This is a genomic window from Kutzneria chonburiensis, assembly GCF_028622115.1.
GTDB lineage: Bacteria > Actinomycetota > Actinomycetes > Mycobacteriales > Pseudonocardiaceae > Kutzneria > Kutzneria chonburiensis.
Map to the genome: position 1 here is coordinate 7,797,480 of NZ_CP097263.1, position 767,521 is coordinate 8,565,000.

Here is a 767,521-nt window from a genome sequence, read left to right on the forward strand (position 1 = left end):
GGACGGGGGATGGCCTCGGCCCACCTGGCGGTTGGCAGCTCCTGATTCCCGGGAGAAGACCGGCGGATTCGTACTAGCGTTGAGCCATGACTGACCCGGGCAGCCTGAGAGTGTCCAACGTCGAGCGGGAGCGGGCCGGCGTGCTGCTGCAGGACGCGCTGGACCAGGGGATGATCACGATCGACGAGTACGGCGAGCGCAGCGCGATCGCCGCGTCGGCCAAGATCCGCGACGACCTGACCGCGGTGCTGGCCGACCTGCCGACCGCCGTGCAGAACGGCGTCGTGGCCCTGACCTCGCCGGCCCCGGTCGACGCCGAGCGGCCGCTCGAGCTCAACGCCGGCATGGGCAACGTGAACCAGGTCGGCGAGTGGGTCGTGCCGAGCCGGATCAACGCCCGCTGCTCGATGGGCAACGTGAAGATCGACTTCAGCGCCGCCGTCTGCCGGCACCGGGATGTGTGGCTGCACGCCGAGTGCGGCTGGGGCCATATCAAGGTGCTGGTGCCGCGCGGCTGGACCGTGGTGGTCGAGTCGGTGTCGGTCGGCAGCGGCCGGCTCGTCAACAAGGTCAACGAGCCGGGTCTGCCCCATCTGCCCGTGCTGCACGTCGAGGGCAGTGTGAGCGCCGGCGACATCAAAATCCGTTACGCCCACTGATACTTGTCGAGTCCACTGTGGTCAGTGGTCGCCATCGCCCTTGGGGTGCAAGGGTCAGGCGTTCTGGCAGGCCCGGGCGTAGGCGCTGGTCAGCTTGAGCGTTGCCGGCATCGACGGGCGAGCCGGCCATACCTGCACCAGGTATTCGTCGACGATCTCGTCCTCGTGCTCGTCGGCCGTGTCCAGGTCGTGGCCCGCGTCCATTCCCCTTGCGTGGTAACGCAATCGGTGATTGCCCGGGCCCTTGGGCAGCGCGCCCAGCGGGTGGCTGTCCTCGCCCGCCCACTCGACGAGGTGCAGTTCGTCCTCGGTCGGCACGAAGTCGATCTCCACCACGTCCTCGTAGCGCTCCAGCTGCGCGCCCGGGTCGGCCGCCGCCACGTCGACCCGGATGCCGACGTGGCCGGTGTGCAGGCCGGTGAGCAGGATCGCCTCGCCGCCGTAGACCCCGACGATGCCGACCGGGTTCGCGGTGAAGCAGCGGTCCCAGTCCGGGCTGCCGTGGGGGTTTCCGCTGAGGTAGAGCTGGCCGTCGTGGATCCAGACGTGACCGTCGAACGCCATCACCGCATGATCCTAATGGGTGACGCCGTATGGTGGGCCTATGACCGAGCATGAAGATCGACAGGCCCGGTACGACCGGGGGATGGCAGTGTTCAACGAGGTCAGCGGGGGACAGGGCCAGGCCGTCATCGACTCGCTCGCCGACGTGTCGCCCGAGCTGGCGCACCAGACCATCGCCTGGGGCTTCGGCGAGATCTACCGCCGGCCGCAGCTCGTGCCGCGGGATCGGCAGCTTGTCACCATCGGCATGCTCACCGCGCTTGGTGGCTGCGAGGCCCAGCTGCGGGTGCACGTCAACACCTCGCTCAACGTCGGGCTCACCCCGGCCGAGATCGTCGAGGCCATGCTCCAGGCCGCCGGCTACTGCGGTTTTCCCCGTGCCCTCAACGCCACCGCCGTCGCCAAGGAGGTCTTCGCCGCCCGCGGACTGCTTCCCGTCGACACCGGCGAGTGACTACCGTTGGCCGGTGCTGGAATTCCTGCAACCGCTGGTCGACCTGATCGCCAAGGCGTTGCCGGCCCTGGCCAAGCGCCGGGAGCGTGACGAGGCCGCCAAGCTCGGCGCCGAGCTCTTCCTGCTCTACGTGCAGTGCAACGAGGCCCTCATCCAGGGCGAACGCATCGTGCTCGCCCTGGAGAGCTATCTCGTGCGGCGGGACGGCCGCCGCAACTTCCAGACCGGCCTGCTGTCCATGGTCCAGGAGCAGTCGCGCAACCTCGGCGGCGTCGCCGGACGGCTGCGTGACTTCCAGTTCGAGTTCCACGTGCTCGGCGGCGACTCGTACCGCGAGCTGCTGCTCCTGACCGACCAGAAGGCCAACGTCCTCCAGGCTTTGACCGGCGTGATCGAGCAGCAACAGTTACCGCTGCGGTCCACCGGCCTGTTCATCGACGGCGGCGTCCTGACACCGGGCGTCGAGCGGTCAATCGCGCAGCGCGTGAACCTGCGACACCAGCTCGCGGCCGAACTGGCGGCGAGCGCCTTGCCCCTGGACCGGCCGTGGGACCAGGACACGCCGGCCGTGATCGAGCACTACCTCGCCATCCGCAAGCCTCGCGAGGAGCTCGAACGGATCCGGGTCTCGCTGGAGAAGATCCGAACGGCGTTGCTGGCCAACTTCACCCTCGGCGACATCCTGCTCCGCGCCGGTGACCCTCGCGCCCACCGCAGCCGCCGATGATGTTCACCGAGAGCCATGTGCCGGTCGGCCCCGACGTCACCCTTTTCGTCGCGCGGACCGCGTCCGCCGCCGGCACGCCCCTGCTCGTCGTGCACGGTGGTCCCGACTGGGACCACACCTATCTACGCGATCCCTTGTACCGCTTGGCCAACGTCGTGCTGCCCGACCTTCGCGGCTGCGGCCGCTCCACCCGTGACCTGCCGCCTCACCGCTACACCTGGGACGCCGTCGTCGCCGACCTGCTCGCTCTGCTCGACGCCCTCGGCATCGTGCGGACCGATGTCCTCGGCTTCTCCACCGGCGGCTTGATCGCCCAGCGCCTCGTCCTCACCGCCCCACACCGCTTCCGCCGCTTGGTCGTCGCCTCTTCCAGCGTGCTCCCCGTGCCGCCGGGGCCGCCTCGGGACGTCGTCCCGCACGGACTCGAAGGCGCCGAGGCCAACCGTGCCGACGCCGTCGCCGCGGCACCCGTCGAGGTCTGGCGGGACGAAGCCCGTGCCGACTACCTAGCCCGCGTCGCCGCCGTCCGCTTCTCCGGCGACTGGTGGTATCCGTGGACCGCCGGCACCCTCCCACCCGTCCGCGTTCCCGACGCCGCCGCGCGCCTCGCCGACCTCGGGCTCCCCATCCTCTTGCTGCACGGCCGCCAGGACATGACCTTCCCCGCCTTCCTCGCCACCGAAGCCGCCGCCCTCAACCCCGCCGCTCGCGCCGTGATCCTCGACGACGCCGCCCACGCCGCCCACATCGACCAGCCCGACGCCTGGATCGCCGCCCTCACCGAGTTCCTGGACTGACCGAACAGCGTCCCGCCGGCCGACGGACTGGCCACACTGGGGCGATGTACCAGGATCTGATCACTCGGCTGGAGCGGATCGAGGCCGAGCTGGCGCTGCATCGGCTGGCCCAGCAGTACTGCGTCGCGGCCGATCACCGTGACCTCGCGCTCTGGCGTGAGGTGTGGACGCCGGAGGCGGTGTGGGAGACCAGCGCCGAGCCCGACTACATCTTCACCAGCATCGACGCCATCTGTTCCGCGGTGCAGCGGCAGTGGGAGACCTTCCCGGTGATGCAGCACGGCACCGTGAACCACATCGTCGACATCGGCTCGGGTGTGGCGACCGGCCGCTGCGATGTGATCGTCCACGTACAGCTGCCGGACTGCAGCTGGATCACGGGCGGCGGCTCCTACACGGACGAGTATCGGTGGCACGACGGCCGGTGGCGGATCGCCCGGCGCGCGGTGACAGGGGCCTTCGACATCGGGCCTCTGCCGCCGATGCCCGCCCCGCCTGATGCCTGACGCCAGAAGTGGCGACGACCTACAGAACCACGCTCGCGCGGGCCAGGTCGGTCAGATCAGGGTTCTGCTGCACGAACAGGTCTTCCAACGCCGGCCAGCCGTGCTCGGTGGCGAACCGGGCCTCCGCGTCGGTGAGGGGGATCAGCCACGTCAGCACGACCGGGGCCGCGGGCGTGTCGCACACGGCGAAGTCATCCGGCAGATAGACCGGCGCGGCGGCGACCAACGCGGTCATCCCGGTGTCCGGGAACAGGACTCCGCGCGGGCCAAGCACTTCGCCGCGTCCCAGCCCTCGCCCTCGTCCCAGCAGCTCCGCCGCGACCTGGAACAACACGCCGGCGAGATTGCCCGGCTGGCGCGTCGTCGGAACGTGCATCAGCAGCTCCTGATGGAGGCCGCCCTGCCCCAGGTGGTGGTTCGACAGGCCAAGCGTTGCCGACGTCGTCACCCCGGCAAAGGGCGCGCCGTCGCCGAAGTGGACGACTTGCACCCCGTTCGGAGTCGAGTCGTCGCCCCGAACCCCGGCCTCGATCGGCCCGAGAAAACGCTCCAGATGATCTGGCAGGTCGGTCACGGCCCCATCCTCGCAAGTCAGAACTGGTAGTAGAGGAAAGGGCTGAAGGTGCCGGAGGCCAGGAGGATGGCGGCGTAGGGGAGACCGAGGATCATCACGGCGGCGCGCAGGGCTACGGCGGGGCGGGTGCGGGCGGACTCGAGGAAGCGGCCGGTGGCGGGGCGGGCGGGCATGAGGATGATGAGCAGCGCGAGGAGCAGGACCAAGGTGCGCTGGTGGTTGAGGGTGGGGCCGACGACGTCGCCGAGGCCGGCGAAGTCGGGGATGAGCATGTGGCCCATCATGACCATGGCCTGACCGAGGTCGGGGGCCCGGAAGAGGACCCAACCGAAGACGACCAGGATGAGGGTGCTGGCGCGGCGAAGTAGGCGCTGCCAACGGATGTCGGGAGCCTTGCCGGTTTCGAGGCCACGCTCGATGACGAGCAGAGCACCGTGATAGAGGCCCCAGATCAGGAAAGTCCAGTTGGCGCCGTGCCAGAAACCGGTGAGCACGAAGACGATCCCGAGATTCCGGTACGTCTTGGCCACGCCATGGCGGTTGCCGCCCAACGGAATGTAGACGTAGTCACGGAACCAACGGGACAAGGACATGTGCCACCGTCGCCAGAACTCGGTGACGGTGACCGAAGAATAGGGGCGGGCGAAGTTCTCGGGCAGGCGGAAACCGAGCATTCGTCCGAGACCGATGGCCATGTCGGAATAGCCGGAGAAGTCGAAGTACAGCTGGAGGGTGTACGCGATCGCACCGAGCCAGGCGATGGCGAAGGTCATGTCGTGCGGCGAGGTGTCGAAACACGTGGCGACGACCGGACCGAGCTGGTCGGCGACGATGACCTTCTTGGTCAGGCCCAGGGCGAACCGCGGGAAGCCGGCGGCGAAGTCGTCGAGCCGGTGAAAACGTTGCTGCGGCAACTGATCGGCGATCTCCCGGTACCGCACGATCGGCCCGGCGACCAACTGCGGGAACATCGCGATGTAGGCGATGAACGCCACCGGATTGCGCGACGCGGCCCGCTCGCCGCGGTGGATGTCGACCAGGTACGAGATGTGGTGGAACGTGTAGAAGGAGATGCCGATGGGCAGCGCGACCTGCGCCACCTGCACGCCGCCGCCGAACAGCCGAGCCAGGTTGTCGGCCTGCTCGGTGAGGAACCCGGCGTACTTCCACACGACCAGCGCGGCCAGGTTGATCGCGATCACACCGGCCAGCACGACCTTGCGGTCGTTCTCACCCAGCTTGCTCCGCGCCGGCTCCAACACCATGCCGGCCAGGTAGTTCACGGTCATGCTGCACAGCAACAGCAACGTGGTCGGCCCGGCGCCGGCGGCGTAGAAGAAAAGGCTGGCCACGGCGACCACACCGTTGCGCCAACCGCGTGGCGTCACGAGCACGGCCAGCAGCACGACCGGCACGAAGTACCACAGGAAAAGCGGGCTGACGAAGTTCATCCTCGGCCTCGGGTGAGGGACGCTGGCGGTCGACCCTAACCCAAGACCGAGCGGCCGATCGGCCGAACGTCAGATCCGGCCGGCCGCCCGCCGACGCCGGGCCACCTCGGCCAGCACGACGCCGGCCGCCACGGACGCGTTGAGCGACTCGACACCAGCGGCCATCGGGATGGACACCGTCTGGTCGCACGTCTCCTTCACCAGCCGGGAGAGCCCGCGCCCCTCCGAGCCGACGACGACAACGAGCGGACCGGTGGCCAGCTCGAGTTCGTCGGAGGAGATCGTCGCGTCGGCGTCGAGGCCGATGATCATGAGCCCCTCGGACGCCCAGTCCTTCAGCGTCCGCGTGAGGTTGGTGGCCACGGCGATCGGCATCCGGGCGGCGGTGCCGGCGCTGGTCCGCCAAGCCACGGCGGTCATGCCGGCGCTGCGCCGCTGCGGCAGCAGCACGCCCTGCGCGCCGAACGCGGCGGCGGAGCGCACGACGGCACCGAGGTTGCGCGGGTCGGTGACGCCGTCCAACGCGACCAGCAGCGGCGGCTCGCCGCTGTCCTGGGCCTGCTTGAGCAGCTCGTCGGGGTGCCGGTACTCGTACGGCGGCACCTGGAGGCCGAGGCCCTGGTGCATGGCGCCGGCGGTGATCCGGTCCAGCTCGCCGCGGGCCACCTCCAGCACGGAGATGCCCCGGTTGCCGGCCAGCTTGATCGACTCGGACACGCGCTCGTCGGCGTCGATGCCGATGGCCACGTACAGCGCGGTGGCCGGCACGCCGGCCCGCAGACACTCGACGACCGGGTTGCGGCCGGCGACCGTCTCGGCCGAGCTGCCAGCGCGCTTGGCCCGCTTCTGCTGGTCTTCCTTGCGCGCGGCAGCGGCGTTGGCCTTGCGCTGCGCCGGATGCCCGGTGCGCTCGGACGCCTTGGGCGTCGGGCCCTTGCCCTCGAGGCCCTTGGAACGCTGGCCACCCGAGCCGACGACGGCGCCCTTCTTCGTGCCAGTCTTGCGCATGGCGCCGCGCCGCTGGGAGTTACCGGCCATCAGTCAAATCCTCACAAGCTCCACTTAGGACCGCCGGGGGTGTCCTCGACGGTGACGCCGGCCTTGGACAGCCGGTCGCGCAACAGGTCCGCGGTCGCGAAGTCGCGCTCCGCCCGGGCCCGCTGCCGTTCTTCCAGCAGGTGGCCGACGAGCACGTCGAGCGCCTGCTGCATCGAATTGTCCGCTGTGGACGATCGGGACCACTGCTCGGACAACGGATCCATGCCCAGCACGCCCATCATCGCGCGCACGGAGCCGGCCGCGCCGCGGGCCGCCTCCTGGTCACCGGCGTCCAGCGCCACGTTGCCCTCGCGCACGGTGCTGTGCACCGCCGCCAGCGCGGCCGGGGTGGCCAGGTCGTCGTCCATCGCGGTGGTGAAATCGGCGCACAGCACGCCCGGCTCAACGTTGCCGGTCTGCTGCACCACGCGCTGCACGAAGTTCTCGATCCGCCCGTACGCCGACACGGCCTCGTCCAGCGCCGGGTCCGAGTACTCGATGGTCGACCGGTAGTGCGGGCCGACCAGGTAGTACCGCAGCTCGACCGCCCTGGCCTTGGTCAGCATGGCCGGGATGGACATGACGTTGCCGAGCGACTTGGACATCTTCTCGCCGCTCATGGTCACCCACGACCAGTGCATCCAGTACCGGGAGAACGGGTCGCCGGCCGCACGGGACTGGGCCTGCTCGTTCTCGTGGTGCGGGAACACCAGGTCGAGCCCGCCGCCGTGGATGTCGAACTCCGGGCCCAGGTAGTACGTGGACATGGCCGAGCACTCCAGGTGCCAGCCGGGCCGTCCCGGGCCCCACGGCGTCGGCCAGGACGGCTCGCCCGGCTTGGCGCTCTTCCACAACGTGAAGTCGCGGTGGTCGCGCTTGCCGGTGGCGGCCGACTCGCCTTGGGCGACCTCGTCCATCTTCTGCCCCGACAACGCGCCGTACTCCGGGAACGAGGCGACCGAGAAGTACACGTCACCGTCGGCGGCGTAGGCGTGCCCGCGGTCGATCAGCCGCTGCATCAGCTCGATCATCTGCGTGATGTGCCCGGTGGCCCGCGGCGAGATGGACGCCGGCAGGCAGCCCAGCACGTCGTAGGCATCCAGGAACTCGCGCTCGTGCGTGGCCGCCCACTCCCACCAGGGGCGACCGGCCTCGGCGCTCTTGGTCAGCACCTTGTCGTCGATGTCGGTGACGTTGCGCACGTGCAGCACATCAGTGCCGTCGTGTTCGAGCCAGCGCCGCAGCACGTCGAAGTTGACCGCGCCCCGGATGTGTCCCAGATGCGGCGCGCCCTGCACGGTGGCCCCACACTCGTAGATCGACACGGTTCCACTGCGCGCAGGCTGGAACGCCCGCAGACTGCGGGTCGCGGTGTCGTAGAGGTGAAGGCTCACACGCAAATGGTACGCACGACCGCGCGCCCATTACATTCGCCCAGGTCAAAGCCGAGAAGGAACGAAGAGCCCCGGTCAGATGCCGTAAGCGGACAGCGCCGCGAGCAGCGCGTCCGGCCGCTCGGCCGTGGGCAGCGGGTCGACGATGGCCACCGAGCAGCCCAGCGCCGCCGCGCCGCCGTCGGCCTCCTCGCTGTCGCCGACCATCAGCGTCCGGGCCGGCTCGAGGCCCAGCCGCGCGCAGGCGCCGGCGAAGATCTCCGGCTCCGGCTTGACGTGACCCTCCACATAGGACATCACGATCTCGTCGACCAGCTCGGCGATGCCGTGCTTGGACAGCACCGGACGGATGTCCCAGCCGATGTTGCTGACCACGGCGCTGCGCAGTCCGGCGTTGCGCACGGCCCGCAGCGCCGGCAGCACGTCCGGGTACGGCACCCAGTTCTCGGCGTCCAGCATCCGCCGGTAGACGATCTCCGCGGCGCCGGAGGGCAGGCCGGCGGCCCGCAGCGCGGCGGTGTAGACGGTGTGGTGCACATCGGTGTCGAGGTCGCGGCGGTGCCACGCCTCGTGCAGCTCCGGCGGCAGGCCCTCGGAGACGCCGACCGGCGCGGTGAGCCGGCGCATCAGCTCGACCTGGTCGGTGATCTCCAGCGGCGCGCCCGCGTCGTCCATCAGGCCGTCCAGCACACCGGAGCCGAACTCGAGGCGGCACAGCGTGCCGGAGAAGTCGAACAGGACACCTTGGATGTCAGCCACGACACCAACGTAGTTGTCCGGACCACCTTGACCCAAGCGAAAGTGACGCGGCCATCGTCGTCCACAGTGGACAGTGACGGTGTGTTTCGCGGCGGTGTCAGCCCGCGGTCGCAACGACCAACGCGGTAGCCACCGCGGCGATGCCCTCGCCGCGTCCGGTGAGCCCGAGGCCGTCGGTCGTCGTGCCGGACACCGAGACCGGACCGCCGACCACGTCCGAGAGCACCTGCTGCGCCTCGTCCCGACGCTTGCCGATCTTGGGACGGTTGCCGATCACCTGCACCGCGGCGTTGCCCACGGTGAAGCCGGCCTCGTCCAGGCGTCGGCGGACCTCGGTGAGCAGTGTCACGCCGCTGGCCCCGGCCCACTTCGGATCACCGGTGCCGAACACCGCGCCGAGGTCGCCCAAGCCGGCTGCGGACAGCAGCGCGTCACACAGCGCGTGCGCGGCGACGTCGCCGTCGGAGTGGCCCTCACAGCCGTCGACGTCCGGCCAGTGCAGCCCGGCCAGCCAGCAGTCGCGGCCGGCCTCGATGGGGTGCACGTCGGTGCCGATGCCGACGCGGGGGAGGAAACTCACAGCTGGGCTCCTGAGAACAGCGCCTCGGCAACCACCAGGTCGAACGGTGTGGTGATCTTCAGCGCGTGCGGGTGGCCGGCGACCGTGGCGACGGGCTCGCCCAGCCGCTCGACCAGACCGGCGTCGTCGGTCACCGGGGCATCCTGCTGATCATGGGCTCTTCGGAGCAAATCGACGTCGAAGCCCTGCGGGGTCTGCACAATTCGCAGTCGCGACCGATCCGGGGTGGCGACCACATGTCCGTCGACGTCGACCTGTTTGACCGTGTCCGTGACCGGCAGCACGGGAATCACCGCCGGCGCACCGGCCTTCACGGCGTCGACGACCGCTCGGACGACCTCCGGGGGCGTGAAACAGCGGGCCGCGTCGTGCACGAGGACGACGCGAGTGTCGGGATGAATGGCAACGGCCTCGTCGAGGGCGAGCCGGACCGAATCGGAGCGCTCTTCACCGCCGGGCACGACACGGACGGTGGGACCGAACTCACTGAGCGCGTCCAGGACCACGTCCACCATGTCCGGTGGCGCAGCGACGATCACCTGGTCGACACAGCCGGCGGCCAGCAGGCCGCGCACGGCGTGTACCAGAAGGGGAGCCCCGCACACGGGGACCAGCGCCTTCGGGATGGGGGCGCCGAGACGTACTCCCCGGCCGGCCGCGGGCACGAGCGCCACCACGCGCGCGTCCGCGGCCACCGGAGTGTTCAACGAATTCAGGATGCGGTAGCGAGGACCTCGTCCAGCAGGACCTCGGCCTTGTCTTCGTCAGTTCCTTCAGCCAGTGCGAGCTCACTGACCAGTATCTGCCGTGCCTTGGCCAACATGCGCTTCTCGCCGGCGGACAGCCCGCGGTCCTTCTCGCGTCGCCACAGATCACGCACCACTTCGGCCACCTTGTTCACGTCGCCGGACGCGAGCTTCTCCAGGTTGGCCTTGTACCGCCGGGACCAGTTGGTCGGCTCCTCGGTGTGGGGAGCACGCAGGACCTCGAAGACCCGGTTGAGCCCGTCCTGGCCCACGACGTCCCGCACACCCACGATCTCGGCGTTGTCTGCGGGCACGCGGACCGTCAGGTCGCCCTGGGCGACCTTGAGGACGAGGTACTTCTTCTCCTCGCCCTTGATAAGACGGGTCTCGATCGCTTCGATGAGAGCGGCACCGTGGTGCGGGTAGACGACGGTCTCTCCGACCTTGAAAACCATGTGTCCTCTGCCCCTTTCGCTGACCCCAGCTTAACACGTCCGGCAACTCGCGCGCCTCGGGCCGAAGATCCGTTACCGCAGGTCAGCGGCCGCACGGGGGTTGACAAACCCCGATTAGGCGTGCTGCCACCCCGTGGTCGATCCACTGTGGACAACACGAACGGGCACCGTGTGCGCGGGCCGTTCCGGGCTGTGGTTAGGCTTCGGGCCACGTGTCGGAGTTTCAGGTGCGCCAAGGAAGGATCCCGCCACAGTGAGCAGCGCTGAGCAGAACCTGATCACGCGACTGCGCCTGCTTCCCGTAGTGCTGGGGATCGGCGCCGCCATCGTGGTGTCGGGATGCAGTGCGGGCCAGATCACCCAGACCGACACCCAGGTGCCGGCCGTCAACGGGTCGATGGGCACGGTCAAGCAGATCGCGGTGCGTGACGTCCGGCTGGCGTTCCCCGCCGGCAAGACCTACTTCAGCAAGGGCGAGAACGCGTCCCTGCTGGTCACCATCGCCAACTCCGGCCAGGCCGACGACAAGCTGGTCAGCGTCAGCAGCCCCGATTTCGGCTCCGGCGCCCAGATCGTCGGCGACGCCACTATCCCGGGCTTCCACGCCATCTCGGCCACCGAGACCGCCGTCGCGCCGGTGACCACCACCACCACCACGACCGCCACGTCGACGACCGGCACGTCCACCACGGGCACCTCGACCACCGGCACCTCCACGACCGGCACGTCGACCACGGGCACGTCCACCACCGGCACGTCGACCTCGACGTCGGCCACCGCGACCACCACCAGCGCGCCCGCGCTGCCCATCGGCAGCATCCGGATCCAGCTCGTCGGCCTCACCGCCGACAAGCTCGTGCCCGGTCAGACCGTGCGGGTCACCTTCACCTTCGCCAACTCCGGCGACCTCACCCTGAACGTCCCGATCGCGGCCAGCCCGCACCCGCGCGACGACAAGTGAGCTGTGACATGGCGCCGCCTCCGGCGGCGCGGCGAGGCCGCTCGTGACCGGTGCCTTCGCTTGCCGGATTTAGCCCGCCGCATCCACTCGGATGGGTGGGCGCGTCGAGTGGCGGCGGGCGAAATCCGCCAACCGCTCCAGGCACCGGCGCGGCCTCGCGTCCACATGACGACAAGGCCCCGGCAGCCCCGCTGCCGGGGCCTTGCTCATGGAACTGTCAGACCTCGCCGCTAGCGTTGGCGCGTGGTCAAGAACGCGAAGCCGGCGAAGGCCAGTTATCGGTGCGCGGAGTGCGGCTTCGAGGTCGCCAAGTGGGTGGGACGCTGCCCGGAGTGCCAGGCCTGGGGCACGGTGGAGGAGCGCGCGCCGGCGAGGGCGGGACTGGCGCGGATCGCGGCGGGGGCGCCGACTTCGCCGGCCAGACGCATCTCCGAGGTCGACGTCGAGGAGAGCAAGGCGCGGCCGACCGGCGTGGATGAGCTGGACCGCGTGCTGGGTGGCGGCATCGTGCCGGGGGCGGTGGTGCTGCTGGCGGGCGAACCCGGCGTGGGCAAGTCGACCCTGCTGCTGGAGGTGGCCCACCGCTGGGCGGAGAAGGGCGACAGCGGCCCGGTCCTCTACGTCACGGGCGAGGAGTCGGCCGGCCAGGTTCGGCTGCGCGCGGAACGCACGGGCAACCTGCACCCGGAGATCTTCCTGGCGGCGGAGAGCGACCTGTCGGCGGTGCTGGGCCACGTCGACGAGGTGAAGCCGGGCCTGATGATCGTGGACTCGGTACAGACGGTCCAGTCGACCGAGGACACTGGTGTGGTCGGCGGCGTGACCCAGGTCCGGGCGGTGGCCTCGGCGGTGATCGCGCTGGCCAAGGAGAACGCGCTGCCGGTCGTCCTGGTGGGCCACGTGACCAAGGACGGCTCGATCGCGGGCCCGCGCGTCCTTGAGCACCTGGTGGACGTGGTGCTTCAGTTCGAGGGCGACCGGCACAGCACATTGCGGCTGGTCCGAGGGGTGAAGAACCGGTACGGCCCGGCCGACGAGGTGGGCTGCTTCGAGCTGCGTGACGACGGCATCGTGGGGGTGCCGGACCCGTCGGGCCTGTTCATGAACCGCAAGGACGTGGGCGTGGCCGGCACGGCGGTGACGGTGGTGATGGAGGGCAAGCGCCCGCTGCTGGCGGAGGTGCAGGCCCTGGTGTCGAAGACGGGCCTGCCGGCCCCGCGCCGCGCGGTGAGCGACCTGGACTCGGCCCGGCTGGCGATGATCCTCGCGGTGCTGGAACGACGCGGCCGGGTGCGGCTGACCGACCAGGACGTGTTCTCCGCCGCGGTCGGCGGCATGCGCATCACCGAGCCCGCGGCCGACCTCGCCATCGCGTTGGCGGTCGCCTCGGCCACGGTCGACGCGGCGCTGCCGGCGGACGTGGTCGCGGTGGGCGAGGTCGGCCTGGCCGGAGAGATCCGGCGGGTCACCGGCGTCGGGCGGCGCCTGGCCGAGGCGGCTCGGCTGGGCTTCACCCGGGCGCTGGTCCCGCCGGACTCCGGCCCCCTGCCCCCGGAGATCCGGGCCCTGGTCGTCACCGACCTGGCGGCGGCCCTGCAGGTGCTCTACGACGTGGCGAAGAAGTGAGCGGCGGGGTCGTCTTTCCCGGCTGAGTGTCGCCATCGGCGGCTGCCAGCGGAAACGGCTGGGAGACTGAGCCCATGTCGCATTCCCCGTTGGTGCACGCACTCGGCTCGGCCACGCACGCCTACGAGCAGCCGACCGGTGGCTGGTTCCTGAACAACGCCGGCTGGGTGACCGGCAGCGAGTCCACGCTCGTGGTCGACACGCTGGCCACCGAGGCCCGCACGGCCGCGTTGCTGGCGGCTGTCCGTGCGGAGAGCGGGCACGACGGCGCTCAGCTGATGGCCGCGATCACTCACTGGCACGGCGACCATGCCCATGGGGCCAACCAGATCCACGACGCCGGCGGCACGACCGTCACCACGGGGCACTCGGCCGCGATGATCGCGGCCGGACCGCACCTGTTCGAGCAGGTCTTCGCGTTCGACGGCTGGGGCGACGTGACGCCGCCGAAGATCGACTTCGTGGTGTCCGAGCCGACGACCTACGACCTCGGCGGGGTCACCGTCGACCTGCTGCCGGTGCCGTGGGTCGCGCACACCGAGGGCGATCTCGTGGTGCACGTGCCCTCTGACGGCGTGCTGTTCACGGGCGACCTCGTGTTCGTCGGCGTCGTGCCGCTCGTGATGGCCGGCACCGCCGCGGGCTGGATCCAGGCCCTCGATTGGCTGCCCACACTGGAGCACCGGCACCTCGTGCCCGGCCACGGCCCGATGCAGGGCGCCGACTCCACGGCCATCGCCGACCTGCGCGAGTACCTGAGCTGGCTGCTCGACGTGACGGCGGTGGACTCGCCGGACTTCGCCGCCCTCGACGCGCAGGCCCGTGAGCGCTGGGCGGCCTGGTCGGAGCACGAGCGGCACGCCGTCAACCTGATCAAGACGCACGCCGACCAGCACGGCCGGGTGGCCGACGTCCCGACCATGGCGATGGCCATGCTCAAGCCCTTCGGCGGCCCGATCAAGCTCGACATCTGAGTTGTGCACAGTGATCCACAGTTGTGCACAACCTCTGTGCACAACCCTGTGGACAACTCCAGAAACCGGCCGCGGCGGCCACCGCGGAGTCGATCACGGAACGTAGTTTCGGCCGCGAAAGACCCGCTCCGAAATGCGGTGAAGGGGTCCTTCCTGACGTTCAACGTCAGGAAGGACCCCTTCCAAGCATCACTGCGTGTTACGAGTGCTTGGCCAGTAGCTGGGCACAGCGGATCAGGCCGAGGTGTGAATAAGCCTGGGGATGGTTGCCCAGCGAGCGCTCCGCGATGGGGTCGTACTCCTCGGGCAGCAGCCCGGTCGGACCGGCGCAGTCGACGAGCTGCGCGAACAGCTCCTCGGCCTCGGTGCGCCGGCCGGACATGAGGTACGCCTCGATCATCCACGCCGCGCAGAGATGGAAACCGCCCTCGTCGCCCGGCAGGCCGTCGTCGCGGTGGTAGCGGTAGACGGTCGACCCGGAGCGCAGCTCGGCCTCGATCGCGGTGACCGTGGACTGGAAGCGCTCGTCGGTCGGGTCGATCAGGCCGGTCAGGCCGACGTGCAGCGAAGCGGCGTCGAGGTCGGTGCCGTCGTAGGCGGTGGTGAAGGAGCCGACCTCCTCGTTCCAGCCGTTCTTCAGCACGTCGGTGGCGATGGCCTCACGCAGCGCCGGCCAGGACGGGTCGAGCTCACGCCCGTAGCCCTCGGCCAGCCGGATCGCCCGGTCGATGGTCATCCAGCACATGACCTTCGAGTAGACGTTGTGCCGCGGTGCGTGCCGCTCTTCCCAGATGCCGTGGTCGGGCTCGTGCCACCGGCGCGACACGGCCTCGGCCATGGCCTGCACCATGCGCCAGTCGTCGTCGGTGAGCTTGCCCCGCGCCTCGGTCAGCTGGGCGACGAGGTCGACCACCGGGCCGAACACGTCCAGCTGCACCTGCTGGTTGGCCAGGTTGCCGACGCGCACCGGCCGCGAGCCGGCATAGCCGGGCAGCGTGTCGATGACGGCCTCGGGACCGAGCGTGGTGCCGTGCAGCGTGTACAGCGGGTGCAGCCGCTCCGGACCGGGCAGCGTGTCCAGCACGCGGTGCACCCAGCCGAGGTAGGCCTCGGCCTCGCTGGTGGAACCCAGCGACACCAGGGCCTGCGCGGTCAGCGCCGCGTCACGCAGCCAGCAGTAGCGGTAGTCCCAGTTGCGGACGCCGCCGATCTCCTCGGGCAGCGACGTGGTGGCCGCGGCCATGATCGAGCCGGTCTCGGAGTGCACGAGCCCGCGCAGCGTGAGCGCCGAGCGGACCACGAGCTCCTTCTCCACCGGCGGCACGGTGAGCGTCTCCACCCACTCCGACCAGTACCGGCCGCTGCGGGCCCGCCGCTCCGACTCGCTGACCGGGTTGGGCGACAGGTCGTCGGTGCCGCAGCGCAGCTCCAGCACGACCGGGGCGTCGGGGCCGGGCGAGACGATGGCGGTCGCCGTCTCGTGCTGGCCGTCCGAGCTGATCTCCCAGGTCACGCCGGGGGAGCGCAGCACGATCGGGTCGCTGGTGCCGACCACGCGCAGGCCGTCCTCCTCGGCGACCAGGGCCACCGGCACCTGCCCGAACTCGGGTCGCGGCGCGAACTCGATCTTCGCGGTGGTCGCGCCGGAGATGACCCGGGTCAGGTCGGTGCGGTGCGGCGCGCTGTAGTGGTCCAGGTAGTCCGTGACCAGCAGCCGCGACCAGCGCGTCTCCACGGTCATCGTGTTCGGCAGGTAGCGCTGACCCAGCGGCAGGCCGTTGCGCTCCGGCTTGATCGAGAACACGCCCGCGCCGGGACCGCCGAGCAGGTCGGCGAACACCGCGGCCGAGTCCGGCTCCGGGTGGCACAGCCAGGTGATCTTGGCGTCCGGCGTCACCAGGGCCACCGAACGCTCGTTGGCCAGCATCGACAGCCGCTCGATCGGCGGCGCCTGCTCGCCGTAGAGCCAGGTCCGGCGCTCTTCCAGCAGGAAGGCCAGCACGGTGGCCACGGCGACCGTGTCGGTGATCTTGTAGCCGGCCAGGGTCTCGCCGTCGCCGACGTGGATGCCCAGGTCGGGGCCGGTGAGCCGGGCGAACGCCTTCTCGTCGGTGACGTCGTCGCCGATGAACACGGCGGCGGTCGCGCCGACCTGGTGGCGCAGCACGTCCAGGGCGTGGCCCTTGTCGGTCTGCACCACGGCCAGCTCGATCACCGCTTTGCCTTCGGTGACCTGCACGCCGTCCCAGGTCGCCGGGCCGGAGCGGACCTCGGCCAGCACCCGCTCGCCGATGTCGGCGGCGGCGCGGCGCACGTGCACCGCGATGCTGGCCGGCTTGGACTCGAGGTGCACGCCCTCGGCGTCCGCGACCAGTTCCTCCAGGGTCTGCTCGATGCGGCGGTGCAGCGCCTTGGCCTCGGCGTCCAGCGCGTGCACGAAGCCCACGTCGAACTCGGAGCCGTGGCTGCCGACCAGGTGCACTTCACCGGGCAGGCGCGACAGTGTCGCAAGGTCGCGCAACGCGCGACCACTGATCACCGCCGCGGTGGTCTCGTGGAGTCCGGCCAGCGAACGCAGCGCACCGACCGACTCGGTGGACGGTCGGGCTTGCTCGGGGTCGGAAACGATCGGGGCGAGCGTTCCGTCGTAGTCACACGCGACGAGCAGCCGCGGCGTTCGTGCGAGCTGCACGATGGCGCGACGGAGCTCCGCGGGGAGGGCCTCGGCGGTCAACGCGCCTCCTCCTCAGGCTTTCGGGGGATTCGGGGTATTCAAGTGTGGGCCACACCGGTCGTGAATTGGGTCAGTTCGGCGACGCGGATCCGAGAGCCTCGAGGAACGACCGCGCCCAGCGGTCGACGTCATGGGTCAGGACCTGACGGCGCAGAGCGCGCATCCTACGGCGACCCTCGGCCGGATCCACGGTGAGGGCGGCGTACAACGAGTTCTTCACACCGTCCAGGTCGTGCGGGTTGACGAGGAACGCGCTGGTGAGCTCCGACGCCGCGCCGGCGAACTCGCTGAGGACCAGTGCCCCGCCGAGGTCGTATCGGCAGGCCACGTACTCCTTGCAGACCAAATTCATACCATCTCGGACAGGCGTCACGACCATCACGTCCGCCGCGCTCATGAACGCGCACAGTTCCCGCCGGTCCACCGATTGGTGCAAATAGTGCACGGCAGGGTGACCGACCCGGGCGAACTCGCCATTGATTCGGCCAACCACCTGTTCGATCTCGCCGCGCATCTGTTTGTAGTGCTCGACGCGTTCCCGGCTCGGCGTGGCCAGCTGCACCATCACCGTGTCCTCCGCAGTGATGCGCTCCTCGGCCAGCAGCTCGTGCAGGGCGTGCAGCCGCACGTCGATGCCCTTGGTGTAGTCGAGCCGGTCGACCCCGAGCATGATCCGTTTGGGGTTGCCCAGCTCCTCGCGGATCTGCTTGGCCCGGGCCTGGGTCTCCCGGCTGCGGGCGATCGCGTCCAGGCCGGCGGCGTCGATGGAGATCGGGAAGGCGCCGACCCGGACCGTGCGGTCACCCACCTGAACGACACCCGGACGGGTACGCACGCCGACCGCGCCGCGGCTGGGCTCCAGCCCGACCAGCCGGCGGGCCAGCCACAGGAAGTTCTGCGCGCCGCCCGGCCGATGGAAGCCGACCAGGTCGGCGCCGAGCAGGCCGCGGATGATCTCGGTCCGCCACGGCAGCTGCATGAACAGCTCGACCGGCGGGAACGGGATGTGCAGGAAGAAGCCGATCCGCAGGTCGGGACGCTGTTCACGGAGCAGCTGCGGCACCAGTTGGAGCTGGTAGTCCTGCACCCACACGGTCGCGCCCTTGGCCGCGATGGACGCGCAGGCGTCGGCGAACCGCCGGTTGACCTTGACGTAGCTCTCCCACCAGGACCGGTCGAACACCGGCGGGGCCACCACGTCGTGGTAGAGCGGCCACAACGTGCCGTTGGAGAAGCCTTCGTAGTAGTCGCGGACCTCGGCGGCCGACAGGCCGACCGGGTGCAGCCGCAGGCCCTCCTCCTCGAACGCCTCCACCTCGGCGTCGGCGATGCCGGGCCAGCCGACCCAGGCGCCGCTGCGCGACCGCAGGAACGGTTCGAGCGCGGTGACCAGGCCGCCGGGGCTGTGTTTCCAGCGCTGGGTGCCGTCCTCCATGCGTTCCAGGTCGACCGGAAGCCGGTTGGCGACGACGATGAAATCCGAGCCACTGGTGCTCAACGGGGTGACGCCTCCTCGACAGGTGCTCGCGGTGCGGCCTTCCGAGGCTAACCAGCTTCGGCCGAAGGCGCGTCCTGCCGACGGGGCTACCCGCAGTGGCGACCGTCACCCGGGCCTGGAGGTGTACGGGCCAAGGGACCTGGGAAACCGGCTCAGGAATCGGCGGAACGCAGGCGTCGTTCCAGCCGGCCGAGGCGGGTTCGGACCGGGTGGGCCAGGAATTCGCCGAGCACCATGCCGGCGGCCAGCGCCAGCCCGATGCCCATGGCCAGCACGAGCGTGGACAGGCCGGCCACGTCGCCTTGCACCGTCAACTGGTACAGCCCGCGATACGTGGTGAGACCGGGCAGCAGCGGCGTGAGACCGGAGATCCCCACCACCAGCGGCGGCACCCTCAGCCGTCGCGCCAGCAGCTGGCCGCAGAAGCCGATCAGCACGGCGGCCAGCGCGGAACCGGTCAGCACGTCGGCGCCGGCGGCCTGGAGCGTGCTGTACGCGCCGACGCCCATCGCGCTGGCGATGCCGGCGACGAGCAGCGCCCGGGGCTGGCCGTAGCTGGCCAACGCGAAGAACACCGCGGCGGCCGCACCGGTGACGATCTGGATCGGCACCGTGCCGAAGCTCAGCGGGGACACCGGGGCCAGCGTGGAGCCGATGCCGAAGTGCACGCCGATGCGTAGCGCGAAGGCGACGCCGGTGATCAGGCCGACCGACATCAGCAGCGTCTCCATGGTGCGGCCCGACGCCGTGACGTTGTAGCCGTTGATCGCGTCCTGCACCGAGCTGACCACCGACAGCCCGGACAGCAGCACCACGATCCCGGCCGCGACCACCAGGGACAGCTGGTTGGGCGGCACCAGGCCGGTGGCCGTGGCGATCAGCGCCCCGGCCGCGCCGAGCGCGCCGCCGACCACCTGCTGGAAGAAGAACGGCAGGTTGAACCGGTTGAGGATGCGGCCGACGCGGTCCACCGCCGCCGTCACCACCGCCGCGACCAGCGCCATCATCGGGCCGCCGCCGAGCAGCAGGGCCACCGAAGCCGCCATCGCCGCCCACGCCATCGTGGCCAGCCAGCGCGGGTACGGGTGCTGGGCGGCACTGATCGCGTCCAGTTCGGTCGACGCCTCCTCGGCCGTCACGCGGCCGGCGATCACCCGGCGGACCAGGGCTTCCAGGCCGGCCAGGCGGGTGTAGTCGAGGCCGCGGGAACGGACCACGCGCATGGACATCACCGGCGACGCGGCGGTGCCGCGATGGCAGCAGACGGAGATCGAGATGAACGTCACATCGACCTCGCAGCGGGGCAAACCGTAGGCCGAAGTCACCTGCACGAGCGTCGACGCCACGTCCGCGGCGGCCGCGCCGCTGGCCAACTGGACCTCGCCGATGCGCAGCGCGAGATCCAGCACGAGGTTCACCGTCGCGTCCGACGGCAGCTCGGGGCCTACTTCCACGCCCGTCGCCGCCGTCGCCGGCACCGCCAGCCGCCGCCGTCGCCAGAAGTTCGCCCGCGTCCCCCGGGTCTGCCGCACTGCTCGTTCCTCCTCGATCGTCCGTACGCAGGATCGGTCCCGTTCACCCAACCGTTGCAAGGGCGTGGACGTGGTCTCCGACACGCTCCGCCGGGTTACCCCGATCGGCGGACCGCGACCACCCATGGTGCCCGTCGCTTCCGCCCTGGTCAGCGGCGGTACGCGCCACCCGAGCGGCTGAGGCGACGTCCAGAAGGAGGAACGCGGTTCTACCCTGAGCAGACCAGAACACACAGGTGATGCCAGCGTGAGGTGTTTACGATGAGCGCGGCCGTGCCGGCGTAGCTCAATTGGCAGAGCACTCGCCTTGTAAGCGAGGGGTTGCGGGTTCAAGTCCCGCCGCCGGCTCCACCCCACTCCATCTGATCTCCTTCCCCGCGCGCGGTCGTCCGACCTCGGCCGCGGGTTGCGCCGAAAATTCCGTTCTGCACCTAGGGGTGCTGCTGGCCGACAAGTCTGGTGTGGGCGATTTGGGCCGTGCCAAGGTCTCCGGCGAGTCGGGACAGTGCCCAGTGCAGGGGAAAGCACATGCCGCTCGCCAGGATTGGCATGCTCGTGGCCGCGGTCGCCGCGGCGTCTTCGTTAGCGGTTCCGGCGGCGCAGGCGGCGCCGCAACGGACATCGGGACTCGGGTTCACGGTGGTGAGCCCCAGTCGAGTGCAAGACACCAGGATCCCGGCGAATGGTCGCAGCACCTTCGCGGTGCCGCAGGTGCCGGACGACGCGGTGGCGGTGCTGGTCAACGTGACCGGGGCGAACCCGGACGGGCCGACGACGCTCAGCCTGCCGGCGCTCGGCGAGCCGACGGTGAACCTCCGGGCCGGCGAGACCAGGGCGAACCTGGCGGTGGTGCCGATCGGCAACCACAGCCTCACCGTGGCGGCCGGCCCGAACGCGGTGGAGGCGGTGATCGACCTCGCCGGCTACTACTCGGCCAACGGCACGGCGAAGTACACGCCGCTCAACCCGCAGCGAGTCATGGACGCCACCCCGGTCGGGCCGGACGGGACGATCACGCTCGACCTGTCGGCGCAGGTCCCGGCGGGTGCGACGGCGGTGACCTTCAACCTGACGGCCGCGAATGCGACGGCGTCGAGCGCTGTCACGGCATACGCCGCCGGCCAGCCGAAGCCGTCGACGGCCAACCTCACCGCGACGCCGGGGGAGGACACGCCGAACCTGGTGACCGTGGGCCTGAGCGCCGACCGCAAGGTGACGCTGGCCAACGCGGCCGGCACGGTGGACCTGAGCGCGGACCTGGCCGGCTACTACTCGCCGCAATCCACGCAGGCCTTCTACCCGGTGTCCCAACTGCGGGTGCTCGACACTCGCAGCTGGGACGGCAAACCGCGTGATCCGATCACCGAAGGCGCGGAACACCGCCTCGATCTGAGCGGCTGGCTACCCGCTGGCGCGACGGCGGCGGTAGTCAACCTGACCGCCACCAACGTTTCCGTCGCGACGTACGTCAGCGCGCACCCGGCCGATCAGCAGCGGCCGTCGGCCCGCACGATCAGCGCGACTCCCGGCCGGACCGTGGAGAACCTGGCCGTCATAGCGGTGAGCGCGGACCGTGCGCTCGACCTCTACAACTTCCACGGCCAGGTCGACGTGCTCGCCGAGATCGCCGGCTACTTCGCGCCCGCGCGGACGGCCTGCCAGCGCGGCTGTGTGTACGGCTTCGGCACCAACTCCGACGGCCAGGCCGGCAACGGCACCGTCGGCGGCATCACCGCGGCCGCCGCGGTGTACGGCCTCGACTCCGTCGTCGCGGTGAGCGACTACGGCCCCACCCGCTATGCCGTGCGCTCCGACGGCTCGGTGTGGGCCTGGGGCTGGAGCGCGAAGGGCGCGCTGGGCGCCGGGCCGGTGGGGTCGGGCGACGTACAGGGCTCGCCCACGTACCGCAGCTACGCGCCGTTCCCGGTGAAGATTCCCGGGCTGTCGAACATCGTCGCGGTGTCGGCGCAGGTGGCGCTGCGCGCCGACGGCACGGTGTGGGTGTGGGGCCAGAACGCCTACAAGCACCTGGGCCCGGGCTTCCCGCACGGCCAGTACGACACGCCGGTCCAGGTCACCGAGCTGAACCACGTCGTGGCGATCGCCGGCGACCTCGACCACACGTACGCGGTCAAGGCCGATGGCACGGTGTGGAGCTGGGGCTGGAACAAGGCGGGCGAGCTCGGTAACGGCACCATCGGCACGGACTGTGAGAGCAAGGCCGGCGACGGCGACCAGCAGCCGAACTGCGCGGCCGGGATTCCGGTGCGGGTCAAGGGACTCGGCAACGTCACGAAGATCGCGCCAGGTCTCGCCGTGAGGTCCGACGGCAGCTTGTGGCAGTGGGGTCCGCGCGACACCGACCGTCAGGACAACGCGCCGGTGCGGGTGCCGGGCGTGAGCAACGCCCGGGCGGTGGCGGCAGGGGGCTCCAACTACGTGCTGCGCGCCGACGGCACAGTGTGGGCCTGGGGCTTCGGCTGGAACGGCAGTCTTGGCGACGGCACCGAACATACGTCCTATGTGGACAGTCCGGTCAAGGTGAAGAACCTGGCTGGCGTGCGGGCGATCGGGGCCGGCGTCCTCAGCGGCTACGCCGTGACCTCGGACGGCAAGGAATACGCCTGGGGCGGCGGCCAGGACGGCCTGCTCGGCGACGGCAATGAGCGCGCCAAGAGCCTTGTGCCGGTACCGGTTCCCGGCGTGAGCGGCGCTACGGGCCTGGGCAGCAACGGTTACGCGATCGCCTGACCGCGCACCAGGGCGGCGAGGACCAGCCGGATCAGCGGATGGTCCTCGCTTCCCTTGCGCACAGCGGCGAACACCCGGCGCAGCGACTGATTCCCCTTGACGGGAACGGCCACCGCGCCGGGCTTTTCGGTGAAGGCGTTACGTGGCACCAAAGCCACGCCGGCACCAGCGGCGACCAGGGCCACGATGGCGCTGAAGTCGTCGGAGGTGTGTCGGATCCGCGCGTCCGGACAGGCCAGTAAAAGCACGTCACGGCAAGGGTTTCCGGGTAGCGGGGCGATCCAGTCCTCGTCGGCGAGTGTGCTGACATCCACTTCGGACCGATCGGCCAGCTCGTGGTCTTCGGGCAGCACGACGTCAAAAGGCTCCACGTACAACGGAAAACGCGTCAGCCGGCGGTCGTCGGTCCGCGGCGCGGTCCGGTACTCCTCGGTGATGGCGACGTCGATCTCGCCGTCCAGCAGCAATGGCACGCTGGCGTGGCCCTCGGCATCCTGCACGAGCAGCGTCACGTCCGGGGCGCCGGCCCGCAGTGCGGCCACGGCCGGCGCGACCACCTGCGTGATGGCCGAGGCGAAGCTGGCCAGCCGGACCGGGCCGCGCACGCCGGCGGTGAACGCCGCCAGCGTGGCCTCGGCCCGTTCCAACTCGGCCGCCACGGCGTTGGCGTGCACGACCAGCAGTTCGCCGGCCGGCGTCAGCCACACCCGCCGGCCCTTGCGGCGCAGCAGCTGCTGCCCGGTCTCCGTCTCCAACGCGGCCAACTGCTGCGACACGGCGGACGCCGTCAGATGCAGCGCCAGCCCCGCCGCGGTCACCGTGCCGTGATCGGCCAGTGCCCGCAGCACCCGCAGCCGTCGAGGATCGATCATCCGTCCATCTTGGACCGTGCCGCGACGAAGGCGTCGACCGCACGGTTCACGTCGTCAAGGGAATGCGCGGCCGACATCTGCGTGCGGATGCGGGCCTTGCCGTGCGGCACCACCGGGTACGAGAAGCCGATCACGTAAATGCCCTGCTCCAGCAGCAGATCGGCCATCCGGCCGGCCTTGGCCGCGTCACCGATCATCACCGGGATGATCGGGTGCTCGCCGGGCAGCAGGTCGAAGCCCTCCTCGGTCATCCGGCGACGGAACAGCTCGGTGTTGGCCCGCAGCCGGTCCAGCAGCTCGCCGGACGAGCTGAGCAGGTCGAGCGCGGCCAGCGCGGCGCCGGTGATGGACGGGGCCAGCGAGTTGGAGAACAGGTACGGCCGCGAGCGCTGTCGCAGCATCTCCACGATCTCCGCGCGCGCCGACACGTAGCCGCCGCTCGCGCCGCCCAGCGCCTTGCCCAGCGTGCCGGTGACGATGTCCACCTTGTTGGTCACGCCGAACAGCTCCGGCGTGCCGCGGCCGGTCGGGCCGGTGAAGCCCACCGCGTGCGAGTCGTCGACCATGACCAGGGCGTCATAGCGTTCGGCCAGCTCACAGATCTGGTCCAGCGGCGCCAGGTAGCCGTCCATGGAGAACACGCCGTCGGTGGCGATCAGCCGGTACCGGGCGTCCTTGGACTCCTGCAGGATCCGCTCGAGGTCGGCCATGTCGCGGTTGCGGTAGCGCTGGCGCTTGGCCTTGCACAGCCGGACACCGTCGATGATCGAGGCGTGGTTGAGCTCGTCGGAGATGACCACGTCCTGGTCGGTCAGCAGCGTCTCGAACAGGCCGCCGTTGGCGTCGAAGCAGGAGCTGTAGAGGATCGTGTCCTCGGTGCCGAGGAACTCCGACAGCTTGGCCTCGAGCTGCTTGTGCAGCTCCTGCGTGCCGCAGATGAAGCGCACCGAGGCCATGCCGAAGCCCCAGCGGTCCAGCGCCTCGTGCGCCGCCTTGACCAGCACCGGGTGGTCGGCCAGGCCGAGGTAGTTGTTGGCACAGAAGTTGAGCACGTGCTCGCCGGTGACGCTGACCTGCGCCGCCTGCGGCGAGCCGAGGACCCGCTCGGCCTTGTACAGCCCGGCCTCGCGGATCTCGGCCAGCCCGGCCCGCAGGTCGTCCCGCATCGCGCCGTACATCACTTCTCCGTCCAGTCGAGTAGCACCTTGCCGCAGCGGCCGGCCCGTGTCGTGTCGAAGGCCGTCTTGTGCTCGGTGTAGTGGAACTTGTGGGTGATCACCGGGGCCACGTCGAGGCCGGCCTGGAGCAGCACCGACATCGAGTACCAGGTCTCGAACATCTCCCGGCCGTAGATGCCCTTCAGGTGCAGCATCTTCAGCACGACCGAGCCCCAGTCCACCGGGAACTCCTTGGCCGGCAGGCCCAGCATGGCGATACGGCCGCCGTGCGACATGTTGGCGATCATTTCCTGCAACGCGCTGGGCTGGCCGGACATCTCCATGCCGACGTCGAAGCCCTCGGTCATGTTCAGCTGCTTGAAGGCGTCGGCCAGCGTCGACTCGGCCACGTTCAGGGCCAGGCTCACGCCGACCTTGCGGGCCAGCTCCAGCCGGTGCTCGCTGACGTCGGTGATGACCACGTGGCGGGCGCCGGCGTGCCGGGCGATGGCCGCGGCCATGATGCCGATCGGGCCGGCGCCGGTGATCAGCACGTCCTCGCCGATGACCGGGAAGGACAGCGCCGTGTGCACCGCGTTGCCCAGCGGGTCGAAGATCGCCGCCACGTCCAGGTCCACCTCGGTGCGGTGCACCCAGGCGTTCGTCTCGGGCAGCACCGCGTACTGCGCGAACGCCCCGTTGCTGTGCACGCCGAGGCCGCGGGTGTTGGCGCACAGGTGGCGGCGGCCGGCCTTGCAGTTGCGGCAGGTGCCGCAGACCAGGTGGCCCTCGCCGCTGATCAGGTCGCCGACCTTGACGCCCGTGACGTTGCGGCCGGTCTCCACCACCTCGCCGACGAACTCGTGGCCGAGAACCAGCGGCGGCTTCACGTTGCGGGCCGCCCAGTCGTCCCAGGAGTCGATGTGCAGGTCGGTGCCGCAGATGCCGGTGCGCAGCACCTTCACCGCCACGTCCGCCGGCCCCACCTGCGGGTCCGGCACGTCCGTGAGCTCGAGACCCGGCGCCGCGTCGACCTTGACCAGTGCCTTCATGGCCGAAGTCTGACCCCGTGTCGCTGTGCAGTCCATCGCGACTTTCTGAATTCGCTTGTTAGTGGTATTTAACAGCTCAGGTATCGGCGGCGAGGCCTTGATCCTCGCTGTCCGTTAAGGGGAGAAACGGTGGTTTGTCGAGATGTCATTTGATCCTGAGCAGAACCAGCCGGACATGCCGTACGGCATGCAGGGCGAGTCGTTCGGCACCGAGCCCGTCGGCATGCGGGGCGAGTCCTTCGGGCCGCCCTACCAGCCGTACGGCATGCAGGGCCAGTCGTTCGACCCGTACGGAATGCCGCCCGGCCGGCGCGGCATCAGCGGCTTCGCCGTCGCGTCGCTGATCTTCGGCCTCATCGGCGGCATCCCGCTCGGGCTGATCTTCGGCATCGTCGCGCTCGGCAAGATCAGGCGGACCGGCCAGCGCGGCAAGGGGTTGGCCATCGCCGGGCTCGTGCTGACCGGGGCGTGGGTCGCGCTGTGGATGGTGATCTTCTACGGCGGCGTGCTGCACGCGATGCGCGAGACGCCGGCCGCCGCGGTCAGCTACAACTTCAAGGCCGGCCAGTGCTTCCAACGGGCCCCGATCAACCAGGCCGGCGCCTCAACTCCGGTCGACTGCGCCCAGCCGCACTACGGCGAGGTGTTCGCGGTGGAGCCGGCGCCGTGGCCGACCTACCCCGGCAAGACCGCCGTCGAGGAGTTCGCCAAGGGCAAGTGCCCGGTCGATGTCATCAAGGCCCTTCCGCCCGGCATGAACCACCCCGACATCGGGGTCGCCTTCCTCTTTCCGGAGGACACGGCGTGGGCGCGGGGCGACCGGACCATCAAGTGCTTCTTCCACCGGCACGACGACCAGCCGATGACCGGTCTGGTCAAGGACACCGGCGTGCCTTACACCGACGAGCAGAACCGCTACCTGAGGGTGTCCCAGCCGTACGACGCGGCCGTGCGGGCGCAGGACGCGGCGGTGACCTGGCCCGATCAGCACGACGCCGCCGTGCGGGCGGTTCCGGTGCTGCAAAAGGAAATCGACGTGCTGAAGGCTGGTCCGTGGCCGGCCGACGCCAAGGCCGCCGTCGACGCGCTCATCGCCGCCAAGCAGGTGGAGCTGGCCGACCGGCAACAGGCCGCGGCCGCCCCCGACCGGGGCTCTCTGACCAATGCCCTGGACGCCGCCGGCCGCCACAGCGGCGCCGACCAAACCGATGCCGTCCGGGCGGCCCTGCACCTCCAGCCGCTGCACTAAAGCCGCTTCGTCGGGGCGGTAACCTTGGGGCTGTCCGCCAAGGGGGTAATCCGGACATGTCGACCGAGCCCGAGCAGCCCGCGTACCAGAACTATCCGGCCATGCCGCCCGCACAGGCGGCGCCGTGGATTCCGGGCGGCATGCCCTACGGCGTGCCGCCCGGCTGGCGGCCGAGCGTCAACGGCTTCGCCGTCACGTCGCTGGTGCTGGGCATCCTCGGGCCGGTCGGCGGGCTGGTGCTGGGGCTGGTGTTCGGCATCATCGCGCTGTCCGACATCAAGCGGACCGGGCAGCGCGGTCGGGGGCTGGCCATCGCCGGCATCGCCGTGTCCAGCGTCTGGATCTTCCTCGTGATCGCCTTCATCTGCCTGGCCATTGTCGGCGCGGCCCTCGGACCGACCACGCAGTCCAGCGGCGCTTCGTCCACCGGCTTCTCGCTCAAGCCCGGTCAGTGCTTCGACCGGGACCCGAACAGCAAGTCCTCCGCCGTCAGCGTGATCGACTGCGCCCAGCCGCACGACGCCGAGGCGTTCGCCAGCGAACCCCTCACATCGGTGTCCTATCCCGGGCTGACCGCCGTGCAGGCCATCGGCGAGCATCGGTGCCCCGACGACGCCGACCACTGGCTCACCGCCGGGCTGAACTACCCCGACTTCGCCGTGCACTACCTGTTCCCGCAGGAGTCGTCGTGGACACGCGGGGACCGGACCGTGATCTGCTTCTTCCGGCGGATCGACAACTTCAAGATCACCGGGCACGTCAAGGACGCCGGGCTGCCCTACACCGACGACCAGAAGCGCTACCTGGACGCCGTCGGTCCGTACGACAAGATCGTGGACGAGGAGTACGACGCCCCGACCTGGACGTCGGAGCGGGACGTCGTCGTGCGGTCCCTTCCCGTGTTGCAGAAGGAGATCGACGTCCTGAAGGCCGGTCCTTGGCCGACCAACGCCCAGGCTTCCGTCGACGCGCTCGTCGCCGCCAAGCAGCTCGAGCTGGCCGACCGTCAGCGGGCGGCCGCCGCCACCGACTCCGACAGCCTCGACGACGCCCTGGCCGATGCCGACGGCCATGACGGCTCCGACGAGGACGCCGCCATCAGGACCGCCTTGCACCTGGCCCCGCGCTGATCACTGCTCGCCGCGCCACTCCACCGTCTCGTCGTACGGGCCGATGTGGCGCTGCGGGGCTCGATCCGCACCGTGCCCGGTGCGAAGCTGGTCAGGATGCCCGTCACCGCCAGGCCGATGGCCAGGTTGATCAGGCCCGTAGTCACCCGGCTGGCCAGGTCCACCGGCAGGCTCAGCGGGAGAACCACCGCGATCAGCGTCAGCAGGACCATGATCCACGTGAAGAACACCGTCGCCCTCGGCGTGGTGACCAGCAGTAGATGCAGCAGCCCCGTCGCCGCCAGCGCGATCGCCGCCGACACCAGCGCGTACGTCACCGTGTTGGCGTTGCCCCACACCCCCTCGCCCTTCGGGGCCAGCACCTCCACCTGGACCAGCCCTCGGGCGATGAGGATGCCCACCACCGCGATCAGCCCCGCGACCAGCGCCGTTGCCGCCGCCCCCGCCCACAACCTGCCCGCGTCGACCCTGATCTGGGTGCTGTTGTCGGTCATCACGCGTCCTTCCGCACGCCGGCCCTCAGGTCGATTGTCCCGCCCATGAGCCCCGCGCGCCCGCCAGCGATCGGGCGGTTGGTCACGATCGAGTCGACTTGACGGCACAATGAGATGAAAATGCAGGTAGATGGATTGTCGGCAGTTCATGGGAGGGTGGTCGTGAGTCGAGCCGAGGAGGAGATTCCGGTGAGCGCAGCGCTCGCGCACCCGATCGGCCAGCACACGATCGAAGACTGGCTGGCGGCCGATCAACCCGAGGACGGGTCCCGCCTTGAACTGATCCTGGGGTACTTTCACGTGAGTCCGGCGCCCTCCATACAGCACCAGTTCGCCGGCGACGAGCTCCGATTGCTGTTCAGGCGCGCCCTCCGCGAGGCCGGCCGCGACGACCTGAACGTGGTGACCGCTGTTGCTGCGGAGATCAGCTCGCTGCTGCGCACGGGACTCGTTCCGGACGTTGTGGTGATCGACATCAGGCCGTTCGGAACGAGCGTCAAGGCGAAGAATCTGGTGCTGGCCGCGGAGGTCTGGTCGCCGGGCAACACGCGCGACGAGCGTGAAAGCAAGATCATCGCCTATGCGAACGCCGGAGTGCCCTACTTCTGGGCTCTCCACCAGGACCGGTTCGGCGATGTCTCGGTCACCGCCTACCGCCTCGAAAACGGCCAGTACGTGGAGGAGCTGACCGCTGTGCCTGGGGAGACCGTCACCATCAAAGCGGCTCCCGTGCCGGTCACGTTCGACCCCGCTGTGCTGAGCCCGTGACCTGAAACGCACCTAGACTCGCGTCCGTTCGGGTGGCGCGGGCGAGGAGGCGGGACGGTGCCGTACGAGGCGGCGGGTGGGCGTTACGAGGACATGAGCTACCGGCGGTGTGGGCGCAGTGGCCTGCGGCTGCCGGGGATCTCGCTGGGGCTGTGGCACAACTTCGGCGACGACCGGCCGTACGAGCTGGGCCGGGGGATCGTGCGCCGGGCGTTCGACCTGGGGATCACGCACTTCGACCTGGCCAACAACTACGGCCCGCCGTACGGGAGCGCGGAGGCCAACTTCGGCAAGATGCTGCGCGACGACCTCAAGCCGTACCGGGACGAGCTGGTGATCTCCACGAAGGCGGGCTACGACATGTGGCCGGGCCCGTACGGGGAATGGGGTAGCAGGAAGTACCTCACGGCCTCCCTGGACCAGTCGCTGAAGCGGATGGGCCTGGACTACGTGGACATCTTCTACTCGCACCGTTTCGACCCGGACACGCCGCTGGAAGAGACGATGGGCGCGCTGGTGAGCGCCTACCAGCAAGGCAAAGCGCTGTACGTGGGAGTGAGCAGCTACTCGGCGACGAAGACCCGCGAAGCGGCGGAGATCCTGCGCACGGCGGGAGTGCCGCTGCTGATCCACCAACCGTCCTACTCGATGCTGAACCGCTGGATCGAGGCGGAGCTGCTGGACGCGCTGGACGAAGTGGGCGCGGGCTGCATCGCCTTCTCGCCGCTGGGCCAAGGCATGCTGACGGACAAGTACCTGAACGGCGTCCCGGAGGGATCCCGTGCCTCGCAGGACAAGTCGCTGTCGACGAACCTGCTGTCGGACGAGAACCTGGCTCGGATCAGGGCCCTGAACGACATCGCCCAGCAGCGCGGCCAGTCGCTGGCGCAGCTGGCGCTGACGTGGTCGCTGAGGGACCCGAGGGTGACGTCGGCGCTGATCGGGGCGAGCTCGATCCGTCAGCTGGAGGACAACGTGGCGGCGCTGGATGCCCCGCCGCTGACCGACGACGAGCTGGCGGCGATCGACAAGCACGCGGTGGAGTCGGGCATCGACCTCTGGGCGACGTCACACCTGGCCGGCTGACAGCGGCAACCGCACGGTGAACACGGTGGCGCCGGGCTGGCTCTGCAAGGAGACGGCGCCACCGTGCGCGGTGACGAGCGAGTGCACGACGGACAACCCGAGCCCGGTCCCGCCGCTGCCCCGCGTGCGGGAGTCGTCGACGCGGTAGAAGCGGTCGAACACCTTGGCCTGGTTCTCGGGACTGATGCCGGGCCCGCCATCGGCGATCTCGGCGACGGCCCAGCCGGGCTCGGCCCGCAGCCGCAGTGTCACGGGAGTGCCGGGATCGGTGTGCACGGCGGCGTTGGTGAGCAGGTTGTCGAGCACCTGCCGAAGCCGCATGGGATCGCCGACCAGGGGTAGCGACGACGGCTCGACCTCCAAGGTGAACGGATGGTCGGACCGGGCGGCCTGGAAGCCGTCGGCGGCGGCCACGGCGATCTCGACCAGGTCGACGGGCTCAGGCCGCAGCGGCGCTTCGGCGCCGTCGAGGCGGGCCAGCAGCAACAGGTCGTCGAGCAGCAGGCTCATCCGCCCGGCTTCCTCCCGCATCCGCCCGAGGTGCCGCTCGCGCTCGGCGGGCTCGTTGGCCGCGGCGTACGCGAACAGGTCGGCGTAGCCCCGGATCGACGTGAGCGGGGTGCGCAGCTCGTGCGAGGCGTCGGCGACGAACTGCCGCAGCCGCTGCTCGGCGGCCGACCGGGCGACCAGCGACTGCTCGATGTGATCGATCATCACGTTGAACGCGGACCGCAGCTCCTCGACCTCGATGCCACCGCCCTCGCCCTTGGCCCGTACCGAAAGGTCGACGGCGTTGGCGGTCAGGTCGGTGGAGGCGACGGTGTGCGCGGTGGCGGCCATGCCGGCCAGCGGCCGCAGCCCGCGCCGCAGAACCTGTTGTCCGACAAGGACAAGCACGATCAGTGCGAGGCCGAAGCAGACCAGGTTGACCATGATCATCCGGCGGATCGTGGCCTCGCTGTCCTCTTCGGACAGTCCGACCACGGCGACCTGCTTGGCCACACCGGGAATCGTCACCGACATGAACCGGTACCTGCTGCCGCCGGCCACGATGTAGGTCTCGGGGTGCAGCGGGCCGGGACCGGCGACCAGCGCCCGCTCGGCCAGCGCGATCACCTGTTTGTCGTCCACCGGTGCATGAGCGGGGTTGCTGTCGCTGAGGAAGACGTTGCTGCCGGGCCCGAACGTCACGCGGATGCCGATCGGCGGGTCGTGCTCGGAGGTGTGGCCGATCTTGCCCGGCTGCGGCAGCCCGATCGAGCCTTTGGACGCCTTGAACTGGGCCAGCGTGGTGGACAACTGGTCGCTGAGCCGGTTGTCCAGGTATTGATGCAGCAGCGAGGTCGTCACGATGCCGACCAGGCCGAACACCACCAACGCCAGTGCGCCGAGGGCCAGCGCCAGCTGGGTGCCCAGCCGCAGCCGCCGCCACGCGGCCGTCAATCGCTTCATCACGTGGCCCGGCGGACCACATAGCCGACGCCGCGGATCGTGTGGATCAGCGGCTCGTTGCCGTTGTCGATCTTGCTGCGCAGGTGCGAGATGACCAGCTCGACCACGTTGGACCGGCCGCCGAAGTCGTAGTCCCAGACGTGGTCGAGGATCTGTGCCTTGGTCAGCACGGCCGGCGACCGCCGCATCAGGTAGCGCAGCAGCTCGAACTCGGTCGGCGTGAGCGACACCTGCTGCTCGCCGCGGCGTACCTCGCGGGTGTCCTCGTCCAGCTCGAGATCCTCGACGGCCAGCACCGAGCGCTTCCAGCCGGGACCGGTGGTGCGGCGCAGCACGGCCCGCAGCCGGGCCATCAGCTCCTCCACCGCGAACGGCTTGACCAGGTAGTCGTCGCCGCCGCGGGTCAGGCCGGCGACCCGGTCGGCGGTGGCGTCCTTGGCGGTCAGGAACACCACCGGCACCATCGCGCCGCTGGACCGCAGCCGGTCGAGCACGGTGAAGCCGTCCAGGTCGGGCAGCATGAGGTCGAGCACGACGATGTCCGGGTTGAACGCCGCCGCCTCGGTCAGCGCCGCCGAGCCGTTGTTGGCGACGCGGGCCTGCCAGCCCTCGTACTTCGCCACCGTGGCCACCAGGTCGGCGATGTGGGGCTCGTCGTCGACGACCAGCAGTCGGACCGGGGCTTCCGCCTTGTCAGCTCGCACGTGACCATGGTGGCTCAGCTGTGGGTTTCATGACGACTCGACGCCCCGTTCGACAGCTGGCCGACAGAACTCCCACAGCCGGGCCACAGGCTGGCCGCCCATTGTTGACGTCATGCGGCACGTCGAACAGGTGATGGGGATGCCGGTCTCGGTGGACGTCCGTGACCCGGTCGACGTCGCGCCGCTGTACGCCGACCTGCGGCGGGTGGATGCCCGGTTCAGCCCGTTCCGGCCGGACAGCGAGGTCAGCCGCTACGGCCGGGGCGAGGTTGCCGAGGTGTCGGCCGAACTGGCCGAGGTGATCGACATCTGCCGGCACTACGAGCGCATCAGCGACGGTGCGTTCACTGCCACCCCGCCCGGCCGTTCCTTCGACCCGTGCGGCGTGGTGAAGGGCTGGGCCGTGCAGCGTGCCGCCGACGCGCTCCGCCGCAACGGCGCCCAACGGTTCTGCCTCAACGCCGGCGGCGACGTCGTGGCCGCCGGGGAGCCGGAGCCGGGACGGCCCTGGCTGGTCGGCATCCGTCATCCCGAGCAGGCCGACCGCATGTGTGCCGTGCTCGGCGTTCGCGACCTGGCCGTGGCCACCTCGGCGACGTACGAACGGGGCGAGCACATTCTCGACGGCCGCACCGGCCGGCCGGCCCGCGGCCTGCTCAGCGTCACGGTCGTGGCCGGCGACCTGACCACCGCCGACTGTGTTGCCACGGCCGCGTTTGCCATGGGTCGCGCCGGCGCCGCCTGGGCCGACACCCAACCGGGCTGCCTCGTCTTCGCCGTCGACGACGATCTCGCCGTCCACCGATCCGCCGCCCTCGACCCCTACCTCGTTGCCGACGTGGTCTGACGTCGGTGAACGAGGTTACATACTTTCCGGCTGTAAGTCGGCAATCCACGTCAGTAACGCCAGACAATGCACTGCAGTGTCAACTGTGGGACAGGTCGCCCGCCGAAGGATGAAGAAGCCTACATAACCATGTGAATAAACTTCATATCACGGCCTTGACCTCGCATGATCGTGGCGACATTGGTAGGCGACTCGCTTACAGAAAACGAGCTCGACGCACCGTCGACGGAGCCCTGCTGTACGGGCTTCAGTCGGCCGACGGGCCGTGCTGTGTACACGCTGGGGTGAAGTTCTTCGAGGGAGGCCGCATGTGGTCACTGGCGGCGTTCGGCGCTGCTAGCGTTAGCTCGCTGATGATCATCTTCGACGGTGCTGTCATCAGATTTGGATGCGAGCGAAGGAAGGGTCTGTGACTCGGTATAGCAGCAAGGGGGCTCTCTTGCCCGACTTGCCGTGCGCCCCTGAGGGATTTGTGTCGGAAGTGGAAGAGTTGGACGCTGACAGTGCGGCTGCCCTTCTTCGGCAGAACGTAAATAATCGGCTCCTGGACTCTGCGACGGTGGACCGTTATGCGGCGGCGATGCGTCGTGGAGAATGGCGACTCAGCCATCAGGGTATAGCCGTTGATTCCGGCGGAAATTTGCTTGACGGGCAGCATCGATTGGCTGCCATAGTTAAGTCGAAGATGTCGGTGAAGATGCTTGTGGTTCGCGGCGTCGAGAGATCCACCTTTAGCGTCGTGGACACCGGGAAGAAGCGCTCTGCGACCGACAGCCTTCGATTGAGCGGAGTGGCAGATGCAAATCATACTGCCGCTGCATTGCGATACATAGGTCTGTACGACGAGCTTCCGGCGAATGCGGCTTGGAGTGGCGCAAGGGCGCGTATGACTAATGATCAGGTGCTGGCCCTGCATAAGTTGCACCCCGGCGTTGGCGACTGTGTCCGGCGGGCTCGATCGGTTGCGGCGGCCATTGGGATCATCTCGTCGGCCTGTGCTGCCGCGATCTATATCACTGAGCGCGGCAGTGGGGAATCGGCCGACTCCGAAGAGTGGTTTCGTGGCATTGTTACTGGCGCTCGTTTGGAGGTGGGAGATTCTCGCCTGGCGCTTCGGGCGTTCTTTATGAATTCGCGCGCGCAGGGGCACCGTCGCCCGCGTTCGGAGGCTCGTGACCATATCGCCCTGTACATCAAAGCATGGAACAATTGGCTGCGTGGAGAAAAGCGGCAGATGTTGGCATTTCGGCGAGGGGAGGTGATGCCGAAGCCGATCGTATTGTAATTGCGTTCAGTTTTGATGGTTGGTGACGTTCGAGGGATGTGACCCCGCCGAACGTCACCAACCACGAAGCATTGACCGCCGAGGGCGCAGGTGATCGCCTGCTCGGAGGGTGTTGGCTTCGCGTGGCACTATACACCTTGCGTCCTCGGCACTCAATTCATTGGTGTGCTTTTGTGGATCGTTCGCGCCTTGGCGGTGTCGTCCAAGTCGTGGCGGGAAGCATTGAGAGGAGATGTGCGTGGAACGTGGGCCGGGTTGTCGCCACAGTTTTTCCGGTGCTTGTGAAAGTGTTAACCGTGGTGTGGACTGCGATGCAACGTTCATGAACTGGGCGGCGTGGCGTAGCGAGAGTGCTGTCGTGAGGTTGTTGAGCGAAGGTGACACGACCCCTGGTGCGCACTACAGGGGCGCTCTTCACGTGCGGGCCCATTACAAGGTAAGGATCGCGGACCACGCGTTCGAGGTCAGCGTCGAGAAGAAGGTCTCTTCGCTCCCGGTCAAGTAGGATTCATGTGGTTGACAGCCGGGTCAGGGGTGACGCCTTGTTGTCTCTGACCCGGCTAACTGCCTGAAGGACTGGACGGCTCAGACCGAGAGGCGGGCCAGGCGGAGGCCGCTGAGCAGGAGTTCGAGGCCGTATTTGAAGCTCTCGGGCGTGTGGTTTCCAGTGCCGGCTGCGGTGAGCAGGGGGAACAACACCGGGTCCGGCTCCTCGTAGCGAGGCCGGGAGGACTGCTCGTCGGCCACGAAGCCGGAGACGTAGCTGATCAGGGCGACGAGGGCGCGCATGGCGTCCTGGGTGGTGAAACCGGCGGAGGTCAGCATGCGCAGGGCGAGCTCGCCGAGCCGGTTGACGGCGGGGTCGGCGGTGCACGACTCGGCCAGCACCCGGGCACCGTCCCGATGGGACAGCAGGGTCTGCCGGTAGGCCCGGGCGATGTCGCCGAGCTGGTCCATCCACGCGCCGTCGGGCGCGAGGCCGCCGATGCCGTCCCGGATCATCGCGGCGGCCATCTGATCGATCAGGTCCTGACGGTTGCGGACATGCCAGTAGAGCGCGGGCGCCTGCACGTCCAGCCGCTCGGCCACGCCGCGCAGCGTGAGATCGTCCAGCCCGACCTCGTCGAGCAGCTCCAGTGCGGCCCGCACGACGGCATCCCGGCTGAGTTTCACGATTGACACCTTAATGCCGTTCTGAGCACGCTTAACGCCATTAAGGACGCAGCCCGGTGACAAGACCTCGGGCCGGTCGAGTGGACGTGGTCACAGGCCGAACCGATCAAGTGCGGAGATCGGGTTTACTGCTGCGACCGGACGGGCATGTCGTCTGGGTTGGAGAGGAGGCCGCCGGTGCCGTTGTCGCGCTGCGCGCCTGGTTCGGCTCTTCTGCACACGGGTGATGCTCCGATAGGGTGGGGTGGCTGTGACCGGTCACACGCGCTCTGTTACGGTTGCCGCGCAAACCGGGGAGCGGCCGGGTTTGCCAATTCCGTTGGCGCAAGGCCACTTCCGCTTCGCCAGACCTTGATCACCGGCAGGTCGGGACCCCCGCTCGGGGTGGGTTCCGAGCTGTTGGCGGCCAAACTGGCGCAGCGCGGTCCCGCCGTCCGCAATCGGGAGCGGACGGCGGGACCGCTTCGCCTGGTCACCTCGGCCGTACGGCCACGAATCGGGCAAAGATGTCCGGGTTTTTCGACCTGTGGCCCGGCAACTCCAGGACCGGCCACCCTTGGTGGCGGTAGCTTGCCCGTCAGAACCACCTGATGGGGCGGGGGCAGCGAGTGCACAGCGCGCATCCGGCAGTCCGTCGCGGCGGTGTTCTGATCCGCCTGCTCGGCCGGCCTGAGATCCTCGGGGTCGACGGTCCACTACCCGTCGACTCGGCCGAGGCCTGCACTCTTCTCACGAGAATCGCCTTGCACCCCAACGAGATCGTGCTGACCGAGCACACCGAGGCGGCCGACGAGCTGCGCGTGCTGCTGGACAAGGCCGATCCGGGCGGCGACACCGAGCTGATCACCGAGCGCTTCGGCTACCGGCTGCGCATCGACCCCGAGCGCATCGACGTGCACGACCCGACGGCCATCTCGGCCGCCGATCTCGCGCTGCTGCCGGACGGGCTGCGCCGCGACCTGGTCGGCCGGCAGATGACCGAGCTGCACCGGCAGGGCCGCCGCGCCGAGGCGCTGGCGGTCTACGAGCGCATCCAGGCCGGCCGCCGCGACCAGCCGCTGGACCCGGTGCTGCGGGCCCTCTACGACCGCATCCTGTACGACGACCCGTCGCTGCTGCCGCCGGAGCCGTCCAGTGTGGAGATCGCCGGTGTGGTCGCGCCGGCGCAGTTGCCGCCGGCGCCGACCGGTTTCACCGGTCGTCACGAGGAACTGTCCAGCCTGGACCGTTTGCTCCAGGAGGACACGTCCACGCTCGGCGTTGTCGTCGGCGCGGCCGGCACGGGCAAGACGGCGCTGGCGGTGACCTGGGCCGGCCAGGTGGCCCGGGAGTTCCCGGACGGCCAGTTGTTCGTGTGCCTGCGCGGTTACGACCAGAACCGTCCGCCGGCCGAGCCGGCGGACGTGCTGCGACGGTTCCTGATCGCGCTGGGCGTCGCCCCTCAGGCGGTGCCGGTCGATCTTGCTGAAAGGGCCGCGCTGTATCGGTCGCTGCTGGCCGGCCGGCGCGTGTTGGTGATGCTGGACGACGCCCGCGACTCGGAGCAGGTGCGTCCGTTGCTGCCCGGCGGGCGGGGTCCGCTGACGATCGTGACGAGCCGTCGCCGGCTGGACGGTCTGGTCGCGCGGGACGGCGCCGCCTACGTGCCGGTGGGCACTTTGCCGGGCCCGCAGGCGGTGCGGCTGCTCGACGAGGTGTCGGACATCAGCTGGTCGCAGCGCGATCCCGTGAATGCGTCACGAATTGCAAACCTTTGTGGTCACCTTCCGCTGGCGCTGCGCATCGTGGGCGCACGGCTGGCCATGGCCCCCAACGGGACGCTGGCCCGGCTGGCCGACGAGCTGGCCGACGAACGGCACCGGCTCCAGGTGCTGGACATCGAGGATGACGACGACGACATGCAGGTGAGCGTGCGGCGGGCGTTCGACGTCTCCTACCGCACGCTGCCGCCGGAGTACGCGTCCGTGTTCCGGCTGCTGGGTTTCTTCCCCGGCCCCAACTTCGGCCCGCACCTGGTCGCCGCCATGAGCAACGGCTCGGTCAGCGCCGCCCGCACGGCACTGCGCGCGCTCAGCGCCGCGCACCTCATCACCGAGACCAGCCAAGACTGGTTCACCATGCACGACCTCGTGCGATTGCACGCCCGTGAAGTCGCGTTCTCCGAGCTCACGCAGGCCGAGGCGTTCGCCGTGGGCACGCGCGTGCTCGAGTTCTACTGCGTGGTCTCGGACCGGGCCCGGCGGCTGATCCGCCCGCCGGCCGACTCGCTGGCCCCGTCGCTGTGCTCGCTCGTGGCCACGCCGCGGCTGGAGACCCGGGCCCACGCGCTGGCGTGGTTTGAGCGGGAGCGCGGCAACCTGCTGTCCGTGCTGCGTGGCGCGCACCAGGGCTCCTTCCACACGCGCGTGTGGCAGCTGGCCCGCCTACAGCTGGACTTCCTGGCCACGCACTGCCCGTGGGAGGACTGGCGCACCAGCCACGAGCTGGGGTTGGCCGCCGCCAAGGCGGCCGGCGACCGCAACGGCGAGGCGCTCATGCACCACGGCCTTGGCCTGCTCTACGGGCGGTTGGGCGAGCACGAGCGCGCACTGGCCGAGCACGAGGCGTGCCGACGACTGGCCGAGGGCGACGGCGACCTGCCGGTGGTGGCGCTCGGGTCGGCCCACGCGGCGTCGTCGCTGTTCCACTTGAGCCGGCACGACGAGGCGATGGCGCTGTCGCGGCAGTCGCTCGCGCTGTACCGACTGCTCGGCGACCGCTACCGGCAGGCGCAGCCGCTCAGCACGCTCGGCGAGCTGGCCCGGTTGAGCGGGGACTACGAGGCATCACTGGCCTACAACCAGCAGGCGCTGCGCATCTACCAGCAGTACGACGACTCCGAGCGGCAGGCGTGGGTGCGCGTGCACCTGGGCGAGACCAACCGGGCGGCGGGCTGGCTGGACCACGCGGAGGCGAGCTTCACCGAGGCTGTGCGCCTGTCACGGGTCAGCGGCACCGCGCTGCGTGAGGGTTACGCCGTGCGCGGTCTGGGCGATGTCCATCTGGACCGCGGCGACAAGCTCGCGGCCCGTGCGGTGTGGGAAGAGGCACTGCGCACGTTCGGCCACATCGGCGCGCCGTGGGTGGCCAGCGTGCGGGCGCGACTGGCGAAATTGCTCGGCTGAGGGAACGCCGGGCCCCGGTCACGCGTCCCATGCTGCATGCCATCCGGGTGACCACGTTCGGCCTAGTAGCGTGACGGTTGACTACCTAGAGTAGTCTTTTGTTAGCCTGTTCCGGGGAGACGCCTCACGAACGGTTAACGGCTTCCCGTAAGTTGGACGCATCGCTCGCCTCAGGGAGCTGCCCCGAATGATGCTGCCGTCCACGACCGTCGAGCGAGCAGGTGCCATGCTCGAGTTCGGCGTGCTCGGTCCGGTACAGCTGCTGGTCGACGGGCGCCCGGCCGCGCTCGGGGGATCCGGTGTGCGCAGCCTGCTCGCGTTGCTGGTGCTCGACGCCAACCAGGTGGTGTCCTTCGACCGTATCGTCGATGCGCTCTGGGGTGACGAGCCGCCGGAGACAGCTCGCACGATCGTGCACGGTTATGTCTCGAAGCTCCGGCGCGTCCTGGCCAAGGCCGGCGGCGCCGCGTCCATTCGCACCCAGCCGCCCGGTTACGTGCTCCAGGTGCAGCCCGAGCTGGTCGACCTGCACCGGGCCAAGCGGCTGATCGGCGACGCCGGTGGCCGGCCGGCGGCCGAGCGGTCCGAGCTGCTCGGGCAGGCGCTCGACCTGTGGCGGGGTCCGGTGCTGGCCGGCGCGCAGCTGCAGAAGATCGGCCAGCCCGACATCGACGAGCTGCGGCTGGTCGCCGTGGAAGAGCGGGTCGCGGCCGACCTCGAGCTGGGCCGGCACGCCGAGGTGATCGGCGAGCTGCGCCGGCTGGTCGACGATCATCCGTTCCGGGAACGGCTGCTCAGCCTGCTGATGCTGGCCCAGTACCGGTCGGCGCGGCGGATCGACGCGCTGGTCTCGTACCGGCGGTTCCACCGCTACGCCACCGAGGAGCTGGGCATCGATCCCGGCCCCGAGCTGCGCCAGCTGCACGAGCAGGTGCTGCGGGACGATCCGGCGCTGCGGCTGCCGACGCCGACACGGCCCGGCCGGCAGGTCTACGGCCCGGTCATCCCGGCCCAGTTGCCCGCCGCGACCAGCGCGTTCGCCGGCCGTGACGTGGAGCTGGCCTGGCTCGACGGCATCCAGCACGGTGGCGGTATCGAAGGTGCCATCACCGTGGCCGGTGTGGTCGGCCCGGCCGGTATCGGCAAGACCGCGCTGGCCCTGACCTGGGCTCACCGCAACGCCGATGCCTTCCCCGACGGCCAGTTGTTCGCCGCGCTGAGGGGTTTCGACCCCGGCCATGAACCCACCTCGCCGGCCGAGGTGCTGACCCAGTTCCTGCTGGCCCTCGGCGTGCCGTCGGAGGCGATTCCGCTCGACCTCAACGAGCGTGCCGGCCTGTACAGATCACTGTTGGCCGAGCGTCGCGTGCTGGTGCTGCTGGACGACGCCCGTGACTCTGAGCAGGTGCGGCCGCTGCTGCCGGCCGGCTCCGGTTCGCTGGTCGTGGTCACCAGCCGTCGCCGTCTGGACGGCCTTGTGGCCCGGGGCGGCGCACGTCTGTTGGCGTTGACAACGCTGTCCAGCGAGGCATCGGTGCGGCTGCTGGACTTCTCCACGGGGCATCAGCGGCGTAGCGCCGAGATCGACTCGCTGCGGCGGCTGGCCGCGCTGTGCGGGCATCTGCCGCTGGCCCTGCGCATCGCCGCCGCCCGACTGGCCGCGAGTCCACAGTGGACGGTTGACGACCTGGTCAGCGAGCTGGCCGATGAGCACCACCGGCTGCGCGCCCTCGACCTGGAGGACGCCGACACCAGCGTGCGCGGGGCGTTCGACGTGTCGTACCGGACGCTGCATCCCGACCTGGCTGAGACGTTCCGGGCGATCGGCGTGCACGAGGGCAGTTCGGTGTCGCCGCACGTGGTCGCCGCGCTGACCGGGGTGGACCTGGTGACCGCGCGGCGCCGGCTGCGTGAGCTGGCCAGCGCGCACCTGCTGGCCGAGACCCGGGCCGACCGCTACACACTGCACGACCTGATCCGGCTGCACGCCCGTGAGGTCGCGGCGGCCGAGCTCGACGACCGGCAGCGCGCGCAGGCGGCTGAGAAACTGGTGAACTTCTACCTGCTCGTGGCCGACCGGGCGCACCGTCTGGTCCGCCCGCCGCGCGACGCCCACGTGCCGACCGTGACCGGTGAGATCGTCGAGATCCCCATGCTGGCTTCGGCCGAGCAGGCGCTGCGCTGGTTCGACGCGGAGTGGCCCAACCTGGTCGCCGCCGTGCGACTGGGCGCGACCGCCGGCCTGCATTCACACACATGGCAGCTCGCGCTGTGCCTGCGCACGTACATGTACCTGCGCGGGCTGACGTCTGACTGGGCCGCGGTGTTCGAGCTGGGGCTGCGCGCCGCGCGGGCGGCCGGCGACCGTGACGGCGAGTCCCGCATGCTGCGCGGCCTGGGCAACGCCGCAGAGCTCGTCGGTGAATACGACCTCGCGCTGGAGCGCTACCAGGAGGCGCACGCCATCGCCGTGCAGCTGGACGACCCGGCGCTGATCGCGCTGGCCGGCGACAACCTGGGCGGCATCCTCACCGAGCGCGGCCGCTACGACGAGGCCGAGACGTACCTGCGCGCGGCGCTGGACCTGTACCGCCGCAACGGCGACTGCCAAGGCGAGGCGATCGCCGTGAACAACCTCGGTGTGCTGGCCCAGGACCGTGGCGAGGACGAGACGGCGTTCGACCACTACGTGCGCGCGTTCCAGCTGCACCGGGACGGCGGCAACCACGAGGACGGCGCCCGCACGCTGGCCAACCTGTGCTGGGTCAGCCGGCAGCTGGGCCGCTACGGCGAGGCCGAGGGCTACGCCCGTGACGGCCTGCGAGTGGCCCAGACCTATGGCATGGCCTACGTCGAGGCGATGCTGCACCACCAGCTCGGCGTGCTGCATCTGGAGCAGGGTCGCGGGCAGGCCGCGCGCCTCGAACTCAACCTCGCACTGGCCGTCTACCGGCGCATGCGCTCCCCGTACGCGGAGGCCGTCGAGACCGCACTGGCTGGTTTAGCCGACGTTTAGCCCGCCCGTCAGCGGATGTGAAAACGTGGAAGGCGGACACCGCCGACGCTGTCCGCGGGCTTGGCTGCCGTGCGGGTGATGCTGGGGGACCCAGAGGGGGTCTGTCACCCGGTCGGATCAGCCGGCGCTCGGGGAGAGCGCCGGCTGAGCCGCGCTGTGTGGTTCCTACTTGCACCTGGGGGTCAGGTAGGAACCATGCAGCGCCGGATTCTTGGGCCGGACCTCTAGACGAATGGCCCCAGCTCCGGCCGCTTGGCCGTCAGACCGTCGCCGGAGTGCACGCGACGCAGCCGCCGTCCGATCCACGGCATGAAGAAATCCTTGGCCCAGCGCAGATCTTCCTGCCGCCGGGCGAAACCCTTGACCGGCGTGACCGGCGGCCACGGGTCGTTCCACGACTCGGCCTCGATGCCCAGCCGGTCCGCGACCAGCAGCGCCAGCCGGCGGTGACCCTCGGGCGACGGGTGCAGCCGGTCGGCCGCCCAGGCCCGCGAATCGCGCAGCATCTCCAGCGGCCACAGGTCGACCACGGTCGCGTTGTGCTTGTCGGCGATCGCCCGCAGGTGCCCGTTGTAGGTGGCGATCTTGCCGCGTAACCGGCCCAGCACCGGGGTGCCCTTGGTGTCCATCCCCGTGAAGATCACCACGTGGCTGCCGGCCGCGGCCAGCTGGCTGGTCGCGTCGTCGAACAGCTCCGCGATCCGGTCCGGGTCGCTGCCCGGGCGGAGGATGTCGTTGGTGCCGGCGCACAGCGTCACCAGGTCGGCCTTCATCGCCGCGGCCAACGGGATCTGGTCGGTCAGGATCTCCAGCATCTTGCGGCTGCGCACGGCCAGGTTGGCATACCGGAACTCCGGCGTGCCCGCCGCGAGCAGCTCGGCCAGCCGGTCGGCCCAACCCCGGTAGACCTGACCGTCCGGGCCCAGGTCCTCCAGCCCCTCGGTGAAGCTGTCGCCCACGGCCACGAATGTGGTGAAGCGGTGCTGCACTGCCGTTCCTCCCTCGAGTCCCCCACGAATTGGTTGGACAGGCCAACCAACCAGTCAGGATGCACCGCGCGGTTCGACCTACGCCACCGTCGGTTACGCCGCCGTAGGTGATCGGCAGCCGTTAGGGTCTGCGCCATGTCCGCACGCGTGCTCCCGCTGGTCGCCGGCCTGTTCCTGCTCACGGCCTGCACGTCAGGAGGCAACGCGCCGACCGTGACCGGCAGTCCCGGCGTGTCCGGGATCTCAGCCGAGCGTCCGGCCTCGCTGGACGGCATCGACCCGTGCTCGCTGATCGACGACCGCGGGCGCGGGGCGCTCGGCATCACCACCACGCCACACAATGGGGTGAATGTGTCGGCCTCCAGCTCGTGCGGCTGGCTGCTGCCCGACGGCTACTACGCCACGATCGGCCTGTTCACCCAGGTCGGCCTGGATGACCTGGCCCTTCCCGCCGGCGCCACGGCCACCTCGATCGGCGGACGGTCCGGCAGGAAGGTCGTGAAGACCGCCGATCCGGGCTGCTCGATCTACCTGGCGGCGACCGCGCATTCCAGCGTCCAGATCGACGTCGACCAGGGCAAAGACCCGGAGACCTCCTGCTACGACGCGCTCAAGGTGGCCTTCGTGGCCGACCCTCGGCTGCCGGCCGCGCCGTGAGCGCTCAGGGGCTACTGTCTGCGCCGACCCTGTCGCTCTCAGTGCCCCCTGGAGTCGGCGATGCAGCGCTACGGGTGGCTGGCCGCCGCCGCGGCCACCGGTGTGGTCATGGTTCTCGTCTCCGTGGTCGCCGGTGGCAGCAACGCCGCGCCGCAGACCCAACCCGGTGACCTGCCGCCGCTCGGGCAGCCCGTGGTCGTGCAGGAACCCGGCGGCGGGGAGCCGCTGAGCTACGGCGACACCGCCGCGTACGACGCGTGCGCGCTGCTGTCCACGCGGACCCTGGGCGATCAGGGCGTGCGCATCGATCCCGGCTCGTCGTTCATCGACAGCCACCTCGACGGCACCGTCTCGCCCGACGCCGCCGTGCCGCAGGGCGGTCTGGACTCCATCAGCAACTGCCGGTACACGCTGCTCGGCGGCGACGAGTTGAGCGTCACCGTGCAGCAGACCCCGTTCACCACATCGGACAAAGTGGACCAAACCCGGGCGTGGCCGCAGCAGAACAACGCCGTGGTGCGGCATGACCGTGGCCTGGACGTGTCGTCCTATCGGGACGGTGCCGGCTGGACCACCGTGATCGGCCGGCCCAAGCTGGCCGTGTCGATCAACTTCGACCTGCGGCGGCCGGTGTACGGCGACCGGGACCAGCACCAGTTCGTGCTCGACGTGACCAGGACCGTGGTCGACGCCGTGGTCGCCGGGCCGGCCGGGCCCGCGGTCTACCGGCACACCGGGCCGTTCACCGGCGTGAAGAGCCCGTGTCAGCTGCTCACCGCCGACGCCTTCCAGCAGGCTTATCCGGACGGGCCGTCCTCGCTCGTGCTGGAGTACGCCGACGCCGGTTTCGCCGCCGTGCCGCAGGACGACGGGGAGACCGCGCTGCGCACCTCGGCCAGCTGCCGGCGGTCCAATGTGGTGCCCGACGGGGCGCTCGGGCCGCTGTACCGGGAGATCCGGCTGGACATGGTCGTGTGGGACAAGCCGCAGTGGACCGTGCCGCGGGATCGGACCGACTGCGGCGGGTCGGCCGTGACTCTTGGCGTGACTCTTGGTGACGGCGCGAGCTGCCTGACCGATTCAGGGCCGTCGACCTGGAATCTGTCCTTCCGAACGGGACGATCCGTGATCACGCTTTCCACCGGCGGAGTCGCCGCCGGCGACCGGGAGACGGTGAAACGCCTGCTCACGCCGGTCGCGCGGACGATCGTCGCCCGACTGCGGTGAATATCTCGTTTGAGCGGGAACCTTGGTGAAGTTTTCTCCGTCCGAGAGGGCAGTTCGCTAGCATCAGGAGCCGTCAGCACTCAGGGTGGGGAGAGGCATGTCGACACCAGGGGACCAGTCGTCGATGGACCCGGCGGCGCAGGCTACCTATGACTATGCGCAGCGGGTGAACCAGCAGACCGGCGGTGGGGGCGGTCTGTTCGGCGGTCTCTTCTCGATGGTCGAAGGCTTGTCCGGCGCGGCGCAGACCGGCCAGTTCGCGGTCGACGAGAACACCGCCAAGGTCATCAACGACAAGCTGGCGGAGATCAAGAGCATCGCGGGGCAGGCGCGCCTCAAGCTCCTGAACCTCGACCAGATGCCGATCGGCCAGGGTTATGCGCAACAGATCTCGCAGCGGAACGTGATGATCCAGGCGGGCGGCCCTGATTCGGCCAACGGCCAGTTGATGGCGTTCGCCGAGAACCTGGACAAGCTCATTTCTGTGATCAATTCCAGTGTCGCCGGCTACCAGAGCAGTGATCAGGATGCGCACGGCGGCGTGAAGCGGGCGGGTAACTACTAGTGCGTCGTTCCTTGCTACTGACCGTGGTCACGGCCGGTGTCGCGTTGGTGGCTGCCGGCTGTGGCGGAGCCGCGGGCGGCACTGCCGCGCCGGCGACCGACACCGGCTCGGCCACCACGACCACATCAGCCGCGCCGACCAAGCCGAACTTCGATCCGTGCGCGGTGCTGCCGGCCGACGGTCTGGCCAAGCTGGGCATCACTGGGCAAGCAAAGATCGACCCGGACTCCGGCGCCTGCGAGTGGATTGGGCCCTTCGACGTCAGCACGCATGTCCTGCCGTATCCGCTCGGGCAGCGACCGAAGAAGGACAATCCGGTCATCACGCAGCTCACTGTCGGCAGCCGCAAGGCGGAGCTCAGGCGGTCGAACAGCGCAGGCTGGTGCAGCGTGGACTTGGCGCTGGGAGCGGCGCAGAGCTTCGACATCGCAGTGGTTGCGCTCGACTCGAAGGGGATGGAGACCGCGTGCTCGTCCGTCCAGGACATGGCCACCGCGGCCGAACCCAAGCTGCCGACATCATGAGTTTTCTCGAAACAGGGGGTATGGAGCGATGACGGGACAGCACCCTGCGGTTCCCCATCCGAACGCCAACTACCCGGGCTTGCCGCACGATGAACTGAAGAAGCTCGTGACGGTCAATGTCGACCCGGGGACCGCGTACAAGGCCGGCGACGAGTGGAAGCAGCTCGCGGGGCAGCTTCGTGAAGCGGCCATCACGCTGGACGCGGCGATCAACGGGTCGCAGTCGCACTGGGAGGGTGCGGCGGCCGACCTGGCTCGCGCGCATCTGTCCAAGGTCCGGGACTGGAGTGCCGACACCGCGGAGTTCTTCAACGCGACCGGCACGGCCATGCACGACCAGGTCGACGCGGCGGCCAAGGCCAAGACCGACATGCCGGACCCGATCAACTTCGACCCGGTGAAGATGTTCGAGCAGGCGGCAGGCAACCCGATCTCGATGATCACGCTGCCGGCCGAGATGTACATGACCTACAACGCGTCCAACTCGGCCAAGGACAAGGCCGTCAGGGTGGTGCAGACGCGCGACGCCTCGATGCAGCAGGCCTCGGCGTCCATCCCGGCCTTCACGCCGCCGCCGGACATCAACGACGGCAGCACCACCAACACCAGCGTGGCCAGCGCCGGTCCGGTCGGCTCGGGTGGCGGAGTCGCGGCGTACCAAGGGCATTCGGGCGGCGGCAGCTACGGCGGCGGTGGCTCGTACAACGCGGGCAACAGCGGCTACCAGCCGGTGCACCAGGGTCCGGGCGGCGGTAGCTACACGCCCAATCCGGTCGGCGGCACCACCAGCGGCACGCAGATCGCCGGCTACGACCAGGGTCCCGGCGGTCAGGGCTACAACAACCAGAACCTGAGCAGCAACCCCGGCGGCAACAACCCGTACGGGCCTGGCGGCAGCGGCCCCGGCGGTGCCGGCGGCTTCGGCCCGGCCGGTTCTGGTGGCGGCGCAGGCGGCGGCTCCGGTTACCGCGGCGGCGCTTCGTCTTCGGCTTCGGCGGCTCGGCCCGGTGCCGGCCCGTCGGCCGGTGGCGCCGGCGGCGCGGCCGAGGGTGCCGGCGCGCGTGGCGGCATGGGTTCTGCGGGCGCGGCCGGTCAGTCCGGCATGGGCGGCGCGGGTGGCCGTGGCGGCAAGAAGGAAGAGGACAAGGAGCACAAGCGGCCGACCTTCCTGGTCGAGACCGACGACGTGTTCGGCGACGGCCAGATGGTCGCCCCGACCGTCATCGGTGAGAATCCGGCCGGCGGGTACTGATGCCGCCGATCGCGATCCTCCCGCTGGCCGCGTTCGACATCGTGTGGGAGGACTCGCGACTCGGGTCCGTGCCCTATCCGTTCGACGTGCCCAGCCATGGGGCGACCCTGGACGAGCGCGCGCGGTTGCGCACGGCCGTGTACGAGGATCTGGAGCGGGGTGGGCTGGCGCGCGGTCGTCAGCTCGACCCCAACCTCTACGACGCGTTGCGGTTGTTGGCCCGGCCGCACGTCCAGTTGGACACCATCGCCACGCTGGACCGGCAGCGGGGGCTGATGCTGCACGCCGCCGCCGTGGCTGCCGGGCAGCGGGCGTTATTGGCCGTGCAGCAGGGCGGAACCATGCGGCTGGAGTACATCCGCGACACCGCCCTCGCGGCGTCGCTGGTGGCTTTGCTGCCGCCGCACCAGCCCGGTCCCGGTCAGCAGGTGTCCGTGCCGGCACGGGAGTTGGCGCAGCCCAACCGGCACAGTCCCGAGGCGCAGACGTTGACCACCATGCTCGGCGAGCCCGTGCTGCGGTTGGGACAGTTCGCCGGGGCCATGTTCGACGAGCACGGCGTCGCGCGGCGGATGCCCGGACTCAGCTGGTTCGACACCGAGGCTGGACGGTACCTCGGAGTGGCCGGCCGGGGCCGCGACGGCGAGGATTGGGCGACGCTGTCGCCGGCCGATGCCAGTGGTCTCATCCACCGGCTCGGCGACATGATCAGGATGGCCAACCGGCGCTGAGGGTTACTCCTCGGTCGGCTGACATATCTGACACGAACGGGTGAGTAACTGCTCCATCCGGTAGCGCGCATGGTGTGCTGCCCGATGGTCCGGCCAAGCGGTCGATTTGAGCAGGAGTCATCCCGTGCGTTTGTCGTTGCGATCGGCGGTGTCCGCGAGTGCGGCCATCGCCGCCGTCATCGGTGTCGTTGTCGGCGTGCTGCTCGTGTCCACTTCGGACGGTCAGGCGCCGGCCCGCACCATCGACCGCGGCGGGCAGCCGCTGCCGACCAGCATGCAGGAGGGACCGGACGGCATGCCCATGGACGGCGACGGCTTCCCGGTCACCGTGATCGCCTCCACGGTGACGGTCAACGGCACCCCGACCGTGAAAACGGTGACGGTGAGCAAGTCCCCCGGGCCCAGCACCCAGGCCGACCCGGTCGGCGCCACCCTCACCACCACGGTCGCCCCCACCACGACCACCACCGCGCCGCCGCCCACCACCACGACCACGCCGCCGGTCACCACGACCACCACGACCACCACGGTCAGCCCGTCCCCCCGCTGACGACCTCCCAATGCAGGGAAGGACGCCTTACCTGCATTGAACGCAGGTAAGGCGTCCTTCCCTGCATGCTGGGTGTCCAGCATGCAACGTTGGAACCGCGGGCGGAGAGCGCCGCCACCGTCAACTCTCCACTCACGGGGTCAGCCGGCGACGAGGCGCTCCTGGGCGGTGTCGGGGGCGTAGTGGGACCGCAGCCGCTCCTCCACCTCGGCGCTGGCGCCGATGGCGTCGAGCCCGAGTAACGCGGCCCCGGCAACCGGGGGAAGGTCGACGAGGTGCACGTCGGCCAAGGGCGCTACCTCGTGGCAGCGCCGGGTGATCTCGTCGAGCATGGTGTGGCCGGAGTTGGCCAGAACGCCGCCGCCGAGGACGACGTCGACCTGTGAGCCGACGAGGTCGAGCCGGCGCAGGGACACCGTGGCCAACACGACGATCTCCTCGATCAGCCGCTCGACCACGGCCGCGGCCACCGCGTCGCCCTCCGCGGCGACGCGGAACAGCAGCGGGCAGAGCTCGTGCACGACCTCGCCGGAGATCTCCTCGAAGTGCAAGCCGGCGACGACCTCGCTGATGTTGGTCACGCCGAAGTGCGCGAGGATCGCGGGCAGCAGAGCGGTCTGCGGGCCGCGGCCGTCGTCGGCCCGCACGGCATGCCACAAGGCATCCCCGCCGATCTGGGAACCGCCGCCCCAGTCGCCGGAGATCCGGCCCAGCGCGGGAAACCGGTGCACCCGGCCGTCCCGCGCCACGCCGACGCAGTTGATGCCGGCGCCGCACACCACGGCGACGCCGACGCCGTCGGAAGTGCCGGAGCGCAGCAGCGCGAACGTGTCGTTGCCGACCACGGTGCTGTCCGACCACCCCAGCTTGCCGAACTCCCGCTGGAGGATCTCCTCCTCGCGCGGCAGGTCGGCGCCGGCCAGGTAGGCGGCGGTGTGCCGGGCGAACGGCCTGCTGGTCGCCAACCCGGCCTTGGCCGCCGCCTCGTGCACCATCCGGTTGAACGCCTCGAGGCTGGGGTGCAGACCGATGTTCTGCGGCGACGCGCCGGGACCGCGCACATGCGCGAGCACGGTCCCGGCGTCGTCGATCAAGGTCACATCGGTCTTGCTGTTCCCGCCGTCGATGGCGAGCACGGCCGCCTTCACGCCTTGGCCCATGGCAACAGGTCCTTGTTCTCCGCGACCAGCTCGTCGGCGAGCTTCTCGGCGATCGAGTACTGGCCGATCAACGGGTGGGCGAGCAGTGCGTCGGCGACCCGGTCCCGACCGCCGTGGACGGCCGCCTCCAGCGCCAGGTACTCGTACCCGGTCACGTGCGAGATCAGCCCGGCGAACCCGGGCTCGACCGGCTTGACCGGCAGCGGGGTCGCCCCCTTGCTGTCCACAATGGACGGAACCTCGATCACGGCGTCGTCCGGCAGGAACGGCAGCGTGCCGTTGTTGCGCACGTTGACGACGTGCTCCTCGCCGGGCCCGCCGCTGGTCAGCGAGTGGACCAGCTGGATCGCGGCCTCCGAGTAGTACGCCCCGCCGCGCTGGGACAGCGACTCGGGCTTGGTGACCACGGCCGGATCCTGGTAGATCTTGAGCAGCTCGTTCTCGACCTCGGTGACCACGTCGGCCCGCGGCCGCTCGTGCTTCTGCTTCTCGACGACCTCGTCGTGCTCGTAGAAGTACTTGAGGTAGTACGAGGGCACGACGCCGAGCCGCCGGATCAACGCCGCCGGGATGCCGATGTGCTCGGACAGCTCCTCGGAGTGGTCGGCGATCAGCTGCGGCAACACGTTCTCGCCGTTGACGATCAGGCCCCGCTCCCACGTGAGGTGGTTGAGGCCGACGTGCTCCAGCTTCACGTCATCCGGCTGCAACCCGAGCAGCTGGGACGTCCAGCGCTGAAACGTGATCGCCACGTTGCACAGGCCGACCGCCTTGTGACCGGCCTGAAGCAGCGCGCGGGTCACGATCCCCACCGGGTTGGTGAAGTTGACGATCCACGTGTCCTCGCCGGCGATCTCGCGCACCCGGTCGGCGATGTCCAGCACCACCGGCACCGTGCGCAGCGCCTTGGCCAGGCCACCGGCGCCGGTGGTCTCCTGGCCGACGCAGTCGCAGATGTGCGGGAAGGTCTCGTCGGAGCGGCGCGCGGCCTGCCCCCCGACCCTCAGTTGGAACAGTACGGCGGACGCACCTTCGACACCCTCCTCGAGAACGCTGGTGGTGCGAACCTTGGCCGGGTGACCGGCATGGTCGAGCAGGCGCTGGCTGAACGGGCCGACGACGGCCAGTCGCTCCGCGTCCGGATCGACGAGCACGATCTCGTCCACGTCCAGACTGGTGCGCCGGCCGGCGATGCCGTCGATCAGCTCCGGGGTGTAGGTGGAACCGCCCCCTACGACAGTGAGTTTCACCCTTTGACTCCCGTGAAAGTGATCCCCTTGACGAACGACTTCTGGGCGAACAGGAACAGGACGATCACCGGCACGAGCACCAGCACGGTCGCGGCCATCGTCAGGTTCCACTGCACCTGGTGCATGCCCCGGAAGGACGCCAGCGCCACCGAGAGCGTCCAGCTGTCCTGCTTCTCGCCCACGTACAGCAGCGGTCCGAAGTAGTCGTTCCAGGTGTAGAGAAAAGTGAAAAGGCCGGCGGCGGCCAGGCCCGGCTTGGTCATCGGCACCAGCACCCGGTACAGCATCTGGAACTCGTTGCAGCCGTCCATCCTGGCCGCGTCGAAGTAGTCCTGCGGCACCGTCACGAAGAACTGGCGCAGCAGGAAGATGCTGAAGGCGTCGCCGAGGAAGTACGGCACCACCAGCGGCCACAGCGTGCCGGTCAGGTGGAGGTTGGCCCACATGCTGTAGATCGGCACGGCCACCACCTGCGGCGGCAGCATCATCGCGGCGATCACCAGCATGAAGATGAGGTTGCTGCCCCGGAAACGCAGGCGGGCCAAGGCATACGCGGCCGGGATGCTGGAAATCAGCATGCCGGCGGTGGCCAGGATCGAGTACAGCAGGCTGTTGCCGAAGTACTCCAGCATCGGCGCCTTCTCGAACACCGTGAGGAAGTTCTCCGGGTGCCACGAGCGCGGCCACAGGTCGGACGTGAGCGCCTGCTGGTCGGACATGAACGCGGTCAGCACCACGAACACGATGGGCAGCGCGAAACCGACGCCCAGTGCCAACGCGACCGCGTGCACGGCGATCCAGTTGAGGATGTCCCTGGGATGCCGCTTCTTCGGCTTCGGCGCGGGACGGGCGGCCACGGCGGTGGCGGTCAGGGTAGCCATCAGTGAGCCTCCGCCTTCCCCGCGCGCAGCTGCCGGATGAGGATCGCGGTGAACGCGAACGAGACGATGAACAGCAGCACGGCCATGGCCGAGGCGTAACCCATGTGGTACGAGCGGAATCCCTCGTTGTACATCCACACCGGGAAGGTCAGCGTGCTGTTGTCCGGGAAGCCGATCAGCTTGGAGTTGCCGACGGCGTCAGCGGATCCGGACGCGACCGAGCCGGCCACCACCGCCTGGGTGAAGTACTGCAACGCGAAGATGATCGAGTTGACCACGCCGTAGAGCAGCACCGGCGCGATGGACGGCAGCGTGATCTTGCGGAACTTCATCCACGGGCCGGCGCCGTCGAGGTCGGCGGCCTCGTAGAGATCACCGGGCACGTCCAGCATGGCGGCCAGGATGATGATCATCAGCTCGCCGGAGCCCCACAGCGTGAGCAGGGTCAGCGACGGCTTGGACAGGTTGGGGTCGTTGAACCACAGCGGCCCGTTGATGCCGAGCCAGCCCAGGATGGTGTTCACCGGGCCGGTGCCCGGGTTGAACAGGAACACGAAGGTCAGCGTGGCCGCCACCGGCGGGGCCAGCGACGGCAGGTAGCACAGCGCCCGCAGGAAGCCGGAACCGTTGCGCACCTTGGTCAGGATCTGGGCCACGCCCATGGCGAAGGCCAGCCGGCCGACCGTCAGCACGACGACCAGCCACAGCGTGTTGTACGCGGCCGCCTTGACCAGCGGGTCGCTGGTGAACATGAACACGTAGTTGCGGAGGCCGACGAAGTCGGCGGTGTTGAGCCCGTCGTAGTTGGTGAACGAGAAGTACACCGTCGCCAGCAGCGGGTACACGAAGAACAGCACCATGCCGGCGGCCCAGGGCGCCAGGAACAGCAGCACCCATTTGCGATGGCGGCCGCGCCGCCGCGCCCGTCCCGTTGAGGGGACGGACGCGGCGGGTGCGTCGGCCGAACCGAGCAGAGTTGCGGTCATCAGTTCCCGCCGAGCGCCTTGGCGTCGTCGATCGTCTTGTCGGCCTGGGCGAACGAGGCGTGCAGGTCCTTGACCTGACCGCTCTGCCAGGACGAGCCCAGGTCCTCGGCGGTCTTCAGGTACGCGCCGCCGTTGGGGCTGGCCGGGTTGTTGGCCAGGTTGGGGTTGTCGAAGATCTTGAGGAACGTGTTGAACTGGGCCGGCATCTTCAGGTCGGCGCTGTGCAGGGCCGCCTTGGTGCTCGGCACGTTGCCGAGGCCGTTGGCCAGCTGCACCAACGCGTTCGTGTCCATGGACAGGTACTTGATCAGCTCCCAGGCGGCGCCGGCGTTCTTGACGCCCTTGGGGATGCCGATGATCGTGCCGGTGGTGTAGCCGCCGCCGTAGGTGTCGGCCTTGTCGTCGGCCACCGGGGACGGCGCGGTGTCGTAGTTCAGGTTGGGCACGTCCGACTTGAGGAACGCGGTCCGGTACTCACCGTCGAACATCATCGCGACCTGGCCCTTGTTGAAGGCGTGGTCGGGCGAGTACTCCTGGCCGAGGCCCGCGGTGAACTTCTGCAGCTTCTCCCAGCCGTAGAAGTCGACCAGCTGCTTCTGGAAGGTGAACATCTCGGTCCAGGCCGGATCGCTGGCCAGGTCCGACTTACCGTTGCCGTCCAGCCACTTGGCGCCGAACTGCGGGGCCCAGATCTGCGGGTGGTTGGCGTAGAAGCCGAACTGCGGGATGAAGCCGGCCACCTTGATCGAGCCGTCCGGGTTGAACTCGGTCAGCTTCTTGGTGTCCTCGAGCAGCTCGCTCATGGTCTTGGGCGGCGCGGAGATGCCCTTGGCCGCGAACAGGTCCTTGTTGAAGTACAGGCCGTACACGTCGGCCAGCATCGGCATGGCGCAGCGCTTGCCGTTGAACTGGGTGTAGTCCTGGACCGCCTTGGGGATCTGGGTCAGGTCGGTCTTGTCCCGGTCGATGTAGGGCTTGAGGTCCTGCCACGCCCCAGACGAGCAGAACTGCCCGATGTTGTCGGTGGAGAACGAGATCGCCACGTCCGGCGGGTTGCCGCCGCGGATCGACTGGGTGATCTTGTCGTCGTCCTGGCTGCCCTGGCTGTTGATCGTGATGTTGGGGTGGGCGGCGTGGAAGCCGTCCAGCACCTTGTTCAGGATGCCCAACTCACGGTCGGCGAAGGCGCTGTAGACGGTCAGCGTGACCTTCTGGTCAGCGCTCGGCGCGTCCTGCGCGCCGGTCGTGCCGCCGCCGGCGGTGCACGCGGACAACAGCAGGACTAATGCTCCCGCCGAGCAGGTGGCTGCTCGGGCCAGGGCGGCGCGTCTGGGGGTACGCATGGGCCCTCCAAGGACAGGGGGTTTCGGCGGATTCATCGAGCGGTATGCAGCGGCGGCAGCATGTCGTTGGCCGGCAGGCCGAAGACCTCTTCCCTGACCACGGCCAGGGCGGAGTGCATGGCCCCGGCGCGGACCGCGTGGCCGGCGACCAACGCGAGTTCGACCGGGGTTCGGGGAATGACGAGGCGACGGAGCTCGGTGGCGACCAGCTCGCACAGCACGGTGCCCCCGGCGTGCGCGACCTCGCCGGACAGCAGCACCAGCTCCGGGTCCACGACGCTGACCACGTTGGCGATGCCGACGGCGATGCGCCGGGCCAGGTCGGTCAGGAACTCGCGGCCGGCGGTGCCGTGGGACAGCGCCTTGGTGACCGCGCCCAGCGCGTGGCGGGCCGAGATCCCGTGCGAGCGGGCCAGCTTGGTCACCGAGGAGTTGGACAGCAGGTCGCCGTAGCGGGTGCCGGCGCGGTCGATCCCGGTGTCCTGCCGGGACAGATCCGGCACGCGCATCCAGTCGACCTCACCGGCGCCGCCGGTGGCGCCGCGCAGCAGCACCCGGTTGATCACGACCGCCGAGCCGACCGCGTCGACCGGCCAGACGAGCACGAAGTCGCGCACGTCGACGGCCCGACCGATGATCATCTCTTCCAGCGCGACCAGGTTGACGTCGTTCTCGACGGTGACCGACGTGCCCAGCAGCTCGTGCAGGCGGCCGACCACGTCGAAGCCTTCCCAGCCGGGCAGGTGCGGCGCGAAGCCGAGCTGACCGGTGGCCGGGTCGACCGCGCCCGGGCTGCCGACGACCACGTGGTGCAGGTCGCTGACCTGGAGGTTGGCGTCGCTGGCCGCCTTGGCCATGGCCTCGGAGAAGACGGTCAGCACGTCGCTGCCCTTGGGCATCAGGGCATGGTGCTCGGTCAGCGTGGCGCCGGAGATGTCGGCGATGGCCACGTCGACCGAGTCGGGGGTGAGGTCGACCGCGGCCACGTGGGCCAGGCCGCCGTTGACCGCCCACAGCTGGGCGCGCGGACCCCGGCCACCACCGCGCAGGCCGTCCCGGCGGACGATGTCCTGCGCTTCGAGGCGGGTCAGCAGCTGGGCCGTCGCGGGCTTGGACAGCCCGATGATGCCCTCCAGCTCGGACCGGGTCAGCGGCCCGTTGCGCAGCAGCGCGTCGATCGCGGCGCGGTCGTTGATCTCGCGCAGCAGTCTCGGGCTTCCGGCACGCACTGGGTAACTCCTGTCTGTTAACTTTCCAGACGATTTCGTGCCACCGTAGTGACCGCGCTCACCCAGGTCAATGGGTCGTTCACCCCGTATTCAGGTCGTAACAGTGAGTGCAAGTTACCCATTAGGGTCCCCTAACCTGGCAGGCTAGGAGGGTGATCGAGCGGGAAGAGACCTTCGCGCAGCTCCTCGGCGGGCGTGGCGCGGCCCTGGACGCCACCCTGCCGTCCGTCGCGTTCGTGGCCGGCTGGCTGCTCACGAATCACTCGGTCGGGTGGGCGGCGCTGATCGCCGTGGCCGCCGCGGTGGTGGTCGGCGCGATCCGGCTGATCCGTGGCGACAAGATCCGGGCCGTGCTGATCGGCGCGTTCGTGGTGTCCGTGGCCGCGCTGGTCGCCATGTACACCGGTCGAGCCATCGACTTCTTCCTCGTGCAGCTGCTCAGCAACGCGGCCAGCGGGCTGGCCTTCGTGGTCAGCTGGGCGGTTCGGTGGCCGCTGCTGGGCGTGATCATCGGGGCCCTGCTGGGCCAGCGGACCCGATGGCGGCAGGACCCGGACCTGCTGCGCGCCTACGGCCGGGCCACCCTCGTCTACTCGATCCAGTACGGCATCCGGGTGATCGTGTTCGGCTACCTGTGGTGGCAGGGCGACGTGGTCGCCTCCGGCATCGCCCGGGTCGCCCTCTCCTGGCCGCTCTACGTGGTCATGCTGGCCCCGACCTGGTGGGTGTTCCGGGCAAGCCTGCCCTCGGACCACCCGGGTCTACGGCATCCGCGCCGTAGGATCGGGTCCGATACCGACCCGGGGTAGGCAGATGGGGCGAGGCGGCAGGAGCGAGGGCGCTGCGGCGCTGTTCGGGCCGGAGCTGCGGCGGCTGCGGCAGCAGTGCGGCCTGTCCCTGCGCGACCTGTCCAAGGTCATCGGCTTCACCCCGGGCTACCTGAGCAAGGTCGAGAACGGCCGGCCGCCGTCGCCGGAACTGGCGCGGGCGTGCGACGAAACCCTGAGTGCCGGCGGCGCGTTGGCCGCGCTGGCCAATGCCGAGGCGTCCGTACGGCCGGCGCAGCTGCCGGCCGGCATTCGGCGCTTCGTCGGCCGGTGCGATCAGCTGCGGTCGCTGGACAGCGCCGGCGCGCGAACCGTGATCATCGACGGGCCGCCCGGGACCGGCAAGACGATGCTGGCCCTGCGCTGGGCCCACCACGTCGTGGACCGCTTTCCCGACGGCCAGTTGTACGTCGACCTGCGCGGATACTCGGCGCACGGTCGGCCAATGGAGCCCGGCGTCGCGCTGGAGGAGTTCCTCGGCGCGTTGGGTGTGCCGGCCAACGGGATCCCCGCCGGCTCGGAGCGTTCCTCGGCGTTGTTCCGGTCGTTGGTGGCCGACCGAAAGCTGTTGGTGGTTCTGGACAACGCGGCGTCGGCCGAGCAGGTACGCCCGCTGCTGCCGGCCGCACCGGGCTGCGTGGTGGTGATCACCAGTCGTGAGCGCCTGTCAGGCATCGCCGCGCCGCGGGTGACCCTCGGCGCGATGACTCCGATCGACTCCGTCGCCTTGATTCGCAGCGTGATCGGCGACGAGCGGGCCGACGCCGAGCCCGATGCCGTGACCGATCTGGCCGTGCGCTGCGGTTTTCTCCCGTTGGCCCTGCGGATCGCCGCCGAACGTGTCGTGGCGCAGCCGCACTACCTGGTGCGGGACCTGGTCGAGGAGCTCGACGCCGACGGCCGGCTGGACGTGCTGTCCACCTTCGATTCCATTGCCGTGCGGACCGTTTTCGACTGGTCGTACCGGCGGCTGGACGCCGACTGCGCTCGGATGTTTCGGCTGCTGGGGCTGCACCGCGGGCCGCACATCGACACCGGCGCGGCTGCGGCGTTGGCCGGGCTGCCCGTGCCCGCCGTACGGGTGTTGTTGGACCGGCTGGCCGCCGTGCATCTCGTGCAGAGCCTTGGGCGTGACCGGTACGAGCTGCACGACCTGCTGCGCGAATACGCCGCTGAGCTGGTGTCCGGCGACGTGCCCACTTTTGCCACATGCGCTTCCTATGTGGCATCTGGCGCCACATAGGAAGCGCATGTGGCGAAAAAGTGGCTAGCTCAGGAGCTGGGGTCGTAGGCTCAAGGCCGCCGGGCCGAGCAGCTCCAACGACGCCAGCCAGGCCGCGCCGGCGGCGCCGTCGCTGGCGATGGACACCTCGCCGCCGCAGGCCTCCTCCAAACCCGTGAGCAGGCGCTGCCCGAGCACCCCGCCGCCAGCGGCGACAGAGCCGATCACCACCACCGGCGTCCGCTCGCCGCCGGACCGGGCGTCGCGGGCGGTCCGCACCAGCCAGTCCACCGCCTCGGCGACGATCTCCCCGGCCAGCGGGTCCTTGGCCTCGGCCGCCGCGGCGACCAGCGGGGCCAGCCGGGCCAGGTGGATCGGCGGCTCGGCGTTGACCGCGGTGATCAGCCGGGACACCACCGATCGCCGCAGAATCGGATCACCGCTCACATCCTGGATGGCCAGCACGGTGGCCAGCACGCTGCGGGCCAGCGCCCCCAGCGCCGAGCCGGTGGCCAGGGTCCGCAGCGTGGCCCGCACGGCCTGCCGCCCGAGCCAGAAAGCCGAGCCCTCGTCGCCGAGCAGCCAGCCGAAGCCGCCGGAGATCGCGACCTGACGTCTGTTCACGATCCGGGCTGCGGCCGAGCCGGTGCCGGCGACCAGCACGGTGCCGTCGGCCGACGCGGTGCCGGCGGCGAAGGCCGCCTCGGCGTCGGTGACGACCCGCAGGCCGCACTTGAGGCCGGCCCCGTGCCACGCCGCGTCGAACAGCGCGGCCACCCGGTCGTCGGCCAGCTTGCTCGCGCCGGCCAGCCCCAGCACGCCGGCCCGCACCCGGTCGGCCGGCACGCCGGCCGAGGCCAGCGCGGCCGCGATGGACGCCGCGACCTGCTCGGCGGCCACCTCCGGCGGGTGCGAGTTCGGGTTCGCGCCGCCGGCCCGGCCGGTGCCCACGCGGGCCCCCGCCAGATCGGCCACGAGGGCCCGCGTCGTGGTCCCCCCGGCGTCCACGCCGACCAGGTAACCCTCGGTATTCGCCACAGCCACCCCATGGAGTCATCGGATCAGTTCGGTCAAAGTTCGGGCTGCTGGTCTGGACTTCGCCGGACTCAGCGGATATACATCGGAGGTCTTTCGGTTCGAGCGAGGAGGAACCCTCCGTGCAGCTGCTGCGCCTCGGCGCTCCCGGTAGCGAGCGCCCTGCCGTCCGCACCGAGGAGGGCGTCGTCCACGACCTCACCCCGGTGACGGCGGACATCGACGGAGCTTTCCTCGGAAACGACGGAGTGGCCAGAGCCCGAACGGCCCTGAACGCCGGCGAACTGCCGGTGATCGACGACAGTGGCCTGCGCGTCGGGCCGCCGCTGGCCGGCATCGGCAAGATCATCTGCATCGGGCTGAACTACTCCGACCACGCCGCCGAGACCGGCGCGACGGTGCCCGACGAGCCGGTGCTGTTCCTCAAGACGCCGGACACCGTGGTCGGCCCGTACGACGAGGTCCTGGTGCCGCGCAAGTCCGTGAAGACGGACTGGGAGGTCGAGCTCGGCGTCGTGATCGGCCGGACCGCGCGCTACCTCGACAGCCACGAGGAGGCGCTGGCCTGCGTGGCCGGCTACGTGCTCTCGCACGACGTCTCCGAGCGCGAGTTCCAGATCGAGCGCGGCGGCACCTGGGACAAGGGCAAGAACTGCGAGACCTTCAACCCGCTCGGACCGTGGCTGGTGCCCGCCGAGGACATCGGCGACCCGCAGCAGCTCGGGCTGCGGCTGTGGGTGAACGGCGAGCTGAAGCAGGACTCCTCCACCAAGAACATGATCTTCCACGTGGCCGAGGTGATCCGCTACCTCAGCCAGTTCATGGTCCTGCGCCCCGGCGACCTGATCAATACCGGCACTCCGGCCGGCGTCGCGCTGGGCCAGCCGGACCCCAAGCCGTACCTGCGCGCGGGCGATGTCGTCGAACTCGAGATCGACGGCCTCGGCAAGCAGCGGCAGACCTTCGGGGCGGCCTGAGATGGCCCGTGTCGTCGCGCTCGACGTGCTGGACATCCGGTTCCCCACGTCGCGGGAGCTGGACGGCTCCGACGCGATGAACCCCGACCCGGACTACTCGGCCGCCTATGTGACCCTGCGTACCGACGAGGGCCCCGACGGCTACGGCCTGGCCTTCACCATCGGCCGTGGCAACGACGTGCAGGCCGCAGCCATCCGCGCGCTGGCCCCGCACGTGGTCGGCCGGCCGGTGCCCGAGGACGCGGCCGCGCTGGCCGCGCTGTCGTCCGAGCTGATCGGCGACTCGCAGCTGCGCTGGCTCGGCCCCGAGAAGGGCGTCGTGCACATGGCCATCGGCGCGGTGGTCAACGCGGCCTGGGACCTCGCGTCCCGCCGCGCCGGCCTGCCGCTGTGGCGCTTCCTGGCCGGCATGACGCCGGAGGAGATCGTCGGGCTGGTCGACTTCCGCTACCTGTCCGACGCGCTCACCCCGGACGAGGCGCTGTCCATCCTGCGCAAGGCCGAGCCGACCAGGGCCGGCCGCATCGCCCAGCTGACCGCCGACGGCTTCCCGGCCTACACCACCTCGCCGGGCTGGCTCGGCTACTCCGACGAGAAGCTGACCCGGCTGGCCAAGCAGGCGCTGGCCGAGGGCTTCGACATGATCAAGCTCAAGGTCGGCGGCGACCTCGACGACGACGTGCGGCGGATGAAGCTGGCCCGCGAGGTCGTCGGCCCCGGCGTGCGGGTGGCGGTGGACGCCAACCAGCGCTGGGACACCGACGTGGCCATCCGCTGGATGCGCGAGCTGGCCCCGTACTCGCCGTACTGGATCGAGGAGCCGACCTCGCCAGACGACGTGCTGGCCCACCGGGCCATCGGCGACGCGCTGGCCCCGATCAAGGTGGCCACCGGCGAGCACGTGCAGAACCGCGTGGTGTTCAAGCAGCTGCTGCAAGCCGGCGCGGTCGACGTGGTGCAGATCGACGCCTGCCGGGTCGCCGGCGTGAACGAGAACATCGCGATCCTGTTGCTGGCGGCCAAGTTCGGCGTGCCGGTGTGCCCGCACGCCGGCGGTGTCGGGCTGTGCGAGCTGGTGCGGCACCTGTCCTTCTTCGACTACGCGGCGGTGTCGGCCTCGATGGACGGCCGGGTCATCGAGTGGGTCGACCACCTGCACGAGCACTTCACCGACCCGGCCGCGGTGGTCGGCGGCCGCTACCTCGCGCCGACCGAGCCGGGCTTTTCCGCCCGGTTGCGGGAAGAGACGCTGAGCCGGTACGTCTATCCGGACGGTCCAGTGTGGACGGAGGCTGTGGTATGACCGACTTCGACGGTCTGGCCGCGATAGTGACCGGCGGCGCGTCCGGCATCGGCCGCGCCACTGCGGAACTGCTGGCCGCCCGCGGCGCCCGCGTCGCGGCGCTTGACCTCAACCCCGACCAGGTGTCCGAGCCGCTGGTCGGAATCCGTTGCGACGTAACGGATGACGCCTCGGTGCGGGCGGCGGTGGCCGAGGCCGCCGAGCGCTTCGGCCGGCTCGACATCGTGATCAACAACGCCGGCATCGGGGCCCAGGGCGACGTCGCCGCCAACGACGACGCGCAGTGGCACCAGGTGCTGGACGTGAACGTGATCGGCATGGCCCGGGTCAGCCGGGCCGCGCTGCCGTGGCTGCGGCAGTCGCCGTCGGCCGCCATCGTCAACACCTGCTCCATCGCCGCGTGGGCCGGGCTGCCGCAGCGCGCCCTGTACTCGGCGAGCAAGGGCGCGGTGTACGGGCTGACGCTCGCGATGGCCGCCGACCACGTGCGGGAGGGCATCCGGGTCAACGCCGTCGCGCCCGGCACCGTGGACACACCCTGGGTCGGCCGGCTGCTCGACGCGGCGCCCGACCCCGCCGCCGAACGGGCCGCGCTCCAGGCGCGCCAGCCGTCCGGGCGGCTCGTTTCCGCCGACGAGGTCGCGCATGCCGTGTGCTACCTCGCCAGCCCCCTGTCGGGATCGACCGCCGGCACCGTGCTCGCGGTGGACGGCGGCATGTACGGCCTGCGCCTTCGGCCGCCGAGTTAGAACGAAACGAGGAACGATGGACAAGCGCAGCATCCTCACCGTGGCGGTGTGCGTAGCGCTCGCCGGCACGCTGGCCGCCTGCAACAGAGGCGACGCCACCAGCTCCGGCGACAGCTCCGGCGTCGGGCCGATCGGCATCGACTTCCCGCGCGCGGACTCGGACTTCTGGAACTCGTACAACAAGTACGTGCCCACGACGGCCAAGGACCTCGGCATCAACCTGATGGCCCCGACCAACTCGCAGAACGACGTCACCAAGCTGGTGGCCAACGTGCAGGCGCTGACCGCGCAGGGCGCCAAGGCGATCGTGATGGCCCCGCAGGACACCGGTGCCATCGCCAGCACCATCGCCCAGCTCAACACCCAGAAGATCCCGGTCGTCACGGTCGACACCCGCCCCGACAAGGGCGGCGCCTACATGGTTGTCCGCGCGGACAACAAGGCGTACGGCGAGAAGGCCTGCAAGTTCCTCGGTGACAAGCTCCAGGGCAAGGGCAAGATCGTCGAGTTCGAGGGCGACCTGTCCTCGATCAACGGCCGGGACCGCTCGCAGGCCTTCGGCGACTGCATGAAGCAGAACTACCCGGGCATCACGGTGTTCGCCGAGCCGACGAACTGGGAGGGCGCCAAGGCGTCCGCCGCGCTGCAGACCGACCTGACCGCCAACCCGGACATCAACGGCATCTACATGCAGGCCGGCGGCGTGTTCCTGGCCCCGACGCTGCAACTGCTCAAGTCCACCGGGCACCTGATCCCGGCCGGCCAGCCCGGGCACATCTCGATCATCTCCAACGACGGCATCCCGCAGGAGTTCGACGCGATCCGGCAGGGGCAGATCGACGCCACCGTGTCGCAGCCGGCCGACCTGTACGCCAAGTGGGCGCTGTTCTACGCCAAGGCCGCGGTCGAGGGCAAGACGTTCAAGCCCGGCGCGACCGACCACAACAGCACGATCCTCGACGTCGGCAACGGCCAGCTGGAGGACCAGCTGCCGGCCCCGCTGGTGACCAAGGACAACGTGGACGACAAGAGCCTCTGGGGCAACCAGGTAGCGAAGTGATGAACGCAGTCGAGGCCAGCAACATCACCAAACGGTTCGGGCAGACCGTCGCGCTCAACGATGTGCACATCACCGTCGCCGACGGTGAGACGCACGCGCTGGTCGGACGCAACGGCGCCGGCAAGTCCACCCTGGTCTCCATGCTGACCGGCCTGAACCGGCCGGACAGCGGGGAGATCACGTTCCGCGGCGAGCCGGCGCCGGCCCTGTCCGACCGTCAGGCGTGGCGGACCAAGGTGGCCTGCGTCTACCAGAAGTCCACCATCATCCCGACCCTGACCGTCGCCGAGAACCTGTTCATCAACCGGCAGAACCTCGACGGCGGACCGGTGATCAGCTGGTCCCGGCTGCGTCGCACCGCGGGCGATCTGTTGTCCGAGTACGGCGTGGACGTCGATCCGAACACCGATGCCGTCGACCTCACGGTCGAGCAGCGGCAGCTGGTGGAGATCGCGCGGGCGCTGTCCTTCGGGGCCAAGTTCATCATTCTCGACGAGCCGACCGCGCAGCTGGACGCGCCGGCCATCGAGCGGCTGTTCGAGCGGATGCGCTCGCTGCGGGCGGCCGGCGTGACCTTCCTGTTCATCTCCCACCACCTCCAGGAGATCTTCGAGATCTGCCAGACGGTGACGGTGTTCCGGGACGCCCGGCACATCGTCACCAGTCCGGTGGCCGACCTGTCCAAGGACCAGTTGGTGGAGGCCATGACCGGTGAGGCGGTCGGCCTCGGCGCCGGCTCCAACCGGCCGGCGATCGCCGACGATTCCGTGCTGGACGTTCAGGGTTTGGCTCTGGGCAAGCATTTCCGCGGCATCGACCTCTCGGTGCGCAAGGGCGAGGTTGTCGGCATCGCCGGCTCCGGCAGCAGCGGCAAGGTCGAGCTGGGCGAGGCTATTGTCGGGCTGCGCAAGGCCGACGCCGGAACCGTTGCCGTGCAAGGAAGGACGCTGAAGCCGGGCAGCGTGCCGGCGGCGCTGGCCGGCGGCGTCGGCTTCGTGCCGGAGGACCGGCACAAGGAGGGCTTCGTGCCCGGCATGAGCATCGGGGAGAACTCGACCTTCCCGATCACCAAGCGGCTGGGCCGGTTCGGCTTCATCTCCGGCCGGAAGCGGGCCGAGGTGGCCGAGAAGATGATCGCCGACCTTGACATCAAGACGTCCGGGCCGGACCAGGACGTGGCCGACCTGTCCGGCGGCAACCAGCAGAAGGTCGTGATGGCGCGGGCGCTGTCCAGTGATCCGGCGCTGCTGGTGCTGATGGACCCCACGGCCGGCGTGGACGTGAAGTCCAAGGAGAACCTGCTGGACGCCGTCGACCGGGCGGCCGCCGGCGGCGCCGCGGTGCTGGTGATCTCGGACGAGCTGGACGACCTGCGGCCGTGCGACCGGGTGCTGGTGATGTTCCACGGCTCGGTGGCCGGCGAGTTCCCCGCCGGCTGGACCGACAACGAGCTGGTGAGTGTGATCGAAGGGATCGGGGAGAGCAGTGGTGAGTGACGTGTCGACCCCGGTGGCGGCCGCCGCCCGGCCGCGATTGCAGGTGGCCCGGCTGCGCGATCTGGCGCTGCTGCCGGCGATCGTGGTGCTGCTGATCGTCGGCTTCATCGCCAGCCCGATCTTCCTGACCACCGGCAACCTGCTCGACGTCGTGCAGCAGCAGTCGGAACTGGGCCTGGTCGTGCTCGGCGAGGCGCTGGTGCTGATCATCGGCAAGATGGACCTGTCGCTGGAGTCGACGCTGGGCTTCGCGCCCGCGCTGGCCATGGTGCTGGTGCTGCCGACGGCCGACCACGGGCTCGGCCTCGGGCTGCCGGAGTGGACCGCGCTGCCGGTCTGCCTGCTGGCCGGCGTGCTGGTCGGCGCCATCAACGCGTTCCTGGTGCTGCGGCTCCAGCTGTCCGGCTTCATCATCACGCTGGGCATGCTGATCACCGTTCGTGGTGTCCAGCAGGGCTTGACCGTCGGCCAGTCGCTGTCCGCCTCGGTGCCGTCGCTGGCCTATCTCGGCAACGCGACCTGGTTCGGCCTGCACGCGTCGATCTGGATCTTCCTGGTGGTGTTCGCGGTGGCCATCGTTTTTGTCGGCTACTTCCGGCACGGCCGTTCGCTCTACGCCATCGGTGGCAACGAGGCCGCGGCCAAGGCGGCCGGCATCCGTACCACCCGGGTGGCGGTGGTCGTGATCATCCTGGCCAGCGTCCTTGCCGCGCTGGCCGGCGCGATGATGTACGGCCGACTCGGCTCGGTCAGCGCCAGCCAGGGCAACGGCTGGATCTTCGACGCGTTCGCCGCGGCCGTGCTCGGCGGTGTCAGCCTCAACGGCGGCAAGGGCACCCTGTTCGGTGCGCTGTGCGGTGTGCTGTGCCTTGGGCTGGTGTTGAACATCCTCACGCTGGCGCACGCCAATCCGTACTGGTTCCTCGCGATCCGGGGTGCGATCATCCTCGGTGCGCTCGTCCTCGCGCGGCTGACGACCGGAAAGGCCCAGGACTAGTGGAGACCGTCGCCCTGCACACCCGGCTCAAGCCGGGGCGGGAGGCCGATTACGAGGCCGTGCATGCCGTGATCCCGACCGAGTTGGACGCCGCGCTACGCGAGGCCGGTGTCCACTCGTGGCGGATCTGGCGGTCCGGCCGGGACCTGTTCCACCTCGTCGAGGTCGATGACTACGCGCACATGCGGTCTTTCCTCGAGGAGCACCCGGCCAACGTGCCGTGGCAGGCCCGGATGGCCGAGCTGCTCGAGGTACAGGACGACTATTCCGGTGCCGAGCCGTCGGTGAACCTGGTCTGGGCTCTGCCGTGATCTCCGGACTCGGCTTCGGCGGCGCGCCGATCGCGAACCTGTACACCGAGGTGTCCGACGAAGACGCCCGGGCCACCGTCGATGCCGCTTGGGACGCCGGTGTCCGCTACTTCGACACCGCTCCCCACTACGGCCTCGGTCTGTCGGAACGTCGTCTCGGCGCCGCGTTGGCCGATCGGCCCCGGTCCGAGTTCGTCATCTCCACCAAGGTCGGCCGCGTCCTCGAGCCCTTCGGCGGCGGAGGGCTCGATGACGCAGGCTTTCTCGTCCCCGCAACCCATCGCCGGGTGTGGGACTTCTCCGCCGACGGTGTCCGCCGGTCGCTCGACTCCTCGCTGGAGCGGCTCGGCGTCGACCATGTGGACATCGTCTACCTGCACGACCCCGACAACCATTGGGAGCAGGCTCTCACCGAGGGGCTGCCGGCGTTGCAGTCGTTGAAGGAGCAGGGTGTCATCCGCGCCATCGGCGTCGGCATGAACCAGTGGCAGATGCCCGAGCGCTTCATCCGTGAGTCCTCTTTGGACTACGTCATGCTCGCCGGCCGCTACACCTTGCTGGAGCAGGATTCCCTGGCCTCTTTCCTCCCGTTGTGCTTGGAGCGCAACGTTTCCGTAGTCGCGGTGGCCATCTTCAACTCGGGTCTGTTGGCCCGCCCCGAGGTCCCGACCGACGCCACCTACAACTACGCCGCCGCCCCGGCCGAGGTGATCGACCGCGCCCGGCGCATCGCCGACGTCTGCAAGCGGCACTCGGCCGTCCTTCCCCAGGCCGCCTTGCAGTTCCCCTTCGGCCACCCGGCGGTGAAAGCCATCGCCGTCGGTGCCCGCACCCCGTCGGAAATCACCGAGAACGCCCAGCTGCTGGCCGACACCGTGCCGGGAGAACTGTGGGCGGATCTCAAGGCCGAGGGTTTGCTGGGTGCCGACGTGCCGACGCCGGGAGTGGCTTCATGAGGGTTGATTCGCACCACCACATGTGGGACCTGGCGGTCCGGGACCAGCCGTGGACGGCTGCGCCGGAGGTCGCCGACGTGCTGCACCGGACGTTCACTTTGGACGACCTCACGCCGCTGAGCAGTGCGGCGGGGATCGACGCGAGCGTGCTGGTGCAGACGATCACGGTGCCGGAGGAGACGCCGGAATTCCTGGCGCTGGCGGAGGAGTCACCGCTGGTGCGGGCGGTGACGGGCTGGACGGACCTGACGGCCCCGGACGTGGCGGAAACGCTGACAATCCTGAAGGAAGGCCACGGCGGACGTTGGCTGAAGGGGATCCGCCACCAGGTGCAAGGGGAGCCGGACCCGAACTGGCTGACCCGAACCGACGTCCTCAACGGACTGAAAGCGGTGGGGGAGGCGGGCCTGGTCTACGAACTGCTGACCTACCCGCACCAACTGCCGGCGGCCATCGAGGCGGCCAAGCAGCTCGACGGCACGAGCTTCGTGCTTGATCACTGCTCGAAGCCTCCGATCACTACGGGTGAGCTGGAGCCCTGGGCGACGCGCGTCAAGGAGCTGGCTCAGCTGCCCAACGTGACGTGCAAGCTGTCGGGCCTGGTCACCGAGGCCAGCAAGGACTGGACGATCGCGGACCTGCGGCCGTACGTGGAGACGGTCATCGACGCGTTCGGACCTGAACGGCTGATGTTCGGCTCGGACTGGCCGGTGTGCCTGCTGCACGCCTCGTACGCGCAGGTCGTAGAGGCCACCGAGGAGCTACTCGGCGGCCTCTCGGAGACGGAGCAGGACGCGGTCTGGGGCGACACCGCGGCCCGCGTCTACGGGATCAAGCCAGGTCTTTGAGCCACTGCTCGACCCCGGCCACATGCACGGTCGACCACGACCGGGCCAGGTCGGGCTGCCGCGCGGCCAGCGCGTCGACGATCGCCCGGTGCTCGGCCACGGTCCGGTCCACGGCGCTGGCCTGCGTGATGCCCCGCCAGATTCGGACCCGAACGGTCGGCCCGGCCAGCGTGTCGAGCAGCTGGGCCAGATAGGCGTTGCCGCCGGCCTGCACGACGCGCCGGTGGAACTCCAGGTCGTGCTCGACCAGTTCCTCGACGGACTCGGCGGCGGCCGCGGCGTCGCACAGCTCACGCAGGGCGGCGACCTCGGCATCGTCGATGCGCTGCGCGGCCATGGCCGCGGCGGCGGGCTCCAGGATGCGCCGCACCTCCAGGACCTCCAGCAAGGAGTCCTCGCCGCGGTGCAGGTCCAGCACGAACGACAGCGCGCCGAGCAGGTCGTCGGCCCGCAGGCTGGACACGTACGTGCCATCGCCCTGACGCACGTCCAACACCCTGACCAGCGACAACGCCTTCACGGCCTCGCGTAGCGAGTTCCGCGACAGGCCTAGGCGCTCGGCCAGGTCCGCCTCCCGGGGCAGCCGGTCGCCCGGCTTGAGCTCCCCGGAGACGATCATCTCCTTCACGCGCAGGATCGCGTCGTCGGTGACTGCCACGACCGCCTCGAATCGATTCGCCAGACCTCGGATGTTTCCGCCTCCCAGTATGCGTCATGAGGGCCGAAACCGTGATCGTCGGGACGCCGTCGAGGTGCGCGCATCCGCCGAACGGAGTATCGTGTCAGAAACCGACCAGATTTATCTTCATATGGTGGATAATTGACTGGACGTTGGCCGCCACTGCCCGTACCGTCTAATGGTCTGGACCAATGGAGGGCAATTTGGACGCCGTAGTCGCAGCGCCACGAGCACTCGTCGGCGGGGCCGTCACCGGCCCGGTCGCGGTGCGGATCCGGGGCGGCCGTTTTGTCGACGTCACCGAGGACCACGCCGGCGCGACCGAGGTGCTGACCAGCGGCATCCTGACCCCGGGCCTGGTCGACGTCCAGATCAACGGGGCCTTCGGCGTCGACTTCGCCGACGTGGACCCGGCCGCCATGCGCACGGTCGCCCAGTCCCTGCCCTCCACCGGCGTCACCCGCTTCCTCCCCACGCTGATCACCGCCCCGGTGCCGACCGTGCTGCGCCAGGCCCACGCGGTCGTCGCCGCCTCGGCCGCGCTGCCGACGACCGGCGTGGCCCGGCCGCTCGGCCTGCACCTGGAAGGCCCGTTCCTGTCCCCGGTGCGGCACGGCGTGCACGACGCCAGCGTGATGGTCCCGCCCGCGCCGGCCAATCTCGACCTCCTGCTGGCCGACGAGATCGTCGCCGCGGCCCTGAAGATCGTCACCATGGCCCCGGAGCTGCCCGGCGGCCTGGAGGCCGTACGCCGGCTCGTGGACGCCGGCGTGGTGGTGTCGGTCGGCCACAGCAACGCGACCGCCGCCCAGACCACCGAGGCCGCCGATGCCGGCGCGAGCATGGTCACCCACCTGTTCAACGCCCAGAGCCCGCTGACCCACCGCGAGCCCGGCGTGCCCGGTATCGCGCTGACCGACCCGCGCTTCACTCTTGGCCTGATCGCCGACCTCGCCCACGTCGCCGGCCCGATCTGCCGACTGGTCTTCGCCGCCGCCGGCCCGCGCGTCGCCCTCGTGACCGACGCCGTTGCCGCCGCCGGCATGCCGCCCGGCCGCTACCGCCTCGGCGGCGCCGACGTGCTGCTCACCGAGGCCGGCGTGCCCCGCTCGCCCGACGGCACCATCGCCGGCAGCGCCCTCACGCTGGACCGCGCCGTCCGCAACATCGTCTCGCTCGGCGTGTCCGAACAGGACGCTCTCATCGCCGCCACCCGCACCCCGGCCGACGTCATCGGCGAGAAGTGGCTCGGCCGCATCGCCCCGGGCGCCGTCGCCGATCTCGTCTGGTGGGACGACGACCTGCGTCCGCGCAAGGTCTGGGTCGACGGTGAGGTCGCCTTCGACGCCGAGGTGGACGACTACGCGGAACTGGCCACTGCCGGCAACTAACCCCGCGAGTCCCGCTTAGCGTCACACCGAAAAGACGAATTGGTTTCGTCGTTTCGGTGTGACTGTGAGCGGGACTCGCGGGGGTTGTGGTTAGCGGGTCTTGGTGACCTTGTTCAAGCCGCGCGGGCTGTCGGGGTCGCCGCCGCGGGCCAACGACAGCCCGAGGGCCAGCCGCTGGATGGGCAGCACCTCGAGGATCGGCGCGACCTCCTCGGCGGTCTCGGCGACCGGGATCCGCAGCGCTGCGGACACGCGCGAGGCGGCGGAGCCGACGGCGAAGACATCGGCGCCACGGGAGTGGATGACGTCGAGCACCTCGGACATCGCCGTGCCGCCCTTGCCGGCGCTGGTGATGGCCAGCACGCCGGTCTCCGCGTCGACGGCGGCGACGGGACCGTGCAACAGGTCGGCGCCGCTGTACGAGCGGGCGGACAGGTAGCTGGTCTCGGCGAGCTTGAGGGCGGCCTCGGCGGCCGTGGCGGACGAGTAGCCACGGCCGGTGGTGAGCACCCGGTCGACGAAGCGGAAGCGCTGCACGGCCTCCTGGACGGCCGAGGCGGACTCGTCCAGGGTCTGCTGGGCCAGCTCGCCCAGGGACGCCGCATGCTCGGCGGTGCCGCCGCGCACGGCGTCGATGAGCAGGTAGAGGGCCAACAACGTGGCCGAGTACGTCTTGGTGGCGGCGACGGCCAGCTCGGGGCCGGCGCCGACGTCCACCGAGAGCTCGGCGGCGTTGTTCAACGGCGAGTCGGGCGTGTTGGTGACGGCGACCGTCAAGGCGCCGCGGGCCCGCGCCGACTCGGTGACCTCCAGCAGGTCGGGCGACCCGCCGCTCTGGCTGACCGAGATCATCAGCACGTCGGTGAGGTCGGGCTGGGCACCGTACAACGTCGTCGTGGACGGCGACACCAGCCCGGCCGGCAGCTGGAGCAGCACCTCGATGAGGTACTTGGCGTACAGGGCGGCGTGGTCGCTGGACCCACGGGCCGCCAGCAGGGCGAAGCGGGGCCGCCGGGCCGACACCTGCGCCGCGATCTCGGCGATCTCGCCGCGCCGCGCGACGAGGTCGGCGAAGATCTTCGGCTGGGACGCGACCTCGGCACTCATGTGCTGCCCGGCCGAAGGTTCGGTCTGGCGGGTCATGATCGTGCTCCTTGAGTTCTGGGAACTGTGGCGGCGGCCCAGGTCCGACGTGCCCTTGACGGTAGTCCATCGGCGCGCTCCGGGCTCAGCCCTTCACCGCGCCCGCGGTCACCCCCGAGACCAGGTTGCGCTGCACGAACAGGAAGAACACCAGCACCGGGATGGTGAACACGGTCGAGGCGGCCATCGCGCCGCCCCAGTCCGTCCCGAACACCGAGACGAAGCTGGACAGCCACACCGGCAGCGTCACGTTGCCGTTCTGGAGGAACGTCAGCGCGTACAGGAACTCGTTCCAGGCCGTGACGAAGCTGAACACCGAGGTGGCCACCAGGCCGGGGCCCAGCAGCGGCAGGGTGACCCGGCGGAACGCCGCCCACCGGCCGCAGCCGTCGACCATGGCTGCCTCTTCCAGGTCCACCGGGATGCCCTTGACGAAGCCGCGCAGCGTCCACGCGGTGAACGGCAGGGCGGCCGCGAAGTAGACCAGGATCAGCCCGGGCAGGGCGTGCAGCAGGTCGAACGAGCGGATCATCAGGAACATCGGGATGAGCAGCGCCTCGAACGGGGCCATCTGCGCCACCAGCACCAGCAGCAGGAAACCCTTGCGCCCACGGAACCGCAGCCGGGCCAGCGGCACCGCCGCCAGCAGGCCGGCGACCAGGGCGAAGATCACCGCGGACAGCGCCACGATGACGCTGTTCTCCAGCGAGCTGACGAAGCCGTCCTTGCTGATGCCGTCGATGAAGTGCTGGAACGTCAGGCCCAGCGGCACCAGGTCGTAGCTGTCGGACAGCAGCTGGTTGGCCGGCTTGAGCGCGGTGGCGATCATCCAGTAGATCGGGAACGCGAACAGCACCGCGACCAGCAGGCCGACCACCGAGACCAGCCGCTTCTTGGTCCGCCCCATGTCAGTCCACCTCCTCGGTGCGCAGCATCAGCCGCAGGTTCTGGGCGGTGAGCACGACGAGGCAGAGGATCATGATCACGCTGACCGCCGCCGCCGCGCCGAAGTGGCTGGTGGCGATGCCCTTGAGGTACTGCAACGTCGGCAGCGTCTGGCTGCCGCCGTCCGGTCCGCCCTGGCGGATGGCCCAGACCTGGGTGAACACCTTGAAGTCCCACAGCAGCGACAGGAAGATCACCACGTTGACCAGCGGCCGCAGCGCGGTCCAGGTGACCGAGCGGAAGGTCTGCCAGCTGGACGCGCCGTCGAGGCCCGCCGCCTCGTACAGGTCCGCCGGCACTCCCAGCACGCCGGCGTACAGGGTGAAGGCCACGAACGGGATGCCCTGCCAGGTGATCAGGATGACGATCACCGTCATCGTGCTCAGCCCGGTCTGGAACCACGAGTAGTGGTGGAAGCCGGAGAAACCCAGCTCGACCAGCGTCTTGTTCAGGATCCCGTAGTTCTGGTCGAACATCCACTGGAACACCGTGGTGGCGGCCAGGATGGGCATCGCCCAGGCCAGCACCAGGGCCAGCTGGAGCACCACCCGCACCCAGCCGAGCACGTGCTTCATCAGCAGCGCGACCAGCAGGCCGCCGCCGACGGTGGCGATCACGCAGGCCGCGGTGAACAGCACGGTCCGCAGCGTGTCCGCCCAGAACACGTCGTCGGTCAGGATGGTCTTGAAGTTGTCCAGACCGTTCCAGACGACCTTGCCCGAGACGAGTTCGCCCAGGTCCAGCTTCTGGAAGCTGGTCAGGAAGACGGAAAGCACCGGCCAGCCGAGCATCACCAGGATGGTCGCCGTGGCCGGTAGCAGGAGCAGGTAAGGCAGCGTGCGCTGGCTGAACAGCCGGCGCACGAACGTGCTGATCCCCGACCCACCGCCCGAGACAGTGGAACGCGGTGCCGGCGGGGTGGTCCCCGCCGGCACCGCGGCCTTCGTCGTCACCGACACCAGGTCAGCTCGCGCTCAACGACTTGTTGATCGCGGCGTCCGCATCGGCGACGGCCTGGTCCAGGCTCTTCTGACCGGTCAGGTACGCGGTCAGCGCGGCCTTGATCGGGTTGTCCGCCTCGACCGCGGCCCACTTCGGCGTGGTCGGCGTGCCCTTGCCGTTCTTGGCCCCCGCGGCCATCGCCTTGCCGGTCGCGGTGCTGTCCAGCGCGCTGCTGTCGGTCGAGGTGCCCGGCACGACGCCGTTGGCCGCCAGCTGGCCCTGGTACTTGGCGCTGGTCTCGATCTTCAGCCAGTCCTTGGCCAGGTCGGCGTTCTTGGTGTTGGCCGGGATGGCCAGGTCCGAGCCGCCGAGGAACACCGGCGCGGTCTTGCCGGCGGTCTTGGACGGGATCGGGAACGCGCCGAACTTGCCCTTCAGGGCCGGGTTGGCCTTCTCCACCGCGGCCAGCTCGTAGCCGAAGCCGATGAAGCTGGCGGTGTTGCCCTTGGCGACCACGTCGGACTGCTGCGGGGTGGCCTCGTCGGCGTCCTTGGGCGCGGGCGAGCCGGAGGTGTCGCCGAGCTTCTTGTAGAACTCGAACGCCGCCTTGCCGGCCGGCGAGTTGATCGCCGACTTGAAGGTGTCGCCGCTGCTGGTGGCCAGGTCACCGCCCTGGTCCCAGAGGAACGACAGCCAGACGTACCAGTCCTGGCCGGGCAGGTAGAGCGGGTCGACGCCCTGGATGCCCTTGAGCTTGGTCAGGTCGCTGAGCCACTCGTCGTTCGAGGTGGGCGGCGCGGTGATGCCGGCCTGCTGGAACAGGTCCGTGCGGTAGATGACCACGCGGTTGGCCGCGTAGAACGGGACGCCGTACTGCTTGCCCTGCCAGGCGCCCTCCTCCTTCAGCGCGGACAGCCACTGGCTGCCGTTCAGGTCGCCGGCCGCGTCGGTCACGTCGAGCAGCGTGCCCGTCGAGCTGTACTGCGCGACCTGGGTGTTGCCCAGCTCGATGACGTCCGGCCCGCCGCTGGTCAGGGCGGTGGTCAGCTTCTGACCGATGCCGTTCCACTGCTGGACCTCGTACTTGACCTTGACGCCCGGGTGCGCGGCCTCGAAGTCCTTGTCGATCGCCGCGACCGTGGCGTCCGGAGCGGAGCCGCTCATCAGCCAGACCGTGAGGGTCTTGTCGCCACCACTGCCGCTGCTGGCTCCGCCGCCGCAGCCGGCCGCGACCATCGACACCGCCGCGGCGCCAACCGCCGCCACGATCCACTTTCTACGCAGCACTTTCTCCGCCCTCCAACCCGGCTCACCTGCCGGACAACCTCGTCTGGTGCAGACCAATTTGGTGTAGACCAATGAGGAAAAAGAGTGTGCCGTGCCACACTCGATGTCAAGGTCGTTGCGAGACCGTTGCAAAGTCATCCGACGAATGACCGGGGGTGTGATCGCGCAGCCAGCGGTTGACAAGGCATCCTGTTCGCTGGGGAGTGGGCGGAGCTTTAGGAGGAGGCCATGCTCGAAACCTCGCCGGCCGGTGGCAACGACGCCGGACTGCGATCGCGTGCGCAGCGTGAGCCCAAGTACTGGGGGCTCAAGCGGCACCTGCTCGACCTGCTGCGGTCCATGCCGCCGGGGTCGCCGATACCGACGGAACGCTCGTTGGCCGCGGACTTCGACGTGTCACGCACCACCGTTCGGCAAGCGCTTGCCGAACTGACCGTCGAGGGTCGGTTGCTGCGCGTGCAGGGCAAGGGCACGTTCGCCGCCGAGCCCAAGGTGGCGCAGCGGCTTCAGCTGTCTTCGTACACACAGGACATGCTGGCCCAGGGCCGGCAGCCGTCCTCGCGGCTGCTGGAGGCCTCTGAGGACGCCGCCGACGCCGAGCTGGCCCGCTACCTGGGCGTGCGGGCCGGGGCCAAGGTGCTGCGCCTGCACCGGCTGCGGCTGGCCGACGGCGAGCCGATGGCCCTGGAGACCACGCACCTGGCGCTGGGCCGGTTCCGTGGGCTGCGGCGCTACGTCAGCTCCGGCGGCTCGCTCTACCAGGTGCTGCGCGAGCGGTTCGGGGTGGAGATGGGGCACGCCGAGGAGACCATCGAGACGGCGCTGGCCACGCCCGAGGAGGCGGAGCTGCTCGGCGCCGACATCGGTCTGCCCATGCTGCTGCTGTCCCGGCACTCCTTCGACACCGAGGGCAACCCGGTGGAGTGGGTGCGCTCGGTCTACCGCGGCGACCGCTACAAGTTCGTGGCCACGCTGAACCGGCCGAGCGACTGAGCCCGGCTCGTCAGTGGTTCCCCGGAGGTACCGGCGCCCCCGAGCCACCGACGAGGAAGTCCAGGTCGGCACCACGGTCGGCCTGGCTGACGTGATCGACGTAGAGCCGGACCCAGCCGCGCTCGGCGGCGCGGGGCGGCGGCGTCCAGGCCGCCTTCCGGGCGGCCAGCTCGGCGTCGTCCACGGCCAGGTGCAGCCGTCGTGCGTCGACATCGAGTTCGATGACGTCGCCGTCGCGGACCAGGGCCAACGGGCCGCCCACCGCCGACTCCGGGGCCACGTGCAACACCACCGTGCCGAAGGCGGTGCCGCTCATCCGGCCGTCGGAGATGCGGACGGCATCGTCCACACCGGACTCGAGGAGCTTGCGCGGCAGGCCGAAGTTGCCGACCTCCGGCATGCCGGGGAAGCCGCGGGGGCCGACGCCGGTCAGCACGAACACGCTGTCCCGATCGCATTCGACAGTATCGATGCGTGCGTGCAGATCCTCGACGCCGTGGAACACCACCGCACGGCCGATGTGTTGCAGCAGCGAAGGTGACGCGGCGGCAGGCTTGATGATCGCCCCGTCCGGCGCGAGATTGCCGCGCAGCACAGCCAGTCCGGCGTCCGTCCGCAGTGGATCGGCGGCGGTCCTGATCACCTCTCGGTCGAAAACCTCGGCGTCGGCGACGTTCTCCGCGACCGTGCCGCCGGTCACGGTGATCGCGTCCGGATGCGGCAGCCGGTCGCCCAGTTCGCGCAAAACGGCCGGCAGGCCGCCGGCGTAACAGAAGTCCTCCATCAGGAACCGGCCCGCCGGCATCAGATCGACCAGCAGCGGCACCGATCGGCCCAGCCGGTCCAGATCGTTCAGGTCGAAAGGAATGCCGAGACGTCCGGCCAGCGCCAGCAGATGCACGGCGAAGTTGCTGGAGCCGCCGATCGCCGCGTTCACCACGACCGCGTTCTCCAGCGCCTGCCGCGTGAGGATGGACGACATCCGCACGTCCTCGCGCACCAGCTGCACGATCCGGTTGCCGGCCACGTGAGCCATCGCCTTGCGGCGCGAGTCCACCGCCGGCAGGGCGGCCATGCCGGGCAGCGACAGGCCCATCGACTCGGCCCAGCAGCCCATCGTGGACGCGGTGCCCATGGTGTTGCAGTGGCCGGCCGAACGGGACATGCACGCCTCGGCCGCGTTCATGTCGGCCTGGGACATCGCGCCGGTGCGACGGGCGTCCGCGAACCGCCAGACATCGGTGCCGGAGCCCAGCTGCTTGCCGCGGAACCGTCCGTTGAGCATCGGGCCGCCGCCGACCACCATCGTCGGCAGGTCCACGCTGGCCCCGCCCATCAGCAGGGCCGGCGTGGTCTTGTCGCAGCCGGTCAGCAGCACCACGCCGTCCAGCGGATTGGCCCGCAGCGTCTCCTCGACGTCCATCGAGACCAGGTTCCGGAACAGCATCGTGGTCGGGCGCATCAGGATCTCGCCCAGTGAGGTGACCGGGAACTCCATCGGCAGGCCACCGGCCTCGTACACGCCCCGCTTGACGTGCTCGGCGATCTCCCGCAGGTGCGCGTTGCACGGCGTGAGATCGCTGGCCGTCTGGCAGATGCCGATCACCGGCCGGCCGTCGAAGGCATGATCGGGATGACCAAGGTTCCGCAGCCAGGACCGGTGGGTGAAGCCCAGCACGCCCTGGTCGGCGAACCAGCCGTGACTGCGCAGTGCTCGCGTTTCGGCCATGGGCCGGACGCTAGCCAGGCCGGGGCCCGGGTGGAAGGGCGAATTTGCCGACAGAAGTGACACGAAGTCGTGCACACGTCGACCTTGGCTTGCATTGCCCGGTAGGGCGGGAGCACCGTGCTGCCATGACCACCATGGGGTATCCGGCGACCGGTGTGCGCTGGGGCAGCGCGCAGGCACGGGGCGTGCTTGCCGCCACCGTCTGCGGCTCCGGCATGGCGATGCTGGACGGCACCATCGTCAACGTCGCGCTGCCCAAGATCGGCGCGGAGTTCGGCGCGTCGGTCACCGGGTTGCAGTGGGTGCTCGACGGCTACCTGCTGTCGCTGGCCTCGCTGATCCTGGTCGCCGGCTCGCTCGGCGACCGCTACGGCCGGCGGCGCATGTTCGAGGTGGGCGTGGTCTGGTTCGGCCTGGCTTCGGTGCTGTGCGGCCTCGCGCCGACCACCGGGGTGCTGGTGGCCGCGCGGGTGCTCCAGGGCATCGGCGGGGCGCTGCTGACCCCGGGTTCGCTGGCCATCCTCCAGTCGGCCTTCGCCCACGACGACCGGGCCCGGGCCATCGGCGCGTGGTCCGGCCTGGGCGGCGTGGCCACCGCGGTCGGGCCGCTGGTCGGCGGCCTGCTCATCCAGGCCTGGAGCTGGCGGCTGGCCTTCCTGGTCAACGTGCCCGTCGCCGTGCTGTGCATCTACCTGTGCCGTCGGTACGTGCCGGAGTCCAAGGACGCCGAGATGACCGGCCGTCCGGAGATCCTCGGCACGGTGCTGTGTGCGCTGGGGCTGGCCGGCGTGACCGGGGCGCTGGTCGAGGGGCCGGCCCGCGGCATGGGCGATCCGATCGTGCTGGTGGCGTTGGTCGTCGGCGTGGCGTCGCTGGCCGGGTTCTGCGTGCTCCAGCTCCGTGAGCGCAATCCGCTGGTGCCGCCCGACCTGTTCGCCAACCGCACGTTCACCGTGGCCAACCTGCTGACGTTCCTGCTGTACGCGGCGCTCGGCGGCGTGATGATGTTGATGGTCATGCAGTTGCAGGTGTCGCTGCACTACCCGCCGGTGTTCGCCGGACTGGCCGGGCTGCCGATCACCGTGATCATGCTTCTGCTGTCGGCCCAGTCCGGCAAGCTGGCCCAGCGCATCGGGCCGCGGGTGCAGCTCATCGTCGGGCCGATCCTGGTCGGCGTGGGCATGGTGATGTTGCGTTGGGCCGTGCCCGGTGCGTCGTACCTGACCGGGGTGCTGCCCGGTGTCGTGGTGTTCGGCCTGGGCCTGCTGCTGGCCGTCGCCCCCGTCACGGCCACAGTGTTGGCCGCCGCGCCGGACCGACACGCCGGCGTGGCCTCCGGCGTGAACAACGCCGTGGCCCGGACCGGCTCCCTGCTCGCGGTGGCCGTGCTGCCCGCCGCCGCCGGCATCACCGGCGAGCGGTACAGCGATCCGGCCGCGCTCACCGCCGGCTGGCAGATGGCTTTGCTGATTTGCGCAATCGCCGCCGTGCTGGGCGGTCTGACCGCGTTTTTCATCGACAACAAGGTTCTGGGCCAGCCGACTACGCCGTCCGTTGTCGAGGATTCCCCGCATCCGGGGGATTGCCTGCACTGTGGCGTGGAAGGGCCGCCGACCCACGTGGTGCCGATTCGATCGTCCATAGTGGACTGAACAGCGTGTTCGTGCTCACGATCCTCCAACCCCGGGAGTGCCCGCCGCGTCTTGTGCGTTGGTAGATGCGGTAGGGGATTGGGAGAGATGAGCAAGGAGCAGGGCACGAAGTCGCTGGACATCAAGCCGACCCAGGTCGCGGCGGGCGCGTTGGCGTCGGTCACCGCGGCCGTGTTGGGCTCTCAGCTGGGGGTCGCCGGCACGGTTGCCGGCGCCGGGCTGGCCAGCATCGTCGGCACCGTGGGCACGGCCATGTACGAGCGTTCCATCCACGCCGCTCGTACCCGGGTCACCGCCCGGATCAAGACCGAGGAGCCTCCCGTCGGCGCGTCCCACGACGCCGAGACGGTTCGGCTCACCGTCGCGCCGCCGCCCGAGGAGCCGGTCAAGCGCCGCTGGCCCATGTTGGCCGGCGCCGTCGCCGCTGCCTTCCTGCTCGGCATGGGCGTGTTGACCGGCGTCGAGCTGCTCGACGGCCACGCCACCTCCGGCAACGGCCAGCGCACCACCGTCGGCGCCTTGTTCGGGCAGCCGGGGCAGGGCAGCACTCCGCCTCCGTCCAGCACCACGCCGACCAGCACGTCACAGACGCCCACGTCGACCACCACCCCGACGACCACCTCCAGCACGCCGCCGTCGTCGACCTCGACCAGCACGTCCACCTCGACGAGCACGTCGACCACCACCACGACGACGACCGGGCAGCAGCCGACGGGCACCAGCGGCAACCCGCCGCCCGGGGCGAACTGACTAGCTCCTCGGAGCCCGGCTCGCCAGGGGCCAAGCGGGCTGCCGCCTTTTCGGGTAGTTCGACCGCCGCCGATAAGCCGAACGGTCAGGAGGGCGTCCGGACGGGCAACGGAACGCGCCCGGCGGTATGGAACAGCATTTATGCGCGACGTTACTTAAACGTCAAGTGTTAACCGCTACGCGTCGTACCCACGCGGTCGGATCATGTGACACGCTTTGCGCCCGATCGGACTCTCCGCCGAAGGACATTCGGCGGCGTGCCCAACGGATCGGATGTCTTCTGGGGGAGGCGAATTTGGCGGCTGTGGCAGCGACGACCCATGCGACTCGAAGAGTCAGAGATGGGGGAAGGTGGGGCGACCCCTGCCGCCGCCCCACCGCCCGTCCCCCTGAAAGGCTCGGGAAGGGGTCCCTGCAACCGCCACTCCCGAGTCCCCGCATCCGAAGATGAGGGAGACGTCTGATGAACCGCACTGCTGCGGCTCGGCTCACCGGCGCTGCCCTGTTGTTCATTGGCCTCGCCGCTACTGTCAGCGTACCGGCAGCGGCAGCCTCTGCGCCCGTCTCTGTCGATACGTCCACGAATGGTGTGGTCATATCACCCGATGTAGCGACCGCGCTGAGCCGCGATCTGGGGTTGTCACCCGCCCGGGCGATGGCCAGGTTCGCCCGGCAGGATCGCGCCGATGCCCAGGTCGCAACCCTGCGCACAGTCCTCGGGCCGATCTTCGGCGGCTCCTGGTTCGACGCGGCGTCCGGCCAGGCCGTGGTGGCAGTGACTGACGTCACATTTGTGACGCGCGTGCGCGCGGCGGGTGTTGAGGCAAGGGTCGTCACCCGAACGGACGCACAGCTGGCGGCCGTCGCGGACGGACTTCGTCAGGTGCCGGTGCCGACGGGAGTCGTCGGCTGGTACGTCGACCTGCCGACCGACCAGGTCGTGGTCCAGGTTCTCGACCATTCGCCGGCCACCGAGGCGTTCGTCCGGACTGCGGGAACGGCCGCGCGGACGGAGATCGTGGCGGAGCGGCCGAGGCCGCTGTACGCCGTTCGCGGCGGCGACGCGTGGTACGGCTCGAACTTCCGGTGCTCGGTCGGATTCAGCGCGACCGACGCCGCCGGCGGCAAGCACTTCGTCACCGCCGGGCACTGCACGGCCGGCGGCGGTAGTGCATTCGGGTACAACCAGGTTTCACTCGGTCGGATCAACGGCTCGCACTTCGGCTCCGGCGGCGACTACGGCAAGGTCGACGTGACCAGCGGGCAGTGGACGCTGGCCGGCACGGTGGCCGGCGCCAGCGGTTCCGTCGCGGTCAAAGGCGCGGCCGAAGCGGCCGTCGGCGCGACGGTCTGCCGCTCCGGCTCCACCACCGGCTGGCACTGCGGCACCATCCAGGCCAAGAACCAGACCGTCGTCTACCAGCAGGGCACGGTCACCGGCCTGACCAAGACCAACGTCTGCGCCGAGCCCGGCGACTCCGGCGGCGCGTGGATCAGCGGCGGCCAGGCCCAGGGCGTCACCTCCGGCGGCTCCGGCGACTGCACCCACGGCGGCACCACGTACTTCAGCCCGGTGGCCCCGGCGCTGAACACCTATGGACTACGGCTCGTGACGAGCTGATTCCCCGGTGGGCTCCCCTGCAAGCCCACCTCCGCCCCGGCGGCCGGCACCCCTCCCTGCACGCCGGCCGCCGGGGCGTCTTTTGCTCTACCTGAGTGGCTCATTTGGCTCCAGAGGCCAAATGAGCCACTCAGGTGGGGGTCCTCAAATGAGCCACTCAGGTGGGGGTCTCACACCAGGCGAGCCTTCAATGCCTCGGCGGCGGCGCGGGGGTCCTCGGCGGCGGTGATGGCCCGGACGACCACGACGCGGCGGGCGCCGGCGGCCAGGACGTCGTCCAGGCGGGCCAGGTCGATGCCGCCGATGGCGAACCAGGGCCGCGAAGACGTCACGTGGCGCACGAGATCCAGACCAGGGGCCGGGCGGCCGGGCTTGGTCGGGGTGGGCCAACACGGCCCGGTGCAGAAGTAGTCCACGGCCGGCTCCGCGGCGGCGGCGTCGGCCTGGGCGAAGTCGTGGGTGGACCGGCCGATGACGATGTCGTCGCCGGCGATGCGGCGGGCCAGCGGCACGGGCAGGTCGTCCTGTCCCAGATGCAGCACATCGGCCCCGGCGGCGACGGCGATGTCGGCCCGGTCGTTGACCGACAGCAGCGCCCCGTGGCGGGCGCAGGCCTCGGCGATGACCTCGAGGGCGGCGAGCTCGTGCCGCGCCTCCATGCCCTTGTCCCGCAACTGCACGATGTCCACGCCGCCGGCAAGTGCGGCGTCGACGAACTCGGCGAGGTCGTTGGTACCGGTGCGGGCGTCGGTGCACAGGTAGAGCCGTGCGTCGGCGAGCCGCTTCCTGATCTGATCTCCATCCAGTGCTGGCACGGGTGCTACGGTAGAGCCCATTGGTCCGCACGGGAGCCTGGAAGTACCGGGCTGAGAGGGAGCTTGCCAGCTCCGACCGTCGAACCTGATCCGGGTCATGCCGGCGCAGGGAGCGTGATGTGTCATGAAGGTCGCCGTTGTCGGTGGTGGAGTCGTCGGATTGTCGGTCGCCTGGGCCGCTTCCGAGGCGGGCCACCAGGTGCAGCTCATCGATGCCGCGCCGGGGTCGGGCGCGTCCTGGGTGGCGGGCGGCATGCTCGCGCCGGTCACCGAGGCGTGGCCGGGCGAGGAACACGTGCTGGCCCTGGGCAGCGCGTCGCTGGACCGCTGGCCGGAATTCGCTGCCAGGCTGGAAAAGATGGTGGACTACGCCGAGAGGGGACCCTGGTCGTCGCGGTGGACGCGGCCGATCGGGCGGAACTTGACGGCGTGGCGGATTTTCTCGCCAGACTGGGCCGTGCGGTGGAAAGAGTGACCGCGCGGGAAGCAAGGCGACTGGAGCCGTCGCTGGGCACGTCCGTCCGAAATGGACTGTTGGTGCCCGGGGACCTGGCCGTGGACAACAGGGTGCTGCTGTCCTCGCTGCGCAAGGCGGCGGTGGACGCCGGCATGCGGCCGGTCGCCGTCGCCGCGACCAAGGTCAGCGCCGGCGAAGTGCTGCTGGCCAACGGATCCACGGTGGAATGCGACGCCGTGGTGTTGGCCGCCGGCGCCTGGAGCGGCGGCCTGTACGAAGGCCTGGCCAAGGTCATCAGGCCGGTCAAGGGCGAGGTCCTGCGGCTGAAAGCCCGTGACGGGGCCCTGGATCCGCCGAAACGAACCGTCCGCGCGCTGGTCGAGGGCCGGCAGGTCTACCTCGTGCCGAGGGACGGCCGCGGCCTGGTGTTGGGGGCCACCCAGTACGAGGCGGGCTTCGACACCGAGGTGACGGTCGGCGGCGTGCGGGACCTGCTGCGCGACGCCGAACGGGTGCTGCCGGGCATCGGCGAGTACGCGGTGCTGGAATGCGCGGCCGGGCTGCGGCCGGGCAGCCCGGACAACCTGCCGCTGCTGGGGTGGCTGGAGCCGGGCGTGCTGGCCGCGACCGGCCACCACCGCAACGGCATCCTGCTCGCCCCGATCACCGCCGAGGCGGTGGTCGACCTGCTGGCCGGCCGTGAACCACCGGAGCCGGCGCGCGCCGCCGATCCGGGCCGGCTGCTGGCCGTCACCAACGGGGAGGCTGAAGTGCTGGTCGTGGTCAACGGAACCGAGCGCGAGCTGGCCGACGGGTCGACCGTGGCCGACGCGCTCGCCGCCATCGACGCCCCGCCAAGGGGCATCGCGGTGGCGGTGGACGGCGAGGTCGTGCGACGGGCCGACTGGGCCAGCACGGCACTGGCGCAAGGCGGCTCGGTCGAAGTGCTCACCGCGGTGCAGGAGGCTGAAGTGGACGATCCGTTGGTCATCGCCGACCGCGAGTTCGGCTCGCGGCTGATCATGGGCACCGGCGGCGCGGCCAATCTGGCCGTGCTGGAGCGGTCGCTGCTGGCCGCCGGCACCGAGCTGACCACGGTGGCCATGCGCCGGATGGACGCCACCGGCGGCACCGGCGTGCTGGACCTGTTGCGCCGCTTGGGCATCGAGCCGCTGCCCAACACCGCGGGCTGCCGCACGGCGGCCGAGGCCGTGCTCACGGCCCGACTGGCCCGGGAGGCCCTGGAGACCAACTGGGTGAAATTGGAGGTCGTCGCCGACGACCGGACCCTGCTGCCGGATTCCGTCGAGCTGCTCGACGCCGCCCAGCAGTTGGTCGACGACGGCTTCGTCGTGATGCCGTACACCAACGACGACCCCGTGCTGGCACTGCGGCTGGAGGAGGTCGGCTGCGCCGCGGTGATGCCCCTGGGCTCGCCCATCGGCACGGGTCTCGGCATCCGCAACCCGCACAACATCGAGCTGATCGTGTCCCGGGCCGGCGTGCCGGTGATCCTGGACGCCGGCATCGGCACCGCCTCGGACGCCGCGCAGGCCATGGAGCTGGGCTGTTCGGCGGTCCTGCTGGCCACGGCCGTCACCCGGGCGCAGGATCCGGAGCGGATGGCGGCGGCGATGCGTGGGGCAGTGGAAGCGGGCCGTTCGGCCCTACTTGCGGGGAGAATTCCGCAACGGTTCTGGGCTCAGGCGTCCTCACCGGCGCGCTGAGTCATCATGAACGGTAGGTGACCACCTACCCGAGGAGTGAGTGTCGTGGCGATGTCGACGACGACGGCTACGGTCGACGAGACCACGCGGCTGTACCTGGCGGTCGGCCGGCTGTCCCGGATCCTGCGCCGCAGCGGGTCGCCCGGCCTCGGCCAGGGCTCGATCTCGGCCCTGGCCACGCTGGCCTACAAGGGTCCGATGCGGCTGGGCGACCTGGCCGCCCGCGAGGGGGTGGCCCCGCCGACGCTGTCGCGGATCATCGCCGCGCTGGTCGAGTCCGGCTACGTGATGCGGGAGGCCGACCCGCAGGACGGCCGGGCCTCGCTGGTGCGGGCGACGGCGGCCGGCGAGCAGATCATCGCCGGGGTCCGCTCCGAGCGGCTGCACGAGCTGCACAACCGCCTGGAGCGGCTGACCGAGGAGCAGCGGACCGCGCTGGCCGCCGCCGTGCCGGCGCTGGAGGCGCTAGTGGCCGAGGACGTCTAGCACCAGCTTGCCGGTGAGCTGGTTGGCCGCGCCGAGCTCGTGCGCCTTGCCGGCCTCGGCCAGCGGCAGCACCTGGTCGACGCGGACGGTCAGCTTGCCCGCGGTGATCAGGTCGACCAGGCCTTCGAGCCCACGCTGGTCGGGCTCGACGAGGATGCCGGTGGCGCGCACGCCGTGCTGCGCGGCCTTGGCCGCCAGCTCCTCGCTGACGCCGCCGGGCACCGCGAACACCGTGCCGCCGGGCTTGAGCACGTCCACCGAGCGCAGCGCGTTGTCGCCGCCGATCAGGTCGAAAACGACGTCGACATCCCGCGCGACCTGCGTGAAGTCGGTGGTGGTGTAGTCGATCGGCTCGTCGACGCCGATGCCGCGCAGGAACTCGTGCTTGACCGCGCGGCCGGTGCCGTAGACGTAGGCGCCGCGGGCCTTGGCGATCTGCACGGCCAGGTGTCCGACACCGCCGGCCGCGGCATGCACGAGGACCCGCTGCCCGGCCTGCACCTGGACGTCGTCGACCAGCGCCTGCCACGCGGTCAGGCCGGCCAGCGGCAGCGCCGCGGCCTCGAAGTGGCTGAGCCCGGCCGGCTTGCGTACGAACTGCCGCGACGGGGCGACCACGTACTCGCCGTAGCCGCCGGCCTCCTTCGGGAACAGCGGCATGCCCAGCACCTCGTCACCCGGCTTGAGCCAGCTGACGCCGAAGCCGACCTGCTCCACCGTGCCGGACACGTCCCAGCCCAGCACGAACGGCGGCGTGCCCAGGAACACGCCGTGCTCCCGGGTCTTCCAGTCCACCGGGTTCACGCCGGCCGCGTTGACCCGCACGAGGATCTCCGTCGGCCCCGGCTCGGGTCGCTCGACCTCGACCACCTTGAGCACGTCGGTCCCGCCGAGCTCGGTCTGGCGCACGACTCGCATCTCGATCTGTCCCTTCCCATCGGTTGACTGCTCAGTCATCCTGGGGGAGCTGGTACACAACCGCTAGTACGCACTAATTTGTAAAGTAGGTACCTGATGGATACCGCTTGGGACCCGTATCTTCTCGCCTGCCCGTGCCGAGACGTGCTGGACCTCGTGGCCAACAAATGGACCGCGCTGATGATCGGCAAGCTGGCCCAGCGGCCGCACCGGTTCGGCGAGCTGCGCCGCGAGGTGGCCGGTATCACGCCCAAGGTGCTCACCCAGAACCTGCGCAGCCTGGAGCGGGACGGCCTGATCAGCCGCAAGGTCTACCCGACGACGCCGCCGAGCGTCGAGTACGCGCTGACCCCGCTGGGCGAGAGCATCAGCGGCTACCTCATCGCCCTGAACAACTGGACCGCCGCCAACTTCAACGAGATCAAACGCTCCCGCGCCGCCTACGACGCCGCCCAGCAGACCGCGCCCCAGCCCGTCGGCTAACGGCAGCCTTTGACGCTTGGAAGGGGGCCTTCCTGCACTCGGAGTGTAGGAAGGCCCCCTTCCAACACTCAGAACTGCGCCTCGGAGAGGCGCCAGAAGTTGGAGACGGGGCCGGTGCCGTGGCCGAGGGGGTAGGCGTTGCGCACCGCCTGCACGATGAAGCGCTTGCCGAACTCGACCGCCGCCGGCATGGTCGCGCCCTTGGCCAGCGCCGAGGTGATCGACGAGGCCAGCGTGTCGCCGCTGCCGTGCGTGTGCTGGACGTCGAAACGCGGCCCCGGCAGCTCGATCACCGCCACGCCGTCGTACAGGATGTCCACGCACTCCGGGTCTTCACGCAGGTGCCCGGCCTTGATCAGCACCCACTGCGGTCCGAAGTCGAACATGGCCTTGGCCGCGTCGAGCATCTGGTCCCGGCGCCGGACGTCGATGCCGGTCAGCAGCCGCACCTCGTCCAGGTTGGGCGTGACCAGCGACGCCCGCCGGAACAGCAGACTCTTCAAGCCGGCCAACGCGTTGTCGGCCAGCAGCTGGTCGCCGTGCATGGACGCGGACACCGGGTCGACGACGAACGGGATCTTGTGGTCCCGGCCGATGCCGACCTTGTCGATCGTCGCCGCGATGGCCTCGATGATCGGCGCCGACGCCAGCATGCCGGTTTTCGCCGCCGTCACGCCGATGTCGGTCACCACCGCCTCGATCTGCGCGGCCACCACCTCGGGCGGGATCTCGTGGAAACCCGAGACCCCGACCGAGTTCTGCACGGTGACCGCGGTGACCGCGGTGGTGGCGTGCACGCCGCAGGCGAAGAACGTCCGGCAGTCGGCATGCACGCCCGCGCCACCGCCGGAATCCGTGCCGGCGATGGTCAATGCCCGAGGGGAGTAGCCCCCATTTACCCCTCCACTACAGGTAGGTACACCTGCTTGCCGTGCGCCTGGAACTCCGCGGACATCTCGGCCATGCCGGCCTCGATGGCGTCCACTGAGGACAGGTTGTGCTCCTCAGCGTACTTGCGGACGTCCTGGGTGATGCGCATCGAGCAGAACTTCGGCCCGCACATGGAGCAGAAGTGCGCGGTCTTGGCCGGCTCGGCCGGCAGCGTCTCGTCGTGGAAGGACCGCGCGGTGTCGGGGTCGAGCGACAGGTTGAACTGGTCGGTCCAGCGGAACTCGAAGCGGGCCTTGGACAGCGCGTCGTCCCGCTCCTGCGCCTTGGGGTGTCCCTTGGCCAGGTCGGCCGAGTGGGCGGCGATCTTGTACGTGATCACGCCGACCTTGACGTCGTCCCGGTTGGGCAGGCCGAGGTGCTCCTTGGGCGTGACGTAGCAGAGCATCGCGGTCCCGGCCCAGGCGATCTGCGCGGCGCCGATGGCCGAGGTGATGTGGTCGTAGGCCGGCGCGATGTCGGTGGCCAGCGGGCCGAGCGTGTAGAACGGCGCCTCGCCGCACAGCTCTTCCTCCAGCCGCACGTTCTCCACGATCTTGTGCATCGGCACGTGGCCGGGGCCCTCGATCATGACCTGCACGTCCTTGGCCCGCGCGATGTGCGTGAGCTCGCCGAGGGTGCGCAGCTCGGCGAACTGGGCGGCGTCGTTGGCGTCGGCGATGGACCCGGGCCGCAGCCCGTCGCCGAGCGAGAAGGTGACGTCGTACTCCCGCAGGATGTCGCAGAGTTCCTCGAAATGCGTGTACAGGAAGGATTCCGTGTGGTGCGCCAGGCACCAGGCGGCCATGATCGAGCCGCCGCGGGACACGATGCCGGTGACGCGCTTGGCCGTCAGCGGCACGTAGCGCAGCAGCACGCCGGCGTGCACGGTCATGTAGTCGACGCCCTGCTCGCACTGCTCGATCACGGTGTCCCGGTAGATCTCCCAGTTCAGCTTGGTCGGGTCACCGCCGACCTTCTCCAGCGCCTGGTACATCGGCACGGTGCCGATCGGGACCGGCGAGTTGCGCAGGATCCACTCCCGCGTCTCGTGGATCCGCTTGCCGGTGGACAGATCCATGATGGTGTCGGCGCCCCAGCGGGCGGCCCACACCATCTTGTCCACCTCCTCCTCGATGGACGAGGAGACGGCCGAGTTGCCCATATTGGCGTTGATCTTGACGAGGAACTTCTTGCCGATGATGGCCGGCTCGGACTCGGGATGCTTGCGGTTGACCGGAATCACCGCCCGGCCGATGGCCACCTCGCTGCGCACGAACTCGGGGTCGACCCCCTCGCGGGCCGCGCAGAAGGCCATCTCCTTGGTGATGATGCCGGCCTTGGCGTAGGCCAGCTGCGTCACCGCGCCGTTGACGGGCTGCCGTTCGGCCACCCAGGATTCGCGCAACTTCGACAGTCCACTTTGGACGTCGACCACCGCCGTGTCGTCGGTGTAGGGGCCGGAGGTGTCGTACAGGTCAAGGTGTTCGCCATTGGTGAGTTCGACCCTACGCATCGGGATCCGGACACCGTCCGGACCGTCGACGTAGACCTTGTGTGAACCCTGGATCGGACCCGTGGTCACGGTGGGCCGGACCCGGTCGTCAAGAGACGTCATGGCGATTCCTCCCTACGCTGGCATTACCCAGTCAGGTTCAGGCGGTCGGCGGCGCCGGATCTGGAGATGACCCAGCCGCCCTCTCAGCCCGCTGTGGTGCGAGCTCCCGCGGTGTTCAGTTGTCGGCTCCCCGACGCTAGCGAATGCCGGCGGTTCCTGCCAGCCTCGGTCGCGTACCTTGTGCCGGTGGCAGACGATCAACCGTTTCCACCCGGCGCTCGACGGGCGGTCCGACCGACGGCGGTCATCGACTGCCCGGCCTGCGGCGAACTGGCCGGCCGCGGCTATCCGACGTGCCTGGTGTGCGCGGAGCTGGTCGACCAGTTCTGGACCCTGGACTGGCGGCCGCTGGTCGAGGTGTCCGGCATCCCGGAGCTGGAGCTGGCCGAGCTGGTGCTGCTGGAGGACGTCGGCAAGCTGCCGTGGACCTGCACCGACGTGGCCATGACGCTGCTGCGCTGCCAGACCTGCGGGGCCGAGCTGGGCACCGGCGACCTGCCTTGTATGCGCTGCCGGGTGGCCGACGAGAACCGTTGGGCCTGGGACCACATGGGCTACCCGGAGCGGATGACCGGCAACGAGCACGCCATGCGGGTGGCCCGGATGGTGCTGCGGGCCCCGCACCGCCAGCGGGAGACGATCGTCCAGGGCTGGCGGCTGACCATGCCGTTCCTGCTGCTCGGTGAGCTGCCGACGACCTCGCAGGCGCAGCGGATCCGGGCCCACGTGCTGGCCGAGCGCTACGACGAGCTGGTGCGGGCCCGCTCGCTGACCGACCTGGCCGGGCTGCCCAGCGTGCCGTGGCGGCGCGAGGCCTGAGTTCTGTACTTGCGGGTCCATTTTTGTCTTCCTAAGTTCGATGACATGCGAACAATCCACATCGAACGGCACGGCGGCCCGGAGGTCATGGCCTGGACCGAGCTCCCGGATCCGACGCCCGGACCAGGGCAAACGGTGGTGCGGCCGACGGCGATCGGCGTGAACTACATGGACATCGGCGCCCGGGAAACCGGCATGGGCGGCTGGGGCGCGCCGGTCACGTTGGGCGTGGAGGGCGCGGGCCGGGTGGTGGCCGTCGGCGACGGTGTCGAGCTGGCCGTCGGTGACCGGGTGGCCTGGTTCTACGTGCCGGGCAGCTACGCGGAGCTGGTCCTCGCGCCGGCATCGTCGCTGGTCAAGCTGCCCGACGACATCGAGGACGAGACCGCGGCGGCGGTGATGATGCAGGGGCTGACCGCCAACCACTTCACCACCGAGACGTACGCGATCAAGCCGGGCGACACGGCGGTCGTGCACGCGGCGGCCGGCGGTGTCGGATCGATGCTGACCCAGATGATCAGGGCCCGTGGCGGTACCTCGATCGGCCTGGTGTCCCGGCCGGAAAAGATCTCCGCGGCCCGTACGGACCACGTGTTGGTGTCCAGCGGTGGCGGCTTCGAGGACCGGATCCGTGAGCTGACCGGAGGCGAAGGGGCGCACGTGGTCTACGACGGCGGTGGCGCGCCGACGTTCCGCTCCTCGCAGCTGTCGCTGCGCCGCCACGGCGTGCACGTCTACTACGGGCCGTTCATGGGCGTGCCGACGCTGACGCCGATGGACCTGCCCAACAGCATCCTGCTGTCGTACGCCGCGGTGGCCGACCACGTGCCGACGCGGGAGGCGCTGATCCGGCGCAGCAACGAGGTGTTCGACCTGGTCCGCAACGGGCAGGTCAGCGTGCACATCGGCGGCCGCTACGCGCTCAGGGACGCCGCCAAGGCCCACGCCGACCTGGAATCCCGTGCCACCACGGGAAAACTGCTGCTAGTGCCGTAGGTACGACTCCACGGCGTCGGTGATGCTGGCCAGGGCGTCGAGCCGCGCGTACTCGGCGGCCAGCCGCTCGGCGTTGCCCCGATAGGTCGGGTCGGACAGCACGATCCGCACGGCCTGCTTGATGTCGTCCTCGGACGGCTTGTCCGTGGCCAGGTACAGCGCCGCGCCGGTGGCGGCGGCCCGGGTGTTGCTCTCCAGCTGGTCGGCCGACCGGCCGGTCAGCACCAGCGGCTTGGCCTGCCGCAAAGCCCGCTGCACGGTGTCGAAGGTGCCGTCGCTGATCACCACGTCGCCGTCGATCCGGGTCGACGGCAGCGCACCGACGAAACGCACGTGCGAGGGCGTGTCGCTGCGCCGGTAGCTCAGTTCCTCCACGGACAGCTGGAGAAACCGGTCGGCCGCGAGAATCGGCGCGTCCAGCACGAACGGCAGCGGATCGTGCGTGACACCGACCGACCGCATGGCCTCGACGAACTCCTCCTGCACGCCGCCGAGCGCATCCCGCACGTACTCGTAGGCGCGGCGGTTGCGCTCCCGTCCGGCGGCCGTGCGGTCCGGCGGCAGGCCGAGGCCGGCCGGCGCGGTGTCGATGCTGCTCAGCGAGAACGGCTCGGTGCCGACCAGGATCAGCGCCGACGGCTTCGGGCCGGGCGCGCCGTAGCTCAGCGGCAGCGTCCCCTGGAACGCCACGTCCCCGACCACCACCGTCGGCTCGCCCGATTCGGCCAGCAGCCGGCACAGCCGCCGGTGCTGGTCGACCAGGGCGCGGCCGGTCGGCGGCTCGAGCCCGGTGATCAGCTCGACCTCGTGGCCGCGCTGCACCAGCGCGTCGACGATGGTGCGCATGGCGCGCCGGTGCGAGGTGGTGGCCGTGACGACGACCCTGCCCATGACTGTGCCTCCCAGATGTGGCGCCCTACGAGAGGGAGACGTCCGGTCACGCGCCGTGGATCAATGGTCGACCGAACGGGCACGCAGACCGGCCCGGTTGTTCACATACGTGAGAACTCAGTCCTCGTCGTCCTCGTCGGCGAACGGGTCGGGCTCGACCGCCGGGTCCCAGGACAGGCCGGGCACGCCCCAGCCGTTGCGCTTGAGCATCTTCTTGGCCGCACGGGCGTTCCGGCCGACCAGCCGGTCCAGGTAGAGCAGGCCGTCGAGGTGGTCGGTCTCGTGCTGAAGGCAGCGGGCGAAGAAGCCGGTGCCCTCGACCTCGACCGGCTCGCCGTTGTCGTCGAAGCCGGTGACCTTGGCCCAGTCGGCCCGGCCGGTCGGGTACGTCTCGCCCGGCACCGACAGGCAGCCCTCGAAGTCGTCGTCCGGATCGGGCATGCCCTCCGGGCGGGCCGAGGTCTCCAGCGTCGGGTTGACCACGACACCCTTGTGCCGGTTGCCCTCGTCGTCCGGGCAGTCGTAGACGAACACCCGCCGGTCGACGCCGATCTGGTTGGCCGCGAGACCGACGCCGTTGGCCGCGGCCATCGTCTCGTACATGTCCGCGACCAGGGTGCGCAGCCCGTCGTCGAAGTCCGTGACCGGCCGTGTCGGGGTGCTCAGCACCGGGTCGCCAACCACACGGATCGGGTGAATCGCCATGTGCCGACCCTAGGGGCCGGCAGCGCAAGATCATTGTCAGGGGTGGTCGGTAGGCTTCGCTCCTTCGGGACGCGCCGGGGTACGCCGACGGCCCGAATCAAGATCACGTGATTGAATGGTCGCCTGGGAATCACACGGCTGTGATTCCTGCGACCGCAGGGATCCGCGACCGTGAGGGGCGAGGAGCCAGATGGACGCCGTGAAGGCCATCACGCAGGTGGACGAGCCTGCCGAGGGCCTGACCCGACGAGAGCACGCCATCCTGGCGTTCGAACGTCAATGGTGGAAGTACGCCGGGGCCAAGGAGCAGGCCATCCGCGAGCTGTTCGACATGTCCTCGACCCGTTACTACCAGGTGCTCAACGGTCTGATCGAGAAGCAGGAAGCCATGGCCGCCGACCCGATGCTGATCAAGCGGCTACGCCGGCTGCGCGCCGGTAGGCAGCGCGCCCGCGCGGCCCGCCGACTGGGGTTCGAGCCCCGATGAGCACGCCGGAGCCCACCGGCGGCCCTGCCCGCCCCGCCCGCATCGCCGGCATCGTCCTGCTGGCCGTCGCGGCCATCGCGCTCGTGATGGGCGTCATCAGCCTGCTCCCCTCCTCCGGTGGCGGCAACAACGCCGGCGGCACCAGCACCACGCCGCCCCCGGCCACCACGACCACGTCCGGCCCGGCCAAGCCGACCACCACCACGCCGGCCCCGACGACGACCACGTCCAAGCCGGCTGCCACCACGACCACCACTTCGGCGACCCAGCCGCCGGCCGGCGGTGGCGGCAACCCGCAGTCCGAGCCGGTGCGTGTGTACAACAACGGCACCATCCCGCACCTGGCCGAGCAGGCCGCCAACGACTTCCGCAGCGCCGGCTACACCGTTCCCACGGTCGGCAACTACTCGCAGGGCATCATCGGCACGTCCACCGTGTACTTCCGGCCGGGCACCGCCGAGGAGGCCGAGGCCAACGCCCTGGCGGCGGCCTTCCACATGCGGTCCATGCCCCGCTTCGACGGCATCCAGCAGGCCGACCCCGGCGTCATCGTCATCGTCACCAACGACTACAGCCCACCCAAAAAGGGCTGACCCCCAAGATCAAGGGACCGATCCTCGCGTTGAACGTCAGGAAGGGCCCCTTACTGACGTTCAACGTCAGTAAGGGGCCCTTCCTGACATCAAAGCTTGCGGGAGTCGGCGTAGGCGGCTAGCTGGGCCAGCTGGGCGGGGTCGAGGGAGGGGCGTACGGCGGTGCGGGCCTTGGCCAGGTGGGCGGCGGTGACCTCGGCGGCCGACAGCGACTCCCGCATGGCGGTCAGGGCCGCCTCCCGGACCAGGCCGGCGCAGTCGGCGGCGGAGTAGCCGTCGAGCTCGGCGGCCAGCGCGGCCAGGTCGACGTCGGAGGCCAGGGGCATGTTCTTCGAGGCCGAGCGCAGAATCTCGGCCCGGGCCTCGCCGTCCGGCGGCGGCACGTAGATCACGCGCTCCAGCCGGCCGGGCCGCAGCAGCGCCGGGTCGAGCAGCTCGGGCCGGTTGGTCGCGCCGACCACGATGACGTCCCGCAGCGGCTCGACGCCGTCCAGCTCGGTCAGCAGCGCGGCCACCACCCGGTCGGCCACGCCGGAGTCGGAGGACTGGCCGCGGCGTGGGGCCAGCGCGTCGACCTCGTCCAGGAAGACCAGGGTGGGCGCGGCCTCGGCGGCCCGCCGGAACAGCTCGCGTACGGCCCGCTCGGACTCGCCGACGAACTTGTCCATCAGCTCGGCGCCCTTGACCGACAACACGTTCAGCCGCCCGCTGCCGGCCAGCGCCCGTACCAGGAACGTCTTGCCGCAGCCGGGCGGCCCGTACATCAGCACCCCGCGCGGCGGTGCAACCCCAAGGCGGGCAAAGGAATCCGGATATTGCAACGGCCACAGCACGGCCTCGGTCAGCGCCTGCTTGACCTCGCTCATGTCGCCGACGTCGTCGAGCGTGAGGCCGCCGGTCTGCAAAGTGTCCGAAGTGGACATCGAGATCGGGCGTACCGTCTCCAGCGCGCCGAGCAGGTCCTGCTGGCTGACCTGGAGCACGCCGTCGGAATGCCGCATGGCTGCCCGCAGCGCGGCTTCCCGGCGCAGCGCGGCCAGGTCGGCGGCGACGAATCCGGGCGTGCGGTCGGCAACCTCGCCGAGGTCCACATCGGACTCGACGGGTACCTCGCGCAGCAGAACCCGCAGCAATTCCACGCGAACCTTGGCGTCTGGCAAGGGAAGCGACAGCGTCCGGTCGACCAACTCCGGGGCCCGCAGGCGCGGATCGACGGCCTCGGGATGCGCGCTGGTGACGACGAGGGCCAAGCCCTCGGTCCGGATGGCGGCCCGCAGCGTGTCGAGCACGATCGTCGCGACCGGCGGGGAGTGGTCGGCAGCAGCGCGTCGATGTCGGAGATCAACAGCACCGAATGCTCGGCGGTCTTACCGATCGCCGCCAACAGCTGCTTGGCCGCGGCGTTGGCTTCCAGGGCGGCGATGCTCGGGGCCGACAGCTCGACGACCGATGCACCAACGCTCTGCGCCACAGCCCGTACGAGCGTGGCCTTGCCGACGCCCTCCGGACCGCTGATCAGGACCCCGAGCTGGGCCGACGCGCCGAGCTGGGCCAACAGCTCCGGCCGGTGGAAGGTCAGGTTGAGCCACTCCGTGAGCAGCTTGGCCTGGTCCTGCTGGCCGACCAGGTCGGCGACGGGCACCGGCGGCACCTGGGGCACCTGGGGCACCTCAACCGGCACGACGACCGGTTCCGGCTCCGGCTCCTCGACCACGATTTCCGTGCCCCGCCAGGTCAGCACGCTGCTCGGGCCGATCGTCACCGGCCCGACCGGCTGCGTCGCGGTCACGGTGATCAGCTCGTTGGTCCACGTGGTGCCGATGGCCAGCGACAGCTGCCGCCGCGCCTGCGACACGTCGGCGCCGGGCGGCGGGGCCAGGTCCTGGGGCAGCAGCGACACGGCGTCGCCGGTGGTCAGGACCTTGCCGGTCAGGGCCAGCCGCAGCGTGTCCGGGTGCACCGAGGCTGAGGCCAGCCGCGAACCGGTGACCACGATGGACCGCGCCGCCGACACCTCGACCGGAGCCACCACGATCTCCGAGCCCTCGACGATGCCCAGGTTGGACAGCGTCACGTCGTCCACGTAGACGATGCCGTGCGGGCTCTCGCCGTCGTTGGCCGCGGCCAGCGCCGCGCTGACCCGGGACCCGGTCAGCTTGACCGCGTCCCACTGCCGCAGGCCGAGCGCGTCGAGCACCTCGGGATGCAGGCGGACGACACCTCGCCGGGTGTCCAACGCGGACGGGGACAGCCGGGCGGTCAGCGAGATCACGCGGCCAGCTTAGCCACGCCCGGCGTGACTCAGCGGCGTTCCTGGCGGCGCAGCCCCAGCTGTCGCCAGCCCCGGCGACGGCCGTCGCCGTTGGTGCCGTTGGTGCTCGACTCGCTGCGTCGCGGCAGCCGCACCTGGCTGATCCGGCTGGCCGCACCGGCCACCCGGCGGCGCAGCGGCGGCCGCAGCCCGAACCTCCGCGCGGCGCTGCCGGCACGGCGGATGGCCCGCCGCTCCCGGGACGGCACCGACCAGGCCTCGGGGTGCCGGGCCAGCCAGTAGTAGCGGTACACCGAGTACGGGATGTGGGCCAGGTAGATCAGCATCGCGGCGACCAGCGCCCACAGCGGGTACAGCAGCACCGTCGCGGCCACCAGCACCACGCCGACCAGCAGCGGGGCCACGATGCGCGGCGGCACCTTGATCGTCTTCAGCGACAGCGTCGGGACCCGGCTGATCATCAGCGCCGCCACGATCACCGTCCAGATGGCCACCGTGATCGGCGAGGTCCAGAAGCCGTTGCCGGCGGCCAGCCACAGCACGATCGGCAGCAGCGCCAGCAGCGCGCCCGGCGGGGCCGGCACGCCGACGAAGAACTCCTTGGTGAACGGTGGCTTCTCGGTGTCCTCGAGCAGCGTGTTGAACCGCGCCAGGCGCAGCACCATGCACGCCGCGAAGATCAGCGAGACGATCCATAGCCCGTTGTCCGAGCCGTGGGCCCAGATGTAGAGCATCAGCGCCGGCGACACACCGAAGGAGATGGCGTCGGCCAGCGAGTCCAGCTCGGCGCCCATCTTGCTGGTGGCGTCCAGCAGCCGGGCGATCCGCCCGTCAAGGCTGTCCAGGATCGCGGCCGCGCCGATCGCGCCGATCGCCACCGCGTAGTTGTTGGTGAGGGCGAACTGCACGCCGGACAGGCCGGCGCACATGGCCAGCACCGTGATGGCGTTGGGCAGCAGCCGCACACCGGGACCCGAAGGCATTGGGTCAGCCCCGAGTTCGGCGAGCACGGTCTCGCCGCCGATCGTGCGCTGACCCGGCTCGACCAGCACCTTGCTGCCCAGCGGCACGTACAGGTCGACCCGGGAGCCGAACCGGATCAGGCCGTAGGTGCGGCCGGCCACCGCCTGGTCGCCGGTCTTGACCTCGCACACGATGCGCCGCGCGACCAGGCCGGCGATCTGCACCACGACCAGGTCCTTGCCGTCCTCGGTGCGGATGGCCAGCGAGTTGCGCTCGTTGTCCTCGGACGCCTTGTCCAGGTCGGCCGAGAGGAACTTGCCCGGCCGGTAGTGCGCGGCGGTGATCTCGCCGGAGGCCGGCAGCCGCTGCACGTGCACGTCGAAGATGTTGAGGAAGGTGCTGATCCGCAGCATCCGCCCGAACGGAAGGCCCAGCTCGGCCGGCGGCTCGGCCTCGACGACGTCGGCCACCGTGCCGTCGGCCGCGGCCACCGCGACGTTCGGACGGGTCGGCGTGACGCGGGCCGGCTCGCGGAAGAACCAGGCGGCCCAGGCCGTGGCCACGAAGCCGAGGAAGCCCAGGCGGCGGTTGAGCAGCCGCAGCACGAGCGCGCCCACGGCGAAGCCGGCCACGATCGGCCGGCCGCCCGGGTGCATCGGCGGCACGGTCTTGCGGGCCAGGTCCAGGAAGTGGCTGACGGAGAACCCGGCTGGTTCGGGCGAGTTGGCGTTCATCGCGGGACACGATAGGGCAAGGGCGGCGAGCCCCTGCTTTCGCTACTGGCGGCCGCCCCGCCCGGCGCCGCGGAACAGGCTCAGCACGGCCAGCAGGATCACCGCCCCGACCAGGGCGATGCCGAAGCTGGTGAAGTTCCAGCCGAAGTCGTTGGGGTGCCCGGTGGCCAGCTGGTACAGCCAGCCGCCGAGGAACGCGCCGGCGATGCCGACCAGAACGCTGACGATGCAACCCTGCGGCCGGCGGTCGCGGCCGCCGACGACCAGGTTGGCCGCCCAGCCCACGATCGCGCCCAGCACGATCCACCCGATGATGCCCACGACACGACTCTACGCATCAAGACCGACAACCGTGACCGAATCGCCGGCCGCCACCTCGCCGACCCCCTCCGGCACCACGACCAGGCAGTTGGCCACGGCCAGGGCGCTGAGCAGGTGCGAGCCCGGGCCGCCGACCAGGTCGACCGTGCCGGCGGCGTGGTCGAGCCGGCCGCGGCGGAACTGCCGGCGGCCGGGCGGCGAGTGCAGCGCCTGGGTGATCACGGCCGACCGGGTCGGCCGCTGGATCACCGCGTGCCCCATGGCCGAGCGCAGCGCCGGCCGTAGGAACACCTCGAACGACACCTGGGCGCTGACCGGGTTGCCGGGCAGCGTCACCACCGGCACGCCCCGGTAGTTGCCGGCGCCCTGTGGCATGCCGGGCTGCATGGCCACCTTGCGGAACTCCACGCCGTTGCCGGTGAACGCGTCCTTGACCACTTCATAGGCGCCGGCGCTGACGCCACCGGACGTGACGATCAGGTCGGCCGAGTCCAGGCGGTCGGCCAGGGCCGCGTGGAAGGCATCGACGTCGTCCGGCACGAAGCTCAGCACCTCGGCCAGCGCACCGGTCGCACGAATGGCCGCGGCCAGCATCACGCCGTTGGACTCGTAGATCTGCCCGGGCAGCAACGGATTCCCGGCCGCGACGAGCTCGGATCCGGTCGACAGCACCAGAACCCGGGGCCGCCGCCGTACGGGCAGCTCGCCCGCGCCGACCGCGGCGGCCAGACCCAGCTGCGCCGGTCCGAGTTCCGCGCCCGCGTGCAGCACGATGTCGCCGACCTGGACGTCCTCGCCGGCCCGCCGGATGTGCATGCCCGGCTCGACCTCGCCGTTGATCAGCACCCGGTCCACGCCGCCGTCGGTCAGCTCGACCTGGACGACCGCGTCCGCCCCCGGCGGCACCGGCGCGCCGGTCATGATCCGCTGCGTCGTGCCCGGCGCGAGTTCCGACAGTTCGGTCTTTCCGGCCGGGATGTCATCGGTTACCGGGAGTTCGACCGGGGCGTCCCTGATGTCTCGCGCCCGAACGGCGTAACCGTCCATCGCCGAATTGTCGAACGGGGGCAGCGCGATCGGCGAACGAAGGTCTTCCGCGATCGCCAACCCGAGACAGTCCGCCACCGGAATGCGTTCTACCGGCGTATTGCCGACCAGCCCCAACACCGTCGAAAGGTGTTCGTCGACGCTCGCCAGCCGGCTCGGTGAAGTGGTCACGACCCCCATCCTCCCGCATAGCGGCCGGTGCCGGCGGTACCGCCGTTCGAGTCATCGGAAATTGCTGTGCGGCAACGATCCTGGCGCATGAAGAGCACCCAACAAGCAGATGGCGTGACGCCCCGTCGCCGCTAACGTTGACGTGAGATCCATTCGGCGCCCCCAGCGCCGTGCGCCACATCTCAAGGAGGACGCCGTGGCAGTCGGCACGGTCAAGTGGTTCAACTCGGAAAAGGGCTACGGCTTCATCGCTCAGGACAGTGGTCAGGACGTGTTCGTCCACTACTCGGCGATTCAGATGGACGGATTCAGGGCACTGGCTGAGGGCGACCGGGTTGAGTTCGAGGTCCAGGCCGGCCGTGACGGCCGCAGCCAGGCCGCGGACGTCCGCAAGGTCTGATCACAAGAGAAGCAGCATCGCTGAACGGCGGCGGCCCGCGCGGCCGCCGCCGTTTTCCCACCAACCGGCCGCGAGGCGAAACTCGCGGACGTTAGGCTGACCTCGTGTCGGACGACTTGACCGGTAAGCGCCTTGGCCACTACCGCATCGACGCGGTCCTTGGCCGCGGCGGCATGAGCGTCATGTACCGGGCCACGGACAACCGGCTCGGTCGCAAGGTCGCGCTGAAGGTCATCTCCGAACACCTCACCGAGGACCCCGAGTTCCGGGAGCGCTTCGTCGACGAGGCCCGCAACACCGCGGCCATCGACCACTCCAACGTGGTGCCGCTCTACGACTTCGGCGAGCTGGACGGCCTGCTCTACATCGCCATGCGGCTGGTCGACGGCTCCGACCTGGCCAGTCTGATCAAGGACGGCCCGCTGCCGCCCTCCCGTGCGCTGATCCTGGTCAGCCAGGCCGGCGAGGCGCTGGACATGCTGGCCGGCCGCGGCCTGGTGCACCTCGACGTCAAGCCGGCCAACATGCTGGTGACCAGCCGGGAGTCCGCCGGCGAGCACGTCTACCTGGCCGACTTCGGCCTGACCCGCCGCGGCGCCACCGGCCACCGCACCCGTGGCGGCGACTTCCTCGGCTCGCCGACCTACGCGGCCCCCGAGCACCTGCGGGGCGAGCCGGTCGACGGCCGTACCGACCTGTACTCGCTGGCCTGCGTGCTGTTCGCCTGCCTGACCGGCCGGCCGCCCTATCAGGGCAGCGTGTCCGAGGTGATCCAGGGCCACCTGGGCAGCCAGCCGCCGTCGGTGACCAAGCTGGTCAACCTGCCGGCCGGCATCGACGACGTGATCCGCAAGGGCATGGCCAAGGACCCCAAGCAGCGCTACGCCAACTGCCGCGAGCTGGTGGCCGCCGCGCGCTCGGCGCTGGTGACCGTGGCCCAGCCCGGCGTGACCGTGCCGCCGGCCCAGCAGCCGACCGTGCGGACCGAGCCGGCCAGCGGGCCGGTGCCGGTGCAGGTGGCCCAGATCCCGGTCGGGCCGTCCTCGCAGCCGTTCCCCAGCCAGCCCCAGCAGCAGCCCCTCCAGCAGCCACGGCCGTACCAGCCCCAGGGGCAGCCCCAGTACGGCGGCTATCCGCAGGCCGGTGACCAGCCGGTTCGGCTGCGCCCGCCGACGCCCGTGAACAACAACACCTTCCGTGAGGACGGCGGCGCGGCCCGCTGGGCCGTGCCCGTGCTGGCCGGCACCGCGCTGCTGGTGATCCTGGTTGTGTTGATCGTCTGGCTGACCGCCTGACCGACCGCGTTGCTTGCACTCGACCGCCCCGAGTGCTAAACACGAACTAGCACTCGCACCCTACGAGTGCCAACACGTTAGGTCGGGACGGTGAGGCCCACCCCGGTGGGTCGTCCGTCGCGGGCACCGAGCCTGGCCGAGCACCGTGTCATCCATAATCCGGAGGACCACACCGCAATGGCCAAGATGATCGCGTTCGACGAGGACGCCCGCCGCGGTCTCGAGCGCGGGATGAACACCCTCGCTGACGCCGTCAAGGTGACGCTCGGCCCCAAGGGTCGCAACGTCGTGCTGGAGAAGAAGTGGGGCGCCCCCACCATCACCAACGATGGTGTCTCCATCGCCAAGGAGATCGAGCTCGAGGACCCGTGGGAGAAGATCGGGGCCGAGCTCGTCAAGGAGGTCGCCAAGAAGACCGACGACGTCGCGGGTGACGGCACCACCACCGCCACCGTGCTGGCCCAGGCGCTGGTGCGCGAGGGTCTGCGCAACGTCGCCGCCGGCGCGAACCCGCTCGGTCTCAAGCGCGGCATCGAGAAGGCCGTCGAGGCCGTCGCCGAGCAGCTGCTGAAGACCGCCAAGGAGATCGAGACGAAGGAGCAGATCGCTGCTACCGCGTCCATCTCCGCCGCCGACTCCACCATCGGCGAGCTCATCGCCGAGGCGATGGACAAGGTCGGCAAGGAAGGCGTCATCACCGTCGAGGAGAGCAACACCCTCGGGCTCGAGCTGGAGCTCACCGAGGGCATGCGCTTCGACAAGGGCTACATCTCCGGTTACTTCGTGACCGACGCCGAGCGTCAGGAAGCGGTCCTCGAGGACCCGTACATCCTGCTGTTCGGCTCCAAGATCGCGTCCGTCAAGGACCTGCTGCCGCTGCTGGAGAAGGTCATCCAGGCCGGCAAGCCGCTGCTGATCATCTCCGAGGACGTCGAGGGCGAGGCCCTGGCGACCCTGGTGGTCAACAAGATCCGCGGCACCTTCAAGTCCGTCGCCGTCAAGGCCCCGGGCTTCGGCGACCGCCGCAAGGCCATCCTCCAGGACATCGCCACCCTCACCGGTGGCCAGGTCATCTCCGAGGACGTGGGCCTGAAGCTGGAGAACGCCGACCTGACCCTGCTGGGCAAGGCGCGCAAGGTCGTGGTGACCAAGGACGAGACCACGATCGTCGAGGGCGCCGGCGACGCCGAGCAGATCCAGGGCCGCGTCAAGCAGATCCGCGCGGAGATCGAGAAGTCCGACTCGGACTACGACCGCGAGAAGCTCCAGGAGCGCCTGGCCAAGCTGGCCGGCGGCGTTGCCGTCATCAAGGCCGGCGCCGCCACCGAGGTGGAGCTCAAGGAGCGCAAGCACCGCATCGAGGACGCGGTGCGCAACGCCAAGGCCGCCGTCGAGGAGGGCATCGTCGCCGGTGGTGGCGTCGCCCTGCTGCAGGCCGCCGAGGCCGCGTTCGCCGGTCTCACCCTCTCGGGTGACGAGGCCACTGGCGCGAACATCGTCAAGGTCGCCGTCGAGGCGCCCCTGAAGCAGATCGCCGTCAACGCCGGCCTCGAGGGTGGCGTCGTGGTGGAGAAGGTCAAGGGCCTCAAGGCCGGCGAGGGCCTCGACGCCGCGACCGGCGAGTACAAGGACCTGGTCGCCGCGGGCATCATCGACCCGGCCAAGGTGACCCGTTCCGCGCTCCAGAACGCCGCGTCGATCGCCGCGCTGTTCCTCACCACCGAGGCTGTCGTCGCCGACAAGCCGGAGAAGAACCCGGCCCCGGCCGGCGCCCCGGACGCCGGCGGCATGGACTTCTGAGTTAGAGGTCAGTCGCTAGCAAGGCCAAGGGCCGGCTCCGCACCGCGGAGCCGGCCCTTTCCGCGAGTCCCGCTTAGCGTCACACCGAACTGCATGAACAAGTTTCATGCAGTTCGGTGTGACTGTGGGCGGGACTCGCGGGGGCTAGTTGCTGGCGCCGAGGCAGATGAAGGGGCGGCGCAAGGGATCTACGGCGGTGGCGTCGGCCAAGGCGACGGCGGGGCGGGCGCCCTCGGCGACGCGGCGGTGGTAGAAGGCCATGCTCTCGGCGGCGGTCTGGTCGCCGACGCGGGAGACGGCGGCGGTGACGGTGCGGACGCCGGTGGCCAACAAAGCGCCGGCGAAGCCGAGGGCCTCGTCGCCGGGGCGGATGCGGGTCATGGCGAGCTCGCAGGCGGCGAGGACGACCTGCTCGGGTGGGCGCTGGAGACGAGCGGTCTCGTGGGCGAAAAGGCCGCCGTCGACCAGGTCCAGACGGGAGAAGAGGGCGTTGCCGGGCTCATGCATGCCATGGGCGGCGATGTGCGCCAGCTGGGCGCCGTCGAGGGCCTCCAACACGGTCTCGACGGTGGCACGAGGACCCTCGAGCACCTGGGCACCGGGCAGATAACGGGTGAGCTGGGCGACCTCACCGACGGCGGCGGGGAGGTCGGGGCCGCCGACCAGAACGGAACGGCCGGTGCCGGGGAGTTGCTGGTCGGCGGAAGCGGCGAGCCAAGCGGTGGCGGACGGGGCGACGACGACGGGCCGACCACGCAAGGAAGGCAAAGCGCCCCAAGCGATGGGGTAGAGGGGACCGGTCGGCACGACGACGAGCTCCCGGTCACCGATGATCGAGGACAACGGCCGCAACAGCTGGTCGTCGAGGAACTGGGCCCGGCGCCGGGCGGAGGCGGAGACGACCTCGACCAAAGCGGACGGCAGGTGGTCGGGGGCCAGAGCGTCGAGGTCGGCGTGCAGCATCTTGGCGGCCTGCCGGGCATCGGCGACGCTGCCGAGACGGACCAGGCGCGGCCGGCCGTCGACGATGACGACGGCGACCAAGGTGTCGTCGACGGCGGCGAAGCTGATCATGGCACGGTCTTCGAGGCGCTTGCCGACCTCGGCCAGGTCGGCGACGGGGCGCGGCCGGCCCCACACGGTGGTCTGCCAGCCGAGCCGGGTGACCTCCTGCTGCAAAGCGGCGTGCCGGGCGGCCATTTCCCGCACCCGCCGTCCCTCGGCCTTGGCCAGCTGCATGGCCCGGGTCAGACCCCGGATCTCGGTGATCCGGTCGGCCAGCTCGGGATCGTCGATCGAGGGCTGCGGCTCGTAGCGGTACACCTGGGCCCGGGTCCGCTCCAACCAGTCGAACAGCCGGCGCGCGTCGGCGGTGGATCGGTTGCCGTCCAAGACGAGCCGAACGGCCAGCACGCCGAGCTCCCGCCCGTGCACGGCGGTGCCGCTCACCAGCTCCAACCCACCCATCCGGTCACGGGTCCGCCCGAGCTCGGTGAAACCGGCCCGGGCCTGGCTGAACGCGGTCCGACGGTCCCCGGTGGCCACGGCGACCTCGGCCCGGGCCAACCGGCGCAGCATCCGGTGGTCGATGGACGTGAAGCGGCGCGGCGCGGGCACCTCGGACAGCAGCCGGGCGGCGTCGGACACCTCGCCACGGCGCAGCTGGAGACGCACGGCGAGCAGCTTGGCCACCGCGGACTCGTCGGTCTGGGCCACCCCGCTGAGACCCTCGGACAGCTCCAAAGCCTGACGTACCAACGCCTTTGACGGCTTGCGAGGAGCCCTCATGGCCGCGCCGGCGGCGGCGTGCAGCCCGGTCAACGACGCCAGCCAGGCCATGGCCGGCCGTTCCTGACGCAGGTAGCGCCGCCGGGCCAACTGGGCGAAGGACCGCGCGGTGGCGAAGTCGCCCTCCATCACGGCCGCGGCGGCCCGCAACGTCTCGGCTTCGGCAAGGTCGCGGTTGCCGCCCTGCTCACGCAGGCTGCCGAAGGACTCGTCCAGCGCGTTGGCGGCCTCCTCGGCCAGCCCGGCATACAGCAGCACCTGTGCCCGATCGGACCGCACCTTCGGCACGGCGGTCGGCGCGACGCGCGACATCAGCCGTTCGGCTTCCTCGTAGTACCGCAGTGCCGTCGGGGCGTCGCCCATGCGGTAGTGCATCTCGCCGAGGTTGTTGGTGGTGATGGCCAACGTCAGCGGCGAGTGATAGGTGTGCCCGAGCCAGAGGCAGCGGCGCAGGTCGACCCCGGCCGAGAGCGGGTTGCCCATGGCGCTGTTGACCAGGGCACGGGCGGTCAGCGCGCTGATCAATCCGTTCTCAACGGGCGCGCCGGAGGCCAACGCCTTGTCCGTGGCGACGACGGCCTTGTCCAGCACGACAAGGGCTTCGGGCAGCCGACCGGCGCGCCACAGCAGGTTGCCGCGCTGCCGCTCGATCAGGCCCTCCAGCGTCATCCGCTGGGTCCCGGCCGGCATCGACGACACCAGCCGGCCGGCCTGTTGCAGCGACGGCATGCCCTCGCGCAGCCCGTACGCCTCGGCGTCGGTGTGCGCGAGCGAGCTGAGCACCCGGACCCGCAGCCGCTGTTGTTCCTGGTCGGCGGCCGGCACCCGGTCCAGCAGCTTCAGCGCCCGGCGGAGCAGCCGGGACGCCTCGGCGTACTGCTGGGACAGCGCGGTGCGGTGCGCGCCGGCATGCAGTTTGGCCGCCCGGTCCAACACGGCCGCCGCGGCGCGTGGGCGCGCGGCAGCGGCAGTGGACGACGGAGGCACTTGTACATACCAGCACACCCCGCCGAAGGTGTGGTGTCCACCGTCCGGGGAAAGATCGAGTCGCCTACAGCATCAGTGTCGGCGTCACGATCGTCCGCGGCCTGGAACCGGTCCCGTTGTTCAGGTGCACCACCAGCTGCGTGGTGCCCTTGGGCACGTCGTCCACCGCGAACCGGCCGCCCTCGTCGGCCTCGGCGGTGGTGGACGAATGCCCGGCCACCCGGACCTCGACGGTGTGCGGCCCCCCGGGTACCAGCCAGCCGTCGAACCGGTACCCGGCACCGGCCGGAGCGAAGCTGACCATGATGGTCAGGTCTTCCACGGTGAAGGTCACGGTGTTCGGGCCGGCGCCCCGGACGCCGGCCAGCTCCTCGGCGCGCTCCCAGCGCGCGACCTCGACGTCGAGGTCCTCCAACGCGATCGCGAACTGCACGCGTTCGACCAGGTCGGCCGGCACCGGGTCGACCTTGTCGAACAGCACGTCGAGCTCGGCCAGCAGGAGCAGGTCCTGCTCGGTGAGGTTGTCCATGTCCACGCCGTCGAACTCGTTCCGGTCGTTGCTCATCGCGGGCCCCCTTCCGCGTCGAGGAGCTCGCGCAGCGACGTCAGACAGCGGCCGCGGGTCGGGCCGATGCTGCCGCGGGGCATCTCCAGCGCCTCCGCGACCGCGTCGTACTGGGCCCGGCCGGACAGCACGGTCAGCGTCAGCAGTTTCTGGCAGCGGTCGGTGAGCTGCTTGAACGCGGCCCACAGCCGTCGGTCCCGGTCGTCCCGCAGCGCGTGCTGCTCGGGCCCGTCCACCTGGGCCGGAATGTCGACCAGGTCCTCGGCCGCCACCGGCGTCTCCCGGTCGAAGCCGGTCGTCTTGGCCCGCTGCGCCTCGCGCCGGGCCGTCACGATCAGCCACGCGGCCAGCGCCTTGGGCTGTTGCAGCCGGTCGAGGTGGCGCAGCAGGGCCAGCCAGACGGTCTGCACGACGTCCTCCGCGTGCACCTTGTCCAGCCCCTGGCTGCGGGTGACGTGCCAGACCAGCGGCGTGAGGTCGGCGACCAGCACGTCGAGCGCCTTGCGGTTGCCGCCTCTGGCCGCCACCAGACACGCCGCGTGTCGGTCGTGACCGGTCAGCCCCTCCCACGGGTCGTGGCCGGTCAGCCCGTCCCACGTGTCAACGGCCATTCGATGCACCTCCGGGTCTGAGGTACGTCGGCGCGCCCCGGTCCCCCCACCACGGGGACGCACCCCGTGCCTGCATCCTGCCCTACCCGGTGTAGTTCTCCACACCCAGATGGGCCAATCGTGCTCGATGACGGCCACGCCCCCCGGCGTGTTTCCGTGTGCTGCCACCGCCGCCCCATTCACTCGAGCGGGAACCCCCGGACGGGTCCCGACACAAGGAGGAGCAGCGAACTCGCAGTCAGATACTCACGAATTGGTAACGACGTATTCGCGCTGGTGGCGAGGGCTGCCCGCCACCAGCGCCGGCCCTCACGGGCGGACGACCTCGGCGTGCGGGATGCCGCCGTTGGGGTGCGCGACGCCGCCGCCCGCCTTGGTGGTCTCGGCGTGCGGAATGCCGCCGTTGGGGTGCGCGACGCCGCCCTGCGGCTTGGTCTCCGCGTGCGGGATGCCGCCGTCCGGGTCGCCGCCGTCGGCCAGCGCGACCGCCCCGGCCGGCTTGGTCTCGGCGTGCGGGATGCCGCCGTCGTCGGTGGTCTCGCCGCCGTTCCGCCCGGCGGTCAGGGCCTGCTCGACCTCGTCGACCGTGATGGGGTCGAGAGCGTCCGGAGTGCTGGTCGACTTGTCGTCCAAGGTGCTCATGGATCGTCCCCTCTGGTGTTCCCCGGTGACGCCGCCGCGCCGTGTCCCCCGTGCGACCGCGTCCTGTCGTGGAGCAACACGGTGGCCCGGCCCCTCCCGGTTCACCATGCGTGCTCATTGTGCCGCCGAGTCGCCTCGAACAGCGCAACGATTTAACAAGGGATCGCACGAACGGACTAGATACACACCACGGTGTGATCAACAAGGCAGACGAGCGTCGCCCGATGGGCGCGCGAAAGGGCCGGAAGCGACTTGGCGGCCCGGCGTCGGGTCTCCCCGTCCGACGCCGGCGTAGTCGCCTCCGGCCCGTGAACCCTTCACACCCCCGCTGACGTGAAGGGTCCTTCACGCTGACCGCCGCCCGCCCGCCGACGACCGAACCGATGCCCCCTCGACACCGGGTCGGTCGGCACCCCGTGGGCCGACGCCTGTCGCGCGTGTACCGACCTGGCGGAACCGCCACCCCCATGGCGGTCCTGCCACCCCCGACCGGCGCCTGTGGGACGCCTGGTCCATCCGTCCCGTTCCCCATGGCGTGGGTGAACCGGCCGGACATGAGGACAGGAGTGGGTCTTGAGCCGGGAGATACACCGGTTGAGAAAATTTTCTCGAGCGTCGCGATCTTGCCTGATCGGTGGTGGTGATCACGGCCCCATTGGCCCTATGGTCTAGACCATGTCGGAGCTGTTGCTTGAAGTCATCGCGCTCGACGCCCGGGACGCGCACGCCGCCCAGGAGGGCGGGGCGCACCGGCTCGAGCTGGTCAGCGACATGGCCGCGGACGGGCTGACCCCGGCGGTGGCCACCGCCCGCCGGGTGCTCGCCGCCACCGACCTGCCGGTGCGGGCCATGCTGCGTGACGACGCCGGCTTCGCGCCGTGGTCGCTCGACCAGCTCCGGGCCGAGGCCATCGCGCTGCGGGACGTCGGCGTCACCGAGTTCGTGCTCGGCTGGCTCACCGAGGCCGGTTCGATCGACATCGACACCTGCCGGGCCGTGATCGACGAGCTCGACGGCTGCAAGTTCACGTTCCACCGTGCGCTGGACAACTCGGCCGAACCGCTCGCCGCGTGGTCGGACGTGGTGGCGCTCGGCGCCGACACGGTGCTCGCCGCGGGCAGCGGCAAGGGCGTGGCCGACGGCCTGCCGGTGCTGCGCGAGCTGGCCGCTCGGCAGGAGACCGACGGCGTGACCGTGATGGCCGGCGGTGGTTTGCAGGCCGAGCACGTGCCCGGGCTGCGGGCCGACGGTGTTCGGTGGTTCCACGTCGGCAGCGCGGTGCGGCCCGGTGGCTGGGATTACCCGGTCGAAGCCGATGCCGTGGCCAAGTGGATCGAGTTGATTTCGGAATCACTGGTCTAGACATAGGACGTTGCCTAGGATCCGGTCCGTGCGCGGATTCGAAACCCTGCTGCCCCGACCGTCGCGAGTGGACGCCACCGGCGGCAGGCTGCCGCTGGACGTGAACACCACACTGGACGGTGATCCGGCCGCGGTGACCTGGCTGCGCGAGGTGCTGGTGGCGGCGACGGGCCTGCCGCTGCGGCCGGCGGCGGACCCGACGATCCGGTTCCGTATCGTGCCGTGGCTCAACGGCCACCTGATCCGCGTGTTCCCGGACGGCGTGCTGGTCGAGGCCCAGGATGAGGAAGCGGCCTTCCACGCGGCGCAGACCTTGCGGCAGCTGCTGGGGCCGGAGGCGTTTCGCCGTGCGCCCATCGGCAACACGCAGTGGTCGCTGCCGTGCGGCGTGGTCGAGGACCGGCCCCGCTTCGCCTGGCGGGGCGCTTTGCTCGACGTGGCAAGGCACTTCATGCCCAAGGACGGCGTGCTGCGGTTCATCGACCTGCTGGCCGCGCACAAGATGAACCGCCTGCACCTGCACCTGACCGACGACCAGGGCTGGCGGTTCGAGGTCAAGCGCTACCCGAAGCTGACCGAGATCGGAGGCTGGCGTGAGGGATCGCGGGTCGGCGTCCGCACCGACGACACGACCGACGGCCGGCCGCACGGCGGCTTCTACACCCAGGACGACCTGCGCGAGATCGTCGCCTACGCGGCCCGCCGGCACGTGGTCGTGGTGCCGGAGATCGACATTCCCGGCCACAGCCAGTCGGCGATTGCCGCCTATCCGGAGCTGGGCAACCTGGACTACCCGCTGCCGGTGTGGCCGCTGTGGGGCGTCAACGAGAACGTGCTCAACACCGATGACTCCACTGTGGACTTCTACCGGCACGTGTTCGACGAGCTGGTCGAGGTGTTCCCGTCGGAGATCATCTGCGTCGGCGGCGACGAGGTGCCGACCGTGCAGTGGACCCAGGAGCAGGCCGACCGGCGTGGCCTCAAGACGATCCCCGAGCTGCACGGCTGGTTCATCCGCCAGATCGCGGAACACCTTGGCACGCATGGCCGTCGAGCCATGGGCTGGGACGAGATCGCCGAGGTCGGCCCGCTGCCGGGCGGTGCGGTGATCGCGTCGTGGCGGGGTGAGCGGGCCGGTGTCGACGCCGCCCATGCCGGCTTCGACGTGGTGATGTGCCCGGAGCAGAAGGTGTACCTGGACCACCGCGAGTCCGACCGCCGCGACGAGCCGATCCCGGTCGGCATGGTCCACACGGTGTCCGATGTGTACGAGTACGACCCGATCCCGGCCGATCTGACCGGCGACGCGGTCAAGCGGGTGCTGGGCGGGCAGGCCAACGTGTGGACCGAGCACCTGGACTCGCCGCGCCGGGTCGACTACGCGGCCTTCCCGCGGCTGTCGGCGTTCGCCGAGGTGGTCTGGACCGAACGGAGCAGGCGCGACCTGGCCGACTTCACCCGCCGGCTGACCGAGGAGCATCTGCCCAGGCTGGACGCGATCGGCGTGGAGTACCGGCCATTGGCCGGCCCGCACCCGTGGCAGACCCGGCCGGGGGTGCCGGGCCGCCCGCGTTAGGCGACGCGGGTGAAAAGCCCGCGACCACCACCCGTTCCGCTCACTACTCGCTACCGTGCCAGCACGGACGGTGGGGGCGGTGCGTATGGCGGGACGGTTCGGGGCGGCCTTCGCGGTCGCCGAGTTCAGGGCGATCTGGGCCGCCGGCGGGCTGTCCATGGTCGGCGACCAGCTGGCCCGGGTGGCCCTGGTCGTGCTGGTCTACGGCAACACGCACTCGGCCGCGCTGACCGGGTTGACCTTCGCGCTGACCCTGGTGCCGTCCTTCGTCGGCGGCGTCTTCCTGTCCGGACTGGCCGACCGGCTGCCCCGCCGCCGCGTGCTGTTGACCGCGGATCTGTTGCGGGCGGCCATGATCGCGCCGGTCGCGGTGCCCGGCATGCCGTTCCCGGTGCTGTGCGTGCTGGTCGCCGGGGTGTCCCTGCTGAACGCCCCGTTCCGTGCGGCCGAAGCCGCCTTGTACGCGGATGTGTTGCCGCAGCAGGACTTTCTCGCCGGCATGGCGATACGCAACATCACCAACCAGTCGGCCCAGGTGCTCGGGTTCGCCGGCGGCGGTCTGCTGCTGGCCGTCATCGGCCCGTACTGGGCGCTGTCGCTGGATGCCTTGTCGTTCCTGGTCTCGGCGCTGCTGCTGCGGGCCGGCGTGCGGGCCCGGCCGGCCGCGGTCAACCTGGCGCACCGATCAATGCCCGGCGGATTCTCGTTGCTACGCAACGATTCCGGCCTGCGTTCGCTGCTGCTGATCGGTTGGCTGACCGGCGTGTTCATCGTGTACGAGGGCCTGGCCGGCCCGTACAACGACCAGCTCGGCGGCACCACCGCCACGCTCGGCCTGCTGCTGGCGGCCGACCCGGTGGGCAGCGTGATCGGCGCGTTCGTGTTCGGGCGGTTCGTGCCGGGCTCCGCGCAGGCCCGCGGGCTGGCCCTGATGTGCGTGGCCGCGGGCGTGCCGCTGCTGCTGTGCCTGCTCCATCCCGGACTGGTCGTCTCGGCCGCGCTATTCGTCGTCGCCGGCGCATTCGGCACGGCGACATACATGCAGACGACCGCATCGATTGTACGGGGAGTACACGATTCGGTACGCGGTCAGGTGTTGGGTCTGGCCTATGCGGGAATGATGGCCGCACAGGGGTTGAGCCCATTCGTGGCCGGACTGGTCGCTGACCGTGTCGGCGCGGCGAATGCGGTGGGCTGGTTTGGGCTGATCGGGCTGCTCATTGCGGCACCGGTGGCGGTGGCCTGGCGACGTGCCACCACCAGCCGGCCGGATATCTGGCTGCCCGCACCGGAATCCGGCGCGGACACCCGGAGGAGCTAGTCGCGCGTCTTTCGTGTTGCGGTCATGGCGAACCTCCTGATCGCGGTTGTGAACCACCCGGATGAACCTAGCGAATCTGCCGTGGCCGGTTGAACACTGGACGAGGCGGTCGAAATAAGGGGGCGACGTGTCGAGTATGAGCCAGTCCAGATCCTCTCCGAAAGGGGTCGATCGCTACGGGCTCATAGACCGCATGGCCGGATTCGCGCTGTGGGCGCTGCCGGCCCGCTGGATCGCCTACGCCGTTCTGGTCGAGGCGATCGCCCTCGTCGCGGCGCTGGCCTCGTTCACCCGCGGCGCGATCACCGATGTCGCCCTGCTGCGGTTCGGGGTCCTGCTGGCGCTGGGCATGGTGCAGGCCGAGCTGTCCCGCCGGATCGAACGCGACCGCCGCCGGATGAGCGGCTCCACGCACATCAACATGACGTCGATCTGGCTGATCCCGGCGGTGCTGATGCTGCCGCCGCAGCTGGTCGCGCTGCTCTGCGTCGCGCTGTACACGCACATGTGGCTGCGGATCTGGCAGCACCTGCGCAACGTCTCCTTGCACCGCACGGTGTTCGGCGCGAGCGCGGCGATCGTCGCCTGCCTGGCCGCGAGCACCGTCGCCGGGGTGCCGCTGGCCGAGTCGCAGCCCACGTGGAGCTGGAGCGTCACGCTGGCCTGCATGCTCGGCGGCCTGACCTTCGAGCTGGTCGACGCGCTGCTGCTGGCCGTGTCGATCAACCTGCGGCAGCGGGGCAACGCCCCGCTGACCGAGCTGTTCGGCACCTGGGACGACAACGCGCTGGAGCTGACCACGCTCTGCCTCGGCGGGCTGACCGCGCTGACCCTGGTCTACCAGCCGCTGTTCACGGTGCTGCTGTTCTGCCCGATCGTCGTGCTGCACCGCAGCGTGCTGGTCAAGGAGCTGGAGGCGGCGGCGACCATCGACGTGAAGACCGGTCTGCTCAACGCCGTCACCTGGCACCACCTGGCATCGCAGGAATTGGCTCGTAGCAAGCAAGATAGGCGTGCGAAGGTCGGCGTGCTGATGGTCGACCTCGATCACTTCAAGCGGGTCAACGACACCTACGGGCACCTGGCCGGCGATGCGGTGCTGAAGTCGGTCGCCACGGCGGTGAAGAACCAGGTGCGCGCGGACGACGCCGTCGGCCGGTTCGGCGGCGAGGAGTTCGTGGTGCTGCTACCCGGGGTCGACGAGGCCGGTGCACTCGTTGTGGCCGAACGGATCCGCAAGACGGTCGGCGCGCTGTACGTGATGGCGCCTCAGGACGGGGTGCCGATCGCCGGACTGTCCTGTTCGATCGGTGTCGCCGTGCACTACAGCAGCGGCACGACGATGGAACGGTTGTTGTTGGCCGCGGACACGGCCGTGTACCGGGCCAAGCGCACCGGACGGAACCGGGTCGTGGCCACAGTGGACAAGCGGGACGCGGCGTAGTTCCGAGTACCGCTCATGAGTGACCCGGGATCTACCCCTCGACGGTCCCGGGTCACTCACCACCACTCACTCGCTGTCCGCCTCGGGCACGAGCAGCCAGCACGCCGCGTAGAGGACAACGCCCGCGCCGGCGAAGAACACCGTGCCGACGACCATGGCGACCCGCAGGATCGCGGCGTCGATGCCGAGCAGCTCGGCGGCCCCGCCGCACACGCCGGCCAGCATGCGGTTCTCCCGGCTGCGGCGGAACGTCTTCATCTTGTCGCCGGCCTCGTTGAGGATGTTGTTCGTCGTCATGACACAAAGTCTGGCCGCGCGGCCGCCCCGTGCCATCGGGGTTCGTCCCTGGTTCGACCCCGATATGGGCCTACCCTGCACACCATGGAGACCCCGGGTGAGCTGGCCGCGGCGCTGGACCGGACGGGTTACCTGGCCGACGAGGGCCTGGCCACCGCGGCCTTCCTGGCGCTGCGCATGCGCCGCCCGCTGTTCTGCGAGGGCGAGCCCGGCACCGGCAAGACCGCGCTGGCCAAGGCGCTGGCCGACGCCCTGGGCACGCCCCTGATCCGGCTCCAGTGCCACGAGGGCATCGACGCCGCCCGCGCGCTGTACGACTGGGATTTCCCGCGCCAGCTGCTGCACCTGCGGGCGTTGGAGGCCCAGGGGCGTACGGCCGGTGCTGAGGCCGAGCTCTACACGCGACGGTTCCTGCTGGCCCGGCCGCTGTTGCAGGCCCTGGAGACGCCGGGCTGCGTGCTGCTGGTCGACGAGATCGACCGGGCCGACGACGAGTTCGAGGCGTTCCTGTTGGAGGTGCTCAGCGAGCACGCCGTCAGCATCCCGGAGCTGGGGGAGATCCGTGCCGCCGAGCCGCCGGTGGTGGTGCTGACCTCGAACCGCACCCGCGAGGTGCACGACGCCGTGAAGCGCCGCTGTCTGTACCACTGGCTCGAGCACCCGGGCCTGGTCCGCGAGGTGGCGATCCTGCGCCGGCGGCTGCCCGAGCTGACCGAGACGCTGGCCACTCAGGTGGCTACGGCGGTGTCCCGGATGCGCGCGGCGGAACTGCTCAAGCCGCCGGGCGTGGCCGAGTCGCTGGACTGGGCGTCCGCGCTGCTGGCGTTGGACCGGCCGATTCTCGACGTGGAGTCGGCGGCCATCACGCTTGGCGCGGTGCTGAAGTACCGGGAGGACGCCGACCGCATGGTGGCCAAGGGGTTGGACGCGCTGCTGGCCTGAGTCGCATTATTCGAAGATGAACGACCCGCTGCCCGGACTGGCGGGGTTCGCCGCGGTGCTGCGGGCGGACCCGGTGCGGGTGCAGGCATACCTGGCCGCGCTCAGCCACGTCGATCTGGCTCGGCCGAGCCAGGTTTACTGGGCTGGTCGGGTGAGCCTGTGCGCGGAGCCGGACGACATCCCCTCGTACGACGCGGCCTTCGCCGCCTGGTTCGGCAACGTCCCGACGAGTGCTTCGGGCAATGGCCGCGCCCGTCGCCGGACGACGGTCAGCGCCCCGCTGGTGGCCCCGGTTTCGGGCGAGGGCGAGGCCGACGTGCCGGAGCTGAAGGTCGCCGCCAGCGACACCGAGGTGCTGCGCCGACGAGACGTCACGGCGTTGGACGGGGCCGCATTGCGTGAGTTGCTGGCCACGCTGCGGACCGATCCGCCGCTGCGGCGCAGCGTTCGGACCCGAAAGGCCCGCAGCGGCCGGCTCGATCCCGACGAGACCCTGCGTGAGCTGCTGCGATACGGCGGCGAGCCGGTACGGCTGCGCTATCGCCGCAAGCGCTTGCGGCCACGGCGGCTGGTGCTGCTGATCGACATCTCCGGCTCGATGACCCCGTACGCCGACGCGCTGCTGCGGTTCGCCCACGCCGTCGTCCGACGCTCCCCGCCGAGCACGGAAGCCTTCACGCTCGGCACTCGCCTGACCCGCGTGAGTCGACAGCTGCGCATGCGTGATCCGGACCAGGCGCTCAAGGCGGCGGCCCGCGCCGTGCCCGATTTCGCCGGTGGTACCCGACTCGGCGAGACCCTACGGGTATTTCTTGATCGCTGGGGGCAGCGCGGGCTGGCGCGGCAGGCCGTCACGGTGGTCTTCTCGGACGGGTGGGAACGCGGCGACGCGGCGCTGCTCGGCGAGCAACTGGCTCGGCTGCGCCGCCTCGCCCATGCCGTCCTGTGGGTGAACCCGCATGTCGGCCGTCCGGGCTATGCCCCGGTACAGTCCGGTATCCGCGCGGCATTGCCGCACGTCGACCGGCTGCTCGCCGGGCACAGCCTGGCCACGCTGGACGAACTGCTGACGGAGGTGCGGCGTGCGTGACGTGCTCGACAAGGTCGACGAGAACTGGCAGGAAGGTCGGCCGACCGCGCTGGGCACGGTCGTGGCCACCTTCCGCTCGGCGCCGCGCCAGCCCGGGGCGGCCATGCTCGTCGCCGACGACGGCCAGGTCTCCGGCAGCGTGTCCGGCGGCTGCGTCGAGGGCGCGGTGTACGAGCTGGCGCAGCAGGTCATCGCCGACGGACGGCCGGTGTTGCAGCGCTACGGCGTCAGCGACGACGACGCCTTCGCGGTCGGGCTGACCTGCGGCGGCATTCTCGACGTCTTCGTGGAACGCGTGGACGGCAAGCGTTTCCCCGAGCTGGCCGACGTGGTGGCGTCGGTGCGGGCCGAGGAGCCGGTGGCCGTCACGACCGTGGTCGAGCATCCGGACGAGGCGCTGGTCGGCCGGCACCTGGTGGTGTGGGCCGATCGTCGCGCCGGCGATCTCGGCTCCGCCCGGATCGACGACGCCGTCACCGATGACGCCCGCGGCATGCTGGCCAGTGGCCGCAGCGGACTGCTCCACTACGGCCCCGACGGCCAGCGCCGGGGTGAGGGCATGGCCGTGTTCGTCAACTCCTTCGAGCCGCCGCCGCGGATGCTGGTCTTCGGTGCCATCGACTTCGCCGCCGCCATGGTCCGGCTCGGGGCCTACCTGGGCTATCGCGTCACGGTCTGCGACGCGCGGGCGGTGTTCGCCACCAAGGGCCGTTTCCCCGACGCCGACGAGGTCGTCGTGGACTGGCCGCACCGCTACCTGGTGCAGCAGGCCGAGGACGGCAAGATCGATCACCGTACGGTGATCGCGGTGCTCACCCACGACCCGAAGTTCGACGTGCCGGTGCTGGAAGTGGCGCTGCGCCTTGACGTTGCCTACGTCGGCGCGATGGGCTCCCGTCGCACGCACGATGACCGGCTGGCCCGGCTGCGCGAGGCCGGGCTGACCGACGACGAGCTCAAGCGCCTGTCCTCGCCCATCGGTCTCGACCTCGGCGCGCGGACCCCGGAGGAGACCGCGGTGTCCATCGCCGCGGAGATCATCGCCTTGCGTTGGGGCGGCCGCGGCGACCGCCTCGCCCACTCCGCCGGCCCCATCCACCGCCCCACCTGAGTTCGGAACGGACCATTCCTCTACTCCGAGTTTTGGAACGGTCCGTTCACAGCTTCGGGGGTGGCGAGGTGCGCAGGTGCGGTGATAATGCGGCGGTGCTGCCGCATCTGCGCGAAGGGTTGTCTCGGCTGGTCGACCGGAGCAGGCTCGGGCTGTGAGCCCGGTCACGACGCGGTGGTGGGCCGCCCGCCGGGTTCGGTGCTGCCTGGAGGCGACATGCGAATCACCATGGTCGTGGACGGGGTGAGCTACACCGACGAGGTCGAGCCACGCACCCTGCTGGTGCACCACCTGCGGGAGACGCTGGGCAAGACCGGCACCGTGGTCGGCTGCGACACCAGCAACTGCGGGGCCTGCACGGTGCACGTGGACGGGCACAGCGTGAAGTCGTGCTCGATGCTGGCGGTGCAGGCCGACGGCTGCGAGGTCACCACCATCGAGGGACTGGCCCGGGACGGCCAGCTGCATCCCGTGCAGCAGGCGTTCCACGACAACCACGCCCTGCAGTGCGGTTTCTGCACGCCGGGCATGATCATGCAGGCCATCGACCTGCTGGCCGACGATCCCGATCCGGACGAGCGGACCGTGCGGCAGGGCCTGGAGGGCAACCTCTGCCGCTGCACCGGGTACCAGAACATCGTGCGCGCGGTCCAGGACGCCGCGCACCGGCTCAAGCCGACCGCGGCAGCGGACCGCGAACCCGAGACCGTGGCAGGTGGCGAATGACCGCCACCGCCGAGCCCGAGGTCGGCAAGTCCAGGCGGCGCAAGGAAGACGCCCGTCTGATCACCGGCCGCACCCGCTGGACGGACAACATCACGTTGCCCGGCCTGCTGCACATGGCCATCCTGCGCAGCCCGGTGGCGCACGCGCGGATCACGTCCATCGACACCGAAACCGCTCGCGGGATGTCCGGCGTCCTGACGGTCGTGACGGGCGCGGATCTGGCCTCCGAGCAGGGCAGTCTGCCGTGCGCGTGGGCCATCACGCCCGACATGAAAACCCCGGCGCACCCGTCGATCGCCGTCGACACCGTGAACTATGCCGGCGAGGCAGTGGCGATCGTCGTCGCGCGGTCGTCGGCCGAGGCGCACGACGCCCTGGAGGCCATCGACGTCGACTACGACGAGTTGCCGGTGGTGCTGGACATGGAAGCGGCGGTCGCCGACGGCGCGCCGCTCGTGCACGAATCCTTGGGCACCAACAAGAACGCGCTCTGGGTGTTCGACTCGGCCGAGGCCGGCACCGGCGGCAGCGTGGACGAGGCCATCGCCGCGGGCGAGATCGTCATCGAGCGCAAGTACCGGCAGCAGCGGCTGATCCCGGCGTTCATGGAGCCGCGGTCGGTGCTGTGCGACCCGACCGGCGAGCAGACGACGCTGTGGTCGGCCACCCAGGTCCCCCACATCCTGCGGCTGATGCTGGCCCTGACGCTGGGCGTGCCCGAGCACAAGGTCCGGGTGATCGCGCCGGACGTCGGCGGCGGCTTCGGCGGCAAGCTCCAGGTCACGCCGGAGGAGGTGCTGGTCTTCCTGCTGGCCCGGCGGCTGGGCAGGCCGGTGAAGTACACCGAGAGCCGTTCCGAGGCGATGGCGGCCGCCCACCACGGTCGTGACCAGATCCAGCGGCTGACCATGTCGGCCACCCGCGACGGCCTGATCACCGGCCTCAAGGTCGACCTGCTGGCCGACATGGGCGCGTACCTGAGCCTGGTGACGCCGGGCATCCCCATTCTCGGCGCGTTCATGTACAACGCCATCTACAAGATCCCGGCCTATCGGTTCAGCTGCACCAACGTGTTCACCAACAAGGTGATGACCGACGCCTACCGCGGCGCCGGCCGGCCCGAGGCCACCTTCGCCATCGAGCGCATGATGGACGAGCTGGCGGCCGAGTTGGGCGTGGATCCCATGGTGGTGCGGGAAAAGAACTGGATCCGGCACGAGGAATTCCCGTTCACCACGGTCTGTGGTTTGACCTACGACTCGGGGAACTACGAAGCCGCAACGGAAAAAGCCAAGGAGCTGTTCGACTACGACGGTCTGCGTCGGGAACAACTCGAACGCCGGGAACGCGGCGACACCGTGCAATTGGGGCTCGGTATCTCCACTTTCACCGAGATGTGCGGCCTGGCCCCGTCCCGGGTTTTGGGCTCATTGTCCTACGGCGCAGGTGGTTGGGAACACGCGGCGATTCGTATGCTGCCCAGCGGCAAGGTCGAGGTGGTCACCGGATCCTCGCCGCACGGGCAGGGGCACGAGACGGCGTGGAGCCAGATCGTGGCCGACCAGCTCGGCGTGCCGTTCGAGGACGTCGAAGTGCTGCACGGCGACACCCAGTCCTCGCACAAAGGTATGGACACCTACGGTTCCCGCTCGCTGACGGTCGGCGCGATCGCCGTCGTGAAGGCAGCGGACAAGGTGATTGCCAAGGCGCGCAAGATAGCCGCGCACATGCTGGAGTGCAGTGAGGACGACCTGGACTTCGCCCAGGGCAGGTTCTCCGTGCGTGGCACCGACAAGGGCACCGCCATCACCGACATCGCACTGGCCGTGTTCGCCGCGCACGACCTGCCCGACGGCGTCGAGCCCAGCCTGGACTCGGAGGCCACCTTCGACCCGGAGAACTTCTCGTTCCCGCACGGAACCCACCTCTGCGCGGCCGAAGTGGACACCGAGACCGGCCGGGTCACCATCCGCAAGTACGTCTGCGTCGACGATGTCGGCAAGGTGGTGAATCCGCTGATCGTCGAGGGGCAGGTGCACGGCGGTCTGGCCCAGGGCATCGCCCAGGCGCTGTTCGAGGAGGCCGTGCACGACGAGAACGGCACCCTCACCACCGGCACCTTCGCCGACTACCTGCTGCCGTCGGCGGCCGACCTGCCGTCCTTCGTGACCGATCGCACCGAGACGCCGTCGACGACGAATCCGTTGGGAGTCAAGGGAGTCGGCGAGGCCGGCACCATCGCCTCCACGCCGGCCGTTGTCAACGCCGTGGTGGATGCCGTGCGGCACATGGGCGTCAACGACATCGAGATGCCGTGCACGCCGTACCGGGTGTGGGGCGCGATTCAGGGAGCTTCCCGATGATTCCCTCCTCGTTCGAGTACGCCCGTCCCTCCACTGTGGAGGAAGCCGTGCGGGCCCTTGCCGAGGCCGGCGAGGACGCGAAGGTCTTGGCCGGCGGGCAAAGCCTGCTGCCGGTGCTACGGATGCGGCTGGCCGCGCCGACGATGGTGGTCGACCTCGGTCGGGTGCCGGAGCTGCGCGGCGTGACCGAGGACGGCGACGACCTGGTCATCGGGGCCATGACCACGCACTACGACGTGCACCGTGATCACCTGGTCCAGGACCACGCCTCGCTGCTCGCCCGGGCCACGGAAACCGTTGCCGATCCCCAGGTTCGGCACCGCGGCACGTTCGGCGGCTCACTGGCCCACGCCGACCCGGCCGGCGACCTGCCGGCGGTGGCGCTGGCCCTGGAGGCCGTCATGGTGGTCGAGGGCCCGGCCGGCCGGCGGGAGATTCCGGCCGGCGAGTTCTTCGTCGACTACTTCACCACCTCGCTGGCCCCGGACGAGCTGCTGGTGGCCGTGCGGATCCCCAAGCGCACCGGTTGGCTGTCGCACTACGAGAAGTTCAACCGGGTCGCGCAGGCGTGGTCGATCGTCGCGGTCGGCGTCTCGCTCCAGCTGAGCGGCGGCACGATCACCGACGCCCGGATCGGCTTGACCAACATGGCCTCCGTACCGGTACGGGCGGTCGGCGTCGAGCAGGCCCTCATCGGACAGTCGGCCGGCGCGGACGTGTTGCAGGCCGCGGCCGCGCACGCCGCCGAGGGGACCAGTCCCGGTAGCGACGGCAACGGCAGCGCCGAGTACCGGAGCCAGCTGGCCCGCGTCCTCACCGGACGGGCCTTGGCGATTGCGGTCGGGGGCTGACGCGTGCAGTTGGAGCATCAGTTCCGGGTGGCAGCGCCGATCGACGAGGTCTGGTCGGCGCTGCTCGACCCGCAGCACGTGGCCCCGTGCATGCCCGGGGCCACGCTGACCTCGGTGGACGGCGAGTCCTTCGCCGGCACCGTCAAGGTCAAACTCGGGCCGGTGGCGTTGCTGTACAAGGGGACCGGCGCTTTCGACACCATCGACACGGGCGCCCGGCGTGTGGTGATCAAGGCATCCGGAAAGGACAGCCGCGGCAATGGCACCGCCTCGGCGACCGTCGAGGTCACCCTGTCGCCGGACGGCGACGGCACGGTGGCCGCGGTGGTCACCGAGCTCACCGTGACCGGCCGGCCGGCCCAGTTCGGCCGGGGCATGATCACGGAGGTCGGCGGCAAGATCCTGGACCGGTTCGCCGAATGCCTGGCCGACAAGCTGGCCCCGGAACCCGTCGCCGAGGCCGAACCCACGTCCGCCGCCGAACCGGCCGGATCCGAACGACCGGCCGCGGCGCCGGCGTCGTCCGAACCCCTCGACCTGCTCGACGTGGCCGGGGCGCCGGTGGCCAAGCGGGCGGCGGTGCTGATCGGGGCGGCGCTGCTGCTCATCGTGATCGTGGCCTGGCTGCGACGGCGCTGAACGGCTACATCCGACCGCCCATTGGTATGGCGTGCACCCGGCGTTCGCCTTGGGCCGCCATACTGTTCGGCGTGCCGAGCAAGCGAGTGACGATCACGCTGCCCGAGGACCTGGCACCCCGGGTCCAGGAGCTGGCCGACGACGCGCGGCTGGCGTTGGCCAGCTACGTCACCCGAATCGTTGAGCACCATGTGCTCAACCAGGAGGGGCTGACGGCGATGGAGTACTGGGAAAGCCGGCACAGCCCGCTGACCAGACCGGAGATGGCCGGCGCGGACGAGGCCATCGAGGCCGCCCGCGCCCGGCTGCGGCCGCCCCAAGAAGATTCGACGCAGCAGTGACCGGCAAATTCCGGCCGCCGGTGGTCTACGCGGTCGGCGCGTTGCAGGCGGCGCTGAACAACGACCGCAAGTTCATGGCCCTGCACAAGTGCTTCCTGCTCGACGAGTGCCGGCTGATCGTGCCGTCGGCGGTCCGCACCGAGCTGCGCACCCGGCTCGGCGGCAAGGAACCGACCACAGTGCTCACAGCGTGCAAGACGGACTGGCACGACGATGCCGGCGTGATCAACGAGTACATGATCGACTTCGCCCTCAACGGCAAGGCCAGCCGGCTCGACGCGGTGGTGGCGGCGACCGCCGTGGCCTACCGGGCCATCGTGGTGACCACCGAGGTCAACGCCCTGGAGCTGATGTGGGCGGTCGACGACGTCGACCGCCCGATGTCCATCATCACCATTTGACCGCCACCCCAAGATCAAGGGACCGATCCTGGCGTTCAACGTCAGGAAGGGCCCCTTACTGGCGTTGTCTTGCCAATCATCTAGGCCCCCAGTCTCGGGGGCATGACCACACACAACGCCTCTGACGAGGCAAAACAGGCCGTCGGCGTCCACGTCTTCTTCAGCAGCGAGGAGGCGTACGGGGCCAGCCAGTGCCTCGACGAGATCCAGGACGGCGACGTCCTGTACGTGCCGACCGAGGGAATCGTCGGGATCCTCGTCGGGGCCTGGCCGGTGGCCGTGACCGACCAGGCCGGCGAGTTCCACCCGCTCCACGAATCGATCACCGACCAGGCCGCCTACTGGGCGTCACAGTCGGGTGGGCAGTACGAGGAGAGCTTCCGGGTTGCCTTGGCGGTGATTCCGCCGGTGATGGACGCACCGGCGGAATCAGCCGCCGTCCTGTACTACCAGTCGCCCGGTACCCGGGTCCCGCTGAGCGTCCAGCGCCAGACCGCCGACGCCCGCCAGTACTGCGCGGCCTACGGCTGGTCGCTGATCGGCGAGTTCCACGACCACGGCCAGCTGCCGAAGGCTGACGTCCGGCCGTCCTGGGCTGACTTCGTGTTCACCGTGGCGGCCGGCGCCGTCGGTCTCGCCGTCCTGGACCGCAAGCCGGTCGACATCAACGAGTGGATCGGCCTCACCAAGGCGTGCGCCCTACACGACGTCGCGCTGTACGTCGCCGACGGCGACCGCAACTACCAGCTCACGGGCAACTTCGGCCGCTACCTGGAGATCACCACCGAGCGCGCTGTGGGCGACGTCACGGCCGCCGAGCCGCCCGGCGACGGCGGCAAGAACCGGGCAAGTTCCAACGGCCCGCTGACCGCCTGCCCATACGCCTGCGGCTTCGACGGCACGCCGAGCGATGTAGACGACCACGTGACCTACCTGGTGTCCATGGGCGACGCCGACCACCAGACCCTGCCGGGCTCGGCGCGCGGGGGCGGGCATGACCACGACGACCGCCACCACCGCCCAGTACAGCAGCGCTCGCAGCAGTGCCTACCTGCCGGAGGGGCTGCGCCGGTACTGCGACGTCAACGGCCTGACCAACGTCGTCGAGTACCACGACGGCGACGGCTTCAGCAGGAACCGCGGGCCGCGCTGGGCCGACATGCTGTGCGAGGTCGCCGCCGGGAACGTGGCCGCCGTGGTGCTGTCCGACCTGCCCCGGCTGGGCGAGGACTGCGCCGCGCTGGTGACCGCCTGCCTGACGCACGGCACGCCGGTGCACATCGTGTCGCACGGGCGCGTCTACCAGCCCGAGGAGTTCACGGGTCCAGCCAGGTTCGAGGTCGCCGGCACCTACACGCTGTCGGCCGAGCCGTCGGCGCTGAGGATTCGGGCAATGGCGGGTCGGGCAGCTGGCCGGCGCGCGGCGACCGCCAAGCGGGTGCGCGCCGAGTTGGAGCGGCTGGAGGAGAACCTGGCCGGCATCGGGCAGGCGGTCCGCGCGCACGCCGATGGCGTGCTGGACGCCAAGCCGATGCCCGTCGACCACGTGCGGCACCTGGAGCAGATGCTGGAATTGGTCAACGGCGAGGTCGCCAAGCTCCTGGACGTGGTCGGGGGTGCGCAGTGACGCAGCTGATCACCGACGCCGCCAACCCGATGCTGACCCGCACCGCGGCGGACGTCATCTGGGTGGCCATCTACGACCGGGTGAGCGACGACCGCCGCCAGGACGAGCGGTCGGTCAAGCGGCAGAACGTCGCGAACCGCAAGGCCGTCGACAGCCACGGGTGGCAGGTGTTCGACACCTACACCGACAACTCGATCAGCGCGTCGAGGTTCGCCAAGAAGGAGCGCAAGGACTGGGGGCGGCTGCTGGCCGACCTGGAGGCCGGCCGTGTCCAGGTGCTGATGTTGTGGGAGTCCAGCCGCGGCGGCCGTGAGCTGGAGCGCTGGGCGCGGTTGCTCAACACCTGCCGGGACCTCGGCGTGTTGATCCACATCACCAGCCGGAACAAGACCTACGACGTCCGCAACGCCGACGACTGGCGCACGCTGGCGGACGACGGGGTCAACAGCACGTCCGAAAGCGACATGATCAGCACCCGCGTGCGGTCGGGGATGCTGACGGCCGCCGAGATGGGCCTGCCGGCCGGCAAGGCGGCGTACGGGCTGTACCGGGAGTACCACCCGCGTACGAAGGCGTTGCTGGGCCAGTACGCCAGCCCCGACGAGGCACCCATCGTGCACGGCATCTTCGTGCGGTTCGCCAAGCACATCAGCGCAACCATGATCACCAAGGAGCTGAACGAGGCGGGCGTGCCGGCGCCGCAGGGCGGGACGTGGACCCCGGCGTCCGTCGTGCAGATGGCCAAGCGCCGGATCTACATCGCCGAGCGCGTCTACAACGGCCTGGTGTACGAGGTGGACAGTCCCACGCTGGTGTCCCCGGAACTGTTCTGGGCCGTGCAGCGGGTGCTGTCGGACCCCAAGCGCCAGCCGCACCGCAAGGACAAGTACATCCCGGGGTCGGCCGTGCACGTCATGGGCAACCTGGCCGTGTGCGACGTGTGCGACGGCCGGGTGAGGGTCAACACGATGAAGCGCAAGCGGGGGCCGGTCCGGGTCTACAAGTGCCGGAAGAACCACGTGTCCATCGATGCCGACGGGTTGGACGAGTTCGCGTTGGCCATCGTCACCGACCGGTTGTCCCGGCCGGACCTGTTCGAGGCCATCGCGACCAATCCCACCGACAACAAGGCGATTGGCCAGCTCCGCGCGAAGATCAGGCAGTTGGGGCAGGAGATCACCGAGGCCAAGCAGTTGGCCAAGGACTCCAAGTTGTCCCTGGCCGACTACGCCGAGATCAGCCAGGCCAAGCGCGAGGAGGTGGAGAGGCTGGAGGCCGAGGCCCGCATGGCGTCGGTGCCGGCGACCTTGCGGGGGCTGCTCACCCCGGACGACCGCCTGGGCGACATCGCCGAGCGGCTGGAGGAGCTGTCCCTGGCCGGCCTGCGTGAGGTGATCCGGACCGTGGCGGAGATCCGCGTCGGGCAGGTGGGGCGCGGGCGTAAGGTGCCCCTGACCGACCCAAGCCGGGTGATTGTGCGCTGGCGCAACGCCGAACCCGCTGCGGCTTAGGCGGCCACGCACCACCTACCGCCCCGGCGGTCAGCACACGCTGGCCGCCGGGGCGGTGTCATGTCCGGGGTGCCGGGATGTCCAGGTCCAGCTCGGCTTCGACGTCGTCGAGGCGGGCCGTCAGGCCGTCGACCCGGCGGGCCATCGCGTCGTGCCAATCGATCGCCTTGCCCACGGCACGGCGGCCGGCGCACACCGCGGCCACGGTGCCCACCAGGACGCCCAGCGTCGCCTTGTCGGTCATCACTGCCCTCCCCGTAGGTCTCCGCTCACCGTCAACACCCACTGCATGAACGCGCCGACGGTGTCGAATTGGGCGCGGGCATCCCGTATCCACTGCTCGTGCGCGCTGGTCACGGCGGGCGCGTCGCGGGCGTCCAGCGTCTGCTCCAGGTACCGGGCGGCGGCCAGGTGCACGCCGCTGTTCCACTCGGGTGCAACGTCCAGGGCGCGCAGCTGGTCCGGCTTCAGGCCGGCCACTTCCGCCATCGCCGCAATGGTCTTGCCGCGCCCCTCGACCCGCGTAGGCCGGCCTTCCACGGTGCGCCAACCGTCTTCGGTGTGCCGCCATGCCTTGCCAGTGATTTTGTAGCCGTACTCGACCGCGGCTAAAGCGGCCTGTTCGGGGCTGGATATGCCTCTGGCCAGGCGGGCTTCCCTGATCAGAGCGCCCCACGGCGATGGATTCCGCACCGCGTCACGGTAGTAGGCAACTTCGGTCCAAGTCGACTACTCGACCGAGTGAAGTTCCAATCAAGTGCCGCCAACGTTCTAGCGGACCGATCAAAGTTCCATCTAAGTTCTAGCGCCATGGCCGAGATGCCAACCACGAAGAAGTCCCCGGTACGCCTTCACCACGACCCCGAGGCGCTGCGTTGGGCGCGGCTGGCGAAGGGATGGAAGCAGCAGGAATTGGCGCGAGAACTGGGAATCCTGCCCACCACGCTGTGCCAGATGGAGGCCGGCACCCGATCGGCCGGGCCGCGGCTGCTGCCGAAGGTGGCCGCCATCCTGGGCTGTCCCATCAGCATCCTGGAAGCCAAACGCAACCCGTCCAAGCACGCCGCCGCGCTGCGCGCGCTGGCCGACCTGGTCGAGCTGTACCCGGACCTGGTCACGTGCGGCACCTACCTGCGGGCGGTCGCTGACCCGCCCGAGCTGGAGAACCCCGAGTTTCCCTTGCCGGGCAACGAGGCGGCGTGATGGTCAACCCCGAGACGCTGGCCGCCGCGCGGCGGCTGGTGGACCACGCGCCCCCGTTGGTGCCGGCCGCCCGCGACGCCCTGGCGAGCATTCTCCGCCCCAGTGCGCCGCTGGGCGGGGTCGTCGTCCCGACGCGGCGACCCCGCCCGGACTGCCCCGAACAGCCCGCGCCCCACCAGCCTGACACAGCCGAAGGGGGCGACGGTGAACACCCCCGGCCGTAGCCCTGAGCTGTCGTCGGCTATGCGCGACCTGGTCGCGCACGTGCTGGACATGGTGCGCGTGGACGCCGTCGTCTGGTGGCCCGGCTGCTGGGGCCGCATCGAAGGGTGGGGCCACGCCAACGGTTCCCGCCTCGACGCCGCCGAACGTGCCGCCCTCGATCACGCCGCTGGCGACGAGCTGGTGTCGCTTGGCCCCGTGCTGACCCCGTACTACCGCCGCCGACATGTCCGCCTGACCGCCGCCGGACAGCAGTTCCTGGCCGCGGCCCGCGACACGGCCACGTCGTCGGCGTCCTGACCACACACCTTTTCCTGGAGTTCCCGTGTCTCTCAAGGAGAACGCCGCCGCGCAGGTCGCCGGCCTGCGCGCGTTGGCCGACCTGATCGAGTCCAACCCGGACCTGTTGGGCACCTCGACCTACATGCGCGCCCTGAACATCTGGTGGGCGCTGGACGCCAAGCAACTGGCCGACATCGCCCGCGCCGGCCTAGCGCACGGCGCGACCGTGTCCAAGACCGCCTATGGCGACACCTACAGCATCGGCCTGGACTTCGGCGCGGTCACCGCGCACGCCCTGGCCATCCGCACCCGTGTGTGCGAACGGGTCGTGTTGGGCGTGGACACCGTCACCCGCCACGTGCCCGACCCCGACGCGCTGGCCAACGTCCCGACGGTCGAGGTGACCGAGACCGTGGAGCGGGTGGAGTGGAAGTGCGTCCCGCTGCTGGCGGAGGCCACTGTGGACGGCGCGGCGTGAACATGTACCCGGACTCGATCGAGCAGGCCATGGAAGCCGCCGAGGTGTTCACGCGGGTGGCCGATGCCCGGCTGGCCGGCCACCACGACGCCGCCGCCGACACGCTCAACGCGTTCATGCGCCACGACTGCGACACCGACAAGCACGAGTGCGAGGCCGCCGCGTGGCGGCTGTGCTACCTGGTCACCAGCGGGGCCATGGTCACCGCGGACGCCCTGCGCTGCCAGAACCACCCCCAGCCCGGCGGGTTCTGGGGCCTGGTCCCGCTGATGGGCACCGTGGACGACGCCCCGCCGTGCGACCTGGCCGCCATGCGGGTGCTGACCGCGGAGCTGAACCACGACCACGCCGCGGTGGTCGACGTCATGAACGCGTTCTGCGCCGAGCACGGCATCGTGGGCGTGGTCGGGTTGCTGGCGGCCATGTTCGGCATCTACTCGGCAACGGTGATCGCACCGTGAGCGTGACAGCCGTTGTCCTGATTGGGTTTCTGGTCCTCACCGTGGCCGGTCTGTCCCTGGCCCTGTTCTTCCTCATGCGGCACGCGTCCCGGCGTGTGGACCGGATCTTGTCCGAGGAGCTGGGCCACCGCGGCGCACACGAGCGCTACGACGAGGAGCTACGCGCGTGGCGGGAGGCACCCCGTGACTGATGACCCGAAGTCCTTGGCGTTGGCCATGGTGGTGCTGAAGTTCGTGGCCGACAAGATCAATCCGGCGGTGCGGGAGCTGCGCGCCAAGGCCGGCGCCGCGCTGGACGCCCGCGACCGGGTGACCGCGCTCGGCCCCGGCGGCGAAGTGTTGGGCACCATCACCAAGTCCGCGCCGAAGCCGGTGGCCGAGGTGACCGACGTCGAGGCGTTCACAGCGTGGATGGACGCCCACTGGCCCGACCGCGTCGAGCACGGCGCAACCATCGTGCCGTCCATGATGGACACCGCCATTGCCGCGCTGCGCACCTACGCCCCGCACGTGCTGCGCCACCACCAGGCGGTGCTGCCGTGGGCGCTGGCCGAGGTGCTGCGCACGTCGGAGGCGGCCAAACAGCCGGTGGGACCGGGCGGAGAGCTGGACGTCCCCGGCGTCACCGTCACGACCGCCACTGGCACCGTGTCGACCCGCATCGACGCCGAGGCGCTGCCGGTGCTGGCCGAGCTGCTCGCCTCGGGCAAGGTCCGGCTGGACGGCACGCTGCGCCCCGAGCTGCCCGGGGTGCGGCATGACCCCGGAACAGGCCAAGGAACTGCGTAAGCCGTTCCCTGCCAACGTGATCGGCAAGTTGCCGCGGGTGACGTGCCGGGCGTGCGCGCACGCGCAAGGCCGGGTCTGTGGCAACCACCGCAAGGCCCGGTGCGGGGTCTGCGCGTCGTTCATCACCTCCGCTCACATCCACCTGGATTACGTCGGCCACGCTGAGGTGACCGATCGGCTGCTGGCGGTGGATCCGGAGTGGACGTGGGAGCCGCTGGCGCTCGACGCGCACGGGCTGCCGCTGTTCGACGGCAACGGCGGGCTGTGGATCAGGTTGACCATCGCCGGGGTGACCCGCATCGGCTACGGCGCGGCCGACGGCAAGTCCGGCCCCGACGCGGTCAAGGAGGCCATCGGCGACGGCATCCGCAACTCGGGCATGAGGTTCGGGGTCGCCCTGGACCTGTGGGGCGCGTCCGGCGCCGGCGCCGGCGAGCCCGCCGACGAGGCGGCCGACCCGCTGGCCGACACCGACGAGGCGGCCACCCTGCGCGCCAGCATCGCCACCGAGGCCACGGCCAAGGGCTACGCCCTCGACGACGTCGAAGCGGTGTTCGCGCGCAGCATGAACACCGACATCCGGGCCGCCAGCCCCGCGGTGCTGGCGGAGTTCCTGGCCGCGGTGCGCGGCTGGAAGCCGGCCGAGGGGGCGGCGTGATCGACTGCGCCTTCTGCGACACCGGCGAATGCATCATGTGCGGCACCGGCATTGACCACCTGTACGACCCGGACCTGTACGACGCCGACCTCTACACACCCGAGCCGTCGCCCTGGGCCAACCACATCTTCGAGTTGAAGGTGGACGGCGAGGACTGCGCCGACGACGCGTGCGTGTGCCTGGTGCAGCTGCTGTCGGATGCCAAGCGGGAGACCGTGGCCTACGGGTCCGGCGACGCGATGCGCTGGAACCCGTCCATGCCCATAGCCCGGTTCGGTCCGTCATGACCCGCTGCGTGCACGACATGGTGCCGGAGTGGTGCGCGTTCTGCCTGCGGCTGCCTGACCTTCCCGACGACAACGACCACCGGCTCGCCACAGCGAGGCCGGACCCGACCGAATGCGCGCGGTGCGGCGGCAAGATCCAGGAGGACGACGAGTTCGGCCGCGATCCCATGGGCGACTACGTGTGCTGGCGGTGCGTCTGGTGACCCCGCTCAACCCCGTCCAGATCGAGCAGGCCATCCGCACCTGCGCCGACCGCATCCACCGCGGCGTCGTCATCGTGTCCAACGCCGAGGCCGCCGCCCGCAAGGCACGCCGGGACTACGACCTGGCCTACGCCTTGGCCTACAAGCACAGCGACGGCCCGGCGCACGAACGCCGCTACGCCGCGGAGATCGACACGGCCGGCGAACGCGCTGCCGCCGATGACGCGGAGCTGGCGTTCCGCCACGCGGAGCGCACCGCCAAGGCGGTCGAGGCGGAACTGCGGGCGTGGCAGTCGGTCGGGGCGTCGGTGCGGATGATGTACGGCGTGGAGACCGGGGGCACCCGGTGACCCGCAACCCGTTGCCGCGCCGGCCTGTTCCCCGCCGACTCAAGCGCCCCCGCATGGACCCGATCCTGCGCGCCTCGATCATCGATCGGTCCGCCTACGGGTGCGACCTGTGCCGCCGCCCGCTGAGCGAGGACCGGTGGGAATGCCACCACCGGCAGCTGCGGGCCCAGGGCGGCAAGGACAGCCTGGCCAACCTGTTGGCCCTGCACGACCGGTGCCACCAGTGGATCCACCACCACCCCGCATGGTCCTACGGCCAAGGCTTCCTCGTCCCGTCCTACCACGACCCGCTGCTGTGGCGGGTGTGGCGCTGGCGCGCGGTGTGGATGGCCCCGGGCGCGGAGTGGGTGCTGGCCGACCCGCACCCCGAGCAGCGGGGCGGCGCAGCGTGACCCTGTTCGACAAGCCGAAGCCCGAGCCCACCGAGCTGAGCACCACGTTGGCCACCGCCGCCAACCGGCTGGCGGCCGGCCAGGTCGCCAAGTGGACACCGGTCCGGGTGCAGAAGCCGCGCCCGTGCCAGGAGTGCGCGCAGGTTCAGCACGAGAAGCACGGCCAGTGCCCGCCCCGCCGCCAGGCCCGACACCGACGCCGCCACCCCCACGGCCCGGTGCTGGAGCTGTGCGACCAGCACGCGCTGATGTGGCGCGAACGCGACGAAGCCGACGCCACCCGGCGGCCGTCGTGACCGCCGCCTACGAGTTCGACGACGTCCACCAGCAAAGGGGGCAACAGACAGTGTGGTTTCGGGTGGACGACGCGTTCCCGGACAGCCGCAAGGTTCGCCAGCTCGGCGAGCACAAGGTCGGCGCGGTCGGCGTGTGGACGCTGTGCGGCATCTGGTCGGCCCGCACGCTGTCCGATGGGTTCGTGCCGGCCGAGATCGTCCGGGGCTACGACGAGGGCGAGTTCTACGCCGCGAAGCTGGTCAAGGTGCGGCTGTGGAAGCGCGCGCGACACGATGGTGAGCAAGGCTATGTATTCCATGACTGGGGCGACTGGAACCCCACGAAGTCCGACGTGATGGCGGAGCGGGAACGGTGGCGGCGCACCAAGGCCCAGCAGCGTAAGGCCCACAAAGTCCCGGATGTGTCCACCGTGGACTCCTCGGTGGACTCCACCGTGGACTCCACCGAGGAGTCCAGGGTGGTGTCCAAGCGCCCCGTCCCGTCCCGTCCCGTTAAAGAGAAAACCCCCAGAACACTTCGTGTTCTGGACCCCCAAGCGCGGCACCCGCATCCCCGACGACTTCGCCGCCACCGACGCCATGATCAGCTGGGCGCGGGAGAACACGCCGCTGGTCGGCTCGGCCGAGACGGCAACCTTCGTCGACTACTGGCGGGCGGCTTCCGGTGCCAGGGCGGTGAAAGCGGACTGGACGGCGGCCTGGCGGTACTGGATGCGCAAGGCCAACGCCGAGGCCGCACGCCGCACCAACGGCCGCGGCTACACCAGCGCGACCGATGCCAACATCGCCCAGTTCCTCGGCCGCGGCGGGCCGAACCTGCGCGCCCTACCGGGTGGTGAGTCGTGAGGGAACTGGAGGTCCGGGCGCTGCTGGCCACCTGCATGGCCTACGACCACCGCCGCCCCGGGGACGCCGACCTGGCCGCCTGGACCGACGCCGCGACCCGCGGGCGCTGGACATTCGCCGAGGCCAACGAGGCGATTCGCCAGCACTACGCGACCACCGCGGCGTGGATCATGCCCGGCCACGTGGACGCCCGCATCCGCGCCGGCCGCCAGCAGCCGCCCCGCGTGCCGGAGCTGCCGCCCGCGGCGCCGGCCGCCCCCAGCCACGTCCGGGCCATCGTCGACCAGCTGGCCGCCCGGCTCGGCTGGCGCCGGCCGCCGCCGGTCGACGGCGTCGAGGCGCTGGCCGTGCAGTGCCCGAGCTGCCTGGCCGCGGTCGGCCGGCCGTGCACCCGGCAGGTCACCCGCGGCCACCGGCGCGGCCAGCTGGTCGCGATGAACCCGCACCCGTCCCGCCGGGAGCTGGCCGCCCGCGCCGGCCCAGCACCGCCGTAGCGCCCGCCCACGTGCCCGTACAGCCATCGAAGGGAGCCACCCGCATGGACACCAGCCGCTCGTCCAGCAGCAGCCCACCCAGCGCCGATCCGGCGACCTGGTCGGCGGCCGAGCTGGTCGCCGAGGCCGGCGCGTGTCTGGCCCGCCGGGTCCGGCACACCGCGGCCGAGACGCTGCTGCGCGGCATCGGCCTGGCCATCCTCGCCCGCTACCGCCAGCACGAGGCCACGGCCGCCGCCGTACGCGACGCCCTGGCCGACGCCAAGGCGGCCAAGTGACCACCCGGCGGCCGACCACCGGCCTGGTCTGGCTGGCCGTCACGGCGCTGGTCAGCCTCGCCTGGACGGTCAACTTCCTGGCCCCGTTCATCTGGCCGGCCTACCGGCCCGACCCCTCGATCACCAGCCTGTTCACCGTCGTGGTCGGCGGCGTCGTGGCCGTGCAGGTCGAGCGGGCCGACCGGCACCGGGCCGACGCCGGGCCGGACCACGACACCGAAGGAGATCCCCAGTGACCACATCGGACCGTCCCCGCTCCTGGCTGCTGGTCTACCCGCGGGTGGCCGCCGCCGTGCTGATCATCCTGGGCGCGCTGTCGGTGGTGTCGGTGGCCGTGGTCGCCGTCCGGGAACGGCAAACCGTCCAGTGCCAGACCGGGATCAACAACGCGTTCCGCGACGCGCTGACCGAGCGCGCCGACGCCGCCGACACCGAACGCAACGCGCAACGTGCACTGTTCAAAGTGCTGTTGAACCCGTCGGCCACGCCCGCCGACCGCGCGGCGGCGTTGCACACCTACGCCAAGGGGCTGGCCGAAGCCGACGACGTGCGCGCCCGCCACCCGCTGCCCACCAACACCTGCAACTGACCGGGGGTGCCGATGTCCGCAGTACCCCACGTGCTCGACGCGCTGGCCGTCGTCGCCCTCGTCAGCGGTGCGCTGACCTGGGTGTGGATCGGGGATGCACGCTGGGCGGCCACCGGGCTGGGCGTGTCCGTGGTCCTGGTGGTCCTCGCCGCCACCCTGACCGCGCGGGCAGCTGCCCGCCGCCGTGACCGGGGTGAGCGCCCGTGAGGTGCGCGGTGCCCGAGTGCGGCCTGCCGTGCACCGACGCCCGGCTGTGCCGGACCTGCACGACCCGACTGGTGGCCGAGCTGCGCGCGGTGCCCGGCCTGGCCGACGACCTGGACGTGACGCTGTCGCGGCGGGACCGGCGCGGCGACCCGGTCGGCTACGTCCGCAGGAGCACGACCGGCGCGTTGCTGCCGTACAACCCGCGCGCGGCCCACGTCGCCGAAACGCTGGTCAACACCCTGTCGTCCTGGGCGCACCTGGTCGCCGAACGGCGCGGGCTGGACGTGGACGCCGACCGCACGGCCGCCGGGATGGCGCGCTGGCTGGCGGCGCACCGCGACGACGTGCGGCAGTGCGAGGACGCCGCGGCGATGTTCGACGAGATCACCTACGCCACCGGCATAGCCCGCCGGTGCGTGGACGCGCCGGCCGAACGCGCCTACGCCGGACCCTGCGATGAGTGCGGCGCTGACCTGTACGCGCGGCTGGAGAGCCTCGATGTCCGATGTGTACGGTGCGCGACCGTCTACAACGTGAATGACCGTCGCAAATGGTTGCTGGACGCCGCCATGGACATGTGGCTGACCCCGGCACAAATGGCCCGCGCGCTGCCGGGGTTGATCTCCAGGCCGTTGACGACGGCGATGATTCAGGGATACGTCCGTAGGGGGCGGGTTGAGTCCCGAGTGGACACAGACGGTCACCGACGCGTCTCTGTTCGGGCCATCGTAGAACTGCTGCAAATCGTTACGCCCGAACACCATTTTTGACACCACCTTGACCCGATCGAAGGAACGGGGCGCAAGCAACGTTTACTCCAAGCGAGTTAACTCCTTGGTGTGATGGGAGGTCTGTCTTGGTTGACCGAGAAAACACAGAGTGGTTGTGTCCGTCGGCATGTCTCCACAAGTCGGCAACTTTCGGACAAGTCCGGGTGTCGGGTTGCCCTACGGAAGGGAGCCCTGTCCGTGAGCGTTGCCATGGCGCGTGAGGAGTTGCCGCCGCTGGGACGGAAGATCCGGCGGGCGGTGCTGTACTACCGCGGCGCCGAGCGCGCAGAACGGTCAGCGCAACCGTTGGGACTGCACATGCTGCGGAACCACTGCGCAGACCATCGCTACGCCGTAGAGAAAACGTTCATCGACTACGACGAGGGCTACACGCTCGACCGGCCCGGCCTGGCCTCCATGCAGAGCTACGCCCTGCGGACGCGGCCGGACCTCGTGCTGGTGAAGGACTGGAACCACCTGGGGAAAAGGGAGGTTGACCGTGCGCGGATCGTGCAGACGCTGGCCGCCGTCGGCGTGCAGGTGGAATCCGTTAACGCCGTTGGTGATCCCCGACTCACCTGGCCCAGCGACGCACCACGTGGGCCGATGCGCGCATCCCGCCCCGCACAACCCGTGAATGGAGGCCCTGTGCCTACCGCAACCGCCATCCCGGCGCAGAAGACCGGCACGAAGCCGACCCTGGACTACGTGCCGCTGACCGGCCCCGTGCCGGCAGGCCACCAGCGCGGCGAGACGTTCATCCATGAAGACGTCCGCATCACCCCGGAGCTGGCCCAGCAGTTCCTGGCCGTCAACGCCGAGTTCAACCGGCAGTCCAGCCCCGACCTGGAACGCCAGATGGCCGGCGAGATGGAAGCCGGCGAGTGGGACGGAAAGTCCCCGGAGGGCATGGTCTTCGACAACCAGGGCCGCCTCATCGATGGTCAGACACGTTGCCGCGCAATCATTCTGTCCGGCCACGACGGGCTGATTGTCGACGTCCACCACAACTACGACCCCGAGGTGTTCGCGAAGCTCAACCGGGGCCGCAAGCGCACCACCGCCCACACCCTGCATAGCGCCGGCTTCGGCAGCGCCAACCACGTGGCGGCGTGCGTGAACCTCCTGGAGCGCTACCGGGCGTGCTTCGCCACGCCGCCCGTGCCGTACACGGAGTGGCGCAAGATGAAGCTGAGCTCGCAGCGCGTCGTGGACATCGCCAAGGCCACACCCGACATCGTCACCTGCCTCCAGCTGACCGGTCCACTGGCCAACCTGGTGAAGATGACCAAGACCGTCGGCGCGGTCGGCTACTACCTGATCCGCGAGGCGGCCGGCAGAGATCAGAAGCTGTTGGACAAGGCCGAGGAGTTCCTGGCGGGGGTGCTTGACCCGGTCGACGCGGGCGCCGGCCGCACCGACCCACGCACCGCCCTACACCGCAACATCACCCGCGCCAAGCTGAACGGCGTGAAGAAGTCGCACTCCGAACAGCTCGGGCTGTGGCTGCGCGCGTGGGAGATGTTCGTCAAGGGCGAGCAGACCAACGCGCTGAGTTGGCAAGACGGCCGTTCGGACATGCCCAGGGTCTACATGCCGGGGCGGGTGAGGCGCGGTAAGTGACATCCGACGGGGGGACAGATGCACTACGCGCACAGCTGGAGGACCAGGAAGCAACCGTCGTCGCCATCATCGGATGCGACGACGTCAGTCAGGGCGCTTACCAAGCGCTGAAACGGATCCTCGACCTCTGCGACCGCGAGACGTGGGACGCGGGCGGGCTGGGCGTGATCCTCGTCCGTGAGGTCCGCGACACCATCGCCGAGGCCCTTGACGAACACGACTTCGGGGGCACATGCGAATGAGCGAACAGCCGCCGCCCGCCGACACCTTCCCGTGCAACGTCGTGCTGGTGTACCCGAACGGCAACGAGCTACGCGTGGTGATCACCAGCGTGGACGAGCTGGGGTACGCCGTGACGGCGGCACTCAACCGATGGCAACGTGAGGAAAATTCATGAACAGGGTGTCCCTGGCGCTCGCGGCGATCGCCGCTGGCGTCGCGCTACTGGCCCTCGGGCTGGACGCGCTGATGAACAAGCTCGACGCCGCGCGCACCGCGGCCGGCGCCGTAGACGACCCCGGCGAACCCGTCGCGGGCAACTTCGAGAGGGGGTGATCATGGCCTTACCCGGCTAGCTGTCGCCGGCAGGTGTACCCCACGTTGCGCCCGAGCTGGGCGACGCGTACGTTGGTGGAAGCTGGCGACAGGTGACAAACCTGTTGCAACGCAACACTTTCCCCGAAATTACCACCGCTGGCCCGTTCCCCCAGTACGGGTTCAGCCCCCGGCGTAACTCAACTGGCAGAGTCGCGACGCGCAGCACGCTGCCGCCGCTGTTGCGGGTTCAAGTCCCGCCGCCGGGCCGAGGCTGGCACATCTGACACGCCGCGCCCATGCCCCCATGCTGGGCGGAAGTCCTCCGAGGCGACATCGGCCACCGCCGCGGATCGTGCCGGCCCATCTAGCGCTCGGTCAGCCGGAGAATCCATTCCGCCTTCTCGTTTAGTTCCAGCTGGGCCTCCAGAACAGCCCCAGTCACCGCGAAGACCAGCTTGTCCAATGCTTCGGGATCATGCTCAAGGTGGTATGCCGTCATCGCCATGAAGACGCGCCACTCGGCCTGGAACTTCTGGTCTGAGTCGAGGTCGCCGACAAGTTCCCAAGCGGGGCGATGCATGGCCTCGTCGGTCCGTACCAGTTGAGCTAGAACGACGATGCCCGCGCGCTGCCGTAGCAGCACTGCGGAGCTGAGTGCCTCGGCGGCCTGGAGGTAGACGGCCCAGCGGGACGCGCACTCGTGCCCGATGTTCACGGGGCCGTTGATCGTGCCGGCCTGCACGACGTTGTGCGCGCTACCGTTCAGCTCGTTGGACATGCCGGCCAACCTAGCGCGCAGGGCCGCGGACGTTAGCACAAAATACTCGGGCGGTACTCCAGAATTTTCGTGGTATGGGCGGGAGGAGTTGTTGCCTCGTAGCCCCTTGTCGGCCTGCACGACGCCGGGCTGCCCGAACACGTCCACCGGTGGCAAGTGCACCCGGTGCCGCGCCGAGCAGCGCCGGGCCAGCGACCAGCAGCGCGGCAGCCCGGCGAGCCGTGGCTACGGCCGGCAGCACCGGGAGCGGTTCCGTGCCGGGGTGCTGGAGCGCGACCCGGTGTGTGTGCTGTGCAACAGCGCGCCGGCCACGGTCGCCGACCACCACCCGCTGAGCAGGCGGCAGCTGGTCGACTACGGGGCCGACCCCGACGACCCGGCCTACGGCCGCGGGCTGTGCAGCACGTGCGACAAGCGGCAGACAGCACAGCGCCAGCCCGGCGGCTGGAACCGGCCCGCTGAGACATGACGGCCTACTCGATCTCCTCGTGCAGGTCTTCGGTCAGCCCCTCCGCCTCGGCTTGATCAACGACTAGGCCGTCCATCGCGTGAGGCGTGTCGCCAGCCGCGGCCGGTGCCGGGTACCACACTTGGAAGTGGAAACCTAGCCTGTCGGGACTAGCCTCCGGGTCGTCGACGCCAACGAGGCGATACCGGCTCGACCACCGGGCGTTCTTCCTGCCTTCAAAGGACAGGATGGCTATGAGCAGGTGGCCCATAAGCTGTCGACGCCGTGGATCAGGTTCGGCCAGGGAGTACCTGATTCCTGCCTGCATGAGGTTCTCGGCAGCGTGAATCCTTTCCATCGTGGGCTCGACACTGGCGAACCATGCCCGTACGAGCTCGATGATGGCACCAAACATCTCGTTGTTCGCACTAAGCAAGATCACCAGTGTCGCCATCGCAGAGGCTTCCTGACCGGCGACCTGGAATCCAAGGCTGCGCCGGCTTCCAGGTAGACCAGCAGCGGCGAGGCGCTCTCCTGGCGCATGACCACGCCGCCGTGGATAACCCCGGCCTGGACGGTGTTGCCGCTGTGGCCGGAGACCACGTTGGTGGTGTTCGTGCCGGGCGTCTCGTTGGTCATGCCGGCAGTGTGCACGATGGCAGCGGGTCTGAATTAACTGTGAGTTAAGCGGGGTGACCTGGCCGAGCCTCCACCAGGCCACCCCTGTGCCCACCGGGGAAGTGAGGCGGTTGATTCGCCTGCGTATACCGGTTGCTTGGAGGTATCCCCGCTGTAGGCGTGGTCAGGACCCTAGCCCTGCACCTTGTCAAGAGGTGAGGGGGTCGAAATCGCTGGCTTCAAGATCACTTGACCGCCGGGGTAGTCACGCGCACAGCGTGACAAGTCTGACGAACTGGGTAGTTGATCATGCCGCTGCAGAAGGCATTTCCGCTGGTCAAGCAGTCTTACGAGCTGGTCGGTGTTGATCGACTGACCCCGCACCCGGACAACCCCCGCCGCGGGGACGTCGGCGTCCTGGTCGACAGCATCGAGGCCAACGGCTTCTACGGCGCCGTGGTGGCCCAGCTGTCCACCGGCTACGTCCTGGCCGGCAACCACCGGCTGATGGCCGCCCGTGAACACGGGCTGACCGTGCTGCCGGTGGTGTGGGTCGACGTGGACGACGAGGCGGCGCTGCGCATCCTGTTGGTGGACAACCGCTCCAACGACCTGGCCGACTACGACCAGGACGCGCTGGCGGTGCTGCTGGCCGGGTTGGAGGACTTGGCCGGCACCGGCTACGCCGAGCACGAGCTGGCCGCGCTGCTGGAGCCGTCTGAACCGCCTGACAGCGCGCCGGACGACGTCCCGCGGCAGTCGCTGGCCGAGCGCTTCGGCGTGCCGCCCTTCACGCTGCTGGACGCCCGCCGGGGCTACTGGCGCGACCGTAAAGCGGCCTGGCTGTCGCTGGGCCTGCGGTCGGAGCTGGGCCGGTCCGGCGGGCTGACGGGATCGTTCGACGACGCCGCGCGGGCCAAGGCCGCCTACAACGGGCAGGCCCCGACCGGCGCGAGCTGGGAGGCCGGGACGTCCATCTTCGACCCGGTGCTGGCCGAGCTGCTGCTGCGCTGGTACACCGCGCCGGGCACGGCCGTGCTGGACCCGTTCGCCGGGGGCGCGGTCCGCGGCTTGGTCGCCGCCCGGCTGGGCCGCCGGTACACCGGCGTGGAGCTGCGCGCCGAACAGGTCGAGGCCAACGGGCAGGCCGCGGTGGACTGGATGGGCCGCGGGCTGCTGACCGCTGCGGCACCACAGTGGATCGTCGGCGACGCCCGCGACATCCGGGCGTTGGTGCCGAACACCGCATCCGGGACGTACGGGATGTTGTTCACGTGCCCGCCGTACTTCGACCTGGAGCGCTACAGCGACGACCCGGCCGACCTGTCGACCGCCGCCAGCTATGAGCAGTTCCTGGACGGCTACACCGACGCCCTGGCCGCCGCCACCGACCGGATGACGGACAACGCCTTCGCCGCCATCGTCACCGGCGCGGTCCGCGACCGCCACGGCTACGTCCTGGACCTGCCGGCCGACACGAGCCGCATCATGGCCGGCCTGGGCTGGCGGCTCTACCAGGACGCCGTCCTGGCCACCCCGACCGGCAGCGCCGGCCTGCGCGCGGCCAGCGCGTTCCTGAAGTCGCGGAAGCTGGCGCGGGTTCACCAGATGGTCGCCGTGTACCACCGGGGCGACATCGGCGCGGTGCGCAGCTGGCCGGCGCCGGAGGTCGGCGAGGTGCTGGAGCTGGACGGGGAGGACTAGGCGATGTACCGGGGTGGACCCGCGCCGAAGCCCACGGCGCTGCGGCTGATCGAGGGCGACCGGGCCGACCGGATCAACCCGGCCGAGCCGATCCCGCGCGGGCTGCCGCCGGTGTGCCCGGACGGGGTGTCGGACGACGTGCGGGCCATCTGGGACTACACGGTGGCCGAGCTGGACGCGATGGGCACCGCCGCCGCGGCCGACCGCGACGCCCTGTTGTGCTACTGCGAAGCCGTGGTCAGCCATCGGCGGGCTTCGGCGGTGCTGGCCAACAGCGCGGTGTTGGTCAAGGGCATCCACGGCGGCATGGTCCGCAATCCCGCGTTGCAGATTCAGCGCGACAGCGCGGGCATCATCCGTGCGTTCGCGCAGGAGTTCGGCCTGACACCGAGTGCGCGCACGCGCATCGAGGTCAAGGGCGCAAGCGATGACGGAAACCCCTTCGCAGGCACGGGCACCTGACCTCCAGCTGGCCCCGGAAGTCTTGTGGTACCTGGAATCGCGCGGCATCCCGCTGCCCGAGTGCCCGCCGAAGCTGGCGACGCCGTCGCCGGGCGAGGTCGACGGGGCGCGGTTCGACGCGTCCCGTGTGGACAAGGTGCTGAAGGTCTTCTCGCTGCTGCGCCACACACAAGGCAAGTGGGCGGGCCGGCCGCTGAAGCCCGACCCGTGGCAAGTCGCCTACATCTTGTGCCCGGTGTTCGGGTGGGTCCGGCGCAACGATGACGGCGACTGGGTGCGGGTGGTCCGCAGGCTCTACGTGGACATCCCGCGCAAGAACGGGAAGACCACGACGGCGGGCGGCATCGCCACCTACCTGACCGCGGCCGATGACGAGGCCGGCGCGCAGGTCTACGCGGTGGCCGCCGGGCGCGACCAGGCCCGGTTCTGCTTCGACCCGGTCAAGGCGATGGCGGAGAAGAGCCCCGCGTTGTCCCGGTTCGTCAAGACGCGCCAGTCCCGCATCGTCCACGAGCCGTCCGGCAGCTACTTCGCCGTGGTGTCCCGCGTCGCCGAGCTGTTGCACGGCGCGAACATCCACGGCGCAGTGGTCGACGAGCTTCACGTGCACGCGACGCCGGACCTGGTGGAGACGGTGGAGACCGGCACCGGGTCGCGCACGCAGCCGCTGGTCCTGATCATCACCACCGCCGACGACGGCCGGCAGCACACCATCTACGCCCGGCGCCGGGACTACGTCGAACAGGTCGCCCGCCGCGCGCTGACCGACGACAGCCTGTACGGCGTCGTGTGGGCGGCCGACGAGCAAGACGACCCGTTCGACGAGGCGACGTGGCGCAAGGCAAACCCGGGCTACGGGGTCAGCCCGTCGCGGGAGTACCTGCGGCAGGCCGCCAACGAGGCGAAGCAGTCCCCGGCGGACCTCGCGAAGTTCCTGCGCCTGCACTTGGGTTTGCGCACGAAGCAGGAGACGCGGTTCATTGACATGGCCGCCTGGGACGCCAACGCGTCCCTGGTGGACACCGCGGCGCTGGTCGGCAAGACCTGTTACGGCGGCCTGGACCTGGCCGCCACGTCGGACCTGACGGCGCTGTGCTGGGTGTTCCCCGACGGCACCGGCGGCCATGACGCGCTGTGGCGGCTGTGGGTGCCCGAGGCGGCGCTGCCGGCGCTGAGCCGCCGCACCCACGGCCAGGCCGACGTGTGGGCCCGCCAGGGGCTGCTGACGGTCACGCCGGGCGACGTCGCCGACTACGACTACATCCGGGCCGCGATCAACGCCGACCGGGAGCGCTACGTGGTCGAGGCCATCGCCTACGACCCGTGGAACGCCACGCAGCTGGTCACCGACCTGGTCGGCGACGACGCGCCGATGGTCAAGATGCGGCAGGGCTTCGCCTCGATGTCCGCCCCGTGCAAGGAGTTCCAGCGGGTCGTGTTGGACGGGTCGGCCGACCGGCCGCGGTTCCGGCACGGCGGCAACGGCGCGATCCGCTGGCAGGTGGACAACCTGGGCGTGGAGATGGACGCGGCCGGCAACGTCAAGCCCAGCAAGAAAACCTCAGGCGACAAGATCGACGGCGTGGTTGCCGCGATCATGGCGTTGGACCAGGCCACCCGTGCCGCTGGTGACGCGCACAGCATGTACGACAGCGCAGATTTGCTTGTCCTGTAAGGAAAACAGAACAGGGGTTGTGCCGTGTGGTCACAGCGGGATCGGCTCATGCGGGCCGCCCTGCGCGCGCGGTTCCTGGTCTTCCTGCGCGACGGCGGCAGCTTCAGCGGCCTGTTGGTCGACGTGGACGACCGCACGGCGATGTTCACCGACGTGAAGTTGGTGCAGGCACACGGAACCCTGCCGGCCGACGGCACGGTGTTCGTGGACCGCGCCCGCATCGCCTACCTCCAGGACGGTGGCTGATGCGACTGTCCAACGGCGACGTCGTCCAGTTCGCGCCGCAAGCGCTGGCCGAAACGACGCCGATCATGTCGACCGGCTATTGGTACGCCACCGACGGGTTGACGCTGGAGCGCCTGCACGCCACCTACAGCGCGCTGTACCGGGCGCAGCCGTGGGTGGCCGCGGTGGTCGACAAGGTCGGCAAGCTGACCGCCCGGCTGACCCTGCGCACCTGGGACACCACCCCGGCCACCGGCAAGGTCCCGGACACCACGTCCGACTTCGCGCGGCTGATCGCCAGCCCGTGCCCGACCATGGCCCCGTTCGCGTTCTGGCGGTGGATCGCCTGCACCTACGAGCTGTACGGGGAGACCTACCTACTGAAGGTCCGCGACCGCAACGGCATCGTGCGCGGGCTGCTGCCGATGCACCCGACCCGCACGGCCATCGAGCGCGACCAGGCCGGCGACGAGTGGTACGTGTTCACCCTCGGCATTGCCTCCACAGGGATTCTGCGCGCGCCGGCCGCCGACGTGGTGCCGTTCCGCCGGTGGAACCCAGACAACGTCATGCGCGGGCTGTCGTGCCTGGAGCCGTTGCGGTCCACGCTGCTCAACGAAGACGCCGCCCGGCGGGCAACCGCGGCCTGGTGGCGTCGCTCGGGGCGGCCGTCGGTGATCCTGTCCACCGACCGCAAGCTGTCGCCGGACGGGCGGACCAACCTGAAAGCCGCGTGGGACGCGGCGCAGGGAGGGGTGGACAACGCGGGCGGCACGGCCGTGCTGGAGGAGGGCGTCACGCCCACCATCGTTCAGCTTTCGGCCGAGGAGATGCAGTACATCGAATCCCGGCGGTTGAACCGGGAGGAAGTGTGCGGCGTCTTCGACTTCCCCGCCCGCGTTGCACATCCTGGACCACGCCACGTTCTCCAACATCTCCGAGCAGATGCGCAGCGTGTACCGGGACAGCATGGCCCCCAGGTTGGAGGACCTGGAATCCGTTGTGGACTTCTACGTCCGCGCGGAGTTCGGCCCCGGCAAGGCGGCCAGCTTCAGCTTGGACGAGGTGCTGCGCGGGGACTTCGAGACCCGCGCGACCGCCGTGCAGCAGCTGGTCACCAGCGGCGTCATGATGCCGTCGGAGGCGCGGCCGATGTTCGACCTGGCCGACGCCGGGCCGGTCGCCGACCGGCTGTACGCCAACGCCGCGCTGGTGGAACTGGGCAGCAACAAGCCCACCCCGCCAACCATCGACGCCGGGAAGCCGGCGCCGGAGCTGCCGGCCGCCGCACCGAAGCCGGCCGGCGGCAACCGCGCCTACCGGGCGCTGATGGGTCGGCTGGGCCGCGTCAAGGCGGCCGGCGCCGGCCCCGCCCGGCAGGCCCTGGTGGACGAACACCGCCGCCAGCTCGGCGCGTACATCGCCGCCCAGGCTGTCCTCGCGCACACCGCCGTGTCGTCCGGGTCCGCCGACTTCGGCGGCCTGGCCGACGACGACACCAACGCGGAGCTGGCCGAGGTGCTGTTGGCGCTGTCGCTGGCCACCAGCAAGACGTTGGGCGACCAGGTCGCCGACACCCTGGGCGGGTCCTACGACGACGGCGTGATCCGGGACTGGGTGAGCGCGAACGCGACGGAATCCGCGGGGCGGATCAACGCCGCCACGGTGGACGAGCTGGTGGCGCTGGTCGACGACGCCGACGACCCGGCCGCCGCCGTCGCCCGCTACTTCGACGAGGGCATGGGCGGTCGCCTGGACCAGATCTCGCAGTCCCGCGTGGGCGTCGTCGGTGGCCTGGCCGAACAGGTCGCCGCCCGCCAGGCCGGCGCGATCACGAAGACCTGGACGGTCACCAGCGCCCGGCCGCGCCCGTCGCACGCCGCCATGCACGGCCAGACCGTGCCGCTGGGCAAGCCGTTCAGCAACGGCATGGACGGCCCCGGCGACCCCGCGGGCGGCGCTGACGAGGTCGCCGGGTGCACCTGCACACTCAGTTTCAGGGGATGAACCATGGGCGTACTGGTCAAGGCCATTGCCACCATCACGCCGGGCGACGACGACGCCGAACAGCCCTCCGGGTCGTTCCACGTCGTGCTGTCCGCGCCGACCAAGGACCGTGACGGGGAGACGCTGCTGCCGGAGGACTGGAAGCAGCCGTTGCCCGACCACGTCACGTTCGACACCGACCACGGCATGAGCGTGGCCACCACCGTCGGGTCCGGCGTGCCGTCGCTGGAGGATGACGGAACCCTGCACGTGCGCGGCACCTACAGCAGCCTCAAGCGGGCGCAGGAGGTGCGCACGCTGGTCAACGAGGGCCACATCCGCACCACGTCGGTTGCCTACATGACCGACAAGGTGCCGCAGGACGACGGCAGCACCCGCGAGGTCCGGGAGCTGCTCAACGGCGCGTTCGTCGCCGTGCCGTCCAACCGGGACGCGCTGGTGTTGGCGTCCAAGGCCCTCAAGGAAGGCCGGCGCAACAACACCGCCGACGCCGAGACGATCCAGGCGATTCACGACCACGCCGCAAACTTGGGTGCCTCGTGCGCACCCTCGGGCAAGTCCTTGCACGGCAAGGAGACTGCCACCACGCACGACGAAGACCCGGACGAGGACACGTCCGCCGCCACGGAGTCCGCCGCCGCTACGGCCGCCGCCGCTGACACCGCCGCCGCCGACGAGGTCGAGGTTCGGGCGCTTTCCCTGCGGTTGCAGGGAATGGCCACCTGATCAACCCCCTCATGCACCTGGAGGGACCATGTCTCCTGTTCTGGAGGCACGTACGGCCATGCGCGCACTGGCGCTCAAGGCCAAGCATGTCGTGGATGACAAGGACATGGCGATGGCGGACAAGAAGTCCGCCCTGGTCACCCTGTCCGAAGAGATGCAGAAGCACAGCGACACCATCGAGGTCTACGAAAAGGCCGCGCTGCTGTGCAAGGGCGGGGACTCCGCCGAGGACAAGGACCACCCGCTGATTCCGGCGCAGCGCCGGTCGCTGGGCGAACAGCTGGTGGCGTCCAAGGGCTACGCCGAGCTGGCCGCCGCGGTCAGCCCGGACGGCGGCCGCAAGCGGTTCGGCACCACCGTGGAGGTCAAGTCCACGCCGACCCCGCCGCCGGTGATCAACGAGGGCACGACCGTGGGAGCGGGCGGGTTCCTCGACGGGGTCGCCGCGCCGCTGATCCTGCCGAACTACCAGCAGCAGATGGTGGAGCTGCTGTTCCCCGAACTGAACATCGCCGACCTGTTCGCGCAGGGCAGCACGTCCAGCCCGATCATCACCTGGGTTGAGGAGACCGAGTTCGTCAACGCCGCGGCACCGGTCGCCGAAGGCGAGCTGAAGCCGACCTCGTCCGACGCCGTGGAGCGGCTGTTCGAGCAGGTGGGCAAGATCGCCCATTTGCTGCGGATGACCGACGAGATGGTGATGGACGCCGAGCAGTTCAAGTCCTTCCTGGACTCCCGGATGAACCTGGGGATCCGGCTCAAGGAGCAGGACGGGCTGATCAACGGCACCGGCTACCCGGGTATCCGCGGCCTGCTCCAGCACGCGGCCGGCTTCCAGACCGCCATGTCCGCCAACGGTTCCACCAACGTGGCCGTCACCGCGGACACCATCTTCAGCCAGATCACGGCGGTGCGGTGGAAGGCGTTCATGGAGCCCGACACTGTCTTGATCAACCCGTTCGATTGGGAACACATCAAGCTGGGCAAGGACGCCAACGGCCAGTACTACGCCGGTGGTCCCTTCCAGGGCGCGTACGGCGTCGGATCGTTCACGAACGTGGATTCCCTGTGGGGTAAGCGAGTTGTCCTGACCCCCACCCTGGCGCAGGGCACCTGTGTGGTCGGCGCGTTCAAGGCCGGCGGCCAGATCTTCCGCCGCCAGGGGATCGTGTCGGAGATGTCGAACAGCAACAACGACGACTTCGAACACAACAGGGTGACCATCCGCGCTGAGGAGCGGCTGGCGCTGGTCATCTACCGCCCCGCGGTGTTCGGCATCGTCAACCTGGCGTGGTCGTGATGGGCGAGCGGATCGCCACCGAGCCGGCGAAGCCGTCCGACGAGCACCCGCCCACGGTCTACCAGTCCACCCGCTACGCCGCCAGCACGTCGGCGCAGGACAAGGCAGAGACCAAGGTCGTGTCCGCATCGGACAGTGAGCCGAAGGCGTCGCCGGTGACGGTGGAGACCAAGAGCGAGGACTGATGGAGACGCCGTTCGCGGAGCCGTCGGCGCTGGTGGCCTACTTGGGCTCCACCCTCAGCCTGGACCGCGCGGCCATGCTGCTGGCGCACGCCTCCGACATCATCCGAGGCGTTGCCCGCCAACAGCTCCACCTGGTCGAGGACGACACCGTCACGCTGGACCCGCTGGGCCAGGTGGTGCTGTTGCCGGAGCTGCCGGTGCTGGCGGTGTCGTCCGTGGACGTGCTCGTGAACGGCATGTGGTCACCGTTCGCGGGCCGGTGGGTGTGGTCGGCCACGGGGACCGTGCGCGCTGTGCCGTCGCACTGGTGGCCGACCACACCCCGCTCTGTCCGGGTCACCTACGACCACGGCTACGACCCCATCCCGTCCGACCTGGCCACGGTGTGCGTGTCCCTGGCCGCGCGCCTGGCGGTCAACCCTGTCCACTTGCAACAGCAGACCGTCGGCGGCGTACAGGTCCGGTTCGCCCCGTCGGCGGCCGGCGAAGGCGGCGTCCTGGACGACGTCGAGCAGGCCATCGTGGACCGCTACTCGGTCGCCGGGGTGGCGTGATGCCCCTGCCGCTGGGCAACCAGACCGTCACCCTGGTCCGCCGCGTGCGCGCCGGCACCGACGACTACGGCGAAGACGTGTTCACCACCGAGCGCGTCATGGTGGAGGGCTGTTCGTTCCAGCCGGTGTCCAGCGCCGAGCAGCTGGGCACCGCCGACCGCGTCGTGACCCGGTATCGGCTGTTCGCCCCGCCGGGCACCGACCTGGACGCCGTGGACGCGGTCGAGGTCGCCGGGCAGTCCTGGGAAGTCGACGGCGACGCGGAGAACTGGCCGGACCTGGCCGGCGCCGCGCATCACGTGGAGTGCTACCTACGCAAGGTGGAGGGCTGAGCGGTGGCGTTCGAGTTCAAGCCCGACAGCGCCGGCCTGCGCGAGTACCTCAAGACCAACCCGGAGCTACGGGCCGTGCTGGAACGGGTCGCCCGCACCGGGCTGGCTTACGCGCGCAGCATCGCCCCCGTGGGCGACCCGGCCACCGATCCGGACTCCGGCGCGTACCGCGACAGCCTGTACGCCGAGATCCACGTCAGCCCGTCGCGCATGTCCGTGCGGGTCGGCAGCACCGACTACAAGCGGTACTGGGTGGAAAACGGCGCAGCGCACATGCCCAAACTCCGTGTGCTGGGCCGGACGCTGGACCACATGGCGAAAGACATCTGATGTTCGCCGATGTCGAAGCCGTGGTGGTGCGGTACCTGTCCGCGTTGGACATCGGCCGGGTCACCACCCGCACCCCCGCGAACCTCGCCGACGTGCTGCCGCTGGTGATGGTCAACCGCGTCCCGGGCGGTGGCGGGGACGACGGGATCACCGACGTGGCGCAGCTGGACGTGGACACGTTCACCGCCCGCGACCCGTCGGCCCCCGGCCGCGGCGCCGCACACGACCTCGCCGAACAGGTCCGCGCGGCGATGCTCGCGTTGCGACACAAGGCGGTCGGCGGCGTGCTGGTGGACACCGTGGAGACGCTGACCGCGCCGTGTTGGGTCGACTACGCCGACGACCGCCTGAACCGGTTCGTAGCCACCTACGAGCTGTCGCTGCGCGCCCCACTGTTCTGATGTCCCAAGGAGATCCTCGTCATGCCTACTGCAACGTGGGACTCGCTGTTCGACGGCCGTCCCGAGCTGATCCGGAAGATGCTGTTTGGCAGCGTCTTCGTCAAGGACTACGACCCGGCCACCAGCCTGGCCACCTTTTCCCCTTCGACGCCACCACCGGCGGCCTGGACGCCACCGCGCTGGGCACCGGCTGGACCGACCTGGGCTACCTCGATGAGTCGGGCGTGGAGTTCACGCCGACGTTCACCACCGCCGACACGATGGCCTGGCAACTGCGGCTGCCCGGCCGCACCGACGTCACGGCGGACAACGAGTCCGCCAAGATCGTGTGCCTCCAGTCGGACCCGGCCGTGGAAGCCCTGTACTACAACAAGCCGCTGGCCACCGCGCCGACGCTGGGCACTTCCGGATACAAGATCACCAAGGACAAGACGCCCAACCTGATCTACCGGAGCGCGCTGTTCATCGGCGTGGACGGCTCCGGGGGTTCCGTGCAGTACGCGGCAAAGCTGTACCCGATGTGCCTGATGACCAAGCCAGACAAGCAAAGCTGGCAGGCCAAGACCGAGAACCAGTTCACGATGACGCTCACCCCGTACTGGGACTCGGTCGCCGGCTTCGCCATCGCCACCTGGCACGACGGCCCCGGATGGCGCGCATACGCCACCCCGTGATCTTCCCTACCTGGGTGGGGCGCGCATCCCTGGCGGGTCGGTGCGCGCCCTGCCCGGCTGACCCGCCGAGAGGAAAACCGTTGTGAGCAAGCCGAACCGGCGCAGGATGCGCCGCGAGGAACTACACCAGCAGGTGTCCGAGGCCACCGGGATGGAACCCGGCCTGGACCTGGAATGCGACGACGGGACGGTTGTCACCGTGCCGCACCCGTTGTTCCTGGGCGACGACCACCAGGCCGTGCTGGACGAGCTGCGGCAGGCCGGCGCGGGCACCATCGCCATGGCCAAGGCCATCGTGGGCGAGGCCGACCACGCCCGGCTGCTGGAATCCGGCTACGCGTCCACGGATGTCATGCTGGCCTGGTTGCTCATGCAGCGTGACATGTCCGGGGTGCTACCGGACGGCCGCCCTACACAGTCGCCGATGTCCTCGGCGACCATCCCGAGCGCGTAGAAGCCGACCTCGCCCGGTTCTACCCGCGCGACGCCGACCAGCTGGACGCGTTCTGGCGCGGGGAGATGTCGTTGCGGCGCTTGCGGGTGTTGGTGCAGAACCTGCCCGCCGAGTCGGCGACGGCCCGCGCGGTCATCGGGCACGACTGGACGCCCGAGGCGCTGCTGCTGGCCGACCTGGTCGACGTCGTGCGGTTCCTGCGCGCCGAGTGGCTGATGGCGCACGAGGCGAACCCGGACCGGCCCGAGCCGATCCTGCGGCCCGGCGTCACCACCGCGCAGGACCGCCGCGACGCGCAGCGCGCGGCACATGATCACGTGATGTCCCAACTACATAGCAGGGGCGTAAGCGATGTCGTCGAAGGCCGGCAGCCTCTACGTTGAGGTCGTCCCGGTCGTCGTCGGCGTCGCCGAGTCCATCGTCCGCGACGCCGCCCAGCAGATCACGCAGGCCGGCAGCGCCCTGGGCGAGGCGCTGGGCGGACGCATCGTCAGCGCCACCACGGAATCGTCCAAGAACCTCGGCGAAGTCGTTGCCAAGCAAGTGATCTCGGTCGCCGAGGCCACGGGCGTCAAGGCCGGCGACGAGCTGGCGGACGGCATCGTGGCCGGCGCGACCAAGGCCGGCGACACCGCGGGCAAGAAAATCGCCGAGGGCATCGGCGACGGCGCGACCCGTGCTACCGCGTTGCTCAAGCAGGTCAACAAGAGCTTCGACGACGTCGGCGTGACCTCGGCGGCGTTCAGCGAACGCCTGTTGCGCCAGGCCGGCCAGACCACGTCCGCCATCGGCAGCGCCAGCAGCTCGGTGGACAAGCTGGGCGTGGAGATGACCGGCGCGGCGTCGACCACCGAGAGCGTGTTCGCGCGCATCGGCAGCGCCATCCGCACCGGCGCGCTGGCCCCGCTGACCTCGGCGCGGGACACGTTGCAGCAGTACGGGTTGACCGCGGGCACCGCGTTCACGCTGGCCGGGGTCGCGGCCGCCAAGATGGGCATTGCCTTCGACGCCGCCGAGGAACAGTCCCTGGTGGCGTTCACCACGATGTTGCACGGCAGCCAGGCCGCCGCGCAGATGGTGGACCAGCTCAACACCTTCGCCGCCCAGACGCCGTTCGAGCTGGGCCAGGTCACCACCGCCGCCCAGCAGCTGCTGGCCTTCGGCTTTCAGGCCAAGGATGTGCTGCCCACCCTGACCGCCATCGGCGACGCCGTCAGCGGTCTGGGTGGCGACGCCGGGATGATCGACCGCGTCACGCTGGCCATCGGACAGATGGCCGCCAAGGGCAAGATCCAGTCCGACGAGATCTTGCAGTTGACCGAGGCAGGTATCCCGGCGCTGCGGATCCTGGCCAACCAGATGGGCATCACCACCGGCGCCCTCCAGGACATGATCAGCAAGCCCGGCGGCCTGGTCGACGCCGGCAAGGCGATTCCCCTTCTGCTGCAAGGCATCGAGAAGGGCACGACCGGGGCGGCAGGGTCCACGCAGGCGTTCGCCGGCATGATGTCGGCGCAGGCCCAGACCCTGACCGGCATCTGGTCCAACTTCACCGACAACGCCAACCGGGCGCTGGGCCAGCTGTTCGAGCCGGCCATGCCCGCCATTAAGGCCGGGCTGGGACTGCTCACCGACGGCCTGGGCCAGGTGCCCGCGGTCATCACCGCCGTGCGCACGGCCGCGGCGCCGGTGTTCGCCTACCTGTCGCCGGCCTTCGCCGACCTCGGCCGCTTCGGCGGGCAGCTCGTCGTGGTGTTCGGCAACATCTGGTCGGCCGCCCGGCCGTTCGCCGAGCTGCTGGGCGGGCTGCTGCTGTCCTCGCTGCGCCAGGCCGGCGCGCTGCTGGCCGACGTCGTCGGCCCCGCGCTGGAGCGGGTGTCCGGTTGGCTGCGCCCGCTGATGCCGCTGGTGGTCGCCGTGGCCGCCGCGTTCGCCACCTGGGCGGTCTTCGACACCACGTTGACGTTGCTGGCCAAGGGCTTCCTGCTCGTGCGCTCCGCCGTGACCGGGGTGACCATCGCGTGGCGGGCGCTGGCCATCGCCTTCGACGCCAACCCCATCGGCATCATCATCCTGGCCGTGGCCGCCCTGGTGGCCGGCCTGATCTACGCCTACAACAACAGCGAGACGTTCCGCGCTGGCGTCCAGGCGGTGTTCGGGGCGCTGGTCACCGCGGCCGTGGCGGTCAAGGACGGCGTGGTGGTCGCCCTGCACGCGGTCGGCGACGCCGCCGTGTGGGTCTGGCGGACCATCCTGGTGCCGTTCTGGGACTTCGTGCAGTTCGGCGGCCAGCTGGTCGTTGCGGGCGTGCGCGCCTACCTCGGGCTGTGGGTCGCCGGCTTCCAGCTGGTCGCCGCCGCCGCGGTGTGGCTGTGGCGCACCGTCCTGGTCCCGGTGTTCGACGCCATCGGCCTGGTGTTCCGCGTTATCGGGGCCATTCTGTTCACCATTCTCGTGGCCCCGTACGTCATTGCGTTCCACCTTCTGCAGGACGCCACGATGGCGTTGTGGACGCACGCCGTCAAACCGGCGTTCGACGCCATCGGCGCATTGTTCGGCTGGATTCACGATCACGTCATCGCGCCCATCGTCGCCAAGATCCGAATGCAGCTGGAAATCTGGCAGATCGCCATTCAGCTACTGTGGACGCAATACGTGAAGCCGGCGCTAGACGCCATTTCCGACGCCTTTCACGTGGTGGCCGATTGGGTCGGCCGGCGGGTGGACGACGTCGTGGCCGGCTACCGCATGTGGCAGGCCGCCAACCGCGAATTGTGGGAGCGCTACCTCAAGCCCGTCCTGGACGCCATCGGCGACGGCTTCCGCGTGGTCGCAGGCTGGATCTCCGATCGGGTCAACGACGTGGTCGCCGGATACAACCAGTGGCGCGACGCCATGGGCGACCTGTGGACAAATCACGTCCGCCCGATCCTCCAGGCCATCGGGGACGGTTTCAACTGGCTAGTTGATCACACGATTAAATTCGTGGTGGACGGCGTCAAGTCGTACCTGGCCGATTGGGGCCTGGCCGCCCGGCTGCTGTGGGAGGACTGGCTCCAGCCCGCGTTCGCCAAGATCGGCGACGCGGTCGGCGTCGTGGGCCGCGCTTTCGATTCCGCCGTCAGCTTCATCAAGACGTGCTGGGACAAGCTGGTGGATATCTGCCGGACGCCGATCAAATTTGTGATCGACACCGTCTATAACCACGGCATCGTGCCCACCTGGAATTACATTGCCGGCATTTTCGGGCTGGGCAAGCTGGACACGTACCAATTCGCCGGGGGCGGTGTCGTGCCCGGCTACGCGCCCGGCGTGGACAGCGTGCCGGCCTGGCTGTCGCCCGGTGAGTCCGTGCTGACCCCGGAGGCCACGCGGCTGCTGGGCGTGGACTTCATTCTGGCGCTCAACGCGATGTCCGGCCGCCCGCCCGGCGGCCTGGTCGGCGGCGAAGTCCATGCCGCGGGCGGCATCGGCGACTTCCTGGGCGGCGTCTGGCACGACGTGACCGGCGCGGTGTCCTCGGCGTTCGGGTGGCTGGCCTCGATCGCTGGCGACGTCACCGGCGGCGTGCGGCAGCTGTTCGCCAGCGTGCTGGGCGACGCCGACCGCACCCCGGGCACGGACAGCCCGTGGCGGGACGCGGCGAAGTCCCCGCCCGGCAAGGTGGTCAGCGCCGTCATCGACAAGGTCAAGTCCTGGTTTGCCAGCTCCGATTCGGGCGGCACCCCGTATGCGGGGCCGATCGGGTCGGGCGTGCAGCAGTGGGCGCCGCTGGTGTTGCAGGCCCTGGCGATGCTCGGGCAGCCCGCCACCTGGCTGGACACCGTGCTGCGCCGGATGAACCAGGAATCCGGCGGAAACCCCAACGCCATCAACAACTACGACATCAACGCGCAGCGTGGCGACCCGTCGCGGGGCCTCATGCAGGTCATCGGCTCCACCTTCGCCGCCTACCGCTCCCCGGCGCTGCCCAACAACCTCTACGACCCGCTGGCCAACATCTACGCGGGCATGAACTACGCCATCCACGCCTACGGGTCGCTGGCCGGGATGAACCGGGCGGGCGGCTACGACAACGGCGGGATGCTCCAGCCCGGATTCACCTTGGCATACAACGGAACCGGCCAGCCCGAACCCGTGCTGACCGCGTCCCAATGGGACAGCGTCCGCACCGCGGCCAACTCCTCGGGCACCACCAGCCTGACCGGCCGCCTGTACCTGGACTCCGGGCAGTTCCTCGGCGTCGTGCGCGGCGAAGTCGGTGCCGCACAAGACGCGCTGGGCACCGGAATCGCTCACCGCACCCGCTAGCAAGGGGTATCAGCCATGACGTACGAACAGCGGGCGCCGCGCGACTACACGTTTGGCACGCTGGGAACCGCGGTCGCCGTGTCCGACACGACGGTGTCCAGCACCGCCTTGGCCACCCTGGGCACCGGCTACTCGGCGACCCAGTACCTGCCGCTGGTCATCCATGACCCGTCGCGTGGCGCGTACGAGATGGTCTGGGTGACCGGCCACGCCGCGGCCAGCCAACAGGTCACGGTCGTGCGGGGTCGCGAGGGCACGACAGCGCAGGCGTGGGCCTCCGGAACGCAGCTGGTTGCCGGACCGTCCACACGCGACGGTCTCCAGGCGCTGACCCGCGCCACCTTGCCGGCCGATCCGCACCTGGGGATGCGGGCGCTGGTGGGGGACGAAAGCGTGGTTGTCGAGCGCACCGTCGGCGGCTGGCAGCCGTCGGTGGGCATCGCCAACCCGGCCGACGTCGGGCCGATCATCAATGGTGGCAGCGCCTACCCGCCCGCGAACGCCGTGATTCTGGTCCGGGGCGGCTACTGGAACGGCCCGTCCGACGCCAACGGCAACAGCACGGTCAACTACCGGACCCCGTTTCCCAACGCGACGATTGCGGTCACGATCCTGTCTAACGCCTACGTCTCCGAAGGCCCGTTCGTGACGTGGGCGTCGAACGCGGCGGGGTTCAGCATCACGTCGTTTCAGGCGTCCACCGTGCGTCTGGCCAACGCCACCGTGTCCATCAGCTACATCGCCATTGGCTACTGATCATGGCCTGGGACGACTCGGCCTACGGCGTCGGGACCGTCGCCGGCACCATCGCCAACCTGGCCGTGCCTGGGCAGCAGCCCGCCCCGCCGATCCCCGGCGGCACCACGCTGTTCACCTACACCGCGCAGACCCCCGTAGCCCCCTGGTCCTACTGGGGATGGTCGGCCGGCGGCGTCGTGGGGCTCTACCCGGGCGGGGGCGTGGTCGTCGCGCCGGCGCCGGCCAGCGGCACCGTGTCGGTCACCGCCTGGTGGCCCGACGCGCCCAACGTGCTGCTGGTCCGGATCACCCCCGACGGCACCCGCACGCCGGTGCGCGGCGCATACCCGCTCACCGCTGGAGCGAGTCGCCGAAACTACAGCCCCAACCCCTCGTTCGAAGCCGGACTCAACGGCTGCGCCGCGGGCACCGGAAACCCGACGCTGACTCAGATCAGCCGTACCGGTGACCCGACCGCTGGGGCCTACGCCCTGCGCGCCACCGTCGCCGCGGCCGGCACCGACGAGGTGACGCTGCCCAGCGCGCTGTCCGGCGGCGTCGTCGTCACCGTCGGCGTGGACCTGCGGCTGTCGGCCCGGCCGACCGCGCTCACCATCACCGTGCAGTGGACGAGCGCGACCGGCACCGGCCTGCCGTCCACGTCGGTCACGCTGACCGCCGACGCCGTCAACCCGTCGGTCGCCCAGTGGGCGCGGCAAGTCGTCACCGTCACCCCGCCCGCCACCGCCGCAACCTCCGCCCTCAAGATCACGGCCACCGGGATGCCGGCCGGCGGCACGCTGGACGTGGACCGGGTCACGCTGGAGCAGGCGGCCACCGACGGGTCCTACGTGGCCGGCGACTCCACCGGCGGCGTGTGGACCGGCACCACGGCACTGTCCACGAGCGTCATCGCCCCCGTGCTGACCGTCGCCGACGGCGAGGCCCCGCTGGACATCGCGCTCACCTACGAGGTGTACAACCCGGCGATCACCGGCGGCCGGGTCAAGGCCACCCCGGTCGTACTGGCCTCGACGGACACCGCATGGTTGACGCACCCCGCCACCCCGGCCGCCCCGCTGGCCTGCCAGCCCACCGTCACCCCGGCGCTGGTCCGCGGCCTGGACCAGGCCGTGTTCCGCGTGCTGGGCCGCGCCAACCCGGTGGTCGTGTCGGCCGCCAAGCGCGTGGCCCCGTCGGGCACCTTGTCGTTGTCGGTGACCAGCTTCGCCGCCCGGGACGCACTGCTGGCGCTACTGGCCGACGGGTCGCCGCTGCTGCTGCGCACGCCCAGCGCCTACGGCTACGGCGCCGGCCTGTGGCTGGCGTTCGCCGACGTCACCGAGGACCCCGGCCCGCTGGCCACCTGGCAGCAGACGCGCACGATCACGGCCCCGTTCCAAGTCGTCGACCGCCCCGCCGCGGCCAACTCGGTCATCGTCTGATGTGGCCACTGACCGCGCTTGCGGCGCAAACCCTGACCAGCAGCCACCAAATCGCCGTCCGCGGCACCGCCTATACCGCGGCGCTCGGGGTGCTGACCGACCTGCCGATCAGCGGCGGGTCGGTCACCGTCGCGTCCACCTCGCAGGTCCGCCGCACGGCGTCGGTCGACATCGCCGACCCCGCGCTGTGGCCCGCCAACCCCCTGGACATCTTGAGCCCGTTGGGGTCTGAGCTGGCCATTGAGTACGGCGTGGTGTTGCCCGGCGTCGGCATCGAGTGGGTGCCGCTGATCCGCGGCGTCATCAACTCCGCCTCCCGCACCCGCCCGGTGGCCTCCGGCCAGGGCGCGGTGACGCTGGTCCTCAACGACCGCTCCAGCCGGGTGGCGGACGACCGCCTGGACTCGCCCGCGCAGACCATCGCCAACGCCACGGCGGTCTCCGAGATCACCCGTTTGATTCAGCTGACGTTGCCGTCAGTGACCGTCACCGACCGGACCGGGTCCAGCCAGGTGGCGGTCACGCTGGACATCGCGCGGGACAAGTGGGCCGACGGCGTGGAGAAGCTGGCCGACTCGATCGGCGCGGAGGTCTTCGCCGACCCCCTGGGCAACTTCGTCATCCGCAACCAACCCCAGCTCACCGACCCGTCGGTGTGGACGGTGGCCACCGGCCGCGGCGGCGTGCTGGTGCAGAAGGACGAGACGCTGACCCGCGACCTGGTCTACAACCGGGTGGTCGCCAGCGGGGCCACCACCGACGGCACCGCGCCGGTGTGGGTCGGCGTCTCGGACCTGGACCCGAACTCGCCGACCATGTACGGCGGGCCGTTCGGCCGCAAACCGCGCTTCTACACCAGCCCGTTGTTGACGACCACGGCGCAGTGCCAGACCACCGCGGCGGCGCTTCTGGCCCGCACCAAGGGAATCCAGGCCACCGTCACGCTGGCCACGATCACCAACCCCGGCCTGGACGCCGGGGACGTGCTGCTGGTCCGCGACGGCATCACGGTAGAGGCGCACATCATCGACCAGGTCACCATCCCGTTGCGGCACACCGACATGCAGCAGATCACCACCCGGGTGATGACCCTGCCCGCGGAGTCATGACATGGATCCGATCAAGGCGTTGGACGACCGGTTGAACGCGCTGCGCGACAACCTGGTGACCACCGCGACCGTGTCCGGCACGTCCGGCACGAAGGTCATCGTCACCATGCAGGGCGCGTCGCTGACCCTGCCGCGGCTGACGTCCTACACCCCGACCGTCGGGGACGTCGTGATTGTCCTGACGGCCTTCCCCGGTGCGTGGCTCGTGCTCGGCAAGCCCGCCTAGCCACACCGCATCCGGCGTCCGCCGGTGCTTCACCCTGACCACCCCAAGGAGCTTCACCATGGCATCGTCCCTTGCCCAGGTTGCCTACCTGGCTGGGTTTCCCGACTTCCTGAACCGCATCGAGGCCGCCATGGTCACGGCCGCGGTCGCCATCGGCAACGAGGGCACCAACGCCGGCACCGAGTACGAGCGGCTACGGCAGGCCCTGGCGACCAACGTTCTCCAGAACCGCGTCCACTACGCCGACGCGTTCGCCTGGCCCGTCGCGGCCAACCCGGTGATCACCGCCGACTCCTCCGACAACGACCTCCAGTACACGGTCAACAGCGTCTGGGACGCGGTGGCCGGCGCGGGCATTCCGCCCGCAACCCAGTCTGCGTAAGGAAAAACGCATGGACTACGGCATTGACGTCAGCATGTATAACGCCATCGCTGACGCAAACGCGGTGCGCGCCAACAACATCACCTATGCCTGGTGCAAGGCGACCGAGGGCGTGGGATGGGTGGACCCGTCCTTCGCCGCCAAGGTCGCCCAGCTGCGCGCGGCCGGGATCGTGGTCGGGGCCTACCACTTCATGCGCGCCGGGGACCCGGTCGCGCAGGCCCAGGCGTTCCGGCAGGTCGCCGGGGACGCCGGCTGCCTCAACGTCGGGGCGCTCATGCCGATGGCGGACATGGAGGCCGCCGACGTGCAGGGCAACGCCAACGACATGGTGACCCGCTTCTACGACGCGCTGGGCGTGCAGCCGGTCGACTGCTACGGCAACGTCAACTGGTGGACCAACTACCTGGCCCCCGGGGCGTGGGGTAACCGCAACATCCTGGGGCACATCGCCCAGTACAACGGCGACCCCGGCAACACCTCGTGGAGCTACGACCACGCCGCGGTCCACCAGCACACCTCGGCCGGGGTCGTGTCCGGGATCCCCGGCAACGTCGACCGGGACGCGACGCTGGGCGCGTACTCGTTGCAGGCCATCACCATCGGCAACACCAGCCCGCCTCAAGGGCCGGTCGACGCGCCGACGCAGAACCGCTCCGACGCCGACACCTGGACCGTGGCGGCCGGGGACACCTTGTCCCGCATCGCCTCGGCGTGGGGCGTCACGGTGTCCGCGGTGGCCACCGCGAACGCCATCCCCAACGCCGACCTGATCTACGTCGGGCAGGTCATCCACCGGCCCGGCACGGCCGGCGCCGCACCCGCACCGGCAGCCAGCGCCGACACCTACACCGTCGTGTCCGGGGACACGCTGTCGGGCATCGCCGCGGCGCACGGCACATCGGTGGCCACCCTCGTGCAGCTCAACGGGATCTCCAACCCCGACCGGATCTACCCCGGCCAGGTGATCCAGCTCCCCACAGCGACGGTTTCTGCTGCGCCGCAACAGGTCTACGTCGTGCAGTCCGGCGACACGCTGGGCGCAATCGCCGCGCGGCTGGGCTACCCCGGCGGCTACCCGGCGCTGGCCGCCCGCAACGGCATCTCCAACCCCGACCGGATCTACCCCGGCCAGCCCATCTACTACTGAACGGGGGTCCACGATGGACAGCGCTACCCGCCCGCGTCCGATCCTGGCCGCCATCACCTCCGGCGGAACCCTGATCACCGCCGTGGGCACGCTGCTGGCCGGCCTGGTGGCCTTCGGCGTGCTCAACAGCGAACAGGCCAGCGCGATCAACAACCTGGTCGCCGCGGTGCTCACCGTCATCCCGCCCGCCACGGCCGTACTCGTGCAGCTCCACATCCTGCGCACCGCCGAACCGCAGGTGACGCCCGTGGCCGATCCGCAGGACACCGACGGCACCGCCCTGGTCCGGCCGCTCGCGGCCCCGCCGAAGTAAGGCCGGCGCCGATGACCAACCCTGATGTCACCGTGCTGTCGCTGGGCGCGGGCGTGCAGTCGTCCGCCCTGGCGCTGCTGGCGTGCGAGGGGCAGCTGCCCAAGCCCGACGCCGCCATCTTCGCGGACACCCGCTGGGAACCCCGCGCGGTGTACGAGCACCTCGACCGCCTGGCCGTCGCGCTGGACCGCGCCGGCATCCCGCTGTACCGGGTGTCGTGGGGCGACCTGCGCGCCGACACGATGGACGAGACCAAGTACCTGCGGCTGCCGGCCTTCGTCAAAGGCCGCGACGGGCGCGCGGCGATGCTGCGCCGGCAGTGCACCGAGCGGTACAAGGTCGAGCCGGTCAAGCGCCAGATACGGCTGTTGCTGGGCGCGAAGCGCTCCCGCACCGGGGCCATCCTGTCCCCGCCCGCTGGGCGCACCGCCGTGCAGTGGATCGGCTTCAGCACCGACGAGATCGGCCGGGTCAGCAACCACCACGGCACGCCCTACCTGACGTCCCGGTACCCGCTGCTGGACCTGGGCTGGTCCCGGCAGGACTGCGAACGCTGGCTGACCAGCAAGGGCTGGACGGTGGCGAAGTCGGCGTGCATCGGCTGCCCGTTCCACGGCAACCGGACGTGGCGCGAGCTGCGCGACCAGCACCCCGCCGAGTGGGCCGACGCCGTCGCTTTCGACCACGCCCTACGGGCACGCACGTTCGTCGGACCCATCCAGCAGCCGTACCTCCACCGGTCGCTGCTGCCGCTGGACGAGGCCCCTATCGACAAGGTCACGGCCGCCGAGTTGCAAGAGCGGCAGCTGAGCCTGGCCGATGTCGAGCTGGAGGAGAACGGCCCGGCCGACGGCTGCTCGCCCTACGGCTGCCGCTCTGGCGACTCCGTCGATTGAATCTCTTCAGCTACCTCCTTACTACGAACAAATCGAATAATTCGCTTTTCTTCACCTTCCACGGATGTTGTCGCCGCCTCCAGCGCCCACCCGCCGGGCAAATATATTTCACCCGGAAAGAGCATGCTAATTCTGGCGTCACTAAAGTCTGGCATGTCACGAAACTTTGCGGCATAAAATTTTGGGGGACCCTCAAACGTGGCGTTGCGAAACAGGCTCGCTCCGGCAAATATGGCACCTTCGAAGCCGGCGACCAAGGTAACCGTTATTTCAGCAAAAGAAACATCCTTCTCGAAAGTCGCCATATCAAATCTGGCGTTCAAGCCAAAGGTGGCACCTTCGAATATCGCCACGTCCGCAAATCTGGCTCCGCCAAACGTTGTGTAGCCACGAAACTGAACACCGTACAGGTAGACTGGGGCTAGAAATTGCGCCTTCTCAAAGGTTGCCTCATTTGCAATCCAAGCCCCGCGCAGCTCTGTCGACCGCCCTTTAAATACTGCGCGGTCGAAGTTGACGGTCTTTAGTCGGGCATTATGCAGGTTGAAGTCAATCAGTGTCGCTCCAGACAGGTCCAACTCAAGCCAATCCCAGTACTTGGGGTTCGGTTCACGGTCAAGATTAAGGATGTGCATACTTGCCCGTACATGGTCGTATAGTATTCGCTGGGCGGCCTGCCGCACGTGATGTTCTTGATCGAAATTATCCTGAATTGCCCGCCATTCGGACTTGGAAAACCCCTCTGCCTCCGGCAGCTCGTAACGCATTCGAAGGTATGCGCATATAACGTTTACCACCGTCTGTCGTAGATGCCGGTGGTCTGCACCGAGACGCTCAAGCGCGTATAGCCCGCCCAGTCGCACCGCGGCCTTGTCTGAGCCTAGTTGCTCGACCGCGCGGCCGTACAATTCGGTAATTCGTCGTTCTGTCGCATCTCGCTCGGTGGCCACCTGGGCGGCATAGCGATCCTCAGAGTCACGCTCCGCTGCGCGTTGGCGACGTACACCGAGCCACAATGCGAACATTGCGCCGAGTCCGCCAGCTACGGTGAGACCGATCTTTACCGCATCGAAACGCTCAGAAGCGTGCTCTGCGTCCGTAAGGTGCTCAAAGTTGTCTAGCTCCAACCACAGTCCACCGGTAATCGCAATAGCGATGAGCAGTGCGACGCCGATCGAGACCGGAACGAGGTCCCGCCGCATCGGCGCTAGATGACTTCGACTCTGCGTCGCCGGCGCCGCTGACGAGTCCTTGGTGGAGTCGGATGCTGCCATGCCCACATGGTCGCAGGAGACGCTCCGCGTGCTACGTCATCTGACACACACGGTCTTGGCCGAGCTGTGTCAGTCGGTGATCAGATGGAAGCCGGCGAACTCCGGCATGTCCGGCGTCAACCAGTCCGGCAGCTGCCGCACCTCGAAGCCCCACGGCTGCCACTGCACGCTGGTGGGCTGAGCGCCCGTCACAATGTGTTCGGCCATCGCGCGCTTGGCCTCGGCCGGCGGCAGGTAGGACGACCGCGGCCAGTACATCGGCGGGTCGTTGTCCCCGTTGTCCACCAGCAGCGGCGCATCCTCGAACGGCTGGGGGTTCAGGCTGCGTTCGGCCGTGCCGGTCCACGACAAGGCCACGTAGCCGGTCGCCGGAGCCACCATGAACTCCACCCCGTCCGGGGCGTCGGGCCGTCCAAGGACACCGTGGTTCCACCGCTCCGGGTCCTCGTCGGGCGTGCACAGCACGGTCAGCAAGTCCGCGACCTCGGCCGGGCTGGGATCATGGAGCACCCAATCGCCGCTGCGGTAGTAACGCCGCCCGACGTTTCGCAATACCTCAATGTCCGCCATCCTCAGCCCTTCTTCCCGCGGCCCCTGATCACGAGCGGTTTCGCCACGCCACGCCGCCACACCCGCATCCGGTACCCGGCGGGCAGGATAGCCGCGGCGGCCTGTGCGCACCCGGGCGGCTTCCGTCGGTTGCCCGGCGCGTAGTCGTCGCCGCAGACGAAGTCCCTGTTGGTCACCACGTCCACGTCCTTCTTGCCGTTGGCCGCCGCCCACACCGCCGCCTTCGTCTCCGCGTGGCTGGCAGCGTCCCGCATCGCCGTACGCTCCGCGCTGTCGGTGACGGCGTTCCCGGACGTGCCGACCTCGCCGTTGGCAATCATGCGTTCGATCACCTGCCTGGCGGCGGCAGTTAGCGCCGGGTCGACGCCGCTGTTGACCTGCCAGTCCGCCCCAGCCGCGTCGAACACCAGCGCCTCGGTGGGGCGGCCGTCTTTCCATTCCGTGAGCTGCGCGCCAACCCGGGCAGCCCATCCATGATCACGCTGTTCCGGGGCGGCGCCGGGGAGTTGGCCGGGTGTGCCCTGCCCTCGATCGGGGCGCGTGCGGCCCGCGCGCCCGGCGGCACGGTGGTGCCGTCCGGGTTGATCAGCGACCCCACGATGGTGCTCACCTTGCCGAGGATGGCGTGCAGCGCGTCGTCCACCTCGCCGGCCTTGCTGATGGCCATGGCCATGTACTCGGTGGCTTCTCGGGCGTCCTGGTCGTGGCTGCCGGCCGTCGCTTCGGTCAGTCCCGTGTAGGCGTTTCTGAACGCCGTCTCCGCCTCGCCGGTGGCGCGGCCGGCGCGCTCGACAGCACCGGCCACTTCGCCCAGCGCGAACAGCACCTCGCCCACGTTCGCCACAGCTGCCCCCAGTCACCGACGCACGGGCATCGTAAGCGGTCCGAACAGCGTGCACACGACGCCGCCCCCACGTCCACAAGGAACGTGGGGGCGGCGGCATCGTCCTACTCGTAGATCGGTCGGAGGTCGTGGTCGCACTTGTCGCAGTGAATCCACTTCCGGTCCATCGGGTCGTAGGCGGTGGTTAGCCAGTCCTCCGGGTGGTCACAGTCGGGTCCGTCCTTGGCCACTGCTCACCGCTCGTGAAAGATGACGGTCTCCGGATGCTTCCCGGTCCCGTCGCAAATCTGGCAGACCCCGCCACTGCACGCTCCGCACGCCTTCGGGTCGTGGGGTGTGCCGTTGCCGCAACATGAGCACGTGTCCCCCTTGTTGGCGACGACGTCGCCCTCTCTCCACCAGGTCACAGTCTTGTCTTTCGGTCTGGGTGGCTTGTCTGGCCTACGTGGATAGTCCGCCTAGCTTGCGGTGTGGATGCTTCTCCGCGAGCTCCTCACATTGGGCGTAGTAGACGTCCATGATCTTGGCGATTGCTTCCGGCGGCAGTGATGTGCGCGAGTCGCACACCGGAGCACCATCCCCAAATTCCCCGTATGCATCGCCCGGCTCCCACACCAGGATGCTGATGGGAACGAGCCCGTCACCGCCTTCGGCGGCGAGCCGTTGAACCAGCTCGTTGTGATGGTTGCGCATGTTTTCGGCCTGCCGCCCCTCAAGCTCTTGGATGTACGCGGGGTACTCGGGCGAATCCCACTCGCGTGGGGTTGGCATGGCGGTGGCCCTTTCGCTGGTTGGGTTGGTGTTGCGCGTAACCGGCAGCGCGGGGGCGCTGCTCACTTCGCGCGCCTCTGGCTATCGGGGATCGTCCGCTTCTCGCCGCCCTCAAGGACGGTCCACCGATCGCTGTTGCCGTCCCTCGTCCGGCGCAGGAAACCGCCACGCTCCAAGGCGTTCGCGCACGCCAGCACGTGAGTTACCGTGTTCAGCCCCGGCGGCGGGCCGGATAGGTGGTCTGGCCGCGTCCACAGGTTGACCATCTGGACAAGGTCAACCCTGCCGACTGCGCCGTCGGCCACCTTGCACAAGATCGTGTAGAGATCGTAAGTCCCTTCCGGGTATGACGAATCGCTTAGCTCGCTTGATATCCACGCTGGGATCGAACACAAGAGGCTGTGCTGCATCGCTGCACCCTCGGTCGGTTCGACATACGGTGTCCAGTCGATGATCATGCGGGTCCCTGCGGTCGACGTGACTGGTTGTGGGGCCGGTGCGGCGTTCACACGCTGGGCAGCACGCCCACCGGCCTGCCTCGTCGCCGCCGGTTGCTGAGGTTTCCCTTGACCTCCACCGGATCCCTGGTCGACATGCTGCGCCTCAGGTACTCCCCGACGCCCTCACGGTCAGAGCGCAGCTTGGTCAGCGCCTCGTTCACCATGGCCTCCAGCTCCTCCGGGCTACGCCGCTCCAGCACGGTGTCCAAGTGGGATGGTCGGCGCTTCTCCTTTGTGTCGTGTACGTCGTCGACCATGACGGCGGCCAGGTGCGCGGTGATGGCGGTGACGCTGTGCTGGGCGCACTGCCACTCCAGCGGCACCTCCACTTCGACGTTGTCGTGCAGACGAATGGTGAACTCGTGCGCTTTGCCGCTGCGACCGCCCTCGCACATGTAGGTCACGACCTGCGACGGCTGGCGGTCCATGTATCTGCTGATGTCGTACTCGCGCAGGTGTGGGACGTTGTCCTGCACCTGTGTGGCTGTTGCCATGCGCGCCAAAGGATTCCTCCCCAGTCATGTGGATTGTGCTAGTTCCCGGGCCAGGATGTTCATGGTCCAGCACTCGCTACAAGGTGCACCGTCCATAGTGGTAACTCGTTCGATTTCGCCTGGTGCAAAAGGAATCCCGCACAGCGACACCATGCGCGACGGCGAGGCCGACTCCAGCGTCAATGGGACGGTGTGGATGGTCCGCAGGCTCTCGTCCTCGCCGTCCAGCTGATCGGCCTTGAGGCGGACGTAGATCAGGGGCCGCAGGTCGTCCTTGGCCGGCACAGGAAGGGCTTGCGGCAACGCGCCGTTCATTCGCGCGTACTCGGCGGGATCTGCCTCCGCACGTTCGCAGTCAGGGCACCGCTCGGCTTGCGGCCCAACGTCGCCGTCGGTCATGACGTAGACAATCCGGCCGCACAGGCAGTCGTAGAAGTCGGCCGATAGTTCGCCGTCGCCTGCGATGCGTACGGCGTGCGACTTCGCGGCCTCGTTCGCCGGGGCCAAGACCACTGACGTGGCCCATCGATACTCGGGCAGCACAGTCAGTCCTTAATCGTTGGTACGCCGGGGGCGCACGGGTCCGCCGTCATCACGTGCGCCCCCGGCGTGGTCTGGGTGCCGCCCCGGCCGTGAGCTGCGCGCGCACAGGTACGCGGCTTCATACGCGCCGAGCGACGCGCCGGGGCGGCGTCCACGATGGCGTCCGTCCTAGGTTTCGGAACTGCCACAGCGGACTGACCGGACGTCGACCCCTCGGGGGGCTTGGGAGCCACAACGACGTCCGGGGTTTGCGCCTGGTCGCCCTGTACGGGAGAGCACGCCGCCGCCACGCCGTGCGGCGGCTGGGCGACCAGGCCGGAACGGACGCACGCGCGACCGAGACGCGCAGCGTGCGGCCGGAGGTATTGGCGGGCGCGGCGGAGCTGCTGGCGCAGGACGCGCCAGCAATGCGCCACATATGCCCGCTTGTCGCCGGGCCGGTGCGCGGCCGGGCAGTGCACCCGGACCCACACGAAGCCGGCCAGGCCGATGCAGAGCGCGCCCGCGGCACCGACGGCCAGGACGGTGATGAACGGGGACACGGCCTCATCGGGCATGGCGTGCCCCAGGCCGCTCGGGCGCAGGCTGTTGCCCTGGCTGCTCGGCGGACTCGTCCAGCAGTTCGTCCACGCGCGGGCTGACTGCGCGGAGCTTCTTGATCACCGCGACGATGCCCAGGCCGGCGACATAGACGACGGGCGCGGCGAGGCCAACCCCTATAACGAGGGAGACAGCGTCCCGGCCCGCATTGGAGTATTGATCAACCGCAGCCGACAGGACGCCGGTGAGGTTGATCAAGCCGGCCATCGTCGCCCCTTGCATCGTCGCTGGTCAGTGGTACTGCTGCGACGAAGCTAGGGTCGTTACTAGCGAGTAACCCGGACTGTCAGTCTGGGTAGACGGCCAGTACGGTTTACACAGCGATGCCAAACTTCGTAGCGAAGGCGACACCTTGTTGAGCGACCGTGGAACGCCCGCGGTGGACGATGGTGCTCAAGACGCGCTGCGCTGCCGGGCGGTACGACACGTCCTCGGGGGCTTCATCGCCAGCGGTCTGAAGCGTCACCAGTGCGCTGCCGTAGTCACGGCGTAGTTCGTATCCCCTGGCCTGCTCTAGCAGGAACGCAACGCGGCGTTCGATCGACAGGCTTGCAGGCGGCACGATCCGTTCGGCCAGACGAAGGGCTTCTGCCACTTCTCCTGTTTCGTTCTCCACACTTACCGCACCTATCGCAACGCTGGTTGGCCCGAACGCGGTCCATGCCGTGTTGCGCTCCCCGGTTACCTTCGCCAACTTGTCGGCATCACGTAGACGGTCTCGGGCGGTCCAGCCTTGGCCGAGTCGAGCGCCGGCCACCGCCGCCACGGACAGCAACGCGCCCTGAAGAGCCAGTCCGTCCAACGTTGCTCCGGCGTCGTCAGCCTGAAGTTTGGAAAGTGCTTGAATCGCAACAGTTTCAGACCCCTCCGCATCGTTCTCGGCGAGGAGCACGTGTGCCATATTCCAAGCGGAAGCAGCACGTGGCAACGGTCGTCCGAGCTTCGAGGCCGCCTGTTTCGCGCGGTCGGCGGCGAGGAGCGCTGAGTCTGTTCGCCCGAGCCGCTTGCTAACCGTCCGCACCAGGCTGTACAGCTCGATTGCGGCGAGCGTCGCCATGTCTTGGTCTTCATCATCGCGAAGTAGCAACTCGGCGTTCGTGATGAGTTGTGGCAGCGCACCACTCACCTTGCTGTACCGCTGGTGTGAGTGCTGCCAACTGTCCCAAGCGGCGTGAACCTCGCTCCGAAGTTCCGCCGACGTGTCGAAGCGGCGCGTCTCGGGCAACGGCAGGGTCAGGGCTCGATGGATGTTCCTGGCAGCTTCGACCGGACGGACCGGCGGCAACGAACGCGACTCCTGTTCGTTGAGCAGCGCACCCGCTGGCTTGCCGAGCGCCTTTGCGATGGCCAGCAACACCTGCAAGGTCGGGAGCTTCTTGCCCCGCTCAATTTGGTACAGGTAGTCAGGAGTGATGCCACTGAGTCCCGCAACGACGACCTGCGTCTGGTGGTTCGCCTCCCGCTCGAAGCGGATCCGCTCACCGATCAGCCTAGCCAGTTCGTTGTCCATGTTCTTGATCCCTCGTCACCCCAGTTGACCAGGGAATACCGTACGCCCACGGCTGGGCTGAGGGAACGATGGCACACTGATCGACATGTCCCTTCCCGGAGAGATGCCCAGTCCACTCCGTCAGCTGGTGCTTTGGGACATCGACCACACCTTGATCGAGACGCGGGGCGTCGGAGGCGACATCTTCAAGCGCGCGTTTCAAGAGGTCACGGGCAAGGGCCTTACCAGGCGGGCCGACATCTCCGGGCGCACGGAACTCGACATCATGCGAGAGAGCCTGGCCGTCAACGGTATGGAGCCGACCAATGAACTCGTCGCGCGTCTCGCAGACGCGTTAGTCGACGGCTACGAGGCACGTCGAGACGAGCTTGGGCAGGTCGGCCGCGTGCTTCCAGGGGCCAGGGAAACCCTCGCAGAACTTGCCGACGAGGAGACGGTGCTCCAGACCGTGCTCACCGGCAACTTGCGCAGCGTGGCCCGCATCAAGTTGGAGGTCTTCGGGCTGGACGGTTTTCTCGACCTGGCCGCTGGGGCCTACGGCGATGACGCTTCAGACCGCGCGCAGTTGGTCTCAATCGCCCAAGAGCGGGCTTCCGACCGGTTCGGGTCGACGTTCACCAACGACCAGACCCTCCTCGTCGGCGATACCCCGAACGACATCCGCGCCGGGGTCGCTGCTGGCGTGCGCGTCCTGGGCGTGGGCACCGGGAAGACGCCGTCCGCTGACCTGCTCAACGCCGGAGCGTCGGCGGTTGTCGACTCCTTGGTTGGGGTGAGCGCCAGGGTTCGGCGCCGGCCAACTGGCGGTACCGGCTGGCTGGCGTGATGACGCCGATAGTTGCGATCTTGACCGCCAGAGACGGAGACTCGCACACATGTTCGATGATCCGTCCGGCGAGTGGCCATCCTTCGCGACCAAGTACGAACAGCCAAGGGCGGCCTGGCTGAAGACCGGGCAGTTCCTGCCGGAGGATCCTGACGCCAGCTATCGCCCCGACCCCGACGGACTGACTGCCCAGTACGACGTACCCGCCCTGGTCCACGGACTCCTGCCGTCGCACTACGGCAGCAAGATCGCCATCGTCTCGTTCCAGTTGATCACCGAGTCGAAACAATGGGGCTGGACGGCCACGGAACAGCTTGTGCCAACCCGGTACCTCCAGCGGCGGATCAGTGGCAGGCAGCGCCGCTAGCGACCCCGCCGGGCCGAGCACCACCCCGCGTTAGGCCAACGGGGTGATACTCGGCCCGAGAAGGGCACAAGATGATTACGAGGATGAACGTCAGTAAGGGGCCCTTCCTGACAGCTGGCTAGCCGACCTCGGGGACGGCGGGGCCGAGGAGGTCGTCGGCGTCGACGATCTTGTAGGCGTAGCCCTGCTCGGCCAGGAAGCGCTGCCGGTGCGCCGCGTAGTCGGCGTCCAACGTGTCCCGGGAGACGATCGAGTAGAAGTGCGCCTGCCGGCCGTCACCCTTGGGCCGCAGCAGCCGGCCCAACCGCTGCGCCTCCTCCTGCCGTGAGCCGAAAGTGCCCGACACCTGCACGGCGATCGACGCCTCGGGCAGGTCGATGGAGAAGTTGGCCACCTTGGACACGACCAGCGTCTTCAGCTCGCCCCGCCGGAACGCGTCGAACAGCTCCTCGCGCTCCTTGTTCTTGGTCGAGCCCTGGATCACCGGGGCGTTCAGGCCGGCGCCGAGCTCGTCCAGCTGGTCGAGGTAGGCCCCGATGACCAGCGTCGGCTCACCCTTGTGCTTGTCCAGGATCGCCTGCACCACCGGGAGTTTCGTACGCGCGGTGGAGCAGAGCTTGTACCGCTCCTCCGGCTCGGCCGTCGCGTACTGGAGGCGCTCGTTGTCGGTCAGCGTCACCCGCACCTCGACACAGTCGGCCGGCGCGATCCAGCCCTGGGCCTCGATGTCCCGCCACGGCACGTCATAACGCTTGGGGCCGATCAGCGAGAAGACGTCGCCCTCGCGGCCGTCCTCGCGGACCAGGGTGGCGGTCAGCCCGAGACGGCGACGGGACTGGAGGTCGGCCGTCATCCGGAACACCGGCGCCGGCAGCAGGTGCACCTCGTCGTAGATGACCAGGCCCCAGTCGCGGGAGTCGAACAGCTCGAGGTGCTTGTACTCGCCCTTGGTCTTGCGGGTGATCACCTGGTACGTGGCGATGGTGACCGGGCGGATCTCCTTGCGCTCGCCCGAGTACTCGCCGATCTCGTCCTCGGTCAGCGAGGTGCGGGCGATCAGCTCACGCTTCCACTGCCGGCCGGCCACGGTGTTCGTCACGAGGATCAGCGTCGTCGCCTGGGCCTCGGCCATCGCCGCCGCGCCGACCAGTGTCTTGCCTGCGCCACAGGGCAGCACGACGACGCCCGAGCCGCCGGCCCAGAACGACTGCGCCGCCAGGCGTTGGTAGTCGCGCAGCTGCCAGCCGTCCTCGGCCAGCGCGATCGGGTGCGCCTCGCCGTCGACGTAGCCGGCGTGGTCCTCGGCCGGCCAGCCCACCTTGAGCAGCGCCTGCTTGAGCCGACCGCGCTCGCTCGGGTGCACGACCACCGTGTCGTCCCCGACCCGCGCCCCCAGCATCGGGTTGATCTTCTTGTTGCGCAGCACCTCTTCCAGCACCGCGCGGTCCAGCGAGACCATGGTCAGGCCGTGCGCCGGGTGGTTCACCAGTTGCAGCCGGCCGAACCGGGCCATCGTGTCCACCACGTCGACCAGCAGCGGCTGCGGCACCGGGTAACGGCTGTACCGGACCAGCGCGTCCACCACCTGCTCCGCGTCGTGACCCGCCGCACGGGCGTTCCACAGCGCCAACGGCGTCACCCGATACGTGTGCACGTGCTCCGGCGCCCGTTCCAACTCCGCGAACGGCGCGATCGCCGTCCGCGTCTCGTCGGCGAGCGGGTGGTCGACCTCCAGCAGCAGCGTCTTGTCGGACTGGACGATCAGTGGTCCGTCGGTCACCGGCCGTGCTCCTCACATCGTGGTCAGACCCAGTGTCGCAACCGGGGGAACCCGATTGCCAATTCCGCCCCGGCCGGTCGGCCGCCGGGCGGTTTTGTGATGTGCGTCACGGCAAACGGGGGCAGGGCGGTTGCCGGTGCGCCCGCCGTCACATAACCAACCGATAAATACGCCGCCGCCCAACCTTTGCCCTGGTTACAGTCCGCGCATCGGGGGTTGGTCAACGCCTGGGGCCAGGCGTTTCGTCACGAGAAAGACCCAGAGGGGAACCATGAGCACTCCACCCATGCCTCCTGCCGGACCGGGCGGTCCGCAGCAGCCCCAGGGACAGCCCTACCCGCAGCAGCCCCAAGGCCAGCCGTACCCGCCGCAGGGGCAGCCCTACCCGCAGGCCCCGCAGGGCCAGTTCGCCGGCGGTCCCGTCCCGGGCACCGGCCCGATGCCGGGTGCGACGCCCGGCGGCCCGCAGCCGTTCCCGCAGGCCCCGGTGGGCACCCCGCCGAAGAAGGGCCGCCGGATCCTGGCCAGTGTCTTCAGCGTGGTCGGCGTGATCGTCGTCTACATCATCATCCGGGTAGTCATCAGCCTGGGTGTCGGCACCGCGGTGAGCAGCGCCGACGACGCGCACAACACGGCGGTCGGCGACTGCGCCAGCGTCACCGGCACCACGACCAAGCCGAGCTACGACAAGGTCGACTGTGGCTCCGGCAAGGAGAACTACATCGTCGGCATGGTGATCAAGGCCAGCGAGAAGTGCCCGGACGGCGGCGGCTACGACGAGTACTACGAGGAGGGCACGCTCAACAACGTGCGGCTGTGCCTGGCCCCGGTGCTCGCCGACGGCAAGTGCTACAACCTCACCTCCTCCGTCCCCAGCACCGAGATGGGCTACCCGGCCGTTGCCTGCACCGGCCCGTCGGCAATTCAGATCAAGGTCGTGAAGGGCAAGGCGGATCACGGAGCTTGTGAAGATCCGGATCCGCAGCATTCTCTTGTGTACGACCCGCTGAAGCTCACCTACTGCTTGAGCCAGCCCAGCGGAAGCTGACGCTCACCCAGCGTCAACACGACGACGGCCGGGTCGGGAGAAATCCCGACCCGGCCGTCGTCGTTTTCGTCAGAATTTGGCGATCATCAACTGTTCTGCTGTGTCGGCGGCAGCATCGACTGCGCGTCCAGGCGGTTCCCCAGCATTCCGGACGTCTCCATCATGTCGGCGACACGCTGGAGGCGGACGGCGTTGAGCGTGGTCGGGAAGTTGCCGACCGAGATCAGGTCGGCGGTGCCGGCGTCGACACCGGCGTAGTCCTTCAGCACGCTCTGCACCTTGAGCCGGTCCGAGGCCTGCTCCTGGGCCTGCTGCAACGCCTTGCGGAACGCGGCCATGGTGTTCGGGTTGGCGTCGGCGAACTTCTTCGACGACGCGTAGCCGGTCATCGGGAACTCCTGGGTGGCGCCGCGGGCGGCGTCGGTCAGGATGGTCGCGCCCAGCTGCTGCTCGGCCCGGGTGATGAACGGCTCGACCATGAAGGCCGCGTCCACGGTTCGGTTCTGCAGCGCGGTGATCATGTCGTTGAAGCCGATCGTCTTGAAGGCGATCTTGTTCTGCGGCACGCCCGCGGTGTCCAGCACCGACTTCGTGGTCAGCACGCCGAGGTCGTTGTCGGCGTTGACGGCGATGGTCGGGTTCTGCTTGGTCGACGGGTTGTTGTAGCCCAGCGACGGCAGTGTGACCAGGGCCATCGTGTTGGTGCCGGCCTGGTAGGCCTCACCCTGCAGCTCAAGCTGCGCGCCGTTGGCCTCGGCCTTGAAGAAGCTCACGTGGGTGGCGAAGGCGATGTCGAGCTGGCCGCTCTGCACCTGCTTGATCGCCTCGTCGTCGCTGTTCTCCTGCACCAGCTCGATCTTCAGGCCGGCGTTGTCGAACAGGCTGTTCTTCACCGCCATGTACAGCGGCGCCACGTCGACCTGGGCCTCGTAGCCCACCCGTAGCGACGGATGCTCCAGCGTCGGCGAGTTGGAAGATCCGGATCCGGGCAGCATGCTGCAGCCGGCCGCGGAAGCGACCAGACCCAGCGCTCCCGCGAGCGCCGCAGCGGTCCGTCGTACCGCTCCGATGGCCATGCGCACCTCATTAATTTGATCTACGGGCCCCCCAACCGGGCCGCTGGCATCAAACCACGATCGATACCAACATGCGGGGATGGTAGCCACCCGGACGTATGAAGGCATCCCCCACGGCGGATACCGTGAGTGCATCTGGAGTCTTCCCGTCCGACGTATCCGCCACTACGCTTCTTGGGCTAGTGGATGTGGTCGGCGCGGACCACAGAGAAGGAAGGCGGCGGGGCCGTCTGGCATTACGCCCCGTGGTTGTGCTGCAATTCGGCCCACTTCGGAACCGTCTTGGTCCGGGGAGGGACTACAGACACTGCTGCTGGAATGAGGAAGCCCAGGGTGGCCCGTCGAGACAAAGGCCCCGGCCGACCAGGCCTTGCTGGTCCGGCGCGTTCGGGTGGCCCCGAAAAGGGTGAAGGACCGGCTGCGCAGCGTGATGCGGACTTGAGCGGCGAAATCACACACAACGGACAGAACGTCGCCTCCGGCGATGTCGACCGGGACGCCGACGGCACCGGCTCGCGCTGGCGCCTGCAGAACTGGCGACTGCGCACCAAGCTGCTGGTCGTCCTGCTGATCCCGACGATCCTCGCGCTGATCCTCGGTGGCATCCGCGTCCGCGCCGACGTGGCCAACCTCACCGACGCCCAGCGCCTGGCCAAGCAGGTGCAGCTGCAGACCTCGGTCGCCGAACTGGTGCAGCAGCTCCAGCGTGAGCGCGACCTGACCGCGCAGTTCGTCGCGGCCAACCGCACCGGCGACCAGGTCAGCCTTGACCGTGAGCGTGAGCGCGTCGTCCAGGACATCACCGCGTTCCGCAACCTGGTGACCACGCTCGGTCCCGGTCTGTCGCCCGACGTCGAGTCGCGGTTCAGCACCGCGGCCGAACAGCTCTCCCGCCTGACCAACCTGCGCAAGGCGGTCGGCGAGTCCAAGTACCCCGCGAGCGCGACGTTCAACGCCTACAGCGACTCGATCCAGAACCTGCTCGACCTCGGTGAGCAGGCCATCTCCACGATCTCCGACCCGAGCCTGGTCCGGCTCCAGCTGGCCACCAACGCGGTGGCCCGGGCCAAGGAGCAGGACTCCCGCAAGCGCGGCATCCTGCTCCAGGTCTTCCAGAACAAGAACTTCCCGTTCGACCAGTACCGCGCCCTGCTGGCCGCGGACGCCGAGCTGGAAGCGGCCAAGAACGACTTCGCCAAGTCGGCCACCCCCCAGCAGCAGCGCATCTTCGACGACACGGTCACCGGCCTGATCGTCGACGACGCCAACAAGCTGGAGGAGTCCGCGCTCATCCGCGGCACCAACAACCAGGACCTCACCGGGCTGACCACCACGCAGTGGGACATCGACTCCACGCTGACGGTCAACCTGACCAACCAGGTCCAGCAGGCGCTGCTGCAGCAGCTCCAGACCCAGACGAACGACCTGGCCAACACCTCGCAGGACTCCGCGATCCGCAACTCCGCGCTGGTTCTCGGCGCCCTGTTGCTCGCGCTGGTGACAGCTTTGTTCGTGGCCCGCTCGCTGCTGCGCCCGCTGCGCGTGCTGCGGCGCACCGCGCTGGACATCGCCGACCACCGCCTGCCCGAGGAAGTGCAGCGCATCCTCACCGACCCGAACCCGGCCGAGGCGGCCAGGGAAGTGGTCGACCCGGTCCCGATCCACACCAAGGAAGAGGTCGGCCAGCTGGCCCGGGCCTTCGACGCGGTGCACGGCGAGGCGGTCCGGATGGCGGCCCAGCAGGCCCTCCTGCGGGACAACGTCAACGCCATGTTCGTCAACCTGTCCCGCCGCTCGCAGGCCCTGGTCGAACGCCAGCTGGGCCTGATCGACCGGCTCGAGCAGGACGAGCAGGACCCGGACCAGCTGGCCAACCTGTTCGAGCTGGACCACCTGGCCACCCGTATGCGGCGCAACTCGGAGAACCTGCTGGTTCTCTCCGGCACCGACCTCGGCCGCCGGCTGACCCGGCCGGTGCCGGCCGGCGACGTCGTCGGCGCCGCGGTGTCCGAGGTCGAGCAGTACGCCCGCATCCAGGTCGCGCCGACCCCGGAGCTCACGGTGCAGGGCCGCGCGGTCAACGACCTCGTGCACCTCATCGCCGAGCTGCTGGACAACGCGACCGCGTTCTCCGACCCGAACACCAAGGTCACCGTGCGCACCGCCAAGACGCGGCGCGGCGAGCTGGCCATCGAGATCCACGACCGCGGCGTCGGCATGTCGGCCGCGGACGTCAACGAGACCAACGAGCGCCTGGCCGACCCGCCCGAGGTCGACGTGGCCGTGTCCCGCCGGATGGGCCTGTACGTGGTCGCCCGGCTGGCCAAGCGGCACGACATCAAGGTGCGGCTGCGCGGCAACGAGGACATCGAGGGCGGCATGACCGCGCTCGTCGTGGTGCCGGGCTCGCTGGTGCTGGCCCCCGGGGCCGACGTCAGCACGCCGCCGTCCGGCGGCGAGCGTCCGGCCACCCAGGCCGGCGGCGGCATCGCCAACGCGTTCGGCATGTCCCGCCGCCCGGCCACGCCGCCGTCGGAGCCGATCCCGGTGCAGGAACCGGCTGGCGACCCCGGCGTGCCGGTGCAGTTCGTGTCCAGCGCCGGCAGCCCCGAGCTGGGTGTCACCGGCGTGCCGCGCTGGTCGCCGAACGCCCCCGCGGCGCCGGCCCAGCAGCCCCAGGAGAGCACCGCGACCTGGTTCCCGTCGCTGGAGGACTCGGCCGCCGGCCAGCCGGTGGACATGTTCGCCGGCTTCCAGGAAGCGCCCGAGGAGCCGAAGGTCGCGCCCCCAGCGGTCAACGGCAGCCTGAACGGCAGCGGCAGCCTCAACGGGCACGCCGCGCCGCCGGCCGCCGTGCCGGCCCCGGCCCAGCCGGAGGCCAGCGCCTTCCCGTCACGTGATCTAGATCACGAACTGGACGCGCCGACCGAGCGGCTGCCGATCTACGAGGCCGTCCTGTCGCAGTGGTTCCAGGCCGTCGAGGACGAGACCCCGGATCTGGTCGAGGGCCCGTTCGGCGTGCCGACCCAGGGCGGCGGCGCCGACGACGCGGTCGCCGGACCGGCCACCGCGACCATGTCGATGCAGCTGCCCGAGGTGCCGGAGCAGGCTCCGGAGCTCGCTCCCGAGCAGCCGACCCAGGCCCTTGAACAGCCCAAACCGGCAGCCGAGGCGCCGGCGGCCGCCGTGTCGCCGACCGAGGAGAAGGCCGCCGCCCCGGCGCCGGGCACCTCCTCGCTGCCCAAGCGCACGCCGCGGGCGACGTCCGGCCAGCGGCCGGGCGCCACCTCGGCGCCAGAGTCCGAACCCGCCCGCCAGCAGCAGCCGGAGACCCCGGCGGCCCGCAACGGTTCGGCCCCGCTGCCCACCAGGCCGGCCCGGCCGGCAGCGGCCAGGAGTAACGATTGGTCTTCCCCTGGCGACGAAGGATGGCAGGCTGCTGAGTCCTTGTTGAGCCAGGCGCCCGATGCGCAGACCCAGGCGGGCCTGCCGAAACGGGTTCCGAAGGCGCACCTGATCCCCGGGTCCGCCGCACCGAAGAGCTCGACCGCAGCGTCCACCAGGGCACCGGCCGCACCGCGGTCGGCTGACTCGGTGCGGGGTCGCATGTCAAGCTACCAACAGGGCGTGCGCCGTGGCCGGCACGCTTTGATAGACGCCTACTCTGGTGATGCGTCCACATCGCCGCAGAGCAGTGAAGACGAGGAGCAGGAGTGACTACCGCGTCTGTACAGCAGCCCGGCAGTTTCAGCTGGCTGATCACCGACTTCGTCCGCCGGGTCCCCGGCGTGGCGCACGCCGTCGTCGTCTCCGCCGACGGTCTGCTGCTGGCCGGTTCCCACGGCCTGCCGCGGGACCGCGCCGAGCAGCTGTCGGCGGTGTCGTCCGGGCTGATCAGCCTGACGCAGGGCGCCGCGCGCTGCTTCGAAGGCGGCTCGGTCAACCAGACCGTGGTGGAGATGGAGCGGGGGTACCTGTTCCTGATGTCCATCAGCGACGGCTCGTGCCTGTCCGTCCTCGCCGCGCCGAACTGCGACATCGGTCTCGTCGCCTACGAGATGACCCTGCTTGTCGAACGGGTCGGCCAGCAGTTGACGCCGGAACTACGGGCGCAGCTGCAAGGCGTGGTCCGCAGATAGGTCCGGGCGGGGGTGAGAAGTGATGGCCAAGGGTTCTGGCGTACCCGGCGGCCGGTTCGGTAAGAAGTTCGACTACCAGGCCTGGGCCGCCGAGGGCTTCAGTTTCTCCGACCCCGATTCGGAGAGCGCCCCGGAAGCCGAGGACGACGCGCACTACGAGCTGGATGAGGTGCTGGATGACCCGCCACGACACCAGCTGCACGACGCACCCCGACAACCCGGCGCCGGTCGGGCCTTCGGCACCGCGGGACGAGGTCTAGGCGACATGGCAGCTCACGGTCTTGACGACCCACCCCAGCACGGGCTGGACGAGGTGCCCAACCGGTTCGACATCGACGGGTACGGCAACGGCCTGTTCGGTGGACCGGGCGCCGACCTGTTCGGCGAGCACGGGTTCGTCGACGGGCCGCCGCAGCGCAGCCGGGGGCCTACGGCCTGCCGGAGGAGATGCCGGGTGGCGGTGCGTTCGGCTTCGCCGAGGAGCGGCCGGGCGAGCGCAGCCACCCCGGTTACCGGGGCGGCCCGCCGTCGGGACCCATTTCCGACCCGATGTCCGGCCCGCTCTACGATGCCGACGGCTACGAGGTGCACTTCGTTCAACCGCCGGACCCGGAACCCGAACCGGATCCGGCACTGCACGAGCCCGTGGTCGAGACGGGTTCGCTGGTTCGTCCCTACACCAGGACCGGCGGCCGGACCCGACCCGATTACGACCTGGCGATCGAGGCGTTGGTGTCCACCAGCGACCACGGCCGTGACAGGGATGCCGCAGTGACCGCCGAGCACCGGTCGATCTGCGGTCTGTGTGTGGAGACCCGCTCGGTCGCGGAGATCGCGGCGCACCTGCGGCTGCCCCTCGGGGTGGTCCGGGTGCTCATCGGTGACATGGCCAGCATGGGTCTAGTCCTGATTCACCAAAGCGGCCTGGTCGTGGGGGACAGGCCGTCCATTGAATTCCTGGAGAGGGTGCTCAGTGGGCTCCGCAGGCTCTAGTCCCCAGATCGCCCGGCAGGCGACGACATCGGCGAAGATCGTGGTCGCCGGTGGGTTCGGTGTCGGCAAGACGACGTTCGTGGGGTCGGTGTCCGAGATCGTGCCGTTGACAACGGAGGCGGTGATGACCGAGGCCAGCCTCGGCGTCGACGACCTCTCGGCAACGCCGAACAAGGTCACCACGACGGTGGCGATGGACTTCGGTCGTGTGTCGCTGGACAGCGATCTGATCCTGTATCTGTTCGGCACGCCCGGCCAGCACCGGTTCTGGTTCATGTGGGACGACCTGGTCCGCGGCGCCATCGGCGCGGTGGTCCTGGTCGACACCCGGCGGTTGGCCGACGCGTTCGCGTCGATCGACTTCTTCGACGACCGGCAGCTGCCGTACGTCGTGGCGGTGAACTGCTTCGACGGCATGCTGCACCACCGGATCGACGACGTGCGGGACGCGTTGACCATCGACCAGTCGGTGCCCATCGTGACGTGTGACGCCCGTAACCGGGAGTCGACCAAGCAGACGCTGATCACGCTGGTCGAACACGCCATGCGCCAGTGGATGTCGGTCCGCGCGGGCTGATCTACAACGTTGCAGACGGGGCTCGCCACCAGGCGGGTCCCGCTGTCATGCTTTGTCACATGCGGTCCGGATGTGCCTGTTGAAGGCAAGTCCGCGCCGCATGTGACATTTCAGGGGTGCTCGACGAGGGCCGCTGAGGTGATCAGGTGCACGGGGTAGCGGCGGATCTCGCTGCCGTCCACGCCTTCCAGGATGCCGCCGGCGACGCTCACCGGCGTGACAACCCGCTGCGTGGCGACCCCGCGTGAGTCGACAAAGCCCAGCCACACGCTGCGCCCCTCGCTGGCCGCTGCCCGCAGCAGTTCCAGCGTCGCGGCCACGGCCGTGCCGCGGGGCGACGCCGCCGCCCGGTCGCCGGCCCTGAGCTGGTCGACCAACGTCCCGAGCTGCTCGTCGGCCACCGCCGTCGGGGCCGGCCCCCGACGGGACGGCCGGGTCTTGGCCGGGATGCGGCGGCCCGGCGGCCGCAGGTCCAGCACGGTGCCGTCGGCGCCCTCTGCCGCCGGGGCGAAGCCGGCGGCTCGCAGCTCGTCAAGCACTTCGATCAGCGGCAGCGGGCTGACCAGCACGGTTGGCGCGATGCGCCGCAGCTCCAGGTGGGCCGCCGCCGGATTGGCCAGCACCTCGGTGATCAACACCGGGTCGTCGCAGCGCAGGAACGAGCCGGCGGCCCCGCCGCGCAGCCGTCCGTGCCGGCGAGCCACGTCGTCGATCAGGTACGTCAGGCCCTGCGGGACCGGCGTGCGTGATCGAGTGCGGAACAGTTCGTGCAGCTCATCGGCGGTACGGCCGGCGTCGAGGGCCCGCCGCACGGACGCGTCCCCGACCCGGTAGACGGTCGCCCCGCCGGCCGATTCCACGTCGGCGACCAGCGCCATGTCGGCCGCCAGCATCGGCTCCAGCGGTCCGGGGGCGACGACGGTCAGGTCGGCCTGCACGAGCACGTGGTCCAGCGGCTCCGGCATCGCGTCGGCCATCCGCTTGGCCGCCATCGCCGGCCCCTCGGCCAGCAGCGCCCGCGTCGCCGAGCTGACCGCGCCGAAGGCCATCACGCCCAGCGCCGCCGCCTCGGTGTACGTCCAGCGCACGACGTCGTCGCGAAGCCGCCCGCCGCGGCGCGGCGCGCGCCAGGCCAGCAGCGCGGCCACCTCGTCGGCGCTCGGCACGGACGAGCCGGCCGGCAGCTCGGCCAGCGTCTCCAGCACCCGACGGCGTTCGCGCGGGGCCAGCGGCCGGCGCAGCTCGTCGGTCAGCGGCCCGATGGCCTTGTCCTTCTCGTCACGGGTGCCGATCAGCGCCGGCAGCCGCGGCAGCTCCAGCCAGCCGGTGGCCAGCGTGGCCCAGCGCTGCTCCGGACTGGCCACCAGCCAGCCGTCGGCCAGCGTCGTCGGCACCCACTCCGGGTCGACGCCCTCGCTGTCGGCGACCAGCCCCGCGCCGACCACCAGCTCGGCCAGCAGCCCGGCCCGGGCGTCATCGACGTCCAGCGCCTTGGCGATGCGGCGCACCTCGCGCACGCCCAGCCCGCCGGAGCGGAGTACCGGCGCAGGCTCGTCCGACCACAGTCGCAGCAGGCCCTCGACGTGGCGCACCAGCTCCAGCGCCTCGCCGGCCGCTGTGGTGTCCACAACGGACGGATCGCGCAGGATCGTTGTGAGAGAAGGCTCCTTGGCCTGGACCATCCCGAGTGGACGGCGGCCGCGGACCGCCATGCCGACCTCGCGCGGCAGCTCGACGGTCTCGTTGTCGCGGCGGGCCAGCAGGCCCATGGCCAGCAGCCGCTGGGTCGGGGTCTTGGCCCGCTCCAGCGGCACGACCACGCCGGCGTCCTTGGTCAGCCCGATCGGCGAGTCGCCGGCCAGCGCCGACAGCAGCCGCCGCTCCGGCTCGTCCAGACCGGCGATGGTCTCGGCCAGGTCCTTGCCGACGAGATGCGGTAACGACCGGCCGAGGCCGGCCGGGTACTGCGGGGCCACCTCCCGCGCGGCCGGCACCGCCGACACCGCGTCGTCCGCACCCCACACGATCGCCCTGGCCCGCAGGGCCCGCACGGCCGCGGTCACGCGGGTCAGCGTCGCGTCGGCGGCCAGCAGTTTCGCCACGTCGCGGACCGAGACCGGCGAGCTGTCGGCATCCAGCACCAGCAGCGCTTCCAGCACGGTCAGCGTGAAGGTGTCCAGTTCTTCGCAGGCCCGGGCCACGGACGCGCGGATACCCGCCCGCGTGGCCAGCACAGTGCTGTCCGCGGGCGGCGGTGTCGCCAGGTCGGAACGGGCGCGCAGCAGCGCGACGAGCGCGTCGTCGTCGAGCGCCCGCAACCAGTCCGCGAGTGAGAGGCCGGCCATCATGCACCACGTTAGCCGTGCGGCAGGCTGGATGTGCAGGTCGGGCGGTGTCGGGCCCGCGGCACCGGGTCATACTGTGCGGGTAGGACCCGCACTGAGGAGGAACTGTGGCGAAGGACCGCTCCGCGCGCATCGATCCCGCGTGGCCGCACATCGAGGGTGAGAAGCACCCGGTCAGCGAGTTGGCCACCGACGTGCAGGGCGCGCTGTCGCCGTTCGGTGACGTGGCGTTCCCGGTCGACCCGGAGTCGCTGCCGTACACGCACCCGAAGACCGAGATCAACCGCTGAGGGTTTCCGAGTCGCTCTCGTTCCGGAATTCGACGCGGTTTAGGCTCGTTTCATCGGCCGTCGGCCGCGTCGAATCTGGAGGAAAGCCATGCCGGTTCCCGGACCCGGATATTCGATCACCATTCGGGTCGAGGCGCCGCCGTCGGCGAGCGCTGCCGGCGACCTGACCAGCGCAGTCGGCCGGGTCGGCGGGGTGATCACCGCGTTCGACGTGGTCGAGTCACACGCCGATCGGGTCGTGTTCGACATCACCTGCAACGCGATGTCGGCCAATCACGCCAAGGACATCACCGACGGACTCGACGCACTTCCGGGCGTGCGTGTCCGAAAGGTGTCCGACCGCACATTCCTGGTCCATCTCGGTGGCAAGATCGAAGTCACCTCCAAGGTCGCGCTGCGCAACCGTGACGATCTCTCCCGGGCCTACACGCCCGGCGTGGCCCGCATCTGCCAGGCCATCGCGGCCAACCCCGAGGACGCCCGCCGCCTGACCATCAAGCGCAACACGGTGGCCGTGGTCACCGACGGCACCGCCGTGCTCGGCCTCGGCAACATCGGCCCGGCCGCCGCGCTGCCGGTGATGGAGGGCAAGGCCGCCCTGTTCAAGAAGTTCGCCGGCGTCGACGCGTGGCCGGTGTGCCTGGACACGCAGGACACCGAGGAGATCATCCGCGCGGTGGAGCTGATCGCCCCGGTCTACGGCGGCATCAACCTCGAGGACATCGCCGCCCCGCGCTGCTTCGAGATCGAGGCCCGGCTGCGGGAGAAGCTCGACATCCCGGTCTTCCACGACGACCAGCACGGCACGGCCATCGTCGTCGTCGGCGCGCTGCGCAACGCGCTGCGGGTGGTCGGCAAGGACATCACGAAGTGCAAGGTCGTCGTGTGCGGCGTCGGCGCCGCCGGCTCGGCCATCATCCGGCTGCTCCAGCACCAGAAGCCGGGCGACATCCTGGCCGTGGACGTGAACGGCATCGTGCACCCGGACCGGGGCGACCTCGACTCCAACCTGGAGCAGATCGCCGCCTCCACCAACGTGGAGCGCAAGGCCGGCACCCTGCACGACGCGCTGGTCGACGCGGACGTGTTCATCGGCGTCTCGGCGCCGAACCTGTTCGGCGCGGCCCAGGTGGCCACCATGAACGCCGACGCCATCGTGTTCGCGCTGGCCAACCCGGACCCGGAGATCGACCCGGTCGAGGCCCAGCAGCACGCCGCCATCGTGGCCACCGGCCGCAGCGACTACCCGAACCAGATCAACAACGTGCTGGCCTTCCCTGGTGTGTTCCGCGGCCTGCTGGACGCGCACGCCACCTCCATCACCGACGCGATGCTGGTGGCCGCGGCCAACGCCATCGCCGACGTGGTCGAGCCGGCGCAGCTCAACGCGTCGTTCATCGTGCCGAGCGTGTTCGACAACGCGGTCGCGCCGGCGGTGGCCGAGGCGGTCAAGAACGCGGCCCAGGCGAATTGAGCATTGCGGCGAACTAATATTCGACCGTGAGCGAGCTGAGTCACGTCGACAGTGCCGGCGCCGCCAGGATGGTCGACGTCTCGGCCAAGGACGCCAGCGCCCGGGTCGCTGTCGCGACCGGGGTGCTGCGCACCACCGCCGAGGTCGTCGGCCTGCTGCGGCGGGACGGCCTGCCCAAGGGCGACGCGCTGGCCACCGCGCGGATCGCCGGCATCATGGGGGCCAAGCGCACCCTGACCTCGTGCCGCTGTGCCATCCGATCGCCATCACCGGCGTGAAGCTGGACCTCCAGCTGGAGGACGAGGCGGTGCGCATCACCGCCACCGTGAAGACGACCGACCGCACCGGGGTCGAGATGGAGGCGCTGACCGCCGTCGCGGTGGCCGGCCTGACCCTGCACGACATGGTCAAGGCGGTCGACCCGGCCGCCGTGCTGGACGCGGTGCGGGTGGAGCGCAAGGACGGCGGCAAGACCGGCAGTTGGACCCGACCGGAGGATCGATGAGCAGGCGGGCGCGAGTCGTCGTGGCATCCAACCGGGCCGCGGCCGGGGTCTACCCCGACCGGACCGGCCCCGTGATCGTCGACTGGCTGCGCGATCGCGGCTACGACGTGCCGGATCCGGTGGTCGTGCCCGACGGCGATCCGGTGGCCGCCGCGTTGCGCACGGCCGTCGCCGACGGCGTGGCTGTGGTGTTGACGACCGGTGGCACCGGCGTGACGCCGACCGACCGCACGCCCGAGGCCACCCGTTCGGTGTTGGACTACGAGATTCCCGGCATCGCCGACGCCGTGCGGGCCGCCGGGCTGCCCAAGGTGCCGACCGCCGTGCTGTCCCGGGGTCTGTCCGGGGTGGCCGGCACGACGTTGATCGTGAACCTGCCCGGCTCGACCGGCGGCGTGAAGGACGGCCTGTCGGTGTTGGCCGGTGTGCTGGACCACGCCGTGGAGCAGTTGGCCGGCGGCGACCACGTGCCGGCTGCGGCTCCGGTCACCGAGACCCGGCTGCCGGCCACGGTGGTGCGGGCCGAGATCAGCGAGACGCCGGTCTCCGCCGAGGAGCACGCCGCGTTGGTCAACGACCGCGCCGCCGGCGCCGTCGTCACGTTCGAGGGCGTGGTCCGTGACCACGATCACGGCCGGGGCGTGACCGAGCTCGAGTACTCGGGCCATCCCAGCGCCAAGGACGTCATCGCGGAGGTGGCGGCCGAGGTCGCTGCCCGGCACCCGGAGGTCCGGGCGCTGGCCGTCAGCCACCGGCTCGGTCACCTGGCCATCGGCGATGTCGCCCTGGCCTGCGCCGTCGCCGCCGGCCACCGCCGCGAGGCGTTCGTGGTCTGCGCCGAACTCGTCGACGAGGTGAAGGCCAAGCTGCCCATCTGGAAGCGCCAGGTCTTCACCGACGGCAGTGACGAATGGGTCAACTGCCCGTAGATACGCCTAACGGGCAGGGCCGAAGTCGGCCCTGCCCGTCGAGCTTTAAGCGAACGTCACACTCACTTCGTGGTCAGCTTCTGACCGACGAGGATCAGGTTCGGGTCCGAACCCACGACGTCCTTGTTCTTGTTGTACAGGTCCTGCCAGGTGCCGCTCAGGTGCAGCTTCTCCACCAGGCCGGACAGGGTGTCGCCCGCCACGACGGTGTAGTCGCCGTTGCCGTCCAGCTTCGGAGCCTGGTACGGGGCCTGGGCCTGCGGGGCCGGGGTGGCCTTGCGCTGCGGGGCCGGAGCCGCCTTGCGCTGCGGGGCCGGGGCGGCGTTGCCGCCGGCGGTGACGCCACCGGCGCCACGGGCGTAGCAGACCGGCCACGCGTGGGGGCCCTGGCCGGCGAGCACGCGCTCGGCGACGGCGATCTGGGCCTCACGGCTGGCCTGCCAGGCCTGCGGGGCGTACGCCGTGCCGCCGTAGGCGGCCCAGGTGCTGTTGGTGAACTGCAGACCACCGGAGAAGCCGTTGCCGGTGTGGATGGCCCAGTTGCCGCTGCTCTCACACTGCGCGACCGCGTCCCAGTTGGTGGTGGACGCGTTGGCGGTGCCCGCCGCGATCGCCATCGGGGCGGCGACAATCGCACCGGCCAGGGCAACCTGGGTCACGGTACGAGCGACGGTGGACTGCTCACGGTGCTTGCCGCGGTAAGAACTCATTGACCTCTCGCCTACAGCGCCTGCGTCACGAGCTCACCGGCCGTACGAGGCACAGGCGTGCCCCACACGATGGCCGGCATGGGTACCGGGTGATGCTCACTCCCGCTGGGCGGTTCTCGGGCGCCCAGGGGTTGGTTCCCCCGCCCCTGTTCGGTAGTTGTCTCTCGCTCGGGGTTGGTGCCGGGGGACCGCCGAACAGGGTTTGGCGCTTCGGTCCCTCGGGTACTGCCAGCCGTTTCGGGTTCGGCCGAGAAGCGACACTAGGTAACGAATCCGCGAACGCCAAATGCTGATGGATGTGACCGTCATCACAGTAACGCGACGCAACCTGGCCCGATCGCCCCTGTTTGCGCAGGTCAGGCCGTCGTTATCTGGCCGTTTCCAAGTCGAGATCGATCACCCAACGTGAGGTGTGGGTCACGTGGTTTAGGCCAAATTCCCCGCCCTTCGCGCAACCGAAAAGTTGCCCGGAAAACCCTTGCGCGGCACGATCTGTATCGATACAGCACCAAGTCACGGCCCGCTAGGCTCTCTGGCGATACCGACGGTCGAGGGGAGGGGCGCCGATGGCGGGCGAGATCGAGTTCCGCGTGCTCGGCCCGCTCGAGGTCCTCGTCGACGGAGTGGCCCGGCCGCTGCCGGCGGCCAAGCAGCGGCTGTTGCTCGGCTCACTGCTGCTGCGGGCCAACCGTGCGGTCTCCGCGGCCGAGTTGGTGGACGTGGTCTGGGGCGAGCGGCCGCCGGCCGGCGCGCGCAACACGCTCCGGACCTATGTCATGCGGCTGCGCCAGCAGCTCGGCCCGGCCTGCGCGCTGCGCACCGCCCAGGACGGTTACGCGCTCGACGTGCCGGCCGGCGCGCTGGACGCCACCCGGTTCCGGGAACAGCTCGTTCGGGCCCGTGAGATCGAGGATCCGGCGACCGTGTGGACCCTGCTGACCGAGGCGGTCCGGCTCTGGCGCGGGCCGGTGCTGGTCGACGTTCCGCTGGATCCGTTGCGGCACAACGAGATTAACCGTCTTGAGGCCGAGTGGATGGATGCTCGCGAGCGCCGCATCGACGCCGGCCTCACCCTCGGCCGGCACGAGGAGCTGGTGCCGGAACTGCGCGAGCTGGCCGATGCCAACCCGGCCCGTGAGCGGATCTGGGCCCAGCTGATGATCGCCCTCTACCGCTCTGGCCGACGCGCCGAAGCACTGCATGTATATAGAGAGGTGTACGAGTACCTCTCCGACGAGCTCGGGGTGGACCCCGGCGCCGAGCTGCTGCGCGTGCACCAGGCCGTGCTGTCCGATCATCCGAGCCTGCGAAGCCCGTTGGGGGCCAAGGCTTCCGTGCCGGCTCAGCTGCCGCCGGAAGTGATCAACTTCGTCGGCCGGTCGGCGGTCGCGGCGTTGGTCGCCGAGCGGCTGGCGCCGGCCGAGCCGACCGCGACCCCGGTGGTGGTGCTGACCGGCCCGCCCGGCACCGGCAAGACCGCGCTGGCCGTGCACGTCGCCCACCGGCTGCGCTCCCGTTTCCCCGACGGCCAGCTGTTCGTCGACCTCCGCGGCCACGCCCGCGGCCCGGCGCTCGGCCCGGACCAGGTGCTGGCCCGGTTCCTGCGGGCGCTGGGCGTGGCCGCCGACGACGTGCCGACCGATCTCGACGAGCAGTCGGCCGCGCTGAGATCCCTGTTGACCGGCAAGCGGATGCTCATCGTGTTGGACAACGCCGCCCGTCCCGGCCAGATCCGCCCGGTGCTGCCCGGGGACCCCGGCAGCGCGGTGTTGATCACCAGCCGGGACGCGCTGCGCGGGCTGGTCGCCGAGCAGGGCGCGAGCCGGGTGCACGTCGGCGGCCTGACCCCGGCCGAGTCGCACACCCTGCTGGCCCGCATCCTCGGCGACGAGGTCGTCCGGGTCGAGCCGGCGGCCGCCGCCGAGCTGGCCGAGCTGTGCACGCATCTGCCGCTGGCGCTGCGGATCGCCGCCGCCAACATGATCGGCGACGACCAGCCGCGGCTGGCCGAGCAGCTGGTCCGGCTGCGCGAGGGCAGTCGGCTGGCTGCGCTGGCCGCCGACGGGGACGAGACGGTGACCGTCCGAGCCGCCTTCGACCTTTCCTATGAGGCGCTGGCCGAACCGGCCAAGCGGGCCTTCCGGCTGGTCGGCCTGGCGCCGGGCCAGGACCTCACGCCGGCGGCGATGGCCGCGCTGGCCGACTGCCCGCCGGAGCAGGCTCGCCGGCTGCTCGACCAGCTCGCCGCGGCCAACCTGGTGCAGCAGCTGGCCCCCGGCCGCTACCAGGCGTACGACCTGCTCCGCGTGTACGCCCACGAGCGGGCGCTGGCCGAGCCGGAGGACCGGGCGCTGTCCCGGCTTCACACCTATTACTTGCACGCCGTTGCCGAGGCCGCCGGTCTGCTCGGCCCGGAAGTGCCGAGCCTGGTGCCGCTGCCGCCGCGCCAGGGCCCCGACCGCTTCGGCGACCGTGACGAGGCACTGGACTGGATGACCGCCGAGCTGCCCAATCTGGTGCCGTTGATCCAGCAGGGCCGCGGCGAGATCGTCTGGCAGCTGGTGGACTCGCTGCGCGGCTTCTTCTACGCACAGCGGCTGGCCACCGAGTGGCAGCTGGTCACGCAGGCCGGTCTGGCCGCCGCGGCCGAGGCCGAGGACGGGCTGGCCGAGGCGGCGATGCGCTACAACCTGGCCGCGCTCGACTGGAGCCGAGGCCGGGCCAACGAGGCCGCCGACGGCTTCGCCCGCGCGTTGGAAGTCTTCCGCCGCACGGGATTGCGGGTCGGCGAGTACTCGGCGCTGACCAACCTCGCCATCGCACTGTCCGAAATGGGCGATCTCGACGGCGCCGCCACCCGCTTCGCCGACGCCATGGCGCTGGCCGAGGGTGAGCCGACCCGGCTGGCCCCGGTCCTGTTCAACCTGGGTCTGGTGCAGGTCAGCCTGGGCGAGACCGAGGAGGGCTTCGGCTACCTGGCCCGGGCCCGAGCCATCTGCGCAGAACTGGGCATCGAGCACGGCGAGGTGAACTGCCTCAACAACCTGCTCAACTTCAGCCGGCACATGGGCCGGTTCGAGGCCGTCGAGGAGTACTTCGAGCACGGCGTGGCGATGAGCCGGCGGCTGGGCAACCAGGAGAGCGAGTCCGGGCTGTTCAACGCGATGGCCTTGGTGCGGCTGGACTTCGGCCGCCAGGACGAGGCCGAGCGGATGGCCGCGACGGCGCTGGAGCTGGCCGACTCGCCCAGCATGTTCCGCTCGCGGATCGACGCACTCAACACGCTCGGCGACGTCGCCCTGGTCGGCGGCCGCCCGGCCGAGGCGATCGAGCACTACCGGCAGGCGCTGGACCTGAGTCGCCAGCGCGACCTGCGGTTCGGCGAGGTCGAGGCGCTGATCGGGTTGACCTACGCGATGCGCGACGACATCCAGGCGCTGGCCCACGCCGAGGAGGCGGTCGAGCTGACCGCCCGGCACGAGCTCCGGCTGTGCCAGGGCCGTGCGCTCCTCGCACAGGCGCACGTGCATCTGCGGAGCGCGGAAGCCGACGCCGCCATCGACTTCAGCGAACGGGCGTTGGCGCTGCTGCGCAAGACCGGCCTGCGCCTGTGGGAGCCCCGCGCTTTGACGCTGCTCGCTGCGGCTTACCGGGTCGCGGGCGATGTCGTGGCGTCCGAGCGGCACGACGCGGAGGCCGCGACGCTGCTGTCCGCGATGGGACTCACGCCGCCGTCGAACTAGACTCCGACGTTCACCGGCGGGAAGTTCCATTTTCGCTAGTGGACACCGCGGCACGCTCCTAGGCTGAACGACAACTGCACGGCCGAGAGGAGGCTGGCATGTCCACCGACATGCGCTTCCGCATCCTCGGCCCGCTCGAGGTGTCGCTGGCCGGCCGGCCGGTGCCGATCCGCGCGGCCAAGCACCGCACCCTGCTGGCCAGCCTGCTGCTGCGGGCCAACCGGGTGGTTCCGGTGGACGCGCTGGTCGAGCGGCTGTGGGCCGGCAATCCGCCGGCCCGGGCCAAGGGCACGCTCCAGACTTACGTGCTGCGGCTGCGGCAGACCCTCGGCGACCCGGCCCTGGTCCGGACCGCGCCCGAGGGCTACTACATCGACGTGCCGCCGGGATCCGTTGACCTGGAGCGGTTCCGCGAGCTGTCCGACGAGGGCACGCGGGCCGGCGACGCCGGCGACCTGGCCGCCGCGGCCGCCGCCCTCGACGAGGCCCTCCAGCTGTGGCGCGGGGCCCCGCTGGCCGACGTGCCGTCGGAGGAGTTGCAGCGCAACGTCGTGCCGCAGCTGGTCGAGCAGCACCTCCAGGTGCTGGAACGACGTATCGACATCGATCTCCAGCGCGGCCGGCACCAGGCGCTGATCGCCGAGCTCCAGTCGCTCACGGCCAAGCACCCGACGCGGGAGCCGTTCTGGGGCCAGCTGATGCTGGCCCTGCACCGCAGCGGCCGGCAGGCCGACGCGCTCGCGGCGTACCGGGGCGTGGCCGGCTATCTGGCCGACGAGCTGGGCATCGACCCCGGCGAGCCGCTGCGCCGGCTGCACCAGGCCATGCTGCGAAACGACCCCGAGCTGATCGCGCCGCTGGCCGCCGACGCGGCGCGGCCGGTGGTCGTGCCCTCGCAGCTGCCGGCCGACATCGCCGACTTCGTCGGCCGCGAGAAGCTGATCGACGAACTGGTGGCCCGGTTCGAGCTCGGCACGCCCGACGGCCCGGTGGCCGTGATGGGGCCGCCCGGCGTCGGCAAAACGGCCTTCGTCGTCCACCTCGCGCACCGGCTGCGGCCGCGTTTTCCCGATGGCCAGCTCTACGCCAACCTGCGCGGCTACGCCCTCGGCCCGGCGTTGAGCACCGCGCAGGTGCTGTCTCGGTTCCTGCGGGCGATGGGTGTGCCGCCGGAACAGATCCCGATCGACGTCGACCACCAGGCGGCGGCCTTCCGTGGACTCGTCGCGGGTAAGCGCATTCTGATCGTGCTGGACAACGCCGCCGCGGCCGATCAGATTCGGTCGCTGTTGCCGCCGCCGGAAGGCTGCGCGGTGCTCGTGACCAGCCGCAACGACCTGCGCAACCGTTTGCCCCATGTGGAGACGGTGCTGCTGGAGCCGCTCACGCCGGACGAGTCCAGACAGCTGCTCAGCGCCGTGCTCGGGCCGGAGCTCAAGGACGTGCCAGCTTCGACGGAGCTGGCTCGGCTGTGCGCGTACCTGCCGCTGGCCCTGCGTATCGCCGCCGCCAACCTGGCCAAGTCGCCGCCGTCCGGGCTGGCCGACTACGTGGCCGAGCTTCGCAACGGTAACCGGCTCTCGGCGCTGAGCATTGCCGGCGACGAGGGCACGGCCGTGCGGGCGGCCTTCGACCTTTCCTATACGACGCTGCAACCGCGGGCCCGTGAGCTGTTCCGGCTGCTGGGTCTCGTGCCCGGGCCGGACTTCACGCCGCAGGCCGCCGCCGCGCTGCTGGCCACCGATGCCGACGACGCCGCCGAGCTGCTCGACCAGCTCGCCGCCGTGCATCTCGTGCAGCCTGGGCAGCCGGGTCGATTCCAGTTCCACGACCTGATCCGCCTCTACGCCGCGCAGCGTGAGCACGAGGAGAACACCCGTACCGAGCGGGACATCGTGGTGCGGCGGCTGCTCGACCACTACCTGGCCGGCGCGATCGGTGCGGCTCACGTGGCCTATCGGGACCTGGTGCGGCTGGTCGTCGGCAAGCAGCAGGGCCTGGTGTTCACCATCGAGGCCGACGCGTTGGCCTGGCTGGATGCCGAGCGGCTCAACCTCATCGCGGCTTTCGGCTACGCCGCCCGGCACCACCTGGCCGACCACGCCGTCCGCCTCGCCGACGCGCTGCGCGGGTATTTCCTTGCGCACCAATACAACGTGGACTGGTTCGCCACCGCCTCGACCGCCGTCACCGTGGCCCGGCGGGCCGGCGACCGGCGCGGCGAGGCGGCGATGCTGTTCAACCTCGGCACCGCGCAGTGGAACATGGACCGGCAGGAGGACGCGATCGACAGCTTCCTCGCCGCGGCCGACATCTTCCGTGAGCTCGGGGCCGACGACGGGGCCGCCGCGTCGCTCAACAACGCCGGCAACTCGCACCTGGAACTGGGCCAGTTCGACGAGGCCGCCGGCTACTTCGACGAGGCGCTGGCGTTGGCCCAGCGATCCGGCCTGCGGGACGTCGAGGTCATCGGGCGGGCCAACATCGGCTTCGTGCTGCTGGAACTGGGCCGGCTCGGGGAGGCCGTCGAGCACTGCCGGCGGTCCATCGAGCTGTGCCGGGAAGCCGGTCTGCGGCACTGCGAGGCGCACAGCGTGGCCAACCTCGGGGCCGCGTTGCTCGAACGTGGGCATCCCGTCGAGGCCATCGAGCAGCTGACCACCGCGTTGGCCATGTTCCGGGGCTTCGGCGAGGTCACCGCCGGGCTGGAAGTGTTGCACCGCTTGGCAACCGCGTACCAGATGACGTCACGGGTCGAGCCGGCGCTGGAGCTGGCCCGCGAGGCGCTGGACAGCGCTCGTCGCACCGGCAGCCACCGGGCGCAGGCCATGAGCCTGTCCGCGCTGGGCCTCACCCTGCACATGGCCGGCAAGTTCCCCGACGCCATGCGGTGCTTCGACGAGGCACTGGGCATGCTGGACGAGGTCAGCCACATGCGCACCCGGCTGTGGGTGCTGATCGGCGCCTCGATGGCGATGATGCCCGTCGGCCGGCTGGAGGAGGCGCTGACCACCGGCCGCCGCGCCCTCGACCTCGCCGCCCCGCTGCCGCTCTACCGGGCTCGCGCGCAGTTGTTGTTGGCGCACCTGCTGATCGCCCGTGGCGGGGAGCAGGACATGGCCGATGCCTACGCGTACGCCGTGCAGGCGCGGGCGATCTTCGAGAAGGCCGGCAATCCCAGCGGTTCCGCGTGGTCCCTGCACGTGATGGCCCAGGTGCGGAAACACCGCGGCGACACGGCCGCGGCCGACCGGCTCAACCGTGAGGCCCTGCGCAGCATCGACGGCCGCGCCTGGGCCGAACGCATCCGCGCCGCGATCACCGCTTAGCCGTGATGCAGGGAAGGCGTCCTTCCCTGCATTGGCGGCGGCGCTGCGGCGGGGTGGGTCAGCCGCCGGCGAAAGGCGGCAGCACGTCCAGCTCTCGGCCGCCTGCGACCGAGATCTTGGTGTCCCGCACGGCGATTCCGTCCAGCAGCAGGCTGGAGGCGGTCAGCACCCGGGTCAGCGGCTCGCCGTGCTTGTCCCGCACCAGCTTCAGCACGTCGTCCACAGTGGACTCCGGCGGCAGGCTCAGCTGCTCGTCGTCCACTCCGGCGGCGGCCTTGGCGCCGGCGAAGTAGCGGATGGTCAACAGCACCCGGTCAGCCTCCGATCGCGCTCATCGGACGGTCCGGCTGGGCGAATCCGTCGTCGTTGATGCCGTGTCCCTTGGCCTTGCCCCACATCGCCGCCCGCCACAGCTGCGCGAGCTCCTCGTCGGAGGCGCCGGCGCGCAGCGGGCCGCGCAGGTCGGTCTCGGTGGTGGCGAACAGGCACGTGCGCAGCGCGCCGTCGGCGGTCAGCCGGGTACGGTCGCAGGCCGCGCAGAACGGCCGGGTCACCGACGCGATCACGCCGACCGTGGCCGGGCCGCCGTCGACCAGCCAGCGCTCGGCCGGCGCGGCACCGCGGGCGGAGCTGGCTTCCGGGGTGAGCGTGAAGCGAGCGCTCAGCCGGTCGAGGATCTCCTCGGCGGTGATCATCGTCGTGCGGTCCCACTCGTGCTGCGCGTCCAGCGGCATCTGCTCGATGAAGCGCAGCTGGTAGCCATGGTCCAGGCAGAACTGGAGCAGGTCCGGGGCCTCGTCCTCGTTCACGCCGCGCATCAGCACCGTGTTGACCTTCACCGGCCGCAGGCCGGCGTCGTGCGCGGCGCCGAGGCCCGCGAGCACGTCGTCCAGCCGGTCGCGCCGGGTGATCGTGGCGAAGCGGTCCGGCCGAAGTGTGTCGAGGGACACATTGATGCGGTCCAGTCCGGACAGCTTGAGCTGACCGGCCTTGCGGGCCAGTGAGACCGCGTTGGTCGTCAGGGACATGCGGGGCCGTGGCCGCAGTTCCGCCGCGGCCGCGAGGATTTGCGGCAAATCCTTGCGCAGCAGCGGTTCCCCGCCGGTGAAGCGGAGCTCGCGGATGCCGAGTCGGTCGACCGCGATGCGGATCAGCCGGATCAACTCGGTCCCGGTCAGCAGATCGCCGCTCGGCAGCCATTCGAGGCCCTCGGCCGGCATGCAGTACGTGCAGCGCAGATTGCACCGGTCGGTGAGGGAAACGCGCAGGTCAGTGGCGACGCGCCCATAGGTGTCGATCAAGCCCGGCAGATCGGGACGCGTCGAGACGTCAGGGGTGCTCCGCACGCCCGGAAGGCCTAGCTCGACGGGTGCCATCACGATCAGGGTAGTCGCTGGTAGCCCTAGGCTGGATCACCGCGGAACGGACATGCGGTAACTCAGACGCTTCGCGGTTATGATGTCTTGTGGGCCGAGTGTCTTAGCAAGTAAGCAGGTGATGGGGTCGTGTCGGAGACGGCAGAGGCCAGGACGGTCTATCCGGTCAGCGACGAGGAGCTGGAGCGGTTCTCCTGGCTGGGTCGGGACAGCAGCCTGGTGACGGTCATGTTCCACGCGCGCATCGCCGAGCAGCTGGGCCTGTCCGCCACCGACCACAAGTGCCTCGACCTGGCCGCCCGCGGGGTCAGCCGATGACCGCCGGCCGCATCGCCGAGCTTTCCGGCCTGTCCACCGGGGCGGTCACCGGCGTGATCGACCGGCTGGAGCGCGCCGGCTACGTCCGCCGCGTCCGCGACCCGCACGACCGGCGCAAGGTGCTGGTCGAGGTCACGCTGGGCGCGCAGGACCCCGAGCGGTTCAGCCTGCTGTTCAAGGGACTCACCGAGGCGACTGCGCGGGTACTCGCGCACTACACGCCCGAGCAGCGGGAACTGCTGTACTCCTACGGCGCCGAGATGCTGGACGAGATGCGCAAGGAAGTCCACCGGATCGGCGAGAAGGGGTAGCGATTCCGCATCTGCGGAGTCTTTCCTCTTCTTGTTCCGCACGAGCGGAGTTAGTCTCGGCGCGTGACTCGACCTGACTCACCCACCTACCGGGTGTCCGAGGCCGCCGTGCTGCTCGGCGTGAGCGACGACACCGTGCGTCGCTGGCTGGACTCCGGCCAGCTCACCGCCGGTGTCGACACTGCCGGCCGCAAGGTCGTCGACGGCGCCGAGCTCGCCGCCTTCGCCCGGTCCCAGGCCAACGCCGTGCCCGACCCGTCCGGGGTGGGCCGCTCGGCCCGCAACCGGTTCGTCGGCCTGGTCACCGAGATCGTCGAGGACAAGGTGATGGCCCAGGTCGAGATCCAGTCCGGGCCGCACCGCGTGGTGTCGCTGATGAGCACCGAGGCGGTCCACGAACTCGGGCTGACCCCCGGCATGCTGGCGGTGGCCGTGGTCAAGTCCACCCAGGTGATCATCGAAACGCCGGGAGGCATGTCGTGAGGAAACTCGTCGTCGCCATCGGGTCGGCCGCACTGCTGCTGACCGCGTGCGGTGGCACGCAGCCGTCCTCGGCCGGTACGTCCACGACCAGCTCGGCGCCCAAGGAGTCCGGCACGCTGACCGTGCTCGCCGCGGCTTCGCTGACCACCTCGTTCAACAAGATCAAGGTCGACTTCGAGTCGGCCCATCCCGGCGTGACGGTGAGGATCACCTACGACGGCTCGTCCACGCTGGTGCAGCAGATCACCAACGGCGCCGCGGCCGACGTGTTCGCCTCGGCCGACCAGAACAACATGGACAAGGTCACCAAGGCTTCATTGAACGACGGCACGCCGCAGCTGTTCGCGCGGAACAAGCTGGAGATCGCCGTTCCGCCCAGCAACCCCAAGAACATCGCCTCGTTCGCCGACCTGGCCAAGCCCGGCGTCGTCGTGGTGGTGTGCGCCGACGCGGTGCCGTGCGGGGCGGCGGCGTTGAAGGTCGAGGCGGCCACCGGCGTGCACATCTCGCCGGCCAGCAAGGAAACCGCCGTCACCGGCGTGCTGTCCAAGGTCGAGTCCGGTGACGCCGACGCCGGCCTGGTGTACCTCACCGACGTCAACTCGGCCGGCAGCAAGGTCAAGGGCGTGCCCTTCCCCGAGGCCGACAAGGCGATCAACGACTATCCGATCACCGTGCTGAAGAACGCGCCGCAATCCGCGCTGGCCAAGGAGTTCGTCGCGTTCGTGCGGGGCGAACAGGGCCGCAAGGAGCTCGGCGCGGTGGGCTTCCAGCTGCCGTGAGACGGTCCGTCCCGGTCCTGCTCTGGGCGCCGGCGGCGATAGCGCTGGCCCTGGTCGTGCTGCCGGTCATCGGTCTGGTGGCCCGCAGCGACCTCGGCCGGCTGCCGCAGCTGGTGACCAGCCCGACCGCGCTGGAGGCCCTGTGGCTTTCGGTGCGGACGGGTGCGACCGCCACTGTGTTGTCGGTGCTGCTCGGCGGTCCGCTCGCGGTCGTACTGGCCCGTGGGCGGCTGCCTGGGTTGCGGGTGCTGCGGGCCGTTGTGTTGTTGCCGCTCGTTCTGCCGCCGGTGGTTGGTGGTCTGGCTTTGCTGTACCTGTTGGGGCGTAATGGCTTCGGTGGTCAGGTTCTGGCGGTGTTCGGGTTGCGGCTGCCGTTCACCACGGCTGCCGTGATCATCGCGCAGACGTTCGTGGCGATGCCGTTCCTGGTCATCGGCCTTGAGGGCGCCTTGCGGACCGCCGGCGAGCGCTACGAGGCTGTGGCCGCCACTTTGGGGGCCGCGCCGTGGACCGTGTTCCGGCGCGTGACTGTGCCGTTGTTGTTGCCCGCCTTGGGTTCCTCTTTGGTGCTGGCTTTTGCCCGGTCGTTGGGGGAGTTCGGGGCCACGATCACCTTCGCCGGCAACCTGGAGGGCACCACCCAGACCCTGCCGCTGCTGGTCTACGTGCAGTCCGAGTCCGATGTGGACGCTGCCGTCGCGGTGTCATTGTTGTTGGTGGTGTTGGCGATCGTGGTCATCGCTGTCGCTCGGCCGCGTTCGATCGAGGGACGGCTGTGACTCTCGACCTCGACATCGCTGTTCGTCGCGACTCCTTCGCCCTGTCCGTGCAGCTTTCCGTTGGGGCGGGCGAGATTGTTGCCGTGCTTGGCCGTAACGGCGCCGGCAAGTCGACCTTGCTCGGGGCGTTGGCCGGATTGCTGCGTCCTTCCACGGGGCGGATCTCGTTGAGCGGCCGGGTGTTGACCGATGTCGCCGCCGGCGTTCATGTGCCGCCTCACCTGCGGGGCATCGGTTTGCTGGCCCAGGATCCGTTGCTGTTCCCGCATCTGACGGTTGCCGCCAACGTCGCCTTCGGTCCTCGTTCGCGGGGCATTTCTCGTTCGGCGGCCGACGAACTTGCGTCGCGCTTGTTGTCCGATGTGGACGCTGCGGAGTTCGCTTCTCGCCGTCCCGGACAGCTTTCCGGCGGCCAGGCCCAGCGTGTCGCCGTCGCCCGTGCGCTGGCCGCCGCCCCTGACCTCCTGCTGCTCGATGAACCCCTTGCCGCGCTTGACGTCGACGCCGCCCCCGCGCTGCGCACCATGCTCCGGCGCGTGCTACGCGACTCCGGTCGTACCGCGTTGCTCGTCACCCATGATCCGTTGGACGCCCTCGTGCTGGCCGATCGTGTTGTCGTGCTCTCCGACGGTGAGATCGTCGAGCAGGGCGAGACCCGGGCCGTCTTGTCCCGGCCCCGCACCGCTTTCACCGCCCGTATCGCCGGCTTGGACCTCGTTTCCGGCCATTTCGGGCCGTCCGGGCTGGTCGTCGACGACTTCGTGATCAGCGGGCACGTGCCCGCACCCATCGCCGACGGCGCCCCGGCCGTCGCCGTTTTCGCCCCTGCCGCCGTCGCCGTGCACGTCGAGCCGCCCGGCGGTAGCCCTCGCAACGTGTTCGGCGCCGTTGTCGGCGGGCTCGAACCGCACGGCGACCTCATTCGACTGCGGGTGAGCCGGGCCGTCGACGGTCCGTCCTGGGTGGACGGCCTCGCCGCCGACCTCACCGCCGCCGCCGTCGCCGACCTCGGTCTCGAGCCCGGTGTTCGGGTCTGGTTGGCCGTGAAGGCCGCTGAGGTGGCTTTGCACCCGGTTGCCGGGGGATCATGAGGGCATGGTCTGGAACTACCTGATGGACATGGACGGCGTGCTCGTCCACGAGGAGCACATCATTTCCGGTGCCGACCAGTTCCTCGCGGAGCTGCGGGACCAGGGTGTGCCGTTCATGTTGTTGACCAACAACTCCATCTACACCCCTCGCGACCTGCGGGCGCGGCTGCTGCGGACCGGTCTGGACGTGCCCGAGTCGTCCATCTGGACCTCGGCGTTGGCCACCGCGAAGTTCCTCGACACCCAGCGGCCCGGTGGCTCCGCGTACGTCATCGGCGAGGCCGGTCTGACCACTGCGCTGCACTCCATCGGCTACGTGTTGACCGACAGCGACCCCGACTATGTGGTGCTCGGCGAGACCCGGACCTACAGCTTCGAGGCCATCACCAAGGCCATTCGCCTGGTCGACGCCGGGGCCCGGTTCATCGCCACCAATCCCGACGAGACCGGCCCCAGCCGTGAGGGTCTGCTGCCCGCGACCGGCTCCGTCGCCGCGCTCATCGCCCGGGCGACCGGCCGTGAGCCGTACTACGTCGGCAAGCCCAACCCGTTGATGATGCGTTCGGCCCTTCGGGCCATCGGGGCCCATTCCGAGAACACCCTCATGATCGGCGACCGGATGGACACCGATGTCCGTTCCGGTCTGGAAGCCGGACTCCAGACAATCCTGGTCCTTTCCGGCATTTCCGGCGCCGACACCGCCGAGCGTTTCCCGTACCGGCCGACCCTGGTGATCGACTCCATTGCCGACCTCATCGGTCGGGCGACGGACCCGTTCAAACGTGACTGAGTGACTGTCCGTGACCGCCCGTTCGCGGACCGCTCGAAACCGTGAATCCGCAGCTCACGGAGATCATTTCGATACGCTCCGGTGACCGGTCCGGTCGGCGCGCCGGGTGGTCGACCGCCTATCGTCTCTCACCGTGGGCGACGACGAACGAGATGAGTCGGTGTTCGTGGTCGGTGATGTCCATGGCCACCTCTCCGAGCTCATCACCGCATTGCACGATGCCGGGCTGACCACCGCCGAGGGGCAGTGGTCCGGTGGGCGGCACCGCCTGTGGTTCCTCGGCGACTTCGTCGACCGCGGGCCCGAGGGCATCGGCGTCATCGACCTCGTCATGCGCCTGGCCGACCAGGCCGACCGCGCCGGCGGCTTCGTCGGTTCCCTCCTGGGCAACCACGAGGTCCTGCTGCTCGGAATGCACCTTTTCGGCGATACTCCCGTTCCGTCCGACTACGGCTTCCGCAGCTTCGCCCGATCGTGGCATCTCAACGGCGGGCAGCTCTCCGACCAGACCCGCCTCACCGACCGCCACGTCCGCTGGCTCACCGACCGCCCCGTCGCCGTCGTCGTCGACGAACACCTGCTGCTGCACTCCGACACCACCGCCTACCTCTCGTGGGGCGATTCCGTCGAGGAGGTCAACTCCGCGGTTCGGGCCATCCTCCACGGCCAGGACCTCGTCTCGTGGTGGGACTGCTGGCACAAGATGACCACCCGCTTCGCCTTCCGCGGAGCCACCGGCGCCCAGACCGCCGACGAGATCATGGGCAAGTTCGGCGGCAAACGCATCGTGCACGGCCACAGCATCATCGCCGACCAGCTCGGCATCGAGCCCGACCAGGTCGACGGCCCCCTGTCCTACGCCGACGGCAAGGTCTTGGCCGTGGACGGCGGCCTGTTCGACGGCGGGCCGTGTCTGGTGGTCGAGCTCTGATCGACCGCCGGCTTTGACTCGGAGGGCCGGTACAGCCTTGCGTGGGCGGGAACGCCGTGGCTCAGTCGACGGCTCCTTGGCAGAAGACGGCGTGGCCGTGCTTGGTTCTTGTGCCCCACCCACCCGCCCTTTTGGGCCTGGCGGACCCGGTGCTGCCCACATCCGCCGTGAGCACTTAAAGTGACTATTGATAGACGATAAGTGACCCTGGTCGGTGTGGTGACATAAGGGTATCATTATAGTTGCTGGGTGTGGGATGTAGAGCTCGTCGACGAGGTCGATGCGTGGCTGCTGGCGCTTGCTCGCAGTGACCCGAACACTGCCAACCAGGTGGAAGCGGCGATCGACATGTTGGCGGAGGGAGGGCCGGGGCTTGGGCGACCGCTGGTGGACCGGATCAAAGGGTCGACGGTGCATAACCTGAAGGAGCTGCGGCCGGGTTCCCGAGGGGCTAGCGAGATCAGGATCTTGTTCGTCTTCGACCCGGGGCGCCGGGCTATCTTGTTGGTGGCCGGGGACAAGGCGGGCGACTGGAGTGGTTGGTACAGAAAGGCTGTCCCGCTGGCCGAACGACGTTACGCGGTGCACCTGGCGATGGCGAAGGGCGAGGAGGGTTGAGACATGGCTCGTTCCTGGAGGAAGTCAAGGCGGACAAGGCGGCCATCGACCGTGCCAACGGCCGTGACGTCGAGGCTGAGCGTGCCGTCGCGCGAAACAAGGTCGAGGCGTATGTGCTCGGGTTCAGGCTGGCGCAGCTCCGTGAGCAGGCGCGCGTGACCCAGAGCGAGCTGGCTCGCCGGATGGGAGTCAGCCAACCGCGGATCAGTCAGCTTGAGCAGGGAGATCCGAATCAGCTGACCGTCGACACGGTCCGCCGGTACGTGGAGGCTCTTGGCGGTCAGCTGAAGATTGTCGTCGACTTCGAGGGCCATGACGTCACCGTCTCCACCAGTGAGGCCGACCGCGACCAAGTTTCCGCGTGACGTAGACGGCACGACTGTACGGAAATAGCCCCGCGCCAGGTGGGCGCATAGCTGGACGGCGTGCGCGGTTCTTGTGCCCCACCCGCGCGCGAGTTCTGTGCCCCACCCACCCACCCTGCCTCGGTCTACCGACTCCGCCCACCCCCGCTCGGGGGTGGCAGTGGCCCGCGTCACAGGCGAGGATGGGCCGCATGGTCGCGCTGCCTGCTTACGCCTCGGGAACCTCGGATGTGCCGCTGCTCGGCGACACCATCGGCGACAACCTTGACCGGACGGTGGAGAGGTTCGGGGACAGGGATGCGCTGGTGGAGTGCGCCACCGGCAGGCGGTGGACGTACGGGGAGCTGGCGAAGGATGTCGACGCGGTGGCGTTGGGGTTGCGAGAAAACGGGGTGGGGAAAGGCGACCGGGTGGGAATCTGGGCGCCGAACTGTGCGGAGTGGGTGCTGACGCAGTACGCGACGGCCAAGCTGGGGGCGATCCTGGTCAACATCAACCCGGCCTACCGCGTGCACGAACTGGAGTTCGTGCTGAACCAGGCGGAAGTGGGGACGCTGGTCGCCACGCCGACGTTCAAGACGTCGGACTACGAGGCGATGATCAACGAGGTGCGGCCGAACTGCCCGGGGCTGGAGACGGTGCTGCTGATCGGGCGTCCGGAGTGGACGGACCTGGTCGAACACGGCCGGACGAAGGACCGGGAGCTGCTCAAAGAGATCAAGCTCTCGCCGGACGATCCGATCAACATCCAGTACACGTCGGGCACGACGGGGTTTCCGAAGGGTGCGACGCTGTCGCACCACAACATCCTGAACAACGGGTACTTCGTGGGCGAGCTGTGCGGCTACACGGAAGCGGACCGGGTCTGCATCCCGGTGCCGTTCTACCACTGCTTCGGCATGGTGATGGGCAACCTGGGTGCGACGACGCACGGGGCCTGCATGGTGGTGCCGGCGCAGGCCTTCGACGCGAAGTCCACATTGGACGCGGTGCAGAACGAGAAATGCACCTCCCTGTACGGGGTGCCGACGATGTTCATCGCGGAGCTGGCCCTGCCGGACTTCGACGACCACGACCTGACCAGCCTGCGCACGGGCATCATGGCCGGCTCGCCCTGCCCGGTCGAGGTGATGAAGCAGGTGATCGACCGCATGGGCATGACCGAGGTGACCATCTGCTACGGCATGACGGAAACCTCGCCGGTGTCCACGCAGACCAGGGCGGACGACTCGCTGGACCGCCGGGTGTCGACGGTCGGCCGGGTGCATCCGCACCTGGAGGTCAAGATCGTCGATCCGGCAACGGGTCTGACGGCGGCCCGGGGCGAGCAGGGCGAGCTCTGCACCCGCGGCTACTCGGTGATGCTGGGCTACTGGGCCCAGTCGGACAAGACGGCCGAGGTGATCGACGCGGCCCGCTGGATGCACACGGGCGACCTCGCGGTGATGGACGACGACGGCTACGTGGCGATCACCGGCCGGATCAAGGACATGGTGATCCGCGGCGGCGAGAACGTCTACCCGCGCGAGGTGGAGGAATTCCTCTACACCCACCCGGACGTCCTGGACGCGCAGGTGATCGGGGTGCCGGACGAACGCTACGGCGAGGAGCTGATGGCGTGGATCCGAATGCGCCCGGGTGCTGAGCCGATCACCGCCGAACGCATCCGCGAGTACTGCACGGGCAAGCTGGCGCACTACAAGATCCCCCGCTACGTGCACGTGGTCGACGAGTTCCCGATGACGGTGACGGGCAAGATCCGCAAGGTCGAGATGCGGGAACGGGCGGTCGAGATCCTCCGGGCGAACCAGACGAACGGCGGGTAGTCAGGCGCACATACCGTGTCGGTATGGTTACGCGGCGCCATCCGACGTGAGGAGCCGCCATGAGGCCACGCGCCCTGATCCGCATAGCCGCCGGTGTTTCCGCCGTACTGCTGCTCGTCGGGACGGCCTCAGCGGCCGCCGGCGACGACACGCCCGTGATGTGGCAGGTGCCCATCAGCGGCAACCAGGCCGGCCAGCTGGTCGCCGCCGGATTCGACGTCGCCGAGACGGGAGCCGAGGGCGTCGCCTACGTCACCGGCACCGGCCAGACCGCACAAGCGTTGCGGGACCTGGGATACCGGCCGACCAAGTACGACACGATCTACAAGGAGCTGCCGGCCGGGCAGCAGTCGCGGGCGGTGGCCACCACCTTCTACGGCGGCTACCGGGCGGTGCCGGACCAGGAGCAGCACCTCAGCCAGGTCGCGAGCGCCCACCCCGAGCTGGCCACGCTGTACGACATCGGCGACTCGTGGCTGAAGACGAAGGGCAAGGGCGGCCACGACATCGAGGCCATCTGCCTGACCAAGAAGAAGTCGGGCGACTGCACGCTCAGCACCACCTCGGCCAAGCCCAAGTTCACGCTGATGGCCCAGATCCACGCCCGCGAGATCGCCACCGGCGAGCTGGCCCAGCGCTGGATCGACTACCTGGTCAACGGTTACGGCTCCGACGCGACGGCAACGTCCATTCTGGACACCACCGAGATCTGGGTGATCCCGATCGCCAACCCGGACGGTGTCGACGTGGTGTCCTCCGGCGGCAACTCGCCGAAGATGCAGCGCAAGAACGTGGACAACACCCGCGGCGGCTGCACCGGCACCAACATCGGCATCGACCTGAACCGCAACTCCACCTACAAGTGGGGCGGCGACTCGAACCAGGCCTGCTCGGAGACGTACCAGGGTCCGAGCAAGGGCAGCGAGCCCGAGGTGACCTCGCTGGAGAAGTTCTTCCGGTCCATCTATCCGGTGCAGCGCGGCACGGGCGACAACGACCCGGCGCCGGTCACCGCGCGCGGCACGATGATCACGCTGCACAGCTACGGCAACGACATCATCGTGCCGTGGGGCTACACCGAGAAGACCTCGCCCAACGACGCTCAGTTGCGCGCCCTTGGCAAGAAGATGGCTGCCTCCAACGGATACGTCGTCGACACCAACGGCGGCACGGTGGGCTACGAGACGTCGGGCACCACCGACGACTTCACCTACGGCGTGCTCGGCGTGGCCAGCTTCACCATCGAGGTCGGCCCGGACAGCGGCACCTGCGGCGGCTTCTTCCCGAAGTACTCCTGCCTGGACAGCAAGTTCTGGCCGGAGATGAAGGGCGCCTTCACCGCAGCGGCGCAGGCGGCCGCGGCCCCGTACAAGCAGTAGCAGTTCACGGCCGGCGGGCGGCCACGGTCCACAACGCGGGACCGTGCCAGCGAACGGCCGGATCCACCAAGCGGGTCAGCACCCGTGCCAGATCGGCCTCGGCCGCGCCGAACGTCAGTAGGCGCGGCCGAAGTCGTTGGTAGGTCATGGCGAGGATGGCCGGGGCGGCCTCGCCACCTTTCTGCACGTGCTGGTGGCAGGTCGCCCGGACGTCGTCAAGGCCGGCATCGTCGATCATGGACAGCAGATGGGCACCCAGATCCGGCTGCCACCCGGCATCCCGCACCGCGGCGTCGAAGGCGGCCTGGATCCGATCGAACGCGGGATCGGGCTCGGACGGTCGCACGACCGTGAAGTCGATGTCACCGATGACAATGTGCCCGTTGGGGCGGACAGTGGTGACGAGTCGAGCGAGCACGGCCGCCCGTTCGGGCAGGTGTTGCAGCACGAGCCGGGTGTGCACCAGGTCGAATTCGGCTTCAGGCAAGGGATCCGTGCGTACGTCGTGCCGCCGCACCGACAGGTTCGGGCCCGGCGCCAGCCGCGTGACGTCAAGGTCGGTGGCCAGGGTCGGCCCCACCTCAGCGGCCAGCCACCGCGCGATCGACCCGCCGCCGGCGCCGACGTCCAGGCAGCGCCAGCCGGCGGTGACCGGCAGCGCCCGCAGGACCTCGACGGTGAGCGGGTCCTGGTAGTCCTGGATCAGCATCAGCCGAGCGGCCTCGTCGTCCGGCGCGACCGACGCACGCAGCACGTACTCGTTCACGCAGCACCCCCTCTGTTGCCGAGTATCCGGCATGGTGAGCCGCGGTGGACGAGCTGTCAACCAGGGTTCGCCCTCACTGTCCGAAGTGGATGATCACCCTATCTAGCGATACAGACAAAGCTGACGACGCGGGCGGACTACACGATGATCACGGTGTGACTCATCGGGACCTACCGGCCAGCGGTCGAGGATGCTTCGCCGCGGTGATGATCGCGCCCATCGCCGCCTTCGCCGGCCTGATCGCGCTCACCACGCTGCTCAACGGCCAGGACGACCCGAACGCCGGCCCGGCGTTCGGGTTGCCCCATCCGACCAGGGCCAGCCAGACCACGCCGTTGGAGACCGACGAGCAGGAGGCGCCCGGCACGACCACGATCGCCGAGCAGCCGCTGGCCCTGCGCAAGCCGGTGACCAGCGCCAAACCGCCGGCTCAGACCACGAGTGTCACCGTGCCCACGACGGTTGTGGTGCCCTCGCTGACCACGTCCAGCGCGTCGAAGACGCCGTGCACCGGACGGACGTCGCCGAGCGCCACGACCTCGTCGCCCGTCACCACGACAACAACGTCGTCGACGCCACCGCCGCCGGCGAAGACGCCGCCGACCAGTACGGCATCGACCGCCACAACCACTGTGGCACCAACGACATCGCGCGTCACGCCGACGACGTCACCGCGTGATGCCGGTGTGCCCAAGCGAGTACCGCCCCGGCTGCGGCCACACGCATAGGCCGTGCGGCTGGTTGCCGACCGGGATCTTCTTCAGCAGCGAACCGTCCTTTGTGGACAGCACGTAGATCACCTTGTCGTACCGGCCGGACAGCCACAGCTGCGAGCCGTCGGCGGTCACGTTGCCCATGTCCGGGCTGCCGCCGCCGGGCAGCCGCCACTTGGCCAGCTCGACGCCGGTGTACGAGTCGAGCACGCTGACCGAGCCCTCGTGCCGGTTGGTGACGTACAACTGCTTGGCGTCACGGGAAAGATAGAGCCCGTGCGCGCCGCCGCCGGTCGGGATGAAGCGCAGCACCCTGGTCGCCGCGCCGTCGAGCACCCACAGGCCGTTGGCGTCCGAGTCGGCGATGTAGTAGACGGAGCCGTCCGGCGCCAGCTTGATGTCCTGCGGCCCCATCACGGTGTGCCGCTGCGGCATGTCGATCATGCGCAGCAGGTGGTGCGTCGCGATGTCGATGACCGCGACCCGGCCGGCGAACTCGCAGGTGAACACCGCGATCTTGCCGTCGGGGCTGAAGTCGGCGTGGTCGACGCCGGCGCAGTCCGGCACGGCGGTCTCGCCCTGCTGCTTCCACGTGTGCGGGTCGTACCAGACCAGTTTGCGTAGCCGCTCGGCCACCGAGATGGCGGAGCGGCCGTCCGGCGTGAAGTACATGTTGTACGGGTCGGTGACCGGGATCTTCTGCCCCGGCTGGCCGGTTTTCGGGTCGAACGGCAGCAGGTGGTCGCCCTGGTCGTCGGTGGCGTAGAGGGTGCGCATGTCGTACGAGGGCACCACGTGCTGGAGTTCGATGCCGGCCGGGTACTTGGCCACGACCTGGAAGGTCGCCGGGTCGATCACCCACACGTCGCCGGAACCGCTGTGCGGCACGTAGACCAGCGGCTTGTCCTGCTTGAGGGCGTCCTGCACCATGTTCGCGCCGGCGTCGGCGTACACATTGTGCTTGTCGGTCACCGGTGGCATGCCCGACAGACCGTCCACAAGGGACTTGGTCGTGGTCGGCGGCGGCGTGGTGGTTGTGGTCGTGGTCGTGGCCGCCGTGGTGAGCGGCGGTTCCTCGGCGGCCGGGGCCGATGAGCACGCGGTCAGCGCGGCGACGCATGCGAGCGCGAGCAGCGCCCGTCCGTGGAAGGGCAACTTCTCACCTCAGCAGTTCGGTCGCGGTCACCGGGGTCAGCCCCCGGCCGGCGAGATCGGTCAGGATGCCGGGCAGCGCCTGCACGGTGCCGGGATGGCCCAGGTGCATGCTCACCACGCTGCCCGCGGTGGCCTTGGCCACCTCGCGCCGGATCACGGCCGCGCCGGGATCCGTCCAGTCCAGCGAATCCACGTCGTAGGACAGGGTTCGGGCGTAGCCGGCGGTGCCGGCCGCGGCGAGCTCGCGCGCGGTGGCGTGTTGGCCCTGCGACTGACGGAAGAACGTGCCCGGTGTACCGGCCACTGTGGACAGTGCGTCCCGGCAGCGTTCGATCTCGGTCAGCATCGGGCCGGGCTGGTAGCGCTCAAGGTCCGGATGGCTCCACGTGTGGTTGCCCAGCTCGTGGCCGCCGTCGCGGACCATGCGCGCGCCGTCCGGGGTCGAGGTCAGCCCAGGTGCCGACGGCAAACACCGTGATCTTGGCGTTACTTTTGGCCAGCAGCGCCAAAACCTGGCGGGTGATGGCCAGTGGGCCGTCGCCGTGGAAGGTCAGCGCGACCTCGGGACGGCCGCTCGATGCCCGCACCACCTCGACCGCCGGACCGCCCGGTGCGACGGTTGTGGTTGTCGTGGTTGTCATCGTGACCGGCGGCGTTGTGGTGGTGGAACGCGTGGTCGCGCTGGGGGTGGGAGCGGCGGTCGGCGGTCCGGCGCACCCGGCCAGGGCGGTGGTCGCGGCGATTCCGAGCGCGGCTCGACGAGAAATACGCCGGGTCACGCCGTAAGTATGGCTAGTGCCACGTTGAGCGCGATCACGACCCCGGCGATCAGCGCAGCTAGGACGGTCGCCGCCGGGCCGTGATCACCCGCTCGAACGGTCGTTGGCCCGCGCGGTTCTGCACGGCCAGCAGCGCTGTGGACACCGCGCCGGTGACGATGCCGCCGAGCAGTAGCGGCAGTCCGAACAGGATGCGCAGGGCGATCGCGCCGCCGAGCGCCTCGGCCAGGTCCGTGGCGATCGCGACGATTTCCGCCTGGGCCCAATAGAGCAGTCGGGTGCCGCGCGGCAGGCGGTCGCGCGGCAGTTCCGGCAGCGAGCGTCCGGTAACCAGGCCCAGCTTGGCCGACAGGTACTGGACCAGGCCGGGTCCACGTAGGCGATCGCCGCCACGAAGGCCGGGCCGATCAGCACCGCCCGGCCGCGCAGCCGGGACGCCATCGAGACCATTGTTGCAACCTACTTGCAACAGCTAGACCTGAGCCAGTGCCGCCGCATCCTCGTCGCCGAACTGGTCCTCCAGCCGCTCCGGCGTGTAGTCCAGGTCGATCCGGGCCACGTCCGCGCCGCGGGCCGACTCGATCGCGCCGAGCCGGCGCTGGGCGCGATCGCCGGCGTAGCCGACGAACTCGGTCACCTCCAGGTCGAAGGCGGTCTGGTCGACGTGATCGAGAACCCACTGGATGGCGCCCAAGGCATGCGGGACCAGCTCGCCCATGCGCTGCGTGACGATGTCCCAGTTGGCGTCGTCGGCTGCCACGTGCCGGCGGCAGGTGAAGGTGCCCCAGGCCATGTGCCGGCGCTCGTCGTCGCCGATGCGGCGGACCAGCTCCTGCATGCCCGGCAGGATGCCGCGGCTCTTGCAGACCTTGTTCCAGGCGTAGTAGCCGGTCAGCGCCAGCATTCCCTCGACGACGTGGTTGTAGGTGACGCTGGCCCGGATCTGCGCCGCCGGGCTGTGGTCGACCTCCAGCTTGCGCAGCGACTCCGGCAGCTCGTCGTAGAAGATCGTGCGGTAGCCGGGATTGTCGGCCACGTAGGCGTGTAGGTCCTCGGTCAGGCCGACGGCGTCCATCCAGCGGCGGAAGACCTCGGTGTGCCGGGCCTCCTCGAAGGCGAACTGGGTGAGATACATCTCGTCGCCGATGCGGCCCTCGGCGGCCATCGCCCGCAGGAACGGCTGGATGTCCTCGGTGACCGCCTCCTCGCCGGCGACGAACATCGCCACCAGGTAGGTGGCGTTCTCCCGCTGCGCGTCGGTGAGCCCGGCCCAGTCCTCGGCGTCCTGGCTGAAGTCGATGTCGGCCGGATTCCAGAACTTGGCGTTGCCCTTGGCGAACAGCCGCAGCGGCAGGTGGTCCCAGTCGAAACGGCCTTTGAGGGAGTGGAATCCGGTGCGCTGGTCAGTCATCGGGAGCCTCCGGGATCAGTCGGCGCATCAGGGCGGTGATCGTGGCGACGGCCTGGTCGACCGGGCCGGTCGGTGTCAGCAGGTGGCTGACCGTCAGCCGCATGCCGGTCTCGGCCAGCAGGCGGATCTCGTCGTCCGGCAGCCACGGAAGGCGTGGCCGCCACAGCTCCGTGAGCAGATCGACGGCCGGCAGCAGCACCGGCTGGCCTTTCGTGGTCAGCAGCGGCAGCAGATCCTCGGCGTCCGCGCCGGTGAGGATGGCGTTGACCAGGCGGTTCTCTTCCGCGTGGACGAGCGTGTGCCGGACCGCCGCCGCTATACCGGTGTAGATGTCCGGCGCCTGCTCGATGCGCTGTGCGATGCCGTCCAGGAAGTCTTTGACGGTGTCCGCCGCGACCGCGTCGACCAGGGCTTCCTTCGTGCCGAACTCGTTGTGCACGGTCTGCCGGCTGACCCCGGTCGCCGCCGCCACGTCGGCCATGCGCAGTCCGCGAAACCCTCGCTCGGCCAGCAGGTCCGCCGCCGCCGCCAGCAGCTGCGCCCGCAGCGATTCGCGCACCCGCTCCGTGAACGGTGTGATCTGCTTCACTTCTCTAGCTTGACATTTGTTAGCTTTGTGTCAAGTGGCTGGACGTGAAAAGGGCTCGTGTCAACAGCTAGGGTGCGAAGCGTGGCACTGACCGTCGGATTCGACCTGGACATGACCCTCATCGACGCCCGGCCCGGTGTGGCCGCCGCCATCGACCAGGTCGGCGCCGAGTTCGGCGTCGACCTCAGCGGCTCCGACTTCGCTTCCCACCTCGGGCCGCCGTTGCAGGACATGTTCCGCGACGCCGGCATGGACGAGGCGTTGATCCCCGCCTTGATGGACCGCTACCGGGCGCTGTATCCCGCCGTCGTCATCGCCACCACCGTCGCCATGCCCGGCGCCGACGAGGCCATGGCCGCCGTCCGCGAGCTCGGCGGGCGGGTGCTCGTCATCACCGGTAAGTACGAGCCCAACGCTCGGCTGCACGTCGAGGCCCTCGGTTGGTCCATCGACCACCTACGCGGCGAGCTCTGGTCCGCCGGCAAGGGCGTTGTCCTGCGGGAACAGGGCGCTGCCGTCTACGTCGGCGACCATGTCGGCGACGTGGCGGGCGCTCTGGCCGCCGACGCCGTTCCCGTCGCCGTCACCACCGGGCCTTGTGACCGGCAGGAGCTTGTGGATGCCGGCGCCGAGGTGGTCCTGACCAGCCTTGAGCAGTTCCCCACCTGGCTCTCCGACAACGCCTCCCGCTTCGCCGAACCGATGGCCGGCTGAGTCAGGCCTCCGGGGAGCGGCGGCGGACCTGGAAGTAGACCGCGACCAGGCCCAGGGCCAGGCCGACGGGCGTGAGGATCACGCCGGCGAGGTTGAGCCACAGGGGCAGGTCGCCGGCGCCGCTGGCGTAGAGGGAGAAGATCACGGCCAGCGCCACAAGGCCCAGCGCGAAGATGACCATGGACAGCGGCATCAGCTTGCCGCCCGGCGCAGACCTCGTCATGCCGTCAGCGTAACTCGACCGGGCACTGCGGCCGCCGCCGATGCCCTACCCTTGAAGTTCGCGCCCAGGGCACGGTCCCCGGGCGCGTTCGTTGTGTGCAGCGGAGGTGAGTGCAGTGCCGACCGGCAGGGTCAAGTGGTACGACACGGAAAAGGGATTCGGCTTCGTCACCCAGGACGGTGGCGAAGACGTCTACGTGCGTGCTTCCGCGCTGCCGCCCGGGATCGAGGGGCTGAAGACGGGTCAGCGCATCGAGTTCGGCATGGCTGAAGGCCGTCGTGGCCCGCAGGCGCTGTCGGTGCGGCTGGTCGACGCCCCGCCGTCGGTCGCGGAGGCCAAGCGCCGCCCGGCCGAGGAGCTGCACGGCCTGATCGAAGACATGATCAAGGTGCTCGAGGCGAAGATCCAGCCGGACCTGCGCCGCGGCCGCTACCCGGACCGCAAGACGGCGAAGCTGATCGCCGAGCTGGTCCGCGGCGTGGCCAGGGACCTCGACCCGTAACCACGATGTCGGAGCGCGTGCTCGCGGTCGCCCGGCAGGAGGCCCACGCTCAGGTGAGCAGCGGGCATCTCCTGCTGGGCCTGCTCCATCCGGACGGCGGCAACCTGTTGCGCCGCATCGGACTGACCGTCGGCCTGGACGGGTTGCGGGAGCACGTGCGCGTATTGACGGCCGGGCCGTCGGATCCGCACTCCCGGCTGAGCGACCGCGTCAAACGCGTGCTCACGGATCACCTGTCCCCACGGGACATGCTGACCGCGCTGCTGGACGACCCGGAGTCCACGGCGGCGCGGGCGCTGGTCCGTGCCGGCCAGGACCTGGCCGGCCTGCGCCGCCGCGTGCGGGAGATGCCGAACACCGGAAGGGCGAGCCGGCACATGAGCCAGGCGTACCACCCGCCGCCGCCGGAGATCCGGCGTCAGCCCTGACCGGGGACCGTCAGCACCCAGTTGGCCCCGATCACGAACTCCGGCTCGCCGGTGTCCGGGTTCAACGTGAGCACGCCGGCGTAGCGCTGCACCGCGGCGGTCTCCAACTGCGCCCCGGCGGGCAACTGGAGGGTGTATGCCAGCCGCTCGCCCCGGCCGAACACGGAGGTGCGGCCCTGCTCCTTCTGACCGTTCAGCGTGTACGTGAACTCGACCTGCCAGGCAGCGTCGCCGACTTCGGTGGGCACGGAGATCTGCAACGGCTTGTTCGGCGGCACGGCCAGCGTGGCCGCCGCGGCCGGGTCGGAGGCGCACTTGGTGACCTTGAGGTCGCAGTACTTGGTGGGACCGGTCACGGCCGTCTGGTTGACCGAGAAGAAGGTCACCTGGGGCAGCGGCGGCGCCGAACACGCCGAGGCCAGCACACCGGCGCCGGCCAACACCAGCGGGACAAGGCGTTTCACGCTCACGTCCGACGAGCCTACGGGCCCGGTGGCGCGGCCCCGGGGCTGGGGCGCTGGTAGCTGGGCCGGGTGACCGGATCGGACTTGAGCGGCCGCCGACGGCCGAGCCACGGCAGCAGCGTGCTGTCCCGGTTGACCATGACGGTCTGCGCCAGCCCGGCGGCCAGCAGCAGTCCGACAACGGCGAAGCCGATCCAGTACTGGGCCGGCAGCAGCACGCCCAGCGCGCCGCCGAACACCCAGCCGAACTGGAGGATGGTCTCGGACCGTCCGAACGCCGACGCCCGCGACTCCTCGGGCAGATCGTCCTGGATGGTGGCGTCAAGGCTGATCTTGGCCAGGGCGCTGCCGACCGCACCGACCAACGCCAACGCGACCACGGTGGGCACGCCGGGGATCAGCGCGGCGACGACGGTCATGCCGAGAATGGCGCTCAACGCACCGATGATCACTTGGTCGGGGCGGCCGAACTGTAGGCGCGCGCCGATACCGTTGCCGAGGAAGTTGCCCAGCCCGGCGGCCGCGCCGATCATGCCGAGCAGCAGGATCTGTTCGAACGGGGCGTGGTCGCGCTCGGTCTGCGCCTTGATCACGAACGCTGCGAACAGCGTGAGGAAGCCGGTCAGCACGCGAATGGTGCCGTTGCCCCACAACGCCATCACGACCTGACGGCCCAGCGGCTGCCGGGTCTGCTGCTTCGGCTGGGCCCGCAGCGAGGTCGGCACCTCGCCCTCGGTCACCTCGACCCAGGCCGGAATTCGCAGGCACAGCACGGCATTGGCGACACACAGAATGGCTGTGAACCACAACGCGCCGGGGGAGTTGAACAGCTTGGCGAAGCCGACCGCGACCGCGCCGAACACACCGGCCGCGGCGAGGCCGAACACGGTGAGCCGGGCGTTGGTCTTGACCAGGGTGATGTCCGGCGGCAGCACGCGCGGCGTGACGGCGGCCTTGAGCACGTTGAACGACTTCGACAGCACCATGGTGCCCAGCGCCGCCGGGTACAGGCCCCAGTCGTCGAAGTGCAGCGCCATCACCACGGCCAGCAGCGCCTGCCCGAAGCACGAGATGGCCAACGCCAGCCGCCGTCCGTGCTGGATGCGGTCCAGCATGGGGCCGATGACCGGCGCGATCACGGCGAACGGCGCGACAGTGATCAACAGGTACAGCGCGACCTTGCCCTGGCTCTCGCCGGTCGCGGCCGAGAAGAACAGGGTGTTGGCCAGCGCGACCGCCAGCGTGGCGTCGGTCGCGTAGTTCATCATCACGGCCCACGTGAGCGCCGCGAGCCCGGACTGGTCGGCGCCGTCGGCGTGCAGGGCCCGCCGGAACGCGTCGACGCCGCGCTGCCCGAGCTGCCGGCTGCGGAACATCGCGACCCGGGTCACGGTCAGCTTCTTCGGCGTGCGGGGCCCGCTCGTCGGCTGCTCAGGCGGCACGAACCGGTGCTCCTGCTGCGGAGGCGGGGGCGGCGGGCTCTGCCGGCGCGTCTGCTCCTCGTAGCGTGGACGCTCCTCATAGCGCGGGGCCGTGCGATAGGTCGGCGGCTCCTGCCCCTCCTCCTGCCACGGGTACCGCGGCATCGGCCGCGTCGGCGGCTTGGGCGCGCGCGACCACTCGGCCACCAGGTCCGGGTCGTTCTGCACGGACTCCTGGCGCCGTCTGCTGCCCCCGCTCCAGCCGCGACGGGCCCGGCCGGGGTCGGAGTGATCGGCGGTCACCCCTCAATCCTGCCGCACTCTCAGTCCTCGCGTACGAACCTCACCCGGTAAACAAGGGGCCAGCGTTTGCCGGTGACCAGGAACTCGCCGGCCGCCGGGGCCACCGAGATGCCGTTGAGCACGTCGTCAGGGGTGGTGTCGTCCTTCGGACCGAGCGCCGACAGGTCGGCCACGCCCTGCACGGCGCCGCTGCCCGGATCCACCCGAATGATCGTCTTGGTCGGGTACACGTTGGCCCACACCGAGCCGTCCGCGCACTCCAACTCGTTCAGCTGGCCCTGGTAGTCGACCTGCACGTGCCCGGTCACGGCGAACGTCTTCGGGTCGCGGAAGGTCAGCAGCGAGGTCCCGTCGCTCATGATCAGCCGCTTGCCGTCGTAGCAGAGGCCCCAGCCCTCGTCCTGGTAGGACGCGGTGCTCAGCTGCTGGAGCGTGCTCCGGTCGCGCAGCATGGCCACGTTCTGCTGCCAGGTCAGCTGCCAGATCCTGTCCCCGACCACGGCGATGCCCTCGCCGAAGTACTCGGCCGGCAGATCGACGCTCTTGAGCACCTTTCCGGTGCCCGGGTCGACCGCGCGCAGGGTGGACGAGCCCTGTAGGCCGGTGCTCTCGTACAGCACACCGTCGGCCAGCTCGTAACCTTCCGTGAAGGCCGAGGTGTCGTGCGTGACCGTGCCGAGCACCTCGACCCGCAGTTTTTCCGGCCCGCCGGGCGCGGCGCAGCCCGTGAGCAACACCACGGCAAGTAACAGCGGGGCTGCGCGCATCTCAAGAGCGTGACACGTGTGCATCGGTGTTCCACGCGTGCGGCACAATCGACGGGTGACCGCACCGACCACCAGTGAGCAGCACCCGAATCCGGTCCTCGCATCGGTTGTCGAGCTGGCCAGGGCCGCCGCCCAGCAGGAGGCCGGCGACGAGCCGATCGGCCCGCACTCCGGCGTCCTCGCCGAGGACGAGGCGTCGGTCACACACCTGTTCGAGGCGTCGCACCCCGGCTACGACGGCTGGCGCTGGGCCGTGACCATCGCGACCACCGGTGGCGACGAGGACCCGGTGACGATCAGCGAGGTCGTGCTGCTGCCCGGGCCCGACTCGCTGGTGGCTCCGGACTGGGTGCCGTGGGGCGAGCGCGTGCGCGCCGGCGACCTCGGCGTCGGCGACCTCATGCCGACCACCCCGGACGACCCGCGGCTGGCGGCCGGCTACCTGGAGTCCGACGACCCGGCGGTGGAAGAGGTGGCCCGCGAGGTCGGCCTCGGCCGCGTGCGGGTGCTGTCCCGGTTCGGCCGGCTGGACTCGGCCCGCCGCTGGGAGGGCAGCGACTTCGGCCCGCGCAGCGACATGGCCCGCAGCGCGCCCGGCCGCTGCGGCACGTGCGGCTTCTACCAGCAGATCGCCGGCAGCCTCGGCGCCGCGTTCGGCGTCTGCTCCAACGAGATCACGCCGGCCGACGGCCACGTCGTGCACGTGGAGTACGGCTGCGGCGCGCACTCCGAGGCCGAGGTGGACACCGGCTCGCCGGTGCCCGTGGCCGAGCTGGTGTACGACGACGCGGAACTCGAAGTCGAGCAGTGAGCGATTTCGGCGTCACCGACCTGCGTACTTCCGTCCTCCAGGCCTGGCGCGGCTCGCCGACCCGGTTCCGTGAGGACGCGAATGCCGAAGAGGACCTGCGCCTCGGCGGCTACCGCGACCGGCTCCTGGTCGAGCTGGCCCAGAACGCCGCGGACGCGGCCGAGACCGGCGGCGTGCTGCGACTGTCCGTTGTGGACGGTGAGCTGCGCGCGGCCAACACCGGCGCGCCGCTGACCGAGGCCGGGGTGGCCGCGCTCGCTTCGTTACGGGCGAGCGCCAAGCGGGGCGCCCGTACCGTCGGTCAGTTCGGCGTCGGCTTCGCCGCCGTGCTGGCCGTTTCCGACGAGCCGCGCGTGGTGTCGACGACCGGTGGCGTGGCGTTTTCCGCGGCCCGGACCCGAGAACTCGTCGGCGATCTGCCCGAGGTGGCCGAGCGTGACGGCGCGGTCCCGGTGCTGCGCTTGGCTTGGCCGCTCGCCGACGACGAGCCGTCGGTGCCCGAGGGCTTCGACACCGAGGTGCGGCTGCCGCTGCGCCCGGAGGTCGACGCGGCCGAGCTGCTGGCCGAATGTGCCGCGGAGGCCCCGGATCTGCTGATCGCCCTGCCCGGGCTGAGCCGGATCGAGGTCGGCGAGCAGGCGTGGTGGCGTGAGGACAACGAGGACGGCACGGTCGTGCTGCACGGCCCGACCGGGCGCGTGCGCTGGCTGCTGCGTCGCTCGTCCGGCGAGCTCGACGCTTCCGTGGTCGAGGGCCTTGGCGTCGAGGCGCGGCAGCGGCCCGAATGGGTCGTGTGCTGGGCCGTGCCGCTCGACAGCGAGGGTGTGCCGCGTCCGCTCGACGAGGATGTGCTGCATGCGCCGACGCCGACCGACGAGCGACTTTCCTTGCCTGCCAGGCTGTTGGCCACGATTCCGGTCGAGGCGTCCCGTCGGCGGCTGATGCCCGGTGCCGCGGCCGACGCCGTGTTGGCCGCCGCCGCGCGGGCGTACACCGACCTGGTGTTGGCCGTGCAGCCGGAGCATCGGACGCTGCTGGTGCCGTTGCCGGACTTTCCCAAGTCCGAAGTGGATGGTCAGCTGCGAGCGCTGCTGATCTCCGAGTTGCGCACCTCGGTGTGGCTTCCGTTGCAGGAAGGCGGTTTCGGCACCCCGGCCCGGTCACGGGTGTTGGACGTGCTCGCCCCGTCGCTGGCCGACATGCTCGCGGACATCGTGGACGGCTTGGCCAGGGCCGAGCTCTCCGGCGTGCAGCACGCACGACAGCTTGCGGCGCTTGAGGTTCCGCGGCTGCGGCTGGCCGAGGTCTCGGCGATCGTCTCCGGTCAGGACCGCGATCCGGCGTGGTGGGCTCGGTTCTACGCGGCGCTCGATCCCGTGGCGGAGCTGGATTCCACCGCCCGCGAGGAGCTCGGCAACCTGCCCGTGCCGTTGATCGACGGCCGTACCGTCACCGGTCCGCGGGACGTGCTGCTGCCCGACTTCGACCAGGAGACTCTGGCCGAACTCTCCACAATGGACGTTACTGGGCTGCGGGTCGCGCATCCCGATGCCGTGCACCGGTTGTTGGAACGCCTCGGCGCGCGGCCGGCCGGCCCGGCCGACCTGTTGGACGCCATGCGGACCGCCGTCGAGCGGAGCATGGACGACGCCGAGTCCGGTGTGGACACCACGTCGCTGGTCGACACCGTGCTGTGGCTCACCGAGTCCACCGGCGCGCGGCGGGGCGAGCGGCCGTGGTTGGGCACCCTGGCGTTGCCCGATTCCGACGGCGAGTTCCGGCACGCCGACGAACTGATCCTGCCGTCCAGTCCGCTGCGTTCCGTCTTCGACGAGGACGTGATCGGCAAGGACTCGCCGCTCGGTGTCCTGGCCGACGAGCTCGCCTCGCGGTGGACGCCCGACGTGCTCGCCGCTGTCGGCGTGATCGACTCGTTCGTGGTCGTCTTCGACGACTCGCCCGGCGGCCCCGATCACGAGCTGGCCGACGAGGAGACGTGGTGGGCCGCCATCGACGGCGACCTCAACCCGCCGTCCACCTTCTCCGGCGTCCGCGATCTCGATCTTGTCGCCGACGACAGGTGGCCCGACGCCCTGCGCCTGTTGGCGGCGGAACCCGAGACGTGGCAGGCCATTCTGCTGCCCGGCGGCTACACCTCGTGGTGGCTGGCCCGCAACGCCCGTCTCGCCGGCGCTTCGCCGCGCTCTTGGCGTCTGCCCGACGCCGACGCCCTCGTCGGCCTCTACGACCCCATTCCCGAGGTCGGCGTTCGCACCGATCTGTTGGCCGCCATCGGCGTTCGCGACTCCTTGGTCGTCACCGATGTCGCCGACGTCACCGATGTCTTGCAGCGCTTGGGTGATCCCGCCCGCGCCGTCCCTTCCGGCGTCGCCATGCGGGCCCATGGCGTCTTGGCCGAGGCCGTCCGCTCCGGCGCCATCGACGCCGGCGACGTCGAACTCGACGAGCGCGTCCGGGCCCTCTCCGGCGCTTCCGTCTCCGGTGAGCAGACCGTCGTGCTCGATTCCCCTTGGCTGCTCGCCGCTTTCACCCCCGACCAGGTCGTCGCCGCCGACCCCGACGACGCCGAGCCCCTCGCCGAGCTCCTCGACCTCCCCCTGGCCGCCGACGAGGTCGATGCCGACGCCCTCATCGGCAACGGCCAGCCCGTCAGCTGGTCCGACCTCGGCGCCGTGGTCGCCGCCTCCGAGCTCCTCGACCGCCCCGTCCCCGACGGCCTCGTTGTCGTCTACGACGAGCTCGCCGTTCGTCGGGGCGACACCCGCTACCACGTGGCGTGGTGGGTCACCGAGGACGGCGTCATCCACGCCGAGGACACCCCCGCCGGCCTCTCCCGGGCGCTGGCGTGGGCCGTCGACCGTTGGCACGACCGCCACCTGTTGGCCGCCTTGTTGGACGACCCCACCGCGGCCACCTACCTGTCGTGAGCGTCCGGGCCGTCATCCGGCATCTGTCCACCCCGGACATCGACCCGGACACCTAAAGTGGCGGAGAAGCTCAGCCGCTACGGCCTCTGGGAGTTCGAGGACTACACGGCGTAGGTGCCACGGCTGTCCTCTTGCCGACCTTCGTGTGGATCAGCGGCTTCGCCCGCCCGTTGCCGGTTTCGGTGTGGCGGTGTCGCCCGCCCCACTTCGGTGTGTCGGTATCGATCGGCTGCCGGCAGGCCGAGGTGGGGTGGGCAACGCCGCCGCCCCACGGCCGGCAACGGGCGGGCGAATCCGCTTTCACGTTCTACGCATCGCAGCCCCCACGATCGGGTGGTCTGTCTTCTCGCGGCCCATGCCTCAGCAGGGCACCGCTACGTCGTAAAGGCCCGCCAAGTGCGTCCGACCAGGCATTTTTCGACACAGCGACCCATTTCGTGGTCGATCTGCCTTGAAGTCAAGGGGGCTGAGCTTTGCGACGTCGGACGTCACACAGTGTGGGGTTGTCCCTGTGGTCACCACGAGGCCCCGCTGCCACGCCACAGGGAGATCACCGCAGGCGTTGTCAATTCCATCGACGATCAGATGACCTGCCCAGGGAAGGGGTGGCTCCAGTGAAGACGTTCGACGCGGTTGCGACACGCGAAGGCAAGTGGTGGGTCGTCCAGGTCGAGGGCGTGGGGGCCACGCAAGGCCGGACCGCCGACGAGGCCGAGCAGATGGCTGTCGATCTTGTGGTCGCCATGCTTGGGCTTGAGGCCCATGAGGTGGACGTGACCATCGACTTCCACCTTCCTGGCGATGGCGGCAAGCAGGTGGCCGAAGCGTGTGAAGCGCACTGCAAGGCGTCAGTGGCCATGGAGGCCGCAGCGGTCAAGCCGGCCCTGATCAACGGCAAGACGGGCGCGGTGGTCGCGCCGAACGGTCGGCGCTGATCATCACATGCGACGACGACCGGCCCGTTGCCGACAAGCCGATCGCCGACCCCGAACGGCTGAACTCCACCGAAATCGGACCGCTCTAAAGCAGCCCCTCCTGGGCGGTGCGGGAGCCGCGGCGGGCGGCGGAACGCTGCCAGCGGAAGACGCCGTAGCCGACGAAGCCCAGGCCGAAGCCGGCCAGGCAGGACCAGGTCCACATGGCCGGGGCGCCGACGATGAGCATGACGACGAAGGCCACCAGGAAGGCCAGGGTGCCGACGATGACCACCGGCACCGGGTCGGTGAGGGCGCGCGGCAGCGGCGGCGGGGTGGGAGCGGCAACCAACTCGTTACCGGGCTCCTCTTTGGACTTGTCGGCCACGTCAGGCAGGCTACCGCCACATGAGGGCGAACGCGCTTGACCAGTTCTTCAAGATCAGCGAACGCGGCTCGTCGGTGGGCCGGGAGGTCCGCGGCGGCCTGGTGACCTTCGTCGCGATGGCCTACATCGTCGTGCTGAACCCGCTGATCATCGGCAGCTTCTCGGCCAGCGATCCGGGCGCGCACAAGGACGTGCTGGGCGGCATCCTGCCGGTCCCGCAGGTGGCGGCGGTCACGGCCCTGGTCGCGGGCCTGATGACGATCCTGATGGGCCTGCTGGCCAACTACCCGTTCGCCCTGGCCACCGGCCTCGGCCTGAACAGCCTGGTCGCGGTGACGATCGCGCCGCAGGTGACCTGGCCGGAGGCGATGGGCCTGGTCCTGGTCGAGGGCCTGATCATCGTGCTGCTGGTCTTCACCGGTTTCCGGACCGCCGTGTTCAACGCGGTGCCGGCGGCGCTGAAGTCGGCCATCGCGGTCGGCATCGGCCTGTTCATCGCGCTGATCGGCCTGGTCGACGCCGGTTTCGTGCGCCGGCTGCCGGACGCCGACCACACCACGGTGCCGGTGGGTCTCGGCATCAACGGCTCGATCGCGTCCTGGCCGACGTTCGTCTTCGTGATCGGCCTGGTGCTGACCGGGATCCTGGTCGCACGCAAGGTCAAGGGCGCGATCCTGATCGGCGTGCTGGGCACGACGATCCTGGCCATCGTCATCGAGGCGATCTTCCACGCCGGCCCGTCCAACGGCACCAACCCGCTGGGCTGGGACCTGGGCTACCCGGCGCTGCCGCAGCAGGTGCTGGGCCTGCCGGACCTGTCGCTGGTCGGTCACGTCTCGTTCGGCGCATGGACCCGGCTGCCGGCGATCACCGTGCTGCTGCTGGTCTTCACGCTGGTGCTGGCCGACTTCTTCGACGCCATGGGCACGATGACCGGCCTCGGCAAGGAGGCCGGCCTGCTGCGCGAGGACGGCCAGCTGCCCAAGGTCGGCCGGGCGCTGTTCGTGGAGGGCCTGGCCGGCGCGGCCGGCGGCCTGGGCTCGGCCAGCTCGAACACGGTGTTCGTGGAGTCGGCCTCGGGCATCGCCGAGGGCGCGCGGACCGGCCTGGCCAACGTCGTCACGGGCGTGCTGTTCCTGCTGGCGATGTTCCTCACGCCGCTGTACCAGGTGGTCCCGGTCGAGGCGGCGGCCCCGGCCCTGGTGATCGTCGGCGCACTGATGATCCGGCAGGCCAGCGGCATCGACTTCACCGACTTCCGGATCGCCCTGCCGGCCTTCCTGACCATCGTGGTGATGCCGTTCACGTACTCCATCGCCAACGGCATCGGCGCCGGCTTCATCAGCTACGTGCTGCTGGCGGTGGCCACCGGCGGGGCCCGCAAGGTGCATCCGCTGATGTGGGTGGTGGCTGTGGCCTTCGTCGCGTACTTCGCGGTGGGCCCGATCGAGTCGGCCCTGGCCGGTAGTTAGTGAGGTATGCTAACTACATGGCGGAACCCGAGTCGACCGAGCCGTCGCTGGCCAGCCGCTTGCGGCTGGCCGTGGTGCGGCTCAACCGTCGGCTACGGGCCCAGCGCACCAACTCGTCGGTCACGCTGACCCAGGTCTCGGCCCTGTCCGCGCTGCGCAAGTGCGGACCGCTGACCCCGGGCGAGCTGGCCGCGAAGGAAGGTGTCCAGCCCCCGTCGATGACCAGGGTGATCGCGGCGCTCGAGGACTACGGCTTCGTGTCCCGGCGCCCGCACCCCACCGACGGCCGGCAGGCCATCGTCGAGCTGACCGAACAGGGCACCGCCTATCTGCGGGCCGAGGTGTCGGCCAGGGAAGCCTGGCTGGACTCGCGGCTCGCGGAATTGGACGACGAGGATCGGGAGCTGCTCGCCAGGGCGGCCGAGATCATCGACCGGATGGCGGGCCAGTAAGGGGGCGGCGGACGAAGTGCCGGCATACGCGGGGAGCACCGGAACAGACCACAAGCACACCTCGGAAACCCCGCGCACGACCGGAATGTTCGGTTCGCTGCGTGAACGCAACTACCGGCTCTTCGCCAGTGGGCAGATCGTCTCGCTGATCGGCACGTGGATGCAGCGCGTGGCCCAGGACTGGCTGGTCCTGGAGCTGTCGGGCAAGGACCCGGTCGCACTGGGCATCGCCGCCGCGCTCCAGTTCTTACCCACGCTCTTCCTGTCCTTATGGGCCGGCGTGCTGGCCGACCGGCTGGACAAGCGCAAGCTCCTGATGCTGCTCCAGGCCTCGATGGGCGTCTGTGCCCTCGGCCTCGGCCTGCTGGACGTGACCGGCGTGGCGCAGCTGTGGCAGGTGTACATCTTCTGCCTGGTGCTCGGCTGCTTCTCCGCGGTGGAGACCCCGGTCCGCCAGTCGTTCGTGATCGAGATGGTGGGCAAGTCGCAGGTCACCAATGCCGTGGCGCTGAACTCGATGACCTTCAACCTGGCCCGGATCGTCGGACCGGCCATCGCCGGCGTGCTGATCACGCTGATCGGCACCGGCTGGGTGTTCGTGCTCAACTTCGCCAGCTTCGTCGGCGTGCTGACCGGCCTGGCCCTGATGGACGCCACCCGGCTGCACCGCGGCACGCCCGCGCCGCGCGAGCGGGGCCAGCTGCTGGCCGGCCTTCGGTACGTGCGCGGACGCCCCGACCTGGTGATGCTGATGGTCCTCGTGTTCCTGGTCAGCACGTTCGGCATGACCTTCTTCACCACGCTGGCCGTCGCCGCGGCCAACGTCTTCCACCAGGACGCCTCCGGCTACGGCCTGCTGTCGACCATGCTCGCGGTCGGCACGCTGGCCGGCGCGACCATGGCCGCCCGCCGCAGCACCCGCGGCCGGCCCCGGCTGCGCATGCTGTTCATCGGCGGGCTGGTGTTCGGGGCGCTGGAGATCATCCTCGGCGTGATGCCGACGTACCTGGCCTTCGGGCTGATGCTGATCCCCATCGGCGTCGCGCTGATGACCTTCACCACGACGGCCAACAGCACCGTGCAGCTGTCGGTGTCGCCGCAGATGCGGGGCCGCGTGATGGGCCTCTACATGCTGGTCTTCCTGGGCGGCAACCCCATCGGCGGTCCACTGACCGGCTGGCTGGCCGACGCCTTCGGCGGCCGGGCCCCGTTCATCGCCGGCGGCATCGTGTCCGTGCTGGCCACGACCGTGTGTGCGCTGATCCTGATGCGCCGCGCCAACATCCCCCTCCGCTCCCTGCTCCACCGCCGCCCCACCCCCGACCCCGCCTAACAACACCCCCGACGCTTGGAAGGGGGCCTTCCTCCACTCCGAGTGCAGGAAGGCCCCCTTCCAAGCGCAATGATGAAGGCGTGATCTCGGGGTCGGTGGGGTGGGTGCCGCTGGCGGTCGTCTGCCTGGTGTTTACGGCAGCGGCAGCCGGAGTGGTGTGGGCCGGGCGGCTGATGCCGCCGTGGCCGGTGGTCTTCGCGGCGCTCAGGGCCGTGCTCCAGCTGGCCGTCGTCTCGGCGGTGATCACGGGAGTGCTGGCCTCGCTCGGCCTGACCGGGGCGTTTCTGCTGCTCATGGCCACCGTCGCGACGGCGACGTCGGCCGCGAGAACCGGCGTGGGCTGGCGGGGCGCCTGGGTGGGGCTGGCGATCGTGGCCGGGGTGATCCCGGCGCTGGCGCTGCTGCTCGGCACCGGCCTGCTGCCGGCGACGGGCATCGCGCTGGTGCCGATGGGCGGCATCCTGATCGGCGGCGGCATGACGGCGACGACCCTGTCCGTACGCCGCGTGCTGGACACCCTCAAGCAGCGGCACGGGGAGTACGAGGCGGCGCTGGCCTTGGGGTTCACCGAGCCGGTGGCGATCAGGGAGCTGGTGCGCAAGCCGGCGGCCGACGCCCTGCTGCCGGCCCTGGATCAGACCCGGACGGTCGGCCTGGTCACTCTTCCGGGGGCATTTGTCGGCATGCTGCTCGGCGGCTCGCCAGTATGGCTGGCGGGGGCGTTGCAGCTGGTCGTGCTGCTCGGCCTGCTGGCGGTGGAGTCGCTGGCCATCGTGATCGTGGTCGAGCTGGTGGCGCTGGGCAGAGTGCGCCGGGCTTGACCGATAGCCAAGGTAAGGCTAACCTAAGCTCAACCGCTTCGTGGTGGGAGCGGCAGTCAGTTCGGGAACAGAAGAGGCCCCGGGTCCGGCAGACCCGGGGCCTCTTCGCGTCTCACGCAAGGGCGCGCGCCAGGAACGCGGCGGCCTGGTTGATCGCGGCCTCGGCGGCGTGGGTCTCCCGCAGCGCGTTGACCATCACGAAGTCGTGGATCACGCCGGCGTAGCGCACCGCGGTCACCGGCACGCCGGCCTCGCGCAGCTTGGCCGCGTAGGCCTCGCCCTCGTCCCGCAGCACGTCGGCCTCGCCGGTGATCACGAGCGCCGGCGGCAGGTCGCGCAGCTGTTCCACGGTGGCCCGCAGCGGGGAGGCGGTGATCTCCGCCCGCTGCGCCGGATCGGTCGTGTACTGGTCCCAGAACCACTGCATGGCGTCACGGCGCAGGAAGTAGCCCTCGGCGAACTGGTGGTACGACTCGGTGTCGAACGCGGCGTCGGTGACCGGGTAGAAGAGCACCTGCTGCTTGAACGAGAACTCGCCGGTCTCCTTGGCCATCAACGTGAGCGCGGCGGTCATGTTGCCGCCGACGGAGTCGCCGGCCACGGCGACCCGGCCCGGGTCGAGGTCGCGCTCGGCGCCGTGCTCGAAGACCCACTTGGCCACGACGTAGTTCTGGTTGATGGCCACGGGATAGCGGGCCTCGGGGGACAGGCTGTACTCCGGGAACACCACGGCCGCCCCGGTCTTCACGGTCAGCTCGCGCACCAACCGGTCGTGGGTGTGGGCGTTGCCGAACACCCAGCCGGCGCCGTGGATGTAGATGATCACCGGCAGCAGGCCGGTGGCGCCGACGGGTCGGGTGATCCGCACCGGCACGCCGTCGACGGTCAGCTCCTCCACGTCGACCTCGGGCTTGTCGATCGGCCCGGACTGCACCTCGTCGACGGCCTTGCGACCCTCGACCGGGCCGAGGTCGAACAGGTACGGCGGGTTGGCGGTGGCCTCGGCGAATCCCTTGGCGGCCGGCTCCAGTACGACGCTCATGGCTTCCTCCTACTGCTCGGTCCCTGATGTCGAGAACACTAGTGCCCACTTAGATCGTGCACAACTTAGTTTGACAAGTTATGATTGTGGCATGGAAGACACGGACAACCCCTTGCTGCTGAAGGATCAGCTGTGCTTCTCGCTGTACGCGGCCAGCAGATCGGTGACCGCCCTCTATCGGCCGATGCTGGACGAGCTGGGGCTGACCTATCCGCAGTACCTGGTGCTGCTGGTGCTCTGGGAGCACGGCACCAGCCCGGTCAAGGACCTCGGCAACGCGCTGCAGCTGGACTACGGCACGCTGTCGCCGCTGCTCAAGCGCCTGGAGGCGAACGGGCTGGTGCGCAGGACCAGGCGGGCCGACGACGAGCGGTCGGTCGCCGTCGCGCTGACCGACGAGGGCGTGGCGCTGCGCGACCGGGCGTTGTCCGTGCCGCCGGTGATCGGCACTGCGATGGGCCTCAAGGAAGAGGAGTTCGGCGTGCTGCGGGACCTGCTGACCAGGCTCACGACCTCGGTGCAGGCCTACACCGCCTGAACGCGCCGAGGCCCCGTCGCTGATACGACGGGGCCTCGGGCTTTCCGGGCAGCTCGGCTTGTCGGAGCATCCACTGCCGGGTTCAGGGGGCCAGCCGCAGGCCGTTCTGGCCGGCGCGGGCCGCCTCGAAACGCGCGTTGACGTCGGTCCAGTTCACGACGTTCCACAGCGCGGAGATGTAGTCCGCCTTCAGGTTGCGGTACTGGAGGTAGTACGCGTGCTCCCAGATGTCGAAGGCCAGCAGCGGCGTGGTGGCGATCGACAGGTTGCTGTGGTGGTCCTTGAGCTGCTGGGTGATCAGCCGACGGCCGACCGGTTCCCAGGCCAGGATGCCCCAGCCGGAGCCCTGGATGCTGCCCGCGGCCGCGTTGAGCTGGGCCCGCAGGCCGTCGAACGAGCCGAAGAACTCGTCGACCGCCGCCGCCAGCTCGCCGGTCGGCTTGTCGCCGCCCTCGGGGCTCAGGTTCTTCCACCACACCTGGTGCAGGGCGTGGCCGGCCAGGTGGAACGCGAGCGTGGTCTCCAGTCCGACGATCGAGCCGAACGCGCCCTTGTCCCTGGCCTCGTCGATCTGCTCGATGGTGTCGTTGGCGCCCTTGACGTACGCCAGGTGGTGCTTGCCGTGGTGCAGCTCGTTGATCTCGCCGATGATCGCCGGCTCGAGCGCGCCGTAGTCGTAGTCGAGGTCGGGCAGTACGTACTGGGCCATAGTTGCCACTATCTAGCAATTGCCAGATAGTGGCAACTAGGACTTTGGGCTACCAGACCGGCCAGGTGTGCACCGGGTTGCCGGCGTGCATCAGGTCGATGTACCGGCGCAGCATCCCGATCAGTGCCGACTCGCGGTCGGCGCCGCGCTGCTCGAGCTGGGCGACGGTCTCCCGCTGCCAGGACGAGCCGGTGCGGCGGGCCACGCAGCGCTGCTCGATGATGCCGAGGTAGCGCTCCCGCGCCGCGTCGGCGACGCCCAGCTCGCGCAGGCCCTCGTGGGCCATCGGCAGCAGCCGTCGCAACACGAGCTCGTCCGGCGGCACCCAGCCGATGCCGGGCCAGTACAGCTGGGCGCCCATGCCGTGCCGCGCGCCCGAGTACAGGTTCTCCTCGGCCGCCTGGAACGACATCTGCGTCCACAATGGACGTTCTTGGGTGGCCAGTGCCCGCTGGGCGCCGTAGAAGAACGCGGCGTTGGCGAGAACGTCCACAATGGTCGGTCCGGCCGGCAGCACCCTGTTCTCCACCCGCAGGTGTGGCACGCCGTCGACCAGGTCGTACACCGGGCGGTTCCACCGCCACACGGTTCCGTTGTGCAGCCGCAGTTCCGACAGCTGCGGCGCCCGCCCCGCGGCCAGCTCGGCGATCGGGTCCTCGTCGTCGATCACCGGCAGCAGGCCCTGGAAGTAGCGCACGTTCTCCTCGAACAGATCGAAGATCGAGGTGATCCAGCGCTCGCCGAACCAGACCCGCGGCCGCACGCCCTGGTTCTGCAGCTCCTGCGGCCGGGTGTCGGTGGCCTGCTGGAACAGCGGTATCCGGGTCTCGTGCCACAACGCCTTGCCCAGCAGGAAAGGCGAGTTCGCGGCCAGCGCCACCTGCACGCCGGCCAGGCACTGCGCCGCGTTCCAGTGCGCGGCGAAATCGTCCGGCTGCACCTGCAGATGCAGCTGCACGGAGGTGCACGCGGCTTCCGGCAGAATGGATTCCGCGTAGCTGCGCAGCCGTTCCGGTTCGCCGCCCGGCATCGGCGAACCCTCCATGTGCAGCACCATTTCCTCGCCCCGCGCGGCGAAGATCTCGTCGTTGAGCACCGTGTAGCGCCGGTTGCTGGTCAGCCAGCGCGGGTCGAAGTGCTCGCGCCGCAACGTCGGCAGCACCCCGATCAGCACGATCGCCGCGCCCGCGTCCTTCGCCTTGGTGTCGGCGTTGTCGAACGTGGTGCGCAGCTCCCGTTCCAGGTCAACCGCCTCGTTCCCGGCCAGCGGCCGGGGCGGCACGTTGATCTCCAGGTTGTGCTGGCTGAGTTCGGTGGTGAAGGAGGGATCGTCGATCTTCTCCAGCACCTCGGAGTTCGCCATCGCCGGCCGCAGCTTCTCGTCGACCAGGTTCAGCTCGATCTCCAGCCCCATCTGCTGTTGGGGGAACGAGAACACGTCATCCGTGAGCATCCTGGCCAACGCGTCCAGACAGCGCTGCACCTTCTCGCGGTAACGCTGGCGGTCCTCCCGGCTGAATGTTCGGTCGGACACGTCCTTGCCCATGCCGCCTCCCACTTCGGTCTGCCCGGGTTCCCCGAGCGCCTGAAGCGAATGCCCACGGTGACACAGCGGGTTTGACCCTGCCCATCGGCCAAATCGGTGCTCTCTGTCACATTGGCATAACTTCCGGTGAGAATGCGCTGGTAGGAGGCCTGGGATTACCACTCCTGGCGAACGGAAAACATGGTATGGCCGAACAGTGAGACACTGCACGACGTGCCGCAGGTGATCGAGATCGACGACCCGTCGGACACCAGGCTGGACGACTTCCGCGACCTGTCCACCGCCGATCGGCGGCCGGACCGGCCGGGCGGGCGCGGCCTGGTGATCGCCGAGGGGGTCATCGTCGTGCGCAGGCTGCTGGATTCCCCGTACCCGCTGCGCGGCCTGCTCGGTGTCCGCCGTCGGATCGAGGAGCTGGTCCCCGATCTGGGCGATTTCGACGGCCCGGCCTATGTGACCTCCGCTGACGTGATGGCTCAGGCGGTCGGTTTCCATCTCAACCGGGGAGTGCTGGCGGCGGCCGACCGCGCGCCGCAGCCCGATCCGGCGGTTTTGGTTGAAAACGCACGGATGTTGGCCGTGTTGGAAGGCGTCGGCGACCACGAGAATCTGGGCTCGCTGTTCCGCAACGCCGCCGCGTTGAGTGTGGACGGCCTGCTGCTGGGCGCGGGCTGCTCGGATCCGCTGTACCGGCGCAGCGTGCGGGTGTCGATGGGACACGTGCTGCGCGTGCCGTTCGCCGACCTGCGGCCGTGGCCGTCCGGGCTGGACCTGTTGCGGGCCAACGGTTTCACCGTCGCCGCGTTGACACCGCGGGCTGACGCCGTCGACCTGCGCGAGTGCAAGCTCGCCGGCGAGAAGGTCGCTTTGCTGCTGGGGTCCGAAGGGCCCGGTCTGACCGATGAGGCCATCGACGCGGCCGACATCGCCGTCCGGATCCCGATGGCCTCGGGTGTGGATTCGCTGAACGTCGCCACCGCGGCCGCCGTGGCGTTTCACGCGCTGGGGGTGTCGTGAGTACCGTCGACCAGGCAGGCGCCGACGGGTCGGAGGAGACGATCGTGCAGCTTCACGCGCGAGCGGGCAAGGCCGTGCTCGTCGGCCACGACGGCACGCAGCTGCGTGAGGTCGACCCCCGCTCGCTGGCGCTGCCGTCCGACCTGGCCGCCGCGCTGCACGAGTGGGCCGAGGTGGCGCGGGCGCTGGTCCCCAACGACCACCAGCCGGTCGGCGGCACGGCCGGCGACCTGGTCACCCGGCGGGGTCGGCAGCTGGCCGGCCGCCTGGCCACCGAGCTCGGGCTGCCCATCGACTACGCGGACCCGGTGTCCGGTCGCATGTACGAGGTGGAGCCGGCGGTCGTCGCCGAGCCGCCGGCCGAGGGGCCCGCTGAGGACGTCGTCGAGGACTTCCCGCCGCGGGAGCCGACGCCATGGGCCACCGGCCTGACGGTGACGATCGTGGTCGCCGGCATGATCACCGTGGCCGTCACGACCCTGTCGTTCGCGCTGGCCCAGGCCAGCCTGTGGCTGGCGGTGATCGCCAACGTGGTCATCATCGGCGGCCTGTCGCCGTCGGTCTGGCTGGCCCGCGACGTGCCGGTCTGGCGCTGGGTCGCCCTCGGCGTCACCACCGGCCTCGGCCTGGCCTGGTGCGTCCTGCTCCTCAGCCTCCTCGGCCCCCAACCACCTGAACCCCCGCGAGTCCCGCTTAGCGTCACACCGAACTGCATGAAACGGATTCATGCAGTTCGGTGTGACTGTGGGCGGGACTCGCGGGGGTTCAGGCGAGGGAGTCGAGCCAGGCCTTGTGCAGGCGGGCGAAACGGCCGGACTGGCCGATGAGGTCGGCGGGGGAGCCGTCCTCGACGATGCGGCCGTTGTCCACGACCAGCACCCGGTCGGCGATCAGCACGGTGGACAGCCGGTGGGCGATGATGATCGCCGTCCGGTCGGCCAGCACGGTCTCCAGCGCCGCCTGCACCGCGCGCTCGGTCGGCACGTCCAGGCTGGACGTGGCCTCGTCGAGCACCAGCACCGACGGATCGGCCAGCAGCGCCCGGGCGAACGCCACCAGCTGCCGCTGGCCGGCCGACAGCCGGCCGCCGCGCTTGCGCACGTCGGTGTCGTAGCCCTCGGGCAGGGCGCTGATGAACTCGTGCGCCCCGACCTCGGCCGCCGCCCGCCGCACGTCGTCGGCGGTGGCGTCCGGCCGGCCCATCGCGATGTTGTCGGCCACCGACCCGGCGAACAGGAAGTTCTCCTGCGTCACCATGGTCACCGCCGACCGCAGGTCGACATCGGCCACATCCCGCAGGTTCACGCCGTCCAGCGACACCGTGCCCTTGGCCGGGTCGTAGAACCGGGCCACCAGCTTGGCCAGAGTGGACTTGCCGGCGCCGGTCGCGCCGACCACCGCGATGGTCTGCCCGGCCGGCACGTGCAGGTCGAACTCCGGCAGCACCACCGGGGTGTCCGGGCCGTAGCGGAACTCCACGCCGTCGAAGCGCAGATCGCCGCGCCGTCCCTGCCGGGGCAGTGACGTCGGCTCGGCCGGCTCGGCCACCGACGGCTCCTCCTCCAGCACGCCGGAGATCTTCTCCAGCGCGGCCACCGCGGCCGAGTAGGAGTTGGCGAACATGGCCAGGTCGTCCAGCGGGTCGTAGAGCCGGCGCAGGTACAGCGTGAACGCCGCCAGCACACCCAGTTGCAGCGTGCCGTCGACGACCCGCAGCGCACCCCACGCCAGCACCACGGCCATGGTCACGTTGCCGACCAGCCGCACGGTCGCGGTGAACCGGGACATCACCTTGAACGCCTGGTTGTTGGCGTCCCGGTACTCCACGTTGACCTCGTGCAAAATCTCCTCGTTGCGGCCGTGCCGGCGGTAGGCCTGCACCGCGCGGATCCCGTTCATGGTCTCCACGAACTGCACGATCACCTTGGCCACGGCCGTGGTCGTGGCCCGGTAGGCCTTGTGCGAGCTGCGCCGGAACCAGCGCGCCACCAGGTACACCGGGATGAAGCCGAGCAGCACCACCAGGGCCATCCGCAGATCGAGGATCAGCAGCGTGACGGCGACGCCGACCACCGTGAACAGCGAGCTGAGCAGGCCGTCGAGACCCATGTCGAGCAGGTCGTCGATGGACTCCACATCGGAGGACAACCGCGAAATGATCTTGCCTGAGGTGTAGGACTCGTGGAACGACAGGGAAAGCCGCTGCACGTGGCGGAACACCCGGTGCCGCAGGTCCAGCAGCAGGTCCTGGCCGATCCGGCCGGACAGCCGCACGAACGAGAACTTGGCGCCGGCGCTGGCCAGCCCACACACGGCATAGCCGAGCACGCACCAGACCAGCGTTGCCGGATGCCCGGCGAGCACGCCGGACACGCCGTTGTCGATCGCCGCCGCGACCAGCAGCGGCCCGGCCAGCTGAGCCCCGTTTTCCAGCAGCACGAACACAAGCGCGAGGCCGACGGCCCAGCGGTGCGGCCGCAGCAGCGACGTCAACAGCCGGCGCGACCGGGCCTGCAAGCGGGCCGTCACGACCTTGTCGACGTTCTCGATGTCCTCGGCGGCGACGCCGCGCCAGTCGGTGGCGGTCGGTTTCGCCGTGGTCGGCGCGCTCATCAGACCGCCACCTCCTCGTCCTCGTCTTCGTCCAATGTGGACAGCAGTCGCCGGTACTCGGCGTTGCCGGCGATCAGCTCGGAATGCGTTCCCACGGCGGCGATCCGGCCGTCCACCAGCATCGCCACCCGGTCGGCCAGCTGCACCGTGCTCGACCGGTGCGCGACGACCAGCGCCGTCACGTCGTGCAGCACGCGCCGCAGCGCCCGCTCCACCTCGCCCTCGGTGTGAACGTCCAAAGCGGACAGTGGATCGTCCAGCACCAGCACCGCCGGCTTGCCGACCACGGCACGGGCCAGGGCCAGCCGCTGCCGCTGGCCGCCGGACAGGGACAGGCCCTGCTCGCCGACCCGGGTCGCGATGCCCCACGGCAGCTTCTCGACGAACTCCTCAGCCTGGGCCACCCGCAGCGCCTCGTGCACGTCGTCGTCGGTCGCGTCCGGCGCACCGAGCGCCACGTTCTCCCGCACGCTGGCCGAGAACAGCACCGGCTCCTCGAACGCCGTGGCCACGACCCGCCGCAGGTCGTCCATCCGCAGCTCGCGGACGTCGATGCCGTCGACCGTGACGCGGCCGCCGGTGACATCGGCCAGCCGGGCCACCAGCGCGGTCAGCGCCGTCTTGCCCGAGCCGGTGCCGCCGACCAGCGCCACCGTCTCACCGGGACGGACGTCGAGGTCGATGCCCTTGAGCACCTCGCGCGTGCCGCCGTCGTAGGCGAAGTGCACGTCCTCGAACACCAGGTGCCCGTGGACGTTCGCCGGCAGCTCCCGGGGACGCGCCGGCTCGACGATCGGGTTGATCTCGTCGCGGACCTCCCAGTACCGGTCGCACGCCGACGCCGCCATGTTGGTCTCGGCCAGCAGCCAGCCGATCGAGTCGAACGGCCAGCGCAGGTACGTGCTCACGGTGATCGCCGCGACCAGCGTGCCGGCGGTCAGGCTGCCGTTGGCGATGCCAATGCCGCCGATGGCCAGCTGCCCGGCGATGGCCAGCTCGGGCAGGCTCACCAGCACCGCCCACAGCGCCGCCATCACGCGGACCTTGTTCAGCTCGGCGCCGCGCAGCGAACGCGCCTGCGCCATGAACGACCTGGTCATGTCGCGGCCGCGGCCGAAGGCCTTGAGCACACGAATGCCCAGCACCGATTCCTCGACGGTGCTGGCCAGATCGCCCTGGAGGTCCTGGGCCCGGCGGGCGTAGACCTTGTACTTGGTTTCGAACAGGTACGACAACACCATCAGCGGCGCGCCGCAGGCGATCACCACCACGCCCAGCAGCGGCGACAGCGTGAGCAGCACGCCGACGCCGACCACCAGGATGGTCGCGTTGACCACCAGGAAGATCGACGCGAACGCGATGAACCGGCGCAGCGTGCTCAGGTCGTTGACCGCGCGGGACAGCAGCTGCCCCGACTGCCACTTGTCGTGGAACGCCACCGGCAGCCGTTGCAGCTGGTGGTAGAGGTCTTCGCGCAGCCGCATCTCGACCGTGGTGCTCGGCCGCACGTTGAGCCGGCGTCGCGCGTAGAACAGCAGGGCCTCGATCACGCCGAGGACCAGCACCAGGCCCACCAGCCAGGGCAGCTCCGAGAGCTCGCCGCGGGCCACCGGGCCGTCGATGATCTGCTGGATGACCAGCGGAATGGACAGTCCGGCCAACATCGCGCCGAGCGCCGCCGCCAACGAGGCGAACAGCTCCAGCCGCACCGGACGCACATAGGGCCACAGCCTGCGCAGCGTGGCGAAGGATGAGCGGTGGGTGACGGACTGGCCTCCGTCGTCACTCATTCGACAATCCCCCTTCGAGTTTCACCTCGACCATACGTAGGACCCCTGACAACCGACGACTGGTTTTCTGTGCTTGTTGGCGCCGCCTTCGGCGTCGCGGCTCGGCCCCTCGTGACCCCTGCCTCGCCCTTGCCGGGCGAAACAGGGGCGGGGCCTCGCACTTCGGTTTGCCAGCGCCAGCCTGCTAGCTCCAGCGCGCTGGAGGTCAAGACCGTTGTGGCTGGTCACACGGCTCGACGGCGCGCGGGAATCCGGCGCATGATGCAGACATGACGCGACCCGAGTCCGTGCACTACCTGCGCACGGAGCCGACGATGGCGTTTCCCGACGGGCGACTGCTGGCCCGCAAGCAGCGCGAGCTCTACCTGCTGGCGCCGGACGGCTGGACGCGGCTCGGCGTCGACCGACCGGTCGACGCCAAGCCGCTGACCCGCCAGGAGGCGGAGGACTGGTGCGAGCGCGAAGGCATCGACTGGCAGGCCTTCGAAGGGCTATGACCTAACGCTGCGAGCGGACCCCGAGCAGGACGTCCTCCCAGGACGGCACGATCGGGTGGTTCTTCTTGCCGCGCCGCGGCGGGGCCTCCGCCTTGCGGGCGGCGGGCTGCGCATCGGGCTGGGACTGCGCCGCTGGCTGCTGCGGCACCGGCTGCTGCTTCGGCGCCTGCGCGGCGGGCGGCTGCTCGACCGGCTCCGGATCGGTGATCTCCGGCGCCGGTGCGGGCGCAGGCAGCGGCGGCTCGACGCGCGCGGCCTCCGGCTCCGGCGCTGCGGCCGGTGCGGGCTGGGGCTCGGGCGTGCGGGCGACCACGGGCTCCGGCGCCGGCTCGGGCACGACCGGCGCCGGCGGCGCCGGGGTGGCCGCGGCCTGGTGCTCCAGCTCAAGGGCCTGCCGGGCCAGCTCGGTGACCGGCCGCACGGTGCGCAGCGGCCGGTTCGGCGACGGGTCCAGCAGGTCGATGGCGTGGTCGTCGATCGGCGACACGGTGCCGCCGTGCGCGCCGGGGTGGAACGTCCAGTGCGCCCGGTTCTCCGACCTACCGGCCTGCCAGTGCGCCTGGATGATCCACTTGCCGTCCTCGCCGCGCCACGAGTCCCAGTTGACCGCGGCGTAGTCCTGGCCGCGCAGGCCGAAGGAGTGCGCGATCACCTCGCCGAGGGTCTGCACGTCCGGCCCGTCCTCGCGGATCGGGTGGGCGCGTTGGGCCAGCTCGGCGGTGCGGGACCGCTCCAGCAGCACGGGGTAGGCGAAGCGCTCGATACGGTGCGTCGGCATGTTGGCCGCCGCAGCGACCTGGTCGACCGACTCGCCGGCGCGGATGCGGGCCTGGATCTCGCGAGGACGCATCTGGACGTCGTTCTCCGCGGCGATCTGGCCGAGGCGGGCCACGTCACCCCGCGCGGCGGCACGCAGCCGCTCGTCGCAGGGAATGGTGTAGCGCTCGCCGCGAACGGGGTCTTCGCAGATGACAGATGTGCCGTCGTCGTCGAGTCCGACGACTCGCAGCGCTCGCATCACGGCCTCCCCGATCTGTCACCTCACCACATACCGACGATAGATCGGCGCGCCTACTTGACGCCGTAGGCGCGCCGAGTCTAACGACATCCGACCATGATCCTGCCGGATTTACTAGGTAAGACGCATGATCGGGCCGTGAGGTTCACCGTTACGGACCGTGATTTGGATCTGTGACGGGCTTCACAGTTGGCCGACGACCCACTCCACGCACTTGGTCAGCGCCGTCACGTCGTCCGGGTCGATGGCCGGGAACATGGCCACCCGAAGCTGGTTCTTACCCAGCTTGCGGTACGGCTCCACGTCGACGACGCCGTTGGCCCGCAGCACCTTGGCCACCACCGCGGCGTCGACCTCGTCGGAGAAGTTGATCGTGCCGACGACCTGCGAGCGATTGGCCGGGTTGGCCACGTACGGGGTGGTGTAGTCGGTGGCCTCGGCCCAGGAGTACAGCCGCGATGACGAGTCGGCCGTGCGGGCCGTCGTCCACTCGAGGCCGCCGTTGGCCAGCATCCACTCGATCTGGTCGGCCAGCAGGAACAGCGTGGCCACCGACGGCGTGTTGTAGGTCTGGTCCTTGGTCGAGTTGTCCAGCGCCGTGGTCAGCGACAGGAACTCCGGCACCCAGCGGTCCGACCCGCCGATCTCGGCCACCCGCTCCAGCGCGGCCGGGCTCATCAGGGAGATCCACAGGCCGCCGTCCGAGGCGAACGACTTCTGCGGGGCGAAGTAGTAGACGTCGAAGTCCTCGGCCTTGACCGGCAGGCCGCCGGCGCCCGAGGTGGCGTCGATGGCCACCAGCGCGCCCTCGGAGCCGGCCGGCCGGCTCACCGGCACCGCGACACCGGTCGAGGTCTCGTTGTGGGCCCAGCCGACCAGGTCGATGCCCTCGCCGGCGGCGAAGGCGATCTCCGGGGCGTCGCCCGGGTCGGCCTTGACCACCAGCGGGTCCTTGAGGAAGGGCGCGCCCTTGGTCACGGTGGCGAACTTCGAGGAGAACTCGCCGTAGGTGAAGTGCTGCGCGCGCTCACGGACCAGGCCGAACGCCGCGGCGTCCCAGAAGGCCGTGGTGCCGCCGTTGCCCAGCACCACCTCGTAGCCCTCGGGCAGCGAGAAGAGCTCGCGCAGGCCCGCGCGGACCCGGCCGACCAGGGACTTCACCGGCTTCTGCCGGTGCGAGGTGCCCAGGTAGGTGGCACCGGACTCGGCCAGCCGGGCCAGCTGCTCGGGGCGGACCTTGGACGGGCCGCAGCCGAAGCGACCGTCGGACGGGCGCAGCTCGGCGGGCAGGATGAGGGTGGCGGGATCTGCGGTCTGCGTCATGCCGGCGCCTCCGGGACGTGTCAGCAAGTGCAAGGAATGCCGGCGCCGTTGCCGGGAGGGGCCCAGTGTTGCAAACCGGTGTCCGCCAGGTGACGCCCGGGTGTTCCGCGCCACACTTTGCGTCTCACGGATCGGTCAGATCGGCCAGCAGGACGGCCTGGGCGCTGCTGGCGATGTCGTCCCAGCTGTCCGGCGGCAGTTCCAGCAGGCGGCGCACCCGCTGCCGGTTGGTCAGCAGCTGCATCAGCGTCGGGTCGTCCACCGCGTCCGCCGGTCCGAAGGCCCGGTAGAAGCGCCGCAGGCCGTCGGTGAACCAGCTCAGCGCCCCGTCCAGGTCCGCCGCTTCCTCCATCACCTCGCCCGCGCTCACGAAGGCGAAGGGGTCGTCCGAGTGGCGTACCTCGGCCAGGGTTCGCAGGGCCCGCTCCGGGCAGCCCGTGTCGAACAGGAAGCCCGCGTAGTACGTCCTCGCGTCGCCCACCACCGGGCCGCCGTCGTAGAGCGCCGCTTCGAACAGCGCGCCCGCCTTCTCCGGGCAGCCCGCCGCCGCCCAGCTCTCCGCGGCCTCCACCAGATACTGCGCCCGTTCCTCCGGGATCAGCGCCGCCAGCCGCTCGGCCTCCACCGCCTCCGCTGCCCTGGCGGCGGCCCTCCCCTCCCGCATTCACGGAGGCTAGCGGGTGAGAGCGCGTCCAAACTCCACCTCAGAGAGTGGTTCCGCCCCACCCGTTCACTCGAACGGCGCACCCCTTTTCGCTACCTGAGTGGCTCATTTGGCTTCTGGGACCAAGTGAGCCACTCAGGTAGAGCAAAAAGGGGTGCGCTCGAGGGGTGTCAGGCGTGGGTGAGGGTGTTCCAGCCCTCGACGTCCTCGGGGCGGCGTGGGGCGGGGCCGATGTAGTGGGCGGAGGGGCGGACGAGGCGGCCGGTGCGTTTCTGCTCGAGGATGTGGGCGCACCAGCCGGCGGTGCGGGCGCAGGTGAACATGGCCGGCATCATGTGCGGCGGGACCTCGGCGAAGTCGAGGATCACGGCGGCCCAGAACTCGACGTTGGTCTCGATGGCGCGGTCGGGGCGGCGGGCGCGGAGCTCGGCCAACGCCGCCTGCTCCAAGGCGTTCGCGACCTCGTAGCGGGCGGCGCCGAGTTCACGGCAGGTACGGCGGAGAACGCGGGCACGAGGGTCCTCGGCGCGGTAGACGCGGTGGCCGAAGCCCATGAGACGGTCCCCGCGGTCGAGGATGCCGGCGACGACGGTCTTGGCGTCGCCGATGCGTTCGACCTCCTCGATCATGGGCAGCACGCGGGCGGGGGCGCCGCCGTGCAGGGGCCCGGACATGGCGCCGATGGCCCCGGACATGGACGCGGCGACGTCGGCGCCGGTGGAGGCGATGACCCGGGCGGTGAAGGTGGAGGCGTTCATGCCGTGCTCGGCGGCGGACACGAAGTAGGCGTCGATGGCCTTGACGTGCGCGGGATCGGGGTCGCCGCGCCACCGGGTCATGAACCGCTCGGTGACGGTGGCGGACTCGTCGATCCGCCGCTGCGACACGGCCGGACGGCCGATGCCGCGGGCCGACTGGGCCACGTAGGACAGCGCCATCACGGAGGCACGGGCGAGCTGCTCGCGGGCCTGCTCGTCGGTGATGTCCAACAGCGGCTGGTAGCCCCAGATCGGCGCGAGCATGGCCAGCGCGGCCTGCACGTCGACCCGGACGTCACCGGTGTGCACGGGAATCGGGAACGGCTCGGCCGGCGGCAAGCCCGGTCCGAACCGGCCGTCCACGAGCAGCGCCCACACATTGCCGAACGTCACCCGTCCGGCGAGATCCTCGATGTCCACGCCGCGGTAGCGCAGTGCGCCGCCGTCGCGGTCGGGTTCGGCGATCTCGGTACGAAAAGCGACAACACCTTCGAGCCCTGGCCGGAATCCGTCCTCCATGCCGGCAACCCTGCACCTCGCGCGGCCGATCGGCAATCGCAGGTAAACATCATGTTGCGGTCGGCGCGCAGCGGTCACCGCGTGTTAGACCTTCTGCCATGCACCTGACGCCGCACGAGCGGGACAAGCTGCTGGTCCACGTGGCCGCGGACGTGGCTCGCCGCCGGTTGGACCGCGGCGTGCGGCTGAACTACCCGGAGGCGGTCGCGCTGATCACCGATCACGTGTTGGAGGGGGCGCGTGACGGAGAGACGGTGTCGGCGCTGATGGCCAGCGGACGGCAGGTGCTGCGCCGCGACCAGGTGCAGCCGGGCATTCCGGAGATGCTGGATTCCGTGCAGGTGGAGGCCACTTTTCCGGACGGCACCAAGCTGGTCACCGTGCATGATCCGATCGCGTGAGGACCCGATGATTCCAGGCGAGATCGTTCCCGGCGACGAGCCGGTCGAGCTGAATCCCGGTCGTGAGCGGACCGTGCTGACCGTGGTCAACGCGGCCGACCGGCCGGTGCAGGTCGGTTCGCACTACCACTTCGCGGCGGCCAACCCGGGGCTGGAGTTCGACCGGAAAGCGGCCTGGGGCAAGCGGTTGGACGTGCCGGCCGGCACGTCCGTCCGGTTCGAGCCGGGCGTCGAGCGCGAGGTGACACTGGTGCCGATCGCCGGCCGGCGGGTGGTTCCGGGGCTGCGCAAGGAATGGTCGGGGGAACTATGACGAGCATCGACCGGCACCGCTACGCCGAGCTGTTCGGCCCGACCACGGGCGACAAGATCCGGCTGGCCGACACGAACCTGTTCATCGAGGTCACCGAGGACCGCAGCCGGGGCGCGGGCTCCGGCGACGAGGTGGTTTTCGGCGGTGGCAAGGTGATCCGCGAGTCCATGGGCCAGGGTATGGCCACGCGCGCCGACGGCGCGCCGGACGTGGTGATCACCGGCGCGGTGATCCTCGATCACTGGGGCGTGGTCAAGGCGGACGTCGGCATCCGCGACGGGCGGATCGTCGGTATCGGCAAGGCCGGCAACCCGGACACCATGGACGGCGTCGACCCGGCGCTGGTCATCGGCCCGTCCACGGAGATCGTGGCCGGCAACGGCAAGATCCTCACCGCCGGCGGCATCGACTGCCACGTGCACTTCATCTGCCCGCAGCTGGTCGACCAGGCGCTGGCCGCCGGCCTGACCACGCTGATCGGCGGCGGCACCGGCCCGGCCGAGGGTACGAAGGCGACGACCGTGACGCCGGGTTCGTGGAACCTGGCCAGGATGTTGGCCTCGATGGACTACCAGCCGGTCAACGTGTTGTTGCTGGGCAAGGGAAACACCGTCAGCGAGGAAGGGCTCTGGGAGCAGCTGCGCGGCGGGGCCGGCGGATTCAAGCTGCACGAGGACTGGGGCACAACGCCCGCGGTGATCGACGCGGCGCTGCGGGTGGCCGACCGGTCCGGCGTGCAGGTGGCCATTCACACCGACACGTTGAACGAAGCCGGTTTCGTCGAGTCCACTGTGGACGCCATCGGCGGGCGGTCGATCAACGCCTATCACACCGAGGGGGCCGGCGGCGGGCACGCGCCGGACATCATCAAGGTGGTCGGCGAGCCCAACGTGCTGCCGTCGTCGACCAATCCGACCCGGCCGCACACCGTGAACACCCTCGACGAGCACCTGGACATGCTGGTGGTCTGCCACCACCTGAACCCGTCGGTGCCGGAGGACCTGGCCTTCGCGGAGAGCCGGATCCGGCCGACCACCATCGCCGCCGAGGACCTGCTGCACGACATCGGGGCCATCTCGATGATCAGCTCGGACTCGCAGGCCATGGGCCGGATCGGCGAGGTGATCATCCGGACCTGGCAGACCGCGCACGTGATGAAGGAGCGCCGGGGGGTCCTTGGCGACAACGAGCGCGCGCAGCGCTACGTCGCCAAGTACACGATCAACCCGGCCATCGCGCACGGCATCGACCACGAGGTCGGGTCGGTGGAGGTGGGCAAGCTGGCCGATCTGGTGTTGTGGGAGCCCAAGTTCTTCGGCGTGCGGCCGCACATGGTGCTCAAGGGCGGGTTCGCGGCGTGGGCGGCGATGGGCGACGCCAACGCCTCGATCCCGACGCCGCAGCCGGTGCTGGCCCGGCCGATGTTCGGTGCGGCGCCTCGGGTTGCGGCAGCCAGCAGCGTGCATTTCGTGTCGCAGGCGGCGATCGATGACGGTCTGGCCGAGAGGCTGGGGCTGTCACGGCCTTTGCTGCCGGTCGCCGACACGCGGCGGCGCGGCAAGGCGGACATGATTCGCAACGACACCCTGCCCCGTGTGACGGTCGATCCGGACAGCTTCGCCGTGCACGTGGACGGTGAGCTGGTCGAGCCGCATCCCGTGACGGAACTGCCCATGTCCCAACGTTATTTCCTGTTCTGATGTCGGCCGTGCTGCTCGTGCTGGCCGACTCCCGGTTCCCCGGCGGTGGGCACGCGCATTCCGGCGGCGTCGAGGAGGCCGCCGCGCGCGGGCTGATCACCGACGAAGCCAGCCTGGAGTCTTTCCTCATAGGTCGGCTGCGGACGAATGGCCTTGTGTCGGCGGCCTTTGCCGCCGCGGCGGTCGACAGCGACTGGTCCACTTTGGACGCTGAGCTGGACGCGAGGACGCCGTCACCGGCGCAGCGTGCGGCCTCGCGGGCTCAAGGCAAGAGCACGCTCCGGGCCGGCCGCGCGGCCTGGCCGTCGCCGAGACTGAAGGAGCTTTCCCAGCCTCACCAAGCCATTGCCATCGGCGCACTGGTCCAGGTCGCCGGTGGAACGGCCCGTGAAGCGGCGGAGTGCGCCGCCTACCTGTCGGTCAGCGGACCGGCCAGTGCGGCGGTGCGGTTGCTCGGGCTCGATCCGTTCCAGGTCAACGCGATCGTGGCCCGGATGAACCTCGAAGCCGTCGTCGGCGAGGCACTCAAGGGGCTGCCCATGCTGGGCGCGCCCGCGCTGGACCTGTTCGCCGACAACCACGCCAGGATCCACCAGCAGGAGGTGCGTCTCTTTGTCAGCTGACCACGAGCACCCGGTGTCGTTCGACCCCACGTTCACCGTGCACGACCACCACGCCCAGGCCTCGATGGAGGGCCGCGCCGTCCGCATCGGCATCGGCGGGCCGGTCGGCAGCGGCAAGACCGCGCTGGTCGCGGCGCTGTGCCGGGCGCTGGGCGAGGAGATCGAACTCGCCGTGGTGACCAACGACATCTACACCACCGAGGACGCGGACTTCCTGCGGCGGGCCGGCGTGCTCGACCCGGCGCGGATCGAGGCCGTGCAGACCGGCTGCTGCCCGCACACCGCGATCCGCGACGACATCAGCGCCAACCTGGACGCCGTCGAAGCGCTGGAAGAGCGATTCCCCGGGCTCGATCTCGTGATCATCGAGAGCGGCGGGGACAACCTGACCGCCACTTTCAGCCGCGGTCTGGTCGACCGGCAGGTGTTCGTGGTGGACGTGGCCGGCGGCGACAAGGTGCCGCGCAAGGGCGGCCCCGGCGTCACCACCGCCGACCTGCTGGTGATCAACAAGATCGACCTGGCCGAGCTGGTCGGCGCCGACCTGGCCGTGATGACCGGCGACGCGCACCGGATGCGCAACCACCGGCTGCCGGTGATCACGCAGTCGCTGACCCGCACTCCGGACGCGCCCGAGGTGGCCGACTGGGTGCGCAAGCAGCTGGCCTGATGCGCGCCCGGGCCTGGCTCACGGTCGAGTTCCGCGGCGGCCGCACCGTCCTGTCGGAACTGCGCTCGGCCGCGCCGCTGACCATGCTGCCGCAACGAAGTCTCCTGCGCCGCGGCGCCGACACCGCCGTCGTGCACCTCGTGAGCTCGGCCACCGCACCCTCGGCGGCGACGACCTCTCGCTGGAGGTGCGCGTCGGCCCGGGCGCACACCTCCAACTGCGCGGCATCGCCGCCACGCTCGCGCTGCCTGGTCATGGCGGCGAGCGAAGCCACGCTTCGATCACGTTCGACATCGATGTCAACGCCACGGTCGAGTTCCTGCCCGAACCGACGGTCGTCACCGCGCGGGCGTCACACAGTTCGGTGATTTCCGCACGACTGGCCGACACGGCCCGGTTGCGCCTGCGCGAGGTGCTGGTGCTCGGTCGCGTCGGCGAACAGCCCGGGAGCCTGGACAGCACGGTCGAGGTCGTTCGCGGTGAAACGCCGCTGCTGCGGCAGCGGATCGACATCGGCGACCCGGCCCTGACGGCCAGCGCCGCCTATCTGGCCGGGCATCGGGTGCTGGCCACCGAGCTGCTGGTGTGGGGCGAGGACCCGGCCGTTGCGCACAGTGACGACTGGTGGTCGCTGGCCCCGTTGGCCCGGGGCGGTTCACTGGCGACCGCGTTGGCCGGCGATGCCGTCACGGCACAGCGGCGACTGGCCGCGGCGGTGGTCGCTCATCCCGGCCTTGCTGCCCCCACGACCGCCAGGTCAGCGCCGTCTTTCCACAGTGGACGGCGCTTCTGAATTGATCACTTTTACGATGCAGAACCGCTGCGTGGCCAATTCCCGTTCGTGATCACTTCGCCGGGTGTTCACCGTCACCTCGCGAGCGGTTCCGGTTTGCCGACAAACCCCGTACCTTCCGACGAACACGGTTGGTACCACGAGTGCTCTTCCGCGCGGAGGCCGCTATGCCGGAAACCCAGTCCGAGACCAACATCGCGCTTCCCGCGATGCGCGTGTCCTACGAGCAGGGCTCGCTGAGTCAGAGCGACCTAGCCGGCACCTGGCACGAGCAGCTGGGGCTGTGGCTGGACGAGGCCACGCGGGCCGGTCTGGCCGAGCCCAACGCGATGGTGCTGGCCACCGCCGACCCCGAGGGCCGGCCGTCGTCACGCACCGTGTTGGCCAAGGGACTGGACGCGCGCGGACTGGTCTTCTACACCAACTACACCTCCAACAAGAGCCACGACCTGCGGGCCACCCGCTACGCGTCGGCCACCTTCCCGTGGCTGGCCATGCAGCGGCAGGCGACCGTGCGCGGCACCGTGGAGAAGGTGGACCCGGCCGAGACCGCCGAGTACTGGCGCAGCCGCCCGCGCGGGTCGCAGCTGGGCTCGTGGGCCTCGCCGCAGTCCCGGGTGGTGCGCGACCGGACCGTACTGGACAGTGCGCTGGCCAACATCAACCGGCAGTTCGCCGAGGCCGAGCGAGTACCGGTGCCGCCGCACTGGGGCGGCTGGCGGATCCGGCCGGAGATGGTCGAGTTCTGGCAGGGCCGGCAGGACCGCATGCACGACCGGCTGCGGTTCCACCTGGTCGGCGACAAGTGGCAGATCGAGCGTCTGGCTCCGTAGAACATCACACTCGTCCGGGTCGTTAGTTATCCTAAACTAACGACCTGTGACGGCTGCTGACACGACCCCTACGCGCTCCAAACGGGCCCTGCTGTCCAAGCTGGTGCTGGACACGCGGCCGCTCAAGGTCGTGGCCTACCGCCGGCTGTGGCTGTCCACGGTCATCACCGCCATCGGCAGCCAGCTGACGGCCGTCGCCGTGCCCAAGCAGGTCTACGACCTCACCGGCTCGTCCGCGTACGTCGGCGTGGCCGGTGCGGTGGCGCTCGTGCCGCTGCTGGTGTTCGGCCTGTGGGGCGGGGCCATCGCCGACGTGATGGACCGGCGCAAGCTGCTGCTGATCACCAACGCCGGCATCTCCGTGGTCTCGATCCTGCTGTGGCTGCAAGCGCTTTCCGGCATGGGCTCGGTGACCGTCGTGCTCGTGCTGCTCGGCCTCCAGCAGGCGTTCTTCGCCGTGAACATGCCGGCCCGCAGTGCGTCCATCGCTCGGTTGGTGCCGATCGAGCTGCTGCCGTCGGCCAATGCGCTGGGCTCCACCGTGCAGTCCTTCGGTGCGGTGCTCGGCCCGATGCTGGCCGGCTCGCTGATTCCCGTGTTGGGGCTGTCCACCCTGTACCTGATCGACGCCATCGGCCTCACCGCCACGCTGTGGGCCGTGTTCCGGCTGCCCGCCCTGCCGCCGCTGGACGGCGTCCGCCGCCGTGCCGGCCTGCGCTCGGTGATCGACGGATTCCGTTACCTGGCAACGAAGAGCGTGCTGCTGGCCTCGTTCATGGCCGACATCATCGCCATGGTGTTCGGCATGCCACGGGCGCTGTTCCCGGAGTTGGCCGAGCGGACGTTCCAGGATCCGCCCGGCGGCGGGCCCGCGCTGGGCTGGCTGTTCGCCGCCATCCCACTCGGGGCGCTGCTGTTCGGGCTCGTCTCCGGCTGGCTGTCCCGGATCACCCGGCACGGCGTCGCCGTGTGGGTGGCCGTCGCGGTCTGGGGCGTGGCGATCATCGGGCTCGGCCTGTCGTCCTCGCTGTGGGTGGCCGTGGCGTTCCTGGCCCTGGCCGGGGCGGCCGACATGGTCAGCATGGTGTTCCGCGGGGCCATCCTGCAGTCCGCCGCCACCGACGAAATGCGCGGCCGGATGCAGGGCGTCTTCACAGTTGTCGTGGCCGGCGGCCCCCGCCTGGCCGACGTGCTGCACGGCACCGTCGGCGCGGCGGTCGGTACTACAGTGGCCATCTCCGGCGGCGGTGTCGCGGTGCTGATCGCCATCGCCATCGCGGCCTTCCTGCTGCCGGCGATGTGGCGCTACCGGGCCCGAACAGCGGGCTGATCTCGGATTCAACGTTTTCTCAATGTCCTGAGTTAACACCTACCTTACCTTCCCTTTGTCGTACGCCTGTGCGACGAGAATGAGGGGGTTCGGTGAAACCTGATCGTTCCGGCGCGCCAAGACGCGTCTGGACCCGCGCGCGGGTCGGCGGCGTGGTTGTCGCCACCGTCGCCGCACTCGGCATCACGTCGGCGGAGGCGGTGTTCCCGCCGGTGGTCGCCGCGGCCGCGCCGTCGTCGGCCATCGACCCGAGGTCGGTACCGGTGCTGCCGGCCGTCCCGGCGACGGCGCCGGCGGCCAAGCCCGCGCCGAAGGCGGACTTCACGCCGATGGCCAAGGCCGTCGAGAGCCACTTCGACCCGAAGCGGTCGAAGATCATCTCGCGCACGATGTACACCGAGGAGTACCTCAACCCGGACGGCACGCACAGCGTGCGGCAGTCGACCAAGCCGCTGAACATCAAGCTGGCCGACGGCACCTGGACGCCGGTGAACACCGCGCTGACCGTCGACAACGCCAGCAAGCGGGCCACCGCCGCCCGCAACCCGCTGACCCCGTCGATGGCCGGCAACGCGACCGACCCGGCCGTGCTGCGGGTGGCGGCCGACGGCCACCAGGTGTCCCTCGGCCTCGACAAGGCGGCGCCGGCCGCGGCCAAGGTCGCCGGCGACGGCGTCAGCTACGCCGACGTGGCCCCGAGCACCGACCTCGGCTACGAGGTGACGGCCGGCCAGGTCAAGGAGACCATCAAGCTGAAGAAGCCGCCGGCCACCTCGTCGTGGCGGTTCCGGCTCGACACCGGCGACCTCACCCCGGCCGTGGACACCAAGTCCGGCGAGGTGCGGCTGACCGACGGGCACGGCGACGTCAAGCTGGTCATCCCGCCGGTGGAGACCTGGGACTCGTCGGGCGGCGGCGACAAGGCGCCCGCGATCACCGGCGGCACCTACGGCCTCGAGCGCGACGGCAATGCCTGGTGGCTCACCGTTTCCGTCGATGCGAAGTGGCTGCACGACGCCAAGCGCGTCTACCCGGTGACCGTCGACCCCACGTTCACCTTCGGCGTCGGGGAGTCGCACGCGTACCGCAGTGACGGCTACACCTGCGACAACTGCGGCCTGCGCATCGGCAACAGCCTCAACGGCGGCGACAGCTACAACCGGAGCTGGTTCTACATCGACTACTCGTCGCTGTGGGGCAAGACCGTGGTCGGCGCGAAGCTGGACGTGGACCGGCAGAGCGACACCACCGGCTCCATCAAGACGTGGAGCAGCGGCCTGTACCACGCGACCGACCGCAACTTCAATGCACTCGGCGAGTACCTGGGCAGCGCGCTGGTCGGCGACGTCGGCTCCTTCAGCCACCCGTACCTGACCAACTTCCTGCGCGGCCGCGTCGACGCCCGTGACAACAACGTGGCGTTCATCCTCACCGGCGGCGAGGACCCGGGAGTCTGGAGCTACAAGCACCTCAACGCCACGCTCACCGTGGACACCGGCACCGCGCCGCCCGCGCCGACGCTCGCCGCGCCCGCGGATGGCAGCGTGCTCACCTCGCTGACGCCCACGCTGGCGGTGAACCCGGTCAGCGACTCCGACGGCGACAAGGTGACGTACTGCTTCCGGGTCGCCACCGGCGCGGACGCCGAGTCGGGCGTCGTGGTGGACTCCGGCTGCCTCGACACGCCGACCTGGACGGTGCCGTCCGGCGTGCTTCAGGACGGCGTGGCCTACACCTGGCACGCCGCCGCCTATTCCGGCATCACCAAGGTGACGCCGTCGTGGATCGGGCATCTCAAGGTCGACCAGCGCATCGGCGAACACGGACCGTCCCCTGTGGACAACTACGGCGGCGCGACGGTGAACCTGGCCAACGGCAACCTGTCCGTCGCCGAGGCCACCCCGTCGTTCGCCACCGTCGGCGGCAGCGCCGGGCTCACCTTCACGTACAACTCGCAGCAGGTCGACCCCAAGGGGCTGCGGGCTTCCTACTTCAACGACCTCAGCCACAACGGCATCATCAACCCGAGCCAGCAGCCGGTGCTCGTGCGCACCGAGCCGCAGGTGAACGTGGACTGGGGCACCAGCTCGCCGTTCCCGCCCGCGCTCGCGGCGGACTACTTCGTGGTCCGCTGGGAGGGCTACTTCCAGGCGCCGACCACCGGCACCTACCAGTTCGCCGGCGTGCACGACGACGCGGCGCAGATCTGGGTCAACAACAACCAGGTCTACACCACGACCGGCGTCAGCGACCTGAACTGGGCGGCGGCGACCGGGGTGTCCCTCACCGCCGGCCAGCGCGTGCCGATCAAGGTGGAACTCCAGGAGATCACCAGCAACGCGATGATGCGGCTGTTCGCCCGCACCACCGACGGCACCACCGTGCCGGCGCAGATCGTGCCGGCGGATTGGCTGTACTCCAACGACGTGCCGGCCCTGCCGCCGGGCTGGACGCTGTCCGCCGACCTGGACGGCTCCGGCGCCACCTACAGCACGGCGCAGGTGACCGACCAGAACGTCGTGCTGACCGACGCGACCGGCGCCAAGCACACGTGGACCAAGAAGAGCACCGGCGGCTACACCGCGCCGGCCGGTGAGGACGGCCTGCTCACTTTGGACGCCAACGGTTTGGTCGTGCTGACCGAGGGCGCGACGGTGTTCTCCTTCCGTCCGGACGGCAAGCTCGGCTCGCAGACCGCGAGCGCCGACTCCCGCAAGCCGGCCGCCCTACAGAGCGTCTACGACGGCGGCACGCCGCCCCGACTCGTGCAGATCAAGGACCCGGTCAGCGGCCGTGCCCATGTGCTGCACTACAACCGGGCCGGCGACGACTGCTACGGCGGCGCCACGCCGCCGCAGGGCGCGGACGCGACGCCGCCCGCGCAGATGCTGTGCCGAGTGTCCTATTGGGACGGTACGGAAACCCGCCTGTGGTACACGGGCGGGCGGCTCTCCCGGATCGAGGACCCGGGCGCCGAGGTCAGCGACTACGGCTACAACGCGACGGGTCAGCTGTCCATGATGCGGCAGCCGCTGGTCAACGACTGGATCGCCCAGGACCCGACGCACCGCCGGTGGCCGGACTACCTGACCGACATCGCGTACGACACCCCGACCGGCAAGGCGAAGGCCACGTCCATCACCGGTCCGTCGCCGAAGCCGGGCGCGACCCGGGGAGCGCACGGCTACCGCTATGACCCGGCCAACCGGCAGACCTTCACCGACGTCACCGGCCTGTCGCCGGCGACCGGGTTCGCCGGCAAGGTCACGTATGACGACGCCGACCGGGCACTGACCTCGACCGATGCCACCGGCAAGGTCACCGCGCAGACGTGGAGCCCCAAGGACCAGGTGCTCACCAGCACCGACGCCGCGGGTCGCGTGTCGACCACGGTGTACGACCGCGCCGACCGCGAGACCGACACCTACGGTCCCGCGCCGGGCACCTGCTTCAACGGGCAGCTGCCGACGACGTGCCAGTGGGGGATTCCGCACAAGCACACCGACTACGACCAGGGCCTCAACGGCCTGGCGGTGGCCTGGTACGACAACGACAGCCTGACCGGTGCGCCGAAGGTGTTCACCACCGGCCTCGGCACCAGCGACGGCAGTCTGGTCCGCAACTGGGGCACGGCCGCGCCGACCGCCGGCATTCCCGCCGACCACTACTCGTTGCGGGCCACCGGTGAGATCACCTTCCCGCAGGCCGGCGACTACACGCTCCGGCTGCAGGCGGATGACGGTATCCGGGTGTGGGTGGACGACCAGATCGTCATCGACGACTGGCGCAACACCTCGGCCTTGCGCACCGCCACGGTGCACAGCGACGCGGCCAACTCGGTGAAGAAGATCCGGGTCGAGTACTACGAGTTCGACCAGGGGGCGCAGCTGGAGCTGGACTGGACGACGCCGTCCGGGGTGCAGCAGGCGGTGCCGGGCGCGCAGCTCAGCCCGCGCTACGACCTGCCGACCGGCAGCGTCGAGTCGGACGACCGCGGCGTGCCGGAGCACCGCACCGCTACCAGCTACGGCGACGGCAACGTGGATGCCATGTACGGGCTGGCCACGAAGACGGCGGTCGACCCGAGCGGGCTCAACCTGGGCGGCGTCGATGGCTACGAGCCGCTCGGCAGCGGTTATCTGCGGCGTACCAGCAAGACCATGCCGACCGGGGCCAAGACCACCTACGCGTATTACGGCGACACCGAGACCAGGGCGAACCCCTGCGTCGCCGGCAGCGCCGCGGTGAACCAGGGCGGCATGGCCAAGCTCAGCACGTCGGCGACCCCGGCGACCGGCGGCACCCGCACCGACGAGCAGGTGTACGACGCATCCGGGCGTGTCGTGGCCAAGGCAACCAGCGGCGACTGGATCTGCACGAGCTTCGACGCCCGTGGGCGCACCACGCAGCAGACGTTCCCGGCCAACCCGACCGTCGGCGCGCGGACCGTCACGTACAACTACGCGGTCAACGGCGATCCGCTGACGTCGTCGGTGTCGGACTACACCGGCACCGTCACGACGACCGTGGACCTGTTGGGGCGCACGGTGTCCTACACGGACGCGAACGGCGTGAAGACCGACACGGTCTACGACACGGCCGGTCGTCCGTCGACCAGCACCGTCACGCCGCCCAACGCCGCGGACCAGCCGCAGGTCACCACCCTGACCTACGACGATGCCGGCCGGGTGCTCACCACCCAGCTGGGGTCGACGGTCCTGGCCACTCCCCACTACGACAACGCCGGCGAACTGTCCTCAGTGGACTATGCCAACGGCGCGAAGCTGGCCGCCATCAACAAGAACGGCGCCGGCGAGACGAACTCGCTCGAGTGGCACACCGCCGACGGCAAGGTCATCTTCTCCGCGGTGACCAGGTCGACCGCCGGCACCATCGTCGACGAGGCGCTCAACTACGTGGATCCCCGGCCGGACGGCGCGAACTACAGCTACGACGCGGCGAACCGGCTCACCGAGGCGTACGTGAACGGGCACCACTACACGTACGACTTCACCTCGGCGGCATCGTCGGCGTGCCCCACCGGCACGCAGGCCAACGCCGGTCTCAACACCAACCGCATGCGGCTGCTCGACCAGACCGCCGGCGGCACCGCGGAGACCGACTACTGCTACGACGCCGCCGACCGGCTGCTGGCCACCGTCGGCGCCAACGCGATGACCGGCTTCCAGTACGACAGCCACGGCAACACCACGCAGTTCGTGTCCGGCGGTGCCACCACGTACCTCGGCTACGACGCCGCGGACCGGCACCTGACGGCCAGCACGAAGAGCAGCGACCCCAACCAGGTCGCGGACGTGAGCTACGTGCGGGACGCCACCAACCGGATCGTGCGCCGGGACGCCAAGTCCGGTGACACCAACGGTGTCGCGCTGTATGGCTACACCGGTGACGGGGACAGCGCCGACCTGACCATGGACGGCACGAAGAAGGTGCTCAGCACCTCGATCGGCCTGCCCGGTGGCGTGCTGTACACCGTGCAGGGCGGTTCGAACACCTGGGACGCCCCGTCGGTTCGTGGCGACCTGGTGTTGACGCTGGACTCGGCCGGCAAGCAGAGCGGTGATCTGCGGTACTACACCCCGTTCGGCGAGGCACTGAACGCGTCCGGAGCCGTTGATACGCAAGCGGTGCCGGACAACCAGCCGGGCAAGATGGATTACGGGTGGTTGGGCCAGAACCAGCGTCCGTACGAGCATGCCGGCGCGTTGGCGTTGGTGGAGATGGGCGCTCGGCCCTATCTGCCGGGCGTGGGCCGATTCCTGTCGGTCGACCCGGTCGAGGGCGGTTCGGCCAACGACTACGACTACGTGAACGCCAATCCGATCAACGCAACGGACCTGGACGGCACGCGGTACCGGCGGAGCCACCACTGGTACCACAAGCACCGCTGGCAGCCCACCTCCCGCCAGATCCGGAAGCAGATGGCCCAGCGGGCGGTGGCGGCGCAGCGGCGAGCCCAGCGCATCATGCTGCAACGCGCCGCGGATGTTCGCAATCGCGCCGCGCGGGAACGGTTCAAGGGCAGCCTGCGGCTCGACATCTGGGCGGACTGGATTTCGAACCTGGTGGGGCCGTCCGGCGGCCTGTCCCTGGCGTGTGCCGCACTACAGGGCAGTTCGAGCCTCGACGAGAAGTGCCTTTCGGTCGAGCACGCCATCACGCGCGGCTACCAGTGGACATTCGAGCGTGCGGTCGATGTCGGCTGGGCGATCGGCACGGGAATCGGGCGTGGCCTGAACCGGATCGGGCATTTCTTCTTCGGGTGATGCCGTGAATGACAGGCGGGGTGGCTGCTTCGGCGGCCACCCCGCTTTGCCGTGGTCAGGAAACCCTGGGCGCCAGGCCCCTCGCGAGGGTGTCCACCAATGCCTTGGCATACGCGCCGGCCGGATCCAGGTCCGGGTCGAACACCGTCACCTCAACGCCGAGACAGCCCGGCGCAACGGTCAGCCCGGCCAGCAACTCCGCCAACTCCGCGTGTTCCAGACCATCCGGATCGGGCGAATCCACGCAGGGCATCACGGCCGGGTCCAACACATCCACGTCCAGGTGAACCCAGAAACCGTCCAGCTCGTCCAACCGCCGCCGCGCCCACTCGGCCGACTCCGCCGCGCCGGCCTTGCGGATCTCCAGGGCCGTCCGGTGGCCGATGCCGGCGGCGGTGAGCTCGGCCCGGTCTTCGTCGTCCTCACGGATGCCGAGCACCACGACGTCGGCGTCCTCGAACAGGCGGGCGGCGACGTCGGCCTGGCCGCGGCCGGTGGCCAACGCCAGGTCCTCGCCGGCCGCGGCGCCGATTGACGTGGAGTTGCCGGGGTGCCGGAAGTCGCTGTGCCCGTCGATGAAGGCCAGGCCGTAGCGACGGCCCTCGGCCATGGCCCGTTCCCGCAGCGCGAGGCCGGTGCCGAGCAGCACGGAGCAGTCCCCGCCGAGCACCAGCGGAAACGTGTGGCCGCCGATCAGGCCGGCGACCCGGTCGGCGATGCGGCGGGAGTACAAGGCGATCTGAGACGCGTGGAACACACCGTCACCGGGCTGCCATCCGCCCAGGTCGTAGCGAGGGGCGACGATCCCGCCGGCGTCGGCGGCGGCCAGCCGGTTCACCAGCCCGGCCTCGCGCAGCGCCGCGGGCGCCTTCGCGCAGCCGGGCACGACTCCGGGCGCAGGTGGGCGCAGGCCCAGGTTCGTCGGTGCGTCCACAATGCTGATCGCCACGAGCACAACCCTAGATACGCCGGTCGGGTGAAGCCGAACCGTGTTGAGTTCGGCCCCGATCGGTGAGCCGATCGTTACGACATCCCGCGTCGGACCTCTAAGCTCGCACGGGTGAGCGGTCCCACAGGCGCGCAGTTCGAGATCACCTACGGCCAGGCCCGAGCGGTCGTCACCGAGATTGGCGCGAGCCTGCGGGCCTATGCCGTCGACGGTGTCGACTACGTCGAGAGCTACCCCGACGACACACACCCGCCGATGGGCTCGGGCGCGGTGCTCGTGCCCTGGCCGAACCGGGTGCGCGGCGGCCGCTGGCCGTTCGAGGGCGGCGTCGAGCAGCTGGAGCTGACCGAGCACGAGCGCGGCAACGCCATCCACGGCTTCGTGCGCAAACTGCCGTGGCAGGTGATCAGCCACACCGGCTCGCTGATCTCGCTCGGTGTCGACGTGCCGGCCCAGCAGGGCTGGCCGGTGCCGCTTCGCGTGACGATCAGCTACGCGCTGGACGCGCACGGCCTGACCGTCACGCACGGCGTCACCAACGTGGGCGACCGCCCGGTGCCGTTCGGCGTCGGCATGCACCCGTATCCGCGCGCCGGCCGGTCCGCGACCGACGACTGCACGCTCCAGCTGGCCGCGACGACCAGCCTGCCGCTGAGTGCCGAGACCATGACCCCGGACGGCCCGCAGACCCCGCTGGCCGGCTCCGTGCTGGACCTGTCCAAGCCCACCTTGCTGCGTGGCGTCAACCTGGACGACGCGTTCGGCGGCTGCGAGCCGGACGCGGACGGCCTGATCCGGCACCGGCTGCTCGGTCCGGACGGCGGCGTCGAGGTGTGGGCCGACCCGGCGTTCCGCTGGGTGCAGGTCTACACGCCGAACGACTTCCTCGGCCGGGGCCGGGCCGTCGCGATCGAGCCGATGACCTGCCCGCCGGACGCGCTCAACTCCGGCGTCGACCTGATCACGATCGCCCCAGGTGAGGCTTGGTCGGCCCGATGGGGACTGCTACCCAGGTAACCCTGGTTTCGCCGCCGGAGACCGTTAGCATTGCGAACCATGAACGTGGCGATCACAGGCGGATACGTGGTGCCGGTCGACGGCGAACCCATCGACGGCGGAACAGTCCTGATCATCGACGGGCGGATCGCCGCCGTCGGCCCCGATGCCGACGTCGACGTGCCCGACGAGGTCGAGGTGGTCGACGCGGCCGGCGCCTGGGTGCTGCCCGGCTTCGTCGAGGCGCACGGCCACCTCGGCGTGTCCGAGGAGGCCGAGGGCTGGGCCGGCGAGGACACCAACGAGATGACCGACCCGGTCGGCGCCCGGTTCCGCGCGCTGGACGGCATCAACCCGGGCGACCTGGCCTTCGCCGACGCGCTGTCCGGCGGCGTCACCACCGCGGTGATCAAGCCCGGCTCCGGCAACCCGATCGGCGGCCAGACCGTGGCCGTGAAGTGCTGGGGCCGCACCGTGGACGAGATGGTGCTGCGCGAGCCGGTCAGCGTGAAGAGCGCGCTGGGCGAGAACCCCAAGCGGGTGTACGGCGACAAGAAGGTCACCCCGAGCACCCGGCTCGGCGTGGCCGCGGTGATCCGCCAGGCGCTGACCAAGGCCCAGGACTACAAGGCCAAGCGGGACGCGGCGGCGGCCGACGGCAAGCCGTTCGAGCGGGACGCCGACAACGAGATCCTGGTCAAGGTGCTGGACCGCGAGCTGCCGTGGTGCCAGCACACGCACCGGGCCGACGACGTGGCCACGGCGATCCGGCTGGCCGAGGAGTTCGGCTACCGGCTGGTCATCAACCACGGCACCGAGGCCCACCTGATCGCCGACCTGGTGGCCGAGAAGAACATCCCGGTGATCATCGGCCCGCTGTTCACCAGCCGCTCCAAGGTCGAGCTGCGCAACCGCTCGCTGCGCAACCCCGGCATCCTGGCCAGGGCCGGCGTGGAACTGGCGATCATGACCGACCACCCGGTGGTGCCCATCCACTTCCTGGTGCACCAGGCGACGTTGGCCGTGAAGGAGGGCCTGGACAGCGACACCGCGCTGCGCGCGATCACCGCCAACCCGGCCCGAATCCTCGGCCTTGACGACCGTGTCGGCTCTTTGAAGCCCGGCCTGGACGGCGATGTCGTCATCTGGTCCGGTGACCCGTTGGTGATAGATTCACAACATGCAAGAACGACAGCCTGGACCCCTAAACCGACAGCTCAGGGCCATCGTAGGTGCCCGAGTCAGCGTGCTGCGTGGCGACGAGAAGGTTTCGCACATCGCTCAGCACGAGACGGGTACCCGCAAGGCCGAGGAGATGGGGGCACGGATCGTCGGCACGTTCGAGGACTTGGACGTCTCGGCAACCGTTAGCCCCTTCCAGCGTCCCGACCTTGGGCCGTGGCTTGACGACAAGCAACGGGGCTCGGAGTGGGACGTGATCATCTGGTCGAAGATTGACCGTGGGTTTCGAGACCCCGGTGATGCTGTCGATGTCGCTCGGTGGTGCGAAAAGCGGCAGCGGGTAATGGTCCTTGTTGACGATGGCATCACCCTTGACTTCCGTCCGGAAGCCGATCCCATGCTTCGCATGATGGCCGAGATGTTCCTACTCATGGGCAGCATGTTCGCCAAGTGGGAATTGCGCCGATTTCAGAGCCGGACGCGGGACGCGCACTCAGTGCTGCGGCACACCGATCGAATAGCTACTGCGACGCCAGATGGGTTTATGTCAATCCCGCATCCCAGTGGCAAAGGTAGGGGACTGGCGCAGGATCCCGCGCGTCAGGCTGTGCTACATCAGATTGCAAAGTTCCTCGTTGACGAGGGGAAGAGTTTCAACTGGATCACAAACTGGCTTAATGCTGAAGGGGTGGAGACGCATCGGGACTACCGGCGTGCACCTGATAAGAAGCGTGGGGACAAGTGGATAATTAACCAGACGATCCGTCTTATGGAAACACCTGCTACGCAAGGGTGGAAGACCGGACCTCGGCAGGATAAAAACCGCGATGTTCCGACGCTGCGACTGGATGAAATGGGCAACCCGATTAAGATGGCGGAGCCCACGTTCACTCCCGAGCGCTGGCAAGAGATCCAGACGGCAGTAGCAATGCGGCGTCTGGGAACTAACGTTCGAACCTACGGGACGTCTCCTCTCCTGGGTGTTGCCGTGTGTGGATTGTGTGACTCTAACGCGAGTCGAAAGAGCTACACGCGTACAAAGCCGGATGGTGAAGAGGTTACCTACGCGTATTATGCGTGCGCTGCTCGTCCGGGCCCTCCCTGTGCTGGAGTTTCTATGAAGGACGCGAAAGCAGAGGCGCTTCTACAGCAGACTTTCCTTGAGAAACGTGGAGAGCGGCGTGTTAAGGTCAGGATCTTCGTCCCTGGCGCGGACCACACCGAGGAACTGGATCGAACGATTCGGATTATTGACCAGCTCCGGGGAGACCGGGAGATGGGCCTCATTGTCGGCGAACAGGACGAGCGTCGATATCGGGATCAGATGAGAGCACTGCTTGCTAGGCGAACTGAACTGGAGAAGGAGCCGTACCGCGCGGCGGGCTATCGACTTGAGGAGACTGATCAGACGTACGCCGATGTGTGGGCAAAGTCTGACACCGAGGGGCGGCGTAAGCTTCTGATTGATGCAGGTGTGACCTTCAAAATTTACTCCACCGATGTGTGGGAGATCCTCATCGATGAGAAGAAGGCCCAGGAAGGGCTTGGCAATTTCGCCGAGCCGGAAGAGTTGGGCGCAGCTGAGCAAGTTGTTGAATCTGATACTACTTCGTAGTAGGTAAGTTTGTATGCTACTATCGCCGCAACAAAGAAATGCACTTCCCGTGTGAGTTGTGGTCACTGTCATGTTCGATGAAAAACAAGCGAGAGGCTGTGGCAATGCAGGCGGTTGAACAGCCCGAAGGGCGTCCCTATCCAGAAAAGGAGGTGTTCCACGGGATCGTCGGCAAGATCGTGAAGCACGTCGCGCCGACCACTGAAGCCGACATCATGGGAATGGTCGGAAGCCTGCTCACGGGGTTCAGTGCGGTCGTGGGCTCCGGGCCGCACTTGATGATCGGTCGGGAGCGACACCGGGTCAACGTCTGGACGCTGCTCATGGGCGGTACAGGCAACGGAAAGAAGGGCACGGCGACCACCGCCGTGAGCGACTTCCTCAAGGCCCTAGATGAGGGGTTCTGGCAGGACCGCAGGGTGACCAGCCTGTCTACGGGCGAAGGTCTGATCTACGCTGTGCGTGATGCCAGCGGGTTTGAGGCGGACTTTCAACTTGACGACGGTATGCAGATCATCATGGGCAAGGAGCCCGACCCGGGCGTGGTTGACAAGAGGCTTCTTGTCATCTCCTCCGAATTCGGCTCCATCATGGCCAAGGGCGGAACTCTGGGGAACGTGCTCCGGGACGCTTGGGACGGCTCGGACCTCGCACTGATCACCAAGGAGAAGGCAAAGCGGGCGACCGCTCCGCACATCTCGGTTCTTGGCCACATCACGCCGGAGGAGTTCGGCGACCGGCTCAAGAACAGGGACATGGCCGGCGGTACCTACAACCGGTTTCTTCCTCTTTTCGTGCATCGCTCGCAAGAGGTGCCGTGGCCGGAGTACTCGGCAGCGTGGGAGGTGGAGGCCCAGAACCTCGCCGCCGAGCTGGCCGACGCCGCGCGGGCCGCCCGTAAGGTCGAGCGCATCGAACTCGGCGACGCCGCGAAGCGGACGTGGGGCGGCGGCATGTACCAAGAGATGTCCGCCGTGGATGAGAACGATCCGGAGATGCTACAACAGTTCACCAGTCGGCGGGCCGCTCATACGCTGCGGGTCGCCGCCGCGTACGCCTTGATGAACAAGCGGAAGTCCATCACTAAGGCCGATCTCCTCGCCGCCCGGGCAGTCGTGATGTACGCCTTCGACTCTGCTCGGTACATTACGAAGAAGCTCGCTCCGGCCAAGGACCGCAGTTGGGAGAGCGCCAAGGAGACCCTGACCGCACATCTGCGCTCCGTCGCGCCGAACGGGATGAACAGGACCACCTGTATGCGGGTGCTCAAGAACAACTTCTCAACCGATGCGGTGTCCGACCTTATCGCCCAGATCGGCGCGGTGGAGAAGCGGGAACTGTCCGACGTGACCAAGCGTGTGACGACCATGGTCTACCTTGACGAAGCGCCGGAGAACGAAGAGAAGGGGCCTGACATGGCTGACTACGGCTACACCCGCAGAACACCGAACCAAGTGGACAAGTTGGAGGCTGCTGGGTGTGTGAAGGTGTTCGCGGACTACGCCGCGACATCGCCGGACATGAGGCTGAACCTCATGTCCTGCCTCGTGGAAATGGAGGCGGGTGACCGTCTGGTTATCTGCGAATTCACCGAGGTCAGTCGCCATGTTGGCACGGCGCGGGAAGTGCTGGAATGGCTGGACGTCCACGGGCAAGAGTTCGGTGTTTTGGACGAGCCGAAGTGGACGCTCGCCGAGGTGTTGGCATGGGTCCGGAGCTTCCCGTGACCGAATGACTCTTGACGAAGATGCGGAACTCTGCGATAAATGAGTTCCGCACGGCGAAGCCGGCGACCACAACCGAATAAAGCCGCTACGGGGTAGCGGAGCAGACCAATATGAAGGCTGCGACGGGTCATGGTGACCGGTCGTGGCCTTTCGTGTTTTTCAGGGAGGAACAGAAGTGGACGAGACCGAGGACGGCTCGATGACCGTGGGCGGGATCCACGTCGTGCGGATCCAGCCCCGGGAGCACCTGACCCAGTGGACGTTCAACGTGGGCGGGCCGGCGCGATTCCTCGTTCAGCTGAGGGCGGGGGCGAACAACCTCGTCGGTCACCTCGGCCGGCGGGGCAAGTGGGAGTACTCGCCGTTGAAGAACCTGCTTCCGGACGACGCCGACCGGCCCGCGCTGACGGTGGACGCCCCGGAGGTCAAGCAGGCCATCACGGAGTGGGTGCGGGAGCGGAAGGCGTGGTGGGCGGCCCACGAACATGGGCTCATCATCACGGGCGGCAATGGGGCCTGGTCGGCGATCTGCAAGGACCCGGAGTGCCTTCAGCGGTGGACCAGTGGCGACCAGCCGTGGGAGGACGTCCCGGAGGCGGTCCGGGAGCAGGTGCAGGCAGCACGCGCCATCATCAACTACCGGTCCGAATAGCCCAAGGAAACAGCGAGTGGTCCCCGGCCGATAGTCGGTCGGGAACCCTCCCCGCAGGAAGGTAGCTTGGCGACATGACGACCTACACGGCGACGGATGTCCAGACCGGCGAGGAGCACGCCTTCGTGACGCTGGATGGGCTGGCGGAGAGCTTGGGGGTGGTGCCTATCAGTTGGTCGGCGCTACCACGTCGCTGCCGGAATACCGCGACATTCAGGTGTTCAAGGACTTCACCGACGCTGAGACGTTGTGCGTGGTGCGGGTGAGCATCGAGACGTTGGGGGCGGTGTTGCCTCTTGGTGTCACCATCTTGGGCGAGTCGAAGCGTCAGCTGGGCCGGCACCTGAGCGATGTGCAGGCCCCGGCAGGTTCGGCGGGTGCGCGGCACTTGCTCTTTGCGTGGATGGATGCTGAATAGCCAGTTGGCGGCCGAGTCGTCCACCTGGGCCGGCCCCAATCGGTCCGGAACGACAGAAAGCCCCCGTCCGGCGGGATGCCAGACGGGGGCTTTGTTCAGCGAGCTAGCTCGTTGCGTTGCGCGTTTCCGTTATCTGCCAACGGAAAACGGCCGCCAGGTTAGTCCTTTGGGGCGGGAGCCTTCAGGAGATCTGGGGTGCCGGGGGTGCCCGCGTTGGACGCGGCGACCGACGTCAGCACCGACAGAACAGCGGCCATGCCAGCCGCTGACAGCGCCGCAGGCCACGGCGCGTCCAGCAGGCCGACGCCGTTGGCACCGAGGACGGCCACAAGGGTCTGAGCGAAGGTGCGAACTGCACGATCGAGCGACTGAAGCCAAAAAGCTTAGACAGCAACGGAATTCCTCTCATGTAAGGGTACGGTGTGGGTATGACTGAAGGTGGGGAGCAGGAGACGGCCACGCCCGCGATGCGCCTTGGCTACGAACTGAACGTGGCACTGGTCGGTCACGAGATTGCGTCAATCGCTCGTCGGATGGACGCGGCGGCGGTGCGAAACGATGTCCGGCCGCTGCGTGAATTCAAGGAGCAGTTGGACGACGCCATCGAGGGAGTAGGCCACCTGGTCACGCCAGGTGCATGGCTGGCGGCGAAGGGTGCCGCTGCACCGGATGACGGTGACCCCGCACCGTCGCTTGATTCGTTGGCCCGGGAGATGTTCGCGTTGGCCAACCGTTGGCACGACGCCACGCAGGAGAAAGCCTTCGATGCGTTTGCCGTGCTTGGCCACGACCTCAACACGCTGGCGAAGCGCGTGGATCGTGCGGACCGGTCGGTCTGGGGAGACCCAGCCGAGTAACGCGTTTTGACCTTCTGTGCCCCGCTGCGCCCCGGACGCCATCGGCTCCGGGGCGCGCGTTGTCTCAGCCCGAGATGGTGGACCGGCGGGACCGCTCCAGGGCCAGCAGACGCCGATGCGTCCGCCGGAACTCTGCCGCCAGCGAGGGCGGCAGAATCGACAACGGCAGCGATGATGGGGACATCGAGAGCTTGATGACCTCTTGGCCGGGCTCGGTCAACTCCACGTCGATCTGGACGACCTTGAACGCGTCGGACAGCGCCAACGCTCCCGATGCTGCTTCCACGACGACCACGCGGCCGACCTGGATCTGATCGAATGAGGGGAAGCTGTCCGGATGCAGGGTGACCTCGGGCAGGACCACCGGCGTCACGCCCATGGATGTGATCAAATTTGCCTTGTCCTGCAACGTATTCAGATCACTGACGTCCGAATAGGACTCGGCATGGGCGAAGGGCGGGAACGTCTTCTCCATCACGCTGTTGGTGCTGCGGGCGATGAGCATGTCATCGCCTTCGCCGTCGCCCGTAGCGATCCCCCGAGTGGCCATTCCGGTTCCATCACCGCGAACCTGGCCGACCTCGCAGTTGTCGCCGTGCCGGAGGACGATGTCCGAGACCCAGCCCGTGTTCGGGTAGATCAACTGCACGTGGTTCTTCACGAACCACTCACCGAAGACAGCCGGTCGGCTCGGGTCGTTGTGCTGGCACCACTCGAAATCCACCCGGAAGTCAAAGCCATCGATTACGGCGGACAACTCGCTGACGATGTTGTCCAGATCCTTTGTCTCGTAACCGTTGTAGGTTCGGTCCCGGAGCCGGCCAGTGGCCGGGATGCGGTGCTGGGAGTTGAGGATCTGTGCGCCATGGATCACTGTGGACCCGCTCACGCGGTCCGGGGCCATGCCGTAGAAGCTCTGGACGTCGCCGAGCAGGCCGGCGAGGATCGACGCCTGGTCAACCTGCTGGTAGTCCTTGGTCTCCTGAAGGACCAAGCCTTTGACATACTCCCACAATCCTTGGCAGTCCAGGGAAAGCGTCTCCGCTGACAGGTCAGCGGTCCAGGTCGTCAGGATGCCGCCCCACACGGGAAAGCCGTTTCGCAGCACGTACACGCCGGCCCGCAAGGGCATCAGGAGCTCTTGCAGGTCGATCGCCGGATCCCAGCCGTGCAAGGGCGTGGTGAACGAGGCGGAGCCGGGAGCGGTGATCGTGACGGAGAACTTCAAGTCACTGCACGGAAGTTCCGCCACGGGCACGCCGGTTTTGAGGGCGGTGAACAGGACTCGGTACTGGACGTCCAACCCGCCCCCTTCTAGGCGTCGATGGCTGAGATCTGCTCCGCCAGGCCGGGCAGCAACAACCAGTTCGAATGGGAATCGATCGCGAAATCGCTTGTGGTGCCCCAGTTGGAGTTCTGAAGCTCCGCCTCGATGAGCGGTGCCTTGCCGGCGGGGATGGTGAGCACCGCGCCCATGGCCAAGGTGACTCCGGCGTCGTTGCCGTACCAGGTCGCCGTCAGGAACTGGCGCGGTGCGCCGGATTCCATCCTGGCGTACAGCGCGTATGTGGCGGCGTGCTCTTGGGCGTGCCAACCACTCCAGTGGAACACCAGGTGCCCTGTGCGGTCGAACGAGGCGGCCGGGATCCGGTAGCGGGAGAAGATGACGACAGCGGAGGGCGTGAGGTGGACCTGGCGCTCCTCGTCTCGGCTGAGGATCTGGGCACCCGCCGCGACCGGAGCCCAGGCGGAGGTGCCGCTGCTCCAGCGCCGGAAGAAGTGGCCGGTGGTGTCGTAGAGCAGCTCGTCCTCGTAGTGGCCCCGGCTGGCGGTCGCCGCCGTGGTGTTGAGCATGTTGGTCGTCTGCTGCCGGGCAAGCGGGCCGGTTCGCGACACCTGGCCCCAGTGGAGCCGGCCGCCGTTGTCGATTTGCGGTGTGGAGCTGCTGGACGACACAGTCACCTCCGCCAGGGCGACCTCCAGCGCCCCAGGGCGGGGCGGGACCGGATTGGCCGCCGGGACGCCTTTGAGGACGGCCACGAAGCAGCGGTGAGCGCCAGCGGCGTCAACTGAGTCCTCAGCCCGCAGGACGATGGTGTCGACACGGGCAAGCGCCGCGTCCGGGGCGTCCAAGGTCACCGACGCGCCCGCGCTCATGTCGGCCAGATACAAGTCCTCCACGTGCCCCTGAGCGGGGTCGCTGACGGGCAGCCAGGCTCGGCCCGGAGAGACCGACAGCGTGAAGCCGGCCGTGCCGGTGACCCACAGCTCCGAGCCGGCCGCGTTGATCACGCCGGGCCGATAGATCCCGGTCTCCAGCGCGTTGTAGACGCGGAACTGTTGGGCGGGGTAGTGACCAGACTGGCTGAAGTACAGAGTTCCGTCTGTGGCCAAGGAAAATCCCTTCTCTAGACCCAGGCGTCATGCCAACGGACCGTCATCCGGACGTCGGGGGTGTCCACGCCCGGCGGGCACACCGCCGCGAGGACGACCGTGTTCGGGCCGGGTTGCAAGTCAAAAAACAGCGACCCGGGGGAGAGCAGGTGAAACAGCGACTGGCCGGGATCGTCAGGACTGGTGGCCCAGGCCACCGAGCGTTGCCGGGTGTCGATCCGCAGGAACGTGCCGGCGGGCAACTGGTAGGAGTCCCGGATCTCCAGTCGTGCGTTCTGCCCTGGAGCAGACACGACGATTCCCGAGGCGGGGCCGTAGACCTCGATCACCGGGGCCGTGGAGGTCGATCCCGTTGTGTTGGCGATGATCGCCCGATTGACCACCGTTCCCGGCGGTGCGGCCGAGGCGAACGAGCGGACCGGCGTCGCGCCTTGGCTGAACGCCAGATCGAACCCGAGATCGAACGCCATGCCAGCGCCCGGAGGCAGTGGCGCCGCAGTGTCTACAGTGGACTCAGCGACGGAGTACAGCCGGGGATCTGTGGCGTACCACTCCACATCGACGGTGCCCAAGCCCCCGTAATAATCCTGATCGAGCTTGAGGGCGCGTTTGCGGACCCGCGCCGAGCACCACACCCACCCGTTGCCCACGCCGGGAATCTCAACCCGCAAGGGCTCCTCCCGGCCGCCGGAGGTCAGCGCGCCGACCAGGCGGGCGACGTCGGCCGCGAACGCCGCCCGGTCCTCGTTGAACACGAGCGCTGTCGCGTGGATCGTGCGCCCGCCAAGGTAGTCACGGCCGGGGACCTGGCCGTCCCGCTGAAGAAGCGTCAGGTCCCCGGACCGAACGTCAGGGGAATCCAGTAGACCGGTGATCTCCTGGAGGATGTACGGGGCTTCAGTGCCGATCCGGACCGAACGCCAGTACAGTCCCCAGTCCGGATCGGACACGGCCAGGCCGTGAGTCATGGGTCTACCTCCCTGAAACCTTGAGCTGCCAAGCGACCTCCCGGCCGATCTCGTACGGGTCGGCGTCCGTCTTGGCGTTGACGGTGATCTGCGGCGCGGGCCTGGCCGGCGTGGCGTCGGAGCGCTGCCGGTCCGGCGGAGCGACACGGCCGGCGGCACCGAGCTGCGTGCCGAAGTCGGTCAACGCCTGGTGCAGGTCGGTCGCCGTGTCGGTGAAGCTGGCGCTGCCGACCGAGCCGGAGAACGGAATCGCGCGGAACGTGCCGGGAGACACGTCCATCCGTGCCTGCAATTTCGGGCCGAATTGCGCCGAGTTCAGCATCGGTGTAACCTCTGCGGAAAGACCACGAAACGACGCGAACGGGTTGATCTTGCTCAGGAACCCGCCAATCGCACTCGCACCTTCAGAGATTTTCCCGACGAGCCAGCCAATTCCATCAATGACTTTCTGAACGACCGTCACAATGCCTTGCAGTGCTACGACCACCAGGCGAATTACCGGCTCCAGCAAGCGGAAGCCGAATGCGAGCGCTCCAGCCAAAATGCCGGCCAAAGTCGTGATCAACGGCATCAGTGGCTGAAGAACTGACGAGATCAGATCGAGCAAAATTTTCAGAATCGGCGTCACGGCGGGGAGCAGCGCGCCAAGGAACATTGCCGCCAAATTCGCCACAAGCCCGATGATCTGACCCACGGGGCCGAGAATCGGGGCCACGGCCAGAAGGAGCTGACCTAAAACGCCGACGATCAAAATCGCGGGCGGAAGCAGGGTCTGAAGCAAATTTGACGCGAATTTTACGACCAATTCGACGAGCGGGCTTAGTGCGCCGACAATGCTCCCGAAAAGATTTGCGATCGTCGGCAGAATGTTACCGAGTCCGCTGCCGCCGAGTATTCCGCCGAGCTTGGTCAGCGCCGGAAGCAAAGCAGACAGAATGCTTTCTCCGAAGCGCAGCGCCACGGGCACGATCGGTTCGAGGCTGTGAAACAGCGAAATCGCCAGCTGGACGATCTTCGGCAGGATCAGTCCGATTCCTTGAGCCAAGATCGAACCGAGCTGAGCCAGAATCGGAACGAGAATCGGACCCGCCTGATTCGCCACCTGAGCGAACACGCCGCCGACCTTTTCTAGAAGCGACGTGATCACCGGCAGAACAGGCTGTAGCGCCGAGGTCAGGGTATTCACCATCGACGACAGCGGCCCAGCCAAAGCGCCACCAATGGCGTTCGCCAACTGCTCGATCGAATTCCGGAACTGTTCATTGCTGAGCAGCGCAGTTCCGAGAAAGCCGATCAGCCCGAGCAGGCCCACCTTTCCGATTTGGAGCAACCGGCCGCCCATGTTCTCGGCGGCCGAGCCAAGCCGCTTCATCCCGCTCGCCGCGAGATCACAAGCGGAGGACAATCCGCGCGCTAGTGTCAGCTGCGCCGATTGCGCCGCTGACTTCAGTCGGTCCAGTCCGGAGATCGCCGCAAGCTTGATCGCCGTTCCGAAATTGGTGATCGTGTCGCCGGCTCGGGCCAGGCCGGCCCGGAACTGGACCGCCGACCGCAGGCCCACCAGCTCGACCTGACGCGCGAAACTGCTGACGCCCTCCGAGGCCACGCGGGAGGCCACCCGGACGGCCTGAAAGGCGTCGGAGGCCAGCACATACGCACCGGTCCGCGCTGTGTCGAACCCCGACTTGAGGTTGATCAAACCCAGCCGGACCGCCGTGATCGGGGCCAGCACCGCCTGACCGGCGGAATTCACCGCCCGAAACGCGGTGTCAATTCCTCGGGCCAACGCGACCGAGCTGGACGCGCCATCACGATTGATCGACACCCATTTCAGCAACGCGTTGCCGCCGCGCCCGAGAGAGCCGACCAGGTTTCCCAGGCTGCCGAAAAGCTTGCCGAACACGAGCAGAACTGGGCCGATCACTGCGGCAATCAGGCCGAGTGTCACCACCCACTTCTGAGTGGATGGGGTCAGGCGGGAGAACCAGTTCAACAGTGCGGTGAAACCATTCACCAGTGGTGTCATGAAGCGTTCGATGACGCCGGAATCGGCTACCCTCTTGATAGCCTCGTTGAGGCCCTGGAACGCCTTCACCAGCGCAGCGTTGTTCTGAATGATCGGCCCGGCGAACAACAGTTGGAGCTGGTTCTTCATAATGGCCAACTGGCCATTAAGGGTTTTTGAGTTGGCGACCGCGAAACCCGCCCACTGTGGATTAGTCGTCAGATACGCCATGAGCTTAGGCATGACGTCCGACGACAACAGCTTTCCCTGCTGCGACAGCTGCCGAAGCTGCGCCACCGATTTTCCGGTGGCATCCGCCATCAGTGTCCAACCATCAATTCCAGCTTCAGAAAGCTGAAGAAGCTCCTCCGCCTGGATTGAGGGTTTGGTGTACATCTGAACGATTGCCGTGGTCACTCGGTCGGCTGTCTCGCCGGCAATATGCAACTTTCCGACCAGGTTGCCGATCGCTTCTTGGACCTTGTCAACGGTGGCGATGTTTCCGTTGAAAATGCCCATCAAACGCATGGTTTGCTGAAGCATTGAGGTGAACGACTGACCCCAGGCGTTTGATCGGTTATAGACGTCTTGAATTAACCCGGACGCCGTCGCGGCCGTTAAACCGAACTGCTCGAACATGTTTCGGGCTTGGTCGATCGACTTCGCCGTCTCGATGCCCTCGCGGACCATTCCGCCGAGAGCGAGCGTCAACGGTGCGAACACCAACGACGCCTTAGCGCCGAACTCCGTGAACTTTTCGCCCACAGTGTTCAATGCGGCGGACACGCGCTGCGTCAGGGTCTGTTCGATCTGACCCGCTACCTGTTTGACGAGTTGGGCGCTGGCCCGCAAGAAGACAGATTCGTCACCCAGTTTGATTTCGACGAAGCCGGTCGCAATCTTATAGCCGTGACCGGCCACTATCGAATCCTTCCGCTGCCGCCGAGTCGTTCAATGAGGGACGCCAAACCGCGCCCGGCTCCCGGCGGCTTGGACACGCCAGGGCGGGGAATCGGCTGGGGCTGGGGAACCGGGTTGGAATCCGCGCCGTGCGCCTGGAGCAGCGCGCCGAGCAGGTAGTTGGTCGCCTGCTGGCTCTCCAGCAGCGACGCGGCCAGGTGCATCTCCGGCGACCACGGAAGCTGATCGGACTCGCCCCGCAAGGCGGTCATGGTGTGGGAATGGACCGGGAGCCGCTGCACGAGCGCGATGAACCGCCCCCACGGGAGCGCGGCCGAACCGACCCGCCGAACATCGATCCCGTAGTGGGACAGGAAATCAGCGTCGACTTCGGCCGCGTGCTCCCGGAGCAGACTCGCGGCCCCGATCATTCCCCCGGCGTCACGCCCTGGTCCTCGGCCACCGCGCCGATCACCAGGAACAGATCCATCGCCCGGCCGCCGGCCCGCTTGAACCGCTCGTAGTCCGCGCCCAGGACGATGCGGGCGATGGCCACGATCGAACGGACGTCAGGCTGGCCTTCCCCGGAGGGCATCAGCTCCAGCGCCTCGTCCGGCCACAGCTCCACAGACGGGAGCGAGAAGTCTTCCCCGCCAACCGAAAACTCGATTTCCGGGCTGGCCTCGATGAGGGTCTTACGCAGGGTCTCAATGCGAAGCCTGGACTTGTTCGGCTTGCTCACAGGTGGTGCCTCTCTGGGTCGTGCGGAAGGAAGATCAGGACGTCTTCGGGGCCAGCAGCTCGTCATTGCTGATGAGCGTCACCAGGTCGTTCGCGGTGCCCAGGGCCTTGATGGTGATGCCCCACTCGACCGCGTCCGAGGACTTGAACTTGGGGGACTCCAGGTCGGTCACCTGGGAGGCGGGCAGGATGATGCGATAGACCCTTTCCGTTGTGCCATCGGAAAGAACTCCGTCGCGGAACTCGAAGACGGTGATCATCCTGCGGCGCGCGACCCGCGCGCCCACGCTGAGCTTGTAGACCGCACTGGACGCGACCTTGACGACCGGTGCGCCGTAGAACAGCTCCAGCGTGGGGCGGTTGGTCTCTAGCGACGACAGCTTGAACGAGGCGTCACGCGCCTTGATCACGGTGCGGACCACACCGCCCTGCCACGAGCTGATGTCCTCGGTGCTGTCCTTGAACTCGTGCTCCACCGCGTCATCGGTGAGGAACCCGAGGTGGGCGAACCCACCATTGGCCGGGTCGATCAGGTTCTTTGTCGGGTCCTCAATGGACTTCTGCAACGTCGGGTACTTGGTGCCGCTCGGGTCGTCGACATACATCAGCGAACCCGTGGTGGCGACCCGGACCGCCGTGCCGTCGAAGTCGTAGGCGGTCCCCGGCGGGGTGGGGTTGGTCATGCGGAAGTGCCTCCAGACAAAGGGGATCCCGCGACAGCGGGTGAGAAGCGCGGTCACACCGCCGGAGCGGTGACCTTCACGCGTGGAGAGTCCACAGGGGACAGATCGGACGCCGTTGGCGCCCTGACGAAAACGTCGTAGGAGGAGCCCGGCGGGAACATGTCCGGCAGCGGACCCGACCACGTGAACACCTCGGGTTGGGTGCTGCCCAGCAGCTGGGCGCGGTTGTCCGTGGTGGCGTACACCTGGTATCCGGACTCCGGGTAGGCGTCGTCCACCGCGCTCCAGTCAACGGTGATCGTCCGACCGGTCATGGTCGGGACGCCGAGGACGTGGGGCGGGTTGTAGCTGGTCGTGGCGAACCAGACTTCCGTGCTGTCCTGCGACACCCCCGGGCCGGCCGCCTCGATCTGGACGGCGAGTACCGTGCCGTGCGGATAAACCGTCTGATCGATGTCGAACTGCACCGCGCCCAGCCCGGTCGTGGTGAACATCGACTTTTCGGTGTCGCTGCCGTCGCTGACCTTCCACATCCAGAACACCCACTGCTCAATGAGCGGGCTGGGCGTGGCTGACCACTGGACCGTCAGCGTGGGGCCGGACTGCGAGATGTTGGTGACCGAGGCACGTTCCGGCAGCGGGTACACGGTGAAGGTCTGGGTGGCCGGGGCGGACGTGTCGTCGCCGAGCTGCTGGACGGCGGTCACCGTGATCGGCCCGCCGGTCGGCAGGGCGGTGATGTCCTGCGCCCACCAGGTCCCATCGGTGGGGCTCACGACGCAGGTGTCTTGCAGGCCGGCCGAGGTGGTGACCAGGACCCTGCCGCCCCGCATCCCCAGGCCGCCGATCGTGCCGTCCGGACGGACCAGGCCGGTAGCGGCGTCCGGCTCGGGGAACAGGATCAGCGGCGGCGACACGCGGTCCAGGCCGTCCGTGACGGACGGATCGTTCGTCGTCCAGGTCGCCAGGTAGCCGGCGGTGTCCACGGCAGTGAACGAGATGCCCCAGGCCGACACAGAGCCGGGGTTGAACTTCGGTGGCGTCAGAGCCCCGACCCGAGCCGAAGGCACGATCAGCCGCCATACCGTCCCGTCGTCGTCGAAGACGTCGTACACGACGGTGTAGCCGGGCCTCCTAGTGTAGCCGTTGGTGATTCGCATCGAGCCGGCCTGGACGTTGCCGGTGAAGTCGGAGCCGTAGAACAGGCCCACGACATCCCGGTTCGACTCCAGAGCCGTGAACGTCATCTTCAGCGACCGGCCCCGGATGATCGTGGACACGGTGCCCCGGCTCCACGTCACGATCTCTTTGACGTCCTCGGACCACTCGTGCTCGAAGCCGTCATCCGACAAGTAGCCCAGCGCGATGAGCGGATCGGGTACGGGCAAGGAGACGTCCAGCAGCTGAGCCGACTCCAACGCCGAAAGCGGTTCGGCCGTGACGTACACCTGGCCGACCACGCCCATACGGACAGCGCTGGGTTCCACTAGCTCACCTCCAGGGCGCGCATGTAGACGGCTACTGTGGAAATCCATCGGTGCTCAGCGCTGACGGGATCCGGAAAATATTGAGGACCGGACTCGATGAACGTCTTGGTGATGCGGGGAAGCCGGCTGCCGTCCGGGGCCGTCAACGTCAGGTTGAGGGTGGGGGCCCACAGCAGCCAGCCGAGCGCGGCTTGTAGCGCGTCCTGGGCCAGGCCCCGGTCCACGCACCACGATTCGATGCTGAACCGGGCGTAGTCGATGGCGGGATACCTGACGTTGCCGCCGTAGCGGCGAACCACGATGTAGGGATTTCGGGGCTGCGACTCGGGAAAGTCGGTCCCGCAGTCACCGAGCCCCAAACCCATCTTCAACCGCAGGAACGTCAACACGGACGCCTCGGCGTCCCCGAACATGACGGGCGGCGGGATCACTCGATCACCGACTCCAGTGCGGAGGACATCGTCTTGTGGGCCGGCGTGTGCTTGGTGCCCCATTCGATGTGCGCTGCCGCGTCGTCGTCGTTGGCCACGTAGATGACCGGGCTACCTTGCTGCTGCCGGCCGCCGTGCACCCGGAACTTCGAGGCGTACTCGCCCGTCTGCTCGGGGGCGGTCGCCTCCGCTCGCTCCTTGATCTGGTTGGCCTTGAGCGCCAACACCGCGTACGCCTCCGGGCTTTGGGTGATCGACCGGTAGGCGTTCGGGTCCAGCTCGATCCTCGCCATCAGGGCCAGCCCTCCACTTCCGTGAGACGAACGGTCAGGTGATGCACTCCGCCCAGCCCGTTGCGGGGCTGGACGCCTTCGACGTCGTAGCCGTGCCGCCGGCCCGTGTAGTCGGTGAACGTGACCCGGCAGTTGTGATCGATCGCGACCGAGGCGGGCAGGATCAGAAACCATGTCCCGACCTCGGTGTTCCTGTCTTTCTCCACTTCGCGGACGGCGCTCTCATACAGTCGGCCGCGAGCGGAAACCGTTGCGGGAGCGGAGAAGTCAGGGATGCGGTTGCCGTAGCGGTCGGATGTCCACGTGGGGTGGAGGATCTGGACCGTGGAGTTGAGCAGGTAGGCGGGGATCACCGGTAGGTGTCCCATCCCCGCCAGGCGATCGGGCTCCACATGGTCCGATCGGTGTCCTCGATGCCGTCGGTGACGCGGACCGAGGTCACGGGCGGATGGCCGGTGGCCAGGCCCAACAGCTCGATCTCGGCGGAGGTCAGCGCCATCCCGGCGACGGAGCCGGAGGACCGTCGATACGAGTAGTCGCCGACCGACTCTGACGTGATCCCCAAGGGGTTGCTGAAGCACCGCAACGCCACCGAGAGGCACACCAACCGGACAGCGTCCGGGACGGGCTGGGGGTCCTGGGTGAGCCAGCCCAGATGAGTGCGGATCAGCGTGGAGGCATCGGCTAGCAGCGCCTCCGCGCGGGGCCGTTCGGACTCGGCCGGAGCCGCCGGCAGCCGGGCTGTGAACTCGTCCCAGGTCGCGAAGGCCGTCACGTGGCCTTCGGGAATGTGACCGCGATGGAGAAGCCCCGCAGCTGCTTCGCCTGCGCCTGAAGGTCCACATAGGACGTGGTGTCCAGGTTCTTCATCACGGCCGCCGGGACGTCCAGAACCTCGCCGATCCCCATGTAGGTGTTGATCAGGGACCGGTCGGTCGCGACTTCGAAGTCATAATCGCGGATGTACCGGAGCGCCACACCGTTGGCGGACAACGAACTGGAGAACGGCGCACCCGCAGGGTTGGCCGGAGCCATGGTGATCAACTGGAGCGCGGAGCCGTGGAACGCGAAGAAAGCGTCCTCGGCCACAGCGTTCGAGCTGACCAGCGTGAAACCGTACAGACGGCCCAGCACAGCCTCAGTGAGCGCGGACGTGGTGCCCGCCTCGTCCATGCGGGTCAGGTGCGGGTCCGTGAGCAGAATGGACTCCAGCAGCGAGCCCAGCACGATGACCCGCCCGTTGGACGGAATGTTCTCGTCGTTGAACGCCTTCCGGACTCGCGCCAGGTGCCGGCGGATCGCCGCCGCCTGCTGCTCGATATCGGTGATCTTCGACAGATCCAGTGCCAGGGAAGCACTCTTCGGGTTCGCCGCGAACTTGGTTGCCATCGCGGCGGCAACCTCGTCCTCATACTGCTCTGCCAGAGCCCGAATCTGAGGGTCGATAACCTGGGTCGCGAACGAGGTGACGTCTAGCGTCATCATGGCGTCGCTCAGGTTGATTGCGGTGTAGAGGTTGGTGTCCAACCGAACCGGGATGGACCACTCGTTGAGGACGTTCCGCTTGTACTTGTCCGTGCCCCCGTTGGGGTTGGTCCGCATATCGCGCTTGTAGCTCTTGAGAACGGAAGGGCGCTTGATGTTGACCGTGTCGCCCAGAGCGCCCGAGAACTCGCCCTCGGCGTGCGTGTCGAAGAGACTGGGGAGAACGAGCTGCCGCAACAGCAGTGCGATCGCGGTAGCCGCGAACTTCGCGTCCTGCTTGAGTAGGCCGCCCTGGGTACGAGGGGCCGTGGGGTTGCCGTTGTACTCGGCCATGTAGCGGGAATCTCCTTGCTAGGTCAGCGGAACTTGCGCTTGAGGATCTGGTCGGCCAGCGCGTCAGCGTCGAAGTCCGGTTCCTCGTTGGCGGCGGACCCGCCGGACTGGAGCGCGGCGACGGGCGCGGTCCGCAGGCCGCCGGCCCGCTGGGTCGAGGTCAGCGCGGCCAGCCGTTCAGCCGCTGCCTTCATCGCGTCTTCGTCACCCGCGATGAACTCGCCCAACTCGTCCGGCAAGCCGAACTGCTTGAGCACCCGAGAGCGGGTCAGCTCGGTCCGCAGGGCGGACAGCTCGCTCTCGCGGGCTGTCAGCGACTCCTGGAGGCGCTGAGACTCGGTCTTCTGGGCGTCCTCGGCGGCCCGTGCCTTCTCGGCCAGCGGCTCCAGTTCGCGGACCTGCGTCCTGTAGTTGGCAGCGTCCTTGCGGGCCTGGCGAAGCTCCTGCTGTGCCCACTCCGGAAGTGAGTCGATGCCGGTCGGCTCGGTGGCCTGGGTGCCGGTGTCAGGCGCGTCGGTCTGGATCTGGGCAGAGGTGTCCTCGGACACGGATTCCCTCCTGGGGAAGCGAAATAGGGCTGTGGTGCCGGGCTACTGGTTGCGCTCTGCGTAGAGCTGACGCCGGAACTGGTTGAGGCGGTCGTTCGCCGGGTCGGCACCCTTTTGTGCGCCGGGACGGCCGGCGGACTCGCCCCACAAGTCGTGGAACAACTCCGTGGTGGACGGCAGCGCCTGATCCTCTGTCCACATCGGACGCGCGTAGCAGGTGCAATGACTGTGGGAACGGAAGTTCCCGGACTCCTTGCTGCGGTAGACCGCGCCCCGGCTGGCTAGCATCGCGCAGAACGCACACGCCCTCAGGCTGGCCACTCGCAGCCAGCCCACCGCGTGACGGTCCTGTTGAACGTTGCCAAGGATCTGATCCCTGCCGGCGTCCAGGATCAGCCGGGTCGCCGCTCCCGCGCTCTGCGTAAACGCGGAGCCCATCGCGCGTTCGGGCGACCAGCCTTTCCGGAGCGCCTGCTTGATCGGGATCGGGCCCGTGGCGAGCATCGACGCCCACACCTTGTCGAACGGAATCTCCTGCGGTGTAGCGGGAATCCACCCGCCGGGGACGTCTTCCAGCTCCCGCAGGTCACCGAAGTAGGTGTTGGCGAGGTCAACGGCTCGTGCCCTGTGCGTGTCGAAGTAGTGAGTGATCGCACCCGCGTACGAGGGAAACGAGCCGTTGAGGTCGTTGAAGTCCAGCAGGCCCCAGAACTGGCTGAAGTCTCGAACCGCCTGGGCTCGAAGGGAAAGCTGGTCCTGGTAGTACCTGCGTGACAGCGTGTCGGTGGTCGCCATCAGGCCGTCTGCTTGTCCGATGGCGTGCCGTAGCCGTCGGACTTCTTGGTCGGCTGGCCGGGGACGTTCGTGCCAGGCTTCGCGTTGTCCTGGCCCTTGGCAGCGACGTCAGCCCGCCCGGCTTGGGCGTTGAGAACGCCCATCATGTTCCCGAAGCTGTCGGCTTCCTCGGCCATCTTCTTCCAGGCCGCCACATCGGAGCTGGTGACGCCGGGAACCCGCTCCCACAACGCTTCCGGAGGAACTTGAAGCATCTGCGTCAGTTTGCCCAGGGCGTCCACAGTGGCGGCCAGCGAACGGGCTTCAGTGTCCCGCCACACAATCCTGTTGTCCCACAGGGAATCGGAGTCAGCGGAGAACCTGCCGGACGCGACAGCGGCCAGGCGCATGGTCTGAGCCCACGCCTCACCGAGTATCGTTCGCTTCTCCGACACCTTCCGCTGAAGGCCGGCTTCGGCGGCGGCGAGGGCCTCGGCGCTCAGATTGACGATGTCACCGAGCAAGTACGCCGGTGGAACCTGCGACATGGCCGACAGGTGCTTGATCGTCGCGTCGATGGCTTCGAGGATCTTCGAGATATCGGACTCGGTGAACTCACCGAAGCGTGTATCGGGATCTTCTGCGGCCCAGACTCTGTTGACGGCCGCGTTAAACGGCTCGACCTGCTTCCCGGTGGCCGGGTCGACCGGGATCACCATGCCCGTGACCCACCGCTGACGAAACGAGGCGTACTGAGCCAGCATCGACGCCGTGAGGACCAGATTGTTCAACCTGTCCTGAGTGGGCAGCAGCGGTTCGAGCTCACCCTTGGGCGGGATGTTCGGCGAGGTCGACAACTGGTTGCGAAACCTTACGACCGGGACAACACCGAGGTTGTGGGCCTCGGTGCTGACCAACGTGAACGAGTCCACGTTGGGGACACCGTCGATGAAGTAGTCCCCCACGAAGGTGTACGCGTTCACCTCGTCGTACAACACGACTTTCGAGCGCTTCTGACCGTCCTGATAGGACAGCTTGTGCTCCATTGCCCACTGCGGCCACTCGTCATGGATGACGTCCTCGTAGAGCGCCATCATCGACAGCGGCGAGACTGCCCGCATGACCGGTGATCCCTTGCCTGGCACCACGATCACGTATGCCAGACCGTAGGTCAGGCAGTCCCGGTGAACCGCGTGCTGCCACGCGTCCAAACTGTTGCGACGCCAGTACTCCCACGCCGAGTCATCATCTGGACTGTCCGGCTTGCGGTAACCCTCCACGTACAGCTGCTGGGCCACGCTCGTGACCACCAACGGCAACATGTTGAGGACTGCCTGCTCCAGCAGGACACGGTATTCCCGCATCGCTGACTTCGGCGTGTACGGCGGATCCTGCGACCCGTTGGCGTACTGCTCGATATAGGAGAACTTCCTGTAATCGGCCGAGAACCGGCCAAGCGAGCGCTCTAATGCGCTCATGACTCCCCCGTCAGGGGTCACACAACCCCCTTTCAGGGTCAGCTACCAGCCAACGACACGGCCGGTCCTTTGCCGCGCCCACTTCCTGAGGACGCCCTTCTCCAGGGCGATCCGCCGAGCCCGGCGGGCGATGACCAGCGCCACGGCCGCATCGACCTTGCGGGGACTGTCGCGGCTTTCCTTGCCGAGTCCGGTCCCGTACTTGTTGGGTCTGCGCCTGGCGTTCTTCAAGTGCCGCAACAGGCTTGGATGACTGTGGATGGAAATGGCGCCGGTCCTGAAGGCCGCTTCTGTGGACTCGGCCTCGATCGTGAAGTCCTGCGTGCGGGACCTCATGTCGAAGGAGAAGACGCCCTTCGAGCTGACAGCGCAGAAAACCTGATCCCGGAACTCATCCGCCCAGCTGTCCACATAGGATTCCCAGTAGGCGAGGTCAGCCCCGAAAACGGCGATGCGGAACCGCACGAAGGCCGAGTGCACCGCCGCGTCGACCTCTTGGCGCGGCACTTCCCAGTCGTCGTAGCCGGGAGCATCCGGCTTTTCCCACACACCAAGAAGTTCTCCATGGCCGGTGATGATGTCGACGGCCACGAGAGCGGTCGCGTCCTTGGCGCGGGATCCATCGAACCCTAACGCCACAACGGATCCGTCATCGATCCGGTCACCGGTAGTCGCCTGATCGACCTCGTGGGGAGCCAGCCAAGCGTCCTCTGCCGCAACGATCGTGTTGAGGTAATAACGCCTCGCGTCCTGTGGAGGAGTCGCCGGGTCGTAGATCTCCTCCACGATGCGGTCAAGATCAAGCCATTCCGCATCACCTCGGACATCCAGCAGCGCCAGGCGAAGAAGCTCCTCGTCGCCGAGATCGAGCACGGCAAGCGACGACTCGATGCAGTCGAAGAGGATGCCGGTCGTCCTTGACCGTCCCTCTTGCTGGGCCTGGAAAGCCTCGTAGTCGAGTTCGGCAACGGAGCCCTCACCCGGGGCGAAAGCGTTGGTGGTGACCAACATCCTCGCTGTGCCGTTACGGCTCTTGCCGAGGTTCCGCCTTAAGACGCGGGCGAGCTTGTGCCCTGCAACGGAATCCGTCCAGTGCTGCGTCTCGTCCGCAATCACGCACGTGGGACGCCCGCCCTCCAAGGTCGAGGCGCTTGCGGTGACGGTCTCCAGCTTGCGTTCCTGCTGTGCGCCCGCATAGATCCGCGTAAGCCCCGAATCCACGGGGATGCCGTCAATCTCCTTACGGTCGCCGATCATCCCGCGCACCATGTCGTACACGTTCTGCGTCTGCTTCTCGCTGACGGCCGCGAACTGAACCCAACTCGTCGGGGGCCGCTTAGCTTCCCACGTGCGTCCGTTGTAGATCGCTCGACACGGCCCCAGAAGTTCAATCAGGGCAACGGCTCCGGCCAGCGGCCCCTTACCCCACCCCTTGACCCGCTGGATGATTCCCCTGCGGTACAACCACTTGTGTTGCTTGTGAGGATCAGTGGCGTACCACCAAGCCAAGAACAACTTCTGTTCCCGCGTGAACTTCCACGGCTGACCGGCCTGCGGACCGTCCGGGTAGAGCAAATGCTTCTCGGCCCACGCCACGACAGCGCGGGAGATCAGCATCTGCTCCGGCTGCGGCAGAAAGTCCGGGAGGTTCCCGGTCTGCTTCGCGGCCATCAATCCATCCCGGCGAACGGATCCGGCTCGGACTCCTCGGGCTCCTCCGCCTTCATCGGCGGCTTCACCCGCACACCCGCGCTGGCCCTTTCCTTCTGGCCAAACAAAAGTCGATCCTCAAGCTGACGGATCTCAGCCGCTAGCTTGAGGATCAGGACGGGGTCACCCTCGTTGCGGTAGAAAAGATCCTTCAGCGTTAGCAAGTCCCGGACCCGCATCCAGTCCGTAGGCTGGTACACCGCCGCCTGCGGGGAACGCAGAATGGCCGCGTAGTACTCCTGGGTGCGGACGCTTAGCCGAGACAGATCGATCTCAGGAGCGTCCGCAACCCCGGCCGTCAACGCCTCGATCTCCACGGCGGCGGCATCGCGGCGGGATTCGTTCCGCCTACGGCGCTCGTCCTTCGGAGTGGGTCCGTTTCCGGCCAAGGCTCAACCTCCGGGCTATGGGCAGCCTCGGGGGGCTGGCCTCCGTTCAGGGGAGAGTGGGAACAGGCGTCCCGTGGGAGTCAGCTCAACCACGAGACGCCCGTAGCGGGTGGGTCAGTACCGCAGTACCTGACCCGGGTAGATCACGAACGGCGAGCTGATCCCGTTCGCGCTAGCGATTCCACGCCAGTCGACGCCCAGGCGCTCACCGATCACGCTCAGGCTGTCGCCGGCCTGGACGGTGTAGGTACGCGGTGCCGGAGCTGGCGCACCGCCACCGGCAGGAATCTGGAGCACCTGGCCCGGGTAGATGGTGTACGGCGACCCGAGCCCGTTCAGGCTGGCAATAGCCGGCCAGTCCACGCCGAGCTTCGCGCCAATGCCGCTCAAGGTGTCGCCGGCCTGAACCGTGTAGCCCGATCCGCCGGCTGGCTGGCCACCCCCGCCATGGATGCGGAGCACCTGGCCGGGATGGATGATGTTGGGATCGGCCAACCCGTTGATCTGGGCAAGCTCCTGCCAGCTCACACCAAACCGTGCGGCGATTCCCGAAAGGGTATCGCCCGCCTGGACGGTGTAGGTGTCCGAATCCTGCGGCGGTGCCGGCGGGCCCGAAGGCGGCGAAGTCGGAGCCGAACCATCGATCCGAAGCGAATCGAGCGAGAACGCACCCAAGGTGACATTCTTGTCGACGTTGCCGGAAATACCCGGCACGTATCCGCCTGAGGTGTGCTGATGCACCGCCAGGCGCGGATGCTGGTATCCACCGGTATTGCCCGGGTCTCCGTTATAGAGGGCCAGCCAGACAAAAACGCCGTCGTCCGCCCACTCGTTCGGCCGGAGAATCGAGTTCCAAAAGCTCAGGTTCGCGTAAACCGCGATCTGCCGCACGCCGGCCTGGCGCCGAAACTCCTGGATGAACTGCGAGACGAACGCATTGGAGTTGTCCGGGTTCCAGTTGATCCCCTCGGACGGAGAATTCTCGATGTCGAGCATCGGCGCGAAACTGCCGGAGCCGGACAGCCCGAGGAAATTCAGCTCACGAACGAACGTGGCCACGTTTGCCGCCACGGAAACCTGCGGATCGGCGAAGTGATAACCCCCGGCGACGACGCCGGCCCGGCGAGCGTTATCAGCCTGACTCGCGCGCTGCGGATTGGTGTAGTAATCCCCCTGGGTGACCTTGATGGAAGCGAACTCGATTCCATCGCCGCGAACGGCGTTCCAGTCGTTGACCGAGTTCCAGCCGGAAATGTCAATGCCGTGCTGCACATGCGCCTTTCGGTAGACGTGCAGGACCGGTGGGGATGGAATTCCCGCCGAGGATCGACCTCGGCGGGTTCAAAATCGCATCGGCGCGTCTAAGAGACAGAGCGAAGCTCTGTCGACATGTCCGAAGGACGAACTGGCTATCTAGCTCGTCTAGGAGGTCTTCTCCCTGGGGGTCGAAGACCCCCGGTACGAAGTCACGAACTTACGAACTTACCGAGGGTAAGTTCGTAAAGTCGTAAGTTCGTAGTGGCCCTCTCCGAGGGCCTACAAGTGAAGAAAGACCTGGTCGAACCCATCCCCGTAGGTCCTTCCCTACCCAGTCCATAGGTGTCACACGGGGTGGCTTGTGACGACCGAGTGACGGGGGTCACGTTCCCTCGCGTGCGCCCGCGTTGAGGGCGCGTTCGCCGAGGTCGGCCGCCAGGCCGGCCCGAGGCTCCAGACCCGTACAAAATTTGATCAGCTATGCCAGGCGGGCTTCTGGCCGATACGGATGGGGGTACCCCCAGGTGGCCTAATGCTCGAAGAAATGCCAATGAATTGATTGAGATTGATGTGTGATCATCGCGTGTCCAATGTGGACGTTGATGAATCGAATGCATTTGGCGTTCGTATTCGAATGTGCGATGATTGACATTGATTCACGTTGTCGCGACGATTGAGTGAGTCGTGACGAACGCGTTCAACGTGCGTGTGGCGAAGCGTGTTCAATAATGTGCATATATTTATTGTTCAACACATAAATATATGAATGTTGTACATATATTTATGTGCTCTTAGGTGTATATGCAGGGTGGCTCTCAGACCCCCTTCGACGTACCCCCTTCCGGTACCCTGATCCGCCCTCTGAGCTGCTCTTTTGGGCATGGTGGTAGGCGCAGAGGGATTGCAGGTTTGAAAGACTGTGATCGTCCCCCGCCTGTATGTGGTCCACCTGGTTGGCAGGCAGTCCGCATTGGATCCCCGTGTCGGCTCTGACCGCCCGGCAGGAATACCCGTCACGCGTCAATACCTGCCGTCGAATCTGGGGCCAATTCCTAGGTAGCCGACGCTTGCGGGTCGACCCATTCCACTGTGACACCGGTCACAAACCTCCGATTCGGACTTGACGTTCAGCAGACGTACGAGGAAAGTGGTTGTCATCAGCCGGAGCGTTCAGCACGGCTTCCGGTTTCACTCGGACTTAACATTCAGCAAGGGCGCTAGGGGGAGACGTGGAGCAGCCGGAAGACCACGCCAAGGTGATTCAGGCGTTTCGTGACGTACAGAAGATGTGGCATCACGAGCTGATCGGGAAGTCGACCGTTGTCGAAGAGAACGGCGACACGGTGACCTATCAGCGGCTGTGGTTCTGCGACATCTTCGCGGCGGCGTCGTTCGTGAGCGTGTTCAACCTTCGTGACCACGCGACCATTGAGCAGCCGTCGGAGTCGTTTAACGCGGCCGTGAACATCCTCGTGCGGATTGATGACGTGGCCGCTAAGCGCGTGCTGTTTCCGTTCGGTGAGAACTGGGAGAACTGAGCATGAAAATTGACTGGGGTCTGGGATCGGTTGCGGCGTACATCCCCAGGGAGAACAGGCCCTATATCGAGTGCCTGTTCAGCACGGCGGGTGACGAGAAGTACGGCGTGACCGATGTGTTTGGCTTTGGAACGCTGGCGAATAGCCGACCGGTGTTCGTGGCAACAATGACGTTCCCGACGCCCTATCGGGCCGTGAAGTGGGCGACCAATCACGGGGTGGCGGACAAGATTCAGTTTGTCCACCCGTGTCCCGAAATCCCGGGTACCGCGTGTATTCAGGTCACGGTGGATGACGTCGTTATGGGGCGTATTTGGGACATGATTGACCGAGGCAAGATCAAATGCGAATCGGGGGAACCTAATGCGGACCTGGGTTAAGGTCACGCTTGGCGTGGTTGGTGGTTTCGCGCTTGCCGGATTGGTTGCCGGCAATCACCCTGTGGACACTGCAAGCGTGCCGATCGTTCCGACATGTTCAGACATGACCGTGAAGAATCCGGTGACATTGCAGGACGTCATGCGGCGAAATAACGTCGCCACGTCCGTGCTGCTAGGTGAGCTCAACACGGCGGATCATGGCGCGGCCAATGATTCGGTTCGGAACTATCTGAGTTACAGCTTCAACGGTGATCCCGCGACACGTGGAGTTGCTGTTACTCGTGTGAGTCTGCCGCAGTGTGGGCCCATCGTGGTGACGCTGACCAATATCAACGGGTCCAATGAGGCGCAGTTGGCATCGTTGGTTACTGCGGCGAACGAAACCGCAGGTTTCGAGCGGGTGCCTGTCGCACTGATTAACGGTGAGGGTGCACTTTTCGCGTACGGCGTCACCGGCCGTTAAATGCTGCTCTAGAACTTAACATTCAGCGAGAGAGGGCGCGCGTTCGCGTTGCCCAACGGAAACGCGCCCTCTACCCAACTCATAGGTGTCACAACCACTGGAGTGTGACGGTGAAGACCACCGTAGTTGTCTGGACGCGTTGGCTCGGTTCCTGGGAGGACGAACAGTTCGGACGTCCGTGCGTCGGTGACGTGGTTATGACCGAGCGTGGCTATGCAGAGGTCAGCGAAACGGACCACGAATGCCACATTGACGGCTACTGCGAGATTCAGCCGGAAACGTGGGAGTACGCGGCGTGAAGATGCACAAGGTAGACGCGTGGCTTGTTCACTACGCCGATGGATGGGTGGACCGATTTTACGATCAGGGTTTGGTCGCCTGGTCGATTCAAAACCGCGCCGTGCGGCGAGTCTTTTTCGACCCGCAAAACCGCGTTTGCGAGTTCGACCGTTTCGACAGTAAGGCTCAGTCTTGCTACATGTGTGAGAGGGAGGCTCAGGCATGATCGAGAATCCGGAAGTTCAAATCGTCGTCTGCGACGACGCGCGTAAGTGGCTCAACCAGAACTATCGGTATTCCGTCTATGAAGCGGAAGATTTCGCGGAAGACCAGGACTGGTACGGTTTCGCGTTCGTTCTGGGCAGTGACGGCAGTCCACTTTCTCTGTCGGATGAGTACATCTCTGGTCACGAGTGTGAGTACATTCGGGAACTGAGCAACGCAGAGGAAGCGCAGAAAATCCTCACGGAAGCAACCGGATCGTACGCCAACACGGGAGCAGTGTTCGAAGAGTTCGCCGGTTGTCTGGCGTACGACTACACGAACGAAAAGGCGCGTGAAGCGGCAGAGGGCATCGGAAACCGGTTGTCTTCATACGGGTTTCTCAATGAGGAAGACTGCGGAGAGCGTGAACGGGAAGCCGCTATTCGGTACCTCAAAGAGGCGTACGGCATTGAGGACGAATTGGCTGACGAGTTGCTAACCGAGCTTCACAGCGAGGGACACGGCGACACAGAGGTTTTCTGCGGCAATTGCGGGACGATTCGCACTCATGAGGACGTTCCGGACGCCATGGCATCTATCGGCTACCACAAGTGTGCCGAGTGTGACGAGTGGCTGAAAACCGACGCTGAAAACGTGCTCTGTTTCGACTGTGCGGCCGCTGAACGTACTGCGGACTGCAAATGTGTTCCTAACTTCGTGGCCGCTCGTAAGGAAACCGGGCGAGTCATCGAAAAGTGGGAGCTCCGGGAAATCCTTCTCGGCTGTGACTCCTGCTATGGGACACGCTCTGAACGGTTCTGGCGTAGCTAGTTCGCTGTTTGGCATCCGGCCACTTTCGGATGCCTTGCAGCGTGCTAGGCACGCTAGACAGGGGTACTCATATGGCAATCGCCGAAACCTGCGACTTTGTGGAACTGATCTGTGCCGAATTAGGCGACGGATGGCACGTCGACCGGTATCCCGGGTATCTCGGGTCCTTTGTCGTCAAGGTGAACGGGCCGGACAGTCAACATGTGTGGTTCCGGCCTGAACGCGGCCGTCTTGAGATCACGGGTCATTACCCGGACGCGGCAAAAAGGGCGTACGGCGAGACGTGCAACGTGCGTATTGCGGTCAGTGCTGCCAAGACACCGGTGGTCATCGCTCGGGAAATCCGGAAGCGATTTCTCCCGCAATACGAACCGGGGTTGTTCGAAGTCGTGAAGCAAATTAGCGGTCGGGAGGCAGCGGCGGCAGCGCGCAGAGATACCGTGGTGGCGTTGAAGGATGAATTTCCGGCGCTGACGCAAATCAGCTATAAGCCTGACACGCTCGATCTCTGCCACCCGCACTCAGGGTCCATTGAGGTTGCCGCTTCCGGCAACGGCACGTTCTGTTCTGAATTCACGGTCAAGGGTGCCAGCGTCGATATGGTGCGGCGGCTACTGGCTGCCCTGGACGGCCGGACCGTCTATCCGACCTTGGGGGAGTGACATGTGGGTGCGGCGTGACCCGGAAACGGGTCGAATCTGGCAAGAGCTCACCGAACACGAAATGGGAATAGCGCTCAAGAGGCGCGCGACACCACAGCCGGACGGAATGAAGCTGTACAGCGTCGACGCCTTCACCGTGGACGTTCACCGCAACGGCGAGATAGAAGCCGTGCCGTTCGTATGGGAACCGCGCGAAGTTCAAAGGGTCGGCATTGCCGGATACGGTGATCGCGTCGTGCGGGTGCTGAAGCGCTGCCCGGTTCCCGATATCAGGGTCGGTGACTACGTCACCATGGGGTTTATGGGCGGAATTGCAGCGCTGACCGTCCGAATTGGCGTACGCGCCCTAGTTGACGACGGGGTGGCGTTCGAATTCGACTGGAACGGATTCAGGGACCGTCCAGGCGGCTCGCTGCTGCCTGACGGGCTGGTTTTCAAGCGGTCCGAATTCTGTTCCGATGTTTACGGCCCTATCGCCTGTGATTACTGCGACCGACAGGCGACCCTTATCGAGATTCACGGATCAGACCTCTATTGCCAGTCGTGCGCGAAGAACAATTTCAACGCGCCGAGTGAGTCGGTTAAGCCACTCACCGTGCCCGGCTATCGGAAGGCGTATCCCGATGAGTGAGGGGAAATCTGTCCGCTACGTCGTTCGCGACCGTGAGGGCGAAATCGTCAACCCGGGTGACATCATGGTGTCATTTCGTGACGTTGAATGGATTTTCGAACGGTGTGTGCATCCGAACAAGATCACCGTCTACCAGGGTGATCCGGACGGAATATGGCCCGCCAAGCTGACAAGCGATTTCTACGCCTCGGTTTTTGACGCCTCGATCACGGTCGAAGGTGACGAAAATTGCCTGTAGAACAGTGGCTCTCTAAACGTCAACATGAGCACGGGCTAAATCGGGTACAAGCTATCGAGCTTCTTATTAGTAAGCTGGCCACCGGATCCCACAACGTCATCCGTGGTAGGGTGGTCACCAACAACTGAAGAACCGACATGTGATGTCGGGCCGGTCCATGGGATCGGGGCAGACGCCAGAAAGCGCCATGCGGGTAGCCAACCCCGTATGGCGCTTTCGTCGTTTCCGGCGTCCGAGATAGACGGTCGCTGAGAACGTCCCTGCCGGACGAAAAGCGGCTATGTGGATAGGTCATACCGGGGAGTCGACAACGGCTCTTAGCGTGGAAATGGGGTGGCATTGTGGGTGTTTCGCCGTGTGAGGTTCTGAGGTGGTGCGGTAGGGGTACGCGGGTCGCTGTGAGCAGCCCCGTGTGGGCGGTGCTGCCGGACGGGGTCGGTACGGCGGCTGTCGCGCTGGACGGTGACCAGCCGGGCCTGAGGCTGCTCCGTGCCGACCGTGCCGACCGTGCCGACCGTGCCGACCGTGCCGACCGTGCCGACCGTGCCGACCGTGCCGACCGTGCCGACCGTGCCGACCGTGCCGACCGTGGCGGTTAGGCACGGCAGGGAGGCAACCCCGGTCCCGAATGGGCCGGGGCATTTTTTTGCCCACCGGACTGTCCATTATGGATGATCAACTTGCAATTGAACGGCGATCATTCTTTGAAGATCAACCACGGTGGCCATCGGCTTCATGATCAACTTCCCAGACCGGCAATTTCGCTAGGAGGTCCAGCAGGTTAATCGCGCGTATATATACGTGTATATATATGTGCGCGCGTGAGGATACCGGCCTTGTTGGTGATGCTTGGCGAGGTTGACGTGCCGGCAGGGTCATCCGGCCGCAGGGTGGTTGCCGTGCGGTAGCGGTTCCATGCCGCACCCTCGGTGTGACCGAGCTGACGGAGATTCACCCGCTCAAGCCTGTATCTGCCGAGGTAGAGACCCGGAACTGCCGCCGGCTCACCGTGTTTGTACTGGCGGCGGTGACGCTTCGTGCGAGCCGGCCACGGGCTACTGAGACCAGGCTCACAGTTTGGAATCCCTCGAATGAGGTGGACGGCCTTCCGTGCGGCGTGGCCAGGGACTGGGGGCCGCTGGCGCCGAAGCTCCATTGTGGACAAATAGACGCCACGGAAGTTGCCCTTTACCTGGGAGATGGTGACTCCCGTTAACAGTCAAAATGACCCCTCCCCCTACCTGGGTACCCCCGGCGAGGTACCCCCGCGTCGGGCACCCCTGGGCTGTATCGAGGGCGGAGGTTGCTAGTCCAACCGGGTTACGTGTTACGCACCCCCGGACCGCCGGTCATGCAGAAGTCACGGGGTCTGTGTCGGCCGCGAGTATGTTCGATCTATCGCTTCCCGTCGTCACCTCAATGTCGGCCCGGAAGTGACCGGTCCTGGCCTCTGGAATCGCGGAGGCCGGGACCGGAGCAATCGCTTGGCCATGGGGGGCTGGACCTGGCGTCGAGCCCCTAACCGCTCCTGGGGGAGTTGCTTGCATGGGTGACGTGTGGGTTGAGGCGTGCGAATCGGATCCGCTGTGGAGCTGTCCAGCGGTGCGGCAGCCCAGCCTGTGTGATCTGCCTCATGATCTAGTCGCTTGACGTTCAGCAGGCGTTGATGTTGTATGGAGCTTCGCCCGGTCGGGCAACGCCAGAAGTTGCCGCTTGACGTTCAGCAGCAATCATGGTTAGCCTCGAAGACGAGGTGATGACGATGGAAAACGCGAACGACCGGCGAAAGGTGCTCACTCCCGCGCTGTATGTCGAACTTGTGACACGGTATACGGTCAACGGCAAGCGGGTGCGGTCGGACAGTCTAATAGCCGACGACTTTGGAGTGAGCCGTGCGAGGGTGAGTCAGGTACGGGAACTTGCGAAGGAGCAGTTTCCGGGCGTACTTCCTGAGACGCCAACGGAAGCGACAAACAGAACGTGGCCGTGGGGCAACATCCCCGGCGAGTTTCAGCGCACGCAGATTTATCAGAACCTGCGGGCCTTCGCTCGGTACATCGCTACGGGCGGCAAGGGGATGAGCGCGGTCAGCGTGGGCCGTGTGCTCAGCCTACTGGCCTTGCTTCGGGACGGAAACCTGGTGGTCGAGTTCGATCCTAAGATTCCGCCGGAGCCAGGAGTTAGCAACAAGGGAGGGTGGCGTTATGTACCGCGAAACGAGGAACTGGACGGCGACGCTCAAACTGGACTCATTTTTAGGGTAAACGAGCACACGAGGGAGCTGACCGACGAAATTAGACTGATCTGGAAATTTCCTGCCACGCTGCCCTGACGTGGCGTGGGAGGGGGAAGAGGAAATACCGATGTACGCCCACATTGGGCCTTCAGTTCAGATAATTTCTACACACTTGCCCTACTTCCACTTGTGGAAGGAGAGCTGGGCTCAGTCATGGCGAAACGGACCGGTCCTGCGGTTTTATCACACGGTCCTGCTCGGCATGTCCGATCCCATCGCGGAACCGGTGCGGGCAGCGCTACGGGGGCGCTGCTACACCGAGCTTGACTCGGTTGAAGACGACGATGAGGGGATGCTTTTCGGGCGAGCTGTACTGAAAACGATCGGCTTGTTCGATACCTGCCCCGGTGTGGAACGAAGTCACACATGCGGGGCCGGGTTGGCGGCGGAAGGCCCGTGACCTACCGATCCGTCAGCCAGCTCAAGAGCTACGCGCGATGCGCGTACGGGTACTACCTGGAGCGGGTGGCAAAGGCGTGGACCCGCCCTGCGGCATGGTTGCCGCAGGGCGTTGCGGTCCACGAAGCCGTGGAAGCTGTTGAACGCTCGGGCCGCACCATGACGGCCGCACAAGCTCAAGGCGTGTTCCGGGAGAGCTATGCCAGAGAGGTCAATGCGTCAGCGGCGACCTGTCCGAACTTCAACTGGTGGATGCCCAGCGGCCGGCATCAGGGCGAAGCCGACATCGCGCGCCGGTGGGGCCTCGGCCTGGACCAGGTGGCGGCTTACGTGGACTATGTGGAGACCCACCCGCACGAGGTGATCTGGGTAGCGCCTGACGGGACACCCGCCATCGAGCTGGAGTTCGAGGTCCGGTTCGGCACGGTGATCGTGCGGGGATACCTAGACCAGGCGGTTGAAGTCGACGGCGAGGTGCGGGTACGTGATGTCAAGACGGGCCTGCCGCCGGACGACGAGCTTCAGCTTGGCGTGTACGGCGTAGCGCTCAGCAAGACCTATGACGTGGAGGTGCGAACCGGGGACTACTGGATGGCCAAGGCGGGCCGGCCGGCCCATCCCTACGACCTGACGGCCTGGACTGAGGAGAGGATCACGGAGGCGTTCGAGGAGATGGATGCAGGAGTTCGAAGTGGACGCTTCGAGCCTGACCCGGAGCCGGCCAAGTGCGACCGGTGCCCGGTCAAGGACAAGTGCGAGTTCGGTCCCATGGCCGATTTTCTGCGACCCGGCACTTAACATTCAGCAAGAGTTCGTAAGTTCGTAAGTTCGTAGTGGGGGTGTCGTGTACTCGCTTCTCCAGTCCAGGCGTGTCAGAGGGTCGGCGGGCGAACCGCTTCCCGCTGTCTTCAAGTCGTTGGCGGACAAGGGATTTATCCTTCGGCGGGGTCAGCTGGCGCTGGTCGCTGCTGGGCCGGGGACGGGCAAGAGCGCGTTTGCCTTGACGCAGGCACTGAAGAGTCGAGTCCCGACGCTGTACCTGTCCGCCGACAGTGACGCTTTCGTCCAGCTCACGCGGTCGCTGTCCATCCTTATGGGATGGACGCTGGAGCAGTCGGCCCGCGCGGTACTCCGGGACGACCTGGGTGCGGCGCAGCAGGTTCTCGCTGGCTTGCCGATCAGGTTTGAGTTCAGCGCCTCGCCGACGCTCGACCAGATCGAGTTGACCATGGCGGCCTATGAGGAGGTGTACGGGTCCTATCCGACGCTCGTCGTCGTCGACAACATCACCAATGTCCAAGCTGGGCTAGGGGAAGACGAGGGATCGGCCGGGCTGGACAGGCTGATGGACTACTTGTCAACCATGGCAAGGGAAACCCGTGCGTGCGTGCTCGGTCTGCATCATGTGACCTCGGGGTTCAACGATGCGGACAAGCCGGTCCCGTTGTCCGGAGTGAAGAACCAGGTTTCCCGGGTGCCTGCTCTCATCGGGACGATGTTCAAGCCGGTCAGGGACGAGTGGAGCGAGGACGTCCTGTGCTTCTCGAAGGTGAAGGACAGGAACGGCCGCGCCGATCCAAGTGGGCACGACTACGTGGAGTTGCGGTTCGCGGGTGATCGGATGCTGATCGAGGACATGGCCGCGTAGGCGAGCCTGAACGAGGGGGAATAGTTGGAAAAGAAGAAGGCTGCGCCGAAGGCGCGGAAGCTGTCTGTCCCTAATGGACGTGCGGTCAAGGCGCGGGGACGTAACTGGGAGAACGCCGTGGTGTCGATCTGCCACCGGTTGGGCTGGGTCGACGCCAAGCGCAACGGAGCCGTGTACGGCGGAGCGGACCGAGGAGACATCGGCGGGGCACCGCTGACAATCCAGTGCAAGGCGGTAGACCGTGTCCAACTGTGGAGGCATCTAGACGACGCCATCGAGCAAGCCGGCCACAACGGCACGTCGGATGAGACATGCGTGGTCTACAAGCGCCACGGTGGATCTACGGCAGACGCCGCCTGGGTGTTTCGCGGCGACTTTGCCGAACGACTGTTGCAGCACTACTACTTAACATTCAGCAAGGATTGATCATGGCGGTGCCGCCGGTGCCTGCCGTCGCGCCGATCGTGGCGGTGCTACGGCACTACTACCCCGGATGGGAACCACCGGTTGAGCGGGGGAGTGGACGCGGTGTCGCTGCCCCGTGCACGGCGAGGAACACGCATCCGCGTCAATCTCGTTCTCCCGCAACGCGTTCCGCTGCCACGGCTGCGGCTCGAAAGGGGACGTCCTGTCGATCATCCGACAACAGGAAGGAGGAGATCATTCCAGCGCTGTCCGACGGGCAGAAGAAATATCTGGCGGACGCTACGAGCCGGTACCACGCCGCACTGACGGGAAGCCCCGCCGAAGAGTATTTGGCCAGCCGGGGACTGGGAGCGCAGAGCGTCCGGGAGATCGTCGACCGCTACCGCCTTGGCTACGTAGCTGACCCTGTTGCGGGACAGGGAATGTACCGAGGCTGGCTCGCCATTCCCTATCTACGCAAGGGAACTGACCGAGACTGGTCGGTCGCATCGATCAGGTTTCGATGCCTGGAGCACCACGAGCATCAGGGGCACGGGAAGTACATGACCCTGCCGGGCGACCGGCCCAGGCTCTACAACACGCCGGCTCTGATGACCGCATCGGATCAGATCGCCATCTGTGAAGGCGAGCTGGACACCGTCACCGCCGCTGCCTGCGGGCTCGACGCGGTGGGAGTCCCGGGCGTCGAAGCCTGGCAACCTCACTTTGCTCCCGCGTTCCTTGGCTACGAACGGGTGTACCTGTTGGCCGACAACGACGACAGCGGACAGGGCCTGAAGTTCGCCGAGCGGATCGCCGGAGAGCTGCCGAACGCGCGAGTCGTGCTCATGCCGCATGGGCATGACGTCAACTCGCTGGTCATGCAGCAAGGGAAGAGGTCCCTGCTGGAGAGGATCACCGATTGAAACACGAGAACAACAGCTTGGTTCGCATCACGGTGGGGCAGCTCGAAGGCTTCGTCGGCCGCATCACGGGCTACGACGAGTTCTTTGAGCTGTACCTGGTCCGCGTGCCCGAACTCGCGGAGACCGTGGTCGGGCTGGATGAGACGGAGATAGAAGCCTTGGCAGACAACGACAACAGCGCCGCACCGGCCAACGAGCCTGACATGCCACCGGCGCCACCCTTCGGAATGTCCTCAGAGGACCTGGCGCAGTACACGGCTGACTTCATCAACCGCTGCATGACACGGGTTACCACCGTCGGCCGTGAGCAGTACGACCTCGGCGGCCACCAGCAGTTCGAAGTGAAGTCCATCGCGGACGTGTGCCGCATGGCCCTGGAGGAAGTCGAGGACTTCGCCGTGTACGCGGCCATGGTGCACATCCGAGTTCGGCGGACCCTGGCCGCCGTGGAAGAGGTTCTGTGAGGCGGACCTACGTCGTAATCAGCGACACCCAGATCCCGTACCAGGATCAGCGAGCGCTGGCAGGGGTCATCCGCTTCATCGGCTCGTACCAACCCGATGAGGTCGTGCAGATCGGAGACCTCGCCGACTTTCCCCAACCATCGCAGTGGTCCAAGGACTCGCGTGGCGAGTACGAGGGAAGCATCTTCCGTGACGCCGAGACGGTGAAGGAGAAGTTCCTCAAGCCGCTTCGAGCTGTCTACTCGGGACAGGTCGGCGTGATCGAGGGCAACCACGACCTTCGCCCTCGGCAGTACCTCAAGCGGTATGCGCCCGCACTGGAGGGATCGCCGGCGTTCGAGTTAGAGAACCTGTTCGACTTCAAGGCGTTCGACGTCGCGAAGCTGCCCGACTTCTACGAGTTCAGCCCCGGCTGGCTGATGTGCCACGGCCACTTGGCCCGGTTCAACATCTCGCCCATCGCTGGGAACACGGCGTTGAACGGGGCGAAGAAGATCGGCAAGTCCGTGGTCATGGGCCACACACACCGACTGGGCAAGGGATCCCACTCGGTCGGCTACGACGGGAAGATTACCTCCACCCTGACCGGCGTCGAAGTCGGGCACCTCATGGACATGAAGGCTGCCGGCTACCTGAAGCGCGGCGTGGGCGACTGGCAAATGGGATTCGGCGTGATCCATGTCGACGGCCACCACGTCCAGGCCGAAGTCATCGCCATCAGGCACCGAAAGTTCATTGTGGACGGACAAACCTATTCCTGCTGACAGTGGGAAACGACAAGGGGGAACTGTGGAAGGCATCACCGACCTGGAGTGGGCCGCGCTGCGGGTGCAAGCACACCGAGCCGGCGAGCAAGTCGCGCGCTACTGGCCGCACTGCGTCAGCGCCGACGACATCGAGCAGGACATCATGCTCCGGCTCCTGGAGTCGCCCGGCAGCGCCCGCAAGATCCTCGACCTGCCCAGCGAGGACAACAGCCAGCGGAAGTTCCTGATCAAGATGGGCCACCAGATCGCCAGCATCGAACAGCGGGATTACGAGCTGTACTCAGGCCAGTACCTGTACCACCTCGGCGAGGTCCGCTCGCTGCTGGAGGGCCAGGCGCTCACCCGCCGACTGGACCAGCACGGCATCACCAACCAGGGCGCGAAGTTCAAGGCGGCGGAGGTCGACCTCCGCAACGCCCTGTCCGTGCTGGCCGACCAGTACGCCGAGGCGATCAAGCGCCGGTACCGGGACGGGAAGAACCCGACCGCCAACACCGAGCGCAAGACGCTCAGCCGGGCCATCGAGGCCCTGACCGAGCACATGAACCGGTCGGCAAGGAACCGGACCGCCGACTACACCGACGGCCCCGGCACCCGGCGAGTCCTGAGCAACGCCCAGTCCATCGCCGTGAACACCGCTGCTGGCAAGACCTTGGGAGGAAACGACTGTGAATGACAAGAACCCCGTCGCCGTGTTCATCGGCGGCCTGATCGCCACCGCCGTGATGTTCGCCGTGTGCGTGCTGCTGCTGACCGTTCTCGGTCTCAGCGTGGGCCAGGCGTGCGCCGGCACGGCGCTGGGCCTGATCGCCGCCGGCCTGATCAAGAACGACAAGTGAGAGAGGAACCAATGGAGTTCGATCCCTTCGCCGACGACACCCCCGACGTGCCCGACGAGGCGCAGACCTACACCAATCCGTGGGACGAGCAGTCGCCGGCCCCGGCACCCGAGCCGGCCCCTGTACCCGGCAGCTCAGATCACCGCGTGCGGGTCACCCTGAAGGCCGGCTCTGACTACGCCGCGCCCTGGGTCACCGTTGACGGCCACGACGTCCGGGACGCCCTGGGCCAGATCAGCGACTGGGAGGCACTGCGGGAGCTGCTGGACCGCGCGGCCAAGGTGGGCGCGTACTTCGTGTCCAAGGCGGCCGGCACCACCGGTCAGAGCGGCCAGGCCGGCCAACGACCCGCGTCGGCCAGCGCGCCGCCGCAGGGCTCCCAGGAAGCTCCCGGCGGTGAGAAGCGGTACTGCGAGCACGGCGAGATGATCTACCGCTCGGGCATCAGCGCGAAGAACGGTGCACCGTACCGACTTTTCTCCTGCCCCAACACCAATCGCGATCAGCAGTGCAAGCCTCAGTGGCTCCGGTAGGTCCTTTTCATGCCCACCTACTTAACATTCAGCAGTGAAGTGGGGTGTCGTCCGTGAGCGCGGACCCCGAGGAGGACATGGCGGAGTCCGTCGAGGCCCGCAGGCGTCACGCTGAGGACTACTCAGGACTGCGGTGAGCCGCAAGCGAATCCTCATCACGGGATCTCGCACGTGGCGGGACTGGACCGTCATCGAGTCGGCAATCCTCGGTCAGGTGCCCGGCTACGCCGATGGGCAGGACGCCGTGATAGTCCACGGCGGATGTCCAACCGGGGCCGACGAGATCGCCGACACGATCGCCGCCTGCATGGGCCTGCCGACCGAGATCCACCGAGCGGACTGGACGCGCCACGGCCGCCGCGCCGGCCCGCTTCGCAACGCCCACATGGTCAGCCTCGGCGCTGACGTGTGCTTGGCATTCATCCGCGACAACAGCACGGGGGCCAGCCACTGCCTGTGGCTGGCCCGCCAGGCGGGGATTCCCGCCATCACTCATCGAGAGGACAACTAGTGCCCGTCCGAAAGTCCACGCACCTGAACGAGATCGCCAGCCGTGAGGAGACGATCGCCAACCTCCAGTTCGAGTTGATCGAGATGGCCAGCTACGCCGCTGAGGTGGTCCAGGAGAACACGGTCCTGCGCCGGCAGGCCGACAACCGGCCGAAGCTGACCCGGGAGCAGGCGAACGCTATCCGCGCCCTGCACGCGAACGGCGTGAAGCAGTACGCCATCGCTGCGGAGTATGGCGTCAACCCGGCCACGGTCTCCCGCATCGTTCGCCGCCGCTACTACGCCTGATCCCTTACCCCGCAACAGTTTGGTGAGGGGGTGAGGCAGTGAAGCACTACCAGTACCGAATCAAGGGTGAACCGGTAGTGATTCACGCGGTCGAGCACACCGAAGACCTGGACGGCTTCCGGACCTTCGTGCGGCGCAACCTGAAGTGCCTCAGCGCGGACTCGGAAACTACCGGCCTTGACACGTACTCGGCCACGAACCGCCTGCGACTCGTACAGTTCGGCACGCCCGCCGAGGCATGGGTGATCCCCGTCGAACACGGTGGAGAGTTCGCCGAGGACGTTCGCCGCACTCTGCGGGCGGTCAAGCGGATGGTCATCCACAACGCATCATTCGATCTTCAAGTGTGGGACAGGCACCTGGGCGTTCGGCTCGAAGAGTTGTGGCCGAAAGTCTTGGACACCAAGGTTCTGTCCCACCTGATTGACCCCAGAGGGCAAGACGAAGGCGGCACGGGGCAGAGCCTGGAGGCGCTGACCGCCCGGTACATCGACTCTCAAACCGCTGACGAGGCCAAGGGTCTGATGACCCGATTGGCCAAGGAACACAAGACCACGAAGAACCGGATCTGGTCTCTGATTGACGTCGACCATCCGGACTATGTGCTGTACGCCGGCATGGACACGATCCTGGCGGCGAGGCTGGCGCGAATGCTGGCCCCGCTGGTGCCGGTCAGTGCCCGGCCGCTCATCCGCTATGAGCATGAGGTTGCCGAGGCGTGCAGTGTCATGGAGCGCAACGGTTTCCTCTTGGACGTCGACTACGCGCTAGGTCTGTCGGCTCGACTGCAAGGAGAGGAGCAAGCGGCACGGGAGATCGCCGCCGGCCTGGGGTGCGATAACGCGAACTCGACCGAACAGGTAGCCAATGCGTTGGAAGCCCGAGGTGTCACCATCTCCGGCCGCACGGAGAAGGGGAAGCGGAAGGTCGACAAGGTCCTTCTCGAACGCCTCGCCGGCCAGGGTGACGAGTTGGCGCGGGCGGTCATCGACGCGAAGAAGGCGGCCAAGTGGCGAAGCACATGGGTGGACAAGTTCTTGGCCAACATGGACAGCGACGGCCGCTGTCACGCATCGATCAACAGCCTTCGCGCCCGCACGGCCCGGATGAGCATTACCGGCATCCCCGCCCAGACTCTTCCCAGCGGGGACTGGAAGATCCGCCGATGCTTCGTCGCCGACGTCGGGCACCTGATCGCCAGCGTGGACTACCAGACCCAGGAGCTACGGGTCCTGGCCGCGCTGTCCAAGGACCGCCGGATGCGGGCCGCGTTCGCGGCCGGGGCGGACCTGCATCAGATCACGGCCGACGCTGCGGAAGTGGCCCGAGGCGTCGGAAAGGCAACGAATTTCACCTACGTGTACGGCGGCGGCGCAAAGGCTGTGGCCGAGACGGCGGGCGTTCCTGTTGCTGTGGCTAGGAAAGTGATCGCCGGGTTTGAGAAGTCATACCCGCAGGTGGCTGGATACTCTTTGCGGTTACAGCACATCGCGGCGCGTCAGGGCTACATCACCACCCCGACCGGCCGCCGGCTGCCCGTCGACAGGAGTCGGGCCTACTCGGCGCTCAACTACATGGTGCAGAGTACGAGTCGGGACGTGACTTGCCGGGGCATTCTTCGGCTCTACAAGGGGGGTTACGGCCCCTATCTGAGGCTGCCGATCCATGACGAGGTGGTGGCGTCGATCCCGGCGCACAAGTCGGCGTGGGGCGCGGCGGAGATAGGGCACTTGATGGCGGAGGACATGGATGGGGTCCACATCGGAACTGACCCCGAGGTCACGGGCTTTTCCTGGGGGCATGGCTATATGGACGAGGAGGAGAGGTTGCTGCATGTTCGGTGAACCGGGCGGGAAGTGGCTGACGCTGTTCGTCCGCAACGACGAGGAAGGGCGGGAGCTGCTGCGGATGGTGCTGACCTGGTGCCGGTGGAACCTGGTGTCCTGCCTGTACCGGGAACCTGACCAGGGGACCAGGGAGGAGTACAACGTCACCGACGCGCCGACGCTGCGATACTTCGACCTGGACAGCGGAGCGTCCCGTGTCGAGGTTGTGGGGGCCGATGAGATCCGCGCCTGGATTCGTCAGTCAGAAAATCAGTAGAGCGCTCTAATCGTTGCTATAACGTCGGATTGACCGACGATGCCCCGGCGCCACACACGGCGTCGGGGCATCGTTGTTGTTGTGCTGCAAGGCTTAGAGGTCAGAAGACAGCTCGATCACGTCCCCGGACTCCTCCTGCGGATCGTAGGTCACCACGCCCACCGGCAGGTACTGACGCAGTTCATGGGAGTAGAACACAACCTTCGGGTCGTGGCCGCTGTCGACGATGTCTTGCAGACGGACGATGAGCGCGCTTGCGTCCAAGTGTTCCATGGCCGGAAGCCTACGAACCGCCCCTGTCACCCACTAGAGGTCCCCGTCTGCCGGGTGCTCCTCAACCCAGGTCTCCAGCGCGGTCACGGCGTCGTCGATCCGCTTCAGCGCGACGTCCAGGCCCTCGGCGGTGATGTCCTTGCGGAGGCGGGCCTGCACCGACTTCGGGCCGCTGCGGCGCAGTGGACGGAGCACAACGGCCGAGTACGCGGCGACCGCGCTCACCAGCTCGACCACGAGCGGGCCGCAGTCGGCGGACAGCAGCTCGGCGAGGCGGGCGGCCGAGGCGTCCAGCGGGGCCACCTTCGGCACGAACGAGTCGGGCCGAAGCGGTAGCCCGTCGGCCAGGTGGTCCTTGATCCGTGCCAGGCCGTTCTGCGTCACCCGATACAGGTTGTCCAGCAGCTCCTCCGGGGACGCGGTGACTCGCCAGTCCTCCGGCCTCTCCGTAGTGCTCGGATCGCTTGTCACGCTGACAGCTTAACGACCGCGAAGCACGTGCACGGCGAGTTAGTTGAACACGCGCCATGAATAGCCGGCGATGCGTCGAGAGAGCCGAACGGGTGACGATCCGATTAGGACGTGACACTCCGCTGACCTGCGGTTTTGTTACGCGCGCCATGTGGTCAACCCGCTGATTGACTGTTAGGTTCGCTCGGACGGTTCTGAATCTCGAAAGAAGCGAATGGGGGATCGACACCATGGACGATCCGTTGATGTTGACCATCGCCCTGACGGTCATGGGGCGGGTGAAGGTCGGATCCAAGCAGCAGCGCAAGGACTTGGCCGACCACATCTGCCTGCGGGGCGACCTCGTTCACCCGCTCAACAACGCACGGGACGTGCCCGAGGACAACATCCGCGCCGAGATCCTCGCCGGCCTGCTGGCCATGGCGGCGCGGGAGGACGCAGCGTGGGCGGACATGCTGTACCTGCGCTGGAAGCACATGGTCCTGGGCGATCAGGAGAAGCCGCGCGACGGCAACAGCGTGACGGGGAACGTGACGGGCAACGTGGTCCAGAGCCTTGGCGACATCGGCGGCCTTGACTTCCGGCGCTGATCAACGCGGGCGCAACCATCGGGCCAGGACTGGCAACCACACCAGGACCGGCCACAAGGGTCGGTGAGGACGCTGCGGAGCGTCCCACCGGCCCCCAGGGCTGGTGTGCGGATGGTTGTAGGAGTTCATCGCTGAGACGGCTTCGTCGTAGCGGGCCTGCTCCTCGGGAGTGCGTGGCGGCTGGATCATGTCCTCACCATAGGCGTTTCGGGGCGGGGGCTGGCAAAATCGACGACATGCCCCAGGACACCGACGCTCCAGCGATCTCGTGCCCGCGTTGCGGGATGGAGAGCTACTACGGCATGACCATCCGGCACGGCTGGTGTGCGAACTGCCTGGACTTCACGGTCATGGAGATGAACGTGGACGAGCCGGTCACGCCGCCGGCCGACGTGCCGATCGGGGACTCCGTCGATCGGTGGGAGGACTACCGCCGGAAGGTGGAGACGGCGGCGCGGACGCCGTGCAGGGAAGCGTATGCGGCTGCGGGCTGGGCCGCCTACAACCTGTCCAACCTGTTCGCCTGGGGCAGTGAGCACGCGGCGATTCCCGGCACGATCGACAGCCGGCGGGCGGATCTCTCACGCCGCCTCATGCACCATGCGGTGGTCTACCAGCGGACTGAATTCCATTGACCCGTAAGGAAAAACGAACGCCCCGACTCCTCAGGAGTCGGGGCGTTTGGCGTCGCGGGGTCAGCTTCCGTGCGCGTAGGCGAAGCTCGGCTCCGCCACCTCAACCAAGGCGGCGAAGCCGCCATCGTTTTCCAGCTCCCGGAACCCGGCCTTGATGATCTGGCCCGTGTTGCCGACCTCCAGGACCTCGATGTCACCCACCAGGGGCAGCCTTGGTTGCAGGTACGGGTTCGTGGTGCCGGTCAGCGTCACGCGCATCCGGGCGTGGACGATGCCAAAGCCGGCGTCGGTGGTGGCCTGCGTCATCGGGGCCTCTCCTGTTCAGGACGGATCGATGGTATGCGCGGACGGATCCTATCTGCGTGGAGCTGGGCAGCGGCCGTCCTTCTCGCCGGGGCCGCTGAGTCCCGCTATGGCGATGCCCCGGAAGGAAGTCCCCTCCGGGGCATCGTAGGTCGTACTGCGGCCAGCTCAGCCGCCGTGCGCCGCGTGGAACTTGGTCACCAGCTCCGCCGGGATGCGGCCACGGTCGGAGATCTTCTCGCCGTTGGCTCGTGCCCATTCCCGGATCGCCTGGTTCTGGGCTTTGTCGCTGCCGGCTCGAACCGCCGTGTTGAGCCCGCCGCCCGCGCCACGGTGCTTACGCCCGCCAACCCGGGAGCCCTTCTCCACGAACAGGGCGAAGCGCTCCCGGAGCAAGGTCGCGTTCGCGGCGCTGAGGTCCATGTTGTACTCGACGCCATCCAGCGCGAAACTCACGGACTCGTTCGCCTCGCCGCCATCCAGGTCGTCCACGAGCTGAATGATTGTCTTCTGTGCCACTGCTTTCGTGCCCTCCCCTATCTTGATAGCTGGTGATCAAGTCGAGTGTACGCGACCACGTTGTTGAGCTTGCGATCCTGCGGCGGTGAGCTAACCGCGATCCGCGCCCTCGCACTCCTCCTCGACGGGGTTGTAGGCACCCATGTACGGCGCACGTGCCTGCACCGCCTGACCACCAAGGGTGGTCAACACCTCACCGCGATTGAGGGCCGCAACCAGTGCATCGGCCTCATGACGTCGGTTGATCTCCAAGACGACGTAGGTCGGCTCCTCGGGCTTCTCCAACACCTCCCGTAGCTTGTCGACAGCAAGCCGGCGGTGCGAGATGGCGTTCTTCTGGTCGGCGGACATCTCCGCGAAGGTGAGGCCACTGTTGTCTGGCACAAAAATTGAGTCGTAGCCAAACCCGCCGCCCCCACGGCGCTCAGTGGCGATGGTGCCGTTCAACGAACCGATGAAGACCTGAACGCCGTCCGCATCCGCGTATCCGATCGCGGTCGTGACCGTCGCGGAGCGATCGGTTGCAGCAGCCGCCCACTCCAGGATTCCCTCCGGACCAACGGAGGAAAGGCACCACGCGACCAGCGCGCCCGGGAAGCCATTCCAGGCGGTCAGGGAAAGACCCGTGTCATCGACGAGGACCGGCCGCTGGAGCTTCGCGTAAGCGTCCTCCGCCTTCCTGGTCACGACGTCAACAACGTCGAGGGACTGCACCTCGATGAGGTCAGCCTTGACGGCTTCGACCTGGATTCCGAGAAGAGTGGAATATTCACGGGCCTTGCCCTCGTTGCCGGTAATTAGCGTGATACTGTCGATCACGTGCAACCCTCTTCGGAAGTAGGAACTACTCTTCAATTTTCAGCCAATGGTCGACGAAATTTGTCAACCGAACACAAGGCCGGCTATCAGTTGACAAAAGGCTACCACACACGGTAACCCTATCGCCTTCTCGGACGGGCGTGGAGAACTTCCACCACATCAGCAGAACATCGACAACACCAGACTCGGTTGCCAGCTGAAATGTTCGCGGGAACATGTTGCTGCTGTCCGCGCCGGAGACCTGCCCGGAAATAATGAAGTTGAGTGCTTCAGGCTCCGGCTTGATCAGCGCTAGCGGCGTGACACTCCCAGGATCACGCAGCCGAATAGTGGTCACCACCTCTGGCGATAGCTGCAAGCTCGTCCACCGGCGCTCTATTATCTCGCGGATCGAGTTCTTGCGATTCCGAAACACCCGAGCATAGCGTTCGTGTTGGCGGAGCTGCCTCGCGGGGAGACCTCCGTGAAGCCCAGACGTTTGCGAATCTCCGGCAACGTTTGCCGTAGCGTCGGGATATTCTCGACGCCTTCAAGAACGAAATCGACATCCTTTCGGACTTTGCCCTCAGGTGTGAGGTGCAGGCCGAACATTGACGACCCGAAAATTCCCACCGAGTCGTCTCCGAATACTTCGCACAATTCGACGTACAGGTCGAACCATACGGTACCTTCGAACGTGCCGCACATCGTCTTTGCTGATTGAATCGGGTCCAGGTGATCGATGACCTTTTCGATCGGAATCAGCTCGTAGGTGTCGAGCACATCCGCCGGCAAGTCCTCGTCTTCGATGAACCTCTTCTTGTACGTCCTCCCTCGATATACCCGATCCCCGTCCTCGCTGGGCATGTAAACGTTGTAGCCGAGAAAGTGGGTGTTGCTGTCGAGATTGCCCAGAACGCGATATATTCGGCCGTCGTCAATTACGACATGGTCGAGGTCGTGAAAAAGGTGGCCGGCTCCAGCCATGACTTGGTCCATTCTTCCGTCGTAGCGATCTGGATATCATGATTTCGGGCGTCCGCGATGAGGTAGTCCTGCAAGGCCAGGATGATCGGAACGCTTTCGCGCCATTGTTTCCGTTCCGCCCCGTGCGCCCTGTTCGCTTCCTTGCTGCTGATCCGCGCTATTAGTTCGTCGGCTGTCTCAGTAACGAGCAACGTGGCGCGGATACTTGCGTCAGCGTTGGCCGCTCGAAGTTCCTTGATAACGGCCCCATTGAAATGGGCACCTTCAACAACGGCGTCGAAGCCATCACGGACGACTTTGTTGACAACAAGCCCGACCCCTGTAGCGACCTCGGTGACATGGTCTACGAAGCCCTTCGCGATATTCTCAGGAGTGGGATAGGCACCCCGGAGCTCCCAGGCGTTGTGTGTTACCTTCATTAGGGCCGGCGCGTCCTCGGGCGACACGAACCCCCGCTGGACTTCCCGAACGTAGTCGGTGTGAATGACAGTTCGAATGCCCAGATGGAACGCGAGGCTGAGGGCGGCTGTTGACTTACCCACACACGGGACGCCGTAAAGAATATGCAGCGTGACGTCACTTGATTTCATAGCGATACTTTCGACCATAAGCCGCGATCACGCCCAGTTCGTCGTCACGCAGCCGCGAATTTCTAATCTCGCGGGTCATGTCGGTGCCGAAAAGCAACGGGTCATCGGGATTGATCGAGATCGGTATCCCGAGGTCAAGAGCGCGGCGTGCTGGATTGTCCTGACCCCAGTCGACGACGCCGAGTAACGTATTGCTGGTCGGACACATGTCGAGGCAGATTTCATGGTCCCTGATGAAATCGGATAGCTTCTTGTCCTGGAGTAGGAGCACCCCGTGTCCGATGCGATCAGGCGTAATGCGAGACAGAACGTACCTAGACACCTCATTGTCGAACAATTCGCCGAGGTGAATATTGACCTTCAGCCCGCTCGCCTGAAGGGCGTTTAAGGTGTGCACATACCTGTCGAACTTGAAAATGTCAGTGGATAGAAAATTGATGTCAACACCAGCGAGGCGGCCCAGTAGATCCCCGCTCTCTAGCAAAGAGTCAAATATTCCATCGAGTGTGTTTGTGGGCTTCGTCATGTTGATGCCCGCAAGGAACGCTATCGAGAGATCATGGTGTCTATCTAGCTCGTCCTGAAAGATGTCAAGGCCATCTATCGAACTACTCATCCAGTGCCAACGTCCCACCGAGGGGCCGATGCGCAGGTCGATGTGCTCGACGGAATTTATTTCCATTTCGCCAATCAGGTCCTGGACGATCTGTCGGAAGGTGGCCTCCGTAAAGATCTCCTCATCAGCGGTTAGATCCAACACCTTTTGCCAAAGCAAGGTGAGCCGGCCTGCTGGTGCGGCGCGCTGATACGCCGGCGACGTGTAAACAGCTCGAAGGGCTGGAAGCTTGTTGGCCTTGGCTTGCGTGAGTGCGCGAAGCGCCGACTCGAAATGACAGTGAAGTATGCTGTGACCCATAATCCTTCCCCAGTTCAAAACGCAGTGCGGTGCCGAGGCGGCGTGGGCTGTGTCCCGCTACGATCGCGTGGCCGGCGACTTCGACCAGTCCGGAATCGTGATTCGCCACACTTCTTTCCTGAACCTACTCTTCAACACTTCGGCGTCAATGCGGCTCGACTTCATTACCGAGGTGGCTGTGGAATGCACGATCGGCGCAAACCTTGAGATGCCGATTTCTGCGGCTTCTGTCGTCGGCTTCGGGATCAGGTGACCGTTGAACAAGACGGCGTCGTACCGTTTCCGGTCCGTGAACAAATCGTATCCGTGCCTGGATCGGAACATCGCTCGGTTGAACCGATCCTTTTCGTCGATCAGTCGTCGGCACCCCGCGATGTCGAGTTCCGGAGAAGCTTGTGACACAAAGCACTTGCGCGCTCTGGAGTCGAGATCCGATTCGATCCAGATCCGGATTAGTGGATCATCGCCTATCCATGCCAACGCCCAGGTGTCGAATACTGTTCGCTGGCGTGTCCTGCTTTGTGCGAGGAGACGTTTCTCAAGTTCGGCGTCGATGGCGCCGTCGCCTCTCAATTTTTGGATTTCGTCAAGGCGGGTGAACCAGACCTGATCGCTTGGGTCCGTGACACCAGCAATTTCCATCAAGATTTCCGTTGCTGATACGTAGTCGTAGCCCAGCTCCGCAGCCAGAATCTTGGCGTGGGTAGTTTTTCCTGCGGCCGTCAGTCCGGCAAAGGCGATGTTCGTCCCGAGATTGCCGGTCATCAAAGGTCCCCCTGTTGTTCTGTGAGTCAGATCCGGTTGAGATATATCTCGAAGTTCTGGGCAGCCAACGCCTGATATTGAATCGCTGCCTCGATGGCAAGTCCGATTTCTGGCAATGCCAGAAGGGCGACCTGAAGTTCTCTATCTGAGGTTCCGATCAAGCCTTCAGCTATCTGCAAGCACTCCATCATGTTTGTTCGCGCATCGGACAGCAGTAACCCCGGTAGTTTGGATGCGATCTGCATGACCGCACTCTGTAGGTCTTCCGTTGACAAAATTATCCGCCTGTAGTGCGCTTAAGGCTATTTCGAAACGAGACCGTTTGCTGCGGGGGAACGTAGGCGTTCTCCGGCGGGAAGCATCGGCACGGGCTTGCGCCGCCACTGCATTGGTTGCCAAGCCAAAGTGAGCACCTGGCACGCTTTTCGCGAGCTTCCTCCAGTGCGGCGTAGTTAATTCGCGGCCCGGCCATTGATATCTACCTCACCTTCCTGTGGCGATTCCGTGTGGTTTCCGCAGAGGGATAGGCATACTGGACATCTAGGCCAGTGGGACCGGTGGGCGACAGTGGCGAGCCCACACAATCCGAAACGAACCACTGTCCCAGTCGACAGGGTTACCTCTTCCTCACTCGCAGGCACAGCGTGCCGATAGGGCCACCATTGGCCAGGAAGCCACAGGACCGGCTCCAGTCCCTTGCCGTGAACCGGGGCCACGCCCAGCTCCTATTTTCTTCGAGGGGGCGGCGCATCTCGTGTTAGCCACCGATACACCGGAAGGCCGCCCCGGCGCATCAAGGCGGCTAGCGCGGGCCGTACCCCTCCGCATAACGCTATTGCGCTGACAGGAGCTATCACGGCCACTGCGATCGTCACGTGGGTCGCAATGACCCACATCAGAATTTGCTCAACCGCGCCGGAGGTGATCACGTTGTGTCCTCTGAGGATTCAAGAGGAGGCCAATCCAATACCTTGGCGACCACGTCAACGACCGTGCCGAACTCGATCAACGGGAGCGTGTGCTTCGCGGACCGGCGAGCGGAGCACTTGTCTTCATCGAGCACCACCACCTCGTCCTTGAAATCAGGATCATTCCGATCGAAGGTGCGGGTGAAACGCAGTCCTAGAACCTGTTCGGCCCCAGGTACTTCCTCTGGCTGGAAGCCGGCTTCCTTGAGCCTGGTCAGCGCGAGTGTGGCTGCTGCAAAGCTATCGTCACTCACTGGTCGCCCCCTTTCGCCCCGGCTCGATGAGGCGCAGGGGATTCTTCGGGTCTGGTAGGGAAATCCGGGTCGAACGAATCCTGTCGCATACGCGTGCGGCTCGGCGATTGAGTTTGCGAAAGATTCTCAGCTGCGTGTGCCACCACAGAAGTCGTCGCGCCGAGACGTCCTCGCGGCGCTCACGAAAGCAATCGGATGAGAAGCCGATGTGGATGCTGACGCTGCCGTTCGTGACGGAGATGTCCAGGACGCCGTGGAAATCTTTGTTTCCGTCGAGTGTGACGGTGCGCCACAACTCTGCAATCGCGTGCACCGTCGCCACCCTTTCCTTGCTGGGCATGGTGAGTTCCGTTGATTGAATCGATGGCGCGGGTTACGACGCTTCTTGCTCCACTAACACGGCCGCAGGCACGAATACTTTGCCGGAGAATAGGCGTATCTCTTCAGTGTCAGCCTCGGCTGAACGCTGAGTAGGAATGAGTCCAAACACGGCTGCTGGAGAGTGACGGCCGTACTGGTCCCGCTCAAGTTCGATTCGCTGGATAATGTCGGTGGCTGGAACGCGGCGGGGCTCCGGCAGCCAACTCGACATTTCGGCGCGACGCTGATCGACGTGCCCACGGCGAGCACGCTCAGAGCGAACCAACCAGACGAACCATACCGCCAATGCGATCCAGAACGAGGCGATCAGGGCCAGCCCGCCAGTCATGGCGTGCCCCCAGCCCGACGTCTCATGTCCTCCCTTAGTAGCCAACCGATGCCTGAAGCGACGAGGGCGGCCACAGGGACGCCGATGAGGATGCTCAGGAACACGGCGGACCTCCTCCCGGACGCTGTACGGGCGGCCGTCCGGGGGACTCCGGCGGCCTGCCACGGCCTGTACTGCGAGTTTCGACCGAGAGTTAGGTATCGTGAACCACCTGAGCGTCAGCAAGCGTCAGCAATCGGGGTTCTCGTGGCCGTATCGGGTGAGGTGCTTCGCGCAGCGCGGGAAGCTGCTGGTCTTAGCTTGTCTGCTCTGGCGCGGCGGACGACTTATGCGAAGGGGTACCTTGGCCAACTGGAGACCGGAAAACGGCGGGTACTAGAAGAACACGTCCGTGCCTATGAGGTCGCTCTGGGACTATCTGTGGACGTGATGGCAAGCCGTTTCAGGCCAACAACCTCTGTGACACCGGCCGACGTGTCAGCCGCGCTTGCTGAGGCACGGGTTGTCGAGGAAGTGAGCGGGGCTCGGGGGCTCTCCCTGGCGCGATCGTGCTTCGGGAACGTGCCACCGAGTTGGCACACGCATCCCGAGGCAAGGCGCTGCCTCAAGCGATCGCGCTCCTTAGCCACGTCGAGCAGTACATAGGTTGGCTCTACCTCCGGCTCAACCGTCTTCCCGAGTCAGGGCACCACCTTGACCGGGCTGCGGTGCTCGCCATCGAGGCCGATGCACCGATGCGTCTGTCGACTGCGTTGAGCTTCGCAGCCTTCAGGAGCCTGCGGCTAGGCCAACTGGGTGCGGCGGGGGCCCAGTGCGAGGCAGCTGGACGCGACAAACGGATTCACCCTGGAATGCGGAGTTACCTCGGCTATCAGCACGCCGAAGTCCTGGCCCGGGACTCCCAGAAGTCTGACGCACGCCTTGCCCTCCGACGAGCCGATGATCTTGCTGACAGGCTGCCGGAGCGGAAGGGCTCCTGGTACGTCCCGTCCTTCTTCGTCGGCCACCGCGCGCTGGTACTGCACGAGCTAGGCAGCCCCAAGGCCGCTCAGCAGTCTGCGGCTGAGGCGTTTGGTCTGATGCCGGTGGAGTGGCTTGCTACTGGTTGGGAGGGCCAGCCACTCCGCATCAGGCAGGTGGGCAGGCGTCTCCTCAGCACTTTTTGTGACTCTGTTGCATCCGGTGATCCGCTGGACGTGATGTCGCGCGCGTTGCAGGTGTTCATCCAAGGGCGCAAGGTCTACCGCTTCGACGAGAACACCGGCGAAGGCGTCACCGAGAACCCGTACTACCAAGAGGCGTAACGGAAAACGCGGGTCCACCTCCGGTGGACCCGCGTTTCGGGATCAGCCCCGGGCCAGATGCCGGCCGATCACCATGCGCTGGATCTGGTTCGTGCCCTCGAAGATCTGCAACACCTTGGCCTCGCGCATGTAGCGCTCGGCCGGGAAGTCCCGCGTGTAGCCGGCCCCGCCGAGCACCTGCACGGCATCGGTGGTGACCTTCATGGCGGTGTCGGTGGCGACCAGCTTGGCGATCGAGGCCTGCCGGCTGAACGGCAGCCCGCGGTCCCGCCGCCGCGCCGCCTCCAGGTAGGTCGCGCGGGCCGACTCCACCGCGGCGGCCATGTCGGCCAGCAGGAACTCCATGCCCTGGAACTCGATGATCGGGCGGCCGAACTGCTTGCGCTCACGGGCGTAGCGCACGGCCTCGTCCAGCGCACCCTGGGCCAGACCCACGGCACAGGCGGCGATCCCGAGCCGTCCGGAGTCCAAAGCGGACAGTGCGAACTTGAGTCCGTTGCCCTCATTGCCGATCAGGCGCTCGGCCGGCACCCGCACGTCGTCGAACCGCAGCTGTGCCACCGGCGACCCGGTGAGGCCCATCGTGCGCTCGCGTTCGGCCGCCGACAGGCCCTCGCTCTTGCCGTCCACCAGGAAGCACGACACCTCGCCGGTACGGGCCATCACGGTGTAGAAGTCGGCCATGCCGGCGTGCGTGATCCACGCCTTGGTGCCGTTGAGCACGTACTCGTCGCCCTGGCGGACGGCCTTCGTCGTCATGCCGGCGGGGTCGGAGCCGGCCTGCGGCTCGGACAGCGCGTACGCGCCGAGCAGGTCGCCGCCGATCATGTCCGGCAGCCAGCGCTCGCGCTGCTCGTCACTGCCGAAATTGGCCAGCGGGTAGCAGGACATCACGTGCACGGAGATCGCCTCGGCCACCGTCAGCCAGTTGGCCGCGATCTCCTCCAGCACCTGGAGGTACACCTCGTAGGGCTGCCCGCCGCCGCCCAGCTCCTCGGCGTACGGCAGACCCAGCAGCCCGGTCTTGCCGAGCAGCCGGATCGTCTCGCGCGGGAATCGACCGGCCTCTTCCTCGGCGCTCGCATGTGGCGCGAGTTCGTCCCGGCAGATCTCCCTGACCAGCGAGATCAGGTCCTCGGCCTCCGTGGTGGGCAGCAGGCGCTCGGCGGGCATGGCTACGCTCCCAGATCGTGGGTGTGTACTGAGAACAGTACGCTGGGACGTACTGGAGTACTACTTGTGCGGTTGTGGCACGCTCCACACCATGACCCGGTCCGAAGTCACCGCGCTGCCCCGGCGGCGCACGCTGACCGCTCGCCAGGCCGACCTGCTCAACCGGCTGGAGCAGCTGTTCCTGGCCGAGGGCTTCGGCGATTTCACCCTGGACGACCTCGCCGCCCGCATGCGCTGCTCCAAATCCACCCTGTACGCGCTGGCGCCCAGCAAGGAACAGCTGTCCGTGCTGGTCGTGAGCCATTTCTTCAAGAAGGCCACCACACGCATCGAGGCCCGCATCGCCGCGGTCGTCGACGTGCGGGCCCGCATCGGCGACTACCTGTCGGCCGCCGCCGACGAGCTGCGCCCGGCCAGCCGCGAGTTCATCGCCGACATCGCCGCCTTCCCGCCGGCCCGCGCCGTCTACGAGCTCAACGCCCGCGCCGCCGCCGCCCGCATCCGCTCGTTGATCCACGAAGGCGTTGAGCAGGGCCAGTTCCGTGACGTGCACGCCGCCCTGGTGTCCGAGATGGTCGGCCTCACCATCGAGAACATCCACCTCGGCGTCATCGCCAAGCGCACCGGCCTTTCCGACGCCGAGGCCTTCGAGGCCCTCGCCGAGTTCCTCCTCGGCGGCCTCTCCCCGAGCCCCTGAGAAGTTCGGAACGGACCATTCCGCAACTCGGAGTGTAGGAACGGCGCTTTCACACCGTTAGGCTGATCCGGCCCGAGGTCGTGACAACGTTGACATAGGAGTGGCCGTGATCGTCGTCGCTGGTGAGGCGCTGGTCGACCTGGTTCCGACGACGGGCGGCGCGCTGCTGCCGCAGCTCGGCGGCGGCCCGTACAACGTGGCGATCGCGGCCGGCCGGCTGGACGCGCCGACGGCCTTCCTGTCCCGGGTCTCCACCGACACCTTCGGCGACGCCCTGGTGGCCCGCCTCAAGGACGCGCAGGTGGACGTCAGCCTGGTGCAGCGCGGCGCGGAGCCGACCACGTTGGCGGTGGTCGGCCTCGCGGAGGACGGCTCGGCGCGCTACGGCTTCTACGTCGAAGGCACCGCAGACCGCCTGGTCGTCGATCCCGGCCCGCTGCCCGCCGACGCCCAGGCGGTTTCCTTCGGCACCCTGTCCATGGTGCTGGAGCCGGGCGCCTCGGTCTACGAATCCTTGCTGCACCGGGAATCCGCGCTCGGCCGGCTGACCGCGCTCGACCCGAACGTGCGCCCGGTGCTGATCCCGGACGCCGATGCCTACCGCGCCCGCTTCCGGTCCTGGCTGCCCGATGTCGGCCTGCTCAAGGTGTCGATCGAAGACGCGCAGTGGCTGGCCGGCGACCACGACGCGATGGACGAAATCCGGTCCTGGCAGAAGATCGGGCCGGCCGCGGTGGTGATCACGCGCGGCGGCGACGGGCTGGCCGTGCTGTCGGGTGACGGCCAGCTCGTCGAGGTGCCGCCGGTCCGGGTGTCGGTGGTCGACACGATCGGCGCGGGTGACACGGTGCAGGGCGCGCTACTGGCGTGGCTGCACCGGCACGGCAAGCTCTCGAAGGACGCGGTCGGCGCGCTGACCGACCAGGAATGGCGAGCGGCCCTGGCCTTCGCCGGAGCCGCCGCCGCGATCACGGTGTCCCGCGCCGGGGCCGAGCCGCCCCGCAGCGCGGAATTGAATCACCAGCAGTGGTGATGCCACCACCACGTGCCCAGGGAAAGGCCAACGCCCAAGCCGATCACGATCATCGGAAAACCTCCGCCTCGTGTGCAGAAATTGATTTCCGGGAATTGCGGCCGCTGCGTACAAATTAACGCGAAGACAACGGCTCGTGGCCACACGAATGTGTCGACCTGTCGTCACGCGACGTGTCGGTAACCCCCACAGGCGGTGTGCGCGGCCACCCGGGCGGCCCAGCGCGCTGCGCCGGACGGCGGAAACCGCCCCGGGTGCGGCCGGCGGAGCCGTCCCGGCCGGGCGTGGCGAGCGCCACCGCCCGCGAGTGGATGTGTCCTTATCGTGACCCTGACACGTCGGGACATCGTGTGATGCCTGTCCCATCGTCCGCAAGCTCACGCCCGCCGCGCTGTGCGGGGGGCTCGAACGCTACTAGCGTGGCACTCGACAGGACCCCAACGGGGCGGTGCTGCGGTGCGGTCACCCCGGTTCCGTGCGCTCGCTCGACATCCTCGCTGTGAGCCCAGCGGCGCCCCGTCTGAGCGTGAGAGGGATTTTGATGCCCGACGCGACGACTGCGCCGAATACCGAACTCCGTACCGTCGCGCTGCACTATGCGGGCGGAGAGCACGAGATGTCCGTGTCGACCCCAACTGAGGGCGCACCCGGCATAGATCTCGGTAAACTCCTCGCGAAAACCGGGATGGTAACCCTCGATCCCGGTTTCGTGAACACCGCTTCATGCTCCTCCGAGATCACCTACATCGACGGTGACGCCGGCATTCTGCGTTACCGTGGTTATCCGATCGAGCAGTTGGCGCAGCGGTCCAGCTTCATGGAAGTCAGCTACCTGCTCATCTACGGCGAGCTCCCGACGCAGGCCCAGCTCGACGAGTTCAGCCGCCAGATCAGCCGGCACACCCTGCTGCACGAGGACCTCAAGCGGTTCTTCGACGGCTTCCCGCGCGACGCGCACCCGATGCCGGTGCTGTCCTCCGCGGTCTCCGCGCTGTCCACGTTCTACCAGGACAGCCTCAACCCGTTCGACGACAACCAGGTCGAGATCTCGACCATAAGGCTGCTGGCCAAGCTGCCGACCATCGCCGCGTACGCCTACAAGAAGTCGGTCGGCCAGCCGTTCCTCTACCCGGACAACAGCCTCGGCCTCGTCGAGAACTTCCTCCGGATGACCTTCGGCCTGCCGGCCGAGGACTACGACGTTGACCCCGCCCTGGTCCGCGCGCTCGACCTGCTGTTCATCCTGCACGCCGACCACGAGCAGAACTGCTCCACCTCGACCGTGCGCCTGGTCGGCTCGTCCGAGGCCAACCTGTTCGCCAGCATCTCCGCCGGCATCAACGCCCTGTTCGGCCCGCTGCACGGCGGCGCCAACAGCGCCGTGCTGGAGATGCTGGAGAAGATCCGGCAGGACGGCGGCAACGTCGAGGAGTTCGTGCGCAAGGTCAAGAACAAGGAGGACGGCGTCCGCCTGATGGGCTTCGGCCACCGGGTCTACAAGAACTACGACCCGCGCGCCGCGATCATCAAGAAGACGGCCGACGAGATCCTCGGCAAGCTGGGCGGCGACGACCAACTGCTGGAGATCGCCAAGAAGCTCGAGGAGACCGCGCTCGCGGACGACTACTTCGTCTCCCGCAAGCTGTACCCGAACGTGGACTTCTACACCGGCCTGATCTACCGGGCCATGGGCTTCCCGACCAAGTTCTTCACCGTGCTGTTCGCGCTGGGCCGGCTGCCCGGCTGGATCGCCCACTGGCGCGAGATGATGAAGGACCCGGCCACCAAGATCGGCCGCCCGCGCCAGCTCTACGTCGGCCCGGCCGAGCGCAACTTCGTGGCCATCGACGAACGCTGAATCGATCGCTGAACCGGTCCACTTAAGCTAGTAAGGGGGCCTTCCTACACTCCGAGTGTAGGAAGGCCCCCTTCCAAGCTTCGGGGTGTGTTGTCCGGGTGGTGGGGAAGCGACAACGCCACCAGGGTGATCACCAGGCCTAGCCAGTGGGTCTGCTGGGCGGCGGTGTCCGTGGTGAGGACGCCGGCGGCCAGGGCGAGGCCGAACAGGGTGAGCCAGAGCAGTCGGGCCCGGCTGATCAGCGACGGGCCGACGTGTCGGGCGGCGGACAGGCTGCACAGGACGGCCACCATGGCCTCGAGCACCGGTAGGAACGGGTCCAGCGCCACCGCCGGCCAGCGCACGGTCGGCACGTCGCCGATGTGGGTGAGGGCGGTGATGGCGGCGCCGGGATCGAGCAGGAACGTGCCGTCCGCGGTGATCGTCACCAGGTAGGCGAAGAAGGCGCTGACCACGCCGCCGAACAGGCCGAACAGCAGACCGGCGGTGGAGTGCGTGTACAGCGTGCGCCGGGTGCCCAATGACGCCTCCCGTTGTGCGGCCGGTTCGGGATCACCGTAGCGTCGGACGACATGACCCCGCCCGCGATCATGTGGTTCCGCCGCGACCTGCGCCTGTCGGACCATCCGGCGCTGCTCGCCGCGGCCGATGCCGGCGAGGTGCTGCCGCTGTTCGTGCTGGACGACCGGCTGCTGAAACCGGCGGGGGAGCCGCGCCGCCGTTTCCTATATGACTGCCTGCGGGCGTTGGACCACGACCTCGGCGGCCGCCTGCACATCGCCCACGGGGATCCCGTCGACATCGTGCCCAAGATCGCCGGCAAGATCGGCGCGGGCAGTGTGCACGTCTCCGCCGACACCGCGCCCTACGGCCGCGAGCGGGACGAGAGGGTGCAGAAGGCGTTGGGGGACATCGACTTCGTCCGCATCGGATCGCCGTACGCGGTGACGCCGGGTCGGGTGCGCAAGCAGGACGGCGAGCCCTACCGGGTGTTCACGCCGTTCCGCCGGGCCTGGCTCGACCACGGCTGGCGTAAGCCGGCGAAGTCCGGTGTGGACAGTGCGCGGTGGATCAGCTTGAAAGGCCTGAAGATCCCGGCCGCCAAGTCGGATTACCCGGCGGGGGAACAGGCCGCACTCGAGGTGTGGCAGGACTTCCGGGACGGACCGCTGGCCGACTACGACACCGGCCGCGACCGTCCGGACCGCGACGGCACCAGCCACCTGTCGGCCTACTTGCGTTGGGGCTGCGTGCATCCGCGCACGCTGTTGGCGGATCTCAAGCCCGGCAACGAAACCTTCCGGTCCGAGCTGGCCTGGCGGGAATTCTACGCGGACGTGCTGTGGCATCAGCCCAACACCGCCCGGGAGAACTACGACCGCAAGTTCGACAGGTTCAAGCACGACACGGGAAAGGCTGCGCAGCAACGGTTTCAGGCCTGGTGCGAGGGCAAGACGGGCTATCCGGTGGTGGACGCCGGCATGCGGCAGCTGCTGGCCGAGAACTGGATGCACAACCGGGTCCGCATGATCGTGGCCAGCTTCCTGGTCAAGGACCTGCACGTGCCGTGGTGGTGGGGCGCGCGGCACTTCATGCGGCACCTGATCGACGGCGACCTGGCCTCCAACCAGCACAACTGGCAGTGGGTGGCCGGCTGCGGCACCGACGCGGCCCCGTACTTCCGGATCTTCAACCCGATCACCCAGGGCGAGAAGTTCGACCCCAACGGCGACTACGTGCGCAAGTACGTGCCGGAACTCCGTGGCGTGCAAGGGAAAACCGTGCACAAGCTGGACAAGCTGCCCGAGGAGTACCCGGCGCCCGTGGTCGACCACGCCCACGAGCGCCAGGTGTCCCTCGACCGGTACGACGCGATCAGGACGACCTGAGCGCGTCCAACAGCTTGACCCGGCCGCCGGTCTGCAGCACGGCGTTGCGGTAGATCCGGCCGGCCAGCCAGGTGACCACCAGGATCGAGACGATCATCAGCGCCACCGCCAGCGCGACCTGCCACGGCGGCGCGACGCCGAGCGCGATCCGGGCCGGCATCAGCGTCGGGGCCCACAGCGGGATGAACGACAGCACGGTGCTGACCGTGTTGTTCGGGTTGGGCAGCAACAGGTTCAGGCCGACCACGAAGCCGACCGTCGGCAGCAGCGTCACCGGCGTGACCGCCGACTGGAGCTCCTCCTGCCGCGACACCAGCGAGCCGGCCGCGCCGAGCAGCGCGGCGTACAGGAAGAAGCCCAGCACGTACCAGCCCAACGCACCGAGCACGGTCGAGAACGCCACGGTCGGCACGTCGACCACGCCGCTGGTCCTGGCCAGCACCAGCCCGACCCCGGCGATGATCAGCACCTGGATCAGGCCGACCACACCGATGCCGAGCACCTTGCCGGCCAGCAGCTGCCACGGCCGGATGGTGGCCAGCAGGATTTCCACCACCCGGCTGGACTTCTCCTCGACCACGCCCTGCGCGACGGCGGTGCCGAAGGTGATGATGGAGATCACCAGCACCACGCCGGTGATCAGGGACAGCGCGATCCGCGGCCCCTGGTCGGGATCCGGCGGCTCCAGCTGGTCCAGCGTCACCTTGGCGTTCTGGTACGCGTTCAGGGCCGACGGCGGCAGCTGGGCCTGGGCCAGCACCCCTTGCAGGGCCTGGGCCCGCACCAGCTGCTCCAACGCGTTCTGCAACGCCGGGTCCACAGTGGACTTGAACACCGCCGTCGGCGCGCCGAGCGGGCCCTTCACCAACAGGTCCAGCTTGCCGTCGCGGACCTGCTGCACGCCGGCGGCCTCGTTGTCCACGGTGCTGATCTGCACCGTCTTGCCCAGGTGCTCGGCCGCGGCGGCCAGCGGCTGGGACATGGCGGTGGCCTGCCCGGTGAGCCCGATCTTGGCCGTGGCGCCCTTGCCGATCACCGTGAACAGCACGACGTACACCGCCATCACGGCCAGGATGGCCAAGGTGCCGATGACGAACGACTTGCTGCGCAGCCGGGTGGTGAACTCACGGCCCGCGACCAGGCCGATCACCCGCGAGGTGGTCACGATGCCCCCTGTTCGGTCACGACGTTGCGGAACAGCTCGGTCAGGCTCGGCCGCAGCCGGGTGAACTCCCGCACCGGCCCGGCTTTCAGCGCCGCGGCCAGCACCTCCTGGTCGTCACCGCCCTCGCCCAGTTCGACGGTGGTGCGGCCGCCGTCGGCGGCGACCACGCGCACCCCGGTCAGCCCGGCAGCCCAGTCGGTGTCGGCCCCGTCCACCACCAGCCGCACCGGCCCGCTCTCGCGCAGCTCGCTCACGCCGCCGGCGGCGACCATCTGTCCACTTCGGACAATTCCGACCCGGTCGCACAGCCGCTCGACCAGATCCAGCTGGTGGCTGGAGAACAGCACCGGCACTCCCCGGGCCGCCTGCTCCCGCAGCACCTCGCTCATCACGTCGACGGCCACCGGGTCCAATCCGGAGAACGGCTCGTCCAGCACCAGCACGGCCGGCTCGTGGACCAGCGCGGCGATCAGCTGCACCCGCTGCTGGTTGCCCAGGCTGAGCTTCTGCACCTCGTCGTCACGGCGGGCGCCGAGGCCCAGCCGGTCCAGCCAGCCGTCGGTGGCCCGGCGGGCATCGGCCGCGGACATGCCGTGCAGCTGGGCCAGATAGACGAGTTGCTCGCGCGCCTTCATCTTCGGGTACAGGCCGCGTTCCTCCGGCATGTACCCGATTCGCCTGCGGGTGGCCAGATCCACCGGCCGGCCGGACCAGCGGACCTCGCCCGCGTCGGCCGCCAGCACGCCGAGCGCGATGCGCATGGTGGTGGTCTTGCCGGCGCCGTTGCTGCCGACGAAGCCGAACAGCTCGCCGGCCCGGACGTCGAAGGTCATCTCGTGCAACGCGCGGACGGTCCCGTAGCGCTTGGAGATCCGGTCGATCTCCAGCACGCCCTCAGCCACGGCGGTCTCCTTCGGCGATCGGGTCGGGCTCGTCGTCCGGCAGCTGCCAGCCCAGCAACGCGGTCGGGGTGCTGCTGGCCAGCATCACCAGGCTCATCAGGACCACGAACGGCCCGTACGGCAGGTTCTTGAGCGGGGTCAGCGTGAGCACCGTGCCGGCGATCACCATGCCCCAGACGGCGACGAGGAACCCAACGTAGCCGCACCGGCCCCGTAGCGCGAGTTCGCGTTCGTCGAGAAGCCGCGCGCTGCGCTCGCCGATGTTGTTCGTGAGCGCCTTGTTCACCATTTGCAACACGGTTGTGATCGCGAACAGGCCCATCCAGATCGAGAAGGGCAGGGTCGGGGTGGCGGCGAAGGGGCTCAGGGCCAACAAGCCCACCGTGCACACCAGCCAGGCCGATACGGCCAATCGGCGGTGGCGGCGATCGCGCCAGCCGGGCAGCCAGGTCGAATACGCCCAGGCGCTGCGCTCCTGATACGCGTGATATCGGTCCTTGATCGTGTTCATCTCTCCCCCTTGCCGTACAGCTGCGCGGACAGCGGCTGGAACGGGGTGCGGCTGAACACCGCCTCCACCGGCAGCGAGAACACCTCGCAGATCCGGAAGGCCAGGTCGAGGCTGGGGTAGTGGTCGCCGCGCTCCAGCGCGCCGATGGTCTGCGGGTTCACCTCGACCAGCTCCGCCAGCTGGGCCCTGGTCAGCCCCCGTTCCGCGCGCAGCACCGGTAGCCGATTGTGGATCGGCAGCTCTTTACCGCGCCTTACTGGACTCACGGAACGAAGTGTTGCAAAAACCCAACAGTCCGTCAACGGGATCGGCGGGGGTTTGCTTACCTGAGTGGCTCAGTTGGCCCCGGATGCCAACTGAGCCAGTCAGGTAGCGCGGGGAGCAGGCGCTCGGCGGCGCGTGCGCGATCGACCGGCACCAGTCCGATTCGCGTGCGGCGGTCCAGCACGTCGTCGGCGTCGAGCGCGCCTTCGTGCTCGTAGGCCCACGCCACCTCGGCCTCGGTGATCTCGCCGAACACCGTCTCGGGTCGGTTCAGGGCCGCCACCAGCGGGGCCTCCGCGCCGTACTTGGCCACGAGCCGCGGCGGTGCGTCGACGGCGGATCCTGTCGCCCCGACGAGTGGGATTTCCTTGGTACGACAGGGAATTTTCATCAGGCCGGTGGCGTCAACGGCATCGGCGGCCATGCGTCGATAGGTGGTCAGCTTGCCGCCGACAACCGTGATCACGCCGTCCGGCGAGGTGAGTACGGCGTGTTTACGCGACAGGTCGGCGCTGCGCGAACCCTCCTGCTCGATCAACGGCCGCAGCCCGGCGTACGAGCCGATCACGTCGTCGGAAGTCAGGGGTCGTTGCAGCACCGAGGAAGCGACGTCCAGCAGAAAGTCCACATCGGACTGTGGGGCGGTCGGCACGTCCGGGATCGGGCCGTCGACCGGCTCGTCGGTGAGCCCGATGTACACCCGGCCGTCGGCCTGCGGCAGCACCAGCACGAACCGGTTGGTCTCGCCCGGGATGGGTACGGTCAGCGAGGTGGAGCCGATTCCCAGTGCGTCGGCGCGCAGTACGAGGTGCGAGCCTCGGGACGGCCGGAGCCGCACCGACGGCACGAGCTGCCCGGCCCACACGCCGGTCGCGTTGATCACCTTGCGCGCCTTGACGTCGAACTCGGTGCCGGTCAACTCATCCCGGACGCGCGCGCCGTCACCCGCCACCGTGGTGACGCGGGCCCGGGTGAGGATGCGAGCGCCGAAGCCGGCGGCGGTGCGGGCCAGCGCGACGACCAGGCGGGCGTCGTCGATCAGTTGGCCGTCAAAGGAAAGCAGCGCGCCGGTGAGGCCGTCGGCCCGCAGACCCGGGGCCAGGGCCAGGGTTTCCGCGGCGGAGATTCGGCGGGGCGGCGGCAGCACCCGGCTCGGCGTGCCGGCCGCGCGGCGCAGCACATCGCCGGCGCGGAGCCCGGCCATGACCAGCGATCCCCGCTGCTTTCCATACAGGGCAACGAGTTGTGGCAGCGCCCGGACGAGATGGGGGGCTGTGCGGGTCATCAGGATGCCCCGCTCGACCGCGCTCTCGTAGGCCAGCCCGACTTCACCATGAGCCAGGTAGCGGAGCCCGCCGTGCACCAGTTTGCTCGACCATCGTGAAGTGCCGAAGGCCAGGTCGTGCGCCTCGACCAGGCACACCGACAGCCCACGCGAGGCGGCGTCCAGCGCCGCGCCGACACCGGTCACACCGCCGCCGACGACCAGAACATCGACCGCCAGGCCGTCGGCGATCTCGGCCAGCTCGCGCGACCGGCGCTCCGCGTTCAACGACGTCTTCACGGCCGCAGCGCCCCTTCCAGCATCAACGCCAGTTCGTCGAAGACGGCGTCCGGATCCAGATCAGCGACGGCCGGCCGCACCGACAGCACGAACGACTGCACCATCAGCAGCAGCGTCCGGGCCTGCACGTCCAGGTCGCCGTCGCGGATGGAGCCGTCGGTATGCCCGGCGGCCAGCTCGACCCGCATGAACTGCTCGGCGATCAGCTGCGTCGCCCCCAGCCGCTCGACGACGTACGGCAGCAGCAGCTCGGCGTCCCGATCCAGGACGGCCGCCATGAGCGGGTTGGCCAGCAGCCGCCGAACCGTGCCGACGGCCCCGCTGACCAGCCGCTGCCGTGCCGTCTCGCCAGGACCGACCTCGCCGAGCAGCGCGCCGAATTCCCTGGTCATCAGGGCCGCGACCAGGCTGCGGACGTCCGGGAAGCGCCGGTAGAGGGTCATCCGGCTGACGCCGGCCTCGCGGGCCACGTCGGTCAGCGTGGTGCGCCGCACACCGACCAGCAGGACGCACTTGTGCGCGGCGTCCAGCAGGACGTCGTCCCCGACTCGGGTGCTGTGACGTTGTGACGGCATGTGTAACACTGTAGCAATGGAACCGGGCATCGATCACACCCTGCGCGGCGGCTGGACGCTCGGCGAGCACGCGCTGCCCCCGCACGCGCTGCGCTGGCTGCGGGGCAGAATCGGACTGGCCGAGCACCCGACGCCGGTCGCGCCGGACTCGGTGCTGACCGTGCCCGAGCCGGAGCTGTCGACCGTCGGCCGGGCCGCGCTGGAGTCGGTGGTCGGGGCCGAGCACGTGCTGCTGGACCGCAACTCCCGGCTCGGCCGGTCCGGCGGTATGTCCTATGTGGACCTGTTGCGGCATAGGGGTTGCGGCGAGCTGGCCGTGCCCGACGCGGTGGTGCTGCCGGGCGATCCGGACGAGGTCGTGGCCGTGCTCAAGGCGTGCGGCGAGCACGACATCGGCGTGATTCCCTTCGGCGGCGGCACTTCCGTGGTCGGCGGCGTGACCGCGTTGCGCGGCGGCAAGCACGCCGTGATCGTGCTCGACCTGGCCCGGCTCAACCGGCTGGTGTCCATCGACCCGTTGTCACGGCTGGTCGTGCTGCAAGCGGGCGTGCGGGCCACCGACGCCGAGCGGATGCTGGCCGCGCACGGCTTCACCCTTGGCCACTTCCCGCAGTCCTTCGAACGGGCCACCATCGGTGGCTTCGCCGCCACCCGTTCGGCCGGCCAGGCGTCCGCCGGCTACGGCCGGTTCGAGGACATGGTCGACGGGGTGCGGCTGGCGACTCCCGTCGGCGAGCTCAACCTCGGCGTCGCACCGGCCACCGCCGCCGGGCCGGACCTCAAGCAGCTCGTGATCGGCAGCGAGGGCGCCTTCGGCGTGATCACCGAGGTGACCTTGCGGATGCGACCGGTCGCCACCCACACCCGGTACGAGGGCTACTTCCTGGACGGGTGGGACGCCGCCACCGCCGCCGTGCGAGACCTGGCCCAGCATCGGGTGTTGGCCGACGTGACGCGGCTGTCCGACACCGAGGAGACCGAGGTCCAGCTGTCGCTGACCGGCGGCGTGAAGGCCGGCGCCGTCAAGGCGTACCTGAGGGCCCGGCGCATCGCCGACCCGTGCCTGCTGATCCTGGGTTGGGAGGCCGGATCCGCCGGCGAACTCGCCGTCCGTCGCGCCGGGACACTGCGGGCATTGCGCCAACACAAAGCAGTCCGGCTGGGCAAGCCCATCGGCGAAACGTGGCGGCACGGGCGTTTCGCCGGGCCGCGGCAACGGGATTCGCTACTCAACGTGGGTGTTTGCGTGGAGACGTTGGAGACCGCCACGCATTGGTCGCAGTTGAGCACCCTTCGGACGGCCGTGCGAGGGGCCTTGCAACGATCGCTGGGCCGGGCCGTTGTCATGTGCCATGTTTCGCATGCGTACGAGACGGGCGCGTCGTTGTACTTCACCGTGCTGGCGGCACGGGCCGACGAGGACCCGATCGGCCAGTGGCAGCGGGCGAAACGCGCCGCCTCCGAGGCGATCGCGCCGTTGGGCACCATCACCCATCACCACGCCGTCGGCACCGATCACGCGCCCTATCTGGCGGGCGAGGTGGGCTCGCTCGGTATTGACGTGATGACCTCGGTGAAGCGGGCACTTGACCCGACCGGTGTGCTCAACCCCGGAAAGCTGTTGCCGGCGGCCGATCGGGGTTAACCTCCCGTGATGAGCGGTGAGCTGCTGATCACCTCCGTGCGGCCGTGGCCGAGCGCGGCCGAGCTGCCCGCGGTCGACGTGCTCTGCGTGGCTGGCCGGATCGACCAGATCGGCGTCGGGCTTTCCGCGCCGCCGGGCACCCCTGTCGTCGACGGTGGCGGTGGCGTGCTGCTGCCGTCCTTCGTCGACGCCCATGCCCGGTTGGACGCGTTACGGCCCGGCACCACCATGGCTCGGGCTCATGTTCCCGTTGGCACCATGGAGGAAGCCCTCGCGCAGCGCGAGCAACTGCTTGGTCGCGTCGAAGTGCAACTAGTCGCCATGTCACCGACCGGGGCCATCACCGCCATGGACGCCCTCGACGCCGCGTTGACGGCGGGCGCCGACCTCGTCGGTGGCATCGACCCCGCGCGCGTCGACCGGGATCCCGTGCGGCACCTCGATGTCGTGTTCGGGTTGGCCGACAAGCACCAGTGCGGCATCGACATCCAGCTCGACGACCCCGGCGAGCTCGGTGCGTTCGAGATCGAGCTCATCTGCGCTCGTACCTCGGCGCTGGATCTGCGGGGCCAGGTCGCCATCACCCATGCCACCGCTTTGTCCACTGTGGACCCCGATCGTCAGGACGAGCTCATCGACCGGCTCGCCGAGTCCGACGTCGCCGTCATCGCCACCAAGCCCTTGCCGCTGCGCAAGCTCCGCTGGGGCGGCGTCCGCGTCGGCATCGGCGGCTGCGACCTGTGGGACCTGGCCGAGGCCGAGGGCTACACCGCCGACCCCATGATCGAGATGTGCGCCGACACCGCCACCCGCGGCGGCGCCGCCGTCCTCGGCGAACGTGACCACGGCTTGGTCGAGGGCGACCGCGCCGAGTTCGTGGTGCTGCCGGGGGCCACCGTGGCCGAGGTGGTGCGGGACCGCCGCGCGCCCACGGTCGTTGTGCACCAGGGGCGCGTGGTCTAGCGATGTCAGGAAGGGCCCCTTACTGGCATTGAACGTCAGGAAGGGGTCCTTCCTGACGTTGAACGCCAGGATCGGTCCCTTGATCTTGCTAGCCCTTTTCCTCGGCTGACTTGGCGTCCAGCTCGATGACCTGCTCGATGATCTTCGTGACGGCGGCGAGGCCCTCGGGGGAGAGCTCGAGGGCGCGCAGGGCGAGGCGGCGGACGCCGAGGTTCTCGGCCACGCGGGCCAGTTCGGCCTCGGTGTCGGTGCGGGTCTCGCCGGTGACGAAGTAGTCGACGGAGACGCCGAAGAAGCGGGCGAGGGCGGCCAACAGCTCGGTGGAGGGGCGGCGTTTGGCGCCGGTGCGCAGGGCCGAGAGGTAGGCGCCGCTGACGCGGATGGTGGGCACGGCCAGCTTGACGGCGGTGGCCACCTCCTCGTTGGTCCAGCGGCGGCCGGCACGGCCGTCGGGACGGACGTCCTCGAACAGCCGGTTCAGCCGGTCGGCCAGGAGCGACTGCTCGTCGGGCATCCGGAGCACCTCAACCAGTGGTTGACAGCGAAGGTCGGGGCCAGTCTAGACTGAGGGCATCGGTTCAACCAGAGGTTGAACCGACAATCGGAAAGGTCGCCGACTGGTTGATTCTCAATGCGGGGGCGTGGAGAAGACCAGGTCGGCGCGGGGGTGGGAGGACTTGCCCCGGGGAGGCCCGGGTGGGGGCGCGTTGCGCCCCCACCCGCGCAGCCAGGGAATCAGTCAGCGATCTTGACGAGCATCTTGCCGGTGTTCTCGCCGCGCAACATGCCCAGGAACGCCTTGCCGGCGTTCTCGAGACCCTCGACCACGGTCTCGGAGTAGCGGAGCTTGCCGCTGGCGACCAGCGGGGCGACCTCGGAGACGAACTGCGGCTGCAGGTCGTAGTGGTCGCCGACCAACAGGCCACGGATGGTCAGGCGCTTGCCGATGACCTGCATGAGGTTGCGCGGGGCGGGGGTGGCCTCGGTGCTGTTGTAGCCCGAGATCATGCCGCAGACCGCGACGCGGCCGTGCACGGTCAGGCTGCTGAGCGCGGCCTCCAGGTGGTCGCCGCCCACGTTGTCGAAGTACACGTCGATGCCGTCCGGCGCGGCCTGGGCCAGCTGCTCGGTGACGGAACCGTCCTTGTAGTTGAAGGCGGCGTCGAAGCCCAGCTCCTCGGTCAGGTACTTGACCTTGTCGGCGCTGCCGGCGCTGCCGATGACCCGCTTGGCCCCCTTGAGCTTGGCGATCTGGCCGACGATCTGGCCGACGGCCCCGGCGGCGCCGGAGACGAAGACGGTGTCGCCCTCCTTGAACTCCGCGGAGCGCAGCAGGCCGGCGTAGGCGGTCAGGCCGGGCATGCCGAGCACGCCGAGGTAGGTGCTGATCGGCGCGGCGTTCGGGTCGACCTTGACGGCCTGCTTCGGGTGCAGCACGGCATAGTCGCGCCAGCCGGCGAAGTGCAGCACGGTGTCGCCGACCTCGAAGCCCTCGGCGTCGGACTGCACGACCTGGCCGACCGCGCCGCCCTGCATCACCTTGCCGACCTCGAACGGCTCGCTGTAGGACTTCGCGTCGTTCATCCGGCCGCGCATGTACGGGTCGACGCTCATGTACTGGTTGCGCACCACGATGTGGCCCGGCTCCACCACCAGCGGCGCCTCGGCCAGCTCGAAGGTCTCCTCGGTCGGCCAGCCCTGCGGACGGGCGGCGAGCCGGACCTCGCGGACGGTGGTCGGAACGGACATGACGTGGCCTCCATTTTCGAGACTGACCAGTTCAGTAATTGGTGTTCACCATGTCCAACACCATGCATCGAGACACGTGTTCCCGCGAGTGGTGACGGTCACTCCAGAGAGGGAGAAAACGGCCGTCAGCGGCCGAGGATGCCTTTCCGCTTGATGGCGTCCAACAAGGCCTCGCAGGCCTGCTTGGCCTCGTCCTCGTAGAACTCGAGCGGCCTGGGGGGCACGGTGGTGTCGGGGCGCGGGATGGGGCGCATGGCGCCCATCCAGGTCTCGTGGAAGAGCTCGGCCATGGCGGTCTGCCACAGGTCGTCGATCTTGGACATGCTCTCGTCGGCCCGGGAGAGCATCTCCATGGTCGCGGCGAGGGCGAAGTCGAGCTGCTGGCTGACCAGCTGACCACGCTCGGTGTTCTGCTCACGCATGTCCTGCATGGCATCGCCGATCCAGGCGGTGATCTCCCGGTACCGCGCGTCGGCGGGAAGGTCGTCGGTCACGACGCCTCCTCATCGGTGTCGAAAGGGATCACTACCTGGGGCCGGGCGTGCTCGAAGCGGTCGAAGAAGAGGCCACGGCCGGGCCGGGGCGACCACGTGATCATCTGGCCGGGGGCGAAGGTGTTGAGGTCCTGGCCCTGCACGTCGAAACCGACCCAGGCGCCGATGTCGTCGGGCGAAGCGCCCATCATGAGCATGCTCTTGAGCCGCCCCGGACTGCGCCACCAGCCGATCAGGTGGGTCCGGTGCTCGGGCCCGCTCTTGATCACCTGTCGGAAACTGTCCACACCGGACACCCGCGTCTCCGGATCCTTGGTCTCCAGCACGGCGTTGGCGGCGTCCATGCCGTACAACACGAGATAGTGCGGCACGGGCTGGTCGGACACGGAGCCGGACAGGCGCTCCTCCAGGCCGCGGGCGACGGTGCCGAGGTACTGGCGGATGCCGTCCAGGCCGACGGTGACGACCTCGTGGCCCATGCCCTGCAACCGCAAGGCAAGAGACGAAGCGGCGGGCACGGCGTCGTCGATCATGGGGGCGACGGTGAACCGGGCCTCGCCGGGAAGGTGTTGCCGCGCAAGGGAAAGCGTGGCGGCGGCGAGCACGCTGGTCGATTCCTTGAGCACGGAGCCGAAGACGGCGACGTTGCGGCCGGGGGCTCGGGCCAACGAAACGCGGGCGGCACGATCCTCGACGTCGATAACCTGTCCCAAAAGGACAATGGGCGCGCTGCCGGAAACCGGCGTCAGGGCCTGGAAACCGGGCATGTCGGCCAGCACGGGCACTCGGCTGCCGTCGAACAGGCGCGGCACCGGCAGGTCGGCCGGCTTCATCTCGAACAGCCGAGCCTGCACGCGCTCGAAGGTGCCGCGCCCGGTGGCGTCGGGCACCCGGGCGATCTCGTTGCCCTGCTTCACACCGGACTCGTGGTTGACGACGGCGTGCCAACGTGGCAGCTCGATGGCCTGGTTGTTGCCGTCCACCAACACCCGCCGCGCCTTGGGCAGCGCCACCCGCACGGTGAACTGCTCGAAAATGGCCGGCTTGCCCCAGAAAGCCTCGATGCCGGACACGTCCTGGCTGGCCAGCACCAGGTGGATGCCCTGCGACCGACCACGCCGGGCGACGTCCTCCAGCAGCGCGGTGGCCTCCCGGGTGACGGCGTCCTTCTCCGCGAACAGGTACTGGAACTCGTCGATCACGGCGATCACCCGTGGCCACCGGCCGTCCGGGTCCTCGGCCCGCAGCTCCTCCAGCTTGGTGACCTCGTGCTGCTTGGCCGCGTCGGCCCGGCGGCGCATCTCGTCGGCCAGGAAGCGCAGCAGCGCGACGCCGAACTCCCGGTCCTGGTTGACGTTCACGCCGACCAGCCGCGCGTTGGGCAGCCACGTCGGGTCCTTGCGGCCGGGCGCGAACTGGGCGAAGGACACGCCTTCCTTGAAGTCCAACAGATACAGCTCCAGCTCGGCCGGCGAATAGCGGGCGACGAGCCCGCCGAGCATGGCGTACAGGAAGTTCGTCTTGCCGGAGCCGCTCGGCCCGCCGATCAGCACGTGCGGCGAGCTGTCCCCGATGGTGATCGGCACGGCCACGCCGTCGCGGTGCCCGATCGGCGTCTGCACGACGGCCGAGGACTGGTACGACCAGTAGTGCGCCGGCAGCAGCTCCTCGAAGGTGCACACCCGATTGCGGCGTTCCTCCAACGCGGCGGCGATGGCGGCGCAGGCCCGCGGCACCATCTCCCGCGGCAGCGCCGGATCGGGGGTGAATGCGGCGTGCTCGCCGGACATGCTGGTACGCCAAGGCATGTCGTCGAACAACTGCACTGTCTCAATAGGACTGTTGACGGTCACCGGGATGTCGACCAACACCAGCTGCACGCCGGCGGCCAGGCCGTTGCGGGCGATGCGCTGCAACTTGTGCAGGTCCTCGTCCTTCAACGCCTCCGGCCGGCCGAACAGCACGGCGATCCGCCACGGCTCCGTCCGCAGCCCGGCGTCGGATTCCATGGAGCGCAACGAATCGTGCCCGCCGACCAGGACCGTGGTGTGCACCTTGCGGATGTGCTCGGCCAGCTCGTCCAGCAGCTCGGCCGGCCGCGCCGGATCGTGCACGGTGAGCAACCCGGCCCGGGTCAACGGATACAGCCCGGGCAGCGACCCGGTGAGCTGGCCGACGTCCCACACGTGCACGTGCACCAGGCCGGGCTGGAAGTGGCTGAGCACCCGCAGCACCAACGACTCGACCAGGTTCTCGGCCACCGGGCGGGTCTTGCCCGAGGTGAACACGGCCAGGTGCGAGCGGTCCAACAGCGGCACCGCGACCGGGAACGGCACCGGCACGGGTGAACTGGTGGCGATGGCCGTGCCGATCCGCCACAGGCCGGGCACCGGGCCGCGGCCGTCGACCGTGCCGATCTGCCCCAGCCAGTTCTCGTAGTCCTCGCCGGCGCTGCCCGGCGCGGCCTCGGCGACCAGCGCGGCCAACGACCGCGGACCGTTGTTGGTCCACTTGACGAAGGCCTGCTCCCAGTCCTCCTTGGCCTGCGTGACGATCTGGGCCAGGCGCGGGTCGGTCAGCGACTGGGCGTAGTCCGGATCGCGCAACGCCTGATCGATGCCCCGGGCCCGGAGATCCTGCTCGAAGGTCTCCCTGGCCTGTTGCAGCGCGGCAACGTCGTGCGCCCGCTTGGCGGCGCCGCGGGCCGCGGCGACCGCGTCGTGGAAGGCGGCGAACGCGTCCCTAATCCGTTGCCGGCGATCGTTTCGCCTGTTCAACGCCCACCTCTACGGTCAGTTCACAGGCGACCGGAGAACCGTTCCACGGCTTCCATGACGCCCAGCAGCAGCGTCAGCTGCTCCCTTGCATGGTCGCACGCCTTGGTCAGTTCCGGGGGCACAAGTGAACGGGGGTGCATACGGCTGGCCGCTTCCAGGATCGCGTGCGCCTCCGCCAACCGCTCGCCGGCCTCGACCAGCTGCTGGTGCGCGGCCCGGAGATGCTCACCGACCAGCGCGAGCGTGGCCTGCACCTGCTCGACGGAGGACACCGGTCACAACCGGCCGGCGTAGGACTCCGCGTTGCTCATCGCGGCCATGACCGCGTCCCGCGCCTCGCCGATCTTCTGCAGGGCGTGGGTGAACATGTTGTTCACGTCGCTGGCCTCGGACTGGTTGCTGCCCTGCGCGGCCTCCTGGAAGGCCTGCTGGGCCTGTCCGATCTGGGTTTCCGCTTCCTGCAGCGCCTGGGCCCCACGGTCGGCCTGCTCCTTGGCCAGACCGATCTGGCCCCTCACCTGCTCGACGCTAGCCATCGCTGATCCGGTCCCTCCCAGTAACGGGACTGCCCGACCGTGCAGTCCAACGCTCCCGAACTTAGTACTGTCACACGACGCCCGTGCAACCAGGATCGGCTGATCGAGCGGTATTTCTGCGCATTAGAGTGCACGGTTGGCCTCGGCCGCGGCGGTCCGTGTCCATCCACTGTAGACGATCAACTTCCCGGCTCGCGCCACACCGGGGGCTCGTCCTCGGTCGGCCAGGCCACGTCGGCCTCGGCCGGCTCCGCGACCAGCTCCAATGACGTGATACCCGAAGTCGGGCGGAGTATGTCCAGCCACCGCTGCACCGCCGAGCCGTCGGCCCGAAGCTCCAGCGGCGACCACTCGGGCCGCCCCAGGGCTTCGGCCGCGTCCGTCACGGCTTGCTGCGGCGGCTGCGGCCATCGTCCGAGGTCCAGGTGCACCGACACGCCGTCACCACCCTGCGTGACCTCCGTGATGGTCGCCGCCTCGGTGATCCGGCTGGCCAGTGCCCGCGCCTGCCACTGCGCCCCGGCCGGATGCTGCACGGCCACGTCGACACGGAGTCGAAGCTTGGTCCTGTGCTCGGCCGGGACCGGTTCCGGGGCGGCCGGCTCCTGATAGCTGGCCGGCTGGAACGGGGCCTGCTCCGACCATGCCTCGACCAGCAGCCGCTCCGCCCCCTCGACCAGCTTCCCGATCAGGTCGGGGTCGTCTAGCACCGTCCACGCGGTCGGCGGCTCGCAGCACACCCTGGGCAGCGGCGAGTCCGGCGCCAGCTCCCGCACGAACGTGCGCACCGAGCGGGCCAGCGCCGCGGCGTCGTTGTGGACCTGCACCGCCGGCAGGTCCTTGCCGATCGTCACCGACCAGCAGCCGGGTTCCTCGTCGGAACAGTCCGCGGCCTCGACGACCCGGCCGCCGATCCGGTCGACGAGGTCGCGGCAGGCGTCATGGGCCTGTCGCTCGTCTTCGGCGCTGACCACCACGGAGATCAGCAGCCTGAGGTCCTGCTCCACCATCGCGGCCAATTGTCCCTCAGGCCGGGCCGGGCATTCGCCGCCGGGTGGGGTCACGTGTGGTCGCGCGGCAGGTGGCCGCCGCGCGCCTGCGCCAACCGGGGCAGCAGGGGGCGGCGCCGGCCCGGCTGAGGGGACGGACCGGCGCCGGCTCCGGTTACTTCTCGTGTTCGGCGGAGTCGTCGACCTCGACGCGTTCCTTGCGCACCTTGCCGCGGACCGTGCGCTGCTCGGTCACGGTCTCCTTGCTCAGGCGCACCTTCTCCACCGGCACCGCCTCGGTCTCCACGACCGGGCGCTCGGCGTGCAGCACGACCTCCTGGTCGTCCTCGCCGATGCGGGCCCGCTCGTCGCCGCGCACCGGCTCCCGCTCGATCCGGACCTCCTCGTGCCGCACCGGCACGGTCACCTGCTGCTCCTCGGTGACGACGTACTTGTGCAGCCGCACCCGGCCGGTCTCGGACTGCTCGGTGCCGACCCGCAGCTGCTCCTCGGAGCGGACCATGCCCTTGTCCTCGGTGGCGTTCGGCGTGGTCCGGCCGCGCTGGCCGGGCAGGCTGTAGTGCTCGTACAGCCGTCGTCCCTCGGTGTCGGACAGGTGGCCGTCGGCCTCGATCCGCGGGGCGTCCTTGACGGCATCCTTGGTGGTCTGCACGCGCAGGCCGCCGTCGGCCATCCTGGCTCCCTGCAACGGAACGAAGCTCTCCTTCTGGCCGAACAGTCCGGTTCGGACGGTCACCCACTGCGGCTGCCGGTCGTCGTCGCCGACGTAGACGTTGCCGACCTTGCCGACCCGTTCGCCGTCGCGGTCGAGAACCTCGGTGCCGATCAGATCGCGCGGATTGGCGAAGCTGGTCATGGCCTGCGCCCCTTTCCTGGTCGATTCCCCCTGACGGGCCAAGGGATTTCCGGCAGGGCCGACGGGAAACACGAGGGTCACCCACATGTGTGGCGCCACTTCGGATGGATCATGGCCGCGATTGCGGTGCGCAGTCGGCGCGCCGGTCCTTGTGGTGGTTTCGCGGGCAGCTGTCCGGGTACGGGACTGCCCTTCGCGGCCCGTGGGGCGGGTGGGACCGCTACTGTCACTCGTCAGGGTCAACTTGAGGCCGACGCACTTTTCCGACCGCTATTCACCGTGTGTATAGTTCGGCGGGTGGTGAACGCCTACCTGCTGCCGATCCGGACCGCGGCCCTGCTGTTTCCGCTGCTCGCGATGGTGCTGTTCGTGCCGACGGCGATCGTGCTGTACCGCCGGCACGGGGTGCTGAGCCGGTGGCGCGGCCTGTCGTTCGCCAGCTTCCTCTACTACTGCCTGGCCGCGTTCTGCCTGGTCATCGTGCCGCTGCCGAGCCGCCAGATCGACGTGTGCAAGGTCTACGCCGACTTCGGCCACCCGCAGCTGGTGCCGGGCAACACGTTCAACGACATCTGGAAGGAGGCCAAGGGCTCCCTGTCGCTGAACGCGTTGATCATTCACAATCCGGCGGTCTGGGAGACGGCGTTCAACCTGGCCCTGCTGCTGCCGCTGGGCATGTACCTGCGCTACCACTTCCGCCGCGGCCGCTGGACCAGCGCGGCCATCGGCCTGGCCGTGGCCTGCTTCTTCGAGTTCACCCAGCTGACCGGCCTGTGGGGTATCTACCCGTGCCCGTACCGGCTGTTCGACGTGGACGACATCATCGTCAACTCGCTGGGCTGCATGCTGGGCTGGGCGCTGGCCGGCCCGATCACCCGCTGGTTGCCCACCCTGGACAGCATCGACGTGCGGGCGCTGGAACGGGTTCCGGTGCCGTTCGGCCGGCGGCTGATCGCGCTGCTGCTGGACGCCGTCGGCTTCATGTTCTGCCTGCCCTTCCTGGAAGCCGTCTGGTACTTCCTGGGCGGCCAGTCGGCGTTCGGCGCGTTCCTGGTGGCGCTGTTCGTGTTCGTGCTCTGGTTCGTGCTGATGCCGTGGGTGACCGGGGCGACGGTCGGCAAGCACGTGCTGCGGCTGCGCCTGGTCGACAAGGACGGCAACCGGCCGCCGGCGTGGCGGCTGATCATCCGGGAAGTGTTGCTGGCCATCGCTTTCGTGCCGCTGTCGCTGGTCACCCTGCTCGGCGCGATCTTCCTGGTGGTGTCGGCGACGCGGCTGGTCGAGGTGATGGCCGACTTCAACCTGTCGACGCTGGTCGGCATCGTCGAGGACCGGCCCGGCGAGGTGGCCTTCGCGGTGTTCGCGGTGCTGGTCAGCGTGGCCCTGCCGGTCGGCTTCGGGCTGTTCGCCAGGCTGCACGCCAAACACCTCGGTCTGCACGAGCTGGCCTCGGGCGTGCGCAACATCGCGCTGCCGCCGACGAAGGCGTCAACCCCGAGGTGCTGCCGGAAGAACGCAAGGACCCGGCGCCAAGCATCCTCTGACGACTCGTGGTGGTAGCCGAAACCGAGGACCTTCAGCAGCGCGGCCGGCGAGATGCGGTTGGCGAAGCTGTGGCCGGCCTCCGGGTACTCCTTGACGTCGTGCGGCACGTCCCGCTCGGTCAGCGCCGCCTCCAGCTTGGCCGCCGCGCCCTTGAGGCCGGCGTCCTTGCGGCCGAAGCTGGCCACCACCGGGCAGGATCCGTCGAGCATGGCCAGATCCTTGGGCAGCATGCCGTAATACGGGGCCGAGGCCTGGAAGCCGCGCGGGGCGGCCAACAGCGCGAAGCCGCCGCCCATGCAGAAGCCGACGATGCCGATCTTGCCGGTGCAGTCGTCCCGGTCGGCGATCAGCCTGCGCGCCGCCTCGATGTCGTCGAAGCCCTGGCCACGGCCCTCGCCGAGCGCCTTGAAGATGCCGCGCACGCAGCGGACCGCGCCGCCACGGGCGTACATGTTCGGGACGATCGCGACATACCCGGCGCTGGCGAAGCGGCCGGCGATCTGCCGCACGTCGTCGCCGAGCCCCATGATGTCGTGCACGATCACGACACCGGGCCACGGACCTTCGCCGGACACCTCGGCCGAGGGCACCGCCAGATAACCGTTGATGGGACCGTCGGACGTGGAGATCGTCAGCTGCACGAGCGCTGACGCTAGCCCTTGACCGCCCGGGCTGTGAAGGCCGCGATGTCGGCGAACACCTCGTCCCGGTTGATCTCGTTGAACAGCTCGTGCCGGGCCCCGGAATAGGTGTGCTCCTCGAAACCGAGCCCGCGCACCCGATCCGTGCCGGCCCGGGTGTCGGCCTGGTCGACCAGCTCGTCGGCGTCGCCGTGCAGCCACAGCACCGGCAGGTCGTCGCCGAGCGGCTGGTCGAAGCTGATCGTCTGGAGCAGCTGGTCCAGCGCGGCCAGCGTGGCCCGCTTGTACGGGCCGTGCCAGACCAGCGGATCGGCCGCGTAGGCGGCGCCGACCGAGGAATCGCGGGACAGCGTCGACGGGTCGACCGGGGTGTCCGGGATTTCGTCGTACTCCAACAGATCCAGCACCGGCCAGACGCCGAGCACCGGCGCCGACAGCACCATCGCCGCGATCCGGTCGGGAAAACGCTGCGCGTAGCGGACGGCGATCGCGCCGCCCATCGAGTGCCCGACGAGCACCACCGGCAGATCGGGGTGCCCGTCGAGGGCCGCGGTCACGACGGCGTCCACATCGGACACCACCGCCTCGAAGTCGCCGATCAGCGCCCGTTCGCCGCCGGACCGGCCGTGGCCGGTGTGGTCGGCGCCGACCACCATGGCCCCCATGCCGGCCAGCGCGTCGGCCACGTGCTGGTACCGGCCGAGGTGCTCGCCGTACCCGTGCACGAGAACGGCGAGCCAGCGGGCGTCAGGGTTGGGCCAGGTGCGGGCGGCCAGCGGAGTGGCCTGCCCGGACAGGGTCCATTCGATCGGTGGGATCACCCGTCCACTTCAGCACATCTCACAGCTTGTAGTAAGCGCTGGCGTCCATCTGGCCGTGCTGGCAGACGGGACCGTAGGACCAGCTCACGGCCAGCGGCACGGTCTCGTCCGGCGGGATGGAGATCGCCGAGGTCGCCACCGGCTCGCACGGCCAGCCGGGCTCGTCGTCGGCCGGGACAGCCGCCCAGTGCAGGGTCATGGCCGCCTTCTCACCGGGGGCCAGCGTCACCAGGCTGGAGCCCGGGTTGGCCGTCCACGTCAGGTTGGTCGGCGCGCCGACCAGGGCGAATCCGCCGTGGCCGTAGAGCGTGCAGGTGCCGCGGCTGGTGTTGGTGACGACGAACTGGGCGTAGCGCTGGCCCGCGCCGGCGTCCGGATTCTGCAGGGCGGCCGATAACGTGGTGTTGTTGCAGCGGGTGCTGGCCGGGCTCGCCGAGGCAACCGGCGCGACCACGGCGCCGACGGCGGCGAGCACACCGGCGGCGACCAATACGCGGTTGATGAACATGGTTGAACCACCTCCGCATGCGAGACGCTCGGTTCGCGGCGGAGGTTGCCTCAGTTGATCAAGCTGACCTACGCCACCCTTGCGGAAGCAGGTCCATGCCCTGTGTCGGCTCGGTCCACACGTAGGTCCAGCACACCACGCCGTCCGGCAGCACGAGACGTATCCGCCGGTAGTCGGGCCCCTCGTATTTGTCCAAAGTGGACAGCGTGCGGCGCGGCGAGCGGATCGGCACGACCCAGCCGGGAATGGTGTCCGTGCCGTCAAGTTGCAGGGCCGGATAGCCCATTCCGGTGTCGTAGAGCGAACCCCGGATCGACACCTTGCGCGGCCGGCCGGTGACCATCGGCTCCAGCAGGTGCCAGGCCTCGTGCCCGGGCTGCAAGGTGCCGTAGACGAAGACCCGTTTGGGCCACGAGTCCGGATTCGGCTCACCGTCCACAGTGGACGCCTTGAGACCGTCGCTGCCGGCCCGCTTGCCGACCAAGCCCTGCGCGTCCGCCTGATCCATGTCGGCGCAGCGCACGGGCTTGCCGCGCACCAGGATCGGCCGTCGTACCCGGTCAGCGGCGGTGTACGCCAGCACCCGGTCGACCACCGCGCCGTCGTCCAGCACCACCCGGCCGCTGCGCACCCGGGCCAACCGGTACCGCCGGCCGCGGCCCTCGCAGACGTCCAGGACCCGCACCTGCTCCGGATCGGCCATCCAGACGGCGTGCTCCTCGACCACGTCCTTGTCGGCCATCAATGTGGCCGGCCGCTGGTCGTCGACGACCCGCAGGCCGGCGGCCCACACCGCGGCCAGGCCCTCGCAGCGGGCCCGCAGCACGACCACCGGCCCGGCCAGGCCGAGCGACTCCCGCAGCCAGGTGATCTTCGACGGGCAGGCGTTGGAGCCGTAGGCCAGCACCGGCACGCGCTTGCTCATCGGCACCGCGTCCTGCTCGACGAGCCACTCGTCGAGATCCTGACCGGAGTGGTCGACGCGCCAGCCGGACGGGCTCTGCCGGTCCGGGCGCAGCGGCGCGCCGACCCCGTTCAGGTGGGCGAACGACACGTCCGGCCGGGCGCCCGGGTAGGGCGCTGCGGGGTACTCCTCGTCGCCGAACGGAAGTCGCACCTGACCAGTATTAGTCGAACACGACCACGCTGCGCAGCACGTCGCCGCGGCCCATGCGCTCGAACGACTGCTCTACGTCGCCAAGTCCGATCCGCTCTGTGACGAATTTCTCCAACGGCAGGCGGCCCTGGAGGTGCAGATCGATCAGCGTGGGGAAGTCGCGCGAAGGCAGGCAGTCGCCGTACCAGGACGACTTGAGCGAGCCGCCACGGGAGAAGAAGTCGATCAGCGGCATGTCCAGCGTCATGTCCGGGGTCGGCACGCCGACCAGCACCACCGTGCCGGCCAGGTCCCGGCCGTAGAACGCCTGCTTCCACGTCTCCGGCCGGCCGACGGCGTCGATCACCACGTCGGCGCCGAAGGTGTCGGTCAGCGCCTGGATCGCCTCGACCACGTCGGTCTCGCGGGCGTTGACCGTGTCGGTCGCGCCGAAGTCCTTGGCCCAGTCCAGTTTCCGCTGGTCCACGTCCACGGCGATGATCTTCGCCGCACCGGCCAGCCGAGCCCCGGCCACCGCCGCGCTACCCACGCCGCCGCAGCCGATCACCGCGACCGTGTCGCCGCGGGACACGCCGCCGGTGTTGATCGCCGCGCCCAGACCGGCCATCACGCCACAGCCCAGCAGACCGGCCACGTCCGGGCTGACCCGGCGGTCCACCGGCGTGCACTGGCCGGCGTGCACCAGCGTCTTCTCCACGAACGCGCCGATGCCCAGGGCGTTGCTCAGCGGCTGGCCGCTGGTCAGCGTCATCGGCTGGCTGGCGTTGAACGTGTTGAAGCAGTACCAGGGCCGGCCGCGACGGCAGGCCCGGCAGTCGCCGCACACCGCGCGCCAGTTCAGGATCACGAAGTCGCCCGGCGCCACATTCGTCACGCCCGCGCCGACCACTTCGACGATGCCGGACGCCTCGTGGCCGAGCAGGAACGGGAACTCGTCGTTGATGCCGCCCTCGCGGTAGTGCAGGTCGGTGTGGCAGACGCCGCAGGCCTGCACCCGCACCACGACCTCACCCGGTCCCGGATCCGGCACGACGATCCGCTGGACGCTCACCGGGGCGCCCTTCCCGGTCGCCACCACTCCGTTGACCTCGTACGGCATCGGCTACCCCTTCCGGCGTCGTCGCCCTTGATCGGCAGCCTCGCACTTCCATGCACCCATGGCGACCCCCGCACGGGTTTTTGCACATGCGGTCCGGACTTGCCCCCAGGCGTCACATGCGGTCCGGAGGTGTCGCAGGGAGGCAAGTATGACGCGCATGTGACAAAAGCCGTCACCGGAACGGGTGACGGCCGGCGAAACCCCGGCCCGGCAGCGTCGTTGTGGACGGTGTGACAGAGGATCCCGTCAGAGTCTCCGTGCATGTCGACGCGCCCGCCGAGGTGGTGTACGACCTGGTCAGCGACGTGACCGGGCAGCACCGGTTCACCGAGGAGTGCACCCGCTCGCAATGGGTGCACCCGGCCACCGGCCCCGAGGTGGGCGCGGTCTTCCGCGGCAGCAACCGCAACGGCCCGTTCCGCTGGGCGACCACGTCCGAGGTGGTCAGCGCCGAGCCGGGCCGCCGGTTCCGGTACCTGGTCCGCAGTCTGGGCACGGACGTGGCCGAGTGGGAGTACGTGATCGAGCCGGGTGACGACGGCTGCCAGGTCACCGAGACGACCTACGACCGGCGCAACGCCTTCTTCCGCTACGTGATCGCGCCGCTGGCCACGGGCGTGTGGGACCGGTCGGAGCACAACCGCCGCAATATCGAGCGCACGCTGGACAACCTGCGCCGGGTCGCCGAGCAGCGGGTATAGGAAAGCCGGCCAGGCTCGCGCACGATGCGCGTCGGCACGTTCCTGGCCGGCTAGTCCGAAAAGCGTAGTCGACTGGTGTATTCGACGGTACCGACATTCCGGTGACATCCTCAGCCAGGGGTCAGCGAGGGGGCCATGCCGCCGGGTCAAGCAGCCCTAGTGAATAGGCCCGGGCCACCAGCGCGGTCCGGTTCGGCACGCCGAAGCGGTCGGACAGCCGGGTCAGGTGGTAGTTCACGCCGTCGCCGGTGATGCCGAGCTCGGCCGCCACCGCCGCGGAGGTCGCGCCGCCGGCGATCAGCCGCAGGATCTCGCTCTCCCGGTCGGACAGCTGCACGTCCACCGGCACCGGCGTGATCCGCAGCGTGATCAGCAGGCCCGAGCCGTCGTCGTCGGACACTGCCTGCACGGTGAGCTCGCCGGCCGCGCCGGCGAACTGCACGGCGATGACCAGCCGGGCCCGGCCGCCGTGTCGGAGTCCGGCGACCAGCTTCTCGTAGTCGCGGCGCACCTTGGCCTGGAAGAACTCCAGCACGTGCCGGTCGCGCAACTGGGACGGCCGCGTCGACAGCGCCTCCGCGAAGGCCGGATTGGCCACGGCGATCGTGCCGTCGAGCTGGCAGATCGCGGTGGGCACCGGGGTGCGGTCGAGCAGCGCGAGGAAGCGGTTGCGCCACATGCCGGTGCGCTGCTGCTCCGCGCGCAGTTCGGGCGTCGTTTCCCTCACAGGCCGAAACTACAGGTTCTTGTAGTCCTTCTCATGGCCAACGCCCTTGCCCGCTGCCAGGCTGGGATGGAGCGATCAAGAACGCATCGACCTGGGGAAGAGCAATGACAACCTCGATGGACACCACGGGACTCCCGCACCCGGCCAACCGCATTCCCTTGGTCGGCGACGTGGTCGGCACCTCACCGGCCACCCCGGTGCAGGACGCCATGCGGCAGGCCCGTGAGCTCGGCCCGATCTTCGCCCGCCAGTTCTTCGGCAACGACGTGGTCTTCGTGTCCGGCGCCGACCTGGTGGCCGAGGTGGCCGACGAGGACCGGTTCGCCAAGCACGTCGCGCCCTCGCTGGCCCGCATCCGCGCCATCGCCGGCGACGGCCTGTTCACCGCGTTCAACGAAGAGCCCAACTGGCAGAAGGCCCACGACATCCTGCTGCCGGCCTTCTCGCTGCAGTCCATGCGCGGCTACCACCCGGCCATGCTGGAGGTGGCCAACCGGCTGGTCGCGTCCTGGGACGAGCACGTGGACCGCCGCCCGGTCGAGGTGGCCGACGACATGACCCGGCTGACCCTGGACACCATCGGCCTGACCGGCTTCGCCTTCGACTTCGAGTCGTTCCAGCGCCCCGACCCGCACCCGTTCGTGCAGGCCCTGGTCCGCGGCCTGGCCCACGCCCAGGCCAAGGCCCGTGAGCTGCCGTGGATCGGCCCGATCCTGAACAAGGGGGCCGACGAGCAGTTCGCCAAGGACGCCTCGTTCCTGGCCGGCGTGGTCGACGACGTGATCAGGGAGCGCAAGGAGTCCGGCGACACGTCGACCGACGACATGCTGGGCCTGATGCTCAACGCGCCGCACCCGGTCGACGGCACCGTGCTGGACGACACCAACATCCGCAACCAGGTGATCACCTTCCTGATCGCCGGCCACGAGACCACCTCCGGCGCGCTGTCGTTCGCGCTGTACTACCTGCTCAAGAACCCGACCGTGCTGGCCAAGGCGCAGGCCGAGGTGGACGCGCTGTGGGGCGACCAGGAGAACCCGCAGCCGACGTACGAGGAGGTCGGCAAGCTCCGCTACGTGCGGCAGGTGCTCAACGAGGCGCTGCGCCTGTGGCCGACCGCGGCCGCGTTCTCCCGTGAGGCGATCGTCGACACCACCATCGGCGGGCACTCGATCAAGAAGGGGCAGTGGGTGGTCGTGCTGGCCCCGATGCTGCACCGGGACAAGGTGTGGGGCGACAACGTGGAGGCGTTCGACCCCGGCCGGTTCGACCCGGAGCGGGAGAAGGCCCGTCCGGTGCACGCGTTCAAGCCGTTCGGCACCGGCGAGCGGGCCTGCATCGGCCGGCAGTTCGCGCTGCACGAGGCCACGCTGCTGCTGGGGATGATCATCCACCGGTACCGGCTGCTGGACACCTTCGACTACCAGCTCAAGATCAAGGAGACGCTGACCCTCAAGCCGACCGGGTTCCGGCTGGACCTGGCTCGCCGCACCGAGCGGGTGAAGCCGCTTGCCGCGGCGGTTTCGAGGAGACGACCAAGGCGGCCGGGCGGGCCAAGCAGGGCACCACGCTGACCGTGCTGCACGGCTCCAACCTCGGCACCTGCCGGGCGATGGCCCGCCAGCTGGCCGACGAGGGCGAGGACCGCGGCTTCACCGCCGTGGCCGCGCCGCTGGACGAGTTCACCGGCAAGCTGCCGTCGGACGGCCCGGTGGTGGTGGTTGCCGCCTCGTACAACGGAAAGCCGACCGATGACGCCGCGAAGTTCGTGGCGTGGCTGGATTCCACGTCCGACGACCTGTCCGGTGTGTCGTTCGCCGTGCTGGGCGTCGGCGACCGGAACTGGGCCGCGACCTACCAGCACGTGCCGACCCGGCTGGACGCCCGGCTGGCCGAGCTGGGCGGGGTGCGGCTGGTCGACCGCTGTGAGGCCGACGCCTCCGGCGACCTGACCGGCGACATCGAGTCGTGGAGCGACCTGCTGTGGACGGAACTCCTTACCCGGTACGGGGATCCGGATGCCGCGCCGGTCGCTGAGGACAGCTCCGACCGCTTGTACGACGTGCGGGTGATCACCGGCCCGGTGACCGCCGCGCTGGACGCCCGGTACGAGGTCGTGCCGATGACCGTGCTGGCCAACGACGAGCTCGTCGACGTGGACAGCCCGCTCGGGCGGTCCAAGCGGCACCTGCGGATCCAGCTCCCCGAGGGCGTCACGTACCGGACGGGCGATCACCTGACCGTCGTGCCGGACAACCCGTCCGACCTGGTCGACCGGGTCGCCGCCCGGTTCGGGCTCGACCTCGACCTGGTCGTGGCGATCAACCCTCGGCAGAAGACCCGGCGGGCCATTCCCGTCGACCGCCCCGTGACGATCCGCCAGCTGCTGACGCACTTCGTCGAGTTGCAGAACCCGGCGACGCCGGCGCAGATCAAGGTGCTGGCCGAAGGCAACCCGTGCCCGCCGGAGAAGGCGGCGCTGGAGGCGCTGACCGAGACCGAGCTGAGCCTGCTGGAGCTGCTGGAGCAGAACCCGGCGTGCCAGCTGGCGCCGGCCGACTTCCTGGAGATGCTGTCGCCGATCCAGGCCCGGCACTACTCGATCTCGTCCTCGGCGCTGCTCACGCCGGGTGAGATCGAGCTGATCGTCGGCGTCGTTTCCGGGCCGTCGCGCACCGGATCCGGCGAGTTCCACGGGGTTTCCTCGTACTTCCTGTCCCGGCTGGCCGCCGGTGAGCAGCTGCGGGCCCGCGTGGACAAGGCCCGTGAGGCGTTCCAGGCGCCGGCCGACCTGTCCGTTCCGGTGATCTACGTCAGCGCCGGCACCGGGCTGGCCCCGTTCCGTGGCTTCATCGGCGACCGGGCCGCGGAGCAGGCCGCCGGCAAGGCACTGGGTCCCGGGCTCTGCTACTTCGGCATTCGGCACCCCGATGTCGACTACCTGCACCGGTCCGAGCTCGAGGCGGCCGAGCAGGCCGGTGTGATCTCCATGCGCCCGGCCTTCTCCCGGGCCGAGGTCGACGGCGTGAAGTACGTGCAGGACCGGATCGCCGTCGACGGTGACGAGATCTGGGCGGCGATGGAGGCCGGTGGCCGGGTCTACATCTGCGGCGACGGCAAGGGCATGGCGCCGGCCGTTCGTGAGGCGTTCAAGTCCATCCACCGCGGCCACGGCTCGGGCGACGACCAGGTCTGGTTGGACGGCCTGATCGCCGAGGACCGGTACGTGGAGGACGTCTGGGCGGGCTGAGTCCCAGTGTGTCAGAGGCCGGCCCCGATTCGTCGGGGCCGGCCTTTCCCTTGCAGCACAACGGGAGGATCTTGTAGAGCAGGGGTGTCGCGACAAGTCAACGCTTTCTTTTCCCCGGAAATACCTGGTACTCCTGGATTACCGACTTCTTTGGGGGAAACATGACTGGTTGGTACGTCGACGACCGCTGCACGGACTGCGATGTGGCCCGACAGTTCGCGCCCGAGCTGATCGCCCAGGTGGACGGGCGGTCCGCGGTGATCCGGCAGCCCGAGACCGAGGCCGAGCGGCAGCTGATGCACACCGCCGCCTACGCCTGCCCGACCCGCTCCATCCGGCTCACCGATTCCCGGTTGGACCCCGATCTCGACCCGTTCCCGTTGGCGCTGGACGACGATCTGTTCCACTGTGGACACAACTCGCGGATGACCGCCGCGGCGAACTCCTATCTGCTGCGCCGCCCCGGCGGCAACCTGATGATCGACACGCCGCGCTGGAGCGCCGAGCTGGCCGACCGCTACGAGCGGCTTGGTCCGATCACCCACGTTCTGCTGACCCATCGCGATCACGTCGCCCACGGCCGCGAGTACGCCGACCGTTTCGGTGCCAAGCTGTGGATCCACGAGGGCGACCTGGACGCCGCGCCGGACGCCGACGTGGTCGTGCGCGGGCTGGACCCGGTCGAGGTCGTGCCCGGTGTCGTCGTGCATCCGTTCCCCGGGCACACCCGTGGCAGCGTGCTGTTCCTGGCCGACGACAAGTACTGCTTCACCGGCGACTCGTTCTACTGGTCCCGCACCACCGGTGACCTCGAGGTCGCCGAGAACGTGACCTGGTACGACATCCGGGTCCTGGCCGAGTCCCTGGCCCGGACCGCCCCGCTCATCCGGTTCGAGTACGTGCTGCCCGGACACGGCGACCGCAAACGCTTGCCGGCCGACGAGATGGCTTCGCGGATGGCTGATCTGACCGCCCGGACGGCACTGCTGGAACCTCGACCGGTCGATTTCACCGCCACCCGGTGGTGATCCGTGGTGTGATCGAGGCGTGACGGACCCGGGGACCTGGACTCCCGAGCACTATCGGCGGGCCAACGGCCGGCAGTTCCGCACCGCCATCGAGGCGTTGGAGCTGGCCGGGCTGCACAGTGGCCGGTTGGCCGACGTGGGCTGCGGCAGCGGGGAGATCACCCGGGAGATGGCCTCGCGGGGATATGCCGTGACGGCCAGCGACTTCTCGCCGGCGATGGTCGAGGCGACACGGGAGCTGTGCGCCGGGCTGCCGGTCACGGTCGAGGTCCGTGACGCCCGGAACCTCCAGTTGGCGCCGGGGGCGTTCGACATCGTGCACTGCTCGTGGGTCTTGCACTGGCTCGACGACATCGACCACGCGTTGACGGAGATGGCCGCCGCCGTCGCGCCCGGCGGGGCGCTGGTGGTGCAGTGGAGTCGAGCCAATCCTCGCAACCAACCGGATCCGGTGATCATGCTGGAAGCGGTGATGAACCGGCCCCGCTGGCGGGACCGGCTGGCCGACACCCCGTTCGCCATGTTCCAGCACCCGGCCGACGAGGTCGTGGCCCGGCTGACCGCCGCCGGCCTCGCCATCGAGCTGCCGCCGACCGAGCTCGACGCCCAGTTCGTGGCCGATCCCGTGGCGCTCGGCCAGATCATGAAGGCCGCCGGCCTGGCCGAGCAGGCGAAAAAGCTCGGTGGCGACGCCGATGACTTCGTCACCGAGGTCGCCACCGAGATGGTCAAGGCCAACGAGCTCAACCCGCACAACATGCGGGTGATCGCCCGCCGCTGCTGATGCATGAGGTCGCCGCCCGCACGACTATGTGCGAGGTCGCGCCGGTCTCTGGACCGCGGGCATGCTGCGATCGAGTCTTTCCATCGATCGCAGCATGCCAAGGGAAGAGACCGGTCACGAGCGACCTCGCCCCGCGCGGCACGCGCGGCATGTCACAGCATCCCGTGCGGGGTGACGATGTACACGACACCGCCGCTGCCGCTGCCGGTACCGCCTGAGGGCAGCGGCCGCTCGGTGCGGAGCCAGACGTTCTCGAACTGGCTGCGCTTGTAGACGTTGCGCACGGCCGGGTCGTCGTTGGAGGCCGGGTCGTTGACGATGACGTCGCCGGTCGGCGTGAAGCCGATGACGACCATGATGTGCCCGGACGTGGAGTAGCCGGCGCCGTCGAGCTCGCTGGCCTGGAAGGACTGCGACGTGATCACGGGGATGCCGCGCCGGATGTAGCGTTCCATGTCCTGCAAGGAATGCAGCCGGGTGATGTGCGCGTCGAGCCCGTAGCTGGCGGCGTAGGCGGCGTTGAACGGCCAGTTGCCGGCGCCCTGGTAGTCGTAGTCGTAGGTGTTGCGGGCGGCGTAGTCGACCTGGGGGTCGGCGTAGGACGGGTCGACCCAGGAAAGTTGTTGCGCGGTGGGGTGTTTGCCCCAGTACTCGACGACCATCTGCGTCGAAGTGGGGCTGCACCAGGCCTCGCCGCCGCCGTCGTACTCGGGGTACTGGCCCTTGTGGATGTCCTGCGAGTAGCGGGGAACGGGTAGCTCGATGCCCCACGCTCCGCCAGAAGGACTGGTGGGCACGGAGAAACGGTCGGGAATGGCCGACGTCATCGCGCCGACCATGCGCAGGGTGGGGGAGACGTGCGTGCCCTGGAGCCGGTAGAGGGTGACCCGCAGCTGGTACGACATCAGCTGCACGCCGTCGGCGGCCTCGAAGGTGTCGACGTCGATGGTGCCGGTGGCGTCGGTCTGGTTGGGCACGCTGGTGCGGTGGATGTCCTGGTCGCCGGAGGCCCACCGACCCATGACGTACCAACCGGTCTGGGTGCCGGTCGACGACGTGCCCCGCATCTCGACCTGGAGCCAGGTGCCGGCCGGCGTGCTGGCGTTCCACGACGCGATCAGCTGCGTGGCGCCGAAACGCTGGCTGTAGCGGGGAGAGGTCCAGGTGCCGTAGTCGTAGGTCTTGGTGGTCCCCAAGGCCGGCTCGGTGTGCTGGATGCTGCCGGCGGGCCGGCCGATGACCAGGCCGTTGCGGACGAGCAGGCCGTCGGAGTGTCCACTGTGGAAGTCGGCGCTGCTCCAGTGGTGGAAGTCCACCGGCGCGGCGGTGGTCGCGGCGACGGCGGGGGCGGCGGTCAGCTGCGCGATGAGGGCACCGGCGACGGTGCCCACCACGGCGAGCCTGGTCAACCTGTTGTGCACAGGGCTCATCGGTACTCCTCGGTGATGCTCGGACGGCTCTCGTGGTGCGTGCGGTCCAGCGCGGTGACCGCGTAGCTGTGCCGGCCAGTGGGCAGGGTGAAGGTGTTGCCGCGCAGCGTGGTGAGCAGGTGACCGTCCTGGTAGACGGCGTATGACGTGCCGAAACCGAGCCAGTGCAAGGTGTTCCCGTGCAGCGGCAGCAGGAGCGGTGGCAGTGGGGCGTGTCCGGCGACGGTGGGCCGCACGGGGACGATGGCCGGCTGGGCGTAGAGATCGGTACGCAGACGGTCGGCGAAGCCCAGCGGATTGGCCAGCAAGGTGGTGGTGTTGAACAGGATGTCGCCGTTCACGCCGGGCGTGGTGCGGTTGAGGGCGATGTGCCGAGGCATCTCCTCGGGGTTCAGCCAGGCGGCCGGGCTGGGCGTACCGATCTTGTACACGGCCTGGCCGACGTACAGCGAAACCCCGGTGCCGGCGACCTCGTGGGCCCACCACGGCAGTAGCTTGCCGTAGTCGGCGATGGTGTAGCCGACGGGCCAGTACAGCTGCGGCGCGATGTAGTCGACCCAGCGGTTGCGGATCCAGGTCCGGGTGTCGGCGTACAGGTCGTCGTAGTCGTGCACGCCGCCCTGCGTGTCGGAGCCGGTCGGGTCGGTGCGCGCGTCCCGCCAGATGCCGAAGGGGCTGACGCCGAACGCGATCCACGGCTTCATCCCGTGGATCCCCGACGACAGCTCGCTGATCAGCTTGTTCACGTTGTCCCGCCGCCAGTCGGCGACGGTCGCGAAGCCCCCGCCGTACTGCGCGAACGTCGCCTGGTCGGGGAACTGTTGCCCGGCAACGGGATACGGGTAGAAGTAGTCGTCGAAGTGCACGCCGTCGAGGTCGTAGCGACGGGTCGTGTCCAGGATGACCCGCTCCACGAACTGCCGTACGGCCGGAATGCCCGGGTTGTAGTAGAGCTGATTGCCGTAGCCCACAACCCAGTCGGGATGCAGCCGCGCCGGATGGGTCGGTACGAGCTTGGTCACGTCACTCTGCAGGCTGATCCGATACGGGTTGAACCACGCGTGGAATTCGAGGTCACGCTTGTGCGCCTCGGCGACCAGGAATCGCAGCGGGTCGTAGCCGGGATCCTGGCCCTGCGTCCCGGTCAGGTACTGCGACCACGGCTCCAGCGAAGAGGGGTAGAAAGCGTCGGCACTGGGACGGATCTGCACGAAAACGGCGTTGATACCGATTGCCTTGGCCCGGTCGAGCAGGCTCACGTACTCCTGCTTCTGCTGCGCCGCCGGCAGCCCGGCCTTGGACGGCCAGTCGATGTTGGCCACGCTGGCGATCCACAGGCCCCGCAGTTCCCGTGGCGCGGCAACGGAAGCAGCCTGTGCCGCTGCGGGTAGTGCCGTGAGCACGCTCAGTAGCGCTGTCAGCACAATCGCCAGCCGTCGCACGCCGTCACCTCACTCATCGCCCTTGGTCAAGGATTTTCGCGATGCTGGGCGACGATGTAAAGAACCGCCTAAGTGCAACTTCCGGCAATTCCGCCGATCGGTGGGCTCAGACCAGGGCCGGGGTCCGCACGATCGGCCGCGTGACCGTGACCAGATCCACGACCAGCGCCACCAGCAGCACGATGCCGACGGACAGCGCGACACCGGCCACGGTGTCGGTGAAGTAGTGGAATCCGTAGACGAGCAGCGCCAGCACCACGATGACGGACACCGCCAACAGCAGCACCCCGACTGCCACCCGCAGCGCAAGGGTCAGGCCGGCGCCGAGCACGATCACGGCCAGCACCGTGCAGGTTGAGAGCATGCCGACGGTGTGCCCGCTGGGATACGACAGCCAGTTGTTGTATCGGCGCTGCACCAACGGCTTCAGCACCACCTCGGTCAACCCGATCGCCACGGCCGGCCCGATGGCCGCCAGCGCGGCAATGTCCGGACGGGCCCGCAACAACGCCGTCACGACCACGACCGCGAGCACCGTGCCGACGATGGGCAGATCGGCGACGTGGAGCAATTGGTACAGCAGCACCCGAAAGCGCCCGAAGATCGTGAACAGCCAGTCGTCCACGGCGTTGTCGAGCGCGCCGGCGCGACGTTCCCGGTGGTAGAGCACCGCCCCCACGGCGACGACGGCGGCGCACAGCACGACGAGGCCGACGGCGGGTCGGCGGGCCCGTGGCGGCAGCAGACTCACCCCACCAGGCTACGGGCACGGGTTAGGTTGATCCGGTGAGCACGGGAGCCAAGATCTTGGTCCGGCCGCGGCCGCGGCCCAGGCCAGCCGGGTGCTGGTGTGCATCGGCTACAGCGGCGGCGGCACCGCCCCGTTCCGGCCGTGGGCGACGCAGCTGCCGGACGACACTGAGCTGGTGCTGGTCTGCTACCCGGGGCGGGAGGGCCGGTTCACCGAGCCGTACGCCACCGAGTGGGATCCGCTGTGCGACGACGTGGTCGATGCCGTCGCCACCGATGTCGCGGACCGGCCGTACGTGCTGTTCGGGCACAGCATGGGCGCGGTGATGGCGTTCGAGGTGGCGGCGCGGGCCGAACGGCGCGGGCGTGGACCGTCGACGCTGACCGTGTCGGCCAGCGAGGCACCGACGGACTGGCCGGTGCGCGACGGCACGCCGCCCAACCTGGAGCAGAGCAACGAGGAGCTGGTGCACTGGATGAGCACGGTCGGCCAGCTGCCGCAGGCGCTGCTGGACGAGCCGGAGCTGGTGGACATGGCGGTTTCGCTGCTGCGGGCCGACCTCACGGTGAGCCGCAGCTACCGCTACCGGCCGGGCACCACGGTGCAGGCGCCGATGCAGGTCATCTACGGCACGGAGGACGGCCGGGCCCCGGCCGGGCACGCGCAGCGGTGGACCGGGCTGGCCGGCGGCCGGGTGCGGGTGGACGAGCTGCCCGGCGGCCACTTCTACACGCCGGAGATCTGGGCCGCCTTCCCGAGTCGAATCGCTTCGCTCGGTTCGTTCACGAAATGAACATAACGGTCCCCCGACGCATCGGGGGATCGCCACGGTTACCGGTTCCTAAACCTGCAACTACTTGAAAATGAAACCAGGCGGGTCACTGGCTGTGACCCGCCTGGTCGCGTCACGGGATGTTCAGTCGGCACGGCGGGGGTTCGCGCCACTTTTTCCCGGTCGGCGAAGTTCGACCCGATCTACCGCCCGGCCGGTGGCACGCCACCGGCGATCAGGTCCGCGTACGGCTGCGTCGGCCTCGACGCGGCGCGCACCAGCTGGCCGTCGGCCTTGGACCGCTCGACCGAGCTGCTGTGCTCCCGATACGCGTTGTACAGCGCGCCACCCGAGTGCAACGCCTTCTCTGCATGAAAGGCGAAGTCCCGGGACGGCGGTTTGGCCCCACTCTCCACTTTGGACACGTATGAGCGGTCGTAGCCCATCCGTCGCGCGAGTGTGGTCCTCGACAGCCCGCGCAGCGTCCGCCAACGCTTGAGTTCTCCAGCGAAGACGTTCGCGGCGGTCTCGGCATCATCAGCCGGGAATTGGCCAGTCGCCATTGTCACCTCCCCAGATTTGACCGTGGAGGCCCGACAGTACTCCCTGCGCAACTCGTCAGTATACAGTTTCGCGAAGTCCATCCGATCGTCGTGCAACCGACCGGGGGACCGCCCTTGACCTGTGGTGGACAATGACCGCCGCGGCCGTCTGGAACAGCAGGCCGGCCGCTTCGTCGTCCCGCGCCGGATCCCCGGTCGCGATCCACTCGAGCACCGAGTTGAGCACGAGATCGGTCACGCCCCGAGCCAGCCACGAGCGCAGCTGGGGGTCGCGTACCGAGTCGCCGAGCGTCTGCTCGGCCACCTGCACGGTCTGCGCCACCAGCTCCTGCGCGTACGCGGCGAACGCCGGCTCCCGCACCGCGTGCCGGAACAGCAGTGTGAAGCCGGCGGGGTCGCGGCGGGCCGCGGCCAGCAGGGCGCGCAGGCCGGCGGCGGTGTCGTAGCCGAACTGGGAGCTGTCGACCAGCCGCCGCCAGGTGGCGTCCAGCGCCGCGGTGTAGATGTCCTTCTTGGTGGCGTAGTGCCGGTACAGGATGATCTTGGTGACGCCGGCCTCGGCGGCGACGTCGTCCATCGAGGTGCCGGCATAACCGCCGCCGGCGAACGCGCGGGCCGCCGCGGCCACGATGCTGGCGGCCCGTTCCTCGCGCGGCATCAACCGTCGGCCGGCGCCGCCGACTTCGCGCATCGCAGTGCTCCCGTCAGGCTGGGAGCCTCGACCGTACCGGGTGCGCGGCGGTCATCGTGAAGAGCTGACCGGGTCACACCGGTGACCTGACGAAGTGTCACGAACTTTTGGGCAATGGGAGCTGTGGGTAAGTGCACGAGGTCGGCCGCTGTCGCGTTATGTCACCGGTCCGTGCCATCCATTGCCGGTTTATCGATCGCGATTTCGGGCGACGCGAATAACACGATTGTTCTTCCCGATGTGGTGACTTTGGGTGAGTGATCCGTCACGTCTTGTTTCTTGTGCACGCAACCAGTCGGCGCTCGCGGGCGGTGACCGCTCGCCACCCGGATGGCCGAAAGGCGGGCCTGCTCTGCCGAGTCGCGTCTCTTTCGAGTGGTTTGCCGGAGGTCCCATGACCCGATCGCCGAGGGGCGTCGCGAGCGCCTTCGCGCTTTGTCGAGCGAGGGTTCCGCGGTGAAGAGAACCCGAATGGCGGTGCACTGCTACCCCGCTGTCCTATTGCCGGCCGGTGAGCGGGCGATATCCGTGAGCGGTGCTACGCACGGTGGCTCGTTACTAGCCGGGTTGGGTGAACAAAAGACCAAACTTCTGGCCGCTCAATAGTCACCCGCTCGGGCGACTGTACGTCCGCTGAACGGCGGTGCTAGTTTCGCTTCTGTTGGCGCTCATATCGTCCTGCGATCAATTCGCCAATATCTCGCTAACGACGGCGAGGTGGGGCGAATTGGGGTCCCGCCTATTCTTTTTCTCGTTTTCCTCCCTCTATGTCGATCTCGTGAGGAGTTGTCGGTCGTGACGGAGACGTTGGAGCCGGGAGCAGGACTTGAGCAAGGGCAGTCCCAGCTGAGCCTGGGCACGGCCGCCGCGCGGAACCTGTCGACCACGACCAAGTCCGTGCCGCAGATGCAGGGCATCACCTCGCGCTGGCTGCTGCGGGTGCTGCCGTGGACGCAGGTCAACGGCGGTGTGTTCCGGGTCAACCGGCGGCTGAGCTACACCGTCGGCGACGGCCGCATCGAGTTCACCAAGACCGGCGCGGACGTCCGGGTGATCCCGGCCGAGCTGGGCGAGCTTCCGCTGCTGCGCGGCTTCGAGGAGATGGAGGTGCTGGACGCGCTGGCCAACCGGTTCCGCCAGCACGAGTTCGCGCCCGGCGACGTGATCGCCGAGGCCGGCGGCGGCGCGGACCGGGTGTACCTCATCGCCCACGGCAAGATCAACAAGGTCGGCACCGGCAAGTACGGCGACGAGTCCGTGCTGGGCACGCTGGCCGACGGCGACTACTTCGGCGTCGACGCGCTGGTCGACCCGGAGGCCGGCTGGGAGTTCACCGCCAAGGCGGTCACCAGCGCCACCCTGCTCTCGCTGACCCGCGCCGACTTCCAGGCGCTGACCGACCAGTCGGCCGAGCTGCGCGAGCAGGTCGTGATGTTCCAGGCCAACGCCGCGCTGGGCCGCGCCGACGACAGCGGCGAGGCGGAGATCAGCCTGTCCTCCGGCCACACCGGCGAGCCCGACCTGCCCGGCACCTTCGTCGACTACGACGCCTCGCCGCGTGAATACGAGCTGTCCGTCGCGCAGACCGTGCTGCGGGTGCACACCCGCGTCGCCGACCTCTACAACCAGCCGATGAACCAGACCGAGCAGCAGTTGCGCCTGACCATCGAGGCCCTGCGCGAACGCCAGGAGCACGAGCTGGTCAACAGCCGTGACTTCGGCCTGCTGCACAACGCCGACTTCAGCCAGCGCATCCACACCCGCACCGGCGCGCCGACCCCGGACGACATGGACAACCTGCTGGCCACCGTGTGGAAGGAGCCGACGGTCTTCCTGGCCCACCCGCGCACCATCGCGGCGTTCGGCCAGGAGTGCAACCGGGCCGGCATCTACCCGGGCAACACCGACTTCGGCGGCCACCAGATGCCGTCGTGGCGCGGCATCCCGATCCTGCCCTGCAACAAGATCCCGATCACCGAGCAGCGCACCAGCTCGATCATCCTGATGCGCACCGGCGACGAGCACAACCAGGGCGTCGTCGGCCTGCACCAGACCGGGCTGCCCGACGAGTACCAGCCGGGGCTTTCCGTGCGCTTCATGAACATCAACGAGAAGGCGATCATCTCCTACCTGGTCAGCGTCTACTACTCGGCCGCCGTGATGGTGCCGGACGCGCTCGGCATCCTCGAGGACGTCCAGCTCGGCGCCGCCTGACATCCCGACGCGGGCCGGTCCGGCCGTGGGCCCAACCAGCCCGCGGCCGGTCCGGCCACACCGCCCGCACGCCGCCGGGGACGATCCCCCGCCGGCGTGCGGGACGCCACCGAAAAGCCTTCCGTGCCACCGTGATTGGAGCCATAGGTCGTGACCGAGACCCTGGACCCGGCATCCACCCAGTTGAGTCTTGGCACAGCGGCCGCCCGGCAGCTGGCCTCGACGACCAAGTCCGCCCCGCAGATGCAGGCCATCACGCCGCGGTGGCTGCTGCGCAAGCTGCCGTGGGTCGAGGCCAAGGGCGCGAACTACCGGGTCAACCGGCGGCTCACCTACACCGTCGGCGACGGCCGTATCGAGTTCGTCAGCACCGGCGACAGTGTCCGCGTCATCCCGGCCGAGCTCGGTGAACTGGCTCCGCTGCGCGGTTTCGACGACGCCGAGGTGCTGACCGCGCTGGCCGGCCGCTTCACCCAGCGGCACTTCGACGCCGGCGACACCATCGTGCAAGCCGGCTCGGCCGCCGACGAGCTGTACCTGATCGTGCACGGCCGGGTCGACAAGATCGGCACCGGCAAGTACGGCGACGAGGCCGAACTGGGCACGCTGGCCGACGGCGACCACTTCGGCGAGCAGGTCCTGGTCGACGAGGGCGGCTGGCCGTTCTCCGTGCGGGCCAACACCGGCTGTGTGGTGCTTTCCCTGCCGCGCAGCGCCTTCCTCGATGTCCTTGGCGGCGCGCCGGGCCTTCGGTCCCATGTGGACGGTTACCGCGAGCGCGGCGGCAAGTCGCAGAACAAGCACGGCGAGGCGGCGATCGAGATGTCGGCCGGCCACGCCGGCGAGATCGACCTGCCCGGCACGTTCGTGGACTACGACCTGTCCCCGCGCGAGTACGAGCTGTCCGTCGCCCAGACCATGCTGCGCATTCACACCCGGGTCGCCGACCTCTACAACGGCCCGCACGACCAGGTGCAGGAGCAGCTGCGACTGACCATCGAGGCGCTGCGCGAGCGCCAGGAGTTCGACCTGCTCAACAACCCGGACTTCGGCCTGCTGCACAACGCCGACCACAGCCAGCGGCTGCACACCCGCAACGGCGCGCCCACCCCCAACGACATGGACGAACTGGTCTCCCGCCGCCGCAAGACCAAGTTCTTCCTGGCCCACCCCAAGGCGATCGCCGCGTTCGGACGTGAGCTCAACGCCCGTCGGCTGTACCCCCAGCCGGTGGTCGTGGACGGCCGGCCCATGCAGTCCTGGCGCGGGGTGCCGATCCTGCCGTGCGACAAGATCCCGATCGACGCCGAGCACAACACCACCACCATCCTGGCCATGCGGACCGGCGAGGACGACAACGGCGTGATCGGACTGCACCAGACCGGCATTCCCGACGAGCGCGAGCCCGGCCTCTCGGTGCGCTTCACCGGCGTCAGCGACAAGGCGATCCTGTCCTACCTGGTCAGCACCTACTACTCGTGCGCGGTGCTGGTGCCGGACGCGCTCGGCGTGCTGGAAGACGTCGAGCTGGGGAACTGAGGGAGCTGTGGCACAACCGTTCGAGCTCCCCGAGTTCTACCTGGTCCACCCGGCCCGGCTGAACCCGAACCTGGAGGGCGCGCGCGTCCACACCCGCAAGTGGGCGCGCGACTTCGACATGATCGACACGCCTGCGTTCGAGGGCGGGGAGATCATCTGGTCGCCGGCCAAGCTGGAGGCGATGGACTACGCGCTGCTGTGCGCGTACACCCATCCCGAGTGCGCCGGCGAGATCCTCAACCTGATCACCGACTGGTACGTCTGGGTGTTCTTCTTCGACGACCATTTCCTGGAGCTGTACAAGAAGCCCAAGGACATCAAGGGCGCCAAGCGGTACCTGGACGGGCTGCGCGCGTTCATGCCGCTGCACGGGGAGATCACCGCCACGCCGACCAACCCGGTCGAGGCCGGGCTGACCGACCTGTGGCGGCGCACCATCCCGATGATGAGCCAGGAGTGGAAGGTCCGCTTCATCGAGAGCACGCTCAACCTGCTCGTCGAGTGCATGTGGGAGATCGTCAACATCGACGAGGGCCGGGTGGCCAACCCGATCGACTACATCGAGATGCGCCGCAAGGTCGGCGGCGCGCCGTGGTCGGCCAACCTGGTCGAGGTCGCGGTCGGCGCCGAGGTGCCCGATCCGGTGGCCCGCACGCGGCCGATGCGGGTGCTCAAGGACACCTTCGCCGACGCCGTGCACCTGCGCAACGACGTCTTCTCCTACCAGCGTGAGGTGGAGGAGGAAGGCGAGAACGCCAACATGATCCTGGTGCTGGAGACGGCGCTGGGGTGTTCGACGCAGGAGGCCGCCGAGGCCACGAACGACCTGATCTCCTCCCGGATGCAGCAGTTCGAGCACACCGTGTTCACCGAGCTGCCGATCATGTTCGAGGAGTACGGCTTACGCCCGGACGAGCGGGCCGCGGTGCTGGTCTACGCCCGGGGTCTACAGGACTGGCAGTCCGGCGGTCACGAGTGGCATATGCGCTCCAGCCGGTACATGAACGCCAACGCCGACACGTCGACCGGATGGGTGCCCGGCGGCCCGACCGGGTTGGGGACCATCGGATCCCGGCTGGGTTTTCCCAAGCGGCTCAAGCGGTTCACCCATGCGCCGCACGTCGTGGGGCCGACGGCGCTGCCCGAGATCACCATGCCGTTCCCGCTGAAGCTGAACCCGTTGCTGGACAACGCCCGGCGCACCGCGCACGAGTGGGGTCGGGCGATGGGCTTCGCCGGCGAAGGCGTCTGGACCGACCAGCAGATGGTCGGCTTCGACTTCGCGTTGTGCGCCGCCGGCATCGACCCCGACGCCAGCCAGGACGAGCTGGACATCGCCACGGAATGGCTGCTCTGGGGCACCTATGTCGACGACCTGTTCCCGAAGCTGTTCTTCCGCAACCAAGACCGGGCCGCGCCGCGGGCGTTCGTGGACAACACCAAGATGTTCATGCCGATGGACTGCGTGACGATGCCGGCGCCGCGGAACGCGCATGAGCGCGGGCTGGCCGATCTGTGGCTGCGCACCGCGTTGCCGATGTCCGACGAGCAGCGCGTCCGGTACCGGCGCGGCCTGGACGCCATGCTCGACTCGTGGGTGTGGGAAGCCGACCAGCACCAGCAGAACCGCATCCCCGATCCGGTGGACTACATCGAGATGCGACGCCGCACGTTCGGCGCCGAGATGACCATGAACCTGGCCCGGTTCGGCGCCGGCGGCCTCATCCCCGACGAGTTCTTCGCCACCAGCCAGGTGCGCGGGCTCGAGGACTCGGCCGCCGACCAGGGGGCCTTCGTCAACGACCTGTTCTCCTACCAGAAGGAGATCGAGTTCGACGGCGAGCTGCTGAACATGGTGCTGGTGGTGCGGAACTTCCTGGACTGCGCCACGGATAAGGCGGTCGGCATCGTCAACGACGTGATGACCGCCCGGGTCGAGCAGTTCACTCGCACCCGCGACCACGAGATTCCCGCGCTGTGCGAGGAGTTCGGCTTCACCGCCGCGCAGCGCAGGGCCGTCGGCGCCTACGTCGCCGGGCTGGAGGACTGGATGGCCGCGGTCCTCAACTGGCACCGCGAGACCGTGCGCTACGGGGAATCCGAGCTGCTGCGGTCCCGTGGCGGCCGCGGTTTCGCGCTGCCCACCGGCTTTGGCACGTCCGCCGTGCGGATGTTCGCGTCCTGAGGTGAGGAGGTGGTTCCCATCGATGTGATCACGCAGCCCCGCTCGGCCGCCGACGTGCTGGCCTGGAGCCGGAACCTGGTCGATCCGGCGATGCGGGCGGCGGTGGACACGCTGCCCGCGTCCATGCGCCGGGTCGCCGGCTACCACTACGGCTGGTGGGACGCCGACGGCACGCCCCGTAGCGGCGACGCCGGCAAGGCCATCCGGCCAACGCTGGCCGTGCTGTGCGCCGATGCCGTCGGCGGGTCCATTGTGGACGCCGTGCCGGCCGCCGTCGCCGTGGAGATGGTGCACAACTTCTCGCTGCTGCACGACGACGTGATGGACGGGGACGTCAGCCGGCGGCACCGCCCGACCGCGTGGACCGTCTTCGGCACCGGCCCGGCCATCCTGGCCGGCGACGCCCTGTTGACGCTGGCCTTCGACGTGCTCGCCGGCAGCGGCCATCCGGGGTCGCGCGACGCCATGCGGATGATCAGCACGGCCGTGCAGGACCTGGTCGAGGGGCAGTGCGAGGACGTCTCCTTCGAGGAACGGTCCGATGTGGACCTGTCCGAGTGTCTGGGCATGGCCGGGGAGAAGACCGGCGCGCTGCTGGCCTGCTCCACCGCCATCGGCGCGCTGTACGGCGGCGGCACCACGGCCCAGATCGAGCACATGCGGGTGTTCGGCGAGCATCTCGGGCTGGCCTTCCAGCTGGTGGACGATCTCCTGGGCATCTGGGGCGATCCACGGGTGACCGGCAAGCCCGTGCACTCCGATCTGGTCAGCCGCAAGAAGTCCCTGCCCGTTGTCGCCGCGCTCACGTCCGGTGAGCCCGCCGCCGCCGAGCTCGCCTCCCTGTACGGCAGGCAGGACTCACTGTCCGATGTGGAGCTTGCCCGCGCCGCCGAACTGGTCGACCTGGCCGGTGGCAAGTCGTGGACCCAGCGCGAGGCCGTCGACCAGCTCGATCTGGCGTTGGCCGAGCTCGCCCTGGCCGCCCCGGTGCCTCGGGCCGCCGCCGAGCTGACCGCGTTGGCGCGGTTGGTGACCCGACGCGACCACTGAACCGGTCGCGCCCCGCGGCCGAGCCGGCCCCCAGCCGGTTCGGCCGTTTTGGGCTTTTAGGGCGAATGCCGTGGCCGTCAGCGTAGTCCTTGGGCGGCAACGGGACCAGCCGCCGTTGGTCGGGTGGGCAGTGGACGTTCGTCGGTTGTTTCGGCGCGGTCGTGGGAGATTGACTGACCGGCGACGATCATCGGCGACGACTGCCCGAGGTGGGTCCCGTGACAAGATCTCGCCTGCTTGCGACCACTGTGACCATGAGCGCGGCGTTGGCGCTACTGGGCACCGGACCGGCCCAGGCGGCCCCGCTCGCGCCGGCGCTGGACGGCGCCGCGGACGGCGGGCGGGTGATCGTGGTGCTCGGCAACCAGCACAGCGATCTGAAGTTACGGGCGCAGAGCTCGCAACGCACGACCACCACCCGTGACGACCAGCAGTCCGTCGTGGCCGACATCAAGGCCAATGGCGGCAGCGACATCACTCAGCTGGTCAGCGTGAACGCGGTCGCGGCCAAGCTGTCCACGGCCGAGGTGAACCGGCTGCGGGCCAACCCGGCGGTACGCGAGATCGTGCCCGACGAGGCGATGCCGCAGGACAGCCCGGCCCGGGTGCCGCAGGCCAAACCGGCGCAGCTGAGCCCGAAGCTGTGCCCGAGCGACCCGGCCAAGCCCTTCCTTGAGCCGGAGGCGCTGTCGGTCGACAAGGTCGAGACGGACAAGCCAGGTGACACCGAGCAGGCGTCCAAGATCGCCACCGGCAAGGGCGTGCTGGTCGCCATCGACGGCATGAACGAGCTGGCCGGCAACCCCAACTTCGTCCGCCCCGACGGCTCGCACGTGGTCATCGACGCGCCCGACCCGACCGAGGACGATAGCGACGGCGAGTACTACGGCGACGCCTCTTCCGTTGCCGGGCAGGGACTTGTCACCTACGACTACAGCAAGGAGCTGCCGTTCTCGGGCCTGCCGGCCGGCTGCACCTTCCGGATCAAGGGCGTCGCCCCGGACGCGTCGCTGGTCGACACCCGGCTGATCGACACCCCGGAGAGCGCCGCCGGTGACATCCAGTTCGAGTCGCAGGTGGTGGCCGGCATCGACCACGCCGTGGTCGTCGAGCACGCCGACGTGATCTCCGAGTCGTACGGCTACACCCCGCGCCCCGGCCGCTATTCCGTGTTCTACGCGGCCAACGACGCCGCCGTCGCGGCCGGCGTCACCGTGGTCGTCTCCTCCGGCGACAGCGGCGTCTCCGGCACCGTGTCCTCGCCGGCCACCGACCCGCAGGTGATCGCCGTCGGCGCGACGAACACGTTGCGGCTCAACGCCCAGGCCTACGGCTACGACAGCTGGATCAACAACGACATCACCCCGCTGTCCTCCGGCGGCACCGCGCCCAACAACCGCGTCGTCGACCTGGTCGCACCGGGTTACGGCGGCATGGCCGCGTGCAGCCCGATCGGCTCCGACTGCCCGACCAACACGTTGACCGAGGCGTTCGGCGGCACCAGCGAATCGTGTCCGCTGGTGGCCGGTGCGGCGGCCGACGTCATCCAGGCGTACGCCGACACGCACCACGGCGTGAAGCCGACTCCCGCGCTGGTCAAGCAGATCCTCACCGGCACGGCCAAGGACGTCGGCGCACCGGCTGATCAGCAGGGCGCGGGCTTGCTGAACGTGTACGCCGCCGTCCGTGCGGCCCAGCAGGCGCCTGGTGGGGTGTCGGACGCGCCCGAGGCCCCGGCCCTGATCCCGTCACCGTCCCAATTGGACATTACGGCCAATGCCGGTGCCAGCGCGCAGACCGTGAGCCTCTACAACGCCAGCAGCGCGCCGACCACGGTCGCCGGCACGTACCGAGAACTGGGCACTGCCAAGCAGTTCGGCTCCACCGTCACCGAGCCGGTCAGTGCTCCCGATCCTTCGCTGCCGGTGCCGGCCTACGGCGCCACCGCTGCCTCGCCGATCACCTTCACCGTGCCGGCCGGGTTGGACCGGCTCAGCGTGGACATGATCACGCCGGATCCGACCAACGGCACCATTCTCTCGTTCACGCTGGTCGATCCGAACGGCCGGCTGAGCCAGATCTCCTATGACTACGGCACTCCGCCCTCGGGCGCGGCCAAGTTCGGTTCCGTGCCCAACCTCCAGCACGTCGAGGTCGCCGCGCCGGTTGCCGGCAGTTGGACCGCGAAGATCCTGTGGGCCAACGGCCGGGCGCACCTCCAGTCGCCGCCCAACGTGCCCGGGTCGTACCGTGGCAACATCTCCTTCCGCACCATGGGCCAGCACTACGTCACCAAGAAGGCCACCGACGCCGTCACCATCCCGGCGCACAGCAGCGTCGACGTGCCGTTGAGCGTCGACATGCCGACGGCCCCTGGTGATCACCCCGAGTCCGTGCAGTTCATCGCCGGCAACGGCGCGCGCACCTCGCTGCCGGTGCAGCGGCGGACGCTCATTCCCGGCGCCGGCGGCAAGTTCACCACCACGATCACCAGCACCGTCGGTCGGCAGGTCGGCCAGGTCAGCACGTTCAACATCGACGTGCCGGCCGGCAAGAAGGACCTCGACGTCAACTTCCACACCGCCGATGCCAGTCCTGACAACGTGTTGACCTACTACCTCATCGACCCCGACGGCAAGGTCGTCACCACCGACACCTCGCCCACCACCACCTTGCAGGGCACGGGTTCCACCCAGCCGACGGCCGACGCCGCGCTCGTCACCGCCAACCCCAAGCCCGGCCGGTGGGAGATCGACGTCGTGCTGCGGCTCACCGTCAGCGGCAACGAGTTCACCCAGCAGATCGCCGGCACCGTCGGCTACGACCGCTCGGATGCCTTCGCCTACAACCTGCCTTCCGGCACGGTATCGGCCGGTCGAACGGTGTTCTTCCGCGTCACCAACACCACCGGCATCGGCCGTACCCTGCGGCTGACGTCGACCGCGGGCGACATCACCTTCGGCACCCCGATCTACCTCGCCGCCGGCTCCACCTCGTTGTTCACCGGCACCTTCAAGCCCGTCGCCGCACCCGGCACCGCCGTCAGCGGCACCGTGAACGTGCTCAGCAACACCAGCGTCACCAACGGTTCGCAGACCTTGGCCGCATTGCCTTACGGCTACACGGTTGGCGGCACCGTCAATCCGTAAGTGAGCGGGCTCGCCAGACGATGGCGAGCGCGGGGTTCCCGGTGGGACTAGGTTCGATCCGTTCCACCGGGAACCCCTCCCGCTCGTAGAACGCCCCGGCCCGCTCGTTGGCCGCGAAATGCTCGATGCACACCCGATCCGTGCCGGCCGGCAGTTGCCCGACCAGCGCCGCCAGCAGCCGCGGGCCCAGCCCGCGGCTGCGGTGTGCCGGGTGGGTGTAGAGCTTGTAGATCACGTTCTCCGCCCGCTGCCCGACACCGATCACCTGATGGTTGTCCACCGCCACGACCATTAGCCCCGCCGCGACCGCCGCCTCGATGTGCGCTTTATTCCACCAGCTGCGGACCTGTGCCTCGGCGGCCTCGGCACCGATCAGCGACGCGTAGTGCGGCGGGATGTACGTCTCGCCGAATTGGCAGATGGCCTCGACGTCGCCGCTGTCGGCCGTGCGTACCAGCAATTCCATTGTCCCTCCCGCCGGCCAGCCTACGAGGCAGAATGGCCGCGTGCGGATCGGTGTGCTCGGTGCGGTCGAGCTTTGGGGGCCCGATGGAAGCCCAGTGCCCTTGGGCGGTCCCCGTCCGCGGGCGCTACTTGCCGCCCTGGCTCTGAGCGTCGGCCGGCCGGTGCCTTTCGATCAGCTCGTCGACGCCGTCTACGGCGAGGAGCCTCCCGGCAACGCGCAGCACGCCTTGCAGTCACAGGTGTCGAGGCTGAGGGCGTTGCTGCCCGATGGCACTGTCGTCCGGCATCCCGTCGGCTACCTGCTGACCATCGACCCCGCCGAGATCGACGCCCACCGCTTCGAGCTCTTGGCCACGTCCGGCCGGGAGCTGCTTTCCGTCGGCGATCACGCCAACGCCCGCAAGGCCCTCACCGAGGCTTTGGGGTTGTGGCGCGGCCCCGCCCCGACCGTCCGGCTCGACGATCTCCGCTTGTCGGCCGTCGAGGACCGCATCGAGGCCGACCTTGCCCTGGGCCGTCCCGACCTCGCGGAACTCCGCCAGCTCAGTTCCGAGCACCCTTACCGCGAGCGTCTCCGTGGCCAGCTCATGCGCGCCCTCGCCGCCACCGGCCGCCAGGCCGAGGCCCTCGCCACCTTCGATGACGCCCGCCGCACCCTCGCCGACGAGTTCGGTGCCGATCCCTCCGCCGAGCTCGCCGACGCCCACCTCGCCGTCCTCCGCGGTACCAACCCGGCCCGCCCTCTCCCGGCCCAGTTGACCAGCTTTGTCGGTCGGGACAACGAGATCCGCCAGGTGACTGCGGCCCTGGAGCGGTCGAGACTGGTGACGATCATCGGTCCCGGCGGCGCCGGCAAGACACGTCTTTCGATCGAGTCGGCAAGGCGGATGCCCGAGGTCTGCTTTGTCGAGCTCGCTGAGCTGGGCGACGGCGCGCAGGTGCCGCAGGCGGTGATCGCGGCGCTGGGGATCCGTGACGCGGGACTGTTCGCCGGCCACGAGTTGCCGGATCCGGTGGCGCGGCTGGTATCGAGCCTGGCGGACCGTCGAATCCTGCTGGTGCTCGACAACTGCGAGCACGTGGTCGACGGCGCGGCGAGACTGGCGCGGCAGCTGCTGGCGGGGTGTGAAGGGGTGCGGATCCTGGCGACGAGCCGCGAAGCCCTCGGGGTGACGGGGGAATCGCTCTGCCCGCTGCCGCCGCTGGCGGCGCCGGACACGATCCGGCTGTTTGAGGAACGGGCGCACGCGGTGCGGCCGGGGTATGGCCTTGACCTCGACACGGTGGGACGGATCTGTGCGGCGGTGGACGGTCTGCCGCTGGGCATCGAACTGGCGGCGGCGCGGCTGAGGGCGTTCGAACTGGACGAAGTGGAGGCCCGCCTGCGGAAGCTCTCGCACGGCGACCGCACGGCCGAACCCAGGCACCAAACGCTGCGTGCGGTGGTGGCCTGGAGCTGGGACCTGCTCGACGAAGACGAGCGCACGATGGCCAAGCGGCTGTCGGTTTTTGCCGGCGGGGCAACGCTTTCCGCAGCCGAAGAGGTGTGTGGGCTACCGGCCGACGTGCTGGCCGGCCTGGTCGACAAGTCGCTGGTGGAGGTGAGCGGTGGGCGGTACCGGATGCTGGAGACGGTCCGCGCGTTCTGCGTCGACCAGCTCGGCGATGAAGAGGAGCAGGCCAGGCGCAGCCACGCCGCTTACTTCCTGCGGCTGGCGGAGGAGGCGGAGCCACGGCTGCGTACGGGGGAACAGCTGGCTTGGCTGGCGAAGCTGACGGCGGAGCACGCCAACCTGATGGCCGCGCTGCGGTGGGCCATCGGCGCGGATCCGGAGAGCGCTCTCCGACTGGCCGCCAACACTGCCTGGTACCTGTATCTGCGCGGGCTGCGAAGCGAGGGGCTGCCGCTGCTGGTTGGGCTGATGGAGGCGGTCGGAGAGCGCGTTCCCGAGGGGCTGGTCGAGGAGTACGCGCTCTGCGCGATCAGCGCCGACCTGCACCTGGACCGGGTCACGGAGCTGATGCGCGACTACGGACGGACGCTGCGGTTTCCGTACCTGGTGATGCTGTGGGCGTCGATCGGCACCGCCGAGGTGATCACGATGGCGATGTTCGGCGACGACCCGTGGTCCCGAGCTTTCCTGGAGACGGCCGAGGGCCTGCGCACCCTCTACTACGCCGACCTGGCCGCCTCGCGGGCTGCCTTCGAGCAGGCGCTCGGCTCGTTCCGTGAGGTGGGGGACCGGTGGGGTATCGCCAACACGCTCGATCAGCTGGCCGGCGTCGCCGCGCTGGAGGGTGATCCGGTGGCCTCGCTGGCGCTGGCCGACGAAGCGCTGAAGGTGATCGGCGAGCTGGGGGACGTCGAGGACGCGGCCGAGTTGCAGTGCCGCCGGGCCGACAACCTGCTGCGGATCGGCGAGGTCGCGGCCGCGCGGGCCGTGTACGAGCGGGTGGCCGAGCTCGGCACGCCGCCGGCACTGGCCGCCGCGCACCGCGGCCTCGGCGAGATTGCTCGTCTGGCCGGTGACCTCGACACGGCCCGGGAGCTGTACGGGAGAGCGCTCTCCGAATACCGGCCGGGGCCGATCATCGCCGCCGAGATCCGGGCCCGCATCCTGTGCGGACTGGGCGCCGTCGCCGCCGCGGTCGGCGATGCCGACCGGGCCCGTGAGCACTACCAGCAGGCCCGTGACGAGGCCTTGGCCAGGCTGAACCTGCCCATCGCGGCGTTCGCCGAGCAGGGGCTGTCCGGCGGCGAGCTGTCCTGGGACCAGGCCGTTCACCGGCTCCGTGAGCACTTCGTGAGCCCGTGGTGAGTGGCCGGCCGCAGAGTCTGCGGCATGGACATCCTGATCTCCGGCGCCAGCATCGCCGGCCCCGCCCTCGCCTACTGGCTGCGTGAATTCGGCAACAACGTCACCGTCGTGGAGCGCTCTCCCGCGCCCCGTCCGGGCGGCTACAAGATCGACGTCCGTGGCGCGGCCATGACCGTCCTCGAGCGGATGGGCATCGCCGACGAGGTTCGCCAGCACCACACCGACATGCGCGGCGGCGCGTTCCTCGACCGCAAGGGGCGCACCATCGTCGAGATGGACGCCGACACCGTCGGCTTCCGCGAGCCCACCGACGTCGAGATCCTGCGCGGCGACCTGGCCCGCATCCTGCGCGGGGCCACCGAAGGCGTCGAGTACGTCTACGGCGACTCCATCACGGCGATGACCGAGCACGCCGACGGCATCACCGTCGAGTTCGAACGGTCACTGCCGCGCCGGTTCGACCTGGTCATCGGGGCCGACGGCCTGCACTCCACGGTCCGGGCGCTGGCTTTCGGGCCCGAGGAGCAGTTCCTGCGCTCGCTCGGCCACCACATCGCCATCTTCAGCGTGCCCAACCTGCTCGAGCTGGACCGCTGGGAGACCATCCAGGCCGAGAAGGGCCGGACGCTCAACGTCTACAGCACCCGGCAGGACACCGAAGCCAAGGCCGCCTTCATGTTCGCGTCCGGGGGGCTGACCTACGACCGGCGTGACACCGCCCGCCAGCGGGAGCTGCTGGCCGAGACCTTCGCCCCGCACGGCTGGATCGCCCCGCAGCTGCTCGCCGCCATGCCCGACGCCCCCGACTTCTACTTCGACGGTATGAGCGTCGTGGAGATGGAGCGCTGGTCCACCGGCCGCGTCGCGCTTGTCGGCGACGCCGCCTACGGCCCGTCGCCCGCCTCCGGCCAGGGCACCAGCCTGGCCCTCGTCGGCGCTTACGTGCTGGCCCACGAGCTCGCCGCCGCCGACCACCAGGCTGCCTTCGCCGCGTACGAGAAGCGCATGCGGCACTTCGTCACCGTGAACCAGAAGCAGGCCAACAACATCAAGCGCATGGTCGCCGGCTCACGGTTCACCTTGTGGCTCAACATGACCATGATGCGGCTCATGCCCTACCTGCCCGGCACCGCCAAGATCATGGAGAAGGTCAAGGCCGAGATCCGCGACGTCTCCAACGCCGTGGAACTGCCCGTGACTCCTCCCGGATTGAGGACCGAACCTGTCCGCAATGACCCCTAACGTGGTTCTCAACAGGGCAGACACCACGAGAGGCGGATCCGATGACCACCACCGAGCAGATCAACTCCGGGCAGACCACGCTGACCGGCGAGCACGCCGACCTGCTTGAGGCGTTGGGCAAGCACCGGTTCTTCTTGCGGCACACCGTGCAGGGCCTCACCGACGAGCAGGCCGCGCTCACGCCCACCGCCAGCGAGCTCTGCCTCGGCGGCTTGATCAAGCACGTCACCCGGGCCGAGAAGGGCTGGTACGACTTCATGATCTCGGGGCCGGAAGCCCACTCCGGCCAGGACTTCGAGGGCCACGTCACCAGCTTCCGCATGCTGCCCGGCGAGACCTTGGCCGGCCTGCTCGCCGACTACGAGGCCGTGGCCGCCCGCACCGACGAGCTGCTCACCTCCGGCGCCGACCTCAACCAGAGCCAGCCCCTGCCCGAGGCCCCGTGGTTCCCGCCGAACACCCGCTGGTCGTTCCGCCGCGTGCTCACCCACGTCATCGCCGAGACCGCCCAGCACGCCGGCCACGCCGACATCATCCGCGAGACCATCGACGGTCAGAAGAGCATGGGCTGAAAGGAAAAGGGGAATCACCCCGGCCCGAGGAGCGGCCGGCGGATGGTGGAGGGGGCCGGTCGACGGCGCGGGCCGGGAAGGATGCGGGTCGGTCGGCGGTGCGGGCCGGGGGCGGTGCCGGTCGGCCCGAGGTGTGGCCGGCCGGGTGTGGAGGGGCCGGGGTGGAGGGGGCTGGGGGGTGGTGTGGGTCGGTCGGTGGTGCGGGCTGGGGGGTGGTGTGGGTCGGTCGGTGGTGCGGGCTGGGGGGTGGTGTGGGTCGGTCGGTGGTGCGGGCTGGGGGGTGGTGTGGGTCGGTCAGTGGCGGGGGCCGGGAGTGGCGCGGGCCGGTCGGTGGCGAGCGGCCTTTCCCCTATTTCCTTGCCTCCACCCGAAAATGCACCCGCCGGTCCGTGCCGATCCACTCGATCTCGGCGCGGCCGGACAGGTGCAGGCGGGCACCGGTGTCGAAGTCGAGGAAGAGCAAGGCGGCCTCGTCGTTGGCGGCGATGTTGCCGAGGCTGTTGAACATGTTGTTGCCGGGCAGGTCGTCCCACCACAGGTCGTCGCCGGAGAGGTGGACGAAGCCGGAGTCGCCGCCCCGGTGGGAGGCGTCGGCGCCGCGGACGGGATGGATGGTGCCGAGGAAGAAGGTGTCGGCGGCCCCGATCAGGGCGGCCCGGTCGGTGAGCGAAGGGTGCGGCGCGGGCGGCAGGCGGTGGTCGGGGTTGATGTGCTGGGGACAGTTGCCGTAAGCCTGCTCGACCTCGATGTGCAGACCGCCGTCCACCCGGGTGAGCAAGCCGTTGACGCGCATCCGCCGCCGGGCGGCGAAGTCGATGGCGACCATGCCGATCTGCTGCCCGGCGGGCAGGTCGTGCAGCGGATCACCCTTGTGTGGCAAGGCATTGACGTGCAGTAGGGCGTTGTAGCCGTCGAGGAAGCCGGCGTGGGCGACCAGAGGGGACGTCCAGAGCCGGCCGGAATGGTCGCGAGCGGTGATGACGGCCAGATCGCGCCCGGCCAGGAACCGCCCGGCGCCGCCGGAGAGGTCGGGCGGCGCGAGCATGGGGCCGAGCCGCTGAGCCAGGTAGCGCACGCCGGCCCGCTCCTGCACGGCCAGCTCGCCGTCGTGGAAGCCGCCCATCACGTCCCCCTGCCGGTCCGGAATGTGAACCGATAGTGGCACGTGTGGGCGGCCCTGTCAAATGGATAGCACCCTACTTATCCATTAGGTACGTCGCCACGCTCAGGTCGTCGTCCGGCCCGCCGACGACGCCGATGTAGCCGTCGGGGCGGACCAGCACCCGCACGTCGTCGAAGGTCAACAGGGTGAAGTCCTGTCGCCGCAACGAGTCCTGCCACGGTGCGCGCCAGCCGGCGGCCGGCCCGTCCCAGCTGACCAGGTTGCGGGACAAGGGACTGTGTGGGTAGCCGAGCCCCAGCTGCTTGTGCTCCGGGCTGACGGCCGCGTCGAGGCCGCCGGTGCCGGCCTGCACCGCCTCGGCGATCTTCCGCAGCCCGGTCGAGCTGGTGTCCAGCGTCCACTCGGCGATCGGCCGCCGCTCCGCCTCGTAGGTGTCGAGCAGCGCGTCGCCGGCCTCGCCGTTGATCACCGCGGCCAGTTTCCAGCCCAGGTTGTACGCGTCCTGGATGCCGGTGTTCATGCCGAGGCCGCCGGCCGGCGGATGCACGTGCGCCGCGTCGCCGGCCAGGAAGACCTTGCCCACCCGGAAGTCGCGCACCATCCGGACGTTCACCCGGTAGGTCGACAGCCAGGTCGGGTTGCTCAGCGTCACCCCCGGCAGGCCGACCATCTCGTCGAACAGGCGTTGGAACACCTCGAGCGAGGGCTGCTCGCCGAGCGGCTCCGGCGGCACGATCTGCACCTGCCACTGCGGGACCGTGCGGAAGGGGCACAGCGCGTAGAAACCGTTCCCGATCCACATGTGCCAGAGATCCGGGTCCAGGCCGCTGACCTCGGCGTCGCCGAGCAGCATCAGGTGTTCGCCGTCGGCCGTCTCGCCCTCGAACGGCACGCCCAGCCGCTTGCGGACCGTGCTGCGGCCGCCGTCGCAGGCGACCAGGTAGTCGTGGTCGATCCGGCCGTGGTTCGTCGTGCCGTCGAGATCGAGCAGCTCGGTGTCCAGCTCCACCTTCACGCCGTACTCGCCGAGCTTGTCCCGCAGCGTCTCCTCGACCTGCCACTGCGGAATGATCAGCGAGGTCACCGTCCTGTCGGTGGTGTGCTCGCCGCTCACGTACGTCCGCGACGTCATGTGCCGGCCGGCCGCCATGATCTCGTCCCGGATCCCGAGGTCCGCGAACACCTCCAGGGTGCGGTCCTGGATCCCCTTGCCCCGCGAGCCCACGAAGTAGGCCGGCGCCTTGTCGATCACCCGCACCGGCACACCCCGCCGGGCCAGGTCCAGCGCCATGGTCAGGCCGGTCGGGCCGGCCCCCACCACCAATACCGTCATCGGTCTCCCCCTGTCAGTCCGTCCAACAGCAGCGCGACGATCTGGTCGCGCAGCTCGTCCATGCTTCGCTCGGCCAGCAGCGAGAACCGGCCCGCGGTGCCCGGTGTCGCCATCAGCGTGATCACGGTCGTCGCGTACAGCACGTCGAAGTCCACATCGGACCGGAAAATGCCGGCGGCGACACCGCGTTCGTGCAGGTCACGCAGTTGTGCCGGCAGTTGCTCGGCGGCAAGCGGCGGGCGCACACCCCAGCCCCCGATGCCCTCCTGTAGCGCCAACGGAACCAGCAGTGGCCGGCTGTGCACGAGGTCGAACAGCGTGGTGAACGCCATCCGCATGCCCTCGTACGGCTCCAGCCGCACGGCCTCGGCCAGCACCTCGCGCAAGGCCTGGCCGACGCCGCCGAACGCGTCCTCCATGACCGCCTTGAACAGCCCTTCCTTGCTGCCGAAGTGGTGGTAGATCATCCGCTCGTTCACGCCGGAGCGCTGCACGATCTCCCGGATCCGCGTCCCCTTGAGCCCGCTGCGCGCGAACTCCTCGGCGGCGGCTTTCAGCAACACGTCCCGACTGCTCATGCAGTAAATGTTTACTGCAAGTCGCTGACATGTCAAGGCTGGAATGTTGGCTCCTGACTTTCTGGTCGATAGCCGCTGGTCAGCGGCTGGATCGGAGCGTAGGACTAGCCCGTTCGGGCCACCTAACCCGACTTCTGTCAACCATCCGTCAGCCGGTCGGCGCGGGCGTTGAGATAACGCTGCTGGGGCAGGCTCATTGCCCGACGAGCCGCCTCGCGGTACGACGCTTGCGCCGCCGCGTGATCGCCGGACAGCTCCAGCAGATGAGCCCGTACGGAATGCAGGCGATGGTCGTCGCCGAGCCGATCGTCCAGCAGCGCCAAGCCTTCGGTCGGTCCGTCGACCATGGCCACGGCGACCGCGTTGTTCAGCGCCAGCACTGGATTGTCGGGCGAGATCTGGCGCAGCAGCTCGTACAGCCCGACGATCTGCGGCCAATCGGTTTCCGCATAGCTCGGCGCTTCGTCATGCACGGCCGCGATGGCCGCCTGAAGCTGGTACGGCCCCGGCGCGCCCTTCGACAACGCCGCCGTCACGAGGTCGACACCTTCGCTGATGTCCTTGGCATGCCACAGGTTTCGGTCCTGCTCGGCCATCGGCACCAGCTCGCCGTGCGGCCCGGTGCGGGCCGGCCGCCGCGCGTCGGTCAGCAGCATCAACGCCAGCAGCCCCGCGACTTCCGCGTCGTCAGGTCGCAGCCGGCGCACCATGCGCGTCAGTCGAATCGCCTCCGCCGACAGTTCAACCCGGTGTAGCGACGGGCCGGCCGTCGACGCGTAGCCCTCGTTGAAGATCAGGTACAGCACGTGCAGCACCACCGGCAGCCGGTCGTCGGCCGGCAGCCCGAACGGCACGCCGCTGGCCTTGATGGCCTGCTTCGCCCGGCTGATCCGCCGCGTCATCGTCGCCTCCGGCACGAGAAACGCCCGCGCGATCTCGGCCGTGGTCAGGCCGCCGACTGCCCGTAGCGTCAAGGCGATCTGCGAGGACGGCGACAGACTCGGGTGGCAGCACAGGAAAAGCAGCACGAGCGAGTCGTCGTCGGCCGACGCGTGCTGCTCGGGAGGCACCCACCGACTTTCTCGAAGTTGGCGGGAACTGTTGCTGCGCAACAGATCGGTCAGCCGTCGCGACGCCACGGTGATCAGCCACGCCTTGGGGTCGTCCGGCATGGCCGCCGGCCACTGCTGCGCGGCGGCGAGCAGCGCCTCCTGCACCGCGTCCTCGGCCGTGTCGAAGTGGCCGTAGCGGCGGACGAGAGCCGCGAGGACCTGCGGCGTCAACTCACGCAGCAGGTCCCCGAGGCCGTTCACAGCTCGTGCCGGCTCTCGCCGATCGGCCGGATGTCGACCACCACATCGGGGCCGATCTCGGCCGGTCCGGGCACGTGGAACAGTCGGGTGGCGATCTCCGTGGCCCGGTCGTAGCTGTCGCACTCGACCACCCAGTAGCCGGCCAGGACCTCCTGCGTCTCGGCGTACGGGCCGTCGGTGACGACCAGGTCGCTGCCCTTCAGTTGCAGTCGGCGGGCGTGCGCCGGGGCGGTCAGGCCGCGGGTCTCCACCAGCTCGCCGGACTCGGCCAGGTCGTTGTTCAGCTTCTCCATGTACGCGCCCATGGCCTCGAAGTCCTGCGGCGTCCAGGTCGGGGCGCCGGGCGCGGGCCGGCCGGCCATCGCGTCGTAGTCGCGCTGCGAGCCGTAGGCGAGGATCAAGTACTTCACGGTGTCGCTCCTCTCGTGGGGGCTGTCAGCAGGAACGTCGGCGCCGCGCGCCCGTTGCGGACATCGTCCCTCGAAAAAGAGCGGACCACCCGGCAGCGTCACCAGCCGCGGCGGGACAGCGACCGGCCCAGCGAACCCAGGGTGAGCAGCACGAGGCCGATGCCGAACAGGATCGCACCCGGCGCGATGTCGGCCAGACCGGGGAACTGCGGGCGGCCGAACTCATCCTGCTGCGTGGACATGACGATGGCCGCGTTCACCACGATCAGGCCGAACCCGCCGAGCGAGGCCAGCGCGCCGAGCGCCGTGACCAGCTTGACCCAACCCGGCGCGCCGGAGAGGTTCTCGTGCCGCTCGGCCTCGCGCCAGGTGTTGCTGACGTAATCGCGGCCGACGGCGATGCCGCTGCCGAAGTTCTGCACGTTCGTGTGCGCCTGGACCTGGTTGAGGAACTGCCGCCCGCCGGCGCGGTCGAGCCGGTCGACCAGCGCCGAGAGCTGCGCCGCGAACTGCGGATCGACGGTCGCCGTGTTCTCCACCGCCCGGGCCAGCCGCTGCTGCGCGTGCTGGTCCTTCGGATCGGCACGAAGATCGTTGACGATGCCGCCGAACTTGCGGGCCACCGCGTTGTAGAGGCCGTTCATCGCCGCCTCCGCGCGTCCTTCCATGAACCGCTTGGCCGCCCCGCCGAGCAGCGCGACCAGATACGCGACCACCACGCCACCCTCGATCATCAGCCGCTCCTGACGCTCAAGCGATCCAATTCGGCAGCACCGAGCCCAAAATAACCGTGCGACCGGGACGATCGGGCGAAATCACTCGTTCGGCCCGAGGGGGAGATTCGGGGCGCGTCCGCCCGGCTACCGGGTGTTGCCGCCACCGTGACTCGGCCGTCGCGGACAAATCGGTAAACTCGGCCAGGTGTCCGAGGAGAACCACGACAGCCAGCCGACCATCCGCTTCGGCGGCACCGCGGGTTTCGCGCCGGTCATGGGCAGCCTGGAGCCGCCGGTCGAGCCCGCACCGCGTAAGGGGCTGCGGCGGGGGCTGATCGTGGCGGGCGCGGTCGTCGGCGCGCTTGTCGTGCTGTACGGCCTTGACCTGCTGCTTTCCCAGGGCTCGCTGCCGCGCGGCACGACCGTGGCCGGCGTGGACGTGGGCGGGCTGAGCCGGGCCGACGCCGAGCAGCGGCTGCATTCGGCGCTCGACGGCCGGATCGGGCAGCCGGTGAAGCTGCGCGCCGGTGACGTGGATGCCTCCCTGGACGCCAAGCCGGCCGGTCTGACTCCGAACTGGGCCGGCACCCTGGACGAGGCGTCGGCCCAGCCGCTGAACCCGTTCGTGCGGCTGACGTCCTTCTTCGGGCAGCACGAATCCCCATTCGTGTCCACTGTGGACGACGCCGCGCTTGGCAAGGCGTTGGACGGCCTGCGGCCCAAGGTGGACCGCGAGCCCGTCGAGGGCGGCATTCGCTTTGACGGCACCACGCCGACGGCCGTCAACCCGCAGTCCGGCCAGAAGCTGGACGCCGCCGCGGCCAAAAAGTCCATTGTGGACAACTGGATCGACGGCGGCACCGTGTCGCTGCCGGTCGACAGCGCGCCGGCCAAGGTTAGCGCCGATGCCGTGCGCGCGGCCGTGGAGAACTATGCCAAGCCGGCCGTGGCTGGGCCGGTCACCGTGAAGGGCGAGGGCAAGGACGCCACGCTTCAGCCGGCTGCCATCGCCGCCGCCCTCGGCTTCGCGCCCGGTCCCGACGGCAAGCTCACGCCCAAGATCGACCAGGGCAAGGTCGTCGAGGCGTTGAAGCCGCAGCTGGCCGGCACCGAGCAGGAGGGCAAGGACGCCCAGATCGTCATCGAGGGCGACAAGCCCAGCGTCAAGCCGTCGGTCGACGGCCGCGGCGTCGACTGGGACAAGAGCCTGGCCGGGCTGGCCGACCTGTTGCCGCACAAGGACAACCGCGTGGTCACCGCGCAGTACCACCAGCAGCCGGCCAAGCTCACCACCGACCAGGCCAACCAGCTCGGCGTCAAGGAGGTCGTCGGCGAGTTCACCACCGGCGGCTTCGCCGCCGACTCCGGCGTCAACATCCGGGTGGTCGCCGAGAAGGTCGACGGGGCCGTGGTCAAGCCGGGGGAAACCTTCAGCCTCAACGGTTACACCGGCCCGCGCACGGCCAAGCAGGGCTACGTCGAGGCCGGCATCATCGAGAACGGCGCCCCGGGCAAGGCCGTCGGCGGCGGCATCTCCCAGTTCGCCACCACGTTGTACAACGCTTCCTACTTCGCCGGTATGACCGATGCCGGGCACACCGAGCACAGCTACTACATCAGTCGCTATCCGGCCGCGCGCGAGGCCACCGTCTTCCAGAATCCCGACGGCAGCAGCGTCATCGATCTCAAGTTCAAGAACGACGGGCCGACCGGCATCGCCATCCAGACCATCTGGACGCCGACGAACATCACCGTTCGGCTGTGGGGCACCAAGCACTACGCGGTCGAGTCCATTCCCGGCGAGCGCACCAACTTCGTCGACCCGCAGCCCCGCCCCGGCCCCGCCGCCAACTGCCATCCCTCGGCCGGCGGACCCGGCTTCACGGCCACCGACACCCGGGTGATCAAGGACCTCACCGGCCGCGAGGTCTCCCGGCACACGCGCAAGAAGGTCTACGACCCCGCTCCGAAGATCACCTGCGGCTGACCGGGGATTATCACCGTTTTTCGGCCGGCGGTTTACGCCATTCGCTATTGCCGGCCGGCCGAAAAACGGTGATCTCCTCACGTTGTTACGGCGCGTGAAATGACTTCACACGATCGTGTGATGGTTGATGTGAAAATGGGGTAGTGGCGGGTAGAACGTACGGCAGTGGTGGCTCCCGAGACCGGAGAAGGAACCCGATCGACTGATCGGCGTGCCGCCGACCGCCGTTTTGCGGCCCCGAGTTCACGCGGAGCAAGCACTGAGACGCGCTTATCGAACCTCATTCGACGTGCTGGCGCACGCGGTGACGCAGTGCCACGCCGATCGAATCAACGCCGCCCTTGTGGTGATCGGCGATCCGGGCGGCGTGGTCAACTTCCGGGACGGCGCGGTGATTGCCGTGCACAGTCCGGGAGCGCCCGGGGTGGCGATGCTGTCGGCGAGCCCGCCGGACCGCGTCGGGGCGGCCCTGGCGGACGCGGCGTTCGCGATCGCGGTGGGCGGCATCTCGCACTATCTGGTCGACGACACCGCGGATGTCCTGTCGCCCACCTCGGCCGGGATCTCGCCGACCCGGCTGCTCGGGCAGGTCGCCGTACGGCTGGCCGAGCTGGCCGCGACGCCCTGCCCGGTGTCGCCGTATCGAGAACGGCCGGTACCGACCGGACGTGCGGAACCGGCCGCTGACCTGCGGGACATCGTCACGCATGCCACCGGCCGGCGCACCGCGCGGGACATCGCCTTCGCGATCGGCCGCGGCGTCCACTCGGTCACCGTGGACGTGGCCCGGCTGCTCGGCGATGACGTGCTGGCCCTCGCGCCGGCCGGCGTGTTCACCGGCCGTGTGCACCACGAGGCCGGGCCGCTGCGTCCCCGGGCGTCGCCGCCGCGGCCGGCCGACGTCGTGCCGGTGGACCCGCTGCCGGTGCGGCGACCCGGCCGAGCCGGTCGCGGGCCGTAGCGATGGGCCGCCTCGCCTGGCGCCGGCCGGCCTTTCTGAAAGGGAAAAGGAAAAACGTGGACTATGACGCGCTCGCCGTCGAGTTACGCAAGCTCAGGGAAACCGTGGCCGGCGTGACCGACACGGTGATCGCGGCGGTCGACGGAATTCCGATAATCTCCGATGTCGCCGACAACGTCGATCCGCTGAACATTTCCGCACTGGCCGCCGCCAATCTCGGAATCGCGCGCCAGGCCGCCGAGGTGACCCGCCAGGGCACTTTGCACCAGACCGTCGTGTTCAACAGCGGCGGCTATATGGCCGTGTACGCCATCGGCCGGATCGCGCTGCTCGTCGTGCTCGGTGACGGCGGCCTGAATCTCGGCCGCCTGCTCTACGAGACCCGGTCCGTCACCGACCGGATCAGTTCGATCCTGACCCCGTAGCCCCAGCCAAGGAAGTGCGATGAACATCGATACCGCCCTGAAGGAAGCCATGACCATCGCCGGCGCCGTCGGCGTCGCGCTGGTCGACTACGAGAGCGGCATGTCGCTGGGCACCAGCGGCGGCGGCGACTGGCTCAACCTGGAACTGGCCGCCGCCGGCAACACCGAGGTGGTGCGGTCCAAACTCCGGGTGATGTCCACCCTCGCGCTCAACGACACCATCGAGGACATCCTGATCACCCTGCACCGCCAGTACCACCTGATCCGGCTGATGAACTCGATGAAGAACCGCAGCTCGCTGTTCCTGTACCTGGTGCTGGAACGGGAGCAGGCCAACCTGGCGCTGGCCCGCCACCACCTCAAGCGCATCGAGAACGAGTTGCAGGTGTGAGGAGGCCGGTGGGTCAACCGGTCCGCAGGCCGTCCAGGTAGAAGCCGAGGAATCGGCGCCAGCCGGTCGGGTCGCGCTGGATCACCTGGGACATCGCCCACTGCAACGGCACCAGATCGGACGGCTCGAAGTCGGGGCGAAGCCGCCCGTCGGCCTTGGCCCGGCCGATGATCCGCTGCACGTGCTCCAACCCCTGCTGGCACACGGCGAGCACCTCTGGCGTCAGCTGGATCCGTTGGGAGATCGCGTCGTTGAGGCCGTGGTCGGTGGCCTGCAAGGCGCACAGACCGGTCACGTAGGTCTCGAACGCCTGCCACGGGTCGTCCGTCGCGTGCGCGGCGGCGGCCAGGCCCTCCAGCGCCGGACCGAGGCGTGAGGGCAGCAGCGCGTTGAGGAAGTCGTCCCTGGTGGGGAAGTGGTTGTACAGCGTCCCGATGCTCACGCCGGCGCGCCGGGCGATGTGCTCCAGCGGGGCGTCCAGGCCCTGCGCCGCGAACTCCTGGGCCGCCGCCGTCAGCAGCTTGTCCCGGTTTCGGCTCGCGTCCGACCGCAGTGGCCTGGTCATTGGCCCAGTGTAATGAAGCTGAGGGTGCCCTCGACTTTCGTGCTAGGTTGAAAGTCGAGAGCACCCTCAACTTCACTGGGAGGAACCATGACGGCCGTGGTCATCGGGGTCGGACCGGGCTTGGGCAGGTCGATCGCGCACCGGTTCGGCCGGGAGGGCCATCCCGTGGCGCTGATCTCCCGTAGCGACACTCGGCATGCCGGCTACCTGGCCGAGCTGTCCACCGCCGGCGTCAAAGCTGAGGCGTTCACCGCCGACGTCCAGGACACCGACCGCCTTCGGTCCGTCCTCGACGACGCCGCCGAGCGGCTCGGTCCCATCGACGTCGCCTACTACGGGCCGGCCGCCCTCGGTGACTCCATCGCGCGGCTCGACACCGCTGCCGCCGACGACATCCGTGCCGCGATGAAGATCTTCTATCCCGCCGTCGACGTCGTGCACCACGTGTTGCCCGGCATGCTCGACCGCGGCCGCGGCACCTTGCTGTTCGCCGGCGGGCTCAGCTCCGTGCGCGTCATGCCGCAGCTCGGCGCGGTTGCCATACCCAGCGCCGCCATGCGCAACTACGCCATCACGCTCAACGCCACCCTGGCCGACACCGGTGTCTACGCCGGCACCCTGACCATCGGCGGCTTGATCAGTCGTGGCGACATCTACACCTTGGTGAAGGCCAACGAGGCCACGTGGGGACCGATCGCCACCCTCGACCCGGACGACATCGCCGACAGCGCCTGGGACCTGCACGCCAAGCGTGATCGCGCGGAGGAGATCTTCAACGTGATCGACTGAAAACACGTAAGCCCCGCCACAAGGTGGCGGGGCTTACGTTCACCCGGTGAAAGGTGGTGCCCTCGGTAGGATTCGAACCTACGACACACGGTTTAGGAAACCGATGCTCTATCCCCTGAGCTACGAAGGCGTCGTGACGCACATAGAGCATACCGGTAGTGCGTCCGACCGCGCGGCGGCGGGTGGATCCGCCGGGTGGAGTAGTAACGGTCACTGCCAGTGCAGGTGGAGTCGGCCGGTAGGCCGACGAACAGGGGAACTTTGCCCCGGCCGGGCAGCTCGTCCCGCATAGTCGCAAGGGCACGACGATGGGAGGAGCGGCTGTTGACCACCGACGCGACCCGGCTGCTGGAGCGAACCCGCCTGGACGCCAGGCGGGCGACGCGGCGGTTCGTGGAGCCGGAGGGGTTCCTGGACGCGCTGGCCAAGCTGCTGAGCAGCCGGGCGGTGGTGCTGGCGGGACCGACGGGCTCGGGCCGGCGGACGGCGGCGACGGTGCTGCTGGACCGGCTGGGCGGCCTGCACCTGGTCGAGATCGCGGTGGACGACGAAGCGACGCTGGCCCGGCACCCGGTGGCGGCGAAAGAGGGCTACCTGCTGGACCTGACCGGCGCCGACGAAGCGACGGTGGAGCAGGTCAAGGCGGCGCTGGCGGAGTTCACGGCCACGCTGGACCAGGAGGACAGCTCCCTGGTGGTGATCGTCGACGACGATCGGGCGGCGGGGTTCGACGCGGTGCGGCTGCCGGCCCCGGACCCGGCCGAGGTGCTCAAAGCGCACCTGGAGGGCACGGAGTTCGATCCACTTCCGACCGAGCCCCCGACCACGTCGGCCGACGCGGTCCGGCTGGCCGAACTGCTGGTGAGCGTCGAGGATCCACGGCTCGTGGCCGGCGCGTTCCATCACTGGAAAGCCCGGCTGCGCAAGGAATTCGACCAGCACGAGGATGTCCCGTGGCGGGCGCTGCTGCTGGCGGCGGCGTTCCTGGAGGGCGCGCACCAGGACGCGGTGGATGCGGCGACCGACGCATTGCTGGCGGAAACCCGTTACGAGGGGCCACGTTCGCACCCGCTGGCCGGCCCGGGCCTGGCGGCGAGGCTGGCCGGCGTCGGCGCGTTCGCCGGCCCGGTGTCCTTCGCGGAGCCCGGTTACGCCGAGGCGGTGATCGACTTTGCCTGGGCGGAGTTCCCGGCGCTGCGAGAACCGCTGGTCGACTGGCTGATCGGACTGTCCGCTACCGACGGCTCCCGGCTCACCGCGAAGGTGATCCGGCTTGGCACACCAGCCGTGGCCAAAGTCGTGACGGCGTGGGCGGAGAGCGCTTCCCGCTGGCGCGCGGACTCCTCGCGGCGGCGGCACTGGACCCGGTGATCGGCACGGACATTCGCAGGTTGATCAAGGACTGGTCGAGGCGACGTGATCTGTCCACGTCGCTGAGCGAAGTGGTGATCGCGGTCTGCGGCGGTGAACTGGGCAGCCGGTTCCCGCACATCGCGCTCACTCGCTTGGGCAGCTTCGTGAAAAGGCCGGAGCTGACCGATCAGGTCGCCGCGGCACTGTCCACAATGGCCGGTGAGAGTCAGTTCGCCCAAGTAGTCACGAGACTGGCCCGCTGGCTGCGTGAGACCGACACGGCGCGGCGGGCGCTGGCCGTGCGGGCACTGCTGGACGAGGCGACGGCCCAGCCGCAGCACCGGGAGACCCTGCTCAACCTGCTGGTGCAGGCGGCCGGCGGCCGGCCGACCGAGCTGGGCGCGCTCGACCTGGCCGCGTTCGAGTGGCGTCGCGACGGCGGCTCCCACGATGTGCACGACCAGTTGCAGGCCAAGCTGGACGGGGTGGACCCGCTGCTGCGGTCCGCGATCTCGAGTTGATACAAGGGGAACGATGCCAACGGATCCGTGGTCGGAGGTCAAACCGACCGTGCGCGGCAAGATGGGCGGCTGGTGGTCGCGCTTCATCCGGCGCCGCCAGCAGGCCGAACACGACTGGATCTACGGCAAGGAGCCGGGCGCGACGGTCACGCTGCGGCAGCCGCCGCCCGCCCCGAAGCGGCCGACGGTGGTGTTCACCGCCGTGCTGCCGAGCGCGGTGCCGCACGCCGACTTCACCGCGACCTGCACGGTGGCCTGGGAAGCGATCGGCGAGACCACCCACGCCAAGCCGGAATCCATTGCCCGCAGCGACATCGAGCGCCGCGCGGCGGCCATTCTGGCCAACGGCCGGGTCACCCAGAGCGAGCAGTTCCAGCACAAGCTGGAGGCCGAGCTCGGCTACGTGACCAAGCTGGAGGACGCCCGGATCGCCGTGCAGCTGGTGGAGATCGAGCTCACCTGTAGCGACGAGGCCAAGGCGGCGACCGAGCTTTTCGAGGAGCTGCAACGGCGTCGGCTGGTCCGCGGCTGGGACCGCGACCTCAAGCTGGACGAGCTGCGCCACCTCAAGGACGACATCCTCAGCGACCCGGCGATGGCCACCGTGTGGTGGCTGCAGAACAACGACAACCAGGTCGACCAGGCCGTGGAGATGTCGGCCAAACTGCGCAAGCTGGCCCAGATCATGACCGAGAACGACGAACGGTCCACAACGGACACCGTGGCGTCCCTTGTGGACCGTTTCGTCGACCGCCTGCCGGAGGGGGCCCGCTGGCGGCTGCTCAGCAACCTCGCGGACGTCTTCTCCCACTACGGCAGCCCGGATCTGGCCAGTGAGCTGCCGCAGCTGGACGGGGGCGGCCGGGACCGCCCCCGCCCGGCTCACAGCGAGTAGACCTGGAACTCGTAGAGCGAGTAGCCGTACTTGGTGCCGCGCTGCACCCCGGACATCCGCACGTAGCGGGCGTCGGTCGGGGTGAACGCGTCGTTGTCCGTCCCGCCGTCGCCCGCGGTGGTCGACCACACCGTGCGCCAGTTGGCGCCGTCCGCGGAGACGTCGATGCGGTATCCCTTGGCGTAGGCCGCTTCCCAGGTCAGGATGGCCCGGCCGACGGTCTGCACGGAACCGAGGTCGACGGTGATCGACTGGTTGTCGCTCCAGTCGCTGGCCCACCGGGTGTCGGCCTTGCCGTCGATGGCGTTGGCCGGCGGCGAGTCGTAGGCGCCGGTCTCGTGGCTGGTCGAGGTGGCCGACGCGCCCTGGGCCAGGTTGGCCACGTTGTCGCCGCGGTGCGCCGGGTACTGCACGACCTGCTGGAAGGTCGGCCGGTTCTGCCAGCTGATCTTGTCGTCGGTCACGCCGCCCAGCGGCCGCTGGATGATCGAGTCGGCGCACCACTGGTCGCCGGCCGAGCAGTCGGCGTCACCCGGGTAGACCTGCGCCGCCGTCTGACCGACCGCCTGCTGCAGGCTGGTCAGCAGCGACTGCCGGCACTGGGCCAGATTGCCGTTGCCGCAGAACGACCGGGACAGGCCGCCCTGAACGGAGTCGCCGAGCACCGCCCGCAGATCCTTGTCCGCGTAGGACCACCAGCCGTACTGGAACGAGGAACCCTTGTGCGGCTGGGAGTTGTTCGCGCCGCCGTCGGTGCTGCCGATGTTCTGGCCGCCCGAAGGAGACTCGTTGATCTGGATCGCCCCGGTCATGGTGGTGAACAGGTCGTTGCCCATGGCCGGCTGGAACTCGCCCTGCACCAGCAGCGACCACCAGGCGTCCATCACCCGGATCGCGTCCGCGTTGGCGTAGGTGTGGCTGCCCGGCGTGGTTTCCAGCCGGTGCGAGCCGGCCTGCTGCCAGGTCGTCAGCTGCTTGACCGCTCCTGCCAGCGTCGGGTCGGTGATCGGCTGGCTGTTGAGCACGCGCAGCGCGTCCGGCAGCACGTCCTCCGCCCGCAGGTCCACGTTGGCCGCGTCGGCCATGGCCGCGGCCAGCGACGCCCGCGTCACCTTCTGCCCGCTGGTGACCAGCTTCTTCACCCGGCTGTCCAGCAGGTTGACCCGGTGCACCGAGCCGTCACCGTAGGCCGCAACGCTGAAGTCCTTGGCCTGCTTGTTGTTCCAGCTGACGTAGTAGTCCTGGCCGATCGAGTTCGGGTGCTGCGCCGGCGTGGTGTAGGAGGCCACGTTGGTGGTCGGGTTCCAGCCCTGCCACTCGTACTGCTGGTCGGCCCAGATCGGCAGGTTCGGGTTGGTGTTCGCGGCCCGCACCGGGTTGTTGCCCGAGTTGTAGTACGCGATGTCCTTGGAGTCGGCGTAGAACCAGTTGAACGTGTAGTTCACGTCCTGCGCGGCCTTCTGGAAGCTGGCCGCGTCGTGCACCGCCGTCGGGTCGTTGAACTCCTGGAACCCGATGATCGAGTCCACCTCGTGCTGGTAGCTGGACCGCAGGCTGGCGTAGGCCACCGGGGCGCCGCCGACCGTGGCCCGCGACTGCACGATGCCGTACTTGGTGCGGTACGCGATCAGCTTGTACGAGCCCTCGGCCGTGCCGTCGGCGATCGTCGGCTTCCACGAGTTGTCCCGCTCCAGCGGCTCCATCGCGGTGCAGGCGCCGTGGTACAGGTAGAAGTTGGAGTCCTTGGTCGCCGGCTTGCCGCTCGGGTCGCACAGGTGCAGCGCGTACGTGTCGGTGATGTCCTGCTCGGCCGACGTGGCGCTCCAGGAGTAGTCCTGGCCGCGGCCCAGCTCCACGTACAGGCTCACGCCGGCGAACGCCGCGCCGCGGGCGCTGATGCCCGGGCCCTGGAGTTCTTCCAGCATCAGCAGCTGCGGCGCGAAGTAGCCGGTCTGCGGGCCGAACACCGCCACCGGGTTGCCGGTGTCGGTGTACTTGCCGGACACCAGCAGCGCGTTGGACATGCCGTGCTTGGCCGAGATCAGGTCGGCCGGCAGCACGCCCTTGTCGAAGACGCCGCGGGCCTTCTCCTCGTCGGGTGTCTTCGCCGCCGGCTGGTTGGCCGCCTTGACCTCGGTGGCCGACGCGGCCGAGCCGGTCGGGTCGTACACCAGCTGCTGCGGCGTGACCGAACCCGCGTCCGGCATCGCGACGCCCTGCGGGTTGGCCGGATCCTGCCCGTACGGGAAGGAGCTGCCGTCGTGGATGGTGGTGACCGACTCGGGGTCGTTCTGCTCCCGGAAGGCGTTCCACACCTTGTCGCCCTCGGTCACGCCGTACTTGGCGTCGGCGGCCAGCTTCACCAGCGCCGACTGCACCTCGCCGCCGCCGCCCGAGCCGAACAGGGCGCCGACCACGCTGCCGATCGCCACCATGTCGGTGAGCTTGAACGGGTCGATGCCGCCGGCGTTGGTGATCGGGTCGATGTGCCCGGTCAGGTCGTACTCGCCGGGGAAGGTCCGGTTGTTGTAGACCTGCGTGACGTACGCGTTGATGCCGGCCACGTAGTCGGTCGCGTCCTGCAGCGCCTGCGCGCCGCGGGCACCATGCGCCGCCGCGGCCGAGTTGAGCTGGTTCTGCAGGTCCTGCTCGGTGTACGGGGCGGCCTGCCAGAACGTCTGCTCGAGGCCGCGGTTGCCCACCGCGCCGCCGGCGAACGAGGTCAGCTCGCCCCGGCCCACATGGCGGAACACGTCCATCAGCCAGAGCCGGTCCTGGGCCGCCGCGTAGCCGGCGCCGAACTCCGTGCCGGAGCGGGTGGTGCCGGTGATGTGCGGGACGCCGGTGGCCTTGTCGCGCACGATCGTCACGTCCGAGCGTGGCTTGACCGTTGACTCGACCTGGTTTGAGGGCACGCCGAACGAGGAATCGTTGAAGAAGTTGGACAGCTGGCCGTTGGTGAGGCCGGTGTAGCCGTTGACCAGGCTGGCGTACTTGCCGAGCTGGTCGTCGGTGTGGGCCGGCCGGCTGCCGAAGGCCTTGTTGGCGAGGATCTGCGCCAGCGTGGCGCTGCCGTTCTCACCCGGCGGCAGGATGTCGCCGCACTGGCCGAGGCAGTAGTCATTGTTGGCCGGGGCGGCGCTCGCTGGTGCCGCGGACAGCAGGGTGGTCGACGTCGCCACGATCAGGGTCGCGGCGAGTGCGAGGCGAGAGCTTCGCGACATGCGCAGGGTCCTCTCCTGGAGGGAACGTGACGCACGTTACTTGTGAGTAGTTCAACGCGAAAGAGCTTCACGTTAGACATTCACTCTGAAGGGTGAGCCGGGTGGCGGCTTCGGTGGTGCGGTGGATCGACGACGAGCTCGCCCTTGACCAGGGGCGATGGCGCATGCGGGCCAGTGGCGGGGCCGGCGGCCTGGTCGCCATGCTGCACGGCGCCGGGCTGACCGGGGCAGTGGTCTGGACCGTTGGCGGGTGGCTGTTCGGCGGACTGGCCCTCGTCGCCACGCGCAGCCTGCGTTCCGCCGGACGGCACAGCCTGCCCTGATCGTGCAAGTCGATTCACAGGTTTGGAAACCGTTGATATTTCGGTGCGGGCGTCAAGTCGCCGGAACTTCTAGGCAAAACCGGGACCACATGATGAGATAACACCGCGGTAACCCGTGGTTGCGTCAAGATGAGTGATGCTTGGCTAATGCGAGCACGCAGCGCCGAATCGGGGAGGCGTCCGTTGATCAAAGTGATGCTGGCTGACGACGAGGATCTCGTCCGATCCGGCCTCAGGATGATTCTCAGCAGCGCCGGCGACATCGAGGTGGTCGCCGAGTGCGACGACGGCCTGCTCGTCGCCGATCTCGCGCGGCAGCACCGGCCGCACGTTGTGCTGCTCGACGTGCGTATGCGCTCGGCCGACGGGCTCGTCGCCCTGCGCCGGCTGCGCACCCTGCCCGACCCGCCCCGGGTCGCCATGCTCACCACGTTCGACGTCGACGAGTACGTCTCCGAGGCGCTGCGGCTGGGGGCGTCCGGCTTCCTGCTCAAGGACACCGAGCCCGAGCAGCTGGTCAAGGCCGTTCGTGACCTCGCCCGTGGCGGCGCCGTGCTCGACCCCGGCGTCGCCGCCCGTGTGCTCGCCGCCGTCGCCGACGGCGAACGCGCCGCCGAGCCCGCCCGCCGCCTGCTCACGTCGTTGTCCGAGCGCGAGCGGGAGGTCCTCCAGCTCATCGGCCAGGGCATGTCCAACGCCGAGATCGGTGGGGCGCTGCACCTGTCCGAGGCCACCGTGAAGGGCTACGTCTCCTCCGTCCTCGGCAAGATCGGCGCCGTCAACCGCGTGCAGGCCGCTCTCGTCGCCTACCGCGGCGGTCTCATCGCCTGACTCCTTTTCTCGCACAAGGGCCCCGACATCCCGCCGGGGCCCTTGTGTTTATGGCTGTTGATGATTCTTAATAGCTGTTAATAGCGCCGTGGTCCCTTGCGCCGATCGGGTGGAAGATCATCCGCTGGGTCCGGTGTGGACAAACGGGAGCGCAGGGGTCATCACAGGCGGTTTGCGGGATGCAAGTTGCAAGTGGAGGGTGAGGCGCGAGGGCGACACCGGGGCATCCGGTGGAGGAGGTCAGCTCTCCGAGAGCTCGCCCAACCGAGCCATGGTCTCGTGGACCTCTACGCGGTTGCGGCCCTGGCGTTTGGCGCGGTACAGGGCGATGTCGGCGGCGGCGAAGAGCTGGTCGAGCTTGGCGGGGCCGCCGGCGACGCCGATGGAGACGGTGGGGCGGCGGGCGGTGCCGAGGACGATGCGCCAGTCGTGCTCGTCGACGGCGGCGCGGATGCGTTCGGCGACGGCGGGGCCGACGTCGGTGCCGGGGCCGGCATCGCCGAGCAGGACGACGAACTCGTCACCGGCCCACCGGGCGACGAGGTCGCCGGCGCGGCACTCACGGCGCAGCAGGCGGGCGATCTCCCGCAGGGCGGCGTCGCCGGCGGCGTGACCGGCGTCGTCGTTGACGTCCTTGAACCAGTCGACGTCGACGAGCACGAGCCACGGCACCTTGCCCTTGGAAGCGGTGCCCTCCAACAGCTGCTGGGCGCTGCGCTCCAACCCGAGCCGATTGGCCAAGCCGGTCAACGGATCCCGGGCGGCGGCCTCCTGGGCGGCCATGGCGAGCTTCTGCGCCTGCACGGCCAACCGCCGCTGCTCAAGCGCCTGCCCGAGCCCCTCCTGCAAGGTCTCGGTGGCCATCCGGCTGGCGGTCACCGAACACCGCAGCGCGGCGGCCTCGCCGACCTCGTCCTCCATGGACGCGCAGATATCGGCCAGGTCCAGCGAAAAGCGCAGCAGCAGGGAGTTGTCGTTGATCTTGTTGGCGGCCGCTACGGCCCGGCTGGCCAAGGTCCGCGCCTGCACGAACTCGCCGAGACCGGCGTGCACGCAGCCGAGCACCCAGTTCCCGACGGCGACCGTCCACAAGTCGTCCAGCTCGAGACCGTGGGCCAGCACCTCGGTGGCGTGCCGGGCGGCCAGCTCGAGATCACCGGTGCCGGCCAGGGAACGTGAGTACGCCCCGACCAGCGGCCAATAGCTGACGTCGTCCGGCCCCACGAGGGTGAGCCCCTCGCTCAGATGCTGCCGGGCCTCGCCGAAGATCTCGTGCGCGTTGACCGGCTTGCCGTCGATGGCCCGGAAGTTGAGCGTGCCGCCGAGCCGTTGCAGGCACTGGGCGAGCGCCGACGGATCGCCGGCCTCCCGCGCCACGTGCAGCGCCAGCCGCACCATGTCCAACGCGGCCCGCCGGTGGCCGATGCCCTCCAGCAGATAGCCGAGCTGCCCGAGCGCACGGGACGCGAGCACACCGGTCGGCCGCTCGGAGTCCATCTCGGTCCACCCCTCGGCAGCCAGCTCCAGCGCCAGCGGGATGCGCCGCAGCCGCCACGCCATGGTCGCCCGGTGCACGAGCAGATACGACCGGCCCCACCGGTCCGAGCTGGTCGGCCCGCGCGACACGACCTGCTCGAAAAGGGTGTTCGCCTCACTGAGGCGGCCAGCGTTGAGCAGCAGGCGCACGCGCTGATCCTGCTGCGGGAGCTGTCCCCCTACGAGCGAATCGTCCTGCTCCACTGGGTCCTCGACGTCCCCTGCTGCTTCGATGCGGTTCGACTCGGGCCAGGCTACCGGCCTGGCCGTTGACCGTACCGCTCATGGTGGACAACGTCATCGAGTGGCAACCGTTCACGCCACCCGTGTCGCTCCAGATCGGGAACATCGGGCAGGTCCCGCACCCCGCCGAGGCACAGCCAGGCCACCGGACGGACGCCGGCCGGCACACCGAGCAGCCGACGCAGGAAGTCCTCACGGTAGAAGCTGACCCAGCCGACGCCGAGACCCTCGGCGGTGGCGGCCAGCCACAGGTTCTCGATGGCCAGGCACACCGAGTACAGGCCGGCGTCGGCGATGGCGTGCCGGCCGAGCACGGCCGGCGAGCCGCGCCCGGGGTCGTAGCAGACGACGACGCCGAGGCTGGACTCCAGCACGCCCTCGATCTTGATCTTGTCGAACACCGCGGCGCGCTCGGGATCCAGCGTGGCGTCGAAGATCTTGCGCTCGGTGAGCACGTGATCACGGAACTCCCGGCGCACGTGTTCGTCCGAGACGAGTACGAAGTCCCACGGCTGGGAGAGGCCGACACTCGGCGCGGCATGGGCGGCCCGCAGCACACGGTCCAGCACCGCCGGGTCGATCGGCTCGCCGGTGAACTCACGCCGGGTGTCGCGCCGGCGGTACAGCACGTCGTAGAGAGGATGCACATGCGCTTCCTACTTGACGCCTGGTGCCACGTAGGAAGCGCATGTGACGTATGTCAGCGCTGCGAAGGGCCCGGATAGGGCAGAAGGGCCATTTCACGCGCGTTCTTGATGGCGGTGGCGACCTCGCGCTGCTGCTGCGGCGTCAGCCCGGTGACGCGGCGCGAACGGATCTTGCCGCGGTCCGAGATGAACTTGCGCAGCAGTGTCACGTCTTTCCAGTCCACTTGGGTCACACCCTCGCGGCGCAGCAGGTTCACCTTGCGCTTGGGCGGCCGCCGGTCGGTCTTGGCCATGGCTCCCCTCACCAGCTCGACTTGCTCACGCCGGGCAGCTCGCCGCGGTGCGCCGCCTCGCGCAGCCGCAGCCGGGACAGCCCGAACTTGCGGAAGAAGCCGCGCGGCCGGCCGTCGACCACGTCCCGGTTGCGCAGCCGCGTCGGGCTGGCGTCACGGGGCAGCTTCTGCAGACCTCGGGCCGCGGCGTCACGCTCGGCCGGCGTGGCCGTCGGCGAGGAGACGACGAGCTTGAGCTCGGCCCGCTGCTGCGCGTAGCGGGCCACGGTCTCCCGGCGCCGAGCGTCCTTGGCGATCTTGGACTTCTTCGCCATTCAGCGCTCCTCGCGGAAGTCGACGTGCTTGCGGGCCACCGGGTCGAACTTGCGCAGCACCATGCGGTCGGGGTCGTTGCGGCGGTTCTTGCGCGTGACGTAGGTGAAGCCGGTGCCCGCCGTGGAACGCAGCTTCACGATCGGTCGAACCTCGTTGCGAGCCATTACTGCTCCATTCCGGACAGGACCGCGTCGATCCCCTTGCGGTCGATGGTCTTGATCGCCTTGGCGGACAGTCGCAGCGTCACCCAGCGCCGCTGGGACGGCACCCAGTAGCGGCGGCGCTGGAGGTTGGGCTCCCAGCGGCGGGAGGTCCGCCGGTGCGAGTGCGACACCTGCTTGCCGTAGCCGGGGCCGCTGCCGGTCACCTGGCAGCGCTTGGCCATGCTGCACCTCCTTGTAACGACATTCGTTTTCAAAAATTCCCACGGCAGGGTAGCGTGGCGCTCCAGAAGATGGAAATCATTACCAACTGGAGGGCTCGTGTCCGTACCGATCGTGCTGGTCGGCGGCCTCGCGGCGACGGCGGCCGAGCGGATCGCCGACGAACTGGCCGATGCCGGCACCGCCGTCGTGCACCACGACCTGTGCCGGGTGACCGAGGGTGTGGTGCGACGGCGGCTGCGGCACCGCGGCGAGGACAGCTGGACCGTGCTGGAGCTGGGACACGGCTGCGTGTCCTGCACGCTGCGCGAGGACCTGCTGCCGCTGGTCGAGCAGCTGTCCGGACGGGCCGACGTCAGCCGGATCGTGCTGCACCTCGACCCGCGGGTGGAACCGGAGCCGATCTGCTGGGCGCTGGACCGGTCGCGGGTGCAGGCCGTGGTCACCGCCGTCGACCACGAGACCTGGCTCGACGACGCCACCGGCGACGAGGCGATGTACGAACGCGGACTCGGCGGCAGTGCCGATGACGAGCGCACGGTCGCCCAGGTCGCGGTCGGCCAGGCTGAGTTCGCCGATGTGCTCGTGCTCACCGGTCCGGCTGGCCGCCTCGACGCCGTGTTCCGACGGCTGGCGCCGACCGCACTGCGGGTTCCGCTGGGCGGCACCGAGTGGTTGTCCGGGCTGCCGGCCAATGCCCGTCGCGGACGTCCCGACAGCGCTCACGGGCCGTTGCTCCGCGGTCAGCCGCCGCTCGACCGTGAGGACGGCTTCGAGCTGCTGCTGTTCAGCGAGCGTCGACCGTTTCACCCCGAACGATTCCATGCGTGCATCGACGTTCTCCTCGACGGCGTCGTACGCACCAGGGGTCGCGTCTGGCTGGCCAGCCGCCCGGATGTCGCGCTGTGGCTGGAATCCGCCGGCGGTGGACTCCAGGTCGGGCATGCCGGCCCCTGGCTCGCCGCCATCGACGACTGGGACGGCATCGACGACGACCGTCGCGCCATGGCCGCCCTGAACTGGGATCCGTACTACGGCGACCGTGGCCAGGAGATCGTCGTGCTCACCGACGGCGCCGACCACGCCGAGATCACCGCCACGCTGCGCGGAGCGCTCGTCACCGACGCCGAGCTCGCCGCCGGACTGTCCACCTGGGACAGCTACCGCGACCCGTTCCTGTTCCCCGACCGTGAGGACGAACTGCGATGAAAAAAGGCATCCACCCCGACTACCACCCCGTGGTGTTCCAGGACTCCTCGACCGGGACGTCGTTCCTGACCCGGTCGACCGCCACCTCCGACCGCACCGTGGAGTGGTCGGACGGCAACACCTACCCGCTGCTGGTGGTCGACATCACCGCCGACTCGCACCCGTTCTGGACCGGCGCGCAGCGGCTCGTCGACACCGCCGGCCGGGTGGAGAAGTTCAACCGCCGCTACGGAAAGAGGACCCGCTGATGGCCGTGCCCAAGCGCAAGACGTCGCGCAGCAACACCCGGCACCGCCGTTCGCAGTGGAAGGCCACCGCCCCCGAGCTGGTGTCGATCACCGTGGACGGCAAGAAGATCCTCGTGCCCCGGAACCTGGTTCCCGCCTATCGGCGGGGCTTTCTCAGTCCTCATCAACTGTGATCAAGCCATAGCCTTGAAAAACGACGGTATCGGTCCAGTGCTGACAACCGTCCATTGCGGATGCACGATGCGCGGACACGCCGGGTGGTGACGAACCCGGTCCCTGCCAAAGTGGAGGTCCGCTTTGCGTAGATTACTTCCCCTGCTGGCCGGCTTGACGCTGGCGATGTCCCTGACCGGAACGGCCTTCGGCGCGGCCGCGTCGCACTCCGCGCACCGCGTATGCGACCGGCCCGCCGCGGGGCAGGCCGCATGTGAGGCATGGCTGAGCGATCGCGCCACGGCGGCGGCGACGCCGTCCGGCTTCGGTCCCGCCGACCTGAGGTCGGCCTACAACCTCACCACCTCGACGACCGCGGGCGCGGGCCAGACCATCGCCATCGTGGACGCCTACGACGATCCGACGGCGTTCGCCGACGTCAACGTCTACCGGGCGCAGTACGGCATCGCCGCGCTGGCGTCGTGCACACCGTCGACGATCAAGGGCAGCACCACCGCCTGCTTCGCCAAGTCCAACCAGAGCGGCGGCACCAGTTACCCGCGGACCAACGGCGGCTGGGCCCAGGAGATCTCGCTCGACCTGGACATGGCCTCGGCGATCTGCCCGAAGTGCAACGTGCTGCTGGTCGAGGCGAGCAGCGCGTCGCTGACCAACCTGGGCGCGGCGGTGAACACCGCGGTCCGGCTGGGCGCGAACGCGGTGAGCAACAGCTACGGCGGCAGCGAGTCGTCCTCCGAGACCAGCTCGGAGAACACGTACTACAACCACCCCGGCGTCGCGATCACGGCCAGTTCCGGTGACGGCGGCTACGGCGTCGAGTTCCCGGCCGCGTCCCGCTACGTCACCGCGGTCGGCGGCACCAGCCTGAGCAAGGCGGGCAACTCCCGTGGCTGGAGCGAGACGGCGTGGAGCGGCGCCGGCAGCGGCTGCTCCGGCTACGTCCAGAAACCTTCGTGGCAAACGGATTCCGGCTGTTCCCGGCGGACCGTCGCGGACGTGAGCGCGGTGGCCGACCCCAACACCGGCGTCGCGGTCTACGACAGCACGTCGTACCAGGGACGCAAGGGCTGGATGGTGTTCGGCGGCACCAGTGTCGCCTCGCCGATCATCGGCTCGATCTACGCGTTGGCCGGCAACGCTTCCTCGCTGAGCTACGCGTCGTCGATCTACAGCCACACCTCGGCGCTGTACGACGTCTCCGGTGGCAGCAACGGAAGTTGCGGCGGGACGTACCTGTGCACCGCGGTGAGCGGCTATGACGGTCCGACCGGGCTGGGCACCCCCAACGGAACCGGCGCGTTCTGATCGGACGACAGGGTGGGCCTGCCGCGCGGCGGGCCCACCCTGTCTCGTAGCGGCCGGATGACCGTGCGTGAGTTGTACGGCGAACCGGTCGTGATGGCTTAGGGTGGGCCGCCCCCAAGGAGTCTGAGGATGCCCACCCCAAGCGATCTCTCCGAAAGACCGGTGTTCGTCGACCCGAGCGGTCGCCGTCGCCGGGTCGCCCGCCGCATCGCCATCGGTGTGTGCGCGGTGCTCGCCGTCTACGTGATCCTGCTGTGCGCCGCACTGTCCGGCGCGCCGATCCCGCCGTCCGCCTTGCTGCCGCTGCCCGCTGACACCGTCACGCCGACCACTTCCGACGTCCCGGAACCGCAGGTCACGGGCTCGACGACCACCAGCAGGGCCCCGGGTGTGACAACTTCGGCCTCCCCGTCGCTGAACAGGACGACCACCTCCGCACCCGCGGTCGTGACGACGACGGCTGCCACGACAACCAGCGTGGGCAACCGGAACTCGCACGCCCCGACCACGCCGCCCGGCCACGCCAAGCACACCGAAACGACCACACCCGGGCCGTAGCAAGGAATTCGACCTTGGCGACGCACCACCGCACCCCGCCGCCGCGGGCGCACTGGGTGCTGCTCGGCACGTTGCTGTTGGTCACGACGGCCTTGCTCACGTTGCACGGCCTTGTGCTCGGCGAATTCCACGCCGACGAGTCGACACCGCAGGGGCCGGCCGACGCCGTGCCGGCCGCCGTGCGCACCGGGCAGGCGGTCATCGACGCGAGAAAGCCGTCTCCCGTCACGCTCGGGCCACGGGACCACACGCTGGCGCTGACCTTTGACGATGGCCCGGATCCCACGTGGACACCACAAATCCTGGCCGTGCTGGACCGCTATCACGTGCATGCGACGTTCTTCGTTACCGGTGCGCACGCGGCCCAGTATCCCGGCCTGATCCGCGAGATCCTGGCTCACGGCAACGAGATCGGCAACCACACCGCCACGCACGCCGATCTGCGCGACGTCGGCACGGCTGGCACCGGCGTGGAGCTGCACACGACGGACCTCGCCCTGGCCGGTGCGGCGAACATCGCGACTTCCTTGGTACGGCCCCCTTATTCGGCGACGCCGGACTCGTTGGACGATCTCGCGTGGCAGTCGGTGCGTCGGATCGGCGCCGACGGCCGGCTGGTCGTGCTGTCCGATCTGGACTCCGAGGACTGGCAGCGGCCGGGCGTCGACAAGATCATCGCCAACGCGACGCCGCGAGACGGTCACAGTGCCGTGCTGCTGATGCACGATGCTGGCGGTGACCGGTCGCAGACCGTCGCGGCGTTGGACCGGTTCCTGCCGGCGATGCGCGCCGCCGGTTGGCAGCTGGACACCGTGAGCCACGCGGTCGGCATCAGCGACACCAACGCCGTCGCCGAACCGCAGACGCGGTTCGGCGGATGGCTTCTGGTCGCGGCCGTGCAGTTGAGCGACTGGCTCACCGCCGCCCTGCGCCTCGTTCTGCTGGTGGCCAGCGCGCTCGCCGTGCTGCGGACGATCATGGTGTTGATCGTCACCTGGATTCACGTTCGACGGGCACGTGACCGGCCACTGTGGACCCCTGAGGAGTCGGTAACAGTGATTGTGCCGGCGTACAACGAGAAGGCGGGCATCGAGGCCACCGTGCGCTCGGTGCTGGCCTCCGACCACCCGGTCTGGGTGATCGTCGTGGACGACGGTTCGACCGACGGCACGGCCGAGGTGGTCGAGCGGCTCAATCTGCGCCGGGTCGTGCTGATCAGGCAGGCCAACGCCGGCAAGCCGGCCGCTTTGAACACCGGTCTGGCCGCCGCGCGTACCGACCTCGTCGTCATGGTCGACGGCGACACCGTGCTCGAACGCGGCACCGTGCGGACCGTGGTCAGCCACTTCGCCGATCCTCGCGTCGGCGCCGTCTCCGGCAACGCCAAGGTCGGCAACCGCGGCGGCCTTTTGGGGAAGTGGCAGCACATCGAGTACGTCATCGGCTTCAACCTCGACCGGCGGATGTACGACGTGTTGGAGTGCATGCCCACCGTGCCCGGGGCGATCGGCGCGTTCCGCCGCGACGCCGTGTTGGCGCTCGGCGGCATTCCCACCGACACGCTCGCCGAGGACACCGACCTCACCATGGCGTTGGAGCGGGACGGCTGGCGCGTCGTCTATGAGCAGCAGGCATTGGCGTGGACCGAGGCCCCGAGCACGCTCGGGCAGTTGTGGAAGCAGCGATACCGTTGGTGCTACGGCACTTTGCAGGCCGTATGGAAGCACCGCCGCGCCATCCTCGAACACGGCCCCGCCGGCCGCCTCGGCCGTCGCGGCATCCCCTACCTGCTCCTGTTCCAGGTAGCGCTGCCCGTCCTCGGTCCTTTCGTCGACGTCGCCGCCATCTTCGGCATCCTCACCGGCGACGGCGTCCCCGCCTTGCTGTACTGGCTCGCCTTCCTCGCCATGCAGCTGATCCCCGCTGTCGTCGCCTTCCGTCTCGACCGCGAGCCACTCCGTCCTCTGCTGGTGTTGCCGTTGCAGCAGTTCGTGTACCGGCAGCTGATGTACCTCGTCGTGTTGCAGTCCGTCATGACAGCCTTGGCCGGCGCCCGCCTGCCCTGGCACAAGCTCACCCGCACCGGCCTGTCGGTGCCCACCACCGGCCTCGACGAGGGGCGCACCCCCGCCAAAAGGTGAGGCCGAGGTCTCCTGAGCTGAACGGCTATCCTCGCACGATGTCGAATCGGGGGACTTCGGTCGATCTCACTGTCGCACAGGTGATGGCGCACTGCGGGGGCAATCCGGCCGCGGCCGCGGACCATCTGGCCCGCGCCATCGCCGCCGCACCGGAAGACCCGGAGCCCTATGCGCTGCTGGCCGAGTTGCGGTCGGAGTTGGTCGACGTGGTGCGGGGTGGCGGTTCCCTGCCGGCGGTGTTGGCGCAGTCGTACGTCAACTTCCTCGACGGCGACATGGACGCGGCGGTGCTGGCCATCGGCTCGGTGACCGGGGCCCGCCCGGACATCGCATGGGCCGGCGCGCCCTGGTTCGGTGACGAACGATTTCTCGGCGCGGTATCCCCAGATGCGTTGGCCGAGGCCGCGACGCGGACGCTGTACCACGACCCCGACCTGGATTCCGACAGCATGCGCGAACGGTTCCAGCCCTGGTTTCACGCGATCGAGGTGGTCACCGCCCGCCGGCCCGTCCCGGCGGCGTTGGCCAGGATGGCGATCCTGCTGCGGGCAAGCGGTCTCACCGACGAATCGTTCGCCTTGTGCGACAAGGCCGATGCCGTCGAGCGGATCATGCTGACCGAAGTCGTGCGCGCCGGTACCTGGCGGAAGCTGGGCGATCCCGAGCAGACCGCCGCGGCGTTCGAGCGTGCGGTCGCCCTGGAACCGACGAGCTGGTCGCTCCATCTCGACCTGGCTGACCTTCGGGCCGAGCAAGGAGACTTTGCCGGCGCGGTCGCGCATGTCGATCGGGGCCTGCGCCACGAACCGGCCGAGCCGACGCTGCGCGTGGCCGCGGCCGCGTACCGCACGCGGCTCACCTGCTCGGCTGCTGATCTGGTCGAGCTCATCGAACTCGCGCCGCTGCTGCCCGACGACCCGTACCGCAGCACGCTGATCGACTACGCCTGCGCCAACCCGGACCTGCCCGCCGACCTTGTGGCCAAGGCTCGGCGGCTGTAGACGGACGCCACATGCGCTTCCTATGTGGCATCTGGCGCCACATAGGAAGCGCATGTGGCGGAAAAGCTCAAGGGGTGGGGCTAGCGCACCGAGGTTTTCTGGGTGGAGCCGTCGGGGGACTGGCGCCACTGGCCGAAAGGGCGGTCGATGGTCCAGTCGCCCTCGGCATCCCGCTCCAACACGCGGTATTCGCAGTGCCCGGGATTGGACAGGGACTCGAAGAGCTCGATGCTCCACGAGAAGAGCCGCCGGCACAGCAGGCGCATGGCCAGGCCGTGGGAGACGACGAGCACGGTGTGCGGGTGCTTGGGTTCCTTGAGCAGGCGCATCTCGAGCTCGGCGACGAAGCTGGCGACGCGGTCGTCGACGTCGGCGCCGGACTCGCCGTGGGGGAGGCGGTAGAAGAAGTGGCCGAACTCGTGCCGGAGCCGCTTCTGCACCTCCTGCTCGACGGGGTCCTGGAGGTTGCCCCAGTCCTGCTCCCGAAGCCGGGGCTCGGCCACGGTCCGGTCGGTGAGGTCCCGCACGCCGAGCAGCTCGAGGGTCTGCCGGGTCCGCAGGTAAGGACTGACGTACGCGGCGACGGGCCCGGGAGCCAGGTGGGCCCGGATCTCGGGCGCGGTGTCGACGACCTGCTGCTCGCCGTGCGGCGTGAGCGGCAACGCGTGGTCGGGGATCCGGCAGTACGCCAGCTCGTCGACGTTGCCGAGGCTCTCCCCGTGCCGTACCAGGATGATCCGCATGCTTCCCATTCTGCGGTCGGCTCCAACCGGAGCAGCCAGCTCTACCGATAGTAAAGCCCGTACGCTGCGCAACCGTGGTCATTGAGCTGATCGGTCTAGTGGCGTTCGCGGCGTCCGGCGCGCTCGCCGCCGTGCGGGCCAAGCTGGACGTGTTCGGCGTGGTCGTATTGGGTCTGACGACGGCGCTGGGCGGCGGCATCATCCGCGACGTGCTGCTGGGCATCCACCCGCCGACCACGCTGCGTAGCTGGCCCTACCTGCTCACGGCGGCGGTGACCGGTATCGCGGTGTTCTTCTTCCACCCGCAGGTTGCCCGTCTGCGCAGGGCGGTGCTGCTGGCCGACGCGGTCGGCCTCGGCGTGTTCGTCACGGCCGGCACGACCACGGCGCTGCAACACGACGTCCCGGCCTACACGGCCTGCCTGATCGGCATGACGGTGGGCATCGGCGGCGGCGCGATCCGGGACGTGCTGCTGCGGGAGATCCCGATGGTGCTGCGCAAGGAGATCTACGCGGTGGCGGCGCTGGCCGGCGCGGTGGTGGTGCCGATCGCGGCCTACCTCAGGATCCCGGACGTGTGGGGCACGGTGATCGGCTCGGCGCTGGTGGTGGCGATCAGGCTGACCGCGCTGTGGCGGCACTGGAATGCGCCAGTACCGCGTGCGGGCGAAACCGCTGAGAGCTGAGCCGCTCCACCCACGGCAACTCGTCGAGCGAGGCCCAGGTGTCCTGGGTGGTCCAGGCGACCACGCCGGTGCCGTCGGTGCTGGCGTGCAGGTACGTGCCGGGCGTGGCCTCAGCCAGCATCAGGTCGACGAGCCGGCGCTGCCGGGCGACCTTGCTGACGCCGAAGGAGACGATCAGGATCTCCGGAAACAGCTCGGTGCAGCCATGCACGAGCCGATAGCCGAGCTGATGTGTGCTCCACTGCTCGTAGTGCAGCACCAGGCGGCCGTCCGCGCCGAGCAGCACGCTGCGACTCAAGCAGTCCGACGGCCACGGCCGTGAGCGCCAGGTCTTGAGGGCGGCGTCGGCGGCGCGGAGCTGGTCGTCGGTCCGCCAGGTCCGGATCACGATGCCGGCGACGTCCGGGCGGGCGAGGTCGGGCAGGTCCATGCCGCACAGCATGAAACCTCGGGTTAAGTGGAGGTCAAGCGGTCACGCACGGTGGTCGCGCGGACACCCTCACCCGGTCGGTGAAATTGTGCCTGTCCTTGGGTCCCTCTCAGGCACCTCTCAGGCCCGCAGGTAACACTTCCTTTATGCGCATCCTCGTAGTGGACGACGACCGGGCCGTGCGCGAGTCGCTCCGTCGCTCGCTGCAGTTCAACGGCTACCAGGTCGAGCTGGCCGGCGACGGCCAGCAGGCGCTGGAGGCGGTCACGGCGCAACGTCCCGACGCGATGGTCCTCGACGTCATGATGCCGAGGCTGGACGGCCTCGAAGTGTGCCGGCGACTCCGCGGCACCGGCGACGACCTGCCGATTCTTGTGCTCACGGCCCGTGACGCGGTCTCGGACCGGGTGGCCGGCCTCGACGCCGGCGCCGACGACTACCTGCCCAAGCCGTTCGCCCTCGAGGAGTTGCTGGCCCGCCTGCGGGCGCTGCTGCGCCGCGCGGTGGCCGACGACGCGGCGGCCAACGCCCCCTTGGCGACCATGCGCTTCGCCGATCTCGAGCTGGACCCGGGGACCAGGGAGGTGCGCCGCGGCGAGCGGTCGATCAGCCTCACCCGCACCGAGTTCAGCCTGCTCGAACTGTTCCTGGCCCACCCCAAGCAGGTCCTCACCAGGGGCCGGATCCTGGAGGACGTATGGGGCTACGACTTCCCGACCTCCGGGAACGCCCTGGAGGTCTACGTCGGCTACTTGCGGCGAAAGACCGAGGCCGACGGCGAGCCCAGGTTGCTGCACACGGTGCGCGGCGTTGGCTACGTGCTCAGGGAGACCCTCCGTGACGATGCCCCGCGCGGAGGGCAGCCGCACCGTCTCGCTGCGCTCCCGGGTGATCCTGCTCACGGCGATCTGCGTGGCCGGCGCGGTGGCGCTGGCCTCGATCGGCGCGTTCATGGTGGTCAGCAGCAATCTGAACAGCCAGGTCGAGGACTCGCTGTCCAAGGCGGCCCAGGGCGCGAGCCAGACCCTCCAGCTGGCCCGGCCGGGCGAGAAGATCCTGGTCGTGCACGGCCCGGCCGACTTCAACGTGGGCACGTTCACCTCGAGCGGCATGGGGTCCAACCAGACCGGGCCGCTGCCGCGGCTGACCTCGGCCGAGCTGGACGTGCTGGACGACACGCCGAACTCCTGCTCGGCCCCGCGCACCGACCACACCACCGACTCGATGGTGATCGCGTGCAACGTCGCGCCGGGCGTGGCCGTGCTGGCCGCGCAGTCGCTGAAGCCGACCGAGACGCTGCTCCAGAAACTGGCGCTGGTGTTGGTGTTCGTCGGCATCGGCGGCGTGCTGGTCGCGGCCCTGGCGGGAACCGCCGTGGCCCAGGGCGGTCTCCGTCCGGTGACGCGGCTGCGGCAGGCCACCGAGCACATCACGGCCACCGGTGACCTCCGCCCGATCCCGGTCACCGGCGACGACGAGCTGGCCTTGCTCACCACCAGCTTCAACACGATGCTGGGCGCGTTGGCCGAGTCGCAGGAACGGCAGCGACGGCTGGTCGGCGACGCCGGTCACGAGCTGCGTACCCCGCTGACCTCGTTGCGTACCAACCTGGAGCTGCTGCTGGCCTCGGAGAAGCCCGGTGCGCCAACACTGTCGCAAGAGGACCGTCAGGAGATCTACGAGGACGTGCAGGCCCAGATCGCCGAGATGACCACGCTGATCGGTGACCTGGTCGAGCTGGCCCGTGAGGATGCGCCGCAAGCCGTGCACGAGCCGGTGGACATGCTGGAGCTGGTGGAACGGGCGCTGGACCGGGCCCGTCGCCGGGCCGTCGGCCAGCAGTTCATGGTCAGCCTCCAGCCCTGGTACCTGCTCGGTGAGGCGCACGCCCTGGAACGCGCGGTGCTCAACCTCCTCGACAACGCGGTCAAGTTCACCCCCGCGGACGGCGTTGTCCGGCTGGAGATGAAGCCGGTCGGCGACGGCACCATGCTGATCGAGGTGGCCGACAGCGGTCCGGGCATCGCCGAGGCGGATCTGCCGCACGTGTTCGAGCGGTTCTACCGGTCGAGCGAGGCCCGCACCCTGCCGGGTTCGGGGCTGGGCCTGGCCATCGTGGCCCAGGCGGCGGAACGGCACGGTGGCAAGGCCTACGCCGGCCGGGCCCCGGAGGGCGGCGCGCTGATGACGATCAGGCTTCCTGGCCGGCCGAGCGTCGGCTGACCCGACCGATCCTGGGCTGGTGGCCGTCCGCGACCTGCGCGACGGCCGCCAGGATCAGGTCGGCCACCGTGAGCAGCACTCGACTCAGCGCCACCACGGTGACCACGGCCGGCTTGTCCAGCAGCAGTCCCAAAGCCAGCCCGAGCATGAGCTCGCGAGCACCCAGCCCGGCCGGCAGCACGAAGGCGACGATGCCGGCCACCGACGCCAGCACGAACGCGCTCAGCGCAACGGAAGCGCTCGGCCAGTCCACGGTCCCGAACGCCCCCACCAGCACGACGAAGTGTGCGCCGGTGATCAGCCAGCCCAGCACCATCCATGCCACCGCCCGCACGACCACGCCCCGTGAAGGCAGCACCGGCGGTTCGCCGTCCCGCTTGAGCAGGCGGTGGGCCAGCCCGACCAGCCCGGTCAGCAGCCGTGGCGCGACCACCGGAACCAGGCACAGCGCCAGAATCGGCACCAGCAGCCACCACAGCCCGCTGCTCTGGGCCAGCGACGGCACGGCGATCAGCCCCACCAGCAACCCGGCGGCGGTGGACAACGCCACGCTGCCAAGGAACGCCGCGGCCAGCCGGCTGGGCGGCTCGCGCAGCCGACGGGCGAGGTCGGCGTGGGCCAGCGCCGGCCACAGCCCGCCGGGCAGGTACTTGCCCAGCCCGGCGACGAAGTACACCCGCGACGCCGTCACCAGCGGCAGCCGCGTGCCGAGCCCGGCCAGCAGCACCCGCCAGCCCAGCATGCCGGCGAACGAGCCGGCCAGCGCCAGCACGATCGCCAGCGCGCACCGGTCGAATCCCGTCCGCGCGACGTTGCCGAGAAGATCGTCCCGGGTGGACCACAGCTGGTAGCCGAGGAAGCCCACCACGACGGTGTAAGAGGTAAACCGGAGAACGGGTATTACAAGTCGGGAGTAAGACCCAAACCGGGTGATGGGTCTTACGGACCGGGCCGGAGAGCGCGGGTCGCCCATCACGACCCCGCCAGGGAGACGACCACGTGCTGCATCGCGTGGTCGGAGGGCGCGGAGTTGTCGAGGTCGTAGCTGTGCACGCGGACGCCGGGCGTGGTGAACGTCCAGTCCAGCCGCCACCACCGCAGCGGTGTCTCCCCGTTCCACGACGTGGGGTAGAGCGAGCTGCTGGCCCGCGCGGCGTCGGTGGCCACGGCTTTCATGCCGTCGATGTCCCGCATCGCCGCCGTGGTGTTGAAGTCGCCGGCGATCAGGGACGGGTTGTGGTTGGCCGCCACGTCCGCCTCCAATCCCCGGTACTGCTCGCCCCGCTGGTCGAAGCGGTGCCGCACGTACTGCCAGAAGAACGCGTCGAACGGGCTCTGGATCATGCTCAGCTGCACCGAGATGTGCGTGTTGTAGAAGGACATCACCCGGCTCCCGACCTGGATATCGGTCCGCAGCACCTTGTCCTGTTGGTACAGCGCGGTGAACTCCGGGTCGGGGCCGTCGCGGTCCGGGGCCACTCGCGGCGTCGCGACGATCGGGAACCGGCTCAGCGTGACCAGCTCGCTGCGCATCACGATGTGGTAGCCGGGAAAGGCCTGCTCCAGCCGGGTCCGCTCGCCGACGGCCGTCGCGCCCTGCTCGCCTTTCGACAGGTCCCAGTGCATGTGTTCCTGGAGCAGGTAGACGTCCGCGTTCTGGGCCTTGAGAAAGGCATAGAACGTGGCCGGATCCTTGTCCTGGCTCCACAGATCGGTGTTCCACGACACGACCCGCAGCGCGTCGGCCGGGGCCGGTCCGTCCCCGTGGCCGAAGACGTTGAGCCCGCTGGAGCTGATCCCCAACGCGAGCGCGGCGATCGACATCAGGCCGACGGACCAGCGCAGGCCCGGTCGGAGCCGCCGTCGGCCGAGCCGTGGCGGCGCGATGACCAGGAGCAGTGCTGCCGGTACCAGGAGATAGAGCAGTGGCGGGGCGAGGTCGACCATGAGCCACAACCAGTAGCGGCCGCTGAGCAGGTCGTGCAGCACGGTGAAGACCAGCCAGGCCGCGGCGGCGACGAGCACCAGGTAGCTGAACCAGCACAGCCTTCGCCGCGGTGCCGCTATCTCCGGCGCGGGAGCCTCGGCCACCGCCGTCATGCCGTCACCTCCGTCGGCGCCGGGCCGGGCAGGCTGTCGTACAGGCGGCGGAACGCCGCCGACCGCAGCCACTGGAGCACACCGACGCCGACCCCGGCGGCGATGACCGTGTTGACCACGAAATGCGTGCCGACGAAATACACCAGGAACGCCAAGCCCTTGCGCCGGCGCACGAAGCCGTACATCTGAGCGTCGCACGCCAGCGACTCGACGGCCAGGGCAGCCGGCACCACCAGCCACAGCGGTCCGAGCAGCAGGGCCGGCACCAGCGTCACCACCGCGCCCAGCGCGGCCAGGCTGCCCAAGGCCCGGGACCTGGTCTCGAAGCCCTTGGCGAACTTCCGGGCCCGCGCGTACAGCGGCACGCGCAGCCGGGCCCGGTGGAACAGCTTGCGCAGCAACGGCCGGAAGGCGTGGTCGTGGTCGTGCCGGCCGCCGATGGCCGGGGTCAGCCGCAGCTGGTACCGGCTGCTGATGCGATAGCCGTAGTCGACCTCCTCGGTCTGCTTGAGCTGCGTCTTGAACGGGCCGATGGCGTCGAACACCCGGCGCGGGATCGCGCACATGGCCGGGAACAGGAACGACACATTGCCCTCGGAGCTGGCCGACCAGAAGTAGTACTGGAGGCTGCGGTACTCCTCGGTGCGGCTGTCCCGGATCAGCGGATCGGGGTCGTAGATGCCGCAGGCCGCGCCGATCGTCGAATCGGACTGGAGAATCGCCACCGCCTGTTCGACGGCGTCCGGATCAAGTGCGACATCGGAGTCGAGGAAGAACAGGATCTCGCCGGACGAGTTCTGCACGCCGAGGTTGCGGGCCGAGGCGCAGCCGCCGTTGGACGGCGTGCGCAGCACGGTGACGCCGAAGGACTCGGCCACCGCGATCGAGTCGTCGGTGCTGCCGTCGTCGACCACGATCACTTCGAGCGACGGATAGGTCTGGGCCCGCACGGAACCCAGCGTCAGCCGCAGGGTCTTGGCGTAGTTGTAGTTGGGGATGATGACCGACACGAGAGGCTTGGTGGACATGAGTTTCCCGTTCACGCGTGGGCGGTGATGAGCACGGCCGACAGCACGGCCAGCCACACCAGGGAGTTGGCGAGCATGGTCCGGTCGCGCAGCAGCACGCGGACCGGGTTTCCGCCGCCCTCGTCGACCATCACGGTCTGGAGGTAGCGGAACAGCGCGAGGAACGCGCACGGTGTGGAGATCAGCGTGGCCAGGCCGGCCAGCGAGCCGACCGACGCCAGGGTGCTGATGAAGAACAGGTAGCCGGCGATGGTCAGCGCGGACGTGAGCAGGATCAGGTGATCGGCCAGCTGCACCGAATACCCGCGCAGCGCCGGCCGGTGCTGCGACCCGCTGACCACCAGTTCGTGCCGCCGCTTGCCCAGGCTGAGCAGCACGCACACGGAGAACACCGTGATCATCAGCCAGTCCGAGTGGGTCGCGCCGATGGCCAGGTGGCCCTGCCACAACCGCAGCACGAAGCCGGCCGCCACCACCAGCACATCGATCAGCGGCGCGTGCTTGAGCCGGTAGCTGTAGGCGAAGTTCAGCGCCAGATAGACCGGGATCGGCCACCAGGCGGCGATCGGCCGGCCGACCAGCAGCGCGGCCAGCCCGACGACCAGCACCGCGGCGTACGCCAAGGCGACGCCGAGCGAGATCCGCCCGGCGGCGATCGGACGCAGGCATTTGACCGCGTGCCGGCGGTCCCGTTCGCGGTCGGCGATGTCGTTGATCACGTAGATGACGGCCGAGCCGAGCGTGAAAGCCGCGATGGCCCACAGGATCTGGCCGATCATGCCCAGCCGCCAGACCGGCGCGTCCAGCACGGCCAGCGGGATGACCAGGATGTTCTTGGCCCACTGACCCGGCCGGGCCAGCCGGACCAGGTCGGCGGCGGCGCGGGCGGGGGAGGTCGTGGGGCGGGCCGGCAGGGTGACAACAGGGGTAGCCATAGCTGACTCCTTTAGAAGAAGGCCTTGGCGAGCCCGAGCACTCCCTGGCGCCAGGGGTCGCGTGAGGTGCGGCCGCTGCCGCCGCGGAGATTGCCCGCGGCCCGTTCTTCCCGCCACCACTGGAAGGTCTTCAGAATGGCGTCCTGATTGGACAGACGTGGGTTGAAGCCGAGCCGCTCGCGGGCCTTGTCGATGCTCACGTACGAGTCGGCCATCAGCTTGTGCAGCAGCCGGCCGTAGACCGGCGACAACTTGGTGCGCTCCAACAGACTCAGCACCGACAGCGCCGGACGCGCCGGGACGGACACCACCCGCTTGCCGTGCCCGGCCGCGTCCAGCACCGCCTGGAAGTCGTCACGGATGGTGCCGAACTCGGCGGCGGCCAGGTTGTAGGTGTCGTTGGCGATGTCCGGGTTGGCGTGCAGGGTGGTGTCCACGGCGTCGACCAGGTCGTCCATCGCGAACATCTGGATCCGCACGTCACCCTTGCCCAGCACCGGAAAGTGGTGTCCCTCCTCGGCCCACTCGAACAGCATGGAGAACAGCCCCATTCGCCCGGGGCCGACAAAAGTCTTGGGGCGCAACATCGGCACGCACATGCCGGTGGCCCGCGCGGCTTCGCACACCTCCTCGGCCTCGGCCTTGGCCCGGCTGTACGGATCGACCGGCTCCCGCGGATAGCGCTCGGTCGTCGGCAAGACCTTGGGCAGGCCGTACACCGCGGTGGACGAGATGTGCACCAGCCGCTCGACCTCACGGCGTCGACTGGCCCGCACCACGTTCTCGGTGCCGCCGACGATCACCGAGCGGATCTCCTCGGCCGGGTAGCTGGGCAGCGCGGCGGCGCAGTGCACCACCGCGTCCGCCCCGTTGACCACCTTGGACAGCAGGTCGGGGTCGCGGATGTCGCCGACGAACTGCTGGAAATCGCCGGTGTCGGTAGTCGCGCGCAGGTCCAGGCTGCGCACCGCGTGGCCGTCGGCCACGAACCGCTGCACCAGGTGCGAGCCGAGCATGCCCGCGCCGCCGGTGACGACAATGGTCAGGCCCACAGCGAACCCACCTTCTCCTTGACGAACCGGGCCAGCAGCTTGGACATGCCCTGCGACAGGGTCTGCTCGAAGGCGTCGAGGAAGCGCTCGACCTCGTCGGTCGTCGCCACCAGCGGCGGCCCGACGACCAGCGGATTGCTGCCGTTGAGCGTGTAGTAGGTGTAGATGTCGTGATCGCGGTACAGCGCGTTGATCACCGCGCAGGTGATCAGCTTGGTGCGGAACTGCGGGTCCTGGCGGAAGCCGCCGGGCGCCAGGCGGGCCGCGAGGTCGAGCAGCTTGGGGCCGCCGTCGAGGAAAACCCCGTGCAGCGCGCCGGATCCGACCGTGTTGGAGATGATGTCCGGGAACTGCTTGGCGATGCGTTCCAGGCCTGGTGCCAGCACCCGGTCCAGGTCCCGTGCCCGCGCCGGGTAGTCGTCGTCGACCACGATGTTCACGGCCTCGATGGCCGTCGCGCACTCCTCGCCGAAGCCGTAGTACGTGGTGCTGGTGCTGGTCATCAGCGCGTCGCCGAGATTGTCGTAGGCCTTGCGGAACACCGACTCCCGCGCGATGTAGGCCGAGATCGAGGACTTGCCGCCACCGAAGGACTTGGACGTGGTCAGCACGTCCGGCAGCAGGCCTTCGTAGCGGGTGAAGTAGAACAGGCTGCCGGTCTTGCCCCAGCCGGTGTAGATCTCGTCGAAGACGAGAATGATGTCCTCGGCCGTGCACAGCTCACGCAGGCCGCGCAGGAACTCCTCGGAGCAGTAGCGCATGGTCGAGGCGCTGAACGGTTCGATCAGGATGGCGTACACGTCGCAGCCGCCGTCGGCGGTGCGGGCCTGTGCGACCAGCCGGCGCACGGAGTCCAGGTCGCCGTAGGTGAAGGTCTCCACGCCGGGGATGCCGGGGAAGGCGAAGTTCTTCTGCGGGCTGCCGGTCAGGCTGCCCGAGCCGAGCAGCTTGCCGTGGAAGCTGATGTCGGCGTGCAGGATCCGCTGCCGCCGGCCGCCGTGGTACTTGTAGGCCAGCTTGACCGCGCCCTCGACCGCCTCGGCCCCGGAGTTGGGGAAGAAGGACATCGACAGGTCGCCGGGCAGCAGCTGGGCCAGGTTGTTGCCCAGCGCGGCGATGTACGGCGAGAAGTAGGTCTTGTGGACCTCCATCCGCTGCTGGTCCTGGAAACGCTTGCGAGCGGCCAGGATGCGCGGGTGGTTGTGGCCGTGGCTGAGCACGCCGACGCCACCGGTGAAATCCAGGATCTTGCGGCCGTCGCGGGTGTATATGTACGCGCCCTCGGCCCGTTCGACCAGCTCACGGCCGAAGCCGAACGAGGTCATCAGCGACACCTGGCTGCGGTTGACGTATTTTCGGTACAGGTCGTGCACCTGTTTGACGGACAGTTGTTCGCAGTCTTCTATCGTCAATAGCCCGGACAACGTTCTCCCCTTTCGTGGTCGCCGTCCTAAGGTAGGACGTTTTTTCGGCCGCCCGCAACGAAATCGGCAGGGAGTCGCGTTAGGTGGGGGTGGTGTACGACCTAGGTGGTAGCCGAAGGGCGGGGCGCTACAAAGCCGGTCGAGAATGCCTCGAGAATGCTGGCGCGTCCGATTTGACCGGCCCTACGATCGGTGATGTTCTCCAGTGCTCTGGGTACATGCGCGGTTGGGGGCAAGGCGTGGACCGGACCAGTGAAGCTGCCATAGAGGTCGTCCTGCTCGACCACATAGCCATGTTCCGGGAGGCCGTGCGCAACCTGTTCGAGGTGGAGCCGGACATCCGGGTCGTCGCCGAGGGCGCGAACGGCGCCGACGCGCTGGCCATCGCCACCGAGTTCATGCCCGACATCGTGATGCTGGACATCGAGATGACCGACCCGTACGGCGGTGGGCTGCTGGCCGAGCTCCGGGCCCGCTGCCCCGGCACCAGGACCGTGGTGCTGACCATGTGCGAGGACCCGGCGATGGTGCAGGAGGCGTTGGAGGCCGGCATCGCCGCCTACCTGGTCAAGAGCAGCATCGTCGGGCACGAGCTGGTGGCGGCGATCCGCTCGGTGACCAGAGGTCCGGACAACGTGCTGCTCTCCGTGCCGCGGCAGACCATGGCCGGCTTGCGGCTGGCCGGCGCGGTGGCCGGCATGCTCTCGGAACGGGAGCGCAGCGTGCTGGAACTGGCCGCGCAGGCGCTGAGCAACACCCAGATAGCGAACCGGCTCTACATAGCGGAGGGCACGGTCAAGCGGCACCTGACCAATATCTATTCGAAACTGGGCGCGGTGTCGCGAGTCGATGCGATTCGAAAGGCAATGCAGGGCGGCTTGATCAGAAGCTGACGGACGATGTCTGGGGCGTCGATTCCACTCCCTGCGACGGTGCTCATTCGTTTCGCGGGAAGGGGAACCGGTGTACGGCGACGGCCGAGATGATTTCTGTCAGGTTTTGACCGACGGGTACGGTGGCTATAGGGTGTGGTCGATAGGGGTGGCGCTCCCGAACGGATGGAGGCCGCTCGGCTTTTTCAGCACCAGATGCGGGTGCGAACGCCAGGTCGTCGAATTGCTGGAGGGAAAGAACTATGGAGAACCGGGCCATCGGTAGTTCCGGCGTCGAGGTGGCGGCGATGGGCTTCGGCACCTGGGCGCTGGGCGGCCCGTTCTGGGCCGGTGACCAGGCGCTGGGCTGGGGCCCGACCGACGACGCCGAGTCCGTCCGGGCGCTGCGGCGGGCCGTCGAGCTCGGTGTGACCCTGTTCGACACCTCCGACGCGTACGGCACCGGCCACGCCGAGGAGCTGCTGGGCGAGACCTTCGAGCAGGCGCGCGACCAGGTCGTCTACGCGACCAAGTGGGGCAACGTCATCGACAGCGAGGCCCGCCAGCTCACCGGGGCCGACCACACGCCGGCGTACATGCGAGGGGCCCTCACCGCCTCGCTCAAGCGCCTGCGCACCGACCACGTCGACATCTACCAGCTGCACCTGTCCGACCTGGAGGTGTCGCTGGCCGAGGAGCTGCGGGGAACCGCCGAGGAGCTGGTGGCCGAGGGCCTGATCCGTGGCTACGGCTGGAGCACCGACGATCCCGAGCGGGCCGCGTTCTTCGGCGCCGGCGAGCACTGCACCGTCGTGCAGGCCGAGGCCAACGTGCTCAACGACCGCCCGGAGATGTACGCCGTCGCCGAGGAGCACAACCTGGCGCTGCTGTGCCGTGGGCCGCTGGCCATGGGCCTGCTCAGCCAGCGCGACTGGTCCACGATCACGTTGGCCGACGACGACGTGCGGCTCAAGCAGCCGGAGTGGCTGTCCTACTTCGCCGACGGCAAGCCGGTGCCGTCCTTCGCGGCCAAGCGGGACGCGATCGTGGACGTGCTGACCTCGGGCGGCCGCACGCTGACCCAGGGGGCGCTGGCGTGGCTGTGGGCCCGTTCGCCCCGCACCATCCCGATCCCGGGCTGCCGCACGGTGGCCCAGGTCGAGCAGAACGCGGGCGCGCTGGCGCACGGCCCGCTGTCCGAGTCCGAGCTGGCGCAGGTGGAACAGATCCTGGGCCGGGCCTGAAAAACCGACGGCGGCCCGGGCTTCGAGCCCAGGCCGCCGTCGTGTGTTCGGAGGAACTACCCCTTGGCCGAGCCCAGGGTCAGGCCGCTCACGAACTGCCGCTGCAAGGCGAAGAACACCACCAGCGTCGGCAGGGCCGCCAGCAGCGAGCCGGCCGCAACGAGGTTGTTGTCGGTGAAGTACTGGCCGCTCAGGTTGTTCAACGCCGAGGTGATCGGCATCTTGTCGCCGGTCTGGATCAGCACGATCGCCCACAGGAAGTCGTTGTAGATCCAGGTGAACTCCAGCGTGGCCAGCGCGGCCAGGGCCGGCCGGCACAGCGGCAGGATGACCTGCCAGTACTGCCGCAGCACGCCGGCGCCGTCGACCCGGGCCGCCTCGCTGAGCTCCTTGGGGATCGTCTTCATGTAGTTCGTCAGCACGAACGTGCAGAAGCCGGTCTGGAACGCCACGTGGATCAGGACGAGGCCGAACTGCGAGTCCAGCAGGTACCCGCTGTCGGACAGCCAGCTCGGCAGCGGCGTGAGCAGGTAGATCCGGTACAGCGGCACGGCGATCACCTGCTGCGGCAACAGGTTGCCCGCGGTGAACACCATCAGCAGCGTCAGGTTGAACTTGAAGCTGAACCGCGACACCACGAACGCCACCATCGACGAGAAGAACAGCGTGATGGCCACCGCCGGCAACGTGATCACCAGCGTGTTCAGGAAGTAGTGCGGCAGGTCGGCCTGCGTCCACGCGGTGGTGAAGTTGGTGAACGTCAGCTCGCGCGGCCAGGAGAAGTAGCCGTTGGTCGCGGTGTCCTGATACGTGCGGAACGACGCGAACACCGCCCACAGCAGCGGGGCCAGCCACACCAGGCAGGTCAGCACCAGGAACGTGTGCAGCGCGACCCGGGTGGCGTTCAACCGGTTGCCCGGCCGGGTGATCGACGGGGCGGGCGCGGTGACGAGCCGGCTGGCGAGCGTGTCCGCACTCACGACCGTTCCTCCTTGCGGAACACCTGGACCAGGTAGGTGATGATGAAGCCGAGCGAGATCACCAGCAGCACCACGGCGATCGCCGAGCCGTAGCCGATCCGGCTGGACTCGCCGATGATGTTGTCGGTGATCAGGATCGACAGCAGCTCGAGGCCGTTGCGGCCGCGGTTGATGATGAACACGATGTCGTAGGCGCGCAGCGCCTCGATCACCGTCACCACCAGCACGATGATGTTGATCGGCTTGAGCACCGGGAAGGTGACCCGCCAGAACGTCTGCCAGGAGTTGGCCCCGTCCAGCGAGGCGGCCTCCTTCAGCGCCGGGTCCAAGGCCTTGAGCCCGGCCAGGAACAGCAGCATCACGTAGCCGGTGTGCCGCCAGGCCGCGGCCACCAGCACCGCGTACAGGTTGATGCTGGAGTCACCGAGCCAGTTGATGTGGCCGACCTGCCCGATCAGGTTGTTGACCAGGCCCTTGTCCGGCTCGTACATCAGCTGCCAGATGAAGCCGACCAGGGCCAGCGACAGCACCACCGGCAGGTACAGGATGCTCTGGTAGATCGAGCTGAACCGCATCTTGCGGTCGAGCAGCACCGCCATCAGCAACCCGAACGCGGTGGGGATCACGATCAGGAAGACCAGCCAGATCAGGTTGTGCGCCACCGCGGGCCAGAACCGGGGATAGGCCGTGAAGACGTCGACGTAGTTCTTGGTGCCGATCCACTTGATGTCGGACAGCCCGCCGATGCCGTCCCACTCGCTGAACGACAGCACGATCGAGCCGATGGTCGGCACCCACACCAGCGCGATGTGCACCACGGCCGGGATGCCGACCATGAGCAGCAGCACGATGCGGTCGGGAAGACTGAGCGCCGTCGACTTGCGGCGGGCGCGCCGGCGCGGGGGCCGGGTGGTCCCGGTCCCCGCGTCCAACTGTTCTGCCAGGGTCATTGCCTCATCCAGTGAAGATCGACTTGGCCTGCTCGGCGAGGCCGCTCAGCACACTGTCCACGGAGTTGGGGTCGCCGAGGAACTTGTTGATGCCGTTGGTCATCGCGTCGGAGGCGAAACCGGGGTCGGTGTCCCGGTCCAGGAACTGGGTGATGTGCTTGGCCTCGGAGACGAACTGCACGCACTTCTTCTGCAGCGCGTTGTACGTGCCCTCGTCGACCTTGGAGCTGGCCGCGATCGAGGTCGGGTCGCTCTTGAGGTAGGTCAGCTGGGCCGGTGCGCTGGCCAGGTAGGTCAGCAGCTTCTTGCCGCCGTCGACGTTGACGGCCTTCTTGGACATCATGAAGCCGTCGATCGGCGCCTCGACGGTGTCGGTGCCCCACTGCGGGTCGATCGTCGGGAAGGCGCAGAAGTCCAGGTCGTCCAGCTTCTGGGCGAACTGCTGGCCGATCTGCTGGGAGCCGATCACCATCATGCCGGCCTTGCCGGCCAGCACGCCCTGCGCGGCGTCCTCCCACTTACGGCCGAGCGCGTTGTCCTGGTACAGCGGCAGCATCCGCTTCCAGTTGTCGAAGACCGCCTTGACCTTGGCGCCCTTCCAGTCCTCCTTGCCGGCCATCAGGCTCATGTGGAAGTCGTAGCCGTTGGTCCGCAGGTTGAGCTGGTCGAAGGTGCCCAGCTGGGGCCAGCCGTCGGCCTGCCCGACGGCCAGCGCGGTCAGGCCGTCCGCCTTCATCTTGTTGCCGAGCGTGATCAGCTCGTCGAAGGTCTTCGGCGGCTGGTAGCCGTACTTGGCCCAGGTCGACTTGGAGTAGAACAGCGCCCACGGGTACGAGTAGAACGGCACGAAGTACTGCTTGCCGTCGGAGCCGGTCGAGGCCTCCTTCTGCGCCGCGCTGAAGCTGTCGCCCAGCGAGGTCCAGGTGTCGGAGATGTCCAGCGCCAGGCCCTTGGACGCGAAGTAGCGCATCCGGTAGCCGGCGAACCAGCTGTAGACGTCGTCCGGGTGGCCCTGCAGATAGTTGTTGATCTGCTGCTGGAAGGTGTTGTGGTCCTTCGTGTTGGCGGTGACGGTCAGCCCGTCGGTCTTGAAGCCGTCCAGCACCGCCTTGAGCGCGTTGCGCGGCACCGGGTCGGAGTAGTTCGACCCGAAGGTGACGGTCTTGGATTCGGCGCCGGAGCTGCCGGAACCGCAGGCAGCGAGCCCCGGAACGGCCGCGATACCCGCACCTGCGAGCAGCACCTTGAGCACCGACCGCCGGTCGAGTGTGGGCAGTTGGCCTGGTCTTGGGCGCGCCATCGGGCCCCTCCTGCTGTCGATGTGAACCAACGGACTCAAACAAAGTTGCGCACAATGTTGTACCCGTCACAACAGATGTCAAGACCCAGTTTCACCCCGTTGCTCCCTGTAGACCAGTCGAAACGGTCCGCTCAGGGTGCTTTGGCCGGTGTTAGGGGTAACAGTTATCAAGTCGTAGCCTGTTTGAGTGTGTTGACGTTTGGTGGGTGTGTAGGCCACGCTTCCACCGTGACCGGATGGCCGACCGGACTGGCGAGCCCGAGCTGGGGCGGTGACTACAACCCCGAGCAGTGGCCCGAGCACGTCTGGAAGCAGGACGTCGAGTTGATGCGGCGGGCCGGGGTCAACCTGGTCAGCGTCGGCATCTTCGGCTGGGCCCGCCTCGAGGTCGCCGACAACCGGTTCGACTTCGGCTGGCTGGACCAGGTGCTCGACCTGCTGCACGACGGCGGCATCCGGGTCTGCCTCGCCAACGCCACCGCCGCGCCGCCACCCTGGCTGACCAGCGCAAACCCCGACATGCTGCCGGTAAGAGCCGATGGCGTGCGGCTGTCGCACGGGTCGCGGCAGGCCTACTGCCCGACCTCGCCGGTGTACCGCGACCGGGCGATCGCGCTGACCGAGAAGATCGCGCTGCGTTACGGCGAGCACCCGGCGCTGGCCGCCTGGCACATCAACAACGAGTACGGCTGCCATGTGGCCCGCTGCTACTGCGACCGCTGCGCCGACGTGTTCCGCGACTGGCTGCGCGCCCGCTACGACCTGGAGGGCCTGAACCGGGCCTGGGGCACCGATTTCTGGAGCCAGCACTACTCGGCCTGGGAGCAGGTGCTGCCGCCTCGCGTGACGCCGACGTTCCAGAATCCCGGCCACGTGTTGGACTTTGCTCGGTTCTGCTCCGACGCGCTGCTGGACCTGTTCTGTGCCGAGCGGGACGTGGTCAAGGACGTCACGCCGGACGTGCCCGTGACGACGAACTTCATGGCCAACTGGACGTTCGGTTCGCTCAACTACTGGCACTGGGCGGCCGAGGTCGACTTCGTGTCCAACGATCACTACACCCGGGCCGACGACCCCGAGCGGCACATCGAGCTGGCCCTGTCGGCCGATCTCGTGCGCGGCCTGTCCCGCGGCGAGCCGTGGCTGCTGATGGAGCAGTCCACCTCGGCCGTGAACTGGCAGCCGCGCAACTTCGCCAAGCTGGCCGGGGAGATGCGCCGGAACTCCTATTCGCACCTGGCTCGCGGCGCGGACGGCACGTTGTTCTTCCAGTGGCGGCAATCCCGGGCCGGCGCCGAGCGTTTCCACTCGGCGATGCTGCCGCACACCGGGACGGACACGAAGGTGTACCGCGAGGTCACTCAGGTGGGCGAGGAGTACGGCCGGCTGGCCGAGCTCGTCGGGTCCACTGTGGACGCGCAAGTCGCGCTGGTCTACGACTTCGAGTCGGCCTGGGCGGCCGAGCAGCCGGCCCATCCGACGTCCGATTTCGACTATTACGGCACCGTGCTCGGCGTGTATCGGGCCCTGTGGCAGCTCGGCGTCACGGTCGACGTGGTGCCGCCGTCAGCCGACCTGACCGGCTACCGGCTGGTCGTCGTGCCGTCGCTGTACCAGGTGACCGACAACGAGGCCCGCTGGCTCGAAGACTACGTGCGAGCGGGCGGTCACGCCGTGGTGACGTGGTTCTCCGGCATCGCCGACGAGCACTCCCGGGTCCGCCTGGGTGGCTACCCGGGCGCGTTCCGTGAGCTGCTCGGCGTAAGGGTCGAGGAGTTCTTCCCGCTGACGCCCGGCGACAACGTGAAGCTGACCGGCGGGTTGTCCGCGACGAGCTGGTCGGAACTGCTGCACGCCAACGGGTGCGAGGTCGTCTCCTCCTATGTGGACGGACCGCTGGACGGCGTGCCGGCGGTGACCCGCAACGAATTCGGCGACGGCGTGGCCTGGTACCTCGCCACCACCCTTGATCCCGACAGCGCCGTCACGGTGCTGTCCGACGTGCTGGTCGGGGCCGGTGTCGCGCCGGTGGTCGCCGCCCCGACGGGGGTTGAAGTCGTGCGACGGCGCGGGGAACGGATATCCTGGCTGGTGGCGATCAACCACACCGGCGGGGACGTGGTCCTGCCGGTGCACGGCGTGGAACTGATCTCCGGTGTCGAAACGTCCGGCGGTCTGCCGGTCCCGGCGGGCGGGGTCGCCGTGGTCCGGGAGGTGTGAGGTGCTCGCACGGCAGCGGCAGGCGGTGATCCTGGAGGAGATCCGGCGGATCGGCGCCGTCAAGGTCAGCGACCTGGTGGTCCGACTCGGGGTCTCGGACATGACCGTCCGGCGCGATCTCGACGTGCTGGCCGGTCGGGGACTGCTGGAAAAGGTTTACGGCGGGGCCACCACGGTCGGCGGCCGCAGCACCGACGAGCCCGGCTTCGAGGCCAAGTCGGTCCGGCAGCTGCCGGAGAAGGAAGCCATCGCGCGGCTGGCCGCCGACCTGGTCCGGCCCGGCACCGCGATCGGCCTCTCCGCCGGGACCACGACGTGGACCATGGCCCGCTTCCTGGACGACGTGCCCGACCTGACCGTGGTCACCAACTCCATCCGGGTCGCCGACGTGCTCCAGCAGCGCGGCCGCACCGACCGGACCGTGGTGCTGACCGGCGGCGTGCGCACGCCATCGGATGCCCTGGTCGGGCCGGTCGCCGTGCAGGCACTGCGCTCGCTGCACCTGGACGTGGTCTTCCTCGGCGTGCACGGCATGGCCCCGCGCGCCGGCTTCACCACCCCGAACCTGAACGAGAGCGAGACCAACCGCGCGCTGGTGGACGCCGCCGGTCGCGTGGTCGTCGTGGCCGACAGCACCAAGTGGGGCACCGTCGGCATCTCCACCATCGCCGACCTCGACGAGGCCGACGTGTTAGTGAGCGACGGCGGTCTCTCCGAGCAGGCCCGGCAGGTGTTGGGCGAGAGCGTGGGCGAGCTCCGGCTGGCCGATCCACCGAAGCAGGACCAGGAACAGGAGTCGGTGCGTGACCGAGGCATCCACCAGCAGCATCCGGCGCACGTCAAGGAGGTTGGCGGACGGCCGCGAGATCATCTACTTCGATGACACCGCGGACGCGCCCGAGCGCACCGCCGTCGACACCCGTGACCTGCCCGAGCAGGCGCCGCACAGCGAGGTCCGCCGCGACCCGCTGACCGGCGAGTGGGTCGGCATCGCGGCGCACCGGCAGACCCGCACCTACAAGCCGCCGGCCGACCTGTGCCCGCTGTGCCCCACGTCGCCGGGCCGGCCGACCGAGGTCCCCGAGTCCAGCTACGACGTGGTGGTCTTCGAGAACCGGTTCCCGTCGTTCGCCGAGTCGGTGCCCGACGTCGCGTCCACTGTGGACGGCATGCCGATGGTCGCCCGCGGTCCTGGCCGTGGCCGCTGCGAGGTCGTGTGCTTCACCTCCGACCACAACAGCTCCTTCGGCGCGCTGACGCCGCACCGGGTGCGCACCGTGGTCGACGTGTGGGCCGACCGCACCGAGGCCTTCGCCAAGCTGCCCGGAGTCGAGCAGGTCTTCCCGTTCGAGAACCGCGGCGAGGAGATCGGCGTCACCCTGAGCCACCCGCACGGCCAGATCTACGGCTACCCGTTCGTCACGCCGAAGACCTCTCGCATGCTCGAGGTCGCCGCGGAATACCTTGCCGCACATGGCACTCACGTGCTCGGCGACGTGCTGGCGGCCGAGCGGGCGGCCGGTTCGCGGATCGTCGCCTCGTCCGAGCACTGGACGGCCTTCGTGCCCTCGGCCGCGCGCTGGCCGGTCGAGGTGCACGTGGTGCCCCACCGCCAGGTGCCCGATCTGCCGGCGTTGTCCGATGTGGAGCGGGACGACTTCGCCGTGCTGTACCTGGAGGTGCTGCGCCGGCTGGACGGCCTCTACAACAAGCCGCTGCCCTACATCGCCGCCTGGCACCAGGCCCCGGTGCGCACCGGGCGTGACCTGGCCTGGCTGCATCTCGAGGTGTTCTCGGTGCTGCGCACCGCCGACAAGCTGAAGTACCTGGCCGGCTCGGAGTCGGGCATGGCCGTGTGGATCAACGACACCGCCCCGGAACAGGTGGCTGAGAGGCTGCGCTCTATTTGATCTGGGCTCAAACCTGAGGGTCAATTCCTCACAACACCCCCAGGCTCATCTCAGGCGGCTCTCAGCATCACCCGGCACAGTTACTGCCATGACGGAGAACATCCCGGGTGCCGCTGGGCCCACGCCCGAGCGGCCAGAACAGCCCGCCTCGCCGGCGGTCCAGCACGAGGCTCAGAACCAGCCTCCGGTCGGCGCCCCGGGTGCGCCCGAGTGGAGCCCGTGGGCACCGCAGGGCCAGGAGCGACCCGCGCAGGAGCAGGGCCTGCCGGGTCAGGAACCGCCGACCGGGCAGCCGTGGCAGCAGGGTGCCGCCCAGCCCGTCGGCGGGCCCCAGCAGACGGCAGCCTTCGCGCAGCCGGGGTACGCGGCCATGCCGCCCGGCGGCAACCAGTTCACCCTCACCGCCGAGCAGCCGCACGGGGTGTACACCACGCCGCGCAAGCCGGGCCGTACCAAGCTCGTCGTCGGCGTGGCCGTGCTGGCGCTGCTGGTGGGTGGCGGCGCCGGCGCGGTCGGCGGCTACCTGGCCGCCTCCAACGGCGCCGGCAGCTACAGCTCGCTGTTCTCCTCGTCCAACGCCTCCACCGCGTCCAACGTGACGCCCGGCTCGGTGACCGACGTGGCCAACAAGGTGCTGCCGACCGTCGTCGAGATCAAGACGCAGGAGGGCGAGGGCTCCGGCTTCATCGTCTCCTCCGACGGCGAGATCATCACCAACAACCACGTGATCGCCTCCGCGGTGGGCGGCGGGCAGATCGAGGTCGACTTCCACAACGGCACCAAGGCCCAGGCCAAGATCATCGGCCGGGACCCCACGACCGACGTGGCCGTGATCAAGGCGCAGAACGTGTCCGGGCTGCCCACCGCCACCCTCGGCTCGTCCAACGACCTCCAGATTGGCCAGCAGGTGGTGGCCATCGGCTCGCCGTTCGACCTGGCCGGCACCGTGACGACCGGCATCGTGTCCTCGCTGCACCGGCCGGTCAACGTGGGCGACGAGCTCAACCAGGGGCAGCAGGGCCAGGGGCAGGGCGGCGGCGGTCCGTTCGGCGGCGGTGGTCTCGGCGGCCTCGGCGGCGGGCAGCAACAGCAGCAGGGCACGCCGCAGGTGCGGCAGGACACCGTGCTGGACGCCATCCAGACCGACGCCGCGATCAACCCCGGCAACTCCGGCGGGCCGCTGGTGAACATGCAGGGCCAGGTCATCGGCATGAACTCGGCCATCTCCAGCCCCAACTCCAGCCAGCAGAGCCAGGGCGGCTCGGTCGGCATCGGCTTCGCCATCCCGATCGACCAGGCCAAGCGGACCGCGCAGCAGATCGTGCAGTCCGGCAAGGCCACCCAGGCCCAGCTCGGGGTCAGCGTCACCGATCCGACCAACGGCCAGGCCGGCGCCGTGATCAGCGACGTCGTCTCCGGTGGGGCCGCCGACAAGGCCGGCGTCAAGAAGAACGACGTCGTCACCAAGATCAACGACCGGGTCATCACCGACGCCGACAGCCTGGTCGCCGCCGTGCACGCCGCCGGTCCCGGTGACACCGTCACCATCACCATGGCCAGCGGGTCGTCGGTGAAGGCCACGCTGACCGGCAAGACGATCGACGTGCAGAACTGAGACCTGGACGGGCCGGCCCTTCATTCGGGGTGGGGCTCGCCCGTCCGGACCGCCCCCGACCCTCCGCCATCGGGTCGGGCCAACGGGACCAGACGTTTCGCCGGCACCCCCTCACCGGCGCAAGCGTCTGGTCCCGTTCTTTTGCTTGGAAGGCGGCCTTCCTACACTCGGAGTGGAGGAACGCCGCCTTGATCTTGGTGTGTTCGCCGTCGGGCCGACCGTGCTCGCAGCAGTCCCGCGATCACCACCACGGCCCACAGCACCGCCAGCGTGATCAGCGTGTCGGCCGGGTAGTCCCGGTCGTGCAGCCCCGGTTTCGGCGGAAAGCCGTACGGCCGCCAGATTTCCGTCACGGCCAGGTAGGTGATGACCGCCGTGGCGCCGATGCCGAAGTGCAGTGGCCAGCGCCAGGCCGTCGTGGTCAGGCGGGCCACCGCCAGGCTGAGCAGGCCGGCGATCGGCAGGATGATCGCGTCGTCCAGGATCGCCGGTCCGAGGAACCAGGTGTAGATGTCCTTGGCCATCGGGTACGCCATCCAGACGCCCCAGGCCAGCGCGGAAAGTCCGAGCAGCCCCAGTACCGCCCTCGCCGGCTTCACGTGATCACCTCAAGCCGGCGCACCCACTTGGTCTGCAACACACCCGGCCGGCTCGGCGCGATGATCCGGCACGGATAGCCGTGATCCAGGTCCAGCACCTTTCCCTCCAACCTGAGCGCGAGCAGCGTCAGCGGATCGGCGGTGTGCGTGCCGGGCAACGTGGTCGAGTTGTACAGGCCGCCCTTCTCCATCGAGCTGATCCGCAGCGACGAACCCCGTGGTGCCCCAACGGCTTCGAGCAGGTCCATCACCGGCACCCCGCTCCAGTTGGCCGTCTGGCTCCAGCCCTCGACACAGGCGATCGGCAACGCCGCCGTGGTCTGCCGCATGGACTGCAACTGCTCGCGCGAGAACGTCGTGGTCCCGTTGGGGCCCACGACTTCCAGTCGCCAGCTGGCGTCCACGGTCTGCACGTTGGCTTCCATCGCCGTGCGGTTCACCGGCAGCCCTTGTGTGCCGTTGTTCGACCGTTCCGACAATGCGGACACGTTGCGCAGGAACGGAATCGTGCTGCCGCCGAACACCAGCACCGCCACGCCGCTGGTCAGCCAGGTCGTGCGCAGGAACGCCCGCCGGCTCACGTCGATCTCGCGCCGCTTCTCCTTGGTCAGCGACTCGCGGATGATCGGCAGCTTCACCGCGATGTGCACCAGCAGCGACCCGAACGCGATCCACGCCACCGCGTAATGCGCCGTGGTGAAGAAGAAGCTCCACGGGTAGTTCTGCGCCGCGTTGAACGTGCCGCTGGCCAGCTCGAAGAACGCCGCCCCGGCCAGCACCAGGATGGAGATGCGCTCCAGCCCGTGCAGCACCGACTTCACCGCCGGCCGCTCGAACAGCTTCGGGTAGACCGTCCACAACTTGGCGATGAGCAGCGGAATCGCCGCCACCCCGGAGATGACGTGCGCGCCCTGTGTGATCCGGTAGAGGTTCACCGGCCGGCTCGGCCAGTAGAACCACGCCGCCGGATGCTGGATGAAATGGCTGATCACCCCGGTGACGAAGCAGATCGTGAAGGCGATCCCCAGCCACGTCCCGATTCGTGAGGTCACCTTCGGGTCGTGCACCGCGCTCTTGAACCGCAGCAGCCCGAACGCCTTGTCCTGCAACCGGTCCGCAATGCCTTTGAGTCGCCCCAATCGGCTCTCCGGTCGGAAGACGTGTTCCTGGAACCGTTTGGCGCGGTCGCTCAGGACCGTTGGAGCTCGGCGAACCACCGTCCGCCCCTTTCGTTCAACCATCGGATGTCCATGCCGGCCTCGCCGGCCGTGCGCTCCAAGCCGTCCGGGCCGAGCCGGGCCCAGTCGAACCAGCCGCCACTGCTGTCCACACTGGACAGACGGACCTGCTGTCGGCGTAGGCCGGTGCCGGGTGGGTCGAGCTCGGTCAACACGCTGCCGCCCGGCCTCAGCAGTTCGCGGGCCCGGCGCAGCAGGGCAACCGGATCGCCGCCGATGCCGATGTTGCCGTCGGCCAACAGAACGTGCCGCCAGCGGCCCTCGCCGGGGATCCGGTCGAACACATCGCGGCACAGGGCCGGCGCGCCACGCGCCTTGGTCAGTTCGACGGCCACCGGCGAGACGTCAACGCCCAGCGCGATCACGCCGCGCCGGGTGAGGGCCTCGACCAGCCGCCCCGGCCCGCAACCGACATCCAAGGTCGGCCCGAGACACGCCGCCAGCAGCAACTCGTCCGAGCTGTCCAACTCCTGCCATCTGGTCACCGGCAACATCACTCGCTCCCCGTTCGCGCACTCCAGCCAGCAGTGCTCGCCGAGCAGCCCCGGATCGAACTCCGTCGTGGTCACGAGATGGGCTGCCCCGCCGTGCTGATCGCGGCAACCGCGGCCGCGAACCGGCTGCCCGGCACCGATGCCGCGACTCGTCGTGCGTCGTCGATCGTGTCCACATCGGACAGCATCGGCAGCGGCGACACGTGCAGGCCCAGGTCGTGCAATGCATCCAGGGTGCGGCTTCCGGTGTCCGGCTGCGACATCGGCACGTGCTGCAACGCCATGGCGTGCAACGGATCCTTCAGGCCGAGAGCCCACCAGCCGCCATCCTCGGCCAGTCCGAGCGCGGCGTCTCCGGTGTGCGCGGCGGCGATCGCCGAGCCGAGCAGCCATGGCGTCACCTGCGGCGTGTCCATGCCGATCTGCACCACCGGCAGGTCGGCGACATCGCGGTGCGCGTTCACCAGCCGTTCGGCAAAGTTGTTGCCACGTTGGGGAATCACGTCGAACCAGCGCAACACTCGTCGCAACTCCGTGGCCTGCGCGGCCTTCTCGAGGTCGCCGGTCATCGCCACCACGCGCCGGACCCGTGGCACCGACAGCACCGCGTCCAGCGTGTCCAGCAGCGACGCCGCGGCCACCTCGGCGGCCTGTTCCGGGGTGGCCGCCGGCGTCAGCCGCGTCTTGGCCAGGCCCGGCACGGGAGCTTTCGCCACCACCAACACACCAGCACGATCGGTCATCGGAGCACCCCCGCCATGTCGTGCACGGCCCGCAGAGTTCCGTGCACCGAACCGGAAACCTTCGATTTCGTGCCGGCGGTCCGCGGCCGATACGTGACATCGGCCTCCACGACCCGCCATTTCGCCTCGGCGGCCCGGATGAGCAGTTCGAGTGGATAACCGAAGGCCCGATCCTCGACGTTCAACGCCAGCAACCGCTCGCGGCCGACCGCCCGCATCGGTGCGATGTCGCGCACCTTCAGACCCCGTTTCCGCATCAGCGCGGCGAGAATTCGGTTGCCCAGCCGGGCATGCCACGGCCAACTGCCCCGCCCCTGCGGAATTCGCCGCCCCACGGCCATATCCGCATCACCGTCTCGCACCGCGCGAACCAGTCCCGGTAGCTCTCTGGGATCCAATGACCCGTCGGCGTCGAGGAAGCAGACGATGTCGGCAGTCGCGTGCTCGAGGCCGGTGTGCACCGCGGCCCCATAGCCCCGTCGCGACTCGCGTACCACGGTCGCGCCATGCGCGGCGGCAACCTCCGGCGAGCCGTCCGACGATCCGTTGTCCACCACGATCGCTCGATATCCCGGCGGCAGCGCATTCAGCACGGCCGGTAGCGCCAATGCCTCGTCCAGGCACGGCAGCACCACATCGACGGTATCCACCCACCCGAAGCTAGGTCCGCGGCGGAGTGAGCAGAACCCTTTGTGTGGTTACCGAAAGCTGACGGATTGCCAAGTCTTACGGAGTTCTTTCGAACCGCGTTCCGGCGGCCGATGACCGCTACGGTGTGCTGGTGGCCCAACGCATCGGTTTGCGCCTTGATCTTGTCGTGGGCGGCGCGGCACTGGTGTTCGTCGGCATTGCCACGGCGGTCGGCTTGTTCGTGCCCAACATCTTCGCCGGCGCCCCTCCCTTGTTCGCCGAATGGCTTCCGCACGTCGGCATCGGCACTCCGTTCGCCGTCCTCATCGCCATCGCGGTGATCGCCTGGCGCCCCCCGCTGTTCCTCGCCTATCCCCTCGCCGTCGCTTGGACCTTCTCGTTGGCCCTGGTCGACGGTTGGCAGCGCGGCATCGCCGACCGCCTCACCTCTCGTGACGAGTACCTGCACGAGGTTCCCGGCGTGACCGACATCGGCGCCATGCTCCGCTCCTTCAGCACCCGCATCCTGGACTTCCAGCCCGATTCGTGGACCACTCACGTCGCCGGCCACCCACCCGGCGCACTGCTGATCTTCGTCTGGCTCGACCGCCTCGGCCTCGGCGGCGGGGCATGGGCCGGCGTAGCGGTGATCCTCATCGGCAGCCTCACCGCTTTCGCGGTGCCCTGGACGATCCGCTCCCTCGGCCACGTGTCGCCGCCGCGATCCGGCCCTGGCGCGATGTCGATCCATTCCCTCAGCCGTGGTGGCACCGCCCCTGGCCGCTCCGACCCTCCAACGACTATGCCGAGTTGGCGTCGGCGGTCGTGCCCTTCTCCATCCTGCTGCCCGGAGCCGTATGGGTCGGCGTCTCGGCCGACGGCCTGTTCGCGGGCGTCACCGCCCTCGCGGTCGGGCTGCTGGTGCAGCGGCACTGGAGCGCCTGGATCGCCGGCGGGCTGCTGCTCGGGTACTCCGTGTTCCTGTCCTACGGGCTGCTGCTGTTCGGGCTGGTCGCCCTGGCGGCGGTGGTCGTGACCCGGCGCTGGGCCGCACTGATCGTGGCTCTGGTTGCGGCGCTCGCCATCGTCGTCGCTTTCGCGGCCGCCGGGTTCTGGTGGTTCGACGGCTACCACCTGGTCGTCGAGCGCTACTACCAGGGCATCGGCGCGCTGCGGCCGTACTCCTACTGGGTATGGGCCGACCTGGCGGCGCTGGTGCTCGCGGCCGGCCCGGCCGCCATCGCCGGCCTGCGTCGGCTGCCGGGGTCGCCGCTGCTGCTGCTCACCGGCGCGGCCCTGCTGGCCATACTGCTGGCCGACGTCACCGGACTGAGCAAGGCCGAAGTGGAGCGCATCTGGCTACCGTTCACGGTGTGGCTGGTGCCGGCGGCGGCGCTGCTGCCGGCTTCGACGCGCCGGTGGTGGCTGGCGGCGCAGGCGCTGACCGCGCTCGCGGTCAACCATCTGGTGCTGACGAACTGGTGAGGATATGACTGGACGGGTCCTGGTTGTCGACGACGACGAGACGGTGCGCGACGTGGTGCGCCGCTATCTGGAGCGCGACGGGCACGAAGTGGTGGTCGCGGGGGATGGGGAGAGCGCTCTCCAGCTGGTGGCCAAGCAGGTGCCGGACCTGATCGTGCTGGACCTGATGCTGCCCGGCATCGACGGCCTCGAGGTCTGCCGGCGGCTGCGGCAGCGCTACTCGGTGCCGATCGTCATGCTCACCGCGCTCGGCGAGGAGGAGGACCGCGTCGTCGGCCTCCAGCTCGGTGCCGACGACTACGTGACCAAGCCGTTCAGCCCCCGTGAGCTGGCGCTTCGGGTCGGCTCCGTGCTGCGGCGGGCCAAGGGCGTGCCGGCCGGGCCGGCGATGGGCGTGCTCGAGGACGCCGGCCTGCGGCTGGACACCGCGGCCCGCAGCGCGACCCTGAACGGCGCCCCGCTGGCGCTGACCACCCGCGAGTTCGACCTCCTGATGTTCTTCATGGTCAGCCCCGGCCAGGCGTTCAGCCGTCCCCAGCTGCTGGAACGGGTGTGGGGCTGGGACTTCGGCGATCAGTCCACTGTGACCGTCCACGTGCGACGGTTGCGGGAGAAGATCGAGGAGGACCCGGCCAACCCCAAGCGGATCGTCACGGTCTGGGGCGTCGGCTACCGCTTCGACGGGATGAGGTAGCCCATGCTGGTCGAGCTGATGCACATCGCCCCGTACGCGATCGCCTTCACGCTGCCGATCGCGCTGCTGGGCCTGGTCCTGCTCCAGTGGCTCAGAGAGCGCTCTCTGGCCACCTCGATGACCGTTCTCGTGCTGGTTCCGCTGGTCGCCACCGCCGTCGGCGTGATCGGGGTCAGCGGCTTCATGTTCACGCCCATGCTCAACACCACGATGCTGGTGTACCTGTGGGTCGCGCTGGTCACCGTGCCCGCCGCCTTACTGCTCGGCCGTGGCATCGCCAAGCGCACCGTGTGGGAGCGCGAGGCTCGGGCCCGCGAACGCGCCGCCGAGGCGTCCCGGCGCGAGCTGGTCGCGTGGATCAGCCACGACCTGCGCACCCCGCTCGCCGGCATCCGGGCGATGGCCGACGCCCTGTCCGACGGCGTCGTGTCCTCGCCCGAAGACGTCGCCGGCTACGCCTCGCGCATCAGCACCGAGACTCAGCGGCTGTCGGGCATGGTCGACGACCTCTTCGAACTCTCCAAGATCACCGCCGGCGCGCTGCGGCTGACCATGTCCGCCGTGCCGCTGCGCGACGTGATCAGCGAGGCAGTTGCCGCGGAGGGCCCCGTCGCCGCGCGCAAGGGCGTGCACCTGGAGGCCAACGCCGAGGCCTGGCCCGTCGTGCTCGGCAGCGACCCCGAGCTGGCCCGCGTGATCCGCAACCTGCTGTCCAACGCCATTCGGCATACCCCCGCCGACGGCACCGTTGCCGTGCACGTCGACGCCGAGGACGACCACGCCGTCGTGCGAGTCGACGACGCCTGTGGCGGCATCCCGGACAACGAGCTCGACCGCGTCTTCGACGTCGCCTTCCGCGGCAGCTCCGCCCGCACCCCTTCCGGTGACGGCGGCGCCGGCCTCGGGCTGGCCATCGCCCGTGGGCTCGTCGAGGCCCACCGCGGCGAGATCGCCGCCCAGAACCACGGCCCCGGCTGCCGCTTCGAGGTGAAGCTGCCGATCGCCGTCTAACGTTGCCGGCATGGGGGAGCTGCCCTTCGGGGCCATCGCCGCCGAGTACGACCGCCATCGGCCCGCGCCGCCCGAGGACCTGGTCGACGACCTCGAACGCCTCGGCGGTTCCGTGCTGGACGTCGGCTGCGGCACCGGCAAAGCCGCTGTCGCCATGGCCGAACGGGGCCTGGCCGTGCTCGGTCTTGAACCCGACGAACGCATGGCCGCGATCGCCGCCGGGCACGGCATCGAAGTCGAGATCGGGACCTTCGAGGCTTGGGACGCCGGCGGTCGGCAGTTCGACCTGCTGACCTTCTCCGACTCCTGGCACTTCGTCGATCCGGCCGTCGGGACGCGCCGAGCGGCCGAGCTGCTGCGTCCCGGCGGCAAGGTCGCCCGGATCTGGAACAGCTACCTGCTGGAGCCGTCCGCGATCGAGGCCCTCGACCGCGTCTATCGCCGGCTGGCCCCCGAGATCACGCAATCCTGGCGGCCGAGCGCCGCGTGGGCACCGGTCCGCCCCGACGACGATCCGCTCGTGCGGGGCGGTTTCATGCCGCTGCGCACCCGCTCGTACAAATCGGCCGGCCGATCGTCCGCCGACGAGTTCGTGGCCATGGCGGCCACGACCAGCAACCACCTCCGCCTCGGCGACCGCCTAGCCCCGTTGATGTCCGAAGTTCACGCCGCCATCGAGGCACTCGGTGGCGCGGTGCGGATGCATCGCACGACGTTCCTCGCGCTGGCCCGCCTGAACTAGAGGCGGACGGGGTCGCGCAGCGGTGCCGTCGCGAAGTCGGCGACGCCGTCGGCGAACTCCACCCGGGCGCGGAAGCCGAGCAGTTCCAACGCCTTGGCCGGATCGGCCACGACGTGCCGTACGTCGGCCGGCCGCGCCCCACCCACGATTCGTGGCGCGGGGCCGTCGCACGCAGCGGCCAGCTCCACGGCCAGCTCGCCGACGGTGTGCGGGTCGCCGGAGCACACGTTGAGCGCCTCCAACACGCCGTCGGGGGCCGGTTGCTCGGCGGCGAGGGCGTTGATCAGTGCGACGTCGGTGACGTGCACGAAGTCCCGCATCTGCCGGCCGTCCTCCAGCACGGTTGGCGCCTGACCGTTGCGCAACGCGGACCGGAACAGCGACGCCACGCCGGCGTACGGGGTGTCGCGCGGCATCCGTGGGCCGTAGACGTTGTGGTAGCGCAGCGCCCACACGCTGCCGCCGGTCTGCCGCGCCCACGCGGCAGCGAGGTGCTCCTGGGCCAGCTTGGTCGCGGCGTACGTGCTGCGCGGGTCCAGCGGCGCATCCTCCGGCACCTTGCGCCACGCCAGCACGGCGTCGCAGCGCGGGCAGCGCGGGTCGTAGTGGCCGGCATCCACATCGGACTGACGCCGCGGCAACGGCCGCACGACGCCGTGCTCGGCACAGGCGTAGCGGCCCTCGCCGTACACGACCATCGACGACGCCAGCACCAGCCGTCCCAGCCCCGCGCGGTGCATCGCGGCCAGCAGCACGGCCGTGCCGTAGTCGTTGTGGGCGGCGTACTCCGGGGCGTCCTGTGGATCGACGCCGTGGCCCACGACCGCCGCCTGGTGGCACACCACGTCCACGCCGTGCAGCAGCTTGTCCAGCAGCTCGGGGTCCCGCACGTCGCCCAGCACGATCTCGTGCCGCTCCGTCCACGAGGGCGGCTGTGGCGTGCCGTGCGCCTTGGGCAGCAGGGCGTCGAGCAGGAGCACGTCGTGCCCGCGGTCGGCCAGTTCGTCCGCGACATGGGAGCCGATGAAGCCGGCCCCGCCGGTGATGAGGACTCGCACGTCCCCGACGTTATGGGCAGTCCGGCCGACTCGGTCGCCCTCGGCACGGTACGTCACAGAACCGTCAGATCCACTCGACCGCTAGGTTGGTGGCATGGAACGCAGTGCGCAGCGTCTCGGCCGTGCCCTCGTCGTGATCGTCAACGACGCGGTGGTGCACGGCGAGCACGAGGACACCATCGGGCCGCTGGTGACCGAGCTGTTGGAAGAGGCCGGCTTCATCGTCGACGGGGTCGTCGCGGTGTCCGGCGACGTGGTCGGCATTCGCAACGCGCTCAACACCGCCGTCATCGGCGGCGTCGACCTGGTCGTCACGGTCGGCGGCACCGGCGTGTCGCCGCGCGACCAGACGCCCGACGCCACCCAGGGCGTGTTGGACCGCCCCATCCCGGGCATCGCCGAGGCGCTGCGCTCCTCCGGCCTCGCCGCCGGGGCTGTGGACGCCGGCATCTCCCGGGGCCTGGTCGGCGTGTCCGGCAGCACCCTGGTGGTGAACCTGGCTGGCTCTCGCGGCGCCGTCCGCGACGGCATGGCCACCTTGTCCGCGCTGGTCCCGCACGTCATCGAGCAGCTGTCCAGCCTCGACGACGTCTGATCGCGGTCCGGTTCGGGCCGCCGCCACCGTGGCGGGGGCCCGGACCGGGGCCGCTCACTTCTTGTCGTTGTTGAACAGCTCGCCGACCTTGTCGCCGACCGCGCGCACACCCTCGCTGAACTTGCCGCCGGTCAGCTCGTCCATCTTGTTCGCGGCCACGTCCGCGCCCTTGGAGATCGCCTCGCCGGCCTGGTCCAGGTAGGGCTGGGCCTTCTCGCGCAGCGGCTCCGCCTTCTCCGCGAGGTCGTTGACCACCTCCGTGGCCTTCTCGCGCAGCGGCGCCGCCTTGTCGGCCAGCTCGTTGGCCATGTCCTTGGCCTTGTCGAAGAACGTCATCTGGGGTTCCCCCGTCTCGTGCTCGCTGACTGCCTCTGCCTCCCATGATGGACGATGGTCCGGTGACCCAGCCACGCGAAGACCCCGGCCCCGCCCGCCGCCCCGACGCCAAGCGACTCGGCGAGGTGTTCGGCGACGTGCTGCCCGAGACCACCTCCGACGAGCGCGACCCCGACCGCCGCCCTGACCACGGCGACAGCTGGTACGAGGAGAACCGCCCGCCCCACCACGAGAACCGCTAGCCCGGACGCGAGTCTCAGCCCACACCCCGCCAGCACCTCCCCAGCGCCGCTACGGTGACTCGCCGGCCAACGGCACGAGCAGGCGCCTCCTGCGCCCGAACCAACCGGCTGGGCGGCCATAGCCTGGGCAGGTCCTCCGCCCTCGGCCTGGATCAGTCAGCGGTCAGCCACCTGCCAGTCCCGTTGGGTCCGGCGCTTCGCACCCGCCCGAACCAGCCTGCGACGCCGGCCCGGCCGGCCATGGTCTGAGCGCGGTAGGCCGCCCAGACCTGGCCTCTCAGCAGGTTCGTACGCCCCCGGTCACTCCCTCAGCGCTGGCTCTGCTGGGACCGGAGCAGGTCGCGGATCTCGGTGAGCAGCTCGATGTCGGTCGGCGCGGACGGCTTCTCCTCCTCCTGCTTCTTGAAGCGGTTGGTGATGCGCTGCACCGGCACCACGACCAGGAAGTACACGACGGCGGCGACGATCACGAAGTTGATCAGCGCGGTGATGAACAGGCCGTAGTCGAAGGTCACGCCGGCGACGGTGAACTGGCCGCCGATGTTGCCGCCGGTGATGGCCTTCACCAACGGGTTGATGAAGGCGCTGCCCAGCGCCGTCACCAACGCGGTGAACGCGGTGCCGATGACGACCGCGACGGCAAGGTCGACGATGTTGCCGCGGAACAGGAAGTCCCGGAAACCCTTCAGCATGACGACTCCTCAGAGGGACGAACGATCAGCGCAGAGTAACGGTGACCGGCTGCGCCAATGACGCCGCGGCCACCTTCGCCGCGAGCTGCCGGGGCAGCGCCACGACCACGAGTCGGCCCTTCGCGGACACACCCTCGCTCGGTCGCACCGCAACCACAATGGCGTCGTTCGCCAACACCCCCGGATCGCCCACCACATCCACCCGGCCGCCGGGCCGGAGCAGGTCGGCCACGGCCGCGTCGGTCAGCCGCAGCGGCACGGCGACGGCGTCGGGATTGCCGGTGGCCAGCACCGTGTTCGCCGGCCCGACCAGCCGCACATCGGTGATCGTCTCGCCCGATCTGGCCGCGCCGGCCAGCACCCGGCCGACCGCCGTGGCGGCGTCGGAGATCGTCCCTGCCGGCGCGTAGGCCGCCGGCAGGCTGCGTATTCGCACGTCGTCACGGGTCAGCGTGGCCCCGGACGGCACGTCCCGGGCCGCGACCAGCACGGGGATGCTGTTGTCCCGGCCGTGCAGCAGCGTCGCAGCGGCCAGCACGACGGCCAGCAACGCCAGCAGGGCCGCCGCGGTGCGGCGGAGCAGCATGGTGCGCGCCCAGCTGGAAGTCGTCAGCAGGCGGTGGAGTCTTGTGCGCTTGGCACCCATGCGATCGACGTTAGGGGGCCGTGAACAGCAAGAACACCGGCTGCCCACGGCCTGTGGACAACCGGTGTCAGGAGCAGGTGTCCTGTGGACAACTCAGCTGGCGGCGGCCTTCGCCGGCGCGGATGAGGTACTCTCCGCCGCCTTCGCGGCCGGCTTCGACTCCGTCTTGGTCTCGCTCTTGCTCTCGGACTTGCCGTCCGAGCTGCTGGCGGCGGCCGGCGAGGACGCGGTGGAGCCGTTGCGGCTGTCGGTGCGGTAGAAGCCGCTGCCCTTGAAGACCACGCCCACGGAGCCGAACAGCTTGCGCAGCTTGCCGCCGCACTCGGGGCACTCGGACAGCGCGCTGTCGCTGAAGGACTGAACCGCGTCGAAGCGGTGTCCACATGCGGTGCACGCGTACTGGTAGGTCGGCACGGTTCCTCCGCGAGCAGTCAGGATTGGCACTCAGGTGCAGAGAGTGCCAAGACGATGATGCGCCACGACGGCGTGACCATGCAAACAGCAAGGGGAATCGTCACAGTGGCACAAAACCACCCGATGGGGTGAGGACCGCGGTCATCAGCACGTCATGCGGCTCCGCCGGCAGCCGGTCCACGAACTCCTCCGCACGGACGATGGCGATGCGCGGGGCCGTCACGCCGCCCAGCGACCGGTCGTAGTGCCCGGCCCCGCGCCCCAGCCGCACGCCCTGACGGTCCACGGCCAGCGCCGGGATCACCACAGCATCCGCGTTGGCCACCGCGCCCCGCCCCAGTCGCAGCCCGCTCGGCTCGCGCAGACCGAACGGCCCCGGCACGAGGCTGTCGGCCCCGAAGTAGACGCCCCAGTCCAGCGGCTCCTTGCCGGTGACGATCGGCAGCAGCACCCGCCGGCCCGCCGCCCGCAGCGCGTCCAACATCGCCACCGAGCCCGGCTCGGTGCCGACGGGCACGTACGCGCACACCGTGGCGGCTGGCCAAGCCACGGCCGACATTGCGTCGGCAAGCGCTTGCGCCTCCGCCGCCCGAACCTCACTTGACACCTCGGCACGCGCTTTGACCAGGCGTTTCCGCCAGGCGTCCTTCTCGGGATCCGGCCCGGTCGGTGTCACGATTCCACCTCGCAGAGTGACGGATAGTCTTTTCGTCCATGAGCTCGCCAAGCGCCTTCCACACGGCCATCGTGCCCGCTGCCGGCCTGGGCACCCGCTTCCTGCCGACGACCAAGGCCGTCCCCAAGGAACTGCTGCCCGTGGTGGACACTCCCGGCATCGAGCTGGTGGCCACCGAAGCCGCGCAGGCGGGCGCCACCAAGCTGGTCATCGTGACCTCGCCCGGCAAGGACGCGGTCGCCAACTACTTCCGCCCCCAGCCCGAGCTGGAGCAGACGCTCGAGGCCCGCGGCAAGACCGAGCTGCTGGCCAAGGTGCAGCGGGCCACCAAGCTGCTGTCGGTGGAGACCGCCATCCAGGACAAGCCGCTCGGCCTCGGCCACGCCATCGGCTGCGCCGAGGGCAACCTGGACGGCTCTGACGACGCCGTCGCCGTGCTGCTGCCCGACGACCTGGTGCTGCCCACCGGCGTCCTGAGCAAGATGGCCGAGGTGCGGGCTCGACTCGGCGGCACCGTGCTGTGCGCCTTCGACATCCCGCGCGAGGAGATCTCCGCCTACGGCGTGTTCGACGTGCGCGAGACCGGCGACGACGACGTCAAGCAGGTCGTCGGCATGGTCGAGAAGCCCAAGGCCGAGGACGCCCCGTCCACCTTCGCCGCGGCCGGCCGCTACCTGCTCGACCGGGCGATCTTCGACGCCATCAAGCGCATCACGCCGGGCGCGGGCGGCGAGTTGCAGATCACCGACGCGATCGCGATGCTGATCAACGAAGGTCACCCCGTGCACGTCGTGGTCCACCGCGGCGGCCGGCACGACCTGGGAAACCCGGGTGGTTTCCTGCGTGCCGCGGTGGACTTCGCCCTCGACCACCCGGAGTATGGCGCTGACCTGCGCTCCTGGCTGGAGGGTCGAATCGGGAAGGCGTGAGCGGATCACGATGAGGTCAGTAGACGAGCAGCTCACCCGGGTACTCGGGGCCGCGGTCCGGCCCTCGCCCGTTCGGGTGGCGATCTCCGAGGCGCAGGGCCTGCTGTGCGCCGAGGAGGTCGTGGCCGAACGTGCCCTGCCCGGCTTCGACCAGGCCGCCGTAGACGGCTACGCGGTGCGCAGCGTCGACGTGCAGCCGGCCAACGACAGCCCGGTCTCGCTGCCCGTGGTGGGGGAGATCCCGGCCGGGTCGCGCCAGCCCCGACGGCTCCAGCCCGGGCAGGCCGTCCGGGTGGCCACCGGGGCGCCGCTGCCGACGCTGGCCGACGCCGTGGTCCCGCTCGGCTACACCGACGGCCACCCGGCCAAGGTGACCGTGAACATGTCGGTGCCGTCGGCTGCCTTCGTCCGCCGCACCGGCGAGGACGTGCAGACCGGCGACGTCGCCGTGCGCAGCGGCACCACCATCGGCTCCGCCCAGGTCGGCCTGCTGGCCGCCGTCGGCCGGGACAAGGTGCTGGTGCACCCCAAGCCGCGGGTGTCGATCATCTGCGTCGGCGACGAGCTGGTCGACATCGACCGCACGCCCGGCCCCGGCCAGGTCTACGACGTCAACTCCTACGCGCTCGCCGCCGCCGCGCGGGACGCCGGGGCCGAGGTGTCGCGGGTCGGCATCGTGCCCGGCGACCCACGGCGGCTCCGCGAGATCGTGGAGGGACGGCTGCTGCTGTCCGAGATCGTCGTGATCGCCGGCGGTGTCGGTGGCACCAGCGGCGACGAGGTGCGGGCCGCGCTGGCCGATCTCGGCGACCTCGACACCACCCGGGTCGCCATGCACCCCGGCTCCGCGCAGGGCTTCGGCCGGCTCGGCCCGGACGCCGTGCCCACGTTCCTGCTGCCCAGCAATCCGATGAGCGCGCTGGTCGTGTTCGAGGTGTTCGTCCGGCCGCTGATCCGCACCGCGCTCGGCAAGGCCAACCCGTACCGGCGCATGGTCGCCGCGCGGCTGCTGTCACCGCTGACGTCCACCAAGGGGCGGCGCGGGTTCCTGCGCGGGCAGCTGCTGCGGGACAGCAACAACGACGACTTCCTGCTGCAACCGCTGGGCACGTCCGGCTCGCACCTGCTGGCGTCGCTCGCGGAGGCCAACTGCCTGGCCGTGGTCGACGAGGACGTCACCGACGTCGGCGTCGGGGAGGAGATCCAGGTGTGCTTCCTCGCCCAGCGTGGGTGAGCCCATGGAGATCGCCGAATTCGGCGGCGGTCGACACCCGGGATGGCCGGTGCGCCTCGGCCCGCTGGCCGTGCCGGCCGGCGTCGTCGAGCTGCGCCCACCTCGTCTGTTCGACGCCAGCACGTGGTCGCGGATCCGTATCCGCGAGCGCTCCCACCTGGAGAACTGGGAGCCCACCGCGCCCGGCAGCTGGGAAGAGCGCAACGGCGTGCTGGCCTGGCCCAGCCAGTGGTCGGCGCTGCGCGGGCTGGCCCGGCGGGGACAGACCCTGCCGTTCATGATCCTCGTCGACGGCGTGCTGGCCGGACAGGTCACCGTCGGCAACGTGCTGCGGGGATCGCTGCGCTCCGCGTGGGTCGGCTACTGGGTCGACAGCGAGGTCACCGGGGGAGGCGTGGCCACCGCCGCCACCGCGCTCGTCGTCGACCACTGCTTCCGCAACGCCGCGCTGCACCGCATCGAGGCCACCGTGCGGCCCGAGAACACCCCCAGCGTGCGGGTGCTGACCAAGCTCGGGTTCCGCGAGGAGGGGCTGTTCCGCCGCTATCTGGACGTGGCCGGCGGCTGGAGGGACCACATCTGCTTCGCCCTGACGGCCGAAGAGGTCACGGACGGCCTGGTAGACCGTTTGGTCGCAGCCGGAAGAGCCCAGCGCGCGTAATCGAGTTCACCCATTGGTGCGCTTTTCGCCACACTTGCGGAACCGTGTATCCCCGGCGCGCCTCGGAGACACGTGTGACTGTTGTGACTAACGTGGCGTCTGCGGACAGCGCACGCCCATCGAACTGACGGGGGAGGTGACGAACATGCCCAGCTCACTGATCATCGTCGCCCTGGTCGTGGCATGGCTCGTCGTCCTTGTCCCGATGATCGCGCGCAAGCGTGCGGAGGTGGCCAAGACCTCCGACTCGGCACTGGCCGCCCGCGTGCTCCACGGCGGCACCGAGGATGTTGAGGAGGAGATCGACATGAACGTCGACGAGTCCGAGACAGCGATCACGGACGACGACTACCGCGACTACGAGGACACGCCACGCCGCTACCGACCCGGGCGCGGCGGCTACGACCCCGAAGCCGCGGCCACCGCCGCGCGGGCCAAATACGCCTTCCGGCAGCGCATGGTCCTGCTGCTGCTCGTGCTCTCCGTGCTCAGCGCCCTGTTCGCCGGCCTCGTCATGCCCATCGTCTGGTGGGGCCACGGCGGCGTCGACCTCCTGCTCGTCGGCTACCTCGTCTACCTGCGGCGACAAGTCCGCATCGAGAACGACGTCCGCGAACGCCGGCAAGCCCGCATGCGCGGCCGCGACGCCGACGAAGCCGAATTCGTCGAAACCGAATACGACGACGAAGCCGAATACGACGACTACGCACCCGCCGAGACCGTCGCCGCTCCCGTCGACACGGCCCCCGTCGAGCCCGAGCTCTCCGAATACGAAGACGCCCCGCGCTCCACGCCCGCCCGAGCCCCCTACCGGCCCGGACCCACCCTCAACGGCACCGTCGTCGTCGACATCGACGACGAAGACCCCGCCTTCGAAGACCTCGACCTCCCCCACCGCCGCGGCTACCGCCGCGTCGCCGGCTGAACCGGGGGTGGCAAAACCACCCCCCACCGCCCTGCTATAGTTCAACCCGTACCAAGGCGGAAGCCGAAGTACGACGGGGCTGTAGCACAGTTGGTAGCGCGTCTCGTTCGCATCGAGAAGGTCAGGGGTTCGATTCCCCTCAGCTCCACGCGAGGCCGGGAGGTCTGTGTCTGCGGAAAGCGCAGACATGGACCTCCCGTTCTTTGTTCTGGGGGCGACCCCCAGACCCCCGATGTGGGGGCTCCGCCCCCACGCCCCCGGGCTTCGCTTCGCTCGCCCTCCGGTGGGCGCGTTTGGTGGTGGGTGGCTTCGCTTCGCCCGCCCGCCCGCCGGCCTTGGGCTCTAGGTTCTCCTGCCTCCTCTCCCTGTCCCTCCTCCCTCCTCCCTCCCTCCCTCTCTCTCCTCCCTCTCCCCTCCCTCTCGTTCTCGTTCTCTGGTCTTCTTCTCGGGCTCCTTTCTTTTGTCTGTCGGCCCCTGATCGTTCTTTCTTCGCTTGTTCTTGCTGTGCTCGGTTTCTTTCTCTGGCGTGTGTGTTCTTGTCGCGTTCGGTCGCCTTTTCTTCTGTGTTGCCTCTTTTGTTGGTTCGTCTGGTTTTCTTCTTTCTTTTCTTCCTTGCTTTCTTTTTGGCTATTTTGGGGGTGGGGTGGGTGGGGTGCACGTTGGGGCGGGGTGGGGTCGGGGGTGGGGCGATGCTCATGCGGGGGCGCACTGTGGGTGGTCTCATCAATATTGACTACGCCGAGTGGGTGATGTTGGCGGGTGGGTGTGGGTCTTGGGTGTCGGTGTGAGCTGGGGGGATGGTGGGTGAATGATCAACTGTCTGGTGTGGACGGTGGAACTGGGTGTGGGTGGGACCCGTTGCGGAGGGTGTTCCTAGGTCGATAGTGGTGGCGTGGTCATGGAAGGAACATCGACGGGTGGAAGTGGATGGTTTTCGTGTAAACTACTTGTAATTTGCTCCAGCAAGATCCGAATTAAATTCGAACACCGGGAGCAATCATGAAGCTGGGTGCCGACGAGCACGCAGACTCCGTCCACTACCGCCGCGACCGCTCGCTCAACCCGATCCTGCTGCCATTCATGATCGTCTTTTTCCTGCTGACCGCGGTGGTGATCGCGGTGCTGATCACCGTGGCGGCCACGGCGTACCTGCTGGCGGTGGCGGGGGCGGCGCTGTGGGGACTGGTGAGACCCAAGCGCGACGGCCTGAGCCGCCGTCAGATGGTGGGGGTGACGGTCGAGGTGATCAACAAGGTGGCGCTGCGGACGCGGCGCGGCCGGCACGCGAAGACGGGGCTGCTGCCCCGCGCGCTGGTGCTGTTCACTCGCTGAACGTGATCCACTCCACGACCCGCTCGGCCACGAGGTTCTCGTTCTCCTCGCAGGTGCCGTCGATCTCCACCAGCACGTCGTCGACCTTCAACCGCCGGGCGGCGGCCCGGGACGACTCGACCGGAATCCGGTCGTCCTTGGTCCCGTGCACGATCAGCGTCGGCGGCAGGATCTCGCCGAACACGAAGCTCGGCCGCACCCAGAACGCCTCGTTGAGAAACGCCCGCCCGTGCCGCACGCCGGGCCCGTGCTCCAGATAGCCGACTTCGGCCAGCTGCGGTGACGCCACGCGCCCGCCGGCCCAGTTCGGATTCTGATCGATGTAGTCGCCCTTGAAGTTCAGCTGCGGCGTGAGCAGCACCAGACGGTCCAACTCCGTCGGCCGGCGCGCGGCGTAGAAGGCGGCGAGCCCGCCGCTGAACCTCGTGCCCAGCAACGACACCCGCCGCGCCCCGGTCTCGGCCCGGATGTACTCGACGGCAGCGCGAAGATCATTCAGATGCTCGGTGAGCGTCCGCTCCTCCTGCACGCCTTCGCTCGCGCCGTGCCCACGATGATCGAACCGCAGCGAGGCAACGCCTTCGACCGCCAGTTCTTCGGCCAGCAGCGGGAACAGCCCGTTCTCGTCCCGGTCGAGGCCTTCGCTGTGGGCGAGAACCACCGCCCGGTGCGGCACGCCCGACAGCGGCGCGGTCACGGTCCCGGCCAGCCGCAGGCCGTCGAGCGACCGAAAGCTCCCCATGCGCCGATGCTCCCATGCGCGGGCGCGCAGCGGAGCGGCCTTCGCCGTCGATCCAGGGAAGACGGCACGATCGAGCCCGCGTCCGGCGCAACTCCGCACGCGGGCCGATCGGTCAGACGACGCTGCCGTCGATCACGACAGCGGGCAGCTGATGGCCACGAGCGCTCAGCGCATGGCCGAGCGCCACCAGGCGGGCGCCGAAGTCGGCGTGTTGCTGACGGCTGAAGGTGCCGTCGAGCATGGCCAGGGTCACCGCGGGCACGGCGTCGTTGACGCTCATGAGTTCGGCGAGCAGTTCACGGTCCGCACGAATCAATGCAACCTCCCGTCCGACCATCCACGCGCCCCGGTCACAGCCATAGACGATGGCCGGGAGTCGAAGGTTGCGTGGGAGGAGGGGGAAACGGTGACCCGGCGCGAAGTTGGCCGGGGAAGTGGCTGCGGCGGGGCCTGTGGATGAGGGGTGGGGCGGTGGGTCATTGCCAGGGAGAGCGCTCTCTGGGCGTGCTACAAATGCTGCATGAGCACCGATCAGGCGCCGCCGACGCTGGAGCATGTGGCGAAGGTGGCGGGGGTGTCGAGGGCGACGGTGTCGCGGGTGGTGAACGGCATCCGCAACGTCGACCCGGAGCTGCGCGAAGCAGTGGAGAAGGCGATCGAGCAGACGGGGTACGTGCCGAACCGGGCGGCGCGGTCGCTGGTGACACGGAGGGCCGGCGCGGTGGCGCTGGTGGTGTCGGAGCCGAGCAAACATGAAGACGCGTTCCCGGGAGGGGTGTTCGCGGACCCGTTCTTCGGCCGCGTGGTGAGCGGTGTGCTGCGGGTGCTCGGCCCGCTGGACGTGAGCCCGGTGCTGATGCTGGTGGACTCGGAGAAAGCCCGAGCCCAGCTGATGAACCGGCTGAAGCAAGATCGGTTCGACGGGGTGCTGCTGATCTCGATCGACCCGAGGGACCCGCTGCCGGGACAGCTGACCGAGGCGGGGGTGCCGACGGTGATGTTTGCCCGGCCGGTGCGGCCGACGCCGATCAGCTACGTGGATGTGGCCCACGAAGACGGGGCGAGGCTGGCGGCGGAACACCTGGTGGCGAGGGGATGCCGGCAGGTGGCGACGGTGAGTGGACCGATGGACACGCCGGCGGGACAAGATCGGCTGGCCGGCTTCCGGTCGACGATGGCGCGTCACGGCCAGGCGTTCGTGCCGAGCGCAGAAGGCGACTTCACGCAGGTCGGCGGGGAGCGGGCGACGGAGGCGCTGCTGGCCAAGGAGCAGTTCGACGGGCTGTTCGTGGCCAACGACCTGATGGCCATGGGTGCCATCGACGTGTTGCGCCGGCACGGAAAGCGTGTGCCGGAAGACGTCTCGGTGGTGGGCTTCGACGACAGCGGCGCGGCGCTGGGCTGCCGGCCGCAGCTGACCACGATCCGTCAGCCGGTGGAGGACATGGCGGCGGAGATGGCCCGCCTGGTGCTGGAGCACATCGGCGGCGAAGGCCAGCGGGTCACCTCGGTGATCTTCGAGCCGGTGCTGGTGGTCCGCGCGTCCTCCTGAGCCGGCGGCTTGGAGAGCGCTCTCTTGACGCACCTGTGAACCTCCGGTAAACCTGTGTATCAGTTCGGAGAGCGCTCTCCCGCCAGAGGGGCTACTCGGTCCGCTGCCACGACGTACCTCTGGAGATCCGATGAAGGCTCTCTCCTGTGCGCTGCTGCTCGTGCTCGGTCTGTGCGCACCGGTGCTCGTCCCGCCCCCGCCCATGCCGCCGCAACCCTGCTCTCGCAAGGCAAACCGGCGCTCGCCTCGACCGAGGAGGGCGGCGGCACGCCGGCCTCGGCGGCGGTCGACGGCGATCCGAACACGCGCTGGTCGAGCGCGTGGAACGATCCGCAGTGGTTACGTGTCGACCTCGGCTCCACCCAGCAGATCAGCCAGGTCGTTCTGCAGTGGGAAGCGGCGTACGCGACCAGCTTCGAGATCCAGGTCTCCGACGACGGCGTCAACAACTGGCATGACATCTACTCGACCACGGCCGGAACGGGCGGTCGGCAAACGCTCTCCGTGTCGGGCAGCGGCCGCTACGTCCGTATCTACGGGACCAAGCGCGCCAATGGTTACGGCTACTCGCTGTGGGAGTTTCAGGTCTACGGCGGCACGGACCAGCCGGGCGGCCCGCAGTGGAACCCGGTCTGGACGGACAACTTCCCCGGCGCGGCCGGCAGTGCTCCCAACGCGGCGAACTGGATCACGGCCAACGGGCCGAACCCGTCCAGCGGCGAGGTGGAGACCAACACGCCGGCCAACGTCGCCCTCGACGGCAACGGCCACGTCAACCTGACGGCGTTGAACAACAACGGCAACTGGACCTCCGGACGCATCGAGTCGCAGCGTACGGACTTCGCCGCGCCACAAGGCGGCCAGCTGATGATCACGGCGTCGATCAAGCAGCCCAACGTGGCCAACGCGCTCGGCTACTGGCCGGCCTTCCGGGCCTACGGATCGGCCTACCGCGGCAATCCCGGGTCATGGCCGGCGGTCGGCGAGACCGACATCATGGAAGGCGTCAACGGGCGGGCGCAGTCATCGGAAACCCTGCACTGCGGCACGGTTCCGGGCGGCAACTGCGGCGAGTACAACGGCATGACCAGCGGCCTCGGCACCTGCGGCGACTGCCAGACCGCCTATCACACCTACGCCGAGGTGATCGACCGGACGCTCAGTGACGAGCAGATCCGGTTCACCATCGACGGCCAACAGGTATGGCAGGTAAGGGAAAGCCAGGTCGGCGTGAGCACATGGCAGGCCGCCGTCGATCATGGCTTCTACCTCGTGTTCGACCTGGCGATCGGCGGTGGCTACCCGAACACGGTGTGCGGCTGCACCTCGCCGAGCCCACAGACGTCGTCCGGCGGCGTGCTCAGCATCGGCTCTGTCGGCGTCTACACCAGCACCGGCACGACCCCGCCGCCGCTGACGACCCCGCCGGTGCCGAACGGCGGCAGCGTGGTCAAGGTGACCGGCGGCCAGGGCAACTGGGGCCTGTCGGTGAACGGAAATCCTTACTACATCAAGGGAGTCACGTTCGGCCCGCAGAGCGCCACGGCCGAGGCGCACATGCAGGACCTCAAGGAGCTCGGCGTCAACACGGTCCGGACCTGGGGCACCGATGCCTCGAGTCAGCCGCTGCTGGATCGCGCTGCCGCCGTCAACATCAAGGTGATCAACGGGTTCTGGCTCAACCAGGGCACCGATTTCGTGAACGACACGGCGTACGAGGACAGCACGCTGAACTCGATCGTCCAGCAGGTGAACGCGTACAAGAACCATCCGGGCGTGCTGATGTGGGACGTCGGCAACGAGGTCCTGCTGACGTTGCAGAACACCTACTCCGGCGCGCAGCTGGAGGCGGAGCGCAACGCCTACGCCCGCTACGTCGAGCGGGTCGCGCAGGCCATCCACGCCGCTGACCCGAACCATCCGGTGACCTCGACCGACGCCTGGACCGGCGCTTGGCCTTACTACAAGGGCAATACGCCGTCGCTCGACCTGTACGCGGTCAACTCCTACGGCGCCGTCTGCAACGTGAAGCAGGATTGGATCAACGGCGGCTACACCAAGCCGTACATCGTCACGGAGTCCGGCGAGGCCGGCGAGTGGGAGGTGCCCAACGACGCCAACGGGGTGCCGACCGAACCGTCCGACCAGCAGAAGGTTGCCGGCTACGCCAGCGCGTGGAATTGCATTCAGGGACACACCGGCGTTTCGCTCGGGGCCACGTTGTTCAACTACGGCAACGAGAACGACTTCGGCGGTATCTGGTTCAACCTCGAACCAGGTGGCTGGAAGTTCCCGACGTACTACCAGGTCGCCCAGAGCTACGGCGGCTCGCCGGCCACGCTGGCCGGCCCGGTGATCACGAGCATGTCGGTGCCGCAGAACGTCAGCGCGGGCAAGCAGTTCGCGGTGAGCGTCAACGTGACCGGCTCCGTGCGCTACAACCTGATGTACACCAGCAAGTACGTCGACAACAGCACCACCTTGCGGTACGCGGACTTCACCCAGACCGGCGCGAATTCCTTCAGTGTCACCGCGCCGAACCAGCTCGGCGTCTGGAAGGTGTACGTGTACGCCTACGACGGGCACGGCAACGTGGCCGTCGAGACGAAGTCGATCAACGTGACCGTGCCGCCGGTCAGCGGCACCAATGTGGCCCGGGGCCAGCCGACGACCGCTTCCAGTTACCAGGCGACGGGAAACGGTGCTCCCTACCCGCCGAGCAACGCCGTCGACGGCAGCACCGCGACCCGGTGGGCCACCGACTGGTCCGATCCACAGTGGATCCAGGTCGACCTCGGCCGGACCACGGCGATCCACCACATCCAACTGGTGTGGGAAGCCGCGTACGGCAGGGCGTACACCATCCAGGTGTCGCCGGACGGCAACTCGAACTGGACCACGATCCATGCCACGACCACCGGAACCGGCGGCGTCGAGGACTTCGATGTGAGCGGCTCCGGCCGGTTCGTCCGGTTGACCGGCACCCAGCGCGGCACCGCGTACGGCTATTCGCTGTTCGAGTTCGGCATCTACCAGTAGGGAGAAGCCCGTGTCCCGCAAGGCCCTGCTCCTCGCCGCGGCACTGGTGCTCGCGCTGACGCCGGTCGCTCAGGCCGACGACACCGTGACCCATCACGAGTTCCAGGCCGACTGCACGATCACCCATCACCAACCCGACGACCCCATCGTCTATCCCAACCAGCCCGGCAAGTCGCACGACCACACGTTCCTCGGCAACACCACGACCAACGCGGCGACCACCCTGCAGTCGCTGCTGGCCGCCGGTGTCGGCGCCACCACCTGCCTGGCGCCGGACGACCTGTCGGCGTACTGGTTTCCCACGCTGTACAACGGAAACCAGCCGATCCTGTCAACCTGGCCGCAGGTCGTGTACTACAAGTCCGGCATCCTGGACTACACCAAGGTGCAGCCCTTCCCGCAGGGCCTGAAGTTCGTGGTCGGCGACATGATGGCCACCCAGGACGAGTTCCAGCACGCGCCCGGCGCCATCGAGGGCTGGGAGTGCGGCGACAGCTTCCACAACTGGGACTTCCCGTCCTACTGCGTCGACGGCAGCCAGGCCAACATCCGTTACCAGGCACCGAGTTGTTGGGACGGCGTGCACCTGGACTCGGCCGATCACAAGAGCCACATGGCTTATCCGGACCGGGTCACGCTGACCTGCCCGGCCGACCATCCGGTGCCGGTGCCGATGCTGGAATTCAAGATCGCGTTCCCGGTCAGCGGGGACATGTCGCAGGTGCACCTGGCCAGCGGGCGCGGCTACTCGTGGCACTACGACTTCTTCAACGCCTGGGACCCGCCGACGTTGGCCGCGCTGGTCAAGCACTGCATCAACGGCGGTCTCCAGTGCGATTCGCGCGGCTTCGACCAGTACAAGCCGGACCGCGGCGCCGCACTCGGCCCGAACTACCGCCTGCCGGGCCGCTAGTCAAGCCTTGGAGTTCGGAACGGACCATTCCTCGACTCGGAGTTTGGGAATGGTCCGTTCACAGCGTCGGGTTGTCCGGTTCTGGTCAGAATCGTGGCAGAGGGGTGCCGGTGGCGTGAGAGCGCTGCCATGCTGCGAAGGGTGATCAGGTTCCTGCCGCTCCTCCTGATCGTCCTGGCGCTGCCGCCGGTCCCTGCCGCGGCGGCCACGACGACCGTGTGTGCCACGTCCTGCGACACCCTTGATCCGTCGAGGGTGCAGCAGGAGACGTTTCCCCTGCCGGACAAGAACATCAACGGCCGCAAGGTCCAGCTGCACGTCTCGGTGCCGGACGGGATGGCCTGGGCCAGCATCGATCTGGGCACGACCGGCGACGCGGTGTGGCTGGACCGCTCCTGGGACGGCGGCCGGACCTGGGAAGGCCTGCTGGGCAAGGCGAGCATCCCGAGCACGTGGACCGGCACGAGAACGCTGATGTACAACGTCTACGACCCGGTGGGGCATCGCCGGGGCGTGATCCGGGCCTGCGGCGACGCGCAGGCGGTGGGGTGCACGGATTGGCTGTACCCCACCGTGTGTGACAAGGTCTGCGACGGCACGAGCCAGCAGAACGGTGACACACAACCGGTTGCGCCGACGACGATCTACGGTCGCACGATCCGGCTGCACACCGACAACAACGGCATGGCCTGGGCGACCATGGAGGGCAACGGGCCCGGCGACGAGGTGTGGCTCGATCGGAGCTGGAACGAGGGGGCGAGCTGGCCGGACGGGTCGTCGCTCGGCCGTACGACATCGGGCCGCACGGCCATGTTCGCCACCAGGGATCCGAAAGCCAAGCTGTACGGCGGAGTCATCAGGGCCTGTGGCAAGGAAGCCACGCACGCCAACGGAAGTTGCACGGCCTGGGCCCGTCCGGCGCCGACGAGGCCGGCGCGGCGGCCGACGCGTTGATGTACGACTTCGACGCCTATCAGGGATGGTGGCCGAGCAGTTGGTGGAACTCGGCGGCCACCTTGACGGCGTTGATCGACTACCTCCAGAAGTCCGGAAACCATGACTACGACTGGGTTGTCGGCCGCACGTTCGACGTCAACAAGGGGACCTTCCCGGCTGGCACGAAGTCCGGTGACGCGATCGAGGGCGACTTCATCAGCCGGGCGATCGACGACACGGCGTGGTGGGGACTGGCCTGGATCGCCGCCTACGAGTACACGCACGACCAGCGTTATCTGACCGAGGCGACGACAATTGGCAACTACGTCAACGGTTTCTGGGACAGCAAGTGTGGCGGCGGGGTGTGGTGGGATCGCGAGCGCACGTACAAGAACGCCGTGACCAACGGGCTGTACCTGAGGCTCACCGCAGCACTGCACGTAGACACGCCAGGTGACACCGTCTGGGGTCAAAGGGCTGTGGCGGCGGGGAATTGGTACCTGAACAGCGGTCTGATCAACGGGCAGAACCAGGTCAACGACGGCCTTACCAGCGACTGCCGCAACAACGGGCAGACGGTCTGGACGTACAACCAGGGCCTGGCGATCGGCGGCTTCACCGAGCTGTACACGGTCAGCGGAAACCAGATCTGGCTCAACACGGCGACAAGACTGGCCAATGCCGTCGGCCAGGGCGTGCTGACCGAATCCTGCGAGCCCAGCTGCGACGACAATCAGAAGCAGTTCAAGGGAATTCTCGTCCGCTACCTGGCCGAGCTCGGCTACCAGCCGTACCTTCAGACGCAGGCCAACTCCTTGTGGGCCAACGATCGCGACCCGCTCAACCGCCTCGGCCTGCGCTGGGCCGGCGGCACGCCGAACGCGGTCGACTGGCGAACGCAGGCCAGCGCGCTGGAAGCCCTTACCGCGACGCCGAATCCAGCAGGAGGTTGACCAGCGCGATCACGTTGTCGGTCGCCGGCTCGTGCCCGCCGAGCAGATGGGTGTACATGAACGAGTCGCCGATGCGGACGATCGCCTGCGCCAGCACGGCCGTCGGCACCGCGAAGTCCACACCGGACTCGGCCAGCAGCTTGGCGAACAGCGTCGTCGCGCGCTGTTCGACCAGGCCGGGGGCGAGCACGATCCGGATGAACAGCAGTGGATCGCGTTCGATGAAGGCCCGCAACGGTTCGGCGCTGATCACGGCGTACATGAACTGCTTGAAGACGGCCCGCACACGGTCAAGGCCCTCGGCGCGGACGGTCTCAAGGCAGTGGTGGAACGTGCGCTCGGTCTGCTCGGCCAGCACCATGGCCACCAGCTCGTCGTGGTTGCCGATGCGTCGATACAGCGTGGCGCGGCTCAGGCCCAGGTCGGCGGCCAGCGCGGACATGTCCAGCGGCAGGCCGGCGAGGTAGGCGGCGGTGGCCGCGCGGACCACGTCCTCGGTGCTGTTCCTTGTCAATCCGGCCTCCTTGTGAGACAAATACGATGATTGTCTCACAGCGGAGGCGCGACGTGACGCATTTCGTGGACCACGGCGGCACCGGCCCGGCGGTCGTGCTGCTGCACAGCTTCCTGATGGACGGCGACATGTTCGCGCCCCAGATCGCCGCATTCGGCGACACATTTCGCCTGGTCACGGTGGATGAACGCGGGCACGGCCAGACGCCGGTCGACGGGCCGTTCACCTACTGGGACGTGGCCGAGGACGTGCTGGCCGTGGTCGACGAGCTCGGCATCGACCAGTTCGCGATCGTCGGCACCAGCCAGGGCGGGTTCGTCGGGCTCCGCGTGGCGCTGCTGGCCCCTGGTCGGGTGACCGCACTGGCCGTGCTGGGCAGCTCGGCCGCGGAAGAGGATCCGCAGGTCGCCGAGGCGTACCGCGGGCTCGGCACGCTGTGGACCACGCAGGGGCCGACCGATCAGCTGCTCGACATGGTCGCCACCATCTGCGTCGGGGACATGGACAACTCGGCATGGAAGGTCAAGCTGCGCGCGCTGCCGTACGAACGGGTGCCGGTGCTGCTGGACACGCTGACCCGGCGGGACAGCGTCCTCGGTCGACTGGGTGAGATCGCCTGCCCGACGCTCGTGATGCACGGAACCGCCGACGCCGCCTACCCCGTCGAGCGGGCCAAGGAGATCGCCGAAACCGTGCCCAAGGGCGAGTTGGTGCTGGTCGAGGGCGGGGCGCACTTCCTCAGCCTGACCCATCCGGACGCGGTCAACCCGGCGCTACGCCAATTCCTTTCGGCCAACGGCTGATTCGGCCGAACGGACCTGTACCTCTGCCCGATCACTGACCTGATTTGTCCCGCGGCCGGGCCGTTTGTGATGCTGCGGCGGTGAAGCTGTGGCGGGTGGTGCTGCCCGTGCTGTGCTTGGCGCTGGTTGCCGGCGGGATCGTGACGTATCGCTGGCTGAGCGCGCCGGCCGGCGCGACCTACATCGACATCGCCGACGCGAACCCCGCGCCGACGCCGGTGGCGTTCGCCTCGACCGGCTCGACCGGCAGCTGGCACGTCGACTGCGGGCGCAACCAGGAGCGGATGTACAACTCCGACAACCTGGTCGCGCAGCCCGGTGTCGTCGGCGGAGCCCATCACGTGCACGACTACGTGGGCAACAAGTCGGTGAATGCGCTGTCCACCAATGACAGCCTGGCCGCGGCCGAGACCACGTGCCAGCTCGGCGACAAGTCGACCTACTACTGGCCGGTGCTCCTGCTGCCGTCGACCATGACCGCGATGGACGGCATGGACGGGATGTCCATGGACCACAGCACTATCGCGGTGCCGAGCTCGGTGCGTATCGAATACCGCGGCAGCCCGGTCAGCAGCGTCATCGCCATGCCACGTTTTCTTCGTGCCACCACGGGAAACCCGCATGCCACGACTGAAGGCCTGGCCAACACCGAGCACGTGCAGTGGACTTGTTCGGGCGCGCGGGACAAGGTCACCATGGACTATCCGCAGTGCGGCAGCGGACAGCAGACCATTCGCGTGTACGACTTCCCCAGCTGCTGGAACGGATCCGCCACCGACAGTCCCGATCACCGCAGCCACCTGGTGTTCCCGGAGGCCGGCGGCGGCTGCCGGGTCGGCACGTTCCCGGTGCCGGAGTTGCACATCGAGGTCGCGTACACGCTGCCGCCCGGCATCCATTACGCGATCGACGCCTTCCCGGAGGAGCATTTCAGCTCCGTGACCGATCACGCGATGTTCGTCGATGTGCTGCCGGACGCGCTGATGGGGACGATCGTCGACTGCATCAACTCCGGCCGTCACTGCTGACCTATTTGCCTTGCGCCGGGCCGCCGGTGGGCGTGACCGCGAACCAGGTTCCCTTGACGCCCTGGCCGTTGATGTCGCCCGGCGCCTTGTCGCCGGAGAAGTAGTACACCGGCTGGCCGTTGACCGTGACCTGGCACGTGCCCTCGGGACGCTCGACGTAGCCGACGGCCTGCGGGTCGAGGCCGTCCGGGTAGATCTTGCCCGGGGAGGCGATCAGCAGCGGCCGCCAGGTGTTCGCGCAGTCATTCAGGCAGGTCGGTTTCTTGTTGGTGTCCTTGGTGAACATGTACAGCGTCATGCCGTTGCCGTCGGTCAGGAACGTGCCGATCTTCTCGGACGTGGTCGCCCTGAGCACGACGTCGTGCGCGTCCTGGGTCATCGGCTGATCCGACGGGCCGCTGAAGATCTGCACCAGCCGCTGCGTCTTGGCCACCGTCGGCGGCGGCACCGCGCTCGGGGTCGGCAGCGTGACGACCTGCTCGACCGGCTTCACGTCGGCGGCCTGCGGCGTGCCACCAATGGAGCACGCGGTCATCGTGATCATGGCCGTGACCAGGAGGGACGAAGAGATGATCACATTGGTCAGCCGCATGGCTCCGCGCTCCGTGGGTTGTTCGGATGGGTTGCCGCAAACACGGGTGGGCGGGTCGGGCGGTTCAGTCCGGATTCGTGGTGAACCTGTCCGGCCATCCGCTCGTGTGTCACGTAGGTCGGGCCCGTGCGGTGTGCAGGGCGTCGCACGGACCCGGCCGCCCTCCACTGTGGACGTTTGACCGAACGGGCAGGTGTCGGCGGCCGGAGTCGCCAAGCGGTCGGCCGGCGGCCCGTGATGACCGTGTTCCTCGATGAGCCCGATCGGGATTTCCGGTCGGTGCACGGGGGTGACACGGAAGGTGGTGCTGATGGCCGGGCTGAGCAGGCGCGCCCGCCAGGACGTCGCCGATGAGGCGCTGCTGCGCTCGCTGTACCGCGAGCACGGCGGGGCCATGCTGGCGTACGCGTATCGGCTGACCGGGGACCGCGCCGCGGCGGAGGACGTCGTGCAGGAGGCGTTGGTGCGGGCCTGGCAGCATCCCGACAGCCTGGTGAACGGCATGGGGTCCGTTCGGGGCTGGCTGTTGACCGTGGTCCGCAATCTCGTCACGGACAAGGCACGCGCCCGGGCCTCGCGGCCGCAGGAGGTCGCCGAGCCGCCCGTCGACGTCGCCGTTTCCCGTGACCATGCCGATGGCGTGGTCAACTCGATGGTCGTCGGCGCCGCGCTGGGGCGGCTGTCCGCTGAGCACCGTGACGTCCTTGAGCAGATCTACCTGCTCGGCGGCACCGCCAGCGAGGCCGCGCAGGCGCTCGGCATTCCGCTCGGGACCGTGAAGTCCCGGTGCTACCACGCACTTCGCGCGCTGCGCGGATTTCTCCCTGGGGTCGAGGCGGGATTGGAACGGTCGTTGTCATGAAAAACCCGGAAGTGGAGCGCTACCTCGCCGGCACGCTGGACGAGGGGCGGGCGCGGCTGCTCGAGCGGCACCTCCAGACCTGCGTGCAGTGCAGCGACGAGGTCGCCGAGTTCCATGAGTTCCAGCGCATCGTCGACACCGTGCTCAACGGCCCGCCACCCGCCGACGATCTTGTCCTGCAACGCGCCCTTCGTCAGATCCGCGCCGAGTCCTCCGCCCGGCGGCGTCGCCGCGGGGCCATTCTTGCCTCCGCCGCGGCCGTCGTGCTCGGCGTCGCGTTGACCACCGGTGTCGCCGTCGGCCGGGCCGGGGAGACCGTCGGTCCCATTCGTGCTTCCGCCACCGATGCCGGGACCGGGGCCGCTCTGGGCTTGGCGTTTGCCGACACGTCCGGGTGGTCGCATCTTTCTGCCGCCGTCAGTGGGGTGCCGGTCGGGACGCAGTGTGAACTCGTGATCGTCGGCAAGGACGGCAAGCGGACCGTTGCCGCCGGGTGGAAGGTCACCGGGGCTTCGGGCAGCGTCGATGCCAGCGTGCTGGTCGATCCGGCGGAGATCGCCTCCGTTCGGGTGGAAAACACCTCTGGCCAGCGGTTGGTGTCGGTGAATCTGTAGTTCGGGTCCGCCAGTGGCCGCCACCCGACGGGTGGCGGCCGTTTCGTGTGTCGAGAATGGGCCGGCGGCTCCGTCCCAGGGGCGGATGACGGACACGGAGGAGACCGGAATGGCGATTCAGCGGATGGACAACGTGCTCATCGTGGTCGAGGACCTCGACGCGGTCATCGCGTTCTTCGTCGAACTCGGCCTCGAGCTGCTGGGCAAGGGTGCGGTCGAGGGCGAGTGGGTGGAGCGCGTCATCGGGATCGACGACGTCCGCGAGGAGGTCGCCATGCTGCAGACCCCGGATGGTCACGGCCGTATCGAGCTGGCGATGTTCCACACCCCGAAGGCGATCGCCGCCGAGCCGAAGGACGCGCCGGCCAACACGCTCGGCCTGCGGCGCATCATGTTCGCCGTCGACGACATCGAGCAGGTCGTCGCCCGGATGCGGGCGCACGGGGCGGAGCTGGTCGGCGAGGTCGTGCGGTACGCCGACAGCTTCCTGCTCTGCTACCTCCGGGGGCCGGAGGGCATCGTCGTCGGGCTGTCCGAACAGCTCGGCTGACCTGTCACATCGACTGTGGTCCGAGGCTCAGGTGTTGGTGAGCCTTGTCGACGGGATGGTGCCGATGGAGTGGCTGGCGGAGCGGTTCGAGCGGGAGCGGCCGAGGTTGCGGGCGGCGGCCTATCGGATGCTGGGGTCGGTGACGGCGGCGGATGACGCGGTGCAGGACGCGTGGCTGCGGTTGAGCCGGACCGAGGCGGAGATCGAGAACCTGGGTGGCTGGTTGACGACGGTGGTGGCCAGGGAGTGTCTGCACCAGCTGAGGTCGAGAAGGCACCGCCGGGAAGTGCCGCTGGAGCTGGTGGTGACGGCGGCGGAGCCGGACCCGGAGCAAGAGGTGCTGCTCGCCGACTCGGTGGGCCTGGCCCTCCAGGTGGTGCTGGAGCAGCTGACGCCGGGGGAGCGGCTGGCGTTCGTCCTGCACGACCTGTTCGACGTGCCGTTCGGCGAGATCGCGGGCATCGTGGGCCGGACACCGGCGGCGACGAGGCAGCTGGCCAGCCGGGCCCGCAGAAGGGTGCAGGGGGCGGAGGTCCCGAAGGCGGAGCCGGATCGCCACCGTCAAAGGAAAGTGGTGGAGGCCTTCTACGCGGCGGCGTACACGGCGGATTTCGACGCGCTGGTCAGGGTGCTCGACCCGGACGTGGTGCTGCGGACGGATGAGCCGGCGAACATCGTGCGAGGGGCGAAGGCGGTGGCCGAACAGGCCCGCGCGCCGCAAGGCGGCAACCTGCGGTCGATCCTGGTCAACGGCACGATGGGGGCCCTGATCACGATCGGCGGCCGTCCGGACGCGGTGATGGTCTTCACCGTGGCCGACGACAGGATCGTCCGTATCGACGTCATTCGCGACACCGAGCGCGTCGGCCGGGTGGCCGACGCGCTCGGTGCGTGATCACCAGTACTTGGACGGGATTCGGACCTCGATGGCGCCGCCGAGCCGGGCCTGCGGAATGCGCGCGGCGATGGCGACGGCGGCGTCGAGGTCCTCGGCCTCGACCGTCATGAAGCCGCCGACATTGGTGCCGACGAACGGCCCCGGCGTCCGCACGGTGGCGCCGTTCTCGACGCGAACGGTGGTGGCGTCCTTGGGCAGCCCCAACGGCGGCCCGCCGGCGACGTTGTCGAGCGAGCTGACGGCGGCCCAGTCGGCGTACACGGCCTTGCGTTCCTCGGCCGAGATCGATGCCGCGCCGGGCGTGCCGGGCAACGGAAAGCTGCCGTGGTGGATCACGAAGATGAACTGCATCACGTCCTCCTCAACGGGTTCTCACCACCCTGAGCCCCGCCGACACGAGGATGTGACGGCACAGCGCGAAAAAGAGGACCGGCCGGAGCCGGTCCCCTTCTCGAGGTGTCAGATCAGCCCGCGAAGCGGATCGAGTAGACCATCTTGTCGAAGCCGATCGTGCTGAGGTCGTTCTGGTTGCCGGTGACGATCATCGACTTGCCGGTGCAGTCCTTGCCGGTCCACAGCTTGTACGTGCCGTCGGCCTGGATGGAGGAGACGAGCGAGGGGGTGGTGACGTTCGCGCAGCCGGGGCCGGACACGGCCTGCGAGCCCTGGGGCTCCGAGAGGTTCTTGCCGGAGTCGAGGATGGCGCTGGTGGCGGTCAGGGCGGCGTTGCCCGTCGTCGTGGTGGGAGGCGTCTGACCGCCGCCGTCGCCGAAGCGGATGGAGCGAACGGCGTTGTCCATGCCGACCGTCTTCAGGTCCTTGACGTCACCGGTGATCACGACGGACTTGCCGGTGCAGTTGGGGCCGTCCCACAGCTTGACCGGCCCGTCGATGGTGACGGAGGACGCGACGTCGGGGCGGAACACGTTCTGGCAGCCGGGGCCGGCCACGCCCTGGGAGGCGCCGTTGTCGGAGAAGTTGGCGTCATCGAACAGGATCGCGCTCTTGCCGGTCAGCGCGGTGGTGGGGGCGCCGGTCGGCGCGGTGGTCGTCGGCGCGGTCGACCCGGGCGGGGTGTTCTTGCCGAAGTTGCGCTGCCCGTCCGGCGTCACGGCCCACCACGTGTTCTTCACGGCCTCACCGTTGGTGTCGAAGGCCTTCTTGTCCCCGCTGAACAGGTACAGCGGCCGACCCTTCAGCGTCAGCTGGAGATTGTGGTCGTCGGGCCGGCGAATGACACCGAGGTCGTGCGGGTTGATGCCGGCCCACATCACCTTGGGCGTCTTGCCCAGCTCGACCGGCGGCCAGGTGTCCCGGCACGCATCTACGCAGTTGGACTTGTTCTTCTCGTCCTTGTCGAAGACGTAGACGACGCGGTTGGCAGCGTTGAGCACGACCGGGTCGAGATCGCCGGCCTTGCCGGCACGCAGCGAAACCCAGGCGCGTGAGACGTCGGCCGGCGCGCCCTGCGGGGCCCAGTCGCCGGTGCCGGGGGTGGCGTTGTTCGACTTCGCGGTGCCCTGCAACAGGTTCAGCGGCGTGGAGTCGGCCACGTTGCTGGTGGCCGGCGACGCGGTCGGCGCCTCCGGGGTGCCACAGGCGGCGAGCATCGCGGCGGCGCCGGCGATGAGGGCGGCAAGGGACACAACAGTCTTGCGCGACATGGGGATTCTCCAGTGGCTACAAGGTTCCGGATCTGTCCGGAAGCCGTTCGCGATGTACACGGAGCCCCACGGCGAACGGTTCAAAGATTTTTTCGGTGAACCGTTCGCCGCTGGTCAGCGCCGGAAAACTCAGGGAATCAGCACGATCTTGCCGCGGGTGTGCCGCTGCTCGAGCTCGCGGTAGGCCTCGCGAACCTGAGCCAGTGGGTACTTTCGGGCAACGACGATTTCCAATTCGCCTGCGGCGATCCGTGAGGCCAACTCGGCCAGCACATCGGCGCTCGCGGCGGCGCTGTTGCCCTCGGCCTTCACGCCGAACTTCTCGACGGCGGCGAAGTTGATGATCGTGTTGATCCGTTCCTTGTCGACACCCAGTTCCAGCGCCAGTTCCACGTAGTCGGCACCGAACGTGTCGATGAACGCGTTGACGTTCCCACCAGCGGCTTCCTTGACGCGTGCGGCCAAACCCTCGCCGTACTCCACCGGCGTCACGCCGTGGGCGGCCAACCAGTCGCTATTGGACGGTCCGGCGATGCCGATCACCTTGGCGCCGGCCGCCACGGCCAGCTGCACGACCAGCGAGCCGACCCCGCCGGCCGCGCCGGAGACGACAACAGTGTCCCCCTTGGACAGTGCAACGGCCCGAACTGCCGCGTACGCAGTGGTTCCCGCCACGAACAGCGAGCCCGCCTGCTCCCAGGTGACGGCCGCCGGCTTCGGCGTGAGCTGCGTCACCGGCACCACGACGTACTCGGCCTGGCTGGCCCGGTCGTCGGTCCAGCCGATCACCTCGTCGCCGACCGCGGCCTCGGACACGCCTTCACCGACCGACGCGACCACGCCGGCAAGGTCGCTGCCCTGGCCGGACGGGAAGGTCGACGGCCATACCTCGTGGAACGCGCCGTTGCGGATGCTCGCTTCGCCGGGGTTGATGCCGGCCGCCTTGACCTGCACGAGCACCTCGCCGGGGCCGGGGACCGGCTGGTCCACGTCGACCACGTCCAGCACGTCGATGCCGCCGAACTCGTTGTACCTGACCGCCTTGGACATGGCTCCGAGCCTCCTCGTCGGGTGTATGTGAACTCTCAACCACCCGTCTCGGAGATTTAATCCAGCAGGCCCCGCTCATAGGCGACGGACACGGCCTCGGTCCGGCTGGCCGCGCCGAGCTTGGCCATCACCCGTGACAGGTGCACGCTGGCCGTCTTCTCGCTGATGTAGAGGCGTTCCCCGACCTGGCGGTTGGTCAGTCCCGAGGCGACCAACTCCAGCACCGATCGTTCTCGCGGGGTGAAGAGGTCTTCGGTGTCCGGTTCTTCGCCGTCGATGCCGATACGGGCCCTTCTGGCCAGGGCTTCGATGGCCTTGCGCAGCGGCAACGCTCCCATGTGGACAGCCTCGGCATGCGCGGCCTGAAGCTCCACAATGGCCTCATCGCGGCGACCGTCATTGATCAGCGCCTCGCCCAGCCGCCATCTCGCCGAAGCCTGCCAGTACTTGAAAGTCGCGGCCTTGGCCACCGCGACCCGCCACAGCTCGACATCGACGTCATCACGAAGCCGGTTGAGCTCGGCGTCGAGCCGGGCTTCCATACAGGCGGTCTCCGGATTGCGCATGTCCTCGCGCCACTGGTGATCCAACGAGTACTCGCCCTCGGTCAGCGCCAGCTCGTGCACGCGCTCGCCTTCGGCGATGGCATCCCGCGCCGCGTCGTCGTCGCCACGGCGCCAGGCCTGCTCAGCCAGGTCGGCCAGCGCGCCGACCGCGAGCGCACCGGCCCGCCGGGCCTTGGTGACGCTGGCCCGGGGCGCGTCGGCGATCGATGCGATGAGCCGGAGGCACTCATCGACGGCCTCGCGCAGCTCGCCTCGCCACAGCGCCGCCTCGGCCCGTGCGAAGCGGACGCGCCCGACGATGTTGGCATCGTCGGAGTAGGTCATGATTCGCGCCGTCGCCTCGTCCACCTCGTCGAACCGGCCGGCGATGGCCAGCTCGTACAGGGCGGCGGCCTCCAGCCGCATCGACGCCCAGCGTGGCGCGGTGGAGTGGTCCTCAAGCGCTTCGGCCGCGGCGCGATGGCCGGTGTTGAACGCGATGCCCATCCGTGACACCCGGGCCTCAACCGCCAACTCGGACCAGGCCAGGCCCACTGTGACGGCTCGGTCGATGAGCTCGGTCACCACTGCGAGGACCTCCTGGTACAGGCCCTGCATGTACAGGTTGACCGCGAGGTTGTTGCGGGCGCGGAGCTCGACCGCGTACGCGCCGATCTCGGCCGCCGTGGTCGCGGCGGCGCGGTACAGCCCCTGGGCCTCCTCGGCCCGATCGCGCCACTCGGCGTAGACGGCCAGCGTGATCAGCGCATCGACCGCGACATCGTCGGCCCCGACCTGGACCGCCTCATCGCGGGCCTGCTCGGCCAGTCGCTCCAGCTCGTCGATGTCCAGCCCGGCCGAGCCGTACCAGGCCCATTCCCGTGCCCTCAGCGCGATGATCCGCGCCCGGGTGACGCTCAGCGGCCGGTCACAGACCAGGTCCCAGGCCTCGGCGACCGCGGCGGCGATCTCCGCCGAAGCCGTCTCCAACGGGATCAGGGTCAGCACCAATTGATGCCGGGCTTCCGCACCGGTCTCCGGATCCTCCGCCAGGCCGATCGCCGAGCGGGCGTAGGCTACCGCCCGATCGGAATCACCGGCGGCTTGCGCCATGCGAGAAGCCAAGCGCTGCAACGAATACTCGCTGACGCCTGGCTCCGCGACCGCGCCGAACAGCTGCAACGCCTGCTCCACGTGGTGCAGGGCCTCGGCCGGGGCCCGAAGCTCCACGGCTTCCTCGGCGGCCTGCACCGATGCCTTGAAAGCCGTGGGCAGATCATGGCTCTGTAGGGCGTGATACGCCAACGAAGCGGGCGAAGTGACGACGCGGGCGTACTGGGAATGCAGGCGAACCCGTTCGCCTGGCAGCAAATCCTCGTAGACAGCCTCGCGGAGCAACGCATGCCGGAAGGCGTAGCCGCGTTCGGCGGTGACCAACACGTTGTGCTGCACGGCCTCCCGCAACGCCTCGTCGAGGTCGGTGAGCTCGGCGACGGCCTGGAGCACCGAATGCTCCACCTCGCCGCCGGCACCGGACGCGGCGCGGACCACCAGGCGGGCGTTGGAACCCAGTCGTTCCACCCGGGCCAGCAACAGGTCCGACAAACCGGTGGGCACGGCGGTGTCGTACGCGGCGATGAGCTCCTCGCAGAAGAAGGCATTGCCCTGCGACCGGGCAGCGATGCCCCGGAGAGTCTCATCGGCCAGCCCGCCGTCCGACAGGGCCGACACGAAAGCCATCGCGTCGGCCCGGTCGAACGGCAGCAGATCGATACGTTCCACAGTGGACAAACGGCCCAGCTCGGTCAGCAGGGGCCGCAGCGGATGCCGGCGGTACAGGTCGTCCACGCGGTAGGTGGCCACCACCAGCAGCCGCTGACGATTGAGCCGGGAAACCAGGAACAGCAACAGGTCCCGGGTCGCGGCATCGGCCCAGTGCAGGTCCTCCAGGGCCAGCAGCACGCACGAATCGGCCGACAGGTCGGCCAACTCGGTGTGCACGGCCTCGAACAGCCGCAGTTGCTCCATGGCGTCGTCCAGCCGGGAGGCGCCGGACTCGGGCAACCGGCCCAGCGCCTCCACGAACGGCAGGTACGGCAGGCCGGCGCGCTCGACGTCGAGGCACCGACCGGTCAACACCTTCACCCCGGCGGCAACGGCCCGCGCGGTCAGCTCCGCGAGCAGCCGCGACTTGCCGACGCCGGCATCACCGGCCAGCAGCACCGCCCCGGCTCGCCCGTCCGCCGCGGCGGACAGCGCCGACTCCAGTGCCGCCAGCTCCGCGCGACGGCCGACGAGCGGAATCCCCGATCCGATACGCGGCACATCGCATGGTTGCACACCGTCAACGGGTCTGCGGCTGGTTGGCCCGCTTCCACCAGCGCCGACGCCGTCCGCCCCGCGCCGCCCTGACCTGCTCGGCGGCCTGCCGCTGGGCCTTCTGCTGTTCCATCACGAACTGGTAGTTGGAGTCGTTGGTCTGCCACATGACGAACCTCCCCTTTCGGCCACCCTGAGGTTCGGCCTGAGGCACCCCCGCGCACATTGGGCAGTCACGTCATTCCGGCCGCCGTGGCGGTAAGACGGAACTGAGGGGTCGACGGAAGTCGGGCATACCCGGCGCGCGACCTTGACGGCTGATCACCTGCGGTGAAATCCTTGTAAGGAAACCTTCTTTACGACCTCGAGCAGCAGCGCGTCGGGCTGCTGCTCCAGGGCGTACCCGCCCTAGGCTGCACCCCATGTCGGCGACGCGGTTGTTGGTGCTGGGGGTGGTGCGCGGCTACGGGCGCGCGCACGGCTACCTGATCGGCAACGACCTGATGTCGTGGGGCGCGGAGAGCTGGGCCAACGTGAAGTGGGGCTCGATCTACCACGCGTTGAAGCAGGGCGTGAAGGCCGGTTTCCTGCGCGAGGACTGGCCGGTGCCGGGTCGTACCGACTACGAGCTCACCGAGAAGGGTGAGTTCGAGTTCAAGCGGCTGCTGGCCGACGCGCTGCGCAAGCCGGAGCCGCGGCCGGACATGCTGGCCGCGGGCCTGGCCATGCTGCCCGCGTTGACCAGGGCCGAGGCGATCTCCCTGTTGGAGGTGCGGATGGCGGCCGTCGAAGCCGTGCACGCCGAGGCCGACGACCTGTTGACGAGCTGGCAGGAGCCGCCGCACGTGCGTGAACTGTACCGGCTGCGGGTCTCTGCCGCTGCCGACGACCTGACCTGGACCAGGGGATTGATCGAGCGGCTCGACCGCGGCATGTACGCCATGGCCGGCGACCCGGACACGGTCGGCCGGGCCGGCAGCTGGCCGCACCCGGCCTGAACCTTATTCAAGTTTGCATACCCGGGCGGATCGGGTGCACACTGGCAGCGCGATATTCAAGTTTGAGTATTCACCCTGGGGGGCAGATGGCCGTGCTCGTCGACGGGCTGCGCAAGCGGTTCGGGGACAAGATCGCGCTGGACGGCTTTGACCTGCACGTTCCTTCCGGCACGGTGTGCGGGCTGCTCGGGCCCAACGGCGCCGGCAAGACCACGTCCGTGCGAATACTGAGCACTTTGCTGAAATGCGACGGCGGACGGGCCGAGGTCGCCGGCTTCGACGTGGCGACGCGGTCCATGCAGGTCAGACGGCGAATCGGGCTGGTCGGCCAGCATGCCGCCGTCGACGAGGTGCTCAGCGGCCGGCAGAACCTGGAGCTGTTCGGCCGGCTCTACCACCTGAGTGCGGCGGCGGCCCGGGCGCGGGCCACCGAGCTGCTCGACCGGTTCGGGCTGGCCGACACCGGGAACAGGGCCGTCAAGCAGTACTCCGGCGGCATGCGGCGGCGGCTCGACCTGGCCGCCGGCATGATCCTCTCGCCCGAGGTGCTGTTCCTGGACGAGCCCACCACCGGGCTGGATCCCCGTGGCCGCAACGAGGTCTGGGACGCCGTGCGGTCGCTGGTGGCCGACGGCACGACCGTGCTGCTGACCACCCAGTACCTCGACGAGGCCGACCAGTTGGCCGACCAGATCGCCGTCATCGACGCCGGGCGGGTGATCGCCGGCGGCAGTCCGGCCGAGCTCAAATCCCGGATCGGCGGCGACCGGATCGAGGTGGTCGTGCACGACGCCGTCGACCTGGGCACGGCCGCCGAACTCCTGCACAAGATCGCCGCCGTCGACCCGGAAATGGACGTCGACCTGCGCCGGCTCAGCGCCCCGGTGCGTGACCGCGTCGCCGCGCTGACCGAAACCGTGCGGGCCTTGGACGCCGCCGGCGTGCCGGTCGAGGACATCGCCCTGCGCCGACCCACCCTCGACGACGTGTTCCTGACCCTGACCGATGGAAAGGTGTCCGCGTGAGCAGCATCCGGTGGGCCGTCGCCGACGGATGGACGATGACCCGGCGCGACCTCGCGCACTGGGTCCGCCAGCCGGCGCCGGTCGTGGTCAGCCTGCTGTTCCCGATCCTGCTCGTGCTCATGTTCGGCTACCTGCTCGGCGGCGCCATCGCCGTGCCGGGCGGCGGCGACTACCGCGAGTTCCTGCTGCCGGGCATGTTCGTGATGACCATGGGCTTCGGCGTCGAGGGCACCATGCTGGCCGTGACCACGGACGCCTCCCGTGGTGTCACCGACCGGTTCCGGTCCATACCGATGGCGCCGTCGGCCGTGGTGGTCGGCCGCTGCGGTGCGGACATGCTGAATTCCGCGCTGGTGCTGGTCGTGATGGCGGCCTGCGGACTGGCCGTCGGCTGGCGGCCGCACGGCGGGCTCGGTGCGACGCTGGCCGCGTTCGGCCTGCTGCTCCTGCTCCGGTTCGCCTTCCTCTGGGTCGGTATCTTCCTCGGGCTGGCGCTGGCCAACCCGGGCGCGGTGACGCTGGTGCAGGTGCTGGTGTGGCCGGTCAGCTTCCTGTCCAACATCTTCGTCGCGCCGGACACCATGCCCGGCTGGCTGGGCGCGATCGCCACCTGGAACCCGCTGTCGGTGACCGCGGCCGCCACCCGCGAGCTGTACGGCAGCCCCGGCGCGGCCGCCGGGTGGCTGGGCGTGGCGGTGGTATGGCCGCTGCTCCTGGTGGCCGTGTTCTTCCCGCTGTCGGTACGAGCGTTCCGGAGGTTGAGCCGATAGTGGACGAACTGACCCGCTGTCCCGTCGTGTTCGAGCCCGCGGATCCGCCGAGATTGGGCAGAATGGCCTTCTGGGGCGCCGAGCTCCCCACGGGGATGGGGGAGCTCGGGGCCCTGGACGTGGTCGAGGCCCAGGACGGCGAGGTGCGGATGCGCACCGTGCCGGCGCTGCGGCTGCCGGTCACGGACGCGGTGCCGCTGCTCAGCCGGGCCCGTCGCGACCGCAGGGCCCATCCGGCCACCGCGTTCTGGGGTGCGGCCACCGTGGTCGCGCTCCAGCTGGTCGCCCGCGGCCGGCTCCGGCCGACGGTCTCGCCCGGCGACTACGACGCGTGGCGGGTCGGGCCGCTGGACCCGGCCGACGAGAACCGGATCGGCGAGCTGGTCGCGGCCATGCCGGCCGAGGCCCGCAGCGTGCCGGTGCCGGACCGGCAGCCGCTGGCTCTGCCCGACGCCCGGCTGCTGGTCGAGGGCTTCCTCGACGCCATCGCCGACGGTCTGCCGCGCGGCGGCAGCGAGGCCGCGTTCCTGGCCGCCACGCCCCAGCGCGTGCCGCAGCTGCGGGCCTGGGCCGACGGCGTGAGCGTGTCGCTGCGGATCGAGTTCGACAACCGGTTCCGGGCCGTCGTGCAGCTGCACAGCCTGTCCGATCCCGGCGTGGTCAGCGACGCCGCCGAGGTGTGGGCCGGTGCCGGCCGGGCCAGGGCCCAGTCCCAGGCGCTGGTCGTGCTGCGCCGCGCCGCCCGGGTCTGGCCGGCGTTGAACGCCCTGCTGCACAAGGAGATCCCCGACGAGATCGGGCTCATCGACGACGAGGTGCGGCAGCTGCTGGCCGGCGCGGCCGACCGGCTGGCGGCAAAAGGTGTGCCTGTGCACTGGCCCAAGGAGCTGGCCCGTCAGCTGGTCACCCGGGTCGCTGTCGGCGGCGGCGCGGCGCCCCGGGACCTGCCCGGTTTCCTTGGCGGCGGCGAGGCCCTGCGGTTCGACTGGCAGGTCGCCCTCGGCGACGACCCGCTGACCAAGGACGAGTTGGAGCAGCTGGCCCAGGCCCACCGGCCGATCGTGCTGCTGCGGGAGCAGTGGCAGCTGGTCGACGCCGACGTCGCCCGTCGCGTGCGGCAGCGGGAGCTCACGCCGCTGAACCCGTTGGCCGCGTTGGGACTCGCGCTGACCGGGGCGGCCGAGATCGACGGCGAGCAGATCGAGGTCGTCGCCGACGGCTGGCTGGCCGCGCTGCGCGACCGGATCGCCGACGCCGAGGGCGGGGCCGAGCTGCTGGCCCAGCCGCCGGACCTGCACGCGACGCTGCGTGACTACCAGCTGCGCGGCCTGCGCTGGCTGGCCCGCATGACCTCGCTCGGCCTGGGCTGCTGCCTGGCCGACGACATGGGCCTGGGCAAGACGATCACCGTGATCGCCCTGCACCTGCACCGTCACATCGATGGGGCAGCCGGGCCGACGCTGGTGGTGTGCCCGGCCTCGCTGCTGGGCAACTGGGAACGGGAGATCCGGCGCTTCGCGCCGGGCGTCGCGGTCCGCCGGTTCCACGGCTCGGCCCGTGACCTGTCCGGTGTCGACGGCTTCGTGCTGACCACGTATGGCACCATGCGCCGGGATGCGGCCGAACTCGGTGCGGTGCCATGGGATCTGGTGGTGGCCGACGAGGCCCAGCACGTCAAGAACGCCCGCTCGGCCACCGCGAAAGCCTTGCGTACCATCGGAAACGGCGTTCGGGTTGCCTTGACCGGCACGCCTGTCGAGAACACTCTGTCCGAGCTGTGGGCCATTCTGGACTGGGCCACACCGGGTCTGCTCGGCTCGCAGGCCGGGTTCCGGCGGCGCTGGGCCAAGCCCATCGAGGCCGACAAGGACGAGGAGGCCGCGCGCCGGCTGGCCCGCCTGCTGCGGCCGTTCCTGTTGCGGCGCAGCAAGTCCGACCCCGGCATCGCGCCCGAGCTGCCGGCCAAGACCGAGACCGACCAGCTCGTGCCGCTGACCCGCGAACAGGCCGGCCTGTACGAGGCCGTGGTGCGGGAGGTGATGGCCGAGATCGCCCAGAGCGAGGGCATCGCCCGCCGTGGCCTGATCCTCAAGCTGCTGACCTCGCTCAAACAGATCTGCAACCACCCCGCCCAGTACCTGAAGCAGACCGACGCCCGGCTCACCAGTCGGTCCGGCAAGCTAGCCCTGCTCGACGAGCTGGTCGAGACCATCGTCGCCGAGGACCACGCCGTGCTGGTGTTCACCCAGTACGTGGCCATGGCCGACCTGTTGTCCCGGCATCTGTCCGAGCGCGGCCTGCCCACCCAGTTCCTGCACGGCGGCACCCCCGTGGCCAAGCGGGAGGAGATGGTGCAGCGCTTCCAGGACGGCGAGGTGCCGATCTTCCTCATCTCTTTGAAGGCCGGCGGCACCGGCCTCAATCTCACCCGGGCCGACCATGTCGTGCACTACGACCGCTGGTGGAATCCCGCCGTCGAGGACCAGGCCACCGACCGGGCCTACCGGATCGGTCAGACCCGGCCCGTGCAGGTGCACCGGCTGATGACCGAGGGCACCATCGAGGACCGCATCGCCGCCATGCTCGACACCAAGCGCGCCTTGGCCGACGCCGTGCTCACCGGCGGCGAGGCCGCGCTCACCGAGCTCTCCGACGGCGAGTTGGCGGATTTGGTGGCGCTGCGATGACCGAGGCCCGCGGGTTTCCCGCCTTTCCTGTCCGTAGCCGGCGGCGGCTGCACACCTGGTGGGGCAGCGCCTGGATGCAGGCCATGGAAGACACCGCCGTCGACAGCGGTGTGACGCGGCGTGGCCGCCGTAGTGCCGCTGACGGCCGGATCGGGCCGATCGCCATCAGCCCAGGCCGGGCCGCCGCGGTATTCGACGGTGCCTTCCGCATGACCATTGCGGTGGAGCCGTTGTCGGACAACGCCTGGGGTTCGCTGGTTGCGGAGGCGTCCGTCCAATCGGGACACCTGGCCGCCCTGCTCGACGCCTTCCTGCCGGACGCGCTGTCGGTGCTGGTGCCGGGCATCGGTGAGCTCGACACTCAATGTGGCTGCGACGACTGGGGCAGTCCCTGCCAACACGCGGCCGCGCTCTGCTACCAGACCGCCTGGCTGCTCGACGCCGAACCCGCGCTCCTGCTGACCCTGCGCGGCCGATCACTGGAGGAACTGACCACCGCCATCACCCAGCATCACGCCAACCCGCCGGCCTGCCTCGCTGATGCCGAGGACGCACCCGACACGGCGTTGGCCGCCTTCGCCCGACCGGTGCCACCGCTGCCCGAACCACCACCGCCTGCCACCGGGGAGCTGCACCTCCTCGACATCGAGCCGCCGCCGGGCATTGACGCCGCGGCCCTGCACGGTGCGGCCGCCACCGCCGTCACCCGGGCCCGAAACCTCCTATCCCCCACCCAACCCCCGCGAGTCCCGCTTAGCGTCACACCGAAATGCTGAATACGTTTCAGTATTTCGGTGTGACTGTGGGCGGGACTCGCCGGGGTATGACAGTTGTCATGGGTGGGACCTGACAGGTGTGCCAGGGCTGGAACGCCCGGCGGCGACAGGCTGTCAGGCATGGACAGCACAGACACCGTCAGCCGGGGCGCCGCGGTCAGCCTCCGCGGCCTGGTGAAGCACTTCGGGGATGTGCACGCCGTCGACGGGGTCGACGTCACGATCGCGCCGGGCGAGGTCGTGGCGCTGCTCGGGCCGAACGGGGCCGGCAAGTCGACGACGATCGACATGCTGTTGGGCCTGGCCGAGCCCACCCGCGGTGCGGTGTCGGTGTTCGGGCGGCCGCCGCGGGCGGCGGTGGCCGCCGGACTGGTCGGGGCGATGCTCCAGTCCGGCGGCCTGCTGGACGACGCGACGGTGGCCGAGACGGTGGCGCTGTTCCGGGCGATGTACCCGAAACCGTTGCCGCTCAAGGAAGTCCTGACCCGGGCCGGGCTGGTCGAATTGGCCGGGCGCAAGGTCGGGGCGCTGTCCGGCGGGGAGAAGCAGCGGATCCGGTTCGCGGTGGCGCTGGTCAGCGACCCGGACCTGCTGGTGCTGGACGAGCCGACGGTGGCCATGGACGTCGAGGCCCGTCGCGAGTTCTGGACGGCCATGCGCTCCTACACCGACACCGGCCGCACGGTCGTGTTCGCCACGCACTACCTGGCAGAAGCCGAGGATTACGCGGACCGCGTGGTGCTGCTGCGCGCCGGCCGGGTCGTGGCCGACGGCTCGGTCAGCCAGGTCCGCTCGCTCGCCGCCGGCCGCGTGATCACGGCGAAGATCGCTGACGCCGACCAGGCGGCGCTGGCCGCGCTGCCCGGCGTCACCTCGGTGTTGCTGCGCGGCGAGGCCGCCGAGCTGGCCTGCGTGGATTCCGACACGGCGCTGCGCGAGCTGCTCAACCGTCATCCACAAGCCCGAGACATCGAGGTTCGCGGGGCTGGCCTCGAAGCCGCGTTCGTCACGCTGACCAGGCAGGAGGCCGCCTGATGGGCGCGCTGTTGACGTTCGAGGTGCGCCGGCTGGTCCGCTCACCCCGGTTCTTCATCTTCACGGTCGCGTTTCCGCTGGCCATGTTCCTGGCGTTGAGCTCGGCCTACGGCACCGAGCGGGACGCCGTCACCTTTCTGATGGTCAGCTTGGCAGCCTTCGGCGCGGTGGCGGCGTCCATCAGCACCGGCGCCCGCACCGCGATCGAACGCCAGGTCGGCTGGAACCGCCAACTCCGGCTGACCCCGCTGGCCGGCGGGCAGTACCTGGTCTCCAAGGTCGCCGCCGCGATGCTGGTCGCGCTGCCGAGCATGCTGCTGGTGTACGGCGCCGGCATCGTGCTCGAGGGCGTCAGCCTGAGCTCGGGGACGTGGGCGCAGTTGATCGTGTTCTGCTGGCTGGGCGTGCTGCCGACGGCCGTGTTGGGCCTGCTGGTCGGCCTGCTGGCCACCGGCGATTCGGCCCAGGCGATGAGCTCGGTGTTGATGTTGACGTTGAGCCTGCTCGGCGGCCTGCTGCTGCCGCTGACCACCCTGCCGGCCGTCATGACCGACATCGCCAAGGCCCTGCCGAGCTACTGGCTGGCGGAATTCGGACACGACGCGTTGGCGGGCAACGCGATCAGCGTCCAGGGCGTAGTCACCATGACGGCCTGGATCGTGGTGGCCGGGGCACTGGTCGCGCTCCGCTACCGGCGGGACGCCGCCCGCGGCTGATCGGCGGTTCGTGGGCCAGAGGGGAGCCCGCGAGCCGCCGATCAGGGGCAGCGATCAGGCGGAGCAGGTCCCGCTGCCCGGGCAGCTACGCAGCAGTCGCACCACCGGGGGCGCCGTGATCCGCGACGGCGCCCTCTTCGCGCCATCCGGCCACTGGATGGACACCGCGATCGAGGACGAGTTGTTGTCGTAGTCCTTCTCGATCAGCGTGCGATCCGGGTTCACCGTGTTGACCACGTCGTACACGCCGGAGCTCACCGACGTGAGGTCCAGCCACTGGAAGTCCACGTTGTACCGGTAGTCGTCGCCGCTGCCGACCGAGATGCCCTCGCTGACGTCGGTGGCCTGCGGCTGCTCGTGCCCGCACATGTTGTAGATCAGGAACTGGTGCAGCTTGGCCTCGGGCTGCTCGTCCTCGTGCACCCGGTGCTGCAACGACGCCTTGTCCGGCACGTCGTAGCGGTCGCCCAGGCAGAAGCCGTTCTTGCGGTCCGACACCACCGTGCCGCCGCCCAGCGTGCGCAGCTGGAACCGTTCGAAATGCAGCAGGTGCCAGTGCATATGGGCCGGGGCCGGCTCGTAGTAGGCGCTGGTGCCCGAGGACTTCTGGGCCGCGCCGAACGCGTCCGGGATCGGGCCGTGCACGCCGTTCTGGAATGCCTGGCGCACCGACATCGTCGGGAACACCGTGCTGTCGCGGTGCGCGTAGAACAGCAGCGGGCCGTCGCCGATGTTCTCCTCCGCGGACGTGAACCGCAGCCGCACCGCCTTGATGTCACCGCCGGTGACGCACTGGGCGTTGGGCGCGTTGACGTCCGTGACCATGCAGACGTCCCAGTCCTTGCAGTCCATCGGGTCGCCGCGGTGTGAGCCCGCGCAGCCGACCGGCGCCTGGCGCAGGTCCGGCAGCAGCATCGGGGCCGCCGCCTCGGCCGGGGCCGTCGTCGCCATGAGCGCCAGAACTGCCGTCACCGCAAGGAACCGCGCAGTCGTCATGCGCCCCAACCTAGCCAGGGGGCCGCCGACTCGATCGGGTGATCTCCACTGTGACGGTGCGTGGATGCCCTTAACCTCGGCGGGTGTCGACTGCTGCCACCGAACCCGTCACCGCCCCGCTTCCGTCCCTTCAGGACGCTCGCGTCGTCGCGGCGCCCGCGCTCCGTGAGGCCGCGCTCGTGCTGGACGCCATCGCCGCCGTCGTGTCCAAGGCCGACGCGGACACCGCCGCCCGCATCCGCCAGGTCGTCACCGACCTGGAAGCCGGCGACCGGATCGACCGCCCCTGCTGCGACAACCCCTGGAAGCCCACCCTAACCACCGCCCTCACCCCCTGACCCCGAACGCTTGGAAGGGGGCCTTCCTACACTCCGAGTGCAGGAAGGCCCCTTCCAAGCATGAGGGGCGGGAATTAGCGCCAGCTGGGGAGCCAGAGTTCGGCCTGCCACTGGGCGGCGCTGATGGGGTCGCCGTTGAGGATCGGCCACAGCCAGACGAAGTTGGCCACCACCAGGCCGGTGTAGATGGCGACGACGAGCAGGCCGGTGCCGCGGCGTTCCGCGCCGGCCCGGGCCCGGCCGAGGATGTCGCCGCAGGCCAACACCAGGCCCAGCACCAGGAACGGCGCCATCGGCGTGACGTAGAAGAAGAACATCTGCCGGTCGATGTTGACGAACCACGGCAGCAGACCGGCCATGTAGCCGACCATCACGGCGGCGTGGCGCCAGTCGAACTTGACGATGGCCCGCCACAGCGACCAGCCGATCATCGGGAAGGCCAGCCACCACATCGCCGGCGTGCCGACCAGCATCTGCGCGCTCACGCACTCCGACGCGCCACAGCCGGCGGCCAGCGGGCTGGGCGACTGCTCGATGTAATAGAGCATCGGCCGCAGCCCCATCGGCCACGTCCACGGCTTCGACTCCCACGGATGTGTCCCGACACCGGGCGCGCCGGTGATCAGGTTGGCGTGGAAGTGCAGCACGTTGCCCTCGTAGAAGAAGAACGACTGGAAGGCGTTGGGCAGCCAGCTGGACACGGCGACGGTGTTGCCGGCGGCGTTGCGGTCGACGCCGGTCTCGCTGCCGAACCAGGCCCACCAGGAGGCGAAGTACACCGCCACCGAGATCACCACGATGGCCCACAGCGCCGGCAGCACGTCACGGATGAACGCGCCGGCCCACGGCCGTTCCACGCCGGCGGCCCGCCGCGCGGTCGCGTCCCAGATCACCGACAGCAGGCCGAAGGCGACGATGTAGTAGATGCCGTTCCACTTGACGCCGCAGGCCAGGCCGAGCGAGACGCCGCACGCGAAACGCCACCACCGGAACCCCAGCCGCGGGCCGAACTCGGAGGCGTTGACCCAGCCCTCGGACACCGCGACGGCCAGCCGGTTCCGCACCACGTCCCGGTCGACCAGCAGGCAGCCGAAGGCCACGACCACGAACAGCGCGCCGAAGATGTCCAGCATGCCCAGCCGGGACTGCACGTGGCTGACGCCGTCGCAGATCAGCAGCACGCCGGCCAGCGCGCCCAGCATGGTCGAGCGGGTCAGCCGCCGGCCGATCCGCACGATCAGCAGGATGCAGATGGTGCCGGCGATGGCCGACGAGAACCGCCAGCCCCAGCCGTCGTAGCCGAACAGCCACTCGCCGATGGCGATCAGGTACTTGCCGACCGGCGGGTGCACCACCAGCTCGTAGCCGGGGTTGTCCTCGTAGCCGCCGTTGCGCAGCATCTGCCAGGCCTGCGGCACATAGTGCTTCTCGTCGAACACGGGCGTGCCGCGGTCGGTCGGCCAGCCCAGGTCCCAGAACCGGACGAGACCACCGATCAGGGTGACGGTGAGCGTGACGATCCACCCGCGGACGGTGTCCGTCGGTCGCCAGACGGCCAGGCGTTCCAGCGGCCCGGCGGTGGACGGCTGGGCCGCCGGCGGCAGCTCGCCGACGTCCACCACGCCGTCGGGCTCGGGGTCGGTCCGCTCCACGATCGTCGTCACGGGGGTCGATCGTAGGGTGAGTGGCGTGAATACCGTATCGGGCACCGGTCAGCTGCTGGTGGCGGCGACGCCGCTGGGCAATCTCGGCGACGCCACCCGGCGACTGGTGGATGCCCTGGCCACGGCCGATCTGGTGGCGGCGGAGGACACCCGCAAACTGCGGTCGCTGGCGTCCGGTCTCGGCGTCACACCGGCCGGGAAAATCGTCAGCTTCTACGACGCGGTCGAGCAGGCCCGGCTGCCCGGACTGGTCAAGGCGGTCGCTTCCGGACAAACGGTGCTGCTGGTGACCGACGCCGGTATGCCCAGCGTGTCCGACCCCGGCTACCGCCTGGTCGCGGCGTGCGTGGCCGAGGATCTGCCGATCACCTGCCTGCCCGGCCCGTCGGCGCCGGTCACCGCGCTGGCCCTGTCCGGGGTGCCGGTCGACCGGTTCTGCTTCGACGGCTTCCCGCCGCGCAAGCCGGGGAGCGCCGCAAGTGGCTGGCCACGCTGGCCACCGAGACCCGGGCCTGCGTCTTCTTCGAATCACCGCATCGGGTGGCCGCGACCCTGGCCGACGCCGTCGAGGTGCTGGGCGGCGAGCGTCGCGGCGCGGTCTGCCGGCAGCTGACCAAGTCCGACGAGCAGGTCGTGCGGGGCACGCTGGCCGAGCTGGCTGAGTGGGCCGCCGGCGGTGTGGGTGGCGAGGTCACGGTGGTGTTCGCCGGGGCCGAGCCGGCCGTCGTGGACGTCACGGACGTGGCCGGCCTGGTCCCGGCGGTGCAGGAGCGGGTGGCCGCTGGACAACGCCTCAAAGATGTGGTTGCCGAGGTCGCGGCCGGTGCCGGCGTCAGCAAGAAGGCGCTGTACGACAGCGTGGTAGCGGCCAAGAAGTAATGGGTGTACGTACACCCGTACCCTTTGTCGCATGAGTGCCTCCGTGCTGACGGCGGTGGCCTGGCCCTACGCCAACGGCCCCCGTCACATCGGCCATGTCTCCGGTATCGGTGTCCCCTCCGACCTGTTCGCCCGCTACATGCGAATGTCGGGTCACGACGTGCTCATGGTCTCCGGCAGCGACGAGCACGGCACGCCGATCCTGGTGCAGGCCGACAAGGAGGGACTGACGCCGCAGCAGACTGCGGACAAGTACCACCGCGTCGTCGCGGAGGACATGCGCGCCCTCGGCGTCACCTACGACCTGTACACGCGCACCACCACGCGCAACCACTACGACGTGGTGCAGCAGATCTTCCTCGCGCTCAACGACAACGGCTACATCCTGCCCAAGACCACGACCGGCGCGGTCAGCCCGTCCACCGGCCGCACCCTGCCCGACCGCTACATCGAGGGCACCTGCCCGATCTGCGGCTACGACGGGGCGCGCGGCGACCAGTGCGACAACTGCGGCAACCAGCTCGACGCCGCCGACCTGATCAACCCCAAGTCGCGGATCAACGGCGAGACGCCCAAGTTCGTCGAGACCGAGCACCTGTTCCTCGACCTGCCGGCGTTCACCCGGACGCTGGGCGAGTGGCTGGCGTCCAAGACCGACTGGCGGCCCAACGTCGTCAACTTCACCAAGAACCTGGTCGACGACATGCGGCCGCGGGCCATCACCCGCGACCTGGACTGGGGCGTGCCGATCCCGCTCGACGGCTGGCGCGACCAGGGCCTCAAGCGGTTCTACGTGTGGTTCGACGCGGTCATCGGCTACTTCTCGGCCAGCGTGGAGTGGGCCCGGCGCAGCGGCGACCCGGACGCGTGGAAGCGCTTCTGGACCGACCCCGAGACGCCGATCGTGCACTTCATGGGCAAGGACAACATCACCTTCCACGCCCAGATCTGGCCGGCGCTGCTGATGGGCCACAACGGGGCCGGCGACAAGGGCGGCAAGCCCGGGCCGTACGGCACCCTCAACCTGCCGACCGAGATCGCCTCCAGCGAGTTCCTCACCATGAGCGGCTCCAAGTTCTCCACCTCCCGGGGCCGGGTCATCTACGTGCGGGACTTCCTGGCCGAGTTCGGCCCGGACGCGCTGCGCTACTTCATCTCGGCCGCCGGGCCCGAGACCCAGGACGTGGACTTCACCTGGGAGGAGTTCGTCCGGCGGATCAACTTCGAGCTGGCCAACGAGTGGGGCAACCTGGTCAACCGGTCGGTCTCGATGGCGCACAAGAACGTCGGGGCCGTGCCGGCGCCGACCGCGCCGACCCAGGCCGACGAGGACCTGAAGGCGCTGTCCAGGGCCGCGTTCGACACCGTGGGCACGCACCTGCGGCACTCCCGGTTCCGCGCCGGCATCGGCGAGGCGATGCGGGTGGTGTCGGCGGCCAACAAGTACCTGTCCGACCAGGAGCCGTGGAAGCTCAAGGACGACCCGGCCCGCCGGGACACGGTGCTGCACACCGCGTTGCAGGTGGTCAAGGACGCCAACACGCTGCTGACGCCGTTCCTGCCGCACTCGGCGCAGAAGATCCACGAGCTGCTCGGCGGCACCGGGCTGTGGGCCTCGCAGCCGGAGATGCGCGAGGTCACCGACCTGGACGACCCGTCACGCGAGTACCCGGTGCTGACCGGTGACTACACGGCCGAGCAGGCCAAGTGGGAGTCGACGCCGATCGAGGTCGGCGTGCCGCTGAGCAAGCCGACGCCGCTGTTCGCCAAGCTCGACCCGGAGCTGGGCGAGACCGGTCCGGAGTGGGCACCAGTCGAGAAGTGACTCCTCGCAGGGGTGAGCGGCCGCCGATACCGGAGCGTCTTCCGGTGTCGGCGGTCGACGCCCACACCCATCTGGAAGCCTGTGGCGCCAAGGATTCCGCCGATGTCCGGTCCATGATGGACCGGGCCGAGTCGGCCGGCATCGGGCACGTGATCACGGTCGCCGACGACATGGCGGCCGCCCGCTGGGCCGTGGAAGCGTCCACCTGGGACGATCGCGTTTTCGCCGCCGTGGCGCTGCATCCTACGCGTACCAAGGACTTCGGTGAGTCCGAACGGGACGAACTGGCCGCGCTGGCCGCGCACCCGCGGGTGGTGGCGATCGGCGAGACCGGTCTCGACTACTACTGGGACTACGCCCCGCATGACGCCCAGCAGGACGCTTTCCGTTGGCACATAGAGCTTTCCAAGCGCCTGGGCAAGCCGCTGATGATCCACGACCGTGATGCGCACGAGGACGTGCTGCGCATTCTGGACGAGGAGGGCGCGCCGGACAGCGTGGTGTTCCACAGCTTTTCCGGCGATGTGGACATGGCGCGACGCTGCGTGGCCGCCGGTTACGTGCTGTCGTTCTCGGGCACGGTCACGTTCCGCAACGCGGAACCGTTGCGGGACGCGGCAATGGTTGTCCCGCTGCAACAGTTGCTTGTGGAGACGGACGCGCCTTTCCTGACGCCCCACCCGTTCCGGGGTCGCCCGAACGAGCCGTACTGCGCCGCGTACACGCTCCGTGCACTCGCTGATCTACGGGGAGTACAGGTCGGTGAGCTGGCAACAATTGTCACCGCAACGGTGAACCGAGTCTTCGGCCTGGGCGTATGACCCTCCGTGCGACGAAGATTTCACCCCGTGGTGTGACTGGAGCCACAACAACCCGAGGAATGTTTGCTCACACGCTCGACCTCCGTTACGGTCCCGTGATCGGTGGATCGGGCAACGATGTCCGCCCACCGGCCCGCAGTCAGGTCGGCGTTCGTCGGGGACGGCCGGCTTCCGCGAGGAAGCGGCCGGACGGCGTTGACTACGGGACCGAGCAAGGCAGTCGGAGCACGAGACCCGAGCGAAGCGAGGAGAAGTACCAGCGGCTGATCGGCTAGTGGCGAGACAGCCGCGGAACTCTTCGCGGACCATCGGCTTTTCGGAGGTAACGACCCCGTGACTGGGACCGGTAGGCACCGTAGACCGCGCATGTCCGAGGAAGCACCCACCCAGGTGCAGAGCGCGCAGAGCTTCTGGGCACCCCACACCGGGGTGGCCGTTGCGGAGCGCCAGACCTCGGCCTGGACCGCTGTGCGGCCGGACCTCGACTGGGACTGGGACTGGGAGGCCGAGCTCGAGTCCACCCGCCAGTTCGTGCCCGGCGGGGCGTACGTCTCCACCCAGGACGTGATGGACGTTCTCGGGCCTGACGCCCAGGACATCCTCAACTCCGTCAACATGGAGCTCGACCAGCTGCTCGAGCTGATGAACGCCAAGACCACGGTCTTGCCGATCATCCGTGACGACGCCGGTCCGCTCACCGAGGGCCTGGCCCAGTGCTGGGAAGAGCTCGAAGAGGGACTTGAGGACCGCAACCTCGTCCCCGAGCCGCTGCGTGGAACCAAGCGGGCAAAGACAGTCGTCAAGACCGACCTCGAAGCCAAGTCGCCGTGGAAGCGCCGGTTCATCAAGGCAGCCGTGATGGCCACCCTGGTCAGCCTGGCCGGTGGCGGCGCCACCGCGCTGGCCATGGACAAGGCCGTCACCGTTGACGTCGACGGCCACGAGATGACCGTCCACACGTACTCCGGCACCGTCGGCGACGTGCTGGCCAAGCAGGGCCTGACCGCCGGCGCGCACGACTCGCTGATGCCCTCGGCCGGCTCCTCCATCGCCGACGGCGGCAAGATCGTCCTGCAGCGCGGCCGCACCATGACGGTGTCGGTGGACGGCGTCTCCCAGACCCAGTGGGTCAAGTCCCTCACCGTGGCCGACGCGCTGCGCGAGATGGGCGTCAAGACCGAGAATGCCAAGCTGTCGGTCGACCCGTCCAAGCAGATCCCGCTCAACGGGATGTCGCTGGACGTCAAGACGGCCAAGCAGGTCACCATCAGCGACGGCGGCAACGCCCCCAAGCAGCTCACCACCTACGCGGTGACCATCCAGGAGCTGCTCAAGTCCCTGAACATCTCGCTCGGTGCCGACGACAACGTCGCGCCGGCCGGGGACACCAAGCTGGCCACCGGCGCCCAGATCACCGTCAGCCGCAACGGCGTGACCGTGGTCCAGGAGAACCAGGACATCCAGCCGACGACGCAGATCGTCAACGACCCCACCCTCGACGAGGGCGTCACCCAGGTCATGGACCCGGGCACGGTCGGCAAGCAGAACGTGACCTACCGGGTCACCATGCACAACGGTCAGCAGACCGACAAGCAGCAGATCGGCGTGCAGATCATCACGCCGATGAAGCCGAAGGTCGTCAAGAACGGCACCAAGCCGCTGCCGGGCGACGAGATCTGGGACAAGATCGCCGGGTGCGAGTCCAGCGGCAACTGGCACATCAACACCGGCAACGGCTACTACGGCGGGTTGCAGTTCAACAACCCGACCTGGCTGTCCAACGGCGGTGGCCAGTACGCGCCGCGGGCCGACCTGGCCACCCGCGAGCAGCAGATCGCCATCGCCAACAAGGTCCGCGCGGCCCGTGGCCTGCAGCCGTGGGAGTGCGCCAAGATCCTCGGCCTGGACTGAGCCTAGAATCTCTCTCCGTGCCCGAACTGCTGGGACCCGTCGAGGTCCGTGCCCTTGCCAAGGAGTTGGACGTCCGTCCGACCAAGAAGCTGGGCCAGAACTTCGTGCACGACACCAACACCGTTCGGCGCATCGTCACTGCCTCCGGTGTCACCGGCGATGACGTGGCGTTGGAGGTCGGTCCCGGCCTCGGGTCGTTGACCCTGGCGCTGCTGCCGGTGTGCAAGGCCGTCGTCGCCGTCGAGATCGACCCCGTGTTGGCGGCGAGGCTCCCCGCCACCGCCGCCGAGTTCGCGCCGTCCTTCGCGTCTCGGCTTTCGGTCGTCGGTGCCGATGCCATGCGGGTCACCGCTGACCAGCTCGGTGCCGCGCCTACCGCTTTGGTCGCCAACCTGCCGTACAACGTCTCGGTGCCCATCGTGCTGCACCTGCTCGCCGAGCTGCCGTCATTGCAGACCGGGCTCGTCATGGTCCAGTCCGAGGTCGCCGACCGCATGGCCGCCGGTCCCGGCAGCCGGGTCTACGGGGTGCCCAGCGTCAAGCTCGCCTGGTACGCCGACGCTCGGCGTGCCGGTCCCGTGCCGCGGTCCGTCTTCTGGCCCGTGCCCAACGTGGACTCGGCGCTCGTCGCCTTCACTCGGCGTGAGTCCCCGTCCACGGTTTCCCGCGAGGCCCTCTTCGCCCTCGTCGACGCCGCCTTTGCTCAACGCCGCAAGACGCTTCGGGCCGCCCTCGCCACCTGGGCCGGTTCCCCCGACCGCGCCGGTCAGCTCCTCACCGCCGCCGGCGTCGACCCTTCGTCCCGTGGCGAGCAGTTGGGCATCGCCGACTTCGTCCGCATCGCCGAAGCCGCCCAGTAGCCATGTTGGTGCCGCTCCAGGCCGGTTATGCCCCGGCCGTCCTCGCCTTCGAGCTCGCCAACCGCACCTACTTCGCCGCCTCCATCTCCGACCGCGGCGACGACTACTTCGCCCAGTTCACCGCCCGATACGACGCCCTGCTCGCCGATCAGGCCACCGGCCTCTGCGCCTTCTACCTCGTCGTCGAGGACGACTCCGTGCTGGGCCGCTTCAACCTCGACCGTTTCTCTGGCGGCACCGCCGACCTCGGCTACCGCGTCGCCCAGTCCGCCGCCGGCCGCGGCCTCGCCACCCGCACCGTGCGGGACCTGTGCGTGCTGGCCGCCTCGCGGCACCGCCTCCACACCCTCCGCGCCGCCGCCTCCCACCAGAACGTCGCTTCGCGGCGGGTCCTGCTCAAGAGCGGCTTCGCCGAGACCGGTCCGGCCGACCCCGCCGAGCTCGGTGGCAAACAGGGCACCTGGTACCAGCGCGACCTGCTCGACGGATAACTCTGGGTGCCGATGAAGTCGCTGTCCGATATGTCGGTGGCCGAGTAATCTTCGGCCATTGGTGTGACTTACCGAACGATCCATGGTTCTTTGCAGGCACGGCTTGATTTTCCACATACCGGTCAGGTGTACTGCTACTTGCATCCATCCCGAGCGGCCGAGAGACCTGGATCGACGAAGCCGCAGCAACCACCCCACCCGGGGCAGGTGCTACAGCCAGGACCGATGGAGGACGTCATGGACCTCGTACGAGTGTGCGCAGCGCTGCTGCTCACTCGCCGTCGAGTGGTCGATCAGTGCCGTCGCACCGCGACGGGCTGTCGGGCCGGCCGGTAACACCCCTACCGCCGCCTACTGTCGGTTCACCCTCATCGCATCGTCCCGATAGGACGGTCCAAAAAGGACGACCTGCGCGCGCCGTCTTCGCGCGGGGTCGCCGCGTGCCGTGGAGCAAACAGTGATCACTGTCGACAATCTGGTCAAGTCATTCCCCAGTCGTAGCGGCGCCGTGCGCGCCCTGGACGGCGTCACCCTCGAGGTCCAGGCAGGCGCGGTGTGCGGCGTCGTCGGCCCGAGCGGCTCCGGCAAGTCGACCCTGGCCCGCTGCATCGCCCTGTTGGAGCGCCCGGACAGCGGTGCGATCCGCGTGGACGGCACCGACCTCGTCACCCTGGACGGCAACCGGCTGCGCGCCGCGCGCCGGCAGATCGGCGTTGTGCCGCAAGGGGATTCGCTGCTGCGCCAGCGCACGGCGGCCGGCAATGTGGCGCTGCCGCTGGAAACCGCGGGCGTCGACGGCCCGACCCGGCGTCGCCGCGTCGGCGAACTGCTCGACCTGGTCGGCCTGACCGACAAGGCCGCCTCGTACCCGGACCAGCTCTCCGGCGGTCAGCGTCAGCGCATCGCGGTGGCCCGCGCGCTGGCGGCGAACCCCGCGGTGCTGCTGGCCGACGAGCCCACCTCGGCACTGGACCCGGAGACCACCGGCTCCGTGCTGACCGTGCTCGACCGGGCCCGGGCCGAGCTCGGTGTCACGGTTGTTGTTGTCACACATGACATGGCGGTGGTCCGCCGGATCTGCGACGACGTCGCGCTGCTCGACGGCGGCCGGATCGTGGAGAACGGCAGGCTGCTCGACCTTGTGTCCGATGTGGACAGTCGTACCGCCAACGCGCTGCTGCCCGCGCTCGACCAGACCGACGGCATCGCCGCCAACCACGACCGCGTCGCCGACGTGGTGCTGGTCGGCTTCGCCGCGGTGGGCGCGCTGCTGCCGGAGGCGTCCAACCGGTTCGGCGTCGACCTCGCCGTGCTCGGCGGCGGACTGACCCGGCTCGGCGAGACCCCGGTCGCCCGGTTCCGGCTGGGCCTGACCGGCGAGCGGGCCGACTCCGCGCTGGAGTGGATCTCCGAGGCCGGCGCCCTCGTTCGACGGGCCCAGAAGGGCCCGCAGGGAGTCGCTGCGTGAGACCGACCACTCCGTGGTCCGATGTGTTCGACCTGCTCCACCCCGCACTTGGCCAGACGCTCTACATGGTCGGCGTGGCAACGTTGTTCGCCACGGTGCTCGGGATTCCGCTCGGCGTGCTGCTGCACGTGACGGCGCCGGACGGGCTGCGGCCCGTGCCGGTGCTGCACCGGATCCTGGGCACCGTGGTCGACTTCGGCCGGTCACTGCCGTTCATCGTGCTCATCGTGCTGCTGCAACAGGTTGTCACCCGCCCGCTGATCGGCACCTCGATCGGCCCGACCGCGGCGATCGTGCCGCTGGCCATCGGGGCGGTGCCGTTCCTCGGCCGGCTCGTCCAGTCCGCGCTGCGTGAGGTGGACGCGACGGTCGTCGAGGCGGCCGTCACCACCGGCGCCACCCGGGCCCGCATCGTGCGATCGGTGCTGCTGGGCGAATCCGCCCCGGCCCTGGTGTCCGCGGTCGGCGTCACGGCCGTCACCCTCGTCGGCTTCTCCGCCATGGCCGGGGTCGTCGGCGGCGAGGGCCTCGGCGACCTGGCCATCCGCTACGGCTACCAGCGCTACGACGACCGGGTCCTCTGGTCGACGGTGCTGGTGCTCGGCGCCCTCGCCATGCTCATCCAACTGCTGTTCGACGTGTCCTCGCGGTTGATCGACCGCCGCCGCCGCGTCACTGCCTGACATTCAAGGAATCACAGTCCCATGAAGCTCCGTGTTGCGCTCCTTGCTGCCCTCGTGACGGTCTCCGCGGCCGCCTGCGGTTCGGGCGGCGGCGCGGCGGCCGACCCCAACGCCCCGCTGATCGTGGGCGTGAGCCCCACTCCGCACGGCCAGATCCTCCAGTTCGTCGCCGACAAGCTGGCGCCGGCCAAGGGCCTGAAGATCCAGGTCAAGGAGTTCACCGACTACGTGACGCCGAACACCTCGCTGGTCGACAAGTCGCTGGACGCCAACTACTTCCAGCACCAGCCCTACCTGGCCGACTTCGAGCAGAGCCACGGCGTGCAGCTGAGCTGGATCACCGCGGTGCACCTCGAGCCGCTCGGGCTGTACTCGAAGAAGGCACACAAGCCGGCCGACCTGCCCGACGGCGCCAAGATCGGTGTGCCCAACGACACCAGCAACGAGGCGCGGGCGCTCAAGCTGCTGGCCGACAACGGTCTGCTCAAGCTGAAGCCCGGCACCGAGAGCACCGCGACGCCGCGTGACATCGCCGACAATCCGAAGCACCTTCAGTTCGTCGAGCTGGAGGCGGCGCAACTGCCGCGCAGCCTTGAGGACACCGACGCGTCGATCGTCAACGGCAACTACGCGCTCTCCGCCGGCCTTGACACCAAGTCCGCGGTGCTGCTGGAGAAGGCCCAGGGCAACCCGAACGCGAACGGTCTGGTCACGCGGCCCGAACTGGCCGGTGACAAGCGGATCAAGGAGCTGGCCGAGCTGCTCAACTCCCCGCAGGTCAAGGACTACATCGACCAGACGTTCCACGGTTCGGTCCTGCCGGCGTTCTAGCCTGCACGGCAACAGCCCGTAGGCTGGACGGGTGCTAGCCGTCGTACCGACCCCAGTGACCGTCCGGGCCCCGGCGAAGGTCAACCTGCATCTCGCCGTGGGTGACCTTCGCGCCGACGGCTACCACGACCTGACGACGCTGTTCCAGTCGTTGTCGCTGATCGACGAGGTGACGGTGGCCGTCGCCGACGAGTCGCGGCTGGAGGTGCGGGGCGAGGGCGCGGCCGACGTGCCCACCGACGAGTCCAATCTGGTCTGGAAGGCCGTGCGGGCGCTGGCCGCGCACGTCGGCCGGGACCCGGACGAGCCCAAGCTGCGGATCAGCATCAACAAGGGCATCCCGGTGGCCGGCGGCATGGCCGGTGGCAGCGCCGACGCCGCCGCCACCCTGGTCGCCCTGGCCCATCTGTGGCGGTTGGAGATGGGCCGGGACGAGCTCGCCACCGTGGCCGCCGAGATCGGCAGCGACGTGCCGTTCGTGCTCCAGGGCGGGCTGGCCCTGGGCACCGGCCGTGGCGAGCAGTTGGTACCCGTGCTGTCCCGGCACACGTACCACTGGGTGATGGCCCTCGACGCTGGCGGTTTGTCCACGCCCGAGGTGTTCCGCGAGCTCGACCGCCTGCGGGTCGAGGGCAACCCGCCGCGCGTCGGCGCCGTCGAGCCCGTGCTGGAGGCCCTGGCCTCCGGCGACCCCAACCAGCTGGCCCTGCTGCTCGGCAACGACCTCCAGGCCGCCGCCGTCTCGCTACGCCCCGGCTTGCGCCGCACCCTCCGGGCCGGCGTCAACGCCGGTGCCCTGGCCGGCATCGTCTCCGGCTCCGGGCCAACGTGCGCCTTCCTCTGCTCCGACGGTGACGCCGCCGTCCGGGTCGCCGCCGAGCTCTCCGGCGCCGGCGTCTGCCGGACCGTGCGGGTGGCCCAGGGCCCCGTCGCCGGCGCCCGCGTCGTCACCGGCGAGGACGCCGCCCGCCCCACCCCACCCGAGGTCCACGCCTAGGCCCGTAGGCTCTTCACGTGGCAAATCTCGTCAACCTAGAAGCCGTGAGCAAGTCGTACGGCGTGAAGGCCCTGCTCGACACCGTGTCCCTCGGGGTCAACGAGGGCGACCGGATCGGGGTCGTCGGGTTGAACGGGGGCGGCAAGACCACGCTCCTCGAGGTACTGACCGGGCTGGAGCCGCCGGACGAGGGGCGGGTCAGCCAGAGCCGGGATCTGCGGATGGCGGTGGTCACGCAGCGCACCGAGCTGGTCGGTGACACGGTGCGCGCGGCGGTGCTGGACCCGCACGGGTACGCCTCGGAGCACGAGTGGGCGTCGGACGCGCGCGTGCGGTCGATCCTGGACGGCCTGGGGATCACGGCGCTGGGCCTGGACTCGCCGGTGGCGACGATGTCCGGCGGCGAGCGCCGCCGGGTGGCGCTGGCGGCGGCGTTGATCAAGGAGCTGGACCTGCTCGTGCTGGACGAGCCGACCAACCACCTTGACGTGGAAGGCGTGCGCTGGCTGGCCGAGCACCTGCTGGCCCGGCGCGGCGCGCTGGTGGTGGTGACCCACGACCGGTGGTTCCTGGACACGGTGTGCACCCGGACCTGGGAGGTCGTCGGCGGCGCGGTCGAGCAGTACGAGGGCGGCTACGCGGACTGGATCTACGCCAGGGCCGAGCGGGCCCGGCTGGCCGACACGCTGGAGGAGAAGCGCCGCAACCTGGCCCGCAAGGAGCTGGCCTGGCTGCGCCGCGGCGCCCCGGCCCGCACGTCCAAGCCCCGGTACCGGATCGAGAACGCCGAGGCGATCATCTCGGACGTGCCGGAGCCGCGGGACAAGGTCGAGCTGATGGCCTTCGCCAAGCGCCGGCTGGGCAAGACCGTGATCGAGCTGGAGGACGTGTCCTTCGCGCTGGGCGACCGCACGCTGCTGGACAACGTGACGTGGCGGATCGGGCCGGGCGACCGGATCGGCCTTGTCGGCGTGAACGGCTCGGGCAAGACCTCGCTGCTGCGGCTGCTGTCCGGCGACCGCGAGGCCGACAGCGGCAAGCGCGTGCAGGGGCAGACCGTGCGGCTGGCCCACCTGACCCAGGAGCTGATCGACCTGCCCGGCGAGCTGCGGGTGCTGGAGGCGGTCGAGGAGGTCGCCCGGCGGGTGGTGCTGGGCAAGGTCGAGCTGTCGGCGTCGCAGCTGGCCGAGAAGTTCGGCTTCACCAAGGTCAAGCAGTGGACGCCGGTGTCGGACCTGTCCGGCGGCGAGCGGCGGCGGCTGCAGCTGGCCCGGCTGCTGATGGCCGAGCCCAACGTGCTGCTGCTCGACGAGCCGACCAACGACCTGGACATCGACACCCTGCAACAGTTGGAAGACCTGCTCGACTCGTGGCCGGGCACGATGGTCGTGGTCTCGCACGACCGGTACCTGATCGAGCGGGTCTGCGACCAGGTCGTGGCGCTGTTCGGCGACGGCCGGATCGCCAACCTCACCGGCGGCATCGAGGAGTACCTGCGGCGTCGTGACCAGCAGCTGGCCGCGGCGGCCGCCGCCCAGGCCACGCCGGTCGCGCCGAAGGTGAGCGACGCGGCCGAGCAGCGGGCGGCCCGCAAGGAGCTGTCCCGGCTGGAGCGTCGGCTGGACGTGCTGACCAAGAAGGAAGGGGATCTGCACGCCAAACTGGCCGAGGCGGCGACCGACCCCGACCGGCTGCTGGCTCTCGACGCCGAGTTGCGGACCGTGTTGGCCGAGAAGGACGACGTCGAGGAGCAGTGGATGCTCGCCGCCGATGCGGCCGAGTGAGCCTTAGGCATAACGGAACGGATGCGTCCCGCCCAACGGACCCATCCTTGAGCCGGACGCCCTAGGCTCCGCACTATGAGCAAGTTCGTCGACACGTTGCGCGCCACCGGGACCGGTGGGCGTGGCAAGGGGTTCATCACCGGCGAGCCGCAGGCGCCGGTGCGCCGGACGTGGGCCGAGGTGCACGTGACCGCCACCGAGCTGGCCGGCGGGCTGGTGGCGGGCGGCCTGCGTCCGGGCACCGCCGTTGCCGTGCTGGCCGCCGATCCGGCGGTGATCGCGCCGGCCGTGCAGGCGGTGTGGCTGGCCGGCGGCAGCGTGACCATGCTGCACCAGCCGACCCCGCGTACCGACCTCGGCGAATGGGCCCAGGACACGCTGAAGGTGCTCGGCATGATCGAGGCCGGCCTGGTCCTGCTGGGCAGCCCCTTCGATGCGCTGTCGCCCGTGCTCGACGAGCACGGCATCACGTACCGGAAGCTGACCGACCTGGCCGGCGCCGAGCCGCTGACCGAGCCTGTCGATGTCGACGAGGACGCCACCGCGCTGCTCCAGCTGACCAGTGGCTCCACCGCGGACCCGAAGGCCGTGCGGATCACCCACCGCAACCTCATGGCCAACATGACCGCGATGATCACGGCGTCCAAGTTCGACTTCGAGGCCGACACCATGGTGTCGTGGCTGCCGCTGTTCCACGACATGGGCATGGTCGGCTTCCTGACGCTGCCCATGACGTTCGGCATCGAGCTGGTGAAGGTCAGCCCGGTCGAGTTCCTCGGCGGGCCGCTGCTGTGGTTCGACCTGGTCAGCCGCTACCACGGCACCGTCACCGCCGCACCGAACTTCGCCTACGCCATCGCCGGCCGCCGACTGTCCTCTGTGGACGAAGACGGCAAGTACGAGCTGTCGCAGCTGCGGATCGCCTTGAACGGGGCCGAACCCATCGACGCCGCCGCGGTGAAGTCGTTCACCGACGCCGGCGCCCGTTTCGGCATGACGCCCGGATGTGTGCTCTGTGCCTACGGAATGGCCGAGACGACCCTCGGCGTCGCCTTCGCCGCGCCTGGTGAGGGCATGACCATCGACACCATCGACGCCGACGAGCTCGAGGCCGGCAAGCGGGCCGTGCCGGCCACCGATGGCAAGACCCGGTCCTTCCCGCTGCTCGGGCATCCCTTGCCCGGCTTGGAAATCAAGGTCGTCGACGAGAACGGCGAGCCGCGCGGCGACCGCGAGGTCGGCCTCATCATGCTTCGCGGCGAGTCCGTCACGCCCGGCTATCTCACCGTCAACGGTCCAGTGTCCACACAGGACGAACACGGTTGGCTCGACACCGGCGACGAGGGCTACCTCATCGACGGTCAGGTGGTGGTCTGCGGGCGTCGCAAGGACGTCATCATCATGGGCGGCCGCAACATCTACCCCACCGACATCGAGCGCGCCGCCACCTCCGTCGACGGTGTCCGCGCCGGCAACGCCGTCGCCGTCCGCCTCGACGCCGGCACCCGGCGGGAGCGGTTCGCCGTCGCCCTGGAATCCAACCGCGCCAACGATCCCGAGGCCGTCAAGGTCATAAAGGACGAGGTCACCGCCCGCATCGTCGACGCCGCCGGCGTGCGCCCGTACGCCGTCATCGTGCTCCCGCCCGGCAACCTGCCCAAGACCCCTTCCGGCAAGCTCCGCCGCGCCGCCGCCGGCGACCAGGTCGCCAAGATGCTGACCAAGGACTGAGCGAAACCGGGTGCGGGGCAAGGAAACCCCGCACCTGGTTTGTCCTCAGTCGACGGTCACGGAGCCGAACCCGTGGCCGGACGTCGCCCCGGCCGCCGTCGTGGTGTAGACGTCGAGCTGCTCGAAACCGGGCCGATCAACGGTGAGGTCCACCGTGGCCGTGCCGTCGTCCCCGACCGCGACGGTGACCGGGTCCGCGCCGCCCCAGGTGTAGACGAAGGACGTCGAGCCCGGCAGCACCGAGTGCAGCGTGAACTGCACCGTCGAGCCCTGCGGCGCCTCATCGGTCGCCGCCTGAACCCAGGGCACGCCGGAATCGAGCCCGAGGCCGGTGGAGACCGGGTCACCCAGATTGCCGTTGAACATCCGTCCCTGGACCGTGATGTCCCAGTCGCTGGGCGACATCGGCGTCACGGTGACCGTCGCGCTGCCGTTGTCATCCGCGTCGACCGAGACCGGCGTGCCGTTCCCGATCTCATATGTGTAGCCGGTGTAGCGGTTGAGGGTCGGCGTGAACGTGCACTGGCGCGCCACCCCGATGTAACCCGAGCCAGGGGTGCACGAGACCTGTGCCTTGTTGTTGTTCACGGTGTACAGGTACTTCGTGACGCCCGAGACGTTGCCGGCGGCATCGACGCTGGTCACCACCAGCTGCTGCGTGCCCCAGCTGTTCGGCGTGATCCAGATCGTCGCGCTGCCGCCGGTCTTGTCCGCCGCCACGTAGGTGGCCGGGATGCTCGCGCCATAGCGGAAGCCGACCGTGTCGGCGGAACCGTTGGCGGACAGGATGAATCGGCCGGGCTTGCCGACACCGCCGCCACCGCCCGGCGGGTAGTCGGGCGAGGTGACGGTCGGCTTCCCCGGTGCCACGAAGTCCGTGGTGAATTCGCAGATGTCGCTCCACGGCCCGTCGCCGGACCGGGCCTGCCACGCGTAGGTGACGCCGTCACTCAACGCGCTGTGCTGGACGAGCACGGCGCTGTCCGAGGTCTGCGCCGAGGCGCGCTGGTCGGGCTGGTCGACCGGCCACCAGTCGAACTCCGTCGTCGCCTGGCTGTCGCCCGGCGTCACGGCCAGCTGGGACGCGGTGTCGAGTGCGTTGACGAGGATGGGTTGCGTGCCGCAGGAATGCCGGTCGACCGTCGGATTGGTCGGCGCGCCGGTGTCCGCCAGTGCGGGTGTCGCGAGTCCGGCAGTGATCATGCCGAAAGCCAGCGTGATGCCGGCCGCTCGTATGAGCAGCCCTGATGTGCCCAAGGCCATTGGCCTTTCCCCCTGCTGTTCGTCGGTCGCCACCTGAGGGTGGCGCAACCGTGTATAGGCGGGGAAGTGTTGCTGTTACAGGGCTTCCAGTGTGGCGGCGACCTGGGTGAGGAACTCGTCCACTTCGTCCTTCGTGTACCCGCGACGGCCGAGACCGGGATGGGTGAAGGCGACATCTCGGACATCGGTGGCGGTGAGGGAGTCCTGGCCGCGCAGAGTGGCCTCGATCCGGTCGAGGAAGGCGTCGACCTCGGCCTCGTCGTAGGCGTTCTTGCTCATCAAAGCCAGGCTGAACGTGATGTCACGGACGTCCTCGGGGCTCATGGCAGCCGACGCTACCCACGGCCGGCGAACACCGCCTGTTGATCAGTGGAAGGCGTTCTGGGCGGCTTCGAGGCCCTTGCCGATGAGGGCCTCGACGGCGTCGGCGCAGCGGTCGATGGCGAACGGGAGCTCCTTGCGCTCGACGGTGCCGAAGTCCTTGAGCACGTAATCGGCGGGGTCCTGGCGGCCGGGCGGGCGGTCGATGCCGAAGCGGACGCGGAGGTAGTCCTTGGTGCCCAGGGACTTGGTGATGGAGCGCAGGCCGTTGTGGCCGTTGTCGCCGCCGCCGAGCTTCATGCGCAGGGTGGCGAAGGGCAGGTCGAGCTCGTCGTGCACGACGATGACGTCGGCCGGGGCGACCTTGTAGAAGCGGGCCGCGGCCACGGTGGGGCCGCCGGAGAGGTTCATGAACGAGCGGGGCTTGGCCAGCACGACGCGACGGCCGGACAGCCGGCCCTCGACGACCTCGGCGCCGCTGCGGTGCGCCTTGAACTTGCCGCCGACGCGGGCGGCCAGCTCGTCGGCCACGAGGAAACCGATGTTGTGCCGGTTGCCGGCGTACTGCGGACCGGGATTGCCCAGCCCGACGACAAGAACGACCTCGCTACCGTCCACGAGAGCGCAACTCCTGCTCCAACTCGTCCAACAGGGCGTCAACGGCGGCCACCCGATACCCCCGGCGCAACCCGGTGGTGCCGGTGAACCGGGTGTGGAACACCTCGGACGCGGTCATCGCCGCCCGGCCGTCCAAGGTCGCGGCGGCCCGCACGAGGAACGCCTCCACCTCGCCGGGATCGTAGCCGTGCGAGGCCTTGGGCAGCCGCACGCCCAACAGGTCGGCCCCGGTTCGCAGCCGCGTCCCGGCCACCCGCCCGGTGCTCAACTGCCGCCGAACCCGCTCCAGGAAGGCGTCCACGTCCCGCGGCCGGTAACCGTGCTTGCGTGAGGTGAAGACGACCGCGCGCACCTGCTCGGCGGTCAGCCTGGCCCGTCCGGTCAACGCCTGCGCGACCTGGGCCAGGAAGGCATCCACCTCGTCGGTGTCATAGCCGGGCCCCCGCTCGAACCGCACGGACCGCACATCGGCCGGTGTGAGGGTGGGCGGCGGCATCGGGCCTGAACGCGGGAACGGCGCCCCGCCCCCGTGGTCAGGGGGCTGGGCGCCGTCGCGGTGCTCTGCCGTGATGGCTCAGCTCTCGTCGCTGGCCGGCTCGGCCTCAGCCTCGGCGCCGTCCAGCTGCGCGGCGGTCGGCGCGGCGTTGACCGCCGCGACCAGGGCCTCGCCGTCGGTGACCAGCGAGGTGCCGGCGGGCAGCGCGATGTCGGCGGCGTTGATCCGGGTGCCGGCCTCGGCGCCGGCGATCGGCACCTCGATGTGCTCGGGCAGGTTCAGGGCGTCGGCCTCGACCTGGATGGTCGACAGCTCCTGGGTGACCAGGGTGGCCGGGGCGGCGTCGCCGACCAGCACCACCGGCACGTCGATGGTGACCTTCTCGCCCCGCTGCACCAGCAGCAGGTCGACGTGCTCGATGTAGTTCTTGATCGGGTGCGTGGTGACCGTCTTGGTCAGCGCCAGCTCGTTGCCGCCGTTGAGCTCCAGCGACAGCACGGCGTTGGTGCCGTGCTCACGGACCACACGGGCGAACTCGAGCGCCGGCAGGGCCAGGTGCTTCGGGTCGGAACCGTGGCCGTAGAGCACCGCGGGGATCTTGCCGGAACGACGGGTGCGGCGGGCCGCGCCCTTGCCGAACTCGGTGCGCGACTCGGCGGCGAGACGTACCTCGGACACGGTGGGGTACTCCTTGTAGCTCTGCGATTCGGGGTGGGGAAGCGGCCTGCGGCGACGGGGGCGCGCGGGACCATGAACAGCGCGCGGCAACCACGCCGCCGCGTCGATCACGGAGCCACGAGGACGACCCTCGCCGAGGCAACCAAGACAGTGTAGGGGGCCGATTCGACGTAAGCGAATCGGCCCCCTACTTTACCAGCTCGAAGATCGAACTCGTTACGCGTTGCCGTCGAACAGCGAAGTGACCGAGCCGTCCTCGAACACCTGCTGGATCGCCTGCGCCAGCAGCGGGGCGATGGACAGCACGGTCAGCTTGTCGAACTGCTTCTCGGTCGGGATGGGCAGCGTGTTGGTCAGCACGACCTCACGGGCGCTGCTGTTCTGCAGCCGCTCCACCGCAGGCCCGGACAGCACGCCGTGCGTCGCGGCCACGATGACGCCCTTGGCCCCGGCCTCGACCAGCTGCTCAACGGCCTTCACGATGGTGCCGCCGGTGTCCACCATGTCGTCGATGACCACGCACATCCGGTCGCGCACCTCGCCGACGACGCGGTTGGCCACCACCTCGTTGGGCTTGAGCGGGTCCCGCGTCTTGTGGATGAACGCGATCGGGCAGCCGTCCAGCATGTCGGCCCACTTCTCCGCCAGCTTGGTGCGGCCGGAGTCGGGGGAGACGACGGTCAGCGGCTCGCTGCCGTACTTGGTGCGCACGTGCTCGGCCAGCAGCGCCATCGCCCACAGGTGGTCGACCGGCCCGTCGAAGAAGCCCTGGATCTGCGCGGTGTGCAGGTCGACGGTCATGATCCGGTCCGCGCCCGCCGTCTTGAACAGGTCGGCGATCAGCCGGGCCGAGATCGGCTCACGGCCGCGGTGCTTCTTGTCCTGCCGCGCGTACGGGTAGAACGGCATGATCACGGTGATGCGCTTGGCGCTGGCCCGCTTGAGGGCGTCCACCATGATCAGCTGCTCCATCACCCACTGGTTGATGGGCGCGGAGTGGCACTGCACCACGAAGGCGTCGCAGCCGCGGACCGACTCCTCGAACCGGACGAAGATCTCGCCGTTCGCGAACTCGTACGCCGACTGCGGCACCACCGAGACGTCGAGGTACTTCGCGACCTCCTCGGCGAGCTCCGGGTAGGCGCGGCCGCTGAAGAGCATCAGGCTCTTCTTCGGTGTTCCGGAGATGGAGGCCACGGTCACTGCTCCTTCGGGTCGGGTGTTGCGTCACCGTCCTGCTGGGCGGCGAGTGCCTTGGTGGCGGCCTCGGCCGCCGGGGTGCCTTCGCGACGTCGGGTGACCCAGCCCTCGACGTTGCGCTGCGGCGCCCGTGCCACCGCGAGCGCGCCGGGCGGCACGTCGCGGGTGATGACCGAGCCGGCCGCGGTGTACGCGCCGTCCCCGACGGTCACGGGGGCGATGAACATGGTGTCCGATCCGGTCCGCGCATGCGAACCGATCACGGTCCGGTGCTTGCGCACGCCGTCGTAGTTGACGAACACGGACGCGGCGCCGATGTTGCTCTGCTCACCGATGGTGGCGTCGCCGACGTAGGTCAGGTGCGGCACCTTGCTGCCGTCGCCGATCTCGGAGTTCTTCACCTCGACGAAGGTGCCGATCTTGCCGGCGGTGCCCAGCTTGGCCCCGGGCCGCAGGTAGGCGAAGGGGCCGACGCTGGCCCGCTCGCCGATCTCGGAGTCCGAGCCGTGGGTGCGGACGACCGACGCGCCCGCGCCGACCACGCAGTTGCTCAGCGTGGTGTCCGGGCCGATGACCGCGCCCTCGTAGACGGCGGTGCCGGCGCGCAGCTGCACGTTGGGCTCGATGAGCACGTCACGGGCCAGCGCGACGTCGGCGTCCAGCCAGACGCTGCCCGGGTCGGTCATGGTGACGCCGGCCCGCATCCAGTTCTCGACCAGCCGCCGGTTGAACTCGGCGCCCAGCCGGGCCAGCTGCACCCGGTCGTTGACCCCCTCGACCAGCCACTCGTCGGCGCAGACCGAGGCGCCGACCGGCCGGCCGTCGCCGCGGGCGATGGCCAGCACGTCGGTCAGGTACTGCTCGCCCTGCGCGTTGTCGGTGGTCAGCCGGGACAGGCCGTCCTTGAGCACTGCGGTGTCGAAGACGTAGATCCCCGAGTTGATCTCGGTGATGGCCGCCTGCTCCGGCGTGGCGTCCTTCTGCTCGACGATGGCCAGCACCTGGCCGTCGGCGTCGCGCACGATCCGGCCGTAGCCGTGCGGCTGCGGCACGATCGCGGTGAGCACCGTCACGGCGTTGCCGGCGGCGTGGTGCTCGGCCAGCAGCTGGGCCAGCGTGTCGCCGTCCAGCAGCGGCACGTCCCCGTAGGTGACGACGGTCGTGCCGGTCTCGACCTTCGGCAGCGCGGCCAGCGCGCAGCCGACGGCGTGCCCGGTGCCGCGCTGTTCCTCCTGCACCGCAACGGTGATCTTGCGGTCGAGGTCGCCGGACAGCGCGTCCAGGTACTCGGCGACGGCCTGCCGGCCGTGCCCGACGACCACGACGAGATGGTCCGGGTCCACGCCGACCGCGGCCCGCACCGCGTGCTCGACGAGTGCTCGGCCGGCGATCCGGTGCAGCACCTTCGGTGTCGCCGATCGCATCCGGGTTCCCTCACCCGCCGCGAGCACGATGGTGCTGACCTGTCCGCCCTGAGGCATGGACCTGCTCCCTAGGAGTCGACGCCTTGGATGACGACGATCCTACGGTGCGCCCTCCACTGCTACGGCCGACCGGCTGTTGGGCTCACTCACAGTGTCCCCGGCCACAGCCGCGACACCGTTGCCGCCGTCCCGCTTGGCCAGATACATGGCGGCGTCGGCGCGGGCGAGCGCCTGCGCGGCGCTCTCCTGCGGACGGAGCGAGATGACGCCGATGGACAGCGTCACGCCGCGGGACAGGTCCATGGGCAGCCGGGCGACGGCGTCCACCGCCCGGCTCAGCGCCGCCTCGGCCGCGCTCAGCGGCGCGCCGGGCAGCAGCACGACGAACTCGTCGCCGCCGTAGCGGGCGACCATGTCGTCGCCGCGGACGGCGCTGCGCAGCGTGCTGGCAACCACCCGCAGCACGTCGTCGCCCTCGGCGTGCGAGGCGCGGTCGTTGACGCCCTTGAAGCCGTCCAGGTCGACCAGCGCCACGGCCAGCGGCTGGTCGCCGGGCGCGGCCACCAGGCCCTCCAGCCGCTCGTCCAGCGCACGGCGGTTGGGCAGGCCGGTCAGCGGGTCCTGCTTGGCCTGCTGCGAGATCGCGCCGTGCTCACGGGACAGCCGCTCGTGCTCGCGGCGGGTCTGCAGGCTCGTCACCTTGGACTCGCCCATCTGCCACATCTCGTGCTCGAGCTCGGTGGCGTACTGCTCGAGGGCGTTGGCGCCGATCTCGGTCTGCTCCGAGCCGGACAGCCGGGCGAACTCCCGCATCAGGCACAGCCGCAGCGTGTTCTCGGTGGTGTCGTTGAGCAGCCGGTCGGCCGCACCGGCCAGCACGTGGATCGCCTCGGAGAAGCGGTCCTCGCGTTCGAGGCAGCGGGCCAGCGCGATGGACACCATGATCAGTTCACGGGGCGAGGCCGCCCGGTCGGTCAGGCCGCGCAGCCGGTCGATGTGCTCGGCACCGGGCCGGGCCAGCGCGTGCGCGGCGCCCACCACCGGCAGCTGCTCGGCCGCCGGGGCCTCGGACAGCCGGGTCGGCTGGGAGTTGCGCCACGGCACCTCGGCCGCGGCGGCGATGGCCGAGGCGGTGAGGAACTTCTCCGCCGCCTTGTCGTACTGGCCGACCCGCTCCAGCCGCAGGCCCCAGCCCAGCAGCAGCCGGGTCTGGTTGATCATGTGCTCGGCGATCTCGTACGGGCCGCCGTCGCCGCGGATGGCCGCGCCGGCCCGGTTGAACACGCCGGAGGCGATCTCGTACACCCCGAGCTGGCTGAGCAGCTGGCCGATGTCGACCAGCACCGCCGACAGCAGCCGGGTCCAGGACCGGACGCCGATCAGGGTGTCCGGGGTGAGGTCCTCGTCCAGGATGGCCAGCGCCCGGGCGGCCGAGGTGAGCGCCTCGTCCTCGTAGCCGCCGAGGAAGAACCGACGTCCACGCAGGGCGTGGGCGCCCGCCTCCATCACGGTCAGGCCGTGCCGGCGGGTGTGCGCGATCATCTCGTCGAGCAGCGGATCGGTCTCGTTGGGCGAGTGCGCGCCGGACAGCCGGACCAGGCAGCTGGTCCGCAGGACCTGGGCGACCATGCGCGGCTCGCCGCGACGCTGCGCCTCGGCCAGCAGGCGGTCGGCCTCGGCCACCGCCGTGTCCGAGGTGCCCTCGACGTCGCCGCCCGAGGACATCGCCAGCTCTCGGGCCCGCCCGACCAGCCAGGCGTCCGACATCTCGGCCAGCGCCGGGGCGCCGTCCTCGTGCTGGTCGACCGTGTCCTCGTGCAGCTTCGACTCCTTCTCGGTTGCTCCGCTGCCAGGATTCGAACCTGAACCATTGGAACCAAAATCCAAGGTGCTGCCGTTACACCACAGCGGATCGGGGCAGTGCCGGCCCCCATGTTGTCACGTCTCACCTCGTCAGGTCAGGGCGACCACCCAAGAAGTCCCTGAGATGACGCTCGTAGCCGCTCGGGTCCACGTTCCAGGCCGCCGTGTGCTCGGCCTTGGGCACCTCGACGTAGGTGATCGGCCAGCCGAGGGAACCGGCCGCCGCGGCGAGGTCACGTGAGGCCTGCACGGGAACCGTGGTGTCCAGCGAGCCGTGGAACAGCAGGGTCGGCGGCTTGTGCGCGGGCGGGGCGTCGAGCAGCTCCATGCGGCCGAAGTCGATGCCGCCGCGCCAGCCCGAAACCAGTTCCGCGTCCCAGGTCAGCACGCTCGTCAGCGGCAGGCCGCGGTCCTGGGCCTGTAGCACCAGGGTCTTGGTCCAGCTCACCGCCGGCGCGTCCAGCACGACCGAGTCGACCTGACCGGCCAGCGGAGACTGCTTGAGCAGCTGCTCGGCGATCGCGCCGCCCATCGACCAGCCGTAGAGCACGAAGCGCTTGGCGCCCTGCTGGCTGCCGTACCGCATTGCCGACTCGACGTCCCGCCACTCGGAATCGCCGAGGTGGAAGAAGCCGTCCGGGGACTTCGGCGCGCCGTCGTCGTTGCGGTACGTGATGGACAGGACCGTGAAACCCAGCTGGTGCAGCGTCGGGATGGCCCGCAGTGTTTCCTCGCGGGTGCCGGCGCGGCCGTGGATCGCGATCACCCAGGTGTCGTTGCCCGGCACCAGCCAGGCCGGCGCCGGGCCCAGCTCCGTTGGCACGTCGACGTTCTGGAAGTCCTGGCCCAGCGCGGATTTCGGGTCGCCCGGCCACATCTGCGGGCTGAACCGGACGTGGGTGCCGGCCGGCGGCGCCTGTCCCTTGAGGAGGCGGCGCTCAACCTTGTTGTCACGGTCGCTGAGCACCTCGCCGACCTGGGCGGAGCCGCCGTTCCAGAGCAGCGCCCACTGGCCGGCATCTGTGGTGTCGCTCGCTTTTTGCAGTGCGACGGAACTCACACCGTTCACAGACGTTGGGCCCAGTGACACGTCCGGATAGCCGGGTCGCGCCTGCCCCGGATCGAGCAGCTGGCCGCTGTAGTACCAGCCGATCCCGAGCAGCGCGAGCACGGCGACGACCAGCACGATCGGCACGGTGACGACGGTGATCCGGACGGCCTTGTGGCGGCGAAGACCTTGTGTTGACACGGAAGAGCTGACCGCCTGTCGATCCTGTGAAGATGCCTACAACGTCCATGTGCGGGCTGGTATTCCGGGCCGGCACAACTTACGCTTGCGTAAGTTACGGTCCCGTAGGCGAGGTTCGCCTAAGTCAACCAATTAAACGACCGCGAGGTGTCACGGTATGACCACAGCCCTGGAGAAGCCAAGGGAGACGGCCGGCGGGGGGCCGAAGCCGATGCTCGACGGCCAGCACGGCCGGACCGAGCAGGCCCTCATCTACATCTTCACCATCGTGCCCTTTGTCGCGTTGGTCGCCGCCGTCCCGCTGGCCTGGGGCTGGGGGTTGAGCTGGGTCGACATCGCGATCGGCGCCGTCTTCTTCTGCATCAGCGGCATGGGCGTGACGGTGGGGTACCACCGCTACTTCACGCACGGCTCGTTCAAGGCCAAGCGCGCCCTGCGGGTCGGGCTGGCCATCGCCGGCAGCATGTCGCTGCAGGGTTCCGTGATCAAGTGGGTCGCCGACCACCGGCGCCACCACGCCTTCTCCGACCGTGAGGGCGACCCGCACTCGCCGTGGCTGTTCGGCACCGGTCCCGTGGCGCTGGCCCGTGGTTTCTGGCACGCGCACATGGGGTGGCTGTACGAGCGCGACCTCACCAACCGTGACCGCTTCGCCCCCGACCTCGTCGCCGACGACGACCTGAACATGGTCGACAAGCTGTTCCCCGTGTGGACCGTCGTCAGCCTGCTCGCGCCGGCCGCGCTCGGCGGGCTCATCACCTGGTCCTGGGCCGGCGCCCTGTCCGCCTTCTTCTGGGCCGGTCTGGTCCGGGTCGCCGTGCTGCACCACGTGACCTGGTCGGTCAACTCCATCTGCCACATGATCGGTGAGCGCCCGTTCGCCGCCCGCGACCGCTCCGCCAACTTCTGGCCGCTGGCGATCCTGTCCTTCGGCGAGTCGTGGCACAACCTGCACCACGCCGACCCGACGTCTGCCCGTCACGGCGTGCAGCGGGGTCAGATCGACATCTCGGCCCGGACCATCTGGCTGTTCGAGAAGCTCGGCTGGGCCTGGAACGTCCGGTGGCCGAGCCCGCAGCGCCTGGCCAGGATCAGCGCCGCGAAGTAGGTGACATATCGTGGCAGGCCATGGCTGCCCGCCGCAGGACACGTGACAGCAGGGGCGACGCGGACGGCGTCGCCCCTGTGACGCGCGTGCGGATGACCGGCAAGGAGCGCCGGCAGCAGCTGCTCGACGTCGCCCGGGAGCTGTTCGCCGAGAAGGGCTTCGACGGCACCTCCATCGAGGAGATCGCCCACCGGGCCGGCGTCTCCAAGCCCGTGGTGTACGAGCACTTCGGCGGCAAGGAGGGCGTCTACGCCGTCGTCGTCGACCGCGAGATGCAGTACCTCCTCGACTCCGTCGTCGCCGTCCTCGGTGATGGCGACGGCCACCCCCGCGAGCTCCTCGAGCGGGCCGCCAAGGCGTTGTTGAACTACATAGAGGGCTCGTCCGACGGCTTCCGCATCATGGTCCGCGATTCCCCCGTCGCCAGTTCCACCGGCACCTTCTCCAGTCTGCTCAACGACATCGCCTCGCAGGTCGAGCACATCCTCGGTCTCCACTTCGACACCCGCGGCTACGACCCCAAGCTGGCCGGGCTGTACGCCCAGGCTTTGGTGGGCATGGTGGCGTTGACCGGGCAGTGGTGGTTGGAAGTGCGGAAGCCCAAGAAGGACGAGGTCGCCGCCCACCTGGTCAATCTGGCGTGGAACGGCTTGTCCCACCTGGAAGGCAAGCCCCGGCTTCGGAGTCGTTAGGACGACTGGAACGAGACAGTTGGACCGTAGTCCGTCGTCTCTTCGGCCACTGTTACCACGAACGTGCGGTCCGCGAATTCCTCGCTCAGAGCTGACCGCCACATTGCTCCAACCTGTTCGGCCAGCTCGCCGAGGAGCTCGTGCTCAGGTTCTGACTTCGGTGGCAGGACGTCCCACAGATGCACGTGATTGACGACGGACTCGACGGCCCGCACATCATCGTTCACATGAGCGAACCACTTGTCGATGGCAGGCTTGTCGAAGAGGAAGCTCAGGAAAACGCCGCCGCGGTACTCGGTGAACTTGGGCCAACAGAACAGGAGGAACGCCGCAGCCTCGGTTGCCGTCATGCTTGACAGTAGGAACGTTCGTGGGTCAAAGACTTCACCCTCGACAACAAATCCCGCCACCTGTGGCAGCTTGCTGAAGTCCACGTGTACTTCCCTCCTGTTCTGGCGCCCGGTGTTCGATCAGTATCGGTCAGCACACCCGAGGCATGTCGTCTGGGCCTGCCGGAGTCGCGATCTTGCTCTGTTGGGGGAACACTCGCCCGTCTGGCGTCACGTTACGTGTGTACTCCTGGACGTGCGGGGTGGGTACGCCTCCGTGAGCCCTGCCCACCAGGTCGACTCGACGCAGAATTATGCCATTCTCGTCGTAAACCGCGTAGTTGCTGACGGTTCCATTTTGCTCGCGATACAAGACGCCGTTCTTTGGGCCGCCAGCGTCTTGCGAACCACCCAACGGAAAGTTGCCCGTCCATGGTTGGGCGTTGCTCAGGTCGATGCCAGGAGGGTCGTTGTGGACCAGAACCCTCGTGGCACCGGCCATCACGTCAAACGTGTGAAGGCCGTCGACAGTCAGGTTGTACGTACGGATGCTCGACGTGAACTCCCAGCTGGACAACACGGTGGCGGTGCCGTCGCCGCCGGTGTCGAGCTGGTCGCCGGGCTTGAGATCGGCGGCTGGAGTCCAGATGTGCTTGGTGCTGTCCCAGAACAGGTGATGGGCGGTGACGGTGATGGTCTTCGGACCGTTGGCCGTGGCAACCGACAGGCTGGTGAAGTCCCGGTCGGTGTCGGTCACGTGGATGGCGGTCACCGTGTGCTGCTGGGACGTGGTGGTTTCGGGATCGGCGTTGGTGATCTTGTCGCCGACCTTGACGTCCTGAATTGGGCGTTGGGAACCGTCAGCCATCAGGACAGCGGTGTCGGCGGCGAAGCTGTTCGTGCGACATGCCGCCTTGAACAGGGCCGACAATCCTGAGTCTTCAGCCGATGACATCGTTGCTGCGGCTGCGCCGTCTTCCCCGGCCTTCACCGCAACAGAGCCCAGGCCATCCTCAGCGCCGGCGAGGAGCTCCGGTGCGAGCAAGGCGTCGGCCGTGCCATCCGTCATCACGGTGAGGGCGGTGAAGATGATGATGTCAGCGGCGAGGTTGCGGATAGGAGCGAGCAGGCCCGCCGCCGCCGCGGCGCCACAGAATTTCGTGTCCGCTTCACCTGCATACGAGCAGCTCTCGTAGGCCCAATCCCTGATGGCGAGACCGTATTCGTTGTCAGCGTAGCCGTGCCCGCCCAACCGCAGGGCCTTGAGCTGGTCGAAGGTGGGTATCCGGCGGCCGCCAAGAGACGGTTGCAGGTTGACGTCCTTGTTCTGGCCGCTGGCCAGCCGGCCGTAATTGGCCAACTCGGGGTGCGAGACGTCGCCGGAGGCGCAGCCGTCGCAGTAGTGGGTGACGGGGCTGCCGGTCGAGGAGTCGCAGTGGCTCAGGTTGGCCTGACAACCGACGCCGTGGTTGTCGCCGCTGCCGCCGTACTCGCAGCCGTCGCAGAAGAGGCCGGACGGGTCGCTGCCGGTGATGGGGTCGTTGCCGGCGTAGTCGTACCCGTTCATCTGGTTGGGACTGTTGTCCTCGAACACCGGGTCGGCGGAGAGGAAGCGGCCGTTGGCGGGGTTGTACTCCCGGGCCCCGAGGTTGACGAGTTGTGTCGTGGGATCGGGGGTGCCGCCGACGAAGCCCTTGTCGCCGGGCCAAGCGGCGGGAGGGGTGCCGCGAGTGCCGCCGAAGGGGGTGAACTGGCGACGGGTGACTGCGCCGCTGCCGGCGTCGATGGTGAGCTGGTCGGTGCCCTGTCGGTCGGGCACGAGGAGCTGGGGGTTGGTGTTGAGGGTGGTACGCACGGCGACGGTGGTGCCGCCGATGGCGTAGTAGCGGCTGGCTGACACACCGTTGGTGGTGGTGTCGAGCTGCAACTGCTCGTCGCCGACGAAGATGGTGGTCTTGCCGGGATCGCGCCGCACGATGAGGTTGCCGGAGGCGTCGTAGACGTAGGACGAACCGCCGGTGCTGGTGGTGTCGGTGGCCAGCTGACCGAGGTCGTTCCAGGTCAGGCTCTGGTCGCCGGTGGCGCCACCGTGGATGGTGGTGGTGTTGCCGGCCATGTCGTAGCTGTATGACGCGGTGTTGGCGGCGGCGTTCGGGCCGGTAGCGGTGGTGTTGGACAGGGTGTGCGGCTGGGAGCTGCTGGACCCGGGCGTCGGGTAGTTGTAGACGGTCCGGTTGTCCTTAGTGACATCACCGGTCACGTCGTGGTCGACCTGGCTGGCCCGGTTGCCGGCGGCGTCGTAGGTCCAGGACTGCCAGTACGCATTCGGACCGCCGACGTTGGAACCGGACGGAGAGTTGGCGCAGTTGTCGGTGGCGGACCACGCGCCGGCGAGCCGGGTGGCGTAGTCGTAGGCGTAGCACTGGGTGTCGGTGACGGCGCCACCGTTCTGCTTGTCCACAGTGGACATGACCAGCCCCGCGCCCTTGGACACGCCGGGCCCGCTGTAGCGGTAGCTGGTGTCGTCGATCAGGTTGGTCTTGACCTGGTCGGCGGTCTGCACGTCGGTCAGTGCATGGGTCTGGTCGTCGTAGGAGTCGGTGACCCAGGCGTTGCCCGTGCCGGTGGGCAGCGTGTACTGGACGGGCTCGCCGAACTCGGAGTACCCGAGCGCCTGAACGTAGGGCCAGGACGGGATGCCGGAGGTGACCGGGATGGTGCCGGACAACGAGGTGGGCTCACCAAAAGTGTCGTAGCCGGTGCCGATGTCCTCCTGCGGCAGGCCGTCGACCGCGGAGTCCTTCTGGTCGGTCCGGTAGCCGGTGAGGCTGTACACGAACCCGGTGGTGATTCCGGCCGACGGGAAGACGGTGGTGCCCTCGCCGGTGAGGGTGGTCTTGACGGACGACGGCACGCCCATCGCGTTGTAGTTGACCACGGTCTGGGTGTAGGTGTCGCCGCCCGAGATCGACGTGGTGGCGGTCGGATAGCCCGTCTTGACGGTGTCGTACGTCCACGCGGCGGTCTTGTTGCTCGACGACAGCGTCTGCGTGGTCGTCGTGTCGTAGCGGGCGGTCTTGCGGCCGTCGACGTCGTAGGTGAACGTGACCTGCTTGCCGCGGGAGTCGGTCGTGGTGATCAGCTGACCGGCGTTGTCGTAGGTGCTGCTGGACGCCCCGGTGTCCGGGTCGTTCGAGGACGTCTGCTGCCCCAACAGGTTGTACTGGTACGACCAGCTGTTGCCGGCGGCGTCGACGACGGTGTGCTTCTTACCGTTGGGGTAGTACGTGTACTTGGTGTCGTCATAGGCCGAGGCCGGGTTGTTGATCGGATCCGGGGTCACGCCCTGGTGGTAGACGAGGTAGTCGGTAGCACGGCCGAGCGCGTCCACGATCGTCGTGGTCGGCGGCGCGCCGGCCGGCGGCGTTGTGGTGGTGAAGTTGCCGCCGTAGGTGTAACCGGTGCTCCAGGTGGCATTGCCCAACGCGTATGCGGTCTCAGTGGTCTTGCGACCGGTCGCGTCATAGGCGATGCCAACCGCGGCCGGCACCTGCCCCGGCTGCGCCTGCACGTAGGTGGCGCTCACCGGATCGGAGTTGAAGTACGGGCTGTTGGTCTGGGACACCCAGCCATCGGTGTTGTAGATGGTGTCGGAGATCAGACGGCCGTTGTCCGGCGTCTGGGTCTGCGTCTCCCGCGCCCGCAGCAACGAGTCGTACAGCGTCTCGGAAACCCGGTAGCTGCCGTCGTAGTTCAGCGCATACGAGTCCACAACGGACGGTTTGTCGTTGGCGACGGTGTAGCTGTACTTCAGCGACACGCCGTTGATGCCTGGCTTCTGCACGGAGATCAGCCGGCCGATCGCGTCGTACTTGGTGCTCGTGACGTAGCCGGCCGGATCGGTCAACGAGATGGCCAGATTGCGAACCGGGTCGTACGTGGTCGTGGTCGTGAACTTCTTCGGGTCGGTGACGGCGATGGACGTCGGCTGCACGCCGGTCGCTGGTGTGTACACAGTGGACGTCGACCGGTTGTCAGGGTCCGTCTTCGCGGTCGCGCGGCCGTACTGGTCGACCGTGATCGTCGACGTGGTGATGTAGTTCGGTGTCGCCCCGGTGTAGGACGAGGCGAGCTGAGTCATTGTCATGTCGCCGACGGTCGGTGCCGCGCCGAGCGTGGTGGAGCCGTCGTAGAAGGTGAGCCCGTCGGTGACGACATCGCCGGGAATCGCTGGTGTGGCTGAGCAATTGACCGCGACTGACTTGACCTCGGCCGCCTTGTTCAGGATCCACGCCGTGGTGTTGTCGGCGTAGGTCGTGGTGGTGCACATGTCGTCGGTGTTGACCGACACATCACCGAGGTCGCTCACCTTGGCGATCCGGCCGCGGGCGTCGAAGGTGTTGTCCGACTCGGTCACCCGGGTCGTGCCGCCGGCCAGCGGCGTGTACGTCTTGGTGTCCAACGAGCCGGTGAAGAACGCCTGCTGCGCAGGCAGTCCGGTCAGCGCGTGCGTCGCGGTGGGGGCGTCGCTGGACCACGGGTCGGTGACGGTGTCGGAGACGACGTCGGTCCCGTTGAAGATGACCTTCTCGTACGTCATGCCGGCGTACTGCGCCTTGTCGGTGACGCCCGGGTCGCCGCGAGAGTCGCTCACCGCCGCGGAGCGGGTGCCGCCGGGTTGGGTGTCCCCGTCCATGCCGCGGAAGTACGTGTACTGGGTCTTGGCGATCGGGTCCGGCGCGGTGCCGGTCGTCACGATCATGCCCTGGTAGCCGCGCCACTGGTCCCAGGTGCGGTGGTTGGCCGGCGTGAGCGGATTGTCGTTGTGGTGCCAGGCCGGCGTGCCGACCGGGGTGTACGTGGTGACGATGGTGTCGTTGGCCGCGCCGCCGGTCGGGTCGGCCTCGGTGACGCCGGTGACGATGTACTTGTTGAACCAGTCCAGTATCGGGTCGGTGACCCCGAGCGGTGTCCAGTAGCCGGGATAGCAGAGCTTGGTGTTCTGCGACGGATCGGTCGGGGTGCCCGTGCCGCAGCCCGGCGAGCTGTACCCGATGGTGATCGTCTCGCCGGTCTCGGTGGTGATGGTGTGCATGCGCTGCCGGGTGATCGGCGCGTAGCCGGACGCGAGGTCGACCCGGTTGGACAGCGGCGTGCCGGTGAAGGTGACCGCCGGCAGGTCGATCGGCGCCGTGCTGCCGGAGGTCGTGTCCTGACCGGTGTGCGTGATGGACGACAACCACAGCGCCGGCTGGGTGGAGTCGCCGGTGGCCGGGAAGGAGTGCGTCAGCGACCACTTGTCCACATTGGTCTCGGTGGTGCCGACGAGAACCTGCGTCTGGATCGACTGGAGCGTGTACTCGGACCAGAACGACGGGCTCTGCGCCTGGCAGGCGGCCTGCGACGCGCAGTTGAGGTCGTACGGCACGTCCGGCCAGTCCGTGGCGGTGCTGGAGTTGAGCGTTCCGGGGTCGCAGCTGTCGAGCTTGCAGCGGCCGGTCGAGGTGAAGATCACCTGGGCGGCCGGCTGGGTGCTGTAGACCTGGCCGTCGCGCTGGCCGTACTGGATCCGCGCCAGGTAGCTGCCGCGGTCGTAGCCGGCCGTGGCGTTGGTGCCCTTGTCGGCCGCGTAGGAGTTGGTTTCCTTGCTGTAGAAGTAGGAGACGACGTCGTTGTGGGTGTCCTTGACGTAGTCGAGGTTCCACCGGTACGCCTGCTGGCAGTGCGACTGCGAGAAATCGGCGTTGTAGCAGCCCTGCGGGGTCGACTTGGTGAAGTAGACCGGTTCGGTCAGCACGGAGTCGGTGGTCGGCTTGCCCGAGCTCCAGCCCGGCAGCTGGTTGAGACCGAAGAAGTACTGGGTGCCGTCGGTGGTGGTGACGACGAAGTGCTCGCCGTTCTGCGCGCCGTTGGCGATCCCGTCGGTGACGTACTGCACGCGCGCGCCGGAGTCGGACTGCGGGTGGTACTCGCCGGTGACGTCGTCCTTGATCAGCGTGCTGGTCGAGCCGGCCAGCGACAACGTCAGCGTGTTGTTGTCGGACCAGCAGTTGTCGCTGGTCTTGGTGGCGCCGTCCGGGTTCTCCTGGCAGGACTGGTAGGACCGCTCGATGTAGCCGGGGGAGTAGTCCCAGCCGTCGCCGAGCCAGGAGGGCTGGTTGTTGGTGGACGAGATCAGGCCGTCGACGCTCTGGGAGCTGTAGGACAGGCCGACGCTGGGCTGGAGTCCGCCCGGCACCGACGGCACCGGGATCGGGTACGACCAGCTGAACGCGTCGGTGGAGCCGCCGGCCTGCCACGAGCCCGAAGGCTTGAGCGAGGTCGCCGAGTAGTCACCGCCGCCGTCACCGGAGCCACCGGCTTCGGCCGCGAACACGGTTGCCGGGCTGGCAGTGCCGCTTTCGGCGGCTCGAGTGGTGGGCCGGGTGGTGGACGCCAGCGTGACATCCGCCGACACGGTGCCGGACTTGGTGTTGTTGCTCGACTTCACCGGAGTCTGTCGGCGGCATTCGGGCTTGTCCGGTGTGGTCAGCGCACACGAGGGCAGCTCGACCACGTGCAGCCGTGAGCTCCAGTCGCCGCCGAAGGCGTCCTGGAACGGGGTGTAGTCCAGGCTGACCTTGACCGAGCTGGTGGCGGCGTCGTTGTCCGTGCGCTGCAAGGAGAACACCACGCCGTGGATGCCGGCGGCGGTGGCCGTGGCCTGCGGCGCGATGGCGACGTGGGCAGCGGGCTGCTGGGCCGCGGCGGTGCGCGCCAGGTTCATCGGCAGGGCGCCGGCCTTGACCGACTTGCCGGCGGTCAGGGTGACGTCGGCGGCGCCGGACGGCCACGTCGTGGCCTTCGGCTGCCATGCCGGCATCGCGGGAGGCTTGCCGTAGTGCCCGGCGATCGCGCTGACCGGGATGGATCTGTCCCGATGGACCTCGGGCGCCGATCTGTCCTTGGCGGGCGCGGCGGCGGCGATTCCGGGCACCAGGCCCAGCACGAGCGCGGTGGCCAACCCGGCGGCGACAATGCGACGGCGACGCGCAGACTTCAACAACACCACAGTGCCCTCCCCTGCACCCGGCTGGTGCGAAACAACGCGAAGCTAGCAGGTGAGGTCACGCTGCGGAAGTGGCTGTGATTGGTCGATCCGGGTCATTGCCCGTCCGGTCGGAAAACGTTCCGTAGTCGCGAAGGAAATGACAACGGCAGGCGGAATCGGACCATTCGACTGAATCGGGTCAACCGCTCAGGGTGGCCACCGCCTGCGGAGACGCGCTATCGATACGGCAGGTCACGGCGTTACAGCGTGAGGTCCGCGTGAAGGGTGATCTGCGCCACATTGTGATCATGAGGTTTTTGTTAGTCAAATTTCAGCTGGCTTGTGCCGGATGCTGCGCGGATCTTGATTGATGGTCGGAATGGGGGGCTTCATGCTTTGGATCAATTCTGCCCGTAGAAAATCAAGACAGCGGAATGTGATATTCGCGGCCGTTCTTGCCGCTGGCATGATCGTGTCGACCGCGGCGGCCGTGCCGCCGGTCGCGCTGGCCGTCACCCCCGTCACCCCCAAGCCTGGGCCGGTGCCCACGACGCAAGGTCAGCCGTCGAAACTGCCAACTCTCGACGACGGCTACGGACCGACGCCGCAGCAGTCGGCCGCGATGACCGCGGCGGCCGCGAAGGCCCGCGCCACCGGCAAACCGGTCACTGTCGACAGCCTCACCACCGAGACCGCCCAGTACGTCGCCCAACCCAAGGGCGGTTTCGTGCTGACGGGCACCCCAGAACCGGTGCGCGCCAACCAGAACGGCAAGTGGGTTCCGGTCGACACGACGCTGCACCGCAATGCGGACGGCTCGCTGTCCCCGGCGGCGACCGCGTACGGATCCGTCACGTTGTCCGGCGGCGGCAAGGTGCCGCTGGCGGTCACCGCATCCGGCTCGACGACCTACTCGGTGTCGTGGCCGGCAGCACTGCCCACGCCGACCGTGGCCGGCAGCACCGCGACCTATCACGACGTTCTGCCCGGTGTGGACCTGCAGGCCTCGGCCACCATCGCCGGTGGTTTCTCCGAAGTCCTTGTCGTGCATGACAAACAGGCCGCCAGCAACCCGGCGCTGGCCAAGCTTCAACTGCCCACCGTAGTTGCCGGCGGCTCCGTCAAGACGGAGAAGACCGGCGGGGTCACGATCACGGGCGCCAAGGGCGGCAACACGCTGACCGCCTCGACGCCGTTCATGTGGGACTCCAACACCACGATCCCCAGCGCGGCGAAGGACTCGCCGCGGCAGCGGTCGAGCGTGCAGACGAGTCCCGACGCCTCCGACAGCACGCATCCCGGCGCGGTCGCGCGGTCGGCGCCGATCAAGGCCGAGGCGACGGCGAGCGCGCTGACTCTCGTACCGGACAAGCACCTGCTCACCGACACGGCCACGGTCTTTCCGCTGTACATCGACCCGTCGTTCCAGTGGAAGAACCCCACCGAGAACATGTCGAACCCGTCGTTCGACGAGGTCAAGCAGGGCTATCCCTGCACCAACACCTCGTTCTACAACGACACCAGCAGCGGTGCCGACAACGGCTACCTCGCGGTCGGCATCAACGACTTCGCCGGCGGCACGTGCCTCGGCAAGATGCGCGCCTACTTCCAGTGGGCGCTGCCGCAGGAGATCTGGGGCGCGCACATCGGCAACGTGTCCGGCCAGCCCGGCGCGACCGCGAACTTCACCAAGGTGTATTCGGGCACCTGTGCCACCGGGAACATCAACCTGCACTGGTCCGGCGGCATCGGCCCGGGCACGTCGTGGAACAACCAGCCCAACCCCGGGCCGAGCATCGGGCAGCTGGCCTGGGGCCCGGTCGACCGGCCTTGCGGCGCCGGCACGCCGGCCGCGATCACCCATGGCTACGACGTGACCAGCGTGATCGCCCAGTCCGCGGCGGCGCACGCCTCGCAGATCACCCTGGGGCTGCTCGACGACGGCGGCGAGGCTTCGCGCAGCGACGCCGCCTACGCCCGCTTCGCGCACAACGCGACGCTCCAGATCTTCTTCAACCGTGCGCCGAACACGCCGGGAGCGGACGGCATGGCCGCGAAGTCCGGCGCCGACAACGCGGGGTGCAACACCGCGGGGCAGGGCCCGTACCCGTACATGGGCAAGGCCATCGCGACCAACACCCCGGTACTCTCCACGACGGTGTCCGATGTGGACGGTGACCACCTTCAGGCCGACTTCCAGTACTGGGTGGACAACGGGTCTCCGACCGACGGCTACAGCGCGGACAACGTGGGATCCGGCGGCACGGCCGCGTACTCGCTGCCGAGTTCGTTCATCACCGGGCTGTCCAACGGCCAGGTGGTGAGCTGGAAGGCCAGGGTCACCGACGGCGAGGACTGGGGTGGCTGGTCGCCGGTCTGCCACTTCACGGCCGAGCCGACCGCGCCGTCGGCTCCGTCGATCAGCTCCACCGACGGCAGGTATCCCGACAACGGGACCATCGGCGCGGTCGCCGGCACGCCCGGACGGTTCACCGTCGCGTCCACCGGCGGCCAGGTCAGCAAGCTGGTGGACAGTCTGGACGAGCCGAACCTGCCCAGGACGAATCCGCCGTCGGCCGACGTGATGACGCCCAACGGCAGCGCCGCCATCGCCGTGGCGAGCCGGTGGAAGTTGTCCGACGCCACCGCGACGGCCGCACCGGATTCCGCCGGCAACGCGCCGGCAACCCTCAGCGGCACCACTTCGTTCGTCACGGATCCCGTGCACGGCAAGGTGATGTCGCTCAACGGCAACGGGTTCGCGGCGACCAGCGGACCCGTGATCAAGACCGACGGCAGCTTCACCGTGTCGGCCTGGGTGAACGCCGCCTCGACCACCGACAGCGGCGCGGTGCTGGGCCAGGACAGCGTCTTCGCCAGCGGCTTCTACCTGGAGAACATCGACGGCAAGTGGTCGTTCTCCAAGCTGTCCAGCGACAACCTCAACGCCGCGGCGGTCCGGGCGGAATCGACCAACGCGCCACAGGTGGGTGTGTGGGCCCACCTGGCCGGCGTGTACGACGCGTCGAACGGGAAGTTGACGCTGTACGTCAACGGGCAGGCTCAGGGCACCAACACGGACAGCACGCCTTACGCGGCCAACGGGCCGTTCACCATTGGCCGGGCGCAGTGGAACGCCATGCAGGCCGGCGACTTCAAGGGGTCGATCAGCGATGTGCAGGCCTACCAGGCGGCGCTGAGCGCGACCGACATCGCGAAGATCTTCGGCGGCGGGCAGATCAGCCCGGCGGCCCGGTGGCGGATGACCGAGGGCACCGGCACGAGCCTCGCCGACGCCAGCGGCAACAACCATCCGGTGACCTTGACCGGCGGCGGCGTCGCCTGGGCGCCGGCGACCGACGACGCGCCGGCACTGAGGTTCGCGGGCCCCGACGGGCACGGGGCGACGAGTGGCCCGGTGCTCGACACCACGCAGAGCTTCACGGTCTCGGCCTGGGCCAAGATCTCCGACCTGAACGGCTACTACGCCGTCGCCAGCCAGAACGCCACGCACACGTCGGCCTTCGAGATCCGGTACTCGCCGGACGTCAAGGCGTGGATCTTCGGCATGACCAATGCGGACGCGACGGGCGACCCGTACCAGTGGGCGTTCCTCAGCAACACGGTGACTCAGGCCAATGTCAATGTCTGGACCCATGTGGCCGGTGTGTACGACGCGCCGGCGCACCAGATCAGCCTCTACGTCAACGGTGTGCTGATCAAGCAGAACACGGTGTCCGCGGTGATCCCGGCGCCCGGGCCGTTCGTGGTCGGCGACACCCGCTTCAACGACGGCGACACGGCGTTCTTCCACGGTTCGATCTCGGATGTGCAGGCGTACCAGACCGCGCTGAACGGTTCGGAGATCGCCGAGATGGCGGCGTCGGCGACGAGGTCCTACGGGCCGAAGTCCCCTGGCCCGCACACGATGCTCGCCTACACGGCCGACGCGGCCGGCGACGCCTCGGGTTACCAGAGCTACACCTTCTATTCGGGCGCCGACCCGAGCACCACCTGCGCCACCCTGGCCGCGTGCTTCAACAACGTGTCGATCAGCCCGAACAACAACGTGAGCCTCGGCAACGCGGACGGTCTCAACTCGTTCTCCGCGGATGACCTCACCAACGCCGGCTGGAACAGCGGCGGCACGGTCAACGTCAACGGGGCGAAGTTCACGCTGCCCCAGTTCGGCGCCGGCCAGGCCGACAACGTGCTGGCGGCCAACCAGACGATCACCGTCGGCCAGTCCGTCGCGACCACCGGCAGCAGCGCGCTCGAATTCCTGACCACCGGCACCACCGTGGACGCCGGCAAGATGCCGCCGTCGATCAAGGGCAACCTGACCGCGCCGTACGTGCCGGCCGGCACGCCGGTGACCGCCTCGTGGTGCTTCGACTCCACCAAGCCCGGCTACTGGTGCGCGCCAAAGGGTGTCATCCACTACGACCACGGGTTCGACATGCCCTACTACCTGACCGTCCCGGACTGGGTGGCCGGGCCGAGCGCGTTGGCGGCGGTCACGTTGCCGCACCGCAATGAGCCCGGCGGCCCCAACGGCCAGCTCCCGACCAAGCTGTACACCTTCTCCGTGCCGCTGATCCCCGGCCGCACCGTGCAGTCGGTGACGCTGCCGGACGTCGGCGCCAGCCCGTGGAGCGCCCAGGCGCTGCACATCTACGGCATGGCCACCCGCGACACCACCATCGACGGCGCCGCCGCCGGCAAGACATGGACCGGCGCGTGGAGCTCCCCGACCGAGGGCCTGTTCAACTACGGCTCGACCTTCTCCGACGTCACCTTCCGGGAGGCGGTGCGGCCGTCGATCGGCGGCGACACCGTGCGGATCAAGTTCGACAACGCGATGGGTGACACGCCGCTGGACATCAGGCATGCCAGCATCGCGTTGGCGTCGGGCGGAGGTACCGCGCCCACGGCGGTGCCGGCCGCATCGCCGATCGCGCTCACATTCGGTGGGCAGCCGAATGTGACGCTGCCCGAAGGCGGCATGACGTACTCCGATCCGATACACCTGACGGTGCCGGCCAACAAGTTCGCGCTGGTGTCGTTCCAGGTGGGCAACGACGTGCCGTACATCGTCACGAACTCCGAGACCAACAACACCGGCTACGGCTTCGTCACCGCGAACGCCACGGCCACCGAGAAGGCCAACCACACCGACGACCACACCATGGACATGACCGGAACCGCGTTTTCTCACAGCGGGACGGACGGGTTCTCCACGAACGTGGTGACCAACATGGATGTGCAGACCAGCGGCGTGCCGACCCAGGCGGTGCTCGGCGACGGTTTCGTCGAGCAGACCCAGCCGGGCCGGACGGCCGTGGCCGACCTCGCCGACGTGTTCGCGGCCACCGAGGCGACGACCCCGACGCCGTACGGCACGCTGTCGGAAGGCATTCAGTCCAACCGCGTGATGACGGACTACGCGTCGGTCAGCGGCGGTGGCCCGTCCCTGCTGTCCCGCATCGATCGCGACCTGCTCGACCAGCCGGGCCTGAACACGGTTGTGCTCGAGGAGGGGCTGCAGGATGTGCTCGCCGGCCGATCGGCCAACGACCTCACGTCAAGCGGCCTGAGCGCGCTGATCGACTACCTGACCGGCTACGGCCTCACGTTCGTCGGCATGGGGCTGACACCGTGCCTCGGCTACGCCGGAAACGGGACCAGTACGAACGATGCCTGCACGACGGCCGTCGACGACCAGCGGGTGGCGGTCAACCAGTGGCTGGCCGAGTTCGGCGGGCAACCGTCGCAGTACTACGTCGACTCGGACAAGGCCGTCGGCGTGCCCGACTCCAGCGGGCAGCGGGTGCAGTTGAATCCGGCCGCCGACAGCGGTGACCACGTCAACCTCAACGATGCCGGATTCGGCGCGCTGGCCTCCGTGTACCAGGGAGCGCAGGACACCTGGACGCTCGATGACGGCGCGACCACGAGCGATCCGACGATCGCCGCGGACACGCCGAACAGCGGTACCAGTCCGTATCTGCCGGCCTCCGGCGGCAACCAAGCCACCCTGGCCGGTACAGCGGCGTGGGCCGCCGACCCCGTGGTCGCCGAGGCGCTCAGCCTGGACGGGTCCGCCGGCTACGCCGCGACGGACGGGCCCGCGGTGGACACCAGCCGCAGCTTCTCGGTGTCGGTCTGGGCGAACCTGAGCACACTGCCCTCGACCGCGGCCACCGTGCTGGGCGAGGACGGCCAGCACAGCAGCGCGTTCTACCTGTTCTACAACCCGGCTTCGAAGAGCTGGAACTTCTCGGTGTCGCCGTCGGACACGCCGACCGTGGCCAACCTGCCGTGCGTGATCGCACCTGATCAAGCGGCTGCCAACACCTGGACCCATCTGGTTGGCGTGTACGACGCCGTGGCGAAGACCGAGAGCCTTTACGTGAACGGGACCTTCGTCAACCTGGTCGGCAACGTGACCTCGTTCGCCGCCACCGGGCCGTTCACGATGGGCCGGGCACGGTGGAACGACGCCAACGACCGGTTCTTCCCCGGCCGGATCCGTCAAGCGCAGGCATGGAACTACGCGCTGACACCGACCCAGGTCTCCGCGCTGTACCAACGGATCAACTGATCGCGTCGAGGCCCCGGAGCTCAGCTCCGGGGCCTCTTTCGTCTGATCGGACCGTCCACCCCGCATATCGCGCTGACCTGGGGTTTTGAACCAGGGCGGGTCCTTGTCGGTGGTGCGGCATAGGCTGGAGAGCGTGTCGAGGTGTATCCGAGGGGGACTGTCGAAGTGACCCAGCCCGGCCGTTTGTCCGGTCTGCTGACCGCCGTGCTCGCGGACAAGTCGCTGCGTGAGGCGCTGGGGGCGGTGGAGACGCCACGCCTTGAGCTGGAAGGGCCGCCGGCGGGGAGGCCGCTGCTGGTGGCGGCGCTGGCCACGCAAAGGCCGGTGCTGGCGATCACGGCGACGGGGCGTGAAGCGGACGAGCTGGGGGCGATCGCGAAGGATCTGCTGGGCCAGGATGCCGTGGAGCTGTTCCCGTCCTGGGAGACGCTGCCGCACGAGCGGCTGTCGCCCCGGGCGGACACGGTGGGGCGGCGGCTGGAGGTGCTCAGGCGGCTGGCGCACCCGGAAGAGCACCCGGCGGGGCAGCTGAAGGTCGTGGTGGCGACGGTGCGGAGCCTGATCCAGCCGATGGCGCCGCAGCTGGGTGAGCTGGCTCCGGTGCACCTGGAGATCAACACGGAGCACGACTTCGAACAGCTGGTGGAACGGCTGACGGAGCTGGCCTACGTACGCGTGGACATGGTGGAGAAGCGCGGTGAGTTCGCGGTCCGGGGCGGCATCCTGGACGTGTTCCCGCCGACGTCGGAGCACCCGGTCCGGGTGGAGTTCTGGGGCGACGAGGTCAGCGAGATCCGGGCGTTCTCGGTGGCCGACCAGCGGTCGCTGCCGGGAGAGATCCAAGCCTTCACGGCACCGCCCTGCCGCGAGCTGCTGCTGACGGAACAGGTCAAGGCCAGGGCGGCGGAGCTGGCGGCGGATCACCAAGCGGATGCGCAGCTGGCGGAGATGCTGGACAAGCTGTCCAACGGCATCGCGGTGGAAGGCATGGAGGCGCTGATCCCGGCGCTCTGTGTCGGCGAGCTCCAACTGCTCACGGAGGTCGTGCCCGAAGGCACGATCGTGCTGGTCAACGACCCGGAGAAGATCCGAACCCGGGCCCAGGACCTGGTCCGCACGGGCCAGGAGTTCCTGGAAGCCTCCTGGATGGCGGCGGCCGGCGGCGGCAAGGCGCCGATCGATCTGGGCGCCTCGGCCTACCGAGCGCTGGCCGACGTCGCGACGACCACAGTGGACAGTGGCCGCGCCTGGTGGACGATGAGCCAGCTGACCACGGACGTGGAAGGCGTGCTGCGCCTGGATGTCACGCCGGTGGAGTCGTACCGCGGCGAGGTGGACCGGGCCTTCGCCGACCTGCGTGCCCACACGGCGACCGGCGGCACGGCACTGCTGATCGTTCCCGGCACGGGTACGGCCCAGCGCGCCGTTGAGCAGATGTCCGAGGCCGAGGTACCGGCGCGGCTGGCGGAGAACGGCCTGCTCGACGCCCCGGAACCGGGCGTCGTCACGGTGGCCCGCGGCTCGATGGAGGACGGCTTCCTGGCCAGCGGCCTGGGCCTGGTCGTCCTCACGGAGACGGACCTGACCGGCGGCCGCGGCGGCACGTCCACACGGGACATGCGCAAGATGCCGTCGCGGCGGCGCAACGCGGTCGACCCGCTAGCGCTCAAGTCCGGCGACTACGTGGTGCATGAGCAGCACGGCATCGGCCGCTACGTGGAAATGGTGCAGCGCACGGTCGCCGGCGCCACCCGCGAGTACCTGGTGCTGGAGTACGCGGCCAGCAAGCGGGGCCAGCCGGGCGACCGCCTGTTCGTGCCGACCGACCAGCTCGACGAGGTCTCCCGCTATGTCGGCGGCGAGCTGCCCACGCTGAACAAGCTGGGCGGCTCGGACTGGAAGAACACCAAGGCCAAGGCCAAGAAGGCGGTCAAGCAGATCGCCGCCGAGCTGGTGCAGCTCTACGCCGCGCGGCAGTCCGCCCCCGGCCACGCCTTCGCGCCGGACACGCCGTGGCAGCGCGAGCTGGAGGACGCGTTCCCGTTCACCGAGACGGCCGACCAGCTGGCGGCCATCGACGAGGTGAAGGGGGACATGGAGCGCGCGGTCCCGATGGACCGGGTGATCTGCGGCGACGTCGGCTACGGCAAGACCGAGATCGCGGTCCGCGCCGCGTTCAAGGCGGTGCAGGACGGCAAGCAGGTGGCGGTGCTGGTGCCGACCACGCTGCTGGCCCAGCAGCACCTGAACACGTTCAGCGAACGCATGCGGCAGTTCCCGGTCGTGGTCAAGGGCCTGTCCCGGTTCACCGACCCGGCCGAGTCGGAGAAGGTCGTGGCCGGCCTGGCCGACGGCGAGGTGGACATCGTCATCGGCACCCACCGCCTGCTGCAGACCGGCTTGCGCTACAAGGATCTCGGCCTGGTCATCGTGGACGAGGAGCAGCGCTTCGGCGTCGAGCACAAGGAGCACATCAAGGCGCTGCGCACCCACGTCGACGTGCTGACCATGTCGGCGACGCCGATCCCGCGCACGCTGGAGATGAGCCTGGCCGGCATCCGCGAGATGTCGACCATCCTGACCCCGCCCGAGGAGCGGCACCCGATCCTGACCTACGTCGGCGCCTACGACGACAAGCAGGTCGGCGCGGCCATCCGCCGCGAGCTGCTGCGTGACGGCCAGGTGTTCTTCGTGCACAACCGGGTGTCCTCGATCGAGCGGGCGGCCCGCCGGATCCGCGAGCTGGTGCCGGAGGCCCGGATCGCCACCGCGCACGGCCAGATGAACGAGGACCGCCTCGAGAAGATCATCGAGGGCTTCTGGGAGCGCGAGTTCGACGTCCTGGTCTGCACCACGATCGTCGAGACCGGACTGGACATCTCCAACGCCAACACGCTCATCGTTGAGCGCGGCGACCTGCTCGGCCTGGCCCAGCTGCACCAGCTGCGGGGCCGGGTCGGCCGGGCCCGGGAACGCGGCTACGCCTACTTCCTGTACCCGCCGGACGGCACGCTGACCGAGACCGCGCACGACCGGCTGGCCACCATCGCGCAGAACACCGAGCTCGGCGCGGGCATGGCCGTGGCCATGAAGGACCTGGAGATCCGCGGCGCCGGCAACATCCTCGGCGCCGAGCAGTCGGGCCACATCGCCGGCGTCGGGTTCGACCTCTATGTACGCCTTGTCGGCGAAGCGGTCGAGGCGTTCCGCAAGCACGCCGGCGCGCCGACCGAGGACGACGCCGAGGAGCTGGCCGAGGTCCGCGTCGATCTGCCGGTGGACGCGCACATCCCGCACGACTACGTGCCGGGCGAGCGGCTGCGCCTCGAGGCGTACCGCAAGATCGCGGCGGCCTTCGACGAGGCGACGCTCCAAGCGGTCAAGGAAGAGCTTCAGGACCGCTACGGCCAGCCACCGGCCCCGGTGGAGCGGCTGCTCGCGGTGGCCCGGTTCCGGCAGACCTGCCGCGCCCACGGCGTCACCGAGGTGGCCACGCAGGCCAGCTCGATCCGCTTCGCGCCGATGGAGCTGCTGGACTCGCAGCTGGTACGCATGAAGCGGCTGTACCCGAAGGCGCTGTACAAGCCGGCTACGCACATCGTGTCGGTGCCGCGCCCGACCGAGGGCCCGGCCGGCGGCCGGATCGGCGCGCCGCCGCTGCGGGACACCGAGCTGCTGGACTGGTGTGCCCACTTCATCGAGTCGCTGCTGGGAAAACCCAAGCCGGTAGCGGCTGGTTGAGATCATCTTCACTGTGAGAGAGTGCGCACTGTGACGATCGCCATTCGCCGACCGATTGCCGTCCTTGCCGCGTGCGCCGCAGTCGGCGCCCTGGTCACCGGTTGTGGCGCCGGCCCGGGCGGCGGTGACATCGGCGCCGCCGCCATCGTCGGCAGCGGCCAGGTGAGCCTGGAGTCCGTCCAGCAGCGGATCACGGACGTGCTGGCCGGCAGCCCGGACGCGCGCCAGCTCCAGCAGCAGAAGCCGAGCACCTTCCCGCCGATCGCCCGCACCATCGTGCAGCTGGCGGTGTGGGACGAGGCGACCAGGCAGCTGGCGGCCAAGCTGGGCGTGACGGTCAGCGAGGCGCAGGTCGACCAGGTCTACGCGCAGCAGACCGCGTCCGGTCAGCTGCCGTCCTACAGCGACACCAAGAACATCCCGGTCAAGGGCGACGTGCTCAAGGGCTACCTGCGCGACTCGCTGCTGTGGCAGGCGATCGGTGCCAAGCAGGTCCGCACCACGGCCGTGACCTACGACTACGCGGTCACCCAGGACCGCAACGGCGCGCAGGCGCTGGTCGACAAGATCCTGGCCCACCCCGACCAGCACACCGCGATCATCAACCAGGCGATGGCCGGCGCGCAGAGCCAGGACGGCGGCAAGCCCAAGTCCACGGCCAACCTGACCGGCTCGCCGGCGAGCACGCCGCAGGAACTGGCCCCGATGTTCGCGGCCAACGCCGGCTCGGTGATCGCCTTCCCGGTGCAGCAGGAGAACATCTGGGTCGTCGCCTACGTGCAGAAGCGCAGCGAGAACGCCGGCGACACGACCGGCGGCCAGGACGTGAGCCAGGTCGCGGGCAGCTTCGGCCAGTCGCAGATGATCCGCTACGCGGCGCAGAGCGGCGTCACGCTCAACCCGCGCTTCGGCGTCTGGGAGCCGCTGACCGGCCTGGTGTCGCCCAGCGACGGCGAGTCGTCGTCGATCTTGAAGACGGTGAAGACGAACTCGTGACCGCTGTTGTCGTGCTGCTCAGCCCGCGCCTGCCCGGCGTGCTGCCGGCGGCCGCGCTGCCGGCGTTGCGCGCGGCCGCGCAGGTGTGGGCGGGCAAGGACGTGCCCGAGCAGTTGCGACAGTCCCTCGGCGCCGGCGAGCTGGCCGGCGAGGAGCTGGGCGCCGACGCGGTCCTGATCGCGACCGATGCCACGGAGCCCGCCGCGGCGGCGCTGTTGGCGGCGGGGGCGACCAGGATCGATACGCCGGAGCCGGCGGGCTCGGCCCTGCTGGACGCGGCGTCGGTGATGGACCGGCTGCGCTCGCCCGGCGGCTGCCCGTGGGACGCGGAGCAGACGCACGAGTCGCTGCGGCAGTACCTGGTCGAGGAGACCTACGAGCTGCTGGAGGCGATCGAGGACGGTGACCGGGCGGCGCTGCGCGAGGAGCTCGGCGACGTGCTGCTCCAGGTGCTGTTCCACGCCCGCGTGGCCTCGGAGCACGGCGAGCCGTTCGACATCGACGACGTGGCCGGCGACCTGGTGGACAAGCTGGTCGGCCGGCATCCGCACGTGTTCGCCACCGAGGAGGAAGGCTTCGAGCTCGACCGGCACGACCGCCGGTGGGAAGAGCTCAAGCAGGCCGAGAAGAAGCGCGAGTCCAGCGTGGACGGCGTGGCGCTCGGCCAGCCCGCGGTGTCCCTGGCGGCCAAGCTGACCCAGCGCGTGGCCCGCGTCGGCCTGCCGGTGGACCTGCTGCCCTCGGGCGACGACACCGGCGCGACCCTGTTCGGTGTGACCGCGGTGGCCAAGCTGGCCGGCGAGGACCCGGAGAGCGAGCTGCGGGCCGTGGCACGGCAGTTCGAACGGGACGTGCGGGCCGCGGAGCTGTCGGCCAAGGCTGCCGGACTGGACCCGACCCGGTTGACCGCGGAGGACTGGCGCCGGCACTGGCCGCAGCCTCAATCCCCTTTGGCCACGTAGCCTGGGTCGCATGGCCTACTCGACCCCTCCGCGCACGCCGGCCGGGACGCCATATCCGTCGCCGCCTCCGCGCAAGCGCCGGGGCGGCGAGATCTTCGGCAAGGTCTTCCTGATCGCGCTGGTGCTCGCTTTGGGCGCCGGCGCGATCTATGCCGTGAACTGGCTGAGCCATCCCAAGCCGCCGGTGCCGTCCGGCCCATCCGGGCCGCCGCCGTTCCGGGTGCCGCCGCTGGAGGTGGCCCGGGGCGCGGCCATCCCCGGCCCGGCCACCCCGGTGCCGGCCGCGCAGACCGCCGCGCCCCGGGAGAACTTCCAGGGCTGGCTCACGCGGGTCACCTACTACAGCGACGTGCCCGAGCGCGTGCTCCTCGCGTACGCCAAGGCCGACCTGGCCTACCAGGCCAAGAACCCGGCCTGCCACGTCACCTGGGCCACGCTGGCCGGCCTCGGCCGGGTCGAGTCCAAGCACGGCCGTTACGGCGGCGCGAGCGTGCAGGCCAACGGCGAGGAGTCGCGGCCGATCATCGGCCCGGCGCTGGACGGCAGTCCGGGCTTCCTGGCCGTGCCCGACACCGACAAGGGCAAGCTCGACGGCGACACCACCTGGGACCACGCCGTCGGCCCCATGCAGTTCGCGCCGGCCACCTGGCACCGCTGGGGCGTACGGGCCAGCGCCGACGGCAAGGACCCCGACCCGCAGAACATCGACGACGCCGCCATGACCGCCGCCCGCTACATGTGCGCGATGGGCGGCGACCTGTCCGTGCCCAAGAACTGGTGGGACGCCGTGTTGGCGTACAACAACTCCACCGCCTACGGCCAGGACGTCTTCTCCAACGCCGACGCCTACGGCAAGGTCAGCCTGGGCAAGCTCTGAAGTTCGGAACGGACCATTCCTCTACTCGGAGTTTTGGAACGGCGCGTTCACAGCTTCAGTCGCCGGCCTGGGGATGGTTGCGCAGCGACAGGCGGGCGCTGACCTCGCCGAGGGCTTCCTGGTACTCGGGCAGCGGGCTCATGGCCACGGCCAGCCGCAGGTGGGTGATGGCCTCGGCGTGCCGGCCCTGCCGTTGCAGGGTCTTGCCCAGTGCGAACAGCGAGTAGTGGTCGCTCGGGTCCATCTCGACCAGTCGGCTGAACGCCTCCTCGGCCCGTCGGAACTGGGCCGAGTTGAGGTAGGCGCGGCCGGCCAGCTGCACGACGGACGGCAGGTCCGGCTCGGCGTCGAGCACCGGACGCAGTTCGCGCAGCGCGTCCAGCGGACGGCCGTTCGACACCAGCGCCTCGGCCCGTCGGAACGCCTCGAAGGTGCTGTCGCTCATGGTCGTTCCCACAGTACGCAAGATCGGCTGTGACTTCGATGGACCATCCGGGCACAACACCGGTGACCGGTGGCGCGCGCGACCAGCGGTTTGATAGATTTACCGGTCTGTACGCACAACTAAAAACCACGAAAAAACGTGTCTGCGCCAGAATATAACGGTGAGTGAGGTCAGTTGTCAAGCCCTGCGAGTATTCCGGACAGTCAGGAAATCGACCGAGAGCAGGAATACGTCTCCATGCTCTACGGCCGGCTCGACGACCTCCGGGAACAGACGTCGCGCCGGCTGGCCCGCGTGTTGCTGGAGACGGGCGGCACGCCGCAGGCCCGTTCCGAGCGCGACACCGCGACCGCGATGCACTCGAGCGATCTCGCCCAGTACAGCGCGGTCGAGAACGGCCTCTGCTTCGGACGCCTCGATTTCGAGAACGGCGAACTTCAGCACATCGGGCGAATTGGCATCTTCCGCACCGAAGGTGACTACGAACCGTTGTTGATGGACTGGCGCGCCCCCGCGGCCCGCCCGTTCTATCTCGCCACGGCCGCGTCCCCCGACGGTGTGACGAGGCGCCGCCACATCCGCACCCGCCGCCGCAACGTGGTCGGCCTCGACGACGAGGTCCTCGACCTGGCGCAGGCCGTGCCCGGCCGCAACGAGGGCCTGGTCGGCGAGGCCACGCTGCTGGCCGCGGTCGGCGCCAGCCGCACCGGCCGGATGAGCGACATCGTCGCCACCATCCAGGCCGAGCAGGACCGGATCATCCGCTCCGAGCTCAACGGCGTGCTGGTCGTGCAGGGCGGTCCCGGCACCGGCAAGACCGCGGTGGCCCTGCACCGTGCCGCCTACCTGCTCTACACCCACCGCCGCCAGCTGGAGAAGCGCGGCGTGCTGGTGGTCGGCCCCAACTCGACCTTCCTGAACTACATCAGCCAGGTGCTGCCGTCGCTGGGCGAGACCGGCGTGCTGCTCAACACCGTCGGCGAGCTCTACCCGGGGCTCAAAGCAGTCGGCAGCGAGCCGGTCGAGGTCAGCGCGGTCAAGGGTCGCCTGGTGATGGCCGAGGTGCTCCAGGCCGCGGTCCGGGACCGGCAGTGGGTGCCGCGCGACGGCATCGAGATTCCGCACGAGCGCGACACCCTGGTGCTGGACCGCAAGACGCTGGCCGACGCCCGCGGCCGGGCCCGGCGCTCGCGCCGCCCGCACAACGCGGCCCGGCCGGTGTTCGAGCGGGAGATCATCGGTGCGCTGGCCCGGCTCGTCGCCAACCGGCTCGGCTCGCAGTTCCTGGATTCCGACGACGTGGCCGACATCCGCGCCGAGCTCCGTGAGGACGAGCGGGTGATGGGCGCGATCGACAAGCTGTGGCCGATCCTCACCCCCGAGCAGCTGCTGACCGACCTGTACGCGTCGGAGAAGCGACTCAACGCCGCCGGTCGCGGGCTGTCCCAGCAGGAGCGGCAGCTGCTGCGCCGCGATCCCGGCGCGGAGTGGACGCCGGCCGACGCGCCGCTGCTGGACGAGGCCGCCGAGCTGCTGGGCGAGGACGACCGCGCGCTCAAGGCCGCCGCCGCGGCCAAGCGCCGGCAGGACCTGGCCTACGCCCAGGGCGTGCTGGACATCCTGGACCTCCAGGACGAGTCCGACCCCGATGTCCTGATGGCCGTGGACATGCTCGACGCCGACGCCCTGGTCGCCCGCGTGGCCCAGAGCGACTACCTGACCGCCGCCGAGCGCGCCGCCGACGACCGCACGTGGACCTTCGGCCACGTGATCGTGGACGAGGCGCAGGAGCTGTCGGAGATGGTGTGGCGGGTGCTGATGCGCCGTTGCCCCAGCCGATCCATGACCGTGGTCGGCGACATCGCGCAGACCGGCGACCTGGCCGGCACCATGTCCTGGGGCCAGGCGCTCAGCCCGTACGTGGCCAACCGCTGGCGGCTGGCCGAGCTCACCGTCAACTACCGGACCCCGGCCGAGATCATGGCCGTGGCGACGGACGTTCTCGCCAGCCTCGACCCGGACGCCGTGCCGCCGAGCTCGGTCCGCGACTCCGGATTGCCGCCGTGGCACGAGAAAGTCGAGGACCTGGCCGAGGCCGTGCCCCGCGCCGTGGCCCGTGAGGAGAAGCGGCTGGAGGACGGGCGACTGGCGGTGCTGGTGCCGCGCTCGCTGGCCGGCGCGTTCGCGGTCGGCGGCGACGACCTGGAGAGCCCGGTCGTGGTGCTGACCGTCGGACAGGCCAAGGGTCTCGAGTTCGACTCCGTGCTGCTGGTCGAGCCGGAGTTGATGTTGACGGAGTCCCCGCGCGGCGCGAACGACCTGTACGTGGCCATGACCAGGGCGACCAAACGCCTCGGCGTGCTCCATACCGGAGACCTGCCGGCGGTGCTGGCCAAGCTCACCCCTTTCTCCCTCGATTCAGAATGATTACGCTCTCGTTTCGGCACGCGAGCGTGCCGCCTCCGGGTGATCCATGTGCCCGGCTAGGCTGGTCGAGGGATGAGTCCCTGAACGCTGGATAGGAGCTGTTGTGGCGGTCATCGAGCAGGTCGGCGCGCGCGAGATCCTGGACTCGCGAGGCAACCCGACCATCGAGGTAGAGGTCGCGCTGGACGACGGCACGCTGGCCAGGGCCGCGGTGCCCTCCGGCGCGTCGACCGGTGAGCACGAGGCCGTCGAGCTGCGCGACGGCGACACGACCCGGTACAACGGCAAGGGTGTCGAGAAGGCCGTCACCGCCGTCCTCGACGAGATCGGGCCCGAGCTGGTCGGCATCGAGGCCGTCGAGCAGCGGGTGGTCGACCAGAAGCTGGTCGACCTTGACGGCACCCCGGACAAGGGTCGCCTCGGCGCGAACGCCATCCTCGGCGTCTCGCTGGCGGTGGCCAAGGCGGCCGCCGAGTCCAGCGGGCTGGAGCTGTTCCGCTACCTGGGCGGCCCCAACGCGCACATCCTGCCGGTGCCGATGCTGAACATCCTCAACGGTGGCTCGCACGCCGACACCGACGTGGACATCCAGGAGTTCATGATCGCGCCGATCGGCGCCGAGTCCTTCCGCGAGGGCCTGCGCTGGGGCGTCGAGGTCTACCACGCGCTCAAGTCCGTGCTGAAGGGCAAGGGCCTGGCCACCGGCCTCGGCGACGAGGGCGGCTTCGCGCCCAACCTGTCCAGCAACCGCGAGGCGCTCGACCTGATCGCCGTCGCCGTCGAGAAGGCCGGCTACAAGCTGGGCCGCGACGTGGCGCTGGCGCTGGACGTGGCCGCCACCGAGTTCTACTCGGACGGCGCGTACACCTTCGAGAAGAGCAAGCGCAGCGCGGAGCAGATGACCGCGTACTACAGCGAGCTGGTCAGCTCCTACCCGATGGTCTCCATCGAGGACCCGCTGTCCGAGGACGACTGGGACGGCTGGGTGCAGCTGACCGCCGAGCTCGGCGACAAGGTGCAGATCGTCGGCGACGATCTGTTCGTCACCAACCCGGAGCGGCTCGAGGAGGGCATCTCCCGCCGCGCCGCCAACGCGCTGCTGGTCAAGGTCAACCAGATCGGCACGCTGTCGGAGACGCTGGACGCGGTCGCGCTGGCCACCTCCTACGGCTACCGGTCGATGATGAGCCACCGGTCCGGCGAGACCGAGGACACCACCATCGCCGACCTGGCCGTGGCCACCGGCGTCGGCCAGATCAAGACCGGCGCCCCGGCCCGTGGCGAGCGCACCGCCAAGTACAACCAGCTGCTGCGCATCGAGGAGACTCTCGGCGACGCGGCCCGCTACGCCGGCGAGCTGGCCTTCCCGCGGTTCACCGCGGAGGCCTGATCGGATGCCCGAGCGCGAGCACGGTCGGCAGCCGCGACGCCGGCAGGACACGTCCAGCCAGCGTCGTCGGCCCGACCGTGCTCGTCGTGAGGGCAAGCCCGTCGCTTCGCAGCAGGACCAGCCGGCCGCGCGACCGCCGCGGCCGCGCAATCCCCGCCAGGACGGGAAAACCCGTACCGGCGGCGCGTTCGGGTTGTCGGCGACCAGGCAGGCCGCGGTGCTGGCGATGGTCGTCTGCGCCCTGGCGCTGTCGGTGGCGGTGCCGTTGCGCACGTACCTGACGCAGCACGCGCAGGTGGAGCAGGAACTGGCCCAGCAGGCCAAGCTGGAGCAGCAGGCCGCGCAGCTGGAACAGCGCAAGCAGCAGCTGGCCGACCCGGCGCAGATCCAGGCCGAGGCGCGCAGCCGGCTGGGCATGGTGATGCCGGGGGAGACGCCGTACACGGTGCAGCTGCCCGGCGACGGGCAGCAGGGCGGTCAGCGCGGGCCGGCCCAGCAGCAGGCGAACAACAGTCCATGGTTCGAGCATTTGTGGGATTCGATCACCGGGGGTGGCTCGTGACGGCGGGCGTAAGGGAACCGATCACCGAGCTGGACCGCGAGGTGATCGCCCAGCAGCTCGGCCGGCCGCCGCGGGCGCTGCGCGCCATCGCGCACCGGTGCCCCAGCGGCCACCCGTCCGTCGTGCAGACCGCGCCGCGGCTGGAGGACGGCACGCCGTTCCCCACCCTGTACTACCTGACCTGCCCACGGCTGACCTCGCTGGCCAGCCGGCTCGAGGCCGACGGCATGATGCGGGAGCAGACCGCGCGGCTGGCCGAGGACGAGGAACTGGCCGCCCAGTACCTGGCCGCGCACCGCTCCTACCTGGCCGAACGTGACGCCATCGACTCGCTGGGCACCGAGGTCAGCGCCGGTGGCATGCCCGGTAGGGTCAAGTGCCTGCACGTGCACATCGCGCACGCGCTGGCCTGCGGACCGGGCGTGAACCCGTTCGGCGACGAAGCCCTCGCGGCCCTGGCCGGCGACTGGCCGGCCGGCGACTGCGCCTGAGTTCCGGGCCTGACGTCAAGACGCTGACTTCTGTACGTCTGTGACATCTTTGGTGACGCTGTGTGCACCATTCGGGCTAGTGTGGCCTCCCCGAGGTGCAAATCTCACTCAACGCAGTGACACCTGCCCGGGTGTGTAGCAGGCTGACCGTGAGCTAACGGCGTGTAGGCAACGATCGATCTCAGGCGTGGGGATCGAGACGAGGAGCGTGGATCCGCGTGGGTGTGCACAGCGTCAGGGCCCGGACTCCGAAGCCGCCGCGAGTCACACCCCAGCGGAGATGGCGCGCCGCGGCGGCCGTGACCGCGATGCTCGCGCCCATGGTGCTCGCCGGCGACGCCACCTTCGCCTGGGTCAACACCGCCCACTCCACGCCGACCAGCCAGCCCGCCCCCAAGAACCCGTTAGGCGCGACCGGGCAGCTGCCGCAGCAGGACGACGTCGACCCGACGCTGCCGACCGACATCGGCGACGCCGCCAACACCGACGGCGCCGGCGAGCTCGGCGGCCTGCCCAACGGCCCGCTCGGCATCCCCGGCGCGGCGCTCGCGGCGTACCGGCGGGCCGAGCAGCTCGAGGCCGCCCGCAACCCCAACTGCCACCTCGACTGGCCGCTGCTGGCCGGCATCGGCCGTATCGAGTCCAACCACGCGCGCGGCGGCGCCGTGGACGCCCAGGGCAACACGCTGGCCCCGATCCTCGGGCCTCGGCTCGACGGCAGTGGCGGCTTCGCCCTCATCTACGACACCGACCACGGTCAGTGGGACGGCGACACCGCCTACGACCACGCCGTCGGCATGATGCAGTTCATCCCGTCCACGTGGGCTCAGTACGCGGCCATCTCCAACGCCAAGAGCTACGGCAACGCGAACCCGAACAACATCTACGACGCCGCCTTCGCCGCCGCCAACTACCTGTGCGCCAGTGGCGGCGACATGAGCAATCCCGCGCAGCGGTCGGCGGCCGTGTTCGGCTACAACCATTCCGACGCCTACGTGGCCAACGTGCTGGCCTGGGCCCACTCCTACGCCGACGGCGTGGAGACGCTGCCCAACAACACCGACGTCCCGGTGATCCAGCCGACCCCGCGGCCGCCGTTCGTCGAGGTCCCGCCGCCGCCGCCTCCGCCGCCGAACAACAACGGCAACCCGTCGAACCCGCCGTCGGACACGACGACCACGACGCCGACGTCGACCAGCACCACCACGACGTCGCCCACCGAGACCACCACATCGACGTCTCCCACGACCACGACGACCACCACGACCACGACTACGACGACCACCACCACGACCACCACGACGACGCCGACGTGCCCCACCACGCCGACCTCGACGACCACGCCCACCAGCACCGTGGCACCGCCGCCGGCGCAGTCGACGCCGACCGGCTGCCCGACTCCGACCAGCAAGTCGCCGACGCCCAGCTCCACCCCGGTGGCCAGCTGAACGACTAGGTTGGCGGCATGAAGCACTCGCGGGTCGCCGCCATCGACTGTGGGACGAACTCGATCCGTCTGCTCATCGCGGACGTCACCGTCCAGGACGACGGATCGAGTTCGCTGCGGGACGTGCATCGGGAGATGCGGATCGTCCGGCTCGGGCAGGGCGTCGACGCCACCGGCCGGCTCGCCCCGGAGGCCATCGAGCGCACCCGAGCCGCCCTCGTCGACTACACCGCCTTGTTGCGCCGCAAGGGTGTCGAGGCCGTGCGCATGGTTGCCACCTCCGCCACCCGCGACGCCTCCAACCGGGACGACTTCTTCGCCATGACCCGTGAGGTCCTCGGCGTGGAGGCCGAGGTCATCTCGGGCGACGAGGAGGCCCGGCTGTCCTTCGCCGGCGCCGTCGGCGACTGCGATCCCGCCGACGGGCCCTTCTTGGTCGTCGACATCGGCGGTGGTTCCACCGAGCTCGTGCTCGGTTCTCTCGACTCGAGCGTCGAGGCGGCGAAGTCCGTCGACATCGGTTGCGTACGGATCACCGAGCGCTGCCTGCTCAGCGATCCCCCCACTGCTGAGCAGATTGCCGCCGCCTCAGACCTCGCCGCCTCCGTCTTGGCCCAGGCCTTCGAGGCCGTCCCCGTAGCCAAGGCCCGCACCTGGATCGGCGTCGCCGGCACCGTCACCACCCTCTCCGCCGTCGCTCAGGACCTCCCCTCCTACGACGTGCTCGCCACGCACCTCTCCACCTTGTCCGTCGAGCAGATCCACTCCGTCGGCGACCACCTGCTCACCCTCACCCACGACGAGCGCGCCGCCGTCCCCACCATCCACCCCGGCCGCGTCGACGTCATCGGCGGCGGCGCCATCATCCTCCGCGTCCTCGCCGACCACCTCGCCTCCCAGGCCGGCATCACCCACCTCACCGTCAGCGAAAAAGACATCCTCGACGGCATAGCCCTGTCTTTGGTCAACTAGCCGCCAGCTTTGTTGCTTGGAAGGGGGCCTTCCTACACTCCGAGTGTAGGAAGGCCCCCTTCCAAGCACGGCCAACTGTCAGGCGGAGCCGGAGGGGCGTGCTTGCACGGGGGGACGTGGACGGGCCTTGGCGGCCGCGTATGCGGCTCGCAACTCGGCAATCACACCCTGCGGATCATCACGGAGGCGCGACGGTAGCGTCTGCACCACCACGATCCCAGCTGTGGCATATCGCGTGTTGCGAGCTACGGTCTTGGCGTACCCCTTCGCGTCGAGATGCCATTCGAACGAATCGATCTCCCAGGCCAATGCCACCTCGTCGCACCAGGCGTCGGGGATCGCGACGAACCGGTCAGAGCTGTCGTAGACAGGCACGTTCCACATGGCATTCGGCAAGTTCGCTGCCCGCCACCGGCGAAGTCCGTGGGCCTCGGCGACGGAATGCACACCTTCGCCGACCTCGCTGAGAACTCGGCGTGGGAGCGCAGAACCCCTTCTACTGCCGGTGTCCAGCTCTGCCAGCAGGTCGGCGGGTCGGCATCGTCCGCGTTGTACTGCTTCACTGAGCAGTGCTCGTACCGGGTCGATCTTGCGCAAGCGCCTTGCAGTGTCGAGCACTGCTCGATCCAGCGGAGCTAGCGGTACGCCGTCGTGCCAGACCGGGGCCGGCAGGTGGATCGTACGTTCCACACAGACGAAGCCGGCGCTACGGACCTGTCGCTCGTGCGGAACCAACAGATGGATCAAAGGATCCTGCGGTAGCCGGGTGAGACCATGTCTGCGGACGGCCTCTGGCCCGGTCATGATTGCGTCCGCCCCACCATGTAGCAGAGCCGCGTCGATTTGTTGTTGTCTGGTCGGCTCGCCGTTCGACAACAAGATGATGCCCGGCAGTAGCCAGCGCCAGGGCCCGCCGGGTTGACATCGCTTGTATGAGGTTGATTCGGGGGTCCCTAGCCTGATCAGCTGTCGCACTCTGATCACGCCGCCCCGGCTTTCCCTGATCAACTCGCGTGCATGGGAAGACCAGCTCGTTCGGTTCATGCCTCGATGCTGCCGCGCCCCACTGACAATTCGGGAGAGTGCCGCGTGAAGGGGGCTTTCCTCCACTCCGAGTGCAGGAAGGCCCCCTTCCAAGCATCGAAGGTGTCAGCGGTTTGAGGAGTTGCGGACGAAGGTGGCTAGGTCGGCGGATTGCTGGAGGCGGCTGGGCTCGTGGACGTACATCATGTGGCCGGCCTCGTAGTAGCGGAGGTCGATGTTGGAGCGGAGCTCGTCGGGGATGGCGAGGTGGGCGACGACGTGGTCGCTGCTGGCGAAGGGGGTGGCGCCGTCGTGGTAGCCGGCGCCGATGTGGACGCGCAGGTGGGGATTGCTGCGCATGGCGGAGCCGAGCTTGTCGGCCACGGTGACGTGCGAGTTCTCGAACTCCTTGTAGGACCACGGCCGCACGCGGTCGGAGAGGACCTCGTAGGGCAGGTCGTTGTGGTAGTCGAGCTCCCCTCGCAGATAGTGGTTGAGGGCCGAGGCGTACGGACCGGTGATGGCGCTGATGGACGGGTCGTGGCTGAACCGCTCACGCCCGTAATCGGCTTCCCAACCGGTGAAGCGGCCGTCGATGCGGCCGACGGTGAGCTTGCGCGAACGCAGCAACTCGGTGAAGAACCGGATGTGCTCGATGCGCAGGTTGACCCGGTCGACGTAATCCGCTGACAGACCGGTCAAAGCGGCGGTTCGGTCCACAATGGACTGACGGTCCTCGGCGGAAAGACGGCTGCCCTGGACGAGGGCCCAGAGGTAGTCACGGCTGGCGAAGGCGGTGGCCTCGTCGAGGACGTCACGAAGCGAACGGTCGCCGTGCAGGCCGTGGTAGTGCGCGATGGCGGCATAGGTCGGCAGGAAAAGCGTGTACGGCAGCTCGTTGCCCTCGCTGAAGTCGAGGGCGTTGAAGTCCAGCGCGGTGGAGATGAGCATCAGACCGTTGAAGTACATGCCATAGCGGGACTGGAGCCGCTCGGCGATGGCGACGCCGCGGGTGGTGCCGTACGACTCGCCGGCGATGAACTTGGGCGACATCCACCGGTCGTGCCGCGAGGTCCACAGCCGGATGACCTCGCTGATGTACTCGATGTCGGCGGCGAAGCCGTGGAACTCGTCGGGCTTGCCGCCCTTGACCGCCCGGGAGTAGCCGGTCGACACCGGGTCGATGAACACCAGGTCGCTGTCGGCCAGCAGCGTCTCGGTGTTGTCCACGATCTCGTACGGCGGCGGGGTCATCGCCCCGGCGTCGCCGGTGACCACCCGGCGCGGACCGAGCAGCCCGAGGTGCAGCCACACGCTGGCCGACCCGGGGCCACCGTTGAACGCGAACGTCACCGGCCGCGCAGCCGGGTCGGCGCCGTCAAGGGTGTACGCGGTGAGGAACACCTCAGCCTTGGCCACGTTGCCGTCGAACGCGCCGTCGGTGAGCTTCTCCTGCCGCAGCACGATCCGCCCGGTGGTCGCGGTGTACTCCAGCGCCCGGCCGCCGACGGTGATCGAGTGCTGGCTGGTGGCCAGGTCGTCGGTCGGGTCTTCGCTGGGCTTCTGCTCGTCGTTGCCTGCCATGGGTGGAACCCTAACCACCGTGGATCTACAAGATCTGGACAACGCAGTGGTCGACTGTCGACGGTGCCCACGGCTGGTGGCCTGGCGTGAGTCGGCGCCGACGCAGTCGCGGGCCCGTGATGAGGAGTACTGGGCCCGCCCGGTGCCGGGCTTCGGCCCGGCCGACGCGCGGATCGCGGTGATCGGCCTGGCCCCGGCGCTGCACGGCTCTAACCGGACCGGCCGCATGTTCACCGGCGACCGCAGCGGCGACTTCCTGTTCGAGGCGCTGTACGCGGTCGGCCTGGCGTCGCAGCCGCACGCGATCTCCCGTGACGACGGCATGCGGCTGACTGACGTGCGGATGGCGGCCCCGGTGCGGTGTGCGCCACCGGAGAACAAGCCGTTGCCGGAGGAGCGGGACAACTGCCGGCCGTGGCTGGCCCAGGAGTTGGAGCTGCTGCGGCCCACGCTGCGGGTGGCGGTGGTCCTCGGGGCGTTCGGCTGGCAGGCGCTGCTGCCGGTGCTGGAAGCCGCCTGCTGGACGGTGCCGAAGCCGCGGCCGAAGTTCGGACACGGGGTGGAGGTGCGGCTGCCGTCGACCGACGGCGGCGCGCCGCTGACCCTGATGGGCTGCTTCCACGTCAGCCCGCACAACACGTTCACCGGACGCCTGACCCAGGAGATGGTGCGGCACGTGTTCCGCCGGGCGGTGACGGTCGCGGATGACCAAGAGTGACCGTAGGATGCGCCAACTCTGCGCCGTTCGGTCGGTGAACCGATTCGGCCGACCGGGAGAAACCGGGCAATGCCGGCGCGATGACCACGCGCCGTGATCATGCTCACGGGGGACGGCCGTCACATCGGGGCCGATGTGGGCAGCGGCCCGAAGCGTCGGGTGCGACCATGGCACGTATGGCGGCAGTGAAGTCGGAACCCGCGAGGATCCTGATCGTCGGTGGCGGTTACGTCGGTATGTACACGGCGCTGGGGCTGCAGAAGAAACTCAAAGCCCGCGAAGCGTCCGTGACGGTTGTCGACCCGCAGCCGCACATGACCTACCAGCCGTTCCTGCCCGAGGCCGCCGCCGGCTCCATCGAGCCGCGCCACGTGGTCGTGCCGCTGCGCCGGGTGCTGCGCCGCTGCCACGTGCTGACCGGCCGGGTCACCAAGATCAGTGACGCCGAGAAGGTCGCCACCGTCGAGATGACCGACGGCCACGTCGAGCAGATCAACTACGACGTGCTGGTCGTCGCCCTCGGCTCGGTCGCGCGCACGCTGCCGATCCCCGGCCTGGCCGACCGCGGCATCGCCTTCAAGACCATCGGCGAGGCCATCTACCTGCGCAACCACGTGCTCTCGCGGCTGGACCTGGCGTCCACCACGGACGAGCCGGAGATCCGCAAGCGGCTGCTCACCTTCACCGTGATCGGCGGCGGCTACGCCGGCATCGAGGCGCTGGCCGAGCTCGAGGACATGGCACGCTACGCGCTGCGCTACTACGAGAACCTGGACCCGGCCGACATGCGCTGGGTGCTGGTCGAGGCGACCGGGCGGATCATGCCCGAGGTGCGCGACAGCCTCGGCGTCTACGCGGTCAAGCAGCTCGAGGCCCGCGGCATCGAGTGCTACCTGGACACCCGCGTGAAGACGATGGAGGGCGGCCACGTCGTCCTCGACGACGGCACCGAGTACGACTGCGACACGATCATCTGGACCGCGGGCGTGAAGGCCAACCCGGTGCTGAACGAGACGGACCTGCCGCTCGACCAGCGCGGCCGGGTGATCTGCACGGCGACCATGCAGGTGCAGGGCCTGGACGGGGTATGGGCGGCCGGCGACAACGCGGCCGTGCCGGACCTGTCCAAGACCGACGTCGACCCGGCCGCCACGTGCAGCCCGTCGGCCCAGCACGCGGTGCGCCAGGCCAACCAGCTGGCCAAGAACATCGTGTCGGTGCTGCGCGGCCGCAAGCCCAAGCCGTACGTGCACAAGTACGCCGGCTCGGTGGCCAGCCTCGGCCTGTACAAGGGCGTGGCCGATGTCTACGGCGTCAAGGCCAAGGGCTTCGTCGCGTGGGGCATGCACCGCGCCTACCACGTGTCCCGGATGCCCACGTTCAACCGCAAGGTGCGGGTGGCGTTCGACTGGCTGGGCTCGTGGCTGCTCAAGCGCGAGGTCGTGTCGCTCGGTCAGATCAACGACCCGCGGGCCGAGTTCGATCGGGTCACGAAGAGCTGAGAACGTAGCTATCGGCGTACGACACGCCGAGCTTGATCCGCCGAATGGGCTATGATCGGTGTCAGTCGTCTTGACATTGCGTTAGGCGGGTCCCGAAACTACCCGGGGCGGATCGCCTGAACGTGTGATGCGCCTTCGGGGAAAGAGGTGACCGCGATGTCGATGGAGGACCTGGCCGCACAGCTGCGCGCCGGCGAGATCGAGGACAAGCAGCTCGCGGACTTCGCTGCCGAGTACGCCCGGGCCGAACGGATCTCGCGCAGCAAGAAGGACGACTGAGCATGATCGGCGCTGGGCGGGCCCAGTCAGACGGCCCGCCCCAGCCGATGCTCCCTTCCCGGCCGACCCCCTGCTGCTCCAGGGCCAGGACTACGTGTTCCGTGCGCCCAGCGGCTGTTTCGACTTCCAGGAGCAGATCCACCGCCTCGAGATGGTCGAGGACACCGGCGAGCCGTCGCCGTGCGTGCTGGTGCTGGCCCGGTCGGCCGACATGGAGATGAACGAGCTGTCCATCGCGCTGGCCGAGCGCGGCATCCGGATGGCCCGCATCGACGTCGACCGCTGCCTCGACCTGGCGCTGACGATCTACACCGACACCCCGCTGATCGAGCTGGACCGCTGGCTGCTGCGGCCGTTGCTGGTCTGGCGCCGGCATTTCGAGCTGACCGCCATGCCCGTCGACCCGCGGACCATCAGCGGCGCCTACGCGTTGGACCAGTGGGGCACGGTCGCCGGTTGGCTGACCGAGCGCACCGAATGGGCCCACGTGAACCCCGCTCGGGCCACCGGTCACCTCAATCGGCTCACCCAGCTCTCCGATGCCGCCGCTTTCGGCCTGAGGACGCCCAGGACGGCCGTGACGACCCAGCCCGGGCGGAGCAGGCCCGGTGGCGGTCAGTGCATCGTCAAGACGGCCGGACGGCACCTCGTCGAACCGCGGCCCGGCGTGCAGCACGGGCTGTTCCCCCGGCCGTTGGACACCTCGCGGGCCGGCGACGTGCCCGAGACCGCGCCGGTGATCGTGCAGCAGTACCTCGCCGCCGACACCGAGCTGCGGGTTTTCGTGGTGGGGGACAAGCTCATCGGCTACCAGGTCGACAAGTACGACCCGGCGCAGCTGTGGGTCGACCCCGACAACGTGGCCGTGCAGGCCACCGAGGTGCCCCCGGCGTTGGCCGACCGCCTGCTGGCGCTGGCCCGGCACTGGCGGCTCCAGGTCGCCGCCTTCGACCTGCTGGTCGTGGACGGCGAGCACGTGTTCCTGGAGGTCAACGTCAACTGTGACTGGCGCTGGTTCGAGCACCGCGCCGGCTGCACCGACGTGTCCGACGCCGTGCACGAGTGGGTGGCCGTGCGTTTCGGCGAGCTGCTCGCCGCCGATCGGGGCCGCTGACCCGTGGGCTCGTACCTCCACCGGATGTCCCGCCGATCCGCCGGGTGGGCGAACAGGGTCTCAATTGGCTGTAAGTACCTGACCTTGGGCAGTCGGACGGCTTAGGCTCCCCAGGCCCCCGTAGCCCAATCAGGCAGAGGCAGGCCCCTTAAAAGGGTCAGAGTGTCGGTTCGAGTCCGATCGGGGGCACAGAGAGTAATTCCAGCGCTGACAGACTGTCGGCGTTCACCCGTTAGGGGAAGGTTCCCGGCCCGCCGAGTGACCAGATCCGGCGGCTGCCACGGGCCAGTGAGCGAGCCCGGCGGACCAGGTCGTCGATCACCTCGGCATCGGCCGACGGGGGCGTGCCGGTGCGTGGATCGCAGCAGCTGGGCTTGGTGCGGCGGGTGTTGTCGGTCGGCCAGGTGCCGGCCAGCTGGTACAGGGCGTCGTAGACGTTGCGACCGGGATCGGTGTGCTCGTGTGGACCGACAAGCACGATCCAGGCCCGTTCGGGGCCCTCGAAAGCCACCACGACACGGTCGTTGTCGCGCAGGTGGCGTACGCACAGCCGGGGCAGCGGCGCGGGGCCGGTGACCCGGTAGCCCAGGGCGGCGCAGCCGCGGTGGGCGAGGTCGTCAAGGAAGGACTCGTAGGCCTTACGGGCCGGGCCGCGCAGCAGCGCGGCCTGCGCCGAGGCGACGCGGGTCTCGACTACTTCGATCACTCAGTGATCGTCGTCCCCGCGCGCACAACCGTTCCCTCGCCCCGTACGACCTGGTCGAGGCTCTCGGCGAGATCGTCGCGCTCCAGCAGGGCCTGGTCGGTCAGGCGGCGGTGCACTTCGTCCAGCAGGCCGCGGGTGCGGCCGATCCGGCGGATCTCGCGGACCAGGTGCATGACCTCGTGCACGCGGCGGGGTTCTAGACGCATGGTCGGCTCCTGCTCGCTGACCAGCAGCACGCCTTCGCTGGCCCAGGCCCGTACCGTCTTCTCGGTCAGGTCGAGCAGGTCGGCCGCCACCACCGGACGGATCGGCATGGCCGTGGCCAGCAGGTTGTCCGCGACGTCGTAGAGCTTGCTGCGCCCGGGGGCGCCGCTGGGCAGCGTGCCGGCGACCTCTTCGATCGCCTCGACGTTGGCCAGCAGCCGCTCGGTCTGCTCTTTCTCGGCGGCCACCGACATGACAACCTCCCCATGTATTGACTACCGATTATGGGGTGTGTTTTCGGTAGTTGCAAGTCCGCTTCACGTGAAACGTCAAGCGGACGCGCCGTGTTGGGCGGACTTTCATTCGCCCTGGTGACGGGCGTCACGAAGTTGAGGCCGGGCTGATGTAGGTTCGTCTCCCTGCTCCCGTAGAGATGACGCGATGCCCAGTCCCGAGTTCGAGGCGCTGATCACGGCGATCCGGGCCAGTCCACGGCCCGAGCCGGCCGCCGGGTCGGCCGGCGTGCGGCAGGCACGGGAATCGATGGACCTGGCGCTGGGCTCGATCCCGTTGGCCGACGGCGTGCTCACCGGCGAGACCGACGCCGGCGGCTGTCCGGCGGTGTGGGTCCGGCCGCAGGGCGGCGCGATGGACCGGGTGCTGCTCTACCTGCACGGCGGCGGCTACCGGGCCGGCTCGGCCGGCGCGTTCAGCGGCTTCGCCTCGCACTTCGCCTCCGTGATGGGCATGCCGGCGCTGCTGCCCGACTACCGGCTCGCGCCGGAACACCCGTTCCCGTCGGCCGTCGAGGACGCCGTGCAGGCCTACAAGTGGCTGCTGGCCGAGGGCTACTCGCCGGGACGGGTCGTGCTGCTCGGCGACACCGCCGGCGGCGGCCTGGTCGTCGCCACCATGCTCGCCGCCCGCGATCTCGGTTTACCGCAGCCCGCCGCCGGGGCGTGCCTGAGTCCGTTGTTCGACCTCACCGCCAGCGGCGAGTCCTACGACAAGTTCGCCGAGGACGACCCCATCTACAGTCGTGCGCAAGCGCTTGCCGCCGCCACCGACTACCTGGGCGAGGCCAGTCCCCGTGAGCCACTCGCCTCGCCCTTGTTCGCCGACCTCTCCGGTCTCGCGCCTCTCATGGTCCACGCCGCCGACCGTGAGGTCCTCGTCGACGACGCCCGCACCCTCGTCGCCGGCGTCCTCGCCGCCGGCGGCCGGGCCAACCTCGAGGTCTGGCCCGACCTCATGCACTTCTGGCACGTCTTCGTGCCCGACATCCCCGAGTCCACGGCGGCCGTGCTCGGCGTGGCCGAGTTCCTGCTGACCTACATCGGCGCCTGACTCAACGGCTGAACGTGTAGGTGCTCCAGCTGCCGGTGCTGACGAAGCCACGGGCCAGCCAGTCGTTGGGTCCGCCGGGCGGGTTGGTGATTTCCACGCCGGTGAAGCCGGTGTTGGCCTTGTGCGGTGGGATCGATGTGGTGGGGCCGGGAATGGTGGTGCCGAAGAAGAGCAGGTCGGCCCGGCCGGTCAGGGTGTACTGGCTGTTGTTGGTGACGAAGACGACGGCCAGCACACTGGTGTCGCCGAACGAGGTGTACTCCATGCACGTGTTGGCGATGATGTCCGGGGCGATCACCTTGGCGCCGCTGCACACCTTGCCCTCCTCGGGCGGGTCGGCGTACGCGGTTGTCGCGGTGCCGGCCATGAGCGCGGCGGCGGCCAGCAGGGTGGCAGTTTTTCTCATGCACCAAGGGAAGTGCACGCCAGAGCCCGGCGGCCAGGGTGTGCGTTCCCCACTGCCCGGGAGGAATTCCCGGCTACGGGCTGTACGTGTAGGTGCTCCAGTTGGCCGACCAGAGGTCGCCGCGGCCGATGCAGTTCTCCCCACAGGCCGGGTCTTGCACCCTGGTGCCCTCCACTTGCTGCGACTGGCCCGGGGCGACGGTCTGGTAGGTCCCGGGAACCACGGTCGAACCGGACAGCAGATCGGCCTGCACGCCAACCGAATACCCGCTGTTGTTGGTCACGTTGACGATCGCCCAGGAGTAGGTGGGGGCGTATTCGAAGGTGTGCATGCAGGTCTTGACCTGCACGTACGGTGCGACCACGACGACGGGGCTGCAGTGGTCGATGATCACCGGCGGGTCGGCGTGCGCGGCGCCGGCGGTGCCGAGCGTGAGCCCGGCGGCGGCCAGCAGAGTGACGATCTTTCGCATGGGCACAGGGAAAACGATCGACCGGCCCGGTGGCCAGGGTGCGTGCTCCCAGGGAATCGGGAATCTCGCCCGGGTTCACGGGTCGTCGCCGAGGCGAGCGTCCTCCAGGTCGAGGGTGCGTTGCAACCGGCGACGGGTGTTGTCGTCGATGGCGCCGTCGTCGAAAAGCCTGGCCAGCTCGGCCATTTCCACGGCGAGCAGGTCGCGGCGCAGTCTGCGGTACACGGCGGCGGTGGAGGAGCCGGGCGGCTCCTCGGGGGTGTCGCCGCGGTCGATCCGGGTCAGCAGGGCCTGCCGGAGCCGGTCGAGCACGTCGTGCGGCGCCGTCTCCAGGTCGTAGAGCTGCTCCAGGTGCGCGAGACCGGCCTCGGCCAGCCGCATGTTGGCGACGTCCTGCTCCTTGCGGGCCTCGGCCGGCGTGCGGGCGATGCCGGCCCGTTTGACCAGCGGCGCGAGGGTGAAACCCTGGGCCACCAAGGTGATCACGATGACGGTGGTGGCCAGGGCGAGCACGAGGTCGCGCTGTGGAACGGGTTGGCCGTCGTCGGCCAGTAACGGAATGGACAGCACGGCGGCGAGCGGCACCACGCCCCGTGCCCCGGCCCAGGAGACCACTGTGGACGTACGCCAGTTGAGCCGCTTGTTGCCGCGCCGGATCTGCATGATCCAGCCGAGCGGGAACACCCACAGGAACCGGACGGCGATGAGGGCGGCGGTGATCACCAGCGCCTGCCACGGCCAGCCGGGGTCGGAGCCGGCCAGCGCCCGTACCAGATAGGGCAGCTGGAGCCCGATGAGCGCGAACACGGCGCTCTCCAGGATGAAGATCACGGTGCCGTACACGGCGTCGATCTGGAGCCGGATGTGCGCGGTGGTGATCTTCGGCGTCTGCGCGCCGAGCACGATGCTGCACACCACCACGGCGGTCACGCCGGAGCCGCCGATCGTCTCCGCGAGCACGTAGGCCGAGTACGGGCTGACCAGCGCGATCACGGTTTCCAGCACGGGATCCACGGTCCGCCGCCGGATCAGCCAGATGCCGGCCGCGACCACCAGCCCGACGATCACGCCGCCGCCGGCCAACAGCGCGAACTCGCCGGCGATGGACTCGAACGACACCGCCCCGCCGGCGATCGCCGCCAGCACGGCCAGCCGGAACAGCACGAGGCTGGTGGCGTCGTTGAACAGGCTCTCGGCCTGCACCAACACCCGGATCCGTGGCGGCAGCGACAGGCGTCTACCGAGTGCGCTGACGGCAACCGGGTCGGTGCTGGCCAGTACGGCCCCGAGCACGAACGCCATGCTGGCCGGCAGCGGCGCCACGGCGGCCGCCACCAGCCCGACCACGCCGGCCGAGGCCAGCACCAGGCCGATCGCCAGCACGGTGACCGGACGCCACACCGCGCGCAGGTCCCGCCACGGCATCTCCTCGCCGGCCGCGTAGATCAGCGGCGGCAGTACGACCAGGCTGACCAGCTCCGGCGTTGCGCGGATCTCCGGGACGCCGGGCAGCAGGCCCACGACCACGCCCGCCACCACCAGCAGCGACGGCGCGGGGATGCTCAGCCGCCGGGCGAACGTGGCGACCACGGTCGCCAGCACCACCAGCAGGAGAACCGTCTCCACGCTCTGCATCGCGGGCACGCCTTTCGTCGGGGTCACCAACCACCGCCGACCAGACTTCCCGGCACACCGCCTCGAACCTTACCTAACGCGCCACCCGAAAGTGTGAATCAGCCGTTGAGGTAGGCCAGCACCGCCAGCACCCGCCGGTTGTCGTCCTCGTGCTGGTGCAGGTTGAGCTTGGTGAAGATGTTGTTGGTGTGCTTGCCGACCGCCTTCTCCGTGACGAACAGGCGCCCGGCGATCGCCGCGTTGGACCGGCCTTCGGCCATCAGCCCGAGCACCTCCTTCTCCCGTGGCGTCAGCGACCCGATCGGGGCGTCCCGCTCGCGGCTGCTCAGCAGCTGGGCCACGACCTCCGGGTCCATCGCCGTGCCGCCGTCGGCCACGCGGCGCACCGCGTCGATGAACTGCTTCACATCCGAGATGCGGTCCTTGAGCAGGTAGCCGACGCCGCCGCTGCGGTCGGACAGCAGCTCGCGGGCGTAGAGCTGCTCCACGTACTGGGACAGCACCAGCACCGGCAGCCCCGGCATCGTCCGCCGGGCCTCGATCGCCGCGCGCAGGCCTTCGTCGGTGAAGGTCGGCGGCAGCCGCACGTCCACCACCGCCACGTCCGGCTTGTGCTCGGTCAGCGCCGCCAACAGCTCCGGCCCGGACTCCACGGCCGCCACGACCTCGAAGCCGTGCGCCTGCAACAGCCGGATCAGGCCGTCCCGGAGCAGCAGCAGGTCTTCCGCGATCACTACACGCACGCTGCCGAGCTAACCACAGCTCACCGGCGGCCGAGTGCCGTTTGCAGCAGGGGCAACAGCTCCTGAGCCTTCGGTGTCTGCTCCAAGAGGGTCTCCACCCCGGGATCGTCGAAGCCTGCCCATTGCAAAACCGGTTGACGCGCTGACCAGCGCCATGCCGGTGGTGACCCCAGTGCCGCCGGCCATCGTGAGACTCAACGCCATGATCGGGATCGCGCCGAGGGCAGCGCAGGCGACAAGGCGGATCGTTCGGGCCGTGCGCAGATCGTCGGCAAGGATCCAACGCAGTAGGCGCACACTCTCGGCGACAGACGAGCCGCTGGTCTTGTTGATCACTCCGTATTTGTATGTCCTCGTCGCCCGGACATGGTGGTAGCCAGTGCCATCTGTGGACAACTCGAAGTTGTCCACAGATGTTGGACGTGCGCTTGGTCAGAGCGCCAAGGTCGTGCCGTCTTCGACGACCTCGACGCCGGCGGCGGTGATCTCGGCGGACTCGGGGGAGGCGGGGTCGAGCAGGGGATTGGTGTTGTTGAGGTGGGTGTAGATGCGGCGCATGGAGGGGAATCGTCGCAGCTGGACGAGGCTGCCGGTGTCGCCGAGGACGGGGAGGTGGCCCATGGCGGACTGGCCCTTGGCGTCGCCGGTCTGGATGCCCATCTCGTCGGGGGAGCAGAAGGTGCCGTCGAGGAAGAGGCAGTCGACGCCGGTCAGCAACGCCTCGAACTCCGGGGACCAGGTGGCGAGGCAAGGGGCGTAGAGGAGGGTGCCACCGGTGACGGGGTCGTGGAGGCGGTAGGCGACTACCCAAGAGCCGGGGAGCGCTGGGGCGTACTTGGGGCGTTTGATGCCGACGGGATGGGCGGTGGCGGTCAAGCCGGCCAGCTCGAAAGGCTCATCGGGAACGGTCTCGTGCCACGACCAACCGGCGTAGAGGTCGAGGACGGGACCGAGGCCGAGGGGGAACGCAAGGCGGTCATGGCGTTCAAAGGGGCGTAGAGGTGCTGCCCGCCGCCCTCACGAAGGGAGAACACGCCGAGCGAGTGGTCGAGCTCGGCGGAGGTGAGCAGGACGCCGCGGACAGGGGTGTCGCGGCGGCCGGGACCGGGGGTGAAGGCGGGAGAAGCCAAGAGCTGCGAACGAATGTCGGGGGAAGCGTTGAGCAGCCACCAATCGGAACCGTTGCCGCTGACGGCGAGGCAGTCCTGGGTACGGGAAGGCAACGCGCCGGAGCGGCCCTGAACGCACAGAGAACAGGCGCAGTTCCACTGGGGAAAGCCGCCGCCGGCGGCGGTGCCGAGGACGACAACCCTCACACGGACCGCCGCATGGCGAAAGCGGGCCGTGTCTCGACGATCTCGGTGGCCAGGATGTCTTGTACGAGGCCATGATCCGGGGACAAGGTGCAGACGGGATCGGTGGCGGCGGCGTCGCCGGTGAGCTGGAACGCCTGGCAGCGGCAGCCGCCGAAGTCGATCTCCTTACGGGGACAGGAACGGCACGGTTCCCGCATCCATTCGGTGCCACGGAAGGCATTGAAGGTCTCGGAGCCGTACCAGATCTCGGAAAGCGATGAGCGGGCAACGTTCTGCACGGGCAGAGAAGTGATCACGCTGGCCGCCGGGCACGGCAGCACGTCGCCGTTGGGGGCGACGGTGAGCTGGCGCGAGCCCCAGCCGTACATGCACGGCTTGGGGTTGGCCTCGTGGTAGTCGGCGATGACGTACACGATCTCCATCCGCCCGGCCAGCCGCTCCTGTGCCCGTCGCACAACGGGTCCGGCGGCGGCGAGCTGCTCGCGGGTGGGCAGCAACGCGGCTCGGTTGCGCAGGGCCCAGCCGTAGTACTGGGTGTTGGCCAGCTCCAGCCGATCCGCGTCCATCTCCTCGGCCAACGCGATGATCCCGCCGATGTGGTCGAGATTTGCCTTGTGCATCACGGCATTCACCGTGAAGGCCACACCGGCGTCTTTGATCAACCTAGCGGCGGTAAGCTTACGGTCGTAAGCTTTGACGCCGGCGATCAGGTTGGCGTTCGCGCGATCGGAGTCCTGGACGGACAGCTGCACGTGGTCGAGCCCGCGATCGACCAGGTCGGCCAGCCGCTCGGCGGTCAACCCGAGCCCGCTGGTGACGAGATTGGTGTAGCAGCCGAGACCGCTGGCGTGACCCAGCAACTCGGGAAGATCGGGGCGCGCCAACGGTTCCCCGCCGGACATGTGCATCTGGAGCACGCCGAGTTCCCGGGCCTCGTCGAAAACCCGTTGCCAGGTAAGGGTGTCCAGCTCGTCGGCCCGTGTGACGAGCTCGACCGGATTCGAACAGTAGGGGCAGTGCAGCGGACACCGGTGGGTCAGCTCGGCCAGCAACCCCAGGGGAGCCTCAGTCAACGTCCACCACCCGCCGCGCCACCAACCGGTCCACCAACTCGATCACGTCATCCGCCTGCACGCCGTCGAACTCGTCGGCCAGCGACAGTGCGATCTCGCCGACGTTGGACGAGCCGTCACACCGCGACACCACGGCCGCGGCGGTCTCGTTCAACAGCAGCACACCCTCCGGAAACAGCACGACATCGCTGTCCCGGACCTTGTCGTACGTGCACCGCACGCCCCGCCGCACGCGGGGCACGGAGTCGATGGACGTCATGAGTGATAGTCCACCGCGTCGAGAATCGCTTGCAGCACATCGCATTTGAACGCCAGCGCGGCCACGCAGGCCTGCTGTTGCTCCAACGTCCGGGCGTTCTCGACGACGATGTCCAAAGTGGACTTGCCTTCGCCGGCGATCACGGTCAGCCGGGACACGAAGTAGGCGAAGCCGTCCTCGCCGATCCACGGGTACTGCTCCCGCATGTCGGCCAGTCGGCGCTTCATCAGGCCGGGGGAGAACATCTCGGTCAGCCCGGAGGCGATCGACTCCACCCACGGCTTCGTACGAGCAAAGTTCACGTAGGCGTCGACCGCGAACCGCACACCCGGCAGCACGTGGCGCTCGTCCAGCACCTCGGCCCGGTCAAGGCCGACCGCCTCGGCCATCCGCAGCCAGTTCTCCGCGCCGCCCTCGCCGTCGCGGCTGCCGTCGTGATAGACGATCCGCTCCATCCAGTACCGCCTGACCTGCGGCAATGGACAGTTGGCCAGGATGGCCGCGTCCTTCTGCGGCAGGCTGCGCTGGTAGTACCAGCGGTTGGCCGCCCACAGCTGGAGTTCCTCACGACTGAGCTCGCCGGCGTGCAGGCGCAGGTGGAACGGGTGGTCGTGCCAGTAGCGCGGGGCCAGGGCCCGCAGCTCGGCGATGAAGTCCTCGGCCGCCAGCATGATCGACTCCTCGATGGACGCGCTGCAGTGAACGGACCATTCCCAAACTCGGAGTTGAGGAATGGTCCGTTCCGAAATTCTTCTGCTTGACCGGTCAGACCCGCGCGGCGTACGCGGTGACCTCCAGCGGCGTGTCGTAGTCGTTGAAGTCGGGCTTGACCCACGTGCGGCGGGCGGGCTTCGGCGCGGTCTTGGCGGCGCGCTTGACGGTCTTCTGCACGGACATCGCTCACTCCTTGTACGACTGGGCAAGGCCGCGGCGGAGCTCCACAGTAAGCCCTTTCTATGCCTCCCGGCTAGATATCTTCCGACCGTCCGCACCGATACTTTCGTCGGATGACCCGGTCAGTTGTGCGCGGCCGGCAGCCCGCGCAACGCGTCCAGCACGGCCGGGTCCTGCAGCTGGAGCCAGTGGATGATCTCGCTGTAGGTGGCGCACACGGTGTCCGGCTTGCCGCAGGTCTCGCCCATGAACTGCTCGACCGCGCCGGAGAAGGCCCCGCCGGCCCAGTCGTTGAAGTGGTTGGCGATCACCATCGGCGCCCGGTTGCCGTTGAACACCGTCTGGTAGACCGAGCGATAGGTGTCCAGCACGATCGGCGTGAACTCCGGCGCCCGCGCGGCGTCGTCCTCCTTGGCCCCGTCCAGCAGGTACCAGAAGTTGAAGTCCATCATCACCACGTTCTTGTCCATGGCCGGCACCCGCACCTCGGGCAGCGGGAACTCCCACAGCCCGCGGTCCACCGTCGGCCAGGTGACGCCGTAGGAGACATGGCTGGTGTCATAGACGAAACCGTGCGACTTCATCGACGGGAACAGTTGGTCCCAGTTGCCCTCGAGGCACGGCGTGCGGCCGCCCTTGATCATGTCCGGGGTGATCTTCAGGCCCTTGCCGTCCATCTCCTTCAGGAACGCGAAGAACTGGTCCAGCTCGGTGTTCCAGGCCGCGGTCGACCACGAGCCGACGCTGGGTTCGAAGCCCTGGCAGAAGTGGCCGTTGTAGTGCGTGCCGAATTCCATGCCGTCAGCCAGCGCCCGGTTCAGGTAAGCGACACGGTTGGCGATGTCGGCGTCCGAGCCGCCGAAGCCGATCTCGCTGGCGCCCTTGGGATGCCCGGGCCCGGTGTACTCGTCGGCCTCGCGATCCGGGATCAGGTACGGCCCCGACAGCATCGCGGTGACCTTGGCTCCGGTCCGTTCGGCGATCGGCAGCAGGCTCTGCCAGTGCGGGCCGGACGCGCCGCCGTCGAAAGAGAACAGGATGAACTGCGGCGGCTTCTCGCCCGGCTTGAGCTTGTGCATCCACGCCGGCTGCTGGCCGGTCGGCGGGGGCAGTGTCGGTGTCGCGCCGGCGGGGGTGGCCTGGCCCGCCGCAGTGATCGGGCCCGGATTGGTCGTCGTGGTCGTGCTCGCCTGTGTGCTGGTCTGTTGCCCCGATCCCTGTCCCATCACGATCACGACGACCACGGCGAGCACCATCGCCACCGCGGTCGTCAGCCAACCCCACCTCTGCCTGAGCCCCATGACCGGTGAGACGACGCAGCGCCGGTCTTGGTTGTCGTCAGGACACGGGGTGCGCGATCACCACACGGTTCTCGTCGTAACCCAGTGCGCCGCCGACCCACTGGCCACCGCAGGTGACCAGCACCAACCGGTGCGGGCCGGTCTGCCCGAACAGCTCGTCGGCGTGCTGCGGGAGATTGTCCTTGTCCACGGTCAGAACCTGGTCGACGGCGAAGGTCAGCCGCTTGCCGTTGGCATCGACGACCGTGACGGTCTGCCCGGCCTGGGCGCCCCACAGCTCGGCGAACGGCCCGGCGACACCGGCCCAGTTGATGTGCCCGGCGATCAGCGTCGCCCCGGCCGGGCCGTCGAGGGCCGCGCCCCAGAGCGCGGCTTTGCTCACGCCGTCGGGGATCTGGAGTGTGCCGTCACCGGCGACACCGCTGCGTACGAGCGAGGCGCGGCCACCCTTGGGCAGCAACACCGTGTTCGGCGCGGGCGGTTGCGGCGTGGCAGACGTCTGAGGAGGCGGCGGTTGCGCCGTCGACGAAGGCGCGACGGCCACCGGGGCCGGGCCGGCCTGTGGATCGACGGTCTGGCTGTGCCCGACCGGCATCGGCGTACCGGGCACCGGTTGACCGGACAGCGCCGCGCCGGCCGCCACCACGATCATCGTCAAACCGAGCGCGCCGCTGACGGCGGTGCCGGCCGCGGCGGTCGGGTTGCGGTACCGGGAGCGGCCCGCGGCAGGAACCCGCCGGCCGAGACCGGCCAGCGGGTTCCCGATGCGCGGTGCCTACCCACGCGAGCCGAGGCGACGGCGGCGCAGCAGCAGGCCGACGCCGCCGAGCGCGATCACCACGAGGCCGCCGACGCCGGCCAGCGCGGCCGGGTCGAGCTGGGTGACCGTGGCCGCGTCGGCGACCATCGGCGAGCCGCCGGCCGGGATCTTGACCGGCACGGTCGGCGTGTTCGGCGTGTTGGCCAGCTGTAGGGCCAGCGTCTTGCCCGGCTCGACCGAACCGCAGGCGCTCGGCGGCGACGAGGCGTTGAAGTTCTCGTCGTATCCGGTCGGCGCGGCCACCTCGACCAGACAGATGTCCTGCGGCGTCTGGATGTTGTCGATGGTCGCGGTGCCGTCCGCGCCGGTGGTGACGACCAGCGGCTTGCCGTCGGCGCCGTTGAGTGGGGTGCCGTCCTGCTTCACCGCGGCGGCTGTCTTGTCCTTGCCGGTGATCCGCAGCTGCACGCCGGCCAGGCCGGCGTTGGTCTTGCTGTCCACCTTGGTCACCTTGACGGTGCCCGGCGGGGTCTTCGCGGTGGTCTTGCCGGTCTCGGAGATCGGCGTCTCACCGCCGGTCGTGACCGTCCACTGCAGATTGGCCGAGGCATCCTCGGGCTTCTGCACGACCGGCTTGGCCGCCGGCCCGGTCACGTCGATCTTGAGCTGTGGGTTGGGGCCGGTCGGCGTGACGTCGACCACCACCTTGCCGTCGGCCGAGGTGGTCACGGTGTCCTTGTCGACCTTGCCGTCGGTGACGGTCAGCTTCACCGGCACGCCGCTGATCGCCTTGCCGTCGGCGTCCCGTGTGACCCCGATCGTCCACTTGCCGGCCGCGCCGATGATCTGCGGGTCGGTCGGCGCGGTGACGCTCGCCTTCCATGGCCCGTAGTTGGCCGTGACATCGTTCTGGATCTTGGTCACGAGCGCCTGGTCCAGCGACTTCAGGTGCAGGTCGGCGTCATAGCCGACGTCCTTGAAGCCCTTGCCGGGGCTGGTGTCGCCCTTGGCCGTGTAGCTGTGCAGGAGGTGCGCCACCACCGCGGCCTGCATGTTGTCGGTGGTGTTGCCGTAGCGCAGCAGCAGGTAGGAGATCTGCGCGACGGTGGGCGCGTCCAGCTTGTTGCCCCACTTGTCGGTCAGATCGCTGTCGTCCGGCACGTACTTGGTGTCGGCCTTGGGGGCGTTGAACTCCCAGCGGATGCAGTACACCGCCTTGCCCTGGACCTGGTACTGGCCGAGCCAGTCGTCGGCCTGGTCCTTGGGCATGCCGTCGTACTTCTGCGGCGGCGCGGTGGTGAGGCCGGCACCCCCGTTGTCGGGCTTGGCGGCGCTCGCCGTCGCCGGGGCCAGCACGGCCAGGCCGGCCACCATCATCGTGATCCCGGTCACCCCAGCGACCAGTTTGCTCAGTCCCATAACGGTCCTGCGCTCCCTCATGGGCGCCGTGCCGCTTCCCCGCGGCGCGGTGCCCTTCGTTAGGTCGGACGTCTTCGACGGCGGCAACCGGCGCTCGTTCCCCCGACGGAACGAGAAAGCCGTGGTAGGCCGCCCTGCGAGCCTGGCTGGCCCACGGGCGGCGGGCAAGCCGCCAGCGGGAGGATGTCCGAGGACACCGAGAGTGTCAATACGGTGTGAAGGAGTCGATCGCTAGGCCGATCGGATCAGTGCACGTTCGTCCACCTTGGTAAAGTGACCTTTGCCTCAAGGGGAACCGATCAACCCCGGTTACCGTTGTACGGGCTGTAGGCGCCACACGTTCCAGGAGGACCCAGGTGCGCACATCGAGCAACCCGGTGTTCCGTCAGCTGTCCGGCAACGGCCAGGGCGGCTACGCGGGCTTCGGGTATCAGGGGCAGCAACAGACGGGCTATGGCTACCCGTCGGCGCCGCCCACCGCCGCCGACCGGCCGATGACCATCGACGACGTGGTCACCAAGACGGCCGCCACACTGGGCACCACCGTCGTCGTCGGCGGCCTTTCGGCCGCGTTCCTCCCGCCGGGCGTCGCCCTGCTGGGTGCGATCGTCGGCCTGGTGCTGGCCCTGATCATCAGTTTCCGCCAGTCCACCAACCCGGCGCTGATCCTGGCTTACGCCGCCGCGGAGGGTGTGTTCCTCGGCGCCATCACCAAGGTCATCGACTACCTGGTGCCGGGCGTGGCCGTGCAGGCGGTCATCGGCACCGTGGTGGTGTTCGCCACCATGCTGGTGGTCTACCGGACCGGCGCGGTCAAGGTCACGCCGCGGCTGACCAAGTGGATCATCGGCGCGACCATGGGCGCGTTCGCGCTGATCGTGCTCAACCTGCTGATGTCGTTCTTCGGCCTCAACCTCGGCGTGCGCGGCAACGGCCCGCTGGCCATCATCGTCAGCCTGGTGTTCATCGGCATCGCCGCGTTCAACCTGCTGCTGGACTTCGACCAGGCCGACCGGGCCATCCGGGCCGGCGCGCCGGCCCGATTCGCCTGGTTCATCGCCTTCGGCCTGATGGTCACCCTGGTCTGGCTGTACGTCGAGATCCTGAACCTGCTGGCCCAGTTGCAACGCAATTAGTCAACACGTCTTGCCAGAAGGCGCCGGCATCCGTGAGGATGTCGGCGCTTTCCGCTGTAACGGGTGGATTTCCGTTGCGGGTGAACCCGAACCGAACCGGGCGCGTAGTGCGGATCGGTGGAGTGGGCCCTCGTGGAGGAGATACCCGTGACGGATAGACCGATGCGCTGGAAGACGATCCGGCCGACGTTCGTGTTGCCCCAACTGAAGAAGCTGACCGTGCGCAGTCGGCTCGCCCTCGGCGTGCCCGCGCTGGCGGTGGTCGCCGCGGCCGTCGCCGTGGTGGCATCTGTTGCCGTGCAAGGAGATCCGCAGCTGGCGGCCAACCAGGCCGATATCGCCAACCCGGACTGCACGCTCCAGGTGCCGGCCAATCCCTTGTCGGCCAAGGGGCTGGCCACGCCGTACCTGCTGAGCGCGGCCAGTGGCCACTGCCATGAGACCAACGCCGACCAGTCGGCCTTCGTGCAGGCGACCATTCTCGACCCAAGTACCGGCAAGCTGTCCGTGTACGACCCGCTGGTCATCGACAAGGGCAGCAAGCCGTCGATCACGCCGACGCCACCGGCCCTGCCGCGCGGGGCCGTGGTCGGCATCTGGTTCGGCTTCAACGGCACCAACCTGACGCTGCGCGGCGACACCGGCTCGTGCGTGAACGGTGACCAGGCCGGCGTGTTCGGGCAGTACGCCTACTGCAACGCGCAGCCGTTCTTCGCCGCCGCCAACAACGCGATCGCGGCGAAGAAGCTCGTCGTCCCGCCGCTGGGCACCGGCAAGGACGGCAAGCCGTGCATGACCACCCGTGACTTCGGGCTGGTCGACCAGGACCAGAGCGACAACGTCACCACGACGTACCTCCAGGCCCGTGACGGGCGCGTCGCGCAGGACACGCCGGCCAACGAGACCAAGCTGGGCTTCCAGAAGGTGCGGGCCAAGACCAGGGCCAAGCTGTCCAACGGCAGCGACAACGTGCTGCTCGACGCCTTCATGGACCCGGCGCTGGGCTGCACGCCGTTCACCGCGCCCGATCTGGCCAGCGGCAAGCAGGTCACTTCGCTGGCGCTGGACGAGATCCAGGCTTCCGTGCGGCAGGGTGCGCCGGTCGCGCTCGTGCCGACCAACGACCCGATGGTGCTGGACGGCACGAGGACCAGCGTCACCAAGACGAATCTCTACCGGGTCGGCGTGGACATGCCGGCGATCAACACCCGTACCGACACACCGCAGGGCTACTGCAAGCAGCTGTTCACCACGGGCTTGCAGCGGACCAAGTTGGACGCCCGGTTCACCAAGGTCGCCCCGTCGCCTGACCCCGGCGCCGCGAGCAACCTGTTCACGTTCCTGGCCCAGCGGCTGGCCGGGTCGTTCGACAATCTCGGCTGCGGCAAGCTGTTGCACACCAGGAACCCTGTGCACGTCGTGACGAACAAGGCCGGCGTCGTGGTCGACGCCGGCCTGTGATCGCACACGCGGGGATCAGCTCAGGCGCTCCAGCACCATGGCCATGCCCTGGCCGCCGCCGACGCACATCGTCTCGAGGCCGAACTGCTTGTCGTGGAACTGCAGCGAGTTGATCAGCGTGGTGGCGATGCGGGCGCCGGTCATGCCGAACGGGTGGCCGACCGCGATCGCGCCGCCGTTGACGTTCAGCTTGTCCAGCGGGATGCCCAGGTCCTGGTAGGACGGGATGACCTGGGCGGCGAAGGCCTCGTTGATCTCGACGAGGTCGATGTCGCCGATGGACAGGCCGGCCTTGGCCAGCGCCCGCTTGGACGCCTCGACCGGGCCGAGGCCCATGATCTCCGGCGACAGGCCGGAGACGCCGGTGGCGACGATCCGGGCCAGCGGGGTCAGGCCCAGCTCCTTGGCCTTGGTGTCGCTCATCACGACCACCGCCGCCGCGCCGTCGTTGAGCGGGCAGCAGTTACCCGCGGTGACCCGGCCGTCGGGGCGGAACACCGGCTTGAGCGTGGCCGTCTTCTCCAGCGTGATGCCGGGGCGCGGGCCGTCGTCGGCCGAGACCACCGTGCCGTCCGGCAGCGTCACCGGCGTGATCTCGCGCTGCCAGAAGCCGTCGGCGATCGCCTTCTCGGCCAGGTTCTGCGAGCGGACGCCGAACTCGTCCATCTCCTCGCGGGAGACGCCCTTGAGCAGCGCCAGGTTCTCGGCCGTCTGCCCCATGGCGATGTAGACGTCCGGGGTGTTGCTGTCCTCACGCGGGTCGTGCCACTGGCCGCCGCTGTTCTCGGCCGTGGCCACCGTGCGGGCCTCGGCGTCGGCGAACAGCGGGTTCTTGGTGTCCGGCAGGCCGTCCGAGCTGCCCTTGACGAAGCGCGACACCGTCTCGACGCCGGCCGAGACGAAGACGTCGCCCTCGCCCGCCTTGATCGCGTGGAAGGCCATGCGGATGGACTGCAGGCTGGAGGCGCAGTAGCGGGTCACCGTGCAGCCGGGCAGGTGGTCCATGCCCAGCAGCACGGACACCACGCGGCCGATGTTGTACCCCTGCTCGCCGCCCGGCAGGCCGCAGCCCATGATCAGGTCGTCGATCTGCGTCGGGTCCAGCGCCGGCACCTTGTCCAGCGCCGCGCGCACCATCTGCGCGGCCAGGTCGTCCGGGCGGATCGACACCAGCGATCCCTTGCCGGCCCGGCCGATCGGGGAGCGGGCTGCGGAGACGATCACGGCCTCGGGCATCGCGAAACTCCTTCGGTTCGCTACTGGGTAGTAACCAGCGGAGTCTAGCGACAGAACCCAGCCGGTGACTGTGTCCGAGCTCTCGAATTACGGCGCGAGCTGACGTACAGGCCGGCCGAAGCGGAGGTTGAGGCGGGCGATGAACTTGGCGGTGGGGCGGCGGGCCTCGGCCAGCGGGGACCGTGCCGGCAGCTTGGGCAGCGGCCCGCCGGTCCACACGCCGGCGACGGTGCACAGGGCGGGCAGCAGGACGGAGGAGGCGGCGTCGTAGCCGACGGCGCTGGGGTGGAACTGGTCGGGGCTGAAGAACTCGCGGGGCCGGGCCAGGAACTCGGGGGCCAGCAGGTCGGCCAGCGGCACGGGGATGGCCCCGAGCCGGGCGACGGCCTTGCGCTGGGCCCGGGCCAGCAGCAGGCTCCACACCCGCGCGATCGACTTCAAAGGCTGCGCGATCGGGCGGATCACGCCGAGATCGGGGCAGGTCCCGACGACCACGCCGCACCCGGCGTCCTGGAGGGTGCGGATCACCCGTTCGAGGCCCTCGACGGCATCGGGCACGGTGGTCAGGGTGGTCACGTCGTTGGCCCCGACGATGATCACGGCAACGTGAGGAGGCGTCACAAGAGCCAGCTCGACCTGGGCCGGCAGGTCACGGGTGGCCGCGCCCACCACGGCATAGGTGTCCAGGCGCACGGGCCGCTCGGCCTCCTCGGCCAGCCCGCGGGCCAGCACGACGGCCGGCAGCTGCTCGGCGCTGTCGACGCCAAGGCCGGCGGCCATGGAGTCGCCGAACATGGCGAACCGCAGCCCCTCGTCCTCCTCGGAAGGAGGCACGGGACCGGTGCCGTCGGGCAGGTAGACGCCGTCGGCCAGCCACGGCGGCGCGACCGGCGGACCGATGATCCGCTCCGCCCGCCGGGCCTGCCCGGTGAGCAGCCCGTACGCCGCGCCGTACAGCCCGCCGAGCGTGCCGGCGGCCAGCACGATGAACCGCAGTCCCCGCATCGCACCCATGACCGACCTCCCCCGTCCCATGTTCCCACTGCTTAGATCGTCGGCTCCGCCATTGGGATTAACACCGCACAACCCCGATGGTTCCCCGGAACGAGTTAGGCTGCGGCCAGTTCACGAGACTTCGGCACGTCGGTGCAGGAACGAGAGGGTTTTCGGTGGAGTACGTCGATCACGTAGTCGACCTCGTCGGCAACACCCCGCTGGTGCGGTTGAACTCGCTCGTCGAAGGTCTGGCGCCGCTGGTGCTGGCCAAGGTCGAGTACTTCAACCCGGGCGGCAGCGTGAAGGACCGCATCGCGCTGCGCATGGTCGAGGCGGCGGAGCGCTCCGGCGAGCTCAAGCCCGGTGGCACGATCGTGGAGCCGACCTCCGGCAACACCGGCGTCGGCCTGGCGCTGGTCGCCCAGCGCCGCGGCTACAAGTGCGTCTTCGTCTGCCCGGACAAGGTCAGCGAGGACAAGCGCAACGTGCTCAAGGCGTACGGCGCTGAGGTCGTGGTGTGCCCGACCGCGGTCGCCCCCGAGCACCCCGACTCGTACTACAACGTCTCCGACCGGCTGGTCCGGGAGATCCCCGGCGCCTGGAAGCCCAACCAGTACGCCAACCCGCAGAACCCGGAGAGCCACTACTTCTCCACCGGTCCCGAGCTGTGGCGGCAGACCGAGGGCCGGATCACCCACTTCGTGGCGGGCGTGGGCACCGGCGGCACCATCACCGGCACCGGTCGGTACCTCAAGGAGGTCTCCGAGGGCCGGGTCAAGATCATCGGCGCCGACCCGGAGGGCTCCGTGTACTCGGGCGGCACCGGCCGGCCCTACCTGGTCGAGGGCGTCGGCGAGGACTTCTGGCCGACCACGTACGACCGCGACATCTGCGACGAGATCATCCCGATCTCCGACGCCGACTCGTTCGACGTCACCCGCCGGCTGGCCCGCGAGGAGGGCCTGCTGGTCGGCGGCTCGTGCGGGATGGCCGCGGCGGCCGCGATCGAGCTGGCCCGCCGCTGCGGCCCGGACGACGTGATCGTGGTGCTGCTGCCCGACGGCGGCCGCGGCTACCTGTCCAAGGTCTTCAACGACACCTGGATGTCCTCCTACGGCTTCCTGTCCCCGGACCACTCCGGCGCGACCGCGGGCGACGTGCTGCGCCGCAAGGACGGGACGATGCCCGAGCTGGTGCACGTGCATCCGAACGAGACGGTGGCCGAGGCGGTGGCCATCCTCCGCGAGTTCGAGGTGTCCCAGATGCCGGTGGTCAACGCCGAGCCGCCGGTGATGGCGGCCGAGGTGGCCGGCGCGGTCAACGAGCGGGACCTTCTCGACGCCCTGTTCACCGGAAAGGCGCAGCTGGCCGACCGCGTCGAGCAGCACATGTCCCCGCCGCTGCCGACCATCGGCGCTGGTGAGCCGGTCGGCGTCGCGATGGACGCGCTGTCGGCCGCGGACGGCGCCATGGTGCTCGTCGACGGCAAACCGGCCGGCGTGGTCACCCGGCACGACATCCTCGGATTTCTCGCTGGTCGATGAGTATTGCGAGGTGTGCGGCGGGGCTGCGGCGTATGGGCTAGCGTTACGCCCGACGTGACGTCAAGGGCCCAAGGGGGTTGGAAACCCGATGAGTGATCCACAGCCGCCGGAGACCGGTGACTCCGCGGTGAACCCGGAGGCCACGCAGGTGGTCGGGGCGGGATCCCAGCCGCCGGCCACCAGCCCCGCGGACGCCAATGCCACCCAGGTGGTGCGGCCGGGCGACCTGCCGTCACCGGGAGCGACGACGCCTCCGCCGCCGCCCGCCGACTCGACCCAGGTGGTGCCGCCCGGCCAGCAGCCGCCGGCCGGGCCGACCTACAGCCCGCCCGGGTACGCCAACCCGCCGAGCGGCCCGATGCCGGCCCAGCCCTCCTTCGGGCAGCCGGCGCCGAGCCCGTTCGGCCAGCAGCCGCAGCCGTTCGGCGCGCCGGCCAGCGGCGGCTTCCCCCAGCAGCCGGGCCAGCCGCCGTTCGGCCAGCCCCAGCCGGGTATGCCGGGCCAGCCCCAGCCGGGGCAGTTCGGCCAGCAGCCGTACGGCGCCCCGCCGCAGCCGGCGTGGGCGACCCAGCAGCCCGGCGCCTACGGCGCTTCGGGCATGGCCGGTGGCAGCGCCGGTGGCGCCAACACGCTGCCGATCGCGATGTGGGCGACCATCGGCCTGATGAGCCTCGGTCTTGTCCTGGGCATCATCGGGCTGATCTCGCTGTTCTCCCTCCGGTACGGCGCCGGCCTGGCCATCACCACCGGCGTGATCACCCTCGTGGTGTTCGCCGGTGTCGCCGCCTGCGCGTGGTTCGCCGGCCAGGGGCAGAGCTGGGGCCGGATCGTCATCACGGTGCTGCTCGGCCTCGGCATCGTGTTCTCGTTGATCGGCATCGGCAGCGGCGCGGTGTCCGCCCTGATCCGGATCGTGGTCGCGATCGGCCTGCTGGTGCTGTGGTGGCTGCCGTCCACCTCGGCGGCCATGGCGGCCAAGGCCGGCGCGGCCCCGCAGGGCGGTGGCTACGGCCAGTTCGGCCAGCCGTTCGGTCAGCAGCCCTTCGGCCAACCGCAGCCGGGCCAGCCCTTCGGCGCGCCGCAGCAGCAGTTCGGCCAGCAGCAGTACGGCCAGCCCCAGCAGCCCCAGTACGGCCAGCCGCAGCCGCCGCAGTTCGGTGCGCCGCAGCAGCAGCCGCCGACCGGTGGTTTCGGCGCCCCGCAGGCCCCGCAGTTCGGCCAGCCCGCGCCCTACGGCCAGCCGCCGCAGCAGCCCGGCTTCGGCCAGCAGCCGCCGCAGGGGCCTTACGGCCAGTGAGGTAGCTCGTCTCGACGCCGCCGGGTGGTTCCACTGCGAACCACCCGGCGGCGTTTTATGTTGACCTGATGAAACCTCGGGTTTCGGCCGGCACCACGGTGACCGCGGCCGTGCTGGCGCTGGCCATCGTGGTCATCTCGGTGGTGCGCCAGTGGACGCTGCCCGGCGGGGTCTCGCTGCTGCTCGAGTACGGCGGCGTGCTGGAGATCCTCTTCGAGCTCGTCCTCCCGGTGCTCGTGCCCCTGCTGCTGCTCGTCGCCGCCATCCTGATGCTCGTTCGGGTTCCGGCCGGGCGGCCGCTGGCCGTGGTCGGCGCCGCGCTGGTGATCGCCGTGCCGGTGGCGGTGTTCGCGATCGTCGGCCAGTTCCCGTGGGACATCTCACGGTCGGCCGGCAGTGCCGTCCTGCTGTACCTGCCGATCGCGCTGGCGGTCATCTTGATCGTGGTGGCCTCGGCCCCCGTGACCGGCGCGTATCTGCGTTCGAAAGGGGCCAGTGCCGCAACGTAGGCTCTGTGCATGACGGACAGCACCGCCCGACACGGTTTCGAGACCAGGGCGATCCACGCCGGGCAGGAGCCTGACCCGCACACCGGCTCGGTCATCGTGCCCATCTACCAGACCTCCACGTTCGCCCAGGACGGCGTCGGCGGGCTGCGGGCCGGCGGCTTCGAGTACTCGCGTACCGCCAACCCGACCCGTACCGCGCTCGAGGAGTGCCTCGCGTCACTGGAGGGCGGCCGGCACGGGCTGGCGTTCGCCTCCGGCATGGCCGCCTCCGACATCGCGCTGCGCTCGCTGGTCCGCCCGGGCGACCACGTGATCATCCCGGACGACGCCTACGGCGGCACGTTCCGCTTGGTGGACAAGGTGCTCAGCCAGTGGGGCGTCGAGCACACGCCGGTGCATCTGTCCGATGTGGACGCCGTGCGGGCCGCGGTTCGCCCGGAGACCAAGGTGATCTGGGTCGAGACGCCCACCAACCCGCTGCTCGGCATCGCCGACATCGCCGCGTTGGCCGGCATCGCCCACGAGGCCGAGGCGCGTTTGGTGGTGGACAACACCTTCGCCACCCCGTACCTCCAGTCGCCGCTCGGTCTCGGCGCCGACATCGTGCTGCACTCGACCACCAAGTACCTCGGCGGTCACTCCGATGTGGTCGGTGGCGCGTTGATCACGTCCGACGACGAGCTGCACGAGAAGTTCGCCTTCCTGCGCAACGCCGCCGGCTCCGTGCCCGGGCCTTTCGACTCGTGGCTCACGCTCCGTGGCCTCAAGACGCTCGCCGTGCGCATGGAGCGGCACAGCGACAACGCCGAGCGCGTGGTCGAGGCCCTTGTCAGCCACCCCAAGGTGACCAAGGTCTTCTACCCCGGCCTCGTCGAGCACGCCGGTCACGAGGTCGCCGCCAAGCAGATGCGCCGCTACGGCGGCATGGTCTCGTTCACCGTCGCCGGCGGCGAGCAGGCCGCCCTGGACGTGTGCGCCGCCACCAAGCTGTTCACCCTGGCCGAGTCGCTCGGCGGCATCGAGTCGCTGATCGAGCACCCCGGCAAGATGACCCACGCCAGCACCGCCGGCTCGGTCCTCCAGGTGCCGGACGACCTGGTCCGCCTGTCCGTCGGCATCGAGTCGGCCGACGACCTGGTCGAGGACCTGCTGGTCGCGCTCGGCTGAATGTCACAGGGCTGACCGCGCGAAGGGCTCCCCACCGGTTCGGGTGGGGAGCCCTTCGTCTGCCGTCAGGGGCGGACGCCGGTCGCGGTGTCCTTGGCGCCCGGGAAGTCCTGCTTGTCGACGCAGCTGCCGACCAGTTCCACCACGTTGCCGTTGACCACGTAGTGCCCGGCGTCAGCGCAGCCGGCCTGCGACACGGTGAACACGGCCGCTCCGGCCAGTGCCGCGGCGCACGCGACCGCCCCGATCAGCGGCAGCACCCCGGCGATGCGGGCCACGCGTGCCATGCCACCTCCACGATGTCCAAATCCCGGCGTAGTTGTGCACTACGTTCCGATGACCGCGCGTGGTTCAGTGGTCACCGGCGCCGGTGAGAATGCGTCAAGAGTACCCGTAACGGGCCACCGGTGTGGCGACCCTCAGCACACTGGCAGGATCGGGCGGCATGGAGCTGGTCAACGTCGAGCGGGTGCGGGCGGCGCAGAAGCTGCTGTCCACCGTCGTGCGGCAGACGCCGATGGAGCATTCCCGGGTGCTCGGCGAGATTCACGGCACTGAGGTGTACCTCAAGCTGGAGAACCTCCAGCGGACTGGATCGTTCAAGATCCGAGGTGCCTACGTACGCATGCACGGCCTGGACGCCGAGGAGCGCTCACGGGGCGTGGTGGCGGCCAGCGCGGGCAACCACGCGCAGGGGGTGGCGCTGGGCGCCTCCCTGCTGGGCATTCCGGCCACGGTGTTCATGCCGCGACGGGCCCCATTGCCGAAACTGGCGGCCACCCGCGGCTACGGCGCCGACGTCAAGCTGACCGGTGAGTCCTTCGACGAGACGCTGGCGGCCTCGATCGTCTTCGCGCAGCGCACCGGCGCGGTCTTCATCCACCCCTTCGACCACCCGGACGTGATCGCCGGCCAAGGCACGATCGGCCTGGAGATCCTGGACCAGCTGCCCAACGTCGGCACGGTGCTGCTGGCCGCGGGCGGCGGCGGCCTGGTCGGCGGCGTCGCGGTGGCGATCAAGGCGATGCGCCCGGACGTGAAGATCGTCGCCGTGCAGGCCGAGAACGCCGCCGCGCTGCCCGAGTCCCTCGGCACCGGCTCGCCGGTGAAGCTGCCGGGCGTGCGGACCATGGCCGACGGCATCGCGGTGGCCAAGCCCGGGGCGCTGACCTTCCGGCACGTGCGGGATCTGGTCGACGACGTCGTGACAGTCACCGAGGACTCGCTGGCCCGGGCCGTGCTGCTGAGCATGGAACGGGCCAAGCAGGTCGTCGAGCCGGCCGGCGCCGCCACCATCGCCGCGCTCATGCAGTACCCGGGCCGGTTCGAGGGTCCGGTGTGCGCCGTGCTGTCCGGCGGCAACGTGGATCCCTTGCTGCTGCTGCAAATCATCCAGCACGGCATGCGCGCCGCCGGCCGCTATCTGGCGCTGCGCCTGCGTATCGACGACAAGCCGGGCAGCCTGGCCGGGCTGTTGACGATGCTCGGCGACCTCGGCGTGAACGTGCTGGACGTGGAACACACCCGCATGTCCGACGAACTTCGGCTGGGTGAAGCGGAAGTCTCGCTCAACCTGGAGACGCGCGGTGTCGAGCACTGCGCCGAGCTCGTGGCCGCCCTCCGCGCCGCCGGCTTCACCGTACTCCGCTGATCCCGATACCCCCTCATCTTTTGCCACATGCGCTTCCTACTTGCGCTCAGGACGCAAGTAGGAAGCGCATGTGGCATCAAAGGGGTGCTCGCCGGGGTGGGGCGGTAGGCTGAAGGCGGCGAGCCGTCAGAGGTTGCCGCGGCGCTCCTGCTCACGCTCGATGGCCTCGAACAGCGCCTTGAAGTTGCCCTTGCCGAAGCCCAGCGAGCCGTGCCGCTCGATCAGCTCGTAGAACACCGTCGGCCGGTCGCCGATGGGCGCGGTGAAGATCTGCAGCAGGTAGCCGTCCTCGTCCCGGTCGACCAGGATGCGGTGCTCCTTGAGCACCTCGATGGGCAGCCGCACCTCGCCGATACGGGCCCGCAGCGCCGGGTCGTCGTAGTACGAGTCGGGGGTGTCGAGGAACTCCACGCCGGCGTCCCGCATGGCGGTCACGGTGGCGATGATGTCGTTGGTGGCCAACGCGATGTGCTGGCAGCCGGCGCCGTCGTAGAACTCGAGGTACTCGTCGATCTGCGACTTGCGCTTGGCCACGGCCGGCTCGTTGAGCGGGAACTTGACCCGGTGGTTGCCGTTGGACACCACCTTGCTCATCAGCGCCGAGTAGTCGGTGGCGATGTCGTCGCCGATGAACTCGGCCATGTTCACGAAGCCCATGACCCGGTTGTAGAACTCGACCCAGTAGTCCATGCGCCCGAGCTCGACGTTGCCCACGCAGTGGTCGATCGCCTGGAACAGCCGCTTGGGCGCGCCCTCGGGCCGCTTGACGGTGCTGGTCTTGACGACGTAACCGGGCAGATAGGGGCCGTTGTAACGCGAGCGGTCGATGAGCGTGTGCCGCGTCTCGCCGTACGCGGCGATGGCCGCGCGGCGGATGGTGCCGTGCTCGTCGGTGACGTCGTTGGGCTCCTCGAGCACGGTCGCGCCCTGGGCCCGTGCGTGCTTGATGCACTGGTCCACGTCGCCGACCTCGAGCGCCAGGTCGACCACGCCGTCGCCGTGCTTGCGGTGGTGGTCGAGCAGCGCACTGCCCGGCGCCACGCCGCCGTTGATCACGAAGCGGGCCGAGCCGGACTTCAGCACGAACGACTTGTGGTCGCGGTTGCCGGTCTCCGGGCCGGAGTAGGCGACCAGCTGCATGCCGAAGGCCACCTGGTAGAACCACGCGGTCTGGGTGGCGTTGCCGGTGACGAACACGACGGCGTCCATCGCCTTGACCGGGAACGGGTCCTTGGACGCGTCGTAGTCGACCAGTCCGACCAGCTGCCTGAGCGAGTCGAAGCTGACGTCGTCCAACATCTCGGTCATGGCGGCCTCCCGTGGCGGTGTGCAATCAGCTAGCCGAAGCATCCGTCGCGATGACACCGTGCGCAACAGCCGTCGATTTCACTGCACAAGATGTCCGGTCAACCGTGGAAATTGCCGGCAGAACTGGGCAGACTGACCAGGTGGACCGGGAATCGATGGACGCGCTCGACGCGAGGCTGTTGTTGCTGCTCACCGACGAGCCGAAGCTGGGCGTGCTGGAATGCTCGCGCCGGCTGGGCGTGGCCCGCGGCACGGTGCAGGCCCGGCTGGACCGGCTGGCCGAGCGCGGCATCCTGTGCGGCTTCCCGCCGGCCGTGGACCTGGCCGCGATGGGCTACGGGCTGACGGCGTTCGCGGTGCTGGAGATCGCCCAGGGACGGCGCTCCGAGGTGGCGGCGCAGCTGGCCGCGATCGACGAGGTGTGCGAGGTGCACGCCACCACCGGCCAGGGCGACCTGCACGTCCGCATGGTCGCGCGGTCCAACGACGACCTGCAACGGGTCGTCGACGAGGTGGTGGCGGTGCCGGGCGTGCAGCGGACCTCGACGGCGATCGCGCTGTCGACGCCGATCGAGCCGCGGGTGCGGCCGCTGCTGAATCGGGTCGCCAACGAGCAAAAGCCCTGATCACCGGGTTCAGTGATCAGGGCAGGCCGGCCTCTGCGTCAGGCTGCGGTGTAGGGCACCGCCTTGACCAGGGTGACCTTCATGCTCTTGCCGTTGGGCAGCTCGTACTCGCGGGTCTCGCCCTCCTTGGCGCCCAGCAGCGCCCGGCCGAGCGGCGACGCCGGCGAGAAGACCTCGATCGGGCCCTCCGCGCCCTCCTCGCGGGTGGCCAGCAGGAACTGCTCGGTGTCGGTGTCACCCTCGTAACGGACGGTGAGCACCTTGCCGGGCTCGGCGATACCGTCGTTCTTCGGCGCCTCGCCCACCTTCGCCGCCCGCAGCAGCTCCTGGAGCTGGCGGATCCGGCCCTCCTGCTTGCCCTGCTCCTCACGGGCGGCGTGGTATCCGCCGTTCTCCCGGAGGTCGCCTTCCTCACGCCGAGCGTTGATCTCGGCGGCAATGACCGGGCGGTTCGCGATCAGCTCGTCAAGCTCGTGCTTGAGCCGGTCGTAGGATTCCTGGGTCAGCCAGGTCACCTGGGTCTCGCTCACGGTCACCAACTCCTCGTTTTACTCGGGCCCGCGCCGGACAGGCGGACGCCGGTATGCCCCTGGCATACCGGGCAACTCCGGGCCGTGAGGCCCGGAACGGAAAAACACGGCCCGTGGAAAGGGGCCGTGCTGTCGAGCGATTCTAGCACGCCGCCAGTGCCCGGCGGCGAGATTTTCGCAGGTCCACGACTGCTTGCGGGCCGGTTCACCCGCTTGGCGGCTAGCTGGCCGTGAGGTATGGGGGCACCTGGTAGGAGCAGCCGTACACCTCCACGCTCACTGCTCGTTTCGAGGTGTGCACCACCGTGTCGACCGTGCGTTGACCGCCTCCGGCGGGGACGAGCACCTCGCGTCGGCCGGCCTCGTCGCCGTCGGCGGCGCGGGTCCGCACGATGCAGTCGGCGGCCTTCGAGGGGTCGTCGCGGGTCACCGTGAAGCCGAACTTGACGGTGCCGTCGTCGACGATCTGGTAGCTGGCCGGCTCGGTCGTGATCGGGCCGTCGCCGAGATTGACGTAGGCCACGTAGGCCACCACCAGGCCGGCCGTCACGAACACGCCGAGTAAGGCCCAGTACACCCAGCGCGGCCCGCGACGCGTGTCCCGGGAGCCGTAGCGGCCGGCCGGGCGCTCACGCTGTGTCACCATGCCGCCTCCTCGCTCGGGACTGTCGGACCGGTTTGGAACAATGCCCGCGACCGTCCGGTTGAGTATCCCTGGGCCCCCGGTGGAGACGGCGGGCAGGGTGGATACGACGATGAGGGGACCATGGCCGAGAAGCTTCGCCTGATGGCAGTGCACGCACACCCGGACGACGAGTCCAGCAAGGGCGCGGCGACGATGGCCCGCTACGTCGCCGAAGGCCATGACGTCATGGTCGTGACCTGCACCGGCGGCGAGCGCGGCAGCATCCTCAACCCGGCCATGGACCGTCCCGAGGTGCTGGAGAACATGGCGGAGATCCGCCGCGAGGAGATGGCCGCCGCGGCCAAGATCCTCGGCATCCGGCAGCGCTGGCTGGGTTTCGTCGACTCCGGGCTGCCCGAGGGCGACCCCAAGCCGCCGCTGCCCGAGGGCTGCTTCGCGCTGGTGCCGCTGGAGGAATCCACCGAGGCCCTGGTCCGGGTGGTGCGCGAGTTCCGGCCGCACGTCATCGTCACGTACGACGAGAACGGCGGCTATCCGCACCCCGACCACATCCGCTGCCACGAGGTCTCGGTCGCGGCCTTCGACGCCGCCGCCGACCCGGACCAGTTCCCCGAGGCCGGCGCGCCGTGGCAGACGATGAAGCTGTACTACTCGCACGGCTTCTCCAAGGCCAAGCTGACCGCGTTCCACGAGGGGCTGCTGGCCCGCGGCCTCGAGTCGCCGTACGAGGAGTGGCTGGCCAACTGGGACCCGAACCGCAAGGACAACATGGAGCGGGTCACCACCCGGGTCGAGTGTGCCGACTACTTCGAGCAGGGCCTTGAGGCGCTGCGCGCGCACGCCACCCAGATCGATCCGACCTCGCGCTGGTTCGCCGTACCCTTGGAGATGCAGCGCGAGGTGTGGCCGACCGAGGAGTACGAGCTGGTCCGGTCGCTGGTCGACACCACGCTGCCCGAGGACGACCTGTTCGCCGGAGTTCGAGAGAAGGTGCACGTGTGAGCGGTCTGCCGCTCCCGGTGGTCTTGGCCCAGACGACCACCGCAACCACCACACCCGCCAGCCCCGACCAGGGCGGCCAGGGGGAGGACTTCGGCAAGTCCACTCCCGTCGGCTTTGTCGTGCTCGTCCTGTTCTTCGTGGCCGTCGCGTTCCTGATCCGCTCGATGACCAAGCACCTGAAGAAGGTGCCGGCCAGCTTCGACGAGCCCACGGACCAGGCCCCGAAGTCCGGGGACTAGGTGGATCACGAGGAAGCCGTCCGGTGGTACGGGCCGTGGGGCCTGATCAAGCCGGACGACGCCGCCGCCCTGTGCGACGGCTTGGACGTGCCGTGGTGGGTCAACGGCGGCTGGGCCATCGAGGCCTACGCCGCCGTGCGCCGTGAGCACGGCGACATCGACCTCGGCGTCTTCCGCCGCGACGCCGACGCCGTGATCGAGCACTTCGCGCCGCGCTTCCACATCTGGGCCGTCGGCGACGGGGCCATGCGTCCCGTGGTCTGGCCCGAGGGTGTGCCGTCGTGGGCGTCCGGGCTGTGGCTGCGGGAGAACGCCACCTCGCCGTGGCTGCTCGATTTCCAGCTGGCCGAGGACCGGGGCGGCGAGTGGGTGTGCGGGCGGGACCCGTCCATCGTGCTGCCGCTGTCCGAGGCCACCTGGGAGGGCCGCGGCATCCGCTACCTGCGGCCTGAGCTGGTGCTGTTGTTCAAGGCCAAGCACAACCAGGCCAAGGACGAGGCCGACCTGGTGGCCATGCTGCCCTGGTTCGACGCCGCCGGCCGGCACCACTGCGCCGACCTGATCAAGGCCGTGCACCCCGACCACCCCTGGCTCAAGCTGCTCGGCTGAGCGGTCGTTGGGTTTGGCGGGACTTTTGGCTACACTTCTGGCGTGACCACGATGCCGCTCGGCGACGCCCGCGATCACCTCTCCGAGGTGGTCAGCGAGGTGCAGCGCACGCATGACCGGGTGACGATCACCAGACACGGCCATCCTGCCGCGGTCATCCTGGCCCCCGAGGATCTCGAAGGGCTCGAGGAGACGATCGCGATCCTGTCCACGCCGGGTGCGCTGCTCGAGATTCAGACCGCACAGGCCGACATCGATGCCGGTGACAGCGTTTCCGGTGACGACCTCGCCGCCGAATTCCTCGGTGACCGGTGAGCGAAACGCCTTATCGGGTGGTCGTCGCGCCGGGCGTTCGCCGCACGCTCCAACGCCTGCCCGAGAAGATCGCTGCCGCCTGCGTCGAGTTCATCGTCGGACCGCTGGCAGAAAATCCGCAGCGGCTGGGCAAGCCCCTGATCGGTCCGTTGGAAGGATGTCCTTCGGCCCGGCGCGGCGCGTACCGCGTCGTCTATCGGATCAGTGAGCCGGAACGGCGGATCGACGTGCTCAGAGTCGATCACCGTGCCGATGTCCACCACGTCTGATCAGCTCACACTGCTCGGCTGGTACGTCGGCGTCCGTACGTCCGACTGCCGCCTGCGGACGGACGACGCTGCGGCGGGTAGGCGGCACGCTTCGAGCCATGCCAAGGGGATTCGGGTATCTGATGATCGTCGAGGCGGCCACGTTCCTGGTGGCCTCGCTGCTGCACTTGACGGTGGAGTGGGAGCCGGCCGCTGCCGGACCGGAGGCGCTGATCGGGGTGGTGATGGCGGTGGGGGCGTTGTTCGCCTTCCGGGGCCGTCGGGCGGCGGCGTTGGGAACGAGCGCCTTCGCGGCGTTCGGCACGTGCGTGGGCATCCTGGCCATCAGCGCCGGCCCGGGCCCGAAGTCGGTGCCGGACCTCACGTATCACGGCCTGATCCTCATGACGCTGATCGTCAGCATCGTGCTGATGGTCCGCTCGCGTCAGGCCTTGAGCCGCAGCTGAACCACGAAGTCGTGCAGCTGCGGCTCGGCTGAGGGCTGCTCGGACAGGGTGGACTTCTCCTGGGCGGCGACGAGCTCGTCGAGCCAGCGCTCGTAGGTCCGCCACAGCAGCTCGGACGACGGCCCGCCGGACAGGGTGAGGTGCTCGCCGGCGGCTTTGGCCGTGATCAGGTCGGGCAGGAACGACGGGCCGTGTAGCTCCGACACCAGCACGGACAGGTCGGCCTCGATGGTGCCGGTGCGCATCAGGTGGATGCCGGTGAGCAGGGCCCGGAAGGTGTAGAGCAGGGGCTTGAGCTCGTTGGTACGGCCGAACAGCTGCCACTGGGTCCGGGCGAAGCCGCGGTAGTGGTGGGCATGCCGGGAAGTGACACAGCCGGCGGCGAAGCCGGACAGCTCGGCATGGGCGTCCGAGGTCTGCACGACCAGCGGCGACAGCAGCTGCTCCAGGACGTAACCGTTGGGGCGCAACAAGAGCCGGGCGAACTTGAGCAGGTCGTGGGTGACCAGGTCCAGCTCGACGCCGTCCCGCAGCCACATCCGCTCCAGGGTCTCCGGCCCGTGCCGCAACCCGACGACCTCGTCGGCCGGCAGCAGATGCACGCCGCGCAGGTCCACATCGGAGTCGGCCGACGGGAAGCCGTACAGGTGCGCGCCGGACACGGTCGCGAACAGCAGCTGGTACGGCTGCTCGGCGACAACCTCACGCAGCCCGGGAACGTCCACCGCAGTCACTGGTCCTCCAAAGCGGATCTCCGGCGCACCGACACCAGCCAGTCCTCGACGGCCGCGGTGTCGGGCACCGCGGGCAGCGGTGAGCGGAGCACGGCCCGCGCGGTGCGGTCGCGCAGATCCTCCACCCACTTCGATACGTCCTTCCACGGCACGTCCCCGTCGCGCACGGCCAACAGCTGCGCCCGGTGCTCGCCGACGTTCAGCGTGAGCTCGCCGGTGGCCAGCGCGTGGTCGCACTGGGTCAGCAGCCGGATCACGTGCATGACCTGCTTCCACCGGGGCGTGCCGCCACTGGCCATGGCGGCCGACGCGCGCGCGAACTGCTGTGCGGTGGCCCGGCGGTACGTGTCGGCGATCCGCTGGGACAGCAGCATCGGCAACAGAGCCCGCAGCTCCTCGCCGAGCGGCGTGCACGTCTCGACCAAGTCGGAGGCGAGCACTTCCAGCACGTTGGGGTTGGCCTTCAGCCCCAACGCCAGGAAGTGCTCGACCTCCCAGCTCAACCGCTCCTGCTCGGGCCCGTCGATCGACGACGGCGGCTTCTCGAAGGCCCAGAACAACCTGGTCGGCGGCACGTAGACGCCCCGACGGTCCACATCGGACTCGTCGGTGTCGAGTCCCTGCGCGCGGGAGCCGACGATCACGGACAACACGGTGTGCTCGATCATCTACAGCCTCGGATCCACCGGCTCGGACTCCAGCGCCAACACCGCGAACACGCATTCGTGCACGCGCCACAGCGGCTCGCCGCGAGCCAGCCGCTCCAGGCCTTCGAGGCCCAGCGCGTACTCGCGGGCGGCCAGCGACCGCTTGGCCGCGAGACCGCGCTGCCGCAGCCGGTCGATGTTGCCCGGCTCGGTGTAGTCGGGCCCGTAGATGATCCGCAGGTACTCCCGCCCGCGCACCTTCAGCCCCGGCTGCACCAACCCGCGCCGGCCGCGCATCATGTTGGCCAGCGGCTTGACGACCATGCCCTCGCCGCCGGCTGCCGTCAGCTCCTCCCACCATCGCACGCCGGCCCGCACCGACTCCGCGTCCGTCGTGTCCACGGTCAGATTTGCCGTGGTGGCAAACAGTTCCGGGTCGGCGGCGGACAGCTGCTCGGCGACGGAAAGGTGCCAGGAGTGCGGCCGGTCGTGGTACGTGGCGCCTTCCGACGCGAGCAGCTGGAACGGCGCGATCCGCACTCCGTTCAGGCCCTCGGTCGGCCAGCAGTACCGCTCGTACGCCTCACGGTAGGCGACGGCGTTGTCCGCTCGGGATTCCGTACGTGTCAACAGCTCCGTCACGTCCACACCACGACCCGACGCCTCGCGCAGCGCGTCGACGGCCACCGGCAACGCCGACGACGCCGCCGCGCCGACGGCCGCGTACTGTTCCTGGATCAGCTTGCCGGCCTTGGCGTTCCACGGCAGCAGCTCACAGTCCAGCAGCAGCCAGTCACTGTCCAAAGTGGACCAGAGTGCGGACTTCTCCACCGCGCTGCGGATCCGCTCCAGCAGCTGCCCGGTCAGCTCCTCGTCGAAGAACGACCGGCCGGTCCTGGTGTGCACGGCGCCGTCATCGCGCGACACCAGCACGACCGCCCGTGAACCCATGTGCTTCTCTTCGCACACAACACGATCCACGCCGTCGTGCAGGTAGCCGGAAAACGCCTCCTCCGGGTGCTCCAACACCTCCGGCCGCGTCGACGTCGCCACCGGGGCCATGGTCGGCGGCAGGTACAGCAGCTTGGCCGGCTCGATCGCGAACCGGCTCATCACCTCGATCGCCGCCGCCGCGTTCTCGGCCCGTACGGTCAGTCGACCATGGGCTCCGGTCTGCACGGTGCGCTTGCCGATCACGTCGGTCAGGTCCAGCTCCTCGGGCGGCCGCACCGGTTCCTCGGTCACCAACGGCCGGACCGGCTCGTACCAGACCTGCTGTGCCGCAACGGAAACCAGCTCACGCTCCGGGTAGCGCAGCGCCGTCAGCTGCCCGCCGAACACGCAACCGGTGTCCAGACAGATGGTGTTGTTGACCCATTCGGCCGACGGCACCGGCGTGTGCCCGTACACCACGGTCGCGCTGCCGCGGTAGTCGTTGGCCCACGGGTACCGCACCGGCAGCCCGTACTCGTCGGTCTCGCCGGTCGTCTCGCCGTACAGCGCGAAGCTGCGCACCCGCCCGGACGCCCGCCCCTGGAACCGCTCCGGCAGCCCGGCGTGCGCGACGACCAGCTTGCCGCCGTCCAGCACGTAGTGCGACACGAGGTCGTAGCAGAACCGCTCGGCCTGCTTCCGGAACTCCTCGGACTGCTCGGCGAGCTGGGCCAGCGATTCGGCCAGCCCGTGCGTCACCTGCACGTTGCGTCCGCGCAGGGCCCGGACGAGCTTGTTCTCGTGGTTTCCGGCCACGCACAGCGCCGTGCCGGCGGCGACCATGTTCATCACCAGCCGCAGCACGCCCGGCGTGTCCGGGCCGCGGTCGACCAGGTCGCCGACGAACACCGCGCGCCGGCCGGCCGGGTGCTCGGCGAAGTCGCCTTCCACGCGATATCCCAGCCGCGTCAACAGTTCCGTCAACTCGAGGCGGCAGCCGTGCACGTCGCCGATGATGTCGAACGGCCCGGTCTCGCCCCGACGGTCGTTGACCAGCGGCTCGCGGCGGATCGTCGCCGCATCGACCTCCTCGACCGTGCGCAGCACGTGGACGCGGCGGAAGCCCTCCTTCTCCAGGAAGCGCAGCGACCGGCGCAGGTCGTTGCGCTGGCGTCGGATCACGTGCACACCGAAGTCTCGGTCGGGCCGGGCCCGGTTGCGCTCGAAGCACACGGACTCCGGCAGGTCCAGCACGATCGCCACCGGCAGCACGTCGTGCTCGCGGGCCAGCCGCACCAGCGACGCCCGCCCCTCGCGCTGCACGTTGGTCGCGTCGACCACGGTCAGCCGCCCGTTGTGCAGCCGCTTGCCGGCGATGTAGTGCAGCACGTCGAACGCGTCGCCGGTGGCCGACTGGTCGTTGTCGTCGTCGGACACCAGGCCGCGGCAGTGATCACTGGAGATCACCTCGGTGCCCAGGAAGTGCTTGCGGGCGAAGGTGGACTTGCCCGATCCGGAGGCGCCGACCAGCGCGACCAGCGACAACTGCGGAATGACCAGCTCGCTCATGACGGCTCCTCCTCCCGTGTGAACACGGCCATCTGCGTCGGCGGACCCAGCTCGGGGTCCTGCTCTCCGACGGGAAGGTACTGGACGCGGTAACCATGCTGCGACGCAACGGCTTGCGCCCACGCCGAGAACTGCGCCCGAGTCCACTCGAACCGGTGGTCCGGATGGCGGAACGCGCCCGCCGCCAGGCCCTCGTACCGCACGTTGTACTCGACGTTGGGCGTCGTCACGATCACCGTGCGCGGCCGGGCCGCGGCGAACACCGACCGCTCCATCGCCGGCAGCCGCGGCGGATCGAGGTGCTCGACGACCTCCATCAGCACCGCCGCGTCGTAGCCGGCCAGCTCCGCGTCCTTGTACGTCAACGCCGACTGCCGCAGCGTCACGCGCCGCAGGTCGCGCTCGTTGAGCCGGGCGGCCGCGATGCGCAGCGCCGACGTGGACACGTCGACGCCGAGGATCTCCTCGAACTGCGGCTCCTTGAGCAGCAGCCGCAGCAGCGCCCCCGGCCCGCAGCCGAGGTCGACCACGCGCCGGGCCCCGGACTGCCGCAGCACGGCCAGCACCGCGCCCCGGCGCAGCTCCGCGAGGGACTCTCGACGTTCGACCGGTTCGGCTTCGTCCACCTCGAACTCGTCCACCTCGCCCAGCCGCTCCAGCGCCGATCGGACGTAACCACGCTGGTGCGCAAGGTATCGCCGGCTGATCAGCTCTCGCTCCGGGTGCCCGGCCAGCCAGCCCTCGCCGGCCCGCAGCAGCTTGTCGATCTCGTCGCGCGACACGAAGTAGTGCTTGGTGTCGTCCAGCACCGGCAGCAGCACGTACAGGTGGTTGAGCGCGTCGGCCAGCCGCAGGGTGCCGCTGAGCGTCAGGTCGACGTAGCGGGATTCCTCGATCTGCTGAATATCCGCGGTCCAGCCCAGCGGCTCGAACAGCCGCCGCACCAGCTCCGCGCCGCCGCGCGCCGGCACCACCGGGAGGCGCACGGCCAGCGGAATGTCCTGCCCCGGCAGCTCCGGCTTCGCGTCGCAGCGGCCGTGCATGGCCGTGCGGAACACCGTGCCGAGCGCCACCGCCAGCATCGAACTGGCGGCATACGGCCGGTCGTTGACGTACTGGAACAGCCCTTGACCCCGGTCGCCCCGCACCAGCGCGATGGGGTCGACCTCCAGCAGCAGCGCCGCGGTGCACTCCGCGTCGGTGGCGCGCGGGTAGAACACGTGCGCGGCACCGGCGGACACGGGGAACGTCTGCGCCTTGTCCGGGTGCTTGTGCAGGAGGAAGCCCAGGTCAGTGGCCTGCGGCATGGTGGTGGTCAGGGTCAGGAGCACCTGCGCAGTGTCCCGGATGGTCACGGGGGCGCGCATGTGGTTTCCCGGAGTGGCAGGCTGGGGCGCATGGCCAACCGCCTCGCTGACTCGACCAGCCCCTACCTGTTGCAGCACGCCGACAACCCGGTCGACTGGTGGCCGTGGTCGGAGGAGGCGTTCGACGAGGCCCGCCGCCGCGACGTGCCGGTGCTGCTGTCCGTCGGCTATGCGGCCTGCCACTGGTGTCACGTGATGGCGCACGAGTCCTTCGAGGACGACGAGACCGCGGCGATCATGAACCGCAACTTCGTCAACATCAAGGTGGACCGCGAGGAACGGCCGGATGTCGACGCGGTGTACATGGCGGCAACCCAGGCCATGACCGGCCAGGGCGGCTGGCCGATGACGTGTTTCCTGACGCCCGACGGCGAGCCGTTCTACTGCGGCACCTACTCGCCGCCCGAGCCGCGGCCGGGCATCCCGTCGTTCCGGCAGCTGATGACGGCCGTGGTCGATGCGTGGACCACCCGTGGCGACGAGGTCCGCGAGGCCGCCGGTCAGATCGTCGCCGAATTGGCGAAGAACGCCCGCCCGCTGCCGGAGTCCACTGTGGACGACGAGGTGCTGGACGGGGCCGTGGTGTCGATGCTGGCCGAGTACGACCGCGCGCACGGCGGATTCGGCCGGGCGCCGAAGTTCCCGCCGTCGATGATCCTGGAGTTCCTGCTGCGCCACCACGAGCGCACCGGCTCCGTGCAATCCCTGTCGCTGGCCGAGGGCACGATCGAGGCGATGGCCCGCGGCGGCATGTACGACCAGCTCGGCGGCGGCTTCGCCCGGTACAGCGTCGACGCCGGCTGGGTGGTGCCGCACTTCGAGAAGATGTTGTACGACAACGCTTTGCTGCTGCGGGCGTACGCACACTTCGCCCGGCGCACGGGGTCGAAGCCGGCCGAGCGGATCGCCGTCGAGACGGCCGAGTTCCTGGCCGGCGCGCTGCGGACCGAGGAGGGCGGCTTCGCCGCCGCACTGGACGCCGACACCAACGGCGTCGAGGGTCTGACCTACGTGTGGACGCCTTCGGAGCTTGTCGAGGTGCTCGGCTCCGACGATGGCGTCTGGGCCGCCGAGGTCTTCAATGTCACGGCGGAGGGCACCTTCGAGGAGGGTGCCTCGACCTTGCAGTACTTGCAGGACGTGTCGGATCTGGACCGGTTGGCCTCGGTGCGGGAACGGCTGCTGGAGGCGCGCGCCGGTCGTCCGCAGCCGGCCCGTGACGACAAGGTCGTCACGGCGTGGAACGGGCTGGCCATCGGGGCGCTGGCCGAAGCCGGTGCGGCGCTTGGGCAGCCGGCGTGGATCGGCCTGGCCGCCACGGCGGCGTCGCTGCTGGTGCGAGTGCACCTCGTGGACGGCCGGCTGCGGCGTACCTCCCGTGACGGCGTCGTCGGCACCGCGGCCGGCGTGCTGGAGGACTACGGCTGCCTGGCCGACGGGCTGCTGGCCCTGCACCAGGCGACCGGGGCCGAGGAGTGGCTCGAAGTCGCCGTGCAGCTGCTGGACACGGCGTTGGCGCGGTTCGCCGATCCGGCCGAGCCGGGCGTCTTCCACGACACCGCCGACGACGCCGAGAAGTTGGTCGGCCGGCCGGCCGACGTCAGCGACAACGCCAGCCCGGCGGGCGCGTCGTCCCTGGCCGGCGCCTTGCTGACGGCGTCCGCGCTCGTCGGCTACGACAAGGCGTCGCGCTACCGGGAGGCCGCCGAGGCCGCCGTCACCCGAGCCGGCCTGCTCGTGGCCCGCGCGCCGCGGTTCGCCGGGCACTGGCTGACCGTCGCCGAGGCCATTGCCCAGGGGCCGCTCCAGGTGGCCATCGCCACGGCTCACGGCGACCCTCGCGGGGAGTCGCTGCGAGACGTCGCGCTGGCCCACGCCCCCGGCGGCGCGGTCGTGTTGGCCGGCGCGCCCGACTCCGTACCCCTGCTGGCCGACCGGCCCCTCATCTACGACGCCCCCGCGGCTTACGTCTGCCGCGGCTACGTCTGCGACCGGCCGGTGAGCTCCACCGACGAGCTCCTCGTAGCCCTCGAACGCCGTTAAGGATCTTCCTTAACACCCTTCAATTTTTGCTCTACCTGAGTGGCTCACTTGGCCGCCAGAGCCAACTGAGCCACTCACGTGGGCCTGGCTGCCCTACCTGAGTGGCTCACTTGGCCCCTGAAGCCAAATGAGCCACTCAGGTAGAGGTTCTGCCCCCGGTGAACGAGCCTTGTAAGTGGCGTTGCTGGGCGTACCATGAAGCGGTGTAATCATGTAATCAAGGAGTTCGTCATGCACGGACGCTTCGCACGAGGACGTGGCTGGCAGCAGTCCGAGGTGCCGTCGGCCGACGACGCGCCGGGCTGGTTCGCCGGGCGGCTGCCCGACGGCTGGTTCACCGGCGCGCCGGAGATCACCGTCGACCGCGAGGAGATCGTCATCGTCGGCGAGCTGCCGGCGCTGGAGGGCGAGTTGGCCGACGACGCGGCGCGCGCCGCCGCCGAGTCGGGCCGGATCAGCCGATTCCGCGAACAGACCCGCGACGAGCGGATCGAGATCGCCCGCCAGGCCGAGCACCGCTACGGCCGCAAGGTCGCCTGGGGCGCGAAGCTCGGCGGCACCACCGAGCTGTTCACCACGCTGTCCGCGCCGGTGATGACCCGGCTGCGCCAGTCGGAGCGGCTGGTGCTGGACACGCTGGTCGACGCCGGCGTGGCCCGGTCCCGCTCCGAGGCCCTGGCCTGGGCGGTGCGACTGGTCGGCGAGCACGCCGACACCTGGCTCACCGAGCTGCGCCAGGCCATGCAGAAGGTCAACGACGTTCGGAACCAGGGGCCGGACCTGGGTTGAGAGCCTCTACCCGTGGGCAGCTCTGATTATTTGGGCCGGCTCACGGGTAGAGCGCGAACCAGATGGCGATGTAGTGGCACAGCGCGGCCAACACCGTGGCCGCGTGGAAGAACTCGTGGTACCCGAACACCTTCGGCCACGGGTCCGGCCACTTCGTCGCGTAGAAGACGGCGCCGGCGGTGTACAGCGCGCCGCCGACCAGCAGCAGCACCAGGGACGCGATTCCCGCGTGGTGCAACAGATCCGGCAGCACGAACACCGCGACCCAGCCCAGCGCGATGTAGATCGGCACGCCGAGCCACCGCGGCGCGTGCGGCCACGCCATCTTCAGCGCCACACCGGCCAGCGCACCGCCCCACACCACGGCCAGCACGATCGTGCCGGTGCTGCCGGGCAGCGCCAGCACCGCGAACGGCGTGTACGTGCCGGCGATGAACACGAAGATCATCGAGTGGTCGAGCCGCTTCATCACGGTCCTGGCCTTGACGCTGAGCCAGTTCCGCCGGTGATAGAGCGCGCTCACGCCGAACAGGCCGAGAATCGTCAGGCCGTACACGGCCGTGGCGATCGCCGCCGTCGCCCCCACCGTGCCCGCGGCGACCGAAACCAGGGTCACGCCGGTGGCCAGTGAGGCGATGAACGACCAGAAGTGCAGCCAGCCCCGCATCCGCGGCTTCGGCGGTGCGGGGGGAATGTGGTCGAGGGTCGCGGCGGTCACGAGTCCGAGGTTACGGCACCGTAGGTTGTGCGGTCACCGTGATGTGACCCGATCCGCTGCCCCGGCGTACCCTCCGGTGGCGTGGGTCTTCGCAAGCGCTTGAGCCGGATCGTCTACGGCCTGTACGAGATGCGCCTCAACCAACAGATCACCGCGGCCAGCCGGCGACCGCGGCACGTTGGCGTGATCCTGGACGGGAATCGCAGATGGGCCAAGGAAGCCGGCTTCGAGGACGTCGCCGACGGCCACCGCGCCGGCGCCCGCAAGATCGCCGACCTGCTCGAGTGGTGCCGTGAGGCCGATGTCGAGGTCGTCACACTGTGGCTGCTGGCCACCGACAACCTGAAGAAGCGGTCAAGCGACGAGCTGTCGGCGCTGCTGCTGATCATCGCCGACGTGGTCGACGAGCTGGCCGAGCCGGGCAACCCGTGGCGGCTGCGCATCGTCGGCGCGCTGGACCTGCTGCCGACCGACATCGCCAACCGGCTCACCGCGGCCGGGCAGCGCACCGTCAACCGCACCGGCATGGAGGTCAACGTCGCCGTCGGCTACGGCGGCCGGCAGGAGATCGCCGACGCGGTGCGCAAACTGCTGCTCCAGCACGCCGAGGCCGGCACCCCGATCGAGGAGCTGGCCGAGGTGCTGGACGTGGACCACATCTCCGAGCACCTCTACACGTCCGGCCAACCCGACCCCGACCTGCTCATCCGCACGTCCGGCGAGCAGCGGCTGTCCGGCTTCCTGCTCTGGCAGTCGGCCCACTCGGAGTTCTGGTTCACCGAGGCGTACTGGCCCGCGTTCCGGCACGTCGACTTCCTGCGCGCGCTGCGCGACTTCGCCTGGCGGCACCGCCGCTACGGCTCGTAGACGCCCTGACACGACGAAGGCGCCGGGACCCTCGGGTCCCGGCGCCTTCGTCGTCTGGCGGGCTTGCTCAGCCGCCGTGGTGGTCACCGCTGGTGGAGGCGGCCACACCGTCGACGCAGTCCTTGACGAACGTCGGGTTGAGGGCGTTCACCGCGACGGCCACGAGGCCACCGGCGATGGTGTTGTTGGTCAGGCAGACGGGGACGTCGACGTTCTCGGCGACGTGGTCGTCGTTGACCGCGTGGATGTCGTTGACGTTCACGGTGCCGGCCTGGTCCGGCCCGTCGTGCATCGGGGACGCGAACGCGGGGGAACCGACCAGCGCGAGGCCGGCAGCGGCGATGGCGACGACGGCAGCCTTCTTCAGCACGTCTCACACTCCTTCTCGGGGAATTACCGGCGAACCGGTCCTGCTCGGTAGCGAAACCTACTCGTCGTTTACCGACGGCACCGTGCGACTAACACCATTGTGTGATCATCTCGGCGTGTCGCGAGGTGAAGAACGCGTTTAAACAGCCGAAAGCACCGGCGCGCACGAATTGCGCTCCGGTGCTTTCGGATCAGGACTGGGGGCTTGCTCAGCCGCCGTGGTGGTCGCCGCTGTGCGAGATCGCGGCGCCGTCGACGCAGTCCTTGACGAAGGTCGGGTTGAGGGCGTTGACCGCAACCGCGACCAGACCGCCGGCGATGGTGTTGTTCGTGGCGCAGATCGGCACGTTCACGTTCTCCAGAACGTGGACGTCGTTCAGCGCGTGCACGTCGTTCACGTTGACCACGCCGACCTGGTGCGGCGTGTGGTGCTCCATCCAGTGGCCCTCGCCGGGGGTCCCGGCGAACGCGGGCGCGCTGAGGACCATCACGCCTGCCGCAGCGGCAGCGGCGACTACGCCAGCCTTCTTCAGCACTTCCAACACTCTCCTTCGTACCGGGGAAATACCCGGAACTCCGAAACAGGGGTTCCGAGGTCGGGGCCCTTCGGTGCGAAAACCTACTCGGATCACAGTCGAGTTGCCCACCGCGCTAACACCATTGTGTGATCGGTTCGTGTCGAGGTGTAGCACGTTCCGGTGCTCTATCGGGTGAGTGCATTTCTCGGTCGGCAGTTTGCTCCGGACGGTGGTAGGTGCCGCCGCACGCCGCCGCCTAGGCTCGCAGTTCCCATGGAACTCCAGGTCGTGCGCGAATATCTGATGCTCGGGCTGCGAATGGACCGCCTGCTGCCCGGCGCGGTCGACGCGTACACCGGGCCGGCCCAGCTGCGGGCCGAGGTCGACGCCGAGCCCGTCCCCGATCCGGGGGAACTGTGCCGGCGCGCCGCCGAGCTGCGCCGGGCCGTGCCGGACGCGGCCCTGAGCCCGTCCCGCCGAGAGTTCCTCGCCGCCCAGCTGCTGGCCATGGAGACCACCTTCGCCCGGCTGGCCGGCCGGCCCATCGGCTTCGTCGCCGAGGTCGAGGCGTGTTTCCAGACGTCCATCGAGCTCGGTGACCAGGACGTCTACGCCCAGGCGCACCGGCAGCTGCGCCGCCTGCTGCCCGGCATCGGCTCACTGCGACGCAAGGTCGCGCGGTATCGAACGGGTGAGGAGATCCCGAAGGAGCGCACCGCTGACTGCGTACGGGCGCTGGCCGCCGACTTGCGCGCCCGCACGGCCTCGCGGTTCGGGTTGCCGGCGGGGAGTCCGTCGAGTACGAGATCGTCGACAACCGGGCGTGGAGCGGTTTCAACAGCTACCTGGGCGGCTTCCGGTCGCGGGTGTCGTTGAACGTGGCCCAGGGCCATCGGGTGTCGACCCTGGCCCATCTCGTGGCGCATGAGGCGTATCCGGGGCACCACACCGAGCACTGCCGCAAGGAGGCCGGCCTCATCCGCGTCGACGGGCACTGGGAGCAGAGCATGTTCGTGCTCAACACGCCGCAGTGCCTGGTCGCCGAGGGATTGGCCGAGCTCGGCGTGTACGCCGCCGTCGGGCCGCACTGGGGCGCATGGGCCACGTCCCTGTTCGGCGCGTGCGGGGTTCAGGTCGACGGCGAGCTGCTGGAAGCCGTCGACCTGGCGTCCACCACACTGCAAGCCGTCCGGCAGGACGCCATGCTGATGCTGCACGACCGGCACGCCGACGAGGACGAAGTTGCCGGCTACCTGTCGCGCTGGTTGCTGGTGCCCGAGTTCCGGGCTTACCGGCTGCTGCCGTTCCTCACCGATCCGCTGTGGCGGGCCTACACCACGACCTATGTGGAGGGCGCCCGGCTGGTGCGCCGCTGGCTGGCCGCTGGGGGATCGGTCGACGTGTCCACTCGGTACGCTCGAATGCTGGACGAGCCCCTGGTGCCGGCCGCACTTCGCGCAGAGCTGACAACTACCCCCGGTAGCCGTAAGTGATCGCCTTTTCGGTCCATTCCCGCAGGTCGGGACGGGTAAGTCGGGATTTTTCCGGTGATCGTCGATCTTGACTGTCCGTGCAAGTTCGATGACGACTGCGTGAATCACCTGTGTGGCAGCCTGCAAACAGGGGCACCCCGCAGGTAGCTTGCGAAGTGACGGGTCGTGTCCAATGCGGTCCGTCCCGGGAGGCCCTGGTCGTGACGGTGAGCGCGAGGGGGCCGGCACCCGGCCCTCTTGGGGCGGGAGCCTGACGCCGATGTCGGCGTCGGACGACCGTTCCAGCTGGGTGGTGTGCCTGGCCCATCGAGGGAAGCGGGTGCGGGTGCCGCACTCGCGAGGGAGTTGCCGTGACTGCACGACGTCCCGCCAGCCGTTCCTCAGGCTCTGCCCGTAGTGCCGCGAAAAGGCGCACAACCCCCACCTTCGTGCTCGACACCTCGGTCCTGCTGTCCGATCCGTGGGCGCTGACCAGGTTCGCCGAGCACTCGGTCGTGCTGCCGCTCGTGGTGATCTCTGAATTGGAGGGCAAGCGCAACCACCCCGAGCTGGGCTGGTTCGCCCGGGAGGCGTTGCGCCTCCTCGACGAGCTCCGCCTGCGGCACGGAAGGCTGGACTCCCCGGTCCCGATCGGTGACCAGGGCGGCACCCTGCACGTCGAGCTCAACCACACCGACCCGGAGGTGCTGCCCGCCGGTTTCCGCACCGACTCCAACGACGCCCGCATCCTGGCCTGTGCGCTGAATCTGAAGGCCGACGGGCTCGCGGTCACGTTGGTGACCAAGGACATGCCCTTGCGGGTCAAGGCCGGCGCGTGCGGCCTTGACGCCGACGAGTACCGGGCCCAGGACGTCACGCCGTCCGGGTGGACCGGCATGGCTGATCTGGAGGTCGACCAGGAGGTCATCGACACCCTCTACAAGGAGGGCAGCATCGAGCCGGCGCTGTTCGACGTCGGCGACGCCGCCGACTTCCCGTGCCACACCGGCCTGCGGCTGCTCTCCGGTTCCGCCTCGGCGCTGGGCCGGGTCACCGCAGACAAGCAGATCCGCCTCGTGCGTGGCGACCGGGAGGCCTTCGGGCTGCACGGCCGTTCCGCCGAGCAGCGCATCGCCCTCGACCTGCTGCTCGACCCCGAGGTCGGCATCGTGTCGCTGGGTGGCCGGGCCGGCACCGGCAAGTCGGCGTTGGCCCTGTGCGCCGGCCTCGAGGCCGTCATGGAGCGACGTCAGCACCGCAAGGTCGTCGTCTTCCGGCCGGTGTACGCGGTCGGCGGTCAGGAACTCGGCTACCTGCCCGGTTCCGAGAACGAGAAGATGGCGCCGTGGGCCCAGGCCGTTTTCGACACCCTCGGCGGCCTGGCCAGCAAGGACGTGCTCGACGAGGTTCTCGACCGCGGGATGCTCGAAGTCCTGCCCCTCACCCACATCCGGGGCCGGTCGCTGCACGACTCCTACGTCATCGTCGACGAGGCCCAGTCCTTGGAGCGCAACGTCCTGCTCACCGTGTTGTCCCGCCTGGGCACCAACTCCCGCGTCGTGCTCACCCACGACGTCGCCCAGCGTGACAACCTCCGGGTCGGCCGCCACGACGGCGTCGCCGCCGTCATCGAGAAGCTCAAGGGCCATCCCCTCTTCGCCCACGTCACCCTGACCCGCTCGGAGCGTTCGCCGATCGCGGCCCTGGTGACCGAGATGTTGGAGGACTACGCCAGCTGAGCCGTTGAACGGCCGGAGGCCCGGGACTTCACGTCCCGGGCCTCCGGCCGTTGTTCCAGCGGCTCCTCAGTCCAGCGCGCGGCGCATGAAACCCCGCACCCCGATCGCCCCGAACAGGCCGATCGCGCCCAGCATCACCAGCAGCGACACCCACAGCGCGATGTTCTGGCCGTTGGGCAGCAGAACCGCGCGCATCGCCTCGCTGGCGTAGGTCAGCGGGTTGAGCGCGCAGACCACCTTGAACCACAGCAGGTCGTCGTTCAGCGAGGACCACGGGAACTGGGTCGAGCCGGTGAACATCAGCGGGGTCAGGATGACCGCGAACATGATGTTGATCCGTCGCGGCGGCACCGAGGTGCCGACCACCATGCCGATCGCCGCGCCGGCCAGCGAGCCGAGGATCAGCACCACCAGCACCATCGGCAGGCTCGACGCCGGCCAGGTCAGGCCCAGGATGAGAAAGCCGATCGGGATCATCAGCACCGCCGCCAGCAGCCCCCGCAGCGCGCCGAACACCATTTTCTCGACTGCCACCATGGCGATCGGCATCGGCGCCAGCAGCCGGTCCTCGATCTCCCGCGTCCACGAGAAGTCCAGCACCAGCGGCAGCGTCGTGTTCTGCAGCGCGCCGAGGAAACCGTTGAGCGCCACCACTCCCGGCAGCAGCACCTGGGCGAAGTTGCCCTGCACGTAGCCGATCTGGGACAGCACCTTGCCGAAGATGAAGAGGGTGAAGAACGGCTGGATGATCACCTGGGCCAGAAAGCTCGGCAGTTCGCGCCCGGTGACGAAGATGTCCCGGCCGAGCACGGCGTTGAAGGTGCGCAGGGCCGTCACCGGAGTTCCCTTCCCGTCAGGTGGATGAAGACGTCCTCAAGGCTGGGCTTGCCCAGCGCCAGATCGCTTACCTCGCAGCCGAGTCCGCCCAGCGCATTCAGCGCCGACGGCAGCACCACCGCCGCCTCGAAGTCCGAGTACAGCCGGAACTGGTTGGCCTCCGGCGCGCCGTTCCGCGCCGCGCCGTTCGGCGCCCCGCCGGCGCCGGGCGCTCCGCCACCGGCCGTCCCGCCCCATGGCGGTGCGCCACCAGGGAATCCGCCGTTGCCCTCGGCGATCTGCTCGACCCGCTCCACACCGTCCACAGCGGACAGTTTCGCCGCCACCTCGGCGCCGGCCACGCCGCCGAGCGCGACCGTGAAGGTGATCGTCGTGCGCCCCGGCAACGACTTCGTCAACTCCGCCGGCGTGTCCAGCGCCAGCAGCTTCCCGTGGTCGACGATGCCCACCCGGTCGCACAGCTTCGCGGCCTCGTCCATGTCGTGCGTGGTCAGCACGACCGTGACCCCTTCGGCCTTCAGCTGCGCCACCCGGTCGTGCACGAACAGCCGCGCTTGCGGGTCCAGCCCGGTCGACGGCTCGTCCAGGAACATGATCTTGGGCCGGTGCATCAGCGCACGGGCGATCATCACCCGCTGCGCCTGCCCACCCGACAACGTGTCGATCGCCGCCTTCGCGTGGCCCGTCAGCCCCATCCGCTCCAGGATCTCGTCCGCCAGCCGCGTCCGCTCTCCCCGTGCCACCCCGTGATAGGCCGCGTGGAACAGCAGGTTCTGCTTCACGTTCAGCGACCGGTCCAGGTTGTTGCGCTGCGGCACCACCGCCAGCACCTGCCGGGCCCGTTGCGGGTCCGCCACCACGTCCACGCCGTGCACCAGCGCCCGCCCACCGGTCGGCAGCACCCGTGTCGTCAGCACCCCGACCGTCGTCGTCTTGCCGGCCCCATTCGGACCCAGCAAGCCGAACACCTCCCCGGCATGCACCCGGAACCCCAGGCCGTCCACCGCCGGTCGCGGACTCTTCCCGTACCGCTTGACCAGCTCTTCGACCACGACCGCGTCAGTCACCGCGCAACCCTAAGACCGCGTGTTTATGGGAGCAACCCACTTCTTTGCCACCGGCCGACCTCTGCACGATAAGGCCGTGAACAGGGCATCTGCCCGGCATCGGCCGCGCGCGGCATGCTTCTGCCGCACGGGCCGTCACTGCCAATGGCCGTGCCGGTATAGCCGCGCAGCCTCCGCGGCGGCGGCTCACCAACCGCCGGGCAGGGGGCGTCCCTCGGCGAAGCCCGCGGCGGACTGCACGCCCAGCACGACCAGCTCGTGGAACTCCTCCAGGCTGTGCGCACCGGCGTAGGTGCACGACGAGCGCACGCCGGCGCAGATCGAGTCGAGCAGATCCTCGACGCCCGGGCGCTGCGGGTCGAGCTGCATACGCGAGGTCGAGATGCCCTCCTCGAACAGGCCCTTGCGCGCCCGGTCGAAGGCGTTGTCGTTGCGCGTCCGCGCCCCGACGGCCCGCTTGGAGGCCATGCCGAACGACTCCTTGTACGGCCGGCCGGCCTCGTCGCGCTGGAGGTCGCCGGGCGACTCGTAGGTGCCGGCGAACCAGGACCCGACCATCACGCTGGACGCACCGGCGGCGAGCGCGAGCGCCACGTCCCGCGGGTGCCGCACGCCGCCGTCGGCCCACACGTGCTTGCCCAGCGCACGGGCCTGCGCGGCGCACTCGGCCACCGCGGAGAACTGCGGCCGGCCGACACCGGTCATCATCCGCGTGGTGCACATGGCGCCCGGCCCGACGCCGACCTTGATCACGTCGGCCCCGGCGTCCACCAGGTCCCGCACACCGGCCGCGGTGACGACGTTGCCCGCGACCACCGGCACCGAGCCCAGGTCGAGCTTGCGCACCGCCTGCAAGGCGCTGAGCATCTTCTCCTGGTGCCCATGCGCGGTGTCCACGACCAGCACGTCCACCCCGGCGTCGAGCAGCTCCGCGGCCCGGGCAGCGACATCGCCGTTCACCCCGGTCGCGGCCGCGACCCGGAGCCGCCCGGCGGCGTCCAGCGCGGGGGCGTAGATCTCCGCCCGCAGCGCCCCGACCTCGGTCAGCACGCCGGCCAGCCGGCCCTCGCCGTCCACGCCCAGCGCCACCTTGGTGGACCGACCGTGGAGCCGGTCGAAGACCTCCCGCGGCGCGGTGTCGATCGGCAGCGTCACCACGTCCGGATTGGCGACTTCGCCGACCCGCGTGAACCGGTCCACGCCGTGGCACGCGGCCTCGTCGACCACGCCCAGCGGCCGGCCGTCGACATCCACGACCACCACGGCCCCGTGGGCCCGCTTCGGCAGCAGGTTGACGGCGTCCGCGACCGCGTCACCGGCCCGCAGCACCAGCGGGGTGTCCCAGACCGTGTGCCGGGTCTTCACCCAGGCGGTGATCTCGGCGACCGCGTCCGGGGCCACGTCCTGCGGCAACACCACCAGACCGCCACGGCGGGCGACCGTCTCGGCCATGCGGCGGCCGGCCACCGCGGTCATGTTGGCCACCACGATGGGGATCGTGGCGCCGGAGCCGTCGGAAGTCGCCAGGTCCACGTCGAACCGCGACTCCACGGTTGACCGGCCGGGGACGACGAAGATGTCGTCGTAGGTGAGGTCGTACTGGGGCTCATGCCCGTCAAGGAAGCGCACGAGACTCCAGAATACGGATCCGTCAGCCGAGCAGCAGCGCTCTGACCTGATCGATGGTGTCGGCCTCGCTCACCTCCTTGTCCGGCCGGTAGCGCAGGACCCGCGCGAACCGGAGCGCCACACCGCCCGGATAGCGCGGGCTGACCTGCACACCGTCCAACTCGATCTCGACCACGATCTCGGGCCGCAGCTGCACGACCCACTCTCCGGAGTCGACCGCGATCTCCTGAAATGCCTTGGTCTGCCAGGCCAGCAGCTCGTCGGTGAGGCCCTTGAAGGTCTTGCCCACCATCACCGGCGGGCCGCCGTCCGGATCCCGGGCGCCGAGGTGCAGGTTGGAGAGATAGCCACGGCGACGGCCGTGTCCCCACTCCGCGGCCAGCACCACGAGGTCCAGGGTGTGCACCGGCTTGACCTTCTGCCACGACTTGCCGCGCCGGCCGGCCGCGTACACCGAGTCCAGCGCCTTGACCATCACCCCTTCGTGCCCGGCGGTGTGCGCCGCCGCGGCGATCTCCTCGGCCTGGCCGGCGTCCGGCTCCATCGCACCCGGAATGCGGAACGGCCCGGCGACCCGCTCCAGCGCGGCCAACCGGTCGCGCAGGGGCCGGTCGAGCAGGTCGTCACCGTCCAGGTGCAGGCAGTCGAAGTAGTAGGGCCGGAGCAACAGCTCCCGGGAGCTGGTCGCGCCGAACCTGCTCATCGTCTCCTGGAACGGACGTGGCCGGCCGTCGTCGTTGAGCGCCAGCGTCTCCCCGTCGAGCACGACCGACTCGCACGGCAGGCCGCGGACCTGCTCGACGAGTTCGGGCACACTCGCGGTGATCTCGCGCAGTGTCCTGGTGTAGACGTGCACCTCGGATCCCTTGCGGTGCACCTGGATTCGTGCGCCGTCGAGCTTGTACTCGACGGTGACGTCGCCCAGTTCGGCCAGCGCGGACTCCAGCGACTCCGCCGGCGAGGCCAGCATGGGCCGGATCGGCCGGCCGACCTCGAGCCCGAACGCGGCAAGCGCCGCCGCGCCACCGGATCTCGCCTGCTCGGCCGTGGTGTGCAGCCGACCGCTGAGCATGAACGCCCGGCGGACAGCGTCCACCGGCACGTCGAACGCGGCGGCGACGGCGTCGGTCATCACTCCTTCGAGTGCGCCCTGCCGGAGTTCACCGGTGAGCAGCCGGAGCAGGAAGTCCTGTTCCGGCGCCGTCGCGCGGGACAGCGCGGCGGTCAGCAGCTCGCTGCGGCGCTGGGTCGAGCCCTTGCCACTGGTGGCGGCAACCTGCGTGAGCAACTCGTCGACGTCGAGGATGGTGAGGTCCGGTTCCGCGGCGGCGGGGACCTCGATCGAGACCAGCGTGCGCCAGCCGGCACCGACCTTGCCCTGCCTGGGCAGGCCGACCAGGAACGCGGTGGCCGCTTCGACCTCGTGCGGGTCGTCGAGCTGTCGCAGCAGCTCGCTGAGGGCGGCCACCTTCGCCAGCCGGGACCGGGTCGCGGTCACGGCTGCTGATGTCGAGACGACGTCGGCGAAGCGCATGGGCCCATCTTGCGCCGACCCACCGACAGTTTCATGCCGCGCGTTCCGCGCGGGGCGAGTCGGCACCGGCGCGGACTCGCGATTACCCGGCGAGGGCAGCTACATCCGCGATCAAGTCCACCGCTGCCCGGAGTCGATCCGGTCCCAGCGACGCGTAGCCGACGACCAGACCCGGGTAGGGCACTATCCGTCCACTCGGGACGTACCCGGACAGTGCGAACACATTGATCCCGCTCGCGGCGAGTGCCTGCTGGAGCGCGAGGTCATCCGTGCCGTCCGGCAGCCGCAGCACCACGTGCAGTCCCGCCGCCACACCGACGGCCCGCCATGAGGGCAGCCGTTCCGCGACTGCTACGAGCAACGCGTCGCGACGACGCCGGTAGAGCGCCCTGGTCCGCCGCAGGTGCCGTTCGTACCCACCCGTCCGCAGCAGGTGGGTGAGGGCGGCCTGGGGGATCGGGCTCCCCGAGGTCGTTGTAGTGCTTGGCGTCGATGACGGCCGGGCGCAGCCCGGGTGGCGGGATGAGCCAGCCGATCCGCAGTGCCGGCGACAGCACTTTGCTGACGCTGCCGAGGTAGGCGACGTGCGCCGGGTCCAGTGCCTGCACCGCGCCCATGGCGTGCCGGTCGTACCGGTGCTCGGCGTCGTAGTCGTCCTCGAGGATCAGGCCGTCACGCTCACGGGCCCACGCGATCAGTGCCCGCCGGCGGTTGGGGCACAACACGACGCCGAGCGGGAACTGGTGCGCCGAGGTGACCTGGACGACCCGGCAGTCGGTCGCGGCCAGCTCGTCGACCCGGATGCCGAGGTGGTCGACGGGGATCGGGACCGGGCGCAGGCCGTGGGCCGCGAAGAGCTCGGCCTGGCCGAGGTGGCCGGGGCACTCGACGGCGATACTGGTGTGGCCGGCGGCCCGCAGCACGCGGGCGATCAGGCCCATGCCCTCGGCGACGCCGTGGGTGACCACGACGTCGTCGGGACCGGCCGCTACGGCCCGCACCCGGCCCAGGTAGCCGGCCAGCTCGGCCCGGAGCGCGGGCAGTCCCGCGTAGTCGGGGTAGCCCAGCGCGTCGTCGGGCAGCTCGGCCAGGCCGGCCTTGGTGGCCGCGACCCACTCGGCCCGGGGGAACGCCCCCAGGGCCGGGATGCCCGGCCGCAGGTCGTAGCGCCAGCGGACCGGTCGGCTGGGCGCGGTGGCCGCGGGCGCGGTGCCGCACACGGTGTCGGCCACCGTGGTGCCGGAGCCGTGCCGGGCGACCAGGTAGCCCTCGGCGATCAGCTGGGCGTATCCGGCGGTGACGGTGCCTCGGGCCAGCCCGAGCTGGCCGGCGAGGTCGCGGCTGGACGGCAACCGGGTGCCTGGCCGCAGGCGGCCGGTTCGGATCGCCTCGCGCAGGGCCGACTCGAGGGCTCGACCGCGGGTGCGTGCCGGCTCGGCCGAGACGGCGGGGAGCAGCAGCTCACGGGTTGACGCTGTCGTGTTCGAGGTCATGAATACGGCGGTCCGCCGCCGGGCGGTGGTCGGTCGACTGGGCTCACCCGTCGAGCATGCCCGACAACCACCCGCCGGCTAAGGCCCGCACGTTGCTCACGCGGCCGCCTGCGCGCCGGACACCAGCGCGTGGCCGGCCGTGGTCAGCACGGCCGGCACCCGCTGGCCGGGCGTGCCCGGCTGGCTCGGGCGGACCAGGCCCTCGTGCGCAAGCACGTGGGCGGTGAACTGGTCGCAGCACGGCACGCCGTCCACGAACAGATCGGGCTCGGCGCTGCAGCTGACCTGGGCCCGGCCGGCGGCGACGGCACGCAGCATGGCCAGCACGCGGTGGCTGGCCACGGGCGGTTCTGAGGTCGCGAGCGGTGTGGTCATGTCAGTCCTCCCAGTGCGGTGGCCGCCGTGTGATGGCAGCCACACCCCCATCAAGCAAGAGCGCGAACCGGTCGCCGAGATGCCCTGAACCCATGGTCAGTCATGGCGACGTGGCCGACGCTCGAACGGCCGCACTGCGCGAACTCGCCGGCCGCACTTGGCGAACTCGGAAAGTGGTCCGCCAAGCCGGGGTTCAAGTGGTGTAGGTACGCGGACCAGTTGCCCGCAGACTGGGGATATGGCGAACACGGGGGACATCAGGGCGGTCGCGTTCGGCGGGGGCAGCATCCTGCTGGTCGGCGCATCCTTCCCGGTGACCGGGCTGCTCCAGGGCTACCCGGTGCTGTCCGGGCAGGCGATCCGGTACGCGATCGGCGGCCTGATCCTGCTGGGTGTGCTGCTGGCCCGCGGCCGACGGCTGCCGATGCCGGGCGTGCGCGACCTGGCCGGCATTCTCGGCATGGTCGTGGCCGGCATGCTCGGCTTCAACGCGGCCATCCTGGTCGCCGAGCGCTACGCCACGCCGGGTTTCGTCACGGCCGTGGTCGGCTGCACGCCGCTGGTGCTGGCGATCGCGGTGCCGATGCTGGGCCGGCGACGGCCGGCGATCGCGGCCGTCCTCGGTGCGGCGGTGGTGGTCGGCGGTGTCGCCGTGCTCACCGGCGGCGGTTCGTGGCACGGGCCGGGTCTGCTGCTGGCCTTGGCGTGCATGGCCGGCGAGGTGCTGTTCACGTTGTGCGGCATCGGACCGGTGCAGCGGTTAGGTGCGATGGAGACGTCCACGTGGGCCAGCTTCATCGCGGCTGTCGCGGGCGCCGGCATCGCGACCGTGGTGGACGGTGGCGCCGCGTGGCGGCTGCCGACGCCGACCGAGGGAACGGCATTGGTGGTGCTGGGCGTGTTCGTCACGGCCGTGGCGTTCACCGGCTGGTACACGTGCGTGGCCACGATCGGCGCGGACCGAGCGGGCGTGCTGGTCGGGCTGATGCCGGTGTCCGGGCTCGTCGTCTCGGTGCTGCTGCACGCACAGCCGCTGACCGTCACGGCGGTGGTGGGTGCAGCCGCCGTCGCCGCCGGCTGCACCCTCGGCCTGTACCGGCGCCGGGTCAGCGACCGCCGCGCGCCATCCGAAGCACGTCCAGAGCTTCGTCCAGCTGCTCGACGGTGATCCTGCCGGCGTCCACGTGCCCGCGGGCCAGCACGACCTCGCGGATGGTGCGCCGCTCCTTCAACGCCTGCTTGGCGATCGCCGCCGCCTCCTCGTAGCCGAGGTAGCGGTTCAACGGCGTCACCACCGACGGCGAGGACTCGGCGTACTCCCGCATGCGGTCCGCGTCGGGCACCGCGCCGGCGATCACCTTGTCCGCCAACAGCCGCGCCACCGCGGCGAGCAGCCGGGCCGACTCCAGCACGTTGCGGGCGATCACCGGCAGCATCACGTTGAGCTCGAAATTGCCCTGGGTGCCGGCGAAAGCCACCGCGGCGTCGTTGCCGATCACCTGGGCGACGACCATCATCGTCGCCTCCGAGATCACCGGGTTCACCTTGCCCGGCATGATCGACGAACCCGGCTGGAGATCGGGCAGCGCCAGCTCGGCCAGGCCGGTGCGCGGCCCGGAGCCCAGCCAGCGGAGGTCGTTGGCGATCTTGAACAGCGACACCGCGACGGTGCGGAGCTGGCCGGAGATCTCGACCACGCCGTCCCGGCTGGCCTGCGCCTCGATGTGATCCCGGGCCTCGGTCAGTGGAAGTCCGGTCAGCGAAGCCAGTTCCGCCGCCACCGCGGCGCCGAAGCCCTCGGGCGCGTTGAGCCCGGTGCCGACGGCGGTGCCGCCGATCGGCAGCTCGCCCAGCCGCGGCAGGCTGGCCTGGAGCCGCTCGACGCCGTAGGCGACCTGCGACGCCCAGCCGCCGGCCTCCTGCCCGAGCGTGATCGGCACGGCGTCCATCAGGTGGGTACGGCCCGACTTCACCAGGGAGTCCCACTCGGCGGCCCGCTTGCGCAGCACGGCGACCAGGTGTTCCAGCGCCGGCACGACATCCCGCACCACGGCCTCGGTCGCGGCGACGTGGATGGTCGTCGGGAAGGTGTCGTTGGACGACTGGGAGGCGTTCACGTGGTCGTTGGGATGCACGTCACGGCCGAGCGCCCGGGTGGCCAGGGTGGCGATCACCTCGTTGGCGTTCATGTTCGACGAAGTGCCCGAGCCGGTCTGGAACACGTCGATCGGGAAGTGCGCATCCCACGTGCCCTCGGCGACCTCGTCGGCCGCGGCCACGATCGCGTCGGCCAGGTCCGCCGGCAGCACGCCGAGCTGCTTGTTCACGGTCGCGGCGGCCGCCTTGAGCAGGCCCAGCGCCCGGATCTGTGATCGCTCAAGGCCCCGTCCGGAGATCGGGAAGTTCTCCACGGCTCGCTGCGTCTGCGCCCGCCACAGCGCCTCGGCCGGGACCTTGACCTCGCCCATCGTGTCGTGCTCGATCCGGTACTGCTGCTCACCCATAGTTCGAGTCTGGACCTACAAGCCGACGGCGGCAGCGTGGCGTGCGGCACCCCCTGAGTTGATCCCCCTGATTCCCGCGAGGACCTGACGCGCCCGGCGCGAACCGCACTAGAGTCGGCAGTGTTCGCGATCACTGCCTCCCACCACAGGCGGAAAGCGGGGCCAGAGCGATGAGTTCTCCGGACGACATCGAGGTCGATCTCCTGGTGGTCGGCGCGGGCCCGGTCGGCCTGTTCGCCGCCTACTACGCCGGCTTCCGCGAGCTGTCCACCGCACTGGTGGACGCGCTGCCCGAGCCCGGCGGCCAGGTCACCGCGATGTACCCGGAGAAGATGATCTTCGACGTCGCCGGCTTCCCGGCGGTGCGCGGCCGCGACCTGATCAACGCGCTGGTCGAGCAGGCCGCGCAGTGGAAGCCCCGCTACCTGCTGGGCCGCCAGGCCCGCACCGTGGAGAACACCGACAACGGCCTGGACGTCGGCCTGGCCGACGGCACGACCGTCCGTGCCGGCGCGGTGCTCATCACCGCCGGCATGGGCGAGTTCAACCCCCGCCCGCTGCCCGCCGGCGACGGCTGGGTCGGCAAGGGCGTCGTGTACTTCGTGCCTTCGCTGGAGGCGCACCTCGGCCAGGACGTGGTGATCGTCGGCGGCGGCGACTCGGCCTTCGACTGGGCGCTGGCGCTGCACCCGATCGCCAACAGCGTCACCCTCGTGCACCGGCGGGCGGCCTTCCGTGCGCACGCCGCGACCGTCACGAAGGTGCGCGAACTGGGCGTGCCGATCATCACCGACGCGCAGGTCACCGAGCTGCGTGGCGGCGACAACGGCCTGCTCGCCGAGGTGGAGATCGAGGTCAAGGGCGGCGGCCGCAAGGTGCTGCCCGCCCACACGGCGGTCGCGGCGCTGGGCTTCACGGCCGACCTGGGCCCGATCGAGTCCTGGGGCCTGGAGCTGGACCATCGGGCGGTGTCGGTCGACACGACCATGCGCACCGCGCGGGAGCGCGTCTACGCCGCCGGCGACGTCGCCACGTACCCGGGCAAGGTCAAGCTGATCGCCACCGGCTTCGGCGAGGCCGCGACCGCGGTCAACAACCTCGCCGTGATGCTGAACCCCGAGGCGCACCTGTTCCCCGGGCACTCCAGCAACGAAGGCTGATCAGGCCACGACCTGGACCGGGTCGCCGACGTCCAGCGTCGCGTAGAACTTGGCCGACGCCGCCAGCGTCAGGTGCACGCAGCCGGCCGACGGCCGGCTCAGGCTGCCCTCGTGGAAGGCGATGCCGCCGGGCGCGAAGAACACCGAGTTCTCCATCGGCGCGTCGTTGAACTCGCTGCTCTTGTGGTGCTTGTCCTTCCACTCCACGTGGAAGAAGCCGACCGGGGTCGGCTCGGACGCCTTGCCCGGCATCATCGGCACCGGCCCGTAGACGACCTTGCCGTCGATGATCAGCCACGCCTGGCCGGTGCTCTTGCTCACGCAGGCCGCCATGGTGGCCAGGCACGGCGTGCCCGGCGCCTTGCCGACCGGCTTGGGCTTGGTCGTCGTGGTCGTCGGCGGCACCGTCGTGGTGGTGGTGGTCGGCGGGGGAGTGGTGGTCGTGGGCACGACGGTGGTGGTCGTGGTTGTCGTCGTGGTCGCGCTGGCCGAGGTGCTCACCGGCGAGGCGTTCGAGGCCAGGTCGACCCCGGTCGAACACGCCGCCATCAGCCCGGCAACCCCGACCGCGGCCAGCGCCAGCACGATTCTGCTCACCCGCACGGACTTCTCCCCTGCAAACCCCGGACACAACACCGATCACCAGCAACGACGCGACACTGTATGCGGGGGTTGCGACGAGATTTCCGTTAGTTGATAACGGTTGGGCCTCCGGTTGGCTACGGCAGCGGCGGCAGGGCCTCGGCGTCGCCCAAACGGCCGAAGTCGATCGTCGAGTACTCGCGCAACTTGGTCAGCCGGTGGAAGCCCTCGATCACCCGCACCGTGCCGGACTTGGACCGCATCAGGATGGAGTGCGTGGTGCAACCGCCGGCGCGGTACTGCACGCCGCGCACCAGGCTGCCGTCGGTGACGCCGGTGGCGCAGAAAAACACGTTGTCCCCGCGCACCAGGTCTTCCGTGGTGAGCACGCGGCTCAGGTCGTGCCCGGCGTCGAGCGCCTTCTGCCGCTCCGCCTCGTCACGCGGCCACAACCGGCCCTGGATGGCGCCGCCCATGCACTTCATGGCGCACGCCGTGATGATGCCCTCGGGCGTGCCGCCGATGCCCAGCAGCAGGTCGACACCCGTGCCCGGACGGGCCGCCGAGATCGCGCCGGCCACGTCGCCGTCGGCGATGAAGTGGATCCGGGCGCCGGCCTCCCGGACCTCCTTGACCAGCTGTTCGTGGCGCGGCCGGTCGAGGATGCACACCGTCACGTCCTCGACGTCGCTGTGCTTGGCCCGCGCCACCCGGCGGATGTTCTCCGCCACCGGCGCGGTCAGGTCGATCACGTCCGCGGCCTCCGGGCCGGTGGCGATCTTCTCCATGTAGAACACGGCCGACGGGTCGTACATCGCGCCCCGCTCGGCGACGGCCAGCACGGCCACGGCGTTCGGCATGCCCTTGCTCATCAGCGTGGTGCCGTCGACCGGGTCCACGGCCACGTCGCAGTCGGGCCCGTCGCCGTTGCCGACCTCCTCGCCGTTGAACAGCATGGGCGCCTCGTCCTTCTCGCCCTCGCCGATCACGACCACGCCGCGCATCGACACCGTGCCGATGAGCTTGCGCATGGCGTCGACGGCCGCGCCGTCGCCGCCGTTCTTGTCGCCCCTGCCCACCCAGCGGCCGGCGGCCATCGCGGCGGCCTCGGTCACGCGGACCAGCTCCATCGCGAGGTTGCGGTCGGGCGCCTCCGGCGTTCGCCGGGGCTCGGTGGTGGTCATGGCGGCCTCCCTGTTCTGCTCGTGGCAGGACTACCCGGAAATCCTCGCAGATCACCCGCTCCGGACCGGTCCGTGATCGATTCCGCGGTGAGAAACAGCACCCGGTGCGACCAGGTCCGGCCAGCTTGAGACGATGGCCGGGTGTCCGACTCGCCCACCCCGTCCCCGCAGCGCTCCCGCGGCTCGCAGACCGCCCGCGACATGCTGCTGTCGCTGGCCGCGCTGCTGCTGATCCTGCTCGCGGTGCTGGGCTTCAGCCGGGGCTGCTCGTTCAGCCCGGGCGGGCCGACCATCGACACCAGCGCGGTGCCGACGGTCGACGTGCACAGCGCCCTGAGCGGCATCGCCAACGGCGTGGACGTGCCCGTACGCGAGCCGAAGCTGCCGGCCAGGTGGCGTGCCAACTCGACCGACACGATCTCCATCGGCACCGGTGACCAGGCCCGGCCGGTGGTACGGGTCGGCTGGCTCACACCCAGCGGCTACCTGCGCCTGTCGCAGACCCAGGGCGCGGCCCGCGACCTGATCGCCTCCGAGACCGACGACCCGAAGTCCGAGCCGGCCGCGACCGGCACCATCGACGTCGAGGGCGTCAACTGGACGATCTACCCGGCCCGGCGCAGCGAGACCTCCTGGCTGGCCAGCGTCGGCGGCGTCCGGCTGTTGATCTCCGGCAACAGCAAGGACGCCGACTTCCGGACACTGGCGCAGGCCGTGCAGACGGCAACGCCACTGCCCAAGAAGCCCTGACTAACCCTCGGCCACGTCCTCTTCGACAACGGCCAGCGCCGTCTCGACCCGCTGCCGGGCACCGGCCAGGTGCCCTTCGCAGACCTTGGCCAGTGCCTCGCCGCGCTCCCACAGCGCCAGCGAGTCCTCCAACGACAGCCCGCCGGCCTCCAGCTTGCGGACGACCTCGGCCAACTCGTCGCGCGCGGCCTCGTAGCCGAGCGTCGGTTCCGTCATGACGCGCTGGTTCCCATCTGGCTCTGCACCCGGACCACAACCGCCGCGACGGCCTGGTCGTACCCGACGAACGCCTCGGCGAACTCGGCGCCGTCGCCGTCCTGCGCCGCCTCGCCGATGCGGTCCTCGGCATCGGCCACGCGACGCCGGTGCACCGAACCGTCGCCGTACCACCACTGCGTCCCCACATAGACCGAGGCGGCCTCGGTCAGTTCATGGAGACGCGAGGGTAACGCCCGGCGGCCGGGGTAGTCGCAGCCGGCGAGCATCGCGGTCCAGGTGTCGACCGCGGCGGCGTTGGCGGCCTCGGCGCAGTACTGCACGACCCGTGCGCCACGGGTCTGCTCGGACTGGTCGGGGTTGTCGGCCGCCGCTCTCGCCGTGGCCACCGTCAACGGGAGGAATGTGGGCTCACGCGCCGGGTATGGCACCCCTACCTCCGCTCACGGGTGTCGTCGTCGGGCACGACGGCACGGATCGCCCCGTCAACGAGCCGCACCCGCAGTTGCGTTCCCGCCGGGGCGTCGTCGACGGTCCGGAGCACCGAAGTGGCCCCGTCCTCGGCCACGCTCTGCACCACGGCGTATCCACGGGCCAGCGTGGCGGCTGGTCCGAGGGTCGTCAAGCGTGCGCGAACGGCTGATTGGGCGCGTTCCTCGGTCGTGATCAGGGATTTGATCTCCCGACGGCCGCGGTCGCGCAGCGCCGTCACGTCGTCGGAGCGCCGCTGCAACGGCGTCAGCGGATCGGCCAGCACGGGACGGCTGCGCAGGGCGTCCAGCAGCCGCCGCTCGCGGTCCACCCAACCGTGTAGCGCCCGGCGGGTGCGGTCGCGTAGCTGGCGGATGCGCTGCGTCTCCTCGGCGACGTCCGGCACGACCCGCTTGCCGGCATCGGTCGGCGTGGAACACCGCAGGTCGGCGACGTGATCCAGTAGCGGGGTGTCCGGCTCGTGGCCGATGGCGCTGATCACCGGCGTGCCGCAGGCCGACACCGCCCGGCACAGCGTCTCGTCGGAGAACGGCAGCAGGTCCTCGACGCTGCCGCCGCCGCGGGCGATCACGATGACATCCACCTCGGGATCAGCGTCCAAAGTCTTCAACGCCGTCATCACCTGCGGCACCGCCGTCGTGCCCTGCACGGCCACGTTGATCACCCGAAAGTGTGCCGCCGGCCAGCGGCCGCGGGCGTTGGTCAGCACGTCCCGCTCGGCGGCCGATGCCCGCCCGGTGATCAGGCCGATCGTGCGCGGCAGGAACGGCAGCGGCCGCTTGCGGCGCGGGTCGAACAGGCCCTCGGCGGCCAGCAGCCGGCGCAGGCGCTCGATACGGGCCAGCAGCTCGCCGATGCCGACCGCGCGGATCTCGTCCACGCGCAGGCTCAGCGTGCCGCGGCCGGTGTAGTAGCTGGGTTTGCCATGGACCACCACGCGGCTGCCGTCGGTCAGTGGCGGCTCCATGCCCCGGACCAGCTGGGTCGAGCACGTCACGGAGATCGACACGTCCGCGCTGGTGTCTCGCAGCGTGAGAAAGGCGGTGGCGGTGCCCGGGCGGGCCGAGATCTGGGTGACCTGCCCCTCGACCCAGACGGCGCCGAGTCGGTTGATCCAGTCGGCGATCTTGCGGGTGACCGTGCGCACCGGCCAGGGCTGCTCAGCGGTGGTCGGACCGGGCGCGGTCACGAGTTGGTGTTCTCCTGGGCCCGTACGGTGGCGATACGCCTGGTCAGCATGCCCAGATAGGCCGGCCGGGCGGCGTGCTCGCGCTCGTAGGCCTCCAGCTCTTCCAGGTCACTCAGCGTGAGCCGGCGCAGCCGGGCCCGCAGCTGCGGCACCGACAGCTCGTCGTACTCCGGCAGCGAGGCCGGGCCGCCCGCGGCGATCTCGTCGTCAGCGTTGTCGGCGTCGTCACTGTCGTCGTGCTCGGAGACCGCGCGCTCCTCCTCCAGCCACGGATCGATGTCCGGGGTCTGAGTCGCGGCGGGCGGGTCGTCATCCTCGTCGAACGTCGCCCATTCGGGGGTTTCCTCGACCGGACGCAGCGAGGCCAGCGCGTCGTCACCCTTGATCGCCAGCTCGGTGACCCGCTGCTGCACCCGCATGGACAGCTGTAGCGCCTGGCTCACCACCGTCACCGGGAGGCCGGTGAGCTGCTCCGGGAGCTTGCGGGCCTGCTCGACCGCGGTGACCGCGAGTCCGGCGGCGATGCGCACCGGCAGCGGCAGTGACGACTTCATGGCGTCTAGCCTGCCCCAGTCGGCCCCTTCTGCACAGTTCTGCGTGGCGAACGGGTGACGAAACGAACGCCGCTCACCCGAAGTGGTCGTCCGGCCGCCGCTACCCTTGGACCATGACCCCGTCGAGCCCAGCTGCTGACCGGCCCAAGCGCGTCTTCCTCGCGAAGCCCCGCGGCTACTGCGCGGGCGTGGACCGTGCGGTCGTGACCGTGGAGAAGGCGCTGGAGACCTACGGCGCCCCGGTGTACGTGCGCAAGGAGATCGTGCACAACAAGTACGTCGTGGAGACCCTCCAGGACCGCGGCGCGATCTTCGTCGACGAGACCGACGAGGTGCCCGAGGGCGCACTCGTGGTGTTCTCCGCACACGGAGTGTCACCGGCCGTCCACGAGGAGGCGGCCGAGCGCAACCTGCGCACGATCGACGCCACCTGCCCGCTGGTGACCAAGGTCCACCAGGAGGCCAAGCGCTTCGCCCGTGACGACTACGACATCCTGCTGATCGGCCACGAGGGGCACGAAGAGGTCGAGGGCACCGCCGGCGAGGCGCCCGAGCACGTGCAGCTGGTGGACACCGCCGAGGACGTGGCCAAGGTCGAGGTCCGCGACCCGTCCAAGGTCATCTGGCTGTCCCAGACCACACTCTCGGTCGACGAGACCATGATCCGTGTCGAGCAGCTCAAGCAGCGCTTCCCGGATCTGCAGGCGCCGCCGAGCGACGACATCTGCTACGCGACGCAGAACCGCCAGGTCGCGGTGAAGGCGATGGCCCCCGAGTGCGACCTGGTGATCGTGGTCGGCTCGCAGAACTCGTCCAACTCCAAGCGGCTGGTCGAGGTCGCGCTCCAGCACGGGGCGCAGGCCTCGTACCTGATCGACTACGCCAAGGAGATCAACGAGGAGTGGCTGGACGGCGTCCGCACGGTCGGCGTGACCAGCGGCGCATCCGTGCCGGACATCCTCGTGCACGAGGTGCTGGCCTACCTCGCCGAGCGTGGCTGGGGCGAGGTCGAGGAAGTCACCACCGCCAACGAGAAGATCGCCTTCCAGCTGCCGCGTGAGCTCCGCAAGGATCTTGTCTGAGCTATTGGCGCCGCCTCCGGCGTCGCGGCTCGGCCCCTCGTGACCGGTGCCTCGCCCTTGCCGGATTTAGCCCGCCGCATCGGCTCGGGTGGGCGGGCGCGTTCGGTGGCGGCGGGCGAAATCTGCCAACCGTGCGAAGCACCGGCGGGGCCTCGCTAAACCTGGCTGACACGAAAGCGCCGTTCGTTGCATGAAACGCAACGAACGGCGCTTTCGTGTCACAGGCTCAGTACTCGTCGTCCGGGCGACGGGGCCGGCGCGGCGGAGGCTGCGGCGGACGGCCCTGACCACCTGCGGGACGGCCACCACCGGCGCCGCCACCACGGCCCGGCGCGGCCGGACGCGGCGGCATGCCACCACGCTGACCACCGCCACCACCAGGCGCGGGCGGTCGGCCACCGGGAGCGCCACCACGGTTCGGCGGCACCTGCCGCTGCGGGGGCGGAGGCTGCTGGCGGTCCCGGTCCATGCGTTCACGGTCCCGCCCGGGCGGTGGCGTCGGACGCGAGCGTGCGCCGGCCGGCCGCGGGGCCTCACGGCGCGGCGGCTCGCGGTCGTCACGACCGGCCGAGTCGCGGCGCACTGACCGGACCGGCGGCGGGAAGTCGTCGTCCTCGCCCGGCTTGGGCTTGCGCTGCAGGATCAGCCGCACCGCGCCGATCACCACGGTGAGCACGGTGGCGATGGCCATGACCGGGAAGTTGCCGATCAGCGGCGGGCCGATCGCGATCGCCTTGGCGGCAAGGCCGCTGCTGGCACCGCCGGCGAACAGCCCCAGCACCACACCGGCCACGATGATCATGATCAGCGGGGGCTGGACCATGGGGCCGAACAGGCTGCGCCGTCGCACGAACGTCACGGCCAACACGCAGCCGATCGTGTACAGCACCTGGAACGGCAGTCCCAGTGTCTTGTTCGTCAGCTCGTCGAACAGCGCGCCGACCGCGGTCAGGGCGAGCGCCGTCAACACCGCCCCCACCAGGGCATGGCCCGTGAGCCGAAGGCCGGCGCGTCCCCCCATGAGGCGGGCCCCGGCTCGGTGTCAAGATCGCTTCGGCGATCGCGCGTGGCGGTCACGAGACGACACGGTAGCCCGTTTGTGTCGCGAAGCTTGTGAACGCTCCGTGAGAAGCAGTGGCAGTCACCCCTACGGGCTGCCGACAGTGCCCGTATGAGCGGGCAAAACCCTCAGTTGATCACCCTCCGTCCGATGTTTGCTCGGCGTTAAGCGGCTCGGCCATCGGGGTAAACGGGCCGGCCGTGACCTCATCCGCACGACGCACGGTCGTCAGCGGCGTCGGGCTGCCGGCCGCGTCGGTCAGCGGCTGCACGGCGCCCCGGAACCCCTCCAGCGCGTCCAGCTCGCGGCGCCGGGCCGACAGGAAGCGCTGGAGGTGGGTGCTGGACAGGTTCACGGAGTCGATCGCCGTGTTGGCTGCCCGGTGCGCCGCCGCGGCCTGGCTGCGGACCTGCTCCACGTCGGCCGCGATGGCCCGCTCCGTCGCCGCGAACAACGCCGCCGAGGCCAGCACCGCGAAGCCGGTCGGTCCGCACAGGAAAACCCGCCGGTCCAGCAGCCAGCGCAGCAGGTCGGGGTCGGTGTCCATGGCCGCGACCACCGCCGCGTCCGACGGCACGAACATGACCGTGCCGTAGATGGCGTCGGCCCAGCGGGAGTAGCCCTTGCCAGCCAGTTCCGCCGCCCTGGACCGGATGTTGCGCACGTGCACGCGCAGCGCGTCGGACCGCTCGTCGGCGTCGTCGGTCTCCATCGCCTCGGCCCACACGACCATGCTCATCTTGGAGTCGACGGGCACCTGCCGGCCGCCGCCGACCGCCAGCACCATGTCCGGGCGGACCACGCCGCCGCCGGCCAGGTCCGTCTGCAAGGTGAAGTGCAGTCCCTCGCGCAGCCCAAGGGTGCGGGCCGTCTCCACGAGCACCTGCTCGCCGAGTTCACCCCTTCCGGTGATGGAGGAGAACGCCACCTCGTACCGGCGCAGCGTCGCCTGCTGCCGGTCGAACCGGGCCCGCTCGGCCTCGACCACGGCGAACGCCGCGTCGGTCCGACGCACGCTGTCCTGGTACAACCGCCACAGCAGCACCAGGCCACCGGCCAGCAACAGGGCCAGCACGATCGCCGCGGTGCTGATCACTTCCGCACTCACGACCCCCACAGTGCCATCAGCCCCTGACAGTGTCGTTGCCGCCCGAGGACTTCGGTCACACCTTCGAGACTCGCCGAGCGGCCTACCGGAGGTTGTCGGGGTCGGGCCTTAGCTTGAGGATCCATGCGGGTCCTGCACACCTCCGACTGGCACGTCGGCCGCACCTTCCACGGCCGCGACCTGCTGGCCGACCAGGAAACGGTCCTCACCGGACTGGCGTCACTGGTCGAGCGCGAGCGGGTGGACGTGGTCGTGGTGGCCGGCGACCTGTACGACCGGGCGATGCCGTCGGCCGAGTCGATCGAGACCTGCGGGCGGGCGCTGTCGGCGATCCGCGAGGCCGGCGCGAAGATCGTGATCACGCCGGGCAACCACGACTCGGCCCAGCGCATCGGGGTGTTCGGCACCTTCGCCGCGGCCGGCGGCCTGCACCTCAAGACCACGCTGTCCGCGCTGGACACGCCGGTGGTGATCGACGACGTCGCCTTCTACGGACTGCCCTACCTGGACCCGGAACCCGCCCGCCACACCCTCGGCGTCGAGGGCCGTGGCCACGCCGCCGTGCTGGGTGAGGCGATGCGCCGCGTTCGGGCCGATTTAGGCAACCGGACCGGCCTCGGCACCATGGTTCTCGCGCACGCCTTCGTGACCGGCGGCGAGGCCTGCGAGTCCGAACGCTCCATCCGCGTCGGCGGCATCGACCACGTGCCCGGCGCGGTCTTCGACGGCGTCGACTATGTCGCCCTCGGCCACCTGCACGGTGCGCAGAAGCTGGCCGAGAACCTGCGCTACTCGGGCAGCCCGCTGGCCTACTCCTTCTCCGAGGCGCGGCACCGCAAGCAGGTCCTGCTGGTCGAGCTTGACAGCTACGGATTGCACAACGTTTCCCAGGTCGAGCTGCCTGTTCCACGCCGACTGGCCACCCTCTCGGGACGCCTTGACGATCTTCTCTCGGACCCCCGGCACGCCGATCTGGAAGAGTGCTTCCTGTCGGTCGCGGTGACCGATGAGGTTCGACCCCTTGACCTGCAACGCAAGTTGCAGAAGCGGTTCCCGCACGCCGTGCACGCCGAGTGGCGTCCCGACGGCGGACGGGCCGCGGCCGAACTGCGCTACGCCGACGCCGTGCGCGGCCGCAGCGATCACCAGATCGCCACGGGCTTCGTGCACGACGTCCGTGGCAGCGTGCCGACCGCGTCGGAATCGTCGTTGCTGGAACAGGCTTTCCGGGAGGTGGAGACGGAATGAGGTTGCACCGCTTGGAGTTGTGCGCCTTCGGCCCCTACGCGGGCCGGCAGGCGGTCGATTTCGACCAGCTCGGCGCCGACGGCCTTTTCCTGCTGCACGGGGAAACCGGCGCCGGCAAGACAACTCTGCTCGATGCCGTGGCGTTCGCCCTGTTCGGTCGGGTGCCGGGTGCGCGGGGCGACGTCAAGCGCCTGCGCTACGACAACGCCGACCCGGACCTGGCCACTGAGGTCCTGCTGGAGCTTTCCGTTCAGGGCCAACGGTTTCGGCTGGTCCGCAGTCCCGAGTACGACCGGCCCAAACGCCGCGGCGGCGGTTTCACCACGCAGAAGGCCATGGTCTCGTTGACCTGGCTGAGCTCCGACGCCGAGGGCATCACCCGCAACGACGAGGTGGCCCGCACGGTCGAGCGATTGCTCGGTATGACCGCCGAGCAGTTCTTCCAGGTTGTGCTGCTGCCGCAAGGGGAATTCGCCCGGTTCCTGCGCTCGGACACGTCCGAGCGGGAGAAGCTGCTGGAGAAGTTGTTCGGCACGCAGCGGTTCCACGACGTCGAGCAGTGGTTCCGCGATCGCCGCCAGCTGGCCGGCCGCAAGGTCGAACAGCACCGCCAGCAGGTACGGGAGCAGGTCGCCCGCACCGCGCAGGCGGCCGGCGAGCCGATGCCCGAAGACGCCGGCGAGCAGTGGCTCGGCGAGGTGACCGACCGCGTCGCCATCCTGGTGTTCGAAGCCGAGGCCACGGAGTCCGAGAGCCGCGAACGCGCCCGTCACGCCGAATCCGAGCTGGCCCAGCGACGTGCGCTGGCCGATCGGGTACGCCGCGTGCGCCGGGCGCAGGAACAGCTCGCGGGATTGCCGACCGGCGAGCGCATCGCCTGGCGGGCCGAGCTGGCCGCCGCGCGGCGAGCCGTCGGCGTCAAGGCCGCGCACCTGGCCGAGCGGCAGATCGAGCAGGAGCTGGCGCAGGTACGGGAGCGGGAACGGGCCGGCGTGCGACGGCTCGGCCCGATCCCGTTGGAGGACGATTCCCGTGGCCAGGCCGGTCGTCTCCGCGAGGAGGCCGGCACGCTGCGGCAGTTCGTCGCCGAGGCCGAGCAGCTGGCCGCCGATCAGCGACGGATTCGGCAGCAGGACAAGCGCCGTGAGGAGCTCGCCGTCGGCATCCGGCAGCTCAACGGGGTGCTGACCCAGCTGCCGGACCAGTTGAGCATGGCTCGACAGCGCCTTGACAAGGCCAGGGAAGCCCGGACCCGGCTGGACGCCGTCGAGGAGCAGTGGAAGCAGCTGGCCGAGATCGCCGTGGACGCGGACCGGTTGCCGGCGCTGGAACGAGCGCTGGAGCGAGCCGAGGCCGGCAACAGCAAGGCGATCGACGACCATCAGGCGGCCTACGACCGGTTCCTGGACATCCGGCAGCGACGGCTGGACGGCATGGCGTCCGAGCTGGCCGCCGGTCTCGTGCCCGGCGACAACTGCCCGGTCTGCGGCTCGACCGAGCACCCGGCGCCGGCTCGTGCCGCCGACGGCTCGGTCACCCGGGAGCAGGACGCCGCCGCACAGCGGGCCGAGCAGGAGGCGAATCAACGCCGAGAGCAGGCCGCCGCGCGGCTGCGAAGTGCCGAGCAGGAGTGCCTCACGCTCCGGGACCGCTTGGCCGGCAAGGATCCTGAGTCGCTCAAGGCCGACCTGAAGATGCTCACCGACGAACGGGACGAGCTGCGCGTGGTCGCCGCGTGGGTCGACCGGCTGGTGGCCGAGGTGGGCCGCCTGGAGGAGGAGACGCGGCGGCAGGCCGAGCGGCACGCCGAGGCCGAGCGGGAGCTGGCCGTCGTGGTCGCCGAGCTGACCTCGTTGCGGGAGAACGTCGACGAGCGCACCGAACGGGTGCGGCTCGCTCGCGGCGAGTTCCCGGACGTGGCCGCCCGGCGCGAGCACCTGCTCTCCGTCGCCGACATCGTCGAAGTCGTCGCCGCGGCGCGGGACGAGGCCGTCGGCGTGGAGAAAAGGCTTGCCGCGCAACGGGAAGCCGTCATGCAGGCCGCCGTGGCGGCCGGCTTTGACGACGTGCCGGCGGCGATCACCGCCGTGCGCTCCGACCAGGCGATCGCTGCGTTGGAGCGACGTCTGGACGAGGTGCAGGCGGTCGAGGACTCGGCACGCGGTGTGCTGGCCGAGCCCGAACTGGCCGGCGTTGATCCGTCGACCGAGGTCGACGTCCTGACGGTCGAAGCCGAGGCGGCGCAAGCCCGTGACGCCCTGGAAGCCGCCGTCGCCGCACTGCGGTCGGCCCAGCTGCGGCGAAGCGAGGTGGCCGAGCAGGGTGCCCGGCTGCGCTCGGTGTGGGCCTCGCTCGCCCCGGTGCTGGCCAAGTACGACGAGCTGGACGCCCTGACCGACGTGGTCATCGGCCGAGGTCAGAACGCCCGCAGCATGTCGCTGCGGTCGTACGTGCTGGCTGCCCGGCTGGAGGAGGTCGCGATCGCCGCTTCCCGCCGGCTGCGCCGGATGAGCCAGGGCCGCTACGAGTTCGTTCACTCGGACGAGGCCGGCCCGCGCGGCACTCGGGGTGGCCTGGGGCTCGACGTGCTCGACGACTACACCGGTCGCAAGCGGCCGACCAAGACGCTGTCCGGCGGCGAGTCCTTCCTCGCCTCCCTGGCGCTCGCGCTGGGCCTGGCCGACGTGGTCGCCGCCGAGACCGGTGGGGCGCTGCTGGACACGCTCTTCGTCGACGAGGGTTTCGGCACCCTCGACCCGGAGACCCTCGACATGGTCATGGACACCCTCGACGAGCTGCGCGCCGGTGGCCGCGTCGTCGGGCTCGTGTCGCACGTCGAGGAGCTCCGACAGCGGATCCCGACCCGACTGCGCGTGCGCAAGGCCCGCGCCGGCTCCCGGTTGGAGGTGGTTGCCTAAGCCGACTTCTCCTCGTGGTCCAGCAGCCAGCGCTTGATCTCGACACCCCAGCGGAAACCGCCGATCGAGCCGTCGGTGCGCAGCACGCGGTGGCAGGGCACGAACAACGTCGCAGCGTTGTACGCGCAGGCCCCCGCGGCGGCCCGGACCGCCGTCGGACGGCCGGACAGCTCGGCGTACTGCCGATAGGTGACCGGCTTGCCCGCGGGCACGGTACGCAGCATGCGCCAGGCGTGCTCCCGGAACTCGCCGGACCGTTGCAGCACCTCGATGTCGTCGATCGCCAGCAGCTCGCCCGCGTGATAGCCGCGGACGGCCTGGGTGACGCGGCCCAGCTCGGCCCGGTCCTCGATCTCGGTCGGCCGTAGCGCCGGCTGAACCTGGGGCAGCAGATCGCCGAGGTCGGCGGTCCAGCCCGAGGCCAGCACCACGTCCTCGCCGTTGACGACCGTGGTGAACGGCCCGATCGGGGTGTCCACTGTGGACGCGTACGCGGTGGTCACTTCGAGCTCCCGGGGATCGTGGTGGTCGAGTGGGCGGCGGCCCGCCACAGGTGCATGCCGGCGTACGAGCGCCAGGGCCGCCAGGCCCGGCCGCGTGCCGCCAGGCCGTCGGGGTCCGACGGCAGGCCGAGGTTGGCCGCGCCCTTGAGCAGGGCGACGTCCGTGGTGAGCAGGACATCGGGTGCGCCGAGCACGCGCATCAGCACGTAGCCGGCGGTCCACGGCCCGATGCCCGGCAGGGCTTCGAGTTCGGCCCGCAGCTCCTCCGGGTCGCGGCCGACGTCGACGGTCAGCGTGCCGTCGGCCAGCGCCGCGCAGGTGGACAGCACCGTGTCGATGCGACGGCGTGGACCGGTGAGCACCGCCGCGCCCTCCTTGGCAATCGCCTCGGGGGTGGGGAACAGCCTGGTCAGCGTGCCGTCCGCGGTCTCGAGGGGCTCGCCGAGCTGCTCGGTCAGCCGGGCCAGCGCGGTGCGTGCCGCGGCGACCGTCACCTGCTGGCCGAGCAGCGCCCGCAGCACGATCTCGGGGCCGTCGACCGCGCCCGGCAGCCGGATGCCCGGCGTCTTCGACACCATCGGCGCCAGGTTGGGGTCGGCGGCGAGCAGGTCGTCGCAGGCCACCGGGTCGGCGTCGAGGTCGAACAGGCGTCGTACACGGGTTACCGCGCTGCCCAGGTCGCGCAGGTCGGTCAGCCGCAGCGTGCAGTCGATGTGCTGCGGTGCCGGGGTCAGCCGGACGGTCGCCGTGCCGTGCGGCAGGCGCAGCGCGCGGGCGTAGCTCTGCTCGCTCGCCTCCTCGACCCCTGGGATTGCCCGGGCGGCGAGGAACGCGAGCATGCCCGCCGAGTCCATCGGCGGCCGGAACGGCAGGCGCAGCGTGATGGTGCCTGGCGTCGCTTCGTGGCGCTTGTGCTTGGCCGCGCTCTCGCGCAGCTGGGACGGGGTCACCGCGAACACCGCCCGCACGGTGTCGTTGAACTGGCGGATGCTGGCGAAGCCCGCGGCGAACGCCACGTCCGAGAACGGGAGGTCGGTGCTCTCGATCAGCAGCCGGGCCGAGTGCGCCCGGTGCGCGCGGGCCAGGGCCAGCGGCGGGGCGCCGAGCTCCGCGGTGAGCACCCGGGTCAGGTGCCGCTCCGAGTAGCCGAGGCGGCGGGCCAGGCCCGGCACTCCGTCGCGCTCGACGACGCCGTCCGCGATCAGGCGCATCGAGCGGGCGGCCAGGTCGGCGCGGACGTTCCAGTCCGGCGAGCCCGGGACCGCGTCCGGCAGGCAGCGCCGGCACGCCCGGTAGCCGCCGGCCTGGGCGGCCGCCGCCGTCAGGTAGAACTCCACGTTCTCGCGCTTCGGGCGGACCGCCGGGCAGGACGGCCGGCAGTAGATGCCGGTCGTGCGCACCGCGGTGATGAAGTGGCCGTCGAAGCGCGCGTCGCGGGAGGCGACGGCACGGTAGGCACGTTCCGGATCGATGAGCACGGTAGGAATGCTGCCAGCATCGACCGGCACCGGCTGGCGGTTTTCGGACACGAGGGTCGGGCCGCGTAGACTGCTCCGTCGTGAGTCTCACCCTCGGCATCGTCGGTCTGCCCAACGTCGGCAAGTCGACCCTGTTCAACGCGCTGACCCGCAACGACGTGCTCGCCGCGAACTACCCGTTCGCCACCATCGAGCCCAACGTGGGTGTCGTCGCGCTGCCCGACCCGCGGCTGGACAAGCTCGCCGAGCTGTTCAACTCCGAGAAGATCGTGCCGGCCACGGTGTCGTTCGTCGACATCGCCGGCATCGTCAAGGGCGCTTCCGAGGGCGCCGGGCTCGGCAACAAGTTCTTGGCCAACATCCGTGAGGCCAACGCCATCTGCCAGGTCATCCGGGTGTTCGACGACCCCGACGTGGTGCACGTCGACGGCCGGGTCGACCCGTCGTCCGACATCGAGACGATCAACACCGAGCTCATCCTGGCCGACCTGCAGACCTTGGAGAAGGCGCTGCCGCGGTTGGAGAAGGAGGGCCGGACCCACAAGGACCGCCGCCCCGCCTTCGAGGCCGCCGCCAAGGCCAAGGACATCCTCGACGCCGGCCGGACCCTGTTCCAGGCCCAGGCCGAGTTGGACGTCGCGCTGCTGCGGGAGCTCAACCTGCTGACCAGCAAGCCTTTCCTCTACGTCTTCAACGCCGACGAGGGTGTGCTCACCGACGAGGCCCGGCTCAAGGAGCTGCGCGAGCTCGTCGCCCCGGCCGACGCCGTCTTCCTCGACGCCAAGGTCGAGTCCGAGCTCATCGAGTTGGACGCCGAGTCCGCCCGCGAGCTGCTCGAGTCCATCGGCCAGCTCGAACCCGGCCTCGACGCCCTCGCCCGCGCCGGCTTCCACACCCTCGGCCTGCAGACCTACCTCACCGCCGGTCCCAAGGAGTCCCGCGCCTGGACCATTCCCCAGGGCGCCACCGCTCCCCAGGCCGCCGGCGTCATCCACACCGACTTCGAGCGCGGCTTCATCAAGGCCGAGGTCATCTCCTACGGCGACCTCGTCGACACCGGCTCCGTCGCCGCCGCCCGGGCCGCCGGCAAGGCCCGCATGGAGGGCAAGGACTACGTCATGGCCGACGGCGACGTGGTCGAGTTCCGCTTCAACGTGTAGTTCGGTGAGCTACGTTCCCAACGAGCTGTTGTCCCGGCTCGTCGGGCACCGGTTGTTCTCGGTGCAGTTCCTCCTCGACCACGTGCAGCTGCACTTCGACAGCGACACGTCGAGCCGGCAGGTCGTCCTGCAATGCGACTGCTTCCCGACCGTCGTTCGCGACGGCCGCACGTATGCCGTCGGCGATCCCGGCTGGGCCGATGCCCTGTGGCGGTTCATCCCGGGCGTCGTGACCGACACTCGCGAGGCCACCGGCACCGGCCTCGAAGTGCGCTTCGGGGTCGACCTGATTCGCCTGCGCCCGACCGTCGACGAGCTGGTCGGCGCCGAGATCGCCATGCTCACCGGCTTCGACGACGGCCAGTGGATGGTGTGGCGGCCCGGTGAGGAGTCCTTCGAGGACCTCGCCTAATCCGGGTGCGCCGCCCGGCCACGGCTCCTACGGTTCGCTCGTGCTGATCCGTGACGCCGTGGCCGGCGACTGGCCGCTGATCTATCCGTTCTTCGCCCAGATCGTCGCCGAGGGCCGGACCTACGCCTTCCCCGAGGGGCTCTCGCTCGACGAGGCCCGGCCGTGGTGGATGGAGTCCCCGCCCGGGTGCACCGTCGTGGCGGTCGACGGCGACACCATCCTCGGCTCGGCGAAGATGGGCCCGAACCGGCCCGGCCGAGGTTCCCATGTCGCCACCGCCAGCTTCATGGTCGACCCGAACCACCGCCGCGGCGGCGTCGGTCGGGCCCTTGGCCGGCACGTCGTCGGCTGGGCCCGTGACGCCGGCTACCGCAGCATCCAGTTCAACGCGGTGGTCGAGGCCAACACGGCCGCCGTTGCCCTCTGGCACTCCCTGGGCTTCCGCACGATCGGCACGGTCCCCGAGGCCTTCGACCACCCGGACCACGGCCTGGTCGGCCTGCACGTGATGTGGCTGGACCTCACGAACTGACCAGGTTGACGCCCCGCAACGCGAGCAGGAGCTGGTTGTTCAACTCGACGACCAGTCGCGCCTGGGCCGGATCGCCCAACCGGAAAGGGTTCGGGAGGTGCGCGTCGGACGGGATGGATCGGGGCGGGGAAAGCGCGTGCCGGCCGGACTTGGCCGGTACGGGGGCGGTTGTTGCCGGCATGGCTGGTGCCGGGGCCAGCGCCGGCCTGGCCAGGGGCGGCACGGTGAACGCGGGCAACACCGGCAGGTCGGGCAGCGCCGCCTGTAACGAGCGCAACTCGATTGCCGCCTGGTTCATGCCGGCGGCCGCGGCCTGGCCGGCGGCGGTGAGCTGGTCCCGGAAGCGGTCCAGGGAACCCCGGTTCAGCTCGGCGATGCCGGGAATCGGGCTGGTGCGCGCCTCCGCGATCAGCGAAGTGGCAACCGGCTGGAGGGTGGCCAACATGTCGCGGTAGTCGGCGAGGGCATTCGCGGCCCAGGCGTGGGCGGCGGCGGCCCGAAGGCACGTTGTGGCGATCCGGATTCGGCCGTCCAGCGCGAGGTCGCTGGCGGGGCCGGTCCACTCGTCGACACGGGCGGCGCGCACGAACTGCCCGAGGTCCTCGAGACCGCTGGCGAGCTGGTGCAGCCGCTCGTGCTCGTTGGTGATGGCGTGGACGTTGCCTCGGAGCGGGGTGAGGCCGTCGTCGTTCGGGTGCATCGGGATTCGTGGCTGTCTACGACCGCTGGGCCACCACGTCGGCCAGTTGGCGGGCCAGCTCCTCGTCCACGGTCCGGTAGCCGGCTGCGGTGGCGGCCAGTCGCTCGGCCAACGCGGTGAGGTCACCGTTGATGATCTTCATTGCCTGCCGGGACGCGTCCTGAACAGCGCTGAGCGGCGCGACCAGTTCCGCGACATCCAGTTCGGCGGCATTGAGCAGGTACTTGCCGGCCGGCAGTTCGGCCAACTCGGCCCCACGAGCCCGAGTGCGGCCGGCCAGTCCGATCAGTTCGGCCGGATCAACCGAGAAGCTGGTCATGGTGTTCCTCCCCAGGATGGGTGGAGAGCGTAGCGGAACGGCATTGGCGCGGGGAGGGGTATTGGCATGGTGGATCGTTGCCCGGCGAAGTTTTTCAGAGTCGGCTGGTCATCATCTCGACCACGGCCGGCGGAAACGCGATGGTGTGGTCGAGCTTTTCGGAAACCCGCGGTTCCGGATCAACCAGGATGCCGGTGCGGAGGGCGCGATCGCCGAGTTCACGCAGCAGTGCCGCGCCGAGCAGTCGGCGAGCGTTCCACGGCGGCGTCACGCCCGATGTCCGGCCGTACTCGTTGTGACCGGAAAGGGTGAGGAACGTCGGCAGCCAATCCCCAAAATGAGGGATTGGGATGACGCGGAAGCCGGTGGACGGCGAGATCGGCACGAACAGCGGCGACCACAGGAACGTGTCGGCGATCCGGTCGACCACCCGGTTCAGGTCGTGCAGGTCGCGGCCGAGGCTGTGCAGGTTCTGCCGGGCCGCCGGCACGTCGTCCGGCGACCAGGAGGCGATCAGCTCGTCCAGGTCGGTGTGCAGCGCCGGCATGATCTCGGCCGCCGCGCACCGGCGGGTCTCGCTCGGCGAGTGGCCGTCGCCGTACTTGGCGTAGATGGCGGTGAGGCGGGGTTCGAGGTTGAGCCCCAGAACCGGGGGTCGTCCGAGATGTTGAAGTAATCGCGGGCCACCGCCGCGGTCGACTCGGAAAGCCGCTGACTGACCACCAGGTCGATACGGGCGACGGCCTGCTCTCTGAGCTCGTCGACCGCGGCGTGCTGCGGTATTCCCCACAGCATGCGCAGATCGAAACCCAGTCGGCCGACGAGATCGGGATGCCTGAGGCCGAGGCCCTTGTGGATGCCGTTCAGGGACTTTCTCGCCTTGGCCGGATCCAGTTCTCGAACGGTCACCTGCGATGCCTCTCGATGAGTGAGCGGCCGATCGTAGGGTGGCCCGCCGTCGACCGTCAATTCGGCCCGGTGACCAGCGATGATGAAAATCTGTCAGGTTTCCGCCACGGATGTGTGACGGGAAGTTGGCGGGAAATAAAGCTGACCGGTTCTTCGATGGAACATCGTTGCCGGTGAGTGGGCGGCTAGCGTCCGTTCCGTTCTTGGTTCGACACGAAACGGAGCACGTCATGACCGCGACGATCGCTGTTCTGATCTATCTGGTGGGTTTTCAGTCGGGACTGCTGGTGACGCTGGCCGCCCGCCTCCGCAAGCTGATGGGAATGGACCGGGACCGGCAGCTGATGGCCCGACTCGAACGCGCGGTGATCGAAGGCCGATAGCACCGTGGGGCGTCCGCCGCAGCGGACGCCCCACGGCTCGGCCCGACCTCAGTTCTCGGAGTCGCGGTGCCGGGCGGCGTAGATGATCACGCCGAACGCGGCGGCGAGGATGAACAGGCCGGCGGCGCCGGCGAAGATCAGGTCGCCGTTGCCCTGATCGGGCTGGGCGGTGACCTGTGGGCTGGGCGAGGCGGCCTGGGCCTGTACGGCGAACAGGACGGCGAGGACGACGGCGGCGGCGCTGGCAGTAACGGTGCGGAAGAACTTCATCACTTCTGATCCCCTTGAACGGCTTCACCACCAACGACGCACGGGAAGGGGAGATCGTTGCCCTCGTCGCGCAGGTCACAACCCGATGGGGTCACATCCTGAGATTCCCCTGTGGACTTCGCGGACGCGGCACGAAGCGAGGTGGGCTCGACGTTAAAGCGTGTGTAAGGCGGACAAGCCGACGAGGAGGGCCCATCATGACCACTGCATTCGCGAACAACTCGGCCGGTTCGGCGCTGCCTACGCCGCCGACCGGCTGGCCGATCGGCTCGTACGACACCTACGAGCAGGCCCAGCGGGCGGTGGACTTCCTGGCCGACCGGGACTTCCCGGTGCAGGACATCACGATCGTCGGCGTCGAGCCGATGCTGGTTGAACGGGTCGCGGGCCGGCTGAGCTGGGGTCGGGTGCTGGGCGCGGCCGCCGCGTCCGGGGCCTGGTTCGGTCTGTTCGTCGGCATCCTGCTGTCGCTGTTCACGGTGAGCGGCGGCTGGTGGGCGATCGCGATCGGCCTGCTGGCCGGTGTTGGCTCGAGCATGATCTTCGCCGCGATCAGCTACGCGTCGACCAGGGGCAAGCGCGACTTCGTGTCGCAGAGCCAGCTGGTGGCCCGCCGCTACGACGTGCTGTGCCAGCCGCGCAACGCGGAGGCGGGCCGGAACCTGCTCTACTCGCTGGGCTGACCGAGCAGCTCCAGCACCCCGTCGATCTCGCCGGCGAGCATCACGTCCAAGGCCGTGATGCCGCCGGCGCTGTGCGTCGAGACCCGGAACACCAGCGTCCGCCAGCGGATGTCGATGTCGGGGTGGTGGTTGTCGTTCTCGGCGATCTCGGCCACGCGGTTCACCGCCTGGATGGCCATCGGGAAGCTGTCCAGTTCCACGGTGCGCATCAGGGCCGAGCCGTCCAGCTGCCACAGGGGCCGCCGGCCGAGTGCTTCGGTGACCTGATCGTCGGTGAGCAGAGCAACCATGCCGTCCATGGTGGTCCCGACCGCGCCGAAATGCAGCGTAAGCTCCGGGTGAGCCACGGGAGTCCGGTGCAGCCGGGCTGAGAGGAGAGCGGGCGAGCTCTCGACCGTAAGCACCTGATCCGGGTCATGCCGGTGTAGGGAGGCAGTACGGGCGACCTCGCGCGACGAGGTCACCTGGAGGAGAACTTGACCGGGACGGCACGGCTGGCCGCGCTGGGGCTGGCGGCGATGACGCTCGCGGGCTGTTCGCTGGTCGGAGGGGGTGAACAGCCCGCGACCGACCACACGGTGACCCTGGTGACCCACGATTCGTGGGCGGTGGACAAGGCGCTGTGGGCGGACTTCCAGAAGACCTCGGGCATCACGGTCAAGGTCAGCATGAACGGTGACGCCGGCGCGCTGACCAACAAGCTGGTGCTGACCAAGGCCAACCCGATCGGCGACCTCGCGTACGGAGTGGACAGCACGTTCGCCTCCCGGGCGCTGAAGGAGGGCGTCTTCGCCCCCTACACCAGCCCGGACGCGAGCAAGGGCCCGCAGCGCTACCAGCTGGACGATTCGCACCGGCTGACCGCGATCGACGTCGGCGACGTCTGCCTGAACGTCGACACGGGCTGGTACGCGCAGCACAACCTGCCGGCGCCGACCGGCTACAACGACCTCGTCGACCCGAAGTACAAGGGGCAGACGGTGGTGGAGGACCCCTCGACCTCGTCACCGGGCCTGGCCTTCCTGCTGGGCACGGTCAAGCAGTTCGGCGCGGACAAGTGGCCGGACTTCTGGACGAAGCTGAAGGCCAATGACGTCAAGGTCGACGCGGGCTGGGACGAGGCCTACACGCAGGACTTCTCGGGCTCGTCGGGCAAGGGCCCGCGCCCGGTCGTGGTGTCCTACGCCTCCTCGCCGGCCGACGAGATCGGCTCTGACGGCAAGCCGCGCACCAAGGCCCTGCTGAGCACCTGCTACCGCCAGGTCGAGTACTCGGGCGTGCTGGCCGGCGCGAAGAACCCGGACGACGCCAAGAAGGTGCTGGACTTCCTGGTCTCGCAGAAGTTCCAGGAGCAGGTGCCGGCCAGCATGTACGTCTACCCGTCGCGCGAGGGCGTTGCCCTGCCGGACGCCTGGAAGACGGCGGCGCCGCTGCCGGACGCGCCGGCGCAGCTGCCGGCCGACCAGGTGGACGCCAACCGGGAGAAGTGGGTCCAGCAGTGCCGAACGCTGCTGCAAGGCTAGTTCTGCCGCTGCTCGCCCTGGTCCCGGTCGGCTTCCTCGGTCTGTTCTTCGCCTGGCCGGTGGTGTCGATCGTCGGCATCGGGCTGGGCGGCAGCGGCGTGACGGACGTCCTGACCAGCGCCGACACCTGGCGGCTGGTGGCGTTCACGCTCGGTCAGGCGGCCGCGGCGACGCTGGTGGCGGTGCTGATGGGCATGCCGCTGGCGTTCGTCCTGGCCCGCTGCAACCTGCCCGGGGTCGGCCTGGTGCGCACGCTGATTCTGGTGCCGTTCGTACTGCCCACGGTCGTGGTCGGCCTGGCTTTCCGGGCGTTGCTGCCGGACGGCGGCGTGCTGTCGATCGTGCTGGCCAACGCGTTTTTCAACGTTGCGGTGGTCGCGCGGACGGTCGGCGGCCTGTGGGCGCATACGGATCGGCGCGCCGAGGAGGCGGCCCGGTCGCTGGGCGCGTCGCGCCGGCGGGCGTTCACCTCGGTCGTGCTGCCGGCGATCGCGCCGGCGGTCGGATCGGCCGCGGCGGTGGTTTTTCTCTTCTGCGCCACCAGCTTTGGCGTGGTGCTGATGCTCGGAGGGGCCCGCTACCGGACGCTGGAGACGGAGATCTACCTCCGCACGGTCGACCTGTTCGACCTGCCCGGCGCGGCGGCGTTGTCGATCTTGCAGGTGGTGGCGGTGATCGCCGTGCTGCTGGTCGGTGCGGCGGCCCGGCGACGCCGTGAGACGGCGTTGAAGCTGCGCGGTCGCTTCGAGACGGCAAGAAGGCCGACCGGCGGCGAATGGATCGTGGTCGGTGCGGCGGCGGCCGTCGTGATCGCCCTGCTGGTGCCGATCGTCGGCCTGATCGCCAAGTCGCTGACCACAATGGACGGTTGGCGCGCGCTCGCCGGCACCGGCGTCGACGGCACGCTCGAAGTCTCGGCCTGGCAGGCGGCGTCGAACTCGGTGAAAGCGGCGACCGACGCCACCATCCTCGCGATGCTGCTCGGCGTGACGGCGGCCGTGGTGCTTTCGCAACTGCGACGGGGCCGTGCCGTGCTGGGCGAGACGCTGGACCTGGCGCTGATGCTGCCGCTGGGCGTCTCGGCGGTGACGGTTGGCTTCGGCTACCTCGTCACGCTCGGCGATCTGCCCTTCGACCTGCGCACATCGCCGCTGCTGGTGCCGTTCGCGCAGGCACTGGTGATCACGCCGTTGATCGTCCGGACGGTGTTGCCGGTGCTGCGGGCGATCGACGAGCGCCTGCGGCAGGCCGCCGGCACGCTCGGCGCCGGGCCGCTGCGCGTGTGGCGTGAGGTCGACCTGGCGCTGGCCTGGCGGTCGCTGATCGCCGCGGCCGGCTTCGGCTATGTGGTCGCGCTGGGCGAGTTCGGCGCGACGAGTTTCCTGGCGCGGCCGGACGCGCCGACGCTGCCGGTGGCGATCGCGCGGCTGATCAGCCGGCCGGGCGAGCTGAACAACGAGATGGCGTACGCGGCCTGTGTGGTGCTGATGCTGGTCACCGTGCTGGCGGTCGTGCTGATCGAGCGGATGACGCCGGCGGTTGGGGAGTTCTGATGGCACTGGAACTACAGGGTTTGTCCATTCGGTACGGCGACTTCGCGGCCGTGTCCGATGTGGACCTGGCCGTGGCCGACGGCGAGGTCGTCGCGCTGCTGGGCCCGTCCGGCTGCGGCAAGTCGACGCTGCTGCGGGCGGTGGCAGGCCTGGAACGACCGGCTGCCGGCGCGATTCGTTGGGATGGCACGGATCTGGCCGGCGTCGCGGTACACCGCCGGGACTTCGGACTGGTGTTCCAGGACGGACAACTGTTCCCGCACAAGGATGTCGCAGCCAACGTGGCGTTCGGCATGCGCATGCACCACGTCGACAAGGGCCAGCAGAAGGCGCGGATCGAGGAGCTGCTGGCGCTGGTCGGGCTCGGCGGCTACGGCCATCGGCGCGTCACCGAGCTGTCCGGCGGCGAGCAGCAACGCGTCGCATTGGCCCGTGCCCTGGCGCCCAAGCCCCGCTTGCTTCTTCTCGACGAACCACTGTCCGCTTTGGACCGTGCGCTGCGCGAGCAGCTCGCCGTCGACCTCGCCGCGCTGCTGCGGGCCACCGGCACCACCGCGCTGGTCGTCACCCACGACCACGACGAGGCGTTCACGCTGGCCGACCGCGTCGCACTGATGCAGGCCGGCCGGATTCGCCAGGTCGGGCCGCCGGACGAGGTGTGGCGGCGGCCGGCCGACGACGTGGTGGCCGGCTTCCTCGGCTGCACCACCTTCGTGCCGGCCGAAGCCGCGGACGACCTGGTGACCAGTCCGCTCGGCGAGATCGCCCTGCCCGGCTCCGGCGACGGCACGGTACTGCTCGGCTTGCGGGCCAACGCTTTGCGTACCGATCCGGCCGGCTTCGTGCGCGGCGAGGTCGTGCAGCGGCTGCACCGCCGTGATCATGCCCGGCTGTTGGTCCAGCTCAGTGGCGACGGCGTGCCGAGCAGCCCGGTGGAGGCGGTGGCGCCGGTGGCCGGCGCACCCGAGCCGGGCGAGTCGATCCGGCTCGCGCTCGACGCCGACGGCATCGCGCTCACCGGCCAGCCGGCTTGAACGCACCGGTGGGCGGGCGCTCATCGCCGGGCCGTCCGTCACCGTGATTCGGATCCCTTCGGTGTCGTAAATTTGGAATGCTTTTCTCCCTGATTTGCGGGTGTGTGTGCCGCCGATCGGTGCGGCCGAAGTCGGCGTGACCGTTTGTCGCGCGTTTTCGACTGGTCGCCGCAGATCTCTACGGCCGTCCTCGGCTGCCGGTAGCGTCCGTATGTCCTTGGGAGCCGGGGGATGGGGAAGGAGCGGGTGTCGACCGCCGTCGGCACCCGGGCGTGGGTGATGCCAAAAGAAATCGACGAGTTGTTCGGATCCGCGACCGTGAACACCGTCGCTTCCGGCCGTTTCGACAATGTCGTGCAGGCCCGTGAGATCAATGGCGGCGTGCATCTGCACCCGCCGCCCGACGACCGGCCGGTGCCCGGCCACCTGCCGCCGCGCCCGCGCATGTTCGCAGGTCGAGAGCGGGAAACGCGACAGCTCGCCGCCGCGCTGACCCGGGCCGGTGTCGCGATGATCTGCGGCGCGGGCGGTATCGGGAAGACCTGGCTGGCGCTGAACTGGGCGTATGAGAACATCGGCCGATTCCCGGACGGCCAGTTGTTTGCCGACCTGCGCGGCTTTGACGCGGCCGGCGAGCCGAAGACCGCTTACGTCGTTCTGCACTTCTTCCTTCAGGCGCTCGGCGTCGAATCCGGACGAATTCCCGTCGACGTCGACGGCATGGCCTGTCTGTATCGCAGCCTCGTCGCCGGCCGCAAAATGCTCGTACTGCTCGACAATGTGCGGGACATCGGCCAGGTCACGCCGTTGTTACCGGGCAGTTCGAGTTGCGCGGTGGTGATCACCGGCCGGAGTCGCCTGGTCGGACTGCTCGTGCAGCACGACGCCCAGCTCGTGCCGATGGACGTGTTGTCGGAGACCGAGGCGCACACCCTGCTGACCCGGCGGCTCGGCAGCGACCGCATGGCCGGCGAACCGGCGGCGGTGGCCGAGCTGCTGGTCAGCTGCGCGGGTCTGCCGCTGGCGCTGGGCGTGGTGGCCGGCCGGGCCACCGCCCATCCCCGGTTCACGCTGACCCGGCTGGCCGAGGAGCTGCGTGATGCGGCGACCCGGCTCGGCGTACTGGACGAGCACGACCCGACCATGAGCCTGTCGGCGGTGTTCTCGTGGTCCTACGCCGCGCTGACCGACCGGGAGGCCGAGACGTTCCTGCTGATGTGCCTGGCCCCGGGGCAGGACCTCAGCCTGCCGGCGGTGGCCAGCCTGGTCGGCCGTTCGACCGAGCACACCGCGGTCATGCTGCGTGAGCTGGAGCGCGTTTCCCTTGTGCAGGAACATGTTCCGGGCCGGTTCCGGGTGCACGACCTGATCCGGCTGTACGGCGGCCAGCAGGCGCGGCAGACCCCGCCCCGGCCGGGCCCCGAGGTCGCGCTGCGCCGGCTGGTCGATTTCTACCTGCACACCGGCCGTGCCGCGGACCAGCTGCTCGATCCGGACAGCCAGCCGGTCGACATCGAGCCGGCGACGAACGGCGTCCGGCCCGCGGTGCTGCTGAGCCGGCCGGCGGCGATGGAGTGGTTCGAGGTCGAGCATTCGCAACTGGTGGCCGTGCAGGAGTTCGCGCACCGTGCCGGCTGGCGGCAGCACGTCTGGCAGCTCGCCTGGATTCAGCACGCCTATCACTGGTGGCGCGGACATCTGCACCATGACCTGGCCATCTGGCGCTTGGCTCACGAGGCGGTCGAAGGCATCGACGAGCCGGCCGCCAAGGCGATCGTGCACCAGATGCTCGGCTACGCGTATTCGCGGCTGGGCGTGCACCAGCAGGCGCTGCGACTCGTGGCCGACGCGATCCACTTCGCCGGCGAGACCGACAGCCTCGCCCACAAGGCCGCCGCACATCACGCGGCCGCCCAGGTGTGGGGGCAGCAGGGCGACACCGCCGAAGCGCTGCGCCATGCCGCGGCCGCGCTGCGCATCTACCGCGCCATCCGCGCCCCGCTGCGTGAGGCGTTCGCGTTGAACCTGATCGGCAACTTCGCCGTCCGGCTCGGCGATTTCGACCTCGCACGGCGCTCGTACGAACCGGCGCTCAGCCTGTTCAGCGCGCACCAGTACCGGCCGGGCGAGGCCACGATTCTCGACAGTCTCGGCCGCTTGGCCGACGCGGTCGGCCACACCGAGGCGCTCGGGCACTACGAGCGCGCTTTCGAGCTGCGGCACGAGCTCGGCGACACCTACGCCGCCGCCGAGACCCTGGAGCGGCTGGGCCGGACGTATCGGGCGCTCGACCAGAACGGCCGGGCCCGGGCCGCCTGGCGGCACGCGCTGAAGTTGTACCGGGCGCAGCGCCGGAGCGAGGACGCCGATCGGGTCACCAGCCAGCTCGAGCTGCTGAAAGCCAGGTGACGCAGCTAACAGAATAGACGGAATGACGAATTTGGTCAGTCGGTCTACCGTGACGGTATGACCACTGACAGGGATGAGGGGCGTCGGGCTCTGGTCGTCGGGCTCGGCATCAGCGGCATCGGGACGGCTGTGGCGCTGGCGCGCGCGGGGTGGCGGCCGGTGCTGATCGAGAAGGCGAGCGGCCGGCGCTCCGGGGCTACTTCGTCGGCCTGTTCGGGGCGGGCAAGTCGGCGGCGGAGCGGTTGGGCCTGCTGAAGAACCTGCACGACCGGACGGCGTTCGACGGCGTCACGTACGACCTGGACCGCTTCGGCGAGTGGCGTGGAGGCTTGGGGTTCAAGGACATTCCGGGTGATCCCTGGATGATGCTGCGCGGCGACGTGGAGCAGGCGGCGTTCGAGGCACTGCCGGCCGACGTCGAGATCCGCTACGGCACGGTGCCGACGGCGATCGAGCAGGATAGTAACGGTGTGACCGTTACGTTGAAGACCGGCGGCACCGCCGTCACCGAGCGGTTCGATCTGGTGGTGGGGGCGGACGGCCTGCGGTCGACGGTCCGGCGACTGGCGTTCGGCCCGGACGAGCGGTACCTGCGCCGGCTGAACTACATGATCGCGGCGTTCCAGCTGCCCGGCGGCCTCGACACCCTGCCCCTGCACGACGGCTGCACGCTGCTCGAGCCGGACCGCTCGCTGTGGGTGTTCCCCTTCGTCGATCACGCGCCGACGGTCCTGTTCGGCTACCGAACCGACGACGTGGACGCCGAGTTCAGCGAGCCGCCGGCGGTCCGCGTGCGCAAGGCGTTCGGTCCGGAGCCGACGGGCGACATGCTCGGCGCGGCGTTGGAAGCGCTGGAAGCCACGGATGAGCTGCTGTTCGACTCCGTCGAACAGGTGCACATGAACACGTGGCACAAGGGCCGGGTGGTGCTGGTCGGCGACTCGGCCTGGTGCGTGACGCTGTACGCCGGCATGGGTGTGTCGGCCGGGCTGGCCGGCGCCGACCTGCTCGGCAGCATGCTCGGCCGGCACGAGAACGTCGACCGGGCGCTGACCGAGTGGGAGCGCCGGCTGCGGCCGTACCTGAACTACTACCAGCAGCTCGGCGTGCAGCAGACCGCGATCTTCACACCCAACCGCAAGCAGATCACCGTGCGCCGGGCGATGATGCGGGGGATGCGGATGCCGGTCACGTCGACACTGCTGCGCATCATGCGCACGCACAACAAGTCCGGTCGCATGAAGGAATTCGACATCGCGCGGGCATAATCCCTGGCTGGCGCGGCACGCGCCGATGGGAGGACGGGCATGGCGGCACTGGCGGAGCAGGACTCGGGTAGCGCGGCGCGCATTCTCGCCGCGGCCAGGGAACTGGTGCTCAAGCGCGGGGTCAAGGGGTTGACCATCGCGGAGATCGCCGAGCGGGCGCACGTCGCCAAGGGCACGGTGTACCTGCACTGGAGCACCCGCGAGGACCTGCTGGTCGGTCTGTTCGCCCGTGACTTCCTGGCCATGGTCGACCGCGTGGTGGAGCTGATCGAGGCCGATCCCGACATCTGCCGGCCCAGCCGGCTGCTGCCGTTGGCCGTGCAGCTCACCGTCGACCTGCCGTTCGTCCGCGCGTTGCAGATCGAGGACGACGACCTGCTCGGCGCCCTCACCCGCCATCCCCGCAGCACCAAACTCCGTCAGGAACTCGGCCCGGCCGCGCTGATGTACAACGCCGTTCCGGTGTGGCGCATGCACAATCTCGCCCGTACCGACTGGGCCCTCGACGACCAGGCGTACGCGCTCCAGGCCCTGCTCTCCGGTTTCCTTGCCGCCGTCACTTCGCCGCGGGTCCTCAACGCCGTGACCGTCGACGATCCGATCCCGGTGTTCTCGGCCGCCGTGACCGCCCTGCTCGGGCCGGAAACCGCCGGGCCCGAGGACATCCGCGCCACCGCCGACGCGGCGTTGGCCGTACTGGCGAGCAAGCGGGAGGTGGTGCTGGAGTCCATCGCCAAACGTGAAGACTGAGGAGAAACCCTTGCCGCACCAACGCCGTATCAGCGTCAACGGCATCGAACTGTCCGTGACCGAGCAGGGCTCGGGACCGCTTGTCCTGCTGTTGCACGGTTTTCCTGAGACCTCGTACTCGTGGCGGCACCAGATCACCGCCATTGCCTCGGCCGGTTACCGCGTCGTCGCCCCCGACCAGCGCGGCTACGGCGCGTCCGACCGTCCCGAGGACATCGACCAGTACACGATCTTCCACCTCGTCGGCGACGTCGTCACGTTGATCCGCGCGCTCGGCGAGGAGCAGGCCGTCGTCGTCGGCCACGATTGGGGTTCCATCGTCGCGTGGAACACCGCCCAGCTTCGTCCCGGCGTCGTCCGCGGCGTCGTCGGCATCAGCGTTCCGCCGCTGCCCCGCGGCTCTTTGCCGCCCCTCACCGTCACCCGGCAGCGCTTCGGCGAGGGCTTCTACCAGAACTACTTCCAGCAGCCCGGCATCGCCGACGCCAGTCTGGACAGGGACGTCGCTGCCTCCCTGCGCCTCATCTACTCCGGCATCCGCAACCCCGAGCCGGCGCCCGGCTTCCTCGGCCAGTTCCTCGAGCCCGCCACCTTGCCCGCCTGGCTCACTCCCTCCGACCTCGCCACTTTCGTCGACCAGTTCAGCCGCAGCGGCTTCACCGGCGGTCTGAACTGGTACCGCAATTTCGACCGCAACTGGGAGCTCACCGCCGCTTGGCAGGACGCCCCCATCACCCCGCCGTCGCTGTACATCAGCGGTGAGAACGACGTCGTTCGCAGCTTCTATCCGATGGACGCCGCCGCTCGGGCCCTCGTGCCCACCCTTCGCGGCATCGTCGACGTGCCGAACTGCGGGCACTGGACACAGCAGGAGCACCCCGAAGTCGTGACCGGGGCGCTGCTGGACTTCTTGCGGGGTCTCTGACGGGAGGCCGCTGGCCATGGCAACCAGCATGATTCTGCGCGCGCGGCGCGGGCGCCAGAACTGACCACCGCGTTCACCCCGAACCGGGCAGTCGGCCTGCGAAGAGATCCCCGCCGGAACCTCACCCCGGTGTGGCTCCGGCGGGGACGAACGGGCGTCAGCCGTCCTTGCCGGCCAACCGGGCGTAGGCGGCGGAGAGGCCGATGACCAGGTAGCACGCGGCCTTGAGGGTGCTGTCGATCAAGCCGTCCCACGGCATGGGGTCGCGCAGCACGTCGGTGAGCGAGGTCCAACCGGTGGTGAGCAGGTACGGCTGGATCCAATCCAGCTGGGGGATGACGGTGAGGATGGCGAACACCAGAGCCCCGGCGAGGGTGGCGGCCATGACGACCAAGGGGTGCTCGGTGAAGGCGGACACGGCCAAGGCGATGGCGGAGACGGCCCACACCTGGAAGCTGACCCAGAGGATGGCGATGCCGATGCGGCCGAGGGCATCGCCGAAGCTGAGGGTGTTGCCGGACAAGGTGATCAGGCCATCGGTGCCGACCAGCACGACGCCGGTGATGAGGCCGACGAGTGCGATGGCGACGGTGGCGATGAACACCACGGCGGCGACGCCGAAGGCCTTGACGCCGAGCAGGCGGGCCCGGCTGACGGGGGCGACGAGCAGACCGCGAAGGGTGCCGTGGTTGGACTCGCCGGCCAAGGCGTCGGCCGCGGACATGGCGCCGAGCAACGGAAGCAACATCGCCAAGAGCAGCGTCAGGGACAGGATCGGCAGCACGAAGCCGTTGCCGATGAGGTTGGTGAACAGCGAATTGGGACCGTTGGCGGTGCCGGGGCCGACGCCGGCATTGCCGGCGATGACGGTGCCGACGCCGATGAGCACGGGCACCAACGACAGCAGGACGATCGCGATGATGGTCCGCGGCCGACGAAGGATCCAACGCAGCTCGGAGGCGAGCAACCGGGTCAGGGGAGCCCGCAGCGGTCGGTCCATCGCGGGCCGGTCGAGAACGGCGGCGGTCATTGCGTTTCCCCCTCGGTGAGCTGCGCGAACAGCTCCTCCAACCCGGTCCGACGCCGCCGCACCTCGTGCACGTCGGCACCGGCCTCGACCAACACCTTGACCACCTTGGGCGCAGTCGTGCCGATCAGCTCGACGAACAGACCGTCCTCGGTGGACCGGGCGGCGATGCCGTTGCTACGCAACGAGTCCAACGACGTCTCAACGTCCGGAGTGGACACGATGAGTGCCGGCGCGCCGGCCTCGAGGAGCTCGGCCAACTCGCCCTGGGCGACGACGGAACCCCGGTGCAGCACGGCGACGTGCGTGCAAGTGGCCTCGATCTCGGCCAACAGGTGGGAGCTGACGAGCACGGTCGTGCCGGCGGCGTGCAGCTCGGCGATGACCCGCCGGATCTCCCGCGTGCCGGCCGGGTCGAGGCCGTTGGTCGGCTCGTCCAACACGACCAGTCGCCGGGGCAGCAGAAGTACAGCGGCCAGACCCAGTCGCTGCTTCATGCCCAGCGAATAACCCCGGTACCGGCGGTCGGCGGCGTCGGCCAGGCCGACCCGCTCCAACGCCTCCGACACCGACGACGCGATGGCCGGCGTCGCCATCAACGGCTCGGCGGCGGCGACGCGACGCAGGTTCTCCCGACCCGACAAGAACGGGTGAAACCCTGGCCCTCAACCAAAGCACCGACATGCGGCAACGTGGTCTGCGCGCCACCGGGCATCGGATGCCCCAACAGCTCGACCGTGCCGGCCGTCGGCTGCACGAGGCCGAGCAGCATCCGAATGGTGGTGGTCTTGCCGGAACCGTTGGGCCCCAACATGCCCAGCACCGCGCCGGCCGGTACGTCCAGGTCGACCTGGTCGACGGCGACGGTGCTGCCGTACGTCTTGCGCAGTCCCCGAGTCCGCGCCGCGAGCGTGGGCGGCCAGCGCCGCCCCCACACCCGGCTCCACGAGGGAGGTACTGGTCACTTCACGCTCGCCAGGGCGTCGATCAGGACCTGCTGCGGCACGGCGCCGACGGCGACGCGGCCGTCATCCAGGATCAGCGCGGTGCCGACCGCGGTGCTGACCTGGTAGCCGGAACCCCACGGGCCGCTCACGCGCTTGCCCAACTGGCCCAACAGCTTCGACGGGTCGATGCTCTCGCCGCCCTTGGTGCTGGCCGACTTGTTGCCCAGCAGCCCGTCCGGCAGCTTCTGCACCAGCACGGTGTCCCAACCGGTGCCGACGAACTTCGGCTCCGGCAGGTCCTTGGCCGCTTCACCGGCCTTCTGCTTGGCCTCGTCCGCGCTGCCGGTGACGACCTTGGCGTTGGCCGGCGGCGTGAACGTGAACAGCGCCGGGTCCTGCTGGCCGATCGTCAGCTTGGCGAAGCCGATCTGGGCCACCGGCTGGCTGTTGCCGTTGGCCAGCACGCTCAGCTGCAGCGGGATCTTGGTCTCGGAGTCGATGGCGATGCGCACCTCGCGCAGCATGGTGCGCTCGGACGGCTTCGGCGCGAGCACCAGCTCGTAGGCCGACCGGCCGGCCACGGTCGCGGTGCCGTCCACCTTGACCGTGCTGTCCTTGCTGATCAAGGCGATGATCTGCTTGGCCGCCTGCGTCGGGTCGGTGACGCCCTCGCTGCTGGCCGGGATGTGCTCCTTGCCCTTCTCGGCCGTGCCGGTGTTCTTGTGCACGGTGTTGTTGGACGAGGTCCAGTCCCACAACGTGGTGCCGTCGAACACGACGGTCTCCTCGGAGGTGCCGCCGGGCAGCGCCAGCCGCTCCTTGCCCTGGCCGTCGGTCCACACCTGGGCGTTGGTCGTGCCGTTGCTGAGGAACTTCGACGCCGACCCGAGCCCCGGCACGGCCGGCAGCCCCAGGTTGTTGGTCGCGCTGACGGTGCCGGCCAGCGCCGGAATCTTGTGCGTGGTCAGCACCGACTGCACCAGATCCTCGGCGCTGACCTGTGGCAACACGGGGGCGGGCCCCGCACCGGCCGGCATCGCGAGCACGCCGAGCCCGACCACGCCGGCCAGCACGCCGGCCGCCCCGACGACCAGACCTGCCTTCTTCCCGTTCATCTGTCCCCTTCCGATACGTCCCAGTGAACGCCTCCGAGCTTGGTGAAGGCCAGCTGAGACCGGACTGAGGAGCTGAGAGAACACTGAGAAGGACCCCCTGAACAGGCGTTACCGCTGAGAGATCCCTGAGAGCCGTCCCGATCGTGGCCATACTGGCCGGGTGAGACCACGGGTGCTCGTAGTGGATGACGAGATCGGGGTGCGTCGGGCGCTGGAACGCGGGCTGACGGCCGAGGGGATGGACGTGGTGTGCGCGGCCGACGGCCCGAACGGGCTGAAGGCGGCGCTGACCGGGAGTTTCGACGTGGTGCTGCTGGACATCATGCTGCCGGGCCTGTCGGGCTACCGGGTGCTCCAGCACATGCGGGCGGAGCACGTGGAGACGCCGGTGCTGCTGGTGTCGGCCAAGGACGGCGAGGTGGACCAGGCCGACGGCCTCGACCTGGGGGCGGACGGCTACCTGGTGAAGCCCTTCTCCTTCATGGTGCTGGTGGCGCAGGTCCGTGCGGTGCTGCGGCGAGGAGCCTCCACGGAGGCGGCGGCGGTGCAGCTGAAGGTGGGGGAGCTGGTGATCGACCGCGCGGGCCGCGAGGTGCGCTGGGCCGGGGAGCCGGTGGCGCTCAGCCCCCGTGAGTTCGCGGTGCTGGAGGTGCTGGTCAGTCGCGCGGGCGCGGTCGTCACGAAGGACGAGCTGCTGCGCACGGTCTGGGGCGACGAGCTGGCGGCCACGCGCAATGCGGTGGAGGTGTACGTGGGCTACCTGCGCCGGAAGCTGGACGCCGTCGGTGCTGGTGACGTGGTGCGGACGATCCGCGGTCACGGCTACATGGCCAGCTCGCCCGAGCTGGATGCCGCATTGCGTCGATGAACCCTCGCACCTGGTGGCGGCGGCGGTCGCTGCGCTCCAAGATCACGGGCTCGGCCACGCTGTTCGCGATGGTGTGCCTGCTGGTGCTGTCCCGCATGGCCGGCGGCGCGATCGGCCCGCTGCTGGTCGGGGCGGCGGACTCGGAGCTGCACAAAGCCCTCACCGAGGCGGCGCCGGCCGTGGCCGCCGGCCAGCCGGTGCGCTCCTCGCTGGTGGACGTGCAACTGCGCGTCCTGGACACCGACGGCGCGCCGGTCGACGGTGGCCCGGCCCCGAAGCTGAGCGAGCGTGACGTCAGAGCCCTGATGTCGGGTCAGGACGTGCTGCGCCTCGGCGACGACCCGCCGCACCGCTGGATCGGCCAGGTCATCTACGACCCGACGGGCCTGCCGCGCCTGGTGGCGGCGGGGGCCGACCTCGTGGGCTACAACCAGGCGGTACGCGAGGGCGCGGACTGGCTGTCGCTGGCCGCGGTGTTCGCGTCGCTGCTGATCGGCGTGGCGACGTGGTTCGTGGTCGGCTGGTCGCTGTGGCCGGTACGGCGCATGCAGGCGGCGGCGGGCGCGCTGCCGGCGGGGAGCGCCTGCCGGTGCCGGAGGCGCACGACGAACTGCGCTCACTGGCCGAAGCCATGAACGAGCTGCTGGTACGGCACGACGAAGCGGTGCAACGGCTGCGGCGCTTCACCGGGGACGCGGCGCACGAGCTGCGCTCGCCGGTGGCGTCGATCCGTGCGCAGGCGGAGGTGGCGGTGGCGCACCCGGACCCGGAGTTCGCGCAGGAGGTGCTCGCGGCGGTCACGGACGAGTCGGAGCGCATGTCGACGCTGGTGGACGACCTGTTGGCGCTGGCGCGGTCCGACGCCGGGGAGTCGCAGCCGGTGGCGCGCGTGGACGTGAGCGAGGCGGCGATCGCCGCGGCCGAGCGCCTGTCCGGCAACGGCCCGCGCATCTGGGTCGACGCGCCGCGCGCGGGGGCGATGGTGCTGTGCGCGCCCGGCGAAGTGGCGCTGGTGTTGAACAACCTGCTCAACAACGCCCTGCGCTACGCCCGCGTGCAGGTCAACGTCACCGTGCTGCCGGCCGGAACGACCGTGCGGCTGCTGGTCGACGACGACGGCCCGGGCGTGCCGGTGGAACACCGCACGCGCCTGTTCGACCGCTTCTACCGCGTGCAGGACGACCGTGGTCGCGGCACCGGCGGCGCGGGTCTGGGCCTGGCGCTGGTGGCCGAAGCCGTGCGGCGGCGCGGCGGAACCGTGCGGGTGACGGATTCACCGCAAGGTGGTGCCCGGTTCGAGGTGCGGTGGCCGGCGTCCGGCCTGGCCATGTGGGGCAGGATCTGAGCGTGACCCAGGTTGTCGTTGCCACCGCGATCATGCGGAACGGACAGGTGCTGGCCCAGCAGCGGGCCTTTCCCAGTGCCGATGCCGGCCGTTGGGAATTCCCCGGCGGACGGGTGGAGCCGGGCGAGTCCGAAGAGGCGGCCGTCGTGCGGGAATGCCGGGAAGAACTCGGTGTCGACGTGAAAACCGGTCAACGCATCGGACCAGAGGTGCCACTGCGGAACGGCATGGTGCTCCGCCTCTATACGGCAACGCTGGTGGACGAAAACGCGGAGCCGGTTGCCGTTGAACACAGCGCCGTCAAATGGGTCGGCGCCGGCGAAATCGATGACGTCCCCTGGCTCGACGCGGACCTCGCGTTCCTGCCGGATCTCACGGAAATTGTTCGAAAGGACCGTCGGACAAACCCCTGACCTGCGCGAACGAGACTTCGCACATTGCCGGCTTGAACCGGACGCCCGTCGCGGGCTTTGCTGGTGGCACCGGAAATCCGGCATGCATCGAGGGGAAAACATGAACAAGGCAATCGCCGCTGTCGCCGCGTCCGCAATCGGTCTTGGCCTGATGGCCGCCGCCGCACCGACCGCGTCGGCGACCGACGTGAAGCACGCGAGCATCAGCTGCACCTCGCCCAAGGACGCGGACGCGAACTACTCCTGGGCCAACGGCGTCACCTCGGTCACCGTGTACTTCAACAACCACTGCTCGCACAAGGTGTCGGCCGGAATCGTGGTCGAGGACGTGCAGGACGGCCGGCTGGACATCTACTGCATGGTCACCAACGGCGGCACCAAGGGCAAGCACAAGTTCGACATCGGCGCCCAGAACAAGGTGAAGCGCATTCAAAAGGGCTGCTCGCTCTGAGGTGAGCCGGGCCGACACCCGGGGAGGATGTCGGCGCTGAGGCGGGTGATCCCGGGGGAGGGGTCACCCGCCTCACACGTCTGATCACGGCTCGTGCTGACCTATATTTCACGGTTGTGACCGGTCCTCAGAATCAGCCGAGGCGAGGGCGCAAGCACATCGTTCCGGACGCCGACGACGGCCCGGTCGCGCGTTTCGCCCGTGAGCTGCTGGCGCTGAAGGAGTCGGCCGGCAACCCGTCCTATGACCGGATGCGCGCCGAACTCGGTGCGGCGGCGTCGAAATCCACGCTCTCCGCGGCCACCAGGGGCCGGGTCCTGCCCTCGTGGGAGACCACCTGGGAGTTCGTCCGCAGCCTGGCCGGCGCCGGCGAGGACGTCCGCCGGGAGTGGCGTTTCCGTTGGGAGAACGCCAATGCCGAGCCGGCCGTGGAACCGGAGCCGGTGGTGGCGGCCAAGCCGAGGAACCGGAAAACGGCCGTGCTGGCCATCGCGGTCGTCGTGCTGGTGCTGGCGGCCGGCGCGGTGCTGGTGCCACGGCTGTTCCGGCAGCTGCCGACCTGGGGCGCCCGCAATCCGTATCCGCTGCCCGGCGACGCAGCGGGGTTCGGCGGCGACGGCCTGTCCGGCGACATGACCTTCCCGGACGGCTCGCAGGTGCCGGTCGGTCAGACCTTCACCAAGGTGTGGCGGCTGAAGAACACCGGGACCGTGGCCTGGCACGACCGCTTCCTGGAGATCGCCGGCGGCACCACCATGCAGTGCGTCTCGCCGAGCCGGGCTGCGGTGCCGGACGCCGAGCCGGGCCAGATGATCGCCGTCAGCGTCGCGGTCACGCCGACCGCCACCGGTGTCTGCCACGTGCTGTGGAAGATGGTCGACGCGCAGGGCGCGCTGGTCTTCCCCGACCACAACGGCGTCTTCTACGACGTGAAAGTGATCGCGCCCACGCACTGACGGGGTGTGAACCCTGTCACTAGAAAAATCATCAGCGCGACGGCGAAAACAAGATCAAATACTGTCGGCGATGCCGCGAATCACGCCGCCTTCTTCTTGGCCTTGAGCAGGGCGACCACCGGGCACCGCTTGCACCTGGGCTTGGACCGGCAGCACTTCTTCTTCACCTTGACCTTGCCCACCCGTGGCACTCCCGTCGTCGACTCCCGACAGGATAGGTGAGGCTGCCCTTACTCGGAACCCGTCCGTCCGAAAAGGTACGATGGGCGAGGACACGTGCGGGTATAGACGGCCGCCGGTGCCCACCTCCCACCTCGAAAGCTCTAGGAGTCCCGCGTGCCCACGGCCACCGCGAGTCAGATCCGCACGGACCTTCGCAACGTCGCCATCATCGCGCACGTCGACCACGGCAAGACCACGCTGGTCGACGCCATGCTGCGGCAGTCGGGGGCGTTCGCCGCCCGCGCCGAGCTGGTCGACCGGGTCATGGACTCCGGCGATCTGGAACGTGAGAAGGGCATCACGATCCTCGCCAAGAACACCGCGGTGCGGCGCAGCACGCCGGACGGGGTCGTCACGATCAACGTGGTCGACACCCCCGGCCACGCCGACTTCGGCGGCGAGGTCGAGCGCGCGCTGTCCATGGTGGACGGCGTGCTGCTGCTGGTCGACGCCAGCGAGGGCCCGCTGCCCCAGACCCGCTTCGTGCTGCGCAAGACGCTGGCCGCCGGCCTGCCGGTGGTGCTGGTCGTGAACAAGGTCGACCGCCCGGACGCCCGCATCGCCGAGGTCGTCGAGGAGACCCACGACCTGCTGCTGGACCTGGCCACCGAGGTCGGCGCGGACGACTCCGTGCTCGACCTGCCGGTCATCTACGCCTCGGCCCGCGCCGGCAAGGCCAGCCTGACCCAGCCGGCCGACGGCGGCCTGCCCGACAGCGAGAACCTCGACCCGCTGTTCGACGTGCTGCTCGGCCACCTGCCGGCGCCGACCGGCGACCCGGAGGCCCCGCTGCGGGCCCTGGTCACCAACCTGGACGCCAGCAGCTTCCTCGGCCGTATCGCGCTGTGCCGCATCCACGCCGGCACCATGCGCAAGGGCGAGTTCGTGGCCTGGTGCCGCGAGGACGGCTCGACCCAGCGCGTGAAGATCACCGAGCTGCTGATCACCGAGGGCCTCGAGCGCCAGCCGGCCGAGCGGGCCGCCGCCGGTGACCTGGTGGCCATCGCCGGCATCCAGGACATCACGATCGGCGACACGCTGGCCGACGCCGACAGCCCCGAGCCGCTGCCCCGGATCACCGTGGACGAGCCGGCCATCTCCATGACCATCGGCGTCAACACCTCGCCGCTGGCCGGCCGCAACGGCGGCACCAAGCTCACCGCCCGCCTGGTCAAGGCCCGGCTGGACAGCGAGCTGGTCGGCAACGTGTCGATCCGCGTGCTGCCGACCGAGCGCCCCGACACCTGGGAGGTGCAGGGCCGTGGCGAGCTGGCGCTGGCCATCCTGGTCGAGCAGATGCGCCGTGAGGGCTTCGAGCTGACCGTGGGCAAGCCGCAGGTCGTCACCCGCACCATCGACGGCGTGCTGTGCGAGCCCTACGAGCGGCTCACCGTCGACTCGCCCGAGGAGCACCTCGGCGCGGTCACGCAGCTGCTGGCCAACCGCAAGGGCCGCATGGAGCACATGGACGGCCACGGCACCGGCCGGATCAAGCTGGACTACGTGATCCCGGCCCGCGGCCTGATCGGCTTCCGCACCGACTTCCTCACCGAGACCCGCGGCACCGGCATCGCCAACCACGTGTTCGAGGGCTACCACCCGTGGGCCGGCGAGATCCGCACCCGGCACTCGGGCTCGCTGGTCGCCGACCGGACCGGCCCGATCACCGCCTACGCGATGATCCAGCTGGCCGACCGCGGCACCTTCTTCGTCGAGCCCGGCCAGGACTCGTACGAGGGCATGGTCGTCGGCGAGAACCCGCGGGCCGAGGACCTGGACATCAACGTGGCCCGTGAGAAGAAGCTGACCAACATGCGGCAGTCCTCGGCCGACGTGATGGAGACGCTGGCCCGGCCGCGCAAGCTGTCGCTGGAGGAGGCGCTGGAGTTCTGCGCCAGCGACGAGTGCGTCGAGGTCGCGCCGACCGTGATCCGGGTGCGCAAGCTGGTGCTGGACGCGACCACCCGTGGCCGCGAGCGGTCCCGGGCCAAGACTCGCGACCAGGCCGCCAAGTAACAACCTTTCCTACCCCGCACGCGTCTATTCACCCGTGTGGTCCATAGTTGACGGCTGAAGCCCGGCTGTGGACCACACGGGGCTTCGCCCCGGTCGAAACACCTTGGAGGCGGATTTCGTGCGCGGCAGGTCGGCGCTGCTGGCCCTCACGGCGGCGGTGTGCGCGCTGCTGACGGCCTGCACCGATTCGCCGCCACCGCCGTTGGTCAGCATTCCGCCGACCGCGGTGACCCCGACCACGCAGGCCGACCCGACCCAGCTGGTGATCGGCATGGACAGCGTGAAGGGCGGCTACAACCCGCACCTGCTGGCCAACCAGACCACGGTCACCCGGGCGCTCGGTGAACTCGTGCTGCCCTCGGTTTTCCACACCGGCCCGGACGGCAGCCCACAGCTGGACACCACGCTGATGGTGTCGGCCGAGGTGACCAAGGCCAGCCCGTACACGGTCACGTACACCATCAAGCCGCAGGCGGCCTGGGGTGACGGCGCGCCGATCGCCGCCGAGGACTTCGCCTACCTGTGGCAGAACATGCGCAGCCAGCCCGGCGTGGTCGACCCGGCCGGCTACCGCTTGATCACCGGCGTCTCGGCCCGTGACGGCGGCCGGGTGGCCGACGTGACGTTCAGCCAGCCCTACCCGGGCTGGCGGACGCTGTTCGGCAACCTGCTGCCGGCGCACGTGCTCAAGGACGCCCCCGGCGGCTGGACCGGGGCGCTGAGCGAGACCTTCCCGGCGGCCGGAGGCCCGTTCTCCATCCGCAGCATCGACCCCGAGCGCGGCGAGATCGTGTTGCAGCGCAACGACCGCTACTGGGGCCGGTCGACCAAGCTGGAGCGGATCGTGCTGCGCCAGGCCGGCCAGGCCGACCTGATCGCTGCGCTCAAGGCCGGCGACGACCAGCTGGCGGTGATGACCGCGGGCGACAGCACCATGCGCGGGCTGACCGAGCTGGGCAAGGCGGTCACGCTGACCACCGTGCCCAATCCGGTCGTGGTGGAGCTGTTGCTACGGCAGAGCAGTGCGCGGTTGTCCAACCCGACGCTGCGGGCCGCCGTGTTCGCGGCGATCGACCGGGACGCGCTGATCACCCTGGGCACGGGCGGCGGCCCGTCGGCGACACTCCGGGCCGACTCGCTGGTGACGGCCCCCTCGCAGCCGGGCTACAAGCCGTCCATCCCGCCCGGCGTCGGGGCACCCAACCACGATGTGGTGAATCAACTTCTCACCCAGGCGGGCTACACCAAGGCCAACGGGGCCTGGCTGCGTGACGGCGTGCCGCTCAACCTCGTCATCGGCGCGCCCAACGACCGGGCCCCCTATTCACAGCTGGCCGGTGTGCTCCAGCAGCAGCTGTCGGCCGCCGGCATCGGGGCCACCATCCTGAACACATCCGGTGACCAGCTGTTCGGGACCGTGCTGCCGGCCACCACGACCACCTCGCCGTCCGCCAGCACCAGCACCACCCCTGCCAACGACCAGGGCAACGACACCGACAGTTCGGTGGACATCGCGATCGTCCCGCAGGCGGTGGGGGGTGACCCGGCCGGCGTGCTGGCGGCGTCCTTCGGCTGCCGCGGGGCCCTGCCGGACGGCACCACGGCACTGCCGGCGGCCAACCCGGCCGGGTTCTGCGACCGGGGCCTGCAGCCGACCGTCGAAGCGGCCCTGACCGGCGCGATCTCGCTGTCGGACGCGTTGGCCACGGTCGAGCCGGCGTTGTGGCAGCAGCATGTGGCGATGCCTTTGTTCCAACTGTCCGATGTGCTCGCAACCGGTTCCGAGATCACTGGTGTGAACGGCGGACCACCCTTGGTCGGGCCCTTTGCCGGCGCGCCAACGTGGCGGCGTTCTGTTCGCCGATGACCCATTCGTGTTGTTAATCGCTGTTAATTCGGGCAGTCGCGAGGTACTGTCCGATTTCAACGCTTGACAGATTTTTCCCCCGTTCGGGTAGCGAACGATCCCGCCCGGTAACTGCTCAATCGCTACGCGCTGTCACCGTGTCACCCTTTGGTCACGATCCCGGTGTGACCAGTGACCCACGGGGATTCCTCTTCTTACGGTGCCTGGCATCAGCGCGCAGGTCGAGTAGCTTGTTGCGCGCTATGGTCCCCGGGCGGAGCGCGTCGACCTGATCGGGTCGCGGCCGCCCTGTGCTAGGAGGGCACGTGTCAATGAGGAGATCCAAGGCGATCCCCGCGATCGCGGTGATGGCCGGCGCAGCTCTCATGCTGACCGCATGTGGCGGCTCCGGTGGGGGCGATCAGAACAATGGGTCCAACGGTGGCGGACTCGCCAGCGCGGCCATTGCCAAGGGTGAATCCGGAGACACGTACACCGCGCCGAAGGTCAAGGACATTGGCCCGGTCGTTGTTTCGACCGACAAGCCGTTTACCGCGTACAACAACGCGACGGCCGACGCGGTGCAGTCGTACAACAGCTACGCGCTGATCCAGGTCCTCGCGCGGCCGTTCATCCTGGACGGCAACAACAAGGTCCTGCTCAACAAGGACGTCATGGACTCGGTCGAGGTCACCTCGACCAGCCCGAAGCAGGTCGTGACGTGGAAGATCAAGAAGGGCGTCAGCTGGTCGGACGGCGTCCCGTGGAACTGCAAGGACTTCTACCTGGCCTGGCTGGCGCAGAGCGGCCAGGACCTGAAGGCCGACGGCAAGACCACGTACTTCCTGCCCGGCGGCACCACCGGCTACAGCCAGATCGACTCGGCCAAGTGCCAGGACGACCAGACCTTCGTCACGTCGTTCTCCTCGCCGTTCGGTGACTGGAAGAGCCTGTTCGGCATCTCCGACGACCTGCTCCCGGCGCACGTCCTGGAGAAGCAGACCGGCGTCTCGGACATCACCCAGGTGACCCCGAAGAGCCCGGCCGACCTGCTGACCAAGGTCTCGGACTTCTGGAACACGGGCTGGAAGGGCTTCAAGGCCGACCTGGCCCCGGGCTCCGGCGCGTACATGATCAGCGACTGGCAGCAGGGCTCCTCCATCACGCTGGTCCGCAACCCGAAGTGGCCGGGCAACCCCGGCGGCCCGGCGAAGATCACCCTCAAGGCGATCCCCGACTCCAACGCCCAGGTGCAGGCGCTCCAGAACAACGAGGAGCAGGTGCTGTCCTCGGCGCAGCCGGACGCCAACGCCGCCCAGACGCTGCAGACCCTCGGCTCGTCGGGCATCACCTACGGCGCCAACGCCGGCCTGAACTTCGAGCACCTCGACCTGAACCTCAAGCGCGCGGTGTTCCAGGACGAGGCGGTGCGCAAGGCGTTCGGCCAGTGCATCAACCGCAACGAGCTGGTCGACAAGCTGATCAAGCAGGTTCAGCCGGACGCCAAGCCGTTCAACAGCGTGATCTTCTTCCCGGGTATGCCCGGCTACGCCGACAACTACTCGGACAAGCTGGTCTCCAACCCGGCGACGGCCAAGGCGACGCTGACCGCCGACGGCTGGGCCCCCGGCCCGGACGGCATCATGGTCAAGGACGGCAAGAAGCTGACCTTCAAGATCAGCCACACCGACATCCCGCGCCGTAAGCAGACCGTGGCGCTGCTCCAGCAGGAGTGCAAGGCGGCCGGCATCGACATCCAGGACGACACCGACGCCAACTTCCTGGACAAGCGGGTCAGCGACAGCGACTACGACGTGGCCCTGTTCGCCTGGTCGGTCGCTCCGTTCCACTCCGCCGGCATCACCACGTACAAGACCGGTGGCAACCAGAACTGGAACGGCACCACCTCCAAGGTGGCGGACGACGCGTTCGACAACGCCCTGAAGCAGACCGACGACGCCGCCGCGGTGACCTACTACCAGGCCGCCGACAAGGCGATCGCCGACACCTACTCGACGTTCCCGCTGTTCCAGCCCCCGAACATGTGGGCCTACACCGGTGACATCGACAAGGCGTGGTTCCAGAGCTACTACGGCTCGATGTGGAACGCCAACGAGTGGCAGAAGCCGAACGCCTGATTAGCTGTATCAGCGGGTTCGAGCTCCCCGGCGTCGGTCGCGGTCCGCGATCGGCGCCGGGGCGCACCCGTGTTCACCACTGACCCCGTCCCCACCGTCCAGGCAGACCTCGCTCCAGCCGGCCACCCGACCCGCGCCCGGTGAGGTCGTCGAGGAGCAACCCGTGTTCCAATACCTGATTCGACGGTTGCTGATCTCCATACCCATCCTGTTGATCGGCAGCTTCCTCGTCTTCATACTCGTGGCCTCCGCCGGTGACCCGCTGGCCGGGCTGCGCACCAAGCCCGGCATCACGGCGCAGCAGATCCAGTCGCTGTCGGCCCAGCTCGGCCTGGACCACTCCATCCTGGTCCGCTACTGGGACTGGCTGACCGGCTTCCTGCGCGGCGACTGGGGCACCAGCATCGCGCTCGGCGAGGCGCAGGCCCCGGTGTTCGACACCATCTCCAACGCGCTCTGGGTGACCATGCGCCTGGTCATCGGGGCCGAGCTGATCGCGCTCGTGCTGGGCATCGCCGTCGGCGTGTTCTCCGCCGTCCGGCAGTACTCGATCTTCGACTACCTGATGACCAGCGTCGCGTTCCTGATGTTCTCGATGCCGATCGCCTGTGTCGCCGTCGTGGTCAAGAACTACGGCATCCAGTTCAACGAGCTGCTGCTGTCGCTGCACCTCAAGCGCTGGCTGCAGACGGCGGGCCCGCCGGCCAACGGCTTCGGGCACAACCTCGGCGAGGTCATCGTCAACTACTCCGGCACCTTCCTGCTGCCGACGATCTCGCTGATGACCATCAGCTTCGCCGCGTACAGCCGGTTCCAGCGGGCCTCCATGCTGGAGACGCTCAACGCCGACTACGTGCGGACCGCCCGGGCCAAGGGCCTCTCGCAGAGCCGGGTGATCTTCCGGCACGCCATGCGCAACGCGCTCATCCCGGTCAGCACGCTGTTCGCGCTCAACATCGGCGCCATCATCGGTGGCGCGATCATCACCGAGCGCGTGTTCGGCTGGAACGGCATGGGCACCGTGCTGGTCAAGGCCGTGTCCAACTACGACCCCCCGACCCTGATGGGCTGGTTCGCGGTGACCGCGACCATCGTCGTGATCTTCAACCTGATCTCGGACCTGCTCTACGGCCTTCTCGACCCGAGGATTCGCCTTGCCTGACGCCACCACTACGGCAACGGCCGGCGGCACCGCCGCGGCCGCGCGCCACGAGTTCGACGCCAAGGCGCGGTCGCAGACGTCGATCATCCTCGGCCGCTTCGTGCATCACCGGCTGGCCATGGTCAGCCTGGCGGTGCTGCTCCTGCTGGCGATCTCGTCCTTCGTCGTGCCGCTGTTCCTGAAGTACAACTACGCGGACACCAAGGCGGGCGGCTACCTCAAGCCCGGCGGCGGCCATCTGCTCGGCACCGACCAGCTCGGCCGCGACGCGCTGGCCCAGCTACTGCGCGGCACCCAGTTCTCGCTGGCCATCGCGTTCACGGTGGCGATCAGCTCGACCATCGTCGGCGTGCTGATCGGCGCCGTCGCCGGCTACCTGAAGGGCATCGTCGACAGCAGCCTGATGCGGCTGGTCGACCTGTTCCTGATCGTGCCGCAGATCGCGCTGACCGCCCTGCTGGTGCACGCCTTCGCCCCCAGCTGGTACGTGGTGGCCGCGGTGCTGGCGCTGTTCAACTGGATGCAGATCGCCCGTATCACCCGTGGTGAGGCGCTGTCGCTGTCGGCCCGTGAGTTCGTCGAGGCGTCGCGGGCGTCGGGCGGGGGTACCTGGCACATCGTGTTCAAGCACCTGATCCCGAACATGGTCGGCACCATCACGGTCAACGCCACGCTGTCGGTGTCCACCGCCGTGCTGACCGAGGCGGCGCTGTCGTTCATCGGCCTCGGCGTGCAGCTGCCGGACACCTCGCTCGGCCTGATCGTGCAGGACAACTACACGCAGGTGCTGCTGCGCCCGTGGCTGTTCTGGGGTCCGTTCCTGGCCATCGTGCTGATCTCGATGACCATCAGCTTCATCGGTGACGGACTGCGTGACGCGTTCGACCCGAGGCAGACGAAGGTGCGTGCGTGATGACCGAGGGCGTCGACACGATCGACCCGAACGAGCCGCTGCTGCGGGTGTCCGACCTGACGGTCGACTTCCCGACCGACGACGGCGTCGTGCACGCGGTGCGTGACCTGTCCTTCGAGCTCAAGCCGCGTGAGGTGCTGGGCGTCGTCGGCGAGTCCGGCTCCGGCAAGTCGGTCTCCTCGATGGCGATTCTGGGGCTGCTGCCGAAGTCGGCCCGGGTCTCGGGCTCGATCTCGTACCGCGGCCAGGAGCTCAACGGCCTGAGCTACAACGAGATGCGCAAGTTCCGCGGCAACTCGATGTCCATGATCTTCCAGGATCCGATGACGTCGCTCAACCCGGTTTTCACGGTCGGCGCCCAGCTGACCGAGGCCTACCTCGAGCACCACAAGGTGTCCAAGAAGGCGGCCTGGGCCAAGGCGGTCGAGGCGCTGGAGCAGGTCGGCATCCCGCAGCCGGACCGGCGGGCCAAGCAGTACCCGCACGAGTTCTCCGGCGGCATGCGGCAGCGCGTCGTGATCGCGATGGCGATCATCAACGACCCGGACGTGATCATCGCGGACGAGCCGACGACCGCGCTGGACGTGACCGTGCAGGCGCAGATCCTGGAGACGCTGCTGCGGATCCGGGACGAGACGAACGCCGCCATCATCATGATCACCCACGACCTGGGTGTGGTGGCCGGCATGGTCGACAAGGTGCAGGTGATGTACGCCGGCACCGTCGTCGAGGCCGGCTCGGTGGACGACGTGTTCGACGCGCCGCACATGCCGTACACGGTTGGCCTGCTCGGCTCCAACCCGGACCCGAGCATGATCGGGCAGCGGCTGACCCCGATCACCGGCGCGCCGCCCTCGCTGGTCAACCTGCCGTCGGGCTGCGCCTTCTCACCGCGCTGCCCGCTGGTGGCGCCGGTGTGCCACGAGTCGGAGCCGCCGTTGTTCGAGGTCGGCGGCACCGCGGCGCACCTGACCCGGTGCCACCGGTGGAACGACCTGGTCGGCTACGAGGACCCGAAGAAGCTGTTCGCCCGCAAGGAGATCGGCGCCGAGGAGCCGCTCGCCGCGCTCATGATCGACAACCCCGAGGCGGTCGTCGAGGAGCACCTCGCGGACAACAGTGACGAGAAGGAGGCCGCGTCGTGAGCACCGGCATCGAGACCAGGCCGGCCAGCGGCGACGCGGGCACCACCGGCACTCCGCTGCTCCAGGTCAACGACCTGTTCAAGTCGTTCCCGGTGCGGGGCGGCGGCATCATCCCGCGCACGGTCGGCCACGTGCAGGCCGTGCACGGCGTCAGCTTTGATTTGGCCGCCGGCGAGACGCTGGGCCTGGTCGGCGAGTCCGGCTCGGGCAAGTCGACCACCGGCCGGGCCATCCTCCAGCTGCACAAGCCCACCTCGGGCTCGGTGCGGTTCGAGGGCAAGGAGCTGACCACCATGCATCCCCGTGAGTTGCAGGGGATGCGGCGGGACATGCAGATCGTGTTCCAGGACCCGTACGCGTCGCTGGATCCGCGGTGGCAGGTCAACGACATCATCGCCGAGCCGCTGCGGATCCACCGGTTCGGCAGTCCGGAGGCCATCCAGCAGCGGATCAACCAGCTGATGGAGATCGTCGGCCTGAACCCCGAGCACCGGAACCGCTACGCGCACGAGTTCTCGGGCGGTCAGCGGCAGCGTATTGGCATTGCCCGTGCGCTGGCCCTGAACCCGAAGTTCGTGGTGCTGGACGAGCCCGTGTCGGCGTTGGACGTGTCCGTGCAGGCCGGCGTGGTCAACCTGCTCGAGGAGTTGCAGCACGAGCTCAACCTCGCGTACCTGTTCGTGGCGCACGACCTGTCCGTGGTGCGGCACATCTCGCACCGGGTCGCCGTCATGTACCTGGGTTCGCTGGTCGAGGTCGGGCCGCGGGAGCTGATCTACAGCAAGCCCATGCACCCGTACACGCAGGCCTTGTTGTCGGCCGTGCCCGTGCCGGACCCGAAGCGCGAACGGGAGCGCCAGCGCAACCGGATCGTGCTCACCGGTGACGTGCCCAGCCCGGTCAATCCGCCGTCGGGCTGCCGGTTCCGGACCCGGTGCTGGAAGGCCCAGGACATCTGCGCGACGGAGGCTCCGGAGCTGCGCAAGCGTGGCGAGAGCGAGCTGCTCTCGGCGTGCCACTTCGCCGAGGAGATGCCGGTCGCTTGATCTGTTGGCTCCGTGGGCCGTTCGACGACTCCCCCTCGTCGGACGGCCCACGAGCCGTTTACCGGTTCCTCCCCACGGTGTCTTCGACCCTAGCGAGAGGGTCTGACATTTTCGTGACGCCGCGAGGTCAGTCGGTCTTGATGCTGGTCAGAAAGGCGGCGAAGGCCTTGGCGGGGAAGAGAAGGACATCGCCCTCAGGATTCTTGGAGTCACGAACGGCGGTGGTGTGGGGTTGGGTGGACAGCTCCACGCAGTTGCCACCGTTGCCGTTGCTGTAGCTGGACTTTCGCCAGCGCTGGGTCGCCATGCGGCCCTCCTAGAGTTCGCGCATCACCTGGTCGATCAGCCCCACGGTCTGCGCGGTGCTCAGCGCCGCGCCGAGGAGCCGCTCGAACGTGAGGCTACACGCGTCTACCTGCTCTTCCTGATCCAAATAGTCGGCGCTTGTCAGGCTCTCCAGATAGACGATCCGCACGTCGTAGGGATCCGGCAGCTGTAGCAACACGAACGAGCTACCCATGGCCGCGTGCGCACCGGCGATGAAGGGGAGCACGTGCAGCTCGACAGTGGGAAGCTCGGCAATCTCCCTCAACCGGGTCAGCTGATCACCCATCACGGTGCTACCGCCGACCACCCGCCGAACCACTGCCTCGTTGATCACCGACACGATCCGCGGCGGCGCTTCCTGTGTGAGGACGGCTTGCCGCTCAGCCCTTCCCGCGACCAGGCGATCGACATCACGCGCCGGTCGGGTGGGGTCGGCCGCGCGGGTGATGGCCCGCGTGTAGTCCTCGGTTTGGAAGAGGCCAGGGACCAATTCGTTCTCGTAACTGCGGATCTCGCTGCTTGCCTGCTCGATGCCGGTGAACTTCTGGGCCCAGTCAGCGACCCGATAGCTGGCTCGGTGGCGGGAGTCCTTGGCCAGTGCCTTCAAACGTTCGGCCTTCTTGGCCGGGAGGTCGAAGAGCTCCGCCAGCGCCTTGACCTCCAGGCTCGTCAAGGAGCCCTTGTCGTTCTCGATCCGGCTGATCTTCGACAGGTCGCAGTCCAGCACCTCGGCCATCGCCTCCCGGCTGACCGAGCTGTTCTCCCGCAGCTCCCGCATCTCGAAGCCCAACAGGATCTTGCTGACCACCGGGTTCGCCATGGCCGACATCCTCACCTCAGCCCGCCCACATGTGCACCGACGTCACCCAATCGTGTCACATCTAAACCGCACATGCAGGTTGTACTGTGCTTGGTATGAGCGATCTAGTGCGGCTGACCGGCCCCCGGTTCGCGTGGCAGCCGGCGGACGGGCGTCGGCACTGCTACCCGGACGAGCAGCTCCTTGCCTGGGGCACGCACGTCATCGCGCTGTGCGGCAAGGGCATGGCGGCCCGGCGCGTGCCCCGCGCCGAGTGGCTCTGGCCGACCTGCCCGGACTGCGCCGACCAGGCACGACAGCGTCAATCCGATACGTGAACCGGCCCGGGCCGCTACGCCACCGCCGCGTCACGGAGACGTCACGCGCAGTTGGTTAGCTCAATCCTGTCGACGTCCGGGTGTTCCGAGTCGCTGCCGGCCTCGCGGCAGGGGGAACTCGGGCCGCCCGGACGGAGACGATCAAGGGGGAAACGAGGCCGCGTTCGCAGATTCCCCAGTCCCCGGACGCGGTCTCGGCCTCCCCAGGAGGGTCGGGCGTCAGGCCCTCGCTCTACCCTTGACCGGTGACCCTGACCGCCCCACCACGGCTCGCGCTGGTGCACGCGCACCCCGACGACGAGAGCCTGTGGACCGGGGGGACCATCGCCCACTACGCCTCACTCGGCGTGCACGTCACCGTCGTCACCTGCACGCTCGGTGAGGAGGGCGAGATCATCCCCGCCAGCCTGAACGAACTGCGCGCCGAAGCCGCCGACCAACTAGGCGGCTACCGGGTCGGTGAGCTCCGCTCCGCCTGCGCCGCGCTCCGCGTCAACGACCACCGCTTCCTCGGCGGCATCGGCCGGTGGCGCGACTCGGGCATGGTCGGCGTCGAGGCCAACCAGCACCCGCGGGCCTTCGTCTCCGGCGACCTCGCCGTGCAGACCGAGCAGCTCGCCGAGGTGTTGCGCGAGGTCAAGCCGCAGGTCGTCGTCAGCTACGACAGCTTCGGCGGTTACGGCCACCCCGACCACATCCGGGCCCACGAGATCACCACCGCCGCGGCCGCCCAGGTGCCTGACGTGCTGCGCGTCTTCCACAGCGTCACCTCCCGCGACGCCGTCGCCGCCGGCCTGGAGAAGCTCCGTGGCGTCGAGGGCGTGCCCTACCGCATGCCCGCGCCCGGCGAGCTGCCCGTCGTCGACGACGAGGTGATCACCACCCGCGTCGACATCGAGGCCCACGTGCCGGCCAAGCTGTCCGCCCTGCGGGCCCACGCCACGCAGGTCAGCGTCTGGCAGAACGGTGAGGGCGCGGCCTGCTACGCCCTGTCCAACGGCATCACCCAGCCCGTCATCGGCACCGAGTTCTACGTGCTGGCGGCCGGTCCCTCGGAGGGCGCGGAAACCGATCTCTTCGGAGGCCTGAACGACGTGGAACGCACGCGATGACCGACGACTTCGCCTCCTTGAACCACCTGGAGTCCGTGCGATGAGGCCCGGCGACTGGGTGGTTCTCGTCGTGCTCGTGCTCGACGCGATCCTGCTCGCGGTCGTCGACATCGTGTTCCTGCCGGCCCGGTTCGACGGCACCACGCTGCCGGACCTCGGCGGCTTCCCGTTCCCGATCACCATCGTGATCGCCTTCATCACCACGCCCATGCTGGTCCGGGCCGCCGCCCGCCTGAAGCCGGTGACCTGGGTCGGCGGCCTGCCGGCGTTCGCCTGGATCGCCGTGACGCTCTGGCTGACCGTGGGCGGGCCGGGCGGAAACTTCCTGGTCTACCCGGACTGGCGGATCCTCGCGTTGCTGGCGGCCGGAGCGCTGCCGTCGGCGGTGGTCCTGGGCAACGCGCTCGGCCGGGCCCGACTGCCCACGGCCAGTGGATGACCCAGTGGATGACGCCGAGGTCGTCGCCGCGCTCCGGCCGTTCGTCCGCGCGGCCGGGCCCGTGTTGGCCGTGCTCGGCGACCCCGACCCGTTCCGGCTGCACGGCCGGGCCATCGGCGCGGTGGCCAACATCGACGGCGTCGACCCCAAGTACCTGGCCCGCCTCGGGACCCTGCCCACCGAGCTGACCAGCCGCGTCGCCGCCCTGGTGCCGCTGCTGGTCGCGTCCACCGGTGTCGACCGCAAGGCGCTGACGCTGTGCGAGCAGGCCCTGGTCGTCTGCGCCGAGGCCGACACCGTCGAGCTGCGGGTGCGGGTGCTGGCCGCCGTGCTTTACGGCCGTGACGTCAACGCGGCGTCGGTCGGCGGCGACGAGGACGGCCAGACCGCGTACCTGCTTACCGAGCTGGTCGAGGCCAACCGGCGGCACGGGCGCGTCACCGTGCGGGCCCTGGCCGCCACCGCCCAGCGGCTGGGCCAGTTGTTGGCGACGATCGACGGACGCACCGGACCCTTGATCGGTGGGAGGCTGGTGCTGTGGCGACTGCGCAAACGTGCGCGGCGCTGGATGCGGGAGCAGAGCGCGGTCCGCTGGGACCCGCGTGGGAGGCAGTCATGAGCGTGCAGCGCAAGGACGACCGGCACTCCAACGACCCGGTCGACGCCATCAAGGCACTGGTCGACGGCGAGAACGAGAAGGCCAAGCCGGGCATGGGCGGCCCCGCCTTCAAGATTGTCGGTGACCTTCGTCACACGAACAAGAAGAAGGGCAAGTAGTCCCCGGGCTGATGTAAGAGGTCTCGGCCGATGAGGTCTTACGGCCGCAGATACCGGTAGCGGTGGTGCTCGGCGAAGCCGAGGTCCTCATACAGCCGGATCGCGGCCTCGTTGTGCACGGCGACCTGGAGCACCGCGTTCCGCGCGCCGCGGTCCCGGGCCCATGCGCCCAGCGCGGCCAGCAGCCGCCGGGCGGTGCCCTGGCGGCGTAGCTCCGGCCGCACGGCCAGCCGTGAGATGTGCAACGTCGAGTCCACGATGCAGCCCCGGACCACCGCCGCACCCTCGACGTAGCCGAAGCCGAGCAGCGGGCCCGTGCCGAGCACGTGCCGCTGCGCCGGCGTGGGCTCGCCGACGGCCAGTTCCCACCACTGCGGCGACGGCTTGTCCAAAATCTCGCCCGGCGCCTCCCCATCGGGCAGTGCCACATCAGGGAGTGGCCCGACCATCACCGCCGACTCCGCCCCGCCAGGGTGGTCTTCGGCCAGCTGCCAGCCGGCCGCCCGGATGTCTCGCTCGGTGGGCGACCCCACCGTGACGTGAGCCGCCGGTGTGATGGCGTGACGGGCCGCGAAAGCGACGATGGTGGCCAGGGCCTCGGGAATCGGCCGGCCGGGATCGCCCGTGGTCAGGGCGCTGTTGGCCCGCCCGGTGAAGCCGTCGGCGGCGCGCAGGCGCCACTGGCCGAGCCGCTCGTCGACCAGCGCCGGCCAGGCGTCGGCGCACCGGATCTCCAGTTTCGCGATGGCGTCCATCCGGTGACTGTGCCGGGGGCCACATGGCGGTTCCAGCTCATTTCTCGATCCTCGGGACGTACCGTGGCGATTGGGGTGCCCAGGTGCGAGCCTTGCCTCCCAGCCGGGGGATACTGGCCGGGTGCCCGCGGGACCCAGCACCGATGTCCCGCGGCAGATGGACGAAGACGGAAGCAGGAGAACGCAGTGACCTACGTGATCGCCGAGCCCTGCGTCGATCTACTCGACAAGGCGTGCATCGAAGAGTGCCCCGTCGACTGCATCTACGAGGGTGACCGGATGCTCTACATCCACCCCGACGAGTGCGTCGACTGCGGTGCCTGTGAGCCGGTCTGCCCGGTGGAGGCCATCTACTACGAGGACGACGTCCCCGACCAGTGGAAGGACTACACGAAGGCGAACGCGGACTTCTTCAACGAGCTGGGCTCGCCCGGCGGCGCGGCGAAGATCGGCAAGACCAGCAACGACCCGTCGTTCGTGGCCCAGCTGCCGCAGCAGGCCGCGCACGAGTGAGTGGTTCTACGACGGGGCCGGCGCTGCCGGACTTCCCGTGGGACTCGCTGGCCGACCACACCGCCACCGCGCGGTCGCACCCGGACGGTGTGGTCGACCTGTCCGTCGGCACGCCGGTCGACCCGGTGCCCGAGCTGATTCGTGACGCCCTCGCGGCGGTCAGCGACCAGCCCGGATATCCGACCACCCACGGCACCCCCGAGCTGCGCCAGGCCGCCGTCGACGCGATGGACCGCCGGTTCGGCGTCCGTGGGCTCGACCCGGTCGCCGTGCTGCCGACCATCGGCTCCAAGGAGCTGGTGGCCTGGCTGCCGACGCTGCTCGGCGTGCGCGGCGGGGACCTGGTGGCCATTCCCGAGCTGGCGTACCCGACCTACGAGGTCGGGGCCCTGCTGGCCGGGGCCGAGGTGGCGCGGGTGGAGGGCCTGACCGCCCTCGGTCCGCGGCGGCCGGCCCTGCTGTGGCTGAACTCGCCGTCCAACCCGACCGGGCGGGTGCTGCCGATCGAGCACCTGCGCAAGGTCGTGGACTGGGCCCGTGAGCGCGGCACCATCATCGCCTCCGACGAGTGCTACCTGTCTCTGACCTGGGACTCTTCGGCCGTGTCGATCCTGGACCCGCGGGTCAGCGGCGGCAGCACCGAGGGGCTGCTGGCCGTGCACTCGCTGTCCAAGTCCTCCAGCCTCGCCGGCTATCGCGCCGGGTTCGTCACCGGCGATCCGGTGCTGGTCAAGCGCCTGCTGGAGATCCGCAAGCACGCCGGCATGATCGTGCCTCGGCCCGTGCAGTCGGCGATGACCGCCGCTTTGCGCGACGACCAGCACGTCGTGGAGCAGCGGGCTCGGTACGAGGCCCGGCGCAAGGTCCTGCGGGAGGCAGTGCTCGGCGCCGGCTTCCGTGTCGACCACTCCGAGGCCGGCCTGTACCTGTGGGCCACCCGTGACGAGGACGCCTGGGACACCGTCGCCTGGCTGGCGTCGCGCGGCATCTTGGCCGCTCCCGGCACCTTCTACGGCCCCAAGGGCGGCAAGCACGTGCGGATGGCGCTCACCGCCACCGACGAACGTATCGCCGCCGCCGCTGCCCGGCTCACCGCCTAGCCGAGGCTACCGCCGCCCGCCCCCAGCACCCCAGCTTTTTGCCACATGCGCTTCCTACTTGGCGCCTGATGCCACATAGGAAGCGCATGTGGCAAAAGAGGGGGTGTCAGCGCAGGGCGGCGTTACCCTGGCGGTCGACCGCCTCCCAAGCCGCGTGCCACAGGTCGCGGGTCGTGACGCGGCGGACGTGTTCCCGCTCCACCAGCCGCCCGGCGACGAAGACCAGGTCCCAGTCGACGACCTCGCCCTGGGCCGTGACCAGGCGTCGCACCTCCTGCTCGGCGACGCAGGCGTCCTGGTGCTCACCGAGCACCTCCTGAAGCTCCTTCGACGCCCGCACGAGCTCCTTGAGCTGCTTGCCGGTGATCGGCTTGACCAGCTCGGCGGCGTACCGCAAACGCTTGCCGAGAATGCGCAGCCGGTGCAGCTCGGCGTCCGGCGGGTCCGCCGGCAGGGCCCGCACCGCCTTGCGCAGCTTGCGGTACGGGACCCTGACAAGATCCATCAGCTCGGGCTCCTCGGCCGTCGGATCGATGTCCGAGTTCGCCGCCTGGGCCAGGCGCCCCAGCACCGTCCGGTAGCGCGAGCTGTTCAGCGCCGAGGTGAGGCGTTCACGGGCGGCGAGGCGCTCGGTGACCAGGCCGTCGAGCAGGGTCGTGGCCACGCGCCGTTCGTCGTCGGGGAAGTCGTCGGACTCGGCCCGCAGCCGGTCGATCAGCACGTCCAGATCCCGCACCGGCCCCAGCGCGCCGCCCAGCCAGCCCAACTCGGCCCGCAGCCGGTCACTGTCGGGCACACTTCGGGGCGCGGATTTGAGCACGGCTCGCAGCCGCCGCACCGAAACCCGCATCTGGTGCAGGTCTTCGGGATCCTCACCGGTGCGCGTGCCCGGTTCGTAGTGCAGCATGGCCAACGTCTGCGCGTGCAGGGCGCCTCGGACGTGGCGGGCGACCGGGTCCTTCGCGGTCGCGGGTACGGGAAGCGGCGCCAGGCCCAGCCGCTGCGGCGTCACGGGCCGACGAGCTGCGGCAACGGACTGGCTCATTGCTGAATGGTAGGTGAGGAACGGATGACTGGCTCCTCCGAAAGGACGCATGCCGACCTGCTCGAGGCGGCCGTCCGCGAGGCCAGGGCCGGGCGGGCCGAGGGCGGGATCCCCATCGGGGCCGCGTTGTTCCACGTGGACGGCACGCTGTTGGGCCGTGGCCACAACCGCCGGGTGCAGGACGGCGATCCGTCCATGCACGCCGAGACCGCCGCCTTCCGCAACGCCGGCCGGCGACCGACCTATCGGGACACGATCATGGTGACCACGCTGTCGCCGTGTTGGTACTGCTCGGGCTGGTCCGCCAGTTCAACATCGGGCACGTGGTGATCGGCGAGGCCCGCACGTTCCACGGCGGGCACGACTGGCTGGCCGAGCACGGCGTGGCCGTGACGGTGCTGGACGATGCCGAGTGCGTCAGCATGATGACCGAGTTCATCGCGGCCGAGCCGCAGTTGTGGTTCGAGGACATCGGGGAGAGCCAGTGACGTCAGTGCCCAGCATCGACCTCCAGCCGTGGTTCCACGGCGACGACCGGGACCGGGCCGAGGTGGCCCGTCAGGTCGACGAGGCGTTGCAGACCGCCGGTTTCCTGTTGATCACCGGGCACGAGGTGAGCACGTCGTTGCGTGACGACACCCGGGCCGTCGCACGGGAGTTCTTCGCGTTGCCCGAGGACGTCAAGCAGACCTATGCGACCGCCGTCGGCGGCCGGGGTTGGCTGCCGCCCGGGGCCGAGGCCAACGGCTACGCCGAGGGCACTCCCACGCCGCCGGACATGAAGGAGTCCTTCACGGCGGCGTGCGACACCCCCACCGGCAATCCCGCCGTCGACGCCGAGTGGTTCGCGCCCAACGTGTGGCCCGACGCCCAGCTGCCTCGGATGCGTTCGGTCGTCGGCGAGTACCTCGACGAGATGCATGCGTTGTCCGACGAGCTCATGGCCCTCTGCGCCGTCGCCCTCGGCCTCGACGTCGACTTCTTCGAGCCTTTCCTGTCCGAGCCCACCTACGGCTTCAACATCAACTGGTACCCGCCCCTGACCCGCGTCGGCCCCGCCGCCGAGGGCCAGTTCCGCATCGGTCCGCACACCGACTTCGGCACCGTCACCGTGTTGGACCGGGAGCCCGGTCTCGGCGGATTGCAGATCTACACCCAGTCCGGTGAGTGGATCGACGCGCCGTACGACCCCGCCGCCTTCACCATCAACATCGGCGACCTCATGGCCCGCTGGACCGGCGACCGTTGGCGCTCCACCCGCCACCGCGTTCTTCCCCCGCCCGCCGACGCCCCCAGCGAGGACCTCGTGTCCTTGGTCTTCTTCTACGAGGCCAACCACGACGCCGTCGTCGAGTCCATGGCCCCGCCCATCGGCCGCCGCAGCTACCCGCCCACCAACTGGGGCTCGTACCTCAAGGAGAAGCTGGCCGCCATCAGCGTCGGCTGAACGCTTGGAAGGGGCCTTCCTCCACTCGGAGTGGAGGAAGGCCCCTTCCAAGCGTGAAGGTTAGTTTGCGTGGAGGGCGGCGTTGAGCTCGATGCCCTGGCCCTTGCGGGCCTTGACCTCGATGGCGCCGGTCACGGAGTTGCGGATGAACAGCAGACCGGACTGGCCGGCGAGCTCGAGGGCCTTGACGACGTCGCCGGAGGGCAGCTTCACCTTGGTGCCGGCGGTGACGTAGAGGCCGGCCTCGACGACGCAGTCGTCGCCGAGGGGGATGCCGATGCCGGCGTTGGCCCCGATGAGGCAACGCTCGCCGAGGCTGATGACCTCCTTGCCGCCACCGGACAAGGTGCCCATGATCGACGCGCCGCCGCCGACGTCGGAACCGTCGCCGACGACGACGCCGGCGGAGATGCGGCCCTCGACCATGGACGTGCCGAGGGTGCCGGCGTTGAAGTTGACGAAGCCCTCGTGCATGACGGTGGTGCCGGCGGCCAAGTGGGCGCCGAGGCGGACACGGTCGGCGTCGGCGATGCGGACGCCGCTGGGCAGCACGTAGTCGACCATGCGCGGGAACTTGTCGACGCCGTACACGGTGACCGGACCACGGGAGCGCAGGCGCAGGCGGGTGGCCTCGAAGTCGGCCACGGCGCACGGCCCGAAGTTGGTCCACACGACGTTGGCCAGCTTGCCGAAGATGCCGTCGAGGCTGAGGCCGTGCGGCTGGACCAGGCGGGCGGACAGCAGGTGCAGGCGCAAGTACACGTCGTGGGTGTCGACCGGCGCGGCGGACAGGTCCTCGATCACGGTCTCGACCTGCACGAGCGTCACGCCGCGGGCCTTGTCCTCGCCGAGCAGCTCGGCGAAGTCGGGCTTCTCCGCAGCGGGGGAGCCGAGGGTCGGCGACGGGTACCAGGTGTCCAAAACGGTTCCGTCGGCGGCGATGGTGGCGAGGCCGGTGCCGTAAGCGCTGGTGGTCACGCCACAACGGTAACGTGCCGGTCGTGACGACAAGCCTGGACCTGACCGCCGATCCCGTAGAGCTGACCGCCGCGCTGGTGGACGTCGAGAGCGTCTCCGGCAACGAAGATGCCCTGGCCGACGCGGTGAAAGCGGCGCTGGAGAAGCAGGCCCCGCACCTCGAGCTGAAGGTGTCCGGGAACACGGTCCTGGCCCGTACGAACCTCGGCCGGGCGTCCCGCGTGGTGCTGGCCGGCCACCTGGACACGGTGCCGATCAACGACAACCTGCCGCTGCGGCGCACGGGCACAGGAGACGATCTTGTGCTGCACGGCTGCGGCACGGTCGACATGAAGGGCGGCGACGCGGTCTTCCTGCACCTGGCGGCGACGCTGGCCGACCCGGTGCACGACCTCACCTTCATCTTCTACGACTGCGAGGAGATCGAAGCCAGCCGCAACGGCCTCGGCCGGATCGAGCGGGACCTGCCGGAGTGGCTTCAGGGCGACCTCGCGATCGTGGGCGAGCCGTCCAACGGCGTGATCGAAGCCGGCTGCCAGGGCACGCTGCGGATCGAGTTGCGCACCAAGGGAATCCGCGCGCACACGGCCCGGGCCTGGATGGGGGAGAACGCCATCCACGCGATGGCCGGCGCGTTGCACAAACTGGACCAGTACGAGCCGCGGCTCGTGGACATCGACGGCTGCCACTATCGCGAAGGCCTCCAGGCGGTGAAGATCACCGGCGGCGTCGCCGGCAACGTGGTGCCGGACGAAGCGGTGCTGACGATCAACCACCGGTTCGCCCCGGACCGCAGCGCCGAGCAGGCCCTCGAACACCTGCGGATCCTGTTCGAGGGTTACGACCTCACGCTCACGGACGCCGCCGAAGGCGCACTCCCGGGTCTGTCCGCGCCGACGGCCCGTGAACTGGTCGAGGCGGCGGGCGGCACGCCGGTGGCCAAGCTGGGCTGGACCGACGTGGCCCGCTTCGCCGCGCTGGGCATCCCGGCGGTCAACTTCGGCCCCGGCGACCCGACCCTGGCCCACACCCAGCAGGAGAATGTCGCCGCGGCCCAGATCGTGCGGTGCGAGCAGGTGTTGCGCCGCTTCCTGAGTAAGGTTTCCCGATGAACGAGAACCAGCAGGAGCATCCGCTCAAGGAGCGGCAGCGCGGCCCGGTGACGCTGCGCCGGGACCGCTCCAGCGAATCAAGCACCACCGACCAGCGGCTGCTGGACGGCCGCGGCCCGTCGGACTGGGTGCACACCGACCCGTGGCGGGTCATGCGGATCCAGGCCGAGTTCGTCGAGGGCTTCGGCGCGCTGGCCGAACTGCCCAAGGCGGTCACGGTGTTCGGCTCGGCCAGGACCAAGCCCGACCACCCGGAGTACGAGATCGGCCGCAAGCTCGGCGGCGCGCTGGCCGAGGCCGGCTTCGCGGTGATCACCGGCGGCGGCCCCGGCTCGATGGAGGCGGTCAACCGCGGCGCCTCGGAGGCCGGCGGCTACTCCGTCGGGCTCGGCATCGAGCTGCCGTTCGAGCAGGGCCTGAACCCGTGGGTCGACCTCGGCGTCAACTTCCGCTACTTCTTCGCCCGCAAGACCATGTTCATCAAGTACGCCCAGGCCTTCATCTGCCTGCCCGGCGGCTTCGGCACGCTCGACGAGCTGTTCGAGGCGCTCACCCTGGTGCAGACCAAGAAGGTCACCAAGTTCCCGGTCGTCCTCTTCGGACGGTCGTACTGGCAGGGCCTCTACGACTGGCTACACGATTCGGTGGAAGCCGGCGGCAAGGTCGGGGCCAAGGACATGGAGCTGCTACATCTGACGGACGACATCGACGACGCCGTCCGGGTGGTCCAGGACGCCTACCGGGCCTGGGAACAAGTGCACTGATTTCCCGACTTTCGGACCTGACGGCCGGCGTGCGGCACCCCCTTCAATGGGCGGTGCCGGCTGATCAGGAGGAATGTCATGGCGCGAGGAACGGTCAAGTCCGCGGGAGTGCTGGTGGTCGGGGCCGCGCTGGCGCTGGGCAGCGTCGCCGCTGCCCCCGCTGTCGCAGCGCCCGCCCCGAGTCAACACACCTCGGGCCACCACGACTTCAGCGCGGCGGCGCGGTCGTTCGTCGGCGCCGACACCGTGGCGCAGAAGGTGCAGCGCCTGGCGGCGGCGGCACCGCAGCTGCCCCGCCTGTCCACCGCCTACGATGTGAAGCCCTTGTGGGACAAGGGAATCGACGGTAAGGGCATCACCGTCGCCACGCTGGTCTCGTTCGGTGACAAGGACATCCAGTCGGTCATCGACTCCTACGACCAGAGCCACGGGCTGCCCAAGACCACCGTGCAGATCCTGGAGCCGGTCGGCCACGTGCCGGGCTGCCGCGACTCCGGCGTCGACACCGCCACCTGCCAGTCCTGGGGCGGCGAGACCGACCTGGACGTGGAGATGATCCACACCCTGGCGCCCGGCGCGAAGATCGTCGTGATCGCGACGCCGGTGGCCGAGACCGAGGGCATCGACGGGCTGCCGGAGATGATGCGGGCGGTGGACTACGCCACCACCAACAAGTCCGCCGACATCATCTCCATGAGCTTCGGCACGGCCGAGGACAACTTCGACTCCAACGCGCAGATCACCGGCCTCGACCCGGCGTTGCAGCGGGCCAGCGCGGCCGGCATCACGTTCACCGCCTCGTCCGGTGACTCCGGCGCCACCAACCACACCAAGAGCGGCGGCTACTGGAACAAGCGGACCGCGAGCTGGCCGGCGGCCGACCCGAACGTGACCGCGGTCGGCGGCACGAACTCGGTGAGCGGCAAGCCCAACACCACGCTGTGGGCCGACTCGGGCGGCGGCCTCTCCAAGGTCTACAGCCGGCCCACCTGGCAGAACAGCGTCTCGAAGATCACCAACAGCACGCAGCGGTCCTTCCCCGACGTCGCCATGGAGGGCACCAGCGGCACCTCCGAGTCCTCGCCGCTGTTCGCCGCCGTGCTGGCGCTGGCCGCGCAGTCCAAGGGCGGCCGGCTGGGCCAGGTCAACCCCGCCCTCTACGGCGGCAAGGTGACCTACGTGGACGTGACCAGCGGCAACAACACCTTCAACGGTGTCACCGGTTTCGCCGCGGCCAAGGGCTTCGACATCGTGTCCGGCTGGGGCACGCTCGACGCCGCCAAGTTCGTTCCGTCCCTGGTGACGGCACTGCGCTGAACGCGCACGCGTGATTGGTGGAAACGGACCATCCCTTCGGGGTGGTCCGTTTCCCGTTTCTGAGAAGGAGTGAGGATGCGGGGCAGAAGACTGGCGGTTGTGGTGGTGGGGGCGGCGTTAGCCGCGACCGCGATGGCGGCGCCGGCGGCGGCGAGCCAGCAGCCGAGGGCGGCGCAGCAGGCGCACCACCTGTTCAGCGCGGCGGCGGCGTCGTTCATCGGTGCCACGACCGTGCAGCAGAAGGTGGACCGGCTCAGCGCGGCGGCGGCCTCGCTGCCCCGGCTGGCCAAGGCGTACAACACGCCGACGCTGTGGAACCAGGGCCTGACCGGCGCCGGCGCGACAGTGGCCACGCTGGTGTCCTACGGCGACGCGGACATCAAGGCCGTGATGGATGCCTACGACCAGAGCCACGGCCTGCCGCCCGCCGACATCTCGGTGATCACGCCGGCCGGCGCGGTGCCGGGCTGCACCGACTCCGGCGTCGACACCGCCACCTGCCAGGGCTGGGGCGGCGAGACCGATCTCGACGTGGCCATGTTCCACACCATGGCGCCGGCCGCGAAGATCGTCATCATCGCGACGCCGATCGCCGAGACGCAGGGCTTCACCGGCCTGCCGGAGATGATGGCCGCGGTCGACTACGTGGCCAGGCACAAGCTGGCCGACGTCATCTCGATGAGCTTCGGCACGGCCGAGGACACCTTCCCGGCGCTGAACTCGGTGAAGACCCTCGACCCGGCGTTCGAGCGGGCCAGCCGGGCCGGCATCACGCTGGTCGCGTCCTCCGGCGACTTCGGCGCCACCAACCCCGTGCTGGTCGGCGACGGCACGTTCCCGTACCGGGTGGCCAGCTGGCCGGCGTCGGACCCGAACGTCACCTCGCTCGGCGGCACCGTGCTTTCCCTTGACGCCAACGGCAACCGCACCGCGCCCGACGCCCTGTGGCCGCGGTCCGGCGGCGGTGTCTCCAAGACCTACGCCCGGCCGTCGTGGCAGAAGTCCGTGGTGGGCGGCAAGTTCCGGTCGTTCCCGGACATCACCATGGAGGGCACCTCCGGCACCTCCGAGTCGGCGCCGCTGTTCGCCGGTGTGCTGGCGCTGGCCGTGCAGGCCAACGGCGGGCACTCGCTGGGCCAGATCAACCCGGCCCTGTACGGCAAGCTCGGCCCGAAGGCGGCCAAGTCCGGCATCGTCGACGTGACCAGCGGCGACAACAGCTTCGGCGTGGTCACCGGCTACACCGCGGCGGCCGGCTTCGACACCGTGTCCGGCTGGGGCACGCTCGACGCGGCCAAGTTCGTGCCGGCGCTGGTGAAGGCGATCAGGTAAGCCAGAAGGCGGGGGCTCCCGCGCCGGGGCCCCCGCCTTCTGTAGTTCCTCTAATTGAAGGGAACCGTCAGCGTGCCGGACAGCGCGACCGTGCTGCCCAGTTTGCTGGACGTCATGTAGCGCGGGTCGACGGTGTCGACGACCAGCGCGAGGTGGTGCCCCGCCGGCACGTTCCAGGCGATGGGCTCCAGACCGAGATCGATGTCCTTGGCCACGCCCGGAGTCGCACCCAGCAGCGAGTACGGCTTGTGGCTGATCAGCGACCCGAGGCCGAGCGGGCCGACGTCGTAGAGGTACGCGAACAACGTCGTGTCGGCGGCGCTCGGCGTGACAGCCAGCTTGGCGTGTGGCGTACCGTCGACCTCAAAGCCTTGGGCGGCAACGGGTCCCGACCACACGGCCGCTGCGGCCCGTGAGACCAGCGGCATCGAGACGCCGGTCGGAATGCTCAGGTAGCCCTGTAGGATCCCGCTCACGAACGGCACGCCGCTGTCCGCGACGGTGTCCACGCCGCCGGCGAACCTGGTGCTGCTCAACGGAATCGTCTGCTGCGGCCACGGCCACGATTCCGAGCCCTGCCAGTCGCCGCCGTTGGCCGGCTTCACCTGGAGCGAGTGCTCGCGGTCGATGCCGTTGTCCACGCCGAGCAGGTAGTGGTCGAACCAGCGGTCGACCGAGTCCCACACCTCGTTGGGCAGCCCGGCCGCGCCGAACACCTCGGGCGTGGCGTGGTCGCCGGGCGACAGCATCAGCCGCTTCGGACCGGTCAGCTTGCCGAAGAAATCGGTCAGCTGGCTGGGCGGGAACAGCGAGTCCTCCCAGGCGTTGGCCATCAGCACGGCGGTGCCGTGCTGGTTGATCGCGTCGATCTTGGTGGCCGCGGAGCGCACCGGCGCGATCGGCAGCACGTCGGCGAAGTCGCCGGCCAGGTAGTCCTTCTCGGCCTGTTGCAGGTCCTTGCCGGGACGGCCGGTCAGGTGCCCGGCGGCCAGCAGCCCGTCGACGGCCAGCGAGCTGACCGTCTGGTTCGGATAGAGCGACGCCGCCAGGTCGGTCCAGCCGCTCATCGAGGCCACGGCCCGGATCCGCGGATCGGCGGCCGCGGTGAGCAGGCTGATGCCGGCGCCGTAGGAGATGCCGGCCATGCCGATGCGGGACGGATCGGCGTTGGTGTTGGCCAGCGCCCAGTCGATCACCTTGCTGGCGTCGGCCACGTCCGGCGGGCCGGCCACCTCGATCTGGCCGCCGGAGTCCCAGAAGCCGCGGGCCGTGTAGCTGATCGCCACGTAACCCGACTGGTACGCGAGTTTGGCCGCCGCGCCCACGTACTCGATGTCGTTGACGCCCCAACTGCTCGGCAGCACGACGAGCGGGAACGGCCCGTCGCCGCGGCCGGTCGGGCGGACCACGAACGCGTGCAGCGTGGTGCCGCCGTCGCCGGGGATGGCCTCGTAGCTGGTGCTGAAGCCGGTCGCCGGGGCGGCGGTGGCGGTGCCCGCCAGCCCCATGATCATCGTTGTCGCCAGCAGCAGAGTCGCCATTGACCTGCGCAATTGCCCCTCCAGAGTGACCTCGGTCACGACACGGTTACTCGCCAGTCAACTTGGACCTACTCTGGAGTAGCAATTGACTGTGACTCACATCACGTCCAAACGGCGGTGTCATCACCCTCTGACGACACCGCCATTCGGTCGTGCCCCGAGCGCCGTTGATCGAGGTCGAGTCACTCAGTGGTTGCCGACGCCGCCGGAGTTGCCGCCGCCGACCGTGTTGCCGGAACCGCCGTTGCTGTTCCCGTTGCCGCCGTTGTTGCTGTTCCCGATGTTGTTGCCGTTGCCGCCGACGTTGCCCTGGCCGGCGTTGTTGCCGTTGCCGCCGTTGTGGTTGCCCGGGACCGGCCACCAGTCGCGCGGCTCCAGCAGCGTCCGCTCCGACGGCGAGGCCGTGAACGTGTACGCGCGGGGCGAGTGGTTGCCGATGCCACCCGAGTTGCCGCCGCCGACGGTGTTGCCGGAACCGCCGTTGCTGTTCCCGTTGCCGCCGTTGTTGCTGTTCCCGATGTTGTTGCCGTTGCCGCCGACGTTGCCCTGGCCGGCGTTGTTGCCGCTGCCACCGTTGCTGTTGCCCGGGCCGGTGGCCAGGCTGCGCGCGCCGAATCCGCCCTCGGGCAGCGGGTAGGCGACGTCCGTGCCGCCGCCGTTGCCGACGCCGCCGGAGTTGCCGCCGCCGACGGTGTTGCCGGAGCCGCCGTTGCTGTTGCCGTTGCCGCCGTTGTTGGCCGAGCCGATGTTGTTGCCGTTGCCCCCGGTGTTGCCGGAACCGGAGTTGTTGCCGCCGCCGGCGTTGGTGTTGCCGGGACCGCTCATCGGCGCCACGTCGGCGCCGAGGAAGTCTGCGAAGGGGACCGAGGCCGCCTGGGCGAGCTTGGTCAGGCCGTTGTGCGCCCCGCCGGCGTTGCCCCCGCCGACCGTGTTGCCCGCACCGCCGTTGCTGTTGCCGTTGCCGCCGTTGTTGTTGTCGCCGATGTTGTTGCCGTTGCCGCCGACATTGCCCTGACCGGCATTGTTGCCGTTGCCGCCGTTCGTGTTGCCGGTCGGCACCACGTTCTGGCTCAGGACATTAACGTTGGAAACGAGTGGCTGTTGGAAAAGGGGTTGCCGGCCGGTGCCGCTGCCGCGAATGCCGGTGCCCCGATAACCAGCATTCCGGTCGCGGTCACCGCAACGACAAGTGCCTTCTTGGCCACGGTCTCTCCTTTTTGATCTTGTGTTGTGCGCCGCGGCGGCGAGCGGAAGTGCGCCTCCTCCAGCCCGGATCCGCCTCGGCGGGACCGAGGCTAGCCCGGCAAACAGCGATCTCACGGCGCGTGCCCTCGTTCGGGTGGCCCCATTTCCGGTAATCGGTATCACCCGCCGGTGGCGATTCACTAGGCCGAATGGGTAAAAGCGCGGGTGGGAGACTCGGGTGGAATACCCGGCCGGGGGACGTCACCGGACCGTGATCAACTTCCGGCGATTTGCCCTCACTTCGATGCCTGTGGCATACAGGAAGGTCGCCGATGTCGCCGGGCAGTTGTTTGATTCGGCAACAGTGACGGACATTACTCCGAACAGGTGGAGCCGGCGCGTCGTGGCACGATGACCGTTGTGCGACCGTTGCGATTCGGGACGAGGCAGGTCGGCGCGGACCGGGCGCTGGTGATGGCCATCGTCAACCGGACGCGCGACTCCTTCTACGACCGTGGCGCCACCTTCGCCGAAGAGGCCGCGCTGGCCGCCGTGGACGTGGCGGTGGCCGACGGCGCCGACATCATCGACATCGGCGGCGTACGGGCCGGGTCCCAGGGCGAGACCGTGGATGTGGCCGAAGAGGCCCGCCGCGTGGTCCCGTTCGTCGCCACCGTCCGCGAGCGGCATCCGGACGTCGTGATCAGCGTGGACACCTGGCGGCACGAGGTCGCGGCGCAGGTCTGCCGCGAGGGCGCGGACCTGATCAACGACACCTGGGCCGGCGCCGACCCGCGACTGGCCGAAGTGGCGGCGGAGCACGGCGTCGGCATCGTCTGTTCACACACCGGCGGCCTGCCGCCGCGCACCGATCCCTTCCGCCCGCGCTACCGGGACGTGGTGGCCGAGGTCGCCGAGGAGCTGGCTGCCGCGGCGGAACGCATGGTGGCGCTGGGCGTGCCCGCGGACGGCGTGCTCATCGACCCGACCCACGACTTCGGCAAGAACACCTGGCACGGGCTGGAACTGCTGCGCCGCTTGGACGAGCTCGTCGGCACCGGTTGGCCGGTGCTGATGGCGCTGTCCAACAAGGACTTCGTCGGCGAGACGCTCGGCGTCAGCCTGGAGGAGCGGGTCGACGGCACGCTGGCGGCGACCGCCGTCGCGGCCCATGGCGGCGCCCGGGTGTTCCGCGCGCACCAGGTCAAGCAGACCCGGCAGGTGCTGGACATGGTGGCCAGCATCGCCGGCACCCGCCCGCCGTCGGCCGTGCTGCGGGCCCTGGCCTGATGCTCGACCGGACCGAGCGGTGGTTCCGCGAGCGCACCTGGCAGGAACCCGGATGGACGGTGCCGGAACTGGTGCGCGCCAAGGGTGATCGCACCGTCAGCGTGGTGCTGCCGGCGCTGGACGAGGAGGTCACGGTCGGCGCGGTGGTGGCCGCCGTCCGGCCGCTGCTGGGCTCGCTGGTGGACGAACTGGTGGTGATCGACTCCGGCTCGACCGACCGGACCGTCGAGGTGGCCCGGGCGGCCGGGGCCAGGGTGGTGCGGCGCGAAGACGTGCTGCCCGAGCTGGAACCGTTACCCGGCAAGGGAGAAGTCCTCTGGCGCTCGCTCGCCGCGACCATCGGCGATCTGGTCGTCTTCCTCGACTCCGATCTGGTCGACCCCGACCCGGCCTTCGTGCCGGCGCTGCTCGGCCCGCTGCTCACCGCGCCGGGAGTGCAGCTGGTCAAAGGCTTCTACCGACGGCCGCTGCGGCTGGAGAGCACCGGCGGCGGCCGCGTGACCGAGCTGCTGGCCCGCCCGCTGCTGGCCGCGCTGCGACCCGAGTTGTCCGGCGTGGTGCAACCGCTCGGCGGTGAATACGCCGCCACGCGCGAACTTCTGGAGTCGGTGCCGTTCGCCGCCGGCTACGGCGTCGAGATCGGCCTGCTGATCGACACCCACGCGGCGTACGGGCTGGACGGTCTGGCCCAGGTCAACCTGGGCGTGCGCAAGCACCGGAACCGATCACTGCTCCAGCTCGGCGCGATGTCCAGCCAGATACTCGGCACGGCGCTGGGCCGCTGCGGCACCGACGTCGGCGAGGCCACCGTGCTGACCCAGTTCGTGCAGGTGGACGGGGAGTGGCTGCCCGACCCGACCACCGTGTCGACCGCCGACCGGCCGCCGATGCGCACCCTGCGCGGGCGGGTTTCGGACGACCCCGTGCACGGGTGGCCCCGGACGTGCCACGATCGAAGGCGTGACCACCGTACTCATCTACCTCGTCGTGATGGCCGTGGTGGCCGGCGTGGTGTTCCTGGCCGCGTCGCTGGTCTTCGGCCGCGGCGAGGAGCTGGCCCCGCTGCCGCCGGGCGCGTCGCCCACGCGGCTGCCCGCCGACGCGGTCACCGAGCAGGACGTCCAGGACCTGCGGTTCCAGCAGGTCTTCCGCGGCTACAAGATGTCCGAGGTCGACTGGGCGCTCGACCGGCTCGGCCGCGAGGTGACCGAGCTGCGGGCCAAGGTGGCCGAGCTGGAGGAGCGGCTGCCGGCGGAGGAGAACGCGCGGTGACCGAGCTTGCGAGGGAGCCATTGAGTACAGGGACCTGGGTCGCAGACCCGCCGAGCGCCAGCGAGGTGGGCCTGTGACCGAGCTTGCGAGGGAGCCATTGAGTACAGGGACCTGGGTCGCAGACCCGCCGAGCGCCAGCGAGGTGGGCCGGTGACGCAGCCGGTCCGCTGCCCGTGGGGTGACTCCACAGAGGACTACCAGCGCTATCACGACGAGGAGTGGGGCGTCGAACTGCGCGGTGTGCCCGAGATGTTCGAGCGGCTCACCCTCGAGGGCTTCCAGTCCGGCCTGTCGTGGATCACGATCCTGCGCAAGCGGGAGGCCTTCCGTGCCGCCTTCGCGCGGTTCGACCCGAAGAAGGTCGCGGCGTTCGACGAGGCCGACGTGGAGCGGCTGATGGCCGACACCGGCATCGTGCGCAACCGGCAGAAGATCGTCGCGGCGGTCCGCAACGCCGGCGTGGTGACCGGTCTGGACCAGCCGCTGGACGAGCTGCTCTGGTCGTTCGCGCCGACCGGACGGCGCCGCCGCCCGCGCACCGTGGCCGACGTGCCGGCCGTCACGCCCGAGTCGACCGCGATGGCCAAGGCCTTGCGCAAACTCGGCTTCGTCTTCATCGGCCCGACCACGTGCTATGCGCTGATGCAGGCGACCGGCATGGTCGACGACCACATCGCCGCCTGCTGGCGGGCGAGGCGCTGACCGTCCACAGGGGACGATTTCCGGGATCGGCACGGCCCGTGCGGCCGCCGACCGGCGTGCCGGCTCGGCGGCACGGGGCCTGACTTGCCAAGATGGTGCCGGCGGCGTGCGGCCGAAAAGATCGGTTCGGTTTCACGCCCGATGGCGGATGGGGGAGAATGGACGGGACCCGACAGGCTGGGAGGCGGTCGGGCCGAGCTGGACGTACGGAGGGAGCACGCTATGGCGGCCATGAAGCCCAGGACCGGCGACGGTCCCCTTGAGGTCACCAAGGAGGGGCGCGGCATCGTGATGCGGGTGCCCCTCGAAGGTGGTGGGCGCCTCGTCGTCGAGATGTCGGCGGAGGAGGCGAGCGAACTGGGCGATGCCCTCAAGGGCGTCGTGGGCTAGACGCCGCACCGCGTGTTCCCGAGCCCCGGTTTCCGATCAAGGAGCCGGGGCAGAATTCGTTTCCCTGCTGGAGGTCCCCCGTGCGCTCGACGGCGCCCGCCGTGCCAACCCCGCTGCCCGCGATCGAGGTCGTGCCGACCCCGCACCGCAGCCTCCCCACCGTGGTGGTGGTCGCCGACGGCCCCGCGTACGGGCCGGGGCGTGATCGTCTCGACGAGGCCGCGCTGGCCGCGTTCGAGCCGACCGGCAAGACCGGCGAGACCCGCCAGGTCGGCGCCGCCTGGATCGTCGGCGTCGGCGACGGCGCGGCCAAGGACTGGCGGTCCGCCGGTGCGTCGCTGGTCCGGGCGGTCAACGAGCGTGAGATCCCCCGCTTTCAGGTGCTGCTGCCCGAGGACGTGACCGCCGAGCAGGCCGGCGCCTTCGCACTGGGCCTCGCGCTGGGCGGCTACACGTTCAAGGTGACCGGCGACACGCCGGCCGCCCGCGTGAAGTCAGTGCAACTCGTCACATCCGCGCCGGTGGCCGACGCCGTCGCCGAGGCATTGGTGCTGGCCGCCGCCACCGCGCTGACGCGGGACCTGGCCAACACTCCGTCAAACGTGAAGGACCCGGCTTGGCTGGCCGGCACCGCCGCGCGGCTGGCGGCCGGCGTCACCGGCCTGACGGCCGCGGTCCGCGACGAGAAGTGGCTGGCCGAGCAGGGTTTCGGTGGCGTGCTGGCGGTCGGCGGCGGTTCCTCGCGGCCGCCGCGCTTCGTCGAGTTGACGTGGCGTCCGAAGGGCTCGGCGAAGGCCCCGCACCTGGTGTTCGTCGGCAAGGGCATCACGTTCGACACCGGCGGCATCTCGATCAAGCCGGCCGACGGCATGCACCTGATGCGGACCGACATGGCCGGCGGCGCCGCCGTGATCGCCGCGCTGCTTGCCGTCGCCGCACTGAACCTGCCCCTTCGGGTCACCGGTCTCGTGCCGTGCGCGGAGAACCACGTGTCCGGTTCGGCCTACCGGCCCGGCGACATCGTGACCCACTACGGCGGCAAGACGACCGAGGTCGCCAACACCGACGCCGAGGGCCGCATGGTGCTGGCCGACGCCATGACCTGGGCCGCGCGCAAGCACTCCCCGGACGTGCTGGTCGACGTGGCCACCCTCACCGGCGCGATGAAGATCTCGCTCGGCGTGCGGACCGGCGGCCTGTTCGCCACCACCGACGAACTCGCCGCGCAGGTGATCGCCGCCGGCGCCGAGGTCGGCGAGGCGCACTGGCGGATGCCGCTGATCGAGGACCTGGCCGACTCGGTGCGGAGCGAGATCGCCGACGTCAAGCAGGCCCCGGGCGGTCCCGGCGGTATCGCCGCCGCGCTGTTCCTGCGCGAGTTCAGCGGCGGCCTGCCGTGGGTCCACCTCGACATCGCCGGCCCGGCCCGCGCCGAGACGGCCTACGACGAGGTCGTGCCCGGAGCCAGCGGCTTCGCGGCGCGCACCCTGGTCAGGTTCGCTCAGAACTATCGCTGACGAAGGCTCGGAACAGCTCGACCGCCGGTGGCAGGGGCACTGCCGCCGACCAGACCAGCCCGATGGTGCGGCTGGCCGACGGGGTGAGCGCGAGCTCGACGACGCCGTTCAACACCGTGTCGGCCTGCGGCAGCAGCGCCACACCGAGGCCGGCGGCGACGAGCCCGCGCACCGTGTCCACCTCTTCGCCCTCGAAGGCCAGCACCGGCAGGAAGCCGGCCTGCTGGCACAGGGCGTCGGTGATGCGGCGCAGGCCGTAGCCGGCCTTCATCCCGACGAACTGCTGGTCGGCCAGTTCGGCCAGCCGCACCCGGCGGCGGCCGGCCAGCGGATGCCCGGTCGGCACGGTCAGCAGCAGCGGCTGCTCGTAGAGGGGCTGGCCGGCGAGGTCCGGCTGGCCGACCGGCAGTGGCGCGGTCAACGCCAGGTCGACGTCGCCGGACCGGACCCGGGCCAGCATCTCCTCGTGCGAGGCCTGCTGGAGGGCGAACTGGACGTTCGGATGCTCGGCCCGGAACGCCCGCAGCAGCTCCGGCACCCGCACCCCGCCCATGGTGTGCAGGAAGGCCAGCACGACCTGGCCGCGCTCCGGATCGGCCTCCCCGATGGCCCGCCGGCAGCCGGCCTCCAGCACGCCCAGCGCCTGCTCGGCCGCCTCGGCCAGGATCTGCCCGGCCCGGGTCAGCCGCACGCCGCGCCCGTTGCGGACGATCACCGGCGTGCCCAGCTCGGCGCTGAGCGTGGCCAGCCAGCGGCTGACCGTCGGCTGCGGCACGCCGAGCCGGTCGGCCGCCCGCGTGACGTGCTGTTCGGCGGCCAGCGCCCGCAGCAGGGCCAGCCTGGGGGCCAGTCCCGCGGCGAGCTGCTCGTGCGTCATCCGAAGTCCAGGGGCAGGTCGATCGGCGCGCCGGCGGTGAGATCCACCCGCCCGAGGGCGGAGACCGTCACGGCGCCGGTGCTCACGCCGATCTTGACCGACCTGACGTCCGCCGGCACCTCGAAGACCAGCGCGGCCGGCAGCAGGTCGCCGTCGTAGCGCACGCCCATCAGCTTGGCCTTGGAGTTGTCCGGCAGGGTCAACGCGAACGAGTTCTTGGTGACCGGGCCGGCCATGATCGCCGGCAGCTGGCCGGTGGTCCTGATCGCCACCTCCAGCAGCGCCTTGCCGTCGGCGACCTCGGTGAGCAGCTGGTAGTCGCCGCTGTCCAGCTTGATCGGCCGCTGCCGGCCCAGCCGCACGCCGGTCACGGTCAGCTCGGCCGCGTGGTCGCCGGCCGGCAGGCCGCCGTAGGGCACGGCCGTCCTGGCGGTGATCTTCTGGCTGGCGTTGGCCGGCACCTTGCTGACGCCGCCGGCGGTCGCCAGCGAAGCCGGGGCCTTGGCCGCGCGCCGGCCGTCCGGAACGGCCACCGTCTGCTCAAGGGAGTTCGCCCCGACGCTGCCCAGGACCAGCGACTCCGGTGGATCGGGTTTGTCCGGCACGGCGTAGATCAGGAACACGTCGCCGGAGTCGGGCAGCCGGTCCGGCGACAGCATCGTCCGCCGGCCCGCCACCACCAGCGACAACGTCGACTGCTGCGGCCCCCAGCCCGACCACTGCTGCGCCCCGAACGCCGGGTCGGTCTTGCCCGGCCGCTCCACGTGCAGGCGCAGCACCCGCAGCTGGGAACCGTTGCCCGGCACCAGCGTCGCGCCGTCGCCGATCGGGAAGCTGCTCGGCCGGCCGTAGCCGGTGCCGTTGACCGCCAGCAGGTCGTCGTGCACCCGCACCGGGGCCGGCTCGGTCAGTCCGAGCTCGGCGTTGGACTTGTGCTCGGTGTCGGTCAGCACGGCCACGAAGTTCGCGCTGGCCGTGCGGTTGACCACGGCCTTCGGGTTGGTCGTCGTCCCGTCCGCGCGGATCAGGCTGTCGCTGACCGGGGTGCTGCGATTGCCCGGGATCGGCACGTCCGGCGGCTGCACCTGGAGCTGGATCTGGCTGTCGTTCTCGCCGGTCTTCTTCATCGAGATCGGCACCCAGGCGTTGGTCGGCGGGCTGCCCGGCACCTGCACCGGGCCGCACCACAGCCGCTCGTCCACCGTGCCGGTCAGCCCGAGCTGGGCGAACCAGCAGCGCGGCAGGCCGGTGCCGGAGGGAGAGACGTAGCCGAAGCCGACCGTGTAGGCCAACTCGCGTTCCCCTTCGGCCTCCAGCCGCGCCGGATCGACGATCTGCTTGCCCCCGATGGAGAGCGTGACTGTGCCCGAGGTCCCCGCGTGGGACGTCGAACAGGCAGCCGCCCCCAGCAGCAGCGCGCCAACCGACACCAGGATCGCGGCACGGCCCCCGGGCCCGTGCACGGTGCGTGACACCGGACCTCCGATAGCTCGATCAAAGTCGCTCTATCGGGTAAAGGTGGCGAACACGGGTCCCGGGTTGCCGGAATCAAACGTGACCTAGCTCACACTCCGGTAGACCTCGACCGTCTGCGCCGCGACACCGGCCCAGGAGAACTCCCGAACCGCCCGCTCACGGCCCTTCTGGCCCATCTCGGCCGCCCGCGCCGGATCGGCCAGCACCCGCGAGATCGCCGCCGCCAACTCCGTCCGGTACGTCTCCACATCGGACTCGTCGTAGTGCACCAGCAGGCCGGTCACGCCGTCGTCCACCACCTCGGGGATGCCGCCGACATCCGAGGCGACCACCGCGGTGCCACAGGCCATCGCCTCCAGGTTCACGATGCCCAGCGGCTCGTACACCGACGGGCACACGAACACCGTCGCGTGGCTGAGGACCTGCTTGACCTCCTCGGTCGGCAGCATCTCCTGGATCCAGAACACGCCCGGCCGGGCCTTGGCCAGCTCGGCCACCGCCGCCTCGGTCTCGGCCGCGATCTCCGGCGTGTCCGGCGCGCCCGCGCAAAGCACCAGCTGCGCGTCCTCGGAAATCCGGTGCGCCGCCGCGACCAGGTGCCCGACGCCCTTCTGCCGGGTGATCCGGCCGACGAAGGCGACGATCGGCTTGCCCGGGTCGATGCCGTGCTTGGTCAGCGCGTCCGTGCCGGTCACGGATTCGTAGAGCGTTGTGTCGATTCCGTTGCGGACAACGTGCACTCGGGCCGGATCGAGCGTCGGGTAGCAGTCGAGGACGTCGGCCCGCATGCCGTCGCTGACCGCGATGATCGCGTCCGCCGACTCGTAGGCCGTGCGCTCGACCCAGGACGACAACCGGTAGCCGCCGCCCAACTGCTCGGCCTTCCACGGCCGTCGCGGCTCCAGCGAATGGGCCGTGATCACGTGGGGAACGCCGTGCAGCACCTTGGCCAGATGGCCGGCGAAGTTGGCGTACCACGTATGTGAATGCACGAGGTCCACGCCAACGACTGCGGCCGTGATCTCCAGGTCGACGGACAGAGTGGACAGCGCCGGGTTCGCGTTCCTGAGGTTCGCCGCCGGCTGGTGGGCCACCGCATCCGGCCGCTCACCACCGAAACAGTGCACGTCGACGTCGATGAGCTCGCGCAGCCGTGGCACGAGGAAGCCGACGTGGACGCCAGCCCCGCCGTACACCTCGGGCGGGTACTCGCGTGTCAGTAATCCGATCCGCACAGCTGACAACCTAGTGCCCGGCGGATAGGGTCACTGATCGTGAAGGGGCAGCCCCACGTTCTGGGAATCGTGCTCGCCGGCGGTGAGGGCAAGCGGTTGTGGCCCCTGACCGCGGACCGGGCCAAGCCTGCGGTGCCGTTCGGCGGCAACTACAGACTTATCGACTTCGTGCTGTCCAACCTGGTCAACGCCGGCATGTCCAAGCTGTGCGTGCTGACCCAGTACAAGTCGCACTCGCTCGACCGCCACATCTCGACCACGTGGCGGCTGTCCAGTGTGCTCGGGCAATACATCACGCCCGTGCCCGCCCAGCAGCGGCTCGGGCCGCGCTGGTACACCGGCAGCGCGGATGCGATCTTCCAGTCGCTCAATCTCGTGCACGACGAGAAGCCCGACTACATCGTGGTGTTCGGCGCCGACCACGTGTACCGGATGGACCCGGGGCAGATGGTCGAGCAGCACATCGAGTCCGGCTGCGGGGTCACCGTCGCCGGCATCCGGGTGCCTCGGGCCGAGGCCAAGGCGTTCGGCTGCATCGACTCCGACGCCACCGGCAAGATCACCCGCTTCCTGGAGAAGCCGGCCGATCCGCCGCACGTGCCCGACGACCCCGACGTGACGTTCGCGTCCATGGGCAACTACGTGTTCACCACGGAAGCCCTGCTCGACGCGCTCCGCACCGACGCCGCCGACCCCGACTCCGACCACGACATGGGCGGCAACATCATTCCCATGCTGGTCGACGCCGGCAGTGCGTACGTCTACGACTTCGACGACAACGTCGTGCCCGGTGCGACCGAGCGGGACCGGGGCTACTGGCGGGACGTCGGGACCTTGGACGCCTACTACGACGCCCACATGGATCTCGTGTCCGTGCATCCGGTCTTCAACCTGTACAACCAGGCTTGGCCCATCCGGACCGCCACGCCGCCGCTGCCGCCGGCCAAGTTCGTCAACGGCGGCATGGCCATGGAGTCCATCGTCGGTCCCGGCTCGATCATCTCCGGGGCCTCGGTCCGGGAGTCCGTCGTCAGCTCCGACGTCGTCGTCGAGTCCGGCGCCATCGTCGAGGGCAGCGTCCTGCTCCCCGGCGTCCGTATCGGCAAGGGCGCTGTGGTGCGCAAGGCCATCCTCGACAAGAACGTCGTGATCGCCGACGGCGCCATCGTCGGCGTCGACCGTGGGCACGACCTTGAGCACTACACCGTCAGCACCAGCGGCGTCGTGGTTCTCGGCAAGGGAGCGCGCGCCGAGTAGCTCGTGTTTCGGGGGGAACATGACCGGGCAGATCCCTGACCACGTGCGCTTCGAGCGCAAGCTTTTCGCGCTGACCGCGGTCGACGGCTCCGGCCTGTTCGACGCGGTCCGGCACGGTGTCGAGCCGAGGTGGCTCGGCACCGGCTGCTACCACGGCTTCATCTGCCAGTACTCCGTCGTGCGGCAGCGGTTGGTGTTGCGGCAGCTCGAACTCGGATCGGACGACGAGCCCGGTCCGATCGGCGGCGTGCGGCCGGTGACCGGTGACTTCGGCTGGCAGTACCGGGGGTTGTCCGTGCCCGTCGCCTTCACCGGGCGCCTGCTCGTCGGCAACGACTTCGACGGCCCCGGCGTGCGCATGGGGTTCGTGCCGGCGTGGATGTTCGCGGACGTCCGCGAGCTGACCTTCCAGGACGGGGCCCTGCACACCGCCACCGACCGCTCCGCCGAGCTCGCCGAGGTGCGGGCGGTCCTCGACGAGCTGGGCACCGGACCCGACCTCGGCGAGGATGCCGGCGACTGGATCCGCCGCACCTTCTCGCTGAGCTACGACTACAGCTGGCCGGGACGGGAGCGACCGGACGATCAGTGGCACGAGCTGTCGGCCGCCGTGGTGAACCGCAGGTCAACCCCCATGCCCGCGGTGGCTTCGGGGGATGGGCCCCCGGATCGCAAATCCTAGCCCGGATGGGGGCTTGATCGCTTAGGCAAGATCCTCCGCCGCGGGTTTCGCCACATGCGCTTCCTATGTGGCGCCAGGCGCCACATAGGAAGCGCATGTGGCGGCAAAGGTGGTTACGGCCGGAGGTTCTCCAGGTCGGCCAAGAGGCTGGGGTGCTTGGGCTGCCAGCCGAGGGCGTCGCGGGTGTGGGCGCTGGACGCGGGCTGGTCGTTGGCGAAGATCGCGCCGAGCGGGCCGTAGGTGTCGGCCGGAACAGACTGGACGGGGAGGCCGAGGCGGCGGCCGATCACGGTGGCGATGTCCCGAACGGGGTCGCCCTCGTCGTCGACGGCGTGCCAAGCAGTGCCGGCGGGGGCCGACTCGAGGGCGAGGCGGAAGAGGACGGCGGCGTCGAGGGCGTGCACGGCGGGCCAACGCTGGGAACCGTCGCCGGGGTAGCCGGAAACGCCGGTCCGACGGGCGATGTCGGTGAGCAGGCCGGCGAAACCGCCGCGGCCCTCGTTGTGCACGGTCCGAGGCAGCCGAACGGCGGAACTGCGAACGCCGCGTAGCCCGAGGACGGCAGTGACGGCGCGGCCACGGCCGCCGACGGGACCGTCGACGGGCACGGAATCGGCCTCGGTGGCGACGCGGCCGGGAATCCACGGCGTGCCGGAGCACGTGACGAACGGGCGGTCGGTGCCGACGAGCTCCGAGCCCATCAACTCCAAGGCGGCGGCTTCCTCGGCGACGGATTTGGCCACGGCCTCGGCGCTGCTGAAGTCGTTGCTGAAGGCCAGGTGGATCACGCCGTCGGCCTCGGCGACACCGGCGCGGAGGGCGTCGAGGTCGGCAAGACCGCCCCGGACCACCGAAGCGCCGGCAGTCGTAGCGGCCTGGGCGGAAGCGTCGGAACGGGCAAGGGCGAGCACGGCGTGGCCGTGGTCGATGAGCTCGGCGACGACGGCGGAGCCGATCAGACCGGTGCCGCCGGTGATGAAGACGCGCATGGAATGCTCCCAAGTGACGGGACTCTTGTCCCATCACGCTAGCACGGTGATGGGACAAGAGTCCCGTCACCTATGATGGCCGCCATGGGTCGATGGGAACCGGGCGCGCGCGAACGCCTCGTGCTGGCGGCGGTCGACCTGTTCACCGAGCAGGGCTACGACGCGACCACCGTGGCGCAGATCGCCGAGCGTGCGGGCGTCACGAAAAGCACCTTCTTCCGGCACTTCCCGGACAAGCGCGAGCTGCTGGTGGCCGGCCAGGAGTCGCTGAGCCGGCTGCTGGCCGAGGGGATCGCCGAGGCGTCCGAGACGGCCAGCCCGCTGGAGGCCGTGGCCGCCGGCCTGGTCAAGGCGTCGACCATGATGGGCCCGATGAACCGCGAGCTCGGACCGCGCCTGAAGGCGGCGGTCGCGGCCAGCGCCGAGCTTCAGGAGCGCGACGCCCTCAAGAGCGTCAGCCTCGCGGCGGCGATGACCACGGCGCTGGTGGCGCGCGGTGTGCCGGACACGACGGCGGCGCTCGCGGGTGAGCTGGGGGTGCTGGCCTTCAAACGGGGCTACGCCACCTGGTCCGACAGCGGCGACGACGATCTTGCCCCGCACGCCCTCAAGGCCCTCGACGAGCTCCGAGCAGCCAGCCTCTCCCTCGGCTGAATGTCACATGAGCGTCATACTTGCCTCTATTCGGCACATCCGGACCGCATGTGCCGAAAATGTCAGCGCTTGGCTGCGACCAGGAGGCCGTCGCCGACCGGGAGCATGATCGACACCAGCTGGTCGTTCTCCCGGACGGCCTTGTTGGTCTCCCGGATGGCCAGCGTCTCGGCGTCCCGGTCGGCCGGATCGGCCACCTTGCCCTTCCAGAAGACGTTGTCGAACGCGATCACGCCGCCCGGCCGCAGCATCCGCACCCCGTGCTCCAGGTACCGCGGGTACTCCTGCTTGGCCGCGTCCACGAACACCAGGTCGTAGCCGCCGTCGGTCAGCCGCGGCAGCACGTCCAGCGCCTGGCCCATGATCAGCCGGGTCCGCCCGGGGCTGATCCGCGCGTCGGAGAAGGCCCGCCGGGCCACCCGCTGGTGCTCCGGCTCCACGTCGATCGAGGTCAGCACGCCGTCCCTGGCCATGCCGCCGAGCAGCCACAGACCGCTCACGCCGGCGCCGGTTCCGATCTCCACGACCGCCCTGGCCTGCAGGGATGCGGCGAGGAAGCGCAGCGCGGCCCCGCCGGTGACGCCGATCGGCACGCAGCCCAGCTCGGTCCCCCGGGCCCGCGCGGCCGAGGTGACCTCGTCCTCGACGGCGTAGCCGTCCACGTACTCCCCGAGCGTCACAAGGTGCGAGGTTAGCGGCGTGACGGCCCGTTCTGGGTGAACAACCCGCATCGGAGCATTCTCAGACTGCTCTCAGGCGTCTCTAACGATGGTTATAAGCATGACCGCGACAGTAGGGGGAACAACGGGGACGTCCGCCACGTTGTCCCCACCGAAGGGCAGCCGCCCGCTGGAGGTGCCGTACCACCGATGCGCACTGAGACGACCGAACCGGCCGTTGAGCCGGTCGCCGCCGTGGCCGTCGCGCCCGCCGAGGCTGCCTGGACCCCGCCGTCCTGGGACGAGGTCGTGCGTGAGCACGCCGACCGCGTCTACCGGCTGGCCTACCGCCTGTCCGGCAACCAGCACGACGCCGAGGACCTCACCCAGGAGACCTTCATCCGGGTGTTCCGCTCGCTGGCGTCCTACAAGCCGGGCACCTTCGAGGGCTGGCTGCACCGCATCACCACCAACCTGTTCCTGGACATGGCCCGTCGCCGTTCGCGGCTGCGCATGGAGGGCCTGCCCGAGGACACCGACCGCCTCGTCGGCGACGACCCGAGCCCGGAGCAGGTCTACACCGACACCCATCTGGACCCGGACCTGCAGGCCGCGTTGGACGAGCTGCCGCCGGAATTCCGTGCCGCTGTCGTGCTTTGTGACGTCGAAGGCCTGTCCTACGATGAGATCGGAGCCACGCTCGGGGTGAAGCTGGGCACCGTTCGCAGCCGTATCCACCGGGGCCGGCAGGCCCTGCGCGCGAGCCTCGAGCGTCGCGCCGAGCTCGCACGGAAGGACGTCGTTGGATGACCGAGCTGCGCGGGTGGAGTCTGCCGAGCCTGCCGGAACAGCATCTGCTGCCCGACGCGGTGGTGGCCTTCGTCGACGGTGAGCTGTCGGCGACCGCCCACGACCGTGCCGCCGCGCACCTGGCCCGCTGCCCCTTCTGCGCCGCCGAGGCCGCCACCCAGCGGCACGCCCGATCCGCCATGAAGGCCGCCTCCGCGCCGTCCGCGCCGGCCGGCCTGCTCGCTTCCCTGATGTCCATCCCGCAGGACGTGGAGCTGCCCAGCGGCCCCGACAACCTCGCGGTCACCGAGGACGGCCAGCTGGTCACCGTGCTGCGTCCGGGCAAGGCCAGCGAGAAGCTCCGCCCTTTCGGCAGCGGGCCCGCGTTCGGGTCCTCCCAGCCCCTCGGTAGCAGCCCCAACGTGCTGGGCAACCGCGTGTCCAGACGCACCAAGCAGGGCGCCGGTGTCGTCGTCTCGGGCCTGGTGCTCGGCGCGCTGGCCATCGTGACCATGCACGGCGACACCCCGGCCGACAACAGCACCGTGATCGTGCCGGTCGACGCGCACCCGGTGCTCCAGGTGCAGCCGACCACCTCGACCACGCCGACCACCGTCACCGACCTGCCCACACGGTGAATTCACCGCTGGTGAGGCACGCTTCCGGTTGATGAACGAGCAGCAGCCCAGCCCCGAACAGCCGCCGGCGACCCCGGTTTCGGGCGTCGACGACGGTCAGGGCCGCCGCATCGGTCCCCGGCCGCTGGACCGCCCGGCCGTCGATCCCACCCAGGCCGCCGAGTTCGGTCGACCGCAAGGCGTGGACAGCGCCTTCGCGCCGCGCGCCAACTCCGCCGCCACCAACGGCGCCATCGCGCTCGCCCCGCCGCCGCCCGAGGCCCTGAGCATGGCCTTCGGCCGTCCGGACAGTGCCGGCGACGTCCTGTTGCAGCGCGCCCCTGGCGCCATTCCGCTCGGCTCCGAGCCGACCGTCGAACCCGTGTTCTGGCCGGACAACGCCGACCGCGACCCGTGGCGTGACCCGGGCGCCGGCGCGATCCTCGGCCCGCCCGCCGCCGATTCGGCCAAGGACGGCGAGTCCGAGGCCAAGCCGGCGGCCAAGGCCGGCCCCATGCTGTCCGTGCCCGAGCTGCTCTTCGGCCGCCGGGTCAAGCCGTCCGCGCTGGGCGCGCTGGCCGGTGTGGCGCTGCTGATCGGCGTCGGCGGCGGGATCGCCGGCTGGGCCATCGCGCAGTCCGGCAACCCGCTGACCAGCTCGGTCACCCTGGCCCAGGTCGACGACTCGGGCCGGAAACTGGTGCCGGGCTCGGTGGCCGACATCGTCAGGCGGACCCAGGCCGCGGTCGTGCAGATCGAGGTGCAGGTCGGCACCGGCGGTGGGCTGGGCTCCGGCGTCATGATCGACAGCGCCGGCTACATCCTGACCAACAACCACGTGGTGTCGGCGGCGGCCTCCGACCCGTCGGCCACGCTGCGCGTGGTGTTCGCCGACGGGACCAAGACCGACGCCAAGATCGTCGGCCGCGACCCCAAGACCGACCTGGCCGTGATCAAGGTGTCGGTGACCAATCCGACCGTGATCCAGCTCGGCAAGTCCGGCAACCTCTCGGTCGGCGACCAGGTCATCGCCATCGGCTCGCCGCTCGGCCTGTCCAGCAGCGTCACCAGCGGCATCGTCAGCGCCGTCAACCGGCCGCTGCAGGCCGCCGGCGAAGGCGGCGACCCGCCGGTCACCTACGACGCCATCCAGACCGACGCGGCCATCAACCACGGCAACTCCGGCGGCGCGCTGCTGGACAGCACCGGGGCCCTGGTCGGCATCAACAGCGCCATCCTGTCCTCCGGCGGCCCGGACGCCGGCTCCATCGGCATCGGCTTCGCCATCCCGATCGACTTCGCCCGACGCATCGCCGAGGGCCTGATCAAGGACGGCCAGGTCAAGCACGCCGACATCGGCCTCAACGCCCGCTCGGTGTCGGCCGTGTCCACCGACGGCGCGCAGGTGCAGAACGTCAAGCAGGGCGGGGCCGCGGCCAAGGCCGGCATCGTCGAGGGCGACGTGATCACCAAGTTCGCCGGCCGGAACATCCGCACCGCCGACGAGCTCAGCGTGGCGATCATCGAGCGGACCATCGGCGAGACCGTTCCGGTAGAGATCGTGCGGCAAGGACGACAGATGGTGCTACAGGTGACCACGCAGTCGGATTAGGCTGGGAGACGTGTTCGGAATCAGCGGGGGCGAGCTCCTCGTCCTGATCGTCGCCGGCCTGTTCATCCTCGGGCCAGAGCGACTGCCCAGTGCTGCCGCCTGGCTGGCCAAGGGCATCCGTCAGGTGCGGGACTACGCCACCGGCGCCCGTGAGCAGCTGCGGTCCGAGCTCGGGCCGGAGTTCGACGAGCTGCGCAAGCCGCTGGAGGACCTGCGCCAGCTGCGGGAGTTCAATCCCAAGCGGGCCATCACCCGGCACCTGCTCGACGACTTCCCCGAGGACACCGGCTACAAGGCCAACGGCTACCCGGCCGCCGCCGCGGAACCCGCGCGTCCCGAGCAGCGCCCGCTCTCGCCGGGCGAGCGACCTCCGTTCGACCCGGACGCCACCTGATACCCAGACGCTGAAAAGGGCCTCCCACCTGGGAGGCCCTTTCACTGTGCTGAACAGGTCTGAACAGGTATGCGAACGATTGCGGTTGGGGCCGTGACCAGTCGCGGTCCGACCCGACCGTGACGTGGGCACAGCGACGCCTGCCATGCCCCGATGGTGAGGTCCGGCCTGGTCAGGGGGTGTCGGGCAGCGGCGGCGACGCCTCCGCGAGCTGCTCGCACGTGCGGCCGAAGGCGGCGATGGCCGTCTCGTCGAGTGCCTCGACGAAATGGCGGACCACGCCGGCCAGATGCACCCCGGACGCGGTCCGTAACCGGTCGAAGCCCGTCTGGGTGAGCACGGCCACCACGCCGCGGCCGTCCCCGTCGGCCCGCTCACGGGTGACCAGACCGGTCCGCTCGAGGCGGTCGACCAGTCGGGTGACCCCGGAGCGCGACAGCAGCACGGCGTCGGCCAGTTCCGTCATCCGCATCCGACGCCCGGGCGCCTCGGCGAGCTGCACCAGGACGTCGTAGGACGCCAGCGACAGACTCTGCTCGGCGACGAGTTCGGTCTCCAGATGTCGGACGATGCGGGCATGGGCCCGCAGGAATGACCGCCACACGGCTAACTCGGTCCGGGTGGGCAGTCGGGTCCTACCTGTGTCCAGCACGACCCACCATGTTACGGAACGCGTCCAGATGGTCGCGCAGTGCCCCTATCGTGATTCGGCGAACTCCGGCTGACCGGTCGGTAACAACGGCTCGTAGCATGGGTCTCGTGACTACTGTCCCGAGTGCCGACGCCGTGCGGTCCGCGCTGGCCGGCGTGCAGGATCCGGAAATCCGCCGCCCGATCACCGAGCTTGGCATGGTGAAGGACGTCACCATCGGCCAGGACGGCGCCGTGACCGTCGAGGTGTTCCTCACGGTGGCAGGTTGTCCGCTGCGTGACAAGATCACCGCCGACGTCACCGCCGCGGTGAGCAAGGTCGACGGCGTGACCAGCGTGAAGGTCGAGCTGGACGTCATGACCGACCAGCAGCGGTCCGAGCTGCGCAAGTCGCTGCGCGGCGACGCGGCCGAGCCGGTCATCCCGTTCGCCCAGCCCGGCTCGATGACCCGCGTCTACTGCGTGGCGTCCGGCAAGGGCGGCGTCGGCAAGTCCAGCATGACGGTCAACCTGGCCACCGCGATGGCCGCCCGTGGGCTGTCCGTCGGCATCGTCGACGCCGACATCTACGGCCACTCGGTGCCCCGCATGCTCGGCGCCGACGGCCGGCCGACCCAGGTCGAGAAGATGATCATGCCGCCGCAGGCCAACGGCGTGAAGGTCATCTCCATCGGGATGTTCGTGCAGAACAACGCCCCCGTGGTGTGGCGCGGCCCGATGCTGCACCGGGCGTTGCAGCAGTTCCTGGCCGACGTCTTCTGGGGCGACCTCGACGTGCTGCTGCTCGACCTGCCCCCGGGCACCGGCGACATCGCCATCTCGGTCGCGCAGCTCATCCCCAACGCCGAGATCCTGGTCGTGACCACGCCGCAGCAGGCCGCCGCCGAGGTGGCCGAGCGGGCCGGGGCCATCGCCATGCAGACCCGGCAGCGGGTGGCCGGCGTGATCGAGAACATGTCGTGGATGGACATGCCCGACGGCAGCCGGATGGAGCTGTTCGGCTCCGGCGGCGGCCAGACCGTCGCCGACTCCCTGACCAAGGCCGTCGGCTCCGAGGTGCCGCTGCTCGGCCAGGTCCCGCTGGACCCGCGCCTGCGCGAATGCGGCGACGTCGGCACGCCCCTCGTGCTGTCCGACCCCGAGGCCCCGGCCTCCAAGGTGCTGACCCAGGTCGCCGCCAAGCTCACCGTCCGCTCCCGCGGCCTGGCCGGCCGCCTCCTCTCGGTGAGCCCGGCGGGCCGCTAGCCCCCACCCGCTTTTGTCACATGCGCTCCGCACTTGCCTTTAAACGGCAAGTGCGGAGCGCATGTGACATTCGGGGGTTAGCTCTTGTGGGTGATGGAGTCCTCGTCGTCCCAGCGGGGGTCGTCGCGGATCTGCTCAGCCGACGGCGTGGAGGACTTGCGGGTCTTCTCACGTCGTTTGGTGCCGGCGAGCTCGGCCCGTAGCCGCTCGAGCTCGCTGCGCAGGTAGTCACGGGTGGCGACCTCACCGACCGCGATACGCAGGGCGGCCAGCTCACGGGCCATGAACTCGGTGTCGGCCGTGGTCTGGGCGGCCCGGGCCCGGTCCTCCTCCAGCGAGATCCGGTCCCGGTCGTCCTGTCGGTTCTGGGCCAGCAGGATGAGCGGGGCGGCGTACGCGGCCTGGGTGGAGAAGGCCAGGTTGAGCAGGATGAACGGGTAGGGGTCCCACTGCAGGCTGAGCGCGAACAGGTTCAGCCCGATCCAGATGACCACGATCAGGGTCTGCCAGAACAGGAACTTGCCGGTCCCGAGGAACCGGGCCAGCCGCTCGGAGAACCGGCCGAACGCCTCGGGATCCACCTCGATGGCCCACCGGCGCGGCGCCCGCGGCTGGTCGAGCCGCCGGCGCGAGGTCAGTTCAGGCATTGGCGACGCCCTCCTCCTCATGGTGCAGGGTCTCCCGCCAGTCCTGGGGCAGCAGGTGGTCCAGCACGTCGTCAACGGTGACCGCGCCGAGCAGGTGGTCCTCGTCGTCCACCACGGGCGCGCACACCAGGTTGTAGGTCGCGAAGAACTTGGTCACCTCGATGAGGGACGCGGTCGGCCGCAGCCGGGGCAGGTCGGTGTCCAGCGCTCCGGCGACCAGGTCCGAAGGTGGCTCACGGAGCAGCCGCTGGAGGTGCACGCAGCCGAGGTAGCGGCCGGTCGGCGTGGCGGTCGGCGGTCGGCAGACGAAGACCATGCTGGACAGGGCCGGCGTGAGCTCGGGGTTGCGGGCCCGGGCCAGCGCCTCGGCGATGGTGGCGTCGGGGGTGAGCGCGACCGGCTCGGGGGTCATCAGACCGCCTGCGGTGTCGAACGAGTACTCCAGCAGCCGCTTGACCGGCGCCGACTCCTCGGGCTCCATCAGCTCGAGCAGCCGGTTCTTGTCCGGCTCGGACAGCTCGGCCAGCAGGTCGGCGGCGTCGTCCGGGTTCATCGCCTCGAGGATGTCGGCCGCCCGCTCGTCGTCCAGGTGGCCGAGCAGGTCCTTCTGGTCGTCCTCGGGCAGCTCCTCGATCACGTCGGCCAGCCGCTCGTCGTCAAGGGCGTCGGCGACCTCGTAGCGGCGCTTGGTCGGCAGGTCGCGCAGCGCGTTGGCCACGTCGGCGGCGCGCATGCGGTCGAACTGGGCCAGCAGCTGCTGCGCACCCTGTGGCTGTGAGGAGAGCTCGGCCATCCCGAGGCCGTCGACGTCGTCCCAGCGCAGCACCTGCACCGGACCCCGTCGCCCCAGCCGGCCGGTTCGTTCCCGGACGGCGACGCGGCTGATCTCCCAGTCGCGGGTGCGGGTCGGCTCCATGGCCACGTCCACGACGACCGCGTTGACCGTGCCGCCGTCGATGCCGACGCGGGCGTCCAGCAGCTGCCCGACCGCCACGACCTCGTTGGGGCGCTGGTGGAAGTGCCGCATGTTCACCGATCCGGTGGACAGCACGACCGCGTGCGGCTCGATGCCGGCGACCCGCAGCATCGGCACGAAGATGCGCCGCCGGGTCACCAGCTCGACCACGATGCCGAGCACCCGCGGCGGCAGTCGGTCGGTCCGCAGGCTCGCCACCACGTCGCGCACCTTGCCGATCGCCTCGCCGTCCGGGCCGAATACCGGCAATCCGGCCAGTTGGGCGACAAAAATCCTGTCTGTGGCTGCCACAGGCAAAGGCTAACGTTGTCCCGTGCCGACGCTGCGTTTCGACGTCCTCGACGTGTTCACCGACACCCCGTTCACCGGCAATCAACTGGCCGTGGTGCACGGCGGTGAGGAGCTGACGGCCGAGCAGATGCGGACAATTGCCGCGGAGTTCGGCTACTCGGAGACGACCTTCCCACTGCCGCCGACGCAGCCGGGGGCCGACTACCGGGTGCGGATCTTCACTCCTAGTGAGGAACTGCCGTTCGCCGGCCACCCGAGCGTGGGCACGTCCTGGCTGCTGGCCCGCGACGGCGTGATCGGCTTCGGCCCAGCTGTCCAGGAGTGTCTGGCCGGGCTGTTGCCGGTGGTGGTGGACGAGCGCGGCTCGCGGATCACCGGCGGCGAGCGGACCGTCGGACCGCGCCTGGACCGGGATGCGCTGGCCGCGTCGGTCGGGCTCACCGTCGATGATCTGTCCGATGTGGACCCCGGTGTCGCCGGCTGCGGCCTTGACTGGGCGTACCTGGCGGTCAAGCCGGATGCGGTCGCCCGGGCCGTGCCGAATCCGGCCGCCATCCTGGCCGCCGGCGCTGAGCACGGGGTGCAGGTGTTCTCGTTGGTCGACGGCCAGGTGCACGCCCGGGTGTTCGCCGGCGACATTGAGGACGCCGCGACCGGTTCGGCCGCGGTGGGCCTGTGCGTGTTCGCGGTCGACCGCGGGCTCATCGACGAGACGTCCGATTTCGTTGTGCGCCAAGGCATCGAGATGGGTCGACCGTCCACTCTGTACTGCTCGGTGACGCCGGAAGCGGCCACGGTCCGTGGCGACGTCGTGCACGTGGCCAGCGGGCAGCTGTCCTGGGCCGTTTAGAGTCCGGCCAGCGTGGTGGCGATGACCTGGCAGCGTTCGGCGGTCCAGGCATCGGTGTCGGCTTCGGCCCAGTTCACCACGGCCGTGACGAAGGTCCAGGCACGGGCCCGGTCGGGGTCGAGATCTTCGATCTCGACCAGCATGTCCAGCCGGTGCCGGATGCGGTCCGGCTCGAAGCGGTTCCACAGCAGGGTGGCCAGGCCGAATTCGGGGTCGGCGGCGATCACCTTGGGGTCGATCACCAGCCACGGCTCGCGGTCGCTGGCCAGGATGTTGTGGAAGTGCTGGTCCTCGTTGACCATCTGGCTCAGCGCCAGCGGGCCGAAGGTGCGGCAGTGGTCGACGGCCTCGTCGAGGATGTGAGCCGGCACGCTGTCGGCCACGGCCAGCTCGTCGGCCCAGCGGGCCGCGTTGGCGCGCAGGGTGCGCATCTGCGGCGGGGCCGGCCGCAGCAGGCGCTTGCGCAGCCGGCCGGCGATGGTCAGGGATTGCTCGATCGGTTGGGTGGCAAGGGTTTCCGGCCTGAGCCGTTCGAGCAGCAGCACGCCGTCGTCGGCGTCGTGGTCGAGCAGGCGAACCGCGCCGTTACCGTCCCAGATGGACAGTGCGTACCACTCGTGCTCGGATTCCTCGTGCGTCAGGCCCAGTTTGAGCATGGCCGGCGTGCCGTCGGCCCGGCGCACCGGCTGCACCACGCTGACGAAGCCGTTGAGCGGGGCGCCGTCCAGGGTCAGATCCCAGCGGTCGAGGTATTCGGCCGACAGCTCCGGCAGTCCGAGCAGCCAGCGGGTGGCGTGATCGTCACCCCAACTCAGCACCGTCTTCGTGAAGTCCTTGGGGATCCGGATCAAGTCGGTACACCTCTGTCCACGCCGGCTCACCGTTGAGTCTGGCCGCCCGGAGCGCGTCCGTCACGCCTTTTTCCGGCTCGACCAGGGCGGCCGTGGCCCGTACGTCGGCCAGGTGCGAGTGTGTTGCCGGGGAGCGGACCGTGATCGTGCAGGTCACGCCGTCGCGTAGGCCCGGGACCTGCTGCTCGTCGCCGACCGCCACCCACAGTGCGCCGTCCCGCCACAGCGCCCAGACCAGCCGGGGCCGGCCGTCGACCGTGATCCAGACGGCGGCCGCCTTCTTCAGCGCGTTGTCCAGCAGACGGGTGATCTCCACCGGTTCAGCTTCGCACGGGGCTGTGACGGGTGACTCAGCGAATGGCGGGCACCCTCCGGTCGTGCCAGCATCCCCCTAAGTTACCGGTCAGTACGAGGAGGTACCGCCGTGCCGCGTCCCCGCCGATCCTGTCTCGCCGTCCCCGGCTCCAGCCAGAAGATGATCGACAAGGCCCGGACGCTCCCGGCCGACCAGGTCTTCCTCGACCTGGAGGACGCCTGCGCGCCGCTGGCCAAGCCGGACGCCCGCAAGACCATCGTCGCCGCGCTCAACGAGGGTGGTTGGGGCGAGCGGACTCGGGTCGTTCGGGTCAACGACTGGACCACCGAGTGGACCTATCGGGATGTTGTCGAGGTTGTCGAGGGCGCCGGGGCCAACCTGGACTGCCTGATGCTGCCCAAGGTCCAGACCGCGCAGCAGGTGCAGGCGTTGGACCTGCTCCTCACCCAGATCGAGAAGACCATGGGGTATGAGGTCGGCCGCATCGGCATCGAGGCCCAGATCGAAAACGCCCGCGGTCTCGTCGAGGTGGACGCCATCGCCACCGCTTCACCGCGCGTCGAAACCATCATCTTCGGCCCCGCCGACTTCATGGCTTCGATCAACATGAAGTCCCTCGTCGTCGGCGAGCAGCCCCCCGGCTACGACGTCGGCGATGCCTACCACTACATCCTCATGCGCATCCTCATGGCCGCCCGTGCCAACGACGTCCAGGCCATCGACGGCCCCTACCTCCAGATCCGCGACGTCGACGGCTTCCGCCGCGTGGCCGGCCGCGCGGCCGCCCTCGGCTATGACGGCAAGTGGGTGCTCCACCCCGGCCAGATCGACGCCGCCAACGAGGTCTTCAGCCCCGATCAGTCCGACTACGACCACGCCGAGAACATCCTCGACGCCTACGAGTTCTTCACCTCCGACCGCGGCGGCAAGCGCGGCGCCGTGATGCTCGGCGACGAGATGATTGACGAGGCCTCCCGCAAGATGGCCTTGGTGATCGCCGGCAAGGGCCGTGCGGCAGGCATGGCCCGCACCGACAAGTGGACCCCGCCAGCGGAGTAAGACGTGTAGGCGGATGAGGTCTTACCGGCGGCGGGGAAGTCGTCGACCGCCGGCATGGGCGGTGCGGCCGAGCGGATCCGGCTCGTGGAGTTGGGCGACGGCGGCCGGTTTGTCGATTGGTGGCGGCGGGCGTAGCCCGCTGGCCGCTGCCCCCTTCGCTGCGCCTCTCTCCTTTCCCGCAGTCTTTCCCTGTTTGCGCAAATGGCTTTCGGGGCAGTTTTTCGGGACCGGGGAGGCGGGTGTGTAACGCGTTCCGGGCTGTGTCGATGTATTCGACGCGGCTAGGAACGTGTTACCGTTTGTGAGCCGGATCAAAGATCAGACTACGGAAATAGCGGTAATCGACTACCGGGCGTGTTTGATCACGGTGATATAACGCACAGAAGGCAACCTTGGTTTGCGTTGGACCCCGGGGGTCGGTTCAGGCTGGGTGCCATGTCCAAGCACTCGAAGGGGATCCACCTGTTCCGCCGCCGTCGTCAGGACGATCTGCTGGAGCGCAGCTTCGTCGACTGCACCGGCTGCGGTCGCTCGGTGTACGTGTTCGCGGAGCAGTGCCGGTCCTGCGGCGACTCGGTGCAGGTGCGCGCGAGCTGAACCGATCGGGTGAGCACCTTCACAGGGTGAGACGGCGGCCGGTTGGGGATACTCACCGGTAACCAGTCAGCGACGACAAGGGGACCACCATGGCCCGGCTCGCCCAGACCGCCGGTCTCACCGAGGTGCAGCAGGAGATCCTGAACACGGTTCGCGACTTCGTGAACAAGGAGATCATCCCGCACGCCCAGGCCCTTGAGCACGACGACGCCTACCCGACCGACATCGTCGAAGGCATGAAGGAGATGGGGCTGTTCGGCCTCACCATCCCCGAGGAGTTCGGTGGCCTCGGCGAGTCGCTGCTCACCTACGCCCTTGTGGTGGAACAGATTGCGCGCGGCTGGATGAGCGTCTCCGGCGTGATCAACACGCACTTCATCGTCGCTCACATGATCAAGCAGCACGGCACGGACGCGCAGAAGGCGCACTACCTGCCGAAGATGGCCACGGGCGAGATCCGCGGCTCGTTCTCGATGTCGGAGCCGGACCTGGGCTCGGACGTCGCGGCCATCAAGACACGGGCCAAGAAGACCGATGACGGGTACGTCATCGACGGCCAGAAGATGTGGCTGACCAACGGCGGCACGTCCAACCTCACGGCGGTGCTGGTGCGCACCGACGAAGGCGCGGACAAGCCGCACAAGAACCTGACCGCGTTCCTCGTCGACAAGCCGGTGGGCTACGGCGAGGTGACGCCGGGCCTGACCATCCCGGGCAAGATCGCCAAGATGGGCTACAAGGGCGTCGACACCACGGAAATGGTGTTCAGCGGCTACGAGATCGGCGCCGACCAGGTCCTCGGCGGCGCCACCGGCAAGGGCTTCGCGCAGATGATGGACGGCGTCGAGGTCGGCCGGGTCAACGTGGCCGCCCGCGCCTGCGGCATCGCCATCCGCGCCTTCGAGCTGGCCATCGACTACGCCCAGCAGCGCAAGACCTTCGGCCACCAGATCGCCGACCACCAGGCCATCGCCTTCAAGCTGGCCGAGATGGCGACCAAGGTCGAAGCCGCGCACCTGATGATGGTCAACGCGGCCCGGCTCAAGGACTCGGGCCAGCGCAACGACGTCGAGGCCGGCATGGCCAAGCTGATCGCCTCCGAGTACTGCGCCGAGGTGACGCAGGAGTCCTTCCGCATCCACGGCGGCTACGGCTACTCCAAGGAGTACGAGATCGAGCGCCTCATGCGCGAGGCCCCGTTCCTGCTCATCGGCGAGGGCACGAGCGAGATCCAGAAGACCATCATCAGCCGCGGACTGCTCCGGGAGTACCAATCCCGCGGCTGATCCCCGCTGAGCAGGCACGCCCGGTTCGCGTGGTTCGTCGATCGTGAGGACAATGGAAGGCCACGGACCGCGAACGGGGTGATATCGGTGACGAGTTCGTTCTCATCGCAGGACAGGCAGGCCGGCCCGCCGCGACTGCCGACCAGGCCGACCGGCTGGCCGATCGGCTCCTACGAGGAGTACGGGCAGGCCCAGCGCGCCGTCGACTTCCTGGCCGAGAGCGAGTTCCCGGTGCAGGACGTGACCATCGTCGGGGTCGACCTGATGCTGGTGGAACGGGTCACCGGCCGGCTGTCCTGGCGGCGGGTGCTCGGCGCCGGCGCGGCTTCGGGCGCCTGGTTCGGCCTGTTCGTCGGCGTCATGCTGAGCCTGTTCACCGGTGGCCAGCAGACCGGTGGCCTGCTCCAGATCGCCGTCTGCCTGGTGCTGGGTGTCCTGTTCTTCATGGTGTTCGCGGCCGTCGGCTACGCGTCCACGCGCGGCCGGCGGGACTTCCAGTCCTCCAGCCAGCTGGTCGCCGGCCGGTACGACGTGCTGTGCCAGCCCCGCAACGCCGAGCAGGGCCGCGACCTGCTGGCCAAGCTGGCCATGCGCCCGGCGAGCGGCCCGGCGTAACACCGCGCCGGGACAACGGCACAGCGTCACCGCGACGAGCCGGGCACTGGTACATCCGGGCAATAGGCACGGCCGGTGTCTGAATCGTTGCCCTGAGCGCTTGCGGCTGCCAAAACCTCGGTCATAGGTTGCCTCCACCGCACAACGGGGTGCCGCAACTGGTCTGGTGGACTCCTGGTCCGCCGGTAGGCGCGCGGGTTCGGCTCCCCTGAAGTGAAGGGAGGCAGGACCGATGGCTCAGCCGACCGACCGACGCCCCCAGTGGCGTCGGACCGCCGTGGCATTCGCCGCCGCGGCAGTGGCCGCACCCCTGGTGGCCGCCTGTGGAGGCGGCGGCGCCGGGGGCGTCACGATCACCGTGTACTACCCACCGGAACAGCACTTCCAGAACGTCATCGACCAGTGCAACCAGCAGGCCGGTGGCGCGTACCAGATCGTCAACCTGACCGCGCCCCGAGCCGCCGACGGCCAGCGCGAGCAGATGGTGCGAAGACTGGCGGCCGGGGACACCAGCCTGGACATCCTCGGCGTCGACGTGACCTGGACGCCGGAGTTCGCCGGGGCCGGCTGGATCGTGCCGTGGACCGGCGCGAACGAGGCCGAAGCCCGCAAGGACGTGCTGGCCGGGCCGCTGGCCTCGGCCACCTATGACGGCAAGCTCTATGCCGCCACCAAGCACACCAATGTGCAATTGCTGTGGTATCGCGGCGATCTGGTGAGCACACCACCGTCCACATGGGACGAGATGATCGCCGACGCGCAACAGCTCAAGGCGCAGAAGAAGCCGTACAAGATCGGATTCACCGGGGCCCAGTACGAGGGACTGGTCGTCGGCTTCAACACATTGACCGCGTCGGCCGGCGGCCAGCTGGTGTCCGACGACGGCACGAAGGCGGTCGTCGACGACGGCGCGGTGCAGGCATTGGCCATGCTGAAGAAGTTCGCCACCGCCGGTGTGACCGACGCCGGCCTTTCCACCGCGGCGGAGCAGGAAACGGCGCTGCTGATGCAGAACGGGGACGCGGCCTTCGAGCTGAACTGGCCCTACGTCTACGCCGCCATGCAGCAGGAGAAGCCCGACCTGTTCAAGAACTTCAAATGGACCCGTTACCCCAGCATGACCCCGGGCGGGCAGTCGCGGGTGACGATCGGCGGCGAGAACCTGGCCATCAGCGCCTATTCGCTGCACAAGGACGAGGCGTTCAAGGCGGCATTGTGCCTGCGCAGTCCGCAGATGCAGGACTACTCCGCGGTCAACGACGGCGTGCCTCCGACCGTGGCCAGCGTCTACGACGCGCCGGACATGGCCAAGGCATACCCGATGAAGGACGACATCAAGGCGGAACTGGCCACCGCGGCCAGCCGGCCGATCACGCCCGCCTACCAGAACATCTCCACCATCATGCAGAACCTGCTGTCGCCGCCGTCGGCCATCGACCCGCAGGCCACCGCGGCGAAGATGAAACAGGCGATCCAGGACGCGCTGGACTCCAAGGGGGTGCTCCCGTGAGCGTGACCGTTGACGCCAAGCACCGCGCCACCGCGAAACCCGTGCTGAGCGAGGGAAAACGGGCCGAACGCCGACTGGGCCTGCTGCTGTGCGCGCCGGCGGCGATCGTGATGATCGCGGTCACCGGTTGGCCGATCATCTACTCCGTCTGGCTGTCCCTGCAACGCTACGACCTGAGGTTTCCGGGCAAACAGGAGTTCGTCGGCCTGGCCAACTACGTGACTGTGCTGTCCAACGGCTACTGGTGGACGGCCTTCGGCACGACCGCGTTGATCACCGTGGTCTCGGTGGCGATCGAGTTGGTGCTGGGCATGGCACTGGCCCTGATCATGCACCGGACGCTGGTCGGCCGCGGCCTGGTCCGCACGGTTTCCCTTATCCCGTACGGCATCGTGACGGTCGTGGCCGCGTTCAGCTGGAAGTTCGCCTGGACGCCGAGCAGCGGCTACCTGGCCACGCTGGTCGGCCCGAACTCGGCCGTGCTGACCGAGAAGGCGTCGGCGCTGAGCGCGATCATCGGGGCCGAGGTGTGGAAGACCACGCCGTTCATGGCCTTGCTGCTGATGGCCGGTCTGGCGCTGGTGCCGGACGACCTGCTCCGGGCGGCGTCGATGGACGGGGCCGGCGGCTGGCAGCGGTTCACCAAGGTGATGCTGCCGGTGATGAAGCCGGCGATCCTGGTGGCGCTGCTGTTCCGCACCCTGGACGCGTTCCGCATCTTCGACAACATCTTCATCCTCACCGGCGGCTCGCAGGGCACCGGCTCGGTGTCCATGCAGACCTACGACAATCTGATTCGCGGCCTGAACCTGGGCATCGGCTCGACCATGTCGGTGCTGATCTTCATCGCGGTTGCGGCCATCGCCTTCGTGTTCATCAAGGTGTTCGGCACCGCCGCACCCGGCTCGGACTCGGGGAGGCGATGATGGCCGTGCTCACGACCGGAAAACGCGTGCAGTGGTCGGTCATCGACGTCATCGTGGTGGTGTACGCGCTGGTGCCGGTGCTGTGGACGCTGTCGCTGTCGTTCAAGTCCAAGGCCACCATCGGCGACGGCTCCTTCATCCCGAAGGAGTGGTCGTTCCAGAGTTACCTGGACATCTTCCAGACCAACGACTTCCTGCTGGCGCTGGTCAATTCGATCGGTATTTCGCTGATCGCCACCGCGATCGCCGTGGTGCTGGGCACGATGGCCGCCTATGCCATTGCCCGGCTGGACTTCCCCGGCAAGACCGCGCTGGTCGGTTTCTCGTTGCTGGTGGCGATGTTCCCTCAGGTGTCGCTGGTCTCGCCGCTGTTCTCCATCGAGCGGTCGCTCAACCTGTTCGACACCTGGCCCGGCCTGATCCTGCCGTACATCACGTTCGCGCTGCCGCTGGCCATCTACACCCTGTCCGCGTTCTTCCGGGAAATCCCGTGGGAACTGGAGAAAGCCGCGAAGATGGACGGGGCGACACCGGGGCAGGCCTTTCGGCGGGTGATCGCGCCGCTGGCCGCGCCGGGCGTGTTCACCACCGCGATCCTGGTGTTCATCTTCTGCTGGAACGACTTCCTGTTCGCCATCTCGCTCACCGCGACCACCCGTTCCCGCACGGTGCCGGCCGCGCTCCAGTTCTTCACCGGCGCCTCCCAGTTCGAGGACCCGACCGGGCAGATCTGCGCGGCGGCGGTGGTGATCACGATTCCTATCGTGCTGTTCGTGCTGTTCTTCCAGCGCCGCATCGTGGCGGGGCTGACCTCCGGCGCCGTGAAGGGGTGAGGCCGCGATGGCCGAGATCGTGCTGGACAAGGTGAGCAAGCGGTACCCGGACGGCGCGCTGGCGGTGTCCGAGGTGAACATCGAGATCGCCGACGGCGAGTTCGTCATCCTGGTCGGGCCGTCGGGCTGCGGCAAGTCGACCACGCTCAACATGATCGCCGGGTTGGAGGACATCACCGGCGGCGAGCTGCGCATCGGCGGGCAGCGGATGAACGAGCGGGCGCCCAAGGACCGGGACATCGCCATGGTGTTCCAGTCCTACGCGCTCTACCCGCACATGACCGTGCGGGAGAACATGGCCTTTCCGCTGCGACTGGCCAAAATGGACAATGCGGCGGTGAAGGCCAAGGTGGAGGAGGCGGCGCAGATCCTCGACCTGACCGCGCACCTGGACCGCCGCCCGGCCAACCTGTCCGGCGGGCAACGCCAGCGGGTGGCGATGGGGCGGGCGATCGTCCGCAGCCCCAAGGCCTTCCTGATGGACGAGCCACTGTCCAATTTGGACGCCAAGCTGCGCGGGCAGATGCGCACCTCGGTGTCACGGCTGCAGAAACAGCTGGGCACCACCACGGTGTACGTCACGCACGACCAGACCGAGGCGATGACCCTCGGCGACCGGGTGGTGGTGTTGCGTGGCGGTGTCGTGCAACAGATCGGTGCCCCGCAGTTCCTCTACGACCACCCGGCGAACCTGTTCGTGGCCGGCTTCATCGGCGCCCCGTCGATGAACTTCCTGCCGGCGACACTCGAGAACGGCGCGCTGGCCACGCCGTTGGGCCAGGTCACGCTGACCGACCGGGTCCGGCGGGCGGCCGAGGCGGCCGCCGCGCCGCGTGACGTGATCATGGGCGTGCGGCCGGAGCACTTCGAGGACGCCGTCCTGGTCGACCCGGCGGCGCTGGCCCGCGGCACGACCTTCGACGCGCACGTGGAGGTGCTGGAGTCGATGGGCGCGGAGAAGTACGCCTACTTCTCCGTGGAAGGCGGCGAGGCGCACGCGAGTGACCTGGCCGACCTGGCGGCCGACGCGGGCTCCGCCGGTGTGCCGGACGCGGGCAGCCAGGTCGTCACGCGGCTGTCCGCGGCCTCGACCGTGGCCGAAGGGCAGCCGACGAAGTTCTGGTTCGACGCCGACCAGGTGCAGCTGTTCGACCCCACTTCTGGAGCAAACCTCACCTATATGGCCGATTAAGTGCCGCTGACCGGGGCTTTCCTCGAAGAGGAAAGCCCCGGTTGGCCGCTGATTTCCGATTGGTCCCGGTGCGACCATCGGGGTGGGGTGATCCACATGGCGATCGGTGACCGGGCCCGGCTGACGGACTGGCAGCTCACGGTGGAGGCCCGGGCCAGAAGGACCCGGGCCGACCTGGCCGAGCTGGACGGCAGCGCCGGCACGGAGCGGGAACGCCGCTCGGCGGCCGAGTCGCTGGCCGTGGTCGACCGAGTGCTGGAGCACCGTGAGCGCTGGTGGCGGCTGCCGGCGTCGTGGTGGTCGGGCTGGCACATCGAACGGGCGTGGCGGGCCCTGCACGAGGCCGAGGTCTGCACCGAGGCGGCGCTGCCGGACCTGGCCGGCCGGATGCCGAGCCTGCGCCAGCGGGTCGCGGCGTACCTGCCGGAGGACGACCTGCGCCGCCAGGCCCTCGACACGCTCCAGCCGGGACGCCCGGCCGGCACCGCTGACCGCGTGGTGGTGGTCGACGCGCTGCGGGCGGCCTTCGACGCCTCCGACGACGCCCACGCGGCGGCTCGGGCCCTGCGCAACAAGATGGTCGCCGCGGCGGTGCTGCTGTTCGTGGTGAACACGGCGTTGGGGCTGGTCGGCTTGCTGCGGCCGGAGTTCCTGCCGATGTGCGCCCACCTGCCCGAGGACCTGAAGATCCAGGCCTGCGCTACCGGGGCCAAGACGCCGGGGCCGCTGGACGTCTGGCTGGTACAGCTGCTCGGGGCGTTCGGGGCCATGGTCGCGGCGGTGGTCCTGCTGCTGCGGCGACGGCCGAGCCTGTCCCCGTACGTGCTGATCGGCTACCAGGCGATCATCAAGATGCTGCTCGGCTCGGCGCTGGCGGTGATCGGCGTGCTCGCGCTCAGCGCCGGCGTGGCCGAAGGGCTGACCTGCATCACGTCGCAGGCGGCGCTGCTGCTGTGGTCGGCGCTGCTGGGCTACTCGCAGCAGGTGGGTACCCGGCTGCTCGACAACTACGCGGACCGCGTGATGAACCACGTCCGTCCACTGCCGGAGGTATCACGCTGACCGTCGGGTGACTTGCGGGGAAAGCAAGGACTTTCGCGATGACCGCCGGCCGGTGACCGGCTAGCGTGCACGGTGTGCTGGCCAAGCTCTTCCGCGACATCTCCGCCTCGTGCCTGCCCGGCAGTCCGCTGACCCACGGGCTGCTCAACGCCGCCGCCGACGACCTGGACGCGGGCGGCGTCACCACACGCGTGATGGCCGGCTCGGAACGGGATCGCCCGGGCACCGTGCCGGGGCTGCGCTTTGCCGCCGCGCTGCATCACCTGGTGCTGGACGGCCGTGCGCCCGATCTGGCGGCGCTGTACCCGAGTGTCGGCGGCGAGCTGCGGCTGTCGGAGTTGTGGCCGGCGGCGGAGGCCGTGCTCAAGGAGCGCGAGGCCGAGGTGCGGCAGCTGGTGCGTGCGAATGCCGTGCAGACCAACGAACCCGGCCGCAACGGTCCGCTGTACGGCGGGCTGCTGGTGGCTTCGGAACGGGTCGGCGGATTGCCGGTGCGGCAGTTGGAGGTCGGCGCCAGCGGCGGCCTGAACCTGCGTCCGCACAAGGTCGCCTATCGGTTGGCCGACGGGACCGTGCTCGGGGATCCGGACAGCGCGCTGCAACTGGACCCGGAGTGGACGGGCCGGCCGCCGGCCGACCTGAGCCGACCCTCGTGCTGGACAGCCGCGCCGGCTGCGACACGCACCCGGTCGACGTGACGACAACGGCCGGCCAACTGCGCCTGTCCTCGTACGTCTGGGCGGACATGGTGGCCCGGATGCAGCGGCTGCGGGCGGCGATCCGCTTGGCACAGACCGATCCCGTGGCCGTGGAGCGGGCCGACGGCTCGGAGTGGCTGGAACGCCAGTTGGCCAAGCTGCCCGAGGGCGTGCTGACCGTGGTGTGGCATTCGGTGATGTGGCAGTACGCCTCGCCGGCGCAACGGGAACGGGGCCGCGCCGCCCTGGCCGACGCCGCGGCCAGGGCCTCCGAGAGCAGTCCGCTCGGGCTGCTCGTGTTCGAGCCGCGGCGGTCCAACGGAACCTTCGAGTTGCTGCTGAAGCTGTGGCCGCTGGGGCTTTCGGTGCGGTTGGGCCACGGCTGGGGCCACGGCCTGCCGTTCACCTGGGCCGAACAGCCGTGGAGCTGACCGTCCTCAGTGGACGATCAGTTCTGGCGGGCGATGATCAGGGTGATCGTGGCCAGCCACAGCAGGACCGCGGTCAGCACCCAGAACAGCGGGTTGGTCAGGATCTTGGACATGACGAGTCTCCGGTCGCTCGGAAGGGTGAGGGCTACAGCCAGCGGTTGCGACGGAGTATTCGGTAGAGCAGCAGGCAGCTCAGGATGATGACGCCGATGATGATCGGGTACCCGAAACGCCAGTGCAGTTCCGGCATGTCCTCGAAGTTCATGCCGTAGATGCCGGCGATCATGGTCGGCACCGAGATGATGGCGGCCCATGCGGTGATCTTGCGCATGTCCGTGTTCTGCTGGAGCGTGATCTTGGCCAGCGCGGCGTCGATCAGCGTGCTGAGCAGCTCGTCGAAGCTGGCGATGTGCTCGGACACCGTGGTCAGGTGGTCCTCGACGTCCCGGAAGTAGGAACGGACCTCCTCCGGCACCAGTGTGATGTAGCCCTCGGACAGCCGGCGCAGCGGCACCGCCAGCGGCATCACCGCGCGGCGCAGCTCGAGGACTTCCCGCTTCATCAGGTAGATCTGCTCGGAGTCGACGGCGGTGCGCGGTGCGAAGACCTGCACCTCCATCTCGTCGATGTCGTCCTCGATGGCCTCGGTCACCGCGAGGTAGGAGTCCACCGCCATGTCGGCGATGGCGTGCAGCACCGCGGACGGGCCCATGGACAGGCGCTCCGGGTCGTCCTCCAGCTGCCGGCGCAGCGTGCCGACGCCGGCGTGCTTGCCGTGCCGCACCGTGACCACGAAGTCCTTGCCCAGGAACACCATCAGCTCGCCGGTCTCGACGATCTCGTTGGCAGTGTCCGGTGAGTCGTGCTCGATGTAGTGCACGGTCTTGAGCACCATGAACAGCGTGTCGTCGTAGCGCTCCAGCTTGGGCCGCTGATGCGCCTGCACCGCGTCCTCCACGGCCAGCTCGTGCAGCCCGAACGTGTCGGCCACGCCCTGGATCTGCTCCTCGTCCGGCTCGTACAGGCCGATCCAGACGAAGCCCTCGCGGCGCTTGCGGACCTCGCGCACGGCGTCGGTGTGCGTCCAGCGCCCGGGCAGGCGCTTTCCGTCGATGTACACGCCGCAGTCGACGACGTACGCCGACAGGGGCACTGGGACGGGCGGCGCGACCCGCCCGTTGGTGCGGGCGGACCGACCGCGCAGACCGCTGAACGAGGGCAGGCTGGGCATACGGCCTCCAGTGATGGACGGTCCAACAAGAGCGAACGCGTCCAGGCCGGCCAGGCTTGCTACACGAAAGGCTGAACCTGGGCGGCGGGGACGCGGAACCTACTACTGGCACTGGACATCTGGCGTCCCTCACCTCCTAAGGTCGACAGCGGGAGCGGTGGAGTCGCTCACACACCGTTGCAGAGACTACTCCTCGCCGGGCCACACTGTCGTCCCCGGCCACCGAGGTCCGGGCCACACCTGGAGGTGGACGTGCAGTTCGGGCGTTATTTCGAGGAGTTCGAGGTCGGCGCGGTCTACAAGCACTGGCCGGGCAAAACGGTCACCGAGTACGACGACCACCTGTTCTGCCTGCTGACCATGAACCACCACCCGCTGCACATGGACGCGCACTACGCGGGCGAGACCACCGATTTCGGCAAGAACGTGGTGGTGGGCAACTACATCTACTCGCTGCTGCTGGGCATGTCGGTGCCGGACATCTCCGGCAAGGCCATCGCCAACCTGGAGGTCGAGTCGCTGCGGCACATCGCGCCGACCTTCCACGGCGACACCATCTACGGCGAGTCCGAGGTGTTGGACAAGACTCCGTCCAAGTCCAAGGACGACCGCGGCATCGTGTACGTCGAGACCCGCGGCTACAAGCAGGACGGGACGGTGGTGTGCGTGTACCGGCGCAAGGTCATGGTGCCCAAGCGCTCCTACGGCGACAGCCGTGGCGGCGAGCAGCCCGGCCGTCCCGAGCCGAAGCTGTAGTGCGGTGAAGGCGCGGGCCCGGCTCCGGGAGTTCGCCGAGGGGGACGCCGCCGCGGTGTCCCCGCTCTACCAGCTGCTGGCTTCCAACGCGGCCGAGGACGACGAGGTGGCGGCGCTGCTCGGCGACCGGGACCCCGAGCTGCTGCTGGCCGCGGTGCACCGGCTGGTGCAGGCCGAGCCGATCCATCCGCTGTCGGCCTACTACGCCACGCTCGGCGGCGCCTCCGGCCCGGACGACGGCACGTGGCCGCTGTGGCGGCAGTTCGTGCTGGAACGGGCCGACCGGGTCCGCGCGCTGGTGGCGGAGCGCTCCTTGCGTACGGACGACGTGCGCAGGGCCGCGCTGCTGTATCCGGCGGTGGCGCTGGCGGCCAAGCAGGCCCGTGGGCCGATCGCGCTGCTGACCGTCGGCTCGTGCGCCGGCTTCCTGCTGCTGATGGACAAGTTCGGCTACCGCTACCAGGTCGGCGCGGCCGGGCAGTTCGTCGCCGGCCCGACCAAGACGCCGCTCGGCCTGCACTGCGTGCTCGGCGGGGAGCCGCCGACGCTGCCCAAGAAGCTGGCGGTCAAGGCCAAGGTCGGGCTGGACGCGCATCCCATCGACGCCGACGACCCGGACGAGTTCGCCTGGCTGGAGGCCTGCGTGTGGGCCGACCAGCCGGAGCGGGTGCGTTCGCTGGGCGTGGCGGCGGCGATGCTGGCCAAGGAGGCGCCGGAGCTGGTGGCCGGCGACCCGGTGGACGGGCTGGCCGACGCGGCCGGTCGGCTGCCCGACGAGCTGCCGCTGGTCGTGGTGGACAGCGGGCTGCGGCTGGGCGAGCGGGCCGGCGAGTACGTGGCCGCGCTGGGCAAGCTGGCCGCCGGCCGGCCGTTGTGGTGGGCGAGCGACGAGCCGTACGAGTCGGGGCTGCACGTGCTGATGCCGGGACGCGTTGATCTTCCGGGTGAACCGGGGGAGGGGCTGCTCGGTGTGGTCCGATGGCTTGACGGGCAACCCCAGGCTCAGGCGCTGGCCCGGACCGGGCGGCACGGCCAGCGGCTGGAGTGGTTGCCACCGGCCGGGTGACACCCGCAGCGTGGTCGCCGTAGTCGATATTGGTGCTTTCGGGCAGTTCTTCCGGTGACCGCACACTCTCGCGCTGTTGATCATGTAGTGATCATCTGGGGAGGACGTTCCACGAGGTCAGGGCGGCGGCGAGACCCTCCGTGAGGAGGTTGCGGCGTTCGAGTGTGGCGAAGGTCTCGGCATCGACCCAGGCCGCGTCGGCCGCGTCGTCGCCCGGCCGGAGCGGTCCGGCTAATGCCTGGCAGGAGTAGTCATGGATGTCGAAAACGCCCACCGGAGCTGGACGGACCACCGTTCCGATCAGGTGACCGACGATGACTCTGAGTCCGGTTTCCTCCAGTAGCTCACGCTCGACCGCCCGCTCGTCGGACTCGCCGTGCTCCACTCGGCCGCCTGGGATGGACCACAAGCCCTGACCTGGCGGTTTGCCGCGCTTAACGAGCAAAAGTCGGCCCTGCGGGTCGTGTGCGATTCCGCCGACGCAGCGGGTACGCTGTGCGTCATCAGAGACCATGAACACGGAGCGTAGCGACTTTCCGCCCCGTGCGACGAGCGCTGACCCGAGCGCAGTACAAACCTCCCGAAGCGAACCTCGGTGCGGTACAACCTTGTGCAGCGAGGGTGTTGAAGGCTGCGGAAAGTACTTGGACGGGGTTGGTCGCCGTGAACCTGAAGAAGCTGCTGATCTGGGCCGGCGTTGCGCTGGTGCTCTTCTTCCTTGTGAGCGCCCCCACGCAGGCGGCCGGTCTGGTGCACAATGTGCTCGGCACACTTCGTGGTGGGGCCGAGGCGCTGATCAGTTTCGTGCAGAACCTGTTCTAGCACCCGGCGGGAGGAGAACGCGTACGTGTTCGCACCCAGGGATCCAGACGAGTATCTGCTCGGCACCGAGCGCAGGGTCATCCGGGTGCGTCGGCACTGGGCCACACTGCTCTGGGACATCTTCGAGGCGGCGGCGCTGCTGACGGGCGCGGTGCTGATCTCGCACCTGCTGCCGTCCGACGCGGCGGTCTTCCAGAACATCCTGTGGTACGCGGCGCTGCTGGTGCTGCTGCGGTTCGCCTACTTCGTCATCGAGTGGTGGGTCGAGCGGATCGTGGTCACCGACAAGCGCTTCATGATCACCAGCGGTGTGTTCGTGACCAAGGTGGCCATGATGCCGGTCACCAAGGTCACCGACCTGACCTACGAGCGAAGTCTCGGCGGCCGCATGTTCGGCTACGGGACCTTGATCGTGGAGTCGGCCGGCCAGATCCAGGCGCTCAACAAGATCGAGTACCTGCCCCGGCCGGAAGAGGTCTACGACGCCATCTCGGAACTGGTGTTCGGGGACAAGAAGGCCCAGGCCGAACGGTTCTCCATGATCAAGGCGCAACGCGCCGCCCGCGGCAAGAAGATGGTGCCGTGACAAGGCTTTAGGCAGAGGCCCCGATCCGTGATCGGGGCCTCTGTTTTTGCCCTAGGGTCGCGGCCATGCCCACCTCTCCGGCCGACCTCGACGCCGTGCGCGACTCCTACGACCGTGTGGCCGACAACTACGTCGAGATGCTCAAGAACGACGGCATGGGCGACATCCGGCGCCATCCCTGGCTGCTGGCCGCCCTGGACGTGTTCGCCGACGCGGTCCGCGGCCTCGGTCCCGTGCTCGACGTGGGTTGCGGGCCCGGCACCGTGACGGCCTACCTGGCCGAGCGCGGCGTGGACGTCTCCGGCGTCGACCTGTCGCCGCGCATGATCGAGCACGCCCGCCAGCTGCATCCCGAGTGCCGGTTCAGCGTCGGCTCGTCGACCGAGCTGGAGCTGGCCGAGGCCTCGTACGGCGGGCTGATGGGCTGGTGGTCGATGTTCAACCTGCCCCGTGAGGTGCTGGCCGAGGTGGTGGCCAACTACGCCAAGGCCCTGGTGCCCGGTGGCCAGTTCATCATCGGCACGCACGTCGGCGACGGCGAGGTCCAGCGGACCGAGTGCTACGGCGGCGTCCCGGTCAACTGGACCACGTACCGCTGGCAGCCCGACCAGCTCGCTGCCGTGATCGAGCAGACCGGCCTGAGCATCACCGCCGACCTCCGGCTGCCCCGCGACGAGTTCAGCGGGCCCGGCGTCATTCTGGTGGCCAAGCGGACGGGGTGACCGGGGTCGCAGGCAGTTGGCGCGGGCGTCAGCGAGACTGTGCGGGTGCCCATTGACCTGCATGCCCACACGTCCTGCTCCGACGGCACCGACTCGCCGACGGAGCTGATGGCGGCCGCGGCCGCCGCGGGCCTCGATGCCGTGGCGATCACGGACCACGACACGACGGCGGGCTGGGCGGAGGCGGCCGCGGCGGTGCCGCCGGGCATGCGGCTGATCCGGGGCGCGGAGCTGTCGTGCGAGTCGCCGGACGGGCGCGGCGGCACCTGCACGGTGCACCTGCTGGCCTACCTGTTCGACAGCGAGTCGTCCGCGCTGAAGGTCGAACAGAGCCGGCTGCGGGCGGAGCGCCGGGCCCGGCTGCGGCGGATGGCCGAGAAGATGGCGGCCGACGGCTTCGCCGTCGACCCCGACGACGTGATGGGCCGGCTGCCGGCGGACTCGCCCGGCGGCCGGCCCCACCTGGCCCAGGCTCTGATCCGGGCCGGCGTCGTCCGCACGGTCGACGAGGCGTTCGCCAAGTACCTCGGCACCGGCAGCCGGTACCACGCGCCCCGTACGGACACGCTGGTCGAGACGGCGATCGACATGATCGCCGACGCCGGCGGCGTGACGGTGCTGGCCCACCCGTTCGCCAGCTCGCGGGGCCCGATCGTGACGGCCTCGGTGATCGCCGACCTGGCCGACCGCGGCCTGTCCGGCATCGAGATCGACCACCCCGACCACGACCGGCCGACCCGGGACCGGCTGCGGGCGCTGGCCGCCGACCTGTCGCTGGTCGTCACCGGGTCGAGCGACTACCACGGCACGAACAAGGTCGTCAGGCTCGGACAGGAGACGACCGCGCCCGACATGCTGGACGCGCTCGTCGACAAGGCGAGCGGAAGCCAGGTGGTCACCGGGTGATCTTCAACGTCACGCTCTACCTCACGGCCACCATCACGCTGACCGTGATCATGGACCCGACCGGCAACATCCCGGTCTTCCTCAGCCTGGTCGGCCGGCGCAGCCGCGAGTCACGCAACAAGGCGGCGCGGCAAGGCGTGCTGGTGTCGCTGGGCGTGATCTCGGCCTTCGCCATCGGCGGCGAGGCCATCCTGTCCTACCTCGGCATCGGCATCCCGGCGCTGCAGGGCGCCGGCGGTTTACTGCTGTTGCTGATCGCGCTGGATCTGTTGACGGGCAAGGGCACCAGCCAGCCGGAGGCGGTCGAGGACGTCAACATCGCGCTGGTGCCGCTGGGCACGCCGCTGCTGGCCGGGCCCGGCGCCATCGCCGCGACGATCGTGTTCGTACGGCAGGCCAACGGACAGATCGCCAGCTACCTCGCATTGGCCGCGGCGATCCTGACCGTGCACCTGATCAACTACCTGGTGCTGCGGTACTCCGGCCTGGTCATCCGGCTGATCAAGGACAGCGGCATCGTGCTGGTGGCCAAGATCGCCGGTCTGCTGCTGGCGGCCATCGCGGTGCAGCTGGTGGCCGAGTCGGTGAAGGGGTTCATCAACGGCGCGGTGTGACCGCTACGGTGGGTTGGTGCCAGATCAGCTCGGACTGTTCGAGTCCATGCCGCCCAAGCTGGTGCGCGTCACGCCGGCCAAGCTCGCCACCTGGACGGACTGCCGACGCCGCTACCGGATGAACTACCTTGACCGGCCGACGCCGCCCAAGGCCGGCGGCTGGGCGCACAACACCCTCGGCGCGGTGGTGCACAACGCCCTGCGGGCGTTCTTCGACCTGCCGCTGGAGCGGCGAACACCCGAGCAGGCGGCGGCCCTGGTCACCCGCAACTGGAAGGGCGACGGCTTCCGCGACGTCGACCAGCAGGCGCTTTACCGTGACCGGGCAAGGGAGTGGGTCGCGCACTACGTCGAGGACACGGACGTGAGCGACGATCCGATCGGCCTCGAGCGCTGGGTTTCCGCGCCGGCCGGGCGAATCATCGCCGAGGGCCGGGTCGACCGGATCGACGTGCGCGACGGCGAACTGGTCATCGTGGACTACAAGACCGGCCGCCACGCGCTGTCCACCGACGACGCCCGTGGCTCGCAAGCCCTTGCCCTGTATGCGATCGCGGCCCGTCGCACGTTGCGCAAGCAGTGCCATCGGGTCGAGCTTCACCACCTGCCGACGCGCTCGGTGGCAGCATGGGAGCACACCGACGACTCGCTCGCCCGGCACGTCGCCCGCGCCGAGGAGAGCGCCGACGAACTGACGGTGGCCGGCGACACGTTGGCCGCGGGCGGCGATCCCGACATCCTGTTCCCACCGCAGCCGGGCCGGCAGTGCTCGTGGTGCGACTTCCGGCGCAGCTGCCCGGAGGGCGGCGCGGTGGCCGAGGAGCTCGAACCGTGGTCGATGCTCGCGCCGTAGGAGGTGACGTGACGGAAACGATGACCGAGCCGGCAAAGACGTATCGACGCAGCGTGCTGCGCGGCACCAGTGGTGCGGTCGCGGCGTGCGTGGTCCTGCTGTTCCTGGCCGTGCTGTCGTCGCAGATCTTCTTCCAGCTCCAGGGATATCCCGGTTTCGGCTGGGGCGCGGTCGCCGCGCACGCGCTGGCCGCGGCGATCGCCGTGCTGCTGCAACGGTTCGCCGACCGCCGTCGCGGCGGCGTCTCCGCCCTGGCCTCGCTGGCCGTAGTCCTCGACGCCGCCGTCACGTTATGGCTCTTCTGGTGGTCCTGAACCAGTTTTGACGCTTGGAAGGGGGCCTTCCTCCACTCCGAGTGCAGGAAGGCCCCTTCCAAACCTAGGGGGTGTCGGCCAGCCAGGCGCGCCAGGTGGGGAGGATGGTGGCGAGCAGGCCGTCGGGGTTCTCGGTGTTGGGGGAGTGCTTCGCGCCGGTGACCACGGCGAAGTCGGCGTCCAGACGATCGGCCATGTCCCGCTGCGAAGCCACCGACCACGCGTCGTCCTGCTCGCCGCAGATCACCAGGGCCGAGGAGCCGGCGGTGCGCAGCGCGGCGGCCAGCTTGGTCACCAGGTCCGGCTCGTAGCGCAGTCCGTCGGCCATGCCGAGCAGCCCGGCCGGCGCGGAGCGCAGGAACCGCTTGCGCCGGAACTCCTTGAGCTCGACCGGCATGTCGGCCCAGCCGGGATCCTCGGCCGCGCGAGACTCCAGCACCTGGTGCGCGGCCTCCACGCCGTGCTCACGCAGGATCGTCTCGCCGGAGTCCAGGGCACTGCGGCGGTCACCCGGCGGCAGCTCGGCCGGCCCGGAGTCCATCAGCGTCAACCCGGTCACCGGCGCGTGGGCCAGCACCGCGGCCCGCACCACCAGGCCGCCGTAGGAGTGGCCGAGCAGCAGCACCCGCCGCCCGTCGGCGGCGATCTTGGCCACCAGGTCGGCCAGCACGGTGCCCAGCGCCGTCGGCCGGTAGGACGACTCCTGGTCCGGGCCCGGCGACTCGTACTGGCCGGGCAGGTCGATGGCCAGCACCTCGATGCCGGCATCGGCGATCGGGTCGACCAGCGGTGCGAAGTCCTCCTTGGACCCGGTGTAGCCGGGCACCAGCAGCGCCGTCGCGCCGAGGTCCGTGCCGGCGGCGGGGCCCGCAGCGCGGCGATCGGTCCGTACCGACCGGGCAGGTCGACCCGGCCGGCGCGGTTGGGGGTCAGCTGGGACGGTGGCGCGGCACTCATGGCTGGGAGTCTGCCGCACCGCCGCCGTCGGCGTGTAGTACCGGATCAGCGCATCGCGACGAGCGTGTCGCCGCGCTGCTCCACCAGCACGTCGCCCAGCGTGGCCAGCCGCACCTGGCCCTGGTAGCCCTTGCGGTCCACCTTCACGTCCGGACCGCGGTTGCCGTTGGCCGGGTCGACCACGGCCAGCCCGCCCGGCACCGGCACCAGAACCCGGTCCGCGTAGACCGTTCCGGGCCCGAACGAGCCGTCGACGGTCCACAGTGGATCAAGGGTGGTGCCGGACAGCGCGATCGTCTTGCTGCCGGTGAACCAGGTGATCAGGCGGACCCCGACCGAGTTGGTCGTGCTCCAGCTGTTGGGCTCGCACGTGCCGTTCTGGTCCGGGGTCTGGATGCAGGTCAGCGCCACCGTCGGCTGGACAACCGAGTTCGGCACGGCGGCCAGGTCGACGCCGGCCAGCGGCACGGTCTCGACCTGGGAGCCCGTGCTGTTCCAGATCACCAGCCGGCTCGGGTTGGGCAGCGCGATGGCCGAACGCTGCTCGGTCAGCGCCACGATGCGGCCGCCGTCGCCTGGCACCTGCACGCTGAACAGCACGTTCGGCTTCTCGCCGTCGCCCTCGGTGCCGCCCGGACGCAGCAGGGTGAACCGGTTGTACTGCTCGTCGGGGCAGCGCTCGATCACGCCGAGCAGGTTCGGGCCGGCCATTTCCGAGCTGTACACGCAGTTCAGCCGGGGCTGCTTGTCGTGGTTCACCTGCGCGGTCACGGTGCCGTACTGCTGGGTCTGCACCAGGTCGGAGCGCCAGGTGTCGATGATCTTGGTGCCGCTGGTGGACAGGTAGGTGCTGTCGCCCATGAGCTGCGTGCCGAGCTCGGCGTCGCCGTTGCGCTGCGCGCCGCGCTTGCCGGTCACGCCGTCCAGCTCGGTGACCTCGGAGCAGTTGTGCGTCTTGTGGTAGACCGCGACGGCCTTGCCCCAGGCCGCGGTCACCGTGCACAGGTCGACGTTGCCGCGGTCGTAGCTCCAGCGCGAGGCCCCGGTCACCGGATCGTGCCCGGTCACGACGTGCTTGTCGCCGGTGACGACGGTCGGGCCGACGATCACCGGATCGGTGGTCGAGCCGCTGCGGGCCTGCCACAGCTGCTTGAACTCGGCCGGCACCTTGGCCGGCTTCGGCGGCACCGTGAGGCTGGTGTCGGCGTTGGTCACCGAGGTGGTGGCGGCGGCGTCGCTGTTGCGCCACCAGAAGGTGGCGACACCGGCCACGACCAGCACGATCAGCACGACCACGGCGTAGTCGCGCTTGCGTCGGAACCGCGTGCGCGGGGCCGCCGGCGCCGGTGGCTGGACGTGCTCGACGGACTCGTCGAGCACGTCTTCCTCGACCTCGGCGGCCACGGGTGCGCTCTGCTCGGGGCTCTCCACGGGCCTTAGTCTGCCGAACGCTCCGTGTCGCCCGTGTTGGCCTGGTCGCCCGCCGCCACATCGGCGCCGGCACGGCGACGGCGGCGCACCCGGCGCGGCCGGTCCGACTTGGCCGCGTCGTCGCTGCTGGCCTGCGGCTCGTCGGCCGGAGCCGCCTCGCCGCCCTGGGCGGCGACGCCACCGCGGGTGCGGGTACGGGTCCGCTTGCGGCGCGGCTTGGACTCGGTCTCCTCGCCGTCACCGCCGGCCTGAGCCTGGCCGGCCGGGCGCGACGCCGACGCGCCGGTACGGCCGCGGCGGCTGCGCGAACGCGACTTCTTGCCGCCGGACAGGTCCTCCTCGACCTCGGCGGCCAGGCCGGCGCGGGTGCGCTGGCTCAGCGGCAGCCGGCCGGTCACGTCGGTCGGCACGTCCAGGTCGGTGAACAGGTGGTCGGACGTCGAGTACGTCTCCACCGGCTCGGGGATGTTCAGGCCGAGCGCGTCCGAGATGGACTTCCAGCGCGGCTCCTCGTCCCAGTCGACCAGGGTGACGGCCACGCCCTCGCGGCCGGCCCGACCGGTGCGGCCGATCCGGTGCACGTAGGTCTTCTCGTCCTCGGGGCACTGGTAGTTGATGACATGCGTCACACCTTCGACGTCGATGCCGCGGGCGGCGACGTCGGTGGCGACCAGCACGTCGACCTTGCCGGAGCGGAACGCGCGCAGCGCCTGCTCACGCGCGCCCTGGCCCAGGTCACCGTGCACGGCCGCACTGGCGAAACCGCGCTCGACCAGGTCGTCGGAGATCTTCTGGGCGGTCCGCTTGGTCTTCGTGAAGATCATCGTCAGGCCGCGCTCGCGGGCCTGGAGCACGCGGGCGATCACCTCGCCCTTGTCCAGCGAGTGCGCCCGGTAGACGAACTGCTTGGTGCGCTCGTGGATGGCGCCGGCGTCGTTCTCCTCGGCCCGGATGTGCGTCGGCCTGGTGAGGAAGGTGCGGGCCAGCTTGATGATCGGACCGGGCATGGTCGCCGAGAACAGCATGGTCTGCCGCTCGTCCGGCACCATCCGCAGGATGCGCTCGATGTCGGGCAGGAAGCCCAGGTCGAGCATCTCGTCGGCCTCGTCGAGCACCAGGTTGCGGACCTTGCCCAGCACCAGGTGGCGCTGCTCGGCCAGGTCCAGCAGCCGGCCCGGCGTGCCGACGACCACGTCGACGCCCTTGCGCAGGGACGCGATCTGCGGCTCGTACGGGCGGCCGCCGTAAATGGCCTCGACGCGGACGCCGAGGTGCTTGCCGGCGTCGGTGATGTCGTGCGTGACCTGGAGGCACAGCTCGCGGGTCGGCACCACGACCAGCGCCTGCGGCACGCCGTCGGCCGGCGTGACGATGCGCTGGAGCAGCGGCACGCCGAAGCCGAGGGTCTTGCCGGTGCCGGTCCGCGCCTGGCCGATGACGTCATCGCCGGCCAGCGCGATCGGCAGCGTGAGCTCCTGGATCGCGAACGTGCGTTCGATACCGGCCTCGGCCAGCGCGCGCACGATCTCCTCGCGTACTCCCAGCTCGGAGAACTTCGGCGCCTCGGTGCGCACGGGGGCGCCGGCGGTGAGCGGATGGGACGTGTCGACCTCGGGCTGGCCGGCCTCGCTGTGCTCCAGCGTCACCGGATCGAGCCGGGTGTTGTTGCTGACGGTCAGAGTGATCGCCTCTCTCGTACCAGCGCGCACCGGCCTGGCTGGGCCGCTCGACCACGGCACGGGCGTTGTGTCTCGCCCGGCGGGCCGCGGGAGGGCCGACGAGGTTGTCGTGCGCGCACCCTGTTCCACATGGCGACTCAATCCGGCCGCCGTGCTCGTTCAACCCGGTCCCGGCGGTGGGACTCGTGGGGTCTGCCCAGGTCGCGCCGCCGCCATTACCAGGCGTCAGGCCCGGAGTCTACCTGCCCGGACGTGGTTTTGGCTCCTTCGGCGGCGGCTACGCTCTGCTGATATGAGCGAGGCGGACGAGGTTCTGGCTGACGGCGTCGCGGATCTGTTGGGGGTGTTGGCCTACGGCGAGCTGTCGGCCTTCGACCGGCTCGCCGAGGATGCGCGCAGCGCGCCGACGCTGGCCGGTCGGGCGGCGCTGTCCAGCATGGCGGCCGCCGAGATCGGCCACTACCAGCTGCTCGAGCGGTACCTGGGCGAGCACGGCGTGGCCATCGAGGACGCGATGGGGCCGTTCGCGGCCGCCTTCGACGCCTTCAACGCGTCCACCGCGCCCCGGTCGTGGCACGAATCACTGGTGAAGGCGTACGTCGGCGACGGGCTGGCCGCCGACTTCTACCGCGAGGTGGCCGGCTGGCTGGACGAGCCGACCCAGAAGCTGGTGCTCGAGGTGCTGGCCGACACCGGGCACTCGGCCTTCGCCGAGCGTGAGGTCAAGGCGGCCTGCGAGGCCGACCGCAAGGTCCGCGACCGGCTCACCCTGTGGGGCCGCCGGCTGCTCGGCGAGGCCCTCACCCAGGCTCAGCACGTGGCCGCCGAACGGGACGCGCTGGCCGAGCTGATCATCCGCGGCTCCGGCGACCTGGCCGGCATCGGCGCCCTGTTCAAGCGCCTCCAGCAGTCCCACACCAAGCGCATGTCCGCCCTAGGCCTCGGCTGATAACCCCCGCGAGTCCCGCTTAGCGTCACACCGAATTCCTGAATCCGTTTCACACGTTCGCCCTGATGCTGGGCGGGACTCGCGGGGTGTTCGCCACCGGCTTAGGGTCGGTGGGGCGGGGGCGTCCGTCGCTCTACTAGCCTGGTCGACGAGAGCATGTTCGGATCCGGAGGTCAGCGTGGAGATCAAGATCGGCGTCGTCGAGAGCGCACGGGAGCTCCTGGTCAACAGCGACCTGTCGCCGGACGAGGTCGAGGCGCTCGTCTCCGACACGTTCGCCGGCAAGCAGGCGGTGCTGAAGCTGGTCGACGACAAGGGCCGCCGCTTCGTCATCCCGTCGGGCCGGATCTCCTACGTCGAGATCGGCGCGTCCGACTCCCGCAAGGTCGGCTTCGCCTAGGTCGACCCACGACGAACGCCCCGGTCAGCATGGCTGACCGGGGCGTTGTCCTACGTGCTCAGTCGTGCGCCGGCACCGTCTCCACCGCGAACGGCGGCCGCGACGTGCCGGTGACCCGGTAGCGCTGCCACGGGTCGGGGTCGGACAGCGTGGCCGTCGCCTCGCCCTCGGGGGTGCGCAGCCGCAGCTCCTTGCGGCCGCCCTCGACCAGCTCGGTCACGGTCTGGTCGGCGTCGAGGCGTCCGTACCAGTGGTAGCGGCCGTCGATCGGCTGGAAGTAGCCGCGCAGCACCGCCCGGACCTTGACCTCGCGCTCGCCGTCCACGAGGACCGCGTCGCCGGTGTAGCCCTCATCCCCGTGCTCGTCGGTCATCCCCGGTCTCTCCCTGTGTCTTGGCCGGCACCAGTCGCAGCGCCGGGCTGGGCTCCAGGCTCAGCGGCATCTGCGGGTCGACGACGATGCCGCCGGAGCGCAGCAGGCCGTCGACCGCGAACCAGATGATCTTCGTCAGGTAGTCGCTCAGGCTCTGCCTGGTCATGGACTGGCGCTCCAGCCACCAGTCGCCCGCGCTCTGCACCATGCCCACCGCCGCGTGCGCCCACGGCTCGGCGCCGCCGGAGTCCATGTCGAACGCCCGCAGGTAGTCGCCGAGCAGGCGGGCCAGCGTGTTGGCGATGATCCGCTTGTCCTCGGTGGCGATGTCCGTCTCGACCGGCTTGTCGGTGAACGAGCGGCGGACCACGAAGTGGTAGAGCTCCGGGAACTCCTCGATGGTGGCCAGGTAGGAGTCGACCGCGCGGTAGATCCGCTCGTACGGCGTGCCCTCGTCGACCAGTGCCGGCTTGAGCCGGTTCATCAGCAGGTCGGTGCCGCGCTGGCCGACGGCGAGGTACAGGTCGGACTTGTCGGCGAAGTGCCGGTACAGCACGGGTTTCGTGACGCCGGCCTCGGCCGCGATCTCGTCCATGCCGACCTCGGGGCCGTGCTTGGTGAGCGCCCGGATGGTGGCGTCGACGAACTCCTCGCGCCGGGCCTCGCGGTGCGCCCGCCACCGTTCGCGGCGTGCGTCCCCGCCGTCCGGAGACCTCTTGACAGCTCGACCCATGTGACCCACGCTACCAGAGTTACCGTTACTTCCGGTAACACTAAATCTGACTGATCCGGACGGAGGAGCGATGGCCCGATCGTTGAAGGTCGCCGACCGGGAGAAGACCGCCGAACGGCTGCTCAACTCCTCGGCCGACAAGTTCTACGACCCCGAGGTGGACATCGACTGGGCGGCGCCGCTGGCTTCGGACAAGTTCTTCATCCCGCAGCACCGCAGTTCGCTGTACGGCACGGCGTTGTGGGACGGCCTGACCGAGGCGCAGCGCATCGAGCTCACCAAGCACGAGGTGGCCAGTGTGGCCAGCGTCGGCCTGTGGTTCGAGGTGCTGCTGATGCAGATGCTGGTCAAAGCCGTCTACAACGCCGATCCCACCACGAGGCACGCACAGTACGCCCTCACCGAGGTCGCCGACGAGTGCCGGCACTCGACGATGTTCGCCCGCATGGTCGAGCGCATCGGCTGCCCGGCCTACGGGCCGCGCCGCTACGTGCACCGGCTGGGCAAGCTGCTGCCGGTCATCGGCTACGGGCCGGCGATGTACGGCTCCATCCTCATCGCCGAGGAGGTGCTGGACCGGATGCAGCGCGAGGCCATGCAGGACGAGTCGGTGCAGCCGCTGGTCCGCATGGTCAACCGGATCCACGTGCTGGAGGAGGCCCGACATGTCCGGTTCGCCCGTGAAGAGGTCGTTCGCGGCATGGAAGGCATGGGGCGTACCGAGTTGGCGTACCAGCGTGAGCTGATCGCGTTGGTCGGCTTCTTCATCTGCCGCAGCATCATCAACCCGCGTGTGTACGCCAGCGTCGGCATCGACCCCAAGGTCGGTGAGCAAGCCGCGCTGCACAACCCGCAGTACCGGGACACCCTTCACTGGGCCGGCGAGCGGATCATGAGTTTCCTCGACGAGGTCGGTCTCGTCGGCAACCCGGGGATGTCGTTGTGGCGCAAGTCGTTCCTCGTTCGGTGACGCCGTGGGACACGGCCGCCCGCGGCCGGTTCGTCACCTCGGACGGCACTGCCCTGCACGTGGTCGACGAGGGGCCGGCGGACTCTCCGGTGACCGTTGTCCTGGTGCACGCCTGGACTTTGGACCACACGTCCTGGGACCGCGTCGCTTCGACGCTGTCCCGGACGGTTCGGGTGCTCCGCTACGACCACCGTGGGCACGGCGGTTCGTCGCCCGCTCCTTTCGGCACGGCCACGATCGATCAGCTGGCTTCCGACCTGTCGGAGTTGATCGCTGACCGGGTTCCGTCCGGGCCGCTGGTGCTGGCCGGGCACTCCATCGGCGGCATGACCCTGATGGCGTTGGCCGAGCGAAACCCGGAGTTGGTGGCCTCTCGCGTCACCGGAGTGGCTTTCGTGGCAACGTCGTCCGGCGGCTTGGACACGTTGACGCTCGGGCTGCCGGGGCCGCTGGCCCGCGTTGTCATGCGAGGCGAGCGCTTCGTGAACTCCCGGCTGGCCCGGGTGGAGCACCGCGCGCTGCTGGCCAAGCCTCGCTTGGCCGAGCCCGGCCTGCGGTGGCTCCTGTTCGGCCGTCGACCCCGCCGTGAGGACGTCGCCGCGGCCGCCGAGCAGGTCGCCCGGGTGCATCCGGCCTCCATGGTCGGCTTCCGGGCGTCGTTGAGCGACCACGCTCGCCGGGCCGCTTTGGCCGTGTACAAGGACATTCCCGCCGTCGTGCTGGCCGGCGGCGCCGACCGCCTCACCCCGCCCGCCCATTCCCGTTTGATCGCCGCCGAGCTGCCGTCATCGGAGCTGGTGATCTATCCCGGGGCCGGGCACATGCTGCCGTTCGAACGCGGTCTGGAAGTGACCGCCCGGATCGGAGGACTCGCATGATCGCCGACCGTGAGCGCACCGCCGAGCGCCTGCTCAAGTCGTCCGCCCACCGCTCGTACGATCCGGACGTCGACATCGACTGGGCCGCGGACCTGTTGCCCGACAAGTACTTCCTGCCCGCCCACCGGTCCTCTTTGTACGGAACTCCCTTGTGGGACGGCCTTTCCTTCGAGCAGCAGATCGAGCTCACCCGCCATGAGCTGGCCAGCATCGCCAGTGTCGGCATCTGGTTCGAGGTGATCCTGATGGAGCTCCTCGTCCGCCACTCCTACAACGCGGATCCGTTGACGCGGCACACCCAGTACGCCCTCACCGAGGTGGCCGACGAGTGCCGGCATTCGGTGATGTTCGCCCGTCTCATCGAGAAGGTCGGCTGTCCCGCCTATGGCCCCGGCCAGACCGCCCTGCGCCTGGGGCGCCTGTTCAAGACGATCGCCTTCGGCCCCTCCATGTTCGCCGGCATCCTCGTCGCCGAGGAGATCACCGACGCCCTCCAGCGCGAGTCCATGAACGATGCCTCCGTGCAGCCGCTGGTCCGCATGGTCAACCGCATCCATGTCATCGAGGAGGCCCGGCACGTCCGCTACGCCCGTGAGGAGGTCCTCCGCGACACTCCCGGGTTGTCCCGCGCCGCTTTGGCCTATCACCGCTTCATGCTTGCCCGCACCGCGTACGTCGTCACCCGCTCCTTGATCCACCCCCGCGTCTACAAGGCCGTCGGCCTCGATCCGTACGAGGCTCGCCGCGTCGCCCTGGCCAATCCCCACTACCAGGAAACGGTGCGCTGGGCCGGCTCCAAGCTGGTCTCGTTCCTCGACGAGAACAACCTCATCGCCGGCCCCAGCCGCAAGCTCTGGCAGGCGGTACACCTGGTCTGACCAGCCATTTCCCGGCCATCCACAGCCCCCGAGTTATCCACAGGCGCCGGCTTTCCAAGATCTCCGTCCGCCCCTTCGCGGTAGAATGGAGCCGGGGTCGCCCCCTGGGTTGGGTCGGGGGCTGTGCCTGGTCAGCCGATCGCCTGGTGGTAGGTCTGACCGCCGCTCAGGCCGAGCAGCCGGGCGACGGGCCGCTTCGACAGCGCCGTGGCGATCAGGTCGCCGATGCGAGGGGACAAGGCCTCGCCGAGCAGCAGGGAATTGGCCCGGCGGGGCATGACCACCCGGCGCTTCCCGCGGCGCACCGCGTCGACGACCCCGCGGGCGACGTCCTCGGCGGACAGCGGGGTCATGTAGCGGAAGGGCGGCGGCAGTTCGTCCGGGGTGGCGTCGCGCAGCAGGTCGGTGGCGGTGAGGGCGGGGTGGATCACCGAGACCCGGATGCCGCTGCCGGCGAGCTCCTGGCGAAGGCTGTCGGAGAAGGCGGAGACGCCGTGCATGACGATGGCGTAAGACCCAAACCGCGCAAAGGTCTTACGGCCCATCACCGAGGACATGTTGACGACGGTTGCGTCCGGCCGGAGCACCGGCAGCGCCCGCCTGGTCACGTCGATCATGCCGAACAGGCTGGCCCGCAACGTGTCCCGGACGTCGTCGGGGAAGGTCGGCGAGTCGATCCGGCCGACCTTGCCGATGCCGGCGTTGTTGACCAGCACGTCGATCCCGCCGAACCGGTCGGTGGCGGCGTCGACCAAGGCCGCCACGGCCTCGGGGGAGGTGACGTCGGTCGGCACGGCCAGCACCTCCGCGCCGAGCGCGTGGATCTCGCGCTCGACCTGGGCCAATCGCTCGGCCGACCGCGCGGCGAGCACGACTCGGGCTCCCTCGTGGGCGAAGGCGAGCGCCACCGCTCGGCCGATGCCGCGAGAAGCGCCGGTCACAAGGACGACTTTGTCGGTGAAGGACGGCATGATGACTCCTTGGTGTAGATACAACATTGGGGTGGGCGGAGAGGTCGGGTGGCGGGCGGGGTGCGGGTCCAGCATGTGCGGGGTCTGGTGGGCGGCGGATCGGAGGAGTGGGACGGGGTGGAAGCGCCGGCGTCCGGTGGTGACTAAGCGCCCGGGGCGTAGCCGAGGCCGGCGGCGATGTCCCGGATCGCCTGCGCGCCGGCTGGGCCGAGCAGGTCCGAGGCCTCGCGCTGGGCCCGTCGCCAGGCGGGCATGACGGCCTTGATCTTGGTGTGGCCGGCGGGGGTGAGGGCGACCTCTCGGATGCCCTTGGCGTCGGATGACACGGCCTGGATCCAGCCGTGGTTGAGCAACAGGTTGAGGTTGCGGCTGACCGTCGACCGCTCCAGCTGCAGGATCTCGCCGAGCATGGACGGCGGGCACGGGCCGGCCTTGCCCAGCGCGGCCAGCAGGTTGACCTGGGCGATGGTCAGGCCGGAACCGCTGAGCGCCCCGTCGTAGAGGCCGGTCAGGGCGCGGCCGATGAGCCGGACTCGAACGGCCAGGCAATCGTCGACGATCTCATCGACAGCGGAGGTGCTCACCGCATCAGTGTTGTACCTACAACAAGGCGCTGTCAACTACCCGCCGGTGCCGAGTGGGTGAGGCCCGGGTTGAGACCGGTGCCGGGGTGTCGGCGGCCGGTGGTTGAGCTCAGTGCCGCAACGCTCAGTGCTGCAAGGGGAAGCCGCCGCCGATGCCGCGCCAGGCCAGGGTTGAGATCAGCGCGACGGCGTCCTCCTTGGACACCCGTCGGTCGGTGTCGAGCCAGAAACGGGCGGTGACCTGCGACAGACCGGTCAGGCCGACGGCGAGCAGGCGGGCGCGGTCACGGTCGAGGGCGGCGTCGGCCATGATCGTCTCGGTGATGGCGTCCACGCTGGCGGAGGTGGCGCGCTCGATGGCCTGCTGCACGGCGGGCTCGCCACGCAGGTCGGACTCGAAGACCATGCGGTAGGCCTGGCCCTCGTTGTCGACGAAGTCGTAGAAGGCGCTGACCGCGGCCATCACCCGCTGCTTGTTGTCGGTGGTGGACTCCATGGCGGAGCGCACGGACGCGACGAGGGCGTCGACGTGGCTCTCCAACAGGGCGAGGTAGAGCTCGAGCTTGCCGGGGAAGTGCTGGTACAGCACGGGCTTGCTGACACCGGCCCGCTCGGCGATCTCGTCCATGGCGGCGGCGTGGTAGCCGTTCGCCACGAACACGTCCTGCGCGGCGGCCAGCAGCTGGGCGCGCCGTGCCGACCTGGGCAGCCGCACACCACGCCCGATGCCCTGTTGTGCCGTCTCCGTCATCTCGCCTCCCGCCAGCGTCGCCCACCCTGATCGAGTCAGATCGGCGGGTGACCAAACCTTACTCGCCGGTAGCGGCCTGTGGTGAGCTCCCTGGGGCCGGATATGTACAGAAGGTGTCGTAACTTCGCTCATCCGGTGAACAGCAGGCATCATGGACGGATGACGACCGTATCCGCGGCCGCGCCTCTCGGAGCCGGCATCCCGCTGACCCAGCCCGCGCGCCCACGGACGCAGGCGTTGACCACCGTGCCCCTGTCCAAGGCCCCGCTGCCCCCGCTCGACCTGTCGATCCCGCCGTGGCCGGGCCAGCAGATGACCTCGAACGACGTCACCCTGCACGTCCGGCGCACCCCGAGCCCGAGCCCGACCGCCCCGACGGCGGTCTTCGTGCACGGCCTCGGCGGCTCGTCGACCAACTGGACGGACCTGATGGGCCAGCTGTCCGGCCAGGTCAACGGCATCGCCATGGACCTGCCGGGTTTCGGCCGCACGCCGCCGCCGGCCGGCTACGACTTCAGCATGACCACGCACACCGACACCGTGGTCCGCTTCCTTGACGGCCTCGACGGCCCGGTCCACCTGTTCGGCAACTCGATGGGCGGCCTGATCTCGCTGGCCGTCGCGGCCCAGCGGCCGGATCTGGTGCGCTCGCTGACCCTGGTCTCGCCGGCGGTCCCGGACCTACGCCCCGATCCGCGGCGCTGCGCCAACCCGATGATGCCGCTGGCCTTCGTCCCGTTCATCGGGGCCCGCGTGCGCCGGCGGCTGGCCGAGCTGACGCCCCGCGAGCAGTCGATGCAGATCCTGCGCCTGTGCTTCGCCCGGCCCTCGGTCATCCCGGAGAACCGCATCGAGGAAGGCGTGCGCGAGACGATCGAGCGCAACGGCAACGCCTACTACAAGTCGGCCCTGGCGGCGACCACGATCGGGTTGATTCGATCTTGGTTGGCCCCGGCCCACCGGTCGATGTGGCGGGTGGTGCCCAAGGTCACGGCCCCCTCGCTGGTGGTGTGGGGCACCCAGGACCGACTGGTCAGCGTGCGCAAGGCGCCACGGACCGCTCAGCTGCTGCAACAAGGCCGCCTGCTGGTCCTGCCCCGGGTCGGACACTGTGCCCAGATCGAACGTCCGGTCACGGTGGCCAGGGCCGTGCTGGGCATGTGGGAGGCCGTTGACCGGGGCCGGTGGTGAGCCGAGCCTGCGTGGCGGGCCGTCACGGATATGGCACTCTGAGTCCGTGACTCGGACGACACAGGAAGGCCGTGGCAGCGAGGGCAGCCCCGCGAAGCCCAGCAACGTGTCGCCGATCCGTCCGGCGGTGACCCGCCGTCCGTCCGAGGAGCGCTACAGCAGCGGCGGCCGCCGCACCGCGGCCCAGCCGCTGGCGGCCAAGTGGCGGCCGCAGCCCGACGACAAGGCCGAGCCCGGCCGGGGCAAGCCGCGCAAGGGTGTAAAGGGCTTCGCCGCGACGTACGGCTGGCGGGTGTACGCGCTGCCGGTGCTGGTCGTCGTGACGGCGCTGGTGGTGTTCAACGTGACCCGCGCGCCGGCCCCGGACACCAGCGGTGTCGACGGCCTGGCCGCGCAGAACACGGTCACGGCGACCTCCGGCCCGCCGGCCGCCACGGAGAACTCCGCCGTCCCGGTCGACCCCAAGACCGGCACCGCGGTGCTGCCACAGGGCGAGAACTTCCCGCAGGCCGGCAGCGGCACCTGGCACCTGGTGCCGGGCAGCGGCCAGAAGGTCGGCAACGGGACGAAGCTCTACCACTACGCGATCGCCGTCGAGGACGGCATCGACCAGGCCGCCTACGGCGGCGACGACGCGTTCGCCAAGACGGTGGAGAACATCCTGTCCGATCCGCGCAGCTGGGTCGGCGGCGGCAAGATCTCGTTGCAGCGGGTCGGGCCGGAGTTCAAGAACCCGGACTTCGTGATCAGCCTGACCACGCCCAACACCGACCACCGGCCGGACATGTGCGGCTACCAGATCCAGTACGAGGCGTCCTGCTGGAACCCGAACTACGAGCGCGTCGTGATCAACCTGGCCCGCTGGATCCGGGGCGCGATGGCGTTCAACGGCGACATCGGCCTGTACCGCGAGTACGCCATCAACCACGAGGTCGGGCACGTGTTCGGCAACCCGCACGTCGGCTGCGGCAGCGACGGCGGGCTGGCGCCGGTGATGATGCAGCAGACCTTCGGCGTCTCCGACGACTACGTGTGGCAGCTCAACCAGGCCGACCCGTCCAACAAGACGGCGGTGAGCAAGGACGGCAAGGTGTGCCGGCCCAACGCCTGGCCCAATCCCCAGGGCACGCCGGGCGGCCAGCCCGGCCAGTGACCTGTCCAACCAGTGGGACGGGTTTCCCACCGGGAAGACAGTGGGGCAGGCTGGACGTTGAAGTGGGGGCAGGATGAATTCCCCTGCGTCGAGGAGGAGCAGATGCCGCTTCCGCCGCTCGTTGAGCCAGCCGCGGAGCTGACCAAACAAGAGGTCGAGCGCTACAGCCGCCACCTGATCATCCCGGATGTCGGGGTGGACGGGCAGAAGCGGCTGAAGAACGCCAAGGTGCTGGTGGTCGGCGCCGGCGGCCTCGGCAGCCCGGCGCTGCTGTACCTGGCCGCCGCCGGTGTCGGCACGCTGGGCATCGTGGAGTTCGACGTCGTCGACGAGTCCAACCTGCAGCGGCAGGTGATCCACGGGCAGTCCGACGTCGGACGGCCCAAGGCCGAGTCGGCCCGCGACTCGATCGCCGAGATCAACCCGTTCGTCAAGGTCAACCTGCACCAGACGCACCTGAACTCGGAGAACGCGCTCGACATCTTCCGCGACTACGACCTGATCCTGGACGGCACCGACAACTTCGCCACCAGGTACCTGGTCAACGACGCCGCGGTGCTGCTGGGCAAGCCCTACGTGTGGGGCTCGATCTTCCGGTTCGAGGGCCAGGTCAGCGTCTTCTGGGACGACGCGCCCAACGGCCAGGGGCTGAACTACCGCGACCTCTACCCGGAGCCGCCGCCTCCCGGCATGGTTCCCTCCTGCGCGGAGGGTGGCGTGCTGGGCGTGCTGTGCGCGTCCATCGGCTCGGTCATGGTGACCGAGGCGATCAAGCTGCTCACCGGCATCGGTGAGCCGCTGCTTGGCCGCCTCATGGTGTACGACGCGCTGGAGATGACCTACCGCACGATCAAGATCCGCAAGGATCCGGAGACCAAGCCGATCACCGAGCTGATCGACTACGAGGCGTTCTGCGGTGTCGTGTCCGACGACGCCCGGTCCGCCGCCGCCGGTCACACCATCACGCCGCTCGAGCTCAAGCAGAAGATCGACGCGGGTGACGACTTCCTGCTGGTCGACGTGCGGGAGCCGCACGAGTACGAGATCGTCAGGATCCCGGGCTCGGTGCTGATCCCCAAGGACCGGATCCTGTCCGGCGCGGCGTTCGCCGAGCTGCCGCAGGACAAGCCGCTGGTGCTGCACTGCAAGTCCGGCGCCCGGTCCGCGGAGGCGCTGGCCGCGCTGCACCAGGCCGGCTTCAAGGACGCCGTGCACGTCGGCGGTGGCGTGCTCGCGTGGGCCCGTGAGGTCGACCCGAGCCTGCCGACTTACTGACGGTAATGGCCGTGAAGGGGCTTTCCCGCACTCCGAGTGCGGGAAAGCCCCCTTCACGCCTTCAAAGACACCGCGAGGCCCCGCCGATGCTTTGCCCGGTTGGCGGATTTCGGCCGCCGCCAACCGACGCAACCACCCAGTTCGGCTGATGCGGCGGCCGAAATCCGGCAAGGGCAAGGCATCGGCCCCACAGGGGCCGAGCTCCGCGCGGCACGCGCGGCGAAAAGCACAGCGGTCCCCCAATTTCGGTGCCGTACAAGGTAGCGTCGCCGATTGTGACGACCTCCCCGCAGCCTCCCCCGCCGCACGTGTGCGCGGCCTTCGGCGCGCGGGGCAGCGAGCCGGAGCTGATCGACGGCGGCCCGATCTGGCGCTGTGGCGACGCGGCGATCCGCCCGGCGCCCAACCCGGCGGAAGCGGCCTGGGTGGCGCAGACGCTGGACGCGATCACCGTGGACAACCTGCGGCTGGGCCGACCGCTGCGCTCGACGGACGGCCGCTGGGTCGTCGGCGGCTGGTCGGCCACCCGTTACCTGTCCGGCCGCGCCGAGCCCCGGCACGACGAGGTGGTTGCGGTCTCGGTGCGTCTGCACGGGGCCACCGACACCCTGAAGCGGCCGCGTTTTCTCGAAGCCCGCAAGGACGTCTTCGCCACCGCCGACCGCGCCGCCTGGGGCGAGGAACTGGTCGAGCTGGACCGCGACAAGGGCGGCCGCCTGTTCGAGCTGGTCACGGCGTCCCGGGTGCCGATCGGGCTGAAGTCCCAGGTGGTGCACGGCGACCTGTTCGGCAACGTGCTGTTCGACGGCAAGGCGGCGCCGGCGCTGATCGACTTCAACCCGTTCTGGCGGCCGCCGGAGTGGGCCGCGGCGGTGATCGTGGTCGACGCGCTGGCCTGGGGCGGCGCCGACGAGGGCATCCTCAAGCGCTGGGCGCACCTGGCGGAATGGTCGCAGGCCCTGGTCCGGGCGCTGCTGTTCCGGCTGGCCGTACACGCGCTGCACCCGCGCTCGACGCTCCAGTCGCTGCGCGGCCTTGAGCGGGCGACCACGCAGATCCTGGATCTGGTCTGACGCGCACCAGGTTTTGACCTGCGGTGGGAGCACCACGTAACTCGTGTGCAACGTAGGTGACCCGGCGGGGTCACGGATCTTGCACAGCATTGCCACCATGACGCGGACACTGGTCGTGATCGGCAACGGGATGGTCGGACACCACCTCGTGCGCACGCTCACCGAGCGCGGCGGCGACTGGCGGATCGTCGTGCTGGCCGAGGAGCCGCGTCCGGCCTACGACCGGGTGGCGCTGTCCTCCTACGTGGACGGCTGGGACGCCGACAAGCTCGCGCTGGCCCCGGTCGACGTGGAGACCCGGCTCGGCGACAAGGTCGTCGAGATCGACCGCGCGGCCCGCAAGGTCGTCACCGAGCAGGGCTTCGTCCAGGACTACGACGCCATGGTGCTGGCCACCGGCTCGTACCCGTTCGTGCCGCCGGTGCCCGGCCACGACGGCGCCAACTGCTACGTCTACCGCACGATCGAGGACCTGGACGCGATCCGCGCCCATAGTGGTGCGGGCAGTGGCGTGAACGGTGTGGTCATCGGTGGCGGCCTGCTCGGGCTGGAAGCCGCGAATGCCTTACGGCTCATGGGAGTTCGGCCGCAGGTGGTCGAGCTGGCTCCTCGCCTGATGCCGTTGCAGGTGGACGAGGGTGGCGGCGCGCTGCTGCGCCGGGAAATCCTTCGCCTCGGCCTCGATGTCCACTGTGGAGTGTCGGTCTCCTCGGTCGGTGACGACAAGGTCGTGCTCTCCGACGGCAGCGAACTTCCCGCCGACATCGTGGTTTTCTCGGCCGGCGTGCGGCCGCGTGACGATCTCGCCCGCAAGTTCGGGCTCGAGGTCGGCGAGCGCGGCGGCATCGTCGTCGACTCGGCCTGCCGCACCTCGGACGAGTCGATCTACGCCATCGGCGAGTGCGCCTGCATCGACGGCCGGGTGTACGGCCTCGTCGCCCCCGGCTACTCGATGGCCGAGGTCGTCGCCGACCGGCTTTCCGGTGGCAGCAAGGAGTTCCCGGGCGCCGACACCTCGACCAAGCTCAAGCTTCTCGGCGTCGACGTGGCGAGCTTCGGCGACGCGCACGCGGCATCGCCGGGTGCGCTCGAGGTCGTGCACAACGACCCGGTTTCCGGCTCGTACAAGAAGATCGTCGTCTCCGACGACGCACAGACGCTGCTCGGCGGCGTGCTCGTCGGCGACGCCAGCTCGTACGCCACGCTGCGCGCCTACGTCGGCCGCCCGCTGCCGGCCGACCCCGGCTCGCTGATCGCGCCGGCCGGCGTCACCAACACCGCGCTGCCCGACGACGCCCAGGTCTGCTCCTGCCACGCCGTGACGAAGGCCGACATCGTTGCGGCGATCGGCACCGGCTGCGCCGACGTGCCGTCGCTCAAGACGTGCACCAAGGCCGGCACCGGCTGCGGGTCCTGCGTGCCGACGCTCAAGCAGCTGCTGACCAGCTGCGGTGTCGAGCAGTCCAAGGCCCTGTGCGAGCACTTCAGCCAGTCACGGGCCGAGCTGTTCGAGGTCATCCACGCCACCGGCATCCGCACGTTCAGCGCCCTGATCGCCGAGCACGGACGCGGCGACGGCTGCGACCTGTGCAAGCCGACGGTGGCCTCCATCCTGGCCTCGCTCAACAGCGGGCACGTGCTCGAGGGCGAGCAGGCCGCGCTCCAGGACACCAACGACCACTTCCTGGCCAACCTCCAGCGCAACGGCACCTACTCGGTGGTGCCGCGCATCCCCGGCGGCGAGATCACCCCGGAGAAGCTGATGGTGATCGCCGAGGTGGCCCAGGACTTCGGGCTCTACACGAAGATCACCGGTGGCCAGCGCATCGACCTGTTCGGCGCGACCGTGGACCAGCTGCCGCTGATCTGGCGCCGCCTGGTCGACGCCGGCTTCGAGTCCGGCCACGCGTACGGAAAGGCCCTGCGCACGGTCAAGTCCTGCGTCGGCAGCACGTGGTGCCGCTACGGCGTGCAGGACTCGGTCGGGCTGGCCATCGACCTGGAGCTGCGCTACCGCGGCCTGCGCTCGCCGCACAAGCTCAAGGCCGGCGTCTCCGGCTGCGCCCGCGAGTGCGCCGAGGCGCGGAGCAAGGACTTCGGCGTGATCGCCACCGAGCAGGGCTGGAACCTGTACGTGGGCGGCAACGGCGGCTTCACGCCCCGGCACGCCGACCTGCTCGTGTCCGATGTGGACACCGAGACGCTGATCGCCACCATCGACCGGTTCCTGATGTTCTACGTGCGCACCGCCGACCGGTTGCAGCGCACGTCGGCGTGGATCGAGGCCATGGAGGGCGGCCTCGACCACCTGCGCGACGTGATCGTGCACGACAGCCTCGGCATCGCCGCCGACCTGGAGTCGGCCATGCACGCGCACGTGCGCGACTACGCCGACGAGTGGCGCGGCGTGCTGGAGGACCCGGTGAAGCTGGCGCGCTTCAGCTCGTTCGTCAACGCGCCCGGCACGCCCGACCCGACGATCTCTTTCCGCGAGGAGCGCGGCCAGCGCGTCCCCGTTCAGCTGGGAATTCCGGAGGTGATGGCCCGATGACCGCCGTACAGGAACGCACCTGGACCACCGTGTGCCGCGTCGAGGACCTGCTGGTCGGAAGGGGCGTCGCGGCCCTGCTGCCGGCCGGCGACCAGGTCGCGGTGTTCCGCACGCGGGACGGGCTACACGTATTGTCCAACCATGACCCGTTCAGCTGCGCCGCCGTCCTCTCCCGGGGCATCGTCGGCGACCGTGGCGGCGTGCCGGTTGTCGTCTCGCCCGTCTACAAGCAGGCGTTCGAGCTGGCCACCGGCCGCTGCGTCGACGATGCCGATGTCGCCGTCGCCACTTACCCGGTCGAGGTGTGGGACGGGTACGTCCGGGTGGGCTCACCGTGACTGAGGTCGACCCGCTCGCCGGTTACACCATCGGCGTCACCGCCGCGAGACGGGCCGACGAACTGGCCGCGCTGCTGGTGCGGCGCGGCGCGTCCGTGCAGCACGCGCCGGCCATCCGTATCGTGCCGCTGTTGGACGACGCCCAGCTCAAGGTCAGCACCGAGCAGCTGATGGCCCAGCCGGTGGACATCGCCGTGATCACCACGGCGATCGGCTTCCGCGGCTGGATCGAGGCGGCCGACGGTTGGGGCCTGGGCGAGGACCTGATCAAGCACCTGGAGGGGGCCGACGTGCTGGCCCGCGGGCCGAAGGTGCGCGGTGCGGTGCGGGCGGCCGGGCTGACCGAGAAGTGGGCGCCCGAGTCGGAGAGCAACGCCGAGCTGCTGGACTACCTGCTGGACCACGGGGTCGCCGGCAAGCGGGTCGTGGTGCAGCTGCACGGCGAGCCGCTGCCCGACTTCGTCAACGCGCTGCGGGACGCCGGGGCCGACGTGACCGAGGTGTCGGTCTACCGGTGGACCGCGCCGGCCGACACCAACCCGTTGGACCGGCTGCTGGACGCCATCGTCGGACGGCAGGTGGACGCCCTGGTCTTCACCAGCGCGCCCGCTGTCGCCTCCACCCTGGCCCGGGCCAAGGCCACCGGCCGCCGCGAGGCGGTGGTTTCCGCGCTGCGCAACGACATTCTCGTCGCCTGCGTCGGCACGATCTGCGCCGGTCCATTCGCGCCGTACGACGTGCCCTGCGTGATCCCCGAGCGTGCCCGCATCGGCGCCCTGGCCCGGTCCGTCGCCGTCGAGCTGCCGGCCCGCGCCCAGCGAATTGTCTTTGAGAGCGCCGAGGTCCAGGTGCGGGGGCAGGCCGTGATCGTCAACGGCGACCTCCGGCCCATCGCCCCGGCGCCCATGGCCGTGCTGCGGGCGTTGGCCGAGCAGCCCGGGCATGTCGTGTCCCGGCAGCGGCTGATGAGCGTGCTGCAGCGGGACAACACGCCCGTGCAGGAGCATGCCGTCGAGACCGCCATCGGCCGGCTGCGGACCGCGCTGGGGCAGCCCAAGCTCGTGCAGACCGTGGTGAAACGCGGTTACCGGTTGGCCTTGGAGGCTTGATGACGTTGGTGCTGGCCGCTCACGGCACTCAGGATCCGGCCGGCGCCGTCGTTGTGGAGGAGATCGCTGACGCCGTTCGCCGGCGGCTGCCCGGTGTGCCCGTCGAGGTCGCCTACGTCGACGTCCGGTCGCCTTCGCTGACCGAGGTGCTTTCCCGTGTTTCCGGATCTGCTGTCGTGGTGCCGGCGTTCCTCGCCGCCGGCTATCACGTGCGGGTCGACGTGCCGGAACAGATCTTGTTGTCCGGGGCCGAGTCCGTCACCGTGACCCCGGCTCTGGGCCCTGATGACCTGGTCCTCGATGCCGTCTACGACCGCCTCGTCGCCGCCGGCTGGGAGCGCGGCGCCGGCGTGGTGTTGGCCGCCGCCGGCTCGTCGGATTCCCGGGCCATCGCCGACGTGCATCGCGCCGCTCGGCGGCTGTCGGTGTTGACCGGCGGCCTGGTCCAGGTCGGTTTCATCACCTCCGCCCAGCCTTCGGTGCCGGAGGCAGTCGCTTCGGCTGGTCCTCGGGTCGCCATCGCGTCGTGGCTGCTGGCTCCCGGCCTGTTCCACCAGCGGCTCGCCGATATGGGCGCTGACCTGGTGTCCGAGCCCATCGGCGCGCATCCCCGCCTGGTCGACCTGGTGGTCCGCCGGGCGTTGTCCGCCGGAATAGTTGACCTCTCAACCATGTTGGTGGCACAGTAAGCATTCCCCGGGCTCGAGGAGGCCCACCATGCCTGCTGTCACCGCCGACACCCTCACCCTGCCGCGGCTGCCCGAGCTGCCCGCCGCCACCATCGAGTGGCGGCCCGTGCTCAAGGTCGTCACCGCCGGCAAGTTCCTCGAGGGCGAGGGCTTCCAGGTCCGCCGGCCGTTCCCCAGCGCCGACATGGCGTTGGCCGATCCGTTCCTGCTGCTCGACCACATGGGGGCCGTCGAGTACGGGCCCGGCGAGGCCAAGGGCGCGCCGTGGCATCCGCACCGGGGGTTCGAGACCGTCACGTACATGATCGACGGCGTCTTCGAGCACGAGGACTCCACCGGCGGGGGCGGCATCATCACCGACGGCTCCACGCAGTGGATGACCGCCGGCGCCGGCGTGCTGCACAGCGAACTGCCGTCGCAGGAACTCATCGCCAAGGGTGGGCTTTTCCACGGCGTGCAGCTCTGGGTCAACCTGCCCCGGTCCGCCAAGTGGACCCCTCCCCGCTACCAGGACATCGGCGCCCGCGACGCCGCCCTCGTCGCGTCCACCGACGGCGGCGCGCTGGTCCGTGTCATCGCCGGTGACCTCGACGGGCACAAGGGTCCCGGAGACACCTACACCCCCATCGTCTACCTCCACGCCACCCTCGCCGCCGGCGCTCAGCTCGACATGCGGTGGCCCACCAACTTCAACGCCATGGTCTACGTGTTGTCCGGCCGTGGCACCGTCGGCCGCGAGGACCGGCCCATCGCCGAGGGCCAGCTCGCCGACTTCGGCTACGGCGAGGCGTTGACCCTCCGTGCCGCCTCGTCGCAGCCTTCCTCCGCCGCCAACGCCATGGACGTCCTCGTCCTCGGCGGCCGGCCGATCCGGGAGCCCGTGGCGCGGTACGGGCCGTTCGTGATGAACACCAAGGAGGAGATCTACCAGGCCATGGACGACTACCGGGCCGGCCGCCTGGCCACCGTGCAGCCCCAGCACCTCGCCCACCGCAGCGACGCCGACGACCTTTAGGCCAGTTCGGCGACGATCTCCTTCAGGGCGGCGGAACAGCGCTCGTCGTCCTCGGCGAAGCTGCTCGAGACCAGGACGTGCTGCTCGGTGATTCGGTACCAGAGCAACCCTTCCACCGGCAATTCCGTTACCACCAGCCGAAAAGGCCGGGCCGGTCGACCCAGCTCGGCCTCCCGAGCCCGGACGATGTCGCCGATTCGCTGGTTGGACGGCCGGGGCGGTTGGGGATGGTGATTGGCTCGTGGCCCGAGCACGTCGAGAGCGGCCTGGATCGCCGGGCGGTCGACGAGCGCCGGCGAGCCCGGCCATATCGGGAGCCTGAGGTGCTGGTCCCGCTGATTGTCCGAGCGGTCGCCGACGAAGGCCAGCACGTCCGCCCACCATCCCGGCCATTCCGCCGCGACTGCCGCCCGGTCGAGCTCGTCGGTGGTCGGGACCGGCGGGGTCAGCGGCGGGACCTCCGGCGCGGCCGGCACTGCCAACGCATCCCTTAGGTACAGGGCCAGCTGGACGACATAGCCGGTGCCCCAACTGACCTGCCAGGACTGGATTCCCCGGAACTGCACTGCCATCCCCCTGCCGGATTGCCACATGCGCTTCCTACTTGCGTCCCTGTGCCACATGGGAAGCGCATGTGGCAACAAGATCGTTCTGAGCAGCCCCCGATTCCAGCCTAGACCTCGAAGCTGGGAACGCCGGTCGGCGCGATCTTGGTCGCCCTCGCCGAACCGGCGTTCTCAGGTTGATCTGGTTGGATCGATTCGGGGGCAGCTTTTTCGTGCTCGCCGGCCAGCTCCGCCAGCAGCCGCAATCCGGGATCGGCCGGCAGGTACGAGGCATCTTCCTGCTCCACCTCGCGCTCCCACGGGGCGATGTCAGCGGGATCTTCCCCGCCAACAGCCAGCAGCACTTCGTCGTGACGAGCCCGGAAATAGAACAGCTCGCCGCACGGCAGCACACCCTCCAGCTGTACGGGCGCGGCACCGCACGTCATATCCACCTGCCAACCGGCCGCCCGCAGGGTCACCAGCGCGGCATCCCACCCCCGCTGGTGGGCCTCACCCCACGGCGTCACGGCCGGTGCCGCTCGACCGCGTCGGCGATCGCCGAATCGCCGCGTTCCCTGAGCCCGGCAACAACTCCGTCGATATCGGCGGCCGGGCGGTTCTGGCTGAGCTTGAGCTTGGCCTCCACACGGCTGATCGCCACCTCAACGCCGACGATCGCCCGCAGCTGCCCGGTCACGAATGCCGGAGGAGCGTCGTCGACGGTCCACGTCGACTCGTGCCGAGCGGTCAGCCGCCGCACGACATCCTCGACCCACTCGGGAGAATCGTGCACGGTGAGCGTCCCGTACACATGCGCGGTGATGTAGTTCCACGTCGGCACAACACGACCGTGCTCGGCCTTGCTGGCGTACCAGGCCGGCGAGACGTGGGCGTCGGGCCCGCGCACGATGACCAGAGCCTCGCCCAGCGCGGGACGCTGCCACTGATCGTTGTTACGGGCGACATGCCCCAACAACGCATGCCGATCCGGGTCGTAGACGAACGGCAGCAGCGTGGCGACGAGGCCGTCGGCGGTGGACGTGACCAGGTCGGCGGCCCCGTGATTGGCCAACAGCTCACGGACATCGTCAGCGGTGGCGGCGAAATGCTGGGGCACGTACATCAGAACAGTCCCAACTGCGGCTCGTCCGGCGGCTCGGGCACCGCCTCCTCCCAACGGTACTTCCGCAGGTCGACCCGGCCGTCAACGGACGGAACGCCCTCGGCTTCGAGCAGGCTGAGCTGCTCGTCGGCCAGGTGCGGCGCGCACGTCCCGTTGGCCCGCAACACCCGCTGCCACGGCAGGTCGTGCCCGTTCTGCAACACCCGACCGACCATCCGGGCCGACGGCGCCCGCGAGATGTCAGCAACATCGCCGTAGGTGGCGACCCGCCCGGCGGGAATCCGGGCGATCACCGCCCGCACCTGTTCGACGAGCACCGGGTCGAGGATCTCGGCATCCATCGGTCAAGCCTGGCAGAGGAACTCACGCAGCAGCGCACCGACTTCCTTCGGCTGCTCCAGATACAGCACGTGACCGCTGTCGACCGCACGCACGGTGAGGTCGTCGCCGAGCCGGTCGCGCAGCGCGGCCACGAGTTCCGGCGCCACGAAGTCCGCTTTGGTGGCGGGGAGCAGGAGCGTCCGCGTACTTGGTGGCGGCAGCACCGGCGGCCGGGACATCTCGCTCCACGCCGACACGGACATCGCCGGCAGGTACCGCCGCTGCCACTGACCGTCCGGCCGCTGCTCGAAATTGGCCGAGAGCTCCAGCTCGATCGCCTCGGCCGGCATCGCCGACCACATCTCGGCGAAATCGGTCCGCGCGGCGTCCATCGACGGCCAGAGTTCGGGTTCGCACTCCTCGACGGCGATCTCGAAACACCGCTCCGGCGCCAGCCCGGTGGACGGATCCAGCAGCGCCAGCTTCTCCACCCTTTCGGGTGCCCGAGCGGTCAGGTGCATCGCCGTCGCGCCGCCGTACGAATGCCCGACGAGCGGCACTCGGTCCAGGCCAAGGGTGTCCAGAACGTCCAGCACGTCGATGACGTTCTGGTCCAACGTCCACGGCGGCAGCTGCGTCGAATTGCCGTGACCGCGCAGATCCGGTGCCAGCACACGGAAATCGGGCAGCTCCTGCTCGGCCAGCAGCCGCCACCGGCCGCCGTGCCCGGTCAACCCGTGCAGAAACACGGCGGGCCTGCCGTCGGCAGGCCCGAACTCGTGGACGTGAAGTGTCATGGGCGGATTATGCGGTGCCAGGCTCTTTTCATCCCACCGATAAAGGGAGGGATGCGGGGCCACCGCCGATCCGCCGCCAGCTCGGCGGGGGCCCCGCAAATCGTGGTCAGCCGGTGAACTTGCCGATCACCTTGCTGAAGTCGTTGGCGTTCTGGGAGACACCCGAGCAGGTGTCACCGTCGCCGCCGGAGCCGCAGGCCCGGTCCCGGTTGGCCGACCAGTAGGTCAGCCGGGCCAGGTGGTTGGTCTGCGCGTAGGACAGGATGCTGTTGAAGTTGGCCAGGGTCACGGTCTCGCCGGCGTTGTCGGTCTTGCCGTTCATCGACGAGATGCCCAGGTGCGAGTAGGCCTGCGCGTCGGTCCAGCCGAACGCGCTCTTGAGCTGGCCCTTGAGACCCTCGGCCGCGGACTTGGTGTGCGCCCACATGTCGCCGCCGCTGCTGAAGTCGAACGGCATGATCGACCAGACGTCCACGTTCGCGCCGAGCGCCTTGCCCTGTTGGATCAGGCGCTGGCCGTCGGCGTCCGGACCGGAGGTGGTGGTGCCCATGGTCACCACGACCTTGAGGCCGGGATTGTTGGCCTTCACCGTCTTCAGCGCGCCGAGTACCCGGTCCTGCACCGAATGGGTGCTCATCTCGGTGGCCTCGATGTCGATGTCGATGGCCTTCAACGAGTACTGCGTGATCACCTTCTGGTAGGCCCCGGCCAGCGCCGACACGCTCGAGCAGTGCTCACCGAGCTTGTTGCCGCCCCAGCCGCCGAAGGAGACGATCACGTCCCCGCCGGCCTTGCGCACGGCGTTGATCGTGTTCGACGCGGCCGACGCCCCGCCGTCGAACACCGGCGTACAGCCACCGTTGGACAGCACGAAGGCGATGGTGAAGGCCTTCAGGCCGGTCGCCGACATGGTCGAGGCGACGTTGGGCTGCCAGCCCGCGCCCAGGTAGATGTACGGCGATGCGGTCACCGGGTTCACCGCGGCCGGCGACGCGTCGGCGACCGCGGTGGTCAGGGCCCCGGTGCCCACGAGGCCGGCGGTGAGCAGGGCCGCCAGGCCGCGTCGGGTCAGCTTCATCGACGTCCTCCGCAGGGTGAGTCAGGTCACTCCGGTGAAGCACTTCCCACACTGGACTAGACCAGTTGAAACCGTCAATAAGGTAGACGATCGGGATCGATTCAGGGCGTTTTTCTAGGCCGACCGGCCCAGTAGACGTTGCGCTGAATCGCCGTCTGGCGGCGGTTGCCCAATCTGGTCTATACCAATTGGGAACGCTCTCCCCGACCGCCGCGTGGTCCCTGCCCGCTCCTGGAGGTCCGTCATGCGCTTGCGTTCCCTGACCGTCGCCGCGATCGCACTCATGAGCGCATTCGTTGCGCCGGTCGCCACCACATCCGCATTCGCGGCACCACAGGCCGCCGGCTCGCCCATCCCGGTCGCGCCCTACGTCGACATGGGCGAGTGGCCGACACCCGTCCTGTCCACCATGGCGAAGTCCGGCAACCTCAAGGGCTTCACGCTCGGCTTCGTCACCTCGGCCGGCTGCAAGGCCAGCTGGTTCAACGCCTACGACCCACGAGCCGCCTGGCAGAGCAGCGAAATCGCCAAGATCCGCTCGGCCGGCGGTGACGTCAAGGTGTCCTTCGGCGGCGCCAGCGGCATCGAGCTGGCCCAGGCGTGCAGCAGCGTCAGCTCGCTGGCCGCCGAGTACAACGCCGTGATCAAGGCCTACGGCCTGAAGTACGTCGACTTCGACATCGAGGGCGCGGCGGTGGCCGACCCGACCTCGATCACCCGCCGCTCCCAGGCGCTGGCCCAGGTGCAGTCGGCCAACCCGGGCATCAAGATCTCGCTGACCCTGCCGGTGCTGCCGTCCGGCCTGGACACCAACGGCCTCAACGTGGTCAAGGCGGCCAAGAGCGCGGGCGTCAACCTCGACATGGTCAACATCATGGCGATGGACTACTACATGGGCTCGGCCAACCAGGGCGACCGCGCCGTCTCGGCGGCCAAGGCGACGCAGGCTCAGCTCAAGTCGCTGTACGGCCTGTCCGACGCGGCGGCGTGGAAGAAGGTCGGCCTCACCCCGATGCTGGGCGTGAACGACTCGCAGAACGAGATCTTCTACACCGCCGACGCGACCAAGGTGGTCAACTTCGCCAAGTCGGTGCACCTGGGCATGCTGTCGTTCTGGGAGGTCGGCCGGGACGCCAACGCCTGCACCGGCGCGCTCTACCGCTGCACCAACGTGCCGCAGTCGCCGTACCAGTTCTCCAAGATCTTCGCCGGGTACACCGGCTGACCGGGGACCCCGACTCACCCAACCCTGCAGGGTGAGGCCCACGGTGAACCGGGTCGGGAATTGGTGCGTACCAATTTCCGACCCGGTCTCACTGTCTCTGGAGGACCCCGATGACCATGCCCCCTGCCCGCCGCAAGGCGCTGATGGTCGGCGGAGTGATGGCCGCGGCCGTCACCATCGGTATGGCGGCGATGTTCGGCGCGAACTCGAACGACGCCAACGCCGCGTCCGCCAACGCGGTCGCCCGTCCCGCCGCGGCCTCGGCGATCACCGTCGCCCCGTACGTGGACATGGGCCTGTCCGCGACCAAGCTGTCCCAGTTCGCCAGTGCCAGCGGCATCAAGTCGTTCAGCCTGGCCTTCGTCACCTCGGCCGGCTGCAAGGCCAGCTGGTTCAACGCGCACAACATCAACGAGGGCTTCGGGCTGGACCAGATCAACAAGATCCGGGCGGCCGGCGGCGACGTGAAGGTGTCCTTCGGCGGCGCGACCGGCACCGAGCTGGCCCAGGCCTGCACCGACGTCAACCAGCTGGCCGCGCAGTACACCTCGGTGGTCAAGGAGTACAAGCTCACCCACATCGACATGGACGTGGAGGGAGCCGCGGTCGCCGACAAGGCCTCCGTCGACCGGCGGTCCAAGGCGCTTGCCTTGGTGCAGAAGCAGAATCCCGGCCTGAAGGTGTCGCTGACGCTGCCGGTGCTGCCCACCGGCCTTGACGGCAACGGCCTCAACGTGGTCAAGTCGGCCAAGGCCGCCGGCGTGGCGATGGACGTCGTCAACATCATGGCCATGGACTTCGGCACCGCCGAGAAGGACATGGGCGCACGGGTGATCCAGGCCGCGCAGAGCACCGAGAAGCAGCTCAAGACGATCTTCACCGGCCTGTCCGACGCGCAGGCCTTCAAGATGCTCGGCATCACGCCCATGCTCGGCGTCAACGACACCCAGACCGAGGTCTTCAGTGTCGCCAACGCCAAGGCCGTGGTGAACTTCGCCAACCAGCAGCACGTCGGCTACCTGGGCTACTGGGAGCAGAGCCGGGACGCCAACGCCTGCACCGGCGCGCTGTTCCAGTGCACCAACGTGCCGCAGAAGGCGTTCGACTTCGCCAAGGTGTTCGCCGGCTTCAAGGGCTAGCTAGTCGTCGTACGGGTCGTCGATGACCGAGCCGTACTCGGACTCGTCGGAGTCGTCCGGATCGATCAGCGCGAACCGGGTGCCGAGCGGGTCGGCCAGCACGGCGACCCGCCCCAGCGCCGACCGGTAGGGCTTGAACCGCAGCCGGGCGCCGAGCCGGCGGGCCAGGTCGATCGTCGCCTCGAAGCCCACGTCGGGGTCGACCGCGAACTGCGCGATCCAGCGGGCTGGCACGTCTTCCGGGGTGCCCAGCGCCATCCGCACGCGGGCGAGGACCGAGTCCTCGCCCGCGTACCAGACCACGTGGTCGAAGCGGCGGCCGTCGCCGAACTGCTTCTGGCCGTAGTCGAAGACCGCGCCGAAGAACCGGTCGGCCAGGGTGGCCCGCCACGTGACGAGTTCGGCCCACACCAACGATCCCGGCACACCGGCGGTGAAGTGGTGGCCGTCGCCTTCGCACAACCCGACCGCGGTGCCGGTGGGGTCGAGCAGGATTGCCTTGTCCCCCTTGCGATCCGTCAGCCGGCCGCCGTAGCGGGTGGCCTGCCGGGCGGTCGCGTCTATGTCGGGCGTGGCCAGGTACGGCGTCCAGCCCAGGGCCGCTTCGGCGGCACGGCGCACCCCGGCGACCGGTTCGCCGAACAGGGTCGCGGTGGCGCCGTCGAACTGCCAGCCGAAGAGGCGGCCGTAGAAGCGGGCCGTGGCCTCGGGGTCGGGTGTGGCGATCTCCAGCCAGCACGGGCTGCCGAGAGCGGGCTTCGTGATGACGGACATTGGGTCGCCTCCTCACGGTGGGGAAGGTGCCTGGACTTGATTATGTCATTACCAAGTCTTTACCTACAACCTTGATCTTCTGCGGTCGTCCGTGGCGCGTGGTTGCGCGCGGCTTCTGATCGTGCTCCCGCTGGTCAACGGCCAGTTTTCCGTCGGCGCTCAGCCCGTGTGGGTGGCCTGCCGAGCCGTCGGCGTGGCCATCGCCGGAGAGTGTCGGGGGTGCGTGCTTTGATCGGTCCGTGGCACGCAGAAGCACTCCGCTCGCCCTTGTGCGCCGGCCGGCACAACCGCCGCCCCGGCCGCGCTGGGACGCGACCGCGCGGCGGGTCATCGATCGTGAAGGCGGTCCATTGCGCCTGCTCGGTGGTCCCGGCACGGGCAAGACGACGCTGCTGGCCGGCGTCGCCGCGGACCGCGTCCTGAACACGGGCGTGGACCCGGAAAGCGTGCTCGTGCTGACGTCCAGCCGGAAGGCGGCGGTGGCGGTCCGGTCGCAGATCACCCGTCTGCTCAAGGATCGCGGCCCGTCCCGCACGGCCCGTGAGCCACTGGTTCGGACCGTGCACTCCTATGCCTTCGCGGTGTTGCGTCTTGTGTCCACAAGGGAGGGACTGCCGCCGCCGCGACTGCTCGCCGGACCTGATCAGGACGCCATGGTCCGGGACCTGCTCCTGGGCGACATCGAGATGGGTGCCGGCTACTGGCCGGACAGCCTGCGGCCGGCGCTGGGCATTCCCGGCTTCGCCGGGGAGTTGCGGGACCTGATCCTGCGCGCCGCCGAACGGGGCCAGGGCCCGGAGGACCTGGTGCGGCTGGGCCGTGGGCAGGGCGTGCCGGAGTGGACCGCGGCCGGCACGTTCTGGCACCAGTACGAGCAGGTCACGCTGTTGGCCGGCAGCGAGGCCCAGGAGTCGGCCGCCCCGGCCTACGACGCGGCCGAGTTGGTCTCCAGCGCCCTGCTGGCCTTCGACCTGGACCCCGACCTGCTGGCCGACGAGCGCGCACGGGTCCGGCACCTGCTCGTGGACGACGCCCAGCACCTCGATCACCAGCAGTTCGCGCTGGTCCGGGCGTTGGGCGCGGCGGCGCACGAGTTCATCGTGGCCGGCGACCCGGACCAGGCGATCTTCTCCTTCCGTGGCGCGGATCCGACGCTGTTCACCGACCGCGGCGACGGCCCGGTCGAGGTGCTAAAGGTCGATCACCGGATGGCGCCCGAGATCCGCAAGGCCGTCGGACGCCTGCATGCCCGGCTCCCCGGCGCCGGTCCGCAGCGAGAGTTGTTGGCCCGTGAGGACGAGCAACGCGGCAGCGTGCAGATCCGGCTGTTGGCGTCGGCGGCTCAGGAGGCGTCGTGGATCGGCGACCAGCTTCGCCGCGCGCACCTGCTGGACGAGGTGCCGTGGTCGGAGATGGCCGTGCTGGTGCGGTCGACCGTGCATTCCCTTCCCGTGCTGCGTAGGGCTTTGCTTGCTGCCGGTGTGCCGCTGGCCGTGCCGGTCGACGAGCTGCCGCTGGCCCAACTGCCCGCGGTGCGGCAGTTCCTGGTGTTGCTCCGATGTGCGGACGACCCGTCCATGCTCGACCAGGACACCGCCGCGTACCTGCTCGAATCGCAGCTCGGTGGTGCGGACACGTTGGCGTTGCGGCGATTGCGCCGTGGCCTGCGCCGGCTGGAGCTGGCCGCCGGCGGCGACCGGTCCAGCGGCGAGCTGCTGGTGGACGTGATCAATGACAACGACCTGCTGATCGCGTTAGAGGACAGCGAGGCCGTGCCGGTCCGCCGCATCGGCACGCTGATGCGGACGGCCCGGACCGCGATCGAGGCCGGTGCCAGCGTGGAGCAGGTGTTGTGGCAGCTGTGGAAGGACAGCAACCTCGAACAACGCTGGTCCGCTCAGGCCACCCGCGGCGGCCCGACCGGCGCGCAGGCCGACCGCGACCTGGACGCCATCGTCGGCCTGTTCGACGCGGCCGGCCGATACGTGGACCGCCTGCCCGCCGCCAGCGTCGCTGGCTTCACTGATTACCTGACGGCGCAACAGATCGTCGGCGACTCGCTGGCCCCGACCGCGCCGCTGGGCGAGGCCGTCACGGTGATCACCGCCCACGCGGCGGCCGGTCGTGAGTGGACGGTCGTGGCCGTGCCGGGCGTGCAGGAGGGCAGCTGGCCGGACCTGCGCATGCGCGGCACTTTGCTTGGCGTGGAACGAATGCGGGACCTGCTCGACGGCGTCGCTCCCGGCGACGTGGTCTCGGCCACCGCACCGCTGTTGGCCGAGGAGCGTCGGCTGTTGATCGTGGCCGCCAGCCGTGCCAAACGAACCCTGCTGGTCAGCGCCGTGCGCGGCGATGACGAACAGCCGTCACGGTTCCTGGACGAGCTCGAGGGCACCGCGGCCGACCCCGAGGCCGCAGTGCGCCCCGTGTTCACGCCGCCCCGCGGATTGGTGCTGTCCGAGCTGGTCGGCGAACTGCGCCGAGTGTGTTGCGACGCCGAGGCGGATCCAGGCCGCCGCCGCCGCGCCGCCGCCCAGCTGGCCCGGCTTGCCGCGGCCAACGTGCCCGGTGCCCATCCCGGCTCCTGGTACGGCCTGCCGGAAGTATCCACCGACAGTCCGTTGTGGACGGACGAGGACACGGTCAGCGTCTCCCCGTCCACCATCGAGGTGCTGTCCAAGTGCCCGCTGCGTTGGATGGTGGAGCGGCACGGCGGCGAGGATCCGGCTCAGCTCGCCTCGATCACCGGCACCCTCGTGCACGCGCTCGCCCAGGCCGCCGCCAGTGGCGTGGACCGCCTCGAACTACGGGTCCGGCTCGACGAGGCATGGGCCGCCGTCGACGCCGGCGCACCGTGGTTCTCCCGCCGGGAGCGCAACCGGGTGCAGAAGATGTTGGACACGTTCATGGCCTGGTTCGAGCGCAGCCGCAGCGAGCTCACCCAGGTCGCCGTCGAGCGGGACCTTTCCGTGCAGGTCCCCACCCAGGCCGACGGTCCTTGGCTGCGCGTCCGCGGCCGTGTCGACCGGTTGGAGGTCGACGACCAGGGGCGGCCCGTTGTCGTCGACATCAAGACCGGCAAACAGTCCGTCAGCAAGGACGACGCTCAGGAGCACCCTCAGCTCGCCGTCTACCAGTTGGCCACCCAGCTCGGCGCTTTCGAGGAGCTCGGCCTCAGCGAGGACCCCGGCGGCGCCCGGCTCCTCTACGTCTCCAAGGAGGACAAGAAAACCGGCGCCACCGAACGCGTCCAGGCTCCTTTGGACCCCGATTCGTCCAAGGTCTGGCTGGCCACCGTCCAGGAGGCCGCGGCTTCTTGCGTCGGTCCCGAGTACACCGCCACCGAGAGCCCCGACTGCCCGCGCTGCCCCGCGCGAACATCGTGCCCACTCCACGAATCCGGTCGGCAGGTAGGCGAGTGAACCCCGACCGCCGACCGGAATCCCGCCGTCAGGTGGACGAGTGAGAGGAGGTGGTGCCGAGATGACCGCTGACCTGGTGGCCGTTGCGCCGTGACGACTGGGGTGGCGACGCCGCCTCGGACGCCGACCAGGCCCCGGTCGACCGCAGCCAGGTGTCCACGGCCCAGCGCCAACGCAGTGCCTCGGCGAGCGAGCCCTCCGGCGGGCTGAAGCCGGTGAGCTCGGCCAGCCGGCGCAGGCGGTGCTTCACGGTGTTGGGGTGGACGTGCAGGGCCAGCGCCGTGGCATCGACCCGTCCGCCGTGATCGAGGTAGGTCAAGGCGGTCGAGGCCAACAGCCGGTGGAAGTCGTCGGTGCCGGCCAGGCCGGCCAACAGGTCGTCGGCGAGCATCCGGCCCAGCGCCGGGAAGCCGTCGGTGACCAGGTCGACCGCGAGCTCGGTGAGGCGCACCGCCCCGGAAAGGCCGCGGCAGCGGCCGGTCTGGAGTGCGGCTCGGCACGCCTGGTACGCCGCGCCGAAGTCCTTGGGTAGCACCGGTGGCGTCACCACGCTGAGCACGTCGGCCACCGGTGACAGGTCCGGCAGCTGCACGGCGACGCCGCACACGAGGCCGTCAACGGTGACGCAGAACGTCTCCGCCAACGCCGCCTCCGCGCGGCGGGCCTGGCGAGGGTCGCTCACGTCGGCCAGCACCACGTGGTAGTGCCGGTCCTCGGCGAGGCCGGTGTTGACCACGCCGGTGACCGGGCCGCCCTTGAGCAACTCGCGCAGCGCCTGCACCCGCGCCGCCTGGGCGGTGCGGGCCAACCGCAGCTCGGTCTCGCGATAGGCCTCCACCAACCGGTTCTGGAGCTTGTTGGCGTAGCCGTCGAGCTCCAGCAGGGCTGCGACGAAGTCGTCGGCCAGCATCTCGTGCTGGCGCAGGCGGCCGCCGAGCTCGCGCAACACGTGCGCGCGCCCGGTCTGGAAGCCGGCGAGCAGCGCCGAGAGCGGCACGCCCTGCAACGCCCGGTCGGTGGCGAGCCGGTCGGCGGCCTCCACGCCCAGTCCGGTGGAGTCGATGAAGGCCGCCGAGGCCACGCCGAGCAACGCCGCGATGTGCCGGCGGACCTCGGCGACGGGGAGCGCAGCCACCTGGGGTGACTGCGCCCGCACCTCCGTCACCACGCCGTCGAGCACGTCCGGGTCGGCGCGCATCTGCTCCATGATGCGGCGCAGCGTGGCGCGCCCAGCCGTCTCCTCGGTCATCGCGACAGCGACCCCAGCACGGCCGGGTCGACCTTGGACACCCGCTCGCGTTGCGGGAAGGTGCCGACCGGGATCCGGGCGACCTCGGTGCCCGAGTGGTAGTCGACGACCGACACGGCGTTGGCCTGGCTCAGCGACACGTAGCAGTAGTTGCCGTCGGTGCTGGTCTGGCCCCAGTAGGGCAGGCTGTTCGTCGGGTAGTTGACGAACGCCCGGTCGACCAGTCCGTCGGTGCTGACCAGGGCCGCGTAGTCGTCGATGGTGCCGACGTCGCACAGGGTGCTGCCGTCGCCCGACAGAGCCAGGCCGTGGTGGGCCGAGTTCTTCGGGTAGTCGTCCGCCTTGAGCGACTTGGCGTGGTCGCTGAACGGCTGGTTGACCGTGGCCACGATCTTGCCCGCGTTCAGGTCGTACTTCACGAAGCCGTTGAGGTAGGACAGCTGCGCGTAGAACGTGTTGCCGTCCGGCGCGACCAGGTTGGGCCGGATGCCGTGCGGGAACGTCCAGGTCTTGACCACCTGCATGGTGGCTGCGTCGATCTTGGTGAGCTGGAACGCGCCCTTGGCCCACTCCAGCGACTGCGGCAGCTGGATGTTGCCGATGCTGGAGTTGTAGACGTACTTGCCGTCCGGCGTGTAGTCGTTCTGGTGGGGGTAGTTGCCGGTCGGGGCGGAGCTGACGATCTTGCCGGTGGCGGTGTCGATGAACTCCGCCTTGTTGGCCGTGGTCGCCGACACCACGAAGCGGGTGCCGTCCGGCGACAGGGCCGCGTGGTCGGCGTGGAAGCCTTCCAGGCGGGTGTGCCACAGCTCCTGCTTGGTGGCCAGGTCGAAGGCCGCCACGTCGTCGAGGTTGCCGCGGGACACGATGAGCCGTCGGCCGTCCGGGGTCAGGGTCGCGTCGTCGACGAACCGGTCGCCGCCCTCGATGCCCTTCACCGTCTCGTACCCGATCCGCTGGATCGGGTCCATCTCGTTGATGCGCTGCTGGAGGTCGGGGATGACATTGAAACTGCCGAGGACGGCGAAGCCGTTCTCGTCGATGAAGCTCACCGATCCCGTCTGGCTGTTGCCCACGAGGAGCACGTTCTTCAGGGCGGTGACGTGCGGCGTTGCAGGGCTGGCAGCGGCAGCGGGGGCGGCCGCGGTGGCCGCGACCATCGCGGCGGCCAGGAGGATGCGCACGGTCGGCATCAGCCCAGTCTGGTGAAATCGGCGTTACGCAGATAGACGCGACCGGACCAATGTGAAACTTTTTCATTGTCGATGGCGGACAACGCGTCCGCCGATCGGCCGCACGGCCGGTCCGGGCGCGAATTTCGAGTGCGCCAACCGGGCGACACGGCGTTGACACGTGACTGTGCCGCACCGGAAACGCGGGCCGCCCGGTTTCGGGTGTGGGCCAAGCCGCCGCCTACTTTATGCCCGGCCAACCCCCGGCCCTTCGATTTCGCGCGGCCATGGGGTGTCGTCGGGGTGGACTTCGGGGGCTCCGAACGGCCGCACGGCGGGTCCGTTTCGGTCGTTGAGGTGCGACGACCTAGCGTGGTGCCCGTGCAACTGGTCAGCCCGCAGGAGGTGGCGGCCGCGCTCGGCCTGCCATCGCCGACGGACGAGCAGGCGGCGGTGGTCGCGGCACCGGCGCAACCCGCTTTGGTGGTGGCCGGCGCGGGGGCGGGCAAGACCGAGACCATGGCGGCGCGCGTGGTGTGGCTGGTGGCGAACGGCCTGGTCACGCCGGATCGGGTGCTGGGACTGACCTTCACCCGGAAAGCGGCCCGGCAGCTGGGCGAACGGATCAGGGCCCGGCTGCGAAGGCTGGCGGGGTCGGGGCTGCTGGACCGGCTGGATCCGGGCGGCGACCGCAGGGCGCTGGTGCTGGCGACGGAGCCGACGGTCCTGACGTATCACGCCTACGCGGGCCGGCTGGTCGGCGAACACGGACTGAGGCTGCCGGTGGAACCGGGGGCCCGGCTGCTGACGGGCACTGCGTCGTGGCAGCTGGCGCACCGGGTGGTGGCGACCTGGACCGAGGACCTGGACACGGACAAGGTGCCGGCGACGATCACCGGCTACCTGCTGTCGCTGGCCGGCGAGCTGGCGGAGCACCTGGTCGAGCCGGACAAGATCCGTCGGCACGCGGAGTGGATGCGGCGGACGATCGAGTCGGCGCCGAAGGGGCCGAGGCAGCGGGCGGAGTTGTCGACGACGCTGCGGGAGATCGTGGCGGCGCAGCAGTTCCGGGTGGCGATGCTGCCGCTGCTCGAGGCGTACCAACTGCGCAAGCGCAAGGAGGCGGCGCTCGACTTCGCCGACCAGATGGCGCTGGCGGCCGGCTTGGCCAGTGGCTTCCCGGAGGTCGCCGAGGGAGAGCGAAGCCGGTACGGGGCGGTGCTGCTCGACGAGTATCAGGACACGGGTCATGCACAGCGCGTGCTGCTTCGGTCGCTGTTCGGCACGGGCGACCCGATGCCGGTCACGGCCGTTGGCGATCCCGCACAAGCGATCTACGGCTGGCGCGGGGCCAGCGCGGCCAACCTGCCCCGGTTCACCACCGACTTCCCGCTCGCCGACAAGCGCCCGGCCCCGAAGTACGGCCTGCTGACCAGCTTCCGCAACCCGCCGGAGGTGCTGGCCGTGGCCAACGCGCTGTCCGGCCCGCTGCGCGCCGCCGGTCTCGACGTCGACGAACTGCGGGCCAAGCCCGGCGCGGAGCCCGGCGACGTGCATTGCGCGCTACTTCCCGATGTGCGCCAAGAGGTGACGTGGCTGGCCGACGAGCTGGCGGCGCGGTGGGAGGCCCAGTACGACGCCACCGGCAAGCCGCCGACTGCCGCGGTCCTGGTGCGCCGCCGCGCCGACATGGGTGCCATCGCCCACGCCCTGCGCGAACGCGGGCTGCCGGTGGAGGTCGTCGGTCTCGGCGGCCTGCTTGACGAGCCCGAGGTGCGCGATCTCGTCAGTGCCCTACGCGTGCTCATCGAACCCCTCGCCGGCACCGCCGCGGCGCGACTGCTGACGGGCTCGCGCTGGCGGCTCGGCGCCGCCGACATCGCCGCGTTGTGGGACCGGGCCGGCCAGCTGGCCGGGCGGCAGCGGCCCAGCAGCGGCGACGACCCGTTGGCCGCGATCACCGACGCCCTGCCGGGCGAACACGCCGAACAGGCCGGACTGGTCGACGCCATCGACGATCCCGGCGAACCGGAGCAGTACTCGGCCGCCGGCTACCAGCGAATTCGCCGGCTGGGCCACGAGTTGGCCATGCTGCGCCGCCGGCAGGACCAGCCGCTGCCCGACCTCGTCGCCGACGTGGAACGCACGCTGCTGCTGGACATCGAGGCCACCGCCCGCCCCGGCCGCGTCGGCCGCGCGCACCTCGACGCCTTCGCCGACGTCGTCGCCGACTACGCCTCGGCCAGTCCGTCGGCGACGCTACCGTCCCTTTTGGACTATCTGCGTACCGCCGAGAACGCCGAGGACGGCCTCGAGCCCGGCGAGGTCGAGGTGGCCGATGACCGCGTGCAGATCCTCACCATGCACGCCGCCAAGGGTCTCGAATGGGAGATCGTCGTCGTGCCGCACGTGGTGCGCAATGTGTTCCCGGGCCAGAAGAAGTCCTCGTCGTGGCTGAAGAACGTCACCGAACTGCCGGCTGACCTTCGCGGCGACAGCCAGGACCTGCCCAAGCTCAACCTCGCCGGCGCGGAGAACCGCAAGGACGTCGAGGAGGCCATCGCCATCCACAACGAGGAGTTCGAGGAGCGACGCCTCGTCGAGGAGCGGCGGCTGTGCTACGTCGCGCTGACCCGGTCCGAGCGAGTGTTGCTCGTGTCCGGCCACTGGTGGGGCGAGACCGGCGAAAAGCCCCGTGGCCCTTCGGATTTCCTCGACGAGGTGCACGCCGTGCTCTCCACCGGCGACCGTCCACCCGGCATGATCGACGAGTGGGCCCCCGCCCCGGCCGAGGACGAGGTCAACCCCCTCATCGCCGATGTCCGCACGGCCAGATGGCCCGTCGACCCCTTGGCCTCACGGCGCGAGGCCGTCGCCGAGGGAGCCATGATGGTGCTGGCCGAGCTCGCCGCGTTGTCGAAGGAAGGCTCGACGATCGCCGCTGCCGCAGCCACCTCGGCCGCCATCACCGCCGCCACTGCCGCTGTCGCGCGGAGAGAAAGGGCTGTGCGGCCAACGGAAGCGCCGCCGGAAGAGGGCCTGCCGGAGGAACCTCCGGAGGAAGAGGACTGGCTGGGAGGGGCGTCGGCCGCAGAGGAAGCACTGCCGGAGGGGGAACCGCAGGCGGAGGAGGACTTGCCGGTCGAGCCGCCGGAGGAGGCGTGGCCGGACGAGCCGCCGGTGGGGGAGGAAGCGCTGGCGGGGGAGGCGTGGCCGGATGAGCCGCCGGTGGAAGAAGCGCTGCCGGAGGAGGGATGGCCGGACGAGCCGCCGGTGGAGGACTGGGGGGATGGCCCGGGGGAGGTCGAGGAAATCCTCGCCGACGACCCCGACCCCGAGGGCTGGGCGGCGGATGTCGACGTGCTTCTGGCCGAACGGGAAGCGGCGCGGAGTCGGCGGGAGCTGGTGGCGTTGCCGGACCAGCTCACCGTGAGCCAACTGGTGGAGCTGGCCGAAGACCCGGATGCGCTGGCCCGACGGCTGCGCCGGCCGCTGCCGTTCCCGCCGAATCCGCTGGCCCGCCGGGGCACGGCCTTCCACGCCTGGCTGGAGCAGCGGTTCAAGTCGAACCGGCTGTTCGACCTGGACGAACTGCCGGGTGCCGCCGATGACGTGATCGGACAGGAGACGGACGCGGACCTGGCCCGGCTGCGGGCGGCGTTCCTGGCCAGCGAGTGGGCGGACCGGGTGCCGGCGGACGTGGAGGTGGCGTTCGAGACGGAAGTGGACGGGGTGGCGGTCCGAGGCCGCATGGACGCGGTCTACGCGGACGCCGACGGCGGCTGGACGGTGGTGGACTGGAAGACGGGCGCGGTCCCGGAAGGGGACAAGCTGCCGGCGCTGTCGGTGCAGCTGGCGGCCTACCGGCTCGCCTGGGCGGCGCTGAAGAACGTGCCGGTGGACCGGGTCCGAGCGGCCTTCCACTACGTGCGCCACGATCACACGCTGCGCCCGACCGACCTGCTGGACGCGGACGGCCTGAAGCTGCTGCTGAGCGCGGTGCCGAGGGCCTAGGGCAGCTGCTCGGCCCCGTCCCAGTGCTGGAGCAGCATCGCGCCGGGGGCGGTGACGTGGGCGTAGAGCACCTCGAGCAGCCAACGGCTGAACGGCGACGGCCCGAACTCGCTGGCCCGGTCCTCGGGCGCGACCTCGAGCCGGGCGGGCCCGTCGTCACCGGCCCGCACGAGACCGACGCCGTAGTAGTCGAGCTCGATGAGCGGCCACGGGTCGTAGTCCGGGCTCTCAGGCACGAGCACGGCACAGGGCGCGAGGGTCATGAGCGTGCCGCAGGCCTCAAGGGCCTGGTCGACGGTGGACTCGGTGACCAGGATGCCGATGAGCTCGATGGCCGACACCGGCACCACGTCGTGGAACGCGGGCTCGAACCACGAGTGGAACCAGGACGGGTCGGGCGCGGGCGGCCACCCGTTCTCGGTGCGCCAGCGGTGCACGTCCGCGCGCAGCCGAACCACCGCCGACACTCGTTGACCGAGCACGGCCACATCCGAGATCACCGTGCCGCGCCACCCGAGGGCGGACACAGCGTGCTGGGTTCGCGACTGCACGCGATCATCCTATGGTCAGGGTCGCCGCGGCGACAGGGTCTTGCAGATGGCCAATTGCAGGAAACATACGGCTCAGGCGGCCGAACGGCTCACCCGAAGCGCCCAGATCACCAATGGAACCTGGAGCGGAAGGCGGGCGACAGTGGCCAGCTGCTCCCCGCGGGACCGGCCACGGGCGTCCAGGGCCATCTTGATATTGGCCGGAAAAACCGCCGTGAACAGGGCGGCCGCGGCCAACCCGCCCAGCTTCCGGGTGCGCGGCGCGGCCACCGCGGCGGCCACCGCCAGCTCGGCGACCCCGGAGACATACGTCCAGGTCCGGGCGCTGCCGGGCAGCGCCGTCGGCACGATCCGGTCGTATGGCTTGGGGTAGGCGAAGTGGGTCACGCCCGCGACCGCCAACAGGGCGGACAGCGCGAGCGCCGGACGAGGGGAAGTCATGGATCGAGGGTGACACGAAGGGTCCCTCCGCGGCGATGTGATACGGGTCCGTGCAGGTGGAACGCGATGTGGTGGGGAAGTTACCAGAGACCTTCCATGATCGGTGGAGAAATTACCGACCCGGGGGAGGTGATCAAGCCGTCGCCCGCCCGTTACCCTCCGGCAGCATGAGCACCAGCGGCGACGGCCTCGCCGACCAGCCGGGCCACGCCCTGGTCGGTGTCGTGCGGATACCGGCCACCGGCGGCAGCCCCGTCCGGACGATCACCCGTCGCCTGCTGTTCGCGCTGCTGGCGCTGGCGGTCACCGTGGTCATCGTCTACCTCGACCGCGACGGCTACCGGGACACCAACGGCGCCGGCCAGGGCCTGAGCCTGGTCGACTGCCTCTACTACGCGACGGTCTCGCTGACCGCGACCGGCTACGGCGACATCGTGCCGATCACCGCGGCGGCCCGGCTGGTCAACGTGCTGGTCCTGACGCCGATCCGCGCCCTGTTCCTGATCCTGCTGGTCGGCACCACACTGGAGCTGCTGACCGAGCGCTCCCGGCAGTCGTTCAAGATCCAACGCTGGAGGTCGAAGGTGCGCGACCACGTGGTCGTCGTCGGATACGGCACCAAGGGCCGGGCCGCGGTCGTCACGCTGCTCGGCGACGGTGTCGACGCGGAGCAGATCGTGGTGGTCGACACGGAGAAGGCGGCCCTCGAGGCGGCCTCCGCCCGCGGACTGGTCACCGTCACCGGCTCGGGCACCCGCTCCGACGTGCTGCGGGTCGCCGGCGCGCCCAAGGCCCGGGCCATCGTGGTGGCCACCAACCGCGACGACACGGCCGTGCTGGTCACGCTGACCGCCCGCGAACTGGCCCCCAAGGCCCACATCGTCGTCTCGGTGCGCGAGGCCGAGAACGAGCACCTGCTCCGCCAGTCCGGCGCCGACCAGGTCGTGGTGTCCAGCGAGACGGCCGGCCGGCTGCTCGGCATGGCCACCAGCACGCCGAGCGTGGTGGCCATGGTCGAGGACCTGCTGACCCCGGACGTCGGCCTGGCCATCGCCGAGCGCGAGGTGGAGGACGGCGAGGTCGGCGGCTCGCCGCGGCACCTGTCCGACATCGTGCTGGGCGTGGTCCGCAACGGCACGCTGTACCGGGTCGACGCGCCCGAGGCCGACGCCATCGAGACCGGCGATCGCCTGCTGTACGTCAAGAAGGTGACACCGGCCTAAGTCCCGCCCTTCGTTGGGTGCTTCCGGTCACGGCCCGGCGCTACCGTCCGTGCTGTCCCTTTCACCCTGCGGGAGGACACATGGCACGGCGTTTGCCCCTGCCCATCGGCGGTGTCGCGGCGGCCATCGCCGCCGCGGCCGTTCTGCTGCTGCCCCAGGCCGCCACCACGACCACGGTGGCGGCGACCGAGAGCACGCAGTCCGCCCAGCCCACCTTCGTCTACCGGGTCACCGGCGCCGACGCGGAGAAGCTCTTCTCCTACGGCTTCGACGTGCTCGAGAACCGTGACGGCAACGACCTGTTCGTGCTCGGCGCCGCGTCCGAGGGCGACCGGCTGCGCCAGGCCGGGTTCAGCGTGAGCACCGAGAGCGCGATGAACCCGCCGAACTGGACGCCGCCCAAGCCGCGGACCACCAACAACGCCACCGCGGCCGACGCCGGCGAGACGTACTACGGCGGCTACCACACGGTCAACGCCCAGTTCGCGCACCTGGACCAGGTCGCGCAGGCCCACCCCGACCTGGCCACGGCCTTCACGTACGGCCAGTCCTGGCTGAAGTCCAAGGGCCGTGGCGGCTACGACCTCCGTGGCATCTGCATCACCAAGAAGCAGACCGGCGACTGCGCGCTCAACCCGAACTCGGCCAAGCCGCGGTTCTTCCTGATGGCGCAGATCCACGCCCGTGAGATCACCACCGGCGACGTCGCCTACCGGTGGATCGACTACCTGGTCAACAGCTACAGCACCGACGCGACGGTGAAGGCGCTGCTGGACTCCACCGAGATGTGGGTGGTGCCGATCGCCAATCCCGACGGCGTCGACATCGTGCAGCAGGGCGGCAACTCGCCCAAGCTCCAGCGCAAGAACGCCGACACCGCCAACGGCAGCAACTGCGGCTTCGGCGGCCAGACCGGCGTCGACCTCAACCGCAACTACAACACGCACTTCGGCGGGGCGAGCACCTCGACCGACCCGTGCAGCGAGGTCTACAAGGGACCGGCGGCCGACTCCGAGATCGAGAACACCTCGATGGAGAAGCTGTTCCGCAACCTGTGGCCGGCCCGGCGGACCGGCACCGGCGTCACCGACCCGGCGCCCGCCGACACCAAGGGCATCATGATGACCATGCACAGCGACGGCAGCGTCGTCATCTTCCCGTGGGACTACAGCTCTTCCGTGCACACCGGCAACGACGCCTCGCTGCGGGCCATCGGCAAGCAGCTCGGCTCGATCACCGGCTACCCGTACGGCCAGGCCGGTCAGGTGCTCTACAACGCCTCCGGCAGCACCGACGACTGGTCCTACGACAAGCTCGGCGTGGCCAGCTTCACCATCGAGGTCGGCGACAACGCCGGCCGCGGCTGCAGCGGCTTCCTGCCCAAGTACTCCTGCCAGGACAGCTTCTTCTGGCCGAAGATGCGCCCGGCCCTGGTGTACGCCGCCCAGCAGGCCAAGGCCCCGTACCAGAACCACTGACACCGCAACGAAAAAGGGCTCCCGCGGCCAGGCTGGCCGCGGGAGCCCTTGTCTGTCAACGGATTCGCCCCACCCCCGCGGGATCGAACCCGTGTGTGGCGCGGGCGGTCCTACCTGAGCCCCAGCAACAGGTAGGCGCCGCCTGCGCCGGCATCACCCCACGGTGTAGCTGTAGGGGAACGCCTTCAGCGAGTCGCCGGCGCTGGCGAACGCGCTGTAGTCGTCCAGGTAGAGCACGCCGGACACGGTGCTGCCCTTGGCCGCGGTCGGCGTGATGGTCACGCTGATCGTGCCGGTCTGCCCGGGCTGGAGCACCAGCGGCGTTGCCGCCGGCGCGTTGGCCTGGACGGTGCCGAGCCAGGCGTTGCCGGTCGAGGACGTGACCGCCGGGTCGAACACCTGGGTGTGCGCGACGAGCCCGATGTTGGCGGTGTTGGCCTTGGCCGGGTCCTGGAACGGCCCGATCTGGTTGAGCTGCGCGAGCCAGAGCCCGGGTGTCAGCTGCGGCGAGGTGAGCGAGGCGATGGCGACGTTGCCGACGCCGGACCGCTTGAGCACCTCGGGCAGGCCGATGGCCGTGGACAGGTCGAGATCGATCGGCTCGCTGGCCGACGCCGCCGAGGTGAGCGAGGTCGTCTCGGTCGGCACCAGGAACTTGGTCGCGGTGAACTGCGGCAGCGGCACGTTCGCGGCCTGGTTCAGCGGCAGCACCTGGAGGTCGTCGGACTTCGTCGACCGCGCGTCGACGAAGTAGGACAGCGCCGCCTTGCCGGTGTTGCGCACCTGGAGCTGGACGGTGGTCGGCTTGCCGGCCGGCAGCGTGTGAGGCACGGCCACCTTGGCGTCAACCACGTCGTACCGCAGCGAACCGGAGAACTTCTGCGACGTCGCGGTGCCGGCGACCGGGTTGGCCGCGGCGATGACGAAGGTCCACCGGCCCGGCGCCGGGTCGCGCCGGTAGACCTGCACCGAGCGGCCGTAGCCGGCCGGGTTGCCGTTGGCGTCCAGGGTGAGCACGTTGTTCTGGGCGCTCAGCAGCTGGCCGTCCGGGCTGACCAGATAACCGTTGATCACCTGGTTCGGGTCGCCGGCCAGCGTCACGTCGAGGCCGAGGTCACGCTGCCCGCGCGGCACGTCGAAGCGGTACACGTTGGTCTGCGCCGGACCGCCGGGGCGGCCGTTGCCGCCGGTCAGCGTGCCGGTGAAGGAACCGCCCCAGCTGGGCAGCTTGGTGCGCAGGATCAGCGGCACCGCCAGCTGCGTGCCCTTGTCGGAGTTCAGCTGCACCGCCGCCGGCAGGTCGCCGGGGTTGTCCGGGTTGGACGCCAGCACGTGGAAGGTGCCGCTCTGGCCCGGCTTCAGCGTCAGCGAGGACGGGAAGACGGTGCCGGTGGTGACGTACTTGCTGGTCGCGAACTCCAGCGGGATGGTGCCCTTGACGCTGTTCGGGGCGTTGCGCACCGACACGACGGCGGTCCAGTTGCCCGCCTTCGGCGAGTGCACGTCGATGTGGCCGTAGCCGGCGAGCCCCTGCGGGATGGTGTACCCGGTAAGCGTGCCGCTCGGATCGAGCAGCCACATCGTCACGATGCGCGGCCCGGCCGGCGGGTAGGCCAGCGACGCGTCGAGGTGGTCCGCGCCGGCCGGCACGGTGAACGTCTTGTTCACGTACACGTACTTGCTGCCGTAGGCGTTGGCCCAGGTCGGCACGGTGGTCGAGGTGCCGTCGATGGCGACCGAGGTGTGCTCGTCGCTCACCTGCTTGGTCAGCGTCCGGTTGTGCGCACTGACGGTCTGCGTCGAAGCGCCGGTGTTGGTGACCGTCAGGTCCTTGGCCTGCAACTGGCCCGGGTTGCCCTCGGCCAGGATCTGCGTCTGGTTGACGACGAGGTTGTTGCCCTGCGCGGCCGGCGAACCGTTGCCGTCCTTGACCGACAGCGCGGCGCGCACCGCCTCGTAGGCGTTGAGCTGGCCGGCGCCCTGCCGGTCGGACGGGTCGAGGTTGTCGGTTGCGGTGCTGGTCAGCAGCTGCTTGACCAGCTGTGGCGCCGGCCGGACGCCGTGGTGGCTGCGCTCGTACGCCTCGATCACCAGCGCGGCCGCGCCGGCGATCAGCGGCGACGCCATGCTGGTGCCGCCGAACGACTCGATCGGCGCCGGCTGGCCCTTGCCGTTGACGCAGTCGCGATGCACGGTCGGGTTCGGCGAGCACAGCGCCCAGCCCAGGTCGCCGGGGGCGACGAGGTCGACGACCCGGCCACGCTCGGTGGTGCCGCCGGAGCTGATCGCGGAGATGTTGCCGCTGACCCACTTGCCGCTGAAGCCGGGCAGGTTCGAGTCCAGCTCGGCGTAGGAGCGGAAGGTGGTGGACGCGCCGGCGGCGATGATCGCCGGGTCGCTGGCCACGTTGCCGACGGTGCCGGTCACGCCGGAGTCGCCCGAGCTGGCCACGATGGTCACGCCGGCGGCGATGGCCGCCCGGTTGGCCACCGACCACGGGTCGGTGTTGTTGTCCGGGTACGGGTTGGAGCCGAGCGACTCGTTGATCACGTCGACCTTGTCGACGTTCACCGCGTAGTCGAGGGCCTGCACGATGGCCGAAGTGGTGCCGAAACCGTTGGAGGCGATGGCCTTCAGCCCGACCAGGCTCGCGTCCGGCGCGACGCCGCGGATCCGGATCGTGCAGCCCTTGGGCAGCGGCGCCGCGGCGTTGGTCCAGTCGGACAGGTCGTAGGTCTGCCGGCCCTGCGCGGCGATCGCGCTGGCGTCGCCGAACGCCTCGCCGTCCGCGCCGGGGGCGGCGGTGCCCTCGCCGCTGAAGTCCTGGTAGTCGCTGAACACGCGACTGCCGTCGGCCCGCTTGAGGTCGGGGTTGTCGATGTCGATGCCGTCGGCGATGTAGGCGACCTTGACGCCCTTGCCGGTGGCCAGGGTCGCGGCCTGAAGCTTGCTCGCGTCGTCGTCGGCGACGTGCGTCGTTTGCAGCGCCTCCGGCTCCAGCAGCGGCTTGGCCGGGTCGGTCGGGCAGCCCGCGCCCGACGCGGTGCCCGACGCGGCCGCCTGGCCGACGGTCTTCGGCGTCTCCGCCTTGCGCACGGCCAGGTCCGGGTACACGGCCTGCACGCGTGGGTCCGTGGCGAGGTGCTGCTGCTCGGCGCCGGTCAGCTTGGCCGAGAAGCCGTTGACCACGCTGAACTGCTTCACATCGGCCGCGCCGGTCTGCTTGGCCTGGTCCACCAGCGGCTGCTGGTCGGACCGGGTCAGCCCCTGCCGGCGGCTGTTGTCTCCCTTGGTGACCGGCGTGTCCGGGTGCTGGTCCTTCAGCACCACGATCACCGGCTGCTTGGCGCCCTGGCTCAGGTCACCGGTCGCGGCCGATGCCCAGGCCGGCACCACCGGCACGAGCACCATCACACTGGCCGCGACGGCGGCCAGAGGTCTCAAACGCATCTTCGCCAACTCCGACTTTTGTTCGATGCCCCCATGCACCGCCCACTCTTTGTCGCCGGCGTTGCCGGATCAACCAACGAAAGTCGGTAACCGTGTCCATCTCTGGTCGGATATCCACACCGGACACTGCCGGAAAGACGCCGACGGCCGGTTCCTCCGAAGGAGGAACCGGCCGTGCGGCCACAAATACCGGTGGATCAGGTCTTCGCCCACGACTCGAGCATGCGGCGGGCGATGGAGGTGACGCCGGGCAGGATCAGGCCGGGACCGGTGCCGCCGGCGGCGAGCACTGCTCGGACCTCGTCGCGGTGCACCCAGCGGGCCTGCTCGATCTCGCCGTCGGCCGGCACCAACGGTGTCGTGGGATCGCCGACGGCGCTGAAACCGACCATGAGGGAACGGGGAAACGGCCACGGCTGGCTGCCGAGATAATGCACCGATTCGACCGTTATGCCGACTTCCTCGCAGATTTCCCGAACCACGCAGGCCTCGAGGGACTCGCCGCCCTCGACGAATCCGGCCAGCACGGAATACCGGTCGGGCGGCCAGATCGGCTGCCGGGCCAGCAACACCTGGTCGCCGCCGTCGTGCACGAGGCAGATGACGGCCGGATCGGTGCGCGGGTACTCCTCACGTCCGCAGCCGGTGCAATGCGTGGCCCAGCCGGCACGCCGAGGCTCGACGCGCGACCCGCACTTGGCGCAGAAGCCGGCGTTGTCGTGCCAACTGAGCACGGCCACGGCGGTGGTCAACAGCCCGGCGTCCTCGGCGCTGAGCAGACCGCCGGCCAGCCGCAGGTCCTGCCACACCGGCTCGTCGGTGTCGGGCAGCGTGGCGTCCCAGCCCATGCCCTCCTGCACCGGACCGTCGGGTTCGGCCCGCACGGCCCAGTAACAGACCCCGTCCTGCTCACCGAGCAGCACGGCGTCGGCCGGCGGCGTCGTCCCCTCGGTGGCCCGGAAGTCCAGCACCGGCATATCGCCGGAGCGCCCCATCGGCGCCCGGCCGCGGCGGTCGACCGGCAGCAGCCGGGCGGCCGGCCACATCCGGGCCAGCTCGGCCGCGTTGTCCCGCAGGAAATCGTTGCGGGGCACCGCGGTCCGGGACAGCGCCGGCAGCTCGTCGAGCTCGAAGCCGGCCGAGGTGGAGCAGAGACTCACGGCAGCACCACACCGCCGATGGCCCGGAACTGCGCCGCCAGCACATCGGCGTCGCCGACCACGATGCCGGTGAACCGGCTGGGGGCGAAGAACTTCTCGGCCGCCTCGGCCACCGCCTCGGCGGTCACGTCGGCGAGCCGCAGCGGCTGGTCGCGCAGCCACTCGTAAGACAGGCCCATCGCGCCCAGCGCCACGAGCGTGGCGCACAGGCCGGACTGCGAGGAGGTCGACGTGAGCAGCGAGCCGATGGCGTACTGCTTGGCATTGTCCACTTCGGACGCGCTCGGCGGCGACAGCACCAGCCGGCCCAGCTCGTAGCGGGTCTCCCAGAACGCCGCCGGCGTCACGCCACTGGCCGTGTCGGCCTCGACCAGCACGGTCGCGCTGTCCTTGGTGAACTCGAAGTACGAGTGCGCGCCGTAGGTGTAGCCCTTGTCCTCGCGGATGTTCTCCACCAGCCGCGAGGAGAAGTAGCCGCCGAAGACCAGGTTCGCCACCTGCAAGGCCGCGTAGCCGGGGTCGGTGCGCGGCACGGTCTGGGCCGACAGCCGGATCTGCGACTGCACGGCGCCGGCCCGGTGCACGAGGTGCACGTCGCCGGGCGTGAGCGCGGGCAGCTTCGGCAGTTCCACCGCGCTGGCGTCGGACTGCCAGCCGGCCAGCGCCGCGCCGACGGTCGCGATCGCGGCGTCCGGGTCGACGTCGCCGACGAGCACCAGCAGCGCGCCGCGCGGCAGCACGGACGCCTTGTGCAGCGCCCGCACCTGCTCCGGCGAGACCTCGGGGATCTCGGCCGCCTCGGGCATCTCCTTGGCGTAGGGGTGGTCGCCGTAGCGGTGCTTCTGCAGCGCCTCACGGGCGATGACGCTGGGCTGCGACCGGGCCATGACGATGCGCTCGACGAGGCGCTCCGACTCGCGGGCCACCTCCTCGTCCCGGTACACCGCGCCGGTCAGCGCGTCGGCCAGCACGTCAAGCAGCACGTCGAGGCCGCTGGCCAGGGCGCTGCCGCCGATGCTGAGCCGCTCCGGGTCGACCACGGAGTTCAGGTCGCCGCCGACCGCGGCCAGGTCGGTGTCGAACTGGGTGCGGTCACGGCGCTCGGTGCCGGTCAGCAGCGTGTTGGCCAGCACCTCGGCCCGCGCCGAGTGCAGCCGCTCGGTGCCGGCGAACGGGATGCGCAGCCGCAGCTCCACCATGGGCACGGATTCCTTGCGCACGGCGATGACCCGCAGCCCGTTGGGCAGCACGGTGTCCACAAGGGACGGCTGCGCCGCCGCGGTCTGCGTGCCGAGCGCGGGCAGCGGACGCGGCCCCTGCTCGGTGTGGCCGATCTGCTCGGCCGTGCGGTAGCTGACAGAAGTCACTTGTCTCCTCCGGCGGCGGGAACGACGAGCACGGCCCGGGAATCCGGCCGCAGGGCCTTGGCGGCGGCCGCCACCTGCTCGGTGGTGACGGCGCGGATCCGCGTCGGCAGGTCCGACGCCAGTTCGGCGCGGCCGTGCAGCAGCTCGGAGGCCCCGTAGGACAGCGTGCGCGAGGTGATGCGGTCGTGCTCGCGGTGCATGGCCGCAGCCCACCGGGCGGCCACGCGGGCCAGCTCGTCCTCCTGCGGGCCCGACGCGGCCAGCTTCTCCAGCTCGTCGTCGAGCACGCCGAGGATGCGGTCCTCGGACACCTCGGGGGTGCATGGCGGTCACCGTGAACGTGTCGGGGTCACGGGCGTCCAGCGGTCCGAACAGGCCGGCGCCGACCGAGATGTCGGTGACCAGCGGCTCGCGGTGCACCATGCGCTGCTGTAGGCGCGAGGCGTCGCCGTCGGACAGCACCGCGGCCAGCACCACGTTGGCCAGGTAGCCGTCCAGGTCGGTGGCCGGGTCGGGCAGGCGGTAGCCCACGGCCAGCGCCGGCAGCGGCGCGTGCGGGTCCTCGTGCACCTCGCGGCGCTCGCCCTGCGGGTGCGGCTCGGCGAACGACGGCCGCGGCGGCGTCGGCCGGGCCGGCACGTCGCCGAAGTGCTTGTGCACCAGCTCGGTCGCCCGCTCAACGGTGAAGTCGCCGGCCACCGTCAGCACCGCGTTGCCCGGCGCGTAGTAGGTGTCGAAGAACTGGGCGCAGTCGTCCAGGTTGGCCTGCTCCAGCTCGGCGAAGTCGCCGTACCCGTTGTGCGCGTTGGGATAGGTCGTGTACAGCACCGGCGGCAGCCAGATCCAGGGGAAGCCGCCGTACGGGGTGTTCAGCACCCGCAGCCGGATCTCCTCCTTGACCACGTCGATCTGGTTGTTCAGGTTCTCCTGGGTGATGCGGGGCGCCCGCATCCGGTCGGCCTCCAGGAACAGCGCCCGCTCCAGCGCGGCCGACGGCAGCGTCTCGAAGTAGTCGGTGTAGTCCGGGTGGGTCGAGCCGTTGAAGGTGCCGCCCGAGGACTGCACGTGCCGGAAGTGCGCCAGCTTCTCCAGGCTCTCGCTGCCCTGGAACATGAGGTGCTCGAAGAGGTGGGCGAACCCGGTGCGCCCCTCGGGCTCCGAGCGGAAGCCCACGTCGTAGTGCACGCTCACACCGACCACGGGGGCTGTGCGGTCGGGGGCGAGCACCACGCGCAGGCCGTTGGGGAGAGTGAACCTGTGCAGTTCCGGTGCGGCCATGACACAGAGACTACGACGTCGCCACGTCAGTCCCCGGTCGTACCGAGGTGATCAACCCCCGGTGGGATGTCCGCCTACGGCTGAACTGGCGATTGTTGGCCCATGAGCTTGTCAAGCATGGCCGCGGCGACCGCGCTCGCTGTGTCCGCGGTCACACCGGTTTCGCCCCCTTTGCTGCCCGATCTGGGCAATGACGGCTACCAGGTCGTCGCCTACGACCTCAGCTACGACTTCACCCCGAGCACCTCGCTGCTGCCCGGCACCGCCCGCATCACCGCGGTCGCCGGCCGGCGGCTGCCCGAGTTCCGCCTCGATTACGCCGGCGGCACCGTGGCCAAGGTCCAGGTCGACGGCCGTGACGCCGCGTTCCACCTGGACGAACAGAAGCTGGTGGTCGACCCGGCCACGGCGATCCGCGGCCCGTTCTCCGTCACGGTCGACTTCACCGCCGACCGTGCGGCCAAGATCCCGTCCTCGGTGGACCCGACCGCGGGCTGGATCAACGACCCCGACGGCGGTTTCGCCTGGGTCGGCCAGCCCGATCGGGCCCATTTGTTCTTTCCCTGCAACGACGCTGTCGACGACAAGGCGTACTTCCGCTATCACGTGACCGTGCCGACGGGGTGGACGGTCGCCGCGAACGGGCCGTTGGTTGCGCAGAACGCCACCAACTCCACAACCACGTTCACCTACGCCTCGGCCCATCCGTTCGCGCCGCAGCTGGCCCAGCTGGCCGTCGGCAAGTTCACGACGGTGACCGGCACCGGCCCGAACGGCCTGCCGCTGCGCAGCTTCGTGCCGGACGCGGCCGCCGCCAAACCGATGCTGGACCAGCTGCCGAGCTTCGTGGACTGGCTCGAGCAGCGCATCGGCCGCCGCTTCCCGTTCGAGACGGTCGGCCTGCTCGGCGCGGACCACATGACGCAGCAGTCCGATGCGCTGGAGACCCAGACGCTGCCGGTGTTGCGGGCCGGCGCGCTGGCCGACCCCAAGAACGACTCGACGGTCGTGCACGAGCTGGCGCACCAGTGGTTCGGTGACTCGGCCGCGGTCGCCGACTGGCGCGACCTCTGGCTCAGCGAGGGTTTCGCCACCTACTTCGACCGCCTGTACGCGGCCGAGCACGGCGGCAATTCGGTGGCCGACGAACTCCGGTGGGCCTACGAGACCTTCGATCCGACGGTCCGCTCCCTCGGCTTCACGCCGGCCAACCCGACCCGGCCGGACGTCATGTTCGCCATCGCCCGCGGCGCCGGCGCGGTGGTCGTCTACGCGTTGCAACAGAAGGTCGGCGACCAGACCTTCCACCGCATCATCGACACCTACCTGGACCGCTACCGCGACGGCAACGCGACCAGCGCCGACTTCATCCGGGTGGCCACCGCCGTCGGCGGCTCGGACCTCGGCCCGTTCCTGCACGACTGGCTGTACGGCAGCACCACGCCGCCGATGCCCGGCCACCCGGACTGGGTCGCTAAGCCTTCAACGACCGGAGGTGGCCACTCTGGGCCAGCACTCCGTCCAGGGAGCTGAGGAACGCCGGGAACCGGCCGGCGAAGCGGTCGAGGTCGCGCGCCTGCTCCGCCTCGCCGAACCAGTACAGGCCGGGGGTGCCGTCGGCGTCCGGGTCGAGGCCGCGGAACACCGCCAGCCACCGGTCGGTCTGGCCCAGCACCACCGCGTACGGCAGCGACCGGGAGAACACCATCTCCCGGTCGCTGTCCGGGATGTCCGTCGGCGACACGGTCGTCAGGTACGTCAGCAGTCCGCGCACCTGGTGCAGCAGCGCGCTGCCGCGCCGGGTGCGCGCCGGCATGGACCGCGCGCCGGCGGCGAGCGCCGCGCCGCCGATGATGACGGCGAGGCCGAGCAGCGCGTGGCCGATCGTCAGCGCCAGCACCACCGTGAGCACGATCCCCAGCGCCACGATGCTCACGCCGCCCCACCACCAGCGGCTGCGCTCGGTGTCGGGGCGCCGCGCGAACCAGTCCTTGGCCACGACGTCCGAGTACAGGGCGTTGCGCGCCGCCGCGAGGTCGATGCCCTTGCCGCGCAGCTGCGACAGCTGCACCTGGTCGGCGCCGCCGAGCAGCGAGTCGTACACCGCCTTCTCGTACGGGGTGAGCGCGTCGTCGGCCGGGTTGCGGCGCACGATGCGCCAGTCCAGCACGCCCGCGCCGCCGGGCACCTCGTCGATCCACAGGTAGTTGCGCACCGCCAGGTCGATGACGGTCGCCGTCACGTCGACCACGTCCACGTGCTCATCGATCACGGTGCCGACCTGGCCCGGCAGCACGCCGTCGGGCGAGGCGAAGGCCACGTGGCCGCCGGCGTCGCGCACCAGCACCTCGACCGCGCCCACGTCACCGGCCAGTGCCTTGGCGTCACGGCCACGGGCGTACCAGAGCAGACCAAGGCCCAGTAGCAGCAGCACCACCAGCACCAGCAGGCCGATGCCGGTCTCCGGGGTCAGCGCGAACGCCGTCGCCAGCGTGTTGGTCGTCTCGACGCGCTCGTTCACCGGCACCGAGCCGTTGGGTAGGCCGATGGCGAAGTCCACGCGCTGCCCCGGCGTGAGCGTGTCCTGCTCGGCGGTCGGCACACCGCCCTCGCCGATCTGCGACAGCGCGCACGCGGTCGTCGAATCGGGATCGCCGGCCAGGCAGGTGATGGACTGCGGCTCGGCCGGCGTCACCACGGACACCGTGAGCCGATCGATCGTCACATCCCAGCCGCTGGCCACCTGCCAGCGCACGTCCTCGTGCGAGCCCTGGTCGGCCACGGCGCCGTCGACCACGTAGCTGATGGTCGACTCGCCCGCGCCCAGGTGCACGGTCAGGTTCTGGTCGTCGGCCGAGGCGCTGCCGTTGCCGGTCACCTTCGGCTGCGTGACGGTGTACACGCGCTCGGTGTCGGGGCCCGCGGTCAGCCGCAGCGGCGCGGTCCGGTTCGCGGACTTCCCGGCCGGCACGGTGACCTTCTCACTGACCGTGAGCTTGCCGTCGCGCTCGACCTTCAGCGCGACCTGCGACTGCACGCCGCCGGGGGCCGGCGCCGCGGCATGCGGGACGACCAGTACGCCGGCGGAGAACGTGAGGGTGGCCACGGCCAGGCCCCAGTTGGTGAACACGGGAGCGGACAATAGTGCAGGCCGCCTATTCTTGCGGCGGGATCCACCAAGGGGGACGGCTGTCCGTCGCCGCCCGGAAGCAGAGGGCCACAGATGGACAACCGAGGCGCGTTCGGCTACCCGCCGATCGATCCGCGTCTGCTCGCGAGTGGTGCTCCGGTGCGGATCCCCCAACGGGGACGCACGGCGCGATTCGTCGTCTACAGCATCGTGGCCCTGTTCATCGTGTGCGGTGTCGGCGGTCCGTTCCTGGGTCCGACGGAGGCGGTCGCCGGTGTCGCGCAGGCGGAAGCGCCGCACCAGGTGGTGGCGCTCGCGACCAACCCGCTGCTGACCTACCCGCAGTCGCTCGCGCCAGGCACGTGCACCCTGCCCAAGTTCGGCCGCACGACCGACGAGTTACGCGCCTACCTGGTCGCCGAGCTGAGCTGTCTGGACGCCGCGTGGAAGCCGGTCGTCTCCGGCATCAACATGCCGTTCGAGCCGACGAAGCTGACCATGGACGACAGCGCCGGCTCGTGCCGCACCCGTGACGGCAGCGCCCCGGTGGCTTTCTACTGCGGCGCCGACAACGAGCTGCACATGCCGGTGCAGTCCGTGCTGGACGGCACCGACGGCATCCCGGCCGTGGTGATCGGCGTGCTCGCCCACGAGTACGGGCACCACGTGCAGGACATGAGCGGCATCCTGCTGGCCGAGTCCCGCCGCGAGAAGACCGCCGGCCGCGACACCGAGGCCGGCCTCGAGCTTTCTCGGCGATTGGAGCTGCAGGCGAACTGCTTCGCCGGTATGTTCCTCGCCAGCGTTGCCGGCCGCGGCTCGGTCACCAAGGCCATGGCCGCCACCGGCGCCGCCGCGTTCGCCGACGGCGGTGGCGAGAAGGACCACGGCACCGCGCCGAACCAGGGCCGGTGGGCGCAGATCGGGTACCAGCAGAACAAGACCGCCGCGTGTAACACGTGGGCGGCGCCGCAGGGGGACGTGAGTTGAATCCGTGGAACTCCGGCAACGTGCCGCAGGGCCCGTTGCCGCCGCCACTGCCCAGCCCGTACCCGCCGCGGACGCAGCAGCCCCCGCCCAACCCGTACTACGGCCAGCAGCCGCCGCCGGTCTACAACCCGTACCCGATGCCGCCGGCGCGACCGGTCATGCCGCCGCCGCTGCACACCCACGGACCGCTGGCGCCGCCGCAGCAGTTCCAGCCGTACCCGCCGCCGCCCCCGCCGAAGCGGCCGTCGCGGCGCCCCTTCGTCACGCTGTTCCTGATCGGGCTCGTGGTCGTGGGCGTCGCCGTGCTCAGCCTCAACGGCCACGGTCGCAGCCGGCCGACCACCGCGCCGACGCCGTCCAAGCTGCCGACGTCCGTGCCCACGAGCTCGCCCGGCACCGGCAGCACCGGTGACGGCAGCGACAAGCTGGCCGACAACCCGCTGTTCACCGCCACGGGCCCCGGACCGGTCACCTGCACGCTGCCGCGCTGGCAGTCGGTGCCGTCCGCCTCCAACGCCTACTTCACCGCCGCGCTGCCGTGCCTGGACCGGGCGTGGCAGCCGGTGCTGCAGTCCGTGAACCTGCCCTTCCACGAGCCGAAGCTGGCCTTCCCCAGCGGCAAGACGTGGAGCAGCCCCTGCGGCTCGGTGTCGCAGGAGGAGGCCGCGGCGTTCTACTGCAACGGCGACCAGACGCTGTACATGCCGATGTCCGGCTTGCAGACCGAGGACATCGGCAACCGGCCCGGCGCCTACCTCGCGGTGTTCGCGCACGAGTACGGGCACTTCGTGCAGGACCTCAGCGGCGTGCTCACGGCGGCGCACCGGCAGGAGTACGACGGCGTCGACCCGGACAGCCCAGCCAGCCTCGAGGTGTCGCGCCGTATCGAGCTCCAGGCCCAGTGCTTCTCGGGTCTGTTCCTCGCCGCGGCGGTCGGGCACGGCTCGGTGGACAACACCGTCGCGCGGGACGCGCAGAGCACGCAGGACCGCGGCGACCCGCCGGGCGAGCGCCGTGACCACGGCACCAGCGAGCACGCGTCGGGGTGGTGGACCCAGGGCTTCGTGAAGAAGACGGTCGCGCAGTGCAACACGTGGGTGGCCAGCAGCGCCGACGTGCAGTGATCCGACCCAAAAACTGAACTGGGGAGAACTGCCGTGAACCAGCCACCCGGCTGGCAGTCCGGCTATGGCGGGGGACCGCTGCCGCCGCCGGTGCCCGGTCCTTATCCGGTCAATGGCCCGTATCCGCCACCCTATGCGCCGCCGATCACCCCGCCGCCAATGAACTGGTCGCGACCGCCCGTCGTAGCACCAGTGATGCCGCCACCGACGAGCTCCTGGCCCGGCCCGCCGCCGATGCGGCCGTCGCGCGGGCCCAGAGGGTTCATGGTTGCGGCGATCGTGCTGGTGGCAGTGGTGCTGTTGGGCCTGGCGGCGGTTGGCTTGAGCCATCTCGGCGGCTCCCGTCCGGCGGCCGACGCCGGGGCCGGCGCGACGCGGACGACCGAACCGACGACGACGTTGTCGCCGCGGACCACCACGCACCGGACCACCACGCCGTCGACAACCACGACTCGGCGCACCACCACGACGTCACGGCCGCCGACCAGCACGACGCCGGCCGGGCCGCAGCCCGTGGCCAAGCTCGGCGACAACCCGCTGTTCGACGTGGGCGGCCTGCCGGCGACAGACTGCCCGCTCAGCCGCTGGACCACCGACCCGGCCGGCGCTGAACGGTTCTTCCGCAGCGCGCTGCCCTGCCTGAACGCCGCGTGGGCGCCGGTGCTCAAGGCGGCCGGCCTGCCGTTCTCGCCGCCGGACGTGGCGTTCCCGCCAGGGACGTCGTTCACGACGCCGTGCGGCAACCAGTCCATCGGGCACATCGTCGCCTTCTACTGCGGCCGCGACCACACGTTGTACGTGCCGTTCGCCGGGCTGCAGTCCGACATGTACGGCGCGCACCCCGGCGTCTACCTCGCGCTGTTCGCGCACGAGTACGGGCACCACGTGCAGTCGCTGTCCGGGATCCTCGGCGCGTACACCAACCAGCGCTACGAGAAGGACAACGGCGACAGCAACAGCGACGCCGGCTGGGAGCTGTCACGGCGGCTGGAACTCCAGGCGCAGTGCTTCTCCGGCATGTTCCTCGCCGCCACCTCCGGTCGTGGCGACGTGGACGGCAACATCACGCACGAGGCGCAGACCAGCCAGGACCGCGGCGACCACAACGGCCCGCCGCTGGACCACGGCACCGACCAGCACGCCATCGGCTGGTGGACTGCGGGCTTCCAGGACAACAGCCTGGCCCGGTGCAACACCTGGCTGTCCAGCACCGCGGACGTCGCCTGAGTGGCAGGCTCACGGTCATGGAGACGCGAGAGTGGATCGCCGCCGTTGGCGGTCAGGGGGAACGGCTCGCCGCCGCGGCGGAGCGGTCCGGGCTGGACGCACCCGTGCCGACCTGCCCGGACTGGGCCGTGCGCGACCTGCTGCTGCACACCGGCAGCATTCACCGTTGGGCCGGCGCCTTCGTCGCGCAGGCGCTGACCGAGCCCCGTGACATCGACGACCTGACCCAAACCGACGAGGGTCTGATCGAGTGGTTCCGTGACGGCGTGGCGGAACTGGTCCACGTGCTCACCGCCGCGCCGGCCGACCTGGACTGCTGGCAGTTCATGGGCACCGCGCCGTCCGGTGTGCCGTTCTGGGCCCGTCGGCAGGCCCATGAGACCACCATCCACAGCGTGGACGCCGAAGCGGCCGCCGGGCTGCCGTCGCCGATTCCGTCCTCGCTCGCCGCCGACGGCGTGGACGAGCTGCTGTGCGGCTTCCTGCCGCGCGGGCGTCGCCTGCGAGCCGACGAGGAGCGGTCCGTGCTGGTCAGCGCCACCGACACCGGCGACCACTGGCTCGTCACCTACGGTCCCGACCGTCCCACGGGGAAGCGGGTGACGGCGGCGGAGGCCGACAGCGCCATCGCCGGCACGGCTGAGGAGCTGTACCTGGCGCTGTGGAACCGGCGGCCGTGGCACGGGCTCACGGCGGACGACGAGCTGGCGGCGCTGTGGGCCGACAGCGTGCGGGTCCGTTAACCGGGAGTGTTGCTCGACTCGGAGTTCTCGTCGGCCGGGTCGTCCTCGCCGGTCGGTTCCTCGACGGCCGCCTCCGGCTCGTCGGGGAACACCGGCGTCTCCGGGAAGGCCGGGATCTCCGGATGGACCGGCTCCGGGAAGGCCGCCTCGGCGAACGCCGGCTCGGGGAACGCCGGCGGCTCCACCGCCTCGATCACCGGCGTCGGCGCGGCGGTTTTCGGAACTGGCTGGTACCGAATTAAATAGGCGTACAGCGCGCCGGCCACCGCGCTCAGGCACAGCAGGACCGCGGTCAGCCGGCCGTCGCGATTGCCGCCGACCTGGGCCGCGTCGGCCGGATGGGCGCTGAACTGGCCGTTCTCCTCCGTGACGACCACGTCCAGCGCGGTGCCCTTGGCCTGGCCGCAGCCGTCCAGCGGCACCTGCTTCTTGGCCCCGTCCACCGTCACCTCGACGGTGTCGTGGGCGTTGCCGCTGCCGCACTGGGCCGAGGTCACGACCGTGGCCTTGGCGTGCACGGCCGACGGCGAATCGGTGTTGGGGAAGCCGAGCGTCGGCCACCACACGAGCACCGCCGCACCGATCCCGACCAGCCCGATGACCAGCAGGATCAGCACCCATCGCACCTGGGTCTGCCGAGCCGCCACTCCGACATCGTCCCAGACGCCCGGCGGCTCGGCACCCAAGCCCGTCAGGAAGTCGGCGTGGTGGTCGGCGCGGCGCTCGAAGCGTGCGGCTGGGCCACCCGCACGGTCAGCGCCTGGTCACCCTTCACGACCGCGGTCACGCGCTGGCCCTGCTGGAGCGGCCCGCCCTCGATCTTCGTCGCCGGGTCCGTGGTCAACGTCTCAGTGCTGCCGTCCTTCTTGGTCACGGTGAGCTGGCTGGCGGACACCGTCGCGACCGTGCCGGCGACTCGGCTCTCGCCGGCGGGCAGCGGCTTGGCCTTGCCCTTCGACGGCGTGGCCGAGGCCGAGGTCGACGGCGCGGGGGAGCCGGTGGCGGCGGCGGAACAGGCCGTCACGGACAGGGCGGCGGCCGCGGTCAGGACGAGCGCGCCGATGGTTCGGGTCAGGGAGGTCATGACAGCCACCGTCCCGGCCGGAGCTGAGCGGAGCCTGAAACGTCGGCGGGCCGCCGCCCACGCGACCGTCCCACCGACCAGAATGGGCCCGTGTCGGTCGCCCGGATCTTGATCGTCGAGGACACCGAGGCGATTCGCGCCGCGGTGCGTTCCGCGCTGCGTGACAGCGGCTACGAGGTGCTGGCCCGCCCGGACGGCCGTGAGCTGGAGGCCGACCTGGCCCAGTTCCGGCCCGACCTGGTGGTGCTGGACATCATGCTGCCCGGTCGCGACGGCTTCCAGCTGCTGGAGGTGGTCCGCCGGGCCTCCAACGCCGGCGTCGTCATGCTGACCGCGCGGGACGGTGTGCCCGACCGGCTGCGCGGGCTGGAGGCCGGTGCCGACGACTACGTGCTCAAGCCCTTCGTGCTCGCCGAGTTGGTGGCCCGGGTCGGCGCCGTGCTGCGGCGGCTGGGGCGCACGCCGTCGGCCGTGCAGATCGGCGACCTGCTCGTCGATGCCGACTCCGGCGTCGTGCTCTACGCCGGCTCCACCGTCGACGTCACCGCCACCGAGCTGCGGCTGCTCTGCTACCTAGCCGCGCAGCGTGGGCGCGTGGTCAGCAAGACCCAGATCCTGACCAGTGTGTGGGGCTACGAGGACTACGACCCCAACCTCGTCGAGGTGCACGTCAGCGCGCTGCGCCGCAAGCTCGAGGCGCACGGGCCGCGGCTGCTGCACACCGTGCGGGGGCTCGGCTACGTGCTACGGGTCGGTGCCGCGTGAAGAGCGGCTCGCTGCGGCTGCGGGTCACGCTCTCCGTCACCGTCGCGCTCGCCGTCGTGCTCATCGCGCTCGTCGTCGTGGTCGACGCGCTGTTCAGCCGCCAGACCGTGCAGGACCAGGGCAACCTGATCCGGGACCGCCTGCAGCTGGCCAAGCAGCTGGAGACCAGGCGCCTGCAACCCGAGCAGCTGTACGCACGGCTGGCGGTGGGCGGCTTCATCTTCGTTCGGGTCCAGACGCCCAGCGGCCTCGACTACGGCAGCAAGCCGCCGGCCGACGACCCCACCGCTCGGACTGTCACGTACCACAACGGCATTCGGATCACCTTCTACGCCGATCCCGACACACGGCCGCAGACCACCTTGCGCCGGCTGTTGCTCATCGTCGGCATCTCCGCGTTGGTCATCACCGCCGTCGGCTTGATCTTCTTGGTGCGCTTCGCCCTGCGGCCGTTGGACCACATGGCCACCCTCGCCCGCTCCATCGCCGCCGGCGACCGGGGCCGTCGGCTCGCGCCCGCCCGTACCGACACCGAGCTCGGCCGCACCGCCGCCGCTTTCGACAGCATGCTCGACGAGCTCGAGGGTGCCGAGCAGCACGCACGCCACGCCGAGTCTCGCACCCGCCAGTTCGTCGCCGATGCCGCGCATGAGCTCCGTACCCCCATCGCCGGCTTGCAGGCCGTCGCCGAGTCCGTGCTTCAGCAGAGCCCCGAGACCGATCCCGAGGAACGCGACCGGATGCTCCTGCTCCTCGTCCGCGAGTCCCGCCGCGCCGGCCGCCTAGTCGACGATCTCCTTGCGCTCGCCCGCATCGACGCCGGCCTCGATCTCCAGCACGAGCCCGTCGACCTGCGTCACCTCGCCGACGCCGAGGCCGACCGCACCCGTGTGCTCGCCCCCGACCTCGCCATCTCCGTCGAGGGCCCTTCCGTCGTCGTCTCCGGCGACCCCCAGCGCCTCGCCCAGGTGCTCGCCAACCTCATGAACAACGCCCGCCAGGCCACCGGCGGCTCCGGCGGCATCGCCCTCACCCTCGGCTCCGCCGCCGGTTACGCCCACCTCGTCGTCACCGACTCCGGCCCCGGCGTCCCGGCGGCCGACCGCGACCGCATCTTCGACCGCCTCGTCCGCCTCGACGAGGCCCGCGCCTCTTCCTCCGGCGGCTCCGGCCTCGGCCTCCCCATCGCCCGCGGCATCTGCCGCGCCCACGGCGGCGACCTCCGCTGCGAGGCCCCACCCCCGGCCACACCGGCGCCGTCTTCCGCATCACCCTGCCCCTGCCAGTGACCCTGGAAGCCCCGACGATCGCCTTCCCGGCACTGGGGCCTTAGGGATCCTCGCGGTCCAGTCCGGCGCCGTCCCAGGTGGTGTGGGTGCAGGCGACGCCGCGGCCGTTCTTGGGGCGCAGGACGTCGTAGATGTGCATGCGCGGGATCTTGGACGAGACGCCCCAGCCGCTGGGCCAGGTGATGACCCAGTCCATGTCGAGGTCGACGAGCAGGCCGAGCATGCGGGCGATGGTGGGGTCGTCGAGGCGCTCGAAGGCCTCGTCGAGGAGGACGAGCCGGAGGGGAGCTCGTCGCCGCCGCTGGAGACGGCGTCGTAGAACGACGCGGCGGCGGCGAAGAGGGTGACGTAGGAGACGAGACGGGTCTCGCCGGAGGAAAGCTGGCGGAGACGTCGCACGCGGGGCTTGCCGTCGGGACCGGAATCGCGGACGCGGACGGTGAACGAGTACCAGGTGCGGTAGTCGAGGGCTCGGGCGAGGATCTCAGCGTAGCCGGAGGAATGGGCGTCGCGTTCGGCCTCGATGCGCTCGGTGATGACCTGGCGCAACAGGTCGTCCTGCTCGGAGGTGCGGTCGGCCAGCGGCGTCCGAACGAGCTCCAAGGCCTGCTTGGTCCGGTCGTCGAGGGCCGCCGACGGCCGCCACTCGAGCTGCACATGCACGCCCTGGCTGGACCGCGCCTGGTCGAGCACGTCGTTCATCCGCCGGCACAGGTCCTCGGCCACCTCGATCTGACCCCGCAGCCGCTCGGCCAGGTCGCGGATCAGGTAGTCGGCGAAGATCGACTGATACCGCTCGCCGAGGAAGCCCCGCTGCTCGGCCAACCGCTGGGACACCCGAAGGGCAGCCTCGGCGACGGGACGGGGACCGTCCTCGCCGGTGACGGTCACGGTGAGCACGCCGCCGGCGGTCTCGGCCCCGATGTCGTGCGTGCCGGCCAGCGAGGTCTGCAACACCTGGAGCTTGCCGATGACGGTGCCCTCGGACGACCCCTTGCGGTCGGAAGCCGCGTCCAGCAAGGACAACGCATCATCCACTGTGGACGGAGCGTCGGACTCGGGGAACGCGGCGGACCACACGCCAGGTGCGGCCAACGCCTGCTCGAACGCCGCCACGGCATCGGCGGCGTCGCCCTCGCGACCGGCCAGCTGGGCCCGCTTGGTCTCCAGCAGAGTCTCGAGCTTCGTCGCCTGCTCGCGCAGCTCGACGACCTTCTCCCGGGACTGCGGCAGCGCCCGGCGCACGGACTTGCGTTCAGCGTCCAAAGAGGATAGTTGTCGCGCGACTTCCTCGGCCTCGCCGCCGATCGCGGAGCTCAGCTCGGCCATCGCGTGCGAGCGGTCGGCGTACTCGACGCACAGTGCGTCGGCCGCCGATTCGGCCTCGGACCGGTCGGTCAACGCCGCATGGTGGTGCTGCATGGCGTCGATGAGGTCGATGACGGTCCGCGCGCATCGCCCGGCCAACGCCTCGGCCAGCTGCTCGGCGGCGACCCGGGCCTCGGACGCGGCCCGGTTGGCCCGGTCGAGCGCCTCGGTGTCGACAGCATCGCCAAGACCGATGCCGGCCTCGGACGCGGACTGCACGAGCTCGGCCCGCGCGGCATGCCACCGCTCGTCGCTGGCCTGGTGCTCGGCCCGCAGGTCGTACGCCTTCTGCTCGGCCTCCTCGGCCGATTCCCGGGCGCTGGTCAGCTTGGCGTGTGCGGAGATCAGCTCGCCGTCGTCGGGGAACGCCTCGACGTGCGCCTCCCACTCGCCGGCCGCGGCCCGCGCCTGGTCGCATAGCCGCTCGGCGTCGGCCAGCTCGACGTGCAGCCGCTCGACGGCCGAGCTCAGCTCGGCCAACCGACGCTGCCGAGCCGCTTCACGCGCGCCTGTGCCGACGAACTCCGCCACCGGCTTGGCCTGCGCCCCGCACAACACGCCGGCCCGCCACGCGCCGCCGGTCGACAGCACCAGCCCGGGCGTCTCGGTCGCCGCCGGCTCGTCGGCCACACCGACCGCCGCGAGCAACTTGGCCACGATCTCGGCCGGCACCGGGCAGCCCGGCTCGGCCGCCGGGATCAGCACGTCGGCCAGCGTCCGGCCGCTCGCCGCCGGCCCGGCCAGCGCGATCACCTCGGCCAGCGCCGCGTCGGAAACCTTGCCGCTGACGGAAACCCGGGCCGTCAACAGGCCGGAAGCCTGCAAAGCCGCTTCCAGACCGGCCTGCTCGGCCTCCGGCAGCGTCGGCACGAAGTCGACAAGACGATGGAACGCCGACGGGTCGGACTGCTCGTCCGTGCCGCCGGAGCGCAGCGCCACGACCTCGGCTTCGTACTGGGTGATCGTCGCCCGCAGGTCGTCCAGTCGCTGCTCGGCCCCGACGACTCGCTGCCGCAGCTCATGCGAACGCGGCGCGGCCCACTGCCGCACGCTGTCCCGGGCCGCACGCGCCGCGCCACGGTCCTCGATCAACCGCTCCGCGGTCGGCGGCTGCGGCCCGTCGTCGGCCGCCCAACGCCGCGCCTGCTCACGCCACACGTCCACGGCCGTCGCCAGCTGCTGACCGGCCTCGTTACGACGGCCAGCCCCCTCGGTCGCGGTCAGCTGCGCCTGCCGCGCCGCGCGGTGCAGCTCCTCGACGTCCCGCAGCTGACGGTCCGAGGCCAGCGCCCGCTCGTGCAGCGACAACGTCAAAGCGTTGCGCCGCCTGGCTTCCGTGGCGACCTGCTCGGCCTGCCGGCCGGCGTCGCTCAACGTGTCCAAAAGGGACTGAGGATCGATCGCCGGCAGCAGCCGCCGGTCGATGGTCTGCGGCTCGGCCTCCGGATCGGGCTTGGCCCGCACGCGATCCGGCGCCACCTGCGCGTCGGTCGGCGGCATCGGCGGCACCTTGGGGCACAGGTCCCCGTCGAGACCGGCGATGGTCAGCCGCTCACGGGCATGCCCGGCCAGCTCGTCGGCGCTGTCGATGTCCAAACCCAGCCGCCGCAACACCGCCAGCACGGAATCGACCGCACGATCCTCCTGCGCCCGCTGCCGGCTGGCCGTGTCCAGCGCCGCCTCGGCCGCCGACCGCGACCGGGCCACCAGCTGCTCACGGTCCTGGAGATCGCGCATGCCACGGTAGGCCGGCAGCTCCTTCAACGCCTCGATCCGGGCGTCGAGCTGGCTGTCCTGCGCCTCCTGCTCGGCCACAGCCTGCTCGGCGGTGACCCGCCCGTCCCGGGCCGAGATCAGCTTGCGGTCCAACGACTCCAAGTCAGACCCAAGCGCCGTCAGGGTCTTACGGCTGGACACGACCTTGTCGCCGAAACCGCGCAGCCCGGCCAGCGCGTAGCCGGAGTAGGTGCCGAGGAACGCCGTCAGCGCCGAATCGGCCGTGGTCAGCCGGGTGATGTTCTCCCGGATCGACTCCAGGTCGTCGAACGAGGTCGCCAGCTGCTCGACCAGGGCCACGTCCAGCGGCGGCAGCGCGTCGGAGAGGATCTGCTCCAGCTGGCCTTCCAACACCTTCAGACCGACGTCCGGGTTGCGCAGCGTGCGCTGGAGGTGCAGCAGGTCGGCGTAGCGGGCCGCCGGCACGCCGTAGACCGTCTCGGCGACCTTGGCCCGGAACGCCGCGTCCTCGAACATGCAGTCCGCGCCGATCAGGTCCCGCAGCTGCGCCGGCCCGATCGGCACCCGGTCCGGTCCGGCCAGCCGCAGGTCCTTGCCCACGCGCGCCGGCGTGACGAACCGCCAGGAGTCGGTGATCTGCTGCGAGGTCTTGGACGCCTTCACGCCGAGGCCGCAGGTCAGGTACTCGTCGTCCCGTTTGAGCTCGACCCAGGCGTAGCCGATCCGGTTCGGGCCGCCGTCGTAGTCGTCCAGCATGAGCCGCCGGATGCTGACCGTGTCGAAGCCCTTGGAACCGAGCTGGCGCAGGTCGCCGTCCAGGCACAGCGGCAGCAGCAGTTCCAGCGTGCGCGACTTGCCGGAGCCGTTGGTGCCCTGGAAGATGGCCCGTCCGCCGGAGAAGTCGAAGATCTGCTCCGCGTACTGCCACACGTTGACGATGCCACCACGGTGCAACGTCCAACGCTGATCGCTCACAGTTCACCTTCTCCGTCGAACAGGGACCAGCCGGGTTCTTCTGGTTCGGCCATTGCCGGTGGCGCGGCGGACCGCGCCGGGGAGTCGTCCGGCTGGGGCAGCCAGCGGTGCGCGGTCGGCGCCACCAGCCAGCCGTCGACCGGGTCGTCCACGGCCAGACCCATGCGTACCAACAGATCCAGCACATCGTTGGTGAGACGGTCGAGATCCTCGGTGGCCTGTCGCGACCACGCCGCCGGGTAGTCCTCGACCAGCTGGGCGCAGATCACGCGAACTTGGCCGTAGGTAACGGGATGGCGGCCGTCAGGCCGTGGCTCCGGCGGCTCGACGTCGTCCTCGAACAGTTCGGGATCCGGGTCGGCGATCAGCTCCGGCAGGGCCAGTAGCGCGATCCGGGCGACCGTGCCCGAGCCCGGGAACAGCACGTCGGTCAGGTAGTCCTCGGGGTCGGTGACCGCGACGCCCTCCAACCGCGTCTCGGTGATCAGCCCGAAGTTGCGCTCCAGCAGGCTCGACTCCCGCCGCTGGTTGCGCCGCAGCCACTCCATCTGCTCGCCCGGCAGATCACTTTGCAGCACAACGGGATTCTCCACCAGCTTGCGCCGCACGGCATGCTCGGCCCCACGGGGACCGGGCCGGGCGGCCAACTCGACCAGGTGGTCCGGGCCGGACGCCTCCAGCAGAGGCCCGGACAGCAACTGCCCCAACAGATCCGTGTCGATGGTGATCAGCGCCTCGGCCGGTCCCTCGGTGCCCCACGGTGCGACGGTGCCCTCGGTCTCGGTGATCACGCCCAACGCCAACAGATGCCGCAGCGCGGCCGTCAAAGCGCGGCGGTCGGGCAGGTCGTCGGTGACGGCCACGCCGGCCTCAACCGCGGCCGCCCGCACGTCGGTTACCAAGCGGGACAACAGAACCTGCCGGCCAACGCCGGTCAGCGCGGCGATCGTCAACGCGAAGTACGTGTAGCCGCGCGGAGAAAGCGTCGGCTCGCCACGGGTCGGATCCACGCCCGGCCCCGGCTTGTACAGCCGCGCAAAGCGACGCTCGACCACCAGCCGGTACGCCAGCAGCCCGGCGAACATGTCCTGGAGCGTGGTGCGATGCCGGTAGACGAGCGGCAACAGATCGCCATCCGGCCCGTCCGCACGCAGCAACGGCCGCCGCAGCAACACTCGTGCGCAGCGCACCACGTTGGCCGCGTCGATGTCGGAGAGGCCGTCGAGCACGTCCTTCATGCGCCCGCCTCCAACGCAATGGAAGCGTTGTGCAGGGTCAGCGTGCCGCCCGCGGTCTTGATGGTCGTCGTCCGGCCTTCCTCGGGAGTGACGGTCAGCTTCAGCCCGCGCACCGGGTCGGCCGCCGAACCAGTGTCCTCGGCCCGCTCGCGCTGGGCCATCGCCATCGTCAACAACTCGCAGAACACGTCCAAAGCCCCATGGGACAGACGGCTTTCCTCAATTGTCGGCGCCGCTTCGACGAGCTCGGTCACCGCCTCCGAGCGCTTCTTGTCCACGGCACGCGCGTCGGCCAGCAGCGCCTGCTCGGTGATCGGGTCGTCGACGATCCGGGACGTCCGGCCGCGGGCTCCACGATCACCCCGGCTGCGCACGCTGACCGTCACGTCGAGCACGGGACCGTCGCGCCAAGGAGTGTGCTCGTCGTCGCCGTCGTGTTCGGGCGACGGCAACAGGTTGCGGGCCGAGTAGAGCCCGAATGCCGCGGCGTACAAGGAATGCGCCTTGTCCGGGGTCGCCCCGTCGAACCAGCCGGCCAGCTTGAGCAGTTCGGCCCGACGCCCCGGCAGCAGCCCGCCGCCCGAGGTCGCCCGCTTCACGCTGGCCAGCAGCGAGCCGATGGCGCGGCCGGTCGCCTCGCGCAGCGCCGTCACCTGACTCGGCCGACCGGGACGGTCGACGAACCAGTCGGTCAGGTCCTGCCAGTCGGCCACGGTCCGGCCACGGGAACGCTCGATGGGCAGCTCCTCGGTGCCCAGCCCGTTGGCCGGGCCGAGCAGCCGCAGCAGCTCGCTGCGGCCACGGGCCAGCTGGCCCAGCGACTCGGCGATGGCCGGCGTGTGCCGCAGCACGTCCTCCACGACCATCTGGATGTACTCGACCAGCAGGTTGCGGAAGCCGGAGAGCTCGTCCGGGGCCAGGTGGTGCCGGGTGACGATCTGGCCGAGGTAGGCGTAGAAATCCCGGACCGTCACGGCGAGCTCGGCGTGTTGCAGGAACAGCGTCGTGACCTGCTCGGCCAGCGCCTCCCGGGCCCGCTTCGCGCCCGGGCCGCCCTCGGTGAACACCGCGTCGGACAACGACTTGCCCAGCGCGCCGAGGCCACGCTCGATGGCCGGCAGCAGCTCCCGCGACACCTCCCGGGCCCCTTCCGGCACCCGCAGCAGCTCGTCGACGTCACGCTGCACCCGGACGGCGAGCTTGCTGACCTGGTAGCGGACGCTGCCGTGCTGGAACTCGGCGATGCTGGCCGCGATCACCTCGCGGCGGCCCGGCACCAGGTTGCCCCACTCGACCAGCTGCTTGAGCCGGGCGATCACCGTCTCGATCCGGGACTCGCCCGGGTCGATCAGGCCCTCCCGCTCGGCCGCGGCCAGCTTGGCCGCCACCTCGCCGGCCGACAGGTCGGCCAGCAGCGTCGACGCGAACAGGCGCATCGTCGTCAGATAGGTGCGGTGGTGCTCGCGGGGCTGGAGGTAGGCGTACAGCAGCAGCCGGCGATCGGTCGACTCCGCGCCCATGAGCGTGTCGGGGACGTGCTGCTCCTGCTCCACGGTCGGCCACATTAACCGGCCCGCGCCCCTGCGCTGCGCCACCTGTCGCCGAACGGGTGATGAGCAGCCGATAACGTCTACGGCGTCGGGACGGGGAAGACGGGGGACGACGCGGTGAATGCGGCAAGGGCGGTCGGCCTGCTGCTCGGAACGGCGGCCGACGCGGTGTTCGGCGACCCTCGGCGATGGCACCCCGTCGCGGCTTTCGGGACCACCGCCGCGGCGCTGGAGAAGGCCGTCTACCGCGACCACAAGGTGCCCGGGATCGTGCACAGTGCCCTGCTCACCGGGGGTGCGGTCGCGGCCGGAATCGCCGTCGAGCGGCTCGGCCGTGGTCGGCCGCTCGTGCAGGTCGCCACCACCGCGCTGGCCACCTGGGCCGTGCTCGGCGGCTCGTCGCTGGCCACCGAGGGCACCGCCATGGGCCGCTCGCTGGACGCCAGCGACATCGACGCCGCCCGCGACCGGCTGCCAAACCTTTGCGGACGCGAACCGAACAGCCTGGACGCCGCCGGGCTGGCCCGGGCGACCGTGGAGTCCGTGGCGGAGAACACGTCCGACGCCGTCGTCGCCCCGCTGTTCTGGGGGGCCGTGGCCGGCGTGCCCGGGCTGCTCGGCTACCGCGCCGCCAACACCCTCGACGCCATGGTCGGCCACCGGTCGGCCCGCTACGCCAAGTTCGGCTGGGCGGCTGCCCGCCTCGATGACGTGGCGAATCTCGTGCCGTCCCGGCTGGCCGCCATGCTTACCTCGATCAGCGCCCCCGTGGTCGGCGGTTCCGCCCGTAGCGCCTGGCAGACCTGGAGGCGTGACGCCTCCGCCCACCCCAGCCCCAACGCGGGGCAGGTCGAGGCGGCCTTCGCCGGCGCGCTGGAGATCCGTCTCGGCGGTCGGACCGTCTACTCGCACGGCACCGAGGAACGTCCGGTGCTCGGCCACGGCCGCAGCCCCGACGCCGGCCACGTCACCCGAGCGGTGGAACTTTCCCGCGTGGTCGGCGGCGCGTCCGCCGTGGTGTCGGCCGCGCTGGCCTTCGCCATCGGACTCGGCCGCCGCCGCGCCTGACCCCTCCCCCTTTGCCCCTCCCCTTTTCCCCTACGTGAGTGGCTCATTTGCGCTTGGGGGCCACCTGAGCCACTCACGTGGGGGCAAAACGCCAAGTGAGCCACTCACGTGGGGGAGGTCAGCTCTGTGCGGCGGCTTCCTCGCGGTCGCGGGCCTCGTCCTCGGCCAGGATCTCGGCCACCGACTTGCGCTTGGGCCTGGCCGGCTGGTCGACGTTGTCCAGGGCGCCGCCGGGCCGGGCCTCGCGCCAGCTGAAGTAGCCCCAGCCGAACAGGGCCATCGAGCCGAAGATCAGCCACTGGATCGCGTACGAGAAGTACGGCCCGTCGTCCAGCTGCGGCAGCGGGATCGCGCCGCCCTTGACCACACCGGGCTGGTTGGCGTCGAGCTGGTAGTAGCCGGGGTCGAGCTTGACGCCGGTCGCGGCGGCCACGGTGCCGGCGTTGATCGAGTAGATCTGCCGCTTGCCGGTGTCGAGGAAGGTCGGCCGCTTGTCGGCCGTCTCGTCGTCCTGGGCGCGGGCGGTGATCGTGACCTGGCCGGTCGGCGGCGCGAGGTACTCGGGCACGGACCGCCCGGCCTGCGGCGACTCGTGGCCCCGGTCGACCAGTACGGTCCGGCCGTCGGTCAGCTTGAACGGCGTGACGATCTCGAAGGCCGGCTCGCCCTGCACGGTCCGCAGCCGGGCCATCGCCTCGCCGGCCGGCTCGTACGTGCCGGTCATCGTCACCAGCCGCCACACGGCGTTGCCCGACGGCTCCGTGCCGGCCGGCACGAGCTGGTCCAGCGGCACCGGCTTGCTGGTGAACGACGAGGTCAGCGCGGAGTTCTGGGCCTGCTGTTCGGCGTTGCGGCTGAACTGCCACGGGGCCAGCACGGCGTAGCACGCGGCGGCGAACACGAACACCACCAGCGTGAGCAGCAGCCAGTTGGGCTGGAACAGGAACCGGAACCGCACCACCCCACGGTATGCCTCACCGGTTGGTGAGCTCCAACCGGTCGAAGGCGACGGTGTAGCCGGGGCCGTCCGGGGAGGCGCACATCACGCCGGCCAGCGTCGGCACGGCCGGCGGGTAGTAGGCCAGCCGCAGCATGGTGGTCGGCTCGTCGCCATCCACGCCATAGCGCACAGTCACGGTGTCACCCGATCGCTCAATCTCGATCGATACCTGCTCGGCGGCCGCGATCGGCGTCACCGACCAGTCCGACAGACCGCGGGTGACGACCACACTGGCCTGCTGCTGGCCGTCCACGTACTCGACGCCGGTCTTGATCCAGTTCTCGGCGTCGATCCGGAGCATCGCGCCGGCCTGGTCGTACTGGTGCGTGTAGCCGCCGGCGAACCTCGTGCGCAGCGTGAAGTCGCCGCTCACCTCGCGGGCCAGCACGTGCCCGTTGTCGCGGATGAATCCGTAGTGCGTGGTGCGCCAGAAGTCGGTGTCCTTGTCGGTGTGCACGGTGAGCGCGTCGCCCGCCGACCACGATTTCGGTTCGTTCAGCCACTGCCAGCCGGTCACGTCGATCATGGCTCGATCCTCACAGCTGGAGGGCCTGCCGCGCAGCCGTCACGGCCTGATGTGCGTACGAACGGCCGAACAGTTCCACGTGCACCAGTAGCGGAAAGAGCTGGTGCAGCGGGATCCGGCGCGGCCAGCCGTCGGCCAACGGCGACTCCGACGCGTAGCCGAGAAGTACCCGATCGAGGTGCGGACACCCGAACAGGTGGAGCATGGCCAGGTCGGTCTCCCGATGCCCGCCGTGCGCCGCCGGGTCGATCAGCCACACCCGCCTGTCGGCCGCCCAGTGCACGTTGCCGCTCCACAGGTCGCCGTGCAGCCGCGCCGGCGGCTCCGAAGGCCCGGCCAGCTCCTCGATCCGCTCCACGACCTGTTCGATCACGGTCTTCTCGGCGCTGGTCAGCGCGGTCGCCCGGGCCAGATAGGGGACGATCCGATGCTCCGCGTACCAACGCGGCCAACTGGCCTCGGAGGCGTAATCCATCGCCGCCAGCCCGATCGTGCCCATGCTCGGAGCCCCTGGAGGGGCCTCCCCGAAAGCGTTTGCGCCCGAGGCGTGCAGCGCCGCCAGCTGCCGTCCGAACCGCTCCGCGGCTTCGCCCGAAGCGTTGCCGGGCTCGACCTGCTCGATCACCAGCCACCGCGAGTCGTGCCCGCGCACGCCCGGCACCGGCACCGTGCCCGACTCGGCCAGCCAAGCGAGCCCCGCCGCCTCGGCCTGCGCCCCGTCGGTCCGCTTGGCCACGACCAGGTCGCCGTCGGCCAGCTCGACCTCCCACACGGCAGGCGACAGCCCGTGCACGGAGACCGGCTCAAGCCCGGTGATCTCCGCCACGGCCTCGACTACAGATTCTCGTGGACCCATGCCAGCAATCCCGGCGACGCGGCCTCGATCATGGCCAGCACCTCGTCGAAGCCTTCCGGCCCGCCGTAATACGGATCCGGCACGTCCACGTCCTCACCCGCCGCCGGGTCGAACGAGCGCAGCAGCACCACCCGGTCCGGGTCGTCGGCAATTCGCCGCAGCGTCCGCGCGTGTCCACTGTCCAGCGCCACCAGCAGGTCCGCGCCGAGGTGACGGTTGTCCACCTGCGCCGCCACGTGGTCCGTCGGATACCCGTGCCGCCGCAGCGTCTCCCGCGCCCGCTCGTCCGCACGCTCGCCCACGTGCCACGGCCCCGTCCCGGCGCTGTTCACCTCCACCACGTCCGCTAACCCGGCCTTCCGCAGATGCTCGCGGAAGACCAGCTCGGCCATGGGGGAGCGGCAGATGTTGCCGGTGCAGATGAAGCTGACCATCACCCCCTTAGACTTCCACGCGATGACCAGCCAATCGATCTCGCGCGCACTCCTGCGCCATCACGGGGACGTCGACGCCGAGCCTGGTCTGGTCGACTACGCCGTGAACGTGCGGCTGCCGCGCCCGCCGGGCTGGCTGCGCGACCGGCTCGCCGCCGCGCTCGACCGGATCGGCAGCTACCCGTCCCTGGCCGACCACGCCGCCGCGGTGCGGGCCGTGGCCGACCGGCACGGCGTGGCGCCCGACCGTGTGCTGCTGCTGAACGGCTCGGCCGAGGGCTTCGCCCTGCTGTCGCAGCTGCGCCCACGGCTCGCGGCGCTCGTGCACCCGTCGTTCACGGAGCCCGACGTGGCGCTGACCGACGCCGGCGTCCCGGTGCACCGCGTCCAGCTGTCGCCGGACGACGGCTACCGGCTGCACCCGGCCGACGTGCCGGAGAACGCCGATCTGGTGGTCGTCGGCAATCCGACCAACCCGACCTCGGTGCTGCACCCGGCGGTGGACCTGCTGGCGCTGGGCCGGCCCGGCCGTGTCGTGGTCGTCGACGAGGCGTTCATCGACGCGGTGCCGAGGGAGCGCGAGTCGCTGGCCGGCAGCGACGCCGACGGGCTGCTGGTGTTCCGCAGCCTCACGAAGATGTGGGCGCTGCCCGGTCTCCGTGCCGGCTACGTGCTCGGCGCGCCGGACCTGTTGGCACGCCTGGCCGCGCACCGGCCACAGTGGCCGGTCGGCACGCTCGCGCTCGAGGCGTTCCGCGCGTGCAGCGAACCGCACGCCGTGGCCGAAGCCGAACACGCAGCCGCCGAGTTCGCTACGAATCGCGTCACGCTGATCGCGGCGCTCAACGAGCTGCCGGGCGTGCACGTGAACGAACCCGCGTCGGCGCCGTTCCTGCTGCTGACCGTCAAGGACGGTCTGCATGTACGGACCGCGTTGCGCGAACGCGGCATCGCCGTGCGGCGCTGCGACACCTTCCCCGGGCTCGACGCCGACCACATTCGGATCGCCGTCCGCCCGCCGGAGCAGACCGAGCCCCTCCTGACCGCCTTGCGTGAGGTGCTGGCATGACCGCGACCGTTGGTGACGTCGTCGCCGCGCTAGAAACCGCCTACCCGCCGAAGTTCGCCGAGTCGTGGGACGCCGTCGGCCTCGTCTGCGGCGACCCGGCCGAGTCGGTGAGCCGCGTGATGTTCTGTGTCGACGTCGTCGAGGCGACGGTCGAGCAGGCGCTCGACGAAGGCGCGCAGATGATCGTCGCCCACCACCCGCTGCTGCTCCGCGGCGTGCACGGCGTGCCCGCCAACAGCACCAAGGGCCGGATCGTGCACCGGCTCATCCGAGCCAACATCGCGTTGTTCTGCGCGCACACCAACGCCGACTCCGCCGACCCCGGCGTCTCCGACGCACTCGCCGCGGCGCTCGGACTGACCGTGGACCGGCCCCTCGACCCGCACGAGCCGGGCAGCCGCACCGGCATCGGGCGCATCGGAATACTGCCGGCCGCCGAGCCGTTTTCGGTGTTCGTGCAGCGCGTCGCCGATGCGCTGCCGCCGACCGAGTGGGGTGTGCGCGCGGCCGGCGACCCGGACCGCCCGATCCGCACGGTCGCGGTCTCCGGCGGTGCCGGCGACTCCTACCTCGGGCACGCCACGAGGGCCGGCGTGGATGCCTACGTCACCGCCGACCTGCGCCACCACCCGGCCGGCGAGCACCTCGAACCCGGCGCCGACCAGCCCGCGCTGGTCGACGTCGCCCACTGGGCCAGCGAATGGCCCTGGTGCCAGCAGGCGGCGGACGTCGTGTCCGCGGCCCTGCCGGGTACCGTCGACACCTTCGTCTCCACCCGCCGGACCGACCCCTGGACTCTGCACGCGCGGAGCAGCGACCGGCACGATCCTCAAGGGGGCACCCAGTGAAAGCTGACGCCAACGTCCAGCGCAGGCTGCTCGACCTCGCCGAGGTCGACGCCGAGCTGAGCCGGGTGAACCACCGCAGGCGCACGCTGCCCGAGCTGGCCGAGATCGGCACCGCCGAGCAGACCGTGCAGGCCAAGCGGGACGCGCTGGTCGCCGTGGAGACCTCGCTCGGCGACCTCGACCGCGAGGTGCGCCGCCAGGAGCTGGAGATCGAACAGGTCCGGGCCCGTGAGGACCGGGACCGCAAGCTGATGGCCGACGGCAGCGTCGGGGCCAAGCAGCTGGCCGACCTCGAGCACGAGCTGGCCACCCTCCAGCGCCGCCAGGGCGTGCTGGAGGACGACCTGCTGGAGCTGATGGAGCGCCGCGAGGCCGTCGACGCCGACACCAGCCACGCCCGCGTCGAGCTGGACAAGGCGCAAGCCGCGCTGTCCGACGCGCAGGGCCGCCGGGACAGCGCGCTGGCCGACCTGGACAGCACCGAGGGCAAGCGCGCCGCCGAGCGTGAGCTCATGGTCAAGGGCTTCCCGGACCCGCTGCTCGGCCTGTACGAGCGGGTGCGCGCGCAGCGCGGCATCGGCGCCGGCCTGCTGCACGGCCGCCGCTGCGGCGCGTGCCGGATCGAGATCGACCGCACCACCATGTCCACGATCAAGGCCGCCGCCGCGGACGACGTCGTGACCTGCGACGAGTGCGGCGCGATCCTCGTGCGCACCTCGGAGTCCGGCCTGTGAAGGTGATCGTCGAGGCCGACGGCGGGTCCCGGGGCAATCCCGGCCCCGCCGGCTACGGGGCCGTCGTCTTCGACGCCGCCACCGGCGACGTGCTGGCCGAGCGGAGCGAGGGCCTCGGCCACACCACCAACAACGTGGCCGAGTACCGCGGCCTGATCGCCGGCCTCACCGCCGCCCGCGACCTCGGCGCCGACACGGTGGCCGTGCGGATGGACTCCAAGTTGGTCATCGAGCAGATGGCCGGCCGCTGGCAGGTCAAGCACCCGTCGATGCAGCCGCTCAACGCCGAGGCCAAGCACCTGGCCGGCGGCTTCGCCGTGATCACGTACGAGTGGATCCCGCGCGAGCGCAACAAGCACGCCGACCGGCTGGCCAACGAGGCCATGGACGCCCAGGCCGGCATCTCGAAGCCGGCTGTCGAGAAGCCGGTGGTCGAGAAGCCCGCAGCGCCGGCGTGGACCGGCGCGCAGGGCACGCCGACCCGGTTCCTGCTGCTCCGGCACGGCCAGACGCCGCTGACCGTCGAGCGCCGCTACTCCGGCCGCGGCGAGATCGCGTTGAGCGAGCTCGGCGAGCAGCAGGCCGCCGCCGCTGCGGCCCGCCTGGCCAAGCTGTCCGACATCGCCGCCGTCGTCGTGTCGCCGCTGACCCGGACCCGGCAGACCGGCCAGGCCGTCGCCGACGCGGTCGGCGTCGAGCTGACCACCCATGACGGCCTGATCGAGACCGACTTCGGTGCCTGGGAAGGCCTGACCTTCCGCGAGGCTGCCGAGCGCGACCCGGAGCTGCACCGCCGCTGGCTGGGCGACACCTCCGTGGCGCCGCCCGACGGCGAGAGCTTCGACGTCGTGCACCGCCGCGTGCGGCGTGGCCGTGACGACCTGATCGCCCGGTACGGCGGCAGCACGATCGTCGTGGTCAGTCACGTGACGCCGATCAAGAGCCTGCTGCGGATGGCCCTGGACGCCGGCCCGTCGCTGCTCTACCGCCTGCACCTGGACACCGCGTCACTGTCGATCGCCGAGTTCTACCCCGACGGCAACGCTTCGGTCCGGCTCTTCAACGACACCTCGCACCTGGGCTAGGAGACGGCCGCGAGCCGCTCCCGCGTCGAGTCCAGCGCCTCGTCGAAACCAACGAGCGCCTGGTCCACGGCGGCCCGCGCGTCCGGGGCGATCGCGCCGTCGTCGCCGGGCTGGATCAGCCGGTCCAGCACGAAACAGCCCGGTACCAGCCGGTCCGCGCCCATCGCCGTGAGCATCGGGCGCAGCGCGTAGTCGATCGCCACCAGGTGGCCCTGCGTGCCGCCGGTGGCCAGCGGCAGCACCACCTTGCGGGCCAGCGCGTTGTCCGCGAGCAGGTCGAGGAACGCCTTGACCAGGCCGCTGTAGGCGGCCCGGTAGACCGGGCTGGCCACGATCACGCCGTCGGCCCGGTGCACCTGGCTCACCGCGGCGCGGATCGCCGGATGCTCGGTGTTGGACGTCAGCAGGGCCGAGGTCGGCAGGTCGCGCACGTGCAGCGTCTGCACCTCATGCCCGCGCTCGGCCAGCCATTCCCGCGTGTGCGCGAGCAGCACGCCGGTTCGTGAGTCCGGCGACGGGCTGCCGGAGAGCAAGAGCACTGTCGACATGGCGACCTCTTTCCCGCAGTACTTTCCCTGGCGTCTTCCCGGTCGAATTCACCGTGCCGAAGTCCGCCATTGCGCCCGGTCGGCCCGCTGCTCAATCATGCCGACGACCAGGCATCTGACCTGCTCGAACCGGCTTCTCCGGAAATTGTGTCGGACACCGAAGAAATGTGCCGATGGCCAAATGCGGGTGCCGACGACGAGTGAGTCGGAAATCCGCGGCCATGCAGCGAGTAGAGCACGGGCCCCATAGGCGGTCAACGCGTGTTCGAGCCCATTCCAAGCCGTGGGACAGCGCCGTACTAGGCTGGTCGGCGCGGACGAGTCGGCAGGGCGGCCGCGTCGGCGGGCCCCGGTCCGCCGCCGAGGAAAGTCCGGACTCCACAGGGCAGGGTGGTTGCTAACGGCAACCCGGGGCGACCCGCGGGACAGTGCCACAGAAAACAGACCGCCCGGTCGCTCGCGACCGGGTAAGGGTGAAACGGTGGTGTAAGAGACCACCAGCACCCCGGGTGACCGGGGTGGCTCGGTAAACCCCACCCGGAGCAAGGCCAAGAGGGCGCCGCACGCGGCGCCTGCGCAGGCGTTCGAGGGCTGCCCGCCCGATGCCTGCGGGTAGGCCGCTGGAGCCTGCCGGCAACGGCAGGCCGAGATGGATGGCCGCTGCCTGGCAACAGGTACAGGATCCGGCTTACAAGCCGACTCGCCCGCACCCCACCCAACCCCGCCGCCCCGCGGGTGGCACATGCGGTCCGTAGGTGACGCTCAGAGGCAAGTATGCGCCGCATGTGACAAAAAACGGGGGGCGTGGAAGCGGTTCCGGGGGTGGGTCAGGAGTCGGGCCATTCGCGGGGGCGGCCCGCCGGCAGGCGGAAGACCGGTTCGAACGGTTTGCCGGAGTTGAACCGCTCCTCCAGCTCCGCCACCCGCTCGGCCACGGCCGGGTTGATGATGTCGGCCAGACTGCGCACGCCGGCCTCCGGGGCGTGCGCGGCCAGGTGCGCGGCGGCGGCCCGGGCCCGGTCGAGGACCTCCTGGTCGAAGTTCACCGTGCGCTGGACCCGGCGGCCCGCCACCCGTCCCCGGCCGGTAGCCTGTGCGGGGTGCAGTGGGGCGTCCTCGCCATGGTCTAGCTCGGGTTGCTGGGCCATGCGAACATCCCTGCTTGAGGAGGGGTGAGCCGTCCGTCACCGAAGTCCAGCAGCACACGGACCCGGTCGCCAGGTCCGTCAGCCGAACAGGTCAGGTCCGTCACGGTGTTACCGTTGTCGACGCACACTGTGTGATGAGCTTTGTCGCAAGCGGGTGAACTGTTCCGGCAAGCGGGAGAATTCCGTGTCACGTGTTCTCCATCCGGCCCTCGCCACCGATGATGGGTGGAGCCAGATTAGACGTAATACGCGGTCGAGGGGAACGTTTTGGATCAACCCAGGGCGCTGACGACTCCTTCACCGGACGACACCACTCGTGCTGTACTCGCCAGCGCCGACCGGGGGCGCCCCCGGCAAGTAACACTCCACGCACTCCGGAGTAGGACATGACCGCCACCAGCAGCCTCATCACCCTTGTGGCCGACACGCCCCTCAAGACCAACAACGTGCAAGCCTGGATCACCGGCAACCTCGTCCCGCTGCTGCTGCTCGCGGTGGCGCTGCTGCTGCTCTGGCTCGGCGGCGGCAAGGGCGACAACGCGGGTGTCATGCGCCGCATCGGTGGCGTCATCGTGGCGCTGGCCATCATCGGTATCGCGATCACGGGAGCGGGCGTCGACATCGGCAAGTGGCTCGCCGGCCTGTTCACCGGGTGAGCGGGCGTGCGGATCCGCACTGACGACGAGGTCTACCGGGTCGACGCCGTCTGGCTCGGCCCGCCCAAGGCGACCTTCCCGTGGCGTGCCCGGTACGTCTCCTGGGGCATCGGCCTCGCCGTGTTCTTCCTCACCCTCACCGTCGAGCGGCGGATCGGGATCGGCTTCGGCTTCTTCAGCGTCGCGTGGGCGCTGGTGATCACCGTCGTCATCACCCGGCTGGTCGGCTCACGGATCAGCCACGAGCGCCCGCTCGGCGCCGTGGTGACGATGTGGGTGCGTGAGCTGACCGCACCCAGACAGAACTCGACCGGCAACGGCGGTGCGGTCACCGCCACCCGGATCAAGGTCAGCGGCCAGCGGCCGCAGGCCAAACAGGGCCGGCGGCAGCTGCCGCCGGCGGAGAACTCACCCGGCCGGCACGCACAGCAACCACGCCGGCAGGCAGCAAGTCGTACCAGGGAGGTTCGCGGTGTTCGGACGCCGGCGAGACCGTGACAGCCGCGCGGTGCGGCACGTGGCGCAGCATGCTGCCGCCGAGCTACCGGTCGACAGGCGGGCGTACAGCACACGAGGACGGCGGCTCCCCGGCGAGCAGGCCATCCCCAGCTACACCCCGAGCATCGCGGTCCGCAGCATCGACGGCCACCTGGTGCGCACCGGCCAGGACGTCTACGCCTGGTACCGGCTCTCGCCGCAGCGCTGGTCGTTCCGGTCGGACTCGCAGCGCCAGGACCTGATCGCGGCCATCGCCGGCCAGTACGCCGAGTTGCAGGGCCGCTGGATGCACCTGCGCGTCACCACCCGGCCGTACCCGATCCGGATGTGGGCCGAGGCGCACGTGCACAACGCGCTCAACCGGCTGCCGGACGCGCCCGGCGGGCTGTCCTTCGACGACTACATGATCGGCGAGCAGCAGCAGCTGATGGGCCGGTCGATGGCGGAGAAGGAGGTCTACCTCGGCGTCCAGGTGCAGGTCCGCAACGTCGTCGACCGGGCCGTCGAACGGGCCGCGCCGCTGCTGCGCCGGGTGTTCCCGGCGGCCGTCGACGCCGAGCTGGTCGCACTGGACAGCGAGGTCGAGTACCTCGACCAGGTGATCGGCTCGGCCGGTCTGGAAGGCCGCCCGGTCAGCGCCGACGAGATGTCCTGGCTGATGCACCGCTCCTGCTCGCTCGGGCTGCCGGCGCCGCGCAACATGCCGGCCGTGCCGTCCGACACCTGGGAGCCGGAGGACCTGGCCAGCTTCACCGACGCGGCCGACTTCTACCAGGAGCCGTACTCGCCGACCGTCACCGTGCGCGGCCGTACCGGCTCCAACGCCGGTGTCGGGCGACACGTCTGTGTGCTCACCGTCGGCCCCATGCACGGCCTGCAGATCCCTGAGATCGACGACCCGTGGGTGCAACGCGCCGACCGGCTGCCGGCGTCCGTGGAATGGTCGGCCCGCATCTACGTCCGCCGGCCCGAGGAGGTCGGCGGCGAGTTGCAGCGCCAGATGAACAAGGTCCGGTCGCAGGTCCGGCACTACACCGACGAGCACGACCTCGAGCCGCCGCAGTCGCTGGTCCGCCAGGCAGGCCGGGTGCTGGAGATCGACGACGAGATGACCTCCGGCTTCACCGCGCTGGGCACCCGCGTGCGCTCGTGGTGGCGGCTGGCCGTGTCCGGCTCCAGCCAGCGTGACGCGTTGCGGCTGGCCCAGAGCCTGCTCGAGCTGTACAAGCCGAAGGTCGCCATCGAGCACCCCGAGGCCCAGTACGCGATGGCCCGGGAGTTCATCCCCGGCGAGCCGCTGGCCTCCGCCGCCTATCTCCGGCGCGGCTCCGTGGTGTGGGCGGCTTCGGCCGTGCCGACCGCGACCGCCGAGGTCGGCGACCGGCGCGGCATCCTGCTCGGCGAGACCTGCACCGCGACCCGGCGTCCCGTCGCCTGGGACCCGTGGATGGCGCAGGAGGTCCGCGACGGGTCCGGCCTGACCGCGATGGTTGCCGGTCTCGGCGGCGGCAAGTCGTTCCTCGGCGGCGGCATCGTCTACAAGACGTTGCGGTCCGGCGCCTACTGGACGCTGCTCGACCCGTCCGGGCCGTTGGCCGCGCTGTGTGAGCTGCCCGAGCTCAAGCCGTACGCGCGGCCGATCAACCTGCTCAACGCGCAGCCCGGCATCCTCAACCCGTACCGGGTGGTGGCCGAGCCGCTGATCGAGCACTTCCTCGACGAGGAGGATCCGGAGCGGGCCTGGCGGCGGGAGAAGGCCCTGGCCGCGGCCACCCGGCGGCGGCTCGTGCTGGACGTGCTGTCCGGCCTGCTGCCGTACGAGGTCGCTCGGCTGCCGCAGACCCGCATCGTGTTGCTGCGCGCCGTCCGCATGGTCGGCGGCCGTCCCGACGCGCACCCCGGGCTCGTGTTCGACGCCCTGCGCCGGGACGCCTCCGAGCACCACGAGCACGCCGTCGTCGTCGCCGACTTCCTCGACGAGATGCGCGAGCGGATGTCCTTGCTCATCCCCGAGTTCGGCGCCGACCCGTACTCGGAGACCCGCGACGACCGGCTCACCGTGCTCACCATGGCCGGGCTGACGCTGCCCAAGGACGGCGTCGGCCGCGAGCACTGGACCGACGCCGAGGCGTTGGGCGTCGAGATGCTCAACCTGGCCGCCTGGCTCACCCAGCGGTCGGTCTACGAGCGGCCCAAGGACATGCGCAAGGGCGTCTGGATCGACGAGGCGTTCTTCCTGTCCGAGGTGCCGACCGGCCGGGTGCTGATGAACCGCTTCGCCCGTGACTCCCGGAAGTGGAACGTCCGGGTCATGCTGTCCAGCCAGATCCCGGCCGACTTCCTCAAGATCCAGGGCTTCGTCGCCCTGCTCGACTCGGTCTTCGTCGGCCGGCTCGACGACGACGAAGCGCAGGCCGATGCCCTGCGCCTGCTCAAGGTGCCCGTCGGCGCCGGCTACGAGCAGGTCATCGCCAGCCTCGGCCGTCGCCCCGGCTCCCACCGCACCGGCACCGAGCGCGACACCGCCCCCCGCCAGTTCGTCTTCGGCGACGGCGCCGGCGGCGTCGAGCGGATCCGGATCGACTTCTCCGGCCCCCACCTCGACCCGTTGCGCAAGGCCATGGACACCACCCCCGACGCCCAGCGCTCCGAACGCGCCGCCTTGGCCGAGCTACCTCCCGTGCCCTCACCCGAGGGCCTCGAGTCCGGCATGCCGCCCGAGGGCATCGAGCCCAGCTACGACTCCTACGACGACGACCTCGCCGCCGAGCTCGAGGTAGGCCTCATCGACGAGGCCGACGTCGAGGCGCCCCGGCCCGACCGCGAATCGCTCGTGCAGGTGCCTCCGCACCAGCGGAGCCAGCAGGAATGACCGCCCTGCTGGCCGTTCTCCTCGCCGCCACGCTGACCCTGATGGCGTGGCGGCTGCTCCGCCGCACCAGCAGACGCGGCCGCGCGCTGCTGGTGGTCGGATCGCTGCTGGCCGCCCAGGCGTTCATCGGCTCGCCGGCCATGGCCGCGCCGACCGACTGCGCGCCCAACCCGGAGCGGCCGGGCGCGGGCATGGTCGGCGCGCTGGACCCGCCGATAGCGCACGGCGAGAAGGATTCGGTTTATTTCCAGTACGGGTACGCCGGCCTCAGCTGGCACTTCTACGACCCGAACTGCGGCTCGATCAGCTCGATGACCAGCCCGAGCGCGACCATCGACACCTGGGTCGGCAATGAGCTGTTCAACGTCACCAAGGTGATCGTCGGCGCGACCAACGGCCTGCATTACGCCATTCTCGGCAACTACCTGGTCAAGCCGCTGGACAATCTCGTCGACACCGGTGCCAAGGCGCTGTACAACGGCGTCTTCGCGCCCCTGCTGGCATTGGCCGCGCTCGGACTGGCATTGCTACTTTTCAGGCAAATCTGGAAGGGCGATCTCGCGTCCATCGGCAAGCGGACCACCTGGGCCCTGGCCGGGCTATGGCTGGCGTCGGCCGCGTATCTCACTCCGCTGGTCTATACCCAGGTGCTGGACAAGGTCCTCATCTTCGGCACGTCCGAGCTCCAGGCCGGCTTCCTTCAGGAGGTCGGTCTCGGCGACAACGACGCGCTGCCGACCATGTTGCACACCAATGTGATCTACCGGAACTGGCTGCGGGGCGAGTTCGGCTCGCCGGACGCGCCCCAGGCAACCCAGTTCGGCAAGGACCTGGTCGGTGCGCAGGCCTTCAGCATCGACGAGAAGAACCAGAACAAGGACGCCGACCCGAACAACGCCAACGCCAAGAAGCAGTCCTATGTGGACATTCGGGGAAAGCTCGGCAGCGCGACGGGCTACTTCGACGGCACCGACGGCAGTCGCACGGGCGACGGCTTCCTGGCGCTGTTCCAGGCGCTGGTGTTCTCCCTGTTCCAGCTGTTGGCCAAGGCGGCGATCCTGCTCGCGCAGGTGCTGCTGCGGATCGTCGTGCTGACCGGGCCGTTGATCGGCCTTGCCTCGATCGTGTTCCCGGACCTGCTGCGCAAGATCGGCCGCGCGGCCGGTGCCGCGCTGCTCAACGTCGTGATCATCTCGGCGCTGGCCGGCCTGGACACGTTGGTGCTGACCTGGATCTTCGACCCGGCGCACGGTCTGCCGCTGCTCACCCAGATGCTGCTGGCCGGCCTGGTCACCGTGGCGTTCTTCATGCTCGGCAAGCCGGGCCGCCGGATGATGCAGATGGTGCAGCTGTCGGTGGGGGCCATGGGTTCGCAGCTGGCCGGCTCCAGCGGTGGGCTCTGGGCTCGCATGCGTGGGCGCCGGGCCGGCGACAGCTCGGCGCAGGAAGCCTTCTGGGAACACGTGCGGGACGGCGAGCATCTGCCGCCGGAGATCGCCGCCGCCCAGCGGGGCGGCCGCCGGTACCGCCCGGAGGCGAACTCCATCCAGGCCACGGCGCAGCGACTGGACGTCAACGGCACGGAACTCACGGCCGGCAACACACGGGCGTTGCAGGCCGGGGTGGTGCGGCCGCGGCGCTGCCGGTCGCCGGCGGCGGCATCGTCGGTCCGATGGCGTCGCGGACGGTGGACACGCCGCCGGTGGTGGATCGGAGCTGGGAGCGGCGGGGTGAGGACGCGGTGATCGTGCCGTCGCAGGTGGTGAGTGGGCAGCGGCCGCAGGTCGAGCCGCGGCGGGCCGAGGTGGAGGTGATCGCCGGGCGACCGGTGCACATGATCTACCGGCCGTCGCGCGGGCTGGAGGTCGCGGAGTCGGACGGGCCGGCCGGTGGCTGGGGCGAGAGGGGGTAACCGATGCCGATCCGCACCAACCGGGGCCGGTCCGCGGTGTACCGCAAGCTGTGGGGCTGGCCGCTGCGCTCGCCGCGGCACCTGATCACGTTCGTGATCATCATCGTGGCGCTGGGCATCATCGTGGCGATGGTGATCCCGAAGGCCCCCTCGACGGGCTCGGCGCAGCCGACGGGTGACACGACCTCGGGCACGAGCAGCGGGGGCACGTCGAACCAGTCGACGGACACGACGACAACGACGACGCAGCCGACCCGGCTGACCTCGCCGCTGCTGAGCCCGACGCCGGCCCCGCCGGCCCCGCAGGCGCTGGACGTGGCCCAGAAGTGGGTGACGGCCTGGGCCAAGCACCCGGCCGGCATCACCAACCAGCAGTGGCTGGAGCAGCTCAAGCCCTACACCACCGACGAGTTCCTGCCGCAGATGGGCACGGTGGACCCGGCCAACGTGCCGGCGACCAAGGTGACCGGCGCGGCGGTCTCGGTGGACTCGACGACCAGCTCGGTCGTCGCCGACGTGCCGACGGACGGCGGCACCATCCAGGTCACGGTGATCACCACGCCGAACCAGGGCTGGCGGGTCTCCAAGTACGACAAGGCCGGCTGACATGAGGGTCTGGATCATCGTCGGGGTGGCGGTCGGCCTGGTGGCCGGCCTGTTCCTGGTCACCATCACGGTGACGTCGGTGGTCAACACCCAGCAGCAGGCGCTGAACCTGTTCCGGATGGCCAACTGCAACGCGGCGATCGGCCCGTGGGCCGACACGGTCGGCGACGCGGCGGCCGGCGAGGGACTGGCCGGCCGGCTGTCCGCCGACCAGCGCGGCATCGCGGCCCAGATCATCTCGATCGGCAAGGGCCGGCAGCTGCCGCCGCTGGCCTGGCAGGTGGCCATCCAGGCCGGCATGCAGGAGTCGAGCCTCACCAACGTGACCCACGGCGACGCGGCCGGCCCGGACTCCCGCGGCATCTTCCAGATGCGGTTCACCATGGGCTGGGGCACCGAGGCCCAGCTGCTGGACATCAACTACGAGGTCAACAAGTTCTACGACGTGCTGACCAAGATCCCGAACTGGCAGCAGCTGCGGCCCGGCGACGCCGCGCAGGCGGTGGAGCGGTCGGCCTTCCCCGGCGCCTACGACAAGTGGGAGGCGATGGCCGCCGACCTGATCAAGACGGTCGGCGACATCGCCGACCCGACCGGCTGCGGCCAGCAGGCGGGCCTGGCCGGCCTGGCCCTGCCGGCCAACCAGGCGGCGGCCAAGGCCATCGCCTACGCCATGCAGCAGCTGGGCAAGCCCTACATCTGGGGCGGCAACGGCCCGGTCGGCTACGACTGCTCGGGTCTGATGCAGCAGGCCTACCTGGCCGCCGGCATCCAGCTGCCCCGGGTGGCGGCCGACCAGTACCACGCCGGCGCGATGCTGCCGGTCGACCAGGCCCAACCGGGCGACCTGGTGTTCCTGGCCACCGACAAGAGCAACCTGGCCACCATCCACCACGTGGCCATGTACCTCGGTGACCACAAGATCATCGAGGCCCAGGACTTCGGCATCCCGATCCACATCCGGCCGTTCAGCTTCACCGAGGCCGAGGTCGTCCCCCAGGCCGTACGGCCCGGCGTGTAGCAGGAGGCGTCATGAAATTCACGCCAGAGCCCATTCCGCGGCCGGCCGGCAGACCGGCGTCGAGCACGCCGCTGAGCGACTACCTGAACTCGACCAACCAGGGTGTCGACGCCGGCTACGCGGTGCTGCCGCGGTCGCTGGCCGAGTCGATGCCGCTGCCCTGGCAGCAGCAGTTCGCCACTCTGATCGCCCAGTTCCACCAGGCCTACGCCCATCTCCAGTGGCCGGTGTACCGGGTGGTGCCGTCCCGCTACGAGCGGCTGGTCGACCTGGACGAGGAGCAGCTGGCCGAGGCCGGCTATCTGATGGAGATCGACTCCGACGGCGAGATCGTCTACCGCAGCCGCAGCGGCACGCTGGTGGAGAACCCGGAGCAGACGACCGCGCTGGTCTCGGTGCTTGACCCGATCCCGCACAACCGGCACGGCCGCGTCGAGCCGGCCGGCATGGCGCCGCCGCAGACGCCGCCGCCGGGATTCCCTCAGCAGCCAGGTCCGAACACCCAGCAGCCGGGCCCGCCGCCGACCCCGCCGCGCGGCTTCCAGCAGGACCCGTACCGCTACCCGACCACGCCGGAGCAGCAGAACTGGTGACGCCGGGCCGCGACGTGAACGACATTCGCGGATCGGGTTGTCTAAGGTTTCGGGTGTGGTGTCCAGGACGTTCACAACCAGTGGCGCCGGGCGGGACTTCGCTGCGATCCGGAGCGAGTTCGGGCTGCGTGAGGATTTCCCGCCGGCCGCGCTGACCGAGGCGGAGCAGGCGCTGGACGACGTCCGGGGCGGCCCGCGCCTGGATGCCACGGCGTTGCCGCTGGTCACGATCGATCCGCCGGGTTCGAAGGATCTCGACCAGGCCGTGCTGATCGAACGCCGGCAGCGCGGCTACCGCGTCCACTACGCCATCGCCGACCTCGGCGGTTTCGTGCCGCCCGGCGGTGCCCTGGACAACGAGGTGAAGCGGCGCGGGCAGACGCTCTACCTGCCCGACGGCACCGTGCCGCTGCATCCGCCGGTGTTGTCCGAGGGCGCCGCGAGCCTGCTGCCCGAGCAGGTTCGCCCCTCGGTGCTGTGGACGATCGACCTCGACGCGGACGGCAATCCCGAGGGCGTGGTCGTACGCCGCGCGCTCGTGCGGTCCGTCGCCCGTCTCGATTACGAGGGAGTGCAGGCCAGCCTGCTCGCTGGCAAGCCGCATCCCTCGGTCGAGCTGCTGCCCGACGTCGGCCGGCTGCGCCGAGCCATGGCGGCCGAGCGCGGTGCCGTCGAACTCCAGCTGCCGGAGCAGCAGGTCAGCCCGGCCGAGGACGGCGAATGGGTGCTGCGGGTCCGGCTGCGCTCCGACATCGAGGCCTGGAACGCCGAGATCTCCCTGCTCACGGGCATGTGCGCGGCCAAAATCATGATCGACGCCCGTGTCGGCGTGCTGCGGACGCTGCCGTCGGCCGACGCCGACGCCGTCTCCGGCCTGCACAAGGCGGCCACCGCCTCGCGCGTGGAATGGCCGGACGGCGAGAGCCCGGCCCGGCTGCTCGCCGGCCTCGACCCCAACCGCCCCGAGTCGCTCGCCATGTACGTAGCGGCGACACGGCTGCTCCGAGGCGCCGGCTACACCGCCTTCGACGGCACCGAGCCCGCTGTGACCTCGCACGCCGGCGTCGGCGCACCGTATGCGCACGTCACGGCCCCGCTGCGGCGGCTGGTCGACCGTTTCGCCACCGAATGCTGCCTGGCCACGACCGCCGGGGCCGAGGTTCCGCCGTGGGTGCGGCAGGCCCTGCCGGAACTGCCGCACTTGATGTCCGTCTCAGACGCATTGGCGGCCAAGGTGGAACGTGCTTGCCTCGACCAGGTGGAGGCATGGGTGCTCGCCGGCAGCGTCGGCGACGTCTTCGACGCCGTGGTGCTGCGCGCCGAGACCAACAGCGGCGAGGTCTTCGTCACCGAGCCGCCGGTGATGGCCAAGTGCAGCGGCAGCGAGCTACCCGAGGGCGAGCGGATCACGGTCCGGCTCGTCGAGGCGGACACCACCCGACGCAAGGTGTCCTTCGAGCGGTATTCGAAAGAGGTAGATCGTGACTGAAATCGGTGACCTGACGGTGGGCGTGCTCGGCGGCACCGGTCCCCAGGGCAAGGGGCTGGCGTTCCGGTGGGCCAAGGCCGGCCTGAAGGTCGTCATCGGCTCGCGCAGCGCCGACCGGGCCGAGACCACGGCCAAGGAGCTGCGGGAGCTGGCCGGCGTGGACAACGTCGCCGGCGCCGACAACCTGGAGACCGCGAGCAAGGCCGACGTGGTGCTGGTCGCCGTGCCGTGGGACGGCCACGGCGAGCTGCTGGCGTCGCTGCGCGAGGCGCTGGCCGGTAAGATCGTGATCGACTGCGTCAACCCGCTGGGCTTCGACAAGCAGGGCCCGCACGCGCTGCCCGTCGAGGAGGGCAGCGCGGCCCAGCAGGCCGAGGCCCTGCTGCCGGACTCCCGGGTCACCGCCGCGTTCCACCACGTTTCGGCCGTGCACCTGGTCGACCCGGCGGTCGAGTCGATCGACACCGACGTGCTGGTGCTGGGCGACGACCGCGAGGCCACCGACGTGGTCCGCGGGCTGGCCGACGCCGTGCCCGGCATGCGTGGTGTGTACGCCGGCCGGCTGCGCAACGCCGGCCAGGTCGAGGCGCTCACCGCGAACCTGATCGCGGTCAACCGCCGCTACAAGGCCCACGCCGGCCTGCGCGTCACCGACATCTAACGAGACCAGATGTCACATGCGCTCCGCACTTGCCTTCAAACGGCAAGTGCGGAGCGCATGTGACAAAAGGCCGGCTTGAAGCTCAGTGGAACGAGTGCTCCGGGCCGGGGAACGCCCGGCCGCGGACCTCGGCGGCGAACTCGCTGGCCGCGTTGCCCAGCACCGACGCCATGTCGGCGTACTGCTTCACGAAGCGCGGCATCTTGCCGCGGCGCATGCCGGCCATGTCGGTCCACACCAGGACCTGGGCGTCGCAGTCGGGGCCCGCGCCGATGCCGACGGTCGGGATCCGCAGCTCGTGGGTCACCCGCTTGGCCACCTCGGCCGTCACCATCTCCAGCACCACGGCGAACGCGCCGGCCTGCTCCAGCGCGACGGCGTCGGCCAGCACGGCGTCGCCCTTCTCGTCACGCCCCTGGACCCGGTAGCCGCCCAGCTGGTGCTCGCTCTGCGGGGTGAACCCGATGTGGCCCATCACCGGGATCCCGGCGGCCACGATGGCCTCGACGTGCGGCGCGAACCGGCGGCCGCCCTCCAGCTTGACGGCGTGCGCGCGGCCTTCCTTCATGAACCGCACCGCGGTCGTCACGGCCTGCTCGACCGACACCTGGTACGAGCCGAACGGCAGGTCGGCCACTACGAGCGCGTTCTTGACCGACCGCGTCACGCCGCGGGTGAGGAACAGCAGCTCATCCACGGTGACCGGCAGCGAGGTGTCGTAGCCGTAGACGTTGTTGGCCGCGGAGTCGCCGACCAGCAGCACCGGAATGCCGGCCTCGTCGAACAGCCCGGCGGTGTACATGTCGTAGGCAGTGAGCATGGGCCACGGCTCGCCCCGGTCCTTCAGCTCCTGCAGGTGGTGGATCCGGACCTTCCGCGTTGACTTGCCGGCGGATGCCTGAGTTCCATGCTGCGCCCCGTTTCCGTACGGCGCCGTGGTCTCGGCAGACGTCATTGTCCCGACCGTCCTTCCCTCAAGGCCTGCCACTGGCGGGTCCCTGGGTCTGATGGATGGTTACGGGTCAAGGGTGACACCGTGGAGCCGCCGCGACCCCACGGTGCGAGCAGCTTCACACGGGAATCGGGGTGTGCTCCCGCCAGGCGTTGGTGATGGGCAGCCGCCGGTCCCGGCCGAACGCCTTGAGGCTGATCTTGGTGCCCGGCGGGTACTGCCGCCGCTTGTACTCGGCCCGGTCCACCATCAGCACCACCCGCTCGATCAGCGCCGGGTCGAAGCCGCCGGCCAGCAGGTCGGCATAGCCGTGGTCCGCCTCCACGTACTGGTCGAGCACCCGGTCCAGCAGCTCGTAGTCGGGCAGCGAGTCGGCGTCGACCTGCCCCGGCCGCAGCTCGGCCGACGGCGGCTTGGTGATCGAGTTCTCCGGGATCGGGCCGGCCTCGCCCCGCCGCGCGGCCTCGGCGTTGCGCCACCGGGCCAGTTCCCAGACCAGCGTCTTGGGCACGTCCTTGATCGGCGCGAAGCCGCCGACCGCGTCGCCGTAGATGGTGGAGTAGCCCACGGCCAGCTCGGTCTTGTTGCCGGTGGCCAGCACCAGGTGCCCGTCGGCGTTGGACCGGGCCATCAGCAGCATGCCCCGGCAGCGGGCCTGGATGTTCTCCTCGGCCAGGCCGGTCAGTCCCAGCTGGTCCACGTACACCTTGACCATGTCGCCGATGGGCTGCGTCTCGTAGTGCAGCCCGGTCAGCGAAGCGGTCAGCGCCGCGTCCGAGCGCGAGTGCTCCGAGGAGTACGAGGACGGCATCGACACGCCGTACACACCGTCGGCCCCGAGCGCGTCCACGGCGATGGACGCGACGACAGCCGAGTCGATACCGCCGGACAGGCCCAGGATCACCGAGCGGAAGCCGTTCTTGTGCACGTAGTCGCGCAGGCCGGTGACCAGCGCGCCCCACACCTCGGCGCAGTCCGACAGCGGCTCGGCCGGGGCCGGGGCGGGCAGCGGCTCGTAGCCCGGCAGCTCGGCCGACTCCAGCGTCACCCGGGTCACGTCGAAGCCGTCGATCGGCTCCACCGACGTGCCCTGGCCGGCCGGCAGGTCCAGGTCGAGCACCAGCAGGTGCTCCACGAACTGCGGCGCCCGGGCCAGCAGCTCGCCCTGCGCGTCGATGACCAGCGAGTCGCCGTCGAACACCAGCTCGTCCTGGCCGCCGACCATGTTCACGTACGCGATGGGCGCGCCGGCCTCGGCCGCCCGTGACGCCACCAGCTTGGCCCGGACGTCGTCCTTGTTCCGCTCGTACGGCGAGCCGTTGATGCACACGACCAGGTCAACGGCGGCCTGCCCCAGAGCGGCGATCGGACCGCCGTCCTGCCAGATGTCCTCGCAGATCACGAAGCCGATGTCGGTGCCGTGCAGGCGCACGATCGGCAGCTTGCTGCCCGGCACGAAGTAGCGGTATTCGTCGAAGACGCCGTAGTTGGGCAGGTGGTGCTTGGCGTAGCGGGCGACGACCTGGCCGCGGTGGATGATCGCCGCCGCGTTGCGCACACCGGCCTCGTCCCGGTCCAGGTAGCCGACGACGGCCAGCAGCTCGCCGCAGCCCAGGTCGGCCAGCCGCTCGGCCAGCTCGTCGACGGCGGCCCGGGAGGCCTGTGCGAAGGAGTGCCGCAGGGCCAGGTCCTCGACCGGGTAGCCGGTGAGCACCATCTCCGGGAACGCAACCACGTGCGCGCCGGACTCGGCGGCCTTGCGGCTCCACTCGACGACCAGGTCGGCGTTGCCGGCCAGGTCGCCTACCCGGGGGTTGACCTGAGCGAGGGCGATGCGCAGTTGCGGCATGCGGTGATTCTCCCTTACCTCCCCGCTGACCGGGCGGGATCTGTGGCGCAGGGATCACGAAGGTCGTCGGCGTGTCCCTCGTTCGGAGTCCCCGGATGGCACGATCGACAGGTGCGCCCACGTCGTTCTCACTCCCTGCCGCTCGTAGCGCTACTCGCCGTGATCACTTTGGCGGCCGGTGGCTGCACGTCCGTGTCCGACGGCCAGGCGGAAGCCGGCGTCCACTTCGAGCAGGCCGGTCCGGCCGGCACGGTGCCGCCGGGCCTGGAGAAGTTCTACGGCCAGCAGCTGGGCTGGGGCGCGTGCGACGACTACGCCTCGTCGGACACCGACCGGAAACTGTTCAAGTCCACGCCCGAGCTGAAATGCGCCCGGCTGACGGTGCCGCTGGACTACACCAAGCCGGACGGCAAGACGATCACCCTCGGTCTGCTCCGCCGCAAGGCCACCGGCCAGCGCATCGGTTCCCTGCTGATCAACCCGGGCGGCCCCGGCGCCTCCGGTGTCGACGCGGCGGCGTCGCTGGCCGGCGCGGTCGCCGGCAACGACCTGGGCAAGCGTTTCGACCTCGTCGGCTTCGACCCCCGCGGTATCGGCTCGAGCGAGCCGTCCGTGCACTGCCTCACCGACGCTGAACGGGACCAGCAGCGCGCCGACGACATCGAGGACTCGTCGGCCGCCGGCGTGGCCAAGCAGGTCCAGCAGCTCAAGGACTACACGTCGAAGTGCGCCCAGCGCAGCGGCGCCGACCTGCTGGCCAACATCGGCACGCGGGACGTGGCCAAGGACCTCGACGTGATGCGCTCGGCCCTCGGCGACAAGAAGCTGACCTACCTCGGCTTCTCGTACGGGACGTTCCTCGGCACCACCTACGCCGAGCAGTTCCCGGCCAACGTGCGGGCGATGGTCCTGGACGGGGCCGTCGACCCCAGCCAGAGTCCGGCCGACCAGTCGGTGGCCCAGTCGGCCGGCTTCCAGAAGGCGTTCGAGCAGTTCGCCGCCTGGTGTGTGAAGCGCCAGGACTGCGCGCTGGGCAAGGACGCCGGCAAGGCCGTGCAGGCCTATCACGACCTGGTGATCCCGCTGGTCAAGAACCCGGTCGACACCGGAGACGGGCGCAAGCTGGCCTTCGCCGACGCCACCATCGCGACCATCCAGGCGCTGTACACCGAGCAGCTGTGGGAGACCCTGAACAGCGGCCTGGTGCAGCTGAAGCGGGGCGTCGGCCTGACCCTGATGACCATGGCCGACCTGTACGACGGCCGCGGCACCGACGGCAAGTACTCCAACGAGCAGGACGCCTTCACGGCCGTGCAGTGTGTGGACAACCCGCAGTCCAAGGACCTCGCCACCGAGCTGGACACCGAGCGCCGGGCCACGCAGGCCGCGCCGTTCCTGGACAACGGCCAGCCGTTGCCCACGGCCTCGGCCGGCGACGCCTGCTCCTACTGGCCGGTGCCGAACACGAGCCAGCCTCACCTGCCCAAGGTCAGCGGCCTGCCGGCGACGCTGGTCGTCTCCACCACCAACGACCCCGCCACGCCGTACCAGGCCGGCGTCAACCTTGCCGGCGCGCTCGGGGGCTTTCTCCTGACGTACCAGGGAACCCAGCACACCGCGTTCCTCCAGGGCAGCGACTGCGTCGACCAGGTCGGCGTGGCCTACCTGGTCGACCTGAAGCTGCCGGCGGCCGACCCCCGGTGTTCGTCCTAAGTGGTCGTCTCCACGGCCCGGCCGAACTCGATTCCCTTGGCCTCCTTGCCGAAGAAGGTCAGCACGGCCAGGATCGCCAGCACCGGCATCACCGTCACGGTCAGCGCGAACGGATAGCCGTGGCTGGAGGCCAGCGCCTCCTGGATCGGCAGGTTGAACGCGGCCAGGCAGTTGCCGAGCTGGTAGGTCACGCCGGGATAGAAGCCGCGGATGGCGTCCGGCGACATCTCGGTGAGGTGCGCCGGGATCACGCCCCAGGCGCCCTGCACCGCGATCTGCATCAGGAACGAGCCGAGGCACAGCAACGCCGCGGTCTGCGAGAACGCGAACAGCGGCACGATCGGCAACCCGATCAGCGAGCAGAACACGATCGTGTAGCGCCGGCCGTAGCGTTCGGACAGCGTGCCGAAGACGGTGCCGCCGATCATGGCACCGATGTTGTAGATGATGGCGATCCAGCCGGCCGTGGTGGGTGACAGGCCGGCGCCGCCGTGCTGGGTCGCCTTCAGGAAGGTCGGGTACACGTCCTGCGTGCCGTGGCTCATCCAGTTGAACGCGGTCATCAGCAGCACCAGGTACCCGAACCGGCGCAGCACCGGGGCGGTGAAGATCACCGTACGCAGCGACGTGTTGTGGGCCTTGAGCTTCTGCTGCGTCGTCTCCCAGACCTCGGACTCCTTGACCCGGGCCCGGATCAGCAGGCTGATCAGCGCCGGGATGATGCTGAGCGCGAACAGCCACCGCCACGACAGCCCGGCCCAGCCGTGCAGCACCAGGTACGCGAGCGAGGCCAGCAGGTACCCCATCGAGTAGCCCTGCTGGAGCACGCCGGAGAAGAAGCCGCGCCGGTCGGCCGGCAGCTTCTCCATGGCCAGCGCCGCGCCCAGGCCCCACTCGCCGCCCATGCCGATGCCGTACAGCAGCCGCAGCACCAGCAGCACGGTGTAGTTGGGGGCGAAGGCGCACAGGAAACCGATGGTCGAGTAGAAGACGACGTCGGTCATCAGCGGGATGCGCCGGCCCACCCGGTCGGCCCACAGTCCGAACAGGAACGCCCCGACCGGCCGCATCAGCAGCGTGACGGTGGTCAGGAAGGCCATCTGCGTGAGCGAGACCTTGAACTCCGCGCCGATGTCGGCGTAGACCAGCACCACGAGGAAGTAGTCGAAGGCGTCCATCGACCAGCCGAGCAGGGCCGCGGTGAACGAACTGCGCTGGTCGGGTGTGAGACGTGGCCGGGTGGCACTGGTGGTCATGCCTGTCCTCCCTGATCCGACGTGCGTGATCGGTGACTGACGGCGTTGCTCGGTCGTACACGCTGTGCCCGATCGGGGCAACCTCGCCGAAGGTCGCGGGCCCCCGAAACATGCCGTTAACGAGGGCTGCCTACGCTGCGCTCATGGACCGCCAGCAGGAGTTCGTGCTGCGCACGTTGGAGGAACGCGACATCCGGTTTGTCCGGCTGTGGTTCACCGACGTGCTCGGGTATCTCAAGTCCGTCGCGGTCGCGCCGGCCGAGCTCGAGGGTGCTTTCTCCGAGGGCATCGGCTTCGACGGCTCGGCCATCGAGGGCTTCTCCCGCGTCTACGAGTCGGACATGGTGGCCAAGCCCGACCCGTCGACGTTCCAGGTGCTGCCCTGGGAGGCGGCCGGCGGCGGCGGGCACTACTCGGCGCGCATGTTCTGCGACATCGCCATGCCGGACGGGTCGCCGTCCTGGGCCGACCCGCGGCACGTGCTGCGCCGGACCCTGTCCAAGGCCAGCGAGGCCGGCTTCACCTGCTACGTGCACCCGGAGATCGAGTTCTTCCTGCTCCGCGAGCTCAACAACGACGGCCGCGAGCCGGTGCCGGCCGACAACGGCGGCTTCTTCGACCAGGCCAGCCATGACACCGCGCCGCACTTCCGCCGGCACGCCATCGAGGCGCTGGAGGCGATGGGCATCTCGGTGGAGTTCAGCCACCACGAGAACGCGCCCGGCCAGCAGGAGATCGACCTGCGCTACGCCGACGCGCTGACCATGGCCGACAACGTGATGACCTTCCGGTACGTGGTCAAGGAGGTGGCGATCACGCAGGGCGTGCGGGCCTCCTTCATGCCCAAGCCGTTCACCGACCAGCCCGGCTCCGGCATGCACACGCACGTCAGCCTGTTCGAGGGCGACGGCAACGCGTTCTACGACGCCGAGGACCCGTACGAGCTGTCGGCCACCGGCAAGGCGTTCGTGGCCGGCCTGCTCAAGCACGCCCGCGAGATCAGCGGCGTGACCAACCAGTTCGTCAACTCCTACAAGCGGCTCATCGTCGGCGGCGAGGCCCCGACCGCGGTCTGCTGGGGCCACGCCAACCGGTCCGCGCTGGTCCGGGTGCCGATGTACTCCCCGGGCAAGGCCTCCTCGCGCCGGGTCGAGGTGCGCAGCCTGGACTCGGCCTGCAACCCGTACCTGGCCTACGCGGTGATCATCGCCGCCGGGCTCAAGGGCGTGCAGGAAGGCTACGAGCTGCCGCCGGCGGCCGAGGACGACGTCTGGTCGCTGACCGAGTCCGAGCGGCGCGCGGCCGGCTACACGAGCCTGCCGCAGAACCTCGGCGAGGCGCTGCGCGAGATGGAGCACTCCGAGCTGCTGGCCGAGACGCTGGGCGAGCACGTGTACGAGTTCTTCCTGCGCAACAAGCGGGCCGAGTGGGACGCCTACCGGAGCAAGGTCACCCCGTTCGAGCTGAGCACCTTCCTGCCCATCCTCTGACGCTGTCGGCGTGTCGTTCATCGCGGGACGGCGGCCGATGTCAGGATGTTGATCAATTCCGACGCGTTCGGGCTGGCCAGCGCGGCGCGCTGCGTCGCGCGGCCGGACCCGGCGCGCGCGGGCGCGGGCAGCGGGCCGGCGCTCAACGGTCGGCATTACTTCGACCCGACGCGGGATCGGGCTAGGTTGTGCCCGTGACTGACGTCCCTGCCACAGGCCTACCCGCCGACGAGCCCAGCACCCCGGTGGTCCGGGTCGGCTTCGGTCCCGCCGGTGCGAGCGGGCCGGATGTGCCGCCGTCGATCGCACTTCCCGAGCAGCCCGTGCTGAGCGCCTGCACAGTCGCGACGAAGGCGCAGCTGCCCGCGGTCCGCACGCTGGGCGCGGCTTTCCTGACCGTGCACGGCAACGGCCGTTTCGTGGCGCTCATCGTCGACGCCGATCCCACGACCACCGGCCAGGGCGTGCTGGCGCCGGCCGACATCGGCATCGGTGACCGTGAGCTGGCCGAACTGGCCACCGCCTGCACCTCTGAGCAGCTCTGCGCCGTGCTGCGGCCGCGACTGCTGGAGCGCCTGCTGGCCGACGGCGGCCCCGTGCTCTACCTCGACCCGTCCGTGCAGGTCGTCGGCTCGATCGCCGACCAGGTCGTGCCCGCGCTCGCCCGTAAGCCGCTGGTGTTGGCGCCGCGCGTGCTGCGCCCGCTGTCGGACGACGGCATGCGCCCCACGCCCGAGGAACTGGCCGCTGCCGGTGTCTACGACGCGGGTTTCGTGGCCGTGGCCCCCGGCGCCGAGGCGTTCCTGCACACCTGGTTCGACACGGTCCGGCAGGCGCCGGAGACCGGTGCGACCTTCCTCGACAGCGCCCCGGCGCTGGTCGACCACGAGGTGCTGCGCGACCCGGGCATCGGCCTGTCGGTGTGGAACGCCGGACAGCGCCAGCTTGCCGAGACCGACGGCGAACTCCAGATCGACGGCCGTGCCCTGCGCACCGTGCACTTCAGCGGCTTCGACCCCCTGCGGCCGTGGCTGCTGTCCGCGGACGTCACCGCGCGGCCCCGCGTGCTGCTGTCCGAGCACCCGCTGCTGGCCGAGCTCTGCACGACGTACCGCAACGAGCTGGTACGACACGGCCTCGGCCAGGAGCGAACCGAGTATGGCTTCGGGCACCTGGCCGACGGCACGAGCCTGCCCACCGGGCTGCGCGCGGAGTACCGCCGAGCATTGCTCGCCGCCGACCGTGCGGGCGAACTGCCGCCGGCGCCGGCCTTCGGTACCGCGCAGCACGAGTTCGTCGCGTGGGCGGCCGAAGAGGTCGACGGCCTGCCCGGCTCCACGCGGTGGGCGTTCGCGGTGTGGCAGGACGATCCCGCGCTGCAAGGACAGTTCGAGGAGCCGTTCGGCGCGGACAGCCAGGTGTTCCGTGAGTGGTGCGCCGGACCCGGCGTCGCGAGCGGCCGCGTGCACCTCGACGCCGTGCCCAAGCGCCCCGGCGGCGAGACCGCGTTGCTGGCGCAGCTCGGCGTCTCGGTGCTGGGCAGCGGGTGGGTCGCGGACCTCGTCGCGGCGTCCGCGCGTTCCTCAGGTCTGCCGGCGGCGACCGAGCCCGGCTACCCGGTCGTGCTGCTGTGTGATGACGAAGTCTCGGCTCCGGCCGAGCGCTACGTCGTCGCCGTGCGCACCGGCCCGGGTCCGATCGGCGGCCCGATCGAGCCGAACGAGGTGTGGGTCACCTCCGAGACGACCCGCCTGGCCCTGGAACAGACGATGACCGTGCCGGTGCGGACGATCACGCTGCCGGTGCTCGACCGGCCGGCCCGCGAGGAGGCGGCCCGGGCTTCGTCGCGGTCGGCGCACAAGATCGGCGACGAGGTGGTCTTCGCCACCGTTGTCGATCACGCCGCCGAGCGCGTTGGCAACGCCCTCGGCGCGGTGTCGGCCTTCCTCGCCGCCTTCCCGGACCGGCAGGACGTGTTGCTGCTGCTCGCCGTCACGGGCTCGGCCGAGCACCCGGAGGCAGCCGAGCGACTCCGCCTGGCGACCGCGACGGATCCTCGGATTCGCCTGGTCGAGGACCCGATCAGCCTGCCGTTCCTGCTCGACGCCGCCGACTGGGCGCTGTCGCTGCACCGCGGCGGCGGCTCCGACCTGCTCGCGTGGGGCCTCACCGAGGCCGCTGCGCGCGGCGTGCCGGTGATCGCCAGCGCGCACGGCGTCGTCACGGAGCTGTTCGACACCGACACCGCCGTGCTCGTGCCGTGCCATCACGGCGGCACGGAGCCGGACATCGAGGTGGCGTCCAAGCTGCTGCGCGAAGTCGCCGACGACCCCGAGGCCGCCGACCGGCTGTCGCGGACCGGCCGCTGGCACCTGCTGCGCGCGTACTCCCTGCCCAAGGTGGCCGACCAGCTCAAGGAGCGCGTCGAGCACGCATACCGCACGTGGCGTGCGCGGCGCTCGGCCTCCCGTACGGGCAACGACACCGACCCGCTCGGACCGCTGCACTCGGCCAAGCACGCGCTGCTGCGGCAGCCCGATGTCGACGTGGCCAGCCGCATGCCGATGGCGCCGGCGCTGCGCAAGGGCGTGCTGCGGGTCCTCAACCACTACGACAACCACCTGCGCGACGTGCTCGGCACCGTGCTCGACGGCATCGAGCGCACCGCCGGCGAGCTGCACCGCCGGCAGGACGAGATCCGTGAAGTCGGCGGACTGGTCGAGCTGGAAGGCCTGCGTGCCGACTTCGAACGGCTCGTGGACCGGCACTCGCAGCTCGGCGACCAACTCGTCAGCACCGACGACGGCGTGGTGCGCGTGACCGCCGACCTGGCCGGCCAGGGACGGCGCATGCGTGAGCTGGAGGACGCGCTGGTGGCCGAAGCGGCCAAGCGGACCAAGCAGATGGACACGCTGGCCGACCGGCTCGACCGGCTGACGTTGATGCTGGACAAGACGCTGGACCGGATTGACGCCCTGGAGTCGAAGGTCGCGGAGAACCTGCGTGAGCGCGACGGGCGGCTCGAGTCCGGGCTGCGGTCCGCGGACCAGGCGCTGCACACGTCCGACGCGCTGCGGCGTGTGGTGGTGCGTGAGCACGAGCGGCACGGCGGCGCGGTCGAGGGAGTGTCGAGTTCGCTCGTGCTCTGCGACGTGGGCCTGCTGCGGCTGCCGTCCGAGGACGCGCTCATGCTGCCGCTGCTGTCGAGCAACGGGGTGTGGGAGCCGGAGCTGTCCGGGCTGATCGACTCGCTGGTCGAGCCGGACGGCGTGTTCGTCGACGTCGGCGCGCACGTCGGCTATCACACGATCAGGGTGCTGAGCATGCTCGGCACCAGCGGGGCCGTGGTGGCCGTGGAGCCGTCCGACTCGGTGCGGCGGCTGTTGCGGCACAACGTGAGCGTGAACCTGTCGCCGCAGATCGCCGACCGGCTGGTCGTTGTCGAAGGCGCGGCGTGGGACCAGGCGACGGACCTGTTGGCCGAGCCCGCGCTGACCGGTGGGGTGTCGGTGCGGCCGAACCCCGGCCCGCCCGTGCACGCCGCCGTGGCGCCCGTGGAGAACCAGGCTGCCGGTGCCATGCAGTTCGCCGGCGGGGCGCCGGTGCTCGAGCCGATGGACGAGAACAAGCCGGTCGAGCTGGGCGGCCTGGTTCGCGGCGTGCGGCTGGACAAGGAGCTGGAGAGCATCCCCAGCCTGGCCGGCATGCGGTTGTCGGTGGTGAAGGTGGATGCGCCGGGGCGGGAACACCGAGCCCTCGGGGGCCTGGTGCGGTTGCTGCGTAGGGATCGCCCGCACGTGTTGTGCGCGTTCTCCCCGTCGGCGATCAGCGATCTGGGCGATGATCCGATCACCGCGCTGCGGGAGTTCCGCACCTGGGGTTACGACCTGGTGCCGGTGCACCTGCAACGGGCGGTCAGCCCGGAGGAAGTGTTGGAGGCCACTGACTCCCGGAGCGCCACGTTGTGGCTGCGGCCGCGGGGCAAGGGCGTCTGATCAGGACCGATGCCGGCTGTTCACCACGCTGACCAGGCGATTTGACTTCGGTGATCGACCTGAGTAACTTTCTCTCTGTCAGCGCAACACGGACTCGCCCCGGACCGCAAGGGCCGGCGAGGACGAGCGAAGACACCAAGATCCTAGGTCGCGAAACAAGCTCCCGTGAGAACGTGGTAGAGTGTGCGACCGCCGGGCCTGGAACCCCAGAAGTTCGACTCTCAGAGCCGATTTGACAGGGAAAACCAGACCGGATAAGCTTTGAAACACCGCAGTGACATTAACTGCCGCCCCGGATCAACCGCAAGAAATTGCGGCGCGAGATGGTGTGCGTGTGTTCTTTGAGAACTCAACAGCGTACTGTAATAGCCAGTACTTGAATGAATAAACCCCTTAGTGGGTTCCTTTGAGATGGTTAAACTGGATTGAAATGCCAGTTTGTACTAGTC

764 protein-coding genes, 6 tRNA genes, 1 other RNA gene, 19 pseudogenes and 4 riboswitches (1 of these 794 running past the window's edge) are annotated in these 767,521 nt (G+C 69.6%); of the genes and pseudogenes, 457 read left to right on the plus strand and 333 right to left on the minus strand.

What is annotated here, in order from left to right:
• Together M3Q35_RS36075 and M3Q35_RS36080 are read left to right on the plus strand one after the other, a co-directional pair.
• A protein-coding gene (locus tag M3Q35_RS36075) for a metal ABC transporter permease (protein WP_273937022.1) crosses the window boundary here: on the plus strand, window positions 1-45 show its final stretch. 828 nt of this gene lie to the left of the window's left edge; the window shows 45 of its 873 coding nt (coding positions 829-873); its start codon lies beyond the left edge, outside the window; its stop codon occupies window positions 43-45.
• 41 nt (window positions 46-86) lie between these two features.
• Entirely contained in the window at window positions 87-659 is a 573-nt protein-coding gene (locus M3Q35_RS36080; protein WP_273937023.1) for a DUF1707 SHOCT-like domain-containing protein, read from the plus strand.
• A gap of 54 nt (window positions 660-713) precedes the next feature.
• Here M3Q35_RS36080 and M3Q35_RS36085 read toward each other — a convergent pair whose 3' ends face one another.
• Window positions 714-1,226, minus strand: coding sequence for a hypothetical protein (locus M3Q35_RS36085; RefSeq protein WP_273937024.1), 513 nt, complete (start codon window positions 1,224-1,226; stop codon window positions 714-716).
• Window positions 1,227-1,263: 37 nt separating this feature from the next.
• Here M3Q35_RS36085 and M3Q35_RS36090 point away from each other — a divergent pair, with 37 nt between their 5' ends.
• From M3Q35_RS36090 to M3Q35_RS36105, 4 genes are read left to right on the plus strand one after another with little or no spacing between them, the layout of a single operon-like run.
• Entirely contained in the window at window positions 1,264-1,677 is a 414-nt protein-coding gene (locus tag M3Q35_RS36090) for a carboxymuconolactone decarboxylase family protein (protein ID WP_273937025.1), read from the plus strand.
• 13 nt (window positions 1,678-1,690) lie between these two features.
• Window positions 1,691-2,404: a hypothetical protein gene (locus M3Q35_RS36095; protein WP_273937026.1), complete on the plus strand. Its 714-nt coding sequence runs from the start codon at window positions 1,691-1,693 to the stop codon at window positions 2,402-2,404.
• The gene (locus tag M3Q35_RS36100) at window positions 2,401-3,201 is read left to right on the plus strand and encodes an alpha/beta fold hydrolase (RefSeq protein ID WP_273937027.1); all 801 of its coding nucleotides are present in this window, start codon (window positions 2,401-2,403) and stop codon (window positions 3,199-3,201) included. Before M3Q35_RS36095 ends, M3Q35_RS36100 begins: the two co-directional genes overlap by 4 nt.
• A 44-nt stretch (window positions 3,202-3,245) precedes the next feature.
• Window positions 3,246-3,707 carry a nuclear transport factor 2 family protein gene (locus M3Q35_RS36105; protein ID WP_273937028.1) on the plus strand — a complete coding sequence of 154 codons (462 nt, stop codon included), beginning with the start codon at window positions 3,246-3,248 and terminating at the stop codon, window positions 3,705-3,707.
• Window positions 3,708-3,726: 19 nt separating this feature from the next.
• Here M3Q35_RS36105 and M3Q35_RS36110 read toward each other — a convergent pair whose 3' ends face one another.
• From M3Q35_RS36110 to M3Q35_RS36145, 8 genes are all read right to left on the minus strand, one after another.
• Window positions 3,727-4,281: a suppressor of fused domain protein gene (locus M3Q35_RS36110; protein ID WP_273937029.1), complete on the minus strand. Its 555-nt coding sequence runs from the start codon at window positions 4,279-4,281 to the stop codon at window positions 3,727-3,729.
• 17 nt (window positions 4,282-4,298) lie between these two features.
• Window positions 4,299-5,732 carry an MBOAT family O-acyltransferase gene (locus M3Q35_RS36115; RefSeq protein ID WP_273937030.1) on the minus strand — a complete coding sequence of 478 codons (1,434 nt, stop codon included), beginning with the start codon at window positions 5,730-5,732 and terminating at the stop codon, window positions 4,299-4,301.
• Between the two features lie 69 nt (window positions 5,733-5,801).
• Complete coding sequence (gene rlmB, locus M3Q35_RS36120) at window positions 5,802-6,770, minus strand: 23S rRNA (guanosine(2251)-2'-O)-methyltransferase RlmB (RefSeq protein WP_273937031.1); 969 nt, start codon at window positions 6,768-6,770, stop codon at window positions 5,802-5,804.
• Between the two features lie 11 nt (window positions 6,771-6,781).
• Window positions 6,782-8,164 (minus strand): cysteine--tRNA ligase, encoded by a 1,383-nt coding sequence (gene cysS / locus M3Q35_RS36125; protein ID WP_273937032.1) that lies wholly within the window; start codon window positions 8,162-8,164, stop codon window positions 6,782-6,784.
• 75 nt (window positions 8,165-8,239) lie between these two features.
• A complete protein-coding gene (locus M3Q35_RS36130; protein ID WP_273937033.1) occupies window positions 8,240-8,923 on the minus strand; it encodes an HAD family hydrolase in 684 nt (227 codons plus the stop codon).
• A 97-nt stretch (window positions 8,924-9,020) separates the two neighbouring features.
• Window positions 9,021-9,503 carry a 2-C-methyl-D-erythritol 2,4-cyclodiphosphate synthase gene (ispF, locus tag M3Q35_RS36135; RefSeq protein ID WP_273937034.1) on the minus strand — a complete coding sequence of 161 codons (483 nt, stop codon included), beginning with the start codon at window positions 9,501-9,503 and terminating at the stop codon, window positions 9,021-9,023.
• Window positions 9,500-10,210: a 2-C-methyl-D-erythritol 4-phosphate cytidylyltransferase gene (gene ispD, locus M3Q35_RS36140; RefSeq protein WP_273937035.1), complete on the minus strand. Its 711-nt coding sequence runs from the start codon at window positions 10,208-10,210 to the stop codon at window positions 9,500-9,502. The genes ispF and ispD overlap by 4 nt, the downstream gene beginning before the upstream one ends.
• A gap of 5 nt (window positions 10,211-10,215) precedes the next feature.
• Window positions 10,216-10,704, minus strand: coding sequence for a CarD family transcriptional regulator (locus M3Q35_RS36145; RefSeq protein ID WP_043719844.1), 489 nt, complete (start codon window positions 10,702-10,704; stop codon window positions 10,216-10,218).
• A 253-nt stretch (window positions 10,705-10,957) separates the two neighbouring features.
• On the opposite strand from M3Q35_RS36145, the gene M3Q35_RS36150 reads away from it, so the two are divergent.
• The 3 genes from M3Q35_RS36150 (at window position 10,958) to M3Q35_RS36160 (ending at window position 14,265) form a co-directional block, all read left to right on the plus strand.
• Entirely contained in the window at window positions 10,958-11,665 is a 708-nt protein-coding gene (locus M3Q35_RS36150; RefSeq protein WP_273937036.1) for a hypothetical protein, read from the plus strand.
• Between the two features lie 243 nt (window positions 11,666-11,908).
• Window positions 11,909-13,291, plus strand: a complete 1,383-nt coding sequence (radA, locus tag M3Q35_RS36155; protein ID WP_273937037.1) for a DNA repair protein RadA — start codon at window positions 11,909-11,911, stop codon at window positions 13,289-13,291.
• Window positions 13,292-13,365: 74 nt separating this feature from the next.
• Window positions 13,366-14,265, plus strand: a complete 900-nt coding sequence (locus M3Q35_RS36160) for an MBL fold metallo-hydrolase (protein WP_273937038.1) — start codon at window positions 13,366-13,368, stop codon at window positions 14,263-14,265.
• A gap of 199 nt (window positions 14,266-14,464) precedes the next feature.
• On the opposite strand, the gene otsB is transcribed toward M3Q35_RS36160, so the two are convergent.
• From otsB to M3Q35_RS36175, 3 genes are all read right to left on the minus strand, one after another.
• A complete protein-coding gene (gene otsB, locus M3Q35_RS36165; RefSeq protein WP_273937039.1) occupies window positions 14,465-16,999 on the minus strand; it encodes a trehalose-phosphatase in 2,535 nt (844 codons plus the stop codon).
• A gap of 70 nt (window positions 17,000-17,069) precedes the next feature.
• On the minus strand, window positions 17,070-18,497 hold the full coding sequence (locus M3Q35_RS36170) for an alpha,alpha-trehalose-phosphate synthase (UDP-forming) (RefSeq protein ID WP_273937040.1): 1,428 nt from the start codon (window positions 18,495-18,497) through the stop codon (window positions 17,070-17,072).
• A 152-nt stretch (window positions 18,498-18,649) separates the two neighbouring features.
• Window positions 18,650-20,029, minus strand: a complete 1,380-nt coding sequence (locus M3Q35_RS36175) for a threonine/serine exporter family protein (protein WP_273937041.1) — start codon at window positions 20,027-20,029, stop codon at window positions 18,650-18,652.
• Between the two features lie 275 nt (window positions 20,030-20,304).
• On the opposite strand from M3Q35_RS36175, the gene M3Q35_RS36180 reads away from it, so the two are divergent.
• Both M3Q35_RS36180 and M3Q35_RS36185 read left to right on the plus strand, forming a co-directional pair.
• Window positions 20,305-20,380, plus strand: a tRNA-Thr gene (locus tag M3Q35_RS36180).
• Between the two features lie 306 nt (window positions 20,381-20,686).
• Window positions 20,687-22,780 (plus strand): RCC1 domain-containing protein, encoded by a 2,094-nt coding sequence (locus M3Q35_RS36185; protein ID WP_273937042.1) that lies wholly within the window; start codon window positions 20,687-20,689, stop codon window positions 22,778-22,780.
• Here the strand turns inward: M3Q35_RS36185 and M3Q35_RS36190 are convergent.
• Genes M3Q35_RS36190 through tdh form a run of 3 tightly spaced genes read right to left on the minus strand, consistent with a single transcriptional unit; the run spans window position 22,765 to window position 25,861 of the window.
• Complete coding sequence (locus M3Q35_RS36190; protein ID WP_273937043.1) at window positions 22,765-23,652, minus strand: LysR family transcriptional regulator; 888 nt, start codon at window positions 23,650-23,652, stop codon at window positions 22,765-22,767. The two genes, M3Q35_RS36185 and M3Q35_RS36190, sit on opposite strands and share 16 nt — an antisense overlap.
• Window positions 23,649-24,830, minus strand: a complete 1,182-nt coding sequence (locus tag M3Q35_RS36195; RefSeq protein WP_273937044.1) for a glycine C-acetyltransferase — start codon at window positions 24,828-24,830, stop codon at window positions 23,649-23,651. Before M3Q35_RS36195 ends, M3Q35_RS36190 begins: the two co-directional genes overlap by 4 nt.
• Window positions 24,830-25,861, minus strand: coding sequence for an L-threonine 3-dehydrogenase (gene tdh / locus M3Q35_RS36200; protein WP_273937045.1), 1,032 nt, complete (start codon window positions 25,859-25,861; stop codon window positions 24,830-24,832). The genes M3Q35_RS36195 and tdh overlap by 1 nt, the downstream gene beginning before the upstream one ends.
• A gap of 142 nt (window positions 25,862-26,003) precedes the next feature.
• On the opposite strand from tdh, the gene M3Q35_RS36205 reads away from it, so the two are divergent.
• Window positions 26,004-27,110 (plus strand): DUF4190 domain-containing protein, encoded by a 1,107-nt coding sequence (locus M3Q35_RS36205; protein WP_273937046.1) that lies wholly within the window; start codon window positions 26,004-26,006, stop codon window positions 27,108-27,110.
• Between the two features lie 140 nt (window positions 27,111-27,250).
• Window positions 27,251-27,835 (plus strand): annotated as a pseudogene (locus tag M3Q35_RS48605) (DUF4190 domain-containing protein); the annotation flags it as partial.
• Between the two features lie 281 nt (window positions 27,836-28,116).
• Here M3Q35_RS48605 and M3Q35_RS36215 read toward each other — a convergent pair.
• The gene (locus M3Q35_RS36215; RefSeq protein WP_337960509.1) at window positions 28,117-28,734 is read right to left on the minus strand and encodes a DUF6069 family protein; all 618 of its coding nucleotides are present in this window, start codon (window positions 28,732-28,734) and stop codon (window positions 28,117-28,119) included.
• A gap of 189 nt (window positions 28,735-28,923) precedes the next feature.
• Here M3Q35_RS36215 and M3Q35_RS36220 point away from each other — a divergent pair, with 189 nt between their 5' ends.
• Both M3Q35_RS36220 and mgrA read left to right on the plus strand, forming a co-directional pair.
• Entirely contained in the window at window positions 28,924-29,502 is a 579-nt protein-coding gene (locus M3Q35_RS36220; RefSeq protein ID WP_273937048.1) for a Uma2 family endonuclease, read from the plus strand.
• Between the two features lie 57 nt (window positions 29,503-29,559).
• The gene (gene mgrA / locus M3Q35_RS36225) at window positions 29,560-30,588 is read left to right on the plus strand and encodes an L-glyceraldehyde 3-phosphate reductase (RefSeq protein WP_273937049.1); all 1,029 of its coding nucleotides are present in this window, start codon (window positions 29,560-29,562) and stop codon (window positions 30,586-30,588) included.
• Here the strand turns inward: mgrA and M3Q35_RS36230 are convergent.
• The gene (locus M3Q35_RS36230) at window positions 30,571-32,040 is read right to left on the minus strand and encodes a sensor histidine kinase (RefSeq protein WP_273937050.1); all 1,470 of its coding nucleotides are present in this window, start codon (window positions 32,038-32,040) and stop codon (window positions 30,571-30,573) included. The two genes, mgrA and M3Q35_RS36230, sit on opposite strands and share 18 nt — an antisense overlap.
• Window positions 32,040-32,744, minus strand: coding sequence for a response regulator transcription factor (locus M3Q35_RS36235; protein WP_273937051.1), 705 nt, complete (start codon window positions 32,742-32,744; stop codon window positions 32,040-32,042). The genes M3Q35_RS36230 and M3Q35_RS36235 overlap by 1 nt, the downstream gene beginning before the upstream one ends.
• Window positions 32,745-32,856: 112 nt before the next feature.
• Between M3Q35_RS36235 and M3Q35_RS36240 the strand changes: the two genes are divergently transcribed.
• A complete protein-coding gene (locus M3Q35_RS36240) occupies window positions 32,857-33,591 on the plus strand; it encodes an FAD:protein FMN transferase (protein ID WP_273937052.1) in 735 nt (244 codons plus the stop codon).
• A 481-nt stretch (window positions 33,592-34,072) separates the two neighbouring features.
• A complete protein-coding gene (locus M3Q35_RS36245) occupies window positions 34,073-34,876 on the plus strand; it encodes a hypothetical protein (protein WP_273937053.1) in 804 nt (267 codons plus the stop codon).
• 585 nt (window positions 34,877-35,461) lie between these two features.
• Here M3Q35_RS36245 and M3Q35_RS36250 read toward each other — a convergent pair.
• On the minus strand, window positions 35,462-36,049 hold the full coding sequence (locus tag M3Q35_RS36250; RefSeq protein ID WP_273937054.1) for a TetR/AcrR family transcriptional regulator C-terminal domain-containing protein: 588 nt from the start codon (window positions 36,047-36,049) through the stop codon (window positions 35,462-35,464).
• Window positions 36,050-36,105: 56 nt separating this feature from the next.
• Between M3Q35_RS36250 and M3Q35_RS49000 the strand changes: the two genes are divergently transcribed.
• The 3 genes from M3Q35_RS49000 to M3Q35_RS36260 all read left to right on the plus strand — a co-directional run bounded on the left by M3Q35_RS49000 (window position 36,106) and on the right by M3Q35_RS36260 (window position 42,229).
• Window positions 36,106-36,276, plus strand: coding sequence for an aromatic-ring hydroxylase C-terminal domain-containing protein (locus M3Q35_RS49000; RefSeq protein ID WP_379794420.1), 171 nt, complete (start codon window positions 36,106-36,108; stop codon window positions 36,274-36,276).
• A 363-nt stretch (window positions 36,277-36,639) separates the two neighbouring features.
• Complete coding sequence (locus M3Q35_RS36255; protein WP_273937055.1) at window positions 36,640-39,213, plus strand: ATP-binding protein; 2,574 nt, start codon at window positions 36,640-36,642, stop codon at window positions 39,211-39,213.
• Between the two features lie 187 nt (window positions 39,214-39,400).
• Window positions 39,401-42,229, plus strand: coding sequence for an AfsR/SARP family transcriptional regulator (locus M3Q35_RS36260; protein ID WP_273937056.1), 2,829 nt, complete (start codon window positions 39,401-39,403; stop codon window positions 42,227-42,229).
• A 224-nt stretch (window positions 42,230-42,453) separates the two neighbouring features.
• Here the strand turns inward: M3Q35_RS36260 and M3Q35_RS36265 are convergent, their stop codons facing one another.
• Window positions 42,454-43,188: an SGNH/GDSL hydrolase family protein gene (locus M3Q35_RS36265; RefSeq protein WP_273937057.1), complete on the minus strand. Its 735-nt coding sequence runs from the start codon at window positions 43,186-43,188 to the stop codon at window positions 42,454-42,456.
• Between the two features lie 165 nt (window positions 43,189-43,353).
• On the opposite strand from M3Q35_RS36265, the gene M3Q35_RS36270 reads away from it, so the two are divergent.
• The 7 genes from M3Q35_RS36270 to M3Q35_RS36300 all read left to right on the plus strand — a co-directional run bounded on the left by M3Q35_RS36270 (window position 43,354) and on the right by M3Q35_RS36300 (window position 48,724).
• Complete coding sequence (locus M3Q35_RS36270) at window positions 43,354-43,875, plus strand: DUF3558 family protein (protein WP_273937058.1); 522 nt, start codon at window positions 43,354-43,356, stop codon at window positions 43,873-43,875.
• Between the two features lie 60 nt (window positions 43,876-43,935).
• On the plus strand, window positions 43,936-45,102 hold the full coding sequence (locus M3Q35_RS36275) for a hypothetical protein (protein ID WP_273937059.1): 1,167 nt from the start codon (window positions 43,936-43,938) through the stop codon (window positions 45,100-45,102).
• Window positions 45,103-45,199: 97 nt separating this feature from the next.
• A complete protein-coding gene (locus M3Q35_RS36280) occupies window positions 45,200-45,667 on the plus strand; it encodes a hypothetical protein (RefSeq protein ID WP_273937060.1) in 468 nt (155 codons plus the stop codon).
• A 23-nt stretch (window positions 45,668-45,690) separates the two neighbouring features.
• Window positions 45,691-46,191, plus strand: a complete 501-nt coding sequence (locus tag M3Q35_RS36285; protein WP_273937061.1) for a DUF3558 family protein — start codon at window positions 45,691-45,693, stop codon at window positions 46,189-46,191.
• 28 nt (window positions 46,192-46,219) lie between these two features.
• On the plus strand, window positions 46,220-47,443 hold the full coding sequence (locus M3Q35_RS36290) for a WXG100 family type VII secretion target (RefSeq protein ID WP_273937062.1): 1,224 nt from the start codon (window positions 46,220-46,222) through the stop codon (window positions 47,441-47,443).
• Window positions 47,443-48,174 (plus strand): ESX secretion-associated protein EspG, encoded by a 732-nt coding sequence (locus tag M3Q35_RS36295; RefSeq protein ID WP_273937063.1) that lies wholly within the window; start codon window positions 47,443-47,445, stop codon window positions 48,172-48,174. Before M3Q35_RS36290 ends, M3Q35_RS36295 begins: the two co-directional genes overlap by 1 nt.
• A gap of 124 nt (window positions 48,175-48,298) precedes the next feature.
• Window positions 48,299-48,724 (plus strand): hypothetical protein, encoded by a 426-nt coding sequence (locus M3Q35_RS36300; protein ID WP_273937064.1) that lies wholly within the window; start codon window positions 48,299-48,301, stop codon window positions 48,722-48,724.
• A 140-nt stretch (window positions 48,725-48,864) separates the two neighbouring features.
• Here M3Q35_RS36300 and M3Q35_RS36305 read toward each other — a convergent pair whose 3' ends face one another.
• The 6 genes from M3Q35_RS36305 to M3Q35_RS36330 are packed head-to-tail and all read right to left on the minus strand — an operon-like array spanning window position 48,865 to window position 55,573.
• The gene (locus M3Q35_RS36305; protein ID WP_273937066.1) at window positions 48,865-49,884 is read right to left on the minus strand and encodes an N-acetylglucosamine kinase; all 1,020 of its coding nucleotides are present in this window, start codon (window positions 49,882-49,884) and stop codon (window positions 48,865-48,867) included.
• Window positions 49,869-51,134 carry a 6-phospho-beta-glucosidase gene (locus M3Q35_RS36310; protein WP_273937067.1) on the minus strand — a complete coding sequence of 422 codons (1,266 nt, stop codon included), beginning with the start codon at window positions 51,132-51,134 and terminating at the stop codon, window positions 49,869-49,871. Before M3Q35_RS36310 ends, M3Q35_RS36305 begins: the two co-directional genes overlap by 16 nt.
• On the minus strand, window positions 51,131-52,015 hold the full coding sequence (locus tag M3Q35_RS36315; protein ID WP_273937068.1) for a carbohydrate ABC transporter permease: 885 nt from the start codon (window positions 52,013-52,015) through the stop codon (window positions 51,131-51,133). The genes M3Q35_RS36310 and M3Q35_RS36315 overlap by 4 nt, the downstream gene beginning before the upstream one ends.
• Entirely contained in the window at window positions 52,015-53,001 is a 987-nt protein-coding gene (locus M3Q35_RS36320; RefSeq protein ID WP_273937069.1) for a carbohydrate ABC transporter permease, read from the minus strand. Before M3Q35_RS36320 ends, M3Q35_RS36315 begins: the two co-directional genes overlap by 1 nt.
• The gene (locus M3Q35_RS36325; RefSeq protein WP_273937070.1) at window positions 53,001-54,344 is read right to left on the minus strand and encodes an extracellular solute-binding protein; all 1,344 of its coding nucleotides are present in this window, start codon (window positions 54,342-54,344) and stop codon (window positions 53,001-53,003) included. The genes M3Q35_RS36320 and M3Q35_RS36325 overlap by 1 nt, the downstream gene beginning before the upstream one ends.
• Window positions 54,345-54,376: 32 nt before the next feature.
• Entirely contained in the window at window positions 54,377-55,573 is a 1,197-nt protein-coding gene (locus M3Q35_RS36330; protein ID WP_273937071.1) for an ROK family transcriptional regulator, read from the minus strand.
• A 152-nt stretch (window positions 55,574-55,725) separates the two neighbouring features.
• Between M3Q35_RS36330 and M3Q35_RS36335 the strand changes: the two genes are divergently transcribed.
• Window positions 55,726-56,382 (plus strand): DUF3159 domain-containing protein, encoded by a 657-nt coding sequence (locus M3Q35_RS36335; protein ID WP_273937072.1) that lies wholly within the window; start codon window positions 55,726-55,728, stop codon window positions 56,380-56,382.
• Window positions 56,383-56,386: 4 nt separating this feature from the next.
• The gene (locus tag M3Q35_RS36340) at window positions 56,387-57,643 is read left to right on the plus strand and encodes an ATP-binding protein (RefSeq protein WP_273937073.1); all 1,257 of its coding nucleotides are present in this window, start codon (window positions 56,387-56,389) and stop codon (window positions 57,641-57,643) included.
• Window positions 57,644-57,667: 24 nt separating this feature from the next.
• Here the strand turns inward: M3Q35_RS36340 and M3Q35_RS36345 are convergent, their stop codons facing one another.
• Complete coding sequence (locus M3Q35_RS36345) at window positions 57,668-58,660, minus strand: N-acetylglucosamine kinase (RefSeq protein WP_273937074.1); 993 nt, start codon at window positions 58,658-58,660, stop codon at window positions 57,668-57,670.
• Between the two features lie 119 nt (window positions 58,661-58,779).
• Between M3Q35_RS36345 and M3Q35_RS36350 the strand changes: the two genes are divergently transcribed.
• Genes M3Q35_RS36350 through M3Q35_RS36390 form a run of 9 tightly spaced genes read left to right on the plus strand, consistent with a single transcriptional unit; the run spans window position 58,780 to window position 67,354 of the window.
• Window positions 58,780-59,634, plus strand: a complete 855-nt coding sequence (locus M3Q35_RS36350) for a fumarylacetoacetate hydrolase family protein (protein WP_273937075.1) — start codon at window positions 58,780-58,782, stop codon at window positions 59,632-59,634.
• Between the two features lies 1 nt (window position 59,635).
• Window positions 59,636-60,937: an enolase C-terminal domain-like protein gene (locus tag M3Q35_RS36355; RefSeq protein WP_273937076.1), complete on the plus strand. Its 1,302-nt coding sequence runs from the start codon at window positions 59,636-59,638 to the stop codon at window positions 60,935-60,937.
• On the plus strand, window positions 60,934-61,686 hold the full coding sequence (locus M3Q35_RS36360) for an SDR family NAD(P)-dependent oxidoreductase (protein ID WP_273937077.1): 753 nt from the start codon (window positions 60,934-60,936) through the stop codon (window positions 61,684-61,686). The genes M3Q35_RS36355 and M3Q35_RS36360 overlap by 4 nt, the downstream gene beginning before the upstream one ends.
• Before the next feature lie 16 nt (window positions 61,687-61,702).
• Complete coding sequence (locus tag M3Q35_RS36365) at window positions 61,703-62,746, plus strand: sugar ABC transporter substrate-binding protein (protein ID WP_273937078.1); 1,044 nt, start codon at window positions 61,703-61,705, stop codon at window positions 62,744-62,746.
• The gene (locus M3Q35_RS36370; protein WP_273937079.1) at window positions 62,746-64,242 is read left to right on the plus strand and encodes a sugar ABC transporter ATP-binding protein; all 1,497 of its coding nucleotides are present in this window, start codon (window positions 62,746-62,748) and stop codon (window positions 64,240-64,242) included. The genes M3Q35_RS36365 and M3Q35_RS36370 overlap by 1 nt, the downstream gene beginning before the upstream one ends.
• Complete coding sequence (locus tag M3Q35_RS36375; protein ID WP_273937080.1) at window positions 64,235-65,239, plus strand: ABC transporter permease; 1,005 nt, start codon at window positions 64,235-64,237, stop codon at window positions 65,237-65,239. Before M3Q35_RS36370 ends, M3Q35_RS36375 begins: the two co-directional genes overlap by 8 nt.
• Complete coding sequence (locus tag M3Q35_RS36380) at window positions 65,239-65,550, plus strand: L-rhamnose mutarotase (RefSeq protein WP_273937081.1); 312 nt, start codon at window positions 65,239-65,241, stop codon at window positions 65,548-65,550. The genes M3Q35_RS36375 and M3Q35_RS36380 overlap by 1 nt, the downstream gene beginning before the upstream one ends.
• The gene (locus M3Q35_RS36385) at window positions 65,547-66,506 is read left to right on the plus strand and encodes an aldo/keto reductase (protein ID WP_273937082.1); all 960 of its coding nucleotides are present in this window, start codon (window positions 65,547-65,549) and stop codon (window positions 66,504-66,506) included. Before M3Q35_RS36380 ends, M3Q35_RS36385 begins: the two co-directional genes overlap by 4 nt.
• Window positions 66,503-67,354, plus strand: a complete 852-nt coding sequence (locus tag M3Q35_RS36390; RefSeq protein ID WP_273937083.1) for an amidohydrolase family protein — start codon at window positions 66,503-66,505, stop codon at window positions 67,352-67,354. Before M3Q35_RS36385 ends, M3Q35_RS36390 begins: the two co-directional genes overlap by 4 nt.
• Here M3Q35_RS36390 and M3Q35_RS36395 read toward each other — a convergent pair.
• Entirely contained in the window at window positions 67,338-68,012 is a 675-nt protein-coding gene (locus tag M3Q35_RS36395; protein WP_273937084.1) for a FadR/GntR family transcriptional regulator, read from the minus strand. The genes M3Q35_RS36390 and M3Q35_RS36395 overlap by 17 nt on opposite strands.
• A 224-nt stretch (window positions 68,013-68,236) precedes the next feature.
• Between M3Q35_RS36395 and nagA the strand changes: the two genes are divergently transcribed.
• Complete coding sequence (gene nagA / locus M3Q35_RS36400; protein WP_273937085.1) at window positions 68,237-69,424, plus strand: N-acetylglucosamine-6-phosphate deacetylase; 1,188 nt, start codon at window positions 68,237-68,239, stop codon at window positions 69,422-69,424.
• Between the two features lie 90 nt (window positions 69,425-69,514).
• Here nagA and M3Q35_RS36405 read toward each other — a convergent pair whose 3' ends face one another.
• The 4 genes from M3Q35_RS36405 to M3Q35_RS36420 all read right to left on the minus strand — a co-directional run bounded on the left by M3Q35_RS36405 (window position 69,515) and on the right by M3Q35_RS36420 (window position 73,690).
• Window positions 69,515-70,567: an SIS domain-containing protein gene (locus tag M3Q35_RS36405; RefSeq protein ID WP_273937086.1), complete on the minus strand. Its 1,053-nt coding sequence runs from the start codon at window positions 70,565-70,567 to the stop codon at window positions 69,515-69,517.
• Window positions 70,568-70,652: 85 nt separating this feature from the next.
• Window positions 70,653-71,474 (minus strand): carbohydrate ABC transporter permease, encoded by an 822-nt coding sequence (locus M3Q35_RS36410; RefSeq protein WP_273937087.1) that lies wholly within the window; start codon window positions 71,472-71,474, stop codon window positions 70,653-70,655.
• 1 nt (window position 71,475) lies between these two features.
• Window positions 71,476-72,471: a carbohydrate ABC transporter permease gene (locus M3Q35_RS36415; protein WP_379794422.1), complete on the minus strand. Its 996-nt coding sequence runs from the start codon at window positions 72,469-72,471 to the stop codon at window positions 71,476-71,478.
• 4 nt (window positions 72,472-72,475) lie between these two features.
• Window positions 72,476-73,690 (minus strand): extracellular solute-binding protein, encoded by a 1,215-nt coding sequence (locus M3Q35_RS36420; protein WP_273944609.1) that lies wholly within the window; start codon window positions 73,688-73,690, stop codon window positions 72,476-72,478.
• Between the two features lie 279 nt (window positions 73,691-73,969).
• Between M3Q35_RS36420 and M3Q35_RS36425 the strand changes: the two genes are divergently transcribed.
• Window positions 73,970-74,734 (plus strand): GntR family transcriptional regulator, encoded by a 765-nt coding sequence (locus M3Q35_RS36425; RefSeq protein WP_273937088.1) that lies wholly within the window; start codon window positions 73,970-73,972, stop codon window positions 74,732-74,734.
• A 10-nt stretch (window positions 74,735-74,744) separates the two neighbouring features.
• On the opposite strand, the gene M3Q35_RS36430 is transcribed toward M3Q35_RS36425, so the two are convergent.
• Complete coding sequence (locus M3Q35_RS36430; protein ID WP_273937090.1) at window positions 74,745-76,463, minus strand: IlvD/Edd family dehydratase; 1,719 nt, start codon at window positions 76,461-76,463, stop codon at window positions 74,745-74,747.
• A gap of 125 nt (window positions 76,464-76,588) precedes the next feature.
• Between M3Q35_RS36430 and M3Q35_RS36435 the strand changes: the two genes are divergently transcribed.
• From M3Q35_RS36435 to M3Q35_RS36445, 3 genes are all read left to right on the plus strand, one after another.
• Window positions 76,589-78,115, plus strand: a complete 1,527-nt coding sequence (locus M3Q35_RS36435) for an MFS transporter (protein WP_379794424.1) — start codon at window positions 76,589-76,591, stop codon at window positions 78,113-78,115.
• Between the two features lie 87 nt (window positions 78,116-78,202).
• Complete coding sequence (locus M3Q35_RS36440) at window positions 78,203-78,865, plus strand: hypothetical protein (protein WP_273937091.1); 663 nt, start codon at window positions 78,203-78,205, stop codon at window positions 78,863-78,865.
• 655 nt (window positions 78,866-79,520) lie between these two features.
• Window positions 79,521-80,486 carry a S1 family peptidase gene (locus M3Q35_RS36445; RefSeq protein WP_273937093.1) on the plus strand — a complete coding sequence of 322 codons (966 nt, stop codon included), beginning with the start codon at window positions 79,521-79,523 and terminating at the stop codon, window positions 80,484-80,486.
• Window positions 80,487-80,656: 170 nt separating this feature from the next.
• Here M3Q35_RS36445 and thiE read toward each other — a convergent pair whose 3' ends face one another.
• Window positions 80,657-81,301: a thiamine phosphate synthase gene (thiE, locus tag M3Q35_RS36450; protein WP_273937094.1), complete on the minus strand. Its 645-nt coding sequence runs from the start codon at window positions 81,299-81,301 to the stop codon at window positions 80,657-80,659.
• Window positions 81,302-81,320: 19 nt separating this feature from the next.
• A riboswitch (TPP riboswitch) is annotated at window positions 81,321-81,430 on the plus strand.
• On the opposite strand from thiE, the pseudogene thiO reads away from it, so the two are divergent.
• The 4 genes and pseudogenes from thiO to M3Q35_RS36470 all read left to right on the plus strand — a co-directional run.
• Window positions 81,426-82,501, plus strand: a pseudogene (gene thiO, locus M3Q35_RS36455) (glycine oxidase ThiO); the annotation flags it as partial. (Overlaps the previous riboswitch by 5 nt.)
• 36 nt (window positions 82,502-82,537) lie before the next feature.
• Window positions 82,538-82,708 (plus strand): annotated as a pseudogene (gene thiS, locus M3Q35_RS36460) (sulfur carrier protein ThiS); the annotation flags it as partial.
• Window positions 82,709-82,729: 21 nt separating this feature from the next.
• A complete protein-coding gene (thiG, locus tag M3Q35_RS36465; protein WP_273944611.1) occupies window positions 82,730-83,485 on the plus strand; it encodes a thiazole synthase in 756 nt (251 codons plus the stop codon).
• A gap of 51 nt (window positions 83,486-83,536) precedes the next feature.
• Entirely contained in the window at window positions 83,537-83,971 is a 435-nt protein-coding gene (locus M3Q35_RS36470; protein WP_273944612.1) for a MarR family winged helix-turn-helix transcriptional regulator, read from the plus strand.
• Here M3Q35_RS36470 and M3Q35_RS36475 read toward each other — a convergent pair.
• Window positions 83,951-84,889 (minus strand): NADP-dependent oxidoreductase, encoded by a 939-nt coding sequence (locus M3Q35_RS36475; protein WP_273937095.1) that lies wholly within the window; start codon window positions 84,887-84,889, stop codon window positions 83,951-83,953. The two genes, M3Q35_RS36470 and M3Q35_RS36475, sit on opposite strands and share 21 nt — an antisense overlap.
• Before the next feature lie 96 nt (window positions 84,890-84,985).
• Between M3Q35_RS36475 and M3Q35_RS36480 the strand changes: the two genes are divergently transcribed.
• The gene (locus M3Q35_RS36480; protein ID WP_273937096.1) at window positions 84,986-85,372 is read left to right on the plus strand and encodes a winged helix-turn-helix transcriptional regulator; all 387 of its coding nucleotides are present in this window, start codon (window positions 84,986-84,988) and stop codon (window positions 85,370-85,372) included.
• A 68-nt stretch (window positions 85,373-85,440) separates the two neighbouring features.
• On the opposite strand, the gene thiD is transcribed toward M3Q35_RS36480, so the two are convergent.
• Both thiD and thiC read right to left on the minus strand, forming a co-directional pair.
• The gene (gene thiD / locus M3Q35_RS36485) at window positions 85,441-86,244 is read right to left on the minus strand and encodes a bifunctional hydroxymethylpyrimidine kinase/phosphomethylpyrimidine kinase (RefSeq protein WP_273937097.1); all 804 of its coding nucleotides are present in this window, start codon (window positions 86,242-86,244) and stop codon (window positions 85,441-85,443) included.
• 23 nt (window positions 86,245-86,267) lie between these two features.
• A complete protein-coding gene (thiC, locus tag M3Q35_RS36490) occupies window positions 86,268-87,917 on the minus strand; it encodes a phosphomethylpyrimidine synthase ThiC (RefSeq protein ID WP_273937098.1) in 1,650 nt (549 codons plus the stop codon).
• A riboswitch (TPP riboswitch) is annotated at window positions 87,910-88,037 on the minus strand. (Overlaps the previous gene by 8 nt.)
• Window positions 88,038-88,103: 66 nt before the next feature.
• Here thiC and M3Q35_RS36495 point away from each other — a divergent pair.
• Window positions 88,104-88,736 (plus strand): hypothetical protein, encoded by a 633-nt coding sequence (locus M3Q35_RS36495; protein WP_273937099.1) that lies wholly within the window; start codon window positions 88,104-88,106, stop codon window positions 88,734-88,736.
• Between the two features lie 45 nt (window positions 88,737-88,781).
• The gene (locus M3Q35_RS36500; RefSeq protein ID WP_273937100.1) at window positions 88,782-89,732 is read left to right on the plus strand and encodes a quinone oxidoreductase family protein; all 951 of its coding nucleotides are present in this window, start codon (window positions 88,782-88,784) and stop codon (window positions 89,730-89,732) included.
• On the opposite strand, the gene M3Q35_RS36505 is transcribed toward M3Q35_RS36500, so the two are convergent.
• Both M3Q35_RS36505 and M3Q35_RS36510 read right to left on the minus strand, forming a co-directional pair.
• Complete coding sequence (locus M3Q35_RS36505; RefSeq protein ID WP_273937101.1) at window positions 89,721-90,623, minus strand: glycosyltransferase; 903 nt, start codon at window positions 90,621-90,623, stop codon at window positions 89,721-89,723. The genes M3Q35_RS36500 and M3Q35_RS36505 overlap by 12 nt on opposite strands.
• Window positions 90,624-90,740: 117 nt before the next feature.
• Entirely contained in the window at window positions 90,741-91,328 is a 588-nt protein-coding gene (locus M3Q35_RS36510; RefSeq protein ID WP_273937102.1) for a peptide deformylase, read from the minus strand.
• Between the two features lie 190 nt (window positions 91,329-91,518).
• Here M3Q35_RS36510 and M3Q35_RS36515 point away from each other — a divergent pair, with 190 nt between their 5' ends.
• Both M3Q35_RS36515 and M3Q35_RS36520 read left to right on the plus strand, forming a co-directional pair.
• Complete coding sequence (locus tag M3Q35_RS36515) at window positions 91,519-91,815, plus strand: DUF3263 domain-containing protein (protein WP_273937103.1); 297 nt, start codon at window positions 91,519-91,521, stop codon at window positions 91,813-91,815.
• Window positions 91,812-92,408 carry a LytR C-terminal domain-containing protein gene (locus tag M3Q35_RS36520; RefSeq protein WP_273937104.1) on the plus strand — a complete coding sequence of 199 codons (597 nt, stop codon included), beginning with the start codon at window positions 91,812-91,814 and terminating at the stop codon, window positions 92,406-92,408. The genes M3Q35_RS36515 and M3Q35_RS36520 overlap by 4 nt, the downstream gene beginning before the upstream one ends.
• A gap of 89 nt (window positions 92,409-92,497) precedes the next feature.
• On the opposite strand, the pseudogene M3Q35_RS36525 reads toward M3Q35_RS36520, so the two are convergent.
• The 5 genes and pseudogenes from M3Q35_RS36525 to moeA all read right to left on the minus strand — a co-directional run bounded on the left by M3Q35_RS36525 (window position 92,498) and on the right by moeA (window position 97,895).
• Window positions 92,498-94,680 (minus strand): annotated as a pseudogene (locus tag M3Q35_RS36525) (AAA family ATPase).
• Window positions 94,681-94,709: 29 nt separating this feature from the next.
• Window positions 94,710-95,663 (minus strand): CDP-diacylglycerol--serine O-phosphatidyltransferase, encoded by a 954-nt coding sequence (pssA, locus tag M3Q35_RS36530; RefSeq protein ID WP_273944613.1) that lies wholly within the window; start codon window positions 95,661-95,663, stop codon window positions 94,710-94,712.
• Window positions 95,664-96,377 (minus strand): annotated as a pseudogene (locus M3Q35_RS36535) (phosphatidylserine decarboxylase); the annotation flags it as partial.
• A gap of 42 nt (window positions 96,378-96,419) precedes the next feature.
• Complete coding sequence (locus M3Q35_RS36540; protein ID WP_273937105.1) at window positions 96,420-96,698, minus strand: GlsB/YeaQ/YmgE family stress response membrane protein; 279 nt, start codon at window positions 96,696-96,698, stop codon at window positions 96,420-96,422.
• Between the two features lie 9 nt (window positions 96,699-96,707).
• Complete coding sequence (gene moeA / locus M3Q35_RS36545) at window positions 96,708-97,895, minus strand: molybdopterin molybdotransferase MoeA (RefSeq protein ID WP_273944614.1); 1,188 nt, start codon at window positions 97,893-97,895, stop codon at window positions 96,708-96,710.
• A 217-nt stretch (window positions 97,896-98,112) separates the two neighbouring features.
• On the opposite strand from moeA, the gene M3Q35_RS36550 reads away from it, so the two are divergent.
• From M3Q35_RS36550 to groL, 3 genes are all read left to right on the plus strand, one after another.
• Window positions 98,113-98,316, plus strand: a complete 204-nt coding sequence (locus M3Q35_RS36550; protein WP_025354171.1) for a cold-shock protein — start codon at window positions 98,113-98,115, stop codon at window positions 98,314-98,316.
• A 104-nt stretch (window positions 98,317-98,420) separates the two neighbouring features.
• On the plus strand, window positions 98,421-99,611 hold the full coding sequence (locus M3Q35_RS36555; RefSeq protein ID WP_273937107.1) for a serine/threonine-protein kinase: 1,191 nt from the start codon (window positions 98,421-98,423) through the stop codon (window positions 99,609-99,611).
• A gap of 177 nt (window positions 99,612-99,788) precedes the next feature.
• A complete protein-coding gene (gene groL / locus M3Q35_RS36560) occupies window positions 99,789-101,411 on the plus strand; it encodes a chaperonin GroEL (RefSeq protein ID WP_273937108.1) in 1,623 nt (540 codons plus the stop codon).
• Window positions 101,412-101,555: 144 nt separating this feature from the next.
• Here the strand turns inward: groL and M3Q35_RS36565 are convergent, their stop codons facing one another.
• The 4 genes from M3Q35_RS36565 to M3Q35_RS36580 form a co-directional block, all read right to left on the minus strand.
• The gene (locus M3Q35_RS36565) at window positions 101,556-104,186 is read right to left on the minus strand and encodes a CHAT domain-containing protein (protein ID WP_273937109.1); all 2,631 of its coding nucleotides are present in this window, start codon (window positions 104,184-104,186) and stop codon (window positions 101,556-101,558) included.
• Between the two features lie 64 nt (window positions 104,187-104,250).
• Complete coding sequence (locus tag M3Q35_RS36570; protein WP_273944615.1) at window positions 104,251-104,715, minus strand: carboxypeptidase regulatory-like domain-containing protein; 465 nt, start codon at window positions 104,713-104,715, stop codon at window positions 104,251-104,253.
• 32 nt (window positions 104,716-104,747) lie between these two features.
• Entirely contained in the window at window positions 104,748-105,362 is a 615-nt protein-coding gene (locus M3Q35_RS36575; RefSeq protein ID WP_273937111.1) for an RNA polymerase sigma factor, read from the minus strand.
• Window positions 105,363-105,671: 309 nt separating this feature from the next.
• Complete coding sequence (locus M3Q35_RS36580) at window positions 105,672-106,004, minus strand: hypothetical protein (protein WP_273937112.1); 333 nt, start codon at window positions 106,002-106,004, stop codon at window positions 105,672-105,674.
• A 675-nt stretch (window positions 106,005-106,679) separates the two neighbouring features.
• Between M3Q35_RS36580 and M3Q35_RS36585 the strand changes: the two genes are divergently transcribed.
• From M3Q35_RS36585 to M3Q35_RS36600, 4 genes are all read left to right on the plus strand, one after another.
• Window positions 106,680-107,366, plus strand: coding sequence for a copper homeostasis protein CutC (locus M3Q35_RS36585; RefSeq protein WP_273937113.1), 687 nt, complete (start codon window positions 106,680-106,682; stop codon window positions 107,364-107,366).
• 28 nt (window positions 107,367-107,394) lie between these two features.
• Window positions 107,395-108,942, plus strand: coding sequence for a beta-N-acetylhexosaminidase (locus tag M3Q35_RS36590; RefSeq protein WP_273937114.1), 1,548 nt, complete (start codon window positions 107,395-107,397; stop codon window positions 108,940-108,942).
• A gap of 85 nt (window positions 108,943-109,027) precedes the next feature.
• Complete coding sequence (locus M3Q35_RS36595) at window positions 109,028-110,263, plus strand: MFS transporter (RefSeq protein WP_273944616.1); 1,236 nt, start codon at window positions 109,028-109,030, stop codon at window positions 110,261-110,263.
• Window positions 110,264-110,456: 193 nt separating this feature from the next.
• A complete protein-coding gene (locus M3Q35_RS36600) occupies window positions 110,457-111,707 on the plus strand; it encodes a GGDEF domain-containing protein (protein WP_273937115.1) in 1,251 nt (416 codons plus the stop codon).
• Window positions 111,708-111,773: 66 nt separating this feature from the next.
• Here the strand turns inward: M3Q35_RS36600 and M3Q35_RS36605 are convergent, their stop codons facing one another.
• Complete coding sequence (locus M3Q35_RS36605; RefSeq protein WP_273937116.1) at window positions 111,774-112,004, minus strand: PspC domain-containing protein; 231 nt, start codon at window positions 112,002-112,004, stop codon at window positions 111,774-111,776.
• An 84-nt stretch (window positions 112,005-112,088) separates the two neighbouring features.
• Between M3Q35_RS36605 and M3Q35_RS36610 the strand changes: the two genes are divergently transcribed.
• From M3Q35_RS36610 to M3Q35_RS36650, 9 genes are all read left to right on the plus strand, one after another.
• Window positions 112,089-112,946, plus strand: coding sequence for an AAA family ATPase (locus M3Q35_RS36610; RefSeq protein ID WP_273937117.1), 858 nt, complete (start codon window positions 112,089-112,091; stop codon window positions 112,944-112,946).
• Window positions 112,947-112,962: 16 nt separating this feature from the next.
• Window positions 112,963-114,036 carry a vWA domain-containing protein gene (locus M3Q35_RS36615; RefSeq protein WP_273937118.1) on the plus strand — a complete coding sequence of 358 codons (1,074 nt, stop codon included), beginning with the start codon at window positions 112,963-112,965 and terminating at the stop codon, window positions 114,034-114,036.
• Window positions 114,029-115,147 carry an XdhC family protein gene (locus tag M3Q35_RS36620; RefSeq protein WP_273937119.1) on the plus strand — a complete coding sequence of 373 codons (1,119 nt, stop codon included), beginning with the start codon at window positions 114,029-114,031 and terminating at the stop codon, window positions 115,145-115,147. Before M3Q35_RS36615 ends, M3Q35_RS36620 begins: the two co-directional genes overlap by 8 nt.
• A gap of 216 nt (window positions 115,148-115,363) precedes the next feature.
• On the plus strand, window positions 115,364-115,873 hold the full coding sequence (locus M3Q35_RS36625; RefSeq protein WP_273937120.1) for a (2Fe-2S)-binding protein: 510 nt from the start codon (window positions 115,364-115,366) through the stop codon (window positions 115,871-115,873).
• Entirely contained in the window at window positions 115,870-118,236 is a 2,367-nt protein-coding gene (locus M3Q35_RS36630; RefSeq protein ID WP_273937121.1) for a xanthine dehydrogenase family protein molybdopterin-binding subunit, read from the plus strand. Before M3Q35_RS36625 ends, M3Q35_RS36630 begins: the two co-directional genes overlap by 4 nt.
• Window positions 118,233-119,087: an FAD binding domain-containing protein gene (locus tag M3Q35_RS36635; RefSeq protein WP_273937122.1), complete on the plus strand. Its 855-nt coding sequence runs from the start codon at window positions 118,233-118,235 to the stop codon at window positions 119,085-119,087. The genes M3Q35_RS36630 and M3Q35_RS36635 overlap by 4 nt, the downstream gene beginning before the upstream one ends.
• 3 nt (window positions 119,088-119,090) lie before the next feature.
• A complete protein-coding gene (locus tag M3Q35_RS36640; protein WP_273937123.1) occupies window positions 119,091-119,726 on the plus strand; it encodes an SRPBCC family protein in 636 nt (211 codons plus the stop codon).
• Window positions 119,727-119,797: 71 nt separating this feature from the next.
• Window positions 119,798-120,067, plus strand: coding sequence for a hypothetical protein (locus M3Q35_RS36645; RefSeq protein WP_273937124.1), 270 nt, complete (start codon window positions 119,798-119,800; stop codon window positions 120,065-120,067).
• Entirely contained in the window at window positions 120,064-120,468 is a 405-nt protein-coding gene (locus tag M3Q35_RS36650; RefSeq protein WP_273937125.1) for a hypothetical protein, read from the plus strand. Before M3Q35_RS36645 ends, M3Q35_RS36650 begins: the two co-directional genes overlap by 4 nt.
• 80 nt (window positions 120,469-120,548) lie before the next feature.
• Here the strand turns inward: M3Q35_RS36650 and M3Q35_RS36655 are convergent, their stop codons facing one another.
• Both M3Q35_RS36655 and M3Q35_RS36660 read right to left on the minus strand, forming a co-directional pair.
• Window positions 120,549-120,794 carry a hypothetical protein gene (locus tag M3Q35_RS36655; RefSeq protein WP_273937126.1) on the minus strand — a complete coding sequence of 82 codons (246 nt, stop codon included), beginning with the start codon at window positions 120,792-120,794 and terminating at the stop codon, window positions 120,549-120,551.
• Between the two features lie 373 nt (window positions 120,795-121,167).
• Window positions 121,168-121,464: a hypothetical protein gene (locus M3Q35_RS36660; protein ID WP_273937127.1), complete on the minus strand. Its 297-nt coding sequence runs from the start codon at window positions 121,462-121,464 to the stop codon at window positions 121,168-121,170.
• On the opposite strand from M3Q35_RS36660, the gene M3Q35_RS36665 reads away from it, so the two are divergent.
• Window positions 121,463-122,095 carry a hypothetical protein gene (locus M3Q35_RS36665; RefSeq protein ID WP_273937128.1) on the plus strand — a complete coding sequence of 211 codons (633 nt, stop codon included), beginning with the start codon at window positions 121,463-121,465 and terminating at the stop codon, window positions 122,093-122,095. The two genes, M3Q35_RS36660 and M3Q35_RS36665, sit on opposite strands and share 2 nt — an antisense overlap.
• Window positions 122,092-123,606, plus strand: coding sequence for a recombinase family protein (locus M3Q35_RS36670; RefSeq protein ID WP_273937129.1), 1,515 nt, complete (start codon window positions 122,092-122,094; stop codon window positions 123,604-123,606). The genes M3Q35_RS36665 and M3Q35_RS36670 overlap by 4 nt, the downstream gene beginning before the upstream one ends.
• Window positions 123,607-123,664: 58 nt before the next feature.
• On the opposite strand, the gene M3Q35_RS36675 is transcribed toward M3Q35_RS36670, so the two are convergent.
• Both M3Q35_RS36675 and M3Q35_RS36680 read right to left on the minus strand, forming a co-directional pair.
• Window positions 123,665-123,850 (minus strand): hypothetical protein, encoded by a 186-nt coding sequence (locus M3Q35_RS36675; protein WP_273937130.1) that lies wholly within the window; start codon window positions 123,848-123,850, stop codon window positions 123,665-123,667.
• Entirely contained in the window at window positions 123,850-124,095 is a 246-nt protein-coding gene (locus tag M3Q35_RS36680; RefSeq protein ID WP_273937131.1) for a hypothetical protein, read from the minus strand. Before M3Q35_RS36680 ends, M3Q35_RS36675 begins: the two co-directional genes overlap by 1 nt.
• Window positions 124,096-124,416: 321 nt before the next feature.
• Between M3Q35_RS36680 and M3Q35_RS36685 the strand changes: the two genes are divergently transcribed.
• The 24 genes from M3Q35_RS36685 (at window position 124,417) to M3Q35_RS36800 (ending at window position 134,837) form a co-directional block, all read left to right on the plus strand.
• Entirely contained in the window at window positions 124,417-124,809 is a 393-nt protein-coding gene (locus tag M3Q35_RS36685) for a helix-turn-helix domain-containing protein (RefSeq protein ID WP_273937132.1), read from the plus strand.
• A gap of 204 nt (window positions 124,810-125,013) precedes the next feature.
• Window positions 125,014-125,331 (plus strand): hypothetical protein, encoded by a 318-nt coding sequence (locus M3Q35_RS36690; protein WP_273937133.1) that lies wholly within the window; start codon window positions 125,014-125,016, stop codon window positions 125,329-125,331.
• 25 nt (window positions 125,332-125,356) lie between these two features.
• On the plus strand, window positions 125,357-125,791 hold the full coding sequence (locus tag M3Q35_RS36695) for a hypothetical protein (protein WP_273937134.1): 435 nt from the start codon (window positions 125,357-125,359) through the stop codon (window positions 125,789-125,791).
• Window positions 125,788-126,252, plus strand: coding sequence for a hypothetical protein (locus tag M3Q35_RS36700; protein ID WP_273937135.1), 465 nt, complete (start codon window positions 125,788-125,790; stop codon window positions 126,250-126,252). Before M3Q35_RS36695 ends, M3Q35_RS36700 begins: the two co-directional genes overlap by 4 nt.
• Complete coding sequence (locus M3Q35_RS36705) at window positions 126,249-126,443, plus strand: hypothetical protein (RefSeq protein WP_273937136.1); 195 nt, start codon at window positions 126,249-126,251, stop codon at window positions 126,441-126,443. Before M3Q35_RS36700 ends, M3Q35_RS36705 begins: the two co-directional genes overlap by 4 nt.
• Entirely contained in the window at window positions 126,436-127,041 is a 606-nt protein-coding gene (locus M3Q35_RS36710; RefSeq protein WP_273937137.1) for a hypothetical protein, read from the plus strand. Before M3Q35_RS36705 ends, M3Q35_RS36710 begins: the two co-directional genes overlap by 8 nt.
• A complete protein-coding gene (locus M3Q35_RS36715) occupies window positions 127,010-127,699 on the plus strand; it encodes a hypothetical protein (RefSeq protein ID WP_273937138.1) in 690 nt (229 codons plus the stop codon). Before M3Q35_RS36710 ends, M3Q35_RS36715 begins: the two co-directional genes overlap by 32 nt.
• A complete protein-coding gene (locus M3Q35_RS36720; protein ID WP_273937139.1) occupies window positions 127,696-127,986 on the plus strand; it encodes a hypothetical protein in 291 nt (96 codons plus the stop codon). Before M3Q35_RS36715 ends, M3Q35_RS36720 begins: the two co-directional genes overlap by 4 nt.
• Window positions 127,983-128,189, plus strand: a complete 207-nt coding sequence (locus tag M3Q35_RS36725) for a hypothetical protein (RefSeq protein WP_273937140.1) — start codon at window positions 127,983-127,985, stop codon at window positions 128,187-128,189. The genes M3Q35_RS36720 and M3Q35_RS36725 overlap by 4 nt, the downstream gene beginning before the upstream one ends.
• Window positions 128,186-128,539 carry a hypothetical protein gene (locus tag M3Q35_RS36730; RefSeq protein WP_273937141.1) on the plus strand — a complete coding sequence of 118 codons (354 nt, stop codon included), beginning with the start codon at window positions 128,186-128,188 and terminating at the stop codon, window positions 128,537-128,539. Before M3Q35_RS36725 ends, M3Q35_RS36730 begins: the two co-directional genes overlap by 4 nt.
• A gap of 53 nt (window positions 128,540-128,592) precedes the next feature.
• On the plus strand, window positions 128,593-128,931 hold the full coding sequence (locus M3Q35_RS36735) for an HNH endonuclease (RefSeq protein ID WP_273937142.1): 339 nt from the start codon (window positions 128,593-128,595) through the stop codon (window positions 128,929-128,931).
• The gene (locus tag M3Q35_RS36740; RefSeq protein ID WP_273937143.1) at window positions 128,928-129,227 is read left to right on the plus strand and encodes a hypothetical protein; all 300 of its coding nucleotides are present in this window, start codon (window positions 128,928-128,930) and stop codon (window positions 129,225-129,227) included. The genes M3Q35_RS36735 and M3Q35_RS36740 overlap by 4 nt, the downstream gene beginning before the upstream one ends.
• 519 nt (window positions 129,228-129,746) lie before the next feature.
• Complete coding sequence (locus tag M3Q35_RS36745; protein ID WP_273937144.1) at window positions 129,747-130,073, plus strand: hypothetical protein; 327 nt, start codon at window positions 129,747-129,749, stop codon at window positions 130,071-130,073.
• Window positions 130,070-130,567 carry a zinc finger domain-containing protein gene (locus M3Q35_RS36750; protein ID WP_273937145.1) on the plus strand — a complete coding sequence of 166 codons (498 nt, stop codon included), beginning with the start codon at window positions 130,070-130,072 and terminating at the stop codon, window positions 130,565-130,567. Before M3Q35_RS36745 ends, M3Q35_RS36750 begins: the two co-directional genes overlap by 4 nt.
• A gap of 44 nt (window positions 130,568-130,611) precedes the next feature.
• On the plus strand, window positions 130,612-130,845 hold the full coding sequence (locus tag M3Q35_RS36755; protein ID WP_273937146.1) for a hypothetical protein: 234 nt from the start codon (window positions 130,612-130,614) through the stop codon (window positions 130,843-130,845).
• Window positions 130,842-131,081, plus strand: coding sequence for a hypothetical protein (locus tag M3Q35_RS36760; protein WP_273937148.1), 240 nt, complete (start codon window positions 130,842-130,844; stop codon window positions 131,079-131,081). Before M3Q35_RS36755 ends, M3Q35_RS36760 begins: the two co-directional genes overlap by 4 nt.
• Window positions 131,078-131,434: a hypothetical protein gene (locus M3Q35_RS36765; protein WP_273937149.1), complete on the plus strand. Its 357-nt coding sequence runs from the start codon at window positions 131,078-131,080 to the stop codon at window positions 131,432-131,434. Before M3Q35_RS36760 ends, M3Q35_RS36765 begins: the two co-directional genes overlap by 4 nt.
• A gap of 12 nt (window positions 131,435-131,446) precedes the next feature.
• A complete protein-coding gene (locus M3Q35_RS36770) occupies window positions 131,447-131,641 on the plus strand; it encodes a hypothetical protein (protein ID WP_273937150.1) in 195 nt (64 codons plus the stop codon).
• A gap of 71 nt (window positions 131,642-131,712) precedes the next feature.
• On the plus strand, window positions 131,713-132,411 hold the full coding sequence (locus tag M3Q35_RS36775) for a hypothetical protein (RefSeq protein ID WP_273937151.1): 699 nt from the start codon (window positions 131,713-131,715) through the stop codon (window positions 132,409-132,411).
• Between the two features lie 198 nt (window positions 132,412-132,609).
• Entirely contained in the window at window positions 132,610-134,034 is a 1,425-nt protein-coding gene (locus M3Q35_RS36780; RefSeq protein ID WP_273937152.1) for a recombinase family protein, read from the plus strand.
• On the plus strand, window positions 134,031-134,276 hold the full coding sequence (locus M3Q35_RS36785) for a hypothetical protein (RefSeq protein ID WP_273937153.1): 246 nt from the start codon (window positions 134,031-134,033) through the stop codon (window positions 134,274-134,276). Before M3Q35_RS36780 ends, M3Q35_RS36785 begins: the two co-directional genes overlap by 4 nt.
• On the plus strand, window positions 134,273-134,431 hold the full coding sequence (locus tag M3Q35_RS36790; RefSeq protein ID WP_273937154.1) for a hypothetical protein: 159 nt from the start codon (window positions 134,273-134,275) through the stop codon (window positions 134,429-134,431). The genes M3Q35_RS36785 and M3Q35_RS36790 overlap by 4 nt, the downstream gene beginning before the upstream one ends.
• Complete coding sequence (locus M3Q35_RS36795) at window positions 134,428-134,589, plus strand: hypothetical protein (protein WP_273937155.1); 162 nt, start codon at window positions 134,428-134,430, stop codon at window positions 134,587-134,589. Before M3Q35_RS36790 ends, M3Q35_RS36795 begins: the two co-directional genes overlap by 4 nt.
• Window positions 134,590-134,757: 168 nt before the next feature.
• Window positions 134,758-134,837: transfer RNA gene (locus tag M3Q35_RS36800), tRNA-OTHER, on the plus strand.
• A 98-nt stretch (window positions 134,838-134,935) separates the two neighbouring features.
• Here M3Q35_RS36800 and M3Q35_RS36805 read toward each other — a convergent pair.
• Window positions 134,936-135,349, minus strand: coding sequence for a hypothetical protein (locus M3Q35_RS36805; RefSeq protein WP_273937156.1), 414 nt, complete (start codon window positions 135,347-135,349; stop codon window positions 134,936-134,938).
• A gap of 91 nt (window positions 135,350-135,440) precedes the next feature.
• Between M3Q35_RS36805 and M3Q35_RS36810 the strand changes: the two genes are divergently transcribed.
• Entirely contained in the window at window positions 135,441-135,818 is a 378-nt protein-coding gene (locus M3Q35_RS36810; RefSeq protein WP_273937157.1) for a holin, read from the plus strand.
• 4 nt (window positions 135,819-135,822) lie between these two features.
• On the opposite strand, the gene M3Q35_RS36815 is transcribed toward M3Q35_RS36810, so the two are convergent.
• Both M3Q35_RS36815 and M3Q35_RS36820 read right to left on the minus strand, forming a co-directional pair.
• Window positions 135,823-136,251 carry a hypothetical protein gene (locus M3Q35_RS36815; RefSeq protein WP_273937158.1) on the minus strand — a complete coding sequence of 143 codons (429 nt, stop codon included), beginning with the start codon at window positions 136,249-136,251 and terminating at the stop codon, window positions 135,823-135,825.
• Window positions 136,236-136,436, minus strand: coding sequence for a hypothetical protein (locus M3Q35_RS36820; protein WP_273937159.1), 201 nt, complete (start codon window positions 136,434-136,436; stop codon window positions 136,236-136,238). The genes M3Q35_RS36815 and M3Q35_RS36820 overlap by 16 nt, the downstream gene beginning before the upstream one ends.
• 288 nt (window positions 136,437-136,724) lie before the next feature.
• Here M3Q35_RS36820 and M3Q35_RS36825 point away from each other — a divergent pair, with 288 nt between their 5' ends.
• The 24 genes and pseudogenes from M3Q35_RS36825 (at window position 136,725) to M3Q35_RS36940 (ending at window position 158,014) form a co-directional block, all read left to right on the plus strand.
• Window positions 136,725-138,119 (plus strand): DNA methyltransferase, encoded by a 1,395-nt coding sequence (locus M3Q35_RS36825; protein WP_273937160.1) that lies wholly within the window; start codon window positions 136,725-136,727, stop codon window positions 138,117-138,119.
• Window positions 138,120-138,122: 3 nt separating this feature from the next.
• A complete protein-coding gene (locus M3Q35_RS36830; RefSeq protein WP_273937161.1) occupies window positions 138,123-138,581 on the plus strand; it encodes a phage terminase small subunit P27 family in 459 nt (152 codons plus the stop codon).
• The gene (locus tag M3Q35_RS36835) at window positions 138,547-140,256 is read left to right on the plus strand and encodes a terminase large subunit (RefSeq protein ID WP_273937162.1); all 1,710 of its coding nucleotides are present in this window, start codon (window positions 138,547-138,549) and stop codon (window positions 140,254-140,256) included. The genes M3Q35_RS36830 and M3Q35_RS36835 overlap by 35 nt, the downstream gene beginning before the upstream one ends.
• A 48-nt stretch (window positions 140,257-140,304) precedes the next feature.
• A complete protein-coding gene (locus M3Q35_RS36840; protein WP_273937163.1) occupies window positions 140,305-140,502 on the plus strand; it encodes a hypothetical protein in 198 nt (65 codons plus the stop codon).
• 65 nt (window positions 140,503-140,567) lie between these two features.
• A pseudogene (locus M3Q35_RS36845) lies at window positions 140,568-142,488 on the plus strand (phage portal protein).
• 3 nt (window positions 142,489-142,491) lie between these two features.
• Window positions 142,492-143,214: a hypothetical protein gene (locus tag M3Q35_RS36850; protein ID WP_273937164.1), complete on the plus strand. Its 723-nt coding sequence runs from the start codon at window positions 142,492-142,494 to the stop codon at window positions 143,212-143,214.
• Window positions 143,215-143,242: 28 nt separating this feature from the next.
• The gene (locus M3Q35_RS36855) at window positions 143,243-144,514 is read left to right on the plus strand and encodes a phage major capsid protein (protein ID WP_273937165.1); all 1,272 of its coding nucleotides are present in this window, start codon (window positions 143,243-143,245) and stop codon (window positions 144,512-144,514) included.
• Window positions 144,514-144,699, plus strand: coding sequence for a hypothetical protein (locus M3Q35_RS36860; RefSeq protein ID WP_273937166.1), 186 nt, complete (start codon window positions 144,514-144,516; stop codon window positions 144,697-144,699). Before M3Q35_RS36855 ends, M3Q35_RS36860 begins: the two co-directional genes overlap by 1 nt.
• The gene (locus M3Q35_RS36865; RefSeq protein WP_273937167.1) at window positions 144,699-145,253 is read left to right on the plus strand and encodes a hypothetical protein; all 555 of its coding nucleotides are present in this window, start codon (window positions 144,699-144,701) and stop codon (window positions 145,251-145,253) included. The genes M3Q35_RS36860 and M3Q35_RS36865 overlap by 1 nt, the downstream gene beginning before the upstream one ends.
• Window positions 145,253-145,585, plus strand: coding sequence for a hypothetical protein (locus M3Q35_RS36870; RefSeq protein ID WP_273937168.1), 333 nt, complete (start codon window positions 145,253-145,255; stop codon window positions 145,583-145,585). Before M3Q35_RS36865 ends, M3Q35_RS36870 begins: the two co-directional genes overlap by 1 nt.
• 3 nt (window positions 145,586-145,588) lie before the next feature.
• Window positions 145,589-145,915 (plus strand): hypothetical protein, encoded by a 327-nt coding sequence (locus M3Q35_RS36875; protein ID WP_273937169.1) that lies wholly within the window; start codon window positions 145,589-145,591, stop codon window positions 145,913-145,915.
• Window positions 145,915-146,316, plus strand: coding sequence for a hypothetical protein (locus tag M3Q35_RS36880; protein WP_273937170.1), 402 nt, complete (start codon window positions 145,915-145,917; stop codon window positions 146,314-146,316). Before M3Q35_RS36875 ends, M3Q35_RS36880 begins: the two co-directional genes overlap by 1 nt.
• The gene (locus M3Q35_RS36885; RefSeq protein ID WP_476408942.1) at window positions 146,316-146,990 is read left to right on the plus strand and encodes a phage tail tube protein; all 675 of its coding nucleotides are present in this window, start codon (window positions 146,316-146,318) and stop codon (window positions 146,988-146,990) included. The genes M3Q35_RS36880 and M3Q35_RS36885 overlap by 1 nt, the downstream gene beginning before the upstream one ends.
• 82 nt (window positions 146,991-147,072) lie before the next feature.
• Window positions 147,073-147,444, plus strand: a complete 372-nt coding sequence (locus M3Q35_RS36890) for a hypothetical protein (RefSeq protein ID WP_273937172.1) — start codon at window positions 147,073-147,075, stop codon at window positions 147,442-147,444.
• A 71-nt stretch (window positions 147,445-147,515) separates the two neighbouring features.
• Window positions 147,516-147,827, plus strand: a complete 312-nt coding sequence (locus M3Q35_RS36895) for a hypothetical protein (RefSeq protein WP_273937173.1) — start codon at window positions 147,516-147,518, stop codon at window positions 147,825-147,827.
• Entirely contained in the window at window positions 147,796-151,755 is a 3,960-nt protein-coding gene (locus M3Q35_RS36900) for a tape measure protein (protein WP_273937174.1), read from the plus strand. Before M3Q35_RS36895 ends, M3Q35_RS36900 begins: the two co-directional genes overlap by 32 nt.
• Window positions 151,756-151,770: 15 nt before the next feature.
• Window positions 151,771-152,511: a gp53-like domain-containing protein gene (locus M3Q35_RS36905; protein WP_273937175.1), complete on the plus strand. Its 741-nt coding sequence runs from the start codon at window positions 151,771-151,773 to the stop codon at window positions 152,509-152,511.
• A gap of 2 nt (window positions 152,512-152,513) precedes the next feature.
• On the plus strand, window positions 152,514-153,938 hold the full coding sequence (locus M3Q35_RS36910; protein WP_273937176.1) for a hypothetical protein: 1,425 nt from the start codon (window positions 152,514-152,516) through the stop codon (window positions 153,936-153,938).
• The gene (locus M3Q35_RS36915; RefSeq protein WP_273937177.1) at window positions 153,938-155,047 is read left to right on the plus strand and encodes a DUF5047 domain-containing protein; all 1,110 of its coding nucleotides are present in this window, start codon (window positions 153,938-153,940) and stop codon (window positions 155,045-155,047) included. The genes M3Q35_RS36910 and M3Q35_RS36915 overlap by 1 nt, the downstream gene beginning before the upstream one ends.
• Before the next feature lies 1 nt (window position 155,048).
• On the plus strand, window positions 155,049-155,273 hold the full coding sequence (locus M3Q35_RS36920; RefSeq protein WP_273937178.1) for a hypothetical protein: 225 nt from the start codon (window positions 155,049-155,051) through the stop codon (window positions 155,271-155,273).
• 58 nt (window positions 155,274-155,331) lie between these two features.
• Window positions 155,332-155,655, plus strand: coding sequence for a hypothetical protein (locus tag M3Q35_RS36925; RefSeq protein WP_273937179.1), 324 nt, complete (start codon window positions 155,332-155,334; stop codon window positions 155,653-155,655).
• 10 nt (window positions 155,656-155,665) lie between these two features.
• Window positions 155,666-156,805: a LysM peptidoglycan-binding domain-containing protein gene (locus M3Q35_RS36930; RefSeq protein ID WP_273937181.1), complete on the plus strand. Its 1,140-nt coding sequence runs from the start codon at window positions 155,666-155,668 to the stop codon at window positions 156,803-156,805.
• A gap of 13 nt (window positions 156,806-156,818) precedes the next feature.
• Window positions 156,819-157,118: a hypothetical protein gene (locus M3Q35_RS36935; RefSeq protein ID WP_273937182.1), complete on the plus strand. Its 300-nt coding sequence runs from the start codon at window positions 156,819-156,821 to the stop codon at window positions 157,116-157,118.
• 11 nt (window positions 157,119-157,129) lie between these two features.
• On the plus strand, window positions 157,130-158,014 hold the full coding sequence (locus tag M3Q35_RS36940) for an adenine nucleotide alpha hydrolase family protein (RefSeq protein WP_273937183.1): 885 nt from the start codon (window positions 157,130-157,132) through the stop codon (window positions 158,012-158,014).
• Here the strand turns inward: M3Q35_RS36940 and M3Q35_RS36945 are convergent.
• The 10 genes from M3Q35_RS36945 to M3Q35_RS36990 form a co-directional block, all read right to left on the minus strand.
• On the minus strand, window positions 157,981-159,216 hold the full coding sequence (locus M3Q35_RS36945; RefSeq protein WP_273937184.1) for a pentapeptide repeat-containing protein: 1,236 nt from the start codon (window positions 159,214-159,216) through the stop codon (window positions 157,981-157,983). The genes M3Q35_RS36940 and M3Q35_RS36945 overlap by 34 nt on opposite strands.
• A gap of 141 nt (window positions 159,217-159,357) precedes the next feature.
• Window positions 159,358-159,858 (minus strand): Imm1 family immunity protein, encoded by a 501-nt coding sequence (locus tag M3Q35_RS36950; RefSeq protein ID WP_273937185.1) that lies wholly within the window; start codon window positions 159,856-159,858, stop codon window positions 159,358-159,360.
• A 2-nt stretch (window positions 159,859-159,860) separates the two neighbouring features.
• Window positions 159,861-160,265: a DddA-like double-stranded DNA deaminase toxin gene (locus M3Q35_RS36955; RefSeq protein ID WP_273937186.1), complete on the minus strand. Its 405-nt coding sequence runs from the start codon at window positions 160,263-160,265 to the stop codon at window positions 159,861-159,863.
• Entirely contained in the window at window positions 160,208-160,702 is a 495-nt protein-coding gene (locus M3Q35_RS36960) for a hypothetical protein (RefSeq protein ID WP_273937188.1), read from the minus strand. Before M3Q35_RS36960 ends, M3Q35_RS36955 begins: the two co-directional genes overlap by 58 nt.
• A 441-nt stretch (window positions 160,703-161,143) precedes the next feature.
• Complete coding sequence (locus M3Q35_RS36965; RefSeq protein ID WP_273937189.1) at window positions 161,144-161,539, minus strand: hypothetical protein; 396 nt, start codon at window positions 161,537-161,539, stop codon at window positions 161,144-161,146.
• Entirely contained in the window at window positions 161,536-161,931 is a 396-nt protein-coding gene (locus M3Q35_RS36970) for a hypothetical protein (RefSeq protein ID WP_273937190.1), read from the minus strand. The genes M3Q35_RS36965 and M3Q35_RS36970 overlap by 4 nt, the downstream gene beginning before the upstream one ends.
• A gap of 47 nt (window positions 161,932-161,978) precedes the next feature.
• Window positions 161,979-162,467, minus strand: coding sequence for an RNA polymerase-binding protein RbpA (locus M3Q35_RS36975; protein WP_273937191.1), 489 nt, complete (start codon window positions 162,465-162,467; stop codon window positions 161,979-161,981).
• A 24-nt stretch (window positions 162,468-162,491) separates the two neighbouring features.
• Window positions 162,492-163,010: a hypothetical protein gene (locus M3Q35_RS36980; RefSeq protein WP_273937192.1), complete on the minus strand. Its 519-nt coding sequence runs from the start codon at window positions 163,008-163,010 to the stop codon at window positions 162,492-162,494.
• A gap of 546 nt (window positions 163,011-163,556) precedes the next feature.
• Entirely contained in the window at window positions 163,557-163,817 is a 261-nt protein-coding gene (locus M3Q35_RS36985) for a hypothetical protein (protein ID WP_273937193.1), read from the minus strand.
• Window positions 163,818-163,923: 106 nt separating this feature from the next.
• The gene (locus M3Q35_RS36990; protein ID WP_273937194.1) at window positions 163,924-165,120 is read right to left on the minus strand and encodes a helix-turn-helix domain-containing protein; all 1,197 of its coding nucleotides are present in this window, start codon (window positions 165,118-165,120) and stop codon (window positions 163,924-163,926) included.
• Window positions 165,121-165,247: 127 nt separating this feature from the next.
• Between M3Q35_RS36990 and M3Q35_RS36995 the strand changes: the two genes are divergently transcribed.
• Together M3Q35_RS36995 and M3Q35_RS37000 are read left to right on the plus strand one after the other, a co-directional pair.
• Window positions 165,248-165,946 carry an HAD hydrolase-like protein gene (locus tag M3Q35_RS36995; protein WP_273937195.1) on the plus strand — a complete coding sequence of 233 codons (699 nt, stop codon included), beginning with the start codon at window positions 165,248-165,250 and terminating at the stop codon, window positions 165,944-165,946.
• A gap of 49 nt (window positions 165,947-165,995) precedes the next feature.
• Complete coding sequence (locus M3Q35_RS37000; protein WP_273937196.1) at window positions 165,996-166,313, plus strand: hypothetical protein; 318 nt, start codon at window positions 165,996-165,998, stop codon at window positions 166,311-166,313.
• A 118-nt stretch (window positions 166,314-166,431) separates the two neighbouring features.
• Here M3Q35_RS37000 and M3Q35_RS37005 read toward each other — a convergent pair whose 3' ends face one another.
• A complete protein-coding gene (locus tag M3Q35_RS37005) occupies window positions 166,432-168,093 on the minus strand; it encodes a DNA repair helicase XPB (protein ID WP_273937197.1) in 1,662 nt (553 codons plus the stop codon).
• Between the two features lie 271 nt (window positions 168,094-168,364).
• Here M3Q35_RS37005 and M3Q35_RS37010 point away from each other — a divergent pair, with 271 nt between their 5' ends.
• Entirely contained in the window at window positions 168,365-169,141 is a 777-nt protein-coding gene (locus M3Q35_RS37010; RefSeq protein ID WP_273937198.1) for an LppU/SCO3897 family protein, read from the plus strand.
• 86 nt (window positions 169,142-169,227) lie between these two features.
• Here the strand turns inward: M3Q35_RS37010 and M3Q35_RS37015 are convergent, their stop codons facing one another.
• Window positions 169,228-170,217 (minus strand): ABC transporter substrate-binding protein, encoded by a 990-nt coding sequence (locus tag M3Q35_RS37015; protein WP_273937199.1) that lies wholly within the window; start codon window positions 170,215-170,217, stop codon window positions 169,228-169,230.
• Between the two features lie 438 nt (window positions 170,218-170,655).
• On the opposite strand from M3Q35_RS37015, the gene M3Q35_RS37020 reads away from it, so the two are divergent.
• From M3Q35_RS37020 to M3Q35_RS37035, 4 genes are all read left to right on the plus strand, one after another.
• Window positions 170,656-173,934, plus strand: a complete 3,279-nt coding sequence (locus tag M3Q35_RS37020; protein WP_273937200.1) for a nitrate- and nitrite sensing domain-containing protein — start codon at window positions 170,656-170,658, stop codon at window positions 173,932-173,934.
• Window positions 173,931-174,356 (plus strand): roadblock/LC7 domain-containing protein, encoded by a 426-nt coding sequence (locus tag M3Q35_RS37025; RefSeq protein WP_116174868.1) that lies wholly within the window; start codon window positions 173,931-173,933, stop codon window positions 174,354-174,356. The genes M3Q35_RS37020 and M3Q35_RS37025 overlap by 4 nt, the downstream gene beginning before the upstream one ends.
• A 447-nt stretch (window positions 174,357-174,803) precedes the next feature.
• Window positions 174,804-175,349 carry a DUF742 domain-containing protein gene (locus tag M3Q35_RS49005; protein WP_420704713.1) on the plus strand — a complete coding sequence of 182 codons (546 nt, stop codon included), beginning with the start codon at window positions 174,804-174,806 and terminating at the stop codon, window positions 175,347-175,349.
• Window positions 175,330-175,926 (plus strand): GTP-binding protein, encoded by a 597-nt coding sequence (locus M3Q35_RS37035; RefSeq protein ID WP_043719637.1) that lies wholly within the window; start codon window positions 175,330-175,332, stop codon window positions 175,924-175,926. Before M3Q35_RS49005 ends, M3Q35_RS37035 begins: the two co-directional genes overlap by 20 nt.
• 110 nt (window positions 175,927-176,036) lie before the next feature.
• On the opposite strand, the gene M3Q35_RS37040 is transcribed toward M3Q35_RS37035, so the two are convergent.
• Window positions 176,037-178,271 (minus strand): helicase-associated domain-containing protein, encoded by a 2,235-nt coding sequence (locus tag M3Q35_RS37040; RefSeq protein WP_273937201.1) that lies wholly within the window; start codon window positions 178,269-178,271, stop codon window positions 176,037-176,039.
• Window positions 178,272-178,378: 107 nt separating this feature from the next.
• Between M3Q35_RS37040 and M3Q35_RS37045 the strand changes: the two genes are divergently transcribed.
• The 4 genes and pseudogenes from M3Q35_RS37045 (at window position 178,379) to M3Q35_RS37060 (ending at window position 181,469) form a co-directional block, all read left to right on the plus strand.
• Window positions 178,379-178,561 carry a hypothetical protein gene (locus tag M3Q35_RS37045; protein WP_273937202.1) on the plus strand — a complete coding sequence of 61 codons (183 nt, stop codon included), beginning with the start codon at window positions 178,379-178,381 and terminating at the stop codon, window positions 178,559-178,561.
• A gap of 88 nt (window positions 178,562-178,649) precedes the next feature.
• A complete protein-coding gene (locus M3Q35_RS37050) occupies window positions 178,650-180,035 on the plus strand; it encodes an NAD-dependent malic enzyme (RefSeq protein ID WP_273937203.1) in 1,386 nt (461 codons plus the stop codon).
• Between the two features lie 26 nt (window positions 180,036-180,061).
• A pseudogene (gene moaC / locus M3Q35_RS37055) lies at window positions 180,062-180,540 on the plus strand (cyclic pyranopterin monophosphate synthase MoaC).
• Entirely contained in the window at window positions 180,537-181,469 is a 933-nt protein-coding gene (locus tag M3Q35_RS37060; protein WP_273937204.1) for a molybdenum cofactor biosynthesis protein MoaE, read from the plus strand. The pseudogene moaC and the gene M3Q35_RS37060 overlap by 4 nt, the downstream one beginning before the upstream one ends.
• Before the next feature lie 62 nt (window positions 181,470-181,531).
• Here M3Q35_RS37060 and M3Q35_RS37065 read toward each other — a convergent pair whose 3' ends face one another.
• Window positions 181,532-182,179 carry a transglycosylase family protein gene (locus tag M3Q35_RS37065; protein ID WP_273937205.1) on the minus strand — a complete coding sequence of 216 codons (648 nt, stop codon included), beginning with the start codon at window positions 182,177-182,179 and terminating at the stop codon, window positions 181,532-181,534.
• Between the two features lie 566 nt (window positions 182,180-182,745).
• Between M3Q35_RS37065 and M3Q35_RS37070 the strand changes: the two genes are divergently transcribed.
• Both M3Q35_RS37070 and M3Q35_RS37075 read left to right on the plus strand, forming a co-directional pair.
• Window positions 182,746-185,922, plus strand: a complete 3,177-nt coding sequence (locus M3Q35_RS37070) for an AfsR/SARP family transcriptional regulator (RefSeq protein ID WP_379794449.1) — start codon at window positions 182,746-182,748, stop codon at window positions 185,920-185,922.
• A 98-nt stretch (window positions 185,923-186,020) separates the two neighbouring features.
• Entirely contained in the window at window positions 186,021-189,251 is a 3,231-nt protein-coding gene (locus M3Q35_RS37075) for an AfsR/SARP family transcriptional regulator (RefSeq protein ID WP_273937206.1), read from the plus strand.
• 58 nt (window positions 189,252-189,309) lie between these two features.
• Here the strand turns inward: M3Q35_RS37075 and M3Q35_RS37080 are convergent, their stop codons facing one another.
• A complete protein-coding gene (locus M3Q35_RS37080) occupies window positions 189,310-189,561 on the minus strand; it encodes a MoaD/ThiS family protein (protein WP_273937207.1) in 252 nt (83 codons plus the stop codon).
• Between the two features lie 4 nt (window positions 189,562-189,565).
• Window positions 189,566-190,627: a GTP 3',8-cyclase MoaA gene (moaA, locus tag M3Q35_RS37085; protein ID WP_273937208.1), complete on the minus strand. Its 1,062-nt coding sequence runs from the start codon at window positions 190,625-190,627 to the stop codon at window positions 189,566-189,568.
• 129 nt (window positions 190,628-190,756) lie between these two features.
• Here moaA and M3Q35_RS48610 point away from each other — a divergent pair, with 129 nt between their 5' ends.
• From M3Q35_RS48610 to M3Q35_RS37140, 12 genes are all read left to right on the plus strand, one after another.
• The gene (locus M3Q35_RS48610) at window positions 190,757-190,945 is read left to right on the plus strand and encodes a hypothetical protein (RefSeq protein WP_337960510.1); all 189 of its coding nucleotides are present in this window, start codon (window positions 190,757-190,759) and stop codon (window positions 190,943-190,945) included.
• A complete protein-coding gene (locus M3Q35_RS48615) occupies window positions 190,942-191,256 on the plus strand; it encodes a MarR family winged helix-turn-helix transcriptional regulator (RefSeq protein ID WP_337960511.1) in 315 nt (104 codons plus the stop codon). Before M3Q35_RS48610 ends, M3Q35_RS48615 begins: the two co-directional genes overlap by 4 nt.
• A 63-nt stretch (window positions 191,257-191,319) precedes the next feature.
• Complete coding sequence (locus M3Q35_RS37095) at window positions 191,320-191,739, plus strand: TOBE domain-containing protein (RefSeq protein WP_273937209.1); 420 nt, start codon at window positions 191,320-191,322, stop codon at window positions 191,737-191,739.
• A complete protein-coding gene (gene modA / locus M3Q35_RS37100) occupies window positions 191,736-192,521 on the plus strand; it encodes a molybdate ABC transporter substrate-binding protein (protein WP_273937210.1) in 786 nt (261 codons plus the stop codon). Before M3Q35_RS37095 ends, modA begins: the two co-directional genes overlap by 4 nt.
• Window positions 192,518-193,300 carry an ABC transporter permease gene (locus tag M3Q35_RS37105; protein ID WP_273937211.1) on the plus strand — a complete coding sequence of 261 codons (783 nt, stop codon included), beginning with the start codon at window positions 192,518-192,520 and terminating at the stop codon, window positions 193,298-193,300. The genes modA and M3Q35_RS37105 overlap by 4 nt, the downstream gene beginning before the upstream one ends.
• Window positions 193,297-194,391: a sulfate/molybdate ABC transporter ATP-binding protein gene (locus M3Q35_RS37110; protein WP_273937213.1), complete on the plus strand. Its 1,095-nt coding sequence runs from the start codon at window positions 193,297-193,299 to the stop codon at window positions 194,389-194,391. The genes M3Q35_RS37105 and M3Q35_RS37110 overlap by 4 nt, the downstream gene beginning before the upstream one ends.
• A 4-nt stretch (window positions 194,392-194,395) precedes the next feature.
• Entirely contained in the window at window positions 194,396-195,181 is a 786-nt protein-coding gene (locus M3Q35_RS37115) for an HAD-IIA family hydrolase (protein WP_273937214.1), read from the plus strand.
• 133 nt (window positions 195,182-195,314) lie between these two features.
• Window positions 195,315-196,112 (plus strand): metallophosphoesterase, encoded by a 798-nt coding sequence (locus tag M3Q35_RS37120; protein ID WP_273937215.1) that lies wholly within the window; start codon window positions 195,315-195,317, stop codon window positions 196,110-196,112.
• A gap of 249 nt (window positions 196,113-196,361) precedes the next feature.
• Complete coding sequence (locus M3Q35_RS37125) at window positions 196,362-196,730, plus strand: type II toxin-antitoxin system RelE/ParE family toxin (RefSeq protein WP_273937216.1); 369 nt, start codon at window positions 196,362-196,364, stop codon at window positions 196,728-196,730.
• A complete protein-coding gene (locus M3Q35_RS37130) occupies window positions 196,727-197,095 on the plus strand; it encodes a helix-turn-helix domain-containing protein (protein ID WP_273937217.1) in 369 nt (122 codons plus the stop codon). Before M3Q35_RS37125 ends, M3Q35_RS37130 begins: the two co-directional genes overlap by 4 nt.
• Window positions 197,096-197,286: 191 nt before the next feature.
• The gene (locus M3Q35_RS37135; RefSeq protein ID WP_379794452.1) at window positions 197,287-198,921 is read left to right on the plus strand and encodes an AMP-binding protein; all 1,635 of its coding nucleotides are present in this window, start codon (window positions 197,287-197,289) and stop codon (window positions 198,919-198,921) included.
• Window positions 198,922-198,980: 59 nt separating this feature from the next.
• On the plus strand, window positions 198,981-200,300 hold the full coding sequence (locus M3Q35_RS37140; RefSeq protein WP_273937219.1) for a M14 family zinc carboxypeptidase: 1,320 nt from the start codon (window positions 198,981-198,983) through the stop codon (window positions 200,298-200,300).
• Between the two features lie 4 nt (window positions 200,301-200,304).
• On the opposite strand, the gene M3Q35_RS37145 is transcribed toward M3Q35_RS37140, so the two are convergent.
• The 6 genes from M3Q35_RS37145 to M3Q35_RS37170 all read right to left on the minus strand — a co-directional run bounded on the left by M3Q35_RS37145 (window position 200,305) and on the right by M3Q35_RS37170 (window position 203,464).
• Window positions 200,305-201,066 (minus strand): class I SAM-dependent methyltransferase, encoded by a 762-nt coding sequence (locus M3Q35_RS37145; RefSeq protein WP_273937220.1) that lies wholly within the window; start codon window positions 201,064-201,066, stop codon window positions 200,305-200,307.
• Between the two features lie 160 nt (window positions 201,067-201,226).
• Complete coding sequence (locus M3Q35_RS37150) at window positions 201,227-201,469, minus strand: hypothetical protein (protein ID WP_273937221.1); 243 nt, start codon at window positions 201,467-201,469, stop codon at window positions 201,227-201,229.
• 27 nt (window positions 201,470-201,496) lie between these two features.
• A complete protein-coding gene (locus M3Q35_RS37155) occupies window positions 201,497-201,697 on the minus strand; it encodes a hypothetical protein (RefSeq protein ID WP_273937222.1) in 201 nt (66 codons plus the stop codon).
• 37 nt (window positions 201,698-201,734) lie between these two features.
• Entirely contained in the window at window positions 201,735-202,934 is a 1,200-nt protein-coding gene (locus tag M3Q35_RS37160) for a YncE family protein (protein ID WP_273937223.1), read from the minus strand.
• A gap of 4 nt (window positions 202,935-202,938) precedes the next feature.
• Window positions 202,939-203,358, minus strand: a complete 420-nt coding sequence (locus M3Q35_RS37165) for a polysaccharide deacetylase family protein (protein WP_273937224.1) — start codon at window positions 203,356-203,358, stop codon at window positions 202,939-202,941.
• Complete coding sequence (locus tag M3Q35_RS37170; RefSeq protein ID WP_273944618.1) at window positions 203,300-203,464, minus strand: hypothetical protein; 165 nt, start codon at window positions 203,462-203,464, stop codon at window positions 203,300-203,302. Before M3Q35_RS37170 ends, M3Q35_RS37165 begins: the two co-directional genes overlap by 59 nt.
• Here M3Q35_RS37170 and M3Q35_RS37175 point away from each other — a divergent pair.
• Window positions 203,391-203,720 (plus strand): hypothetical protein, encoded by a 330-nt coding sequence (locus tag M3Q35_RS37175; protein WP_273944752.1) that lies wholly within the window; start codon window positions 203,391-203,393, stop codon window positions 203,718-203,720. The two genes, M3Q35_RS37170 and M3Q35_RS37175, sit on opposite strands and share 74 nt — an antisense overlap.
• Window positions 203,721-203,792: 72 nt before the next feature.
• On the opposite strand, the pseudogene M3Q35_RS37180 reads toward M3Q35_RS37175, so the two are convergent.
• The 3 genes and pseudogenes from M3Q35_RS37180 to M3Q35_RS37190 all read right to left on the minus strand — a co-directional run.
• Window positions 203,793-204,163: pseudogene (locus M3Q35_RS37180) on the minus strand (Nramp family divalent metal transporter); the annotation flags it as partial.
• Between the two features lie 22 nt (window positions 204,164-204,185).
• On the minus strand, window positions 204,186-205,124 hold the full coding sequence (locus M3Q35_RS37185; protein ID WP_273937225.1) for a R2-like ligand-binding oxidase: 939 nt from the start codon (window positions 205,122-205,124) through the stop codon (window positions 204,186-204,188).
• Window positions 205,117-205,713: a TetR/AcrR family transcriptional regulator gene (locus M3Q35_RS37190; RefSeq protein ID WP_273937226.1), complete on the minus strand. Its 597-nt coding sequence runs from the start codon at window positions 205,711-205,713 to the stop codon at window positions 205,117-205,119. Before M3Q35_RS37190 ends, M3Q35_RS37185 begins: the two co-directional genes overlap by 8 nt.
• 81 nt (window positions 205,714-205,794) lie before the next feature.
• Between M3Q35_RS37190 and M3Q35_RS37195 the strand changes: the two genes are divergently transcribed.
• On the plus strand, window positions 205,795-206,427 hold the full coding sequence (locus M3Q35_RS37195) for an HAD family hydrolase (RefSeq protein ID WP_273937227.1): 633 nt from the start codon (window positions 205,795-205,797) through the stop codon (window positions 206,425-206,427).
• 1 nt (window position 206,428) lies between these two features.
• On the opposite strand, the gene M3Q35_RS37200 is transcribed toward M3Q35_RS37195, so the two are convergent.
• Complete coding sequence (locus M3Q35_RS37200) at window positions 206,429-206,650, minus strand: hypothetical protein (protein ID WP_273937228.1); 222 nt, start codon at window positions 206,648-206,650, stop codon at window positions 206,429-206,431.
• A gap of 115 nt (window positions 206,651-206,765) precedes the next feature.
• On the opposite strand from M3Q35_RS37200, the gene M3Q35_RS37205 reads away from it, so the two are divergent.
• Together M3Q35_RS37205 and M3Q35_RS37210 are read left to right on the plus strand one after the other, a co-directional pair.
• Window positions 206,766-207,152: a cold-shock protein gene (locus M3Q35_RS37205; protein WP_116181255.1), complete on the plus strand. Its 387-nt coding sequence runs from the start codon at window positions 206,766-206,768 to the stop codon at window positions 207,150-207,152.
• Between the two features lie 5 nt (window positions 207,153-207,157).
• Window positions 207,158-207,580 carry a Clp protease N-terminal domain-containing protein gene (locus M3Q35_RS37210; protein ID WP_273937229.1) on the plus strand — a complete coding sequence of 141 codons (423 nt, stop codon included), beginning with the start codon at window positions 207,158-207,160 and terminating at the stop codon, window positions 207,578-207,580.
• On the opposite strand, the gene M3Q35_RS37215 is transcribed toward M3Q35_RS37210, so the two are convergent.
• From M3Q35_RS37215 to M3Q35_RS37225, 3 genes are all read right to left on the minus strand, one after another.
• Complete coding sequence (locus tag M3Q35_RS37215; RefSeq protein ID WP_273937230.1) at window positions 207,571-208,050, minus strand: DUF2771 family protein; 480 nt, start codon at window positions 208,048-208,050, stop codon at window positions 207,571-207,573. The two genes, M3Q35_RS37210 and M3Q35_RS37215, sit on opposite strands and share 10 nt — an antisense overlap.
• 11 nt (window positions 208,051-208,061) lie before the next feature.
• Complete coding sequence (locus tag M3Q35_RS37220) at window positions 208,062-209,630, minus strand: MFS transporter (protein ID WP_273944619.1); 1,569 nt, start codon at window positions 209,628-209,630, stop codon at window positions 208,062-208,064.
• A 158-nt stretch (window positions 209,631-209,788) separates the two neighbouring features.
• The gene (locus M3Q35_RS37225; RefSeq protein ID WP_273937231.1) at window positions 209,789-210,535 is read right to left on the minus strand and encodes a glutaminyl-peptide cyclotransferase; all 747 of its coding nucleotides are present in this window, start codon (window positions 210,533-210,535) and stop codon (window positions 209,789-209,791) included.
• Between the two features lie 55 nt (window positions 210,536-210,590).
• On the opposite strand from M3Q35_RS37225, the gene M3Q35_RS37230 reads away from it, so the two are divergent.
• The 3 genes from M3Q35_RS37230 (at window position 210,591) to M3Q35_RS37240 (ending at window position 215,229) form a co-directional block, all read left to right on the plus strand.
• On the plus strand, window positions 210,591-211,346 hold the full coding sequence (locus tag M3Q35_RS37230; RefSeq protein ID WP_273937232.1) for a DUF3027 domain-containing protein: 756 nt from the start codon (window positions 210,591-210,593) through the stop codon (window positions 211,344-211,346).
• Window positions 211,343-214,294, plus strand: a complete 2,952-nt coding sequence (locus M3Q35_RS37235; RefSeq protein ID WP_273937233.1) for a sacsin N-terminal ATP-binding-like domain-containing protein — start codon at window positions 211,343-211,345, stop codon at window positions 214,292-214,294. Before M3Q35_RS37230 ends, M3Q35_RS37235 begins: the two co-directional genes overlap by 4 nt.
• 614 nt (window positions 214,295-214,908) lie before the next feature.
• Window positions 214,909-215,229: a hypothetical protein gene (locus M3Q35_RS37240; protein WP_273937234.1), complete on the plus strand. Its 321-nt coding sequence runs from the start codon at window positions 214,909-214,911 to the stop codon at window positions 215,227-215,229.
• Between the two features lie 85 nt (window positions 215,230-215,314).
• On the opposite strand, the gene M3Q35_RS37245 is transcribed toward M3Q35_RS37240, so the two are convergent.
• On the minus strand, window positions 215,315-215,596 hold the full coding sequence (locus M3Q35_RS37245; protein ID WP_273937235.1) for a DUF2530 domain-containing protein: 282 nt from the start codon (window positions 215,594-215,596) through the stop codon (window positions 215,315-215,317).
• A 20-nt stretch (window positions 215,597-215,616) separates the two neighbouring features.
• On the opposite strand from M3Q35_RS37245, the gene M3Q35_RS37250 reads away from it, so the two are divergent.
• From M3Q35_RS37250 to M3Q35_RS37265, 4 genes are all read left to right on the plus strand, one after another.
• Window positions 215,617-217,068 (plus strand): NCS2 family permease, encoded by a 1,452-nt coding sequence (locus tag M3Q35_RS37250; RefSeq protein WP_273937236.1) that lies wholly within the window; start codon window positions 215,617-215,619, stop codon window positions 217,066-217,068.
• A gap of 17 nt (window positions 217,069-217,085) precedes the next feature.
• Window positions 217,086-217,520 (plus strand): MarR family winged helix-turn-helix transcriptional regulator, encoded by a 435-nt coding sequence (locus M3Q35_RS37255; RefSeq protein WP_273937238.1) that lies wholly within the window; start codon window positions 217,086-217,088, stop codon window positions 217,518-217,520.
• An 85-nt stretch (window positions 217,521-217,605) separates the two neighbouring features.
• Window positions 217,606-218,853 (plus strand): MFS transporter, encoded by a 1,248-nt coding sequence (locus M3Q35_RS37260; RefSeq protein WP_379794453.1) that lies wholly within the window; start codon window positions 217,606-217,608, stop codon window positions 218,851-218,853.
• Window positions 218,854-218,933: 80 nt separating this feature from the next.
• Window positions 218,934-219,674 (plus strand): ABC transporter permease, encoded by a 741-nt coding sequence (locus M3Q35_RS37265; RefSeq protein WP_273937240.1) that lies wholly within the window; start codon window positions 218,934-218,936, stop codon window positions 219,672-219,674.
• A gap of 112 nt (window positions 219,675-219,786) precedes the next feature.
• Here the strand turns inward: M3Q35_RS37265 and M3Q35_RS37270 are convergent, their stop codons facing one another.
• The gene (locus M3Q35_RS37270; protein ID WP_273937241.1) at window positions 219,787-220,716 is read right to left on the minus strand and encodes an alpha/beta hydrolase; all 930 of its coding nucleotides are present in this window, start codon (window positions 220,714-220,716) and stop codon (window positions 219,787-219,789) included.
• Window positions 220,717-220,807: 91 nt separating this feature from the next.
• On the opposite strand from M3Q35_RS37270, the gene M3Q35_RS37275 reads away from it, so the two are divergent.
• A complete protein-coding gene (locus tag M3Q35_RS37275) occupies window positions 220,808-221,254 on the plus strand; it encodes a MarR family winged helix-turn-helix transcriptional regulator (protein ID WP_273937242.1) in 447 nt (148 codons plus the stop codon).
• An 82-nt stretch (window positions 221,255-221,336) separates the two neighbouring features.
• Here M3Q35_RS37275 and M3Q35_RS37280 read toward each other — a convergent pair whose 3' ends face one another.
• A complete protein-coding gene (locus M3Q35_RS37280; RefSeq protein ID WP_273937243.1) occupies window positions 221,337-221,963 on the minus strand; it encodes a superoxide dismutase in 627 nt (208 codons plus the stop codon).
• A gap of 49 nt (window positions 221,964-222,012) precedes the next feature.
• The gene (locus M3Q35_RS37285) at window positions 222,013-223,509 is read right to left on the minus strand and encodes a glutamate-cysteine ligase family protein (protein ID WP_273937244.1); all 1,497 of its coding nucleotides are present in this window, start codon (window positions 223,507-223,509) and stop codon (window positions 222,013-222,015) included.
• A gap of 213 nt (window positions 223,510-223,722) precedes the next feature.
• Between M3Q35_RS37285 and M3Q35_RS37290 the strand changes: the two genes are divergently transcribed.
• On the plus strand, window positions 223,723-224,526 hold the full coding sequence (locus M3Q35_RS37290; RefSeq protein WP_273937246.1) for a TrmH family RNA methyltransferase: 804 nt from the start codon (window positions 223,723-223,725) through the stop codon (window positions 224,524-224,526).
• Window positions 224,523-225,353, plus strand: a complete 831-nt coding sequence (locus tag M3Q35_RS37295) for a DUF2537 domain-containing protein (protein WP_273937247.1) — start codon at window positions 224,523-224,525, stop codon at window positions 225,351-225,353. Before M3Q35_RS37290 ends, M3Q35_RS37295 begins: the two co-directional genes overlap by 4 nt.
• Here the strand turns inward: M3Q35_RS37295 and M3Q35_RS37300 are convergent.
• Window positions 225,292-227,139: an ABC transporter ATP-binding protein gene (locus M3Q35_RS37300; protein ID WP_273937248.1), complete on the minus strand. Its 1,848-nt coding sequence runs from the start codon at window positions 227,137-227,139 to the stop codon at window positions 225,292-225,294. The genes M3Q35_RS37295 and M3Q35_RS37300 overlap by 62 nt on opposite strands.
• Window positions 227,139-228,929 carry an ABC transporter ATP-binding protein gene (locus M3Q35_RS37305; protein ID WP_273937249.1) on the minus strand — a complete coding sequence of 597 codons (1,791 nt, stop codon included), beginning with the start codon at window positions 228,927-228,929 and terminating at the stop codon, window positions 227,139-227,141. Before M3Q35_RS37305 ends, M3Q35_RS37300 begins: the two co-directional genes overlap by 1 nt.
• 269 nt (window positions 228,930-229,198) lie before the next feature.
• Between M3Q35_RS37305 and M3Q35_RS37310 the strand changes: the two genes are divergently transcribed.
• Window positions 229,199-229,426 carry a hypothetical protein gene (locus M3Q35_RS37310; protein ID WP_273937250.1) on the plus strand — a complete coding sequence of 76 codons (228 nt, stop codon included), beginning with the start codon at window positions 229,199-229,201 and terminating at the stop codon, window positions 229,424-229,426.
• A 1-nt stretch (window position 229,427) separates the two neighbouring features.
• Here M3Q35_RS37310 and sepH read toward each other — a convergent pair whose 3' ends face one another.
• From sepH to M3Q35_RS37330, 4 genes are all read right to left on the minus strand, one after another.
• Entirely contained in the window at window positions 229,428-230,444 is a 1,017-nt protein-coding gene (sepH, locus tag M3Q35_RS37315) for a septation protein SepH (protein ID WP_273937251.1), read from the minus strand.
• A 183-nt stretch (window positions 230,445-230,627) separates the two neighbouring features.
• Complete coding sequence (serC, locus tag M3Q35_RS37320; protein WP_273937252.1) at window positions 230,628-231,767, minus strand: phosphoserine transaminase; 1,140 nt, start codon at window positions 231,765-231,767, stop codon at window positions 230,628-230,630.
• 124 nt (window positions 231,768-231,891) lie between these two features.
• On the minus strand, window positions 231,892-232,431 hold the full coding sequence (locus M3Q35_RS37325) for a hypothetical protein (protein ID WP_273937253.1): 540 nt from the start codon (window positions 232,429-232,431) through the stop codon (window positions 231,892-231,894).
• A gap of 170 nt (window positions 232,432-232,601) precedes the next feature.
• Entirely contained in the window at window positions 232,602-233,708 is a 1,107-nt protein-coding gene (locus M3Q35_RS37330) for a citrate synthase 2 (RefSeq protein WP_273937254.1), read from the minus strand.
• A 98-nt stretch (window positions 233,709-233,806) separates the two neighbouring features.
• On the opposite strand from M3Q35_RS37330, the gene M3Q35_RS37335 reads away from it, so the two are divergent.
• From M3Q35_RS37335 to M3Q35_RS37375, 9 genes and pseudogenes are all read left to right on the plus strand, one after another.
• A complete protein-coding gene (locus M3Q35_RS37335) occupies window positions 233,807-234,109 on the plus strand; it encodes an urease subunit gamma (RefSeq protein WP_273937255.1) in 303 nt (100 codons plus the stop codon).
• Window positions 234,110-234,116: 7 nt separating this feature from the next.
• The gene (locus tag M3Q35_RS37340) at window positions 234,117-234,422 is read left to right on the plus strand and encodes an urease subunit beta (protein ID WP_273944620.1); all 306 of its coding nucleotides are present in this window, start codon (window positions 234,117-234,119) and stop codon (window positions 234,420-234,422) included.
• The gene (locus tag M3Q35_RS37345) at window positions 234,419-236,122 is read left to right on the plus strand and encodes an urease subunit alpha (protein ID WP_273937256.1); all 1,704 of its coding nucleotides are present in this window, start codon (window positions 234,419-234,421) and stop codon (window positions 236,120-236,122) included. The genes M3Q35_RS37340 and M3Q35_RS37345 overlap by 4 nt, the downstream gene beginning before the upstream one ends.
• Window positions 236,122-236,745 (plus strand): urease accessory protein UreF, encoded by a 624-nt coding sequence (locus M3Q35_RS37350; protein ID WP_273937257.1) that lies wholly within the window; start codon window positions 236,122-236,124, stop codon window positions 236,743-236,745. The genes M3Q35_RS37345 and M3Q35_RS37350 overlap by 1 nt, the downstream gene beginning before the upstream one ends.
• A gap of 64 nt (window positions 236,746-236,809) precedes the next feature.
• Window positions 236,810-237,415, plus strand: coding sequence for an urease accessory protein UreG (ureG, locus tag M3Q35_RS37355; protein ID WP_273944621.1), 606 nt, complete (start codon window positions 236,810-236,812; stop codon window positions 237,413-237,415).
• Window positions 237,415-238,208, plus strand: a pseudogene (locus M3Q35_RS37360) (urease accessory protein UreD). Before ureG ends, M3Q35_RS37360 begins: the two are co-directional and overlap by 1 nt.
• A 167-nt stretch (window positions 238,209-238,375) precedes the next feature.
• A complete protein-coding gene (gene pdxH / locus M3Q35_RS37365) occupies window positions 238,376-239,041 on the plus strand; it encodes a pyridoxamine 5'-phosphate oxidase (protein WP_273937258.1) in 666 nt (221 codons plus the stop codon).
• A gap of 46 nt (window positions 239,042-239,087) precedes the next feature.
• Complete coding sequence (locus tag M3Q35_RS37370) at window positions 239,088-240,371, plus strand: MFS transporter (protein WP_273937259.1); 1,284 nt, start codon at window positions 239,088-239,090, stop codon at window positions 240,369-240,371.
• Window positions 240,372-240,463: 92 nt separating this feature from the next.
• A complete protein-coding gene (locus tag M3Q35_RS37375) occupies window positions 240,464-246,658 on the plus strand; it encodes a PA14 domain-containing protein (protein ID WP_273937260.1) in 6,195 nt (2,064 codons plus the stop codon).
• A 55-nt stretch (window positions 246,659-246,713) separates the two neighbouring features.
• On the opposite strand, the gene M3Q35_RS37380 is transcribed toward M3Q35_RS37375, so the two are convergent.
• Entirely contained in the window at window positions 246,714-247,607 is an 894-nt protein-coding gene (locus M3Q35_RS37380) for an arginase family protein (RefSeq protein WP_273937261.1), read from the minus strand.
• Between the two features lie 111 nt (window positions 247,608-247,718).
• Between M3Q35_RS37380 and M3Q35_RS37385 the strand changes: the two genes are divergently transcribed.
• From M3Q35_RS37385 to M3Q35_RS37410, 6 genes are all read left to right on the plus strand, one after another.
• Entirely contained in the window at window positions 247,719-248,624 is a 906-nt protein-coding gene (locus M3Q35_RS37385) for an aldose 1-epimerase family protein (RefSeq protein WP_273937262.1), read from the plus strand.
• A gap of 39 nt (window positions 248,625-248,663) precedes the next feature.
• Window positions 248,664-249,974 (plus strand): amidohydrolase, encoded by a 1,311-nt coding sequence (locus M3Q35_RS37390; RefSeq protein WP_273937263.1) that lies wholly within the window; start codon window positions 248,664-248,666, stop codon window positions 249,972-249,974.
• Complete coding sequence (locus M3Q35_RS37395; protein ID WP_273944622.1) at window positions 249,880-251,400, plus strand: recombinase family protein; 1,521 nt, start codon at window positions 249,880-249,882, stop codon at window positions 251,398-251,400. Before M3Q35_RS37390 ends, M3Q35_RS37395 begins: the two co-directional genes overlap by 95 nt.
• Window positions 251,401-251,498: 98 nt before the next feature.
• A complete protein-coding gene (locus tag M3Q35_RS37400; protein WP_273937264.1) occupies window positions 251,499-253,127 on the plus strand; it encodes a hypothetical protein in 1,629 nt (542 codons plus the stop codon).
• Window positions 253,128-253,302: 175 nt separating this feature from the next.
• Window positions 253,303-253,779, plus strand: a complete 477-nt coding sequence (locus M3Q35_RS37405; RefSeq protein ID WP_273937265.1) for a hypothetical protein — start codon at window positions 253,303-253,305, stop codon at window positions 253,777-253,779.
• 172 nt (window positions 253,780-253,951) lie between these two features.
• Window positions 253,952-254,197: a hypothetical protein gene (locus M3Q35_RS37410; RefSeq protein ID WP_273937267.1), complete on the plus strand. Its 246-nt coding sequence runs from the start codon at window positions 253,952-253,954 to the stop codon at window positions 254,195-254,197.
• A 158-nt stretch (window positions 254,198-254,355) separates the two neighbouring features.
• Here M3Q35_RS37410 and M3Q35_RS49010 read toward each other — a convergent pair.
• Window positions 254,356-254,568 (minus strand): annotated as a pseudogene (locus M3Q35_RS49010) (holin); the annotation flags it as partial.
• 57 nt (window positions 254,569-254,625) lie between these two features.
• Between M3Q35_RS49010 and M3Q35_RS37415 the strand changes: the two are divergent.
• Window positions 254,626-255,054, plus strand: a complete 429-nt coding sequence (locus M3Q35_RS37415; protein WP_273937268.1) for a hypothetical protein — start codon at window positions 254,626-254,628, stop codon at window positions 255,052-255,054.
• Window positions 255,055-255,118: 64 nt separating this feature from the next.
• Here the strand turns inward: M3Q35_RS37415 and M3Q35_RS37420 are convergent, their stop codons facing one another.
• The 19 genes from M3Q35_RS37420 to M3Q35_RS37510 form a co-directional block, all read right to left on the minus strand.
• Window positions 255,119-256,357: a hypothetical protein gene (locus M3Q35_RS37420; protein WP_273937270.1), complete on the minus strand. Its 1,239-nt coding sequence runs from the start codon at window positions 256,355-256,357 to the stop codon at window positions 255,119-255,121.
• Between the two features lie 11 nt (window positions 256,358-256,368).
• Window positions 256,369-257,448 carry a hypothetical protein gene (locus M3Q35_RS37425; protein ID WP_273937271.1) on the minus strand — a complete coding sequence of 360 codons (1,080 nt, stop codon included), beginning with the start codon at window positions 257,446-257,448 and terminating at the stop codon, window positions 256,369-256,371.
• Window positions 257,449-257,462: 14 nt separating this feature from the next.
• A complete protein-coding gene (locus M3Q35_RS37430; RefSeq protein ID WP_273937272.1) occupies window positions 257,463-258,398 on the minus strand; it encodes a phage tail family protein in 936 nt (311 codons plus the stop codon).
• Between the two features lie 22 nt (window positions 258,399-258,420).
• Window positions 258,421-261,342 carry a tape measure protein gene (locus M3Q35_RS37435; RefSeq protein ID WP_273937273.1) on the minus strand — a complete coding sequence of 974 codons (2,922 nt, stop codon included), beginning with the start codon at window positions 261,340-261,342 and terminating at the stop codon, window positions 258,421-258,423.
• On the minus strand, window positions 261,342-261,752 hold the full coding sequence (locus M3Q35_RS37440) for a hypothetical protein (protein ID WP_273937274.1): 411 nt from the start codon (window positions 261,750-261,752) through the stop codon (window positions 261,342-261,344). The genes M3Q35_RS37435 and M3Q35_RS37440 overlap by 1 nt, the downstream gene beginning before the upstream one ends.
• Window positions 261,749-262,063: a hypothetical protein gene (locus M3Q35_RS37445; RefSeq protein WP_273937275.1), complete on the minus strand. Its 315-nt coding sequence runs from the start codon at window positions 262,061-262,063 to the stop codon at window positions 261,749-261,751. The genes M3Q35_RS37440 and M3Q35_RS37445 overlap by 4 nt, the downstream gene beginning before the upstream one ends.
• Before the next feature lie 34 nt (window positions 262,064-262,097).
• Window positions 262,098-262,745, minus strand: a complete 648-nt coding sequence (locus M3Q35_RS37450) for a phage tail tube protein (RefSeq protein WP_273937276.1) — start codon at window positions 262,743-262,745, stop codon at window positions 262,098-262,100.
• A 53-nt stretch (window positions 262,746-262,798) separates the two neighbouring features.
• Window positions 262,799-264,232, minus strand: a complete 1,434-nt coding sequence (locus M3Q35_RS37455) for a phage tail tube protein (protein ID WP_273937277.1) — start codon at window positions 264,230-264,232, stop codon at window positions 262,799-262,801.
• Window positions 264,232-264,663: a hypothetical protein gene (locus tag M3Q35_RS37460; RefSeq protein ID WP_273937278.1), complete on the minus strand. Its 432-nt coding sequence runs from the start codon at window positions 264,661-264,663 to the stop codon at window positions 264,232-264,234. The genes M3Q35_RS37455 and M3Q35_RS37460 overlap by 1 nt, the downstream gene beginning before the upstream one ends.
• On the minus strand, window positions 264,660-264,956 hold the full coding sequence (locus tag M3Q35_RS37465) for a hypothetical protein (protein WP_273937279.1): 297 nt from the start codon (window positions 264,954-264,956) through the stop codon (window positions 264,660-264,662). Before M3Q35_RS37465 ends, M3Q35_RS37460 begins: the two co-directional genes overlap by 4 nt.
• The gene (locus M3Q35_RS37470) at window positions 264,956-265,309 is read right to left on the minus strand and encodes a head-tail adaptor protein (protein ID WP_273937280.1); all 354 of its coding nucleotides are present in this window, start codon (window positions 265,307-265,309) and stop codon (window positions 264,956-264,958) included. The genes M3Q35_RS37465 and M3Q35_RS37470 overlap by 1 nt, the downstream gene beginning before the upstream one ends.
• Complete coding sequence (locus tag M3Q35_RS37475; RefSeq protein WP_273937281.1) at window positions 265,306-265,731, minus strand: hypothetical protein; 426 nt, start codon at window positions 265,729-265,731, stop codon at window positions 265,306-265,308. The genes M3Q35_RS37470 and M3Q35_RS37475 overlap by 4 nt, the downstream gene beginning before the upstream one ends.
• Window positions 265,728-266,774: a phage major capsid protein gene (locus tag M3Q35_RS37480; protein WP_273937282.1), complete on the minus strand. Its 1,047-nt coding sequence runs from the start codon at window positions 266,772-266,774 to the stop codon at window positions 265,728-265,730. Before M3Q35_RS37480 ends, M3Q35_RS37475 begins: the two co-directional genes overlap by 4 nt.
• Before the next feature lie 23 nt (window positions 266,775-266,797).
• Window positions 266,798-267,322 carry a hypothetical protein gene (locus M3Q35_RS37485; protein ID WP_273937283.1) on the minus strand — a complete coding sequence of 175 codons (525 nt, stop codon included), beginning with the start codon at window positions 267,320-267,322 and terminating at the stop codon, window positions 266,798-266,800.
• 42 nt (window positions 267,323-267,364) lie between these two features.
• Window positions 267,365-268,117, minus strand: coding sequence for a VG15 protein (locus tag M3Q35_RS37490; protein ID WP_273937284.1), 753 nt, complete (start codon window positions 268,115-268,117; stop codon window positions 267,365-267,367).
• Complete coding sequence (locus tag M3Q35_RS37495; protein WP_273937285.1) at window positions 268,117-269,574, minus strand: phage portal protein; 1,458 nt, start codon at window positions 269,572-269,574, stop codon at window positions 268,117-268,119. Before M3Q35_RS37495 ends, M3Q35_RS37490 begins: the two co-directional genes overlap by 1 nt.
• A gap of 42 nt (window positions 269,575-269,616) precedes the next feature.
• A complete protein-coding gene (locus M3Q35_RS37500) occupies window positions 269,617-271,245 on the minus strand; it encodes a hypothetical protein (protein ID WP_273937286.1) in 1,629 nt (542 codons plus the stop codon).
• Window positions 271,245-271,673: a phage terminase small subunit gene (locus M3Q35_RS37505; protein ID WP_446685280.1), complete on the minus strand. Its 429-nt coding sequence runs from the start codon at window positions 271,671-271,673 to the stop codon at window positions 271,245-271,247. The genes M3Q35_RS37500 and M3Q35_RS37505 overlap by 1 nt, the downstream gene beginning before the upstream one ends.
• 114 nt (window positions 271,674-271,787) lie before the next feature.
• Window positions 271,788-272,945: a LysM peptidoglycan-binding domain-containing protein gene (locus tag M3Q35_RS37510; protein ID WP_273937289.1), complete on the minus strand. Its 1,158-nt coding sequence runs from the start codon at window positions 272,943-272,945 to the stop codon at window positions 271,788-271,790.
• A gap of 1,214 nt (window positions 272,946-274,159) precedes the next feature.
• Here M3Q35_RS37510 and M3Q35_RS37515 point away from each other — a divergent pair.
• From M3Q35_RS37515 to M3Q35_RS37625, 23 genes are all read left to right on the plus strand, one after another.
• On the plus strand, window positions 274,160-274,468 hold the full coding sequence (locus M3Q35_RS37515; protein ID WP_273937290.1) for a hypothetical protein: 309 nt from the start codon (window positions 274,160-274,162) through the stop codon (window positions 274,466-274,468).
• A gap of 2 nt (window positions 274,469-274,470) precedes the next feature.
• Window positions 274,471-274,848 carry a hypothetical protein gene (locus M3Q35_RS37520; RefSeq protein ID WP_273937291.1) on the plus strand — a complete coding sequence of 126 codons (378 nt, stop codon included), beginning with the start codon at window positions 274,471-274,473 and terminating at the stop codon, window positions 274,846-274,848.
• Window positions 274,832-275,311 (plus strand): hypothetical protein, encoded by a 480-nt coding sequence (locus M3Q35_RS37525; protein WP_273937292.1) that lies wholly within the window; start codon window positions 274,832-274,834, stop codon window positions 275,309-275,311. Before M3Q35_RS37520 ends, M3Q35_RS37525 begins: the two co-directional genes overlap by 17 nt.
• Window positions 275,312-275,421: 110 nt before the next feature.
• Window positions 275,422-275,610, plus strand: coding sequence for a hypothetical protein (locus M3Q35_RS37530; RefSeq protein WP_273937293.1), 189 nt, complete (start codon window positions 275,422-275,424; stop codon window positions 275,608-275,610).
• A gap of 202 nt (window positions 275,611-275,812) precedes the next feature.
• The gene (locus M3Q35_RS37535; RefSeq protein WP_273937294.1) at window positions 275,813-276,625 is read left to right on the plus strand and encodes a hypothetical protein; all 813 of its coding nucleotides are present in this window, start codon (window positions 275,813-275,815) and stop codon (window positions 276,623-276,625) included.
• 71 nt (window positions 276,626-276,696) lie between these two features.
• The gene (locus M3Q35_RS37540; RefSeq protein WP_273937296.1) at window positions 276,697-277,287 is read left to right on the plus strand and encodes a hypothetical protein; all 591 of its coding nucleotides are present in this window, start codon (window positions 276,697-276,699) and stop codon (window positions 277,285-277,287) included.
• Between the two features lies 1 nt (window position 277,288).
• Window positions 277,289-277,918: a hypothetical protein gene (locus M3Q35_RS37545; RefSeq protein ID WP_273937297.1), complete on the plus strand. Its 630-nt coding sequence runs from the start codon at window positions 277,289-277,291 to the stop codon at window positions 277,916-277,918.
• Window positions 277,911-278,156, plus strand: a complete 246-nt coding sequence (locus M3Q35_RS37550) for a hypothetical protein (RefSeq protein ID WP_273937298.1) — start codon at window positions 277,911-277,913, stop codon at window positions 278,154-278,156. The genes M3Q35_RS37545 and M3Q35_RS37550 overlap by 8 nt, the downstream gene beginning before the upstream one ends.
• A gap of 398 nt (window positions 278,157-278,554) precedes the next feature.
• A complete protein-coding gene (locus M3Q35_RS37555) occupies window positions 278,555-278,755 on the plus strand; it encodes a hypothetical protein (protein ID WP_273937299.1) in 201 nt (66 codons plus the stop codon).
• 1,133 nt (window positions 278,756-279,888) lie between these two features.
• Window positions 279,889-280,488 carry a hypothetical protein gene (locus M3Q35_RS37560; protein WP_273937300.1) on the plus strand — a complete coding sequence of 200 codons (600 nt, stop codon included), beginning with the start codon at window positions 279,889-279,891 and terminating at the stop codon, window positions 280,486-280,488.
• 360 nt (window positions 280,489-280,848) lie between these two features.
• Window positions 280,849-281,649 (plus strand): RecB family exonuclease, encoded by an 801-nt coding sequence (locus M3Q35_RS37565; protein WP_273937301.1) that lies wholly within the window; start codon window positions 280,849-280,851, stop codon window positions 281,647-281,649.
• Window positions 281,650-281,767: 118 nt separating this feature from the next.
• On the plus strand, window positions 281,768-282,499 hold the full coding sequence (locus M3Q35_RS37570; RefSeq protein ID WP_273937302.1) for an AAA family ATPase: 732 nt from the start codon (window positions 281,768-281,770) through the stop codon (window positions 282,497-282,499).
• A gap of 24 nt (window positions 282,500-282,523) precedes the next feature.
• Window positions 282,524-282,925: a hypothetical protein gene (locus M3Q35_RS37575; protein ID WP_273937303.1), complete on the plus strand. Its 402-nt coding sequence runs from the start codon at window positions 282,524-282,526 to the stop codon at window positions 282,923-282,925.
• Between the two features lie 2 nt (window positions 282,926-282,927).
• The gene (locus M3Q35_RS49155; protein WP_273937304.1) at window positions 282,928-283,830 is read left to right on the plus strand and encodes a toprim domain-containing protein; all 903 of its coding nucleotides are present in this window, start codon (window positions 282,928-282,930) and stop codon (window positions 283,828-283,830) included.
• Window positions 283,827-284,294, plus strand: coding sequence for a hypothetical protein (locus M3Q35_RS37585; RefSeq protein ID WP_273937305.1), 468 nt, complete (start codon window positions 283,827-283,829; stop codon window positions 284,292-284,294). Before M3Q35_RS49155 ends, M3Q35_RS37585 begins: the two co-directional genes overlap by 4 nt.
• A complete protein-coding gene (locus M3Q35_RS37590; protein ID WP_273937306.1) occupies window positions 284,291-285,058 on the plus strand; it encodes a metallophosphoesterase in 768 nt (255 codons plus the stop codon). The genes M3Q35_RS37585 and M3Q35_RS37590 overlap by 4 nt, the downstream gene beginning before the upstream one ends.
• Window positions 285,059-285,083: 25 nt before the next feature.
• Window positions 285,084-285,737, plus strand: coding sequence for a hypothetical protein (locus tag M3Q35_RS37595; RefSeq protein WP_273937307.1), 654 nt, complete (start codon window positions 285,084-285,086; stop codon window positions 285,735-285,737).
• Entirely contained in the window at window positions 285,730-285,900 is a 171-nt protein-coding gene (locus M3Q35_RS37600; RefSeq protein ID WP_273937308.1) for a hypothetical protein, read from the plus strand. The genes M3Q35_RS37595 and M3Q35_RS37600 overlap by 8 nt, the downstream gene beginning before the upstream one ends.
• Window positions 285,901-285,911: 11 nt before the next feature.
• Window positions 285,912-286,433: a hypothetical protein gene (locus M3Q35_RS37605; protein ID WP_273937310.1), complete on the plus strand. Its 522-nt coding sequence runs from the start codon at window positions 285,912-285,914 to the stop codon at window positions 286,431-286,433.
• Between the two features lie 133 nt (window positions 286,434-286,566).
• Window positions 286,567-286,944 (plus strand): DUF2493 domain-containing protein, encoded by a 378-nt coding sequence (locus M3Q35_RS37610; RefSeq protein WP_273937312.1) that lies wholly within the window; start codon window positions 286,567-286,569, stop codon window positions 286,942-286,944.
• A complete protein-coding gene (locus tag M3Q35_RS37615) occupies window positions 286,944-287,231 on the plus strand; it encodes a helix-turn-helix domain-containing protein (RefSeq protein WP_273937313.1) in 288 nt (95 codons plus the stop codon). Before M3Q35_RS37610 ends, M3Q35_RS37615 begins: the two co-directional genes overlap by 1 nt.
• Window positions 287,232-287,269: 38 nt before the next feature.
• Complete coding sequence (locus M3Q35_RS37620) at window positions 287,270-289,075, plus strand: DNA polymerase (protein WP_273937314.1); 1,806 nt, start codon at window positions 287,270-287,272, stop codon at window positions 289,073-289,075.
• On the plus strand, window positions 289,065-289,334 hold the full coding sequence (locus tag M3Q35_RS37625; protein ID WP_273937315.1) for a hypothetical protein: 270 nt from the start codon (window positions 289,065-289,067) through the stop codon (window positions 289,332-289,334). The genes M3Q35_RS37620 and M3Q35_RS37625 overlap by 11 nt, the downstream gene beginning before the upstream one ends.
• Window positions 289,335-289,427: 93 nt before the next feature.
• Here the strand turns inward: M3Q35_RS37625 and M3Q35_RS37630 are convergent, their stop codons facing one another.
• Together M3Q35_RS37630 and M3Q35_RS37635 are read right to left on the minus strand one after the other, a co-directional pair.
• Window positions 289,428-289,607, minus strand: coding sequence for a hypothetical protein (locus M3Q35_RS37630; protein WP_273937317.1), 180 nt, complete (start codon window positions 289,605-289,607; stop codon window positions 289,428-289,430).
• Window positions 289,608-289,640: 33 nt separating this feature from the next.
• A complete protein-coding gene (locus M3Q35_RS37635) occupies window positions 289,641-290,078 on the minus strand; it encodes a hypothetical protein (protein WP_273937318.1) in 438 nt (145 codons plus the stop codon).
• Between the two features lie 230 nt (window positions 290,079-290,308).
• On the opposite strand from M3Q35_RS37635, the gene M3Q35_RS37640 reads away from it, so the two are divergent.
• Complete coding sequence (locus M3Q35_RS37640) at window positions 290,309-290,668, plus strand: hypothetical protein (protein WP_273937319.1); 360 nt, start codon at window positions 290,309-290,311, stop codon at window positions 290,666-290,668.
• Between the two features lie 236 nt (window positions 290,669-290,904).
• Complete coding sequence (locus M3Q35_RS37645; protein WP_273937320.1) at window positions 290,905-291,303, plus strand: hypothetical protein; 399 nt, start codon at window positions 290,905-290,907, stop codon at window positions 291,301-291,303.
• Between the two features lie 60 nt (window positions 291,304-291,363).
• Here M3Q35_RS37645 and M3Q35_RS37650 read toward each other — a convergent pair whose 3' ends face one another.
• The 12 genes from M3Q35_RS37650 to M3Q35_RS37705 all read right to left on the minus strand — a co-directional run bounded on the left by M3Q35_RS37650 (window position 291,364) and on the right by M3Q35_RS37705 (window position 298,112).
• A complete protein-coding gene (locus tag M3Q35_RS37650) occupies window positions 291,364-291,609 on the minus strand; it encodes a hypothetical protein (RefSeq protein ID WP_273937321.1) in 246 nt (81 codons plus the stop codon).
• Window positions 291,610-291,774: 165 nt separating this feature from the next.
• The gene (locus tag M3Q35_RS37655; RefSeq protein ID WP_273937322.1) at window positions 291,775-292,125 is read right to left on the minus strand and encodes a histone-like nucleoid-structuring protein Lsr2; all 351 of its coding nucleotides are present in this window, start codon (window positions 292,123-292,125) and stop codon (window positions 291,775-291,777) included.
• Between the two features lie 90 nt (window positions 292,126-292,215).
• Window positions 292,216-292,944, minus strand: a complete 729-nt coding sequence (locus M3Q35_RS37660) for a non-canonical purine NTP pyrophosphatase (protein ID WP_273937323.1) — start codon at window positions 292,942-292,944, stop codon at window positions 292,216-292,218.
• A gap of 25 nt (window positions 292,945-292,969) precedes the next feature.
• The gene (locus tag M3Q35_RS37665) at window positions 292,970-293,281 is read right to left on the minus strand and encodes a hypothetical protein (protein WP_273937324.1); all 312 of its coding nucleotides are present in this window, start codon (window positions 293,279-293,281) and stop codon (window positions 292,970-292,972) included.
• A gap of 41 nt (window positions 293,282-293,322) precedes the next feature.
• Window positions 293,323-293,910, minus strand: a complete 588-nt coding sequence (locus M3Q35_RS37670; protein ID WP_273937325.1) for a hypothetical protein — start codon at window positions 293,908-293,910, stop codon at window positions 293,323-293,325.
• The gene (locus M3Q35_RS37675) at window positions 293,865-294,500 is read right to left on the minus strand and encodes a P-loop NTPase family protein (RefSeq protein ID WP_273937326.1); all 636 of its coding nucleotides are present in this window, start codon (window positions 294,498-294,500) and stop codon (window positions 293,865-293,867) included. The genes M3Q35_RS37670 and M3Q35_RS37675 overlap by 46 nt, the downstream gene beginning before the upstream one ends.
• Window positions 294,487-295,416: an amidohydrolase family protein gene (locus M3Q35_RS37680; RefSeq protein ID WP_273937327.1), complete on the minus strand. Its 930-nt coding sequence runs from the start codon at window positions 295,414-295,416 to the stop codon at window positions 294,487-294,489. Before M3Q35_RS37680 ends, M3Q35_RS37675 begins: the two co-directional genes overlap by 14 nt.
• Before the next feature lie 57 nt (window positions 295,417-295,473).
• Window positions 295,474-296,181, minus strand: a complete 708-nt coding sequence (locus M3Q35_RS37685) for a cytidylate kinase family protein (protein WP_273937328.1) — start codon at window positions 296,179-296,181, stop codon at window positions 295,474-295,476.
• A 26-nt stretch (window positions 296,182-296,207) separates the two neighbouring features.
• Window positions 296,208-296,426 (minus strand): hypothetical protein, encoded by a 219-nt coding sequence (locus tag M3Q35_RS37690; RefSeq protein ID WP_273937329.1) that lies wholly within the window; start codon window positions 296,424-296,426, stop codon window positions 296,208-296,210.
• 680 nt (window positions 296,427-297,106) lie between these two features.
• Window positions 297,107-297,403 carry a hypothetical protein gene (locus tag M3Q35_RS37695; protein ID WP_273937330.1) on the minus strand — a complete coding sequence of 99 codons (297 nt, stop codon included), beginning with the start codon at window positions 297,401-297,403 and terminating at the stop codon, window positions 297,107-297,109.
• Complete coding sequence (locus M3Q35_RS37700; protein WP_273937331.1) at window positions 297,396-297,743, minus strand: hypothetical protein; 348 nt, start codon at window positions 297,741-297,743, stop codon at window positions 297,396-297,398. The genes M3Q35_RS37695 and M3Q35_RS37700 overlap by 8 nt, the downstream gene beginning before the upstream one ends.
• A gap of 33 nt (window positions 297,744-297,776) precedes the next feature.
• A complete protein-coding gene (locus M3Q35_RS37705) occupies window positions 297,777-298,112 on the minus strand; it encodes a hypothetical protein (RefSeq protein WP_273937332.1) in 336 nt (111 codons plus the stop codon).
• A gap of 90 nt (window positions 298,113-298,202) precedes the next feature.
• Between M3Q35_RS37705 and M3Q35_RS37710 the strand changes: the two genes are divergently transcribed.
• Both M3Q35_RS37710 and M3Q35_RS49025 read left to right on the plus strand, forming a co-directional pair.
• Window positions 298,203-298,757, plus strand: a complete 555-nt coding sequence (locus tag M3Q35_RS37710) for a helix-turn-helix domain-containing protein (RefSeq protein WP_273944624.1) — start codon at window positions 298,203-298,205, stop codon at window positions 298,755-298,757.
• Window positions 298,758-298,819: 62 nt separating this feature from the next.
• Entirely contained in the window at window positions 298,820-299,416 is a 597-nt protein-coding gene (locus tag M3Q35_RS49025; protein ID WP_420704715.1) for a hypothetical protein, read from the plus strand.
• Window positions 299,417-299,458: 42 nt separating this feature from the next.
• Here M3Q35_RS49025 and M3Q35_RS37720 read toward each other — a convergent pair whose 3' ends face one another.
• Window positions 299,459-300,589 (minus strand): acyl-CoA dehydrogenase family protein, encoded by a 1,131-nt coding sequence (locus M3Q35_RS37720; RefSeq protein ID WP_273937333.1) that lies wholly within the window; start codon window positions 300,587-300,589, stop codon window positions 299,459-299,461.
• 91 nt (window positions 300,590-300,680) lie between these two features.
• On the opposite strand from M3Q35_RS37720, the gene M3Q35_RS37725 reads away from it, so the two are divergent.
• The 3 genes from M3Q35_RS37725 to M3Q35_RS37735 all read left to right on the plus strand — a co-directional run bounded on the left by M3Q35_RS37725 (window position 300,681) and on the right by M3Q35_RS37735 (window position 304,177).
• Window positions 300,681-301,286 (plus strand): TetR/AcrR family transcriptional regulator, encoded by a 606-nt coding sequence (locus M3Q35_RS37725; protein ID WP_273937335.1) that lies wholly within the window; start codon window positions 300,681-300,683, stop codon window positions 301,284-301,286.
• Between the two features lie 106 nt (window positions 301,287-301,392).
• Entirely contained in the window at window positions 301,393-302,319 is a 927-nt protein-coding gene (locus M3Q35_RS37730) for a carbohydrate kinase family protein (protein WP_273937336.1), read from the plus strand.
• A gap of 541 nt (window positions 302,320-302,860) precedes the next feature.
• On the plus strand, window positions 302,861-304,177 hold the full coding sequence (locus M3Q35_RS37735) for a citrate synthase (RefSeq protein WP_273944625.1): 1,317 nt from the start codon (window positions 302,861-302,863) through the stop codon (window positions 304,175-304,177).
• Between the two features lie 44 nt (window positions 304,178-304,221).
• On the opposite strand, the gene M3Q35_RS37740 is transcribed toward M3Q35_RS37735, so the two are convergent.
• A complete protein-coding gene (locus M3Q35_RS37740; RefSeq protein ID WP_273937337.1) occupies window positions 304,222-304,698 on the minus strand; it encodes a hypothetical protein in 477 nt (158 codons plus the stop codon).
• 51 nt (window positions 304,699-304,749) lie between these two features.
• Between M3Q35_RS37740 and M3Q35_RS37745 the strand changes: the two genes are divergently transcribed.
• Window positions 304,750-306,066 carry a cryptochrome/photolyase family protein gene (locus tag M3Q35_RS37745; protein ID WP_273937338.1) on the plus strand — a complete coding sequence of 439 codons (1,317 nt, stop codon included), beginning with the start codon at window positions 304,750-304,752 and terminating at the stop codon, window positions 306,064-306,066.
• Here M3Q35_RS37745 and M3Q35_RS37750 read toward each other — a convergent pair.
• From M3Q35_RS37750 to M3Q35_RS37775, 6 genes are read right to left on the minus strand one after another with little or no spacing between them, the layout of a single operon-like run.
• Window positions 306,053-307,231, minus strand: coding sequence for an ABC transporter permease (locus M3Q35_RS37750; protein WP_273937339.1), 1,179 nt, complete (start codon window positions 307,229-307,231; stop codon window positions 306,053-306,055). The genes M3Q35_RS37745 and M3Q35_RS37750 overlap by 14 nt on opposite strands.
• Window positions 307,228-308,133: an ABC transporter ATP-binding protein gene (locus M3Q35_RS37755; protein ID WP_273937340.1), complete on the minus strand. Its 906-nt coding sequence runs from the start codon at window positions 308,131-308,133 to the stop codon at window positions 307,228-307,230. Before M3Q35_RS37755 ends, M3Q35_RS37750 begins: the two co-directional genes overlap by 4 nt.
• Window positions 308,126-308,644 carry a hypothetical protein gene (locus M3Q35_RS37760; protein ID WP_273937341.1) on the minus strand — a complete coding sequence of 173 codons (519 nt, stop codon included), beginning with the start codon at window positions 308,642-308,644 and terminating at the stop codon, window positions 308,126-308,128. Before M3Q35_RS37760 ends, M3Q35_RS37755 begins: the two co-directional genes overlap by 8 nt.
• A complete protein-coding gene (locus tag M3Q35_RS37765) occupies window positions 308,641-308,910 on the minus strand; it encodes a helix-turn-helix transcriptional regulator (RefSeq protein ID WP_273937342.1) in 270 nt (89 codons plus the stop codon). The genes M3Q35_RS37760 and M3Q35_RS37765 overlap by 4 nt, the downstream gene beginning before the upstream one ends.
• Window positions 308,911-308,966: 56 nt before the next feature.
• Entirely contained in the window at window positions 308,967-310,472 is a 1,506-nt protein-coding gene (locus M3Q35_RS37770) for a glycerol-3-phosphate dehydrogenase/oxidase (protein ID WP_273937343.1), read from the minus strand.
• Window positions 310,469-311,047 (minus strand): TetR/AcrR family transcriptional regulator, encoded by a 579-nt coding sequence (locus M3Q35_RS37775; protein ID WP_273937344.1) that lies wholly within the window; start codon window positions 311,045-311,047, stop codon window positions 310,469-310,471. The genes M3Q35_RS37770 and M3Q35_RS37775 overlap by 4 nt, the downstream gene beginning before the upstream one ends.
• A gap of 16 nt (window positions 311,048-311,063) precedes the next feature.
• On the opposite strand from M3Q35_RS37775, the gene M3Q35_RS37780 reads away from it, so the two are divergent.
• Both M3Q35_RS37780 and M3Q35_RS37785 read left to right on the plus strand, forming a co-directional pair.
• Complete coding sequence (locus tag M3Q35_RS37780; protein WP_273937345.1) at window positions 311,064-312,692, plus strand: FAD-binding oxidoreductase; 1,629 nt, start codon at window positions 311,064-311,066, stop codon at window positions 312,690-312,692.
• 9 nt (window positions 312,693-312,701) lie between these two features.
• On the plus strand, window positions 312,702-313,655 hold the full coding sequence (locus M3Q35_RS37785) for an amidohydrolase family protein (RefSeq protein WP_273937346.1): 954 nt from the start codon (window positions 312,702-312,704) through the stop codon (window positions 313,653-313,655).
• A gap of 88 nt (window positions 313,656-313,743) precedes the next feature.
• On the opposite strand, the gene M3Q35_RS37790 is transcribed toward M3Q35_RS37785, so the two are convergent.
• From M3Q35_RS37790 to M3Q35_RS37825, 8 genes are all read right to left on the minus strand, one after another.
• Complete coding sequence (locus tag M3Q35_RS37790) at window positions 313,744-314,169, minus strand: helix-turn-helix domain-containing protein (RefSeq protein WP_273937347.1); 426 nt, start codon at window positions 314,167-314,169, stop codon at window positions 313,744-313,746.
• A gap of 221 nt (window positions 314,170-314,390) precedes the next feature.
• Entirely contained in the window at window positions 314,391-315,404 is a 1,014-nt protein-coding gene (locus tag M3Q35_RS37795) for an NADP-dependent oxidoreductase (RefSeq protein ID WP_273937348.1), read from the minus strand.
• 125 nt (window positions 315,405-315,529) lie between these two features.
• Window positions 315,530-315,898 carry a hypothetical protein gene (locus M3Q35_RS37800; RefSeq protein WP_273937349.1) on the minus strand — a complete coding sequence of 123 codons (369 nt, stop codon included), beginning with the start codon at window positions 315,896-315,898 and terminating at the stop codon, window positions 315,530-315,532.
• Window positions 315,895-318,675, minus strand: a complete 2,781-nt coding sequence (locus tag M3Q35_RS37805; RefSeq protein ID WP_273937351.1) for an FtsK/SpoIIIE domain-containing protein — start codon at window positions 318,673-318,675, stop codon at window positions 315,895-315,897. Before M3Q35_RS37805 ends, M3Q35_RS37800 begins: the two co-directional genes overlap by 4 nt.
• Window positions 318,676-318,695: 20 nt before the next feature.
• Window positions 318,696-318,947, minus strand: coding sequence for a hypothetical protein (locus M3Q35_RS37810; protein WP_273937353.1), 252 nt, complete (start codon window positions 318,945-318,947; stop codon window positions 318,696-318,698).
• A 3-nt stretch (window positions 318,948-318,950) separates the two neighbouring features.
• Window positions 318,951-319,193, minus strand: coding sequence for a hypothetical protein (locus tag M3Q35_RS37815; protein WP_273937354.1), 243 nt, complete (start codon window positions 319,191-319,193; stop codon window positions 318,951-318,953).
• A gap of 197 nt (window positions 319,194-319,390) precedes the next feature.
• Window positions 319,391-320,221 carry a hypothetical protein gene (locus tag M3Q35_RS37820; RefSeq protein ID WP_273937355.1) on the minus strand — a complete coding sequence of 277 codons (831 nt, stop codon included), beginning with the start codon at window positions 320,219-320,221 and terminating at the stop codon, window positions 319,391-319,393.
• Window positions 320,222-320,375: 154 nt separating this feature from the next.
• Window positions 320,376-321,077 (minus strand): PRC and DUF2382 domain-containing protein, encoded by a 702-nt coding sequence (locus tag M3Q35_RS37825; protein WP_273937356.1) that lies wholly within the window; start codon window positions 321,075-321,077, stop codon window positions 320,376-320,378.
• Window positions 321,078-321,434: 357 nt separating this feature from the next.
• Between M3Q35_RS37825 and M3Q35_RS37830 the strand changes: the two genes are divergently transcribed.
• A complete protein-coding gene (locus M3Q35_RS37830; protein ID WP_273944626.1) occupies window positions 321,435-322,637 on the plus strand; it encodes a VanZ family protein in 1,203 nt (400 codons plus the stop codon).
• Here the strand turns inward: M3Q35_RS37830 and M3Q35_RS37835 are convergent.
• The 5 genes and pseudogenes from M3Q35_RS37835 to M3Q35_RS37855 all read right to left on the minus strand — a co-directional run.
• Window positions 322,574-323,263, minus strand: a pseudogene (locus M3Q35_RS37835) (dienelactone hydrolase family protein); the annotation flags it as partial. The gene M3Q35_RS37830 and the pseudogene M3Q35_RS37835 sit on opposite strands and share 64 nt — an antisense overlap.
• Window positions 323,264-323,274: 11 nt before the next feature.
• A complete protein-coding gene (locus M3Q35_RS37840) occupies window positions 323,275-324,084 on the minus strand; it encodes an alpha/beta hydrolase (protein ID WP_273937357.1) in 810 nt (269 codons plus the stop codon).
• A gap of 19 nt (window positions 324,085-324,103) precedes the next feature.
• On the minus strand, window positions 324,104-324,592 hold the full coding sequence (locus tag M3Q35_RS37845; protein ID WP_273937358.1) for a DUF4232 domain-containing protein: 489 nt from the start codon (window positions 324,590-324,592) through the stop codon (window positions 324,104-324,106).
• 58 nt (window positions 324,593-324,650) lie between these two features.
• On the minus strand, window positions 324,651-325,709 hold the full coding sequence (locus M3Q35_RS37850; protein WP_273937359.1) for a gamma-glutamylcyclotransferase family protein: 1,059 nt from the start codon (window positions 325,707-325,709) through the stop codon (window positions 324,651-324,653).
• 10 nt (window positions 325,710-325,719) lie between these two features.
• The gene (locus M3Q35_RS37855; protein WP_273937360.1) at window positions 325,720-326,808 is read right to left on the minus strand and encodes an S-(hydroxymethyl)mycothiol dehydrogenase; all 1,089 of its coding nucleotides are present in this window, start codon (window positions 326,806-326,808) and stop codon (window positions 325,720-325,722) included.
• A gap of 230 nt (window positions 326,809-327,038) precedes the next feature.
• Here M3Q35_RS37855 and M3Q35_RS37860 point away from each other — a divergent pair, with 230 nt between their 5' ends.
• Window positions 327,039-327,509 (plus strand): SRPBCC family protein, encoded by a 471-nt coding sequence (locus M3Q35_RS37860; RefSeq protein ID WP_273937361.1) that lies wholly within the window; start codon window positions 327,039-327,041, stop codon window positions 327,507-327,509.
• A gap of 121 nt (window positions 327,510-327,630) precedes the next feature.
• On the opposite strand, the gene M3Q35_RS37865 is transcribed toward M3Q35_RS37860, so the two are convergent.
• Window positions 327,631-328,236 carry a helix-turn-helix transcriptional regulator gene (locus M3Q35_RS37865; protein WP_273937363.1) on the minus strand — a complete coding sequence of 202 codons (606 nt, stop codon included), beginning with the start codon at window positions 328,234-328,236 and terminating at the stop codon, window positions 327,631-327,633.
• Between the two features lie 104 nt (window positions 328,237-328,340).
• Here M3Q35_RS37865 and M3Q35_RS37870 point away from each other — a divergent pair, with 104 nt between their 5' ends.
• The 4 genes from M3Q35_RS37870 (at window position 328,341) to M3Q35_RS37885 (ending at window position 333,298) form a co-directional block, all read left to right on the plus strand.
• Window positions 328,341-329,810, plus strand: a complete 1,470-nt coding sequence (locus tag M3Q35_RS37870) for a cytochrome P450 (RefSeq protein WP_273937365.1) — start codon at window positions 328,341-328,343, stop codon at window positions 329,808-329,810.
• Window positions 329,811-329,812: 2 nt separating this feature from the next.
• Window positions 329,813-331,486 carry a diflavin oxidoreductase gene (locus M3Q35_RS37875; protein ID WP_273937367.1) on the plus strand — a complete coding sequence of 558 codons (1,674 nt, stop codon included), beginning with the start codon at window positions 329,813-329,815 and terminating at the stop codon, window positions 331,484-331,486.
• Window positions 331,487-331,647: 161 nt separating this feature from the next.
• Window positions 331,648-332,514 carry a 4Fe-4S domain-containing protein gene (locus tag M3Q35_RS37880; protein ID WP_273937368.1) on the plus strand — a complete coding sequence of 289 codons (867 nt, stop codon included), beginning with the start codon at window positions 331,648-331,650 and terminating at the stop codon, window positions 332,512-332,514.
• 19 nt (window positions 332,515-332,533) lie between these two features.
• A complete protein-coding gene (locus M3Q35_RS37885; RefSeq protein WP_273937369.1) occupies window positions 332,534-333,298 on the plus strand; it encodes a class I SAM-dependent methyltransferase in 765 nt (254 codons plus the stop codon).
• Window positions 333,299-333,450: 152 nt separating this feature from the next.
• Here M3Q35_RS37885 and M3Q35_RS37890 read toward each other — a convergent pair whose 3' ends face one another.
• From M3Q35_RS37890 to M3Q35_RS37900, 3 genes are all read right to left on the minus strand, one after another.
• Window positions 333,451-334,728, minus strand: coding sequence for a C39 family peptidase (locus tag M3Q35_RS37890; RefSeq protein ID WP_273937370.1), 1,278 nt, complete (start codon window positions 334,726-334,728; stop codon window positions 333,451-333,453).
• Complete coding sequence (locus tag M3Q35_RS37895) at window positions 334,725-336,170, minus strand: glycoside hydrolase family 10-like protein (protein WP_273937371.1); 1,446 nt, start codon at window positions 336,168-336,170, stop codon at window positions 334,725-334,727. Before M3Q35_RS37895 ends, M3Q35_RS37890 begins: the two co-directional genes overlap by 4 nt.
• Before the next feature lie 106 nt (window positions 336,171-336,276).
• Window positions 336,277-336,921, minus strand: coding sequence for a phosphatase PAP2 family protein (locus M3Q35_RS37900; RefSeq protein ID WP_273937372.1), 645 nt, complete (start codon window positions 336,919-336,921; stop codon window positions 336,277-336,279).
• A 91-nt stretch (window positions 336,922-337,012) separates the two neighbouring features.
• On the opposite strand from M3Q35_RS37900, the gene M3Q35_RS37905 reads away from it, so the two are divergent.
• Window positions 337,013-337,714 carry a thioesterase II family protein gene (locus M3Q35_RS37905; RefSeq protein ID WP_273937373.1) on the plus strand — a complete coding sequence of 234 codons (702 nt, stop codon included), beginning with the start codon at window positions 337,013-337,015 and terminating at the stop codon, window positions 337,712-337,714.
• Between the two features lie 182 nt (window positions 337,715-337,896).
• Here M3Q35_RS37905 and M3Q35_RS37910 read toward each other — a convergent pair whose 3' ends face one another.
• Window positions 337,897-338,256 carry a helix-turn-helix domain-containing protein gene (locus M3Q35_RS37910; protein WP_084579696.1) on the minus strand — a complete coding sequence of 120 codons (360 nt, stop codon included), beginning with the start codon at window positions 338,254-338,256 and terminating at the stop codon, window positions 337,897-337,899.
• Window positions 338,257-338,311: 55 nt separating this feature from the next.
• Window positions 338,312-338,947 carry a TetR/AcrR family transcriptional regulator gene (locus M3Q35_RS37915; RefSeq protein ID WP_273937374.1) on the minus strand — a complete coding sequence of 212 codons (636 nt, stop codon included), beginning with the start codon at window positions 338,945-338,947 and terminating at the stop codon, window positions 338,312-338,314.
• Between the two features lie 795 nt (window positions 338,948-339,742).
• On the opposite strand from M3Q35_RS37915, the gene M3Q35_RS37920 reads away from it, so the two are divergent.
• The 5 genes from M3Q35_RS37920 to M3Q35_RS37940 all read left to right on the plus strand — a co-directional run bounded on the left by M3Q35_RS37920 (window position 339,743) and on the right by M3Q35_RS37940 (window position 349,084).
• Window positions 339,743-341,161, plus strand: coding sequence for a family 2B encapsulin nanocompartment shell protein (locus M3Q35_RS37920; RefSeq protein ID WP_273937375.1), 1,419 nt, complete (start codon window positions 339,743-339,745; stop codon window positions 341,159-341,161).
• A 150-nt stretch (window positions 341,162-341,311) separates the two neighbouring features.
• Window positions 341,312-342,700 carry a family 2B encapsulin nanocompartment shell protein gene (locus M3Q35_RS37925; RefSeq protein WP_273937376.1) on the plus strand — a complete coding sequence of 463 codons (1,389 nt, stop codon included), beginning with the start codon at window positions 341,312-341,314 and terminating at the stop codon, window positions 342,698-342,700.
• Window positions 342,701-342,707: 7 nt separating this feature from the next.
• Complete coding sequence (locus M3Q35_RS37930) at window positions 342,708-344,885, plus strand: terpene synthase family protein (protein ID WP_273937377.1); 2,178 nt, start codon at window positions 342,708-342,710, stop codon at window positions 344,883-344,885.
• A 9-nt stretch (window positions 344,886-344,894) separates the two neighbouring features.
• Window positions 344,895-345,935: a family 2 encapsulin nanocompartment cargo protein polyprenyl transferase gene (locus M3Q35_RS37935; protein WP_273937378.1), complete on the plus strand. Its 1,041-nt coding sequence runs from the start codon at window positions 344,895-344,897 to the stop codon at window positions 345,933-345,935.
• Between the two features lie 218 nt (window positions 345,936-346,153).
• Window positions 346,154-349,084, plus strand: a complete 2,931-nt coding sequence (locus M3Q35_RS37940) for a S8 family peptidase (RefSeq protein WP_273937379.1) — start codon at window positions 346,154-346,156, stop codon at window positions 349,082-349,084.
• Here M3Q35_RS37940 and M3Q35_RS37945 read toward each other — a convergent pair.
• Complete coding sequence (locus M3Q35_RS37945; protein ID WP_273937380.1) at window positions 349,074-349,550, minus strand: GNAT family N-acetyltransferase; 477 nt, start codon at window positions 349,548-349,550, stop codon at window positions 349,074-349,076. The two genes, M3Q35_RS37940 and M3Q35_RS37945, sit on opposite strands and share 11 nt — an antisense overlap.
• On the opposite strand from M3Q35_RS37945, the gene M3Q35_RS37950 reads away from it, so the two are divergent.
• The 3 genes from M3Q35_RS37950 to M3Q35_RS37960 are packed head-to-tail and all read left to right on the plus strand — an operon-like array spanning window position 349,504 to window position 354,182.
• Window positions 349,504-352,368: an AfsR/SARP family transcriptional regulator gene (locus M3Q35_RS37950; protein ID WP_273937382.1), complete on the plus strand. Its 2,865-nt coding sequence runs from the start codon at window positions 349,504-349,506 to the stop codon at window positions 352,366-352,368. The two genes, M3Q35_RS37945 and M3Q35_RS37950, sit on opposite strands and share 47 nt — an antisense overlap.
• A 24-nt stretch (window positions 352,369-352,392) precedes the next feature.
• Window positions 352,393-353,610, plus strand: coding sequence for an FAD-dependent monooxygenase (locus M3Q35_RS37955; RefSeq protein ID WP_273937383.1), 1,218 nt, complete (start codon window positions 352,393-352,395; stop codon window positions 353,608-353,610).
• Between the two features lie 41 nt (window positions 353,611-353,651).
• Window positions 353,652-354,182: a DinB family protein gene (locus tag M3Q35_RS37960; RefSeq protein ID WP_273937384.1), complete on the plus strand. Its 531-nt coding sequence runs from the start codon at window positions 353,652-353,654 to the stop codon at window positions 354,180-354,182.
• 349 nt (window positions 354,183-354,531) lie between these two features.
• On the opposite strand, the gene M3Q35_RS37965 is transcribed toward M3Q35_RS37960, so the two are convergent.
• The 6 genes from M3Q35_RS37965 to M3Q35_RS37990 all read right to left on the minus strand — a co-directional run bounded on the left by M3Q35_RS37965 (window position 354,532) and on the right by M3Q35_RS37990 (window position 359,673).
• Window positions 354,532-355,305, minus strand: coding sequence for a pyridoxamine 5'-phosphate oxidase family protein (locus M3Q35_RS37965; RefSeq protein WP_273937385.1), 774 nt, complete (start codon window positions 355,303-355,305; stop codon window positions 354,532-354,534).
• 73 nt (window positions 355,306-355,378) lie between these two features.
• Window positions 355,379-356,638, minus strand: coding sequence for an FAD-dependent monooxygenase (locus tag M3Q35_RS37970; RefSeq protein ID WP_273937386.1), 1,260 nt, complete (start codon window positions 356,636-356,638; stop codon window positions 355,379-355,381).
• The gene (locus M3Q35_RS37975) at window positions 356,635-357,216 is read right to left on the minus strand and encodes a TetR/AcrR family transcriptional regulator (RefSeq protein ID WP_273937387.1); all 582 of its coding nucleotides are present in this window, start codon (window positions 357,214-357,216) and stop codon (window positions 356,635-356,637) included. Before M3Q35_RS37975 ends, M3Q35_RS37970 begins: the two co-directional genes overlap by 4 nt.
• Before the next feature lie 137 nt (window positions 357,217-357,353).
• A complete protein-coding gene (locus M3Q35_RS37980; protein WP_273937388.1) occupies window positions 357,354-358,529 on the minus strand; it encodes an RNA polymerase sigma factor in 1,176 nt (391 codons plus the stop codon).
• On the minus strand, window positions 358,526-358,939 hold the full coding sequence (locus M3Q35_RS37985; protein ID WP_273937389.1) for a YciI family protein: 414 nt from the start codon (window positions 358,937-358,939) through the stop codon (window positions 358,526-358,528). The genes M3Q35_RS37980 and M3Q35_RS37985 overlap by 4 nt, the downstream gene beginning before the upstream one ends.
• A 98-nt stretch (window positions 358,940-359,037) precedes the next feature.
• Window positions 359,038-359,673 carry a hypothetical protein gene (locus tag M3Q35_RS37990; RefSeq protein WP_273937390.1) on the minus strand — a complete coding sequence of 212 codons (636 nt, stop codon included), beginning with the start codon at window positions 359,671-359,673 and terminating at the stop codon, window positions 359,038-359,040.
• A 256-nt stretch (window positions 359,674-359,929) separates the two neighbouring features.
• On the opposite strand from M3Q35_RS37990, the gene M3Q35_RS37995 reads away from it, so the two are divergent.
• From M3Q35_RS37995 to M3Q35_RS38010, 4 genes are all read left to right on the plus strand, one after another.
• Window positions 359,930-361,642: a VanW family protein gene (locus tag M3Q35_RS37995; RefSeq protein WP_273944627.1), complete on the plus strand. Its 1,713-nt coding sequence runs from the start codon at window positions 359,930-359,932 to the stop codon at window positions 361,640-361,642.
• Between the two features lie 289 nt (window positions 361,643-361,931).
• On the plus strand, window positions 361,932-362,603 hold the full coding sequence (locus M3Q35_RS38000) for a hypothetical protein (RefSeq protein WP_273937391.1): 672 nt from the start codon (window positions 361,932-361,934) through the stop codon (window positions 362,601-362,603).
• Window positions 362,604-362,605: 2 nt separating this feature from the next.
• On the plus strand, window positions 362,606-363,028 hold the full coding sequence (locus tag M3Q35_RS38005) for a roadblock/LC7 domain-containing protein (protein WP_273937392.1): 423 nt from the start codon (window positions 362,606-362,608) through the stop codon (window positions 363,026-363,028).
• A 19-nt stretch (window positions 363,029-363,047) separates the two neighbouring features.
• Window positions 363,048-363,419, plus strand: a complete 372-nt coding sequence (locus M3Q35_RS38010; protein ID WP_273937393.1) for a hypothetical protein — start codon at window positions 363,048-363,050, stop codon at window positions 363,417-363,419.
• A 13-nt stretch (window positions 363,420-363,432) separates the two neighbouring features.
• Here M3Q35_RS38010 and M3Q35_RS38015 read toward each other — a convergent pair whose 3' ends face one another.
• Window positions 363,433-363,984 (minus strand): TetR/AcrR family transcriptional regulator, encoded by a 552-nt coding sequence (locus M3Q35_RS38015; protein ID WP_273937394.1) that lies wholly within the window; start codon window positions 363,982-363,984, stop codon window positions 363,433-363,435.
• A gap of 87 nt (window positions 363,985-364,071) precedes the next feature.
• Here M3Q35_RS38015 and M3Q35_RS38020 point away from each other — a divergent pair, with 87 nt between their 5' ends.
• Complete coding sequence (locus M3Q35_RS38020; protein WP_273937395.1) at window positions 364,072-364,773, plus strand: SDR family NAD(P)-dependent oxidoreductase; 702 nt, start codon at window positions 364,072-364,074, stop codon at window positions 364,771-364,773.
• A 54-nt stretch (window positions 364,774-364,827) separates the two neighbouring features.
• Here the strand turns inward: M3Q35_RS38020 and M3Q35_RS38025 are convergent.
• Window positions 364,828-364,903, minus strand: a tRNA-Arg gene (locus M3Q35_RS38025).
• A gap of 194 nt (window positions 364,904-365,097) precedes the next feature.
• Between M3Q35_RS38025 and M3Q35_RS38030 the strand changes: the two genes are divergently transcribed.
• From M3Q35_RS38030 to M3Q35_RS38040, 3 genes are read left to right on the plus strand one after another with little or no spacing between them, the layout of a single operon-like run.
• On the plus strand, window positions 365,098-366,144 hold the full coding sequence (locus M3Q35_RS38030) for a hypothetical protein (protein ID WP_273937396.1): 1,047 nt from the start codon (window positions 365,098-365,100) through the stop codon (window positions 366,142-366,144).
• The gene (locus tag M3Q35_RS38035; RefSeq protein ID WP_273937397.1) at window positions 366,081-366,647 is read left to right on the plus strand and encodes a hypothetical protein; all 567 of its coding nucleotides are present in this window, start codon (window positions 366,081-366,083) and stop codon (window positions 366,645-366,647) included. The genes M3Q35_RS38030 and M3Q35_RS38035 overlap by 64 nt, the downstream gene beginning before the upstream one ends.
• Window positions 366,648-366,660: 13 nt before the next feature.
• Window positions 366,661-367,542 carry a hypothetical protein gene (locus M3Q35_RS38040; RefSeq protein ID WP_273937398.1) on the plus strand — a complete coding sequence of 294 codons (882 nt, stop codon included), beginning with the start codon at window positions 366,661-366,663 and terminating at the stop codon, window positions 367,540-367,542.
• Here M3Q35_RS38040 and M3Q35_RS38045 read toward each other — a convergent pair.
• Window positions 367,530-370,766, minus strand: coding sequence for a penicillin acylase family protein (locus M3Q35_RS38045; protein ID WP_273937400.1), 3,237 nt, complete (start codon window positions 370,764-370,766; stop codon window positions 367,530-367,532). The genes M3Q35_RS38040 and M3Q35_RS38045 overlap by 13 nt on opposite strands.
• A 101-nt stretch (window positions 370,767-370,867) precedes the next feature.
• On the opposite strand from M3Q35_RS38045, the gene M3Q35_RS38050 reads away from it, so the two are divergent.
• Together M3Q35_RS38050 and M3Q35_RS38055 are read left to right on the plus strand one after the other, a co-directional pair.
• The gene (locus M3Q35_RS38050) at window positions 370,868-371,089 is read left to right on the plus strand and encodes a hypothetical protein (protein ID WP_273937401.1); all 222 of its coding nucleotides are present in this window, start codon (window positions 370,868-370,870) and stop codon (window positions 371,087-371,089) included.
• Between the two features lie 183 nt (window positions 371,090-371,272).
• Window positions 371,273-371,920, plus strand: a complete 648-nt coding sequence (locus M3Q35_RS38055) for a response regulator (RefSeq protein WP_273937402.1) — start codon at window positions 371,273-371,275, stop codon at window positions 371,918-371,920.
• Window positions 371,921-372,160: 240 nt separating this feature from the next.
• Here M3Q35_RS38055 and M3Q35_RS38060 read toward each other — a convergent pair whose 3' ends face one another.
• The 6 genes from M3Q35_RS38060 to rpmB all read right to left on the minus strand — a co-directional run bounded on the left by M3Q35_RS38060 (window position 372,161) and on the right by rpmB (window position 375,339).
• The gene (locus tag M3Q35_RS38060) at window positions 372,161-373,606 is read right to left on the minus strand and encodes a GGDEF domain-containing protein (protein WP_273937403.1); all 1,446 of its coding nucleotides are present in this window, start codon (window positions 373,604-373,606) and stop codon (window positions 372,161-372,163) included.
• Window positions 373,607-373,710: 104 nt separating this feature from the next.
• Window positions 373,711-374,346, minus strand: a complete 636-nt coding sequence (gene bluB / locus M3Q35_RS38065; RefSeq protein ID WP_273937404.1) for a 5,6-dimethylbenzimidazole synthase — start codon at window positions 374,344-374,346, stop codon at window positions 373,711-373,713.
• 53 nt (window positions 374,347-374,399) lie between these two features.
• A complete protein-coding gene (rpsR, locus tag M3Q35_RS38070; protein WP_273937405.1) occupies window positions 374,400-374,639 on the minus strand; it encodes a 30S ribosomal protein S18 in 240 nt (79 codons plus the stop codon).
• A gap of 8 nt (window positions 374,640-374,647) precedes the next feature.
• Complete coding sequence (gene rpsN, locus M3Q35_RS38075) at window positions 374,648-374,953, minus strand: 30S ribosomal protein S14 (RefSeq protein WP_273937406.1); 306 nt, start codon at window positions 374,951-374,953, stop codon at window positions 374,648-374,650.
• A complete protein-coding gene (gene rpmG / locus M3Q35_RS38080) occupies window positions 374,954-375,118 on the minus strand; it encodes a 50S ribosomal protein L33 (RefSeq protein WP_043719439.1) in 165 nt (54 codons plus the stop codon). It abuts the gene before it with no gap.
• On the minus strand, window positions 375,118-375,339 hold the full coding sequence (rpmB, locus tag M3Q35_RS38085; RefSeq protein ID WP_273937407.1) for a 50S ribosomal protein L28: 222 nt from the start codon (window positions 375,337-375,339) through the stop codon (window positions 375,118-375,120). The genes rpmG and rpmB overlap by 1 nt, the downstream gene beginning before the upstream one ends.
• Before the next feature lie 97 nt (window positions 375,340-375,436).
• On the opposite strand from rpmB, the gene mrf reads away from it, so the two are divergent.
• From mrf to M3Q35_RS38120, 7 genes are all read left to right on the plus strand, one after another.
• Window positions 375,437-376,546, plus strand: coding sequence for a ribosome hibernation factor-recruiting GTPase MRF (gene mrf, locus M3Q35_RS38090; RefSeq protein ID WP_273937408.1), 1,110 nt, complete (start codon window positions 375,437-375,439; stop codon window positions 376,544-376,546).
• Window positions 376,543-376,794 carry a type B 50S ribosomal protein L31 gene (locus M3Q35_RS38095; RefSeq protein WP_273937409.1) on the plus strand — a complete coding sequence of 84 codons (252 nt, stop codon included), beginning with the start codon at window positions 376,543-376,545 and terminating at the stop codon, window positions 376,792-376,794. The genes mrf and M3Q35_RS38095 overlap by 4 nt, the downstream gene beginning before the upstream one ends.
• The gene (gene rpmF, locus M3Q35_RS38100) at window positions 376,794-376,967 is read left to right on the plus strand and encodes a 50S ribosomal protein L32 (protein ID WP_273937411.1); all 174 of its coding nucleotides are present in this window, start codon (window positions 376,794-376,796) and stop codon (window positions 376,965-376,967) included. Before M3Q35_RS38095 ends, rpmF begins: the two co-directional genes overlap by 1 nt.
• A 124-nt stretch (window positions 376,968-377,091) precedes the next feature.
• Window positions 377,092-378,273, plus strand: coding sequence for a S53 family peptidase (locus M3Q35_RS38105; protein WP_273937413.1), 1,182 nt, complete (start codon window positions 377,092-377,094; stop codon window positions 378,271-378,273).
• Window positions 378,274-378,402: 129 nt separating this feature from the next.
• Window positions 378,403-378,831, plus strand: a complete 429-nt coding sequence (locus tag M3Q35_RS38110) for a hypothetical protein (protein WP_273937414.1) — start codon at window positions 378,403-378,405, stop codon at window positions 378,829-378,831.
• A 14-nt stretch (window positions 378,832-378,845) separates the two neighbouring features.
• Entirely contained in the window at window positions 378,846-380,972 is a 2,127-nt protein-coding gene (locus M3Q35_RS38115) for a bifunctional polysaccharide deacetylase/glycosyltransferase family 2 protein (RefSeq protein WP_273937416.1), read from the plus strand.
• A 38-nt stretch (window positions 380,973-381,010) separates the two neighbouring features.
• Window positions 381,011-381,973 (plus strand): tetratricopeptide repeat protein, encoded by a 963-nt coding sequence (locus tag M3Q35_RS38120; protein ID WP_273937417.1) that lies wholly within the window; start codon window positions 381,011-381,013, stop codon window positions 381,971-381,973.
• Between the two features lie 80 nt (window positions 381,974-382,053).
• Here M3Q35_RS38120 and M3Q35_RS38125 read toward each other — a convergent pair whose 3' ends face one another.
• Complete coding sequence (locus tag M3Q35_RS38125) at window positions 382,054-382,716, minus strand: histidine phosphatase family protein (RefSeq protein ID WP_273937418.1); 663 nt, start codon at window positions 382,714-382,716, stop codon at window positions 382,054-382,056.
• A gap of 74 nt (window positions 382,717-382,790) precedes the next feature.
• Between M3Q35_RS38125 and M3Q35_RS38130 the strand changes: the two genes are divergently transcribed.
• Window positions 382,791-383,402: a trimeric intracellular cation channel family protein gene (locus tag M3Q35_RS38130; protein WP_273937419.1), complete on the plus strand. Its 612-nt coding sequence runs from the start codon at window positions 382,791-382,793 to the stop codon at window positions 383,400-383,402.
• On the opposite strand, the gene M3Q35_RS38135 is transcribed toward M3Q35_RS38130, so the two are convergent.
• Window positions 383,332-383,832 (minus strand): hypothetical protein, encoded by a 501-nt coding sequence (locus M3Q35_RS38135; protein WP_273937420.1) that lies wholly within the window; start codon window positions 383,830-383,832, stop codon window positions 383,332-383,334. The two genes, M3Q35_RS38130 and M3Q35_RS38135, sit on opposite strands and share 71 nt — an antisense overlap.
• A gap of 146 nt (window positions 383,833-383,978) precedes the next feature.
• On the opposite strand from M3Q35_RS38135, the pseudogene M3Q35_RS38140 reads away from it, so the two are divergent.
• Window positions 383,979-384,665 (plus strand): annotated as a pseudogene (locus tag M3Q35_RS38140) (response regulator transcription factor); the annotation flags it as partial.
• A gap of 10 nt (window positions 384,666-384,675) precedes the next feature.
• Window positions 384,676-386,055, plus strand: a complete 1,380-nt coding sequence (locus tag M3Q35_RS38145; protein ID WP_273944628.1) for a HAMP domain-containing sensor histidine kinase — start codon at window positions 384,676-384,678, stop codon at window positions 386,053-386,055.
• On the opposite strand, the gene M3Q35_RS38150 is transcribed toward M3Q35_RS38145, so the two are convergent.
• From M3Q35_RS38150 to M3Q35_RS38175, 6 genes are all read right to left on the minus strand, one after another.
• Complete coding sequence (locus tag M3Q35_RS38150; protein ID WP_273937421.1) at window positions 386,024-386,920, minus strand: lysylphosphatidylglycerol synthase domain-containing protein; 897 nt, start codon at window positions 386,918-386,920, stop codon at window positions 386,024-386,026. The two genes, M3Q35_RS38145 and M3Q35_RS38150, sit on opposite strands and share 32 nt — an antisense overlap.
• Before the next feature lie 107 nt (window positions 386,921-387,027).
• Window positions 387,028-388,155: an endonuclease/exonuclease/phosphatase family protein gene (locus M3Q35_RS38155; protein WP_273937422.1), complete on the minus strand. Its 1,128-nt coding sequence runs from the start codon at window positions 388,153-388,155 to the stop codon at window positions 387,028-387,030.
• Window positions 388,152-389,183 (minus strand): glycosyltransferase family 2 protein, encoded by a 1,032-nt coding sequence (locus tag M3Q35_RS38160; RefSeq protein WP_273937424.1) that lies wholly within the window; start codon window positions 389,181-389,183, stop codon window positions 388,152-388,154. Before M3Q35_RS38160 ends, M3Q35_RS38155 begins: the two co-directional genes overlap by 4 nt.
• 11 nt (window positions 389,184-389,194) lie before the next feature.
• On the minus strand, window positions 389,195-390,118 hold the full coding sequence (locus M3Q35_RS38165; protein ID WP_273937425.1) for a UbiA prenyltransferase family protein: 924 nt from the start codon (window positions 390,116-390,118) through the stop codon (window positions 389,195-389,197).
• An 11-nt stretch (window positions 390,119-390,129) separates the two neighbouring features.
• Window positions 390,130-391,170 carry an NAD-dependent epimerase/dehydratase family protein gene (locus M3Q35_RS38170; RefSeq protein WP_273937426.1) on the minus strand — a complete coding sequence of 347 codons (1,041 nt, stop codon included), beginning with the start codon at window positions 391,168-391,170 and terminating at the stop codon, window positions 390,130-390,132.
• The gene (locus M3Q35_RS38175; RefSeq protein ID WP_273937427.1) at window positions 391,161-392,543 is read right to left on the minus strand and encodes an aspartate aminotransferase family protein; all 1,383 of its coding nucleotides are present in this window, start codon (window positions 392,541-392,543) and stop codon (window positions 391,161-391,163) included. Before M3Q35_RS38175 ends, M3Q35_RS38170 begins: the two co-directional genes overlap by 10 nt.
• A gap of 290 nt (window positions 392,544-392,833) precedes the next feature.
• Between M3Q35_RS38175 and M3Q35_RS38180 the strand changes: the two genes are divergently transcribed.
• A complete protein-coding gene (locus M3Q35_RS38180) occupies window positions 392,834-393,487 on the plus strand; it encodes a LuxR C-terminal-related transcriptional regulator (RefSeq protein ID WP_273937428.1) in 654 nt (217 codons plus the stop codon).
• 242 nt (window positions 393,488-393,729) lie between these two features.
• Window positions 393,730-394,710 (plus strand): aldo/keto reductase, encoded by a 981-nt coding sequence (locus M3Q35_RS38185; protein WP_273937429.1) that lies wholly within the window; start codon window positions 393,730-393,732, stop codon window positions 394,708-394,710.
• 56 nt (window positions 394,711-394,766) lie between these two features.
• Here the strand turns inward: M3Q35_RS38185 and M3Q35_RS38190 are convergent, their stop codons facing one another.
• The 3 genes from M3Q35_RS38190 to M3Q35_RS38200 are packed head-to-tail and all read right to left on the minus strand — an operon-like array spanning window position 394,767 to window position 397,940.
• Window positions 394,767-395,690: a carbohydrate ABC transporter permease gene (locus M3Q35_RS38190; protein WP_273937430.1), complete on the minus strand. Its 924-nt coding sequence runs from the start codon at window positions 395,688-395,690 to the stop codon at window positions 394,767-394,769.
• On the minus strand, window positions 395,687-396,640 hold the full coding sequence (locus M3Q35_RS38195) for a carbohydrate ABC transporter permease (protein WP_273937431.1): 954 nt from the start codon (window positions 396,638-396,640) through the stop codon (window positions 395,687-395,689). Before M3Q35_RS38195 ends, M3Q35_RS38190 begins: the two co-directional genes overlap by 4 nt.
• Before the next feature lie 4 nt (window positions 396,641-396,644).
• Window positions 396,645-397,940: an ABC transporter substrate-binding protein gene (locus M3Q35_RS38200; protein WP_273937432.1), complete on the minus strand. Its 1,296-nt coding sequence runs from the start codon at window positions 397,938-397,940 to the stop codon at window positions 396,645-396,647.
• Window positions 397,941-398,168: 228 nt separating this feature from the next.
• On the opposite strand from M3Q35_RS38200, the gene M3Q35_RS38205 reads away from it, so the two are divergent.
• The 4 genes from M3Q35_RS38205 (at window position 398,169) to M3Q35_RS38220 (ending at window position 403,685) form a co-directional block, all read left to right on the plus strand.
• Window positions 398,169-400,160, plus strand: a complete 1,992-nt coding sequence (locus M3Q35_RS38205; protein ID WP_273937433.1) for a beta-galactosidase — start codon at window positions 398,169-398,171, stop codon at window positions 400,158-400,160.
• 1 nt (window position 400,161) lies between these two features.
• The gene (locus M3Q35_RS38210; protein ID WP_273937434.1) at window positions 400,162-401,043 is read left to right on the plus strand and encodes a DeoR/GlpR family DNA-binding transcription regulator; all 882 of its coding nucleotides are present in this window, start codon (window positions 400,162-400,164) and stop codon (window positions 401,041-401,043) included.
• Window positions 400,988-402,070, plus strand: a complete 1,083-nt coding sequence (gene galT / locus M3Q35_RS38215; protein ID WP_273944629.1) for a galactose-1-phosphate uridylyltransferase — start codon at window positions 400,988-400,990, stop codon at window positions 402,068-402,070. Before M3Q35_RS38210 ends, galT begins: the two co-directional genes overlap by 56 nt.
• A gap of 88 nt (window positions 402,071-402,158) precedes the next feature.
• Complete coding sequence (locus tag M3Q35_RS38220; RefSeq protein WP_273937435.1) at window positions 402,159-403,685, plus strand: S1C family serine protease; 1,527 nt, start codon at window positions 402,159-402,161, stop codon at window positions 403,683-403,685.
• A 161-nt stretch (window positions 403,686-403,846) separates the two neighbouring features.
• Here M3Q35_RS38220 and M3Q35_RS38225 read toward each other — a convergent pair whose 3' ends face one another.
• Genes M3Q35_RS38225 through M3Q35_RS38245 form a run of 5 tightly spaced genes read right to left on the minus strand, consistent with a single transcriptional unit; the run spans window position 403,847 to window position 407,409 of the window.
• Window positions 403,847-404,284 (minus strand): hypothetical protein, encoded by a 438-nt coding sequence (locus M3Q35_RS38225; protein ID WP_273937436.1) that lies wholly within the window; start codon window positions 404,282-404,284, stop codon window positions 403,847-403,849.
• Window positions 404,281-405,423 carry a molybdopterin-dependent oxidoreductase gene (locus M3Q35_RS38230; RefSeq protein ID WP_379794477.1) on the minus strand — a complete coding sequence of 381 codons (1,143 nt, stop codon included), beginning with the start codon at window positions 405,421-405,423 and terminating at the stop codon, window positions 404,281-404,283. The genes M3Q35_RS38225 and M3Q35_RS38230 overlap by 4 nt, the downstream gene beginning before the upstream one ends.
• A gap of 50 nt (window positions 405,424-405,473) precedes the next feature.
• Complete coding sequence (locus tag M3Q35_RS38235; RefSeq protein WP_273937437.1) at window positions 405,474-406,091, minus strand: class I SAM-dependent methyltransferase; 618 nt, start codon at window positions 406,089-406,091, stop codon at window positions 405,474-405,476.
• On the minus strand, window positions 406,088-406,759 hold the full coding sequence (locus tag M3Q35_RS38240) for a TIGR04282 family arsenosugar biosynthesis glycosyltransferase (RefSeq protein WP_273937438.1): 672 nt from the start codon (window positions 406,757-406,759) through the stop codon (window positions 406,088-406,090). Before M3Q35_RS38240 ends, M3Q35_RS38235 begins: the two co-directional genes overlap by 4 nt.
• Window positions 406,756-407,409 carry a glycosyltransferase family 2 protein gene (locus tag M3Q35_RS38245; RefSeq protein WP_273937439.1) on the minus strand — a complete coding sequence of 218 codons (654 nt, stop codon included), beginning with the start codon at window positions 407,407-407,409 and terminating at the stop codon, window positions 406,756-406,758. The genes M3Q35_RS38240 and M3Q35_RS38245 overlap by 4 nt, the downstream gene beginning before the upstream one ends.
• 125 nt (window positions 407,410-407,534) lie before the next feature.
• Between M3Q35_RS38245 and M3Q35_RS49030 the strand changes: the two are divergent.
• The 4 genes and pseudogenes from M3Q35_RS49030 to M3Q35_RS38265 all read left to right on the plus strand — a co-directional run bounded on the left by M3Q35_RS49030 (window position 407,535) and on the right by M3Q35_RS38265 (window position 411,321).
• Window positions 407,535-408,874, plus strand: a pseudogene (locus tag M3Q35_RS49030) (hypothetical protein).
• A 4-nt stretch (window positions 408,875-408,878) separates the two neighbouring features.
• Window positions 408,879-409,568 carry a response regulator transcription factor gene (locus M3Q35_RS38255; protein ID WP_273937440.1) on the plus strand — a complete coding sequence of 230 codons (690 nt, stop codon included), beginning with the start codon at window positions 408,879-408,881 and terminating at the stop codon, window positions 409,566-409,568.
• 3 nt (window positions 409,569-409,571) lie between these two features.
• Window positions 409,572-410,579 (plus strand): sensor histidine kinase, encoded by a 1,008-nt coding sequence (locus tag M3Q35_RS38260; RefSeq protein WP_273937441.1) that lies wholly within the window; start codon window positions 409,572-409,574, stop codon window positions 410,577-410,579.
• 10 nt (window positions 410,580-410,589) lie between these two features.
• The gene (locus M3Q35_RS38265; protein WP_273937442.1) at window positions 410,590-411,321 is read left to right on the plus strand and encodes a class I SAM-dependent methyltransferase; all 732 of its coding nucleotides are present in this window, start codon (window positions 410,590-410,592) and stop codon (window positions 411,319-411,321) included.
• On the opposite strand, the gene M3Q35_RS38270 is transcribed toward M3Q35_RS38265, so the two are convergent.
• On the minus strand, window positions 411,318-412,379 hold the full coding sequence (locus M3Q35_RS38270; RefSeq protein ID WP_273937443.1) for an NAD-dependent epimerase/dehydratase family protein: 1,062 nt from the start codon (window positions 412,377-412,379) through the stop codon (window positions 411,318-411,320). The two genes, M3Q35_RS38265 and M3Q35_RS38270, sit on opposite strands and share 4 nt — an antisense overlap.
• Window positions 412,380-412,473: 94 nt before the next feature.
• Here M3Q35_RS38270 and M3Q35_RS38275 point away from each other — a divergent pair, with 94 nt between their 5' ends.
• The gene (locus M3Q35_RS38275) at window positions 412,474-412,974 is read left to right on the plus strand and encodes a MogA/MoaB family molybdenum cofactor biosynthesis protein (RefSeq protein WP_273937444.1); all 501 of its coding nucleotides are present in this window, start codon (window positions 412,474-412,476) and stop codon (window positions 412,972-412,974) included.
• A gap of 54 nt (window positions 412,975-413,028) precedes the next feature.
• On the opposite strand, the gene M3Q35_RS38280 is transcribed toward M3Q35_RS38275, so the two are convergent.
• A complete protein-coding gene (locus M3Q35_RS38280; protein WP_273937445.1) occupies window positions 413,029-413,310 on the minus strand; it encodes an Rv0909 family putative TA system antitoxin in 282 nt (93 codons plus the stop codon).
• 47 nt (window positions 413,311-413,357) lie between these two features.
• On the opposite strand from M3Q35_RS38280, the gene M3Q35_RS38285 reads away from it, so the two are divergent.
• Complete coding sequence (locus tag M3Q35_RS38285) at window positions 413,358-413,552, plus strand: hypothetical protein (protein ID WP_379794527.1); 195 nt, start codon at window positions 413,358-413,360, stop codon at window positions 413,550-413,552.
• A gap of 308 nt (window positions 413,553-413,860) precedes the next feature.
• Here M3Q35_RS38285 and mscL read toward each other — a convergent pair whose 3' ends face one another.
• The 4 genes from mscL to M3Q35_RS38305 all read right to left on the minus strand — a co-directional run bounded on the left by mscL (window position 413,861) and on the right by M3Q35_RS38305 (window position 415,983).
• Entirely contained in the window at window positions 413,861-414,244 is a 384-nt protein-coding gene (gene mscL / locus M3Q35_RS38290) for a large conductance mechanosensitive channel protein MscL (RefSeq protein ID WP_273937447.1), read from the minus strand.
• Between the two features lie 25 nt (window positions 414,245-414,269).
• Window positions 414,270-414,890 (minus strand): SAF domain-containing protein, encoded by a 621-nt coding sequence (locus M3Q35_RS38295; protein WP_273937448.1) that lies wholly within the window; start codon window positions 414,888-414,890, stop codon window positions 414,270-414,272.
• Window positions 414,891-414,983: 93 nt separating this feature from the next.
• The gene (locus M3Q35_RS38300; protein ID WP_273937449.1) at window positions 414,984-415,304 is read right to left on the minus strand and encodes an FmdB family zinc ribbon protein; all 321 of its coding nucleotides are present in this window, start codon (window positions 415,302-415,304) and stop codon (window positions 414,984-414,986) included.
• 100 nt (window positions 415,305-415,404) lie between these two features.
• Complete coding sequence (locus M3Q35_RS38305; RefSeq protein ID WP_379794528.1) at window positions 415,405-415,983, minus strand: 5-formyltetrahydrofolate cyclo-ligase; 579 nt, start codon at window positions 415,981-415,983, stop codon at window positions 415,405-415,407.
• A gap of 35 nt (window positions 415,984-416,018) precedes the next feature.
• Here M3Q35_RS38305 and M3Q35_RS38310 point away from each other — a divergent pair, with 35 nt between their 5' ends.
• The 6 genes from M3Q35_RS38310 to M3Q35_RS38335 all read left to right on the plus strand — a co-directional run bounded on the left by M3Q35_RS38310 (window position 416,019) and on the right by M3Q35_RS38335 (window position 421,061).
• Window positions 416,019-416,909 (plus strand): UTP--glucose-1-phosphate uridylyltransferase, encoded by an 891-nt coding sequence (locus M3Q35_RS38310; RefSeq protein WP_273937451.1) that lies wholly within the window; start codon window positions 416,019-416,021, stop codon window positions 416,907-416,909.
• Window positions 416,910-416,919: 10 nt separating this feature from the next.
• Window positions 416,920-418,143: a molybdotransferase-like divisome protein Glp gene (glp, locus tag M3Q35_RS38315; protein ID WP_273937452.1), complete on the plus strand. Its 1,224-nt coding sequence runs from the start codon at window positions 416,920-416,922 to the stop codon at window positions 418,141-418,143.
• Window positions 418,144-418,147: 4 nt separating this feature from the next.
• Window positions 418,148-418,804 (plus strand): GNAT family N-acetyltransferase, encoded by a 657-nt coding sequence (locus tag M3Q35_RS38320; RefSeq protein ID WP_273937453.1) that lies wholly within the window; start codon window positions 418,148-418,150, stop codon window positions 418,802-418,804.
• A 145-nt stretch (window positions 418,805-418,949) separates the two neighbouring features.
• Window positions 418,950-419,729: a divisome protein SepX/GlpR gene (gene sepX, locus M3Q35_RS38325; protein WP_273937454.1), complete on the plus strand. Its 780-nt coding sequence runs from the start codon at window positions 418,950-418,952 to the stop codon at window positions 419,727-419,729.
• Between the two features lie 75 nt (window positions 419,730-419,804).
• A tRNA-Ala gene (locus tag M3Q35_RS38330) sits at window positions 419,805-419,877 on the plus strand.
• 851 nt (window positions 419,878-420,728) lie between these two features.
• On the plus strand, window positions 420,729-421,061 hold the full coding sequence (locus M3Q35_RS38335; RefSeq protein ID WP_273937455.1) for a hypothetical protein: 333 nt from the start codon (window positions 420,729-420,731) through the stop codon (window positions 421,059-421,061).
• Here M3Q35_RS38335 and M3Q35_RS38340 read toward each other — a convergent pair.
• The gene (locus tag M3Q35_RS38340; RefSeq protein WP_273937456.1) at window positions 421,051-421,803 is read right to left on the minus strand and encodes an alpha/beta hydrolase; all 753 of its coding nucleotides are present in this window, start codon (window positions 421,801-421,803) and stop codon (window positions 421,051-421,053) included. The genes M3Q35_RS38335 and M3Q35_RS38340 overlap by 11 nt on opposite strands.
• Window positions 421,804-421,915: 112 nt before the next feature.
• The gene (locus tag M3Q35_RS38345) at window positions 421,916-422,140 is read right to left on the minus strand and encodes a hypothetical protein (RefSeq protein WP_273937457.1); all 225 of its coding nucleotides are present in this window, start codon (window positions 422,138-422,140) and stop codon (window positions 421,916-421,918) included.
• Window positions 422,141-422,323: 183 nt separating this feature from the next.
• Here M3Q35_RS38345 and M3Q35_RS38350 point away from each other — a divergent pair, with 183 nt between their 5' ends.
• From M3Q35_RS38350 to M3Q35_RS38370, 5 genes are all read left to right on the plus strand, one after another.
• Complete coding sequence (locus M3Q35_RS38350) at window positions 422,324-423,355, plus strand: LacI family DNA-binding transcriptional regulator (protein WP_273937458.1); 1,032 nt, start codon at window positions 422,324-422,326, stop codon at window positions 423,353-423,355.
• Window positions 423,356-423,526: 171 nt separating this feature from the next.
• Window positions 423,527-426,394: a discoidin domain-containing protein gene (locus M3Q35_RS38355; RefSeq protein ID WP_273937459.1), complete on the plus strand. Its 2,868-nt coding sequence runs from the start codon at window positions 423,527-423,529 to the stop codon at window positions 426,392-426,394.
• A gap of 10 nt (window positions 426,395-426,404) precedes the next feature.
• Window positions 426,405-427,307, plus strand: a complete 903-nt coding sequence (locus M3Q35_RS38360) for a DUF1996 domain-containing protein (protein WP_273937460.1) — start codon at window positions 426,405-426,407, stop codon at window positions 427,305-427,307.
• Window positions 427,308-427,448: 141 nt separating this feature from the next.
• The gene (locus M3Q35_RS38365; protein WP_273937461.1) at window positions 427,449-428,261 is read left to right on the plus strand and encodes a hypothetical protein; all 813 of its coding nucleotides are present in this window, start codon (window positions 427,449-427,451) and stop codon (window positions 428,259-428,261) included.
• Window positions 428,204-429,196 carry a glycoside hydrolase family 76 protein gene (locus M3Q35_RS38370; protein WP_273937462.1) on the plus strand — a complete coding sequence of 331 codons (993 nt, stop codon included), beginning with the start codon at window positions 428,204-428,206 and terminating at the stop codon, window positions 429,194-429,196. The genes M3Q35_RS38365 and M3Q35_RS38370 overlap by 58 nt, the downstream gene beginning before the upstream one ends.
• On the opposite strand, the gene M3Q35_RS38375 is transcribed toward M3Q35_RS38370, so the two are convergent.
• A complete protein-coding gene (locus tag M3Q35_RS38375; RefSeq protein WP_273937463.1) occupies window positions 429,165-429,710 on the minus strand; it encodes a QsdR family transcriptional regulator in 546 nt (181 codons plus the stop codon). The genes M3Q35_RS38370 and M3Q35_RS38375 overlap by 32 nt on opposite strands.
• Before the next feature lie 53 nt (window positions 429,711-429,763).
• Here M3Q35_RS38375 and M3Q35_RS38380 point away from each other — a divergent pair, with 53 nt between their 5' ends.
• Window positions 429,764-430,513, plus strand: a complete 750-nt coding sequence (locus M3Q35_RS38380; protein ID WP_273937464.1) for an alpha/beta fold hydrolase — start codon at window positions 429,764-429,766, stop codon at window positions 430,511-430,513.
• Between the two features lie 80 nt (window positions 430,514-430,593).
• On the plus strand, window positions 430,594-431,541 hold the full coding sequence (locus M3Q35_RS38385; RefSeq protein WP_273937465.1) for a DUF1996 domain-containing protein: 948 nt from the start codon (window positions 430,594-430,596) through the stop codon (window positions 431,539-431,541).
• Window position 431,542: 1 nt separating this feature from the next.
• Here the strand turns inward: M3Q35_RS38385 and M3Q35_RS38390 are convergent, their stop codons facing one another.
• A complete protein-coding gene (locus tag M3Q35_RS38390; RefSeq protein WP_273937466.1) occupies window positions 431,543-432,133 on the minus strand; it encodes a COG4315 family predicted lipoprotein in 591 nt (196 codons plus the stop codon).
• Window positions 432,134-432,443: 310 nt separating this feature from the next.
• Between M3Q35_RS38390 and M3Q35_RS38395 the strand changes: the two genes are divergently transcribed.
• The 4 genes from M3Q35_RS38395 to M3Q35_RS38410 all read left to right on the plus strand — a co-directional run bounded on the left by M3Q35_RS38395 (window position 432,444) and on the right by M3Q35_RS38410 (window position 435,054).
• A complete protein-coding gene (locus tag M3Q35_RS38395; protein WP_273944631.1) occupies window positions 432,444-432,995 on the plus strand; it encodes a sigma-70 family RNA polymerase sigma factor in 552 nt (183 codons plus the stop codon).
• Window positions 432,992-433,609 (plus strand): anti-sigma factor family protein, encoded by a 618-nt coding sequence (locus tag M3Q35_RS38400; RefSeq protein WP_273937467.1) that lies wholly within the window; start codon window positions 432,992-432,994, stop codon window positions 433,607-433,609. Before M3Q35_RS38395 ends, M3Q35_RS38400 begins: the two co-directional genes overlap by 4 nt.
• A gap of 109 nt (window positions 433,610-433,718) precedes the next feature.
• A complete protein-coding gene (locus M3Q35_RS38405) occupies window positions 433,719-434,159 on the plus strand; it encodes a VOC family protein (protein WP_273937469.1) in 441 nt (146 codons plus the stop codon).
• 55 nt (window positions 434,160-434,214) lie between these two features.
• On the plus strand, window positions 434,215-435,054 hold the full coding sequence (locus M3Q35_RS38410; RefSeq protein ID WP_273944632.1) for a sigma-70 family RNA polymerase sigma factor: 840 nt from the start codon (window positions 434,215-434,217) through the stop codon (window positions 435,052-435,054).
• Here M3Q35_RS38410 and M3Q35_RS38415 read toward each other — a convergent pair whose 3' ends face one another.
• The 5 genes from M3Q35_RS38415 to M3Q35_RS38435 form a co-directional block, all read right to left on the minus strand.
• Window positions 435,055-435,408, minus strand: a complete 354-nt coding sequence (locus tag M3Q35_RS38415) for a YciI family protein (protein ID WP_273937470.1) — start codon at window positions 435,406-435,408, stop codon at window positions 435,055-435,057.
• Window positions 435,409-435,521: 113 nt separating this feature from the next.
• Window positions 435,522-436,721: a COG4315 family predicted lipoprotein gene (locus M3Q35_RS38420; RefSeq protein WP_273937471.1), complete on the minus strand. Its 1,200-nt coding sequence runs from the start codon at window positions 436,719-436,721 to the stop codon at window positions 435,522-435,524.
• Window positions 436,722-436,850: 129 nt separating this feature from the next.
• The gene (locus M3Q35_RS38425) at window positions 436,851-437,771 is read right to left on the minus strand and encodes an NADP-dependent oxidoreductase (RefSeq protein ID WP_273937472.1); all 921 of its coding nucleotides are present in this window, start codon (window positions 437,769-437,771) and stop codon (window positions 436,851-436,853) included.
• Window positions 437,772-437,827: 56 nt separating this feature from the next.
• Window positions 437,828-440,641, minus strand: coding sequence for a helix-turn-helix transcriptional regulator (locus tag M3Q35_RS38430; RefSeq protein WP_273937473.1), 2,814 nt, complete (start codon window positions 440,639-440,641; stop codon window positions 437,828-437,830).
• 19 nt (window positions 440,642-440,660) lie between these two features.
• On the minus strand, window positions 440,661-440,804 hold the full coding sequence (locus M3Q35_RS38435; RefSeq protein WP_273937474.1) for a hypothetical protein: 144 nt from the start codon (window positions 440,802-440,804) through the stop codon (window positions 440,661-440,663).
• 253 nt (window positions 440,805-441,057) lie between these two features.
• Here M3Q35_RS38435 and M3Q35_RS38440 point away from each other — a divergent pair, with 253 nt between their 5' ends.
• The 7 genes from M3Q35_RS38440 to M3Q35_RS38470 all read left to right on the plus strand — a co-directional run bounded on the left by M3Q35_RS38440 (window position 441,058) and on the right by M3Q35_RS38470 (window position 448,642).
• The gene (locus M3Q35_RS38440) at window positions 441,058-441,633 is read left to right on the plus strand and encodes a PadR family transcriptional regulator (RefSeq protein ID WP_273937475.1); all 576 of its coding nucleotides are present in this window, start codon (window positions 441,058-441,060) and stop codon (window positions 441,631-441,633) included.
• A gap of 86 nt (window positions 441,634-441,719) precedes the next feature.
• Window positions 441,720-442,658, plus strand: coding sequence for an ATP-binding cassette domain-containing protein (locus M3Q35_RS38445; RefSeq protein ID WP_273937476.1), 939 nt, complete (start codon window positions 441,720-441,722; stop codon window positions 442,656-442,658).
• Window positions 442,659-442,663: 5 nt separating this feature from the next.
• Window positions 442,664-443,428, plus strand: a complete 765-nt coding sequence (locus M3Q35_RS38450) for an ABC transporter permease (RefSeq protein ID WP_379794529.1) — start codon at window positions 442,664-442,666, stop codon at window positions 443,426-443,428.
• A gap of 149 nt (window positions 443,429-443,577) precedes the next feature.
• The gene (locus M3Q35_RS38455) at window positions 443,578-446,115 is read left to right on the plus strand and encodes a DEAD/DEAH box helicase (protein WP_420704784.1); all 2,538 of its coding nucleotides are present in this window, start codon (window positions 443,578-443,580) and stop codon (window positions 446,113-446,115) included.
• Complete coding sequence (locus M3Q35_RS38460; RefSeq protein WP_273937480.1) at window positions 446,112-446,891, plus strand: SWIM zinc finger family protein; 780 nt, start codon at window positions 446,112-446,114, stop codon at window positions 446,889-446,891. Before M3Q35_RS38455 ends, M3Q35_RS38460 begins: the two co-directional genes overlap by 4 nt.
• Window positions 446,892-447,011: 120 nt before the next feature.
• Entirely contained in the window at window positions 447,012-447,926 is a 915-nt protein-coding gene (locus M3Q35_RS38465; protein WP_273937481.1) for an ABC transporter ATP-binding protein, read from the plus strand.
• Entirely contained in the window at window positions 447,926-448,642 is a 717-nt protein-coding gene (locus M3Q35_RS38470) for an ABC transporter permease (protein ID WP_273937483.1), read from the plus strand. The genes M3Q35_RS38465 and M3Q35_RS38470 overlap by 1 nt, the downstream gene beginning before the upstream one ends.
• A 54-nt stretch (window positions 448,643-448,696) precedes the next feature.
• Here the strand turns inward: M3Q35_RS38470 and M3Q35_RS38475 are convergent, their stop codons facing one another.
• A complete protein-coding gene (locus tag M3Q35_RS38475; RefSeq protein WP_273937484.1) occupies window positions 448,697-449,638 on the minus strand; it encodes a lysyl oxidase family protein in 942 nt (313 codons plus the stop codon).
• A gap of 83 nt (window positions 449,639-449,721) precedes the next feature.
• Here M3Q35_RS38475 and M3Q35_RS38480 point away from each other — a divergent pair, with 83 nt between their 5' ends.
• On the plus strand, window positions 449,722-449,976 hold the full coding sequence (locus M3Q35_RS38480; RefSeq protein ID WP_273937485.1) for a hypothetical protein: 255 nt from the start codon (window positions 449,722-449,724) through the stop codon (window positions 449,974-449,976).
• 74 nt (window positions 449,977-450,050) lie between these two features.
• On the opposite strand, the gene M3Q35_RS38485 is transcribed toward M3Q35_RS38480, so the two are convergent.
• Entirely contained in the window at window positions 450,051-451,640 is a 1,590-nt protein-coding gene (locus tag M3Q35_RS38485; RefSeq protein ID WP_379794482.1) for a dolichyl-phosphate-mannose--protein mannosyltransferase, read from the minus strand.
• Window positions 451,641-451,665: 25 nt separating this feature from the next.
• Here M3Q35_RS38485 and rsmI point away from each other — a divergent pair.
• The 12 genes and pseudogenes from rsmI to M3Q35_RS38545 all read left to right on the plus strand — a co-directional run bounded on the left by rsmI (window position 451,666) and on the right by M3Q35_RS38545 (window position 465,921).
• A pseudogene (gene rsmI, locus M3Q35_RS38490) lies at window positions 451,666-452,519 on the plus strand (16S rRNA (cytidine(1402)-2'-O)-methyltransferase).
• Window positions 452,520-452,550: 31 nt separating this feature from the next.
• Window positions 452,551-454,344 (plus strand): methionine--tRNA ligase, encoded by a 1,794-nt coding sequence (gene metG / locus M3Q35_RS38495; protein ID WP_273937486.1) that lies wholly within the window; start codon window positions 452,551-452,553, stop codon window positions 454,342-454,344.
• On the plus strand, window positions 454,341-455,165 hold the full coding sequence (locus M3Q35_RS38500) for a TatD family hydrolase (RefSeq protein WP_273937487.1): 825 nt from the start codon (window positions 454,341-454,343) through the stop codon (window positions 455,163-455,165). The genes metG and M3Q35_RS38500 overlap by 4 nt, the downstream gene beginning before the upstream one ends.
• Window positions 455,166-455,531: 366 nt before the next feature.
• Window positions 455,532-457,076, plus strand: a complete 1,545-nt coding sequence (locus M3Q35_RS38505) for a resuscitation-promoting factor (protein ID WP_273937488.1) — start codon at window positions 455,532-455,534, stop codon at window positions 457,074-457,076.
• A gap of 17 nt (window positions 457,077-457,093) precedes the next feature.
• Window positions 457,094-457,936 carry a 16S rRNA (adenine(1518)-N(6)/adenine(1519)-N(6))-dimethyltransferase RsmA gene (gene rsmA, locus M3Q35_RS38510; protein WP_273937489.1) on the plus strand — a complete coding sequence of 281 codons (843 nt, stop codon included), beginning with the start codon at window positions 457,094-457,096 and terminating at the stop codon, window positions 457,934-457,936.
• A gap of 2 nt (window positions 457,937-457,938) precedes the next feature.
• Window positions 457,939-458,427, plus strand: coding sequence for a GNAT family N-acetyltransferase (locus M3Q35_RS38515; protein WP_273937490.1), 489 nt, complete (start codon window positions 457,939-457,941; stop codon window positions 458,425-458,427).
• 141 nt (window positions 458,428-458,568) lie between these two features.
• Window positions 458,569-458,659: riboswitch (SAM riboswitch) on the plus strand.
• 225 nt (window positions 458,660-458,884) lie between these two features.
• On the plus strand, window positions 458,885-459,895 hold the full coding sequence (locus tag M3Q35_RS38520) for a methionine ABC transporter ATP-binding protein (protein ID WP_273937491.1): 1,011 nt from the start codon (window positions 458,885-458,887) through the stop codon (window positions 459,893-459,895).
• On the plus strand, window positions 459,892-460,578 hold the full coding sequence (locus tag M3Q35_RS38525; protein WP_273937492.1) for a methionine ABC transporter permease: 687 nt from the start codon (window positions 459,892-459,894) through the stop codon (window positions 460,576-460,578). Before M3Q35_RS38520 ends, M3Q35_RS38525 begins: the two co-directional genes overlap by 4 nt.
• 21 nt (window positions 460,579-460,599) lie before the next feature.
• Window positions 460,600-461,409, plus strand: a complete 810-nt coding sequence (locus M3Q35_RS38530) for a MetQ/NlpA family ABC transporter substrate-binding protein (RefSeq protein ID WP_273937493.1) — start codon at window positions 460,600-460,602, stop codon at window positions 461,407-461,409.
• Between the two features lie 31 nt (window positions 461,410-461,440).
• On the plus strand, window positions 461,441-462,406 hold the full coding sequence (locus M3Q35_RS38535) for a 4-(cytidine 5'-diphospho)-2-C-methyl-D-erythritol kinase (RefSeq protein ID WP_273937494.1): 966 nt from the start codon (window positions 461,441-461,443) through the stop codon (window positions 462,404-462,406).
• 17 nt (window positions 462,407-462,423) lie between these two features.
• Entirely contained in the window at window positions 462,424-464,190 is a 1,767-nt protein-coding gene (locus M3Q35_RS38540) for an ABC-F family ATP-binding cassette domain-containing protein (RefSeq protein ID WP_273937495.1), read from the plus strand.
• A 75-nt stretch (window positions 464,191-464,265) separates the two neighbouring features.
• Entirely contained in the window at window positions 464,266-465,921 is a 1,656-nt protein-coding gene (locus tag M3Q35_RS38545) for a fatty acyl-AMP ligase (protein ID WP_273937496.1), read from the plus strand.
• Window positions 465,922-465,966: 45 nt separating this feature from the next.
• Here M3Q35_RS38545 and M3Q35_RS38550 read toward each other — a convergent pair whose 3' ends face one another.
• The 10 genes from M3Q35_RS38550 to M3Q35_RS38595 form a co-directional block, all read right to left on the minus strand.
• Window positions 465,967-467,184, minus strand: a complete 1,218-nt coding sequence (locus tag M3Q35_RS38550; RefSeq protein WP_273937497.1) for a hypothetical protein — start codon at window positions 467,182-467,184, stop codon at window positions 465,967-465,969.
• A 75-nt stretch (window positions 467,185-467,259) separates the two neighbouring features.
• Window positions 467,260-467,508: a DivIVA domain-containing protein gene (locus tag M3Q35_RS38555; protein WP_273937498.1), complete on the minus strand. Its 249-nt coding sequence runs from the start codon at window positions 467,506-467,508 to the stop codon at window positions 467,260-467,262.
• A 42-nt stretch (window positions 467,509-467,550) separates the two neighbouring features.
• On the minus strand, window positions 467,551-468,123 hold the full coding sequence (gene pth, locus M3Q35_RS38560; RefSeq protein WP_273937500.1) for an aminoacyl-tRNA hydrolase: 573 nt from the start codon (window positions 468,121-468,123) through the stop codon (window positions 467,551-467,553).
• On the minus strand, window positions 468,113-468,619 hold the full coding sequence (locus tag M3Q35_RS38565) for a DivIVA domain-containing protein (RefSeq protein ID WP_273937501.1): 507 nt from the start codon (window positions 468,617-468,619) through the stop codon (window positions 468,113-468,115). Before M3Q35_RS38565 ends, pth begins: the two co-directional genes overlap by 11 nt.
• Before the next feature lie 78 nt (window positions 468,620-468,697).
• The gene (locus M3Q35_RS38570) at window positions 468,698-469,297 is read right to left on the minus strand and encodes a 50S ribosomal protein L25/general stress protein Ctc (protein ID WP_273937502.1); all 600 of its coding nucleotides are present in this window, start codon (window positions 469,295-469,297) and stop codon (window positions 468,698-468,700) included.
• Between the two features lie 216 nt (window positions 469,298-469,513).
• Complete coding sequence (locus tag M3Q35_RS38575; protein ID WP_273937503.1) at window positions 469,514-470,494, minus strand: ribose-phosphate diphosphokinase; 981 nt, start codon at window positions 470,492-470,494, stop codon at window positions 469,514-469,516.
• A 2-nt stretch (window positions 470,495-470,496) separates the two neighbouring features.
• Entirely contained in the window at window positions 470,497-471,978 is a 1,482-nt protein-coding gene (gene glmU / locus M3Q35_RS38580; RefSeq protein ID WP_273937504.1) for a bifunctional UDP-N-acetylglucosamine diphosphorylase/glucosamine-1-phosphate N-acetyltransferase GlmU, read from the minus strand.
• 42 nt (window positions 471,979-472,020) lie between these two features.
• Window positions 472,021-473,688, minus strand: coding sequence for a GGDEF domain-containing protein (locus M3Q35_RS38585; protein ID WP_273937505.1), 1,668 nt, complete (start codon window positions 473,686-473,688; stop codon window positions 472,021-472,023).
• A gap of 74 nt (window positions 473,689-473,762) precedes the next feature.
• A tRNA-Gln gene (locus M3Q35_RS38590) sits at window positions 473,763-473,833 on the minus strand.
• 33 nt (window positions 473,834-473,866) lie between these two features.
• Window positions 473,867-474,979: an alpha/beta hydrolase family protein gene (locus M3Q35_RS38595; protein ID WP_273937506.1), complete on the minus strand. Its 1,113-nt coding sequence runs from the start codon at window positions 474,977-474,979 to the stop codon at window positions 473,867-473,869.
• Between the two features lie 211 nt (window positions 474,980-475,190).
• On the opposite strand from M3Q35_RS38595, the gene M3Q35_RS38600 reads away from it, so the two are divergent.
• Together M3Q35_RS38600 and M3Q35_RS38605 are read left to right on the plus strand one after the other, a co-directional pair.
• Window positions 475,191-476,141: an acyl-CoA desaturase gene (locus M3Q35_RS38600; protein WP_273937507.1), complete on the plus strand. Its 951-nt coding sequence runs from the start codon at window positions 475,191-475,193 to the stop codon at window positions 476,139-476,141.
• A 92-nt stretch (window positions 476,142-476,233) separates the two neighbouring features.
• The gene (locus M3Q35_RS38605) at window positions 476,234-476,833 is read left to right on the plus strand and encodes a TetR/AcrR family transcriptional regulator (protein ID WP_273944634.1); all 600 of its coding nucleotides are present in this window, start codon (window positions 476,234-476,236) and stop codon (window positions 476,831-476,833) included.
• Here the strand turns inward: M3Q35_RS38605 and M3Q35_RS38610 are convergent.
• Both M3Q35_RS38610 and M3Q35_RS38615 read right to left on the minus strand, forming a co-directional pair.
• Window positions 476,830-477,267, minus strand: a complete 438-nt coding sequence (locus M3Q35_RS38610; RefSeq protein ID WP_273937508.1) for a hypothetical protein — start codon at window positions 477,265-477,267, stop codon at window positions 476,830-476,832. The genes M3Q35_RS38605 and M3Q35_RS38610 overlap by 4 nt on opposite strands.
• Window positions 477,268-477,313: 46 nt before the next feature.
• A complete protein-coding gene (locus M3Q35_RS38615) occupies window positions 477,314-484,204 on the minus strand; it encodes a polymorphic toxin type 24 domain-containing protein (protein WP_273937509.1) in 6,891 nt (2,296 codons plus the stop codon).
• A 454-nt stretch (window positions 484,205-484,658) separates the two neighbouring features.
• Between M3Q35_RS38615 and M3Q35_RS38620 the strand changes: the two genes are divergently transcribed.
• From M3Q35_RS38620 to M3Q35_RS38640, 5 genes are all read left to right on the plus strand, one after another.
• Window positions 484,659-490,796 carry a LamG-like jellyroll fold domain-containing protein gene (locus M3Q35_RS38620; protein WP_273937510.1) on the plus strand — a complete coding sequence of 2,046 codons (6,138 nt, stop codon included), beginning with the start codon at window positions 484,659-484,661 and terminating at the stop codon, window positions 490,794-490,796.
• Window positions 490,797-490,961: 165 nt separating this feature from the next.
• Window positions 490,962-494,537, plus strand: a complete 3,576-nt coding sequence (mfd, locus tag M3Q35_RS38625) for a transcription-repair coupling factor (protein WP_273937511.1) — start codon at window positions 490,962-490,964, stop codon at window positions 494,535-494,537.
• A 21-nt stretch (window positions 494,538-494,558) separates the two neighbouring features.
• Complete coding sequence (locus M3Q35_RS38630) at window positions 494,559-495,533, plus strand: hypothetical protein (protein WP_273937512.1); 975 nt, start codon at window positions 494,559-494,561, stop codon at window positions 495,531-495,533.
• Window positions 495,530-496,495, plus strand: a complete 966-nt coding sequence (locus M3Q35_RS38635; protein WP_273937513.1) for a nucleoside triphosphate pyrophosphohydrolase — start codon at window positions 495,530-495,532, stop codon at window positions 496,493-496,495. Before M3Q35_RS38630 ends, M3Q35_RS38635 begins: the two co-directional genes overlap by 4 nt.
• Before the next feature lie 10 nt (window positions 496,496-496,505).
• Window positions 496,506-497,372, plus strand: a complete 867-nt coding sequence (locus M3Q35_RS38640; RefSeq protein WP_273937514.1) for a lytic transglycosylase domain-containing protein — start codon at window positions 496,506-496,508, stop codon at window positions 497,370-497,372.
• Window positions 497,373-497,427: 55 nt separating this feature from the next.
• Here the strand turns inward: M3Q35_RS38640 and M3Q35_RS38645 are convergent, their stop codons facing one another.
• Complete coding sequence (locus M3Q35_RS38645) at window positions 497,428-497,817, minus strand: tetratricopeptide repeat protein (RefSeq protein WP_273937515.1); 390 nt, start codon at window positions 497,815-497,817, stop codon at window positions 497,428-497,430.
• 174 nt (window positions 497,818-497,991) lie between these two features.
• Here M3Q35_RS38645 and M3Q35_RS38650 point away from each other — a divergent pair, with 174 nt between their 5' ends.
• From M3Q35_RS38650 to M3Q35_RS38675, 6 genes are all read left to right on the plus strand, one after another.
• The gene (locus tag M3Q35_RS38650) at window positions 497,992-500,244 is read left to right on the plus strand and encodes a HelD family protein (protein ID WP_379794484.1); all 2,253 of its coding nucleotides are present in this window, start codon (window positions 497,992-497,994) and stop codon (window positions 500,242-500,244) included.
• A 103-nt stretch (window positions 500,245-500,347) separates the two neighbouring features.
• Window positions 500,348-501,634, plus strand: a complete 1,287-nt coding sequence (gene eno / locus M3Q35_RS38655) for a phosphopyruvate hydratase (protein ID WP_273937516.1) — start codon at window positions 500,348-500,350, stop codon at window positions 501,632-501,634.
• 4 nt (window positions 501,635-501,638) lie between these two features.
• Complete coding sequence (locus tag M3Q35_RS38660) at window positions 501,639-502,196, plus strand: FtsB family cell division protein (protein WP_273937517.1); 558 nt, start codon at window positions 501,639-501,641, stop codon at window positions 502,194-502,196.
• A gap of 20 nt (window positions 502,197-502,216) precedes the next feature.
• Entirely contained in the window at window positions 502,217-502,687 is a 471-nt protein-coding gene (locus tag M3Q35_RS38665) for a DUF501 domain-containing protein (protein WP_273944636.1), read from the plus strand.
• Window positions 502,688-502,995: 308 nt separating this feature from the next.
• On the plus strand, window positions 502,996-504,135 hold the full coding sequence (locus M3Q35_RS38670) for a lytic transglycosylase domain-containing protein (protein ID WP_273944637.1): 1,140 nt from the start codon (window positions 502,996-502,998) through the stop codon (window positions 504,133-504,135).
• A 17-nt stretch (window positions 504,136-504,152) separates the two neighbouring features.
• Window positions 504,153-505,106, plus strand: a complete 954-nt coding sequence (locus M3Q35_RS38675; protein ID WP_273937518.1) for a Ppx/GppA phosphatase family protein — start codon at window positions 504,153-504,155, stop codon at window positions 505,104-505,106.
• 78 nt (window positions 505,107-505,184) lie between these two features.
• On the opposite strand, the gene M3Q35_RS38680 is transcribed toward M3Q35_RS38675, so the two are convergent.
• Both M3Q35_RS38680 and M3Q35_RS38685 read right to left on the minus strand, forming a co-directional pair.
• Complete coding sequence (locus tag M3Q35_RS38680; RefSeq protein WP_273937519.1) at window positions 505,185-505,703, minus strand: hypothetical protein; 519 nt, start codon at window positions 505,701-505,703, stop codon at window positions 505,185-505,187.
• 552 nt (window positions 505,704-506,255) lie between these two features.
• A complete protein-coding gene (locus tag M3Q35_RS38685; protein WP_273937520.1) occupies window positions 506,256-507,713 on the minus strand; it encodes a S10 family peptidase in 1,458 nt (485 codons plus the stop codon).
• Between M3Q35_RS38685 and M3Q35_RS38690 the strand changes: the two genes are divergently transcribed.
• The 5 genes from M3Q35_RS38690 (at window position 507,712) to M3Q35_RS38710 (ending at window position 511,515) form a co-directional block, all read left to right on the plus strand.
• Window positions 507,712-508,431, plus strand: coding sequence for a uracil-DNA glycosylase (locus tag M3Q35_RS38690; RefSeq protein WP_379794487.1), 720 nt, complete (start codon window positions 507,712-507,714; stop codon window positions 508,429-508,431). The two genes, M3Q35_RS38685 and M3Q35_RS38690, sit on opposite strands and share 2 nt — an antisense overlap.
• A 176-nt stretch (window positions 508,432-508,607) precedes the next feature.
• Complete coding sequence (locus tag M3Q35_RS38695) at window positions 508,608-509,933, plus strand: NAD(P)/FAD-dependent oxidoreductase (RefSeq protein ID WP_273937523.1); 1,326 nt, start codon at window positions 508,608-508,610, stop codon at window positions 509,931-509,933.
• 156 nt (window positions 509,934-510,089) lie between these two features.
• Window positions 510,090-510,212: a hypothetical protein gene (locus M3Q35_RS38700; RefSeq protein ID WP_273937524.1), complete on the plus strand. Its 123-nt coding sequence runs from the start codon at window positions 510,090-510,092 to the stop codon at window positions 510,210-510,212.
• 94 nt (window positions 510,213-510,306) lie between these two features.
• The gene (locus M3Q35_RS38705; protein ID WP_273937525.1) at window positions 510,307-511,326 is read left to right on the plus strand and encodes an ATP-grasp domain-containing protein; all 1,020 of its coding nucleotides are present in this window, start codon (window positions 510,307-510,309) and stop codon (window positions 511,324-511,326) included.
• A 114-nt stretch (window positions 511,327-511,440) separates the two neighbouring features.
• Window positions 511,441-511,515 (plus strand) — tRNA-Leu (locus M3Q35_RS38710).
• A gap of 43 nt (window positions 511,516-511,558) precedes the next feature.
• Here M3Q35_RS38710 and M3Q35_RS38715 read toward each other — a convergent pair.
• Window positions 511,559-512,032, minus strand: coding sequence for a hypothetical protein (locus tag M3Q35_RS38715; RefSeq protein WP_273937526.1), 474 nt, complete (start codon window positions 512,030-512,032; stop codon window positions 511,559-511,561).
• Window positions 512,029-512,490, minus strand: a complete 462-nt coding sequence (locus M3Q35_RS38720; protein WP_273937527.1) for a hypothetical protein — start codon at window positions 512,488-512,490, stop codon at window positions 512,029-512,031. Before M3Q35_RS38720 ends, M3Q35_RS38715 begins: the two co-directional genes overlap by 4 nt.
• A 187-nt stretch (window positions 512,491-512,677) precedes the next feature.
• On the opposite strand from M3Q35_RS38720, the gene M3Q35_RS38725 reads away from it, so the two are divergent.
• On the plus strand, window positions 512,678-513,583 hold the full coding sequence (locus M3Q35_RS38725) for an alpha/beta hydrolase (RefSeq protein ID WP_273937528.1): 906 nt from the start codon (window positions 512,678-512,680) through the stop codon (window positions 513,581-513,583).
• A gap of 1 nt (window position 513,584) precedes the next feature.
• Here the strand turns inward: M3Q35_RS38725 and M3Q35_RS38730 are convergent, their stop codons facing one another.
• The 13 genes from M3Q35_RS38730 to M3Q35_RS38785 form a co-directional block, all read right to left on the minus strand.
• The gene (locus tag M3Q35_RS38730; RefSeq protein ID WP_273937529.1) at window positions 513,585-513,989 is read right to left on the minus strand and encodes a hypothetical protein; all 405 of its coding nucleotides are present in this window, start codon (window positions 513,987-513,989) and stop codon (window positions 513,585-513,587) included.
• A gap of 73 nt (window positions 513,990-514,062) precedes the next feature.
• Entirely contained in the window at window positions 514,063-514,461 is a 399-nt protein-coding gene (locus M3Q35_RS38735) for a hypothetical protein (RefSeq protein ID WP_273937530.1), read from the minus strand.
• Between the two features lie 75 nt (window positions 514,462-514,536).
• Window positions 514,537-516,096, minus strand: a complete 1,560-nt coding sequence (locus tag M3Q35_RS38740) for a Na+/H+ antiporter (RefSeq protein ID WP_273944638.1) — start codon at window positions 516,094-516,096, stop codon at window positions 514,537-514,539.
• A 98-nt stretch (window positions 516,097-516,194) separates the two neighbouring features.
• Window positions 516,195-516,839: a response regulator transcription factor gene (locus M3Q35_RS38745; protein ID WP_273937531.1), complete on the minus strand. Its 645-nt coding sequence runs from the start codon at window positions 516,837-516,839 to the stop codon at window positions 516,195-516,197.
• A gap of 432 nt (window positions 516,840-517,271) precedes the next feature.
• A complete protein-coding gene (locus tag M3Q35_RS48625) occupies window positions 517,272-517,715 on the minus strand; it encodes an MBL fold metallo-hydrolase (protein ID WP_337960514.1) in 444 nt (147 codons plus the stop codon).
• Entirely contained in the window at window positions 517,712-518,155 is a 444-nt protein-coding gene (locus tag M3Q35_RS48630; RefSeq protein WP_337960515.1) for an MBL fold metallo-hydrolase, read from the minus strand. Before M3Q35_RS48630 ends, M3Q35_RS48625 begins: the two co-directional genes overlap by 4 nt.
• Window positions 518,152-519,228: a pyrroloquinoline quinone biosynthesis protein PqqE gene (gene pqqE, locus M3Q35_RS38755; RefSeq protein ID WP_273937532.1), complete on the minus strand. Its 1,077-nt coding sequence runs from the start codon at window positions 519,226-519,228 to the stop codon at window positions 518,152-518,154. Before pqqE ends, M3Q35_RS48630 begins: the two co-directional genes overlap by 4 nt.
• Entirely contained in the window at window positions 519,221-519,487 is a 267-nt protein-coding gene (gene pqqD, locus M3Q35_RS38760; RefSeq protein ID WP_273937533.1) for a pyrroloquinoline quinone biosynthesis peptide chaperone PqqD, read from the minus strand. Before pqqD ends, pqqE begins: the two co-directional genes overlap by 8 nt.
• Window positions 519,484-520,158: a pyrroloquinoline-quinone synthase PqqC gene (gene pqqC, locus M3Q35_RS38765; protein WP_273937534.1), complete on the minus strand. Its 675-nt coding sequence runs from the start codon at window positions 520,156-520,158 to the stop codon at window positions 519,484-519,486. The genes pqqD and pqqC overlap by 4 nt, the downstream gene beginning before the upstream one ends.
• Before the next feature lie 94 nt (window positions 520,159-520,252).
• Window positions 520,253-520,384: a pyrroloquinoline quinone precursor peptide PqqA gene (pqqA, locus tag M3Q35_RS48635; RefSeq protein ID WP_337960516.1), complete on the minus strand. Its 132-nt coding sequence runs from the start codon at window positions 520,382-520,384 to the stop codon at window positions 520,253-520,255.
• Between the two features lie 119 nt (window positions 520,385-520,503).
• On the minus strand, window positions 520,504-521,682 hold the full coding sequence (locus tag M3Q35_RS38775; RefSeq protein ID WP_273937535.1) for a polysaccharide deacetylase family protein: 1,179 nt from the start codon (window positions 521,680-521,682) through the stop codon (window positions 520,504-520,506).
• 37 nt (window positions 521,683-521,719) lie between these two features.
• Window positions 521,720-522,334, minus strand: a complete 615-nt coding sequence (locus tag M3Q35_RS38780; RefSeq protein ID WP_273937536.1) for a class F sortase — start codon at window positions 522,332-522,334, stop codon at window positions 521,720-521,722.
• Window positions 522,335-522,457: 123 nt separating this feature from the next.
• On the minus strand, window positions 522,458-523,834 hold the full coding sequence (locus M3Q35_RS38785) for a SpaA isopeptide-forming pilin-related protein (protein WP_273937537.1): 1,377 nt from the start codon (window positions 523,832-523,834) through the stop codon (window positions 522,458-522,460).
• Between the two features lie 383 nt (window positions 523,835-524,217).
• Between M3Q35_RS38785 and M3Q35_RS38790 the strand changes: the two genes are divergently transcribed.
• Together M3Q35_RS38790 and M3Q35_RS38795 are read left to right on the plus strand one after the other, a co-directional pair.
• Window positions 524,218-524,997, plus strand: a complete 780-nt coding sequence (locus tag M3Q35_RS38790; RefSeq protein WP_273937538.1) for a Bax inhibitor-1/YccA family protein — start codon at window positions 524,218-524,220, stop codon at window positions 524,995-524,997.
• Between the two features lie 147 nt (window positions 524,998-525,144).
• Window positions 525,145-526,458, plus strand: a complete 1,314-nt coding sequence (locus tag M3Q35_RS38795) for a hypothetical protein (RefSeq protein ID WP_273937539.1) — start codon at window positions 525,145-525,147, stop codon at window positions 526,456-526,458.
• Window positions 526,459-526,473: 15 nt separating this feature from the next.
• Here M3Q35_RS38795 and M3Q35_RS38800 read toward each other — a convergent pair whose 3' ends face one another.
• Together M3Q35_RS38800 and M3Q35_RS38805 are read right to left on the minus strand one after the other, a co-directional pair.
• The gene (locus M3Q35_RS38800; RefSeq protein WP_273937540.1) at window positions 526,474-527,694 is read right to left on the minus strand and encodes an acetyl-CoA C-acetyltransferase; all 1,221 of its coding nucleotides are present in this window, start codon (window positions 527,692-527,694) and stop codon (window positions 526,474-526,476) included.
• Between the two features lie 87 nt (window positions 527,695-527,781).
• The gene (locus M3Q35_RS38805; protein ID WP_273937541.1) at window positions 527,782-528,708 is read right to left on the minus strand and encodes an SGNH/GDSL hydrolase family protein; all 927 of its coding nucleotides are present in this window, start codon (window positions 528,706-528,708) and stop codon (window positions 527,782-527,784) included.
• Between the two features lie 155 nt (window positions 528,709-528,863).
• Here M3Q35_RS38805 and M3Q35_RS38810 point away from each other — a divergent pair, with 155 nt between their 5' ends.
• From M3Q35_RS38810 to M3Q35_RS38825, 4 genes are all read left to right on the plus strand, one after another.
• Window positions 528,864-530,234, plus strand: a complete 1,371-nt coding sequence (locus M3Q35_RS38810; protein WP_273937542.1) for a cystathionine beta-synthase — start codon at window positions 528,864-528,866, stop codon at window positions 530,232-530,234.
• Window positions 530,235-530,322: 88 nt separating this feature from the next.
• Window positions 530,323-531,531 (plus strand): hypothetical protein, encoded by a 1,209-nt coding sequence (locus tag M3Q35_RS38815; RefSeq protein ID WP_273937543.1) that lies wholly within the window; start codon window positions 530,323-530,325, stop codon window positions 531,529-531,531.
• A gap of 68 nt (window positions 531,532-531,599) precedes the next feature.
• The gene (locus M3Q35_RS38820; protein ID WP_273937544.1) at window positions 531,600-532,040 is read left to right on the plus strand and encodes a hypothetical protein; all 441 of its coding nucleotides are present in this window, start codon (window positions 531,600-531,602) and stop codon (window positions 532,038-532,040) included.
• A 9-nt stretch (window positions 532,041-532,049) separates the two neighbouring features.
• Window positions 532,050-533,207, plus strand: coding sequence for a cystathionine gamma-synthase (locus M3Q35_RS38825; RefSeq protein WP_273937545.1), 1,158 nt, complete (start codon window positions 532,050-532,052; stop codon window positions 533,205-533,207).
• A 65-nt stretch (window positions 533,208-533,272) separates the two neighbouring features.
• On the opposite strand, the gene M3Q35_RS38830 is transcribed toward M3Q35_RS38825, so the two are convergent.
• Window positions 533,273-533,494: a hypothetical protein gene (locus tag M3Q35_RS38830; RefSeq protein ID WP_273937546.1), complete on the minus strand. Its 222-nt coding sequence runs from the start codon at window positions 533,492-533,494 to the stop codon at window positions 533,273-533,275.
• Window positions 533,495-533,652: 158 nt separating this feature from the next.
• Between M3Q35_RS38830 and ilvA the strand changes: the two genes are divergently transcribed.
• Window positions 533,653-534,858, plus strand: coding sequence for a threonine ammonia-lyase (ilvA, locus tag M3Q35_RS38835; protein WP_273937547.1), 1,206 nt, complete (start codon window positions 533,653-533,655; stop codon window positions 534,856-534,858).
• A 126-nt stretch (window positions 534,859-534,984) separates the two neighbouring features.
• On the opposite strand, the gene hppD is transcribed toward ilvA, so the two are convergent.
• Window positions 534,985-536,166 carry a 4-hydroxyphenylpyruvate dioxygenase gene (hppD, locus tag M3Q35_RS38840; protein WP_273937548.1) on the minus strand — a complete coding sequence of 394 codons (1,182 nt, stop codon included), beginning with the start codon at window positions 536,164-536,166 and terminating at the stop codon, window positions 534,985-534,987.
• 155 nt (window positions 536,167-536,321) lie between these two features.
• Between hppD and M3Q35_RS38845 the strand changes: the two genes are divergently transcribed.
• Window positions 536,322-536,792 (plus strand): Lrp/AsnC family transcriptional regulator, encoded by a 471-nt coding sequence (locus M3Q35_RS38845; protein WP_273944639.1) that lies wholly within the window; start codon window positions 536,322-536,324, stop codon window positions 536,790-536,792.
• A 38-nt stretch (window positions 536,793-536,830) separates the two neighbouring features.
• Here the strand turns inward: M3Q35_RS38845 and greA are convergent, their stop codons facing one another.
• Together greA and M3Q35_RS38855 are read right to left on the minus strand one after the other, a co-directional pair.
• Window positions 536,831-537,331, minus strand: coding sequence for a transcription elongation factor GreA (gene greA / locus M3Q35_RS38850; protein WP_273937549.1), 501 nt, complete (start codon window positions 537,329-537,331; stop codon window positions 536,831-536,833).
• Between the two features lie 211 nt (window positions 537,332-537,542).
• Complete coding sequence (locus tag M3Q35_RS38855) at window positions 537,543-537,968, minus strand: DUF4307 domain-containing protein (RefSeq protein ID WP_273937550.1); 426 nt, start codon at window positions 537,966-537,968, stop codon at window positions 537,543-537,545.
• Between the two features lie 120 nt (window positions 537,969-538,088).
• Here M3Q35_RS38855 and mca point away from each other — a divergent pair, with 120 nt between their 5' ends.
• The 6 genes and pseudogenes from mca to M3Q35_RS38885 all read left to right on the plus strand — a co-directional run bounded on the left by mca (window position 538,089) and on the right by M3Q35_RS38885 (window position 540,848).
• Window positions 538,089-538,970, plus strand: coding sequence for a mycothiol conjugate amidase Mca (gene mca, locus M3Q35_RS38860; protein ID WP_273937551.1), 882 nt, complete (start codon window positions 538,089-538,091; stop codon window positions 538,968-538,970).
• A gap of 5 nt (window positions 538,971-538,975) precedes the next feature.
• A pseudogene (locus M3Q35_RS38865) lies at window positions 538,976-539,191 on the plus strand (hypothetical protein); the annotation flags it as partial.
• Window positions 539,192-539,209: 18 nt separating this feature from the next.
• Window positions 539,210-539,818 (plus strand): sucrose phosphorylase domain-containing protein, encoded by a 609-nt coding sequence (locus M3Q35_RS38870; RefSeq protein WP_273937552.1) that lies wholly within the window; start codon window positions 539,210-539,212, stop codon window positions 539,816-539,818.
• A 51-nt stretch (window positions 539,819-539,869) separates the two neighbouring features.
• A complete protein-coding gene (locus M3Q35_RS38875) occupies window positions 539,870-540,133 on the plus strand; it encodes a type II toxin-antitoxin system Phd/YefM family antitoxin (RefSeq protein WP_273944641.1) in 264 nt (87 codons plus the stop codon).
• Window positions 540,130-540,402, plus strand: a complete 273-nt coding sequence (locus M3Q35_RS38880; protein WP_273937553.1) for a type II toxin-antitoxin system RelE family toxin — start codon at window positions 540,130-540,132, stop codon at window positions 540,400-540,402. Before M3Q35_RS38875 ends, M3Q35_RS38880 begins: the two co-directional genes overlap by 4 nt.
• Window positions 540,403-540,500: 98 nt before the next feature.
• Window positions 540,501-540,848 (plus strand): hypothetical protein, encoded by a 348-nt coding sequence (locus tag M3Q35_RS38885; protein WP_273937554.1) that lies wholly within the window; start codon window positions 540,501-540,503, stop codon window positions 540,846-540,848.
• Here the strand turns inward: M3Q35_RS38885 and M3Q35_RS38890 are convergent.
• Genes M3Q35_RS38890 through M3Q35_RS38905 form a run of 4 tightly spaced genes read right to left on the minus strand, consistent with a single transcriptional unit; the run spans window position 540,827 to window position 546,062 of the window.
• Window positions 540,827-541,582, minus strand: coding sequence for a nucleotidyltransferase domain-containing protein (locus tag M3Q35_RS38890; RefSeq protein WP_273937555.1), 756 nt, complete (start codon window positions 541,580-541,582; stop codon window positions 540,827-540,829). The two genes, M3Q35_RS38885 and M3Q35_RS38890, sit on opposite strands and share 22 nt — an antisense overlap.
• Window positions 541,579-542,250: a nucleotidyltransferase domain-containing protein gene (locus M3Q35_RS38895; protein ID WP_273937556.1), complete on the minus strand. Its 672-nt coding sequence runs from the start codon at window positions 542,248-542,250 to the stop codon at window positions 541,579-541,581. Before M3Q35_RS38895 ends, M3Q35_RS38890 begins: the two co-directional genes overlap by 4 nt.
• On the minus strand, window positions 542,251-544,731 hold the full coding sequence (locus M3Q35_RS38900; protein WP_273937557.1) for a polynucleotide kinase-phosphatase: 2,481 nt from the start codon (window positions 544,729-544,731) through the stop codon (window positions 542,251-542,253). It abuts the gene before it with no gap.
• Entirely contained in the window at window positions 544,728-546,062 is a 1,335-nt protein-coding gene (locus M3Q35_RS38905; protein WP_273944643.1) for a 3' terminal RNA ribose 2'-O-methyltransferase Hen1, read from the minus strand. Before M3Q35_RS38905 ends, M3Q35_RS38900 begins: the two co-directional genes overlap by 4 nt.
• A 66-nt stretch (window positions 546,063-546,128) precedes the next feature.
• Between M3Q35_RS38905 and M3Q35_RS38910 the strand changes: the two genes are divergently transcribed.
• Both M3Q35_RS38910 and M3Q35_RS38915 read left to right on the plus strand, forming a co-directional pair.
• Window positions 546,129-548,141, plus strand: coding sequence for a thioredoxin domain-containing protein (locus M3Q35_RS38910; RefSeq protein ID WP_273937558.1), 2,013 nt, complete (start codon window positions 546,129-546,131; stop codon window positions 548,139-548,141).
• Window positions 548,142-548,372: 231 nt separating this feature from the next.
• Window positions 548,373-548,930 carry a hypothetical protein gene (locus tag M3Q35_RS38915; RefSeq protein WP_273937559.1) on the plus strand — a complete coding sequence of 186 codons (558 nt, stop codon included), beginning with the start codon at window positions 548,373-548,375 and terminating at the stop codon, window positions 548,928-548,930.
• Between the two features lie 40 nt (window positions 548,931-548,970).
• On the opposite strand, the gene trhA is transcribed toward M3Q35_RS38915, so the two are convergent.
• A complete protein-coding gene (gene trhA / locus M3Q35_RS38920; protein ID WP_273944644.1) occupies window positions 548,971-549,597 on the minus strand; it encodes a PAQR family membrane homeostasis protein TrhA in 627 nt (208 codons plus the stop codon).
• Between the two features lie 132 nt (window positions 549,598-549,729).
• Between trhA and M3Q35_RS38925 the strand changes: the two genes are divergently transcribed.
• Window positions 549,730-550,515 carry an isoprenyl transferase gene (locus M3Q35_RS38925; RefSeq protein ID WP_273937560.1) on the plus strand — a complete coding sequence of 262 codons (786 nt, stop codon included), beginning with the start codon at window positions 549,730-549,732 and terminating at the stop codon, window positions 550,513-550,515.
• 67 nt (window positions 550,516-550,582) lie between these two features.
• On the opposite strand, the gene M3Q35_RS38930 is transcribed toward M3Q35_RS38925, so the two are convergent.
• Window positions 550,583-550,885 (minus strand): hypothetical protein, encoded by a 303-nt coding sequence (locus M3Q35_RS38930; protein WP_273937561.1) that lies wholly within the window; start codon window positions 550,883-550,885, stop codon window positions 550,583-550,585.
• A 208-nt stretch (window positions 550,886-551,093) separates the two neighbouring features.
• Window positions 551,094-551,420, minus strand: coding sequence for a hypothetical protein (locus tag M3Q35_RS38935; RefSeq protein WP_273937562.1), 327 nt, complete (start codon window positions 551,418-551,420; stop codon window positions 551,094-551,096).
• Between the two features lie 255 nt (window positions 551,421-551,675).
• On the opposite strand from M3Q35_RS38935, the gene M3Q35_RS38940 reads away from it, so the two are divergent.
• From M3Q35_RS38940 to M3Q35_RS38950, 3 genes are all read left to right on the plus strand, one after another.
• On the plus strand, window positions 551,676-552,278 hold the full coding sequence (locus tag M3Q35_RS38940) for a hypothetical protein (protein WP_273937563.1): 603 nt from the start codon (window positions 551,676-551,678) through the stop codon (window positions 552,276-552,278).
• Window positions 552,269-552,895: a hypothetical protein gene (locus M3Q35_RS38945; RefSeq protein WP_273937564.1), complete on the plus strand. Its 627-nt coding sequence runs from the start codon at window positions 552,269-552,271 to the stop codon at window positions 552,893-552,895. The genes M3Q35_RS38940 and M3Q35_RS38945 overlap by 10 nt, the downstream gene beginning before the upstream one ends.
• 428 nt (window positions 552,896-553,323) lie before the next feature.
• Complete coding sequence (locus tag M3Q35_RS38950) at window positions 553,324-554,613, plus strand: PhoH family protein (protein WP_273937565.1); 1,290 nt, start codon at window positions 553,324-553,326, stop codon at window positions 554,611-554,613.
• Between the two features lie 66 nt (window positions 554,614-554,679).
• Here the strand turns inward: M3Q35_RS38950 and M3Q35_RS38955 are convergent, their stop codons facing one another.
• The 6 genes from M3Q35_RS38955 to M3Q35_RS38980 form a co-directional block, all read right to left on the minus strand.
• Window positions 554,680-555,450, minus strand: a complete 771-nt coding sequence (locus tag M3Q35_RS38955; RefSeq protein WP_273937566.1) for an ABC transporter permease — start codon at window positions 555,448-555,450, stop codon at window positions 554,680-554,682.
• Window positions 555,447-556,517, minus strand: coding sequence for an ABC transporter ATP-binding protein (locus M3Q35_RS38960; RefSeq protein WP_273937567.1), 1,071 nt, complete (start codon window positions 556,515-556,517; stop codon window positions 555,447-555,449). Before M3Q35_RS38960 ends, M3Q35_RS38955 begins: the two co-directional genes overlap by 4 nt.
• Window positions 556,518-556,703: 186 nt before the next feature.
• On the minus strand, window positions 556,704-558,146 hold the full coding sequence (locus M3Q35_RS38965; protein ID WP_273937568.1) for a GuaB1 family IMP dehydrogenase-related protein: 1,443 nt from the start codon (window positions 558,144-558,146) through the stop codon (window positions 556,704-556,706).
• A 22-nt stretch (window positions 558,147-558,168) separates the two neighbouring features.
• On the minus strand, window positions 558,169-559,680 hold the full coding sequence (locus tag M3Q35_RS38970) for an ATP-dependent DNA ligase (RefSeq protein ID WP_273937569.1): 1,512 nt from the start codon (window positions 559,678-559,680) through the stop codon (window positions 558,169-558,171).
• A 263-nt stretch (window positions 559,681-559,943) separates the two neighbouring features.
• Window positions 559,944-561,173, minus strand: a complete 1,230-nt coding sequence (locus M3Q35_RS38975) for an aminotransferase-like domain-containing protein (protein WP_273937570.1) — start codon at window positions 561,171-561,173, stop codon at window positions 559,944-559,946.
• Window positions 561,174-561,269: 96 nt separating this feature from the next.
• On the minus strand, window positions 561,270-561,548 hold the full coding sequence (locus M3Q35_RS38980; RefSeq protein WP_273937571.1) for a hypothetical protein: 279 nt from the start codon (window positions 561,546-561,548) through the stop codon (window positions 561,270-561,272).
• A 238-nt stretch (window positions 561,549-561,786) separates the two neighbouring features.
• On the opposite strand from M3Q35_RS38980, the gene M3Q35_RS38985 reads away from it, so the two are divergent.
• A complete protein-coding gene (locus tag M3Q35_RS38985; protein WP_273937572.1) occupies window positions 561,787-562,716 on the plus strand; it encodes a DMT family transporter in 930 nt (309 codons plus the stop codon).
• Here M3Q35_RS38985 and M3Q35_RS38990 read toward each other — a convergent pair.
• A complete protein-coding gene (locus M3Q35_RS38990; protein WP_273937573.1) occupies window positions 562,655-564,052 on the minus strand; it encodes a class II fumarate hydratase in 1,398 nt (465 codons plus the stop codon). The two genes, M3Q35_RS38985 and M3Q35_RS38990, sit on opposite strands and share 62 nt — an antisense overlap.
• A 170-nt stretch (window positions 564,053-564,222) precedes the next feature.
• On the opposite strand from M3Q35_RS38990, the gene M3Q35_RS38995 reads away from it, so the two are divergent.
• A complete protein-coding gene (locus M3Q35_RS38995; RefSeq protein WP_273937574.1) occupies window positions 564,223-565,212 on the plus strand; it encodes an NAD(P)/FAD-dependent oxidoreductase in 990 nt (329 codons plus the stop codon).
• On the opposite strand, the gene M3Q35_RS39000 is transcribed toward M3Q35_RS38995, so the two are convergent.
• Window positions 565,213-565,815: a L,D-transpeptidase gene (locus M3Q35_RS39000; RefSeq protein WP_273937575.1), complete on the minus strand. Its 603-nt coding sequence runs from the start codon at window positions 565,813-565,815 to the stop codon at window positions 565,213-565,215. It abuts the gene before it with no gap.
• Window positions 565,816-565,931: 116 nt separating this feature from the next.
• A complete protein-coding gene (glpX, locus tag M3Q35_RS39005; RefSeq protein ID WP_273937576.1) occupies window positions 565,932-566,978 on the minus strand; it encodes a class II fructose-bisphosphatase in 1,047 nt (348 codons plus the stop codon).
• 141 nt (window positions 566,979-567,119) lie between these two features.
• Between glpX and M3Q35_RS39010 the strand changes: the two genes are divergently transcribed.
• Window positions 567,120-567,728 (plus strand): DUF4245 domain-containing protein, encoded by a 609-nt coding sequence (locus M3Q35_RS39010; RefSeq protein ID WP_273937577.1) that lies wholly within the window; start codon window positions 567,120-567,122, stop codon window positions 567,726-567,728.
• On the opposite strand, the gene M3Q35_RS39015 is transcribed toward M3Q35_RS39010, so the two are convergent.
• The 4 genes from M3Q35_RS39015 to M3Q35_RS39030 are packed head-to-tail and all read right to left on the minus strand — an operon-like array spanning window position 567,729 to window position 570,179.
• Window positions 567,729-567,944 (minus strand): exodeoxyribonuclease VII small subunit, encoded by a 216-nt coding sequence (locus tag M3Q35_RS39015; protein WP_273937578.1) that lies wholly within the window; start codon window positions 567,942-567,944, stop codon window positions 567,729-567,731. It lies immediately after the preceding gene.
• Window positions 567,941-568,333 carry a sugar ABC transporter substrate-binding protein gene (locus M3Q35_RS39020; RefSeq protein WP_337960646.1) on the minus strand — a complete coding sequence of 131 codons (393 nt, stop codon included), beginning with the start codon at window positions 568,331-568,333 and terminating at the stop codon, window positions 567,941-567,943. The genes M3Q35_RS39015 and M3Q35_RS39020 overlap by 4 nt, the downstream gene beginning before the upstream one ends.
• A gap of 44 nt (window positions 568,334-568,377) precedes the next feature.
• Entirely contained in the window at window positions 568,378-569,625 is a 1,248-nt protein-coding gene (gene xseA / locus M3Q35_RS39025; protein WP_273937580.1) for an exodeoxyribonuclease VII large subunit, read from the minus strand.
• Complete coding sequence (locus tag M3Q35_RS39030; RefSeq protein ID WP_273937581.1) at window positions 569,622-570,179, minus strand: lipid droplet-associated protein; 558 nt, start codon at window positions 570,177-570,179, stop codon at window positions 569,622-569,624. Before M3Q35_RS39030 ends, xseA begins: the two co-directional genes overlap by 4 nt.
• Window positions 570,180-570,292: 113 nt before the next feature.
• On the opposite strand from M3Q35_RS39030, the gene M3Q35_RS39035 reads away from it, so the two are divergent.
• Window positions 570,293-571,261 carry a 4-hydroxy-3-methylbut-2-enyl diphosphate reductase gene (locus M3Q35_RS39035; RefSeq protein WP_273937582.1) on the plus strand — a complete coding sequence of 323 codons (969 nt, stop codon included), beginning with the start codon at window positions 570,293-570,295 and terminating at the stop codon, window positions 571,259-571,261.
• Between the two features lie 226 nt (window positions 571,262-571,487).
• Here the strand turns inward: M3Q35_RS39035 and M3Q35_RS39040 are convergent, their stop codons facing one another.
• Window positions 571,488-572,240, minus strand: coding sequence for a DUF6542 domain-containing protein (locus M3Q35_RS39040; protein ID WP_273937583.1), 753 nt, complete (start codon window positions 572,238-572,240; stop codon window positions 571,488-571,490).
• Window positions 572,241-572,457: 217 nt separating this feature from the next.
• Window positions 572,458-573,429 (minus strand): DNA recombination protein RmuC, encoded by a 972-nt coding sequence (locus tag M3Q35_RS39045; RefSeq protein ID WP_273937584.1) that lies wholly within the window; start codon window positions 573,427-573,429, stop codon window positions 572,458-572,460.
• Between the two features lie 123 nt (window positions 573,430-573,552).
• Here M3Q35_RS39045 and M3Q35_RS39050 point away from each other — a divergent pair, with 123 nt between their 5' ends.
• A complete protein-coding gene (locus M3Q35_RS39050; RefSeq protein WP_273937585.1) occupies window positions 573,553-574,677 on the plus strand; it encodes an exonuclease SbcCD subunit D in 1,125 nt (374 codons plus the stop codon).
• On the plus strand, window positions 574,674-577,595 hold the full coding sequence (locus M3Q35_RS39055) for an AAA family ATPase (protein ID WP_273937587.1): 2,922 nt from the start codon (window positions 574,674-574,676) through the stop codon (window positions 577,593-577,595). Before M3Q35_RS39050 ends, M3Q35_RS39055 begins: the two co-directional genes overlap by 4 nt.
• Here the strand turns inward: M3Q35_RS39055 and M3Q35_RS39060 are convergent.
• Entirely contained in the window at window positions 577,592-578,098 is a 507-nt protein-coding gene (locus M3Q35_RS39060; RefSeq protein ID WP_273937588.1) for a methylated-DNA--[protein]-cysteine S-methyltransferase, read from the minus strand. The genes M3Q35_RS39055 and M3Q35_RS39060 overlap by 4 nt on opposite strands.
• On the minus strand, window positions 578,095-579,576 hold the full coding sequence (locus M3Q35_RS39065) for a DNA-3-methyladenine glycosylase 2 family protein (RefSeq protein WP_273937589.1): 1,482 nt from the start codon (window positions 579,574-579,576) through the stop codon (window positions 578,095-578,097). The genes M3Q35_RS39060 and M3Q35_RS39065 overlap by 4 nt, the downstream gene beginning before the upstream one ends.
• Window positions 579,577-579,656: 80 nt before the next feature.
• Between M3Q35_RS39065 and ychF the strand changes: the two genes are divergently transcribed.
• From ychF to M3Q35_RS39080, 3 genes are read left to right on the plus strand one after another with little or no spacing between them, the layout of a single operon-like run.
• Window positions 579,657-580,736 carry a redox-regulated ATPase YchF gene (gene ychF / locus M3Q35_RS39070; protein ID WP_273937590.1) on the plus strand — a complete coding sequence of 360 codons (1,080 nt, stop codon included), beginning with the start codon at window positions 579,657-579,659 and terminating at the stop codon, window positions 580,734-580,736.
• A 4-nt stretch (window positions 580,737-580,740) separates the two neighbouring features.
• Window positions 580,741-581,148 (plus strand): hypothetical protein, encoded by a 408-nt coding sequence (locus M3Q35_RS39075; RefSeq protein ID WP_273937591.1) that lies wholly within the window; start codon window positions 580,741-580,743, stop codon window positions 581,146-581,148.
• 40 nt (window positions 581,149-581,188) lie between these two features.
• Window positions 581,189-581,680: a GNAT family N-acetyltransferase gene (locus M3Q35_RS39080; protein WP_273937592.1), complete on the plus strand. Its 492-nt coding sequence runs from the start codon at window positions 581,189-581,191 to the stop codon at window positions 581,678-581,680.
• Here the strand turns inward: M3Q35_RS39080 and M3Q35_RS39085 are convergent.
• The 4 genes from M3Q35_RS39085 to M3Q35_RS39100 all read right to left on the minus strand — a co-directional run bounded on the left by M3Q35_RS39085 (window position 581,670) and on the right by M3Q35_RS39100 (window position 583,608).
• Window positions 581,670-582,380 (minus strand): hypothetical protein, encoded by a 711-nt coding sequence (locus M3Q35_RS39085; protein WP_273937593.1) that lies wholly within the window; start codon window positions 582,378-582,380, stop codon window positions 581,670-581,672. The two genes, M3Q35_RS39080 and M3Q35_RS39085, sit on opposite strands and share 11 nt — an antisense overlap.
• 16 nt (window positions 582,381-582,396) lie before the next feature.
• Window positions 582,397-582,699 (minus strand): type VII secretion target, encoded by a 303-nt coding sequence (locus M3Q35_RS39090; protein ID WP_273937594.1) that lies wholly within the window; start codon window positions 582,697-582,699, stop codon window positions 582,397-582,399.
• A 94-nt stretch (window positions 582,700-582,793) separates the two neighbouring features.
• A complete protein-coding gene (locus M3Q35_RS39095) occupies window positions 582,794-583,246 on the minus strand; it encodes a hypothetical protein (RefSeq protein WP_273937595.1) in 453 nt (150 codons plus the stop codon).
• Window positions 583,213-583,608: a hypothetical protein gene (locus M3Q35_RS39100; RefSeq protein WP_273937596.1), complete on the minus strand. Its 396-nt coding sequence runs from the start codon at window positions 583,606-583,608 to the stop codon at window positions 583,213-583,215. Before M3Q35_RS39100 ends, M3Q35_RS39095 begins: the two co-directional genes overlap by 34 nt.
• A 230-nt stretch (window positions 583,609-583,838) precedes the next feature.
• Here M3Q35_RS39100 and M3Q35_RS39105 point away from each other — a divergent pair, with 230 nt between their 5' ends.
• On the plus strand, window positions 583,839-583,991 hold the full coding sequence (locus M3Q35_RS39105; RefSeq protein ID WP_273937597.1) for a hypothetical protein: 153 nt from the start codon (window positions 583,839-583,841) through the stop codon (window positions 583,989-583,991).
• 48 nt (window positions 583,992-584,039) lie between these two features.
• Here the strand turns inward: M3Q35_RS39105 and M3Q35_RS39110 are convergent, their stop codons facing one another.
• Window positions 584,040-584,261, minus strand: coding sequence for a hypothetical protein (locus M3Q35_RS39110; RefSeq protein ID WP_273937598.1), 222 nt, complete (start codon window positions 584,259-584,261; stop codon window positions 584,040-584,042).
• Window positions 584,262-584,458: 197 nt separating this feature from the next.
• Between M3Q35_RS39110 and M3Q35_RS39115 the strand changes: the two genes are divergently transcribed.
• Window positions 584,459-584,944, plus strand: a complete 486-nt coding sequence (locus M3Q35_RS39115; protein ID WP_273937599.1) for a YflT domain-containing protein — start codon at window positions 584,459-584,461, stop codon at window positions 584,942-584,944.
• Here M3Q35_RS39115 and M3Q35_RS39120 read toward each other — a convergent pair.
• Window positions 584,929-585,234, minus strand: a complete 306-nt coding sequence (locus M3Q35_RS39120) for a 4a-hydroxytetrahydrobiopterin dehydratase (RefSeq protein WP_273937600.1) — start codon at window positions 585,232-585,234, stop codon at window positions 584,929-584,931. The genes M3Q35_RS39115 and M3Q35_RS39120 overlap by 16 nt on opposite strands.
• Before the next feature lie 45 nt (window positions 585,235-585,279).
• A riboswitch (TPP riboswitch) is annotated at window positions 585,280-585,392 on the plus strand.
• Between the two features lie 70 nt (window positions 585,393-585,462).
• Between M3Q35_RS39120 and M3Q35_RS39125 the strand changes: the two genes are divergently transcribed.
• The 8 genes from M3Q35_RS39125 (at window position 585,463) to M3Q35_RS39155 (ending at window position 594,406) form a co-directional block, all read left to right on the plus strand.
• Entirely contained in the window at window positions 585,463-586,467 is a 1,005-nt protein-coding gene (locus M3Q35_RS39125; RefSeq protein ID WP_273944645.1) for a thiamine ABC transporter substrate-binding protein, read from the plus strand.
• On the plus strand, window positions 586,443-588,020 hold the full coding sequence (locus tag M3Q35_RS39130) for an ABC transporter permease (RefSeq protein WP_273937601.1): 1,578 nt from the start codon (window positions 586,443-586,445) through the stop codon (window positions 588,018-588,020). The genes M3Q35_RS39125 and M3Q35_RS39130 overlap by 25 nt, the downstream gene beginning before the upstream one ends.
• Window positions 588,020-589,054 carry an ABC transporter ATP-binding protein gene (locus M3Q35_RS39135; protein ID WP_273937602.1) on the plus strand — a complete coding sequence of 345 codons (1,035 nt, stop codon included), beginning with the start codon at window positions 588,020-588,022 and terminating at the stop codon, window positions 589,052-589,054. The genes M3Q35_RS39130 and M3Q35_RS39135 overlap by 1 nt, the downstream gene beginning before the upstream one ends.
• 231 nt (window positions 589,055-589,285) lie before the next feature.
• On the plus strand, window positions 589,286-591,463 hold the full coding sequence (locus M3Q35_RS39140) for an ATP-binding protein (protein ID WP_273937603.1): 2,178 nt from the start codon (window positions 589,286-589,288) through the stop codon (window positions 591,461-591,463).
• 57 nt (window positions 591,464-591,520) lie between these two features.
• Complete coding sequence (locus M3Q35_RS48640; protein ID WP_337960518.1) at window positions 591,521-591,718, plus strand: FAD-dependent oxidoreductase; 198 nt, start codon at window positions 591,521-591,523, stop codon at window positions 591,716-591,718.
• Entirely contained in the window at window positions 591,706-592,731 is a 1,026-nt protein-coding gene (locus M3Q35_RS39145; protein WP_337960519.1) for a Rossmann-fold NAD(P)-binding domain-containing protein, read from the plus strand. Before M3Q35_RS48640 ends, M3Q35_RS39145 begins: the two co-directional genes overlap by 13 nt.
• Before the next feature lie 39 nt (window positions 592,732-592,770).
• Window positions 592,771-593,481, plus strand: a complete 711-nt coding sequence (locus M3Q35_RS39150; protein WP_273937605.1) for a TetR/AcrR family transcriptional regulator — start codon at window positions 592,771-592,773, stop codon at window positions 593,479-593,481.
• Window positions 593,482-593,491: 10 nt separating this feature from the next.
• Complete coding sequence (locus M3Q35_RS39155; protein ID WP_273937606.1) at window positions 593,492-594,406, plus strand: alpha/beta fold hydrolase; 915 nt, start codon at window positions 593,492-593,494, stop codon at window positions 594,404-594,406.
• A 157-nt stretch (window positions 594,407-594,563) separates the two neighbouring features.
• Here the strand turns inward: M3Q35_RS39155 and M3Q35_RS39160 are convergent, their stop codons facing one another.
• From M3Q35_RS39160 to M3Q35_RS39170, 3 genes and pseudogenes are all read right to left on the minus strand, one after another.
• The gene (locus M3Q35_RS39160; RefSeq protein WP_273937607.1) at window positions 594,564-595,436 is read right to left on the minus strand and encodes an ABC transporter permease; all 873 of its coding nucleotides are present in this window, start codon (window positions 595,434-595,436) and stop codon (window positions 594,564-594,566) included.
• Window positions 595,433-596,370: pseudogene (locus M3Q35_RS39165) on the minus strand (ABC transporter ATP-binding protein). The gene M3Q35_RS39160 and the pseudogene M3Q35_RS39165 overlap by 4 nt, the downstream one beginning before the upstream one ends.
• A 24-nt stretch (window positions 596,371-596,394) precedes the next feature.
• Entirely contained in the window at window positions 596,395-597,495 is a 1,101-nt protein-coding gene (locus tag M3Q35_RS39170; RefSeq protein WP_273937608.1) for a LolA family protein, read from the minus strand.
• Window positions 597,496-597,655: 160 nt separating this feature from the next.
• On the opposite strand from M3Q35_RS39170, the gene M3Q35_RS39175 reads away from it, so the two are divergent.
• From M3Q35_RS39175 to M3Q35_RS39230, 13 genes are all read left to right on the plus strand, one after another.
• Window positions 597,656-598,363: a response regulator transcription factor gene (locus tag M3Q35_RS39175; RefSeq protein ID WP_273937609.1), complete on the plus strand. Its 708-nt coding sequence runs from the start codon at window positions 597,656-597,658 to the stop codon at window positions 598,361-598,363.
• Window positions 598,360-598,998, plus strand: coding sequence for a hypothetical protein (locus M3Q35_RS48645; RefSeq protein ID WP_337960520.1), 639 nt, complete (start codon window positions 598,360-598,362; stop codon window positions 598,996-598,998). The genes M3Q35_RS39175 and M3Q35_RS48645 overlap by 4 nt, the downstream gene beginning before the upstream one ends.
• A complete protein-coding gene (locus tag M3Q35_RS48650) occupies window positions 598,953-599,708 on the plus strand; it encodes a sensor histidine kinase (protein WP_337960521.1) in 756 nt (251 codons plus the stop codon). The genes M3Q35_RS48645 and M3Q35_RS48650 overlap by 46 nt, the downstream gene beginning before the upstream one ends.
• Before the next feature lie 2 nt (window positions 599,709-599,710).
• Window positions 599,711-600,121 (plus strand): (deoxy)nucleoside triphosphate pyrophosphohydrolase, encoded by a 411-nt coding sequence (locus tag M3Q35_RS39185; RefSeq protein WP_273937610.1) that lies wholly within the window; start codon window positions 599,711-599,713, stop codon window positions 600,119-600,121.
• Window positions 600,122-600,221: 100 nt separating this feature from the next.
• Window positions 600,222-600,572: a hypothetical protein gene (locus M3Q35_RS39190; RefSeq protein WP_273937611.1), complete on the plus strand. Its 351-nt coding sequence runs from the start codon at window positions 600,222-600,224 to the stop codon at window positions 600,570-600,572.
• Window positions 600,573-600,688: 116 nt separating this feature from the next.
• Window positions 600,689-601,528 (plus strand): NBR1-Ig-like domain-containing protein, encoded by an 840-nt coding sequence (locus tag M3Q35_RS39195; RefSeq protein ID WP_273937613.1) that lies wholly within the window; start codon window positions 600,689-600,691, stop codon window positions 601,526-601,528.
• A 336-nt stretch (window positions 601,529-601,864) separates the two neighbouring features.
• Window positions 601,865-603,766 carry a translational GTPase TypA gene (typA, locus tag M3Q35_RS39200; RefSeq protein WP_273937614.1) on the plus strand — a complete coding sequence of 634 codons (1,902 nt, stop codon included), beginning with the start codon at window positions 601,865-601,867 and terminating at the stop codon, window positions 603,764-603,766.
• 118 nt (window positions 603,767-603,884) lie between these two features.
• Window positions 603,885-605,633: an ABC transporter family substrate-binding protein gene (locus M3Q35_RS39205; RefSeq protein ID WP_273937615.1), complete on the plus strand. Its 1,749-nt coding sequence runs from the start codon at window positions 603,885-603,887 to the stop codon at window positions 605,631-605,633.
• 311 nt (window positions 605,634-605,944) lie between these two features.
• Window positions 605,945-607,750, plus strand: a complete 1,806-nt coding sequence (locus M3Q35_RS39210; RefSeq protein ID WP_273937616.1) for an ABC transporter family substrate-binding protein — start codon at window positions 605,945-605,947, stop codon at window positions 607,748-607,750.
• Between the two features lie 163 nt (window positions 607,751-607,913).
• Window positions 607,914-608,912: an ABC transporter permease gene (locus tag M3Q35_RS39215; RefSeq protein WP_273937617.1), complete on the plus strand. Its 999-nt coding sequence runs from the start codon at window positions 607,914-607,916 to the stop codon at window positions 608,910-608,912.
• Window positions 608,905-609,825 carry an ABC transporter permease gene (locus M3Q35_RS39220; protein ID WP_273937618.1) on the plus strand — a complete coding sequence of 307 codons (921 nt, stop codon included), beginning with the start codon at window positions 608,905-608,907 and terminating at the stop codon, window positions 609,823-609,825. Before M3Q35_RS39215 ends, M3Q35_RS39220 begins: the two co-directional genes overlap by 8 nt.
• Window positions 609,825-610,970 (plus strand): ABC transporter ATP-binding protein, encoded by a 1,146-nt coding sequence (locus M3Q35_RS39225; protein WP_273937619.1) that lies wholly within the window; start codon window positions 609,825-609,827, stop codon window positions 610,968-610,970. The genes M3Q35_RS39220 and M3Q35_RS39225 overlap by 1 nt, the downstream gene beginning before the upstream one ends.
• A complete protein-coding gene (locus M3Q35_RS39230; RefSeq protein ID WP_273937620.1) occupies window positions 610,967-612,016 on the plus strand; it encodes an ABC transporter ATP-binding protein in 1,050 nt (349 codons plus the stop codon). Before M3Q35_RS39225 ends, M3Q35_RS39230 begins: the two co-directional genes overlap by 4 nt.
• A 127-nt stretch (window positions 612,017-612,143) precedes the next feature.
• On the opposite strand, the gene M3Q35_RS39235 is transcribed toward M3Q35_RS39230, so the two are convergent.
• Together M3Q35_RS39235 and M3Q35_RS39240 are read right to left on the minus strand one after the other, a co-directional pair.
• On the minus strand, window positions 612,144-612,323 hold the full coding sequence (locus tag M3Q35_RS39235; protein WP_273937621.1) for a DUF397 domain-containing protein: 180 nt from the start codon (window positions 612,321-612,323) through the stop codon (window positions 612,144-612,146).
• Between the two features lie 9 nt (window positions 612,324-612,332).
• Window positions 612,333-613,163, minus strand: coding sequence for a helix-turn-helix domain-containing protein (locus tag M3Q35_RS39240; protein ID WP_273937622.1), 831 nt, complete (start codon window positions 613,161-613,163; stop codon window positions 612,333-612,335).
• Between the two features lie 95 nt (window positions 613,164-613,258).
• On the opposite strand from M3Q35_RS39240, the gene M3Q35_RS39245 reads away from it, so the two are divergent.
• From M3Q35_RS39245 to M3Q35_RS39265, 5 genes are all read left to right on the plus strand, one after another.
• Window positions 613,259-613,480, plus strand: coding sequence for a DUF3039 domain-containing protein (locus tag M3Q35_RS39245; protein WP_273937623.1), 222 nt, complete (start codon window positions 613,259-613,261; stop codon window positions 613,478-613,480).
• A gap of 245 nt (window positions 613,481-613,725) precedes the next feature.
• On the plus strand, window positions 613,726-614,592 hold the full coding sequence (gene mshB, locus M3Q35_RS39250) for an N-acetyl-1-D-myo-inositol-2-amino-2-deoxy-alpha-D-glucopyranoside deacetylase (RefSeq protein ID WP_273937624.1): 867 nt from the start codon (window positions 613,726-613,728) through the stop codon (window positions 614,590-614,592).
• Window positions 614,593-614,632: 40 nt separating this feature from the next.
• Window positions 614,633-615,031: a hypothetical protein gene (locus M3Q35_RS39255; protein ID WP_273937625.1), complete on the plus strand. Its 399-nt coding sequence runs from the start codon at window positions 614,633-614,635 to the stop codon at window positions 615,029-615,031.
• Window positions 615,032-615,035: 4 nt separating this feature from the next.
• Entirely contained in the window at window positions 615,036-615,650 is a 615-nt protein-coding gene (locus tag M3Q35_RS39260; RefSeq protein ID WP_273937626.1) for a hypothetical protein, read from the plus strand.
• Window positions 615,647-615,808: a hypothetical protein gene (locus tag M3Q35_RS39265; protein WP_273937627.1), complete on the plus strand. Its 162-nt coding sequence runs from the start codon at window positions 615,647-615,649 to the stop codon at window positions 615,806-615,808. The genes M3Q35_RS39260 and M3Q35_RS39265 overlap by 4 nt, the downstream gene beginning before the upstream one ends.
• A 38-nt stretch (window positions 615,809-615,846) precedes the next feature.
• On the opposite strand, the gene M3Q35_RS39270 is transcribed toward M3Q35_RS39265, so the two are convergent.
• Complete coding sequence (locus M3Q35_RS39270; protein WP_273937628.1) at window positions 615,847-616,563, minus strand: GNAT family N-acetyltransferase; 717 nt, start codon at window positions 616,561-616,563, stop codon at window positions 615,847-615,849.
• Window positions 616,564-616,749: 186 nt separating this feature from the next.
• Between M3Q35_RS39270 and fdxA the strand changes: the two genes are divergently transcribed.
• Window positions 616,750-617,076, plus strand: coding sequence for a ferredoxin (gene fdxA / locus M3Q35_RS39275; protein WP_273937630.1), 327 nt, complete (start codon window positions 616,750-616,752; stop codon window positions 617,074-617,076).
• Window positions 617,073-618,176 (plus strand): succinyldiaminopimelate transaminase, encoded by a 1,104-nt coding sequence (gene dapC / locus M3Q35_RS39280; RefSeq protein ID WP_273937631.1) that lies wholly within the window; start codon window positions 617,073-617,075, stop codon window positions 618,174-618,176. Before fdxA ends, dapC begins: the two co-directional genes overlap by 4 nt.
• A 106-nt stretch (window positions 618,177-618,282) precedes the next feature.
• On the opposite strand, the gene M3Q35_RS39285 is transcribed toward dapC, so the two are convergent.
• On the minus strand, window positions 618,283-619,221 hold the full coding sequence (locus tag M3Q35_RS39285; protein WP_273937632.1) for a CHAD domain-containing protein: 939 nt from the start codon (window positions 619,219-619,221) through the stop codon (window positions 618,283-618,285).
• A 24-nt stretch (window positions 619,222-619,245) separates the two neighbouring features.
• Here M3Q35_RS39285 and M3Q35_RS39290 point away from each other — a divergent pair.
• Both M3Q35_RS39290 and M3Q35_RS39295 read left to right on the plus strand, forming a co-directional pair.
• Window positions 619,246-619,709: pseudogene (locus M3Q35_RS39290) on the plus strand (nucleoside deaminase).
• Window positions 619,706-620,668, plus strand: coding sequence for an isopenicillin N synthase family dioxygenase (locus M3Q35_RS39295; protein WP_273937633.1), 963 nt, complete (start codon window positions 619,706-619,708; stop codon window positions 620,666-620,668). Before M3Q35_RS39290 ends, M3Q35_RS39295 begins: the two are co-directional and overlap by 4 nt.
• A 60-nt stretch (window positions 620,669-620,728) precedes the next feature.
• On the opposite strand, the gene dapD is transcribed toward M3Q35_RS39295, so the two are convergent.
• Window positions 620,729-621,646: a 2,3,4,5-tetrahydropyridine-2,6-dicarboxylate N-succinyltransferase gene (gene dapD, locus M3Q35_RS39300; protein ID WP_273937634.1), complete on the minus strand. Its 918-nt coding sequence runs from the start codon at window positions 621,644-621,646 to the stop codon at window positions 620,729-620,731.
• Window positions 621,647-621,669: 23 nt separating this feature from the next.
• Here dapD and dapE point away from each other — a divergent pair, with 23 nt between their 5' ends.
• From dapE to M3Q35_RS39320, 4 genes are all read left to right on the plus strand, one after another.
• Window positions 621,670-622,758 carry a succinyl-diaminopimelate desuccinylase gene (dapE, locus tag M3Q35_RS39305; protein WP_273937635.1) on the plus strand — a complete coding sequence of 363 codons (1,089 nt, stop codon included), beginning with the start codon at window positions 621,670-621,672 and terminating at the stop codon, window positions 622,756-622,758.
• Entirely contained in the window at window positions 622,755-623,522 is a 768-nt protein-coding gene (locus M3Q35_RS39310; RefSeq protein WP_273937636.1) for an LOG family protein, read from the plus strand. The genes dapE and M3Q35_RS39310 overlap by 4 nt, the downstream gene beginning before the upstream one ends.
• A 78-nt stretch (window positions 623,523-623,600) precedes the next feature.
• Window positions 623,601-624,839 (plus strand): S53 family peptidase, encoded by a 1,239-nt coding sequence (locus M3Q35_RS39315; RefSeq protein ID WP_273937637.1) that lies wholly within the window; start codon window positions 623,601-623,603, stop codon window positions 624,837-624,839.
• 75 nt (window positions 624,840-624,914) lie between these two features.
• Window positions 624,915-626,171, plus strand: a complete 1,257-nt coding sequence (locus M3Q35_RS39320; protein WP_273937638.1) for a S53 family peptidase — start codon at window positions 624,915-624,917, stop codon at window positions 626,169-626,171.
• A 50-nt stretch (window positions 626,172-626,221) separates the two neighbouring features.
• Here the strand turns inward: M3Q35_RS39320 and M3Q35_RS39325 are convergent, their stop codons facing one another.
• From M3Q35_RS39325 to M3Q35_RS39335, 3 genes are all read right to left on the minus strand, one after another.
• Window positions 626,222-627,712, minus strand: coding sequence for a CocE/NonD family hydrolase (locus tag M3Q35_RS39325; protein WP_273937639.1), 1,491 nt, complete (start codon window positions 627,710-627,712; stop codon window positions 626,222-626,224).
• A gap of 186 nt (window positions 627,713-627,898) precedes the next feature.
• On the minus strand, window positions 627,899-628,771 hold the full coding sequence (locus M3Q35_RS39330) for a hypothetical protein (RefSeq protein ID WP_273937640.1): 873 nt from the start codon (window positions 628,769-628,771) through the stop codon (window positions 627,899-627,901).
• 11 nt (window positions 628,772-628,782) lie between these two features.
• A complete protein-coding gene (locus tag M3Q35_RS39335; RefSeq protein ID WP_273937641.1) occupies window positions 628,783-628,917 on the minus strand; it encodes a hypothetical protein in 135 nt (44 codons plus the stop codon).
• A 391-nt stretch (window positions 628,918-629,308) separates the two neighbouring features.
• On the opposite strand from M3Q35_RS39335, the gene folP reads away from it, so the two are divergent.
• The 6 genes and pseudogenes from folP to M3Q35_RS39365 all read left to right on the plus strand — a co-directional run bounded on the left by folP (window position 629,309) and on the right by M3Q35_RS39365 (window position 634,068).
• On the plus strand, window positions 629,309-630,187 hold the full coding sequence (gene folP, locus M3Q35_RS39340) for a dihydropteroate synthase (RefSeq protein ID WP_273937642.1): 879 nt from the start codon (window positions 629,309-629,311) through the stop codon (window positions 630,185-630,187).
• Window positions 630,187-631,095 (plus strand): annotated as a pseudogene (locus M3Q35_RS39345) (glucosyl-3-phosphoglycerate synthase); the annotation flags it as partial. The gene folP and the pseudogene M3Q35_RS39345, both read left to right, overlap by 1 nt.
• Window positions 631,096-631,147: 52 nt before the next feature.
• Window positions 631,148-631,459 (plus strand): DivIVA domain-containing protein, encoded by a 312-nt coding sequence (locus tag M3Q35_RS39350; protein ID WP_273944646.1) that lies wholly within the window; start codon window positions 631,148-631,150, stop codon window positions 631,457-631,459.
• Between the two features lie 150 nt (window positions 631,460-631,609).
• A complete protein-coding gene (locus tag M3Q35_RS39355) occupies window positions 631,610-632,161 on the plus strand; it encodes a DNA-3-methyladenine glycosylase I (RefSeq protein WP_273937643.1) in 552 nt (183 codons plus the stop codon).
• A 222-nt stretch (window positions 632,162-632,383) separates the two neighbouring features.
• Window positions 632,384-632,551 carry a DUF3117 domain-containing protein gene (locus M3Q35_RS39360; protein WP_084579640.1) on the plus strand — a complete coding sequence of 56 codons (168 nt, stop codon included), beginning with the start codon at window positions 632,384-632,386 and terminating at the stop codon, window positions 632,549-632,551.
• Window positions 632,552-632,631: 80 nt separating this feature from the next.
• Window positions 632,632-634,068 (plus strand): leucyl aminopeptidase family protein, encoded by a 1,437-nt coding sequence (locus M3Q35_RS39365; RefSeq protein WP_273937644.1) that lies wholly within the window; start codon window positions 632,632-632,634, stop codon window positions 634,066-634,068.
• Here the strand turns inward: M3Q35_RS39365 and M3Q35_RS39370 are convergent.
• The 3 genes from M3Q35_RS39370 to glgA form a co-directional block, all read right to left on the minus strand.
• Window positions 634,043-634,945 carry a LysR family transcriptional regulator gene (locus tag M3Q35_RS39370; RefSeq protein ID WP_273937645.1) on the minus strand — a complete coding sequence of 301 codons (903 nt, stop codon included), beginning with the start codon at window positions 634,943-634,945 and terminating at the stop codon, window positions 634,043-634,045. The genes M3Q35_RS39365 and M3Q35_RS39370 overlap by 26 nt on opposite strands.
• Window positions 634,942-636,420, minus strand: a complete 1,479-nt coding sequence (locus M3Q35_RS39375) for a hypothetical protein (RefSeq protein WP_273937646.1) — start codon at window positions 636,418-636,420, stop codon at window positions 634,942-634,944. Before M3Q35_RS39375 ends, M3Q35_RS39370 begins: the two co-directional genes overlap by 4 nt.
• 84 nt (window positions 636,421-636,504) lie before the next feature.
• Window positions 636,505-637,656 (minus strand): glycogen synthase, encoded by a 1,152-nt coding sequence (gene glgA, locus M3Q35_RS39380; protein ID WP_273937647.1) that lies wholly within the window; start codon window positions 637,654-637,656, stop codon window positions 636,505-636,507.
• A gap of 39 nt (window positions 637,657-637,695) precedes the next feature.
• Between glgA and glgC the strand changes: the two genes are divergently transcribed.
• Together glgC and M3Q35_RS39390 are read left to right on the plus strand one after the other, a co-directional pair.
• Entirely contained in the window at window positions 637,696-638,913 is a 1,218-nt protein-coding gene (gene glgC, locus M3Q35_RS39385; RefSeq protein WP_273937648.1) for a glucose-1-phosphate adenylyltransferase, read from the plus strand.
• A 19-nt stretch (window positions 638,914-638,932) separates the two neighbouring features.
• Window positions 638,933-639,595: a hypothetical protein gene (locus M3Q35_RS39390; RefSeq protein WP_273937649.1), complete on the plus strand. Its 663-nt coding sequence runs from the start codon at window positions 638,933-638,935 to the stop codon at window positions 639,593-639,595.
• Between the two features lie 113 nt (window positions 639,596-639,708).
• On the opposite strand, the gene M3Q35_RS39395 is transcribed toward M3Q35_RS39390, so the two are convergent.
• Window positions 639,709-640,584: an SDR family oxidoreductase gene (locus M3Q35_RS39395; protein ID WP_273937650.1), complete on the minus strand. Its 876-nt coding sequence runs from the start codon at window positions 640,582-640,584 to the stop codon at window positions 639,709-639,711.
• A gap of 84 nt (window positions 640,585-640,668) precedes the next feature.
• Here M3Q35_RS39395 and M3Q35_RS39400 point away from each other — a divergent pair, with 84 nt between their 5' ends.
• Window positions 640,669-641,238 carry a TetR/AcrR family transcriptional regulator gene (locus M3Q35_RS39400; RefSeq protein WP_273937651.1) on the plus strand — a complete coding sequence of 190 codons (570 nt, stop codon included), beginning with the start codon at window positions 640,669-640,671 and terminating at the stop codon, window positions 641,236-641,238.
• A 62-nt stretch (window positions 641,239-641,300) separates the two neighbouring features.
• On the opposite strand, the gene M3Q35_RS39405 is transcribed toward M3Q35_RS39400, so the two are convergent.
• Entirely contained in the window at window positions 641,301-641,969 is a 669-nt protein-coding gene (locus M3Q35_RS39405) for an O-methyltransferase (RefSeq protein ID WP_273937652.1), read from the minus strand.
• A gap of 138 nt (window positions 641,970-642,107) precedes the next feature.
• On the opposite strand from M3Q35_RS39405, the gene sigE reads away from it, so the two are divergent.
• The 4 genes from sigE to M3Q35_RS39425 are packed head-to-tail and all read left to right on the plus strand — an operon-like array spanning window position 642,108 to window position 645,309.
• Window positions 642,108-642,707 carry an RNA polymerase sigma factor SigE gene (sigE, locus tag M3Q35_RS39410; RefSeq protein WP_273937653.1) on the plus strand — a complete coding sequence of 200 codons (600 nt, stop codon included), beginning with the start codon at window positions 642,108-642,110 and terminating at the stop codon, window positions 642,705-642,707.
• Window positions 642,704-643,324 carry an anti-sigma factor family protein gene (locus tag M3Q35_RS39415; protein ID WP_273937654.1) on the plus strand — a complete coding sequence of 207 codons (621 nt, stop codon included), beginning with the start codon at window positions 642,704-642,706 and terminating at the stop codon, window positions 643,322-643,324. Before sigE ends, M3Q35_RS39415 begins: the two co-directional genes overlap by 4 nt.
• 31 nt (window positions 643,325-643,355) lie before the next feature.
• A complete protein-coding gene (locus tag M3Q35_RS39420; protein ID WP_273937655.1) occupies window positions 643,356-644,915 on the plus strand; it encodes a trypsin-like peptidase domain-containing protein in 1,560 nt (519 codons plus the stop codon).
• 10 nt (window positions 644,916-644,925) lie between these two features.
• Window positions 644,926-645,309, plus strand: coding sequence for a sec-independent translocase (locus M3Q35_RS39425; RefSeq protein WP_273937656.1), 384 nt, complete (start codon window positions 644,926-644,928; stop codon window positions 645,307-645,309).
• Window positions 645,310-645,481: 172 nt separating this feature from the next.
• On the opposite strand, the gene M3Q35_RS39430 is transcribed toward M3Q35_RS39425, so the two are convergent.
• Entirely contained in the window at window positions 645,482-645,961 is a 480-nt protein-coding gene (locus M3Q35_RS39430; RefSeq protein WP_273937657.1) for a MarR family winged helix-turn-helix transcriptional regulator, read from the minus strand.
• A gap of 107 nt (window positions 645,962-646,068) precedes the next feature.
• Between M3Q35_RS39430 and M3Q35_RS39435 the strand changes: the two genes are divergently transcribed.
• Window positions 646,069-647,205, plus strand: a complete 1,137-nt coding sequence (locus tag M3Q35_RS39435) for an Mrp/NBP35 family ATP-binding protein (RefSeq protein WP_379794506.1) — start codon at window positions 646,069-646,071, stop codon at window positions 647,203-647,205.
• A 77-nt stretch (window positions 647,206-647,282) separates the two neighbouring features.
• Here the strand turns inward: M3Q35_RS39435 and M3Q35_RS39440 are convergent, their stop codons facing one another.
• Both M3Q35_RS39440 and M3Q35_RS39445 read right to left on the minus strand, forming a co-directional pair.
• A complete protein-coding gene (locus M3Q35_RS39440; RefSeq protein ID WP_273937659.1) occupies window positions 647,283-647,852 on the minus strand; it encodes a DUF1003 domain-containing protein in 570 nt (189 codons plus the stop codon).
• The gene (locus tag M3Q35_RS39445; protein ID WP_273937660.1) at window positions 647,845-649,119 is read right to left on the minus strand and encodes a magnesium transporter MgtE N-terminal domain-containing protein; all 1,275 of its coding nucleotides are present in this window, start codon (window positions 649,117-649,119) and stop codon (window positions 647,845-647,847) included. Before M3Q35_RS39445 ends, M3Q35_RS39440 begins: the two co-directional genes overlap by 8 nt.
• A 22-nt stretch (window positions 649,120-649,141) precedes the next feature.
• Here M3Q35_RS39445 and M3Q35_RS39450 point away from each other — a divergent pair, with 22 nt between their 5' ends.
• Window positions 649,142-649,969 carry a PhzF family phenazine biosynthesis protein gene (locus M3Q35_RS39450; RefSeq protein ID WP_273937661.1) on the plus strand — a complete coding sequence of 276 codons (828 nt, stop codon included), beginning with the start codon at window positions 649,142-649,144 and terminating at the stop codon, window positions 649,967-649,969.
• On the opposite strand, the gene M3Q35_RS39455 is transcribed toward M3Q35_RS39450, so the two are convergent.
• Together M3Q35_RS39455 and M3Q35_RS39460 are read right to left on the minus strand one after the other, a co-directional pair.
• Window positions 649,966-650,820, minus strand: coding sequence for an aminoglycoside phosphotransferase family protein (locus M3Q35_RS39455; RefSeq protein WP_273937662.1), 855 nt, complete (start codon window positions 650,818-650,820; stop codon window positions 649,966-649,968). The two genes, M3Q35_RS39450 and M3Q35_RS39455, sit on opposite strands and share 4 nt — an antisense overlap.
• Window positions 650,771-651,136: a hypothetical protein gene (locus M3Q35_RS39460; RefSeq protein ID WP_273937663.1), complete on the minus strand. Its 366-nt coding sequence runs from the start codon at window positions 651,134-651,136 to the stop codon at window positions 650,771-650,773. Before M3Q35_RS39460 ends, M3Q35_RS39455 begins: the two co-directional genes overlap by 50 nt.
• A gap of 108 nt (window positions 651,137-651,244) precedes the next feature.
• Between M3Q35_RS39460 and M3Q35_RS39465 the strand changes: the two genes are divergently transcribed.
• The 11 genes from M3Q35_RS39465 to M3Q35_RS39515 all read left to right on the plus strand — a co-directional run bounded on the left by M3Q35_RS39465 (window position 651,245) and on the right by M3Q35_RS39515 (window position 661,345).
• On the plus strand, window positions 651,245-652,195 hold the full coding sequence (locus M3Q35_RS39465; protein WP_273937664.1) for an HpcH/HpaI aldolase/citrate lyase family protein: 951 nt from the start codon (window positions 651,245-651,247) through the stop codon (window positions 652,193-652,195).
• A 435-nt stretch (window positions 652,196-652,630) separates the two neighbouring features.
• Window positions 652,631-652,792, plus strand: a complete 162-nt coding sequence (locus tag M3Q35_RS39470; RefSeq protein WP_273937665.1) for a hypothetical protein — start codon at window positions 652,631-652,633, stop codon at window positions 652,790-652,792.
• 89 nt (window positions 652,793-652,881) lie between these two features.
• Complete coding sequence (locus tag M3Q35_RS39475) at window positions 652,882-654,078, plus strand: acyl-CoA dehydrogenase family protein (protein WP_273937666.1); 1,197 nt, start codon at window positions 652,882-652,884, stop codon at window positions 654,076-654,078.
• Between the two features lie 81 nt (window positions 654,079-654,159).
• Window positions 654,160-654,693 (plus strand): YflT domain-containing protein, encoded by a 534-nt coding sequence (locus M3Q35_RS39480; RefSeq protein WP_379794530.1) that lies wholly within the window; start codon window positions 654,160-654,162, stop codon window positions 654,691-654,693.
• 232 nt (window positions 654,694-654,925) lie between these two features.
• Entirely contained in the window at window positions 654,926-656,203 is a 1,278-nt protein-coding gene (locus M3Q35_RS39485) for an ABC transporter substrate-binding protein (protein ID WP_273937668.1), read from the plus strand.
• Window positions 656,200-657,129: a carbohydrate ABC transporter permease gene (locus M3Q35_RS39490; protein WP_273937669.1), complete on the plus strand. Its 930-nt coding sequence runs from the start codon at window positions 656,200-656,202 to the stop codon at window positions 657,127-657,129. The genes M3Q35_RS39485 and M3Q35_RS39490 overlap by 4 nt, the downstream gene beginning before the upstream one ends.
• Complete coding sequence (locus tag M3Q35_RS39495) at window positions 657,126-657,962, plus strand: carbohydrate ABC transporter permease (RefSeq protein WP_273937670.1); 837 nt, start codon at window positions 657,126-657,128, stop codon at window positions 657,960-657,962. Before M3Q35_RS39490 ends, M3Q35_RS39495 begins: the two co-directional genes overlap by 4 nt.
• Window positions 657,963-657,969: 7 nt before the next feature.
• Window positions 657,970-659,154, plus strand: coding sequence for an ABC transporter ATP-binding protein (locus M3Q35_RS39500; RefSeq protein ID WP_273937671.1), 1,185 nt, complete (start codon window positions 657,970-657,972; stop codon window positions 659,152-659,154).
• A gap of 96 nt (window positions 659,155-659,250) precedes the next feature.
• A complete protein-coding gene (locus tag M3Q35_RS39505) occupies window positions 659,251-660,216 on the plus strand; it encodes a hypothetical protein (protein ID WP_273937672.1) in 966 nt (321 codons plus the stop codon).
• Between the two features lie 74 nt (window positions 660,217-660,290).
• Window positions 660,291-660,914, plus strand: a complete 624-nt coding sequence (locus tag M3Q35_RS39510; RefSeq protein ID WP_273937674.1) for a DUF2332 domain-containing protein — start codon at window positions 660,291-660,293, stop codon at window positions 660,912-660,914.
• Entirely contained in the window at window positions 660,869-661,345 is a 477-nt protein-coding gene (locus M3Q35_RS39515) for a DUF2332 family protein (RefSeq protein ID WP_273937675.1), read from the plus strand. Before M3Q35_RS39510 ends, M3Q35_RS39515 begins: the two co-directional genes overlap by 46 nt.
• Window positions 661,346-661,490: 145 nt before the next feature.
• On the opposite strand, the gene corA is transcribed toward M3Q35_RS39515, so the two are convergent.
• On the minus strand, window positions 661,491-662,576 hold the full coding sequence (corA, locus tag M3Q35_RS39520; protein ID WP_273937676.1) for a magnesium/cobalt transporter CorA: 1,086 nt from the start codon (window positions 662,574-662,576) through the stop codon (window positions 661,491-661,493).
• A gap of 252 nt (window positions 662,577-662,828) precedes the next feature.
• Here corA and M3Q35_RS39525 point away from each other — a divergent pair, with 252 nt between their 5' ends.
• Together M3Q35_RS39525 and M3Q35_RS39530 are read left to right on the plus strand one after the other, a co-directional pair.
• Window positions 662,829-663,332, plus strand: coding sequence for a MaoC family dehydratase (locus tag M3Q35_RS39525; RefSeq protein ID WP_043730176.1), 504 nt, complete (start codon window positions 662,829-662,831; stop codon window positions 663,330-663,332).
• Window positions 663,333-663,336: 4 nt separating this feature from the next.
• Window positions 663,337-664,398, plus strand: coding sequence for a DUF2332 domain-containing protein (locus M3Q35_RS39530; protein ID WP_273937678.1), 1,062 nt, complete (start codon window positions 663,337-663,339; stop codon window positions 664,396-664,398).
• A gap of 91 nt (window positions 664,399-664,489) precedes the next feature.
• On the opposite strand, the gene M3Q35_RS39535 is transcribed toward M3Q35_RS39530, so the two are convergent.
• The gene (locus M3Q35_RS39535; RefSeq protein ID WP_273937679.1) at window positions 664,490-664,912 is read right to left on the minus strand and encodes an NUDIX hydrolase; all 423 of its coding nucleotides are present in this window, start codon (window positions 664,910-664,912) and stop codon (window positions 664,490-664,492) included.
• 149 nt (window positions 664,913-665,061) lie between these two features.
• On the opposite strand from M3Q35_RS39535, the gene M3Q35_RS39540 reads away from it, so the two are divergent.
• The 7 genes from M3Q35_RS39540 (at window position 665,062) to M3Q35_RS39570 (ending at window position 669,215) form a co-directional block, all read left to right on the plus strand.
• Complete coding sequence (locus tag M3Q35_RS39540) at window positions 665,062-665,220, plus strand: hypothetical protein (protein WP_273937680.1); 159 nt, start codon at window positions 665,062-665,064, stop codon at window positions 665,218-665,220.
• Window positions 665,221-665,245: 25 nt separating this feature from the next.
• Entirely contained in the window at window positions 665,246-665,806 is a 561-nt protein-coding gene (locus M3Q35_RS39545; protein WP_273937681.1) for a PH domain-containing protein, read from the plus strand.
• A 65-nt stretch (window positions 665,807-665,871) separates the two neighbouring features.
• Window positions 665,872-666,528: a class I SAM-dependent DNA methyltransferase gene (locus M3Q35_RS39550; RefSeq protein ID WP_273937682.1), complete on the plus strand. Its 657-nt coding sequence runs from the start codon at window positions 665,872-665,874 to the stop codon at window positions 666,526-666,528.
• Between the two features lie 45 nt (window positions 666,529-666,573).
• A complete protein-coding gene (locus M3Q35_RS39555; RefSeq protein WP_273937683.1) occupies window positions 666,574-667,434 on the plus strand; it encodes a PHP domain-containing protein in 861 nt (286 codons plus the stop codon).
• The gene (locus M3Q35_RS39560; protein WP_273937684.1) at window positions 667,431-668,048 is read left to right on the plus strand and encodes a MarC family protein; all 618 of its coding nucleotides are present in this window, start codon (window positions 667,431-667,433) and stop codon (window positions 668,046-668,048) included. The genes M3Q35_RS39555 and M3Q35_RS39560 overlap by 4 nt, the downstream gene beginning before the upstream one ends.
• A gap of 16 nt (window positions 668,049-668,064) precedes the next feature.
• Complete coding sequence (locus tag M3Q35_RS39565) at window positions 668,065-668,901, plus strand: RecB family exonuclease (RefSeq protein ID WP_379794510.1); 837 nt, start codon at window positions 668,065-668,067, stop codon at window positions 668,899-668,901.
• An 8-nt stretch (window positions 668,902-668,909) separates the two neighbouring features.
• Entirely contained in the window at window positions 668,910-669,215 is a 306-nt protein-coding gene (locus M3Q35_RS39570) for a hypothetical protein (protein WP_273937685.1), read from the plus strand.
• A 64-nt stretch (window positions 669,216-669,279) separates the two neighbouring features.
• Here the strand turns inward: M3Q35_RS39570 and M3Q35_RS39575 are convergent, their stop codons facing one another.
• The 3 genes from M3Q35_RS39575 to M3Q35_RS39585 all read right to left on the minus strand — a co-directional run bounded on the left by M3Q35_RS39575 (window position 669,280) and on the right by M3Q35_RS39585 (window position 673,312).
• The gene (locus M3Q35_RS39575; RefSeq protein ID WP_337960522.1) at window positions 669,280-670,041 is read right to left on the minus strand and encodes an alpha/beta fold hydrolase; all 762 of its coding nucleotides are present in this window, start codon (window positions 670,039-670,041) and stop codon (window positions 669,280-669,282) included.
• 176 nt (window positions 670,042-670,217) lie between these two features.
• On the minus strand, window positions 670,218-671,603 hold the full coding sequence (locus M3Q35_RS39580) for an Rv3212 family protein (protein ID WP_273937686.1): 1,386 nt from the start codon (window positions 671,601-671,603) through the stop codon (window positions 670,218-670,220).
• A gap of 5 nt (window positions 671,604-671,608) precedes the next feature.
• Complete coding sequence (locus M3Q35_RS39585; RefSeq protein WP_273937687.1) at window positions 671,609-673,312, minus strand: DEAD/DEAH box helicase; 1,704 nt, start codon at window positions 673,310-673,312, stop codon at window positions 671,609-671,611.
• 262 nt (window positions 673,313-673,574) lie between these two features.
• On the opposite strand from M3Q35_RS39585, the gene M3Q35_RS39590 reads away from it, so the two are divergent.
• Together M3Q35_RS39590 and M3Q35_RS39595 are read left to right on the plus strand one after the other, a co-directional pair.
• Window positions 673,575-674,231, plus strand: a complete 657-nt coding sequence (locus M3Q35_RS39590) for a ferritin-like fold-containing protein (protein ID WP_273937688.1) — start codon at window positions 673,575-673,577, stop codon at window positions 674,229-674,231.
• 178 nt (window positions 674,232-674,409) lie between these two features.
• A complete protein-coding gene (locus M3Q35_RS39595; protein ID WP_273937689.1) occupies window positions 674,410-674,631 on the plus strand; it encodes a DUF3107 domain-containing protein in 222 nt (73 codons plus the stop codon).
• A 58-nt stretch (window positions 674,632-674,689) separates the two neighbouring features.
• Here M3Q35_RS39595 and M3Q35_RS39600 read toward each other — a convergent pair whose 3' ends face one another.
• Window positions 674,690-675,004, minus strand: coding sequence for a DUF4873 domain-containing protein (locus M3Q35_RS39600; protein WP_273937690.1), 315 nt, complete (start codon window positions 675,002-675,004; stop codon window positions 674,690-674,692).
• Window positions 674,982-675,737, minus strand: coding sequence for a TetR/AcrR family transcriptional regulator (locus M3Q35_RS39605; RefSeq protein WP_273937691.1), 756 nt, complete (start codon window positions 675,735-675,737; stop codon window positions 674,982-674,984). The genes M3Q35_RS39600 and M3Q35_RS39605 overlap by 23 nt, the downstream gene beginning before the upstream one ends.
• 70 nt (window positions 675,738-675,807) lie before the next feature.
• Between M3Q35_RS39605 and M3Q35_RS39610 the strand changes: the two genes are divergently transcribed.
• The 3 genes from M3Q35_RS39610 to M3Q35_RS39620 are packed head-to-tail and all read left to right on the plus strand — an operon-like array spanning window position 675,808 to window position 678,463.
• The gene (locus tag M3Q35_RS39610; RefSeq protein WP_273937692.1) at window positions 675,808-676,707 is read left to right on the plus strand and encodes an AurF N-oxygenase family protein; all 900 of its coding nucleotides are present in this window, start codon (window positions 675,808-675,810) and stop codon (window positions 676,705-676,707) included.
• Complete coding sequence (locus tag M3Q35_RS39615; protein WP_273937694.1) at window positions 676,680-677,585, plus strand: alpha/beta fold hydrolase; 906 nt, start codon at window positions 676,680-676,682, stop codon at window positions 677,583-677,585. Before M3Q35_RS39610 ends, M3Q35_RS39615 begins: the two co-directional genes overlap by 28 nt.
• Entirely contained in the window at window positions 677,582-678,463 is an 882-nt protein-coding gene (locus M3Q35_RS39620) for an AurF N-oxygenase family protein (protein ID WP_273937695.1), read from the plus strand. The genes M3Q35_RS39615 and M3Q35_RS39620 overlap by 4 nt, the downstream gene beginning before the upstream one ends.
• A gap of 131 nt (window positions 678,464-678,594) precedes the next feature.
• On the opposite strand, the gene M3Q35_RS39625 is transcribed toward M3Q35_RS39620, so the two are convergent.
• From M3Q35_RS39625 to M3Q35_RS39635, 3 genes are all read right to left on the minus strand, one after another.
• The gene (locus M3Q35_RS39625; RefSeq protein ID WP_273937696.1) at window positions 678,595-679,434 is read right to left on the minus strand and encodes an SDR family NAD(P)-dependent oxidoreductase; all 840 of its coding nucleotides are present in this window, start codon (window positions 679,432-679,434) and stop codon (window positions 678,595-678,597) included.
• Window positions 679,435-679,577: 143 nt separating this feature from the next.
• The gene (locus M3Q35_RS39630; protein WP_273937697.1) at window positions 679,578-680,018 is read right to left on the minus strand and encodes a MarR family winged helix-turn-helix transcriptional regulator; all 441 of its coding nucleotides are present in this window, start codon (window positions 680,016-680,018) and stop codon (window positions 679,578-679,580) included.
• A 124-nt stretch (window positions 680,019-680,142) separates the two neighbouring features.
• Window positions 680,143-680,769, minus strand: a complete 627-nt coding sequence (locus tag M3Q35_RS39635; protein ID WP_273937698.1) for a TetR/AcrR family transcriptional regulator — start codon at window positions 680,767-680,769, stop codon at window positions 680,143-680,145.
• Between the two features lie 159 nt (window positions 680,770-680,928).
• Here M3Q35_RS39635 and M3Q35_RS39640 point away from each other — a divergent pair, with 159 nt between their 5' ends.
• From M3Q35_RS39640 to M3Q35_RS39680, 9 genes are all read left to right on the plus strand, one after another.
• Window positions 680,929-681,960 carry an alpha/beta fold hydrolase gene (locus M3Q35_RS39640; protein ID WP_273937699.1) on the plus strand — a complete coding sequence of 344 codons (1,032 nt, stop codon included), beginning with the start codon at window positions 680,929-680,931 and terminating at the stop codon, window positions 681,958-681,960.
• 46 nt (window positions 681,961-682,006) lie between these two features.
• Window positions 682,007-683,113 carry a DUF3152 domain-containing protein gene (locus M3Q35_RS39645; RefSeq protein ID WP_273937700.1) on the plus strand — a complete coding sequence of 369 codons (1,107 nt, stop codon included), beginning with the start codon at window positions 682,007-682,009 and terminating at the stop codon, window positions 683,111-683,113.
• A 102-nt stretch (window positions 683,114-683,215) separates the two neighbouring features.
• Window positions 683,216-684,388 (plus strand): adenylyltransferase/sulfurtransferase MoeZ, encoded by a 1,173-nt coding sequence (gene moeZ, locus M3Q35_RS39650; RefSeq protein ID WP_273937701.1) that lies wholly within the window; start codon window positions 683,216-683,218, stop codon window positions 684,386-684,388.
• A 275-nt stretch (window positions 684,389-684,663) separates the two neighbouring features.
• Window positions 684,664-685,461 carry a TIGR02569 family protein gene (locus M3Q35_RS39655; RefSeq protein WP_273937702.1) on the plus strand — a complete coding sequence of 266 codons (798 nt, stop codon included), beginning with the start codon at window positions 684,664-684,666 and terminating at the stop codon, window positions 685,459-685,461.
• A gap of 97 nt (window positions 685,462-685,558) precedes the next feature.
• Window positions 685,559-688,012 (plus strand): nitrite reductase large subunit NirB, encoded by a 2,454-nt coding sequence (nirB, locus tag M3Q35_RS39660; protein ID WP_273937703.1) that lies wholly within the window; start codon window positions 685,559-685,561, stop codon window positions 688,010-688,012.
• A complete protein-coding gene (gene nirD / locus M3Q35_RS39665; protein WP_273937704.1) occupies window positions 688,009-688,350 on the plus strand; it encodes a nitrite reductase small subunit NirD in 342 nt (113 codons plus the stop codon). Before nirB ends, nirD begins: the two co-directional genes overlap by 4 nt.
• Window positions 688,347-689,459, plus strand: coding sequence for a uroporphyrinogen-III synthase (locus M3Q35_RS39670; protein WP_273937705.1), 1,113 nt, complete (start codon window positions 688,347-688,349; stop codon window positions 689,457-689,459). The genes nirD and M3Q35_RS39670 overlap by 4 nt, the downstream gene beginning before the upstream one ends.
• Entirely contained in the window at window positions 689,459-690,148 is a 690-nt protein-coding gene (locus M3Q35_RS39675; RefSeq protein ID WP_273937706.1) for a sirohydrochlorin chelatase, read from the plus strand. The genes M3Q35_RS39670 and M3Q35_RS39675 overlap by 1 nt, the downstream gene beginning before the upstream one ends.
• Before the next feature lie 28 nt (window positions 690,149-690,176).
• The gene (locus M3Q35_RS39680; protein WP_273937707.1) at window positions 690,177-691,163 is read left to right on the plus strand and encodes a pirin family protein; all 987 of its coding nucleotides are present in this window, start codon (window positions 690,177-690,179) and stop codon (window positions 691,161-691,163) included.
• Here M3Q35_RS39680 and M3Q35_RS39685 read toward each other — a convergent pair.
• The 6 genes from M3Q35_RS39685 to M3Q35_RS39710 form a co-directional block, all read right to left on the minus strand.
• Window positions 691,160-691,729 (minus strand): hypothetical protein, encoded by a 570-nt coding sequence (locus M3Q35_RS39685; protein ID WP_273937708.1) that lies wholly within the window; start codon window positions 691,727-691,729, stop codon window positions 691,160-691,162. The two genes, M3Q35_RS39680 and M3Q35_RS39685, sit on opposite strands and share 4 nt — an antisense overlap.
• 107 nt (window positions 691,730-691,836) lie before the next feature.
• Complete coding sequence (locus M3Q35_RS39690; RefSeq protein WP_273937709.1) at window positions 691,837-692,190, minus strand: hypothetical protein; 354 nt, start codon at window positions 692,188-692,190, stop codon at window positions 691,837-691,839.
• A gap of 44 nt (window positions 692,191-692,234) precedes the next feature.
• Entirely contained in the window at window positions 692,235-692,834 is a 600-nt protein-coding gene (locus M3Q35_RS39695) for an FMN-binding negative transcriptional regulator (RefSeq protein ID WP_273937710.1), read from the minus strand.
• Entirely contained in the window at window positions 692,834-693,175 is a 342-nt protein-coding gene (locus M3Q35_RS39700) for an MGMT family protein (RefSeq protein WP_273937711.1), read from the minus strand. The genes M3Q35_RS39695 and M3Q35_RS39700 overlap by 1 nt, the downstream gene beginning before the upstream one ends.
• A gap of 3 nt (window positions 693,176-693,178) precedes the next feature.
• Entirely contained in the window at window positions 693,179-693,952 is a 774-nt protein-coding gene (locus M3Q35_RS39705; protein ID WP_273937712.1) for an alpha/beta fold hydrolase, read from the minus strand.
• A gap of 106 nt (window positions 693,953-694,058) precedes the next feature.
• Window positions 694,059-695,030, minus strand: coding sequence for a chitinase (locus tag M3Q35_RS39710; protein WP_273937713.1), 972 nt, complete (start codon window positions 695,028-695,030; stop codon window positions 694,059-694,061).
• A gap of 244 nt (window positions 695,031-695,274) precedes the next feature.
• On the opposite strand from M3Q35_RS39710, the gene M3Q35_RS39715 reads away from it, so the two are divergent.
• Together M3Q35_RS39715 and M3Q35_RS39720 are read left to right on the plus strand one after the other, a co-directional pair.
• Window positions 695,275-696,255, plus strand: coding sequence for a chitinase (locus M3Q35_RS39715; RefSeq protein WP_273937714.1), 981 nt, complete (start codon window positions 695,275-695,277; stop codon window positions 696,253-696,255).
• A gap of 110 nt (window positions 696,256-696,365) precedes the next feature.
• Window positions 696,366-697,394, plus strand: coding sequence for a chitinase (locus M3Q35_RS39720; RefSeq protein WP_273937715.1), 1,029 nt, complete (start codon window positions 696,366-696,368; stop codon window positions 697,392-697,394).
• Here M3Q35_RS39720 and M3Q35_RS39725 read toward each other — a convergent pair whose 3' ends face one another.
• Complete coding sequence (locus M3Q35_RS39725) at window positions 697,395-698,168, minus strand: VOC family protein (RefSeq protein WP_273937716.1); 774 nt, start codon at window positions 698,166-698,168, stop codon at window positions 697,395-697,397. It lies immediately after the preceding gene.
• A 239-nt stretch (window positions 698,169-698,407) separates the two neighbouring features.
• Here M3Q35_RS39725 and M3Q35_RS39730 point away from each other — a divergent pair, with 239 nt between their 5' ends.
• Entirely contained in the window at window positions 698,408-701,590 is a 3,183-nt protein-coding gene (locus M3Q35_RS39730; protein WP_273937717.1) for an ATP-dependent helicase, read from the plus strand.
• Window positions 701,591-701,618: 28 nt separating this feature from the next.
• Here the strand turns inward: M3Q35_RS39730 and M3Q35_RS39735 are convergent, their stop codons facing one another.
• A complete protein-coding gene (locus tag M3Q35_RS39735; protein WP_273937718.1) occupies window positions 701,619-702,839 on the minus strand; it encodes a PucR family transcriptional regulator in 1,221 nt (406 codons plus the stop codon).
• Entirely contained in the window at window positions 702,836-704,032 is a 1,197-nt protein-coding gene (locus M3Q35_RS39740) for a YncE family protein (RefSeq protein ID WP_273937720.1), read from the minus strand. The genes M3Q35_RS39735 and M3Q35_RS39740 overlap by 4 nt, the downstream gene beginning before the upstream one ends.
• A gap of 354 nt (window positions 704,033-704,386) precedes the next feature.
• On the opposite strand from M3Q35_RS39740, the gene M3Q35_RS39745 reads away from it, so the two are divergent.
• Window positions 704,387-708,025 carry a UvrD-helicase domain-containing protein gene (locus M3Q35_RS39745; RefSeq protein WP_379794531.1) on the plus strand — a complete coding sequence of 1,213 codons (3,639 nt, stop codon included), beginning with the start codon at window positions 704,387-704,389 and terminating at the stop codon, window positions 708,023-708,025.
• Here M3Q35_RS39745 and M3Q35_RS39750 read toward each other — a convergent pair.
• Both M3Q35_RS39750 and M3Q35_RS39755 read right to left on the minus strand, forming a co-directional pair.
• Window positions 708,022-708,576 carry a hypothetical protein gene (locus tag M3Q35_RS39750; RefSeq protein WP_273937721.1) on the minus strand — a complete coding sequence of 185 codons (555 nt, stop codon included), beginning with the start codon at window positions 708,574-708,576 and terminating at the stop codon, window positions 708,022-708,024. The genes M3Q35_RS39745 and M3Q35_RS39750 overlap by 4 nt on opposite strands.
• Window positions 708,577-708,648: 72 nt before the next feature.
• A complete protein-coding gene (locus tag M3Q35_RS39755) occupies window positions 708,649-709,017 on the minus strand; it encodes a DoxX family protein (protein WP_273937722.1) in 369 nt (122 codons plus the stop codon).
• A 167-nt stretch (window positions 709,018-709,184) separates the two neighbouring features.
• Between M3Q35_RS39755 and M3Q35_RS39760 the strand changes: the two genes are divergently transcribed.
• A complete protein-coding gene (locus M3Q35_RS39760; protein WP_273937723.1) occupies window positions 709,185-710,240 on the plus strand; it encodes a potassium channel family protein in 1,056 nt (351 codons plus the stop codon).
• 80 nt (window positions 710,241-710,320) lie between these two features.
• Window positions 710,321-711,718: a M14 family zinc carboxypeptidase gene (locus tag M3Q35_RS39765; protein ID WP_273937724.1), complete on the plus strand. Its 1,398-nt coding sequence runs from the start codon at window positions 710,321-710,323 to the stop codon at window positions 711,716-711,718.
• A gap of 153 nt (window positions 711,719-711,871) precedes the next feature.
• Here the strand turns inward: M3Q35_RS39765 and M3Q35_RS39770 are convergent, their stop codons facing one another.
• From M3Q35_RS39770 to M3Q35_RS39785, 4 genes and pseudogenes are all read right to left on the minus strand, one after another.
• Window positions 711,872-715,168, minus strand: coding sequence for a S8 family peptidase (locus M3Q35_RS39770; protein ID WP_273937725.1), 3,297 nt, complete (start codon window positions 715,166-715,168; stop codon window positions 711,872-711,874).
• 197 nt (window positions 715,169-715,365) lie between these two features.
• Window positions 715,366-716,328 (minus strand): NAD(+) diphosphatase, encoded by a 963-nt coding sequence (nudC, locus tag M3Q35_RS39775; protein WP_273937726.1) that lies wholly within the window; start codon window positions 716,326-716,328, stop codon window positions 715,366-715,368.
• A complete protein-coding gene (locus M3Q35_RS39780; RefSeq protein WP_273937727.1) occupies window positions 716,325-717,695 on the minus strand; it encodes a M16 family metallopeptidase in 1,371 nt (456 codons plus the stop codon). The genes nudC and M3Q35_RS39780 overlap by 4 nt, the downstream gene beginning before the upstream one ends.
• Window positions 717,692-718,973, minus strand: a pseudogene (locus M3Q35_RS39785) (M16 family metallopeptidase). The gene M3Q35_RS39780 and the pseudogene M3Q35_RS39785 overlap by 4 nt, the downstream one beginning before the upstream one ends.
• Window positions 718,974-719,075: 102 nt before the next feature.
• Here M3Q35_RS39785 and M3Q35_RS39790 point away from each other — a divergent pair.
• Window positions 719,076-720,506, plus strand: coding sequence for a M1 family metallopeptidase (locus M3Q35_RS39790; protein WP_273937728.1), 1,431 nt, complete (start codon window positions 719,076-719,078; stop codon window positions 720,504-720,506).
• Here the strand turns inward: M3Q35_RS39790 and M3Q35_RS39795 are convergent.
• Window positions 720,448-722,103 carry a DUF2207 domain-containing protein gene (locus M3Q35_RS39795; protein WP_273937729.1) on the minus strand — a complete coding sequence of 552 codons (1,656 nt, stop codon included), beginning with the start codon at window positions 722,101-722,103 and terminating at the stop codon, window positions 720,448-720,450. The genes M3Q35_RS39790 and M3Q35_RS39795 overlap by 59 nt on opposite strands.
• Before the next feature lie 93 nt (window positions 722,104-722,196).
• Between M3Q35_RS39795 and M3Q35_RS39800 the strand changes: the two genes are divergently transcribed.
• From M3Q35_RS39800 to M3Q35_RS39815, 4 genes are all read left to right on the plus strand, one after another.
• Complete coding sequence (locus tag M3Q35_RS39800) at window positions 722,197-723,093, plus strand: neutral zinc metallopeptidase (protein ID WP_273937730.1); 897 nt, start codon at window positions 722,197-722,199, stop codon at window positions 723,091-723,093.
• Complete coding sequence (locus M3Q35_RS39805; protein ID WP_273937731.1) at window positions 723,090-724,217, plus strand: neutral zinc metallopeptidase; 1,128 nt, start codon at window positions 723,090-723,092, stop codon at window positions 724,215-724,217. The genes M3Q35_RS39800 and M3Q35_RS39805 overlap by 4 nt, the downstream gene beginning before the upstream one ends.
• A gap of 264 nt (window positions 724,218-724,481) precedes the next feature.
• Window positions 724,482-725,444 carry a neutral zinc metallopeptidase gene (locus tag M3Q35_RS39810; protein ID WP_273937732.1) on the plus strand — a complete coding sequence of 321 codons (963 nt, stop codon included), beginning with the start codon at window positions 724,482-724,484 and terminating at the stop codon, window positions 725,442-725,444.
• Window positions 725,445-725,461: 17 nt separating this feature from the next.
• Window positions 725,462-726,187, plus strand: coding sequence for a maleylpyruvate isomerase family mycothiol-dependent enzyme (locus M3Q35_RS39815; RefSeq protein WP_273937734.1), 726 nt, complete (start codon window positions 725,462-725,464; stop codon window positions 726,185-726,187).
• Here the strand turns inward: M3Q35_RS39815 and M3Q35_RS39820 are convergent.
• A complete protein-coding gene (locus tag M3Q35_RS39820; RefSeq protein WP_273937735.1) occupies window positions 726,184-726,804 on the minus strand; it encodes a hypothetical protein in 621 nt (206 codons plus the stop codon). The genes M3Q35_RS39815 and M3Q35_RS39820 overlap by 4 nt on opposite strands.
• A 74-nt stretch (window positions 726,805-726,878) precedes the next feature.
• Entirely contained in the window at window positions 726,879-727,271 is a 393-nt protein-coding gene (locus tag M3Q35_RS39825; protein WP_273937736.1) for a hypothetical protein, read from the minus strand.
• Window positions 727,272-727,361: 90 nt separating this feature from the next.
• Between M3Q35_RS39825 and M3Q35_RS39830 the strand changes: the two genes are divergently transcribed.
• Both M3Q35_RS39830 and M3Q35_RS39835 read left to right on the plus strand, forming a co-directional pair.
• Window positions 727,362-728,036 (plus strand): response regulator transcription factor, encoded by a 675-nt coding sequence (locus tag M3Q35_RS39830; RefSeq protein ID WP_273937737.1) that lies wholly within the window; start codon window positions 727,362-727,364, stop codon window positions 728,034-728,036.
• On the plus strand, window positions 728,033-729,325 hold the full coding sequence (locus M3Q35_RS39835; RefSeq protein WP_273937739.1) for a sensor histidine kinase: 1,293 nt from the start codon (window positions 728,033-728,035) through the stop codon (window positions 729,323-729,325). The genes M3Q35_RS39830 and M3Q35_RS39835 overlap by 4 nt, the downstream gene beginning before the upstream one ends.
• Here the strand turns inward: M3Q35_RS39835 and M3Q35_RS39845 are convergent.
• Genes M3Q35_RS39845 through M3Q35_RS39855 form a run of 3 tightly spaced genes read right to left on the minus strand, consistent with a single transcriptional unit; the run spans window position 729,305 to window position 736,196 of the window.
• On the minus strand, window positions 729,305-733,405 hold the full coding sequence (locus M3Q35_RS39845) for a TIGR02680 family protein (protein WP_420704730.1): 4,101 nt from the start codon (window positions 733,403-733,405) through the stop codon (window positions 729,305-729,307). The genes M3Q35_RS39835 and M3Q35_RS39845 overlap by 21 nt on opposite strands.
• Window positions 733,402-734,643, minus strand: coding sequence for a TIGR02678 family protein (locus tag M3Q35_RS39850; protein ID WP_273937740.1), 1,242 nt, complete (start codon window positions 734,641-734,643; stop codon window positions 733,402-733,404). The genes M3Q35_RS39845 and M3Q35_RS39850 overlap by 4 nt, the downstream gene beginning before the upstream one ends.
• A complete protein-coding gene (locus M3Q35_RS39855; protein ID WP_273937741.1) occupies window positions 734,640-736,196 on the minus strand; it encodes a DUF2397 domain-containing protein in 1,557 nt (518 codons plus the stop codon). Before M3Q35_RS39855 ends, M3Q35_RS39850 begins: the two co-directional genes overlap by 4 nt.
• A 114-nt stretch (window positions 736,197-736,310) precedes the next feature.
• Between M3Q35_RS39855 and M3Q35_RS39860 the strand changes: the two genes are divergently transcribed.
• The gene (locus M3Q35_RS39860; RefSeq protein WP_273937742.1) at window positions 736,311-737,261 is read left to right on the plus strand and encodes a cobalamin biosynthesis protein; all 951 of its coding nucleotides are present in this window, start codon (window positions 736,311-736,313) and stop codon (window positions 737,259-737,261) included.
• Between the two features lie 118 nt (window positions 737,262-737,379).
• Here M3Q35_RS39860 and M3Q35_RS39865 read toward each other — a convergent pair whose 3' ends face one another.
• The 4 genes from M3Q35_RS39865 to M3Q35_RS39880 are packed head-to-tail and all read right to left on the minus strand — an operon-like array spanning window position 737,380 to window position 740,077.
• Complete coding sequence (locus tag M3Q35_RS39865; protein WP_273937743.1) at window positions 737,380-738,219, minus strand: SURF1 family cytochrome oxidase biogenesis protein; 840 nt, start codon at window positions 738,217-738,219, stop codon at window positions 737,380-737,382.
• Between the two features lie 16 nt (window positions 738,220-738,235).
• Window positions 738,236-738,787: a DUF1349 domain-containing protein gene (locus M3Q35_RS39870; protein WP_273937744.1), complete on the minus strand. Its 552-nt coding sequence runs from the start codon at window positions 738,785-738,787 to the stop codon at window positions 738,236-738,238.
• A gap of 10 nt (window positions 738,788-738,797) precedes the next feature.
• A complete protein-coding gene (locus M3Q35_RS39875; protein WP_379794519.1) occupies window positions 738,798-739,643 on the minus strand; it encodes a fructosamine kinase family protein in 846 nt (281 codons plus the stop codon).
• Window positions 739,622-740,077, minus strand: coding sequence for a low molecular weight protein-tyrosine-phosphatase (locus M3Q35_RS39880; protein WP_273944651.1), 456 nt, complete (start codon window positions 740,075-740,077; stop codon window positions 739,622-739,624). The genes M3Q35_RS39875 and M3Q35_RS39880 overlap by 22 nt, the downstream gene beginning before the upstream one ends.
• A gap of 22 nt (window positions 740,078-740,099) precedes the next feature.
• On the opposite strand from M3Q35_RS39880, the gene cobC reads away from it, so the two are divergent.
• From cobC to M3Q35_RS39900, 4 genes are read left to right on the plus strand one after another with little or no spacing between them, the layout of a single operon-like run.
• Window positions 740,100-741,146 carry an Rv2231c family histidinol phosphate aminotransferase CobC gene (gene cobC / locus M3Q35_RS39885; protein WP_273937746.1) on the plus strand — a complete coding sequence of 349 codons (1,047 nt, stop codon included), beginning with the start codon at window positions 740,100-740,102 and terminating at the stop codon, window positions 741,144-741,146.
• Complete coding sequence (locus tag M3Q35_RS39890; protein ID WP_273937747.1) at window positions 741,143-741,994, plus strand: Nif3-like dinuclear metal center hexameric protein; 852 nt, start codon at window positions 741,143-741,145, stop codon at window positions 741,992-741,994. The genes cobC and M3Q35_RS39890 overlap by 4 nt, the downstream gene beginning before the upstream one ends.
• Window positions 741,991-742,728, plus strand: coding sequence for a zinc ribbon domain-containing protein (locus M3Q35_RS39895; RefSeq protein ID WP_273937748.1), 738 nt, complete (start codon window positions 741,991-741,993; stop codon window positions 742,726-742,728). The genes M3Q35_RS39890 and M3Q35_RS39895 overlap by 4 nt, the downstream gene beginning before the upstream one ends.
• 2 nt (window positions 742,729-742,730) lie before the next feature.
• On the plus strand, window positions 742,731-743,813 hold the full coding sequence (locus tag M3Q35_RS39900) for a bifunctional RNase H/acid phosphatase (RefSeq protein ID WP_273944653.1): 1,083 nt from the start codon (window positions 742,731-742,733) through the stop codon (window positions 743,811-743,813).
• Here M3Q35_RS39900 and ssuE read toward each other — a convergent pair.
• Entirely contained in the window at window positions 743,810-744,361 is a 552-nt protein-coding gene (gene ssuE, locus M3Q35_RS39905; RefSeq protein WP_273937749.1) for an NADPH-dependent FMN reductase, read from the minus strand. The genes M3Q35_RS39900 and ssuE overlap by 4 nt on opposite strands.
• Window positions 744,362-744,679: 318 nt before the next feature.
• Between ssuE and rnpB the strand changes: the two genes are divergently transcribed.
• Window positions 744,680-745,068, plus strand: an RNA gene (gene rnpB / locus M3Q35_RS39910) — RNase P RNA component class A.
• A 120-nt stretch (window positions 745,069-745,188) separates the two neighbouring features.
• Here the strand turns inward: rnpB and M3Q35_RS39915 are convergent.
• Complete coding sequence (locus tag M3Q35_RS39915) at window positions 745,189-745,509, minus strand: hypothetical protein (RefSeq protein WP_273937750.1); 321 nt, start codon at window positions 745,507-745,509, stop codon at window positions 745,189-745,191.
• A gap of 386 nt (window positions 745,510-745,895) precedes the next feature.
• Here M3Q35_RS39915 and M3Q35_RS39920 point away from each other — a divergent pair, with 386 nt between their 5' ends.
• The 10 genes from M3Q35_RS39920 to npdG are packed head-to-tail and all read left to right on the plus strand — an operon-like array spanning window position 745,896 to window position 755,817.
• Complete coding sequence (locus M3Q35_RS39920; protein ID WP_273937751.1) at window positions 745,896-746,165, plus strand: hypothetical protein; 270 nt, start codon at window positions 745,896-745,898, stop codon at window positions 746,163-746,165.
• A gap of 6 nt (window positions 746,166-746,171) precedes the next feature.
• Entirely contained in the window at window positions 746,172-746,663 is a 492-nt protein-coding gene (locus tag M3Q35_RS39925) for a hypothetical protein (protein WP_273937752.1), read from the plus strand.
• The gene (locus tag M3Q35_RS39930; RefSeq protein WP_379794520.1) at window positions 746,638-749,535 is read left to right on the plus strand and encodes an ATP-binding protein; all 2,898 of its coding nucleotides are present in this window, start codon (window positions 746,638-746,640) and stop codon (window positions 749,533-749,535) included. Before M3Q35_RS39925 ends, M3Q35_RS39930 begins: the two co-directional genes overlap by 26 nt.
• The gene (locus M3Q35_RS39935; RefSeq protein ID WP_273937754.1) at window positions 749,532-751,280 is read left to right on the plus strand and encodes a hypothetical protein; all 1,749 of its coding nucleotides are present in this window, start codon (window positions 749,532-749,534) and stop codon (window positions 751,278-751,280) included. Before M3Q35_RS39930 ends, M3Q35_RS39935 begins: the two co-directional genes overlap by 4 nt.
• The gene (locus M3Q35_RS39940; protein ID WP_273937755.1) at window positions 751,277-751,447 is read left to right on the plus strand and encodes a hypothetical protein; all 171 of its coding nucleotides are present in this window, start codon (window positions 751,277-751,279) and stop codon (window positions 751,445-751,447) included. Before M3Q35_RS39935 ends, M3Q35_RS39940 begins: the two co-directional genes overlap by 4 nt.
• A gap of 3 nt (window positions 751,448-751,450) precedes the next feature.
• On the plus strand, window positions 751,451-752,053 hold the full coding sequence (locus tag M3Q35_RS39945; protein WP_273937756.1) for a hypothetical protein: 603 nt from the start codon (window positions 751,451-751,453) through the stop codon (window positions 752,051-752,053).
• Between the two features lies 1 nt (window position 752,054).
• A complete protein-coding gene (locus tag M3Q35_RS39950; RefSeq protein WP_273937757.1) occupies window positions 752,055-753,074 on the plus strand; it encodes a C40 family peptidase in 1,020 nt (339 codons plus the stop codon).
• A gap of 11 nt (window positions 753,075-753,085) precedes the next feature.
• Window positions 753,086-753,667 carry a hypothetical protein gene (locus tag M3Q35_RS39955; protein WP_273937759.1) on the plus strand — a complete coding sequence of 194 codons (582 nt, stop codon included), beginning with the start codon at window positions 753,086-753,088 and terminating at the stop codon, window positions 753,665-753,667.
• Between the two features lie 58 nt (window positions 753,668-753,725).
• The gene (locus tag M3Q35_RS39960; RefSeq protein WP_379794522.1) at window positions 753,726-755,156 is read left to right on the plus strand and encodes an RNB domain-containing ribonuclease; all 1,431 of its coding nucleotides are present in this window, start codon (window positions 753,726-753,728) and stop codon (window positions 755,154-755,156) included.
• Window positions 755,149-755,817, plus strand: a complete 669-nt coding sequence (gene npdG / locus M3Q35_RS39965) for an NADPH-dependent F420 reductase (protein ID WP_273937761.1) — start codon at window positions 755,149-755,151, stop codon at window positions 755,815-755,817. Before M3Q35_RS39960 ends, npdG begins: the two co-directional genes overlap by 8 nt.
• A gap of 82 nt (window positions 755,818-755,899) precedes the next feature.
• On the opposite strand, the gene panB is transcribed toward npdG, so the two are convergent.
• Together panB and M3Q35_RS39975 are read right to left on the minus strand one after the other, a co-directional pair.
• Window positions 755,900-756,772: a 3-methyl-2-oxobutanoate hydroxymethyltransferase gene (panB, locus tag M3Q35_RS39970; protein ID WP_273937762.1), complete on the minus strand. Its 873-nt coding sequence runs from the start codon at window positions 756,770-756,772 to the stop codon at window positions 755,900-755,902.
• A 115-nt stretch (window positions 756,773-756,887) separates the two neighbouring features.
• The gene (locus M3Q35_RS39975; RefSeq protein ID WP_273937763.1) at window positions 756,888-758,618 is read right to left on the minus strand and encodes an NAD+ synthase; all 1,731 of its coding nucleotides are present in this window, start codon (window positions 758,616-758,618) and stop codon (window positions 756,888-756,890) included.
• A gap of 159 nt (window positions 758,619-758,777) precedes the next feature.
• Here M3Q35_RS39975 and M3Q35_RS39980 point away from each other — a divergent pair, with 159 nt between their 5' ends.
• Entirely contained in the window at window positions 758,778-760,331 is a 1,554-nt protein-coding gene (locus M3Q35_RS39980; protein WP_379794523.1) for an alpha/beta hydrolase, read from the plus strand.
• Here M3Q35_RS39980 and M3Q35_RS39985 read toward each other — a convergent pair.
• On the minus strand, window positions 760,328-761,587 hold the full coding sequence (locus tag M3Q35_RS39985) for an MFS transporter (RefSeq protein ID WP_273937764.1): 1,260 nt from the start codon (window positions 761,585-761,587) through the stop codon (window positions 760,328-760,330). The two genes, M3Q35_RS39980 and M3Q35_RS39985, sit on opposite strands and share 4 nt — an antisense overlap.
• 143 nt (window positions 761,588-761,730) lie before the next feature.
• On the opposite strand from M3Q35_RS39985, the gene M3Q35_RS39990 reads away from it, so the two are divergent.
• Together M3Q35_RS39990 and M3Q35_RS39995 are read left to right on the plus strand one after the other, a co-directional pair.
• Entirely contained in the window at window positions 761,731-763,077 is a 1,347-nt protein-coding gene (locus M3Q35_RS39990) for a glutamine synthetase family protein (RefSeq protein ID WP_273937765.1), read from the plus strand.
• 194 nt (window positions 763,078-763,271) lie between these two features.
• Entirely contained in the window at window positions 763,272-767,072 is a 3,801-nt protein-coding gene (locus M3Q35_RS39995) for an FkbM family methyltransferase (protein ID WP_273937766.1), read from the plus strand.
• Window positions 767,073-767,521 lie beyond the last annotated feature (449 nt).

What these genes read in the sequence shown, in the direction of transcription:
- M3Q35_RS36080 (WP_273937023.1), top strand. Translation starts at nt 87, where the DNA reads ATGACTGACCCGGGCAGCCTGAGAGTGTCCAACGTCGAGCGGGAGCGG.
- M3Q35_RS36090 (WP_273937025.1), top strand. Translation starts at nt 1,264, where the DNA reads ATGACCGAGCATGAAGATCGACAGGCCCGGTACGACCGGGGGATGGCA.
- M3Q35_RS36100 (WP_273937027.1), top strand. Translation starts at nt 2,401, where the DNA reads ATGATGTTCACCGAGAGCCATGTGCCGGTCGGCCCCGACGTCACCCTT.
- M3Q35_RS36105 (WP_273937028.1), top strand. Translation starts at nt 3,246, where the DNA reads ATGTACCAGGATCTGATCACTCGGCTGGAGCGGATCGAGGCCGAGCTG.
- M3Q35_RS36115 (WP_273937030.1), bottom strand. Translation starts at nt 5,732, where the DNA reads ATGAACTTCGTCAGCCCGCTTTTCCTGTGGTACTTCGTGCCGGTCGTG.
- rlmB (WP_273937031.1), bottom strand. Translation starts at nt 6,770, where the DNA reads ATGGCCGGTAACTCCCAGCGGCGCGGCGCCATGCGCAAGACTGGCACG.
- M3Q35_RS36145 (WP_043719844.1), bottom strand. Translation starts at nt 10,704, where the DNA reads ATGGTTTTCAAGGTCGGAGAGACCGTCGTCTACCCGCACCACGGTGCC.
- M3Q35_RS36160 (WP_273937038.1), top strand. Translation starts at nt 13,366, where the DNA reads ATGTCGCATTCCCCGTTGGTGCACGCACTCGGCTCGGCCACGCACGCC.
- M3Q35_RS36190 (WP_273937043.1), bottom strand. Translation starts at nt 23,652, where the DNA reads ATGATCGATCCTCGACGGCTGCGGGTGCTGCGGGCACTGGCCGATCAC.
- M3Q35_RS36195 (WP_273937044.1), bottom strand. Translation starts at nt 24,830, where the DNA reads ATGTACGGCGCGATGCGGGACGACCTGCGGGCCGGGCTGGCCGAGATC.
- tdh (WP_273937045.1), bottom strand. Translation starts at nt 25,861, where the DNA reads ATGAAGGCACTGGTCAAGGTCGACGCGGCGCCGGGTCTCGAGCTCACG.
- M3Q35_RS36205 (WP_273937046.1), top strand. Translation starts at nt 26,004, where the DNA reads ATGTCATTTGATCCTGAGCAGAACCAGCCGGACATGCCGTACGGCATG.
- M3Q35_RS36215 (WP_337960509.1), bottom strand. Translation starts at nt 28,734, where the DNA reads ATGACCGACAACAGCACCCAGATCAGGGTCGACGCGGGCAGGTTGTGG.
- M3Q35_RS36230 (WP_273937050.1), bottom strand. Translation starts at nt 32,040, where the DNA reads ATGAAGCGATTGACGGCCGCGTGGCGGCGGCTGCGGCTGGGCACCCAG.
- M3Q35_RS36240 (WP_273937052.1), top strand. Translation starts at nt 32,857, where the DNA reads ATGCGGCACGTCGAACAGGTGATGGGGATGCCGGTCTCGGTGGACGTC.
- M3Q35_RS36255 (WP_273937055.1), top strand. Translation starts at nt 36,640, where the DNA reads ATGGGGCGGGGGCAGCGAGTGCACAGCGCGCATCCGGCAGTCCGTCGC.
- M3Q35_RS36260 (WP_273937056.1), top strand. Translation starts at nt 39,401, where the DNA reads ATGATGCTGCCGTCCACGACCGTCGAGCGAGCAGGTGCCATGCTCGAG.
- M3Q35_RS36270 (WP_273937058.1), top strand. Translation starts at nt 43,354, where the DNA reads ATGTCCGCACGCGTGCTCCCGCTGGTCGCCGGCCTGTTCCTGCTCACG.
- M3Q35_RS36275 (WP_273937059.1), top strand. Translation starts at nt 43,936, where the DNA reads ATGCAGCGCTACGGGTGGCTGGCCGCCGCCGCGGCCACCGGTGTGGTC.
- M3Q35_RS36280 (WP_273937060.1), top strand. Translation starts at nt 45,200, where the DNA reads ATGTCGACACCAGGGGACCAGTCGTCGATGGACCCGGCGGCGCAGGCT.
- M3Q35_RS36290 (WP_273937062.1), top strand. Translation starts at nt 46,220, where the DNA reads ATGACGGGACAGCACCCTGCGGTTCCCCATCCGAACGCCAACTACCCG.
- M3Q35_RS36295 (WP_273937063.1), top strand. Translation starts at nt 47,443, where the DNA reads ATGCCGCCGATCGCGATCCTCCCGCTGGCCGCGTTCGACATCGTGTGG.
- M3Q35_RS36305 (WP_273937066.1), bottom strand. Translation starts at nt 49,884, where the DNA reads ATGGGCCAAGGCGTGAAGGCGGCCGTGCTCGCCATCGACGGCGGGAAC.
- M3Q35_RS36315 (WP_273937068.1), bottom strand. Translation starts at nt 52,015, where the DNA reads ATGGCTACCCTGACCGCCACCGCCGTGGCCGCCCGTCCCGCGCCGAAG.
- M3Q35_RS36320 (WP_273937069.1), bottom strand. Translation starts at nt 53,001, where the DNA reads ATGACCGCAACTCTGCTCGGTTCGGCCGACGCACCCGCCGCGTCCGTC.
- M3Q35_RS36325 (WP_273937070.1), bottom strand. Translation starts at nt 54,344, where the DNA reads ATGCGTACCCCCAGACGCGCCGCCCTGGCCCGAGCAGCCACCTGCTCG.
- M3Q35_RS36340 (WP_273937073.1), top strand. Translation starts at nt 56,387, where the DNA reads ATGGGGCGAGGCGGCAGGAGCGAGGGCGCTGCGGCGCTGTTCGGGCCG.
- M3Q35_RS36355 (WP_273937076.1), top strand. Translation starts at nt 59,636, where the DNA reads ATGGCCCGTGTCGTCGCGCTCGACGTGCTGGACATCCGGTTCCCCACG.
- M3Q35_RS36360 (WP_273937077.1), top strand. Translation starts at nt 60,934, where the DNA reads ATGACCGACTTCGACGGTCTGGCCGCGATAGTGACCGGCGGCGCGTCC.
- M3Q35_RS36365 (WP_273937078.1), top strand. Translation starts at nt 61,703, where the DNA reads ATGGACAAGCGCAGCATCCTCACCGTGGCGGTGTGCGTAGCGCTCGCC.
- M3Q35_RS36370 (WP_273937079.1), top strand. Translation starts at nt 62,746, where the DNA reads ATGAACGCAGTCGAGGCCAGCAACATCACCAAACGGTTCGGGCAGACC.
- M3Q35_RS36390 (WP_273937083.1), top strand. Translation starts at nt 66,503, where the DNA reads ATGAGGGTTGATTCGCACCACCACATGTGGGACCTGGCGGTCCGGGAC.
- M3Q35_RS36405 (WP_273937086.1), bottom strand. Translation starts at nt 70,567, where the DNA reads ATGACCCGCCAGACCGAACCTTCGGCCGGGCAGCACATGAGTGCCGAG.
- M3Q35_RS36410 (WP_273937087.1), bottom strand. Translation starts at nt 71,474, where the DNA reads ATGGGGCGGACCAAGAAGCGGCTGGTCTCGGTGGTCGGCCTGCTGGTC.
- M3Q35_RS36420 (WP_273944609.1), bottom strand. Translation starts at nt 73,690, where the DNA reads ATGGTCGCGGCCGGCTGCGGCGGCGGAGCCAGCAGCGGCAGTGGTGGC.
- M3Q35_RS36425 (WP_273937088.1), top strand. Translation starts at nt 73,970, where the DNA reads ATGCTCGAAACCTCGCCGGCCGGTGGCAACGACGCCGGACTGCGATCG.
- M3Q35_RS36430 (WP_273937090.1), bottom strand. Translation starts at nt 76,463, where the DNA reads ATGGCCGAAACGCGAGCACTGCGCAGTCACGGCTGGTTCGCCGACCAG.
- M3Q35_RS36435 (WP_379794424.1), top strand. Translation starts at nt 76,589, where the DNA reads ATGACCACCATGGGGTATCCGGCGACCGGTGTGCGCTGGGGCAGCGCG.
- M3Q35_RS36440 (WP_273937091.1), top strand. Translation starts at nt 78,203, where the DNA reads ATGAGCAAGGAGCAGGGCACGAAGTCGCTGGACATCAAGCCGACCCAG.
- M3Q35_RS36445 (WP_273937093.1), top strand. Translation starts at nt 79,521, where the DNA reads ATGGCCAGGTTCGCCCGGCAGGATCGCGCCGATGCCCAGGTCGCAACC.
- M3Q35_RS36470 (WP_273944612.1), top strand. Translation starts at nt 83,537, where the DNA reads ATGTCGACGACGACGGCTACGGTCGACGAGACCACGCGGCTGTACCTG.
- M3Q35_RS36475 (WP_273937095.1), bottom strand. Translation starts at nt 84,889, where the DNA reads ATGCGAGTCGTGCGCCAGACCGAGCTCGGCGGGACCGACGTGCTCAAG.
- M3Q35_RS36480 (WP_273937096.1), top strand. Translation starts at nt 84,986, where the DNA reads ATGGATACCGCTTGGGACCCGTATCTTCTCGCCTGCCCGTGCCGAGAC.
- thiC (WP_273937098.1), bottom strand. Translation starts at nt 87,917, where the DNA reads ATGACGTCTCTTGACGACCGGGTCCGGCCCACCGTGACCACGGGTCCG.
- M3Q35_RS36500 (WP_273937100.1), top strand. Translation starts at nt 88,782, where the DNA reads ATGCGAACAATCCACATCGAACGGCACGGCGGCCCGGAGGTCATGGCC.
- M3Q35_RS36505 (WP_273937101.1), bottom strand. Translation starts at nt 90,623, where the DNA reads ATGGGCAGGGTCGTCGTCACGGCCACCACCTCGCACCGGCGCGCCATG.
- M3Q35_RS36510 (WP_273937102.1), bottom strand. Translation starts at nt 91,328, where the DNA reads ATGGCGATTCACCCGATCCGTGTGGTTGGCGACCCGGTGCTGAGCACC.
- M3Q35_RS36515 (WP_273937103.1), top strand. Translation starts at nt 91,519, where the DNA reads ATGGACGCCGTGAAGGCCATCACGCAGGTGGACGAGCCTGCCGAGGGC.
- M3Q35_RS36520 (WP_273937104.1), top strand. Translation starts at nt 91,812, where the DNA reads ATGAGCACGCCGGAGCCCACCGGCGGCCCTGCCCGCCCCGCCCGCATC.
- pssA (WP_273944613.1), bottom strand. Translation starts at nt 95,663, where the DNA reads ATGCCTTCGGGTCCCGGTGTGCGGCTGCTGCCCAACGCCATCACGGTG.
- groL (WP_273937108.1), top strand. Translation starts at nt 99,789, where the DNA reads ATGGCCAAGATGATCGCGTTCGACGAGGACGCCCGCCGCGGTCTCGAG.
- M3Q35_RS36570 (WP_273944615.1), bottom strand. Translation starts at nt 104,715, where the DNA reads ATGGACAACCTCACCGAGCAGGACCTGCTCCTGCTGGCCGAGCTCGAC.
- M3Q35_RS36575 (WP_273937111.1), bottom strand. Translation starts at nt 105,362, where the DNA reads ATGGCCGTTGACACGTGGGACGGGCTGACCGGCCACGACCCGTGGGAG.
- M3Q35_RS36580 (WP_273937112.1), bottom strand. Translation starts at nt 106,004, where the DNA reads ATGAGCACCTTGGACGACAAGTCGACCAGCACTCCGGACGCTCTCGAC.
- M3Q35_RS36585 (WP_273937113.1), top strand. Translation starts at nt 106,680, where the DNA reads ATGTCGGAGCTGTTGCTTGAAGTCATCGCGCTCGACGCCCGGGACGCG.
- M3Q35_RS36595 (WP_273944616.1), top strand. Translation starts at nt 109,028, where the DNA reads ATGGCGGGACGGTTCGGGGCGGCCTTCGCGGTCGCCGAGTTCAGGGCG.
- M3Q35_RS36600 (WP_273937115.1), top strand. Translation starts at nt 110,457, where the DNA reads ATGGCCGGATTCGCGCTGTGGGCGCTGCCGGCCCGCTGGATCGCCTAC.
- M3Q35_RS36605 (WP_273937116.1), bottom strand. Translation starts at nt 112,004, where the DNA reads ATGACGACGAACAACATCCTCAACGAGGCCGGCGACAAGATGAAGACG.
- M3Q35_RS36610 (WP_273937117.1), top strand. Translation starts at nt 112,089, where the DNA reads ATGGAGACCCCGGGTGAGCTGGCCGCGGCGCTGGACCGGACGGGTTAC.
- M3Q35_RS36615 (WP_273937118.1), top strand. Translation starts at nt 112,963, where the DNA reads ATGAACGACCCGCTGCCCGGACTGGCGGGGTTCGCCGCGGTGCTGCGG.
- M3Q35_RS36625 (WP_273937120.1), top strand. Translation starts at nt 115,364, where the DNA reads ATGCGAATCACCATGGTCGTGGACGGGGTGAGCTACACCGACGAGGTC.
- M3Q35_RS36630 (WP_273937121.1), top strand. Translation starts at nt 115,870, where the DNA reads ATGACCGCCACCGCCGAGCCCGAGGTCGGCAAGTCCAGGCGGCGCAAG.
- M3Q35_RS36635 (WP_273937122.1), top strand. Translation starts at nt 118,233, where the DNA reads ATGATTCCCTCCTCGTTCGAGTACGCCCGTCCCTCCACTGTGGAGGAA.
- M3Q35_RS36665 (WP_273937128.1), top strand. Translation starts at nt 121,463, where the DNA reads ATGACCACGACGACCGCCACCACCGCCCAGTACAGCAGCGCTCGCAGC.
- M3Q35_RS36660 (WP_273937127.1), bottom strand. Translation starts at nt 121,464, where the DNA reads ATGCCCGCCCCCGCGCGCCGAGCCCGGCAGGGTCTGGTGGTCGGCGTC.
- M3Q35_RS36675 (WP_273937130.1), bottom strand. Translation starts at nt 123,850, where the DNA reads ATGACCGACAAGGCGACGCTGGGCGTCCTGGTGGGCACCGTGGCCGCG.
- M3Q35_RS36680 (WP_273937131.1), bottom strand. Translation starts at nt 124,095, where the DNA reads ATGGCGGAAGTGGCCGGCCTGAAGCCGGACCAGCTGCGCGCCCTGGAC.
- M3Q35_RS36685 (WP_273937132.1), top strand. Translation starts at nt 124,417, where the DNA reads ATGGCCGAGATGCCAACCACGAAGAAGTCCCCGGTACGCCTTCACCAC.
- M3Q35_RS36715 (WP_273937138.1), top strand. Translation starts at nt 127,010, where the DNA reads ATGACCCCGGAACAGGCCAAGGAACTGCGTAAGCCGTTCCCTGCCAAC.
- M3Q35_RS36725 (WP_273937140.1), top strand. Translation starts at nt 127,983, where the DNA reads ATGACCCGCTGCGTGCACGACATGGTGCCGGAGTGGTGCGCGTTCTGC.
- M3Q35_RS36735 (WP_273937142.1), top strand. Translation starts at nt 128,593, where the DNA reads ATGGACCCGATCCTGCGCGCCTCGATCATCGATCGGTCCGCCTACGGG.
- M3Q35_RS36755 (WP_273937146.1), top strand. Translation starts at nt 130,612, where the DNA reads ATGGACACCAGCCGCTCGTCCAGCAGCAGCCCACCCAGCGCCGATCCG.
- M3Q35_RS36770 (WP_273937150.1), top strand. Translation starts at nt 131,447, where the DNA reads ATGTCCGCAGTACCCCACGTGCTCGACGCGCTGGCCGTCGTCGCCCTC.
- M3Q35_RS36790 (WP_273937154.1), top strand. Translation starts at nt 134,273, where the DNA reads ATGAGCGAACAGCCGCCGCCCGCCGACACCTTCCCGTGCAACGTCGTG.
- M3Q35_RS36795 (WP_273937155.1), top strand. Translation starts at nt 134,428, where the DNA reads ATGAACAGGGTGTCCCTGGCGCTCGCGGCGATCGCCGCTGGCGTCGCG.
- M3Q35_RS36805 (WP_273937156.1), bottom strand. Translation starts at nt 135,349, where the DNA reads ATGTCCAACGAGCTGAACGGTAGCGCGCACAACGTCGTGCAGGCCGGC.
- M3Q35_RS36815 (WP_273937158.1), bottom strand. Translation starts at nt 136,251, where the DNA reads ATGGCGACACTGGTGATCTTGCTTAGTGCGAACAACGAGATGTTTGGT.
- M3Q35_RS36820 (WP_273937159.1), bottom strand. Translation starts at nt 136,436, where the DNA reads ATGACCAACGAGACGCCCGGCACGAACACCACCAACGTGGTCTCCGGC.
- M3Q35_RS36825 (WP_273937160.1), top strand. Translation starts at nt 136,725, where the DNA reads ATGCCGCTGCAGAAGGCATTTCCGCTGGTCAAGCAGTCTTACGAGCTG.
- M3Q35_RS36830 (WP_273937161.1), top strand. Translation starts at nt 138,123, where the DNA reads ATGTACCGGGGTGGACCCGCGCCGAAGCCCACGGCGCTGCGGCTGATC.
- M3Q35_RS36835 (WP_273937162.1), top strand. Translation starts at nt 138,547, where the DNA reads ATGACGGAAACCCCTTCGCAGGCACGGGCACCTGACCTCCAGCTGGCC.
- M3Q35_RS36840 (WP_273937163.1), top strand. Translation starts at nt 140,305, where the DNA reads ATGCGGGCCGCCCTGCGCGCGCGGTTCCTGGTCTTCCTGCGCGACGGC.
- M3Q35_RS36850 (WP_273937164.1), top strand. Translation starts at nt 142,492, where the DNA reads ATGGGCGTACTGGTCAAGGCCATTGCCACCATCACGCCGGGCGACGAC.
- M3Q35_RS36855 (WP_273937165.1), top strand. Translation starts at nt 143,243, where the DNA reads ATGTCTCCTGTTCTGGAGGCACGTACGGCCATGCGCGCACTGGCGCTC.
- M3Q35_RS36860 (WP_273937166.1), top strand. Translation starts at nt 144,514, where the DNA reads ATGGGCGAGCGGATCGCCACCGAGCCGGCGAAGCCGTCCGACGAGCAC.
- M3Q35_RS36865 (WP_273937167.1), top strand. Translation starts at nt 144,699, where the DNA reads ATGGAGACGCCGTTCGCGGAGCCGTCGGCGCTGGTGGCCTACTTGGGC.
- M3Q35_RS36870 (WP_273937168.1), top strand. Translation starts at nt 145,253, where the DNA reads ATGCCCCTGCCGCTGGGCAACCAGACCGTCACCCTGGTCCGCCGCGTG.
- M3Q35_RS36880 (WP_273937170.1), top strand. Translation starts at nt 145,915, where the DNA reads ATGTTCGCCGATGTCGAAGCCGTGGTGGTGCGGTACCTGTCCGCGTTG.
- M3Q35_RS36885 (WP_476408942.1), top strand. Translation starts at nt 146,316, where the DNA reads ATGTCCCAAGGAGATCCTCGTCATGCCTACTGCAACGTGGGACTCGCT.
- M3Q35_RS36900 (WP_273937174.1), top strand. Translation starts at nt 147,796, where the DNA reads ATGTCGTCGAAGGCCGGCAGCCTCTACGTTGAGGTCGTCCCGGTCGTC.
- M3Q35_RS36905 (WP_273937175.1), top strand. Translation starts at nt 151,771, where the DNA reads ATGACGTACGAACAGCGGGCGCCGCGCGACTACACGTTTGGCACGCTG.
- M3Q35_RS36910 (WP_273937176.1), top strand. Translation starts at nt 152,514, where the DNA reads ATGGCCTGGGACGACTCGGCCTACGGCGTCGGGACCGTCGCCGGCACC.
- M3Q35_RS36915 (WP_273937177.1), top strand. Translation starts at nt 153,938, where the DNA reads ATGTGGCCACTGACCGCGCTTGCGGCGCAAACCCTGACCAGCAGCCAC.
- M3Q35_RS36920 (WP_273937178.1), top strand. Translation starts at nt 155,049, where the DNA reads ATGGATCCGATCAAGGCGTTGGACGACCGGTTGAACGCGCTGCGCGAC.
- M3Q35_RS36925 (WP_273937179.1), top strand. Translation starts at nt 155,332, where the DNA reads ATGGCATCGTCCCTTGCCCAGGTTGCCTACCTGGCTGGGTTTCCCGAC.
- M3Q35_RS36930 (WP_273937181.1), top strand. Translation starts at nt 155,666, where the DNA reads ATGGACTACGGCATTGACGTCAGCATGTATAACGCCATCGCTGACGCA.
- M3Q35_RS36935 (WP_273937182.1), top strand. Translation starts at nt 156,819, where the DNA reads ATGGACAGCGCTACCCGCCCGCGTCCGATCCTGGCCGCCATCACCTCC.
- M3Q35_RS36940 (WP_273937183.1), top strand. Translation starts at nt 157,130, where the DNA reads ATGACCAACCCTGATGTCACCGTGCTGTCGCTGGGCGCGGGCGTGCAG.
- M3Q35_RS36945 (WP_273937184.1), bottom strand. Translation starts at nt 159,216, where the DNA reads ATGCGGCGGGACCTCGTTCCGGTCTCGATCGGCGTCGCACTGCTCATC.
- M3Q35_RS36950 (WP_273937185.1), bottom strand. Translation starts at nt 159,858, where the DNA reads ATGGCGGACATTGAGGTATTGCGAAACGTCGGGCGGCGTTACTACCGC.
- M3Q35_RS36970 (WP_273937190.1), bottom strand. Translation starts at nt 161,931, where the DNA reads ATGATCATCGACTGGACACCGTATGTCGAACCGACCGAGGGTGCAGCG.
- M3Q35_RS36975 (WP_273937191.1), bottom strand. Translation starts at nt 162,467, where the DNA reads ATGGCAACAGCCACACAGGTGCAGGACAACGTCCCACACCTGCGCGAG.
- M3Q35_RS36985 (WP_273937193.1), bottom strand. Translation starts at nt 163,817, where the DNA reads ATGGCCGGCTTGATCAACCTCACCGGCGTCCTGTCGGCTGCGGTTGAT.
- M3Q35_RS36990 (WP_273937194.1), bottom strand. Translation starts at nt 165,120, where the DNA reads ATGGACAACGAACTGGCTAGGCTGATCGGTGAGCGGATCCGCTTCGAG.
- M3Q35_RS37000 (WP_273937196.1), top strand. Translation starts at nt 165,996, where the DNA reads ATGTTCGATGATCCGTCCGGCGAGTGGCCATCCTTCGCGACCAAGTAC.
- M3Q35_RS37010 (WP_273937198.1), top strand. Translation starts at nt 168,365, where the DNA reads ATGAGCACTCCACCCATGCCTCCTGCCGGACCGGGCGGTCCGCAGCAG.
- M3Q35_RS37015 (WP_273937199.1), bottom strand. Translation starts at nt 170,217, where the DNA reads ATGGCCATCGGAGCGGTACGACGGACCGCTGCGGCGCTCGCGGGAGCG.
- M3Q35_RS49005 (WP_420704713.1), top strand. Translation starts at nt 174,804, where the DNA reads ATGCCGGGTGGCGGTGCGTTCGGCTTCGCCGAGGAGCGGCCGGGCGAG.
- M3Q35_RS37040 (WP_273937201.1), bottom strand. Translation starts at nt 178,271, where the DNA reads ATGGCCGGCCTCTCACTCGCGGACTGGTTGCGGGCGCTCGACGACGAC.
- M3Q35_RS37050 (WP_273937203.1), top strand. Translation starts at nt 178,650, where the DNA reads ATGCCGGTTCCCGGACCCGGATATTCGATCACCATTCGGGTCGAGGCG.
- M3Q35_RS37060 (WP_273937204.1), top strand. Translation starts at nt 180,537, where the DNA reads ATGAGCAGGCGGGCGCGAGTCGTCGTGGCATCCAACCGGGCCGCGGCC.
- M3Q35_RS37065 (WP_273937205.1), bottom strand. Translation starts at nt 182,179, where the DNA reads ATGAGTTCTTACCGCGGCAAGCACCGTGAGCAGTCCACCGTCGCTCGT.
- M3Q35_RS37070 (WP_379794449.1), top strand. Translation starts at nt 182,746, where the DNA reads ATGGCGGGCGAGATCGAGTTCCGCGTGCTCGGCCCGCTCGAGGTCCTC.
- M3Q35_RS37075 (WP_273937206.1), top strand. Translation starts at nt 186,021, where the DNA reads ATGTCCACCGACATGCGCTTCCGCATCCTCGGCCCGCTCGAGGTGTCG.
- moaA (WP_273937208.1), bottom strand. Translation starts at nt 190,627, where the DNA reads ATGGCACCCGTCGAGCTAGGCCTTCCGGGCGTGCGGAGCACCCCTGAC.
- M3Q35_RS48615 (WP_337960511.1), top strand. Translation starts at nt 190,942, where the DNA reads ATGACCGCCGGCCGCATCGCCGAGCTTTCCGGCCTGTCCACCGGGGCG.
- M3Q35_RS37115 (WP_273937214.1), top strand. Translation starts at nt 194,396, where the DNA reads ATGGTCTGGAACTACCTGATGGACATGGACGGCGTGCTCGTCCACGAG.
- M3Q35_RS37135 (WP_379794452.1), top strand. Translation starts at nt 197,287, where the DNA reads ATGGTCGCGCTGCCTGCTTACGCCTCGGGAACCTCGGATGTGCCGCTG.
- M3Q35_RS37140 (WP_273937219.1), top strand. Translation starts at nt 198,981, where the DNA reads ATGAGGCCACGCGCCCTGATCCGCATAGCCGCCGGTGTTTCCGCCGTA.
- M3Q35_RS37165 (WP_273937224.1), bottom strand. Translation starts at nt 203,358, where the DNA reads ATGGTCCGCGACGGCGGCCACGAGCTGGGCAACCACACGTGGAGCCAT.
- M3Q35_RS37185 (WP_273937225.1), bottom strand. Translation starts at nt 205,124, where the DNA reads ATGACTGACCAGCGCACCGGATTCCACTCCCTCAAAGGCCGTTTCGAC.
- M3Q35_RS37200 (WP_273937228.1), bottom strand. Translation starts at nt 206,650, where the DNA reads ATGACGAGGTCTGCGCCGGGCGGCAAGCTGATGCCGCTGTCCATGGTC.
- M3Q35_RS37210 (WP_273937229.1), top strand. Translation starts at nt 207,158, where the DNA reads ATGTCGGAGCGCGTGCTCGCGGTCGCCCGGCAGGAGGCCCACGCTCAG.
- M3Q35_RS37220 (WP_273944619.1), bottom strand. Translation starts at nt 209,630, where the DNA reads ATGCCGCGGTACCCGTGGCAGGAGGAGGGGCAGGAGCCGCCGACCTAT.
- M3Q35_RS37225 (WP_273937231.1), bottom strand. Translation starts at nt 210,535, where the DNA reads ATGCGCGCAGCCCCGCTGTTACTTGCCGTGGTGTTGCTCACGGGCTGC.
- M3Q35_RS37250 (WP_273937236.1), top strand. Translation starts at nt 215,617, where the DNA reads ATGAGGGCGAACGCGCTTGACCAGTTCTTCAAGATCAGCGAACGCGGC.
- M3Q35_RS37255 (WP_273937238.1), top strand. Translation starts at nt 217,086, where the DNA reads ATGGCGGAACCCGAGTCGACCGAGCCGTCGCTGGCCAGCCGCTTGCGG.
- M3Q35_RS37260 (WP_379794453.1), top strand. Translation starts at nt 217,606, where the DNA reads ATGTTCGGTTCGCTGCGTGAACGCAACTACCGGCTCTTCGCCAGTGGG.
- M3Q35_RS37270 (WP_273937241.1), bottom strand. Translation starts at nt 220,716, where the DNA reads ATGAGCGTCGTACTGGAGCCGGCCGCCAAGGGATTCGCCGAGGCCACC.
- M3Q35_RS37275 (WP_273937242.1), top strand. Translation starts at nt 220,808, where the DNA reads ATGGAAGACACGGACAACCCCTTGCTGCTGAAGGATCAGCTGTGCTTC.
- M3Q35_RS37280 (WP_273937243.1), bottom strand. Translation starts at nt 221,963, where the DNA reads ATGGCCCAGTACGTACTGCCCGACCTCGACTACGACTACGGCGCGCTC.
- M3Q35_RS37285 (WP_273937244.1), bottom strand. Translation starts at nt 223,509, where the DNA reads ATGGGCAAGGACGTGTCCGACCGAACATTCAGCCGGGAGGACCGCCAG.
- M3Q35_RS37300 (WP_273937248.1), bottom strand. Translation starts at nt 227,139, where the DNA reads ATGAGCGCGCCGACCACGGCGAAACCGACCGCCACCGACTGGCGCGGC.
- M3Q35_RS37305 (WP_273937249.1), bottom strand. Translation starts at nt 228,929, where the DNA reads ATGAGTGACGACGGAGGCCAGTCCGTCACCCACCGCTCATCCTTCGCC.
- M3Q35_RS37310 (WP_273937250.1), top strand. Translation starts at nt 229,199, where the DNA reads ATGACGCGACCCGAGTCCGTGCACTACCTGCGCACGGAGCCGACGATG.
- sepH (WP_273937251.1), bottom strand. Translation starts at nt 230,444, where the DNA reads ATGCGAGCGCTGCGAGTCGTCGGACTCGACGACGACGGCACATCTGTC.
- serC (WP_273937252.1), bottom strand. Translation starts at nt 231,767, where the DNA reads ATGACGCAGACCGCAGATCCCGCCACCCTCATCCTGCCCGCCGAGCTG.
- M3Q35_RS37325 (WP_273937253.1), bottom strand. Translation starts at nt 232,431, where the DNA reads ATGCGGGAGGGGAGGGCCGCCGCCAGGGCAGCGGAGGCGGTGGAGGCC.
- M3Q35_RS37330 (WP_273937254.1), bottom strand. Translation starts at nt 233,708, where the DNA reads ATGGAGGACGGATTCCGGCCAGGGCTCGAAGGTGTTGTCGCTTTTCGT.
- M3Q35_RS37335 (WP_273937255.1), top strand. Translation starts at nt 233,807, where the DNA reads ATGCACCTGACGCCGCACGAGCGGGACAAGCTGCTGGTCCACGTGGCC.
- M3Q35_RS37340 (WP_273944620.1), top strand. Translation starts at nt 234,117, where the DNA reads ATGATTCCAGGCGAGATCGTTCCCGGCGACGAGCCGGTCGAGCTGAAT.
- M3Q35_RS37345 (WP_273937256.1), top strand. Translation starts at nt 234,419, where the DNA reads ATGACGAGCATCGACCGGCACCGCTACGCCGAGCTGTTCGGCCCGACC.
- M3Q35_RS37350 (WP_273937257.1), top strand. Translation starts at nt 236,122, where the DNA reads ATGTCGGCCGTGCTGCTCGTGCTGGCCGACTCCCGGTTCCCCGGCGGT.
- ureG (WP_273944621.1), top strand. Translation starts at nt 236,810, where the DNA reads ATGGAGGGCCGCGCCGTCCGCATCGGCATCGGCGGGCCGGTCGGCAGC.
- pdxH (WP_273937258.1), top strand. Translation starts at nt 238,376, where the DNA reads ATGCCGGAAACCCAGTCCGAGACCAACATCGCGCTTCCCGCGATGCGC.
- M3Q35_RS37390 (WP_273937263.1), top strand. Translation starts at nt 248,664, where the DNA reads ATGAACGTGGCGATCACAGGCGGATACGTGGTGCCGGTCGACGGCGAA.
- M3Q35_RS37415 (WP_273937268.1), top strand. Translation starts at nt 254,626, where the DNA reads ATGACTGAAGGTGGGGAGCAGGAGACGGCCACGCCCGCGATGCGCCTT.
- M3Q35_RS37440 (WP_273937274.1), bottom strand. Translation starts at nt 261,752, where the DNA reads ATGATCGGGGCCGCGAGTCTGCTCCGGGAGCACGCGGCCGAAGTCGAC.
- M3Q35_RS37450 (WP_273937276.1), bottom strand. Translation starts at nt 262,745, where the DNA reads ATGACCAACCCCACCCCGCCGGGGACCGCCTACGACTTCGACGGCACG.
- M3Q35_RS37465 (WP_273937279.1), bottom strand. Translation starts at nt 264,956, where the DNA reads ATGGCGAGGATCGAGCTGGACCCGAACGCCTACCGGTCGATCACCCAA.
- M3Q35_RS37480 (WP_273937282.1), bottom strand. Translation starts at nt 266,774, where the DNA reads ATGGCCGAGTACAACGGCAACCCCACGGCCCCTCGTACCCAGGGCGGC.
- M3Q35_RS37490 (WP_273937284.1), bottom strand. Translation starts at nt 268,117, where the DNA reads ATGGCGACCACCGACACGCTGTCACGCAGGTACTACCAGGACCAGCTT.
- M3Q35_RS37495 (WP_273937285.1), bottom strand. Translation starts at nt 269,574, where the DNA reads ATGAGCGCATTAGAGCGCTCGCTTGGCCGGTTCTCGGCCGATTACAGG.
- M3Q35_RS37500 (WP_273937286.1), bottom strand. Translation starts at nt 271,245, where the DNA reads ATGGCCGCGAAGCAGACCGGGAACCTCCCGGACTTTCTGCCGCAGCCG.
- M3Q35_RS37520 (WP_273937291.1), top strand. Translation starts at nt 274,471, where the DNA reads ATGAAAATTGACTGGGGTCTGGGATCGGTTGCGGCGTACATCCCCAGG.
- M3Q35_RS37525 (WP_273937292.1), top strand. Translation starts at nt 274,832, where the DNA reads ATGCGGACCTGGGTTAAGGTCACGCTTGGCGTGGTTGGTGGTTTCGCG.
- M3Q35_RS37535 (WP_273937294.1), top strand. Translation starts at nt 275,813, where the DNA reads ATGATCGAGAATCCGGAAGTTCAAATCGTCGTCTGCGACGACGCGCGT.
- M3Q35_RS37540 (WP_273937296.1), top strand. Translation starts at nt 276,697, where the DNA reads ATGGCAATCGCCGAAACCTGCGACTTTGTGGAACTGATCTGTGCCGAA.
- M3Q35_RS37545 (WP_273937297.1), top strand. Translation starts at nt 277,289, where the DNA reads ATGTGGGTGCGGCGTGACCCGGAAACGGGTCGAATCTGGCAAGAGCTC.
- M3Q35_RS37550 (WP_273937298.1), top strand. Translation starts at nt 277,911, where the DNA reads ATGAGTGAGGGGAAATCTGTCCGCTACGTCGTTCGCGACCGTGAGGGC.
- M3Q35_RS37560 (WP_273937300.1), top strand. Translation starts at nt 279,889, where the DNA reads ATGGTTAGCCTCGAAGACGAGGTGATGACGATGGAAAACGCGAACGAC.
- M3Q35_RS49155 (WP_273937304.1), top strand. Translation starts at nt 282,928, where the DNA reads ATGGCGGTGCCGCCGGTGCCTGCCGTCGCGCCGATCGTGGCGGTGCTA.
- M3Q35_RS37605 (WP_273937310.1), top strand. Translation starts at nt 285,912, where the DNA reads ATGGAGTTCGATCCCTTCGCCGACGACACCCCCGACGTGCCCGACGAG.
- M3Q35_RS37625 (WP_273937315.1), top strand. Translation starts at nt 289,065, where the DNA reads ATGTTCGGTGAACCGGGCGGGAAGTGGCTGACGCTGTTCGTCCGCAAC.
- M3Q35_RS37630 (WP_273937317.1), bottom strand. Translation starts at nt 289,607, where the DNA reads ATGGAACACTTGGACGCAAGCGCGCTCATCGTCCGTCTGCAAGACATC.
- M3Q35_RS37640 (WP_273937319.1), top strand. Translation starts at nt 290,309, where the DNA reads ATGGACGATCCGTTGATGTTGACCATCGCCCTGACGGTCATGGGGCGG.
- M3Q35_RS37645 (WP_273937320.1), top strand. Translation starts at nt 290,905, where the DNA reads ATGCCCCAGGACACCGACGCTCCAGCGATCTCGTGCCCGCGTTGCGGG.
- M3Q35_RS37650 (WP_273937321.1), bottom strand. Translation starts at nt 291,609, where the DNA reads ATGACGCAGGCCACCACCGACGCCGGCTTTGGCATCGTCCACGCCCGG.
- M3Q35_RS37670 (WP_273937325.1), bottom strand. Translation starts at nt 293,910, where the DNA reads ATGGCTGGAGCCGGCCACCTTTTTCACGACCTCGACCATGTCGTAATT.
- M3Q35_RS37675 (WP_273937326.1), bottom strand. Translation starts at nt 294,500, where the DNA reads ATGAAATCAAGTGACGTCACGCTGCATATTCTTTACGGCGTCCCGTGT.
- M3Q35_RS37680 (WP_273937327.1), bottom strand. Translation starts at nt 295,416, where the DNA reads ATGGGTCACAGCATACTTCACTGTCATTTCGAGTCGGCGCTTCGCGCA.
- M3Q35_RS37685 (WP_273937328.1), bottom strand. Translation starts at nt 296,181, where the DNA reads ATGACCGGCAATCTCGGGACGAACATCGCCTTTGCCGGACTGACGGCC.
- M3Q35_RS37690 (WP_273937329.1), bottom strand. Translation starts at nt 296,426, where the DNA reads ATGCAGATCGCATCCAAACTACCGGGGTTACTGCTGTCCGATGCGCGA.
- M3Q35_RS37700 (WP_273937331.1), bottom strand. Translation starts at nt 297,743, where the DNA reads ATGCCCAGCAAGGAAAGGGTGGCGACGGTGCACGCGATTGCAGAGTTG.
- M3Q35_RS37705 (WP_273937332.1), bottom strand. Translation starts at nt 298,112, where the DNA reads ATGACTGGCGGGCTGGCCCTGATCGCCTCGTTCTGGATCGCATTGGCG.
- M3Q35_RS37710 (WP_273944624.1), top strand. Translation starts at nt 298,203, where the DNA reads ATGCTCAGGAACACGGCGGACCTCCTCCCGGACGCTGTACGGGCGGCC.
- M3Q35_RS37720 (WP_273937333.1), bottom strand. Translation starts at nt 300,589, where the DNA reads ATGCCCGCCGAGCGCCTGCTGCCCACCACGGAGGCCGAGGACCTGATC.
- M3Q35_RS37725 (WP_273937335.1), top strand. Translation starts at nt 300,681, where the DNA reads ATGACCCGGTCCGAAGTCACCGCGCTGCCCCGGCGGCGCACGCTGACC.
- M3Q35_RS37735 (WP_273944625.1), top strand. Translation starts at nt 302,861, where the DNA reads ATGCCCGACGCGACGACTGCGCCGAATACCGAACTCCGTACCGTCGCG.
- M3Q35_RS37745 (WP_273937338.1), top strand. Translation starts at nt 304,750, where the DNA reads ATGACCCCGCCCGCGATCATGTGGTTCCGCCGCGACCTGCGCCTGTCG.
- M3Q35_RS37760 (WP_273937341.1), bottom strand. Translation starts at nt 308,644, where the DNA reads ATGAACACGATCAAGGACCGATATCACGCGTATCAGGAGCGCAGCGCC.
- M3Q35_RS37775 (WP_273937344.1), bottom strand. Translation starts at nt 311,047, where the DNA reads ATGCCGTCACAACGTCACAGCACCCGAGTCGGGGACGACGTCCTGCTG.
- M3Q35_RS37780 (WP_273937345.1), top strand. Translation starts at nt 311,064, where the DNA reads ATGGAACCGGGCATCGATCACACCCTGCGCGGCGGCTGGACGCTCGGC.
- M3Q35_RS37785 (WP_273937346.1), top strand. Translation starts at nt 312,702, where the DNA reads ATGAGCGGTGAGCTGCTGATCACCTCCGTGCGGCCGTGGCCGAGCGCG.
- M3Q35_RS37790 (WP_273937347.1), bottom strand. Translation starts at nt 314,169, where the DNA reads ATGCCCGACGAGCAGTCGCTCCTGGCCGACCGGCTGAACCGGCTGTTC.
- M3Q35_RS37795 (WP_273937348.1), bottom strand. Translation starts at nt 315,404, where the DNA reads ATGTCCGTTCCGACCACCGTCCGCGAGGTCCGGCTCGCCGCCCGTCCG.
- M3Q35_RS37820 (WP_273937355.1), bottom strand. Translation starts at nt 320,221, where the DNA reads ATGGTGGAGCAGGACCTCAGGCTGCTGATCTCCGTGGTGGTCAGCGCC.
- M3Q35_RS37825 (WP_273937356.1), bottom strand. Translation starts at nt 321,077, where the DNA reads ATGACCAGCTTCGCCAATCCGCGCGATCTGATCGGCACCGAGGTTCTC.
- M3Q35_RS37830 (WP_273944626.1), top strand. Translation starts at nt 321,435, where the DNA reads ATGGTGCTGTTCGTGCCGACGGCGATCGTGCTGTACCGCCGGCACGGG.
- M3Q35_RS37845 (WP_273937358.1), bottom strand. Translation starts at nt 324,592, where the DNA reads ATGTTCATCAACCGCGTATTGGTCGCCGCCGGTGTGCTCGCCGCCGTC.
- M3Q35_RS37855 (WP_273937360.1), bottom strand. Translation starts at nt 326,808, where the DNA reads ATGCCGTACGAGGTCAACGGAGTGGTGGCGACCGGGAAGGGCGCCCCG.
- M3Q35_RS37870 (WP_273937365.1), top strand. Translation starts at nt 328,341, where the DNA reads ATGACAACCTCGATGGACACCACGGGACTCCCGCACCCGGCCAACCGC.
- M3Q35_RS37880 (WP_273937368.1), top strand. Translation starts at nt 331,648, where the DNA reads ATGACTGGTTGGTACGTCGACGACCGCTGCACGGACTGCGATGTGGCC.
- M3Q35_RS37890 (WP_273937370.1), bottom strand. Translation starts at nt 334,728, where the DNA reads ATGAGCCCTGTGCACAACAGGTTGACCAGGCTCGCCGTGGTGGGCACC.
- M3Q35_RS37910 (WP_084579696.1), bottom strand. Translation starts at nt 338,256, where the DNA reads ATGGCGACTGGCCAATTCCCGGCTGATGATGCCGAGACCGCCGCGAAC.
- M3Q35_RS37915 (WP_273937374.1), bottom strand. Translation starts at nt 338,947, where the DNA reads ATGCGCGAAGTCGGCGGCGCCGGCCGACGGTTGATGCCGCGCGAGGAA.
- M3Q35_RS37950 (WP_273937382.1), top strand. Translation starts at nt 349,504, where the DNA reads ATGGCCTCGACGTCGCCGCTGTCGGCCGTGCGTACCAGCAATTCCATT.
- M3Q35_RS37945 (WP_273937380.1), bottom strand. Translation starts at nt 349,550, where the DNA reads ATGGAATTGCTGGTACGCACGGCCGACAGCGGCGACGTCGAGGCCATC.
- M3Q35_RS37955 (WP_273937383.1), top strand. Translation starts at nt 352,393, where the DNA reads ATGGACATCCTGATCTCCGGCGCCAGCATCGCCGGCCCCGCCCTCGCC.
- M3Q35_RS37960 (WP_273937384.1), top strand. Translation starts at nt 353,652, where the DNA reads ATGACCACCACCGAGCAGATCAACTCCGGGCAGACCACGCTGACCGGC.
- M3Q35_RS37965 (WP_273937385.1), bottom strand. Translation starts at nt 355,305, where the DNA reads ATGGGCGGCTTCCACGACGGCGAGCTGGCCGTGCAGGAGCGGGCCGGC.
- M3Q35_RS37970 (WP_273937386.1), bottom strand. Translation starts at nt 356,638, where the DNA reads ATGACGGTATTGGTGGTGGGGGCCGGCCCGACCGGCCTGACCATGGCG.
- M3Q35_RS37975 (WP_273937387.1), bottom strand. Translation starts at nt 357,216, where the DNA reads ATGAGCAGTCGGGACGTGTTGCTGAAAGCCGCCGCCGAGGAGTTCGCG.
- M3Q35_RS37990 (WP_273937390.1), bottom strand. Translation starts at nt 359,673, where the DNA reads ATGATCGAGGGTGGCGTGGTGGTCGCGTATCTGGTCGCGCTGCTCGGC.
- M3Q35_RS37995 (WP_273944627.1), top strand. Translation starts at nt 359,930, where the DNA reads ATGGGCAGCCTGGAGCCGCCGGTCGAGCCCGCACCGCGTAAGGGGCTG.
- M3Q35_RS38005 (WP_273937392.1), top strand. Translation starts at nt 362,606, where the DNA reads ATGGGCCGCCTCGCCTGGCGCCGGCCGGCCTTTCTGAAAGGGAAAAGG.
- M3Q35_RS38010 (WP_273937393.1), top strand. Translation starts at nt 363,048, where the DNA reads ATGAACATCGATACCGCCCTGAAGGAAGCCATGACCATCGCCGGCGCC.
- M3Q35_RS38015 (WP_273937394.1), bottom strand. Translation starts at nt 363,984, where the DNA reads ATGACCAGGCCACTGCGGTCGGACGCGAGCCGAAACCGGGACAAGCTG.
- M3Q35_RS38020 (WP_273937395.1), top strand. Translation starts at nt 364,072, where the DNA reads ATGACGGCCGTGGTCATCGGGGTCGGACCGGGCTTGGGCAGGTCGATC.
- M3Q35_RS38040 (WP_273937398.1), top strand. Translation starts at nt 366,661, where the DNA reads ATGCCAACGGATCCGTGGTCGGAGGTCAAACCGACCGTGCGCGGCAAG.
- M3Q35_RS38045 (WP_273937400.1), bottom strand. Translation starts at nt 370,766, where the DNA reads ATGTCGCGAAGCTCTCGCCTCGCACTCGCCGCGACCCTGATCGTGGCG.
- rpsR (WP_273937405.1), bottom strand. Translation starts at nt 374,639, where the DNA reads ATGGCCAAGACCGACCGGCGGCCGCCCAAGCGCAAGGTGAACCTGCTG.
- rpsN (WP_273937406.1), bottom strand. Translation starts at nt 374,953, where the DNA reads ATGGCGAAGAAGTCCAAGATCGCCAAGGACGCTCGGCGCCGGGAGACC.
- rpmG (WP_043719439.1), bottom strand. Translation starts at nt 375,118, where the DNA reads ATGGCTCGCAACGAGGTTCGACCGATCGTGAAGCTGCGTTCCACGGCG.
- rpmB (WP_273937407.1), bottom strand. Translation starts at nt 375,339, where the DNA reads ATGGCCAAGCGCTGCCAGGTGACCGGCAGCGGCCCCGGCTACGGCAAG.
- M3Q35_RS38095 (WP_273937409.1), top strand. Translation starts at nt 376,543, where the DNA reads ATGAAAAAAGGCATCCACCCCGACTACCACCCCGTGGTGTTCCAGGAC.
- rpmF (WP_273937411.1), top strand. Translation starts at nt 376,794, where the DNA reads ATGGCCGTGCCCAAGCGCAAGACGTCGCGCAGCAACACCCGGCACCGC.
- M3Q35_RS38110 (WP_273937414.1), top strand. Translation starts at nt 378,403, where the DNA reads ATGCCCACCCCAAGCGATCTCTCCGAAAGACCGGTGTTCGTCGACCCG.
- M3Q35_RS38120 (WP_273937417.1), top strand. Translation starts at nt 381,011, where the DNA reads ATGTCGAATCGGGGGACTTCGGTCGATCTCACTGTCGCACAGGTGATG.
- M3Q35_RS38125 (WP_273937418.1), bottom strand. Translation starts at nt 382,716, where the DNA reads ATGCGGATCATCCTGGTACGGCACGGGGAGAGCCTCGGCAACGTCGAC.
- M3Q35_RS38135 (WP_273937420.1), bottom strand. Translation starts at nt 383,832, where the DNA reads ATGGACCTGCCCGACCTCGCCCGCCCGGACGTCGCCGGCATCGTGATC.
- M3Q35_RS38145 (WP_273944628.1), top strand. Translation starts at nt 384,676, where the DNA reads ATGCCCCGCGCGGAGGGCAGCCGCACCGTCTCGCTGCGCTCCCGGGTG.
- M3Q35_RS38155 (WP_273937422.1), bottom strand. Translation starts at nt 388,155, where the DNA reads ATGACGGCGGTGGCCGAGGCTCCCGCGCCGGAGATAGCGGCACCGCGG.
- M3Q35_RS38160 (WP_273937424.1), bottom strand. Translation starts at nt 389,183, where the DNA reads ATGTCCACCAAGCCTCTCGTGTCGGTCATCATCCCCAACTACAACTAC.
- M3Q35_RS38165 (WP_273937425.1), bottom strand. Translation starts at nt 390,118, where the DNA reads ATGGCTACCCCTGTTGTCACCCTGCCGGCCCGCCCCACGACCTCCCCC.
- M3Q35_RS38185 (WP_273937429.1), top strand. Translation starts at nt 393,730, where the DNA reads ATGGAGAACCGGGCCATCGGTAGTTCCGGCGTCGAGGTGGCGGCGATG.
- M3Q35_RS38195 (WP_273937431.1), bottom strand. Translation starts at nt 396,640, where the DNA reads ATGACCCTGGCAGAACAGTTGGACGCGGGGACCGGGACCACCCGGCCC.
- M3Q35_RS38200 (WP_273937432.1), bottom strand. Translation starts at nt 397,940, where the DNA reads ATGGCGCGCCCAAGACCAGGCCAACTGCCCACACTCGACCGGCGGTCG.
- M3Q35_RS38220 (WP_273937435.1), top strand. Translation starts at nt 402,159, where the DNA reads ATGACGGAGAACATCCCGGGTGCCGCTGGGCCCACGCCCGAGCGGCCA.
- M3Q35_RS38240 (WP_273937438.1), bottom strand. Translation starts at nt 406,759, where the DNA reads ATGACCGATCGTGCTGGTGTGTTGGTGGTGGCGAAAGCTCCCGTGCCG.
- M3Q35_RS38255 (WP_273937440.1), top strand. Translation starts at nt 408,879, where the DNA reads ATGACTGGACGGGTCCTGGTTGTCGACGACGACGAGACGGTGCGCGAC.
- M3Q35_RS38260 (WP_273937441.1), top strand. Translation starts at nt 409,572, where the DNA reads ATGCTGGTCGAGCTGATGCACATCGCCCCGTACGCGATCGCCTTCACG.
- M3Q35_RS38265 (WP_273937442.1), top strand. Translation starts at nt 410,590, where the DNA reads ATGGGGGAGCTGCCCTTCGGGGCCATCGCCGCCGAGTACGACCGCCAT.
- M3Q35_RS38275 (WP_273937444.1), top strand. Translation starts at nt 412,474, where the DNA reads ATGGAACGCAGTGCGCAGCGTCTCGGCCGTGCCCTCGTCGTGATCGTC.
- M3Q35_RS38280 (WP_273937445.1), bottom strand. Translation starts at nt 413,310, where the DNA reads ATGACGTTCTTCGACAAGGCCAAGGACATGGCCAACGAGCTGGCCGAC.
- M3Q35_RS38285 (WP_379794527.1), top strand. Translation starts at nt 413,358, where the DNA reads ATGGACGATGGTCCGGTGACCCAGCCACGCGAAGACCCCGGCCCCGCC.
- mscL (WP_273937447.1), bottom strand. Translation starts at nt 414,244, where the DNA reads ATGCTGAAGGGTTTCCGGGACTTCCTGTTCCGCGGCAACATCGTCGAC.
- M3Q35_RS38295 (WP_273937448.1), bottom strand. Translation starts at nt 414,890, where the DNA reads ATGGGTGCCAAGCGCACAAGACTCCACCGCCTGCTGACGACTTCCAGC.
- M3Q35_RS38310 (WP_273937451.1), top strand. Translation starts at nt 416,019, where the DNA reads ATGAGCTCGCCAAGCGCCTTCCACACGGCCATCGTGCCCGCTGCCGGC.
- glp (WP_273937452.1), top strand. Translation starts at nt 416,920, where the DNA reads ATGAGGTCAGTAGACGAGCAGCTCACCCGGGTACTCGGGGCCGCGGTC.
- M3Q35_RS38320 (WP_273937453.1), top strand. Translation starts at nt 418,148, where the DNA reads ATGGAGATCGCCGAATTCGGCGGCGGTCGACACCCGGGATGGCCGGTG.
- sepX (WP_273937454.1), top strand. Translation starts at nt 418,950, where the DNA reads ATGCCCAGCTCACTGATCATCGTCGCCCTGGTCGTGGCATGGCTCGTC.
- M3Q35_RS38335 (WP_273937455.1), top strand. Translation starts at nt 420,729, where the DNA reads ATGAAGCTGGGTGCCGACGAGCACGCAGACTCCGTCCACTACCGCCGC.
- M3Q35_RS38340 (WP_273937456.1), bottom strand. Translation starts at nt 421,803, where the DNA reads ATGGGGAGCTTTCGGTCGCTCGACGGCCTGCGGCTGGCCGGGACCGTG.
- M3Q35_RS38345 (WP_273937457.1), bottom strand. Translation starts at nt 422,140, where the DNA reads ATGGTCGGACGGGAGGTTGCATTGATTCGTGCGGACCGTGAACTGCTC.
- M3Q35_RS38350 (WP_273937458.1), top strand. Translation starts at nt 422,324, where the DNA reads ATGAGCACCGATCAGGCGCCGCCGACGCTGGAGCATGTGGCGAAGGTG.
- M3Q35_RS38390 (WP_273937466.1), bottom strand. Translation starts at nt 432,133, where the DNA reads ATGCGGCTGACCAATGTGATCATCTCTTCGTCCCTCCTGGTCACGGCC.
- M3Q35_RS38395 (WP_273944631.1), top strand. Translation starts at nt 432,444, where the DNA reads ATGGCCGGGCTGAGCAGGCGCGCCCGCCAGGACGTCGCCGATGAGGCG.
- M3Q35_RS38400 (WP_273937467.1), top strand. Translation starts at nt 432,992, where the DNA reads ATGAAAAACCCGGAAGTGGAGCGCTACCTCGCCGGCACGCTGGACGAG.
- M3Q35_RS38405 (WP_273937469.1), top strand. Translation starts at nt 433,719, where the DNA reads ATGGCGATTCAGCGGATGGACAACGTGCTCATCGTGGTCGAGGACCTC.
- M3Q35_RS38410 (WP_273944632.1), top strand. Translation starts at nt 434,215, where the DNA reads ATGGTGCCGATGGAGTGGCTGGCGGAGCGGTTCGAGCGGGAGCGGCCG.
- M3Q35_RS38415 (WP_273937470.1), bottom strand. Translation starts at nt 435,408, where the DNA reads ATGCAGTTCATCTTCGTGATCCACCACGGCAGCTTTCCGTTGCCCGGC.
- M3Q35_RS38420 (WP_273937471.1), bottom strand. Translation starts at nt 436,721, where the DNA reads ATGTCGCGCAAGACTGTTGTGTCCCTTGCCGCCCTCATCGCCGGCGCC.
- M3Q35_RS38425 (WP_273937472.1), bottom strand. Translation starts at nt 437,771, where the DNA reads ATGTCCAAGGCGGTCAGGTACAACGAGTTCGGCGGCATCGACGTGCTG.
- M3Q35_RS38435 (WP_273937474.1), bottom strand. Translation starts at nt 440,804, where the DNA reads ATGTGGCAGACCAACGACTCCAACTACCAGTTCGTGATGGAACAGCAG.
- M3Q35_RS38440 (WP_273937475.1), top strand. Translation starts at nt 441,058, where the DNA reads ATGTCGGCGACGCGGTTGTTGGTGCTGGGGGTGGTGCGCGGCTACGGG.
- M3Q35_RS38445 (WP_273937476.1), top strand. Translation starts at nt 441,720, where the DNA reads ATGGCCGTGCTCGTCGACGGGCTGCGCAAGCGGTTCGGGGACAAGATC.
- M3Q35_RS38455 (WP_420704784.1), top strand. Translation starts at nt 443,578, where the DNA reads ATGCGCACCGTGCCGGCGCTGCGGCTGCCGGTCACGGACGCGGTGCCG.
- M3Q35_RS38460 (WP_273937480.1), top strand. Translation starts at nt 446,112, where the DNA reads ATGACCGAGGCCCGCGGGTTTCCCGCCTTTCCTGTCCGTAGCCGGCGG.
- M3Q35_RS38465 (WP_273937481.1), top strand. Translation starts at nt 447,012, where the DNA reads ATGGACAGCACAGACACCGTCAGCCGGGGCGCCGCGGTCAGCCTCCGC.
- M3Q35_RS38470 (WP_273937483.1), top strand. Translation starts at nt 447,926, where the DNA reads ATGGGCGCGCTGTTGACGTTCGAGGTGCGCCGGCTGGTCCGCTCACCC.
- M3Q35_RS38475 (WP_273937484.1), bottom strand. Translation starts at nt 449,638, where the DNA reads ATGACGACTGCGCGGTTCCTTGCGGTGACGGCAGTTCTGGCGCTCATG.
- metG (WP_273937486.1), top strand. Translation starts at nt 452,551, where the DNA reads ATGAGTGCCTCCGTGCTGACGGCGGTGGCCTGGCCCTACGCCAACGGC.
- M3Q35_RS38505 (WP_273937488.1), top strand. Translation starts at nt 455,532, where the DNA reads ATGTCCGAGGAAGCACCCACCCAGGTGCAGAGCGCGCAGAGCTTCTGG.
- M3Q35_RS38515 (WP_273937490.1), top strand. Translation starts at nt 457,939, where the DNA reads ATGTTGGTGCCGCTCCAGGCCGGTTATGCCCCGGCCGTCCTCGCCTTC.
- M3Q35_RS38530 (WP_273937493.1), top strand. Translation starts at nt 460,600, where the DNA reads ATGAAGCTCCGTGTTGCGCTCCTTGCTGCCCTCGTGACGGTCTCCGCG.
- M3Q35_RS38545 (WP_273937496.1), top strand. Translation starts at nt 464,266, where the DNA reads ATGAGCAAGTTCGTCGACACGTTGCGCGCCACCGGGACCGGTGGGCGT.
- M3Q35_RS38550 (WP_273937497.1), bottom strand. Translation starts at nt 467,184, where the DNA reads ATGGCCTTGGGCACATCAGGGCTGCTCATACGAGCGGCCGGCATCACG.
- M3Q35_RS38555 (WP_273937498.1), bottom strand. Translation starts at nt 467,508, where the DNA reads ATGAGCCCCGAGGACGTCCGTGACATCACGTTCAGCCTGGCTTTGATG.
- M3Q35_RS38565 (WP_273937501.1), bottom strand. Translation starts at nt 468,619, where the DNA reads ATGCCGCCGCCCACCCTCACACCGGCCGATGTGCGGTCCGTGCGGTTC.
- glmU (WP_273937504.1), bottom strand. Translation starts at nt 471,978, where the DNA reads ATGCCTCAGGGCGGACAGGTCAGCACCATCGTGCTCGCGGCGGGTGAG.
- M3Q35_RS38585 (WP_273937505.1), bottom strand. Translation starts at nt 473,688, where the DNA reads ATGTCGGACGCCTGGCTGGTCGGGCGGGCCCGAGAGCTGGCGATGTCC.
- M3Q35_RS38600 (WP_273937507.1), top strand. Translation starts at nt 475,191, where the DNA reads ATGACCACAGCCCTGGAGAAGCCAAGGGAGACGGCCGGCGGGGGGCCG.
- M3Q35_RS38605 (WP_273944634.1), top strand. Translation starts at nt 476,234, where the DNA reads ATGACCGGCAAGGAGCGCCGGCAGCAGCTGCTCGACGTCGCCCGGGAG.
- M3Q35_RS38620 (WP_273937510.1), top strand. Translation starts at nt 484,659, where the DNA reads ATGATCGTGTCGACCGCGGCGGCCGTGCCGCCGGTCGCGCTGGCCGTC.
- M3Q35_RS38640 (WP_273937514.1), top strand. Translation starts at nt 496,506, where the DNA reads ATGGCCTACTCGACCCCTCCGCGCACGCCGGCCGGGACGCCATATCCG.
- M3Q35_RS38645 (WP_273937515.1), bottom strand. Translation starts at nt 497,817, where the DNA reads ATGAGCGACAGCACCTTCGAGGCGTTCCGACGGGCCGAGGCGCTGGTG.
- M3Q35_RS38660 (WP_273937517.1), top strand. Translation starts at nt 501,639, where the DNA reads ATGCCCGAGCGCGAGCACGGTCGGCAGCCGCGACGCCGGCAGGACACG.
- M3Q35_RS38670 (WP_273944637.1), top strand. Translation starts at nt 502,996, where the DNA reads ATGCTCGCGCCCATGGTGCTCGCCGGCGACGCCACCTTCGCCTGGGTC.
- M3Q35_RS38675 (WP_273937518.1), top strand. Translation starts at nt 504,153, where the DNA reads ATGAAGCACTCGCGGGTCGCCGCCATCGACTGTGGGACGAACTCGATC.
- M3Q35_RS38690 (WP_379794487.1), top strand. Translation starts at nt 507,712, where the DNA reads ATGGGTGGAACCCTAACCACCGTGGATCTACAAGATCTGGACAACGCA.
- M3Q35_RS38685 (WP_273937520.1), bottom strand. Translation starts at nt 507,713, where the DNA reads ATGGCAGGCAACGACGAGCAGAAGCCCAGCGAAGACCCGACCGACGAC.
- M3Q35_RS38695 (WP_273937523.1), top strand. Translation starts at nt 508,608, where the DNA reads ATGGCGGCAGTGAAGTCGGAACCCGCGAGGATCCTGATCGTCGGTGGC.
- M3Q35_RS38700 (WP_273937524.1), top strand. Translation starts at nt 510,090, where the DNA reads ATGTCGATGGAGGACCTGGCCGCACAGCTGCGCGCCGGCGAGATCGAG.
- M3Q35_RS38720 (WP_273937527.1), bottom strand. Translation starts at nt 512,490, where the DNA reads ATGTCGGTGGCCGCCGAGAAAGAGCAGACCGAGCGGCTGCTGGCCAAC.
- M3Q35_RS38725 (WP_273937528.1), top strand. Translation starts at nt 512,678, where the DNA reads ATGCCCAGTCCCGAGTTCGAGGCGCTGATCACGGCGATCCGGGCCAGT.
- M3Q35_RS38730 (WP_273937529.1), bottom strand. Translation starts at nt 513,989, where the DNA reads ATGAGAAAAACTGCCACCCTGCTGGCCGCCGCCGCGCTCATGGCCGGC.
- M3Q35_RS38735 (WP_273937530.1), bottom strand. Translation starts at nt 514,461, where the DNA reads ATGCGAAAGATCGTCACTCTGCTGGCCGCCGCCGGGCTCACGCTCGGC.
- M3Q35_RS38740 (WP_273944638.1), bottom strand. Translation starts at nt 516,096, where the DNA reads ATGCAGAGCGTGGAGACGGTTCTCCTGCTGGTGGTGCTGGCGACCGTG.
- pqqD (WP_273937533.1), bottom strand. Translation starts at nt 519,487, where the DNA reads ATGACGTCCATCGACTCCGTGCCCCGCGTGCGGCGGGGCGTGCGGTGC.
- pqqC (WP_273937534.1), bottom strand. Translation starts at nt 520,158, where the DNA reads ATGCTGGCGGCCGAGGACTTCATCGCCGAGCTGCGGGCCCTGGCCCCG.
- pqqA (WP_337960516.1), bottom strand. Translation starts at nt 520,384, where the DNA reads ATGTCCGTGCAGAAGACCGTCAAGCGCGCCGCCAAGACCGCGCCGAAG.
- M3Q35_RS38775 (WP_273937535.1), bottom strand. Translation starts at nt 521,682, where the DNA reads ATGGGGCTCAGGCAGAGGTGGGGTTGGCTGACGACCGCGGTGGCGATG.
- M3Q35_RS38780 (WP_273937536.1), bottom strand. Translation starts at nt 522,334, where the DNA reads ATGATCGTGGTGGCGGCCGGCGCGGCGCTGTCCGGTCAACCGGTGCCC.
- M3Q35_RS38800 (WP_273937540.1), bottom strand. Translation starts at nt 527,694, where the DNA reads ATGCCCGAGGCCGTGATCGTCTCCGCAGCCCGCTCCCCGATCGGCCGG.
- M3Q35_RS38805 (WP_273937541.1), bottom strand. Translation starts at nt 528,708, where the DNA reads ATGGGTGCGATGCGGGGACTGCGGTTCATCGTGCTGGCCGCCGGCACG.
- M3Q35_RS38815 (WP_273937543.1), top strand. Translation starts at nt 530,323, where the DNA reads ATGAGTGATCCACAGCCGCCGGAGACCGGTGACTCCGCGGTGAACCCG.
- M3Q35_RS38820 (WP_273937544.1), top strand. Translation starts at nt 531,600, where the DNA reads ATGAAACCTCGGGTTTCGGCCGGCACCACGGTGACCGCGGCCGTGCTG.
- M3Q35_RS38825 (WP_273937545.1), top strand. Translation starts at nt 532,050, where the DNA reads ATGACGGACAGCACCGCCCGACACGGTTTCGAGACCAGGGCGATCCAC.
- M3Q35_RS38830 (WP_273937546.1), bottom strand. Translation starts at nt 533,494, where the DNA reads ATGGCACGCGTGGCCCGCATCGCCGGGGTGCTGCCGCTGATCGGGGCG.
- ilvA (WP_273937547.1), top strand. Translation starts at nt 533,653, where the DNA reads ATGGAGCTGGTCAACGTCGAGCGGGTGCGGGCGGCGCAGAAGCTGCTG.
- hppD (WP_273937548.1), bottom strand. Translation starts at nt 536,166, where the DNA reads ATGACCGAGATGTTGGACGACGTCAGCTTCGACTCGCTCAGGCAGCTG.
- M3Q35_RS38845 (WP_273944639.1), top strand. Translation starts at nt 536,322, where the DNA reads ATGGACGCGCTCGACGCGAGGCTGTTGTTGCTGCTCACCGACGAGCCG.
- M3Q35_RS38855 (WP_273937550.1), bottom strand. Translation starts at nt 537,968, where the DNA reads ATGGTGACACAGCGTGAGCGCCCGGCCGGCCGCTACGGCTCCCGGGAC.
- mca (WP_273937551.1), top strand. Translation starts at nt 538,089, where the DNA reads ATGGCCGAGAAGCTTCGCCTGATGGCAGTGCACGCACACCCGGACGAC.
- M3Q35_RS38875 (WP_273944641.1), top strand. Translation starts at nt 539,870, where the DNA reads ATGCCGCTCGGCGACGCCCGCGATCACCTCTCCGAGGTGGTCAGCGAG.
- M3Q35_RS38885 (WP_273937554.1), top strand. Translation starts at nt 540,501, where the DNA reads ATGCCAAGGGGATTCGGGTATCTGATGATCGTCGAGGCGGCCACGTTC.
- M3Q35_RS38895 (WP_273937556.1), bottom strand. Translation starts at nt 542,250, where the DNA reads ATGATCGAGCACACCGTGTTGTCCGTGATCGTCGGCTCCCGCGCGCAG.
- M3Q35_RS38900 (WP_273937557.1), bottom strand. Translation starts at nt 544,731, where the DNA reads ATGAGCGAGCTGGTCATTCCGCAGTTGTCGCTGGTCGCGCTGGTCGGC.
- M3Q35_RS38910 (WP_273937558.1), top strand. Translation starts at nt 546,129, where the DNA reads ATGGCCAACCGCCTCGCTGACTCGACCAGCCCCTACCTGTTGCAGCAC.
- M3Q35_RS38915 (WP_273937559.1), top strand. Translation starts at nt 548,373, where the DNA reads ATGCACGGACGCTTCGCACGAGGACGTGGCTGGCAGCAGTCCGAGGTG.
- trhA (WP_273944644.1), bottom strand. Translation starts at nt 549,597, where the DNA reads ATGCGGGGCTGGCTGCACTTCTGGTCGTTCATCGCCTCACTGGCCACC.
- M3Q35_RS38940 (WP_273937563.1), top strand. Translation starts at nt 551,676, where the DNA reads ATGGAACTCCAGGTCGTGCGCGAATATCTGATGCTCGGGCTGCGAATG.
- M3Q35_RS38970 (WP_273937569.1), bottom strand. Translation starts at nt 559,680, where the DNA reads ATGCGCTTCGCCGACGTCGTCTCGACATCAGCAGCCGTGACCGCGACC.
- M3Q35_RS38975 (WP_273937570.1), bottom strand. Translation starts at nt 561,173, where the DNA reads ATGACCTCGAACACGACAGCGTCAACCCGTGAGCTGCTGCTCCCCGCC.
- M3Q35_RS38980 (WP_273937571.1), bottom strand. Translation starts at nt 561,548, where the DNA reads ATGACCACACCGCTCGCGACCTCAGAACCGCCCGTGGCCAGCCACCGC.
- M3Q35_RS38985 (WP_273937572.1), top strand. Translation starts at nt 561,787, where the DNA reads ATGGCGAACACGGGGGACATCAGGGCGGTCGCGTTCGGCGGGGGCAGC.
- M3Q35_RS38990 (WP_273937573.1), bottom strand. Translation starts at nt 564,052, where the DNA reads ATGGGTGAGCAGCAGTACCGGATCGAGCACGACACGATGGGCGAGGTC.
- M3Q35_RS38995 (WP_273937574.1), top strand. Translation starts at nt 564,223, where the DNA reads ATGAGTTCTCCGGACGACATCGAGGTCGATCTCCTGGTGGTCGGCGCG.
- glpX (WP_273937576.1), bottom strand. Translation starts at nt 566,978, where the DNA reads ATGACCACCACCGAGCCCCGGCGAACGCCGGAGGCGCCCGACCGCAAC.
- M3Q35_RS39015 (WP_273937578.1), bottom strand. Translation starts at nt 567,944, where the DNA reads ATGACGGAACCGACGCTCGGCTACGAGGCCGCGCGCGACGAGTTGGCC.
- M3Q35_RS39030 (WP_273937581.1), bottom strand. Translation starts at nt 570,179, where the DNA reads ATGAAGTCGTCACTGCCGCTGCCGGTGCGCATCGCCGCCGGACTCGCG.
- M3Q35_RS39035 (WP_273937582.1), top strand. Translation starts at nt 570,293, where the DNA reads ATGACCCCGTCGAGCCCAGCTGCTGACCGGCCCAAGCGCGTCTTCCTC.
- M3Q35_RS39050 (WP_273937585.1), top strand. Translation starts at nt 573,553, where the DNA reads ATGCGGGTCCTGCACACCTCCGACTGGCACGTCGGCCGCACCTTCCAC.
- M3Q35_RS39055 (WP_273937587.1), top strand. Translation starts at nt 574,674, where the DNA reads ATGAGGTTGCACCGCTTGGAGTTGTGCGCCTTCGGCCCCTACGCGGGC.
- M3Q35_RS39085 (WP_273937593.1), bottom strand. Translation starts at nt 582,380, where the DNA reads ATGCACCCGAACGACGACGGCCTCACCCCGCTCCGAGGCAACGTCCAC.
- M3Q35_RS39090 (WP_273937594.1), bottom strand. Translation starts at nt 582,699, where the DNA reads ATGACCAGCTTCTCGGTTGATCCGGCCGAACTGATCGGACTGGCCGGC.
- M3Q35_RS39095 (WP_273937595.1), bottom strand. Translation starts at nt 583,246, where the DNA reads ATGCCGGCGCTGCACACCGACCTGGACGAGCTGATCGCCTCCTGGTCG.
- M3Q35_RS39105 (WP_273937597.1), top strand. Translation starts at nt 583,839, where the DNA reads ATGACCGCGACGATCGCTGTTCTGATCTATCTGGTGGGTTTTCAGTCG.
- M3Q35_RS39110 (WP_273937598.1), bottom strand. Translation starts at nt 584,261, where the DNA reads ATGAAGTTCTTCCGCACCGTTACTGCCAGCGCCGCCGCCGTCGTCCTC.
- M3Q35_RS39115 (WP_273937599.1), top strand. Translation starts at nt 584,459, where the DNA reads ATGACCACTGCATTCGCGAACAACTCGGCCGGTTCGGCGCTGCCTACG.
- M3Q35_RS39120 (WP_273937600.1), bottom strand. Translation starts at nt 585,234, where the DNA reads ATGGTTGCTCTGCTCACCGACGATCAGGTCACCGAAGCACTCGGCCGG.
- M3Q35_RS39125 (WP_273944645.1), top strand. Translation starts at nt 585,463, where the DNA reads ATGACGCTCGCGGGCTGTTCGCTGGTCGGAGGGGGTGAACAGCCCGCG.
- M3Q35_RS39135 (WP_273937602.1), top strand. Translation starts at nt 588,020, where the DNA reads ATGGCACTGGAACTACAGGGTTTGTCCATTCGGTACGGCGACTTCGCG.
- M3Q35_RS39140 (WP_273937603.1), top strand. Translation starts at nt 589,286, where the DNA reads ATGGGGAAGGAGCGGGTGTCGACCGCCGTCGGCACCCGGGCGTGGGTG.
- M3Q35_RS48640 (WP_337960518.1), top strand. Translation starts at nt 591,521, where the DNA reads ATGACCACTGACAGGGATGAGGGGCGTCGGGCTCTGGTCGTCGGGCTC.
- M3Q35_RS39150 (WP_273937605.1), top strand. Translation starts at nt 592,771, where the DNA reads ATGGCGGCACTGGCGGAGCAGGACTCGGGTAGCGCGGCGCGCATTCTC.
- M3Q35_RS39160 (WP_273937607.1), bottom strand. Translation starts at nt 595,436, where the DNA reads ATGACCGCCGCCGTTCTCGACCGGCCCGCGATGGACCGACCGCTGCGG.
- M3Q35_RS39170 (WP_273937608.1), bottom strand. Translation starts at nt 597,495, where the DNA reads ATGAACGGGAAGAAGGCAGGTCTGGTCGTCGGGGCGGCCGGCGTGCTG.
- M3Q35_RS48645 (WP_337960520.1), top strand. Translation starts at nt 598,360, where the DNA reads ATGAACCCTCGCACCTGGTGGCGGCGGCGGTCGCTGCGCTCCAAGATC.
- M3Q35_RS39190 (WP_273937611.1), top strand. Translation starts at nt 600,222, where the DNA reads ATGAACAAGGCAATCGCCGCTGTCGCCGCGTCCGCAATCGGTCTTGGC.
- M3Q35_RS39210 (WP_273937616.1), top strand. Translation starts at nt 605,945, where the DNA reads ATGAGGAGATCCAAGGCGATCCCCGCGATCGCGGTGATGGCCGGCGCA.
- M3Q35_RS39225 (WP_273937619.1), top strand. Translation starts at nt 609,825, where the DNA reads ATGACCGAGGGCGTCGACACGATCGACCCGAACGAGCCGCTGCTGCGG.
- M3Q35_RS39235 (WP_273937621.1), bottom strand. Translation starts at nt 612,323, where the DNA reads ATGGCGACCCAGCGCTGGCGAAAGTCCAGCTACAGCAACGGCAACGGT.
- M3Q35_RS39240 (WP_273937622.1), bottom strand. Translation starts at nt 613,163, where the DNA reads ATGGCGAACCCGGTGGTCAGCAAGATCCTGTTGGGCTTCGAGATGCGG.
- M3Q35_RS39245 (WP_273937623.1), top strand. Translation starts at nt 613,259, where the DNA reads ATGAGCGATCTAGTGCGGCTGACCGGCCCCCGGTTCGCGTGGCAGCCG.
- M3Q35_RS39255 (WP_273937625.1), top strand. Translation starts at nt 614,633, where the DNA reads ATGAGGCCCGGCGACTGGGTGGTTCTCGTCGTGCTCGTGCTCGACGCG.
- M3Q35_RS39265 (WP_273937627.1), top strand. Translation starts at nt 615,647, where the DNA reads ATGAGCGTGCAGCGCAAGGACGACCGGCACTCCAACGACCCGGTCGAC.
- M3Q35_RS39270 (WP_273937628.1), bottom strand. Translation starts at nt 616,563, where the DNA reads ATGGACGCCATCGCGAAACTGGAGATCCGGTGCGCCGACGCCTGGCCG.
- M3Q35_RS39285 (WP_273937632.1), bottom strand. Translation starts at nt 619,221, where the DNA reads ATGAGCCAGTCCGTTGCCGCAGCTCGTCGGCCCGTGACGCCGCAGCGG.
- M3Q35_RS39310 (WP_273937636.1), top strand. Translation starts at nt 622,755, where the DNA reads ATGAACGAGAACCAGCAGGAGCATCCGCTCAAGGAGCGGCAGCGCGGC.
- M3Q35_RS39315 (WP_273937637.1), top strand. Translation starts at nt 623,601, where the DNA reads ATGGCGCGAGGAACGGTCAAGTCCGCGGGAGTGCTGGTGGTCGGGGCC.
- M3Q35_RS39320 (WP_273937638.1), top strand. Translation starts at nt 624,915, where the DNA reads ATGCGGGGCAGAAGACTGGCGGTTGTGGTGGTGGGGGCGGCGTTAGCC.
- M3Q35_RS39325 (WP_273937639.1), bottom strand. Translation starts at nt 627,712, where the DNA reads ATGGCGACTCTGCTGCTGGCGACAACGATGATCATGGGGCTGGCGGGC.
- folP (WP_273937642.1), top strand. Translation starts at nt 629,309, where the DNA reads ATGACCGTTGTGCGACCGTTGCGATTCGGGACGAGGCAGGTCGGCGCG.
- M3Q35_RS39360 (WP_084579640.1), top strand. Translation starts at nt 632,384, where the DNA reads ATGGCGGCCATGAAGCCCAGGACCGGCGACGGTCCCCTTGAGGTCACC.
- M3Q35_RS39370 (WP_273937645.1), bottom strand. Translation starts at nt 634,945, where the DNA reads ATGACGCACGAGCAGCTCGCCGCGGGACTGGCCCCCAGGCTGGCCCTG.
- M3Q35_RS39390 (WP_273937649.1), top strand. Translation starts at nt 638,933, where the DNA reads ATGACCGGGCAGATCCCTGACCACGTGCGCTTCGAGCGCAAGCTTTTC.
- M3Q35_RS39395 (WP_273937650.1), bottom strand. Translation starts at nt 640,584, where the DNA reads ATGCGCGTCTTCATCACCGGCGGCACCGGTCTGATCGGCTCCGCCGTC.
- M3Q35_RS39400 (WP_273937651.1), top strand. Translation starts at nt 640,669, where the DNA reads ATGGGTCGATGGGAACCGGGCGCGCGCGAACGCCTCGTGCTGGCGGCG.
- M3Q35_RS39405 (WP_273937652.1), bottom strand. Translation starts at nt 641,969, where the DNA reads ATGCGGGTTGTTCACCCAGAACGGGCCGTCACGCCGCTAACCTCGCAC.
- sigE (WP_273937653.1), top strand. Translation starts at nt 642,108, where the DNA reads ATGCGCACTGAGACGACCGAACCGGCCGTTGAGCCGGTCGCCGCCGTG.
- M3Q35_RS39415 (WP_273937654.1), top strand. Translation starts at nt 642,704, where the DNA reads ATGACCGAGCTGCGCGGGTGGAGTCTGCCGAGCCTGCCGGAACAGCAT.
- M3Q35_RS39420 (WP_273937655.1), top strand. Translation starts at nt 643,356, where the DNA reads ATGAACGAGCAGCAGCCCAGCCCCGAACAGCCGCCGGCGACCCCGGTT.
- M3Q35_RS39440 (WP_273937659.1), bottom strand. Translation starts at nt 647,852, where the DNA reads ATGCCTGAACTGACCTCGCGCCGGCGGCTCGACCAGCCGCGGGCGCCG.
- M3Q35_RS39470 (WP_273937665.1), top strand. Translation starts at nt 652,631, where the DNA reads ATGTCCAAGCACTCGAAGGGGATCCACCTGTTCCGCCGCCGTCGTCAG.
- M3Q35_RS39475 (WP_273937666.1), top strand. Translation starts at nt 652,882, where the DNA reads ATGGCCCGGCTCGCCCAGACCGCCGGTCTCACCGAGGTGCAGCAGGAG.
- M3Q35_RS39485 (WP_273937668.1), top strand. Translation starts at nt 654,926, where the DNA reads ATGGCTCAGCCGACCGACCGACGCCCCCAGTGGCGTCGGACCGCCGTG.
- M3Q35_RS39495 (WP_273937670.1), top strand. Translation starts at nt 657,126, where the DNA reads ATGATGGCCGTGCTCACGACCGGAAAACGCGTGCAGTGGTCGGTCATC.
- M3Q35_RS39500 (WP_273937671.1), top strand. Translation starts at nt 657,970, where the DNA reads ATGGCCGAGATCGTGCTGGACAAGGTGAGCAAGCGGTACCCGGACGGC.
- M3Q35_RS39505 (WP_273937672.1), top strand. Translation starts at nt 659,251, where the DNA reads ATGGCGATCGGTGACCGGGCCCGGCTGACGGACTGGCAGCTCACGGTG.
- corA (WP_273937676.1), bottom strand. Translation starts at nt 662,576, where the DNA reads ATGCCCAGCCTGCCCTCGTTCAGCGGTCTGCGCGGTCGGTCCGCCCGC.
- M3Q35_RS39535 (WP_273937679.1), bottom strand. Translation starts at nt 664,912, where the DNA reads ATGGTCTCTGATGACGCACAGCGTACCCGCTGCGTCGGCGGAATCGCA.
- M3Q35_RS39550 (WP_273937682.1), top strand. Translation starts at nt 665,872, where the DNA reads ATGCCCACCTCTCCGGCCGACCTCGACGCCGTGCGCGACTCCTACGAC.
- M3Q35_RS39590 (WP_273937688.1), top strand. Translation starts at nt 673,575, where the DNA reads ATGAGCGAGGCGGACGAGGTTCTGGCTGACGGCGTCGCGGATCTGTTG.
- M3Q35_RS39600 (WP_273937690.1), bottom strand. Translation starts at nt 675,004, where the DNA reads ATGACCGACGAGCACGGGGATGAGGGCTACACCGGCGACGCGGTCCTC.
- M3Q35_RS39605 (WP_273937691.1), bottom strand. Translation starts at nt 675,737, where the DNA reads ATGGGTCGAGCTGTCAAGAGGTCTCCGGACGGCGGGGACGCACGCCGC.
- M3Q35_RS39610 (WP_273937692.1), top strand. Translation starts at nt 675,808, where the DNA reads ATGGCCCGATCGTTGAAGGTCGCCGACCGGGAGAAGACCGCCGAACGG.
- M3Q35_RS39620 (WP_273937695.1), top strand. Translation starts at nt 677,582, where the DNA reads ATGATCGCCGACCGTGAGCGCACCGCCGAGCGCCTGCTCAAGTCGTCC.
- M3Q35_RS39625 (WP_273937696.1), bottom strand. Translation starts at nt 679,434, where the DNA reads ATGCCGTCCTTCACCGACAAAGTCGTCCTTGTGACCGGCGCTTCTCGC.
- M3Q35_RS39635 (WP_273937698.1), bottom strand. Translation starts at nt 680,769, where the DNA reads ATGACGGAGACGGCACAACAGGGCATCGGGCGTGGTGTGCGGCTGCCC.
- M3Q35_RS39640 (WP_273937699.1), top strand. Translation starts at nt 680,929, where the DNA reads ATGACGACCGTATCCGCGGCCGCGCCTCTCGGAGCCGGCATCCCGCTG.
- moeZ (WP_273937701.1), top strand. Translation starts at nt 683,216, where the DNA reads ATGCCGCTTCCGCCGCTCGTTGAGCCAGCCGCGGAGCTGACCAAACAA.
- nirB (WP_273937703.1), top strand. Translation starts at nt 685,559, where the DNA reads ATGACGCGGACACTGGTCGTGATCGGCAACGGGATGGTCGGACACCAC.
- nirD (WP_273937704.1), top strand. Translation starts at nt 688,009, where the DNA reads ATGACCGCCGTACAGGAACGCACCTGGACCACCGTGTGCCGCGTCGAG.
- M3Q35_RS39675 (WP_273937706.1), top strand. Translation starts at nt 689,459, where the DNA reads ATGACGTTGGTGCTGGCCGCTCACGGCACTCAGGATCCGGCCGGCGCC.
- M3Q35_RS39680 (WP_273937707.1), top strand. Translation starts at nt 690,177, where the DNA reads ATGCCTGCTGTCACCGCCGACACCCTCACCCTGCCGCGGCTGCCCGAG.
- M3Q35_RS39695 (WP_273937710.1), bottom strand. Translation starts at nt 692,834, where the DNA reads ATGTACGTGCCCCAGCATTTCGCCGCCACCGCTGACGATGTCCGTGAG.
- M3Q35_RS39700 (WP_273937711.1), bottom strand. Translation starts at nt 693,175, where the DNA reads ATGGATGCCGAGATCCTCGACCCGGTGCTCGTCGAACAGGTGCGGGCG.
- M3Q35_RS39705 (WP_273937712.1), bottom strand. Translation starts at nt 693,952, where the DNA reads ATGACACTTCACGTCCACGAGTTCGGGCCTGCCGACGGCAGGCCCGCC.
- M3Q35_RS39710 (WP_273937713.1), bottom strand. Translation starts at nt 695,030, where the DNA reads ATGAAGCTGACCCGACGCGGCCTGGCGGCCCTGCTCACCGCCGGCCTC.
- M3Q35_RS39715 (WP_273937714.1), top strand. Translation starts at nt 695,275, where the DNA reads ATGCGCTTGCGTTCCCTGACCGTCGCCGCGATCGCACTCATGAGCGCA.
- M3Q35_RS39720 (WP_273937715.1), top strand. Translation starts at nt 696,366, where the DNA reads ATGACCATGCCCCCTGCCCGCCGCAAGGCGCTGATGGTCGGCGGAGTG.
- M3Q35_RS39725 (WP_273937716.1), bottom strand. Translation starts at nt 698,168, where the DNA reads ATGTCCGTCATCACGAAGCCCGCTCTCGGCAGCCCGTGCTGGCTGGAG.
- M3Q35_RS39735 (WP_273937718.1), bottom strand. Translation starts at nt 702,839, where the DNA reads ATGACCGAGGAGACGGCTGGGCGCGCCACGCTGCGCCGCATCATGGAG.
- M3Q35_RS39740 (WP_273937720.1), bottom strand. Translation starts at nt 704,032, where the DNA reads ATGCCGACCGTGCGCATCCTCCTGGCCGCCGCGATGGTCGCGGCCACC.
- M3Q35_RS39755 (WP_273937722.1), bottom strand. Translation starts at nt 709,017, where the DNA reads ATGACTTCCCCTCGTCCGGCGCTCGCGCTGTCCGCCCTGTTGGCGGTC.
- M3Q35_RS39760 (WP_273937723.1), top strand. Translation starts at nt 709,185, where the DNA reads ATGAGCACCAGCGGCGACGGCCTCGCCGACCAGCCGGGCCACGCCCTG.
- M3Q35_RS39765 (WP_273937724.1), top strand. Translation starts at nt 710,321, where the DNA reads ATGGCACGGCGTTTGCCCCTGCCCATCGGCGGTGTCGCGGCGGCCATC.
- M3Q35_RS39770 (WP_273937725.1), bottom strand. Translation starts at nt 715,168, where the DNA reads ATGCGTTTGAGACCTCTGGCCGCCGTCGCGGCCAGTGTGATGGTGCTC.
- M3Q35_RS39790 (WP_273937728.1), top strand. Translation starts at nt 719,076, where the DNA reads ATGAGCTTGTCAAGCATGGCCGCGGCGACCGCGCTCGCTGTGTCCGCG.
- M3Q35_RS39800 (WP_273937730.1), top strand. Translation starts at nt 722,197, where the DNA reads ATGGACAACCGAGGCGCGTTCGGCTACCCGCCGATCGATCCGCGTCTG.
- M3Q35_RS39810 (WP_273937732.1), top strand. Translation starts at nt 724,482, where the DNA reads ATGGTTGCGGCGATCGTGCTGGTGGCAGTGGTGCTGTTGGGCCTGGCG.
- M3Q35_RS39815 (WP_273937734.1), top strand. Translation starts at nt 725,462, where the DNA reads ATGGAGACGCGAGAGTGGATCGCCGCCGTTGGCGGTCAGGGGGAACGG.
- M3Q35_RS39825 (WP_273937736.1), bottom strand. Translation starts at nt 727,271, where the DNA reads ATGACCTCCCTGACCCGAACCATCGGCGCGCTCGTCCTGACCGCGGCC.
- M3Q35_RS39850 (WP_273937740.1), bottom strand. Translation starts at nt 734,643, where the DNA reads ATGAAGGACGTGCTCGACGGCCTCTCCGACATCGACGCGGCCAACGTG.
- M3Q35_RS39870 (WP_273937744.1), bottom strand. Translation starts at nt 738,787, where the DNA reads ATGATCGACGTGACCGGCTGGCAGTGGCTGAACGAACCGAAATCGTGG.
- M3Q35_RS39875 (WP_379794519.1), bottom strand. Translation starts at nt 739,643, where the DNA reads ATGGGTCCACGAGAATCTGTAGTCGAGGCCGTGGCGGAGATCACCGGG.
- M3Q35_RS39880 (WP_273944651.1), bottom strand. Translation starts at nt 740,077, where the DNA reads ATGGTCAGCTTCATCTGCACCGGCAACATCTGCCGCTCCCCCATGGCC.
- cobC (WP_273937746.1), top strand. Translation starts at nt 740,100, where the DNA reads ATGACCAGCCAATCGATCTCGCGCGCACTCCTGCGCCATCACGGGGAC.
- M3Q35_RS39890 (WP_273937747.1), top strand. Translation starts at nt 741,143, where the DNA reads ATGACCGCGACCGTTGGTGACGTCGTCGCCGCGCTAGAAACCGCCTAC.
- ssuE (WP_273937749.1), bottom strand. Translation starts at nt 744,361, where the DNA reads ATGTCGACAGTGCTCTTGCTCTCCGGCAGCCCGTCGCCGGACTCACGA.
- M3Q35_RS39915 (WP_273937750.1), bottom strand. Translation starts at nt 745,509, where the DNA reads ATGGCCCAGCAACCCGAGCTAGACCATGGCGAGGACGCCCCACTGCAC.
- M3Q35_RS39920 (WP_273937751.1), top strand. Translation starts at nt 745,896, where the DNA reads ATGACCGCCACCAGCAGCCTCATCACCCTTGTGGCCGACACGCCCCTC.
- M3Q35_RS39935 (WP_273937754.1), top strand. Translation starts at nt 749,532, where the DNA reads ATGACCGCCCTGCTGGCCGTTCTCCTCGCCGCCACGCTGACCCTGATG.
- M3Q35_RS39945 (WP_273937756.1), top strand. Translation starts at nt 751,451, where the DNA reads ATGCCGATCCGCACCAACCGGGGCCGGTCCGCGGTGTACCGCAAGCTG.
- M3Q35_RS39950 (WP_273937757.1), top strand. Translation starts at nt 752,055, where the DNA reads ATGAGGGTCTGGATCATCGTCGGGGTGGCGGTCGGCCTGGTGGCCGGC.
- M3Q35_RS39955 (WP_273937759.1), top strand. Translation starts at nt 753,086, where the DNA reads ATGAAATTCACGCCAGAGCCCATTCCGCGGCCGGCCGGCAGACCGGCG.
- panB (WP_273937762.1), bottom strand. Translation starts at nt 756,772, where the DNA reads ATGACGTCTGCCGAGACCACGGCGCCGTACGGAAACGGGGCGCAGCAT.
- M3Q35_RS39975 (WP_273937763.1), bottom strand. Translation starts at nt 758,618, where the DNA reads ATGCCGCAACTGCGCATCGCCCTCGCTCAGGTCAACCCCCGGGTAGGC.
- M3Q35_RS39985 (WP_273937764.1), bottom strand. Translation starts at nt 761,587, where the DNA reads ATGACCACCAGTGCCACCCGGCCACGTCTCACACCCGACCAGCGCAGT.
- M3Q35_RS39990 (WP_273937765.1), top strand. Translation starts at nt 761,731, where the DNA reads ATGGACCGCCAGCAGGAGTTCGTGCTGCGCACGTTGGAGGAACGCGAC.